This is a genomic window from Flavobacterium sediminilitoris (assembly GCF_023008245.1).
Lineage (GTDB): Bacteria > Bacteroidota > Bacteroidia > Flavobacteriales > Flavobacteriaceae > Flavobacterium > Flavobacterium sediminilitoris.
In genome coordinates, this window is sequence record NZ_CP090145.1 from 346028 (window position 1) to 1268773 (window position 922746).

Annotated in this window: 808 protein-coding genes, 15 tRNA genes, 3 rRNA genes, 7 pseudogenes and 2 riboswitches (2 of these 835 only partly in view); of the genes and pseudogenes, 335 read left to right on the forward strand and 498 right to left on the reverse strand. The window is 29.5% G+C overall.

The genetic code is table 11. The features are described from left to right. From LXD69_RS01710 to porU, 5 genes are all read right to left on the reverse strand, one after another. Nucleotides 1-86: the 5' portion of a pyruvate dehydrogenase complex dihydrolipoamide acetyltransferase gene (locus LXD69_RS01710; protein WP_246916981.1), read on the reverse strand. The gene continues 1543 nt to the left of window position 1, outside the view; 86 of the gene's 1629 nt are visible here — the first part of the coding sequence; it begins with the start codon at nt 84-86; its stop codon lies off the left edge, out of view. 4 nt (nt 87-90) lie between these two features. Further along, nucleotides 91-1089 (reverse strand): pyruvate dehydrogenase (acetyl-transferring) E1 component subunit alpha, encoded by a 999-nt coding sequence (pdhA, locus tag LXD69_RS01715; protein ID WP_045969296.1) that lies wholly within the window; start codon nt 1087-1089, stop codon nt 91-93. A gap of 157 nt (nt 1090-1246) precedes the next feature. Beyond that, nucleotides 1247-1732 carry a cytidine deaminase gene (locus LXD69_RS01720; RefSeq protein WP_246916983.1) on the reverse strand — a complete coding sequence of 162 codons (486 nt, stop codon included), beginning with the start codon at nt 1730-1732 and terminating at the stop codon, nt 1247-1249. A 65-nt stretch (nt 1733-1797) separates the two neighbouring features. Beyond that, a complete protein-coding gene (gene porV, locus LXD69_RS01725) occupies nt 1798-2997 on the reverse strand; it encodes a type IX secretion system outer membrane channel protein PorV (RefSeq protein WP_045969298.1) in 1200 nt (399 codons plus the stop codon). 38 nt (nt 2998-3035) lie between these two features. Then, nucleotides 3036-6917 (reverse strand): type IX secretion system sortase PorU, encoded by a 3882-nt coding sequence (gene porU, locus LXD69_RS01730; protein WP_246916985.1) that lies wholly within the window; start codon nt 6915-6917, stop codon nt 3036-3038. Between the two features lie 210 nt (nt 6918-7127). Here porU and gldJ point away from each other — a divergent pair, with 210 nt between their 5' ends. Continuing rightward, the gene (gene gldJ, locus LXD69_RS01735) at nt 7128-8831 is read left to right on the forward strand and encodes a gliding motility lipoprotein GldJ (protein WP_246916988.1); all 1704 of its coding nucleotides are present in this window, start codon (nt 7128-7130) and stop codon (nt 8829-8831) included. 65 nt (nt 8832-8896) lie between these two features. Next, nucleotides 8897-10174 (forward strand): UDP-N-acetylmuramoyl-tripeptide--D-alanyl-D-alanine ligase, encoded by a 1278-nt coding sequence (locus LXD69_RS01740; RefSeq protein ID WP_246916992.1) that lies wholly within the window; start codon nt 8897-8899, stop codon nt 10172-10174. 10 nt (nt 10175-10184) lie between these two features. Here LXD69_RS01740 and LXD69_RS01745 read toward each other — a convergent pair whose 3' ends face one another. From LXD69_RS01745 to LXD69_RS01785, 9 genes are all read right to left on the reverse strand, one after another. After that, nucleotides 10185-10511, reverse strand: coding sequence for a thioredoxin family protein (locus LXD69_RS01745; protein ID WP_246916994.1), 327 nt, complete (start codon nt 10509-10511; stop codon nt 10185-10187). Between the two features lie 111 nt (nt 10512-10622). Further along, nucleotides 10623-11960 carry a polyprenol phosphomannose-dependent alpha 1,6 mannosyltransferase MptB gene (gene mptB, locus LXD69_RS01750; RefSeq protein ID WP_246916997.1) on the reverse strand — a complete coding sequence of 446 codons (1338 nt, stop codon included), beginning with the start codon at nt 11958-11960 and terminating at the stop codon, nt 10623-10625. Nucleotides 11961-11962: 2 nt separating this feature from the next. Further along, nucleotides 11963-13453: a cellulose synthase family protein gene (locus LXD69_RS01755; RefSeq protein WP_246917000.1), complete on the reverse strand. Its 1491-nt coding sequence runs from the start codon at nt 13451-13453 to the stop codon at nt 11963-11965. Further along, nucleotides 13453-14145, reverse strand: a complete 693-nt coding sequence (locus LXD69_RS01760; RefSeq protein WP_045968737.1) for a glycosyltransferase family 2 protein — start codon at nt 14143-14145, stop codon at nt 13453-13455. The genes LXD69_RS01755 and LXD69_RS01760 overlap by 1 nt, the downstream gene beginning before the upstream one ends. Continuing rightward, on the reverse strand, nt 14145-14534 hold the full coding sequence (locus LXD69_RS01765; RefSeq protein ID WP_045968740.1) for a toxin-antitoxin system YwqK family antitoxin: 390 nt from the start codon (nt 14532-14534) through the stop codon (nt 14145-14147). Before LXD69_RS01765 ends, LXD69_RS01760 begins: the two co-directional genes overlap by 1 nt. 2 nt (nt 14535-14536) lie before the next feature. Continuing rightward, nucleotides 14537-16126: a 4Fe-4S binding protein gene (locus LXD69_RS01770; RefSeq protein WP_045969299.1), complete on the reverse strand. Its 1590-nt coding sequence runs from the start codon at nt 16124-16126 to the stop codon at nt 14537-14539. A gap of 4 nt (nt 16127-16130) precedes the next feature. Next, nucleotides 16131-17423 (reverse strand): NAD(P)/FAD-dependent oxidoreductase, encoded by a 1293-nt coding sequence (locus LXD69_RS01775; RefSeq protein ID WP_246917001.1) that lies wholly within the window; start codon nt 17421-17423, stop codon nt 16131-16133. A 68-nt stretch (nt 17424-17491) separates the two neighbouring features. Then, nucleotides 17492-18397: a hypothetical protein gene (locus tag LXD69_RS01780; protein ID WP_246917004.1), complete on the reverse strand. Its 906-nt coding sequence runs from the start codon at nt 18395-18397 to the stop codon at nt 17492-17494. 133 nt (nt 18398-18530) lie between these two features. Beyond that, complete coding sequence (locus tag LXD69_RS01785) at nt 18531-19394, reverse strand: anti-sigma factor (protein WP_246917007.1); 864 nt, start codon at nt 19392-19394, stop codon at nt 18531-18533. A gap of 155 nt (nt 19395-19549) precedes the next feature. Here LXD69_RS01785 and LXD69_RS01790 point away from each other — a divergent pair, with 155 nt between their 5' ends. Beyond that, complete coding sequence (locus LXD69_RS01790) at nt 19550-20806, forward strand: POTRA domain-containing protein (protein ID WP_246917009.1); 1257 nt, start codon at nt 19550-19552, stop codon at nt 20804-20806. A 1-nt stretch (nt 20807) separates the two neighbouring features. Then, entirely contained in the window at nt 20808-21800 is a 993-nt protein-coding gene (locus tag LXD69_RS01795; protein WP_246917012.1) for a glycoside hydrolase family 113, read from the forward strand. A gap of 172 nt (nt 21801-21972) precedes the next feature. On the opposite strand, the gene LXD69_RS01800 is transcribed toward LXD69_RS01795, so the two are convergent. From LXD69_RS01800 to LXD69_RS01915, 24 genes are all read right to left on the reverse strand, one after another. Beyond that, nucleotides 21973-22506, reverse strand: a complete 534-nt coding sequence (locus LXD69_RS01800) for a carboxymuconolactone decarboxylase family protein (protein ID WP_246917015.1) — start codon at nt 22504-22506, stop codon at nt 21973-21975. Nucleotides 22507-22546: 40 nt separating this feature from the next. Further along, complete coding sequence (locus LXD69_RS01805; protein WP_161794134.1) at nt 22547-22705, reverse strand: hypothetical protein; 159 nt, start codon at nt 22703-22705, stop codon at nt 22547-22549. A gap of 95 nt (nt 22706-22800) precedes the next feature. Continuing rightward, nucleotides 22801-23622, reverse strand: coding sequence for a helix-turn-helix domain-containing protein (locus LXD69_RS01810; RefSeq protein ID WP_045968756.1), 822 nt, complete (start codon nt 23620-23622; stop codon nt 22801-22803). A 114-nt stretch (nt 23623-23736) separates the two neighbouring features. Next, entirely contained in the window at nt 23737-24312 is a 576-nt protein-coding gene (locus LXD69_RS01815; RefSeq protein ID WP_045968758.1) for a DUF2911 domain-containing protein, read from the reverse strand. A gap of 1 nt (nt 24313) precedes the next feature. Continuing rightward, nucleotides 24314-25123: a DUF6503 family protein gene (locus tag LXD69_RS01820; RefSeq protein ID WP_246917018.1), complete on the reverse strand. Its 810-nt coding sequence runs from the start codon at nt 25121-25123 to the stop codon at nt 24314-24316. Between the two features lie 18 nt (nt 25124-25141). Beyond that, nucleotides 25142-25975, reverse strand: a complete 834-nt coding sequence (locus tag LXD69_RS01825) for a helix-turn-helix domain-containing protein (RefSeq protein ID WP_045968761.1) — start codon at nt 25973-25975, stop codon at nt 25142-25144. Nucleotides 25976-25984: 9 nt separating this feature from the next. Next, nucleotides 25985-26677, reverse strand: a complete 693-nt coding sequence (locus LXD69_RS01830; protein ID WP_045968763.1) for a TIGR04283 family arsenosugar biosynthesis glycosyltransferase — start codon at nt 26675-26677, stop codon at nt 25985-25987. 1 nt (nt 26678) lies between these two features. After that, nucleotides 26679-27377 carry a DUF547 domain-containing protein gene (locus LXD69_RS01835; RefSeq protein WP_246917021.1) on the reverse strand — a complete coding sequence of 233 codons (699 nt, stop codon included), beginning with the start codon at nt 27375-27377 and terminating at the stop codon, nt 26679-26681. A 3-nt stretch (nt 27378-27380) separates the two neighbouring features. Further along, nucleotides 27381-28253, reverse strand: coding sequence for a sterol desaturase family protein (locus LXD69_RS01840; protein ID WP_045968767.1), 873 nt, complete (start codon nt 28251-28253; stop codon nt 27381-27383). A 12-nt stretch (nt 28254-28265) separates the two neighbouring features. Continuing rightward, nucleotides 28266-29084: a hypothetical protein gene (locus tag LXD69_RS01845; protein WP_045968769.1), complete on the reverse strand. Its 819-nt coding sequence runs from the start codon at nt 29082-29084 to the stop codon at nt 28266-28268. A gap of 128 nt (nt 29085-29212) precedes the next feature. Beyond that, entirely contained in the window at nt 29213-30181 is a 969-nt protein-coding gene (arsM, locus tag LXD69_RS01850; protein WP_246917024.1) for an arsenosugar biosynthesis arsenite methyltransferase ArsM, read from the reverse strand. Nucleotides 30182-30226: 45 nt separating this feature from the next. Further along, a complete protein-coding gene (locus LXD69_RS01855; protein ID WP_246917027.1) occupies nt 30227-30916 on the reverse strand; it encodes a DUF547 domain-containing protein in 690 nt (229 codons plus the stop codon). Nucleotides 30917-31045: 129 nt separating this feature from the next. Next, complete coding sequence (locus tag LXD69_RS01860; protein ID WP_246917030.1) at nt 31046-31978, reverse strand: radical SAM protein; 933 nt, start codon at nt 31976-31978, stop codon at nt 31046-31048. Between the two features lie 52 nt (nt 31979-32030). After that, the gene (locus tag LXD69_RS01865) at nt 32031-32759 is read right to left on the reverse strand and encodes an ABC transporter ATP-binding protein (RefSeq protein WP_045968777.1); all 729 of its coding nucleotides are present in this window, start codon (nt 32757-32759) and stop codon (nt 32031-32033) included. Further along, complete coding sequence (locus tag LXD69_RS01870) at nt 32756-33529, reverse strand: ABC transporter permease (RefSeq protein ID WP_045968779.1); 774 nt, start codon at nt 33527-33529, stop codon at nt 32756-32758. The genes LXD69_RS01865 and LXD69_RS01870 overlap by 4 nt, the downstream gene beginning before the upstream one ends. Next, a complete protein-coding gene (locus LXD69_RS01875; protein WP_246917033.1) occupies nt 33522-34394 on the reverse strand; it encodes an ABC transporter permease subunit in 873 nt (290 codons plus the stop codon). The genes LXD69_RS01870 and LXD69_RS01875 overlap by 8 nt, the downstream gene beginning before the upstream one ends. Before the next feature lies 1 nt (nt 34395). Continuing rightward, nucleotides 34396-35607 (reverse strand): ABC transporter substrate-binding protein, encoded by a 1212-nt coding sequence (locus LXD69_RS01880; RefSeq protein ID WP_246917036.1) that lies wholly within the window; start codon nt 35605-35607, stop codon nt 34396-34398. A gap of 45 nt (nt 35608-35652) precedes the next feature. Further along, nucleotides 35653-38628 (reverse strand): TonB-dependent receptor, encoded by a 2976-nt coding sequence (locus LXD69_RS01885; RefSeq protein WP_246917039.1) that lies wholly within the window; start codon nt 38626-38628, stop codon nt 35653-35655. Nucleotides 38629-38773: 145 nt separating this feature from the next. Beyond that, entirely contained in the window at nt 38774-39481 is a 708-nt protein-coding gene (locus tag LXD69_RS01890; protein ID WP_246917042.1) for a DUF2064 domain-containing protein, read from the reverse strand. Between the two features lie 24 nt (nt 39482-39505). Further along, nucleotides 39506-40318, reverse strand: coding sequence for a purine-nucleoside phosphorylase (locus LXD69_RS01895; RefSeq protein ID WP_045968788.1), 813 nt, complete (start codon nt 40316-40318; stop codon nt 39506-39508). Between the two features lie 2 nt (nt 40319-40320). Beyond that, nucleotides 40321-40917, reverse strand: a complete 597-nt coding sequence (locus LXD69_RS01900) for a TIGR04282 family arsenosugar biosynthesis glycosyltransferase (protein ID WP_045968790.1) — start codon at nt 40915-40917, stop codon at nt 40321-40323. Nucleotides 40918-40926: 9 nt separating this feature from the next. Beyond that, the gene (gene arsS, locus LXD69_RS01905) at nt 40927-41979 is read right to left on the reverse strand and encodes an arsenosugar biosynthesis radical SAM (seleno)protein ArsS (RefSeq protein ID WP_045968792.1); all 1053 of its coding nucleotides are present in this window, start codon (nt 41977-41979) and stop codon (nt 40927-40929) included. Nucleotides 41980-42075: 96 nt separating this feature from the next. After that, complete coding sequence (locus tag LXD69_RS01910; protein WP_045968794.1) at nt 42076-42411, reverse strand: arsenosugar biosynthesis-associated peroxidase-like protein; 336 nt, start codon at nt 42409-42411, stop codon at nt 42076-42078. A gap of 2 nt (nt 42412-42413) precedes the next feature. Next, nucleotides 42414-42908 carry a rhodanese-like domain-containing protein gene (locus tag LXD69_RS01915; protein ID WP_246917044.1) on the reverse strand — a complete coding sequence of 165 codons (495 nt, stop codon included), beginning with the start codon at nt 42906-42908 and terminating at the stop codon, nt 42414-42416. 973 nt (nt 42909-43881) lie between these two features. On the opposite strand from LXD69_RS01915, the gene LXD69_RS01920 reads away from it, so the two are divergent. From LXD69_RS01920 to LXD69_RS01965, 10 genes are all read left to right on the forward strand, one after another. Next, a complete protein-coding gene (locus tag LXD69_RS01920; protein ID WP_246917047.1) occupies nt 43882-46863 on the forward strand; it encodes a DUF6443 domain-containing protein in 2982 nt (993 codons plus the stop codon). Further along, the gene (locus LXD69_RS01925; RefSeq protein WP_262916271.1) at nt 46848-47321 is read left to right on the forward strand and encodes a JAB-like toxin 1 domain-containing protein; all 474 of its coding nucleotides are present in this window, start codon (nt 46848-46850) and stop codon (nt 47319-47321) included. The genes LXD69_RS01920 and LXD69_RS01925 overlap by 16 nt, the downstream gene beginning before the upstream one ends. A gap of 16 nt (nt 47322-47337) precedes the next feature. Next, nucleotides 47338-47922 (forward strand): hypothetical protein, encoded by a 585-nt coding sequence (locus LXD69_RS01930; protein WP_246917052.1) that lies wholly within the window; start codon nt 47338-47340, stop codon nt 47920-47922. Nucleotides 47923-47946: 24 nt separating this feature from the next. Beyond that, entirely contained in the window at nt 47947-48810 is an 864-nt protein-coding gene (locus tag LXD69_RS01935; RefSeq protein ID WP_262916272.1) for an RHS repeat-associated core domain-containing protein, read from the forward strand. Nucleotides 48811-48815: 5 nt separating this feature from the next. Continuing rightward, nucleotides 48816-49220, forward strand: a complete 405-nt coding sequence (locus LXD69_RS01940; protein ID WP_246917057.1) for a hypothetical protein — start codon at nt 48816-48818, stop codon at nt 49218-49220. 189 nt (nt 49221-49409) lie between these two features. After that, on the forward strand, nt 49410-50705 hold the full coding sequence (locus LXD69_RS01945) for an RHS repeat domain-containing protein (RefSeq protein WP_246917060.1): 1296 nt from the start codon (nt 49410-49412) through the stop codon (nt 50703-50705). Nucleotides 50706-50710: 5 nt separating this feature from the next. After that, nucleotides 50711-51229, forward strand: a complete 519-nt coding sequence (locus LXD69_RS01950; protein ID WP_045972807.1) for a hypothetical protein — start codon at nt 50711-50713, stop codon at nt 51227-51229. A gap of 92 nt (nt 51230-51321) precedes the next feature. Beyond that, nucleotides 51322-51582, forward strand: coding sequence for a hypothetical protein (locus LXD69_RS01955; protein ID WP_045972805.1), 261 nt, complete (start codon nt 51322-51324; stop codon nt 51580-51582). Continuing rightward, on the forward strand, nt 51567-52040 hold the full coding sequence (locus LXD69_RS01960) for a JAB-like toxin 1 domain-containing protein (protein WP_262916271.1): 474 nt from the start codon (nt 51567-51569) through the stop codon (nt 52038-52040). Before LXD69_RS01955 ends, LXD69_RS01960 begins: the two co-directional genes overlap by 16 nt. Nucleotides 52041-52056: 16 nt before the next feature. After that, entirely contained in the window at nt 52057-52533 is a 477-nt protein-coding gene (locus LXD69_RS01965) for a hypothetical protein (protein WP_246917063.1), read from the forward strand. A 230-nt stretch (nt 52534-52763) separates the two neighbouring features. Here the strand turns inward: LXD69_RS01965 and LXD69_RS01970 are convergent, their stop codons facing one another. Both LXD69_RS01970 and LXD69_RS01975 read right to left on the reverse strand, forming a co-directional pair. Then, on the reverse strand, nt 52764-53828 hold the full coding sequence (locus LXD69_RS01970) for a bifunctional methionine sulfoxide reductase B/A protein (protein WP_246917066.1): 1065 nt from the start codon (nt 53826-53828) through the stop codon (nt 52764-52766). Nucleotides 53829-54173: 345 nt separating this feature from the next. Then, the gene (locus LXD69_RS01975; protein ID WP_246917069.1) at nt 54174-54743 is read right to left on the reverse strand and encodes a hypothetical protein; all 570 of its coding nucleotides are present in this window, start codon (nt 54741-54743) and stop codon (nt 54174-54176) included. A 318-nt stretch (nt 54744-55061) separates the two neighbouring features. Here LXD69_RS01975 and LXD69_RS01980 point away from each other — a divergent pair, with 318 nt between their 5' ends. From LXD69_RS01980 to LXD69_RS01990, 3 genes are all read left to right on the forward strand, one after another. After that, entirely contained in the window at nt 55062-55295 is a 234-nt protein-coding gene (locus LXD69_RS01980) for a thioredoxin domain-containing protein (protein ID WP_045968805.1), read from the forward strand. Nucleotides 55296-55665: 370 nt separating this feature from the next. Then, nucleotides 55666-55737 carry a DUF2024 family protein gene (locus tag LXD69_RS01985; protein WP_246918917.1) on the forward strand — a complete coding sequence of 24 codons (72 nt, stop codon included), beginning with the start codon at nt 55666-55668 and terminating at the stop codon, nt 55735-55737. A 191-nt stretch (nt 55738-55928) separates the two neighbouring features. Further along, nucleotides 55929-56522 (forward strand): MarR family winged helix-turn-helix transcriptional regulator, encoded by a 594-nt coding sequence (locus LXD69_RS01990; RefSeq protein WP_246917072.1) that lies wholly within the window; start codon nt 55929-55931, stop codon nt 56520-56522. Nucleotides 56523-56531: 9 nt separating this feature from the next. On the opposite strand, the gene pdxR is transcribed toward LXD69_RS01990, so the two are convergent. After that, on the reverse strand, nt 56532-57944 hold the full coding sequence (gene pdxR, locus LXD69_RS01995) for a MocR-like pyridoxine biosynthesis transcription factor PdxR (protein ID WP_045968809.1): 1413 nt from the start codon (nt 57942-57944) through the stop codon (nt 56532-56534). Nucleotides 57945-58040: 96 nt separating this feature from the next. Here pdxR and LXD69_RS02000 point away from each other — a divergent pair, with 96 nt between their 5' ends. From LXD69_RS02000 to LXD69_RS02010, 3 genes are all read left to right on the forward strand, one after another. Next, on the forward strand, nt 58041-58502 hold the full coding sequence (locus LXD69_RS02000; protein WP_045968811.1) for a cupin domain-containing protein: 462 nt from the start codon (nt 58041-58043) through the stop codon (nt 58500-58502). 10 nt (nt 58503-58512) lie between these two features. Further along, nucleotides 58513-59394 carry a dihydrodipicolinate synthase family protein gene (locus tag LXD69_RS02005; protein WP_246917076.1) on the forward strand — a complete coding sequence of 294 codons (882 nt, stop codon included), beginning with the start codon at nt 58513-58515 and terminating at the stop codon, nt 59392-59394. Nucleotides 59395-59716: 322 nt separating this feature from the next. Further along, on the forward strand, nt 59717-60430 hold the full coding sequence (locus LXD69_RS02010) for an AAA family ATPase (RefSeq protein WP_246917079.1): 714 nt from the start codon (nt 59717-59719) through the stop codon (nt 60428-60430). A gap of 168 nt (nt 60431-60598) precedes the next feature. Here LXD69_RS02010 and LXD69_RS02015 read toward each other — a convergent pair whose 3' ends face one another. Both LXD69_RS02015 and LXD69_RS02020 read right to left on the reverse strand, forming a co-directional pair. Next, nucleotides 60599-62830, reverse strand: a complete 2232-nt coding sequence (locus tag LXD69_RS02015; protein WP_045968817.1) for an APC family permease — start codon at nt 62828-62830, stop codon at nt 60599-60601. 290 nt (nt 62831-63120) lie between these two features. Continuing rightward, complete coding sequence (locus LXD69_RS02020; protein ID WP_045968819.1) at nt 63121-63501, reverse strand: Fur family transcriptional regulator; 381 nt, start codon at nt 63499-63501, stop codon at nt 63121-63123. A gap of 84 nt (nt 63502-63585) precedes the next feature. Here LXD69_RS02020 and LXD69_RS02025 point away from each other — a divergent pair, with 84 nt between their 5' ends. Continuing rightward, complete coding sequence (locus LXD69_RS02025) at nt 63586-64089, forward strand: DUF2938 domain-containing protein (protein ID WP_246917082.1); 504 nt, start codon at nt 63586-63588, stop codon at nt 64087-64089. A 315-nt stretch (nt 64090-64404) separates the two neighbouring features. Here LXD69_RS02025 and LXD69_RS02030 read toward each other — a convergent pair whose 3' ends face one another. From LXD69_RS02030 to LXD69_RS02130, 21 genes are all read right to left on the reverse strand, one after another. Further along, nucleotides 64405-64728, reverse strand: coding sequence for a hypothetical protein (locus LXD69_RS02030; RefSeq protein WP_246917084.1), 324 nt, complete (start codon nt 64726-64728; stop codon nt 64405-64407). Further along, entirely contained in the window at nt 64725-65129 is a 405-nt protein-coding gene (locus tag LXD69_RS02035) for a hypothetical protein (protein ID WP_246917087.1), read from the reverse strand. Before LXD69_RS02035 ends, LXD69_RS02030 begins: the two co-directional genes overlap by 4 nt. Nucleotides 65130-65465: 336 nt before the next feature. Beyond that, the gene (gene gwsS, locus LXD69_RS02040; RefSeq protein ID WP_246917090.1) at nt 65466-66563 is read right to left on the reverse strand and encodes a grasp-with-spasm system SPASM domain peptide maturase; all 1098 of its coding nucleotides are present in this window, start codon (nt 66561-66563) and stop codon (nt 65466-65468) included. Further along, on the reverse strand, nt 66556-66780 hold the full coding sequence (locus LXD69_RS02045; protein ID WP_246917093.1) for a hypothetical protein: 225 nt from the start codon (nt 66778-66780) through the stop codon (nt 66556-66558). Before LXD69_RS02045 ends, gwsS begins: the two co-directional genes overlap by 8 nt. Next, entirely contained in the window at nt 66773-67744 is a 972-nt protein-coding gene (locus LXD69_RS02050; protein ID WP_246917096.1) for an ATP-grasp domain-containing protein, read from the reverse strand. The genes LXD69_RS02045 and LXD69_RS02050 overlap by 8 nt, the downstream gene beginning before the upstream one ends. 49 nt (nt 67745-67793) lie before the next feature. Then, the gene (locus tag LXD69_RS02055; protein WP_246917099.1) at nt 67794-68795 is read right to left on the reverse strand and encodes a hypothetical protein; all 1002 of its coding nucleotides are present in this window, start codon (nt 68793-68795) and stop codon (nt 67794-67796) included. A 91-nt stretch (nt 68796-68886) separates the two neighbouring features. Next, nucleotides 68887-69138, reverse strand: coding sequence for a hypothetical protein (locus LXD69_RS02060; RefSeq protein WP_246917102.1), 252 nt, complete (start codon nt 69136-69138; stop codon nt 68887-68889). Nucleotides 69139-69311: 173 nt separating this feature from the next. After that, nucleotides 69312-70139 carry a hypothetical protein gene (locus LXD69_RS02065; protein ID WP_246917105.1) on the reverse strand — a complete coding sequence of 276 codons (828 nt, stop codon included), beginning with the start codon at nt 70137-70139 and terminating at the stop codon, nt 69312-69314. A 446-nt stretch (nt 70140-70585) separates the two neighbouring features. Further along, the gene (locus LXD69_RS02070) at nt 70586-71386 is read right to left on the reverse strand and encodes an endonuclease/exonuclease/phosphatase family protein (protein WP_045967539.1); all 801 of its coding nucleotides are present in this window, start codon (nt 71384-71386) and stop codon (nt 70586-70588) included. A gap of 189 nt (nt 71387-71575) precedes the next feature. Further along, nucleotides 71576-72004, reverse strand: a complete 429-nt coding sequence (locus tag LXD69_RS02075; RefSeq protein WP_246917107.1) for a hypothetical protein — start codon at nt 72002-72004, stop codon at nt 71576-71578. A gap of 49 nt (nt 72005-72053) precedes the next feature. Continuing rightward, a complete protein-coding gene (locus LXD69_RS02080) occupies nt 72054-73448 on the reverse strand; it encodes a DUF4041 domain-containing protein (protein WP_246917110.1) in 1395 nt (464 codons plus the stop codon). Nucleotides 73449-73453: 5 nt separating this feature from the next. Beyond that, a complete protein-coding gene (locus LXD69_RS02085) occupies nt 73454-74368 on the reverse strand; it encodes a hypothetical protein (protein WP_246917113.1) in 915 nt (304 codons plus the stop codon). A gap of 5 nt (nt 74369-74373) precedes the next feature. Next, nucleotides 74374-75648, reverse strand: coding sequence for an ABC transporter permease (locus LXD69_RS02090; protein WP_246917116.1), 1275 nt, complete (start codon nt 75646-75648; stop codon nt 74374-74376). Between the two features lie 2 nt (nt 75649-75650). Continuing rightward, nucleotides 75651-76046 carry a hypothetical protein gene (locus LXD69_RS02095; RefSeq protein WP_246917119.1) on the reverse strand — a complete coding sequence of 132 codons (396 nt, stop codon included), beginning with the start codon at nt 76044-76046 and terminating at the stop codon, nt 75651-75653. A gap of 6 nt (nt 76047-76052) precedes the next feature. Then, on the reverse strand, nt 76053-76367 hold the full coding sequence (locus tag LXD69_RS02100; protein WP_246917122.1) for an excalibur calcium-binding domain-containing protein: 315 nt from the start codon (nt 76365-76367) through the stop codon (nt 76053-76055). Nucleotides 76368-76371: 4 nt separating this feature from the next. Next, nucleotides 76372-76614 (reverse strand): DUF4236 domain-containing protein, encoded by a 243-nt coding sequence (locus LXD69_RS02105; protein ID WP_246917124.1) that lies wholly within the window; start codon nt 76612-76614, stop codon nt 76372-76374. Between the two features lie 3 nt (nt 76615-76617). Further along, nucleotides 76618-76821 carry a hypothetical protein gene (locus LXD69_RS02110; RefSeq protein ID WP_246917127.1) on the reverse strand — a complete coding sequence of 68 codons (204 nt, stop codon included), beginning with the start codon at nt 76819-76821 and terminating at the stop codon, nt 76618-76620. Nucleotides 76822-76982: 161 nt separating this feature from the next. Beyond that, entirely contained in the window at nt 76983-77663 is a 681-nt protein-coding gene (locus LXD69_RS02115) for a response regulator transcription factor (protein ID WP_045967535.1), read from the reverse strand. A gap of 12 nt (nt 77664-77675) precedes the next feature. Continuing rightward, the gene (locus LXD69_RS02120) at nt 77676-79319 is read right to left on the reverse strand and encodes a tetratricopeptide repeat-containing sensor histidine kinase (RefSeq protein WP_246917130.1); all 1644 of its coding nucleotides are present in this window, start codon (nt 79317-79319) and stop codon (nt 77676-77678) included. 53 nt (nt 79320-79372) lie between these two features. After that, nucleotides 79373-79558, reverse strand: a complete 186-nt coding sequence (locus LXD69_RS02125; protein WP_246917133.1) for a hypothetical protein — start codon at nt 79556-79558, stop codon at nt 79373-79375. A gap of 60 nt (nt 79559-79618) precedes the next feature. Further along, nucleotides 79619-79801, reverse strand: coding sequence for a hypothetical protein (locus LXD69_RS02130; RefSeq protein ID WP_246917136.1), 183 nt, complete (start codon nt 79799-79801; stop codon nt 79619-79621). 332 nt (nt 79802-80133) lie between these two features. Between LXD69_RS02130 and LXD69_RS02135 the strand changes: the two genes are divergently transcribed. Then, nucleotides 80134-80985, forward strand: coding sequence for a hypothetical protein (locus LXD69_RS02135; RefSeq protein ID WP_246917139.1), 852 nt, complete (start codon nt 80134-80136; stop codon nt 80983-80985). A 66-nt stretch (nt 80986-81051) separates the two neighbouring features. Here the strand turns inward: LXD69_RS02135 and LXD69_RS02140 are convergent. Then, nucleotides 81052-81125: transfer RNA gene (locus LXD69_RS02140), tRNA-Arg, on the reverse strand. Nucleotides 81126-81252: 127 nt separating this feature from the next. Then, complete coding sequence (locus tag LXD69_RS02145) at nt 81253-81888, reverse strand: response regulator (RefSeq protein WP_161794118.1); 636 nt, start codon at nt 81886-81888, stop codon at nt 81253-81255. Between the two features lie 412 nt (nt 81889-82300). On the opposite strand from LXD69_RS02145, the gene LXD69_RS02150 reads away from it, so the two are divergent. Continuing rightward, nucleotides 82301-83251, forward strand: a complete 951-nt coding sequence (locus LXD69_RS02150; protein WP_246917143.1) for a hypothetical protein — start codon at nt 82301-82303, stop codon at nt 83249-83251. 365 nt (nt 83252-83616) lie between these two features. Continuing rightward, complete coding sequence (locus tag LXD69_RS02155) at nt 83617-85512, forward strand: tetratricopeptide repeat-containing sensor histidine kinase (RefSeq protein WP_246917145.1); 1896 nt, start codon at nt 83617-83619, stop codon at nt 85510-85512. Nucleotides 85513-85606: 94 nt separating this feature from the next. Here LXD69_RS02155 and LXD69_RS02160 read toward each other — a convergent pair whose 3' ends face one another. The 14 genes from LXD69_RS02160 to mraZ all read right to left on the reverse strand — a co-directional run bounded on the left by LXD69_RS02160 (nt 85607) and on the right by mraZ (nt 101853). Next, the gene (locus tag LXD69_RS02160; RefSeq protein ID WP_045967529.1) at nt 85607-86056 is read right to left on the reverse strand and encodes a GatB/YqeY domain-containing protein; all 450 of its coding nucleotides are present in this window, start codon (nt 86054-86056) and stop codon (nt 85607-85609) included. A 200-nt stretch (nt 86057-86256) separates the two neighbouring features. Further along, nucleotides 86257-88209, reverse strand: coding sequence for a cell division protein FtsZ (ftsZ, locus tag LXD69_RS02165; RefSeq protein ID WP_246917148.1), 1953 nt, complete (start codon nt 88207-88209; stop codon nt 86257-86259). An 11-nt stretch (nt 88210-88220) separates the two neighbouring features. Continuing rightward, complete coding sequence (ftsA, locus tag LXD69_RS02170; RefSeq protein WP_045967527.1) at nt 88221-89579, reverse strand: cell division protein FtsA; 1359 nt, start codon at nt 89577-89579, stop codon at nt 88221-88223. 7 nt (nt 89580-89586) lie between these two features. Further along, nucleotides 89587-90312, reverse strand: coding sequence for a cell division protein FtsQ (locus LXD69_RS02175; protein ID WP_246917151.1), 726 nt, complete (start codon nt 90310-90312; stop codon nt 89587-89589). Continuing rightward, a complete protein-coding gene (gene murC, locus LXD69_RS02180; protein ID WP_246917154.1) occupies nt 90299-91648 on the reverse strand; it encodes a UDP-N-acetylmuramate--L-alanine ligase in 1350 nt (449 codons plus the stop codon). The genes LXD69_RS02175 and murC overlap by 14 nt, the downstream gene beginning before the upstream one ends. A gap of 47 nt (nt 91649-91695) precedes the next feature. Continuing rightward, nucleotides 91696-92793 (reverse strand): undecaprenyldiphospho-muramoylpentapeptide beta-N-acetylglucosaminyltransferase, encoded by a 1098-nt coding sequence (gene murG, locus LXD69_RS02185; protein WP_246917157.1) that lies wholly within the window; start codon nt 92791-92793, stop codon nt 91696-91698. Nucleotides 92794-92795: 2 nt separating this feature from the next. Then, nucleotides 92796-94073 (reverse strand): FtsW/RodA/SpoVE family cell cycle protein, encoded by a 1278-nt coding sequence (locus LXD69_RS02190; protein ID WP_246917160.1) that lies wholly within the window; start codon nt 94071-94073, stop codon nt 92796-92798. A 5-nt stretch (nt 94074-94078) separates the two neighbouring features. Beyond that, nucleotides 94079-95410: a UDP-N-acetylmuramoyl-L-alanine--D-glutamate ligase gene (murD, locus tag LXD69_RS02195; protein WP_246917162.1), complete on the reverse strand. Its 1332-nt coding sequence runs from the start codon at nt 95408-95410 to the stop codon at nt 94079-94081. A gap of 2 nt (nt 95411-95412) precedes the next feature. Beyond that, nucleotides 95413-96630 (reverse strand): phospho-N-acetylmuramoyl-pentapeptide-transferase, encoded by a 1218-nt coding sequence (gene mraY / locus LXD69_RS02200; RefSeq protein WP_045967521.1) that lies wholly within the window; start codon nt 96628-96630, stop codon nt 95413-95415. A gap of 74 nt (nt 96631-96704) precedes the next feature. Further along, nucleotides 96705-98168: a UDP-N-acetylmuramoyl-L-alanyl-D-glutamate--2,6-diaminopimelate ligase gene (locus LXD69_RS02205; RefSeq protein ID WP_246917165.1), complete on the reverse strand. Its 1464-nt coding sequence runs from the start codon at nt 98166-98168 to the stop codon at nt 96705-96707. Beyond that, nucleotides 98165-100147, reverse strand: coding sequence for a penicillin-binding protein (locus LXD69_RS02210; protein WP_246917168.1), 1983 nt, complete (start codon nt 100145-100147; stop codon nt 98165-98167). Before LXD69_RS02210 ends, LXD69_RS02205 begins: the two co-directional genes overlap by 4 nt. Beyond that, a complete protein-coding gene (locus LXD69_RS02215; protein WP_045967518.1) occupies nt 100138-100497 on the reverse strand; it encodes an FtsL-like putative cell division protein in 360 nt (119 codons plus the stop codon). The genes LXD69_RS02210 and LXD69_RS02215 overlap by 10 nt, the downstream gene beginning before the upstream one ends. A 2-nt stretch (nt 100498-100499) precedes the next feature. Beyond that, nucleotides 100500-101396: a 16S rRNA (cytosine(1402)-N(4))-methyltransferase RsmH gene (gene rsmH / locus LXD69_RS02220; protein WP_045968246.1), complete on the reverse strand. Its 897-nt coding sequence runs from the start codon at nt 101394-101396 to the stop codon at nt 100500-100502. After that, nucleotides 101383-101853 (reverse strand): division/cell wall cluster transcriptional repressor MraZ, encoded by a 471-nt coding sequence (mraZ, locus tag LXD69_RS02225; protein WP_082084300.1) that lies wholly within the window; start codon nt 101851-101853, stop codon nt 101383-101385. The genes rsmH and mraZ overlap by 14 nt, the downstream gene beginning before the upstream one ends. A 339-nt stretch (nt 101854-102192) precedes the next feature. On the opposite strand from mraZ, the gene LXD69_RS02230 reads away from it, so the two are divergent. Genes LXD69_RS02230 through LXD69_RS02240 form a run of 3 tightly spaced genes read left to right on the forward strand, consistent with a single transcriptional unit; the run spans nt 102193 to nt 104604 of the window. Continuing rightward, the gene (locus LXD69_RS02230) at nt 102193-102948 is read left to right on the forward strand and encodes an alpha/beta fold hydrolase (RefSeq protein WP_045967517.1); all 756 of its coding nucleotides are present in this window, start codon (nt 102193-102195) and stop codon (nt 102946-102948) included. A 36-nt stretch (nt 102949-102984) separates the two neighbouring features. After that, a complete protein-coding gene (yihA, locus tag LXD69_RS02235) occupies nt 102985-103599 on the forward strand; it encodes a ribosome biogenesis GTP-binding protein YihA/YsxC (RefSeq protein ID WP_045967516.1) in 615 nt (204 codons plus the stop codon). 60 nt (nt 103600-103659) lie between these two features. Further along, nucleotides 103660-104604: a DUF3829 domain-containing protein gene (locus LXD69_RS02240; RefSeq protein ID WP_246917171.1), complete on the forward strand. Its 945-nt coding sequence runs from the start codon at nt 103660-103662 to the stop codon at nt 104602-104604. A 31-nt stretch (nt 104605-104635) separates the two neighbouring features. Here LXD69_RS02240 and gldC read toward each other — a convergent pair whose 3' ends face one another. Together gldC and gldB are read right to left on the reverse strand one after the other, a co-directional pair. Continuing rightward, complete coding sequence (gldC, locus tag LXD69_RS02245) at nt 104636-104965, reverse strand: gliding motility protein GldC (RefSeq protein ID WP_246917174.1); 330 nt, start codon at nt 104963-104965, stop codon at nt 104636-104638. After that, nucleotides 104965-105921, reverse strand: a complete 957-nt coding sequence (gene gldB / locus LXD69_RS02250; RefSeq protein ID WP_246917176.1) for a gliding motility lipoprotein GldB — start codon at nt 105919-105921, stop codon at nt 104965-104967. The genes gldC and gldB overlap by 1 nt, the downstream gene beginning before the upstream one ends. Before the next feature lie 102 nt (nt 105922-106023). Between gldB and nadE the strand changes: the two genes are divergently transcribed. Together nadE and LXD69_RS02260 are read left to right on the forward strand one after the other, a co-directional pair. Further along, a complete protein-coding gene (nadE, locus tag LXD69_RS02255; RefSeq protein WP_045967512.1) occupies nt 106024-106836 on the forward strand; it encodes an NAD(+) synthase in 813 nt (270 codons plus the stop codon). 91 nt (nt 106837-106927) lie between these two features. Beyond that, a complete protein-coding gene (locus LXD69_RS02260) occupies nt 106928-107557 on the forward strand; it encodes a response regulator transcription factor (RefSeq protein ID WP_045967511.1) in 630 nt (209 codons plus the stop codon). On the opposite strand, the gene dnaG is transcribed toward LXD69_RS02260, so the two are convergent. From dnaG to LXD69_RS02300, 8 genes are all read right to left on the reverse strand, one after another. Beyond that, nucleotides 107554-109530 carry a DNA primase gene (dnaG, locus tag LXD69_RS02265; protein WP_246917179.1) on the reverse strand — a complete coding sequence of 659 codons (1977 nt, stop codon included), beginning with the start codon at nt 109528-109530 and terminating at the stop codon, nt 107554-107556. The genes LXD69_RS02260 and dnaG overlap by 4 nt on opposite strands. Nucleotides 109531-109630: 100 nt before the next feature. Beyond that, nucleotides 109631-110911, reverse strand: coding sequence for a hypothetical protein (locus tag LXD69_RS02270; protein ID WP_045967509.1), 1281 nt, complete (start codon nt 110909-110911; stop codon nt 109631-109633). Nucleotides 110912-111119: 208 nt separating this feature from the next. Further along, nucleotides 111120-112724 (reverse strand): coiled-coil domain-containing protein, encoded by a 1605-nt coding sequence (locus LXD69_RS02275; protein ID WP_246917182.1) that lies wholly within the window; start codon nt 112722-112724, stop codon nt 111120-111122. A 38-nt stretch (nt 112725-112762) separates the two neighbouring features. Then, nucleotides 112763-113488, reverse strand: coding sequence for a hypothetical protein (locus tag LXD69_RS02280; RefSeq protein ID WP_246917184.1), 726 nt, complete (start codon nt 113486-113488; stop codon nt 112763-112765). Continuing rightward, nucleotides 113475-114044, reverse strand: coding sequence for an RNA polymerase sigma factor (locus tag LXD69_RS02285; RefSeq protein WP_045967507.1), 570 nt, complete (start codon nt 114042-114044; stop codon nt 113475-113477). The genes LXD69_RS02280 and LXD69_RS02285 overlap by 14 nt, the downstream gene beginning before the upstream one ends. A 105-nt stretch (nt 114045-114149) precedes the next feature. Next, entirely contained in the window at nt 114150-115133 is a 984-nt protein-coding gene (locus LXD69_RS02290) for a polyprenyl synthetase family protein (RefSeq protein ID WP_246917187.1), read from the reverse strand. Nucleotides 115134-115274: 141 nt separating this feature from the next. Further along, nucleotides 115275-116315 carry a 23S rRNA (adenine(2503)-C(2))-methyltransferase RlmN gene (gene rlmN, locus LXD69_RS02295; RefSeq protein WP_246917190.1) on the reverse strand — a complete coding sequence of 347 codons (1041 nt, stop codon included), beginning with the start codon at nt 116313-116315 and terminating at the stop codon, nt 115275-115277. 60 nt (nt 116316-116375) lie between these two features. Further along, the gene (locus tag LXD69_RS02300) at nt 116376-118076 is read right to left on the reverse strand and encodes a carbamoyltransferase C-terminal domain-containing protein (RefSeq protein WP_246917192.1); all 1701 of its coding nucleotides are present in this window, start codon (nt 118074-118076) and stop codon (nt 116376-116378) included. Between the two features lie 78 nt (nt 118077-118154). On the opposite strand from LXD69_RS02300, the gene LXD69_RS02305 reads away from it, so the two are divergent. Further along, nucleotides 118155-118796, forward strand: coding sequence for an O-methyltransferase (locus LXD69_RS02305; RefSeq protein ID WP_045967503.1), 642 nt, complete (start codon nt 118155-118157; stop codon nt 118794-118796). Nucleotides 118797-118817: 21 nt separating this feature from the next. Here the strand turns inward: LXD69_RS02305 and LXD69_RS02310 are convergent, their stop codons facing one another. The 6 genes from LXD69_RS02310 to LXD69_RS02335 all read right to left on the reverse strand — a co-directional run bounded on the left by LXD69_RS02310 (nt 118818) and on the right by LXD69_RS02335 (nt 124233). Continuing rightward, on the reverse strand, nt 118818-119378 hold the full coding sequence (locus LXD69_RS02310) for a phosphatase PAP2 family protein (protein ID WP_246918919.1): 561 nt from the start codon (nt 119376-119378) through the stop codon (nt 118818-118820). Continuing rightward, nucleotides 119378-119725, reverse strand: a complete 348-nt coding sequence (locus tag LXD69_RS02315; protein ID WP_246917195.1) for a twin-arginine translocase TatA/TatE family subunit — start codon at nt 119723-119725, stop codon at nt 119378-119380. The genes LXD69_RS02310 and LXD69_RS02315 overlap by 1 nt, the downstream gene beginning before the upstream one ends. 112 nt (nt 119726-119837) lie before the next feature. Next, a complete protein-coding gene (locus LXD69_RS02320) occupies nt 119838-122108 on the reverse strand; it encodes a M1 family metallopeptidase (protein WP_246917199.1) in 2271 nt (756 codons plus the stop codon). A 17-nt stretch (nt 122109-122125) separates the two neighbouring features. Further along, nucleotides 122126-122629, reverse strand: a complete 504-nt coding sequence (locus tag LXD69_RS02325; RefSeq protein WP_045967499.1) for a DUF6702 family protein — start codon at nt 122627-122629, stop codon at nt 122126-122128. Then, nucleotides 122619-123473 (reverse strand): carboxypeptidase-like regulatory domain-containing protein, encoded by an 855-nt coding sequence (locus tag LXD69_RS02330; RefSeq protein WP_045967498.1) that lies wholly within the window; start codon nt 123471-123473, stop codon nt 122619-122621. Before LXD69_RS02330 ends, LXD69_RS02325 begins: the two co-directional genes overlap by 11 nt. Further along, nucleotides 123460-124233, reverse strand: coding sequence for a hypothetical protein (locus LXD69_RS02335; RefSeq protein WP_246917201.1), 774 nt, complete (start codon nt 124231-124233; stop codon nt 123460-123462). The genes LXD69_RS02330 and LXD69_RS02335 overlap by 14 nt, the downstream gene beginning before the upstream one ends. A gap of 112 nt (nt 124234-124345) precedes the next feature. Between LXD69_RS02335 and pepE the strand changes: the two genes are divergently transcribed. Then, nucleotides 124346-125050, forward strand: a complete 705-nt coding sequence (gene pepE, locus LXD69_RS02340; RefSeq protein ID WP_246917204.1) for a dipeptidase PepE — start codon at nt 124346-124348, stop codon at nt 125048-125050. A gap of 42 nt (nt 125051-125092) precedes the next feature. On the opposite strand, the gene LXD69_RS02345 is transcribed toward pepE, so the two are convergent. Both LXD69_RS02345 and LXD69_RS02350 read right to left on the reverse strand, forming a co-directional pair. Beyond that, a tRNA-Gly gene (locus tag LXD69_RS02345) sits at nt 125093-125165 on the reverse strand. Nucleotides 125166-125204: 39 nt separating this feature from the next. Further along, nucleotides 125205-125277: transfer RNA gene (locus LXD69_RS02350), tRNA-Gly, on the reverse strand. Nucleotides 125278-125753: 476 nt separating this feature from the next. Between LXD69_RS02350 and LXD69_RS02355 the strand changes: the two genes are divergently transcribed. Further along, nucleotides 125754-127334, forward strand: coding sequence for a L,D-transpeptidase family protein (locus LXD69_RS02355; protein WP_246917207.1), 1581 nt, complete (start codon nt 125754-125756; stop codon nt 127332-127334). On the opposite strand, the gene LXD69_RS02360 is transcribed toward LXD69_RS02355, so the two are convergent. Further along, nucleotides 127323-128057, reverse strand: a complete 735-nt coding sequence (locus LXD69_RS02360) for a murein L,D-transpeptidase catalytic domain family protein (protein WP_045967494.1) — start codon at nt 128055-128057, stop codon at nt 127323-127325. The two genes, LXD69_RS02355 and LXD69_RS02360, sit on opposite strands and share 12 nt — an antisense overlap. Before the next feature lie 274 nt (nt 128058-128331). Between LXD69_RS02360 and LXD69_RS02365 the strand changes: the two genes are divergently transcribed. From LXD69_RS02365 to LXD69_RS02400, 8 genes are all read left to right on the forward strand, one after another. Beyond that, nucleotides 128332-130668 (forward strand): DUF5916 domain-containing protein, encoded by a 2337-nt coding sequence (locus LXD69_RS02365; protein WP_246917210.1) that lies wholly within the window; start codon nt 128332-128334, stop codon nt 130666-130668. A 52-nt stretch (nt 130669-130720) separates the two neighbouring features. After that, nucleotides 130721-132238, forward strand: coding sequence for a 2,3-bisphosphoglycerate-independent phosphoglycerate mutase (gene gpmI / locus LXD69_RS02370; protein WP_246918921.1), 1518 nt, complete (start codon nt 130721-130723; stop codon nt 132236-132238). A gap of 2 nt (nt 132239-132240) precedes the next feature. Further along, nucleotides 132241-132960, forward strand: a complete 720-nt coding sequence (locus LXD69_RS02375; RefSeq protein WP_246917212.1) for a phosphodiester glycosidase family protein — start codon at nt 132241-132243, stop codon at nt 132958-132960. A 4-nt stretch (nt 132961-132964) separates the two neighbouring features. After that, nucleotides 132965-133528 (forward strand): thioredoxin family protein, encoded by a 564-nt coding sequence (locus LXD69_RS02380; protein WP_246917215.1) that lies wholly within the window; start codon nt 132965-132967, stop codon nt 133526-133528. A 112-nt stretch (nt 133529-133640) separates the two neighbouring features. Then, nucleotides 133641-134312 (forward strand): TetR/AcrR family transcriptional regulator, encoded by a 672-nt coding sequence (locus LXD69_RS02385; RefSeq protein ID WP_045967490.1) that lies wholly within the window; start codon nt 133641-133643, stop codon nt 134310-134312. After that, nucleotides 134309-135958, forward strand: coding sequence for a peptidase domain-containing ABC transporter (locus tag LXD69_RS02390; protein WP_246917218.1), 1650 nt, complete (start codon nt 134309-134311; stop codon nt 135956-135958). The genes LXD69_RS02385 and LXD69_RS02390 overlap by 4 nt, the downstream gene beginning before the upstream one ends. Before the next feature lie 17 nt (nt 135959-135975). Further along, nucleotides 135976-137325 (forward strand): HlyD family secretion protein, encoded by a 1350-nt coding sequence (locus LXD69_RS02395; protein ID WP_246917221.1) that lies wholly within the window; start codon nt 135976-135978, stop codon nt 137323-137325. A 42-nt stretch (nt 137326-137367) separates the two neighbouring features. Next, nucleotides 137368-138753: a TolC family protein gene (locus LXD69_RS02400; protein ID WP_246917223.1), complete on the forward strand. Its 1386-nt coding sequence runs from the start codon at nt 137368-137370 to the stop codon at nt 138751-138753. An 87-nt stretch (nt 138754-138840) separates the two neighbouring features. Here the strand turns inward: LXD69_RS02400 and LXD69_RS02405 are convergent, their stop codons facing one another. Both LXD69_RS02405 and LXD69_RS02410 read right to left on the reverse strand, forming a co-directional pair. Further along, the gene (locus LXD69_RS02405) at nt 138841-139182 is read right to left on the reverse strand and encodes an RNA recognition motif domain-containing protein (RefSeq protein WP_045973005.1); all 342 of its coding nucleotides are present in this window, start codon (nt 139180-139182) and stop codon (nt 138841-138843) included. A 101-nt stretch (nt 139183-139283) separates the two neighbouring features. After that, nucleotides 139284-140558, reverse strand: a complete 1275-nt coding sequence (locus LXD69_RS02410; protein WP_045972986.1) for an acetyl-CoA hydrolase/transferase family protein — start codon at nt 140556-140558, stop codon at nt 139284-139286. A 122-nt stretch (nt 140559-140680) separates the two neighbouring features. Here LXD69_RS02410 and LXD69_RS02415 point away from each other — a divergent pair, with 122 nt between their 5' ends. Next, entirely contained in the window at nt 140681-141556 is an 876-nt protein-coding gene (locus LXD69_RS02415) for a hypothetical protein (protein ID WP_246917226.1), read from the forward strand. Here LXD69_RS02415 and LXD69_RS02420 read toward each other — a convergent pair. Then, nucleotides 141539-145246, reverse strand: coding sequence for a metallophosphoesterase (locus LXD69_RS02420; protein WP_246917239.1), 3708 nt, complete (start codon nt 145244-145246; stop codon nt 141539-141541). The genes LXD69_RS02415 and LXD69_RS02420 overlap by 18 nt on opposite strands. Nucleotides 145247-145271: 25 nt before the next feature. Here LXD69_RS02420 and LXD69_RS02425 point away from each other — a divergent pair, with 25 nt between their 5' ends. After that, on the forward strand, nt 145272-146444 hold the full coding sequence (locus LXD69_RS02425) for a Pycsar system effector family protein (protein ID WP_045972982.1): 1173 nt from the start codon (nt 145272-145274) through the stop codon (nt 146442-146444). Nucleotides 146445-146447: 3 nt separating this feature from the next. On the opposite strand, the gene LXD69_RS02430 is transcribed toward LXD69_RS02425, so the two are convergent. Further along, nucleotides 146448-148799 carry a GAF domain-containing protein gene (locus LXD69_RS02430; protein ID WP_246917242.1) on the reverse strand — a complete coding sequence of 784 codons (2352 nt, stop codon included), beginning with the start codon at nt 148797-148799 and terminating at the stop codon, nt 146448-146450. A 245-nt stretch (nt 148800-149044) separates the two neighbouring features. On the opposite strand from LXD69_RS02430, the gene map reads away from it, so the two are divergent. From map to LXD69_RS02450, 4 genes are read left to right on the forward strand one after another with little or no spacing between them, the layout of a single operon-like run. Beyond that, nucleotides 149045-149863: a type I methionyl aminopeptidase gene (map, locus tag LXD69_RS02435; RefSeq protein WP_246917245.1), complete on the forward strand. Its 819-nt coding sequence runs from the start codon at nt 149045-149047 to the stop codon at nt 149861-149863. 4 nt (nt 149864-149867) lie between these two features. Then, complete coding sequence (locus LXD69_RS02440; RefSeq protein WP_246917248.1) at nt 149868-150653, forward strand: DUF3667 domain-containing protein; 786 nt, start codon at nt 149868-149870, stop codon at nt 150651-150653. Next, nucleotides 150653-151423 carry a class I SAM-dependent methyltransferase gene (locus LXD69_RS02445; RefSeq protein ID WP_246917251.1) on the forward strand — a complete coding sequence of 257 codons (771 nt, stop codon included), beginning with the start codon at nt 150653-150655 and terminating at the stop codon, nt 151421-151423. Before LXD69_RS02440 ends, LXD69_RS02445 begins: the two co-directional genes overlap by 1 nt. Before the next feature lie 10 nt (nt 151424-151433). After that, nucleotides 151434-154358 carry a DEAD/DEAH box helicase gene (locus LXD69_RS02450; RefSeq protein WP_246917254.1) on the forward strand — a complete coding sequence of 975 codons (2925 nt, stop codon included), beginning with the start codon at nt 151434-151436 and terminating at the stop codon, nt 154356-154358. 47 nt (nt 154359-154405) lie between these two features. Here LXD69_RS02450 and LXD69_RS02455 read toward each other — a convergent pair whose 3' ends face one another. The 9 genes from LXD69_RS02455 to LXD69_RS02495 all read right to left on the reverse strand — a co-directional run bounded on the left by LXD69_RS02455 (nt 154406) and on the right by LXD69_RS02495 (nt 164844). Continuing rightward, nucleotides 154406-157213, reverse strand: a complete 2808-nt coding sequence (locus tag LXD69_RS02455; protein WP_246917257.1) for a M16 family metallopeptidase — start codon at nt 157211-157213, stop codon at nt 154406-154408. Nucleotides 157214-157332: 119 nt separating this feature from the next. Continuing rightward, nucleotides 157333-158349, reverse strand: coding sequence for an FAD:protein FMN transferase (locus tag LXD69_RS02460; RefSeq protein ID WP_246917260.1), 1017 nt, complete (start codon nt 158347-158349; stop codon nt 157333-157335). After that, entirely contained in the window at nt 158327-158689 is a 363-nt protein-coding gene (locus LXD69_RS02465) for a Na(+)-translocating NADH-quinone reductase subunit F (protein WP_246917263.1), read from the reverse strand. The genes LXD69_RS02460 and LXD69_RS02465 overlap by 23 nt, the downstream gene beginning before the upstream one ends. Before the next feature lie 72 nt (nt 158690-158761). Continuing rightward, nucleotides 158762-160075, reverse strand: a complete 1314-nt coding sequence (gene nqrF / locus LXD69_RS02470; RefSeq protein WP_045972964.1) for an NADH:ubiquinone reductase (Na(+)-transporting) subunit F — start codon at nt 160073-160075, stop codon at nt 158762-158764. 2 nt (nt 160076-160077) lie between these two features. Beyond that, on the reverse strand, nt 160078-160836 hold the full coding sequence (gene nqrE, locus LXD69_RS02475) for an NADH:ubiquinone reductase (Na(+)-transporting) subunit E (protein WP_082084396.1): 759 nt from the start codon (nt 160834-160836) through the stop codon (nt 160078-160080). Nucleotides 160837-160839: 3 nt separating this feature from the next. Then, the gene (locus LXD69_RS02480; protein ID WP_045972960.1) at nt 160840-161514 is read right to left on the reverse strand and encodes an NADH:ubiquinone reductase (Na(+)-transporting) subunit D; all 675 of its coding nucleotides are present in this window, start codon (nt 161512-161514) and stop codon (nt 160840-160842) included. 3 nt (nt 161515-161517) lie between these two features. Next, the gene (gene nqrC / locus LXD69_RS02485; protein ID WP_246917266.1) at nt 161518-162243 is read right to left on the reverse strand and encodes an NADH:ubiquinone reductase (Na(+)-transporting) subunit C; all 726 of its coding nucleotides are present in this window, start codon (nt 162241-162243) and stop codon (nt 161518-161520) included. Nucleotides 162244-162248: 5 nt separating this feature from the next. Next, complete coding sequence (locus LXD69_RS02490) at nt 162249-163466, reverse strand: NADH:ubiquinone reductase (Na(+)-transporting) subunit B (RefSeq protein ID WP_246917282.1); 1218 nt, start codon at nt 163464-163466, stop codon at nt 162249-162251. A 31-nt stretch (nt 163467-163497) separates the two neighbouring features. Next, nucleotides 163498-164844, reverse strand: coding sequence for a Na(+)-translocating NADH-quinone reductase subunit A (locus LXD69_RS02495; protein ID WP_045972954.1), 1347 nt, complete (start codon nt 164842-164844; stop codon nt 163498-163500). 195 nt (nt 164845-165039) lie between these two features. Here LXD69_RS02495 and LXD69_RS02500 point away from each other — a divergent pair, with 195 nt between their 5' ends. The 4 genes from LXD69_RS02500 (at nt 165040) to pruA (ending at nt 169476) form a co-directional block, all read left to right on the forward strand. Then, on the forward strand, nt 165040-166287 hold the full coding sequence (locus LXD69_RS02500) for a type IX secretion system plug protein (RefSeq protein WP_246917285.1): 1248 nt from the start codon (nt 165040-165042) through the stop codon (nt 166285-166287). A 2-nt stretch (nt 166288-166289) separates the two neighbouring features. Continuing rightward, entirely contained in the window at nt 166290-167354 is a 1065-nt protein-coding gene (locus LXD69_RS02505) for a DUF3667 domain-containing protein (RefSeq protein ID WP_246917287.1), read from the forward strand. A 4-nt stretch (nt 167355-167358) separates the two neighbouring features. Then, complete coding sequence (apaG, locus tag LXD69_RS02510; protein WP_045972948.1) at nt 167359-167745, forward strand: Co2+/Mg2+ efflux protein ApaG; 387 nt, start codon at nt 167359-167361, stop codon at nt 167743-167745. Nucleotides 167746-167850: 105 nt separating this feature from the next. Next, on the forward strand, nt 167851-169476 hold the full coding sequence (gene pruA / locus LXD69_RS02515) for an L-glutamate gamma-semialdehyde dehydrogenase (protein WP_246917289.1): 1626 nt from the start codon (nt 167851-167853) through the stop codon (nt 169474-169476). Nucleotides 169477-169511: 35 nt separating this feature from the next. Here the strand turns inward: pruA and rsmG are convergent, their stop codons facing one another. Continuing rightward, a complete protein-coding gene (gene rsmG / locus LXD69_RS02520) occupies nt 169512-170141 on the reverse strand; it encodes a 16S rRNA (guanine(527)-N(7))-methyltransferase RsmG (protein WP_246917291.1) in 630 nt (209 codons plus the stop codon). 110 nt (nt 170142-170251) lie between these two features. Between rsmG and LXD69_RS02525 the strand changes: the two genes are divergently transcribed. Beyond that, on the forward strand, nt 170252-171346 hold the full coding sequence (locus LXD69_RS02525) for a fatty acid desaturase family protein (protein ID WP_045972941.1): 1095 nt from the start codon (nt 170252-170254) through the stop codon (nt 171344-171346). A gap of 22 nt (nt 171347-171368) precedes the next feature. After that, nucleotides 171369-172553, forward strand: a complete 1185-nt coding sequence (locus LXD69_RS02530) for a pyridoxal phosphate-dependent aminotransferase (RefSeq protein WP_246917294.1) — start codon at nt 171369-171371, stop codon at nt 172551-172553. Between the two features lie 67 nt (nt 172554-172620). On the opposite strand, the gene LXD69_RS02535 is transcribed toward LXD69_RS02530, so the two are convergent. The 3 genes from LXD69_RS02535 to LXD69_RS02545 form a co-directional block, all read right to left on the reverse strand. Further along, nucleotides 172621-173601, reverse strand: coding sequence for a serine hydrolase domain-containing protein (locus tag LXD69_RS02535; protein ID WP_246917297.1), 981 nt, complete (start codon nt 173599-173601; stop codon nt 172621-172623). A 210-nt stretch (nt 173602-173811) separates the two neighbouring features. Beyond that, nucleotides 173812-174219, reverse strand: coding sequence for a hypothetical protein (locus LXD69_RS02540; RefSeq protein WP_246917300.1), 408 nt, complete (start codon nt 174217-174219; stop codon nt 173812-173814). Next, nucleotides 174200-174790, reverse strand: coding sequence for an RNA polymerase sigma factor (locus LXD69_RS02545; RefSeq protein ID WP_246917302.1), 591 nt, complete (start codon nt 174788-174790; stop codon nt 174200-174202). The genes LXD69_RS02540 and LXD69_RS02545 overlap by 20 nt, the downstream gene beginning before the upstream one ends. A gap of 135 nt (nt 174791-174925) precedes the next feature. On the opposite strand from LXD69_RS02545, the gene LXD69_RS02550 reads away from it, so the two are divergent. From LXD69_RS02550 to LXD69_RS02580, 7 genes and pseudogenes are all read left to right on the forward strand, one after another. Then, complete coding sequence (locus tag LXD69_RS02550) at nt 174926-175267, forward strand: DUF6249 domain-containing protein (protein ID WP_246917304.1); 342 nt, start codon at nt 174926-174928, stop codon at nt 175265-175267. Nucleotides 175268-175353: 86 nt separating this feature from the next. Then, nucleotides 175354-176553, forward strand: coding sequence for a formate-dependent phosphoribosylglycinamide formyltransferase (purT, locus tag LXD69_RS02555; protein WP_394799733.1), 1200 nt, complete (start codon nt 175354-175356; stop codon nt 176551-176553). A gap of 3 nt (nt 176554-176556) precedes the next feature. Next, nucleotides 176557-176883 carry a DUF6370 family protein gene (locus LXD69_RS02560; RefSeq protein ID WP_246917310.1) on the forward strand — a complete coding sequence of 109 codons (327 nt, stop codon included), beginning with the start codon at nt 176557-176559 and terminating at the stop codon, nt 176881-176883. Next, nucleotides 176883-177458 (forward strand): Crp/Fnr family transcriptional regulator, encoded by a 576-nt coding sequence (locus LXD69_RS02565; RefSeq protein WP_045972923.1) that lies wholly within the window; start codon nt 176883-176885, stop codon nt 177456-177458. Before LXD69_RS02560 ends, LXD69_RS02565 begins: the two co-directional genes overlap by 1 nt. A gap of 716 nt (nt 177459-178174) precedes the next feature. Next, nucleotides 178175-178486: a DUF6443 domain-containing protein gene (locus LXD69_RS02570; protein WP_045972921.1), complete on the forward strand. Its 312-nt coding sequence runs from the start codon at nt 178175-178177 to the stop codon at nt 178484-178486. Nucleotides 178487-178551: 65 nt separating this feature from the next. Then, a pseudogene (locus LXD69_RS02575) lies at nt 178552-179544 on the forward strand (RHS repeat domain-containing protein); the annotation flags it as partial. After that, entirely contained in the window at nt 179537-180046 is a 510-nt protein-coding gene (locus LXD69_RS02580; RefSeq protein WP_246917316.1) for a hypothetical protein, read from the forward strand. The pseudogene LXD69_RS02575 and the gene LXD69_RS02580, both read left to right, overlap by 8 nt. A 164-nt stretch (nt 180047-180210) precedes the next feature. Here LXD69_RS02580 and LXD69_RS02585 read toward each other — a convergent pair whose 3' ends face one another. Further along, the gene (locus LXD69_RS02585) at nt 180211-180504 is read right to left on the reverse strand and encodes an XRE family transcriptional regulator (protein WP_246917318.1); all 294 of its coding nucleotides are present in this window, start codon (nt 180502-180504) and stop codon (nt 180211-180213) included. Nucleotides 180505-180572: 68 nt separating this feature from the next. Between LXD69_RS02585 and LXD69_RS02590 the strand changes: the two genes are divergently transcribed. The 8 genes from LXD69_RS02590 to LXD69_RS02625 all read left to right on the forward strand — a co-directional run bounded on the left by LXD69_RS02590 (nt 180573) and on the right by LXD69_RS02625 (nt 186381). Beyond that, nucleotides 180573-181013 (forward strand): hypothetical protein, encoded by a 441-nt coding sequence (locus tag LXD69_RS02590; protein WP_246917321.1) that lies wholly within the window; start codon nt 180573-180575, stop codon nt 181011-181013. A gap of 196 nt (nt 181014-181209) precedes the next feature. Beyond that, nucleotides 181210-181926 (forward strand): pirin family protein, encoded by a 717-nt coding sequence (locus LXD69_RS02595; protein ID WP_246917324.1) that lies wholly within the window; start codon nt 181210-181212, stop codon nt 181924-181926. 10 nt (nt 181927-181936) lie between these two features. Further along, nucleotides 181937-182467 carry an NADPH-dependent FMN reductase gene (locus LXD69_RS02600; protein WP_045972913.1) on the forward strand — a complete coding sequence of 177 codons (531 nt, stop codon included), beginning with the start codon at nt 181937-181939 and terminating at the stop codon, nt 182465-182467. A gap of 165 nt (nt 182468-182632) precedes the next feature. Next, the gene (gene fabD / locus LXD69_RS02605) at nt 182633-183505 is read left to right on the forward strand and encodes an ACP S-malonyltransferase (RefSeq protein WP_246917329.1); all 873 of its coding nucleotides are present in this window, start codon (nt 182633-182635) and stop codon (nt 183503-183505) included. An 80-nt stretch (nt 183506-183585) separates the two neighbouring features. Continuing rightward, nucleotides 183586-184374 carry a HipA family kinase gene (locus LXD69_RS02610; protein ID WP_246917331.1) on the forward strand — a complete coding sequence of 263 codons (789 nt, stop codon included), beginning with the start codon at nt 183586-183588 and terminating at the stop codon, nt 184372-184374. Then, nucleotides 184352-184735 (forward strand): DUF3037 domain-containing protein, encoded by a 384-nt coding sequence (locus LXD69_RS02615; RefSeq protein ID WP_045972907.1) that lies wholly within the window; start codon nt 184352-184354, stop codon nt 184733-184735. The genes LXD69_RS02610 and LXD69_RS02615 overlap by 23 nt, the downstream gene beginning before the upstream one ends. Nucleotides 184736-184828: 93 nt before the next feature. Then, entirely contained in the window at nt 184829-185653 is an 825-nt protein-coding gene (locus tag LXD69_RS02620; RefSeq protein ID WP_246917334.1) for a heat-shock protein Hsp90, read from the forward strand. A 53-nt stretch (nt 185654-185706) separates the two neighbouring features. After that, nucleotides 185707-186381 (forward strand): peptidoglycan DD-metalloendopeptidase family protein, encoded by a 675-nt coding sequence (locus LXD69_RS02625; RefSeq protein ID WP_246917336.1) that lies wholly within the window; start codon nt 185707-185709, stop codon nt 186379-186381. Here LXD69_RS02625 and LXD69_RS02630 read toward each other — a convergent pair. From LXD69_RS02630 to LXD69_RS02650, 5 genes are all read right to left on the reverse strand, one after another. Further along, nucleotides 186378-187607 carry a radical SAM protein gene (locus LXD69_RS02630; RefSeq protein ID WP_246917339.1) on the reverse strand — a complete coding sequence of 410 codons (1230 nt, stop codon included), beginning with the start codon at nt 187605-187607 and terminating at the stop codon, nt 186378-186380. The two genes, LXD69_RS02625 and LXD69_RS02630, sit on opposite strands and share 4 nt — an antisense overlap. A 62-nt stretch (nt 187608-187669) precedes the next feature. Continuing rightward, nucleotides 187670-187891, reverse strand: a complete 222-nt coding sequence (locus LXD69_RS02635) for a hypothetical protein (RefSeq protein ID WP_045972897.1) — start codon at nt 187889-187891, stop codon at nt 187670-187672. A 249-nt stretch (nt 187892-188140) separates the two neighbouring features. Continuing rightward, on the reverse strand, nt 188141-189334 hold the full coding sequence (locus tag LXD69_RS02640) for a glycerophosphodiester phosphodiesterase (RefSeq protein WP_246917342.1): 1194 nt from the start codon (nt 189332-189334) through the stop codon (nt 188141-188143). A gap of 95 nt (nt 189335-189429) precedes the next feature. Then, nucleotides 189430-190443: a UDP-glucose 4-epimerase GalE gene (galE, locus tag LXD69_RS02645; RefSeq protein WP_045972895.1), complete on the reverse strand. Its 1014-nt coding sequence runs from the start codon at nt 190441-190443 to the stop codon at nt 189430-189432. A gap of 79 nt (nt 190444-190522) precedes the next feature. Then, on the reverse strand, nt 190523-191650 hold the full coding sequence (locus LXD69_RS02650) for a DegT/DnrJ/EryC1/StrS family aminotransferase (RefSeq protein ID WP_246917345.1): 1128 nt from the start codon (nt 191648-191650) through the stop codon (nt 190523-190525). A gap of 95 nt (nt 191651-191745) precedes the next feature. On the opposite strand from LXD69_RS02650, the gene LXD69_RS02655 reads away from it, so the two are divergent. From LXD69_RS02655 to LXD69_RS02670, 4 genes are all read left to right on the forward strand, one after another. Beyond that, the gene (locus LXD69_RS02655; RefSeq protein WP_246918923.1) at nt 191746-192987 is read left to right on the forward strand and encodes a 3-deoxy-D-manno-octulosonic acid transferase; all 1242 of its coding nucleotides are present in this window, start codon (nt 191746-191748) and stop codon (nt 192985-192987) included. Nucleotides 192988-192999: 12 nt separating this feature from the next. Continuing rightward, a complete protein-coding gene (locus tag LXD69_RS02660; RefSeq protein ID WP_246917348.1) occupies nt 193000-193470 on the forward strand; it encodes a GNAT family N-acetyltransferase in 471 nt (156 codons plus the stop codon). A 208-nt stretch (nt 193471-193678) separates the two neighbouring features. Next, complete coding sequence (locus LXD69_RS02665) at nt 193679-195838, forward strand: S46 family peptidase (protein ID WP_045972889.1); 2160 nt, start codon at nt 193679-193681, stop codon at nt 195836-195838. A gap of 155 nt (nt 195839-195993) precedes the next feature. Continuing rightward, nucleotides 195994-196209: a hypothetical protein gene (locus LXD69_RS02670; protein WP_246917350.1), complete on the forward strand. Its 216-nt coding sequence runs from the start codon at nt 195994-195996 to the stop codon at nt 196207-196209. 54 nt (nt 196210-196263) lie between these two features. On the opposite strand, the gene LXD69_RS02675 is transcribed toward LXD69_RS02670, so the two are convergent. Then, on the reverse strand, nt 196264-196632 hold the full coding sequence (locus LXD69_RS02675) for a hypothetical protein (protein WP_045972885.1): 369 nt from the start codon (nt 196630-196632) through the stop codon (nt 196264-196266). A 485-nt stretch (nt 196633-197117) separates the two neighbouring features. Between LXD69_RS02675 and LXD69_RS02680 the strand changes: the two genes are divergently transcribed. The 3 genes from LXD69_RS02680 to LXD69_RS02690 are packed head-to-tail and all read left to right on the forward strand — an operon-like array spanning nt 197118 to nt 199371. Then, a complete protein-coding gene (locus LXD69_RS02680; RefSeq protein WP_045972883.1) occupies nt 197118-197768 on the forward strand; it encodes a hypothetical protein in 651 nt (216 codons plus the stop codon). Nucleotides 197769-197821: 53 nt separating this feature from the next. Next, complete coding sequence (locus tag LXD69_RS02685) at nt 197822-198397, forward strand: hypothetical protein (RefSeq protein ID WP_045972881.1); 576 nt, start codon at nt 197822-197824, stop codon at nt 198395-198397. 8 nt (nt 198398-198405) lie between these two features. Beyond that, nucleotides 198406-199371, forward strand: a complete 966-nt coding sequence (locus LXD69_RS02690) for an HTTM domain-containing protein (RefSeq protein WP_246917352.1) — start codon at nt 198406-198408, stop codon at nt 199369-199371. Nucleotides 199372-199604: 233 nt separating this feature from the next. Here LXD69_RS02690 and LXD69_RS02695 read toward each other — a convergent pair. Next, a tRNA-Leu gene (locus tag LXD69_RS02695) sits at nt 199605-199690 on the reverse strand. 335 nt (nt 199691-200025) lie between these two features. On the opposite strand from LXD69_RS02695, the gene LXD69_RS02700 reads away from it, so the two are divergent. Next, nucleotides 200026-200199 (forward strand): hypothetical protein, encoded by a 174-nt coding sequence (locus tag LXD69_RS02700; protein ID WP_161794174.1) that lies wholly within the window; start codon nt 200026-200028, stop codon nt 200197-200199. A 168-nt stretch (nt 200200-200367) separates the two neighbouring features. Here LXD69_RS02700 and LXD69_RS02705 read toward each other — a convergent pair. The 5 genes from LXD69_RS02705 to LXD69_RS02725 all read right to left on the reverse strand — a co-directional run bounded on the left by LXD69_RS02705 (nt 200368) and on the right by LXD69_RS02725 (nt 205520). Beyond that, a tRNA-Leu gene (locus tag LXD69_RS02705) sits at nt 200368-200453 on the reverse strand. A gap of 21 nt (nt 200454-200474) precedes the next feature. After that, a tRNA-Gly gene (locus LXD69_RS02710) sits at nt 200475-200547 on the reverse strand. A gap of 134 nt (nt 200548-200681) precedes the next feature. Continuing rightward, nucleotides 200682-203252 (reverse strand): DNA mismatch repair protein MutS, encoded by a 2571-nt coding sequence (gene mutS, locus LXD69_RS02715; protein WP_045972994.1) that lies wholly within the window; start codon nt 203250-203252, stop codon nt 200682-200684. A gap of 124 nt (nt 203253-203376) precedes the next feature. Next, a complete protein-coding gene (locus LXD69_RS02720) occupies nt 203377-204672 on the reverse strand; it encodes an amidohydrolase family protein (RefSeq protein ID WP_045972878.1) in 1296 nt (431 codons plus the stop codon). 41 nt (nt 204673-204713) lie between these two features. Continuing rightward, the gene (locus LXD69_RS02725) at nt 204714-205520 is read right to left on the reverse strand and encodes a tetratricopeptide repeat protein (RefSeq protein WP_045972876.1); all 807 of its coding nucleotides are present in this window, start codon (nt 205518-205520) and stop codon (nt 204714-204716) included. A 111-nt stretch (nt 205521-205631) separates the two neighbouring features. On the opposite strand from LXD69_RS02725, the gene LXD69_RS02730 reads away from it, so the two are divergent. After that, the gene (locus LXD69_RS02730) at nt 205632-206159 is read left to right on the forward strand and encodes an RNA methyltransferase (protein ID WP_246917355.1); all 528 of its coding nucleotides are present in this window, start codon (nt 205632-205634) and stop codon (nt 206157-206159) included. A gap of 83 nt (nt 206160-206242) precedes the next feature. On the opposite strand, the gene LXD69_RS02735 is transcribed toward LXD69_RS02730, so the two are convergent. The 6 genes from LXD69_RS02735 to LXD69_RS02760 all read right to left on the reverse strand — a co-directional run bounded on the left by LXD69_RS02735 (nt 206243) and on the right by LXD69_RS02760 (nt 209729). Next, a complete protein-coding gene (locus tag LXD69_RS02735) occupies nt 206243-207337 on the reverse strand; it encodes a WD40/YVTN/BNR-like repeat-containing protein (RefSeq protein ID WP_246917358.1) in 1095 nt (364 codons plus the stop codon). A gap of 112 nt (nt 207338-207449) precedes the next feature. Beyond that, nucleotides 207450-207764: a hypothetical protein gene (locus LXD69_RS02740; protein WP_246917361.1), complete on the reverse strand. Its 315-nt coding sequence runs from the start codon at nt 207762-207764 to the stop codon at nt 207450-207452. Nucleotides 207765-208118: 354 nt separating this feature from the next. Continuing rightward, entirely contained in the window at nt 208119-208583 is a 465-nt protein-coding gene (locus tag LXD69_RS02745) for a hypothetical protein (protein ID WP_246917363.1), read from the reverse strand. Between the two features lie 148 nt (nt 208584-208731). Further along, entirely contained in the window at nt 208732-208890 is a 159-nt protein-coding gene (locus LXD69_RS02750) for a hypothetical protein (protein ID WP_246917366.1), read from the reverse strand. Between the two features lie 83 nt (nt 208891-208973). After that, nucleotides 208974-209186: a hypothetical protein gene (locus LXD69_RS02755; protein ID WP_246917369.1), complete on the reverse strand. Its 213-nt coding sequence runs from the start codon at nt 209184-209186 to the stop codon at nt 208974-208976. Between the two features lie 39 nt (nt 209187-209225). Then, nucleotides 209226-209729 carry an RHS repeat-associated core domain-containing protein gene (locus LXD69_RS02760; protein ID WP_246917370.1) on the reverse strand — a complete coding sequence of 168 codons (504 nt, stop codon included), beginning with the start codon at nt 209727-209729 and terminating at the stop codon, nt 209226-209228. Nucleotides 209730-210040: 311 nt separating this feature from the next. Here LXD69_RS02760 and LXD69_RS02765 point away from each other — a divergent pair, with 311 nt between their 5' ends. Then, nucleotides 210041-210202 carry a hypothetical protein gene (locus LXD69_RS02765; RefSeq protein WP_246917373.1) on the forward strand — a complete coding sequence of 54 codons (162 nt, stop codon included), beginning with the start codon at nt 210041-210043 and terminating at the stop codon, nt 210200-210202. Then, complete coding sequence (locus tag LXD69_RS02770) at nt 210202-210357, forward strand: hypothetical protein (RefSeq protein ID WP_246917376.1); 156 nt, start codon at nt 210202-210204, stop codon at nt 210355-210357. The genes LXD69_RS02765 and LXD69_RS02770 overlap by 1 nt, the downstream gene beginning before the upstream one ends. A 70-nt stretch (nt 210358-210427) precedes the next feature. On the opposite strand, the gene LXD69_RS02775 is transcribed toward LXD69_RS02770, so the two are convergent. The 13 genes and pseudogenes from LXD69_RS02775 to folK form a co-directional block, all read right to left on the reverse strand. Then, nucleotides 210428-210946: a hypothetical protein gene (locus LXD69_RS02775; RefSeq protein WP_246917379.1), complete on the reverse strand. Its 519-nt coding sequence runs from the start codon at nt 210944-210946 to the stop codon at nt 210428-210430. 19 nt (nt 210947-210965) lie between these two features. After that, on the reverse strand, nt 210966-211988 hold the full coding sequence (locus tag LXD69_RS18045; protein WP_317236310.1) for an RHS repeat domain-containing protein: 1023 nt from the start codon (nt 211986-211988) through the stop codon (nt 210966-210968). A gap of 568 nt (nt 211989-212556) precedes the next feature. Further along, nucleotides 212557-213132 (reverse strand): hypothetical protein, encoded by a 576-nt coding sequence (locus tag LXD69_RS02785; RefSeq protein WP_246917381.1) that lies wholly within the window; start codon nt 213130-213132, stop codon nt 212557-212559. After that, entirely contained in the window at nt 213102-214316 is a 1215-nt protein-coding gene (locus tag LXD69_RS18070) for an RHS repeat domain-containing protein (RefSeq protein WP_394799734.1), read from the reverse strand. Before LXD69_RS18070 ends, LXD69_RS02785 begins: the two co-directional genes overlap by 31 nt. Nucleotides 214317-214632: 316 nt before the next feature. Next, nucleotides 214633-214947 carry a hypothetical protein gene (locus LXD69_RS02795; RefSeq protein WP_246917384.1) on the reverse strand — a complete coding sequence of 105 codons (315 nt, stop codon included), beginning with the start codon at nt 214945-214947 and terminating at the stop codon, nt 214633-214635. A 650-nt stretch (nt 214948-215597) separates the two neighbouring features. Then, a pseudogene (locus LXD69_RS18100) lies at nt 215598-216227 on the reverse strand (RHS repeat-associated core domain-containing protein); the annotation flags it as partial. A gap of 129 nt (nt 216228-216356) precedes the next feature. Continuing rightward, nucleotides 216357-216860 (reverse strand): hypothetical protein, encoded by a 504-nt coding sequence (locus LXD69_RS02805; protein ID WP_246917387.1) that lies wholly within the window; start codon nt 216858-216860, stop codon nt 216357-216359. A 589-nt stretch (nt 216861-217449) separates the two neighbouring features. Further along, nucleotides 217450-217637, reverse strand: a pseudogene (locus LXD69_RS18075) (RHS repeat-associated core domain-containing protein); the annotation flags it as partial. Nucleotides 217638-217642: 5 nt separating this feature from the next. Then, nucleotides 217643-218101, reverse strand: a complete 459-nt coding sequence (locus LXD69_RS02815; RefSeq protein WP_246917393.1) for a hypothetical protein — start codon at nt 218099-218101, stop codon at nt 217643-217645. A 4-nt stretch (nt 218102-218105) separates the two neighbouring features. Further along, on the reverse strand, nt 218106-221636 hold the full coding sequence (locus LXD69_RS02820) for a DUF6443 domain-containing protein (RefSeq protein WP_246917395.1): 3531 nt from the start codon (nt 221634-221636) through the stop codon (nt 218106-218108). Between the two features lie 194 nt (nt 221637-221830). After that, nucleotides 221831-225313 (reverse strand): hypothetical protein, encoded by a 3483-nt coding sequence (locus tag LXD69_RS02825; RefSeq protein ID WP_246917398.1) that lies wholly within the window; start codon nt 225311-225313, stop codon nt 221831-221833. A 25-nt stretch (nt 225314-225338) separates the two neighbouring features. Continuing rightward, nucleotides 225339-226970, reverse strand: coding sequence for a T9SS type A sorting domain-containing protein (locus tag LXD69_RS02830; protein ID WP_246916920.1), 1632 nt, complete (start codon nt 226968-226970; stop codon nt 225339-225341). 930 nt (nt 226971-227900) lie between these two features. Continuing rightward, nucleotides 227901-229040 (reverse strand): 2-amino-4-hydroxy-6-hydroxymethyldihydropteridine diphosphokinase, encoded by a 1140-nt coding sequence (folK, locus tag LXD69_RS02835; protein ID WP_246917400.1) that lies wholly within the window; start codon nt 229038-229040, stop codon nt 227901-227903. Nucleotides 229041-229156: 116 nt separating this feature from the next. Between folK and sppA the strand changes: the two genes are divergently transcribed. The 4 genes from sppA to LXD69_RS02855 all read left to right on the forward strand — a co-directional run bounded on the left by sppA (nt 229157) and on the right by LXD69_RS02855 (nt 234874). Continuing rightward, complete coding sequence (gene sppA / locus LXD69_RS02840; protein WP_246917403.1) at nt 229157-230923, forward strand: signal peptide peptidase SppA; 1767 nt, start codon at nt 229157-229159, stop codon at nt 230921-230923. Between the two features lie 88 nt (nt 230924-231011). Next, nucleotides 231012-231722: a queuosine precursor transporter gene (locus tag LXD69_RS02845; RefSeq protein WP_246917406.1), complete on the forward strand. Its 711-nt coding sequence runs from the start codon at nt 231012-231014 to the stop codon at nt 231720-231722. Nucleotides 231723-231808: 86 nt separating this feature from the next. Beyond that, nucleotides 231809-234424 carry an AsmA-like C-terminal region-containing protein gene (locus tag LXD69_RS02850; protein WP_246917409.1) on the forward strand — a complete coding sequence of 872 codons (2616 nt, stop codon included), beginning with the start codon at nt 231809-231811 and terminating at the stop codon, nt 234422-234424. Nucleotides 234425-234616: 192 nt separating this feature from the next. Next, nucleotides 234617-234874, forward strand: a complete 258-nt coding sequence (locus LXD69_RS02855; protein WP_246917412.1) for a (2Fe-2S) ferredoxin domain-containing protein — start codon at nt 234617-234619, stop codon at nt 234872-234874. A 52-nt stretch (nt 234875-234926) separates the two neighbouring features. Here the strand turns inward: LXD69_RS02855 and LXD69_RS02860 are convergent, their stop codons facing one another. The 3 genes from LXD69_RS02860 to LXD69_RS02870 all read right to left on the reverse strand — a co-directional run bounded on the left by LXD69_RS02860 (nt 234927) and on the right by LXD69_RS02870 (nt 236808). Beyond that, nucleotides 234927-235454 (reverse strand): ferritin, encoded by a 528-nt coding sequence (locus LXD69_RS02860; protein WP_045969381.1) that lies wholly within the window; start codon nt 235452-235454, stop codon nt 234927-234929. Nucleotides 235455-235560: 106 nt separating this feature from the next. Next, on the reverse strand, nt 235561-235920 hold the full coding sequence (locus LXD69_RS02865) for a hypothetical protein (RefSeq protein ID WP_246917415.1): 360 nt from the start codon (nt 235918-235920) through the stop codon (nt 235561-235563). A gap of 96 nt (nt 235921-236016) precedes the next feature. After that, nucleotides 236017-236808, reverse strand: a complete 792-nt coding sequence (locus LXD69_RS02870; RefSeq protein WP_045969386.1) for a DUF2797 domain-containing protein — start codon at nt 236806-236808, stop codon at nt 236017-236019. Between the two features lie 100 nt (nt 236809-236908). Here LXD69_RS02870 and LXD69_RS02875 point away from each other — a divergent pair, with 100 nt between their 5' ends. Both LXD69_RS02875 and LXD69_RS02880 read left to right on the forward strand, forming a co-directional pair. Further along, nucleotides 236909-238435 carry a GH3 auxin-responsive promoter family protein gene (locus LXD69_RS02875; protein ID WP_246917417.1) on the forward strand — a complete coding sequence of 509 codons (1527 nt, stop codon included), beginning with the start codon at nt 236909-236911 and terminating at the stop codon, nt 238433-238435. Nucleotides 238436-238779: 344 nt separating this feature from the next. Further along, nucleotides 238780-240345, forward strand: coding sequence for an OmpA family protein (locus LXD69_RS02880; protein ID WP_246917419.1), 1566 nt, complete (start codon nt 238780-238782; stop codon nt 240343-240345). 109 nt (nt 240346-240454) lie between these two features. On the opposite strand, the gene clpX is transcribed toward LXD69_RS02880, so the two are convergent. From clpX to LXD69_RS02920, 8 genes are all read right to left on the reverse strand, one after another. Continuing rightward, nucleotides 240455-241687: an ATP-dependent Clp protease ATP-binding subunit ClpX gene (gene clpX / locus LXD69_RS02885; RefSeq protein ID WP_246917422.1), complete on the reverse strand. Its 1233-nt coding sequence runs from the start codon at nt 241685-241687 to the stop codon at nt 240455-240457. A gap of 69 nt (nt 241688-241756) precedes the next feature. Beyond that, nucleotides 241757-242416: an ATP-dependent Clp endopeptidase proteolytic subunit ClpP gene (gene clpP, locus LXD69_RS02890; RefSeq protein ID WP_045969393.1), complete on the reverse strand. Its 660-nt coding sequence runs from the start codon at nt 242414-242416 to the stop codon at nt 241757-241759. A 166-nt stretch (nt 242417-242582) separates the two neighbouring features. Next, nucleotides 242583-243908, reverse strand: coding sequence for a trigger factor (gene tig, locus LXD69_RS02895; protein ID WP_246917425.1), 1326 nt, complete (start codon nt 243906-243908; stop codon nt 242583-242585). A gap of 100 nt (nt 243909-244008) precedes the next feature. Continuing rightward, nucleotides 244009-244353 carry a phage holin family protein gene (locus tag LXD69_RS02900; RefSeq protein WP_045969397.1) on the reverse strand — a complete coding sequence of 115 codons (345 nt, stop codon included), beginning with the start codon at nt 244351-244353 and terminating at the stop codon, nt 244009-244011. Between the two features lie 236 nt (nt 244354-244589). Continuing rightward, entirely contained in the window at nt 244590-244979 is a 390-nt protein-coding gene (locus LXD69_RS02905; RefSeq protein ID WP_246917428.1) for a hypothetical protein, read from the reverse strand. Nucleotides 244980-246251: 1272 nt separating this feature from the next. Beyond that, on the reverse strand, nt 246252-246803 hold the full coding sequence (locus LXD69_RS02910; RefSeq protein WP_246917431.1) for a hypothetical protein: 552 nt from the start codon (nt 246801-246803) through the stop codon (nt 246252-246254). Between the two features lie 26 nt (nt 246804-246829). Then, the gene (locus LXD69_RS02915) at nt 246830-247768 is read right to left on the reverse strand and encodes an OmpA family protein (RefSeq protein WP_246917434.1); all 939 of its coding nucleotides are present in this window, start codon (nt 247766-247768) and stop codon (nt 246830-246832) included. A 94-nt stretch (nt 247769-247862) separates the two neighbouring features. Next, nucleotides 247863-248339: a TspO/MBR family protein gene (locus tag LXD69_RS02920; RefSeq protein ID WP_246917437.1), complete on the reverse strand. Its 477-nt coding sequence runs from the start codon at nt 248337-248339 to the stop codon at nt 247863-247865. Nucleotides 248340-248542: 203 nt separating this feature from the next. Between LXD69_RS02920 and LXD69_RS02925 the strand changes: the two genes are divergently transcribed. The 5 genes from LXD69_RS02925 to LXD69_RS02945 all read left to right on the forward strand — a co-directional run bounded on the left by LXD69_RS02925 (nt 248543) and on the right by LXD69_RS02945 (nt 252948). Further along, nucleotides 248543-249637 (forward strand): diphosphomevalonate/mevalonate 3,5-bisphosphate decarboxylase family protein, encoded by a 1095-nt coding sequence (locus tag LXD69_RS02925; RefSeq protein ID WP_246917440.1) that lies wholly within the window; start codon nt 248543-248545, stop codon nt 249635-249637. A 36-nt stretch (nt 249638-249673) separates the two neighbouring features. Continuing rightward, nucleotides 249674-250612, forward strand: a complete 939-nt coding sequence (locus tag LXD69_RS02930; protein WP_045969120.1) for a mevalonate kinase family protein — start codon at nt 249674-249676, stop codon at nt 250610-250612. A gap of 68 nt (nt 250613-250680) precedes the next feature. After that, a complete protein-coding gene (locus LXD69_RS02935) occupies nt 250681-251601 on the forward strand; it encodes a geranylgeranylglycerol-phosphate geranylgeranyltransferase (protein WP_045969122.1) in 921 nt (306 codons plus the stop codon). A gap of 28 nt (nt 251602-251629) precedes the next feature. Beyond that, complete coding sequence (locus tag LXD69_RS02940) at nt 251630-252514, forward strand: pseudouridine synthase (RefSeq protein WP_045969124.1); 885 nt, start codon at nt 251630-251632, stop codon at nt 252512-252514. 59 nt (nt 252515-252573) lie between these two features. After that, complete coding sequence (locus LXD69_RS02945) at nt 252574-252948, forward strand: nuclear transport factor 2 family protein (protein WP_235270933.1); 375 nt, start codon at nt 252574-252576, stop codon at nt 252946-252948. Between the two features lie 34 nt (nt 252949-252982). Here LXD69_RS02945 and LXD69_RS02950 read toward each other — a convergent pair whose 3' ends face one another. The 7 genes from LXD69_RS02950 to LXD69_RS02980 form a co-directional block, all read right to left on the reverse strand. Further along, entirely contained in the window at nt 252983-254083 is a 1101-nt protein-coding gene (locus LXD69_RS02950) for an alkene reductase (protein ID WP_246917442.1), read from the reverse strand. A gap of 72 nt (nt 254084-254155) precedes the next feature. Then, nucleotides 254156-254305, reverse strand: coding sequence for a hypothetical protein (locus LXD69_RS02955; RefSeq protein WP_246917444.1), 150 nt, complete (start codon nt 254303-254305; stop codon nt 254156-254158). Then, a complete protein-coding gene (locus LXD69_RS02960) occupies nt 254295-255308 on the reverse strand; it encodes a zinc-binding alcohol dehydrogenase family protein (protein ID WP_246917447.1) in 1014 nt (337 codons plus the stop codon). Before LXD69_RS02960 ends, LXD69_RS02955 begins: the two co-directional genes overlap by 11 nt. Nucleotides 255309-255409: 101 nt before the next feature. Beyond that, on the reverse strand, nt 255410-255706 hold the full coding sequence (locus LXD69_RS02965; RefSeq protein WP_246917450.1) for a DoxX family protein: 297 nt from the start codon (nt 255704-255706) through the stop codon (nt 255410-255412). Nucleotides 255707-255742: 36 nt separating this feature from the next. Further along, complete coding sequence (locus tag LXD69_RS02970) at nt 255743-256207, reverse strand: cupin domain-containing protein (protein ID WP_045969128.1); 465 nt, start codon at nt 256205-256207, stop codon at nt 255743-255745. After that, on the reverse strand, nt 256204-257061 hold the full coding sequence (locus LXD69_RS02975) for an SMP-30/gluconolactonase/LRE family protein (protein WP_246917452.1): 858 nt from the start codon (nt 257059-257061) through the stop codon (nt 256204-256206). The genes LXD69_RS02970 and LXD69_RS02975 overlap by 4 nt, the downstream gene beginning before the upstream one ends. A 28-nt stretch (nt 257062-257089) precedes the next feature. Continuing rightward, nucleotides 257090-258073 (reverse strand): polysaccharide deacetylase family protein, encoded by a 984-nt coding sequence (locus LXD69_RS02980; protein WP_246917455.1) that lies wholly within the window; start codon nt 258071-258073, stop codon nt 257090-257092. Between the two features lie 94 nt (nt 258074-258167). On the opposite strand from LXD69_RS02980, the gene LXD69_RS02985 reads away from it, so the two are divergent. Then, nucleotides 258168-259025, forward strand: a complete 858-nt coding sequence (locus tag LXD69_RS02985) for an AraC family transcriptional regulator (RefSeq protein WP_246917458.1) — start codon at nt 258168-258170, stop codon at nt 259023-259025. Here the strand turns inward: LXD69_RS02985 and dusB are convergent. The 3 genes from dusB to LXD69_RS03000 form a co-directional block, all read right to left on the reverse strand. After that, on the reverse strand, nt 259007-260002 hold the full coding sequence (gene dusB / locus LXD69_RS02990; RefSeq protein WP_246917461.1) for a tRNA dihydrouridine synthase DusB: 996 nt from the start codon (nt 260000-260002) through the stop codon (nt 259007-259009). The two genes, LXD69_RS02985 and dusB, sit on opposite strands and share 19 nt — an antisense overlap. Nucleotides 260003-260243: 241 nt before the next feature. Continuing rightward, complete coding sequence (locus LXD69_RS02995; RefSeq protein WP_045969134.1) at nt 260244-260618, reverse strand: hypothetical protein; 375 nt, start codon at nt 260616-260618, stop codon at nt 260244-260246. Nucleotides 260619-260649: 31 nt separating this feature from the next. Beyond that, nucleotides 260650-260988 carry a roadblock/LC7 domain-containing protein gene (locus tag LXD69_RS03000; protein ID WP_045969136.1) on the reverse strand — a complete coding sequence of 113 codons (339 nt, stop codon included), beginning with the start codon at nt 260986-260988 and terminating at the stop codon, nt 260650-260652. A gap of 351 nt (nt 260989-261339) precedes the next feature. On the opposite strand from LXD69_RS03000, the gene lepA reads away from it, so the two are divergent. Beyond that, the gene (lepA, locus tag LXD69_RS03005) at nt 261340-263136 is read left to right on the forward strand and encodes a translation elongation factor 4 (RefSeq protein WP_045969138.1); all 1797 of its coding nucleotides are present in this window, start codon (nt 261340-261342) and stop codon (nt 263134-263136) included. 122 nt (nt 263137-263258) lie between these two features. Beyond that, nucleotides 263259-267425: a T9SS type B sorting domain-containing protein gene (locus LXD69_RS03010; protein WP_246917464.1), complete on the forward strand. Its 4167-nt coding sequence runs from the start codon at nt 263259-263261 to the stop codon at nt 267423-267425. Between the two features lie 53 nt (nt 267426-267478). On the opposite strand, the gene LXD69_RS03015 is transcribed toward LXD69_RS03010, so the two are convergent. After that, nucleotides 267479-268729 (reverse strand): ABC transporter permease, encoded by a 1251-nt coding sequence (locus LXD69_RS03015; RefSeq protein ID WP_045969142.1) that lies wholly within the window; start codon nt 268727-268729, stop codon nt 267479-267481. 346 nt (nt 268730-269075) lie between these two features. On the opposite strand from LXD69_RS03015, the gene purH reads away from it, so the two are divergent. From purH to rodA, 6 genes are read left to right on the forward strand one after another with little or no spacing between them, the layout of a single operon-like run. Continuing rightward, a complete protein-coding gene (gene purH, locus LXD69_RS03020) occupies nt 269076-270602 on the forward strand; it encodes a bifunctional phosphoribosylaminoimidazolecarboxamide formyltransferase/IMP cyclohydrolase (protein WP_045969144.1) in 1527 nt (508 codons plus the stop codon). A 56-nt stretch (nt 270603-270658) separates the two neighbouring features. Next, the gene (locus LXD69_RS03025) at nt 270659-271687 is read left to right on the forward strand and encodes a rod shape-determining protein (protein ID WP_045969146.1); all 1029 of its coding nucleotides are present in this window, start codon (nt 270659-270661) and stop codon (nt 271685-271687) included. A 9-nt stretch (nt 271688-271696) separates the two neighbouring features. Beyond that, a complete protein-coding gene (mreC, locus tag LXD69_RS03030; protein ID WP_246917467.1) occupies nt 271697-272521 on the forward strand; it encodes a rod shape-determining protein MreC in 825 nt (274 codons plus the stop codon). Between the two features lies 1 nt (nt 272522). Next, entirely contained in the window at nt 272523-273026 is a 504-nt protein-coding gene (locus LXD69_RS03035) for a hypothetical protein (protein WP_045969150.1), read from the forward strand. After that, on the forward strand, nt 273023-274945 hold the full coding sequence (gene mrdA, locus LXD69_RS03040; RefSeq protein ID WP_045969152.1) for a penicillin-binding protein 2: 1923 nt from the start codon (nt 273023-273025) through the stop codon (nt 274943-274945). The genes LXD69_RS03035 and mrdA overlap by 4 nt, the downstream gene beginning before the upstream one ends. Nucleotide 274946: 1 nt before the next feature. Continuing rightward, on the forward strand, nt 274947-276206 hold the full coding sequence (gene rodA / locus LXD69_RS03045) for a rod shape-determining protein RodA (protein ID WP_045969154.1): 1260 nt from the start codon (nt 274947-274949) through the stop codon (nt 276204-276206). Nucleotides 276207-276216: 10 nt separating this feature from the next. On the opposite strand, the gene LXD69_RS03050 is transcribed toward rodA, so the two are convergent. From LXD69_RS03050 to LXD69_RS03100, 11 genes are all read right to left on the reverse strand, one after another. Continuing rightward, complete coding sequence (locus LXD69_RS03050) at nt 276217-277188, reverse strand: hypothetical protein (protein WP_045969156.1); 972 nt, start codon at nt 277186-277188, stop codon at nt 276217-276219. Nucleotides 277189-277193: 5 nt separating this feature from the next. After that, a complete protein-coding gene (locus LXD69_RS03055) occupies nt 277194-278051 on the reverse strand; it encodes a peptidase associated/transthyretin-like domain-containing protein (RefSeq protein ID WP_045969158.1) in 858 nt (285 codons plus the stop codon). Between the two features lie 46 nt (nt 278052-278097). After that, nucleotides 278098-278343, reverse strand: coding sequence for a hypothetical protein (locus LXD69_RS03060; protein WP_045969160.1), 246 nt, complete (start codon nt 278341-278343; stop codon nt 278098-278100). A 120-nt stretch (nt 278344-278463) separates the two neighbouring features. Then, a complete protein-coding gene (locus tag LXD69_RS03065) occupies nt 278464-279810 on the reverse strand; it encodes an HlyD family secretion protein (protein WP_045969162.1) in 1347 nt (448 codons plus the stop codon). A gap of 72 nt (nt 279811-279882) precedes the next feature. Then, on the reverse strand, nt 279883-282075 hold the full coding sequence (locus LXD69_RS03070) for a peptidase domain-containing ABC transporter (protein ID WP_045969164.1): 2193 nt from the start codon (nt 282073-282075) through the stop codon (nt 279883-279885). Between the two features lie 39 nt (nt 282076-282114). Then, nucleotides 282115-283812 carry a hypothetical protein gene (locus LXD69_RS03075; protein WP_246917470.1) on the reverse strand — a complete coding sequence of 566 codons (1698 nt, stop codon included), beginning with the start codon at nt 283810-283812 and terminating at the stop codon, nt 282115-282117. 270 nt (nt 283813-284082) lie between these two features. Continuing rightward, nucleotides 284083-285576 carry a TlpA family protein disulfide reductase gene (locus LXD69_RS03080; RefSeq protein ID WP_246917473.1) on the reverse strand — a complete coding sequence of 498 codons (1494 nt, stop codon included), beginning with the start codon at nt 285574-285576 and terminating at the stop codon, nt 284083-284085. Between the two features lie 66 nt (nt 285577-285642). Beyond that, nucleotides 285643-285879: a hypothetical protein gene (locus LXD69_RS03085; RefSeq protein ID WP_246917475.1), complete on the reverse strand. Its 237-nt coding sequence runs from the start codon at nt 285877-285879 to the stop codon at nt 285643-285645. Nucleotides 285880-286143: 264 nt separating this feature from the next. Next, on the reverse strand, nt 286144-286320 hold the full coding sequence (locus LXD69_RS03090; protein ID WP_161794140.1) for a hypothetical protein: 177 nt from the start codon (nt 286318-286320) through the stop codon (nt 286144-286146). A gap of 74 nt (nt 286321-286394) precedes the next feature. Beyond that, the gene (locus tag LXD69_RS03095; protein ID WP_045969171.1) at nt 286395-286583 is read right to left on the reverse strand and encodes a hypothetical protein; all 189 of its coding nucleotides are present in this window, start codon (nt 286581-286583) and stop codon (nt 286395-286397) included. 81 nt (nt 286584-286664) lie between these two features. Beyond that, a complete protein-coding gene (locus tag LXD69_RS03100; RefSeq protein ID WP_246917478.1) occupies nt 286665-288200 on the reverse strand; it encodes a vitamin K epoxide reductase family protein in 1536 nt (511 codons plus the stop codon). A 267-nt stretch (nt 288201-288467) separates the two neighbouring features. On the opposite strand from LXD69_RS03100, the gene LXD69_RS03105 reads away from it, so the two are divergent. Then, nucleotides 288468-288668 (forward strand): hypothetical protein, encoded by a 201-nt coding sequence (locus LXD69_RS03105; protein WP_246917481.1) that lies wholly within the window; start codon nt 288468-288470, stop codon nt 288666-288668. Here the strand turns inward: LXD69_RS03105 and LXD69_RS03110 are convergent. The 10 genes from LXD69_RS03110 to LXD69_RS03155 all read right to left on the reverse strand — a co-directional run bounded on the left by LXD69_RS03110 (nt 288660) and on the right by LXD69_RS03155 (nt 299407). Further along, nucleotides 288660-290390 carry a helix-turn-helix domain-containing protein gene (locus LXD69_RS03110; RefSeq protein ID WP_246917484.1) on the reverse strand — a complete coding sequence of 577 codons (1731 nt, stop codon included), beginning with the start codon at nt 290388-290390 and terminating at the stop codon, nt 288660-288662. The two genes, LXD69_RS03105 and LXD69_RS03110, sit on opposite strands and share 9 nt — an antisense overlap. 128 nt (nt 290391-290518) lie before the next feature. Next, nucleotides 290519-290677, reverse strand: coding sequence for a hypothetical protein (locus LXD69_RS03115; RefSeq protein ID WP_246917487.1), 159 nt, complete (start codon nt 290675-290677; stop codon nt 290519-290521). Nucleotides 290678-290685: 8 nt separating this feature from the next. Continuing rightward, nucleotides 290686-290880, reverse strand: coding sequence for a hypothetical protein (locus tag LXD69_RS03120; protein ID WP_246917490.1), 195 nt, complete (start codon nt 290878-290880; stop codon nt 290686-290688). 20 nt (nt 290881-290900) lie between these two features. Continuing rightward, complete coding sequence (locus LXD69_RS03125; RefSeq protein ID WP_246917493.1) at nt 290901-291113, reverse strand: hypothetical protein; 213 nt, start codon at nt 291111-291113, stop codon at nt 290901-290903. Nucleotides 291114-291393: 280 nt separating this feature from the next. Next, the gene (locus tag LXD69_RS03130; RefSeq protein WP_246917496.1) at nt 291394-291576 is read right to left on the reverse strand and encodes a hypothetical protein; all 183 of its coding nucleotides are present in this window, start codon (nt 291574-291576) and stop codon (nt 291394-291396) included. A gap of 480 nt (nt 291577-292056) precedes the next feature. Beyond that, entirely contained in the window at nt 292057-292917 is an 861-nt protein-coding gene (locus tag LXD69_RS03135; RefSeq protein WP_246917499.1) for a thiopeptide-type bacteriocin biosynthesis protein, read from the reverse strand. Nucleotides 292918-292922: 5 nt separating this feature from the next. Continuing rightward, a complete protein-coding gene (locus LXD69_RS03140; RefSeq protein WP_246917502.1) occupies nt 292923-295097 on the reverse strand; it encodes a lantibiotic dehydratase family protein in 2175 nt (724 codons plus the stop codon). A gap of 476 nt (nt 295098-295573) precedes the next feature. Continuing rightward, a complete protein-coding gene (locus tag LXD69_RS03145; RefSeq protein WP_246917505.1) occupies nt 295574-297181 on the reverse strand; it encodes a S8 family serine peptidase in 1608 nt (535 codons plus the stop codon). A gap of 74 nt (nt 297182-297255) precedes the next feature. Continuing rightward, on the reverse strand, nt 297256-297480 hold the full coding sequence (locus tag LXD69_RS03150) for a hypothetical protein (RefSeq protein WP_246917508.1): 225 nt from the start codon (nt 297478-297480) through the stop codon (nt 297256-297258). Nucleotides 297481-297616: 136 nt separating this feature from the next. Then, on the reverse strand, nt 297617-299407 hold the full coding sequence (locus tag LXD69_RS03155) for a helix-turn-helix domain-containing protein (RefSeq protein WP_246917511.1): 1791 nt from the start codon (nt 299405-299407) through the stop codon (nt 297617-297619). A 793-nt stretch (nt 299408-300200) separates the two neighbouring features. Here LXD69_RS03155 and LXD69_RS03160 point away from each other — a divergent pair. After that, nucleotides 300201-301715 carry a hypothetical protein gene (locus tag LXD69_RS03160; protein WP_246917514.1) on the forward strand — a complete coding sequence of 505 codons (1515 nt, stop codon included), beginning with the start codon at nt 300201-300203 and terminating at the stop codon, nt 301713-301715. Between the two features lie 923 nt (nt 301716-302638). On the opposite strand, the gene LXD69_RS03165 is transcribed toward LXD69_RS03160, so the two are convergent. After that, nucleotides 302639-303421 (reverse strand): DNA/RNA non-specific endonuclease, encoded by a 783-nt coding sequence (locus LXD69_RS03165; protein WP_082084325.1) that lies wholly within the window; start codon nt 303419-303421, stop codon nt 302639-302641. A gap of 49 nt (nt 303422-303470) precedes the next feature. On the opposite strand from LXD69_RS03165, the gene LXD69_RS03170 reads away from it, so the two are divergent. After that, on the forward strand, nt 303471-304028 hold the full coding sequence (locus LXD69_RS03170) for a hypothetical protein (RefSeq protein WP_052705242.1): 558 nt from the start codon (nt 303471-303473) through the stop codon (nt 304026-304028). A 1132-nt stretch (nt 304029-305160) separates the two neighbouring features. Then, complete coding sequence (locus LXD69_RS03175) at nt 305161-308691, forward strand: T9SS type A sorting domain-containing protein (protein WP_246917517.1); 3531 nt, start codon at nt 305161-305163, stop codon at nt 308689-308691. Nucleotides 308692-309027: 336 nt separating this feature from the next. On the opposite strand, the gene LXD69_RS03180 is transcribed toward LXD69_RS03175, so the two are convergent. From LXD69_RS03180 to rplU, 3 genes are all read right to left on the reverse strand, one after another. Continuing rightward, nucleotides 309028-309555 carry a helix-turn-helix domain-containing protein gene (locus LXD69_RS03180; RefSeq protein WP_246917520.1) on the reverse strand — a complete coding sequence of 176 codons (528 nt, stop codon included), beginning with the start codon at nt 309553-309555 and terminating at the stop codon, nt 309028-309030. 236 nt (nt 309556-309791) lie between these two features. Then, complete coding sequence (gene rpmA / locus LXD69_RS03185) at nt 309792-310052, reverse strand: 50S ribosomal protein L27 (protein ID WP_045969193.1); 261 nt, start codon at nt 310050-310052, stop codon at nt 309792-309794. Between the two features lie 33 nt (nt 310053-310085). Beyond that, a complete protein-coding gene (gene rplU, locus LXD69_RS03190; protein ID WP_045969195.1) occupies nt 310086-310739 on the reverse strand; it encodes a 50S ribosomal protein L21 in 654 nt (217 codons plus the stop codon). 199 nt (nt 310740-310938) lie between these two features. Here rplU and LXD69_RS03195 point away from each other — a divergent pair, with 199 nt between their 5' ends. After that, entirely contained in the window at nt 310939-312264 is a 1326-nt protein-coding gene (locus LXD69_RS03195) for a M16 family metallopeptidase (RefSeq protein ID WP_246917521.1), read from the forward strand. 8 nt (nt 312265-312272) lie between these two features. Then, on the forward strand, nt 312273-314327 hold the full coding sequence (locus LXD69_RS03200) for a M16 family metallopeptidase (protein WP_246917524.1): 2055 nt from the start codon (nt 312273-312275) through the stop codon (nt 314325-314327). Nucleotides 314328-314376: 49 nt separating this feature from the next. On the opposite strand, the gene LXD69_RS03205 is transcribed toward LXD69_RS03200, so the two are convergent. Next, entirely contained in the window at nt 314377-315249 is an 873-nt protein-coding gene (locus tag LXD69_RS03205) for a DMT family transporter (RefSeq protein ID WP_246917527.1), read from the reverse strand. Between the two features lie 107 nt (nt 315250-315356). Here LXD69_RS03205 and LXD69_RS03210 point away from each other — a divergent pair, with 107 nt between their 5' ends. After that, on the forward strand, nt 315357-315866 hold the full coding sequence (locus LXD69_RS03210; RefSeq protein WP_246917538.1) for a heavy-metal-associated domain-containing protein: 510 nt from the start codon (nt 315357-315359) through the stop codon (nt 315864-315866). Between the two features lie 56 nt (nt 315867-315922). Here LXD69_RS03210 and gldD read toward each other — a convergent pair whose 3' ends face one another. Genes gldD through mutY form a run of 4 tightly spaced genes read right to left on the reverse strand, consistent with a single transcriptional unit; the run spans nt 315923 to nt 319325 of the window. Beyond that, nucleotides 315923-316471: a gliding motility lipoprotein GldD gene (gldD, locus tag LXD69_RS03215; protein ID WP_045969205.1), complete on the reverse strand. Its 549-nt coding sequence runs from the start codon at nt 316469-316471 to the stop codon at nt 315923-315925. A 9-nt stretch (nt 316472-316480) separates the two neighbouring features. Beyond that, nucleotides 316481-317773: a gliding motility-associated protein GldE gene (locus LXD69_RS03220; protein ID WP_045969207.1), complete on the reverse strand. Its 1293-nt coding sequence runs from the start codon at nt 317771-317773 to the stop codon at nt 316481-316483. Nucleotides 317774-317796: 23 nt separating this feature from the next. Beyond that, on the reverse strand, nt 317797-318249 hold the full coding sequence (locus LXD69_RS03225; protein WP_045969209.1) for a single-stranded DNA-binding protein: 453 nt from the start codon (nt 318247-318249) through the stop codon (nt 317797-317799). Between the two features lie 47 nt (nt 318250-318296). Next, complete coding sequence (mutY, locus tag LXD69_RS03230) at nt 318297-319325, reverse strand: A/G-specific adenine glycosylase (RefSeq protein WP_246917541.1); 1029 nt, start codon at nt 319323-319325, stop codon at nt 318297-318299. A gap of 120 nt (nt 319326-319445) precedes the next feature. On the opposite strand from mutY, the gene LXD69_RS03235 reads away from it, so the two are divergent. Together LXD69_RS03235 and LXD69_RS03240 are read left to right on the forward strand one after the other, a co-directional pair. Continuing rightward, nucleotides 319446-319751 (forward strand): HU family DNA-binding protein, encoded by a 306-nt coding sequence (locus tag LXD69_RS03235; protein ID WP_255350299.1) that lies wholly within the window; start codon nt 319446-319448, stop codon nt 319749-319751. 331 nt (nt 319752-320082) lie between these two features. Beyond that, on the forward strand, nt 320083-321624 hold the full coding sequence (locus LXD69_RS03240) for an Rne/Rng family ribonuclease (RefSeq protein ID WP_246918924.1): 1542 nt from the start codon (nt 320083-320085) through the stop codon (nt 321622-321624). 815 nt (nt 321625-322439) lie between these two features. Here LXD69_RS03240 and pbpC read toward each other — a convergent pair. From pbpC to LXD69_RS03255, 3 genes are all read right to left on the reverse strand, one after another. Beyond that, nucleotides 322440-324809: a penicillin-binding protein 1C gene (gene pbpC, locus LXD69_RS03245; protein WP_246917543.1), complete on the reverse strand. Its 2370-nt coding sequence runs from the start codon at nt 324807-324809 to the stop codon at nt 322440-322442. 49 nt (nt 324810-324858) lie between these two features. Further along, nucleotides 324859-330366, reverse strand: a complete 5508-nt coding sequence (locus tag LXD69_RS03250; protein WP_246917546.1) for an alpha-2-macroglobulin family protein — start codon at nt 330364-330366, stop codon at nt 324859-324861. Between the two features lie 97 nt (nt 330367-330463). Continuing rightward, nucleotides 330464-330904 (reverse strand): nucleoside deaminase, encoded by a 441-nt coding sequence (locus LXD69_RS03255; RefSeq protein WP_045969224.1) that lies wholly within the window; start codon nt 330902-330904, stop codon nt 330464-330466. Nucleotides 330905-331115: 211 nt separating this feature from the next. Between LXD69_RS03255 and LXD69_RS03260 the strand changes: the two genes are divergently transcribed. Beyond that, on the forward strand, nt 331116-332894 hold the full coding sequence (locus tag LXD69_RS03260; RefSeq protein ID WP_246917548.1) for a 1-deoxy-D-xylulose-5-phosphate synthase: 1779 nt from the start codon (nt 331116-331118) through the stop codon (nt 332892-332894). Next, nucleotides 332891-333835 carry a DUF3078 domain-containing protein gene (locus LXD69_RS03265; protein ID WP_246917551.1) on the forward strand — a complete coding sequence of 315 codons (945 nt, stop codon included), beginning with the start codon at nt 332891-332893 and terminating at the stop codon, nt 333833-333835. Before LXD69_RS03260 ends, LXD69_RS03265 begins: the two co-directional genes overlap by 4 nt. 64 nt (nt 333836-333899) lie before the next feature. On the opposite strand, the gene LXD69_RS03270 is transcribed toward LXD69_RS03265, so the two are convergent. The 8 genes from LXD69_RS03270 to LXD69_RS03305 form a co-directional block, all read right to left on the reverse strand. Further along, nucleotides 333900-333974: transfer RNA gene (locus LXD69_RS03270), tRNA-Val, on the reverse strand. A 79-nt stretch (nt 333975-334053) separates the two neighbouring features. Continuing rightward, nucleotides 334054-335268 (reverse strand): bifunctional folylpolyglutamate synthase/dihydrofolate synthase, encoded by a 1215-nt coding sequence (locus tag LXD69_RS03275; protein WP_246917552.1) that lies wholly within the window; start codon nt 335266-335268, stop codon nt 334054-334056. 17 nt (nt 335269-335285) lie between these two features. Next, the gene (locus LXD69_RS03280; protein WP_045969228.1) at nt 335286-336083 is read right to left on the reverse strand and encodes an energy transducer TonB; all 798 of its coding nucleotides are present in this window, start codon (nt 336081-336083) and stop codon (nt 335286-335288) included. Between the two features lie 6 nt (nt 336084-336089). Continuing rightward, entirely contained in the window at nt 336090-336485 is a 396-nt protein-coding gene (locus LXD69_RS03285) for an ExbD/TolR family protein (RefSeq protein ID WP_246917555.1), read from the reverse strand. Continuing rightward, nucleotides 336485-337189, reverse strand: coding sequence for a MotA/TolQ/ExbB proton channel family protein (locus tag LXD69_RS03290; RefSeq protein ID WP_045969232.1), 705 nt, complete (start codon nt 337187-337189; stop codon nt 336485-336487). The genes LXD69_RS03285 and LXD69_RS03290 overlap by 1 nt, the downstream gene beginning before the upstream one ends. 52 nt (nt 337190-337241) lie before the next feature. After that, nucleotides 337242-338600 carry a sodium:proton antiporter NhaD gene (gene nhaD, locus LXD69_RS03295; protein ID WP_045969235.1) on the reverse strand — a complete coding sequence of 453 codons (1359 nt, stop codon included), beginning with the start codon at nt 338598-338600 and terminating at the stop codon, nt 337242-337244. Nucleotides 338601-338607: 7 nt separating this feature from the next. Then, nucleotides 338608-339837, reverse strand: coding sequence for a Glu/Leu/Phe/Val dehydrogenase dimerization domain-containing protein (locus LXD69_RS03300; protein WP_045969237.1), 1230 nt, complete (start codon nt 339835-339837; stop codon nt 338608-338610). Between the two features lie 124 nt (nt 339838-339961). Further along, nucleotides 339962-341029 (reverse strand): anhydro-N-acetylmuramic acid kinase, encoded by a 1068-nt coding sequence (locus LXD69_RS03305; protein ID WP_246917557.1) that lies wholly within the window; start codon nt 341027-341029, stop codon nt 339962-339964. A 93-nt stretch (nt 341030-341122) separates the two neighbouring features. On the opposite strand from LXD69_RS03305, the gene LXD69_RS03310 reads away from it, so the two are divergent. After that, entirely contained in the window at nt 341123-342262 is a 1140-nt protein-coding gene (locus LXD69_RS03310; protein WP_246917559.1) for an acyl-CoA dehydrogenase, read from the forward strand. A 65-nt stretch (nt 342263-342327) separates the two neighbouring features. On the opposite strand, the gene LXD69_RS03315 is transcribed toward LXD69_RS03310, so the two are convergent. The 6 genes from LXD69_RS03315 to LXD69_RS03340 form a co-directional block, all read right to left on the reverse strand. Beyond that, a complete protein-coding gene (locus tag LXD69_RS03315; protein ID WP_246917562.1) occupies nt 342328-344466 on the reverse strand; it encodes a TonB-dependent receptor in 2139 nt (712 codons plus the stop codon). A gap of 197 nt (nt 344467-344663) precedes the next feature. Then, nucleotides 344664-345065: an alternative ribosome rescue aminoacyl-tRNA hydrolase ArfB gene (gene arfB / locus LXD69_RS03320; protein WP_045969243.1), complete on the reverse strand. Its 402-nt coding sequence runs from the start codon at nt 345063-345065 to the stop codon at nt 344664-344666. Next, the gene (locus tag LXD69_RS03325) at nt 345058-346593 is read right to left on the reverse strand and encodes a DUF4301 family protein (protein ID WP_246917565.1); all 1536 of its coding nucleotides are present in this window, start codon (nt 346591-346593) and stop codon (nt 345058-345060) included. Before LXD69_RS03325 ends, arfB begins: the two co-directional genes overlap by 8 nt. After that, on the reverse strand, nt 346563-347177 hold the full coding sequence (pnuC, locus tag LXD69_RS03330; RefSeq protein ID WP_246917567.1) for a nicotinamide riboside transporter PnuC: 615 nt from the start codon (nt 347175-347177) through the stop codon (nt 346563-346565). Before pnuC ends, LXD69_RS03325 begins: the two co-directional genes overlap by 31 nt. Continuing rightward, nucleotides 347177-347890, reverse strand: a complete 714-nt coding sequence (locus tag LXD69_RS03335) for a geranylgeranylglyceryl/heptaprenylglyceryl phosphate synthase (protein WP_246917570.1) — start codon at nt 347888-347890, stop codon at nt 347177-347179. The genes pnuC and LXD69_RS03335 overlap by 1 nt, the downstream gene beginning before the upstream one ends. Then, the gene (locus LXD69_RS03340; protein WP_045969251.1) at nt 347890-348519 is read right to left on the reverse strand and encodes a 4'-phosphopantetheinyl transferase family protein; all 630 of its coding nucleotides are present in this window, start codon (nt 348517-348519) and stop codon (nt 347890-347892) included. Before LXD69_RS03340 ends, LXD69_RS03335 begins: the two co-directional genes overlap by 1 nt. Nucleotides 348520-348649: 130 nt before the next feature. On the opposite strand from LXD69_RS03340, the gene ahcY reads away from it, so the two are divergent. Both ahcY and LXD69_RS03350 read left to right on the forward strand, forming a co-directional pair. Then, nucleotides 348650-349966, forward strand: coding sequence for an adenosylhomocysteinase (gene ahcY, locus LXD69_RS03345; protein WP_045969253.1), 1317 nt, complete (start codon nt 348650-348652; stop codon nt 349964-349966). 174 nt (nt 349967-350140) lie between these two features. Then, the gene (locus tag LXD69_RS03350) at nt 350141-351241 is read left to right on the forward strand and encodes a DUF4407 domain-containing protein (RefSeq protein WP_246917573.1); all 1101 of its coding nucleotides are present in this window, start codon (nt 350141-350143) and stop codon (nt 351239-351241) included. A gap of 34 nt (nt 351242-351275) precedes the next feature. On the opposite strand, the gene LXD69_RS03355 is transcribed toward LXD69_RS03350, so the two are convergent. The 7 genes from LXD69_RS03355 to LXD69_RS03385 all read right to left on the reverse strand — a co-directional run bounded on the left by LXD69_RS03355 (nt 351276) and on the right by LXD69_RS03385 (nt 360726). Continuing rightward, nucleotides 351276-352022 (reverse strand): PH domain-containing protein, encoded by a 747-nt coding sequence (locus LXD69_RS03355; protein WP_246917575.1) that lies wholly within the window; start codon nt 352020-352022, stop codon nt 351276-351278. Between the two features lie 1555 nt (nt 352023-353577). After that, a 5S ribosomal RNA gene (gene rrf, locus LXD69_RS03360) occupies nt 353578-353687 on the reverse strand. A 146-nt stretch (nt 353688-353833) separates the two neighbouring features. Beyond that, nucleotides 353834-356709: ribosomal RNA gene (locus tag LXD69_RS03365) — 23S ribosomal RNA — on the reverse strand. A gap of 119 nt (nt 356710-356828) precedes the next feature. Then, nucleotides 356829-356902 (reverse strand) — tRNA-Ala (locus tag LXD69_RS03370). 90 nt (nt 356903-356992) lie between these two features. Further along, a tRNA-Ile gene (locus LXD69_RS03375) sits at nt 356993-357066 on the reverse strand. An 86-nt stretch (nt 357067-357152) separates the two neighbouring features. Continuing rightward, a 16S ribosomal RNA gene (locus tag LXD69_RS03380) occupies nt 357153-358670 on the reverse strand. The 16S, 23S and 5S rRNA genes sit together here with 2 tRNA genes alongside, the layout of an rRNA operon. Before the next feature lie 823 nt (nt 358671-359493). Then, a complete protein-coding gene (locus LXD69_RS03385) occupies nt 359494-360726 on the reverse strand; it encodes an ABC transporter permease (RefSeq protein ID WP_246917578.1) in 1233 nt (410 codons plus the stop codon). A 7-nt stretch (nt 360727-360733) separates the two neighbouring features. On the opposite strand from LXD69_RS03385, the gene LXD69_RS03390 reads away from it, so the two are divergent. The 6 genes from LXD69_RS03390 to LXD69_RS03415 all read left to right on the forward strand — a co-directional run bounded on the left by LXD69_RS03390 (nt 360734) and on the right by LXD69_RS03415 (nt 371789). Beyond that, nucleotides 360734-361996, forward strand: a complete 1263-nt coding sequence (locus LXD69_RS03390) for an exo-beta-N-acetylmuramidase NamZ family protein (RefSeq protein ID WP_246917580.1) — start codon at nt 360734-360736, stop codon at nt 361994-361996. Nucleotides 361997-362010: 14 nt separating this feature from the next. Then, nucleotides 362011-363573, forward strand: coding sequence for a sensor histidine kinase (locus LXD69_RS03395; protein WP_246917582.1), 1563 nt, complete (start codon nt 362011-362013; stop codon nt 363571-363573). 107 nt (nt 363574-363680) lie between these two features. After that, nucleotides 363681-366281, forward strand: coding sequence for a zinc-dependent metalloprotease (locus LXD69_RS03400; RefSeq protein WP_246917584.1), 2601 nt, complete (start codon nt 363681-363683; stop codon nt 366279-366281). A gap of 6 nt (nt 366282-366287) precedes the next feature. After that, nucleotides 366288-369635, forward strand: a complete 3348-nt coding sequence (locus tag LXD69_RS03405; RefSeq protein WP_246917586.1) for a SusC/RagA family TonB-linked outer membrane protein — start codon at nt 366288-366290, stop codon at nt 369633-369635. Between the two features lie 12 nt (nt 369636-369647). After that, nucleotides 369648-370967, forward strand: coding sequence for a RagB/SusD family nutrient uptake outer membrane protein (locus LXD69_RS03410; protein ID WP_246917588.1), 1320 nt, complete (start codon nt 369648-369650; stop codon nt 370965-370967). A gap of 57 nt (nt 370968-371024) precedes the next feature. Beyond that, nucleotides 371025-371789 (forward strand): LytR/AlgR family response regulator transcription factor, encoded by a 765-nt coding sequence (locus LXD69_RS03415; protein ID WP_045971082.1) that lies wholly within the window; start codon nt 371025-371027, stop codon nt 371787-371789. Nucleotides 371790-371807: 18 nt separating this feature from the next. Here LXD69_RS03415 and LXD69_RS03420 read toward each other — a convergent pair whose 3' ends face one another. Continuing rightward, nucleotides 371808-372305 (reverse strand): YkgJ family cysteine cluster protein, encoded by a 498-nt coding sequence (locus LXD69_RS03420; protein ID WP_045971080.1) that lies wholly within the window; start codon nt 372303-372305, stop codon nt 371808-371810. A gap of 91 nt (nt 372306-372396) precedes the next feature. Here LXD69_RS03420 and LXD69_RS03425 point away from each other — a divergent pair, with 91 nt between their 5' ends. Continuing rightward, a complete protein-coding gene (locus LXD69_RS03425; protein ID WP_045971078.1) occupies nt 372397-373107 on the forward strand; it encodes a class I SAM-dependent methyltransferase in 711 nt (236 codons plus the stop codon). 57 nt (nt 373108-373164) lie between these two features. Here LXD69_RS03425 and LXD69_RS03430 read toward each other — a convergent pair whose 3' ends face one another. The 3 genes from LXD69_RS03430 to LXD69_RS03440 form a co-directional block, all read right to left on the reverse strand. Next, nucleotides 373165-374322, reverse strand: a complete 1158-nt coding sequence (locus LXD69_RS03430; RefSeq protein WP_246917590.1) for an aminotransferase class V-fold PLP-dependent enzyme — start codon at nt 374320-374322, stop codon at nt 373165-373167. An 83-nt stretch (nt 374323-374405) separates the two neighbouring features. Continuing rightward, entirely contained in the window at nt 374406-374756 is a 351-nt protein-coding gene (locus LXD69_RS03435) for a DUF2059 domain-containing protein (RefSeq protein ID WP_246917592.1), read from the reverse strand. A gap of 65 nt (nt 374757-374821) precedes the next feature. Beyond that, entirely contained in the window at nt 374822-375454 is a 633-nt protein-coding gene (locus LXD69_RS03440; RefSeq protein WP_246917594.1) for a 7-carboxy-7-deazaguanine synthase QueE, read from the reverse strand. Between the two features lie 152 nt (nt 375455-375606). On the opposite strand from LXD69_RS03440, the gene LXD69_RS03445 reads away from it, so the two are divergent. From LXD69_RS03445 to LXD69_RS03465, 5 genes are all read left to right on the forward strand, one after another. After that, nucleotides 375607-376284, forward strand: coding sequence for a hypothetical protein (locus LXD69_RS03445; protein ID WP_045971069.1), 678 nt, complete (start codon nt 375607-375609; stop codon nt 376282-376284). A 19-nt stretch (nt 376285-376303) separates the two neighbouring features. Then, a complete protein-coding gene (locus LXD69_RS03450) occupies nt 376304-377005 on the forward strand; it encodes a hypothetical protein (protein ID WP_246917596.1) in 702 nt (233 codons plus the stop codon). 61 nt (nt 377006-377066) lie between these two features. Next, nucleotides 377067-378608, forward strand: a complete 1542-nt coding sequence (locus LXD69_RS03455) for a helicase HerA-like domain-containing protein (RefSeq protein ID WP_045971065.1) — start codon at nt 377067-377069, stop codon at nt 378606-378608. Nucleotides 378609-378637: 29 nt separating this feature from the next. Next, complete coding sequence (locus LXD69_RS03460) at nt 378638-379045, forward strand: hypothetical protein (protein ID WP_246917598.1); 408 nt, start codon at nt 378638-378640, stop codon at nt 379043-379045. A 32-nt stretch (nt 379046-379077) separates the two neighbouring features. Continuing rightward, entirely contained in the window at nt 379078-379440 is a 363-nt protein-coding gene (locus LXD69_RS03465; RefSeq protein ID WP_246917600.1) for a cupin domain-containing protein, read from the forward strand. Nucleotides 379441-379450: 10 nt separating this feature from the next. Here the strand turns inward: LXD69_RS03465 and LXD69_RS03470 are convergent, their stop codons facing one another. The 20 genes from LXD69_RS03470 to LXD69_RS03565 form a co-directional block, all read right to left on the reverse strand. Further along, nucleotides 379451-380662, reverse strand: coding sequence for a DUF3999 family protein (locus LXD69_RS03470; protein WP_246917603.1), 1212 nt, complete (start codon nt 380660-380662; stop codon nt 379451-379453). After that, nucleotides 380649-383162 (reverse strand): DUF2339 domain-containing protein, encoded by a 2514-nt coding sequence (locus LXD69_RS03475; RefSeq protein ID WP_246917605.1) that lies wholly within the window; start codon nt 383160-383162, stop codon nt 380649-380651. Before LXD69_RS03475 ends, LXD69_RS03470 begins: the two co-directional genes overlap by 14 nt. A gap of 70 nt (nt 383163-383232) precedes the next feature. Further along, nucleotides 383233-387447, reverse strand: a complete 4215-nt coding sequence (locus LXD69_RS03480) for a T9SS type B sorting domain-containing protein (RefSeq protein ID WP_246917607.1) — start codon at nt 387445-387447, stop codon at nt 383233-383235. Between the two features lie 54 nt (nt 387448-387501). Continuing rightward, nucleotides 387502-388854: an FAD-dependent oxidoreductase gene (locus tag LXD69_RS03485; RefSeq protein ID WP_246917609.1), complete on the reverse strand. Its 1353-nt coding sequence runs from the start codon at nt 388852-388854 to the stop codon at nt 387502-387504. A gap of 141 nt (nt 388855-388995) precedes the next feature. Continuing rightward, nucleotides 388996-390078, reverse strand: coding sequence for an agmatinase family protein (locus LXD69_RS03490; protein WP_246917611.1), 1083 nt, complete (start codon nt 390076-390078; stop codon nt 388996-388998). Between the two features lie 105 nt (nt 390079-390183). Continuing rightward, nucleotides 390184-392295 (reverse strand): T9SS type A sorting domain-containing protein, encoded by a 2112-nt coding sequence (locus LXD69_RS03495; protein WP_246917613.1) that lies wholly within the window; start codon nt 392293-392295, stop codon nt 390184-390186. Nucleotides 392296-392359: 64 nt separating this feature from the next. Then, nucleotides 392360-393649 (reverse strand): kynureninase, encoded by a 1290-nt coding sequence (kynU, locus tag LXD69_RS03500; protein ID WP_246917615.1) that lies wholly within the window; start codon nt 393647-393649, stop codon nt 392360-392362. Between the two features lie 153 nt (nt 393650-393802). Further along, entirely contained in the window at nt 393803-394852 is a 1050-nt protein-coding gene (queA, locus tag LXD69_RS03505) for a tRNA preQ1(34) S-adenosylmethionine ribosyltransferase-isomerase QueA (protein ID WP_045971044.1), read from the reverse strand. A gap of 142 nt (nt 394853-394994) precedes the next feature. After that, the gene (gene aroA / locus LXD69_RS03510) at nt 394995-396221 is read right to left on the reverse strand and encodes a 3-phosphoshikimate 1-carboxyvinyltransferase (protein WP_246917617.1); all 1227 of its coding nucleotides are present in this window, start codon (nt 396219-396221) and stop codon (nt 394995-394997) included. Further along, nucleotides 396221-396547, reverse strand: coding sequence for a DMT family transporter (locus LXD69_RS03515; protein ID WP_045971040.1), 327 nt, complete (start codon nt 396545-396547; stop codon nt 396221-396223). Before LXD69_RS03515 ends, aroA begins: the two co-directional genes overlap by 1 nt. A gap of 1 nt (nt 396548) precedes the next feature. Beyond that, nucleotides 396549-396875: a nucleotide pyrophosphohydrolase gene (locus LXD69_RS03520; RefSeq protein ID WP_045971038.1), complete on the reverse strand. Its 327-nt coding sequence runs from the start codon at nt 396873-396875 to the stop codon at nt 396549-396551. A gap of 4 nt (nt 396876-396879) precedes the next feature. Next, complete coding sequence (locus tag LXD69_RS03525; protein WP_246917619.1) at nt 396880-398823, reverse strand: DUF3857 domain-containing protein; 1944 nt, start codon at nt 398821-398823, stop codon at nt 396880-396882. Next, on the reverse strand, nt 398823-400727 hold the full coding sequence (locus tag LXD69_RS03530) for a DUF3857 domain-containing protein (protein ID WP_246917621.1): 1905 nt from the start codon (nt 400725-400727) through the stop codon (nt 398823-398825). The genes LXD69_RS03525 and LXD69_RS03530 overlap by 1 nt, the downstream gene beginning before the upstream one ends. 21 nt (nt 400728-400748) lie before the next feature. Then, nucleotides 400749-401201, reverse strand: a complete 453-nt coding sequence (gene dtd / locus LXD69_RS03535; RefSeq protein ID WP_246917623.1) for a D-aminoacyl-tRNA deacylase — start codon at nt 401199-401201, stop codon at nt 400749-400751. Nucleotides 401202-401204: 3 nt separating this feature from the next. Beyond that, nucleotides 401205-402188 (reverse strand): ribosome small subunit-dependent GTPase A, encoded by a 984-nt coding sequence (rsgA, locus tag LXD69_RS03540; RefSeq protein ID WP_045971029.1) that lies wholly within the window; start codon nt 402186-402188, stop codon nt 401205-401207. An 86-nt stretch (nt 402189-402274) separates the two neighbouring features. Beyond that, complete coding sequence (locus LXD69_RS03545) at nt 402275-402796, reverse strand: hypothetical protein (RefSeq protein ID WP_045971027.1); 522 nt, start codon at nt 402794-402796, stop codon at nt 402275-402277. A gap of 165 nt (nt 402797-402961) precedes the next feature. After that, entirely contained in the window at nt 402962-404044 is a 1083-nt protein-coding gene (locus LXD69_RS03550; protein WP_246917625.1) for a bifunctional 3-deoxy-7-phosphoheptulonate synthase/chorismate mutase type II, read from the reverse strand. A 71-nt stretch (nt 404045-404115) separates the two neighbouring features. Then, a complete protein-coding gene (locus LXD69_RS03555; RefSeq protein ID WP_246917627.1) occupies nt 404116-404955 on the reverse strand; it encodes a prephenate dehydrogenase in 840 nt (279 codons plus the stop codon). 20 nt (nt 404956-404975) lie between these two features. Next, a complete protein-coding gene (locus LXD69_RS03560) occupies nt 404976-406121 on the reverse strand; it encodes a pyridoxal phosphate-dependent aminotransferase (protein WP_246917629.1) in 1146 nt (381 codons plus the stop codon). Beyond that, nucleotides 406118-406945, reverse strand: coding sequence for a prephenate dehydratase (locus LXD69_RS03565; RefSeq protein WP_045971020.1), 828 nt, complete (start codon nt 406943-406945; stop codon nt 406118-406120). Before LXD69_RS03565 ends, LXD69_RS03560 begins: the two co-directional genes overlap by 4 nt. Nucleotides 406946-407213: 268 nt before the next feature. On the opposite strand from LXD69_RS03565, the gene gldA reads away from it, so the two are divergent. Next, nucleotides 407214-408116 carry a gliding motility-associated ABC transporter ATP-binding subunit GldA gene (gldA, locus tag LXD69_RS03570; RefSeq protein WP_045971018.1) on the forward strand — a complete coding sequence of 301 codons (903 nt, stop codon included), beginning with the start codon at nt 407214-407216 and terminating at the stop codon, nt 408114-408116. Nucleotides 408117-408189: 73 nt separating this feature from the next. Here the strand turns inward: gldA and LXD69_RS03575 are convergent, their stop codons facing one another. The 17 genes from LXD69_RS03575 to cysD all read right to left on the reverse strand — a co-directional run bounded on the left by LXD69_RS03575 (nt 408190) and on the right by cysD (nt 430949). After that, on the reverse strand, nt 408190-408579 hold the full coding sequence (locus LXD69_RS03575; protein ID WP_045971016.1) for a tetratricopeptide repeat protein: 390 nt from the start codon (nt 408577-408579) through the stop codon (nt 408190-408192). Nucleotides 408580-408832: 253 nt separating this feature from the next. After that, the gene (gene metF, locus LXD69_RS03580; protein ID WP_045971014.1) at nt 408833-409789 is read right to left on the reverse strand and encodes a methylenetetrahydrofolate reductase [NAD(P)H]; all 957 of its coding nucleotides are present in this window, start codon (nt 409787-409789) and stop codon (nt 408833-408835) included. Nucleotides 409790-409859: 70 nt separating this feature from the next. Next, on the reverse strand, nt 409860-412541 hold the full coding sequence (gene metH / locus LXD69_RS03585; RefSeq protein WP_246917630.1) for a methionine synthase: 2682 nt from the start codon (nt 412539-412541) through the stop codon (nt 409860-409862). Next, nucleotides 412541-413530, reverse strand: coding sequence for a homocysteine S-methyltransferase family protein (locus tag LXD69_RS03590; protein ID WP_246917632.1), 990 nt, complete (start codon nt 413528-413530; stop codon nt 412541-412543). Before LXD69_RS03590 ends, metH begins: the two co-directional genes overlap by 1 nt. Nucleotides 413531-413754: 224 nt before the next feature. Continuing rightward, a riboswitch (SAM riboswitch) is annotated at nt 413755-413880 on the reverse strand. Between the two features lie 142 nt (nt 413881-414022). Then, nucleotides 414023-415195: a trans-sulfuration enzyme family protein gene (locus LXD69_RS03595; protein WP_246917634.1), complete on the reverse strand. Its 1173-nt coding sequence runs from the start codon at nt 415193-415195 to the stop codon at nt 414023-414025. Nucleotides 415196-415197: 2 nt separating this feature from the next. Next, nucleotides 415198-417609 (reverse strand): bifunctional aspartate kinase/homoserine dehydrogenase I, encoded by a 2412-nt coding sequence (thrA, locus tag LXD69_RS03600; RefSeq protein WP_246917635.1) that lies wholly within the window; start codon nt 417607-417609, stop codon nt 415198-415200. Nucleotides 417610-417613: 4 nt separating this feature from the next. After that, complete coding sequence (locus LXD69_RS03605; RefSeq protein WP_246917637.1) at nt 417614-418603, reverse strand: alpha/beta fold hydrolase; 990 nt, start codon at nt 418601-418603, stop codon at nt 417614-417616. Between the two features lie 68 nt (nt 418604-418671). Further along, nucleotides 418672-419964 carry an O-acetylhomoserine aminocarboxypropyltransferase/cysteine synthase family protein gene (locus tag LXD69_RS03610; protein WP_246917639.1) on the reverse strand — a complete coding sequence of 431 codons (1293 nt, stop codon included), beginning with the start codon at nt 419962-419964 and terminating at the stop codon, nt 418672-418674. Nucleotides 419965-420481: 517 nt separating this feature from the next. Next, complete coding sequence (locus LXD69_RS03615; protein WP_246917640.1) at nt 420482-421936, reverse strand: TSUP family transporter; 1455 nt, start codon at nt 421934-421936, stop codon at nt 420482-420484. Continuing rightward, nucleotides 421929-422741 (reverse strand): DUF2490 domain-containing protein, encoded by an 813-nt coding sequence (locus LXD69_RS03620; RefSeq protein ID WP_246917642.1) that lies wholly within the window; start codon nt 422739-422741, stop codon nt 421929-421931. The genes LXD69_RS03615 and LXD69_RS03620 overlap by 8 nt, the downstream gene beginning before the upstream one ends. After that, complete coding sequence (locus tag LXD69_RS03625) at nt 422686-424326, reverse strand: NADPH-dependent assimilatory sulfite reductase hemoprotein subunit (protein WP_246917643.1); 1641 nt, start codon at nt 424324-424326, stop codon at nt 422686-422688. Before LXD69_RS03625 ends, LXD69_RS03620 begins: the two co-directional genes overlap by 56 nt. Before the next feature lie 54 nt (nt 424327-424380). Next, nucleotides 424381-426081: a diflavin oxidoreductase gene (locus LXD69_RS03630; protein WP_246917644.1), complete on the reverse strand. Its 1701-nt coding sequence runs from the start codon at nt 426079-426081 to the stop codon at nt 424381-424383. After that, nucleotides 426071-426889 (reverse strand): uroporphyrinogen-III C-methyltransferase, encoded by an 819-nt coding sequence (gene cobA, locus LXD69_RS03635; protein WP_045971175.1) that lies wholly within the window; start codon nt 426887-426889, stop codon nt 426071-426073. The genes LXD69_RS03630 and cobA overlap by 11 nt, the downstream gene beginning before the upstream one ends. A gap of 81 nt (nt 426890-426970) precedes the next feature. Continuing rightward, on the reverse strand, nt 426971-427882 hold the full coding sequence (gene cysK, locus LXD69_RS03640) for a cysteine synthase A (RefSeq protein WP_045970994.1): 912 nt from the start codon (nt 427880-427882) through the stop codon (nt 426971-426973). 26 nt (nt 427883-427908) lie between these two features. Next, nucleotides 427909-428736: a serine O-acetyltransferase EpsC gene (gene epsC / locus LXD69_RS03645; RefSeq protein WP_246917646.1), complete on the reverse strand. Its 828-nt coding sequence runs from the start codon at nt 428734-428736 to the stop codon at nt 427909-427911. Nucleotides 428737-428757: 21 nt separating this feature from the next. Continuing rightward, nucleotides 428758-429990, reverse strand: coding sequence for a sulfate adenylyltransferase subunit 1 (locus LXD69_RS03650; protein WP_246917649.1), 1233 nt, complete (start codon nt 429988-429990; stop codon nt 428758-428760). A 53-nt stretch (nt 429991-430043) separates the two neighbouring features. After that, the gene (gene cysD / locus LXD69_RS03655) at nt 430044-430949 is read right to left on the reverse strand and encodes a sulfate adenylyltransferase subunit CysD (protein ID WP_045970988.1); all 906 of its coding nucleotides are present in this window, start codon (nt 430947-430949) and stop codon (nt 430044-430046) included. A gap of 586 nt (nt 430950-431535) precedes the next feature. Between cysD and metK the strand changes: the two genes are divergently transcribed. Next, nucleotides 431536-432786, forward strand: a complete 1251-nt coding sequence (gene metK, locus LXD69_RS03660) for a methionine adenosyltransferase (RefSeq protein ID WP_045970986.1) — start codon at nt 431536-431538, stop codon at nt 432784-432786. Between the two features lie 72 nt (nt 432787-432858). Here metK and LXD69_RS03665 read toward each other — a convergent pair whose 3' ends face one another. Both LXD69_RS03665 and LXD69_RS03670 read right to left on the reverse strand, forming a co-directional pair. Next, nucleotides 432859-435561: a TonB-dependent receptor gene (locus LXD69_RS03665; protein ID WP_246917651.1), complete on the reverse strand. Its 2703-nt coding sequence runs from the start codon at nt 435559-435561 to the stop codon at nt 432859-432861. A gap of 101 nt (nt 435562-435662) precedes the next feature. Beyond that, the gene (locus LXD69_RS03670) at nt 435663-436499 is read right to left on the reverse strand and encodes a GLPGLI family protein (RefSeq protein ID WP_246917653.1); all 837 of its coding nucleotides are present in this window, start codon (nt 436497-436499) and stop codon (nt 435663-435665) included. A gap of 119 nt (nt 436500-436618) precedes the next feature. Here LXD69_RS03670 and LXD69_RS03675 point away from each other — a divergent pair, with 119 nt between their 5' ends. After that, a complete protein-coding gene (locus LXD69_RS03675; protein ID WP_246917655.1) occupies nt 436619-438097 on the forward strand; it encodes a sensor histidine kinase in 1479 nt (492 codons plus the stop codon). Continuing rightward, nucleotides 438087-438767 carry a response regulator transcription factor gene (locus tag LXD69_RS03680; RefSeq protein ID WP_246917657.1) on the forward strand — a complete coding sequence of 227 codons (681 nt, stop codon included), beginning with the start codon at nt 438087-438089 and terminating at the stop codon, nt 438765-438767. The genes LXD69_RS03675 and LXD69_RS03680 overlap by 11 nt, the downstream gene beginning before the upstream one ends. Nucleotides 438768-438771: 4 nt before the next feature. On the opposite strand, the gene LXD69_RS03685 is transcribed toward LXD69_RS03680, so the two are convergent. After that, nucleotides 438772-439656 carry a GLPGLI family protein gene (locus LXD69_RS03685; protein WP_246917659.1) on the reverse strand — a complete coding sequence of 295 codons (885 nt, stop codon included), beginning with the start codon at nt 439654-439656 and terminating at the stop codon, nt 438772-438774. Nucleotides 439657-439790: 134 nt separating this feature from the next. On the opposite strand from LXD69_RS03685, the gene LXD69_RS03690 reads away from it, so the two are divergent. From LXD69_RS03690 to LXD69_RS03700, 3 genes are all read left to right on the forward strand, one after another. Further along, nucleotides 439791-440576 (forward strand): hypothetical protein, encoded by a 786-nt coding sequence (locus tag LXD69_RS03690; protein WP_045970974.1) that lies wholly within the window; start codon nt 439791-439793, stop codon nt 440574-440576. Next, nucleotides 440576-441190 (forward strand): deoxynucleoside kinase, encoded by a 615-nt coding sequence (locus LXD69_RS03695; protein WP_045970971.1) that lies wholly within the window; start codon nt 440576-440578, stop codon nt 441188-441190. The genes LXD69_RS03690 and LXD69_RS03695 overlap by 1 nt, the downstream gene beginning before the upstream one ends. 70 nt (nt 441191-441260) lie before the next feature. Further along, complete coding sequence (locus tag LXD69_RS03700; protein ID WP_045970969.1) at nt 441261-441851, forward strand: carboxymuconolactone decarboxylase family protein; 591 nt, start codon at nt 441261-441263, stop codon at nt 441849-441851. A 36-nt stretch (nt 441852-441887) separates the two neighbouring features. Here LXD69_RS03700 and LXD69_RS03705 read toward each other — a convergent pair whose 3' ends face one another. The 5 genes from LXD69_RS03705 to ruvC are packed head-to-tail and all read right to left on the reverse strand — an operon-like array spanning nt 441888 to nt 445262. Next, a complete protein-coding gene (locus LXD69_RS03705) occupies nt 441888-442391 on the reverse strand; it encodes a hypothetical protein (protein ID WP_246917661.1) in 504 nt (167 codons plus the stop codon). Nucleotides 442392-442399: 8 nt separating this feature from the next. Continuing rightward, nucleotides 442400-442765 carry an MmcQ/YjbR family DNA-binding protein gene (locus LXD69_RS03710; RefSeq protein WP_045970964.1) on the reverse strand — a complete coding sequence of 122 codons (366 nt, stop codon included), beginning with the start codon at nt 442763-442765 and terminating at the stop codon, nt 442400-442402. Between the two features lie 13 nt (nt 442766-442778). After that, on the reverse strand, nt 442779-443561 hold the full coding sequence (locus tag LXD69_RS03715) for a cyclase family protein (protein WP_045970962.1): 783 nt from the start codon (nt 443559-443561) through the stop codon (nt 442779-442781). A 12-nt stretch (nt 443562-443573) separates the two neighbouring features. After that, a complete protein-coding gene (hemW, locus tag LXD69_RS03720) occupies nt 443574-444707 on the reverse strand; it encodes a radical SAM family heme chaperone HemW (RefSeq protein ID WP_246917664.1) in 1134 nt (377 codons plus the stop codon). Beyond that, entirely contained in the window at nt 444708-445262 is a 555-nt protein-coding gene (ruvC, locus tag LXD69_RS03725; protein WP_045970958.1) for a crossover junction endodeoxyribonuclease RuvC, read from the reverse strand. Nucleotides 445263-445336: 74 nt separating this feature from the next. On the opposite strand from ruvC, the gene LXD69_RS03730 reads away from it, so the two are divergent. After that, nucleotides 445337-446236 carry a flippase-like domain-containing protein gene (locus LXD69_RS03730; protein ID WP_246917667.1) on the forward strand — a complete coding sequence of 300 codons (900 nt, stop codon included), beginning with the start codon at nt 445337-445339 and terminating at the stop codon, nt 446234-446236. A 71-nt stretch (nt 446237-446307) separates the two neighbouring features. Next, a complete protein-coding gene (locus tag LXD69_RS03735; RefSeq protein WP_317236312.1) occupies nt 446308-447333 on the forward strand; it encodes a glycosyltransferase in 1026 nt (341 codons plus the stop codon). A 10-nt stretch (nt 447334-447343) separates the two neighbouring features. On the opposite strand, the gene LXD69_RS03740 is transcribed toward LXD69_RS03735, so the two are convergent. Beyond that, complete coding sequence (locus LXD69_RS03740; protein WP_317236313.1) at nt 447344-447829, reverse strand: hypothetical protein; 486 nt, start codon at nt 447827-447829, stop codon at nt 447344-447346. Nucleotides 447830-447942: 113 nt separating this feature from the next. On the opposite strand from LXD69_RS03740, the gene LXD69_RS03745 reads away from it, so the two are divergent. Then, nucleotides 447943-448443 carry a DUF456 domain-containing protein gene (locus tag LXD69_RS03745; RefSeq protein WP_246917673.1) on the forward strand — a complete coding sequence of 167 codons (501 nt, stop codon included), beginning with the start codon at nt 447943-447945 and terminating at the stop codon, nt 448441-448443. 514 nt (nt 448444-448957) lie between these two features. Here the strand turns inward: LXD69_RS03745 and LXD69_RS03750 are convergent. From LXD69_RS03750 to LXD69_RS03780, 7 genes are all read right to left on the reverse strand, one after another. After that, nucleotides 448958-449031 (reverse strand) — tRNA-Asp (locus LXD69_RS03750). Nucleotides 449032-449301: 270 nt separating this feature from the next. Next, nucleotides 449302-449375: transfer RNA gene (locus LXD69_RS03755), tRNA-Asp, on the reverse strand. An 85-nt stretch (nt 449376-449460) separates the two neighbouring features. Then, nucleotides 449461-450387 (reverse strand): DUF58 domain-containing protein, encoded by a 927-nt coding sequence (locus LXD69_RS03760; RefSeq protein ID WP_246917675.1) that lies wholly within the window; start codon nt 450385-450387, stop codon nt 449461-449463. A gap of 138 nt (nt 450388-450525) precedes the next feature. Next, on the reverse strand, nt 450526-450843 hold the full coding sequence (gene trxA / locus LXD69_RS03765) for a thioredoxin (RefSeq protein ID WP_026717477.1): 318 nt from the start codon (nt 450841-450843) through the stop codon (nt 450526-450528). A gap of 109 nt (nt 450844-450952) precedes the next feature. Then, entirely contained in the window at nt 450953-451537 is a 585-nt protein-coding gene (locus LXD69_RS03770; protein ID WP_246917678.1) for a peroxiredoxin-like family protein, read from the reverse strand. Between the two features lie 68 nt (nt 451538-451605). After that, nucleotides 451606-456126, reverse strand: a complete 4521-nt coding sequence (gene dnaE, locus LXD69_RS03775; protein WP_246917681.1) for a DNA polymerase III subunit alpha — start codon at nt 456124-456126, stop codon at nt 451606-451608. Between the two features lie 129 nt (nt 456127-456255). Beyond that, nucleotides 456256-456942, reverse strand: coding sequence for a DUF6252 family protein (locus LXD69_RS03780; RefSeq protein ID WP_246917683.1), 687 nt, complete (start codon nt 456940-456942; stop codon nt 456256-456258). Between the two features lie 171 nt (nt 456943-457113). On the opposite strand from LXD69_RS03780, the gene LXD69_RS03785 reads away from it, so the two are divergent. Genes LXD69_RS03785 through LXD69_RS03795 form a run of 3 tightly spaced genes read left to right on the forward strand, consistent with a single transcriptional unit; the run spans nt 457114 to nt 458941 of the window. Further along, complete coding sequence (locus LXD69_RS03785) at nt 457114-457644, forward strand: 30S ribosomal protein S16 (protein WP_045970939.1); 531 nt, start codon at nt 457114-457116, stop codon at nt 457642-457644. Between the two features lie 22 nt (nt 457645-457666). After that, complete coding sequence (gene rimM / locus LXD69_RS03790; protein WP_045970937.1) at nt 457667-458194, forward strand: ribosome maturation factor RimM; 528 nt, start codon at nt 457667-457669, stop codon at nt 458192-458194. A 33-nt stretch (nt 458195-458227) separates the two neighbouring features. Continuing rightward, nucleotides 458228-458941 (forward strand): tRNA1(Val) (adenine(37)-N6)-methyltransferase, encoded by a 714-nt coding sequence (locus LXD69_RS03795; RefSeq protein ID WP_235270975.1) that lies wholly within the window; start codon nt 458228-458230, stop codon nt 458939-458941. Between the two features lie 5 nt (nt 458942-458946). On the opposite strand, the gene dgt is transcribed toward LXD69_RS03795, so the two are convergent. Next, nucleotides 458947-460287 (reverse strand): dGTP triphosphohydrolase, encoded by a 1341-nt coding sequence (gene dgt / locus LXD69_RS03800; RefSeq protein ID WP_045971169.1) that lies wholly within the window; start codon nt 460285-460287, stop codon nt 458947-458949. 197 nt (nt 460288-460484) lie between these two features. Then, nucleotides 460485-460676: riboswitch (cobalamin riboswitch) on the forward strand. A 184-nt stretch (nt 460677-460860) separates the two neighbouring features. Between dgt and metE the strand changes: the two genes are divergently transcribed. Continuing rightward, on the forward strand, nt 460861-463185 hold the full coding sequence (gene metE / locus LXD69_RS03805; protein WP_246917685.1) for a 5-methyltetrahydropteroyltriglutamate--homocysteine S-methyltransferase: 2325 nt from the start codon (nt 460861-460863) through the stop codon (nt 463183-463185). A gap of 77 nt (nt 463186-463262) precedes the next feature. On the opposite strand, the gene LXD69_RS03810 is transcribed toward metE, so the two are convergent. From LXD69_RS03810 to LXD69_RS03825, 4 genes are all read right to left on the reverse strand, one after another. Further along, nucleotides 463263-463487, reverse strand: a complete 225-nt coding sequence (locus LXD69_RS03810) for a hypothetical protein (protein ID WP_045970932.1) — start codon at nt 463485-463487, stop codon at nt 463263-463265. A gap of 117 nt (nt 463488-463604) precedes the next feature. Continuing rightward, on the reverse strand, nt 463605-465992 hold the full coding sequence (locus LXD69_RS03815; RefSeq protein ID WP_246917688.1) for a ribonucleoside-diphosphate reductase subunit alpha: 2388 nt from the start codon (nt 465990-465992) through the stop codon (nt 463605-463607). A gap of 218 nt (nt 465993-466210) precedes the next feature. Then, a complete protein-coding gene (locus LXD69_RS03820) occupies nt 466211-467188 on the reverse strand; it encodes a ribonucleotide-diphosphate reductase subunit beta (RefSeq protein ID WP_045970927.1) in 978 nt (325 codons plus the stop codon). A gap of 267 nt (nt 467189-467455) precedes the next feature. Continuing rightward, on the reverse strand, nt 467456-468022 hold the full coding sequence (locus LXD69_RS03825) for a DUF3109 family protein (protein WP_246917690.1): 567 nt from the start codon (nt 468020-468022) through the stop codon (nt 467456-467458). A gap of 135 nt (nt 468023-468157) precedes the next feature. Between LXD69_RS03825 and LXD69_RS03830 the strand changes: the two genes are divergently transcribed. The 3 genes from LXD69_RS03830 to LXD69_RS03840 are packed head-to-tail and all read left to right on the forward strand — an operon-like array spanning nt 468158 to nt 469587. Next, the gene (locus LXD69_RS03830; protein ID WP_045970923.1) at nt 468158-468733 is read left to right on the forward strand and encodes a MarC family protein; all 576 of its coding nucleotides are present in this window, start codon (nt 468158-468160) and stop codon (nt 468731-468733) included. A gap of 17 nt (nt 468734-468750) precedes the next feature. Further along, a complete protein-coding gene (locus LXD69_RS03835) occupies nt 468751-468951 on the forward strand; it encodes a hypothetical protein (protein ID WP_045970921.1) in 201 nt (66 codons plus the stop codon). Nucleotides 468952-468978: 27 nt separating this feature from the next. Next, on the forward strand, nt 468979-469587 hold the full coding sequence (locus LXD69_RS03840) for an FAD-dependent oxidoreductase (RefSeq protein WP_246917692.1): 609 nt from the start codon (nt 468979-468981) through the stop codon (nt 469585-469587). 1 nt (nt 469588) lies between these two features. Here the strand turns inward: LXD69_RS03840 and LXD69_RS03845 are convergent, their stop codons facing one another. From LXD69_RS03845 to LXD69_RS03855, 3 genes are read right to left on the reverse strand one after another with little or no spacing between them, the layout of a single operon-like run. Then, nucleotides 469589-471169 (reverse strand): S41 family peptidase, encoded by a 1581-nt coding sequence (locus tag LXD69_RS03845; protein WP_246917694.1) that lies wholly within the window; start codon nt 471167-471169, stop codon nt 469589-469591. 9 nt (nt 471170-471178) lie between these two features. Further along, the gene (locus tag LXD69_RS03850; RefSeq protein WP_045970914.1) at nt 471179-471604 is read right to left on the reverse strand and encodes a deoxycytidylate deaminase; all 426 of its coding nucleotides are present in this window, start codon (nt 471602-471604) and stop codon (nt 471179-471181) included. Between the two features lies 1 nt (nt 471605). Further along, nucleotides 471606-472196, reverse strand: coding sequence for a HupE/UreJ family protein (locus LXD69_RS03855; RefSeq protein WP_246917696.1), 591 nt, complete (start codon nt 472194-472196; stop codon nt 471606-471608). 176 nt (nt 472197-472372) lie between these two features. On the opposite strand from LXD69_RS03855, the gene LXD69_RS03860 reads away from it, so the two are divergent. Next, on the forward strand, nt 472373-472804 hold the full coding sequence (locus LXD69_RS03860) for a tellurite resistance TerB family protein (RefSeq protein ID WP_045970913.1): 432 nt from the start codon (nt 472373-472375) through the stop codon (nt 472802-472804). Nucleotides 472805-472840: 36 nt separating this feature from the next. On the opposite strand, the gene fbp is transcribed toward LXD69_RS03860, so the two are convergent. Beyond that, nucleotides 472841-473845 (reverse strand): class 1 fructose-bisphosphatase, encoded by a 1005-nt coding sequence (gene fbp, locus LXD69_RS03865; RefSeq protein WP_045970911.1) that lies wholly within the window; start codon nt 473843-473845, stop codon nt 472841-472843. Between the two features lie 124 nt (nt 473846-473969). Here fbp and LXD69_RS03870 point away from each other — a divergent pair, with 124 nt between their 5' ends. The 5 genes from LXD69_RS03870 (at nt 473970) to LXD69_RS03890 (ending at nt 483620) form a co-directional block, all read left to right on the forward strand. Next, nucleotides 473970-474437, forward strand: coding sequence for a GNAT family N-acetyltransferase (locus tag LXD69_RS03870; protein ID WP_246917698.1), 468 nt, complete (start codon nt 473970-473972; stop codon nt 474435-474437). Nucleotides 474438-474469: 32 nt separating this feature from the next. Then, nucleotides 474470-475723 carry an aspartate kinase gene (locus LXD69_RS03875; RefSeq protein ID WP_246917700.1) on the forward strand — a complete coding sequence of 418 codons (1254 nt, stop codon included), beginning with the start codon at nt 474470-474472 and terminating at the stop codon, nt 475721-475723. A gap of 162 nt (nt 475724-475885) precedes the next feature. After that, on the forward strand, nt 475886-479284 hold the full coding sequence (locus LXD69_RS03880) for a hypothetical protein (RefSeq protein WP_246917701.1): 3399 nt from the start codon (nt 475886-475888) through the stop codon (nt 479282-479284). A 68-nt stretch (nt 479285-479352) separates the two neighbouring features. Beyond that, nucleotides 479353-482862 carry a T9SS type B sorting domain-containing protein gene (locus LXD69_RS03885; protein ID WP_246917702.1) on the forward strand — a complete coding sequence of 1170 codons (3510 nt, stop codon included), beginning with the start codon at nt 479353-479355 and terminating at the stop codon, nt 482860-482862. A gap of 2 nt (nt 482863-482864) precedes the next feature. Further along, a complete protein-coding gene (locus LXD69_RS03890) occupies nt 482865-483620 on the forward strand; it encodes an enoyl-CoA hydratase/isomerase family protein (RefSeq protein WP_045970902.1) in 756 nt (251 codons plus the stop codon). A gap of 13 nt (nt 483621-483633) precedes the next feature. Here LXD69_RS03890 and LXD69_RS03895 read toward each other — a convergent pair whose 3' ends face one another. Next, entirely contained in the window at nt 483634-484236 is a 603-nt protein-coding gene (locus LXD69_RS03895; protein WP_246917704.1) for a 2OG-Fe(II) oxygenase, read from the reverse strand. Nucleotides 484237-484326: 90 nt separating this feature from the next. Here LXD69_RS03895 and LXD69_RS03900 point away from each other — a divergent pair, with 90 nt between their 5' ends. Then, nucleotides 484327-484776 (forward strand): 6-pyruvoyl trahydropterin synthase family protein, encoded by a 450-nt coding sequence (locus LXD69_RS03900; protein WP_045970897.1) that lies wholly within the window; start codon nt 484327-484329, stop codon nt 484774-484776. A gap of 53 nt (nt 484777-484829) precedes the next feature. Here the strand turns inward: LXD69_RS03900 and LXD69_RS03905 are convergent, their stop codons facing one another. From LXD69_RS03905 to LXD69_RS03925, 5 genes are all read right to left on the reverse strand, one after another. After that, nucleotides 484830-485495, reverse strand: coding sequence for a BT1926 family outer membrane beta-barrel protein (locus tag LXD69_RS03905; RefSeq protein ID WP_246917705.1), 666 nt, complete (start codon nt 485493-485495; stop codon nt 484830-484832). 113 nt (nt 485496-485608) lie between these two features. Further along, nucleotides 485609-487735 carry a prolyl oligopeptidase family serine peptidase gene (locus LXD69_RS03910; protein WP_246917708.1) on the reverse strand — a complete coding sequence of 709 codons (2127 nt, stop codon included), beginning with the start codon at nt 487733-487735 and terminating at the stop codon, nt 485609-485611. Nucleotides 487736-487839: 104 nt separating this feature from the next. Next, complete coding sequence (locus LXD69_RS03915) at nt 487840-488415, reverse strand: type 1 periplasmic binding fold superfamily protein (RefSeq protein ID WP_246917711.1); 576 nt, start codon at nt 488413-488415, stop codon at nt 487840-487842. 21 nt (nt 488416-488436) lie between these two features. After that, the gene (locus LXD69_RS03920) at nt 488437-490815 is read right to left on the reverse strand and encodes a TonB-dependent receptor (RefSeq protein WP_246917713.1); all 2379 of its coding nucleotides are present in this window, start codon (nt 490813-490815) and stop codon (nt 488437-488439) included. Between the two features lie 268 nt (nt 490816-491083). Beyond that, a complete protein-coding gene (locus tag LXD69_RS03925) occupies nt 491084-491422 on the reverse strand; it encodes a hypothetical protein (protein ID WP_246917715.1) in 339 nt (112 codons plus the stop codon). A gap of 106 nt (nt 491423-491528) precedes the next feature. Here LXD69_RS03925 and LXD69_RS03930 point away from each other — a divergent pair, with 106 nt between their 5' ends. Next, entirely contained in the window at nt 491529-492074 is a 546-nt protein-coding gene (locus LXD69_RS03930) for a hypothetical protein (RefSeq protein WP_246917716.1), read from the forward strand. Between the two features lie 160 nt (nt 492075-492234). Here LXD69_RS03930 and LXD69_RS03935 read toward each other — a convergent pair whose 3' ends face one another. From LXD69_RS03935 to LXD69_RS03950, 4 genes are all read right to left on the reverse strand, one after another. Further along, the gene (locus tag LXD69_RS03935) at nt 492235-493224 is read right to left on the reverse strand and encodes an aspartate-semialdehyde dehydrogenase (protein WP_246917717.1); all 990 of its coding nucleotides are present in this window, start codon (nt 493222-493224) and stop codon (nt 492235-492237) included. A 155-nt stretch (nt 493225-493379) separates the two neighbouring features. Then, nucleotides 493380-493778, reverse strand: coding sequence for a large conductance mechanosensitive channel protein MscL (mscL, locus tag LXD69_RS03940; RefSeq protein ID WP_045970889.1), 399 nt, complete (start codon nt 493776-493778; stop codon nt 493380-493382). A 57-nt stretch (nt 493779-493835) separates the two neighbouring features. Continuing rightward, nucleotides 493836-496280 (reverse strand): bifunctional UDP-N-acetylmuramoyl-tripeptide:D-alanyl-D-alanine ligase/alanine racemase, encoded by a 2445-nt coding sequence (locus LXD69_RS03945; RefSeq protein WP_246917718.1) that lies wholly within the window; start codon nt 496278-496280, stop codon nt 493836-493838. Continuing rightward, the gene (locus LXD69_RS03950; protein ID WP_045970885.1) at nt 496281-496877 is read right to left on the reverse strand and encodes a thymidine kinase; all 597 of its coding nucleotides are present in this window, start codon (nt 496875-496877) and stop codon (nt 496281-496283) included. Between the two features lie 102 nt (nt 496878-496979). On the opposite strand from LXD69_RS03950, the gene LXD69_RS03955 reads away from it, so the two are divergent. The 5 genes from LXD69_RS03955 to LXD69_RS03975 all read left to right on the forward strand — a co-directional run bounded on the left by LXD69_RS03955 (nt 496980) and on the right by LXD69_RS03975 (nt 503024). After that, nucleotides 496980-497786: a hypothetical protein gene (locus tag LXD69_RS03955; RefSeq protein ID WP_246917719.1), complete on the forward strand. Its 807-nt coding sequence runs from the start codon at nt 496980-496982 to the stop codon at nt 497784-497786. A gap of 3 nt (nt 497787-497789) precedes the next feature. Then, a complete protein-coding gene (locus LXD69_RS03960) occupies nt 497790-498149 on the forward strand; it encodes a DoxX family protein (protein ID WP_045970881.1) in 360 nt (119 codons plus the stop codon). Nucleotides 498150-498159: 10 nt separating this feature from the next. After that, complete coding sequence (gene rsmI, locus LXD69_RS03965; RefSeq protein ID WP_246917721.1) at nt 498160-498837, forward strand: 16S rRNA (cytidine(1402)-2'-O)-methyltransferase; 678 nt, start codon at nt 498160-498162, stop codon at nt 498835-498837. Between the two features lie 1278 nt (nt 498838-500115). Continuing rightward, nucleotides 500116-501042 carry a PfkB family carbohydrate kinase gene (locus LXD69_RS03970; RefSeq protein ID WP_246917722.1) on the forward strand — a complete coding sequence of 309 codons (927 nt, stop codon included), beginning with the start codon at nt 500116-500118 and terminating at the stop codon, nt 501040-501042. Between the two features lie 83 nt (nt 501043-501125). Next, nucleotides 501126-503024 (forward strand): amidophosphoribosyltransferase, encoded by a 1899-nt coding sequence (locus LXD69_RS03975; RefSeq protein ID WP_246917723.1) that lies wholly within the window; start codon nt 501126-501128, stop codon nt 503022-503024. Nucleotides 503025-503541: 517 nt separating this feature from the next. Here LXD69_RS03975 and LXD69_RS03980 read toward each other — a convergent pair. Genes LXD69_RS03980 through LXD69_RS03990 form a run of 3 tightly spaced genes read right to left on the reverse strand, consistent with a single transcriptional unit; the run spans nt 503542 to nt 508472 of the window. Then, nucleotides 503542-504726 carry a DUF2931 family protein gene (locus LXD69_RS03980; RefSeq protein ID WP_246917724.1) on the reverse strand — a complete coding sequence of 395 codons (1185 nt, stop codon included), beginning with the start codon at nt 504724-504726 and terminating at the stop codon, nt 503542-503544. After that, the gene (locus tag LXD69_RS03985) at nt 504713-506620 is read right to left on the reverse strand and encodes a phospholipase effector Tle1 domain-containing protein (protein WP_246917725.1); all 1908 of its coding nucleotides are present in this window, start codon (nt 506618-506620) and stop codon (nt 504713-504715) included. The genes LXD69_RS03980 and LXD69_RS03985 overlap by 14 nt, the downstream gene beginning before the upstream one ends. A gap of 1 nt (nt 506621) precedes the next feature. Further along, nucleotides 506622-508472 carry a type VI secretion system Vgr family protein gene (locus LXD69_RS03990; protein ID WP_246917726.1) on the reverse strand — a complete coding sequence of 617 codons (1851 nt, stop codon included), beginning with the start codon at nt 508470-508472 and terminating at the stop codon, nt 506622-506624. A gap of 662 nt (nt 508473-509134) precedes the next feature. Here LXD69_RS03990 and LXD69_RS03995 point away from each other — a divergent pair. The 3 genes from LXD69_RS03995 (at nt 509135) to LXD69_RS04005 (ending at nt 512620) form a co-directional block, all read left to right on the forward strand. Beyond that, nucleotides 509135-509563 (forward strand): OsmC family protein, encoded by a 429-nt coding sequence (locus LXD69_RS03995; RefSeq protein ID WP_246917727.1) that lies wholly within the window; start codon nt 509135-509137, stop codon nt 509561-509563. 94 nt (nt 509564-509657) lie between these two features. Further along, entirely contained in the window at nt 509658-511349 is a 1692-nt protein-coding gene (gene recJ / locus LXD69_RS04000; protein WP_246917729.1) for a single-stranded-DNA-specific exonuclease RecJ, read from the forward strand. A gap of 2 nt (nt 511350-511351) precedes the next feature. Beyond that, nucleotides 511352-512620 (forward strand): MFS transporter, encoded by a 1269-nt coding sequence (locus LXD69_RS04005; RefSeq protein ID WP_246917730.1) that lies wholly within the window; start codon nt 511352-511354, stop codon nt 512618-512620. Here the strand turns inward: LXD69_RS04005 and LXD69_RS04010 are convergent. Beyond that, on the reverse strand, nt 512617-513360 hold the full coding sequence (locus LXD69_RS04010) for a UDP-2,3-diacylglucosamine diphosphatase (protein ID WP_246917732.1): 744 nt from the start codon (nt 513358-513360) through the stop codon (nt 512617-512619). The genes LXD69_RS04005 and LXD69_RS04010 overlap by 4 nt on opposite strands. Nucleotides 513361-513532: 172 nt before the next feature. On the opposite strand from LXD69_RS04010, the gene LXD69_RS04015 reads away from it, so the two are divergent. The 3 genes from LXD69_RS04015 to LXD69_RS04025 are packed head-to-tail and all read left to right on the forward strand — an operon-like array spanning nt 513533 to nt 522017. After that, complete coding sequence (locus LXD69_RS04015; RefSeq protein ID WP_246917733.1) at nt 513533-519145, forward strand: T9SS type B sorting domain-containing protein; 5613 nt, start codon at nt 513533-513535, stop codon at nt 519143-519145. A 53-nt stretch (nt 519146-519198) separates the two neighbouring features. Next, entirely contained in the window at nt 519199-520134 is a 936-nt protein-coding gene (locus LXD69_RS04020) for a PorP/SprF family type IX secretion system membrane protein (RefSeq protein ID WP_045970871.1), read from the forward strand. Nucleotides 520135-520151: 17 nt separating this feature from the next. Beyond that, nucleotides 520152-522017, forward strand: a complete 1866-nt coding sequence (locus LXD69_RS04025) for an OmpA family protein (RefSeq protein WP_246917734.1) — start codon at nt 520152-520154, stop codon at nt 522015-522017. Nucleotides 522018-522115: 98 nt separating this feature from the next. Here the strand turns inward: LXD69_RS04025 and LXD69_RS04030 are convergent, their stop codons facing one another. From LXD69_RS04030 to LXD69_RS04060, 7 genes are all read right to left on the reverse strand, one after another. Next, nucleotides 522116-522916 carry a TIGR00266 family protein gene (locus LXD69_RS04030; RefSeq protein ID WP_045970867.1) on the reverse strand — a complete coding sequence of 267 codons (801 nt, stop codon included), beginning with the start codon at nt 522914-522916 and terminating at the stop codon, nt 522116-522118. Between the two features lie 130 nt (nt 522917-523046). After that, entirely contained in the window at nt 523047-524006 is a 960-nt protein-coding gene (locus tag LXD69_RS04035) for a fasciclin domain-containing protein (protein WP_246917735.1), read from the reverse strand. Between the two features lie 22 nt (nt 524007-524028). Next, entirely contained in the window at nt 524029-524913 is an 885-nt protein-coding gene (locus tag LXD69_RS04040; protein ID WP_246917736.1) for a hypothetical protein, read from the reverse strand. Nucleotides 524914-525055: 142 nt separating this feature from the next. Beyond that, entirely contained in the window at nt 525056-525790 is a 735-nt protein-coding gene (mtgA, locus tag LXD69_RS04045; RefSeq protein ID WP_246917737.1) for a monofunctional biosynthetic peptidoglycan transglycosylase, read from the reverse strand. Between the two features lies 1 nt (nt 525791). Continuing rightward, nucleotides 525792-526904: an NAD(P)/FAD-dependent oxidoreductase gene (locus LXD69_RS04050; protein WP_246917738.1), complete on the reverse strand. Its 1113-nt coding sequence runs from the start codon at nt 526902-526904 to the stop codon at nt 525792-525794. A gap of 103 nt (nt 526905-527007) precedes the next feature. After that, complete coding sequence (locus tag LXD69_RS04055; protein WP_045970857.1) at nt 527008-527694, reverse strand: DedA family protein; 687 nt, start codon at nt 527692-527694, stop codon at nt 527008-527010. Between the two features lies 1 nt (nt 527695). After that, nucleotides 527696-528958: a dicarboxylate/amino acid:cation symporter gene (locus LXD69_RS04060; RefSeq protein WP_045970855.1), complete on the reverse strand. Its 1263-nt coding sequence runs from the start codon at nt 528956-528958 to the stop codon at nt 527696-527698. A gap of 236 nt (nt 528959-529194) precedes the next feature. Between LXD69_RS04060 and LXD69_RS04065 the strand changes: the two genes are divergently transcribed. The 3 genes from LXD69_RS04065 (at nt 529195) to LXD69_RS04075 (ending at nt 535388) form a co-directional block, all read left to right on the forward strand. Beyond that, nucleotides 529195-532830, forward strand: coding sequence for a GEVED domain-containing protein (locus tag LXD69_RS04065; RefSeq protein ID WP_246917739.1), 3636 nt, complete (start codon nt 529195-529197; stop codon nt 532828-532830). A 116-nt stretch (nt 532831-532946) separates the two neighbouring features. Then, on the forward strand, nt 532947-534842 hold the full coding sequence (locus LXD69_RS04070) for a S9 family peptidase (RefSeq protein WP_246917740.1): 1896 nt from the start codon (nt 532947-532949) through the stop codon (nt 534840-534842). Nucleotides 534843-534875: 33 nt separating this feature from the next. Further along, nucleotides 534876-535388, forward strand: a complete 513-nt coding sequence (locus LXD69_RS04075; protein ID WP_317236314.1) for a hypothetical protein — start codon at nt 534876-534878, stop codon at nt 535386-535388. Nucleotides 535389-535423: 35 nt separating this feature from the next. Here LXD69_RS04075 and accC read toward each other — a convergent pair whose 3' ends face one another. The 6 genes from accC to pdxA all read right to left on the reverse strand — a co-directional run bounded on the left by accC (nt 535424) and on the right by pdxA (nt 540401). Next, nucleotides 535424-536776 carry an acetyl-CoA carboxylase biotin carboxylase subunit gene (gene accC / locus LXD69_RS04080; protein ID WP_045970851.1) on the reverse strand — a complete coding sequence of 451 codons (1353 nt, stop codon included), beginning with the start codon at nt 536774-536776 and terminating at the stop codon, nt 535424-535426. A gap of 80 nt (nt 536777-536856) precedes the next feature. Further along, a complete protein-coding gene (accB, locus tag LXD69_RS04085; protein WP_045970849.1) occupies nt 536857-537345 on the reverse strand; it encodes an acetyl-CoA carboxylase biotin carboxyl carrier protein in 489 nt (162 codons plus the stop codon). A 25-nt stretch (nt 537346-537370) separates the two neighbouring features. Then, on the reverse strand, nt 537371-538369 hold the full coding sequence (locus LXD69_RS04090; RefSeq protein WP_246917742.1) for a beta-ketoacyl-ACP synthase III: 999 nt from the start codon (nt 538367-538369) through the stop codon (nt 537371-537373). 163 nt (nt 538370-538532) lie between these two features. Continuing rightward, on the reverse strand, nt 538533-538727 hold the full coding sequence (rpmF, locus tag LXD69_RS04095; protein WP_045970845.1) for a 50S ribosomal protein L32: 195 nt from the start codon (nt 538725-538727) through the stop codon (nt 538533-538535). Between the two features lie 9 nt (nt 538728-538736). After that, entirely contained in the window at nt 538737-539270 is a 534-nt protein-coding gene (locus tag LXD69_RS04100) for a YceD family protein (protein ID WP_045970843.1), read from the reverse strand. 93 nt (nt 539271-539363) lie between these two features. Continuing rightward, entirely contained in the window at nt 539364-540401 is a 1038-nt protein-coding gene (gene pdxA, locus LXD69_RS04105) for a 4-hydroxythreonine-4-phosphate dehydrogenase PdxA (protein ID WP_045970841.1), read from the reverse strand. 59 nt (nt 540402-540460) lie between these two features. Between pdxA and LXD69_RS04110 the strand changes: the two genes are divergently transcribed. After that, complete coding sequence (locus LXD69_RS04110; protein WP_246917743.1) at nt 540461-541051, forward strand: riboflavin synthase; 591 nt, start codon at nt 540461-540463, stop codon at nt 541049-541051. Between the two features lie 8 nt (nt 541052-541059). Here LXD69_RS04110 and LXD69_RS04115 read toward each other — a convergent pair whose 3' ends face one another. The 3 genes from LXD69_RS04115 to mce all read right to left on the reverse strand — a co-directional run bounded on the left by LXD69_RS04115 (nt 541060) and on the right by mce (nt 542002). Continuing rightward, entirely contained in the window at nt 541060-541269 is a 210-nt protein-coding gene (locus LXD69_RS04115; protein ID WP_152640761.1) for a hypothetical protein, read from the reverse strand. Nucleotides 541270-541468: 199 nt separating this feature from the next. Then, a tRNA-Ile gene (locus tag LXD69_RS04120) sits at nt 541469-541542 on the reverse strand. Nucleotides 541543-541600: 58 nt separating this feature from the next. Continuing rightward, the gene (gene mce, locus LXD69_RS04125; RefSeq protein ID WP_246917745.1) at nt 541601-542002 is read right to left on the reverse strand and encodes a methylmalonyl-CoA epimerase; all 402 of its coding nucleotides are present in this window, start codon (nt 542000-542002) and stop codon (nt 541601-541603) included. A 111-nt stretch (nt 542003-542113) separates the two neighbouring features. Here mce and rbfA point away from each other — a divergent pair, with 111 nt between their 5' ends. The 3 genes from rbfA to LXD69_RS04140 all read left to right on the forward strand — a co-directional run bounded on the left by rbfA (nt 542114) and on the right by LXD69_RS04140 (nt 544144). Continuing rightward, nucleotides 542114-542506: a 30S ribosome-binding factor RbfA gene (gene rbfA / locus LXD69_RS04130; protein WP_045970797.1), complete on the forward strand. Its 393-nt coding sequence runs from the start codon at nt 542114-542116 to the stop codon at nt 542504-542506. Between the two features lie 4 nt (nt 542507-542510). Next, entirely contained in the window at nt 542511-543716 is a 1206-nt protein-coding gene (locus tag LXD69_RS04135; protein ID WP_246917747.1) for an ABC transporter permease, read from the forward strand. A 355-nt stretch (nt 543717-544071) separates the two neighbouring features. After that, a tRNA-Met gene (locus LXD69_RS04140) sits at nt 544072-544144 on the forward strand. Nucleotides 544145-544399: 255 nt separating this feature from the next. On the opposite strand, the gene LXD69_RS04145 is transcribed toward LXD69_RS04140, so the two are convergent. Beyond that, a tRNA-Leu gene (locus LXD69_RS04145) sits at nt 544400-544479 on the reverse strand. Nucleotides 544480-544655: 176 nt separating this feature from the next. Here LXD69_RS04145 and LXD69_RS04150 point away from each other — a divergent pair. From LXD69_RS04150 to LXD69_RS04165, 4 genes are all read left to right on the forward strand, one after another. Continuing rightward, on the forward strand, nt 544656-545597 hold the full coding sequence (locus LXD69_RS04150; RefSeq protein WP_045970768.1) for a ribose-phosphate pyrophosphokinase: 942 nt from the start codon (nt 544656-544658) through the stop codon (nt 545595-545597). A gap of 59 nt (nt 545598-545656) precedes the next feature. After that, entirely contained in the window at nt 545657-546265 is a 609-nt protein-coding gene (locus LXD69_RS04155) for a 50S ribosomal protein L25/general stress protein Ctc (RefSeq protein ID WP_045970766.1), read from the forward strand. 147 nt (nt 546266-546412) lie between these two features. Further along, nucleotides 546413-546979 carry an aminoacyl-tRNA hydrolase gene (gene pth, locus LXD69_RS04160; RefSeq protein ID WP_246917748.1) on the forward strand — a complete coding sequence of 189 codons (567 nt, stop codon included), beginning with the start codon at nt 546413-546415 and terminating at the stop codon, nt 546977-546979. A 46-nt stretch (nt 546980-547025) separates the two neighbouring features. Beyond that, nucleotides 547026-547565 carry a hypothetical protein gene (locus LXD69_RS04165; protein ID WP_246917750.1) on the forward strand — a complete coding sequence of 180 codons (540 nt, stop codon included), beginning with the start codon at nt 547026-547028 and terminating at the stop codon, nt 547563-547565. A 45-nt stretch (nt 547566-547610) separates the two neighbouring features. Here the strand turns inward: LXD69_RS04165 and LXD69_RS04170 are convergent, their stop codons facing one another. Further along, nucleotides 547611-550844 carry a zinc-dependent metalloprotease gene (locus LXD69_RS04170; RefSeq protein ID WP_246917752.1) on the reverse strand — a complete coding sequence of 1078 codons (3234 nt, stop codon included), beginning with the start codon at nt 550842-550844 and terminating at the stop codon, nt 547611-547613. A gap of 231 nt (nt 550845-551075) precedes the next feature. Here LXD69_RS04170 and LXD69_RS04175 point away from each other — a divergent pair, with 231 nt between their 5' ends. The 6 genes from LXD69_RS04175 (at nt 551076) to LXD69_RS04200 (ending at nt 558861) form a co-directional block, all read left to right on the forward strand. Further along, on the forward strand, nt 551076-553919 hold the full coding sequence (locus LXD69_RS04175; protein ID WP_246917753.1) for a T9SS-dependent choice-of-anchor J family protein: 2844 nt from the start codon (nt 551076-551078) through the stop codon (nt 553917-553919). A gap of 102 nt (nt 553920-554021) precedes the next feature. Next, a complete protein-coding gene (locus tag LXD69_RS04180; RefSeq protein WP_246917755.1) occupies nt 554022-554954 on the forward strand; it encodes a bifunctional riboflavin kinase/FAD synthetase in 933 nt (310 codons plus the stop codon). After that, complete coding sequence (locus tag LXD69_RS04185) at nt 554951-556249, forward strand: HTTM domain-containing protein (RefSeq protein WP_246917756.1); 1299 nt, start codon at nt 554951-554953, stop codon at nt 556247-556249. The genes LXD69_RS04180 and LXD69_RS04185 overlap by 4 nt, the downstream gene beginning before the upstream one ends. 77 nt (nt 556250-556326) lie before the next feature. After that, nucleotides 556327-556773 carry a hypothetical protein gene (locus LXD69_RS04190; RefSeq protein WP_045970756.1) on the forward strand — a complete coding sequence of 149 codons (447 nt, stop codon included), beginning with the start codon at nt 556327-556329 and terminating at the stop codon, nt 556771-556773. 64 nt (nt 556774-556837) lie between these two features. Further along, nucleotides 556838-557923: a biotin synthase BioB gene (bioB, locus tag LXD69_RS04195; protein ID WP_246917757.1), complete on the forward strand. Its 1086-nt coding sequence runs from the start codon at nt 556838-556840 to the stop codon at nt 557921-557923. 74 nt (nt 557924-557997) lie between these two features. Beyond that, the gene (locus LXD69_RS04200; RefSeq protein WP_246917758.1) at nt 557998-558861 is read left to right on the forward strand and encodes a cupin-like domain-containing protein; all 864 of its coding nucleotides are present in this window, start codon (nt 557998-558000) and stop codon (nt 558859-558861) included. A gap of 33 nt (nt 558862-558894) precedes the next feature. Here the strand turns inward: LXD69_RS04200 and LXD69_RS04205 are convergent, their stop codons facing one another. Continuing rightward, nucleotides 558895-560283 (reverse strand): dipeptidase, encoded by a 1389-nt coding sequence (locus LXD69_RS04205; protein ID WP_045970749.1) that lies wholly within the window; start codon nt 560281-560283, stop codon nt 558895-558897. A gap of 117 nt (nt 560284-560400) precedes the next feature. Then, nucleotides 560401-564378, reverse strand: a complete 3978-nt coding sequence (locus LXD69_RS04210; RefSeq protein ID WP_246917759.1) for a hypothetical protein — start codon at nt 564376-564378, stop codon at nt 560401-560403. Between the two features lie 163 nt (nt 564379-564541). On the opposite strand from LXD69_RS04210, the gene LXD69_RS04215 reads away from it, so the two are divergent. Next, nucleotides 564542-564970, forward strand: a complete 429-nt coding sequence (locus LXD69_RS04215; RefSeq protein WP_246917760.1) for a regulatory protein RecX — start codon at nt 564542-564544, stop codon at nt 564968-564970. A 68-nt stretch (nt 564971-565038) separates the two neighbouring features. Beyond that, a complete protein-coding gene (gene thiL, locus LXD69_RS04220) occupies nt 565039-566088 on the forward strand; it encodes a thiamine-phosphate kinase (protein ID WP_246917761.1) in 1050 nt (349 codons plus the stop codon). Nucleotides 566089-566160: 72 nt separating this feature from the next. Here the strand turns inward: thiL and LXD69_RS04225 are convergent, their stop codons facing one another. Together LXD69_RS04225 and LXD69_RS04230 are read right to left on the reverse strand one after the other, a co-directional pair. Beyond that, a complete protein-coding gene (locus tag LXD69_RS04225) occupies nt 566161-567702 on the reverse strand; it encodes a glycine--tRNA ligase (protein ID WP_246917762.1) in 1542 nt (513 codons plus the stop codon). A gap of 59 nt (nt 567703-567761) precedes the next feature. Then, nucleotides 567762-568592, reverse strand: a complete 831-nt coding sequence (locus tag LXD69_RS04230) for a hypothetical protein (protein ID WP_045970739.1) — start codon at nt 568590-568592, stop codon at nt 567762-567764. Between the two features lie 196 nt (nt 568593-568788). On the opposite strand from LXD69_RS04230, the gene LXD69_RS04235 reads away from it, so the two are divergent. After that, nucleotides 568789-569337 carry a ComF family protein gene (locus LXD69_RS04235; protein ID WP_246917764.1) on the forward strand — a complete coding sequence of 183 codons (549 nt, stop codon included), beginning with the start codon at nt 568789-568791 and terminating at the stop codon, nt 569335-569337. A 66-nt stretch (nt 569338-569403) separates the two neighbouring features. Continuing rightward, complete coding sequence (locus LXD69_RS04240) at nt 569404-571017, forward strand: Ig-like domain-containing protein (RefSeq protein WP_246917765.1); 1614 nt, start codon at nt 569404-569406, stop codon at nt 571015-571017. Between the two features lie 34 nt (nt 571018-571051). Here LXD69_RS04240 and LXD69_RS04245 read toward each other — a convergent pair whose 3' ends face one another. Beyond that, nucleotides 571052-571819 (reverse strand): nitrilase family protein, encoded by a 768-nt coding sequence (locus LXD69_RS04245; RefSeq protein WP_246917766.1) that lies wholly within the window; start codon nt 571817-571819, stop codon nt 571052-571054. A 100-nt stretch (nt 571820-571919) separates the two neighbouring features. Here LXD69_RS04245 and LXD69_RS04250 point away from each other — a divergent pair, with 100 nt between their 5' ends. Beyond that, nucleotides 571920-574193, forward strand: coding sequence for an aminotransferase class III-fold pyridoxal phosphate-dependent enzyme (locus LXD69_RS04250; protein WP_246917768.1), 2274 nt, complete (start codon nt 571920-571922; stop codon nt 574191-574193). Nucleotides 574194-574262: 69 nt separating this feature from the next. Here LXD69_RS04250 and LXD69_RS04255 read toward each other — a convergent pair whose 3' ends face one another. From LXD69_RS04255 to LXD69_RS04275, 5 genes are all read right to left on the reverse strand, one after another. Beyond that, the gene (locus LXD69_RS04255; protein ID WP_045970731.1) at nt 574263-575024 is read right to left on the reverse strand and encodes a succinate dehydrogenase/fumarate reductase iron-sulfur subunit; all 762 of its coding nucleotides are present in this window, start codon (nt 575022-575024) and stop codon (nt 574263-574265) included. Nucleotides 575025-575030: 6 nt separating this feature from the next. After that, nucleotides 575031-577040, reverse strand: a complete 2010-nt coding sequence (locus tag LXD69_RS04260) for a fumarate reductase/succinate dehydrogenase flavoprotein subunit (protein ID WP_246917769.1) — start codon at nt 577038-577040, stop codon at nt 575031-575033. 17 nt (nt 577041-577057) lie between these two features. After that, the gene (locus tag LXD69_RS04265) at nt 577058-577921 is read right to left on the reverse strand and encodes a succinate dehydrogenase cytochrome b subunit (protein WP_246917771.1); all 864 of its coding nucleotides are present in this window, start codon (nt 577919-577921) and stop codon (nt 577058-577060) included. A gap of 137 nt (nt 577922-578058) precedes the next feature. Then, nucleotides 578059-578934 (reverse strand): hypothetical protein, encoded by an 876-nt coding sequence (locus tag LXD69_RS04270; protein ID WP_246917773.1) that lies wholly within the window; start codon nt 578932-578934, stop codon nt 578059-578061. Nucleotides 578935-579028: 94 nt separating this feature from the next. Beyond that, the gene (locus LXD69_RS04275) at nt 579029-580510 is read right to left on the reverse strand and encodes a helix-turn-helix domain-containing protein (RefSeq protein ID WP_246917774.1); all 1482 of its coding nucleotides are present in this window, start codon (nt 580508-580510) and stop codon (nt 579029-579031) included. 121 nt (nt 580511-580631) lie between these two features. Here LXD69_RS04275 and aceB point away from each other — a divergent pair, with 121 nt between their 5' ends. The 3 genes from aceB to LXD69_RS04290 all read left to right on the forward strand — a co-directional run bounded on the left by aceB (nt 580632) and on the right by LXD69_RS04290 (nt 583987). Further along, complete coding sequence (gene aceB / locus LXD69_RS04280; protein ID WP_246917776.1) at nt 580632-582233, forward strand: malate synthase A; 1602 nt, start codon at nt 580632-580634, stop codon at nt 582231-582233. A gap of 21 nt (nt 582234-582254) precedes the next feature. Continuing rightward, nucleotides 582255-583541 carry an isocitrate lyase gene (aceA, locus tag LXD69_RS04285; RefSeq protein ID WP_045970719.1) on the forward strand — a complete coding sequence of 429 codons (1287 nt, stop codon included), beginning with the start codon at nt 582255-582257 and terminating at the stop codon, nt 583539-583541. A gap of 197 nt (nt 583542-583738) precedes the next feature. Beyond that, a complete protein-coding gene (locus LXD69_RS04290; RefSeq protein WP_246917777.1) occupies nt 583739-583987 on the forward strand; it encodes a hypothetical protein in 249 nt (82 codons plus the stop codon). Between the two features lie 50 nt (nt 583988-584037). Here LXD69_RS04290 and LXD69_RS04295 read toward each other — a convergent pair whose 3' ends face one another. Beyond that, nucleotides 584038-586836, reverse strand: coding sequence for a VPS10 domain-containing protein (locus tag LXD69_RS04295; RefSeq protein WP_246917779.1), 2799 nt, complete (start codon nt 586834-586836; stop codon nt 584038-584040). A gap of 119 nt (nt 586837-586955) precedes the next feature. Here LXD69_RS04295 and LXD69_RS04300 point away from each other — a divergent pair, with 119 nt between their 5' ends. From LXD69_RS04300 to LXD69_RS04315, 4 genes and pseudogenes are all read left to right on the forward strand, one after another. Further along, nucleotides 586956-587546 carry a Crp/Fnr family transcriptional regulator gene (locus LXD69_RS04300; protein WP_246917781.1) on the forward strand — a complete coding sequence of 197 codons (591 nt, stop codon included), beginning with the start codon at nt 586956-586958 and terminating at the stop codon, nt 587544-587546. 67 nt (nt 587547-587613) lie between these two features. After that, entirely contained in the window at nt 587614-588906 is a 1293-nt protein-coding gene (locus tag LXD69_RS04305) for an aminopeptidase P family protein (RefSeq protein ID WP_246917782.1), read from the forward strand. Between the two features lie 292 nt (nt 588907-589198). Continuing rightward, nucleotides 589199-590293 (forward strand): annotated as a pseudogene (locus tag LXD69_RS04310) (RHS repeat-associated core domain-containing protein); the annotation flags it as partial. Next, nucleotides 590271-590624 carry a hypothetical protein gene (locus tag LXD69_RS04315; RefSeq protein ID WP_246917786.1) on the forward strand — a complete coding sequence of 118 codons (354 nt, stop codon included), beginning with the start codon at nt 590271-590273 and terminating at the stop codon, nt 590622-590624. The pseudogene LXD69_RS04310 and the gene LXD69_RS04315, both read left to right, overlap by 23 nt. A gap of 563 nt (nt 590625-591187) precedes the next feature. Here the strand turns inward: LXD69_RS04315 and LXD69_RS04320 are convergent. Beyond that, nucleotides 591188-591796: a superoxide dismutase gene (locus LXD69_RS04320; protein WP_246917788.1), complete on the reverse strand. Its 609-nt coding sequence runs from the start codon at nt 591794-591796 to the stop codon at nt 591188-591190. 106 nt (nt 591797-591902) lie between these two features. On the opposite strand from LXD69_RS04320, the gene LXD69_RS04325 reads away from it, so the two are divergent. The 5 genes from LXD69_RS04325 to LXD69_RS04345 all read left to right on the forward strand — a co-directional run bounded on the left by LXD69_RS04325 (nt 591903) and on the right by LXD69_RS04345 (nt 601573). After that, nucleotides 591903-595061: a UvrD-helicase domain-containing protein gene (locus LXD69_RS04325; protein WP_246917789.1), complete on the forward strand. Its 3159-nt coding sequence runs from the start codon at nt 591903-591905 to the stop codon at nt 595059-595061. Nucleotides 595062-595092: 31 nt separating this feature from the next. Beyond that, nucleotides 595093-596289, forward strand: coding sequence for a glycine C-acetyltransferase (gene kbl, locus LXD69_RS04330; RefSeq protein WP_246917791.1), 1197 nt, complete (start codon nt 595093-595095; stop codon nt 596287-596289). Nucleotides 596290-596390: 101 nt separating this feature from the next. Next, nucleotides 596391-597794, forward strand: coding sequence for an OmpA family protein (locus LXD69_RS04335; protein WP_045970697.1), 1404 nt, complete (start codon nt 596391-596393; stop codon nt 597792-597794). A 67-nt stretch (nt 597795-597861) separates the two neighbouring features. After that, entirely contained in the window at nt 597862-600654 is a 2793-nt protein-coding gene (locus LXD69_RS04340; RefSeq protein WP_246917793.1) for a PD-(D/E)XK nuclease family protein, read from the forward strand. Between the two features lie 76 nt (nt 600655-600730). Continuing rightward, the gene (locus LXD69_RS04345; protein WP_045970694.1) at nt 600731-601573 is read left to right on the forward strand and encodes a mechanosensitive ion channel family protein; all 843 of its coding nucleotides are present in this window, start codon (nt 600731-600733) and stop codon (nt 601571-601573) included. 11 nt (nt 601574-601584) lie between these two features. Here the strand turns inward: LXD69_RS04345 and LXD69_RS04350 are convergent, their stop codons facing one another. After that, the gene (locus LXD69_RS04350) at nt 601585-602370 is read right to left on the reverse strand and encodes an alpha/beta fold hydrolase (protein ID WP_152640759.1); all 786 of its coding nucleotides are present in this window, start codon (nt 602368-602370) and stop codon (nt 601585-601587) included. A gap of 443 nt (nt 602371-602813) precedes the next feature. On the opposite strand from LXD69_RS04350, the gene LXD69_RS04355 reads away from it, so the two are divergent. Beyond that, entirely contained in the window at nt 602814-603605 is a 792-nt protein-coding gene (locus LXD69_RS04355; RefSeq protein ID WP_246917795.1) for an IS110 family transposase, read from the forward strand. Between the two features lie 134 nt (nt 603606-603739). On the opposite strand, the gene LXD69_RS04360 is transcribed toward LXD69_RS04355, so the two are convergent. The 10 genes from LXD69_RS04360 to gdhA form a co-directional block, all read right to left on the reverse strand. Beyond that, nucleotides 603740-604357 (reverse strand): hypothetical protein, encoded by a 618-nt coding sequence (locus tag LXD69_RS04360; RefSeq protein WP_246917797.1) that lies wholly within the window; start codon nt 604355-604357, stop codon nt 603740-603742. Further along, entirely contained in the window at nt 604284-604898 is a 615-nt protein-coding gene (locus LXD69_RS04365) for a hypothetical protein (RefSeq protein ID WP_246917798.1), read from the reverse strand. Before LXD69_RS04365 ends, LXD69_RS04360 begins: the two co-directional genes overlap by 74 nt. A 98-nt stretch (nt 604899-604996) precedes the next feature. Beyond that, a complete protein-coding gene (locus LXD69_RS04370) occupies nt 604997-605179 on the reverse strand; it encodes a hypothetical protein (protein WP_246917800.1) in 183 nt (60 codons plus the stop codon). A 306-nt stretch (nt 605180-605485) separates the two neighbouring features. Then, nucleotides 605486-606049, reverse strand: coding sequence for a hypothetical protein (locus tag LXD69_RS04375; protein WP_246917802.1), 564 nt, complete (start codon nt 606047-606049; stop codon nt 605486-605488). Between the two features lie 63 nt (nt 606050-606112). Next, complete coding sequence (locus LXD69_RS04380) at nt 606113-606700, reverse strand: JAB-like toxin 1 domain-containing protein (protein WP_246917804.1); 588 nt, start codon at nt 606698-606700, stop codon at nt 606113-606115. Between the two features lie 289 nt (nt 606701-606989). Further along, entirely contained in the window at nt 606990-607322 is a 333-nt protein-coding gene (locus LXD69_RS04385) for a hypothetical protein (RefSeq protein WP_246917806.1), read from the reverse strand. Nucleotides 607323-607384: 62 nt separating this feature from the next. Beyond that, complete coding sequence (locus LXD69_RS04390; protein WP_246917808.1) at nt 607385-608326, reverse strand: hypothetical protein; 942 nt, start codon at nt 608324-608326, stop codon at nt 607385-607387. Nucleotides 608327-608640: 314 nt separating this feature from the next. Further along, a complete protein-coding gene (gene recO, locus LXD69_RS04395) occupies nt 608641-609354 on the reverse strand; it encodes a DNA repair protein RecO (protein WP_246917810.1) in 714 nt (237 codons plus the stop codon). Further along, entirely contained in the window at nt 609354-611639 is a 2286-nt protein-coding gene (gene porZ, locus LXD69_RS04400; RefSeq protein ID WP_246917811.1) for a type IX secretion system anionic LPS delivery protein PorZ, read from the reverse strand. Before porZ ends, recO begins: the two co-directional genes overlap by 1 nt. A gap of 114 nt (nt 611640-611753) precedes the next feature. Then, the gene (gene gdhA / locus LXD69_RS04405) at nt 611754-613097 is read right to left on the reverse strand and encodes an NADP-specific glutamate dehydrogenase (RefSeq protein WP_246917812.1); all 1344 of its coding nucleotides are present in this window, start codon (nt 613095-613097) and stop codon (nt 611754-611756) included. A 216-nt stretch (nt 613098-613313) separates the two neighbouring features. Between gdhA and LXD69_RS04410 the strand changes: the two genes are divergently transcribed. Next, the gene (locus LXD69_RS04410) at nt 613314-614093 is read left to right on the forward strand and encodes a THC0290_0291 family protein (protein ID WP_045970662.1); all 780 of its coding nucleotides are present in this window, start codon (nt 613314-613316) and stop codon (nt 614091-614093) included. 74 nt (nt 614094-614167) lie between these two features. On the opposite strand, the gene LXD69_RS04415 is transcribed toward LXD69_RS04410, so the two are convergent. Continuing rightward, nucleotides 614168-615313 carry a cystathionine gamma-synthase gene (locus tag LXD69_RS04415; RefSeq protein WP_045970660.1) on the reverse strand — a complete coding sequence of 382 codons (1146 nt, stop codon included), beginning with the start codon at nt 615311-615313 and terminating at the stop codon, nt 614168-614170. Between the two features lie 107 nt (nt 615314-615420). Here LXD69_RS04415 and LXD69_RS04420 point away from each other — a divergent pair, with 107 nt between their 5' ends. From LXD69_RS04420 to LXD69_RS04440, 5 genes are all read left to right on the forward strand, one after another. Next, nucleotides 615421-616113: a response regulator transcription factor gene (locus tag LXD69_RS04420; RefSeq protein ID WP_045970658.1), complete on the forward strand. Its 693-nt coding sequence runs from the start codon at nt 615421-615423 to the stop codon at nt 616111-616113. A gap of 19 nt (nt 616114-616132) precedes the next feature. Continuing rightward, nucleotides 616133-617509, forward strand: coding sequence for a sensor histidine kinase (locus tag LXD69_RS04425; protein ID WP_045970656.1), 1377 nt, complete (start codon nt 616133-616135; stop codon nt 617507-617509). Between the two features lie 167 nt (nt 617510-617676). After that, nucleotides 617677-618171 carry a hypothetical protein gene (locus LXD69_RS04430; protein WP_052705316.1) on the forward strand — a complete coding sequence of 165 codons (495 nt, stop codon included), beginning with the start codon at nt 617677-617679 and terminating at the stop codon, nt 618169-618171. Between the two features lie 18 nt (nt 618172-618189). Continuing rightward, nucleotides 618190-618651, forward strand: coding sequence for a hypothetical protein (locus tag LXD69_RS04435; protein WP_246917814.1), 462 nt, complete (start codon nt 618190-618192; stop codon nt 618649-618651). 1 nt (nt 618652) lies between these two features. Then, nucleotides 618653-619411 (forward strand): YoaK family protein, encoded by a 759-nt coding sequence (locus tag LXD69_RS04440; protein WP_246917815.1) that lies wholly within the window; start codon nt 618653-618655, stop codon nt 619409-619411. A 97-nt stretch (nt 619412-619508) separates the two neighbouring features. Here LXD69_RS04440 and LXD69_RS04445 read toward each other — a convergent pair whose 3' ends face one another. Then, nucleotides 619509-619964: a DinB family protein gene (locus LXD69_RS04445; protein ID WP_045970650.1), complete on the reverse strand. Its 456-nt coding sequence runs from the start codon at nt 619962-619964 to the stop codon at nt 619509-619511. A gap of 192 nt (nt 619965-620156) precedes the next feature. Here LXD69_RS04445 and LXD69_RS04450 point away from each other — a divergent pair, with 192 nt between their 5' ends. From LXD69_RS04450 to nadD, 6 genes are all read left to right on the forward strand, one after another. Continuing rightward, on the forward strand, nt 620157-620507 hold the full coding sequence (locus LXD69_RS04450; RefSeq protein WP_045970648.1) for an arsenate reductase family protein: 351 nt from the start codon (nt 620157-620159) through the stop codon (nt 620505-620507). Further along, nucleotides 620507-621400 (forward strand): DMT family transporter, encoded by an 894-nt coding sequence (locus tag LXD69_RS04455; protein WP_246917817.1) that lies wholly within the window; start codon nt 620507-620509, stop codon nt 621398-621400. Before LXD69_RS04450 ends, LXD69_RS04455 begins: the two co-directional genes overlap by 1 nt. Before the next feature lie 66 nt (nt 621401-621466). Next, complete coding sequence (locus tag LXD69_RS04460) at nt 621467-622327, forward strand: YicC/YloC family endoribonuclease (protein ID WP_045971137.1); 861 nt, start codon at nt 621467-621469, stop codon at nt 622325-622327. Nucleotides 622328-622414: 87 nt separating this feature from the next. Next, complete coding sequence (gene gmk, locus LXD69_RS04465; RefSeq protein ID WP_045970644.1) at nt 622415-622987, forward strand: guanylate kinase; 573 nt, start codon at nt 622415-622417, stop codon at nt 622985-622987. A gap of 72 nt (nt 622988-623059) precedes the next feature. Next, the gene (locus LXD69_RS04470) at nt 623060-623425 is read left to right on the forward strand and encodes a four helix bundle protein (RefSeq protein ID WP_045970642.1); all 366 of its coding nucleotides are present in this window, start codon (nt 623060-623062) and stop codon (nt 623423-623425) included. Nucleotides 623426-623488: 63 nt separating this feature from the next. After that, nucleotides 623489-624070: a nicotinate (nicotinamide) nucleotide adenylyltransferase gene (gene nadD, locus LXD69_RS04475; protein ID WP_246917818.1), complete on the forward strand. Its 582-nt coding sequence runs from the start codon at nt 623489-623491 to the stop codon at nt 624068-624070. Between the two features lie 34 nt (nt 624071-624104). Here the strand turns inward: nadD and LXD69_RS04480 are convergent, their stop codons facing one another. From LXD69_RS04480 to LXD69_RS04570, 19 genes are all read right to left on the reverse strand, one after another. Next, on the reverse strand, nt 624105-625553 hold the full coding sequence (locus LXD69_RS04480; protein WP_246917820.1) for a nicotinate phosphoribosyltransferase: 1449 nt from the start codon (nt 625551-625553) through the stop codon (nt 624105-624107). Nucleotides 625554-625565: 12 nt separating this feature from the next. Next, nucleotides 625566-626636 (reverse strand): adenylosuccinate synthetase, encoded by a 1071-nt coding sequence (locus tag LXD69_RS04485; protein WP_246917822.1) that lies wholly within the window; start codon nt 626634-626636, stop codon nt 625566-625568. Beyond that, nucleotides 626637-627518, reverse strand: coding sequence for a hypothetical protein (locus LXD69_RS04490; RefSeq protein ID WP_045970631.1), 882 nt, complete (start codon nt 627516-627518; stop codon nt 626637-626639). A gap of 2 nt (nt 627519-627520) precedes the next feature. Continuing rightward, nucleotides 627521-627856, reverse strand: a complete 336-nt coding sequence (locus LXD69_RS04495; RefSeq protein WP_246917824.1) for a hypothetical protein — start codon at nt 627854-627856, stop codon at nt 627521-627523. A 126-nt stretch (nt 627857-627982) separates the two neighbouring features. Continuing rightward, nucleotides 627983-628717 (reverse strand): metallophosphoesterase, encoded by a 735-nt coding sequence (locus LXD69_RS04500; protein WP_045970627.1) that lies wholly within the window; start codon nt 628715-628717, stop codon nt 627983-627985. 2 nt (nt 628718-628719) lie between these two features. Continuing rightward, on the reverse strand, nt 628720-629262 hold the full coding sequence (locus LXD69_RS04505; RefSeq protein WP_246917826.1) for an RNA 2'-phosphotransferase: 543 nt from the start codon (nt 629260-629262) through the stop codon (nt 628720-628722). A gap of 26 nt (nt 629263-629288) precedes the next feature. Then, a complete protein-coding gene (locus LXD69_RS04510) occupies nt 629289-629792 on the reverse strand; it encodes an O-acetyl-ADP-ribose deacetylase (protein ID WP_246917827.1) in 504 nt (167 codons plus the stop codon). Between the two features lie 29 nt (nt 629793-629821). Beyond that, on the reverse strand, nt 629822-630691 hold the full coding sequence (locus LXD69_RS04515; protein ID WP_246917829.1) for an MBL fold metallo-hydrolase: 870 nt from the start codon (nt 630689-630691) through the stop codon (nt 629822-629824). 118 nt (nt 630692-630809) lie between these two features. Continuing rightward, nucleotides 630810-631868: a DUF2971 domain-containing protein gene (locus LXD69_RS04520; protein ID WP_246917831.1), complete on the reverse strand. Its 1059-nt coding sequence runs from the start codon at nt 631866-631868 to the stop codon at nt 630810-630812. Then, nucleotides 631865-632308: an HAD domain-containing protein gene (locus LXD69_RS04525; protein WP_262916268.1), complete on the reverse strand. Its 444-nt coding sequence runs from the start codon at nt 632306-632308 to the stop codon at nt 631865-631867. The genes LXD69_RS04520 and LXD69_RS04525 overlap by 4 nt, the downstream gene beginning before the upstream one ends. Nucleotides 632309-632330: 22 nt before the next feature. Beyond that, a complete protein-coding gene (locus LXD69_RS04530) occupies nt 632331-633068 on the reverse strand; it encodes a ParB/RepB/Spo0J family partition protein (protein ID WP_246917835.1) in 738 nt (245 codons plus the stop codon). After that, on the reverse strand, nt 633068-633757 hold the full coding sequence (locus LXD69_RS04535; protein WP_246917839.1) for a Sir2 family NAD-dependent protein deacetylase: 690 nt from the start codon (nt 633755-633757) through the stop codon (nt 633068-633070). The genes LXD69_RS04530 and LXD69_RS04535 overlap by 1 nt, the downstream gene beginning before the upstream one ends. Before the next feature lie 14 nt (nt 633758-633771). Beyond that, the gene (locus LXD69_RS04540; protein ID WP_045970621.1) at nt 633772-634326 is read right to left on the reverse strand and encodes a 2OG-Fe(II) oxygenase; all 555 of its coding nucleotides are present in this window, start codon (nt 634324-634326) and stop codon (nt 633772-633774) included. A 2-nt stretch (nt 634327-634328) separates the two neighbouring features. Next, on the reverse strand, nt 634329-634859 hold the full coding sequence (locus tag LXD69_RS04545; RefSeq protein WP_045970619.1) for an NADAR family protein: 531 nt from the start codon (nt 634857-634859) through the stop codon (nt 634329-634331). Continuing rightward, nucleotides 634843-635793, reverse strand: a complete 951-nt coding sequence (locus LXD69_RS04550; protein WP_246917841.1) for an ADP-ribosylglycohydrolase family protein — start codon at nt 635791-635793, stop codon at nt 634843-634845. The genes LXD69_RS04545 and LXD69_RS04550 overlap by 17 nt, the downstream gene beginning before the upstream one ends. 2 nt (nt 635794-635795) lie before the next feature. Continuing rightward, a complete protein-coding gene (locus LXD69_RS04555; RefSeq protein ID WP_246917842.1) occupies nt 635796-636443 on the reverse strand; it encodes a DUF4291 domain-containing protein in 648 nt (215 codons plus the stop codon). Between the two features lie 33 nt (nt 636444-636476). Then, nucleotides 636477-637322, reverse strand: a complete 846-nt coding sequence (locus tag LXD69_RS04560) for an ADP-ribosylglycohydrolase family protein (RefSeq protein ID WP_045971133.1) — start codon at nt 637320-637322, stop codon at nt 636477-636479. A 77-nt stretch (nt 637323-637399) separates the two neighbouring features. Then, nucleotides 637400-638230: a ribose-phosphate diphosphokinase gene (gene prs, locus LXD69_RS04565; protein ID WP_246917844.1), complete on the reverse strand. Its 831-nt coding sequence runs from the start codon at nt 638228-638230 to the stop codon at nt 637400-637402. Between the two features lie 72 nt (nt 638231-638302). Further along, nucleotides 638303-638998, reverse strand: coding sequence for an NUDIX hydrolase (locus tag LXD69_RS04570; RefSeq protein ID WP_045970611.1), 696 nt, complete (start codon nt 638996-638998; stop codon nt 638303-638305). 646 nt (nt 638999-639644) lie between these two features. Here LXD69_RS04570 and LXD69_RS18080 point away from each other — a divergent pair. Then, entirely contained in the window at nt 639645-639863 is a 219-nt protein-coding gene (locus tag LXD69_RS18080) for an OmpA family protein (protein ID WP_394799752.1), read from the forward strand. A gap of 53 nt (nt 639864-639916) precedes the next feature. Here LXD69_RS18080 and LXD69_RS04575 read toward each other — a convergent pair whose 3' ends face one another. After that, nucleotides 639917-640459: a type II secretion system F family protein gene (locus tag LXD69_RS04575; RefSeq protein ID WP_246917846.1), complete on the reverse strand. Its 543-nt coding sequence runs from the start codon at nt 640457-640459 to the stop codon at nt 639917-639919. A gap of 53 nt (nt 640460-640512) precedes the next feature. Then, nucleotides 640513-641505, reverse strand: coding sequence for a LysR family transcriptional regulator (locus LXD69_RS04580; RefSeq protein ID WP_246917848.1), 993 nt, complete (start codon nt 641503-641505; stop codon nt 640513-640515). On the opposite strand from LXD69_RS04580, the gene LXD69_RS04585 reads away from it, so the two are divergent. The 6 genes from LXD69_RS04585 (at nt 641504) to LXD69_RS04610 (ending at nt 647902) form a co-directional block, all read left to right on the forward strand. Further along, nucleotides 641504-642292, forward strand: coding sequence for a type 1 glutamine amidotransferase domain-containing protein (locus tag LXD69_RS04585; protein WP_246917850.1), 789 nt, complete (start codon nt 641504-641506; stop codon nt 642290-642292). The genes LXD69_RS04580 and LXD69_RS04585 overlap by 2 nt on opposite strands. A 4-nt stretch (nt 642293-642296) precedes the next feature. Further along, nucleotides 642297-643463, forward strand: a complete 1167-nt coding sequence (locus LXD69_RS04590) for an iron-containing alcohol dehydrogenase (protein ID WP_246917852.1) — start codon at nt 642297-642299, stop codon at nt 643461-643463. Nucleotides 643464-643829: 366 nt separating this feature from the next. Further along, nucleotides 643830-644822 carry an NAD(P)H-dependent glycerol-3-phosphate dehydrogenase gene (locus LXD69_RS04595; RefSeq protein ID WP_045970603.1) on the forward strand — a complete coding sequence of 331 codons (993 nt, stop codon included), beginning with the start codon at nt 643830-643832 and terminating at the stop codon, nt 644820-644822. A 175-nt stretch (nt 644823-644997) separates the two neighbouring features. After that, on the forward strand, nt 644998-645975 hold the full coding sequence (locus LXD69_RS04600; protein WP_045970601.1) for a TerC/Alx family metal homeostasis membrane protein: 978 nt from the start codon (nt 644998-645000) through the stop codon (nt 645973-645975). Nucleotides 645976-646161: 186 nt separating this feature from the next. Further along, the gene (locus tag LXD69_RS04605) at nt 646162-646458 is read left to right on the forward strand and encodes a hypothetical protein (protein ID WP_045970599.1); all 297 of its coding nucleotides are present in this window, start codon (nt 646162-646164) and stop codon (nt 646456-646458) included. A 112-nt stretch (nt 646459-646570) separates the two neighbouring features. Next, complete coding sequence (locus LXD69_RS04610; RefSeq protein ID WP_045970597.1) at nt 646571-647902, forward strand: sigma-54-dependent transcriptional regulator; 1332 nt, start codon at nt 646571-646573, stop codon at nt 647900-647902. Here the strand turns inward: LXD69_RS04610 and LXD69_RS04615 are convergent. From LXD69_RS04615 to LXD69_RS04640, 6 genes are all read right to left on the reverse strand, one after another. Beyond that, nucleotides 647880-650270 carry an ATP-binding response regulator gene (locus LXD69_RS04615; RefSeq protein ID WP_246917853.1) on the reverse strand — a complete coding sequence of 797 codons (2391 nt, stop codon included), beginning with the start codon at nt 650268-650270 and terminating at the stop codon, nt 647880-647882. The genes LXD69_RS04610 and LXD69_RS04615 overlap by 23 nt on opposite strands. A 110-nt stretch (nt 650271-650380) precedes the next feature. Next, nucleotides 650381-653158, reverse strand: coding sequence for a GH92 family glycosyl hydrolase (locus LXD69_RS04620; RefSeq protein ID WP_246917859.1), 2778 nt, complete (start codon nt 653156-653158; stop codon nt 650381-650383). Nucleotides 653159-653213: 55 nt separating this feature from the next. After that, nucleotides 653214-653621, reverse strand: a complete 408-nt coding sequence (locus LXD69_RS04625) for a hypothetical protein (RefSeq protein ID WP_045970591.1) — start codon at nt 653619-653621, stop codon at nt 653214-653216. A gap of 73 nt (nt 653622-653694) precedes the next feature. Beyond that, nucleotides 653695-654714, reverse strand: coding sequence for a phenylalanine--tRNA ligase subunit alpha (gene pheS, locus LXD69_RS04630; protein ID WP_246917861.1), 1020 nt, complete (start codon nt 654712-654714; stop codon nt 653695-653697). Nucleotides 654715-654812: 98 nt separating this feature from the next. Continuing rightward, the gene (locus tag LXD69_RS04635; RefSeq protein ID WP_045970587.1) at nt 654813-655775 is read right to left on the reverse strand and encodes a bile acid:sodium symporter family protein; all 963 of its coding nucleotides are present in this window, start codon (nt 655773-655775) and stop codon (nt 654813-654815) included. A gap of 21 nt (nt 655776-655796) precedes the next feature. After that, nucleotides 655797-656153 carry a hypothetical protein gene (locus LXD69_RS04640; RefSeq protein WP_045970585.1) on the reverse strand — a complete coding sequence of 119 codons (357 nt, stop codon included), beginning with the start codon at nt 656151-656153 and terminating at the stop codon, nt 655797-655799. A gap of 144 nt (nt 656154-656297) precedes the next feature. Here LXD69_RS04640 and LXD69_RS04645 point away from each other — a divergent pair, with 144 nt between their 5' ends. After that, nucleotides 656298-656831, forward strand: a complete 534-nt coding sequence (locus LXD69_RS04645; RefSeq protein ID WP_246917863.1) for a CvpA family protein — start codon at nt 656298-656300, stop codon at nt 656829-656831. Nucleotides 656832-656850: 19 nt separating this feature from the next. On the opposite strand, the gene LXD69_RS04650 is transcribed toward LXD69_RS04645, so the two are convergent. The 10 genes from LXD69_RS04650 to LXD69_RS04695 form a co-directional block, all read right to left on the reverse strand. Further along, the gene (locus tag LXD69_RS04650; RefSeq protein ID WP_246917864.1) at nt 656851-658221 is read right to left on the reverse strand and encodes a hypothetical protein; all 1371 of its coding nucleotides are present in this window, start codon (nt 658219-658221) and stop codon (nt 656851-656853) included. Nucleotides 658222-658261: 40 nt separating this feature from the next. Next, nucleotides 658262-659023: a tetratricopeptide repeat protein gene (locus LXD69_RS04655; protein ID WP_246917866.1), complete on the reverse strand. Its 762-nt coding sequence runs from the start codon at nt 659021-659023 to the stop codon at nt 658262-658264. A gap of 3 nt (nt 659024-659026) precedes the next feature. Then, nucleotides 659027-660826 (reverse strand): BatD family protein, encoded by a 1800-nt coding sequence (locus LXD69_RS04660; RefSeq protein ID WP_246917867.1) that lies wholly within the window; start codon nt 660824-660826, stop codon nt 659027-659029. After that, nucleotides 660810-661607 carry a tetratricopeptide repeat protein gene (locus LXD69_RS04665; protein WP_246917869.1) on the reverse strand — a complete coding sequence of 266 codons (798 nt, stop codon included), beginning with the start codon at nt 661605-661607 and terminating at the stop codon, nt 660810-660812. The genes LXD69_RS04660 and LXD69_RS04665 overlap by 17 nt, the downstream gene beginning before the upstream one ends. A 1-nt stretch (nt 661608) precedes the next feature. Further along, entirely contained in the window at nt 661609-662646 is a 1038-nt protein-coding gene (locus LXD69_RS04670) for a VWA domain-containing protein (protein ID WP_246917870.1), read from the reverse strand. 11 nt (nt 662647-662657) lie between these two features. Further along, entirely contained in the window at nt 662658-663662 is a 1005-nt protein-coding gene (locus LXD69_RS04675; RefSeq protein ID WP_045970577.1) for a vWA domain-containing protein, read from the reverse strand. Further along, the gene (locus LXD69_RS04680) at nt 663659-665281 is read right to left on the reverse strand and encodes a BatD family protein (protein ID WP_246917872.1); all 1623 of its coding nucleotides are present in this window, start codon (nt 665279-665281) and stop codon (nt 663659-663661) included. Before LXD69_RS04680 ends, LXD69_RS04675 begins: the two co-directional genes overlap by 4 nt. Nucleotide 665282: 1 nt before the next feature. Beyond that, complete coding sequence (locus LXD69_RS04685) at nt 665283-666149, reverse strand: DUF58 domain-containing protein (RefSeq protein WP_246917873.1); 867 nt, start codon at nt 666147-666149, stop codon at nt 665283-665285. A gap of 76 nt (nt 666150-666225) precedes the next feature. Continuing rightward, nucleotides 666226-667230 carry an AAA family ATPase gene (locus LXD69_RS04690; protein WP_045970570.1) on the reverse strand — a complete coding sequence of 335 codons (1005 nt, stop codon included), beginning with the start codon at nt 667228-667230 and terminating at the stop codon, nt 666226-666228. Between the two features lie 278 nt (nt 667231-667508). After that, nucleotides 667509-668603, reverse strand: coding sequence for a DUF3103 family protein (locus LXD69_RS04695; protein ID WP_246917875.1), 1095 nt, complete (start codon nt 668601-668603; stop codon nt 667509-667511). Nucleotides 668604-668838: 235 nt separating this feature from the next. Here LXD69_RS04695 and LXD69_RS04700 point away from each other — a divergent pair, with 235 nt between their 5' ends. Continuing rightward, nucleotides 668839-669978: an ATP-binding protein gene (locus LXD69_RS04700; protein ID WP_045970566.1), complete on the forward strand. Its 1140-nt coding sequence runs from the start codon at nt 668839-668841 to the stop codon at nt 669976-669978. Here the strand turns inward: LXD69_RS04700 and LXD69_RS04705 are convergent. The 7 genes from LXD69_RS04705 to LXD69_RS04735 all read right to left on the reverse strand — a co-directional run bounded on the left by LXD69_RS04705 (nt 669975) and on the right by LXD69_RS04735 (nt 674110). Next, on the reverse strand, nt 669975-670229 hold the full coding sequence (locus LXD69_RS04705; protein WP_045970564.1) for a hypothetical protein: 255 nt from the start codon (nt 670227-670229) through the stop codon (nt 669975-669977). The genes LXD69_RS04700 and LXD69_RS04705 overlap by 4 nt on opposite strands. Before the next feature lie 86 nt (nt 670230-670315). Further along, complete coding sequence (locus tag LXD69_RS04710) at nt 670316-670993, reverse strand: response regulator (protein ID WP_045970562.1); 678 nt, start codon at nt 670991-670993, stop codon at nt 670316-670318. 10 nt (nt 670994-671003) lie between these two features. After that, nucleotides 671004-673022 carry a tetratricopeptide repeat-containing sensor histidine kinase gene (locus LXD69_RS04715; protein ID WP_246917877.1) on the reverse strand — a complete coding sequence of 673 codons (2019 nt, stop codon included), beginning with the start codon at nt 673020-673022 and terminating at the stop codon, nt 671004-671006. A gap of 58 nt (nt 673023-673080) precedes the next feature. Beyond that, nucleotides 673081-673290 (reverse strand): hypothetical protein, encoded by a 210-nt coding sequence (locus tag LXD69_RS04720; RefSeq protein WP_246917878.1) that lies wholly within the window; start codon nt 673288-673290, stop codon nt 673081-673083. 66 nt (nt 673291-673356) lie between these two features. Further along, nucleotides 673357-673587 (reverse strand): hypothetical protein, encoded by a 231-nt coding sequence (locus tag LXD69_RS04725; RefSeq protein WP_246917880.1) that lies wholly within the window; start codon nt 673585-673587, stop codon nt 673357-673359. A 53-nt stretch (nt 673588-673640) separates the two neighbouring features. Then, on the reverse strand, nt 673641-673853 hold the full coding sequence (locus tag LXD69_RS04730) for a hypothetical protein (protein WP_246917881.1): 213 nt from the start codon (nt 673851-673853) through the stop codon (nt 673641-673643). Nucleotides 673854-673906: 53 nt separating this feature from the next. Further along, nucleotides 673907-674110 carry a hypothetical protein gene (locus LXD69_RS04735; RefSeq protein WP_246917883.1) on the reverse strand — a complete coding sequence of 68 codons (204 nt, stop codon included), beginning with the start codon at nt 674108-674110 and terminating at the stop codon, nt 673907-673909. A gap of 210 nt (nt 674111-674320) precedes the next feature. Between LXD69_RS04735 and LXD69_RS04740 the strand changes: the two genes are divergently transcribed. The 8 genes from LXD69_RS04740 (at nt 674321) to LXD69_RS04775 (ending at nt 682630) form a co-directional block, all read left to right on the forward strand. Further along, nucleotides 674321-675046, forward strand: coding sequence for a metallophosphoesterase family protein (locus LXD69_RS04740; protein WP_246917884.1), 726 nt, complete (start codon nt 674321-674323; stop codon nt 675044-675046). Between the two features lie 35 nt (nt 675047-675081). Then, nucleotides 675082-675573 carry a DUF6646 family protein gene (locus LXD69_RS04745; RefSeq protein WP_045970558.1) on the forward strand — a complete coding sequence of 164 codons (492 nt, stop codon included), beginning with the start codon at nt 675082-675084 and terminating at the stop codon, nt 675571-675573. Nucleotides 675574-675575: 2 nt separating this feature from the next. Further along, nucleotides 675576-676148 (forward strand): PhnA domain-containing protein, encoded by a 573-nt coding sequence (locus LXD69_RS04750; protein ID WP_045970556.1) that lies wholly within the window; start codon nt 675576-675578, stop codon nt 676146-676148. Between the two features lie 307 nt (nt 676149-676455). After that, nucleotides 676456-678480 carry a hypothetical protein gene (locus LXD69_RS04755; RefSeq protein ID WP_045970554.1) on the forward strand — a complete coding sequence of 675 codons (2025 nt, stop codon included), beginning with the start codon at nt 676456-676458 and terminating at the stop codon, nt 678478-678480. A gap of 50 nt (nt 678481-678530) precedes the next feature. Beyond that, on the forward strand, nt 678531-678959 hold the full coding sequence (locus LXD69_RS04760; RefSeq protein WP_045970552.1) for a hypothetical protein: 429 nt from the start codon (nt 678531-678533) through the stop codon (nt 678957-678959). Between the two features lie 21 nt (nt 678960-678980). Continuing rightward, the gene (locus tag LXD69_RS04765; RefSeq protein WP_246917886.1) at nt 678981-681125 is read left to right on the forward strand and encodes a hypothetical protein; all 2145 of its coding nucleotides are present in this window, start codon (nt 678981-678983) and stop codon (nt 681123-681125) included. Between the two features lie 9 nt (nt 681126-681134). Next, nucleotides 681135-681800, forward strand: a complete 666-nt coding sequence (locus LXD69_RS04770) for a hypothetical protein (RefSeq protein ID WP_246917887.1) — start codon at nt 681135-681137, stop codon at nt 681798-681800. 11 nt (nt 681801-681811) lie between these two features. Further along, nucleotides 681812-682630: an N-acetylmuramidase domain-containing protein gene (locus LXD69_RS04775; protein WP_246917888.1), complete on the forward strand. Its 819-nt coding sequence runs from the start codon at nt 681812-681814 to the stop codon at nt 682628-682630. Here the strand turns inward: LXD69_RS04775 and LXD69_RS04780 are convergent. The 24 genes and pseudogenes from LXD69_RS04780 to LXD69_RS04895 form a co-directional block, all read right to left on the reverse strand. Next, nucleotides 682612-683197: pseudogene (locus LXD69_RS04780) on the reverse strand (IS1 family transposase). The gene LXD69_RS04775 and the pseudogene LXD69_RS04780 overlap by 19 nt on opposite strands. 162 nt (nt 683198-683359) lie before the next feature. After that, nucleotides 683360-683767 (reverse strand): hypothetical protein, encoded by a 408-nt coding sequence (locus tag LXD69_RS04785; protein ID WP_246917890.1) that lies wholly within the window; start codon nt 683765-683767, stop codon nt 683360-683362. Between the two features lie 101 nt (nt 683768-683868). Further along, on the reverse strand, nt 683869-684393 hold the full coding sequence (locus LXD69_RS04790) for a hypothetical protein (protein WP_045968661.1): 525 nt from the start codon (nt 684391-684393) through the stop codon (nt 683869-683871). Nucleotides 684394-684407: 14 nt separating this feature from the next. Further along, entirely contained in the window at nt 684408-684557 is a 150-nt protein-coding gene (locus LXD69_RS04795; RefSeq protein ID WP_161794132.1) for a hypothetical protein, read from the reverse strand. A 160-nt stretch (nt 684558-684717) separates the two neighbouring features. Beyond that, entirely contained in the window at nt 684718-684984 is a 267-nt protein-coding gene (locus tag LXD69_RS04800) for a MafI family immunity protein (RefSeq protein ID WP_045968659.1), read from the reverse strand. 5 nt (nt 684985-684989) lie between these two features. Continuing rightward, nucleotides 684990-685205, reverse strand: coding sequence for an EndoU domain-containing protein (locus tag LXD69_RS04805; protein ID WP_052705204.1), 216 nt, complete (start codon nt 685203-685205; stop codon nt 684990-684992). Nucleotides 685206-685250: 45 nt separating this feature from the next. After that, a complete protein-coding gene (locus LXD69_RS04810) occupies nt 685251-685862 on the reverse strand; it encodes an RHS repeat-associated core domain-containing protein (RefSeq protein ID WP_246917891.1) in 612 nt (203 codons plus the stop codon). A 74-nt stretch (nt 685863-685936) separates the two neighbouring features. Next, entirely contained in the window at nt 685937-686401 is a 465-nt protein-coding gene (locus LXD69_RS04815) for a hypothetical protein (RefSeq protein WP_246917892.1), read from the reverse strand. A gap of 4 nt (nt 686402-686405) precedes the next feature. Next, nucleotides 686406-687572: an RHS repeat domain-containing protein gene (locus tag LXD69_RS04820; protein WP_246917893.1), complete on the reverse strand. Its 1167-nt coding sequence runs from the start codon at nt 687570-687572 to the stop codon at nt 686406-686408. Continuing rightward, nucleotides 687559-687945: a hypothetical protein gene (locus LXD69_RS04825; RefSeq protein WP_246917895.1), complete on the reverse strand. Its 387-nt coding sequence runs from the start codon at nt 687943-687945 to the stop codon at nt 687559-687561. The genes LXD69_RS04820 and LXD69_RS04825 overlap by 14 nt, the downstream gene beginning before the upstream one ends. A gap of 5 nt (nt 687946-687950) precedes the next feature. After that, on the reverse strand, nt 687951-689222 hold the full coding sequence (locus tag LXD69_RS04830) for an RHS repeat domain-containing protein (protein WP_246917897.1): 1272 nt from the start codon (nt 689220-689222) through the stop codon (nt 687951-687953). 229 nt (nt 689223-689451) lie between these two features. Further along, nucleotides 689452-690153 (reverse strand): hypothetical protein, encoded by a 702-nt coding sequence (locus tag LXD69_RS04835; RefSeq protein WP_246917899.1) that lies wholly within the window; start codon nt 690151-690153, stop codon nt 689452-689454. Beyond that, on the reverse strand, nt 690150-690569 hold the full coding sequence (locus tag LXD69_RS04840) for a hypothetical protein (protein ID WP_246917900.1): 420 nt from the start codon (nt 690567-690569) through the stop codon (nt 690150-690152). The genes LXD69_RS04835 and LXD69_RS04840 overlap by 4 nt, the downstream gene beginning before the upstream one ends. A gap of 72 nt (nt 690570-690641) precedes the next feature. Beyond that, on the reverse strand, nt 690642-691484 hold the full coding sequence (locus tag LXD69_RS04845; RefSeq protein ID WP_246917902.1) for a hypothetical protein: 843 nt from the start codon (nt 691482-691484) through the stop codon (nt 690642-690644). A gap of 11 nt (nt 691485-691495) precedes the next feature. Then, nucleotides 691496-691732 (reverse strand): hypothetical protein, encoded by a 237-nt coding sequence (locus tag LXD69_RS04850; protein WP_246917904.1) that lies wholly within the window; start codon nt 691730-691732, stop codon nt 691496-691498. Nucleotides 691733-691874: 142 nt separating this feature from the next. After that, complete coding sequence (locus LXD69_RS04855) at nt 691875-692729, reverse strand: DUF4329 domain-containing protein (RefSeq protein WP_246917906.1); 855 nt, start codon at nt 692727-692729, stop codon at nt 691875-691877. A 229-nt stretch (nt 692730-692958) separates the two neighbouring features. Beyond that, nucleotides 692959-693441, reverse strand: coding sequence for a hypothetical protein (locus LXD69_RS04860; protein ID WP_246917908.1), 483 nt, complete (start codon nt 693439-693441; stop codon nt 692959-692961). A gap of 4 nt (nt 693442-693445) precedes the next feature. Then, entirely contained in the window at nt 693446-696889 is a 3444-nt protein-coding gene (locus LXD69_RS04865; RefSeq protein ID WP_246917910.1) for a DUF6443 domain-containing protein, read from the reverse strand. Nucleotides 696890-696895: 6 nt separating this feature from the next. After that, on the reverse strand, nt 696896-700123 hold the full coding sequence (locus tag LXD69_RS04870) for a hypothetical protein (protein WP_246917912.1): 3228 nt from the start codon (nt 700121-700123) through the stop codon (nt 696896-696898). 18 nt (nt 700124-700141) lie between these two features. Then, nucleotides 700142-701740: a T9SS type A sorting domain-containing protein gene (locus LXD69_RS04875; protein WP_246917916.1), complete on the reverse strand. Its 1599-nt coding sequence runs from the start codon at nt 701738-701740 to the stop codon at nt 700142-700144. A gap of 358 nt (nt 701741-702098) precedes the next feature. Next, nucleotides 702099-702848 carry a hypothetical protein gene (locus LXD69_RS04880; protein ID WP_246917918.1) on the reverse strand — a complete coding sequence of 250 codons (750 nt, stop codon included), beginning with the start codon at nt 702846-702848 and terminating at the stop codon, nt 702099-702101. 357 nt (nt 702849-703205) lie between these two features. Next, on the reverse strand, nt 703206-704759 hold the full coding sequence (gene amaB / locus LXD69_RS04885) for an L-piperidine-6-carboxylate dehydrogenase (protein WP_246917920.1): 1554 nt from the start codon (nt 704757-704759) through the stop codon (nt 703206-703208). Between the two features lie 98 nt (nt 704760-704857). After that, a complete protein-coding gene (locus LXD69_RS04890) occupies nt 704858-705388 on the reverse strand; it encodes a 3-hydroxyanthranilate 3,4-dioxygenase (RefSeq protein WP_045970542.1) in 531 nt (176 codons plus the stop codon). A gap of 105 nt (nt 705389-705493) precedes the next feature. Further along, complete coding sequence (locus tag LXD69_RS04895) at nt 705494-706600, reverse strand: endonuclease/exonuclease/phosphatase family protein (protein WP_246917922.1); 1107 nt, start codon at nt 706598-706600, stop codon at nt 705494-705496. 139 nt (nt 706601-706739) lie between these two features. Here LXD69_RS04895 and LXD69_RS04900 point away from each other — a divergent pair, with 139 nt between their 5' ends. The 4 genes from LXD69_RS04900 (at nt 706740) to hflX (ending at nt 712960) form a co-directional block, all read left to right on the forward strand. Beyond that, a complete protein-coding gene (locus LXD69_RS04900) occupies nt 706740-709589 on the forward strand; it encodes a TonB-dependent receptor (RefSeq protein ID WP_246917924.1) in 2850 nt (949 codons plus the stop codon). A gap of 11 nt (nt 709590-709600) precedes the next feature. After that, the gene (locus tag LXD69_RS04905) at nt 709601-710233 is read left to right on the forward strand and encodes a choice-of-anchor J domain-containing protein (RefSeq protein WP_246917928.1); all 633 of its coding nucleotides are present in this window, start codon (nt 709601-709603) and stop codon (nt 710231-710233) included. 3 nt (nt 710234-710236) lie between these two features. Further along, entirely contained in the window at nt 710237-711646 is a 1410-nt protein-coding gene (locus LXD69_RS04910) for a DUF5689 domain-containing protein (protein WP_246917930.1), read from the forward strand. Nucleotides 711647-711736: 90 nt separating this feature from the next. Further along, nucleotides 711737-712960 (forward strand): GTPase HflX, encoded by a 1224-nt coding sequence (hflX, locus tag LXD69_RS04915; protein WP_246917932.1) that lies wholly within the window; start codon nt 711737-711739, stop codon nt 712958-712960. 47 nt (nt 712961-713007) lie between these two features. On the opposite strand, the gene LXD69_RS04920 is transcribed toward hflX, so the two are convergent. The 12 genes from LXD69_RS04920 to LXD69_RS04975 all read right to left on the reverse strand — a co-directional run bounded on the left by LXD69_RS04920 (nt 713008) and on the right by LXD69_RS04975 (nt 723613). Further along, nucleotides 713008-713919, reverse strand: a complete 912-nt coding sequence (locus LXD69_RS04920) for a DUF3078 domain-containing protein (RefSeq protein ID WP_045970530.1) — start codon at nt 713917-713919, stop codon at nt 713008-713010. 89 nt (nt 713920-714008) lie between these two features. Next, on the reverse strand, nt 714009-714521 hold the full coding sequence (locus tag LXD69_RS04925; RefSeq protein WP_045970528.1) for a DUF2480 family protein: 513 nt from the start codon (nt 714519-714521) through the stop codon (nt 714009-714011). Nucleotides 714522-714529: 8 nt separating this feature from the next. Continuing rightward, nucleotides 714530-716365, reverse strand: coding sequence for an ABC transporter ATP-binding protein (locus LXD69_RS04930; protein ID WP_045970526.1), 1836 nt, complete (start codon nt 716363-716365; stop codon nt 714530-714532). Between the two features lie 76 nt (nt 716366-716441). Beyond that, complete coding sequence (locus LXD69_RS04935) at nt 716442-716765, reverse strand: SUF system Fe-S cluster assembly protein (RefSeq protein WP_045970524.1); 324 nt, start codon at nt 716763-716765, stop codon at nt 716442-716444. 56 nt (nt 716766-716821) lie between these two features. Beyond that, nucleotides 716822-717241 carry a SufE family protein gene (locus LXD69_RS04940; RefSeq protein WP_045970522.1) on the reverse strand — a complete coding sequence of 140 codons (420 nt, stop codon included), beginning with the start codon at nt 717239-717241 and terminating at the stop codon, nt 716822-716824. A gap of 2 nt (nt 717242-717243) precedes the next feature. Continuing rightward, on the reverse strand, nt 717244-717753 hold the full coding sequence (locus tag LXD69_RS04945; protein ID WP_052705308.1) for a hypothetical protein: 510 nt from the start codon (nt 717751-717753) through the stop codon (nt 717244-717246). Nucleotides 717754-717771: 18 nt separating this feature from the next. After that, on the reverse strand, nt 717772-718992 hold the full coding sequence (locus tag LXD69_RS04950; RefSeq protein WP_246917934.1) for an aminotransferase class V-fold PLP-dependent enzyme: 1221 nt from the start codon (nt 718990-718992) through the stop codon (nt 717772-717774). Nucleotides 718993-719141: 149 nt separating this feature from the next. Continuing rightward, a complete protein-coding gene (sufD, locus tag LXD69_RS04955) occupies nt 719142-720458 on the reverse strand; it encodes a Fe-S cluster assembly protein SufD (protein WP_045970518.1) in 1317 nt (438 codons plus the stop codon). Between the two features lie 122 nt (nt 720459-720580). After that, a complete protein-coding gene (gene sufC, locus LXD69_RS04960; protein WP_045970517.1) occupies nt 720581-721330 on the reverse strand; it encodes a Fe-S cluster assembly ATPase SufC in 750 nt (249 codons plus the stop codon). A gap of 10 nt (nt 721331-721340) precedes the next feature. Continuing rightward, nucleotides 721341-721826, reverse strand: coding sequence for a flavodoxin family protein (locus LXD69_RS04965; RefSeq protein ID WP_246917935.1), 486 nt, complete (start codon nt 721824-721826; stop codon nt 721341-721343). After that, entirely contained in the window at nt 721826-723274 is a 1449-nt protein-coding gene (gene sufB / locus LXD69_RS04970; protein ID WP_045970513.1) for a Fe-S cluster assembly protein SufB, read from the reverse strand. Before sufB ends, LXD69_RS04965 begins: the two co-directional genes overlap by 1 nt. A 9-nt stretch (nt 723275-723283) precedes the next feature. Further along, complete coding sequence (locus LXD69_RS04975) at nt 723284-723613, reverse strand: HesB/IscA family protein (RefSeq protein WP_045970510.1); 330 nt, start codon at nt 723611-723613, stop codon at nt 723284-723286. Between the two features lie 164 nt (nt 723614-723777). Here LXD69_RS04975 and LXD69_RS04980 point away from each other — a divergent pair, with 164 nt between their 5' ends. From LXD69_RS04980 to LXD69_RS04990, 3 genes are all read left to right on the forward strand, one after another. After that, on the forward strand, nt 723778-724638 hold the full coding sequence (locus LXD69_RS04980) for an MBL fold metallo-hydrolase (RefSeq protein WP_246917937.1): 861 nt from the start codon (nt 723778-723780) through the stop codon (nt 724636-724638). Nucleotides 724639-724716: 78 nt separating this feature from the next. Further along, the gene (locus LXD69_RS04985) at nt 724717-726309 is read left to right on the forward strand and encodes a S8 family peptidase (RefSeq protein WP_045970506.1); all 1593 of its coding nucleotides are present in this window, start codon (nt 724717-724719) and stop codon (nt 726307-726309) included. Between the two features lie 76 nt (nt 726310-726385). Then, entirely contained in the window at nt 726386-728269 is a 1884-nt protein-coding gene (locus LXD69_RS04990) for a M1 family metallopeptidase (RefSeq protein WP_246917939.1), read from the forward strand. Nucleotides 728270-728327: 58 nt separating this feature from the next. On the opposite strand, the gene LXD69_RS04995 is transcribed toward LXD69_RS04990, so the two are convergent. Continuing rightward, on the reverse strand, nt 728328-729026 hold the full coding sequence (locus LXD69_RS04995; RefSeq protein ID WP_045970502.1) for a S24 family peptidase: 699 nt from the start codon (nt 729024-729026) through the stop codon (nt 728328-728330). 186 nt (nt 729027-729212) lie between these two features. Between LXD69_RS04995 and LXD69_RS05000 the strand changes: the two genes are divergently transcribed. The 12 genes from LXD69_RS05000 (at nt 729213) to LXD69_RS05055 (ending at nt 743328) form a co-directional block, all read left to right on the forward strand. After that, a complete protein-coding gene (locus tag LXD69_RS05000; protein ID WP_246917944.1) occupies nt 729213-731333 on the forward strand; it encodes a tetratricopeptide repeat-containing sensor histidine kinase in 2121 nt (706 codons plus the stop codon). A 15-nt stretch (nt 731334-731348) separates the two neighbouring features. Further along, entirely contained in the window at nt 731349-731990 is a 642-nt protein-coding gene (locus tag LXD69_RS05005; RefSeq protein ID WP_246917945.1) for a response regulator, read from the forward strand. Nucleotides 731991-732747: 757 nt separating this feature from the next. Then, nucleotides 732748-736677 (forward strand): hypothetical protein, encoded by a 3930-nt coding sequence (locus LXD69_RS05010; RefSeq protein WP_246917946.1) that lies wholly within the window; start codon nt 732748-732750, stop codon nt 736675-736677. A gap of 58 nt (nt 736678-736735) precedes the next feature. After that, nucleotides 736736-739255 (forward strand): hypothetical protein, encoded by a 2520-nt coding sequence (locus LXD69_RS05015; protein WP_246917948.1) that lies wholly within the window; start codon nt 736736-736738, stop codon nt 739253-739255. A gap of 12 nt (nt 739256-739267) precedes the next feature. Then, on the forward strand, nt 739268-739636 hold the full coding sequence (locus LXD69_RS05020; protein WP_246917949.1) for a hypothetical protein: 369 nt from the start codon (nt 739268-739270) through the stop codon (nt 739634-739636). A gap of 79 nt (nt 739637-739715) precedes the next feature. After that, on the forward strand, nt 739716-740381 hold the full coding sequence (locus tag LXD69_RS05025; RefSeq protein WP_246917952.1) for a zincin-like metallopeptidase toxin domain-containing protein: 666 nt from the start codon (nt 739716-739718) through the stop codon (nt 740379-740381). Nucleotides 740382-740387: 6 nt separating this feature from the next. After that, nucleotides 740388-740693, forward strand: a complete 306-nt coding sequence (locus tag LXD69_RS05030; RefSeq protein WP_246917954.1) for a hypothetical protein — start codon at nt 740388-740390, stop codon at nt 740691-740693. Nucleotides 740694-740755: 62 nt separating this feature from the next. Then, nucleotides 740756-741430: a hypothetical protein gene (locus LXD69_RS05035; RefSeq protein ID WP_246917956.1), complete on the forward strand. Its 675-nt coding sequence runs from the start codon at nt 740756-740758 to the stop codon at nt 741428-741430. A 17-nt stretch (nt 741431-741447) separates the two neighbouring features. Then, the gene (locus LXD69_RS05040) at nt 741448-741990 is read left to right on the forward strand and encodes a hypothetical protein (protein ID WP_246917957.1); all 543 of its coding nucleotides are present in this window, start codon (nt 741448-741450) and stop codon (nt 741988-741990) included. Between the two features lie 57 nt (nt 741991-742047). Then, on the forward strand, nt 742048-742743 hold the full coding sequence (locus tag LXD69_RS05045) for a zincin-like metallopeptidase toxin domain-containing protein (protein WP_246917959.1): 696 nt from the start codon (nt 742048-742050) through the stop codon (nt 742741-742743). Nucleotide 742744: 1 nt separating this feature from the next. After that, the gene (locus tag LXD69_RS05050; protein ID WP_246917960.1) at nt 742745-743047 is read left to right on the forward strand and encodes a hypothetical protein; all 303 of its coding nucleotides are present in this window, start codon (nt 742745-742747) and stop codon (nt 743045-743047) included. Nucleotides 743048-743109: 62 nt separating this feature from the next. Next, nucleotides 743110-743328: a hypothetical protein gene (locus LXD69_RS05055; RefSeq protein WP_246917961.1), complete on the forward strand. Its 219-nt coding sequence runs from the start codon at nt 743110-743112 to the stop codon at nt 743326-743328. 482 nt (nt 743329-743810) lie between these two features. Here LXD69_RS05055 and LXD69_RS05060 read toward each other — a convergent pair whose 3' ends face one another. Continuing rightward, nucleotides 743811-744581, reverse strand: a complete 771-nt coding sequence (locus tag LXD69_RS05060; protein WP_246917963.1) for a DUF5995 family protein — start codon at nt 744579-744581, stop codon at nt 743811-743813. Nucleotides 744582-744746: 165 nt separating this feature from the next. On the opposite strand from LXD69_RS05060, the gene LXD69_RS05065 reads away from it, so the two are divergent. The 9 genes from LXD69_RS05065 to LXD69_RS05105 all read left to right on the forward strand — a co-directional run bounded on the left by LXD69_RS05065 (nt 744747) and on the right by LXD69_RS05105 (nt 751696). Then, nucleotides 744747-745223 (forward strand): M15 family metallopeptidase, encoded by a 477-nt coding sequence (locus tag LXD69_RS05065; RefSeq protein WP_045970469.1) that lies wholly within the window; start codon nt 744747-744749, stop codon nt 745221-745223. 25 nt (nt 745224-745248) lie between these two features. Next, nucleotides 745249-745704: a hypothetical protein gene (locus LXD69_RS05070; RefSeq protein ID WP_246917964.1), complete on the forward strand. Its 456-nt coding sequence runs from the start codon at nt 745249-745251 to the stop codon at nt 745702-745704. 34 nt (nt 745705-745738) lie between these two features. After that, the gene (locus LXD69_RS05075; protein WP_045970465.1) at nt 745739-746065 is read left to right on the forward strand and encodes a hypothetical protein; all 327 of its coding nucleotides are present in this window, start codon (nt 745739-745741) and stop codon (nt 746063-746065) included. 5 nt (nt 746066-746070) lie between these two features. After that, nucleotides 746071-747108, forward strand: a complete 1038-nt coding sequence (locus LXD69_RS05080; RefSeq protein ID WP_045970463.1) for a patatin-like phospholipase family protein — start codon at nt 746071-746073, stop codon at nt 747106-747108. Between the two features lie 278 nt (nt 747109-747386). After that, on the forward strand, nt 747387-747827 hold the full coding sequence (locus LXD69_RS05085) for a plastocyanin/azurin family copper-binding protein (RefSeq protein WP_246917965.1): 441 nt from the start codon (nt 747387-747389) through the stop codon (nt 747825-747827). Between the two features lie 149 nt (nt 747828-747976). Further along, nucleotides 747977-748348, forward strand: a complete 372-nt coding sequence (rnpA, locus tag LXD69_RS05090; protein ID WP_246917966.1) for a ribonuclease P protein component — start codon at nt 747977-747979, stop codon at nt 748346-748348. A gap of 66 nt (nt 748349-748414) precedes the next feature. Continuing rightward, a complete protein-coding gene (locus LXD69_RS05095) occupies nt 748415-749236 on the forward strand; it encodes a DUF4349 domain-containing protein (RefSeq protein ID WP_045970455.1) in 822 nt (273 codons plus the stop codon). Nucleotides 749237-749238: 2 nt separating this feature from the next. Continuing rightward, complete coding sequence (locus LXD69_RS05100; RefSeq protein ID WP_045970453.1) at nt 749239-750873, forward strand: S41 family peptidase; 1635 nt, start codon at nt 749239-749241, stop codon at nt 750871-750873. Between the two features lies 1 nt (nt 750874). Beyond that, nucleotides 750875-751696, forward strand: a complete 822-nt coding sequence (locus LXD69_RS05105) for an OmpA family protein (RefSeq protein ID WP_246917967.1) — start codon at nt 750875-750877, stop codon at nt 751694-751696. On the opposite strand, the gene LXD69_RS05110 is transcribed toward LXD69_RS05105, so the two are convergent. From LXD69_RS05110 to LXD69_RS05155, 10 genes are all read right to left on the reverse strand, one after another. Next, on the reverse strand, nt 751693-752136 hold the full coding sequence (locus tag LXD69_RS05110; RefSeq protein WP_246917968.1) for a GNAT family N-acetyltransferase: 444 nt from the start codon (nt 752134-752136) through the stop codon (nt 751693-751695). The genes LXD69_RS05105 and LXD69_RS05110 overlap by 4 nt on opposite strands. A gap of 112 nt (nt 752137-752248) precedes the next feature. Continuing rightward, the gene (locus tag LXD69_RS05115) at nt 752249-753229 is read right to left on the reverse strand and encodes a DUF4837 family protein (RefSeq protein WP_045970444.1); all 981 of its coding nucleotides are present in this window, start codon (nt 753227-753229) and stop codon (nt 752249-752251) included. 11 nt (nt 753230-753240) lie between these two features. After that, complete coding sequence (locus LXD69_RS05120; RefSeq protein WP_246917971.1) at nt 753241-754737, reverse strand: lytic transglycosylase domain-containing protein; 1497 nt, start codon at nt 754735-754737, stop codon at nt 753241-753243. A gap of 57 nt (nt 754738-754794) precedes the next feature. Beyond that, complete coding sequence (locus LXD69_RS05125; protein ID WP_246917972.1) at nt 754795-755985, reverse strand: phosphoglycerate kinase; 1191 nt, start codon at nt 755983-755985, stop codon at nt 754795-754797. 93 nt (nt 755986-756078) lie between these two features. Next, entirely contained in the window at nt 756079-757032 is a 954-nt protein-coding gene (locus LXD69_RS05130) for a PorP/SprF family type IX secretion system membrane protein (RefSeq protein WP_045970438.1), read from the reverse strand. 60 nt (nt 757033-757092) lie between these two features. Then, nucleotides 757093-767541, reverse strand: a complete 10449-nt coding sequence (locus LXD69_RS05135; protein WP_246917977.1) for a T9SS type B sorting domain-containing protein — start codon at nt 767539-767541, stop codon at nt 757093-757095. Between the two features lie 61 nt (nt 767542-767602). Then, a complete protein-coding gene (locus tag LXD69_RS05140) occupies nt 767603-770638 on the reverse strand; it encodes a PorP/SprF family type IX secretion system membrane protein (RefSeq protein ID WP_246917978.1) in 3036 nt (1011 codons plus the stop codon). A gap of 14 nt (nt 770639-770652) precedes the next feature. Next, on the reverse strand, nt 770653-772131 hold the full coding sequence (locus LXD69_RS05145) for a T9SS type B sorting domain-containing protein (RefSeq protein WP_246917980.1): 1479 nt from the start codon (nt 772129-772131) through the stop codon (nt 770653-770655). Between the two features lie 114 nt (nt 772132-772245). After that, nucleotides 772246-773523: a hypothetical protein gene (locus LXD69_RS05150; RefSeq protein WP_045970430.1), complete on the reverse strand. Its 1278-nt coding sequence runs from the start codon at nt 773521-773523 to the stop codon at nt 772246-772248. Nucleotides 773524-773549: 26 nt separating this feature from the next. Next, complete coding sequence (locus LXD69_RS05155; RefSeq protein WP_045970428.1) at nt 773550-773984, reverse strand: hypothetical protein; 435 nt, start codon at nt 773982-773984, stop codon at nt 773550-773552. 542 nt (nt 773985-774526) lie between these two features. Here LXD69_RS05155 and LXD69_RS05160 point away from each other — a divergent pair. Together LXD69_RS05160 and LXD69_RS05165 are read left to right on the forward strand one after the other, a co-directional pair. Next, nucleotides 774527-775675 (forward strand): DNA polymerase III subunit, encoded by a 1149-nt coding sequence (locus LXD69_RS05160; protein WP_246917982.1) that lies wholly within the window; start codon nt 774527-774529, stop codon nt 775673-775675. Nucleotides 775676-775679: 4 nt separating this feature from the next. Then, entirely contained in the window at nt 775680-776063 is a 384-nt protein-coding gene (locus LXD69_RS05165; protein ID WP_045970424.1) for a hypothetical protein, read from the forward strand. Nucleotide 776064: 1 nt separating this feature from the next. Here the strand turns inward: LXD69_RS05165 and LXD69_RS05170 are convergent, their stop codons facing one another. From LXD69_RS05170 to LXD69_RS05195, 6 genes are all read right to left on the reverse strand, one after another. After that, the gene (locus LXD69_RS05170; RefSeq protein ID WP_246917987.1) at nt 776065-778341 is read right to left on the reverse strand and encodes a helix-turn-helix domain-containing protein; all 2277 of its coding nucleotides are present in this window, start codon (nt 778339-778341) and stop codon (nt 776065-776067) included. 91 nt (nt 778342-778432) lie between these two features. Next, the gene (locus tag LXD69_RS05175; RefSeq protein ID WP_045970420.1) at nt 778433-779020 is read right to left on the reverse strand and encodes an OmpH family outer membrane protein; all 588 of its coding nucleotides are present in this window, start codon (nt 779018-779020) and stop codon (nt 778433-778435) included. A 250-nt stretch (nt 779021-779270) separates the two neighbouring features. After that, complete coding sequence (locus LXD69_RS05180) at nt 779271-780116, reverse strand: class I SAM-dependent methyltransferase (RefSeq protein WP_045970419.1); 846 nt, start codon at nt 780114-780116, stop codon at nt 779271-779273. 92 nt (nt 780117-780208) lie between these two features. Beyond that, on the reverse strand, nt 780209-782086 hold the full coding sequence (gene mnmG, locus LXD69_RS05185) for a tRNA uridine-5-carboxymethylaminomethyl(34) synthesis enzyme MnmG (protein WP_246917989.1): 1878 nt from the start codon (nt 782084-782086) through the stop codon (nt 780209-780211). A gap of 39 nt (nt 782087-782125) precedes the next feature. Further along, on the reverse strand, nt 782126-782545 hold the full coding sequence (gene ybeY, locus LXD69_RS05190; protein ID WP_246917991.1) for an rRNA maturation RNase YbeY: 420 nt from the start codon (nt 782543-782545) through the stop codon (nt 782126-782128). Beyond that, nucleotides 782538-785864: a hypothetical protein gene (locus LXD69_RS05195; RefSeq protein ID WP_246917993.1), complete on the reverse strand. Its 3327-nt coding sequence runs from the start codon at nt 785862-785864 to the stop codon at nt 782538-782540. Before LXD69_RS05195 ends, ybeY begins: the two co-directional genes overlap by 8 nt. Before the next feature lie 185 nt (nt 785865-786049). Here LXD69_RS05195 and gltX point away from each other — a divergent pair, with 185 nt between their 5' ends. Continuing rightward, on the forward strand, nt 786050-787552 hold the full coding sequence (gltX, locus tag LXD69_RS05200; protein ID WP_246917995.1) for a glutamate--tRNA ligase: 1503 nt from the start codon (nt 786050-786052) through the stop codon (nt 787550-787552). Nucleotides 787553-787588: 36 nt separating this feature from the next. Here gltX and LXD69_RS05205 read toward each other — a convergent pair whose 3' ends face one another. Continuing rightward, nucleotides 787589-788695: a hypothetical protein gene (locus LXD69_RS05205; RefSeq protein ID WP_246917997.1), complete on the reverse strand. Its 1107-nt coding sequence runs from the start codon at nt 788693-788695 to the stop codon at nt 787589-787591. A gap of 70 nt (nt 788696-788765) precedes the next feature. Beyond that, nucleotides 788766-789413, reverse strand: a complete 648-nt coding sequence (locus tag LXD69_RS05210) for a PorT family protein (protein ID WP_246917999.1) — start codon at nt 789411-789413, stop codon at nt 788766-788768. A 103-nt stretch (nt 789414-789516) separates the two neighbouring features. Here LXD69_RS05210 and LXD69_RS05215 point away from each other — a divergent pair, with 103 nt between their 5' ends. Then, on the forward strand, nt 789517-790494 hold the full coding sequence (locus LXD69_RS05215; RefSeq protein WP_045970409.1) for an SPFH domain-containing protein: 978 nt from the start codon (nt 789517-789519) through the stop codon (nt 790492-790494). A gap of 334 nt (nt 790495-790828) precedes the next feature. On the opposite strand, the gene LXD69_RS05220 is transcribed toward LXD69_RS05215, so the two are convergent. Further along, a complete protein-coding gene (locus LXD69_RS05220) occupies nt 790829-792511 on the reverse strand; it encodes a glutamine--tRNA ligase/YqeY domain fusion protein (protein WP_246918003.1) in 1683 nt (560 codons plus the stop codon). 76 nt (nt 792512-792587) lie between these two features. Between LXD69_RS05220 and folB the strand changes: the two genes are divergently transcribed. Both folB and LXD69_RS05230 read left to right on the forward strand, forming a co-directional pair. Then, nucleotides 792588-792947 carry a dihydroneopterin aldolase gene (gene folB, locus LXD69_RS05225; protein ID WP_045970406.1) on the forward strand — a complete coding sequence of 120 codons (360 nt, stop codon included), beginning with the start codon at nt 792588-792590 and terminating at the stop codon, nt 792945-792947. 74 nt (nt 792948-793021) lie between these two features. Further along, nucleotides 793022-793092 (forward strand) — tRNA-Cys (locus LXD69_RS05230). 32 nt (nt 793093-793124) lie between these two features. Here the strand turns inward: LXD69_RS05230 and LXD69_RS05235 are convergent. The 3 genes from LXD69_RS05235 to rnr are packed head-to-tail and all read right to left on the reverse strand — an operon-like array spanning nt 793125 to nt 796761. Next, a complete protein-coding gene (locus LXD69_RS05235; protein ID WP_045970404.1) occupies nt 793125-793808 on the reverse strand; it encodes a LysE family translocator in 684 nt (227 codons plus the stop codon). A gap of 51 nt (nt 793809-793859) precedes the next feature. Then, nucleotides 793860-794525: a head GIN domain-containing protein gene (locus tag LXD69_RS05240; protein WP_246918004.1), complete on the reverse strand. Its 666-nt coding sequence runs from the start codon at nt 794523-794525 to the stop codon at nt 793860-793862. Between the two features lie 58 nt (nt 794526-794583). Next, nucleotides 794584-796761, reverse strand: a complete 2178-nt coding sequence (gene rnr / locus LXD69_RS05245; protein ID WP_246918006.1) for a ribonuclease R — start codon at nt 796759-796761, stop codon at nt 794584-794586. Nucleotides 796762-796873: 112 nt separating this feature from the next. Between rnr and LXD69_RS05250 the strand changes: the two genes are divergently transcribed. The 5 genes from LXD69_RS05250 (at nt 796874) to LXD69_RS05270 (ending at nt 802620) form a co-directional block, all read left to right on the forward strand. After that, the gene (locus tag LXD69_RS05250) at nt 796874-797113 is read left to right on the forward strand and encodes a putative signal transducing protein (protein WP_045970398.1); all 240 of its coding nucleotides are present in this window, start codon (nt 796874-796876) and stop codon (nt 797111-797113) included. Nucleotides 797114-797741: 628 nt separating this feature from the next. Further along, on the forward strand, nt 797742-798173 hold the full coding sequence (rpiB, locus tag LXD69_RS05255; protein ID WP_246918009.1) for a ribose 5-phosphate isomerase B: 432 nt from the start codon (nt 797742-797744) through the stop codon (nt 798171-798173). Nucleotides 798174-798624: 451 nt separating this feature from the next. After that, nucleotides 798625-799674, forward strand: coding sequence for a hypothetical protein (locus tag LXD69_RS05260; RefSeq protein ID WP_045970392.1), 1050 nt, complete (start codon nt 798625-798627; stop codon nt 799672-799674). Beyond that, a complete protein-coding gene (locus tag LXD69_RS05265) occupies nt 799661-800410 on the forward strand; it encodes a M15 family metallopeptidase (RefSeq protein WP_082084352.1) in 750 nt (249 codons plus the stop codon). The genes LXD69_RS05260 and LXD69_RS05265 overlap by 14 nt, the downstream gene beginning before the upstream one ends. 86 nt (nt 800411-800496) lie before the next feature. Continuing rightward, entirely contained in the window at nt 800497-802620 is a 2124-nt protein-coding gene (locus LXD69_RS05270) for a Tex family protein (protein WP_246918013.1), read from the forward strand. A 61-nt stretch (nt 802621-802681) separates the two neighbouring features. Here the strand turns inward: LXD69_RS05270 and tatA are convergent, their stop codons facing one another. Then, nucleotides 802682-802882: a twin-arginine translocase TatA/TatE family subunit gene (gene tatA, locus LXD69_RS05275; protein ID WP_045970388.1), complete on the reverse strand. Its 201-nt coding sequence runs from the start codon at nt 802880-802882 to the stop codon at nt 802682-802684. A gap of 129 nt (nt 802883-803011) precedes the next feature. Between tatA and LXD69_RS05280 the strand changes: the two genes are divergently transcribed. The 16 genes and pseudogenes from LXD69_RS05280 (at nt 803012) to LXD69_RS05355 (ending at nt 818917) form a co-directional block, all read left to right on the forward strand. After that, nucleotides 803012-803881 carry a murein hydrolase activator EnvC family protein gene (locus LXD69_RS05280; RefSeq protein ID WP_246918015.1) on the forward strand — a complete coding sequence of 290 codons (870 nt, stop codon included), beginning with the start codon at nt 803012-803014 and terminating at the stop codon, nt 803879-803881. Between the two features lie 3 nt (nt 803882-803884). Further along, on the forward strand, nt 803885-805372 hold the full coding sequence (locus LXD69_RS05285; protein WP_246918017.1) for a GH3 auxin-responsive promoter family protein: 1488 nt from the start codon (nt 803885-803887) through the stop codon (nt 805370-805372). 146 nt (nt 805373-805518) lie between these two features. Continuing rightward, nucleotides 805519-805626 (forward strand): annotated as a pseudogene (locus LXD69_RS05290) (carboxypeptidase-like regulatory domain-containing protein); the annotation flags it as partial. A 261-nt stretch (nt 805627-805887) separates the two neighbouring features. Continuing rightward, nucleotides 805888-806259, forward strand: coding sequence for a hypothetical protein (locus LXD69_RS05295; protein WP_246918018.1), 372 nt, complete (start codon nt 805888-805890; stop codon nt 806257-806259). 45 nt (nt 806260-806304) lie between these two features. Then, the gene (locus LXD69_RS05300) at nt 806305-807996 is read left to right on the forward strand and encodes a DUF6909 family protein (RefSeq protein WP_045970380.1); all 1692 of its coding nucleotides are present in this window, start codon (nt 806305-806307) and stop codon (nt 807994-807996) included. Nucleotides 807997-808002: 6 nt separating this feature from the next. Then, entirely contained in the window at nt 808003-808974 is a 972-nt protein-coding gene (locus LXD69_RS05305) for a hypothetical protein (protein ID WP_246918020.1), read from the forward strand. Nucleotides 808975-808980: 6 nt separating this feature from the next. Further along, nucleotides 808981-809994 carry a dTDP-glucose 4,6-dehydratase gene (rfbB, locus tag LXD69_RS05310; RefSeq protein WP_246918021.1) on the forward strand — a complete coding sequence of 338 codons (1014 nt, stop codon included), beginning with the start codon at nt 808981-808983 and terminating at the stop codon, nt 809992-809994. 36 nt (nt 809995-810030) lie between these two features. Then, complete coding sequence (gene rfbA, locus LXD69_RS05315) at nt 810031-810894, forward strand: glucose-1-phosphate thymidylyltransferase RfbA (protein WP_246918024.1); 864 nt, start codon at nt 810031-810033, stop codon at nt 810892-810894. Beyond that, entirely contained in the window at nt 810895-811446 is a 552-nt protein-coding gene (gene rfbC / locus LXD69_RS05320) for a dTDP-4-dehydrorhamnose 3,5-epimerase (RefSeq protein ID WP_246918026.1), read from the forward strand. Next, nucleotides 811440-812369, forward strand: coding sequence for a dTDP-4-dehydrorhamnose reductase (gene rfbD / locus LXD69_RS05325; protein WP_246918028.1), 930 nt, complete (start codon nt 811440-811442; stop codon nt 812367-812369). Before rfbC ends, rfbD begins: the two co-directional genes overlap by 7 nt. Further along, nucleotides 812359-813462, forward strand: coding sequence for an acyloxyacyl hydrolase (locus LXD69_RS05330; protein ID WP_246918030.1), 1104 nt, complete (start codon nt 812359-812361; stop codon nt 813460-813462). Before rfbD ends, LXD69_RS05330 begins: the two co-directional genes overlap by 11 nt. Further along, nucleotides 813462-814214 carry a GIN domain-containing protein gene (locus LXD69_RS05335; RefSeq protein ID WP_246918032.1) on the forward strand — a complete coding sequence of 251 codons (753 nt, stop codon included), beginning with the start codon at nt 813462-813464 and terminating at the stop codon, nt 814212-814214. The genes LXD69_RS05330 and LXD69_RS05335 overlap by 1 nt, the downstream gene beginning before the upstream one ends. A 485-nt stretch (nt 814215-814699) precedes the next feature. Further along, a complete protein-coding gene (locus tag LXD69_RS05340; protein ID WP_246918034.1) occupies nt 814700-815530 on the forward strand; it encodes a lipopolysaccharide biosynthesis protein in 831 nt (276 codons plus the stop codon). Between the two features lie 15 nt (nt 815531-815545). Beyond that, a complete protein-coding gene (locus LXD69_RS05345) occupies nt 815546-816595 on the forward strand; it encodes a glycosyltransferase family 4 protein (protein ID WP_246918036.1) in 1050 nt (349 codons plus the stop codon). 515 nt (nt 816596-817110) lie between these two features. Next, nucleotides 817111-817656: a hypothetical protein gene (locus tag LXD69_RS05350; RefSeq protein ID WP_246918038.1), complete on the forward strand. Its 546-nt coding sequence runs from the start codon at nt 817111-817113 to the stop codon at nt 817654-817656. Beyond that, complete coding sequence (locus tag LXD69_RS05355) at nt 817619-818917, forward strand: O-antigen ligase family protein (RefSeq protein WP_246918040.1); 1299 nt, start codon at nt 817619-817621, stop codon at nt 818915-818917. Before LXD69_RS05350 ends, LXD69_RS05355 begins: the two co-directional genes overlap by 38 nt. Here LXD69_RS05355 and LXD69_RS05360 read toward each other — a convergent pair. Further along, nucleotides 818871-819992: a glycosyltransferase gene (locus tag LXD69_RS05360; protein WP_246918041.1), complete on the reverse strand. Its 1122-nt coding sequence runs from the start codon at nt 819990-819992 to the stop codon at nt 818871-818873. The genes LXD69_RS05355 and LXD69_RS05360 overlap by 47 nt on opposite strands. Before the next feature lie 39 nt (nt 819993-820031). Here LXD69_RS05360 and LXD69_RS05365 point away from each other — a divergent pair, with 39 nt between their 5' ends. The 5 genes from LXD69_RS05365 (at nt 820032) to LXD69_RS05385 (ending at nt 825642) form a co-directional block, all read left to right on the forward strand. Continuing rightward, the gene (locus tag LXD69_RS05365) at nt 820032-820658 is read left to right on the forward strand and encodes a DNRLRE domain-containing protein (protein ID WP_246918043.1); all 627 of its coding nucleotides are present in this window, start codon (nt 820032-820034) and stop codon (nt 820656-820658) included. Nucleotides 820659-821241: 583 nt separating this feature from the next. Continuing rightward, the gene (locus LXD69_RS05370; protein ID WP_246918044.1) at nt 821242-822558 is read left to right on the forward strand and encodes an O-antigen ligase family protein; all 1317 of its coding nucleotides are present in this window, start codon (nt 821242-821244) and stop codon (nt 822556-822558) included. Then, on the forward strand, nt 822555-823538 hold the full coding sequence (locus tag LXD69_RS05375) for a UDP-glucuronic acid decarboxylase family protein (protein ID WP_246918046.1): 984 nt from the start codon (nt 822555-822557) through the stop codon (nt 823536-823538). The genes LXD69_RS05370 and LXD69_RS05375 overlap by 4 nt, the downstream gene beginning before the upstream one ends. 2 nt (nt 823539-823540) lie before the next feature. Next, the gene (locus tag LXD69_RS05380; protein WP_246918048.1) at nt 823541-824890 is read left to right on the forward strand and encodes an undecaprenyl-phosphate glucose phosphotransferase; all 1350 of its coding nucleotides are present in this window, start codon (nt 823541-823543) and stop codon (nt 824888-824890) included. Further along, the gene (locus LXD69_RS05385; protein WP_246918050.1) at nt 824890-825642 is read left to right on the forward strand and encodes a glycosyltransferase family 2 protein; all 753 of its coding nucleotides are present in this window, start codon (nt 824890-824892) and stop codon (nt 825640-825642) included. Before LXD69_RS05380 ends, LXD69_RS05385 begins: the two co-directional genes overlap by 1 nt. On the opposite strand, the gene LXD69_RS05390 is transcribed toward LXD69_RS05385, so the two are convergent. Continuing rightward, nucleotides 825639-826949 carry an acyl-CoA synthetase family protein gene (locus tag LXD69_RS05390; protein WP_246918052.1) on the reverse strand — a complete coding sequence of 437 codons (1311 nt, stop codon included), beginning with the start codon at nt 826947-826949 and terminating at the stop codon, nt 825639-825641. The genes LXD69_RS05385 and LXD69_RS05390 overlap by 4 nt on opposite strands. 142 nt (nt 826950-827091) lie before the next feature. On the opposite strand from LXD69_RS05390, the gene purD reads away from it, so the two are divergent. Beyond that, the gene (gene purD, locus LXD69_RS05395) at nt 827092-828363 is read left to right on the forward strand and encodes a phosphoribosylamine--glycine ligase (RefSeq protein ID WP_045970328.1); all 1272 of its coding nucleotides are present in this window, start codon (nt 827092-827094) and stop codon (nt 828361-828363) included. Between the two features lie 27 nt (nt 828364-828390). Here the strand turns inward: purD and LXD69_RS05400 are convergent, their stop codons facing one another. After that, complete coding sequence (locus tag LXD69_RS05400) at nt 828391-828621, reverse strand: DUF6341 family protein (RefSeq protein ID WP_045970326.1); 231 nt, start codon at nt 828619-828621, stop codon at nt 828391-828393. Nucleotides 828622-828667: 46 nt separating this feature from the next. Here LXD69_RS05400 and LXD69_RS05405 point away from each other — a divergent pair, with 46 nt between their 5' ends. Next, the gene (locus tag LXD69_RS05405; RefSeq protein WP_246918054.1) at nt 828668-829594 is read left to right on the forward strand and encodes a DUF6427 family protein; all 927 of its coding nucleotides are present in this window, start codon (nt 828668-828670) and stop codon (nt 829592-829594) included. Here LXD69_RS05405 and upp read toward each other — a convergent pair. Next, nucleotides 829589-830242, reverse strand: a complete 654-nt coding sequence (upp, locus tag LXD69_RS05410) for a uracil phosphoribosyltransferase (RefSeq protein WP_246918056.1) — start codon at nt 830240-830242, stop codon at nt 829589-829591. The genes LXD69_RS05405 and upp overlap by 6 nt on opposite strands. A 74-nt stretch (nt 830243-830316) precedes the next feature. On the opposite strand from upp, the gene LXD69_RS05415 reads away from it, so the two are divergent. Continuing rightward, nucleotides 830317-830922 (forward strand): DUF4254 domain-containing protein, encoded by a 606-nt coding sequence (locus LXD69_RS05415; RefSeq protein WP_246918058.1) that lies wholly within the window; start codon nt 830317-830319, stop codon nt 830920-830922. A 12-nt stretch (nt 830923-830934) separates the two neighbouring features. Next, complete coding sequence (locus LXD69_RS05420) at nt 830935-831975, forward strand: glycosyltransferase family 9 protein (RefSeq protein ID WP_246918059.1); 1041 nt, start codon at nt 830935-830937, stop codon at nt 831973-831975. On the opposite strand, the gene LXD69_RS05425 is transcribed toward LXD69_RS05420, so the two are convergent. Beyond that, the gene (locus LXD69_RS05425; protein ID WP_246918061.1) at nt 831968-832711 is read right to left on the reverse strand and encodes a lysophospholipid acyltransferase family protein; all 744 of its coding nucleotides are present in this window, start codon (nt 832709-832711) and stop codon (nt 831968-831970) included. The two genes, LXD69_RS05420 and LXD69_RS05425, sit on opposite strands and share 8 nt — an antisense overlap. 223 nt (nt 832712-832934) lie before the next feature. Between LXD69_RS05425 and trpS the strand changes: the two genes are divergently transcribed. After that, entirely contained in the window at nt 832935-833903 is a 969-nt protein-coding gene (trpS, locus tag LXD69_RS05430) for a tryptophan--tRNA ligase (protein ID WP_246918062.1), read from the forward strand. A gap of 66 nt (nt 833904-833969) precedes the next feature. Here the strand turns inward: trpS and LXD69_RS05435 are convergent, their stop codons facing one another. After that, on the reverse strand, nt 833970-835193 hold the full coding sequence (locus LXD69_RS05435) for a porin family protein (protein WP_246918063.1): 1224 nt from the start codon (nt 835191-835193) through the stop codon (nt 833970-833972). 226 nt (nt 835194-835419) lie between these two features. Here LXD69_RS05435 and LXD69_RS05440 point away from each other — a divergent pair. Continuing rightward, nucleotides 835420-835629: pseudogene (locus tag LXD69_RS05440) on the forward strand (hypothetical protein); the annotation flags it as partial. A gap of 66 nt (nt 835630-835695) precedes the next feature. Here LXD69_RS05440 and LXD69_RS05445 read toward each other — a convergent pair. From LXD69_RS05445 to hemB, 4 genes are all read right to left on the reverse strand, one after another. After that, nucleotides 835696-838272 (reverse strand): phosphoenolpyruvate carboxylase, encoded by a 2577-nt coding sequence (locus LXD69_RS05445; protein WP_246918067.1) that lies wholly within the window; start codon nt 838270-838272, stop codon nt 835696-835698. Between the two features lie 124 nt (nt 838273-838396). Beyond that, nucleotides 838397-839500, reverse strand: coding sequence for a DNA-processing protein DprA (gene dprA, locus LXD69_RS05450; protein WP_246918068.1), 1104 nt, complete (start codon nt 839498-839500; stop codon nt 838397-838399). 145 nt (nt 839501-839645) lie between these two features. Next, nucleotides 839646-840149 (reverse strand): DinB family protein, encoded by a 504-nt coding sequence (locus LXD69_RS05455; protein WP_246918069.1) that lies wholly within the window; start codon nt 840147-840149, stop codon nt 839646-839648. Between the two features lie 60 nt (nt 840150-840209). Beyond that, nucleotides 840210-841199: a porphobilinogen synthase gene (hemB, locus tag LXD69_RS05460; RefSeq protein ID WP_246918071.1), complete on the reverse strand. Its 990-nt coding sequence runs from the start codon at nt 841197-841199 to the stop codon at nt 840210-840212. A 152-nt stretch (nt 841200-841351) separates the two neighbouring features. Here hemB and LXD69_RS05465 point away from each other — a divergent pair, with 152 nt between their 5' ends. Next, complete coding sequence (locus tag LXD69_RS05465; RefSeq protein ID WP_246918076.1) at nt 841352-841987, forward strand: hypothetical protein; 636 nt, start codon at nt 841352-841354, stop codon at nt 841985-841987. A 2-nt stretch (nt 841988-841989) separates the two neighbouring features. Continuing rightward, complete coding sequence (locus LXD69_RS05470) at nt 841990-843891, forward strand: hypothetical protein (protein ID WP_246918078.1); 1902 nt, start codon at nt 841990-841992, stop codon at nt 843889-843891. Nucleotides 843892-843972: 81 nt separating this feature from the next. Here the strand turns inward: LXD69_RS05470 and hemF are convergent, their stop codons facing one another. From hemF to hemA, 7 genes are read right to left on the reverse strand one after another with little or no spacing between them, the layout of a single operon-like run. Next, nucleotides 843973-844875, reverse strand: a complete 903-nt coding sequence (hemF, locus tag LXD69_RS05475; RefSeq protein ID WP_246918080.1) for an oxygen-dependent coproporphyrinogen oxidase — start codon at nt 844873-844875, stop codon at nt 843973-843975. A 16-nt stretch (nt 844876-844891) separates the two neighbouring features. Further along, nucleotides 844892-845917 (reverse strand): uroporphyrinogen decarboxylase, encoded by a 1026-nt coding sequence (gene hemE, locus LXD69_RS05480; protein WP_246918082.1) that lies wholly within the window; start codon nt 845915-845917, stop codon nt 844892-844894. A 16-nt stretch (nt 845918-845933) separates the two neighbouring features. Then, nucleotides 845934-846596, reverse strand: a complete 663-nt coding sequence (locus LXD69_RS05485) for a uroporphyrinogen-III synthase (RefSeq protein WP_045970168.1) — start codon at nt 846594-846596, stop codon at nt 845934-845936. A 1-nt stretch (nt 846597) separates the two neighbouring features. After that, a complete protein-coding gene (locus LXD69_RS05490) occupies nt 846598-847314 on the reverse strand; it encodes a potassium channel family protein (RefSeq protein WP_045970166.1) in 717 nt (238 codons plus the stop codon). Nucleotides 847315-847325: 11 nt separating this feature from the next. Then, on the reverse strand, nt 847326-849068 hold the full coding sequence (locus LXD69_RS05495; RefSeq protein WP_246918084.1) for a TrkH family potassium uptake protein: 1743 nt from the start codon (nt 849066-849068) through the stop codon (nt 847326-847328). Nucleotides 849069-849080: 12 nt separating this feature from the next. Next, the gene (gene hemC, locus LXD69_RS05500; protein ID WP_246918093.1) at nt 849081-850001 is read right to left on the reverse strand and encodes a hydroxymethylbilane synthase; all 921 of its coding nucleotides are present in this window, start codon (nt 849999-850001) and stop codon (nt 849081-849083) included. Between the two features lie 10 nt (nt 850002-850011). After that, nucleotides 850012-851259, reverse strand: a complete 1248-nt coding sequence (gene hemA / locus LXD69_RS05505) for a glutamyl-tRNA reductase (RefSeq protein WP_246918095.1) — start codon at nt 851257-851259, stop codon at nt 850012-850014. A 228-nt stretch (nt 851260-851487) separates the two neighbouring features. Here hemA and LXD69_RS05510 point away from each other — a divergent pair, with 228 nt between their 5' ends. The 6 genes from LXD69_RS05510 (at nt 851488) to LXD69_RS05535 (ending at nt 857677) form a co-directional block, all read left to right on the forward strand. Continuing rightward, nucleotides 851488-852360, forward strand: a complete 873-nt coding sequence (locus tag LXD69_RS05510; protein ID WP_246918097.1) for a helix-turn-helix transcriptional regulator — start codon at nt 851488-851490, stop codon at nt 852358-852360. Nucleotides 852361-852496: 136 nt separating this feature from the next. Continuing rightward, the gene (gene hemH / locus LXD69_RS05515) at nt 852497-853531 is read left to right on the forward strand and encodes a ferrochelatase (protein ID WP_045970158.1); all 1035 of its coding nucleotides are present in this window, start codon (nt 852497-852499) and stop codon (nt 853529-853531) included. Then, nucleotides 853531-854883 carry an MATE family efflux transporter gene (locus tag LXD69_RS05520; protein WP_246918103.1) on the forward strand — a complete coding sequence of 451 codons (1353 nt, stop codon included), beginning with the start codon at nt 853531-853533 and terminating at the stop codon, nt 854881-854883. Before hemH ends, LXD69_RS05520 begins: the two co-directional genes overlap by 1 nt. Further along, nucleotides 854873-855415, forward strand: coding sequence for a CopD family protein (locus LXD69_RS05525; protein ID WP_246918106.1), 543 nt, complete (start codon nt 854873-854875; stop codon nt 855413-855415). The genes LXD69_RS05520 and LXD69_RS05525 overlap by 11 nt, the downstream gene beginning before the upstream one ends. Before the next feature lie 64 nt (nt 855416-855479). Further along, nucleotides 855480-856892 carry a sensor histidine kinase gene (locus tag LXD69_RS05530; protein WP_045970152.1) on the forward strand — a complete coding sequence of 471 codons (1413 nt, stop codon included), beginning with the start codon at nt 855480-855482 and terminating at the stop codon, nt 856890-856892. 8 nt (nt 856893-856900) lie between these two features. After that, nucleotides 856901-857677 carry an enoyl-CoA hydratase/isomerase family protein gene (locus LXD69_RS05535; RefSeq protein ID WP_246918863.1) on the forward strand — a complete coding sequence of 259 codons (777 nt, stop codon included), beginning with the start codon at nt 856901-856903 and terminating at the stop codon, nt 857675-857677. Between the two features lie 115 nt (nt 857678-857792). Here LXD69_RS05535 and LXD69_RS05540 read toward each other — a convergent pair whose 3' ends face one another. From LXD69_RS05540 to LXD69_RS05580, 9 genes are all read right to left on the reverse strand, one after another. Beyond that, on the reverse strand, nt 857793-859526 hold the full coding sequence (locus tag LXD69_RS05540) for an alkaline phosphatase D family protein (RefSeq protein ID WP_246918108.1): 1734 nt from the start codon (nt 859524-859526) through the stop codon (nt 857793-857795). A 146-nt stretch (nt 859527-859672) separates the two neighbouring features. Beyond that, nucleotides 859673-860317: an HD domain-containing protein gene (locus LXD69_RS05545; protein WP_246918109.1), complete on the reverse strand. Its 645-nt coding sequence runs from the start codon at nt 860315-860317 to the stop codon at nt 859673-859675. Between the two features lie 78 nt (nt 860318-860395). Next, on the reverse strand, nt 860396-861385 hold the full coding sequence (locus LXD69_RS05550) for an acyl-ACP desaturase (RefSeq protein ID WP_246918110.1): 990 nt from the start codon (nt 861383-861385) through the stop codon (nt 860396-860398). Nucleotide 861386: 1 nt separating this feature from the next. Further along, nucleotides 861387-862124, reverse strand: a complete 738-nt coding sequence (locus LXD69_RS05555) for a lysophospholipid acyltransferase family protein (protein ID WP_246918112.1) — start codon at nt 862122-862124, stop codon at nt 861387-861389. Between the two features lie 89 nt (nt 862125-862213). Next, the gene (locus LXD69_RS05560) at nt 862214-862624 is read right to left on the reverse strand and encodes a BrxA/BrxB family bacilliredoxin (protein WP_045970132.1); all 411 of its coding nucleotides are present in this window, start codon (nt 862622-862624) and stop codon (nt 862214-862216) included. 132 nt (nt 862625-862756) lie between these two features. Beyond that, entirely contained in the window at nt 862757-863893 is a 1137-nt protein-coding gene (locus tag LXD69_RS05565) for a lycopene cyclase family protein (protein WP_246918114.1), read from the reverse strand. 91 nt (nt 863894-863984) lie between these two features. Beyond that, nucleotides 863985-864440 (reverse strand): DoxX family protein, encoded by a 456-nt coding sequence (locus tag LXD69_RS05570; protein WP_246918116.1) that lies wholly within the window; start codon nt 864438-864440, stop codon nt 863985-863987. Nucleotide 864441: 1 nt separating this feature from the next. After that, the gene (locus tag LXD69_RS05575; protein WP_246918118.1) at nt 864442-865854 is read right to left on the reverse strand and encodes an HmuY family protein; all 1413 of its coding nucleotides are present in this window, start codon (nt 865852-865854) and stop codon (nt 864442-864444) included. Nucleotides 865855-865870: 16 nt separating this feature from the next. Next, entirely contained in the window at nt 865871-867991 is a 2121-nt protein-coding gene (locus LXD69_RS05580) for a TonB-dependent receptor plug domain-containing protein (RefSeq protein WP_246918120.1), read from the reverse strand. Nucleotides 867992-868102: 111 nt separating this feature from the next. Between LXD69_RS05580 and LXD69_RS05585 the strand changes: the two genes are divergently transcribed. The 3 genes from LXD69_RS05585 to LXD69_RS05595 all read left to right on the forward strand — a co-directional run bounded on the left by LXD69_RS05585 (nt 868103) and on the right by LXD69_RS05595 (nt 869997). Then, nucleotides 868103-869008: a DUF6607 family protein gene (locus LXD69_RS05585; RefSeq protein WP_246918122.1), complete on the forward strand. Its 906-nt coding sequence runs from the start codon at nt 868103-868105 to the stop codon at nt 869006-869008. 2 nt (nt 869009-869010) lie between these two features. After that, nucleotides 869011-869355 (forward strand): DUF6686 family protein, encoded by a 345-nt coding sequence (locus LXD69_RS05590; protein ID WP_246918124.1) that lies wholly within the window; start codon nt 869011-869013, stop codon nt 869353-869355. Nucleotides 869356-869514: 159 nt separating this feature from the next. Next, entirely contained in the window at nt 869515-869997 is a 483-nt protein-coding gene (locus tag LXD69_RS05595) for a PAS domain-containing protein (protein WP_045970122.1), read from the forward strand. Nucleotides 869998-870026: 29 nt separating this feature from the next. Here LXD69_RS05595 and LXD69_RS05600 read toward each other — a convergent pair whose 3' ends face one another. Beyond that, the gene (locus LXD69_RS05600; protein WP_045970120.1) at nt 870027-870416 is read right to left on the reverse strand and encodes an acyl-CoA thioesterase; all 390 of its coding nucleotides are present in this window, start codon (nt 870414-870416) and stop codon (nt 870027-870029) included. A gap of 99 nt (nt 870417-870515) precedes the next feature. Then, complete coding sequence (locus tag LXD69_RS05605) at nt 870516-872765, reverse strand: TonB-dependent receptor (protein ID WP_246918126.1); 2250 nt, start codon at nt 872763-872765, stop codon at nt 870516-870518. Nucleotides 872766-872852: 87 nt separating this feature from the next. Here LXD69_RS05605 and LXD69_RS05610 point away from each other — a divergent pair, with 87 nt between their 5' ends. Genes LXD69_RS05610 through LXD69_RS05620 form a run of 3 tightly spaced genes read left to right on the forward strand, consistent with a single transcriptional unit; the run spans nt 872853 to nt 874761 of the window. Beyond that, nucleotides 872853-873500, forward strand: a complete 648-nt coding sequence (locus tag LXD69_RS05610) for a metal-dependent transcriptional regulator (protein WP_246918127.1) — start codon at nt 872853-872855, stop codon at nt 873498-873500. Between the two features lie 2 nt (nt 873501-873502). Next, complete coding sequence (locus LXD69_RS05615) at nt 873503-874321, forward strand: ZIP family metal transporter (RefSeq protein WP_045970114.1); 819 nt, start codon at nt 873503-873505, stop codon at nt 874319-874321. Between the two features lie 32 nt (nt 874322-874353). Then, the gene (locus LXD69_RS05620) at nt 874354-874761 is read left to right on the forward strand and encodes a hypothetical protein (protein ID WP_246918129.1); all 408 of its coding nucleotides are present in this window, start codon (nt 874354-874356) and stop codon (nt 874759-874761) included. Nucleotides 874762-874768: 7 nt separating this feature from the next. On the opposite strand, the gene LXD69_RS05625 is transcribed toward LXD69_RS05620, so the two are convergent. From LXD69_RS05625 to LXD69_RS05640, 4 genes are all read right to left on the reverse strand, one after another. Further along, nucleotides 874769-874897, reverse strand: a complete 129-nt coding sequence (locus LXD69_RS05625; RefSeq protein ID WP_082084344.1) for a FeoB-associated Cys-rich membrane protein — start codon at nt 874895-874897, stop codon at nt 874769-874771. A gap of 62 nt (nt 874898-874959) precedes the next feature. Beyond that, nucleotides 874960-877068 (reverse strand): ferrous iron transport protein B, encoded by a 2109-nt coding sequence (gene feoB / locus LXD69_RS05630; RefSeq protein ID WP_246918131.1) that lies wholly within the window; start codon nt 877066-877068, stop codon nt 874960-874962. Between the two features lie 3 nt (nt 877069-877071). After that, on the reverse strand, nt 877072-877308 hold the full coding sequence (locus tag LXD69_RS05635) for a FeoA family protein (protein WP_045970108.1): 237 nt from the start codon (nt 877306-877308) through the stop codon (nt 877072-877074). Between the two features lie 81 nt (nt 877309-877389). After that, nucleotides 877390-878055, reverse strand: coding sequence for an SCO family protein (locus LXD69_RS05640; RefSeq protein WP_045970106.1), 666 nt, complete (start codon nt 878053-878055; stop codon nt 877390-877392). Nucleotides 878056-878492: 437 nt separating this feature from the next. Here LXD69_RS05640 and LXD69_RS05645 point away from each other — a divergent pair, with 437 nt between their 5' ends. Then, a complete protein-coding gene (locus LXD69_RS05645) occupies nt 878493-880556 on the forward strand; it encodes a M13 family metallopeptidase (RefSeq protein ID WP_246918133.1) in 2064 nt (687 codons plus the stop codon). A gap of 45 nt (nt 880557-880601) precedes the next feature. Here LXD69_RS05645 and LXD69_RS05650 read toward each other — a convergent pair whose 3' ends face one another. The 9 genes from LXD69_RS05650 to LXD69_RS05690 are packed head-to-tail and all read right to left on the reverse strand — an operon-like array spanning nt 880602 to nt 886300. Then, nucleotides 880602-881525, reverse strand: coding sequence for a DMT family transporter (locus tag LXD69_RS05650; protein WP_246918135.1), 924 nt, complete (start codon nt 881523-881525; stop codon nt 880602-880604). Between the two features lie 2 nt (nt 881526-881527). Beyond that, the gene (locus LXD69_RS05655) at nt 881528-882403 is read right to left on the reverse strand and encodes a Rossmann-fold NAD(P)-binding domain-containing protein (protein ID WP_246918137.1); all 876 of its coding nucleotides are present in this window, start codon (nt 882401-882403) and stop codon (nt 881528-881530) included. Continuing rightward, nucleotides 882394-882792 carry a hypothetical protein gene (locus LXD69_RS05660; protein WP_246918139.1) on the reverse strand — a complete coding sequence of 133 codons (399 nt, stop codon included), beginning with the start codon at nt 882790-882792 and terminating at the stop codon, nt 882394-882396. Before LXD69_RS05660 ends, LXD69_RS05655 begins: the two co-directional genes overlap by 10 nt. A gap of 40 nt (nt 882793-882832) precedes the next feature. Next, nucleotides 882833-883183, reverse strand: a complete 351-nt coding sequence (locus LXD69_RS05665) for a hypothetical protein (RefSeq protein ID WP_246918141.1) — start codon at nt 883181-883183, stop codon at nt 882833-882835. Nucleotides 883184-883185: 2 nt separating this feature from the next. Then, nucleotides 883186-883722 (reverse strand): YfiT family bacillithiol transferase, encoded by a 537-nt coding sequence (locus tag LXD69_RS05670; protein ID WP_045970096.1) that lies wholly within the window; start codon nt 883720-883722, stop codon nt 883186-883188. Between the two features lie 2 nt (nt 883723-883724). Beyond that, a complete protein-coding gene (locus LXD69_RS05675) occupies nt 883725-883997 on the reverse strand; it encodes a hypothetical protein (RefSeq protein WP_246918144.1) in 273 nt (90 codons plus the stop codon). Beyond that, the gene (locus LXD69_RS05680) at nt 883954-884235 is read right to left on the reverse strand and encodes a hypothetical protein (protein ID WP_246918146.1); all 282 of its coding nucleotides are present in this window, start codon (nt 884233-884235) and stop codon (nt 883954-883956) included. The genes LXD69_RS05675 and LXD69_RS05680 overlap by 44 nt, the downstream gene beginning before the upstream one ends. A gap of 14 nt (nt 884236-884249) precedes the next feature. Continuing rightward, the gene (locus LXD69_RS05685) at nt 884250-884729 is read right to left on the reverse strand and encodes a DUF6265 family protein (RefSeq protein WP_246918148.1); all 480 of its coding nucleotides are present in this window, start codon (nt 884727-884729) and stop codon (nt 884250-884252) included. Nucleotides 884730-884773: 44 nt separating this feature from the next. Then, nucleotides 884774-886300, reverse strand: a complete 1527-nt coding sequence (locus LXD69_RS05690; protein WP_045970089.1) for a carbon-nitrogen hydrolase family protein — start codon at nt 886298-886300, stop codon at nt 884774-884776. Nucleotides 886301-886542: 242 nt separating this feature from the next. Between LXD69_RS05690 and LXD69_RS05695 the strand changes: the two genes are divergently transcribed. Further along, the gene (locus LXD69_RS05695) at nt 886543-886875 is read left to right on the forward strand and encodes a single-stranded DNA-binding protein (RefSeq protein ID WP_246918150.1); all 333 of its coding nucleotides are present in this window, start codon (nt 886543-886545) and stop codon (nt 886873-886875) included. A 67-nt stretch (nt 886876-886942) separates the two neighbouring features. Here the strand turns inward: LXD69_RS05695 and LXD69_RS05700 are convergent, their stop codons facing one another. The 4 genes from LXD69_RS05700 to metG all read right to left on the reverse strand — a co-directional run bounded on the left by LXD69_RS05700 (nt 886943) and on the right by metG (nt 891559). Beyond that, nucleotides 886943-887842: a histone deacetylase family protein gene (locus LXD69_RS05700; protein WP_246918153.1), complete on the reverse strand. Its 900-nt coding sequence runs from the start codon at nt 887840-887842 to the stop codon at nt 886943-886945. 7 nt (nt 887843-887849) lie between these two features. Beyond that, entirely contained in the window at nt 887850-888542 is a 693-nt protein-coding gene (locus LXD69_RS05705; protein WP_246918155.1) for an HAD family hydrolase, read from the reverse strand. Between the two features lie 88 nt (nt 888543-888630). Next, nucleotides 888631-889488 (reverse strand): DMT family transporter, encoded by an 858-nt coding sequence (locus LXD69_RS05710; protein WP_246918157.1) that lies wholly within the window; start codon nt 889486-889488, stop codon nt 888631-888633. Nucleotides 889489-889495: 7 nt separating this feature from the next. Beyond that, the gene (metG, locus tag LXD69_RS05715) at nt 889496-891559 is read right to left on the reverse strand and encodes a methionine--tRNA ligase (protein ID WP_246918159.1); all 2064 of its coding nucleotides are present in this window, start codon (nt 891557-891559) and stop codon (nt 889496-889498) included. Between the two features lie 191 nt (nt 891560-891750). On the opposite strand from metG, the gene LXD69_RS05720 reads away from it, so the two are divergent. The 23 genes from LXD69_RS05720 (at nt 891751) to LXD69_RS05830 (ending at nt 917102) form a co-directional block, all read left to right on the forward strand. Beyond that, the gene (locus LXD69_RS05720; RefSeq protein WP_045970264.1) at nt 891751-892647 is read left to right on the forward strand and encodes a S66 peptidase family protein; all 897 of its coding nucleotides are present in this window, start codon (nt 891751-891753) and stop codon (nt 892645-892647) included. Between the two features lie 24 nt (nt 892648-892671). Next, complete coding sequence (locus LXD69_RS05725; protein ID WP_045970076.1) at nt 892672-893031, forward strand: YraN family protein; 360 nt, start codon at nt 892672-892674, stop codon at nt 893029-893031. Nucleotides 893032-893084: 53 nt separating this feature from the next. After that, nucleotides 893085-893750, forward strand: a complete 666-nt coding sequence (locus LXD69_RS05730; RefSeq protein WP_045970074.1) for an aspartate kinase — start codon at nt 893085-893087, stop codon at nt 893748-893750. Nucleotides 893751-893855: 105 nt separating this feature from the next. After that, complete coding sequence (porW, locus tag LXD69_RS05735; RefSeq protein ID WP_246918161.1) at nt 893856-896459, forward strand: type IX secretion system periplasmic lipoprotein PorW/SprE; 2604 nt, start codon at nt 893856-893858, stop codon at nt 896457-896459. 34 nt (nt 896460-896493) lie between these two features. Continuing rightward, nucleotides 896494-896880, forward strand: a complete 387-nt coding sequence (locus LXD69_RS05740; protein WP_246918163.1) for a bactofilin family protein — start codon at nt 896494-896496, stop codon at nt 896878-896880. A 355-nt stretch (nt 896881-897235) separates the two neighbouring features. Next, nucleotides 897236-900082 (forward strand): TonB-dependent receptor, encoded by a 2847-nt coding sequence (locus LXD69_RS05745; protein ID WP_246918165.1) that lies wholly within the window; start codon nt 897236-897238, stop codon nt 900080-900082. 77 nt (nt 900083-900159) lie between these two features. Beyond that, nucleotides 900160-900369 carry an AtpZ/AtpI family protein gene (locus LXD69_RS05750; RefSeq protein WP_045970066.1) on the forward strand — a complete coding sequence of 70 codons (210 nt, stop codon included), beginning with the start codon at nt 900160-900162 and terminating at the stop codon, nt 900367-900369. Next, nucleotides 900366-900758: a hypothetical protein gene (locus LXD69_RS05755; protein WP_246918167.1), complete on the forward strand. Its 393-nt coding sequence runs from the start codon at nt 900366-900368 to the stop codon at nt 900756-900758. Before LXD69_RS05750 ends, LXD69_RS05755 begins: the two co-directional genes overlap by 4 nt. Nucleotides 900759-900874: 116 nt before the next feature. Further along, a complete protein-coding gene (gene atpB / locus LXD69_RS05760) occupies nt 900875-902068 on the forward strand; it encodes a F0F1 ATP synthase subunit A (protein ID WP_246918864.1) in 1194 nt (397 codons plus the stop codon). A 35-nt stretch (nt 902069-902103) separates the two neighbouring features. After that, nucleotides 902104-902298, forward strand: coding sequence for an ATP synthase F0 subunit C (locus tag LXD69_RS05765; protein ID WP_246918169.1), 195 nt, complete (start codon nt 902104-902106; stop codon nt 902296-902298). 83 nt (nt 902299-902381) lie between these two features. Next, nucleotides 902382-902882, forward strand: a complete 501-nt coding sequence (locus tag LXD69_RS05770; RefSeq protein WP_045970059.1) for a F0F1 ATP synthase subunit B — start codon at nt 902382-902384, stop codon at nt 902880-902882. 2 nt (nt 902883-902884) lie between these two features. Then, the gene (gene atpH / locus LXD69_RS05775) at nt 902885-903418 is read left to right on the forward strand and encodes an ATP synthase F1 subunit delta (protein ID WP_246918171.1); all 534 of its coding nucleotides are present in this window, start codon (nt 902885-902887) and stop codon (nt 903416-903418) included. Between the two features lie 43 nt (nt 903419-903461). Then, the gene (atpA, locus tag LXD69_RS05780) at nt 903462-905036 is read left to right on the forward strand and encodes a F0F1 ATP synthase subunit alpha (protein ID WP_045970055.1); all 1575 of its coding nucleotides are present in this window, start codon (nt 903462-903464) and stop codon (nt 905034-905036) included. A gap of 88 nt (nt 905037-905124) precedes the next feature. Next, nucleotides 905125-905982 carry an ATP synthase F1 subunit gamma gene (gene atpG / locus LXD69_RS05785; RefSeq protein WP_246918172.1) on the forward strand — a complete coding sequence of 286 codons (858 nt, stop codon included), beginning with the start codon at nt 905125-905127 and terminating at the stop codon, nt 905980-905982. 151 nt (nt 905983-906133) lie between these two features. Next, the gene (locus LXD69_RS05790) at nt 906134-906817 is read left to right on the forward strand and encodes an OmpH family outer membrane protein (protein ID WP_045970051.1); all 684 of its coding nucleotides are present in this window, start codon (nt 906134-906136) and stop codon (nt 906815-906817) included. A 5-nt stretch (nt 906818-906822) separates the two neighbouring features. Next, complete coding sequence (locus LXD69_RS05795) at nt 906823-907944, forward strand: coiled-coil domain-containing protein (RefSeq protein ID WP_045970049.1); 1122 nt, start codon at nt 906823-906825, stop codon at nt 907942-907944. Between the two features lie 30 nt (nt 907945-907974). After that, complete coding sequence (locus LXD69_RS05800; protein ID WP_052705283.1) at nt 907975-909789, forward strand: OmpA family protein; 1815 nt, start codon at nt 907975-907977, stop codon at nt 909787-909789. A gap of 48 nt (nt 909790-909837) precedes the next feature. Next, nucleotides 909838-910608, forward strand: a complete 771-nt coding sequence (locus LXD69_RS05805) for an ABC transporter permease (protein WP_045970047.1) — start codon at nt 909838-909840, stop codon at nt 910606-910608. Nucleotides 910609-910612: 4 nt separating this feature from the next. Then, nucleotides 910613-911443 (forward strand): ATP-binding cassette domain-containing protein, encoded by an 831-nt coding sequence (locus LXD69_RS05810; RefSeq protein WP_045970045.1) that lies wholly within the window; start codon nt 910613-910615, stop codon nt 911441-911443. 10 nt (nt 911444-911453) lie between these two features. Then, on the forward strand, nt 911454-912185 hold the full coding sequence (locus LXD69_RS05815) for a phytanoyl-CoA dioxygenase family protein (protein WP_246918175.1): 732 nt from the start codon (nt 911454-911456) through the stop codon (nt 912183-912185). Between the two features lie 5 nt (nt 912186-912190). Then, nucleotides 912191-913606: an AAA family ATPase gene (locus LXD69_RS05820; protein WP_246918177.1), complete on the forward strand. Its 1416-nt coding sequence runs from the start codon at nt 912191-912193 to the stop codon at nt 913604-913606. Beyond that, nucleotides 913599-914672, forward strand: coding sequence for a porin (locus LXD69_RS05825; protein ID WP_246918179.1), 1074 nt, complete (start codon nt 913599-913601; stop codon nt 914670-914672). Before LXD69_RS05820 ends, LXD69_RS05825 begins: the two co-directional genes overlap by 8 nt. A gap of 81 nt (nt 914673-914753) precedes the next feature. Beyond that, nucleotides 914754-917102: a S9 family peptidase gene (locus LXD69_RS05830; protein WP_246918181.1), complete on the forward strand. Its 2349-nt coding sequence runs from the start codon at nt 914754-914756 to the stop codon at nt 917100-917102. Nucleotides 917103-917172: 70 nt separating this feature from the next. Here the strand turns inward: LXD69_RS05830 and LXD69_RS05835 are convergent, their stop codons facing one another. After that, nucleotides 917173-917850 (reverse strand): hypothetical protein, encoded by a 678-nt coding sequence (locus LXD69_RS05835; RefSeq protein WP_246918183.1) that lies wholly within the window; start codon nt 917848-917850, stop codon nt 917173-917175. Between the two features lie 240 nt (nt 917851-918090). On the opposite strand from LXD69_RS05835, the gene LXD69_RS05840 reads away from it, so the two are divergent. The 6 genes from LXD69_RS05840 to LXD69_RS05865 form a co-directional block, all read left to right on the forward strand. Continuing rightward, nucleotides 918091-918519 carry a GNAT family N-acetyltransferase gene (locus LXD69_RS05840; RefSeq protein WP_246918184.1) on the forward strand — a complete coding sequence of 143 codons (429 nt, stop codon included), beginning with the start codon at nt 918091-918093 and terminating at the stop codon, nt 918517-918519. A 2-nt stretch (nt 918520-918521) separates the two neighbouring features. Beyond that, entirely contained in the window at nt 918522-918998 is a 477-nt protein-coding gene (locus LXD69_RS05845) for a hypothetical protein (RefSeq protein ID WP_246918186.1), read from the forward strand. Nucleotides 918999-919029: 31 nt separating this feature from the next. After that, the gene (locus LXD69_RS05850) at nt 919030-920508 is read left to right on the forward strand and encodes a lipopolysaccharide biosynthesis protein (protein WP_246918188.1); all 1479 of its coding nucleotides are present in this window, start codon (nt 919030-919032) and stop codon (nt 920506-920508) included. A gap of 31 nt (nt 920509-920539) precedes the next feature. Next, nucleotides 920540-920974: a dUTP diphosphatase gene (gene dut, locus LXD69_RS05855; RefSeq protein ID WP_246918190.1), complete on the forward strand. Its 435-nt coding sequence runs from the start codon at nt 920540-920542 to the stop codon at nt 920972-920974. 64 nt (nt 920975-921038) lie between these two features. Then, nucleotides 921039-922049 (forward strand): sugar phosphate nucleotidyltransferase, encoded by a 1011-nt coding sequence (locus LXD69_RS05860; protein WP_246918195.1) that lies wholly within the window; start codon nt 921039-921041, stop codon nt 922047-922049. Nucleotides 922050-922058: 9 nt separating this feature from the next. Continuing rightward, nucleotides 922059-922746 carry the 5' portion of a tetratricopeptide repeat protein gene (locus LXD69_RS05865; protein ID WP_246918201.1) on the forward strand. 665 nt of this gene lie beyond the right edge of the window, so only the first 688 of its 1353 coding nucleotides appear in the window; it begins with the start codon at nt 922059-922061; the stop codon falls past the right edge of the window.

The window sequence follows — 922746 nt, forward strand, 5'->3', positions numbered from 1 at the left end:
TTATCGCCTACTTTTTTAAGCCATGTTGCTACAGTTCCTTCTGTCATTGTATCGCTCAAACGAGGCATTGTAATTACTGTTGCCATAGTATTATAATTTATGAGATAAAAATGGATAATTTTCTTGATCGTAGACTACGTCATACATCACACTTAAATCTGGGTATGGAGATTCTTCTGCAAAATTTTCACATTCTTCTACTAAATCCCTTACTCTTTGATCGATTGCTTCTATTTCTGAATCTGAAGCATATCCATTTTCTTTAATAATATCCAAAACTTGTGTAATTGGATCTATTTTTTTGTATTCTTCAACTTCTTCTTTTGTTCTATAATGTTGTGCATCAGACATTGAGTGTCCTCTATATCTATATGTTTTCATTTCAAGGAATGTTGGCCCATCTCCACGACGCGCTCTTTCGATTGCTTCATGCATTGCTTCAGCAACTTTTATTGGATTCATTCCATCAACTGGCCCACAAGGCATTTCATAACCCAAACCTAATTTCCAAATATCGGTATGATTTGCAGTTCTTTCAACAGAAGTCCCCATAGCATATCCATTATTCTCTACTATAAAAACCACAGGAAGTTTCCAATTCATTGCCATATTAAAAGTCTCATGCAATGAACCTTGACGAGCTGCACCATCTCCAAAATAAGTCATTGTAACTCCTCCGGTTTCAAAATACTTATCTGCAAATGCTAAACCTGCTCCTAAAGGAATTTGACCTCCTACAATTCCATGTCCACCATAAAAACCATGTTCTTTTGAAAAAATATGCATTGATCCTCCTAATCCTTGAGAAGTACCTGTTGCTTTTCCTAAAAGTTCAGCCATAACTCTTCTTGGATCTACACCCATTCCTATAGGTTGAACGTGATTACGATAAGCTGTAATCATTTTATCCTTAGACAAATCCATTGCGTGCAAAGCACCAGCTAAAACTGCTTCCTGACCATTATATAAATGTAGAAATCCTCTTACTTTTTGTTGAATGTAAAGTGCAGCAAGTTTATCTTCAAACTTTCTCCATAACTGCATGTCTTCATACCACTTAAGGTAAACTTCTTTTGTTATTGGCTTCATTTGGTTTATTTTGTTAAATTGAAATTTTTTACAAACTGGTTCTTTCACTTTGTAAAATTTTACAAAAAGCAAAAATACTACATCCAACCTTATTGAAAAAATTAATTCTTATCAATTTTACTTTTTTTATTGGAATGCTGTAAAAACCATAGAGATATTACAAATATTTTTTATCAAATAGTAAAGGGAGTAAATTTTTCAAAGAATTTGATTTATAAATTTTGCCTTCACTTCCACCCATAAAAAAGATTTCAATATCATGTTCTTGCTTAATTTCATATTCTGCAATAGATTGCCTACATGCTCCACAAGGAGGAATAGGTTCTTCTAGTTCTCTATCACTTGGAGATGCTGAAATAAATAATTTTAAAACTTTTGCGTTTGGATAATTTGCTCCAGCATAAAAAATAGCTACCCTTTCTGCACACAATCCTGAAGGATATGCAGCATTTTCTTGATTTGAACCATGAACGACTTCTCCATTATCTAATAAAATTGTAGCACCTACATTAAATTTTGAATAAGGAGAATAAGCATTTTTTCTTGCTTTTATTGCTTGTATCATCAAAGCACTATCTTCTTGATTAAGTTCTTTTAATGATTCGTAAACAGAGAACGTTGTTGTAATTGTAATTTGCTTCATAAATAAGGAAAAAAAATCCAAATTCAATTAAGAATTTGGATGCTTTTATTTTTATATATTAATTTCTATAATTCATCATATTTATCTCCAAAATTGAATGTTAGAGAAAAACGTAATGTGTTTTCTAATGGGTTTCTAACTTTTGATGCTGAGAATAAATAAGAAACATCAATTTTCATAACGTTATATTTAAAACCAGCTCCTAGAGTAAAATATTTTCTTGCTCCTTTTGTTTCACTTTCATGAAAATATCCTGTTCTTAATGAAAAGGAATCTTGATACCAATATTCAGCACCTAATGCATAAGTAAATTCTTTTAATTCTTCTGAAAAACCATCTGGTGCATCTCCAAAGGATTTAAAAAGACCACTTACCCAGCCTGTTTTTTTATAATCTAATATCGCATTACTATTTGCTACTTGAACATCTGCGTCATCAATAGTACCATCATTATTTAAATCTTCATTTACCTCAGTAATTCTAGAAGGAGGAGTTGGCACTAATAATTTTGTTACTTCCGCAGAAACTCCAATTTTATTATATTCATCAAAAATAAAATCGAAACCAGCGCCTAAACGTAAATTAGAAGGTAAAAAGTTTGAATTTTCATCTAAATTATCATTATCATAATTGATTTTTGGTCCTAAATTTTGAAAATTGAATCCCGCTCTCCATCTACCATTAAAATCATCAAATGCTAATTCTTCAGATTGATAATACCCTGCAACATCAACTGCAAATGTAGAAGCAGCAGAAGCATCATTATTATCTGTAGCAATTTTAAGGTTTGATCTTATAAATCTTCCTGCAACTGCCATTGAAAAACGTTCACTTAGTTTAAGCGAATAAGAACCATCTAACGCAAATTCATTTGGACTTACCGTATTCAATAAATCACCTTGCGCATTTGTTAATTGAATATCTCCTAATCCAAAATAACGTAAAGAACCTGCAAAAGCACTTCTTTCGTTAATTCTATTATAATATGTAACTTGACCTAATGAAATGTCATTTGCGATACTTGTCAAATATGGTGTATAACTCAATGAAAATCCTTGTTTTTCTAAAGAAAAGGCATATTTTGCTGGATTATGTTGTTGCGAATACGCATCTGCTGACGTAGCCACACCCATATCTCCCATTCCTGCTGATCTTGCATCTGCTGCAATTAATAAAAATGGAACTCCAGTAGTAATAACCCTTTCTTGGGCTATAGTATAGTGACTCGTTAAAGCTATTAGTAGTAAAAATGCAATTTTTCTCATTCCTGACATTAAATTAATTAGACAAATATAATATTTTATTATAGTATTACAAGTTTCTCGTATTTTTCCGCTCGATTTCCATTATTTGCCGAACGCACAGTTAATTTATAAATATAAACTCCTTTTCCTATTTTATCACCAAAGTCATCTTTTCCGTCCCATTTTATTTCTCTACATAAGAAACCATCCGTGATTACTTGTTGATTTATTGTTTTTATTAGTTTTCCAGTAATAGTTAGAATTTGTACCTGAACATCTAAAGGTTCGAAAGGCCTATTATGTGTAAACCAAAATTCTGTATAGCTCACAAAAGGATTTGGATAATTCAATACTCTTTCTAATGTAAGGTTATCATCTCCACATACTGCATTAAATTGAATCTCTGTTGTAACAAGGTTGTTATAAACATCCCACGCTTTAAAAACTATTGTATGCAAACCTGGAGATAAATCTCTAAACTGATATCTAATTTTTCCTTTTGTAAAATCATCATTTTCTGTTTCGTAATAATCATTTAGTATATATGGATTTGATTCATCGCCATCTAAAATAGCCACTATATCATGTCCAATTCCACTTGCTGTATTAATTCCGTGCTCATCCTCAAGAAATGCTAATAATATAGGCGAGCAATTTGAAATTCCTCCTGAAACAAATCCTTCATCATTCATATACAGTCTAACAGTAGGAGGTGTTTCGTCTGTTGGTGCATTAACATTAACACCACCTATAAGAATATCTCTACTATATCCAGCTTGATCTTCTAACATTGGATTATTACGTTTAGCATAAAAGCTAATTTTTCCATTTCCAACAGGTATTCTTATGTCCTGAGGAACTACAAAGCTTAATTCAAAAATCCCATTATTTAATGACGCATTACCTCTAAAGATTGTTTCTCCGAGCGTTGTAAAATCCATTGTAATTAATTGTCCCGCACCATTAACTACTCCATTATTACCCAAAGTTGTTCTATTAATATCTTTATCAAAGATTTGAACTGCTAAATCTCCGTTATAATTTGTAATTACAGCGTCATTTTCATCAACTAAAGCACCTTTAATCTTCATTAAACTTAACGCTTGAAAGGTTCCAGTAAACGAAGCCACAGGTGTATCATTTATTTCAGTAAGTACAACTTTAGGTTTTGGAACAGCTAATTTTAAAGCAGGATCACCAATATAAAAAACAACTCTTCTATTACTTGATGTTCCTGGTTGAAGTTTTACTTGCCTAAGAGCCTCTGCTATAGTCGGATAATCATCTGAACCGAAAGCATATAATTTCTCATTTAACAAATCATTCATCACCAAACCAGTTGTTACCCCTATTTCTCTTGTTGTAGCAATTGTACTTATTGCTCCTCCAGCAGGATTCCAATATAAATATTCTCCACCTGAAAACCTGTTTGGATCATCAAAACGAGTAAAATCGCAAGTTATTGTAATAAACAACGGATATCGGTAATGATTATTTAAATTTTGAGCATCTAGCTTTTCAAACAATCTCTCTCTTGCTAGAGACTCTTCATTTCCATGTCCTAAATAATTAAACACTAACGCTCCTAATTGCATTGCATCTAAAAAATCATTTTTAGCATCTGGATAACGTTCTCCTCCTGCTGCTATTTGCTGAATATAAGCATCTGTATGAATTTTCTTGACATTGACAAATGGTTTTGCCGCAACTAAATCATCTGCTAAAGCATTTAATGCAAATTGCAATTGTGAATCTCCTTGAGTATCTGCATCATCTGAATATACAACATAATTATTTCTCCATCTTCCATAAGACTCTTCTTTATGATATTCAATCACTTTATTTACCATTTCTTGAGCTTGAACTGATGATGACACTAACATTCTTCCAACTGCAATATCTATTCCATCAATACTATTAACCATTGGCCCTTCGTTATCATCCATTAGTCCATAAAAATCATCAGACATAAATGAAATAAACAAAGACATATTAGAAGAATTATTTACTTCATTAGCATTTGGGTTAAATCCATGAAAAACAGGAACAATATTTGTATTATTCACTACTCTATCTTTATAATCATAAGATGCATCTCCAAAAAGATTAAGATATTTAACTCTTTTATCAGGAGAAGAAGCATTCCAATAAACATATTTTACAAAATTCCGAATAGCGGCAACATCTTGTTTTCCAGAACTAAATTCTTGATAAATTGTTTCTAATAAAACAACTTTAACAATCAAATTGGAATAATTCCTATGAAAATTTGCTAAAGTTTCAGCTTGACTAATCAATGATGATGGCGTGATTATTAAATAATCTATATCTTGAAAAACTCCTTGATTATCATTAAATATAGTGCCCTTTAAATTTTGGTTTAAAACTTGAGAGCTTGATTCTTTAGATGGCCTATAATAATCGCTTGCATCAACTCCAATATATTTTTTCTCAAAACCAAGCGTAACTTTAAAAGAAAAATTAGATTGTCCGTTATTTGAATATTTTTTAACATTAAAAATATCTGTTACATCCCAAACTTGGGTAATACCAGAAGCGTTAGCAATTTGATATTCTCCAACTCCAATATTATTAGATTCTTGATTGTTAAAAAAGAAAAACTGCTTTCCATAGCCTTGAAGATTTCGTTTTGCTTTCAACATAATAAAATCTAAATACCCATTTGAAGATGGAACACCTCCATTATTATATTTCAAACCAATAGAAACACTTGAAGAAACTGCATTAAAATTAGCATTTAAAATATTTTCATAACCTAATGCTCCTCCAGTAGCTATTTGAAAAGGGACATTACCCAAAACTTGGTTATTCGCTTTTACACTAAAAGAAGCAGATCCAAATGATTTAGAAGCCAAATTAACCTTAATTGCAACTGGAACACTTACATCTATATTAGGAATTTCAAAATCAAAAACTTGATCATCATCAATATTAAACTGTTCTCCAAACCACCTTCTTCCTACTTTCCCAACATTAACCAAGTCTCTTTCATGAATAATTATATCATCAAATTTTGAGAAACTAAAATCGGGAGCACCAACAGGCTCTAATGCATTCTGAATTCTTTTTCCTTGACCACCTGAAGAAGTTACATAATAATAGGATTTATCAGCAAATAAATTATTTTTAGTCAAACTTTCTTTATTCCATGTATCAACCCCTTCAGCATAAAACAATATATAATCTGAATCATTAAAAACACCATCATCTTCTCCTATAAATTGAATAGCATTTTCTTCCAAATCTATTGGATATGACGCACTATTCAACAAAGGTAACATTCTTCCTCCATTACCATAAATCTTAATGTTTCTTGGATCAACATTAACATCAAGCCCTAGACTTTGTAAAAACGTTTTAGAAACTATATAGACTCCTGATTTTTCTACATAAAAACGATACCAATTCCCAGAAGAAAGTACCGAATTTTCAACACTTTGCACACCAAAAAGACTATTACCCCCTTTATTTAAATTAGAATTCTTAAAATTATAGCTATAAGACAATGAAGTTATTTTCTTATAATCATTCCCTTCCTTTATTATAGGTGAAAAACTGAATAAAGACACATATTGGCCTCTTGCAATAACAGATTCAATTTCAGCTTTTATTGAAGTTGGTATTTTATTTTTATCAAGATTTAAAAGTTCTTCTTCTGAAATAGATTTATAACTTATATTTGAAATTTGTAAAGAACTTTCATCAATTAAACTCGTAACAAACTCTTCTTTTTTATACAAAAGAGACCTTGAAGCAACATTTAAATTATAAAATTCTCCCTTAAAACTTGGATATTTAACAGTAAAATCCTGCTCGTCAAACGAAACACTTCCTTCCCATTGAATAGCTATAGTTTGCTGATTCTGAGAAAAAACAAATAATCCAAGTAAAAGAAATATAAATACAGTTATTTTTTTCATTATGTATAAAACGTAATATATTTTTTAATATTACAAATAGAAAAAAATATTTATCATATTCCTATTATTTATAATAAAAAATAAATTTATACGTTAGCATATAGACAGTTTTAACAAAAAATTAATTTTTTTTTACATTTTTTTAAAAACATGTTGCAATTTAACACATAATTGCTATCTTGCGACTCAAATTTATACACCTACTAGAGTATGAAAATTAAGAAAATTATGACAATGAAAGCTTTATTGATATTATCAATAGCTATAGGTTTTACCAGTTGTAGCAAAAGTTCTGGGACTAAAGGTGGTTCTAGAGCAACTGGATGGAAAATCAATGACAAGAATGGTGGATTTCAACACAATTCTAAATTCTCAAAACAAGAAACTCCTCCAGGAATGGTTCCTGTAGAAGGAGGAACTTTTACAATGGGAAAAGTACAGGATGATGTAATGCATGATTGGAACAATGCTCCTAGTCAACAGCATGTGCAATCATTTTTCATGGATGAAACCGAAGTGACTAATTTAATGTACACAGAATATTTATTCTGGTTAAAAACGGTTTTCCCTCCAACAGAAGAAAATTACAAGAATATATACACAGGTGCAATTCCTGATACATTAGTATGGAGAAATCGTTTAGGTTATAACGAAACCATGACTAATAACTACTTAAGACACCCTGCTTATTCAGAATACCCAGTAGTAGGTGTTAATTGGATACAAGCTGTAGAGTTTAGTAAGTGGAGAACAGACCGCGTTAATGAAAATATCTTAGAAAAAAATGGATATTTGAAAAAAGACGCAAAAATCAAATTAGGTACAGATGTAACTGCTGAGTCTTCATTCAACACTGAAACATATCTTGCTGCACCAAGACAAACTTTTGGTGGAAACGAAGACATTGTTTACAAAAGAGAAATGAATGGTGGTAAAAAAGAAGTAGCTGACACAGCTAAAAATGTATATGCTCAAAGAAATTCTGGCTTAATATTACCTGAATACAGACTTCCAACAGAAGCTGAATGGGAATATGCAGCAATCGCACTAGTAGGAAGTAGAGAATTCAACATATACAAAGGACAAAAGAAATATCCTTGGAGTGGGCAATATACTCGTTCAGGAAAAAGACAATTTAGAGGTGATCAATTAGCAAACTTTAAGCAAGGAAAAGGAGACTACGGAGGAATTGCTGGATGGAGTGATGATGGTGCTGATATTACTAATAAAGTAAAAAGTTACCCGCCAAATGATTTTGGTTTATATGACATGGCTGGAAACGTAGCAGAATGGGTTGCTGATGTTTACAGACCAATGGTAGACGATGAAGCAAATGACTTCAACTACTATAGAGGAAATGTTTATATGAAAAACAAAATTGGTGAAGATGGATCTACAGAAATCGTAACTGCTGATAATATTACCTATGACACTTTAAGTAATGGTAGAATTATGGCTAGAAATTTACCAGGACAACTTGCACAAGTTCCTGTAGATGATAACGAAACATATTTAAGACAAAACTTCTCTACTTCTGATAATAGAAATTATAGAGATGGTGATAAACCTTCAACTCGTTATTTCAACTTTAACACTTCTGATGAAGAAGAAGGAGAGAAAAAAGACGATAAAACAAGAATGTATGAATCACCAAAGCATTCAATATCTGTTGATAGCGCTGGTCAAATTATCAAAAAATATGACAAGTCTGACAAAAGAACAACATTAGTAAATGACGATGTAAGAGTTTACAAAGGTGGTTCTTGGAGAGATAGAGCATATTGGTTAGACCCAGCTTCAAGAAGATATTTCCCTCAAGATATGGCTACTGATTATATTGGATTTAGAAATGCAATGTCAAAAGTAGGTCCTAAGTCAAATAAAAAGACTCCTAGAGGTAATCCTAAATTCTAAAAAAATATTTATTTTTTATAAAAAAGCCCTTTTTAAGAAAAGGGCTTTTTTATTATCTTCGCTATATGAATATTAAAGACATCTACTCTAAATTTCTTGATTGTAATTCTATTACAACTGATACAAGAAAAATTGAACAAGGAAACTTATTTTTTGCTCTAACGGGTGAAAAATTTAATGCAAATACTTTTGCTAAACAAGCATTAGAGAAAGGTGCAAAATATGTTATCATAGATGACAAAAACTACTTTATAGACAACAGAACAATCCTTGTCGATGACACTCTTAAAACACTACAAGAATTAGCTAATTACCATAGAAGACAATTAAAACTAAAAATTATCTCCTTAACAGGAAGTAATGGAAAAACAACAACCAAAGAATTAATTCATGCTGTTTTATCCAAAAAATATCAAACCAAAGCAACTATTGGCAATCTTAACAATCATATTGGAGTACCATTGACCTTATTGTCTTTTACTAAAGAAACAGAAGTAGGAATTGTAGAAATGGGTGCTAATCATCAAAAGGAAATTGAATTTTTATGTAATATCGCCGAACCTGATTTTGGATATATTACAAATTTTGGAAAAGCACATTTAGAAGGATTTGGTGGAATTGAAGGTGTCATAAAAGGAAAAAGCGAATTATATGATTATTTGTATGAAAATGAAAAAATAGCTTTCGTAAATCTTGATGACGAACTTCAATCTTCTAAAACAGAAAAAATTACTAGATATACTTTTTCTCAAAACTATAATAGTGATATTAAAATAAAAAGCATTGAAGCTAATCCAATGGTAAATATTGAGTATGATTCTATTAATATACATTCAAATTTAATAGGAATTTACAATGCTAACAACATCAATGCCGCTATAACAATTGGTAATTATTTTAGCATAGACAATTTACTGATAAAAGAAGCCATAGAGAGTTACATTCCTACAAATAATCGATCACAATTAATCAAAAAAAATGATAACGAAATCATTTTAGATGCATATAATGCAAATCCAAGCAGCATGAGTGCTGCAATTACAAATTTCTTACAATTAGACAAAGAAGATAAAATACTAATTCTAGGAGACATGTTTGAATTAGGAAATGAAAGTGAAAGTGAACATAAAAAAATCATAGAATCTTTAATTGGAAAAGAATTAAAATGTTATTTCATAGGTAATGATTTCTATAAAAATAAAATTGGAGATAGTAATTTTGATTTTTTTGACAATTATGAAAATTTCTCAAAGTCATTTGAGAGGACTCTATTTCAAAACCATTTAATACTTATAAAAGGATCGAGAGGAATGGCTTTAGAAAGAGTTTTAGAACTACTTTAATTTTTATTGACTAGTTTAAAGGTATTTTTATTAAAGCTTCAATATTCATTTTCAGATATTCAGAAGATTTCAAACCGCTTTCTTTAGAAAAAACATGTCCTTTTTTATAATAATGTACCATTGGTATTACATTAATATCATTATCCAAAAACAAATTGGAATCTCTTTCAATATCAATAGTGATAATTCTAATCATTTTAAATTCATCATGAATACTTTTTAATATTTTTTTCATTTTACGACAAGGACTACACCAATTTGCATAAAACAAAACAATTACTAATTCGTTATCTTTTAAAATAGTAAACAAATCATTATCACTAGTAATTTCAATCATTATATCGTTTTTAAGTTACAAAGATTGATTTTATATTTAAATTTATAATATTCCTTTTTACATAATTAATTGTCAATTTTTCATACAAAAGAAAAATATATCAATCCAAGTTTAAAACATTTTTACACTATTATTCTTAAAGATTTTAGGAAAACTCTCATATATTAAAAAACTTATAACAAATAAATATTCTAAAAATATTAAAACATAGCTTTCCTTAAAAGGAGTTTGACTATAAGCAAAGTAACTCAAGATTACAAAAAATGCCCAAATTATTGGAAATCGAAATTTTGTAAAAATGCAAAGAAGCATTAGATTAATTAAATACCACGGATGAATTGTAGTTGATATAAAAAAATAAAAAGACAATGCAATTAAACTATTCGTCAACATTTCTTTAGCATCAATATTTTTTTTATACAATGAATAGAATAGAATAATCAAAATTGAAACTACAGGTGTGATTTTTCCAATAATTCCAATAGTGTTATATCCTTTAATATAAAAACCTATTTCCCTGAATAAATAATAAAAGCTTGCATTAAATTCAAAATTAACAAACCACAATGCTATTGTTTCTGAATAATTTGCTATCAAATCTTTTGTTATAAAAGGTAAAAACAACAAAACATTTAATCCTATAATTATACTATAAAAAACTATACTTTTTTTAAGTTTTAATTTCTGAAAAAAGAATGGAAGCAGTAATAATGGCAATAATTTAGTAGCAATGGACAAACCTATTAAAACAGCACTAATTATCTCTCTTTCTAAAAAGAAAAAGTACAATCCCATAACAAAGAACAGCAACATCACTCCTTCAAAATGAAGGTTCCCTGTTAATTCAATTATAACTAATGGATTTAGAAAATATAAAAAGATTCGCTTTGGATTTATTTTTAATATTCGCAATACTTTTTTGCCATAATAATAAATTCCAACATCACTTAATAAAACAATTATCTTTAAGATAAATGCAGAAAAGAAGATAGACTTTGACGAAAGAATAGCGGCAATAACAAAAAGGATTTGATTTACAGGTGGATAATTTGAATAATGTTGAGCGCTTAAACTTCCCATTCCTTCAAACAATTCTTTTGATTGAGAAATAGCAACAGAATCTATAATATCTTGTGGTTTAAACGCATAAGGACTCATCTCTGACAAAATTAAGCGACCATCCCAAATGAATCGATAAAAATCTTGCGACCAAAAAGGCAAACAGAAAAGAAGTAAAAAACGGAATAATAACCCAAGCCTGAAAAGTATTTTATCATCATATTCCATTTTATACTTATATATATAATAAAAGCATAAAAATGTAATCGTATATAATGATGCTAAATAGATAAAATTTTCTCTTGGCACAAAATATCCTAACCCAATGTAAGCTAAAATAGACAGAATTATTAAAAATAGTTTCTTATATTTTGCGACTAAATTATCCAATACTATGCGGATTTGAATGATTTAATAAACACATAGCCATAACCTATTAATAACATTAAATGAAAAGGAAATAATCCAAAATCATCTAAGACAAAAGCACTGTACATTCCAAATAAAAAATAGCACATTAACAGTCCTTCTACAATAGTGTTTTTAGAGATTGCTTTAGAAAGATAAACATTCTCTCTCCATTTGTCTTTTAGAGCTTCAATATTAAATTTTGGTGTTCTAACAAACTCACTTTTTTTGCCAAATAATCCTTCTAAAACAGCTATTGAATTTTGAAAAGAAAATCCCATTGCAATAGAATAAAAAGTAAAAAACAATGAAACATATTTTAAAAAACTTTTTAAGCCACCACCACGTAAATTTTTAAATGTATACCAATAACAAATAAAAAAAAGGATTGATGTAATAACAAAAAATGCCATTATATTAAAAAAAACATTTAATTGAGGATAATGATTTTTTATAAACAAGGCTGGAACACTTAAAACAGACATTGTGAAAATACACAAAAACATGGAGCTATTTAACAAATGTAATAATCCATGAAATTTTGTTTTTAATTTTATATTATGTGCTGCAATTACTTTTTGAGATATCTTTCGGAAATTTTCTGCTCCTCCTTTATTCCACCTAAACTGTTGCGAACGTGCAGCACTTAAAACGGCTGGTAATTCTGCTGGAGTTTCTATTTCTTCTAAATAAACGAATTCCCATTTTTTTAATTGTGCCCTATAACTTAAATCTAAATCTTCTGTTAATGTATCGCTTTGCCAATTTCCAGCATCAATAATACAGGTTTTTCTCCAAGCACCTGCTGTTCCATTAAAATTGATAAAATGTTGTTTTGAATTACGTCCAACTTGTTCTAATGTAAAGTGAGCATCTAAAGCAAATGCTTGTATTTTTGTAAGGATTGAAAAGTCTCTGTTGATATGTCCCCAACGTGTTTGCACAACACCTACTTTTTCATTTTTAAAATATGGGATTGTTTTTAATAACCAGTCTTGTTTGGGTATAAAATCAGCATCAAATATTACGATGAATTCTCCTTTTGCTATTTTCAAGCCTTCTTTTAATGCTCCTGCTTTATATCCTACTCTATTTTGTCTTCTTATATGTTGAATGTTTAATCCTGTTTTCGCATAATCTTCAACAAACTTTTTAGTTTGAATAACTGAATCGTCTGTAGAATCGTCTAAAACTTGAATTTCTAATTTATTCTTTGGATAATCTAACAATGAAATACTTTTCAACAATCTTTCTACTACATATTTTTCATTAAAAATAGGTAATTGAATTGTCACATAAGGTATTTCAGATTCTTTAGTAAAATCAAATTTTTCTCTGCTTTCATTTATATTTTTCTTCTTGTTCTTCAGATAATTCAATAACAAATTAAACTGAGCCAAACTATAGAAAAAAATTAAGATAATGGAAAGACTATAAAAAAATAATGTGATGTAAGAAAGTATTAAATATGTCATTACTTTTTAAAGGTATATTTTAGTATCCAACCTATTATTTTTACACCTGCCATTACTGTTCCTTTTACGGTTCCAGAAACTTTTGAAACCCCTATTCTGTTTTTATATCGAACGGGAATTTCCGTATAATTCAACTTTTGTTTCAATGCTTTTAATTGCATTTCAACTGTCCATCCATACGTTTTATCTTCCATTTGTAAAGCTACTAATTTTTCATATTTAATAGCCCTAAAAGGACCTAAATCTGAAAAATTAGCATTAAAAAAAAGTTTCATTAGAAATGTTGCTAACCAGTTTCCAAAAACCTGTTGCGGTGTCATTGAGCCATTTTCTCTAAGTTTTTTAACCCTAGCTCCTATTACAAAGTCTATATTTTGATTTAAAATTGGATCAACAATTTTAATTAACTCTTCAGGATAATCAGAATAATCACCATCCAAAAAAACAACAATATCTACATTGTCTTCTGAGTTTTTTATATATTCTAATCCTTTTAAACATGCATAACCATATCCTTTTCGAGACTCAAACAATACAGTTGCTCCTGCTTCTTTTGCTACTTTTGAAGTTTGGTCTGTAGAATTATTATCTACTACTATAACTTCTGTAACAATTTCAGGAATTTCTTTTATAACATTAATAATTGCCTTTTCTTCATTATAGGCAGGTATAATTACTTTAATATTTTTCATTAAAAATTAGGGTTATCCCTTCTAAATTCGGCAATTGAATGCCATTCTTTAATTTTTTTCCCAACAGAATATTTTTCTGCTTTCACAACATCTCCATCTCTATATATTATTGAAAATCCATTTGGAACATTATTTTTATATTCTGTTTTCTTTAGTACTTCTCCATTTTTATCATAATAAATCCACCAATTCACTTTTTTATTATTTTCATAATGCCCTTCTTGTTTTGTATTCCCATTCTCATAATAATAAAACCAATACTTGCATTTTTTCCCATTATTCATCCATCCTTCTTCTTTCATTTTCCCATTAGAATAATAATTTTTCACATAATGTTGTTCTGTGTTTAAAGCAAATAGTAAAGTTATAATTAAAATAAAGGTTTTCATTATTATTTAGTATTTAATAAATCTAATAGATTAACATCGTTACCTAATAAGATTTCGTTAGAATTAATTCTTCCTTTTTCGGAATCATTTTCTAGTTTTAATACTCCTCTTGGACAAACTGCGGAACAAACTCCACATCCTACACAAGAAGAGCGTACTATATTTTCACCTTTTTGAGCATACGATCTAACATCTATTCCCATTTCACAATATGTTGAACAATTTCCACAAGAAATACATTGTCCTCCATTTGTTGTAATTCTAAATCGAGAAAATAATCGTTGTTGTAGTCCTAAAATTGCTGCCATTGGACAACCAAAGCGACACCATACTCTATTTCCTAATATTGGATAAAATCCAACACCTATTACACCACTAAAAGCTGAACCTATTGCAAAACCATACCACTCACGCAATTTATAACTATCTAAAAAGAATATATTATGATTTCCTGAATAAAAATTCATTACTATTACTAATACCATAATGGCTAATAATGACCCTATTGTAAACTTTGCATCAGTATCTAAATCATTCTTTTTGAATTTGTATAACACAAAAGTGAAGACTCCTATAAAAGATACGATAAAGTAGATGAATTGGTTTTTAGAAATTAAATATTTTTCTGGATTATTATTTAAAAAAGTAAAAATAACAGCCACAGTCATTACAAAAGAAAATACCAAAATTAGATGAATTAGCCATCTTTCGAATTTCCATGCTGAGACTTTCTTACTTGATAATTGACGAAATGAATCTCCAGCCGTTTCAGCTAATCCTCCACAACCACAAACCCATGAACAATACCATCTTTTACCATAGAAATATGTTAGTATAGGTGAAATAATAAAAATCAAGGCTAATCCTGATAATAACATGAACATTCCCAGATTGCCTCCTTGTAACATATTGTTCACATGCCATTCATCAAAAAAGTAATAATTTAAAGGCCACATGTTTTTCAAATCTTTTGCATAATAAGCATCTGATGGATTCAGTTTTGCTAATATTTCTGGTAAAAGAAAAGCAAATCCTAATTGAAAAAATATTACAGAACCTGTTCTAAATAATTGATATTTATTATGCCTGTATTTATACATAAATTTAATTCCTAAACCTAGTATAGCAACGCAATACAATGTTCCATAAACAAACCATTGACTTGCTACGTTTCCGTTTAAAAAGAGGCTTAGTGGATCAAAAAACGCAACAATCCCTGTATTTGATGCTCCATTTTGCCCTAATCCTAAATATTCTGGAAACCAATATAAAAAAACATAGAATGCGGTTAAAATAATTCCTATTAACCAAGCTACTGTTCCTCTAAAACTTAAACTACTAAAAAACACTCCTGTATTACTTATTCCTTCAGGTCTATTAGCATATAAACCTTTTGCATATACAATGCATCCAACAGTAATACTTAGTAAAGAAAAAGTCAACCAAACTGAATTGTTTAAAGCTTCTATATTAAAAAAACTTAAAGCTAAAACTAGAAGTCCGGAGAAACCTAAAAACAATCCTATTTTTTGTAATCCATTAATTGATGTACTTGTTGCTGTAATTGCTAGATTTTGGGTAGATTTTTCCATATTATTAGGCATTTATAGTTTGAAATTGGCGATTAAATTGTACAGCGATTTCTTTTTCATATGTTGCAAAGAACTCAGGATCAAAATTAGCCTCCTTTAAACGATTTATTACAAACTCTACACTTTGCCTCTCTGTAAGAGCTTTATCAAAAAATTCATGTCGCATTCTAATTCCGAATGTATTAATCCCTAGAAACTCATTTGTATCTTTATGATATGATATCCTTATTGCTTTCTTTTCTGAAGTATGTTCCCAATAAAATTGTTTTTCATACTCTTTAGGCTTTGCCCAAACCCAACCATAAGTTTGATATTCAATATCAAAAAACTTTGCTGAATTAAACCAATGTCCTGGATTATATTCTATTCTATTTCCTGTTAATGTTTGTGCTAATGCTTCTCCCATCATTCTTCCTGTATACCAAACTGCTTCAATATTTCTTCTATTTCCAATTGGTTCATGCTGTTCTGCACAATCACCTATAGCATACACATCTGGGATATTTGTTTCTAAAAAGCGATTTACCAAAACACCTCTATTGGTTTTTATATCTGAATCTTTCAGGAAATCTATATTTGGCGATACTCCAACTGTTAAACCTACTATATTACAATCTATTACTTCTCCCGATTCTGTAACAACAGCTTTTGCTCTTCCATTTTCATCAGAAAGGATTTCTTTCAAATTGGTTTCCAGTCTTAAATCTACATGATGTTCTATAATATGCTTATTAATTAATTTAGCTTCTCCTTCTGGCAAAACTCCTCCCCAAAAATTAGTTTCTCTTACTAAAAAAGTTACAGGTATTTTTCTTGATATTAACATTTCAGCTAATTCAATTCCAATTAATCCACCACCTACAATAACAGCATGATTTGCATTTTTCGAAAGTTGTTCTAATTGTTCTAAATCTTGTTTATGATATAATCCTAAAACACCTTCTAAGTCTTGACCTGGCCAGCCAAATTTATTTGATTTTGACCCTGTAGCAATTACTAACTTATCATACTTTAGTTGAGTATTATCACTTAAAACCAATGTTTTTTTAGTTGTAATTACTTTTTCAACCTTATTAAAAACAAGTTCAATTTTATTCTTTTTCCAAAAATGATTTTCATAGGGTTGTGTATGTTCAAACTTCATGTGTCCCATATATACATACATTAAAGCTGTCCTAGAAAAAAAATGCTCAGTTTCGGCAGATATGATTGTGATTTTTTTATCAGATTTTTTACGAATATGTCTTGCTAAAGTGACACCTGATATTCCGTTTCCTATTATAACTACATGTTCCATATACAAGGTATTAAAATGCAAATTTATTAGTTGAAGATAAAAAAAATAGTTCGATTTCTAACAGTCTATTAAAAAATTGCCCTTAAACCAAAATTAAACGATTGTCCTAGACCACTATCTCTTCCTCTTACAAACTTACTATATAATAGTTCAACATTTAGAACATTTGTTAATTGATATTTTGCTCCTGTACCAAGTGCAGTATAATTTTGTGAGAATTCATTTCCTAAATCGATTAATTGGGCATGCTGAACAAATCCAAGAACTGTAAATTTATATGTTGGAAAGTAACTCAAAAAAACGCCAGGTGCAACTTCTAAACTATTATTTGCAAATCCACCGTCTGGATTAAAAGAGCCATTATCATTTACATTATCTTCTCCAAAGAAAAAACGAGTTCCTAATTCAGAGAAAAGTTGAAATTTATTTCCAGGAAAAGTATAATCATAGAAAAAACGATTTTGCCAAATAAAACTTTTTTGAGCTAAATAACCATTTTCATTACTTTCTTTATCAAATGTTGGAATAAAAAACGAACTTTGAATAGAGAATCTTGGCAATGAATTAAAAGGTGATATTTTAACTGAAGGTGCAATATGTCCTATACTACTTCTCGATTTTCCTACTGCATTTTTAAAATCAAAAACACTTATAACATCTTGATTATTAAAAGTATTAGATCTAAATTCAACGATAAAACCTGCATTAAATTTTTTATTTTCACTTATTCCTGTAAAGATTTCTAAGGATGTTGTAAAATAATTTTGACGTGGTTCGTTTTTTATTCTTTCTCCATTATCGTCTCTTTCGGTTTGAGTATATAAATTATTAAACCATTTTATATCCCATTTTCCATTTTCTAATAATTTTGAAGGTGTATAATTCTGAATATTTGTTTGCTCATCTTCTACTTCTTGCGCAAAAGACATTGAACTTAACAATAAGACTCCAAAAAATATTTTATGCTTTTTCATTTCTTTATTTTTTTAAATATTTGTTTAACAAGCAATCATAAGTATACTACTTGTCAGATTTTCTGTTTCATTTAATAAAAATAGAGGTTTGATATTATCTCACCCCTAATTAAAAACAAACTAAAATTTAAATTTATCTTGTTACTGTTCCTGATGGAAAAGAAGACAAACTTCTCATCATATCAAAGTTAGTCCCTGTTACTGCTGGACTTGCAACTGTGTGCGATAATGGTTTTAAAGCAAATGGCATTGGAGAATTATCAGGATGTGGTTCTACTGAAATAACCAAAGTCGCACCGCTTAAATTACCTGGAAATGTTAATCCTTCAGGAGCATTCATAAGAAAGTCTTCTCCCGGAAAAGGAGGAGCCATCATTGTTCCAGAATATGGAGCTGCTTCATCAGAACCTTCAGGAGAAGTAAATTTTCCTGTACTTAAAACAACATCATTACTCACAACCCATCCTTCATATTTCCAACCTTCATCCAATGTTGGTAAAGATAATCCAGCTACTGGATTTGCGCCTGAAATATCCATAAACCAAACTCCTGCTTCTGGATTCATATTGTTATTTGTTGGTGTAGCTAGTAAATATTTACCTGTTGATTCACTAAAGTCTCCAACAATTCCTGCTGAAATACTTGCAGAATTTCCAGAAAAATCCCCTACTAAGTATTTAGTATTTGAAGGAGCTGGACTAGGATCTACTGTAGGTTCAATAGTTAAAACAAATTTAGTAGCATTTGCCAAATCTGTTTGGTTAACTATAAATGATGTTTGTGATAATGTTCCATTAGCATCTACAGTAAAGACACCTGTAGAGATAGGATTGTCATTCACAATAATCCATCCTTCATATTTAAAATCTGAACCAAGATCTTCTAATCCTTCAAGATTTAATTTTAATTCAGGAGTTGAAGAAACTACTTCATCATCATTATTACATGAGGTTATTAAGAAGCCTAACATTAAAATTGTAAAAAAATTCTTTTTCATAACGTTTTATTTTAAGTTTAATCAGTTAAATCTCTTTATTTTAACAAATTTGATGTTTTTAATTAATTATCTGTTTTTCTATTTTTCCTGTATTGTTGTCAATTTTACCCTATTTTTATTTTTATAAATATTTTTATAGATATTTGAATAAAAAAATGAAAAAACTAGTGTTTATAATTCTTTTTTTTCAATTTTCATTTTCTCAAGAAAACATTATTGATAAAATAGGATGGTCTGGAGCAAAAAAAATGGATGTTAAATTCATGGCAAATTTCATTCAATCAAAAGAAGGAAAGGTTTTAGATAGCATAAAACTAGACTATGATGTACAAGCACTTACTCGATTAAATGGTATATCGAATGTTACTTACAAAGTAGAAAAAACTAGCTCTAACAATAATTATTCTGTTTTATTTACAATTATTGAAAACCTTAGTTTAATTCCCAACTTAACTATTTGGACAACAGATGATGTTACTGCTGCTTATAGAATAGGCATGTATGAATATAATTTACTAGGTAAAAACATTACTGTTGGTGCTTTCTATCAAAATAATGGGATAAATTCATTTGGAATAAATTTTTCATCTCCATATTTATTTAATGAAAACTTAGGTATTGAAACTAGTTTTCAAAATATAGGAAGCATTGAACCTATTTTCTTTGAAGATACTTCTGCAAAATATGAGTATATTAATAAATCTTTTGAGTTATTAGGCGTTTATAGAACTAGCTTTAAGAATACTATAAAATTTGGAGGTTCTATTTTCAACGAAAAATACGAATATAAATCTGGTGCAACTAGTTCAAGTGTTCCGCAATACTTTGATATTGATAAGTTTTTGTTTAAATTAAATAATAACTATGATAACTTAAAATATGATTTTTATTTAATAAGAGGAATAAAAAACACTACCAATCTTCAATTTGTTACACAATCCAATTCTTTTCAAGATAAATTTCTAATCGGTTGGAACGATTTTTCATATTTCAAAAGAATAGGATTAACTGGTAATTGGGCTACACGAATAAGACTAGGGTTATCTTCAAATGATACTTCTCCTTTTTCTCCTTTTTCATTAGATAATAATGTAAACATAAGAGGAGTTGGAAACATAATAGATAGAGGAACAGGCACTTTTGTAATAAATACAGAATATAGAACCACTTTATATGAAAGGAAATGGTTTGTTTTACAAGGCAATTCATTTCTCGATGTAGGCTCATGGAGAAAACCAGGTGGTCGTTTTAGCGATTTTACAAAATCTGAAAACTTTAGAGTTTATCCAGGAGTTGGGTTGCGTTTTATGCACAAAACTATTTTTAATGCTATTTTTAGGTTAGATTATGGTTTTGGTATATCAAAAAATGGTACAAAAGGATTAGTATTTGGAATTGGTCAATATTTTTAAGATGAAAAAATTATTCTATTTATCGTTTCTACTTTTTTGTTTTTGTTCGTCACAAGAAAACAAAATCAATGGAATAAGTTTTGTTGCATCCAATACATTAACTTCTCAAAAGGAAATTGAACCTGTAATAAAAACAAATGCAAACTGGATTACATTAATGCCTTTTGCTTTTATGAAATCTACAAAGGATAGTACTGTTTTTTTTAACTCACAAAGACAATGGATTGGAGAAAGAAAAGAAGGTATTGAAACAGCTTCTGCATTATTCAATAAAAACAAGATTAAAGTAATGCTAAAACCTCAAATTTGGATTCCAAATGGGTTTACAGGTCATATTGAAATGAACTCAGAAGCAGAATGGGTTTCACTTGAAAAAAACTATGAAAAATTTATTTTATTTTATGCTAAAATTGCCGAGAAACAAAAAATAGAATTATTTTGCATTGGTACTGAATTAAATACTTTTGTGATTAATCGTCCTAAATATTGGTATCATTTAATAGAAAAAATAAAAGCTATTTATTCTGGACAATTAACCTATGCTGAAAACTGGGATTCTTATCAAACTGTTCCTTTTTTTGATGCTTTAGATTACATAGGTATCGATGCTTACTTTCCGCTTTCAAAAGAAAAAACGCCTACAATAAATGAATTAGAAAACAATTGGGAAATATATAAAGAGAAAATAGAAGGTTTTTCTAAAAAACTAAAGAAGAAAGTTTTATTTACAGAGTTTGGCTATCAAAGTAAAGATTATACAACACATGAACCTTGGGAATTTTCAAAAAACAGAATTGTTAATTTAGAAGGACAATCTAATGCTTTACAGGCTCTTTTTAATACTTTTTGGGAAGAAGATTGGTTTGCAGGTGGTTTTTTATGGAAATGGTATGACAATCATAACAATGTTGGTGGTTTTGACAATAGTGATTATACTGTGCAAAATAAACCTGCTTTTGAAATTATAGCATTTGAATATAAAAAAGTACGATAAGGATTTTATCACTCATCGCACTTATAAACAAATCAATTAAATAAAAACTAAATTAGAACCATTTTCATGGTTTCATATTTATGATTTTCACAAAAATGATAAATATTTTAAAAATAGTATTATACAATTTTACATGAATATTTATCAATTTTACCCAATTCTATTTTTAAAATTATAGTTCTGGAGCAATTGGAAAATCAATTGGAACATCAGTAACATTATGGAATAGGTTTGTTATTGTTATACTTCCAATAGCCACAATTAAATCTACTAGGTTTTCTTTTGTGAATCCTGCGTTAAAAAAAGCTTCTAGTTCTTCATTAGAAATTTTTCCTCTTTTATCTGCTATTAGTTTTGATGTTTGTGCCAAAACGCTTGTTTTATTATCCCAACTTGCTGTTCCTTTTCTAAGTTCAATGATTTGATCATCTGTAAATCCGTTCATTTTCCCTATTGCAGTATGTGCAGATTGGCAATAACGACAACCATTTAATTGACTAACGGCTAAATCAACAACTTCTTTTTCTTTTTTAGATAAAGATGTTTCTGATCCTGAAAATTGTAAATAACTTCCTAATGCATTTTTAGAATGTGCCATTGCAGCATAAATATTTGGGACAAAACCTACTGCTTTTTGTAAATTATCAAATATTGCTTGATTGCTTTCTGAAACTTGATCTCTTGTTGGTACTGAAAAATTTGACATATTGTTTTAATTATTAAATATTATTATTGGTTTTATTAAATTATATAAATAGAAACTGATCATTACAGTAGTAGTCTACCATAAAATGACTTTCGCAATATTGTTTTTCACCTACTGTGATTAATGTTGCTTTTTGTTTTTTCGAAAAAGGATTTTTAAAATCCTTCAAGAATGCTTGTAAAAATTGTAATCTTTTCATTGTCTTTTATACTTTCAATTTGATAGTACAAAGTTGAGAAGAATATAGCCTTATGAGTTAGACAGGATTTCCCTTTGAGTAGGTAATTTTTCCTGTTATATTGTTTTCTTGAAGTCTGAAGGAGAGATTCCTTCTATTTTTTTAAAGAATCGACTAAATGTTTGAATATCTTCATATCCAACTTCATAAGTAATTTCTTTTATTGTTTTATCAGAATAACGGAGTAATCTTCTTGATTCTAAAACAATTCTATCTTGAATAATTTGTAATGGTGATTTTTCGCCATATTTTTTAAAAACATTTGAAAGTGTCTTTGGACTTTTATTTAGCATTTCTGCATAATCTGACACTTTATGTTTTGTTTTAAAATGAATTTCTACCAAATAATTATACTCTCTAACAATATCTAATTGTTTTCTATCAAAGTTTGTTAACTGGGTTTGTTCTTTATATATTCTTGTGCAAAGGATGAGTAGTCTTTTTAGCATCATTTGAAGCATATCATTTTGTAAATCATCTTTTGATTCCATTTCAATTGAGAACATTTTCCAGAGTATCTCAAATTTATCCGATTCATGCTCTGGAATTGTAATTTTTGGTAATTGAGACGCTCCAAAAAACAATATTCCTTTACAACCTACTTCATTATCATGATCTGAAATACAATAAAAAGCTCTATTAAAGTGTACTAATCTGATTTTCTCTACTTCAATGATTTCAATTTTATGATATTCTGTTAGAAAAAATATAGTGTCTTTTTGAAATAAAACTTCATTTCCATCAATTTTTATAGTCAAGTCTTCTAAACACCAAACAATGCTTAATCCTTCTCTTATTTTTTCTTTAAGCAACTCGCAATTAGCCGCATTTATTTCTGCTAATCTAATAAACTCATTAATTTGACCTGTATAGAGCATTGTTTTAGGAGCTATTTAAATTATAAAACTAATAGACTACAAAAAGTTTTATTTCTCTTTGTAGCCTATTTTGTTAATGTTTATTTTTTTAATTAAAAAATGGTTTTCTTTATATTATTGTAGTGTTACAGGGATTTCCGCAATAGTATTATCCCATCCAATTTTTATATGTACTACATTTTTACTTTTCTCATACATTGTAATTGATAATGCTTCAATTTCTTTGTCGCTTGATGATGTAGGAACTGTTACGCTTGCAATATCTTTACTTTTATCATAAGAGTAATTTCCCCAACCGTCATTTTCAGTGTTTAATTTAATTGTCCATTCTTTTTCTGTAGGAATTGCAATCAGTGTATAACGACCTGCTTTTACTTTTGTTTCTCCAAAAATAACGTCTGTCATAAACAAAATCTCTGTAGATTCATTTGCTCCAATTCTCCAAGCTTCATTAAATTTTACTACTTTCCCAAAGATTTCTCTTTCCTTTTTTAATGGTCTTGAATATAAAATTCTAATTTTTGGTTCAGCTTCAAGTTGTTTTGTTTTATCTTTTATAAATGCACGTTTTGGAGCATTTTCAGGGTAAAAAGCTGCATCTAATCCGCTTTTATCTAATTTAGCAAATTCTTGAGCATTTACATTTAATGCTGCTACAGCAAAGATCATTGTTGCTACAATTTTTTTCATTTTATTTAGTGTTAGTGTTTTTACTAATATTTTCTGTTTCTATTTTTGATATCTCTTTTAACTCTCCATTTTCATACAGTTTTGGTAAATCTTTCAATGGTGTATTTAATTGAGCTTCATAATTTACATAGTCTTGAAAAGTAATTCCGTCTATTTCTCTAGAATTATATGCTACTCTAAATCGTACTCCTCCATTATTTACCTGATAATTATAGGCTAAATAATCTATCTTTTTTGTGTTTTTATTAATCCAGTAATGAAACTCATCATCATAATCTTGTCCTCCTCCATCTTCATTAAACGTTATTTCTATTACATCATATTCTTTCCCTTTTATTTTGGTTTCTTCAATATATTTTTTCTTTACTGAACTATCTTTTAATTTGTGAGGCAATGTTGCAAAATAAATAACTGAGTTAAGTGCTCCTGTGTACTTTTTTATTTCTTCTTCTGTGTTGTTTTGAAGAATTCCGTTCTTATATCGTTCAAACTCTCCATTTGTTATAATGTCTTTTATAACTGTATCCTTTTTTTTAATTTGAGATGAATATGTATAACCATCACTATAATTCATAAAATGATATTGTTTATCTCTAAAAGTAAATGAATAGTTTGCTACATCAAAAAGCAATCCTCCATGTGCTTCTATTGTTTCATAGATAATTTGATCTGCTTTTGACAGTTGTTCTTTCTGATTTTCAATTTCATGTATAGTATCAGAAGTAATTACCTCATTACTGCTTCCTTTCTTTTCATTACAAGCTGATAATATTAAAATACTAATGCATAATAATTGTCTTAGTTTCTTCATTTTTGTTAGTTTGTTGTTTTAGGTTTTACTCTTTTCTTCTCTATATCCTCTTGGTGAAACGCCTATTTTATTTTTAAAAAAACGACTAAAAGATGGCATGTCTTCAAATCCTAATTCAAATGTAATCTCTTTAATTGGCATTTCTGTGTTTAACAACATTCTCTTCGCTTCCAATATTATTCTACTTTGTATAATTTGCAAAGGTGTTTTGTTTATATGACTCGAAAATAAATTAGTTAATGATTTTGCTGATTTATTCATTAATTCGGCATATTCTGCAACTGTATGCTTGCTTTTATAATGAACTTCTACTAAGAAACTAAAATTTCGAATAATATCCATTTTAGTTTCGCCTACTAAATTTATTTTTTTCTGTTCTTTATATATTCTTGTACATAAAATAAGGAATCGTTTTAATAGCATTTGAAGCATTTCTCCTTGCAGTTCATCAGTTGCTTTTAATTCATTTATAAAAACTTTCCAGAGCAGACTAATGGCTGCTGAATTTTCTTCATTTAAAAAAATAGTTGGCACTTGTGATGTTCCAAAAAAAAGAACTCCTTTACATCCAATTTCACTATCATGATTATCTAAACAGTAGAAATTTCGATTAAATTTAATAACGTTTAGTGTGTTTATTTCAGAGATATTCGCTTTATGAAATTCTGTTAGAAACATCACTTCATCTTTCTTTAGAATATAGTCTACATTATCAATTATGAGTTTAGTATCTTTAAATTCATTCCAAAAAATACACAAACTATGCTCATTATTTTTATTTATATCTTTTTCACTCTCTTTTTTAACAGTAGTAACTAATAAATATTCATCATTTTGTCCTCTAAATTCCATTTTCTACTTTTAAATTATATTACGTTTGTAATATGTTACTATTTGCGTTTGATTGAATATTTTTAATCGATATAAAACATGAATTATCATAAAATGAAATTGTAATTTAAAAAATCCGTTTTCTCTATATCGTCTTGATGATGTTATTATGTTTTTTTGAATAACAGTAAACTTTGTTTCTTTATACAATCTAAAAATGAATTCATTATCTTCATATATTACAAAATCTTCATTAAATCCTTTTAGATTTTGAAATACTTTTTTAGTCACAAATAAAGATTGATCTCCTCCTCTACAGGATTTAGAATTAAATTTTGTAAACCATTCTGATATTTTTAAAACTATATGATTACTATCGAATTTCATTTTAAAACATCCTGATGAATATCCTTTTAAAACAGATTGAATCATAAATGTATCAAAATGTTTGGGCGGAAAACTATCACAATGTAAAAAGTATAAAATGTCACCTGAAGCTTTTTTCGCACCCGAATTCATTTGAATGGCTCTTCCTCTTTCTGATTTTATAAGTATTACTTCTGGATATTTTGTTATTACCTCAACTGTTTTATCAATGCTTCCTCCATCAACAAAAATAATTTCTTTTATATTCTCCTTATTCGCATTTTCACGAAGGTATTTTATAATATTTTCACTGTTTTTTTGTTCATTTAAAACAGGAATAATAATAGAAATTTTCATTTTATTTATTCAAACTCCAGTTGTAACTTAAATATCTTACTTTTGCATTATCGCTAATTTTAACTGTTGAATACTTGTTTAAGAAATCAATTAAACTTGTGTTTTTAGTTTTAAAATCGCCTGAGAACCAATTAAATATTTCTGAAATTTTAATTTCATCTGTTGAGATATCATTTTTTGATGAATCATTTACAAATTCTTTTGTTACTAATTCTAATTGAGTCTCTAATGTATTTGGTAAATAAGCTACATTTAATAAATTAGGACAAGAATAGGAAGCACAATTAATAGCAAAATGAATTCTTGGTTCGTTCATTTTTCTCAATATATTATGCTCAATATAAGACAGTGATATTTTTTTAGATCCTAGAATAATAAATTTATCATCCCATGCATTTTTAATATTCTTAATGCTCTTCGTAGGATAATTATCAATTACTTTTTTTAGTGTGTGTACATTATATGAGTTAATATAATATGCTAGTATTTCATTTCTACTCCATTTTGATGAAGGTTGATTTTTTTGAAATTCTTCAACTACTTTATCTAGATCTGCTTTGTTTGTTTTTAATTTATCATAGTTCACATTTCCTCTGCTAGAAACATGGCTATTTAATAGTGAATTATAATTTCTATAATCGAAATTTTGTGCAATACCTTGAATTCCTAGAAACAATAGTATTAAAATATTCTTTTTCATAATTTAAAATTTTAACGGATAAGCTTCTTGCTTTAAAAAGCTATCTGGAAATTGTTCATCTTCTTCAAAACCTAATACAATATCCTTGCCGTCTTTGGGGATATAGTTGCTTTTAAACAAATAATCCCACAGACTCAATGAAATGCCATAATTTGCACCATATTTTCTTGGCATTTCTTTACTATGATGCCAAATATGCATTTTAGGATTGTTTATTATATACTTAAAAACACCATAATCCCAACCTAGATTAGCATGATTTAAATGCCCTATCGTAATCGCAATAAAGTGTACAATAAACACATCTTCAACTGAAAAACCACCTATTATTGCCATTGGAATATATAACAATGATTTATAAACAACAGGTTCCATCCAATGGTATCGTAAATGTGCAGCAAAACCCATTTCTTTTACAGAATGATGGACTTTGTGAAAGTTCCAAAAAAAATCAAATCTATGTAATAGTCTATGAGTATTCCACTGTACAAAATCGGATACTATAAAAAAGATAAACAATGATAATGCTTTTGGTAAACTTGATAAATCAATTATTTGCAGTGATTTTAGTTCTATGTTAAATGATGATAAAATATCATTAAATAACTGAGCTGTTACATTACTCATTGCAATAAGAATAATCATATTTAAAAGAAAGAAATTAAAAAACATATAAAATGTATCTAACCAAAAATCTTTTCTGAAAACAGGTTGATTCTTTCTCCAAGGGAATAATAATTCTAATATAAAAACAACTAAAGAAATAAATATTAGTCCATAAAAATAGTTTTCAATATGGAGTGTTACTAGTTCATTTTTCAGATAATTGAAATAATCTGAATAGGAATTAATAATTATTTCTTTGTATTTATTCATTAATTTGTTTCTTTAGAATTTTGTATAAACTCCTAGGTTAATAGTAGGTGCTAATGGAGCATTATCAATTCCAAAAGCACCAAATGTTGAGAAATTAGCCCCAAATTTTCCTTCAACAAATTCATAATTTGCTTTTATTCCAAGTGCATTATAAGTTTGTCTATCTAAATGTGATGCCCATTGTAAATTGTCTTCTAAATAAGCGTCTTCTTTAGATACTACATTTTTTGTATCTAAAACAAGCATTAGATGTCCTTTTGGAATTATATTGTATCCTACTTCAATTGTTGCTTTTAAGAAATCAGAGTAATCGTTATCCATATAACCATATCCAATATTTCCGAAATAATACCATTTATTATGACTAGAACCTATGGAAACATATGGTAGAATCGTTGAAGCATTAAAGCCAGTAGTACTCACAACTAATTCTTTATCTTTTTTAATTGAGTTTGCAGAATATACAATTCCTGAACTTATTTTCCAGTTTTTATCTGATAATTTGTATTTTAAACCTAAGGAAATATTACCCATTCCTGAGATGCTTTCTGAAACACCTACATTTTCATAAGAGGCTGTTTTATAAGGTAAAACTAATTGTGCTTCTAATTTATCTGTTATACCATATTCTGCATAAGCTTGAATTGTAATATCACTATAATCCCCTACGTTTTCTACTTTATTTCCATCAAACTGAATGGCATCATACGACAGACTTGTTAGGCCTAATTGTACATACGCTTTTCCTTTCTCTCTTGTCCAAGGACTTTGCGCATTTGAAAATTGGCTTCCTAAAAGTCCTACAACAAATAAAACAATTACTTTCTTCATATTTATTAGCTTTTTTTGTTCTTATTATAATTTGGTAAAAATATAGTATTTGAAAAAGATAAAAAGTTAGATAGAAAACACAACTCTAAAAAGTCTTATTTCGAATATAAATATACTCATTTATAAAGTTAACAACAACCTCCTCCATTGTAATGATATGTGCTTTCACTTATAAAGATGTCTTTTCTACCCAAAGCTTCTAATGCTGCTGCTGTTTTATCGCAAACTGCTAAGGGTTGATTCTTTAATAAAACATGTCCTTTTTCATCATCAAAATAATCTTCTTTACCATAATAAATAGCGGCTTTTCCTGTAAAAACGCAAGGTCCATCGGCAGGCATCGGATCTTTTATAGCGCAAACTTCTATACTTTCAATATAAATTAGTTCATCTGTTGGGTAATTTTCCGTGTCTAAAATTCTATAAGGTCTTCTACCTCTAATTTCAATAGTACCAAAACCAACATCTGTTAATGCTTTAATATAATTTGCAATAGGAATACTTCCGCTTAAACATAAAGCTCTTAAATGATCATCGTTTCTCAACGTTTCGTTCATTTCTTGTTCGCAAGTAGGATCACTCATTACTAAGCGTCCATGCGGTTTTAAAACACGATACATTTCTTGTAATGCTTTTTTTAAATCTTCCGTTTTAAAAATATTGAATAAGCAATTTTGAGCAGCTACATCAATACTTTCATCTTCAATAGGTAAATGTAAAGCGTCTCCTTTTTTCAATTCTACAAATTCGCTCTTAAACCAATCATTTTGTTCTTCTGCTACTTTAAAGTTTTTTCGGGAAGCTTCTAGCATTTCATCAACAACATCAACTCCTATTACACCTCCTTTTTGACGTGAAAAATAGGCAAATTGTAATAATTCCATTCCTCCTCCAACTCCTACATATAACACTTTTGGGTTATTAATTAAATCTTGTGCCGAAATGGTGCTTCCACAGCCATAATTCATTTCTTGCATTATTGTAGGAATTTCAAGTCCTGGAAATTTCCATATAGGTGTTGTTGTACAGCAAAGCCCTACATCTGGAGTTAATGCTGCATTTTTATATAAATCGTTAGTTGCATTTAAGTAGCTCATGACTCTATTTTTAAAAGGTTATTTATAAATTTATTTACTGTATAATTATTTAAAATTATGTAATTGTTTTGTCCAATTGTACTTTTGAAAACTTATTTTAAATTTTGATAGGTTTTTATGAAACACTTTCCCTATAATTTGTTTTACCTTTTTAAAGTTTCCAAAATCGCCTAAATACCATAAAAACAATCTTGATGTCTTAATTTTTTTATCATTTTCAATTAATATGGTTTCAGATTCTATAAAAGAGTGTGTTGCTAGTTCTAATTGGTTTTCTATTTTGTCATAATCATAAACTAAAATGGGCGGACAACTTATTGCTCCACAATTTAAGGCAAAATGAATACGGTAATCTAACACTCTTACACTCAATTTTTCTATAAATTTAGGATAAAAAGGATTATATAAATAGCCAAAACCTATAACAAATTTTCTTTTTCTTAAAATTCCATGTTCAATACTGTCTAATGAAAAGCGTTTTGATGCAATAATAATACTTTTTGTTTTATAAATATTTTTATCAATTATCTCATCTTCTTTGTATTGTTTGGCTAGTATTTGATAAAAGCTATTATAAATATTAATCCAAAATGCTTTTTTATGATTGTCTGTTGCTAATTTTACTATTATGTTTTTGTATTTTAACTTACTTAATTGATGTACTTCATTCTCATAAGGCAAATTTAATTTTACGTTATGAAGTAGTTCTTCAGAGAGCTTTAATATTGAATTCAATTTATATCGTTTTTGACCCGTTAGGTGAAATTATTTAAAACTCAGTTTGAGTATTTTTGTGCAGTAAAACGGAACAAAGCTTCTCGATATGCTTCGCACTGGAAGAAACATGTATTAAGATCCGTTTTATTATTTGACACCGTTTTCATCAAAAATTTCATCTTTATGACATTTTAAAAAATAGTCACAATACAAACAAATATTTTTAAATTCGTCGTTTTTACTCTTAGCTTCTTCTTCTGAAACGCCTAATGAAATTCCCATTTTAAGTGGATTTCCTTCGTTTAGCATTTTAAAAATGGTGCTTTTTGACGCTTTTTCTAAAACATCAGCTACTTTTTGTTTTCTAGCATCACCCATAGGAAAATGAGTACCTGGACAACAAGGATTAATTCTCCATAATTGAATGCTTATTTCTTGTGGAATGTCATCATAACCTCCTAAAAAATTTCTTGCTCCTGAAAGTATTGTACAAAAATTATGATCTGGATTTTGTAACCAAATATCATTTTTATAAGCTTTTCCTCTTGCCCAATTTCCTCCTAACCACATGTCTTCACTTGCACCCCAATATCCCCAACTTAACGGGTTTTCAGCTAAATAATGTCCGCCTTCAATTAATGGGTCTTTTTCAGTTCCTATTACACCACAACTTTCAAATATATCGGCTAATTCTATTAATCGTCCTCCTGCTTTTTTATGGTATCTGTCGATACTTGCAATATCAAATCGTTGTACTCCTTTTTCAATAAGTATTTGCAATTTTTCTGTATTTAATAAATCTCCATTAGTTTGTAGCATAATCTGGATTGTATCTCCATATTTCTCACGAACTTTATCTAAGATTGCGTATAACAGTTTAATGTCGGCTAGAGGTTCTCCTCCGCTTAAAATTAATCTTCCTACTTTTTCGGGTAAATTCTCAATAATTTGCATACAATCTGCTTTGCTAATTCGTTTTCCAAACGGACTTGAATCGTTATAGCAATGGTCGCAATCGTCATTACATAGTTGCGTAAATACCCAATAGATAGATTGAATATGGTTAAAAGAAGTATTCATTTTATGCGTTAATTGTATTAAAGGTTATAGTCGCTTTCATTGTTTTGTTTTTCTAAAAATTAAATTGTTTCCAGAAGTTAATTTCATTTTGAACACCTGAAGCGCTGTCTTGAAAGAAATCTTTTTTATCTTCATATTGTATCAATTTTCCTTTTTCAATTTTACTAATACTGTCTCCCATAATGATAGATTCTTTTATATCATGTGTTACAAACAAAGATGAAATTTGCATGGTTTGACTGAGCTTTTTAAATAGTTTTTGCATTTGTTCTCTTGTTGTAGTGTCTAATGCTCCAAATGGTTCGTCAAGTAAAAGAACTTTAGGTTTTATTATTATTGCTCTAGCAAAAGAAATACGCTGACGTTGCCCTCCTGAAAGTTGGTGTGTCATTTTATTTACATGGCTAGTTAAATCAATCAATTCTACTATTTCATTTACTTTTTGTTGTATTAATTCTTCTTTTTCTTTTCTTATTCGCAATCCGAAAGCTATATTTTCAAACACATTTAGATGTGGAAAAAGCAACGGTTCTTGGTATAAATAAATACACTGTCTGTTTTGCGGTTTTGTTTGGGAAATTTCTGTTTCATTTAAAAATATTGATCCTGAATCTTGTTTTTCTAAACCTGCAATAATTTTTAAGAGTGTTGTTTTTCCACTACCTGACGAGCCTAATAGGCTTAATGTTTTTCCTTTTTCTAATGACAAAGACACTTCTGAAAGAATTTTTTCTGTTCCAAAGTTTTTTGAAATATGTTTTAGCTCTAAAATGTTCTTCATGAGTTGTTATTTTCTACAAAAAATAGCATTTTTTTATTAATGTATAGTAATAGCATAGGTGGGATTACTAGCAAACATGAAGCAAATGCTGCATAAAAAACATTGGCTTCGTTAATAAATTTAAATACACTAATTGTTAAGGTTTTTACTTTTCCTGTTCCTATTAAATTGGTTAATCCATATTCGAACCATGAGATTAGAAAAACTTGAAAAAAACATAATAACAATGTATTTTTTGAAATAGGTAATAGTATTTTTAAATAAGTGTTTTTAACAGAGCTTCCTAAAGTATAACTTAATTCTTCTATAGCTTTTATATTTTGGTTCCAAAAGCTTGAAAAAATAATAATCCCAAAAGGAAAAGACACTAAAAATTGTGCTATTACTATTCCTAAAAAGGTTCCTGTTAGATTAGTAACAATAAAAAAATAATGAAATAAAACGGCTATAATTACTGGTGATAATAAGTATGGGATATAGGCTAACACAAGGTATATTGTTTTGTTCTTACTGTAGGCAATTGCTTTTGAAATTGCAAAACTAAATGTTGTAACTAGAAAAGCGACTGTTGTGGAAATGAATATTGATTTTATAAAGATAGTCGCTAAATTAGATTCTGTTTTTTGAATGGTTTGCCAGTTTGAAAATGCTATTTCTTGTGGTAATATATTTGGAAATATCCATTGTTTTCCTAATGATAATAACAAAAGAAATAGCAACGGAAATCCGATGGAGATTACAAACAAATATTGAAATGTTTTTTTAATCATTACTTTCTTTCGTTTTAAAAAAACGAGGGCTTTTTAATAAAATTATACCTAAACACGTTATAAGAAACAGAACATATAAAATACTCATAACATATCCTTCTGGAATATCATATAAATTGAAACGTTGTATTTTTTGCACAATAGCAACAGCTATCATTTGTGGGTTTTGCCTTCCTAATAGTAATGGCACTTCATAATTTCCCATTACGAATATTACAAATAAGAATAAGGTTATTGCTGATTTTTTAAAAACTATTGGCACAATAACTTTTGTCATAATTTGTCTTTTATGTGTTCCTAATGTTGCGGCTAAATTGCTAAATTCTTCTATTTTTTCTGCTTGGTAAATATTTGAGAATAGAATGATAAAAAAAGGCGTTATTAACATTATCATAGTTATAATAATTCCTATTCCGTATGTGTCATTAATCATTTCTGGGAATGCTTTTATACTATTCGTTATATGAAGATTATATACTAATCTTGATAAAAATCCCGATTGTGATAGCATTTGAAATATAAAAAAAGCCATTACCGTTGCGGGAAAACACAAGGGTAAATAAACTGCAAAGGAGAGCATTCCTTTTTTTAGATTTTCTCTCCAATAATATGCTAATAAAAAGGCAATACTACTACTTATTACTACGCTTACTATACCTATATACAGACTGAAAAATATTGATTTCCAAAAAAAGGTATTGGATAAGGTTGTTGTCCAAACAGAAAAACGTACTTCCTTGTTTAAAATCCCTATGCTTCCTATACTATATAGAAAAGCATAGGTTAATCCTGAAAAAACAGGTAACCCTACAAGAATTACAAAAAGAATCCTATTTATAGATGCTATTTTAAGAGGAGCAGACAAGTTATTTATTTATTATGTTTTTTCTAAAATCTTCTGCTAATTTTATCATGTATTCTGGTGCTAATTCCCTTAATGCTTTAGCTTGAATTTCACTTCTTTTAGGTGCATTTTTTCGAGTTGTAATTGTCTCAAACTTTTCCTTATCTGTTTTTGATAGGGCATTTAGGTCTAACACGGTACCATCTCCCCAAATTGTAGGATCCATTTTTTTAGATTGTGCCTCAACAGAAATTAAAGTATTAACCACTACCATTGCTGCTGCTTTATTTCCGCTATTCTTAGGAATACCCATATAGTGTGAATTTTGTATCGTTCCAAAAGAAGGAATATATGCTTTAGTTGTTTCAGGAAAAAGACCTTCTTGTACTTTACTATCTACTTCTGCATCGTTATTACTCATTGTAAACCACAATTCACCATTTGCGAATAGTTGATGCATTTGTGCTACACTTTCTGGAAAAACATCGCCTTGTCTCCATAAATAGGGTTTCAGTTGATTAATATAAGTCCAAAGTTCTTTACTATAAATATTGTACTTTTCCTGATTAAATTCTCCTGATAATGCCTCTTTATTTCCTGAAATATCAATTAGCAATGCTTTTAGAAATGTTAATCCTGTGAATTGATTATCAAAAGTAAAAACACCAGGATTTGATTTTACAAATGCTAATAACTCAGCTCTTGTTTGTGGTGGATTTTTAATTTTTAAATCATTATATATTAATGTCATTTGTACATTTCCCCACGGCATTTCATAACCATTGACAGGTTGTTGAAAATCAATTCCAATAAAAGGGTTTTTAAAATCGATATATTTTGCATTTGGTAATTTTGATGTCCAAGGACCAAATAAGCCTTTAATTTGTTTTAATTGATAGAATGTTTCTCCATTAATCCACATTAAATCAATATTGCTTTTTTCTTTATTAGCTTGTTGCTCTGTCATTAATTGCTGTACAATGGCTGCTCCTTGTCCGTCTACAATTTGAAGGTTAATACCATTCTCTTTTTTAACCTTTGGTACTATATAATTTTTCATGTACTGGTTAATTTTAGCATCGCCCATCCACATCATCATGGTTATATTTTTTTCTTTTGCTTCTTCTTCAATTTCTTCCCATGACAATTTAGAGATATCTAGTTCTTCTTTCTTGTTTTTCTCTTCGCATGCTAGCATTAATAGCGCTAAAAGAAATAAGCTTATTTTTTTCATTTTACTTTTATATTTTAGGATTATTATTTCATTTTGAATTATCCTTTAAAACAAATAACGGATTCCAAATTGAAATTGTCTAGGTGGTGCAGCATTTCTTTGTACAAATAAGCCACTTGCTGCTGAACCTGCTTGAATTTGATTACTCTGTGTAGCATTGTTACTATATCCGCTTAAATTTTCAGCATTAAATACATTGAATATATCGGCTCTAAATTCTATTGTATTTGATGTTGATATTTTAATTTGATGTTGTAATCCTATATCAAAAGTTGTACTCCATGGTAAACGATCACTGTTTCTACTTTCTCCTGGAAATCGATCACTGTTTCCTACATAAGCTTCTCCGAAACCAGAGCCATCACCATTTAAATCGGTTGTACCAAACCCTAACGGTATTCTATTAATAGGTTGTCCACTTTGTAACAATCCTGCTAAGGTAACGGTTGTTCCTTTAAATGGATAATAATTAAAAATACCATTAATATTGTGTGTCCTGTCGTTTATTGATGGTCCCCATTCGTCTCCGTAATTGTTTCCATCTTGTGGTCTAAAGTTGATATCTTCTGTGTTATTTTTTAAAGATGATACAGTGTAATTTAATCGATAAGCATAAGTATCATTTCCTCGCAATTTTTGATAATTTAAACTTAATGCGTAATATCTTGATTTTCCTTCTGTTTCACTAACTACCACGTTTCTTGCTACTCCTGTAATGGTTTGTCCGTTAATTGTAGCTGTTCCATTTACAATAGGAATAGGTCTTGTTGCGTCTGCTTCTTCAGCTGTTCTTACTATTACATTTTCTGGATCTATTGGATATTCTGAAGCCGCATTTAAATTGCGTAAGCGAAATAAGTTTTCTCCTCTATTGTGAACTGCATCTGCAAAAAAGAGTGTGTTTTCATTGATTTGGACTTGATATCCTACGCTTATTTGATGTGAATATGGATTATTATATCCATTTGGGTTTAGTATTCTTCGTTCATTTGAGAAAGCACCTTCACGTTGATCTTGCAATTGATCGCTAGATGGTCCTTGTAAGTATGTTACATTTGATAAATTAGCTGAACTATTTCCATTAAAAGTAATGGCGTCTATGTTTGTATTTTCTGGTAAAATGCCTAATCGTATAAATTCTTGCAATTGCATTCTATAATCTGCTGATTTGGTATTTTGTTGTAACGCATCACTATAAACTGCATAATTTATTTTATCATAGGCTATTCCATATCCTCCACGTAAACTACTTGTGCTATTTAGTTTATAGTTGAAATTAAATCTTGGTGCTAAGTTATTAAAATCGCCTTTTTTGCTTCCTCCTTTTGAAAGGTTATCATAATCGTATCGGAGACCTAAGGTTATATTTAATTTATCGGTAACTGACCATAAGTCTTCTAGATAAGCTGAATAAATGTTTTGAGTGGTTCCAAACTGTGCTGGGCGTAATTCTACATTATAATTTGTTACGGTAGCATTTGATGGAATATCTTGTATATCTAATCTACTTCCTACTCCGTTATTTTTGATATCATCTATTTGTGCTTGTGTTAATTTAACTGTATAATTTCCATTAGGGTTTCCTCCTCCTAAAAGCTCATGATTGCCACTTATTAAATTTAACCCTGCTTTAATCGTATGATTATTAGCGTAGTATTTTATTTTTTGTTGTAACTGAATGGTATTTTCTAATGCGTTAAATACATATCCTGGATGTCCTAATATTGCTAATGTTTCATCGTTTGTTCCCAATACTACAACTTGAGACGTATTTTGATTTTGAGGATTTGCATAATCCCATCTAAAACGACTATATAGTACATTTGTTTCGGCACTTATTTTTCCAAAACTATATGAGTTTTTTAATGCTAAAAGTATGCTGTTTCTTTCTTGTGTGTTACCTGCCGATGGGAATGTAGCTCCTCCTTCTAATCCTCCTCCTTGACGTTCCACATTAATTAGTCCAATATTTGCTCTAAATGAAGATCGAAATTTTGCATTCCATATTTGATCTATTTTACTTGAAAAATAATTAAAACTATTGTTTCCTTTTATGGTTTCTACTACTCCAAGTGCTGGCACATTTAGTAGATTGTCTTTCACATCTGTTGTTTGTTCAAAATTGAAGTAATAGAATGTTTTATCTTTTACAAGTGCTCCTCCTACTCCTGCTCCAAATTGATAACGTGCAAATCCATTTTTAACTTGATTTCCTGACAAATCGCGTTGTGCAAAAGGAGAAGTTCCGTCTATAGATGGTCCTGGTCTTGTGATAAAAAAAGCTTCCCCTGTGAAATTATTAGATCCTGAACGAGGTGTAATATCAATAACTCCACTACCTGTTAATCCATATTCGGCAGAAAAATTACTGGTTAACACGGTAATGTCTTTCACGAACCCTGATGGAATAGCAAATTTTTGTCCTCCTAAAAATCGTTCATTATTATCCATTCCGTCAATTAAATAAGAAGTAAATAATCCGTTTATTCCATTAATACTAACATTTGGTGCTTCTGGATAGAAACCTGTTGCTTGTGTTACATTTGGTAATCGATATAGTACTCTTGTTATGTCTCTTCCTTCTACTGGAATTTCTTGTATTTCTGTTGCTTTTAATTCAAAAGAAACCTCGGCATCTCGTTGATTAATTTTAGCTGTTGAAACATTTGAAAGTATTACTTCGTTTAATAGTTCCGTTTTGTATTTATCTAATAATAATGTTATTGTTGGGTTTTGATTTGAACGAATATCAAATAGGTTTGAGCTATTTTCAAAGTAATCATTGTTTCCTTCAAATACTATTTTGTATCCGTCTAATGCTGCAATATTTCTAAATATTATTTTGCCTTGGTTATTTGTGTTCTCTGTTATCTTAAAATTTCTATCTGCATTTTGCAAGGTTACAGATACATTAGGAATTGTTTTTTTTGTTTCAGCATCAAGTATTGAAACTGTAACATCTTGTTGAGCCATAGCTAGAGTACTCACAAGGAGTATTGCTAATATGTAAATTTTATTCATTTATATTATTATCTATTATTTTTATGTAGTGTTATTGAAATAACATGAGTTCTATGAAAAGGATGTGTGATTAAAAAACGATTTGTATTCAATATATTTTGCTAAGGCAAAATTATTTTGACTAACGTTTTTTATTATGTTGAACTCACTGAAATAGATAATTATTTGGTGATCCTTTATTAAAAATAAAGGTATTATTTTCTATTGATTCGAAATGTGTATTTCTAGTCTGATTGTATTCTAGTTTGTGTATAACTGATAAGATTATAGCACGAAATATATTGTTGTAAGTAAATGTAGAAGCGACTTTACTTACATCTGAAATGTTGTTAACATCATTTAATTGTTCTAAATATTCAACTCGATTATTAGCATAAGTAGTTTTTATTTCTTCAAATAAGTTTGATGTTTTCCAAGATAGTTTTGTGAAGTTTTTTTTGTTGAAGTTCTTTTTTGAAATGGCAATAAGATAAACTCCTCCATTTTTATCTGGACCAAAAATAAAATCATTACTCTGAATTTTTTGAGTTGTTTCTAAAAGGGTTTTAGTTGTTAATTGTGGAGAATCGTTTCCTATTACAATTACATTTTCATATCCTTCTTCAAAAACAGTTTGGATGGCGTGCGTTATTTTTTCTCCAAAATTTGCCCCTACTTGATTCTTTTCATTTGAATGGTGGTATTTTATTTTGGTTTTTTTTATGGTTTTTAATACTCGCTCATTCATTTTTTTCCACAACAATTGGTTCTTCTGGTTTGAAGAAACAATTGGCTTTGTTATGCTTTCTTGTTTTTCACTTTGCGCAAAAAGAAGAATGCATGTTTTAGCAATATTGTGGTTTTGTAAATTCATTTTATTTATCCTTTGAATGGGCTTTTATCTTTTTACAATTTCTTTGAATAGTGTAATCATTTTAGGTTCGGCTTCTCCTGCTACTGCTATAATTTCAGGTATGTTTACTGGTTTTAAATCATCTGGATTACACTCGTCTGTTAGGACAGAAACAGCTATTACTGGTAAATTTAAATGATTGGCTACAATTACTTCTGGCACGGTGCTCATTCCTACAGCATCTGCTCCTATAATTTTTAAGTATCTATATTCTGCTCTTGTTTCTAATTGTGGTCCTACTACTGCTGCATAAACTCCTTTATGTAATGTGATGTTGTTTTCTTTTGCTATTTGTTGCATTTTCTCATTTAAGTTGGCATCATACGGAGCACACATGTCTGTAAATCGTTCTCCAAATTCAGATACATTTTTAAATGCTAATGGTGAACCTCCTTGTAAATTAATGTGGTCGTCTAGTAGCATTAAATCGCCTTTTTTGTAATTTAAATTAATGGCTCCTGCTGCATTTGAAACTAACAATGTTGTTATTCCTAGTGCTTTCATTACTCGTACTGGAAAGGTAATTTCTTGTAAAGTGTATCCTTCATATAAATGAAAACGCCCTTGCATTATTATTACTTTTTTGTTTTCTAATGTTCCAAATAATAGTTTTCCTGAATGAAATTCTACTGTTGATACTGGAAAGTTTGGAATATCTATATAGTTTACTTCTGCTTCTATTTGAAGGTGGTTTACTAATTGTCCTAGTCCTGTTCCTAGTACTATTCCTATTTGTGGAGAATTGAATCCTTTTGATTTTAAGTATTCGGTTGTTTTATTTAGTGTTTCGTTTGTCATTCTTATAGGTATTTTTCAAATAGTTGTATGTTTTTGATATCTTCTATGGTGTCGATATCATTTTTTTCATTAAGCAATTGGTATTTTAATTTTTCAATGTCTTTTAGTGTGTCTTTTAGTACGGTATTGGTTCCCCAGTTTTTATGTTGAAATATATTGTCTGGAATTTGTTTCATGCCTAATAGGTAATAGCCTCCATCTTTTGCAGGTCCTATTACAAGATCATTATTTGTTAATATTTTAAAAGCTTGGTCTATGTCTTTACTTTCTAATTCTATTAAATCGGATCCTATAATTACTATTTTTTCATAGCCTTCCTGAAAGCCTTCTTTAAAGGCATTTTGCATTCTTTCTCCTAGGTCATTTCCGTGTTGTACTTTTTTTTGAAAATGTTTATTCTCCCAAATATCATTTGTATTTATTTTTTCGGAGTATAGTACTCTTTTATCAAAATTTGTTTCTAAGGCTACTTTTTTAGTGTGTTCTAATAGTTGTATGTATATTTCTAAGGCTTTTTCATTACCTATAGAAGCGGCTAATCTTGTTTTTACTTTACCTATTTCTGGGTTTCGGGTGAATATTAGTATTAGGTTTTTCATATTGTTTTTTTATGCTACTGATCCTTGACAGCTACTTCCTGCTCCTGCTGTACATCCATAGCAATGTTGGGAAATTATAATATTTCTATTTTTTAATTGTTCTGTATTAAAGTCTGCGATATGTTTAGACTTTGATGCTACTTTTAATCCTAGCATTTGGTTGAAATCGCAATCGTATAGCCAACCATCCCAGCTTACTGATATTGTATTAGTGCACATTACATTAGATACTGCTGCTGGATTATAAGCTTCTACTAATGCATACATATAGTCTTCATAATTATCTGAGGCTATTAGATAATCTAAGAATCTGGCTATTGGTAAGTTTGTAATGGCAAATAAATTGTTAAAATCTATAGTGAAATCTTGTTTTAATGCTTTTTTGAAATCGTGTTCTAATGCTAACTGATTTGTTGGTAAGAAAGCTCCTGATGGATTGTATACTAAATCTAATTTTAAATTTGTATCTTCTTTTCCATAGCCTACTTCGTTTAGCATTTGCAAGGCTTTTATAGATTTATCAAAAACACCGTCTCCTCTTTGCTTGTCGGTTTTTTCTTTTTTATAAAAAGGCAATGATGATACTACATGTACTTTATGTTTGGCAAAAAACTCGGGTAGATCCTGGTATTTTTTATTGGCAAGGATAATGGTTAGGTTTGAACGAACTATAAAATCTTTTACCCCTATTTTTGAGGCTTGTTCTACAAACCAACGAAAGTTAGGGTTCATTTCTGGTGCACCGCCTGTTAAATCTAGTGTATGTACTTCTGTTGTTTTTAATACTTCTAAAATTTGTTGCATGGTTTCCATTGTCATGATTTCTTTTCTATCTGGTCCTGCATCTACATGACAGTGCGCACAAACCTGATTGCACATATACCCTACATTGACTTGAAGTATTTCAATTTTATGAGGTTGTAATGGAAATTGGTTAGATGCTTTTATTTTATCGGAAAACGTAGGCAATGATCCGTCTTTAAAAATTCCATTTGATAGGATTTCTAACTGTTTTTCTGTTTTTGACAATGGATTTTGCTTAGCATGAAGCGATTTTTGCATAGTTTCTTTATATTATTCAAATGTCAATAAATGGGTGTAAAACTAGCATTACTATTTTACATGAAAAGTTAGCTATTTTACACATATATGAAAATATTACATGGACAGTTTGTTATATTTATTCATCATTTGTACACCATGTACAAGAGCGGCTCCTCCTTTTATGGCTGCGGTAACGTGAACGGCTTCCATCATTTCTTCTTTTGTAATTCCTCTTTGTAGCCCATCACCTGTATAAGCATCAATGCAATATGGACATTGCACAGCATGCGAAACGGCTAAGGCAATCAATGATTTTTCGCGTGCTGAAAGACTCCCTTCTTCAAATACTTTTCCGTAATATTCAAAAAAACTATTTCCTAGTTCTTCGCTCCATTCTACAATTTTTCCAAATTTCTTTAAATCGGCTGGATCATAATATGATTTTTCCATACTTATTTTTTATATATTTTAGTTCCTTTTGTTACGTATTTTTCCCATTCTTTTGAGAATACATGAATACTATCTGTTACTTGGTTGTTTGCACAAACTACTAGATTCTCTTTGTTTATCCATTCAAAAATGCCTCCATATAGGTTTTGTACATTTGTATATCCTAGTTTTAATAGTTTCTCTCCTATTTGTTCGCTTCTTACACCAATGGAACAATATACTACAATGGGCTGATTTTTATTTGGAAATTGTTTTTCAAACATTTTCGTATTGAATGTTGTGTGTCCTACAAATATTGCTTTTTCTAAATGACTTACTTTATATTCTTCCTGTTCTCGCGCATCTAAAAGCAATATTTCTTCTTGATTTTTAAGTTCTTCTACTGAAATATATGGAACTGTATTTTTATTATATTTTTGTATTACTTCTGGTATTGTTTTTTGTGAAAAGCTAACTCCAAAAATATTAATAAAGGCTATTGTGATGAATAATTTCATTGTTTAGTTTGCTTTTAAACGAAGTTACAATAACTTCTTGATATTTTTTGTACGCAAAACAATATACGAAGTTTTTTTTATTACGGTTTTCTTCTTATTTTATTTCTTTCTACTCTTGTTTTTTTACTAAAAACCGCAAAAGAAAATAAGCCATAGGGTACCACAACTACGACTTTGATAAGGGGTATATACGGGGTTGATAGGGAGTATATAGGGAGTATCACCGTCTTTGACTCATCCTAAAATAACTATACAGGTTATTAAATTAATCCTAATATAGCTATACAACGGTTCTTCATTTGATTAATACAATTTGTTGTTCTTTTAAATACTATTACTCTTCCATACTGTTTCTATACACTATCCTCCCTTTATCCTAACCTTTAAGTAACCTTTAATATGGAGTAGTACGTTTTGTTGACTCATCCTAAAATAAAACAATTTAAAAACGCCCTAATACCTTTCCATATATTCTTGTGATTTTTTTTCATTTTAAAAATAAAATTACAAAAGTTGTAAACTTTTTTTCAAAACGAAAAAAAAATTACAGAAACCGTGATCTTTTTTTTCATTTTGAAAAAAAATCACAACATAAAAACAACACGGAATTCATGAATTCCGTGTACTACTTTAAAAAAAATAATTCCTCATTGTGTTTTTCTAACTATTTTTAAGAAAAGAAAATACGCATCCCAACCTTTTTTACATTTTGATACTCTATTAAGAATATGATTACTAAAAAAAGTATCGTTTTTGTAACTTTTTTGAACGATTAACTGTGTAAAAAATATAGAAAAGTTAAAAAGTACGTATTTATACGTACAAAAAACATTGAAAAATACGTATAAATACGTATTGACAAGTGTATTATAAACCAATATATTTGGAAAATCAAAAAATAAAATAAACCACCCCGCCCGATGGGCACCCCTCCAAAGGAGGGGAATGTAAAAAAAGAGAGAACTATATATTTATGAAAAAAATAATATACCTATTAACCCTAATCCCCTTTCTTGCTTTAGGACAAAGTCCTGATCAAAACTGGGTAAAAACCATTACGTACAAACAACCCACTGCAACCCCGATTCCAGATCCTGATGTAAGCGTTGCCAATGTACAAGTGAGTTATTTTGATGGACTGGGAAGACCTATTCAACAAGTAGCCCACCAACAATCCAACTCTGGAAAGGACATTGTAACCCATATAGAATATGATGAATTTGGCAGACAAACCAAAGAATATCTGCCTTATGTAAATACCACACCTAGTTTAAATTATGATCCGACTGCCCAAGCTTCAGTAATGAATTTTTATGGTGTACTTGATCCTTCAAAAACAGGTAATCCCGCTTTTGATATTACAGGCAATCCATACAACGAAAAAGAATTAGAAGCTTCTCCGCTAAACCGAGTGTTTAAGCAAGCTGCTCCAGGTGATCCTTGGGCAATGGGACAAGGCAAAGAAATAAAATTGGAATACGATACCAACCTGGCAAACGATGTGAGGTCGTATGGAGCCAATGCCACATGGAATGCTGCTTTAGGCTTATACACCATTAGTATTCAAGATTTAGGCTATTATGCTCCAGCACAATTGTATGTGACTATTACCAAAGATGAAAACTGGACTTCAGGAAAAAACAACACCACCGAAGAATACAAAGACAAAGAAGGACAAGTGGTGTTAAAGCGTACTTTTAACAATGGCAATCCACACGAAACCTACTACATTTATGATCAATTTGGTAACCTTACTTACGTGATTCCACCATTAGCAGAAGGCATTGCCAGTCAGGCTAACTTGGATAATTTAGGGTATCAATACCAATACGACCATCGCAACCGATTAGTAGAAAAGAAACTACCGGGTAAACAATGGGAATTTATTGTTTATGACAAACTGGACCGACCTGTAGCTACCGGACCTGCTTTTTCGCCTTACGAAGACAATCCGTCAACCATAGGATGGCTAGTAACCGAATACGATGCTTTTGGAAGAGTAACCCAAACGGGTTGGAAACAAATGACTGTTACGGCATCTGAAAGAGCCGCAAAACAAAATAGTATAAACACAGGAAGTAACCCTTTCGCTTTCGCTGGGGATGACCTTATTTTAACCAAAAATTATTATGATAATTATTCTTATCCAAATGCTCCAAATCCTGTGCCAACGCAAGTAGAAGGGCAAACCATAGCGACCAATGTAAAAGGATTGCCAACCGGTTCATGGGTAAGAGTATTGGACAATGCCAATCCAAATGCAGCAGAAACCAGCTACACTTTGTACGATGATCGTTATAGACCGGTTCGTGTTTATACATCTAATCATTTAGGTGGATTTACACAAGTAGATTCTAAACTGGATTGGGCTGGAAAAACCGAATATACCATTACGACTCATAAATACGATACTAATGCTACAATACTAACGGTTACCGATCGTTTTAACTATTCCCCACAAGATCGTTTAACCCAACACAAACAACAAATAAACAATCTGCCAGAACAGCTTATTACCCAAAACACCTATGATGAACTAGGACAATTGATTAGTAAAAAAGTAGGTGGCACCAATGTAAGCCCAAGTGCTACAGGACTCCAAAAAGTAGATTACACTTATAATGTGAGAGGTTGGCTGAAAAGCATTAATGATGTCAATGATATTACTACGGAAAACGATTTGTTTGCTTTTAAAATCAATTATAATGATCCTGAAAACGCCACTGCTTTATTCAATGGTAATATTTCAGAAACACTTTGGAAAACAGGCAATGATAATATTGCCCGAAAATACAGCTATGATTATGACCATCTAAATCGTTTAATCAATGCCACGTATAAAAAAGGAATAGCTTCACTAAACTCCTATGGAGAATCTCAAACTTACGACAAAAACGGAAACATACAATCTCTACAACGCTTTGGAGAGTTTGACGATGTAGATTACACCTTGCAAATTGATGATTTAGCATATACTTATCATACAGAAAACAAAAACCAACTCTTAAAAGTATTTGATACTACAAATAATCCTAGAGGCTTTAAAGACGATGGTGATGGTATTGCAGATCCTACTGATGATTACACTTACGATGCTAATGGAAATATGACAAAAGATGATAATAAAGGCATCACAAATATTGTCTATAACCATTTAAACTTGCCTGTTAAAATTCAATTTGACAACGGAAATAAAATTGAGTATATTTACAATGCAACAGGCATTAAAGTAGAAAAGAAAATCACAAAAAACAATACTTTGGCAAATCATACAACCTATTTACAAGGCGGTTTTCAATATGTAGGCACTTCGTTACAGATGTTTCCACATGCTGAAGGCTATGTAAGTGTTGTGGAGATAAACGGAGTCAACAAATACAACTATGTATTTAATTACACCGATCATTTAGGGAATATTCGTTTAAGTTATAGCACAGACCCAAGCACAAAAGCATTAGAAATACTAGAAGAAAATAATTACTACCCTTTTGGCTTAAAGCATGCTAATTATAATATGAGTAGAAAAGCATATTACAAAAGTGGTGGAGATCTTGTCTTAGAAGAACCTTGCCCGAGTTGTCCTATTGATTTTAAGTATAATTATAAATATAACGGTAAAGAACTGCAAATGGAATTGGGATTAAACATGTACGATTACGGAGCAAGGAATTATGATGCTGCTTTGGGTAGATGGATGAATATTGATCCGCTAGCGGAGCAAATGCGCAGACACTCTCCTTATAACTATGCTTTTAATAATCCAATGCGATTTACTGATCCTGACGGAATGGCTCCAGAGACAGATTATGGAGTAATTAAAAAAACTGGAGAGGTGAAACAGATAGGGCCAACGGATAATAAACCAGATAGGTTATTTGCTTTAAATGATGATGGTACAAAAAACACAAAAGTTAAAGCTATTCAGTTAATGATAAAAAAATACTACCAAGTTTAAGCAATGCTTCTGAATTAACACAGGACGATGGTAGTGCAAAGCACAACCAAGAACCTGTTTATTATGCCAAAACTAATAATTCTAAAGATGTAATGAATGTGTTTAAGTTTTTATCAGATAATTCGCCTGTAGAATTCGGTTTATTAGGAAATAAAAAAAACGAATGGGTTATAGGAACAATGAGAAGTAATACTGTTGGAGCAATGCTAGAAAAAGTTAAAGGATTTGATTTTAAAAACCTTACAACTCATATTCATTCACATGGAGAAAATAATCAACATGCCTTTAGACCATCAAGAAATGATGTGTATATAGCAAAACAAATTAGATCATTTAATCCTTCGGCTGCTGTTAATATCTATATGCCACAGTTGAATATGAAAAACTGGAATAAAGCTTTCCCTAATCAGAAGATTAACTACAATCCAGACAAAATGTATAAGGTTATAACAAATTAAATTTAATGAAAAACAAATGAAAAAAATATTTTTAATTTTGATTTTATCCTTTTTTGTCAATTGTAAGAGGAATACAGATTTTAATAATGAAGATTGTGTCTCACTTTTTGAAACTATTTTCTATAGCTCGAATTTAAAAGAAAATATAGAATCAGTTAATTTATTAAATAATAAAATTCTAAAGAGTGAACCATATTATTACAAAATAATCATTAGTGATAGTCTAAAGAATGGTGTTGATTATGATTTTAAATTATTAAGGGATAAACAAAGGACTCCAGATATTAATCAATTATCAATTTGTTATAAAACCAAAGATTCCATATTAATTAATAATATAATTGAAAAACAAGCAAATTTAGATAAATATTTAAATATCATTAATTTAAATGGAGATGAAATATTTACTGAGTTTTCAATAGAATCTAGTAAGTCTGGAAAAATGAATGTAGCGGAATGGAAAAATAGTATTAATTTATTAAAAGTCATTTTAAAAAAAATCACAGAAAAACAAATTATAAAAAATGAAGATAAACCTTTTAGGATGTTATTTATTCTTAAAGGAGATTGTTATTTACAACCAGGCCCCCCTCCACGATAATTCAAATATTAAGACAGGTGAGTAATTAAAACGGTTCGCCTTTTTCAATATAAATATAACGGCAAAGAGTATCAAGACGAGCTAGGGCTTAATATGTATGCTATGGATATGCGTCAATATGATCCAGCAATTGCAAGATGGGTAGCACAAGACCCTGTTGTGCATTATGATTACTCTCCGTATAGTGCTTTTGATAATAATCCAATATTTTTTGCAGACCCTAGTGGTGCGGATAGTGAAGTAGGAAATCGAAATCAAGAAGATGATTTACAGAAAAGGAAAATTGAAAACAGTAATATTGGTGGACGTATTAAAGACTATTTTGATAAAAAAACGGGCAAATTTTTAGGAAGAGGAGGAACTGATGACATTAAGTTCATTGAAAGAAAGTTTTGGGACCTTAATTTACTAGGCTTAGCAGATAATGATGCAACACAATTAAGTGACGAAGCTTTTAAAAATGTATTGCTTCACTATGTAGGGAAAACTGATAAGAAAATACATAGTAATTTTGAAATAAGAGTAAGAGAAAATACAGGTATATATACTGGATATGATGAAAAGTTAGATTTAGTATATCTAGCAATTAGTAAAGACAGAATAGGAAAACAAATAATAAATAGGTTTGATGCTATAAACATGCATGAACACGAATCATTTTCTCACGGAAATGATTGGAGAAAGTTATGGTTTACATATAAAAGACGTTACGATTCTTCTTCACAATCAGATTTTGATCTTTTTGAAAGTAATGCAACAAATTACCAAATAAAGACTTCAAGTTGGAAAAACACAAGTAAACAATGGAATAGTATTATATATGACCATTATGGGCATTATGTACCCTCTTCTTTGCAGAAAAAATATTTTCCTAATTATACTAATTAAATAACATGAAATCAATTTTTATATATTGCTTTTTAGCTTTTTTGGCTTTTTCCTGTAAGTCAACATATAATTGTATTAACAAAGTAACTTTTGAAAGAGAGAAAGATGGTCCTTCTCCTGATTTAATCACATTAGAAACTTTTTTATCTGAGGAATACGTAAAAAAAATTCCTACAAATAAGTTTCTTAATTTGAATTTTTACATAGATAAAAATAATTCTTTTTCAACCCATGATTGGCTAATAAAAAAAGAAGATAGTAATTACGTTTTTTATATAAGAACTACTTTCTTTAATAGAAAAAAGGGGTTCAAGGAAATTGATTTTTATGATTTAATAAATTCATCTAAATCCCTAAAAGTAGAAATAGTAGATAGAAATGATAAATTTATTTTTATGAAATGTGATTAATTATAGTAATGGGTAATGTTTCAGATTTAGTGATACAACTTTTATTGGAGATTAATAATTTGATAATCAATAAAAAAAATAGAAACAGGTATTAAAAAGGAACGCAATATTGCGTTCCTTTTTGTATTATATAAAGCCTTAAAACGAAGAAAATGATAAAAAAGTCGACCTCGTGTATCAGAATTAGTGATGCGTTTTTTACTTATAAAAATAGTTGTAGGCATCAATACTATTACCTATATTTACAATGCAACAGGGCAAAAAGTAAGCAAAATAGTGACCGAAAACAGCACCATAACCCAAACCAATTATTTAGCAGGAGGCTTTCAATATAAAAACAATGTATTGCAGTTTTTTCCGCATGCTGAGGGCTATGTAAAACATGAAGCAGACAATTACAGCTATGTTTTTAATTATACCTACCATTTAGGAAACGTAAGGGTAAGTTATAGTGATATTAACAACAGCAATATCATAGATGCTGATGAAATAGTGGAAGAAAATCAGTATTATCCTTTTGGACTAAAACATGCTAATTATAACATGAGTAGAAAAGCATATTACAAAAGTGGTGGAGATCTTGTCTTAGAAGAACCTTGCCCTAGTTGTCCTATTGATTTTAAGTATAATTATAAATTCAATGGGAAAGAACTGCAAGACGAATTAGGTTTAAATCTATACGATTATGGTGCAAGGAATTATGATGCTGCTTTGGGTAGATGGATGAATATTGATCCACTTGCGGAGCAAATGCGCAGACACTCTCCTTATAACTATGTCTTTAATAATCCTATTAGATTCATTGACCCAGATGGGATGGCTCCTGATACAGATTATGGGATTGTAAAATCAACAGGACAGATTAAACAAATTGGACCAACAGATAATAAACCAGATAGGTTATTTGCTTTAAATGATGATGGCACTAAAAATACTAGTGTTAATGCTATTACAGTTAATGACAAAAAGTTACTGCCAAGTTTGACTAAGGATAATTTCAGTGTTAAAACTCTTTGGGGAGTTAAAACTGGTGCTTCCGCTGTAACAAAAAGTAAAACAGATGCATTTAATGTGTTTCATCTTATGTCTACTAATTCTAATGTTGAACTTGGATTACAAGTACATAAGAATAGTAAATATTTAATAGCAAATAATCATAGTCCAAACACTGTGGGTAGTGTTACAGCTGCTACGGCGAATGGTTTGACCTCTGAAACATTAATAAGTGACTATCATACACACCCAAATAAAAATTACACTGAAACAGACGATAGAGCTTCAGGTATGATTGGAGATCAAGGTCATGCATCAGGCATAATTAATGATAGGACAATGAATCATAATATTCCTTATACTACAGAAAATATGCCTAAATTCTACATATTTAGACCAAATGTAAAACAACCATATATGTTTGAATATTCACCTTGGACACAGAAAAAGAATCCAAGAAATGTTAACTCTGGAAATGATTTAAAAAGATAAATGAAATGAAAAAGAATTTATTAATAATTATGTTTTTTATTTTAATATCATGTAAAAATGAAGACAATAATTTTTTAAATAAAGTATTAATAGAGTATCATGAATCTAAAAACAATTATACCAGTATGATTACTTTAGACTTTAATAGTTCTGAACTTTATTTATTAAAGATATATAACAATCAAAATAGTTTATTAAAAACTCCTGATGAATATGCAGAAAATAATGGTTCTATTTATAAAACTGAAGAAAAATTAGATGAAGATTTAAAAAGAATAAATTTAACAAAACAAGAAGTTGACGAATTGTTAGGAATAATTGAATCTTTTGAAAAAGAAGATTATAAGTCGAAAAAAGGGATTGGTTTTATTGATGGGGGCTTTGTTAATTATCATTTAGTATATAAAGAAAAAGTAGTTAATATAAAAAGAATTAATGATTCTAGTGATAAACAGGTTAGGTTTAATAATTTAGTATTTGATATAATAAAAAAGTCAAATATTGATTTAAAAAAAGATAATTAGTTTTATAAATATAATGGGAAAGAGTTTCAAGATGAATTAGGTTTAAATCTATACGATTATCAAGCTCGTAATTATGACCCAGCTTTAGGCAGATGAATGTTGATCCACTTTCGGAACAAATGCGTAGACACTCTCCATATAATTATGCTTTTAATAATCCAATGCGATTTACTGATCCTGACGGAATGGCTCCAGAGACAGATTATGGAGTAATTAAAAAAACTGGAGAGGTGAAACAGATAGGGCCAACGGATAATAAACCAGATAGGTTATTTGCTTTAAATGATGATGGTACAAAAAACACAAAAGTTAAAGCTATTCAGTTAATGATAAAAAAATACTACCAAGTTTAAGCAATGCTTCTGAATTAACACAGGACGATGGTAGTGCAAAGCACAACCAAGAACCTGTTTATTATGCCAAAACTAATAATTCTAAAGATGTAATGAATGTGTTTAAGTTTTTATCAGATAATTCGCCTGTAGAATTCGGTTTATTAGGAAATAAAAAAAACGAATGGGTTATAGGAACAATGAGAAGTAATACTGTTGGAGCAATGCTAGAAAAAGTTAAAGGATTTGATTTTAAAAACCTTACAACTCATATTCATTCACATGGAGAAAATAATCAACATGCCTTTAGACCATCAAGAAATGATGTGTATATAGCAAAACAAATTAGATCATTTAATCCTTCGGCTGCTGTTAATATCTATATGCCACAGTTGAATATGAAAAACTGGAATAAAGCTTTCCCTAATCAGAAGATTAACTACAATCCAGACAAAATGTATAAGGTTATAACAAATTAAATTTAATGAAAAACAAATGAAAAAAATATTTTTAATTTTGATTTTATCCTTTTTTGTCAATTGTAAGAGGAATACAGATTTTAATAATGAAGATTGTGTCTCACTTTTTGAAACTATTTTCTATAGCTCGAATTTAAAAGAAAATATAGAATCAGTTAATTTATTAAATAATAAAATTCTAAAGAGTGAACCATATTATTACAAAATAATCATTAGTGATAGTCTAAAGAATGGTGTTGATTATGATTTTAAATTATTAAGGGATAAACAAAGGACTCCAGATATTAATCAATTATCAATTTGTTATAAAACCAAAGATTCCATATTAATTAATAATATAATTGAAAAACAAGCAAATTTAGATAAATATTTAAATATCATTAATTTAAATGGAGATGAAATATTTACTGAGTTTTCAATAGAATCTAGTAAGTCTGGAAAAATGAATGTAGCGGAATGGAAAAATAGTATTAATTTATTAAAAGTCATTTAAAAAAAAATCACAGAAAAAACAGAAGACAAACCTTTTAGGATGTTATTTATTTTTAAAGGAGACTGTTATTTGCAACCAGGACCTCCTCCACGATAATTCAAATATTAAGACAGGTGAGTAATTAAAACGGTTCGCCTTTTTCAATATAAATATAACGGCAAAGAACTGCAAATGGAATTGGGATTAAATTTATACGATTATGGTGCTATTGCAATTTATCTTAAATATTTTTATTTCAATAACTCAGGAAAATGGGTTATTGCTTTTTTATATCTTGGGATAGAAACTCCTCTTACGTATCCTTGTTCTGGGTTATGTTTTACGTAATCTTGATGGTATTTTTCTGCAGGATAGAACTTTTTAAATGGTACTACTTCTACTGCTATTTTTTTAGTATATTTCCCTGATTGGTTTAATTTTGCTATATATTCTTGTGCCAATCTTTTTTGTTCTTGATTGTTATAGAAAATTATAGAACGATATTGTTTTCCTATATCATTTCCTTGTCCGTTAATTTGTGTAATATCTCCCGAATTAAAGTATACCTTTAATAATTGTTCATACGAAACTACAGAAGGGTCATAAGTTACTTCTATAGATTCTGCATGAGACGTACTTCCGCTTCCTACTTCTTCATAAGTTGGATTTGTTTCTTCTCCTCCACTATAGCCTGATATTACATTTTTTACGCCTTTAATTGCTTCAAAAATATGTTCGGTACACCAAAAGCATCCTTGTGCAAAAACTACTTTTTCTACTTTTTGCTCTGGAACAAACTTTAAGGCTATTCCGTTCATACAATATCTTAGACCTGTGGGTTTTGGACCATCATTAAAAACGTGTCCTAAATGAGCATCACATCTGGCACAGCTTACTTCATCTCTTGTCATTCCTGCTGAATCATCTTTGCTAATTGCTATACTCTTTTTTGAATATGGTGCATAAAAGCTAGGCCAACCTGTTCCTGAATTAAATTTTGTTTCTTTGCTGAAAAGTGGATTATTACAAGACACGCAAAGGAAAACACCTTTTTCCTTTATATCATTAAACTCATGTGTAAAAGGGCGTTCTGTTCCTTGTTCGCGAGTAATATAATACTGATCTGGTGTTAAAATTTCTTTCCATTGGGCATCTGTTTTAATTATTTTTTCTGTCCAATTTGTATCTACTTTTGTTGTATAAGTTGCTATGGGAGTATTATTTACTACCCTTTTCTTTTTATCTGAATTTTGTGCACAGCCTATTATGCTAAATGCAACAATAAACGATATTCCTATTTTTTTTACTGTTTTCATTTTTAAGCTTTTAGATTTAAAATTTACACATTTTGTATTAAACAAATTTAATTCAACTGTGTTCTTTGGATTGTTATTTAGCTTACAATTGTCTTTTTTTATCAAAAGATTAACACTATGTATATGTACAACAACTTAATATACGTAAAAACTACTCTTTTAGTTGATGATTTTAAAAAAACATTCATCTTGACATTGATACATTGATTGTTAGGTTAGACTCTAAATAGTTTACATCTAAGTTTAATCTATTTTAAAACAAGCAGTCCGTTATGTGTAAACTGGATTATATTGACATAAAAAAAACAGCTAATAGCTGTTTTTTTTATGTCCTGTGATCTTATTTTATCCTTTTTTAGCGGATTTTATATACTTTTTACTGTTATTTATTTTAAAAGAATAAATCATTTTATCCATGGCTTCTTCATGATCTTCTTTTTTACTAAGTAATGTCCATGTCATTATTTGATAGTAATTTTCTATTCCGTTTACATATGCAATTTCATAAAAGATATCATACTCTTCTAATTTTGCTTCGAATTTTACAATTTTTGTTTCTAAAGAGTTAATTAGTGTGTCTTTTTGTGTTTTATTCTTAACTCCAATTAAATTATTAAAATTTGTAGACATTAATTCAACATAACCTTTAAAGTCATTCGAATACATTTGATCTAATCCGTTGTCTTTTATGGCTCTTTCAACTTGCTTTTTGCTTTCATCAATTACGATAATATATAGTTCTTTTAAAAGGTTTTGATATTGCAAAGATGCTTCTTTATTTAAGTTTTCTGTTTTTGAAAGATTTGTAGGAATATCAACTGAATAATCTTTTACATTTATAGTCTCAAATGTATTTGAATTTTGACATGAAATAGCATAAAATGCTAATGCTATTAAAAGAAGTATCTTTCTCATTTATTTTTTTTAAAGAAGTTATATAAAATGCTAAAATATGGAATTTGATTTAAATTGAAGTTATAATTAGGTTTGAGTTCTCTTTAATTTTACACTTATTGATGATACCATGCAATAATAAGCTTGATAAAAACCCTTTTGCAAATTATAAATCAAAAGTTGAAGAAGCTGAACGAGTATATTTAACTGAAGATAAAATTCTAACAATACGGTAAACCAGTTTTTCTCTTTTTTTAATAAAACTGGACCCTAATATAGTTAGCTTTCCTAACTATATTTGTATCAGCAATAATGCTAATAATCAAAATAAATTAAATTATGAGTAAATCAATTTTTTATCATGCAGGTTGTCCGGTTTGTATAAGTGCTGAACATGATGTCATTGACCTAATTGGAAGAGACAATGTTGAAATTGTACATCTAGGAAACGATAAGGAAAGAATAGAGGAAGCACAGAATATTGGTGTAAAATCGGTACCTGCTTTAGTAACTCCAAAAGGAAATGTATTACATATTAATTTTGGAGCATCCATGGCAGATGTAATAGGTTAAATCTTATTATTTATAATAGCAATATTTTCACTTGTAAGTACACAAGCTCAAATTGAGAAACCATCTGTTTGCACTTATGGAACTTGAAATGTTTTAAAATTTCCTTTCATACTTGAAGAGTTGGAGACTATTATAGCAATCAATACTTCTTATAAATGAGAATGTTAAGTATTTAAAATGAGTCATAATAGATTAAAAGATCAGACAGATTAAATTTTAGATGTTTGGTATGGATCTGTAGGTTCTACATCCTCAATTATTCTATTTTTTTTTGAGAAATACTACATGGAAAAGACGAATTTTGATATAAGGCATGATTCTTAAATATTATGGATTACAAAAAGATTTATTGTCTATTTAATTAAAGAAAATGAAAGTAGCAGTTTGGGATGCATATGTAACTCATAAAGATGGTAAAGTAATGCATTTTGATATTTTATAGATGTAAATCAAAAGGATGTAAATATAATTTTAGAACATGGTAAGTCCTAATGATATTAAAAAACAAATTTTAATTAATAGGTATGCGATTATTGAAATGGAAAATTGCTATTAGATTAATTTTCAGTTAAGATTACTAACTTTGTAAACCGAAAGTGAGAAATTTACTTTCGGTTTACTATTTATAAGGCTATGGAAAGTATTTTTAATTTAGACAATCAAAATTCAAATCTTGACAGTAAAATTGTTGCAGGATTAGTCCGTGTTTCTCAAGTTTTTAAAACCTTGTTATTAGAAAAGTCAAAGGAATACCAATTAAGTCCAATTCAAATTCAACTACTTATTTTCATTGAATATCATGATAAAGATAAATCTACTATTAGTTATTTAGCTAAAGAATTTAATTTGTCAAAACCAACAATTAGCGATACCATTAAATTACTTGAAAAAAAACTTTATATAACAAAAACTTTTGACAAAAATGATTCTCGTAGTTACACGATTAATTTAACACCTACTGGAAAAATGATTGTTCTAGAAACTGAAAACTTTATAGATCCTTTGACCAAGATAATTAAAAATTCTGCTTTAAATAAAAAATTGATTTTGTGGGAAAGTATAACAAATATGATTAAACAGCTAAATGAATTAGAAATAATTAGTGTTCAAAGAACTTGTCTAAAATGTAAATTCTATTCTAAAAAAAGTAATCAATCTTTTTGTAGTTTATTAAATCAAAATTTAAAAATAGAAGATATAAGAATTGATTGTTTAGACTTCGAATAATTTAAAACACTATAGATACGCTGAAATTGCTAAAATTCCTTGTTTAATTTGATCTTCTGTTAGTGAAGCGTAACCCAGTCTAAAACCAGAAACTGGTTTATCAAAGCTAAAATTTTCAGGTGTTAATATTTTAATCCCTTTTTTTAACAGTTGATCTGCAACAAAAATCACATCAACTTCTTTATTTGGTACAATCCAAAATGCCAATCCTCCTTCAGGTTTATTATAAATTGCTTTTCCTTTTAGATACATTTCACAAACACTCTCAAAATAATCACGTTTTGCTTTATAAATGATAGTAGTTCTTTTAAGGTGACGCTTTATTTCTCCATCATTAATTAATTGTAAGATTGCTTCTTCCATAATATTATCGCCTTGTACATCTATCATTTTTCTGTGCTTACCTACTTTTTTAACAATTTCTGAATTACTTATTAAATACCCTATTCTTAAAGCTGGTGCCACTATTTTACTTAAAGTTCCTATATAAATGTAATTTTTTGCTGTATCAAAACTTGATATTGGAAGAATAGGTCTTTGTCCAAAGTGAAATTCATTATCATAATCGTCTTCAATAATTATAAAATTATATTGATTTGATAATTCGATTAGTTGTACTCTTCTTTTTAAACTCATGGTTACTGTAGTTGGGAATTGATGATGGGGTGTTACATATATTGCTTTTATCCGTTTCCCACTCTCTAAAAGAGCTATTACCTCTTCAATTATCAATCCATCACTATCTACATTAACAGGAAGTAATTTAGCTCCTGCATTTTTAAAAGTTTCCCAAGCAGGTTTATAACCTGGATTTTCTATAATTACAAAATCTCCAGAATTAAAAATAGCATAAGAGGCTAAATACATAGCCATCTGACTTCCACGAGTAATACAGATTTCGTCAGTTGTAATGTTCATCCCTCTCTTAAAGTTAAGCATATGAACAATTGCTTTTCTAAACTCAATATCACCAAATTCATTACTATACCCCATAATTTGCCAGCGAGATTTTCTATTAAAAATCTCTCGATACGCTCTAGCTAGTTCTTTCATTGGTGCAAGTCTACTATCTGGCAATCCATCATCAAAATTTAAAATGGGATTACTAATTTCATATATTTTATTTGTCTCTTTAGTACTCGTTTTTATATATGCTTTTTTAGGTAAAATATCAGACACAAATGTGCCTTTTCTTTCAACTGAAATTAACCAACCTTCTGCAATGAGTACATCAATAGCTTCGATGACGGTATTTCTGTTTACATTTAATAGATTTGCTAACTTTCTTGTTCCTGGCAATGCAGATCCACTAACAAGCTTTCCTGTCTTAATTGCTTCAATTATTTCATCTGCTATTTGCAGATAAATTGATTTTTCTGAATTACTATTTAATGAAATTTTTAATTCCCAAGGACGCAACATCTGGACTATCTATTTAAGTTAAAACTGTACTATTTATACCCTCCAAATATATAATAAATTTGTAGAGCAATAATGCAATAATTAAAATTTATAAAAATGGAAACTAAAGAAAGCCAATTTAGCTCAAAAGATTTTCACAAAACTTTTGCAAGACCAACATTTGTTATGCCTAATAAGCTTATTCACAAAAATGTAGAACAAGCAGGTGAACACGATCAATTTTCAGCAGAGCGTAAACATCCTGTGTTTTTTATTGATCTTCCAAGTAAAAATGTAAGTATGACTGTTGGGGGTTTATTACCTAATCAATTAACTAATCGTCATAGACATACTTACGAAACAATGCTATATGTAATTGAAGGTCATGGATATACAGAAATTGAAGATACTAAAGTGGAATGGAAAGCTGGTGATGCGGTTTACATACCTAGTTGGGCGTGGCACAGACATAAAAATTTGAGTGATTCAGAAAATGCAAAATATTTAGCTTGTGAAAATGCACCTCAACTTCAAAATTTAGGTGTGGCTTTAAGAGAAGAAGAAGGTAGAGATATTTAAAAAAAATAAAATGAAGAACGTTCCGTTTAAAGGCGTTATAGCCTATCCAATCACACCATTTGATGAAAATGATAAAGTAGATATTAATTTGTATAAAGTTTTACTTGAAAAATTGATTGTCACTGAAGCACATGGGGTTGCTCCTTTAGGAAGCGCTGGAGTTATGCCATATTTATCTGATGCAGAAAAAGAAGAGATTACAGAGGCAACAATTAAACAAGTTGATGGTCGTATACCAGTTCTTGTTGGAGTTTCAAATTTAACTACAGCAAAAACTATTGAACATGCAATATTCGCAGAAAAAGCTGGTGCTGCTGCTGTAATGATTATACCAATGAGTTACTGGAAATTAACCGATGAGGAAATTATCCAACATTATGATGCAGTTGCTAGTAAAATTTCAATACCGATTATGGCATACAATAATCCTGCAACTGGTGGTGTTGATATGTCCCCAACTCTGCTTAAAAAACTACTCAAAATTCCTAACGTTACAATGATTAAAGAAAGTACTGGTGATGTACAAAGAATGCATTATTTAAAGAAAGAATTAGGGGATGAAGTTTCCTTTTATAATGGCTCTAACCCATTAGCTTTGGCAGCTTTTGCAGCAGGTGCAACTGGATGGTGTACTACAGCTCCAAATCTAATTCCTAAACTAAATGTTGATTTATACAATGCCATAGAAAATAATGATTTAGAGGAGGCACAAAAAATATTCTATAAGCAAGTGAATCTTTTAAAATTTATGGTTAATAAAGGATTACCAAGGGTTATAAAAGCAGGTCTAGAAATTCAGGGTAAATATGCAGGTTATCTACGAAGTCCTTTGAAACCATTAAGTGATTCTGAAACCGAAGAGCTAAAGATGATTTTAAAAAATATTGAATAATTTTTTTAAAATCTTACTAAATGTTAAGTTTTTAAATAAGAAAGATTTCCTTTTACACTCAAAAGTAATGTAGAAGGAAACTTTTTTAGCTCAAGCAACCAAGATATATATTAATTACAAATCAAAAAATACAATATCATTTAAAAAGTCTTTAATCTCAATTTATTATGTAGATTCTTTTTTGAGAAAAAACAAAAAATTAAAATATTTTAAAGCAAACCAAGACTCTGTGTAAAGGATATTGCCAACACTTTGGGTATAATTATTAGTGTTATTATTTTAAAAGCATATTTTACTTATACTTAATAAAATTCAATTATATATGAATGTATATGACTTAATCATAACTGATAAGAAACAAATGGATTGGGATAATGTACTTATGGATGTACAAAATCGCGAGTCTATCAATCAACTCTTAAAAGAATATAAATATGCGGAGCAGCTAATGTCCTTTGATTTGCCAATCAACAATAAAATTCTATTACACGGTAGTTCGGGTTGTGGAAAAACAACCACAGCAAAGGCTATTGCAAAAGCTTTAGGTAAAAATCTATATATACTTGATTTGAGTAATATCATATCATCAAGAATTGGTGAGACATCTCAAAATTTAAGAAAGGTTTTTGATAAGGTTAAATATGAGAATGCCGTTCTTTTTCTAGATGAGTTTGATCAAATCGGAAAAATGCGTGGTAAGGATGACAAGGATGTTGGTGAAATGAGGAGACTTGTAAATACTTTAATTCAGTTAATTGATTATTTTCCAGAGAAATCTGTGCTTATTGCGGCAACAAATCAATTGGAGATAATTGATAAAGCTGTAATCAGACGATTTCAATGCATAATAGAGTATCGAATGCCAAATAAAAAAGAGTTGAATAAATATTATGATCTCCTACTTCTAAGATTCCCTGATAATCTAAGGAAAGTTCAACGTAAATATAAGATTTCTTACGCAGAGGCAAAAGATTATACTTACACAATAATAAAATCAATTGTTATTAAAGAAATTGAGAATAATTACAAATTATGATAAATAATATGAAATAAAATTAATAGTGGAACTATATAAAAGATTCTTTGTTAGAATTAAAGATCAATAAAAAGTTGATACAAATTATCTATATACCTATTCTATAGTTTTCCACTATAAATATTCAAGCAAAAATGAATTATCAAAAACTCAATTGTTGTATTAAAATTATTTTATCATTTTGTTTTTTAATGTATTTACAAAAAGTACATTTCCTATTCCATTGTATTTGTTAAATTGATCAATGTTTTTTGTTTTAATGCTGCTTTCATGAAACCCTAAAATGGTTAAATCGGCTAATTTTGATGTTTCATTTATCAATTCCACCTTATCTACATTTTCATCAATTGGTAGTACGATGATATTATTAGGTGATATAGGTAAACGTCCTGTTGTTGTAAGTTGAATTAGACTTTCTTTTTCTTTATCTAAATTTGATTTGTCTACTGCTGCGAAAATTTTTATTTCTGCTTTTTTCCAATCGGGATGACCTAAGATGATGTAAGAAAGTAGAATCATTAAATTGGCATTTTCATAGTCTTCTTTTTTAATCCATACGTGTATTTCGTTTCGATATCCAAAATTTCGGTCTGAACTTCCTAAAATACATAAGTCGTAATTTGCTGAAGCGATTAAGTTATAGTTATCAATAACATCTGTTAGCCATTCTGTTGTGCCTTTTTTAAATTCAAACAGCATCATATTATTGTCATGTCCTGATATTCCTGGTTGTTGAATAGCTTGTACAATTGCATTTGTATTTGATGGGCTAATAATTGTTTCTAAAAACACATTTGATTTTGTATTATTAGCCATTTCTATTAGTTTATTTAATTTTTGATCTGCAATTTGTTTTGTTACTTTAGAAAAATAGCCTTGTTCAAAATGGATGTAGGTTCCAAAACCATATCGGTTTGAAATCCATTTCATCATATCAAATGCTGCTAGACGCTCAAAGCTATCTTTATTTAAACAAATAACACCTGGTCTCCAATAGTCATCTGAAATTTCTTTTTCGCTTTTTTGTAAAAATACTTGAAGATTTCTATTAAATTGATGAATAACGCCTTGAAAAATATTGGCCATTCCTTTTTTATTTTCATTATTAAAAGTGATATAAAAGTAGATTCCGACCATTAGTAAAATAGAGGCTACTGCATAAACGGCATTAATTTTAAACATTAAATAAACACATAAAACAGCTCCTAATAGTGATAAGTACCATTTTGATTTAAATGAAGGTCTATAAGATGGGTCTGCTGCGAAGTGTTGCATAAATGATATTAAACACAAAGAGCCATAGGTTACCATAAAGAACATGGAAATTACCTCAGCAACAGCATTTACATCGCCCATTAAAACAAAAGTAAGTGCAATTACACTTGTAATAATCGTTGCGTTTCTAGGTTCATTATTTTTGTCTGTTCCTTTTGAAACAAAATCGTTAACTTTTTTATTAGGAATAACGTTATCTGCTCCAATTGCTTGTAATGTTCTAGGTGCAACCATAAATGATCCTAACGCTGAAGAAATAGTAGCTGCTGCAAGCCCTAATGGAATAATAGGTCCCCATAGTGCTATTTTGCTCATGATAAGCTGATCTGTAATTAAATCTGTAGTTGATGCTGAATAAACTAATTTTAATGCTATAAAAACATAAATTATCATTCCAATTATTGTAGCTGCTAGTGTTCCCATAGGAATTGATTTTTTAGGATCTTTTAAATCTCCTGATAATCCAACTCCTGCTGTCATTCCTGTAAAGGCAGGAAATATAATGGCGAAAACAAAGAAAAATCCTTTTTCAGAGTCAATGTTTTTAAATAAAAGTGAACTGTCATAAGTGTTTGAAAAATCTGTAGAGCCTAGAAAAAACATTACAAGTGATATGAATAAAATGGCAACTACGACATAGAGTGCTTTCATTCCTAAATCGGCTCCTTTTGTAGTCATTAACCAAATTAATAATAATAAGGCTGGAATACTAAATAGTCTATTATCATAAATTTCATATCCAAATTCGTTTGCAATCCATGGTTTTATTGCTTCAAATGATTCTGCAAAAGCAATTATATAAAAGGCAACACTAATAGCTTGTGATAAATATAATGCGAGTCCTATGGAAGACCCTATATTGAGTCCGAATGATCGAGAAATAATAAAATATTCTCCTCCTCCTTCTACTTTTTGGTTTGTTGCAATTTCTGCCAATGCCATTGCAGTAGGAATTGTAACTAAATGTCCTATGATAATAATTAATAATGTACCTAAAAAGCCTACTTCTCCAACTGCATATCCAAAACGCAGAAACATAACTGCTCCTAAAATGGTTGAAATGGCTGTTAAAAAAACGGGTAAAGTCCCGAAATTTGCTTTTACGCTTTGTAATTTATTTTCCATAGTTACGTTATTATTCTTGCAATTTAAAAACAATAGTTTAAAATCTAAAACTTTATACACAAAAGACTTTAGATTAATCCTTTTTTCTTTTTAAAGAGTTCTGCATTTCTTTTTTATTCAAAATTGTGTTTAATTATAACTTGTTGGGTGAAGTTATTTAAAACGTCAATGGTAGTGTTTTTTGTGCAGTAAAGTAGAACAAAATTTATCTATACGCTTCGCTCGAAGTGACCTGTATTAAAAGCCATTTTTAATGAAATTTAATTAATATTAGTCAATAATGTAAGAATCTATATTTTACTACACTTATTGCATTTTCCTGATATTAATCCATTGAAATTTTCTAATGTGTAATTTTTTGGTAACGAAATTGTAATTTCTTTCTTCAAACATTCTACTTTTCCGCATTCTAAACATCTAAAGTGTAAATGATTGTGTTTGTGCTGTTTTTCTGAGCAATCTAAACAGAGTGCAAAATATTGTTTTCCATCATCTGCTACAATTTTATGTACTATTCCATCATTACAAAATTGATTTAAAATACGATATATAGTAGCTCTGTCTGTTTTTGTTGAGAGTTCGGATTGAATCATTTCATGATTTAACGCTGAACCTGAATCTTTTAAAATATCCAAAACATCTTGTTTTGATTTTGTGTTTCTTCTTTTCATAATCTATTAATGCGATTTTGTTGCAATAAATAAAATATCTTTATCTTTGCCTTTAATTAAAGATTAATAATACTCAACAAAATTATGGAAACATTTGTAAAAACAATATTAATTGGGATAGGTGCAACATTTACTATGGATATTTGGGCTTTTTTACTTAAAATTATTTTTAATATTAAATCGTTGAATTATCAATTTGTAGGGAGATGGATAGGTCATTTTCCAAAAGGTAAATTTTTTCATGAAAGTATTGCAAATGCTCAACCTATAGCGAATGAGCTTATTATTGGTTGGCTTGCGCATTATTTAATAGGAATTACTTTTGCTGTACTTTTAGTTAGCATTTATGGTAATACATGGCTGGAAAATCCTACTTTTTTTCCTGCTTTATTAATTGGTATAGTAACAATCGTTGCTCCTTTTTTTATTATGCAACCCTGTTTAGGAATTGGTATTGCTGCATCCAATTTGCCTGATCCTAATATGGCTCGATTTAAAAGTCTTTTAACACATTCTATTTATGGTATTGGACTTTATTTAAGTGCTATATTTTTAAACTATATTTTAAGTGTTTTTAGGGCTGTTTAAAATGACATTAAAAAACCTCAAGCTTTATTCTTGAGGTTTTGTTTTTAAAACTATTTGTTTTTATTGCGCCAATGCTTTGTTTGGTTGCGCCAATGCTTTGTTCGATTGTGCCAATGCTTTATTTGGTTGCGCCAATGCTTTGTTCGGTTGCGCCAATGCTTTGTTCGATTGTTCCAATGCCTTGTTCGATTGCGCCAATGCTTTGTTCGATTATGCCAATGCCTTGTTCGATTGCGCCAATGCTTTGTTCGATTATGCCAATGCCTTGTTTGGTTGCGCCAATGCCTTGTTTGTTTTAGACAAAGCTTTATTTATTTATCTCTTTTTAAATTTTATTTTTGCAATGGCTTTGTATTGAACAGACTTTGTGTTTAATATAGTAGCAATATAGTCTTTTGCTTTATTGGCTATATCTACTAGATTATCTAAATCGTCATATACTATTTGGTTTCTTTCTCCTCTTGCACTGTTTAATGGTATGAATGCATCGGCAACGGCTTGTGTTTTCTGGAGCATTTCTGTTTTTTTGGTTTTATAGGTTGCTATTTGATACTCTGTTTCATTTGGAGTATAATTTGGGGTATTTTCTAATATGGAAATTAATGCATCTAAATTATTGGTTCGCTGGTCGTAACTCATTTGTGAAGTGGAGTGACTGATTTGTTCTTCTTCTGGATTGTTGTTTTTTTTAGTAGGTTTTTTTTTACTCCTTTTAGTTTGCGAACTGCTGTCATGAAATTTTCTAGGTCTGCGTCTGTTACTCCTTCTGTTGCTTTGTAGGCTTTCCTTAGCCTTGTAAGTTGTGTACTTAGAGGCTTAAAGAGTGCTTCTCTTTCGTTTACAGCAGTGGAATATGGGGCTACTAATTTGTTTACATTTTCTTGTTTTTCAAATGCATTTGTGTAAATGGCTTGAAGGTTTGATAAGTGTAGTTTAGGATTGCTAGGGTTATAGAGTGTTCCTAATGCTTCAATGTTTGTGTTTAATAAATTGAGGTTTGCAATGTTTCTTGCGTGCCCTACTTCTGAGGTTGATGCCATAATTTTTACTTTTTAATAATTAAAAATATTAACGAGAAAAAAGAAACATTATTTTTATTTTGTTTGTTTTTTATTACATTTTTAACATTTTTAAACACATTATTACTACAAAATTAACACATTAAACACATGCAACACATTAAGACTACCGCTAGGTATAATTAATTTTTGATGAAGTGTTTTTATCAATGTTTTCGATAGAAAATTGTATCAAAGACAAGGGAAATTTTATTAAAAATGATTCTCGTTTTACTGCACAAAAAGTACTACGATTGCCATTTTTAATAATTTTTCAATAGGTTAAGACTATTTTTAACGAAAGAGATATTTATCTTTTTAGTCTGTTTTACTGATTAGTTCTTGCATTCCATAATATTGAATTGCTTTTTGTTTTAATGGATTAGTACTCCATTCTTCCCACTGATTAGTATATGGATCATAGCCACATTTTAGGGGTTTGGAATATTGGTTTTCGGGATCTTCTATATAAGCACGGCAATCGGTGCAGATATGACGAAATTCACAATCTTTGCAAATGTCTATTTGGTCTTTGGTAATGTTCCAATATTTTTTAAAGTCTTTGTGTTGCAATGCTTCTTCTAGTGTGGTGTTTTTTATGTTACCAAAGCTTTGAGAAATTGCTGGACAATTTTTTATGTTACCGTCTTTATCTATGGCTATTTTTTTGTTTAGGCAGGAGTTGTGATGTTGGGATTCTGTAAAAGATTCTATTGAAGTATTAAAGTAATTATGATGAATTACACCACAATGTATATTATTATTTATTTCTTGTTTAATACCCACAATTGTACCAAATCCATAATCTTGTTCTTGAATAATTTTATTTTTATTAAAAGAATGGAGCGCTACACTTTTAATCTTTTTATTTTCAGAAACCCACTCTTTTAGATCTTCAATAGAAATTTCAGTATCATATTTTATAATAAATTCAACGGATTTAATAAACGAATCGTTAATTATTTTTACAACTGAATCAATAAAATCTAAATCAAACATATCATAACAACGAACCTGAATATGTCTACAATTTACAGGCACAAGAAATTCATTCAATATTTTTTGAAAATCATGATTTGAATTTTTATCATAATCAATAATCACATTTGAAATAATTGAGGGATACTCATAATTTATTGATAAAGGTGGGAAAAGTTTAGATTCTTCTTTAGTACATTCAAATATATACTCTTTCTCTTCAAGAAATTCGATATACTCATTAAGTATTGGGATGCTTTCTTTGTCTAATTGAGTTTTAATACTTTCAAAATCAATTAAATTATCTTCATCAAATAAACTACATAAACTTAAAGGGATGAAATTAAAATTATTTCGTTGTAAATCAACAATTGTAGCTCTATTTTTTCCTTTTACTATAATACAATTAGTAAATAATTTATAATATTTTTTATTCATCTAGTTTTGAAAAATCGATTATTTTAGATATTGCTTTATAGAAATAAGTTGAAGTATGAGTCTTTGTTTTATAATGTCCAAAATTTATAGGATTAGTCTCTATATTATTTTTACCATATATCTCAATTTCCCAAAACTGAGCAATAAATGGGAATTTATTAGCGTCATTTTTTAAACTAACTCTTATTTCCTCCTTTAACTTCTCTTTATCATTCATTTATTAATGTTTTGGCAATTATTTTTTCAATATTATAGTTGCAATTTCTACTTAGCCATTGAAACTGTCCTATAGGATTAACCTCTAAAAAGACATATTCATTATCTAAAGTATAAATCAAATCAAAAGAACCAGAAGTAAGGTCTAAACTCTTCATCATCTTAATTAATTTTTCTTCTATATCTTTAGGTATAGAAAAAGGTATTACTCTATTAGGTTTTTCATAATCGTAATTTCTATAATCGATTTTGGTTTTTTCATTTTGCTGACTAAAAATAGCCATTGAATAAAAAACTTCATTAAGATAAAAACTCCTAATTTCAAACTTTTTAGCAGTGTACTTTTGAAAGAGTGATGGTTGAAATTTTTCTGGAAAGTTATTATTCAAATCTTCTGAAGTGATTAATTGTGTTGATGTAAAAAAATGCACATCATAATCTTCAAATTCATGCTTAGAAAAAGGATTTTGAATAGGTTTTGTTATTATTTTATGATGCTTTTTAACAAACTTTTCTAAATCAAAATAGCTAGTCGTCACCAAAGTTTCTGGAAACTTTAACCCCACTTTTTTACAAACTTCTAATTGTTCTAATTTACCAACCTTATTATCAAAAAATCTATTTATTTGATTTTGACTTTTTTTTACATCTAGATAACTAATAACAGGAAACAAACTATTCTCATAAATACTTTTTTTAAAAAATGAATCATCTTGAAAAAGTTTAAACATTCCTCTTCTATACCAATAACTATCTTTATTAGTAAAAGACACATCGTTAATTTTATATACTATATTCTCATTTGAAAATTCAATTTTTAAGTCTTTAATCAAACAAGCTCCAAAAAGTGTTTCAACCAGACAATTAGGGCTTAAATAATTAATCCACTGTATTACATCATCTGTACTCCTGTCGTCAACATCAGATTGAATAACTATTTTTTTAGTAGTTTTAACTGAATTCAAACTTTTTAATTTATATTGTTTGACACTATTCTAATAGTAAATATTTATTTTATCTACAATTCCAAAAACCCCAAAATAATTTAAAGCCATATTTTTCTTCATATTCTTTCTTTAAAGCATCGTTTTCTAAGGTAGTTATATAGAATTTAGCCCTTAACTCATTAATTTTTTCGTTCATTTTTTTTTGTTCTTTAGTATATGGTGCAAAAATATTATTCATAAAAGGAATTTTTGGTTTGCTACATTCATAAGAACGATACATATTATCATGAAAAAGGGCTACATCACGAGGATGAATATTTCCTTTTTTTATCTCTTTTAACCATATATCTTGCATTTTTTTGTAACCACAAAAATTATGAATCACTACTAAATAAATCATTTTCTGTGATAACAATTTATCATCACTTTTAAAATAATTCAAATTATTTTTTTTAGTACGTTCATAGACATCTTTATAATTAGTCTTTGAATCTTTAAAAACAGTAGAGTCTTGGATTCCTAATAATTTATCTCCTGGAAATCCTTTTTCTCGTATTAATTTTTCAATTTTCTCAAAAGCCTTATCTCTCTTTTTTTCATATACCTTACTATCAGGACTCCATTTATCTACTTGGTCTTGAAAAGCAAAATCATATATTGTATTTAAATACTCTAAATCTAATTTTTCTAAATATTTTTCTTTTCTTTTTTTGTATTCCTGAATCAAATTTTTATCATTTAAAAGCTTTTTTAAATCGGGTTCAAAAAGGCGAATATGCCTAAAATGATCTAATTTTAATCCAAAATCAAACCCTTTTATGATATATTTTTTATACTCTTTTTTGGAGAAATAAGCAATTTGAGCAACATTTATTATGTCTTTTACAAAAACAAATTCAAACTCATGAAATGCTTTATCATAATAATAAAAACAGCTATCTATATTGTTTTCTTTAAAAAAGAAAGCTTCTCCTTTGTTTATATATTCGTGATATTTGGAATAATCTTTATTCTCTTGAGAGTAAAGAGTTAATGAAATAAGGTAAATTAATAAATAAAATTTCTTCATTATTTTTTTAAATTTTAAAATTCTAAGAAACAATAATCATTTTAATATAAAAGTGCTTCTTAGAATATAAATACAGAGCTTATACAAAGACTTAATTTGGTATTAAAGTATGCTTCCAATAATCAACAGCTCCTGGTCTTGGGTTCGAATCTACAAAATGAGTATGAGGCAACTTAGGATCTTTAACTCCATAAGTTTCTACATCAATAGTATCAGTGCCATGATATCGATCATTACGATATGTTGTTGCTTCCTCAGCACCTCCAATTATTTTAATTGCATTTTGCAATTTATTTTCCTTGAACGGTGAAAATTTATCACCTTTTAAACTTTCTAATTTCATAATTATAAATGTATTTATTATAAATACTACAAACATTTAAAGTCAATTGCAGTTTTTGACTATCGTTATAACAATATTTTTTAACTAATAGTAATTGTTGCTACTATTACAGTATTTTCTTTTCCATACTTTATACTTTATATCTGGTAGTCCTATTGCTTTTCGTAAAGAAGCTATTTTCTCAGGGTATAAAATTGATAGTTTCCTGAATTTGTTACTTTATTTAAAGTATATCTATCATAAACTATAGCATAATCTTCTGGAAACATTTTCCCTTGTTTAACACTTTCCAATAAAAAGGGCATTATTTTTTCTAAATAATTATTGTCTTGATGCAGTAATAGTATATGAAAAACAACGACATCTTCAAATTCGTACCCTTTATTGATGCCTAATAATCCATATGAAGGGTATCCGTAAGTAGAAAAAATAGCATCCATTTTTTTTCTATGAGCTATCTTCATCTTTTCTATTTCCACTATTTCATTTTCTACTCCATTTTTTCTAATAAATTGGTCTTCTTTTATCATTTGTAATAATTCATTTCTTAAGCTTAAATTTAATTTTGAATTATACTTTTGAACTAAAGAATCTATTTCTTCGGAAGTTATTTTAGCTATTTTTATTATAGTATCTGTATAGCGATAAGTATCTATTTTAGAATTATCTATAGAACCAAAATTTTCAAATCCATAAATAACTTTTTTTCTAAAGTTTTTAGTGTTTCCAGTCATTACTGCTGAAGCCAAATAATCTCCATATTCTGAAACATATCCTTCTAATGAAATTGGCTCATATCTTTTAAAGACACTATCTAATATTTTGTAAGATTCTTGATAGTTTTCAACTAAAAACAAACTATCTGCTTCATACACTTTTAGATAATAGGGTATATAATTAGCGTCTTTATCTCCTATTTTGGTATAAGTGCTTTTGCAAGAGAATAGAATTATTAATAGAAACAATAGAACTAAAGATTTTTTCACTTTTATTTTTATCATAAGTTTGTACATTTACAAACTTATATATTATTTTGTTTATTGAATAAAAAATTAGCGAATTGAGTTAAAATTTATAATTTATTATATCAAAACTATAATAAATGTTAACAAATACCCGTTATTTCTTGTTTTCCGTTTGTTTTCTTCTTTGCGAAGTACTCGGATATTTTAAAAAAAGAGATTATTTGTATTGCATTTTTTTTACAATTATTATATACAATTATGTGTGTTTTTTATATAAAGTACGATAATCCTAATTAAGGAAAAACAAAAAAATAACTCTATAAATAATTCAGGTACTATTCATTACTTTAATATTCCAGAATTTGTTTTAGAACACTTGGAACTTATTAAAAAAGTGAATAAGAGATTAGAAGAGGAAATCGAGGAATTAAAAGAAAGGTTAATCCATAAAAGTGAATAACAAAGAAACCGTTGTTCAATTCTTAATAACACACAAACCAAATAGGAATATGATCTGAGATATTTCTAGCTTCACGTAAATCGTTAAAATCTTTATAAAAGGGAATGATTCCAAATTCTTTAACCTCAACTGTTTTAGTATTATAAAATATATTATCAAATTCTGAAGCCAAACAATCTTCTTCGTTAATGCATTTTTGACGAAGTGAGGTTTTTTGATTTACAAAAACAGGTTGGTAACCCATTTTTCGCAACGGAAAGAAAACGGTGTGCGATTGTGGACAATTGAAATCACCTATAAACACCAAATTTTTGTTAGGATACAAGGCTGGTAGAAACTTAAAATATTTTATTTCGGTTTCGGGTTGTAGCTTTTTGGTTTTAGCATGAAAATTAACTAGTGTTATTTCTTTTTCACCAAATTTAAAAGTTGCCAAATAGGGTTCTCTTTCTATTTCTTCTACATAGGTTGGTTCCAGAAAAGCTTCTCCTATTTTTTTTACTTTGCTTGGTTTCCATAAGAATGCATAACGTTCGGCTTTATAAGCACTACCCGATGTTGGATTGCTTATTACATAATCCCATTGTGCTCCTTTTCGATTTAGTTCGTCTACTAATAAAGCGACTGTTTTTGCTCCACTTTCGCTTACTACTACTTCTTGCACTGCTACAACATCAAATCCTTTTAAAGTGTTTGCCATATAAATTATGTCTTCTGCTGATTTGGATGTGCCTAAATTTTCTATGTTCCAAGAGCAGATTTTAATTTGACTAAAAGTACACAGACAAAATAGTAGGGCTAAGAAAATAAATTGGGGCTTCATTATGGTTTTTAGATTTTTCGGAAAATACAATTTAATTTTAAAATGGAGTAAAAATTGGTTAATTTTTCACGCTTTTTAAAATTATCTCACCTCTATTTTTGTTGTTTATACCAAATAATACTTGTCAAAAGTAGAAGATTGAATTCATAAATAAAACAGGTAAACTCTTTTACTAAATGATAGGAAAAGTTATTCTACTACAAATTCATATTCTTTTTTATCCTCATCAGTTCCTTTTAATACTCCATATCGTATCCATTGTACGTAGATATCTTTTTCTACTCCGTTTGTATTTGTTATTTTTCCTGCTCCATATTTCCCGCGTACATTTACATTTCCTCTGACTTCGTTACCTAAACTATCTTTACTTATGATATCATAATTATATTCATAATAATCTTGTTTACCTGTTCGATATTTGTATTTATATTGATTATCTATATGATACGTTCGCCTTTCTTCGTTATCAATTTCCTCTATATCGTCTGGTGTAATAGTAGGTGCTTCTTGATAAAACGATTGTAATTGTCTTGTTTCTTCTTTTTCTGGTGGTGCCTGATTGGTTTCTTTGCAGGAAAGGAAAAGAAAAAGGAATAATAGGAGTAGTTTTTTTGTCATAGTTAATAATGTCAAATTATTATTCTGTAGTATTTCATATCTATTTATCTTATTTCAAACTAATAGGAAACTCATTTAAAATCTGTTCCTCAACAGTTTGAATTGGTTCTTGATTTTTTATTTTTTGTATTATAGAAAGCGTCTCTCTATATTCCATAGCTTCAGGAAGCTTTATAAACTCAGCATCAAATCCTAATTGACTAATTTTTTGTTCAATTTCATTAAGTGATACATTAAAAAACTCTTTTCTATAATTGAGCATATTGACTTTTCTGTCTGCAAATGTTTTATGAAGCTCATTTTCTAGTGTTGGAGCTTCATCAGAATAAATCATTGCATGAACATCAAATTTAAAAGGTACTGATGCATCACCCAATTCCTTAACTCTGTCTAGAGGCTCTAATCTTCTTGTCATTCCAATTTTATATACATTCTCACCAAAGGAGCCAATATTTGAAATAATATATACATGTCCTCTCTTTGTTTGTTGAGCCATTGAAAGTGCACGCTCTTTTTTCTCTTGAGCTTCTAAAAGCTCTTTCTCTAACTTCTCAATATGTTCAAGTAATTTATCATGTTTATCTCCAATTGCAGAACCTATCTCTTTCCTAGCTTTATCTAACGCCTTTTTATAATTAATTTCGTCTTTCTCTGCTTCTTTCTGTGCCTGTTCAAATTCTCTTCTTGCTTTCTCTTCTTCTCTTAGCTCTTCCTGTATAGCTCTTAGTTCTTCTTTTTCTTGTTGTCGTTTAGCCTGAAACTCATATTCAAGTATTAATTCTTTAATTTTTAAATCTAGATACTCTTTTTCTATAAAAACAGCCGAATTTTCACCTAACTTATTAATTGCTTCATATGACTTAATGATACGTTCTTTCATTTGATTGACATTATTCCATTTGACTTTTGCAATAAATGAGCTACATTCTCCATTAAAAGCTCTCAAAACAAGTTTTATAAACTTCTTAGTATTTGCTTTACCTTTAGTAACACTACCATCAATAGTCCAATTTATTGTGCATTTGGCAGCTTTTTCTAATCTTACTAATTCTTTTTGTTTTTCTATAATTCCTTGCTGCTCAATTCTATATTGCTCAGACTTATCAAAGTCATAAACTGGTTCATAAATACCAAACTCAATTAAGTCTAACTTTGATTCATAAAGATTTACTTCTTTTCTTAACTTTTTATATGTTTCTAACGCTTCTTTATAATCTGAATTTAAAGTTTCAACTTTAATATCTAAATCACTAATTATTTTTGACTTAGAGTCTATGATTATATTTAATTCATTTTCTTTTTCATTTATAATACTTTTTAATTCTTCCTTTTTATTAATAGTTTCTTCTTCAATATCTATTATTGACTTATATCTATCTAGTTTAGCTTTTAATTCTTCTATTATTAAAAGTTCTCTTTTTTTAAAAAAATCAAATAATCCCATATATTCTATACCTTTTCAATAAAATCTTTAATCACTTTATCCATATTACTTGGTAAAGCCGTTTCTTTAATTTCAAATCGTTTTACTTTCATTTCTTTGAACCAATTACTCCAAAACTCTTTAATTACTTTTCCTTCATAAGGATTTTTAATACTTGGATTGATTCCTAAAACTAAAATTTCAAGATTACTTAAATCATCATTAGCTTTTAGATATCCTATTTTTTTAGCTTCCATACTTTCTTTCCAATTTTTATTGTTTAAACTATATGTACGAATTAATTCAGGCGTTAAATAAGTAGATTGATTATCTTCTTTGAAATTACTATCCTTGTAATAAATATAACCATCTGTAAGAATTACAAGAATATTTCTATGACTGCCTTCAATGCAGTAATCATTAATATTATTCTGAAAAAAATTCCAAATATCAGAACCAATGTATTTACTATCGTTTAATGCTAATGAATAAATTTTTGAAGTTTCTGATACATAAATTGAATTAATAGTATTTATAAATTCCTTAGAAACATTATTTTTATTTACCCGAATTTTTAATTTTTTTGAGATTTCATTTATTTCAGCATTCAACGGATTAGGATTAAAGAAAACTTGAATATTATCATTCATTATGTTTACTCTTTTATTTCTAACATGACTTGAAAATGCTTCAGAAACTGATTTTATATACCCTAAATCTCTGTTATAATATTCCATTGTTGGATTGGAATGTTTAATAGTATCTATTCTATCTGATAAATCTATTAAGATGCTAATATTGTAATTTTTATTCTCTGTTTCATTTGTCAATTTAGCATTTCCTTCTATTGATATAGTGTTTTCACTTTTATCATCAGTTTTGCAAGAAGCTATAAATAAAAATGTAATGATGATAAAAATTGGTTTTAATATACTTTTCATAAGAATTAATTTTTTGAATAAACTAAATGTTGAAAATCAGGATTAATCAAGTTTAATTCCTCTAAATGTTTATTTGCAGTTGCTTCACAGTTATGCAAAAGGAGCTCTTTTTCATTTATAGCTAAAGCAATTTCAGTTCCTATTGCTTGAAACCATCCTTCTTTATATTGGTTATGATAATTTAAATATTCCTTTACCGGAAAAATAAAACCTGCAATTTTTGAATGAAGAATACTTATTTTTCCAGCCTCATCAATAACCTTATTTTTTAGTTCATTAATTTTCTCAATGACTTTTGTTAACTGATTTTCAAGATTTTTAATCTCCTCTTTTTTAGATCTTATAAAAACTTTTATTGCATCTAATTTTTCAAATTCTTTCATTACAAAATCAAATACTAATCCCCAAATTACGTAAACTACAAAACCTGCAAATATGATCATCCAAAACTCTGCTTCCCCAAGTGCAATTTGTAAATTATAAAGTGGTGAATCTGGTGTCTTATTAAAATCATATATTTTCTTTTCAATTATATAAGCTAATAAACCATCAAATAAAAAAGTAAGTGTAAAAAGAGACACCAATCGAATAGTGTTTTTTATCCCCTTCCCTTTCTGAATCATGTGTATTATATAACCTAGTCCCATAAAAACAAAAGGTATAGTAACAACCAGTATTCCTTCTAACCAACTATCATTAAAGGCATTATTAAATGCATCTTTATCAAAAATTGCAGCAGTTAAACTATCGTCTGTAAACTCTTTAAAAAAAGAAGAATAAGAAGCTGAAACATAAAAAACTAAAAGATATAAAGTGATTGGTAGCAATAAGACAAGACCTATATAAAATTGAGCAGTTAGCCCTTTTATCCCATCTAAATACTTTTCTGGATTCTTTCTTACTTCAACAATTTCAAATTTTAACTCTTCAATAGATTTATTTATTTCTTCTTCTTTTTTTTCATGTATAAGTAATCCTGTTTCATATTTTTTTAATTCTATTTTAGCTTTTTCTTGTTCTTCTCTATAAGGTTGTTTTAGCCTTTCCTGTTCGTCATTTTGTTTTCTACACTGATCTTCAAAACTATGGTAAAGATTTTCTAAACAAGCTTTAAAAACTATTGGTCTTCCAGTTGCTTTTACAGAAGCTGCAAAACCACTTTGATAATAGGTTATTCTAATTCTTTCTTTGTCTTCACTGTTTTCATTATTTTCAAAGACAGAATTATTATCAATTGATTCTGCTTTTTTAAGACTAAAAAGTTGGTTAAATGATTTCATAATTACATGTTTAGTTGATTAATAATTTCATCTTTTTTCACTCCTTCTTTAACTGCATTAATAAAATATTCTGCTATTTCATCAATATTCTCTTCTAAGAATTCAAACTTTTTACAATACTTTTTTAAAGTATTTAATTCATCTTCTGTAACTTTTCCATCAGCCCAAATCATACAAGTTAAATCATATAAATATTCAATTCTTGTAGTTATGTTTTTTGGAATTTGTGCATCATGATTAGTTGGACTTAAGAATAATTTATCAAGTTCCTCTTTTGGAATCCCTCTCTCTTCAGCAAATTGATATAACATCTGGAGTTCTAATATATCAAAATCACCATCTGACAATGCCATCTGATATAATCTAATAAAATGACTCTTTAATTCTATAGTTATCATAATTTATTAATTAGGTAAGTTTTCACAAGCTATTCCATCACCATCTGCATCCAAATTCTTATAACAATTTCTGTTACTATTAAATGTAGATTGCGCTTGAGATTGTGTTGAAAAATCTGAGCAATTCTTTGTTGGACAATTTGAAACAATTACTTCATCGGAGTCAGAACTTTCAGAACATGAAGTAAATGAAAAAAGCATGATACAAATTGCAATCAATAAGAAATAACTAGAATTAAAGTTGTTGTTTTTTACTGTCGAATTAAAATGAGTATTTATAACTTTATTCTCTTGGTCATAATATTTTTTACTCTGTTTCATAATATTAAAATTTAATTAAAATTGTCATTATCAGAATTGATAAAGCTAAAAAAAGTAAACAACCACTATTTTCCGCTTTGCCAAAACTCTTTCTATAATTAACTCCCGAAATTCCTGTCCTAACTGAATATCCTTTTGTGCTTACTGAACCTCTCTTAGTTTTTATACTAGGAATAATTCCTGATTTACTAACATTTAAACCTACATTCTTAGTTAGCTTTATTCTTTTCTGAAAACGAAAGCCCATAATTTAGCTAGTATGACAACTATTTGAACACGTTTTACAACCATTTGACTGTAAATATGTTTTCTTAGCTTCTCTAACTGCATCTTTACAATTGTCAAAATCTCCTAAATACTTTCTATTCTCTTCACTTGGTAGATATCTACAGTCTTTAGTATGTACTTCATGATCTCCATTTAATTGTCTGTTTTTGTTTACATAGTACTTCATAATTTTTATTTTTAAATTAATAATATCCAAACTTAAAACCATTACCAATCAATTCCTTACGGAAAACCGTAAAACCAGAAATTATTTTTATAAAGCATAAAAAAACCTATCAGATTTTACAATCTGACAGGTTTATAATGATAAAATTAGTGTTCTTTTTATTACACTAATCCTAAATCTTTTGCCATTGCTATTAAATGTACTGTGTTATTGGCTTTAAAGTAAATTTTTAACTTGCTAATGCGTTTTTCAATAGTACTTTTACTATTAGGTGTTATGCCTAGTTCTTTGAATTTGAATTCCATTTCTTCTTGTGAAACGCCATTGGAAAGCTGTTTTATTAACTCTAAATCATAGTCGTCTATTTCATTATCTGTTTTGTCTTGAAATACATGAGCAATATTTGGAGAAATATATTTTTCTTTTGAATTAAAAACGGTTTGAATTGCTTTTTTCAACTCTGGAATGCTATTTCTTCCTTTCATCACAAAAGCATTAATTTCATAGCTATCGAAAAGGTTTTTTATTCTATATGGTTTATCTTCTATTGAAAAAGCTATAATTTTTATATTAGGTTGTACTATTCTAACGGTTTGTATTAAATCTTCTCCTGAATGAAGTTTAAGTTCATTTTTTCTGTGATCTTCTTTAAATGAAAGATCTGTAATTAGTAAATCATACGGTTCATTGTCTTGTAATGCTTTTCTCATTTTTAATAAAGCATCGTCGCAATATTTAGCATAGTCAATTTGTTCTTCCAGAATATCTAATTCTTTAAGAGCTTGCACAACTGCAAAATTTAATCCATCAATATCTTCGGCAATTATTACTTTTGAAAACATCATAATTTATTATTATTTGGGAAATTCAATATTAATTTTCACTCCTTTGTTTATTTCTGATTCAAAAATAATAGTTCCTTTTATGCTATGAATACGGTTTTCCACATTCTGAAGTCCGTTTTTAGTAATTTTTTCTTTTTCAAATCCTACTCCATTATCTGAATAGCTGATTTGTATGCTTTTTTCTTGTTCTTTAAATCCTATTACAACTACCTCTGCTTTGCTATATTTTTTCATATTGACTAACAATTCTTGCAAAACACGGTGAATTTCAATTTGTTTTTCGGCACTTATTAATTCCCAATTAATTTCATTACTTCCTTTTTTAATGATATTTACTTCGTCCGATTTGTAACTCATTAGCATTTCATTTAATAAATTACCAAAATCTTTTCCTGTTTTTACACCACTGGTTTGCTTGGAAATATTTCGTGCTTTATCATAAATAACATCTAGATCTTGTAATATACTTTCTTTATTGTCTTTGTTTTGCAAATCTTGCGTTTCAATAAAGGTCATGGTATTAAAAACATCATTAGCTAACTCATCGTGTAGTCTTTTGGAAATTCGGGTTTCGGTTGTATAGGCGATTTTCAGCTTTTCTCTTTTATTTTTGGAACGAATTAGGAAAAAGATTAAAGTTGAGATTATCATAAAGAGGATTAAACTAATGCCTAATCTTTCCTTTTGTACTCTTTCTTTTTCTTTTTCTTTTATAGCTTTATCCGAATTATATTTAATATTTGCAAATTGGTTCTTAGCAGTTTGCCTAACAAATTCTATACTGTCTTTTAAAGAACTAAATTTGTGATAATACTTTTTAAATTGCCCTATTTCAAAAGAATTTCTTATCAAAATATCCAATGCTTCTAATCTATCATCTGGACTATTCACTTTAGTAGCAATATTATAAGCATTTAAAGCAAATCTATTCGATTCTGAAGTAATAGAATCTTTAAAAAAACGTGCTAAATGCATTAATGGAGCTAATTTTTTATATTCATCTCCTAAACTATCTCTAATCCTTAATGACTCTGAAATATAATGATAGGCTTTATTTTTGTCTCCATTATTAAAATAAGCAAAACCTAAATTATCAATTATTCGTGCATATTCAACTCTATCATGTTTTAAAGTGTCTAATTTTAGTAATGGCTCAAGAATTTGTATAGTTTTAGGATAATTTCCTTTTTTTAAATAAATTACACCTATATTATTATTTATTATTATTTTGTATTTTTCACTACTAGTATTTTTCAACGATAACCTATAATTTTTTATAGCTTTATCATAGTCTAATTTTTCTTCATATGAAATTCCTAATAGATTATAGAGGTTTGAATTAAATTTTGAATTTTCACTGATTTTTAGTGCTTCTGTTACTGTTTCTTCCACACCATTAAAATCTGATTTTATTTTCTGTATATCAGCTAAGAATAACATTGGATATATTCTATCATTTGGATTATTTGAATTACATATTATTCTAGCTTGATCAAAATAAAAATAGGAACTGTCATAATCTTCAGCCATGAATTTATCGTAGCCTTTCTTTTTTAGAGTTTCATATTCATCCTTATTGTTCAATAAATTATTCTTGAAATTATCACATGAAATGAATAAAAGAAATAAAAATAAAAACGGGAAATGTTTCATAATGAATTGCATTTCCCGAATTTATGAAAATAAATCAAATAAATTACATTTGATTATGGAATTACTGGAGCTGGTGGTGGTGGTGGATTTATCTGTCCATTTTGCCCACCCGTATCATCTCCACCTCCTGAACCATCATCAGCATACTGATTGGTTGTTTCCGAAATATCTTCTGCTGTACATGATGTAAAGCTTACTGAAAATAAAATAACTGCTATAAATAAATATACAACTCTCATTTTTTTATTATTAAAATTTGAACGAATATATTAAAAATTTAACAGCCTTTTACCATACCCTTATGGAATTGTTGGCGCTGGTGGAGGCGGTGGTAATGTTCCTGTTTGCCCACCCGTATCATCTCCACCTCCTGAACCATCATCAGCATACTGATTGGTTGTTTCCGAAATATCTTCTGCTGTACATGATGTAAAGCTTACTGAAAATAAAATAACTGCTATTAAAATATATAATCTATTCATGATTTTAAAAATTAAAAATTTGACATAGGAATAGCTGTTCGAGATTTTCTCGAATTTTGATTATTACAGCTATTGCCGTTAACATTTTGCTTTTGGGAAGTGAGTGAGCTAGAACAGAAAAGTCTTATTTATACTTCCCAGATAAAAATCATAATCTGTTTAGCATCACTTTTTTAGAAGTAGTTTTGTACATTTGTTCTAATCGCGAAATAGAACAAGAACTAATTCTGATGCAAAGATTTGTCAATTTTTTGGCAGTGTTTATACGGAATTCCGAGAATTCCTCTATTTCCTTAAAATGAAAAAGAATTCCTTAAAATTCCGATTAGAATATGGATGAAGATTACTTTAAAAGTTATTTAGATGAAATAAAATCTAAATATGATATTGAAAAAGAAAAGGGGTATTCTACCTACTTATTAAAGCCTACAAGAGCAAAACTTAGAAAGTTATGTGTAGAAAAATTTAGAGAAGATTCAAATATTAATGATTTGAAAATTTTTAATTTTTTTATGTGTTTTGAGTTCAGTATAAACAATTTAAATAAAATCACAGATAATACAGATAAATTTAGACCTATTGAAACCTTTTTTAAAGGAGAAACCATTTTATCTGAGGACGTAAATGGAAGCGCTGATATGGCAGCCTTATTAGTCGATTTTACTCCTAGACCATTTACTAAATATAGGGAAGCAAAAAATACAAAAAAATATAAACCTCGAATAAAAGAGACAGGCAATCCCAAACGCCCTTCTCCTGAAGAATCTCCAATAAAAGATTGGTTAACTCGGAATAAAAACAAAGTAGTAATAGCAAGCAGTGTTTTAGTTTTGGCTTTAGTTTTTTTTGGAATAAATTATTCTATGACAGGAAAAGCATGTATGGAATGGATTGACGATCACTATGAGGTAATTGACTGTGATACTCCTAATGAAGATGGAAACCGATATATTTCGCCTAAAAAGGATGACTCTTTTATAGAAAATTTCAAAAAGGTTATGCCGTGTGACACAACTTCTTACAAAGATAAAAATGGAAATGCTTGTTTGTGGTATGGAAAATCTGCTAGTGGAGACATGGAATTTTTTAATGCTTTACATTATCATCCTGAAACGAATAAAACATTAAAGGAAGTGAGTGATCATATTTTTAGCAACTATATTGAGGGCACTCCTTGTGAATAATATTTAAATATAAAAGCAACAAAATAAACCAATCTACGTGTTTATCTTGTTGCTTTTTTAAAAGTGTGACTTCGGCAGGATTCGAACCTGCAACCAACGGAGCCGAAATCCGTCATTCTATCCAGTTGAACTACGAAGCCTTTTTATTTGTATTGCAAAAATATTAATTTCTATAAGTTAATTGTAGTATATTTTTTATTTTATTAAGGTAGAAATCACAAACAATATTTAATTGTGTTATTGTAGTTAACAATTTTTGTGTAAAGATCACCATGTAACCAATTCATTTTCGACGGCATATCGTACCAAACCTACTACATTTTTTGATCCTGTTTTACAAAACATACTACTTCGATGTGTTTCTATGGTACTTATACTTATAAATAATTTTTCAGAAATTTCTTTATTCGAATATTCTTTACAAATTAAATCTAATATTTCCATTTCTCTTACAGTTAAACAATTAGTTTGAAGGCTACTTCCCGATTTATTATTTATAATTTCCATCATAATAGCAGTAATCTCACTACTGTAATAAGTGCCTCCATTAATTATTTTGTGTATGGCTCTACACAATTCTTGTTTACCCGCAATTTTTAAGATAAAACCTTCTGATCCTGCATTTAAAATACTTTTCACTTCTTTTCTATCACAATCCATGCTTAATACAAGTATTGGAATTTGTGGTTTTTCTTTTTTGATTTTAAGTATTAAATCTACACCGCTAACGTCTGGTAAATTTAAATCTGTAATTAAAAAATCGACTGTAGTATTTAAAATAATTTCTAAAGCTTCTTTTCCTCTAGTTACTGGAGGCAATAAATCTAGTTCTCCATAAGATTCTAAAATTGATTCTAGACCTTCTAAAAATAACATATGATCATCTACTAATAGTGTTTTCAACTTTTTTATATACATAAATTTTAGTTATTAACGCATTCTAAAATAATAAATTAAATAAAAAATAGCAGTATTTAAAAGGGAAGGTTTTATCCATTTTATGTTAAATGATATCTCAAATGTAATGAATATATATTATTTTATTTTATAACATTATTGCAATTTTAAAAGAAATTAGCTCCGTTTATTCATTAAAAGAATATTTTTTTGAATAAGTGTATTGTTAGTTTAAAATGGTATTTTTTAAAAATAACATTTTCTGTCCTATTTTTCTGTTTTTATGATTCTTATTTTATCAAGTATGGAATTACATCATGGAATACCATGAGATAAAATCATGGTTTAACGCTATTTTTTTTGTTATTATAAAATTTGAACTTTACAACTACAAATAAATAATTAAACAATTAAAAACATGAAAAAACTATTTTTAAACAAGCTCAATTTAGTATTGGCTTTAATCGTACTGACGTTTGCAAGTTGTGAAAAGGAGAATGATGGAATTGTTCCAGCACAAGATCAGACTAGTCAATCTATTGAAAATTTAAAGGCAGCCTTATTACCTCCAACTACTCAAGAACTTCCTAAAATTGTTAGTGATCAAATTAATAGTAGTAAAGCTAATCTATTACATTACACAGACAAAAGTATGGAGATTTTAGAAGTTACCGTTTTGGGAACAATTAACACGGCAGATGCATTAAATTTATCAAAAGAAATAATATCTAGTAAAGAAAGTGTAGTGGCTAATGGTGATGTTGCTGAACCATCCTCAATAGTTGCAGGTCCATTAAAAGATTTATACTCTGGGAATGAATTACTAGAAATTCAAGATAATCTAAATGAGGTTGCTACTAATGAGTTAAAAATTAATGACCAAATTCTTGAAATTACTTGGAATATTAAAAACAAAAAAGTTAAATCTTTGTGTTTTTATAGAACTGATGGGATTGTTTGGGACAATGTAATAGGTGGTTTGGTTATTATGGAACAACCACAAATTGAAGAAAGTTCACAAGGTGATTTTCACTCAAAAGTATCTTCTAAATGGAGAAGTCTTACATGGACTGCAAACTGGCTTTGGGGATCAAAAAGAGGTGAAATGGGAGCAAAAATAACAATATACTATTCAAGCTCAAGAGTTACTAATACTGATCGCTCAGATTGGGGGAATATATCATTAGGAAAAGCAAGAAGCGAAAGTAAGATCTTAAATAATACTGGTTCTTATGGTAAAATTAGATACGCATTAGGTCTTTGTACTCCAACAGGTTCTTTAAGTTTTAATAGTAGTAATTTCACAGTTAGTTTTTCTGGACTAGGTAGTAATATTATTGCTAATGGAACTTTAACTTTATATCCATAATAAAAAATTACATACACTTTAAAAAGGTTGTCAAATAAATATTTATTTGACAGCCTTTTTTTTATACAATCTATTTAATCAAATTGTCTTACTTATTTTTTATCGTCATAAACAAGTTTATGAAAGTAGTACAAACTCATATCTATTTTTAGTCGTATGTTATTCTTTTTTGATGCAATTATATTTTTTTAATTATTTATCATGTTGTGTTAAAAAAACTATATATTTATAGTGTTTCATACTTTCAAAAGTAGGGTAAAATTATATCTCCAAAAATATAATTCCCTAGTAAAAGTAAAATATGAGAAGGAGAATAACTGCACAATTACCACTATTAGATTTTATTTTATCCAACTCTAAATCGTATGAAAAATTTTATTTTTTTGTTGTGTATTCTTTCTTTTCTTATGAGTATATCTCAAAATACTGTAGATAAAAATATTCTTTATAAAAAAATTGACACCATAAATGTATTAGTACAAGAAAGAGAAATCGAAAAAGCGAATAGTATTAGTGCAGAAATTCAAAAAAAATTAATTTCATTTGATACTAATACAAAATTAAATATATTATACAAGTTAAGTCTATCGTACTTACATCATAGTTATAATGATGAGGCAAAAAAAATACTATTAACTACTATACCTGAGATTAAACACTCTAATGATAATGAAATAAACGGGAAACTTTATAAGCAATTATGTTACATTGGTATTATTGAATATGATATTCCTTCTGCTACTAAATATTATGAGCTTTCAAAAAAATATTTTAATAAAACCTCTAATTCAAATTTACAATTCAACTTAGATTTACTTGTCTACAAAATGTATCTTAATCTTAAAAAATATGATACAGCGTTAAAAATTGCGAATACTTGTTATTCGAAAAGTTTACAAACGAAAGATAGTACACAATCTATAGATGCTTTGTCTGCATTAATAGATTATTATAAAGCCATAAAAGATTATAAAAATGTTTTAACATACTCAAAAAAAGGGATTGAAATTAGTTCTGCTGGCTTCTTAAATTCATATTCTTATTTTTTAGAAGAACAGTCAAATGTTTACATTCATCTTAAAAAATATGATTCTGCTACTTTATATTTTAAAAAAGCCTATCATGCTGTATCAAAAGATACTTCACCTTTTCACAATTATAAAGCTTGGCGTATTAATAAAATTGGAGCCGAATTATATACTCTATTGAATGATAAAGAAAATGCTATTAAACATTTAGACTTAACTAGTGAATATCCATTTGAAAATAATTTAAAAGAGCAAAGTGAATATATTTTTTTCAAAGCAGGTATTTATGAAAAATTAGGAAACTTTGATTTGGCTTTAAAAAACTTAAAATTATACTTAAACTTGAAAGATGAAATTGAGAAAAAAGAAGCGCAAAAGTATTTGATAAAATATACTTCTTTGTATGAAAGTATAGAAAAAGAAAAAAAAATTAATTCTCTGATAAAAGAAAATCATGAAAAAGAAATTCTAATATATAAAAGTAATCTGAAAAGAAAATTTACTTTATTCTATTTTACAATACTATTCATATTCACTATTTTATCTTTATATATTTGGTATCATTTTAAAACAAAAAAAATATTAATTAAAGCTGAAAATTTACGGTTTCAATCGGTTATAGATGCGCAAGAGAAGGAACGAATTAGAATTGCAAAAGATTTGCATGATGGTTTAGGTCAGAATATTTGTGCTATAAAAATGATTTGTTCAAACAGTTTGGATTTAGAGAATAAATCAAACCTAAAATTATTGCATATTATTGATGAAACTTATGAGGAGATTCGGAATATTTCTCATAATATGATGCCTAGTGTTCTCATTAAAAAAGGATTAATTCCTGCTATAAAAGAGATGATTGAAAAAATAGAACATAGTAGCAATATCTTTTTTGATTTTGAATATGATTGTTCGAATAAAATTGAAGAAGATGTATCAATTTCTATCTATCGTATTATTCAAGAATCGATTTCAAATATAATTAAACACTCGCAAGCAACTAAAGTAAAAATAAAATTAGGAAAAGAAAGAAAAAATCATGTTTTACTAATTAAAGATAACGGAATAGGATCAAAAGATTTGTCAATAGCTAATCTAATTAATGAACCTGATAGTAAAACACAAAAATTAGGTATAGGTTTAAAGAATATTCTATCTAGAACAAAAATGATTAAAGGTAATATTCACATTGATAGCAGTGTCAATCAAGGAACTTCTTTAAAAATATTTTTTTAGATTATTATTTTAAATGAAAGGTATAAAATGATTCAGTAAGAATTTTTATTCTTTTAAGTACATTTTATACCTTTTATTTAATGTTATTTAAGTATTATACTAATAACTTCTTAACGATAGTAGAAATAGTTTTCCCTTCTGCTTGTCCACCTATTTGTGCTGAAGCTAATCCCATTACTTTTCCCATAGATGCAATTCCAGATGCTCCTGTTTCTGCTATTATTTTTGCTATAATTGCTTCAATTTCTGTTTCTGATAATTGTGCTGGTAAGAATTTTTCAATAACTGCAATTTGTGCTAATTCTGGTTCTGCAAGATCTTGACGATTTTGTTTTGTGAATATTTCAGCACTATCTTTTCTCATTTTCACTAAACGTTGCAACATTTTAATTTCGTCTTGCTCTGACAATCCTTCTGATGCTCCTGTTTCAGTTTTTGCTAATATAATTGCCGATTTGATAGCTCTTAATGCTTCTAATGCTACTGTATCTTTTGCTTTCATGGCTTCTTTCATATTGTCCATGATTTTTACTTCTAAACTCATATTTTTTGATTAATTAATTATGTCTTTATTTTTGTTTTTTATTTTTAAAAACAGCATAACCGTTTTATTTAACTTTCTCTGTTAATGTGCAGAATATAAAAGATTACTAAAAAAGCCTTTAAAAAACTGTCACAAAAATAGTAAAAAAAATCCCGAAAATTTTACTTTACGGGACTTAGGTTAGGTTAATTTATGGAGATTTAATCTACATTATCATGTAAGAATGAGTTATTAGACCTTAATTGTAAATCATCATTACTATCTGATCCTAACGACATTCTAGATTGATTGCTTGTTGTGTTTGGTGTTGATGTAACATCAATTCCCATACGCTTATAAGCTGGTTGTTTTTCAATTTCGTCTATATGAGACGCATTATTATTGAATTTATAATTAAATTCTTTCATTTTGCGTTTACGTTCTTCTGCTCTTGCAATTAATGTTTCTTCTATTGTCATTTCAAAAGGAGATACATTCTCTAAACCATCATTATTTTGTGCTGCTGGTTTTTCTGTTTTTTTAACTGCAAAATTTAATTCTTCATCAACTGGCTCTTGAACTTCTTCAATAGGTTTTGATACTATTAATTCATTTTCCTTTTGCAAATAATCTTCTAAAGAATATCTTATTACTCCATTTTGATTTACTTCTGTAACAGGAACAACATTAATAGGATCTTTTACATCTATTTGTCTTGTATTCTCAGTTACTTCTGTTCTTTCAAAAGTTGCTCTTTGTTCTACCTTTTGTGTTCCAAATAAATCTAAAGAAAATGACAAGTCGTCCTTAGTTGCTACAAATTCTGGCTCAACAACTTCAATTTCTCTTATTTTTGGTGTAACAATTTCAAAACTTGGTGTTGGAGTTGGTGTTACAATTTCAAAAGAAACATCCATATTTTTGATTGCTTCATTTGTTTGAACTAAATCCATTGTTGGTTTAACATTTTGAATTTCAAATTGAATTTCTTGTTTCTCTTCAAGATTATAAACCACTTTTTCGTTTCCCTCTACATCAGAATTAGTTTCAGACTTGTTTTCTTGTTTTGATTCAAAAATAGGTTCATCTACCACCATATTTGCAATGGTTTTATTTGTTAAATCATGAACTATTTTTTGTTCCTCTTCTAATGAGTGAATAATTTTCTTTGGTTCTGAATTAACAATTTCGGCTTGCTGTTCTATATTAAATCCTGTTGCAATAATTGTTACTGCTACTGAATCTTCTAATGTTTCATCTTCACCTACTCCCATGATGATATTGGCATTGAAACCAGCTTCTGTTTGAATGAAGTCATTTATTTCTCCAATTTCATCAATTGTAATTTCTGAAGTACCTGAAACGATTAACAACAGTACATTTTTTGCACCTGTAATTTTATTATCATTTAATAATGGTGAATCTAAGGCACTCATTATTGCTTGTTTTGCTCTATCTTCTCCTGCAGCTATAGACGATCCCATAATAGCTGTTCCACTATTTGAAAGTACCGTTTTTGCATCTTTTAAATCGATATTTTGAGTATAGTGATGTGTAATAACTTCTGCAATTCCTCTTGCTGCTGTTGCTAATACTTCATCTGCTTTTGAAAATCCTGCTTTGAATCCAAGATTTCCATACACTTCTCTTAATTTATTATTATTAATAACAATTAATGAATCAACTTGTTTACGTAGTCTTTCAACTCCAAGCATTGCTTGCTCTGAACGAACTTTTCCTTCAAATTGAAATGGAATTGTTACAATTCCTACTGTTAAAATATCTCTTTCTTTTGCTAACTGTGCAATTACAGGTGCTGCACCAGTACCTGTACCGCCTCCCATTCCTGCTGTTATAAATAACATTTTTGTGTTTGTATCTAACATTTTTTCAATGTCAATGATACTTTCTAATGCTGATTGTTGCCCTACTTCTGGGTTTGCCCCAGCACCAAGACCTTCAGTAAGACTTACCCCTAACTGAATTTTGTTTGGAACAGCACTGCTTTGTAAAGCTTGTGAATCTGTGTTACAAACTATAAAATCAACTCCTTTAATTCCTTGTTTAAACATATGGTTGATGGCATTGCTACCACCTCCTCCTACTCCAATAACTTTGATAACGTTGGATTGGTTTTTTGGTAAATCAAATGAAATGCTTGTAAATTCTTCCATAATAGTACTTTTTATTCTGCGTTATCTAAAAACTCTTTAATCTTATCTATATACTTATCAAAAAATGACTTTTTGATTCTGTTTTCAGTAGATTCCGACTTAGGTTCTTCAATAACTTTCTCTTCTTCTACTTTTCCTTCTTCCACAGGTGTTTGAACTGGAACAGCTTCTTCTTTTTTCATTTCTACTAAAGGTATCGCACTTTTAGTATTATTACGAATACTGTTCATTACTAATCCTACTGCTGTTGCATATAACGGACTAGACAGTTCTTCGTTAGAATTTCCTGCTAAATGTTCGTTTGGATATCCTATTCTAGTATCCATTCCTGTAATATATTCCACTAATTGTTTAATATGTTGTAACTGAGCGCCACCTCCTGTTAAAACGATACCTGCAATTAGTTTCTTTTTAGGGTCTTCATGACCGTATAATTTTACTTCTGCATATACTTGCTCTATAATTTCCACTACACGTGCGTGGATAATCTTTGACAAGTTTTTCAATGATATTTCTTTTGGTTCTCTTCCTCTTAATCCTGGAATTGAAACAATTTCATTGTCTTTATTTTCTCCTGGCCATGCTGAACCAAAACGTACTTTTAATAGTTCTGCTTGTTTCTCAATGATAGAACAGCCTTCTTTTATATCTTCCGTGATTACATTTCCTCCAAACGGAATTACTGCTGTATGACGAATAATTCCATCTTTAAAAATGGCTAAATCTGTTGTTCCGCCACCTATATCTATCAATGCAACCCCTGCTTCTTTTTCTTCCTGACTTAAAACGGCATCAGCAGAAGCTAATGGTTCTAAGGTTAAACCTGATAATTCTAATCCTGAACTTTTTATACAACGACCAAGATTACGAATTGAAGCTGCTTGTCCTACAACTACATGGAAACTCGATTCTAATCGGCCTCCATACATTCCTATTGGTTCTTTTATTTCTGCCTGACCATCTACTTTAAATTCTTGTGGTAAAACATGAATAATTTCTTCACCAGGTAACATCGCTAATTTATGTACTTGTCCTATTAAGGCATCTATGTCTTCATCATCTATAACTTCATCAGCATTCGGACGACTTATATAATCACTATGTTGAATACTACGTATATGTTGACCTGCAATACCTACAACAACATCATTTATTTTGTATCCTGAATCACTTTCTGCTTCTAGAATAGCTTGTTGTATAGATTGAATTGTTTGTGTAATATTGTTCACAACACCTCTATGAACACCAAGACTTTTAGATTTTCCTACTCCTAAGATTTCTAATTTTCCGTATTCATTTTTTTTTCCTATCATTACTACGATTTTCGTAGTTCCGATATCTAATCCTACCGCAATATTATCTTTGTTCATAATTCTCCTATTTCTTACAAACTACTTGTTCTGTAAACATTACATTTACTTCTTTATAATGCTTAATTAATGTATCTTTCACAGCATGATGAAAAAAGGCTTTATAATTGTTTAGCTTTTTTTCAATATAAACTGGTTTTCCAAAAACTATTTTATAGTTATAATTTCTACTTGTTAAAATGACATTACCCGAAGGTAAAATTTGAACCCCTGTTATTTCCTTTTTTAAAAAACTGTCCTTATAAATTTCATTAAACAGCATAACATACCTATCCTTATCTTTATCATCAAAAGTTCCTATAACTAATGGAACTCTTGCAGAAAAGTTTTCAGACAAAGGCATTTTAACTCCTTTACTATCAAGGTAACACATGGTATTACCTGATACATATCGTACAATTGGGGACTTTTGTTTTATATGTGCATTTAGAGAACCATCTATAGTTGAAAAAACTTCAGATTTTTCAATCATTTCATGACCATTAAGAGCAGCTTCTAATACCTGCAAATCTACTCCATCTTTTTTAATTGCTAAAGCACCTCCCCATTTTTGTATTAAAAAGTTATTAACCATTTCGTGAGTTATGAACAAATTTTCTTGTCCGTCTTCAAATGAAATATTTACGCTTTTTATTACTCTATTTTGATTTCGTTTTGATGAAAAAGAATATAAAAATATCATCAAAAGTACAATCAATACTAAGCGTATATGTTGCCAATTAAATCTTTTCATATAATACTTTTTTTATATTTTTAACCATTTCTCCAATGTCTCCTGCACCTATTGTTATATATACATCTGCATTTGAATTTTCAAAAGTTCTTAACACTTCTTCCTTTTCAATTAATTTCTTTTTAGGATTATTAATCTTACTTAATAACCAATTTGATGTTACTCCTTCTATAGGTAATTCTCTTGCAGGATATATGTCTAATAACACAATCTCATCAAACTTTGATAAACTTTCTGCAAAACCATCAATAAAATCTTTTGTTCTTGAAAATAAATGCGGCTGAAATAGCGCCATTATCTTTTTATTTGGATACAATTCTCTTACTGCTTGATGGACTGCATTTATCTCTGTAGGATGGTGTGCGTAATCATCAATATAAACTATCTTTTCTTCTCTAATTTGAAATGAAAAACGTCTTCTAACACCTTTAAATGTAGCTAACGCTTCTTTTATTTTATTATTATCTAGTCCATAACTTTTTGCCATTGAAAATGCGATTAATGCATTTGATAAATTGTGATGTCCTGGTAAACTAAATTTTACATTTTCTATTATTTCTTGATTTGTATTAATATCAAAAACATAGAATCCGTTTTCTATCCTAATATTTTGAGCTTCATAATTTGCTTCTTCATTAATTCCAATAGTTTTCCCTTTTAAAGGCAATCCTTTTGCAATAAACAGGTTATTCGTTGTCACTTTATTAGAAAATTCTATAAATGAGGCTTCAATTGCGGATGCATCTCCATAAATATCGAGATGATCTGCGTCCATTGAAGTGATACAAGCTAAATTAGGATGTAGATGTAAAAATGAGCGATCAAATTCATCTGCTTCTACAACAGTTACTGTTTTTCCGCTTCCAATTAAATTTGAATTATAATTTTCAACTATTCCTCCTAAAAAGGCTGTTACATCAACTCCACTTTGATATAATATATGACCTAAAATACTTGATGTTGTCGTTTTTCCATGTGTTCCAGCAACTGCAAAACAGAATGTATCTTTAGTAATTATACCTAATACTTCTGCTCTTTTTTTAACATTGAAACCATTTGAAGTGAAATAATTCCATTCACTATGGTTTTTTGGAACTGCTGGTGTTATAATTATTAATGTATTTTCTTTGTTTAAATATTCCTGTGCAATTAAATCAATTGAATCTTCAAAATGAATTGATATTCCTAATTCTTGAAGTTCATCTGTTAATTGTGTTTTTGTTTTATCATACCCTGCAACATTCTTGCCAATATTCATAAAATAGCGCGCTAAAGCACTCATTCCGATTCCTCCGATTCCTATAAAATAAACGTTATGGATTTGGTTTAGATTCATTCTACTTGACAATTACTTATTTATTAACTAGTTATGTTTTTTTTTATTTATTCTTTAATGAGTTTTTCAATTTCATTCACAATTTCTTTTGTTGCATTTGGCAATGCTAGTTTGTGTATTTTTTTACTCAACTTAGCTTGTTTTTCATCGTTTGAAATTAAATCTGCAAAAACCTTTTTAAAATTTTCATCTAAATCTATTTCTTTTAGCATTATTGCTCCTTTTTTATTTAAAACAGCTTGAGCATTTTTTGTTTGATGATCTTCAGAAACGTTTGGAGAAGGAATGAAAACAGTTGGTTTTCCCACAATACATAGCTCTGAAACTGATGAAGCTCCTGAACGTGATATTATAACATCAGCAGCCGCATAAGCAAGATCCATTTTATCTATAAATGCTAATACATGTACATTTCCTTTTTTATTAAAATGATTGTATTCGTCAAAATATAGTTTCCCGCATTGCCATACTATTTGAACTCCTAGTTCCAATAAGAAATCAATCTCAGTTGCAATTAACTGATTTATTCTTCTTGCTCCAAGACTTCCTCCAAGTACTAAAAGTGTTCTTTTTGTACTATCAAGTCCGAAATAAGTAAGTCCTTCAATTCTTTTATCATCAATATCTAATAAATCTTGGCGCACAGGGTTTCCTGTTACAATCATTTTATCTTTTGGAAAAAAAGTATCTAAACCTTCATAAGCCACACAAATAGCGTTTGCCTTTTTGGCTAATAATTTATTTGTAATTCCTGGATATGAATTTTGTTCTTGAATAAGTGTAGGTATTCCTAAAATAGTTGCTACTTTTAAAACCGCTCCACTTGCAAAACCTCCTGTACCAATAACTACATTTGGTTTGAATTTTTTTATAATAATAAATGATTTCCATAAACTTGAAATTAGTTTAAACGGAAACATTAAATTTTGCATTGTTATTTTTCTTTGAATACCTGAAATCCAAAGTCCTTTTATATTATAGCCTGCTTGAGGCACTTTTTGCATTTCCATTTTATCTTTAGCTCCTACAAACAAAAATTCTGCATCAGGAAAACGAGTTTTTAACTCATTTGCAATTGCAATTGCAGGATAGATATGTCCTCCTGTTCCTCCACCGCTAATTATAAATTTGACTTTTTTTTCCATTTTTACTGATTTAAAATAGGTTCTAAAGGATTATTACTCTCTTCTTCTACTTCTTCATTTAAATCATTCAATTCTATTTCTCTATCTATTATTTGTTGTAACGCTCTCTCTCTTTTCTTTTTTTCTTCTTCATCCAATGCTACTTCTTCTTCTTTTTTAGTCACACTCAATATTACTCCAATAGCCACACACGTCATCCAAATAGAAGTTCCTCCACTACTAATTAGAGGTAATGTTTGCCCAGTAACTGGTAATAATTCAACAGCAACAGCCATATTAACTAAGGCTTGAAAAATAATAGGAAAACCTAATCCAATGATAAGTAGCTTTCCGAATAAACTAGAAGCCTTTTGAGCATTTATTATAAACCTAAAAAACAATAATAAATACAAAAAGATAATTCCTGTTGCACCAATCACTCCATACTCTTCAACAATTATTGCAAAAATAAAATCGGAAGAGGATTGAGGTAAGAAATTTTTCTGAACACTTTTACCAGGTCCTAAGCCATAAATACCTCCTGAAGCAATTGCGATTTTAGCTTTTTCAATTTGGTAATCATCATCTGTAGGTTTATTATCAACAAAACGTTCTATTCTATTTCCCCAAGTATTTACTCTACTAAACAATTTGTTATCTGGAAATGCTTTTGCAAATAACAGAAACAATAGCAATGAAGCAATCCCCATTCCAATTACAACTCCTAAGTATTTCAAAGGATAATGCCCTATAAAAATAAGCATACACACCATTGAAAAGATTAAAGCTGTAGTAGAAAAATTAGTTGGTAAAATCAGTACTAAAACACTAAAAACAGGAACCCAGAGTTCCAATAATGAATCTTTTAATGAATATTCTTTATCACTTACTTTTGCAAGATATCTTGCTACATAAACCATTAAAACTGTAAAGGCAAGTGTTGATGTTTGAAAACTAACTCCTACGAATGGTATTTGCACCCATCTACTCGCATTTGCACCTCCAATAACAGTACCTTGAAACAAGGTATATATCAATAATATAATAACTAATGGAATTCCAAAAATAGATAATGCTCTAAAATAATGATACGGAACTTTATGAATGAAGTATATAATTGCAAAGCCAAGAAACAAATGTCCTAAATGTTTTACTAAATACCCTAAAGTTGAGCCTTTACCTATTACATATACAAGGTTAGTACTAGCGCTATAAACAGGTAAAAAAGAGATTAGAGCTAATAGAAAAACTATCGCCCATATTACTTTATCTCCTCTTAATCTAGCTACTAAACTTGTCATTTTTATTATAGATTATATACTGCTTGTTTAAATTGTCTTCCTCTATCTTCATAGTTTTCAAATAGATCAAAACTTGCACAACATGGTGATAACAAGACTGAATCTCCTTTTTCAGCCATGCGTTGCGCTATTTTAACTGCTTCTTCCATAGATGTTGTTTCCACCATTGTATCAACTACACTACTAAATGTGCTAAACAATTTAGAATTATCAACTCCTAAGCAAACGATTCCTTTTACTTTTTCTCTTACTAACGACATTAATTCGTCATAATCATTTCCTTTGTCTACACCTCCTACAATCCAAATTGTAGGTGTTTTCATACTGTCTAATGCAAAAAATGTTGCATTTACATTTGTTGCTTTAGAATCATTTATATATTGAACGTTTTGAATTTTCAAAGTTTTCTCTAAACGATGTTCTGCTCCTTGAAAATTACTTAAGCTTTCTCTAATTGTTTGCTTTCTAATTTTCATTAATTGAGCTACAGCTGTTGCTGCCATTGCATTTTTAAGGTTATGCTTTCCTTCTAAAGCTAATTCATTTATTGGCATAGTAAATTTTTCGTTATTAATGTTGCTATTTAAGTTGTTTTCATTTAAAAATCCTCCTCTTTCTAATTCTTTCTCTATTGAAAAGGATATAATTTGTGCGTTTGTTTTATTATTTTGAAGCCATCTTTGAATTTCAATATCATCGTTATCTACTATCAAAAAATCATCTTCTGTTTGGTTTTTTATTATTCTAAATTTTGATTCTATATACAAATTGTAATCATAATTATATCTATCTAGGTGATCTGGACTTAGGTTTGTTATGATAGCAATATGTGGCTTGTAATTTATAATTCCATCTAATTGAAAGCTACTAAGTTCTAATACATACACATCATATTTATCTTCTGCTACTTGCCATGCAAAACTTTTTCCTATATTTCCAGCTAATCCTACATTTAAGCCTCCTTGTTTTAGTAAGTGATAAACTAACATTGTTGTTGTTGTTTTCCCATTACTTCCTGTTATTCCTATTGTTGTTGCTGTTGTAAACTGAGAAGCAAATTCTATTTCTGAAATAACTGGAATCTTTAGTTCCAATAGTTTCTTTACAATAGGTACTTTTTCAGGAATTCCAGGACTTTTCATGACTACATCAGCATTTAAAATCAAAGATTCTGTGTGCTTTTCATCTTCCCAAGCAATTTTATTAATCGTAAGAACTTCTTTATAATTTTCTTTTATTTTTCCAAAATCAGACACAAAAACATCATAGCCTTTCTTTTTTCCAAGTATAGCTGTTCCTATTCCGCTTTCTCCTCCTCCAAGTATGACTAGTCTCATATTTATCTTAGTTTTAATGAAACCAAAGAAAAAATAGCTAATAAGATTGCAACAATCCAAAAACGTGTTACAATTTTACTTTCATGATATCCTTTCTTTTGATAATGGTGATGTAATGGTGACATTAAGAAAATACGTTTTCCTTCTCCATATTTTTTCTTTGTGTATTTAAAGTAACTTACTTGTAGCATCACGGATAAATTTTCAGCTAAGAAAACACCGCATAGAATAGGAATCATCAATTCTTTTCGGATTGCAATAGCAATTACAGCAATAATACCTCCTATCGTTAAACTACCTGTATCTCCCATAAAAACAGATGCTGGATAAGTATTATACCAAAGAAATCCAACTAATGCTCCTACAAAAGAGGCTATATATATTGTCATTTCTCCAGAATTTGGTATATACATTATATTGAGATAATCTGAAAAAATTACATTTCCCGATACGAACGCAAAGAGTCCTAATGTTAATACCGATATTGCTGACGTTCCTGCTGCCAAGCCATCTATCCCATCTGTTAAATTTGCTCCATTTGAGACTGCTGTAATAATAAATATAACAACTGGAATAAAGATTAACCAAGCCCAGTCTTCATATCCATCACCCATGAATGACAACACTTTAGCATAATCAAATTCGTTATTCTTTAGAAATGGAATTGTTGTTGATGTTGATTTTTCTTGAAGAAAAGTAGTATCTATATTTTCTGTTTTTATTCGTTCTCCAATAGTATCTTTTCTTACTGTTACGTTTGGATGAAGGTATAAAACAGATCCTACAATTAAACCTAAGCCTACTTGACCTATTACTTTAAAAATTCCTTTTAGTCCTTGTTTATCTTTTTTAAATATTTTTATATAATCGTCAATAAATCCTATAGTTCCCATCCATAAGGTTGTCATAATTAAAAGGGCAACATAAATATTATCTAATTTCGCTAATAAGAAAACAGGAATTAAAGTTGCCATAATAATAATGATTCCTCCCATTGTAGGTGTACCTGCTTTCTCGCTTTGTCCTTCTAAACCTAACTCCCTTACCGTTTCTCCAACTTGTTGTTTCCTTAAGAAATTGATTATTTTTTTTCCATATATTGTAGCTATTAATAGTGATAAAATAAATGCAAATGCAGAACGAAAGGTTATGTATTGAAACACTCCTGCACCTGGAAAATCAAATGTTTTATCTAAATATTTAAAAATGTAATATAGCATACTTTCCTATTTAAATTCAAAATCCAAATCTTTATTATAATTATTTTAGCGATTCGATTTTGTTTGTTTATTATTTATTTGTTCAATTTTTCTAATAGCTCTACAACTGTTTTTAAATCATCAAAATCATGACGAACACCATTAATTTCTTGATATGTTTCGTGTCCTTTTCCTGCAATTAATATAATGTCGTTAGAGTTTGCTAATTGACAAGCTGTTTTAATTGCTTGTTTTCGATCTACAATTGAAACCGTTTTTTTAAAATTTTGTGGTTCTACTCCTTTTTCCATTTCTTCAATAATCGATTCTGGATTTTCAGTTCTTGGATTATCTGAAGTAAAAATTACTTTTGTGCTTAGCTCAGAGGCAATTTGTGCCATTATTGGTCTTTTCGTTTTGTCTCTATCTCCTCCGCAACCTACAACTGTAATTAACTGCTCGTTTTTTGTACGAATATCATCTATTGTTTTCAATACATTTTCTAATGCATCTGGTGTGTGAGCATAATCTACAATAGCTGTGATTTTTTGCTCGGAAACGATATATTGAAAACGTCCTGAAACACTTTCTAATGCAGAGATTAATCGTAATGCTTCTTGTTCTTCAAGTCCTAATTCTATTGCTGTTGCAAATATTGCTAATAAGTTATACGCATTAAAAGACCCTATTAGTTTTGTCCATACTTCATGATTATTTATTTTTAATAATAATCCTGTGAATTGATTTTCTAGTATTTGTGCTTTATAGTCAGCATATGATTTTAAAGCGTATGTTATTTTTTTAGCTTTGGTATTTTGGAACATAATTGCTCCATTTTTATCATCTACATTTGAAATAGCAAAAGCTGCTTTTGGTAGATTATCAAAGAAAACTTTTTTAACATCTCTATATTCTGCAAATGTTTTATGGTAATCTAAATGATCGTGAGATAGATTTGTAAAAACACCACCTTGAAACTGTAATCCTTCTGTTCTTTTTTGATGAATACCATGTGAACTCACTTCCATAAAACAAAATTCACAACCTATTTCAACCATTTCGTTTAAATAATAATTAATCATTAACGAATCTGGAGTTGTATGTGTTGCTTTATATTCTATTTCATTAACCATTATTTTCACAGTTGAAAGTAACCCTACTTTATATCCTGCATTTTTAAATAATTGAAATAATAAAGAAGCTATTGTGGTTTTTCCGTTTGTTCCTGTAATTCCTACTAATTTTAATTTTACAGAAGGGTTTTCGAAATAATTTGCTGCTATAAATGCTAAAGCTTCATTTGAACTGACTACTTTAATATAAGTAACACCATTAACTATCACTTTAGGAAAATCTTCACAAATTATAGCTGTTGCTCCTTGACTTAATGCCTTTTCTATATAATCATGTCCGTCTGAAATTGTTCCTTTTATTGCCACAAAAACATCGTTCAACTCTATTTTTCTAGAGTCGAATTCTATTTTATTAACTGCAATATCTGTTGTTCCTTTTACAGCTTCTATTCTTACTTTATATAATATGTCTTTTAAGATCTTCATGATAACTCTAGTGTTATTATTTGATTCTTTTTTATTTTTTCTCCTGCTTTAACGGATTGATTCTTTACTTTACCAATACCAATTACATTTACTTTTACTCCCAATGTTTCTAATAATGCTACAGCATCCATTCCATTCATTCCTTCTACATTTGGCACAGAAGAAGTATTAGATTGTACTTGTTTATAATAAGCGTTATAGCTTTTTTCTGTTATATTTATTTTTCCATCAAAATCTTTTATATGATTTGTTGGAGGAGAATCTGTATAAATTTTTTGTGCAATTCTTTTAAAAACAGGTCCTGCTACGTCAACACCATAATAACCCGCAGAAACATTTGGCTTATGAACAACTACAATACAAGAATATTTTGGATTTGTAGCTGGAAAATATCCTGCGAAAGATGATGAATAAAATAATTTTGATTTATCTCGATAATTTACTTGCGCTGTTCCTGTTTTTCCTGCCATTGAAAAATCTTTAGAATATAGTTTTGCACCTGTTCCTCTTTTTACTACGTTTTCCAAAATAGCTCTTACTTGCGATAAAGCCTCATCTGATGCTATTTTTGGATTTATTATTTCAGTGTCATATTTTATTATTGTTTTATTCCACTCTTTAATTTCTTTTACAAAAAGTGGTTTTACCATTACACCGTTATTTGCTACTGCATTATACAATGTTAAAGTTTGTAAAGGCGTCATAGCTAAGTTATATCCAAATGCCATCCAAGGTAATGTTGTTCCAGACCAACTTTTAGTTCCTGGTTGTGGAATTATAGGCTTTCCTTCACCTATAAGTTGTAAACCTAGTGGTTTATTTAATCCGTAACTATTAATTCTATCCACAAATTGTTTTGGATTGTCTTTATATGCATCATAAACAGCCTGAACAACTACTGTATTTGAAGAAACTTCAAACCCTCTTGCTAATGAGATTTTTCCATAACCTCCTTTTTTAGAATCTCTTACTTTCTTTTTATAGAATTCAATTACTCCTCCACGTGTGTCATAAACCTTACTTGTATCTACTTTTTTATCATCAAGCAAAGCTATTAAGTCCATTATTTTGAAAGTAGATCCTGGTTCTTGTGTTTCAGCAACAGCGTAATTTTGTGTTTCATAATATGAGCCATCTTTTGCTCTTCCTAAATTTGAAATTGCTTTTATTTCACCTGTTACTGTTTCCATTACCACTACACATCCGTGGTCTGCTTCATAATACTCTAATTGTTTTAACAATGCATGATGAGCAATATCTTGAATGTAAACGTCTATTGTTGAAATAATATCATAACCATCTTGAGGTTCTAATTCATTATTATCATTTATTGGTTTCCACTGACTTTTTGCAATTTTCTGCATCATTCTATGTCCGTTTTCACCATTTATATATTGTCTGAATGCAAATTCTAATCCTTTTCCATCACTATTTGAACGTTCATAACCAATTGTCCGTTGTGCAATAAGACCTATAGGATGTTCTCTCACTGTTTTTTGCTCTACAATAATTCCTCCTTTATATGCTCCTTTATTAAATAGCGGAAAACTTTTTATACGCATATAATCTGTATAACTTAATTTTCTTGCTATTAAATAATATCTGTTTTTATTAGCTCTAGCTTTTTGCAATTCTGCTTGGTAATGTCCTGTACTTTTCCCAAACATAATAGATAAAGAATCACTTAATGCTTTTATGTTTTCATTAAAGTTTTCCTTTGTAGGTGATAATGCATCGAATCGGATAGTATATTCTGGAATTGAAGTAGCTAATAAACTTCCATCTGATGAATATACATTTCCTTTATTTGCAGGAATTGTGAAGTTTTTAACGGTTCTTTCTTTTGCTAATTTTCTATAATAATCTCCTTCAACCCATAGAATATTATTGAGTTTTATCATAATAAAAACAGCCATCACAAACATTGTGAAAGCTACTAAGTACATACGGTAGTTACTATTTTTCTCTTTTACTGCCATATTTTTAGTTTATCTATAAAACTTTTATCTTCTTCTTTTTTAGTTTTTACAATAATCTTTGTAGGTGGAACATTAGATGGAAAAATATCTCTTTGTTCCATTTTTTTTGCGACAGTAGATTCCATCTTCAATTTCATCAATTCCGAACGTCTATCTACAAATTCCGAACGAAGCTCTTTTACTTTATTTGTTAGCTCTGTGATTCTATAATTTTTAGCATCATATCTATGATTATTTGCAATCATTATCATCGCTAAAAAAATTAGAAAAACAATAAATTTCCAGTTCTTTAAGGCATCATCACTTACAAGAAATTTTGCTTTTAATAAACTGTATATACTATTTTTCATTTTCATTTTTTCTCTGCTACTCTTAGTTTTGCACTTCTTGCTCTATTATTTACTGCTATTTCTTCTGCTGTTGGGATAATTAGTTTTTCAATACTTTTAAATGGCACTTCAAAATTCCCAAAGAAGTCACGTTCTGGCTCTCCTTCAAACATTCCGTTTTTCATAAATCTTTTTACCAATCTATCTTCTAAAGAATGATATGAGATAACACTTAATCTTCCTCCTGTTTCTAGTATTTCTAATGATTGTTCTAAAAATTCTTTTAAAACTTCCATTTCTTGATTTACCTCTATTCTAATAGCCTGATATATTTGTGCTAATATTTTATTACTCTTGTGTCCTGGTAAAAAACGAGCCAAAACTTGCTTTAAATGTTCAGAATCTTTTATTTGTTTATCCTTACGAGCCATAACAATTACATTAGCCATAGCTCCTCCATTTTTAAGTTCTCCATAATCTAGAAAAACTCGTTTCAAATCTTGTTCATCATATTCATTTACTACATGAAAAGCACTTATATCTCCTTTTTGGTTCATCCTCATATCTAATTCAGCATCAAATCGAGTAGAAAATCCTCTTTCTGCAACATCAAATTGATGAGACGAAACGCCTAAATCTGCTAAAATTCCATCTACTTTTTTTATTCCATGAAAACGAAGAAATCTTTTTATGTTTCTAAAATTTTCGTTTATCAATAAGAAACGATCATCTTTTAAAGCATTATTCAAAGCATCTTCATCTTGATCAAAAGCAATCAATCTTCCTTCTTCTCCTAAACGAGACATAATTTCTTTAGAATGTCCACCGCCACCAAACGTAACATCTACATAAATGCCATTTGGTTTAATATTTAAACCATCCACTGTTTCCTTTAACAAAACCGGATTATGATATTCCATCTCCATCATCAATTAAATTACCCATTACTTCTTCAGCTAAATCAGCAAAATCGTCTGCTGCATTTTCAATTGTATTTTCATACAAATCTTTATCCCAAATTTCAACAATATTTACTGCTGAAGACAACACTATATCTTTGTCAATTTTTGCAAAAACAACTAAATCTTTTGGAATCAACACTCTTCCTGTTGCATCAATTTCTATCATTTTAACGCCAGCAGTAAATCGACGAATAAAATCATTATTCTTTTTTACAAATCGATTTAACTTGTTGATTTTCTGCATCATTTTATTCCATTCATCCATTGGATACAATTCTAAACAAGGTTGAAAAACAGAACGTTTTAACACAAAACCATCTTCCAAAGAACCTAATTGTTTCTTTAGAGAAGCTGGAAGCATTAACCTTCCTTTTGCATCTACTTTACATTCATATGTTCCAATTATTGTACTCAATTTACTCTTATAGGATTAAATTCTATACAAATTTAGAAATTTTTTACCACTTTATACCACTTACTACCACTTTGTTAATAAGTTTTTCCACTTTAACAAGTAACTTTTTTGCACATTTTTCGCTTTTATTACTAAAATTAATAGCTGGCAAATATTTTATAAAACAAATTCAAACAGTTGAAAATTCTTTTTTTAATAAGAAAATGCTGAAAATTAATCATTTAGAATCATTTTAAGTCCAAAAAACACTCTTTAGAAATAGTTTTTTCAATTCCTTTTTATTCCTGTATAAAATGTTATATTTGTGAAAATTTCAGAAATAAATTTGAAGTTAATTTTATGCTAAAGAAAGAAAAGAAATACACCTATTTTGAATCTGGAGAAGGTACCCCAATAATAGTATTACATGGTTTAATGGGTGGCTTAAGCAACTTTGATGCTGTTGCTACTTTTTTTCCTGAAAAAGGGTACAAAGTTGTTATTCCTGAGCTACCATTATACACTCAAAATATACTGAAAACCAATGTGAAGGCTTTTTCTAAATTTGTAAAAGATTTTATTATCCATAAAGGATTTGATAAAGTAATTTTATTAGGAAACTCACTAGGTGGTCATATTGCTTTATATCATGCAAAAATGTATCCTGAATTAATGAAAGGGTTAGTTATCACAGGAAGCTCTGGTTTATACGAAAGCGGAATGGGCGAAAGCTATCCTAAACGTGGTGATTATGAATACATTAAAAAGAAAAGTGAAGATGTTTTTTACAATCCAGAAATAGCTACAAAAGAAATTGTAGATGAAGTTTTTGCGACTGTAAATGACCGAATTAAATTACTTAAAACGCTAACTATTGCAAAAAGCGCAATAAGACATAATATGGGTAATGATTTACCTAAAATGAAAATACCTACTTGTATAATTTGGGGGAAAAATGACAAAGTAACACCTCCCGAGGTTGCTGAAGAATTTGACAAATTACTCCCTAATTCTGAACTATTTTGGATTGATAAATGTGGTCATGCTGCTATGATGGAACATCCAGATGAGTTCAATAGATTATTATATCATTGGTTAGTTAAAAATAACATATAATAATTCCCCTATTTGGGGAATTTCAGTTTAAACAAAATGAAAATAACAAGCGCTGAGTTCATAATTAGTAATTCTGATGTAAGTAAATGTCCTAACGAACCTTTACCGGAATATGCATTTATTGGCAGATCGAATGTAGGGAAATCTTCTCTTATCAACATGCTAACCAATCATAAAAACTTAGCCAAAACATCAGGAAAACCTGGAAAAACACAATTAATCAATCACTTTAAAATTAATTTAAATTGGTTTTTAGTCGATTTACCAGGATATGGATATGCGAGAGTTTCTAAAAAAACGAAAGAGGTTTTTCAACAATTTATTACTGATTATTTTGAAAAAAGACAACAACTAGTTTGTGCTTTTGTACTAATTGACATTCGCTTAGAAGCTCAAAAAATAGATTTAGAGTTTATTAATTATTTAGGAGAAACAGAAGTTCCATTTTGTATTATTTTCACAAAAGCTGACAAAATAGGCAAAGTAAAAGCTCAACAAAATGTAGCCGCTTATAAAAAGAAAGTCATGGCGAACGGTTGGGAAGAAATGCCTCAACATTTTATAACTTCGTCATCAGAAGGAATTGGAAGAGATGAATTATTAGCTTTTATAGACCAAATTAATTCCGAATTCAAAAAAGAGCCTTTTTAATTCTGTTTTGTTTTTTAATAGTATATTTACTACGTCAAACAAAATAACAATTTATATACTATGAAAAAAATCATCCTAAGTGCTTTGCTATTTAGCACGCTATTGGCATGTAAAAACGATTCTACCTCTCCAAGCGGAAACCTGTTTGAAACTACGAATGAAGCAGATACAAACGAAAGTGCTAATAAAGTAATTAGCTATTACAATGCTTTTATTGAGTACGATTCTAGCACTTCTAAAAAGATCGATAATCTTTTAAATAATGACTACAGCAAGTTTGAAAAAATGGTTACAACCAAACAAAAATCGAACACCATATTAACTTGGATTGCGTTCACTGGCTTAAAAACATCAACAACTGTAGGATATGGAACAAACCAAGTGGATCTTATGAAACCCGAATTTTATTTAGATGATGCTCTTGCTGCTAAAATAAAACCCTTAATCTTAGAAATGTCTGAATCGTTTACAGCAACAAAAAACACTTACGAAGAGTTTAAAAAATATTTCGTTAATGAAGACTACAAAGACGACAATTGGGAAAAAGCAAGCCAATTTTTAAGCGATATAGACAAAAATACTGTAGCCTTTTATAAAAATAGAGATGAATTTCTTAAAATAATTGATGACAATGTTTCAAGTGCTGAAGAAAAGATTTTAGAAAATCATCCTATAAAAGATGCCATTTTACATACTAAAAAAACCTTAAAAATAGTAGACGAAATGATAGTTCAAGTAGCCGAAGAGACAACACCAATAGAGGTAATAGAAAAAGCATATTCTACATTAGAAGAAAGAGTAAAAACGAGCAAAGAAATAAATCAAGAGAAGTTAAAAGAACAAAACAAACTAGATTCTTTTACCGATTTCTACAATGAAATCGAAACGATGCTTGGAAGCATTAGAAAAGCAAAAAGAGATGGAGCCATATCTGACAATGATTATAGAGACATTAATTACAAATACAGTAATGTAATTTCAAATTATAATCGATTTGTTAAATAAATAAAAAGGGAGAATTTAAAATTCTCCCTTTTTATTTAAGCTCCATTTTTTCTGCGAAGTAATCACAAAAATCTTTCATTGTAGCTGACATTTTCTCATCGTTTGTTGCTCGCTGAAATGTATCTGACATTGCCACAAGCGTTTGATGAAAAAACAATTTCATTTCATCAACAGGCATATCTTTTGTCCAAAGATCTATTCGTAATGTTTCTTGTGCTTTTGAATCCCATAAAGAAACCATCATTGCCTTTGCTTCTTCATGATCCACACCACCATCTTGCGCTGTCCAAGTTAATTTTTCAGGAACTCTATTTTCATCTAATTCTACTAAGAATTTAATTTCAGATGTACTATTTGCCATTATTTACTAGGTTTATATTTAGAATTTTCAAAAATTGTTTTAGCATCTATTACTAATAATTCGCCTAACGAAATATCATTATTTTCCATATAACTACGAACAATTTGCCAACCAATCCATTGTCCTACTCTACCTGGAGATTCCGCATCAATATCCTGATAAAATTTAGAAAACGGGGCTTCGTTTATAAATCTAAATTCATTTTTAACATTTGAATCATATAGTAATTTATTATCTATAAAATAACTCCATATTTGATATTCATTTTCTTTACACCAAGCTAATTGTTGTTCTGTATATGCTATTTTATTAGCTTCAGAAACATTTGGTATTAATTTATCTTTCATATACAATTCCTTACCATGATATATAATTAATGATAAGAAATTTCTATCCTTTGGGCTTGCTATTTTTCCATAACAAAAACTAGAAACTAAATCAGGTAATATTTGATTTTCTTCAAAAGTAATTCTTTGATAATCTGGAAAATCTGAATAAAAAGGATGATCTTTCCCTAAATAACAATCTAATGAAATTAAAGCAATTGAATCTGCATAAATTGCTTTTGCTTCTCTATCCACTTCACTTATTAATGTAATTACCCTAGGTGTATTGTATTTTGGAAAATAATATTGTACTCTTTTAAAAAAATCACTTAATTCATCTTCTAGCTTATTTGTTTCAGAATATTTATTAATTACTTCTCCATACAATTTTTGGAGTAATGGATCAGATAGCTTATTTGTCCAAACAGTATCATGATTTCCACTAGGAAACAAAAAAGGATATTGATTTTTTATTGACTCTAAATCACTTGGCTTTGATTCATAAAACAGTTTATCAAAACGCTCTATGTTGAATTTTACTGGAATTTCAGCTACTTTTTCTTCCGTTTTATCTTCTTCTTTACAAGAGAATAATAGAATGAAAAATGAAAAAATGAAAAACTTCTTCATATAAGGTATTTTTTATAATTTTATAAAAATTTAAGGAATCTGAAATTCCTGAAAAATGAAAACGCAAATATACAGTATACGTTACTAAATTTTCTTAAAAAAATGACAAATTCAAATAGTTTCAATGCAGAAAAAATCAATCAACATATTGTAAAATGGTTACTCGATTACGCAACCAATGCAAAAGTGAAAGGTTTTGTTGTAGGAATATCTGGAGGAATTGATAGTGCATTAACATCTACACTATGTGCTCAAACTGGTTTACCAACACTTTGTGTAGAAATGCCAATTCATCAGGCTGAAAGCCATGTAAATAGAGCAAATGAGCATATTAATCAATTAAAAAGTCGCTTTTCAAACGTTACTAATGAGCGTGCTGATTTGACTCCTGTTTTTGAAACTTTTAAACATCAAGTTACTTCTTCCGAAAACGAAGCTGTTTTAAACTTATCTTTAGCCAATGTAAGAGCACGATTAAGAATGACTACATTATATTATTTTGCTGGAATTCATGGTTTATTGGTTACTGGAACAGGTAATAAAATCGAAGATTTTGGTGTTGGTTTTTTTACCAAATATGGTGATGGTGGTGTTGATTTAAGTCCAATTGCTGATTTAATGAAAAGCGAAGTTAGATTGTTAGCAAAATATTTACACGTTCCTGAAAGCATTCTAAAAGCAAAACCTACAGATGGATTGTTTGGCGATGACAGAAGCGATGAGGATCAAATAGGTGCTAATTATGAAGAATTAGAATGGGCAATGTTAGAATCTGAAAAAGGGAAGACAGAAGATGATTTTTCTGGCAGACAAGCTACTGTTTTTAGCATCTACACTCGACTAAACACTATTAACCAACATAAAATGATTCCTATTCCAGTATGTATAATTCCCAAAATTTTAAAGCAGATTTAAATATATTATTAAATTAATTAACAAGTATTTACTTTTTTTTCACTAACTTTGATAATAAATCAGTTTTTTTGTTAAATTTAACACTAAAGGTATGATAAAAATTTGTGTTGCTGATAACCATCCTGTTGTAATACAAGGAATTAAATCTTATTTCAGCGCTAATGCTGCTATAGAAATTGTTGCGACTGCGACTAAACTAGATGACCTCACTACTATTTTACAGTCCAAAACCGTTGATGTAATTTTATTAGATATTGAACTAGATGGAATATCAAGTATAAGGGATATTAAAAATCTTTTAAAAGATTTTTCTGAATCCAAAATTATTCTTTTCACTTCTGTTTCTGAAAAGATGTACGCGCCAACAGCTATTAAGGCTGGAGTTTCTGCTTATATTTTAAAATCTAATCCTTTAAAAGATTTAGAAAATGCTATCTATAAAGTAAATCAGGGTATTGTCATTTTTAGTGACGCTGTAAAAAGAAGTATTGATCTTTTAAATAAAGGAAAGAAGACAGATCGTCTTTATAAGAAATTATCAACAAGAGAAGTAGAAGTACTTCGTTATTTAAATGATGGTAAAAAGAATAAAGAAATTGCGGAAATTTTAGACTTAGATGAAAAAACGATTAGTACATATAAACTTCGTTTATTAGCGAAATTAAATGTTACTAATTTAGTTGACTTATTAAGTAAGGCTAAAAGTTTAGATATTATTTAAGAGTATCGACTCATTACTCTACCCAATTTTTTAGAGAACATATTGGTAAGACCAAGATAGTCCATTACCATAGATAATGTTTCCGAATTGTCATCTCTGTTTTGAGTTGACATTTCTGTTTTTAGTTCTTCTATAATTTTATTTACCCAATACCATCTTAATGTTAGTATTGTTTCGGTGACATATTGTGCTATTGTTTTGTCTTTTTGTTTCACAATTATCTGTTGTGATTCCCAATTATGCAGAACTTCTCTTTCTTCATTCATTAAAATGGAAGTAACCTCTTGTGCAATTTCATTATCTAATTGCATGATGTATTTTTCCATCTCAAAACTCTCATTTTGATGGTAATAATTAATTAGATTAGTATAGATAGCTTGAAATATAGGGTTTGCTAATTCTATTTCGTCTTCTTGCAAGCTCAAATAAATTCGTTGATATACTTTGTAAGGATTTGTTTCTTTTACTTCAATAAAATCTCCTTCTTCATTTGCTTTTATCATTACATCTTCAAAATCTTCTATTGAATCTCCGTAGAGTAATAACATTTCAATTATTTTTCTTTCAAGTTCATTTTGAATGTCAATTTTAGCATTTGAAGCTGCATTTTCATTTTTGTGAACCTGAAATGCTTTTTGTTCTTCCTTGAATTTTTTATTTGTTTCTGTTAATTCCTTTTTATCTAATTGAGCTAAAGTATTAAATAAGACTTCTTCAGAAATATCCATAATTCTTGAACATTCTTGTAAGTAAACTTCCCTCTTAATTCTATCTGGAATTTTTGAGATACTTATTACCATATCTCTAATCAAGTCGGCTTTTTTAATTGGATCGTTTTTAGCTTCTTTCATTAACAATGAAGCTTTAAACTGAATAAAATCTTTAGCATTTTCTTCTAAGAATAACACTAATTTATCGTAAGGTGTTTTCTTTGCAAAACTATCTGGATCTTCTCCATCTGGGAAAGCACAAACTCTCACATTTACACCTGCTTCTAATATTAAATCTATTCCTCTAATTGAAGCTCTTAATCCTGCTGCATCTCCATCAAAAAGAACAGTAATATTTTTTGTTAAACGACTTATTAATCGTATTTGATCTGGCGTTAAAGCTGTTCCAGAAGAAGCTACTACGTTTTCAATTCCTGCTTGGTTAAATTGAATTACATCTGTATATCCTTCAACTAAATAACAATTATCTTGTTTGGCAATTGCTTGTTTTGCATGATAAATTCCATAAAGCACTTTGCTTTTATGATAAATTTCACTTTCTGGTGAATTAACATATTTCGCTGCTTTTTTATCATTAGTTAAAATTCGTCCTCCAAATCCTAAAACACGACCACTCATGCTTTGAATAGGAAACATTACTCTGCCTTTAAAGCGATCAAATTGTTTATCTTCTTTTACAATAGTTAATCCTGTTTTTTCAAGGAATTCTAATTTATATCCTTTCCCTAAAGCTTCTTTTGTAAAAGCATCCCAAGAGTTTGGTGAATATCCTAAACTAAATTTTTTAATAATTTCTAATGTAAACCCTCTCTCTTTAAAGTATGTTAATCCTATTGCTTTTCCTTCATCCGTTTCTAATAGTGTATGATTAAGAAATTTATTTGCAAATTCGGAAACCAAATACATACTTTCTTTTTCATTAGCCACAGCCAAGTCTTCATTAGTTTGAACTGTTTCTTCAACTTCAATGTTATATTTTTTTGCTAAAAATTTTATAGCTTCAGGATATGTAAAATGTTCGTGTTCCATTAAAAATGTTACTACATTTCCTCCTTTTCCTGATGAGAAATCTTTCCAAATTTGTTTTACTGGAGAAACCATAAATGAGGGTGATTTTTCATCTACAAATGGGCTTAATCCTTTAAGATTACTTCCTGAGCGTTTTAATTGTACAAAATCACCTATAACCTCCTCTACACGAGCTGTTTCAAATACATTTTCTATGGTAGATTTTGATATCAAAGTTTTTTATTTAGTGGTCAAAGATACAAACTTGTAAACTGCAAAAAAAGGCACTTTTAATAAAAAAAATGCCTTAATTCTTATTCTGTATTATACCTAATTACTTTGTTACCACATTTTCAGTACTTTTCTCTATTTTTATAAACTTAAAATCAGGTTCTCCGTCTACATCTACATTTCTAAAAAACTCATTAATTCCTCCATCAACAACTTTTATATTGTTTTTTGAAAGGTTATATCTGTTTTCTACATCTTCTATTTTTCTTTCATTTTGAGTTGCAAAAGTATTTTTACAATGTGCAATTATTATATTTTTAAGTTTTACAAGCTCTTCAAATTCTTCTGTTACTAATTGGTTTTTGACTACTAAGAAATCTTCAAATCCATATACAATACTATTTGTAAACGTTAAATAGCTGTCTTTATTTAAGAAAATAGATTCTTTAATTAGTCCTTGAGCATTATCCTCTAAATTTACTAATGTTATGTTTTCGGCTTGAATTTTTGTTTTATTTGCATTAGGGTCAAATCGATCATAATCGTCATAAGAATCAATTTCGAAACATCTAGATCCTTGAAAATCGGAAGAATACGGATTACGAATTGCAATACTATTATTTATTTTTGATTGTACACCTTGAGTAAAATCAAAATCATCATCTGTTGCTCTAAATGAGATTAATTTTTCTAGCGTAACGTTTCCTCCATAGAATTCGAATGAATCATCATTGCAGTAACTTACTTGAATGTTTTTTATGATTGTTTTGTTTCCTACTCCTGCAAACGAAAGTCCATTTAGTTCTTTTTTTGCACTCAATTTTCTTCCTGAATATTCAATTCTTACATAATTTAACACTCCTGAATCGCTTTCTGTGTTCTTTCCTCCATAAACATTGTATTGAGGATTTAAATCGAATTTTAAAATTCCTATTCCTCCAAAATTATTCACAGGTGCATCTCCCATTACTATTATGCCTCCCCAATCTCCTGGTCTTCTTGTGTATGTATCTTTATTTGTTGTAAATACTATTGGAAATCCTGGTGATCCGTTTGCTTCTATTTTTGCTCCTTTAGTAATTACTAATGTTCCACACGTTTCGTAATCTCCTCTTATTACGGTTCCAGGTTCTATTGTTAAAACTGCATTATTCGTTACATATACAACTCCATGTAATAAATATGTGTATCTATTTGAAAGTGTTGTGTTTTCTGTGATTGTTCCAGCTAATGTTTTATTAGTTTCTTTATATTCTTGTTTTTTAGGGTTGAAATTTGTCCAGCTTTCTATCCAATTGTCTTTGGTTATAATTCCAAAGTTAGATTGAGAAAAGCTTAAAAATGTACTTATTAAAAGTCCTGTTAATAGTATATTCTTTCTCATAGTAGTTTGTTTGTTTTAGTTCTTCAAAGCTATCATTCTAGCTTTATCAGAATCTTCCTATGAGATTATGAAATTGTTATTATACAGATTATTATATCAATTTATCATTAATAAAAAATGCCTCTTACACATAAGAGGCATTTAACGCATACAACTAACCCAAATTTATTGTATTAAAGATGTTTAAATTTTAAACTTCCTTTTTGTTTTAATTAAAATCAAAACGAATTCCTAAAGAAATATTATTTTGATCTACTGTATTATTTTTAAATAGTGGATTGATATCGTATTTAACATAAAGACTAGTAGCCTTATATCCAACATAAGTACTCAACCCGTACACGAAGTTTGATGTATTAAAATCTCCTTTTTGCTTATCTTTAATTTTATCACCGTCTAATTCATATTTGGTAATTTGTTTTGACTTAATATTAAAACCTCCATAACCTCCTAGACCAACCCTAAAAGAATTATGCGTTCTGAAATAAGTCTTTCCGTCTTCTGAAAGTTTTTTAGGTGTAAAATCAAATTCTAAATGTAGTGGAAAAACCAATTGTACATTTCGCAACCTTGATTCTTTTAAATCAACTGCTGCAATTTGCAATTCTGTTTGATTACCATTTTTAACAAAGAACCTGTTATTTGTTGGACGAAGATTATTATACATTACTGACAATCCATATTTTACATGTAATAAATTAGCATTTTTAAGAATTCTAGTGTTGTACGTCAAACCCCATTCATAAAAATGTGAACCTGCAACACGAAAATCTGAATTTTCAATATTTTCTCCTTCAGTGATTAAATTATTTAACCCTAAAGCAAATACAAATTGAGATGTAGTTCTTTTAGATTGTTTTTTTATAAAATCATCTGCACCATTATAAACTTTCATAGAAGAAAGGTTTATTTGTCTGTGGAATTCACCTATACTATCTGGGCTTGACCCAAAGACAATACTTGTACCTCCTCTTTTTGACTTTTCATTATTATCAGAAATTTTTCCGTCAATTTTATCTTGAATTAATTGATTTAATTTTTCTTCTTGAACAGCTACTTTAGATTCAATATTTTTTGCTCTTTCTTTGGCTTTTTTTAATTTTAGTTCATCTGCTTCATTTTTAGAAAGAGTTCCTTCACTAACCTGATTGTCTATTTTATCTATTTCAACTTTTAAAGCGTTTTTTTCTTCATTAGTTATCGAAGTAATTTGATCTCCAATTTGTTTTGCTCGAATTTCAAATGAAATAGGCTTTTGCTCCCTACCTTTAATTGTACCAGTTTCTTGAACAATTTCTTCAACAACCTCAACTATCACATCTTTAAACCATATTTGTCCTTTTCCATGCAACAAAACACCATAAGAAATTGAAGTTGCATCATTGGGAACAAATAAAACAACCTCATATTTTATCCAATCTGTTGTTCCTTTAATAGCTCTATTTTGCATATTATCAAAAGCCAAAACTTTTTCTTTGTAAAAATCTACACGCATCCAAAGTCCAGCCCAAGATTTCACATCTTCACTTTTAACATAACCAGACATTTTAATTGTCTTTCCTAGATATAAATCTGGTTGAATTGTTTGCATTATGTTTCCAAAGCCTTTAATATCTTTTTTAATTGACTTAATTGTTAAAACATTTTGATTGCTAAATTCGGTACTTGTATCAGAACCCATTCGATAACTTCCATCAACTGTTTCTCTATAAGACCAATCTTCTGAATTTTTAGATATGTCTGCTGTTTGAGCTTTTAAATTAGCTACAAAAGCAACTAACGTGATTACTGTGTAAAAAATAATTTTTTGCATAATTTTTCGCTTTTTGATTGATGATTTTTAATGATGATTTATTCGTAATTTCTATTAGCTACAGCTGTTTTTACTTGTTTAAAATTTCTTGTCAGTCTATCTAAAGTTGTTTCTTTATATTCTTCATTCAGTTCTTTCTCTGTTGATGTGAGCAACAATGATGCATCTACTTTTAAGTTAGATTCAATATTTTTATTAGTTTGAGGTTGTTGTTTTATTTCAACTTTTCTATTTTCTACACTTGCCAGCAAGGTTTCACCACTTATGTATTTATTTTTGACATTGATTCCCTTTACCTCATCTTGATTAATTTGCTCTATTTTGTCATTTTGAACAATTTTTGCTTCTTCTATTTTTACTATTTCCTCTACTTGGCTTTCGTTTTTACTTCTATTTTCTTTAGTAATAAATTTTTGAGATTGTTTATCATTATTTATTTCTGCTAAAGCTTCTTTTTCTTTTATTAAGATGTTATCTATTACTTGTTTTGTTTCATTCTTAACTGTATCAATATCTTTTTCATTAGTTACAATTTTTATATCATTAGTAGTTACAGTTGTATTGTTTTGATTATAAAACCAAAATCCGATTGTTAAAAAAACTAAAGATGTAGCGGCAATATACAACCATGAAAAACTCTTTTTTTTCTTATTTTCTTTAACAGAAAGCATTGCATCCAATCTATCCCAAGCTTGTTCTGATGGTTTTATTTCTCTTGAACTTAATTTTTCTTTTATTTTATGTTCCATTTTATTTGGTGCCATTTTGTTTTCTTTTTAATAGATTAACTTGTTCTTGAAGCATTTTTCTAGCATGTGATAATTGTGATTTTGATGTACCTTCACTTATCCTGAGCATTTTTGCAATTTCATTGTGCTTATAACCTTCTATTGCGTAAAGGTTAAATATCATTCGATAACCATCAGGTAAATTATCAATTAACATTTGAATATCATCTGCTGAAAAAGCGTCTATTTCAAAGCTATCTTCATTCTCAGATAAAATAATATTTTCTATTTCTTGATGATTAAACACGTTCTTCTTTACTCTAATAAAATCAATACACTCATTGACCATTATTTTTCTCATCCAACCTTCAAAACTGCCTTTGTGTTCAAACTTTTTCAGATTGGTAAATACTTTCATAAAAGCTGTAATCATTACATCTTCGGCATGATGAATGTCTTTAATATATTGACGACACACACCTAACATCTTAGGAGAAAACTTAGTATACAATTGATGTTGCGCTTGTCTGTTATTTAAGACCGCTTGCTCTATTACTTGTTTTTCTTCTCTATGTAAGTCTATTACCTTCATTTATTTTTTAGAAATTAAATTCTGATTTTAGAACCACTTTCTATTTATATAGACGAGATGTTTTTTTAAAAGGTTGTATAGAAACTAAAAAATTATTTAAAAAAATTATTTTTTACGTTCAATAACATAATTCACCATTAAAATAAGAGAATCTTTATATGGTGATGAAGGGAAGTTTTGAATAAGCAATAATGCTTCTTGTTGGAATTGAATCATTTTTTGTTCAGCATAAGCTAATCCGTTTTTGTCTTTTACAAATTGGATTACTTCTCGAACTCTCTTTTTGTCTTTATTATGATTTTTTACTGAATTAATTACCCAGTTTTTTTCTTTAGTAGTACAATTATTTAATGCGTAAATCAAAGGAAGTGTCATTTTTTGCTCCTTAATATCAATTCCTGTTGGTTTACCAATTGCATCATCTGTATAGTCAAATAAGTCATCTTTTATTTGAAAAGCCATTCCAATTAGTTCGCCAAATTTTCGCATTTTTTCTACTAGTTCTCCGTTTTCTGGAACTACTGAACATGCTCCAAGTGAACAACAAGCGGCAATAAGTGTGGCTGTTTTTTGACGGATTATTTCATAATAAATATCTTCTGTTATATCTAATCTACGTGCTTTTTCAATTTGCAATAATTCTCCTTCGCTCATTTCACGAACAGCTACTGAAATTATTTTCAATAAATCAAAATCGTTATTATCTATGGAAAGCAATAAGCCTTTTGACAATAAATAATCACCGACTAATACTGCAATTTTATTTTTCCAGAGTGCATTTATTGAGAAAAACCCTCTACGTTTATTACTATCATCTACAACATCATCATGAACTAAAGTTGCTGTATGGATAAGTTCGATCACTGAAGCACCACGATATGTGCGTTCATTTACATCATTATTATTAGCAACCATTTTTGCGGTTAAGAAAACAAACATTGGTCGCATTTGTTTTCCTTTTCGGTTTACTATATAATGAGTAATTCTATTAAGTAGCGCTACTTTTGAAGACATTGATTCACGGAACTTTTTTTCGAAAAGTTCCATTTCTACAAAAATAGGTTGTTTTATTTGCTCTACGATTTTCATTTATGCTTCAAAAATAGCTAAAACTTTGTTTTAAAACAAAGCCTTCTCTATTTGTTTCATCTAGATGGAAGTGACATTCTCTTTTGTTTTACAATAACCACGTTTGATATTATAAAATTATCTCCAAGAAAATTAATTATCTTAAGTTTTATTTGCCAATTGTCCACAAGCAGCATCAATATCTTTTCCTCTACTTCTCCTAACTTTAACTATAATATCATTTTTTTCTAGTGCTTCAATATAGTTTTCGGTTGCTTGTTCTGAAGCTTGTTGAAATTCTCCATCATCAATAGGATTATATTCAATAAGGTTTACTTTACAAGGTACATATTTGCAAAATTTCACTAAGGCATCAATTGATTTTTTATCATCATTTATTCCTTTCCAAACCACATATTCATAAGTTACTTTACTCTTTGTTTTTTTATACCAATATTCTAATGCTTCTCTTAAATCTGTTAGAGGAAAGCTCTTTGTAAAAGGCATTATATTATTCCTGGTTTCTTCAATTGCAGAATGAAGCGAAACAGCCAATTTGAATTTCACTTCATCATCTGCCATTTTTTTTATCATTTTGGAAACACCAGAAGTAGAAACAGTAATTCGTTTTGGAGACATCCCTAATCCTTCAGGAGAAGTTATCATATCTATTGCTTTCATTACGTTTGGGTAATTCATCAATGGCTCTCCCATTCCCATAAAAACAATATTAGATAATGGTCTATCATAATACAATCTACTTTCATTATCAATTGCTGCTACTTGATCGTAAATTTCTCCTGGCTCAAGGTTTCTCATTCTTTTTAAACGAGCTGTTGCACAAAAATTACAATCTAAACTACAACCTACTTGACTAGAAACACATGCTGTTGTTCTTGTTTTTGTTGGAATTAGAACTGATTCTACAATTAAATCATCGTGCAAACGGACAGCATTTTTAACGGTTCCATCTTCACTGCGTTGCATTGTATCAACTTTTATATGATTGATTACAAAATTAGCCTCAAGCATGTTTCTAGTTTCTTTTGAAATATTTGTCATATCTTCAAAAGAATGTGCTCTTTTACTCCACAACCATTCATATACTTGATTTCCTCTAAATGCTTTATCATCATTAGAGACAAAGAAATCTCGTAATTGCTCTTTAGTTAAAGCTCTTATGTCTTTTTTCATCGTTTGCATGGTGCAAAGGTAAAAGAAAATTATGGATAAATATTTTTCAAATTGGTATAAAAATTTAAGCTATTTCTTCTTCAAAACAGTATTTTCTAATACTAATATATCTAAGGCTGTTTCTTTGAATAGTTGTAATGCTTCTTGAGGTGTTTCTACGATAGGCATCCCTTTTCTGTTTAAACTTGTATTTAACAACACTGCAATTTCACTTTCTTTGTGGAATGCTACTAATAATTTTGAAAATCTAGGATTCCAAGTTCCATCAACGGTTTGTACTCTTGCAGATCCATTACAGTGCGTTACATTTTTCAAACTATTAAGGTGTTCTTTTTTTGTTTTATCTACTAAAATCATATAAGGACTATTTCTTCCTGATTCAAAATACTCGTTTACTTTATCTTTTAATACAGCAGGAGCAAAAGGTCTGAAATCTTCACGAAATTTAATATTCGCATTAATATGATTTTTCATATTTTCAATTCCTGGATGGGCTAATATACTTCTCCTACCTAATGATCTTGGACCAAATTCTGATCCTGAATGAAACCATCCTATTGTTTTTCCTGTATTTAGTTCTTTTGCACAATACTTTAACAACTCATCTTCTTCAATAAAATTTTGAATTTGAAAAGATTCCATTTCTTGACTATTAATAAAAAAATCTATTTCATTTTGGCTATATTCTTTACCAAAACAAGTACTTCCATCTGTTGCAATTTTTGGCATTTTCATATATTCTAACCAACCGTAATAAGCACAACCTAATGCTAATCCATTATCACTTGCTGCTGGTTCAAAGTAAATATCTTTAGCAACTTCAATATCCATTAGTTTTGCATTTGCTACTGCATTTAATGCAACTCCACCTGTATAACATAGATTTTCATGAGGATATTTAGACATTCTTTCTTGAATACACCAAATAACAGCTTTTTCAACTTGTTCTTGTGCCCATTTTGCAATATTTGCATAGTATGTGAAATGCTTTTTAAAATATTCATATCCACTTGAAGGGTTATTCAAATAGTCTTTCCAATAATCTTTAACAAATAATCTATTTGATTCAAACTTAAAAGCTTCAAAATTATAAACACCAGAAACTCCATAAGGAGCTAATCCCATTAACTTCCCTACATCGTCCATATTTCCAAAAACATATTTACTAATAGTTGCATAAAACCCTCCTATTGAATGTTGAGTTGTTGGTAATGATAATCTGTTCTCTGACTCTTTTGTGACAATACTAAAGTCTTTATACAATGGAATCATTTTTTGCCCATCAAAATGATAAAAACTATCTTTTTCACATTGCATTTGTATTTCATTGAGAATTGACGAATCAATTATATCTTTTTGATAAGGATGTAATTCTAAAAACTGTTCTAATGGACTCCCACAACCATCTATAACCATAACATTACATGTTGAAAAATGAGATGTTCCAACTGCACTATAAGCATGAGCTAAGTGATGTGATATATTAACAATTTTTGGTTCTTCTGTATTTGAAAAAGGTCTTTTCCCTTTAAAATAATCACATTTTGGTATACTAAAGTTTTCGCACTGCACTACTAAATCAACATCCTTTAATGTTATTCCTTCTGCATCTAAACAATATTGAATGGCTTGTGAATCATTTCCTCCATCATGCTTTATTCTAGTAATTCTTTCTTTCTCTATAGCTACACACACTTGACCGTCTTTTAACAAGACAGCCGAACCGTTATGAGAAAGTCCTGTTCCTATTATATAAATTGGTTTACTCATCTATAATCTTGAAATTTATTGAAAACTACAAAAAATATTTTGATAACTTTGAATGATATTTTAAAACTCAAAATTAAGATGCATTTTATATCAGAAGATTTAGAAAATTATGTTGCTAATCATAGCCAGAACGAGCCAGAACTGCTAGCAAAACTAAATAGAGAAACATATCAAAAAATTTTACAACCTAGAATGTTAAGTGGGCATTTTCAAGGTAGAGTATTAAGTATGTTATCTAAAATTATTAATCCTAATTCCATTTTAGAAATTGGTACTTATACAGGTTATGCTACTCTATGTTTAGCTGAAGGTTTAAAAAAAGAAGGAACCATTGATACTATTGATGTTAATGAAGAACTTTTTGATTTTCAAAAAAAGTATTTTGATGCTTCAGAATGGAAAAATCAAATATTTCAACATCTGGGAAATGCGTTAGATATTATTCCTAATCTAAATAAAAAATTTGACTTAGTTTTTATTGATGCGGATAAAGAAAATTACATTAATTATTTTAATATAATAATCCCAATGATGAATAAAGGCGGAATTATTTTATCTGACAATGTACTTTGGAGCGGAAAAGTAATTGAAGAACTAGATCCTAAAGATATTAGCACCAAGATACTTGTTGAGTATAATGAACTACTAAACAATGATATTAGAGTAGAATCCGTTTTATTACCAATTAGAGATGGGTTAACAGTTAGTAGAGTTCTATAATTTCTACTAACTATTCTCATTTTATTTTCTACTTCTTTTTAAATATATTGAATATCCTTTATAAAAAACAGTTCCAAATAAAGCTCCAAAAAAGTAACCTGTTAAGATATCAATCGGGAAATGCAGTCCAAGATATATTCTACTATAAGCAAAGATTAAAGGGAAAAAGAATACAACAAAAGCATACTTATAGTATTGTCTTAAAATTAAGAAAATAAAAGTCATAGTTGCTGTAGAATTTGAAGCATGTCCTGAAAAGAAACTATACGAATTACTTGTTTTAACAACTCTAATAATGGTATTAATTTCAGGATCATTACATGGTCTTAAGCGTTGAAAAGAGTATTTAAAAAGATTTGTAATTTGATCCGTAAAAGTAATTAATAAAGCTATAATTAATAATACTATTCCTAGATTTTTCCAGCCAATTTTCTTTTGTAGAATTAATAACAAAATAACAAAATAAGGCGTCCAATTGAGCTGCTTTGTTATTTGTAACCAAAAGGCATCAAAGGATTCTGAGCCTAAACCGTTAAGAAATACTAATAGTTCTTTATCTAGTGTAATAATTTGTTCCAAGATTAAAATTGTCTTTTGATAGGTCCAGATAAGTTTTCAATATCTTCTTTAACTTCCTGAATTGGGTTTTGTATATCCGTAGTTATATCCTTCAATGGATTAACTGTATTATTTATTCCTTCTTTTGCTTTATTTATTTCATCTGAAATACCGTCAGTTATAGAATTCAAATCTATACCCGAATCTGTTGTGCTATTTTGAATTTCGTTTTTAATTTCATTAGTAGCATTTTTTAATTGAGCCATAGTTTTACCCATAAATCTAGCTACATCAGGAATTCCTTTTGAACCAAAAATCATAATTGCAATTAATATTATTATGATAAGTTCGCCTCCACCTATGCCAAACATTGTTTCTTTATTAAATTATAGTGAACAAAGTTACAAAGAAAAAAATAACCTAATGTCAATCTTTATAATTTTGACATTAGGTTTAACTATTTTTTCATATATCTTAAAAAAATTATTTCTTATCTAATTCATCAAATTTAGATATCACTGCTTCACTTGGCCACACATTATTTACCGTGTCAATATCAGCGGTTTCTAATTTTGGATCTAATTGAATTTTAACTATTTTTTTATTTGTAGCAAATACTCTTTTTGCTGTGTCATTATTCTTTCTCCAAATTTGAACCGGAAACTTACAATCCTCTTTAGTTCCATCTTCATATTGAAGTTCTACAATAATTGGCATCATTAATCCTCCTGGTTTTTCAAACTCAACTTCATAAAAATATTTAGGATTTTTTAATGCAGCCTTCTCTTCAGAAGTATAATTTTTAGACACATAATCTTCGAGAACTTGAACATCTTTTACTTCAAATGCTTTTTTTGTCTTTGGATTAAACTCTTTATGTGTCTCATCAACTAAATAAATAAATGGCCCGATATCTCTTAAAGACCTTCCTCTTCTCGCTACGAAATTCTTCATTTCTTCAGTAGGCTCTGATGAAACATAATATTGTTTTACTTCTTTAATGCCAATATCAACATAATCCGTAGAATAAAACCATCCTCTCCAAAACCAATCTAAATCTACTGCTGAAGCATCTTCCATTGTTCTAAAAAAGTCTTCTGGTGTTGGGTGTTTAAACTTCCATCTTTGAGCATACGTTTTAAATGCATGATCAAAAAGCTCTCTCCCCATTATAGTTTCACGAAGAATATTTAATCCTGTTGCTGGTTTTCCATAAGCGTTTGCTCCAAAATTATATATATTTTCAGAGTTAGACATTATTGGCTCTAAATATTTTTGATTTCCTTTCATATAAGGAACTATTTTATCTGCTGGACCTCTATCTGTTGGAAAATTAGGGTCAAATTCCAATTCTGTTAAATATTCTAAAAAAGTATTCAATCCTTCATCCATCCATGTCCATTGTCTCTCATCTGAATTTACAATCATTGGAAAGAAATTATGCCCTACTTCATGAATAATTACACCTAACATTCCGTATTTAACTCTATCAGAATATTTTCCATCTTTATCAGGTCGTCCAAAATTCCAACAAATCATAGGATATTCCATTCCTTGATCTTGTGCAGAAACAGAAACTGCTTTTGGATATGGATAATCAAATGTATGTCTTGAATATGTTTTTAAAGTTTGTGCAACCGCTCTTGTAGAATATTCTCCCCAAAGTGGATTAGCCTCTTTCGGGTAAATTGAAATAGCCATTGGTTTATTTTTTTCCAACTGAACAGCCATTGCGTCTAACATAAATTTCCTAGATGATGAAAATCCGAAATCACGAACATTTTCAGCTTTAAATTTCCAAGTACTCTTTTTATCAGAAAATCCTTTTTCAGCTTTTTCAGCTTCTTCTTGAGTTACAATTAAAACTGGTTTATCGAAAGTGTTTTCTGCTAATTCCCATCTTTTCATTTGTTCTGCAGTAAACACATCTTTTCTATTTTGATGTGCTCCAGTTGCTTCTAATATGTGATCAGAAGGCACAGTAATGTTTACATCGTAATTTCCAAAAGTTAGAGCAAATTCTCCTCTTCCCCAAAATTGCATATTCTGCCAACCTTCAACATCGCTATAAACCGCCATTCTAGGATAAAACTGAGCAATTACATATAAACGATTTCCATCTTCAAACTCTTCGTAACCTGAACGACCTCCATCAACTTGATAATTATTAATATTATACCACCATTTAATTGAAAAAGTAAATTTGCCTTTTGATTGTAAAGGTTTTGCAAGGTTTATACGCATCATTGTTTGATTGATGGTGTAACTTATGTCTTTACCTGATTTGTCTTTTACATATTCTATATGAAATCCTCCTTGAAAAGGCTCTTCCATGAATTTTTTAGCAAATTTATCTGGAGCTAATCCTGGATCAACTCTTTCATTATCCACTAATGGTGATTTTGAATCTGCTGAACGAACATTCTGATCCAGTTGCACCCATAAGTATTCTAATGGTTCTGGTGAATTATTATAATATGTAATCGTTTCCGAACCTAATAGTTTTTTATTTTTATCATCTAGCTCAAGGTTCATTTTATAATCAGCTCTTTGTTGATAATACGCTGGACCAGGCGCTCCCGAAGCTGTTCTAAACATATTTGGCGTAGCCATTAAGTCATACATTTGACGAAATTTATTTTCGTTATAATGACCTGGCTCTCTTCCTTTATCTTCGGTTTTCACTTCCTGAGCTATCGCAAAAAAAGAAGTAATTAAAACCAAAATCGAAGAAAATAAAATTCTATTTTTCATGGTAGGTTAATTAGTTTTCAAAATTTTAACAAAGCAGTTTGGTCAGTATTGGTTAACAAAAAACTACTTTTTTTATTATTTATATCTGTATGTAACAAATTTTGTTGTTCTTTAAAAATTTCAGTCAAAACTGAATTTTCGATTTCGAAAGTAGTAATTTTTTCAGAAAAATTCACTTTTAAGTAACAAATTAACACATCATTATCAATTTCAGTTCCTAAAAAATGAATTTCACTTAGCTTGTTATTAATATTTATCCTTATTTTTTCATTTAAATATTTCTCAACAAAATTTTCAGCACCTTCAATTTCTCTATTTGATGCCAAATAAATTTTTTTATTATATCTCTTTTCTAAAGCTTTATTTAAATCATCAATAAAAATTCTTGATGTTATTTCTACTCTACCTTTTTTGTCTACATAATCAATTTGAGTTACAGAGACATAAAACTTATGTATTGTAAAAGAACTTACAATAAGGAACAGAAATAAAAAGGATATTATTTTAATCTTATTTTTCATCTGACAAATGTAATAATTCTTCATTTTCTTTTTTAAACGCCTTTGATTTATCTATTAAATATTCTATCAGTTTTAATTCATTCTCTACTTTTAAAAATTCTACTAAATCATAACTTGACATTTCCGCATACGCTAAAAAAGGAACAATTTCCTCATTTTTAATTTTCAATGTAGATATAAAAAAATGATGTGAAAAACGCTCATTAATATGTTCTGCAAATGATTTTGACTGAATGTCTCTCAATCGTCTTTCTTCGAGAACCAAAGAAGCATTTTTTTTTGAGTTTTTTTTAATTCCTAATAATCTTCCAATTCCTCTTCCGATAGCTAGAAAATCAATATTAGATCCATTAGGAGCAAAATGATCTGGTGAAGTTGTTATTTTATTACCTTTATTAAATCTCTCATCTCCATAATTTTTAGTTACATTCATATCAATCCCTGAAAAACCACCATACGTTTTTATCTTTTTCGTATCTACTTCTAAATCACCTGTCAAAGTATAAGGTGTGACTACAACTTCATCGAGTTCGTTTATTTTTACTTTTAAACGAATTTCTAACTCTTCTGTCCAAAAGTCTTTTTCTGTAAGAACATATTTCTGGGAAACAAATGATAATCCTTGAAAATATAATGTATCTTTTGCTTTTGCAGTAATAGAAAATCTACCATCAACATCAGAAATTGCTCCTATATTTGAACTTACATTAAAAATTGTAATTTCGGCTACTTCCATAGAATCGGCTATAATTCTACCTCGTATTACTTCTCTTTCTCTTGGGATATTTTGCGAGAAGAAAAATTGTGAAAACAACAATAATAGAACAAAACTAATCTTTCCCATTATCTTTTTCTTTTTTACCAATACCCTTAATTTCAATATATTCTGATGCTAATTGCCCTAAAATAAAAGTAGCCATTGTTTTATTTTCATTTTTCATAGCATCAACATATCTTTCATCTTCTACTACATAAAATAAAAAACCATCTACATACTCTTCTGGAATTTTTAAAGTATTTATAATGTACTCCTTTTGATAATAATCGCTAGTTTCTTCTTGAAGCATTTCTTTTTTCTCTATTTTCAATTCTTTTTTAAGCATTTTGGTTCTTCCACTAATTGCGTTTATTAAACCATCAACACTCATTCCTCCTAAAGGAATTAACAACGGACTATACCATTTAAATTCTTCTGCTGATTGCAGTCTTCTTTCTGCTGGTGTATATACTTTTTGCCCTTTTGGTACAATTCCCAAAGATTCTGCATTTATATTTTTATATTTAATAAGTGTTACTTCTGTTAATTGATTAACTAATGCTTCCATTGGAACAAATACTAAATCTTGATCAAAATCTTTTTGCACAACTACTCTTTGATATCCTTTTAAATGTACTGCACTAAACATTAATGTATCATTAACTTTTGCTTTTATTGTAAAATAACCTCCACGTTCTGAAATTACTCCTATATTTTTAGAAACATTTATAACATGAATTTCATCTAAAAAATTTGATTCAGAAACAATCTTTCCTTTAAAAATAGAGTCATTTTGAGCCCATATAAAAAGAGGAAACAATAAAAATAAGAGTATTTTTTCTTTCATTAATGTTGTTTTTTTAAGTATTCTGTAAAAATAAATGAGTTTAGTGCCAATTAAATACTAACAAGATTATAAACTTTTGTTAATTGAAAATATTATTTTTGAAAAAAAAATCATGAAAAATTTAATTATAGCAAGTACTTCCACTTTACACAATGGGAGTTATCTTGATTATTTGTTACCAACTTTAGAAGATCATTTCAAAGAAGTTTCTACTATTTTATTTATTCCTTATGCAAGACCTAGTGGAATTTCTCATGATGAATATACCTCAAAAGTAAAAAAGGCTTTTATTCTTATTAATAAAAAAGTTAAAGGAATTCATGAATTTGAAAATCCAATTGAAGCTATAAAAAATGCTGAAGCTATTTTTACAGGTGGAGGAAATACTTTTGTTTTAGTAAACGAATTATATCGCAACAATGTTTTAAACACTTTAGAAGAGGTAATTAAAAATGGCACTCCATATTTAGGCACAAGCGCAGGAAGTAATATCTGTGGACTTACTATGAATACCACAAACGACATGCCCATTGTTTATCCTCCAAGTTTTAGAACATTAGGTTTAGTTTCTTTCAACATTAATCCTCATTATCTTGATCCAGAAATAGACTCAACCCACATGGGAGAAACTAGAGAAACTAGAATTAAAGAATTTCATGCTTACAATCCGCAACCAGTAATTGGATTAAGAGAAGGAAGCTGGTTAGAAGTTCGTAATAATTCTGTAAAATTAAAAGGAAACTTAACAGCTCGAGTATTTAAACGAAATCAAGAGCCTATTGAAATTGACCCTGAAACAGAATTAAATAATTTATAAAAACAAAAAAGTCTCAAACTAATGTTTGAGACTTTTTTTTTGAGCGGAAGACGAGGCTCGAACTCGCGACAACCAGCTTGGAAGGCTGGAGCTCTACCAACTGAGCTACTTCCGCAAATGATGATTCTTTTAAAACTTTCATCTAAAGTTTTTGAGCGGAAGACGAGGCTCGAACTCGCGACAACCAGCTTGGAAGGCTGGAGCTCTACCAACTGAGCTACTTCCGCTTTTGTGGGTGCAAATATACTTTATTTTTATTTTTACTTGCAAGTTTTTTTTAAAAAAAATTACACTTACATTTGTAATCCCAACATTTCTACAAAACAAAACACTCTAAAATATTATAAATGAGAAGTTTAAAAATTAATAGAAATTAAAAAAAATACTACAAACGAAACGCACATTATTAAACATCTTGTTTTAAAAAGTAAAAAAATAATAGAATCTTACTTTTTTGATGAAAATAATGACATTACTACTAATTTATTTTTGGCATGTTTTTAGATAATACACTAACAACAGATTTATCATCTGTTTAGTTTATAAAGTATCAAACATAATTTAATTTTCAAAATCACTATTTATAGTGAGTGTTTAAATAAGCTGGCAACTTAATTTTGTCAAATCATAGAAATTCATAATATAAGCAATTAAGAATTAACATTAATAAACAGGTTTTTCTTTTAAAAAACATTAAAAATATATGGTAAAAAATATACTCATTATATTCTCTTTAATTTTCTTACTCATCAGTTGCAAAGAAAGTTCTGATAAAGCAAGTATTTCTGCTAATGAAGAACCTATAGAAGAAATTAGCAAGCCTATTCCTACTGAACTAATTGAAACATTGAAAGATAGCATTAAATTGTTTTACAACAAACTAAACAATCATGAGATTTGGTTTAATAAAACAAATAGAATTGCTTTGATTAATGAAGTTAAAAATTGCCATCAAGATGGTTTAGATCCAAATGATTATAATTTAAAGGAAATCTTAAAATTAGAAAAAGAAAGAGACTCGTTAAATGATAAGGCTATTTTTGACTACGATATTTTATTGACTAGTACATTTGAAAAACTAGCATTACATCTTTACAAAGGGAAATTAGACCCTAAAAAAGTATATTCTGACTGGGATTTAAAACCTAAATCATTAGCATTATCTCCATACTTAGAAAAAGGAATTAAGTCTAAAGAAATTTCGAATGTTTTTAAAGAATTAAAACCTCAACATTTCATATACAATCAAATTAAAAAAAGTTTAATTATACTAGAAAAATATCCTGAATATGATTTTAAAAAGAGTGAAGCTAAAGACAAGATTGAATTAAATGATACAACTGATGAAATTATAACCATCAAACACAAATTAGCTTACTGGAAAGATTACACTCGAAATGATAGTATAACAACTGCAATTTATGATTCCATCACATTTAATGCTGTAAAGAAATTTCAAGCCAGAAATGGTCTTAAATCGGATGGAGTAATAGGAAAAGGTACGATAAAGGCTCTTAATTTCTCCAAAGAAGAAAGAATACACCAAATAATAGCTAATTTGGAAAGATGGAAATGGTTTCCAAGGGATTTTGGCGATAATTATTTAATTACAAATTTACCCGACTATAAAATTACTTATGTGGCAAAAAGAGACACGCTTTCAGAACATAATATTGTTGTAGGGACTCCAAAAAGAAAAACACCGATTCTAATTTCAAAATTATCAAACTTAGTATTCAATCCAACATGGACAGTTCCTCCTACAATTATAAAAGAAGATTTAACACCTTCTGCTAAAAAGAATATTTCTTATTTTACAAGAACCCGAATGACTATTTATGACTCAACAGGAAACAAAATAGCTCCTGAAGAATGGGATCCTGAAAAATCAAGATCTTATAGATATGTACAAACATCTGGATATAATAATTCTTTAGGCTTAGTTAAATTTAATTTCCCTAATCGTCATTTAGTTTATCTACATGACACAAATCATAGAGATTATTTTTCAAGAGAATACAGAGCCCTTAGTTCTGGATGTGTTAGAGTTGAAAATCCTTTAGATTTATCAGAAAAAATTCTTGATAATGAAGAAAGAGGTTGGACAAAAAAAGAAATTGATACTATTATAAAAAAGAAAAACATTAAAACCATTCCTATTAAAAATGAGATTAATGTTTATATTTTATATTGGACTAATTGGCTAGATAAAGATGGCAGCTTACAATTCCGAGATGACATTTACAATCTAGACAAAAAATTATACAATTCTCTAAGAAGTTAATTTAGATTTTTTTGAATAGCTTCTAGATGGATGGTAAATGAACAAACATGTCTTGTCTTTAATCAATTCTATCAATTTAGCTGAAATTTCATTTGGAACAGCAGGACAACCTTGGCTTCTTCCTAAACGCCCATTTGATTTTATAAACTTTTCAGAAACATAGTCAGCACCATGAATTACAACAGCTCTATCTCTTGCTTTATCATTTATCCCATACTCTAAACCATCTAAACGTAATGAAAGACCATGTTTACCTATGTATGTTTCACCTGTAGTGTAAAACCCTAAACTACTTTGATATGATTCTGATCTATTTGAAAAATCGCTTGCAAATAATTCTCCTGAATTTCTTCCATGAGCTACTAATGACTGCAAAACAATTTCTTTAGTTTCCATATTAATCACCCACATTCTTTCTTCGTTTGAAGACAAACTAAAATCAACAATTGTTAAATATTCTTTTTCTATTAAACCTTGTTCTTTTAAATTGTTATATCCTTCAAAAGCTTTAAAAAAACTATCAAAATTAGGCAACTTATATTCATTGGATGTTATATTGCTATAAAATGACTTACATTTTATCTCTAATGCTAATTTTAAGTTTGCTGCTACTAATTTTGGATCTGTACTTTTATTAATTTCTACCCTTTCAATACCTTTGAAAGTAGTAAAGCTAAATAATAAAAAACTTAGGGCAAAAAGGGGGATTAATCGGTAATTCATTGTAAGTCTAGTAGTTATTATATTGTTAAGCGGTTCCAAATATATTTAAAAAAAACTAAGAAACAAATTTTTTTACACCATTAGTCGAAAAAAAATGCTTTTTATCGGTTTTCCATACAAAACGTTAAAGATATTATAATTTATTTCACACAAAATCGAATAATTTTAAATTTGCGAAAAAAGTTTCATGTATAATAACTTCATTATCTGCGTTTTATTGCTATTAACTACACAAAAAATATTTTCGCAAAAAACAGACAGCATAAAAAAAAGTTTGAAAGCAGAAAAAAAAACAAATAATGTTATTATTGATGGGATTTTAAATGAAGATGATTGGCTAAATGCATCCGTTGCAGACAACTTCTACACTTTTGAGCCTAATAACGGAACCCTTGTTTCAAAAGAGCTAAGAACTGAGGTTAAGGTTCTTTATGATAACGATGCAATTTATATTGGAGCTTTACTTTACGACAATGATCCTTCAAAAATTTTAAAAGAAATAACAGAAAGAGATCGATTTGGTACTGCCGATTCTTTTGGTGTTTTTATAAATGGGTATAATGATGGTCAGCAAGACTTCCAATTTTATGTTTCTGCTGCAAATGGTCAGTCTGACTGTAATTTTACTTCTCAGAACGGAGAAGATTATTCATGGAATGCTATTTGGGAAAGTAAAACAAAAATAACAGACATTGGTTGGATTGTAGAAATTAAAATTCCTTATGCGGCTTTGCGTTTCCCTAGTTCAAATATTCAAACATGGGGAATTAATTTTTTTAGGGAAATAAAAAGAACCCGACAAAAATATACTTGGTCACATATTAATAATAATGTAGGAACATTTTCTCAACAAGCAGGAATTTTAAATGGAATTGAAAACATATCAACTCCTACTCGATTATTTCTAATTCCTTATGCTTCTTCTTATTTAAATTCCAATAAAGAAGACACAGAGTTAACATTAAAAGGTGGTTTAGATATTAAATATGGTATAAATGATGCTTTTACTCTTGATGCTATTTTAATTCCAGATTTTGGGCAAACCAAATTTGATAATGTAGAATTAAATTTAGGTCCATTTGAACAAGAATTCAATGAAAATAGACCTTTTTTTACTGAAGGAACTGATTTATTCAACAAAGGAGATTTATTATATACTAGACGAATAGGTGCTTCTCCCATTTTCAAACCTAAATTAGGTGCAAACGAAAGAGTTGATGAATTTCCAAGCACAACAAATCTTCTTAATGCTCTAAAAATATCTGGACGTAATGATGACGGTCTTGGAATAGGTTTTCTTAATGCTATAACCGAAGAAACAACTGTTACAATACGAAACACAGAAGACGGAAGCTCTAGAAGAAAGGTAGTATCGCCTCTAACAAATTACAATGTAACTGTTTTCGATCAAAGGTTTAATAAAAATTCATCTGTAACATTTATAAACACAAACGTTACTAGAAATGGTAGTTTTAGAGATGCCAACGTTTCAGGAATTGTCTTCGATTTGAATACTAAAAAAAACACATTTAATCTTAGTGGAAAAGCAAATCTTAGTAGTGTTTATGATGAGAAAAACACTAATGGAATAAACTCTTCTTTAGCCATAGGTGAAACATCTGGAAAATACAGATTTGGAATAGGCGCTGAATACATTTCTAAAGATTTCGACAATAATGATTTAGGTATTAATTTTCAAACTAATTACTATAGTTTTTACACAAATACTAGCTATAGAATATTAAATCCTACTAAAATATTTAACTCTTTTAGAGTACTGCTTAGCTCATATATTGAATTTAATAATCTTACCAACGAAATTCAACAAAACAACTTTGGTATAGATATAAATACTACATCAAGAAAAAATCATTATGTAGGAATGGGTTATAATATAAAACCTTATGAAAGGTATGATTATTACGAACCTAGAATTACGGATCGGTTCTTAATTACTCCTAAGCTTCAAAATTTTTGGTTTAGCATTTCTTCAAACTATAACAATAAATTTGCATTAGATTTAAATATTGAATATGTTGATTTTGATCAAAATGGGAGATCTGACTTTGATTTTAGTATTAAACCAAGATATCGATTCAGTGACCAATTTTCATTAATTTATGAGATAAACCCTTATACACAAAAAGACAATATTGGTTTTATTGATTATATTGATAGCAGTAATGAAATTATTATGGCTCAAAGAAACAGAACTACTTTAAATAATAATTTAACGAGTAAGTTTTCTATTAATAGCCAAATGAATTTTAATTTATCCGTTAGACATTATTGGTCTATTGCTGAAAACAATGCTTTTTTCTCGTTACAAGAAACTGGAAGACTTATTGAAAAAACAGATTATACTGAAAACAAAAACTCTAGTTTTAGTACTTGGAATTTAGACTTATCTTACTCATGGTGGTTTGCTCCTGGAAGCCAAGCTACTATTTTATACAGGAATAATGCTACAAACTCAACTAACGATATTAACAAAAATTTCAATAAGAATTTAGATACATTATTCTCAGATAAACTAAATCATGTTTTCTCAATAAGTATTCGTTACTTCATTGATTATAATCAAACTAAAAATTGGTTTAAAAAAGCATAGTCTTTGTATTGCTTTATTATCTTTGTTGTAATGTTATAAATTATTAAAGATGATGAACAAGAAAGTTATCCTAATGATATTAGACGGTTGGGGTAAATCTCCCGATCCAAAAGTATCTGCTATAGACAATGCTTACACTCCATTTATAGATTCATTATATTCTAAATATCCAAATGCACAATTAAGAACAGACGGATTAAATGTTGGACTTCCTGAAGGTCAAATGGGAAACAGTGAAGTAGGCCACATGAATTTAGGTGCTGGACGAATAGTATATCAAGACTTAGCAAAAATAAATTTAGCAGTAGCCAACAAAACTATGAATCAAGAAAAATCATTAATGGATGCTCTTGATTACGCTAAAAAAAACAACAAATCGGTTCATTTCTTAGGCTTAGTTTCAGATGGCGGTGTACATTCTCACACTTCACATTTAAAAGGTTTAATAGATGTCGCTCAGGAAATGGGTGTACAAAATATGTTTGTTCATGCTTTTACAGATGGTAGAGATGTTGATCCAAAATCAGGAGCAAATTATATTGAAAACTTAGAGAACTATTTAGAAAACACCAATGCAAAACTAGCTTCAATAATCGGTCGCTACTATGCAATGGATAGAGATAAACGTTGGGAACGTGTAAAACTTGCTTATGATTTAATCGTAAATGGAATTGGTACAAAATCAAAAAAAGGATCACTAAGTGTTTTAGAAAGTTATTCTAACGCTATTACTGATGAATTTATTAAACCTATTTCTATTGTAGATGCAAACGAAAATCCAATTTCAACGATAAAAGATGATGATGTTGTTATTTTCTTTAATTTTAGAACAGATAGAGGAAGAGAATTAACCGAAGCACTATCCCAGAAAGATTTTCATGAGCAAAACATGCACAAACTAAATCTGTATTATGTTACTATGACAAATTATGATGAAACATACTCAAATGTTCATGTAATTTATGATAAGGATAATATAACTGAAACACTTGGTGAAGTATTAGAAAAACATCATAAAAAGCAAATTAGAATTGCAGAAACAGAAAAATATCCGCATGTAACTTTCTTTTTCTCTGGAGGAAGAGAAGAGCCATTCGTTGGAGAATCTCGTATTTTAAAAAACTCACCAAAAGTTGCTACTTATGATTTGCAACCCGAAATGAGTGCTTACGAACTTAAAGATGCATTAATCCCTGAGCTTAAAAAAGGTGAGGTTGATTTTGTATGTTTAAATTTTGCTAATGGAGATATGGTTGGACATACTGGAGTAATGGAAGCTGCAATAAAAGCTTGTGAAGCAGTTGATATTTGCGTAAAAGAAGTTGTTGAAACTGCTTTAGAAAATGGGTACACAACTCTTTTAATTGCCGATCATGGAAATTGCGAAACAATGATTAACCCTGATGGAAGTCCGAATACAGCTCACACAACGAATCCTGTCCCTTTAATATTAATTGATAATGATCTAAAAAATATAAACAATGGTGTTTTGGGAGACATTGCTCCTACTATTTTAGATTTAATAGGAATTGAACAACCAAAATCCATGACATGTAAATCTTTACTATAAATATGAAAAAAAGACTTCTTTTTACATTAATAACTGTTCTGTTTTTAAGTAGTTTTATTCTATTCGAAAAATATAATCAAAACAACTTATTTATAACATATGAAGCGGATTTGAATGAAAAAGAAGTGAAATTATACTGGAAAAACGAAAACGATATTAACTATAAGAGTTTACAAGCTTTAAAAGATTGGCTACACAATAAAGATGAAGAATTAATATTTGCCACTAATGCTGGTATGTATAAAAAAGATAATTCTCCACAAGGATTATTTATTGAAAATTTCGAAACAAAAGCCCAAATTGACACATTAAAAGGTAATGGTAATTTTTATTTAAAACCAAATGGGATTTTTTATATCACTAATAAAAATGAAGCTAAAATCCATACTACTGAAAATTTTGAAATCAATAAGAACATCAAATATGCGACACAATCAGGACCAATGTTATTGATTAATGACAATATCCATCCTGCATTTAAAAAAGGATCTAAAAATTTAAACATTAGAAATGGTGTTGGTGTTCTAAAAAACGGGAAAGTAGTTTTTGTAATGTCAAAAAATGAAATTAATTTCTATGATTTTGCAAATTATTTTAAAAAGCTTGGTTGTGAAAATGCACTTTACCTTGATGGATTTGTATCACGTACTTATCTTCCTGAAAAAAAATGGATTCAAACCGATGGTAATTTTGGGGTAATTATTGGAATAACAAATAAATAACAATATGAAAACAGTAATAATAACAGTATTATCTCTTATAACGAATTGCTCACTTTACACAAAAGGAACAGATGGAAAACCTGAAGAAAATAGGGGAAAGATAATTATAGAGTCAAAAGAAATTACTGATGGTATTTTAATAGGTAAAACTAAAATTACCAACTTACAACAAGAACCTTTCAACGAATGGTATTCAATAAGTTACAACGAATATAAACCTAATGAAGAGATTATAAAAGAGATTAAAAAATACATTTCAGATTATTCTATTACTGTTTTTATGGGAACATGGTGTGAAGATAGCCAGAATCAGGTACCTAAATTTTTTAAAATTTTAAACCAATTAGATTTTCCTCTAAGAAAAGTAAATCTAATAACAATGACTAGAGACAAAACAACTCCTGAGATTTTTGAAGAAGGATTAAATATTACTAATGTACCAACCTTTATTTTTTATAAAAAGGACTTTGAAATTAATAGAATTGTTGAATCGCCTGTTGAAAGTTTAGAAGAAGATATTTTTAAGATTGTTTCAAACAAACCTTATAAACATATATATGCTAAATAAAATATAATCCCGAACTATTCGGGATTTTTTTATGCACAATTATTAATTAAAAGTTAAACTTTCAATAATTGATAGTATTACTATTATATTTGCGTTCGTAAATTCCAATCCTATGAAAAACCTATTAGCTAATCTAAATATAACAGTTAATAAAAAACTGTATGTAAAAGCTCCTGAGACTTCAGATTTAGGAAAAAAAATCATTCAACATAGCATAATCTTAATTCATGAAATAGGTTTTGAAGCTTTTACTTTTAAAAAATTAGGTGAAAGAATAAACTCAAATGAGAGTTCCATTTATAGATATTTTGAGAATAAACATAAATTATTACTATATTTATGTTCTTGGTATTGGTCTTGGATAGAATACAAACTCGTTTTTTCTACTACAAATATTTCGAATCCTTTAGACAAACTTATTAAAGCCATAACAGTAGTTACAGAAGAAATAAAAAATGATTTATCAACAGAGTATATAAACAAAGGCACTCTAAGTCAAATTGTTATTAGTGAGTTTACGAAAACATTTCTAACAAAAGAAGTAGATGAAGAGAATAAAGAAGGCTTTTTTATTGTGTATAAAAGTGTAATTAATAGATTAACAACTATAATTGAAGAAGTGAATCCAAATTATATGTTTTCCAAAACACTTGCTTCATCTATTATAGAAGGTTCGTTACACCAACATTATTTAAAAGATCATTTTAAAACTATCACAAATTTATCTGACTCAAATTGTTTGTCGGATTTCTATATCGATTTAATAAAAAAAGTACTTGTATGACACCATTAGAAAGATTTAAAAACTTAATTATAATTGATAAAAGAGATATTTATCAAATATTATTATACTCGCTTTTCGGAGGATTAATTAGTCTTACATTGCCTCTTGGAATACAATCAATTATTAATTTTCTTCAAGCTGGTAAAGTTTCTACTTCGTGGATAGTTCTTGTTATTATAGTTGTAGTAGGTGTTGTGCTTGTAGGTGTATTTAAAATCATGCAATATCGTATTACTGAAAATTTACAGCAAAAAATATTTGTGCGTTCTTCTTTTGATTTTGCTTATCGGTTTCCAAAAATAAAGTTTGATCAATTATATAATGAATATCCACCAGAACTTGCTAATCGTTTTTTTGATACGCTAACGGTTCAAAAAGGTTTTTCTAAACTATTACTCGATATTTCAACTGCAATTCTTCAAATTCTATTTGGTATAATATTACTCTCTTTATATCATTCTTTTTTTATTCTATTTGGGTTCATTCTTTTAGGAATGTTGTACATAATTTTTAGAGCTAATTTCACAAAAGGACTGGAAACTAGCTTAAAAGAATCAAAATATAAATATAAAGTAGCACATTGGATACAAGAAATCGCAAGAAATCATTTAAGTTTCAGAAATTTGAGTTTATTTGAATTTTCATTAAACAAGAATGATCAATTAGTAAGTGATTATTTAAATTATAGAGAAGATCATTTTAGAATTTTAAAAAGACAATTTATCCATTTAGTAGGATTTAAAACTATTATTACTGCTGGATTATTAATTATAGGTGGAATATTAGTACTGAATCAACAGATGAATATCGGACAATTTGTTGCGGCAGAAATTATAATTATTTCAATTATAACGGCTGTTGAAAAGTTATTTGCTGGATTAGAATTGTTCTATGATGTTCTTACATCATTGGAAAAACTAGGAAATGTTGCTGATTTAGATATAGAGAAAAATAATACTCCTCAAAATTTCATGATTAACAACAATGACGCTATAACACTAAAGGCTAAGAATTTAAATTATAAATATCCTGATTCTGAAACCTGTATTTTAAACAATATTAATTTAACAATACATCCAAAAGACAGAGTCGTAATTAAAGGTAAAAATGGTTCTGGTAAAACAACTTTAATTCGATTATTAGCTAAAATTATAGATCCTACTTCTGGAACGATGTTTGTAAACGATGTCAATATCAACAAAGTTAATATTAATGATTATAGATCAAAAATAGGTCTTATAAGTGTTAATGATACTACTTTTGAAGGTAGCATTTTAGATAATATTATTTGTCAAAACAAATCGATTAATATTAATGAAATTAATAAAGTTTTAGACAAAGTAAAGTTGTCTAAATTTATAAAATCATTGCCTTTAGGTTTAGATACTCCGTTGTTCACTGATGGTAAACAAATAAGTTCATCTGTAGTTCAAAAAATAGTATTAGCACGTTGTATTTTATCTAACCCCGAAATAATTTTATTAGAAGATCCATTAACAAAAGTAGACGAAAATCAGGCTAAAAAGATAATTGATTATTTAATGGATAAATCTCATCCTTGGACACTTGTTATTACAACTGGAAATAGTGAATGGGAAAAACAAGCTACAAAAATTATAACATTAGAAAATGGTCAAATTGTTTAAACTATTAAATAAACAAAATGCTAAACATAACAAAAAATAAAATTGATAGCACATTTGATTTTTCAAAATATAAATCGAGTGCTGTTTTTGCAGATAACAAAGGGTACTTAGTTATACGAAAGATAATTATAGGAATTGCTATTTTGACTTTCTTATTTCTATTTCTTCCATGGACACAAAATATTTCTGGCTCTGGATTTGTTACTACTTTAAAACCTGATCAAAGACCTCAAAATATTCAAACTGCAATTGCTGGACGAATAGAAAAATGGTATGTGAGCGAAGGTGATTTTGTAAAAAAAGGAGATACTATTTTATTCATTTCTGAGGTAAAAGAAGATTATTTAGATCCAAATTTGGTAGAAAACACAGGAAACCAAGTGATCGCAAAAGAGAATGCTGCTACTTCTTACGCTTCAAAGGTGAAAGCATTAGAAAGTCAGATGTATGCTATTGAGAGTGAAAAAAACTTGAAATATAAACAAGCTCAGAATAAATTAAAACAAGCTTATTTAAAGGTAAAAAGTGATAGTATAGATTTACAAGCTGTAAAAACACAGTTAAAAATTGCTGAAACTCAATTTAGCAGAGCTATCAATTTAAACAAGGAAGGCTTAAAACCTCTAACTAATGTTGAAGAAAAGAGAGTTAAGCTACAGGAAATGGAGGCTAAAATTATTACACAAGAGAATAAATATTTAGCTAGCCAAAATGAAATTCTTAATGCTACAATGGAATTGAATCGAATTTCTGCTGAGTATGCTGAAAAAAGTGCAAAAGCTAGTAGTGATAAACAAACTGCTTTAAGTTCTCAATTTGACACTGAAGCTCAAGTAGGAAAATTAAAAAACCAATATACTAATTATCAAATTAGAAATGGTCTTTATTATATAACTGCTCCACAAGATGGTTATGTTAATAGAGCTATACAATCGGGAATTGGTGAAACAATCAAAGAAGGCACATCGATAGTTAGTATTATGCCTTCAAAATTTGAAATTGCTGTTGAAACGTATATAGATCCTGTTGATTTTCCATTAATCAATAGAGGACAAAAAGTAAGAGTTTGGTTTGACGGTTGGCCTACTATAGTATTTAGTGGTTGGCCTGGTGCTTCTTATGGAACTTTTGGAGGTGTTATTGTTGCTAAAGAAAATTTCATAAGTCAAAATGGGAAATACAGAGTACTTATTGCGCCAGACAAAGAAGATAAGAACTGGCCAGAACAATTGAGTATTGGTGCTGGAACACAATCTATTGCTTTATTAAAAAGTGTTCCTATTTGGTTTGAAATTTGGAGAACATTAAATGGGTTTCCTCCTAATTTTTATCAGCCTCAAAATGCTGAAAAAGATCAAAAAAAGTAGTAGACAAATCCTTTTTACTGTTTATTAAAACTAAAAACACAGATGAAAATAAAAATTATACTTTTTTTTATGCTTCTTAACTTTTCTATGAAAGCGCAAGAAAGCGACTTAAAAGAGTTTACTTTAGAGGAATATTTGGGTTATGTGAAAAAATTTCATCCGCTAGTAAAACAAGCTGATTTAAAAATTTCAGAAGCTCAAGCAAAACTTATGAAAGCAAGAGGGGCTTTTGATCCAAAGCTTGAAGCGGATTTTTCAAAGAAAGAATATGGCGATAAAAACTATTATTCGCTTTTTAATGGTAGTTTCAAGATTCCTACTTGGTATGGAATAGAGGTCAAAGCTGCTTTTGATAATAATGAAGGTATTTATTTAAATCCTGAAAATACGGTTCCTAATAATGGGCTTACTTCTCTTGGTATTTCAATTCCTTTAGGTCAGGGTTTATGGATTAATGAAAGAATGTCCGATTTAAGAAAAGCAAAAACGTATCAAAAATTAAATGAAGCTGAACGTAATATTCAGGTTACAAACATTCTTTATGATGCTATTGTAAGTTATATTAACTGGAAAAGGAGTTATGATGAAGTGGAATTGTATCGTAATTATTTGAAAAATGCTAGTGTTCGCTATGATGGTGTTCTTAAACTTATTGAACAAGGTGACAAGGCTGCAATTGATAGTATAGAAGCTGGAATTACAGTGAAAACAAGAAGGTTAAATCTTGAAAATGCTGAATTGAAATTAATAAAATCTAAACTAGACTTGTCTAATTATATTTGGACTGAAAATACTATTCCATTAGAATTAACTGATTCTTTATTACCAGATAAGAATATTGAAAAGACTATTTTGGAGACATTAAATTTAACGGAATTTACAGAAGTTACAATTGAAAATCATCCAAAACTAAATGCACTGCAATCTAAGATAGCTATTCTTACTATAGACCGAAAGTTGCAAGCAAATAGCATTTTACCTAAATTAAATGTTAGCTATAATTATCTTTCTGAGCCTAGTGCTTTTGAAGATTATAGATTTGAAGATTATAAAATAGGTGTTCATTTTTCTTTTCCTTTATTTCTTAGAAAAGAAAGGGCTAATTTAAAACTAGCGAAACTAAAAGTGCAAGACACAGAATTAAGTTTATCTTACGAAAGAGAAAGCTTAATGAATAAGATTGAAGCTCAAAAGCAAGAGATTAATTCTTTTAAAAAGCAACGTTCTATAAATTCTGAATTGGTTTCCAACTATGAGCAGATGTTGAATGCTGAGGAACGATTGTTTACTATGGGTGAAAGTTCTTTATTTTTAATTAATTCTAGAGAAAATACTCTTGTGAGTGCACAATTGTCTAATATTTCATTAGCAAATGCTTATTTAAACGCTACTGTTTCCTTGTTTAAAACGATTGCAAATCCTGAATAGAATATAAATTTTTTAAGAAAATTTAAAATAAACGCATAAAAAAATCCCGATAAAATCGGGATTTTGTTTTTATAACACTACAGATAATTAGTAACGACCACCTCTATTGTTATCTCTGTTGTTAGAAAAGTTTCCTCTTCCTCCACCACCATTACCATTACGGTTGAAAGATCTTCTTTCACCTTCTGGTTTTGGTTCTGATTTGTTTACTACAATAGTTCTGCCTTCAACAGTTCCACCGTTTAACTCATCAATTGCTTTCTGAGCTTCTGCGTCATTTGGCATTTCAACAAATCCAAATCCTTTACTTCTTCCAGTAAATTTGTCAGAGATAATCTTAACTGAATCAACAGTTCCATACTCTTCAAAAAAACCTCTTAAATCTGCTTCCTCAATACTGAACGGAAGACTTCCTACAAAAATGTTCATAAATAAAATTTTATTTGCCAAAGGTAGTCTTTTAATAGATACAAAAATCTTTTATTTCATTTATTTTCAATGAAATAGAAAAAAACTTTTTATTTTGATGATTATTTTGCGCTTGTTAACTCAAAATATTGTCTTTCAATCATTTCTTGATGATCTGGGTGTGCAATCTTAACCATCTCATCAATCCTTTTCTTCAGTGTTTTACCGTATAAATCGGCAATTCCATTTTCTGTAATTATATATTGAACATGAGAACGCGTCGTTACAACTCCTGCTCCTTGTTTTAAATAGGGTACAATTCTACTTTCTCCTCTTTTTGTAACAGAGGGTAATGCAATTATTGCCTTACCGCCTTCGCTTAAAGAAGCACCTCGCATAAAATCCATTTGTCCTCCAACTCCTGAATACATTTTCCCGCCTATAGAGTCGGCACAAACTTGTCCTGTAACATCTACTTCTATTGCAGAATTTATCGCAATCATTTTTGGGTTTTTACGAATCACTGCTGTATCGTTTACCATAGATGATTCTCTTAACTCTACAAAAGGATTATCGTTTACAAAATCGTATAGCCTTTGCGAACCAATTAAAAACGTTGCTAAGGCTCTACCTCTAACCGTTCCTTTATAATTACAATTAATAACGTCTTTTTCTATCAAATCAATTACTCCATCGGAAAACATTTCAGTATGTAATCCTAGGTTTTTATGATTTGTTAATTTACTTAATGCTGCATTTGGAATATTTCCAATTCCCATTTGTAAGGTGCTTTTATCGTCTATTAAAGATGCAACATATTCTCCAATCTTCTCTTCAACATCTGTAAAAGGAGCTACTTCATGACAAAATATAGGCAAATTAACATCTACTAAATAATCTATCTCCGAAACATGGAGAATTCCATCTCCAAATGTTCTAGGCATTTGCGGATTTACTTGAGCAATTATTGTCTTTGAATTTTCAATAGCTGCAATTGTTGCTTCTACAGAAACACCTAACGAACAATATCCGTGCTTATCTGGTGGTGAAACATGAATAAATACTACATCTAATGGTAATACATTTTTTCGAAACAAGCGTGGTAATTCACTTAAAAAAACGGGTGTATAGGAACCGTTCCCTGCTTGTAAAGTATGTCGAACATTTTTTCCTATAAAAAAAGAATTTACATGAAAACTGTTCATTAATTCTGGATTAGCATATGGAGCTTCTCCTTCTGTGTGCAAATGACAAATTTCGACATCTCTTAATTCTGATGCTCTTTCTGATAATGCTTTTGTTAATATTGTTGGTGTTGCAGCAGCTGCTTGGACATATACTCTATCTCCAGATTTTACTATTTTTACAGCTTCCGCAGCCGTTACATACTTACTCATACCTAATGATTTTTATTTACTACAAATTTACTATTGAATGAAATCTTAAAACATGACATTTCTCAGGTTTGAATTATTTTTTATACATTTGAAAAAGCATCTTATCTCAACTATCAAACTTTATGAAATTAATTTTTCCTAGTTCTTTATTACTCTTATTTTTAGTTCTATCATGCTCTGAAAAAAAAACTGAATTAACCGTTTCTTATAAACTTCCGGAAAAACTAGATGAAGTTTCTGGTATTGCCTACATCAACAACAAAACCTTTGTTATTGAAGATAGTAAAAACAAAAATAGTATCTATATATTGAAAAAGAACGGAAAGGTTGATACCGAAATAAATATCGAAAATATCAAAAACGAAGATTGGGAAGATTTAACTTCTGATGCTTTAGGAAATGTATATATTGGGAATTTTGGAAATAACAAAAATAACAGAAAAGATCTAAGTATTGATAAAATTTCTATAGATCAGTTAGATGGAGATTCTATTTCTGCAAATGAAAAAATTACTTTTTATTATCCTGAACAAACTCTTTTTCCTCCTAGTAAAAAAGAATTATTATATGATTGTGAGGCTTTTTTTGAATGGAATGGTTCTTTTTATTTATTTACTAAGAATAGAAGTAAGGGTTTTGATGGCACTACTTTGATTTACAAAATCCCTAACAAGGCAGGGCATCATAAAGCACAACTTTTAACTACTTTTAAAACTTGTGATGATTCTAAAACTTGTGCTATTACTAGTGCCGCAATAAGCAATGATGGCTCTAAAATGGTTTTATTAACTCATACTACTATTTGGTTGTTTGAAGATTTTACAGATGATTATTTTACTAAAGGGAAAATTAGTGCATTAGAACTGCATCATCAATCTCAAAAAGAAGCAATTTGTTTTAAAGATGATGATACTATTCTTATTGCTGATGAAAAGAAGACTAAAGATGATGGTAATATATATGTTGTTTCTTTAAAAGATTTAAAAACCAAATCCTAATCCGAAAGCGACTCTAATACCATCTGACGAATTAAAGATTCCTAAATTAGCTGTTATCAATTCTACTCCATTTATAAAGAGACCTCCTCCGTAGGAATTATTCCATTTGTTTGAATCTTCTCCTTTTAGCCAAACTCTTCCGTAATCGAAACCTCCATAAACTCCTATTCGCACAGGAATAAATCTTGTTTTTACACTATTAAAGCTATATCTTAAATCAGTATTTTGATAAAAAGATTGATTCCCAACGAAGCGTTGGTTTCTATATCCTCTTAATCCATCTGTTCCTCCAATTGATGCTCCTTGATAGAATTCAAAATTATTGCCAAAAACAATATGACTTTTAAATTGTGTGGCTAATACTAATTTCCCTGAAGCATTTAGTTTATGATTGAAGCTTACTTCTGGAATTAAATATCCATAATTTCTATTTCTTTTATCTATATTTGATTTATATCCTACAGATAGAGCAGTTTTCATTCCTAATGTTGGATAAGCTTTGTTATCATAATTCTCAAAATGATAATTAATTTCTGCTCCTACAAATTGTACCTCATCAAATATATATTTTGGTAATTGAATGTTATTTTCTACAAATCTGTCTTTTGTATCGTCTACTTCAATTGATTCATAAGTCATTTTAAATGTGGCTATACTTCCTGATCTGCTTCGCCATTTTAATGAAGGAGAAATACTAAATGTTCTTACTTTTACACGATTATAATTTAGGCTATAATCATCATCAAAATTCTTTGTTTCATTTCCATATCCAAAAAAGTTTTGCGTAAAGTTTGGACTTTGCAATCCTGTTTCAATTTCAAAATTAAATTTACCTAATATCCTGGCTATTTCTAGTTTATAGAATAGTTCATATCCTTTTGTAGCAAAATAATAAGCTCCTTTTAATTGATGCTGGCTCGAAAATGGGTTTCGCTCAAATCCATATTTGGTAAAAACATTTGTAAATCCAATTTTAAATCCATCATCTGGATTGGCTCCAATAACAGGAATTATTTGGTTTGTGTTGTTTTTTATTTTTTTATAATCATATACGTTTATATCGTAATCATCTTGTTTTTTGACTGTTGCTTTCTGCGCTTTTTCAAAATTGTTTTTCTTTGATTTATAATCATATATAACTATATTTTTTCCTTGTTCTACTTTATAATTATCGTTGTTTTGACCTCCAATAAGTCTGATTTTTATTTTTTCGCTTTTTCCTATTACTTCAAATGTATCATCATCGTCTAAGCCATAAATCCATATTTCTTTTGTTTCTTGAGGATTATAGGTTCTGTCATGAAATTTGTCTTTATAAGTATTGTCTTTTTTTCTATATAATGATACTTGAACTTTTCCGTTTTCTAAACAATTTACTTGTATATAATCGTCTTTATTTGTGGCTGTTAAAACAGCAAATTTATTTATCAATTTAAAATATCTGTCTGCTATTTTTTGAAGGTTGTTTCTTCTGGCTTTTAGGATTTCTTTTATTTCAGAAATGGTTTCACCTTGTATTTCTTTAGGTATAGTCTGAAAAGCTTCATCTATTACCTCGTTTGTAATTTTATTTTGAATATGTTTTACTTGTTCGTCCCAAATAGTTTTATCTGATTGATTTATAAATGCCATATCTAATGGGAAAGGTTCTAAATTAAATCCTTTTACATCTTTTAAATCTGCATCATATTTACGTAATATTTTTGCCACAGGAATCAGTCTCACAGCAGCTCCTAAAAGAAATCCATCAGACATTTTTGAGAAAGCTTGATCTCTATCTCTTGGTAAAGGTCTATAAATTATTTTTCCGTTTTCTTTAAATTCTAACCATCTCCATTGATCTTGATGTCTGTCCCAATCTCCTATTAACATATCAAATAATCGTGCTTTTATATAAGCCGTTTCATCGATAATTTTGGACTCATCTGAATGAATTTCTTGTAATAAATCGTTTGTGCTGATTATTTCTCCTGAAAAATTATCGCCTGCTAAGTCAACATGTCCATCTGATGCGTGCTCTTCTAAAAGATATAATTCATCACCAAATTCCTGATTAAAACTACCTAATGCTTTTTGCTTTGGAATATAAAACAATCTTGGATTTAAATGATATACTCCTATTGCATCGGAAAGCAATGCCATTGTAAGTGGCACATAAGGATAAGAACCTGTAAATACGTCTTTTACTAAGTTCTCAGAAGCTGTGTTTCTAAATTGACCTTCAACATATTGATCTTTAAACATAGCAGCTTGTATATATTGAGATGCTTCTTTTTTCATAGCTCTCATTACATATTGTTTTCCATCTTTTGCTTCTAATCGTAGGGCTTTTGATTGTGTTCCTCCTCCTTTTCTTACTGGAACTAATCCTCCAAATAACGTATCTAAATTTACTGTTTTTGCTAAAACAGGGATACTATAGTCTTTTCTATATCGTTCTCCCCATAAAAAAGTATGAAACTTTCCTTTTTTGGTTTCTTCTGCTGTGTAAATCGATGCTTTTATAGAATCTTGTACAATTGGCAAAAGTGTTTCTTTAAATTGAATATCTGCAACTCCATAAACTTGAGTTGAATATTCTATGCTATCTTTTTTAGCATTAATAAACTTAACATTTGACGCTCCGTTCTCATATATTTCTAAAATTGCAAAACCGTTTGCAGCATGTGAATATTTTCCGCCACCAATGGTTCTTGTTGGAGTTGTTTTAGAACCTGAACCACTTATTATTTGTGGTAAATTATCTTCTACTAAATATTGTAAGCTATGTTCGTGTCCTGAAACGAAAATAACTCTATCATTAAATTGCGATGCTGCTATAATATTTTTTCGTAATTCATTATAATGCTTATTTTGCATATCTGCATTTACAACACCTGTCGTTTTTCTAAGTATATTTTTGATATATCCTAAAGGAAAAAAAGGTTGATGATAATTTTTAAAAGAATATTGTCCGCCATGTGGTCCATTACTAAACATTGGATGATGAATGGCTACTATTGTTGTTTTTCCTCTAGCTTTTTTGATTTCACTTCTAAATTCATCTAAAAACTGTGTTTTCGTTTTTATTTCACAATCGTCATTAATCGTAGGATGTTTATCCCAATTTGTAATGTACCATTCTGAATCTACTAGAATTAACACAATATCATCTTTTATTTTTATGGTTTCAATAGGACAACCATCTTTTGGTAAAAATGATTTTTTACCTAGTTTTTCTTCAACATATTCTTGCTGTCTTTTTAATCCTTCAACCCCATTGCTATACCAATCGTGATTTCCTGGCAAAAAAATAGTTTTCCCTTTAAATTGCTTAACTGCTTCTATCTGAACGTTAAGTTGATGTTCTGCTAATTCTCTTCCTTTGTCTTCTTTTTTAGGCAATCCCTTTGGATAGATATTATCTCCTAAAAACAAAACTGTAGCATTTTCATCTGTGACTTCTATATTTTTAGAGAATTTCTCTAGTGCAATTGTTGTACTATCTTTTTTAGCATTTCCTGCATCTCCCATCAAATAAAAAGTATGAATTACTTTTAATGAATCTTTCTCTAACGCTGTTATTGTTTTGTCTTTATCATCAATTTGTAATTGCATTGTAGCACACGAATTGAATAAGAATAATAAGAGGATTACTGTTGAATAGTAACGAAATGCATAAACATGTGTATTAACCCAAAACATTTTCATAAATTAGTCGGATAAAATGAAACCGATGAATTTGATTTTAAAAGCAGAAAATTTTGTAGAAAACTTATTTAAAGAAAAACTTTCCGAGTCTTTTACCTATCATAACTTTGATCATACTAATAGTGTGATTCAGGCTGTTATTGAAATTGCTAATTATTATCAAATTTCTTACGAAGATAAAGAAAAATTAATTATTGCTGCTTGGTTTCACGATACAGGTTATACTGTTGATACTAAAAATCATGAGGAAATTAGTGTGCAAATTGTAAAATCTTTCTTAGAAGAAAATAATGCGTCTGAAGACTATATTGATTTTGTATCTCAATTAATTAGAGCTACTGTTTTTGACTATGTTCCAAAAAACAAATATGAGCAAATAATGAGAGATGCTGATTATTTTCATTTTTCTAATAAAAATTATTTTAGCATTTGTGAAAAATTAAGAACAGAATGGGAATTAACTTGTAATAAAACTTTTACTGATGAAGAATGGGCAAAAGAAAATTATAAGATGTTAACAAAAACACATTCCTATTATACTTCTTATGCATTAGCTAATTGGAAGCCTAAAAAAGATAAAAACATTCAAAAAATAGAAAGTTTATTACTTAATGATACTTCTGTAAGTGATATTGAAATGGAAAAGAAAAAAAAGGAACCTAGACCTGAAAGAGGTATCGACACCATGTTTAGAGTTACGCTAAACAATCACACTCGTTTAAGTGAAATTGCAGATAGTAAAGCTAATATTTTATTATCCGTAAATGCTATTATTATTTCAATTGCGCTATCTACTATTATTCCAAAACTTGATAGTCCTAGTAACCAACATCTGATAGTACCTACATTCGTTATGTTGATATTTAGTGTTGTTTCTATCATTTTTGCTATTCTTTCCACTCGTCCTAAAGTAACTTCTGGAATCTTCACAAGTCAGGATGTAAAAGATAAAAAAGTGAATTTATTATTTTTTGGAAATTTTTACAAAATGCCTTATCATGATTATGAAGAAGCTGTTAATGAAATGATGAAAGATAGAAGCTATTTGTATAATTCTATGATTAAGGATTTATATTACTTAGGTATTGTTTTAGAGCGTAAATATAGATTGTTACGTATTACATATAATATATTTATGCTAGGTATTATTATATCTGTTGTTGCTTTTGTTATTGCTTTTCAAACCAAATTATTTTAACTATTAACTGATTTCATTTAAAAGGTCTTGGTAAGAATATTTTTTATCTAGAACAATATCATTTACTACTTTTACTCTAAGTGCTTTTAACCCAGAAACGCCTTGCAATTCTTCTATTTCAAATTGTTCAATTGAAGGTTCAAGTATGTTTTTATATTGAAGAAACTTGATATATTTTAGATATTCAACTTCTTCGTGACTATGAGAGTAAACAATTGTTATTTTTTCTTTTGAAGTTATTCTTTCTTGTGTTCCTAAGATATGTGCTTTATCAATTCTCTTTTTTACTATCTCATATCTTGCATTATAAGATCCGTCAACATCAAAACGTTTTTCGTCCATTCTAAATCTAATGGATAAAGGTGAACTAAACACCAATATTAACGAAGTTACTTCTAATACGAAAGGCAATGTTTCTTTAATTTTATGGTGTTCTAATTCCATCTCGCAAAGTGTCTGCAATTGCCATAATCTTAAATTATTTAAATAAATTTTATCAAATGGCACAGATGGTGCTATTGTAGCTCCAATATACAAGTTATGCTCTACTCCATCGGTTTTAAAACGTTCGTAATAATGAGGATATATTTTTTGTGCTTCTGCTTGTTTTTCATCTAAAATAGAAGCCATTTTTTTATTGATAACCGACAATGTATAATCAAAATCTTTTCTAGATTTATAAAACATTCCTGTTTTTGGATCTAAACTTTCAAAGTAATCTTTTATTTTTACTTCTACCGTAGAAATTGCTTTTGCCGATTCTGCAATAGGATGAATTTCTGTTTCTATATAACGTTGAATCTGTTGTTCGGTATCTGCTTTTAAAGGTGAATTTAGTTCTTCTAAAAAACCCATTAATTCAAACATTTTTTGATCTAAAATAATTAAGTCATTAGATTCTTTTATTGTACTAACGATGTCTATTAATGCTTCAATCTGACTTTTTAGATCTGATTTTACTGTTTGATTTCTCTTCTCCGAAGAACCTTTTATATCTATTTGACCATATAAAGGATATATTTCTTTAAAGGTTATTTCTTTAAAAATATAGTCTTTAGTATTTGATGCAGAACTAATGTAGTTTTGCGCTTCTTTTTTAAATTTCCAATAGACACTTGGGTGTATTGTTGTATATTCTTTTTGAATAATGGCTTGTTCTAAATTTTCAATTTCATTATAAGAACGTTCAACTGTATCTACAATGTAAGGCAAAATTAAGTCTATTTTATTAGCATTAATTGAATTTAATGCTCTTGAAATAGATGATACAACTTCAATTATACCTAATAATTTATTGTCTTTTATTATTGGTACTAAAATGCAACTTTTAATATTTTGTTTAAGTAGTCTTTTTGCTAACGCTATTGATTGAAATTTTTCTACATCTGATACAACTATCTTTTCTTTTTTATCTAATAAAGATTCTAATGTAAAATTACACAAAACGCTTTCACAATTTACATCTTCAATATCATGTAACAAATAACTTACTAGCTTGTCTTCATTAAAAAATGATTTTTCAAAATTTGCAGTATAATCATTATACTTTGCGAAACCTATTTTAACATCTTTGGTTTTAAAAATAGATTTAAAAATATCTTCAAAATCATGTTCAAAGTTATGTTTTTCAACTTCCGATTTTAACAAATTAGTTTTAAGATTTGAAACAGCGCTTTCTACTGTTACATCTACAAGAGTTACAATTCCAAATCCTTTTAAAATCCAAGAATTAGGCGGGAATTTTTCTTTCCATAATGCTAAATCATCATAATTATCAATAAGTTCATAAATTTCTTCTTGACTTAGCGGTATCATTTTATCTGTTGGAATAACTTCAATAAAATCGGCATTATATAAAATTCTATAATGGTTCATAATTCCATTTTCATCTGGAATATCATAAAAAAGAGGTTGTCTATTATCTATATTTTGATTGTAATAAATATTTAAAATAATATGACAATTCATAATGTAGAATTGATGCTCATCAAAATCTCTTATTTCAAAATCAAAAGTTGTCCCTGATGAGTTTAATATCTTTTTAAATCGTTCGGTATAATTAAATGTAAAATTTATAAAAGGGAGTGTTACTGCTTTAATTTCATTATGAGTTAAAACAGTAGGAAATAAATCTGCTAATAAATTTCGTATTGTAGTTTCATTTTCTTTTATGAACGATACATCTTGAATTCCGTTTATAAGTTCGGGTTTATCTTCAACTTGTTTTAATAAACTTTTCGCATAATTAGCTCTATATTCAATATCAGACTTAGCTATTTCCTCTAACTGTTCAATTAAAAGATGGAAAGAAATAAGTGTTTTAAAAGGACTTGGATATAGATATTCTAATTCCATAAAAGTAAAATTTTACACAAAAATACGAATATTTATCTTAAAAATAGTGAATAGTTTGTTAAGACGAGTGTCTATTATTTACATTCAAATCTTATATTTATATAGAGCTAAAAGTAGAAAAAGGTTGTTATTGTATATCCTAATTTAGGATTGTTTTCTTTTTAAAAACAAATTAGATTCCTTATAAAAGAAATAGTCTTATAAAAGATTAAAAATTGTATTTTTGCGATTAGAATTTGATTATTATGATTATTATAAAAACCAAAGAAGAAATTGAATTAATGCGTGAAAGTGCATTAATCGTTTCTAAAACATTAGGAATGCTGGCTACAGAAATTAAGCCTGGTGTTACTCCTAACAAACTAGATAAACTAGCTGAAACTTTTATAAGAGACAATGGTGCTATTCCTGGATTCCTAGGGCTGTATGGTTGTCCTTCAACACTTTTAACAAGCGTTAACGAACAAGTAGTTCATGGATTACCTACGGACAGACCTTTAGAAGATGGTGATATTATAGCTGTAGATTGCGGTGCTGTTTTAAATGATTTTTATGGCGATCATGCCTATACATTTGAAGTAGGTGAAGTTTCTGAGGAAACAAAAAAGCTTTTACAAGTTACTAAAGAATCTTTATATATTGGTATCAGAGAAACTAAAGTAGGTAATCGTGTAGAAGATATCGGTTATGCCATTCAACAGTATTGTGAAAAACATGGATATGGAGTTGTTAGAGAACTATGTGGTCATGGATTAGGACGAAAACTTCACGAAGATCCGGAAGTACCAAATTATGGCAAAAGAGGTCGTGGAAAAAAATTAGTAAACGGAATAACAATTGCTATTGAACCTATGATAAATCTTGGTGCTAGAAACATCAGAACTTTGAAAGATGGTTGGACAATTGTTACTGCTGATGGAAAACCTAGTGCACATTTTGAACATGATGTTGCTATTGTAGATGGAAAACCAGAATTGCTTTCCACTTTTGCATATATTTATAAAGCTCTTGGTATAGTAAGCAATGAAGAAAATGAATTTAGACAGGTTCCATTAGTATTGTAAATTTATGAATTGTAAATCTTGTTCATCAGAAATAAAAGAAAACAACCGTTTTTGCTCAAACTGTGGGTCAAAAATTGTCCATGATAGACTTTCTTTAAAAGGAACATGGGAAGAATTCGTTGGTCCTTTTTTTAGCTGGGATAATAATTTCTGGAGAACATTTTTTGATTTATTCACAAATCCTAAAGATGTATTAGAAGCCTATATAAGTGGTGCTAGAAAAAAATATTTTCAACCCTTTTCTTTTATAATTCTATATGCTACTATTGCTGTATTTTTTTATAAGTTTTTTCCGTTGGACATTATAGTGGATTATTCTAAAGATTTTACAGATAGCCTAAACACCTCAAATCCATCAGCAAAATTGCCGAAATTTGACATGAAAAATTATATGGAATCGATAATGAGCTATTATAATTTTCTTGTTTTATTATTAATTCCAGTATACGCCTTAACCAGTCTCATTATATACAATAAAAGAGGACATAATTTTTTTGAACACCTAGTCTTTAATAGCTATATACAAACCAATTTAGGCTTCATAGCTTTAGTGATACAAGTTATTTTGGTTAATATAATTGGAATGTCTTTTATGTCATATTCAGTTTTATTTATGTTTATTCATGTGTTTTTCACAACTTATGTATTCAAAAAACTTTATGACCAAAGTGTAAAGCAAAGTATTTTATCCGGAATTAAATACTTCTTATTGTTCTTAATCTTATATGTTGGTGTATTTCTGATTTCTTCAATAATCTTTGGAATAATAATGTTGATTACTTTATTATAATGAAAAAACTATTTAAACTTATATTAAACACTATTCCAAGACCAATTCTTATACGATTAAGTATTGTAGTTCGTCCTGTTATTGCTTTTTTATTAAAAGGAAACACGTTTACTGATCCTATTGATGGTAGAAGTTTTAAAATGTTTTTACCCTATGGTTATGGTACACAACGAAACAATGTACTTTCACCAAGTACTCTATCTTTAGAAAGACATCGTTTATTATGGTTGTATTTACAAAACGAAACTAATTTCTTTACTTCTGAAAAAAAGTTAGCAGTTTTGCATTTTGCTCCTGAACAAGAGTTTTACAAACGATTTAAAAAACAGAAAAATATAAAATACACTACTACTGATTTGTTATCACCTTTGGCTGATGTAAAAGCTGATATTTGCAATCTACCATTTAAAGATAACGAATATGATATCATTTTTTGCAATCATGTTTTAGAACACATTCCAGATGACACTAAAGCGATGCAGGAATTGTACAGAGTTTTAAAACCTGGCGGAATGGGTATTTTTCAAATTCCTCAAGATTTATCTCGTGAAACAACATTTTCAGATGATTCTATTACTGATGCTAAAGAACGTGCCAAAATTTTTGGTCAATATGATCATGTTAGAGTTTATGGTCGTGATTATTTTGATAAATTAAGAAGTATTGGTTTTAAAGTAGAAGAAGTAGATTATACAAGTACGATTCCATCAGAACTTGTAACGAAATATTGTTTAGCAAAAGGAGAAATTATCCCTGTTTGTTTTAAATAATCTAAACTATATGCCTTTTTCAGAAAATTCTAATCATGCTTTAGCATTTGATCTTTCATTTGATCCTATTTTAGAATCATATATTCCAAATGCTTTCATTGTTGAACAATCGGAAGGTGTTTTGTATTACATTAAAAAAAATGCAAACTCAAAAACAATCTCTGAATTGGATTACAATTTAGAGGCAAATGAATTACAATTACTTACACTTTGTGAAAAATTAAATTCTAAAAATTTACTTTCTAAATATAAAATAAAAAATAAAGTAGCTAAAAGTTTGGAAGTTTTATTAAGTGATGATAAAACTAAGAAAGTAGTTGACCATTATGTTCATTTTATACTTGAATCTTTTTTTAAAATAATTTCAAACACAAAATCACCATTAAGTTTAGACATCAATAAAAAGGATGTTTTTCATAAGCAACAAGTTTCTTTTTCTGATGTTGTTTTAGAACCTAAATTGCGTTTTTCAAAAACACCTGAGAATATTATTTATTGTTTAAGTCTTTTAAATCATAAAACAGTAATTTATCCATTTAAAACTAATTTTAAAATTTTATTTAATGAACCTTCTTGGGTTTCTATTAATAATACAATTTATACTATAAATCATATAAATGGAAATAAGTTAAAACCGTTTCTTTCAAAGAAAGAGGTTTTAATTCCTAATAAAAATAGTATTGAATATTTTAATACTTTTATTAAAAACGTCATCAAAAAAGTTCCTATTGAAGCTGATGGATTTACTGTAGAAACAAATAATAATTGTAAAGGTTGCAGAATAAAACCTATACTTCATCTTCAACATAAAATATATCTTTTAGAAATTATCTTTATATATGAAGATTATGAATTTTCCATTACAGATGAAAAAACGAAACATATTAATCTTAGCCATAATGATTTAGACGAATTTACCGTACATCAAATTATTCGAAATAAAAAGGAAGAAAAAAGAATTGTAAAAGCACTGGAACAATTAGGATTATTTTTTCTTACAGATGCGTTTGCTAGTTTTAATAAAAATCTTACTGAGTTAGACGAATTTTACAACATCACTGAATTAATCAATAATCATGAAAAAATAAGTAATGCTTCAATTGCTATAGATTTACAATTGAATAATACTAAGATTAACACGCACTCTTCTACTATTTCTTCAAATTTTATTGAGAAAAAAGATTGGTTTGACATTGAAATGATTATTGAAATAGAAGATTTTAAATTCCCTTTTTCTAATATTATTTCGCATTTAAAAACAGGAAATCGATTATATGAATTACCCAATGGAAGTCTGTTTCTTATTCCTTTTGAATGGTTTAGTCAGTACAAACCTTTAGCTGATTTTGGAAAAACAAGAAATAACACTATTCAAATTCAAAAGAATCAGTTTACTTTATTAGAAGAAACAGGAATTGCAACAGAAAAGGCTTTCAATAAAGATATTATAGCTTATAACACTACTGGAAATATAAAAGCCACTCTTAGAAATTACCAAGAAGAAGGTGTAAACTGGTTGATTAAAAATTACCAATTAGGTCTTGGATCTTGTTTAGCAGATGACATGGGATTAGGAAAAACCATTCAAAGCTTAGCTTATTTAGATTTTGTTTATACTCATTTTGAAAATGATTTTATTATTACCGAAGAGGTTTCAGATTCTTTAGATTTATTTAGTTCAAACCAACCTAGTATTACTAAAAAACTCAAAGCATTAGTTGTGGCTCCAAGTTCATTAACTTATAACTGGTTTAACGAAACTAAGAAGTTTACACCTCATTTTACGCGATTAAATTATACAGGTTTAGACAGAAAGATAAAACGAAAAAAACTAGATAAAGTAGATCTTGTTTTCACTTCATACAATCTACTTTTAAAAGATATAAATCTTTTAAAAACGCTTCATTTTAATTTTTTAATTATAGATGAAAGTCAGCAAATAAAGAATAGAAATTCACAGATTTACAAAGCTATAAACACTATAAATGCAACTCATAAGGTTTCTTTAAGCGGAACACCTATTGAGAACTCTTTAAGCGATTTATGGAGTCAAATGCAGTTTATAAACCCAAACTTATTAAATACTTATTCTTTTTTTGAATCTCATTTTAAAAAACCAATTGAAAAATCACACAATCTTCAAAAAGTAAAGGAATTAAAATCATTAATTAATCCGTATTTATTAAGACGAACAAAAACGGAAGTTGCTAAAGATTTACCTGAGATATCCGAACAGGTTTTTTATTCTGAAATGACAGATGAACAGAATAAATTATATGAAAATGAGAAATCAATTATTAGAAATTATTTAATTGAAAAACAAATTAACTCTGTTGACCAAAAGCCAAATTCAAAAATATCGATTTTAAATGCGCTTTCTAAATTAAGACAATTAGCGAATCATCCTATATTGATAGGAGAAGAAATGTCTTCTGGTAAATTTACTGATGTGACAGCTTATATTGAAACTTTATTACAAGCGAAACAGAAAGTTTTAATTTTTAGTTCTTATACTTCTCATCTAAAAATTTACACAGATTGGTGCGATAAAAACGGAACACTTTATAGTTTATTAACAGGAAGTACAAAAATAAAAGACAGAGAAACAGAAGTTGCTAATTTTCAAAAAGATGAAAACACATTGCTATTTTTCATTTCACTAAAAGCTGGTGGAGTTGGATTAAACTTAACAAAAGCTTCTTATGTTCTTATTTTAGATCCATGGTGGAATCCGTTTGCCGAACTTCAAGCAATAGGCAGAGCACACAGAATAGGACAGGAAAATCAAGTTAATGTAATTCGTTTTATTGCAAAAGATAGTATTGAAGAGAAAATTAGTCTTCTACAACAATCTAAAAAAGTAATTTCAGATAGTATTATAGAAAATACCATTCCTGAAGAAGTTTTTAATAATATTCATTATATTTTAGAATAAAAAAATCCCGCAAAAGCGGGATTTTCTTTAGATACTTGTTTATAGTTTTACTCTTCTGGCATCAATATAGCGATAACTTTTTCTTTCGTTAAGTATTTTTTGGCTACTGCTTGAATTTCTTTTGGAGTAATTGCTTTCACTTTTGCTTCATAATTTAAAATTTCTTCTGGATTATTATCGTTCATATAAGAACTTGTAAGGTTTGACATCCAAAAACTATTTTCTTTTATTTTCTTTTTATAATCTAATTTTTCTGCTTCAATAAATTTATCAACGTCTTTTTGTTCTGGTCCGTTTTCTATTATTTTATTTAATTCTCTCAATGCTGAAGCTGTTAATGTTTCTGCATTTTCTGGACCACATGGAAAATTAATTGAAAAACTAAAACTACCTGCTGGCACTTTATTCATATTTCCTCTTGCTCCTACTCCATAAACACCACTTTCATTTTCTCTTAGTTCTTCAACTAATTTGATGGTTAATACTTCTGCTAATGCATTTAAAGCAAAATCTTCTTTAGCATCATATTTACAATCTCCATAGAACATTATATTTACAGTACTTTTAGGATCTTTTCCTTTATTTATTATCTTTTTATGTTCACCTTTTAACATTCTATAACCTAAATCGATTGCTTTTTCGCTATCTTTTTTAGCAGGTAATGATGCTAAATATAATTCTGAATATTCTATTAATTTTGCTTCGTCAACATTTCCAACAAAATAGAAATTAAAGTCTCCTGCATTTGCAAATCTTTCTTTGTATATTTTATAAGCTAATTCATAATCTGCATTATCATAGTCTTCTGCTTTTGGAAAACCTAAGTATCTTGGATTTTCTTTGTTTAGATATGAGTATAACTCATTAGAAAAGTACATTGAAGGCATTGACAACATATTTGAAATAAATCCTTTTTGTTTTGTTTTGTATCCTTCAAAAGCTTCCTTGTCCATGTTTAAATCTGTAAAATAAGCATGAATCATTTGCATAAGGTATTCAAAGTCTTTTGGTGTTGATGATCCTCTCATTCCTTCTACTGTTGAAGAAACAAAAGGATTAACTCTAGCGATTTTACCTGTCATGAATTTATTAATATCATTTTTATTCATGCCAGAAAAACCTGCTTCTGTTAAACCACCCATTGCTACAGATACTTTTTTATAATCTTCATTAGAAAGTGTGTTTGAACCTCCAAAGCTTAATGCTTGGAACATAATTTCATCGTTCTTGAAATCTGTTTTCTTGTAGATTACTTTTGCTCCATTCGATAATGTAAATGTTGTAACGTCTAATTTGTCATTTTTTTCAGTTTTAACTACTTTTCCTTTTTTAACTGGATTTCTAAGTAAACTTTCTGCTACAGCAGTTTCTTCATACGGTTTTAATGCTTTTTCATCAATTTTCATCGCTTCTAAAACATCTTTCTCTGTTGGCTTTGCCACACCTTCTTTCTCTGGACCTGTTAGAATAACAACTCTATTGTCTTCTTTAATATATTTTGAAATTAAATCATTTGTTTCCTTTATAGAGATTGTTGGCAATAATTGTTTCATTGCTGCAAATGTCCATTCAATACTAGGCGCTGGTTCTTGCTCTAAAAAGTTACTTTGCATAGCCCAAACGTAGTTTTCAGACTCTGTTTTATCTCTTTCATTATATTGTCTCTCAACCTGATTTAGATATTTTGTTTTAGCTCTTTCCAATTCAGATTCAGTAAATCCATATTTTCTTACCCTTTCATTCTCTTCTATTAATACTTTTAAAGCATCTAATTGTTTGTCTTGTGCCACCATAGCAAAAGACTGAAAAGCTTCTTTATTTCTAGCAAATGTACCTCCATGATATGTGTATCCGTAAGTAAAAGGTGGTGTAGGTGAGTTTTGTTTTTCTTCTAATCTATTATTCAACATTGTTGAAAACAATCCTTCTATAAGTTCTGTTCTAAAATCTCCTACTGTAACTGTTTTCTTTGGTTCCGTATAGTCTTTATACAATAATCTTACTTGTGAAAAAGCAGCTTCTTTATCGCTTTCAACAGCTATAAATGTTTCTTTGTGATTTGGCACTTCAAACATTTTACGAGGCTTTTCCTTTTTTGGGTTTTTATATGAAGAAAAGTGGTCTTTTATTTTTTTCTCCATTTCTGCCACATCAATATCTCCAACAACTACTACACTCATTAAATTTGGTCTATACCAATCTTTATAGAAACTTGTTAATTTATCATAAGTGAAGTTTTCAAGAATTTCTTTTTGACCTATAGGTAAACGCTTTGCATATTGCGAATTATACATCATTTTTGGCATAAAACGTCCCATCATTCTTTTATCTGCTCCAAGTCCAAGACGATATTCTTCTAACACCACACCTCTTTCTTTATCAATTTCTTCAGGAGTAAGTGTAGTATTAAACGCCCAATCTTCAATGATTTGGAATCCTTTTTCTAATTTTTCTTTATCATCTGAAGGAATTGGTAAGAAATAAACGGTTTCATCAAAACTAGTATAAGCATTTAAATGTTGTCCAAATTTAACACCTATACTTTGAAGATAATCAACTAATTTATTTTTTGGAAAACGTTTTGTTCCGTTGAAACACATGTGTTCCATAAAATGTGCTAATCCTTGTTGTTCATCTGTTTCTAATATAGAACCTGCATTAATCATCAACCTAAGATCAACTTTATTTTCAGGTTTACTATTTTTTTTGATGTAATACGTTAATCCATTTTTTAATTTTCCTGTTTTAACGGTTGGATCCATAGGAATTGGACTGTCCATTTTAAGCTCTTGAGCAAATCCAATAGCAGACATTGCTGACAATAAGATGTAAAACGATTGTTTAATTTTTTTCATTTGTTATAGTATTTTGTTCTAAAACTAAACCTATAACACAAAAAAAACTAAATTATTATATATAAATTAACTTTTAATCTAAAGAAATAACATTTTAAAGAATTCTAAGTTATCATTATTTAATGTAACAATATATTTTTAAAGTTATCTGTTTCAAATCGTTGCATTTCATTATTTTCATCCGCATAAAGCAATAAAACATTTAATTCTGGATGCTTTTTTACGAATGTTTTCACTTGTTCTAAATCCATTATCATAAAAGCAGTAGCATAGCCATCAGCCATTATACAGGTAGGTGCTAAAACTGTTGCACTTAGAATAGTGTTTTTTTCTCTCTTCCCTGTTTTTGGATTTATAATATGAACAAATTTTTCTCCTGTAATAGAATCTGTTATTACTTTACGATAGTTTCCAGATGTTGCCATTCCAACATTCTCTAGTTGAATTGTTGCTATTAACTTTCTTTCATCTGGCTTTTGTAATGGATCATCTATACCTACAATCCAACTTTTATTATCAATACTGTTTTTTCCCAAGGCGAATAATTCTCCACCTATTTCTATGATTCCATTTTCAATTCCTTTTGATTTTAAAAATTTCACTACAACGTCAACAGAATAACCTTGTGCTATTGAATTAAAATCGAAATAAATAGCAGCATATTTTTTTGAAATTGTTTTGTTTGCGTTTATCTTAACCTTATTAAAGCCAACATATTGCAACAAACTATCAATTTGATTTTGAGTAAGATTTTGATGTTTTTTACTAGGTCCAAAACCATAAGCATTTACTAAAATTCCAATTGTTGGATCAAATAGTCCTTCTGTTTCATTAAAAATTTGATTTGAGGCTTTAAATGTATCAACAAAAAAATCATCAATAACAATAGTACTATCTCCCAAATTTATTTTAGAAATTTTAGAATCATTTCTATAAGTCGAAAGTGACATATCAAAAGCTAAGAGCAAAGAGTCTATTTGCGATTTAGAAACTAACTCTTCATTAGCAATATATTTAATTGCATAAGTACTACCTTGAGCTTCTCCTTGAATTACAAAAAAAGTATTTTCTTTTTTTTCACAAGAAGTCATTAATACAAAAAGTAGAAGTAGACTATAAAAGTTCTTTATATCCATTGTAATTGATTATATAATCGGATGAAACGTAAACTGGTTTTTCGAAATCTTCTGCATTGGCAATGCCAACGCCTGCAAATAATACTTTTGCATTTTTTGCTTTTGCATGATTAATAAATGTTTCTACAAACAAAACATTGGGTTCATCTGGATTTATAGGATAAGGAACCGCTTGTACCATGACAAAGTGTAATCTATTTTGTGTGTCTACACAAACAAATTGAGGATGTTTTTTTAATTGACTATTAACTGCAATAAATTCAAAACCTTTTTTTTCAAGGTCTTTCCCTACATGATTCATTGCAATTTGATGTAGTTCTTGTTCTGTAAGTTCTTCCATAGTACAAAAATACAAATAAGCTTGAATAGAAATTAAAAAACCGATTCATTTCTGAATCGGTTTTTTAAAATATTATCCTCCAAAATCATCAAATCTGATGTTCTCAGGATCAAGTCCGAAGTCTTCACCCATTTTTTGAACTGCTTTGTTCATCATTGGTGGACCACAGAAATATAATTCAATATCTTCTGGATTTTCATGATGTGATAAATAATTATCAATTACTACATTATGAATAAATCCAACGAATCCGTCACCTTCTCCATTAACACCTTCTTTTACTTTCCAGTTATCTTCTGGTTGAGGCTCAGATAATGCTAAATAGAATTTAAAGTTAGGAAAATCTTTTTCTAACGCTCTAAAGTGATCTGTATAGAACAACTCTCTCTTTGAACGACCTCCATACCAATATGTTACTTTACGTCCTGTTTTAACAGTACGGAATAAGTGATATAAATGAGAACGCATTGGTGCCATACCTGCTCCTCCACCTACATATAACATTTCTGCTTCAGTTTCATTAATGAAGAATTCTCCATAAGGACCTGAAACCACTACTGGATCACCTGCTTTTCTTGAGAAAATATAAGAAGAAGCAACTCCTGGATTTACTTTTGCCCATCCGTTAATGTTTCTATCCCATGGTGGAGTAGCAACACGAACATTCAACATAATCTTTCTTCCCTCAGCAGGATAAGAAGCCATTGAATATGCTCTTTCTACTAATTCATCATTTTTCATTACTAATGGCCATAAATTAAATTTATCCCATTCTGCTTTGAATTTTTCTGGCTCACCTGGATGTTCTACTGGATGCGCTGTGATATCAATATCTGTATAATTGATTTCACATTTAGGAATCTCAATTTGGATATATCCTCCTGGCTCATAATGCATATCTTCTGGCAACTCAACGATAAACTCTTTAATAAAAGAAGCTACGTTATAGTTTGAATATACTTTTGCTTCAAATTTCTTAATTCCAAACACTTCTTCTGGAACTTCGATAACCATATCACTCTTAACTTTCACCTGACATCCTAAACGCCATCCTTCTGCTAATTCTTTTCTACTAAAGTGAGGCACTTCTGTTGGCAAAGCTTCTCCACCACCGTCAAGAACTTTACATTTACATTGAATACAAGTTCCACCACCACCACAAGCTGATGGCAAGAAAATTTTGCTTGATCCTAATGTAGATAATAATGTATTTCCTGAACCTACTTCAATTTCATTCTCTCCATTAATTTTAATTTTAACTGGACCAGATGGAACCAATTTAGCTTTGGCAAATAATATAATTGCAACAAGAGCTAGTAATAAAATTAAAAAGGCTATTACTGTTGTACTGATTAAACCAGTAGTACTTACTTCTAAAGCTATCATAATTATTCCTGTACTGTTTGGGTTAATGAATCATTTGCTATTTGTTCTACCTCTGTTGAATCTGATACAATTTCTACTTTTTCTTCAATAGATGTAGAAGGCTCAACATTTTCAACAAGTTCTTTTTTAGGTTCAGCACTATCCCCTCCTGAAAGCATTCCTCCAAAAGACATAAAACCAATAGCCATTAAACCTGTTAAAATAAATGTCATACCTAAACCTCTAAAAGCAGGTGGAACATTTGAATATCTGATTTTTTCTCTAATAGCTGCAATAGCTAAAATTGCTAAGAACCAACCAATACCTGATCCAACACCATATACGGTTGCTTCAGTAATATTATTAAATTCTTTTTGTTGCATGAATAATGATCCTCCAAGAATAGCACAGTTCACAGCAATTAAAGGTAGAAATATACCTAATGATGTGTATAATGCTGGAGCAAATTTTTCAACGATCATTTCAACTAACTGTACCATTGTAGCAATAGTAGCAATAAAAAGAATAAATGTTAAAAAGCTTAAATCATAATCTGCATATTCTTCACCTAACCACACTAATGCACCTGGACGAAGTAAGTATTGATCTAATAAAAAGTTTAAAGGAACAGTTACTAACATTACGAAAATAACTGCTGCTCCTAATCCTACTGCTGTAGAAACTTTTTTAGAAACCGCTAAGTATGAACACATTCCTAAGAATGTTGCAAATACCATATTATCAATAAAGATTGATTTTAAAAATAATTGTAATAATTCCATTTCTTAGTTTGTTTCTATTAGACTTTTATTTCTTGAACGTTGGAATCCGATAATTAATCCTAAAGTAATTAACGCCATTGGAGCTAATAACATAAAACCATTATTTTCATATCCTAATGCGTAAAGTCCTGTTTTTTCAACTGGATCACCAAATACTGGAAAACCTAATAATTTTCCTGAACCCAATAATTCTCTGAAAAAACCTACTACTACTAAAATTAATCCATATCCTGCTGCATTACCAATTCCATCTAAAAATGCTTTCCAAGGACCATTACCTAAAGCAAAAGCTTCAAAACGTCCCATGATAATACAGTTTGTAATAATTAATCCGATAAATACAGAAAGTTTTTTAGCCAAATCTGGCACATAAGCTTTCAGTGTTAAATCTACAATAATTACTAAAGCCGCAACGACAACAAGTTGAGCGATAATTCTAATTGCAGAAGGAATAATATTCCTCATTAATGAGATAACTACGTTACCAGCCGCTAGCACAAACATTACAGACAATGCCATAATGATTGACGCTTTTAGTTCAGCAGTAATTGCTAATGCAGAACATATTCCTAATACTTGAACCGTAATAGGATTACTATCTGTAAGCGGATCTTTTACTAAACCCATATTCTTTTTTGAGAACAATGGCTCTTTTACTGTGTTTTTATTTTCTGCCATAGCTTATTTTTTTATAGTTTCGAAATAAGGCAAATAAAGCTTAATCCCAGATTTTAACATTGCTCCAACTCCATTACCTGTAATTGTTGCTCCTGAGATAGCGTCTACTTGATTATCTGATTTATCTACATTATTAGGATCTCCATTTGATTTAGAAATCTCAACTGATTTATAATTTCCTTCAGCATCAAAAATCATTTCTCCTTTGAAGTCATCTTCAAAAAATGCTTCAGTGATGTTAGCACCCAATCCAGGAGTTTCTCCTTTATGATCAAAATACACACCATTGATACTTTTTAAATCATCGTTTAAAGCAACATAGCCCCAAATAGCATCCCAAAGACCATTACCTCTTACAGGAACAATATAGATTTTTTTACCTTCTTTTTCTCCTACAAATAAAGGTAATTTCTGAACTTTACCTTGTTTTGCATTATCTAATTCCTTCTTTATATTAATTAAATATGCTTCCTTATCTTCAGTTACTTTCTCACCTTCAATAACGAATTGTTCTTTAATATATTTATTAAATGTTTCTGTAGCATTTGTTCTATCTGAATCAATGCCCATTGCACTTAAAATATCCATTTGCGTTTTAACTTTATCATTGTTATCACGCATCTCTTTTGTTGCACTTGCAAAAAATGCCAACAAAGAACCTACTACAACTACTAATATTACTGAGAATATTATAGTATATAAATTTGAATCTGTACGTTTAGTTGACATAATTATTAAGCAGTTTTAGTTTTTAAACGTTTCATTCTTCTTTTTACATTTCCTTGAACCACATAATGATCAATTGTTGGAGCAAATACGTTCATTAATAATATTGCCATCATTACTCCTTCTGGATAAGCTGGATTAAATACACGAATTAAAATACTGATAAATCCGATTAAGAATCCGTAAATAATTTTACCTTTATTTGTTTGTGATGCAGAAACAGGATCTGTCGCCATATACACAATACCAAAAGCTAAACCTCCAACTAGTAAATGTTGCCAAAAAGGGAAAGCCATTAAACCATAGAATTTACTTGACTCTGTGATAACACCTGCGTCTACTATTCCGTTAAAGATTAATCCCATTACAACAGCTCCAATGATTGAAGAAATCATAATTCTTGCACTACCAATTCCTGTAAAAATAAGGAAAGCAGCTCCTAATAATATTAAAAATGTTGATGTTTCACCTACAGAACCTGGAATATATCCAAAGAACATATCTGTAGCAGAATAGGCAACAGGTTTATTTGCTGCTAAAGTTCCTAAAATAGTTTCTCCTGATATTGCATCTGGCAATTGCTCTATACCTTGTAATTTAAGGTTTGCAATTTCATTAGCTCTTTCTACTGATCCGTGAACCCAAACTTTATCTCCCGACATCCAAGCTGCCCAGTTAAAGAACAAGAAAGCACGAATTGTTAAAGCAGGATTCAAAACATTCATTCCTGTTCCTCCAAATAATTCTTTTGCTATAATTACACCAAAAGCTACTGCAACAGCAAGCATCCATAATGGTAAATCGATAGGAACAATTAAAGGCACAAGCATACCTGTTACAAGATATCCCTCTTCTACTTCATGTTTCTTAACTGTAGCAAAGATAAACTCAATACCTAAACCTACTCCATAAGAAACAACCAATAGAGGTAGAATCTTTTTTAACCCAACAATGAAATTATCCATTGTTAAAAATTCAGCAACTCCATTAGTTGCCAAATTATACTGATAACCAGCATTAAACATACCGAATAAAAGAACAGGAACCATTGCCATGATTACTGTATTCATTACACGTTTTAAATCGGTAGCATCTCTAACATGTGACCCTGAATGAGTAGTTATGTTAGGTACATAAAGAAAAGTATGCAATGCATTGAAACCTTGTTCAAACTTAGTTCCTTTATACTTTTCTTTTAAATTATGTAAATTTTGTTTTAATCCCATTTTTTGTGATTTTAAAATTTATTTGAAAGATTTATCCTACCTCGTTTATCATTACATCTAATCCTTCTCTAACGATATGTTGATGATCTTGTTTTGAAACACAAATATATTCTGTCAATGCAAAATCTTCTGGAGCTACTTCATAAATACCTAATGCTTCCATTTGATCTATATCTTTTACTAAAATAGCTTTCAATAATTGCATAGGGTAAATATCCAAAGGAAATACTTTTTCATATTCTCCTGTTAATACAAAACCTCTATGTTCACCGTTAGTATTTGTGTTTAGATTGTATTTTTTCTTTGGTGTTAAGAAAGAAAACATATTTGCTCTATAAACACTAAATTTATTAGGTCTTGGAATATTCCATCCGAAGAAATCATAATCATCTCCTTCTGGAATTACTGTAATCTGGTTATGATAATATCCTAAGAAATCATCTTTTGATTTTTTATCTCCAGTTAACACGTTTCCACTTATAATTCTATAATTACCTTCTTTTAAGTTTCCAGAAACAACATCACTTATTTGAGCTCCGATTAAAGCTTTCACATAAGATGGTGTTTTAAAACCTGTTCCTGTTAAAGCAATTATTCTTTCGGAATTAAATTTCCCTGTTAAGAACAACTCTCCAATTATAGCAACATCTTCAATTTGAACAGTCCAAACTTTCTCCCCTTTATTTATTGGATCAATTTTAGCAATTTGAGTAGAAACTAATCCAACTGGATGCAATCCTTTCCCTTTATGAACTTTAACACCATCAACTGAAGGCATAAAATCTGATTTAGGAGAAACAGTTACATGAACTTTTCCAGATGTTAATTTAGTTAATGCTTCAAAACCAACTTTCAAAGCTTCTTGTTTTCCTTTTAAAACAAAATCCAAATCTCCTTGTAACGGAGCTGAATTTATTCCAGAAACAAAAATAGATTTTGGTGTATCAGCCGAATTCGCAATTACATCATAAGGACGTTGTTTGATAAATGACCAACAACCTGATGTTAATAAATGCTGCTTAACTTCTTCACCTGATAAATCTTTTGGGTTTTTCTTGCTATGCTCTACATGAACGTCCTGAATATCAGCAGTTATTCTAACTTCTAGAATTACTCTTTTTTCACCACGAACAATTTCTTGAATGGTTCCACTCACTGGTGAGACAAACTTTACAGCTTCGTCATTCTTAGAGTAGAAAATTACTTCTCCAGCTTTTACAGCTGCGCCTTCTTTAAGAACCATTTTAGGTGTTACTTTATGAAAATCAGAAGGTTTAATAGCATAGACTTTCGAGCGAGTTACTTCAGAAATTGTTTTTTCTGCTTCACCCTTCAACTTAAGGTCTAAACCTTTTTTAATTCGAATGTCTTTTGACATGTTTATTGAAGATATGGTTAGTACTATTTTATAAAACGTGCAAATTTAATTAATTAAGGAACACTACTCCAAAAATATAACTATTGATTTTCATTATTTATATCTATTCTAAATTATAAAATATCACGGTTTAGACTATAAAATTTGCATATCTATTTCTAGTTTTAGTATTTTTACAAAAAATCACACAAAAAGATGACTAAAAGAATCTATATTTTATTTTTTTTAATTTCATTTTCAAACAGTTACACGCAAGTAGAAAAAGAAATAGCACCTCCTTTTAATATAAAAACAGTTTCTTTTGTTCAAAACAACAACAACGTTTTACCCTTTTTTAAATTAGGAGATAATTTTGAACTTCAATTTGATGATTTATTCGGAAATGAAGCGGATTATTACTACACTATAACACAGTATAATTATGACTGGACACCTTCAAGTTTAGCCAAAGTAGAATATCTAAACGGAATGGATAATCAAAGAATCATTACCTATGAAAATTCATTTAATACTTTGCAATTATATTCTCATTACAGACAACAATTTCCAAATAAATTTAACAGAATAACAAAAACAGGAAATTATATTATAAAAGTTTTTAATGATGAACAAGAAATTGTTTTTTCAAGAAGATTTATTGTTTATGACGAGTCAGTAAGCGTTGCATCAGAAGTAAGAAGAGCAAGAGACTTTGAATCAATAAATGAAAAACAAAATATTGAATTATCAATAAAATATGGAGACTTAGTTCTTCAGAACCCTATAAATAATGTAAAGATTTCCATATTTAAAAATGGAAATTGGGAAAATTCTATTTCAAACATAAAACCTCAATATACAATTGGAACAGAATTAATTTACAGATACAACAAAGAGACTCAGTTTTGGGCAGGAAATGAATTCTACACTTTAGATAATTCACAAATAAGAGTCACCAACAATAGCGTTGGAAGAGTTACTTCTGGAGACATTTACAATTCACATTTATATACAAACAATGCTAGAAAAAACAGCGTTTACACCTATTTCCCAGACTTCAATGGTAATTTTGTTGTTCTAAATAGCAATGCAGAAAACTCGCAAATTGAAGCAGATTACTCATGGGTATATTTCACATTAAACGCACCTGACTTCTTCGATAGAGAAAACATTTACATAACGGGTATGTTTAACAATTATGTTATGAATGAAGAGAATAAAATGGCTTACAATAAAGAAAGTGGCCTATATGAAAAGGCAATATTAATTAAACAAGGATATACTAATTATCAATATACAATCGCAAATAAGAATAAAGAAATAGATTACAAAAATGCTATCGATGGTAATTTCTATCAAACAGAAAATAATTATACCATTCTTGTGTATTACAGAGGAAACAATGACCGATATGATAGCGTAATTGGCATTGCTAACACCAATAGCGAAGGAATCCGTAATTAACCATGAGCAGAAAGGACACCATTTACAGAGGAACAAAATGCTTAAATTGTAATACTTCACTAGATATTAGTGAGAAGTATTGCCATCATTGCGGACAATTGAATTCAAAAAAAAGATTAACTATAAGTGATTTTATTGAAGAATTTTTGTCAAACTTTTACGCTTACGACTCTCGTTTAAGAAATTCTATTATTTCAATGTTTACAAAGCCTGGAGTTTTAGCAAAAGAATTCAATGAAGGAAAAAGACAAAAATACGCTAATCCTTTTAGACTTTTTTTGAGCGTTTCTATTATTCTTTTTCTTACTTTTAATTTAAATGAAAAATCCTCAGGTAATTCAACTAACACAAACAATACTAATTTACTTGATTCAAGCGAATTAAAAAAAGAACTTAGTCAAATTAATGATAGCATACCAAGCACAGATAAATCATTTATAAAAGAGCAAATTAATTCCTTCAGAGATTTAAGTAAAGACTCTATCTATACCAAATCTGAACTAAAGAAAAACAAAATGGGTTTTTATTACGAATTTAGTTCATTTCGAAATTTCAACAGAAAATATCCAAACAAAACACCTGAAGAAGCACTAAAAGAACTAGAATACGAAAACACCCAATTCAATCGTTTTTTATTCAAAAAATCTATTCTATTCAAAACAAATGATATAAAAAATGAATTAACAGAATATTTTTATCAAAAACTACCCTTTTTAATATTCTTATCATTACCCATCATCACCATTATGTTTTGGCTAGTCTTTTATTCAAAAAAGTTAAATTACACAGAACATTTGATTTTCTCGTATACCTATTTTACATTTCTTTTTATTTGCATGATAATATTCAATATTATTGATTTATTAAGCACTACTATCTCAGAGCTTTTAATTGGAACTTGTTCAATATTTATATTTCCCTTTTACTTTTACAAATCCTTAAGAAATTTTTATGGACAGAATCGTTGGAAAACCATTTTAAAATTCATACTTTTGAATCCTTTATTTGGTATATTTTTATTAATTTCCATGTTGATAATGATATCTTTAGGTGTAATTTTGTTTTAAATTTATGGTAACTCAAATAACAAAAGGCATAAAAATCTCTGTATTGACTAGTTTTGAAGGGACTTACTTCAAAAACTACAAGATAAACTTTGCCTTTAGTTACCAAATCACAATAGAAAATTTTAGTAAAGATTCTGTTCAATTAAATTCTAGGCATTGGGAAATTTACGATGCACTTAACAACATTGAAATTGTAGACGGTGAAGGTGTAGTTGGTAAAAAACCTGTTTTAAAACCTGGCGAGAAACACACTTACACGTCTGGATGTTTACTTTCTTCTCCAATAGGAGCTATGAAAGGGTTCTACAATATGATTAACTTTACTACAACAAAAAGTTTTAGAGTTATAATTCCTACATTTAAATTTAGTGCACCATTCGCACTGAACTAATCCTTTCTTGCAAGATTCTCATTCTAACATTTTCTTATACTATTTACATTATTTTTTTCTTAAATTTGCGAATCATTATTTAATAATTCATTAAAAAACAACACTATGTTAAAAGGATTTTTTAACGTTCCCAAAGCTGTAAATGAGCCTGTAAAAGCATATGCTCCTGGCTCACCTGAAAGAGAACTAGTTTCGGCTGTATACAAAGAAATGTGGAACTCAAAAGTAGATGTTCCATTATACATTGGTAACGAAGAAATTAGAACTGGAAATACAAAAACATTATCTGCACCACATGATCACCAACATATAGTAGGTACATATCATTTAGCAGAGAAATCTCATATAGAAAAAGCCATTAATAATGCGCTTGAATCTAAGAAAAAATGGGCTGCAATGTCATGGGAAAATCGTGCTGGTATTTTCTTAAAAGCAGCAGAATTATTAGCAGGTCCTTACCGTGCTAAAATAAATGCAGCAACAATGATTGCGCAATCAAAAACAATTCATCAAGCCGAAATTGATTCAGCTTGTGAATTAATCGATTTCTTACGTTACAACGTAGAATTCATGACTAAAATCTACGCTGATCAACCAGCATCTAATTCAGATATGTGGAACAGAGTTGAATACAGACCATTAGAAGGTTTTGTATATGCAATTACTCCTTTCAACTTTACAGCTATTGCAGGAAATTTACCATCAAGTGCTGCTTTAATGGGGAATGTAGTAGTTTGGAAACCAGCGGCAACTCAAATATATTCTGCAAATGTAATCATGCAAGTTTTCAAAGAAGCAGGTTTACCAGATGGTGTTATCAATATGGTAATGGGTGATTCTGGAATGGTTTCAGATGTAATTTTATCTAACCCACACTTAGCCGGTGTTCACTTCACTGGATCTACAGGAGTTTTCAATGACATTTGGAAAACTATTGGAAATAACATTGCAACTTATAAAACATATCCAAGAATCGTTGGAGAAACAGGTGGAAAAGATTTCATTATTGCACATCCATCTGCTAACGCAAAACAAGTAGCAACAGGAATTACTCGTGGTGCTTTTGAATTCCAAGGACAAAAATGTAGCGCTGCTTCTCGTGTTTATATTCCACAAAGTTTATGGCCTTCTGTAAAATCTAATGTAGAAGCAGATTTAGCTTCAATAACAATGGGGTCTCCAGAAGACATGAGCAATTTTGTTACTGCTGTAATTTCTGAAGCGTCATTTGACAAATTAGCTCGTTATATCGATCAAGCTAAAAAAGACAGCGATGCAGAGGTAATTATAGGAGGAAATTATGACAAATCAAAAGGTTATTTCATTGAACCAACCGTTATCTTAACTACAAACCCTAAATATTCAACTATGGAAACCGAATTATTTGGTCCTGTAGTTACTATTTATGTTTATGAAGATGCAAAATGGACTGAAACTTTAAAATTAGTTGACGAAACTTCTGAATATGCATTAACTGGGGCTGTATTTAGCCAATGTCGTTATGCAGTAGAAGAAGCAACAGTTGCTTTACAAAATGCTGCTGGAAACTTCTATATTAATGACAAACCAACAGGTGCTGTTGTAGGAATGCAACCATTTGGAGGTGCAAGAGGTTCGGGAACTAACGACAAAGCAGGTTCGGCACAAAACTTATTGCGTTGGGTATCACCTAGAACAATCAAAGAAACTTTTGTTACACCAGAAGATTATAGATATCCATTTTTAGGATAACATATATAAAAAAATCCCGCAAATGCGGGATTTTTTTATTTCTTATATTTAAGAGCTAAATGAACCACTTTTTTAGTTTGAAAAAACTCCTCAGTAAAATAATCTGATAAATTATACAAAATTGCTTTAGGAAAAGCGGCTAACTCTTCACTTAAATCTCCTCCTTTTAAATATAAAATTCCATTTCTTAATTCATGTTTTGACTCTTTTTTTATTTTCCCATCAACCCAATTGACAAAATCAGGCATATTGGTTACTGCTCTACTAACAATAAAATCAAAATCACTACGAACTAATTCTGCTCTTTTTTGTTCCGCTTTAACATTCTTCAATCCTAAAGCAGCAGTCACTTCATTTACTACTTTTATTTTTTTAGCAATAATATCTATTAAATAAAAATCAACTTCAGGATGCATAATCGCTAAAGGAATCCCTGGAAATCCTCCTCCAGTTCCTACATCTAAAATTTGAGTTCCAGGTTTGAATTCCAGAATTTTAAAAATCCCTAAAGAATGTAAAACATGACGAACATATAGTTCTTCAATATCTTTTCGAGAAATAACATTTATTTTTGAATTCCAATCTTCATACAAATCTTTCAACATCTCAAATTGTCTAATTTGAGTATTCGTTAAATTTGGAAAATATTTTAAAATTAACTCCATATCCTATTTTTGTTGCAAAAATACATTTTTTAACAAACAATTAGATTAAAATATACAGTGTCAATAAGATAATTATTATCTTTGGTCGCAAACCAAGTTTAGTTTATAAAATGAACACAAAAGCACCTATCTTCTCAAAAACTGACAATGCAAAATTTTTCAGAACACTAAATAAACGTGTAAATGACTATTTTAAGACGAATAATCTTAAGAAAACCGGAAACTGGAAATTACATTTAAAAACAATTGTAATGTTTGCTCTTTTCCTTACACCTTATTTCTTTTTAATTTCATTAACTATGCCTCTCTGGTTATATCTTCTATTAAGTATAGTTATTGGAATAGGAATGGCAGGAGTTGGAATGAATGTAATGCACGATGGAAATCATGGTTCTTATTCAACTAAAAACTGGGTAAATAAAATCATGGGAGGAAGTATATATATCTTAGCAGGAAATGTTTACAACTGGCAAGTACAACACAATGTTCTACATCATACTTATACAAATATACCAGGACATGATGAAGATTTAGATGCAGGAAGAATTATTCGTTTTACTAAAGAAGCAAAATGGTATAAATTTCATAAATTTCAGCATTACTATTCTGTATTTTTATACGGATTATTAACTTTCAATTGGTCATTAACTACCGATTTTAAGCAAATGAAAGGATATTTAAAAAGAAAACTTTCATATGGTAAAATAAAAAGTCCTAAAATTCTTTGGACAACACTAGTAATTACAAAAGTTATTTATTTTTCAATTTGGTTAGTAATTCCTATGATTCTAGGAATTGTATGGTGGAAAGTTTTAATTGGTTTTTTTGTGATGCACTATACTGCTGGTTTAATTTTAAGTATTGTATTCCAATTAGCACATATTGTTGAAGAAACAACAAACCCACTTCCTTCTGAAGCTGGAGAAATTGAAAATACTTGGGCAATTCATCAATTGTTTACCACAACAAATTTTGCTCCTAAAAACTGGATTGTAAATTGGTATACTGGCGGCCTTAATCATCAAATTGAACATCATATTTTTCCGAATATAAGTCATATTCATTATGGTAAAATAGCAGAAATTGTAAAACAAACTGCAAAAGAATGTAATCTGCCTTATTACGAATATAAAACAATGAGAAGTGCAGTAATTGCTCATTTCAAACATTTAAAAGAACTAGGACAACAACCTCAATTAGCATAAACAACTAACAACATTACATACAATGAATCCGTTATCAGATAGAATTAATAATTTATCTACATCACAAACCCTTGCTATGGCTGCATTAGCAAGAGAATTAAAAGCACAAGGAAAAGATATAATCAGTTTAAGTTTAGGAGAGCCTGATTTTAATACTCCTGATTTTATAAAAGAAGCAGCAAAGAAAGCAATTGACGAAAATTATAGCACCTACTCACCTGTTGATGGTTATGTAGAATTAAAAGAAGCTATCTGTAAAAAATTCAAAAGAGATAATGATTTGGAATACAAATCTTCTCAAATTGTTGTTTCAACTGGTGCAAAACAATCTTTATACAATATTGCTCAAGTAATGTTAAACGAAGGAGACGAAGTGATTCTTCCTGCTCCATATTGGGTAAGTTATTACGAAATCATCAAACTTTCTGGAGGAACTCCTATCGAAGTTCCTACTTCTGTTGATAGTGATTTCAAAATCACACCTGAACAACTTGAAAAAGCAATTACACCAAAAACAAAAATGATGTGGTTTAGTTCTCCTTGTAATCCTAGCGGTTCTGTTTACAACAGGGAAGAACTTACAGCGCTTTGTAAAGTTTTAGAAAAACACCCAAATATATATGTAGTTTCAGATGAAATATATGAGCACATAAATTTCTCAGGAACATTTTGTAGTATTGGATCTATTCCAGGTATGCTAGATAGAACAATTACGGTTAATGGAGTAGCAAAAGCGTTTGCTATGACAGGATGGAGGATTGGATATATTGGCGCTCCAGAATTTATTGCAAAAGCATGTACAAAAATTCAAGGACAAGTTACAAGTGGTGCTAATTCTATAGCACAACGAGCAACTATTGCTGCTGTTGAAGCTGATCCAAAAGTATTAAACCACATGGTAGAAGCTTTTCATAAAAGAAGAGATTTAGTTGTTGGTTTAATTCAAGAAATTCCAGGATTAAAAATCAATGTTCCAGAAGGAGCTTTTTATGTATTTCCTGATGTTTCCGATTATTTTGGTAAAACTTTAAAAGGAACAAAAATTGAAAACGCAACTGATTTCTCTATGTATCTTTTAGCAGAAGCCAATGTAGCTACTGTAACAGGTGAAGCTTTTGGTAATCCAAATTGTATTCGTTTTTCTTACGCAACAAGCGAAGAATTATTAAAAGAGGCATTAAAAAGAATAAAGGAAGCGTTAGCATAACGCTTCTAAAGCCATAAAATGAAAAGGGTGTAAATTAATAATTTACACCCTTTTCATTTTATAATAATTAGTTTTCTACAAAAAGTGTAGCAATATCTTTTGTAATTTGTGTGGGTGAGTTACAATCGCAATTTGATAACCCTATTACATAAACCTTTTCTTTTGGCAAATAAATGCCCATAGATTTAAACCCAAAAATACTTCCTCCATGCTCTATGGAGATAGAGTTATTAATTTCTTTTATATGCCAACCATAACCATAGTGAATTTCTTCTCCACTGTTTAGCTTATAGTTTGTCAATATCTTTTGCTTTGTTTTTGAGCTTACTAGCTTATTTGTATCCATTGCATTTTGCCATTTTAACATATCATCTACAGTTGACATAATTGAACCCGAAGCATAAGGCAAAGTAAAACTTATATAATCATTATTAATATATCCCTCTTTATTATGATAGCCTGATACTCTATTCTTTATAATTTTTCTGTGATTTGCATAATAAGTAGCCTTCATTTCTAATTTATCAAAAATATTTTTCTGGATGAAATCTTCATACGATTGTCCTGAAACTATTTCAATGATATAACCCAAAACAATATATCCTGAATTATTATATTTAAATTGTTCTCCTGAATTAAAATCCATAGGTTCATTTTTAAAAAAATCTACAAGCTCCTTTGGAGATAAATCCTTTTTTGAAATACTCCTAAGCTCTTTCATTTTGGTAAAATCTTTAATACCCGAAGTATGTGTTAACAAATGATGTATTGTCATTTTATTTCCTTGTGTAGGATAATCTGGAATAAACTTTACAATTTCATCTTGAAAATTTAATTTCCCTTGTTCTTCAAGTAGTGCTATTGCTACAGCCGTAAATTGTTTTGTCATGGATCCAATTTCAAAGACAAACTCGGGTTGCATATCAATATTCATTTCTAAATTGGCTTTACCAAAAGCTTTTCTATAAATTGATTTTCCTTCTTTTGCTACTAGAAAAACAGCTCCTGGATTATCTGCTTTAAATTTAGAGATTATTAAACTGTCCATTTTTGATTCAATGGTCTGTGCATAAAAATTAGATTGTACTAACAAAAACGCAATCCAAAAGATCTTAAAAATTACTCTCATTCTTTTTATTATTTAAATTGATGATTTCTTTTTTAGACCTTATTATGCCAAAAGAGGTTACAAAAAGCACAAAAAAAGCGAACAATATTATCCACTTTTAATTTATAGTAGCATTTTAGAAATAAGTTATTATGACTGAAATCGTTTATCAAAATAGGATTTAATAAAGAATATTTGTAAAAGACTAAAAACAGAAAATATTAGCAAAGAATAACTCAATGTTTTAGAAAATTTGAGATTCGAAAACAACTGCCAAATAGAGTCGTCAATTATTTTCCCAAATAAAGTACTAAATGAATTATCTTGAATTTTCCAATCTATAAAGTAAAACGCAGAGCTAAATAAAAGCAAAAGAAAAGTAAAAATTAACATCCAAACTTGCCTTGAAATCAAAGGTTTGTTTAGTTTATAAAATTGATTTTCTTTCGTTACTTCTTTCATTATTTTCAAAGTAAAATCAGTCGATGGTGATTCTAGAACTGATTTATCCATCATTTTTTTTATAAAATCTTCTTCTCTATTTTGCACTTCTTTCATAGTTTTCTATAATTTCTGTTGGTAATTGAGCTCTTAAAATATTTTCTAACTTCTTTCTACTTCTAAACAGTTTCACTTTTGCATTATTCTGATTAATATTTAGCACTTTAGAAATTTCTTCTAATGATTGATCTTCATAATAATATAAAGTTAAAAGAATACTTTCTTCATAAGGTAATAAATTTAGACATTTTTGAATACTAATTTGTTGTTCTTTTAAAACCAATGTATCAAATATGCTTTCTAATTCTATTAGTTGTGTTTCTGTATGTTCTTCTATCGGTATAAAATTATTCTGTCTATTATATTTCTTCAAAACATCTAAACACGTATTATAGGCAATTTTATAAATCCAAGTTGAGAATTTTGAATCTCCTTTAAATTTAGATAATGATTTAAAAATCTTCACAAAAACATCTTGGGAAACTTCTTCTGCTTCTTCCCTGTTTTTTAGTATCCTAATAGCTATTGTAAAGATTAAATCTTTATATCGATCTACTAAAATGGAAAATGAACTGACATCTCCATTCAGCACTTTATTAATATAAATTTGATCTTCTACTTTACTCATATATAAGATAAGACTGTTAAAAGTAAGAATGGGTTACATCATTTTAAAAAAAACAAAAAAACTTGTAACCAAAATATAAAAATGTTCGTCATAAGCTATAACACATTAAATGTAATCAATTAAAAAACAAAAGTTATGGGATCAGAAATCATTATTGTACCTGTGTTATTTTTATCCATTTTTGGAATATTCTATTTATTTTTTAGTACTAGAAACAAAGAACGTTTAGCCCTTATAGAAAAAGGAGTTGATGCAAACATTTTTGTTTCTAAAAATCACTCCTCCATGTTTATTTGGAAAATTATCATTCTAAATTTAGCTTGTTTAATGATAGGAATTGGTACTGGAATATTATCTGCCTTATTTATTGAGTCTCTACTTGAAATTAATAACGGTCCTATTTATCCAGGACTAATTTTCTTATTTGCAGGAATAGGTCTTTTGGTTGGTTTTAAAATTTCCAAAAACCTAGAATAAATATATTTGAAACAGATAAAATTGGGCTACTTAAATAAAAGTGGTCCTTTTTTATCTGTTTAAAATATTAAAAACTTAATTTTGTTTTGAAACTAATTCAAAACAACAACACAACAATGAATAAAAAAATTTTACTCTTAGGCTCTGGAGAACTAGGAAAAGAATTTGTAATTGCAGCACAACGTATTGGACAAACTGTAATAGCTGTTGATAGCTATGAAAACGCTCCTGCGATGCAAGTAGCGCACGGATTTGAAGTCATTAATATGCTTGATGGAGCTGAACTAGACAGCATTATAGCCAAACATAATCCTGATTTTATTGTTCCTGAAATTGAAGCCATTCGCACAGAACGATTTTATGATTATGAAAAGCAAGGAATAACAGTTGTGCCTTCGGCAAAAGCAGCCAATTTTACGATGAACCGAAAAGCCATTCGTGATTTAGCTTCAAAAGAACTGGGTTTACGAACAGCCAATTATCGCTATGCAACCTCATCGGAAGAATTGCAAAAAGCCGTTACTGAAGTTGGAATGCCTTGTGTTGTTAAACCACTAATGAGTTCGTCTGGAAAAGGACAATCTACTATAAAGTCAGAGGAAGATATTAGTAAGGCTTGGAATTATGCTGTAGAAGGTTCTCGTGGCGATGTGGTAGAAGTAATTGTAGAAGCATTTGTTAATTTTCATTCGGAAATTACACTTTTAACGGTTTCCCAAAATAACGATTTACCAACTTTATTCTGTGCTCCTATTGGTCATCGACAAGAAAGAGGAGATTACCAGGAAAGTTGGCAACCAGCAAAAATTTCTGATAAGGATTTATTTGAAGCACAAGACATGGCTGAAAAAGTCACAGAAGCCTTAGGTGGAGCTGGACTTTTTGGTGTTGAATTCTTTCTAACTGACGAAGGTGTTTATTTTTCAGAATTATCGCCAAGACCACATGACACAGGAATGGTTACCTTAGCAAATACTCAAAACTTTAATGAATTTGAATTGCATTTACGTGCTATATTGAGTTTACCGATTGCCCAAATTACTTTAGAAAAGAATGGTGCCAGTGCTGTTATTTTAGCTTCTGAAAACTCAAACAATCCTACCTTTAGCGGTGTTGAAAATATAGCGGGTTTACCCAAAACAGATTTTAGACTCTTTGGAAAACCCACCTCAAGACCTTATAGAAGAATGGGCGTTGTTTTAACAAATGACACTTTAGAAACTCCTATTGAAGCAATTACAGAAAGAGCTAAAGAAACCGCTAAATTGATAACTGTAAATTCATAAATCATGAAACATATTTTAAGTCTTATTTTTCTTTTTTTCATAACAATTGGAAATGCTCAAGAGAAAAAAACACCCACAGAGAAAAAACAAACCGTTGAAGCATCTTGTGGGCAATGTCAGTTTGGAATGAAAGGTCACGGTTGTGATTTAGCTGTTAGAATAGATGGAAAATCTTATTTTGTAGAAGGCACACATATTGATAAACACGGTGATGCTCATGCGGAAGATGGTTTTTGCCAAACTATTCGAAGAGCAGAAGTTACAGGTGAGGTTAAAGATAGTGTATTTGTTGTTACACATTTTAAACTATTACCAAAAAAGAATAAATAATGGCTTTAATCCTTGAAAACATTGCCAAAATAGTATCTCTTTCAGAAAAGGAACAGTCCTTGTTCTTATCAAAAGTAGAGATTCAAAATCATAAAGCAAAAACAATACTTCACAATGCAGGTAAAATTTGCAAACATTCCTATTTTGTGAATTCAGGGATTCTAAGAAGTTTTAATATCAATGATAATATTGTAGAACATGTGCTCCATTTTGCTTGCGAAGGTTGGTGGATTGGAGACATGTATAGTTTATTATCTCAAAAACCAGGTAACTTATTCATTGAAGTACTAGAAGATGCTGAAATTGTGTTATTATCTAAAGAAAATCAAGATGAATTGTATCTTGAGATTCCAAAACTAGAACGCTTTTTCCGCATCTTAACTGAAAACTCATTAGTAGCACATCAAGAAAGACTGATGGATAATTTAAGTTTATCTGCTGAAGAACGTTTTGAGAAATTCTGCTCAAAATACCCTACTCTAATTCAAAAAGTACCACAAAAACAAATTGCTTCTTATATAGGTGTAACGCCTGAGTTTTTTAGTAAAATGAAAGCTCGGTTATTAAAAAAATAATTCCTTAATCTGTTTATTTTATTCTATACAACGATTCTTCATTTTGTTAATACAATTTGTTGTTCTTTTAAATACTATTACTCTTCCATACTGTTTCTATACACTATCCTCCCTTTATCCTAACCTTTAAGTAACCTTTAATATGGAGTAGTACGTTTTGTTGACTCGTCCTAAAATAAAACAATTTAAAAACACCCTAATACCTTTCCATTTATTGTTGTGATTTTTTTTTCATTTTAAAAATAAAATTACAAAAGTTGTAAACTTTTTTTCAAAACGAAAAAAAATTACAGAAACCGTGATCTTTTTTTTCATTTTGAAAAAAAATCACAACATAAAAACAACACGGAATTCATGAATTCCGTGTACTACTTTTAAAAAGATAATTCCTCATTGTGTTTTTCTAACTATTTTTAAGAAAAGAAAATACGCATCCCAACCTTTTTTACATTTTGATACTCTATTAAGAATATAATTACTAAAAAAAGGTATCGTTTTTGTAACTTTTTTGAACGATTAACTGTGTAAAAAATATAGAAAAGTTAAAAAGTACGTATTTATACGTACAAAAAACATTGAAAAATACGTATAAATACGTATTGATAAGTCTGTTTTAAACCAATATATTTGGAAAATCAAAAAATAAAATAAGCCATCCCACCCGATAGACACCCCTCCAAAGAAGGGGAATGTAAAAAAGAGAGAACTATATATTTATGAAAAAAATAATATACCTACTAACCCTAATCCCCTTTCTTGCTTTAGGACAAAGCCCTGATCAAAACTGGGTGAAAACCATTACGTACAAACAACCCACTGCAACTCCGATTGCAAATCCTGATGTAAGCGTTGCTAATGTACAAGTTAGTTATTTTGATGGACTGGGAAGACCGATTCAGCAAGTAGCACCCCAGCTAGTCCGAGCGTCTTTAAATAATCGGCATCGCTACCGTGAGTTTCTAGCTCGTGGGCACAAAGAATATAAAAAGACAGAGCAACTTTTAAGAGAGTTGATTTTGTTGTTTTAAAAAGTACTATATTTACAACACGTTCTTACAAATAGCTTTGAGTTGCACATGACTACTATCCTTTTGGTCAGTTGCTTCCTAATAGGCATGGTAGCTCTGGTTCAGATAATTATCGTTACGGCTTTAATGGAAAAGAGAATGATTTAGAGTTAAAAGGAGATGGAAATAGTTATGATTTTGGTGCTAGGATGTATGATTCCAGAATTGGAAGATGGTTTGCTCCTGACCCACTTGAAAAAGAGTTCTCGTATGTTTCTACTTATGTATACGCATTGAATAATCCATTAAATGTTATTGATTCTGATGGTAATAAACCATATCCAGTTTTTGAAAGATATATTCAAACTGCGATTAATAGACTTCCTAAAATTGCAGCTATAAATCAATACAATACACTTGCATTTAGTGCTTATGGAAACAATGACGGCTACGAAATTGATGGAAGTCGATATGAAACAAAATTACCTTACAATGGAAAATATTTGAAACCTAAATCAGGTGTTGATTATATAGTAGGCACTTCGGAACTAAACTTTTACGGCTATTCAGCAAATGTGAGCTACGATGCAATAAAAAAACTTCATATGGGGTTATATACTATAAAATCAAAGGATTTTAAAATCGGTACAGAAGGTCACCCTCATTCATACACTTCATTTGGCTCAGCTGCTGGAGGTATTGGTGCAACAAAAACTGGTAGTTTTCTAGAATTAGATTATGGTAATGGTGATAAAAATCATTTTGCAGTAAGAATTCAATTTAAGGATTATTTTGAGGCTAAAATTGTTTATGATGCTTATGAAAATGAGTATAAAAGAGAATTGAATAAATTGGTTGCAAAAGATGCTGTTGTTAATAAGTATGTTAAGCTCTTAGAATTTGGAGACAATTTATATGAATTAAGAATGAGTGTGTATCATAATCCAAATAATAAAAAGCTACAAAACAAACTTGAAAAATGGGAAAAAGCTTACGAAAAAAGTAGCAAGGATTTCGTGAAATTTAGAGATAAAGTATTAAAAAAAGATGGAAAAAAAGCAAAATCAGTTTATGAATAAAAATATTTTTTTAAAACTTGTTTTTTTACAATTTATTAATTTAACTATTAGTTGTAAAAATCAAGATGATTCTTTAGAGGATAATTTCTACATATATAATTCCAAATATCATGCAGTTGAAATTGTTTCAAAAAAGCCAATTGACACTCTTAAATGGGATAGCATATTTTATAAAGTTATTGAATTAAGAAAAAAAACAGAAAAAGAGTTTTCTGCAATTGACACCTTAAATAGGAGTGTTAATTTTGATTGGAGAAATGAAAATAAAACGACAATTTCTTTCTTCGTAAAAGATGGAATATTAAAACATAGAATAATAAATGATAATGATAAAATAGATAGTCTAGATTCTGAATTTATAGGTGTTTTAAATCAAAATATTAAAAATGCTATATTAATTGAAGATGATGAAGAATTAATTTTTGATTTGACTTTGCCAAAAGTTAGTCATTTAAAAGATTCTCTAGGTAAAATAGTGCCTTTTCCTAGATTACCACAATAGCGCTGAAATGTTTTCCCCCAGCTGTCCGAAGTGTTCTAATTAAAGCGCACACGCTCTACGAGGTCCCCAGTCCTTAAAAACGTTAAGTGCTGCGCAAAGTGTCCTCACTTTGAGCCATATTAATAAAAACAAAAGCAACTTTTAAGAGAGTTACTTTTGTTTTTTTATAGCGTAGCTATGTTGTTATTGAAAAAGTCTTTAAATTTTTTAGTAGTAAGCATTTTGTCAATCATTTTAAAAACAATGCTTTTATCTTCTTCATCGAGCTGTTCAAGGAGTTGCATTTGTTCAATAACGGTTTTATCTTCAATTACTCCTTCTTTAGGGATTAGATTTTCATCATAGTTCAAAATCTGGTCAGTAGTCAAGTTAAAAAGTTTAGTAAGTTTTTGTAGTTCGGCTACGGTTACTTCTCTAGTTCCCCCATGCTGGCGCAAGCATCTTGCTTGTGCCCACAAAGTAAATAAAGCAAAACCACTCTGTAAAAAGGGGTAATGTTTCAGAATTAGTGATGCCTTTTTTACTTATGAAAATAATTGTAGGCACCAATACTATTACCTATATTTACAATGTAACAGGGCAAAAAGTAAGCAAAATAGTGAATGAAGCAATTAACGTAACCCAAACCAATTATTTAGCAGGAGGCTTTCAATACAAAAACAATGTATTGCAATTTTTTCCGCATGCTGAGGGTTATGTAAAACATGAAGCAGACAATTACAGCTATGTTTTTAATTATACCGACCATTTGGTAAGTTATAGTGATATTAACAACAGTAATATCATAGATGCTGATGAAATAGTGGAAGAAAATCAGTATTATCCTTTTGGACTAAAACATGAAACGCATAATAGTTCTAATGCTTATCAATATAAGTTCAATGGCAAAGAACTGCAAACTGTGTTAGGACTTAACTTCTACGACTACGGTGCAAGGAATTATGATGCTGTACTAAGTTGGAATTAGCTTCCTTCGAGTGGTAAAAAAAGTTAAACCTCTTTGCCTTAACTTTACAAAATGAAAAGAAAAAATCATTATCTCATTTTACAATAAATTCAAAACAACAATTAATATAACTTATCTTTCTTAATCTAGGTTAAGTGACTTTGCATATCAATGATTGTAAATTTGTATCATAATAATTACTAAAACATATATAATTATGACAAATTCAGTTATACATAAAGCAGATACAAGAGGAAATGCAAATCATGGTTGGTTAAATGCTTATCATAGTTTTAGTTTTGCAAATTGGTACAATCCTGATAGAATTCAATTTGGTGCTCTTCGTGTTTTAAATGATGATACTATTGCTGCTGGAATGGGCTTTGGAACACATCCACACGATAATATGGAGATTATCACTATTCCATTAGAAGGTGATTTGGCTCACAAAGATAGTATGGGAAATTCATCTATTATTAAAAGTGGAGACATACAAGTAATGAGTGCAGGAACAGGAATTCAACACAGTGAATATAATCCGAATGAAAATCAGCAAACAAAACTTTTTCAAATTTGGTTATTTCCAAACAAACAGAATGTTACACCTCGTTATGAACAAATTACCTTAAACAAAGAAGAACAAAAAAATAACTTTTCACAGATTTTATCTCCAAGTCCAGAAGATAATGGTGTTTGGATTCATCAAGATGCTTGGTTCTATTTAAGTAATTTTGACAAAGATTTTTCTAAAAAATTAAATCTTAAAAAAGAAGGAAATGGATTTTACATCATGAATATTGAAGGTAAAATTGAAGTAAATGGTTCAACACTTGAAAAAAGAGATGCAATAGGAATTTGGGATACAGAAACAATAAATATTAACGCAATTACTGAATCTAAATTTTTGGTAATGGAAATACCTATGAACTACTAAAAAATAAAAAATGACAAAAAAAATTATTGCCTTTGGAGCATCAAACAGTAAAAATTCTATCAATAAAAAACTAGCAACTTATACTGCTACTCTTTTTACGCATTCAGATATTGAAATATTAGATTTAAATGATTTTGAAATGCCAATTTATTCTATTGATATTGAAAAAGAAACTGGAATACCACAATTAGCTCACGATTTTTATACCAAAATAGGAAATGCTGATTTAATTATAATATCACTTGCTGAACACAATGGTTCATATAGTACTGCTTTTAAAAATATCTTTGATTGGAATTCTAGAATTAATAATAAAAACTTTCAAGGTAAAGATATGCTTTTGCTATCTACTTCCCCAGGACCAAGAGGAGGAATGAGTGTTTTTGAAACTGCAAAAGATAGGTTTCCAAGACATGATGCAAATATTGTAGGCTCTTTTACGCTTCCTAGTTTTAATGACAACTTTAGTGAGGAAGAAGGAATTAAAAATGAAGAATTAAAAAAAGAGTTATTAGCGGTTGTAAACTCCATTGAATTATAACTACTAAAAACTATTATTGTTTTAATTTTAGTTTTGAACCACATTCCTTTTTACTAGAAAATGATACTTTATAGAAAAGCCTTAATCATTTTACTTCTAAAAAATTACTATTTTTGCGAAGTTTATCAATCATAATTTTTAAACGTTAACCTATAAAACAAGAAAATGAAAGCATACGTATTTCCAGGTCAAGGAGCGCAATTTACAGGAATGGGTAAAGACCTATATGAAAATTCAACAATAGCGCAAGAATTATTTGAAAAAGCAAATGAGATATTAGGTTTTAGTATTACAGACATTATGTTTGAAGGTAATGCGGAAGAATTAAAAGAAACAAAAGTAACACAACCTGCTGTTTTTTTACATTCTGTTATTCTTGCTAAAACGTTAGAAAATTTCAATCCTGAAATGGTGGCTGGACATTCGCTAGGTGAATTTTCTGCTCTAGTAGCAAACGGAACATTATCTTTTGAAGACGGATTAAAATTAGTATCTAAAAGAGCTTTAGCTATGCAAAAAGCTTGTGAAATTCAACCTTCAACAATGGCTGCTGTTTTAAATTTAGAAGATAAAATTGTAGAAGATATTTGCGCATCAATAGATGGAGTTGTTGTTGCTGCAAACTATAACTGCCCAGGTCAATTAGTAATTTCTGGAGAATATAAAGCGGTTGAAGAAGCTTGCGAAAAAATGAAAGAGGCTGGAGCAAAAAGAGCCTTAATTTTACCTGTTGGTGGTGCTTTTCATTCGCCAATGATGGAACCTGCTAGAGAAGAGCTAGCGGCTGCTATTGAAGCAACTACTTTCTCTACTCCTATTTGTCCAGTATATCAAAATGTAACAGCAAGTGCTGTTTCTGACGCAGACGAAATAAAGAAAAACCTAATTATTCAATTAACAGCTCCTGTAAAATGGACGCAATCTGTAAATCAAATGATTGCTGATGGTGCTACAAGTTTCACAGAAGTTGGACCAGGAAAAGTACTCGTTGGCTTAGTCAATAAAATCAACAAAGAAGTAGAAACAATTTCTGCATAATCATAATAACTTACGAAAACTCCGATAAATTTATCGGAGTTTTTTTTACTTATCTTTGTTAGAAGAATTTCCTTATTTATATGAATTTAAATCTACGTACGGTAAACGTAACACGATATATAACACCGCTTCGTGAAGGTGGTTCTTTACCTGCTTTGGCAGAAGCCGATGACGACTTTAAATATGTACTAAAATTTAGAGGAGCAGGGCATGGTGTAAAAGCACTGATTGCAGAATTTTTAGGTGGACAAATTGCTAAATATTTAGGTTTACCTATTCCTGAACTAGTATTTGCAAACTTAGATGAAGCTTTCGGAAGAACCGAAGCAGATGAAGAAATACAAGATTTATTAAAATTTAGTCAAGGTCTAAATTTAGGACTTCATTACTTATCTGGAGCTATAACCTATGATGCTGCTGCCAATGAATGCGATGCTTTATTAGCTTCAAAAATTGTTTGGTTAGATGCTTTCATAACCAATGTAGACCGAACATTTAAAAACACAAATCTTTTAATTTGGAAAAAGGACATTTGGCTTATTGATCATGGTGCATCTTTTTATTTTCATCATTCTTGGACCAATTGGAAAACCACTGCGATTACTCCTTTTACACTAATAAAAGATCATGTTTTATTACCAAAAGCAACTCTATTAGAAGAAGCGCACAAAGAGTTTACTTCCAAATTAAATGATACTATCTTAGAAGAAATTGTAAATCAAATTCCAGACGATTGGTTACATTGGGAAGATCAAAATATAACTCCAGATGAAATTAAAAAAGTTTATTTTCAATTTCTATCCTTACGATTAGCAAATGCTGAAACATTTTTAAATCAAGCTCAAAATGCACGAAAAACACTTATATGATTATGCTGTAATTCGTGTAATACCTAAGGTAGAGCGCGAAGAGTTTATTAATATTGGCTTAATGCTGTTTAGCAAACGTCAAAAATACTTACGAATTAAGTATCACATTCCACATGAAAAAATCACTTCATTTTGTCCTGAATTTGATTTAGAACAATTAAAAATCAATTTAGATGCTTTTGTAAATATCTGTGAAGGTAAAAAGGAAGGAGGTCCAATAGCTACATTTGAAATTGCAGAACGCTTTAGATGGATAACTGCTGTGAAAAGTTCAAGTATACAAACTTCAAGACCACATTCTGGATTTAGCTACGATTTGGAAGCAACATTTGAAAAATTGTACTTAGAATTGGTATTATAAAGTTAATAAAACGCTAAAATCTGTAATCAAAAAATAATTAAAATTTTGATTTTATATCTTTATATTCTTTAATATAATTAAAACTTTTTAAACATGAAAAAAATCTTTTTGTCTTTTACATTCGTTACAATTTTATCACTTATATCTTGTAAAGAAGAAGTAAAAAAAGAAGAAACTACACTCCAAGAAACTGAAACTATTGAAACGCCTACGAAAGAAGTAACACCATTTACAAAAGATATAGAAACAGCTCATAAAAAAAATGATTTCTTATCAAAAGAAGCTGTTAGTTATACTATAGTAGTAAAATTTGGTGGACAAGATTATCTTGATGCTAAATTTACTCAATCTGTTGATGGAACAATGATTAAAATGGAGAAAGCAGATGGAGAAACTATTATTTATGATGGTACTGAAGTTTATACAAATAAAGCAGACGGAGATTTAGGTCGTGCAAGATTTGATATTTTTACTTGGTCTTATTTCTTTGCACTACCATACAAGTTAAATGACAATGGAACTATTTGGTCTGATTTTACTAACAAACCATTTTATGGAGAAGAAGTACCAACTGGAAAATTAAGCTTTGAATCAAATATTGGTGATGCGCCTGATGATTGGTATGTTGCTTACAAAAACCCTAACAACAATTATTTAGTAGGTGCAGCATACATTGTTAGTTATGGAAAAGGGAAAGAAAAAGCGGAAGAAGAGCCTCATGCTGTAAAATATAATAACTTCACAGAAGTAGAAGGAATTCCTTTTTCAACAGATTGGACTTACCATATGTGGACAAATGAAACTGGTTTTGGAGATTTAATTGGAGAAGCTAAATTATCAAATATTACATTTTCAAAATTAAATACTGAAGTATTTAAAAAACCTTCAGACGCTACTATAGTTCCTCTGAACAAATAAAAAAACATTTTAACGACTGCTCACTAATAAAAGAGCAGTCTTTTTTTATACAAATGATACACTTTAAACAAATTTTAGAAACTATTCAAGACGTAAAAGTTATTGACGCTTCTATTGATTATAAAGATTATGTTGCTTTAGATTTATCTACAAAAAACACTAATTTAATAGCACTAGATGTTACAGATGCAGTACTTTTTGAAGAGTTTATAGGAAATCATTTGACAAAAAACAACGCCAAAGTAGCTTATGGCGGTTATTGTGAAGTGAGAAATTTATACCAACGAAGTTCTACTTTTAAAAACAATGTAAGTGATGAGAGAAACATACACATTGGTTTAGACTTATGGATAAAAGCCGGAACTCCTGTTTTAGCGGCTTTAGATGGAAAAGTCCATAGTTTTCAAAATAATATTAGTTTAGGTGATTATGGCCCTACAATAATTCTTGAACATCAAATAGAAAATTTCATCTTTCATACTTTATATGGTCATCTTTCGTTAGAAAGTTTAACTGACTTATCAATTGGTATGGAAGTAAAAAAAGGAAATCAAATTGGAACTTTAGGAGACCATACTGTTAATGGTGATTACGCTCCACATTTACATTTTCAAATTATAAAAGACATGCAAGACAAAAAAGGTGATTACCCTGGTGTTTCTAGTCAGAAAGATTTGGACTTTTTTATTGAAAACTGTCCTAATCCTAATTTATTATTGAAGATTTAAATAGCATTCTTATATAGTTTAAGTTTTTCATTATCTAATTTACTTGTTCCATTTAATTTGTTTAGCGCTAAAATTTCTTTATAATTTAAGCGTTCAATTTCATTTTTATCAATATCTGGAAAAACATCATATAATCTATTTTGAACATGACAAATAAACTTTACCATGTCTTCGCAATAAACTGATGGATTGTCAAAACCATTTTCTTTTTTAAAACGATGGACTAATCTTCCTCCTAAACAAATTTCAAAAATAGGACAATCTTGACATTGAGAACATACTTTCAGACTTTCATTGTAGTATAAGTTTCCCAAAGGAGATTTAAAGATTGATTCTAATTCATTCTGTTTTATATTGATATTTGTTTTAGTAAATTCCTGTCCGCAAGCTTTCAAAGAATCTATAGGTTCAATTTCTCCATTTGTTTCTATAATTAACGATTTAAGTTCGTTAGAATTTACATCATTAAAATCAGCAAATCCCAAAATAACATTAATATAACCAATAAAAAGAGGTATGTCAATTTTCTCTTTGTCTTCAAACCAAATATCAAATAATTCAATTAAAAAATCGGCATGAGGTTGTGTATAATTACTATCTATTGTATATGGAAAGTTATCATATGTGAAATCTTTAATTAAAAAATTAACCGAATCTACATTCAAATTTTTTAAACTTTCATATACTTTAACAGGGTTTTCTGCTACATCCATAACAGTAATAACATCTGCTCTTTTTGTTATTTTTTTTACCAAATTAACAGCTTCTTTCACAGCTTTATAACTCCCTTTTCCTTTGTGGTCTATTCTATATTTATCATGAGATTCTTTGGTACTATCAATGCTAATACCTATCTCTACTTTATTTTCTAAAAGTATTTTACACCATTCTTCATCTAATAAAACGCCATTTGTTTGAATACTAAATGAAACATTTAAATCTGTAATTTGATTTTCAATAGCTTTTAGTTTTAAAATAATCTCTTGAAACTTTTCTTTTTCAATCAATAGCGGTTCTCCTCCATGAAATAAAAAATTAAAAGTGATAAGTTTATTTTTAATAATATAGATTTTCGTTTTCTCAATAATAGCATCAATTGTATCTTCAGCAATAAATTTAGGTTGATTTTTATAAGAATCGTCACCAAGATTATACATAAAACAATAGGAGCAATTTAAATTGCAACGACTAGCTATTTTTAAAACCAATGAATTAAATATATACATGATTATGAATATTTAAAATTAAAAAGAGGTTGCAAAACATACAACCTCTTGTATTTTGAGTATTAATTTGTTCTAATCGTATCTAAACTAACTGCTACTCCAGTTCTAACACATTTCTTTAAAACTTCATTCCATTCATAACCTTCTAAACAAGCAGGATTAGCTCTTGTAGGAATATGTACCACGATAGGAATATCTCCACCTTTAATATTCTGTAAAAAATCAAATTGATACTTTGTTAAGTTTTCTAAACTTTTTCCAAACGTTACTTTTTTTGTTTTCATAATATTGTTTTTCAGTTCCCTACTCTATTAATTTGGATTTTCGAGTTCCTCCAATAAGATCGATCTATTAGCAAGTGTAAAAAACTAGAAATCGTTACCCAAAAAAAATAATATTTAACACACAGAATAACAAATGATTAAACCAAACAACTTTTCTTTTAGAAAATCATCTTCATTCTTTATTTGTCATTAAAAGAAATGAGATTGCAAAATTTGCAATCTCATTTCTTTATCTTTTTATATTTTAATCTATCTTGCTGTTACTGCCGTATCAGTAAAATCGGTAAATAAACCATCTAACCCTAATTGATAAAAAGCTTGGTATTCTGCTATAGGATTGTTATGATAATTACTCAATAGTCTTCTGCTTTCGTTTCTAAAAGTATAGGCATGAACTTGCAATCCTCTACTATGTGCTTTTGTTATTAAGTCTGTAGGAGTTATTGCTTCTTTATCTGCATCATTTATTTTTCCATCTGCATTCATATCATCTGCAAAACCATCATTATTTGCATCTGTACCTTTATAAGAAATAATAAAAGGCTTCCATGGTCCTATTCCATTTGCATACGTTTTTACAAAATCCAAGCCTTCGTCAGTAGTAAAGAAACTAAAATTTCTATTATCACCTTGTAAATACCAATCATAAGGCTGTCCATTTGAAATAATCTCTCCGTTGGGTACGTCAAAAATTAAATCTCCATTTAGGGCCACATCATAGCAACTTAATAATTGAATAATTTTAACTGACGATTTTGATCGAATATATTGCAAATTAGACACTTCAAAAGATTGAACATATACAGGTGAAGTTGCACTATTCCATCCTGCAATTGTTAATTCTTCTAATAATTTATCAGAAATATTTAAATTTAGCACTTCATGAAAGGAAGGATGTTTTGTTTCTGGATATATTCCAATAGTTTTACCTAACTGAGCTGATTTTTCTTTAGCTAATGCAATTACTTCTGCAAAAGTAGGAACTTCGTATAAGTTATTAAATTGTTGTGGTCTTTCTATAAAAGCTTGTTTTGCTTTTAATTGTTTAATTTCCAATAAAGTAAAATCAGAAACAAACCAATCTTCTATCATTGCTCCATCAATATTTTTTGTGGTTTTTTTAGAAGCAAAAGCAGGAATATCTGCAACATTTGTAGTTCCTGAAAGCATTGGTTCATGACGTACAACTAAAACACCATCTGAAGTCATAACTAAATCAGGTTCAATAAAGTCAGCACCTAGTTCTATAGCTTTTGCGTAAGAAGCTATGGTATGTTCAGGTAAATATCCAGAAGCTCCTCTATGAGCCACAATTAGTGGATTTTCTCCAGATAAAGTAGGGTACTTTGAAGATTGAGAATCTACATTGTTAGAATTATCATCATTATTACATGCTGTAAAGAATAAAGCAACAATAGAAAAAAAAGTGTTTCTAAGAATCATTTTTAAAGTGTATTTGTTTGTACAACAAAACACTTTCTTTTTTTCTAATATGTTATTAATGGAACGTTAAAAATAAGTTATGAAATACTTATTCGTTAGCTTCTAATTTTCTGTTCCCATTTCCATGCACTATCTAAGGCTTCTTCGAGTGTAGATTGTGCTTTCCAACCTAAAACTGTATTAGCATAGTCTGTGTTAGCATACGCTTCTACAACATCTCCTTCCCTTCTACCTACTATTTTATAATTTAACTTTTGACCTGAAACTTTTTCAAAAGCGTTTACAACTTCTAAAACAGAGCTTCCTGTTCCTGTTCCAAGATTAAAAACCTCAACTTTTTCTACATTTCGATTATTTAACAATCGCTGTAAAGCAATAACATGCGCTTTTGCCAAATCTACTACATGAATATAATCGCGAATTGCTGTTCCGTCTGGCGTTTGATAATCATTACCATAAATTGACAATTGTTCTCTTAATCCTATTGCTGTTTGTGTAATATATGGAATTAAATTTTGAGGAATACCTAATGGTAATTCCCCTATTTCAGTCGATGGATGAGCTCCAATTGGATTAAAATAACGTAATAAAATTGCATTCAACTTTGTTACTTTAGCTACATCAGAAATGATTTCTTCCCCAATTTGTTTTGTATTTCCATAAGGTGAAATTGCAGGTTGAACGGATGCATTTTCAGTAATTGGCATTTTTTCGGCTTGCCCATAAACTGTACAAGAAGAACTGAAAATAAAATTAGCATTTGGTAATTCTTTCAACTCTTGTAATAAATAAACTAGTGTATTAATATTATTTTCATAATATAATAAAGGGTTCTCTACACTTTCTCCAACTGCTTTTGATGCTGCAAAATGAATAACTCCTGAAATATTTTGATGCGTTTGAAATAACTTTTGAACAGATGATTTATCTCGTAAATCTATTTTTTCAAAAGCAGGTTTCTTTCCTGTAATGTTAAAAATTCCATCTAAAACTTTTTCTGATGAATTTGATAAATTATCAACAACAAGAACTTCAAAACCTTCATTTTGCAATTCTACAACTGTGTGAGATCCTATAAAACCTAATCCTCCTGTTACTAGTATTTTCATTTTTTTAAGAAAAAAGAAAAAAAGAGAAAAGAATATAGATTTAAAGATTAAATCTATATTCTTTTTTCAATTCTCTATGTTATACAAATTCTAAGACTGAATCTGTTATAAATTTAATTTGTTCATCGTCCAATTCTGTATGCATTGGCAATGCAATTACTTCATTTACCAATTGATTTGTTACAGGAAAATCAGATTCATTATAACGATCATCTTTGTATGCTTTTTGACTGTGCAATGGTATTGGATAATAAATTGCACATGGTATTTCTTTACTTTGCAAATGAGCTAATAATCCGTCTCTCTTTCCGTTTGTAATTCTAATTACATATTGATGAAAAACATGATCGTCTGCTGTAATATCAAAACTTGGAGTAATTATATTAGAATTACTCGCAAAGGCATTATTATATTTGTTAGCGGCTTCTTTTCTTGCTTTATTATAATGATCCAAGTGTGATAATTTAGCCTTCAAAACACCTGCTTGAATACTATCTAAACGAGAATTAACACCCACAACATCATGATGATAGCGCTCATACATTCCATGATTTACTATTCCTCTTAAAGTATGTGCTAATGCATCATCATTTGTAAAAATAGCACCACCATCTCCATAACAACCTAAGTTTTTAGATGGGAAGAATGAAGTAGATGCCACATGTCCTATTGTTCCTACTTTTTTCTTAGAACCATCTTTACTTATATAATCTGCTCCAATAGCTTGTGCGTTATCTTCTATTACAAATAAATTATGCTCATTTGCAATTTCCATAATAGCATCCATATTTGCTGCACGTCCAAATAAATGAACAGGAACAATTGCTTTTGTTTTTGGTGTAATTGCTTTTTTAATAGCTTCTAATGAAATATTCATAGTAGCAATATCAACATCAACTAAAACAGGTGTTAATTGCAATAAAGCAATAACTTCAACTGTTGCAGCAAAAGTAAAATCGGCAGTAATAACCTCATCTCCTGGTTGCAATCCTAATCCCATCATAGCAATTTGCAGAGCGTCAGTACCATTTGCACATGGTATAACATGCTTAACTCCTAAATATTTTTCTAAATCTGCTTGAAATTGATGAACTAAAGGTCCATTTATGTATGTATTTGTGTCTAAAACTTCTTGTATTGAAGCGTTAACTTCTTCTTTAATTTTTTCATATTGACTCTTTAAGTCAACCATTTGTAATTTTTTCATCTGAATAAATTTGGTTACGCAAAAGTAAGAAATTATGCTGTACTTTTTAAGATAAGCAAAAAGAAACGTATTTTAGCCCAACAAAATAATTAATGATGCTTTTTTTATATAATTTAATCGTTATTTTGGCTTCACAATTGCTAAAATTAGTTGCTCTTTTTAGTCCAAAAATTAAGCTCTTTATAAATGGTAGAAAAAATGTTTTTGACATTCTATCGAGCAAAATAGGTGCAACAGATAAAACGATATGGTTTCATGCAGCTTCACTTGGTGAATATGAACAAGGGCTACCTGTGATTGAAAAAGTTAAAGATCAGTTTCCAAATCATAAAATTATTATCACTTTTTTTTCACCTTCCGGTTATGAAGTAAGAAAAAACAATCCTATTGCTGATGTAACATTATATTTACCATTAGATACTAAAGCAAATGCTAAAAAGTTCATAAAACTTGCAAAACCTGAAATGGTATTTTTTATTAAATATGAATTTTGGCCTAATTATTTAAACGAATTAAAACAACAACAAGTTAAAACCTATTTAATTTCGGGTATTTTTAGAGAAAAACAAGCTTTCTTTAAATGGTATGGTGGTTTTTACAGAGATGCTTTAAAAGCATTTGACTATTTTTTTGTTCAAAACGAAAAATCAAAATTGCTAGTACAAAAAATCGGTTTTTCTAATGTAAAAATTTCTGGAGACACCCGTTTTGACAGAGTAGTTTCTATCTTAGAAAGAGACAATACGTTAGATTTTATTGAGCAATTTAAAAACAATAAAACTACAATAGTAATTGGTAGTTCATGGCCAAAAGATGAAAATTTACTCGTAGATTTTATCAATCAAGCTAATGATACTGTCAAATTTATCATTGCACCGCATAATATTAAAACAGAACAAATTGCTTCATTGAGGTCTCAAATAATAAAATCCACTATTCTTTTTTCGGAAAAAGACACTAATAATCAACATAATTCATTAAATGATTATCAAGTTTTCATTATTGACACTATTGGTATTTTAACCAAAATTTATAGTTATGGAGATATTGCTTACGTAGGTGGTGGATTTGGAAATCCTGGTGTTCATAATATCCTTGAACCTGCTACTTTTGGAATGCCAATTGTTATTGGACCCAATTATTCTCATTTTGCAGAAGCTACTGCTTTAGTGAACATTCAGGGCTGTATTTCTATTTCAAATTATATAGAATTGAAAAATGCTTTCGATCTACTACTTCAAAATAAAGATGAGCGTTATGAAAAAGGCCATATTTGCAATACTTTTGTTCAGATGAATAAAGGAGCAACTACTATTATTCTAAATCACATTTCATAAAACCTAAATAAATTGATTACTTTTCATCCTCTTCAAAACCCAAGCTCAAACAGTAGCGAACAAATTAATCAAATTGAAATAATCACTTCAATGATGAAAGATTTTTATGCTATTGACAATTATCCTATTGATGTTGAAACTTCTAAAAAATTATTTATCGAATTTACCACTAATGAAAGTCTTGGAAAATCTTGGTTAATTTATTTAGACGATACTATTGTAGGTTATGTCATTTTATCTTTCATTTTTAGTTTTGAATACAAAGGAAGAATTGCTTTTTTAGACGAATTATACATTAAAGAAGAAGCACGTGGAAAAGGAATTGGTAAAGAAGCTGTTACTTTCATTAAAGAACAAGCAAAACAATTAAATCTTAAACTTATTTATTTAGAAGTAGAACATCATAATGAAAATGCTCAGAAATTATATCTGGCAAATCAGTTTGAGGCTCATAATCGTAAATTACTTAAATATAAACTTTAAGTAATTTTATTTCTACAAATAATCTCTTTTTTTATAAAATCTGAGTCTTTTATAAAAGACTCAGATTTTATAAATTCATATTCAACTTCTCAATGTATCAAAAACCATTAAGAATGCAGTTCCTCTTTCTAGAAAAATGAAAGTCATCATTCTTTAAATTAAAACTAAAAAATTCATTAAATTGCAGCCTCAATAAACTTTATGAACTATGAAATTTTTTAAATTATTATTATTATTTCTTATTACCCCTCTTTTTGCTCAACAGGGCGGAATGTGGATTCCTTCATTACTTAAAGGAATGAATGAAAGTGAAATGAAAAACCTTGGCATGAAAATGAAAGCTGAAGATATTTACAATGTAAATAAATCGAGCTTGAAAGATGCAATTGTACATTTCAATGGAGGTTGTACTTCAGAAATAATATCTCAAAAAGGATTGTTATTAACTAATCATCATTGTGGTTATGGTGCTATCCAAAGTCATTCAACTGTGGAAAGTGATTATTTACAAGATGGTTTTTGGGCAAAAGATTTAACTGAAGAATTACCTAATCCAGGAATGGTTGCTACTTTAATTGTAAGTATTCATGATGTAACTGAAACAATTTTAGAAGGAACTTCTACATTAACTTCTGAAGCTGAAAAGCAAAATAAGATTTACGAAAACATCAACAATCTACAAAAAAGTTTCACTAAAGAAGCTTGGCAAGAAAACAAAATTAGAACCTTTTATGAAGGAAATCAATATATTCTATTTGTAACTGAAACATTTAAAGACATTAGACTTGTAGGAACTCCTCCAAGTTCTATTGGAAAATTTGGTTCTGACACAGACAACTGGATTTGGCCAAGACATACTGGTGATTTTTCTCTTTTTAGAATTTATGCTAACAAAGACAACAAACCATCTGAATATTCTAAAGATAATGTACCTTACACGCCTAAACATTTTTTACCTATTTCGTTAGATGGTGTTAGCGAAGACGACTTTACTTTAGTATTTGGTTTCCCAGGAAGAACACAAGAATATTTACCAGCTATTGCTGTTGAACAACTTGTAAACTCAATAAATCCTGCAAAAATTGAAATTAGAGATGCTGCCTTAAAAGTACAAGATGGTTTTATGAGAAAAGATAAAGCTATCAAAATTCAATATGCTTCAAAATATGCTAGTGTTGCGAACTATTGGAAAAAATGGATTGGAGAGAAGCAAGGTTTAGAAAAATCAAATGCTGTTCAAATAAAAAGAGATTTTGAAAAAGAATTCCAAAAACGTGTTGAAAAAAACAATAAAACAGCAGAATATGGAAATCTTTTAAGTGATTTTCAAAAGAATTATGATGAAATTGCTCAATACACATTAGCTAAAGATTATTTTTCAGAAGTTGTACTGAGAAATACTGAATTACTGAGTTTTGGTTTTAAATTATATCAATTAGAACAAGTTTATAATTCAAAAGGAGAGCAAGCTTTTAATGATAGAAAAGAGAATTTAATTGCTGGTTTTGAAGAAGCCTATAAAAATTTCAATCCAGATGTTGACGAAAAAGTTTTTGAACAATTAATTACATTATATTCAAATAAATCTCCATTTACTCCTGCATTACTAAAAAAAGAAAATTATAGTAAACTTAGTGCTGATATTTACAAAAAATCAAAACTAACATCATATAATGGAATAAAAGATTTATTAAAAGGCGATGCTAAATCTGTGATTAAAAGCCTTAATAAAGATAGTGGTTATGAATTAGTAAAAACTATTGCTGATAATTTCTATGCTAATGTAGCTCCTAAATATGATGAATTAAACACTAAAATAGCAGCTTTACAAAGAGATTACATGAAAGCGCAATTAGAACTTTTCCCTGATGCTCGCTATTTCCCTGATGCAAATAGTACTTTAAGAGTAACGTATGGTAAAGTAAAAGGATATAGCCCAAATGACGCTGTTTATTATCAGCCTGTAACACATTTAGAAGGAATAATGGAAAAATATATTCCTAATGATTATGAATTTGATGTTCCTACTAAATTAATTGAACTTTATAAAGCCAAAGATTATGGTCAATATGCCGACAACGGAAAAATGCCTGTTTGTTTTATAGGAACAAATCATACAACAGGAGGAAATTCTGGTAGTCCAGCGATAGATGCTAATGGAAATTTGATTGGTTTAAATTTTGACAGAGTATGGGAAGGAACAATGAGCGATATTCATTATGATCCAGAAATTTGTAGAAACATAATGGTTGATATTCGCTATGTATTATTTATTATTGATAAGTATGCAAATGCAAAAAATCTCATTGATGAAATGAAATTAGTTCACCCTAAAAAAGGAAATAAAAAATCTAGAAAGAGAAAATAATTTTCTCTTTCTAGATTCGTCATCTAACCCCTTGAAAATGACCCAAAAACCTTACTGAAAAAAAAATAAAAAAAAAGTCAAAAAAAATTTTGACAAGTCAAAAATTTTATATCTTTGCTTCGAATTAATAATTAACCTTTTTATAATTTAGTAAGATGAAAAAAGTTGTTTTAAGTTTAGCATTAGTTGCTATGATGTTCGTTTCTTGTAAAGAAACTGCTGAGAATGTAGAAGCTACAACAGAAGAAACAGTTGAAGCTGTTGAGCCTGCTGTTGAAGAAGTAGTTGAAACTGTTGAAGTTGCTGCTGATTCTACTGCTGCTACAGTTGAAGAAACTGCTACTGAAGTAGTTGAAGAAGTTAAAAAATAATTTCTAGCTATAGCTAACAGAAAAAACTAAAGCTCCAACTAAGTTGGGGCTTTTTTATTGCTCCATTTCTTCAAAAATATCTGGAAAAATATCCTCTCCTGATGAAAAATCTAAAATTTCAGCTAAGTGCCCATATTTCACAATTTCATCTATTCCTTTTTGCAATAATAATTGAGTTGTGTATTTTCTACTAATAGCAATTTGCTTCTCATCTAGAATAATCCTGAAGAAAAATTTTCCGTTTCCAGAACGAAATTTCATATAGACTAACTTATCTAAATTTTCTTGTAGTCTTACTATCTCTTCTTCACATTCAAATCGCAATTCAAAACTATTACTAGTAAAAATAGTTTTTCCTTTTCTTGAAGTCAATTCATATTTATAAGTATCATTTAATCTTTTACTTATCACAAAAGTGGCCATAAAGTTATTTAGTTAATTGCAGTGCCGCAAAATACCATTTTGTATCCAAGTACAAAACAACTTTTAAAAGAAGTTATCAAGAAAACCCCATGAGTAAATTAATAAATACAATTAAGTAACTTTTCATTTTATTCCCTCTCCACAACATTAGTATATACTTATATGTAAAGCCTGTCATTAAAAAAATCGAAATCAGATAGAAATTACAACATTCTACTTACCCATACAAATATTCCTATGACAAGCTCATAGTCTTTCAACCTAAACTATTATACTTATTTACAGCAAAACATAAGATTTCTGTAGCGCAAAAAAACAAATTATCTAATTAACTATTTGTCCCTTACACTAAAAAAGGGGAAATATCCGCTATAATTTACAGGCACAAGCCTCTTTTAATCAATTATTTACATAATTATCTTTACATAATTAAGACGTAAGCCGAAAAGTCAACAATAGAGTAGGCAATCTAAAAACTTTAAAAAATGAAAATTAAAACAATCAGCTTAATCGTAAGTCTTGCATTGGGAGTACTTATACTGTCGCAATGCAAACCTAAAAAATCATTGTTGTACAATGAAACAGGAAATTATTTGGTTGATGGAAACTTCCTCATCCAAAACACAAAAGAAATCTCTTCGGGAGATATTGACAAATTACTGTCTTTAAACAAAGAATATGCCGATCGCATTCAAGGAGCAGCGTTTCTATCCTATATTGTGCATACGCAACGAATTCAGTTCCTTCAACGAATTCAAAAACTAGATAGAATATCCAGAATTCAAAAAATCAATTTTATCCATAAAGGCTGTTTCGAAAAAGCAGAACTTAATTGGGCTCAATTTGGTAATCTAAAAGACCAATTAGATCTTATTCTAGACAAATACAAACCCACATTAATCAATGGAAATGTATCAATTACAAACAATCGAATTGCAACTAGAGCTACTAAAATGAGCGACAAAGATATTTCTACCTTATCAAGTCTTTCTATTTATGGTCTTAGTGATGCTAACATTTGTGGAGACTTTATGGGAATTAACAAATTTTCAAGAATCTTATTTAGAGTAAATACCGTGACGCCTGATAGAGATTTACAAACTCGTTTAAATGGCATAATCAAACAATACCGTTAAAAACACCACATAAGACTGGTGCAAACCAGTCTTATACTTTAAAACACTACATCATGAAAAGAAAAGCACAATTAGCTGGTATTTTTACAGTTATTCTATTAGTTTTCACAGTAGGATTAAAAGGCACATTTGATGGTTACTATGGATTTTATTATTCTGAGAAAGAATATAAAAAACCACTAGCATTTACTCTTTCAGAAGAAATAATTAAGCTAAAACCTGTGAGCATGTTTCTATCTTATACCGGTTTCGATACAGGATATAGTTTCTTTGCTCCAAATGTAGCCAGTGACTTTGTTTTATTATTTGAATTAACAGACAAAGAAGGCAATACAATTGAAAATAGAATTATGCCTACGTTTAAAAACAAAGAAAGTATCACTAGATATACTTCCGTATATAATATGTTTCTAGATAAGATTTCTACTGAAGGCGGCACAATGAAAGACACTAAATACCAACAATACTTAGACATCATCATCAAACAAATTGCTGTTTCTGTAAAAAAAGAAAATCCAAATACCAACAAAATCATAGCTAGACTATATCTATATCATTATCCTGATTTAAAAAGTTATAAAGAAGGAGAAAAATCAGAAAGACTTATCCTTATTGGCGAATACAAATAAATATACAAATGAAAAAACTATCAAAATTTTACAACAAAATTGAAGGCTTTTTCTTCGATTCTTCGAATAACACCGAATTCTTATCCTTTTTCAGAATTGCCGCTGGAATAGTTATATTATTGCACTTCATATCAATATTTAATGATTTCGATCTATTCTTTTCTAGCAAAAGCATAATTCCTTCAGATATCATGGCCACTTTTAATCAAGATTGGCAATTAACTTTCCCTATACTAGTAAAACAAATAGAAAGCATAGGAATCTCAGAAGCAACCACAATTATAATCACCAAAACTGCATATATCTTATTATCTGTATGCATCATTATCGGTTTCTTTTCAAGAATTAGCGCTTTTATCCTTCTCTTTATTCAAATTTTATTAATGAAAGGAAGTACCTTTTTTATTTATGGCGCTGACTTTTTTACCAGTATGTCTCTATTTTACTTAATTTTATTTCCTTCCGATGCTTATTTTTCCATTCGTCATTTTTTTAGACCCAATAAAAAGAAAGAATATAATTATATGCCTGTAAAGCGTCTTTTTCAAATACACATTAGTATTGCTTATTTTTTCTCAGGTTTTGACAAGCTACTAGGATTTAACTGGTGGAATGGTGAATCTATCTGGAAAGCCATTCATTTACCTTATGCCAATAGAGATTTTAATTTTGACTTTTCATGGATGGCTGACCACTCTTATATTCTTGTTATCATAGGTTGGTCTACTATAATAATAGAAATGTTCTATCCTTTGTTTGTATGGATTCCAAAGACAAGAAGATTATGGGTCACTTTAACTATTTCAATGCATATCGGAATTGCTTTAGTACTAAATCTATACTATTTTTCAGCCATTATGATTGTGTGGAATCTAACAAACTTCTATTTTGAAAACCCAGCTACAGTTACCAGCAAACATTCCATTTTTAATTTTTTGCAACGTAATAAAAAGAACACATTGACACTAACTTGATTTTAACATCAATTAAAAACCATTTTACTTTCAGACTTTTATGATCTGTACATTTATCAAATATTCAAATTTGCTTTCTGTAAATAAGTAAAACACATTACACTAAACAAAAACGACTTGAAAATATTATCCTAAAGCACCAAATCAAAGTAACTCTGGAGAGAAGCCGACACCTCTACTTTTGAAAACTAACAGAAACAAAAAAAGCTCCAAACATAGTTTGAAGCTTTTTGTACTCAAGGCGGGACTTGAACCCGCACGGGCATTACTACCCACTGGATTTTAAGTCCAGCGTGTCTACCAATTCCACCACTCGAGCAAATATTATTGGTATTATTTAAAATATATTTCTTTTTTAAGAACTTGAAACAAGATTATTACCTTATTGCGAGCGCAAATATAAAACTTATTTCTTTCTCCTCCAACCTTTCTTTACAGAAACTTATTTTTTTCTATAAATAACAACTTATAAAATATCCAGTCAGTATTTTTATTTTATTTTATTTTATTTTATTTTATTTTATTTTATTTTATTTTTTAACTTTTATTTATGAAAATAAACTATTTTTTAACAAGAAAAAACAATATTTTTGAATCAAACAAGGTAAAAGCTCAACAACCTAAAAAAGTAAGCAAAAATTAAACTTTAAAAACATGAAAAACTTATTAAGACTAAAAGATGTTTCAGAATTAAGCAAACAAAACCAAAAAGCAATTGTTGGAGGAGGTCCAATCAAAGCAATCTGCCCTCCAGAACCACCTGTATGCCCAGAAGAAGACCCAAATTGTCAAGAACTAATTGATTACATAATTTGCGTAAATAGATAAAAAAAATAGGCTACTTTAATAAGTAGCCTATTTTTTTTATCTATTTACAAGTTGAATTTAAGCACGTTACTTTTCAAAAAAACTCTATTTCAGCATCATTTCTACAATTATATTTCTTTAAAACTTTTAGAAACAAAAAAAGCTCCAAACATAGTTTGAAGCTTTTTGTACTCAAGGCGGGACTTGAACCCGCACGGGCATTACTACCCACTGGATTTTAAGTCCAGCGTGTCTACCAATTCCACCACTCGAGCAAATATTTTTATTGATAGTAGAGCGAAAAACGGGGTTCGAACCCGCGACCTCGACCTTGGCAAGGTCGCGCTCTACCAGCTGAGCTATTTTCGCGTTTTGCGTCTTTTAAAGAACTTCACAACACTTGTTCTGTATTGCGAGTGCAAATATAAAACATATTTTTATATCTACAAGAGTTTTTTAAATAAAAAGAACAACTTTTTCACAACGTTTTGATTACGAATAAATTATTTTTTAACCAGCATTCTTTTTATTTCATTTAACTTCATTAAGGCTTCAACAGGAGTTAAAGTATTAATATCAATATTTACAATTTCTTCTTTTATTTCTTCTAAAAGAGGATCATCTAAATTAAAAAAACTTAATTGCAATTCTTCTTCAGTTGCTATTTTTGTTCCACTTAATTCGGCTCCTGAATGGTCTTTTTCTAATTTTTTTAAAATTTTCTGAGCTTTTTGAATTACTGTTTGCGGCATTCCTGCCATTTTTGCAACATGAATACCAAAACTATGTGCGCTTCCTCCTTTTACTAATTTTCGAATAAACAAAACAGTATCTTTCAATTCTTTCACAGACACATTATAATTTTGAATTCGGTCAAACAAAACTTCCATTTCATTTAATTCATGATAATGTGTTGCAAATAAAGTTTTAGGTTTATTAGGATGCTCATGTAAATATTCTGAAATTGCCCAAGCTATAGAAATTCCATCATAAGTAGATGTTCCACGACCAATTTCATCTAATAAGACTAAACTTCTTTCGGAAATATTATTCAAAATAGAAGCTGTTTCATTCATTTCTACCATAAACGTAGATTCTCCCATTGAAATATTATCACTAGCTCCTACTCTAGTAAAAATTTTATCCACTACACCCATTCTAACATTTTCTGCTGGCACAAAACTTCCCATTTGAGCCAAGAGCACAATCAATGCTGTTTGACGTAATATAGCAGACTTTCCAGACATATTTGGCCCTGTAATCATAATAATTTGCTGTGTTTCTCTATCCAAGAAAACATCATTTGAAATATAAGGCACTCCTATTGGCAATTGTTTTTCAATTACTGGATGACGTCCTTCTTTTATTTCTAAATCAAAACTATCATCTAAAAAAGGTTGGGAATAATTATTTTCGATTGCTAATTGTGTAAAAGAATTTAAACAATCTAATTGAGCTATTAAACTAGCATTATGTTGAACAGGTTTAATATATGTACTCATCCAATTTACCAATTGTTCAAACAATTGATTTTCTAATTGCTGAATTTTATCTTCTGCCCCTAGAATTTTAGCTTCATATTCTTTTAATTCTTCTGTTATATAGCGTTCAGCACTAACTAATGTTTGTTTTCGAATCCACTCTGTTGGTACTTTGTCTTTATGCGTATTTCGAACTTCAATATAATATCCGAATACATTATTAAACGAAACTTTCAAAGAAGGAATTCCAGTACGCTCGCTTTCTCTTCTCTCTAAATCTTCTAAATATCCTTTTCCTTTTGAAGATATTGCTCTTAATTCATCTAACTCTTCATTTACTCCTACCGCTATTGCATTCCCTTTGTTTACATGAACTGGAGCATCACTATGGATCGTGTTTTTAATTTTTTCTCTTAATAATTCACAAGCATGTAGACTATCTCCTATTACTTTTAACGCTTCATTTTTACTTTGCAATGCTATTTCTTTTATTGGAATAATTGCATTTAATGAATCATTTAAATACGTAACTTCTCTAGGTGATATTTTGCCTGTTGCTACCTTAGATATTAAGCGTTCTAAATCTGAAATTTGCTTAATTTGGTATTGTATTTTTTGTAAAACTTCTGGATTATCTTTTAAATAAGCTACTACTTCATGACGATTTTTAATCTTACTTGCGTCTTTCAATGGTAATGCTAGCCATCTTTTTAACAAACGTGCTCCCATTGGCGAAAGTGTTTTATCTATAACATCTAAAAGAGTAACCGCATTAACGTTTGTAGAATGATATAACTCAAGATTTCGAATAGTAAAACGATCCATCCAAACGTAAGCATCTTCTGCAATACGTTGAATATTTGTAATATGTTGTATTTTGTTGTGCTGAGTTTCTGATAAATAGTACAAAACAGCTCCAGAAGCAATAACACCTTCTTGTAATTCTTCTATTCCAAAGCCTTTAAGCGAATTAGTCTGAAAATGTTTTGTTAAGGTTTCAATTGCATAATCTTCTTTATAAATCCAATCTTCTAAAAAGAAAGTATGAAAATCTTCTCCAAATGTTTCTCTAAATTGTGTTTTATTCTGTTTTGGAACTAGAATTTCACTTGGATTGAAATTTTGCAATAATTTATCGATATATTCTTCGTTTCCTTGTGCTGTTAAAAACTCTCCTGTTGAAACATCTAAGAATGAAACTCCTAAGTTTTTTTTACCAAAATGAACCGATGCTAAAAAATTGTTTGTTTTAGAGTGCAACACCTCATCATTCATCGACACTCCAGGTGTAACTAATTCAGTTACGCCTCTTTTTACAATAGTTTTGGTCATTTTTGGATCTTCTAATTGGTCACAAATAGCCACTCGAAGACCTGCTTTAACTAATTTAGGCAAATACGTATTTAATGAATGATGTGGAAAACCTGCCAAAGCAGTTTCACTATCTGAGCCAGCTCCTCTTTTTGTTAAGGTTATTCCTAAAATTCCTGCTGCTCTAACTGCATCCTCTCCAAAGGTTTCATAAAAATCTCCTACACGAAATAACAAACAAGCATCAGGATATTTTACCTTTATCCCATTGTATTGCTTCATTAATGGAGTTTCTTTCTTTTCTTTAGTTGAAGATGTTTTTTTAGCCACAATATTTGTTTTTTAGTACTGTTTGCGAAGGTAAGAAATTCAATCGCAATCGCAATGCCTAAAAAATATGGTTATTTTAATTTAGCACGTGTTCTTTCCTTATTCTTTCTAAATCTGTCTTATTCAGAAATTGATAATTATAAAAAACACCTTCAATATTTTGCAATGTATTTAAGTTTTTCAAAGGATTTTCGTTTAGCAAAATAAAATCGGCAGATTTTCCTTCTTCAATTATACCATAAGTAGCATCATTAAAATAATCGGCAAAATTCACCGTTGCTGCTTTCAAAATAGCATAATTAGAAAGTCCTGCTTTTTTATACAATTGCATTTCTGTAAAAACACTAAACCCTGGAATGGTGTATTTTGAGCTACTATCTGGACTTAACAAGAGCTTAATCCCTACTGCATCTAATTGTTTCAATACCATTAGCCTTTCTTCCATTTCTTTTCCATAGAACGCTAATTCTTTTTCAATAGCTTCTTTTCCTGTTTTTTCTCTATATAATTTCGTTTTTTCTACCCATTCTTCTTTTGTCTTTTCATCATAAAACTCCATACCTGGAATTTTAACAATATCATCTAAATTGAATAAACCATATGCTATTTGATACCACAATAATGTAGGACAAACATAAATATTGTTCTCTTTTAATGCTTTAACTCTACTTTCAAGCTTCTTCGGCTCTCCTACTAAACCTCCTAAATGTTCGATAGAATTAAAACTTGATTTAAAAATAATTTCATCCTCAATCACTATCCCTTTTGGATTACTTATAAAATGTCCTGCTATTTTCATATCGTAAGACTTACAAATACTATCAAATTTTATAAAAAGATCCTGATTTTTAATACTCATCATTTTTACAATGTCAAATTCATCTCCTTTTGCTGTTTTCACATAGGCCATCATTTGCTCTTCCGTTATATCATAATTTCTACTTATAGGCGGAGATGAGAGGTATAATTTTGGTGCCATTATCTCTTTTGAATTGTATTTGTCTCTCCATTTTTTATGTTCCCAAGTTCCTCGCATAGAACGCAATTTAGTTACACCATTCATCAGGTTTAAATCAAAAAAGCGTTTTAAGTCTTTCTCTTCTTCTGGCAAATGAACGTGTGCATCAGCTAATGATGGCATTATATATTTATCTTCTCCATCAATAATTTCCTTAGCTTTTATTCTTGATCTTCCCGATTTTGTAATGCTTATAATTTTACCATTCACAATGAAAACATCTTGATTTTTAATTATAGTTTCTTTATTCATAGGTATAATAGAAACATTTTTAACAACATAGTCTGCTGTTTCCTTTTGAGAAAATGCAATTTGACAAATTAATACTAACGAAAGTTTTAAAAAATTTCTCATTGATTTTATTTAATTGATTTTAATACTATAGCTATTCTTATTTATTCTTTTCGTTTTACTTGATACGGATAAGTTTCATAAAAAATTTGATCTTCATTTATGGTGTATCCGTTTATAAAATCATTTTCCGATTCTTCAAAAACAAGTTTAGATTCTTCTTTTCTTCCTAATTGTGCCAAACAGATTCCTTTGTAAAACTTCACATCTGAAAACTCAGGATATTGCTCTAATGATTTATCAAAAATTGAAATGGCTTCATTCCATTTTTTTTGTTCATAAAGCGTTATACCATAATAAAACAAATCTAAATAATGTGCTGCTTTGTATTTTGAAATCTGATCTTCTATATCAGCTTTAAAGATAGTTGCTGCTTTTTCAAACTCATTCAATTGCAAATAGCTTAACGCAATATGAAAATCGTAAGTATGATCCATCACATAGCTATTTCCTCTCATTATTTTACATCTTTCAAAATCTAGAATTGCTTCTTTATACGTTTTTGCAAAAATACATTTGATGAATCCTCTATAATCTAACCATTTTTCTTCGTCTAGCTTTACTGCTTTATCCAAAAACACCATTCCTGCTTCATACTTTCTGGTTTTAAATAAAGGCATTGCTTTTTGTTGCCATAAATAAGCAATTGTAGAATCTTTTTCCAAGCCAGCATCTAGGCATTCTTGCCATTGTGCCATTTGATAATAATAATTGTATTTCGTAGCGCAATTAGCATAATACTCATCAATAATTGCTTGTTGTTGCTCTTTTTTAGATTGAATTGAGTCCGTTTGCGAAAAAGAAATTATTATACCATATAAGAAAAAAAATAGTGTTAGAAATTTTTTCATAATTTATTTTTGAGCAATATAGAAAACTCCTTTTCTTATTTCTGTTATTGACTTGTTAATAATTGTTATTTAAAATTTTAAAACTTAAAATCAAAAAAATATCTTTGCACCATGAGAAAGTTAGCCAACGCAGAATTAGACAGAAAGAACATAGAAGAATTTAAAGAAGCTAAAAAAACACCTATTATTGTTGTTTTAGACGATATTAGAAGTTTACATAATATTGGTTCCGTTTTTAGGACTTCTGACGCTTTTTTAATTGAAAAAATCTATTTGTGTGGTATTACTGCTATTCCTCCTAACAAAGAAATTCACAAAACAGCACTTGGAGCCACTGAAACGGTAACTTGGGAATATGCTAAAGATGTTTTAGAGGTTATTACTAAGTTGAAAGAAGAAAAAGTAAAAATCTATTCTATTGAGCAAACAGAAAAAGCAGTAATGCTTAATGATTTTACTGTAGCAAATAATGAAAAATATGCTTTAATTTTTGGTAATGAAGTGAAAGGTGTTTCGCAAGAAGCCATTAACGAAAGCAATGGAGTGATTGAAATTCCACAAGTGGGCAGCAAACATTCTTTGAATATTTCGGTTAGTGCTGGAATTGTTATTTGGGATTTGTTTCAGAAATTGCAATAAGATTAAAATAGTTTGAACTTAAAAAAACCTCTTTTAAAAAAATTAAAAGAGGTTTTTTTAAGAAGTTACTGTTAAAACTTTATTTATAACTCTATTAAAACCGAACGACCGTTATAACCTACTGCTATTATTTTTGTTTCAGAAATAAAAGTTACATCATTCCATCCCGCTACTACAAAATCGTGTTCTACACGACTCCATGTATTTCCATTATCTTTAGAAAGCATTAAGAATTCTGGGTTACTTAAATCATTTGCTTTATTTCTTCCTACAATACAAATTGCTTCGCCTTTATAACTAAGTCTTGATATACGATTATTAAAATCTGTATCCACTAAATTCCAAGTTTCTCCATTATCTATAGTTTTATATAACTCTCCTAGTTCTGAACTGCCATTAATTACCCCATTATTTCCCACTAAAAATCCCAAACTTCCCACAATATTTACATCAGTAGTTTTAATATTCCCTGAAATAGTATTTTTATTCCAAGTATCTCCTGCATCTGTACTTCTAAGAATCGTACCATTATTCCACAAACCACCTGATATCAAAATAGTATTTGTAGATGAAAATTCAATACTTGTAAGTTGGTTATCTATTAAAAGACCGCTTAAAACAGTATCGCTTTCTGTTGCATCAACCCAAGTATTTCCTGCATCAATTGTTTTATATAATACTCCATTTGCATTTTTAGACCCAACAATATATCCTGTATTAGTATTTGAAAAATTAATATGAGACATAAAAAAATCATCTGTCGCAATTTCTATTCTTTCCCAAGTAGTTCCCCCATCAATTGTTTTTAAAATAAAATTAGCCGTTGTTGTAACATAAGCAACTGTAGGTGACGCTGCATACACACTAATTGCGTAAAATCCTGTATCAGAATATATTGAATTCCATGTTACACCTCCATCTGTGGTTTTCAATATAATTGCCGTGTCATTTGCAGCATTTAATGTTACGTCTCCTCCTACAATATAGCCTACTGTTTCATTAGCAAAATATACAGCGTTTAATTCCTTATTTGTATTGGTAGCTATTGTAGCCCCTACGATACTTGTTGATGTCCCTCCATCTGTATCTCCATTATCTGTTTCAATACTGTTATCTGACGAGCATGCACCAAATAGTAAAGGAATTAATACTAACTGTAGAATCGTTTTTTTATTCATTTTATTTATCTTATTTTATTAGTTCAAGAAATATTGGTTTATTCTTACAAAAATAAATTATTATTTTAATAAAGCAATTTGATTTATACATCATAAGAATATTCATATTTTCTTAAAGTATTATCACTGTTTGTTTTCCAAAAAGTCTCTGAAATATTCCCATTGAATAGAGCTTTTGTTGGATCATTATAACTAATTTAAAAGCAAATAAATCGTCCTCAGTGGTAATGTCATTAATGCTTTTCAGCCAACCTCTCATGTTATAGGTATAATGTACTTTTTGTAGTCCTGTAGCACTTGGGCTTACATTGATTCCACCTACTTTTTTACTGATCAATTGTCCTAGTTCTTCATAGGTATTTTGGATAATAAGCTGTTCTGGCAGACTGTTTATTTGTTGTTTGTGTTGGGTTACACATGAGTGCAATATCAGCCTGTAAAAATGTCCCTGAAATTAGAGAGTATTTCTTAAAAAGAGTTGCAGAAGGAAAAAACAAAATGTTAGTGAGAAATAAATTGGTTCACAGAATATGTGCTTGTGTAAAACAAGGGAAATTATATGAAAAATCTTTTAAAAAAAAATGAAATTTACCTTGCTTAAATCATAGTAATCTTTAACACACAAGATCTTAGTTTTTATCATTTTAAGGCTTTATATAACAGGAAAAGGAACGCAATATTGCGTTCCTCTTTAATACCTATTTCTATTTTTTTATTGATTATCAAATCATTAATCTCCAATAAAAGTTGTATTACTAAATCTGAAACATTACCGACAGCTTTACCTAATTTTTATTTCTTCATTTATTCTTTTTGCCAATTCTAAATTTTTTTTCAAAAAAATACCTTCTTCATGATATTTAGCAAAGTATTTTTTAGCTGTTATATCTCCTAAATCAACACTTATTTTTAGATGATCAATAGCAAATTTTGAGGTTTTTGGATCAATTTTGGTAATAGCTTTGTAATCAAAGACACCATCATTATTTAATTTAATAGTTATTCTATAAATATCAAAATAAGCATCTGCATTATTATATTTATATGCCATTATTAAAGAATATGGTAGAATTGATTCATAATTTTTTTCTTTTTCAAAGAAAAGACTTAGCTTAGAATATGTATAAACATTACCTGTTAAGATTATTTCATTCTTATAATTTACAAGCTCTTCTTTTCTTATAATTTCCTTATCTTCACAGGAAATTAAAATAATTAATGTTAATAATAATATTTTAATTTTCATATTTAATCATAGTTTTTTATTGTATTAATCAATTCATCGTTATTGTAAACATTCCACACATCATCATCTCCTTCACTATCAATTCCTCCTTCCCAATTTATTCCTAAAAACCCTCTTACGATATAAAGCCCATTTGGGGCTATTACAGTTACCCTTCTATATCATCAGATAAATTTCTAGCAAAATTAATTCGCTCATTTTTTCTAACTCTTCCAGTATTACATGCTTTTAAAATTAAAGTAAAATCACCTCCATTTTCAATAAAATCTTTCCATTGAGGAGACAATGCTTCCAATAATTTACTCAATTCTTCAGAACTCCTAATAGTCCCATTTGGACCTAATATATTATCTGCTCCTCCATGGGCATATAAAATGAGTGTTCTTTTCTTTATGGTTTTATCACTATTGGCAATATCCCATAATTTAGAATCCTTTTCTTTGTTAAAAAATTCAATACATGTCCATTGCTCTTAATTGATGATTTATTCTTTTTAGGATCTCCATTTTCATAAATTTCATCTATACCATTTGAAAAAGTACCCTTCTCGGTATTTGTCCAATGTGTAGTTCCACTACCTGAGGCATCCCATAAATCTTTCATCCAACTTGGCATTTCAAAATTAGCCCCACTAGGGTCTTTCTAATATATAGGATTATTATCAAGAGTATTATATGGAGAATAATCAAAATGCACTACAGGATCTTGCACTACCCATCTTACAATTGCTGGATCATATTGACGCATATCCATAGACATGTTAAGTCCTAATTCATCTTGAAGCTCAATCCCATTGAACTTATATTGATAAGCATTAGAACTATTATGCGTTTCATGTTTTAGTCCAAAAGGATAATAATGATTTTCCTCTAATATTGAGCTTGTAAAATACTCTATACAATTTGAAGGTACTCTAGGCTTACAATAGTATTGTAATTCATTTCCTAAACTACCATTTTTATCTATATCTGAATAACTGACTCTTACGTTTCCTAAATGATCAGTATAATTAAAAACATAGCTGTAATTGTTTACTTCATATTTTACATAGCCCTCAGCATGTGGAAAAAATTGTAATACATTGTTTTTGTATTGAAAGCCTCCTGCTAAATAATTGGTTTGGGTTACGTTAGTTGCTTCATTCACTATTTTGCTTACTTTTTGTCCTGTTGCATTGTAAATATAGGTAATAGTATACTTTTAAAAAATATTTTTAATACAAAAAAGCCATCACTAATTCTGATACACGAGGTCGACTTTTTTACCATCTTCTTCGTTTTTAAGGCTTTATATAACAGGAAAAGGAACGCAATATTGCGTTCCTTTTCTATGCTTTCTTCAATTAAGCTTTGTATATCATTGTATTAGCAATTATAAAAACAGGTATCACTAACTTTGAAACATTACCCCTTTTTACAGAGTGGTTTTGCTTTATTTACTTTGTGGGCACAAGCAAGATGCTTGCGCCAGCGTGGGATGATATGGCTCTAATTAAAGACAAAGAGTTATTTAAAAAATTTGAAGTTATTCAAGATATGAACGAAGAAGATAAAGCTATGATTATTCGTTTTTTGGATTTAAATATTAGAGATTATAAAACTAAACAAGCTTATAAATAATGTTTACTATTATTATTCCTCTTGTTGACCCTACAACAATTAAAATCCCTTCAGGTGATAATCCTACAGTAGCACTACTTGTGGTTTTTGCTGTGTTTGGTATTGCTGTTGTTGGTTTTAGTTTTTATAAACAATATCAAAAAGAAAAAGAGTAAACAACTCTTATAAAACAACAAAACCACTCGATTGAGTGGTTTTGTTGTTTCAAAAATTATTTTCAATTCCCTAAATACCTACTGTAGTATTATTTATTAATTCCCAGTTCATTTTATTGCAATCATACTTAAATATGATAGTTGAACCTCCACCATTAGAGAAATTATATTTACCATCACTATAGGTTATAATAAAATCTATTATAAAAATACTTAACTGATTTTTACTTAAAGTTGAAGAAACCTTCCAAGCATTAATACCTTTTTTTAATATTTTTTTATTCTTCTTTTCGTACAGATTAATTTCTTTGAAATTATTTGTGACGGGTTTATATTTGTCTAAATGAAAAGGGTTATGATTGTTATCTATTAAATAAATATTTTCCAATCTGTTTTTATATTCAGAGATGTAACTCTTCCAATTTTCTGTTTTTATATCTTTTTTTAATTCTTCATTATAATGTTTATAAACTTCATTTAGTTTAATTACAACAGCAGAATCTAGCATTGTTTTATAGTTATCGGTATTATTTTGAGAAAACAAACTAAGATTTATACCCAAAAACAATATTAAAATTTTAAATTTCATTTTATTTATTTTTTAGGCGTTACAAAATATTTTTGAGGAACTGTTGCAATAACTCCTGTATTATTATATATATATATACAGTACCATTACTTCTCGCAAAAACATAATTAACTTTACTATCGCTATTTGCTATATCTCCTCCCGCATTTGAAGGAGCTTTTCTAAAGTACCCGTTAGATGAACTACCTCCAATTGTTGATGAAGAACCTGCAAAACTATTATTATTACCTCCTGTAGAATTTGTTCCACTCGGATGTGAATGAAATGTGGATTCAGTTTTATAACCCGACAAAGTTATACTTGCTTGTGTACTTGTTAAAGGGTCTGTGACAGGTCCTGGTGTTGCTTGTTCAACTGTTCCATCAAGTTTAATTACACCACCATATTCTCTATTGTTTTCTGGTTTTGTACCACCACTACCATCATCTTGATTAACAATATCTACCATAGTTTGTCTATTCTCTGTACTTCCTTCAATCTCTACACTATTTTCATAGGCAATATTATTAGATTCAAATGCCTCTGTATTACCTGAATTATTTTTAATAAAATCTATAGTTTCATTTCTCTGCTTCTTAGTTATACCAGCAGATGGTGCACCAGAATCAAAGCGACTGCTTTTAGTTTTTATAACATAAACCTTATTATCTTCTTTACCATCATTACCAATATTATTTCCATCTTCATCAATAAAAATACCATCTGGAGCCATACCATCAGGGTCTATAAAAGATATTGGATTATTAAAAGCGTAGTTATATGGTGAGTGCCTTCTCATTTGTTCCGCCAGCGGATCAATATTCATCCACCTACCTAAAGCAGCATCATAATTCCTAGCTCCGTAATCATACATATTCAACCCTAACTCTGCCTGTAGTTCTTTACTGTTGTATTTATACTGGTAATTTGGTTGATTTGTTCCTTCATTGTATCCAGTATGTTTCAGTCCAAAAGGATAATACTGATTTTCTTCTAGTATTGAGTCTGTAAAATACTCTATACAATGAAGGTACTCTAGGCTTACAATAGTATTGTAATTCATTCCCTAAACTGCCATTTTTATCTATATCTGAATAACTGACTCTTACGTTTCCTAAATGATCAGTATAATTAAACACATAGCTATAATCTCCTTAATTATATTTTACATAACCCTCAGAATGTGGAAAAAACTGCAAACATTGTTTTGGTATTGAAAACCTCCTGCTAAATAATTGGTTTGGGTTATGTTGGTTGCTTCATTCACTTTTTTGCTTACTTTTTGTCCTGTTGCATTGTAAATATAGGTAATAGTATTGGTGCCTACAACTATTTTTATAAGTAAAAAAGCTATCACTAATTCTGATACACGAGGACGACTTTTTTATCATTTTCTTCGTTTTAAGGGCTTATATAACAGAAAAAGGAACGCAATATTGCGTTCCTTTTTTATGTTTTTCTTTAATTAAGCTTTGTTTCTCAATGGATTAGCAACTATAAAATGGTATTACTAACTTTGGAACATTACCTATTTAGTGAGGTTTATGGGCTTTGTAATGGGTTTGTGGATTGAGGCGAAACAGTTAGGAATCACCTTTAACTTTGTGTCGTTAATCAAGAAAAACATCAATTTAATTACAATTTGGATAGAATATTTTTTCTTCATATTCTATATTTGATTCATAAGCTTCATAATAGGCTTTAGATTCCATAATGTTATCCAAACAATTTACATTACTAATATTTTCTTTACAAAATATAAATTTAAGAAAAGGATAATTTGTAAATTTTTTACCAAAAGTTATTTTACCACTTTTAACTAAATGTTCAATTTTATAATAATTATCGCCAATTTTTTCTTTATTATATAATTTATCATTCTCAGTTTTTGTTAAATTTTTAACCTCTGAATAATCAATAAAGAGAATGTCAATATTATTAACTCTCTCATAATCATAATAAGCTGTACCAATAGAATATGGCTTATTAGGAGATTCAAATAATAATTTGCCATAAATTGAATCTTCAGAATAACTACAAATTAGTAAATCAAGATTATAAGTTTTCAACTTATTTAAACTATCTGATATTGATTTAATACTTGTAGTGTACTTTTTAGCATTAATAAGATTTGAGTTTCTATTTTCACAGCTAGTTATTATAAAAAATAAAATAACTATTTTGGCATAGTAAAAGGTTTTTTCCATCCTAGTATTTTTTTAACGTAATTAATATCTTTTGTACCACCTTCTTTAGCGTAATCTCTAACTAATTTAAATTCTCTTTTACCATTATTTATCCCAAATTCTGATACTCCACTTCTTCCCCATACATAATTAGTGTTAGCATTGTAAGAAGAGCTCCAATCTGGTTCACTTGGAGTTGGAAAACCATTACTTTCTCCAATGTAACTACCTCCAATATTTTTATCCCAAAAGGATGGATGTGTATGATTAGATATTAACAATGAATTTTCAATACCTCCATGTTCACTAATTGGTCCGTCTGAATTATGAGAATTATTGTTACCATATCCTAAAATAACAATAAAAGCATTGTTACCTTTCTTTTCACCAAAGAATCCCCAAGCAATTTCTTTCTGTTCATATAAAGAAATGTTTGTTAATAATTCCCCAACTTTATCATTAAAATTTCTTTCATATTTCTTATGTAGTCCATCTATCCTTAAACCGTCTTGAGCAATGTTAATGCCATCTTTCAAAATTCTCTTATCAATATTATCAGCAATAACATCTCCATTTTCAGCTATTAATCTATCTGTTTTATCTTCTGTCTTTTTTGCTAAAGTTATTTGACCATCTGTACCATATTTATAATCATGTTCTGCTTGCATTCCATCAGGGTCAACAAAATACATAGGATTGTTATAAGCGTAGTTATATGGTGTCCATCTTCTACTATTCTCCGCCAGCGGATCAATATTCATCCATCTACCTAAAGCAGGGTCGTAATTTCGAGCTCCATAATCGTAAAGGTCAAGCCCCAACTCAGTTTGCAGTTCCTTGCCATTATATTTATACTGGTAATTAGGTTGAGAATTATTCATATTATATCCTGAATGCTTCAGTCCAAAAGGATAATAATGATTTTCCTCTAATATTGAGCTTGTAAAATACTCTATACAATTTGAAGGTACTCTAGGCTTACAATAGTATTGTAATTCATCCCCTAAACTACCATTTTTATCTATATCTGAATAACTGACTCTTACGTTTCCTAAATGGTCAGTATAATTAAAAACATAGCTGTAATTGTTTGCTTCATGTTTTACATAGCCCTCAGCATGCGGAAAAAATTGCAACACATTATTTTTGTATTGAAAACCTCCTGCTAAATAATTGGTTTGGGTTATGTTGGTTGCTTCATTCACTATTTTGCTTACTTTTTGTCCTGTTGCATTGTAAATATAGGTAATAGTATACTTTTAAAAAATATTTTTAATACAAAAAAGCCATCACTAATTCTGATACACGAGGTCGACTTTTTTATCATTTTCTTCGTTTTAAGGGCTTATATAACAGAAAAAGGAACGCAATATTGCGTTCCTTTTCTATACTTTTCTTTAATTAAACTTTGTTTATCAATGGATTAACAATTATAAAAAACAGGTATCACTAACTTTGAAACATTACCTAATCTTTGACACATTACCCAGTATTGAATAACCCTCGATGAGCTGGGGTTCACTACTGTAAACACGAATTTTCTTTCAACCACTTTTTCCATAATTTCATATCATTATTATAATCATTATCATCAAGATACCCTATTGTAGAACTATAATCAGATTTGGACATTATGTTAGTTTTTTGATATAAATATTTAATCGCATTTTTATATGAATCAATAGTAATTGAATCGTTTGGATTTCTATCATGAATTCTTTTTACAATATCTAAATTATTATTAAATTCAATTACCAAAGAGTTATCTTTTTTAATACAATCTTTTGATTTACAACTTAAAAACAATAAGATAATAAAATAAATTAACTTTTTCATTATTTTGATTCTTTATTTATAATCATGTTATTCGTTTTAGTTGTTATCTTTTCTAAAGTGGTAGTACCATTCTTTTCCTTAAATGATTTAATGTAGTTAATTCCTTTAATATATTCTCCTGGCAACCTCTCATTACCGTTAACACCATTTTCAGTAATAATTGAACCCGCATGTGGATTATCAAAGTTAAAATATTTTTCATATTTATCCATATTTTGACTATTAGGAATTTTATTAAATCGATATTGTTCATCTGTCTCATGAGCAAACAACCCTTGTTGAGTAGAGCCAGTATGATTTTTATCTGATATCCCGTTAAACTTTGCAATATCTCCCACATCAATTTTATTTGTAACAAAAGATCCAATATCAACAGTCTCATCATTTTTAACAATTTTTTGTATAACTAAATTCTCACTGTCATTAGCAACATTATTTATACTATTATAAAAATTATTTTCTTCAGTGGACAATTTTGATATATCTCCTCCTTCTTCTGTTGCTTCTAAAGTAACAGTAAAAGAGCCGTTTGGATTTTCAGTTAATTTAGCTTTAAATTGACCACCTAAACCTTCATTTATTATATTTTCATATTCTGATTTACCAATATGATTACCATCACTATCTTTTTGAAAAAAAGCAATTATATCCATTCCATCAGGATCAATAAAATAAACAGGATTATTAAGCGAATAATTATATGGACTATATCTTCTTGAATTCTCCGCTAATGGATCAACATTCATCCATCTACCCAAAGCAGCATCGTAATTTCTAGCTCCGTAATCATACATGTTCAGTCCTAGCTCTGTTTGCAGTTCTTTGCCGTTATATTTATACTGGTAATTTGGTTGATTTGTTCCTTCATTGTATCCAGTATGTTTCAGTCCAAAAGGATAATACTGATTTTCTTCTAGTATTGAGTCTGTAAAATAAGTATTGCAAATAGTATATGGATTACCATTTCTGTCATAATGAGTTTCACAACTTTCAACATTTAATTCACCCCCTAAACTACCATTTTTATCTATATCTGAATAACTGACTCTTACGTTTCCTAAATGGTCAGTATAATTAAAAACATAGCTGTAATTGTTTGCTTCATGTTTTACATAGCCCTCAGCATGCGGAAAAAATTGCAATACATTGTTTTTGTATTGAAAACCTCCTGCTAAATAATTGGTTTGGGTTATGTTGGTTGCTTCATTCACTATTTTGCTTACTTTTTGTCCTGTTGCATTGTAAATATAGGTAATAGTATTGGTGCCTATAACTATTTTTTATAAGTAAAATCATCACTAACCTTTGAAACATTACCGTTATATGGGCTTATAAATGCTTAAAACGGATTAGAGGTTTGGTGAGACGGGTTAGGAATCGCCTTTATTTGTTTAAACTAAATCCAATTTTCAAGGTAAATCATCTGTATTTAAAACTCCTTTTTCACAATTAAGGTCAAATCCAGCTAAAGGATTTTTATTTTTATTATAATAAACCGTAATTAATCTAGTAATAATTTCATTTGATATAGAAACACAATATTTACTTCTTTCAGAAAAATCTAAAACATCCTTAATTGCTTTATCTAATCCTACTCTTGTAGAAATATCTAATATTGTAAAAGTATTATTTTCAACAATAATGAAGTATCCTCTAGAATGAGAGCTAAACACAGAAAAACTATATATTCCATTAATTAAGTCTCCTTCTTTTCTATTATTAAATAACCCTGACAAATTAAATTTATCTTTTCCATTTTTCAATTTGTTTGCTCTAGTATTATCAAGTTCATTTTTAGAAACTAAAAAATTTATTAAATCATATTTTATCGAATCAAATGTTAATTTCTCTGTATTTTGACTTTTACAAGACATGAAAGAAAAAAACAGCATATAAATAATTATATTTTTCATATCATTTCTTTTTTGCAATATCGTTTAATATTCTATTATCAATTATTTGTGGTAAAAATTCAGAACCATATTTTCCAAAACTCTTCCCTTTTTTCTCTTGCTCCATCATTTCAGCATTCTTATTATTTGTATGTCCAATCTCATGACCTAAAGTACCAACAGCCATATCAAAAGGAGTCAAATTATTGTTTTTAATAATATTAATACTTTCTTCTTGTTTTGCAGTCGCTGAAAATTCTTCTGTAGGATTATCACTTTCCATAATTGCTTTATGAAATTCTTTAATAGAACCTAAATAAATATCAATTGTTGCCTCTTTAACAATAAAATTACCATCACTATCAGTTCCTGATTCTGTTATATTTGTAAATCCTAACATCCCTGTCATTGTAGATTTTCCTTCTATAAAATCAACCTTTATTTTAGCTTCTGATTGAGTTAGTGCATCAAATTGTTTTTGTCCTTCATCTCCTGAATTTCTCAACGCATCACCAAATTTCTTATCTTGTGCAGTTGCATTTTTTGTATACTCTTGTTTTTTAGTATCATAAACTAATTCTCCATTTTTATTTCTCCAATCATCCGCTTGCATTCCATCAGGATCTATAAAATACATCGGATTATTGTAAGCGTAATTATAAGGTGTCCACCTTCTACTATTTTCCGCCAGTGGGTCAATATTCATCCATCACCTAAAGCTGCATCATAATTCCTTGCACCATAATCGTATAGATTCAATCCCAATTCCGTTTGCAGTTCTTTCCCGTTATATTTATAGAGCTCTAAGAAATTTGCTTATCATTTTCATTTTGGAACATTAGAAATTTAATTCGTTTGAATAGAAATAACATTAGAAATAATAACACAATAAAAGTTACTAAATGGAATATAATATTCAACCGAATATTTTGAAAAAGACCAAAGAGAGGACGAATACTCGAATCAAGTAATCTAAAACAAGTTAAGCCCAAAATTATTGCTATAACAAATGCTTTCCAATCTACATCAAGTAACCATTTAAAAGAAATTGAAAGAATAATCCCAATTATATAAGTATAAGTATAGTTAGCATTAATGTAAATAGGATATTTTTGAATAAGTAAACTCGGCTCAAATTTAAAATTATAAAAGTAATCATCTGTATACGCAATATATAATAAATTGCTTGAACGAACAATTGCCAGCACACAATAAACTATTAATAAGACAATAATGATTTTAATTATTTGATTTGCTTTCATTTAATTATAATTTTTTCAATGATTCATGAAAATTTCTATCCATAGATCCTGGTATTTTTTTAAACTCATCAACAACAGATTCCGCTCCTTGTACAAAATTTTGCTTTGCTTCTTGTTTTGCAACATTTTGAAGTGTAGAACTAGTACTTGATGTTTTCGCAGTAGAAATTGTTGGTTTTGTTGACATAGTTTTTCCGTCTGATAAACTATATCCTCGTCGAAGTTCTGAGTTGGGTTTTCTAGATACTTTATATGTAGAAGTTGTTGAAGACTTTGTTACAGATGCTTCATCAGCCACTTTGCCTATTCCAACATTCACTGTTGTAACTGTAGTATTCGTAGTTGTGGTAAGACTAGAAGCATCACTAATGTTATCAACCTTGTTTCCTGAAGAATCAAAGTACTGAGAGTTCACAGATATTTCTGTTGAAGTAACAGAAAGAGTAAACTCTGGAGTGCCTCCTCCAGTCATCACATCATATATAAAACCACGTTCAGCTTCTTTCATTTTTGAAATTTCTGTTATCTTTCCTGTTCCTGAATTTTGCGATGTAGGAGTTATTGTTTTTTGAGAAGTTCCACACAATAAACATTTACTATTATAATTTACCTGTATAGGATTTACATTTCCAGTTTTTTGTAAAGATATGATCTTCTTTACTGGATCAGTAGCTTCAGCTTGCATTCCATCAGGGTCTACAAAATACATAGGATTGTTATAAGCGTAGTTATATGGTGTCCATCTTCTACTATTCTCCGCCAACGGATCAATATTCATCCAACGCCCTAAAGCAGGGTCATAATTCCTTGCTCCATAGTCATACATGTTAAGCCCTAATTCACTTTGCAGTTCTTTGCCATTATACTTATAATTATACTTAAAATCAATAGGACAACTCGGGCAAGGTTCTTCTAAGACAAGATCTCCACCACTTTTGTAATATGCTTTTCTACTCATATTATAATTAGCATGTTTTAAACCAAATGGGTAGTAATTATTTTCTTCTAGTATTTCTAATGCTTTTGTGCTTGGATCTGTGCTATAACTTAAACGAATATTTCCTAAATGGTCGGTGTAATTAAATACATAGTTGTATCTGTTGGCTCCGTTTATTTCCACAACACTTACATAGCCTTCAGCATGTGGAAACATCTGTAACGAAGTGCCTACATATTGAAAACCGCCTTGTAAATAGGTTGTTTGATTTGCCAAAGTATTGTTTTTTGTGATTTTCTTTTCTACTTTAATGCCTGTTGCATTGTAAATATAATCAATTTTATTTCCGTTGTCAAATTGAATTTTAACAGGTAAGTTTAAATGGTTATAGATAATATTTGTGATGCCTTTATTATCATCTTTTGTCATATTTCCATTAGCATCGTAGGTGTAATCATCAGTAGGATCTGCAATACCATTACCATCGTCTTTAAAGCCTCTAGGATTGTTTGTAGAATCAAATACTTTTAAGAGTTGGTTTTTGTTTTCTGTATGATAAGTATATGCTAAATCGTCAATTTGCAAGGTATAATCTACATCGTCAAACTCTCCAAAGCGTTGTAGAGATTGTATGTTTCCGTTTTTGTCGTAAGTTTGAGATTCTCCATAGGAGTTTAGTGAAGCTATTCCTTTTTTATACGTAGCATTGATTAAACGATTTAGATGGTCATAATCATAGCTGTATTTTCGGGCAATATTATCATTACCTGTTTTCCAAAAAGTCTCTGAAATATTACCATTGAATAAAGCAGTGGCATTTTCAGGATCATTGTAATTGATTTTAAAAGCAAACAAATCGTTTTCAGTGGTAATATCATTAACATCATTAATGCTTTTCAGCCAACCTCTCACGTTGTAGGTATAATCTACTTTTTGGAGTCCTGTAGCGCTTGGGCTTACATTGGTGCCACCTACTTTTTTACTGATGAGTTGTCCTAGTTCATCATAGGTATTTTGGGCAATAAGCTGTTCTTGCAGACTGTTTATTTGCTGTTTGTGTTGGGTTAAACGATCTTGTGGGGAATAGCTAAAACGATCGGTAACCGTTAGTACTGTAGCATTAGTGTCGTATTTATGAGTGGTAACGGTATATTCGGTTTTTCCAGCCCAATCCAGTTTAGAATCTACTTGTGTAAATCCACCTAAATGGTTAGATGTATAAACACGTACCGGTCGATAACGATCATCGTATAAGGTGTAGCTGGTTTCCCCTTTAAATTCTCCTCCACTAGTTAAAACTCTTGTCCACGAACCTGTTGGCAATCCTTTTACATTGCTAGCAATAGTCTGGCCCTCCACTTGCGTTGGCACAGGATTTGGAGCATTTGGATAAGCATAATCATCATAATAATTAACCGTTAACAAGTAGAATCCAGTTGTAGGGAAAGTGGTATTCGTGTATCCTGTAGAAACATAATTTATGGTTTCATTTCCCTTGGACTCACTAATGGTAGACTGATTGTTGTATAGATCTTGCATTTGCTTTCTTCCATTCGAATTAGGATAAGTAGCACTATACCAACCTGTATAAGCAACTCTACTGAATAAGTCATATTTAGTAATCATCCAACCTATATTTGGGTCTCCACTAAAAGGAGCAAAAGCAGGTCCGGTAGCTACAGGTCGATCTAGTTTGTCATAAATAATAAATTCCCATTGTTTACCGGGTAATTTCTTTTCTACTAATCGGTTGCGATGGTCGTATTTGTATTGATACCCTAAATTATCCAAATTAGCCTGACTGGCAATGCCTTCTGCTAATGGTGGAATCACGTAAGTAAGGTTGCCAAATTGATCATAAATATAGTAGGTTTCGTGTGGTGTGTTATTGTTAAAAGTACGTTTTAATACCACTTGTCCTTCTTTGTCCTTGTATTCTTCGGTGGTGTTGTTTTTTCCTGAAGTCCAGTTTTCATCTTTGGTAATAGTAACATATAATTGTGCTGGGGCATAATAGCCTAAGTCTTGAATACTAATGGTGTATAAGCCTAAAGCAGCATTCCATGTCGCATTGGCCTGATAGGAACGTACATCGTTTGCTAGATTGGTATCGTATTCCAATTTTATTTCTTTGCCTTGTCCCATTGCCCAAGGATCACCTGGAGCAGCTTGTTTGAACACTCGGTTTAGTGGAGAAGCTTCTAGTTCTTTTTCGCTATATGGATTTGTAGTACCACCATTATAAGTACTATAAAAAGTATTTAATTCCGTTAGTGTGGTAGTACTATTTACATAATTTAATGAGGCTGTTTGATTCGGAAAAGGCAGATATTCTTTGGTTTGTCTGCCAAATTCATCATATTCTATATGGGTTATAATGTCCTTTCCAGAGTTGGATTGTTGGTGGGCTACTTGTTGAATAGGTCTTCCCAGTCCATCAAAATAACTCACTTGTACATTGGCAACACTTACATCAGGATCTGGAATCGGAGTTGTAGTGGGTTGTTTGTACGTAATGGTTTTTACCCAGTTTTGATCAGGACTTTGTCCTAAAGCAAGAAAGGGAATTAGGGTTAATAGGTATATTATTTTTTTCATAACTAATAGTTGTTTCCTTTTTTTTACATTCCCCTCCTGTGGAGGGGTGCCCATCGGGCGGGGTGGTTTATTTTACTTTTTTTACCTCATTTTTCAACCATTTCTCTTTTCTGTTATCGTTCCAAGAAAGAAAAATATTGAGCATGTAAATAGCATTATTTAATTACACCCATATTGGTCAATTATAAAGTTTTCTAATTCTTATAATGATACTTGTTTTCGCTTACTACCTTATCATCTTTGTCCGTTACAAATTCCAATCGGTTAAAAGGATCATAATGATATCGTACAAAATTCCCTTTAGGATCAGTCATAGTACTTACACCTATAAGTGGTTTGTGTGTATAGGTGGTTATCATCGCATTGGGTAAAACAACTCTCAAATTATTCAAAGCCGTTATCAAACTCGCTTCATCTGTTCCATTAGAAAGGGTTTGCAAATTAGCTTCATATGGTTGCACTTGGGCATAGGTGGCATTTTCTATTTTAGCAATAGGTAACGTTTTATTATAGCCCCAAATATAGGTGATGGGTTGTCCGCCTTCTTGCTGCACTTCTAGTGGATTACCTGTAGTATTGTCCAGTGCATTGTATTTTATTCTGTCTTCCGCTGTGGCTGCTCCTTTGGCTGTTTTTATAATTTCAGGCGCTAATAAGCCATTGCCCCAGTCTTTGTATTGGGTTTCTTGAGAAGAAAGGGCAATTCCGCTTCTTTTTACTTCTGTTTTTAATGGAATAGCAATCATGTTTTTATCAATTAAAGCTTGGTTCCCCATTTCATGTGCGTATGAATACTTTGTCTCGATTGTTTGATTGTTTGAGTTGGTAGTAGACTGACTTTTAATCTCTTTATTAATAGCGTTGTATGTGAAAAAACTATTTTGAGAAACAAAAGGAGTAGTACTAGTACCATTCTCTTTAAAATAACGAATAGATTCTTTTTGTACTAATTCTGCTCGTCCAACAATTTGAATATTAGGGATTGATTCTAAGTATCGAGTTGCTTTTGCACATAAAATCCAACCATTACCTCCAGTAAGCACATCACCTTGATTAAAATAGTTATCCCAAATTTGCTGTCCTGGAACTTGTCTATTGTTTAATTCATAATACATTCTAAGCAGAAATGCTTTAAAAGCAGAATAACTCGTATATTCTGAAACAAACGGACAATCAAAACTTGCTCTTTCCTTTAAAGAAAAGCCTAAATTTATGGCAGTATCATAATAATTGTAAACATTGATTTCCTTTTGAAGTAATGTATCGGAATTATCATAGACTCTAGACTCTAAAAGAAGGCCTCTTTTATAATCAAAAGAAGGCTTTGTTGCAAAAGGGTAAACCCATGGAGTGTTACTAGGGTAATCCGGAAAATCAATAGGAGAAGTAAAAACATATTCTTCTTTTCCTAAAATAGGAGTGTGTAATTCAATTAAATCTCCAACCCGATTTGTAGTATAAGTTGTGATTACTTTTTCTGCCTTAACATTTTTATATCCCACATAAGCCCCTTTGTCAGAAGCAATTGTTAAACTACTTTGATTGTCATAAACAAGATAAGTAGTTGCATCAAATACAACACCGAGAGTTGTTCCTCCATTGCTAGGGATATAATATTTTAAATCTCTTGTAATGATATAAGGTTCTTTCTTTGGTTTTTGTAATTGAGAGCCACTAGAAAGAGAAGCGTCACTAGCTAAATTATAACTATATAAGGTTTCTATATAATTTTTATTGTCTTCAGAAAACTGTATCTTTTTTATTCTTAAACCACCACCTAGCGTACTTTTATTAGTTCCTGATAATCTCTTATAGTTAAAAAATACACTATAGGTTACAGGAAACATAGCCAGTTGATTGTCTTGCACTAATTTAAAATTATACCATCCTGTTAAAACAAGATTTTTTAAACATTCATTTATAGTCTGCACATTGCCACAATCTTCAATGTTTATGGCGTATGAAATCCTAGCGTTAGTTGCTGTAAGATCATCATCTGAAAAAGAATTAGGGTCAAATTCAGTAATTCCTCCATTAGGATCAATATAAGAATTAGGAGTAACAGGGATAACAAGTAATTTATACCCTTTAATATCATCCCGAAAAGAAGAATTAAAAGAAACTGCCTTAAAAGTAGTGGCAATCATTTGATTTCCTTCAAAATAAACTATTTTATTATTGTTATTGACTTGTGTAGAAGCAATGTTCCAACTTTTAAAAGTATATGTTAAGTTTTCAGGAATATCATCTGCATTATTTGGGTCTAATAGATCACTTCCCACATAACTATAAGTATTAGGCTCAAAATCAAAGACCTTAGACCCACCAGTTGGATATTTGATACTAGTTAAAACACCCGTTTTTATGGCTTGTTTGTTTACATTTCGATTAGCTCCCAAAAAAGGGTTTAAAGTGGTGTTATTAGAGTTATTGTAATAGCCCCAAAAATCTTTATCCTTAGAGTTGAATTTTGGTAAATTACCTTGGTTATAATAACTTAACAGATAATCATGTGTGTCGGTTTCATTTGGAAAACGCGTTATTATTTTCTCTAAAAATATTTTTTCAGACACACTTGTATTAATTAAAAAATCATATCTTTTTATTTCATTATCCAATAAATCTTTTATAATTATTCTTTTAAGTTTATGCCCTACATAGGCATTTTGAAATGAAGAAGAACCTTGAACTCTAGCTTCTCTTTCAAAATAAATTTTACTTTTTTTTGTTTCTATCCTATTTATAACAGAAGATTCCATTGTTGTTGTAGAAAAAGAAAAAACAGTAGCAGGAAGATAAGAAGGTGTTGAACCTGTATTAGCATCTATAATGCCCGTGTATTCGCTAATTAAATTATTATACGTCACATTGGTTGGTGTTATACTGTTTTCAATAGCAGTATCATAATAAAATTGACATAAAATATCATTTGAAGAACTCTTAACTGCTGTTAAATGCCAAGCAGAAACATATTGATCGTATGGTTCTAAGGCTTGAGGTTGTGAAATAGATGTTGTATAATCTTTAGCATTAAAAAGATACTGATAACCATATTGGTCAATGATTGTGAAATCAATAACTTTATTATTGATAGTATCTATATTTAAAATAATTTTATGACTCGCATTTCCATCTAAATCATAAGGTCTAATTTGCCCCGTAAGAGGATCTTTATGAAGATAAAACCGACCCGTTCTCCCCATAAAATTGTATTGAAATAAGTCATACTCAGTATCTTTCCGAAATCGATTAGCATTCCAAAGAAAAATTTGCTTTTCTTCATCTCCCATACTCTCATAAGTAAAAAAACCATTATTAAAAATACCATTCATATCATCATCAGGTCTACCAATCATGGTTCTTGATATAGAACCTCCAAAGTTTAAAGCCCATCCTGCTCCAGCCCATCCTGGAATATCGTCAACCTTAATGCCTGTAGAACTATAATTTAAACCCACATTTAAGTCAAGTCTTTCATGAAGTTTCTCACCATATAACGGAATGGAAATATCAGGAGTCCCTGTATAATAATTAACAGGTACTTCTTCTAATTTCATTAAGGCAGAAACAGAAGGTGCAGGAGGAACAATATCCGTAAAATTCACATTACTAGGATCGTTTTGCCCAAACCCTAAAGCACTTATCAATACAATAGTTAGCAGTTTTGTTATTCTCATGGTGTATCGTTTTGTTTTCAATTCTTTATTTTTTAATCACCTTCACACTGCCGTGTTGGGTATTGGTTCTAATTTCTATAAGGTAAATCCCTTGTGGTAAAGTGCTAAGCTCCATAGGAATGGTTTTGTCTCCTGTAATTTCCATACTTTGCAAGCTTCTTCCATTTAAATCATACAGGGTAGCAGTTCCTTTTTTATATTCGAAGTTGACAATCACATTGGTAAAATGTATAGCCGGATTTGGCATGGCTTCTACCGTGATTCGTGCTTTTTCCTCTCGCTCTTTATCGCGTAGTTTTACCACCCAAAAATCATAGCCGCCTTTTACCGAATTTTTATCTCTAGAAACACTACCTTTTGATGTACCCGCTAACAAATAACCACCATCTCGGGTTTCAAGTAGTTTTTTCATCACTTCTTCACCCTTGCTTCCTACGGTTTGCGTCCAGATTTCTTCCCCTTTTGCATTGATTTTTAATGCAATATAATCGTTAATACCTTCTTTGTCCGATTGCAGGCTTTTCACTTTTGACTTTTGACTTTTCACTTGTGCTTCACTCTGTGCATAACCCCCTATTAAGTAGCTTCCATCCGGATTTTCTACAATAGAAGTTAAAATATCAATCTTCCCATAATTGTAGGTTTCTTGCCAATCGATATTCCCTGTTTTGTCTAGTTTTAACACCCAAAAATCAGTGCCTTCTTTGTTGGTTTTTGATTTGGAATTAGTAGCACCAGAATTAGAATTACCACCCACAATATAACCACCATCTGTAGTCTGAGATAGCGCAAATAAATGATCATCTTGATCGCCACCCAGAGTGCGTTGCCATTCTATTGTCCCTTCTTCATCTAGTTTTACAATCCAGTAATCACCTAGTCCAAAGTTGCTCTCGGTTTTATCCCCTGAAATAGGAGAATTAGAATAACCACCCAAAATATAACCACCATCTGTAGTTTGTGAAATACTTTTTAGTTCGTCTACATATTTACCCCCTAAGGTTTTTTGCCAAAGCACTTTTCCATCTTTGTCTAATTTCACTACCCAATAATCCAGATTCCCTCTACTATCTTCACTTTTACCATACACATCATCAACTCCCTTTTCATCTTTACCCGATTTATCTGAACTCGATGTACCTCCTAAGATATAACCACCATCTTTTGTAGGTGCAATACTCAAAAGACGCTCCATACCATTACCACCTATGGTTTTTTGCCACATTTCTTGTCCTTTAGCATTGAGTTTTATAACCCAAAAATCTTCTTGTCCTTTGCACACTTCCTTCTTATCGAGTCCTTTATCAGAAGCAGAAGTACCCCCTAAAATAAAGCCACCATCATGAGTAATAGCAATACTCTGCAATAAATCCACTTTATTACCTCCAAAACTTTTTTGCCAATCTAGATTCCCATGCTCATCCATTTTCCAAAGCCAATAATCCAAATCGCCCTTGTTTTTATCCTCTTTGTTCCCGTTTTTTCCCGAAATAGAACTTCCTGCTAAAATAAAGCCATAATCTGGCGTTGCAATAGCATCATACAGATATTCAGCATGTTTTCCTCCGTAAGATTTTTCCCAAAGAATGTCTTGGGCAAACACTAAGGGTGAGGCAATAGTCATTGCCAGCACACCTAATTTTAATTTTATATGCATAAGTGAATGGTTAATTAGCAAATTGTAAAAGTCAAAGCTAGTTTTTAAAAAGACACCGGTCAATACGTATAAATACGTATTTTTCAATGTTTTTTGTACGTATAAATACGTACTTTTTAACTGTTCTATACTTTTTATACGATTAATCGTATAAAAAAGTTACAAAGACCATGCCTTTTTTTTATCTTTTTTTTAATAACCTTATTCTTATAGAGTATCAAAAAGTAAAAAAGGTTGGGATGCGTATTTTCTTTTCTTAAAAATAGTTAGAAAAACACAATGAGGAATTATTTTTTTAAAGTAGTACACGAAATTCCAGAATTTCGTGTTGTTTTTATGTTGTGATTTTTTTTTCGTTTTGAAAAAAAGTTTACAACTTTTGTAATTTTATTTTGAAAGTGAAAAAAAAATCACAAGAGTAAATGGAGGGTTAAAAACTATATTTGTATAGTTAAAACAGGATTAATTTAATAACCTGTATAGTTGTTTTAGGACGAGTCAAAAACTTACTACTCCATATTAAAGGTTACTTAAAGGTTAGGATAAAGGGAGGATAGTGTATAGAAACAGTATGGAAGAGTAATAGTATTTAAAAAGACAACAAATTGTATTAACCAAATGAAGAATCGTTGTATAGAGTAAAATAAACAGATTAAGGAATTGTATTTGTATAGTTATTTTAGGACGAGTCAAAAACGAGTCAAAGACGGTGATACTCCCTATATACACCCTATCAACCCCGTATATACCCCTTATCAAAGTCGTAGTTGTGGTACCCCATGGCTTATTTTCTTTTGCGGTTTTTTGTTAAAAATGAAAGATATTTTATCACAAGAGTATAAAATGTGAGACTATTGTATTGCAACAAAAAAAGGCTACTATTTTACTGTTAAGAAGATTAACAAGTCTGTGTGTATAACTCTCCTCAAATCAATCACTCTCTATTTTTTTCTGAATTTCTTCCAATAAAAAAACATAGTCTTCTTGTTTTTTTACAAAATCTAAAGTAGAAACATCAATAACCAATACTTTTAAATTAGTCTGCGTTTTAATATAATCTAAATATCCTCTATTAATTTTTTCTAAGTATTCTGCTTGAATATCTTGTTCATAGCTTCTCCCTCTTTTTTTTATATTTTCTAATAAACGATCAGTATTTTGATATAAATAAACATACAAATCAGGTTTTGGTGTTTCTCTATGAATTATTTCAAACATGTTTTTATACAAACGATATTCATCTTCTTGAAGTGTAATTTTTGCAAAAATCAACGATTTAAAATTATGATAATCTGCTACAATAAAATCCTTAAACAAATCAAACTGCGCTAAATCATCTGTTAATTGCTGATATCTATCTGCTAAAAAAGACATTTCTAAAGGAAAAGCATATCTATTCTGATCTTTATAAAATTTAGGTAAAAATGGATTATCTGCAAAACGTTCTAAGACTAGCTTGGCATTACAATCTTCTGCAATTTTATTTACTAATGTTGTTTTTCCTGCTCCTATATTGCCTTCAATTGCAATGTAATTATACTTTTTTAATCCTATTTTATCAATTGGAGAAACTATTTCTGTTACAATTTCACAATTACTATTATCTAATGTTTCTTCAATTAATTCAGCTACTGATTTTTTTAAAACAGGATGTATCCAATCTAATTTTAAATCATGCATTGGAAACAAAACAAACTTCCTGTTTTGCATTTGACTATGAGGAACTTGCAATGTTTTTGTTTCTATAACCTCCTCATCAAAAGCTATGATATCTAAATCTATAATTCTAGCTTGATACCCTTCTTCTCCAGAACGCACACGTCCCATTTTTTTTTCAATTGCAAGTAATTGCGTCAATATCTTTTGTGCAGGCTTAAACGAATGCAATAATAATGCACCGTTATAAAAAGATTCACTTTCAAAGCCCCAAGAAGGCGTTTCATACACTTTAGAAACTTTAATAACGGTAGCTACTTCTTTATGAATAAAAGAAATAGCAGCAATAAGGTTATCTAGTCGATTCCCTTGATTACTTCCTATAGAAACTATAACTTGATGTTGCTTTTTCATCTTTGGCAAAATAACAAACATTTTTAGTTTTCTTATTTAGGTTTTTAGTTTTTTTTATGAACATGTAACATTTTAATCGTTTATAAGACTTATGTATTAAATTAAATGAGTAGAAAATGAAATTTTTAGGAAATGTACTGGCCACCGTTATTGGAATATTTGTATTTTGTATGGTATTCTTCTTTGGGTTAATCTTTTTAGGAGCTATAATGGGCGGTGACAAAGATGCTGTTAATGTGAAAGACAATACTGTTATTGAACTAGATTTATCAACTGTTTCGCTAGATTATGCTGGAAAAGTTAATTTTAAAGATTTTAACTATTTTGAAACAAACCATGATGGTGTAATTGATGTATTGAATGCTATTGATGCAGCAAAAAAAGACAATAAAATAAAAGGAATCTCTATTTTAAACAATCAATCACAATTAGGTTTAGCTCAAAGTAAAGCATTGCGTGATAAACTAGAAGATTTTAAAAAATCAGGAAAATTTGTAGTTGCTTATTCTAACTTTTTAACACAACGTGATTATTATTTAAACTCTGTTGCAGATACTTTATATTTAAATCCTGTAGGAGAATTAGATTTTAAAGGACTTTCTTCTGAAATTTTATTCATGAAAGAACTACAAGAAAAAACAGGAATAAAAATGGAAGTAATTCGTCATGGAAAGTACAAAAGTGCTGTAGAGCCTTACTTAAACCAAGAAATGAGTCCTGAAAACAGAGAACAAATTAGCGTTCTTTTAAATTCTGTTTGGAATACTATTGTTACTGATATATCTAAAAGTAGAAAAATTTCAATTGACAGTTTAAATGCAGTTGCAAATAATTTAGGTGCTAGAACTCCTGAACTTGCTTTAGCAAAAAACTTAGTAGATAAAGTTAGCTATGAAGATGAATACCATAATGCAATAAAAAAGAATTTAAAAATAAAATTAAATGACGACTATAATAAAATCAGCATTTTAAAATATGCCAAAAAAGTAGGAACATCCACTTCTGATTATTCTAAAAAAGAAATTATTGCCGTTATATATGCTCAAGGAGAAATAAGAGGTGGTGAAGGAGATATAAATATTATTGGAGAAGGTTCTATTAAAAGATCTCTCGAAGAAGCTCGTAATGATGATGATGTAAAAGCCATTGTTTTACGTGTTGATAGTCCTGGAGGAAGCGCTCTAACTTCTGAATTAATTTGGAGAGAAATTGAAATTACAAAAAAAGTAAAACCAGTAGTAGTATCTATGGGTAATGTTGCTGCTTCTGGTGGTTATTATATTGCTTGTAATGCAGATCGAATTTTCGCAGAGCCAAGTACAATAACTGGATCAATTGGTGTTTTTGGAATGCTACCAAACATGAATCAACTAGCTAAAAATATTGGTATTAATGCAGAACAAGTAAAAACACACGACAATGCTGCTGGATATAGTTTATTTGAACCAATGGATGAGAATTTCAAAAATCAAACATTAGAAAGCATTGAAAATGTATATGCTACATTCCTAAACAGAGTAGCAACTGGTAGAAAAATGACAACAGAACAAGTTGATGCAATTGCACAAGGTAGAGTTTGGACAGGAACAGATGCTTTAAAAAATGGTTTGGTTGACGAATTAGGAGGACTTGACGAAGCATTAAAATATGCAGCTAAAATTGCTAAAATCAAAGATTATAGAATTGAGAATTATCCTGAATATGAAAAAAGTTTCGAAGATCTTTTAGGAAACTTTACAGGAATTTCAATGTTTAAATCAAAAGATGCTTTATTAAAAGAGCAAATTGGTGAAGAAGGTTATCAATTATTAGAACAAATAAAGAGAGCAAATCAATTAAAAGGAATTCAAGCAATTATGCCTTTTGAATTGAAAATAAATTAGTATTTATTATTACTATTTTTAAAAGCTATTTCAACTTCATTGTTTGAAATAGCTTTTTTATTATCCTTGCGTTTCTTACATTTGATACATGAGTATTAAAGATAAACTTTTAGCACAACGTATTTACCTTACTTTAGCAGGTCTTTTCATCTGTTCATTAGTGGTTTCCAATCTTATTTTTCAAAAATTTTTTTACTGGTATCCTTTTGGAGACGCAACAATTTTTGGTGCTAAATTATTTGAAATATCAGTTGGAATAATACCATATCCTATCACATTCCTAGTAACAGATATTATATCTGAAATCTATGGAAAAAAGAAAGCCAATCAGATTGTTACAACTGGTATTTTTGCTTCTGTCTTTTCCTTAGGTATTGTTTATATTGCTAACTATGTTCCTGCAATAGAAAATTCCCCTATTAATGATGAAACTTTCACTAAAGTATTCGGACAAACAGCCTTGGCTGTTTTAGCCTCTATGCTAGCCTATTTAGCAGCACAATATGTCGACATTCAAATATACCATTTTTGGAAAAAACTAACTAATGGTAAAATGCTTTGGTTACGCAATAATTTTTCTACCATTACTTCTCAAGCAGTAGATACACTTTCCGTTCTTTTATTATTATGCTATTTTAAAATTTTACCATGGCATCTTTTTGGAAAATTATTTATTAGTGGTTTTGCCTTCAAAACATTTATTGCACTTATAGATACTCCTTTTTTATACTTAATCGTTTATTTATTTCGAAAAAAGTTCAATTTAAAACCAAATGAAGAACTCCAAATAGACAATTAATAATTTTATCTTAAAGGATCTAATTTTCAATATTTTGGTATTACATTTGTGATATAATAAATATAATTTAGAAAAAATAAGTAATTATGTCTAAAAAAATCAACTTCAAAAAAATACTTAAAGGACTAGGAATCTTTGTTCTAGTTTCAGTTATAGCTTTAGCGGCTATTCCGTTTTTATTTAAAGATAAAATTAAAGCTTTAGTTTTAAAATCTATAAACGAAAATGTTGATGCTAAAGTTGCATTTGAAGATGTAGATTTAAGCCTATTTAAAAATTTTCCAAATGCTAATGTTACCATCGATAAATTAAGCATTATAAACAAAGCCCCTTTTGAAGGTGATACTTTGTTTTATTCTGGAGAATTAAATTTAAAAATGAGCATTAAAGAGCTTTTTAAAGGCGAAAATGAACCCATGAATTTACAAGGTTTTAGCAGTAATAACGCCATTGTAAATGTAATTATTAACAAAGATGGATTAGGTAATTTTGATATTGCTTTAAAAAACCAAGAAGAAGATTCTAAAAAGGAAGAGAGCAAGCCATTTGCTTTAAACATACAAGAATATGGTGTAAAAAATATGCGTTTTACCTTTGTTGATGAAGGATCAAAAATGAAAATGGTTTTAGATAGCATTAACCATGAAGGAAAAGGAAATTTTGCAGCTCAAAAATTAGATTTAGATACTAAAACAACAACTAAAGTATCTTTTGAAATGGATAAAACCAGTTTCATTAAAAACATTGCTTTATCATTAGATGCCGTTTTGGGTATTGATTTAGACAATAGTAAATATGAATTTAAAAACAATAAAGCTTTAATAAACCAACTTCCATTAGAATTTGATGGTTTCATTCAATTACTGGAAGAAGGACAACTATACAATCTAACATTTAAAACCCCAACCTCTGATTTTAAAAATTTCTTAGGATTAATTCCTGAAGCTTATGCTGGAAATATAAATCAAGTGAAAACAACAGGAGAATTTAAAGTATCTGGAAAAGTAGACGGTAAGCTTACCGAAACTACAATTCCTAAGTTTAATATTGAATTAGCTTCAAACAATGCCTCTTTCCAATATCCTGATTTACCAAAATCAGTAAAAAACATTGTAATTGACACTCACATTGTAAACGAAACAGGCATAATGAATGATACATATGTAAATTTAGATCAATTATCGTTTACCATAGATCAAGATATATTTAATGCTAAAGCAAATATTAGAAACCTAACGCAAAATGCATTAGTTGATGCTGCTTTAAAAGGAACTATAAACCTTGCTAATGTTACAAAAGCTTATCCTGTAAAATTAGACAAACCATTATCTGGAATTTTAAAAGCTGATGTAACCACAAAATTCGACATGAAATCAGTTGAAACAAGTCAGTACCAAAACATACAAAATGCAGGAAATATTTCCCTAAGTGGATTTAAATATGAAGGACCAGAAATGGCTAAACCATTCGAAATTAAAAACACTTCTATAACATTCAATCCAAACCAAATTAGATTAAATGAATTTGATGCTAAAACAGGTGATTCAGATATTCAAGTAGCTGGAAGTTTAGATAATTTTTATGGCTTCTTATTTAAAAAACAAGTTTTAAAAGGAAGCTTTAATATGAATTCGACAAAATTAGTCGTTTCTGATTTTATGGCTCCAACTACAACTACTGCTGAAGATGGCAAAAAAACAACAGAAGCTATAAAAATCCCTTCTTTCTTAGATTGTAATTTAACCGCTAATGCTGGTACTGTAATATATGACAATTTGAATTTAAAAAATGTTTCTGGTAATTTAGCCATCAAAGATGAAGCGGTCACATTAAGCAATTTAAAAATGGATATTTTTGGTGGAAACATTGGTTTAACTGGAACAGTTTCTACAAAAGGAAATCAGCCAAAATTCAATATGGATTTAGGATTAAATTCTGTTAATATTGCAGAATCATTCACACAATTAGACATGCTTAAAAGTATTGCACCTATTGCAAATACAATTAATGGAAAACTAAATTCTACTATAAAATTATCAGGAAATCTTACGAATGATATGACTCCTGATTTAAAAACAATCTCTGGAGATTTAGTAGGTCAATTATTATCGGCTACTGTAAACGAAAAAAACTCAACTTTATTAACTGCTTTAAGCTCTAATGTAAAATTCTTAGACGTTAGTAAATTAAACTTAAACGACATCAAAGCATCATTATCATTTAAAGATGGTAAAGTAGCTTTAAAACCAATGAATTTAAAGTATCAAGACATTAATATGGTTGTAGGTGGAACACATGGTTTTGATCAATCAATGAACTATGATGTAAAATTTGATGTTCCTGCGAAATATTTAGGCACAGAAGTTTCTTCTTTATTATCTAAATTAACACCTGAAGAACAACAAAAATTAGAAAATATCCCTATTACTGCTAATTTAGGAGGAAACTTTAGCAAACCAACCGTTAAAACAGACTTAAAGCAAGCTACTACTAATTTAGCTTCACAAATAGTAAAAATGCAAAAAGACAAGTTAGTAGGTCAAGGCACAAGTGCTTTAAGTAATTTATTAGGTGGCGACAAAAACAACACTACTACCTCAGCTACAGATTCTACAAAAACAACCACTCCAAAAGAAGATATTAAAAATGAAGTAAAAAATGTTTTAGGTGGTCTATTAGGTGGAAAGAAAAAGAAAGAATAAATCATACAATAGATTAATAAATCTAAGGTTGTCATTTTTTGGCAACCTTTTTTTATCTAAATTTCTTTTCAATCAATTGTGGAACTAAGAACTAATTTATTTCATTTAGACATCGTTAGCTAAAATTTAAGCTAAAATTTCTAAACTTAGAATATTAAACATTTATCTTTGTCCTTTTAAACTTCATAAGTTATGAGTAAGATTGAATTTCCTGCAAAAGCTTTATTTCTTTGCAATGGGAGTAAATGTGGAAAGCATAAAGAAATACGAAAGCATTTTAAAACAGTTATTAAAGAAAACCATTTAAAAAAAGAAATTGAGATTTTCAAAATGGAATGTTCAGATCGCTGTAAAAATGCTCCAATATTGTATTGTCAATCTGAAAATGAATGGTTCGAAAAAGTAGATTTAGACAAAGCAAAAAACATAATCAATAAAATGATTCTATAAAAAAAGCCCTTTATAATTAATTATAAAGGGCTTTTTCTTGTTCTTTAAACTATTATTCGTTTGAACCAATTTTTGCAATTTGCTTATCTAATTCAAATTTACCGCAAGCAGAATCTTCATCAATTAAATCAAAAAGTTCTAATGCTCTACGAGCATTTTTTTCTTCTTCTCTTTGTTCTTTAACATACCACATCATAAATTCTTCTGTAGCATAATCATTTTCTAATCTACACTTTGCAATTACTTTATTTACTGTATTTGTTACGGCAATTTCATTCTGCAAAGCAATTTCAAAAACTTCTCTAAATGAATCAAATTCTTGTTGTACTTGTGATACTTCTGGAGTTATAGCAATTCCTCCCATTTCGGTAATATATTTAAACACTTTAAGGAAGTGTTCACGTTCTTCTTCAGATTGCTTATACATATAAGCAGCTGTTTCTTCAAATCCATTTCTATCTAGCCATGCTGCCATTGCTAAATATTTAGTAGATGCATCACTTTCTATCTTTGATTGTAGGTTTAATAATTTTTCAACTCCTTCATGTAATGATGAATTTCTTCTCAATAAATCTTTCATTTCTCGCAATTTTTATATTTAAACATAAATTTACGAAAATAAACCCTACTTTAATAATTCCTTTAAAAATTTGAATTTAATCTAAATAAAATAGTTGCAATTAAAACTACAAAATAGTTACATCGCTTAACACTTCATTAAGCATAGAATTAAGAACTAATGTAAATTTTGTTCCGTTTAACAATTCTCTTAGTTGTACAATTTCACAAATGGTAAGATTTCTAGAAAACTTTTTTTGAGTAGCTTCAATTAATTTAAAATCACATGTATCAGATAAGTCATATAGCATATCTAAGATATTAACACTATTTACTTTTCTTTGAAAAATTAAAAAATCTTGAACTTTATATTTTGACGTTATGCCTCCAAAATTAATTACTATGCTATTTGTTATATCACACTGATAGCTATATCCGTTTTTACTTTTAAACAAAATATCGCTTTCAAAATTATTATTTACAACCATAAACCTCAATTATTTGGTGCAAATTTAATAACTTATATTTTAACTACAAAATTATTCATATTTAATCTAAATAAACAACGCATTAATATTGTTTACCTATACATTAATTTTCACAACATAACCTTCATTACTTCTAATATTAAAAACAGTTCCGTCTTCAAACAATAAATACTGTCCTTTAATTCCAGTTATTTTTCCTGTATACAAAGGTGTTTTATCAAGATTTAAAGTACTTACTTTTTTAGGATATTGCAAAACAGGAAACTCTAAATTGTAGAGCATTGCTTCTTCTGGAAAGTATTGCTGTACTTCTTTTGGAATCCAATTGAAGGTTTTCTTTCTCTCTTCTTGCAGATCAGTTATCAAAACATCATTTTTTAACATTTTTTGCCAACTAGTTTTATCTGCAAAATGATTTTTCAAAGCTACTTCTGTTATTCCTGCTAAATATCTATTTGGAACTTCCACAATAGGTACTGCTTGTATTGCACCTTGATCAATCCAACGTGTAGGAACCTGTGTTTTTCGAGTTACACCCACTTTTACCTCACTTGACAAAGCTAAGTACACAATATGAGGTTGTAATTGTACTCTTTTTTCATAATCTAAGTCTCTATCTTCAACATCCAAGTGTGCAGTACTCAATTCGGGTTTCATAATCCAATCTCCTACTGCTGGACTACTCATAAAACAATCATAACAAAAACCTTGTCTAAAAATTTTTTTTTGCTTTCCGCAATTAAGACATTGAAATCCTTCAAATTGGATTTCTATCTCTTTTCCTAACAGTTGATTTACATTTAAAAAACTATCTTCAAAAACTAAATAATATTGAATAGGGCTCGTTAATTCAGTTTGCATTTTTTGAAGGACACCTCTATAAGTCATGCGCTTTTTTAATTTTAATGAGTAAAAGATTTAAAAAAAATGTTATTTTTGGTAAAGTTATCATTCGTATTCTATAATTCATAATTTGTAATTCTAAAAAATGCCACTTCCATTAATAAATTCAATTGCGTCTTGGATTTTAAAGAAACGAATTCATCAAATGGAATTGTTTTTAAAATATCCTCATGAAGTACAAGAAGAATTACTATATAGCTTATTAAAATCGGCAGAAAACACGATTATAGGTAAACAATATGATTTTGCAAGTATTAAAAATTATCAAACTTTCTCCGAAAGAATTCCTGTTTCAAGTTATGAAGACTTAGAGCCATTAATTGAACAAACCAGAAAAGGTACTCAGAATATTTTTTGGAATAGCCCTATAAAATGGTTTGCAAAATCTAGTGGAACCACCAATGCTAAAAGCAAATTTATACCTGTAAGTACTGAAGCATTAGACCTTTGTCATTATAAAGCGAGTAAAGATTTACTATGTTTATATTTAAACAACAATGAAAATTCTCAGCTTTTTACCGGAAAAAGCCTTCGGTTAGGCGGCAGCAAACAATTGTATGAAGATAACAATACTTTTTTTGGAGATTTATCTGCTATTTTAATTGACAATATGCCTATTTGGGCGGAATTTAGTTCAACACCTAGCAATAAAACGTCTTTGATGGGTGATTGGGAAACAAAATTACCTACAATTATTAACGAAACTATACAAGAAAACGTAACTAGTTTGGCTGGAGTTCCTAGTTGGTTAATGGTACTTCTTAATAAAACACTTGAAGAAACTGGAAAAAACAATATTTTAGATATTTGGCCAAATGCCGAGGTTTACTTTCATGGCGGAGTAAGTTTTGATCCTTATAGAGAACAGTATAAAAAATTATTCCCAAAAGACAATTTCCGCTATTATGAGATTTATAATGCATCTGAAGGATTCTTTGCTATACAAGATCAGAACAATTCAAATGAACTTTTATTAATGCTTGATTATGGTATTTTTTATGAATTTATACCTATGGATACTTTTGGCACTCTGAGCCAGAGAGTTATTCCATTACATGAGGTAGAACTCAATAAAAATTATGCTTTAGTTATTACAACAAATTCAGGATTATGGAGATATCTAATAGGCGATACTATTCGTTTTACTTCAATAGATCCATATAGAATTATTGTAAGCGGAAGAACAAAGCATCACATAAATGTTTTTGGAGAAGAGTTAATGGTTGAGAATACAGACAAAGCAATTGCTAAAACGTGTTGCGAACTTAACTGTGAGGTAATTGACTACACCGTTGCTCCTGTTTTTATGCAAGATAAAGAAAAAGGAGCACACGAATGGATTATTGAATTTAAAAATAAACCTGATGATATAGATGCTTTTTCAACTTTATTAGATACAAATTTACAACTCTTAAACTCTGACTATGAAGCTAAGCGTTATAATAATATGACCTTAAATCCGTTAATTATTAATGTAGCCAGACCTAATTTATTTTACGACTGGCTAAAAGAGAATGATAAATTAGGTGGTCAACACAAAATACCTAGGCTTTCTAATGAAAGAAAGTATTTAGAAGAATTATTAAAGATACAAATCCCTCAACAATATTGAAAATGAAAATAAAATCTAAATCTTTACTCATCATAGTCTTCTCTACTCTTTTTTTTACATCATGTGGGCCAAGAAGATATAAATGTGGACCATATAGAAGATGTAATGTAGATATAAATCTACAAAAAAAACACAGTGAAAATTTTGATTTATGTTTTAAAAACACTAAAGTAACTAAATCACTGAACAACAACACTATAAGCTTGATTATCTAAAAAAAAGACTTTCATTTTCACAGCACTACTATATAACGAGTTTTTTTAACAATTAACCGATAATCCTTCTATATTTAAAATTTAAACCTTAATATTTGCACCCGCTAAGGATTAAATTAACCAAATAATATGAAAAAATTATTTTTTTGTGTACTAAGTATTCCTTTCATAGGATTATCACAAAATAACAATACCAACAATTCAACAAAAAATCAGGACGAACTAAATCCAAACTCATTATTACATTTCACACTATCTGAAACTGGAATAAACTCAGAGTTATCTGAAATTGGAACTACTTTTTTTAAAGATAAGTTTTTAATTATATCTAATAAAAAAAGAAGACATACAAAAACTACATTTAACAAATCTCTAAATGCCTACAATAATAATATCTATTGTACAGATGTAGACAAAGAATTGGATTTATCATATCCTCTTCAATTTTCTAAAGTATTAGACTCTGAAAACAATGAAGGAGCTATGACTTTTTCTAAAGATGAAAACACAATATACTATACTCAAACAGACGGAGAATCGAGCAATTTTAAACTTTACAAAGCTTCTTTAGATGTAGATATTCAAGGATACTGGAAAGATATCACCGAATTAAAGATTACAACTGATGATTACTCTGTTGAAACTCCTTTTTTAAATCACTCTGACAACAAGTTATACTTTTCGTCTAATATGCCTGGTGGTTATGGTGGTTATGATATTTATTCGGCTGATATTACTGAAAACGGAACCATCACTAACATAAAAAATCTTGGGAACAATGTAAATACAAGTAGTAACGAGAAATATCCTTTTATATCTTCTGATAATAAATATATCTATTTTTCTTCTGAAGGACATAATGGATATAGTGGATATGATGTTTTCAGAAGTTCTATTACAAATAACAATTACACTAACACTGTAAATTTAGGTCCTAGTTTAAATACTAAAAAAGACGAGATTTCATTTATTTTAGCAGAACCAAATAAAGGATACATATCTATTAACAAAATTGACAATAGAGAAGATTTTGATGTTTATCGTTTTACAACTGAACAAAAAGAACAAGAACTAACTATTTCTGTTGTTGAAAATAATTTAAACACAAAACTACCAAATGTAGATGTTTTAATTACAGACGAATTTGGAAATAAAATTACAGAAACAAAAACAAATGAGAATGGCGAGGTTACAATAAAATCAAGCCCTTTAACTCAATATAAAATTGTTTCTAACAAAGATGGTTACAACACTGAAACAACAACAATAACACCATCAATAAGCAATCCTAAAATAAATGAAGTTATTGCTTTAAAAGTTAAAGGATCTGAAATCAAGCCTATTGACAATAATCTTTCAATAGATAAAATTTTCTTTGATTTCGATAGAGCTACAATTAAGAAAGAGTCTCAAGTTACTTTACTTAAAGTTGTTTCTTTATTAAATGAAAATCCAGATATGAAAATTTCAATTAATGCTCATACTGACAGTAAAGGACCTGAAAAATACAATCAAACTCTATCTGAAAAAAGAGCTAAATCTACTTATGATTTCCTTATTAACAAAGGAGCTGATAAATCACGATTAACATTTAAAGGGTTTGGAGAGTCTCAACTTTTAAACAAATGTAATGTTTGTACTAAAGTGCAAGATCAAGAAAATAGACGAGTTGAATTTAAAATAAATATAAATTAAGGCAAACCATTTAAATATTTTATTTCAAGTTGTTCATAAGCTTTATGCTAAAAAAAATCCCGATAAATATTTTATCGGGATTTTTTTATCTACGTTTTTTAGTCACAATTTATGAAGCAGCTTTTAATCGTCTTAATAAATTTTTATTTAAACTATTTTCTGCGAACTCTTTAGTAACATTTAATTCTTTTTCAGATGAACTTGGTAAATCAAACATCACATCTGTTAGAATAGCTTCACATAATGATCTTAAACCTCTAGCTCCTAATTTATACTCTAATGCTTTTTCAACAATAAACAAAAGTGCATCTTCTTCTATTGAAAAAACAACACCGTCCATTTCAAAAAGCTTCTTGTATTGCTTAATTAAAGCGTTTTTAGGCTGAGTTAAAATAGATCTTAATGTTTCTGCATCTAAAGGATCCATGTGTGTTAAAACAGGTAATCTTCCTATAATCTCTGGAATTAGACCAAAGTCTTTTAAATCTTTAGGAATTACATATTGTAACAAGTTTTCCTTATCAATTGCATTAGTATCTTTTGATGAACTATATCCTACTGCTTGTCTATTTAAACGCTTCGAGATAATTCTATTAATTCCATCAAAAGCACCACCAGCAATAAATAAAATATTTTGAGTATTTACTTCAACAAATTTTTGGTCTGGATGTTTTCTTCCTCCTTTTGGCGGAACATTTACAACAGTTCCTTCTAAAAGTTTAAGCAAAGCTTGTTGCACTCCTTCTCCTGAAACATCTCTTGTAATTGATGGATTATCACTTTTACGGGCAATTTTATCTATTTCATCAATAAAAACAATTCCTCTTTCTGCTTTTGCCACATCATAATCAGCAGCTTGCAACAAACGAGTTAGAATGCTTTCAACATCTTCACCTACATAACCTGCTTCTGTTAATACTGTTGCATCAACAATGGCTAATGGTACGTTTAACATTTTTGCAATTGTTTTTGCAACTAATGTTTTTCCTGTACCTGTTTGACCTACCATTATAATATTACTTTTCTCAATCTCAACCTCATCATCGAGTTGCTTTTGCATTAACCTTTTGTAGTGATTATATACAGCAACACTCATAACTCTTTTAGTTTGATCTTGCCCTATTATATATTCATCAAGAAATGCTTTAATTTCTTTTGGTTTTAGCAATACTAATTCTGATAAAAGATCACTTTTACCATTTTGTTTTAATTCTTCTAAAACAATTCCGTGTGCTTGTTCAATACATCTGTCGCAAATATGGGCATCTATCCCTGCTATTAACAAATTAGTTTCTGGCTTTTTCCTTCCACAAAATGAACATTCTAATACTTCTTTTGCCATTCTTATTAGTTAGCAGTAAACAGTTTATAGTACAATAAAAACATTAAGTACTACTACTGGATACTAAATTTATTCTCTAATTAACACTTCATCAATCATTCCATACTCTTTTGCTTCAGCAGCAATCATCCAATAATCTCTTTCACTATCTTTATATACTTTGTCATAAGATTGTTTTGAATGTTTCGCAATGATTTGATATAATTCTTCTTTTAACTTCAACATTTCTTTCAAATTGATCTCCATATCTGTTGCAACTCCTTGAGCTCCTCCTGATGGTTGGTGGATCATTACTCTTGAATGTGGTAATGCTGATCTCTTACCTTCTGCACCAGCACATAATAGAACCGCTCCCATTGACGCTGCCATTCCTGTACAAATTGTTGCTACATCAGGTTTTACAAATTGCATTGTATCATAAATTCCTAATCCTGCATAAACACTTCCTCCTGGTGAATTAATATAAATACTAATATCTTTTGAAGCATCAACACTTTCTAAAAACAATAATTGAGCTTGAATTATATTTGCCACATAATCATCTACTCCAGTTCCTAAAAATATAATTCTGTCCATCATTAAACGTGAAAACACATCCATAGACGCTACATTTAATTGACGTTCTTCAATAATATAAGGAGTCATACTGCTTACAATTTTATCATAATACAAGCTATTTACTCCATGATGCTTTGTAGCATATTTTTTAAATTCTTTTCCGTAATTCATTTCTTTTGAATAGTTTAAAAGTTTACTGTTTATAAAGTTTAAAGTTCTTAATTATTTTTCAATGATAAGAATTTTTAATAAAACTTTAAAGATTCTAAATTTATTTTAGAACAAAAAAGCGCCAAAACTAGTTTGACGCTCAAAGATAATTATTTTTTATGAGATATTATTCTCCATACATTTCTTTGATAAACTCTTGATAGTTTACTTTTTTAGCTTTTACATTTATCTTCTCTTTAAATAGAGCAAGCATTTTTTCGCTCATAATTTGTTCTGATAAACGTTTTGTTTCTTCCTGATTAGAAAGTACACGTGCAACTATTCCTTCTACTTCTTCGTCAGTAGGATTTAATTGTCCGAATTGAGCCATTTGCTTCTTGATTAATTCAGAAGTGTGTGCTTTTAAATCTTCAAATTGAATTTGTAGATTATTATCTGCAATAATTTTATTTTCAATTAACTGGTAACGTAATCCTTTTTCTGATTTAGCATATTCTTCTTCTGCTTGCTCAATAGACAATGGATTTTCACCTACAGTTTGTATCCATTTTTTCAAGAATTCAGAAGGTAAATCAAATTTAGTATTCTCAATTAACGACTCAATAACATCGTTTAAGAATTTTTGATCTGCTTGTTGTGCAAATTGAACTTCAGCATCTTCTTTTATTTTTGCTTTTAATTCTTCAACAGAAGTCACAGTTCCTTCTCCAAATAATTTATCGAATAACTCTTGGTTTAATTCTGCTTTTTCTACTGAATTAATTTCTTCAATAGTAAACGCAACTGTTACATCTAGTCCATGAACATCATCATGAGATACTTTTAAATAATCCATTAATTTATGATCATCATCAAAAAGTCCTTTAGTTGATAATTCAACAACATCGCCTACTTTTTTACCTACAAACTGTTTTACTACTTTTTTATCAGCAAAAACATCTAATGCAATATTTGTAGTATTATTAATTCCTTTTTCTTCGTTTGTAAATGTTCCTCTTAAAGTATGATCCTCTGCTACTTTGTCTTGAGAAATCATTTTACCATATTGCTTTTGAATACGCTCAACTTGTTCTTCTAACATTTTGTCATCTGCAACTATATCAAATTTTGATACTTTTGACTTTTCTGTTAAATCAACTGAGAATTCAGGTGCTAATCCTAATTCGAATTCGAAAGTAAAATCTTCCTTATCCCAATTAAAGTCTTCCGTTACTTTTGGAAGTGGATTTCCTAATATATCTAACTTTTCTTCTACTAAATAATCATTTAATGAAGATTGTAATATTTTATTAACCTCATCTAAAAGAACCGCTTTACCATATTGTTTTTGAATTAAACTCATTGGTACAGCTCCTTTTCTAAATCCTGGAATATTAGCATTTTTTCTATAATCTGCTAATATCTTTTCTACTTTTTCTGCGTAATCTTCTTTAGTAACTGCAACTGTAACAACTGCATTTAAAGCATCAACTTGCTCTCTTGTAATATTCATTATGTTATTATTTAAATGTCATGAAATTTGGGTTGCAAAATTATATATTTTTTACAACCCAAACAAGTTTTTAATTAATTGAATTTCAATTATCTAAATTTTATTTTTTATCTATAAATATACTATTTAAGATTGATTGACCAATTGACAAGATAATACTGAATAAAAATGCACTCCAAAAACCAGCCACATGAAAACCATCTATGAAGTAATCTCCTATTAAAATTATACATGCATTTATGACCAATAAGAATAATCCCAGGGTAATAATAGTAACTGGAATAGTAAGTAGCACTAGTAATGGCTTTAGAAAAACGTTTAACAATCCTAAAACAATTGCCACTGCAATTGCTGTCTTATAATTTGTTACTTCTATTCCTGGTAAAAAATTTCCAATAATAACAACCAGTATTGTTGTTATCAAAAGTCGCACTATTAAATTCATTTTTTTATTTTAAAGATACAAAAAAAAGACATCTAAACGATGTCTCTTTTTATAAAATATTATATTATAAATTTTGTTTTTAAAATTCACTCTATTATTCTAACATCTACTTTGTTTTTACTCATAATAACCCCATTAAAAACCTCTATAACATTATGTTTCAAAGTCATCAATATATCATTAGGCAAGTGGCTTTTATAATCGACACTATCACTTACCATAGATATAGTTGCATATTATTTTTTATTTCCTTGGATATCAGCATATACTCTATTCCTTAATAGTTTTGTTCCATTTCCATTTGATAAATTTATAGGAAACTCAAAATGTTTTTCTTCATTAGGATATATATAGAAATTTGATATTCTATCTAACAAAACATAGTATTGTAATACTTTATTATATCCTAATTTTTCACTTTGTAACTCAATAAGACTAGTTTGATAAACTCTACAGTCCAAATCTAAATCATTATCTCTACTAAAATTCGGCAAATATTTTACTTTTTTACCACTAGAATCAAATATTCTTATATCAATCTCTTTATACAAAATAGAAAGTCTATTATAAATTTCATTAAATGAAACTTGATTAATGTAATATTTTTTTATTACTATTATTAACAACTTTAAATTTCACTACATTTATTGTGTCTTTCCTATATAAGTTATCAAAAGTATATAAATTATCATTTAATATCTTAATACAAGAGCTGAAAGATAAAGACAGAAGTATTGTTTTTGCTATTATTGATAAAATGTTTACTACTAAAAAGTTTAAAAATTTCTTTAATAATAACGCTACTTTATTGTAGAAAAATTAACTGTATCTTATAAAAACAATAAACCCGAACAATACTCAGGCTTTGTTTGGTTATTTCATCAATAGATAAAAAATTAGTAGAATTAGCAATATAATTGTTTGAAAAACAACATAATACCTTTGTTGTTTTTTTTATATCTTGATTCCATTATTTTAAAAATTAAAACATTGGAAATTAGAAATATAAAAAGTATAAAACTCATAATTAACAATAATAACGAATTGTCTTGAAAAATATATCCTCTAAAAACAATGTCGCAATTTTCCGAAATAAACACATTTCGCCATATTATAACAATTTTGGCAATATAGATTGATCCAAAAAGGAATAATACGTAAACAAAATAATAAATTAAAGAATATTTTATTCTTTTAAACTGTTTAAATAATTTATAGTCCCTATGTTTCCTTAAATTTTATGTCGTATGATATTGAGCTCTTCGAACTTGAAATATAAAAGTAATTTATAGTCTTTCCTTTGGCATAGTTAAATTTTAAAGCATCACTACTTAATTTTATATCGCCAGACTTTAAAGTTTCTATTTTCCAAGTGGCGGTTCTACTTGTAATATCTATATCGCTATACACAAGTTTCAATCCACTATATATCATCCGGTAATGTTTCAGATTTAGTGATACAATTTTTATTGGAAATTAATAATTTGATAATCAATAAAAAAATAGAAATAGGTATTAAAAAGTAACGCAATATTGCGTTACTTTTTGTATTATATAATAAAGCCTTAAAACGAAGAAAATGATAAAAAAGTCGACCTTGTGTATCAGAATTAGTGATAGCTTAATTTGCCCAAACTGTAAAACTAAAGACTTAATAAAGAATGGCTTTTTATAAGGTAAAACTAGACGCTAACTATTCAAAAGTAGGAGTAACCAAACGATGTTAATGCTTATGATGAAACCTTATCTTACGATAAAAATGAAATTTAACGAAAGATAAAAAACAAAGAATATAACGGCTATTGTCTATAACCATTTGAATTTGCCTGTTAAAATAGTTGTAAGTACTCTAATTAAAGCTATTCATTCTTTTGAAGACATTTCCTATTCTTCAATGATTATCTTTCTCTTCCACCGTCTAAAATTTCTTGCCAATCTTTTAGCTCTAACCATTTGCCTTCATAGCACAATTTAGCTTGTCTTGGCCATGTTCCTGGATCATGAATTTGGAAACGCTCACCTGCTTTTAATAAAATTTCTTTACATCTATCTACAGAGGTTTCTGATAATGACTTCCATGTTAAAATTCCTGAAGTTTTAAACAATTCTTCTATTTTTGGACCTATTCCTTCAATTATTTTCAAATCATTTTCATTAATTTTCTTTCCAAAAACCTCTTTTACTGCTTCTGCGTTAAAAGGTAGAATTGTTGGTTTAGAGATACTTTCAGTAAATGAAGATCGTTTATTATTTGAGATTTCTCCCATTTGAGATCGTAATTTATCCATATCCAATCTTAACTGTGAATTTCTTCTATTACAGCTATCTAAATCATCTTTTATAGAATCGTAATCTTCATTTTGTTTTGAAAAATTTTTCCCTAATAAGTAGCCTAATATTCCACAAATTATACCAACTAAAGCTGGAATTAAAAAACAAGGTAAATTCATAATTTTATATGTTAGTTAATATGTTTTTATTTTATAGTAACCTCAGTTCTTCTATTTTTTGCTCGTCCAACATTTGTATTATTATCCGCTATCGGCTTTGTTGACCCTCTTCCATAAGCTTCCATTTTTTCTTCAGAAATACCATTGGTAATAAAATATTTTTTAGCAAAATTTGCTCTTTCTTCTGAATAGAACAAATTAGTATTTCTAGGTCCTACAACATTATCTGTATGTCCTTCAATAATAATTTTAGAATCTTTAACATGATTTAAATAATCTACAATAGTAGCTATCTTTTGCTTATCTCCTTCGCTTAATTCAATTGTTGCTTGTCCGGTATTGAAATATAAAACTAACGGATCTGCATTGATTTGATTCTTAACAACACTCCAGTTCTCAGTTGATGCTTCATTTTCATCAACTTCTAGCCATTCAAAAGAAGCGGCATTAAATATTGTATCATTTCTAAAAACAGGATCATTTTCATTTAATTCTCCAAACAATTCTAATTTTCCTTCAGGAATACCTTGTTCTACTAAATAGTTTTTAATACCATTTGCTCTTGCTAATCCTAGATTTGGAAAAATCGAATTATTTACCTCATCTGAAGTATAAAATCCTTTTATATGAAATTTTGAAGATGTTTTTCCTAATTGTTCTTTTAATTTAGAAATTCCAAGATTAATGGAGTCTGAGATAGGGAGTAAAAGATTAAAGTTTGATTTATTAAAAAGAAAATTATCGGAACAATTAAAATCTAACTCTTTTCCTTTAAATCCAAATCCTTTATTAATTTCTACCGAATTAGAATTTGTTAAGTCTATACTTTCTTTTTCTATTGTTTCCTTTGTATCAATGTTATTATTAAGCACATTATAACAATCACAACAGTATATTATATATAACCAAGTACCTAAAAGAATTGTAAATACTATTCCAAGTAGGTAAACTGCTTTTTTGGACATAACTTTTAGTTTTGATTAATCTCAAAATTATAAAAATTTAACAAAAAAACAATTATAAAAACCTAAAAATTAACAGTTTAAGAAAAATAACAAATTAGAAGTTTAAAAAATAAATGGAAATAGTTAGGATTGTAGCAAAAACTACCCATGCAATATAGGGAATAAATAATTTTCCAGCAGTATTATCTATCTTCTTGAAAACCAAATATGTTTCATAAATAATTAACAGTAAAAGTACTATTTCTAGTAATGCAAGTAAAATATTCTGCAATCCAAAAAACAAATAGGTCCATAAAAGGTTTAATAATAATTGAATCGTAAAAAGGAAAAGTCCTTTTTTTACTAATTCTTTATTTTCTTCTAATTTATCCCAAACCAATCCAGCAGCAATTCCCATCATTACATACAAAATTGTCCATACTGGAGCAAAAACCCAATTTGGAGGGTTAAAAAATGGTTTTTTAATAGTTGGATACCAAGTTGTTATACTGCTTTGAGTAATTAAACTCGATAAATAACCAACTGCTAAACAAATAACTACTATATATACAATTCTTAAAGACTTACTCATTCTGTTTTATTTTGAAACAAATTAACGAATAAACTGAGAAAGTAAAGAATATTATTTTATTAAAAGGCGTATTCTTATTTTCATCTTAAATAAAGAAATAAAAAACATTCTCAACAATGTCTAATTTTTGACAAATGATAATTTCTTAAATAAAGTCGGAAAGGAGTTAATCAAATTTGGTATTTTTGCTAAAAATTACACCTATGTTTTCCGAGAAAGATTTTATTGCTTCTAATTATTCAGAAATTAACAATGCTACTTTTCAATATAGTGCTCCAAGTAATATTGCATTAGTAAAATATTGGGGGAAAAAAGAAAATCAAATTCCTGCAAATCCTTCTATCAGTTTTACTTTAAATAATTGTAAAACAATTACAAAGCTTTCTGTAGAAAATAAAAAATCAATCATAAATAATTCATTAGAGAACAAAATTTCATTTGATTTATTTTTCGAAGGAAAACCAAAAGAAAGTTTCAATCCTAAAATTGAAAAATTTTTAGAACGAATTCTCGTTTATTGTCCATTTTTAAACGATTATCATTTAACCATTCATACTGAAAACACTTTTCCTCACAGTTCAGGAATTGCTTCTTCTGCATCAGGAATGGCTGCTTTGGCTATGAACATAATGAATCTTGAGAAAGAATTATCTCCATCAATATCAGATGATTATTTTTATTCAAAAGCGTCTTTTTTGGCGCGATTAGGAAGTGGAAGTGCTTGTAGAAGTATAAAAGGAGAAGTTGTGATTTGGGGGAATCACAAAGAAGTTTCTAACAGTTCTGATTTATTTGGAGTAGAATTTTCAAATATCCATTCTAATTTTAAAAATTATCAGGATACCATTTTATTAGTCGATAAAGGAGAGAAACAAGTTTCAAGCACAGTTGGACACAATCTTATGCATAATCATCCTTATGCTGAAAAAAGATTTGAACAAGCGCATGAAAATCTTTCAAAGATAAAAGACATATTATCTACTGGAAACATTTCCGAATTTATTAAAATTGTAGAAAGTGAAGCTTTAACATTGCATGCTATGATGATGACTTCAATGCCATACTTTATTTTAATGAAACCCAACACTCTTGAAATCATTAATCGTATTTGGAAATTTAGAAACGAAACTCAAATTCCTGTTTGCTTTACATTAGATGCTGGAGCAAATGTTCATATTTTATATCCTGAAAATGTGAAAGAAGAAGTTTTACATTTTATTAAGAATGAATTAGTTGACTATTGTCAAAATGAACAGTATATTTGTGACCAAATTGGCAATGGTGCAAAATCCATTTAATTTTGTATCTTTACTTTAAACCTGAATTAAAAACTTATGAAAGGACCCTTATTTTATTCGAAAATATTATTGTTTGGAGAATATGGAATTATCCAAGACTCTAAAGGACTTTCAATACCTTACAATTTTTACAAAGGAGCTTTAAAAACGGACAAAAATCCTTCAACAGATGCGAAAAACTCTAATATGAGTTTACAAAAATTTGCATTGCATTTAGCTCATTTACAAAAAGAGCAACCGGAATTGGTTACTTTTAATTTAGATGCATTAAACGATGACATATCTAATGGAATGTACTTCGACTCAAGTATTCCACAAGGTTATGGTGTAGGAAGTAGTGGTGCTTTAGTTGCTGCTATATATGATAAATATGCTACAAATAAGGTTACAGTTTTAGAAAACTTAACTCGCGATAAATTATTACAACTTAAAGCCATTTTTTCTCAAATGGAATCTTTCTTCCATGGAAAAAGTTCTGGCTTAGATCCATTAAACAGTTATTTAAGTCTTCCAATATTAATCAATTCAAAGGATAATATTGAACCGACAGGAATCCCTAGTCAAAGTACACAAGGTAAAGGTGCTGTTTTCTTAATAGATTCAGGTATTGTAGGAGAAACAGCTCCTATGGTAAATATTTTTATGGAAAACTTAAAGGACAATGGATTTCGTAAAATGTTAAAATCACAATTTATCAAACATACTGATGCTTGTGTAGATAATTTTTTACACGGCGATATAAAATCATTATTTGAAAACACTAAAAAACTTTCGAAAGTAGTTTTAAGTCATTTTAAGCCTATGATTCCAGAGCAGTTTCATCAAATTTGGCAAAATGGAATTGAAACTAATGATTATTACTTAAAACTATGTGGATCAGGTGGTGGTGGTTATATTCTTGGTTTTACTGAGGATATTGAAAAAGCAAAAACATCTTTAAAAGATTATAAACTTGAAATAGTTTACAATTTTTAATAAACTTATTGTTTTTAACAACACTTATTACACTATAGATTTATCTTAAGTGTGCTTTTTTGATTATTATGCTGACACGGAAATCTAAATTATTTTTAACCAAAATCTTCAGTTTTTTTTCTGTTGTAAGAGGTTATAATATATGGGTAATCGCTCTTGCACAATATCTTTCTGCCATATACATTTTAGCACCCGAAGAGAGAGCTATGAACATTCTACTAGATTGGAAAATGTTTTTAATAGTACTTTCATCATCGTTAACGATAGCTTCAGGGTATATCATTAATAATTTTTATGATGCAAAAAAAGATCTAATAAACCGTCCTAAAAAGGCAATGATTGACAGACTTGTTAGCCAATCTACTAAATTAAAAGTTTATTTTGCTATCAATTTTTTAGTCGTAACGTTGGTTAGTTTTATTTCATGGAAGGCCGTATTATTTTTTTCATCTTATATTTTTTTAATTTGGTATTATTCACACAAACTAAAAAAACAAATTATAATAGGTAATCTTACCGCAGCAGTATTAGCTGTGCTCCCTTTTTTTGGCATCCTAATGTATTATAGGAATTTCTATCAAGTTATTTTTGCTCATGCTACATTTTTGTTTCTTATTATTTTCATACGAGAATTAATAAAAGATTTAGAGAATATTGAAGGAGATTTAGCAAATGAATACAAAACTATTCCTGTTTTGTTTGGAGAATATACTTCCAAAGTTATTATTTCAATAATAACAACTTTAACTATAATTCCTGTTTACTTCTTGACTGATATATATGATGTGGGTTATATGGATATTTATTTTTATACCAGTTTAATCTTCCTCGTCTTTTTTTTACTAAAATTATGGAAGTCAAAAGAAAAAACAGACTATTTAAAACTTCATTTTTTACTAAAATTTATAATTGTTTCTGGTGTTTTTTGCATTATTTTAATAGATCCATTAGTTTTGATTCATGGAAAAAAACTAATATCTAGTTATTAGTTATATCTTTGCACAAAATATTTAGAGAATGACACGTCATCAGGGAGACAACAACAAGAAGAAAGGAACTTCTTCAAGACAAGGTGGAACAAAAAAACCTAGTGCTTCAAGGGGGAATGCACCTATTAGAAAAACACCTTCAAAATTTTCTGTAAAACCTACAGAATCAAAAGCACCAAAAACACCAAAAGCGCCTTCTAATCCAGATGAAATGCGCTTAAATAAATACATTTCTAACTCAGGAATGTGTAGTCGTAGAGATGCTGACATCTATATCCAAAGTGGAAATGTAAAAGTAAATGGTGAAGTAGTCACAGAAATGGGATATAGAGTAAAGCTAACAGATACTGTACAATTTGATGGCTCAATAATTAATCCTGAAAAGAAAGAATATATTTTATTAAACAAACCTAAAAACTTTTCTACTGCTGGTGATGATGCAAAAGGAGACGGAAATGTTTTAGATTTAGTAAGAGGAGCAACTAAAGCCAACTTACAGCCTGTAGGTAGAATGGATAAAACAACAACTGGTTTATTATTGTTTACCAATGATACTGATATGGTTAGAAAATTTACAACGCCAAATCAACGTTCTTCTAAATTATACCAGGTAACATTAGACAAAAATTTAAGATACGAGGATTTAGAAAAAATTTCAGGAGGATTAACAATTGATGAACACAGGGTTTATGTTGAAGAAGTAACATACATTGAAAATGAGCCTAAGAGTGAAATAGGAATTAAAATGAAAACAGCTAATGTAAAAATTGTGCGAAAAATTTTCGAGCACTTAAAATACAATGTTATCAAATTAGACCGAGTTACTTTTGCTGGATTAACCAAAAAGAATTTACCACGTGGAAATTGGCGTTTTTTAACTGAACAAGAAATCATTAATTTAAAAAACAGCTAAGAAATTTATTTTCTAATTTAATTTAATAAAGTAAAAAGACTCAGTAGATTAAATCATCAATGAGTACCATTTATATGACTGAGAAAATACAATCTATTGCTTTTCGTTGGTTTGAAGCTTTTAACGCTAAAGACCTTGAAAAATTACTAGCGCTATATGACGATGAAGCACAACACTATAGCCCAAAATTAAAAATTCGTCATCCTGAAACTAACGGGTTAATCACAGGAAAAGAAGCAATGCGCTCTTGGTGGAAAGATGCTTTCGAAAGATTGCCAAATTTACACTACAAAGCTACTTCTTTAACTGTAAATTCAGATAGGGTTTTCATGGAATACATACGCAAGGTTGAAAATGAAGAAGACTTGTTTATTGCTGAAGTTTTAGAAATAAAAAATGAAAAAATAATTTCTTCAAGAGTATATCACGGATAAAAAAATAGCCTTAATTTAAATTAAGGCTATTTTTTTATTTAGCATTTGAATAATCTGTATATCCTCTTTCTGTTCCTCCTCCAAACAGAGTATGATTATCTGAAATATCACTTAATACTAAATTCTCTTTTACCCTTATAGGATAATCTGGATTACTAATAAACTTTCGTCCAAAACCAATTAAATCAACTAATTCATTTTCTAACAATGTTTCTCCGTTTCTCGGTGTTTTATTTCCTGTTGCAATAATTGTATTTTTAAATTTCTTACGTAATTCTATCCTAAATTCTAGAGGAATTTGTGGAGCATCGTCCCAATCGGCTTCGCATAAATGAATATAAGCAATATCTAAGTCATTTAATTGTTCTACTGCAAGCATTATTGTTTCTAATATCTCTGGATCATTCATATCTTTAAAACTTATAAATGGTGAAAGACGAACTCCTGTTTTTTCTTTGCCAATTGCTTTGATAATTGCTTTTGTTATTTCAATTAAAAGTTTGATTCTATTTTCTTTATTACCTCCATATTCATCAGTTCTTTGGTTAGAATTACTTCGTAAAAACTGATCTATTAAATAACCATTTGCTCCATGAACTTCTACCCCATCAAATCCTGCTTCAATTGCATTTTTTGCTCCTTGAACAAACTCATTAATTACATTTTTAATATCGTTTTGATTCATTTCTCTAGGCTCTTCAACAGGTACAAATGTTGCATCTCCATTTGGAGCGCCATCAAAAATATAAACACTTGTGTCTTTTGCTATTTTTGCAGAAGGAGCAATAGGTTGCAATCCATTTACTTTTGAAGAACTTACTCTGCCAACATGCCACAATTGTAAAAATATTTTACTTCCAGCTTCATGAACTGCTTTCGTTGTCAATTTCCATCCTTCAATTTGCTCTTGTGTATAAATTCCAGGTGTTTTAGCATAACCTTTTCCTTGTAATGAAACTTGTGTTGCTTCTGTAATAATAATTCCTGCTGTACTTCTTTGCTTATAATATTCTGCCATTAATACATTTGGAACATCACCTGGCTGAGTAGCTCTTGAACGCGTCATTGGCGCCATTAAAAAGCGATTTTTTAATGTATGTCCTTCTAATTTGTAATTACTAAATATTTTTTTCATTTTTTCATTTTTAAATTCAACAACTCTTCCATCGTTATAATACGATTTTGACTTCCCATTTGACAAGGCTGTCTAAAAATAACGTAATTGATGCTTGTAAAAAGGCAATGAATCTCCTGGTTTTAAATGTATTGTCCACACTTTAATTTCATTATTCTCAAATAAAGCTTGAAGTTTATTTATAGACCAATAATTCCAGTTTCCAATTGGATTAATATTCAATTACAATTTTACCAATTGTTTTCCCACTTTCTAACAACTTATGTGCTTCTTTTAAATTTTCTACAGTAAAACTTTTAAATGTATGACTTACTGTAGAAACAATTTGTTCACTATCTAATAAAGCTGATATTTTGTTTAATATATGATGTTGTTCAATCATATCATCTGTTTGAAACATTGATCTTGTAAACATAAATTCCCAAGAAAAACTCACGCTCTTGCTTTTTAACTTATTAAGTACAATTGGTTCAGACGAACCTGTAATTGATGCAATATGTCCTTGTGGCTTTATTAATTCAACCATTATATCCCAATAATCATTTGTATCAACAAAGTCCACAATATAATCTAAGTGTTCAAATCCTGCTTTACGAACATCATTCATTAAGTCTTTATGATTTACTATATGATCTGCTCCAATTTGCTTACACCAATCTGTTGTTTCGTTTCTCGAAGCGGTTGCTAACACTGTCAATCCTGCTATTTTCTTAGCTAACTGAATAGCAACCGAGCCTACTCCACCAGCACCTCCAATAATTAAAATACTTTTCCCTTTATCTTTTTCTTTTGAAATCCTGATTCTATCAAATAGTATTTCCCAAGCGGTTAAAGATGTTAATGGCATTGCAGCGGCTTCAGTATTACTTATGTTTTTTGGAGCAAAACCTACAATACGTTCATCTACTAATTGGTAAGTAGCATTACTCCCTTGTTTTGTAACATCTCCTGCATAAAAAACTTCATCCCCAACCTTAAAAAGAGATACATCGTCACCTATTGCTTCTACTATTCCTACTGCATCCCACCCAATGATTTTCGGTTCTGCTAAAACAATATCTTTTGCACTATTCTGCCTTATTTTAAAATCAACAGGATTTACTGATATAGCATTAATTTTTACTAATATTTCTTTTCCTTTTGGTTTGGGTTTTATTATTTCAAATTCAATAAAACTATCCTCATTTTCTATAGGTAATGAGGTTTTAAATCCGATAGCTTTCATAATAATTTATTTTTTGTGTCAATTACAAATTTGTTGTTTTCAATATTACTGATGAGAAAATAGAAGAATAAAGCATATATCATTTGTATTCCTGCCCATTCCTAATTTTCAGTTAAGCATGACCCAAAAATTAAAATTGCAATCATACTTGCTCCAGCAATAGTTGTTTCATAGGTCTTAAACCCAATAATTAAAAATAATCCAATAATAAATTCTATAAAAGGTAATATTGTTCCCCATGAATAAACAGTCCAAGAAGGAAGCATGCTATCTACAAAAGTATTTACCATCCAATCCCTAAAACTCGTTAGCTTAGGAATTCTAACGAATCCATGACAAAAAATATTGATTCCCATAGTAATCCGTAGCAAAACATATGCTGTGTTCTTAGGCATCATTTTCATACTCTTTTATTTACTCTTTTATTTACTCTTTTATTTACTCTTTTTTAAATAATCTGGCAATTCATTTGTTAGCCAATCTTGACGAACTGGAACGTGCACATCTAAATCTAAGGTATTTTCTAAAGCAAAAAATTCATGTGGAACATTCTCTGGAAAAATAATTACTTGTCCTTTTTTTACAATATATTCAACTGGTTTTTCCTTATAAAATGTTTTAATTTTTACTTTCCCATCGATAATATATGTAATCTGTTCATTGGGATGTGAATGCATTGGAATATGAGCTCCTTTTTTCAAATGAAAATATGCCATTTGTCCTTTTGCTCCATGTATCCATTGCCGTCTAATTCCATCACTAATCGTATCCATCGGTAATTTTTCAAAATCAATTAATTGGATTTCATTTGCATTTATCTCCAAATTAGTTTCATTTGATTGTGCATTCAAAACTTGTAAACTAAAACATATAATACCTAAAAGAAGAACTCTTTTCATTTTTTTATTTTTTTAAATTGATAGCTTAGAACTTGATTATCCAACATTAATGGTATATAGACTGTTTTTGTACTCTTATCGAAATAAATATCCGCACTTCCTTGAGGCAAATCTAGAACCTCAACCACTTCATAATCTTCATTGATATAGAGTAATTTCCCTGCCAACCAATCTGTAATTAAAAAACCATGTATCGTTTTAGAAATTCCATCTAAATTCCCAACTGGTTTTGTAAGCTTTATAATTTCTTTAGTCAGAATATTAACTTTAATTAAATTTCCTAGAATTTCTGTTGCATATGTTTTAGGGTTAAGATTTGTCCCCCAATTAGCTATATACAAATCGTTACCACTAACATATAATCCATTAGGCAAGTTCAAACTTTCATCTTTCATCCAAAGTGAGACTTTCCCTTTAGACAATCTATAAATAGCACTAAACCCAAATGTATTACTAACATAGATATTACCTTGATTATCAACAGTAATATCGTTTAAAAAAGTAGCCCCTTCAACTTTATGAAGTATTTTTTCTTTTGTTTTGATATTTATAGCCATAACAACATCAATATCAGCAATGTATAAAGTATCTCCATATATACCCAATCCTTTTGGAGCATTCAAACCAATAATCCATTTTTGCTGAATTATTTTTCCATCTAAACTAACCTTAGAGATATATCCGTTCCCATCCTTATCAGTCGGGGTTCCATTTACATTTGACACATACAGTATTTCCTTATCTTTTACAATACTCTCGGGATTCTCAAATCCATTGATTTTCCACTGGTTTTCTAATTTAAAAGGTAGTTTTATTTGTGCATAACTACTATTAACAATTAGAAGTAACAACATGATTTTCATCTTAAACTTCATAGCAAAATCAATTATTGTATTTTTCTTCTGAGTTGTCAATTGGTGTATTCGGATCGTTCTGAATCATTTTTGCAATTTCATCTTTACGCATAAAGACAACACCCGATTTAGCTTGTACATAATTTAAAAATTCATCCATAGCTTTTACCATAGCTGGAGAACCTCCAATTCTATCATGAAAGCTTATCGACATCATTCTTCTTTTTTTAAGACCTTCTTCATACAATTGATCAAATTCCATTTTTAATTGAGTCAAAAACTGATCTGGACTCCAATGTTTTCCTTCAACATTAACAATATCATTATTTCTTAAAGTATATGGCATAACTACAAAGTTTTTACCTCTAACCTTTGTTATAAATGGTTCATCTCTACTTAAATCATCTATATGATATAAAAACCCTAATTCTTGTAAAACTTTTAAAGTATTTGGTCCTCTTCTCAACCAATTACTATTATAACCAATGCCTCGTTGTCCTGTAATTGCTTCTACTGTATCTATTCCTTTTTTAACAAATTCTAATTCTTCTTCATAAGTCTTATTCCATTGATCATCCCAAGCTATTCCATGTGCTGCAATTTCATGACCTCCATTTGCAATCGCCATTGCTACATCAGGATATTTTACAGCCGCTTCACCAACTACGTGAGAAGTTACATGAATGCTATGTTTTTTCCAAAGATCTAACATTCTAAAAACACCTTCTTTAGCACCATATCTAAACCAAGATTCTGCTGGTAAATCAGGATTGCCTTTTGGTAACGGATTGCCTGAAAATGGACTTTCTGCACCTTCAGGTTGTCCACCTGTTTCAAATTGCATAGAAACTGAAATCACTAATTGTGCTCCATTTGGCCAATATGATTTAACATCTTTTTCTACTTTTGTTTCTGTCTCATTTTTTGTTTCATCCTTTACTTTTGAAGTACAACTTGAAAGAACGAAAAGAGAACTTAGTACTGTAATTACTTTTATAAATTTTATTTTCATTTTTTTGTTTTTAATTAACTGCACAAATTTATCTCTCTTTCCTCTTTAAAAAATTGTAAAAATCTATTGTATATTTGTAAAAATCTATCCCAACATGAAACGGTTTAATAATTTTCATCCCTTCAATGTATTTTCTTTAGAATTAGAAATTTGGGAATTTGAGTTACATCAACATAACTTCTATGAATTAATCTTTATAGAAAAAGGAAAAGGTATTCACTTATTAAATGAAATATCATTTAAGTATAAAAAGGGAGATGTTTTTTTGATAACGCCAAATGATGCTCATGAATTTATAATTGAGAATAAAACTATTTTTACTTTTATTAAGTTTACTGAATTATTCTTTTCAAACTTATTAGAAATTAATAAACTTTTAATTTCTAATAATACTTTTGAAACAATTTTAAAACAAGATCATTTAAATGAGGGATGTGCTATTTGTGATAAAACTGATAAAAAACATGTTTTTTCACTTTTAAAAATAATTCAACATGAATTTTTAAATACCAGTATATTAAGTAAAGAAATAATTCAAAAGACTTTTTTTGCGGTAATGATGCTAATTGCTAGAAATAAAAATTCAGATTTTAATTCTTCTATAGTTTTAGATAAAGATACGGAGCGCTTAAATTCCATTTTATCTCACATAAGAACTTATGTTTTGGATAATGAAAAAATGAAATTAAAAAACATAGCTACTCAATTCCACTTATCACCTAATTATATAAGTATTTACATAAAAAAGCATACTGGAATTTCATTACAACAATATGTAATTAAAATGAAATTGAAATTAGCCGAAAAATTACTTGAAGAAAAAAAACTTAATATTAATGAAATTGCAACGAAGCTTGGTTTTAATGATTCTAGTCATTTTAATAAATTATTTAAAAACCACAGAGGCATAAGTCCTAGTGCTTTTTCAAAAGGTTATATTTCAAATTCATAATTTGAAAAAACTTCGTCTATTTCATCAAAAACGTCTAACAATTGATGCAAACCATCTGTTGTTACTAATTTTTGTTTATATTCTTTAAAATTATGGATTCCTTTAAAATAATTGGTATAATGTCTACGCATTTCAACAATTCCAACGCGTTCATTTTTCCATTCTACTGACCAAATTAGATGATTTTTAGCTGCTTCAATACGATCTTTCATTGTTGGTGCTGCCAAATGTTCTCCTGTTTTAAAGAAATGTTTAATTTCATTAAAAATCCAAGGATAGCCAATTGCTGCTCTCCCTATCATCATACCATCTAAACCAAATTTGTTTTTATACTCTAATGCTTTTTCTGGTGAATCTATATCTCCGTTTCCGAAAATAGGCATGGTAATTCTTGGATTATTTTTTACGCGAGCAATATGTGTCCAATCAGAATGACCCTTATACATTTGCGCTCTTGTTCTAGCATGAACTGTTAAAGCCTGTACACCAATATCTTGCAACCTTTCTGCAACTTCATCAATATTTATAGAATCTTCATCCCAACCTAATCGAGTTTTTACTGTAACTGGAAGAGAAGTACTTTTAATAACAGCTTTTGTTAAACGCACCATCAAATCTACATCTTTCAACACTCCTGCTCCTGCTCCTTTTGACACCACTTTTTTGACAGGACAACCAAAATTTATATCTACTAGATCTGGCTGAACGGTTTCAACAATTTTGGCACTTAATGCCATTGCTTCTTCATCTCCACCAAAAATTTGAATTCCTACTGGTCTTTCGTAATCAAAAATATCTAATTTTTGTTTACTTTTCATTGCATCACGAATTAATCCTTCTGACGAAATAAACTCAGAGTACATTAAATCTGCTCCATGTAGTTTACACAAACGACGAAAAGGAGGATCGCTTACATCTTCCATAGGAGCTAATAAAAGTGGAAAATCTGGTAATTCTATATTGCCAATTTTGGGCATTGTTCTATTATTTTTTTGCAAAAATACTAAAGATTGTTGAATAATAGCTATTTAATACTTTTTGAAAAGCATATTACTTAAAGAATAAGAGATTATATTCTATACAAAACTCTTTTAACTTTTAAAATTAGAGAAGAGTATACGTCCATTATCATTTATAAAAAAACCCCAAGAATTAAAACCCTTGGAGAATTAAAATTGACTAATTTAAACTATCAAAAGAGATTGTTTAAAAAGACATTTACATTTTAGATTCAATTTCCCTACTATATTTTTTCAACATCGCTCTAGTCATTCCTAGATTTGCTTTACTACTATCTACTGCAAGATAAATAAAGTACTCTTCATTTGCAGAAACACTAATTATATGTATTTGATTAGAAAGTGTAATCATAATATCCTCAATCTTTTCCTTAAGACCTAAGGCTTTTATTGCAGTCATTTTAGCCTTTACCACTTCAAGATTGTAAGCTGATGCTAATTCAGGGTCGAATGACGGCTGTATTGATAATGATTTATAAGACATTCCTGTTTTTACTTCAGTAACTGCAACGGCAATAAACCCAGCTACATTTGTTTTTAAATCTTCTACGAAAGTTGTTAAAAAATCTGACATAAAGTTGTTATATTTAGTTTATAAAAGTATTCTATTTATTAATAACCGAATCCATTGTTTTCATTAATAACCCTAATTTTGAACTATCTCTTGTAAAAGAAGCCAAATAGTAATCTCTATTAAATTTATTAATAATTATTAATCCATTGTTTGCATGAATTGTAATTTTATCCATATCCCCATAATCAAGGTTTTGAATAATTTCTTTACTCATAGTTGTAATCATACCTGACATTGCTGAATAATTACCATCATATTCAAAATCATTCGACTCAATTAAATCGCCATCAATATCAAATAGAAGTACATTTTCTACACCTGTATCTACTACTATGTTTTTTAAATCTTGTTTTGTGGGTCTACTACTCATAATAAAAAAGTTTTGTGTTAAAAATTTATTTATAGCCTAATATTAAATAAGTGTTTTAACAAAAATAGATTAAAATACTATTAAATAATGTTAAAAAACCATATATTTGATATATTAAAACTATAAAAATGAAAACTAAAAGCTTAAAAAAACTAAACAAGGAATTAAAGAAAAAATTAATAGAATTCAGGAAATATTCTATTGAAAATGGTCCAATAACTAAAAAAAAGGGGTTTTTCAAAAAGATTTTCAATTAATTCTATTTTCTAATATTATATTTGCAAATTATTGTTGGTATTATTTAATTTGATGTAGAGCAAATTGACCAACTATGACTATAATAAATTTGCAATGAAAAATATTAGAAACTTTTGTATTATTGCTCATATTGATCACGGGAAAAGTACTCTTGCTGATCGATTGCTTGCTGCTACGCAAACTGTGACTGCTCGTGAAGAAAAAGCACAGTTATTAGATAATATGGACCTTGAACGTGAGCGTGGAATTACTATTAAAAGTCACGCTATACAAATGAACTATAAACACAATGGAGAAGATTATATTTTAAATTTAATTGACACTCCAGGTCACGTGGATTTTTCATACGAAGTTTCTCGTTCTATTGCAGCTTGTGAAGGCGCTTTACTAATTGTAGATGCTGCACAAAGTATTCAAGCTCAAACAATTTCGAACTTATATTTAGCATTAGAAAATGATTTAGAAATCATTCCTGTTTTAAACAAAGTAGATTTACCTAGTGCTAACCCAGAAGAAGTAAGCGATGACATTATCGACTTATTAGGTTGTAAACTAGAAGACATTATCCATGCTTCAGGAAAAACTGGTTTTGGTGTTGATAAAATTTTAGAAGCTATCATTGAAAAAGTACCAGCGCCTAAAGGAAATCCAGACGAACCACTACAAGCCCTTATATTTGACTCTCACTACAATCCGTTTAGAGGAATTGAAGTAATTTTTCGTGTAAAGAACGGTGAAATTAAAAAAGGTCAAAAAATTAAATTCATGGCAACAGGCAATGAATATTTTGCCGATGAAGTAGGAACCTTAAAACTAAATCAAGTACCAAAAGATAAAATTTCAACAGGAGATGTTGGTTATTTAATTTCTGGAATAAAAGAAGCAAAAGAAGTAAAAGTTGGTGATACTGTGACTGATGCGAAAACGCCAACCACAAATATGATTACAGGATTTGAAGACGTGAAACCAATGGTATTTGCGGGTATTTACCCTGTAGACACTGAGGATTTTGAAGACTTACGTGCTTCCATGGAAAAACTCCAATTAAATGATGCTTCTTTAGTATTTGCTGCTGAAAGTTCGGCTGCATTGGGTTTTGGTTTCCGTTGTGGATTCTTAGGAATGTTACACATGGAAATTATTCAAGAGCGTTTAGAACGAGAATTCGACATGACAGTTATTACTACTGTTCCTAACGTTTCCTACCATGCCTTTACTAAAAAAGAGCCTGATACTATTCTCATTGTAAACAATCCTTCCGATTTACCAGAGCCTTCAAAATTAGATCGTGTAGAAGAACCATATATCAAAGCAACTATTATTACAAAATCTGATTTCGTAGGAAATGTAATGAGTCTATGTATTGAGAAACGTGGAATTATTACAAATCAAACCTATTTAACACCTGAGCGTGTTGAATTAAATTTTGATATGCCTTTAGCCGAAATTGTATTTGATTTTTATGATAGATTAAAAACAGTTTCAAAAGGATACGCTTCTTTCGATTATTCACCTATTGGAATGCGTGAATCAAAATTAGTAAAACTTGATGTTTTATTAAATGCTCAATCTGTTGATGCTCTTTCTGCTTTAATCCACGAAAGCAATGCCTATTATATTGGTAAAAAAATGTGTGAAAAATTGAAAGAATTAATTCCAAGACAACAATTTGACATTCCTATTCAGGCAGCAATTGGTGCTAAAATCATTGCTCGTGAAACCATAAAAGCATTAAGAAAAGATGTAACTGCAAAATGTTATGGAGGAGATATCTCTCGTAAACGTAAATTACTAGAAAAACAAAAGAAAGGTAAAAAACGAATGAGACAAGTAGGAAATGTAGAAATTCCTCAAGAAGCCTTTATGGCCGTTTTAAAATTAAACGATTAAATTATAATATTAACAAAAAGATTAAGACAAACCTACAACTTAATCTTTTTGTCTTTTTAAAAATAAAAATAATACCCTACCTTTACATAACTAAGTGATTTTCAGCACCCAAAGATATCATAATGAAAAATTTAACACTATTGCTATGGTTTTTACCATTAGTAACATATTCTCAATCAATAACGATTGACGATACTAGTAATTCTCCAAATCAACTGGTCGATTTATTATTAGGAAATTCATGTACAGATGTATCAAACATTTCCATTTCTTCCCCACAATCTATTGCTTATTTTAACAACAACGGATCTTCTTTCCCTATTAGCGAAGGTATTATTATAAGAAGTGGAATTGCTCGCCATTCAGCAGGATCGTACACTGGAAACAATCTAGATAGTCAAGAAAACAATTCTGGCGATTCAGATTTACAAGCTATTATTAACAATCTTGGACAATCTGGAAACATAACAGATGTAGCATATTTAGAATTTGATTTTATTCCTCTTTCATCAAATTTTAGTTTTGATTTTTTATTTGCGTCTAATGAATACGGACAATGGCAATGCGCTTCTTTCGATACTTTTGCTTTCTTTTTGACAGACTTAAACACAAATACTACAACAAATTTAGCGGTAATACCTAATACAAATACTCCAATTTCAGCATTAAACATCAGAGATCAAGCATATAACGGAAACTGTTTATCATCAAATAGTGGATTGTTTAGCACTTATAATGTCAACAATCCGAACTCAACGCTAAACATGAGAGGACACACAGTGGTAATGAATGCTTCTTCATCTGTTATCCCAAACACACCTTATAAAATAAGATTAGCTATAGGAGATTATCAAGATTCTCGTTTTGATTCCGCTGTATTCCTAGCTTCTGGAAGTTTTGTAACCACAATTGATCTTGGAATCGATAGTACAATTTGTAACGGAGACAACAGAACAATAACTTCTAATTTAGATGATACTGAGTTTACACATAGCTGGACTTTAAATGGAAATCTTTTATCAGAAACAAGCAATACCCTTACAGTTACACAAAGTGGATTATACGAAGTTACTGCTACAAAAACAGGAACAAATTGTATAATTACTGATGAAATTCGCTTTTTAGACCTACAAGTTAATACTCCAGAAAACCTAGTAGTATGTAATAATGGAAGTTTAAACTATAATTATGATTTAACAATAAACAATGAAATAAACTTAGGCATTGATGATGTCGTTTACGATATTGCATATTACAACTCTTTAACTGATGCTACGAATAATACAAATGCAATACCACAAACGCAATTATCAAATTACAATAGCGCAGGAAATGAAACAATCTATTTGTCATTATTAAACACTAATACGAATAATTTTTGTGATGCGATTTATACGTTTGACTTATTAGTTGACAATCCTATAACCATAAATGCCATTGATAATATTGAAACTTGTACTTCTTCAAGTGGATTTTCTACAAATTTAGTAGCAAACTCATTACAGAACAATCCTCATCTTTCACAAAATTACAATCTTTCTTTCTATCCAAGCCAAATAGAAGCTCAAACAGGAGGAAATGGAAGTTTTCCAAATCCAACAAATTACACTATTGGGTCAGGTATAAACACCCAAACTATTTGGGTAAGAGTTGAATCTTCAATAAACACAGAATGTTTCGGACTATCTAGTTTTGAAATCATTATTCATCCTTTACCACCTGTCGATACAATTGCCAGTGTTATTGAGTGCCATACCTATACACTACCAAATATTATAAATGGAAATTATTTTTCAGAACCAAATGGAACTGGAATAATGTACAACAATGGAGATAGTATAGATATTAGCGGAACTTATTATATTTTTAACGGTCCTGATGCAAATGGATGTACAAATGAATCTTCTTTTCAAGTAACACTAATAGATCAATACACCATTCCTCTTGAACATTGTGGTGAATTCATTATCCCTAATTCTCCTGCTGGATCATTTTACAGACAAGCTGGCGGACCAACAAATTCATCAAACGAACTTATCGAAACTGGAACAAGCATTACTAATAGTCAAACTATTTATTTTTATGCCGATGTAAATGAGACATTTTGTAAAGAAGAAGCCTTTCCTTTAATCATACATCCTCTACCTCAAGTAGATCAATTAAACGATGTAGTTACCTGTATGAGTTACACTTTAGAACCATTAACTAATGGAAATTATTTTAGTGCTCAAGGAACCCCTCTTAATGCAGGAGATTTCATTACAACTACTCAAACAATAACAATAGCAAATGGATCTGACAATAATGGCTGTAGTAATCAATCCAATTTTACCATATATATTATAAATAACATTGGAAATCAATCAAGTTGCGGAAGTTATACCTTACCAAATTTAGATGCTGGAAATTACTATACTGGTCCAAATGGAACCGGAACAGAAATCCCTTCTCAAACAGAAATAACAACTTCACAAACAGTTTACATATATGCAAGTACAAGCACTGTCCCAAACTGTACTGATAATATGTCTTTTGAAGTAACCATTTTACCTATACCTCCAGTAGACGAATTAGTCGATGTTATTGAATGTGATTATTATATTTTACCTACTCTTACAAATGGAAATTATTTCACAGAACCTAACGGACAAGGGAACATGTTAAATCCTGGTGATATCATTGATTTAACAGGAAACAATTATTCCCCTAGCACATATTACATATATACCCCTGCGAACAATGTTGGCTGTGACAACCAAAGCACATTTACAGTTACAATAAATCCACTACCACCTGTAGACACCGTAGGAGATTTATATTTTTGTGCACCTTATTCACTTCCTGATCCAATTAATGGTAATTATTATACTGAACCAAATGGCAATGGAATTCTCATTACACCTAATATGATATTTGAAGAAACTAAAAACTTTTACATTTACGCCATAGAACCTACAACCGGCTGTTTCACAAATATCCCCTTTACTGCTTATTATAATTTCATAGGACTTCCAGATTACAACAACGAAGCAAGCTGCGATAATTTTATATTACAACCATTAACTCATTCTCCTGAGTCTCCTGACAATTACAGTATTAATTACTATAGTCAACCAGGAGGAAATCCAGCAGATATTATTCAACCTTCTAACTACACATTAACTAATTCTCAAACAATTTATGTCTATGCGAGTAATGGAGATCGCTTCCCATGTACAGAAGAAAAAAGTTTTACTGTTACCATATCTCCTACTCCAAATTTAAACACACATCCTATTGATTTTTCAGCAATCAATGGAACGAATCATTGCAACTCCTTTTCATTACCAGCACTAGACTCTACTCCTTACACTATAAATTATTACAGTCAACCAGGAGGAAATCCAACAGATATTATTCAACCTTCTAACTATACTTTTTCGGTTAATCCAGGTTCAACTAGCGAAACATTTACTGTTTGGGTTTATGCTAGTGCAACCGACAACGTTAATTGTTTTGATGAACAACAATTTGAATTCACTATTCATCCTTTATCAACTTTTGAAGTAGAAAACGGAATAATTTGTGTACATCCAGAAACAGGAATTGTTGAAAATACAACAACACTTGAAGTAATAGAAAACTCTATTTTAAATAGCACCAACTACGATATTGAATGGTATTTAAATGGTGTATTAATGGGTAATGGATTTCAATATATTGCTAATCAAATAGGAACTTACGATGTAATTCCAATACGATTAAGTCCTGAAAATGCACCCGATTGTTCTTTTGCTCCTACTACAGCGACTGTTACTCAATCTAGTACTGCTATCGCTGAAGTAATTCTAACAAATGCATTCGAAGATGTTGCTATTGCCACAGTAATTATAAATCAAGGATTTGGCTCTTATGAATACCAATTAGATAATAATAATTTCCAAACCAACAATCAATTCTATGATATAAGCTCTGGAGATCATATCATTACAGTGAATGATATTCTTGGGAATTGTGGTGACACTAAAATCCACTTCACCGTAATTAAATATCCTAAGTTCTTTACTCCAAATGGAGATGGTTATAATGACCGATGGAATATATTTGATTTAGAAGAAGATTCAACTGCTATAATTTCTATTTTTGACAGATATGGGAAACTAATCAAACAGATATCTCCAACTAGTAAAGGATGGGATGGAACATACAATGGAACACCATTACCTTCAACCGATTATTGGTTTATTGTAAATTACACTCATAACGGTGAAAAAAGAGAATTTAAATCTCATTTCACTATGAAAAGATAATTAATTACAAAAAAAATGCTTAGAAGATTCTAAGCATTTTTTTTGTAATTAATCTACATTCCAGTCCTAATAGCTTCAACAGGATCTAGCTTAGAAGCTGAAATAGCAGGAACGATTCCCGATACAAGTCCTATAAAAATAGCTAAACCTGTACCTAACAGCATATTTTTAGCACTTAATATAAATTCAAAATCAACAGCAGCACTTAATCCCACTGCACACAACCAAACCAAAAACATTCCAACAAGTCCTCCAATTACTGATAGGATTATAGCCTCAAATAGAAACTGGAATAATATGAATTTATTTTTTGCCCCTAAGGCTTTTTGTATCCCTATAAGGTTTGTTCTTTCTTTTACAGAAACGAACATAATATTAGCAATTCCAAAACCACCAACCAATAATGAGAAAAAACTAATTCCCCATCCTACTGCATTCATTTGTCCAATAATATTATCAATAAAATCTGTAAATCCAGAAAGAACATTAATAAAAAAATTGTTTATTTCACCTGGTTTTATACTTCTAAAAGTTCTAAGTTTCTGAGTCAATTCTGCTTTAAATTCATCAATATCTATTCCTTTTTCAGGTTTAATTAATATTGCAGGCGTTAATGTTTTGTTATTATCACCATACATTCTTCTTAAAAAATTTACTGGTAAAAAAACCGCCACGTCATTACTGTCTCCAAATGTCGTTTCTCCTTGTTTTTTCAAGACTCCTATCACTGTTAACTTTTGACCATATAATCTAATTTTTTTTCCAATTGGATCCATATTGCCAAAAAGGCCAGTTGCCACTTCACTTCCGATTGTAATTACTGGAGCTCCTGAATTTGATTCGGACTCATTAAAATATCTACCACTTTCAATTTTTATAGGTTCAATATCAATAAATTCATTTGTTGAAGGTTTTACCCGAATAGAATTAACTGTTTTATCTTCATATTTAACATTCTCATTTCTTGTAAAAAGATTAAACGACATTTTATCAACTCCTTTTACCGATCTTCTCAAATAATCGTACTCTTCATAAGTGACATCAGGAAATTGCTGTCTTTTCCATCGAGGTATATCAGATGGTCCAAAAGAAAAACGAATTAAATAGATTGTATTTAAATCCATATCACTCAAGTCTTCCTTTATTTTTTTATCCATAGAATCCACTGCTGCCAACACTGCAATAATTGAAAAGATACCAATTGTAACCCCTAACAAGGACAAAAGTGTACGTAATTTATTGTTACGCAAAGCATTTAATGCAAAGCTTAAACTCTCTTTAAGTAATCGTAGATATAATAACATAATACAAAACTGATTCTCTTATTAGTAGAGCGAATTCCAAAAATGTTACAAAAAGGAATAGAAATAACATATCATAACCATTTTTTATAAAATAATACATCAATTGTATATTCTAAAAACAAAGCATATTTACATTAAAAAAGGCATTAAAAAGACATATTATTAGAACCAATAACACAAAACACTTTTACTTAACAACATACTGATTTTATGAGTGATTACACCAAAATTAATAACTTATCAAAAACCATTAAAAAGTATTTCAAAAAAAATCTATTTTCTCTTATTATATTCTTGAATCTTTTAATAAGTATAACTACTTTTGCAGCTTAAACAACGCAACACAATGAATACAACAAAAACAATTCAATCGGCATTAATTTCTGTATTTGATAAAACGGGATTAGAACCTATTGTTAAATCACTTCACAAAAACAATGTAATTATTTATTCAACAGGTGGAACAGAATCTTTCATAAAAGGATTAGGAATTCCTGTTGTTGCAGTAGAAGATGTTACTTCTTATCCTTCAATATTAGGTGGACGTGTAAAAACATTACATCCAAAAGTTTTTGGAGGGATTTTAAATCGTCAAGATAATCCAACTGACGTTGCACAAATGCAAGAATTTGAAATTCCACAAATTGATTTAGTTATTGTTGATTTATATCCATTTGAAAAAACAGTTGCAAGTGATGCTAGCGAGGCTGATATTATTGAAAAAATAGATATTGGAGGTATTTCTTTAATTAGAGCTGCTGCAAAAAACTTCAAAGACACTGTAATTGTTGCTTCTGTTGAAGAATATGCTTCTTTTTTAGATTTTTACACAGAAGGAAATGGAGCAACAACGTTAGAACAACGCAAATTACTAGCTACTAAAGCGTTTCATGTTTCTTCTAATTATGACACTGCTATATTTAATTATTTTAATACAGACGAAACTTATTTAAAAATAAGCATTGATAAAGGGCAAACACTACGTTATGGTGAAAACCCTCATCAAAAAGGATTCTTTTTTGGAGATTTTGACAAAATGTTCACAAAATTAAATGGAAAAGAGTTATCTTACAACAACTTATTAGATGTTGACGCTGCTGTAAATTTAATGAGCGAATTTAAATACGACCAACCTACTTTTGCAATTTTAAAACATAACAATGCTTGTGGAATTGCAACAAGAGGATCAATGAAAGAAGCTTATTTAGATGCCCTTGCAGGAGATCCTACTTCCGCATTTGGAGGTGTCTTAATTGCAAATGGGAATATTGATTTAGCTACCGCAGAAGAAATTCATAGTTTATTTTGCGAAGTAATTATAGCACCATCATACGACAAAGAAGCTATTGACTTATTAGAAGAGAAAAAAAATAGAATTGTATTAGTTATTAATGATATTCCTTTACCTGAAAAACAAGTACGAACATGTTTAAATGGAGTATTGGTTCAACATAAAGATAACATTACAGATACTAAAACACAACTAAAGAACGTTACTAATACTGAACCAACAGAAGAAGAAGTTGAAGACTTAATTTTTGCCTCTAAAATATGCAAACACACCAAGTCAAATACAATCGTTTTAGCCAAGAACAAACAACTTTGTGCATCTGGAACAGGACAGACATCTAGAGTTGATGCGCTAAGACAAGCTATTGAAAAAGCAACTTCTTTTGAATTTGATTTAACTGGATCTGTAATGGCAAGCGATGCTTTCTTCCCTTTCCCTGATTGTGTTGAAATAGCAAATAAAGCTGGAATAACAGCCGTTATTCAACCAGGAGGTTCAATAAAAGATGAATTAAGCATTAATTATTGTAATGAAAATAATGTAGCAATGGTATTTACAGGAACACGTCATTTTAAACATTAATTTTATTACATTTGTAAGTCACTAATATTTACTAATATAAAACCCTAAAAAAGCATATGGGATTTTTTGATTTCATGACCGAGGATATAGCAATTGACCTTGGAACCGCAAATACCTTAATCATTCACAACGATAAAGTTGTTATAGATAGTCCATCTATTGTTGCTCGCGACCGAATAACTGGAAAAATTATTGCAGTTGGTAAAGAAGCCAATATGATGCAAGGTAAAACACATGAAAACATTAAAACCATACGCCCTTTAAAAGATGGTGTAATTGCCGATTTTGATGCTTCGGAAAAAATGATAAGCATGCTTATAAAGAGCATTCCAGCATTAAAGAAAAAATTATTTACACCAGCATTACGAATGGTTATTTGTATTCCATCTGGAATTACTGAAGTTGAAATGCGTGCTGTAAAAGAATCCGCAGAACGTGTAAATGGAAAAGAAGTTTACCTAATCCATGAACCTATGGCTGCTGCAATCGGTATTGGTGTTGATATTATGCAACCAAAGGGAAACATGATAGTAGATATAGGTGGTGGAACAACTGAAATTGCTGTTATAGCACTTGGTGGAATTGTATGTGATAAATCAGTAAAAATTGCAGGAGATGTTTTCACCAATGATATTATTTATTATATGAGAACACAGCACAATTTATTTGTAGGAGAAACTACTGCTGAGAAAATAAAAATTCAAATAGGAGCTGCTACTGAGGATTTAGATAGTCCTCCAGAAGAAATGTCTGTTCAAGGACGTGATTTATTAACAGGAAAACCTAAACAGGTTGATGTTTCATATAGAGAAATAGCCAAAGCACTTGATAAGTCTATTCAGAGAATTGAAGATGCTGTAATGGAAACATTATCTCAAACACCTCCAGAACTAGCAGCCGACATCTACAATACTGGTATTTATTTAGCTGGTGGTGGCTCAATGTTAAGAGGATTAGATAAACGAATATCCATAAAAACAGACTTACCAGTTTATATTGCAGAAGATCCATTAAGGGCAGTTGTAAGAGGAACAGGAATAGCATTAAAAAACCTAAACAAGTACAAAAGTATTCTTATAAAATAAAAATAATCCATGCAGCAAATAGTATATCTTTTTATAAAAAACAGCCATCGATTGCTGTTTTTGCTGCTTTTAGGTATTTCTTTTGCCTTAATAATAAAATCTCACTCATATCATAGAAGTGAATATATTAATAGCGCAAACAGCATTACTGGCGGTATTTACAATGAAATTAATGCTGCTAAAGAATATTTAAGCTTAAAAGAGAAGAACACCATACTAGCAGAAGAAAATGCTCGTTTAAAAGAAATTCTTTTTAATAAAAAAGACACACTATTAGATTTAAAAACTATTGCTCATGAAGGTGTTGATTTTTATTCTGTAACGAAAGCCAAAGTAATTAAAAACTCTTATAATGTTAGAGAAAATTACCTTACTCTTAATGCTGGTAAAAAAGATAGTATTAAAAACAATATGGGTGTTATAAATGAAAGAGGAGTTGTAGGTCTTATTGAAAAAACATCTAATAAATATGCAACGGTAATTAGTATCCTAAATACAAAACTAAAAATCAATGCAAAAATTAAAAACTCCGATCATTTTGGAACACTAACTTGGGATGGTAAAAATACTGGATATGTTCAATTAGTGGATGTCCCTAGATTAGCTTCTATCAAGAAAGGAGATTCTATTGTAACAGGTGCAGAATCTGATATTTTTCCAGAAAACATACCTATTGGAAAAATTGACAAAGTTTTTATAGATACTAAGACTAACTATTACACTATTAATGTTAGAATTTTTAATGATATGACAGCATTAGGTTACGTATATGTAATTGAAAATAAAAACAGACTAGAAAAAGAAAAACTAGAAAAAGAAACAATATCCAAATAAATTGAATAATACTATTTTAAACATAATTCGTTTTGTGATTTTATTATCCTTACAAGTCCTTATTTTTAATAATATTGACTTATTAGGCTATATTAATCCTTATCCATATGTATTATTCATTTTGCTATATCCTGTTAACGGAAATAAGAATATTCTTTTAATTAGCAGTTTCATGTTAGGACTTCTTCTTGATATGTTTTGTAATTCAGGAGGTATACATGCAATGGCATCATTAATTTTAGCATTTGTTAGGCCTAGTTTGTTTCGTTTTTCATTTGGATTAAGTTATGAGTATCAAACTGTAAAAATTGCCGATAAAATTTCTACGGAAAGAATTACCTTTATCTTGTTCTCAATTTTTATTCATCACTTCGTTTTATTCACATTTGAATTGTTTAGAATTAATTTATTTTTCGATATAATATCTAGAACTTTACTAACTACTCTATTAACATTTGCATTCTGTTTACTAATTATTTATTTAATAAAACCAAGTAAGCGATGAGAAAGATTATACTTCCTTTAATCATTATAATTACTGCAATTATATTAATTGCACGTATTTTCTATTTACAAGTAATTAACGACTCTTTAAAGCTTCAATCTGAAAACAATGCCATAAAAAAAGTTTTTGATTTTCCAGAAAGAGGGTATATCTATGATCGAAACGGTAAACTTTTAGTAGCAAACCAACCTTCGTATGATATTATGGTTGTTCCTAGAGAAATGAAAAACATTGATACATTAGACTTATGTAATTTATTAAATATTACCAAAGAAGACTTTATTAAAAAAATTAAAAAGGCTATTGTATATAGCCCAAGACTTCCTTCTGTATTTCTATCACAGTTAAACAAAAAAGAATACGCTGCTTTTCAAGAAAAAGAACGAAAATTTGAAGGTTTTTATACCCAAAAACGAGCTTTAAGAGATTATCAAGTTAAAGAAGGTGCTAATATTTTTGGTTTTATTACTCAAGTAAATGAAGGAATTATAGCCAAGAATCCATATTATAACAGTGGAGACTTGATAGGTAGACAAGGAGTAGAACAAGAATATGAAGAGATTCTTAGAGGTGTAAAAGGTATAAAATACTTACTTAGAGACAAACACAATAAAATCATTGGTCCATATAAAAACGGAAAGTTCGATACTATCTCACAACAAGGAAAAGATTTAACTTTAACTATTGACAGTGAACTTCAAAAGTATGGCACCGATTTAATGATTAACAAGCGTGGTGGTATTGTTGCTATTGAACCTAAAACAGGCGAAATTTTAGCTTTAGTTTCCGCACCTACTTATGACCCAGCTTTACTTGTAGGAAGACAACGTTCTAAAAACTATACTGAATTATATCATGATTCTATTGCAAAACCATTATATGACAGAGGCTTACAAGCCCAATATCCTCCAGGCTCTCCTTTTAAAATTATTACTGGATTAATAGGCTTACAAGAGGAAGTTATAGATGAAGAAACTGGATTTGTTTGCCATCGCGGATTTAGTTATGGAAGAGGAGCATTCATGAAATGTCACGATGCTGGAATTTCCAAACTCAACAATGGTATATACCAGTCTTGTAACACTTATTTTGCAAATGTTTTCAAAAGAAGTATTGACAAATACCCTAACCCTAGTATGAGCATAGATAAATGGGCTGAACATGTGAAAAGTTTTGGATTAGGAGAGTTTCTTGGAACTGATTTACCTATTGGAGCCAAAGGATTAATTCCAACATCTAAAACATACCAAAGAGCTTATCCAAATGGAGGGTGGAGAAGCACAACCATTATTTCAAATTCAATAGGACAAGGAGAAATATTAACAACCCCATTACAACTTGCAAACATGATGGCAGTTGTTGCCAACAAAGGATATTATTACACACCTCATATTGTAAAAAACATAAAAGGAAGTGAATTAGACAAGAAGTACACAACAAAACATGAAAGCACCATTGATCCAAAATATTTTGAACCAATGATAGAAGGCTTAGCTAATGTTTACAACTCTCCTGGAGGAACAGCACGTACCCTTAAAGTAAAAGACATGGAAATTTGCGGAAAGACAGGAACAGCCGAAAATAAAATAAGAGTTGCTGGGAAAACCTACCAATTAAAAGACCATTCTATTTTTGTGGCTTTTGCTCCAAAAGAAAACCCAACAATTGCAATTGCTGTATTTGTAGAAAATGGATATTGGGGGACTAGATGGGCTGGCCCTATTGCTACATTAATGGTTGAAAAATATATAAACAAAAAAATTACTAGAAAAGATTTAGAAACAAGAATGCTAAATGGTTCTTTACAAGATGAGTATAAAAAAATTGAAAACATTATTCGTCAACGTTTTCCCGAACCTTCAAAAGTAGAAGATTCAACAACAAAAACTATAGCTAGAAAAGAAGAGGTAGTAAATTAAGATGAGAAATCAAAGCATAGGAAATAGTATCGATTGGATTACAATATTACTTTACATAACATTAGTAATAATGGGCTGGATGACTATTTATTCGGCTTCATTGCCGCTTGAAGAAACATCCATTTTTGACACCAGTCAAACATACGGAAGACAAATGCTTTTTATCATTTTAAGTGTTCCACTTATCTTTATTTTATTGTTTATAGATGCTAAAATATTTGAGCGACTCTCTTTTGTTTTTTATGGACTTGGAATTGTCCTTTTATTAGGATTATTCGTTTTTGGTTCTACTATAAAAGGACAAACGAATTGGTATAAATTTGGCGGATTTGGTTTTCAACCTTCAGAGTTTGTCAAAACAGGTACGGCACTTCTATTAGCGAAATATTTGAGTTACTCACAGATAAATTTAAAATACACAAAGCATCAATTCATTGCATTAGGCATTATAATATTGCCTATTTTTTTAATTTTACTTCAACCTGATGCAGGAAGTGCTATGATTTTTTTATCTCTTATTTTTGTTTTAAATAGAGAAGGTCTTCCTAGTTGGTATTTATTTTCAGGATTTTCTGCCATTGTATTATTCTTTGTTGCATTATTAATTCCTCCCATTTATATTGTAATAGGTATCTCTGTTTTAATGATTCTTCATTATTTAAAGAACAAAAGAATAAGTAGAAATCCCATTCTTTATACTTTCTTATTTATTATTATTTCTGGTTTCGTTTTCTCTGTAAACTACGTTTATAATAATGTATTAGAACCACATCAAAAAGACCGAATTGATGTACTTATAGGAGGAGATAATGTAGATCTTAAAAAAGAAGGTTATAATTTAAACCAATCCATGATTGCTATTGGCTCTGGTGGATTAACAGGCAAAGGTTATTTAGAAGGCACTCAAACAAAAGGTGGTTTTGTTCCAGAGCAACATACTGATTATATTTTTACAACTGTAGGAGAAGAATGGGGTTTTGTAGGATGTACAGTGGTTATTATCTTATTTGTAATTTTATTATTAAGAATCCTTTTTCTAGCAGAAAAACAAAAAACGAAGTTTAGTCGGGTTTATGGCTATTGCGTTGCGACTTATTTATTTACCCATTTTTTTGTAAATATAGCCATGCTAATTAAGCTTTTCCCTACAATAGGTGTTCCACTTCCTTTTTTCTCTTATGGAGGCTCTAGTTTATGGGCTTTTACAATTATGCTATTTGTATTTATTAAGTTAGACGCTAATAAAGTAAATGAGTGGTAAATATTATTGTTTATTTGTATAATAATATTTTATACCCTATAGGCACTTTTAATCTTTTATTAATTGTTTCTTTATTTTTATTCCTAAAATTATAATCATCTATAGTGTGCCAATTCTTTGAATTTGAAAATTCATATCTTAAATATGAAATATCACTTTCTGTTTCTTCTAAAGGCAATAAAGGCATTAAGTTTTTTGATATTTTTTTAACTTCACCATTATAATTAACTATTTCATAAGGCAATTCTAGAATTAAATTTTTATATTCATCAACTCTTCCTATAAATTTAATACTAACAAATAAACCTCCATTTGGCAAAGGAATAGGGTCTTGAAAATCAATTTCAAAACTATCTTTCCTCAATTCATTTGAATTAATAATTTTATACATTGACATTTCTTTTAGTTCTTCAAAAGGCTTCCCGTTTATCACACTATACACCGTTATTTTTAGCAAATTATTAAAATCTTTCACCATTAATTTTTGCTTTTTATCTTTAAACTCAAAACTTGTATTTATATAAGGAACTTGTATTGATTTTAATACAATATCAAATGTTTCTTTATTCTCCAAATAAAAACAAACTTCAAGACCCATTGAAGGAACTATAGATTTTTGATAGTCACTGTGATTATTACACTTTTTTATTTTCTCTTTTCCAATTTTAGCTATTTTATTTTTTTTAACAACAAAAACTTCGTCTAAAAAATTTTCTTTCAGTTCTAAAAAAATTGTATCCTTTATTTCATTCTTAATTAATGTTTGCGACTTATAGTTTAAATGTGATACCATAAATTTTTCAGGCAAAATAACATAATCAATATATCCATCTTCACCTGAATAAATACCATATCCATTCAAAAAATCTATAGACGCATACTCTATTGGTAATTTGTCATTCTTATCACATAAAACAACCATAGTTGATTGAGTAAACAATAAATTACTAAACATCAATAAAAATACTATAACTAATTTCATATTTTCTATTTAAAATAAATGTTTAATTTCAAAATCTGCTTATTTTTTTTACTATAGATTGGCTCAAACCATTCACTAAACTCTTTATTATTTTGTGTTCTATATCGGAGAATTTCCTTTAACTGAAGTTTCTTTTTAACATTAACAGCTTTAAATTTAGGTTTAATAATGTTCTTGGATCCCAAACTCACCTTATTTAGAAAGTCTATTATAACAAATACACCCTTCTCATCAAACAAAATCTCTTCATCTTTTAAAAATACTTTTATTTTTTTTGAAAATTTTTGATTAATTACTATTTCTTTAGTATTAAGCTTTTGAAAAGGAAGTAATAAACTATCAGCATTCCAAATCTCAACATTAAAACTTATTGAATCACTCTCTTTGACGTTTTTATTAACTAATTCAAAGAGAATACTCGATATCTTTAAATTAAAATCATCAGCATTATTTGGCAAATAAATACCTACCTGAAATTTCTCTGGATAAGAAACTCCTGTATTAAAATTAATTCCTCTTCTATCATTTAAAGAATATTTAAAAGATTTAGGATTTGATTTTACAATTACTTCTTTTAAGTTAATAGAATTAGGTTGAAGAAAAACCACTAATGAATCTCTAATCATTTTTTTACAAATAATAACCTTAGACTTATAACCTATATGCGAAATAATCATAGTAGACTTTTCTTTGTCTGTTTTAATTATAACCTTACCATTTCCATCTGAAATAGAGACTTTATTTTCTTCATTAATTAAATGTACCCCTTCAATTGGACTAAAAGTAATACTATCTCTTATTATAAAAAAATCTTGACAAAAAAGTGATGAATAAAAAAATAAAAAAAATATTAATATTTTCATAGAAAAAGATTGTAGTAGCTATATATAGCTACTACAATTAAAAATTTTATACACATCCAAATTCTGCACCAACTGGACAAGGACCTGTTGTCTGTTCCCAACTACCAACACCAATGCCTAAAAATGTTGGTCTAACTTCCCAAGTACACTCAAAAGCAGTAACTCCTCCGTTATACTCCATAATATTCCCTGTACACTGTACATTTCTAACTTTAATTCCAGCAACTACATTCTTTTGTTCAATTTTAGTTAAAACTTGAACTCCTTCTAAATCTAAAATTTGTTTTTTCATGTTTATTTGTAATAAAAATTTAAAAATACTCAATCATTTATACCAGTTGAGTCTCTGGCATTTAATACTTAAACGCAAATCAACATCTCTTATTGCCTACATAATAACAAATAACAATTACTACTCATCCTTAACCACCTTAGATTTTCTTCCAAATACATCTCTAAACTGATAGAAGAATCGTTCTATTAATCGTAAATCTTCTGTTACAATGTCTGCTGTTCCTGTCATTTCTTGCTGAAATATTATTTTCTTATCATAAGAAGTATCTAATCCGTTAGGTAGTGAAACATCAATTAATAAATTCCCTTCATTATCTGGTGTTGCCGAAATATTATGCACTTCTCCTTTTATGATTCCAAACTCTCTATCTGGAAAATTTGCTAGTCTAATATTTACAGGTTGACCTACTTTAATCTTTCCAGAATTTTGAGCTAACGCTTTAACCTTGCCTACATATACATTTTGCTCTACTGGCACAACAGAAAAAACTTGATCTCCAGCATTCACTGTTTGATTTTCTGCCCATAATTGCAAAAAGGAAACCTTCCCTTTTATTGAAGTTCTTAATACATAATTTAATTCCCAATCTTTAATTGCTTTTTTCAATTGAAAAAAAGATTGAATTACATTTCGTTCTAAGTTAATAGCGTCTTTTGTAGAGTTAATAACTGTTGTTTGACTATTTCTATTTAACTCATTAAGAGATGACTTTAATTGAGATATTGAGCTTAATAAGTTTTTATAGTTTTTTTGTGACTGCAAGTATGCTAATTTTTGCTTTTCAAATTCTTGAGCAGCAATAACTCCTTTTTTATAGAGCTTTTCATAACGATCCATATCGCTTTTTTGAAGCTCTAATTCCGATTGATTAATACTACTTTGTGATTCTAACAAAGATAAACGCTCACTTAATTGTCTAGCTTCAAAACTTTGTGCTGATGTTTCAACCTGATAAGGTTTTAATTTTTTCTGTAATTCATCTGCACTATATTCCTTCTGAAAAATTGAATATTGACTTTCAATATCTCCTAATTGAGAAAATTTAATCTTCTCAAAAGGAAAAGGAGTTGTATTAATGTTTATGGTATCCATAATACTCTTCAGTACAAAAACATCTTTATAATTAGCCGAGTTTTCAATTACTGCTAATGGTGCGTGTTTTTCAAGAATATCATTGTCTTTTACTAAAATGGCTTCAATTCTTCCAGAAGTACGAGCCATTAATTTTTCTGGTGGTACTAATGTTGTAATTGTTATTTGAGTTGAATTAATATCTGGATATTTTATAAAATATGAAAACAACAATACTAGTAATAGGATTATTAGTATTACCAAATTTCCCCATCTTATCATCCAATGTGGAATTCTAGTAAGAATTTCTTGCACTTGTTCACTTCTCAATTCCACTTCTTGGATTGGAAGGTTTGCATCTGAAGGTTGAGTATCTAAATTACTATTTGGCATTTTATTTTTTTAATTTTTAAGAAATACTTTCAAAAAGCGTTGGCTATTAGCAATAAAAAGAATTTACAATATTTATGTTCCCAACTGCAATTGATTTTTCACCAATTCAAAGTAACTTCCTTTTTTAGCAATTAATTCTTGATGATTCCCTGTCTCAATGATCTTTCCTTTTTCTAAAACTACAATTTGGTCTGCATTTATTACCGTACTTAGACGATGCGCAATTACAATTACGGTTTTATCTTTAAAGAAAATATTTAGTTTTTCCATTATTTCTTTTTCATTATTTGAATCTAAAGCACTAGTGGCTTCGTCAAAAAACAACATTTCAGGATTTTTATAAACGGCTCTTGCTATTAAAAGTCTTTGTTTTTGACCTGTACTTATTCCTATTCCTTCTGTACCAATTTTTGTATTGTATCGAAGTGGATAATCATCAATAAAATCTTTAATATTGGCTACATTTGCAGCATAATTTAATCGATCTTTATCAATTATATCAACGCCAATAGCAATATTATTTGCAATTGAATCGCTAAAGATAAATCCTTCTTGCATAACCGAACCTACATGATTTCTCCATGCTTTCTGAGATAGATTATTCAGAGACGACTTTCCTAATAGAATATCACCCTCACTAGGTTCATAGAATTTCAACAATAGTTTCATAAGAGTAGTTTTCCCACTACCACTTGTCCCTACAATTGCTGTGATCTTTTTTGCAGGAATAGTCATATTCAGCTCATGTAATACATTGGTATCTGATCCCATGTATCTAAATGACAAATCTTTTATAATAATATCTTCATCATTTGTAACTTCTGTCATTTTCTCTCTTTCATCTTGAACCTCATCGTCCATATCGTGAATTTCTGACAGCCTAGCTAATGATATTTTAGCATCTTGCAATTCTCTAATAAAACTTATTAATTGAACAATTGGTCCATTTAAACTACCAACGATACTTGTTATCGCCATCATTTCCCCTATTGACAAATCGCCATTAATTACTGAAATTGCAGACAAGAAAATAATGAAAATATTTTTAAGCTCGTTTATAAAGTTTGAACCGATACTTTGTGTTTGTTCTAGCACTAATCCTTTTAAAGATACTTTAAAAAGTCGAGCTTGAATATATTCCCAACCCCATCTTTTTTGCTTTTCTGCATTATGAAGTTTTATTTCTTGCATTCCATTAATAAGTTCAATTACTTTACTTTGCTCTTGACTTACTTCTGAAAATCGTTTATAATCGAGAATTTCCCTTTGTTTTAAAAATAAAATTACCCAAAGAAAATACAAAAAACTTCCTACAAAAAACACTGCAAAAATACTCAAGTTATAATAGGCTAAAACTCCTCCCATTATAATCATATTTATAAAAGAGAATAACACACTCAAAGACGAAGTGGTTAAAATTCTTTCTATTCTATGGTGATCATTTATCCTTTGCATAATATCTCCTGTCATTTTCACATCAAAATAAGAAATAGGGAGATTCATTAATTTGATGAAGAAATCAGAAATTAATGAAATATTAATACGGGTTGATAAATGGAGTAATATCCAACTTCTAATAAGCTCTAATGCGGTTTTACCAAAAAACAAAAATAATTGCGCTAAAAGCACTAGATATATAAAGTGAATATTTTGATTTTGGATTCCAACGTCAACAACACTCTGCGTTAAAAATGGAAAGATAAGTTGTAACAAACTACCTGCAAATAATCCTATCGCAAGTTGAACAATAAATGATTTATACTTTAAGACATATTTTGATAATATCCCGAAACCGTATGCTTTCTTTTCTTCTAAATCAAATTCAGATTCAAAGAAATTAGGAGTTGTTTCTAATAATAAAGCAATCCCTTCTTCTGTTTTTCTATCTGCATTATTCCCTATCCAAAATTTTAGAAATTCTTTTTCGGTATATTCTATTAATCCTATTGCTGGATCAGAAACATAGTACTTCCCTTTTTTAATTTTGTATAATACTACATAATGATTATTGTTCCAATGTAATATACAAGGTAATGGCGCTTCTTCTATCTTCTCAAGAGATATTTTAACGCCTAATGAGCGAAAACCAATTTGTTCAGAAGCATCACTAAGAGTAAGTAAATTACTCCCTTCTCGTGTGGTTTCTGAAAGTTCTCGTAATTTTTGAGTATTAAGTGTTCTACCGTAATGTTTAGCTATTATCTTTAAGCATGTAGGCCCACAGTCTTTGCTTTCTGTCTGTGTATAATGAGGAAATTTTTTCAAAATTTGTTTATAGTTTTTACAAAAATAATTAAAAAAAGCTTAATTAACTCCTATATCTTTTAACAATAATTCTTTGTTTTCTTTATTTTTAATAACAAGAAAAAAATTACCTTTAGGAACATCCACAATAACTTTAGAACCTACAACTTTTTTTATTCTACTTATAATTGGGATGCTTCTTGAACTATATTTATAGTACTCTTTTGCATCATAAAAATTCATAAGTACTTCTTGCCCTTCTACTTCTTTAAGAACAAGATCGCTTATTGTAATTTCAGTTAAATTGGAAAATTCAGAAAAAGAAGGTTTTATATTATTAATCAAAAAATAGTCAACATTACAGTTAACCTTTTCAACATCGAGAAATATTTTTGATTCAAAAAACAAAAGTTCATTAGGTATATCTGAAACAATTTCAACTTGATCAATCGTTAAAGGGTCTATCCCTGTTTTTTCTTTAAAAAAAGCAGCCATTCTTTTAGTTGAAATACTATCTCCTTTTTCTAAAATATGATCTATTCCTGCGTAAACAAAAACTTTTGCAGAAGAATCTCGATCAATTATATGTTTCAAATTTTCAGCTTGCGTTTCTTCTCTATTTATACTTTCAAAATCGTCATAGCCTACTATTTTAAATCCTAGAGCACATGCCTCCCTAATAAAGTTACTAAAAAAAGGCTCCCTTGTATAGTAGCCCGAAGTCTTTATTGCAAATTTCCTACTGTTTATTAAGCTATCTTGCCCTTTATCTAAGGCCTCAATAGCTAAATGAGTATATCCGTTTTCCTTCAAAGGTTTTAACAAACTAGTAGCAAACACTCTATGTTCAGGTTTCCAATGCATTTCATTGAGCATTAAAACCTTATAATTTTTAGAAGCTTCAGCTATCATGCTTATTACAGCTTCCTTTTTTTGATTATCCTCTCTTTTTAATAAGCTGTTTTTTTTATCTTTTAATAAATCATTAAAAAAAATGCTTCTCTTACTTTCAAATTTTTTAATTAATTCTTTGTACCTATAATATTCTGTATCGAATGACAAAATTGTAGTTAATAATTGAAATTTTGTCCATTCATTTTTTGGATCTTTACTAATGGGAGCGCTATCAAGCTTATTCATTACAAATAAATAGTTATCATCATTTTTATATGAATTAAATATATCCATATAATTTGGAGTATTCTTTTCATGAATACTAAATTCCATTGAGTCAACTATACTTTTACCATCTTGCAAGATCGATTTATTTGATTTGTGTTTTCCAATACTTTTAATGGCTACAAAAAATGATTGAATACCATTAGATTTTTCATATAAAACTAAATTATTACTTGTATCATCTACTAATAATTTAGTTGTTACTTGTGAAGGTTTATCCTTCAATTTAGATTTCTTTTTTTTAAAAAAAACATACAATTGATAAAGAGGACTTTCAGTTGTCTTACCATAAACTAATAAATCTTTATCCCGAAGTTTATAAAATGCTAAAACAGAAGAGACCTCATCCATTTGATCTACTTCATTTGTTTCGTAATACTTAACATCACCAAAAAAATGTCCGCTAACATTTAAAGGGTAATTATAAAATTCTGTGCCACTAAAATAATTAAACTTTCTGTTCTTTTTAACTGTGTTACACGATAATATTAAAGTACACACAACAAGAACCAATATACTATTTCCAAGTGTTTGTTTTAGGGTCATAACTACATAGGCTTTCATGAAAATACTTCTCATCCTTTTGAACAGGAATTCTATTATCAGGACAAATATATCTAAATTCGCAAAAATCATCCAGATTAATCACTAAATCATTAATACTCCTAATTTGCCCTAACAAAAATTCATTACAATTACCTAAATAAAAATTAATCTATTGGTTATTAGAAATTATTTCTTTAAAAGCAGGTTTGTAAAAGTTCTTAAATCTCATTTTCTGAATTTGATAGGAATCTAGAATTACAAGAATTAAATTAATATTTTTTATAGATTGACTTAACGTTCAAATTAATCTTCAAGATATTTATTTAATTCCTTAATTATTTCATCGCTATCTGGACCTGGTGCATTACTATTAACCAACTCTCCTTTTTTATTATAAATCAAATACCTTGGAATTGTCTTAAGTGCCTTTTCCTTATAAAAATTAGCTTCTGGGTAATTGATTGCTAAAAAGCTATTCTCACTTACACCTTCTTTATTCATAGCTTTTTGCCAAGCTTCAAAACTATTATCTATACTTATATATAGAAATACAACTTCTTTACTTTTATATTGTTCTTTTATTTTCTTTGAAGCAGGCATTGCTTTTCTACATGGAGCACACCAACTTGCCCAAAAATCTATATATATAACCTTATTTCTATTTTCAATTAATAATTTATCAAGATTAACTTTTAATTTCATAGGGTCTGATAATTCTACTTCACTTGAATTCTTATCATTTTTTTTCAAAAAATAATCTTTCTCTATTTTCGAAATATATAAATCATAATTAGTATTAATCTTATTTTTTTTATAATTATTAATTAATTCATTAATTGACTCTTTACTATGTCCTTCATCTATAGCTGCTTTTATACAAACAATTTGAGAAAATGCTAAATTATCCCCTTTAAAATAATTTGGCAAAAGGGACATCGCTTTTTTATAATCAATAATAATTTTATGTCCTAATGATTTTTTTTTATTTTCTAACAATATTGAATTTATTAATCTATAAATAATTTGATAACTATAGTTATCCTCAAAAAGTCCTTCATTAATAAACCTATTTGAAATCAAAAACTTTTTAGCTTCATCATTCAATGAGAAATTATAAATAGTAATAGCTTCAGAAAAACAATCTATTTTTAGATTTTCCTTCAATTGTTCAATATAGTTTCTTTTTAAAGGCTTTTTTTCTGCTATAGAATCATAATAGCGATAACCATTAATCAAATCATTTTTAATTACCTCTATCAAATTATTAACTCCATTAACGTCCGTTTTTATTTTATTAAAATCTACTTTAACTGGATATAGAGGTTTTCTTTTTTCATATTCACTAGGTTCAATTTCTAAAGGATAATCTTTAGACACCTCTATATAGTTTAATTTTAACTCATTTATTTTATTCGTTTTTTTATACTTTTTTATATCAAACAAATTTTTATTAGAAGAAATTTCGTTCTTTTCATTCTTTAAATCTATAAAAATAGTGTCTCCATTAGCTACAAAAACAGTATCACGGTAATTATATTTTGTACAAAAATATAATTGTTTTCCTTTACCTACATTAAGCCTAATAGTATCATTTTCTTTATCTGTAAAATAGTGATTCTTATTATTCAAATTATTAGATGTTAAATCTTCAAATATTGAAGTAATAATATTTGTTTTATTTTCTTTTACTATAAAAACAGCATATTCTGTATTTTGTTTTTCTAGATTTTGAACTCTTAATTCTTTTTTTTCCTTACAAGAATTAAATACTAAAATTAAGATTAAGAAGTAGCGCATTATTTTAATTAAGTATTAAAAAAGCTCTATTCTAAGATAGAGCTTCTAGTTAGATTTATTTATAAGTTAAGAAGCACAGCTTGAACAGCAATATCCTGAAGCATAACTTCCATCATTATACACAAATCCATTCCATTGTGACTGGGCTTGTTCTAAAGACACATTTACAGACCAGTATCCTGGACCTCCTCCTGCTGGTCTTATGTAAAGCCTACAAGGTTCTGCTTTTCCTCCAATAACATTTCTTTGTTGTTCTTTTGCTAAAGCAACAACCCCTTCTAAATTTAAAATTGTTTTTTTCATTTTTAAAAAAATTAATACTAATAATTAATTATCCAAACCTTTTAAGTCAGTTGAATTTCTGACTACTCCTGCAAGAATATTTTAATTGTGAATTTAAATTCCAAAACATCTATTTCAGAATATTTCTGTTTTTTAACAAAAAATACAATAAAACAATAATACAAAAAAATACACTACTTGTATTACAGTTTTTCTGCCGTTATTGTTAAATAAATAATCTGGAATAGAAAAAATTAGGGAGAAAATCTCCCTAATTAAGATAATCTAGAACAATGGCTCTATTTCAATGAATCTACAATATAACTGTGCGCAATGTCTGCCTACTTGTTCGCAAACTTTATCACCGTTAACGTCACAATTGTACAATCCTCCTTTTATAGATTTTTGTTCATTTTTTGATAATTCTTGAGCTCCGCTCAAAGTTAAAATTGATTGTTTCATGTTATATTTATTTTAATTGTTTTTATTTCTACTACGTTTTTGTCAATTGTTTTGACAAATTTGTTGCTTATAGATTAATATCCTCTATCGCAAGCTGCCCAACTACATCTTCCCCATTGATTTCTACATGTATTGAAACCACAACCATCTTCTCCTGGTCCATCTCCTCCACCTGGATTAAATACTTTTCCACCCGCAGTTTCTTTAAGCTCTTCTTTTGTTAAAATTTGAGCTCCTTTTAAATTTAAAATTGATTTTTTCATAATAAATCGGTTTTTGAATTGTTTCTACTACAAGCGTTTTTAAGTCAATTGTAGTTTTTGACTATTATTGCAATAATATTTTTAAACCAAAATAGGTTGTAATTCTTCTTCTAATTCTGAAATAAAATACTTTACTTCTTCAATATCATATTCGCCTGGAAATAATTTGCTGTTCAATAATTTTACAGGTGTATAATTAAAATTATTATCTGAGCACCATTCGTATTGTTCTCTAATTATTTGTACTATATTAGAATCTTTCTTTTTTTGTTCCCATTTTTCTTTCCAGTCTTCTAAACTCATCTTTTTTATGTGCCAATCGGAAATAGCTTCCACTATTTTTTCTGGCATATTTTCATTAATTTGAAGAATGCTTTCAACAATTGAGAGGTAAGGATTATCTTTATTATCTGGATTTAAATTGAAAAACACTGTCAATCTTACCTTATTTAAACTTGAGTTTACTAATTCTAATCCGTTTTCAAATGCTGTATGGCAAAAAGAACAACTTGGACTTAAAATCAAGGTTAGGTTTACAGATGCATTTTTATTTCCTATTTCAACTTTTGTTAAGGCCTTTAATCTTTGTTCGTTCACGATCTCTTTTTGCAATGATTTAAAAACAGTATAGTTTCTTTTAAATTTAATAAGCTCAATATTTTTCTTTTGCAATTCTACTCTTTTAAATAATATTGGTTTCCAAAAAAACCAAATAGGAACCATTACTAAAAGCACATTTGTTATTGACAACAAATTCCATGTTAGTGGTTGATTAACAATAAAAAACAAAGCAGCTTGTATTATTAATAAGGATGAAATACCCAAGCATAGAACACACCATTTTTTCAATTTACTTTGTTGAAGCCAAATGGAGTATAGAATAATAGGAAGAGAAAGAACACTTAAAAAATTAATTAGTTTTAAATTACTTTCATCTATTACAATAAGAAGAGCACTAACACTAAAAAACAAAATTGGTAAATCTGAAAAGTCTAACCATTTTGTGATTTTCGCATTCTTAGATTTTATTACAGAATCACAAGATGTCTTTTCGCTAAAAGAGCAAATTTTTGAGATAGCTCCGTCTAATGTATTTAATTTTTCATCGACTATAAGCACACTGATTAAAACTCCTATTAATATAATTCCAAAATTAAATATGGAAATTAGTCCATTCATTTGTTCCATTTTAATCACAAAAAGAGAAAACAAAATTAAAACGAGTAAAACATATTTACTTTTAAATAGGCTTAATCTCTTTCTTTCTAGTTTAACACCTTGTTCAATAGCAATTACAACACCATTCCATTTGTTCAAGAAATCATCTGTAGATACTTTCTTTTTTCCTTCTTTTTCTTTCTCAACTGCGATTTCATTATTCTGCTTTGTAACTAAGGTTATGTCATCATTAAATACTGCTAAAAATGAGTTAGGCAATTCTGGAAATTGTTCTTTTGGAACTTTAGCTGCTACATTTTCTATAGAAAGCATGTCTAATGTATCCGTTATTGCAAATAAGCTTGGATAATTAGGGTGAGATAAAAACAAATTTTCAAAATCATTTTGCTTTTTATCGTAGTTATTAATCTTTAAATACTTTTTAATAATTGCCTTCATATAATAAAAAATGAACTAATCATTTGATTAATTTGATAAGACAAATATGGAAGTAAAAAAGAGTTAAAAAAAAGGGGTTTACATATAATTTATAAATTATAACATAAACAATTTATAAATTATGAAAGGCAAAAAATACATTCAACAGACTAAAAAACAACCCATTAAACGTTAATTAATATTTATTAGTATCAAAAAATGAAATACCCTTCTTAGAGCTAAAAATAAAAGTAACTTTGATACTTATTAACTATAAAAACATATTTTATGAAAATTCAACCTTTTTTTTTAGATCAATTTATAGCAGACAAAATCCCTTCTCATCAATTAATTAAAATTATAGGAATGGGTGATCCTAGGCCTCCTAAAAAACCAATTCTTACAGATACTGTATCTAGTGAAGATAATGGTGATGGTAAACCTAAAGATGATGATATTATTATTTTAGATACTATTATTTTAGACTAATTCGTCTTTCTCTATTTTTTTAATAAATTGAACAGGTGTAACGCCTGTTCTTTTATTAAAAGATTTTGCAAAGGAAACAGCATTTTTAAATCCTACTGTTTCAGCAATAGCTTGTGTGGAGTATTTTCTAAAGGTAGCATTTGTTATCATTTGTTCTATAGCATAATTTATTTTCAATTCATTTGAATATTCGCTAAATGATTTTTCAAACCTTTTATTAACGACATACGATAAATAAGTAGTATTTGTTTTTATCTTTTTTGCAGTGCTTTGCAGATTAAAGTCTTCTCTTAAAAAATAATTTGCTTTTTCAAGTTGAATTAATTTTGCCACTATTTCATTTTCTTTCTCTTCATCGATACTCAGTGAATTATTGTTTATTACAACCTCCTCACTATCTTTTTCATCATTAACAACTATTGAATCTTTCTTTTGTTTAAACTCTTCTATAAGTTTATTCACTTTTATATGAGCTGCTTTTTTTGCTTTATAATTTTTATATAAAAAATAAATCAATCCACAGAAAATAGATACAATTAAAACCTTTGAAAACAAAAGAAGGGACTTCTTTTGCTTAATTTCATTTTTAAGAATATTTAAATCTTCTTTTATTTCTGCATTTGCAATAATATTATTGACTTTAAGTGTTTCTTCTGCTATTAAATTCTCATTTTCTTTAAACTTGTCTTTATAAATGGCTAAATATTTTTCTGCTTTACCGTAATCATCATATTCGTTATGAATTTTAGCCAAATAGTACATAGAATTTGTAAGTTCTATTTTATTGGTTTCATGATTGGATAATGAATCTACTTTATTGAAATAAATTAGAGCTTTGTCATATTTTCTTTTCCCATAATTAACATAGCCTAGGTTATAGTATAATGTAGTTATAGGAGTTGTAAAGTTGTTTTGTTGCGCCAGTACTAAAGACGCTAAATATTGTTTCTCTGCACTAATTAAATCTGATTTTTTTACATAGATATTTCCTAAATTAATCTGAGCTTTTAATTTTCTATCTAATAAGTTTTTAGAGTAAATAATCGTTTTTTTATAATATAACTCTGAGGAATCTAATAAGGTTGGCTTTTTATTAACACTATAATAGGCTTCATAAAAAGAGCCTAACTTCATGTATACACTGCTTTTTGCTTTTAAAAAACTCTCTTTTTCGTATAAGTATTTTATCTTGTCTGTAATACTATCTGATTCTTTTACAGATTTAATGGCTAATTCAAAATTACCAACTTGAGCTAATATTAGTGCCATATTGTTTGAGCATTTTACTGCTAAAACTTTATCATCAACCTCAATGGCTAGCCTTTTAGCTTCCTTATAGGCATTAATAGCATCGCTTAATTTTTTCCTTTTCCAATTTATCAATCCTTTAAAATTAAGCAGTTTACTTTTTGCTTTCTTTTTTACAAATGGAGCATTAATTTTATCTAAATATAAGAGTGAAGTTTCAAAAGAATTATTAGAATTTAAAGTATCTGAATATTCTTTTAATTGATATAAATAAGCTTCAGATGCAAATGCGTAAGTAAGTTGTTCTGCTTCTTTTGATAATTTTATTTTATTTACATAATAAAAAGCACTGTCTAGATTTCCGTTTATATGAAAACTTACTTTATCTTGATATTTCAAGAAATCATCATTACTAAGTTTCTGTGCAACAACTGCTTGAACTACAAAAAAAATCAAAAAAAGTATTTTATTCATATTAATCTTATATGCTCTCAAAGGTATAATATAAATTAAAACTACAAAAAAAAGATGCTCTCAAAAAACCAATCAAATGATTTTCTAAAAGCATCTAAAAATTAATACGATCCTTATTTATAACTAAACTAAACCCAATCTGGATCTTTTTTACATCCTACTTTTGTGCAAAATAATCCTGGAGGACAACCATCTATTGCACAAACGTGTATTCCACCTTTAATGGTTTTTTGTTCTTTTTGAGATAATACTTGTACATCTCTCAAATTTAATATTGATTTTTTCATCTCATTTTTTATACTGGATAAATTTCACACAAATGTCCAAGAGTTCCTATTCTATAGCATATTCCGCCTGAACAACATTCATTAGAACCACAACCATAATTTGGCAAACTTAAAACACAAACTCTTTTTCCTCCATTAATGGTTCTTTGCTCTTTTTTAGTTAGCTGTTGAGCTCCTACTAAATTTAAAATTGATTTTTTCATAATTTATATGATGTTAAATTTTAACAATTATCACCAATTACAGAACATTTTCTAGTAGCAGGATTCCATATTGGGTCGTATCCTACCAAGCTTAAGCACTGAGACTCTGTAGAGTTGAAAACTAAAGCGCCACATAAGTTGCTTAAGTCTGGAATTTTACCACCCTGTATCATTTTTTGCTCTGATTGAGACAATTTTTGAGTTCCTGATAAATTTAAAATTTTATTTTTCATGATCTATTTTTATTTTTTTATTTGTTGTCAATTTTAGAACATTTTTGTCCCCTAAATTTTATATTAAACGATGTATTCGATGTGAAAAAATCTGATTCAGAGTAACCCATTGAATGAAATTATTTAAAAACATCAGGCCGAGTGTTTTTTTGCACAGTAAAATGGAACAAAACTTCTCAACACATTTCAAAACTTTACATTTTAACAAAAAGACATTGAATATAAATAATTTAATACTTTTTTATATCGAACTCGTTTTTTTAGATTTCACCTCCAATTATTAAAGCCCACATGCACTTACACAGCACTGTACTGTATCGCAATTTTTCTTAAAAACGCCATTACAATAACATGGAAAAGAAGCTCCTATAGGATCTGTTACTCTTAGTCCTCCTACAATTTCTTTCTGTGTTTTCTTTGACAATTCCTGAGCTCCTACTAAATTTAAAATTGATTTTTTCATGATGCTAATAATTTAAAAAATGATTATTATCCCAAGATTTTTTAAGTCAACTGAGATTTCTTGACTATTGCTACAACAATATTTTTTATTCTAATTTTTAACTCTATAAAAAACCGTCAGTTTCGAGTATTTTCACTTTATTTTATAAAGCAAAAATGCGAGAAGAACGTTTAACCATTTTCATTTATCTTATCACAATTCTTTAAAAGAATTACTCGAATTGACGAAAATTATAACTAAAAAAATTCAAGTATCCAACATATTATCTATTGGTAATCTACTTGTTTTTGTTGTAAAAATGTTCTTTTAACTAACTTTAAAAAAGAAATACAACGTTCACAATACTACAAAAAATATCTGACTCACAATTACAACTTTGTTGCCGAAATTGTTAAAATAACAGAACAATAATCTAAATATTAATCATTTTAATGTTAAAAACACCAAATTAAAGTTATTCTTATAAAAATAAAAACTTACCTAATTCTTTGTTTCAGCCTTATAATAGCACGTTTTATAATACCTGAACAAATGATCGTAAACCAGTAACTCATACTCTCTTTGCCTAGAAGTATATTGTCTATTTAGCATCATGTGAACATGACTGTTTAGAAACGAAGGCAAAGAACTGTTAAACGAGATATTAATTGCTGAAATACATTTTTCTATCTTTTCTTTCTTTTGATCTATTTCATTATACAGTGCCTTATTTTTAGCTTCATTTTTTCTCGTTAAAAACACATTTATTTCTTGCTCTTTGCTTCGATAGTGTTTATCAAATTCTTTTTTCAGATTTTTATATGCGTTAAATTCCTTTTTGAAAGCACTTTGCAAATGATCTAAAAAAACTAGCTTTTCATGTGCTGTAAGATTAAAAACACTTAAAAAACTATCTATTGCCAAACAGCTAAAAAGCAGAGGTGTTATTGGGTTCTCAAATTGTTGTTGTAGTGTTATATAATTTAAAATCATTTCACTATCAGCTTGAAAAATAGATTCTGTTACAGCATAAGGAATAATGTTATAACGTTCTATTTCTCTTTCATAAGTATCTAGTTGTGTTTTCCATATTAAATTTTGTTCCTGTAACGGATTAAAAATTTCTTGCATGGCATTTATAACCACCATTAAATTATTTGGATTTGTTATTTGAAATCGCAACCGTAAATGTGACTCTGGATCATGGTATCGAATGAAAAACCATTTTTGAATGATTCCCTTTGCTTTTAATGTTTCTATTTTTTCTGCTAAGTGATCTTGTAATATAAAATTGGCTGTTTTTACTCCACAATAAATTTTGTAATACAACCATTCACTTCCTAAATTAAACGTTCTTTTCATTTTTCCTATTTTACTTTTTCTTTAAAAAATGAAAGTATCACTTGGTTCGTATACTGATTTTCTGCTATGTCTTGCACCACATTGTTTGTTGCAAATAAAAATTCTTCTAAAACAACTTTATTTTTTGTTTTAGCCGTTTTCACAAGAATATCAAAACTTATTTCTTTTTCTAAATCTAGTAATAGTGTGTTATCACCACTTACAATAGTTATATATTTTGGTATTTTGTTTTTTTGCTTCCAATTTTCAAAGTCGCTATTAAATTGTTGGTTTTTTAAATCATCATAATACACATACCATCTGGCTTTAGCCAAAATGACATCTTTATAGCGCACTTGCGGAAAATAATTATAATGTCCTTTTAAAACACCCCAATTAAAACGATACACCGGATGTATTGCTTGCCCTTGCAAATCGCACAAAAACTGATAAATAGGCAATGAGCTGTTTGTATAATTGTGAGCATTTGAAAGACAAGGAATAATTCTCTTATTGAGTCGTTTTGATTTTAAAACTATTGTATTTTGCACTATCGAAATATACAAATCATCTAGTGCAATTTGATTTTCTTTTTCCATATTACTGTTTGCTAAATATGGAATCTCATAGTCTCTTAGTACAGGTCTTTTTAGTATGTTACCGGTTCTAGATTCGGGTATGTGTGCTATTTCTGCTAAAACAGCATCTTCATTTAATTCTTTTTCTTTGGCTATAATTTCTTTAGCCAGTTTGTGAATGTTTTCATTTCCATTACAAAATCGGCCTATTAATTTTGCTGCACTAAAATTGCCTAACGATTCTAAAACAATCATTTCTCTTTCTTCTATGTTAATTATTTCAATCATAGCCGAAAAAGTAGCAGGTAATGTACCAGAATAGGCTTCAAAGTCTTTAACATCATCATCATTTAGTATCAGTATTCTTTCCTCTTTTGCTAAACAAGTTTGTACTTTTTCTTCTAGCGTATAACTCCATTTAGTCCATAATTCAGAAACTGCTATTTCTTTTGTTTCTTTCGCTATCGTAAATAAGTCTAAAATAGGATGTGAATCTTTTTCATTGCTGTTTTGAAGATAGCCTATTCCTATTTCAACGTCTAACACCATACTTAAAGGCATTTCTTTCGTTTCATATCGTTTTAGAAATGCTTTTTTAAACTGTTCTAAATTTCGGTTTGCACTATATTGTTGTGTTTTAGCCAAAAAAGCTATGGCTTGTTTTAATTTTTGAACATTCTTTTTGTTTACCGTATTGGTTGTGGTGTGCGTATAAAGATCGGTTTGCAATAAATACTTGGCATCATATTCTTTTGTTACTTTTTCTATTTGGTTTTGCACATTTTTTAATACGCTAACATCATAATTTGCTGTTAGTGTGTGTATCGCTTTTTTTATAGCTCTTGTTTTTTCTGCCACTTCGGGTATAGCTTCTAATAGGGCTATAACTCGTTGCATTTCCATATCTCCTATAATAGTAGCTTCCAAATTACTCACTAGTATTTGATTGTCTATAAGCTTATTTACAAATATTGTTGCTTCTTCTTTTTCTAGGTCACTTTCTATTATTTCCGCTACTAATGCTTCTATTGTGCATCCTTGTTGTGCTTTTTCTAATATTCGTGTTACGCTTTCATTTTTGCGTATGGCTGCTATACTATGCTCTCGTTTTTTATTGGTATAAGTATATTCTGTGTATCTATAAAAAGAACCCACACTATACAAACTCGTATTAGGAAAATAGTGCAACTGGCTTTTGATTTCTTCATCTTTGGCTAATGTTTGCAAAAGCGCAATCCAAAATTGCATATCAAACTGATTGTGTGTACTATAACAATCTTTAGATGCTAATTCTATTTTGGTTTCCTTTCCCAGTGTTCCTGTTGTGCATCCTGCAAATAACCCAAAAGGAGTAGAACGAGAACACATTCTGGCAATATATTTTAAAAGCGATTGTTCTAAATGTTTCCCTTTCTCTACTGTGAATTTCTCAGGGTTTTGGTTGTATTTTTCTATCTGACTTAACAGTTCTGGTGTTGCCAATGCTATTGCATTTTTCACATGCTTATCCCTTATTGTTTCAAATAGTTTTTCTCTACTATAATTTTGCAATAGCGCTATATAATAGTTTACAGGATATACTGGTGTACGCAATATTGTAGTTTGAAATGCTGAAAAATTCATTTTTTTTGTAACTATAGAATTAAACTATTTTTTCTTAAAAACAAGAATAGAAAGCCCTTACCGACTTTCTCGGATGCTTTTTATTCATAATAAAAAGGGGAGCATCACTTCGAGTATGCAGCGTATCGAGAAGTTTTATTTTATTTCATAAATAGCACTCGAACAGAGGGAATACAAACAAAAAACTAATTTATAACATAATTATTAACCATTAAATTCCACAATCTTATCATGCTGTAAGCATCCCATTTGCAGCTCAATAATACGGAGTTTCTAATGCGACCCTTACAGCATGACAAGTTTGTGGTTCTCGATACTCGTCACTTCGAGTGCGAAGCGTATCGAGAAGTATTCCTATAATTATAAAGTTCTCGATACATTTTTTACGAAATTGCTGTTCGCATTTCATAAAAAAAACTCGAACTGACGTAGATTGTCTTAAAAACTAATTACACCCAAAAGGTATTATTTAATATTTATTTTTTTCTTTTACTTACTTCTTCTGCCATTTTCATAGCATTATAAGTATTGAGTATTTTACCCGTTTTACATAATTCAGAAAAATGAACCATTTCATCTTTTGTTCCAGGTTTAATGACCATCTTATCAACAGTAACCCCTGATTCTAGAATAATATTCTTTACTTCAGCAACCGTAAGGTTAGGATAATACAACCATATTAAAGCAGATGTTCCTGAAACCATAGGAGCTGCTAAAGATGTTCCTGAATCATATTTATACTTATTATCTGGAATGGCTACATAAATTTCTTCCCCAGGTGCAAAAATATCCACATTGTTTTTGCCATAATTTGAAAAAGAAGTAACCATAGTACTATCTTCTCGTTTTGAAACAGAACCAACATTGATAAAATTATCAACTACTTCTTTCTCTTCTTTATAATTATAATCGTCTGGATAATACGAATATTTATCAATATCTTTTTTTAAATTGCCTGAACAATGAACAATTAATACATTTTTATCCTCCGCATATTTTAATGCATTGGTTACCCATATTTTATTTAATGAAAATTCTTTACCAAAAGACATATTAATTATTTTAGCTCCATTATCAACAGCATAATAAATAGCCATAGCAATATCTTTATCATGTTCGTCTCCCGAAACAGAGATACTTAGCGGCATTATCTTAATATTATCATGAAATCCTTTAGTCCCTTTATCATTTTTACGATTGGCAGCTATTATACTTGAAACTTCTGTACTATGATATTGCAAATCTTTGAATGAATTAACTATATTATTTCCATATCCTTTTTCTAATATATTTGGATTATCTCTTATAAATTTTCTATCATCAAAATCAATATTTAGATTTTGCATGATTATAGAATCCATTTGTATTCTTGTATGAATAATATCATTTAAATTTTTATCATTTTGTTCATAACAAACAATCATACAATCTATTAAGGCTCCTAAATCTTTATCGTTATTATCTACTCTTTCCCTATAAGATTTATCATTAGTTTTATATAATTGATATAGACTATCTAAATCTTTTAGCGTGTAATTTTCATTAGGAAAGAAGTATCGTAATGTATCTTTGGCTAATGGATAGGTTTCAATCTTATATGATAAAGATTTTCGCCAGTTATTATAATAACTTAAATAGTATTCTGAATATGATTTTGCATAATTATACTCTTCAAAAACATCATATAACTCTTTAGAAATATCTTCTTTTTCTTTATTCTTAAAAATATTATCCCATTTTTGAATAATTCTTGTGTATTCAAAATTTCCATATATAAAATATCCTCCATCTGGTTTTCCTACAAAGTTCCAACCATTTATATCATCTATATAGCCATTAGAGTCGTCATCAATATTATTGTTAGGTATTTCGCTTTTATTAATCCAAAGTTGTCCTTCTAAATCTTCATGGTTTAAATCAATTTGTGTATCTAAAACAGCAACAATAACTTCATTGTTTATTTTATCAATATTTTCATTGTGCCATTTCTCTAAAGATATACCATAGACATTATCTGATATATAATCTTTATGGCTCCAAAAATCAATTGGATCGTTTAATAATCCAATTGATTTTTTTTTCATCCTATCAAAAGTTGAACAGCAAACGAAAAAAACTGTTAATGTTAAAAAAAAAGCTTTCTTCATTAATAATTAATTTAAGGATTATTTGTTCTATTTGGAATATTAGGAATATTAGGAGCAGGTTGTCTCGGATCATGTCTTGGGTCTCTACACTCTCTTGAAGAGTCTGGGTCATTTGTGTTAGTTGTTGTACAAATAACAGAAGATCCATCGTCACCACCATTAATAGTTCGCATAATATTTAACTTAGCGATTTCAAATTTTTCTAAAGTAAACTTTCCTTTTGTTTCTTTTTTCATGTTGTTTATGTTTTAAATTGTTGTGTAGCAAATATAGTTTTCAATTGTAAAAACCACCTCATAAAATAGCAAGTAGTACACGGAATTCATGAATTCCGTGTGCAAAATAAAACCTAAATCATTAAAAAACAACACATTAACTCTCTATTAATTTTTTTATAAAATACGATGGTTTTATCCCTGTTCGCTTAAAAAACGCACTCGAAAAAGCTTCTGCATTGTTAAAACCTGCTTCTTCGGCTATGGCCTTAATGGTGTATTTTCGCATTCCTTCATTACTTTTTAATTCAAAAACAATATAGTCAATACGCAAATCATTAATATAGCGTACAAAAGGTTTTTCTTTTTTAGTATTGATTATAGTAGATAAATATTTCGGATTGGTTCCAAAATCTTGGGCTATATTGTTCAGGGTAATATTAGGCTTTAAAAACTGTTTCTTTTTTTCAAAAGCAACAAGTTGCTTTAATATGTTATTAGCGGTTTCTTCAACAATGCCTAAATCATTGTCTTTTATTTCCTCTATCGTTTCAATCTCAATTTTAGTATTATCGCCTTCTTCTTTTGTTTGCATTAAAGCTTCAAAGCGTTTTTTATACGCTTTCTTTTGCTGAGTTTGTCGCATTACAAGAAACAAACTAATCATAATAATACCTCCTAAAGCAATCATTATCCCATGATTGCTTTTTTTATCTTGATGTAGCCCTTCAATAATATTCTCTTTCTCCTGCATTAAATTTGGAATATCATATTCTTTTTTAAATTTTCTAGTCAATTCCTTATAGTTAACTTGTAAAACACTATCTATACTCATTAAGGTGTTGAGATAATACAATTGTTTTTCTTTTTCTCCTTTATTCTTGTAATATTTAATTAAGTAATGATATCCATGAACAAACTCAGGTGTTATATATTTTAGTTTTTTATAAACACTATCAACCTTTTCATAATATTTAACAGTCTTATCTACTTTGTTTAAACCGTTAAACGATTTTGCATAATAATAGTAGGACGCTATTTGATTCATTTGTTCATCATATTCTATCATTATCGGAAGTGCCTTATCAATACTATCTATTGCACTTTTATAATTTCCTTTTAAACATTGAGTTGCTCCTTCATTCAAAATAAAAAACCCTTTTAATCTTTCATTTTTAAATTCAGTCGATTCTAACTCTCTATAGCCTAATCGATTATAATATGATGAAGAATCTAACTGATGTAATGCTCTATGTGCATCTGCAATTGCAAAAATTGTACTCACATAACTGTTATAGTATCTAACTTCTTTTCCTTTATTTTTTCCATAAAACTTATAACATTGTCTATATAACTCTAAAGCTTCCGAAATTTCTCCCATATCCTCAGATTTAATAATTGCGATTGCTAATCTAGCCCTAAAAATGTAATCTAAATCATTATTCTTTTTTGCCCAGCTTTCCGCTTGAATATAATTCTCTATAGCCAATTTAAAATCTCTTTTTGCATCTAACTTTCTTGCTCTTTCATAATATGCAACCATTGGAAACTTATCATTACTTTCTTTTTCAGCATATATAGTAACACTATCTAAATACTTAATAGCATCATAAAAATTATGAATATTTGACATCATGTAATAGCCTTTAGCTATTCTTAAATCTTTTTTTTCTTTTTTTGCTTTTAATAGATAAGCATTTGCATATTTTTTTTGTAGTTCAAAATTATTTTCGATTTTAGCAAAACCCGCAAGTAATTCTTCGTATGTTTTGTTACTTAATTCATTTTTATCGGTTTGTGCAGTGGTTAAAAAAGATAAAAAGGCAAATAAATAGATAAAAAGTTCCTTCATATTTGTTTGTATATTGTTTGTTTCAAAAATAGTATATTCTGTTGTTATTCGGGCAATTTCACACTTGGAATTCAAGTAAAGCTTGTCGGAATTCATGAATTCCGACAAGCTTTACTTGCATAAACTTAAAAAGCCTAGTAGTTTTGGATCAAGAAATAAAGGCATTCCCTTTTTAAATTCTATTATACGTTCTTTTACAAAATCATAGTTTGTTTTTATAGTTTACAACTATTGTTTTTTATTTGTTTGGTCTACCACATAAGCATTTTAAAAAAGTCTATGTGGTTTATTCCAAATATAAAAACATAATTTTTTAATCAGTTGGGTGAAATTATTTAAAACGGAAGAAAGCTTCTCGATACGCTGCGCACTCGAAGTGACGTTGATTGCGTTAAACCATTTGTGTCGTCAGTTCGCGTGGTTTTAGGAAATGCGAACAGCAATTTCAGAAAAATGTATTGAGAACCATTACAACCAACAGATTCTTTTTATTAAAGAACCATATTGTGCCATGTAAAAAAACAATCCATGATGAATACTACAATACTATTGCAAGTTATTTTGATTATAACAATACCTATTATTTTATTTTACCTAATAAAATTGTTTAGGAAAATTTTAAAACTAATGGATAAGCATTACAACGAATAAGTCTTTGCTAATGAGAAATGGAAAACGATTACTGCTATTCTTGTTTTCTTATGATATAGTTGGCCAACTATAAGGAGGTGTCAGTTTCCTAAAAAAATAATACTGACAAGCAAAAGTAAAAGAGAAAGTTGGCTTTGCTGTTGTTTTTAGAAAATCCAACTAAAGAAAAAAACAGCCATACTAAAAAAATGTTTTGGCGAACACAAGTATGACTGTTAATTAATTAAAACACAAAAATATGAAAAATTTTAAATTATTACTATATAGCTCTTTGGTTCTTTTTTTCGCAAGTTGCGAAAAAGAAGAAACTAATCCTACTATAAAAAATGAAAAAAGCAACACAAGTATTACTTCAAAAAAAATAACATTCAATCAATTAAAACAAAAAACTCCAGTAGCCTTTAATAAAATTAATTCAATTAATCAATTAAATAGAGATTCCCATTTAAATAAAGGAATCTATGACAGTACTAATGATTTTTATATAGATACTTCTACTATACTAAATATTCAAATGAATAATTACGACTCTTATACTTTTAAAATATTTCGTGAAAATGATAATCTTTCAATTGAAAATCTAATAATTTCTGAAACATTAAATGGAAATTATAAAACAGGGATTATAAAATATAATCTAACGGAAGAAGAAAGAAACAAAATAAATAACAATGAATATGTTGATTTAAAATCAAAAATGAGTTTTACAGAAATTGATTTTAATACACTTCAAAATTTAAACATCCAGTCCAAAATAGAGTGTTATGATGAAGAACGAACTGTTTGGGTAACTTGTAGCGAAGGAGTTCACGATTCTAGTAATATTCCTGTTTGGCATCAATGCACAGCAGAAGTTCCACCTACTATGTATATTACAATTTCAACTGTTTGTGAAAGTACTGGAGGAAGTGGAGGAAGCATAGGAAGTGGAGATATCGATTTAAGTGGAAGTGGAGGAAGCAACACAGCGCCAAACAATCAAAACACAGACACAAATTCAACAAATCCAAACAATAACAACAACAATGCATCTGTAAGCGAATTTGAAGATGTTATAACAAAGCCTATATTAGTAACCAGAACACCTATTGAAGCCTTTGTGAACAATTTAACTCTAGAACAATCACAATGGTGGCAAAATGCTAGTTCAGAAACTAAAAACCAGATTATAAATTTTCTTAATGAGAATACTATTAATAGCAATATAAATCCTGATGCTTTGCAAGTTGTAAATGAAATGATTAGCTTAACAGCTCAAAATGGAGGTAGCTTTAGTTTTAATAACCTAATTGACCCTAATAACTCTTTGAGTTTTGAAAACACCCAAGAGTTAAAAGATCATATCAACGATTTAATTAATTCAAATGTATTTTCTATTGAATCATATCCTAATGAAACCCTTGAAACATCACAAAATGGAAAAACAAAGTTAGCCAAAAGGAAAGTAAAATTATTAAGCTATGATGCAGGAATCTATATTTATATAAAATTTAAAACAAATAGTGATGATAAAGTCATTGAAATTTTAGATGTTAGTACTACTGAATACGGGTTCTCTGTCGGGGAATGGGAACAAACTAATGATTTTTACAATCCTAATGGCAGTAATTTTAATATTGAACTTTTTGGAGGATACGTATACGATTATACAATTAATGGCTGGGGAATTACTTATACAACTAACTACCATATTATGTTAAACCTAAATGAAAATGGAGAAATCATAGGCATAGGATTAATCCCTTTATTTTAAAAAAACGATTTATTTGCAACACTAATTTTAAAAATTGGTGTTGCATTTTTAATAATAGAAATAATAAACAAATGAAAAATCAAGTAACAGAAATTCAAGAAAACTTTAGTCTATATCATTATGTATTAGACTTTTTATTAAACTTTATGCCGCTTATAATTAGCCTTATTTTTCTTTATCTTATGATAAAATTTTATATAAAAGCTATGAAATGCATGAATAAATATTTGAACAGCTAATAAACAAACAAATATGAAAAATTTAATTATTACTCAATCTATGAGTACAACCGTTATTTTACAAATCTTATTATTAATTGCTTTTCTCATTGTAAGTTACTTTATTATTAAGATTTTAGTAAAACTTTACCAAAAAGTATCTGCTTATCTTGATGAAAAGAAAAAGTTAGATTCTTAAAATTTTAAAAAACTTCTTGATACACTGCGTACTCGAAGTGACGTTGATTGTGTCGTCAGTTTGAGTATTTTTAGGAAATGCGAACAGCAATTTCAGAAAAATGTATCGAGAACCATTGCAAGAATAAAACTTCTCGATACACTGCGTACTCGAAGTGACGAGTATCGAGAACCACAAACTTGTCATGCTGTAAGCATCCCATTAGCAACACCATAATACTATACATTAGTTCGAGTGGTTTTGTGAAATGCGAACAGCAATTTCAGAAAAATGTATTGAGAACCATTGCAAGAATAAAACTTCTCGATACGCTGCGCACTCGAAGTGACGAGTATCGAGAACCGTTTAAATCATCAACTATAACCTATTTAAAAAATGGATTTATATTTTACACTACAAATCATTTTAGTATTTGCCTTAGTTATTATCATCTATTATCTGATACGTCTCATTTTAAAAATCATCAAACATTTAGAGAAAATAAACAAAAAATCAAATTCTAAATTTTAAAATATCCATCCTGTATAGTCTGTTTTCGCTTCTAATTCATCTTCAATAGCATCCTCTAATGCTGGAAAGAAATCAATACCTGTAAGCTGTTCTATTTTGTCTACCGAAGTAATAAAGCTATATAATGGTTTTTCAGAAGCTTCATTTGGTACTAAAAACCCAATCATATTTTTTTGATCTTTAGACAATAGTATTTTATAAAAATATTTAGGTACAGCAACATTTTCAAAACCAATAGTTTCCAAATCAGGCGTTAAAACACCGCCTGTAACCACATATAAGCTATCTTGTCCTTTTGCCCAATAGCGCACTTTTTGCTCTAGTCTATTCCATATTCCTGCATTAAAATCGTACTTTTGAGGCGCTATATTTGACGTTAAAAACGTTTCTTCATAATCCTCATAACTCCCTCTTCTATCTCCTGCTGGGCACAAATGCCCCTTATTATACCCCGATCTTTTATAGTTTCGCCAGTGAGCCGCTCCCGTTAATATTTCTGGATCTATTTCGAAATAAGGACGCTTATAATCTGTATTTTTTATATCACTCTCCTTTAACACATAAGCCACCCACTCTGCTTGCTCATATTCTTCAGCATAAGAAAGAGTATACGTTTTATGCTTATAAACAGCTCCTGTAGTATTTGAAGGTAAGTAATCAAATACTGTTATTTCGTTATTTTGTGTTCCAAATTCATTATTTTGTGTTGTCCTATTCTGGTTACATGCCCCCATAAGCACTGTCATAATCAACAAAATAGCCATTTTATTTTTGCACATATTGTATACATTTATCTATCTTTGTAAAGATAACTTTAAAAAAAAAAGTATGAAAATTAAACTTATGTTATTATTGGTTGTTCTTGGTTTCCAATTTTCAAACGGACAGGAAATTATAACAGATAGTGTTACTGCTGCTAAACTGAAAACAGAGCAAGAAGTTGCAAAAGAGAAAGAAGCCATTAAACAAGAAAAAGAAAGGATTAAAGCAGAAGAGAAACAAAAGAAAGAATTAGCAAAGGCTGAAAAGGAAAAAGTAAAAGCAGAGAAAGAAGCTCAAAAGGCAGAGAAAGAGAGAGCCAAAGCAGAAAAAGAGAGAGAAAAAGCGGCTAAAAAAAGAGAGAAAGAAGCTAAAAAAGCGGAAAAAGAAAAAGAAAAAGCTGAGAAAGCACGAAAAGATGTTTCAAAAAGAAGAGACAAAATAGCGGAACATCAGAAAGAAATTGAAAAGGATAAAGCGAAATTTGAAAAGCTTAAAATAAAAGGAAAATTAAGTCCTAATGATGAGCTAAAATGGAGAGAAAAAATTCTTAAAAAAGAAGATAAATTAAGAGATTATCAAGCTGATTTAGACAAAGCACAAAGAAAAGCGGATAAACTAAATTAAACGATAATTTTGACACTGTTCTAAAGAAACAAGAGGGTTTAACTTTAATTAAAGTTGAACCCTTTTTTTTCGATACATTTTTGTGAAATTGCTGTTCGCATTTCATAAAATCACTCGAACAGCGAGAATACAAACAAAAAACTAATTTATAACATAATTATTAACCATTAAATTCCACAATCTTGTCATGCTGTAAGCATCCCATTTGCATCTCAATAATACGGAGTTTCTAATGCGACCCTTACAGGGTGACAATTTTCGTTTTAGTGGAAAGTTTTAAAGTTTAACAAAACAAAAGAAATCTACAATGCTCATTCAAATAAAGAACTCAAAGGTTTATTAAATCTTCGGTATAAATACTCTGAAAACTATATAGATATTTTAATAAAACCTTTAAAGGAGTGCGAAGCGTATCGAGAAGTTTTACTATAATTAAAAAAGTTCTCGATACATTTATATGAAACTGCTGTTCTCATTTCATAAAAATACTCGAACTGACGACACAAACGGTTTAACACAATCTACGTCACTTCGAGTGCGAAGCGTATCGAGAAGTTTTACAAAGACTCAACATTTTTTTTATAAAAATACCCAAACTAATGTATAATATTACTGAGTTCCTAATGGGATGCTTACAGCATGACAAGTTTGTGGTTCTCGATACATTTTTGTGAAATTGCTGTTCGCATTTTATAAAAATACTCGAACTGACGACACAAACGGTTTAACACAATCTACGTCACTTCGAGTGCGAAGCGTATCGAGAAGTTTTACAAAGACTCAACATTTTTTTCATAAAAATACCCAAACTAATGTATAATATTACGGAGTTCCTAATGGGATGCTTACAGCATGACAAGTTTGTGGTTCTCGATACATTTATATGAAACTGCTGTTCGCATTTCATAAAAATACTCGAACTGACGACACAAACGGTTTAACGCAATCTACGTCACTTCGAGTGCGAAGCGTATCGAGAAGCATTATTCTATTTTTAAAATAACAACTCTAGTAAATCTATTACTGTAACTATTACACTTTTAACACCTTATAATTTTAACATTAAATAAAATAATTATATTTACACCTAACTTACTGAAAAAAATAATATTCTTACAAACAATTAATTATTATGAGTAAATTTTACATACCATTACTATTTTGCTTTAATTTTTTTAGTTTTGCTCAAGTCGGTTTCCAACCACACACAGTAATTGACTCCTCCTATGGTTATTCTCAACCACAAAAGATAACTATAGCCGACATCGATGGGGATTCTTTTCCTGATGTTGTTGTAGGTAGTTCAGGCAAAATTTCGTGGCAAAAAAACCTTGATGGTACAGGTAATTTTTCTAAAACGAAAACCGTCGCTAATAATACATATTCTATTAATAGTATAGCAGTTGCAGAAATTGATGGTGATGGTTTTCAGGATGTTGTTTATAGTATTTGGAATGGAAGTCAATCCTTAGCCTTTTGGGTAAAAAACATAGATGGTTTAGGTACTTTTAGTTCTCCAACAGCCATAACAACTACTGGTAGTTATGGTTCACAGTTACAAGTGGTTGATTGGGACAACGATAATGATATGGATGTAATTTGTAGCTCTTCAAGTGGTATTTCTTTATTTAAAAATAACGGCACTGGAACCTTTACAACATCTACCATTTTAAGTAATAGTTCGGCTTTTCATATCACAGATCTCAATAATGATAACCTAATGGATATTGTTCGAGTAAATGGCTATTTACTTCAGGCATACGAGCAAAATACAAACGGAACACTTAGCCTCTTAGAAACTATGGACAGTTTTGCACAAACAAGTCGAATATTTAGTGGTGACGTAGATGGAGATGGCGATATTGATATTCTTACCATATTTGAAAATGGAGGTTCAGAAAGACGAATAAAATGGTATCAAAATACAAATGGTTTAGGAACCTTTGCTAATAATGTAATCTTGGTCAATTTACCTAATTTAACGGTAACTTCTAGTAATGATCAAAAAAAATTAGAAATGACCGATTTGGATGGTGATAATAAATTAGATATTCTTTTTATGGAATCCAATACCACCAAAATTGCATGGTACAAAAATATGACTGGAACAACCTTCGGTTCCGAACAAATCATATCTACAAATGCCGAATCGGTTTGGGACATTGCTTCAATTGATCTAAATAATAATGGAACTAAAGACATCCTTGCTGCAACTTATAAAAATGGTGATATTTCTTTATACAAAAACACGAATAATCTAGGCAGTTTTAGTGCACCAACTAGAATTTCTTACTATGTTCTTTTTCCTAATAATGTTGATGTTGGCGATATTGATGGTGACGGAATTAAGGATATTCTCTCTTCTTCTAATGGAGATAATAAGTTAGCATGGTATAAAAATGTTTCAGGAACTGGAACCTTTACACAACCACAACAAATCATTTCCAATACGACCACACAAGCAAGAAATGGATATTTACGCGATATGGATGGTGATGGAGACTTAGATGTTGTTGCAACTTATTTTTTTGATGATACTATTGATGTATATAAAATTTTATGGTTTAAAAACGATGGAAATGGTGTTTTTACAACCGAAAACATAATATACACAGGAACAGCAGATTTGTATTATATAACTCCTGTTGATATTGATAGCGATGGAGATATTGATATCGTAGCCGTTTTAAATACAACAAACCTTATGGTGCTTCGAAATAATGGCAACGGAACCTTTCAATCACAGCAATTGTATAACTTTCCAACAGCAAGTTTTAGTTATATAACAATTGATGATATAGATGGTGATGGCGATTTAGATGTAATTAATACAAATAGCAATAAATTTGGTTGGTATGAAAACACCAATGGATTAGGTAATTTTACCATAGAACACATCATTCCAGAAACGTCGAGCTTTACAAAAAGGATTTATACTAGCGATCTTGATGGCGATGGTGATAAAGATATTGTGTACATCTATCGAGGTCAAAACAAAATAGGATGGTATGAAAATACTGACGGACAAGGTACATTTGGTCCAGCTACCGTTATTGCAACAGTTACTAAAGCATTATCTCTTACAATGTATGATGTAGATGGTGATGGTGATAATGATATTGTTTGCGATGCTGAACAAGGAGACCGATTGCGTTGGTTTAAAAACAACGGTGATGGAACTTTTGAAACGCCTTTTGCTATTACCAATGAATTGTTACGTATGAGCAGCATTGTTGTTGCTGATATGAATGCAGATGGTCTTTTGGATTTTGTAACTTCATCATTTGACGATTCTAAAATAGCTTGGTTTGAAAACCTTGGTCTTTTACAAAATAAAATTCAAGGCACAGTTCGCACTGATATTGCTGCCAATGGTTGCACTAACAATGCAACAATAGTACCTAATTTATTGGTTTCTACAACAAAAGGATCTACTACATTTTCAACTTTTACAAACAATGATGGAAATTATTTATTGTACGCTAATGAAGATGAATACACCACAACAATTGAATCGCCATTATTACAATATGAACCGAATCCATTAAGCCATGTTACTAATTTTGTAGGTATCAATCAAACAGAGCAGCTTAATTTTTGCATGCAACCAACAACGCTTTTTGATGAATTAGAGATCAACATGTACAAATTGGATGAAGCACGTCCAGGATTTCAAGCAAAGTATCGCATACATATAAAAAACAATGGTACAACCTCTGGAACAGGAACACTGTCAGTTACTTACAACAATGGAAAATTTAGTTTTATTACTGCAAGTCAATCCATTGAATCACAAACTGCAAACACTTTAACCTTTGCTTTTAATAATGTGCTACCGTTTCAAACAACAACAATAGATCTTACCTTTTTAGTAGCAACAATTCCTTCCGTTACAATTGGCGAAAGTGTATCTTTTATTACTAATATTAATGGAAACACAAATGATATTGTGCAATCTAACAACACATATACATTACAACAAACCATTGTGGGCTCTTATGACCCTAATGACATTACAGTGTTAGAAGGTTCACAAATTCCAGTTGAAAATATTGACGAATATTTACACTATATCATCCGATACCAAAATACTGGAAACTTTTATGCTGAACGTGTTCGGGTAGAAAACATCTTAGACGATAAATTAGATTGGAGCACATTTCAATTAGAAAGTTTTAGTCATTCAAACCGTGTTGAAATAAAAGATGGTAATCAAGTAAGTTTTATTTTTAATGCTATATTCTTGCCAAGTAGTGATGTAGACGAAGAAGGTTCAAAAGGCTATATTGCCTACAAAATTAAACCCAAATCAACAGCAGCACTTGGTGATATTTTTAATAACACAGCTAATATTTTCTTTGATTTTAATCCTCCTATAGTAACCAACACTGTTACTACAGAAGTAGTTGATACTACATTGCAAACTCCAGATTTTTCAGTAGATGACATAAAAATATTTCCAAATCCAACAAAAAGTATAGTAACAATAAACACCGACCAAATGGTGACAAAAGTGGAAATTTACAATCAAGTAGGACAGGTTGTATTTAATGGCAATGCTGTTTATGAAATTAACGTATCAAACTTTATGAATGGTATTTACTTTTTACGTATCACTAATAACTACAATCAAGTGATTACTAAAAAGATAGTAAAAAACTAAACCCGTTGGGTGTAATTAATTTTTGATGATTTTTTTTGTCAGTTCGAGTGTTTTTCGATAGAAAATCGTATCGAGAACAAGAAAAATTTCATTAAAAACGGTTCTCGATACATTTTTTGTTCCGTTTTACTGCACAAAAAACACTCGAATTGACGTTTTTAATAATTGCACCCAACGGGTTAAAAACTAAATAAAAGCCAAATATAAAAGAGTCGGACTATATAGTATAGGTCCGACTCTTTTATATTTTAAAACCAATGTGATACAATCTTTAAAGTAGCGTACAATGAAAAAGGAGAAACACTAAAACAGGTTAAAACATTTAAATTGATAGTGCTATAAAACACGCTGCAAAGCCTCTTTCAAATATTTTTCATAATCTTCTAAAGTTCTCTTTTTCAACTTATACTTTTCTTGTAATTGGTATCCATTTTGTCCCATTTCTTTAATAGCTTCTACCTCCATTAATTTTAAATGAGCATCAATTAAAGAGTCTTTATCATTCATTTTTTTCAAATAAGCAACAAACTTTAACTTAGCAATATTATCCTCATATTTCTTTTCAACTCGACTTATTTTCTTTTCTAAAATTAATTGCCTATGCTTATTTATAAGGATTTCTCCTTCTAAATATCGCTTCATTTTTTTATTTTCTTCTTTTAAATAAGCTGCTGTTTCTATAGAACTGTTCTTCACCTTTCGTACAAAAATTACCATATCTGCTAACTTCAAAAGAACATCACTAGGCAAATCTCGTCTGCCTGTTTCATACATAGCCAATTGAGTTTTACTTACTTTTAATACTATAGCTAAATCTGATTGTGAAACACCTAGTTCTTCTCTTATTGTTCCTTTCTTATCCATTTTTTTTAACCAAATTAATCTTGTGATTTTTTTTTTCAAAAGTAAAATAAAATCACGAAGTCTGTAATCTTTTTTTCAAAAAGAAAATTAAATTACAAGATTGGTAATTTTTTTTTCAAAATGAAAAAAAAAATCACAACTCTAAATCTTTTATAAAAAAAGCTTATATAGTATGGTATAAGCATAAAAAAAACCAGCAGTTACTGCTGGTTTTTTTTATGTAATAATCTTAATTACTAAGCTTCAAAAGGAGCTATAGAAACGTATGATTTATTATCTTTTTTCTTTTGAAATTGAACAACACCATCAACTTTAGCATGTAAAGTATGATCTTTACCCATGTAAACGTTTTCACCTGGGTTGTGTTTAGAACCTCTTTGTCTAACAATGATGTTACCAGCAATTGCAGCTTGACCACCATAAATCTTAACGCCTAAACGTTTCGATTCTGATTCTCTACCATTCTTAGAACTACCGACACCTTTCTTGTGAGCCATGACGTTTTAAGTTTTAATTGTTAATATTAATAATTAAACAGCTTTACCACCGTTTAATTCGTCTTGTAATTTTTGTAATTCATCCCAGTTACCATCAGCAGCTAATTGAGCTTGTTGCGCCCAAGTAGTTGGATCTAAATGAGAAAGTTTTGAAGTTGACGCGTCTAAAACTTCTTTTACAGATTCTGCACTAGCTTTAGCTAATTTAGCAAATGTATCAATTCCAGCAGCAACTAAAGCCTCAGCAGCTTTAGGTCCTATTCCTTCAATCTTTTTTAAATCATCACCTTTTTTAGTAGCTTTTGCTTTTGGAGCTGCTTTCTCTGCTTTAGGAGCTGTTTCTTTTTTAGGAGCAGCCGTTTTCTTAGTTGCACCAGAAGCTACAATTCCTTCAATGATAATTTGAGTTAACGATTGTCTATGACCGTTTTTCTTTTTGTATCCTTTTCTTCTTTTCTTTTTGAAAACGATTACTTTGTCACCTTTAAGGTGTCTTAAAACTTTCGCTTCTACTGAAGCTCCATCTATAGCTGGGGCGCCTAGAGTTACTGCACCATTATCGTCTAACAAAAGAACTTTGTCAAAAGAAACATTGTTTCCTTCTTCTTCTGGTAAACGGTGTACATAAACCTTTTGGTCTTTGCTTACTTTAAATTGTTGCCCTGCTATCTCTACGATTGCATACATACGAATATGAATTTAGTTAATTTTTCAAGTGTGCAAATATACAACAATTTATCAATCAAGCAACAAGTGTCTTTAAAAATTATCCTTAAAGTTTTAATAAATACTGTTTCTTCAAAAAAAAGTACTTTAAATCTTCCATGAGGTGTAACAAAATTTAATAAATCACGACTTATGGAGAAAATAACTCAAATATTAACTTATGAAAAAATCTTTAATGGCTTTAAGTACAGCACTTTTGTTAGGTGGAGCAACTTACGCCCAAAAAGTAACATTTGAAGAATATGATTTAGCAAACGGACTACATGTTGTGCTACATCAAGACAATTCAGCTCCTGTAGTAATCACATCTGTAATGTATCATGTGGGAGCAAAAGACGAACAACCTAATAGAACTGGTTTTGCTCACTTTTTTGAACACCTTTTATTTGAAGGTACAAAAAATATAGAGCGTGGAGAATGGTTTAAATTAGTAACAGCTAATGGGGGTAACAACAATGCAAACACTACAGACGACAGAACGTATTACTATGAGGTTTTCCCTTCTAACAACTTAGAATTAGCTTTATGGATGGAATCGGAAAGATTAATGCATCCTGTAATTAACCAAATAGGAGTTGATACTCAAAACGAAGTTGTAAAAGAAGAAAAACGTTTAAGAGTAGACAATCAACCTTATGGTAGTATTTTTAAAGCAGTAAAACAAAACATGTTTAAAACACACCCATATAGATGGACTACTATAGGTGAAATGGAACATTTAGATGCTGCTACTTTAGAAGAATTCCAAGCTTTTAATAAAAAATTCTACATTCCTAATAATGCTGTTTTAGTTGTTGCAGGACAATTTGAAACAGAAACAGCTAAAAAATGGATAGAGCAATATTTTGGCGCTATTAAAAAAGGACCAGCTATAGAACGTAAAACTTTTACAGAAGAACCTATAACTAAAGAATTTAGAACAACTTGGGAAGATCCAAACGTTCAACTTCCTATGGTTTTAGCAACTTATAGAACGCCATCTATGAAAACAAGAGATGCTAGAGTTTTAGATATGATTTCTTCTTACTTATCAGATGGTAAAAGTTCTAAATTATACAAGAAAATTGTTGACGACAAAAAAATGGCACTACAAATAGGAGCTTTTAACAATAGTCAAGAAGATTATGGTATGTATTTAATTTACGGAATACCAATGCAGGGCAAAACTTCTGATGATTTAATTAAAGAAATTGACGAAGAAATTGTTAAGGTTCAAACAGAATTAATTTCTGAAAAAGATTTTCAAAAATTACAAAACAAATTTGAAAATCAATATGTAAACAGTAATGCTAGTGTAGAAGGAATTGCTAATAACTTAGCTACTTACTACTTATTATATGGTGATATTAATTTAATTAATACAGAGATTGACATTTATCGTTCTATTACAAGAGAAGAAATTAAAGAGGTAGCTAATAAATATTTAAATTCAAACCAAAGAATGATTTTAGATTATATTCCAGCTAAAGAAAAAACTCAAAACTAAAATTGAACATGAAAAAAATTGTATATATAGCCGCTAGTTTATTTTTAACAATAACAATGCAAGCACAAGATAGACCGCAACCTAAACCAGGACCAGCTCCTTCTATAAACATAAACAAACCAGAAAGTTTTACACTTAAAAATGGTTTAAAAGTTTTAATTGTAGAAAATCATAAACTTCCTAGAGTTTCGTATACTTTAACAATGGACAACCCTCCATATGCTGAAGGAAACAAAAAAGGAGTTTCAGATCTTTTAAGTGCTATGATAGGAAATGGAACAGAAACTGTTTCTAAGGATGCATTTAATGAAGAAATTGATTTCTTAGGTGCTAACATCAACTTTTGGTCTAGTGGAGCTTCTGCAAATGGTCTTTCAAGATATTCTAGCCGATTATTAGAATTAATGGCAGACGGAGCACTAAACCCTTTATTTGACGAAAAAGAGTTTGAAAAAGAAAAATCAAAACTTATCGAAGGGTTAAAAGCTGATGAAAAAAGCGTTACTGCAATTGCAAAAAGAGTTGAAGACCTTCTTACTTATGGTAAAGATCACTATAATGGTGAATATGTAAGTGAAGAAACTTTAAAAAATGTAACATTGAAAGATGTTGAATTAAACTACAACACTTATTTTGTTCCTGGAAATGCATACTTAGTAATTGTAGGAGATGTAGATTACAAAAAAACCAAAAAAGAGGTTGAAAAACTTTTTGGTAAATGGAAAAAAGCTACTGCACCGCAACTTACTTATTCTAATCCTACAGATGTTCAATACAGCCAAATTAATTTTATAGACACTCCAAATGCTGTTCAATCTGAAATTGCAGTTGTGAATCTTTCAAAATTAAAAATGACTGATAAAGACTATTTTGCTGCTATCTTAGCTAACCAAATTCTTGGTGGTGGCGGAGAAGGTAGATTGTTCTTAAATTTACGTGAAGCTCACGGATGGACTTACGGATCTTACTCTTCTTTAGGTTCTGGAAAATATATCAATAAATTTCGTTCTGGAGCGGCTGTAAGAAATGCAGTTACTGACAGTGCTGTTGTTGAAATTTTCAACGAATTAAAAAGAATGAGAAATGATTTAGTTTCTGCGGAAGAATTAAAAAATGCAAAAGCTAAATATGTTGGAAATTTTGTAATGCAAATTGAAAAACCAGCTACTATTGCTCGTTATGCATTAAACAAAGAAACTCAAAATTTACCTAATGATTTTTATGAGAACTACATTAAAAATATTAATGCAGTAACTGCTGAAGATATTAAAAATGTAGCTCAAAAATATTTCTTAGCTGATAACTCTAGAGTTGTAATTGTAGGAAAAGCTTCTGAAGTATTACCTTCATTAGAAGCAATGAGTAATAAAGAAAAATTACCTATTTTCTATTTTGACAAATTTGGAAACAAAGCTGAAAAACCAGTTGTTAAAAAAGAAATTCCAGCAGGTGTAACCACTGAAACAGTATTAAAAAAATACATTGACGCTATAGGTGGAGAAAAAGCATTGAAAAATGTTAAAACTTTAGCTAGTTTCTCTAATGGAACTATACAAGGACAAAATTTAGATTTAGTAGTAAAATCTAGCTCTTCTAAGAAAATGTCATTAGAAATGAAAGCTATGGGAATGACTGTAATGAAGCAAGTTGTTAACGACAAAGGAGCTTACATGGAAGCACAAGGTCAAAAACAAGAAATCACAGGTGATGAATTAAAATCGTTACAAGAAACTGTTGATACATTTATTGAGCTTAGTTTATTAAACGATAAAGAAGCTACATTAGCAGGTATTGAAACAATCAACAATGAAGATGCTTACGCTATTAAAAAAGGAAAAGTTACTTATTATTATAATGTAAAATCTGGATACAAAGTAGGACAAGCTGTAGAATTAGAGCAAGGTGGTCAAAAAATGACTCAAGCTACTTACTACCAAGACTACAAAGATGTAAAAGGAATTAAATTTCCATACAAAACAACTATAAATATGGGAGTTGACATTGAATTAACTACTTCTGAGGTAAAAATCAACGAAGGTGTTACTGATGCTGATTTTCAATAATTAGTGATATAAAATCAAAAGTAAAAAGCTCTCATAACTGAGAGCTTTTTTATTGTTTTCTACTTGAAAAATAAACACCTAATAAAATCACAAAAGCACCTATTGCCTGAATTAGATTTAAACTTTCATTCATGAAAAAGTAACCTAACAAAATAGCCACAACAGGAATTATATAAGTTACAGAAGCTGCAAAAACAGGCGAAGACAATTGTATTAATTTAAAAAATAAAATATTAGACAATCCTGTTCCAATTATCCCAAGGATAGCAATATACCCTAAAGATGTTTGCACTTTTTCTTCACCAACAATTTCAAAAAAACCAGCAAAATAAAGCACTATTAATGCAGGGACAAACAAGATTACAAAATTTCCTGTACTAATTGTAAGTGGCTTTAAATCGGAAAGGTATTTCTTTATTAGGTTTACATTTATACCGTAAAACAAAGATGCTAATAAAATTAAAAAAGCATAATAATAATTTTCTGTTGTATTTTCTCCATCACTAAACAAAACCAACAACACACATCCTAAAAATCCTAAAATCACACCAAACACCTGCCTTCTTTGTACTCCCATTCCAAAAAACAGAATCCCTACAATTAATGTACTTAAAGGTGTTAATGAATTTAATATAGAACTTACTGATCCATCTATTTTAGATAAAGCTAATGCAAATAAATACACTGGTAAAAATGTTCCAAACAAAGCTGTTATAGCTATATATTTCCATTTATAGACTGGAATTTTTGGAATATACCTAAATCCAACAATGATTAAAAAAAGAGCCGCGAAGAGAATTCTTAAACTCCCCATTTGAATAGAATTTACCCCTTTTAAACCTAGTTGCATTAAAATAAAGGAACTTCCCCATACACAACCTAAAAATCCTAACAAATACCATTTAGTATTATTATTTTCCATACGATAATTTATAAGACTCCAAAATTCAGACTTTATTTTTACTTAACCTTTCTTTTTTTATATAAATTTGTAATTAATTAATAGAATTTATTTATAAAAACAATATCATGAAAAATTTAAAAACAGCAGCATTAATTGCTTTAATATCTATAGCTTTTGTTAGTTGTAAGAAAGAAAACACTGAAACAACCGAAAACGAAACAACCCCTGAAACTTCAACAACTGAAATGGCTGCTAATTTAGAAACAGCTTCTTTTCATATTGAAGGAATGACTTGCGAAATAGGTTGCGCTAAATTAATTGAAGATAAATTATCTGGATTAAAAGGGGTTAGCAAAGCTAAAGTAGATTTTGAGAAGAAAACAGCTACTGTAACTTTTGAAAACGGAAAACAAACTCCTGAAACATTAGTTGAAACTGTTGAAGCAATTGCTGGCGGAGATCTTTACAAAGTTTCTGATGTAAAATCTTCTGGAAACAAAGCTTTTTTTAACGGAAAAGAAAAAGAAAAAAAGAAGAAAAAAGAAGGAAAAACTGAAACGAAAACTGAAACAAAAAAATCTTGTTGCAGTGGAAAATCTTCATGTGGTGAAAAGAAAGAAAGCGGAACTTTATAGTAGTTTTTCTTTTTAAACAACAAAAAAAGGGAATGTTTTAAAAACATTCCCTTTTTTTATTTCCATTTTACTGTTTCCATTATTTTTCTAATATCGTTTTTGATATAACTTGCTGCTGGCAATATTGAATCATAGTTTGGCTTGGCATAAAAATACAAACTTCCCACCATGAAATGCTTTGTACTATCTGTTAAGTAAAACTGAGCATTTGTTGCTGCATTTCCACCCACTTCATAAAACATACCATACACTTTTTTTTCTTTATCTATAAAAGGCTGCTCCATAATATCATCGGCCTTTATAACATGATCATACGTTAATTTTTGAGCGTCTCTTAACAAATCCTCAATATCACGATCTACTTTTTTGTACGTCAAATATACTGTTGCTTTCATTTTTGGATAATGCAATTCAAAAGAACAAGTATCTTTTTCTTTTAATTTCACAACATCATTTATCTCAAAAACATAAGGACAATCATTTGATAGCTCATAATATTTTGCTGTTGGATATTCTAATCGAAGTTGTCCTTTCGGTTTTGGTAAAATTTCATCTCCACAAGAAACTAAACACAACGCTAGTACTATAAAAAATATTTTTTGCATCTCTCTTTTTTAACTTAACGTAACTTTTATTTGTTTTATTCTTCTATTATCTAAACTTTCCACAGTAAAAACATAACTATCAAAAGATATCTTTTGATTTTTCTTAGGAAAATTACCCGATATTTCTAAGACAAACCCTGCTAACGTTTCCGCTTCTCCTTTCTTATCTTCAAAAAGAGAACCGTTAATATCTATAATTCTATAAAAATCTTTTAAACTAATTTTTCCTTCAAAGAGGTAGTTTTTATCATCAATTTGAGAGTAAATAATATTTTCATCATCAAACTCATCACTTATATCTCCTACAATTTCTTCTAAAATATCCTCTAAAGAAACTAGTCCCGATGTTCCTCCATATTCATCAACTACAATAGCCAAGTGATTTTTCATCCCTTGAAATTCTTTAAGAAGATTGTCTAATTTTTTATTTTCAGGAATAAAGAAAGGCTTTCTAATAAGCTTTTGCCAATCAAAATCTTTTTCGTCTATATAAGGGATCAAATCTTTAATAAACAACACACCTTCTATATGATCAATACTTTCATGATAAACAGGAATTCTCGAATAGCCTTTCTCTACAATTTTTGGCATGATCTCAGCGAAAGTTTCTTCTTTTTCTAGCGCAAAAATATCAATACGAGGACTCATTACTTGCCTCACTTCTGTGTTTCCAAAAGTAACAATTCCTTCTAATATTTTTTGCTCTTCTTGTGTAGTTTCAGACTGATTTGTCAATTCTAATGCTTGTGATAATTGATCTACAGAAAAACTTGTTTTTTGCACGCTAAACTTCTTTTCCACATACAAAATAATATTGCGCATAGGAATTGTAACAGGCGCAAGAACTCTATCTAATATAGAAATAGGCAATGAAACCATTTTTGAAAATGCTACGTTATTACGATTTGCATATATTTTAGGCAATACTTCTCCAAAAAGCAAAATAAGAAACGTAACCACCACTACCTCTACCACAAACCGAATAATTCCTGTTTTTATAGAGCTAAAAAGTGCTTCACTAATGGATGAAAACAAAATAACAATAGCAATATTTATAAAATTATTAGCCACTAAAATAGTAGCCAACAATTTTTTTGGTCGTTCTAATAATTTTGAAATTAAAGTACCTGTATTATAATCTTCAACTGATAAGTCATCAATATCTTTTTGCGACAATGAAAATAATGCAACCTCTGAACCCGAAATAAATGCAGAGCAGATAAGAAGTAAAAAAACGATTACTAAACTAATTAGCAATTCGAAATCTATTGTATTTATGTAACTGGAAGGATCTGGATCCAATTTTATATGGTATTAGTTAAACATTAAAAAGGCAAATCATCATTTTCTGACATACCTTTTGAAGCGTCAAAATTAGTGTTTTTTGATGATTCAGAACTGTCTGATTTAAAATTTTGCTTATTACTTGATTCTGTCTCTTTTTTAGTAGATAAGAATGTAAATTCGGTAACTTGAATTTCAGTTGTATATTTAGTACTACCGTCTTCTGCTTGCCATTGTCTGGATTTTATTCTTCCTTCAATGTATATTTTATCTCCTTTAGAAAGATACTTCTCGCAGATTTCAGCCGCTTTATTTCGAACTACAATATTATGCCATTCTGTAGAAGTAATTTTTTCTCCTGTTGTCTTATTTATATACACTTCATTTGTTGCCAAAGGAAACCTACCAATACAATTCCCTCCATCAAAATAATGCATTTTAACCTCATCTCCTAGATGTCCTATTAAAAGAACTTTGTTTAGTGTACCGTTCATGGCGTGTATGATTTTTTAGTACACCAAATATAGTGTTTTTCGATGTATTACAAATAATTTGATTCAATAAAATTATGAATAACAATAGGAAATGGCAATTTTATTAATTCACTAATTGGAACTGCTTTTTCAATACTATTATCAAATTTCAATTCAAAAAAATGAATATACAAATGTTGATGTGATAATTTATGAATAATTTCTTCCGTATTTTTTAATAAAACTGATTGAGGTTTAAACTTCGTTTTAATTTCCGCTACAACATCTTCTAATTTCTTCTTATCATCACTTTCAAGTAGTTCAAACTGATATAAATTAAACCAAATTCCCTTATCTTCTCTTTTTTCAACGACAAAATTATTATCTTTATCAATAATAATCAAATAGTTAAAATACCTATTTCGTACTTTTACTTTTTTCTGTTTTACAGGTAACTTATCTACTATTTTTTTTTGAAGCGCCAAACATTTAGAATTAAACACACACACTTCACAGTTAGGACTTTTTGGCACACATTGCAATGCTCCAAACTCCATTATTGCCTGATTAAAGCTAGCAGCATTATCTATCGGCAACAATTCTTGCGCTAATTTTTGAAATTCCTTTTTAGTTTTAGGAATTGCGATATCACTAGAAATATTAAAAATTCTAGCTAAAACCCTAAAAACATTCCCATCTACCACAGCAACAGGTTCATTATAAGAAAACGAAGCAATTGCAGCAGCCGTATAATCACCTACTCCTTTCAGTTCTAATAACTCTTTGTATGTTGATGGAAAAACTCCGTTTAACTCATTCACAATATATTTTGCAGCAGCATGCAAATTCCTTGCTCTAGAATAATAACCTAGTCCTTGCCATAATTTCAACACTTCTTCTTCTGAAGCACTTGCCAAATCTAAAACTGTAGGAAAATTTCTTATAAAAGCCTCAAAATAAGGCATTCCTTGGGCCACTCTTGTTTGTTGAAGAATGATTTCAGACAACCAAATTTGATATGGATCATTTGTATTTCTCCAAGGTAAATTTCGTTTATTTTGTAAATACCAATCAATTAATGAGTTAGAAAATTCCATTGTTATAGTTTGAAAAGCAAAAATAAAAAGATTAGTAGTTAAAATTTAATTAATTAAGATTGATTAATTGTTTTTTTAATTCGTATATTTGCAAACTCAAAAAAAGAACATAAAATATTAATACGAAAGAAAATGACGAAAGCAGACATTGTAGCTAAAATTTCTGAAAAATTAGGTCTTGAAAAAGCTGATGTTCAAGCAACTGTAGAGTCTTTTATGGAAGAAGTAAAAAACTCATTAGAAACAGGTGATAATGTTTATTTAAGAGGTTTTGGAAGTTTTATTATTAAAACAAGAGCAGAAAAAACTGGAAGAAACATTTCAAAAAACACAACCATTAAAATACCTGCTCACAACATTCCAGCATTCAAGCCTGCTAAAGTTTTTGTTGAGAGCGTAAAAACTAAAACTGAAATAGCAGTATAAATCATTTATTAATCTAAACCAACAACGTTATGCCAAGTGGTAAAAAGAGAAAAAGACATAAGGTAGCGACTCACAAACGCAAGAAGAGAGCAAGAGCTAACCGTCATAAAAAGAAAAAGTAGTTTAATACTACTTTTCTTTTTTTAAAGTTCTTTGAAATTAATCAGTTAATGTACTGATTATCGGGTTAAAACCTGTAAAATATTGTTTAATCCATCTGTACTAAAGCAGTAATTAGTAACTAGTAACTAGTAATTGGCATTTATATTTTTGACTAATTACTAACAACTAATCACTAATCACTAAAAAAGTATAGATAAAAATGTACAGCGTGAACAAAGAGTTAATTATTAGATCGGGTTCAGAAGCAGTAGATTTTGCCTTATTAAAAGATGGAAAACTAATTGAATTACACAAAGAAGAAGAAAAAGGGAATAACTTTAGTGTTGGTGATATTTTTATTGCCAAAATAAGAAAACCAGTTGCAGGTTTAAATGCAGCATTCGTTAATTTAGGTTACGAAAAAGACGCTTTCTTACACTATCATGATTTAGGTCCAAACCTTCCTTCTTTGATGAAATTTATTAAACTTGTAAGCGCAGGTAAACTAAAAGATTATTCACTCAAAAATTTTCCTTTTGAAGCTGAAATCAATAAAGATGGCGTAATAACTGATATTCTCAGCGCCAATCAATCGATTTTAGTACAAGTAGTAAAAGAACCTATCTCTACTAAAGGACCCAGAATTAGTTCTGAAATTTCTTTAGCAGGACGATATGTAGTTTTAGTTCCTTTTTCAGATCGTGTTTCAATTTCACAAAAAATTGATTCTAAAGAAGAAAAAGATAGACTAAAAAGACTTGTTCTTTCTATTAAACCAAAAGGTTTTGGAGTTATTGTGAGAACAGTAGCTGAAGGCAAAAAAGTAGCTGAACTAGACAAAGACCTACAACTTTTATTAGACAGATGGTCTGCCATGAGTAAAAGGCTACAAAATGCTCATCATCCATCTAAAGTATTAGGTGAACTCAACAAAGCATCTTCAATATTAAGAGATGTTTTTAATGATACTTTTACCAGTATTAATATAGATGATGAAGAATTATATATTCAAACGAAGGACTATTTGCAAGAAATAGCTCCTGACAAGGTGTCTATCGTAAAACACTATCAGTCAAAAGATCTTCCTCTTTTTGAGAAATATCATATTGAAAGACAAATTAAAACTTCTTTCGGAAAAACAGTCTCAATGAGCAAAGGTGCTTATTTGATTATTGAACACACAGAAGCGTTACATGTAATTGATGTAAACAGTGGAAATCGTTCAAATAAAGCTTTAAACCAAGAGGATACTGCTTTAGAAGTAAACATGATTGCAGCCGCTGAGATAGCGAGACAATTACGTTTACGAGACATGGGAGGAATCATTGTTGTTGATTTTATTGATATGCAGAATGCAGAAAATAGAAAACAATTATATGATTTCTTAAGAGAAGAAATGAGTGACGATAAGGCCAAGCACAAGATCTTGCCTCCTAGCAAATTTGGATTGATTCAAATTACTAGACAAAGAGTTAGACCGGAAGTTAATATTAAAACGAGAGAAGAAGATCCAAATGAAAATGGTGAAATTGAAGCTCCAATATTAATTATTGACAAAATAACGGCTGACCTAGAAAGAATTTTAAAAGTCCATAAAAAAGTGGTATTAAACGCCCACCCTTTCGTGGCAGCATACCTTGAAAAAGGTTTTCCATCAATACGTTCAAAATGGTTTTTTGAACATAAAAAATGGGTGAAAATTATACCTCGTGACGCTTACACGTATCTTGAATATCACTTTTTTGATAAACAAGGAAACCAAATTAAATAACAAAAACCGCCTCTCATAAAAGATGGGCGGTTTTTTTATAAAAATACCTGAAGCCTACCAGGCTTCCTCCTCTTAATATCAAATCTCGTGACGCTTACACGTATCTTGAATATCACTTTTTTGATAAACAAGGAAACCAAATTAAATAACAAAAACCACCTCTCATAAAAGATGGGCGGTTTTTTTATAAAAATACCTGAAGCCTACCAGGCTTCCTCCTCTTAATATCAAATCTCGTGACGCTTACACGTATCTTGAATATCACTTTTTTGATAAACAAGGAAACCAAATTAAATAACAAAAACCGCCTCTCATAAAAGATGGGCGGTTTTTTTTTATAAAAATACCTGAAGCCTACCAGGCTTCCTCCTCTTAATATCAAATCTCGTGACGCTTACACCTATCTTGAATATCACTTTTTTGATAAACAAGGAAACCAAATTAAATAACAAAAACCGCCTCTCATAAAAGATGGGCGGTTTTTTTTTATAAAAATACCTGAAGCCTACCAGGCTTCCTCCTCTTAATATCAAATCTCGTGACGCTTACACCTATCTTGAATATCACTTTTTTGATAAACAAGGAAACCAAATTAAATAACAAAAACCGCCTCTCATAAAAGATGGGCGGTTTTTTTTTATAAAAATACCTGAAGCCTATCAGGCTTCCTCCTCTTAATATCAAATCTCGTGACGCTTACACCTATCTTGAATATCACTTTTTTGATAACATCTTCATTGGTTCGAGTGATTTTTAATAGAAAACCGCATTAAGAACAAAAAAGTCATTAAAAAGCGCTCGAACTTACGTTTTTACTAATTACTTTCTATTTTAACTTTTCTTTTAATTTCTATCCCTAATTCATCTACAACGGTTATTATATGAGTTCCCGTTGACGCTACTAATTGCATTTCATGGAATGTTTTAGTGCTGCCTAAATACTTTTCATCTAAATACCAAAAAAGTTCCATTTCAGAGTTGGAATGTGCGACTTTTAAAATAACAGGTTGTAACTCTCCTTCAAAATCTTTAGTTAGCATAATTTTAATATTAGCACTTGGATATATAAAATCCATCTTCTTATCTTGATTGTTATCTACACAACCCTCTTTATATGGTGGTAACATTTTATAATTGACATGCTTACTTTTATAATACCACTCTATAACTGGAGGCAATACAAACCATGATTTTGTTACAATATTGTCCATTACTTCACAATTATTATTTACTCTAAATTGTTCGCTTTTATCTACATGGATTAGCTTATGGTAAGGGCAGCTTTCTGTTTTTTTAGCTGTTTTAGGAATCCATTGTAAACTGGCATCACAATTCTCCTGAGCCATATATCCTGACTGATTACAAATTAATTTTTCTTCCAAATCATTGTATGGTGCTTGAAACCAATTTGTTTTTGGAAACAATCTAAAAACATCAAATAAAATAGGAGCAGCACTCTCTACCCCTGTTAATAAAGGCCTTCCTTCTCCTGTTGCGTTTCCTACCCAAACACCTACAACATAATCTTTTGTAATTCCAACTGCCCAAGCATCTCTTCCTCCAAAACTTGTTCCTGTTTTCCAAGCTATCTCTAGTGATGAATCATAAAACCGCCATGCTTCATCGCCATGTGGCCTATTCACTTCTTTCATAGCATTAAATGTTTGCCAAATAGCTCCTGCACTAAACACATTTTTCTCTCTCTTGGGCTTACCAAAATCTGTTTTAAACGCACTATTATAATTCAAAGTTGCTAATTCATTACTTCTAAATTCATCTTGTGTTTGAGTGTAGTTTGTTAATGTTCCAGACATATATGCATAAGCTTTACATAAATCCCAAAGGTTGGCTTCCGCTCCACCAAGAATTAATGACAATCCATAATTTGAAGGATGCCTATTAACATCTCTTAATTTTAATTTTTGAAGTTGTTCATAAAATCTAGTTACTGAATATTCTTGTAACATTAAAACAGATGGAATATTTAACGAACGAGCTAATGCTCTACTAGCAGGAACAGCTCCGTCATAAGCCAAATCGTAATTTTGAGGAGAATATCCCGAAATTTGAGTTGGTACATCTGGAATTAAAGTATTGGGCAATATTTCACCATCATCAAGCATTGCAGTATATAAAAAAGGTTTTAAAATACTTCCTGTGCTTCGTGGTGCCTCAATAATATCAACGTCTTTTTGATGTTCTATATCTGTTGGGCTATTTCCCACATAAGAAACTATATTTCTAGTTTTAACATCTACTACTAAAACTGCTATATTGTGAACTTGATTTTGTTTGTATAGATTATAATATTGACTTACAATATCATTTACTCTTTCTTGGATTCCAACTTTAATAGTTGTTTTTACTTTTTTTCCTTTATGTTCTTTTGCTACTTTCTGTAATAAATGTGGTGCAATTTGTGGAACTGAAAATGGTTTTTGAGGTAACGGCTCCAACAAAGCTAATTCATAAGTATCCTTATCAATCGTTTTATCTAGGTATAGTTTTTTTAATAATCTGTTCCTTTTTTCCAGTAATTTTTGTTGATTTTTTCCAGGATATATTAGACTTGGAGCGTTTGGCAAAACAGCTAAAGTTGCCGCTTCCGCCCATGATAATTGATACGGTTGCAAGCCAAAATAGCGCCAAGATGCCATTTCTAAACCTACCACATTACTTCCGAAAGGAGCATGAGCAGCATATAATTGTAATATTTTATCCTTTGAATGACGAAATTCTAATCGGGTAGACAAAATCACTTCTATCCCTTTCTCAAAATAGGATCTTTTTTTACCATCTCTATGTAAACGTATTACTTGCTGGGTAATAGTACTTCCGCCTCTAACTATTCTGTTTGCTTTTTTATTTTGCAAAAAAGCATGATACATTGAAATAGGATTAAAACCAAAATGTTTATAAAAATATTGATCTTCAAAAGCAACAATACATTGTTGGAACTTATAAGGCACACTATCATTTTCTGGAAATCTCCATTGTCCATCATCTGCTATTTTTGCCCCTATGAATTGCCCATCAGCACTTTCAATTACTGTAGTGTAATTTGATTTAAAAAGAGTTTGAGGCAATGAAAAATAATAAACTACTATAAGTATACAGCCTATAGTAGTTTTAATTTTATGCTTTTTTATTTTATCAATTACATTTAAAGAAAAAATATTTTTCATAACAATATGAAAACCAGATAGCTTTTAAAAAAACTATCTGATTTTTGTTTTATTCTTTTATTATTTTTATCCATTGCCCTTTATTTCTTACCACATAACTATCATCATACATGGCTTCGCATTGAATTCCTGGTAAATAGTAATCTCCTAAATAAGATGCATTTAATGCTATTGTAAATGTTCGAGATTCATTTGATTTTAAACTAAAATAGAAATTTGTTCTATCATCACGAATATCAATATAATCTGCTTTATTTTCTGCAACACTTCCAAAATCGGTATAGCGATAATTCATAATTTCAAACCCAGAAGGAATTATTTGCGTAAGTGCTACATTTTCAATTCTCTCACTAGAATTATTTCTAATTGTTACTTGAGCTATAATCTCCGTACCTTGATAAATAGCATTAAAATTAATTGCAGCTCCTGATTTTGCTTTATATGAAATAACAGCCAATAAATTTTTCTGCATTTCTTTTTCTTGTCCTATAGGCAATACTCCACTATTAAGTACTCTTACATAAATAGTATTACTATTGTTATTTTTAATTGATACTGAATATTTCCCTTGCTTAACAGACAAACTCTTATCTATAATTGATTTTTGAGTTACTAAATTATCTGATTTTCCATTAAAACTCACTACTGTATTAACTCCTTTACCTCCGTTTTTAACTGCAAATTTTGACATTGCATATAAAGAATATGCTGTAGTTTGCGTACTCATATATTGATTTGAGGAAAGGCTTTTAGCTAATCTATTTGCTAACTCGAATGCTTTTGTTTTATTATCTACTAATAAATACGTTTCCAATAGCATTGCTCTACTTCTATCTTCTGATCCGTAATAATAATAGTTTCGTTTTGTATTAAAATCAAATGATGATACTTCATTAATTAATTTTAATGCTGCATTTTTCTGTCCAACAATAGCATAAGTAGCAGCCAGACGTAATTTAGACTCATCTGAAATACCTACTGTTTCTCTTAATCTATTCATAGATGCTAAATCGGCAGAACCAGCAAGAGCTAAAGTATATAATCGATATGCTTGAGCAAAATCATTATAATAGCCTCCATTATATCTCCACTGTTTTGATTGTCTTTGTTGATATGAAATCCATTTTTGCTTAAATCCTACTGGTAGGACATATCCTTTTTTCTCTGCTTCTATCATAAAATGTCCTGCATAAGACGTTCCCCAATCATCTGAATAAGCACTTCCTTGCCAATATGGTAATCCTCCGTTTGAGATTTGGAATCTTCCTAATCTTTGAATTCCATCGTTTACATTTCTTTGAATATCTTGTTTTTTTGCATCGTCAATTGCAACTACATCTGTTAAATATAATTGTGGAAAAACACTTGACGTAGTTTGCTCAACACAACCATGAGGATATTGAATTAAAAACTTCAATCTTCTATTGAAATCGATTGTAGGGAAAGACGAAATTTCTAACTGAGCCTTATTTGTCCCTGTTATTCCAAATGTTTCCCAATTAACTGATTTTGTTGTATTAGGTTCTAAAACAATATCTACAAAATCTGTTGTCTCTGGATTTGGATTTACAATATCAATCTCTACTGGGAAAGATGCTTTTTCAAAACCAGAAGTAGCAATTACTTCTATTTTACCTATTCCAGTTACATCACCAACTTCTAAATTGAAATATAACATTTTCTCATCAGGTGAACTAAAACTAATTTGTTGTTTAGCTGATTCTAATATTCTAATTCCATTATTTGTTTTTACTTGCACTGTTACATTTTTAATGTTGTTTTCCATTGCAAAAACAGTAACTGGTAGTGTTATTTTTTCATTTGGAGAAATTTTCCTAGGAACAGATGCTAAAACCATTAAAGGATTTCTTACTGGTGTAGTTTTTTCGGCGCTACCATAGGCATTTGTTTTTGCATCTCCTGCTACAATCATTGTACGAACAGAACCTACATAGTTTGGCAAAGTAATAGTATGTGATTTTGTTTGTCCTTTCTCTAATTTATATGGCCCTAAATATATAACTACTGGCTTAAATCTATTGGCTTTTTTAGCATTACTTCCTCCTAAATCTTCATCTCCACCAATACTAAAAATCTGATTAATTTTTCCTCCATAAGCTCCTATTACGTCATCATAAACATCCCATGTTTTCACTCCTAAAGCTTGTTTAGAATAGAATTTATCCCATGCATTTGGAGTTTTAAAACGTGTTAAATCTAACAATCCTTCATCTACAATTGCAACGGTATAGGTCATTTCTTTTCCACTTTTTTCACTTACTTTTAGCGTTGCCTTTTGTTCTGGACGAAGCACTTGAGGCATTGAAACTTGAGGCTCTAAAACTGTATTTTTATCAATTACTTCTATAGGAATAATTCCATACATACGTATTGGTGTATCATTCAAAGTAGAACCATGTGGTTTTAGCAATGTTATGTTCACATAAACATTTGGAGCCATTTCTGGTGTAACTGGAATTTCTACTTTTGTTTCTCCTTTAGAGGTATTTGCCCAAAATGTTTTAACCACTTTTGATCCATTTTCTAATGATAATAAGGCTCTTCCTCCAGCACTAGAAGGGAACGATATTATTGCTTTTTCTCCTACAGCATATTTTTCTTTATCCGAAGCAAAAACCAACATATTTGCAGTTGACCCATCGCCTGATTTCGTTTTTCCTGACCAATAAGGCCAATCAATAATAGAAGTTATACTTGTAGCATGTCCGTCATTTGGATCTACCACACGTATTAAATAACGCCCCCAATCATCCTCAGGAACAGAAAATTGAAAACTTCCTTTTCCACTACTATTTGTGGTGATATTGAAATTTTTATAAGCAGTTGTTGCGTTATCTGAATTATATCTTGCTAAGTCGTCCCCATCAGAGTTCCACCACCATCTCCATTCTACTTTATACACTCTTACTTCTAAATTTCGAACTGCTTTTGGTCTACCATTTTCAGAAAGTGTAACTACATCAAAGCGATTTACTTTTCCTGTTTCAAGCATTCCATATTTGTTTGGTTCAGGGCTTTTTAATCCAACATAGGTTTTATAAGGTGAAAAACTTGCCGTAACAACATCTGTACTAAAGTCTCCTCCATTTTCGAATGCTTTAGTTTGCATTACTATTTTTAATTTCCCTGGTGCTTGATTAGTTATTTCTGGTTTAAGTGTTACATCTGTTTTTCCACTTTCATCTACTTTCCCAGAAAAAACATTTACTTCTTCTGTATAAAATTTTCTTACATCATCATCAAAATCATAATTTGAATATCCTTTAAATGTTGTCTGTTGTTCCATGAATTTGGCTTGCATTTCTACTTTCAAATTTTTAGCAACAGCACCATGTAACCAATTGACTTCTATTTCCCCTTTATTCAAGTTGTTTCCTGAAATTTGAGCATCTGCAAAACTGTTTTTAATTTTTAAACGGTTTGGTTTAATTGTTTCAATTTTTATAGACTTAAAGAAACTAGCTCCTCCAACTGAGACTTTTGCTTCCCAATTTCCTGTAATATCTGAATCTTTTGTTACTATTTTAAATTTATAATGATTGTTTTCATTGTATTTCTGAACGGATTGATACATTAATTTTCCTCTTGGATCAGATAGCTTAAATTTGATAGGGTGCGATTTTTCCAATTTACTTTCATTATCATTCAACATGAAAGCAATATGCAATGTATCACCTGGCCTCCAAACACCTCTTTCTCCATAAATATATCCTTTCAATCCTTTTTGTAGCGTTTCACCACTAACTTCAAAATTACTAACCGATAATGATTGCCCTTCATCTAATCGAACATACGTTGTGTTTTTGTCTTTAGTTACAATAGCGAAATAGGCATATTTTTTAACATCAATTGTAGCAATTCCTTCTGCGTCTGTTGAGACTGAAGCTAATTTTTGTTGTTGAAAATCATACAATTCTATTGTTGCTCCAGAAACTGGATTAGTTGAAATGATATCATTAACAGCAAATAAGTAAGATCCATTTTCTCCTCTTTTTGCAATTACACCTAAATCGGTTGCAATTACATTTGTTGAAATGGTATTGCGGTAATAATATGATTTTGTACAAGGATCTTCTCTTTCATACCAATCGTAATCGTCATAATAATAGTCGTCATAATAATAATCATTATTACTACGAACTTCATCTTTATCAAAGTTATCTTCGTCTTCTTCTATAATTTCTTCTTCTTGAGAAGCAGAACATTTATATAATGAATATTTTTTCTTGAAATTAATTTCTACACGATAAATAGCACCTGGTTCTGGTTCAATAATTTTGGATAAGTCTAACGCATAAGCACCCCATTTACTATAATTAATTAGACTATTCTTTTTTAATACTATTTTCTGTTTTGCAATAGGTGATGCTACTTTTCTTAAATTTTGACTTCCATTTATTTGATTATCTTGAAGAAACTGTAGTATATTATTCTTGTGTATTTTATATATTTTTACATCAACCGCGCTTAAATTTACAGCTTCAAAGTTTATTTTTAAATTATTTGAACTTGGTAAAATTGTTCCACTTTTTATAAATTTAATTGCTGGTTTTATCTGTTCAAATGAAACTTTTTGAGAGAAATTTTGTTTCATTTTAAAACCATCTTCACTTTGAATTCCTTGAAATACTTCAACTAACAATTCTCCTTTCAAAGGTTCAGAAAAGATTATTTTAAGTAAATTTCCTGCTGTTGAAAATTTTAAATTTGATGCTGATTCTACATCTATAAGTCCATCAAAGTTTTGTCCTTTTTTTAACGGATCTGAAAAATTTAATAATAAAACCTGATTATTATCTTCTTGAACTTCTGCGCTTATTATTTTAAAGTTATTTTTACCCGGAATTTCATATTCTAATGTTCCCGCTTGATCAATTCCTACATCTTTACCATTCCATTTAATGGTAATTTTGCTATCTTCTTCAAAACGTTGAATACTATCTATAACTATTTTAAATTCTTTTTCTGTACTTAGTTCTTTATCTATTTTAACTTTTAATTGTTTTCCGTTTTGTTCTACTTTAACTAACTTGTTTGCAGTTTCTAAATCTAAGTTATCGCTTGTTGCAATTATTCCATTCAAATACAAATATTCTTTGCTATATGATTGTAAATCTAATGTTGAAACAATAAAATCCTGCTTAATTGTTTTAATTGAAAAATTAAAATCTTTTAGTTCTTTTGGAACATCTTTAATTTCAGAAAGATGCAATGAAATTTGATATTCTTTATTAGATTCCAATGGCTTATTTGGAACAAATGCAAGTGTATTTGTAGAAAGTGCAATTACTTTTCCTTCTACACTTGGGGTAATTGTAAAAAAATCGTCATCTAATTCTTTTTTTGGTGTCCAATCTGCATTATCAAATGCTAATACGACTCTAACATCACTTTTTGCTGAAACTAATCCTGAACTAAAATTCAAAATATGTTCTTTAAAAAGAGAATAATCAGAATTAAATTTTTTGTTTTCTTTAGAACAAGAAACAATCATAACTAAGATTAAAAACAACCTTAAAAAACGAGAACTTTTCATAAAATACGAATTTAAAAAGATAAAAATAAAATGCAGATTTCTATTACAAAATATTCTTTAAAGGTACTATATTTTTTAATACAGGAGATAGGATTTTTTATCGTTTTGTTCTAAAAAAAGCTTTCATTAATATAGCGCATTCTTTTTCAAGAACTCCCGAGACTACTTTTGTTTTAGGATGCAATTGAGTTCCCATTTTCAAGAATCCTCTATTTTCATCTGACGCACCAAAAACAATTTTAGAAATTTGACTCCAATATAAAGCTCCTGCACACATTTGACAAGGCTCTAATGTTACGTATAACGTGCAGTCTTTCAAATATTTCCCTCCTAAATAATTAGCCGCACTTGTAATAGCTTGCATCTCTGCATGCGCTGTAACATCGTGCAATAATTCTGTTAAATTATGACTTCTAGCAATTACTTTATTATCTATTACAATAACTGCTCCAACGGGAATTTCTCCTTTTTCAAAAGCAATTTCAGCCTCAATTAAGGCTTTTTTCATAAAATATTCGTCAGTAAAAATATTTTCCATTTTTCAAAATTACGAAATCTAGATACAATTCTTATTGTATTAAACAAAAAGGCTTTCAGTAGAAACAAAAAATTCTGAAACTCAAAAAATCTATTATAAAAACCGAAGCGAATACATCATAAGAAATTGAAAAGCAAAAGTTAAATATTTTATCCAATATGAATAAAACTAGACTAATACAAAACAAAAGTTTAAATTTGCTTTTTTTATAATGGAAAGCAACATACTAAATACAATTAATTCCCCAAAAGATTTAAGAACACTTTCTGAAAATCAATTACCACAGCTTGCACAAGAATTGAGGGATTTTATTATTGATATTATATCTCAAAAAGGAGGTCATTTAGGCGCCAGTTTAGGTGTAGTAGAACTTACTATAGCTTTACATTATGTTTTCAATACACCAGAAGATCAATTAGTTTGGGATGTAGGACATCAAGCGTATGGTCATAAAATCTTAACAAAAAGAAAAAATATTTTCCATACTAATAGGGAATTAAATGGTATATCTGGTTTTCCAAAAAGAAGTGAGAGTATTTATGACACTTTTGGAGTAGGACATTCTTCTACTTCAATTTCAGCAGCATTAGGAATGGCTTTAGCTTCTCAATTAAAAAAAGAAACTGAAAAACACCATATCGCTATAATTGGAGATGCTTCGATAGCAAGTGGAATGGCTTTCGAAGGGTTAAATCATGCTGGTGTTACAGACGCTAATTTATTAGTTATTTTAAATGATAATGCTATAGGAATTGATCCAAGTATAGGTGCTCTAAAAAATTACCTTACCGCTGTAAAGGAAGGCAAAAACCCAAAAGGAAACAATATCATTAAGTCTTTAAATTTTGACTATTCCGGTCCAATAGACGGTCATGATTTACCAAAACTAATTTCAGAATTAAATAGATTAAAAAAAGTAAAAGGACCTAAGTTCCTTCATATTATTACCACAAAAGGAAAAGGACTACAATTGGCTGAAGAATACCAAGTAAAATATCATGCTCCAGGGAAATTTGAGGCTAAGACAGGGAAAATACACCCAAAAAATGAAGACGGACTACCTCCTAAATTTCAAGATGTTTTTGGACACACACTTGTTGAGTTAGCAAAACGAAATGAAAAAATAATAGGCATAACTCCTGCGATGCCAACTGGAAGCTCCATGAAGTTTATGATGGAAGAATTTCCAGAAAGAGCTTTTGATGTAGGAATTGCCGAACAGCATGCTGTTACTTTAGCAGCAGGAATGACAACACAAGGAATGATTGTTTTTTGCAATATTTACTCTACCTTTCTACAACGTGCTTATGATCAGATAATTCATGATGTAGCTTTACAGAAACTCCCTGTTATTTTTTGCTTAGATAGAGCAGGACTAGTTGGTGAAGACGGAGCTACTCATCATGGTGTTTTTGATATTTCTTATTTAAATTGTATTCCTAATTTAATCATTTTTGCCCCTATTAATGAAATTGAGTTACGAAATATCATGTATACTGCCCAACTTGGTTTAGATTATCCGATTGCCATTCGTTATCCTAGAGGACGAGGAGAAATAACAACTTGGCAAGAACCATTTCAAAAAATTAAAATAGGAGATGCCAAATGTCTTAAAAAAGGAAGTGAAATAGCATTCCTTTCTACTGGTACAATAGGTACGAATGTAGAAAAGGCAATAATTAAATGTAATAATCCAGATTTAATTTCTCATTATCATTTTCCATTTATCAAGCCAATAGATCAAAAAACCTTGGCTGAAATTAGCACTAAATATAAAACCATCATAACAATTGAAGATGGCTCTATAATAGGCGGTTTTGGTTCTTTAGTAAATCAATATATTACGGAAAACAATATTCCCATTAAAGTCTTAAATTTAGGAATTCCTGACCAATTTATAGAACACGGAAGCATTGAAGAATTACAACATATCTGCAAAATAAACGTTACAACTATTATTAACCAACTAAATTTTTTAATTCAATCATGAGAAAAGCCTACCTACTAGGATTTCTATTATTTACCTTACAACAAAATTTTGCCCAAATAATTAGAACAGAACTCCCTGATACAATATCATATTGGAAAAAATCAAATAAAATTGGATTAGACATCTCTCAAATCACTTTCGTAAACTGGAATGCTGGAGGAAACAACTCAGTATCAGGCTTATTTAAAGGGAACTTCATAAGAGAATATTCTAAAAAAAATCTAAATTGGAAGAATGAACTAATTTTCCGTTATGGAATAAACAAACAAGAAGGAAGAGAAGTAAGAAAAACAGATGATCAAATTCAAATAAATTCAACCATAGGCTTCAGAAAGGATACTGTTTCTAATTGGTTTTACAGTGGAAAGTTTAATTTCAACACACAATTTGCAAATGGTTATTCTTATCCGAATACAGAATTTGCAATCTCTAAACCGTTTGCTCCAGCATATTTTTTTATTGGTATTGGTAGTGAATACTCTAGAAAAGATCTTAATTTAAACGTTTATTTATCACCTTTAACTCAGAAAACCACCCTTGTTTTAGACAGGAGATTAGCTAATCAAGGAGCTTTTGGAGTAGATGCTGCAATTTATGACGAAGTAACAGGAGAGTTGCTTCAAAATGGAAGGAAATCGCGAACAGAAATTGGAATTTTAATTACGAATCAATGGGAAAAAGAAATATTCAAGAATATAAATTTAGAACATCGTGCTAGTTTATACTCTGATTATTTGAATAATTTTGGAAATATTGATATTGATTGGCAATTACAATTGAACATGACCATAAATGAATATGTTAGAGCAAATATTGGCACTCATTTAGTTTATGATGATGATGTAAAAGCAAAAGAAGAAAAAGAAGGAGAACAAATAATTGTAGGACCAAAAGTTCAATTAAAACAATTATTAGGTGTTGGCTTAGTATACACGTTCTAATAATCCTTCACTTATAAAACCAAAAAAGCCTATAAATAAATATTTATAGGCTTTTTTTATTAAGTGGGCGATGAGGGGTTCGAACCCCCGACCCCCTCGGTGTAAACGAGGTGCTCTGAACCAGCTGAGCTAATCGCCCCAATAAATTGCTTTACTTCCGTATTGCGAGTGCAAATATAGTGTAGAATTTAGAATTTGCAAACATTTTTTGAAAAAAATTACACAATTTCTGCTACAACAAAAGTACTTCCTCCTATATAGATAAAATCAGTTTTTGAAGACAAACTCAGCGCTACTTCATAAGCCTCTGAAACAGAATTATATGTGTCTCCAAATAAAGAATATTCACCAGCTTTTTTTTGTAAAGAGGCAGAAGAAAGTCCTCTAGAAATATTTGGCTTACAAAAATAATATTTCGCTTTTTTAGGAAATAAAGGCAGAATACTGTCTAAATCTTTATCATTAACCACCCCCAACACAATATGTAATTGATTTATTTCTTCTTTTTTTATCTGATCTAATACTATTTTTAACCCATGCGAATTATGAGCTGTATCACATACTACTTTTGGGTGCAAATTAAGAATTTGCCATCGTCCTAATAACCCTGTATTAGAAACAACCTTTAAAAAACCTTTTGATATGGCTTTTTCACTTATAGAAAAATAATTTTTAAGAATTTCTAATACTGCTAAAACTGTTTTTTTATTTTGCTTTTGATAATCTCCTAACAATTCACAAGGAAGGTCTTCAAAATATAAATCTTGCGCAAAAGTAATTGGCGCATTGTTTTTATCTGCTAATTCTTGAAATACTTTTTTAGTTTCAAGAACATATTCTCCAATAACAATAGGCGTTCCTAATTTTATTATTCCTGCTTTCTCTATTGCAATTTTCTCTAAAGTATCTCCTAAAAACTGTGTATGATCTAACCCTATATTCGTAATAACAGACACTAGTGGATTAACAATATTAGTAGCATCCAAGCGTCCTCCCATACCAACCTCAACGATTGCTACATCTACTCCTTCTTTTGAAAAGTAGTCAAAAGCCATTCCAACAGTCATTTCAAAAAAGCTAAGCTTATTGGCTTCAAAAAAAGGTTTATTATTGGCAACAAAATTAATCACAAACTCTTCTGTAATCATTTCGCCATTTATTTTTATACGCTCCCTAAAATCCTTTAGATGTGGAGAAGTATATAACCCTACTTTATAACCTGCTTCTTGTAATACCGATGCCAATAGAGAAGAAGTTGAGCCTTTCCCATTAGTACCAGCAATATGGATTGTTTTAAATTTTTTATGTGGATTTTTTAAATAATCATCAAGCAAAATAACATTAGACAAGTTATCTTTATAAGCAGAAGCTCCTTGATTTTGAAACATAGGGAGTTGACTAAAAAGCCACTCTGTTGTTTCTTTGTAATTCATAAAATAGCTTTTAAAATTTATTCTCCCAATTTGAAGTTAACAACAACAAAACCTATTTGAGTTTCAGGAGCGTTTGGATCTGCTTGCCATTTAAAAGTTTTTGCTGTTTCAATTGCAGGATTAACTAAACAAGGGTTTGTATTGGTAGTTCCTTGTGAACGCTCTGCTTTAATAACATTTCCGTTTCTATTCACCCAAATTTTAACAACAACGGTACCTGATTCATTACAATCTTGCACTTTTTTATTGTTCCCAGCTAATTTTCTACCAGCTAATCCCCAGCCAGTTCCGTTTCCTGAACCATTTCCTGAACCGCTTCCATAGAAACTATTAGCATAGATACTTCCATTTGGATCACCCTTATCTCCTGCCAAACCATCATCTCCATGACCACCTTGTGATGTTCCTTCTGACGGTTTTCCATTTAATATACTATTTAAAGCACTATTTGTTTGCTGCGAAGGCTTAGGTGATGGTTTTGTAACTGGTTTAGTTTCTGTAGGTGTTTTTGGTTTCTGAGTAGTCTTCTTTGGCTGAACCACAACAGGAGAATCATTATCATCTGTCAAGACATCCTCTTTCTGGCTTGTTTCAGGTTGAGATTGTGTGTTTTGTGGAGCAGATTGTATTGGTTCTGTAGGTTGTATTTCACCTTGACCAACATCACTTGTTCCAAAATTTATTGCGATTCCATTTTCAGGTGGAGGATCTAAGGAAGTTAGTCCAAAGAAAATACAAAATAATAAAATTGCAAGAAGTATTACACTTGATATTACAAATGATTTTTTTTCTTCTTCTGTTTCTAAAAATTTCATATTTATCTATTTTGGACTAACTGCCACGACCATCTTAATTCCATTTCTATATGCAATATCCATTACATATACTACTTTTTCATGAGGAACAGATTTTTCAGCTCTTAAGACTATTGCTTTATTTTCAGCATTCGCTACCAATGCTAACAACTGGGTTTCCAATTGGGTTTCATCAATTTTATCTTTATCAATATAAAATGACAAATCCTTATCTATACTCACAGAAATACTTTTATTACTATCGGTTTTCCCTTTTCCTTTTGGTAGTACTAAGTCTAAAGCATTAGTTGTAACCATTGTAGAAGTAAGCATAAAAAATATCAATAATAGAAATACAATATCTGTCATTGAAGACATATTGAATTCTGTAGATACTTTATTTTTATTTTTACCTAACTTCATTATACTGGTTCATTTAATAGATCTAAAAACTCAACTGCATTTGCTTCCATTTGATTAACCACTTTATTTGTTTTCACAACTAAGTGATTATATCCCATATATGCTACAATACCCACAATAAGACCTATAACTGTAGTTGTCATTGCTGTATAAATTCCTTCTGCTAAAGAACCTACTTCAATTTGTCCGCCACCACTTGCCATCTTGTGAAAAGCAAGAATCATACCAAGCACTGTTCCTAAGAAACCAATCATTGGTCCAGCACCAGATATAGTAGCCAACATACTTGTATTTTTTTCCAATTTATACAACTCTAAATTACCTGCATTTTCAATAGCTGTATTGATATCTTCAAGTGGTTTTCCAATACGAGAAATTCCTTTTTCAATTAGCCTTGCAACAGGTGAATTTGTTTGAGCACACAACATCTTAGCTGAATCTATTTTTCCTGATAAGATATTCATCTTAATATTATTCATAAAACTTGAATCAATCTTACTTGCTTTATTTATTGCCATCAATCTTTCAAAATATAGAAAAAGAGCTAAAAAAAGTAAAATAAATAAGACTAAGATAATGGCTTGACCACCTATTCCTCCACTTGTTAATAATTCCCATATTGAAAGTGTCTTTTCTACGGGCTGATCTTCTGCCATAACTTGACTGGCAACTGCTAAACTATCTACTTGAAGAAATATACTCATATTCTAATTTTATATAATAACGTCTATTAATTAAAAAAATTGTCTTGTTAACTTATGATGCATTCAAAAGAAAGTCTCTCAAAATAATAAACCCAACAGAACCTGCTAAAAACCCAACAAGTGCCAACCAACCTATTTTTTTAAGATACCAAAAGAAATCTATTTTTTCCATTCCCATTGCAACAACTCCAGCAGCAGAACCAATTATTAATATACTTCCTCCTGTTCCTGCTGAATATGCGATAAAATGCCAAGCTGGTTCGTCCATTCCAATTTGAAACATTCCTATACTTGCCGCAACTAAAGGCACATTATCTATAATTGCAGAACCTGCTCCTAATAGCAAGACTACTAAATCTGAAATTTTTGTTGAATGATGTTCTGTACCAAGATATGGCACACTATTTTCTAATATTCCTGCAAAATCAAATAACATTCCTAATGATTCTAAAGCAGCAACAGCCATTAAAATACCTAAGAAAAATAAAATACTTGGCATTTCAATTTTAGACAATGATTTATGAACGGGACTATGATGTACTGAACCTTCACCAGCAGTTGCTCCTCCCACACTAAACTTCCTATTACTTAATACTTCTGCTACAGCAGCTACAACAGCTAATGATAACATCATTCCAACATAAGGAGGTAAATGTGTAGCTGTTTTAAAAATTGGAACAAATAAAATGGAACCTAAGCCTAAATAAAACATTAAAGAGCTATAAGGAGGGCTAACTTCGTCAACCTCAACTTCTGCTTCAATATTTCCTTTAAAAATTTTCATTCTTGATGCTATTACAGTTGGAACTACATAACATATTATAGAAGGAATCAATACGTGCTGAATAAGTTGTCCCGCAGAAACTTTATTTGCTATCCAAAGCATTGTAGTTGTAACATCTCCAATAGGAGACCAAGCTCCTCCTGCATTTGCAGCGATTACAATTAACCCCGCAAACCATAAACGAACTTCTTTATCTTTTATAATTTTCTGCAAAATTGTAATTAATACAATTGTAGCTGTAAGATTATCTATAATAGCTGACAATACAAATGCTAATGTAGTAAACAACCACAGTAATCTTATTTTACTTCTTGTTTTAACAAACGACTTTATCGTTGAAAAACCATCAAAATAGTCAACAATTTCAACAATTGTCATTGCTCCCATAAGGAAGAAAAGTATTTCGGCTGTTTTTCCTAAATGATGTAAAAGAACACCTTCTACATGATGACTTTCTTTTCCTATTCCTGGTAAAATCTCAAAAACCTCCAAATGATTGACTGCAATTAATGCCCACAGAATAGCCATCATTCCTAGAGCAGGAATCAATTTATCAACTTTCAAAGAATGTTCCATCGCTATGGCTAAGTAACCAAGAACGAATATTACGATTAATAAAATTTCCATCTAATAATTATTTAATAAGTTGTTTTAAAGCAATTTCAAAAGCTCTTGCACTTATATTGTATTTTTCTGAACTTAAATCGTATGTTTTCTGAATAGCTGCTTTAATAATATTTGAAGTGTCAGAAAAAATAGACTCATCTGTCATTTGAACTTTTTTCTCCATGAAATATGCAAATACTCTAGCCATTCCACAATTTGAAATAAAATCGGGTATTAAACTAACTTTAGTATCTGTTTCTTCCATTATTGACCCAAAGAAAATTTCTTTATCTGCAAAAGGAACATTTGCTCCACAAGAAATCACTTCTAATCCAGAGGCAATCATCTGGTCAATTTGACTTTTTTGCACTAGTCTTGATGCAGCACATGGTGCAAATATTTGAGCATCGATTGACCATATTTTTTCGTTAATTTCATCAAATGGAATCATATTCTCTGAAACCAACTTGTTCCCATCTTTATTTAAGAATAAATTTGTAATTTCTTCAAATGAAAACCCATTCTCATTAATTAAACCTCCATCTCTATCAATTATTCCGACAATTTTAGCTCCCATTTCTGCTAAATAAAAAGCCGCAGCCGAACCTACATTTCCGAATCCTTGAACAATAGCTTTCTTTCCTTTCACATCACCTCCATAAATTGCATAAAAATGACGAACTGCTTCAGCAACACCATAACCAGTGATCATATCTGCTACTGTATATTTTCTATTTACATCTGGTGAGAAGTTAGGATTTTCAATTACTTTAATTACTCCTTGTCGTAATTGTCCTATTCTATTTATTTTATCTGCTTCTGTTGGTTTAAAGTGACCATTAAAAACACCTTCTTGAGGATGCCATACACCACAGTCCTCAGTCATAGGAATAACTTCATGAATCTCATCTACATTCAAGTCTCCTCCTGTTCCATAGTAGTTTTTTAATAATGGAGAAACAGCTTTGTACCATCTTTCTAGTACTCCTTTTTTACGTGGATCATTTGGGTCAAAATTTATTCCTGATTTTGCACCTCCAATTGCTGGTCCAGAAACTGAAAATTTAACTTCCATAGTTTTTGCTAAAGAAAGCACTTCATTCATATCTAATCCCTTACGCATTCTAGTACCACCACCAGCAGCACCACCTCTTAAGGAATTAATAACTGTCCATCCTTCTGCTTCTGTTTCAGGATCTTTCCAATTAAATACTATTTCAGGTTCTTTATTTTCAAATTTCTTTAATAAATCTTTCATTCTTGTTGGTTATTTTTCAATTCCACAAATATACATAATCTTCTGAATTAAGTGTATTTCAAAGTTTTAAATTAAGGCTTAACAAATTGTTAAATCACATAATTAATTGATTCTTAAATAAATACTATTTCCATGTAAAAACATTTCCAGCGCTATGATTTTGCCTTGCACCTGTTACTGATGCTAATGTATTATTTTCATTGCGTAATTTTAGCACACCTAATAAAGCAAAAACCAATGCTTCTTTAGATTCAACTATAATATTATTCGGAATTACCAAATTAATATTCGGCAAATAAGATTTAATTCGTTCAATTAAAAAATCGTTATAAGCACCTCCTCCTGTAATTAAAACAGAAGTATTCTTCTTAACGATTACTTTACTTATTTGGAAAGCGATATGCTCTACAAATGTTCGCAATATATCATTTACAGGAATCGAATATTTATTTAAAACTGGAAATATTTTTGAATTAACAAACTCCATCCCTAAAGACTTAGGATAAGATTGCTCATAAAAAATTAAGGAATTTAACTCTATTAACAATTCATTATTTAAAAGTCCTTTTTTAGCTAAATTCCCCTTATCATCATAATTTAACCCAAGTTGATTTGCATAAAAATTCAAAACTGTATTAACAGGAGAAATATCAAAAGCAATCCTTTCTCCATCTTCTTCAAAAGAAATATTTGAAAAGCCACCTAAATTTAAACAATAATCATATTCAGAAAACAACAATCGATCTCCAATAGGTACTAGTGGAGCACCTTGTCCTCCCAATTGAACATCTTGAACTCGAAAATCGCAGACTACATTTTGTTTTATTAATTCAGCTATTTTACTTAGGTTTCCTATTTGAAGTGTAAAACCATTTTCTGGTTGATGTAAAACGGTATGCCCATGAGAGCATACTATATCAATATTCTGAATTTCATTTTTTGTAATAAATTCAGAAATTATCTTAGCTAATTCTTCTGTGTATTTTTGATTTAAATCTAAAAGTTCATTGTTTGATAAATGAATTGAATTTGACAACATACTAATCCAATATTCAGTATAAGGAACTGTTTCAAATATATGAATCTTAAAGTTCCACTTACTTGAAAAAGACAATGTAACGTAAACCAAATCAACCCCGTCAAGAGATGTGCCTGACATAACCCCAATAACACTATAGGAATCCTTTTGCATGGGCTAAAATTACAAATTGTTATTGAAAAATTGCTAATAAATAATTACATTTGGGAACTTTTAATAAATTACTTAAAACTTTATTTACACGATATGGATTTTAAATTAACTGAAGAGCAATTAATGATTCAACAAGCAGCTAGAGATTTTGCTTTAACAGAATTACATCCTGGAGTTATTGAAAGAGATGAACATTCAATTTTTCCTACGGAACAAGTTAAAAAAATGGCTGAACTTGGATTTTTAGGAATGATGGTTGATCCGAAATATGGTGGTTCAGGATTAGACAGTGTGTCTTATGTATTAGCTATGGAAGAAATTGCTAAAATTGATGCTTCTGCTGCCGTAATTATGTCGGTTAACAACTCTTTAGTTTGTGCTGGATTAGAAAAATACTGCAATGAAGAGCAAAAACAAAAATATTTAGCTCCTTTAGCAAAAGGAGAGGTTATAGGTGCTTTTTGTTTATCTGAGCCAGAAGCAGGTTCTGATGCTACTTCACAAAAAACAACTGCAATTGACAAAGGAGACTACTATTTGTTAAACGGAACAAAAAACTGGATAACTAATGGTGGAACAGCTTCTACTTACATTGTAATTGCACAAACAGATATTGAGAAAGGACATAAAGGTATTAATGCTTTTATTGTAGAAAAAGGATGGGAAGGTTTTGATATAGGACCAAAAGAGAATAAAATGGGAATTAGAGGTTCTGATACTCATTCTTTATTATTTACAGACGTTAAAGTACCTAAAGAAAATAGAATTGGAGCAGATGGTTTTGGTTTTAATTTCGCAATGGGCGTTTTAAATGGAGGAAGAATCGGTATTGCTTCTCAAGCATTAGGTATTGCTTCTGGAGCTTATGAATTAGCTTTAAAGTATGCACAAGAACGTAAAGCTTTTGGAAAAGAAATTTTCAAGCATCAAGCTATTGCTTTTAAATTAGCAGATATGGCAACTCAAATTACAGCTGCAAGAATGTTATGTTTTAAAGCTGCTTTTGAAAAAGACGCTGGTCAAGACATATCGCATTCAGGTGCAATGGCAAAACTTTTTGCTTCTGAAACAGCTATGAACGCAACCATTGAAGCTGTACAAATTCATGGAGGAAATGGTTATGTACGTGAATACCATGTAGAACGTATGATGCGTGATGCAAAAATCACACAAATTTATGAAGGAACATCAGAAATTCAACGTATTGTAATTTCAAGAGGATTAATTCAATAACTATATTCTTATATAAACTAAAAAACCGACTTTTAAAGTCGGTTTTTTTATGGCTATTTGTTTTTTTAAAACTTCAAAGTCATTCCAAACATTATATTTGCACCTGCTTGTGGATAATAATAAACATAACCACCTCCATAATCAACAGCATTAGAAGCATATTTTTTATTAAAAATATTATTCGAATTAAGTGTAAAAATAATTTCTTCAGCAATTTTATGTATTGGTAAAGAATATATTAAATTTAAATCATTAACAAAATAATCTGTTAATATCCCTGATTTATCATCTGTGTTATTTAAATATTGTTCTCCTACAAATTTTGACAGCAAACCTATTTCAAAATTTTTAAACCCACTGAATATTATTTGATTTCCAATTATAATTTCTGGCGAATATGCAATATTTGTATTCCCAATATTCTCCAAATCTCCAGAAGCATCTGAATAAAAATCAATATTTTTATTCTTACTCAATGTAAAATTAGGCGCTATTGTCCATTTTTTAGACAATAATATTGTAGCTTCTACTTCAACACCTAAACGATAACTATCACCACTATTACTACGAATAGGCGCTCCAACATCATCTAGTTCACCTGTTAAAACCAATTGATCTTTATATGCCATATAGTATGCATTCACATTTAATCTTGATTTTGAAGATCCGAATTTCCATCCTAATTCAAAATCATCTAACTGTTCTGGCTTAGGACTTCCATTCTCATAATCTGTTCTATTTGGCTCTCTATTTGCTCTTGCATACGACAAAAATAAAGTACTATTATTAGATAATTTATATGTTAGTCCTGCTTTTGGATTGAAAAAATTAAATGTATCATTTATCAAATCTGCTTGAACTCCATTTGCTTCATAGTTTACTGTTCTATACTGTAAGTCTCCGAAAACAGCAAATCCGTTTGAAAATTCATAACTCACTTTTGCAAAAACATTTCCGTCTGTTTTATTTCCATAATCATCGTAATATCTATCTCCAAGTTCACTTGTAGAAGCATATCTTGCCCAAATTACTTTTCCAAAATGATCGCCTTCATATTTATTCCAAGCTCCTCCTAATATAAAGTCAAAATTATCTTTATTATAATTTGCAGAAAATGTAGTTCCATAGAAATTATTATCTAACCATTTTTGACGAATTAAATCTGTTGAAACTTGCCCAGCAGTTGGAATAAGCCCATAATCTGAAAAAGCTTCATCTTCTTTATAATTTTCGTAATATCCTTTTCCTTTTGTATAATGAAAAGCTAAGTTTGTATTCCAATTCTCACTCCATTTCTCGTTCCAATGTAACTGATAATGATCTTGCTGATAATTATCAGTTTCATTATCATAATAACGAGTATTCCCAAACTCATCAGTATAGATTCCTGCTGAATTAAATGTAGGGTTTTCATTAAAAGTCTCTCTATCAACTCCGTTCCATGATTGATACGTTCTTTCAGTTCCTCCAAACGCTAAGGCCTTAATCAAAGTAGTCCCTTCAAAATAAGCTCCTTGTAAAAAATAGGATTTTAAATCTGAAGTAGCTCTATCAACATAACCATCTGAATGAATATTTGACAATCTTCCAGAAAGTTCAAAACCATTTTTCATTTTTCCAGTACTAAATTTTACTGTATGCTTTCTTGTATTAAAACTTCCAAATGAATTTGAAATTTCACCATTTGATTCTTCCGCAGCTAAATCTGTAAGCATATTTAAACTTGCTCCAAACGCTCCAGAACCATTTGTAGATGTTCCAACTCCTCTTTGTAATTGAATACTTTGTAAAGAAGAAGCGAAATCAGGCATATTTACCCAATATGTTCCATGAGATTCTGAATCATTATATGGAATTCCATTAATTGTAATATTTACTCTTGTCGCATCACTCCCTCTTACTCTAATTCCTGTATAGCCAACACCATTTCCAGCATCAGTTGTAGTAACAACAGAAGGCAAATAGTTTAATAACATAGGAATGTCTTGACCTAAATTGCGTTTTGCAATTTCAGTTTTTGACATATTAGTAAAACTTACAGGTTGCTTTGAATTTGCTCTTACGGCAGACACTAAAACCTCGTCTAGTTGTGTTACTTTAATACTGTCAAGTTGTTTTTCCTGTGAAAAGATACATAGTGAAGAAAAAGTAATCAAAAAGCTCAATGTCTTTTTTGATTTTTTAATTTTGAATAAAGTTTTCATTCGCAAATTATATACGAATAAAAGGGGTAATTATTCTTTGTTAAATTTAATAGTATTTAGTTTTTTAATTCCCTAAACAGCATTATCTGTTCTAGGTTCCACGGGTATAATCTCAGCCTTAAAATTTTAAAATATTTAAAGCACCCCTTTGAGACGATGCAAAGATAGTAAAGTAATCAGATTATATCTGTAAAAAGTTAAATTTCTGGCTTTCTTCTAGACTGCTTTATTAAACCTATATTTTTCTTTTCTTTAATTCTTTTTTCTTTTACTGATTTTGGAATTCTAGTTTCTTTTCTAATTTTAGGTTTCTTTAATCCGTTAGTTAATATCGTTAGAAATCGTTTAATTACAATTTCTTTGTTTTTTAATTGACTTCTATCTTCATCACAATTTAACATCAAAATAAAATCTTGTGTTAATCTAGTTGCTATTCTTTCTTTTAAATACTCTTTTTCCTCTTCAGTTAAACCCAATGAACTATTTAAATCGAAAGTAAGCACTACTTTAGAAGAAACTTTATTTACATTTTGACCACCAGCACCACTACTTCTTACTGCTTTTAATTTTAACTCAGATATAACAATTTCTTTATTCATTTTTTGATTGATGTGCTGACTTTAATAAATCATTCACTGTTTTTACTGGATTAAATGTAGTTAACGGAACTTCAACGAAAATAGTAATCCAAAATGCCATTGCTCCATTCCACAAACCAGGTAACTCAAATCCTTTTATCGGATTACCATTTTTATTTTTTTCAACAATAAAACCTGTATTTTTATCTACATACTCGTTTAAATCAAATTTTTCTCCATTATATTTTTTAATTCCACAAACTAAATCTACAGGATTAAAATGTGTTGAATTTCTAAAAATATTCATTTGATTTGTGTCATTTAAGTCTATTTGCGAGCTTTCTACAATTTGAAGCGAAACTCTTCCATCTTCATGATTAATCCAAAAAGGACCACCTCCTGGCTCTCCTTCATTTTTCACCATTCCACATACACGAATAGGTCTATTCAGTATCTCAAAAAGTTTTTCTAATTGCTCTTTTTGGGTAAAATTAAAAAACTCTTTTGGTAGATTCCAATTTAATTTTTGAGTAATAAAATCTGAAATCTCTTTAATTCTTTCAATAGTTATTGTTTCTTTTTCAATTTCTTTAAGATAATCAAATACTTGATTTTGAATAGTAATTAAGACTCCTCCTAGTATTTTTTTATTCTCTAAAACATCATCAATGTGATTATAGGAAACATTATCAATATTTTTTATAAAGATAATATCCGAATTCAGAGCATTAAGATTTTCAATTAAAGCCCCATGTCCTCCTGGTCTAAAAAACAAATTACCTTGTTCATCTCTATAAGGAGAATTATCTAAGTTTACAGCTAGTGTATCAGTATAAGGTTGTTGATATGAAAATGAAATATCAAAATCATCATACTTTGACGTTATTTTTTCAAAATCCACTAAATGTTCTTCTGAAATTGTAAAATGTACTTTAGGCTTTCTATCTCCTCTTTTATAAAAAATAGTTTCCTTTAAATGTTCTTCTATTGGCGTTACTTTTTCTCCTTCTTTCTCGTGAAAAGGTAAAACTCCTTTAGGTTTATTTCCATAATTGAAACAGTCTTTTGAAAGTAGTGTTTTAATTAAACAATAACTTTTTTTATCACTATTATAACTTTCATATTCTGGATAAAGAGAAAGCGTATGCTTTTTTAATTCTACATAAAAAGGGAAATTTTTTATTCCAATTAAAAAAATAGGTAGATCATTGCTTTTCTTTCTATTAATATAAGCATTAATAGTTTCATTTTCAATATCAAATTCGAACAAAAATTCAGTTAAAAACTTAAACATCCTTGTAGCCGCACCAGAAGCAGGAATAAACTTTTCAATATTAAAATACTGCTTTTTCTTATCAAATACTGCTACATAAAAAGCTTTTTCTTCTTTATCTAAAACCCAAATACCATCATCTTTTGTTGCTGACTTTAGTAATTTAATTTTAGGAATTCCAGTTCTAAAAAAACGCAGCTGTTGCTCTATGCTTTCTACTGTTATTTCTTTGAGTTTTATTTGTTTTAAATCGTTTTCGCTAAACTTTTTTTCCATTCTTTAAAGGCGTAAATTGCAATAATTGTAAATATAAAATATTGAAGACTTGTAAAAGTATAACCTTTATAAAAATACAATGGAATAGAAATAATATCTCCAATAATCCAAAGTATCCAATTTTCAATTTTTCTTTTAGCCATAAGCCACATTCCTACAAAAAATATCCCTGTTGTAAATGTATCTACATAAGCTGTCCAGTCTGTAAATTTATTGAAAAATTTGTATATAAAAACAACAAATAGAACTGTAATAAAAAATATAACCACAGCTTTAATAATATCTCTTTTATCCATAATAGATATAGGATACTCTATTATATCATCTTTTTTTTGTGACCAAAGCACCCAACCATAAATACTCATAGTAGCATAATATCCATTAATTAACATGTCTCCAATTAAACTCCATTTATACAATAAATATACAAAAATAATGGTACTAACAATTCCCGTTGGATAAACTAAAATATTATTCTTTTTAGCAAACAAAACACTTGCCAATCCAAAAAGAATAGCAATAATTTCTAAAACAATTTGATGTGTCGGATAGCCTTTATATTGTGAAAATAAAAAATCAATCATTAATTAAAAAAGGTGTTATCATTTTCAAATGCAGTTCCAATAACAACCATATCGGCACCTGCTTCAAATACTTTCTCTATAGCTTCCTGAGTACTAATACCTCCTCCAACGATTAATGGAATCTGAATTTCATCAACCACTTTCTTAATCATTTCTAAAGGAATCGCATTTTTTGCCCCACTTCCTGCTTCTAAATAAACCAGTTTATTTCCCATAAATTCTCCTGCTTTTGCTGTTTGACAAACATAATCTATATTATTTCTATCTAGTGGCTTTGTTAGACTAACCCTTTCAACAGCAGTGATAGTTCCGCTCTCAATTAACAGATAAGCTGTTGGAATAATTTCTAAATCTGTTTTCTTTAAAAAAGGAACTGCATTTATTTGATGCTCAATCAGGTAATCTGGATTCCTCCCCGACAATAAACTCAAAAATAAAATTCCATCTGCTTCATTTGATATTTGCTTGTGATCTCCTGGAAAAAGCAGAATAGGAAGAGTGCAATACTTTTTTATTTCAACAATTAATTCATCTAAATAATTTCCATTAAAAGTACTTCCTCCCAAAAATATATGAGTCACTGGAGCATTTTTAATTTTTGAACATAGTAAAGCAACATCAGATACTAAAATTTTTTCAGGATCCAAAAGAATTACTAGAAGTTTCCTTTTGTTTTTTTTAGCAAATACTATTTCTTGATATATTGACGTCATTACTTTTTTTCGAATGCGCAAACTAAAGCATAATTCTCTATAAATTCAAATGTAAAACAATATTCTTCAATAGTATTATTAAATTTTAATTGAGCAATTCCTCCAAAATCATTCAAACTAAATTGATTTTCAAAAATATGATTTGGAAAACTAATCCCTTTTTCATTTTTAATTTTGAATATCGATTCCTTTACACCCCAAACAACGGTTGCTTTTTTTATTTTCTCTTCTTTATTTAAATTTTTCAAATGCATAACATCCATAAACCTCGGTGCAATTGTTACAATTTTATTCTTTAAGATTTCTAAATCAATTCCCATCTTACAATCACCAACCTGTATTACTGAGAAATCATGCGAATGACTAATTGAGATTTGTTTACCATCAACTAAATGTGGTTTACCAAACTCATCATAGTATAAATCAAAATCAGTATAACCTGCTTCTAAGAGTAACATTCTTACAGCTAAAAACCCTCTTTGGTGACTTTCCGATTTCATATTTAACAATCGGATCAATGAAGTTTCTTTTAAGGAAATAATTTTAAATAAATCATCAAACTCTTCTTCAATTTTCCACACGAAAAGAATTGTGTTTTTATCTCTATTTATTTTTTTATATAGTGGCATCTAAAATATTCAATTGAAATTCAAAGCTTTATGCTATTAAACATTTCACAAAATAAGTGATAAAATTTAATAATTAAAAATGGATTTTGTACCTTTGCCATTCAAAATTAATAATACAAATATACAATAGATGAGTTCAAATACGACAACTTATGTGCCTTACAAAGTAAAAGATATTACTTTAGCAGATTGGGGAAGAAAAGAAATTGAATTAGCTGAAGCAGAAATGCCAGGTTTAATGGCTTTAAGAGCAGAATATGGTACAAGTCAACCTTTAAAAGGCGCTCGTATTGCAGGATGTCTTCATATGACAATTCAAACTGCTGTTTTAATCGAAACTTTAGTAGCTCTTGGTGCTGATGTAACTTGGAGTTCTTGTAATATTTTTTCAACTCAAGATCATGCTGCTGCCGCTATCGCTGCTGCTGGAATCCCTGTTTATGCATGGAAAGGTCTAAATGAAGAAGAATTTGACTGGTGTATTGAACAAACTTTATGGTTTGGTGAAGACAGAAAACCATTAAATATGATTCTTGATGATGGTGGTGATTTAACGAACATGGTTTTTGATCGTTTTCCAGAATTAATTGAGAATATCAAAGGTTTATCAGAAGAAACAACAACTGGAGTTCACCGTTTATATGAAAGAATGCAAAACGGAACTTTACATATTCCAGCAATCAATGTAAATGACTCTGTAACTAAATCAAAATTTGACAATAAATATGGTTGTAAAGAATCGGCAGTTGATGCTGTTCGTAGAGCAACAGATATTATGTTAGCAGGTAAAAGAGTTGTAGTTTGCGGATATGGTGATGTAGGAAAAGGTACTGCTGCTTCTTTTAGAGGAGCTGGTTCTATCGTAACAGTTACAGAAATAGATCCAATTTGTGCTTTACAAGCTGCAATGGACGGATTTGAAGTTAAAAAACTAAACACTGTTGTAGGAAATGCTGATATTATCATCACTACAACAGGAAATAAAGATATCGTTCTTGGTTCTCATTTCGAACAAATGAAAGATAAAACAATTGTTTGTAATATTGGACACTTTGATAACGAAATTGACATGGCTTGGTTAAACAAGAATCATGGAACATCAAAAATCGAAATCAAACCACAAGTTGATAAATATACTATTAATGGAAAAGATATCATCATTTTAGCAGAAGGACGCTTAGTTAATTTAGGCTGTGCAACAGGTCACCCAAGTTTTGTAATGAGTAATTCATTTACAAACCAAACTTTAGCGCAAATCGAATTATGGACAAATAGCGCTGCTTACAAAAATGAAGTATATATGTTACCTAAACATTTAGATGAGAAAGTAGCTGCTTTACATTTAGCTAAGCTAGGTGTTGAATTAGAAACATTACGTGAAGATCAAGCAAAATACATTGGAGTTCCTGTTGAAGGTCCTTTCAAACCAGAATATTATAGATATTAATTTTTAATAACTATTTTAAAATTATTTATAGAAACCCTTACATTAATGTAAGGGTTTCTCTTTATCTAATTATTTTTCAACAATTTAACAACAATTTGAAACATTTGTGATTAAATTTGTACTAATCAAAAATTGAACTTATTTTCAATACAATCATCATCAAAAAACAATATTATGTTAAAAACCTTCTTTATCTTATGTTCAGGAGCCGATAAGAATCTCATCAATTCTTGCTCTAATGCAGAACAAAACAAATATGCCGGAATTGGCGCTACCGTTTTTTTTACTGCTATAATGGCTTTTATTGCCGCAAGTTATGCATTATACACCGTTTTCGACACCATCTACACTGCAATAGGTTTTGGTCTCATTTGGGGATTACTTATATTCAATCTTGATCGATTTATTGTTTCTACTATAAAGAAAAGAGATAGTTTCTGGAAAGAATTTCTTCAAGCAACTCCTCGAATCATACTAGCTATCATTATTGCAATTGTCATTTCAAAACCTTTAGAAATTAAAATTTTTGAAAAAGAAATCAATACAGTTTTACTTAAAGAAAAAAATGCAATGGCCTTAAACAATAAAAAAGAAATTTCTAATTATTTTCAAAAAGATTTAGACAAGAATAAAGCGCAAATAGATAGCTTAAAAAATAATGTCCTAAAAAAAGAAAAAGAAGTTAATAATCTATACACTGTTTACATTACTGAAGCAGAAGGAACAACTGGAACGAAGAAATTAGGAAAAGGGCCCGTTTATAAAGAAAAACGTGAAAAACACGATTCCGCTCTAAAAGAGTTAGAAACTTTAAAAAACACTAATCAATCTAAAATTAACGAATTAGAAATTCAAATAAAAGAAGTTCAAAATAATTTAGAAAACAAAATAACAGAGACGCAACCTATAATAAACGCATTTGATGGTTTAATGGCCAGAATAAACGCTTTAAACAAATTACCTTGGCTACCTTCATTCTTTATAATGCTATTATTTCTAGCAATAGAAACCTCTCCCATAATTGCCAAACTTCTATCTGGAAAAGGAGAATATGATTACAAGATTGAAGATTATGAAATGTTTACTTTAAACGCACTAACCCAAAATAAATATCAAAGTGAACTACAACTTAAAACAGATGCCGAAATTTATGATAAAATATATACTGACATTAAAGAAGACAATGAGCTATATAAATACAAAAAACAAAAAGCAACAGAATTATTAAAATTACAAGCAGATGGATTTGTTGAAAAACAAAAAAAATCATTATAAACTAAAAAAGGGAATTTATAAATTCCCTTTTTTTCTACATATAAGTCAAAATTTCCTTTTTAAAACTATCATACTCGCCTTGTAAAATTAACCCGTTATCCAATAACCTCTTGTAATTTTGGAGTTTTTCAAACAATTCATCCTGAGATAATTCACTCAATTTTCGCTCTGATCCTAAATCAACACTATTATCTACTCTAGCTTCTTCATATCGAATAATTTGCTCATTAACAGGAATAATTTCAGCAAAATCAAACACTTCTTCAGACTTAGTCTCTTCAAGAACTGTTTTTTCAGATTCCTCATTTTTAAAAATTATATCTTCAGAAACAAATTCAATTGCACTCACCGAAGACTCTTCTTTATCAATCTCTTTAATTACAGGGTTTTTAAGAATCTCCAGTTGTTCTTTAGCAAAAGTATATAGTTTTCTTGCTTGATTCTTTGGTAAATAATCTATTGTATATGTTAAATCTGACTTCGTTGTAAAAGTAAAATCAGCCCCTAGAATTCCTTCTTTAACAAAACTACCTGTAATATCATCCCAATCATAATCTACAAACTCCATCGATAAACCAAGATTTTTAGGCTTACACAATATTATCCTTTTATTTGTAACAACAATACTATCAGGTAATATTGTTACTGCTGGTTTCTTTTGTACAGCTATGTAACCAATATCTTCATTAGACATTAATAAATTTTCAAGCTTAGCCGTTATTTTATCAATCGATTTTGGATCTTGATCTTCGTTTAGTATTTTTTTTAAATTCTCAAGCATAATTATCTAACATAAAAAATTATTACAACAAATGTAACTTGTAATTTTTTAATATTAATTATCATACACAAATTTATTTATAAAAAACAGTCAAAGTATGACACTATACAAAATATGTGTAATAAATACCCATTATAATTATACAGTAACGCTTTTTTACACAATTACATAATATGAGTAAAAAAATTAAAACACTATAATTCAAATACTTATAATCAATTTCAACATCTAACACAAATTGGCATGATTATTACATTTAAGTACATAACAAACATAAACAGACATGAAAATTATTAGTTGTTTTATTCTTTTAAGCAATTTAATAACTTTTAAAATGGTAATTTATTTTTCTTTTGAAAGATTATATTGTTAATATGTTATTAAGAGTTAGTTATATTCATAATAAAAGTATTAAGCCACTATTAAAAGCACTTTCTGGTTAGTTAAATAAAAGTATTGGGATTAATTTTATTTATCTGAAGTTAAAAAAGGAAACAATTGTTTCCTTTTTTTTATTATACCGTGTTTTGAAATAATGACATATAAAACAATATCCATCCAACAAAAAGTCGGATAAATTTTCTACGATTACATACTTAATTAACATCCTATCACTCATCTATTATACAAATCAATAATAATTGTGAGATATAAACAACCTTTAACTATTCTTATATAGGTTTAAAATACCCAAACTTCTTCATTCAAGGATTTCACTGTAAAACTTCTATTCAAAAAACTTATACAAACTTAATACGGATGATTAGAATCTATTACAACTTTAAAACATCTTTAAAATTTACTTCTCAAAACATTAAATTCGCATCAATTTAGCAACTTATTTTTTTGATACTTGACAACTATTCCCTTTAGTTGTATCAACTATTCTAGAGTTTCCGTACGTTTGGTTACTTGCTTCAAAAACTTCTTTTTGGAATTTCTATCTTTATTTTGACGCAATAATTAAGCCCATAAATAGGATAAATTATGGAAAATTCTGTGATAAAAACTTTAAAATTACGATTGCAGAATTGTTAAAATCAGGTAGATTAATAAAAGATATTAGTCAAGAATCCAGATTAAATGACAGTATAGTACAAAGGTAACTAAGAGAATTTAATTCAAAAGCAGAAGATTTCACTAAAAAGATAGAACTATCTATCATTGAAATTATTCAACAATAATATGTGTTAACTTGGTAATAGCTAAGAATAATAGAAAAACAACTCTAGATCATATATTTTATTCCAGATCTACTATTTTACTTATGCAAGAGTAAATAACACCAAAATATGTATACCCTAAGAGGCATAAAAACAGTACTTTATGTAGTATAAATCATAAGTAAAAGACTTTTGGAGAGCTAATGGTAAAATGACTTCTATAAAATACTGCATAAAACAAATATAGTTTTAAAATAGTAATAAATCAATTCAATAAATAAGGATAAGCACTAGTACCTACTTAAGATATTAGTAATCATTTAAAAATAGCGAATATCCAATAAATTTTAAAAACAAAAAAACCCTAATCGTACTGATTAGGGTTTTTAAAAGAAAGGCGGCGACATACTCTCCCACAGGATTGCAGTACCATCTGCGCAGGTGGGCTTAACTTCTCTGTTCGGAATGGGAAGAGGTGAGCCCCACCGCAATAACCACCTTAAGAGGTTATAATTGCTTTAGGCAACTATTTGTAATATACATTTATTTTTCAAAATGAATAACTACAATAATATCTTAACATATTGAGACAAGAAAATCTATTTTTTACAGAAAGTTTCTCCCTGCGCCTTGCGGCGCAGGAAAAGCGTACATAAGCTTACGGATTATTAGTACTACTCGACTATGACATTACTGCCTTTACATCTATAGCCTATCAACGTGGTCATCTTCCACGATCCTTAAAAGAAATCTCATCTTGTGGTGGGTTTCGCGCTTATATGCTTTCAGCGCTTATCCCTTCCAAACGTAGCTACTCTGCAGTGCTCCTGGCGGAACAACAGATACACCAGAGGTTTGTCCAATTCGGTCCTCTCGTACTAGAATCAGATCCACTCAAATTTCTAACGCCCACAGTAGATAGAGACCGAACTGTCTCACGACGTTCTGAACCCAGCTCGCGTGCCACTTTAATGGGCGAACAGCCCAACCCTTGGGACCTTCTCCAGCCCCAGGATGTGACGAGCCGACATCGAGGTGCCAAACCCCCCCGTCGATATGAGCTCTTGGGGGAGATCAGCCTGTTATCCCCGGCGTACCTTTTATCCTTTGAGCGATGGCCCTTCCATGCGGAACCACCGGATCACTATGCTCTACTTTCGTACCTGATCGACCTGTATGTCTCTCAGTCAAGCTCCCTTATACCATTGCACTCTACGCACGGTTACCAAGCGTGCTGAGGGAACCTTTAGAAGCCTCCGTTACTCTTTTGGAGGCGACCACCCCAGTCAAACTACCCACCAAACAATGTCCCCCACTTAAGCGGGGTTAGGCCTCAGACAAGCAAAGGGTGGTATTTCAACAATGACTCCACAACGCCTAGCGACGCCACTTCAAAGTCTCCCACCTATCCTACACATCACGTGTCCAAGGTCAATATTAAGCTATAGTAAAGGTGCACAGGGTCTTTTCGTCCCACTGCGGGTAATCGGCATCTTCACCGATACTACAATTTCACCGAGCTCATGGCTGAGACAGTGTCCAGATCGTTACACCATTCGTGCAGGTCGGAACTTACCCGACAAGGAATTTCGCTACCTTAGGACCGTTATAGTTACGGCCGCCGTTTACTGGGGCTTCAATTCAATGCTTCTCCGAAGATAACATCTCCTCTTAACCTTCCAGCACCGGGCAGGTGTCAGGCCCTATACTTCATCTTACGATTTTGCAGAGCCCTGTGTTTTTGATAAACAGTCGCCTGGACCTTTTCACTGCGGCCAGCATTGCTGCTGGCGACCTTTCTCCCGAAGTTACAGGTCTATTTTGCCTAATTCCTTAGCCATGAATCTCTCGAGCACCTTAGGATTCTCTCCTCAACTACCTGTGTCGGTTTACGGTACGGGTACTTATAATCTAAGTTTAGAAACTTTTCTTGGAAGCCCTTAGGCACACTATCCCTTTGTCCGAAGACTCCGAGTACTATCGTATTTCACCATTCTCTACGGATTTGCCTATAGAGAATATAGTTAGGTACTTCAACGAACTATTCCGTCAGTTCGCGGTGCTTTCATCACTCCGTCATTCCATCACAATTATAAGTAGTACGGGAATATTAACCCGTTGGCCATCGACTGTCCCTTTCGGGTTCGCCTTAGGACCCGACTAACCCTCAGCTGATTAGCATAGCTGAGGAAACCTTAGTTTTTCGGTGTGCGGGTTTCTCGCCCGCATTATCGTTACTTATGCCTACATTTTCTTTTCTAAACAGTCCAGCAATACTCACATATCACCTTCAACCCAGTTTAGAATGCTCCCCTACCACAGATTAATCTGTCCATAGCTTCGGTAGTATACTTATGCCCGATTATTATCCATGCTCGTCCGCTCGACTAGTGAGCTGTTACGCACTCTTTAAATGAATGGCTGCTTCCAAGCCAACATCCTAGCTGTCTAAGCAGACAAACCGCGTTTTTTCAACTTAGTATACATTTGGGGACCTTAGCTGATGGTCTGGGTTCTTTCCCTCTCGGACATGGACCTTAGCACCCATGCCCTCACTGCTGAGCATCATTATATAGCATTCGGAGTTTGTCAGGAATTGGTAGGTGGTGAAACCCCCGCATCCAATCAGTAGCTCTACCTCTATATAACTAATTCAGCGCTGCACCTAAATGCATTTCGGGGAGTACGAGCTATTTCCGAGTTTGATTGGCCTTTCACCCCTACCCACAGGTCATCCCAAGACTTTTCAACGTCAACGGGTTCGGACCTCCACTGTGTGTTACCACAGCTTCATCCTGCCCATGGGTAGATCACACGGTTTCGCGTCTACCATTACTGACTATGGCGCCCTATTCAGACTCGCTTTCGCTACGGATCCATACCTGAAGTACTTATCCTTGCCAGCAACGGTAACTCGTAGGCTCATTATGCAAAAGGCACGCCGTCACCCCACGAAAGGGCTCCGACCGCTTGTAAGCGTATGGTTTCAGGATCTATTTCACTCCGTTATTCACGGTTCTTTTCACCTTTCCCTCACGGTACTGGTTCACTATCGGTCTCTCAGGAGTATTTAGCCTTACCGGATGGTCCCGGCAGATTCACACAGGGTTTCACGTGCCCCGCGCTACTCAGGATACTGCTATCTATATCTTCTCTTACCTATACAGGACTATCACCTTCTTTGGTTAACCTTTCCAGGTTATTCTAATTCAATCCGCATAGAATGTCGCAGTCCTACAACCCCAAAATTGCCGTAACAACTTTGGTTTGGGCTAATCCGCGTTCGCTCGCCACTACTTACGGAATCACTTTTGTTTTCTTCTCCTCCGCCTACTTAGATGTTTCAGTTCAGCGGGTTTACTCTCCTATCGGAGTACTATGTCTTCAACATAGTGGGTTGCCCCATTCGGATATCTACGGATCAATTCGTGTGTGCCAATCCCCGTAGCTTTTCGCAGCTTATCACGTCCTTCATCGCCTCTGAGAGCCTAGGCATTCCCCATACGCCCTTATTTTGCTTATTGTACTTGTTTTTCAAATGTTATACGAATATAACACCCGAAATTTGTGCTTTCTATTATATTTTTATATTTTCTTTTTTCAATATGTCAATGAACTTTTATACTTTCTTACAAAGTATTCGTGGAGAATATCGGAGTCGAACCGATGACCTCCTGCGTGCAAGGCAGGCGCTCTAGCCAGCTGAGCTAATCCCCCATTTAGTAGTCAATAGTTAACAGTTTGCAGTTAACAGACTTCAAACGGCTTACTCAACCTCTAAAATTTCCTATAAAAACTCGAAAATTGTAGTCCCGGGCAGACTCGAACTGCCGACCCCTACATTATCAGTGTAGTACTCTAACCAGCTGAGCTACGAGACTCTGTTTTCTTTAGTTTTTATTGTTTTTTGAACTAACAGCGAGAGTAAAATCAATCTCTTATACATACAACTTTATCTTTTCTCTAGAAAGGAGGTGTTCCAGCCGCACCTTCCGGTACGGCTACCTTGTTACGACTTAGCCCCAGTTACCAGTTTTACCCTAGGCAGCTCCTTACGGTCACCGACTTCAGGTACCCCCAGCTTCCATGGCTTGACGGGCGGTGTGTACAAGGCCCGGGAACGTATTCACCGGATCATGGCTGATATCCGATTACTAGCGATTCCAGCTTCACGGAGTCGAGTTGCAGACTCCGATCCGAACTGAGACCGGTTTTGAAGATTCGCATCATGTCACCATGTAGCTGCTCTCTGTACCGGCCATTGTAGCACGTGTGTGGCCCAGGACGTAAGGGCCGTGATGATTTGACGTCATCCCCACCTTCCTCGCGGTTTGCACCGGCAGTCTCGTTAGAGTTCCCGACATTACTCGCTGGCAACTAACGACAGGGGTTGCGCTCGTTATAGGACTTAACCTGACACCTCACGGCACGAGCTGACGACAACCATGCAGCACCTTGAAAGACGTCCGAAGAAAAATCTGTTTCCAAATCTGTCGTCTCCCATTTAAGCCCTGGTAAGGTTCCTCGCGTATCATCGAATTAAACCACATGCTCCACCGCTTGTGCGGGCCCCCGTCAATTCCTTTGAGTTTCACACTTGCGTGCGTACTCCCCAGGTGGGATACTTATCACTTTCGCTTAGCCACTCAAACCGAAGTCCGAACAGCTAGTATCCATCGTTTACGGCGTGGACTACCAGGGTATCTAATCCTGTTCGCTACCCACGCTTTCGTCCATCAGCGTCAATCATTTAGTAGTAACCTGCCTTCGCAATTGGTATTCCATGTAATATCTAAGCATTTCACCGCTACACTACATATTCTAGTTACTTCCTAAACATTCAAGCCCTACAGTATCAATGGCAGTTTCCTAGTTGAGCTAGAAGATTTCACCACTGACTTATAAGGCCGCCTACGGACCCTTTAAACCCAATGATTCCGGATAACGCTTGGATCCTCCGTATTACCGCGGCTGCTGGCACGGAGTTAGCCGATCCTTATTCCTACAGTACCGTCAAGCTGCTACACGTAGCAGTGTTTCTTCCTGTATAAAAGCAGTTTACAACCCATAGGGCCGTCTTCCTGCACGCGGCATGGCTGGATCAGGCTTGCGCCCATTGTCCAATATTCCTCACTGCTGCCTCCCGTAGGAGTCTGGTCCGTGTCTCAGTACCAGTGTGGGGGATCTCCCTCTCAGGACCCCTACCCATCATTGCCTTGGTATGCCGTTACCATACCAACTAGCTAATGGGACGCATGCTCATCTTGTACCGTTGGAACTTTAATAATCAGAAGATGCCTCCCGATAATACTATGAGGTATTAATCCAAATTTCTCTGGGCTATCCCTCTGTACAAGGTAGATTGCATACGCGTTACGCACCCGTGCGCCGGTCTCAAGTTAGCAAGCTAACTCTACCCCTCGACTTGCATGTGTTAGGCCTGCCGCTAGCGTTCATCCTGAGCCAGGATCAAACTCTTCATCGTATATTTTAATTTTGTACGATAATCGCTGACGTATAGTCTAATTCAATTTACTCTCTTTTACTTTATAACTTAAATCACTTTAAGTTATGCTGTCAATCCAATATGTCTATGAACGTGTCATTCTTTTTTATTCCGCTATTCTCTCGTTTAGCGGCTGCAAAACTACAACCTTCTTTTTAATCTCGCAAGCTTTTTTTGAAATATTTTTTAAAAGTTTTTCTTAAAATTAATCCCTAAAAAATCTTACTCAACATGTATCAGAACTTCACTTGTTTAGCGGGCTGCAAAGGTAATTCTTTATTTTGAAACTGACAAACTTTTTTTGAAAAAATTTTTCTTTTTTTTGCCAACTCATAACCTTCGTTATCTCTCAAAAAAATCACTCATGAACTTCGCTTAAACTTATCACCTCATCCCTTATCTCTAAAGCATTTCAGTGAAATTGTTTGCGGGTGCAAAAGTAACTCTTTTTTTTGAAACTGACAAACTTTTTTTGAAAAAAATTTTTCTTTTTTTTATCAGCTAAATAACTACCGTTATATTCCAAAAATCTTTATATGAACTTGCCTTGATTGCGGGTGCAAAAGTAGACACTTTTTTCATTCCCACAAGACTTTTTTAAACTATTTTTAAATCTTTTTTAATCATCCCTAAAAATCAATTACTTACAAATAATCTTTTTTTAACCTTTACATAACTTTATAAAATAATCAACCCTAAACACAACAACCAAACCTCTAAAAATATCTTAACACACACAAATCCTACACACACACAAATTATTCTCAAACTTAATCTCCTATATATATAAAGAAAATAAAAGCTATTCAAATCTAATAGCTCTAACTGGAGAAATCTTTGTTATTATAAAAGATGGGATCAACAATACTATCAAACATACTAATATAGTTCCTAGGTTTAAAAATAAAATATAACCAACATTAATATCAACTGGAGCTTGACTAACATAATAATTTTCTGGATCTAATTTTACAATTCCAAAATATTTTTGCAATAACAAAAAACTAATAGCAATTCCATTACCCCACAATAAACCTCTAACTATTATATGGGCGGCATTATAAAGAAATATTTTTCTAATATTCCAATTATTAGCTCCTATAGCTTTCAAAATACCAATCATCTGGGTTCGTTCTAAAATTAAAACCAACAATGCTACTATCATATTAATAGTAGATACTATTATCATTACAATTAAAATCACTATAATATTAAAATCAAATAATTTTAACCATTCAAAAATACTATAGTACTTATCTATTATTGTTACACTATTATATATAGGAGGTGTTGCTTTGTAAATTTCTTTTCCCTTTTCCTCTATTTTAGTAAAGTCATCAAGAAAAACTTCAAAAGAACCTACTTCAGTCTCTTTCCACTTATTAATATGTTGTATATGTCTTAAATCTCCAATAACAAAATTAGAGTCAAACTCTTCAAATCCAGAATTAAATATTCCTATCACTTTAAAGCTTCTAAGATTATATCCTTTATTTCCTTCCTTAATGAAATAGGTCCTACAAATATCATTAAGTTTAAGATTTAATCTGTTAGCTAAATATTGAGACATTACAACTTCATCTGTTCTTTCATCTTTTAAGTTTGGTATTTTGCCTTCAACTAAGTACTCCTTTATATTATTCCAATTATAATCTTTACCAACTCCTTTAAAAATAATCCCTTCTACCGTTTCCTCTGTTCGAATCATAGCCGCCTTTGTTGCAACAGCTTGAATATGTCTTACACCCGAAACTGTTTTAAAGTCTGGATAAAATTCTTGAATTGTTGAGATAGGAACAGTGCTTCCTTGTGATTGATTATCATCATAAGTAGAAATAATAATATGACCGTTAAAAGCTGAAATCTTATCTCTTATTTTATTTTGGAGTCCAATTCCTGTCGCAATTGACATAATCATCATGATAACACCTATTGCAATAGCAATAATTGCAATTTTTATAATTGGCGAAGAAACACTACTTTTATGACTTTTAGTTCTAACAAGTCTTTTGGCTATAAAATATTCTAAATTCAAATCGTTTATGCTTAGTAAATTGGTCCTCAAAAATACGTTTTTATTTCTTGTATTACTTATTTTTTCTTGTGGAAATTCTATAAAGAAAGAAGAGGAAAAAGATTCTATGTCTATAAAAAAAGAAACTATTTTAAATGAAATTAAGACTGGAGCTGATAACTGGAAAGTATATCTTCCTATATTAAAAACATATAAAAACATAGGAGTTGTTGCAAATCAATCTAGTTTAGTTGATTTAAATTTAGAAAAAGAACAAAAACATTATCCCTCTTCTAGTAAAACAATACATTTGGTAGATTGGTTAATTGAGAATAAAATCAACGTTTCTTCAATATTTGCTCCTGAACATGGTTTTAGAGGAACAGCAGACGCGGGAGAATTAATTAAAAACGGAAAAGACACGAAAACAAATTTACCTATAATCTCATTATATGGTAATAATAAAAAACCAAAACCTGAACAACTAAAAAATATAGATATCATTATTTTTGACTTACAAGATGTTGGTGCTCGATTTTACACTTATATCTCTTCCTTACACTATGTGATGGAAGCTTGTGCTGAAAACAACATTCCTTTAATTGTTTTAGACAGACCAAATCCAAATGGAGGAATAATTGATGGTCCTATTTTAGAACCTGAATTCAAAAGTTTTGTTGGAATGCATGAAATTCCTGTTTTACATGGTATGACGATAGGTGAATATGCTAAAATGATAAATGGTGAAAAATGGTTAAAAAATAACATACAATGTGATTTAAGAGTTATTCCATGTCTACATTACAATAAAAACATACCTTATAATTTACCTGTAAAGCCTTCTCCTAACCTACCTAATACGCAAGCCATCAACTTATATGCTAGTTTATGCTTTTTTGAAGGAACAAATGTAAGTGTTGGACGAGGCACTGATAAACAATTTCAGATATACGGTTCTCCATATTTACCTAAAAGTTCTTTTAATTTTACTCCTAAACCAAATGAAGGCGCAAAAGATCCTTTATATAATGGAAAAACATGTTATGGAGAAGATCTGACTAAAATTGAAAAAATTAATCAATTAGAATTAAAATGGCTAATAAAAGCATACAATCAAACACCTGATAAATCGAAGTTTTTTAATTCATTTTTTACGAAACTTGCTGGAACTAAAAAATTACAACAGCAAATTGAATCTGGTCAATCTGAAGCAGAAATAAAAAAAACATGGGAAAAAGATATTAATTCCTTTAAGAAAATGAGGGCTTCATATCTTATATATGAAAATTAAAAACTAAACCATTCTTGAAATTTCCTATAAAAAACACAATTTCCAGACGAACTTTTATAATTACAAGTCTCGGTGTCATTCTATTGACTATGATTGCTATCTATTCTTTAAGTAATTTAATCACAAAAATCACAGAAAAATCAAATCATGAAATAGCACAACGAAGTTTTTTAAAAAAATATGATGTTTTTCAACAAGAATTTTCGCGCTTATTAGAACAAAAGAAAAACGTTAATCAAATACTGAAGATAAGTGATGACAAAGACTTAATTAATAATCTTTCTGTTTTAAACACTGTCCAGCTTAGTAATCCTGTTGTTATTCGAAATTGGTTTCAAATAAATGATGGACCAATACGTGTAAATAATTCATCTGAAAAAGGATACATTAATAAGAATGTTAATCTATCTGTTGAATCAATTCATAAAAAAGAAAACACAAGTGTCATTTTCCAACAAGATAACATATTGATTTGGCGTAATTATTTTAAAATTCATAAAAACGACTCAATAATTATCCGTTATGGCTATGATGTAGATTTAAAAAAACTCCATAGCTATTTTTCTACAATTGATGAAAATTCACCTAACTATGCCTTTGTTTTTGACAAAAACGGAACAACTATTTTTCATCCTGATTCTGATAAAAACGGAAAAAATATTTTTAGCTTTTCAAACATTAAGCCGTCAGATACTATTTTTCAAAATGGAATAACTTATAATGAAGAAATTGCAATATCTGAGTATTTGCAGTTAGATGTTATTCGATTCATAAAACCTTTACACTTTGAAGGCATTGATTGGTATATTTGTATAAACTTCCCAAAATTAATTGCAGATGAAAATGTAAATAATGTAAAAAAATATGCTTCCGCTATTTACCTAACGACAACTTTTATTCTAGTCTTTATATTTTATTTATTTAATCGTGCAAACCGAAAAGAGTATCTTGAAAAAGAATCGTTAATAAGAGATAAAAATAAATTGTTACTAGAAAATGAGAAAGTAACAAAGGAAAAAGTATTAATTCAATTACAACAATTGAAAGAGCAAATCAATCCACATTTTTTATTCAATACTTTGAATTCTCTTTATATGTTGATTGATGTAAATAATCAAACAGCAAAGAAGTTCACTTTAAATTTATCTAAAATTTATCGATATCTTATTGAACCGCCACAAGAAAATATAGTTCCATTAAATGAAGAACTATCCTTTATAGAAAAATACATTTTTTTGCAAATGACTCGATTTAATGAAGAACTACAATTCTCAATTGAAATAGAAGAAGATTCTGGATTAATAAAAAACATTCCATATTTAGCTCTTCAAATTTGTATTGAAAATATTATAAAACATAATTCTGCTACAATTGAATCACCTTTAAGAACTCGAATTATTATTAAAAAAGACACTGTAATTATTAGCAATAATTTACAAAAAAAGACAAATCCTGAACAAAGTAATAATTTTGGACTAAAATATTTACAAAGTATCTATAATTATTATTCTAAAGAAGACTTTAAAACATTTGAAAAAGATGGAAATTTCACCTGTATACTTCCATTAATTGATTAAAAAAAATCACTCACTCTCAAAAAATAGCCACTCACTCCCTTTTGTTTTTATATTATCGTCAAACCCCATAAATTTCACGATAATTATTTAACCTAAACTTAACATAAATGAGACAAAAGGCATTCATATCAAACGCAAAATATGTATTGATATTATTGTTTTTATTAAGTAATATTTCCGCTTTTTCGCAAAAAAGAAAGCAAAAAAATACAAAATCAGAAACGACAAAAGATACTACAGTTACAAAAACGAAAGGTTACGCTGAACTAATTAAAAAAGGAACTTTCAAAAAAGGTTTATTTAACACCATTCAGGTTAAAACCGATATCTATTTTGAAATTCCTGATAGTTTAATGGGCAGAGAATTCCTTGTAGTGAATAAATTATCACAAGTTCCTATGCAAGTTAATGAAGCAGGCTTAAACAAAGGAATGAATTATGAAAATAAAGTAATTACTTTTTACAAAGATACTATTGCAAAAAAAGTTTGGGTTAAATCATATCTACCAAAAGTTTCGTCTCCTGAAAATGATGCCATTACGGAATCTGTAAAGAATAATTTTTCAGAATCAATAATAGAGTTTTTTGACATTGAAGCTAAAAATAATGATTCAACTTCTGTAGTAATAAAAGTCAATAAAATATTTGATGGAAAGCAAAAAAGTTTTAATGATATATTAAGCAATATTGGCTTTGGCGGATCTGTTAAATCAGACTTATCATATATTGAAAATGTGAAAACATTTCCAAACAATATAATTGTGAAATCACAATTAACTACTCTTATAAGTGAAGGAGGTCCTGCTTTATTCGTAACTTTAGGGGCAACTAGCAATATTGTTTTATTAGACAAAGTTCCTATGAAGCCTCGATTTTCAGACAAACGTATTGGCTATTTCACAGAAAAGCACTGGTATTTTAATGATAATCAACATGCAATGGTTGAAAAAGAACTAATTACTAGATGGAGACTAGAACCAAAAAAAGAGGATGAAGACAAATATTTAAAAGGAGAATTAGTAGAGCCTAAAAAACCAATTGTCTATTATATTGATCCTTCTACACCTAAACAATGGAGACAATATATTATTGATGGTGTACACGATTGGCAAGCCGCTTTTGAAAAAGCTGGATTTAAAAATGCAATAATAGCAAAAGAACCAACTGAAGCAGACACAGATTTTGATGTTGATGATGTTCGTTATTCTGTTATTACTTATGCTGCTTCTCCAAAAGCAAATGCGATGGGTCCTTCTGTAGTTGATCCAAGAAGTGGAGAAATACTTGAAGCTGATATTATATGGTGGCACAATGTAATGACTTCTTTACATAGTTGGATGCGTATTCAAACTGGACCAATTGATCCAAAAGCAAGAGGTAATAAATTTAGTGATGAACATATGGGTGAAGCTATTCGATTTGTTTCATCACATGAAGTTGGACACACTTTTGGATTAAAACACAATATGGGTTCTTCATTTGCGTTTGAAGTAGACTCTTTACGTTCTAAAGATTTTACAGAAAAAATGGGCGGAACAGCTCCTTCGATCATGGATTATGCACGTTATAACTATGTTGCACAACCTGAAGACAGCATAACAGCAATAACTCCTAAAATTGGAGAGTATGATAAATATGCTATTGATTGGGGATATAGATGGTATCCAAGTGAAACAGAAGAGAAAGAAAAATTAAATATGTTAATTGCTAAACATCAAAATGATCCTATTTATTTTTATGGAGAACAACAAGATGGTGGCGCTATAATTGATCCTCGTTCTCAATCTGAAGATTTAGGAAACGATGCTGTTAAAGCAAGTGAATATGGATTAAAAAACTTAAAAAGGGTTGTTGAAAACATCCTCACTTGGACGTATGACAAAGATGAGTCATATTATCAAACTGGCAAACTATATATCGGAACTATTGGTCAATGGCAATTATATAACCGTCATGTTCTAAATAATATTGGCGGAGTATATTTAAATACAACAGTACATGGTGATGACAAAGCAAGTTATATTCCGGTTCCAGCCGCAATGCAAAGAAAAGCAACAGACTACTTATTAAAAAATGTAATTACAATTCCAGAGTGGTTATTCTTTAACTCTATTCTTGACAAAACAAATCCATTAAAAGACTCTCCTATTGGTCCATATGAATATACACCTTATACTTTATCTAGAGAATTACAATATGGTATTTTATATGATTTATTCAGAGATGAACGTTTATTAAGAATGATTGAAAATGAATTATATCAACGAAATAACAGTAAAGAAAAACTATTTACTGTAGGCAATCTTTTTGGAAAGGTTCATCAACATGTTTTTAATGGAACTATTCAAAATAAATCGTTGTCAATTTTGGAACGTATGACACAAAAAAATTATGTAGATGTATTAATTGTTTCGACAAATAAACTATTTGAAAAAACAGACTCTAAAAAATCAATTCAATTTACAAAAACATTAAATATGCCATCATTATGTAATCATATTCATGAAGACAAAATGATTAGAAATATAAATCAATCTTCTTTAAAAAGAGTTACTGAAGTAACATCTGAGAAGAAAGGAGAATTAAATAAAATTTTACGATTATTACAATTAAAGAAGAATACAGGAAATCAAGAAACTAGAAATCATTATGCAGATCTAATTAATCGTATTAACAAAGCACTTAACAACTCGCTATTAACTAACTAATAAAAAATGAAAAAACTATTTTTTTTAATGACTATCATACTTTCTTATGCTAGTCATGCTCAAGAAACTAGAACAATTACTGGACAAGTAATTGATGCCGAAGATAGATTACCCATTCCAGGTGTTTCAGTTTATGTAGAAAAACAGTCTATCTCTAATGAAACTGGACAAAGTGGTATTATTCAAAGTACTAGTGTAGGAACAATTACTGACATGGATGGATACTTCAAATTAGAAATAAATAAGGAAGTAAAAAAATTACGTGTTAGCTTCATGGGATACCAATCCTATTTAATTGATTTATCTTCTCAAAATAATTATAATATTGCTTTAAAAGTAGATTTAAATGAATTACAAGAAATTGTAGTAACAGGTTATCAAAAAATAGAAAAGCGAAAACTAACATCTGCTTTAACTAAAGTAGATATGGAGGATATTCAACAAGCTGGTGTTGCAAGTGTAGATCAATTGTTAGCTGGTCAAGTGGCTGGTGTTGCCATCACTCCAGGAAATGGAGCTCCAGGTGGTGCAGCAAAAATCAGAATTAGAGGAACAGCTTCTCTATCTGGTCCGCAAGATCCACTTTGGGTATTAGATGGTCTTCCATTAGAAGGAAATGATGTTCCAAACTTTAATGATAAAGATAATATTGATCAATTAAACAATTTCTCTATTGCAGGATTAAACCCTGATGACATAAAAGATATTACAATTTTAAAAGATGCTGCTGCAACAGCCATTTATGGTGCAAGAGCAGCAAATGGTGTAATTGTAATTACAACTAAAAAAGGAAGAAAAGGAAAAATGTCCGTAAATTTTACTGCAAATACATTTGTAACTCAAAAACCAGATTTTTCGAAGTTAAATTTAATGAATGCTAATCAAAAAGTTGATTTCGAATTAGCGTTAGCTGGACGTTCTGATTTAACATTCAGAGATGAAAAAGGTGAAATTTCTCGCATTTTAAATGGTTCAGGAGAATTAGATGCATATAGAACAGGTGGTTTTTCTGCTTTAACTCCTGGAACACAACAAGCTATTAATACCCTACGTAATAATCAAACAGATTGGGGTAATTTATTATATAGAACTGCCGTTAATAAACAATATGGTCTAAGCTTATCAGGTGGTGGTGAAAAATCAGACTATTACTTTTCTTTAGGATATTATGATGAAAAAGGAACAACTATAGGTACTGGTTTTGAAAGATATAATATTACTTTAAAAAACAATTACGAATTATCTGATAGATTCAAAGTAGGCATTGGTATATTTGGAAATCAAAGTAAAAACTCTTCTTATATTTCAGATAGTGATGCTTTTACCAATCCTGCGAACTATTCTAGAAATGCGAATCCATACCTTTCTCCAAAAGACGAAAATGGGAACTATATATATGATCAAGATATTCAAGGATATTCAGATCGTTATGTTCCTTTTAACTTTTTAGAAGAAAGAGAAAATACTTCTTACGAATTAAAAACAAGAGCTATAAAGGCAATTTTTGACTTAGAGTACAAAGTTACTAACAACTTAAAACTAACATCTCAAATTGGTTTACAAATGGATAACTCTGGAACAGAAAAATATGCTGGAAAAGAAACTTATTTTTCACGCAAAGAAAGAGAGAAAACAAGACGATACAGTAATGGAAGCTACTATTACTTTATGCCAGAAGGTGGTATTATCCAAAACTGGAATACTGATTTTTTCCAATACAACATAAAAACACAGTTGATGTATAACAAAATCATTAATGAAAAACACGAATTGGATTTCCTTGTTGGTAATGAGCTAAGAAGAACTTACAACACTAACATTTACTCAAGAGGTTTTGGTTATGATCGTCAAACAGGCACTACTAGTCAAATTGTTTTTCCTAATCAAGAAGTAGCTAATAGTAATGAATATAGAACTTACAATAGGACTAAAAATGAAAATGCATTTGCTTCTATGTATGCAACAGCATCTTACACTTACAATAGAAAATATACTGTATTTGGAAGTGTTAGATATGATGGCTCTGATTTATTTGGAGTAGATCCTAAATATAAGTATTTACCATTATGGTCTATTTCAGGATCATGGTTAGCTTCAGAAGAAGATTTTATAAAAAACAACATATCAGCCATTAGTAATTTAAGATTTCGTGCTTCTTATGGTTTACAAGGGAACATTGACAAAGGAACATCTCCTTTTGTAGTTGGAAATTATGGAAATGCTAATATATTACCTGGACAATCTGAAACAACAATTGTAGTAACAAGTCCTCCAAATAGCAAATTACGTTGGGAAAAAACAGAAAATGTAAACTTTGGTTTAGACTTAGGTGTTTTAAAAAACCGTATCAATGTAGCAGCAGATTTATATGGAAGAAGAAGTACTGATTTATTAGGTATTCGTGCTTTACCTCTTGAAAACGGATTTGAATATACAAATATGAACTGGGCTCAAGTAACTAATAAAGGATACGAAATTTCAGTGTCAACTAAAAATATTGATAATCCAAACTTTAAATGGTCAACTAACTTTAATTTTGCTCATAACAAAAGTAATATTGATCGTATAGAAGTAAGAGCAAACAGTTATCTTCCTTCAGGAGAAGGCTACCCTGTTAATGCTGTTTTTGCATTAAAAACTGCTGGAATTGATGAAAATGGATATCCTCAATTTTTGAACAATAATGGAGAAGTTGTAAATGCTGTAGACTTCTTCCAATTATATGATCCTTATGCTGTAATTTTTCCTGGTGAAATTTCTCAATCAAGACTAACTGAAAATGCTGAAAGTTTCAGAAGTTTGTTTACTTATGTTGGAGATAGAGATCCTAAATTTACAGGAGGTTTTATTAATACTTTTAAAATTAAAAACTTTGACTTAACTGTTTCAACCACTTTTAATTTAAAACAAACAGTTGTTAGAACACCTCCATATAATGGAACACAAGTAGATAGAGGTCAAAACTTTACTACTGATATTTTAAACGCATGGTCTCCATCTAATCCTAATTCTAATTTACCTGGAATTGTTGGAGCAAATTCAGGAACAGGTGATTCATGGATGGCTTATCAATGGTTTGCAAATGGTTCTCCTGTTAACACTTATGCTCTTTTAGACACTTGGGTTAATGAAATGAGTTATATGAGACTTAGCAGTATTCGTTTAGGGTATACATTACCAAAATCTGTAACGGATAAAATGAAAATTCAAAATGTAAGATTCAGTGTGGAAGGAAGAAATCTTTTTGTTGTTAGCTCTGATTATAAAGGATACTTTGATCCAGAAACATTTGGTAATATTTATGCACAACCAATTCCTAGATCTATAACATTAGGCTTAAACTTAACTTTTTAAAAATTGAGAATTATGAAAAACATATCAAAATATATAATTCTATTTACAATTGCAATTGGAATGAATAGTTGCGATGACTACCTAGATATTAAACCAGAAGGAAAAGTAATACCTGAAACATTAGAAGATTTTCGTGCCGTATTAACTACTGGATATAGTGCTTTCCCTAGACATAAATCATTAACTACTTTAAGAGCAGATGAACTTGTTCTAAATGAGTTTGACGATCAATTATTATATAGTAAAGATATTTACATTTGGAAAGATGCAAATCCTGATCCAGCAACAACGAGTTTTCAATGGGCACAATTATATAACACTATTTTTTATACTAATGTAGTAATTAATGATGGTAACGCAAAAGTTCCTTCTTCTCCTGAGAAAGATCAATTAATTGGTGAAGCATATGCTTTAAGAGCGCTTACTTATTTTGATTTAATCAATTTATTTGGAAAACCATATAATACTACTTCTTCTTCTTCAGACAGAGGAGTTCCACTAGCTTTAGAAATAGATTTAGAACAAGAATTTATCCCAGAGAGTGTTGCTAATGTTTACACCCAAATACTTTCTGATATTGATGACGCTAAAAATTTATTAAATCAAGATACGCAAGTAACAGGATTAAACTATCGTTTTTCAAAAGCAGCTATCTATGCATTAGAAGCAAGAGTTCGTTTATATAGAAATGAATGGCAAAAAGCTTTAGATGCAGTCAATATTGCTTTATCATATAGAAATGAATTAATAGATCTTAATACTGATTCAACTTTACCAAATAAATATGATACTGTTGAATCTGTAATGGCATTAGAAGATGTTTTTACAAATTCTCTAAAAGTTTCTACTTATGTTTCTCCTGAATTAATTGCGGCTTTCGATCAAACAAATGATTTACGTTTTCCTTTATATTTTGAAGCTTCAGGAAGTAGATTCCAATTTGAAAAAGGAGGTGAGCAAGAACAAAAATGTACTTTTAGAACTTCTGAATTATATTTAATTAAAGCTGAAGCTGAATTAAGGTTAAACAATTTTAGTGATTCAAAAACGACATTGCTTCCATTGTTGCAAAAAAGATATACTCCAACAGCTTATACTCAGTTAAGTACTGACATTAATACAATGTCCGATCAAGATTTCACAATCTTCCTTTTTGAAGAAAGAAAACGTGAATTAGCAGTAGAAGGTCATCGTTGGTTTGATCTAAGAAGAATGAATCAAAAACAAATCATTCATCAAGTAGAAGGTCAAGATTATACACTCATAGAAAACGATCCGCGATACACATTACCATATCCACGAAATGCACAGTTAAATAACCCAAACTTATAATTAAAAAATCCCGAATTTGAAATTCGGGATTTTTTTTTACTTTTACATAAAAAGAAAATGAAAATAGCTATTGTAGAAGACGAACATTTAGCTTCCAGTTACCTAAAATCAATTTTAGAAAAACAAGAAGTTATTTCAGTATCTAAAATAACTATTTTAAAATCTGTAAAAGAAGCTGTTGCTTTTTTCAAAGAGCATACAATAGATTTAGTTTTTATGGATATTCATTTAGGAGATGGAAAAAGCTTAGATATTTTTGAAGAGATTTCTATTCCAAGTCCTATCATATTTGTAACTGCTTATGACACTTATGCTATAAAAGTGTTCAAACATTTCACTATTGATTACTTATTAAAACCTTTTGAAGAAGAAGAACTTATTTCTGCTTTATCAAAATATAAAAAAATAAAAGGTTCTTTTAACTTAAATCAAACCGTACAATCACTTGATTTAATAGAAAACAAAAACATCGATTCATACCAAAAACGTTTTTTAGTCAATCATGGTTATAAATTTATCTCTATTAATGATTCTGATATTAGTTGTTTTATGGGTTCAGGTAAACATCTCTTCATCTATACTTCCAACGGAAATAGTTACCTATACAATGATACTATTAAGGACATAATCAATAAACTAAATCCAGAATTCTTTTTTAAAGTAAACAGAAAGTACATATTACATATATCTGCAATAAAAGAAGTAATTCGTCATACTAGTCAAAAAGTAGAGATAAAAGTAATTGATACTATAAATGAAGATAATCCTATACTAGTAAGCAAAAATGAAATTACTAACTTTAAAAAATGGCTTGATCGATAATTTTAAAAAAAATCTTTTTTACAATGGTAATTTCTCTTTCATTTTCTCCACAATATTAAAAGCCGCTGGACAAATAGCAACATTTTTTAGTGTAAGATTTGAAATTTGCTGAAACTTTTTTCTATCAGTATGAGGAAATTCTCTACATGCTTTTGGTCTTACATCATATATAAAACACTTGTTATCGTTATCTAAAAATGTACAAGGAACACTTTGAAGTACATAATCATTATCCTCATCTACACGAAGATATTGATTAATAAACTGTTGTGGTTTCTGTCTAAAGTGTTTTGAAATACGCTCTATATCAGCAGAAGTAAACAATGGACCTGTTGTTTTACAACAATTAGCACATTCCAAACAATCCGTTTTTTTAAATTCAGCATCATGTAAATCTTGCATTACATAATCTAAATTCTTAGGTGTTCTTTTTTTTAACTTATCAAAATACTTTTTGTTTTCGTTATGCTTATCTTTGGCTAACTTTTCAAGTTCGTTTAATGATGGTTTTAGCATTTGGTATTAATTTCTAAAAGCAAAGTTACACAACTTATATTTTAATAACCTAAAAACAAAGGAAGATTACCTTGTTCATCAAAATAATATCATGAAAGACCTTTTTGGAAAAGCTATTTTAGATTATCAAACTAATAATAATCCTGAGGATTTAATTACCGAAACTTCTATTAGTGAAGCTGATGAAATGAGTGTTGCCTATTTATTTCGTGATTTTTCAGAAATGCCAAAGATAGAACAAAAAGCATTACAACTTTCCAAAGGTAAAATCCTTGATGTAGGTTGTGGAGCAGGAAGTCATTCTTTATATCTTCAAAATAAAAAGAACTTTGATGTTACATCTATAGATATTTCTTCTAATGCTATAAAAGCTTGTGAATTAAGAGGACTTAAAAAAGCTAAAGTACAAGATATAATGACTTTAGAAAATGAGAAATTTGACACCATTTTATTATTAATGAATGGAGCAGGAATGTGTGGAAAATTAAAAAATGTTTCTGATTTTCTTCTAAAACTAAAATCATTATTAACAGAAAGCGGACAAGTACTAGTAGATAGTTCTGATATTATTTACATGTTTGATGAAGATGAAGATGGTGGAAAATGGATCCCATCTGATGTTGAATATTATGGTGAAGTTATCTTTGATATTCAGTATAAAAACGAAAAAGAAGATTCTTTTAATTGGATGTATATTGATTATAATACACTTCAAAATGCAGCAATTGCAAATGGTTTACAATGTGAATTAATCTTAGAAGGTGAACATTATGATTATTTGGCTCGAATAACTCATTTATAATTTGGAACTATCTATTATAATAACCCCAAATTATAAACATATTACTTAATTTTAAAACTACAATTCAATCAAATTTGTTGTTTCAATAATATCTTGAATAGCTTTATACAAAATATCTAAATCTTCTTGTGAATTATAAGCATTTATGGAATATCTTATATAAATTTCATCATTCAATGGCATCACAGGTATTTGAATTTGATATTTATTATATAATAAATTCTTTAATTCTAAAGGTTGTTTTGTTTTAACCAAAACACTTGCCATTTGACCTAAAAACTCAGTATTAATAGGACAGATCGGTTTTGTCTTTAACAAATTGCAAAAACGTTGATAATTATCAATCACTATTTGTTTACATTCTTTCGATTTTTGTTTCCAATTATTTACTTCTAAAAATTCAATTACTTTAGGAGTACACAAATAAGCAGAAAAATCATTTGTTCCTTGTAATTCATGATAATCTAAAAATTGTGTTTCTCCTTTAACAACAGGTTCATAACCCCAACTTACAACCAAAGGATCTAAATCATTTTGAAGTTTTTCTTTTACATATAAAAATGAACTTCCCTTTGGTGCTAACATCCATTTATGTAAAGTTCCTGTATAATAATCTGGATTTAACTCTTGAATATCTAAATCAATATGTCCTGGAACATGAGCACCATCAACAATTGTTATTAATCCTAATTCCTTTGCTTTATCGCAAATTTCCTTTACTGGGAAAATCAAAGCTGTAGCACTAGATATCTGATTTAAAAAAATCACTTTCGTTTTACTAGTATATCCTTTCCAAAACTCTTCAAGGATTTGCTCCTTAGACATTATTGGTAATGATATCTCTTGTCTTATATATTTTGCGCCACTTTTTTTACAATAGAAATTCCAAGTTCTATCCATTGCTCCATACTCATGATTAGTAGTTAAAATCTCATCTCCAGCTTGTAATTTTAAACTTCTCATTATCACATTCACCGCAAATGTAGGATTTGGTGTAAAAAACACATCTTGCGCTTTACACCCAACATAAGCAGATAAATTTTCACGAGCTATCTTTAAATATCCTTTTAATTTATTTTGAACAAAGAATACTGGATCATTTTCTAATTCTAATTGAAATCTTTGATATTCTTCAAAAATAGGCTTTGGACATGAACCAAATGATCCATGATTTAAAAAAGTAATAGTAGGATTAAGATAAAACTCTGATTTCATATAAAATATATTTTACGTAAAAATAAAAATCTCAGAACAATAATGTCTGAGATTTTTAAATAAATTATTCACTTAAAACAATTTTATTGCATGTACTTCATCATTAAGCCTTGTAAACTTGCACCCCATTCTTGAGCTGCTTGTAAATTTTTCGAATACAATTCTTCTGCTTTTTCTGTCATTTTCTTTCCTACTGGAGAATTATAAAATTTCAACATTTCTTTTACATCTTCATGCGTATATATTTCCATGTATGCTTTTGCCATTTCATCATATAATGCAGGTAGAGAAGCATCAAAATCTTTAGAAAAATCAGCTTTCTTTTCTTCTGCTATATTTCCAATGATTTGCTCCTTCGCTAATTTCATTTGTGCTGTAGAACCTGAGGCTTTTAAAACTTTTAAAACATCTTGTTTAAAAGCATCTTGAGCCATTCCTAATTGTGTAATACATAAAACTACAATCGTTAAAATTATTTTTTTTCATATTTATTTATATTTTAAGGTATATTCAAATATTTATGTGTTTGCAGTGAAATTCTCCATTTCGGATTATTCATTACATAGTCAATAATCAAAGGAGTCATTTCTTCCTTTTTACTCCATTCTGGTTGCAAAAACAAAATAGCATTTTTATTTGTTTTGGCTGCTTGTTCCTCTGCAAATTGAAAATCATGTTTATTATAAATAATCACTTTTAATTCATTTGCAATATCATAAGCCCCTTGAACAGGTAGTTTCATTTTTTTTGGAGACAAACAAAACCAATCCCACTTTCCTGTTACTGGATAAGCACCTGATGTTTCAATATGTACTTTTAAACCTTCTTCTCTTAACTTTGAAGTTATTAACGACATATCCCATGTTAAGGGTTCTCCTCCTGTAATTACAACTGTTTCTGCGTGTTTTTTTGCATTAGACACTATAACGTCTGTTGCTGTAGGAGGATGTAAATCGGCATTCCAACTTTCCTTTACATCACACCAATGACATCCTACATCACATCCGCCAATTCTTATAAAGTAAGCTGCTGTTCCTGTATGAAAACCTTCTCCTTGAATAGTATAAAACTCTTCCATTAAAGGTAACATTTCTCCTTTATCAACTGCTAATTGGGTTTCTTTCTTTAACATTTTAAACTAAAATAGTTTGCAAAGGTAGTGAAAAACAATTCAAAAACTTATTTTGTCAAATTACTAAAAATCAATCTTTAACATTTTATTAATACGGAAAAAGTACAGAAAAATTATTTTTGCCCCGCTATTAAAACCATTTTACACTGTTTATGAAACCTTTTTTCCTTTTATTGCTAACGAGCTATGCTTGTTTTAGCCAAGTAGGCATTGGCACCAATACACCAAATTCTTCTTCTTTATTGGAAATATCAAGCACTGATAAAACTTTTGTACCTCCTAGAATGACAAATGCTCAAATGCTAGCCATTCCAAATCCATTAATCGCATCAATTGTATATAATACTACATTTAATTCTTTATATATTTATAATTCTCTTGGATGGAAAAGCATGTTAGAAACAGATAATCCTAATTTAATCTGTAAAAAAAGTGGAGGTTCTCTTATGGTCTCAAACAACACATATTATAATTTTCCTTTAAATAGTACTCACATACAATCGCAAAATGCTTCAACGTATGAAATTATATCTAATGGAAAAATTAGAATTAAAGAAAATGGGATTTATATGGTAGGAGCTCAATTATCCGTAAATAATATGCCTAGTGGTACAAAAGCCTATTCAATTGCTGTTTTTAAAAATGAAACTCTAATTGGACTATTAAATAAAAATGAATCAATACAATCATCAACAGATTACTGGGGAACAAGTGGCATGATGACTTTTAGATTCGCTATTGGTGATGAAATAGAAATAAAGTATTTAGTTAACAACAATCAATCCTTATCTCTTGTTTTTGCAGCTTTTAGCTTTGTTAAAATAAATTAATAATAACTTATAAAAAATCATGATAAAAAAAATTACTGTTTTACTATTAACCATCCATCCGTTTTTAATCTTTGCCCAAGTTGGTATAGGAACAACATCACCTAGTCCATCTTCAATGCTAGAACTAAATAGTACAAATCAAACTTTTGTACCACCAAGAATGACAAACGTTCAAATGTTAGCAATTCCAAATCCATTAGTCGGTTCTGTAGTTTATAATCTTTCAGATGATGCATTATATATGAGAACTAATTTAGGATGGGAAAATATTTCAAGAACCTCAAATCCTACAATTTCAATAAATAAAAATTTCCACGGAACTGACACAGTTATATCTACTGCAAACAATTCATATACTAATTTTCCATTAAATAGTAGCGATATTACATCAATAACCAATTCTGTTTTTAGCGTTACTGGAAATGGACAAATACAGATTAATGAAGGAGGAACTTTTGTAGTAAATGCTGCTTTTTCAGTAGAAAATGTTCCTAGTGGCAACCGAAAGTTTGTAATTGGTATTTTTAAAAACGGAACTTTATTAGGTTACCCAACAAGAGGCACTATCGTTTTAAGCGCAACTGATACTTGGGGTTCATCAGGAACTTTAGTTGAAAATTTTTCTGCTGGAGATGTGATAACATTCCGATATGTTTTAAATAATAATGGAAATCCTTTAGATGCATTAAACTTTAATATTGGAATGGCTAAATTGAAATAAAAAATTAAAACTACTTCTAAAACTTATTTTTATTATTTTTGAGATTGAAAATTAAAGAAAAATGAGCAGAACAGAAGAATTCAACAAACATATTATTGAAGGATATACTTGTAAAGGTGATTTTATAACACTTGGAGGTGCTATTTTAGATGGTGAACCTGTTGCAAATACTCATGTGAATATTCCTTTAAAAACATTAAATCGTCACGGATTAATTGCTGGCGCTACAGGAACAGGAAAAACCAAAACAATTCAGGTTTTATCTGAACAATTATCGCAAAATGGAATTCCTGTTTTAATGATGGATATAAAAGGTGATTTCTCGGGAATTGCAGTTCCTGGAGAAGAAAAATCTTTTATTACAGAACGTCATGCAAAAATCACTTTACCTTATGAAACAAAAGGTTTTCCTGTTGAATTAATGACTATTTCCGAACAAAACGGTGTTCGTTTAAGAGCTACTGTTTCAGAATTTGGACCTGTTTTGTTTTCAAGAATCTTAGATTTAAATGATACACAATCAGGTGTTGTTTCTGTTGTTTTTAAATATTGTGATGACAATAACATTCCTCTTTTAGACTTAAAAGATTTTAAAAAAGTTTTACAATTTGCAACTGAAGAAGGAAAAGATGAGTTTACTGCCGAATATGGAAGAATTTCAACAGCTTCAACAGGTTCAATTTTACGAAAAACTATTGAGCTTGAACAACAAGGTGCTGATTTATTTTTTGGAGAAAAATCTTTTGAAATAGATGATTTAATGCGTATTGATGAAAATGGAAATGGATACATTAACATTATGCGCTTAACAGATATACAAGATAGACCTAAGTTATTTTCTACATTCATGCTTAGTTTATTGGCAGAAATTTATAATACAATGCCTGAACAAGGTGATGCGGGAAGACCGGAATTAGTCATTTTTATTGATGAAGCTCATTTAATTTTTGACCAAGCAAGTAAAGCTTTACAAGATCAAATTGAAACAATAGTGAAATTAATCCGTTCAAAAGGAATTGGTGTTTATTTCATTACTCAAAACCCTATGGATGTTCCTAGTAGTGTTTTAGCTCAATTAGGTTTAAAAATCCAACATGCTTTACGAGCTTTTACTGCTAATGATAGAAAAGCTATTAAAGAAACTGCTCAAAATTATCCTATTTCAGAATACTATAAAACAGATGAAGTACTTACTTCTTTAGGAATTGGTGAAGCTTTTGTTACAGCTTTAAACGAAAAAGGAATTCCAACTCCATTAGCTGCTACCATGCTACGTGCTCCAATGAGTAGAATGGATGTCTTAACTGAAACTGAAATCAACAATGCTATTTCGAAATCAAAATTAGCTAAAAAATACAACGAAGTTATTGACAGAGAAAGTGCTTATGAAATTTTAACTGAAAAAATCGAAAAAGCACAAGAATTAGCAGAAAAAGAAGAGGCAAAAAAACAAGCTGAAAAAGAAGCTAAGAAAACTGCTTCGTCAAGAAGTAGAAGTTCTTCAACTTCAAATACAGTAACCAAAGGCGTGGTTAAAGTTCTAACTAGTGCCACTTTTATTAGAGGAGCAATGGGTGTTTTGATGAAGATGTTTAAGAAGTAATTCACTAATAAAAAACAGTTAGATAAATAATGCTAAGAGTTAAATTTATTGAATTAGGATTTAAGAAAAACTTAGACACATTAATTGTACTCATTGGAATTCTATGTCTAGTTATAGGGTTAACAAGTTTATTCATATTCCCTTCAAGCAAATTATCTAGTCTATCTGGATTTTCTGCTGCGTTGATTATGTTCCCTCAATTTAAAGGTTTTTTCTATAAAAGACATATCGTCTGGAACAAAATGGGCGGTAATATAAAGATTAACACAAAAAGCAAACATTTTGTCTTCTCAGATATAGACAATGTAGTATTTGAAAACGAAAAATTAATTCTTAATCGCAAAAACAAATCTCAAATTATTTTTTCACTAAGTAATATTCATGTAGATGATATTAATAGATTAAAAGAAATATTTAATAAAAAACAATTGAAGTAAATTATAAAATTACTTCGCACTTCGCAATGACTATGAAAAAATACTATATACAAAAAACTCCTTTTGTGGTTCCAACAACTGATGGAAAACTAATTGAAGAACATCACGGACTGGTTGCAACTAATAATAAGGATATTTCTATTGCTCATATGATTGCACCTCCTAATTGGAGCGAACCTTTTCAAACTCCAGAATTTGAAGAGTATACTTATATTATTTCTGGAAAAAAGCAATTTATTATCGAAGATGAAACTGTTGTTCTTGAAGCTGGTCAATCAATAAAAATTAAAGCAAATACTAGAGTTCAATATTCAAATCCGTTTGATTCTCCTTGCGAATATATTGCAATTTGCAAACCTGCCTTTGATTTTAACAAAGTACATCGTGAAGAATAAACAAACTACTCTAATTTTTCATATCTTTTAACAAACCTATTGAGAAGTAACCAATAATTACAATTCCAAATAAAATACAAATCCACATAAATGCTTTTGATTGCCAAAATGGTTTTTCAGAAGCATTTGTTTTTTCTAAGTCTATCTTTTTAAAATTGAAAATCGTTGCTTTTGGATAATCAATTTGTGAACTTTTTATAAAGTTTTGTAAATCATATTGAGGCTTTGTTAATGTAGTATCAATAACAACTTCATAATTTTGATTAGCTTTCAACTTTGAGATAATAGTCACTGGTTTTTGAAACAATTCAATATTAGAAATTTCTAAAGGTTGGTTGTCTTGATTTTCAATTTCAATTATAAATTCTTTTTCTTGAAGTGAATTAAAATAAATAGTTCTATCATTTTTCGAATTCAAATCGAAATAAGCAATCACTTCATCATAATGCTCTACTCTTTTCTTTATTTTTCGCTCCTTTTTTACAACTATTCTAGCTTCACGCACATAAAATTCAGTTAAAACAGAAAAAGTTATCGCGTCAACTTGATATTTGTTCCCAGCGGAAAAAATAATTTTAGTTTGTTTCTTTTCTTTATCTTGAACTATGTCATATTTAAAATCTGAAATTGTTACTAATTTTTCAGATAGAAATTGATTTTCATACATTCCAATAGCTTGTACATCTATAGGTAATGATTTTTTATCATTAAAATCGATTCGTAAATATTTATAGCTATTTGCTGGGAAATAGATGGTTTTCTCTAATGCTGTTCCATTTTTTGCAACCAAATCAGATAAAGTCTCTTTTGCAACTAGTCCAAACCATGCTATAGTATCATTACTTCCACTTATAGAATACCTTTTTGTCAAAGCTGTGTTTCCAACTTTTAAATTAAATTGGTTTATTTTCCTACCTGTTTCATTTTGAACAACAATTGAAGTAACAGAATCTTTAATACTTCTTTTTGAAATAATCTTAAACGAATTATATTGTACTGATTCTTCTTTAAAATTTGCAATTACATAAGGTACTTCGCTTTTATTAGCATCAAAAATCCTTAAAAAATCAAGATTTTCATTAGCAATAGCTCTAACTTCTGGTGAAAGTTGGACTTGATGTAAACCTTCTTGTTTTATGTTCTTAATTTCTCCTTTATAGTTTTGGGCTAACCCAAAAAAAGAAACAAACATTAAAACTACTAAACTACTAAACTTCTTCATTTGAATTTGGTTTTGGTTGTTCATCCACTACTAATTTTTTAATTTTTTGGTATACAAAAGAAATTATTAAAATTAAAACTCCTAATAAAATAAAAGCGATAATCTTACCTGTTTCTGAAACATTTTTTATATCGTAAATAAAAAGTTTCAAAATGGTTAGTCCTAATAAAGAAAGTGCAATTATTCGTAAATTCTTCCATTGTTTCTTAATTCCAATTATTAGAAATATAAAAGAGAAAATTCCCCAAAGAATAGGATAGCCTATTTTAATTATTTGACGTTTTACATTGTTTAATTTGTTTTTTACAAAATATTCTTTCTCATACTCTATAGTATAATCAAATGTTTTTGCTTTTGGAAATTTAACAGCCAACTCTTTCTTATCAATAATATCCTGAGAAAAATTTAAACTATGAATCATAATTTCATTACTTAGAATATATACTATTGCAAAAACAAACAGCCATGGCATTAATTTATTCTGAAATATTTTTAGTCTTGGCTCTTTAGTTACTTCTTTAAATACTACATATCCAAAATAGATTAGGCAGCCTAAAATAATATAATGAAAATAAAAAGCATATTTTGTATTTGTATTATTCATAAAATTTTCGAGCATCTCATTATTCGGAATACTATAAAATGATATGATATAAAATAAAACGGAAAGAATAGTAATACCTAATAATGGTTTTATTGCTTTTTCTTTTTTAAACCTAGTTACTAAAAACAATAGAATAGCCACAAATAGAAAATGATAGGTTACTAAAAACGAAAGTGCAGAAGCTGTATTAGATAATAATTGATAAGCCTGATATTCTATTTCCAGAAAACCAACTAAATAAGTAATTACAATTCCAATGATTAAGACTATTTTTCTATAAAATGCAATATTAAAAATTATTATTTGACTTTCTTTTTCTTTACTTAATAGCCAATACGTTAAGAAAAACGAAATGCTTACTACAAAACCAGAAACAAATAGAGAATTTAAAACAATATTTAAAGATTCTATCAAATAATCATATTTATCCCAATCCATTACTAAGCTTACAATTGTTAGTCCTTGAACAATTATTGCTCCTAATTTAAAATTTTTAATTTGTGATTTTTGAGATAACCATAATAATAATACTGCTTCGGCTGCCCAAAATATAGTGATTTGATTCCCTTCAAATTGAATTGGAATTGTTAACGTTATAAAAGTAAGTGCTAAACCTATTAAAAGGTAAATAGCGTTTTTATCTAATCCGAATTTCCTATACAGGATGATTGCATAGATAATATTGTAGAATGCCAATAATAATGTAAACATTCCTTTATAACTACTTCCCCAATTATGAAGAATTCCCATTCCTATACCAAAGAAAAAGAAAGTATTTGCAACTAATATAAAATACTCTATAAGGGAAAACACTCCTTTATTTCTAATATTATTTAAAACAATAACTACACTAAAAATAAAGTAAAACAATGTAGCAAATGCTAATGCTCCAGAATGTGGCAACTTATCATCAAACAACTCCTTTATATACCACGATGTAAATAATAATACTGTGAAGAAAAATGCTAAAACAGTAACTACTCTCCATTTTTTAAAATATGCAATTCCTAATATTCCAATATTCAAAATAGCAATATATGTAAATAGCACAATATAATTTCCTTCACCTGTACTTATCATAAATGGAGCTGCAAAACCACCAATTAAAGATAACACTGCTAACTCTTGTCTATTATAAGAAACAGAAACTAGTGTGCTAAATGCTGTAATCATTACCATAATTACAAAGGCAACAGTCTGACTAAATAAATGATATTCATGAAAAGCTATAGCAATTGTAAAATAAAAAATACTAATTGCGCCAGCTACTAAAACAGAACTAAATGCTGCGAAATTTTTCTTAAGTTTGTGTGCAATTGCCATTACTAGTGAACCGCATAAAATTCCAATTCCAACACGTGCTGGTTCGTTAATCCAATCTTTATCAATAGCAAATTTTACAAAGAAACTAATTCCTAATACAAGAATTAAAATCCCTATTTTATTAATTAGATTTTCTCCTATAAATTTTTCTAAATCTGGATTTTTCTCTTTAAAATTTTCAAACCATGATTTCTGTGGAACAATTGGCTTTGGAGAAATTGGTTTTTCTATTACTGGTTTAGGTTTAATATTTGCAACTACTTCTATTGGTTTTTGAGAAAGTGGTTTTTCTTCAACTGACTTTATAATTTCTGATTTAACCGTTTCAGGAACAACCTCTATTGGTTTTTGAACTTCTTCAGACGGAATAGGTTTTTTTTCAGCAATTGGATGTGAGGATTCTTGAATTATTCTTTCTTTTTCAAAAGTTTTAGCATCTAAGTCCTTTTTAAGTGTATTTAACTTTTCATGTAACGTATAAATAGAACTTTGTATTTCTTTATTTTTAGTATTTAATTTAGACAAAATAACTAATAATAGCACTAAAACAATTAAAAGTAAAGCTTCGATCATAACAATTTCATTAATATACAATCAAATGTAATGAATTTAATTAAATATTAATACAATGCTAAAGAAGCCCTTACCTTTTTAAAGAAAAGTGTCCTTTTATTGTGTTAGAATTTTTTAATTCTAACACATACCAATAATCTGTAGCTGGTAAAACTTGATTTCCAAAGGTTCCATCCCAACTTCCATTACTATTTGAGATATTGTGAAGCAATTTCCCATATCTATCAAAAATATAGATTGTCTTTACTTCGTTTTTAGGATCATAAATTTTCCAAATATCATTATAACCATCACCATTTGGAGTAAAGAAAAGTGGTGTAACAATTTGACGATTTTGAATTTTAAAACTTTCTTGAGAACAACTTTCAATCGGATTGCCGACAGAATTATAAGGTGTAATCGTTATATAAATTATAACATCATCTAAAAAATTGTTTGTTGGATTATAATATGTAACATTGCCAACATCTAGCATATTAGAAATTTCATTGCCATTTGGTGAAGTCCCTATGGAAATAAAATAACCTGTTGCATTGGAAACTGAATTCCAAGAGATATTTGCATCAACTTCTACATTTATAGCTCCATCTTGAGGAAAAATTAATGAAGTGCAAATTGGCTCAATGACTTCGGTTTCAAAACTTTCTATTGAACAACCTATTGCATTTCCTGCTGAATTATAAGAGGTGATTACTACATAAATCACTGTTTCATCAGGAAAATCTGTTGGCGGATTGTAAGTTAACATATTGCCCACATCAACCATGTTTTCAATATTGTTCGCAGCATTATTTGTTCCGTACGAAACGAAATAACCTGTTGCATTGGAAACGGCATTCCAAGAAATGTTAGAACTTATGGAAACATTTGTGGTGTTATTTAATGGTGAAGTTAAAGTAGTACAAACTGGAATTACCACTTCGGTTTCAAAATTTTCTATTAAGCAACCTACTGCATTTCCTGCTGAATTGTAAGGAGTTATTACCACATAAATTATTGTTTCATCAGGAAAATCTGCTGGTGGATTATAAGTTAACATATTACCTACATCAACCATGTTTTCAATATTGTTCGCAGCATTATTCGTTCCATAAGAAATAAAATATCCTGTTGCATTAGAAACGGCATTCCAAGAAATGTTAGAATTTATGGAAACATTTGTAGCATTATTTAATGGTGAAGTTAAAGTAGTACAAACTGGAAGAATAACTTCGGTTTCAAAACTTTCTGTTGAACAAGCTACTGCATTTCCTGTTGAATTATAAGGAGTGATTACTACATAAATTACTGTTTCATCAGGAAAATCTGTTGGTGGATTATATGTTAAGGTATTTCCAACATCAATCATGTTTTCAATATTGTTCGCAGCATTATTCGTTCCATAAGAAATAAAATAACCTGTTGCATTAGAAACGGCATTCCAAGAAATGTTAGAACTTATGGAAACATTTGTGGTGTTATTTAACGGTGAAGTTAAAGTAGTACAAACTGGAATTACCACTTCGGTTTCAAAACTTTCTGTTGAACAAGCTACTGCATTTCCTGTTGAATTATAAGGAGTGATTACTACATAAATTATTGTTTCATCAGGAAAATCTGTTGCCGGATTATAAGTTAACATATTACCTACATCAACCATGTTTTCAATATTGTTCGCAGCGTTATTCGTTCCGTATGAAATAAAATAACCTGTTGCATCTGTGGCAGCATTCCAAGTAATATTTGAATCTACCGGAACATCTGTTGCATTATTTAAAGGTAAAGTTAATGTTGTACAAATTGGTAACGGAAGATTAGAAAATGTAGTAAAGCTTTCTTCTGTACATCCAGTTGCATTTCCAAGGCTATTATAAGGAATTATTGTGACAAAAATTTGAACTCCTTCTGCAAAATCATTTACTGGATCATAAGTGGTTACGTTTCCAACATCCAACATATTTACAATGTCATTTCCACCAGAAGTCGTTCCAATTGAGATAAAATATCCAGTTGCATTTATAGAAGAATTCCATGTAATATTTGAATCTACTGGAACATCTGTTGTTGATAAGATAGGGTAAGAAATTGTTGTACAGTCTGGTAACACAGTTGCTGCACTTGTTGTAAAACTTTCAGATGGACACACTAAAGCTGGTCCAGTTTGAAAATATGGAGTTATTGTTACATATAATAAAGTATTTGCTGGGAAATTTGTTCCTATGTTATATGTGGTAACATCACCAACATCAATATTATTTGCAATATTAGTTCCTCCTAGAGTTGTCCCTATGCTTAAAAAATAACCACAGGCACCCGGATTTCCATTCCATGAAATACCCCCATTTATTGGAACATTTGTTGCTCCATTTACTGGGGAATTTAAGGTAACACAAGCCGATGTATAATTAACATTTAAAGTAATATCATTTCTAACAAGTAATAAATTTTTCCCTGAAGTTCCTGGAGCATTTGTATTGTCAAAAGGAACTAAATCACTCAAAATTTCTGAATGATAAACTCCAATATCACAAGAACTTACGTTGTTAATTACATAATTTGGTGAGTCTGGTGCTCCAGGTATAGCTACTCCATCTTTAAACCAAACATAATGATTTTGAGCACCAGCACAAGCTGTTGTTAATGTAACAGAACTTCCTGCTGTAGCATTAATTGTATCAATTGTATCTACTTTTGCTTGTGGTGCATACCAATATTGAGTCATTATTGGAAGTGGATAACCTCCAAAATAGTTGAATTGTGATAAAAAATTCACAAATTGACTATGTTGTCCTTCAAAATGTCCAAATTCAAAAGCATTATTATGAAAATAAAATCTAAAATAGTTTGCATTAGTTCCAACTAGACTAACAAAATCTGGCATTGGTCCAGAAAGATTATTAAAACTAACATCTATTATGTTAGAAGCACTAACACCATAATTATTTGATTTTATAGTGTATAATTGATCTAAAATATCAGTGCCCGAAAATAAATTATGATGTAACACAACACTTACTATCTTAATATTATTAGTAATGTCCAATGATTCTATTTGATTATTAGAAGCATCTAAATAACTTAATTCAGTATTTTGAGATAAATCAAGACCTGTAAGTGTAAATAAATTATCATTAATTGAAATTTGTCTTAGTATAACATTTTGAGTTACATCTAAATCTGGTAAGAGATTATTTCCTGCATTTAAATATTCTAATAGAACATTAAATGTTAAATCAAGAGAAGTTAAGTTGTTATTAGAAACATTTATTCTATCTGCAAGAACGTTTTGAGATAAATCAATAGTTGCAAACTCATTGTTTGAAATATTAATGTCTTCCAACAATACATTTTGGGTTAAATCCAAAACGGACATATCATTTGATGACAAATTTATGTCTGTTAAAGCTAAATTTTGAGAGACATCAACTATCAATGGTACTGTACCATTGGAACTAATGGTTAAATCCGATAAATTTGGCAAACTGGCAAAGCTTATTGGATTTTGTATATTATGAATTAATACATAAATATCTTCAAGAGTTGTTGAATTTGGTAAAATTAAATTTTCAATATAGGTAGCTGTAAGCCTTAATGACTCCAAATTCAAGTAACTACTTAGATCAATTGTTGGAATAGTAATACTTGAAATAGAAACGTTCTTTAAATTATTAAAAACATTTGGCAAAGTAATAGTAACTGATCCATAACTTCCTGATATTGTTAAATCTTCAAGTGCACTAATCAATGAAAAATCTAAAGTAGGATCTGCTATAGTATTTATCTCAATATTTATTAATGTCGTTGTTACTGGTAATATTAAATTCGATAAATTAGTAAATCTGTTTATTCTTAAATTTATTAAATTAATATTATTGGCAAGATTTAAAGTTACAATTGGAGCTTCACCAATTACAGAAGTATTTGACTGAATATTTAAATTGTTTAATAAAATATTTTGAGAAAGATCTAGAGAATTTAGCATATCATTACCTGTAAACTGTAATGATTCTAAACTTGTAAGAGTTGTTAATGGAACTGTAGCAAAAGGATTGGAACCTAAATTTAATGTTACAACATTAACAAAAGCTTCTAAACCCGTAAAATTTGTAACTGTATTTCCAGTAATAATTAATGAAGTTACAGCTTGAGCATCTGAATTAAGAATATTACCATTCAATCCATTTGTATCTATGGATAAATCTATTAATTTTTGTTCAAAATTTGCATCAGGAATTGCGGTTGTTTGTGCATTCAATTTTATACATAAAACAAAACTAAATACTAGCAATAATTGCTTAATACTCATAATGTAGTAATTTTAAAAAAACAAAAATAATCTTTTTAAAACTTGTACGCTTTTCTAGGACATTTTTTCGGCTAAAAGTGATAAAATACGATGTTCTACAACTTCTGTTTGCCAATTTTCTTCAATATGCTCCATTGAAAGAATTTCTTCCATAATTTCATTTTGCCTATCTCCAATGGCTAGAGCTTCTGCATAAGGTTGTAAACTAAAAGTTACTCTACTATAAAGTGGTAACCATTTGTCAGGATGTTTATCTGAGAACCATTTTTCAATTTTCTTTTGTAATAAGAATTTTTCATCTGCTGTTTTTGAACTCATTTCCACAAAATTTCTTCTGGAAAGTTCAGCTATTGCATCAGCATTTGGTTTTCGAGATTTTTGATATTCAGCAAAAATAGTTTTCCAATCATCACCATATTTATTCATCATTTCATTCAAAACAGATATATCTTCAAATCCTGCATTCATACCTTGACCATAAAAAGGTACAATGGCGTGAGATGAATCTCCTATCAACGCAACTTTATCCTCATACGTCCAAGGATAGCATTTCATAATAGCTAAATAACTGGTTGGATTTTTAAAGAAATCTCTAACCAAATCTGGAATTACTTCTTTTGTGTCTGAAAAATAATTAGCAAAGAAATCAACCAATGTAGCTTCATCTTTTAATTGTTCAAATGAATTTTCTCCTTCAAATGGCATAAATAAAGTACAAGTAAAACTTCCATCTAAATTGGATAATGCCATCAACATAAAATTGCCTCTTGGCCAAATGTGAAGTGAGTTTTTATCAATTTTATGTGTTCCATCAGGGTTTGCAGGAATATGCAGTTCCTTATATCCTAGTTTCATGAATTCTTGCGAATAATCAAACATGGATTGACGTTGCATACGATGGCGAATCCTTGAAAAAGCTCCATCAGCACCAAAAACCATATCATATTTCAATGGTGACCATTCTCCTTGTTCTGTTTCGCCTTCATACAAAGTAGCTGTTGCCAAAGAAACATCCCAAATCTTTCTATTGAACATGAATTTAACTCCTGCTTCTTCAGCCAAATCAATCATTCTTCGATTCAAAACTCCACGAGAAAGTGAAAAAATAGCTTCACCTTCTTTACCATAATTTTGTGTGGTAAAAGTTCCATCTTTTAAATGAATTCCTCTTTTATCAACTGGTATTCCTATTTTTCTTATTTCATCTTCTAAACCAATATCTTCAAGGGTTTTCCAACCTCTATTTGACATAACCAAGTTAATAGAACGTCCTGAAAATTCAACAGTTCTGATATCTGGACTTCTATCATACACATGAACGATATGACCTGCTTTTTTTAAATATATTGCTAATAATGTGCCTACTAAACCTGCTCCAACTACTGCAATTTCTTTTGGGTTTTGCATGAAAATATGCTATAAATATTAAAGTACAAAAATACTGAATTAATAAAACTTAAACCCACAAGAAGAACAGTTTTTTCCATATAAAAAACCAGAAAGAACATTTTCCCTCTGGTTTTCTTTTACTTTTAAATTGAAATTAACTTATTTCTTAAATTCAATCTTTTTTCCAACTTCCATATTTTGGGACTTTGCAAAGACCCCACACATTTGAAATAACATCCTTGCTCCTACATTTCCATCCCAATCATTTTCTCCTGGCGCTACTTCTACTAAATCAAATCCGATAATTTCTTTACCTGATTCTACTAATCTATTTAATAAGTAAACCGCTTGTTCGTAAGTAAATCCCCCAGGAACAGGTGTTCCTGTATTTGGACAATATAATGCATTCATTCCGTCTATATCAAATGAAACACATACTTTTTGTGGCAATGAATAAATAATTTGATCACATAAATGCTGCCATGTATTTCCTTCAAATAGCTGTTTTTTCAAATCTAAATCTGTGTGAACTAAAACTCTACCATTTTCTTTATTTACCACATCAACTTCTTGCTCGCAGAAATCACGAATTCCAACTTGAACTATTTTCGAAATTTGTGGCAATTGTAATGCATTATACATTATTGAAGCATGAGAATAAGTAAATCCTTCATATGCTATTCTTAAATCCATGTGAGCATCTAAATGCAAGATTCCAAAATCTTCATGTTGAGTAGCTAAAGCTTCATAATAACCTAATGGAGTGGAATGATCTCCTCCTAAAAGAACCACTTTCTTTCCTTTTTTTATCCAAAAAAGAACTCGTTCTTTTACTTCAGTATGCAATTCTCTACATACTTTATTAATCTTATCTAAATCTGTCTGCAAAGCAGGAAAAGTTGAAATATCTTCTCCGTTTTCTAACGCTTCAATAATAGGCTGCGCTAATCCTTTATACTTTTCAGAATTTTTTGCCCAATTTTCAGGGGCTTCATCCATATAAATTCCTAATTTCCATAACTCAGGAAAATCTTGATGTAATAAATCTACTTGAAAAGAAGCATCTAAAATAGCCTCTGGACCTTCAGAAGCTCCTGCTCCATAACTTACTGTAACTTCCCATGGAACAGGAATTACAATAATCTCTGATTGTTCTGCTGAAAATGGTAATCCAAAAATAGTTGCATCTGCTAACCCTGGCTGACTTGGATCAAAATTTTCTATGATTTGCTGTTTTGTCATTTTAAAAAAATTTAAACAAATATAATTGCTAATTAATCACTTTAAAAGAAAAAAGCCGAAAAGTAATTACTTTTCGGCTTTTAGTAATATTTTAAAAACACTGTTCTATTTTTTTACAAATTTTAATGACTCATTAGAATCAACAAAACGTAATGTATATACTCCATCTGACAATGTTGAAATACTCAAACTTGTTTCAGTTCCAGAAACGACTCCATCCATAACTTCCTGACCTAAAATATTATAGATTACTATTTTTTCTAAATTAACAAAATTTCCTTTTATAGTTATTGTAGAAGAAGCTGGATTAGGATATAAAACAACTTGCGATCTTTTTATAAAATCTTCAGCATCTAATGCTGTTTCAACATTCAATATAAAATTACAGTTCACAGAACCGTTTGCAGTCATTGTAATTGTGTGTGAACCTACACCAACAGTAGATCCTACTGCTGGAGATTGTGTTACTGTAGCATCACAATTTGAATTAATAGCATTTGTTAAGTTGGCAAAACTTGGTAAAACATAATTTCCTGCTCCATCTGCATTCACCGTTTGTTCTTCTGGACAATTAATTGTTAAAGGAATTGCTGGCATTGTATAGCCAACATTGGTAAATTTTTCTGTCATTACTTTAACATCAGCACAACTATAATTCATGTTAATAGCTGCTTGTCTAACAGCTATTGCTGCCTGATTTTGATTAGTTGAACTATTTGTAAGTGCTAAACCTTCTAAAAATGCGATATCTGTTTTAGTTCTTCCTAAAACATCCCAAATTTTCATTAAAGTTGTTGCCCAAATTTGTCCATCTTGATGAATACTTCCCTCTGTCGTATTTACAGCACCTGTAAGTCCTCCTGGATAAGTTGCTGAATAATTCGTTGTTCTTCCACCCCAACATTGATTATGTCCATCCCAATTAAACATATAATGATAAGCCGCATCAGCAGGAGTCCATTGATTTAATGCTCTACTGTTTGATTGCGCCCAATAATCTCCACTTCCTTCACTCAACCCATTGATTCTAGATAAATTACCCCCAGTTAACCAATCATGTAAACCATGTCCTAATTCATGCCAAATCACATCTCCATCTTCTCCGTCATCAACACATCCTTCTCCAAAAGCTAATGAATTACTCCCTCCTAAATAATAAGAATTATCTGATCCGCTAAGTCCAGAGGGATCAAACCATAAGACTCCAGAGTTTAAGAATGGACGACAAATCACTCCTAACTCTTCATTAATATATCTCATATTATTATCTAAATGATAAAAAACATTTGCAGCTTCAAAACCATCTTGATTTCTATTAAATAAGAAACTCGATGTATTTTGAGTAAATAACCCTTTATTTGGCGCTTCAAAATCTTTAATTTCAACGTAAGAACTCTTTAACTTATAAACTCCTGAATTATTTTCGATTTCTGGCAAATTAACTAATGCTCTTGCTGCATCTAATGATGCATTTGTTGCGTCATTATTATCTATATATTGCCCTCCATAAGAAACTCCTACAGCCGATAATGGATCAGATAAAAACACCATTGCAGTACCTGTTGTAAATGCTAGAGTATTATTTTTTTCTACACTTAAAAAAGCTTTTTTTTTCTTTTTTACAACTTTATTATCTATTTGATGATTATGGTTTTCTTTACATTCATGCCCACAATATATAGCAATATCTTTAACGCTTAGAACATCTGAAGAATTAGCATCTACTAAAACCTCCCAACTTCCTATTAGATCTTCAGCATGAGTAATTGTTCTATAAACCAGTTTTGTTTCTCCGTCAAGAGCATATACATACAATTTTACTTCTTGAAAAGTCACTAATCCATTATAATTTAATTTTTCATCAGCAATTAAAATTGCTTTCTCTTTGCTAATTTTAGGATCTGTATTTATAATCTCTATTTCTTTGTTATAACTACTAGAAGTATATGCTACTTCACCTTTTTTATTAAAATTTACAACGATTTCTCCTCCAAAAACTGGCACATCATTCAACATCTGTTGAAATCTTAATGTTTCTCCAGCCAATCCTTTTCTAACAAAACTAAGTTTGAAACTATGATCTTGATTAATTTGAAATTCTCTTGCGTTTTCTTTAATATACTTTAGTGCCAAAGATTCTCTTTGAGATTCTTGTGCATTTACTTGAAAAAAAATTGTCATTGTAAAAATGACAACTAATAGTATTTTTGTTTTCATTACTATTGCTATATATTTTGTAAATATATTAAAAAATTAGTAAAAATATATTTAATTAATTAAATTATTCACAAATTCCTTGTTTCAATATTTGACCAAATTCATACATATCTTCAAAAGAAGTATATAATGGCACAGGTGCTAAACGTATAACATTAGGTTCTCTCCAATCTGTTATCACTCCTTTTTTCATAAGATAATCGAACAATTCTTTACCTTGTCCATGTAAATAAACCGATAACTGACATGCTCTTTCTTGTTGATTTGATGGTGTAATAATTTCAAACTTAATTCCTTCTATTTCTTTATCTATTTCATGAAGAACAAACTCTAAATAACTTGTAATACTATTTCTTTTTTTAATTAATTTTTGCATTCCTATTTCCGCAAACATATTTACCGAAGCCAAATAAGGTGCTAAAGATAAAATAGGTAAATTACTAATTTGCCATCCATCTGCACTTTTTGCTGGATCAAAAACGGGTTCCATTAAAAAACGACGTTCTTTATTATGTCCCCACCAACCTCCAAATCGAGATAATTCAGCATCTTCATGATGCATTTCATGAACAAAATACCCTGAAGCATTTCCTGGCCCTGAATTCATATATTTATAACTACACCAAGCTGCAAAATCCACTCCCCATTCATTCAATTTCAATTCTATATTCCCTGCTGCATGTGCTAAATCCCATCCTACATATGCTCCTACTTTATGCCCTGCTTCAGTAATGGTTTTTATATCAAACACTTGTCCTGTATAATAATTTACACCTCCTATAAGGACTAAAGCCAACTCGTCTCCTACTTCTTCAATTTTAGATAAAACATCTTCTAGACGGATGTTATGCTCTCCTTCTCTTCTTTTAATCTCAACTAAAGCTTCTTTTGAATTAAATCCGATATTTTTAGAATGAAAATCTATTTGACTTTGAAACATATATTGATCAGAAGGAAAAGCTTTTTCTTCGCAAATGATTTTATATTTTTTTTGTGTAGGACGATAAAAAGAAACCATCAGTAAATGCAAATTCACTGTCAAAGTATTCATTACCCCAACTTCTGTTGGTTTTCCTCCTACAATTTCACTTAATGGTTGACAAAATCGTTCGTGATAATCCCACCAAGGTTTATCAGCATAAAAATGTCCTTCAACAGCTAAACTTGCCCAATCGTTCATTATTTCGTCCACATATTTTTTAGCACTTTTGGGTTGTAAGCCGAGTGAATTACCTGTAAAATATATTACATCTTTACCGTTTACTTGAGGAAAAATAAATTCATCTCTATACTTTGCCAATTCATCTTGGCTATCTAACTGCTTTGCAAATTCTCTTGTATTTTGGAAATCCATTATATTATATTTAATTGTAAAAATACATTTTTTTAGAGAAAGACAAAAAATAAAAACAAATGAGAAATAATGCTTTTTAATGAATTAGCATTATTTTAAAAACAAAAAATCTCATCCGATTAAAGATGAGATTTTATATTTACTTTTTATTTCTTAGATGATTAACATTGCATCACCGTAAGAATAAAATTTATATTTTTCTTTGATTGCTTCTTCGTAAGCCTTTTTCATTAGATCATGACCACAAAAAGCAGAAACCATCATTAATAATGTAGATTTTGGAGTATGAAAATTAGTAACCATACAATCTGCAATACTAAAATCATAAGGTGGATAAATAAATTTATTCGTCCAACCACCATATGGGTTTAATGTTCTCTGTGAAGAAACAGAACTTTCTAACGCTCTCATTGAAGTTGTTCCAATACAGCATACTTTTTTCTTATTCTTCTTTGCATTGTTTACTATATCACAAGCTTCTTGAGAAATATTCATTTCTTCAGAATCCATTTTATGTTTTGACAAATCTTCTACTTCAACTGGATTAAACGTACCTAATCCAACATGCAATGTTACTTCTGCAAAATCTACTCCTTTAATTTCTAAACGTTTTAATAAATGCTTAGAAAAATGTAGTCCAGCCGTTGGTGCTGCTACTGCTCCTTCTTCTTTTGCATAAATAGTTTGATAACGTTCAGCATCTTCAGGAACAACTTCTCTGTTTATATATTTTGGTATAGGAGTTTCTCCTAATTCAACTAATTTCTCTCTAAACTCTTCATAAGATCCATCATATAAGAATCGTAATGTTCTTCCACGAGATGTCGTATTATCAATTACTTCTGCAACTAATGAATCATCATCACCAAAATACAATTTATTTCCTATACGGATTTTACGAGCAGGATCAACTAATACATCCCATAAACGTTGTTCTGCATTTAGTTCTCTAAGTAAAAAAACTTCAATACGTGCACCTGTTTTTTCTTTATTACCATATAACCGTGCTGGAAATACTTTTGTGTTGTTTAACACCATTACATCTCCATCATCAAAATAATCAATAATATCTTTAAAAAATTTGTGTTCGATAGTTCCTTTTTTTCTATCTACAACCATTAAACGAGACTCGTCTCTATTTTCTGCTGGAAATTCTGCTAATAACTCGTCTGGTAAATTAAAACTGAAATGAGATAATTTCATTAAAATAAAGTTTAAAAGTTTAAAAGTTTAAAAGTTCAAGGTTTTTTCCTTTAACATTTTAAAAATCAGTTTGCAAATATACGATTGTGAAATAGGCGTTGTCAAGTAAAATGATGTTTATTTTAAGAATACTTTTTATTCTTTAAATTTCTTCCATCTTAAAACCAATTTTTTTCAAGTCATTCCAAAAATCTGGATATGATTTTGAGACTACTTCAGAATCTTCAATAATTATTGAAGATTTTAATGCTAATGGAGCAAAAGCCATAGCCATTCTATGATCTTGATATGTTGCTATTTTACAATTTGCTATAACATTATTAGATGGCTCTAAAATCAAACTATCATTGGTAACTGAAATTTGCGCACCTAATTTAGATAATTCTGTTTTTAATGCCTCTAATCGATCGGTTTCTTTAATTTTTAAAGTATGCAATCCTGTTAGATGACATTTAATTCCTAATCCGAAACAAGTTACAGCAATAGTCTGAGCTATATCAGGCGAAGATTGTAAATTATGAGTCACATATTGGATTGGATTTTGTTTCTTTTTAACTAAAACTATTGAATTATTTATGAATTTTGTTTCAACTCCAAAATCTTTATATATATCGACCAAAACAGAATCCCCTTGTAAACTATTTGCTTTATAGCTTAACAATTCAATACTAGTTCCTTCTTTAGACAACGCAACAATTGAATAAAAATAAGACGCAGATGACCAATCACTTTCTATTACAAATCGATATTTTTGAATTTCTGTTTTTGGATTTACCTTTATTATATTCTTTTCAAAAGACGTTTCAATACCAATTTCTTCTAAAAGTTCTAAAGTCATTTTTATATAAGGAACAGATGTAATTTCTCCTTCCAAAACAAGCTCTAACCCATTTTCTAATTTTGGAGCAATTAATAATAAAGCTGAAATATATTGACTACTAACATTTGCTTTTAAAGTAACTTTACTCTTTTCTAATCTCTGTCCTTTAATTTTAATTGGCGGAAACCCATCATTTTCTTCATAAGAGATTTCAGCACCTATTTGCCTTAAAGCATCTACTAATATTTTTATTGGTCTTTCTTTCATTCTTGAAGAACCAGTAAGTATTATTTCTTTTCCTTCTTGAATTGAAAAATAAGCTGTAAGAAATCTCATTGCAGTTCCTGCATGATGAATATCTTTAATCTTTTCATCTCTAGACAACGCATTAGTCATCATTTCTGAATCATCAGAATTTGAAATATTTTCTAAGTCAATATTTGGATATAAAGCTTTCAGTAGCAATAATCTATTTGTCTCTGATTTAGATCCTGTAATTGCAATTCTTGACTTGCTATCTAAAATAGCTGTGTTTAATTTTATATTCATTATTTAGAGACCATTTTTAATCCTACAAGCGACAAAATTAAAGTTGTTAAAAAGAAAATTCTCCAAAAATATGCTGGTTCTTTAAAAACAATAATTCCAACCAACACACTTCCTACTGCTCCGATTCCTGTCCAAACAGCATACGCCGTCCCAATAGGCAATTCCTTTGTGGCTTTTACTAACAATATCATACTAATAGATAAACAAATTAAAAAACCTAGATACCAAAACAAAGAGGTATTTCCAGTTGTTTCTTTTGCTTTTCCTAAACATGCTGCAAATCCTACTTCAAATAGTCCTGCAATAATTAATAAAATCCAGCTCAATTTATTTTAATTTTTGATTATTATGATGACGATCGTGGTCTCTTTTAGACTTTATATCCATTTTTTTATCAAAAGCAGCTTGCAAATCTATACCTGTTTGATTTGCTAAACACAACACAACAAAAACAACATCTGCTAATTCTTCCCCTAAGTCTTTATTTTTATCCGATTCTTTTTCAGATTGTTCTCCATAACGACGAGCTATAATTCTGGCTACCTCACCTACTTCTTCCGTCAATTGAGCCATATTTGTTAATTCATTAAAATAGCGAACACCATGTTCATTTATCCAATTATCAACTTCTTGTTGTGCGTTTTTAATATTCATATTGTTATTTCTTTTTCAAGATTACTTTTTCTGCTTGTTTTTCTACCATCATTTTAAAAAAGTTTTTCAATGCAGGATAAGCATTTGATGGGATATAAAAAGCATTGATATCTAAACTTACCACTAACTGAATATTCGCTCCAACACTTGATATATTATATCTAAAAAAACCATATTCATTTTCCATGATAAGATTTGAAGCAGTCGGTATATATTCAACCTGATACCCTTCTGGAACTTTTAATGAAATTTTATATGTGTCTTTCATTGGAAATAAAAAATCTACTGGATATTTTCTCTCATCTGTTTTAAAAGGATTCTCTTTAAGTGTAAAAAACAATAATGGTGATATATACATTTTGTCTCCTATTATTTCTACAACATTATTCTCCGTAAAAGAATATGTTTCTATAACATCTTTTTCTAAATGCTTCAAATTATCAACCTTATATTCCTTTATGCTAATTCCTTTATATTTATTCTCTAATTTCTCTATATAGCTATCTTGTGAAACTGAACCATAATTTTCTCTATGTAAAAAAGAATTATAATTTGTTAATTGTCTTCTTAGTTTTCCGTTAATTTCCCCTTCTTCATTAATTTCTGCAAGAACAATTACATTATCATTTGAAAAAGGAACATTCAAAAGGTTAATTTCATTTGAACTACCTCTTTCTCTCATTATCCTTCCTTTCCAGTTAACCGCTTTTAAAGGTAATAAGCCAATAGGTGTGCTTCTATTAGTTGCATCCAACAAAATAACATCATTTAAAACCTCTACTCCAGCGACAACATAATTGAATGCAAACCTATTTGGAAATAATGCAATTCCATTATCTCTTGTACTTAACAAAACTGGATTTACTTCAATTCCTGCCTCTTTTAACATAGCCACCAATATTAAATTAATCTCTGCTACATTCCCTGTTTTTTGTTTATACGCTCTTCTTACACCGTCATCTGTATACACTCCATGTTTACCATTCCATGAGATCCTATTTTGTACATAATTATAAATTATAACAATTTTTTCCTTCTCATTTGAAGCATTATTAACAATTTCTTTCAAATCTTCTTCAAAATAAGATTTACTCTTCAATTCATCTCCAAAATTTTCGCTATCATAAATATTTTTAACAACATCATCCCATCCAACAGCTACATTTTTATTCGCTCTATTTGGAATACTAATCGATGCTAATTCATATTTTAAAATAGATGTATAATTATTTATATTAATAATAAAATTTTCCTTTTTAATAGCTGGTACATTTTTAATTTTATATATATACTTTTGTTGTTCAAAATTACCAGTAACAATATTTTCATTTCGTATATCAATATTTTCATATCCACTAATAACTGTTCTATACCTAAAATACTCTGGTATATAGACATTATATTCAACATAATCTATTGGGATTTCTTTTTGAAAATACCAATCGTTAATACTTGATATATGAGGAGATCTTAATGTATATGAGTATTCAATTATTGAACCCTCTCTAACTTGTGGCATTGCTATTTTTCTAACACTAAAATTAGTATTAACCTCTTCTTTAAATTCTCCATCTGATTTTAATTTAGTCTTCTGAACTTTACCTTCTACCAAATTATAAGTTATGGCATCTTTAAAATGAACTGTTTCATCTCTATATCCTCCAATATAATAGTAAACTTGTTGATTTGCATAATCAAATCCTTCCTTTTTATATATTTTAAATTTAAATTGCACTTCAGTTATTACTGTCCATTCCCCATCATTATTCAACTCAAACTTAGTCTCTCCTTTTTTAAAAAGTATAGCAGCAGAGGCAGAAGAATCGATTGGATGTCTTGATTCTTTCAATTCTTCAATTGTAACTTTTCCTAATTCATATTTCTGAGAGAACAGATTACTTGTAAATAGCCCTAATATTAAAATAAGGATAAGGGTGTTAAATTTCATTATATTTTCTTTTGAGTTAGTACAATTTTAGAGTTGTCATTTTTAGCTATTTTTTCACGAAATATTCTATACTCTTCGTATTCTTCTTTGCTGTAATTTCCAGAATTAATAGTTAATCTTCTTTTCAGTTTTAATTTATTTGTTTCTGTCTTTTCTATTTCTAATGAATAATCCCCAAATTTACTTTCAATTTTCATTACTTCTGGCAAAAATTCTATTTCATATGTATCTGGCAAAACAACATCCACTACATCATTATCATGAAATCCTCTAGAAATTTGAAATGCATTTTTTCTATCTCTATATTTTTTAGGAATGTTTGTGCTTCTATTAAATACATTGACTGGAAAAAAAATAGAATTTCCCGCAGTTGTAACATATTTATTCGATTTAATATTTAATTTCTCTATTAATTCTATTTTTTCTTGGTCGTTTTCAATTTTTAGATTACTTATTTCTAAACTATTTATCCATGAAAATCGTTCTTTATAATGCTTTAATAACTTATCATTATTATCCATTCTTGTTAGAAAAGCTTTATTATCATATTGAATCCCTCCTGATTTAATTTCTACGCTTCCTACCAAATCTCCATTATCTTTTACAATATAATTTCCTATAGTATTCTGATAGCTATCAATTGCTTTAAATCCATTTGTTTTTAAAATAAAGCCTCCTTCTGGTTTAATCATTAAAGCATATCTATCATCTGTAAAATCTCCTCCAAAAGCAAATGGATTTGTTTGACTTGTACACTCTAAAAAGTAATTTTTATTTTCATAAGGTAGTGTCAGTATTACATGATTACCTTGTTTCGAAACAAAATCTTTATCGAAATTTTTTTTGTCTGAATCCCCATAAATAACTGTATAAAAAGCTTTAACATCTACTTTCTCTAGCAAGATTCTAGTATAATTTGACAAAGCTTTACAATCTCCATATCCTAATTTGTCTACATCTTTAACTGACATTGGCTTCCAACCTCCTATTCCTAATTGAATACTAACATATCGCGTTTTATTTTGGACATATTTATAAATGATTTTAGCTTTTTCAATTGGATTTTCAACGTCTTGAGTCAAAGATTTAATTTCCGCTAAGGTTTCTGGTTTAATTTCTGTGTCATCATTAACTAATTCTTTATACCATATTTTTCCAAATTCCTCCCATGATTTTGCACTTCCTTCTACTCCTTCTAGTGAAAACTTCTCAAGACTAAACAATACTTTTGGCATAAATTCATCAAAAGATGGTGAATAATCTTCAGGCTTTTCTGCCATTATATTCTCTACAACATAGCTTAATGTATTTCCCTCTTCACTCTTTTCTACATTATAACTTCCTAAGTTTAATTCTTTGTACTTAAACCCTAATTCTGGTATATATGTAATTTTAAATTCTGATTTCTCTACTGCTTCATAATAATCATCAATTGGGTACCAACTTGGAATAAATGCTGTATTTGAACTTGTTACATCACTTTCATAAACTATTGTAAACGGATATTGAGTTGGAGTATAATCAAGATACACAACTCTTCCGTCTGTTAGAATTGAAAAACCATCTGCAACACTTTGATCTTTAAAATCTTTTCTTCTAATTTTCTTTATTTCTTTCCCTGTTAAATCGTAAATAATTGCCTGAATACTATTCACGCTTTCTGAATTACTATAATATTCTTTTGCATCAATATTTTTTAATCCATATTCATTAAAAACAGAAATTATTTTTTTCTTTTTTATTCTATATGATTTTTGAGAATTAACAACTATCTCAATATTTTGATGACGAACAACACTATTTGCTTTTTCTTTAAGTTCTTTAGAAACCGTTAAAGAACTTAAATCATTTTGAGAAAAAGTAGTTGTAATTATTAGCAAAAAGAGCAGTATATTTAATTTCATGTTTAGAAAAATATTTGTTTTTTATTCTTTGTTTTTAGTGTCAATTATAATTGTTACTGGTCCATCATTGATTAATGATACTTTCATGTCTGCTCCAAATTGCCCTGTTTGTATTTTTTTTCCCAATTCGGTTTCCATTTGTTTTACAAATAATTCATATAATGGGATTGCTATTTCAGGTTTTGCTGCTTTTATATAACTTGGTCTATTCCCTTTTTTTGTTAAAGCATGAAGCGTAAACTGGCTTACTACAATCATTTCTCCTTTAACATCCTTTAATGAAAGGTTCATAATATTATTATCGTCTTCAAAAACTCTAAGATTTCCCATTTTTGATGTCAACCAATTGATATCGTCAATAGTATCTAAATCTTCAATTCCAATTAATACTAATAATCCCTTTTTTATATCTGCTACTATTTTTTTTTCTATTCTTACTGAGGCTTCAGAAACTCTTTGAATTACTACTCTCATTTATTATTCTGATTTTCTAGTTTCATCACTCGCTTTTCTATCTTCCGCATAATCATCTGCTCTATAATGTTCATCATCTCCTTCTAAAATTTGCAAATAACTTTTATATCTTGACCATGAGATTTCATCTTTCTCTAATGCTTTTTTTACTGCGCAATGAGGTTCTTCCTTATGCAAACAGTTATTAAATTTACAACCTTCTTTTAATGCAAAAAATTCTGGGAAATAATCTCCTATTTCTTGTTTTTCCATATCTACAACTCCAAAACCTCTTATTCCTGGTGTATCAATTATTTTTGCTCCAAAAGACAGGTCAAACATCTCTGCAAAAGTTGTAGTATGTTGTCCTTGTAAATGTGAATCTGAAATTTGTTTCGTTTTTAAATTCAAGGTTGGTTCCAATGCGTTAACTAATGTTGATTTTCCAACACCAGAATGACCAGAAAACATTGAAACTTTATTCATCATCATTTTTTTAAGATTTTCTAATCCTTTGTTTTCTTTTGCTGAAACTCTTAAAATTTTATATCCAATACTTTCATAAGTATATTGCAAAAACAACTGTTCATCTAATGTTTCTTCATTAAATGTATCTATTTTATTAAAAACCAAAACCGCTTCAATTCCATAAGCTTCTGCTGTTACTAAAAATCTATCTATAAAACTCGTAGTAGTTGGCGGATTATTAATCGTAACTAATAAAAAAACAATATCAATATTTGAAGCAATGATGTGAGTTTGCTTAGAAAGATTTACTGATTTTCTAACAATATAGTTTTTTCTATCATGGATATTATTAATTACTCCTGTAGTTTCATCAGTTGTATTTTCAATATCATAATCAACTATATCTCCCACAGCAATTGGATTAGTACTCTTAATCCCTTTTATTCTAAACTTGCCTTTTATACGACAATCTAAGAAACTACCGTCTTTTGTTTTTACGGTGTACCAACTTCCTGTAGACTTGTAAACGATTCCTGTCATTTCACAAAGATATTGTAACTTTTTAATTAAATAAAAAAGGTTGCTAAAAAAGCAACCTTAATTTAGTATAAAAAACATATTGTTTCTTAATATTTGTAAGCAACTCCTTTTTTAACAGCTTGTGAACCACCTAAACGATTAGAACTAGCTCCAACTGTTGTTTTATCAGAAGTTAATAAAATAAACGCACATCCTAATTTTGCCGCATCCATTTTTAATTTTTTCTCTGCTTTTTTATCTCCAGTATTTCCTGTTTGAAAATTAATTAATCCTGTTTTCCCTCTTACTTCATCCACTTTTTTAAGACCTGCGATATAGCTTTTCTCTTCCAAGATAACTACTTTCTCCCAATCTTTCTCACTGTTAATTACAATTTTCTCTGTTACTTCTTCTTCACGTCCACTTGTTCCATAAACAATTTTTTCAATTGCATATTTCCCAATTGTATTTTCTGCTTCTTCTCCGTTATACACAAAAACAATGGTATACTCTTCCACTTTTTTTACTTTTCCTTCTACAACTTCACCATTGTGTTTGTAGATTTTGTCTGCTTGTGCATTTGCTAAAAAACTAGCAAAAAAAACCGCTAATAAAATAATTTTCTTCATGTGTTAAAACTTTTAATTTAATATTATTTTTTTTAAAATGCAATATTACAATTATTGTGCCAGAAAAAAATTACGAAAACAATAATTATTTATTAACAATTCTTTCCTGATGATTAATACTTTCTTGATGAATTGCTTTGTATAATTTTAATACGAAAACAATAATTATTTATTAACAATTCTTTCCTGATGATTAATACTTTCTTGATGAATTGCTTTGTATAATTTTAAAATGAATTCTTCACTCAGTCCTTTTTCTTCTCCTGTTAAAATCATTTTTCCTAAAATTTCGTTCCATCGTTTATTTTGAAGAATAGCCACGTTTTTAGATTTTTTAAGCTGTCCTATTTCATCTGCAATTCGCATACGATTTCCTATAACTTCAATAATTTTATCATCATAAGTATCTATCTGCGCTCTTAGTTGTAGTAATTTATTATTATACTCTGTTTCTTCGTCTGTTTCTTTTCTGACTCTCAAATCTACGAACATTCTTTTCAACGTATCAGGTGTAACTTGTTGCGCAGCATCACTCCATGCGTTATCTGGATCATTATGTGTTTCAATAATTAATCCATCAAAATTTAAATCTAATGCTTGTTGAGATACTTCTTGAATCATATCTCTTTTTCCTGTTATATGAGACGGATCACATATTAATGGTAAATCAGGAAAACGATTTTGCATATCAATAGCTATTTGCCATTCTGGATTATTTCTATATTTCGTTTTCTCATAAGTAGAAAATCCTCTATGAATTACGCCTAATTTTTTAATATTAGCATTGCATAATCTTTCTAAACCTCCTATCCATAAGGACAGATCTGGGTTTACAGGATTTTTTAATAATACTATTTTATCTGTTCCTTCTAATGCGTCAGCAATTTCTTGAATAGCAAAAGGATTTACTGCTGTTCGTGCCCCAATCCATAGAACATCGATATCATGTTCTATTGCCAACTGAACGTGATTTGCATTTGCTACTTCTGTTGCCATTAAAAGTCCTGTCTCAGCTTTTGCTTTTTGCAACCACTTTAAACCTATAGCTCCAACTCCTTCAAATCCTCCTGGTCTTGTTCTTGGCTTCCAAATTCCTGCTCTAAAAACAGATACATCAGAATTTTTTAATTCATTTGCTATCTGAAGTACTTGCTCTTCTGTTTCTGCACTACATGGACCAGCAATAACTAATGGATGATCTAGTTTAAAATCATCTAACCATGTTCTCATTTCTTTTTTATTTTCCATATTTCTTTTGTTGTAGGTCGTCTGTTGTGTGTTGTCTGTTTTAAAGCCAATAACACACAACTGATAACAATTTACTTTAATATTTCTTTAATTCTATTTGTATTCTGCATTTCATTGAAAACCTCATCATAATTATCATTTTGAAGTAATTCTTTAAATTTCGTTAAATTTATTATGTATTCATTTAATGTTTCAATTATATTGGTTTTATTTTGCTTGAAAATGGGTGTCCACATAGCTGGTGAACTTTTAGCTAATCGAACCGTACTTTCAAATCCACTTCCTGCCATGTCAAAAATATCTCTTTCGTTTTTTTCTTTTTCAATTACTGTTTTTCCTAGCATAAATGAACTTATATGCGATAAATGTGACACATAAGCAATGTGTTTATCATGTGATTTTGCATCCATATATCTAATTCTCATTCCTAGTTTTTGAAATAAATCTAAAGCCATCTCTTGTTGTTTATAAGCTGTTTTTTCTACTTCACAAATGATGTTAGTTTTGCCTTTAAACAACTCTTTGACTGCTGCATTTGGTCCGGAAAATTCTGTTCCTGCAATTGGATGGGTTGCTAAAAAATTCCTTCTTCTTTTGTGATTTGCAACAACTTCACATATTGGAAATTTGGTTGAACCAACATCAATAACAAGAGCATTATCATTAATCACATTTAAAACTTTTGGCAAAATTACCAAAGCCACGTTAACTGGCACAGCAACGATTACTAAATCTGCGTTAATTAATTTGTCTTCAGTTGTTTTTTGGTCAATAATCCCCAATTTTATGGCTTCTTCCAAATTATTTTCACTGGCATCTATTCCAAAAAATATAGCTTTTTTAAAATGTGATTTTAAATCCAAAGCCATTGAGCCTCCAATTAAACCTATCCCTATTATATAAACTTTCATAAAATTCCAACATTTTTTAGTTAAAATCTCGCAATTGCTTCCTTTATTTTATCTTCTGTGACACATAATGAAAAACGAATATATCCATTTCCGTTACTTCCGAAAATTGTTCCTGGTGTTATGAAAATGTTTTTTTCCATTAATATTTTATCAATAAATATTTCTGAAGACTTTATACGACTTGGTAATTTTGCCCAAACGAATAATCCAACGGAATTTTTAACCACTTCGCATCCTAATTTTTCAGCTAATTGAATTACTAAATCTTTACGCTTTTTGTACACTTTATTTTGGGTTTCAAACCACGTCTTGTCTAATTTTAAAGCTTCAATTGCTCCTTTTTGAATGCCATAAAACATTCCAGAATCCATGTTGCTTTTTACTTTTAGAATTGCTTCTATAAAATTTGGATTTCCTAAAACCATTCCAACTCTCCAACCTGATATATTATAAGTTTTACTTAAGGAATTTAGTTCTATTGCAATGTCTTTAGCATCTTTAACTTGAAGGATTGATGTTGGGTTTTCATTTAAAACAAAACTATATGGATTGTCATTTACAATTAAAATTTTATGTTTTTTTCCAAAAGCAATTAGTTTTTCAAATAATTCTAATGAACCGTTAACTCCTGTTGGCATATGTGGATAACTCACCCACATTAGTTTAACTTTAGATAAGTCTTGTTGTTCTAACTTTTCGAAATCTGGTTGCCAATTGGTTTTATCCTTTAAATCGTAATAAACCGTTTTGGCTTGAACTAATTCCGTAACAGCTGCATAAGTTGGGTATCCTGGATTAGGAATTAAAACTTCATCTCCTTCATTTAAAAAAGCCATTGAAATATGCATAATTCCTTCCTTTGAACCGATTAATGGCAAAATTTCTGAATTAAAATCCAAACCAATCTTAAAATGTGATTGATAAAAGTTTGCCATTTCTTTTCTTAATTCTGGTAATCCTTGATAACTTTGGTATTCATGTGCTTTTTCATCAAACATGGCTTTTTGAATGGCTTCAATCACTTTTGGTGAAGGCAACAAATCTGGACTTCCTATTCCCATATTGATGATTGGTTTTCCATCAGCTATTAGTTGACGAACTTCTTTCAGTTTTTTAGAAAAGTAGTATTCTTGTGCCGTATTGAGTCTGTTGGCTGTTGTTATCATAATTTGGCATTTTTGTATTCACCCAAAACTTTAAAATGAGTTGTCATAATCTCTAACAAGCTCTTCGCTTTCTCAAAATGTTTATATTTTTCAAATACTAAATCAACGAAAAAAGCATATTTAAAAGGAGTCTCGATTACAGGCATTGATTGAATTTTAGTCAAATTCAACTTACAATTATTCAAAACATTCAAAACTGTAGCCAAAGCACCTGACGTGTCATCTAACTCAAATTTTATAGACGCTTTTGTTATTAATTCTTTTGAAATTTCTTTGTTTGTAGATTTTAATATTACGAATCTTGTTTTATTACTTTTAATAGTATGAACACCCGAAGCTATTATTTCCAAACTATAAATAGAAGCTGCTACTGGACTAGCTAACGCACCAATTCCTTTTAATTGTTGTTCTTGTATTCTTTGCGCTGTAATTGCTGTATCTGAACTTTCAACTAATTTAATATGCGGATATTCATTGAAGAAATTTGCGCATTGCAATAAGGCAATAGGATGTGAATGCACTTCCTTAATATCATAAATATTTTGCCCTGGTAGAACCATTAGATTCATATGAATATCTAATAAAAACTCACCTATAATATGTAAATTATTATTATCAATCAATGCATAATTAGGTAATATTGATCCAGCAATAGAATTCTCCAATGCCATTACCGCCTTATCTGAAGTATTAGATTTCAGACTTTTAACTACCTCATTAAAAGAGGAACATTCATTTAACGAAATAGAGCTACCAAAGTATTGATGTGCTACTTGATGATGAAATGATCCCTGAATTCCCTGTATTGCTACTTTTAGTTTCATACGATTTTAAACAAAAAAAATCCCGATTAAAAAATCGGGATTGTATGTTATAATTTATTATTTTCTTACATTAAATAATAGCAAAACAATCCCTTAACTGTCTCCAGAAGAAATAAAAAGAATTGTTAAAATAAAATGTTGTTGTTACTAACATTAGTTGCTATATATTTTGAAGCTGCTAATTTATAAAAAAAAACTTTCTAAAATACTTTTTTAAAAAAATATTTTTAATTTAAAAAACTTTACTTTTGCTAAAACTTGGATTATTATGTCAATAGAAGTTCAAAACATCTCTAAAAACTATGGCACTCAAAAAGCACTAGACACTATTTCTTTTTCAATAAAGAAAGGAGAAATTGTTGGTTTTCTTGGTCCAAATGGCGCCGGAAAATCTACATTAATGAAAATTTTAACTACCTATTTAATTCCAGATTCTGGAACAGCATCTGTAAACAATTTTGATATAGAGACTGCTACAAAATCGGTTCAACAATCTGTTGGTTATTTACCTGAACATAATCCATTATACTTAGATTTATATATTAGAGAATACTTGTCTTTCAATGCTGATGTTTATAAAGTAAAGAAATCTAGAATTGAAGAAGTCATACAACTAACTGGATTAACCCCTGAAAGTAATAAAAAAATAGGTCAACTATCGAAAGGATATAGACAGCGTGTTGGTTTAGCTTGTGCTTTATTACATGATCCCGAAGTATTAATTTTAGACGAACCTACGACTGGACTAGATCCAAATCAATTAGTTGAAATAAGAGAATTAATAAAAAACATAGGCAAAGACAAAACTGTTTTTTTATCAACTCATATTATGCAAGAGGTTGAAGCTATTTGCAATAGAGTTATTATCATTAATAACGGAAAAATAGTTGAAGACAAAAATTTAAAAACTCTTGTAAAGGAACAAACAAAACAAGTAATTGAAGTAGAATTTGATAAAACTATATCTATTGAAGATTTTAAAATATTCTCAGAGTTAGTTTCTGTAATTAGTTTAAATGAAACAAATTTTGAATTAACATTTGAATCTGAAAAAGACATGAGATCTAAAATATTTGATTTTGCTCAAGACAAGCAATTAAAAATTCTTCAATTAAATTTGAAAAACAAAAACTTAGAACAAATATTTAGAGAGAAAACATCTAAAAAATAAAAAACTATATGCAAAAAAGGTTCCCACTATAATTATAACGTGGGAACCTTTTTTTTGTAAAATTTAAAAAAATTTAATTTAAAGTCGCATTGTATTTCTGGTAAAGAGAATCTAAATCATCATAAAAAACAGACAAAGCATATTTTGACAATTTAGAATCTAAAACATTATTATAAATAAAGTCTTCTTCATTAAAACCATATTTTGTGATGGCTTTTTTTATATATTTTATTGCTGAATCTTTATCATCTATTTTAAAAAAGCAATTTGCCATTTCAATATAAACATTTTTAAGTTCTAAATCATCAGTATTATTCAAATATTCTTTATACATTTTAATTGCATCAGAATAATTTTCATTCAAACTATATTCTTTTGCTTGAGATAAAAGAGGATCACTTGTATTTGCATAATCAACTTGAAAAACAAATAAAAAAACTAAAATTAGCATAATTTTTTTCATAAATGACTCTATTTTTATTTAACGTAATATTAAGCCATATTTTTCAAATAAGCAAACACTATATTTACAAAGAACCACTATATTTTGCAAAATAATTACATATATTTGTTAATTTTTTAAATAAAATTTATAAAAAATAAATATTAGACAAATTATCATCAATACAACTCAAAAAGAAAGAACCAATTATAAAGAATTCATAAAAATGCATTTTATCTGTAAAAAATGCATTTTAACGATTTAACTATCTTGTTTAAAAAATTTCTTTAGCGATAGTTTTTATGTTGTCTGATTTACCCATAGAATAATAATGCAACACAGGAATTCCTGCTTTTAGCAACTCTTTGCTTTGAGAAATACACCATTCAATCCCTATATCTCTAACACCATCATTATCCTTTGCTTTTATGATTTCATTTATTAAATCATCTGGTAAATCCACTTTAAACCTATGAGGAATTAGATTTAATTGTCTTTTTGTAACAATAGGTTTTAATCCTGGAATAATAGGAACTGTAATTCCAGCAGCACGACATTTGGCTACATAATCAAAGAATTTTTGATTATCAAAGAACATTTGAGTAATAATATAATCCGCTCCATTTTTTATTTTTTGTTTTAAGAAATGAATATCACTATCCATACTTGGCGCTTCCATGTGTTTCTCTGGATATCCTGCTACTCCAATACAAAAATTAGTTTTAGTTGAGTTTTGTAAATCGGAATCCAAATAAAACCCATTATTTAAGTTTGAAATTTGAGTTACTAACTCACCCGCATATTTATTTCCTTCTTTTTCAGGTTTAAAATAAATTTCGCTTTTAACTGCATCTCCACGAAGCGCTACTACATTATCAATTCCTAAAAAATCTAAATCGATTAAAAGATTTTCTGTATCTTCTTTTGTAAAGCCACCGCATAAAATATGAGGAATAGCATCTACATTATATTTATTTTGAATGGCTGCACAAATTCCAACTGTTCCTGGTCTTTTTTTAACAATCTTCTTTTGCAAAAGACCATTATCTAATTCTTTATATTCATATTCTTCACGATGATATGTTACATCAATAAACGGAGGATTAAATTCCATTAAAGGATCAATACCATCAAAAATTGATTGAATATTTTGTCCTTTTAAAGGTGGTAATATTTCAAATGAAAACAATGATTTCCCATTTGCATTATGTATATGTTCGGTAACTTTCATTTTATTTATATATTGTGAATTATATGATGTATTTGCAATAACTAAGCCTTATAATTTTAAGAACTCATAATTAATCAGCTATATTAGGATTTAACCATTTTGTAGCTTTTTCAACACTTATACTTCTTCTTTTTGCATAATCAACTACTTGATCTTCTTTTATTTTTCCTAAGCCAAAATATTTACTTTCTGGATTTGCAAAATAATATCCTGAAACTGATGATGCAGGCCACATTGCCATACTTTCTGTAAGAATAACACCTATTTCTTGTTCTACATTTAATAGCTTCCAAATTGTTGGTTTTTCTAAATGATCTGGACAAGCCGGATATCCTGGTGCAGGGCGAATTCCGTTATATTGTTCTTTAATTAATTCGTTATTTGATAAGTTTTCATCAGAAGCATAACCCCAAATTTCTTTTCTTATTTTTAAATGTAAATATTCAGCAAATGCTTCAGCAAACCTATCTCCAAGAGCTTTAACTAGAATAGAATTATAATCATCTAATTCTTTTTCAAACTCTGCTGCTTTTTCATCAACACCAAAGCCAGTACTCACGCAAAAGCATCCTATATAGTCTTGCTTTCCTATTCCTTTTGGAGCTATAAAGTCTGACAGTGCAATATTAGGTGCTCCAACCGTTTTAAGAGACTGTTGACGCAAGGTCAGAAATTTAACTAACTCATTTCCATTTTCATCAGAAACTAAAATATCATCATCATTTACTTGATTAGCTGGAAAAACACCATAAATTCCTTTAGCTATAAACCATTTTTCTGAAATTATCTGTTTCAACATTGTTTTTGCATCAAGAAATAAATTTGTTGCTTGCTCACCTACTATCTCATCTGTTAAAATAGCTGGATATTTTCCAAATAATTGCCACGACTGAAAAAAAGGCGTCCAATCTATAAAATCGACCAAATCGGCCAAATCAACTTCTATTGTTTTTGCTCCTATAAAATTAGGTTTAACAGGATTATAATTATCCCAATCTATTTTTATTTTATTTTTTCTTGCTTCTTCAATTGAAAGATAATTTTTATCTCTACTTCTATTCAAATAACCATCTCTTAATTTATCATATTCTTCTCTAATGGTTTTTACATAATTTAGTTTAGTTTCCTTTTGCAACAAATTACTTGCAACCGTAACTGCTCTGGACGCATCATTGACATGAACAACTGTTTCTTTATACTCTGGTGCAATTTTTACTGCTGTATGTGCTCTAGAAGTAGTTGCTCCACCTATCATAATAGGAATTTTTATATTCAATTTATCCATTTCCTTTGCTAAATATACCATTTCATCTAGCGAAGGTGTAATTAAGCCACTCAATCCTATTATATCTACATTTTCACGAATAGCAGTTTCAATAATTTTTTCTGGTGGAACCATAACTCCTAAATCGATAATTTCGAAATTATTACACCCTAAAACTACGGCTACAATATTTTTACCTATATCATGAACATCTCCTTTTACTGTAGCCATTAACACTTTTCCAGCACTTGAAGAATTCCCTGTTTTCTCCGCTTCTATATATGGCAAAAGATAAGCAACTGCTTTTTTCATTACACGAGCTGATTTAACTACTTGAGGCAAGAACATTTTTCCGCTTCCAAATAAATCTCCTACTACATTCATTCCTGCCATTAAATTAATCTCAATAACTTCAATTGCTTTTACAGCATTTTTTCTTGCTTCTTCAACATCTATTTCAATAAATTCATCTATTCCTTTTACTAACGAATGCGTTAACCTTTCTTGAATTGTTCCACTTCTCCATTCTTGAACTACTTTTTCATTAGATTTAGTTTCTCCAATATAACTTTCTGCTAAATCTAAAAGTCTTTCTGTAGCATCTTCTCTTCTGTTTAATAAAACATCTTCAACATGTTCTAATAAATTCTTATCTATTTCATCATAAATTTCTAACATTTCAGGATTTACGATTCCCATAGTCATTCCATTCTTTATTGCATGAAAAAGGAACGCAGAGTGCATAGCTTCTCTTACTTTATCATTACCTCTAAATGAAAATGAAACATTACTCACTCCGCCTGAAATTCCAGCATAAGGCAAATTTTCACGAATCCATTTTGTAGCTCTGAAAAAATCTAATGCATTCAATTTATGCTCTTCCATTCCAGTTGCAACTGGAAAAATATTAGGATCAAATATGATATCTTCTGCCGGAAAATTAACCTCATCTACCAAAATATCATAAGATCTTTTACAAATTTCTATACGCCTTTCATATGTATCAGCCTGACCTGCTTCATCAAATGCCATTACAATTACAGCCGCACCATATCTTTTAATTAATTTGGCATGATGGATAAAAGCTTCTTTTCCTTCTTTTAATGAGATAGAATTTACAATTCCTTTTCCTTGAATTACTTTTAATCCTGCTTCAATAATTTCCCATTTTGAACTATCCACCATGACAGGAACACGTGCTATATCTGGTTCTGCTGCAATAAGATTTAGAAATTTAGTCATTGCATACACTCCATCAAGCATTCCTTCATCCATATTTATATCGATGATTTGTGCTCCTCCTTCAACTTGGTTTCTAGCAATATCTAAAGCTTCTTCATATTTTTCTTCCCTTATTAACCGAAGAAATTTACGAGATCCTGTTACATTTGTACGCTCTCCAACATTTACAAAATTTGTTTCTGGAGTTACAATTAAAGGTTCTAATCCTGAAAGTTTTAAATATTTTTTACAGTTTCCTTCTTTCATTATGCTTCAACTTCTATTTTTCTTGGTTTAAATTCTGCCGCTACATCTGCAATTAACTTAATATGCTCTGGAGTTGTTCCACAACATCCTCCTATAATATTTACTAATCCATCTTGTAAATATTCTTTAATTAAAGCTTGCATTTCTTCTGGTGTTTGATCGTATTCTCCAAAAGCATTTGGCAATCCAGCATTTGGATGAGCTGATATATTTAATTGTGTATTATGTGCTAATCTTTTTAAATATGGTTTTAATTGATCTGCTCCTAATGCACAATTGAATCCTACAGACAATAAAGGAATATGTTCTATTGATATTAAAAACCCTTCTACTGTTTGTCCGGATAATGTTCTTCCTGACGCATCCGTTATTGTTCCTGAAACCATTATTGGAATATCTATTCCTCTTTCTTCTTTAACTTCTTCAATTGCAAACAAAGCTGCTTTTGCATTTAATGTGTCGAAAATTGTTTCAACTAACAGTAAATCTGATCCGCCATCTATCAATGCTTCAACTTGCTGTTTATATGCTATTCTTAGTTCGTCGAACGTAATCGCTCTATATCCTGGATCATTAACATCTGGACTCATACTTGCTGTTCTGTTTGTAGGTCCTATTGAACCTGCAACAAAACGTGATTTATCTGTAAACTCATCTGCAACTTGACGTGCTATTTTTGCTGATTCATAATTAAGCTCATACACTAGATCTTCCAAATGATAATCTGCCATCCCTATTGTAGTCCCTGAAAAAGTATTTGTTTCTACAATATCTGCTCCTGCTTGAAAATATAGTCTATGAACTTCTTTTACCGCTTCTGGTTGCGTAATTGACAATAAGTCATTATTTCCTTTTAATGGATGTGGAAAATCTTTGAATCGTTCTCCTCTAAAATCTTCTTCAGAAAAATTATAACGTTGAAGCATTGTTCCCATTGCTCCATCTAGAATGAGAATTCTTTCTTTTATTGCTTGGTTAATTTTTGACATAATTTTTACTTAATCAATTATTGTTCTTGGTTTTTATTTTAACTACAAAACCAAAAAATCCATTAGTTTGTTATTAGCCCTGATGGAAACGATATCCTTTTTCTTGTTTCCTAAAAACAAGAAAAAGATTTAGTGAACAGCAGGAACAAAACATTTTTAAAACACGTAATGTATTTGCTTCAAAAAAATAATATGTTATCTAAAAAAAGAGAGAAAAATCTCTGGTTATCTGCTCCTTTTAAACTTTAAACAAAAATTAGTTAGAATTTAAGGATAGAATGTAGCACCTTCTACTAGAATAGGGTTGCTAAGGTTTCACTGGGTCTATTCCCTCCGCCTTTCATGATAACAACATTAAAATTTAAGAACTCTGCAAATGTAATCATAAAAATATTTTTTTAGAAATATAATCTACTCATATATCATTAAGCAGCTAAAAAAAGTTTTAAAACTTAAAAAATAAACTTATCATGGTTTATTTTTCTAAAAAACTTAATCAAGAGCTTGTCTTAGATCTTTAATTACATCTTCAATTGTTTCCAAACCAACAGAAACACGTACTAATCCATCTGTTATACTTACTGCTAATCTTTCTTCTAAAGATAATTTACTATGTGTTGTTGATGCTGGATGTGTAACAATTGTTCTTGTATCTCCTAAATTTGCTGATAAAGAGCAGAATTTAATTTTATCTAGGAATTGCCTTCCTTTTTCTATTCCTCCTTCTATTTCAAATGCTACTATATTTCCTCCTAATTTCATTTGCTTTTTAGCAACTTCATATTGAGGATGTGATTTTAAAAATGGATACTTTACTTGTTTAACACCTGGATGGGTTTCTAAAAATTGAGCCACTTTTAAAGCATTTTCACAATGTTTTTCTACTCTTATTGCAAGTGTTTCTAAACTTTTTGACAATACCCATGCATTAAATGGTGACATTGCTGGTCCTGTATTTCTAGAAAACAAATAAATCTCTCTTACTAATTGTTTGTTTCCTACTACTACACCACCCAATACTCTTCCTTGTCCGTCTATTAATTTTGTTGCTGAATGAACTACTAAATCTGCTCCAAATTTTATAGGGTTTTGAAGATATGGTGTTGCAAAACAATTATCTATAATTAAAATTAAATTATGCTTTTTAGCAATCTTACCCAGAAGTTCTAAATCAATAATATCAACGGCTGGGTTTGTAGGCGATTCTGCAAATAGAATTTTTGTATTAGGTTGAATATAGCTTTCTATTGTTTCTGGTTTATTGATATCAAAATAACTTGTTGTAATATTCCATTTTGGAAAATACTTAGTAAACAATGTATGCGTTGATCCAAAAACACTTCCTACTGACACTATATGATCTCCTGCGTTTAACAATGCTGCAAACGTACTATAAACGGCTGCCATTCCTGTTGCAAATGCACATCCGTCATCTGCTCCTTCCATTTGACATATTTTTTCTACAAACTCTGTTGTATTTGGGTTTGAGAATCTACTATAGATATTTCTTACTTTTTCTTCTGTAAAAGAAGCCCTCATATCTTCTGCATCTTCAAAAACGAAGCTAGATGTTAAATATAAAGGCACTGAATGTTCTAAATATTGCGAACGATTTAGTTGAGTGCGAATAGCTTGGGTTTCAAAACCAAATTCTGTATTTTCCATAATTAATTTTTTTCTGCTAATCTAAGTATGTCTCCAAAAACACCTCTTGCTGTTACTGATGCTCCTGCTCCTGCTCCTTGAATCACAATAGGTCTTTCTCCATAAGATTCTGTATAAATTTCAAATAGCGAGTCTGATCCTTTTAATTGTCCAAGTGCTGAATTTTCTGAAACAGAAACTAATTTTACTTCTAAAACTCCTTTTTCCTTTTGTAAATCTCCTGATAATTCTCCTATGTAACGCAATACATGGTTTGGTTCTTGATTTTCTTTTATATTTTGATATACACTATTAAACTCATCTATTCTTTCAAAAAATTCATTTTGAGAAATTGTTTGCAAGTGTTCTGGAATTAAATTATCAATTTTAATTTCTTCAAATTCATTTTGTAAATCTAGTTCTCTAGCCAAAATAAGTACTTTTCTTGCCACATCATTTCCGCACAAATCTTCTCTTGGATCTGGCTCTGTATACCCTTTATCTACTGCTTCTTTCAACACTGAACTAAAGTCTTTCTTTTCTTTTGAAAAAGTATTAAACAAATAACTCAATGATCCTGAAAACACTCCTTTAATTTTTGTAATATTTTCTCCTGACAAATGCAATAATTTAATTGTATCGATTAAAGGTAGTCCTGCTCCAACATTTGTTTCATATAGATAATTTTTTTGATTTTTATCTATTGCACTTCTTAATGTTTTATAAAAGTCATAACTCAATGTATTTGCGACTTTATTTGAAGATACTAAGTCAAATCCGTTTTCTATAAGTGCTATATAATTTTCGACAAAATCTTTACTTGCAGTATTATCTATTGCTATTAAATTTTCTAAATTATTTTCTATAGCATATTTAATTACATCTTGAACTTCATACGAAATTCCGTTTGTTTCTATTTCAGATTTCCAATTATCACCAATCCCATTATTATTAAACACTATTTTTTTAGAGTTAGCGATTGCAAAAACATTAAGTTCAATTTTTTTACGTTTTTCAATAGCTGAAGTAGAGTTTAAAATTTGATTAATTAATGTTCCTCCTACTAATCCATGTCCGAATACTGCAATATTAATTTTCTTAGAAACTCCAAAAATTTCACCATGAATAACATTTAATGCTCTTTTCAAATCGGTTTTATTAATTACTAAACTTATATTTCTTCCCGTTGTTGTGTTATTAAAAAGTATAGGAACAATTTTATTTTTAATCAGTGCTGTATAAGGTTTATGAAAAGTACTTAAATCTTGACCAATTATAGATATTACCGAAATATTATCATTTGCAGAAATTCTATTTACGTCTTTTGTATAAAAATCATTTTCAAATTCTTTTTCCAATTCGATAAGTGCTTTTGTTGCTTTTTCTGTTTCCACAACTATTCCTATTCCTCTTTCTGACGAACCTTGAGATATAATACTTACACTTATATTATTATCGCCCATTACTCTAAAAATTCTAGCGTCAACTCCTGTTTTTCCTAAAAGTCCACGTCCTTCTAAATTTAGAAGTGACACATTATTAAGAATAGAAAGCGACTTAATTCCTTCATCTGTTTGTTCTGCTGTAATAAGCGTTCCTTGATTATCTGGATTAAACGTATTTAATATTCTTAATGGAATATTTTTTTCAACTAATGGAATAATTGTTTTAGCGTGTAATATATTAGCTCCAAAATTTGCCAACTCATTTGCTTCATTAAATGATAGTTTTTCAATTTTTCTTGCATTGGTTACAAGTTCTGGATTAGCTGTAAAAATTCCATCAACATGAGTGTAATTTTGAAATTCTTGAGCATCTAAATAGTTTGCTAACAATGAAGCAGTATAATTACTTCCATTTCTTCCTAATGTTGTAGTTTCTCCATTTACTGTTGAAGCGATAAATCCTGTAACAATATTAACTCCTTCTGGCTGATTATTAAAAAAAGTAATTACATTCTTTTTTGATATTGTATCTAATGGTTGTGCATTCCCAAAATTATTGTCTGTTTTTATAAGATTACGTGCATCAACAAAGTTTGCTTTTATGCTTTTTTCATTTAATAAATATGAAAGGTATTTTGCTGATATTAATTCACCTATTGCAACAACTTGATCTTTTATTCTACTACTAAAATCTCCCAATAAACTTACTCCTTCCAATAGTTTATCTAATTGAGAAAATTCATCTGTAAAAATAGTATTTGATAATCCGTTGTTTTGATATATTTTAAACGCTTCTAGTTCTGCATTATAATTTACTCCTTTTTGTGCTTTATCAAGTAAATCTATTAATTCATTTGTAGCATTTGATCTAGCTGAAACCACAACCACAACAGCTTCATTACTAAAATATTTTTGTGCAATAATTTGAATTACTTTTTCTAAACCTTCTTTATTTGCAAGAGATTTACCTCCAAATTTTAATATTTTCATTCTTTTAATTATTTATATAAGTTATATTGAATACATTATCCAAAATCTCATTAAGTTGTTTATATTCAATCAAAAAAGCATCGTGCCCATGAATAGAATTTATTTCGTGATACTGTATGTTTTCTTTTAAAAATTTTAGTTTTTCATATGTTTCTCTATCCTCATTTGCTACAAAAAAATAGTCTGTATCGATTGAAATAATATGAATGTTTGATTTTATTTCTTTAATTATTGTTTCTACTTCTTTTCTTCCTCTAGTGATATCATTTGTCTTTAATAAATGATTCATCAGTTTATAAGCTTGTAATTGAAACCTACTTTCTAACTTTTTTCCATGATGATTTAACCAATTTTCAATTTCAAACAATGAGTTACCTGAGTTGATTTTTCTTTTAAATTTATATTTTAATGACTGAGGTGTTCTGTAAATCAACATTGCATGTATTCTAGCGTCATGTATTGGATTTGAAGAATTGTTTAGAATATTATCTTGTACTAAAACATTAGCAATCATCCAGTCAGTTGCTTTCCAATCGGTTGCAATTGGAATAACATTTTTAATTAAATTGGGTTCTATCACTGCCATTTCCCATGCTATTGCTCCTCCTAAACTTCCTCCAATAACTGCAAAAAGAGATTCTATATTTAACTGAAAAACAACTTTCCAAAAAAGTTTTGCCACATCTCTGATTGTATATTCTTTATAATCATTGATAAGGTTTTCACTGTTCCCATCAAAACCATTTCCTGGAATATTTATAGCTAAAATGGTATAATAATCAGTGTCGATTGTTTTACTTTTTCCTATTAAATCATTCCACCACCCATTTTCACCTATAACATTTGAATTTCCAGTTAACGCATGATTCACAAGAACAACTGGTGCTGTTCCTAATTGTTGTCCAAAAGTTTGAAAAAAAACAGATGTATTATGTCGTACATTTTCATTTTCAAGAATCCAATTTTCAATTACTATTTCTTTTAACTCAGTCATATTTAAAATCATAAAATTCGTTTGGGATTATTTTTAAAATAAAAGAACAGAATCAATTCTTAAAAAAATTAAACAATACTTTCTATCGCAATTGTTTCAAACACGGCTTTTAAATCGGCTTTTAAATCTTCGATATCTTCTAAACCAACTGATAATCTGATTAAATCTTTAGATACTCCTGTTGATAATTGTTCTGTATCTGATAATTGTTGATGAGTAGTACTTGCAGGATGAATAATCAATGATTTTGTATCCCCTATATTTGCCAGAAGAGAAAACAATTTAGTATTGTCGGCTACTTTTTTAGCTGCTTCAAAACCACCTTTAAGTCCGAAAGTAACTATTCCACTTTGTCCTTCTGGCAAATATTCTTTAGCCAAATTATGATATACTGAATCCTCAAGTCCTGGATAATTTACCCAAGCAACTTGCTCTTGATTTTTTAACCACTTTGCTAGAGCCAATGTATTTTCACTATGTTTTTTAATTCTAATAGATAATGTCTCTAAACCTTGTATGGTTTGAAAAGCATTAAACGGACTCAAAGCAGCTCCAAAATCGCGCAGCCCTTCAATACGCACTTTAGCAATATATGATGCAGCGCCTAATACTTCATAATATTTTAGTCCGTGATAACCTGCAGAAGGTTCTGTAAATTCAGGAAATTTACCATTACTCCAATCAAATTTACCAGCATCAATAATAACTCCTCCTAATGAAGTTCCATTACCTGTTATATATTTTGTTAAAGAATGAATTACGATATCAGCACCGTGAGCAATTGGATTTAACAAATATGGAGTAGCAACTGTATTATCTACTATAAAAGGAATTTTATTTGATTTTGCGACAGTTGAAATTGCTTTTAAATCTAGTACATCTAATTTTGGATTACCTAAACTTTCTGCAAAAATCACCCTTGTATTTTCTTTGATTGCATTATCAAAATTTTCTGCTTTTGATGGATCAACAAACGTGGTTGTAATTCCAAGTCTAGGAAGTGTTACGCTTAATAAATTATATGTTCCTCCATATAAACTACTTGATGCTACAATATGATCACCTGCTTTAAGCAATACTAATAAAGCTGTAGAAATTGCTGCTGTTCCAGAAGCTGTAACAACTGCACCTAAACCTCCTTCTAACTGCGCTAATCTTTGCTCTAAGACATCATTTGTAGGATTATTTAATCTTGTATAGATATAACCTGCTTCTGTAAGTCCGAAAAGATTAGCTGCATGATCTGAATTATTAAACACATAAGAAGTTGTTTGATAAATTGGCACTGCTCTAGTTCCAGCATTTGTTGAAACATCGTGTCCGGCATGAAGTGCGTTTGTTGAAAATTTTTGTGTACTCATTTTTTTATTTTTTTATTTATTATTATTTTGTGATTTGCGTCCCAAATAAAAAGTCCTTTGGGCAATTTTACCAAAAGGACTTTTTAAATATGGAACATAATTAAAATTAAGTCTTTCGCTTTTGGCAACAGGAAACCATAGTGCACATGCACATCATATTATAAAACATATCCATATTCTTTATTTTCATATTTGTTAATTATTATTAATAAAAATTTATTTTTACTTTTCAAGTACAAAAAAGCCTCCATTTAAAACAGAGGCTTTTGTACTTTTAAATTTAAAAACTATACAATACATTGCCTCTGCGAATTTCTCCACATTATCATCAACATATTACACATTTTAAAACTCATCTTTATCCTTTAAATTATCTCTGCAAAAATAGATTGTTTTTCTAATATAAAAAAATAAATAGATTATTTTTCTAAATTTTGTTATATTAAATAATTTTAAATGAAAAAAAATCTAAAATAATAATGATAAACAATTTTTAATTCTAACAGATTAACATTCTTTAAATTATCTTAACGAACACCCTTATACTAAACACTATAACCAAGAAAGCAACCAATATTAACGCTGCTTTTTTAGGCAATTTCCCTGCTAATCTTGCTGCAATAGGAGCTGCAACAATTCCTCCGAGAATTAGTCCTAAAATAATATACCAATGACTAACTCCCAATGATGTAAAAAATACAATTGAAGCAGACATTGTTACAAAAAATTCAGCTAAACTAACTGTTCCAATGACATATTTTGACTTTCTCCCTTTTGCTAATAATGTAGATGTCACAATAGGTCCCCAACCTCCTCCACCGAAAGCATCCATAAAACCACCTGAAAATCCTAAAAATCCTAAAAATTTTATTTTTTTCTTCAATTGAATTTTTTTAAAAGCCAAGACTAATAATCGAATTCCAATAATAAAAGTATAAGATGAAAGAACTACATAAGCTATTTGTTCGTATTCATTTCCTAAATATATAAGCAAATACGCTCCTAGAACAGCTCCTAAAACTCCAAAAATAGCTAACCAAACAAGCATTTTCTTATTTACATTACCGAATTTATAATGTGAATATCCACTTATTGCACTGGAAAACATTTCCGCTGTGTGAATACTACCACTTATTGCTGGCAATTTAACCCCAAGAAGCATCATACTCGTTGCACAAGTTACACCATAACCTAATCCAACAGCTCCATCTATTAATTGGGCAATAAAACCTATTAAAAGCATATAATAAAACTCATTTGGGATATAATTTAATCCTTCTTTAAAAGACGAAAAAGACACATATGTAGACAATCCGAAACCAACAAAAAACATAAGAAAAGACAGTGCTAATGTGAACACTAATCTTTTGTATTTTTTCTGACCACCTTCTTTTTTAACACTTTCAAATCCTTGTGTTAATTTATTCAAATCGTTTAACTTTTCTTGAAAACTCCCTTTATGATTTGCTCTAAACTTATTTAAACTTTCCACACTATTTTCAATATCATCAGGAATTATTTCTGTAAAATATTCTCTCATTCTACGAGCTAGAACTGGTGACTTTCCATTAGTTGAAATTGCTATCTTAACACTTCCTTTATTCACAATTGAACCTAAATAAAAATCACACAAAGCAGGTTGATCAGCTGCATTAACTTTTATTCCTCTTTCTTTTGCTAAGTTTCTAACTTCCAAATTCACTTCTGAACTATCTGTTCCAATAATTACAAAATCTATATCATCAAGATCATCCTTCTCAAAAGGTCGTTCAAATGATTTAATATTAGAATGTTTTTCTATAACTGCTTTCAATTTTGGATATATAATAGTTCCCACTATAGTTATAGCAATATTAGAATTTTGCCTCAATAATGTTTCTGTTTTTTCTAAACCTACGTTTCCACCACCTACTATTAAAAAATGAGCCGTTTCAGTTTTAAGAAATACTGGAAATAATGTATTATTACTCATGTTTATTATTTTTAAAAGACAGTTTATGAAACAATGAAAACCTAACAATATCTCTATTATAAAAATCAACACCTGACGATTGTTGTTGAAACCAATTCATATATCCAATTTCTACTGAAATTGACGGATTAATAACATAATTCAATCCTAAATAAATTCTATTCTGATTAAATGTGTTTTTCACAATTTTTTTCCCAACGTTTAGCATTACTTCGTCCTTTATTTTTAAAATAACTTTATCTGATTTTTCTTTTTCAAATAGTAAAAAATCTAAACCTAACTGATATCTAAATCTGAAATTAGAAAACTTATACTCATTTGTTCTATGATCATCTTTTAGAACATTAAAGAATCGTGCTTCTAGCTTATACCTTTGTAAAATTGTAAAAAATGAAACTTTTTGTTTATTGCTAATTCCAACATCTGGTCTTAATTCAGGAATTACTTGTTTACTTTCTGAATTTGGATTATGTGAACTTTGCAAAAAAAATGTAAGTCCAACAGATGAATTCCATTTATCTATTAATTTTCTTTCTAGATTAGTTCTAAAAACCAATTGATGTTGGGCTGTTGGTTTTACAAATTGCCTTTCTTGTATTTCACTTTTTAAATTCCAGTTATCATTTATGTTTAAAATATTATAATATCCGTACCAAATTAATTGCTGTTTTGTTATATTTTTTTGAGCTTGAACTGCTTTTTGGGAAAGTAAAAGCATGAGTATTACTTTCCCAATTAGTTTTATTTTTTTAAAGAATTGCTCTAAATGCAAAATCCCCAAAGGTTTCGCCTTGATTTCTTTCATTTACGTATCTCCCTAACAATGAGTCTACTTCTTCTAAAATCTGAGACTCTGTCTGTTTTTCTTTGTATAATTTATTCAATCGTTCGCCATATCTATCTCCTCCTAACATAAAATTATACTGTTCTGGTCCTGTCCCAATGAATCCTAATTCAGACACATACGGCCTTCCACATCCATTAGGACAACCTGTCATACGAATAGTAATTTCATCATTTTGTAAGTTATATTTTTCTAAAATAGGTTCTATTTTTGTAACCAAAACAGGCAAGTATCTTTGTGCTTCTGCTAATGCTAATGGACATGTAGGCAAAGCAACACAAGCCATGGAGTTCTTTCTTAAAACACTATCTTCTTTTGCAATATTAAATTGCTCAATTAATTGCTCAATTTTAACTTTATTTTCATTTGAAACTTCTCCTAAAATTAGATTTTGATTCCCAGAAAATATAAAATTAGACACATTCAATTTTGCTACTCCATATAAAAACTCTTTCTGATATGGTTTAATTACACCATGTTCTACAAAAAGAGTATAGAACCATTTTCCTTCATGATTTTGTTCCCATCCGAAACGATCTGAGCGTTCTGTAAATTCAAATGGTTTTTCTGGAGCTAATTTAAATCCGATTCTTTTTTCCAACTCTTCTTTAAATCCTTCTACAGTTAATTTATCAACTGTGTATTTCAAACGAGATAATTTTCTATCTACACGATTACCAAAATCTCTTTGAACTGTTAAAATCTCATAAACCGCTTTTAATGTTTTTTCTTCCGTATCAGTAAATCCAATAATACTTCCTAATCTTGAATATGTATTTGGATTTCCGTGTGTTGTTGCCAAACCACCTCCTATAGCAATATTAAATCCTTTTAGCTCATTGTTTTCTACGATTGCAATTAAACCAATATCATTTGTAAAAACATCCACATCATTACTAGGAGGAATAGCAATTGCTATTTTAAATTTTCTTGGCAAATATCTATCTTCATATAATGGATCTGCTTCAGATGAACGCTCATATATTTTTTCACCATCAATAAAAACATCATAATATGATTGTGTTTTAGGTAACAACAAAGTCGAAATTTTGTCAGCATATTCATAAATTTCTTTATGTAACGGTGATAATTGCGGATGAGAACTTGCAATAACATTACGATTCACATCTCCACAAGCTGCTATTGAATCTAATTTTGCAACATTAAAAGCTTGAATAGTTGGTCGTAATTGATGTTTTAAAAGCCCATGTAATTGTAACGTTTGACGCGTCGTTATTTTCAATATTCCTGTTCCGTATTCTTCGGAAATATCATGAGTTGCAATCCATTGTTCTGCATTAATAACACCTCCAGGAATTCTTAAGCGAATCATGAAAGAGTATAATTTATCTAATTTTTTCGCTGCTCTTTCTGCTCTACGATCTCTATCATCTTGAACATACATTCCATGAAACTTCACTAATGTTTCGTCATCTGGACGAACATTTCCTGTGTGATTATCTAAATCAATACTTTCTTTTAACGTACCTCTAAGTCCGTCACTTTTTGTTTTTATAGCTTCTATTGGTGACAATTTTTCGCTCATTTTGTTCTATTTTAAGTTTATTTTTTTTTGGTCTTATTGAATCTTAAACCAATATTAATACACGTCTTTTTGATATTTTCCAGCAACTTCTAAGTCCTCCAAAACTTGTTTTGCTTCTTCTAATGATATATTTCTTTCCTGAACTAAAACATCAAGAATAGCATTTTCAACATCAATACTCATTGGATTTTTTTGTCCACAGATATACAAACTTGCTCCATTTTCAATCCATTTATTGAATTCATTTGCTTTTTCACGAATGCGATCTTGTACATAAATTTTCTTTTCTTGATCTCTTGAGAACGCAGTATCTAATTTTGTCAAGACTCCTGTAGTAATCCATTCCTGAATTTCAGTTTGGTAATAAAAATCTAAGACAAAATGTTGCTCACCAAAAAACAACCAATTCTTTCCTTCTGCTCCAGTAGCATCTCTGTGCGCAATAAAACTTCTAAATGGAGCAATTCCTGTTCCTGGACCAATCATGATTATGTCTGTTTCTTCACTTGGTAATCTAAAATTCTGGTTTTTATGGATGTAAAAATCTATCTCTGTATTAATAGGATAATCTGCTAAAAACTGAGATGCTAATCCTGTTTTAAGAACTTCACCAATTTTAAATTTATTAAGATTTACGGTTAAATGCACTTCTCCATCGTGAGCTTCAGCCGATGATGATATTGAATACAATCGTGGAGCAATCGGTAATAAAACTGATATTAAATCTTCTATTTTTATTGATTTTGCATTAGGATATTGTTTTAAAACATCAATTAAATCTGTTTTTTCAAACTTAATATCTTCTTTTAAAAGTACCGACAATTGCTCTATAGAACGTTTACTCAATCCTTTTATATTTCTTTCTAAAAACCAGTTTTCAACAGTATTCTTTTGATCTTTTACTGTGATTTCTGTAGAAGAATTAAGTTCAAAATAATCTATTATAAACTCAACATCATTTTTACTGTTTTTTGGAATAATTCCAAGAGCATCACCTGGTTCATAATTAATTTCATCTTCAGATGATAACTCTATATGATATGTTTCTTTTTTAGAACCTACATCATTCAGGATAATTTTAGTACTTATTATTCCTTTGTAATTTTTTTTATGTTCGGTTGTGTTGCCTTTTACAACAGAAGCAACGTTAGTAGCCACAACTTCTTTCTTAAAGACAGATTGTAACTCTTTTTCCCAAACTAGAACATCTGGAGCAAAATCTACATCTGCTTTCACTAAAGGCAATAATCTTTTTGCTCCTTTTTGAGACAATACCTCATCGAGTAATACTCCTGCATTACAAAAAAGAGGATAAGAAGAATCTCCTAATCCAAAAACGGCATAAGATGTTCCACTCAAATCTAATGAAGTACTTTTTATATATTCATAAAATTCAACTGCATTTTGCGGAAACTCACCTTCTCCTTGTGTACTCATCACAAATAAAACTAAGCTTTCCTTTTCTAATTTAGCTTTGTCATATTGAAACACATCGATCGATTTAGCTTGTATTTTATTTTTCTTAAAAGAAGCTAATAACTGAGAGGCTATTTTTTTAGAATTACCTGTTTCTGTACCATAAATAATTAAAGGTTTGACTGCAACACTTTCAAGAACAGGAATTACAGGAGCTTGCGTTCCTATAAGATTCTTGTCTAAATATCCTGCTAAATATCCTTTTGTCCAGATAATCTCTTCTTTAGATGCACTTTGCACCAATTGTTGTAATAAGTTTAGTTTAGTATCAGATAGCATTTTGAAATAATATTTTATGATTATCGAAATAGGATTCTGTATTGTTTTTTTCAGAAAACCAAGCAAATTTTTGATGTAGGTTTACCACATTTCCTACAATTAATAAAGTAGGTACATATTCAAATTCAGGAAGTTCTTTCGTTTTCAATTCTTCAAATGAAAAAACTGTTGTTCTTTGATCTGGTGTTGTTGCTTGTTGCACAATTGCGATTCCTTTATTTTTATCAATTCCATTATTTAACAATTGATTTGATAGAGAGTTCAAGCGTTGTCCACTCATGTAAAAAACAAGCGTATCTTCTGTATTTGCCCAGTCTTTCCATTGTTCGTTTTTTACATTTTTAAGGTCATACAATGTTAAAAAGCGTACACCTCTTGAGTATTCTCTAGCAGTCAAAGGAATTCCTGTATAAGCCGCAGCACCAAAAGCCGCAGAAACACCAGGAACTATTTCATAAGGAATACCATTTTCAACTAGCACATTTAACTCATCCAATACATTAGAAAATAGCGACACATCACCTCCTTTTAATCTTAAAACCAATTTTCCTAATTGGGCAAACTCAACCATTAAATCATTAATATCTTTTTGTGGTGTATGAATTCCTTTTGAACATTGCTTTCCTACATAAATTACTTCTGCATCTTTTCTTGCGTACTCGTCAACTAAAACAGGAGAAACAAGTCTATCTGTTAAAACCACATCAGCAATTTGAAGATATTTTAATGCTTTTAAACTGATTAAATCAGGGTCACCAGGACCAGCACCAGCCAATATCACCTTTCCTTTATTTGAAATTTGTATCATATTTTCATTAGAATATAATTCTATTACTCTATAGAACAAGTAGAGTAAATAGCACTATAAAATTTAAATTATTAATTTATTTTAGAACAATCCTTCTACTGAAAGATATCGCTCACCTGTATCATAGTTAAATGTTAAAATAATAGCATTATCTGGTAATGATTCTATTTTTTTAGCCACCGCTGCCAAAGAAGCTCCTGTAGATATTCCTGCTAAAATCCCTTCTTTTAGGGCAATATTTTTCGCGAATTCAAAAGCATCTTCTTTTGTTACTTGAATAACTTCATCAATAAGATTAGCATCATAATTTCTTGGAACAAACCCAGCTCCAATTCCTTGCAATGGATGTGGTCCTGAAGCACCTCCACTTAAAACAGGAGACAATTCTGGCTCAACTGCAATTACTTTTAAATTTGGAAATTTTTGTTTTAAAACCGAAGCTACCCCAGTTATATGGCCACCTGTTCCAACCCCTGTAATAATATAATCTAATCCTTCTGGAAAATCTTGAATAATTTCTACCGCTGTTGTTGTTTTATGTGCTTCAACATTTGCTGGATTTTCAAATTGCTGAGGAGACCAAGCGTTAGGTATTTCTTTTACCAATTCATTTGCTCTTTCAATAGCTCCTTTCATTCCTTTTTCACGAGGAGTTAATTCAAATTCAGCTCCATAAATTTCCATTAACTTTCGTCTTTCAATACTCATGGATTCTGGCATGACTAGAATTACTCTATATCCTTTTACCGCAGCCACTAGAGCTAATCCGATTCCTGTATTTCCAGAAGTAGGCTCAATAATAACACTATTTTCATTCAACAACCCTTTTGCTTCTGCATCTTCAATCATTCCTAATGCAATACGATCTTTTATACTGTTTCCAGGATTAGTTCTTTCTAACTTTATCCAAACATTTTTATTTTCACCATATAATCTATTAATCTTTACTACTGGTGTGTTTCCAATGGTTTGTAAAACATTTTCTACTCTCATAATTATTTATTTTTATTTTTACTTATTTATATACTAAAATTAATAGGCTCTGGAAATTGATTTTTTGATTTTATAACAATTTCACTTTTATGGAATACTAATGATTGAGAAGGTATTGATTCTGTTATCCAAACATTCCCGCCAATAATTGCTCCTTTTCCAATTGTTGTTTTTCCTCCTAAAATTGTTGCATTTGCATAAACAACCACTTTATCTTCAATAGTAGGATGCCTTTTCTCCTTTGCTTTATCTTTACTTACACTTAAAGCTCCTAATGTTACTCCTTGATAAATTTTCACATCATCTCCTATTACTGTTGTTTCACCTATAACAACTCCTGTTCCATGATCTATAAAAAATCTTTTTCCTATTGAAGCTGCTGGATGAATATCTATTCCTGTTTTACTGTGTGCATATTCCGAAAAAGACCTAGGCAATATTGGAATTTCTTTTTTCCAAAGTAGGTTTGCAATACGATAAATTACGATTGCAAAAAAACCAGGATAAGTTAAAAGAACTTCATCTTTTGATTTTGCTGCTGGATCAAATTCAAAAACAACTTTTAAGTCTGATAAAAAAGTTTCATGCAAAACAATTACATCTTCAAAAAAATCAGTCGCAGTGGATACAGCTTCCGTTGAAGATAATCCGACTTGTGTTAAAAATTGTGTCATTTTTTCTTCTAACTCAACTTTTTGCCTTTTAAAAAAAGTATACTCCTTATATTCTTCGTTGATGCAAAAAATCCAAGAAAAAAAACTTTCTATCCAATATTCCACTTCTTTTTTATCAAAACATATTCTTGTTTGTAAAAAATTAGATTTGTATAATAATTTTATTCTATCATTTTCCATTTAATCTTTATTTCTCAATTTTTACAGAAACATTAAAGCTCCAACAGTATTAAAACTTGTTTCGTCTATTAAAATCGCATTTCCTGATTTTGGATTATCTGTGAATGAATCATAGAGCAAAGGTTGATTTGTTTTTATGGTTATTTGAGCTATATCATTCAGTTTTACCTCATCTGCACTAACAAATTCCCAATCATTTACATTCCATTTTTGATTAATCGATTGAATTTTAACTCTAACATTTTTAAAACGATGTTGTAAAATATACGTTTTTCCTATTTGAAGAGATGTATCATCTAGCCATGAAATCCAAGTATTAATTTGATTAGACTCGATTGGAGTTTCATCAACTTTTACGATAGTATCTCCTCTACTAATATCTATATTGTTTTCAAAATGAAGCACTATATTTTCTCCTGCTGAAGCTTTTTCAACAACATTGTTGTTTTTTTCAATATTTACGATTGTTGTTTGAATATTTGCAGGCAAAATTGAAACTTTATCTCCTATTTGGTAAACACCACTCAATACTAAACCAGCATAACCTCGATAATCATGATACACTTCATCTTTTGGTCTAATTACCCATTGTACTTGAAAGCGAGAAACTAAATTTTCTGTTGAATTTATTTGAACTTCTTCTAAAGTTTCTAAAAGGGATTTCCCATCATACCAAGGTGTTTCATTTGATTTAGCAACAACATTATCTCCTGCCAAAGCACTAACTGGAATATAATCTATTTCATTATAATTTAACTGTTCTTTTATAATTTCAAAATCAGACTTAATTTGATTAAAAACAGTTTCCGAATAGTTAACCAAATCAATTTTATTTATAGCTAAGATAGCCTTTTGAATTCCCATTAAAGAACCAATACTAGCATGACGTTTTGTTTGTTCTGTAATTCCTTTTCTTGCATCAATTAAAATAATAATCAAATCAGAATTTGAAGCACCTGTTATCATGTTTCTAGTATATTGTTCATGCCCAGGCGCATCGGCAATAATAAATTTTCTCTTCTTGGTTGAGAAATATTTATATGCAACATCAATTGTAATTCCTTGTTCTCTTTCTGCTCTCAGTCCGTCTGTTATTAATGACAAATCAATATCAACATCTTCTTGTTTTGTTTGTTTTTGTAAAACACCCAATTGGTCTGTATGAATACTATCTGAATCATACAATAGACGTCCTATTAATGTGCTTTTCCCATCATCTACATTTCCTGCTGTAATAAATCGTAATGTGTTCATTTATATACTTTTTTTTTAAAGCTTACTAACTTTAATTTTTACTTCCTTTTCTTTTAAAAATACCCTTGTTTTTTACGATCTTCCATTGCAGCTTCTGAAAGTTGATCGTCTAATCTGGTTTCTCCTCTTTCACTTAAACGTGTTTTAACAATGTCATCTATTATATCTTGTATTGTTTCTGCTTTTGAAGGCACAGCAGCCGTACATGTCATATCTCCTACTGTTCTATATCTTACATTTTCCACTACTACCGTATCTCCTTCAAGCGGCTGAATAAACTGTGATGTTGCTACTAGTCTATCTTGATACACAATACATTCTCTTTCATGAGCGAAATATAAGTTAGGTAACTCAATATTATATTTTTGAATATAATTCCAAACATCTAATTCTGTCCAATTACTAATTGGAAAGACACGAACATTATTTCCTTTTTGGATTTTACCATTAAGAATGTTCCATAATTCTGGTCGTTGTAGTTTTGGATCCCATTGTCCAAAATCATCTCTTACAGAAAAAATACGTTCTTTAGCTCTTGCTTTTTCTTCATCTCTTCTTGCTCCTCCAATACATGCATCAAAATTATTATCTTGAATAGCATCTAAAAGTGCATACGTTTGTAAAGAATTTCTAGACGGAAACCTTCCTTGTGTTTCTTTCAAATTATACTTTTTAATACTATCTTCTACAGACGCAACTATTAATTTTTCTCCAATTTTATTTACTAGATAATCTCTAAAAGCAATAGCTTCAGGAAAATTATGTCCAGTATCTATATGTACTAAAGGAAATGGAAATTTTCCAGGACGGAATGCTTTCAATGCTAAATGAACCAATACTATTGAATCTTTTCCTCCTGAAAATAGTAATGCAGGATTTTCAAACTGTGCAGCCGTTTCTCGAAGTATGTAAATTGCTTCACTTTCTAATTGTTCTAAATAATTACTATTGTTTGTCATTTCTTTATCTAAATATTATTTTATTAATCAGTGTAAATGAGAGTTATAAAAAAAGCCTCCACAAAATGCAGAGGCTTCAATTGGCTATTTTAAATAATTAACTTTTAGGCAATAGAATGTCTCTGCGGATATTTCCACATCATACAACACATATTGCAAAAAAATATTTTCATTGTTCTTTATTTACGGAGCAAATTTAGAATTATTTTCTTTATAAAAAAAATAAATAGATTAATTTTCTAAACTTTGTTAAAAATAACACTAAAAAAAGAATTTAAAACAAATATATAGGCTAAATTTAGAATTATTTTTTACAAAACTACTTTTTTTTAGATTCTAAAAATAAAATTTAAATTAAATTAAAAAAACACTTGATATTCAATTCGATTACTTAAATTTGCACTCTATAATAAGAGGAGAAATTTGAACTGATTGCAACCTCTATTCTTTGCTTAACCAAGAATTTAATAAATTCTATATTGTATTAAGATAAGGAATAAAAAATGCTAAAGCAGTACAATTACTACTACTTTAGATTTTCTGCAATTTAATTTTTCTTCATTTAATTTTAAAAAATATATAGAATATGGCTTATTTATTTACGTCAGAATCTGTGAGTGAAGGACATCCAGATAAAATAGCTGACCAGATTAGTGATGCATTAATTGACAACTTTTTAGCATTTGATTCAGAATCTAAAGTAGCTTGCGAAACTCTTGTAACTACAGGACAAGTAATTTTAGCTGGTGAAGTAAAATCAAAAATTTACTTAGATGTTCAACAAATTGCGCGAGATGTAATTAAAAAAATTGGTTACACAAAAAGCGAATATATGTTTGAAGCTAATTCTTGTGGAATTTTATCAGCAATACACGAGCAATCGGCAGATATTAATCAAGGAGTTGACAGAGCTACAAAAGAAGAACAAGGAGCAGGTGACCAAGGAATGATGTTTGGTTATGCAACTAATGAAACTGCTGAATACATGCCTTTAGCACTTAAGCTTTCACATGAAATTCTTCAAACTCTAGCAGAATTAAGAAGAGAAAATAATGAAATTACTTATTTAAGACCAGATGCTAAATCTCAGGTTACATTAGAATATAACAACGAAAACAAACCTGTTCGTATTGATGCTATTGTGGTATCTACACAACATGATGAATTTGCTGATGAACCAACAATGCTTGCAAAAATTAAGAAAGATATTATTGAAATTTTAATTCCAAGAGTCATTGCAAAAAATTCTCAGTATGCACATCTATTTAATGATGCTATTAAATATCACATTAATCCAACAGGAAAATTTGTAATAGGTGGACCTCATGGAGATAGTGGATTAACAGGTAGAAAAATTATTGTAGACACTTACGGAGGAAAAGGTGCTCATGGTGGTGGTGCTTTCTCTGGAAAAGATCCAAGTAAGGTTGACCGATCTGCTGCTTATGCAACAAGACATATTGCTAAAAACTTAGTAGCTGCTGGTGTTGCTGAAGAAATTTTAGTACAAGTTTCTTACGCAATTGGTGTTGCTGAGCCGACAAATGTATATGTAAACACTTATGGCACAAGCAAATTATCGTTATCAGACGGTGAAATCGCTAAAAAAGTAGCTGAAATTTTCGATATGCGACCTTACTTCATTGAGCAACGTCTAAAATTAAGAAATCCTATTTATAGTGAAACAGCAGCTTATGGACACATGGGAAGAACTCCTCAAGTTGTTACTAAAACTTTTAAATCGCCAAATGGTGAAGAAAAAACAGTTGAAGTTGAATTATTTACCTGGGAAAAACTAGATTTTGTAGACAAAGTAAAAAGTGCTTTTAACATCTAATTCTTAGAGAAATATATAACACACAAAAGACCTGCAATTGCAGGTCTTTTTTTTATCTATAAAAGTTAATGATTATAAATTATACTTCATACTCAATATTATATATCTTGGCTGAACAATATAACTTGAGAAGCTATTTGTACCTCCTAATTGATTGAAACTATTACTATTTAGAGCTTTTGTATTTAATAAATTTGTTCCTGAAAGTTTCCATTCAACTTTACTATCTTTTTTTTGATAAGTTAAACTTGAAGACAAGAAATCATATTCTGTATCTATTGTTTTTGCTCTATTTCTATTATGATAAAAACTATATTCTGAAACAAAAGAAAAAGCATTCAAAAAATAATATTCTAATTCTACTGAGGGATTATCTGTGTAAAAAACGCTACTTGAATTATCATTTATACCGTACGCGTATTGTAAACTTATATTTGGTATCTTTTTATAATTTGTAGAGAAGCGTACATTATAATTTTGAGAAAATGATTCTGTTGTTTGAACTTTTTCTTCTGTTGAAGATAACACTCTAATATTATTAAATTTACTCCAGTTTAAATTAAATCCTGCTGAAGCTTTATAATATTTTGCAAAAGACCTTCCATAATTTGCAGATCCTGAAAATGTTTCATCTGCAAAATTAGAATCTATATTTACTGAAGATGTTACTTGATTTGCACTTGTAAGCAATGCTTTATTTTTAATTGCATCTACCTGTCTTGTATATGATATATTTGCAAATATATTTTCAAAATTAAACATATTGTATTTGAAATAACGAAGACTATGCACTTGTGATAGTGAGTTTTCTAAAAAACGGTTTCCGCTAAATAAATTATTATAGTTAGAAAAAACTAACCCTTCTGCAAGCTTCACAATGTCTGTAAAATTATTTGACAATGAAAAATTATACGTTAAGTTTTCTGATTTTTTAATTTGATACTGCGCATAAAAATCGGGTAAAAATCGATTAAAACTTTGTTTATTTTGACCTCCTAATTGAATATCTTTTGTATTATAATTATGCACACTAAACCCTGGATTAAAAGTAAATTTTCCTGTTATAAATTTATAATGAAGTCCTAAAAAAACATCATTAAACGCATAACTTACATCATTATTACTTTCTTCCGAATTTAAATCGTTTACTGCTTGATTATCTAAAACTTGAAAAATATGCGAATCAAAATTCTGATATGAATATGTATTTCCAACTGTTACGTTTATATTGCTTTTTGGTGTAAGCATATAATAATAATCAAACTTAATGTCTGTTTTATTTGTTTTCACAAAACGCTTTTGAGAAACATCGTCACGTACTTGCATGGTATTGTATTCTGACCCTAAATTAAATGCCAAGTTTTGCAAATTTGCATTATAAAAAGGATCTTCTTGTTGATACAAATGCTGAGTTTCAAATGCAAAAACATTCTTGTCATCAAGTGTATAGTAGTAATTTAAATTTTGATTTATACTGAATGGTTTTTGTTTTTTATTTGTATAAATATCTCCTAACTCGGTTGAAGTTACACTTTGATTCTCTTTTTGATTAGAAAACTTTACAATTGCATCATAATCAAAATGTGTTTTTGCAGAAGGAATATAACTAGAACTTAATTTAAAAATTCCTAAATCGCTTTTTTGTCTTGAAATATCTTCTTTTTCTTCCACACTATTTGCTGAAGCTCCTTCTGGCAAATCATTTACAGAATTTGTTTGTACATCTGTTTTATTTCCTAGAAAAATTCCAAAACCACTTAGAGTCCAAGATTTTGAAGGATTATAACTAAAATTTGCTGCTCCAAATTTAGTATCAATATTTGCTGCTTGATTATTTCTTAATCCTAAAATTCCTAAATCATTTGAAGAAACATTAAAACTAGAACCTCCTTTTCTCATCATACTTCTAAATCCACCTGTAAATTTAAAATAATCGCGCATTGTAAGAGGAAGTTCTCCAATATTATTAATGTTACCAATAACATTTATACTATATTTTGGACTATAATAAAACAATTTTGGGTTTACAATATATCTATCTTCTTTATGCCCAACTCCAATTCCTGCTGTGAAATCGCCAAACCAAAAATTCTTTTTGCCTTCTTTTAGCTTAATATTTATAGCAATATTTTCGTCATTATTTTCAAGTCCTTTTAAATTAGACACTTCATTGTAATTTCTCAATACTTGAATTTTATCTAATGCATCTGCTGGAATATTCTTTGTAGCAATTTTTGTATCTCCATCAAAAAAATCCTTTCCTTCAACCATTACTTTCTGAACTGTTTTCCCTTCCACTTGAATTTCTCCATCTTTATTTACTTCTACTCCTGGCAATTTTTTCAAAACATCTTCTAATTTACGTTCTGTTCCATTTGTAAAAGAATCAGAATTATAAATAATCGTATCGCCTGATATGGAAACTGGCATTTCATATACTACTTCCACATCATTTAACTGCACACCTTGAGCCATTGAAATATCATAAGTCATATTACTGGATGTTGTTGAGACATTTTTTTCAAAAGACTGGAAACCGATGTAGCTTGCTTTTATTTTATACGATGTATTCGTTTTTAAGTTTAAAATAAATTTACCATTTTCATTAGTAATTGCATAAGCATCCATAGCTTTTGTATCGTTGTTAATAGCCATAACATTTGCCATTTCCAATCCAAGTCCTGTACTATCTTTAACAATACCTTCAAAGCGGATATTTTGAGAAAAACCTATTGAAGTAATAAGTAAAAAGGCAATTATAAGATTATTATTCATTTTTATAGTATTCGTTTATCATATAAGAAGAAGTCGAGAATTATATTATTTTGTTACATCATAAAACCTATTTTAGTTAGACAATTACAAACTAATAAGGTTTAATTCATTTTAATTTCGATAACTCCATCTTCATTCATCATACTTCTTATTTTTTTCTCTTGTATTTCATCAAATTCTTTTTGATTTACTTTCTTGCCATTTTTCGGGGCTTTTATTTCAATTTTATCACTTGGATTTAATACAATTTTTGAACATAAATATGTTGTATTTGATTCATGAAGTTCTAAAATTAATCCTGGTAATCCCCAATATTTACCTGGACCATTTGAAACTGGAATTTCCATTGTGTACCAAGCTTCAATTATTTTTTCTTTAGGTTCACTTAAACTAAAAAAACTAGTTTTATCTCCTTCTTTCTTTTTCTTAAACTCTTCATATTCCTTTATTTCTTTTTCTGTTACAGGAAAAATAATTTGGGCTTTAAAGCATGTATAATTTCCTATTTTTTTCTGTTCATTTGTTATTTTCCAATCGAATTTTTCCAATGAATCAATTACTAAAAATTCTTTTCCAAAAATATCTTTATCTGTTATATAATACTTTTTTTTAAAATCTTTGTAAAACTTAGAACCATTACCACCAGAAAAACCCACATCAACTCTAATTCCTCCTGAAGAAGGATTGGTAACCGCTAATTTTTCTTCCTCTTGATAAATTGACTCTGTGCTTGTAAATTTTAGTTCATAAGTCTTTTCAAATGCTTTCTTCATTTTTTCCATCATTCTTTCTTTTACATCTGGTGTAATATTATCCCCAGAAATATTAAAGTCTTTCATTTGAGTTTGAGAAGAGTAAAAAGCAATTCCTTGAAAGTTTTGTGCAAAACTATTAGTTACAATAATTAATAATACTATTCTAAAAAGTAAATTTTTCATTTTGATTAATTTAAAATTATGTAAGCAAATTAAGTTCATTGACTTTTAATAATGCGTTAAACTTTGTTAACGTATGTTAACGCAAAATTTTATACTCATATAGTTGTTATTTTTGAAAAATGAAACTGAATACAAAAAAAATATTTGCATTTATCTCTATAATAGTAATATCTACTATTTGCTTACAATTCTATTGGAATTATAAAAATTTTACAGCTAATGAAGAAAGGCTAAAAAACGAGATACAAATTGCTTACGACAATTCATTAGAAATATATTTTGATGAAGCTTCGAAAGAAACCTTCATAAGTGTATTTAGTACAGATTCTACTGTTCAAATTGAAGACTTTATTGAAAAAATTAAGACTGATTCCTTCTTTGGAAAAAAATTAAAAGAACAAAAAAAATCTTTTACCCCTATAAAAGAAAGCACAACGGATATGTCTTTTAAATTTGAAGAGACAGAAAACAACATTAAAAAACCAATCACGCCTAAAGACGTAAAGGTGAAAGACATAATTGTTTTAAAAGGTAAAAAAGCTATAGATTCCATTGGAGGAATAGAACAATTCCCTAACAAAATAACTATGTCTTTTGTGAATGACACTATAAAATATAAAACTTTAGATTCTATTTTCAAGACTGAATTACATAGAAAAAATATAGTTTTAAATTATGAATTTAATCATTTAAAAAAAGACTCTTTATTTTACATCTATTTAAAAAAAGAAGAAAAACTTCCTTTTAAAATTAAACCAAATTCAACTTATCTCAAGCCAAATGAAACAATTAATCTTAATTATGAGTATTCCAATAAGATATTAATAAAGAGAATGAGTGGTGAATTAACATTATCTATTATATTTTCTATAGCTGTAATTGGATGTTTATTTTTTCTTCTTTATATTATTAAAAAACAGAAAAAAATTGACGAAATAAAAAATGATTTTATAAACAATATTACTCATGAATTTAAAACTCCCATTACAACTATAGCTGTAGCCTTAGAAGGCATGAGTAAATTTAATCCTGAAAATGATACTATTAAAAATGAAAAATATATTTCCATGTCATTTAATCAACTAAACAAATTGGAAAACATGGTTGAAAAAATACTTGAAACAGCTACTTTAAATACCAATGAATTACAATTAAACTTAGAAGAAATAAATTTGATTCCTTTTGTAAAATCTATAATTAAAAAATATCAAAATATCACAGACAAGCAAATTGATTTTATTTTTAATACTGATAAAATTTTATTTAAAGCGGATCTATTCTATCTAGAAAATGCTATTTCAAATTTAATTGATAATGCTATTAAATATGGTGGGAATTTTATTGAATTAAATTGTTATGTAATTGAAAAAAAAATAATTATTGATATAAAAGACAATGGAAATTCAATTTTAAAGTCACAAGAAAAAAAAATTTTTGAGAAATTTTATAGAGTTCCTAAAGGTAACATTCATGATGTAAAAGGATATGGTATTGGGTTGTACTACACTAAAAGTATTATACAAAAACATAATGGGACAATTGAATTAATCAGAAATAACAATACAATATTTAGAATAACTTTACCAAATGAACACTAAAATTAAAATACTTTTAGCAGAAGATGAAGTTTCATTGGGCATAATTATCAAGGAAAGTTTAGAAAGCAGAAACTTTATTGTTACTTTATGTGAAAATGGTGAAATAGCACTAGAAAAATTTCAAAAATCAAATTTTGACGCATTGGTTTTAGATATTATGATGCCTAAAAAAGATGGATTTAATGTCGCAGAAGAAATTAGACAGATTAACAGAACAATCCCAATACTATTTTTAACGGCTAAATCTCAAACAGAAGACGTTGTAAAAGGGTTTAAAATTGGTTGTAATGATTACATTAAAAAACCTTTTAGTATAGAAGAATTAATTGTTAGAATAATTTCTCTAACGAGTAGACAGCAACAAGTTTCAAAGAAAACAAATTATACTCTTGGAGAATATCAATTCAACATAGAGAATCAACTTTTGACACATAAATCGGCAACATTTAAATTAACAAACAGAGAATCGTTACTTCTTGAATTATTAATCCAGCATAAAGGTGAGATTATTAATCGTGAGATTATTCTAAATACTGTTTGGGAGAATGACGACTTTTTTAGTGGAAGAAGTATGGATGTTTTTATCACTAAACTGAGAAAAAAATTAAACCTCGACCCAACCGTTGAAATTATCAATAGTCGTGGTCGAGGTTATAAATTGATTGGATAATATTTTAATGAAATCCTCCTCTACTTCCTCTACCTTGACCACCATACATTTCTTTCATCTCTTCTATTTTTTTCTTTACAATTTCGTCATATTCTTGTTGACTTACTTCTTTTCCTTTTGAAGATGCTTTTATTTCAACTTTATCTTTTGAATTTAAAATTATTTTAGAACACAACAAAACAGTTGTTCCATCATTAACTTCTAAAATCAATCCTGGCAAACCCCAATATTTATCTGGGCCTTGATTAATTGGAATTTCTGGACAATACCATGCTGTAATTGTTTTTTCTTTTATTTGCTCTATATCATCGCTCATAAAATTTGTTTTTTTGCTAGACGCTATAGAATCTTTTTTCTTCTTTTCTTCTTCTTTATTCCCGCTCATTCTAAAATTTCTGAAATCTGTAGCATCTGTTTTAACAACCGCAGTAGCTTTAAAACAAGTGTAATTACCTATCATTTTTGTTTCTCCAGACATTTGCCATTTGTATGTTGTTAAAGTATCTTTTATTAAAAATTCTTTACTAAAGAATTCTTTATCTACAACATATGTTTTTTCTTTTACATTTTTATATTGCGTTCCACCACCTCCCATCATTGAAGACATGATTCTTCCACCACCTTGTTGTCCAGGAGCATCTAATTTTTCTTCTTCTTTATAAATTGAAGCAGTTTTGTCAAAATTTAGTATAAATGTTTTTTCAAACATTCTTTTCATTCTTTCTTCAATGTTTTTCTGCATTTCAGGAGTAATTTCTCTATTCCCTCCAAAATTTTTCATCATTTCTGCTGTACTTGTTTTTGACTCATAAACAGCAACTCCTTGAAAATTTTGAGCATTACTAAACATTGAAACAAGCAATAACGAAGTAATAATTATTTTTTTCATTCTAACTAAATTAAATTTATCATAAATATAGACTAACCTATTTTACATTTGTTACAATCCTCTTTATTAATTATAAAGTAAATATATTATCTTTAGACATCATTTTTATATTAAAGTTTAATTTAAACACTGAAATGAAACTTATTTTTTCCTTATTTTTTCTCTCATCTTGGTCTATCTTTTTCTCCCAAGAAAGAATTCAAACAACAATAATCGACTCAATAAGCATCACTGCTAAAATAATATACGAGTTTGATAACAATGTTACATACTATACTAAAGAAAATGTATTCTACAAAAAATCTGAAAAGAAAGAGTATGAATATAATAATTTTTCATTGGGAACTATTTCAAAAGTAGACCTATACAATCCTTTACAATTAATCTTATTTTATCAAGATTTTAATACTGTGGTTTTATTAGATAATCAATTAACAGAAATATATAGAATAAACGGAAATAATTTAGATACTCCTATTAGCTTTGGAGCAACAGGTCAAGCAAGTCAAAATCAAATTTGGTTTTATGATTTCTTTACACAAAAAATAGGATTATACAATTTCAATATTAATACTATAAAATATATTTCAACACCACTTTCTAAAGCTATTAAATATTATCAATCAGATTACAATAATTTTTATTGGATAGATGAAGAAAATAATTTTTATCAAATTTCTTTATTTGGGAAAATCACTTCTTTTGGAACAATTCCGCTATATGATAAAATACAAATAACAAACGATAAAAACATTTTGTATAAAAAATCTCATGAATTATTTTTTCTAAACCTTAAAGAAAATAAATCTTATAAAATTGACATTTCTAAAAATTCATTTGATAATTTTTATTATAAAAATGGAATTTTATCTATTTTTACAACAGATAAAGTTATTAACTATAAAATACAATTACCGTAATGCATATAGCTGTTGCTGGAAATATTGGAGCTGGAAAAACTACACTAACAAAATTATTGGCTAAACATTTTAAATGGGAAGCTCATTATGAAGATGTTGTAGATAATCCTTATCTAGATGATTTTTATCATCAAATGGAACGTTGGAGTTTTAATTTACAAATCTATTTCCTAAATAGTCGTTTTAGACAAGTATTACAAATTAGAGAAAGCGGAAAAACAACAATACAAGACAGAACAATTTATGAAGATTCGCATATTTTTGCCCCTAATCTTCATACTATGGGATTAATGACAAATAGAGATTATAAAAACTATAAGTCTTTATTTGATTTAATGGAAGGATTGGTTGGTTCACCTGATTTATTGATTTATTTAAGAAGTTCTATCCCTAATTTAGTTAATCAAATTCATAAAAGAGGTAGAGATTATGAAAACACTATTTCTATTGATTATCTAAGCCGACTTAACGAACGATATGAAGCTTGGATAGAGACTTATGACAAAGGAAAACTAGTTATAATTGATGTAGATAATATTAATTTTGTAGATAATCCAGAAGATTTAGGAAATATAATTAATCGAATTGACGCTGAGATTAATGGATTATTTTAACATATTGAACAAAAAATTAAATATAACTTATAGCATTATTTTATTATTTTAGCAAAAAGATAAGAAAAATATGCCATTAGTAACACCATTATCACCAGATCACGATAAAGAAACTCAAGAATTAGCAACTTTTTTCAATGAAACATTAGGCTTTTGTCCAAATTCAGTTTTAACAATGCAGCATAGACCTGCCATTTCTAAAGCATTCATCAATTTGAACAAAGCAGTAATGGAAAACAAAGGAAGAGTAACATCTTCTCTAAAAAGAATGATTGCATGGGTAAGTAGTAATGCAACAGGTTGTCGTTATTGTCAAGCACATGCAATAAGAGCAGCAGAACGATATGGAGCAGACCAAGAAAAACTTGATAATATTTGGGAATACAAAACACATAGCGCTTTTTCCGATGCTGAACGAGTTGCATTAGATTTCTCATTAGCAGCATCTTTAATTCCAAATGCAGTAACTGAAGATATAAAAACAGAGTTATACAAGCATTGGAACGAAGGAGAAATAGTAGAAATGCTAGGTGTTATTTCATTATTTGGTTACTTAAATAGATGGAATGACTCTATGGGAACAATACTTGAAGAAGATGCTATTGAAAGCGGCAATCAATATTTAGAAAAGACAGGCTGGGAAATAGGAAAACACAAATAAAGCAAAAGGCTATTCAATTAATAATGAGTAGCTTTTTTATTTTTTCCTAATTGGAATATTAAAGGTAATCGACAATTGATGTTTACCAACATTGGGAAAAGGTTGATTACGAATTGAAACATTATATCCATAAGATAAAAACACATAGCTAAGTAATCCGAAACCTATTTTTGGAGTTAGTACTACATCATTCACATTGAAATCTGTTTGATATTTTGCTTCCAAACCTATAGCTCCAAGCATAGTTATAATTTCATACCCTGTTTTCAAAGCATATACATTGTCAAAATTTGGAGTTTCAGGTAACCATTCTAACGCTACATAATATCCTTTTGAAAGATATCCTGTACAACCGACTCTTGTAATATGTTTAGCATAGCCTAATTCTGAATAAAAAGCATGATTTACTCCAAGACCTAAACGAATTTCATTTGTTTTTGTAATTTTCACTTGAGTATTTATATTCGCTACAAACGTACTATCTTGTGAAAAACAGTATATTGAAAAAACAACCAAAAGCAACACCATTATTTTTTTCATCAAATCCTTTATTTTGATTCTATTTCTTCTCGATTTTTTTTTGTTAAACTAGCAAAAACTAGTTCATAAGAATGATTAATTAGTTCAATCATCATTTTATTAGAAACATCCGAATTAAAAAACACCGTATTCCAATGTACTTTACTCATGTGATAGCCTGGTTTTATTCCTTCATATTCTGCACGAAGTTCTAACGCTCTTTCTGGGTCACATTTTAAATTTAAAGAAGGATTTCCTGCTTCCCAATTTTTTAGTGAAGTTAGACAAAACATTTTACCTCCAACTTTAAACACCAAAGTATCTTCATCAAATGGAAAGTGTTCAGTTACTCCCTTTTTTGACTGACAAAATTCATATAATTGTTGAATATTCATTTGTTAAGAATGTTTAAATGTGAAATATTTCATATAAAACAGGTTTACTCGGTGAAGCATCATTTTCAAAAGAAGCTATTTGTAAATTCAACATGTAATTCCCATCCAAGATACTATCATCAACATAAATCATTTCAGTAATTGTACATTCAAACCTAGCGTCTTTATTAACTTCGTTTATGTTTTTTAAATTCCAAAAAGCTTTATGGGCTACTAACTTTCCTTCATCATGTTCTCTATCTACACTTGGTAAATCAATTAATAAATGCTGAATTCCTTTTTCTTTTATAAAAACAGCAGCTTCTTCTAACAAATATGGTGGATTTGTATTAGAATATTTTAAATGTTTTTTGCTTTCTAAATTAGGTAAGGTTCTAATTATAATTGCTTCTGGAAACTCTTCCTTTGACTCATCGAATGCTCCTGAAATACTATCTTTTGTAATAACAAAATCTTCTCCTTTTTCTTTTGGAATTATAGAAATAACTTTAGCTGTAAAGAAAAATTGTTTCAAACATTGATTTATACTATAAAAATCGCGAGTAATATGTCCCAAACATTCTGTGTGCGTTCCATGCGCATGCGGATTGAAGAATATATTGTTAAAGTTTGTTGAAGATTTTCCTTCTGAGACTTTACCTATCCAATCTCCCATTTCCACAGGTTTAATCTCTGGAATATTTTGATACCAAGCAATAGGATTTTCTTCATCATTTGTTAATGGAATCGAAATATCTAATGGTTGAGACAGATTAATTTGTAAAAGCTGATTTTTATAAGAAATTGTAGTTTTCAATTTAGAATAATTTTATTCCAAATTTAGCAAAAACAAATCACTTGCAATTCCATCACATAAAAACTTTCCTTTTTTTGTAGTTTTCAAAATTCCATCTTGAACAATCAATAAACCATCTTCTAAAAACCTTCGCATTTGTTGGTTTAAGTAATCAATATAGGTTTTTCCGAACTCTGTTTCAACTTTTATTAATGAAACACCCCAAATTGTCCTTAATCCAGTCATGATATACTCATTATAACGATCTGTTACAGTCAATTTCTCTGTTTCTATAGGTAATTTATTTTCTTGTATTGACTTAATATAAAGTGAATTGTTAGAGATATTCCAACCTCTATTTTCTCCATCATAACTATGTGCTGATGGTCCAATTCCTATATATTTTTTACCTAACCAATAACTTGAATTATTCTTAGAAAAGTAATTTTCCTTACCAAAATTAGAAAGCTCATAATGAATAAAACCATTCTCCTGAAGCGTTTCGACTAAAATATGAAAATGTTCTTGAGCCACTTCGTCATCAGGTTGATTAATGATTCCTTTTTTGATGAATTTTTCTAGAGCTGTTTTAGGTTCAACTGTTAAAGCGTAACTTGATATATGTGGAATTCCAAAGGAAAGCGTTTTCTCTATATTTTGTTTCCATTTTTCATTGCTCATATTTGGAACACCATAAATCAAATCTAAAGAAATATTATCAAAATATTTTGTTGCAATTTCTAAACATTTCTCAGCCTCACTAGCATTATGCGCACGATTCATTAGTTTTAAATCGTCTTCAAAAAAAGATTGAATCCCTATTGATAGTCTATTTACTTTATTCTTAGACAATTCAATTATTCTTTTTTCTGTTAAATCATCTGGATTAGCTTCTACTGTAATTTCAGGATTTTCAATTACTTTGTAATTCTTATAAACTTCATCAATTAAGAATTTTATATCTTCAATCGGCAATATACTCGGAGTTCCACCACCAAAATAAATGGTTTCAATAGTTTCATTTTTTGCTTCATTTTTTCGCAAAACAATTTCTTTTGCTAATGCCAAAATCATTTCGTCTTTTTTCTTTAACGAAGTTGAAAAATGGAAATCGCAATAATGACACGCTTGTTTGCAAAAAGGGATATGAATATAAATTCCTGACATTTATTTTTTAATTCTTGATTCATTCTGTTTCACAAAAGCATCCCAACCTGAATAACTTTTACCAACTTCAACTTTGCCAGAATTAAAGAAATGACAAACTGCTGCTGCTAAACCATCTGTAGAATCGAGGTTTTTAGGCAATGTTTTTAAACCTAAAAGTTGTTGAAGCATTTTGGCAACTTGCTCTTTACTTGCATTTCCATTTCCAGTGATAGCCATTTTTATTTTCTTTGGCTCATATTCTGTAATTGGAATTTGACGTGATAAACCGGCGGCCATTGCAACACCTTGAGCTCTTCCTAATTTTAACATGGATTGTACATTTTTACCAAAAAAAGGAGCTTCAATTGCAATTTCATCTGGATGATATGTTTCAATTAGTTCAATTGTTCTTTCAAATATAATTTTCAACTTTGTATAATGATCATCATATTTATTTAGAATTAATTCATTAAGTTGAAGAAATTCCATTTTTTTATTGATTACTTTAATCAATCCAAATCCCATAATGGTTGTTCCTGGATCAATTCCTAATATGATGCGTTCGTTTGCCAATTTTTCTTTTCTTTGTAGTGATGATTACAATTCCAGACAAAGCTAAACAATTCTTACTACTTATACTCAAACTTTTGATTGTATGTATTGCTTTCTATTACATATTTTCTCACTTTCAAAATAAAAAAACAGATTGGAATACTTTAATAAGCTATTTAGATTTTACATCAATTATAATCTTATTACTCTTTTCTATCTCAAATTGGACTTTAGAAATATTAAAGTGGCAAAATTTAATTTCTTATTTTAAAACTATTTCATTTTTAGAATCAACTAAACAAAGCTTAGGTTCTTTAACCGCTTCCATTTTCACTCCTAATAGAATAGGTGAATATGGCGCAAAAATGTTATATTATCCAAAAGAAAACGCTAAAAAAATTATGTTTTTAAATTTTATTAGCAACGGCTCTCAAATGGTAATAACTTGTTTTTTTGGACTTTTTGGTTTTTTAATTTACAGCCTTAATTTTACCTTAACTAAGAGTAGTTTCTGGATAAACTTTAACCTTAATAATACTCTTTTGGCTTTTCTAGGAGTATTGACATTCCTTTTTATACTCTTTTATATTTTCAGAAAAAAAGAATTTTATGGTTTTTCAGTTCAAAAACTCTTTACAAAAACAAAGGAATTTCCAAAACAGTTATGGATAACAAATTTTCAATTATCTGTTATGAGATACTTTGTTTTTTCTCATCAATTTTATTTTTTGTTAATCATTTTCAATTGTAACATTTCTTATTCTTTAGCCTTAGCAACTATTTTTATAATGTATTTGTTCGCATCTATTATCCCTAGCATTCAGTTTATGGATATAGCAATAAAAGGAAGTGTAGCTCTTTTTTTATTTAATAATTTCAATATTGAAAGCTGGAAAATAGTAATTATAACCTCTTTAATGTGGATTTTTAATTTAGTCATTCCTGTTTTAATAGGTAGTCATTTTGTTTTACAATTTAAACCTCAAAAAACATGATATCCCTTCTTTTTATAATCCTTTTTACTTACGTATTTTTCATTGTTGCGCTAATTTTTGGATTTACCAAAATGAAACCTATAATATTTTATGACAGTTCTATAAAAACTAAATTTTCTATTGTAGTCCCTTTTAGAAATGAGGCAGAAAATTTACCAAAACTACTTGCATCTCTTTCATTTTTAGATTATCCTAAAGAATTATATGAAGTGATGCTTGTTGATGACGATTCTGATGATGATATTTTGATTACAAATTATAATTTTTACTTTACAATAATTAAAAATGAAAGAAAATCTAATTCTCCAAAAAAAGACGCAATAGAAACTGCAATAAAAACAGCTAAACATGATTGGATTATAACTACTGACGCTGATTGCTTAGTTGAATCGAATTGGTTAAAAATTTTAGACAACTACATTCAGCAAAGTCAGAAAAAGATGATCGCTGCTGGTGTTTATTACTTACCTAAAAAAGGTTTTCTACATGCTTTTCAAAATTTAGATTTTTTGAGTTTACAAGGAGTTACTATTGGAAGTTTTGGAATTGAATTACCTTTTATGTGTAATGGTGCAAATTTTGCTTATCGCAAAGATTTTTTTTATGAATTAAATGGTTTTCAAGGGAATGAAAAGATAGCTAGTGGTGATGATGTTTTTTTATTACAAAAAGCAATTGAAAAAGAAAAAAATGCTGTAGGATTTTGCATGCATTACCAAAGCACTGTAAAAACACATAGTGTTGATAAATGGTCGGATTTGTTTTTTCAACGAGTAAGATGGGCTTCAAAAAGTACGGGTTATTCTTCTTTTTTTGGCAAAACAATAGCGTTACTTGTTTTTGGAATAAATCTAATCTGGGTTTTATCTTTTATGTTATGTGTTTTTAATTTATTTCCTTTATATTCTTTTTTATTTTATGCTGGAATAAAATTTTTAATCGATTCTTTATTATTATTTCAAGCTTCATCTTATTTCAAAACCAGAATAAATTGGCTTTTATTGAGTTCTTTTTTATATCCTTTTTTTAGCACTAGCGTAGCTATATACTCTTTGTTTGGAAAATACAAATGGAAAGGCAGACAATTTAAGAAATAAATCCTAAAAGCTACTCTGCTATATTGATAACAACTGGTAAAATAAATTGTGATTTTACTTTTATCCCTCTTTTTATAGCTGGTTCTATTGGTGGGAAATCAGATAAACGAACTTGAAGAATACTATCAATTACTTTTATATCGTATGATATACTGTCATTTGGTTTTTGGATTTCAAATTTCAAAGTAGCATCTGGATTAATCGTTACTTTTACATCTATAGTATCTATCTCTGGATATAAAATTTGTAATGTATCAGCACTTATTCTTTCTTGAATACTTTGTATTATATTTTCAAAAAAGCATTGTTTTTGTAATTCTTTATCCATAATAGAATCGCAAGAGAAAGCAGTTGGAAATTGATCTACTTCTTTCCAGTTTATCTTTTCTAATTCTTCTTGCAATAACTCATCTTTATCAGGAACTTTTTTATCAAAAAGCTGACAAGAGGTTACGATTAAAGCTAAAAATAATACTATTCTATATTTTTGCATCATCTATCTAAAACAGTTCTTTATTGTATTACTAAATAATATTTGTAATAATAATTATTTATAATTGAAGGATAAAAACAAAGTTATAACTTTGTTAGAGATTAACTAAACAATATATGGAATACTTTTTCTTAATTACAGGTTTTTGCTTTATGATCATAGGAATATTAGGTAGTTTTTTACCTGTATTACCTGGACCACCTATTAGTTGGATTGGGTTACTATTACTTTATTTAAGTCCTGAAATTGAAAATAATTATTGGGTTTTAAGCATTACATTAGTCATCGCAATAACAATTACTGTCCTTGATTATATTATTCCTGCTAAAGGGACAAAACGTTTTGGAGGAAGTAAATACGGAATTTGGGGAACTAATATTGGATTAATTATTGGGCTAATAGCTCCTATTCCATTTGGATTCTTAATTGGTCCTTTTTTAGGCGCTTTTATTGGAGAGATGACTTATGACACAAAAGATCACAATAGAGCCCTAAAAGCAGCTACTGGTTCTTTAATAGGCTTCTTAGCAGGTACATTTATTAAATTCGTTATAACAATCGCTTATCTTGGTTTATTTTTAGGATTAGTATGGGATAATTGGCATGTTTGGTTCTAACAAGCAATATTAAAACTCAAATCCTATTCGTATGTTTCTTATAATAGTTTAATTTCAAGAGCTTAATAAGCTTATATGTTATCTCTAAATTTTGATTATTTAATTTTACTTTTATTTTTTTTGTCCTTACAAAACAGTGTCGCATTCCCTTTAAGAGCGCTTAATTGAAAAAATAAAATGCAATACAATCCAAAAACATACATAATCATTAAATATAATGATATGTAGATAGATTAGAAAAATAGTAAAAAACATGAATAAATAAGTAAATTCTAATTTTACTCTTTTTGACATTCAAAGCAACTGAATCTATTACGTTAGTAGTTCTATACACATAATATTTGTTTTTATTATAGTCTATCTATAAAGCTAATAGGAATGCTAAATAAATTTTAAAGAGTTACAATTTACAATAGAGTATAAAAAACAATTCTTATATTTAGGTTATGTGATATTTCTTGAAGTATCTAAAAACAAAAAAAGCACTTCATTTCTGAAGTGCTTTTTCATTAAGCGGTCTGGACGGGACTCGAACCCGCGACCCCATGCGTGACAGGCATGTATTCTAACCAACTGAACTACCAAACCAGTGCTTTATTGCAGTGCAAATATATTTAAAAATTTACTATTTCATAACATCTTTTATGTTGTTTTTTTGGTATTTTTTTATAGACTAATTCTTTTAATCAAAAAAGCCATCCAAATTCTGAAACAAATCAGAATATATGGAAAGCTTTTCATTGGTCTAACTACTAAACCTGCCATGCGTTACAAAGGCATGACTAAACAACACAACTATTTTAGATACTTTTATGGGGCAAAAAAGCACCTCATTTCTGAAGTGCTTCTCCCATTAAGCGGTCTGGACGGGACTCGAACCCGCGACCCCATGCGTGACAGGCATGTATTCTAACCAACTGAACTACCAAACCATTGCTTTATTGCGGTGCAAATATACAACGCTTTTTCATTTCTCCAAATGTTTTTACAAAAAAAATAAAAACATTTTTACAAAAACTAACCAAACTTCTGTTTTTCAGCTAAATAAGTCGAAATTATTTTTTCGAAATTTTCTCCTACAGAAACAGGTACATATTGAATTCTATACTGCATACATGTATTAGCAATATCATTGAAATATTTTAAAACTTGTTTCTCATACTCTATTTTAATATTTTCCGAAAATAAATTTACTGTTTCCCCCGTTTCTACATCAACAAATTTTTTAGGTATATTATCAAAATCAAATGTTAGCTCGGTCTTTTTATCATATACATGAAAAACTACTACTTTATGTTTATTGTGTTTTAAATGTTGCAGTGCTTTAAAGATTTTTTTTTCATCTTCACTCTGAAACATATCCGTGAATAGGATTACCATTGATCGCCTATGTATATTTTCTGCTATTTGATGTAAAAAAGAAACAGTATCGGTTGTTTTAGAATCTTCTCCTTTTTTTAAAGTATTTTCTAATTTGTCTAACAACATTCTATGATGTCTATCACTTCCTTTCTCTGGAGAATAAAACTCGTATTCATCTGAATAAATACTAAGTCCTACTGCGTCTCTTTGCTTTTTTAAAATATTCATTAAAACGGCTGATGCCAAGACAGAAAATCCAATTTTGTTTTCATAAAAAAGTTGATCTTTCTGAAGCACAGGATAATGCATTGAAGAAGAATTATCTAAAATAATATGACACCTAAGATTCGTTTCTTCTTCATATCTTTTTGTGTACAATCTGTCTGTTTTTGCAAAAAGTTTCCAATCTATATGCTTAGTACTTTCTCCCGAATTATAAATTTTATGTTCTGCAAACTCCGCAGAAAAACCATGAAACGGACTTTTATGCATTCCCGATATAAATCCTTCTACTACTTGATTAGCTAGTAATTCAAGATGTTTAAAACTAGATATTTTTTCTAACTGACTTTCTATCTTCATATACCAAAGATATTGAAAAGATTATTATTTTTAAAGCATCAACTAAAAATAGACTAGTACATTTTTATCATTAAATCATAATAATAGAAACAAAAAAAGCCCAACATGAGTTAGGCTTTTCTTCATTATAATTATTTATTACAATAATGCATCAATTGCATCTGTATAGGTCTTCTTAGGAGCAACTCCTACTTGACGACCTACTACTTCTCCATTTTGGAATATTAATACTGTTGGAATATTTCTAACTCCGTATTTTGCAGCAAATTCTTGATTTGCATCTACATCAACTTTACCAACTACTGCTTTTCCTTCATATTCTGAAGAAACCTCATCAATAACTGGTCCAACCATTCTACATGGTCCACACCAAGCTGCCCAAAAATCTACTACTACTGGTTTATCTGATTTTAATACTACTTCATCAAAAGTAGCATCTGTTATTGCTAATGCCATATTTTCTTTTTTTTAAAATTTAATTTGAAAAAACAAATTTAATCAAATATTTGAATTTGAACGCACTGATTAAATTAGTTTTACTTATAGGACTATATAAAAAATTAATCTATAAAGATTTCAAAACCGATAATAACAATTCTCCTTTTAATCTTTTCGAATAGTCTGGATTTATATATAAAAACTCTATTTCATTTTTATCATTAATAACATAAACCGTTGGAACAGGTAACCAATTTGTGTTTTTCCCGTCTGAAAATTTACCTAACATTTTCCCGTATTTTTCAGGAGCTGAAAACGCAATACCTACAGCTTGAGAAAATTTACCTTCACTATCAGAAACTAACTTATATGACAATTTACCTTTTTCTTCTGTCTCTTTTAAAAATTCAGGAGCATCTGGACTAACTGCTATTATCTGATATCCTAAATCTATTATTTCTTTTTCTATTCCTTGCATGTCTGCTAATTGTGCATTACAATAAGGACACCATCCTCCTCTATATACAACAATTATAGATTTTTTAGAAAATAACTTATCTGTTTCCAATGCTTTACCTTCTAAATCAACCAAAGTAGTATTAGGTATTTTTTCTCCTATCAATAACGGTGAGATATTTTGTGGAGAATCTGCTACTTGAGCATTAATTGAAAATGACACACATACCAATAAGGTCGTAATTAAATTTTTCATTTTTGTCTTTTTAATTTCAAATACAAAATTAACAGTTCCCTAATCAACATAGTGTTGTCTGCCTAACATTAATTGAGTTTAAAATTAATTTGTCTATTTTCTAATTCTTGTAATAATTCGTTAGAAATTTTAACTTTCATTTTTCTACTTGCCATACTCAATTTAGTCACAACTTTAACTTCTTCAACCTCTGTAATTGTTGGTGCAATTTCCATTTGTTCAACCATTTCATCTGATTCTATTTCATCACTCACATCAACAATTTCATTTTCAACAACCTCAACAACTTGCCTTTTAACTTTTTCTAGCTCCATTACTTCTATAGATATTGGATTATCGCCTGCTTCTCTTTTAAAAAGTTCAAACAAAGACTGAATCATGTTTTCCTGAAGTTCTAAAACATTAAACTGAAGAATTATTTTTTTAGCAAACGTAGTCAAAACATCTTGAAGATATTGAATAGCTACAAACTGAACTCTAGGATCTCCTTTCTTTCCTTCTTGATTAGTCCAACCATCTTTAACCACTAATTTTAAAAAAGTAAAATTATTTTGAATTAAAAAATGACGAAACTTCAAATATTCTTCACCAAAAATTCGAAATTCAAAACTTTCATCATAGCCTTCTAATGTAAACATTGCCCATCCTTTTCCGTTTTTAGCAACACGGTGTTCTACTTTAGTAATAATTCCTCCTATACTTATATTTTTTCCCACAAAAGCCGTTAAATCTTTTAAATCTTCTAATTTGGCATTACAGAAATATTTCATCTCATATTTATAATCATCAAGTGGATGTCCTGAAATATAGATCCCTACAACTTCTTTTTCTTTTGCCAATTTTTCCATTGTATTCCACTCATCACATGGCGGAACAATTGGCTCTGGAATTTGCACTTCTGAAGACTCTCCAAACAAACTTACTTGCGATGAATTTTCATTTTCTTGAAATTTAGCACCATATTTTACTGCTTTTTCTAAAAAAGTAATTCCATCTCCTTCATCATGAAAATATTGCCCTCTATGTGTTTCTCCAAATCCATCAAATCCTCCTGCTAACGCAAGGTTTTCAAATGCTTTTTTATTGGCTGCACGCAAATCAATTCGTTTAGCTAAATCAAAAATTGATCTATATTTTCCTTCTTTTCTATTTTCAACAATAGTATTTACAGCTCCTTCTCCAACCCCTTTAATCGCTCCCATTCCAAAACGGACTGCATAATCTTCATTTACTGTAAATTTATAATATGATTCATTCACATCGGGTCCAAGAACTGCTAATCCCATTCGTTTACATTCTTCCATAAAAAACGAAACTTGCTTAATATCATTCATATTATTAGAAAGTACCGCTGCCATATATTCAGCAGGATAATGCGCTTTAAGATAAGCTGTTTGGTAAGCAATCCAAGCATAACAGGTAGAGTGTGACTTGTTAAATGCGTAACTCGCAAAAGCTTCCCAGTCTTTCCAGATTTTCTCCAAAACCGTTGCATCATGGCCTTTAGCAGAAGCTTGTTCTACAAACTTAGGTTTCATTTTATCCAAGACATCCTTTTGTTTTTTACCCATTGCTTTACGCAGTACATCGGCTTCACCTTTTGTAAAATCAGCTAACGACTGCGACAAAAGCATCACCTGCTCTTGGTAAACTGTAATTCCGTATGTTTCAGCTAAATACTCTGCACAAGCTTCTAAATCGTATTTGATTTCTTCTTCACCATTTTTTCTACGAACGAAAGAAGGAATATACTCCAATGGTCCTGGACGATACAATGCATTCATCGCGATTAAATCACCAAAAACAGTTGGTTTTAAATCCTTCATGTATTTTTGCATTCCAGGTGACTCGTATTGAAAAATTCCAACTGTTTCACCTCTTTGGAATAACTCATACGTTTTCTGATCATCAATCGGAAAATTATCAGGATCAAGTTGAACTCCCGTTCTATATTTAACTAACTTAACAGTATCTTTTATTAATGTTAAAGTTTTCAACCCTAAGAAATCCATCTTCAATAACCCAGCACTTTCCGCAACCGAGTTATCAAACTGAGTAACATATAAATCAGAATCTTTTGCTGTTGTAACCGGCACGAAATTAGTAATATCAGACGGTGTTATAATAACTCCACAAGCATGAATACCTGTATTTCGCATAGATCCTTCTAACACCTTAGCCTGCTGAATAGTTTCTCCTGCTAAATCTTCTGCTCCTGCAATTTCTATTAATTCTTTAACTTTATCAAATTCTTCTGAACGCAAAGCTTTTTTAACTTCACTTTCATCTTCTGCTAAAAAACGAGCCAAATTCCATTTAGAAGGCATCATACCAGGGATCAGTTTCGCAATTCTGTCTGCTTCAAATAAAGGCAAATCTAACACACGAGCTGTATCACGAATTGCTGATTTCGTAGCCATTTTACCATAAGTAATAATTTGCGCTACTTGATTCGCTCCATATTTTTTAATTACATAATCCATTACACGACCGCGACCTTCATCATCAAAATCAATATCAATATCGGGCATAGATACACGATCTGGATTTAAGAAACGCTCAAAAAGCAAATCATACTTGATTGGATCTATATTCGTAATTCCTAAGCAATAGGCAACCGCAGAACCCGCAGCAGAACCACGACCTGGTCCTACCGAAACATCCATTTTTCGTGCTTCGGCAATAAAATCTTGTACAATTAAAAAATAACCCGGATAACCTGAATTTGAAATTGTTAACAACTCAAAATCCAAACGTTCTTGAATTGCTGGTGTAATTTCACCATATCGCTTTTTTGCACCTTCCATAGTAAGGTGTCTCAAATAAGCATTTTCACCACGAACTCCACCATCAGCTTCATCTTCAATCACTATAAATTCTTGTGGAATATCATATTTCGGAAGTAATACATCACGATACAACGAATACGTTTCCACCTTATCTATAATTTCTTGAATATTGATAATCGCATCAGGTAGATCAGCAAAAAGCATTTTCATTTCCTCTCCTGACTTGTAATAATACTCCTGATTTGGCAATCCGTATCGATAACCCCTTCCACGACCAATGGGTGTTGCTTGTTTTTCCCCATCTTTTACACATAATAAAATATCATGTGCATTAGCATCTTCTTTATTTAAGTAAAAAGTATTGTTCGTTGCTATTAATTTTACTTTATGTTTTTGAGCAAAAGCAATTAAGGTTTGATTTACCCTATTCTCATCTTCTTGATTATGACGCATGATTTCAAGATAAAAATCCGCACCAAATTGTTCTTTCCACCAGATTAATGCTTCTTCAGCCTGATTTTCACCAATATTCAGAATTTTACTAGGAATTTCACCATATAAATTCCCTGATAAAACCATTATATCTTCTTTATATTTTTCTATAATTGTTCTATCAATTCTTGGCACATAATAAAATCCAGCAGTATAAGCCAATGAAGCCATTTTTGCTAAATTGTGATATCCTTTTTTGTTTTTAGCCAACAATACTATTTGATAACCATTGTCTTTTTTAGTTCTATCTAAATGATTTTCGCAAACATTAAACTCACATCCTACAATAGGTTTTATTTCTACTTCATTAGATTCTTCTCCTGCTTCTATTGCAGCTTCTATTTTTGCTTTAGCAGCTTTATTATGATTCATTACAGCGCTCACAAAATGAAAAGCTCCCATCATATTTCCAGTATCGGTCATTGCAACAGCAGGCATCTTATTTTTTGCTGTAGCAGATACTAAACTTGAAATAGCAATAGTCGATTGTAAAACGGAAAACTGAGTATGATTATGCAAATGTGCAAACTTAGCCTCTTTTAAATCGTTTTTATCCGATTCTGAAATGGTAGTTTGCGTATTTTCTTGTTCAATTTTTTGAAGCTTTCTCCTAATTTCATCAGAAGCTGCTTTTAAATTAATATGTTTTAATCCAACAAGTTGAATTTCTCTTGGATTATTTTCTTTAAATTTATTAAAATAATCAGGCGTTACATCAAGCTCTTCTTTTGTAAATACCTCACGCTTGATTAATTCGAGAAAACATCTTGTTGTTGCTTCTACATCGGCTGTTGCATTATGCGCTTCCGAAAAAGGAACTCCAAACAAATATTCATGCAATTCTGTTAATGTTGGTAGTTTGAATTTACCTCCTCTACCACCAGGTAATTTTAATAATTGCGCTGTAACTTCAGTACAGGTATCTAAAACTGGTTTTTTAGACATCTCTGATTCTGTATTCATTCGATGAAACTCACATCCCATAATATTGACATCAAAACCTACATTTTGTCCTACAACAAATTTAGCCTTAGACAAAGCAATATTAAATTTTTCTAAAACCTCACTTAGAGCAATCCCATTTTCTTGCGCTAATTCTGTAGAAATACCATGAATACGTTCTGCATCATAAGGAATATTAAACCCTTCTGGCTTCACTAAATAATCTTGATGTTCCACTAAATTCCCCATATCATCATGTAATTGCCAAGCAATTTGGATACAACGAGGCCAGTTATCTGTATCAGTTATAGGAGCGGACCAACTACGAGGTAGTCCAGTAGTTTCTGTATCAAAAATTAAGTACATCTATCTAATAATTAGGTAAAAAACAAAGATACGGTTTAAAAGAAATTGACACAATTTTAGTTGTTAACAAGAACTAAAAAAACCATCTGAATCCAGATGGTTTTTAAACTAAACATTTTATATATTTTATTAATTCAAAGGAATTTTAAAGAAAACTCCTTGAGAAAAAGTAACTACATCCCCATCACTATTTACTGCATTCAACTTAAACTTTCCTGTAAAAGTTCCATTTTCAACTTTCTCAATTACAACTTCACCATTACTTTGTTGCACATTTAAAACTCTAAAAGTAGCATTGTTATTACCTCCTTGAACAGTAACAAGATCTCCAGATCTATAATCTGCTCCTCTTGCCTTTATTGAATCACTTGAAATAGACCCATTTGAATTCACTTTGATTTTAAAAACTAACCCAACTCCTGTTCCTCCTGTAGTTTGAGCAGAGTCATCCAACACATAACCTGTTCCAGAATTCATTTTTTTAGCACTAAATACAGGTCCGGAAACCACACTTGTTTCATATTCTTCAACATTATTTGCTGTTCCTATTGAATAACTTGCTGAATTAGCCGAATTAGTTGTACCTAAAATATACGTCCCAATTCCTGTTGAGCTTGTTTTTAAGATTAATTCTTCAGCTCCTCTATACGCTTTAATTATCAATCCACCATTACCATCCATCGAAACACTAGTTTCTCTAGCTTTCCAGTGTGTATCATTTAATTTTGCTTGAAAAGCTGGAGTGTTATCTTGTGTTTCATTAACACATGAGGTTAATAAAACAACACTCATTAAAATTGTTACTATTTTCTTCATTTTATATCTAATTTTTAAGCAGTAAGAGACAAAAATAATTTTTTTAATTTAAACTACACCTAAAAAACAAAAAAATATTTCCAATTAAGATAGAACATTGTAAAACAAAGTTTTGTATATTTGCGCCCTTAAATAACTGAGGTCGGGAACCTCTAAATTAATCAAAAGATTATGCCTGTAAAAATTAGATTACAAAGACATGGTAAAAAAGGAAAACCTTTTTACTGGATTGTAGCGGCTGATGCTCGCTCAAAAAGAGATGGTAAATTCCTAGATAAAATAGGAACTTATAATCCAAACACTAACCCAGCTACTATCGATTTAAATTTAGATAGCGCTGTTCAATGGTTACACAACGGTGCTCAGCCAACTGACACTGCAAGAGCTATTTTATCTTATAAAGGTGCTTTACTAAAACACCACCTAGATGGAGGAGTTCGTAAAGGTGCTTTAACTCAAGAACAAGCTGATGCTAAATTAGCAACTTGGTTAGATGAAAAAGCAGGAAAAGTTGATGCTAAAAAAGATGGTTTAAGCAAAGCGCAAGCTGACGCTAAAGCTAAAGCTTTAAAAGCTGAAACAGAAGCAAACGAAAAACGTATTGCTGCTCAAGCTGAAGCATTAAAAGCTGAAGAAGTAGCTGAGGCTACAACTGAAGAAGCTCCGGCTGTTGAAGAAAACAATGAAGAAACTGAAGCTTAATTTTTAATATTAGATCGTAATCATGCATAAAAAAGATTGTTTCTATTTAGGCAAAATTGCGAGAAAATTTAGCTTTAAAGGTGAAGTCTTACTCTATTTAGACACAGATGAGCCTGAATTGTATCAAAATTTGGAATCAGTTTTTGTTGAATTAAACAAAACACTGGTTCCTTTTTTTATTGAAAAACGATCACTTCACAAAGATAAATTTTTACGCGTTAGATTTGAAGATGTAAAAAATGAAGCTGATGCTGACGCAATTATGAATTGCGAAGTTTATCTTCCTCTTTCTATGTTACCAAAACTAGAAGGCAATAAATTTTATTATCATGAAATCATTGATTTTGATGTAGAAGATGTTCGTCTTGGAAACATTGGAAAAATGAAAGGAGTAAATGACAGCAATGCCCAACCTCTTTTTGAAATTACTAAAGGAGAAATTGACATTTTAGTTCCAATGATTGATGCTTTTATTGTCAAAATTGACAGAGCTAATAAAAAGGTTATCTTAAACACACCTGAAGGACTAGTAGACCTTTATTTAGGCTAAAAACACAATTCCAAACTATTATTATATCTATAAATGAGCACTACTTTTAATTTTAAACAATTTAAAATAGAGCAAGATCGTTGTGCTATGAAAATAGGAACTGATGCTGTTTTATTAGGTGCCTGGACACCTATAATAAATAATCCATATAACATTTTAGATATTGGCACAGGTACTGGAATTTTATCTTTAATGCTTGCTCAAAGGAGCAATGCAGAACAAATTGACGCCCTTGAAATTGACGAAAATGCTTATGAGCAAGCTACTGACAATTTTGAAGAATCACTTTGGAACGATCGTTTATTTTGTTTTCATGCTGGATTAGATGAATTCATGGATGAACCAGAAGACGAGTATGATTTAATTATTTCAAATCCCCCTTTTTATTCGGAAGATTATAAAACCGAAAATGCACAAAGAGATTTAGCTCGTTTTGAAGAGGCAATGCCTTTTGAAGATTTAGTAGAAGCTGCCGATTTATTACTTTCAGAAAACGGAATATTTTCTGTTATTATTCCTTTTAAAGAAGAAGCTCGTTTTTTAGCTTTGGCAAACGACTTTGAATTATACCCTTTAAAAATCACTCATGTTAAGGGAACACCAGCAACTGAAATCAAAAGAAGTTTAATAGCGTTTACTCGTATTAAACAAACTACTTTAGTAGACGAACTTGTTATTGAAACAGCGCGCCATCAATATACCTCTGAATATATAGAATTAACTAAAGATTTTTATTTAAAATTCTAGATAATTTAATTTCTATTTCCTTCAATAATATTATACATTTCTAAAGCCTTTCCATCGGTTAAAAGAGACACGAAATGACAAATATGCAACAATTGATCGTACACTTTTTCTTTTTGATGTAAAAATCGTTCTGGCAATAATTTTAGAATAATAGTATCATAATTTGAAGCTTTTCCTCCAATTTTATTATGATATGCTGTACAAAATTTATCCAATAACGTATTGATAATTTTATATCCTACTACTTCTTTCTGAACTACTTCTCTACATTGATACACATTTTTGACACTAATTTGAATAATATCATTCATTTGAGCTATATATTGACTTTTATCCATCAAAGAATAAGGAAATTCCCCTTTTAGAATAGCTTCTTCATTTTCCATAAAAACTTTTACAGCATCACTGATTAAACTACCAATTGCCAGAGCCCTTAAATAACTGATACGGTCTTCTTTAGTCGTTAATTGGTTGTATTTTTTAGTATCAATTCCATTTTTAACCAATTTTATTAGGTATTCCAATGCAAATTCTTCCTGAATGAGTCCAAGATTAATTCCATCTTCAAAATCGATGATAGTGTAGCAAATATCATCCGCTGCTTCAACCAAATACGCTAAGGGATGACGTTCAAAACCGATATCATTTCCTGTTTTATTTGAGATCATACCTAGTTCTTTTGCTACATCACTAAAAGAAGCTTTGTCTTGTTGGAAAAAACCATATTTTTTATCACAAATTCTAAAAGTTGGTTTTTTGGGTAAACTTTCTTTTGGATATTTCATAAAAGCCCCCAAAGTAGCATACGAAATACGCAAAGAACCTTCAATACCTTCTCTAGAAGTGGCCAAAACCGAAAAACCATTGGCATTTCCTTCAAAATCTATTAAATCTTGCCATTCTTTGTCGGTTAACTTGTCTTTGTATTGCAATCCATTTCCAGTTTTAAAATATTCACCAATAGCTTTTTCTCCAGAATGTCCAAAAGGAGGATTTCCAATATCGTGAGCCAAAGCAGCAGCAGCTACAATGGCTCCAAAATCGTTCATATGATAACCCGATTCTTTTAAATAAGGATGTTTTTCTATGACTTGTTTTCCAACTAAACGTCCAATCGAACGTCCTACTACAGAAACTTCCAAACTATGTGTCAAACGATTGTGCACAAAATCAGTTTTTGAAAGCGGAATTACCTGTGTTTTATCTTGCAAACTTCTAAAAGCAGATGAAAAAATAATTCTATCATAGTCTACCTCAAATCCTAAACGCGTATCATCTTGTTCCTTTCTCAGTCTTTTATTTGTATCTCCTTGACGTTTTAAAGATAATAACTGCTCCCAGTTCATTTTTTTTATCATACTCTTATAAAAGTTTAACCTTAATATTTCAGTTTCAAAGATACTGAAATAGATATATTTTTAAAGCAGCTTTAATAGTGTTATTATTTGTAAATGTTATAGAAGTAACAAATTCGCAAAAACAAAAACATTTTTCTAATTAATTTTATAATACTTTTGTGCAGAATTTAAGTTCTTAATTTATTTCTTCATCAACCGATAGAGGTTTTACTTAACTGTAGATTAATAGGGAATCGTGTGTAAATCACGAACTGTCGCGCAACTGTAAGTAACACAAAAAGTTTTTATCTGAAATAAGATCCACTGTTTGCTTTGCAAATGGGAAGGACGGTAAAAATGTTACAAGTCAGGAGACCTGCCTTTATTGAATTGACAATGCTTTCGCGATTTGAAGCAATAGTCTGGATTGATACATTCTCACACGACAATATAATTATATTCTATTTTGTTGTGCGTTTACCTATACATGTATTTATTCTATCTATTTCCTTTATTTCAAAAAACATTTGAAATGCATCAAGAGCTTTTTTAACTGATTTATTCATTTTAAAAGCAAAAAAAATGCTAACAAACAATCTAGGTTACCCGCGAATTGGTAACAACAGAGAATTAAAAAAAGCCTGTGAAAATTATTGGTCAGGAAAAATCACATCTGATGCACTAATAGCTGTTGGAAAAAGTCTCCGTAAACAAAATTGGCTATTACAATCAGAAGCTGGAATAGATCTTATTCCTTCTAATGATTTTTCATTTTACGACCAAGTTCTTGATTTATCACTTACACTTGGAGTTATTCCGGCTCATTACTCAGAATTTGAACAAAGAAACACCGAGTTAGACTTGTATTTTGCTATGGCAAGAGGTGCACAAAAAGACGATCAAGATGTTAAAGCGATGGAAATGACAAAATGGTTTGACACAAATTACCATTACATTGTTCCTGAATTCACAAAAGATCAAGAATTTAAGTTATACTCTGAAAAAATAATAAGTGAATTTATCGAAGCTAAAGAATTAGGAATTACAACCAAACCTGTTCTTATTGGTCCCGTTTCTTATTTACTTCTTGGAAAGGAAAAAGAAAAAGGATTCCACAGAATTGATCTCCTAGATAAATTACTTCCTGTTTATTTTGAAATTTTAAAAAAACTTGAAGATGAAAATGTAGAGTGGATACAATTTGATGAACCTTTTCTAGCGTTAAATTTAACGAATATTGAAAGAGCCGCTTTAATTCATACTTACAAAGAAATAAACAATCGCTTTCCAAATATAAAAATCATCCTAGCTAATTATTTTGATTGTTTTGGAGACAACTTAGAGACAGCTCTTTCTCTTCCTGTACACACTCTTCATTTAGACTTGGTTCGCTGTCCATTACAATTAGATGATATTTTAAAGTCTACTTTTATTTCTAGTAACACCTTCCTTTCATTAGGCGTTGTTGATGGACGAAATATTTGGAAAAACGATTTCCAAAAGACATTATCTCTTATTAAAAAAGCATCCAATTTATTAGGCAAAGAAAGATTACTAATTGCCCCTTCTTGTTCCTTAATACATTGTCCTTGTGACTTAGATCTTGAAACAAATGAAACCTCTTTAACACCAGAAATCAAACAATGGCTTGCTTTTGCAAAGCAAAAAATAAATGAAGTTGTTTTACTCAAAAAATTTGCATCTGGCGAATTAGAAACAACAAACAACACTCATTATAATGAGAACAATAAAGCTAATCAAAATCGTAAAACAGCCACAATCATACACAATGAAGCTGTTAAAAACAGAGTAGGAAAGATTAACGAAAAAGACTCTCAAAGAGAAAACCCTTTCTCAATAAGAAGACAAAAACAAATAGAAGTATTAAATCTACCTTTGTTTCCGACCACTACGATAGGCTCATTTCCACAGACCACAGAAGTTCGTAGTTGGAGAGCAAAATTTAAAAAAGGAGAAATAACCGCTCAAGAATATGATAATTTAATTAAAATAGAAACAGAAGAAACTATTCGTTTCCAAGAAGAGTCTGGAATTGACGTTTTAGTTCATGGTGAATTTGAGCGTAATGACATGGTGGAATATTTTGGAGAACAACTAGATGGTTTTACTTTCACTAAAAATGGTTGGGTTCAAAGCTACGGAAGCAGATGCGTAAAGCCTCCTGTTATTTATGGTGATGTTTCCCGTGCGAATCCAATGACTGTTAAATGGGCTAAATTTGCCCAATCACTAACTCCTAAATGGGTCAAAGGAATGTTAACTGGTCCTGTGACTATTTTACAATGGTCATTTGTTCGTAATGACCAACCTAGATCAACAACATGTACTCAAATAGCTCTTGCTATCCGTGATGAAGTAGTAGATTTAGAAAAAGCAGGTATTAAAATAATTCAAATTGACGAACCTGCTATAAGAGAAGGACTACCATTACGAAAAGAAGATTGGGCAACTTATTTAGATTGGGCAATTAAAGCTTTTAGGATTTCAGCAAGTGGTATTAAAGATAACACACAAATTCATACACACATGTGTTATAGTGAGTTTAATGATATTATTCAAAATATTGCAGATATGGATGCTGATGTAATTACCATAGAATGTTCTCGTTCACAAATGGAATTATTAGATGCTTTCTCTAATTTTAAATACCCCAATGAAATAGGCCCAGGAGTATATGATATTCATTCTCCTCGTGTTCCGTCTAGTAAAGAAATGTCCCATTTATTAGAAAAAGCAGCAGCAGTTATTCCTGCTGATCAATTATGGGTAAATCCAGATTGCGGTTTAAAAACACGTCATTGGGATGAAACTAAAAAAGCTTTAATTGAGATGGTTGCAGCTGCTAAAGAGATGCGATTATTGATAAAAAAAGAAGTTCTTTCTTAACAACTATGAACAACACAGCCAAACAAGTTAATTTATGTTTGGCTGTGTTTTTATTTCTAATAATATTCAATTCCAAATTAAGGTTTATCATTTGCCAAAAAGAAATCTTTTGATTTTTTTGGATATTGAGCATAGTTGATATCACTAGGATTTTCTATTATTGATTTGATATTTATTTCATCTCCTATTTTAAATTTTGCAATTGTGTATTTATAGTCTAACAAATATTCTCCACAAAAGAAATTTCCTTTTTCATCTTGTTCAATAATCCCTGTATACACTCCTTTACTTTCTTTAGACATGGCGTTTTATTTTTTGACAAAGGTACGAATTGTAATGCAACTTTTATTATAAAAGAAAACAGCCATGTGTTGATGGCTGTTTTCTTTACTCTATTATCTTTATTCTTAACTCTATAATTAAGAACCACACATTTCACAATCATCTGGTTCAGCATTCTTAGAACGTTCTAACATTGCTTTAAACTCATCTGTTGACATTTCAGATTTTACTTCAACTGGAACTTGTTCTGGTTTTTTGTCATTATTTAAAGTAAACTTAATTGCATCTACCGCAGATTTTGTTCTTAAATAATACATTCCTGTTTTTAAACCACTCTTCCATGCATAAAAATGCATTGACGTTAATTTTGCCATTGTTGCTCCTTCCATAAATAAATTTAAAGATTGAGATTGATCTATAAAGTATCCTCTTTGACGAGACATATCTATAATATCTTTCATACTCAATTCCCAAACTGTCTTATATAAATCTTTAATATCTTGTGGAATAACATCTATATCTTGAATTGATCCATTATTACGCATGATTTCTTGTTTTAAATTATCATTCCATAATCCTAAACTAACTAAATCATGTAATAAATGTTTATTTACAACTATAAACTCTCCTGATAACACTCTTCGCGTGTATATATTTGATGTATATGGCTCAAATGCCTCGTTATTTCCTAATATTTGCGATGTAGATGCAGTTGGCATTGGTGCTAATAATAACGAATTACGAACTCCTTTTTCCATTACTTCTTTTCGTAAAGAAGCCCAATCCCATCTTCCTGATAAATCTTCGTCTTTTAAACCCCACATATTGTACTGAAACTCTCCTTTTGAAATTGGAGATCCTTCAAAAGTAGAATACGGTCCTTCTTCTATAGCTAGTTCCATTGAAGCTGTAACCGCAGCAAAATAAATTGTTTCGAAGATTTCTTGATTTAATTTTTTTGCTTCATCACTTGTAAATGGCATTCTTAATAAGATAAAAGCATCTGCCAAACCTTGAACTCCTAAACCAACTGGTCTGTGACGTAAATTTGAATTTTCAGCTTCTTTTACAGGATAATAATTTCTATCAATTACTTTATTTAAGTTACGTGTAATTCTTTTCGTTACATCAAATAAAAATTGATGGTTAAATTCCCCATTCTCAATAAACATTGGTAATGAAATAGAAGCTAAATTACATACTGCTATTTCATCTTCAGAAGTATATTCTAAGATTTCAGTACATAAATTTGACGAACGAATAGTTCCTAAATTTTTTTGATTTGATTTTCTATTTGCTGCATCTTTATACAGCATATAAGGTGTTCCTGTTTCAATTTGCGATTCTAATATTTTTTCCCAAAGCTCACGTGCTTTTATTGTCTTTCTTCCTTTTCCTTCCTTTTCATAATTTGTATACATTGTTTCAAACTCTTCACCATACACATCATACAAACCTGGGCATTCATTTGGACACATTAACGTCCACGTTGCGTCTTCTTCAACGCGCTTCATAAACAAATCACACATCCACATTGCAAAAAACAAATCTCTTGCACGCATTTCTTCTTTACCATGATTTTTCTTCAAATCTAAGAAATCGAAAATATCAGCATGCCATGGTTCTATGTAAATAGCAAAACTCCCTTTCCTCTTTCCTCCTCCTTGATCTACATAACGTGCTGTATCATTAAACACTCTCAACATAGGTACAATTCCATTTGAAGTACCATTTGTTCCACGAATATAAGAACCTGTTGCTCTTACATTGTGAATAGACAAACCTATTCCTCCGGCAGATTGTGATATTTTAGCCGTTTGTTTTAACGTATCATAAATTCCATCAATACTATCATCTTGCATAGTTAGCAAGAAGCATGATGACATTTGTGGTTTTGGCGTTCCTGCATTAAACAATGTAGGCGTTGCATGTGTGAAAAATTTCTTCGACATTAATTCGTACGTTTCAATTGCCGAATCAATATCATTTAAATGTATTCCAACAGAAACACGCATTAACATGTGCTGTGGTCTTTCTGCTATTTTACCATTTATTTTTAATAAATAAGAGCGTTCTAACGTTTTAAATCCAAAATAATCATAATTAAAATCGCGATTATAAATAATGGTTGAATCTAATTTTTCAGCATTCTCCATGATTACATTATACACTTCATCAGAAAGCAATGGTGCTTCTTGACCTGTTCTTGGATTCACATAATGATACATCTCTGTCATTGTTTCAGAGAAAGATTTTGTTGTATTTTTATGTAAATTTGAAACTGCAATACGAGCTGCTAATTGTGCATAATCTGGATGCGCAATTGTCATTGAAGCGGCTGTTTCTGCTGCTAAATTATCTAATTCAGAAGTTGTAACACCATCATATAATCCTTCAATTACACGCATAGCAACTTTTACAGGATCTACTAGTTCATTTAGCTCATAGCATAAAAATCTTATTCTATCAGTAATTTTATCAAACATTACTGGTTCTCTTCTACCGTCTCTTTTTACTACATTCATTTTACAGCTTTTATATATGGTTAATTGCCAAAACTATATTTATTTTCCAGTTTTGATGGAAATAGAATTTCATCATTAAAAAATATATTATACTATATATTAACAATGATAAACTCACCTTCATTAGAAAAAAGGTTTTTTCTAAAAGATATGTTTCTAGATATTCTAAATTATTGTTTCGTAAATAAACAATAAGAAATTAATAAATTAAATTGATTTTAAAAATCTGCGTCAAAACTAATTTTTCCAGATTCCGTATCATTATTCATTACTCCTGCTTTTTGATATTCGGCTACTCTTTTTTCAAAGAAATTAGTTTTTCCTTGAAGTGATATCATATCCATAAAATCAAATGGATTTGAAGAATTATACACTCTTTCACAACCTAACTCAACTAGTAATCTATCAGTAACAAATTCTAAATATTGAGTCATTAAATTTGCATTCATTCCAATTAAGCTAACTGGCAATGATTCTGTAACAAATTCCCTTTCGATATTTAATGCATCCACAATAATATCTTTAATTCTAGTTTTAGGGACTTTATTTATTAAATGATGATTATGTAAATGCACGGCAAAATCACAATGCACACCTTCATCACGAGAAATTAATTCATTTGAAAATGTTAATCCAGGCATTAACCCTCTTTTTTTCAACCAAAAAATAGAACAAAATGCTCCAGAAAAGAAAATCCCTTCTACGGCAGCAAATGCAATTAATCTTTCAGCAAAAGAATCTGACTCAATCCATTTTAAAGCCCATTCTGCTTTTTTCTTAATTGCAGGAAACACATCTATTGCATGAAACAATTTATCTTTTTCTACTTCATCTTTAACATAAGTATCAATTAATAATGAATATGTTTCACTATGAATGTTCTCCATCATAATTTGAAAGCCATAGAAAAATTTTGCTTCCGCATATTGCACTTCATTAACAAAATTTTCTGCTAAATTTTCATTAACAATTCCATCAGAAGCTGCAAAAAAAGCTAGAATGTGTTTAATGAAATACTTTTCATCATCATTTAATTTAGTATTCCAGTCTGTGATATCTTGATGTAAATCAATTTCTTCAGCAGTCCAAAAACTAGCCTCCATTTTCTTATACCATTCCCAAATATCATGGTGTTTTATTGGAAAAATAACAAAACGGTCTTTGTTTTCTTGTAAAATTGGTTCGACTACCGACATAGTTGTTTGATTTAAACGGATTTAATTTTTAGATTTATTACTTTAACTTGGGACTACAAAGTTTGCAATTTGTAATGGAAAATAAAAGTCAAACTTATTCACAATTAGAGTAAGTTTTTAACAACGAGTAAAATTTTTCTTACTCAAAAATAATTTCATAATTAATTGACAATCAATTTATTATATTTTTAAAAAATCATTAACAAATAGACGTTAACAGCAGTAAACACATTTGCTAAGAGGTTTTTTTTATAAAAAAAACAAGCCTTATTTTTTCAAATCTAAAGCCACTTTTTCTAATTCGTCATACCATTGTTGCCCAAATTTTCTCACTAAAGCTTCTTTAACAAATTTATATATTGGAACTTCTAATTCCTTACCTAAAGAACATGCATCTGAACAAATGTGCCATTTATGATAATTTACGGCTGCAAAGTCTGAATATTCCTTTACACGAATAGGATATAAATGACAAGAAACTGGTTTTTTCCAGTCTATCAACCCTTGATTATATGCTTGTTCAATTCCACAAAGAGCTGTTTTCCCATCAAAAATAACATAAGCACAATCTTTACCTTCGATCAAAGTTGTTTCAAACTCCCCATCTTCAGTAGTTATAAATGCACCTTGTGCTTCAATGGCTTCAATTCCTTCTGGGCGTAAAAAAGGCTTTACCTTTGGATAAATTTCTTTTAATATCTCTGTTTCACTTTTATCTAATGGAGCACCTGCATCTCCATCAATACAACAAGCTCCTTTACAAGCAGAAAGGTTGCATACAAATTCTTTTTCTAAGATTTCTTCCGAAACAATTGTTTTATTAAGCTGAAACATAATAATATTATTAAAGTTGCAAAGGTACACTTTTGAATTTAGATTTTATATTGAAACAAGAATAATACCATTATTGGAAATATCCATATATTTTTCTCATACATATTCTCTATCTTTGCAAAAACTAAGAGAAACATGACCTTTGACTGGAAAGAAATTTTTACTATAAGCATGATTTTATTTGCCGTAATTGACATAATAGGAAGTATTCCAATTATAGTTGACTTACGAAGTAAAGTTGGACATATTCAATCTGAAAAAGCTACAATAGTTGCTGCAATTATAATGATTGCTTTTCTTTTTGTAGGTGAAGAAATTTTAAAACTAATTGGAATTGACGCAAATTCTTTTGCTGTTGCAGGAGCTTTTGTTTTATTCTTTTTAGCATTAGAAATGATTTTAGGAATACGATTATATAAAGAAGACAATCCTACAACCGCCTCAATAGTACCGATTGCTTTTCCTTTAATTGCTGGAGCAGGAACAATGACTACTATATTGTCGCTAAGAGCAGAATATGAAAAGATAAACATTATTATTGCAATTATTATAAATGTAATTGTTGTGTATTGTGTTTTAAAATTATCTGGCAAAATTGAAAAGTCGTTAGGTCAAAATGGATTAGGCATTATTCGAAAGATTTTTGGTGTAATCTTATTAGCTATTGCAGTTAAATTATTTGCTGCGAATGTAAAAGGGTTATTTACTTAACAATAAATTTATTAAACATGAAAATATTCAGCATCATCGTAATTGTTTTAGCAGTAATACTTATTGCTTTCAATCTTACAAAAGTTAATTTTAATAGCCCATTTGAAGGAAATAGTTCTGTAGCGTTAATTGGAATTGTATCTGGTTTCTGTGCTATTATTTTAATGTTAATCTATTTAATTTCTAAAAAGATAGAAAACAAAACAAAAAATCATTAAATCTTTTTTTCTTAAAAATCACATTTCATGTATGACGTTTTAATAATTGGTGGCGGTGTTTCTGGCGTTTCCTGTGCTTTACTTTTAGGTTCTGCTTCCAATAAACCTTTTGCTTCTGATAAAAAAATAGGAGTAATTGCTCATCAAAAAACTTCCTCATTACAAAATGCGGTTTTTAATAATGTTTATGGAATTCCTGTTGGAAAACTAGGTTCTGAATTATTAACAGAAAGTTTAGATCACCTAACAACAGTTTACCCACATGTTGAACAAATTTTAAATGAAAAAGTCTTAAAAATTTCAGGTGAAGCTGGAAATTTCCAAATAACAACTAATTCAAAAACTTATAATTCAAAAATTATTGTTATTGGAATTGGCTCAGGAAGCCCTTTCATAATTGAAGGACTAGAAAAATATGTTATTTCGCATAAAAAAGCAGCTCCAGAAAAAAATAGAATTCAACTAAAGAATGATGATCATTTCGTAACAGAAGGGATTTACGTTTGTGGCACTTTAGCTGGACAAAGAAGCCAGTTAGCTATTGCTTCTGGAAGTGGTGCAAGTGTAGCTGGTGACATTTTAACTTTATGGAATAATGGAAATCACGCACAGGTTCATGATGCATTAGGAAAATAGTTTATTCTATTTTTTCAGATTCTATTTCCAAAACTTTTTTAATCATAGCATCTTCAGAAAGAATAATTTCATAATAACTATTTTCATCAAAAACTTGCCTTACAAATTCTGCATATAGGTATTTTAAAATTTTCTCTTTTTGGCTATAATTAATTAGTATTCCACTATCGGAAACATATTTTTTAAACGCATTTAAATATTTATCTGTATCCGTTACTTCTTTTTGGAGTTCTTCTTTAGTCAGAGAATTAAAGAATTTTCTATCCCTGTCTAATTGCTCAAAAACAAAATAACTAACAATTCCTGATCTCATTATCATGAATGTTGCTTCTTCTCCATGTTTTGCCTGAAAGGGTACAAAAACATCTGGTGTTATTCCGCCACCACCATAAACAATTCTTCCTTTTTTAGTTTTAAATTTTAAACTATCTGCTACTTTAATACTATCTGCCTCATAAAGTTCTCCACTTTGAAAACGTTTTTCAAATTCATTAAAATAGCCTTCTGCTTTGTCATCGTATGGTTTTTGAATAGAACGTCCTGAAGGAGTGTAATAACGAGCAACTGTTAAACGCACAGCAGAACCATCTCCAAGAGGCATTTCTCTCTGAACTAATCCTTTTCCAAAAGATCTACGTCCCACAACAATTCCTCTATCATTATCTTGAATTGCTCCAGCTAAAATTTCACTTGCTGAAGCACTATTTTCATTAATTAAAACAAACACTTCTCCTTTTTCAAAGTATCCTTTTTCAGTAGCAAATGTTTTATCTTCTCTTCCTTTTTTGTTTATTGTTTTAACAACTAATTCTTTATCTTTTAACAATTCATCCGCTATTTGAACAGCTACTTCAAGATATCCTCCTCCATTATCTCTTACATCAATAATTATTTTCTTAATTCCTTGCTTTTTAAGAGCCATTAATCCTTCATGAAACTCATCATAAGTTGTTTCTGCAAATCTGTTGATTTTAATATAACCAACATCACCAGAAACCTTTAAAGCGACGTCTACACTTTTTATCGGAATAACATCTCTTTTTACTTTAATTTTTAATTTTTGATTTGTTTCTTTTCTATAAAGTGTAATTACAACTGTAGAACCTCTCTCTCCTTTTAATCTAGAAAACAAACTGTCATTTTGAAGTTTTTTATTAAATAACTGATGATTATCTGCAAATAACAATCTATCTCCTGCTTTTATTCCTGCTTTTTCAGAAGGCCCATTCTTTATGGTTTTTATAATAGCAACGGTGTCTTTGTACATATAAAAATTGACTCCAATTCCTACAAAATCGCCTTTCATGCTTTCTGTTACTGCTTGTAGCTCATTTCTACTTATATAAACAGAATGCGGATCTAAATTTTCAAGAATACCGTTTACTGTTAAATCGACTATTGAATCTGTATTAATCTCGTCTACATACTCTCTCTCAATAAAATCGATTAATTTATTAAGTTTATTTCTTTTAGAACTTTTACTTAAAAAATTATTCTGATTAGATGAGTTTAATTTACTTCCCAATAACAATCCTATCGCAACAGCCATTGCAATAATAATAGGAAAATATATTTTACTCATTTTTTTCACTTAACTAAGGTCTTCTAATAATTCTACTTCAACACCTGCTTTTTTTAAAAAATCCACACCCGAAGTGTCTTTATATTCTTCATGATACACTACTCTTTTTATTCCTGATTGATGTATTAATTTACTACAATCTTTACACGGAGAGAGTGTTATATATAATGTTGCATTTTCACATGATTGTGTTGACCGAGCCACTTTTAGTATTGCATTCGCTTCTGCATGAAGCACATACCATTTTGTAGTTCCGCTTTCATCTTCACAACAATTTTCAAATCCTGTTGGAGTACCATTATATCCGTCAGAAATAATCATCCTATCTTTTACAATAATTGCGCCAACTTGCTTTCTTTTACAATATGATAGTTGTCCCCATTCTTTTGCTATTCGCAAATAGGCTTTATCATATTTGTTTTTTTTTTGTTTCATATTAACTCCAAATTTCACTTTCTATTATCATTGGTAAAACTACTCCAATTATAAAAGCAGACATTACTAATGCCCAATCTCTTTTAGAGAATCTAAAGAAAGTTTGCACAATATATGCCAATATTAACACTATAAAAACTACTATTATTTGAGCTGTTTCAATTCCTAAAGCAAATTCTAATAAAGGTAGTAATTTATCCGATGCTTTTCCTGGAAGGATAGTCTTAAAATAATTTGAAAAACCTAATCCATGTATAATTCCGAAGAATAATGTAATTATTGCTACAAAAGATATACTTTCACTTTTAGAAGATTTACCAGCAGTAAATAGATGAAATAATGCTGTAACAAATATTGTTATTGGAATTAAAAACTCGACTAATGTCGGTTTAATATACACTACTCCATATACTGACAAAAGCAAAGACAATGTATGCCCGACTGTAAATAAGGTAACTAATAAAAAAACACGTTTCCAATCTTTAAAAGCGTAAGGCACCATTAAAGCAATTAAAAACATAACATGGTCATAAGCATGAATATCTAAAACATGATTGAGACCTACTTTGAAATATAACCAAAATTGAGACATAACTATTATTTTTTTGGGGAACCCAAACTTACAATTTATTTTATAAAAATAGAATTGCTTTACAAACAACTTACCATTTATTTTTAATGTTTTAATTGTTAAATCATAAAATTTAATTTTTTGGATATGCTAAAAATAAAATAATGTGTAATTTTGCACAACTTAAAACAAATATTATGTCATTTTCAGATTTATTTGATAACGAATTTAAAAATAGAAATAAAGGTCATTTTTCTGCAATTGTAAGAGTTGCGCTTTCAGACGGAGCTCTAACATCTGAAGAAAAAGAATTCTTAGACAAATTAGCTATTAGACTAGAGATTTCCAGAGCAGAATATGAAGAAATTTTAGAGAATCCTTCAAAATACCCAATCAATCCTCCTGTTCTTCATATACAAAGACTTGAACGTTTATATGATTTAGCACGTATGGTTTATGCCGACCATGTTTTAGGACCAAAACAAAAACAAATTTTAACTCGTTTTGCATTAGCTTTAGGATTTACACCAAGCAATGTAAATTATATTGTTGACAAAGCACTATCATTGTTAGTATTAAACGTAGATTTAGATACTTTTATTTACGAAATGCAGCACATGAACAAATAAGAACAAAAAAGCTCCAAAATTTTGGAGCTTTTTTATTTATACATTTTTCATAAATTCTTCTGCTTTCGCAACCATATTTTTACTACCACAGAAAAAAGGAACTCTTTGGTGTAATTCTGTAGGCTTTATTTCCATTATTCTATTATATCCATCTGATGCTTTTCCTCCTGCTTGCTCCGCCAAAAATGCCATTGGATTACACTCATACAACAAACGCAATTTACCATTAGGTGCTTTTGAACTTGTAGGGTAGATATAAATCCCTCCTTTTATCATATTTCTATGAAAATCAGACACTAAACTTCCAATATATCTAGAAGTATAAGGTCTATCTCCTTCTTCCATCTGACAATATTTCAAATAATTTTTTACCCCTTGAGGGAAATGAATATAATTTCCTTCATTAATTGAATAAATTTTTCCATCTGGTGAAAATTGCATATTAGGATGTGACAAATAGAATGTTCCTATAGCAGGATTTAAAGTAAATCCATTAACACCGTGTCCTGTAGTATAAACAATCATTGTAGAAGTTCCATAAATAACATATCCTGCTGCTACTTGATTAACACCTGGTTGTAGAAAATCTTCTAATTGCACAGGAGTTCCTACTGGAGTGATTCTTCTAAACACTGAAAAAATGGTTCCTACAGAAACATTAACATCAATATTAGACGAACCATCTAATGGATCCATTAAAACAACATATTTATTATTATGGCTTTTATCTCCTCCTGCTACTGTAATAAAATCGTCATTCTCTTCAGATGCAATTCCACAAACGATTTCTCTATTTATTAATGTTTGTATAAAAGTATCATTGGCAAAAACATCTAATTTTTGCTGATCTTCTCCTTGAATATTTTGTTCGCCCGCAGCTCCAACTATATCAACAAGACCAGCCTTGTTAACTTTATAGTTTACTACTTTAGCAGCTAAGCGAATTGAATTAATAATTCTTGATAATTCTCCTGTTGAATATTGAAAAGATTCTTGATTCTCAATAATAAATTCTCCAAGGGTTGTATTTCTTTCTTCCATTACGAATAAGATGTAGTTGTGTTTATCGCACAAATATCGGTTTTTTTGTGAAATGAATAAATAATTTCTCATTATGTTTTTCTTAATCTTATTTTTGCACTGTTTTCATTCTAAATTAAGACTCATGATTATAAGACAAGGAAAAAAGGAAGATATGGCTAGCGTACTAGAACTCATTCAAGAATTAGCCGATTTTGAAAAAGAACCCGATGCTGTAGTTATTTCTGTCAAAGATTTAGAAAGAGATGGCTTTTCAGAAAATCCTTTATTCAAAACTTTTGTTGCAGAAGTAGATAATGAAATTATTGGGATTGCATTATATTATTATAGATACTCTACTTGGAAAGGAAAAACAATACATTTAGAAGATTTAGTAGTAAAAGCGAACAAAAGAGGCACTGGAGCAGGATTTGCTTTATATTCAGAAATTATAAAACAAGGAAAAAAAGACAATGTTAGACGAATAGAATGGAATGTTTTAGACTGGAACACTAATGCAATTGATTTCTATAAAAAAAGCGGAGCAAAAGTTTTAGATAACTGGAAAGTAGTGCAAATGGACGAAAAAGGAATAACTGATTTTTTAAAATAAAGTATAATACTAAAATCTTAATACTCTTAAGAATGAAAATTTTTAAATTTGGTGGTGCATCGGTAAAAGATGCAAATGGCGTAAAAAATGTAACTTCAGTTTTAGAACAAGTAGGTTATGAAAACACATTAGTTATTGTCTCTGCTATGGGAAAAACAACTAATGCACTTGAGGTTGTAATTAAAAATTATATTGAAAAGTCAAATGAATTAAATGCATCTGTTCAAGAAGTAAGGAAATACCACAATCAAATTTTATTAGATTTATTCGAAGACGAAGATCATGAAGTATTTTTCGCCGTGAATGCCCATTTTGATGATTTAGAATATTTTTTAAGAAGCAATAAATCTCCAAATTATAATTTCGTATACGATCAAGTTGTAAGTTATGGTGAAATCATATCTACCACAATTGTAAGCTATTATTTTAACTATAAAGGATTAAGCAATACTTGGCTTGATGTTCGTAATTTTATTAAAACAGACACTAATTACAGAGACGCTAATGTTAATTGGGAACAAACTCAAGTATTAATTACAAAAAAAATAGAAAAAGGAACATTATATATTACGCAAGGTTTTCTAGGATCCGATCCAAATAATTTCACTACTACATTAGGCCGTGAAGGTTCTGATTATACTGCCGCTATTTTTGCTTACTGTCTAGGCGCAGATAGTGTAACGATTTGGAAAGATGTTCCTGGTGTATTAAATGCTGATCCACGCTATTTTGAAAATGCTGTATTATTAAACCAAATATCATATAGAGAAGCAATAGAATTAGCTTTTTATGGTGCTAGTGTAATTCACCCTAAAACATTACAACCATTACAACAAAAAGAAATTCCTTTATTTGTAAAATCATTTATAAATCCGCTTTTACCAGGAACAAGTGTTTCAAAAGGTTCCGATTTAGAACCACATTTACCTTGTTATATTATCAAGAAAAACCAACTTTTACTTTCGCTTTCATCTTTAGATTTCTCATTTATAATGGAAGAACATATTAGTGAGATTTTTGCGCTTTTTCATCAACATAAATTGAAGGTAAACCTAATTCAGAACTCTGCTATTAGTTTTTCTGTTTGTATAGAAGATAAATTCAATAATTTTAATGATGTAAAAAGTATATTAGCTAAAAAGTTCAAAATCACTTTCAACGAAAATGTATCACTTTACACCATCAGGCATTTTAATGAAGATGCAGCTCAAATAGTTGAAACAAACAAAACTGTTTTATTAAAACAAATTTCAAGAGAAACATTACAAATAGTAGCTAAAGAATAATATCTTATTTTTTTAAAATACTCTTAAAAACACAGTCTCTTATTTTAAATATTTAAAATAAGAGACTGTGTTTTTTCATTATAACAATAACAGAAATTAAATATAGAATCAAAACTTTCCAACAATAAGTACTACTTTTGAAAAATATGAGTTATAGTATTTATGATACGGAAATGGATTTTATGGTTTTTTCTATTTATATTTTCAAGCACTTTTGCTCAGGAAATACAAACACCATATAAATCTAAAAAAATTATTGCATCAAGGGATACTATTTCAATTGAGAAAGTCAGTATTAATAAATCCTTTTTTAAGATTTTAGACAAAAAAGGAATAGCTATAGATTCTACTTTTTATAAAGTAAATTTTCAAAAAGCAACACTTGTATTTAATGAAAATTTTACTTCTACCGACACTTTAGAAATAAAATATTTAAAATTTCCAGAGTTCATTACAAAAGAATATTCTATCTATGATGATTCAAAAATAGTTCCAAATGAAGCAGGACAACTATACACCATAAAAGAAATTGACAGACAACCTTTTAAGCCATTTGATGGATTAAATACGTCTGGAAGCATTTCTCGCGGAATAACTATTGGAAACAATCAGAATACAGTTGTCAATTCTAATTTAGATTTACAAATAACTGGGAAAATTTCTGATAAAGTCAGTTTACGCGCTTCCATTCAAGATAGCAACATTCCACTTCAAGAAGGTGGTTACTCTCAAAAACTGGATGAATTTGATCAAATCTTCATTGAATTATTCTCTGACAATTGGAACATTAGAGCTGGTGATTTATTCTTAGAAAACAGAACTTCTCAATTTCTCAATTTTAATAAAAAAGTACAAGGTCTTTCCGCTCAATTTACACTTGGTACACCTGAAAAAAAGACATCTATTTTTGGTTCCGCAGCTTTAGTTCGTGGACAATATGCACGAAGCACTTTTACAGGACAAGAAGGAAATCAAGGTCCTTATAAATTAAAAGGAAATAATGGAGAACTCTTTGTTTTAGTCATTTCAGGATCTGAAAGTGTTTATGTAAATGGTATTCTTTTAGAACGCGGAGAAAACAAAGATTACGTTATTGATTACAATGCAGGAGAAATTATTTTCACATCCCTTTTCCCTATTACTTCAGAAATGAGAATCAACATAGAATATCAATTTACAGATAGAAATTTTACTCGTTTTTTAGCTTATTCGGGTGTAATGCACGAACAAGAAAAATTTAAAATAGGCGGTTATATTTATTCTGAAAATGATGTAAAAAACCAACCTTTACAACAAAATTTATCCGAAGACCAAATTGCTATTTTAAAAGAAGCAGGTGATAATCAAAATTTAATGACAGCTCCTTCAGCTTATGCAGATTCTTTCTCCGAAAATAAAATTTTATATAAAAAAATCCTTTTTGGAACAACCGAAATTTTTGAGTATTCCAATAATCCAGAAGATGAATTATACAATGTTCGCTTTTCATTTGTAGGTCAAAATTCAGGAAATTACATTTTGATTAACAATAACGCTATTGGAAAAATATACGAATATGTTACTCCAATATCTGGAATTCCACAAGGAAGTTTTGAACCCATAATTACTTTAGTTGCTCCAACAAAAATTCAGATTGCAACTGTTTTAGGAGCATATAATCCTTCTGAAAAAACAAATATAGACTTTGAAATAGCAGTAAGTAATAATGATAAAAATCTTTATTCTTCAATTAATGACAATAACAATCAAGGTGTTGCAGGAAAAATAAATGCAGCACAAAGAATATTCACAGGAAAATATAATCTTAATGCTTTTGCTAATTTTCAATTAGTCAACAAAGATTTTAAAACAATAGAACGTCTATATAATATTGAATTTAACAGAGATTGGAATTTAACTACTCCATTAGGAAATCAAACCTTATTAATTAGCGGGTTAAACCTAGATTTAAAGAAAAATGGAACTGCTAAATATCAACTTGAAAAATTAGATTTTTCGGATAATTTTTCAGGCACAAGACACATTATTCAATCAAACTTAAAATTTAATAAAACAAGAGTAAATACCGATTTTAGCGCTTTAAATAGTTCAAGTAAACTTTCCAACTCTAATTTTATCCGAAATCAATCTCTTATTAAGCATCATTTCCATAAAAACTGGATTGGTGGTTCATTTAGATATGAAAGCAATAAAGAGAAAACAATCTTAACAAATGAATTAAGCAATTTAAGTCAACAATTTACAGAATATGGAACTTTTATTGGCAGAGGAGACTCTACAAAAGTTTATATAGAATTGGGTTATCTAAACAGAACTAACGATAGCATTCAAAATGGAATATTAAAAAGAGTGAATCAATCTGACTCTTACTATTTAAAGTCGCAATTAATTAAAACCGATAAAAGCAATTTAAGTCTTTTTCTAAATTATAGAAACTTAAAATATGATGATCAATCTAGAAAAAACGAGCCTTCATTAAATTCTAGAATTCTATACAACGATTCTTTCTTTAACAATTTACTACAAAGCTCATCTAGTTACGAAACGACTTCTGGAACAATTGCCCAACAAGAATTTACCTATTTAGAAGTAGAACCTGGACAAGGTGTTTATACTTGGAATGACTACAACAACAATAATATTCAAGAATTACAAGAATTTGAAATTGCACCCTTTCCTGACCAAGCAAAATATGTAAGAGTGTTTTTGCCTAATCAAATTTTCGTAAGAACACATCAAAACAAATTTTCGCAATCATTAAATTTTAATGGTTCCGTTTGGCAGAATGAATCTGGTTATAAAAAAATGCTTTCTCATTTCTATAATCAAACTTCTTTTTTAGTAGAAAGAAAAATTACTCGAAACGAAAGTAGTTTTGATCTAAATCCTTTTTCTAAAAACGAAAATATTGTTGGGTTAAATAATAATTTCAGAAATAGCTTATTTTACAATAGAGGTAAACAAAAACATTCTATTACTTATACTTATTTAAACAATCAAATTAAAACATTATTAAATATTGGTTCACAAGAAAATAAAATTTATTCACACCAAATTCAATATGCCCACTTAGTAAATAAAAGTTGGTTAATTCAATGTAATTCAAACACAGGTAATTCAAAAAGTAAATCTGAAAATTATAACAGTAGAAATTTCAATATCAACAGCCTCAGTCTTAATCCAAAGTTATCTTATCTATTTTCAAAAAACGCAAGTTTAGATCTCTTTTTTGAATATAAAAATCAAGAAAATACTATAAATGCATTAGAAATATTAAACCAAAAGCAAATGGGAACATCTTTTTCTTTCAATAGCGAAAAAGGATTTACTATGACAGGAGAATTCTCTCTTTATAACAACAATTTTTCTGGAAATCCATTATCTCCAGTTGCTTTTCAAATGCTACAAGGATTACAAGCTGGAAAAAATAGTGTTTGGCGATTATTTCTTCAAAAAAACATTACACAATATTTAGACATTAATATTAACTATCAAGGAAGAAAATCTGAAAAAAGCAACACAATACACAATGGAAACATTCAATTAAGAGCTTACTTTTAACATTTTTACTAAAAATAATATCTTAAAGTTGTTAACTTTACGAAATTTAATTTTTGATCCCAATTCAAATGAAAAAATTACTACTGCTAACTATTCTATTAACTAATTTTATCTCATATTCTCAGCTTAGTAATAAGCATTGGTTACCTCCTTTACATGCTAATGAAGATCAAGACACGAATTTAATACAAGACCATTATGTGTACTTGTCAACACCAGAACCGACCCCTTTTCTGGTTACAATAACTGATGGTGTTGGAATCCCAATTAACGGATCTCCATTTACAATTTCTCAAGGGAATCCCATAAGAGTATTAATTGGTAATAGTCAACCTTCAATAATGTTTCTAGATAAATCAGAGGTTGGATCTGTCAGTTCTAAAGGATTAATATTAGAAGGGATTTATGACTTCTATGTTAGTTTTAGAGTTCGATCGACAAATCATGCAGAATTTTTATCTTCTAAAGGGTTAACCGGAGCTGGAAAAATATTTAGATTAGGAAGTTTACCTCAAACGGATTTTGGAGGAATTAGAAATTTTGTATCTAGCTTTATGGCAACCGAAGATAACACTTCTGTTTCTTTGTCTGATTACGACCCAAACATTCTATTTATTAATGGAAACAACACATTAGTTACGCCTAATCAAAGTTTTAATTTAAATAAGGGAGAAAGTGTTGTTATATCTGGATATTCTATATCTCAAGCTAATCTAAATGGCTTTATAGGGGCCTTACTTACTTCTGACAAACCAATAATTGTTAACACAGGAAATCTGGCAGGAGGAATGTTAGCACAACAAGATGGTCAAGATTTCAATTTAGATCAAATTGTTCCTTTAGAACAGGTAGGAACTGAATATGTAATAATGAGAGGGAATGGCAGTAATGATTCTGAACAACCTCTAGTCATTGCTCACGAAGATAATACAGAAGTTTTTGTTAACAATCTCCCTTTCCCTATTGCAATTTTAAATGCTGGTGACTATTATCTAATCCCATCAAGTAATTTTCAAGGTACAAATTCAAACAGAAACATGTACATCAATAGTAGTAAACCTATTTTTCTTTATCAAATTGTAGCAGGTAGTATAAGTGACGCTACAAGTGGGTTTTATTTTATCCCACCTTTAAATTGCTTTTGGCAAAAAAGTGTAGATTTAATTCCAGATATTGAAAGAATTGGCCCTGTTGATAACTTTAATGGAAATATTATAATTGCTACTGAAACAGGATCAATTATAACAATTAATGATATTGTTAGCACCGCGACACCTATTCCTGTTTTAGGTAACCCAAATTGGGTTACATATAAAATCCCTAATTTAACAGGAAATGTGAAAATTGAATCAACTGGAGCATTAGCAGTAGGTGTATTTGGAGCAAGTGGAAATTCTGGATATGGCGGTTATTTTTCTGGTTTTGGTAGCTTACCTAGAGATAGTGAAACAATAATATGCAGTAATGCAACTGTCGATTTGTTTGATAGAATTCCTGGAAACCCTGATACAGGAGGAACATGGTCATATAATAGTATTCCAAGAATTCCCAATAACGGACTTTTTGATCCTTTAACAGATCCTATTGGCAACTATGTATATACTTTCACTAAAACTTGTAATGGAGACACTAGAATTTTTCCTATAACTATTTCAGTTACAGAGATTCAAATAGCTCCATTTGCAGGAAACAACACTACAAAAACATTTTGCGCATCTGAAAGTCCGTTTGATTTATTTGCACTTCTCGGCACAACAAATGCTTCTGGGAATTGGACGTTAAATGGATTACCTAGAGCAAACGGGATTATAAATCCTAGTATAGATCCAGCAGGAGATTATGTATACACAATCCCTGCAACTTCAGCTTGCGAAGCTGTTTCTGCAACAGTTAATGTAGATATATATAGCTCACTACAATTAACAAATACTATTACCAACATTGAAACGTGTGATGATACTATAGATGGAGACACAAGCGGAGAATCTTTATTTACTCTAACAGACAAAGACAACCAAATAACAAATAATGCAACTGGATTAACTGTCAAATACTATGAAAATGAAATAGATGCTGAAAATGAAGCGCTAAATAATATAACATCAATAAGAGCAACAACAGGTAAAACTATCTATTTCAGATTGACAAATCCAAATGGATGTTACATCGTTTCTTCATTTAATCTAATTGTAAATCCATTACCTGTAATATCAAATGAAGTAACATTAAGTCAATGCGACACAAACAATGATGCCATTACCGATTTTAATTTAACTGAAGCAAATAGCATTATATCAACAGACACAAATTTATTTTTTAGCTATCATTTATCACAATCTGGAGCAGTCAATAACACTGCTTTAATAACCAACGAAACAAGTTACACAGCTTCTAATGGTAATACCGTTTGGGCTAGAATAGAAACCACTAAAGGCTGTTTTAGAACAGCAAAAGTAAACTTAGTTGTTTCTGCTACAACTCTTACTTCAAATGATCATCTAGAAATATATGAATGTGATAATTACATAAACACCAATGACCCTGAAAATGATGGATTTGATTATTTTAATTTCAATAATGCTAATGGTTCAATAAATGTAATCGATTATTTTAAAAATTTATTCCCTACAAATCAACGACCAAATCTAGTTGTTACATTTTATGAGAATGAAACAGATGCTTTAGCTGAAGAAAATCAAATAACAAACATAAGTAATTACAGAAATAACACAGTTAATACTCAAACAATATGGGTAAGATTAGATAGTAATTTAAATAATGCCTGTTTTGGATTAGGACCATATTTAACTTTAAATGTAATTCCAGTTCCTGATGTTGATTTAGGCTCAAGCTTTGTATTGTGTGTAGATCCAATCACTGGCTTAGGCTCTCATATTGTAGATGCAACACCTACAACAAATGGAAGTTATTCATACACTTGGAATCCTTCAAATCCAAATACAGATAACTTAGGAAACGAAAATCATTTATTCAATATTACTCAAGCAGGAACCTATTCAGTAATTGTTACAAATAATACTACGGGTTGTCAGAATTCAGATACCATTCAAGTTATCATTTCTTCAGAACCTACCCAATTTGAAGCGAATATAATAAACCCTATTCTTTCAACAGGTCTTTCAACTATAGAAACATTCGCTTCTGGTGGTTTTGGAATTTATGAATATAGTTTAGATCAAATAGAATGGCAAACAAGCCCTATTTTTACAGATATTCCAAATGGAAGTTACATTGTATATGTAAGAGATATTCAAGGCTGTGGTATATTATCATCGAGTTCTTTGTATGCAATAACCTATCCTAATTTTTTCACACCAAATGGAGATGGATATAATGATTTTTGGAATATTTCAAATCTACCTGAAACATTTGAACCAAAAATTTATATTTTTGACAGATATGGTAAACTAATTAAACAAATTAACCCTTATGGTAATGGATGGGATGGGACATTTAATGGACAAAACTTACCATCTACTGATTATTGGTTCAAATTAGAATACGTAGAAAATGGCACAAATAAAGAATTTAAATCACATTTTAGTTTAAAACGTTAATCATGGAAGGAACAATAAACACCGAGATAAAAAACAATATTGCTACTATTTCTTTCTTTCATCCAGCAGGAAACTCCTTCCCTAGTTCCCTTCTAAAAAAACTTTCAGATGAATTCAAAAGCTTAGGAAACTCTAACAAAATTTCAATAATTATATTAAAAAGCGAAGGAACAGGAGCCTTTTGTGCTGGTGCATCTTTTGATGAATTATTGGCCGTGTCAAATCTTACAGAAGGAAGTTTGTTTTTCTCTGGTTTTGCAAATGTCATAAATGCTATGCGAAAATGCCCAAAACTTATTATTGGAAGAGCACACGGAAAAGCTGTTGGTGGTGGTGTAGGACTTTTGGCTGCTTGCGACTATGTATTTGGAACTCATTCCGCAGATATCAAACTATCAGAGTTAGCTATTGGTATTGGTCCTTTTGTAATTGAACCTGCTGTAACCAGAAAAATAGGAAAAACAGCCATGTCTGAAATGACTTTAGAGCCTACAGCATGGAAACAAGCTACATGGGCATTAGAAAAAGGTCTTTTTGCTAAAATCTATCCTACTATTGACGAATTAGATTTAAACTTAAACACTTACACTAAAACACTTTCTAGCTATAACCCTGAAGCTTTATCTGAAATGAAAAAAGTTTTATGGGAAAAAACAGAAAACTGGGACACTTTGTTATTAGAAAGAGCAGCCATTTCAGGCAAATTAGTCCTATCTGATTTTACAAAAAAAGCTTTATTGCAATTCAAAAAGCAATAAAGCTTTTTGAATTTTATAACTTCCTCGTTTTTAACCAACCCGTAATACTCACTCTCTTTTGTTCTACAGGTTTTACTTCGTGTTCTAAAACATGGCTTTCAAAAACAACAACTCTCCCTTTTAAAGGGTAAATAGTAATCTCTTCATTAGGTTTATAGATAACCAATTCTCCTCCAAATTCAGGACTCCAATCTTCATGATTTAAATAACACACAATAGACAAACGTCTACTATCATCATTCTGAAAAGTATCCAAATGTCTTTTATAAAAAGTCCCTTTAGGATACAATGCATAATGAAATTCGCGCTCCCTAATGCCTAAAAAACAAGTTCTATTTAAATAGCTAGTAAAATCAGAAATTCTATCAAAAAAAACTTTCTCTGCTTCTACTGCTTCTTTTTCATCAATCCAAGAAATAAAATCACCCCTAATAGATTTTACAATTTGTTCATTAAAGACATTCCCTATTGCCGCTTTCTTAAATTCATCCTCTTCATACTTTAAAAGCAGAATATCCCTAAGATTTTCAACTTCTTTTTCTTCAAAGAAATCATCCACAATACTATATTGTTTTTCTAATAAATCTTGAACAATTTTCTCAAATACATCTTCCATTTAATGGCTTATTTTTAGAGCTACAAATATAACAGGAATTAAGTCTAATAGTTCCTTAAAATAATTATTACCTTTGCTTTTTTATATATTATGAATAAAATAAGAATTACGAAGCAATTTTCATTTGAAACAGGTCATGCTCTTTATGGGTATGATGGTAAATGTAAAAATGTTCATGGTCATAGTTACAAACTTTCTGTTACAGTAATAGGAACTCCTATTGCTGACAAAAGCAATGTAAAATATGGAATGGTTATCGATTTTGGAGATTTAAAAAAAATTGTAAAAGAAGAAATAGTTGATTTATTTGATCATGCTACTGTTTTTAACAAAAATACTCCACATATTGAACTTGCAAAAGAACTAGAAGACAGAGGTCATCATGTTATCCTTGTAGAATATCAACCTACAAGTGAAAATATGGTTATTGATTTTGCAGAAAAAATAAAAAGTAGACTACCAAAGGAAATTAAACTCTTTTCACTGAAACTTCAAGAAACAGAAACTTCTTTTGCAGAATGGTTTGCTTCTGATAATTAACAAAAATCCCTTTCAAAATTTGAAAGGGATTTTTTATTAATATGATTTTTATATTAGAATTGATATCCTATTCTAATTCCTCCAAAAACATTAGTATCAAATCCTGAACTCTTACTTCCTGGATCAACAAATGTATTTAAGTTATTACCATTCTTTACAGATCTCTCGCCATCTTTTAATTTTGAAGACAAGAAACTAATTCCAGCTTCTACTCCCAAATATAATTTTTCAGCGATATAATAATCCGCTCCAGAAAAAACAGCAAATCCGAAATTAGACCTTTTCTGCTCAAATCTATCATAATCTCCATTTTCTTCTTCTTCATCATCTACAACCTTACCACTACCAATAATTAAATCAGCACCGGCATAAGTAGATAATCTACTTGAACCAGCAAAATGTTTTTCAACCCCTAATTTAAAATTCAAATCAGAATTTTTATCAGTAAATGTTGTTTGATTAGGAGAAGTTCCTGTAATATCTTCTGTTTTATCATTATCAATGCTCACGCCTAATCTAAGACCGATATCTTCTTTTAAAAAGTATCTAAACTTAAGAAGTCCACCTCCTAAATTAAAATTAGCATTATTTAAACCACCTGTCAAACCTACTTCAGTTGTTACAGTTCCTTCTAAAGGTTTGTAAGATGTCGATTCCTCTTGAGCGTTTATAAAATTAAACACTGTTAACGCAAAAGCGCATAAAACGATTTTTTTCATTTAGATTTTAAGTTTTAAATATTGTTTGTCCTGCAAACATACTTTATTCTCTAATATTATAATAATTTTATGCACTTTTTTTTTCAAACTACATGTTTTTTATCTGTTTAAAATTACTTCTTTAATTCTCTTACTCCCATGTTATACAAAGTAAACACTTGCATATCAACATGTTCTTGAATAATTGCACTTACTGATTTCCCAGCACCATGCCCAGCATTTACATCAATACGAATTAAAACAGGATTATCCCCTGTTTGTTTCGCTTGTAGTTCCGCAGCAAATTTAAAACTATGCGCTGGAACAACTCTATCATCATGATCACCAGTCATTACCAATGTAGCTGGATATTTTGTTCCTGCTTTCACATTATGCACAGGAGAATATGCTTTTAAATAGTCAAACATTTCTTTACTTTGCTCTGAAGTTCCGTAATCATAAGCCCAACCAGCTCCTGCTGTAAAAGTATGATAGCGTAACATATCTAAAACACCAACACCTGGCAACGCTACTTTTATTAAATCTGGACGTTGAGTCATAGTAGCTCCAACAAGCAGACCTCCATTTGATCGTCCAGAAATTGCTAAATAATCAGATGTTGTATATTTTTCTTTTATTAGATATTCTGCAGCAGCAATAAAATCATCAAAAACATTTTGTTTTTGCATTTGAGTTCCTGCATCATGCCATTTTTTACCATATTCACCACCACCACGTAAGTTTGCAACAGCATAAACACCTCCATTTTCTAACCAAACAGCATTAGCAATACTAAAACTAGGTGTTAAACTAATATTGAATCCTCCATAGCCATATAACATTGTTGGATTTTTACCATTTAACTCAATTCCTTTTTTATATGTAATAATCATAGGAATTTTTGTCCCGTCTTTTGAAGTATAAAAAATCTGCTTTGATTCATAGTCTTCCGATTTAAAATCCACATTTGGTTTTTGGTATACTACTGATTTTCCAGATTTTGGATCAAAAGAATAAATTGTTCCAGGAGTTGTATAATTTGTAAAAGAAAAATATAAAGTAGCATCTTCTTTTCTTCCACCAAAACCACCAGCAGAACCTATTCCTGGTAATTCAATATCTCTCACTAATTTTCCGTCGTAATCATATTGTTTAATATATGACACTGCATCTTTAATATATTTAGCAAAAATATAATTACTCCCTGTTGAAATAGATAAAACATTTTCAGTTTCTGGAATAAAATCAACCCAATTAGCTTGTTTAGGGTTTGACAAATCAAAAGTCACTACACGTTGATTAGGCGCATTATAATTAGTAGACAAATAAAATTTTGTTCCTATATTATCAATTACACCATTATCACTATCAAAATTATTTACAATATTTACTATTGGACCATTTTTTACTAAATCTTTATAGTACAACTCATTTCCTGAAGTTGAATTAGATCCTGAGATAATTAAATAGTTTTCATCCTCGGTAACATATCCACCAACATATCTTCTTTTTTCATTTTGTCCAAAAATCAACTGATCTTCTTTTTGAGAAGTTCCTAACTTATGAAAATACAGTTTATGTTGATCTGTTTTCGCAGATAGCTCACTCCCTTTTGGTTTATCATAACTTGAATAATAAAACCCTTCATTTTTATACCAAGAAACACCACTAAACTTAATATCTACAATAGTATCTCCTATTATTTCTTTTGTTTCTGCGTTTAAAACAACTACTTTTCTCCAATCACTTCCGCCTTCAGAAATAGCATAAGCTACTAAAGAACCATCTTTTGAAAAATTAACACCTCCTAAAGATGTAGTTCCGTCTTTTGAAAACGTATTTGGATCTAAGAAAATTTCTTCTTTTCCTGCCTCATTCTTTCTGTATAAAACAGATTGATTTTGCAAGCCATCATTTTTATAAAAATAAGTGTAATTCCCTTCTTTAAATGGAGCTGAAATTTTCTCATAATTCCATAATTTTTCCATTCTTTCTTTCAATTCTTTTCTAAATGGAATTTTTTCTAAGTATCCAAAAGTAACTTCGTTTTGAGCTTTTACCCAAGCTTCTGTTTCTGCACTTCTATCATCTTCAAGCCATCTATATGGGTCTTGAATTTGTTCTCCAAAATAAGTGTCTAAAGTATCTACTTTTTTAGTTTCAGGATATGTAACACTCATGTCTACAATTTCTTTAGGTTCTTCTTTCTTACAAGCAACAAAAGCAGTCGCGACTAAGAGTAAGGTTAAGCTTTTTTTCATTTATTAATTTTTAAGTTGTTTTACAAAAATAAGGGTTTTAAATGTTAAGTTATGTTAAAAAAAACCTCTGAAAATTCAGAGGTTTAAAAAGGGTGTTCTAAAACTTAATCTACCACGACCGGAAAACTCACTTCAGCATCAGTAGAGCCACCTGCATTTGTTATATCTCCATTTGAAACTCCATTTGCTGACTTATTTGGCAGATGTCTTAAAGTCACTGTTAGATTTCCAGTTGAACCAGATGTTCCTGCAACAAGACTAAACTCAAGACCTATTGGTTTTCCATTTGCATCAACATTTAATGCATCATACGTTATATTCCCAATACTTGCAGGTAATTGATAAAAAACCTGATGATCTTGTCCTTCTGCTTCTACCTCTTCTGTTATATTTCCTATTGGATTCTCTAATTCGTTTAAAAACTCAACACTTCCAGTATAACTTTCACCTGCAACTAAATTCCCTCCCGTTAAAATATATTCTGGAGGATTTGGACCATCTCCGTCTAAATCGGTTGATTTCATAACAATACTTGACGAGTTACTACTTAATAAAGTTATTTGAACAGTAGTTATAACTTCTTCTTCATTTACAGGCGCAGGAGAATCATCATTTGAACACGATGTTAGAAATAAAAATGATGAAATAAAAAGTGCTGAAAATTTTAAATTATTTTTCATAATTTGATTCTTTAATGTTTTTTAAAAATTTAATTTAATTTGAAATTGAAAATTCCTACCTAACTCGTCAACAAAAAAACGTTGCCTATTTAGATAATCTCTATATGTTGTGTTTAATATATTTTGAACAGAAAATGTAGTTGTTAAACTATTTTTTTTACTAATTTTAAAAGTCATTCCATTAGAAAAATGCAATAAATGATACCCTTTTGGAGGAGAACTTATATCTACTAAAACAGGAGTTAGCGCATCATCAACAATAATATTAGTATTAAAATTATTATTTGGATATTGAGCCTGACGAAAAACCAATTCGCTTTTTAACTCCATAATCCAGTTATGCCAATCTTCTTTTCTATATTGAATTTTATTATTTAATGAAAAAGGAGGCATATCGATTAAATCTTCTTTATCCGATAAATTTCTTCCACTTACATAAGCAAAACTAGCTTCATGAGAAAAGTGCTCAGAAATTTTCCAATCTGAATTAAAATCAATCCCTACTAGCAAAGCATCAGATTGCTCAAATTCCCAAACAGGAAAAGCACCTCTAATTGTCGTTTCAAATCCTATAGGTCGCAAATACATAAAATTTGAAATATGATTTACAAATGGATTAACCTGAAAAGCAAATGATTTCCAATTTTTCTTTAAAGTTGTATTCACTTTAAAGGATTGTTCTCTCTTTAAACGTAAATCTCCTAGTTCAATTTGACCAGTAGAATGATGCAATCCATCACTAAACAACTCTGAAGGATTTGGATTTCTAGACGCTAAACTCAAATTAACTAACCACTCAATATTATGATGAAATTGTTTTCTTAATCCTATATTACCTGTCAAATTATGATAATTAAATTGTGGCTTAGTCAACCATTGATTTCCTTCCTCACCAACAATAAAATTTGAAAACATAGCATTATACCCACGTTCTTCCCATCTAGATTTTAAATAATATTTAGTTGCCTCAATAGTAGTAAAATCATAGCGTAAACCTGATTCTAAAACAAGAGAATTATTAATCGAATAACTAGCAATTCCATAATATCCAAAATCTAACTTTTCATAACTTGGAATAAGTGGACGAATTCCTGTATTTGGATTTGCAAAATTATTTTGATACCCAAAATTAACTCCGGTTTTCAATTTCCAATCTTCAAAAGATGTTTTATAATCAATTAGAAAAGTATGAGTTGCTAACTGTAAGTCTAAAGCCGCTTTATTATTAGCACTACCTCTTCTCACATCAAATTCTAATCTATTATTAAACTGAAAAGCATATTGAAAATCTAAAGAACTAGCATCATTTATCCATTGTTGATAATTTAACTTAACTAAATGATGTTGTACTTCTTGTCTTGGAGCATCCAAATCATAAGTAAAATCACCTTTTACACTAGGAATCTTATTCGTAATTGAATTGTATAAATCATTTACATTACCAATATGAGATGCCTTTATAATTCCAATTTGTGCATTGTAAAAACTATACATAACATTGAAATTATATTTTTCTTTAGCATACCGAATACTTCCTGAAAAATTTTGCTCTCTATTACCTGAATTTGAAAGAATATAATTTGGCGTTTCTCTATCTCCTAAATACTTAAAAGTACCTAAGGCATTCCAACTCCATCCATACACATTACCCTTTTGAATACTTGAACTTATACTTCCTCCTCTTCCATTAGATGCTACATCTAAAATTGTTTTTCCCACCAAAGTATCTTTTCGAATTATTTGAGGTTCAACAATAACAACTCCTCCAATAGCATCTCCTCCATATTGCAAAGCAGAAGCACCTTTAATAACTGTAATTTTACCTGCGGAATTTATATTAAAATTTGGAGCATGTTCTGTTCCCCACTGCTGATCTTCCAAACGGACATTATCATTAATAATTGGCACTCTAGTACTATGTAATCCATTAATAACAGGTTTTACAATTGTACTCCCTGTTTTCAAAATAGAAACTCCAGAAATCTCTTTTAATGCATCACCCAATGTTTGACTACTGTATTTTTCAATAATTTCTCCTTTTATAACTTGCTCATTACTACTTTCACTCTTAGTATTTTTACTTTGTTGAACAGCAACAGCATCAAGTTTAACAACATCAGGAAACAATTGACGATTAATAGTCAAATCTATTGTAAGATTTATCATTTCATCAATAGGCTTATAACCTATGTATGAAATATACATTTTTTGATTTCCTTCTGGAACATCTTTTAAAACATAAGCCCCATCAACAGATGTTGAACTTGTTTTATTGGCAATATGAATATGGACATCTCTTAAGGGTAAGCCATTCTCATCAGTAATAACTCCACTGACAGTCAGTTGAGAAAAACTCAAACAACTTACAAATAAGAAAAACAAGATATAATTGAATCGCATTTTCTTAGTTTAAAAATATAAACACAACGTATTATTTTTAACAATACTATTAAGAACACATTTTAAGGTAAAATCTTTTTTAATGACTACCTTTTTATAAATTGCTATTATAACAACTTAATAACTATAACCATTTAAATGTTGTTTTTAAAATACATTAAAGACAAACAAAACAGATTTAAAAACATACCATGATAAAAACAAGCATTTTTGCTCAAATCATCATTAGCATATCATCAAAATATTGGTTAATAGGTTCTTAAATATATTAAATCAATGTAGGAGGGCCTCTTAAATAGAATGAATTTCTATTAAGTATAGTAATAATGTTATTATTACTATATAGGTAAGGAATTTCTAAAACAGGAGGAAATAACGAGTACGTAAAAATTTCAGGAGAAAGAAAACTTGCAAACTTAAAGTCACAAACAGGACAACTTTCTTTATCTGAAATAATTTTAGTAAATACTGTTTTCGATTCTTTAGAAGAAATCGATTTTATTTCTTTATGACTATGATGAGAAAAAGTATGTAGTGACTGATAACTAACAGCAAATAAAACTGACAGCATCAATATAAAGTTCACTATTACTATTTTTTTCTTCATTAACGACAAAGATACTAAGTTTTATTGAAGAGTTTGTTTTATAAAAATTTTTTATGAAATAAAAATGAGATATTTTTGTCATACAACAATAAACACAAAAATTATTATGAAAAAATTATCTTTCCTAGTATTAGGCTTACTTTTCTTCTCTTGTAGCAGTGACGATTCAAATGACACTCCAGACAACAGTTCAAATACTGTTGCATTTTTTAAGGCTAATCTTACTAATCTAAGTGTAAACTACATCCAAGACAACAGCAATTCACCATCACATTTCAATCAACCTATTGTTGGATACAGTGGTAATGGCTCAAACAAGTCATTTTATTATAGTTCAAGTATGGAACCTTTAAGTCTTAACAATTACCCTTCATTAGACATTACATTACATCATATGTATCAATCAACAGATGAAAGCACAGAAACAACCAGTTTTAACACTATTTTTAGTAACAAACCAACTAACTTCATTACATCAGACCAAGACTTTAACTGGACAAAAGGTGTTAGTGTTACTTACACAGACAACAATGGTGACTCATACTCTACCTTAAGCGGAAGCCAAACTGGAAGTACTATTAATTATACTTCAACCGTTGCAGGAACAAATAGCCTTACAGGATTACAAACACAAACTGTTCTGGAACTGTAGCTTGTAAATTATACAAAGATAGTGACCCCTCAATTATAATTAACCTAACATCTGGTTCTTTTAAACTAGTTTTTCAAGAATATGATTAAAACTTCAATAGACATTAATAAAAAGAGGCTTTGTTTTTTTAAACAAAGCCTCTTTTTATACAAGTTTTAAATTACACCAAACTATTTGCTACTAAATATTCTGCAATTTGAATAGTATTTGTAGCTGCGCCTTTTCTTAAATTATCAGCAACAATCCACATATTTACAGTATTTGGCTGGCTTTCATCTCTACGAATTCTTCCCACAAAAACATCATCTTTCCCTTCTGCATACAAAGGCATTGGAAAAGTAAACGTATCCGTATTGTCTTGAACTGTTACCCCTGAAGTAGCATGCAAAATCTGACGAACTTCAGCAACATCAAAATCATTTTCAAATTGAACATTAACTGCTTCACTATGACCACCAACAACAGGAATTCTAATAGCAGTAGCTGTTACAGCAATAGTTCTATCATTAAGAATCTTTTGAGTTTCACGCACTAGTTTCATTTCCTCTTTTGTATAACCGTTTTCTTCAAAAACATCACATTGAGGAATTGCATTTCTATGAATCTGATATTTATAAGCCATTTCACCCTTAACATCAGAATACTCATTTTCTAACTGTTGTACTGCTTTAACACCAGTTCCTGTAATTGACTGATAAGTAGACACCACAACACGTTTAATTTTATATTTTAAATGTAATGGAGCTAAAGCCATTACCATTTGAATTGTTGAACAATTTGGATTTGCAATAATTTTATCCTCTTTTGTCAAAGAACTTGCATTTATTTCAGGAACCACTAATTTTTTTGTAGCATCCATTCTCCACGCTGAAGAATTATCTATAACAGTTGTCCCTGCTTCGGCAAACTTTGGAGCCCAAATCAAAGAAGTTTCTCCGCCTGCAGAAAATAGAGCAATCTCTGGTTTCATATCCACAGCTGTTTGCAATCCAACTACTTTATAAGTTTTCCCATTCCATTCCACTTCTTTACCAACAGATTTTTCTGAGGCAACAAGAATTAATTCAGTTACTGGAAAACCTCTTTCTTTTAATACTTTAAGCATTATTTCGCCTACCATTCCGGTAGCACCTACTACGGCAACTCTCATTTTTTTAAAAATTTAATATTACAAAAGTATATAATATTCTTTTGTTCTATCCTTGAAATTACAAATTTCACAAAATTTAAACAAAACAAACTATTTTATAAAAAAGAACCCCGAAAATATCGGGGTTTAGTTAGAATATATAATGTAGCGGTAATCTATTTTTTTAATAAATCTCTAATTTCTGCCAACAATTCTTCTTGAGTTGGACCTGCTGGAGCTGGAGCCGCTTCTTCTTTCTTCTTCATTGCATTCACTCCTTTAACAATCATAAACATCACAAAAGCAACAATAACGAAATCAATTACATTTGTTAGAAACTCCCCCCATAAAACAGCAACTTCTCCTTCTAAAACACCTTCTGCATTTGCAACACCTTCATGAATAACAAACTTCATTTCTTTAAAATCTGATTTAAAAATCAAACCAATTAACGGAGAGACAATTCCTCCTGTAAAAGAAGAAACTACTTTATTAAAAGCAGCACCCATAACGAAACCTACAGCTATATCAACTAGGTTTCCTTTCATTGCAAAATCTTTAAATTCTTTTAACATACCTAAAAAATTTTTTGGATTAATTATCACGAAGATAATAATTTTTTAACATTTCATTTAATTTTTATAATAGACTCTTTTTACCCGTTTTGAAATTCCTGTTAAAACTTCATAAGCAATTGTTTCTATTGCCTTTGCAATCTCAGTCACTTTAAGATAATCTCCAAAAACAATTACTTCATCACTCGGTTTACAATCTATATTTGTTACATCAACCATCATCATATCCATGCAAATATTACCTAAAATAGTAGCTTTTTGATTTTTTATCAAAACGTATCCTTTCTCATTTCCCCAAGCTCTTCTAATTCCATCAGCATAACCTATTGGAATTGTAGCCACACGTATTTCTTGATCCACTCTATATTTCCTGCTATAACCAATACTTTCTCCTTCTTTAATTATCCTGATTTGAGAAATAACACTCTTCAGCGTACTCACATTTTGAAGATTACTATTTTCAATTTGAGAATTTCCAACTCCATATAACCCAATTCCCAAACGAACCATTTCTAACTGCATATTACTATAATTAAAAATCCCTGAAGTATTCAATATATGTCGAATAGGTTTTATTTCTAATGCATTAATAACTTCATTAGAATAATCAGTAAAACGACTAAATTGTAGCTTTGTAAAGTCATCAAACGAAGTATCATCTGAAGCCGCTAAGTGAGAAAAAACACTTTTAATTTGAACAAAATTATTATTTTTTAAAAGAGAAATTAATTCTGGTAATTGAGCTTCTTCAAAACCAAGTCTATGCATTCCTGTATCCAACTTAATATGTATAGGATAAGACGCAATATTTTTCTCTTTCACTAATTTTAAAAAAGCTTTCAATCCTGTAATTGAATATATCTCTGGTTCTAAATCATAAGCAATCATAGCATTAAAACTACTATTTTCAGGATTTAAAACCATAATAGGCAATTTTATTCCTGCTTTCCTAAGTTCAATTCCTTCATCTGCAAAAGCAACTCCTAAATAATCTACTTTATTATGTTCTAAAAGCTTTGCTATTTCAAAACCTCCATTGCCATAACCAAAGGCCTTAACCATAACCATTATTTTAGTTGTTGACTTCACCTTCGATTTATAAAAATTAAGATTGTGAACTATTGCATCAAGATTTATTTCAAGTACTGTTTCATGATTTTTTTCTTCTAACAAAACAACAATTTCATCGAAGTTAAAACTACGTGCACCTTTAATTAATATTGTTTCATTCTGAAATGATTCCGTATTAAATTGCTTTAAGAATTTAGCTGTTGAATGAAAAGAAATCACATTTGGTAATTCTTTTAAATATTTAGAAATAGTCTCTCCAATAACAATAACCCTATCAATTTTATTGTTTTGAATAGCTAATGCTACTTTCTTATACAACTGTTCAATTGGCAAACCTCCTTGAAAAATATCTGAGAGAATGATTGTTTTTTTCTGATATTGCTTTTGCTGTTCTAAAAAATCCAATGCCATTTTCAAAGACTGATAATCAGAAGAATAAGAATCATCAATCAAAACACAATTATTTATTCCTTTTTTAGCCTGTAATCTAATCTCAACAGGATATAGATTCTGAACACTGTTAATAATAGTTTGAACATCAACATTTAAATATAACAAAACAGAAATACAATGCATTGCATTTGACAAAGAAACAGCATCTTCAAATGGAATTGTAACACAAAAAGAATTACCGTTATAAAAAACATTCAACTTCGTTACACCATCATCCTTTTCTGCAATTTTTTCAGCATACACAGTCGCTTCATTATCAATAAAACTCCAAGTAAAAACAGCATTAACAATGTGTTTTTCAACTTCTTCATTTTTTTGAAGTACAACAACTTCACAATTTTTAAAAAGCCTTACTTTTTCAGCTATTTTTTCAGATTGATTCTCAAAGCCATCATCATGAGCCGTTCCAATATGAGTAAAAACGCCTATATTGGGCTGAATAATTGCTGCTAATTTTTCCATTTCTCCTTTTTGAGAAATTCCTGCTTCAAAAATTCCCAAATTATGATTTTCATTAGCTCCAAAAATAGATAATGGAACACCTACTTGTGAATTATAACTTTTCGGACTCCTTACTATTGAATAATGTGAACTTAATAAAAAATTCAACCATTCCTTCACTATTGTTTTCCCATTACTTCCTGTAATACCTATCACAGGAAAATGAAACAACTTTCTATAATATTTTGCTGTTTGTTGTAGTGCTAATGTTGTATCAGAAACAATTAAAAAAAGAGCTTTATCTTTAACATCATTAGGAATATGATCTACAACAAAGCACCTAACACCACTTTCTATAAGTTCCCCAATATAAGCGTGAGCATCATGGTTTTGACCTTTCAAAGCAAAAAACAATGTCCCAGAATTATTTTGCATAGATCTACTATCAATTGAAATATTCTCAATGATAAAGTCTTCAAAATCACCACTAATTTGTGCTGTAATTTCGGTAATTATACTTAAAATAGAAAAAGTCATTTATAATTTCCCTTCTTTATTTTCTTTCATTGCTTTAAAGAAAGCCGCACGACTCAAAGGTTCATACTCTTCCGTTTCACCTAACAAAACCAATTTACTATCTTGTGATTTTCTAAAACTATAATTAGCCAAGTTCCCTGTTCTAGTACAAACAGCATGAACTTTAGTTACATATTCTGCAGTTGCCATTAAATTAGGCATTGGTCCAAAAGGATTCCCTTTAAAATCCATATCTAACCCAGCTACAATTACTCGTATACCACTATTTGCCAAATCATTACAAACTGAGACAATCTCATCATCAAAAAATTGTGCTTCATCAATACCTATAACATCACAACCTTGTGCTAAAATACGAATATTCCCTGCAACAGGAACCGGTGTAGATCGTATTTCATTTGCATCATGAGACACAACCAATTCGTCATGATAGCGAGTATCTACGGCTGGTTTAAATATTTCTACTTTCTGTTTGGCAAATTGCGCTCTTTTTAAACGTCGAATTAATTCTTCAGTTTTTCCTGAAAACATAGACCCACAGATAACTTCTATCCAGCCAAATTGTTCAGATTGATTTACGGTATTTTCTAGAAACATTTTGTATCTTTCGGTCGATTAATATTATTTTCTGTTACTTTTGTAAACAGAACAAATTTATTAAAAAACCAACCATATATTCAATTTCTATTCTATAAAGTTATGAAGAAAAAATTAGAAGCCGAATTAATCAGCATAGCACATCGCGTTTTAAAACTAAAAAATCGTTCTGAAACCAAACAATTACAGTTAGAAGCCAAGAAGATATACGAAATGTTAACTGTTCTCTCTTTTTATGAAGATAATTTTGAAACTCTAAAAAATGAAATTTCACAAGAAGAACTTGAAACAAAATTAGAAAACCCTATTGTTTCTAACAATATAGAAGCTCACACAAAAGCAGAAAACGACATTATACCTGTTCAAGAAACAGAAAACAATACGACAGAAAAACAATTTGAAGAACCTAAACCTTCTGAAGAGAAAAAAGAAGAAAATAATGGAACCGCTCAGCCAGCATTATTTGATGGTGTTCTTATAGAAGATTACAAAGAAGTCGACTTTGTAAAAGTAGAAGAAGTTCCAAAAGAAGTTGAAAAAATAGCCGATTTAACTTTTGAAAAAGCAGTAGAAACAGTTGCAGAACCTGTTCAAGAAGAAACAAAAATCATAGAAAAAGAAAAAACTTCTAACGTTGTAAATGAAGAGCCTAAAACTATGTCTCTAAATGATCGACTTACAAGAGGAATCAATATTGGATTAAACGACAGGATTGCCTTTGAAAAAAAACTATTTGGCGGAAATCCAGACGATCTTAATCGTGTTCTTTCACAATTGAATACATTTGATTCTTTTGAAGAAGTAAAAGGATTCATAAATGATTTTATAAAACCAGATTACAACAATTGGGATGGAAAAGAAGAATATGAAACTCGTTTTTTAGAAATAATAGAAAAAAAATTCAACTAAAAAATGAATAAATATCTAAGAATAGCATATTGGATTTTTACAGCACTATTTTGTGCTTTAATGCTATATTCTGCTAATATGTACCTTAGTAATTACGAAATGGTAAATGGCTTTTTTGTAAATTTAGGCTACCCTACATATCTAATATACCCACTAGCTATTTTAAAAATAATTGGTGTAATTACAATACTTACAAACTTTAATAAAACATTAAAAGAATGGGCTTATGCTGCTTTCTTCTTTGAAATCATTTTAGCATTTTTTGCACATTATATGATAAAAGATGGAGGGCAAAAAACTGCACTTATTGCAATGATTTTATTATTGACTTCCTATTTTTTATATAAAAAAACAAGAAAATAAAGAAAAGAAAATGGGTAAATTATTCCTTGTACCTACACCTATAGGTAATCTAGACGACATGACTTTTAGAGCGATTAAAACACTCAATGAAGTCGATTTAATCCTAGCAGAAGACACGCGAAATAGTGGAAAATTATTAAAACATTTCGAAATTACCACACAAATGCATAGTCACCATATGCATAACGAACATAAAACAGTAGAAAACTTAGTCCAAAGAATGCAAGCAGGCGAAACCATCGCTTTAATCAGTGATGCTGGAACACCTGCCATTTCTGACCCAGGCTTTCTATTAACCCGAGCTTGTGTAGAAAATGGAGTTGAAGTAGAATGCTTACCCGGAGCAACAGCCTTTGTTCCTGCTCTAGTAAACAGCGGGCTACCAAATGATAAATTTGTTTTTGAAGGATTTCTTCCCGACAAAAAAGGAAGACAAACTCGTTTTCTAGCCTTAGCTGAAGAAACTAGAACCATGATATTCTACGTTTCTCCTCACAAACTAAATAAAACACTAGCAGAATACATTCAGTATTTTGGAGAAGACAGACGTGTTTCTGTTTCTCGAGAAATTTCAAAATTACACGAAGAAACAGTTCGTGGAACAGCAGTAGAAGTATTACAACATTTTGAAACAAAACCAGCAAAAGGAGAAATTGTAATATGTGTTGCAGGAAAGAGCATGAAATAATTATATTACCATTTTACAAAATTTAAAAAAAGAGGCTTAACTTTTTTGTCCATTCAAAGGTCGTTAAATATATAGAACTATGGCACAACAGAAAACGCTTACGCTCTTATTTGAAGTATAGAACACCTAAAGAAATAGAATTATAATTTTATCAAATCAAAAATATAGCATAGGTCTTAGAAAATTCATCAAACTTTTTATTACAAGTTCACTTTTTCTTTAAGCACTTTTCATAACTATTTTACTTCGATAGAGTTTGCATCAACTTTTACAAAGGTTCCTTAGATTAGTAATTATTTTTTAAGATGCGCTCCATTTATAAATACGCTCTACCTGAACACCTAGTCTATTTACTAATTCTTTAATCTTTTCTTACTCGTAACTTAATTTTACTGCTTCTAATTTAATTCAATACTGTAAAATCGTTTTTCATAATTATAAGATATTTATTTTAAAACAGTCTTAAAATTTATCTCCGAGTAAAAGTAGCAACTCCACTTTACAACCATTTTAACAGGCAAATTTAAATGGTTGTAGATAATATTCAAACATTTATTATCATCTTTAAAACCTACGGGTTTACTTCTATAAAACAATAAAGAACTCCGTAGTAATATATAAACCCATCTGCAAATAAAATATTTCCTTGATTACTCGAGCCTATTCTTGATTACTCGAGCCTATTATTAAGTTTGGGATTGCTTTCTTTAAAAAATTCTTTAGTATAATTCTTTACTCTCAACCAAATTTCACTAGACTTTTCTTATACAAAACACCTTATTAAACTGATAAAACTCTTCTCTTTTCGAAATAAAACTTTGTATTAAAGACTCTTTATGTTGCTCACTAATATCTTCTCTTTGAACCTCTAAACATAAGCTATCTAAAGTGTATTTTCTTTGATTAATCTCTTTTCTCCCGCTAATTCTATCTCTTGAGTCATTTTAAAACCATCAAATAACTTAACATCATCTACATAAAAAATAGAGTTTGATTTAAAAAAAGAATACAGATTATAAGATAACAGAACAACTAACAAAATCATATTGATTATTATTAGAATTTGCCATTTCTTATTTATCACAAAAAAAATTTAATTTCAAACAAATAACAAGTTATTATACTACATTATAAAAAGATTTTTTTTATAAAATTTTACTTAACAAATGTTTTTAGGATGATTTACTATTTGCTAACGATGTTATTTTTAAATAGTCAAACCTTTTAATCTTTAAATCTAAAGTTTTATCTTTGCATCTTATTTCAAAAAAGATATAAATGAATAAATTACTAATAGTAGGTACGGTAGCCTTTGATGCTATTGAAACACCTTTTGGAAAAACGGATAAAATTTTAGGTGGAGCAGCAACCTATATTGGTTTGTCTTCTTCTTTTTTTAATGTTAATGCTGCGATTGTTTCTGTTGTCGGAGATGATTTTCCAAAAGAATATCTAGATTTATTAGAAAAAAAAGGAATTAATATTGAAGGAATAGAAATTGTAAAAGGAGGAAAAACTTTCTTTTGGAGTGGAAAATATCACAACGATTTAAACTCAAGAGATACATTGATTACAGAACTTAATGTATTAGCAGATTTTAATCCTATAGTACCTCAAGAATATAAAAATTCTGATGTGGTTTTATTAGGAAATTTACATCCATTAGTTCAGGCAGGAGTATTAGATCAAATGACGGAAAAACCTAAACTAATTGTTTTAGATACAATGAATTTTTGGATGGATTGTGCTTTACCAGAATTAAGAAGTGTAATTGAACGTGTTGATGTTATCACAATAAATGACGAAGAAGCTCGTCAATTATCAGGAGAGTATTCATTGGTAAAAGCTGCTGAAAAAATTCACACAATGGGACCTAAATATGTCGTGATTAAAAAAGGAGAACATGGAGCATTATTGTTTCATAAAAAAGAAGTTTTCTTTGCTCCTGCTTTACCACTAGAAGAAGTGTTTGATCCAACAGGAGCTGGAGATACATTTGCAGGAGGATTTGCAGGTTATATCGCTCAAAGTGAAAATATATCATTTGACAATATGAAAAACGGGGTTATTTATGGCTCTAATTTGGCTTCTTTCTGTGTAGAGAAATTTGGTACAGAGAGAATGGAAAATCTAGAAAAAAACGAAGTTATTTCTCGTTTGCAACAATTTAAAGCGCTAACACAATTTGAAATAAAATTAGATTAAATAATTATGCCTCGAAAATCGAGGCATTTTTAATATAAAATTCATTGATTTAACTATATAATAACACACAACACAACAACTTTATGAGCGACGCTATTAAACATGAATGTGGCATTGCCCTTTTACGATTATTAAAACCTTTGGAATATTATAAGGAGAAATACGGATCTTCATTTTATGGAGTGCAAAAGATGTATCTTCTTATGGAAAAACAACACAATAGAGGTCAGGATGGGGCTGGTTTAGCTAGTATAAAGTTAGATGTTGATCCTGGACAAAGGTATATAAGTAGAATTCGTTCAAATGATTCACAACCTATTAAAGATATTTTTTCGCAGATAAACGAAAGAATTAGCAATGAACTTGATGAGAATCCTGAATATCAAAATAACGTATCATTACAAAAAGAAAACATTCCATATATAGGAGAATTATTTTTAGGACATGTTCGTTATGGAACATTTGGCAAAAACAGTATTGAAAGTGTTCATCCTTTTTTACGTCAAAATAATTGGATGCATCGTAATCTTATTGTTGCAGGTAATTTTAACATGACAAATGTTAAAGAATTATTTCAAGATTTAGTTAATTTGGGTCAACATCCTAAACAATTAGCAGATACAGTTACTGTAATGGAAAAAATAGGACACTTTTTAGATGATGAAGTCACAGCTTTATATCAAGAGTGTAAGAATGAAGGTTTAACAAAACAGGAAGCTTCTCCTGTAATTGCCGAAAGATTAAATATTCCTAGAATTTTAGAACGAGCTTCTAGAAATTGGGATGGAGGATATGCAATGGCTGGTTTGCTAGGACATGGTGATTCTTTTGTAATGAGAGACCCTGCCGGAATTCGTCCAGCTTTTTATTATCAAGATGATGAAATTGTAGTTGTTGCTTCAGAAAGACCTGTTATACAAACAGTATTTAATGTTTCTTTTGAAAAAGTTAAAGAGTTAAATCCTGGAAATGCAATTATTGTTAAGAAAAACGGATCAGTTTCCATAAATGAAATCAGAACACCTTTAGAAAAGAAAGCGTGTTCTTTTGAAAGAATCTATTTTTCAAGAGGAAGCGATTCTGAAATTTATAGAGAAAGAAAAGAATTAGGAAAATTAGTTTTTCCTTCCATTTTGAAAGCAATTGATAACGATACTGATAATACCGTTTTTTCATTTATTCCTAATACTGCTGAAACATCATTTTACGGAATGGTAGAAGCGGCAAATGATTTCTTAAACCAAAGAAAGATACAAACGATATTAGAGAATAGAGAAAAATTATCCGAAGAAAAATTACAGGAAATACTTTCAGTGAAATTACGATCTGAAAAAGTAGCAATTAAAGATGCGAAATTAAGAACATTTATTACGGAAGATAGTAGTCGAGATGATTTAGTAGCTCATGTTTACGATGTTACTTATGGCGTTGTTAAACCAACAGATAATTTAGTTATTATTGATGATAGTATTGTAAGAGGAACTACTCTAAAACAGAGCATTATTAAAATGATGGATAGGCTGCAACCTAAAAAAATAGTAGTAGTCTCTTCAGCACCTCAAATTCGTTTCCCAGATTGTTACGGAATTGATATGGCAAAACTAGAAGGACTAGTTGCTTTTAGAGCAGCATTAGAATTATTAAAAGAGCGCAATTTATATCATATTGTTGATGATATTTATAAGAAATCGAAAGCACAAGAAGATTTTAAAGATGCAGATGTAATAAATTATGTAAATGAAATTTACGCTCCATTTACGGATCAGGAAATTTCAGATAAGATTGCTGAAATGCTTACTCCAGAAAACACAAATGCAGAAGTAAAGATTATTTATCAAACCGTTGATAATCTACACAAGGCATGTCCTAAGAATTTAGGAGATTGGTATTTCACAGGAGATTACCCAACAAATGGAGGTAATAGAGTTGTAAATAAGGCATTTATGAATTTTTATGAAGGAAAAGACGCTAGAGCGTATTAGAAGCCTCTTTTTGACGATTTTTTTAACCATTCAACAAATATTTTATGCTAGCATATCAAATCTATACTACTTTAGTACTACCAGAAAATTAGTAGGTTAAGTTTTATGGTAGATTTGGGGCAAAAAGGGTGAAAGTAATATTTCACCTTTTTTATTTTATAAAAGTATTTTTAAAGATTCAAAGAACCTTTAAACGTTTTTTTTAGTTGTTTAACAATTTTTTTATGTATAGAATATATGTTGCTATATCTTAGCACTACCAGAAAATTAGTAGGTTAAGTTTTATGGTAAATTTGGGGCAAAAAGGTGAAAATATTTTCACCTTTTTTTATTTTAAAGTTTTAAGGAAATAGCCTCTTGCTTTGAATACAGGGCTCTTATATGGGATATCAAAGGTGGTCGGGTAACGGTGCTTGTACGTTACATTTCAATATGTTTCCATATAGGCTCATAATAAATATACGAAAATGTTAGCTGCAATTAAAATACAGTTTATTTGTTGGCATATATTTCACGTTTATTGTTCTTGCCAAAATTCAATATCTGGAGTAATTAATTTTTCTCTCCCTTCCCATTTTGGAAATTCAAATCCTTTTGGGAGGGAATATCCACCACTTTCATAAGTTGTTCCATCCATTCTAGGTAGAAAACATTTAAAATCCATTATTTTTATTCTTTTATTCTTTCCTTCTAACATTATAAACCCTAAATCTTCATTTGATTTGATGGCAATTATAATTCTATTAAAATTTTCTTTTTTTCCAGTAATAGAATCGATATAGGGTTGTGTATATAAATTTTCAAAGTTTGTAGGTAGAATAACATAACTAGAATGATATATTTTTGAATTTTGCAAATTCTTTATTTCCACTTTCATCATAATAGGCAAAGGTTTCTTTTTGATTCTATTATTATTAGGAATAAAATTAGATATTTCCCAACTTGATTTATCTATTGTAATAGGTTCTTCAGAATAAGCATCGGGTTGAAAAACTTCACCAGATTTAGTGTAAAAGGTTAAAATATTCATTTTTGAAGTGTTATTCTCACTAGTAAACCCTATATCATAGTCATATTCTTTTTCTCCTTCTTCCCATACTTTATATGGAATGCTGTGTAAGTAATGAAAAATGTTATGTTCATTATTTCTATATTTATAATTTTCTTCTTCGTTTCCCCAGTATTTATTAAATTTTTCATCATTTTCTTTCCATATTCCTTTGTTTGTTGCCTTAAATCTTGCAATTTCTGTTAATACATGTATAGCACGCATCCAAACGGTTACATTTCCTCCAGGTGCTGTTCCTACAATGATTAAACTGTAAGGGTTTGTTTGTCCGTAAACATCTGTAACAGGATTTTGAAATAATTCCATCATCTTGTCACGAGGCAATTCAAAATCACCTTCATAATAAAAACGGTCTGTTCCACAAAGCCATTCTACATGCAAACCATCGGGTACTGCATCTAGATCTTTTCCACTAGCATAACCTCCAGTTGTTTGACCCCAACCAGGTTGAATCCCTATATTTGATGAAGCGCTATGCACTATTTTTCCTTGGTAAGAAAAACTAATCTTAGGTGAGCTTGAATAATATTTAGGGGCAGAAAGCCCTATTTCCCAGTCAAATTTTTCTTTGGGTTGGCAGGAAATGAATAAAACCATAAAGAAAAATAAAAAATGTAGTTTATTTGTTGACATAAATTTCTCTTTTGTATGTAATTGTATCTCCTTCTAAAATATAAGGAACGGGTTGATTTACAAAGCCAACATTACTTAAAATATGATGGTCTCCTGTTCTTATATCTAAAAAATCGTTTTTTAAACCTCCATAATTTGCAGATAAATGTACATATTTATTTCGTAAAGCAATATACATATCACTTGGTAACATATAAGTACCACCACTTTGTTCTTTAATTTCTTTTTTCATAATGTCCAAATACTCATTGAGTAACTTTTCAGAAGAAAAATCATATTCTTCAGGTTCGGAAACTTTCAATCCTTTTGATTTTGCTTCACTTACATCTTTACAAAAAGGCACTTTATTTTCAATAGCTTTTTCAAGCATCATGTTCATAGGCACTAAGCTATATTTATTGCTTAATTTACGAGTATCTTTAATTACAAAATGGTCTGCTTCTTTATCCATTATAAGTGGTCCTACTCTAGGATCATATACTTGTGGAGCATTATTATCATGATAATAATCAGGGCCTGTTCTTACTTCTTTTTTACCATATATAGGATATATACCATATAGCTTACCTAAATATATCGTTTTAACATAATGATCATAAGTGTTTACAAATTGTATTTCTTCTTCTGTACAAAAATAGTTGTTTATATAAAATTGCCTTACTTTTTCTTTTTCTGCCATTGTAGTCTTATCATTTACATCTAAATCAAAATAATCTACTACTGTTTCGTTTTTGTCTAATTGCGCATAACCACCACCTATGTCTGAATGGGCTCCTAAAAGCTTAAAAGTATACCCTCCTTCCATGGGTGTAGAGGCAAAGTTTTTTCTCCACTCATCATTAGCAACAATATGAAAAGCATAGCCAATTCCTAATCCTGAAATATTTGTTTTTATTTTATCTAGACTTAATTGTACAATAGCGGGAATTATTCCCAAAACAATTGAGGCTTTATAACCTAAATTGTCTTTCACTACCATATCTGAAACCACTGTATCAAAAACTCCTAAAAAACGAATTTCAATAGTATAAGTTTGACCAGTTGGTTTAATTCCTTTTTTAGCTAACATTTTACCTAGATAGCCACCCGCATGTTCTACAACTTCTTTTTCAGTAGGCGATAAAATAATTCCCCGACCTCCAGTAGGGTCAGGAATTCTCTTCGCTCGTGTTTCAACTTTCTGCTTTACTTCATTACAAAAATGGCGAGCAGCAGCAGCCCCACGACTAAAACCAAACACATCAAAGACAATTTTTTTTACTTTTTTACCTCCTATATTAGGTACTATTTGTTCTTCTACCAATTTTTCAATTCCTTCTTCCACTCGTGCTAAAATACCCCATGATCCACGACCTAAACCAGAACCAGCAATATCGTCTGGTTCTCCTTCTTTTGTCCCAATACCTTCTATATATTGTTTAAAAATAAAATATTTACCAAGAACACTATCTTCTTTTACAGTTTTCTCTTCTTGATACAGTTGAAACAATTTAGCAACGTTAGAGTAGGGATTCCAGTAGCTATCGCGATCTGTAATGTCTATTATTTTTTTTGTAGGTAAATCATTTTCAAGAACTGTTACTGTTTGTTTAGATTCTTGTAGTATATCTTCGGCTTTTATCATACCATTTTTCAATTTGGTATAATAAACAGAATCTGAATTAGCTTTGTTATTTCCTGTTCCATCAAAAAATATTCCTGTATATATGATAACAGAATCATCGTCCACTGTTTCAATTTCTAATTTCTCGGGACTAGTTTCTCTTAGAATTCCTTTTTCATCTCCTTTTTGAGCAATTTTCTTGCCGTTTGAAACAATATTACCATCTGAGTAAAAAGTAATTTTACCATCAGATGTAATCTGTGAATTGCCTCTTATATCTCTATATTTCATTTTAAAATAATGAATTAGATTCTAAACTATTATGAATAATTTGCTTTTGTGAGTGCTTTGTTAATTTTCCAACAGAAGAAATAATAACTTCTTTATTACCATTAAAAACAAGATCTTGTACTGTATGTGATTCTAAATTACCTTCAACTCTTTCAATGAAATTACCTACAACTGTAGAATTTTTATTTCCAGTTACGATTTCAGTTTTAATTCCTCCAACACTTTCAATAGCATCAACACCCACACTCTCTATTTTATTAACACCTACATTTGTTGACAAATTATTAGAAACATTAATATCCATATCGGAGCAATTAAAAGAAATTCTATTAGGAGCATTAACACTAATATTACCTTTACCATCCATCATCCATGTATTACCACTTGGGTCTTCTACAAAAACACTTCCTTCTGCATCATTCATGATAATCTTAGTCCCACTTCGTGTTTGAATAACTTTCTGATCATTCCCTGATGTGGCATAACTACTCGATTCATTTCCATTATACATCGCACCTAGTATAAAAGGCTTCTCTGCATTTCCTGCTTCAAATCCTACTAAAACCTCTTCTCCTATTTCCGGTATGAAATACATCCCTTTTCCGCCTCCTGCATGTGGGTTTATCATTCGAACCCATGGTGTAGTTGTCCCTTGTTCCTTTTGCCATGCAAAGCTAACTTGAATACGACCTAACCCTAATGGATCATTGTTGTCTGTTACTACTGCGGGTTGTGTATCGGCTGTTGGATGATGGTGAACATTACCATATGGTGGTGACAAAACGCTGTCTGGAACCGCTTGAAAACTATTGTGATAAGTACCTGATTCTTCACAAACATGGGTAATATCTGTTATAATATAACTTCCGAAATTTTGCTCTTGTAATCCATCTATTAAATTACCAGTCATAGAAAATGAAGGCTCTTGGATAGAAATAACATCTCCTATTCGTAAACCTGTTTCATCACTATCGCCTTTTGCGGTTACTAAATCAGCAGCTCTAGATTGTAACTGTGTAGTTACTCGATCAACCAAATGAGTTCTAGCACTTCCTTCTTCTATTGAATGAGTATAAAGCATCGTTGCACTCTCTGGAAACAATTTCTTTGAACTCTCATACATTACTTTTGAATAGCCTTCAGGTTGATAATTGACTTCCGTTGTATTGGCTTTTTGGGTTTCTGCATTACTTGGATCGTATCCTAAATACTCTAATCCTAATGGCTTTGCACGCATCTCTATATTAAAACTATGCAATGATCTTCCATATTCTAAAGTGAAATTCTTAGATTTTGGAGAACCAAATAGTAATTCTTCTCCATTATAATAGAACCATTGTCCTCTCTTTTGGGCTAATCTACAGGCAAATCCAAAATCGCTCTCTCTATATTGAACTGTATAAGGCATCGAAGCATCATTCTTAACGTCAACTGTAGGTTGGAGTTCTTTTTGACTATAACTACTCGTTATTTTTTTGATGATATCTGATAAAGATTCATCTGAAAAAGATTGTGTTTTTGGTGTACCTTCCATAACAATGGTAGGACTATATCCATTTATTATAATACCTCCAGAAGCTCCTGAGGTACGAATCATTTGAGATTCTGTAATAATACCATGAAAAACTAAAGGTGAAGTCGTTTTTAAACTCGTAGGCTGAATCTCTATCTTAATAGATTGACCTATATAACTCTGTGATTTATCTATTGCCTGACTTACAAACTCTTTGGGTAAAGGTTGCAACAAAGAAAAAGTATGATGCGTATGTACTTTTTGATGAATAACTAATTTTGAAAATCGCGTAAGGGTTTCTCCTCCTATTTGGATGACTATTCGTGTACTTATTGCCATGATTTTGTTTGTTTTGATCTATTTGGTATAGAAACTTAGCTGGATCAAAGAGTCCAACAGACTGATTGAAAGTGAAGAATAGTAATTGGGGCGTTCTATTAACAAAAATAAAAAAGCTTATCCTCTTAAATCCATTATTTTTTATGTTTAACCAAAAGTGTAGAAAAACTGTAATCGTTTTAACAGTTGTACATCCCTCTATTAACAGCAATAAAAAATCTTCCCGATTCACCTAATAATCGCATACTTTCAAAACTAATGGTATTAAAGGTGTTTATCATTTTACAAAGCAAAAAAATGTACTCAATATCTCTTTTTAGCTAGTTAAAACTATGAAAAAGTAGTTGTATAGTAAATTTAGGATTAAAAATTATATTTATATAGCTAAAGCAGGATTAATTTAATAATCTATATAGTTATTTTAGGACGAGTCAAAGACGGTGATACTCCCTATATACTCCCTATCAACCCCGTATATACCCCTTATCAAAGTCGTAGTTGTGGTACCCTATGGCTTATTTTCTTTTGCGGTTTTTAGTAAAAAACAAGTGAATGACAACAAAAAATTAAACTTACAATAGACATTCTCCTCACAAAACATTCAGAAAAAAATAGTCCTATACGACCAGTTTCTGTAACTTTGTTTTCAAAAAAAACAAAATATGACAACACACAATGTAATAACAACCTGGAAAGGAAAAATGCAATTTGAATCCACTAACCCAAGTGGAGAAACCATTACAATTAACGCTAGTCAAGAAAATGGAGGAGAAGGAGAAGGCTTAAGACCAAAAGCATTAATGCTTTCCGCTCTAGCAGGTTGCTCAGGACTAGATATTGCATCATTAATTGAAAAAATGAAACTAAAGGTAGACCATTTCAAAATAGAAACAAATGCAGATCTTACAGAAGAACATCCTAAAACATACAGTAAAGTATTCGTAGAATACCATTTCTTTGGGAATAATTTAAATGAAGTCAAATTAAAGAGAGCAGTAGATTTATCCGTAGATAAATATTGCGGAGTTATGGAAATGTTTCGTCAGTTTACCACTGTTGAAACCAAAATTCATTATTACAACACTTTATAAAAATTCAAAAAAAGTGCTATTATTACATCAATTCATATTTATTTGTAATAAACAAATCCACATATAAGCCAAAATAAATTTAAAATTCAAAACCATGCGCTGGAACCTAAAATCAAAACCACAAAAAAACAAAATACAAACCTTACAAAAAGCACTTCATGTTGATGAAATTATTGCAATCCTACTACTTCAAAGAGGTATTGAAACTTACGAACAAGCCAAAGCTTTTTTTCGACCTACACTAAACGATTTACACAATCCATATTTAATGAAAGACATGGATAAAGCTGTTGAACGAATAGAAAAAGCAATTACAAATAATGAAAACATCATGATATTTGGCGATTATGATGTAGATGGAACCACAGCCGTATCACTAGTATCAAGCTACCTAAAAACATTGCAACCCAACATTGCAACTTACATTCCAGATCGTTATACTGAAGGATATGGAATATCATACAAAGGAATTGATTTTGCAGAAGACAATAACATTACACTAATTATAGCATTAGACTGCGGCATTAAATCTATTGACCATATAAATTATGCTAAAGAAAAAAAAATAGACTTTATAATTTGCGATCATCACAGACCTGGAAACACACTACCCGATGCAGTAGCTATACTAGACCCTAAACGCGAAGACTGTTTATATCCTTATGACGAACTTTGCGGTTGTGGCATAGGCTTTAAACTCATACAAGCTCTTGGACAAAATCGCAATCAAACCATCAAAAATTTCATACCATACCTAGACTTAGTTGCAACAGCAATTGCAGCCGACATTGTTCCAATGACAGGAGAAAACAGAATCTTAGCAAAATTTGGAATGGAAGTCATAAACACAAATCCAAGACCAGGAATTAAAGCCCTAATTCAAAACAGAAAAAAACAAACACTAACCATAACAGATGTAGTTTTTATTGTTGCTCCCAGAATTAATGCAGCAGGGAGAATCAAACACGGTAATTATGCTGTTCAATTACTAACAGAATTTAACTTAGAACAAGCTACAGAATTTGCATCAGAAATTGAAGAATTCAACACAAACAGAAAAGGACTAGACAAACAAATCACAAAAGAGGCCTTGTCACAAATTGAAGAAAACAAAGAACAAGATCGATTTTCTACAGTTGTATATCAAGAAAATTGGCATAAAGGTGTTATTGGAATCGTAGCCTCTCGTTTAGTCGAAAACTATTACCGCCCCACTGTAGTTTTTACAAAAAGTGGAGATAAATTAGCCGCATCCGCACGTTCTGTTCGCGATTTCGATGTCTATAATGCCTTAGAAGCATGTTCAGAACATTTAGAGCAATTTGGCGGTCACATGTATGCTGCTGGAATGACCTTAAAAGAAGAAAATTACAAAAACTTTAAAGAAGCATTTGAAAAAACAGTTAAAAACACCATACACCCCAATCTACTGATCCCAGAAATAACAATTGATGCAGAAATTAACTTTTCAGACATTACACCAAAACTCATTCGTATAATAAAACAATTTGAACCGTTTGGTCCACAAAATATGCATCCAGTCTTTATGTCTTCCAATTGTCACGACACAGGTTATGGTAAAACTTTAGGAAGCGAAGAAGAACATTTAAAACTATTTGTTAAACAAGATAATGAAGAAGCTATCGCAGGAATCGGCTTTGGATTAGGAAAACACTTATCTTTGACACAAAATAAAAAACCATTCCAAATAGCATATATTTTAGATGAAAACGAATGGAACGGAAAAACTAGCTTACAAATAAACATAAGAGCAATAAAAGCTTAAAAATGAAGAAAAAAGATCCGTATGCAGCATTACGTTTTAAAGAATTTCGCTTTTTTTTAAGCATGCGTTTTGCCATGGTTTTTGCATGGTCAATGCAATTTGTTATTATAGAATGGGAAGTATATAGCCTCACAAAAAACCCTTTATCATTAGGAATAATTGGCTTAATGGAAATCATTCCAGCCGTTTCAATGGCACTATTTGCAGGACATATTGTTGATCAAAGTGAAAAAAAAGGACTCCTAATAAAATGTCTTTTAGGATTTTCCATAATTAGCTTAGGTCTATTTTTAATAACAATTCCCAGTATTGTTAATTCACTTTCCATAAACAATACATTAACAATAATTTACATTTTAGTCTTTTTTGGCGGACTAGTCAGAGCCTTTATTGGCCCAACTGTGTTCTCTTTATTATCTTTAATAGTTCCAAAAAAAAATTACCCAAATGCTGCCACATGGAGTAGCTCCACATGGCAGTTAGGCTCCATGTTTGGCCCAGCCTTAGCTGGAGTTTCTATTGGATTAATTGGAGTACATTGGTCCATGTGTTTAGTATTTACTTGTACATTATTTGCATTAATTAGTCTAATACAAATTTCAAAAAAACCAATCTTAAATCCTAAAATTGGAGAACCAATCATGCAAAGCTTAAAAGAAGGCGTTCGCTTTGTGTTTAAAAATAAAACAATATTAGGAGCTATTTCATTAGACATGTTTGCAGTATTATTTGGAGGAGCTGTTGCTCTATTACCCATTTTCGCACAAGACATTTTAAAAGTTGGCTCAGAAGGTTTTGGAATACTTAGAGCAGCGCCCGCAGTAGGATCTATTCTTACCATGATTATTGCAGCTTATGTGTCTTTGAATAAAAATGCAGGAGTTAAGTTACTAACTTCCATATTCATTTTTGGAGTAAGCATTATCGTTTTTGGAATATCCGAAATATTTTGGATCTCTGTAGTTGCTCTATTCTTAAGCGGTGTTGCCGATGGTGTATCTGTTGTAATAAGAAACACTATACTACAATTACACACGCCTGACAATATGAGAGGAAGAGTTTCATCTGTAAACTCTATTTTTGTAGGTTCTTCAAACGAACTTGGCGCTTTTGAAAGCGGACTTACCGCAAAATTAATGGGAGTAGTTCAAGCAGTTGTTTTTGGAGGTTGTATGACTATTGGAACAGTAATAACAACAGCATTAATAGCTCCTTCTTTTAGAAATTTAGATTTAGAAAAAGAAATAGAAGAATTAGAAAAAGAAAACTAGCTCTTATTATATTCTTTCAACTCAAATATTTCCCCATCAAAAACTCCATATGTAAAATAACCAATCCAATCGCCTAGATTAGCATATTTAGAGTTTTCACCAACATCAACAATCATAGGCAAATGACGATGTCCAAAAATAAAATAATCATAATGTTTGTATTCCAATTTTCTTTTTGCATATTGAACTAGCCATTCATTCTCCTCTCCGAGAAACTTAACATCCTCAGCTCCCGAAATCAATTTGTTTTTAACAGAAAGATATTGAGCTAATCGGACACCAATATCAGGATGCAACCAACGAAACAGCCATTTTGAAAAAGGATTAGTAAACACCCTCTTCATCCTCTTATATCCTTTATCTCCAGGACCTTTACCATCTCCATGACCTATTAAAAAAGTTTTCCCATTAAAAACAAATTCTTTATTATCATGATAAACAGGAATATTTAATTCTTTCTGAAAGTAATCATCCATCCATAAATCATGATTTCCAACAAAAAAATAAATAAGAATTCCAGAATCTCTTATTTCAGCTAATTTTCCTAAAACCCTAATAAATCCTTTTGGAACAACTGTTTTATATTCAAACCAAAAATCAAATAAATCACCCAACAAAAAAATAACATCAGCATCTTTTTTCACTTCATCTAACCAAGCAATAAACTTCAATTCTCTTAAAAAACTTTCTTCAGAGTTAGGTGCACCAAAATGTTGATCAGAAGCAAAATAAATCTTCATTTTTTTGTCCAATGGTTAGGCTATTTAAATTTCATACAAAAGTAATGAAAATAAACAATCATTAAACTGCATTTTATCGATGTTATTATACATTTTATCGACAGATGTTTAATAGCATCAATTAATTGTTAACTTTGGATTATTAATCAAATTTTAACTAAAAAATTATAGAATGAAAAAATTATTACTTTTTTTCATGTCGATGTCTACTTTACTTTCCTTTGGACAACTATCCGAAGGGTTTGAAGGTACTTCGTCACCAGCACCTCCTCCTGGTCCAAGCACGTGGACATTAACATCGGGAGATTGGTCTGTATTTGACAATTCGATAGGAACTGCTCAAAGATGGCAATTAGCTCCCGCTACACAACAATATGCAGGCACAAGAGCTGCATATTTAAACAAAGAAACTGTTGCCCCTGGAACTACAGCCGAAGATTGGCTAGTAACTCCACAAACAACAATTCCTACAAATGGACAAATTCGTTTTTACACAAAACTTACTCAAGCTGGAGTTCAAGGAAGTATATATACTATTAGAATTTCAACTACATCACAAACTGACAGGTCAACTTTCACAATTGTTCAAACATGGGATGAAGCTCAAATAATGGGAGGAATTCTTACCGTTGATCAAACAACTTATATACAAAAAATAGTTGATTTGTCAGGTACTATTTATGAAAATCAACCTGTATATGTTGCATTCGTAATGGAAAACAACAATGGAGATAGATGGTTTATAGACAACGTAAATATTGACGCTAAATGTTTAGACAACACAAACTTAGACGCTACACCATTTGGTGATCATGCAGAACTAAACTGGACAAGCCCTTCAGGTGCTACACAATGGGAAATAGAATATGGTCTGGATGGATTTACTCAAGGAACAGGAACTACAATTACTGTAAATACAGCTCCACCTTATGACTTAACAGGTCTAGATCCTTTAACAGATTATTGTTACTATGTAAGAGCAGTTTGTAGTTCAGACAACATAAGCGAATGGACGGGGCCATTTTGTTTTAGTACCACCGAACTTCCTCCTGGTTGTGGAGGTAATTTTGTTGACCCAGGTGGCACAACAGCTAATTATGGAAATAATGAAGACTCCATTATCACTATATGCCCAGATAACATTGGAGATTATATAACTGTAACATTCAATTCTTTCAATACTGAAGAAAATTGGGATGCACTATATGTATTTGACGGAACATCAATAACTTCCCCTCAAATAGCAAGCACAAATGGACCAGGAAATGTCCCTGGAGGCTTAGCAGGAGGGTACTGGGGTACAACAATCCCTGGTCCTTTTGAAGCAACAAATCCTGACGGTTGTTTAACCTTTATGTTTAAAAGTGACGGAAGCGGAACTAGAACAGGATGGGTAGCCGATATTGTTTGTGCCCCTATCCCAACCTGTCCTAAACCAACTAACGTTACATACACTTCTGTTTCTCCTTCAAGCGGAAATATAAATTGGGATCACGCTATTGGAGCTACTGCTTGGGATATATATGTAGTCCCATCTGGCTCTCCTGCTCCTGATCCAGGGACAACTCCAACATACTCAAATATAGCCTCAGCAGGCCCTCCATATTCGTTTTTAGCCACTGGGTTAGATTCATTTACAACTTATGATGTATATGTAAGAGCAATATGTAGCCCTACAGATACTAGCAATTGGTCAAATACTTCCACCTTTACAACTGCACCCGATTACTGTGCTGGAGATCATTTTTATGATCAAGGTGGACCAACAGGAAACTATTTACCAAACCAAAATGTCACAACTACAATTTGTCCTGACACCCCTGGAAATGTTGTAACTGCATTTTTCAACTCTTTTAATCTTGCTACAAACGACATACTAACCGTATACAATGGAGATAATACGTCTGCCCCAGTATTAGGTACTTTTACAGGAACTACTTTACCTCCAATATTAGTATCAAGCGCTGCAAATGGATGTTTAACATTCAATTTCACTTCAAATGGATTTACAAATTTAGCAGGTTGGGATGCAACTATTCAATGTACACCACCTCCAACTTGTCCTGCTCCAACTGACTTAATTACAACTTCAATTTCAGAAGAAGGAGCTACATTGGAATGGACTGAAACAGGAACATCTGGTACATGGCAAATAATCATACAACCTGTTGGAAGTGGATACCCTACTCCTCCTTACACAAATGCATTACCATCATATCCTTTAACTGTAACATCAAATCCATACACAATAACTGGTTTAGATGCAAATACAGAATATGAATACTATATACTATCAGATTGTGGAGGTGGAGACTTTAGTTTTTGGACTGGACCTAAAAAATTCACAACGTTATTCCCTGGTTGTGGTGGATCAACTCCTGCAGGAGATGTTATTCCAGAAGCTGCTCCCGTATGTAATTTAAATGGATATTGCGGAAACACGTCACTAGCATACAATGACGAAGGAGATTGGCCTGAATTAGATACTGCATTTTGTGGGTCAATTGAAAACAATTCCTTCCTAACTTTCCAAGCAACATCTACTTCAATTTCTATGGATGTTCTAGTAGGAAACTGTATCAACGGAAGTGATATTCAATTTATGATATTCAGTGCCGCAACTCCAGGTAGTGGACCAATCGATGTTATTGATTGTTATTTTCAAATGACTGTTGGTACAAATTCACTAAATTTTAATGGATTAATTCCTGGTCAAAACTATTATTTAATGATCGATGGTTTTGCTGGAGCTCAGTGTGACTACTCTGTTACTGTAACATCTGGAGGCTCTACAACTACTGATGTAGACATAACACAGGAAAACACAACTATATGTATAGACGAAACTTTAACACTTGATACTACTGGAGGAAACGGAGTATATAATTGGTCACCAGCAACGGGACTAAGTGCAACAACAGGAACTTCAGTTATATTCACACCTACGGCACCTGGAACATACATAATTCAAGTTGAGTCAACAGATCAAAATTCATTATGTGCTACTTCAGATTTTATTGAAGTAACCGTTTTAGAAAAAACAATTCCTACATTTGCTATACCAGGACCATTCTGTCTTGGATCAACACAAGAAACATTACCAGACACTTCTAATAATGGAATTCAAGGTACATGGTCTCCTTCTGCTACAATTGACACTTCAACAGCAGGCGTATTCCAATATACTTTTACTCCTAACGCTTCATTTCAATGTGCAGAAGTTGTAGTTATCGAAATAGAAATAATAGCAACATGTACATTTAATAGTATTGCTACAGCAGTTCATATCCAAAACTGTGAAACGCCAGCAACTGGAGAATTTTATAACGTTACAGGTTCTGGATCAGTAAGTATTGGCCCTGCGTCAAATATTTACACTAATAATGATTATGGAACGTACGTACAAGGATCAGCAAATCTAATTCTTCAAGGTGCTGAATTAAAATCTTTTAAAACATCAACTTCAAATGTTTGTAATGCTAATCTATATTACAAGGTATATGAATCATCAGTAGATCCTAATACTATACCTTTTTCAAGTATAGGATTAACTTTATTTGATGATTGTATCGCAGGGACATTCCCAACAGGAGGAACTTGTAATTCAGGAGATCAAAAATGGAGAAATATTTCTTCAACTATTGATTTAACAACTTCTCCTCCTGGCAATTATATTATTGAAGTTTACTTTGATTTAGTAGGAGACCACAATAGTACAACTGACTGTGATGATACTGTTTTGGTAAACAATGGAGGAAATAACTTTATTGCAACTTTCTCTATTCAAAGCGCTCCAAGTTTTACTACCACAAATGAAGAATGTAATAGCTCAAATGCTACAATTATAGCTTCTGGATTTAATCCTGGAGAAGTATATAACGTAACTTATGATGATGATACAGTTACAGTTGGTCCAGCAAACTTTACAGCAAATCCTAATGGAGAAATCATAATTACAGGTTTAAATGCTGGAACATATACAAATTTCAATTTTGAAATTAATGGATGTACAACAACAGATGCGAGTTCACTAACGATAACTAATTTTTCTCCTTCTATTTCTCAAATAACATCAAATTCTCCAATTTGCTTTGGTTCAGATGCTATTTTTGTTATTGAAGGAACACCAAATTATTCTTTAGACTATACAATAAATGGAGGAACAACACAAACATCTGTTTTTGATGCTTCTGGAAGTTTAACAATTACAGTTGTAAACCCTGCTGTAGGAAATGTTGATTTAGGATTATCAGCCATTTATAACTCTGCTTGTAATGTAACTTTATCTGATATTAGCACTGTTATTGTTAACCCATTACCTGTAATCAACAGCATTACACCTGCTAGCGAAACAACTTGTATTGGCAGCGATGCTACATTTATAATTGATGGTACACCAGATTCAACTGTTACTTACAACATTGACGGTGGAACTAATCAAACTTTAGCACTAGATGGAACAGGATCATATACATTAGTAGTTCCAACACCTTCATCAACAGTTGAGGTTTCAATAATTAGCATAACAAACACGACAACTAATTGTACAAATACACTTACAGGTATCAGTGCAAGTGTGGCGGTAATAACAGTTCCTGTCCCTACTGCTGACTTCCCACTTTGTACTAATTCTACAACGACTATTGAAGTGACTTCACCATTAATCGAACAAATAAACACTACTTCTGACTTATTTATATCTGAGGTTACAGATTCACAATCTGGATCATTAACTTATGTTGAAGTATATAATGGAACAGGAGCTTCAGTTGATTTAAGTAATTATAAGTTAAAAGTTTATACTAATGGAAACCCTTCTGTAAATTGTGATCTTCCATTAAGTGGTACATTAGCAAATAATGATGTTGTTGTTATTAAATTAAGTAATAGTGCAAACATTCCTACAATTACTCCTGATTTATCATTTACTACATGTTCAGGTGTTAACAATAATGACAATATAAGACTTGCTACAATTGCAGATGTTGACATTGATATGTGGGGAACAACAGATGGTTCTATATTTACACCTTCAAATGGTGTAGGATACACTTATAGAAGAAATACTACAGGAACCATATTACCATCAACCACATGGAATTCAAGTGACTGGAACACTCTAGACCCTGAAGACTATTCAGATGTTGGCAATTATACTTTATACGTTACTAATTATGAATATATTTTAAGTGATGGTACTAATACAACAACAGAAACATCAACTACATTTACTGGTGTAACTGCTGGAACATATACAGTAATCGCACATGACCTTACTAATGATTGTTTCTCAGAACCTTTAAACATAACTATTAATGCTGCTGTTCCTGTAACATTTGCAGAGATTGAAGATTTATGTTCTGGCTCAAACGACACAACGTTACCTACATCTTCTTTAGAAGGTATTAATGGAACATGGTCACCTGCATCAATTAATACTTCATCAATTGGAACCTCAACATATACATTTACACCTGACGCTAGTGAGTGTGCTTTAAGTACTGACATTGAAGTTACTATAATAGCTTGTACAATACAAAAAGGTATATCTCCTAATGGTGATGAATTTAACCAATCTTTTGACTTATCAGGATTTAACGTAAAAGAATTACAAATCTTCAATAGATATGGTAAAAAAGTGTACAGTAAAGCAAACTATACTAATGAATGGGAAGGACAAACTGAAAATGGAGATGAACTTCCTGATGGAACTTACTATTATGTAATTGATTTTACTGATATGGAATCAAAAACAGGTTGGATATATATAAATAGGCAACAATAAAAACTAAATATACTGCCTTCAAATGAAGGCAGTATTTAAAATTTAAAATAAAAATGAAGAAACTATATTTAGTAGCTTTAGGCATAATGTCCATATTTGTAGATGTTAACGCTCAACAAGACCCTCATTATACACAGTATATGTATAATATGAATGTCATTAATCCTGCTTATGCTGGAAGCAAAGAAAACCTAGCAATAGGATTATTATATAGAAAACAATGGGTAGACATTGAAGACGCTCCAACAACAGGAACATTATCTGGTCACATGCCTGTAGGCAAAAATGTTGGCTTAGGATTATCTGTTATTACTGACAAATTAGGACCTGTAGAAGAAAATAATGTCTATGGAGATTTCTCATATACATTAAATTTAGGTGATGAGCATCGTTTAGCTTTTGGTCTTAAAACGGGACTAACTTTTCACAAGGTAGGTTTATATAGTGATATTGGAAATGGAAATGTTCCAAATCCTGGAGATCCAGCTTTTTCGCAAGATATAAGTAATACTTATTTCAACATTGGTTCTGGGTTATTCTATTATACAGACAAATACTACTTAGCATTCTCTGTTCCGAATATGTTAAAATCAAAGCATTTAGATGTTAGAGAACAAGATGATCAATTAGAATTTGGTTCTGAAACTAGTCACTATTTTTTAACCGGTGGTTATGTTTTTGATCTAAACGATAAGGTAAAATTCAAACCTTTCTTCATGTTGAAATCAGCATTTAACGTTCCTGCATCATTAGACTTATCAACAAACTTTTTATTCAATGAAAAATTTGAAGTAGGTGCTACATATAGATTAGATGATAGTTTCGGAGCCATGTTAAACTATGCTATTACGCCAAACTTAAGAATTGGGTATGCTTATGATCATATTGTATCTGATTTAAAAGTAACGACTCCGTCATCTCACGAGATAATCATGTTATTTGATTTGAATTTCCCGAAAAAGGTATCTCGTTCACCTCGATATTTCTAATTTAAAAGCGATAAAACATGAAGAAGCTATATATAACCTTAAGTTTTGTAATCGCTAGTGGAATACTAAGTGCACAAAACAGACAAACCAAAAATGCAGACAAACTATTTGATAGATTTGAATATGTTGAAGCTGCAAATGAATACCTTAAACTAATAGACAAAGGACAAGGTGACAACTATGTTAATCAACAATTAGCAGAAAGCTACTACAATGTCTTCAATACTAAAGAAGCAATAAAGTGGTATGCCAAATTAGTCGAAGAGAAGCAAGATGCTGAGACATATTATAAATATGCTCAAATGCTAAAGGCAGAAGGCAATTATGACGAAGCAAACAAACAAATGCAGCAATTTGCTTCAATGAAACCAAATGATGCAAGAGCAGCCGCATTTAAAAACAATCCTAATTACCTAAATAAACTTAAGTCTCAGAGACCTTTATTTGAAATAAAACCTTCTGACATTAGTAGTGATAAGTCAGATTTTGGTGGTATTTTAACAAATGACAATGTTCTTTATTTTACAAGCGCTAGAAATATCGCTAGAAAAACTCATGGATGGAACGAAGAGCCTTTCTTAGATTTATACCAAGCAACTTATAATGAAAACGGGACTCTAAGTGAACCTACATTAGTTGATGGAATAAACACAAAATGGCACGATGGTCCTGCAACTATTACTTCAGATGGAAATACAATGTATTTTGTAAGTGAAAGTTTTAATGAAAATAAATTTGAAAAAGTTAAAACCAAGAATATTAAATATGGTAGAATATTCCTTTACTCTGCAACTAAAAAAGATGGAAAATGGGAAAATATAAAAGCACTACCTATTAATAGTATTAATTACTCAATGCGTAATCCTAGTATAAGTAATGATGGTAAAACTTTATATTTTTCATCAGATATGCCAGGCGGAATTGGTGGAGAAGATATTTGGAAAGTTAGTGTAAACGGAGATGAATATGGAACACCTGAAAATCTTGGAGAAAACATCAATACTATAGGAAACGAAAGTTTTCCATTCATTACAGATGACAATATGCTTTATTTCACTTCAGATTCAAGACAAGGTTTTGGTGGATATGATGTATATCTGGCAGATCTAACAAAAGGAACTGAAGCAATTAATGTAGGTGAACCTGTAAACTCTGAAAAAGATGATTTCTCTTTTACTTTTAATACAAATAAAAAAGTTGCTATTTTTTCAAGTAATAGAGAAGGTGTTGATAACATATACTTAGCTAGTCCTGTTTGTGGTGTGAACGCTATTGTCTTAGTTAAAAATGCTACAACAAGAAAACCAATTGAAACAGCAATCATAAATGTAGTAGATGATACTAATAGTGTTGTGGCAACAGGTGAAAGTAATGATGTTGGTCAAAAGATCTTTGAAATTAAATGCGAAAAAGAATATGTTTTTAAAGTTTCAAAAGAAGGATATGAAGATGGTATTTTTACCTTACCAGCATCTGGAAATGGATCTGCACTAGTTGATGCATATTTAGAACCTATTAAACCTATTATTACAGAAAAAGAAGTAATATTACAACCTATATTCTTTGAATTTAACAAAAGCAACATAACAGCATCAGGTGCTGAAGAATTAGACAAACTTGTTGTTGTAATGAATGAACATCCTAATATGGTAATTTTTGCAAAATCACATACTGATAATAGAGGTAATGATAAATACAACCTAAACTTATCTGAAAGAAGAGCAAAAGCAACTGTTCAATATATCATTTCTAAAGGAATAGATAAAGATAGAATAAGTGGACAAGGTTTTGGTGAAAGTGAACTAAAAGTTCAATGTGATGAATGTACTGAAGAAGAACATTCTCAAAATAGACGTTCTGAATTTTTAATTATTAAAAAATAATATAGCATAACGTTTCTAAAATCTAAAATTTAAAACACGAGCCATCAAATAATTATTTGATGGCTCGTTTGCTTATTTGCTTACTCTAAAAAAATATCTTAAAAACGATTATCACCATCTAAAAGATTCCCTAAGCCTCCTAGCAAGCTTCCTTCTCCTTTATCTTTTCCTCCCATTTGGGGAGCAGACTGAATAACTCTATCAGCTAAACGACTAAAAGGCAAAGATTGAATATAAACATTTCCAGGACCTCTTAATGTTGCAAAGAAAACACCTTCTCCTCCAAAAATAGTATTTTTTATACCTCCTACAAATTCAATATCATATTGTACATCTTTAGTAAAACCTACAATACAACCTGTGTCTACTTTAAGTATTTCACCTGCTTGTAATTCTTTTTTTGCTAATGTTCCACCAGCATGAATAAAAGCCATTCCATCTCCTTCAAGTTTTTGCATTATAAAACCTTCTCCCCCAAATAATCCACGTCCTAATTTTCTAGAAAAATCAATTCCAACGGCAACTCCTTTTGCTGCACATAAAAAAGCATCCTTCTGACAAATAAATTTTCCCCCATACTGTTGCAAATCTATTGGCACAATTTTTCCTGGATATGGAGAGGCAAAGGATACTTTTTTCTTTCCATAATCAATATTTTGATATGCCGTCATAAACAAACTCTCTCCTGTTAACACTCTTTTTCCTGCTGATAATAATTTACCAAAAATTCCACCTTCTTGCTTACTACCATCTCCAAAAATAGTTTCCATTTTAATTCCATTATCCATCATCATAAAGCTTCCTGCTTCAGCAACAACAATCTCTTGCGGATCTAATTCTATTTCTACGTATTGCATTTCTTCACCATAAATATGGTAATCAATTTCATGTGCTTGCATAATTTTATAGTTTTTAATTCTTATTTATTAGTCTAAATCGTTTATAAAATGTTACTTAAAAAAAATCAAAAAATAAAGTCTCGTTATTTACGAGACTTTAAAGTGGTTAATTGCAAATAAAAACATTCTACTATGGCAAAAGAATTTTATCTATAAGATGCACAACACCGTTACTACATTGAATATCTGGAATTACCATATTAGCAGGAGACGTAATCCCGTTACTAACAATAGTAAATACTCCATTTTGGAACACACTATATGTTAATGTTCCTCCTCCAGCAGTTGTTACTGTTGTACTTGTTTGTTCCGATGTAAATGAGCCTCCAACAATTGCGTGATTTAATAAAACTTGCTGTAAAACAATAGGATCTGTATTAGCAACATCTTGAATAGTTGCAAAACCAGCTTCTTTAAATGCTGCGTCTGTTGGTGCAAAAATTGTAAAATTATTATTCGGATCAGATAATACTGGTGCTAATCCTGAGGTTACAACAGCTTGAACCAAAAATGTTAATTCTGGACTTTTGAACACTTTGGCTGTTTGCAATAATTGTGCTGATTCAACAATATTAACTCCTGTAGCAATCATTACTTTATCAATTGCATGAATCGTTCCATTACTTGCATTAACATTTGTTGCAACAATTTTTGAGCCATTAATATACAAATCTCCATTTCTATCTATAAAACGTCTATCTACTCCTAAAGCAGATGTTGAAGCATTTCCTCCTTGAATTTGATTTGCTAATAAATTCCCATTTGAAACATGATATAATAAAGTATTCGTTAAAAATCCATTTTGCAACACTCCTAAACTTCCTGCATCCACTAAACCTAACTTTGCAAAAGCAGCATTTGTAGGAGCAAAAACAGTGTATTTCCCAGATGGATCATTCGGATTACTATTACTCAATACAACTGCAACTCCACCTTGAACAGCAGCAGCTTCCAATGTACTAAAATTCGGATTTGAAACAGCAAGTGAAGCTATAGATGGCGTTTCATCTTCATAATTATTATCACACGATATTAATGTTATTAACAATGTAAGAACTAAAACAGTACTTTTTATATTTATATTTTTCATTTTATTAATTTTAGAGTTGTTATTAAAATTTGTAAACTAAAGCTCCATAAAAACCAGTTGCTTTTCCTATATTTCTCCCATCAACTAAAGTAGATGCTCCTGCAGCAACTCCCAAACTATTATAAACTGGAACATATAAGTTCAATCCAATTTTTGTGTAATTTACTTGTGTTGCAGGAAAAAAACCTTGAAAACCTTCTCCCAAAATATCAACACCACTTGTAGAGGTTTGATTTGCTACAAAAGCATCACCATAAAACGCTTTAATTGCATAACCTAATTTAATTTCTGAAATATATGAATTTGGCACATCGTTAGAAGCTAAATTTCCTCCAAACTGTCCTGAAGCAAAAAAGCCCGAATTCATTTTAAACATAGCTAATCCAATTGCACTAAGCGTTGTGCTTCTGTTACCAATTGCTATAATAGATTGAAGTCCTTCGTTTTCTTTGTAATTCCCAACTGGAGTTTTTAAACCTAATGCTCCTATAAGTCTTAATGAAGAAGATCCATAGTCAAAATAAAATGGATTGTATTTCACAAACACAGAAACATCTTGAATTCCTTTTCTTTCGTTAGAAAAATTTAAATTATTTAAAACATCTTGTGAAGCATTTCCTTTTGAAGCAATATATGGTAAAGAAAGAACAACATCCAACTGATCTGTTATACCATAAGTAGCATAAAGTGACGTACTTGAAATTTGAACCTCATTAAATACTGGAACGCCATCTACTTGTTCTGGTACTAAATAGACTTCATCATATTTTTCAGAACTGTAAGAGATAGATACATTTCCTTTACCCTTTCCTTGCATGAAACCACTTATTGGACTTTGTGCATTGGCTGTATTTATATAACCCAATGTTGTTACAGCGATAATTAATAGTAATTGTTTTTTAATCATGATACTATATGTTTAGTTTTACATTTAGTCTCATTTACGTAAAATACTCCTTACTGGTTTTAAAAAAACAAAAACTTTTTTGTACAAAAAAACCGAAAACATTTATATGCTCTCGGGTAAAATAATTTGTAAAGGAAAAAGATTAATATTTCAAATCAACATATCCAATATATTTACTAATCTTAGCTTTCCTTCTATTTATATATGCAGATGAATTTGACGCTTTAAATTTTCTAGGGTTTGGTAGAATAACAGCAATTCCCGCAGCTTCAATTCTAGATAAATTTTTTGCTTCTTTATGATACCAGTATTTTGAAGCCGCTTGAGCACCATAAACCCCATCTCCCATTTCAATACTATTTAAATAGACTTCCATTATACGCTCTTTACTCCATAATAATTCTATTAACAAAGTATAATAAGCTTCTAACCCTTTTCTTAAATAACTTCTTCCTTGCCAAAGAAAAACATTTTTTGCTGTTTGTTGAGAAATTGTACTTCCTCCTTTTATCTTTTTCCCTTTTTGATTCCCCTCATACGCTTTTTGCATTGATTTAAAATCAAAACCATTGTGTTCTAAAAACAATCCATCTTCACTAGCAATAACTGCTTTTTGTAAATTTGGAGAAATATTTTCTATAGAAACCCAATCATGTGAACATGTCATCTCTTTTCCATTTGCTTTTTGTTCAAACGCTCTAATAATCATTAAAGGTGTAAATGGAACGGGTACAAATTTATATAGAAGAACAAAAAAAACACTTACAATATTGAACCACAGAATCAATTTCCAAACAAAACGAAATATTTTTTGACCTGCTGTTCTTTTTACTGGTGTTTTAGTGGTTTTCTTTTTTGAAGCAGTTTTTTTTGCCATATTATATTAATTCTGCTAATTCTTTTCCTATTAAACTACCGATCGCAATACCCATGCCTCCTAATCTCACGCCACAATAAACATTATTAGATAATTGTTCTACAATTGGCTTTTTATGATTTCCAACTCCCATAATACCACTCCAACGATGTTCAATTTTAAATTGATAGTTTGGCAAAATTACTGTTTTTAACAATTGCTCCAACTTGTCTTGAATAATTTTTGTCTGACCTAAATCTGTTGTCGTTTCACCTTCAAAATCGAGATTCCTACCACCTCCAAAAAGAATTCTATTTTCTATATTTCTAAAATAATAATATCCTTTATCTAAATGAAAAGTTCCTTTTATATCTAAATTTTCAATTGGCTTTGTAATTAAAACTTGTGCTCTCGCTGGCTTTACTTTATTATTAGTTAATTTTGAAGCAAAACCATTTGTAGTAAACAGCAATTTATTGGTTTTAAACACTATTTCATTTGTAGCAACTTCAACTTGACTCGCTAATTCTTGGTAATTAGTTACATTTTGTTGATTTAGTATTAAGATATCTTTTGAAATTGCTTCTTTTAACAAAGCTTGCATCATATTTCCAGTATCTATCTGACCTTCAAATGGATTAAAAATTAGATATTTAAAAGTATTATTAAAGTTAAATTGATCTCTTTTTCTAACAAAAACTTCTGCTTTAAAAAGTGGTCTTAGAAGATCATTAATAAAGGGTAAACTTTGAATACATTCATCATAAAAATCTTCATCATTTTTCAAAAACAACTCATAACCTCCATATGGCTTATAATCAATTATATTATTACCTAATCGATTACGCAACAATTTTAACCCTTGTACTCTTTTTTTAATCAGTTCAATAACATCCTCCTCAGAATAATTTTTTAAATCATCTATTATTTCTGATATACTTCCGAAACAGGCAAAACCTGCATTTTTTGTACTAGCTCCTTGTGGTAAAGGACCTTTTTCTAAAATTAATATTTTGCTGTTTGGAAATCGTTCACGAAGCTGTAGCGCACAATGTAACCCTACAATTCCACTACCTACAATTGTATAATCAACATTTGTAAACCAATTTTTTAATTCCCAATAACTTAGTTGCATATAACGCATATTATAAGGAGTAAATATAATAATTTACTTTCTTTAATTTAAGTGCGTTTTTGGAGGAAGATAGAATAAGTTCTAAAAAAATGAGATTTACATATTAATCAGTAGTTTCCTTTTTTCTAGATTTAATTGCCTTCATCACTAAAGGAAAAGTAGTTACTCCAATAAGTATTAGTATAATTTTTTCAATATGCTTTTTCAAATCGATATCAAGTTCATCTAAAAAGAATCCATAAAGATAATGACCTGCAAAAACTAAAGTAAATGACCACATAATAGAACTTAGTATGTTATAAAACATAAATTTAGCTTTCTTCATGTGTACGATTCCAGCAATAATTGGTACAAAAGTTCGTATTATAGGTAAAAATCGCGCAAAAATAATTGCTTTACCTCCGTGTTTTTCGAAAAAAACTTGTGAATCAATTAAATATTTTTTCTTAAAGAAAAAACTATCCTCTTTAGTATATAAATAATTACCACTTCTAGAGCCAAACCAATAACCAAAAATATTTCCTAAAGTTGCTGCGATTGCTATTAAAACAGCTAAAATAATTACATTTGAAAAATCACTTGGAATAATAAAAAAAGTCTCTATTAACTCTCTATTATAAATTCCTGAAAGAAACAACAAACTATCTCCTGGTAAAAAGAAACCTGCAAACAATCCCGTTTCTGCAAAAACAATAAATAGAACCATGTAAATTCCTATTGGAACTCCATTTATCTCCATTGTAATATAAAACTCTGGATTAAAAAGCTTTGTCCAGTGAAAATCTTCCATTTTATGCTAATTTATCTACTGATTTAGCCACCACCATAGAAACTGCTGCATCTCCAGTTACATTGACTGTGGTTCTACACATATCTAAAGGCCTATCTATTGCAAAAATTAGGGCTAAACCTGCTTCAGGAATTCCAGCTTGAGCTAGTACAATTACTAACATTACCATTCCTGCTCCAGGTACTGCTGCACTACCTATAGATGCTAAAGTAGCGGTAGCAATAATCCCCAATTGAACTCCAAAACTAAGATCCATTCCAAAAGCTTGCGCAATAAATACAGCAGCAACAGCCTGATAAAGACTTGTTCCGTCCATATTAATCGTTGCTCCAATTGGTAAAACAAAACTAGCAACTTCATCATCTACACCAAGATTATCTACAACTCTTTCCATTGTAACAGGTAAAGTAGCAGCACTTGAACTAGTCGAAAACGCTAATAATTGAGCAGGAGCAATTCCATTAATAAAAAATTGAGGCTTTTTCCCTGTTATTATAAATACTATTAAAACATAAAATCCTAACATTAGAGATAAACCAATGATTACACACAATCCATACCAAAAAAGCGCTTCAAATAAATCTAGACTTGGAGATTCAGCTACTAGTGATGCTAAAAGTGCAAAAACCCCAAAAGGTGCCGCTAGCATAATAATATCAATCATTTTCAAAATAGCTTCATTAAATCCATCAAAAAAAGCTTTTACAGGAGTAGAACTTTCAACAGGAATGAGAATTAAAGCAATACCAAAGAAAATTGCAAAGAAGATGACTTGCAACATATTGCCATTATCAGAAGCAGCTCCTATGATATTACTTGGCACAATATCTTCCAATGCTTGAAGTGGACCTGCTTTTTTTTGATTTTCAGCAGCTTGAATCTTTGAATTCGCATCATTTGAATAACTTCCTACAAGTTCTATTCTAGTTTCCTCAGAAATAAATTTCCCAGGTTTTATAATATTAACTACAGCTAGTCCTATAGATACAGCAAAAACAGTTGTCAATAAATATATTCCTATCGTTCTACCTCCCATTTTGGAGAGCTTAGAAATATCTTTTAAATCTGAAACTCCTTTTATCAATGATGCTAAAATCAATGGTACTGCAATCAATTTCAATAAATTGATAAAAATATTACCAAATGGCTTTATCCAATCAATTATAAATTGCTTACCCCAGTCAAATTGTATAAAAAGAAATGCAAACAAAACTCCCAACACCATTCCTAGTAATATTTGCCAATGCAATGCTAATTTCTTCATTTTTTTACACTTTCTATTTTAAAGCGTGAAAATAGGGATATTTTTTCAAAAAATAACACTCAATATGAAATTTTAAAACCTCGTAACTTTTGCAATCTTATTTAATTTTGTACAAAAAATAATACTTTTAATTAAAAATGATTTATTTTTTTAACTTTTTTTATATTAAATCTGTAAAATACTTGAGTATAATTTATATATATTTGAAACGCTAAAATTCAAAACTATAACTAATTATGAAACAAAAATTTCTTTTAATTGCTTTAATTGCGATTTCAAGTTTCTCTTTTGCTCAAAACAGAGAAACTTTTTGGAAAAAAACCACGAAGAGCGACGCTCCCATTTTCGAAAACAAAAACTCACTCTCACAAACCAACCTCTTCACTTTAGACATAAACAGTCTTAAACAAACCATTAAAAGTGTTTCCAAAAGAGTCAATTTCAATGAAAATTCAAACACTATTATTTCCATTCCAAATAGAGACGGTAAAATGGAACGATTTTCTGTATTAGAAAATTCAAATATGGATCAAGATTTAGCCAATAGATATCCAGAAATCAAATCTTATATTGGTTATGGAATCGATAATCCAACTGCAACAGTATATTTTAGTATATCTCCTCTAGGCTTTCAATCAATGACTTTATATGCAGATAAATCTGCTGAATTTATTGAACCATATACTAAAGATTTAAAAACATACACAGTATACAGAAAAGCAGATCGAAAAGCAGCATTTTCAAAATTTGAATGTAATGTTGTTGAAAGTGTTAATAACAAAATAGCATCAACCTCAACTTTACGTCCTAATGCTGATGATTCTAAATTAAGAACATTCCGCCTAGCTATGTCTGTTACTGGAGAATACACTTCCTATTTTGGAGGAACAAAAGCTCTTGCGTTAGCCGCTATAAATACCACCATGACTCGTGTTAATGGTGTTTTTGAAAAAGACTTTAGTGCTAGAATGGTATTAATATCTAATACCGATGATGTAATTTACACTAATGCATCTACTGATCCTTATACTACAAGTTATAACAGTCAACTACAAAGCACTCTGACTTCAGTAATTGGAGATTCAAACTATGACGTTGGTCATTTACTAACAAAAGCTGGAAACAATGGAAACGCAGGATGTATAGGATGTATTTGTAATTCTGGCAAAGGAAGCGGCTTCACATCAAGCACAATACCAGAAGGTGATAATTTCGACATTGATTATGTTGCTCATGAAATTGGACATCAATTTGGAGCAAATCACACATTCTCTATGAACAATGAAGGAACAGGTGTAAATATGGAACCTGGTTCTGGTTCAACCATTATGGGATATGCTGGGATTACCTCTCAAGATGTACAACCTCATTCTGATGCCTATTTCCATTCTGCGAGTATTCAACAAGTAACAAATAATATTAAAACAAAAACTTGCCCAACTGTTACTAATACAGGAAACTCTGTGCCAACCGCTAATGCAGGAAGTGATTTTACAATTCCTAAAAGCACTCCTTTTATTCTTACTGGTTCTGGTACTGATGCAGATGGAGACGTCTTAACATATATTTGGGAACAATTTGATAACGCTGCTTCATCTGCAACAGGAGCTAGTTCTGCTGCTAGTGCAACTAGAACATCAGGTCCAACTTTTAGGTCATACAACCCTACAACCTCGCCAACAAGAATGTTTCCTAGACTAGAAAGTGTTTTAGCAAACTCATCTACTACATCTGGAACAGAAATTACAGTTGAAGCACTCCCTTCAGTTGCAAGAACAATGAATTTCAGATTTACTGTAAGAGATAATAGAGCAGGTGGCTCAGCAAATAACAGTGATGATATGGTAGTAACAGTAAACTCAACCGCAGGCCCATTTACCGTTTCATCTCCTAACACTGCTGTATCATATCCAGGCGGCTCTTCTCAAACAATCACTTGGAATGTTGCAGGAACAACCGCTAATGGAGTAAACTGCGCTAACGTAGATATATTACTTTCAACTGATGGAGGAAATAATTTCAACACTATTTTACTATCAAATACTCCAAATGACGGATCTCAAAGTGTAATCATTCCAAACACACCTGGAACACAAAACAAGATAATGGTAAAAGGAACAAACCATATTTTCTTTGATATATCAAATTCTAATTTTACAATTACAACTGGTTCTAATGACACTACTGCTCCTACAGCTCCAACAAATCTAACAGCTTCTGGAACGACACAAACAACCACAAATCTTTCTTGGAATGCCTCAACCGATAATGTAGGAGTAACGGGATATAATATATACCAAGGAAGCAACCAAATTGGAACTTCAACTACAACTACATACAATGTTACAGGATTAACCCCTGCTACAGCATACAATTTTTCAATAAGAGCTAAAGATGCGGCTGGAAATCTATCTTCTTCAAGCAATACTGTAAACATCACAACACTACCTGGATCAACAACCCCTACATATTGCAATAGCAACGGAAATAATGTTTCCGATGAATACATAGGTAGAGTTCAGTTCAATACAATAAATAATGCATCAACAGGAAATAATGGTTATACCGATTTCACAAGCATTTCAACCACTGTAAACAAAGGAACAGCATATACTATCACAATAACCCCTACATGGACAGGCAGCACATACAGTGAAGGTTATGCTGTTTGGATTGATTATAATCAAAATGGAAGTTTTGACGACGCAGGAGAATTAGTATGGAGCAAAACAGCAAGCACAACAACACCTGTCTCTGGAACATTTACCATTCCTTCTTCTGCTTCAAACGGAGCAACTAGAATGAGAGTTTCGATGAAATTCAATAACATACCAACATCATGTGAAGCTTTTTCTTATGGAGAGGTCGAAGATTATACTATAAATATTGGTTCTGGAACACCAGACACAACACCTCCTTCTTCACCAACTTTATCTGCTTCTGGAACAACTCAAACCTCAACTAACCTATCATGGACAACTTCTACAGATAATGTTGGAGTAACTGGTTATGATATCTTTAGTGGAACAACATTAATCGGAAACACTACAACTGCAACAACATATTCTGCTACTGGTTTAACTCCTGCAACAACATATACATTTAGCGTAAAAGCAAAAGATGCAGTAGGTAATGTTTCTTTATCTAGCAATACAGTTAATGTAACAACACTATCAAACACAGTATCATATTGTAACTCACAAGGAAACAACACTAATGATGAAAGAATCTCCAAAGTTGAATATGGCAACATAAACAACACATCTACTGGGACATCTGGCTATGAAGACTTCACTTCAATATCAACAAATGTTTCAAGAGGATCTTCACAAACAATAACAATTACACCTTTATGGACAGGAACTGTATATAATGAAGGCTATGCCGTATGGATTGATTTTAATCAAGATGGAGATTTTTCAGATTCAGGAGAACAAGTAGTAACAATTGGAGCAACAAAAACAACTCCTGTTAGCGGAACTATTTCTATACCTTCTAACGCATCTATTGGAACAACTAGAATGAGAGTTTCGATGAAATACAACGCTACCCCTACTTCATGTGAAACATTTACATATGGACAAGTGGAAGATTACAGTATAAACATCACTGGTTCTAGCAAAGATGAGCAAGAAATAACCTCTTTAGATAAGGAAATTATTTTATACCCTAACCCAGCTATCACTTTACTAAACATAAATTCAGTCTCTGACAAAGCAACTTTTAAAATTTATAGCTTAATTGGTAAAGTTGTATTAAATGGTAATATTTCAAATAGTTCTATTGATATTTCCACATTAAATTCTGGAAATTATATCATTGAAATATCTGATCAAAACACAATAACAAACAAACAATTCATTAAACAATAATTTTTCTATTCTTTCAAAAAAGACCTTCAAATGAAGGTCTTTTTTATTTTATTACATATTTATAGTAATTTATTTTAAAATATTTATTTTTAACCTTTCTAATAAAAAAATGAAAAATGAAAAAAATCGCATTAATACTTATTAGCATGAGTGGATTATCAGCAATGTCCCAAGAAATAATGACTCCAGAATTATTATGGAAGTTAGGAAGAATATCTCCTTTAGGAATATCAAATGATAATAAAAACATTATTTATAAAGTCAGCACTCCTTCCATAGATGAAAACAAATCAAATTCAAAATATTATAGTATTCCAATAAATGGAGGAAAAGCATCTGAATTAAAAGAATACATTAGCTTAATTTCTGATAAAAATAAATCTTCTGATGGAAAATGGACCCTTTCACACAAAGAAGTCAAGATCAACAATACACTTGGAAAAGACTACTATCCAACATTAGATAAAAGTGATGTTTTAATATATGACGGACTAGATTATCGTCATTGGGATACATATAATAATGGAAATCATAATCATGTAATAATCACAGATGACAAAAACAAAGAAATTGACATCATGAAAAACGAACCTTTCGATTCCCCTCAAAAGCCTTTTGGTGGAGATGAAGATTACATTTGGTCTCCAGATGGTTTAAAAGTGATTTATGTTTCTAAGAAAAAAGAAAAAACAGCTTATGCAATTAGCACAAATACTGATTTGTATGAGTATAATTTAAAATCTGGAATAACTAAAAATTTAACCAAAAATAATTCTGGTTACGATGTAGCCCCTCAATTTTCACCAAACAGCGATTTATCTTGGTTACAAATGAAACGCGATGGTTATGAAGCCGATAAAAATGATATCATTGTTCGTCATAAAGGAACAGATATTAATCTAACTTCTAATTGGGATGGAACAGTTGATAGTTTTACATGGAGTAATGATGGTAGAAAAGTGTATTTTTTAGCACCCATTAATGGTACAAAACAATTATTTGAAGTAAACTTTCCAGGTTTAACTAAAATAGCAATTCGTGTTAAACAAATTACTGAAGGACAATTCGACATAAATCAAATTATTGGTTTCCATGAAGAAAAAGTTTTAGTTACAAGAAGCGACATGAATCATGCTAATGAAATATTTAGCTATAATCTAAATAAAAAAGATTGGAAACAATTAACAAACATCAATACCGAAATCTACAACAACCTTTCTTTACCTAAAATTGAGAAAAGAATTGTAAAAACAACCGACGGAAAAGACATGCTAGTTTGGGTAATTTTACCTCCAAATTTTGATGCAAAAAAGAAATACCCAACACTTTTATACTGCCAAGGTGGTCCACAAGGAGCTTTATCTCAATTCTATTCATTCAGATGGAATTTTCAAGTTATGGCTTCTCAAGGATACATTGTAGTTGCCCCAAATAGAAGAGGTATGCCAGGACATGGCGTAAGCTGGAACGAAGAAATCAGTAAAGATTGGGGAGGACAAGCAATGGATGATTATTTAAGCGCAATTGATGATATTTCACAAGAAAACTATGTTGACAAAACAAGATTAGGAGCAGTTGGTGCTAGTTATGGAGGTTATTCTGTTTTTTATTTAGCTGGAATCCACAAAAACAGATTTAAAACATTTATAGCTCACGCTGGAATTTTCAATACTCAAAGTATGTATGGCACAACAGAAGAAGTATTCTTTACAAATTGGGATATGGGTGGTGCTTATTGGGAAAAAAACAACAGCTTAGCACAAAAAGCTTATAATGAATTCAATCCTATTAACTTAGTAAACAACTGGAATACGCCTATTTTCATTATTCAAGGAGCCAAAGATTATCGCGTTCCTGTAGGACAAAGTCAAGAAGCATTTCAAGCTGCTCAATTAAAAGGAATAAAAAGCCGCTTTATGTTATTTCCTGAGGAAAATCATTGGATATTAAAACCTCAAAATGGACTAGTTTGGCAACATGAATTTTTCAAATGGTTAAAAGAAACATTATAAAATTTTAATAAAACAAGAAGCCCCCAATTACTTATGATGCCATTTGATGAAATAGAATTTACTATTAAAAAATTCCATGAATTAGAAATGACTATTGAAGCCGCTGAATTCTTACTTAAAGTTTATAGATTAAGCCATCACAACTTTAAAGGATTTGAATTAACAGAAGAAGCTAAACCAGAATTTATTTTAATGGTTACAATAGGAGCTTTAGGAAAACCACAAAAAGTACAAATTCCTAAAAATGTATTTCAATTCCCTCTCGTTCTAATCTTAAACCTACTTGCCCATGAAATGCTCCATGTAAAACAAAAAGCTCCAGAAAGTCTAATTAAAGATAAAAACGAGCGAGAATGGCAAGCTTATTACGAAATGCTATTCCATAAAGAATTCCCTTTAATTCCAATTGCATCAAACTATTATTTAAAACACTTTGCATCAAAAGGAATGGAATACTATCACAGAATGGGTAGAAATTCCGAACTCCAATTAAAATACTTAGCTCAAAAAAATGAAGTAGATGAATTAATTAAAAATTTAACCTAATAAAAAACTCCCAAGTTTGGGAGTTTTTTATTTTTTTATTCTTCAACTTTATCTTTCATTACAAAAGATTCCATGAATTTTGTAGTATAATTTCCAGCCACATAATCTGGCTCATCCATTAACTGTCTATGGAATGGTATTGTTGTTTTAATTCCTTCAATTACAAATTCATCTAAAGCTCTCTTCATTTTACTTATTGCTTCTTCTCTTGTCTGAGCAGTAGTAATTAATTTAGCAATCATTGAATCGTAATTTGGTGGAATTGTATATCCTGCATACACGTGAGTATCTAATCGAACTCCGTGTCCTCCTGGTGAATGCAAAACAGTTATCTTACCTGGAGATGGACGAAAATCATTATATGGATCTTCAGCATTAATACGACATTCTATTGAGTGTAATTGCGGAAAATAATTTTTTCCTGAAATTGGCACACCTGCTGCAACCAAAATTTGTTCACGAATTAAATCATAATCAATAACTTGCTCTGTAATAGGATGTTCCACTTGAATACGGGTATTCATTTCCATAAAATAAAAATTCCTATGCTTATCAACAAGAAATTCTACTGTACCAGCTCCTTCGTATTTAATAAATTCCGCAGCTTTTACAGCAGCATTACCCATTTCATTACGTAAATCGTCAGTCATAAAAGGAGAAGGAGTTTCTTCTGTTAATTTTTGGTGACGACGTTGAACTGAACAATCTCTTTCAGATAAATGGCATGCTTTTCCGTATGAATCACCTACAACTTGAATTTCAATATGACGTGGCTCTTCAATTAACTTTTCCATGTACATTCCGTCATTACCAAAAGCAGCTCCAGCCTCTTGACGAGCACTCTCCCAAGCCTTCAATAGATCTTCTTCTTTCCAAACAGCACGCATTCCTTTTCCACCACCACCAGCAGTTGCTTTCAACATCACAGGATATCCCATTTCTTTTGCTAACTTCTGAGTTTGCTCAAAAGATTCTAATATTCCTTCTGAACCAGGAACACATGGAACTCCTGCTGCTTTCATAGTAGCCTTTGCAGTTGCCTTATCTCCCATTTTATCAATCATATCTGCAGAAGCACCGATAAATTTAATACCGTGTTCTTCACATATTTTTGAAAATTTAGCATTTTCTGATAAAAATCCATAACCAGGATGAATTGCATCTGCATTAGTAATTTCTGCTGCTGCAATTATATTTGACATTTTCAAGTAAGATAAATTACTTGGAGGAGGACCAATACAAACTGCTTCATCTGCGAATCGAACATGTAAACTATCAGCATCTGCTGTTGAATAAACAGCTACTGTTTTAATTCCCATTTCTTTACAAGTTCTAATCACACGAAGTGCAATTTCCCCTCTATTTGCTATTAATATTTTTTTAAACATCTTTCGGAAATTTTAAATTTTTGAAACTTAAATCATTTAAATCATGAATAAACATTCACTTACAATTTATAATTTCTTACTTAAGATGGATCTACTAAAAATAATGGTTGATCAAACTCTACTGGTGATGAATCATCAACTAATACTTTAACGATTTTACCTGATATTTCTGATTCAATTTCGTTAAATAATTTCATTGCTTCTATTACACAAACCACATCTCCTTTTGAAATTGTTGAACCAACTTCAACAAAAACTGGTTTATCAGGTGCTGGTTTTCTATAAAATGTACCTATTATAGGTGACTTAACTGTAATATATTTAGCATTTTCGTCTACTTCAGGTGCTGCAGTTGGTGCAACTGGTGCAGTTGGTGCAACTGGCTGAGGAGCTGAAGCTTGTGGCAACGCTGTAGAAACAGGAACTTGTTGAACATAAGTTGTAGTTGATTCTGCTTCTTCATTTGTTGTTTTTATGGTGATTTTAAAATCATCCATTTCCAACTTTACTTCAGTAGCTCCAGATTTTGCTACGAATTTAATTAGGTTTTGAATTTCTCTAATATCCATACTATTTGAAATTTGGTTTAGTTTGTTAATTTTTGTTATATGCCCATTTTAGATAAATAGCTCCCCAAGTGAATCCTCCTCCAAATGCGGCAAAAATAATATTATCTCCTTTTTTAAGTTGACTTTCAAAATCAGCCAACAACAAAGGTAGTGTTGCAGAAGTAGTATTACCATAACGATGGATATTTACTAAAACTTTGCTTTCATCCAATCCCATTCTATTTGCTGTGGCATCAATAATTCTCTTGTTTGCTTGATGCGCAACTAACCAGTTTACATCATCATGTGAAAGATTATTACGTTGCATAATTTTCTCACTGACATCAGCCATTCCAGAAACAGCATATTTAAACACTGTTTTTCCATCTTGAAAAACAAAATGTTGTTTATTCTTTATTGTTTGTTCAGAAGCTGGCAAAATTGAACCTCCCGCATCTATTTTTAAAAATTCTCTTCCAATTCCATCACTTTTCAATAATTCATCTTGAAGCCCTAATCCTTCATTATTAGGCTCAAATAAAACAGCACCAGCACCATCACCAAAAATGATACATGTTGCTCTATCTGTATAATCTATAATTGAAGACATTTTATCAGCTCCGATCAATAGTACTTTTTTATATCTTCCAGATTCTATATAGGCAGAAGCTGTAGAAATTCCATATAAAAAACTTGAACAAGCGGCTTGTAAATCGTATGCGAATGCATTTGTAGCCCCTATTTGTGTTGCTACGTATACCCCTGTTGAAGCAACAGGCATATCTGGCGTTGCGGTTGCCATAATAACTAAATCAATCTCTTTTGGATCAATTTGAGCTTTCTCAATTAAATTTTGAGCAGCTTTAATTGCTAAAAAAGAAGTTCCTTGACCTTCTTCTTTTAAAATTCTTCGTTCCTTTATTCCAGTTCTACTGGTTATCCATTCATCATTGGTTTCAACCATTTCTTCTAATACTTTATTAGAAAGAACATAGTCAGGAACATAAGAGCCAATTGCTGTAATTGCGGCTGTAATTTTATTCATAAAAATAATTTTTCCTCTATAAAATAAAAACTTCTTAAAGAGTGGTGGAAATTACAAAAAAAAAATCAAACCTGTAAAAAATAGAGTCAGTTTGAATAAGTAAAAATCTTATTAACAAAAAAACTCTCACAGTGTGAGAGTTTTTCTCTATTTTTTAAAAGCATTAAGCAACTGCTTCTGCTTTATCAATTACAACTTGACCTCTGTAATACATTTTACCTTCATGCCAATAAGCTCTGTGATACAAATGTGCTTCTCCTGTTGTAGGACATGTAGCAATTTGAGGTACAGATGCTTTGTAATGTGTTCTTCTTTTATCTCTTCTTGTTTTGGAGATTTTTCTCTTAGGATGTGCCATTTTACTATATTATTTATCCGTTAATAGTTTTTTTAAATTTTCCCATCTTGGGTCAATATTTTCTTGTTCTTCTTGTTCTTCTTTTGGAGAAAGTTTCTCTAATGTTTCTAGTGCATCTGTTTTCAATGTTCCATCCTTTATTCCTGGATGAATTCTCTTAACAGGAACAGAAAGCACAATTCCTTCATAAATATATTGAGAAACATCTACTTGAAACTCACCATGAGGCAAAACAAGTAATTCTTCATTTTCATTATTAAATGTATTTCCAAAATTAACAATCAATTTTAATTTTCCTTTAATTGGCAAATCAAACATTTCATTTGTTAAATCACAAGGTACATTTACAATTCCTTTATATTTGAAATCGAGCTCAAGCATCGTATTCTTCTTCTCTAAAATCAAATCTACTTTGATATCAACAGCATTAAACTCGCTATAATCAAAGCACTCAAAGAACGAATTATCTAATTGATATTCAAACTGATGCTTCCCCAATTTCAATCCAGCAAACTGAATCAAATATTCTTTTAATTTTTTCATAACAACAGTCAACCCATCATTAATGGGATGCAAAGATATAAAATTATTATAAATTAAAACCAGTTATAAACATTTTTTTGTTTACAACTATATTTACCTAACCTTCAAAGGCTTTTTAGTTAATTCTTGATATTCTTTTCTTTTATTAAAAACGTCAATTGCTAAATAAACAGCTTCTTTAAAAGAATCATAATTCGCCAACCTTTTTCCTGCTATTTCATAAGCAGTTCCATGGTCTGGAGATGTTCGTATTTTATCTAATCCTGCTGTATAATTTACTCCTTTTCCAAACGATAATGTTTTAAATGGAATAAGTCCTTGATCATGATACATAGCTAGAATGGCATCATATTTTTCATATTGATATGACCCAAAAAAACTATCTGATGAATACGGTCCAAAAACCATTTTACCAGAATCAAACATTTTTTTAACTACAGGTTTTATAACTTTCTCTTCTTCATCACCAATAACTCCATTATCACCACTATGAGGATTAAGTCCTAGCAAAGCCACTTTAGGCTTAACAACTCCAAAATCTTGCTCAAGTGATTTTATAATTGTATTTATTTTTTCAACCAACAAATCTTCCGTTAAATGCTTAGAAACTTCATTAACAGGAATATGATCTGTCAATAAACCCACACGAAATTTATCATGAACCATCAACATTAAAGCATCTCCATTTAATTGACTATTTAAATAATCCGTATGTCCTGGAAACTTAAATTCTTCGGATTGAATATTATATTTATTTATAGGAGCCGTAACTAAAACATCTACAAGCCCCTCCTTTAAAGCTTTAGTTGCTGACTGAAATGATTTAATAGAATATTTCCCTACAACCTCATCATTCTTCCCGTACTCTATATTAACTCCTTCTTTCCAAACATTTAAAACATTTATTTTCCCTAAAACCATCTGACCTAGATTATCAATACCATGCAAACTAGAATCTAATCCCAAATTTTTCTTTAAAAAAGAAACTATTTTAATATTTGCAAAAATAACAGGCGTACATAATTCTAGCATCCTATTATCTTCAAATGTTTTAAGCACTACTTCAGGACCAATTCCATTCAAATCACCTATAGATATTCCTACAATTATATTTTCTGTTCTTTTTACCATAATAAGTTCCTATTAATTACTTACTTTTGAATTGCAAATTTAGTAAAATAAAATTAGTTATGTTTACCGGAATCATTGAAACATTAGGAACAATAAAAGAAATTACCAAAGACAAAGAAAACCTTCACATCAAATTAAATTCAAATATTACAAATGAATTAAAAATTGACCAAAGTGTTGCTCATAATGGAATTTGCTTAACTGTAGTTGCAATAAAAGACAGCGAATACACCGTTACTGCAATAAAAGAAACCATTGAAAAAACAAACATTTCTTCTTGGAAAGAGAACGACGTCATTAATCTTGAGCGAGCAATGAAACTCGGAGACAGACTTGACGGACACATAGTTCAAGGCCATGTAGACCAAATAGGCATATGTAAAGAAATAACCGAAACAAACGGAAGCTGGTATTTTACTTTTGAATACGACGAAGCAAGTAACAATATAACTATAGAAAAAGGATCTATAACAATTAACGGCACAAGTTTAACAGTTGTAAACTCAAAACGAAACGAATTCAGTGTTGCTATAATACCTTATACTTACGAGAATACAAACTTCAAGCATTACAAAGTTGGAACCATTATTAATTTAGAATTCGACGTACTCGGCAAGTATATAAAAAGAATTCAGGAATTACAAAAATAAAAAAAGCTCTATATAGAGCTTTTTTTATTATAAAAATATCTTGAAATATAATATCCAAACAGTATTGCTACAAAAAACATTAGCACTATTCCACCATCTATAGGCACAGGATCACCAGGAGGAGGAGTTGGAGGAGGAGGAGTTTCTTGAGAGAACCCATTATAAAAACTCATCAAAAATGCAACTATGAAAACTATTCTATTTATTACTAACTTCATGGTTATAAAAATATAAATTTTCCCTTTCTTGCAAGAAGAAAAATCCCTTGTTAATGTTTTAATTATTATTTAGTCAAAAAAATTAATTAACCGAGTACTAAAATAAGAATATTTTTGCACTAAACAATCATTTTTAAAAAAAACTTAAAATTTTCTTAACTAAACAAAAAAAATAGCCATTTCTGGCTAATTTTTTTTGTGGTCCCACCTGGGCTCGAACCAGGGACCACCTGATTATGAGTCAGGTGCTCTAACCAACTGAGCTATAGGACCAGTTTTGAGGTTGCAATATTACTACTATTTTTTATTCAATGCAACATTTTTTATATTTTTATTTTATTTCTTGACAAAGTTCTATCAAAACTCCATTTGTACTTTTAGGATGAAGAAAAGCAACCAACTTATTATCAGCACCTTTCTTCGGCAATTCATTCAAAACAACAAATCCTTCTTTTTTCAATCTTTCAATTTCGAGTAAAATATTTTCAACATCAAAAGCTATATGATGAATCCCTTCCCCTTTTTTTTCAATAAATTTAGCTATTGGACTATCCTCTCTAATCGCTTGTAATAATTCGATTTTATTAGGTCCATTCTCAAAAAAAGAAGTTTTAACCCCTTCCCTTTCTACCACTTCTTCTTTATATGACGACACCCCTAGAAGCTTTTCAAAAATCAAATTAGAGACTTCCAAGTCTTTTACAGCTATACCTATATGTTCAATTTTTCGCATTATTTCTGTTTTAGAAACATTAAAAACTTAATTAAACACAAAATAACAAAAAGTTTTACTCTAAAAAAATAATTCTATTTAGTTTATAACATTATTACGTATTTTTGCAAAATGGAAACGAACAGACAAAAAAAAATAGGCACATTATTACAAAAAGACCTTGTTGACATTCTTCAAGGAGAAATAAGAAAAAACGGAGTAAGTAATTTAGTGATTTCAGTTTCAAAAGTTAATGTAACTTCAGATTTATCTATAGCTAAAGTTTTTTTAAGTGTTTTCCCAACGGAAAAAGCAGGAGAAATCTTAAATGCAATAAAAACAAACACACCTTTAATTAAGCATGATTTATCCCAACGTGTAAAAAATCAATTAAGAAAAGTTCCAAATCTAATTTTCTACATTGATGATAGCTTAGATTATATTGAAAAAATCGACGACGCCCTAAGCGGAAAAGAAAACCCTGTCTTAAACCCTGATTTACTAGACAAGAGAAAGAAATCATAAATCATTGAATTTCCCATTCTACATAGCAAAAAGATATGCAGTAAGTTTTAGCAAAAACTCTACAATAAACATCATAACCATAATAGCAACAGTAGCTATTATTGCTAGCGCAATGGCACTATTTATTTTTCTTTCCGTATTTAGTGGCTTAAAAGAATTCACACTCAGCTATAGTAATTCTTCAGATCCCGATTTTACAATTGAAGCCATAAACGGAAAATCTTTTTTCATCACTCAAGAAGAAGAACTTAAATTAAAAGAAAGCAATTCAATCACAAATTACAGCAAAATAGTTCAAGACCGAGTACTATTCAGCTATAGCAACAAAGAACAAATAGCCACAATAAAAGGAGTTGATAGCATATTTACAAAAGTAAGCTCTATAGACAAATATCTATATGTAGGAAACTGGCTAGAACCAAACACAAATCAAGCAATTGTCGGAGCAGAAATATCAAGAAGATTATCTTTAGGACTATTTGATTTCACAAACTCCTTAGATATTTATTCACCAAAACCTGGTAAAGGATTAATTGAAAATAACGAAAATGCTTTTAATATTTCCAAACTTCAACCAACAGGAATTTTCAACATAAACGAAGATGTTGACAGTAAATATGTTTATTGCGATATTCTAGTTGCGCAAAATTTATTTGGATTCAAACAAAACCAAATCACTAGCATAGAACTAAAAGCATCCAAAAATATTCCAGAAGAAAAAATAATTGAAGAATTAAATGTTATTTTCAAAAACAATGTGAAAATAAAAACCAAAGCACAATTAAACGATTCTTTATACAAAATGTTAAATTCTGAAAATTTATTCATCTATTTATTTAGCACCCTTGTAGTGATTTTAACTTTATTTTGTTTAGCTGGAGCTATCGTAATGATTATTATCGACAAAAAAGAAAACATATATACTTTATACAACATAGGCTTAACCTTTAAAGAAATTAGAAAAATATTCTTTATTCAAGGAATAATTATCACATCTTTTGGTCTTTTTTTCGGCATATTAATTGGCAGCATCCTAATCATCATTCAACAAGAATTTTCACTTTTAATGATATCTCAAAGCATTGCCTATCCTGTTTTATTTAAAATAGAAAACATAATTATAGTTGTATTAACTATTATCTCACTTGGCATAACATCCTCATGGATTGCTTCTGGCAGAGTAAATAAAGAATTTTTTGAGTCATCTTAAAATAGATTATTAACAATTTTTACAATAAACCAGTTAAAACCAGTAGATAAAATTTCACTGATTTTTTTCACCATTAAATGATCTTTTATTATTGTAACACTCAATAAATTCTTTAATTAACTTATTTTAAAACTAAATAACTTTTATAAAAAAGATAATTAAGATTTAAAAATCAAGCTCTTTAACACGCACACTAGAACAAGAGCGTCCATTAATGTAGTTTTATTGTAAATATTTAAAAGCTATCTTTATGTATCATTTATTTTGTAAAAGGCAGAACAGAAGAAATAAATCATTATTTTTTTCAAAAAGACTTGTTTATTCCAATAAACATTGTAAATTTGCACTCACAAATCGCGGGATAGAGCAGTAGGCAGCTCGTCGGGCTCATAACCCGAAGGTCACAGGTTCGAGTCCTGTTCCCGCTACTAAAGAAAACCCTTTCAGCAATGAGAGGGTTTTTACGTTTTGGTTTAATATTATAAATATCTAAATCAACAAGCGATTCTCCCATATCATTTCAATGATTATTACCAGCATGTATCTTCTTAAATGAATCCCTTACTTTTTTCTCATTACTACAACCATCGCTTAAAAGAATTAAAAACAGATTTCAGTAATTAGTCAACAAAAAATAAAAAACCCTAACTTATTTAAAATTAAATAGTTAGGGTTTTTACATGTACCTTGGGTGGGAATCGAACCCACACTCCGAAGAACACGAGTTTGAGTCGTGCGCGTCTACCAATTCCGCCACCAAGGCAAAATATAAAGAAATAAAAAACCTTTTATTCCTTTTGAGAGTGCAAATGTAATTATTTTTTAAAAAAATCACACTAAAAATACTTTAAAAATTACTTTCAGAGTTAAAATTTATTTCTAAATTTGCACCTCGTTTACACAACACAACACTAATCAACTACTAAACAATAAATTAAGATGTCATACAACGAGCCTGAAGCAAAGATTTTTGCATGTTCTCAGAGTGTGTACTTGGCTGAAAAAATAGCAAAGAGCTATGGAATGTCGCTAGGTAAAATTACGTTCTCAAAATATAGTGATGGAGAATTTCAACCTTCTTTTGAAGAATCAATTAGAGGTTTAAGAGTATTTCTAGTTTGCTCAACTTTCCCAAGTTCTGACAATTTGATGGAATTATTACTTATGATTGATGCAGCAAAAAGAGCATCAGCACGTCATATTACAGCAGTAATACCATATTTTGGATGGGCGAGACAAGACAGAAAAGACAAACCAAGAGTCCCAATAGGAGCAAAATTAGTTGCAAAACTATTAGAAGCTGCAGGAGCAACTCGAATTATGACTATGGATTTACACGCTGATCAAATCCAAGGTTTTTTCGAAAAACCTGTAGATCATTTATTTGCTTCTACTATCTTTTTACCATATGTAAAAAGTTTAAATTTAGAAAACCTAACAATTGCTTCACCAGATATGGGTGGATCAAAAAGAGCTTATGCTTATTCTAAGTTTTTAGAATCTGATGTTGTCGTTTGTTACAAGCAAAGAAAAAAAGCAAATGTAATTGACACAATGGAACTAATTGGAGATGTTACAGGAAGAAATGTTATTCTTGTAGATGATATGATAGATACAGGAGGAACTCTTGCTAAAGCAGCAGATGTAATGATGGAAAAAGGAGCTTTAAGTGTTAGAGCAATTTGCACTCATCCTATTTTATCTGGAGAAGCATACGAAAAAATTGAAAACTCTAAATTACTAGAGCTAATAGTTACCGATTCTATTCCTTTAAGGAAAGAATCTAATAAAATAAAAGTTGTAACATGTGCCGATTTATTTGCAGAAGTAATGCACATGGTACAAAACAACAACTCCATAAGTGGAAAATTTTTAATGTAAACAGAACATTTAAAAAAACAGATTAAGAATTATTTTTTTATTAATTATATATTTTAACAATGAAATCAATTACGATTAAAGGATCAGAAAGAGAAAACGTAGGCAAAAAGGCAACTAAAGCCGTACGTGATGCTGGAATGGTTCCTTGCGTTATTTACGGAGGAAATCAACCAGTACATTTTGCAGCAGATGAAAGAGCATTTAAAAACTTGGTATACACTCCAAACGCTCACACTGTTGTAATTGAATTAGAAGAAGGTAAAAAAATTGAAGCAATCTTACAAGATATTCAATTTCATCCAGTTTCAGACAAAATTTTACATATTGACTTTTTCCAATTAAACGAAGAGAAAGAAATCATAATGGAAGTTCCTGTAAAAGTTACTGGAAAATCTCCAGGTGTTATGGCTGGTGGTGTTTTACGTTTAAACCAACGTCGTTTAAAAGTTAAAGCTTTACCTAAAAACCTTCCTGATTTTGTTGAAGCAAACATTACTCCTTTAGAAATGGGTAATAAATTGTATGTTACAAAATTAGAGACAAACAACTTTAAATTAATGCACCCAGACAATACTGTAGTATGTCAGGTAAGAATTTCTCGTGCTGCAATGAAAGCTGCTCAAGAAGCTGCAAAAGCTGCAAAAGCTGCTCCAGCAAAGAAAAAATAATATCATTATTTATTGATTATTTAAAGCACCAGACTACTACTGGTGCTTTTTTTATAAACTACCACCTCATTTTTAAAATAAATTAAATTCATATGTTTGCAACATGAATTGGATTACTCATTTATTTAGAAAAAAGAAACCCTTAAAATGAAAAAATTTTTAGTTATTGGACTAGGTAATATTGGAACAGAGTATGTCAATACTAGACACAATATAGGCTTTAAAATAGTTGATTTTTTTGCTAATAAAGAAAACATAAATTTTCAAACAGTCAAGCTTGGTGATCTCGCTGAGATAAAAATAAAAGGAAGAACAATTCTTTTATTAAAACCAAATACTTATATGAATTTAAGCGGAAAAGCTGTTAAATACTGGATGGAAAAAGAAAATATAGAAAAAGAAAACATTCTTGTGATTACAGACGATCTTAATCTTTCATTTGGCACTATTCGAATTAAAACAAAAGGAAGTGACGGAGGTCATAATGGATTAAAAAACATACAACAAACACTAAACACCTCAGAGTACCCACGATTTCGTTTTGGAATAAGTGATGAATTCAAAAAAGGGCAGCAAGTAAACTATGTCTTAGGTGAATGGACTGATGATGAAAAAGAAAAACTAAAAGAAAGACTTGAAGTTTCAACTGAAATTATAAAATCATTTGCTTTAGCTGGCTTAAATAACACAATGAATTTATTTAATGGTAAATAATTTGGTTTGTTTTTTCTATCTTTAATTAAAATCAGCTTTTTAAGACATGGAAAAAATAGCCTTTGCATTTACTTTAACTTTATTAATTTCTTGTAGTTCAATAAAAAATACAGATAAATTAGAAGAAATAAATAAATCCACGATAATTTCGGGCAAATTAAATCCTTCTTGTCCTGATGACGGTATTTGCACAATTGAAATTATAAAAAACAGAAGTTTAATTATAAAAAAAGACGAAATAAATAGCATTTATTATCAAACAGAAAGCAATTCTGAATATTCAATTATTAAATATAGCTATACAAAAAACACTGAAAAAGAAATTCAAGATACGAACTATGTTGAAGAAATTATTTTCCAAATAAACAATTCCAATTCTAATTTAGCATTAACTGATACTGAGTTGCAAAACACAAAAATGCTTTTTGGAAGACATTGTTTCTGTAAAGGTCAAGCAGGATATTACTTAGTATCCAAAGGGAATCTCAATTTTAATAAAGAAAATGAAAAATATAATTTAGCTTTAGATTTTATTGTTCTTGAAGTTCCTCAAATAATTAATACGATTAAAGTTTCTTTTAAATAAAAAACCCCCTTTAAAAAAGGAGGTATTAAGTTTTTAACAATTAAATTATTCAATAATTATTTTCTTCATTACCTTTTTAGCTCCATCAATTATTGAAACCAAATAAATACCTGTTTGAACATCTTCTAAGTTTATATTTTGATTAAAACTCCCTGTATTAGAAAATGTCTCTTTATACACCTCTCTTCCACGAATATCAAAAACATGTACATCAATATCATTTGATGAATTAGACAAAAATGTCACAGTAAAACTTCCTTTATTAGGATTAGGATATAATGTAAGCTCCTCAAAATCAAACAAGTCATTTCCTAGTGGCTGAACGATACAAACATTTAAACTCCAACTATTTAAAACTCCTCCATCTTGATTAAAAGCATCTGAAACTGTTAAAACCCATGTTCCTGCAGAATCCTCACCATTAAACACTGACAATACTTGTTCTGGTAATACCGTTCCAGATATCCCTGGATTATTACCACAAACTAATGCTGAACCTGAATCATCAAATGTAGCTACTATATTTTCTATACTTGCGTTTGGATTACATTCATTAGAGAATAGCTGCACAATTGTCCCTGACGGACTTGTTAATGTAGCTGTTAAATCATTTATCCAAGTATGCGTTATATTCATTGTCACATTTATATCAGCTATTGACCCTCCAGAAGGAATATTCAAGGTCGAATTAATTGTTGGTGTTCCAGAGGCAGAAATAACAATTGGCACATTACTCGATGAAGTTGTTGTACAAGAGATACTTCCTGTTGTAAACCTATAAGAACTCCCGTAAACACCAGTACAAGTAACACTTTTTGGCAACACTCTCCAAAAGTAATTTGTCCCTTCACTTAATCCAGAAACACTATATGAATTTGAAGTCACATTTCCAGAACTTACAACAGTACTAAAAGTATTATCTGTAGCTACCTGAACATCATAAGACGTTGCATTAGGATTTAGATCCCAAGTCAAATTTAAAGTAGTATTTTGACCAATTGCATTATTAACAGGAGCAGTCAAAACTACAGGGCTAAGACCAACAGACAAATAGAAAGGAACCGTTTTTGTAACAGCACCAGAAGTAGCATTAACTAATATTTGATAATCTCCACTTGCAACAGAAGTTAAATTACCTAAAGTCAAAACAACTGTTCCTGTAGAACTAATTTGGCTAGGGTTAAAACTTACCGTTGACCCTGAAGGATTACCAGTAGCAGTAAAAGATGTACTTGCACCAAATCCTCCTAAAGCAGAATAATTTATTATATAATCAACTGTATTTGAAGAACAAATTGAAGTATTCTGCGTCTCTTCAATACCTGAAAAAGAAACTGAAAAAGAAGAAGGAGCAGAAGAAATAGTAAAGTTTGTGTTTGATATATCATAAAAAATATGGCTATAACCTCTTACCATAATTCTATTTTGAGAACCTGGATTATTTGGCACTGTAATTATTTCAGAACCATCATTTGGCACTTTACTGGCTAAAAATATAGGATAAGTAAATCCTCCATCTGTAGAAAGTAAAATATCAACAAAAGATGCGTTAATCCCATTTTCCGTAGTTCCAGCCACATCCCAAGTAACATTTTGATTTGTTCCCGCCACCCACGAAACTGCTGTATTTGGAGTATTTACTAAAAAAGGACCCACTGATGCTGTAGTAACAACCATATCATCTCTTCCTGTTTGTCCTCCATTAGGACTTCTATTATCCCTAACAGTAAGTGCAAAATTCATTGTTCTAACAACATTAGGTACAACTTCCCAAGTTGGTGCCAAATTATTATTAATTACATCCTGTATTCTTGGCATATACCTATCAGGAGAAGCAACAGGTGGTCTAGATCTGAAATTTGGACCATTAGTAGCTGTTTGTAAAGGAGCCTGCGTAGAAATCTCATTATTTGTTTGCTCCCAACAATAGGTCAAAGCATCACCATTAGCATCTGTAGCTGCACCTTTTAAAACAAATGCCGTACCTTTTGGAATAATATAATCTGGACCTGCATTAACTACTGGAGCAATATTGCCATTAGGTGTTACAACTGCGCAAGAAGTCCCTAAGAACGTTCTAGTATTAGCCTCAGCAATACTAATAAAACTAAAGTGAGCATCTGAATTACTTTGAACATTAGGAGAGCAAATTCCTGCGTACGCCATAATAGTAGACCCACTTCCTGGCTCTACTGCTGTACTTGAATTTCTATTACCACTACATGAATTATTAAAAGTATGATTACATCCAAACTGGTGCCCTATCTCATGAGCTACATAATCAATATCAAAAGGATCTCCAACTGGTGCATTTGCTCCTGTAACACCTCTCGCTTTTTGAGAATTATTACACACAACCCCTAATCCAGCAACACCTCCTCCTCCTGTACTCACAACATGACCAATATCGTAATTTGCACTCCCAATAACTGTGGTCACATTAGTTTGATTTTGCCCCAACATAGTTCCTCCATTATTATTTGTATAAGGATCAGTTCCTGCATTTGTGTAAATTATTAAATTATTATTTGCTACCAAAACCAATCTTGCTGATAAATCTCTCTCATAGATAGCATTAACTCTATTTACAGTTACAACTATTGCAGCTAAAGCCCCTGCAACGGTACCTCCATGAAAAGCAGCATATTCTCCAGTACAAGCCATTGCTAATCTATATGTTCTAAAGTTACCATCCCCTGTTCTTTGAAAACTCTCACTTGACACATTTTTTAACACTTCATGATTTATTTCATCAAAATCACAACTAAAATTTCTTATATTTGACGTATTAGATTTATCATAAACAATATAATTGTTTAAATCCGTAGTGTAAGTATCTATAAAAGTTGTTCCTGTTTTTCCTGACAAAATCATTCCATGAAATCCAAATTGAGTTATACTAAATCGAATAGTTGCAGTTGGATCATTAATTCCTTTTCCTAAATAAGTTTTCATTTCAGGAAATTTTTCAGCCAACTCTTTTTCCATAATCAAAGATTCATAAATTCTATAGTTTTCTAAACTCCCATTAGAATTAGGAAAAGTAATAATGATATTTGAAAAAACGCCACTTAAATCATTTGGAGCGAGCATTAAACTTGACTTTAAGTTTTGCATCTCTAATGAATAGAGTTCATATTTGAAAGGCATTGATATTCTTTCCGCTTTTTGAAGTGATTCCACTTTATCTAAAGAAGTTTTTTTCCATACAGACTTTTGACAATATATATTACTGAAAAATAACACAGCAAACATTGCTAATAGTAATTTTTTTTTCATTTTATTTGAATTATTTACTTATTTACAAATCAAAAATAACAAATAATTCAAATAAAATCATAAAAAAATATAAATTTATAAAAAACAATCCGTGTAAAACATTAAATAAATTATTTTTATTTAAAATTATTTTTATTTAAAAGGCATTAATTATAGTTTTTATTTAAAAAATCAACATAAAATACCATAAAAAAAATTAAATTGCAGACCTATCCAATAATCTTATATTTTATGAAAAAAAATACCTCAAAAGGTATAGTATTCACAGTCTTTAGTTTATTATCTTTAACTGTAAATGCCCAAACCTTACAAAAAAAAGGAGTTCCTCAAAAATTTGGAAGACCTATCCAAATAACTGAACAAGCACTCACTCCTAGTGGTCATATCAGATGTTATACTGATGAAAACGAGGCTTATTTAAAAACACAATACCCAAACAGAAGCACTAATACAGAATTTGAAAACTGGTTAGCTCCTAAAATAGCCCAAATAAAAGCCGACAGAGCTGCTGGTAAAAATATTCAGCAAGTATATAATATTCCTGTAGTAATCCATATTGTACACAATGGTGACGCAATAGGAACAGGTGAAAACATTACAGATGCTCAAGCTTTATCTCAAATCCAAGTCATGAATGAAGATTACAGAAAATTAATTAACACACCCGGAGGAGCTAATTCTACTGGATTAGCTGTTGATTGTGAAATTAATTTCTGTATTGCTCAAACTGATCCTAATGGGAATCCAACTTCAGGAATTGTAAGACACAATATAGCTCCATATGCTAATGACGTAGCAAATGGACCAGGAGGAGCTGACTGGGAAAAAAGAGCAGATGTAGAGTTGCTAAAACAAAACACCATTTGGAATCCTGATAATTATTTAAATATGTGGACAGTTCGCTTTGGAGGATTACCAGCAGATCAAGGTGGACTTGATGGTATTTTAGGTTATGCGCAATTCCCTAGTAATTCTGGATTAGGAGGATTAAACAACAACGGTGGACTTGCTAATACTGATGGAGTTGTAGCTAGCTTCGATACTTTTGGAACAATTGACGAAAATGACGGAACATTTATTTTAAACCCATCATACAATAGAGGAAGAACTATGACACATGAAGTTGGTCACTGGCTAGGCTTAAGACATCTATGGGGTGATCCCAATACAAATCTAGGAGTAGATGGATGCACAGTAGACGATTATTGTCTTGATACTCCTAACACAAGACAACCAAATTTTACATGTGATCTAACTACTAATTCTTGTCCAGCCCCAGGAAATGATATGGTTCAAAACTATATGGACTATACTAATGATGCCTGTATGGATACCTTTACACAAGATCAAAAAAATAGAATGATTGCAGTAATGACTAACTCTCCTAGAAGAAACACATTAAATGCTTCTAGTGCTTGTCAAACTCCAACTCCAATAATTAGATTTCAAAACCCAACAGGTTCAGTTAACGAAAATACTAATTGTAATTTTACTGATTTCACTTTCCCTGTATTATTAGGCAAAGCAGCAACATCAGATGCAACAGTTACATTTAATGTTACAGGAGGGACAGCAATTTTAAATACTGATTACTCAATTGTTAATTCATCTGTTACCTTTCCAACAGGGACAACTGCAAATCAAAACTTAACTATTCGCATTTATAATGATGGATTAGTCGAAAATGACGAAACTATTGAAATTACTTTAACATTAAATGCTAATGGAGGTAATACCACATTAAATGAAAATGCTAAAACAATCACAATTACAATTGTTAATGATGATAACACTCCTTCAGCAACTCAAATAACAACCTTAATTACTGAAGACTTTGAAGATGCTACTGGATGGGGTATTATTGATGGAGATGGAGACGGAGAAAACTGGGGTACAGTTAATGGATTAGATGGATTTGGAGGAATAGTTGGAGTATGTGCTTTTTCAGAAACTGATTTAACAATTGTAGGAGGTACTGGAACCACAAACCCAAACAACTATATTATCAGTCCTCAATTCACAATAGCTGCCAGCTCAACAGCCGCTGAAGTTAATTACACAATTGGCGCTTACTCATCAGACACAAATCCATATCAAGAACATTACTCTGTATATTTTACAACTAACATAAGTACAGTTAATTCAATTTTAGCTGGAACAGTTTTAGAAAATAACAGAGAAATCCCTGCAAAAAACACAGAGGAAAGATCTCATGATTTATCAGCATTTATCGGACAAACTGGTTATATTGTATTTAGACACCACAATACAGCTGGGAACGGTATATTAGTATTAGATAATGTTGACATAAACTCAACTATTTCAACTGACATACAAACTGAAATTAATACAGGGACAGCTTACCAAGCCTTAATCCCTTCTACAGGAACAATTTATGCTACTGATTCTTCTACAGGAAAAATCATGTCTAATATAATTAACAATGCAAATGCAGATTATGGCTGCACTAATGTTTATGTAAATAGAAGTCAAACTTCTACCGGTAGCGCATCGGTTAACTATGGTTCAAATACAGCTACTAACCTAAAAGTAATGGCTAAAACATTTACTATAACCACAGCTAACAGCCTAAATGAAAACGCAGATATTATGTTCTATTTCTCTGAGGCAGAAATAGCAGCATGGGAAACTGAAACTGGAAACAACAGAAACTTATTAAAAGTTATAAAAGATGGAAATTTAGTTGCATTACCAACAACTATTGGATCTTTCGGTTCTAATGTGACTATTACTGGAACATCTGTAAATGGAATTGAAGGTGTTTACTATTTTGGAATTGATTCAACTTTAGGCTCTTCAAATTTTGAAATTATAGAAGCTGTTAGTATTTATCCAAACCCTACTAGTAATGAATTAAATATAAACCTATCTGGTGATTTTTCTTCAACAACTAGCTATACTATATACAATAGTATTGGTCAAACTATAAAATCTTCAAAAATTACTATTCAGTCAGATTTAAAAATAAACACATCAAACTTTAGCGATGGTATTTATTTTATTCGAATTGAAAAAGATGGAGCTTCAAAAACTCTGAAATTCATCAAACAGTAATTTATTTTTTAAAAATATTTTTAAGAGGATTGATAAATTTATCAATCCTCTTTTTTATACCTCAACTTAAAAATACTTATTTTTGCCATAAACATTTTCATTTTGAACATCCACAACAATATTAATTTATTTCAGACTAAAGGCAAAACCATAGTCACCATTGGTACTTTTGACGGTGTGCATCTAGGTCATCAAAAAGTATTAACTAAACTAAAAAATGCTGCTATTGAGAGAAAAGCGGAAAGTGTTTTACTTACTTTTTTTCCACACCCTAGAATGGTTCTTCAACAAGATTTAGACATCAAACTCTTAAACACTATAGAGGAAAAAAAAGAATTAATATCTTCTTTTGGAATAGATAACCTTATTATTCATCCTTTTGATGCAAAATTTTCTAGACTTACTGCTGAAGATTTTGTAAAAATGATTTTAGTAGACCAATTAAACCTTTGCAAGATAATCATTGGATACGATCATCGTTTTGGAAGAAATAGAACTGCAACAATTGAAGATTTAATAGCTTTTGGAGAAAAATATAATTTTGAAGTAGAACAAATAACTGCAAAAGAAATTGATGAAATTTCAATTAGTTCAACTAAAATTAGGACAGCGCTACTTGAAGGTGATATAAAAACAGCTAATACTTTCTTAGGATATAAATATAATTTAACAGGAGCAGTAATTGAAGGAAAAAAAATAGGAAGAACAATCAATTTTCCTACTGCAAACATTAAAGTATCTGAAAATTACAAATTAATCCCAAAAAATGGTGTTTACGTTGTATCTGCTAACATAGATAATGATGAGTATTTTGGAATGATGAATATCGGAACAAATCCAACTATTTCTGAAGGAAATCAAAGCATAGAAGTACATCTATTTGATTTTAATAAGTCTATTTATGATAAAGAAATAAAAATATCATTTTTAGAGAGAATACGAGATGAAAGAAAATTTGACTCACTTGAAGATCTAAAAATTCAACTTGAAAAAGACAAAACTCTATCTATCGAAAAAATAGAGCAATATAAATGATTCCTTTCTTATCCAAATCAGTTGATAACTCACCATTAATTGTATTCAGAATCTTTTTTGGATTCTTAATTGCTTGTGAAAGTTTTGGTGCAATTGCAACTGGCTGGGTAAAAAGAGTATTAATTGATCCTCAGTTTACTTTTGCATTTATCGGTTTTGAATGGCTTCAACCATTAGAAGGAAATGGCATGTATTTCTATTTTAGCATAATGGGAATTTTAGGCATTCTAATTATGATAGGTTACAGATATATTTTATCAATATCCTTATATACTGTTTTATGGGCTAGTGTCTATTTTATGCAAAAGACATCTTATAACAATCATTATTACTTATTGATGATTATAAGTTTTATGATGATTTTTTTACCTGCTAATAAGTATAAATCATTAGATGTTAAATTAGGATACACAAAAGAGTCTTTAAAAATGCCTTATTGGGTTAATTTGATTTTCATTGTACAAATTGCTATAGTCTATTTTTATGCTTCAATTGCAAAATTATATCCTGATTGGCTTGACGGAACATTTACACGAAATCTTTTGCAAAGTGTTTCAACAAATCCATCTATTTCAAATCTCTTTTCTAAAAAAGGGTTCTATTTATTTATCGCATATACTGGAATTTTATATGACTTATTAATTATCCCTTTATTACTAATAAGAAGAACTAGAACACTTGCTCTTGTAGCCTCTTTAATTTTCCATTTATTTAATGCTGTTTTTTTACAAATAGGAATTTTTCCTTTTTTTGCATTAAGTTTTGGATTATTTTTTTATCCAAATAATACTATTCGAAAAGTATTTTTTAAAAACAAAGAATATTATCCTAATGTAGAAGAATCACATATACACAATAAAAAACTCGTTTACTATTTATTTATTCCATTTTTAATCGTTCAACTTTTATTACCCATTCGACATTATTTCATTAAAGGAGATGTTTTATGGACAGAAGAAGGTCATCGATTAAGTTGGAGAATGATGCTTAGAGAACGGAATGGACATATCAGTTTCAAAGTAGTAAATAACAAAACAGGTCAATCTATCTATCATGATTACCACAAAGATTTATCATCAAAACAAATTAGACAAGTAGCAACAAAGCCCGATTTTATTTGGCAATATTGTCAGCTAATCAAAGAAAAGTATAAAGAAAAAGATATTTCTATTTTTATCAATTGTGAAAATGCCATTAATAGGAAAAACTACAAACCTTTCATTGACCCAAATTATGATATGGCAAAAGCTAAATGGAATTATTTCACACATAACGAATGGATTAAATTAGAATAATTAACTAATTTTTAAATATTGATTTTCAATTATTTACATTTTTATAAGTATCTTTATTATCTTAAACTTTAAATACTATGAAAAATTCAGTTGAAATCAAAAACGGCTTCCTGATATTTTTAGGAGTTGGTTTATTCTTCCTATTAATGGACTTGCTAGGCTTAGCAGACAAAAACTATTTAAGATTCTTTAATGCTTTTATTGTTCTTTACGGCATAAACAAAACAATTAAATTTAATTTCCATCATAATAATTCTGATTATTTAGAAAACTTATTATCTGGATTCAAAACAGGCATAATTGGAGTTCTACTTGGTATTATAGGATTGATTATTTTTATCTACATAAAAGGAGGAGAAACTTATTTGTCTCGTTTATCTGACACTTTCTTTTTCACTGGTAAAACAAATATGATAAAATATTGTAGTGTTTTATTTTTTGAAGGAGTTGCATCAAGTTTAATTGGTTCATTTGTATTAATGCAATACTGGAAAGACATTATTATAAAAGCAAATATTAATTGAAAATACATAATTTTTTTAATCTTCTAAACTAATTCGTTACTTTTGAGCCATAAAAGAATTTGGCATGAATACTATTAGACATAATTGGACAAAAGAAGAAATAATTACTCTATACAACAAACCATTAATGGATTTACTATATGAAGCTGCTTCAGCTCATAGACTATTTCATAATCCAAATGTAGTACAAGTTTCTACATTACTTTCTATCAAAACAGGAGGTTGTCCTGAAGATTGCGGGTACTGTCCTCAAGCAGCTCGCTATCATACAAATATTGAAGGAAATGATTTAATGACTGTTTCTCAAGTTAAGGCACAAGCTCTTAGAGCAAAATCATCAGGTTCATCAAGAGTTTGTATGGGTGCTGCATGGAGAAACGTAAAAGACGGACCAGAGTTTGACCAAGTATTAGAAATGGTAAGAACCATTAACAAACTTGATATGGAAGTATGTTGTACACTAGGTATGATTACTGAAAATCAAGCAAAACGTTTAGCAGAAGCTGGTTTATATGCATATAATCACAATTTAGATTCGTCTGAAGAATATTATAAAGAAGTTATATCTACAAGAGGATACGAAGATCGTTTACAAACCATTGACAATGTAAGAAAAACAAATGTAACAGTATGTAGCGGTGGAATTATAGGAATGGGAGAAAGCGTAGAAGATAGAGCAGGAATGCTTGTTGCTTTAGCTTCATTAAATCCACAACCTGAATCTGTTCCAATTAATGCTTTAGTTGCTGTTGAAGGAACTCCTATGGAAAATGAAAAACCTGTAGAAATTTGGGATATGGTTAGAATGGTTGCAACAACACGTATTGTTATGCCAGAAACTCAAGTTAGACTTTCCGCTGGAAGAACAGAAATGAGTCGTGAAGGACAAGCTATGTGCTTTTTTGCTGGTGCCAATTCTATTTTTGCTGGAGACAAACTACTTACCACTCCAAATCCTGATGTAAATGAAGACATGAAGATGTTTGATTTATTAGGATTACAACCTCAAAAACCATTTATTAAGAAGATGCAACCTGAAACTATTGAAGCTGAAAACTCTCAATATCAAACTTTAGGTGAAAAACCAAAATGGTCTAGACCAGGACATGTTATAGAACGAAATTTAGAAGCTTCGACTAAAAGAAAATAAAGTTTTCTTAATTTTTTAAAATTACGATAACATTTAAATAAATTTGCTCTAAGGAAACTTAGAGCTTTTTTTATATGTCAAAATTACAACTAACAGAAATTGAACGTGTAAGAACTATCTCAAAAGAAGATTTTTACACCAATTATGTCAAGCCTCAAAAACCTGTAGTTATTGAAAAGATTACGGAAGATTGGCCAGCTTATTCAAAATGGGATCTAAATTATATTAAAAAAATAGCAGGAAACAAAATTGTTCCTCTTTATGATGATAGACCTGTTACACATAAAGATGGTTTCAATGAAGCTCATTCAAAAATGAAAATGAGCGATTATATTGATTTACTACAAACCAAACCTACTAATTATAGAATTTTTCTATACAATCTAATGAAAGAAGCTCCTTCTCTTCAAAATGATTTTAAATGGCCAAAAATCGGGTTAAAACTAGTAAAACAGTTACCCATGTTGTTTTTCGGAGGTGAAAACTCAAAAGTTTTCATGCACTTTGACATTGATTACTCAAACATTTTGCATTTCCATTTTCATGGAAAAAAACAATGCATTTTATTTTCTCCAGACCAAACACCAAACCTTTACAAAGTACCTTACTCTTTAATATCAAGAGAAGATATCGATTTCGAAAATCCAGATTTTGAAAAATTTCCTGCTCTAAAAAAAGCAAAAGGGTTTATTTGTAATTTAAATCATGGAGACATGTTATATATGCCTGAAGGATATTGGCATTATATGAAATATGTTACTCCCGGATTTTCAATGAGCTTAAGATCTTTCCCTAAAAAGCCTCTACATCTAGCGAAAGCTTTTTATAATTTTTTCATTATGCGTCATTATGATAATTTTATGAGAAAAAGAAAAGGACAAGACTGGATTGATTATAAAAATGAGAAAGCGATAAGAGAAACAAATAAAAAATTATAAAAAAAGCCATTCAATGAGAATGGCTTTCTATTATTATTTACTCATTTCAGTAAAATACTTATAAAATAGTGGAATTGTTTCAATTCCTTTTAAGTAATTAAAAACACCGAAATGTTCATTTGGCGAATGAATAGCATCACTATCCAAACCAAATCCCATTAATATTGTTTTACTTTTTAATTCTTTTTCAAATAAAGCTACAATAGGAATACTTCCTCCTGAACGTACAGGAATTGCTGGAACACCAAAAGTTTCTGTATAGGCTTTATTTGCAGCTCTATAACCAACACTATCTATTGGAGTAACATATCCTTGACCTCCATGATGTGGTTTTACAACTACTTTAACTGATTTTGGAGCAATACTTTCAAAATGTTTTTTAAATAATGCTGTTATTTCTTCCCAATCTTGATTAGGCACTAAACGCATTGATATTTTTGCAAAAGCCTTACTTGCAATAACGGTTTTAGCTCCTTCTCCAGTATAACCTCCCCAAATTCCATTTACATCTAATGTAGGCCTAATAGAATTTCTTTCATTTGTAACATATCCTGCTTCACCATAAATATCATCAATATCTAAAGCTTTTTTATAATCTTCCAATGAAAATGGAGCTTTTGCCATTTCTGCTCTTTCTTCTAAAGAAAGTTCTTCTACATTATCATAAAAACCAGGAATTGTAATATGATTATTCTCATCATGAAGAGAAGCAATCATCTTTGTTAATATATTAATTGGATTTGCAACTGCTCCTCCATACAAACCTGAATGTAAATCGCGATTTGGCCCTGTAACTTCAACCTCAACATAACTCAAGCCTCTCAACCCTGTTGTAATAGATGGTTGAGTATTTGAAATCATTCCTGTATCTGAAATTAGAATAACATCATTAGCTAATTTTTCTTGATTACGCTCTACAAACCATCCTAGACTTTTAGACCCAACTTCTTCCTCTCCTTCAATCATGAATTTCACATTACATGGCAATGTATTTGAAGCAATCATATATTCAAAAGCCTTTACATGCATATACATTTGTCCTTTATCATCACATGCTCCACGAGCAAAAATTGCTCCTTCTGGATGAATATCCGTTGTTTTAATAACAGGCTCAAAAGGAGGAGAGGTCCATAAATTAATCGGATCTGCTGGTTGCACATCATAATGTCCATAAACCAAAACCGTTGGCAAACTCTTATCTATGATTTTTTCTCCATAAACAATTGGATAGCCTGGTGTTTCACATAATTCAACAAAATCACATCCTGCTTTTTCTAAACTAGCTTTTACTGCTTCTGCTGTCATTATTACATCATGCGCATAAGCACTATCAGCACTTACAGATGGTATCTTTAATAATTCAATTAATTCATTTATGAATCGTTCTTTATTATCTTGAACGTATTTTTTTATATTTTCCATTATACTTTTTTAGATTGCGACTCAAAGTTACAAAATATTATAGTCACAAAAAAAAGGAGTTGTTATTAATAACAACTCCTTTTAAAAAAGATTATTTTGTTCTTATATCTCTTCTTTTTAATGAATAATTTTCTTTATTACTTGCGAATTATTATTGTTAATTTTTACTTGAATAATAAGTGTAACATGATTTTTCATTAGACTATCAATGATTAAAATTTCATTGTTTACATTTTTATTATCATATACTTTCCTTCCAAGCACATCATATATAACAACAGAGTCTATTTTATCCTTAAGTGATTTTATCTGTATATCCTCTTCTGATATAACAATTATTTCGTTTTCATCAATATCAAAATTATCATTGGATAGATTATTCTGCTTATATTTTAAAATAAATCTATCATTAAAATTCCCTAATGTTGAATGAAAACTATAAGGAGAACTCTTCAGGTCATGAGTAACATTTAAATATAAATCCTCTAAAAAAATGTCTTGATTATCAAAAAGACCATCGATTGCGTGTATTGCAATAGCATTTGTTCCTGCTTTAATAATTTTAACTCCTAAAGGAACTCTGTCTTCGTCTTCAAATGGCAATCCTCTACCTTGAATACACATTCTATCTTGATTAATAAGAGAATAAATTGTTGCAGTAGTTGATTCTATTGCAATAGCATCAAACATTCTGTCTTTTAAAATTGTAGCACCAGAAACATATCCAACTAAAGTTCTTACAGATTCATTATCTGCATCTATCAAATCTAACCAAATACGATGCTTTTCGTTTTCAGCTTCACTTCTATTTAGTAATTTTTCATGATTACTTGTTTTAAAAAACTGACTATTATCATACGTTCTGCTTCTCAATGAATTATTAAAAACAACATTCTCTGTTGTCGCTGCTCCATCATTCATAATAACAAAAAAGCTTTGAGCTCCAGCAATTAAACCATTAAATCCACCTGGACCACTTATTGTTCCTAGACCATTATGTACGATATAATCGTTAATTGTGTAATTAGAACCAAAATCACCATAAAATGGATCAGGAATAGAGGAAGAAGGAAGTGTTCCGTGTGTCCAAATTCTAACTGCTCCTTCAATATTTGCATTCAAATTAAGAAAATCGAGAGCATTAATCGAAGACGGATAAGGGTTTCCTATTAAATTTAAATTATCATCAAATTTAGTAATTGTCATTCCATTTATTCCTAAATAATCTGTTCCAGTATAAGTTCCTCTAGATACAGGAACATTAATAACACCATTATGTGGTATTCCATTATTAAATGTAGCAGTAAATGTTTGAAATGAATTTGTAAATGCTATTGGCCCTCTTACAATGTAACCTAATCCAGCAGACATTGTATTACCAGAAGCATTAATCCAATTTCCTATTCCTGAATTTGAATTTGCTATGGTAGGATTCCAATTAAAAATCAAGCTTGTAGGTGTTGTAATAGAGATATTGTTTACATTAAAATTACTAACAGGTGAAGACCAATAGACATAATCCATTTTTCGCATTAAAGCAGATCTTTCATAAGAAATATTTCCAGTATTAATTCCTAAATCATTAACTTGAATTAATGATCCGTTATTTAAAACATTTAATGCTCCATTAACCGTTAAATCATTCTCAATTTGGACGTAATCTTGTGTAGAAACAACTAGGTTATGAGAAGGAGTCACTATTAAATTTCCTTTAGATATTAAATTATTTGATAATGCTGTTGTAAAATCATTATCAATAACTACATGATTAAAAATTTCCGTTCCTTCAGGAAGAACAGAATTTATAATTTGTGTGTTACTTCCTTTAAAATGGACAGTTCCATTTCCTTCTTCAAATGCAGACTCATCTCTATTATTTGTCCAATTACCGTTTAAATAAATTTGTCCATCAATTGTTGCACTATTAGAATCATCCATATCTAAAATTCCTGAAGAATCTATCAATAGGTCTCCAAAAACCTCAAGTTCATTATTACTATTTCCTAAAATCTCCAATTTACTTCCTAATATACTAATGTTTTTACTAACTGCTAAATCATTATAATCATCTGAGTATGTTGATAAATAATCTATTTGCGCAACATTTAAAGCTGAAGCATCAATAATTACATCCGTATTTGAATCTGGAACAGCTAATCCTTCCCAATTTGCACAATTAAACCAATTTGTATCTATTCCTCCAACCCATTGTCCTGCTGGATTACTAGCCCCTATTTGAAATGTTTTCCCTGCACTTGTTGTTAAATTACTAGAAGGGTTTAAAGTATATCTTCCTGTTCCTAATGTCCAATTATTAGAAACATCTGCAACTGCATTTATTATTTGATTAAGAGAAGCTATTCCATGTTCTTTATCGTTCTCATAATAACCACTTACAGCGTTTAAATCTACACTTTCCACATTAAAACAAGTTAACGCAGATGGCAATCTTGATTCTCTTGGATTTGAGGAGCTTGTTGAACTAGAACCACTACATGCATTTGCTAACGGAACCCAAGCGGCTCTATTTGTTAAACCATGTAATAATTTTCCAGTCAAATAATAATTAGCTTCATTTAAATCTATAGTCCCATCTGAAACAAAGCTTCCTTGAATTAAATACATTTGATCTGGCGAACTTGTTGAAATATTGGGTGTTCCTCCAATAATACTACCCGAAAAATCAGAAGTTCTGTTTGTAGATGTTGTTCCTGTAATCACAGAAATAGATCCAAACCAAATTGGCGAGTTATTAGTTATTATTTGCAATACTGATCCGGCTGGAATACTTGTTGCACCATTATATGTTATAACCACTTCATATGGTGCTTCACTTGGATCATCTCCTCCTCCTCCCCATTTATCTGTTCTAACACCTGCCAAAGCACCTGCTTCATATCTAGAATTAACAATTGAGAATACAGTACCAGGAACAATATCAACTAAAGTTGCTATCAAATATTCATCATTTGCTCCACTCCCATTTATTTGACCATCAAATCCTGTAAAAATAAGCTCTCCAGGTCTAAAGGTTGTTCCATTTGTCACAAATAATGTTGCTAAATCAGATGTTATTGATGTACATGGTGATGTCCCAGAAATAATTACTTGATATTGATTTCCATTCATAGCTAACGTTGCAGATGGTGTCGTGTAACTACTTGAATTTGTTCCAACATTCACCCATGAACCACCTCCATCTGTTGATACTTGCCATTGATATGATGATGCGTTATTTGCCACAACACTAAAAGTTGCTCCTAATCCTGTTGTTGCAAACTGATCTGTTGGTTGAGTATTTATATTTACAGGGTTGGAAACTGTTACCATACTTGAAATGGAATTCGTTGACCAGCAAGTTCCATCAAATGTTCTCACGTAATAAGTCCCTGATGTTGACACATTATAAGAAGATGTAGTTGGAAAGTTTGTATCCATTCCATTTGCAGTTACTTGCCAATATGCTGTTGCGCTTGGCAAAGAATACGTTAAATTTGAAGACCCACACCCAGAAATAACAGAAATAGTCCCGATTGGATCTACTGGAGGTGTACAGGTAGGAACAACTGTTCCATTAAATACAAAGTCATTAATACTAAAAGTTCCCGTAGCTGAAGAAGCTCCCCATCCATAAAATCTAAAAGTAATTGGACTCGCTATATTTTGAAAAGTTCCTGCAGCAAGACTAATTGTACCAGAAACATTCGGAGAACCTATGTTAGCAGTATAACCATCCAAACTACTTCTAAATGCAAAATTTGTTGCACCTGTTCCAGAAGCCTGACCAATATATACAAAACTAATAAAGTTAATTTCATAACCACTATTTGGAGTTAATATAAACTCAAAATATTTAGCTGTATTCAAAGAACCTGAATTCCAATTATTAGCACTATATCTATCATTAGCTGAAGCCGCATTAATTCCTGAGCCTCTACTAATTCCTGATACTGTAATATTAGAATCAAATGTTTGTCCTATTGTATAAGGATTTGAAGTACTTGGGTTTGTTCCTGTTATTGGATTTTCAAATATAGATTGCGCACACGCAAAGTACCCTGAAATAAGGGTAATTAGTAGTAATCTTAGCTTCATGGTTAATAGCTTTAAAGATTTGGTTAATAACAAAATAGCCTTTAAAAGTAGACAAAAATATTTAATAATACCTATTTTTGTTGAAAATTAACTTTACTAAATCGTTAAGACTTTGAATAAAGAAAACAAAGACACGCTCACATCACAAGACATTCGCACAAAAATGGAATATTATTGCTCTTATCAAGAGCGATGTTACAAGGAAGTAGAAGAAAAATTATTTTTATTAAAAGCTTCAAACTTAGAAAAAGAAAAAGTGCTTATGTATTTAATAGAAAATAATTTTATTAATGAAGAACGATTTGCCAAAAGCTTTGTTAGAGGTAAATTCAATTATAAAAACTGGGGAAAAATAAGGATTAAAAATGAATTAAAATTTAGAAACCTTTCTAATAAATTAATTGAAATAGCTTTAAAAGAAATAGATGAAAATAATTATGTTGAAAAATTCCATTTACTTGCTGAAAAAAATTGGGAAACAATAAAAGAAAGAAAAGGACCTAAAAAAAATAAAAAGTTTGTCGATTTTTTATCTAGGAAAGGATATGAATCTCATTTAATCTATGAAAAACTAAGAGAATTAGACAATTAAAATAATAATACTTATTTCTAAATTCTCACTTATACTTTCAATAAAGTATCTTTGCAAAAAAAACATCCATGTTAGAAGATAAAAATCAAAAAAAAACAAGCATTGCCGAGCTAGGTGAGTTTGGTTTAATTGACCACTTAACAAAAAATATTCAGATAACTCAAGAATCTACAATAAAAAGCATAGGTGATGATGCTGCTGTTCTTGATTTCAACAACAAAAAAGTAGTTATTTCTACTGATTTATTAATTGAAGGAGTACATTTTGATTTAGCTTATATGCCATTAAAACATTTAGGTTATAAAGCTGTTGTTGTTAATATTTCTGACATTTGTGCAATGAATGCAACTGCAACCCAAATAACAGTTTCGATTGCAATTTCAAACAGATTTCCTCTTGAAGCTGTTGAAGAATTATATGAAGGAATTCAGCTTGCAGCAAAAACCTATAATGTAGATATTATAGGAGGAGATACTACTTCTTCTCAAAAAGGTTTGATTATTAGTATAACAGCTATTGGTGAATCTAATCTTGATGAAATTGTATATAGAAATGGAGCACAACCAAATGATTTATTAGTCGTAACGGGTGATATTGGAGCTGCTTATATGGGCTTGCAGGTATTAGAAAGAGAAAAACAAGTTTTTCAAGTTAATCCGAACAATCAACCAGATCTAGAACACTATTCTTATCTTATTGAACGTCAATTAAAACCAGAAGCCAGAAAAGACATCAAAGAGCTTCTATCAAAACTAGAAGTAAAACCTACATCAATGATTGATGTTTCTGATGGTCTATCTTCTGAAATACTACACATTTGTAAGCAAAGCAATGTAGGATGTAATTTATATGAAGACAAGATACCTGCTGATCCACAATTAATAAATGTTTGTGAAGAGTTTAATATAGACATTACAACCATTGCATTAAGTGGTGGAGAAGATTATGAATTACTTTTTACAATAAAAATGGATGATTTTGACAAAATTAAAGCTAACCCAAATTTTACTGTAATTGGACATATAACAGAAGAAAAAGAAGGTATTCATTTAATCACGAGAGCAAATACAAAAATCCCATTAAAAGCAAGAGGATGGAACTCTTTAAGTGAAAAATAAATTTATTTATATCTCATAAAAAAGCCCTAATTTATTACAAATAAGGGCTTTTTATATTTTCTTTTGAAACTGCTACATTTTCATTAACCAGTTTCTCATTGAAACCTCATTATTAATAATTTCTCTTAATTCTGTAATTGCAACTCTATCTTGTTGCATAGAATCACGATGACGAATAGTAACCGTTTTATCTTCTAATGTTTGATGGTCTATAGTAATACAAAATGGTGTTCCTAATGCATCTTGCCTTCTATAACGTCTTCCTACCGCATCTTTCTCATCATAAGAAACATTAAAGTCCCATTTTAACTCTTCAATAATTTCTTTTGCTACTTCTGGCAATCCATCTTTTTTAATTAATGGTAAAATAGCTGCTTTAGTTGGAGCTAAAACCGAAGGCAAACGTAAAACTGTTCTCACAGAGCCATCTTCCAAGGTTTCTTCTTGTAAAGCTTTTGAAAAAACAGCTAAAAACATTCTATCTAAACCAACAGAAGTTTCTACAACATAAGGAACGTAACTAGAATTTGTCTCGTTATCAAAAAACTGTAATTTCTTACCTGAATATTCTTCATGAGCCTTCAAATCGAAATCCGTTCTAGAATGAATTCCTTCTAATTCTTTAAATCCAAAAGGAAAATCAAATTCAATATCTGCTGCTGCATTTGCATAGTGTGCTAATTTCTCATGATCATGAAAACGATAGTTTTCTTTTCCTAAACCTAAAGACAGATGCCATTTTAAACGAGTTTCTTTCCAAAACTCATAGTATTTCATTTCTTCACCTGGTTTTACAAAAAATTGCATTTCCATTTGTTCAAATTCACGCATTCTAAAAATAAACTGTCTTGCAACAATTTCATTACGAAATGCTTTTCCTGTTTGCGCAATTCCAAAAGGAATCTTCATTCTTCCTGTTTTTTGAACATTCAAAAAGTTAACAAAAATACCTTGAGCTGTTTCAGGACGCAAATACAGATCCATAGCTGTATCAGCAGATGCTCCAATTTTTGTAGCAAACATTAAATTAAATTGACGTACTTCTGTCCAATTTTTAGAACCCGAATCTGGACAAGCTATGCCTAATTCTTCAATTAGCGACTTTACATCTGCAAGATCATCGTTTTCTAATGAACGAGCTAAACGCTGTAAAATTTGATTTTTTTGCTCTAAATACCCTTTAACACGTTCATTTGTAGTCACAAATTCTTCTTCATTGAATGCATCACCAAAACGGTTTTTTGCCTTTTCAATTTCTTTTTGTGCTTTTATATTAATTTTTTCAGCATAGTCTTCAATTAAAACATCTGCACGGTATCTTTTTTTAGAATCCTTATTATCAATTAAAGGATCACTAAAAGCATCTATGTGACCAGAAGCTTTCCATGTTGTAGGATGCATAAATATTGAAGCATCAATTCCTACAATATTATCATGCATTTGAACCATTGATTTCCACCAATATTCTCGAATGTTTTTCTTTAGTTCTACACCATTTTGAGCGTAATCATAAACTGCGCTTAAACCATCATAAATTTCACTAGACGGAAAAATGAATCCGTATTCTTTTGCATGTGAAATTACGTTTTTAAAAATATCTTCCTGTTTTGCCATAGCACAAAAGTAAAAATAGGATTTTAATAAAGAAAAGAAATTATCGGAATAATTTACAATTAATCATATTGAAAAATTGTTGTACCAATTTTTGAAAAAGAATTATAAATATTTATGATGTATTTGCCTTTGATTGTCTTGTTTGGTTCTAAGTTTACATAAGAACAAACATCTACATCCTTTTGATTATACAGTGCTTCTGTTTTTGCACTATAAACCAGTTTAATATTATTAAAAATAATAGAAGTATCTTCCGCAGATATGATTTGGTTTTTTGGATTTACTACTTGAATATAAATATCTTTATTTCCTTGTCTAATAAATTCATTACCTTGAAGTGTGAAACACACTCGTATTTGTTGTATTTTTTTTTCTCTCTTTTTTGAATACAAATCAGATAAAATTTTAACTCCTCTTACTGTAACATTTATAGCTGATAATTTATCGTGCCTAATTCTTACATCATTGCTTTTAAGTGATTCTAATTGGGTTAATGTTTTTTTATCTTTTTGTATTTTTTCATTAATTCTAACAATTTCATCAGAATTATTATTTATATCTATTTTTATTTGATTTATCTGATCTTCTAAACTTTTGTTATTAGAGTCACTAAAATTAATTTTACTATTATCGTTCGTATTTTCTATTGCATCTTTTATAGCTTCTTTAACTTCAAGGGCTTCTTCATCTTCAATAGAAAGACTTAATGAATCATATTTTTTTAGAATCTCATCAAACTGATTCTGCAACAACTTATTTTCTGCTTGAGATTTTTTAAGAACAATATTATATTCTGAATAAAAATGATAGTATCCTAAAAATGATAATGCTAATAAAACAGCCAAAAAAGCGAAGGAAATTCTTATAAAATTAGTTTTGTTAGTTGCCATTCACAATATTTTTATATAAATTAAATAAATTTGAATGTTTTCCTAACTTATAATCGTCATAATGCTTAAAAACCTGTTAAAATTATTATTTCCGACACTTTGTTATGGATGTAATTCACTTTTACTAAATAATGAAAAAATGTTATGTGCAACTTGTATACATAACCTACCTTACACAAACCACCATTTACTTGAAATGAATCATGTCAAAGGTAAATTTTATGGAATAATTGATATTCAATTTGCTTCTTCAATGCTTTATTTCCAAAACAACGGAATTGTACAAAGGCTAATTCATCAATTAAAATACAAAGGAAAACAAGAAATTGGCACCTATTTGGCAGAGAATTATGCTTTAGATTTAAAAGACATAGATAACAAGTATAAGTTCGACCTTATAATTCCCGTTCCATTACATCCTAAAAAAATAAAGAAACGAGGTTATAATCAAGTCGAAACATTTTGTTTAACATTATCTAAAGCATTACAAATCTCCTATAATTCAGAAATATTATTTCGAAAAAACAATTCAAAAACACAAACAAGGAAAAATAAAAATGAAAGATTTGAAAATACCGAATCATTTTTTGACGTTATATTTGATGAAACATTTCATGGAAAGCATTTTTTACTTGTTGATGATGTAATAACAACTGGAGCAACAATAGAATCGTGTGTAAAAGCTTTATTAAAAATACCAAATGCGAAAGTGAGTGTTATAACAATGGCTTACACACAATCATAATAAAAATAAAAAAATTATGTTTACACTAAATATAGTTGTTATTTTGTAGTGACATTTTTTAGAAAGATGAAAAAAACATATTTGACAATTCTTTTTATAGTTATTAGCACATTTATTTTTACAACTAGTTGTGCAAAAAGAGGAACTATAAATGGTGGTGCAAAAGATACTATTGCTCCAAAAATCACATCAAGTTTTCCTGATAATTTTAGTACAAATTTTTCAGGAAGAGAGATCAAGATTAATTTTAATGAGCTTATTAAAGTAAAAGATATTAATAAGCAATTAATTATTTCTCCTCCATTAGAAAAACAACCTACAATTATTCCACAAGGAAGCGCTAGTAAATTTATTTCGGTTAAGATTTTAGAAGATTTAAAACCAAATACTACTTATAGTTTTAATTTCGGCCAGAGTATTACTGACAACAATGAAGGTAATCCTTATTCTCAGTTTAAATACGTCTTTTCTACTGGCAGTTATATTGATTCTCTGGCTTTATTAGGTAACATAAAAGATGCTTATGAACAAAAACCTGACAATTTTGTCAACATTCAATTATATGATGCTACAACCTTTAAAGATTCAACGGTTTTTAAAGAAACTCCTTTATATGTAACCAATACTTTAGATAGCTTAAAAGTATTTGCATTAGAAAATTTAAAAGCAGGAACATATAAAATAATTGCATTAAAAGACAAAAACAACAACTATAAATATGATCCAAAATCGGATAAAATTGGTTTCTTAGATGAAACCATAACTCTTCCCGTAGACAATACTTTATATGAAATAGAATTATTCAAGGAAAAACCTAAGTTTAAAGTTGAAAAACCTATTCAGCAATCAAATAATAAATTTTTCATGGGTTACCAAGGTGACATAAAAGATGTAAAGATTACTGCAAAAATGGGATTAGAAGAGATTCCTGTTAAAATGACGAAATTTCCAGATAAAGGAAAAGATTCTGTTCAATTATTTTTTCCTGTTTCAAAATTAGACACACTTGAAATATCTATTAAAAAAGACAATTATATTAAGAATTTTAAAACTAAAGTTAAAGAATTAAAACTAACGGACTCATTAAAAATTAATGCAGTTCAAAATACTCTAAACTTTAGAGACAAGTTTACATTAAAAACTAAAACACCAATAAACTCTATTGATAAAAACAAAATTACACTAACTAATAAAGATTCTATAGTAATCCCTTTTGAGTATAGCTATAATGAATATGAGGAAGAAATTCTATTTGACTTTAAAAAAGAAGAAAATCAAAAATACCAGATAGAACTACTTCCAGGAGCTATTACTGATTTTTACAATACCACTAATGATTCATTACGCTTTTCATTTAATACAAAACTGCTTTCAGACTATGGAAACTTGAAAGTAATAATTAAAAATGCTAATAGATTCCCTTATATTTTAGAAGTTTTAACTGCCAAAGGAGATGTAGTTGCTTCTGCAATTAGTAATGACGAAAATATTATTTATTTTGATGCAATTGAACCAAGTATTTATACTTTAAGAATCATATATGATGATAATAAAAATAATATTTGGGACACAGGAGACTATCTAAATAAAAAATATGCTGAAGAAATCGTCTACTATCCAAAAGGAATAGATGTTAGAGCAAATTGGGACGTAGAACAAGAATTTGATTTAGGAGAGTAAACATTTTATTCTCCTAAGTTAAACCGCAATCCTTTTAAAACTGAATTATAAAAGAGTCTTTATCGTTCAAGAAATTTAGTTTATTTCTTGTTTCGATCATTTCTTGTTTATCAAGCTCAATAATAAATATTCCTTGCTCATCATCACAATTTAATCTTTCATTTCCTAAATAGTCAACTACTTGAGAGCTTCCTACATATTCCATTTCATTATCATCAGCACCTATTCTATTTACTCCTACTAAGTAAGAAATATTTTCAATTGCTCTTGCTTTTAAAAGGGAGTTCCATGCTTGAATTCTTGGTTTAGGCCAATTTGCAACATAAATCAATAAATCATAATTTTCAACATTTCTACTAAAAACAGGAAAACGTAAATCATAACAAATAAATGGACAAATCTTCCATCCTTTATATTCAACTATTAATTTTTCTTTTCCTGCTTTATATACTTTTTCCTCTCCTGCTAAAGTAAATAAATGTCGTTTATCATAATACTGAATATTTCCATTTGGAAAAACAAAAACAAGACGATTATAGTAATTTTCACTTTCTTCAATAACCAAACTACCTGTTATCGCTATGTTTTTTTCTATAGCTACTAATTTCAACCATTCAATAGTTTCTCCATCCATTTTCTCTGCAACCCTCTCTGGATTCATAGTAAACCCAGACGTAAACATTTCTGGCAATACTAATAAATCGTACTCCTTATCACATGAATTAATGTACTCTTGAATTAAACTTCTATTTTCTTTTGGGCGTTCCCAAATAAGTTTGGTTTGAAATAATGCTACTCTCATTTTAATTGAAATATTACTTGATAAAAGTAGAAAAAAATGTTCTAAATCAGTCTTAAAAAGTATATTTTTACTTACATAATTATGTTTTAAACCATTTCTAATGATTACATTCATTCAAGACTATATTCCCTCAAAAATTAAATCCATCACTAAACTTGGTGGTTATGACAACGCAAATTATTTGATTGAAACTACAGAAACTAAATATGTTCTAAAAACTTACCCATATACTGAAGACACTCTTGATTTAATAACAGCGGAAAATCATGCTTTAATCCATCTTCAAAATTTTAAAAATATTGAAACTCCAATTCCAATAAAATTTAATAATGGAGAAACAATATTAACTTTATCTCTAAATAACAATAAAACATTATTCCGATTATTATCATTTATTCAAGGTGATTTTTTAGCAGAAGTAAGTCATGATAAAGACTTAATGACATCTTACGGAACAACAATAGGCTTGTTAAACCTTTATTTAAAAGATTTTAAAAATTATTACTACAAAAGTAGAAACTGGGAATGGAATATTGAAAATCTAAACTTAAACAAAAAATATTTAGTTAATATTAATGATCCTGAAAACAGACGAATAGCAGAATATTTTTTTAATCAATTTGACGAAATAGTACTTCCGAAAAAAGAAGAATTGAGAAAAGCAATTATTCATAATGACATCAATGAATGGAACATTTTAGTAAAAAACAATAAGATATCTGGGCTAATTGATTTTGGAGATTTATCTTATTCTTTTCAGATAAATGAATTAGCTATTGCAATTATATATGCAACTTATAACAAAGAAAATTATTTAACAGATGCTTTAATAATCACGAAATCGTATCATGAAAAACATCCATTATTAGAAATTGAAATTGACGTTTTATATTACATCATAGCCGCAAGATTAGTAATTAGTGTATGTAATTCTGCACATGCAAGAAATGTAAATCCAAAGAACACCCACACACTAATAAGTGAAGAAAAAGCATGGAAAATGCTTCACTATTTAATTGCTACAAATCCAATTTTTATAACTAATGCATTTAAAGAATCATTAGGTTTTGAGATAAAAAAACCTTTAGAGGCAGAAAAAATAAAAGAAAAACGTCATGAACATTTAGCAAAAATTTTATCCATTAGTTACAACAATCCTATTTATGTGGAACGAGCAGCATTTCAATATATGTATGATGCATACGGAAACACATTTTTAGATGCATATAACAATATCCCTCATGTTGGTCATTCACACCCAAAAGTAGTAAAAGCAGGTCAAATTCAAATGTCAAAATTAAATACCAATACTCGATATTTATACGATATTTTAAATACTTATGCTGAAAAATTATTATCAAAATTTCCAGCTACACTTAATAAAGTATTTTTTGTCAATTCTGGTAGCGAAGCAAACGATTTAGCTATTAGAATGGCTAAAAAACATACATCCAATTCAAATGTAATGGTTATAGAACATGGATATCATGGCCATACTCAAATAGGAATTGACATTAGCGATTATAAATTTAGTAATCCAAAAGGACAAGGTCAAAAAGAATATATTATAAAAACAGAAATTCCTGATACTTATAGAGGCCGATATACACAAAATGATGGTACAGCTGGCAAACTATATGCTGAAAACACTATAAACGACATAAAAGCCAGTACTAATAAAATTGCAGCATTCATTGCTGAACCAATAGTTGGGTGTGCTGGTCAAATTCCATTAGCAAAAGGATATTTAAAGCCCGTTTACGAGGCCATTAGAGCACAAGGCGGTATTTGTATTAGTGATGAAGTACAAACAGGATTTGGAAGACTCGGCGAACACTTTTGGGGTTTTGAAGCACAAGGAGTTATCCCTGACATGGTTGTAATTGGCAAACCAATAGGTAATGGACATCCAATGGCAGCAGTAATTTGTACGGAAGAAATAGCATCTTCTTTTAATACTGGTGTAGAATTTTTCACATCTTTTGGAGGAAATCCCGTTTCATGTGCAATAGGACTAGCTGTTTTAGAAGTAATTGAAGAAGAAAATTTACAAGAAAACGCAAAAAAAGTTGGAGATTATTACAAAGAAAGGTTTGCTAATCTCAAAGAAAAATATCCTTGCATAGGTAATATTCGAGGTTCAGGATTATTTCTAGGTTTCGACATTGTTAAAGATGACACAAAAGAACCCGATACAAAGTTAGCACAATACATTAAAAATCAATTAAGAGAAAAAAATATTTTAATTAGCACAGATGGTCCTGCTGATAATGTTTTAAAGACAAAACCTCCTATTATTTTTACAAAAAAAGATGTAGATATTGTCGTAAAGAACACAGATACTATATTAGAAAATTACTACAAGAATCCCTAAATACTTTTCTAATAAAAAAACGCATTCATTAAATGAATGCGTTTTTAAAAATTTATATTCTATCCCAATTTAGATAATACTTGCTTTCAAATATTCTCTATTCATACGAGCAATGTTCTCTAAAGAAATACCTTTTGGACATTCTATTTCACAAGCACCAGTATTTGTACAATTACCGAACCCTTCTTCATCCATTTGGCGTACCATGTTTAATACACGTTGTGTTGCCTCTACTTTTCCTTGCGGTAATAATGCATATTGTGAAACTTTAGCTCCAACAAACAACATTGCAGAACCATTTTTACAAGATGCAACACAAGCCCCACAACCAATACAAGCTGCTGCTTCAAAAGCTTTATCTGCATCTGCTTTAGGGACAGGAATTGAATTAGCATCAATTGTATTTCCTGAAGTATTAACCGACACGAAACCACCTGCTTGCTGAATTCTATCAAAAGAAGTACGATCAACCACTAAATCCTTGATTACAGGGAAAGCTTTACTTCTCCATGGTTCAATGTAGATAGTATCACCATCGTTAAACTTACGCATGTGCAACTGACATGTTGTTGTTCCTGTTTCTGGTCCGTGTGCTCTACCATTAATATACAATGAACACATACCGCAAATTCCTTCACGACAATCGTGATCAAAAGCAACAGGTTCTTTTCTTTCGCTTACTAATTGTTCGTTTAATTGGTCCAACATTTCCAAAAACGAACTTGCTGTAGAAACATTATCTAACTTATACGTTTCTATACCACCTTTAGTTTTAGCATTTTTCTGACGCCAAATTTTTAAGGTTATATTGATATTTTTTGCTGTACTCATAATCTCTTATTTATAGTTTCTAGCTGCAATTTTAATGAACTCGTATTTCAAATCTTCTTTGTGAAGTTCGGCTTTAGTAGTATCTTGCCCTTTATATTCCCAAGCGCCTACGAATGCCATGTTAACATCATCACGAAGAGTTTCTCCTTCAGCATCTTGATACTCTTCTCTAAAGTGACCTCCACAAGATTCTTTACGTTGTAAAGCATCCATAGCCATTAATTGTCCTAGTTCAAGGAAATCTGCTACACGAAGTGCTTTTTCTAATTCTGGGTTCATTTCATCTGCACTACCCGGAACGTAAACCTCTTTATAGAATTCTTCACGGATTTTTCCGATTTCTTCAATTGCTTCTTTTAATCCTTGTTCGTTACGCGCCATACCCACTTTATTCCACATTACGTGTCCTAATTTTTTATGGAAATGGTCAACCGATTTTGTTCCGTTGTTATTTAAGAACATATTGATAGAATCTCTTACATTCTTCTCCGCTTCAGCAAATTCTGGTGCATCAGTAGAAATTTTACCCGTACGTATTTCATCAGCTAAATAGTTAGAAACAGTATAAGGCAATACGAAATAACCATCCGCTAAACCTTGCATTAAAGCAGAAGCTCCTAAACGGTTAGCACCGTGATCAGAGAAATTTGCTTCACCTGCTACGAAACATCCAGGTATTGATGATTGTAAGTTATAATCAACCCAAACTCCACCCATTGTATAGTGAACTGCTGGATAAATTTTCATTGGTGTTTCATATGGATTTTCGTCAGTAATTTTTTCATACATTTCGAATAGGTTACCATACTTTTCTTCCAACCATTTTTTTCCTAAAGTAATAATTTCTTCTTCCGAAGGATTGTGATTCCCTTGAGCATACGCTACCTCTTTACCTTTACTCTTCACTTCAGAAGAGAAATCTAAGTAAACACCTTCGTTAGTATCGTTTGCTTCAATTCCATAACCTGCATCACAACGCTCTTTAGCTGCACGAGATGCAACGTCACGAGGTACTAAGTTACCGAATGCTGGATATCTTCTTTCTAAGTAATAATCTCTATCTTCTTCTGCAATTTGCGTTGGTTTTAATTTACCTGCACGAATTGCTTCAGCATCTTCTTTTTTCTTTGGTACCCAAATACGACCCGAGTTACGTAATGATTCTGACATTAACGTTAACTTCGATTGATTTGTTCCATGAACCGGAATACAAGTTGGGTGAATTTGTACGTAACATGGATTTGCAAAAGCAGCACCTTGTTTGTGAATTTTCCAAGAAGCTGTTACATTACTTCCCATTGCATTTGTAGAAAGGAAATAAACATTTCCGTAACCTCCAGAAGCGATTACAACTGCATGGGCAGAATGTCTTTCAACTTCACCAGTAACCAAGTTACGAGCAATAATTCCACGTGCTTTTCCATCAATTTTAACCAAGTCTAACATTTCATGACGGTTGAACATTTTAACACGTCCTAATCCGATTTGTCTTGATAAAGCTGAATATGCCCCTAATAATAATTGTTGTCCTGTTTGTCCAGCAGCATAAAAAGTACGTTGTACCTGTACTCCACCAAAAGAACGATTATCTAACATTCCACCATACTCACGAGCAAAAGGAACTCCTTGAGCTACACATTGGTCGATAATATTACCTGAAACCTCTGCTAAACGATGAACGTTTGCTTCACGTGCACGGTAGTCACCTCCTTTAATGGTATCGTAAAACAAACGGTAGATAGAATCTCCGTCATTTTGGTAATTTTTTGCTGCATTGATACCTCCTTGCGCTGCAATTGAATGCGCACGACGAGGAGAATCTTGAAAACAAAACGCTTTTACATTATATCCCATTTCTCCAAGAGAAGCTGCTGCTGAAGCACCTGCCAAACCTGTACCAACAACGATAATGTCAATTTTTGGACGGTTGTTTGGAGCAACTAATTTTAAATGATCTTTATAATCGGTCCATTTTTTTGCCAATGGCCCTTCTGGTATTTTAGAATCTAACTTCATATTGTATCTGATGTTGATTATTTAGTAAAGTGTATATATAAAGGAATAATCGCAAATAATAAAGGTACGATTACTGCAAAAGCTCTTCCAATAAATTTGATTGTTGGTGTAAACTTATTATTTATACCCAACGATTGGAATGCACTTTGAAAACCATGCCATAAGTGGAATCCTAATGCTAACATAGCTAAAACATAACCAATTGTAAATAATAAGCCATATTTTGCATCTCTAAAAAAGTCATACGTAATTTTATACAAGTCTTTATATCCTTCAAAAACAACATCATTATTATTTTCAACTGCTATTACTTTAGTAACATCTAGTACTTGTAATTTATTACTTTCCAGAATATTTTTATCTAGTTTCCCTAAAGAATCTAGAGGAAAAAATGGATTCTGAGAACCTAAAACTCCAATAGCCATTTTTGTTTTTCCCATTTGACTAACAACTTCTTTTGATGCTAATGGAATATTTTTGTCAAAATGCATTTTAGCCCAAAAATTCACCATATGTGTTACAATGAAAACTAAAATGATAGTTCCCAAAACTGCCATATTACGAGATGCAAAACTACTGTTTGCCGAAGGACTCGTTTTTGCATAATTAATCGGTCTTGCTGCTTTATTTTGAAAAGCCAACAAAATACCGTCAATTGCATGAAAAATAATAGAAATGTAAGTTAAATAAGAAAGTAATTTTACTGCAGGATTAGTGGTCATAAACAATGCATACTGATTAAAATTCAAAGCATTATTTGGTACTAATAACTGAAGATTTCCAGCTAAGTGACCAGCTAAAAACAAGCATAAAAATAAACCTGTAAGAGCCATCCAGTATTTTTTAGCAATAGATGACTTTAGAAGTGCTGATTTTGCCATAATTTTATTTGATTATTCTAGTTTTTAAAATCAAACAAAAATACTGCATATTAATTTTAACTACAACCTTTTAGTTGTTATTTATAATGAATTTAAAATATACCTTTTCAAACCTTATCCTTAAACCAAGTATAAAATCACTTTACATAGCTAGGAATCAAGCCTCTTAAACCCATATCAACAATATTTTCACCTATTGATGGCTCATATTTCCCATCAAAATTAACTTCTTCCCACTCAAAACTATTATTCACAGAAAGAGATAATGTTACTACAATATCGTCTGTTTCATTTCCATTTACAACTAAATTCTCTACAAATTTACCAGTCACCACGCATGATCCTGGTTGAATTGCCGATGTAGACGCAATAGGGTTTGGAACAGTTGTACTTCCTTGTGGAGCTTGTCCAGAAGTTGCATATGGAGCATTATTCAATGCGAAAGCCCAATATCCTTGAAGGCGATTACCATTAACATTAAAAACATTATTCCCAATACTATGTGAAGTAATATAAGTATTAAATCCAACAAAGCTTTCTAATGTTCCTAAATAATCAATTCCATTATTAAAAACAGACACTTCATAGTTTTGATAAGACAGAGAAACTCTCACATATTCGTAATTTCCTTGATTTATTTGACTTAATGGTATTGACAAAAAAGGCTCTCCTTCTGACACAATTTTTGCTCTAGAAAAATCTATTGCTAAATCACCTCCATCAATTGTTTCAGAACCATGATACAAAACCAATCCATCTCCCAACTGAGTATATGCGTTTTGGGCTAACTCAAAATAATGAGCACTAATAAAATTAAACTTTGGAGATTGAGATGCGTTCCCTGTAGAAACAACAGAAGGCTGTCCTAAGTTATTCAATCTGGCTTGAGATTTATCAAATTTAAATTTCACAATTAATTGTGGTTCTTTATTGACCAAACTATCATCTCGATCACTACACGAAATCAGAACGAATATCATTAAAAAAACACCTAAAAAAACTTTCCAATTCATTTTTCTTTTTTATCAAATTTACAAAAGTTCTATCTAAGGTTAACGCCAACATTCTAATTATATTGTAATTTTAAATTCGAAATCAAAAAGATTATTAACTATATTTTTGCATATAACTATTTACTATTAAATCTGTATTTTCATTACGCCTTTTTCGCTCTAATTGAATTGGAGCAGCAGCTCTTTCTAAGCAATTTTTAACAGCACAAGTTTCACAAGTAACACCTACTACTTGTTTAATTATCGATTCATTATCAATAAATTTAAATTTCTTTTTCAATGTTGGTGTTATTAAAATTCCAACAGAAATACTTCTTATATGATCCTTTTTAAACGGATCTGGTGTTGCCGAAGAAAAAACTAAATATTCATTATTACTATTTTCATAACGAGAAATTTGAGCATCAAAAAAATGATTTTTATTCTGTTTTATTGACTCTATTATTGTTTTAACAGAAACCCAACGTCTACAATAATGCTCATTCATTTCATTTGCATGAGGTTCTTGCTGATTTGTGATATGTAATTCTTTTTTAATTTTATAATTACCACTTCCTACCTTGTGAGACATTCTAAGAAAAAATAAATTCTTCAATTGAAAATCTTTTGGCAAAATATTAGTTAAACGCTGATAAAATGTTTCTGGAGACACTTTAAAATCGGATATTAATTGAACAAATTCTTGTGGCTTTGGAGCTTCTCTAGAAACAAATAAATTCAAATTATCAATTAACTTTTTCTTTGGCAAAAGCAACGCACCAGCAAAATAAGAAGCATAAAAATTATTCAATACCTGATCGAAATTATCAAATTTAATCCAACTAAAAGTATACAATCGTTCCTTTATTTCTAAATAATTATAAGCAATTTCTTTTGCAAATATAAATGCTTTCTGAAACTCATCTACATCAGTAGAAATAAGCAATGTTTTACTCTTTAGAACAAAGATAGAGCGCAAATCTCCTAATTCTTCATGCTCTGAAAATACTAATTCTATAATCTTATAATTATATTCTTCAACTAAAATAGCTTTTAATTCATCCAATGAGATTTGCAAATCAAGATCAACATGAAATGCCTTTGCGAAATGTTCTACTTTCTGCTCTAAATCTTCAAAATAATTATTTTGCGCTTCTTGATAAGATCGTAATGAAGCCAAAAAGAAACTTTCTCTTGACAAATTGTAATGCTGAGCAATTTCAATAATTGTACTAATAAAAGCATTTACTTTTGCAGGAGCATTTGCAATAATATCAATCAAATCATCTTCCTGAATACCAAACAACTCTAAAGGTATTTCTTTTAAAATTCCAGATTTTAATATTTCTCCTATTGGAGCCAAATTATTATCCAATTTCAAAGACACCATATTATCATAAGGCACTTCTAATTTTTCAGACAATAAAATAATTTTATCCGTTTTAGGATATTTTTTCCCTTTTTCAATTTCATTCAAATATGATTTTGACAAACCAGTAATTTTTGCCAAACCAAACAAAGATAGGTTTCTATTTGTTCTTGCCTGTTTCAGTTTCAACCCAAAAATCAGCTTAATATAATCTCTTTCTAAATTCATAATTTCAAATATACGCTAATATTCAAAATAGTAAAAAAATAATTTTTTATAATTTTAGCGTACGTTCGCTTGTTTTGTAAAAAACTTTTTTATAATATTGCCTTATCAAAACAATTAAATCATGGAAAATCAAATAGAAACAAAAGAAAAAAGACTTCAATTTAAAATTGAATCAAAAGAATCGTTCCCAGATATTCTAACCGAAAATGCTATGTTTTTTTTAATAGAACTTCATGAAAAATTCAATAAAAAAAGAATAGCACTTCTTGAAAAAAGAAAAGAGCAACAACAAAAATTTGATGAAGGCGAACTACCAAACTTTCCAATAGAAACAAAAAAAATTAGAGAAAGCGAATGGATTGCTGCATCAACACCAGAAGACTTACTAGATAGAAGAGTCGAAATTACAGGCCCTGTTGATCGAAAAATGGTAATTAACGCCTTAAATTCTGGAGCTAAAACATTTATGGCTGATTTTGAAGATAGTACTTCTCCAACTTGGAACAATCTAATGAATGGTCAACAAAATTTAAAAGATGCTGTTGCCAAAACAATCTACTTATTTGACAAAAAGAAAAATAAAGAATATAAATTAAAAAATGAAACTACTGTTTTATTAGTAAGACCAAGAGGGATTCATTTAAACGAAAAACATATCTTAATCAATAATGAAGAAATTTCAGGCTCATTAGTAGATTTTGGCTTGTATGCTTTTCATAATCACAAGACTTTAGCAGAAAACAACACAGCCCCTTACTTCTATTTACCAAAATTAGAACATTATTTAGAAGCCAGATGGTGGAATGAGGTATTCAACTTTACAGAAGAATATTTAGGAATTAAAAATGGAACAATTAAAGCGACTGTTCTTATTGAAACCATAACTGCTAATTTTCAATTGGACGAAATTATTTATGAATTAAGAAACCATATTGTTGGGTTAAACTGTGGTCGTTGGGATTATATTTTTTCTTATATCAAAAAGTTTAGAAATAATGAAAAATTTATTGTACCAAACAGAGATCAAGTTACCATGACAAGTCCTTTTATGAACGCCTATTCCCAATTAGTAATTCAAAGATGTCATAAGAGAAATATTCACGCAATTGGAGGAATGGCTGCACAAATTCCAATTAAAAATGATAATGCAGCGAATGAAATTGCTTTCAATAAAGTAAAAACAGACAAAGAACGCGAAGTTAAAAATGGACATGATGGAACTTGGGTAGCACATCCAGATTTAGTTGAAGTAGCACTAAAAGTTTTTAATGAAAACATGCCGACAAAAAACCAAATTCACGTGAAAAGAAGTGAATTAAACATTACTGAAGCTGATTTATTAGAAGTACCTCAAGGAAGTATTACTGAAGAAGGTATTCGCAAAAACATCAATATTTCGGTTTTATACATTGCTTCATGGTTAAATGGTCAAGGTGCAGCAGCTTTAAATCATTTAATGGAAGACGCAGCAACAGCAGAAATTTCTCGCTCTCAATTATGGCAATGGCTACGAAATGGCGTAACTCTAGATAATGGGAAAATATTAACTGAGAAATATTATGACAAAATTGCCATGGAAGAATATGAAAAAATTAAAAATCTAGTTGGTGATGAAAATCACGAAAAACAACATTACAAACTAGCCGAACAACTATTAGATATTTTAGTCGTGAATTATAACTTCATAGACTTTTTAACAATTTTAGGTTACAAACATATTTAACACAACTTATTACAACACAAAATGAAAACAATTGAAACAAGAATTCAAGAATTAGTAACAGATTGGTTAACAAACGAAAGATGGAAAGGAATTGAACGTCCGTATACTGCTGAAGAAGTAGTTAAACTTCAAGGTTCTTACAAAATAGAACACAGCATAGCAAAATTGGGAGCTGAAAAACTTTGGAAAAAACTAAATGCTCAAGATTATGTTGCAGGACTAGGCGCTTTAACAGGAAACCAAGCAATTCAAGAAGTTGAAGCTGGATTAGAAGCTATATATTTAAGTGGTTGGCAAGTAGCTGCTGATGCCAATGTGGCTGGAGAAATGTATCCCGATCAATCTTTGTATCCCGCGAACAGTGTGCCTCTTGTGGTAAAAAGAATTAATAATGCTTTATTACGAGCAGATCAAATTCAAGTGGTAAATCAAGTGTCTGAAAAAGACAGAAAAGACTATTTAGTACCGATTGTAGCAGATGCGGAAGCAGGATTTGGTGGTAATTTAAATGCTTTTGAATTAATGAAATCAATGATTGAAGCAGGTGCTTCTGGAGTTCATTTTGAAGACCAATTAAGTTCTGCAAAAAAATGTGGTCACTTGGGAGGAAAAGTATTAGTCCCAACACAAGAAGCAATTAACAAATTAATTGCTGCACGATTAGCGACAGACGTTATGGGAACTCCAACTTTAATTATTGCTCGTACCGATGCTGATGCAGCAAACTTACTAACAAGTGACATTGACCCTAGAGATGCTAAATTCATTACAGGCGAAAAAACAAGTGAAGGTTTCTTCCATGTAAAATCTGGAATTGAACAAGGAATCGATCGAGGATTAAGCTATGCACCTTATGCTGATTTAATTTGGATGGAAACCAGTAATCCAGACTTAAAATATGCAAAACAATTTGCAGATGCCATTCATGCCAAATATCCAGGAAAAATGTTAGCCTACAATTGTTCGCCTTCATTCAACTGGGCCGCAAAATTAACCATTGCAGAAATGGAAACGTTTAGAGAAGATTTAGCAGCAATGGGATATAAATTCCAATTTATCACTTTAGCAGGCTTCCATGCTTTAAATACAAGTATGTTTGAATTGTCAAAAGCCTATAAAGAGAGAGGAATGGCTGGTTATTCTGAATTACAAGAAAGAGAATTTGCTTTACAAAAAGATGGTTTTAAAGCAGTAAAACACCAAGGATTTGTAGGAACAACCTACTTTGACGCGGTTCAAAATACCGTTACTAACAATAGATCTTCGACTACAGCAATGAAAGATTCTACTGAAGTAGCGCAATTTTAATTTTTAAGCATAGTTTGGTTTAACAAAATGCCTTGAGAAAATTCCCAAGGCATTTTTATGAGTATATTTTCAAGACATTTTTAATATCAAATGACTATTTTTGGATAGGTTATAAAATTAAATATGATTATTGGATTAAAAATGTTTTTAGTCTCTTTAGAATAAGCTCTTCAATAATATAATTAGAAGCGTTAATTATGAAACATTTGGAACTATTAGGATGTGATGAAAAGATACATCGTACGAAAATCATGCTAACTATCAAAAATAACACGAAAGTTAATACTAAAGAAGCAAAAGAAATTGTCGATCTTCTATTTTTAAATAAATCAATTCATTTGATATTGAATTTTGAGATACAAAAGTGTGATGAATTTCTATGGTCTTTAGCAGAGTTAGGTGTAAGAATAGACAATATATCTTGGCATGAAGAAAATAGAGAGTAATAAAAAAGGATTTAAACTAATAGTTTAAATCCTTTTATTGATTATAAATGTTATGCTTTCTTATTTTCAACAACTTCTAAATTCGTGAAAACTGTTTCATTGCCTTTCTTTATATGAATACTATATTTAGCAGGAAGTACGTATTGTTTTCCATTTCTAGCTTTTTCAAACACTGCTTTTTTATCTTTTTTCTTCCATTTAGCAATTACATCATCAGAAAGTGTATAGTCATAATTCACTAGGTTCAATCCTTTTTTTGCTGTTATTTTTTTAGAAAAAACAACAATTCCTTTTTCATTCTCTATAATCATTTCTACTTCTTCATTCGAATTAGAATAAAACCAAATTTCTGTTTTAGGCTCGTAAGGTTTTCCCCATTGACTCCAACTATTTCCCCATCGTTCTGATTTTTTTATCGAAGGTACTTCATAAACAAACAAAGATTTATTAAGAATATCTGATGTTAATTTTTGTAATTCATCAATTCCAACTTTATATAAAGAACGACCATGTGTTCCTACGATTAATTCTTTTGCCTTAGGCTGAATAACTAAATCATGAACTGCTACATTTGGCATTTCAGAAGAAAAATCTTCCCACGATTTTCCTTTGTTTAAAGAAACAAACAACCCATTGTCAGTACCTACAAACAATAGATTTTCGTTTTCTGTATCTTCTAAAATTACATTGACTGGACTTTGCGGTAAATTAGCGCTTATATCTTGCCAAGTTATTCCATAATCATCAGACACATAAACATACGATTTAAAATCATCATTACGATAACCATTTAAAGTAACATATACCCTTTCTTTTTTAAAGGCAGAAGCTTTTACTCTTGAAACCCATAAATTTTGTGGTAAATTATTTGATATTTTTTGCCAAGTTGCACCACCATCTTTTGAAACATGTATTAGTCCATCATCAGAACCAACATAGAAGAGCCCAAACTGAATCTTACTTTCAGAAAAAGAAGTAATTGTTCCAAAAGCAACATTTCCTTCAACAGCACCTTTCGTTAAGTCTGGTGATATTTTCTCCCACGTTTCTCCTTGATTCATTGATCGGTGTAAAAAATTAGATCCCATATATAAAATATCTTGATTATGAGAAGATAATAAAATAGGTGTTTGCCAATTGAATCTTAATGGTTTTTCGTCTTTTTTTGCTTTTGGAGAGATAAAATCCATTTTATTTTTTGATCTATCAATTCTGTAATAGTTTCCAAATTGATATCCTGTAAAAACGATATCTGGGTTCCTATTATCAATTTGTATTTGCATTCCATCTCCTCCCATTAAACTTTCATAAGGGTATTTTCCGTCCTGATGCCAAGAAGTTGAAGGATAGTAATTATTATTTCCTACCCAAACACCATTATCCTGCAAGCCACCATAAACATTATAAGAATTATTATAATCTATATTAACAGCATAAAACTGTCCCACTGCATTATTATTACATTTTATCCAATGTTCACCATTATCATAACTAATATTAATTCCTCCATCATTACCATTAATAATATGATTTGGATTTTTTGGATTAACCCAAGTTACATGATGATCTGCATGAACATTATCTTTATTTATACTAACAATCGTTTTTCCTCCATCTTCTGAAAAAAGCAAAGGAACTCCTCCCATGTAAATTCTATTTTCATTACTAGGATCAACTGAAATAATACCAAAGTAATACCCATAACTATAATACATATCATCTATAAAATCATCATGCGTTCTTTTCCATGACTTTCCTCCATCAATAGATTTATAAATTTCACAACCTATAACTTCTGTCTCAAAAAGCGCTTTATTAGCATCTTGTAATACTTTTTTTACTTCAGATGGTTGCATTTCACCTTTTTCAACCCAATTTTTAATTGTTTGAGCTCTATATTTTTCTCTTAATCCATGCTTTTTTAAGTATGCATTAATCTCTTTATTTGATTTTTGAATAAAAACTTCACCAGGAGCACTAAACATTTCTGGCATTGGCAATTTTGATTTATCAGATATCGTCGATTGTGGTCTGTTATTTTGATTATCTAAAACTGCATAAATAACATTTTCATTAAAAGCAGCAAGCCCTATTCTACCAACACCCACGTTATTTGGAAAACCACTTTCCTTAGTTGAAATTAATTTCCAAGTGCTTCCAGCATCCTCACTTTTATAAATTCCAGAACTTTCTCCATTCCCTTTAAAATTCCATGCTTTACGCTCTCTTTCCCAAGCTGCTGCATACATTATATTAGAATTATTTGGAGCTACTGAAAGGTCAATTATTCCAGTATCTTTATTAATAAATAATGCTTTTTTCCAAGTTTTTCCACCATCAATGGTTTTAAAAACACCTCTTTCATCATTTGAAGTATATAAATGACCTAGAGCAGCAACTACAATTTCATTATTATTTTTTGGATTAACCCAAATTCTACTAATATGATGACTATCTTGCAAACCAATATTCGTCCATGTTTTCCCTTTATCAGTTGATTTTAAGACTCCTATCCCTGCATAAGACGAACGAGATGAATTTACTTCACCAGTTCCAACCCAAATTGTTCCAGTTTTCCAATCTACCGTTACTGATCCACAATTTTGCGTTAATGCTTCATCCATAACAGGTTCAAAACTCATCCCATTATTTTTAGTATACCATAGTCCACCCGAAGCATACGCTGCATAAAACTCAGTAGGATTTTCCGGATTCACAGCTAAGTCAACTATTCTACCGCTCATTATAGTAGGACCAATACTTTTGAGTTCTACATCAGAAAACATATCGGTTTGCGCCCAAATAAAACTTTGGAAAACAAGAAACAAGAGTACTATTTTATTCTTCATTGATTATTTTTTTGCTGAAAAATACTCAATATAAAAAGCGTTACAAAATTTTTATTTTCATTTTAACATCTTTCTTTTTTTATCTTTTTAATTTTGAAAGTTTATTACCCGCATTTACAATGAAAATTAAAAAGACAACAAACAGCTTAGTATCTTACATAAAATTGTTTATTGATAATGATATTTTTGAAAAAGACATTTTAAATGCCGCATCTCTATTCTCTAATATCCTATTAAATAAAAATAATTTTTTAGTAAAAGAAAACGATATTTGCAACTATTTTTGTTTTATAGAAAATGGCATTTTACAACATTCTATTACCGTTTTAAACGAGGAAAAAACAAGTTATTTGGCTTTAAAAAATTCAGTTACTACTTCATTAAGTAGTTTCTTAAATAAAGTTCCTTCTCGAAAAAGCATTAAAGCAATTTCAGATTGTAACTTATGGGTTATAGATTTTGAAACTTTTAGCGATTTAGTAAAAAATAACAAAGGGTTTAATCAGTTTTATTCCAAATTAATTGAAAAACAAATTTGTTTGATTGACGATTACCGAATTGATTTATTAACTTTAACTCCCGAAGAGCGTTATAAAAAGCTATTAGTAAACGAAACAAAACTATTACAAGAAGTTCCTTTACACTATTTAGCTTCTTTTTTAGGGATTTCAACTCGTCATATGAGTAGAATTCGAAAAAACATAAAATAGCGCCATTTGGCTATAACACTTAATATAAATAGTTTTTAATTTTGAAGAATAATAAAACCAAATTAGCATGAAATACCATCAAATAGATCGAGATTTATTCATAAAGAATCGTAAAAAATTTGTTTCACAAATGAAACCTAATAGTGTTGCAATATTTAATTCTAATGATATTTATCCAGTAAGTGCAGATAGTACACTTCCTTTTGCCCAACACAGAGATATCTTCTACCTTAGCGGTGTTGATCAAGAAGAAAGTGTTTTACTTCTTTTCCCAGATGCTCCATACGAAAATTTAAAAGAAATTTTATTCTTAAAAGAGACAAATGAACACATTGCTGTTTGGGAAGGTGAAAAATTAACAAAAGAACGCGCTTTTGAAGTTAGTGGAATTAAAACCGTAATTTGGTTACAAGATTTCCATAAAACATTAAAAGAAATTATGGCTTATGCTGAAACTATGTATATTAATACAAATGAGCATTATCGTGCAACTATTGAGACTGAAACTCGTGAAGCTCGTTTTGTAAAATGGTGGAAAGAAAATTATCCAGGTCATAAAGTTGAAAAATCAAATCCTATTCTACAACGTATTCGTTCTATAAAAGAAAGCGAAGAATTAGATTTAATTCAAAAAGCATGTGATCTTACAGAAAAAGGGTTTAGAAGAATCTTGAATTTTGTAAAACCAAATGTAATGGAATATGAAATTGAAGCCGAATTTGCACATGAATTTTTAAGAAACCGTTCTAAAGGTTTTGCTTACACTCCAATTATTGCTTCAGGAAACAATGCTAATGTTTTACATTATATTGAAAACAATCAGCAATGCCATGATGGTGATTTGTTATTACTTGATGTAGGAGCAGAATATGCTAATTATTCTAGTGATATGACAAGAACGATTCCTGTTTCTGGAAAGTTTAATGACCGACAAAAAGCTGTCTATAATGCTGTTTTAAAAGTAAAAAATGAAGCTACAAAAATGCTTGTTCCTGGTACATTATGGAAACAATATCATATTGAAGTTGGAAAACTAATGACTTCCGAATTATTAAGTTTAGGCTTATTAGACAAAGCTGATGTGCAAAACGAGAATCCAGATTGGCCAGCTTATAAAAAATATTTCATGCATGGAACTTCTCACCACATGGGATTAGATACACACGATTATGGTTTATTATATGAACCAATGCAAGCTAATATGGTTTTCACCGTAGAACCTGGTATTTATATTCCGAAAGAAGGTTTTGGTATCCGTTTAGAAGATGATGTTGTAATTCAATCTTCTGGCGAACCTTTTAATCTAATGCGCAATATTCCTATTGAAGTAGATGAAATTGAATCAATAATGAATAGTTAAAAGCAATCGATTTCTAATGATTAATTTAAAAATAGCGACTTATAATTGTGAGTCGCTATTTTGTTATAACCTCTTGTGAAACTAAATTTATTTCTATTCTTAATTTTCTAATTATTTAAATATTTTCTTATATTTGAGATATAGAAACGTTCTTACATTTAGAAACAAAAGAGACTATTTTAGGCTAAAAAAATGTCAAAAAAAACGAGAAAGTGCTATTTTTAGATACTTTTAATCTGGCATTAAGTATCAATATCATTAGTACTTAGCAAGTTTTGACTACTATCCTTTTGGTCAATTGCTGCCTGGTAGGCATGGTTCAAGCAATAGCTACAGATACGGCTTCCAAGGACAAGAAAAAGATGATGAACTAAAAGGGGAAGGAAACTCGTTGAATTATACGTTTAGAATGCACGACCCGAGAGTGGGTAGGTTTTTTGCTGTGGATCCTTTGACGAAAGAATATCCTGAATTAACACCTTATCAATTTGCAAGTAATAGTGTTATTGATATGGTTGAGATAGAAGGACTTGAGGGTGGATGGATTGTTGGTAGTCAAGGTCAAGTTCAATATGCTGCGTTAGGGCCTGTAAATGATAGGTATTTTAATTGGTTTTTTGATGCATACAGTTCAGCAAGTTTAAATATACAGCAACCATCAAGTTTTAATACTTTAAGAGCATATGCTAGAACACCCTCAGTACAAGTTCCTCAAGCGCAAGTTCGTGAGGTTACTATTGAATCTCACCAGAAACAACATTCAAATCATTATTTGGCAGCACACGACCCTTTTATGAAAGGAATTGGGGGTGGGTTGTTAGCAGGTTCTACTGGCTTTGTGTTTTTAGAAGGTTATGCTGCATATTCTGCATGGTTTGGAACAACAGCATTTGCTGAAACGGTGACGGGATCTGGTTGGATACCTGCTTTACAGAGTCAATTTGCTGTTAATACATTTAGAACGGCAGTTGTAGGAGGAGGTGCAGAAATTACATCACAATATGCGTTTAAAACTTTTGTATATAATGATTTTTCACTTGGAGGATTTGATTATGGTGATATTTGTATGGCTACTTTAACAGGAGGTAAAGGAGGTTTGTTTATTAGGTCATTTACAAATATAAAAGCAGAAGATGGGTTTTCAGTAAATAGTCTTGAAGATACTACTATTAATTATACTTTTGGAAGAGTTAGTTCCAAAATTAATAGTTCTATTTCAACTAGAGCAGCTCCTCTTTTTAGCACCTCTGCTATGGGAGCTTACCTAGAAGCTTCTTCGCAGGCAATGACTAAAGCTATGACCAAAATGGTCAAACAAGGTTTGACACCAAGTTTTATGAAAAAGGAAGAAAAACGGAAAGAATATGATTTTAATAGGTCTTTATAAAAAATATTGGCAACCAATTCTTGTTTTCTCTATTTTAATCGGTTTGTTATATTTATCAAAAAGATATGACGAATCAAGAGAAAAGATAGTGCTGACGGCTAAAATATCAGATATCCAGAGGGATTTTAATTTGAATTATTATTATAGGTATAAATTTAGATACAAGAATAAGTTTTATTATAGTTCAAAATATGATGATGATGCAAACGAAGAATATATAGGTGAGTGTTTTGAAGTTTTAGTTTATATTGATAACCCTAACAGAAGTGAATTGCTTATAGAAAATAGAGTTGATTGTGCGTTATATAAGAAAACATTGTTGTCTGATTAACGAACTCCAGGCTGGTGCGAGCGTCTCTAAATAATCGGCATCGCTACCGCGAGCTTCTAGCTCGTGGACACAAAGAATAAAATAACAAAAGCAACTTTTAAAAGAGTTGCTTTTGTTGTTTTTTAGTGTAGGTGTAAGTTCTTAAGAAAACTGTTTTTGAATATCTTTTTGAAAGACAAAAGCTTTAAGCATGGTTTTAATACTATTTATTTCTTCTTGATTTAAATATTGTATTTTATGAAAAAGCTGTAAAAGTTTATTCCCACTCCCAGCGAATCTTTCACTCGACAGAGTTATAAACCTAAATAATAAACGTTTTACTAAAGGCTTATAAATATAAAAACAGAATACCATTTTAGTTTGATGTTCTGTTTTTGGTTTTAATATTGTAGATTTTATTTTTTTTCCTAGCTTACCAGAAAAATTCTAAGTAAAACGCACGCGCTCTACGATGGTCTGCTCCACCGAACCACTAGTTAGGTTTTCTGATCTCGTAGCACAATATAAAAAGACAAAGTCACATTAATGTGACTTTGTCTTTTTATATTGATTTTAAGAAAATCTTATTTTTCAACAGCAAATCGTCTAGTAACTTCAGTCCAATTAACAACATTAAAAAAAGCTTCAACATAGTCTGGTCTTCTGTTTTGATAATTAAGATAGTAAGCATGTTCCCATACATCAAGTCCTAGAATAGGAGTTCCTTCACACCCTATTCCTGTCATTAAAGGATTGTCTTGATTTGCAGAACTACACACTTCTAACTTTCCTCCTTTATGAATACACAACCAAGCCCATCCAGATCCAAAACGAGTTGCAGCCGCTTTTGAAAATTCAGCTTTAAAAGCATCAAAAGACCCAAAAGATTCGTCAATTGCAGCAGCTAATTCTCCAGAAGGTTTTCCTCCTCCATCAGGAGACATTACAGTCCAGAATAAATTATGATTATAAAAACCACCACCATTATTTCTAACAGCTCCGTTGTTTAAATCTAAATTTAAAAGAATGTTCTCAATTGTTTTTCCTTCTAAATCTGTTCCTGCAATTGCATTATTCAGATTTGTTGTGTAAGCATTATGATGTTTTGTATGGTGTATTTCCATTGTTCTTGCATCAATATGTGGTTCCAATGCATCGTATGCATATGGTAATTTTGGTAATTCAAATGCCATGATATTATTTTTATGATTAGTATTAGTGATTCCAAATTTATAAATTTAACTTTGGAATAAAAAATAGATTGTTCTTATAGAACCATAATTAAGACAAATATAACATTTGAAAAAAGCGGCTTTTACCCTATATGATGCTTCTGCTGGGTCTGGAAAAACATATACATTGACTAAAGAATATTTAAAAATATTATTTTTAGCCAATTCGGACGATGCTTATAAAAGGATTTTGGCAATTACTTTTACAAATAAAGCAGTGGAAGAAATGAAATCGCGTATTGTGGATAGTTTATATGAGTTCTCTAAAATTGATACATCAGAAAAAGCATTAGGCATATTAAAAGATATTAGTTTAGAAACAGGTTTAACCATTGGTACACTAAAAGATAAATCAAAAGCAATTATCAAAAATATAATTCATAATTATGCAGCTTTCGGCATCTCTACAATTGATAAATTCACTCATAAAGTAATTCGTTCTTTTGCTCAGGATTTAAATTTACCTCCAAATTTTGAAGTCACTTTAGATACGGATTCAATTCTTCAAGAAGCTGTAGATGTTGTTATTTCAAAAGTAGGAGAAGATGAATATTTAACCCAATTATTAATTGATTTTACAAGAGATAAAACAGATGAAGATAAAAATTGGGATATTTCAAAAGAGTTGATAGAAATATCTAAACTTCTTATTAATGAAAATGATGCGAATGAAATTAACGAATTTCAAGAAAAATCTTTTGAAGACTTCTCAAATATTAAAAAAATATTAAAAAATAAAATAGCTTTTTTTAATCAAGAGAATAATAATATTTCATTAAAATGTGAGAAAATTTTACATGAAAATGGAGTAGATTTGAACTCTTTTTCAAGAAAAACATTTCCTAATCATATTGAAAAAATAGGTCAGAATACACTTTCTATAAAAGATAATTACAAATATCAGTATTTTGATGACATTGCGATAAACAAAACTGCAAAAGATAGAGATCTTATTGAAAGTCTATCGGGAGAATTATTAGTATTATTGAAACAAGCTTATTATAATATTTCTAAAATAGCATTTTACGAAGCTTTTTTACAAAATATTAACCCACTTTCACTTTTAAATACCATTAATTTAGAGTTCAAGAAAATTCAAGAAGAGCAAAATATTTTATCAATATCAGATTTTAATAAAATTATTTTCAATGAAATTCAAAATCAACCAGCTCCTTTTATCTATGAACGATTAGGGGAAAAATATCGTCATTTTTTTATAGATGAATTTCAAGATACTTCCATAATGCAGTGGCAAAATCTTATTCCTCTTATCGATAATGCATTGTCAAGTGAAGATAATGGAATTAGAGGAAGTTTAATGCTTGTTGGTGATCCAAAACAGTCGATATATAGATGGAGAGGAGGAAAAGCAGAACAATTCATCGTTTTAAGCAAACCAGAAATTAATCCTTTTTCAAATAAAGAAAAAGAAACAATACGATTAGACACAAATTATAGAAGTTTTGAGCAAGTAATTCAATTTAATAACACATTTTTCTCCTTTTTGTCAAGCAAATTTGAAAATGAAGATTACAAAGAGCTTTATTTAGAAAATAGTTACCAGAAAGCAAATGATAAAAAAGGTGGTTATGTTAATATATCCTTTATTGATGCTTCTGAAGAAGATTCAATTTCTGAAATTGATGATAAAGAATACTCGTTAAAGGTAATATTATACTTAGAAACAACATTAAAAACCATTCAAAAAGTGTTAGAAGATGGTTTTTCTTATAGAGATATTGTTCTGTTAACGAGACGAAAGTTAGATGGTGTATATTTAGCTAATTTCCTTACAGAGAAAAATATTCCTATCTTATCATCAGAGACATTACTAATACAAAATGCAACTGAAGTAAAATTAATTATTGATGTATTACGCTATTTAAAAAACAATAAAGATCAGGAAGCAAAAGCTAGAATGTTGTATTTTATAGGAAAATACAATCAAAATAAAATTGAAATACACGATTTTATAATTCAAGCAAAAGACCTGTCAGAACTAGAGTTAGAATATTATTTAAATAATGTTCAAATACAAATATCATTTAAAGATTGTAGAAAAAAATCATTATATGAAGCAGTAGAAATAATTGTTTCAACATTTATAAAAGAAAAAACAAACACATCTTATGTTCAATATTTTCTAGATTTAGTTTTAGAAAGAGATAATAAAACACAATCTGGAATTGCTGATTTTCTAGATTATTGGGATAAAACAGGCTATAAAAAAAGTATTCCATCACCAGAAGGAAATAATGCTGTTAGGATTATGACAATTCACAAATCAAAAGGCTTAGAATTTCCAATTGTAATTTATCCATTTGCCGAAGAAAATTTTTCTGCAAATAATAGAAATAAACTTTGGATAGATTTTGATGATGATGAAAAAATCGACTTTCCAAAAGCATTAGTTAATCAAAAGAAAGATGTTACTAACTATGGAGAGAATGCTAAAAATATTTATGAAGAAAAAAGTCAAGAAGAAATACTAGACATTATAAATGTTTTGTATGTTGCGCTAACTAGAGCGGAAGAACAATTATATATTATATCAAATCATTTAATTACAAAAGCAGGATTGCCAAATAATCTCTCTTCTTATTTTATAGAATTCCTACAGATTAATGGTAAGTATGAAGAAGGAAAGCTAGAATACGAATTTGGAGAATCGAATAGAAAATCAAAAGAAAATTATTTTAAAGAAAATCAAAAATCAATAGAACTTGTTTCGGAAAGATTACAAACTAAAAAAATTAAAATTGCTCAACGAGAATCTTTAATGTGGAATACGGAGCAACAAAAAGCAATTGAATTTGGAAATCTTTTACATGAAATTTTAGCATTTATAAAAACAAAAGAAGATGTTGAATCGGCAATAGATGTTGCTTTAGAAAATGGATTAATTACTATTTCTCAAAAAGATTATATAAAAGAAGTTATAGAAGAAATTGTAACACGTGATGAATTAGTTGATTTTTTTGATGGAGAAGGAATTGTTTACAATGAACAAACTATAATTAAAAAAGGATTTGGAAACACAAAACCAGATAAAGTTGTAATTAAACAACAAAATGCTTTTTTATTAGATTATAAAACAGGAGAAACTATAGATAAATATAAAATTCAACTTAATGATTATGCTCATGTAATTGAAGAAATGGGTTTTAAAATTGTAAAAAAAGCATTAGTTTACATTGGAGAAAAAATAGAAATAGTATTTTTGTAAGCAAAATAATAAAACAATATAAATAATTATAATGTACGGTAAAATTAAACAACACTTACAAGATGAATTAAACACTATTCAAGAGAATGGATTGTTTAAGAAAGAACGAATTATAACGTCTCCACAAGGAGCAGAAATAAAAATTTCTACAGGAGAAACTGTTCTGAATTTTTGTGCTAATAATTATTTAGGGCTATCCTCACATCCTGAAGTTGTACAAGCTGCAAAAGACGCTTTAGATTCGCATGGTTTTGGAATGTCGTCAGTACGTTTTATTTGTGGAACACAAGATATTCATAAAGAATTAGAACAAAAAATAGCTGATTTTTACGGAACAGAAGATACTATTCTTTATGCAGCAGCTTTTGATGCAAATGGAGGTGTATTTGAGCCATTACTTGGAGATCAAGATTGTATTATTTCAGATAGTTTAAATCATGCATCCATCATTGATGGAGTTCGCTTGTGTAAAGCAGCACGTTATCGATATGAAAATAATAACATGCAAGATTTAGAAGCACAACTAATAAAAGCTACAGAAGCAGGACATCGTTTTAAATTAATTGTTACTGACGGAGTGTTTTCAATGGATGGATTAGTAGCTCCACTAGATAAAATATGTGATTTAGCAGATAAATATGATGCAATGGTAATGGTAGATGAATGTCATGCCGCAGGATTTATTGGTGCAACAGGAAAAGGAACTCTTGAAGCGAAGGGTGTTATGGGAAGAGTTGATATCATCACAGGGACGCTCGGCAAAGCATTAGGAGGTGCAATGGGTGGTTATACTACAGCGAAAAAAGAGATTATCGAAATATTAAGACAACGTTCACGACCTTATTTGTTTTCAAATTCATTAGCGCCATCAATCGTAGGTGCTTCATTAAAAGTTTTTGAATTATTAGACAAGGATACTTCATTACGTGATAAATTAGAGTGGAATACAAACTATTTTAAAGACGGAATGAAAAAAGCAGGTTTTGATATTATAGATGGAGACTCTGCAATTGTACCTGTTATGCTTTATGATGCTAAATTGTCACAAACAATGGCTGAAGAATTGCTAAAAAAGAGAATTTATGTAATTGGCTTTTTCTTCCCAGTAGTACCAAAAGAAAAAGCAAGAATTAGAGTCCAGTTGTCTGCTGCTCATAGTAAAGAACATCTTGATATTGCTATAAAAGCTTTTACAGAAGTTGGGAAATCATTGAAAATTATTAATTAGAATAAAAATAGGCTCTACTTTTTTTAACAAAACTTTTTGTATTTAAAAAAAAATAGTATTTTTGTTCCAATTATAACGCATTGTAATTTAAAAAATAAAGTATGAAACATCTAAACAAATTATTTGCTGCTGGTTTATTGTTTGCTGGTTTAACATCGCAAGCACAAAACGGTGACAATCCATGGGCAGTGTCCTTTGGAGCAAATGCGGTAGATACCAAGGTAAGTGCCGACGGTAATTCTAGCCCACAATTTATCCAATTACTTAACGCTAGAGACAATTGGAACATTTTACCATCAGTATCTTATTTAAACGTATCTAGATATGTAGGAGATGGTTTTTCTGTTGGTTTAACAGGATCTGTTAACAAAATCGACAAATGGTTAGAAAGAGTTCCTGGAACTGATAATACTGACGCTATATTAAATCCTGGAGATTTATCTTATTATGCAGTTGATGCGGTTATAAAGTATAGCTTTCAAGATTTAATCAAATCTACTTGGTTAGATCCTTCTATTAATGTAGGTGGTGGTTATAATTTCTTTGGAGATGCTTCTGCTGGTACAGTAAATGGAGGTTTAGGATTAACATTTTGGGTTACAGAAGGAATAGGTATTCAATTACAGTCTACTTATAAGCACTCATTTGATGAAAATAGAGTTGCTGATGCTGATGTTCCAACTCATATCCAACACTTTGCTGGTCTTACTTTCAGATTTGGAGGAAAAGATACAGATGGTGACGGAGTTTATGACAAAGATGATGCTTGTATTAATGAGCCAGGTCTTAAAGAATTTAACGGATGTCCTGATACAGATAAAGATGGTATCGCTGATAAAGATGATGCATGTCCTGAAGTAGCTGGTACTCCTGAGCACAATGGATGTCCTGATACTGACGGTGATGGAATCATTGATAATGAAGATGCATGTCCTGAAGTAGCTGGTACTAAAATCATGAATGGTTGTCCAGATGCTGACGGTGACGGTGTAGCTGATAAAGATGACAAATGTCCTACAGTTAAAGGAGCTAAAGATAACGGTGGTTGTCCATGGCCTGATACTGACGGAGATGGTGTATTAGATAAAGATGACAAATGTCCTACAGTAGTTGGTACAGTTGCAAATAACGGTTGTCCTGAGGTTTCTGATGAAGCTATCAAAAAATTAAATGATTATGCAAAAACAATTTTATTTAATTCAGGAAAATCATCTTTCCAACAACAAACTTACCCAGTTTTACAAGCAATTACTGCTATCTTAAAAGAGTATCCTTCTTCTAAATTTAGTATTGAAGGTCATACAGATAGCCAAGGTTCAGATTCTTTAAATCAAAAATTATCTGAAGATAGAGCTGGTGCAGTTAAAACTTATTTAATTGAAAACGGTATCGATGCTTCTAGATTAACTTCTGCAGGTTACGGAGAAACTATGCCAATTGATTCAAACAAAACTGCAAAAGGTAGAGCTAACAACAGAAGAGTTGAAGTGAAATTAAAAAAATAATTTTCCTTAACTTATAATATTATTAAAACGCTTCGATTTATCGGAGCGTTTTTTTTATTTTTATGCAATGGAAAATGAATCTTTTTTAGACAAACTCTCAAAAGAAATTATCAAAAAGTATAATGATAATTTACAAAGCGTAATTATTGTATTACCAAACAAAAGGGCTAAAGTTTTTCTATTAGATAGCTTAAATAAATATACATCAAAGACTATTTTTGCGCCTCAAATAACGAGTATTGAAGATTTAATTCAAGACATATCAGACATTAGGACTATAGACTCTATTGCGTTGCTTTTTGAGTTTTATGAGGTTTATTACGAAATTACTAAAAAAGAGAACTTGCAATCTTTTGATGTTTTTTCAAATTGGGCAAAAACACTACTTCAAGATTTTAATGAAATTGACAGATACCTTTTAGATCCTAATTATGTTTTCTCTTATTTAAAAGACATTGAAGCATTGAAAAGATGGGATTTAGAAGCATCTGATACAACATCATTAATTGACAATCATTTAGAGTTTTGGAAGAAAATTCCAGAATATTATAATTCACTATATAAATCTTTAAAAAACAATAAGATTGGATATCAAGGATTGATATATAGAGAAGCTGTAGAAAATTTAATACCATACTCGAATAGTTTAAGTTTAGAAGATAAAAAGCTTGTTTTTGCTGGATTTAATGCTTTAAATCAAGCAGAAGAAAAAATAATTCTACATCTTCTATCTAGTGATCAAGCTAAAATATATTGGGATATAGATGGTTTTTTCATTAGTAATTCTTATCATGATGCGGGTTTATTTATAAGAAGATTTAAAAAACAATGGAAGAATTATTCTACCCAACCTTTTGAGTGGATTTCTGAGGATTTTCAGCAAGAGAAAAATATTGATATAATTGGAACACCTAAAACTATTGGACAAGCAAAAATTGCAGGTAAAATTATTGAAGATCTAGAAGCCAATCAGAAAGATGGAAGCAAAACAGCAATTGTGTTAGGAGATGAAAATTTATTGATCCCTGTTCTATATGCTTTGCCAAATTCTGTAGAAGCATTAAATATTACAATGGGTTATTCTGGAAAAAATAATCCTGCGCAATTATTAGTAAATAAGCTTTTCAAATTACATTCAAACGCCATAAAGAGAAAATCTTCAAATTATACTTTTTATTACAAAGAAGTTTTAGATATTTTAAATCATCCTCTAGTAGAGCCCTATTTAGGAGTTAATGAAGTTATTCAAACCATTCATAATAACAATTTTACTTTTTTCTCTTTTGACACCTTATTTCGATTAAGACAGGAGAAATATCCTGATGTAGAAAATGAATATTTCGATTTATTATTTTCAAAGTGGGATGTGAGTACTATTGAAATTCTCAATAGAATTGGATCTATATTGCTTAAAATAAAAACTTTTTTAAATAATGATAGTGAAGAAGAAAAGGTGGTGAAAGCATTTGTCTATGCTACTTATAAAGTGATTAATAAACTAATAAATTATTGCGAAACATACCAAAGGATTGACACTATAGATTCACTTTATGAAATGTATAAGCAAGTTATAGATCTTGCAGAAGTTTCTTTTGAAGGAGAGCCACTTACAGGTTTACAAATTATGGGTGTTTTAGAAAGTAGAGTATTAGATTTTGATAATGTAATTATTACTTCTGTTAATGAGGGAAAATTTCCATCAGGTAAATCACAAAACTCCTTTATTCCTTATGATGTTAAGAAGGAATTAGGATTGCCTACATACAAAGAAAAGGATGCTATTTATAGCTATCATTTCTATCATTTATTACATAGAGCTCAAAATATTTATTTATTGTATAACACAGACAATGAAGGAATTGATGCAGGTGAAAAAAGTAGATTTATTACACAATTAGAGATTGAAAAGCAGCCTAAGCATAATATTACGCATAAAATATATAATGCCGTTTTACCAGAAAAAGCATATAGCATCATGAGAATTCCAAAATCTGATAAAATGATGGAAAGACTCGCTGAAATTGCAACAGTTAAAGGATTCTCACCATCATCATTAACTACATACATTAGAAATCCTATTCAGTTTTATTTTCAAAGAGTGCTTAGAATAAATGAAATGGATGAAGTTGAGGAAAACATTGCAATTAATACATTAGGAACAATTATTCATGAAACTTTAGAGGTTCTATACAAGTCTTATATTGATAAATTCTTAACTGTTCAGGATATTGATGAAATGATCTCAAAAATTGATAATACAACATTAGATCAATTTAAAATTGTTTACAAAGAAGGAGAAATTAAAAAAGGGAAAAATTTATTAGCTTTTGAAGTTGCAAAAAGGAATATTTTCAATTTTCTCCAACTTGAAAAGAAATTAATAGAAGAAGGTGATACAGTTAAAATTCTTTCTCTTGAAGAACGATTAGAAGTAGTTATCCAAGATGGAAAACTATCATATCCTGTTAAAATTTCAGGAAATGTAGATAGAATTGAAATAAGAAATAATACTATTAGAATTATTGACTACAAAACAGGTAAGGTAGAAGCCAATACGCTGAAAATAAACGAATTTGATGGTTTAACAAATGATATTAAAAATGAAAAGATAATTCAATTATTGTGTTATGCTTTAATGTTCAGAGAAAAACACGAATATAAAGATTATCCCGTTGAAGCTGGAATTATTTCATTTAAGAACATGAAAGCAGGGTTTATGTCTTTTGGATTAGGAAAAGGACGTGGAGTTGTTTCTCAAACATTAATTACCGATGAGATTTTGGAAGCATTTAAATCTGAAATGATAGTATTAATTAATGAGATTTTGAATGCTAATGTAGATTTCAAAGAAATATTGTAATTTACTAATCTTATTTATCCTTCATATCTTATCTAACGATAAATTTATATAAGAGAACTCTAAAATAATTAATTAAATGGAAAAATTACAAGAAACTTTTCAGGTTATAATTTTAAAACTAGAGGCTAATTTACCGTCTGTTTTATTTGCTTCTATCTTTTTAATTGCTGGTTTTTTTGTTGCAAATAAGATAAAATCAATTATTAAAAGAAAAATATTGCCTACTTCAGAAAATGCTTTAACAACAATTTTTGTTTCACAATTTGTTAGCATTTCAATAAAAATATTATGTATAATTATTTTTCTTAGGATTTTAGGTTTTAGCGATTTAACATCAAATATTTTAGCTGGAGCTGGAATATTAACTTTTATTGTAGGTTTTGCTTTTAAAGATATTGGAGAAAATTTTCTTGCAGGAATCTTATTAGCTTTTAAAAGTCCATTCAAAATTAATGATCTCATAGAAACTGAAAATATTATAGGATATGTTGTTGATTTAACTATTAGGGAAACCAGAATAAAAACTTTAGATGGCAAAGATGTTTTTATTCCTAATGGTCAGATAATCAAGAATCCTCTTTTTAATTATACAATCGATGGATTTTTACGATATGAATTTATAATTGGTTTAGATTATGAAAGCAATATAAAAAAAGCAATCAATTTAATTTTAGAAACTGTTAAAAAAATTGAAGGAGTTATTAATGAAAGTAAACAACCAATAGTAGTTATAGATGAATTTGCAGCAAGTACGATTAACTTAAAAGTAATGTTTTGGATCGATACGTTTAAATCAACTTCAAAAACATATCATTCAGGAATAAAAACTGAAGTAATGCAGCAAGTATTACAGGAATTAATGAAAGGCGGATTTAGTTTACCCTCAGATATTGTTGAAATTAAACAGTATAAAGGATAATTATCTTATAATCATACCCTTTTTAAGAAATTTATAAGTACATTTTCTAACTCATCTTTATTCTCAAAATGACTCATGTGTCCATCATCAAAAGTGACTAATTCTACATTTGTATTTTCAATTTGCGTTTTATTGTCTTCATAATTTAAAACAGGATCTTTCTTTCCCAAAATAAGGGTTTTAGGAAACAATGTTGTGTGTAAAAGTATTTCCCTATCTTTTCTTGCTTTCATTCCTTCTTGAGCAGCTATAATGCCTTGTAGAGAAGTTTTTAAGGCTTCTTTTTTAGCCCATTCAATTTCTGAAGTTAATTTCATTCTGTTTTCATCACTAAATAAATTAGCGATAGACATGCTTATAGCAGCTTTGTAATTTTGTTTTACTGCCAAAATAGCCCTTTCACGATTTGATTTTCGTTCTTTACTATCTTCCTTAGATGTAGAATTGATTAAAACTAAACCTTTTACCATTTCAGGGTATAATTCTGCAAAAGCTAAAGCAACATAACCACCCATAGAATGTCCAGCTAAAACTACTTTTCTTAATTTTAGTTCATGTACTACATGGTGTACTGCATCTGCCATATCTTCCATAGTATGTACATAACTCAAAGAATCGGTTTTACCATGACCTAATAAATCGATACAAATTGCTCTATTTTTTTTAGATAATTCTGGAACTAAAGCATTCCACATATTACTATTTTCTAAAAAACCATGTAATAGAATAATAGCTGTTCCTTTTCCTTGATCTGAAAAAGAAAGGGTAATGTTTTTATAATAGGTTTGGTAATTCACAATTTTTACTTAAAAGCATTTTTGCAAAAATAGAGCTTAAAAAAATAATGGCAAGGTTGAGTTGTTAAAAAACATTTTAAAGGTTATCTGTAAAACTTTACAACTACACTATAAAAAAACAAAAGCATCCTTTTTATAGAATGCATTTTATTGTTTTTATTCTTTATGTCCACAAGCTAGGAGTTTGCGGTAGCGTTACCGATTATTCAGAGACGCCCGCGCCAGCCTTTAGATTTGTTCTTTGAAAAATTCGTAAATTTAATAACAACCAAAACTGACAAAGTAAACCATTCGCGCCGCAAAGTTTTAAGGCTTATCCCCAGATCAGGACTTTGTCAGTTTTATTGAATCAGCATCAAATAGTTATTCAGTCTTAAAGGACTATTATTAAGGCTTCGATAGAAGATTCAATAGTTTGGTTGCTAACATTAAAATCTTTTTCTATGAGTAAATTTAGTAATTTTCTAGGAATCGATGTGTCAAAAGAATATTTTGATGCAGTAGTAATTTTGAATAGTGATAAAAACAACACTATTCATAATCAGTTTACCAATGATAGCAAAGGTTTAAAAGAGTTGACTAATTGGTTAAAATCCTATCAGTCTAATGCAGAAAACACCTTAGCTTGTATGGAGCACACAGGTTTGTATGGCAAAATCATCACTCAACATTTACTTGCAAAAGAATTCACTGTTTGGGTTGAGATGTCATTAAAAATCATTCGCAGTTTAAGTGTTCAAAGAGGGAAGAATGATAAAGTGGATGCTCATAGAATTGCTTATTATGCAATGAAAAACCAAGAGGAAGCACAGTTTTATCAATCTACTAGAAAAATAGTTGATAAAATACGTAAACTGCTTACTCTTAGAGATCATTTGGTAAAGACAAAAGCATTGCTAATCAAAAACACCAATGAGTTGAAAGAGTTTGAACCAGAATTGGCTAAATTAAGTCAAAAGTATTCCAAATCAACAATTCAAGGTATAGAAAAATATTTGAAAAACATTGAAAAAGAATTAGATAAAGTCATCGAAGATGATGAAAAACTTTCTAATTTATTTGAAAAAGCAACCTCAGTTGTAGGAATTGGAAAAGTAACCGCTTTGTTGCTAATTTGTTTTACAAATGAATTCACAATGTATGAAAACCCAAGGCAATTGGCTTGTTATTGTGGTGTGGTTCCATTTGAATACAGCTCTGGAAATAATAAACTATATGAAAGAAAAGTAGCTTAAAAAAGAAACAAATAAATTTTCTTTTGAAAGGAAAGAAGTAAAAAACTTCTTCCCCTTAGCAAGACTTATTTGTGTTTTTCCAACATAAAGTTATTGAATTATTCGCAAAAAATAACTGAAAATTTTAACATTTTTTATTTGGTAAAACCATAGTTGTCTGGGGAGCTGGGTAACTTAATCTCAACAATAAATATAGTGTCATTTTTTTTTATAAATATTGCATTTATATCATGTAAAAATTTCAATATTAATTTTCTGAAAAAGACATTTGTTATAATTAATTCTATTTCAGAAATAGATTTTCTTTCAATTGTAAGATAATTAGATTTAAAACTATCTTCATATATCATTACAATTTTAAAAAAATCACTATCAACTAAATAAGCTCTGTTTTTTACATAATTTATTATCTCCTTATAAGTTAAATTTGGGTATTTTTTGATATAATTCAGATACTCAGGTCTGTTACCGTATGTTGAAAGAAAATCAGTAAAATAAGTAAATTTGTACTCATTAGTAATTTTATTAATAGCAAGCGGGCCTGTATTTGTAAAATATTCTACTCCTTTTATATTATAAGCAGGTTCAAAAAACACATAATAATTATCATCTATCAATAAGATATTATTAATTTTTACTTCATATTTCAATTCTTTTACAAATATGTCTTTAATTCTTTTACTTATACACATCATAAAACCTATAACTAGTGAATACTCTTTCCATAGCTTTTTCTTTATATAATACTCCATTCTGTAAATCCATAAAATGCCAATCACCATCAATCAATATTCCATTAAAAGCATGAGCTTTAAATTTAGACTGATCTCTTAATCGACCTACAATAATAGTGAAATTTTTATGGTTTTTTAGTTGGGTGTTTAATGTGTTTTTCAAACCATCAACACCTACTTCTGTGACTATTTTACTGGAATATCCTCCAAAAACTCTAAATAACTCAGCAGCTAAATCAGCTTCTTCCAGTCCATAGCCTGAAGTGTTTTTAGCAGCTCCATAAGCCATATTCATAATCCTTTTTTGAAACTCAATTGCACAGAATACACAATTAGCTTTACTGTTTAGAGGATTAATAATTTTAGACAAATAACTAGTAAACTTAGTTGAATATCCAAGACCTTGAAACCCACCAATACCTTTTTTTGAATTGTTAAAAAAACGAAATGAAAAATTTACTTGATCATCACTATCTCCGCCATCACATCTAAAACCTGGTTGATTAAATGCACCTAGTAAAAAGAAAGTATCATTTGTTGCAAATTCTCGAAATCCCAAAAATGAGTTTTGTATTTTATCATCTACATTTTTTCCTTCATGTTTGTTTATACCTTTTAATCTTGACCAAGTATCAAAAACATCTACTAAACCAAATATTACCTTTTCGAATAAACCTGGTTCATTTTTTGATTTTCGTTAGCAGTTTTATGCTCTTCTAATCCTTCTAGTTCTATAGACATTACAGGAGAATTCCCACTAAACTGATAAGGAGTATACCAAGGATATTTAGGTTCTAAAGGATCCACCGCAAAAAACCTACCCACTCTTGGGTCGTGCATTCTAAAAATGTAGTTTAAACTATTTCAAGGTCCTTTTAACTCATCATCTTTTTCTTGTCCTTGGAAGCCGTAACGGTAGTCAGGGCTTGGTTTCTCTAGGCCTGGCAAGGTCATTCCAAAAGAACGATAGTCATGTGCAACTCAAAATTATTTGTAAGAACGTGTTGTAAATATAGTATTTTTTAAAACAATAAAAGCAACTCTTTTAAAAGTTGCTTTTTGTCTTTTTATTTGTTGTGTCCACGAGCTAGAAGCTCGCGGTAGCGATGCCGATTATTTAGAGACGCTCGGACCAGCTAGGGAATATTATCGACTCAAACTTAAAAAAAGATTGTTTATTTCTTCATTTAATTCTAAATGCTTATCTCTAAGGTTAAACTCTCTCTCAACATCTATTATTTTACCGTCTTCATAAATTAAATGATATTTGCAAATAAAAAGATTTATAGGTTCTACGTCTAAAGTAAAACTACTTTTTAAATCATCCCTGTCAAAGGATAAAATAATTTTTAATAGCCTTTCTTTTTCTTCATTTAATAACTTAACAATTTTAGTTTTTCTTTCTTTTTCAGGAACTATTTTTAATGAAAATTCTCCACCTAAACTATCTTTATCATATAACCTTTTATTAAAATTACCTTCATAATCTTTTGGCGGTAAAAGATGAATAAACTCAATATTTATCATATATCTTATGATGTTGCCTTTATCAAAATCTATTGAATAAAAAAAAGCATACGGACTTAACCCATCATACATTTCAACACCTAAAAAAGATAACGAGGGCGTAGTATCCTTTTTTAAAACTGTTTCTTTTTCATTACAAGATAAAAAAGAAATTAATAATAAACATATAATAAATTTTTTCATTTCAAAAAAATTAGATTACAAACCTGAAGGTCCATTAATAGTTGTTGTTTTTATATTTTTTGATCAATAATTATACTCGGTCAAAGTTTTATTCTTAGTCCTTCCATGAAATACAAAATATTTAGCAGGAACACTCGAATCCAAAGTAGACTTATCCATATGCTTCATTCTAAACATTGCATTATTACTCGTAATTGTTACATCCATAGCCGATGGACCGTTTCTATAGTCTCCAGGGTGAGTATGATAATGCTTTTGCAAAGTGTTTACGCTTAACCCAAAGTGATTATAGCTTTCTGTAGTATATGTAAAATCTTTATGATGATTTGTTGAAAGAACAAACTTACTGCCCTTATGTTGTGTTAAACTCCATTCAACATCTGTTTCTGTTCCTGCAAAGTAAAATAAATTATATGCATCTTTTATATTTTTTGTTAATGCAGCGTTTAAATCCACTGTTTTATTAGGATTACTTTTTGAAGGCAGAATATTTTTCAAAGCAGCTATCGGGGCTTTAGATTGAGTCATTAATTTTAAATCTGAAATTTCAATAAAATTGCCAGATTCTGAATATAATCTATCAACTTCATTACCTTTTGCATCATAATACTTTTTATTATCAACCCTATTAATATTACTATTTTTATCCATTTTATAGGTATCATTCGTTTGTCCCCCGTCAGGGTCAATCAAACTAATTGGGTTATTGCCCATACTTAAATAAGGAGAAGGATATTCATCATCTTTTTCTTGTCCTTGGAAGCCATAACAGTAGTCATCTGTAACTCAAAACTATTTGTAAGAACGTGTTGTAAATATAGTACTTTTTAAAACAACAAAAGCAACTCTTTTAAAAGTTGCTTTTGTTATTTTATTCTTTGTACCCACGAGCTAGAAGCTCGCGGTAGCAATGCCGATTATTTAGAGACGCTCGGACCAGCTAGGGAATGCTATCATATATAGGCTCGCTAATACTTGAGTCTTCTGGATAATATCTTATGTAAATTTGCTTACCAATACATTTTTGATTATCCTCACAATCTTTGTAAAGATTTTTGGGTATAAATTTGTTAGTGTATTTTACATTTTTAACTATATATTCATACGTTAAGTAATAATTAGAAATACCAATCTCATAATAATCAATAATATTGGCTTTTGTAACTATATAGTTCGAATTTATTAATTTACTATTCTTGTCTAAAATTAGAGTTTTTCTTAAACTAAGGATTAAAACAACTATAATAATCAATCCAATTAATGTTTTTTTCATCTTTATTTAATGTATTTTAGGAAAATTAAAAATCTTAACAAATTGTTATTAATATTTAAAGGTTATTCGTCTTTTAATATTTCTTTTGTCTCATTAAGTTCTATTTTTTTAACCACATCTATAACGTATCTTTGTCCCTTTTGATCTTCATTAACTGGATTGATTTTATTAATAATGATCCTCAATCCAAATTCTCTCAAACCTACATTTAAATCTTTTATATTTAATCCCTTTTCAACAGATGTATCTAGAAACGATTTTAATACATCTCTAGCATATTGATTATTAATTAAAACAGTTGCAGCGACGTCAGTAATGTCAACATTTTCAACATCTCCTTTTACTGCAATTTGAGCTACAGTTTCAAAAACGGCTTTACCAACAGGAGTTTTTAACGCAGCTAATCCCTTTATGCCTAAATTCAAAGTTACCAAACCTTGGCCAGCAACTGAGAGAGCAACAGCTTGTACATTTTTTACAGTACTTGAGTATTTTTCTGATCTATCTATTAAGGGATCTCCTTGTGGAGCTATCCAATTAAATGTTTTAATTGCTTTCCAATATATTGACCATTGTATCGAATCATCTTTAGAATTTTTTAATAAATCACTATTATAAAAAGTAAATTCATAAACTGGATAACTTCCTGTCAAATCAATCAGTAATGTTCCATTTTCAGGCACCATAAGTTTTTCACTTTCTGATACCTTAGAAGTATAATCACTGTAACCATAAAACACACACTTTCCTTTACTATATTCATCTGTTAAAATTTTAAGTAAAGCGTATTGATAATCAGTCCAATCTTTTACAGAAAAATCTCTTTTAATTTTACATTTCCATTCTTTCTTTTGATCATCATAAATTGCAATTTGTTCTTCAATTCCTTCTAATTCAGTAAAAGCAATCACTTTATTTCCACTAAATGAATAAGGAGCATAATGAGGATATTTATGCGTCAAAGGACCCACAACAAAAAACCTACCCACTCGAGAATCATGCATTCTAAAGGTGTAATTTAAAGAATTTCCTAGTCCTTTTAACTCGTCATCTTTTTCTTATCCTTGGAAGCCGTAACGGTAGTTATTACCAATGGTTGTACGACTTGGCAAGGTCATTCCAAAAGGGTAGTAGTCAAAACTTACTAATCACTAATGATATTAATACTTAGTACTAGATTAAAAGCATCTAAAAATAGCACTTTCTTGTTTTTTTGACATTTTTTTAGCCTAAAATAGTCTCTTTTTGTTTCTAAGTGTAAGAATGTTTCTATATCTCAAATATAAGAAAATATTTGACTGTTTAATAAAAAACATTTCTATGAGAATACTTCTTTCAAAACTTGCAAGGACTTAGGAGTTTCAAAATTTTCAAGGTTTAAATTATAATATTCAATCAAAATTTTCAATAATAATTGTCTTTGAATAGATGTAAACACTTTTTGATTATCATCAAACTTAAGATTAAGTAACTTTTTCAAAAGTAATGTATTTTCTGCAGACAAAGAGGTTATACTTGGTGAAGAAACAAAAATCCCTTCAGTCATTTCAAAAAAAGTATTCTTTTCTGTGTTCACTTGAGGATAAAATCCTAAATATTTAGTTATTTGAAACAGTAAAATCAAATGAAAATTTGCAATTTCATCATGGTTATCAAACCACTGAAGAGCTGTTTCAATATAGACAAACAAATCTTCATTTTTACCCTCTTCTTTTATTACGCTTTGCAATATTTCAGATAAAAAAAGAGCTATTGCTGTTTTTTCAATATTAAGATAAACTGTTTGATACGGGTAGATTATTTTAACTTCTTTAAATCGTTCTAGTGTTCCTTTATTTTTATGATATGCTTCAACCTCAATTTGGTTTAGAGGTTGAAATAAAGAAATTTTATATTTATTATTCTTACCTGTATAAGCATTATTAACAAAATACGTTTTTACACCCTCTAACTTTGTTAAACATTTTACTATTAAACTTTTTTCTTGATATTTTGTAATTGAAATTACAATTGCTTTTGTTTTAACAATCATTATCTAACAATCATTATTTTCTTAACAGTAGAATCTAATCCATCTTGTGAAGCTACAAAAACCATATACACTCCTGAAGAAACCTTGTAACTACCAAAAGCTTTTGTATCCCATTCTATTGTACCGCCAGCAGATGTTGTTTCATATACTAAATTCCCTTCAATGTCAGTAATTTTAACATTTGCTTTATCAGTAAGTCCTGCAATTTTTACAGTTCCTGAGAACTCAGGCCTTACAGGATTTGGATAAACATAAACATTTGCTAAATCATCACTAGATTTCGTTGCTATCCCTAAAAATGAAACCATTCCTTTATCAGTCACAAAAAACACCTCCCCTGTTATTTCATCAATCTCTATATCATTTACATTATCACTTGGCAAAGGAGAATTATTTGTTGTAAATCTATAAATTGTTTGTTGCCCATTTGAAGAAACTAAAAAAACACCTCCATCAGCTATAGAAACCCATTTCCGATTAGCTCCATCAACCCTAATATCCAAAATAGTTTGCTGATAAAATAGTTCTTGGGCTAAATCTCCTTCCTGAATAATAATTGAAGAAGTTACTATCTCATTTTCTGAAACAAATTGATCTACATTAGACAAAACTCTAAGCCCTTTAAACGTCCCAATCCATAATTGATTTCGATTATCTAATGCCACACACCTAACATCATTATCTGGCAAATTTCCATTTTCTGAATTAACAACTATTACTTTATTATTATAGTTTTCATTAAATCCAATAAGTCCGCTATATATAGAAGACAACCATTTAGTATTATTTTTATCTATCGCAAGTGATCCATAGCTATTACCATTCGTATTTTCTACAACATTACTAATATCATAAGATTGCCATTGACCGCTAGCTCGTAAAACTTTTATAGGCTTATTTACAAGAGAATTTGTTACCCATAAGTTTCCGCTTTTATCAAAGGTAGGACTATTAATCCTAATATCCACATAAGAAGGGTTTGGTGGAGATAAAATCAATGATTCTAATCCATTTATTCCTGTATTTGTATTATTAAAAAGTGACACTTCATCTCCTTCAATTTTTAATAACCCTGAAAAATATGAAGATGCATAAACTTGATTTTGATTATTCGGATTTATTGTAACATCAGAAATAGATTTAGCTTGATGTAAATCATTATATAGAATATTTTCCCATCCGTTATTTAATGAAAATTTACTAATTGGTAATTGATCTAACGGGTAAGGATTATAAGTCCTTGTGTAATCCCCATACACTGCCCATAAAAAATTTGCTGCTTTTTTAACTCTAAAAATATAATTCCTTACAGGTCCGTCTGGAGAAATATTTTCAAAAACAGTTGGGTTTGAAAGAAACGTTTGAAATAATCCGTTTTTATCTGTTCCAATATACAACTGATCATCTACTACATTTGCTGCAGAAAAAGAAACATTAAGACCTGGAATTGAAGTAACATGAGCTATTTGATTAAACTGATCATCTAAGACAAAAATATTGTTTTGAGTAGTTACTATCAATTCGTTTCCATTTGTTTTTATCTTCTTCCCAAACTGATTTTGATTTAAAATTTGCTGAAACGAACCATTATATTGATACGTTATATTATTTGTATTCATTGCAACAATTTTGTTATTTAACGTTACAATTCCTAGCCAATATCCAGCATCAAAAGTTTGCCATTGATTAAAATCATATAAAAAAGGATTCGACAAATTTCCTTTTCTTATTCCATATTGTCTAGTCACTGCATATATTTCATTATTTAAAACAGTAGTCTGCAACACTTCTGTTTCTTCTCCAGATGTTCCTATAAAATAAGTCACTATAAACTCATTTGTCATAACATCTAGCACTGAAACTCCATAATCCGTTGCAATAAATATTTTACCCTCATATTCGTAAAAATCATTTATTTTTTTCTTATTTGGTGGCACCGGAACTTCCTCTATAATATCGACTTTAGTAATTATACTTCCATCATCATTTGCTATAACTATTAAACCGTTACTATTTCCCGCTATTGTTTTATTATATAATTCCGAATAATGGATTGCAGTAATAGATTCTGGTTTAAACCCATTAATTGAATTTAATATATTAACATCTTGCTGAGTATTCTCTTTATTAAAAATACTATTTTCTGTTGCAGCAAATACTTTAGTAGTAGAAACTTCGACATCAACAATTTCATTATATGAAAAATATCCTTTCCAAAGAAGATTTCCTTGCGCTATAATCAACTGACTAATGAAGAATAATATGAAAACTATTTTTAATCTCATCTATCTTTTTATTTATACAAATATACTATAAACGTTTAAAATTTAATTTAGGTATAATTTCACAAAAAAAGGCTTACAAAATTGTAAGCCTTTTTTTGTTTTATTTTAAAAAGATTAAACTACTCCTTGTGATAACATTGCATCTGCAACTTTAACAAAACCAGCAATATTAGCTCCTTTTACATAATCAACATATCCATCTGAATTTTTACCATATTTAACACATGCTTCATGAATATTTGACATAATTCCTTTTAATTTTTCATCTACCTCTTCTCTTGACCAACTTAAACGTAAAGAATTTTGAGACATCTCAAGTCCAGATGTTGCTACACCTCCTGCATTAGATGCTTTTCCAGGTGCAAACAATATTTTTGCATGTTGAAAAACTTCTACTGCTTCTGGAGTAGATGGCATATTTGCTCCTTCCGCAACACAAATACAACCATTTGCAACTAAAATTTTAGCCTCTTCTCCGTTCAACTCATTTTGTGTAGCACAAGGTAATGCAATATCACATTTAACTTCCCAAGGACGTTTTCCTGCAACAAACTTAGCATTTGGGTACTTAGTTATATAATCTCCTATACGTCCATAATTAACATTTTTAATCTCCATTATATATGCTAATTTTTCAGCGTCAATTCCAGCTTCATCATAGATATATCCTGAAGAATCTGAAGCCGTAACTACTTTTCCTCCTAATTGAATCACTTTTTCAATTGCATATTGCGCAACGTTTCCTGATCCAGAAACAACTACGGTTTTTCCAGAGAAACTTTCTCCTTTTGTTGCCAACATATTTTGAGCAAAATACACGTCTCCATAACCTGTTGCTTCAGGACGAATTAATGATCCTCCGAAAGTAATTCCTTTACCTGTTAAAACTCCTGTAAATTCATTTCTTAATCTTTTATATTGACCAAACATATACCCTACTTCTCTTCCTCCTACACCAATATCTCCTGCTGGAACATCTGTATCTGCTCCAATATGTTTTGACAACTCAGTCATAAATGCCTGACAAAAACGCATAATTTCCACATCTGACTTTCCTTTTGGATCGAAATCAGATCCTCCTTTTCCACCACCCATTGGCAATGTAGTTAAACTATTTTTGAAAACCTGCTCGAAAGCTAAAAATTTCAAAATACTTAAATTTACTGATGGATGAAAACGAATTCCTCCTTTATATGGTCCAATTGCAGAATTCATTTGAATACGGAAACCTCTATTTACCTGAGTATTCCCTGCATCATCAATCCATGCAACACGAAACATGATTACACGTTCTGGCTCCACCATTCTTTCCAAAAGCATTTTGCCTTGGTATTTTTTATTCTCTTCAATGAAAGGGATAACAGTTTCTGCTACCTCTTGAACTGCCTGCATAAATTCAGGCTCATTTGAATTTCTTTTAGCTACTGCTTCAATAAAAGATGATACACTTTCTTTCATGATTATTTTGGTTTAATTACACTTTCATTTTACTTAATGAAAACGTTTTCGTTTTTGCGCAACAAATATACATTTTATTAAATCACCTGCCTTTTTTTTGAATAAAAAAATATGCCAATTAACTTGTTTTCACTTTTTTTTAACTAAAAAAATAAAAAAAATTTCACAGTGCAATTAGTTTTTATATATTTGTCCTAGTAATGAAACTCTTTAAAGATGTCTAAAATAATTAAGCACCTACTTTTTTTAAGTATTATTGCGCCATTCACATCAAATGCACAGCGCGGTTTTTCTCACGAAATTGGAGCTTTTGTAGGTGGTGTTGCCTTTCAGTCAGATTTTGGTGTTAGAAATGATTTTGACACTAATAAAGGAAACACAGGTTTTGCTATAGGTCTTGTACATTATCTTAATTTCTCTTATGGTGCAGAATGTAACTGTTACACTCCTGACTCTTATTTTAATGATCATTTCAAATTACGTTCAGAATTATCATACAATAGCACAAAATTAGAACACTTTGGAAAATGGGCTGAAAAAAATACTCTAGGAGGAATTCAACTAAATGCCATGAAAGGAGAAGCCAAAGTAACTGATATTGGTATGCAGTTAGAGTACTATCCATGGAGCATTAGAGAATTTACTAGTAGAAAAGGTGGCTGGGCTCCGTTTGTAGGTCTTGGCGCTCATTTTTCTTTTTTCCAAAATAATACTTATTCAGAATTAGGTCCTTTAGGAACTCCTGAAACTACATATTATAGATATTTACCTGATGGATATTCTTCTGAAGGAGGAAATACTTTTTCTGTTGTATCTAGTATAGGTACTCGTTACAAATTAACTGAATTATCAGATTTATTTGTAGAATTAAGGTGGCAATATTACTTTTCAGATTGGGTTGATGGTTTAAGAAAAAATCCTGATGTATGGCAAGAAAACAAATCTAATGATTGGAATGTTTGGTTAAACTTTGGATATATATATTACTTAGATTAATTATTATATTATTTAAAACATAAAAAAATGCCTCAATATTAAATTGAGGCATTTTCATTTTTATATACTCACTCTTATCTTAATGCTTGTTCTAAATCAGCTAATAAATCATCTATATCTTCTACTCCAACACTTAAACGAACTAAATCGTCTGTAATTCCGATTTCAGCTCTTTTTTCTGCTGGTACAGAAGCGTGAGTCATTGTTGTTGGGTGATTTGCCAAAGATTCAACTCCACCAAGAGATTCAGCCAAAGTAAATACTTTAACCTTTTCCAAAAATTTCACAGCATCTTCCATTTTTCCAGAATTAAAAGTAAAAGTTACCATTCCTCCAAAACCACCAATCATTTGCTTTTTGGCAATATTATAATGTGGATGACTTTCCAAACCTGGATAATAAACTCTTTTAACTGCTGGATGAGTATTCAAATATTGTGCTACTTTTTCACCGTTTTCACAATGACGTTGTACTCTTAAATGTAAGGTTTTGATTCCTCTTAACACCAAATAACTGTCCATTGGACCTAAAGTTCCTCCTGTTGCAAATTGAGCAAAATGTAGTTTTTCACCCAATTCTTTATCTTTAACTATTAAAGCACCAGCAATAACATCACTATGTCCACCTAAATATTTTGTAGCCGAATGCATAACAATATCTGCCCCTAAATCTAATGGTTTTTGTAAATAAGGTGTTGCAAAAGTATTATCAACTGCAAAAAGGAGGTTGTGTTTTTTAGTAATTTTTGAAATTTCAGCAATATCAGCTAATTTCATTAATGGATTTGTAGGAGTTTCAACCCAAACTAATTTTGTGTTTTCATTAATAAGAGATTCTAATTTTTGCAAATCAGTCATATCTACAAAATGGAATTTTATTCCAAAATCTTGATAAATACGAGCAAACATTCTATAAGTTCCACCATATAAATCATCCATTGCAATAACTTCATCATTTGGCTTAAGCAACTTCATTACAGAATCTGTAGCTGCCAAACCAGAAGCAAAAGCCAATCCTCTTGTACCATTTTCTATACTTGCCAAAGCATCTTCTAAGGCCGTTCTTGTTGGGTTTGCTGCTCTTGAATACTCGTATTCTCCAACAGGTTTTCCAGGACTTGTTTGTGCGTAAGTTGATGTTTGAAAAACAGGTGGCATAACAGAACCTGTTACTTTTTCATGATGTTGACCTCCGTGTATAGTTTTTGTATTGAATTTCATTTTTCTTAATTTTAAGTTACAAAGGTATTAAGTTTAAAGGATTTTTTTTAATTTGCAACAAAAGTTTAGTGCCAAAATTTTCCTAAAGTTTATTATCCCTTACTTATATGAAAAAAATTCTTGTTGTAGAAGATGAAGTATCTGTAGTTTCGTTTATTAAAAAAGGACTCACTGAAGAAGGGTTTGAAATAAGTATCGCTTTTGATGGAAAATCTGGTCTTCAGTTGGCTTTAGACAATAGTTTTGATTTGATTATATTAGACATCATGTTACCCGAAATAAATGGATTAGATGTATGTAAATTTATTCGTCAGGAAAACCAAGAAGTTCCTATTCTATTTTTAACCGCTCTTGGAACTCCAGAAAATATCGTTCTAGGCCTAGAAAATGGTGCTGATGATTATTTGGTTAAACCTTTTAAATTTATAGAATTAGTTGCCCGAATTAAATCTTTATTGAGACGCTCAAAAGGAAATCCGAAAAAAGATAAAAACAACGATTACACCTATTCTTTTAATGACTTGATTTTAGATGATTATACCAAAAGCGTTACTCGCAATGGAGAAGAAATATCGCTAACCTCAACGGAATACAAATTACTTTTTTTCTTTATGAAAAACAAAAACAAAGTATTGTCTAGGTTTGAAATTCTCGAGGCTGTTTGGGGAATAGATTATAATTTAGGAACAAACGTTGTAGATGTTTATGTCAATTATCTTAGAAAAAAAATTGACACTAATCAAAACGAAAAAATAATCCATACAGTTATTGGAATGGGTTATGTTTTAAAAGAAAGCTAAAAACCTTCAAAAAACATCAATGAAAAGACAATCTAAAAATATACTATTATTACTCATTCCCTTTCTAATAGTAATTTTTCTTTTTAGCATTTTTATATACAATTCAGTATCTAAATATTCAGAAGATTATTTATTTAAATTATTAGAAGCTAGAGCTTTTAAAGTTGCTAAGGAGCAATTAGACAAGGAGAATGATGAAATCACTAGTGCTGTTTATGATTTGAGCACTGCTGAAAAACTCCCACATCAAAAAGATTTTTTTATTCCTATTAAAGAAAACAATGATTTCATTAACGAATCAAAGAAGATTGGTATTCCTATTTCTTTTTTTAAAACTGTTGTAGATAAAGGAAATGCCAAATTTGTTGATAAAAAATTCTTATACAAAGGCATTCGTTATGAATCAAATGCTGAAAATTTTATCGTAATCACAGCAGCTGAAAATTATTTTGAAATGAATCAAGCTCAAAACTTAATTCAAACGTTGCTTTTTGCTATTGGTGCTGCATTTTTACTTTTACTTTATATTTCATTTTATTATTCTAAAAATATTTTTAAACCAATAACCATTATTACTGAAAAAGTAAAAGAAATCAGTTCAGAAAATCTTTACTTACGATTGAATGATAATAATACCAATGATGAGTTAAACGAATTAGCCAGAACATTCAATCAAATGTTAGACAGAATTGAAACTTCATTTGAAACACAAAATAATTTTATCAGCAACGCATCTCATGAACTTAGGACTCCTCTAACAGCTATTATTGGCGAAGCCGATGTTACGCTTTCAAAGCCAAGAAATCGTGATGAATATATTGAATCCTTAAAAATTATATCGCAAGAAGCCGAAAAATTAGATAATAAGACTAAAGCTCTTTTATTTCTAGCCCAAACTGGATTTAATGGAAAGGTTCAAAAATTTGAAAAAATGCGAATTGATGAATTAATTTGGGATGTAAAAGAAAATCTAGAAACTCTAAATTCCAAAAATAAAATTTTTGTAAATATTGAACTTCTACCTGAAAATCCAATTAAATTAAAAGTCAATGGAAATAAACAATTGCTTCATCTTGCGTTGAGCAACATCATAAGCAATGGTTGTAAATATTCAAATTTTAATACTGTAACCATTTCAATTGGAGCTTCAGATGATTTTATTTATATAGTCATTAAAGATACTGGAATAGGTATTCCAATGAACGAAATAAAATACATTTACGATCCATTTTTCAGAGCTTCCAATACCAAAAACTACGAAGGATATGGAATTGGTCTTCCTTTATCACGAAACATCATACGAATGCACAAGGGAAAATTGATTGTAAACTCCATTGAGAATGAAGGCACTACAGTTCAAATAACATTACCTACATGGCAATCACTTGGACTTTAAAAAACATAATTTCAGAAAAAATTAAGATTATTAACTAAATTTTATATTTTTCTAATTCTATTCTAATCTTAACATCTATATTTTAATTACATTCTAATCTTACCTTAAAACGGCTCTAACTTCGTACTTCTAAATTTGCAATATAAATTATTAACAACTTAGAAGTTATGAAAAAGACAATTTTAATTCCAACAGATTTTACAGTTCAATCACTAAATATTTTAAAATCAATTTTAAGTTCAAATCCATCAAATAATACATATAATATTATTCTTTTACATGGATTTAATTTAAGTGATTCAATTACGGATTTACTTTTCTTTTCTAAATTCCAACAGATAAATTCATTGTCTTCACCAGAATTTAAAGAAGCTTGTGAAGTGATTAAAAACAAATTTGCATCTCAAATAAATTCAATGACTATGGATTTATTTACAGGCTACACTATTTCTTCATTTAATAATTATATCGAAATAAATAAAATTGATGAAATTATTATGTCAGATATAGAGCCATCATTTAGTCATAAAAGCAGTTTCAATTTGTCGCGTTTTGTAAAAAAATGCAAAATGAGCCCTATTACAGTTAATTCTTCTATTAATGCAATTTCTCCTGAAAAAGGGAAAGTAGCAGAAGTATTTAGTCAGGTTTCTATTGGATAACCCAAAAAAATAAAAATCATGAAACTTGTATATAAATATTTAGCCTTTTTTAGCGTAGGTTTTATGTTGTTTTTGGCATTAATAAGTGTGGCTAAAAGTCCAGAAAAAATTATTGAAGGAAAATGGGAAGAATTAATTTGGGAATATGAAAAAGTAGATACAAATGAACATTCGAATTATAGTTTCAATAGCATTTCAAATTATGTAAAAAACATGATTAGTGAAAATCTAGTAATACATCAGGCAGAACAATGGAAATTTTTTCCAAACGGAAAATTAATTCTCGAAGGAAACGGTTATTCAAAACAAGTTTCTTGGTGTATGAAAGGTAGAGGAAATATTTTAGAGATTAAATATGACAATCAAAATGTAGAACACTATAATGTAACTGAACTTTCAAAAGACAAAATGATTTTAAATTTTGATACCGATGTTCATGCTCGAGGAATTGCTCGATTAACATTTAAAAAAATAAAATAAAATGCTTAGGAAATACAGTAACAGTAGATCACTTTCTGATAACATAAAACTAGGGACATTAACTGCTTTTACAGCTGGAATGGTAAATATTGGTTCATTGCTTTTATTTTTTTCATTTTCTTCAAATGTAACAGGTCATTATGCTATTTTAGCTTCTGAAATTGTAAAAGGCAATTATTATCAAATTGCTGTAGTTTTTTCTTGGGTTTTTCTGTTCTTTTTTGGAAGTTTTATTTCAAACTTAATCGTCATTCATTACAATCAAAAGAATCCTTACCTTGCTCATTCTCTTCCTTTAATTTTAGAAATAGCTTGTTTGCTTGCGGTTGGTTTTTATGGAGATTTTTTTTACAAAGAAACACTTACTGAAACTGAATTACTTTTAGCATTAATGCTTTTTGCAATGGGTTTACAAAATGGTTTAACTGCAAGTATTTCAAATTTTACAGTAAAAACAACTCACTTAACAGGAACAACAACAGATTTAGGGATTCTATTTTCAATGTTCACGAAAAAAGAATACAGAGACAACAAAGCCTTAAGAGGAAAAGCTAAATTATTATTTTCAATTGCTAGTTCATACCTTATTGGTGCTGTAATGGCTGGTTTTACCTATATGTCCTTAAGATTTAAGATGTTCTATGTGGTAAGTATTTTACTTGTAATTATCATTTTTTATGATCTTTATAAGATACGTTTTAAACGTTTTATACATAAAAGAAAATATGTTAAAATAAATTGGATAACCGTAAAAACTTAATAACTATTAATATAAGGAAAAGAAGAATCAATTACTTCATAAAAATATGATTTGCTCAAAATTCTAAATCTCAATTTAATTAATTTTTTAGAACTTTTTATACAAACTTTTTAATTTGCATCATAATTCCAAGATGAATGCCTTCATGATAATTATTAAATTCAAATGCATTTTGAAGATTTGCTATATGAAATCCTGTTTTGGTTTGATAAGGATTAAAGGTATTAAAAATACCAGCATTAAAATCCAACATTGTTTTTTCTAAAGTCGAAAACAACATTTTTTTGATTTCTAATACTTCTTCATTTGAAACAAATTCTTGAGGTTTTGTACCATTCTGATACTTTTCAATCATTTGCTGAGAAATATTTACTGGCAATCCAGATAGTGTATAAACTAATTTTTGCTGAGAAACTATAACATGAGCAATATTCCATATTAAATTATTACTAAATCCTTCAGGAACTTTATTTAATTGTTCTAGTGAATATGTGTCTAAGAAATTTAAATAAATTCTTCTGCTTGTATCCCAAATTTGAAAAGTTGTCTCCATAAAAATTGTTTTTACGAAGATACTAAAATGATATATTAAAAAAATCCTAAAGTTTAGTTTTTAGCCCTGATGATAATGACATCCTTTTTCTTTTAAATACAAAGAAAAAGATAAAATGAACAGCAGGAACATGGAAAACAAATAAAAACAAAGTCATTCGCTTCTAATTTGTATTTTTGTAAAAAATTTAAAATGAATACTATTTACTATTTAGCTTCCTGTGATACTTGTAGAAAAATTATAAAATCTTTACCTAAAGATGCTAAGCTTAAGTATCATGACATAAAACAAGATCCTTTAACAGAAAAAGAAATTGATGAAATGTACAATCTTTGTGGAAGTTATGAAGCACTTTTTAGTAAAAGAGCCCAATTGTACAAACAACTAGGATTAAAAGATAAAAACTTAACAGAGGTTGATTTTAAAAAATATCTTTTAGAACATTATACTTTTTTAAGTCGACCTGTTTTTATCATTGATGATAAAATATACATTGGAAATAGTCAAAAAGTAATTAACGAAGTGATTTCTGCTTTAAGCTAATGTCTAAAAGAAATTGGGCATTAATAGGAGCTACTTTTGTTTCTATAATATATGGCGCTACTTTCACAGTTGCCAAAGACGTTATGCCTATTTATGTGGCTCCTTTTGGGCTAATTTTAATTAGGGTTTTAGGCGCTAGTATTTTATTTTGGATTATTTCAATTTTTGGACCAAATGAAAAAATCGCATTATCCGATTTCCCTAGAATAATGGCTGCTGCTTTTTTTGGAGTTGCTTTTAACCAACTTACTTTTTTTAAAGGACTTAGTTATACGTCTCCTATTAGCGCTTCTGTTTTAATGGTTACAGCTCCAATAATAGTTTTAATACTATCTGCTATTATAATTAAAGAAAAAATTGAATTAAAAAAAGTCCTTGGAATTATAATAGGTCTTACAGGAGCAACAATTTTGATATTATACGGAAAATCGATTCATAATAATTCAAATGCGGGCTTTGGAAATTTTTTAGTATTTCTTAATGCATTTTCTTACGGAGTTTATCTTATTTTGATTAAGAAACTAATAACCAAATATGATGCACTTTCTTTTATAAAATGGATTTATACTTTTGGACTTCTCTATGTAATTCCTTTTGGTTATGAAGAATTTTCTCAAATTGAATGGCAAACTATTCCAACAACTATTTATTTTAAAATAGGCTATCTTGTTTTCTTCACAACTTTTTTAGCTTATTTAATAAACTTAATGGCAATGCGTCATTTGAAACCAACAACACTTTCTGTTTTTATTTATTTACAACCATTATTTGCAACTCTTTTTGCAATTAGCTTAGAAAAAGACGAATTAAACCCTGTTAAATTAACCTCAGCAGTATTGATTTTTATTGGTGTATATTTAGTAACCCAGAAAAAAAGGACTCCTACTTTGTAAACAATTTGCTTAAAACTTAGGACTAGAAACTTTTTCTTATCTTTGACTTCTTTTTTAAAGCAAAATATGATACTATCTATGACTGGCTTTGGTAAAGCAACTAAACAATTACCAAACAAAAAGATTAATGTTGAAATAAAATCATTAAACAGTAAAGGGCTCGATTTAAATGTTCGAATGCCTTCTGTTTATAGAGAAATGGAATTAGGATTGCGAAACGAAATTTCTCAAAAACTAGAAAGAGGTAAAATCGATTTTTCATTATATATAGAAGCTACTGGAGAAGAGACTTCTTCTAAAGTTAATGTTCCTATTGTTAAAGGATACATTAATCAAATGAAAGCTATTTTACCCGAAGCTGATGCAACAGAATTAATGAAAATGGCAGTAAGAATGCCTGATGCTTTAAAAACGGAACGTGAAGAGATTGACGAAAATGAATGGAAAGAAATCATGGTAATTATCAATGAAGCTTTAGAGAACATTCAAACGTTTAGAAAAGATGAAGGGTTATCACTCGAAAAAGAATTTCAACTTCGAATTTCAAATATTCGCAATTTCATGGAGCAAGCGCTTGCTTTAGATCCTGAACGAGTAAAAAACATAAAAGAACGTTTGCAAAATGCTATTGACGAATTAAAAGTTAATGTAGATGAAAATCGCTTTGAGCAAGAATTAATTTACTACTTAGAAAAACTAGACATTACAGAAGAAAAAGTTCGTTTAACTAATCATTTAGATTATTTTTTAGAAACACTGAATGGAAATGAAGCTAATGGTAGAAAACTAGGGTTCATTACTCAAGAAATGGGAAGAGAAATCAATACTATGGGTTCGAAATCGAATCATGCTGAAATGCAAAAATTAGTAGTGATGATGAAAGACGAATTGGAAAAGATAAAAGAACAGGTTTTGAATGTATTATAAAAGTAATTAGTAACTAGTGATTAGTACTTAGTCGATTTATGCAGGCTTTTGCTAATTACTACTTACCGATTACTAATAACTAAAAATATGAAGAAAGGTAAATTATTTGTGTTTTCTGCGCCTTCTGGTTCTGGTAAAACAACAATAGTACGACACTTATTAGGAAAAGAAGATTTAAATTTAGAATTCTCCATTTCATGTGCTACACGTGAGCCTAGAGGTCAAGAAATAGATGGAACAGATTATTATTTTATTTCTTGGGAAACATTTAAACAGCATATTAAAGACGAAGATTTTATTGAATGGGAAGAAGTTTATACCAATAATTTCTATGGCACCTTAAAATCCGAAGTAGAACGCATTTGGGCCTTAGGCAAACATGTTATTTTTGATATTGATGTTGTAGGCGGTTTGCGAATTAAGCATAAATTTCCTGAAGAAACGTTAGCCGTTTTTGTAAAACCACCAAGTGTAGACGAATTAAAACGCAGATTAAAATTACGATCTACTGAAAGCGAAGACAAAATCAATATGCGTATCGCTAAAGCTTCTGTCGAATTAGCCACTGCTCCTCAATTTGATAAAATTATTAAAAATTACGATTTAGATACTGCTAAAGAAGAAGCTTATCAGTTGGTGAAGGAGTTTATTGGGAAATAGTACTTAGTGGTTAGTCCTCAGTACTTAGTAAAAAGTGAATTTCTAGTAGTTAGTATTTAGATAAAATATTTTATGAGTGGCATTAAGTCTTATAAAGAATTACTTATTTGGCAAAAAGGCATTAGAATTGTTGTTCTAGTATATAAACTAACTCAGAATTTTCCCAAAGAAGAAGTTTATGCTTTGACAAGTCAGATAAAAAGGGCTAGTATTTCAATCCCTTCTAATATTTCGGAAGGATTCGGTCGTCAAACAGATAAATCATTTAATCATTTTTTGAATATTTCAAGAGGGTCTTTAAACGAATTAGAAACACAACTTATTCTTGCAAAAGAATTAGGATTTAATTTGGATGAAAAAATATTTAATGAAATTATGCTTTTGATTGAAGAAGAAAGTAAAATGATACATTCTTTTTCAAAAAAACTAAAAGAATAAAAACAGTAATTTAGCACTAAACATTAAAACTAAGTACTAACAACTAAGCACTATGTACTAAAAATGAAAATCGGATTGTATTTTGGAACTTTTAACCCTATTCACATTGGTCATTTAATTATTGCCAATCACATGGCTGAACATTCGGATTTGGACGAAATATGGATGGTTGTTACACCTCATAATCCTCATAAAAAGAAAAGTTCACTTTTAGATGATTATCATCGTCTACACATGGTTCATTTGGCAACAGAAGAATATTCACATATAAAACCTTCTGATATTGAATTTAAGTTACCGCAACCTAATTATACCGTTCATACTTTAGCCCATTTGCAAGAGAAATATCCAAAATATGAATTCTCTTTAATCATGGGTGAAGACAATTTGAACTCGCTACACAAATGGAAAAACTACGAAGTGATTCTCCAAAATCATGACATTTATGTATATCCAAGATTAAATTCAGGTGAAATGGATGAGCAATTTGTAAATCATCCTAAAATTCATAGAATAGGTGCTCCAGTAATTGAATTGTCCTCTACTTTTATTAGAAAAAATATTAAAAATGGAAAAAATATTATTCCAATACTTCCTCCTAAAGTATGGAAATATATAGAACATAATTTGTTTTACACAAAATAAAAGAGTCTGATTTTAAAATCAGACTCTTTGTTTATTACCTCACTCTTTTACGAATATCTTCCAAAGGATGATCTATCAATAATTTCCCATCTCTGAACACTTCTTTCATTTCGCCTTGTTGTTCTTCATTCCAAGAAACATTATCGGTTAAGGTATAATTTCCATTTATTAAATCGATTTTCATTAAGCCTTTCGCTGATTTTTTGGTTCCGTCATCTGTAATGGGATCTTTAAAAATGGCTCTTCCTTCTCCGTTTACTTCTCCGTAAGTCGCTTTCATGGCAAAGCCAAAAGTATCACGTGTGTTGTATTGATACGTAAACGAACCAATTCCTAAAACGACATTGGTAGACGCAAATCCTTTTTTCTTTAACTCTTCACAAATTTGAGTCGCTCTCTCAATTGTAATACTATCGCCATAAATCGCTCCAATTTGTGGAATCAACTCTTTATAGCCTTTTTCATTTGTGGTTCCTCCAAATGTATCCCAAAGCAATTCTACAACTCCTTTTCGTTCTTGTTCGGATTTTCCTTTTGGATTTCCGCATAAAATTAGAATTGGGTCACCACTATCAGGTCGAATCACTACTTTTCCTTCTCTACTTACGATTTCTTCTTTTAGTTTTGGTAAATAATCCGTCAAAACTTTCCATAAATCCCAAGTATCGGAAACGATAGAAACAATTCCTTTTGGATAGACTTCACAAATTAATCTTTTGAAAGTGTCATATTCTCCTTCAGTTGTTCCCATACACATAACGGAATGTTCAGTTGCTGCTACTGAACCACCTATTAATTCCTTATCTGAATTGGCATTATAATATTCTTCTAAAAATTCAATTGCTGGAATGGTATCTGTTCCTGTGAAACTCAATAAATGTCCGGCTGCTGAAATTACGGCTGCTTCAATTCCAGCCATTCCTCTCATAGAGAAATCGTGTGCTTGCCAATCTACAAATTCGGTGATCGAAGATGTTTCATTAGCATATTTATCCAATACTTTTCGGTATTGTTTCGCAATAGTAGCCGAATTACATGGCATCCAAACCACTGCTGATAATAAAGTTTCAAAATAGTTGGTTAACCAAAAGAATTCTGGTTTTGTATTGTACATCGTGAACATAGGTGTACGAATAGGTACAGAAACTCCTTCTGGCAAAGCTTTAAATACCATTGGAATATAACCTAAATCGTGTAAATCTTCAATATGTTGAATTCCAACTTGGTTTTCACCTAAATAATTATTGATTCTACGGGCATATTTTTTAGCTACTTCTTCTTTTGGTTTATTAAAGAAATGCGTTTGAAAATCTTCTAGTATGTATTTTTTGATAAAATATTGTAAACCGAAGAAAACAACCTCATCAATACCTTCAATCCTTGATTTTCTTGGTGTCCAGTTGGAATAAACTAAGGTTGTTCCAACTGGATATTGTCTTCTGTGATCTACTTTGTAACCGTCGGTTAATAGTAATGGGTTCATAATAATTATGTTTTACTTTATTATTTTAAAAAATTTAGATTCTGGTGCGTAAGAACCATAAATCGCGTCAAATTTAGTCTTTAATTTGTCAAAATCAACTCCTTGTTTATATTGATCCAAACACGTTAGTACTAAATTATTTTTTGTTGCATTTGAATATATTTGGTCTATTCGCAAGGCGTGAAGTAACAACTCTTCGTCTAGTTTTCCAAATCGAAGTTCTTTTTGATATTCGTTGTACACACAGGTTTCTTCTTCATTATTTACCAATTGGATATTTTCTTCATTTGGCATCCAACCACTTCCATGTCTAGTAGTGTAACATCTTGATACATAAAACAATTCTATATCTTGAATATCTAATTGCTTACAAATTTCCATTGCGTTTTTAGAAGTTGTGTTCGCATACGTTACATTAGGAAACACACCATGATCCATATCTAGCAAAATGCCTTGACTGCCTTCAAAGATAAAGGTTTCATAATTATTTAAAACTTCATAAGTAGTTATTTTCCAGTCTATTTTTTCAATACACTCTAAGAAATAAACTACTTCATTTTGTAACTGATTATCATTAGAAATGCCATAATAAGAAGCTATATTTTTCAATTTTTCAATCAGAAAATCTTTCGGACCTATTAAATCTATGGCAAATAACTTATACGCGCCTTCATTGCGTTTCATAGTGGCTCCAATTCCTTTTCCACAAGAACCGTGCGTTAAATTTTTGGTGTTATTTTGATTTTGCCAAACATCGAAAGGCGTGGTTACTTTGGCTAACGGATGAATATATAGTGTTGTATTTCCTTCTTTTTCCTTTAATTCTAGAAATTCATTATACAAAAGTGATGGATGAATAGTACAATGTTCACTAAAATAAGATGGTAAACCACGTAAAGCACCACTAGCAAAACTAGAATGTATGTGTTTTTTTTCGTTTAACATTACTGTATGTGCGGCTTGTTGTCCACCTGAAAAACGTATTACTATAGCTTCTGGGTTTTGGCTACAAAGGAAATCGGTTGTGATACCTTTTCCTTCGTCTCCAAATCCTAAACCAATAACCACTTTTGCTTTTTTCATTTATAACATATCAATATGGTCAAATCCTGTTGTTCCAGGAGTACTTAAATCTCCTGTTGATTCAGTTGTTCTTCCTGATTTTATTTTATGCTTCTCACAAATGATATTTTTAATCACATCTGGAATAGTTTTATAATCTTCTACTGAAATACAATTTTCTCCTAGTACTTCTTTCCAACCAATTTCTGCCGATTGGGCTCTTGTAGAATGCAAAACGCTAATGTGATAGACTTCGTATCGTTTTTTGGCTTCAGCCAATAATTCTAAATCGCTATACGTTTGTTCTCCACTTCCCATAATCTCTTTGATAGCAGAAGCTGGTAACACTTTTAAATTAGGTTCATCTCCAATTGTGAACAATAGTCCTTTTTGACCTCTTTTTTCGAAAGCATCAATTTTTGTATGAAACGCTGCAAAGTACCAAGCTAATAAATAACTTTCTCCTGCATTTCCACCACCACCAGATTCAATGTAGGTTCTAGTTAACCACATATCTAGTTCTTCATCACCCGATTCAAATTGGCCAACCTGCAACGGATAACCATCGCATTCGTGGTCTCCAATTCCTAAGAAAAGAAGTGCTGGATCTGGAACGCCACCATCTATAATTCCTCCCATTAGTTTTGGTAAACCTTCTTTTACTAATTCGTGAGGAATATGTCCCATACTTCCTGTTACGTCTAATCCTAAAATGATTGGGTACGAATTAGGATTTGCTTCAGAATCTCTAGCTTCTCTAAAGGTTACTCCATTAGGATTCATGGACTCATGAGCCATTCTTAATTTGTTCTGTGTAAAAATTTCATTAGCTGCTTTTGAAGCATATCCTTCTTTTGCTGCTTTACTTAACCGTGCACTAAAGTTATATTTTGTTCCTCCCATGATTAAAATGTTTTACCAAATAAGTATTCGTATCTTGTTTTTGCTATTTCGAATTGGATTTTTAGGTTTCTGATATTCAAAGACAATTCAATGTCTCTTTGTACAAAAATATCAGGATTGAAATCGGCAAAGGTTAAACTGTTTTTGTCTAATGGACTGATGTCGATACAACTTTCTTGTTCTCTTTCTAATCGTTTTATTTTTAATTCGATGTCTTCAATGCGTCTTTTATAAATGAGTTCTGAGTCTTCTGCTATGGCTTTGGCTCTGTCTTCTCTTATTTGATCGTTGTTTCTTCGTAAAGCGTCAACGAATCTTGGTTTTAAATCGTCACTCATATTTTTAGTTTTTATAGTTTTGATATATATATGTTTTCTTGTTATTATTCTTTAGTTATTTCAACTCAAATATACGTTTGTAAAAGTTCTTTTATATCATCATAAATAATGATTTTCTTGTCTAATCTAATTTCTCCCTTTTTCATTTGGATATAATGTTTGCACTACATCGCTTTGCCAAAATTCTTTCGTTTCAATATCTAAACAAGTTAGTTTACCCATGAAAGCTGCTCCAGTATCAATATTCCAAACGTTAGCTTTATTCATAGGGGTATCAATACCGTAGTTTATAGTTGGAGTATGTCCAATATAAATTTCGTTATAATGTTTTAATCGTTTTGGATATAATTCACTAGTTTTTTTAAGATGTTTATCCATAGCTACTGCTGTTTCCCATAAGGTTCTATCAAAATAATAATCAGACTCGTTTTGTTCTTTTTCAACACCATGAATAGACGTAAATCCTGCATGAAGGAACAGCTTACTGTTTTTATGTATATAATAATTTTTCAAGTTCTGAAAAAACACCTTGTGATTTTCGTTAATTATATAACCTGTTTTTAAATAACTCTCTTTGGTTGATTTCCCTCCATGTTCTTCCCAAACAGGATTTGATGCTCCTAATTCCAACCATCTTCCACACCACAAATCATGATTTCCTTTGATAAAAATACATTCTTGATTTTCAGCAGTTTTTATTAAAAACTGAACTGTTTCTGCTGATTCGTTCCAACCATCAACGTAATCTCCTAGAAAAATTAATCTATCATCAATAGTGATTTTAGCTCTTTCAAACAATTGTTGTAAAGCTCTTAATCCTCCATGAATATCTCCGAAAACGAGTGTTCTTTTTTGTTTCATTGTTAAAATTCAATATATGCTGCTGGTACTTCATTGGTTAACCAAACTCCGTTTTCTGATATGTAAAATTTGAAACCGTCTTGGTACATTTTTGGTGCGTTGATACTCAAAATTACAGGTTTCCCTCTTCTGCTTCCCACTTTTATGGCTGTTTCTCTGTCTTGACTCAAATGCACGTGTTGTCTGCTCATTTTTTGTAAGCCTTCTTTTCGAATGGCTTGTATGAATTTATAGACTGTTCCATGATATAAAAAATGAATGGGTTCGACTTCTTTTAATTCTAATTCGATCGAAATGGAATGTCCTTGACTGGCTCTTATTTTAGTCTTGTCTTCATTGAAAGCGAATCGTTTTTTATCATTGTTTTCTACTACGTAATCGAGTAGCGCATAATCTAATTTCTTATGAAATTTATTACATTGTGTAATGAGCTCGTCTACATTTGCCCAACCGTTTTCGTCTAGGGTTAAGTCTATTTTTTCTGGTGCATGTCTTAGTACTAAACTAAGGAATTTGCTTGTATCTTTTGTTATTTTTTCGTTCATAATATTATATTAAACTCCGCTTGAGTTTATAAAAGTTGTTCGTACAACTTATAATTTTCTTCATCAAAACAGACAAAGGTTATTTCTTGTATGCTTTCAACAGGAAATTGCTTTACTGTTTCAATGGCTATTTTTGCTGCTTCGTTTTTAGGAAAGTGATAAATTCCTGTGCTTATGTTTGGAAAAGCGATAGATTTTAATTCATACTTTTCTGCTAATTGTAAGCAATTTTTATAACAACTAGCTAATAACAGTTTTTTCTTTTCTTTATCTCCATTCCAAACGGGACCAACGGTATGAATCACATATTTTGAAGGTAAATTTCCTGCTGTTGTAATAACCGCTTCACCAACTGCGCAACCTCCTTGCTTATTTCGAATCGCTACACATTCTTCTAAAATAGCTTTTCCACCCGCTCTATGAATCGCTCCATCCACTCCACCGCCACCTAGCAAGGAAGTATTGGCTGCGTTTACGATTGCGTCAACTGTTGTTTTTGTTATGTCGCCTTGTGTTAGTATTAGTTTCATATATACATTTCGCTACGCTGGAGCGGGTTTTAATTTATGGGATTTCCGTTTAAAATATCTTTGCTTACTTTTCCGATTGGTAAACGAAATACTGGAATTTTGATATTAAATTGCTTTACCAATTCTTTAATTTTCAAATCAATTTCTTCTGTGTGATAACGAGAAGAAAAATGCCCCAAAATGAGTTGGTCAATAGTACAATTACTTACCATTTCCATTACTTCTTCTAGTGAACTGTGACTGTTTTTTTTAGCTTTTGTATTGGTTTCTGCTTTTGTTAAAAAGGTTGCTTCGTGTATCAATACTTTGGAATTATCATAACGCTTATAATCTACCACTGGTGTGTCTCCAGAATAGGAAAGAATATTCGTTTTTAGTTCTTCCAAAACAAAATCATCTCCTTTTTCTTGTCGTAAAGCTCTTAATTGTGTTGGTTCTAAATTAGTAAATTCGGGTTTTAGTTTCTTTTTGGTTTCCCAAACTTTATAACTTAAACTCTTTATCATTCCATTTTTGGTGACAACATGCTCGTTTTCTATAGCTTCTACACTAATTTTCTCTTTTACATCAATTGTTTGATTTTTATCAATGGCTTGCCAAGTTGTTCCTTTTGCATGCGGATCGAAATTGGCAAAAAACTGATTTAAAAATGGAAATGACTGTGCGTCTTTTGGATAATATATCTTTGGTTGATGAATTGAGAATAATTGATTATACTGCAACAATCCAGTAAGATGATCTCTATCGGCATGAGAAATGAATATGTTTTTTATTTTTCCGCATTTACTCATCAAACCCGATGTTAATCCGTCTCCAGCATCGAAAAGGATTCCTAGTTCTTCTATAAAATACCAAGTAGCAAATAAGGCTGTTGAATATCCGTGTATGGTTAGTTTCATATATATGTCGCTCCGATGGAGCTGGTTTTTTTATTATAAATATTGAACTCCTCTGGAGTTTTATTTCTTATTGATTACTTCTTAATTTTTCAATTAAATGAATAGTTTTAAATTTTTCTTATATTTTTTCACTTATAAGTTTATACTCTTTTGAAAATGTTTGTAATTTCATTTGACAAACTTGAATATTTTTTTCTTTACCTATTTCAATTAGTCTTTGCTTATTTTCTTTGCTTATTTGAGAACCCAAATGTATTTCTTTTGGCTTTATATGATTAATAAAATCAAAATCTGATTTATTATCCTCATAGTCTAGATTAGTCTGTTTGATAATTCTCCATTCTTTTTCATAAGACCAGTCTAATGACTTAAATAATAAAATTTTATAATAGAAGAGTTTATCATAAAAAGGTGCATTAAACTTCAACCCTAAACTTTTATAATAATTATCAATAAAATGAAATTCAACATAATATGTTGCATCAAATCTTTCATTTGAATAACGAACAGGCAGAATTTTTTTATCTGCAAAATCAGTACCTCTAACACCTGAGAAACCTAAGTCAATTGAAAAACGAGATTTAAAATCATAGTTTAAAGCGAAACCTTGATGGTTTTGAGCATAATGAGACCACATTAATATAGAATCTATTCTTTCTGATAAACAAGCTACCAAAGATGATTGCTTTAAGCTTTTTAGTGACTCATCTATAATTTCATCAATAACCTTAATGTAATGTAAATTTGAAAGTTTCTTATAAAATTCTTTTTCTTCAGCATTTTTGAACGAATTGTTCTTAATAAATTTATCCACAAAGTCTTTTCCTAATAAATTTATTTGAGATACTCTAAATTCTAAATCAGTATTTAACCTCCCAATTAAATCATTATTATCATCTGGTTTAGAAATAACATCAAGAATTTTTTCTCTATCTATATATAATAATGAGTCATAAGGATCATTGAAGAGTGTTGGTTTTGTTAAAAGAAATTTATCATTTTCTAAAGCGTCAAAGCTATATGAATTACAATTTCTGAATCTATATAAATTTTCTGGAGTTATATCCCAACTATGCTTAAATATTTCACTTACAATTTTTGATTCCTCCTTAGGATCTAAATTATCAGGAATTTCTTTTTCAATTAAATAATCAATTAATTTCTCTTTAGTCATCATATTAAGATATTACATAATTTAATAGTTTCTGCTAGTTTTTCTTTGGTAAACCCTTCTGAAAATTCTGTTTTAATTAATCGTTCTTTCATTGGAAAAGGTAGATTTACAGTAGATTTATCATCATCAATAATCATGTAATTCGTTAATGCTGTTGCTACTATAAATCGTTCTATTTCTTCTTTTCTGTTTTTACATTGGTATAAAGGTAAAAAAGCTTCGATGTATTGATTGATCTTTCTATTCCTAAAAATCGTATTGAATTCTTCTAAAGTCTTAACAGTTCTTCGAGTAGAACTCAAATAAATTTTTATAGGATATTTTGCTAATAATAGATTTAGGTTTTGAACACATTCTTTATTAAAATCGGAATAACCATCGGCATGCATCTCGTCTTTTTTCCATAAAGGCGTTGTGATGAGAACTCCGTCTAAATCTAATATTAGGTAATTGGTTTCATTTCTTTTATTCTAATAGCTTAAATGTCTTTTCTAAATCTAATTTCTTCCCTTTATAACTTTTAAAATTTTTCTTTTCACTTGTCATCTGGTTTATATATTCATCTTTCGTACACTTCATTGCTTTTGCTAGTTGAATTGTTTCTTCAATTGTCTTATAATCATTCCCCTTTTTAGTAATAATTATGGTATGAGGTTTTATATTTGCCTTACCATAAGCACAAAACTTATGATGACCATCCAAAATATAAAACATCCATGAATTTTCAACATGAAGTAGAATTATAACAGGTCTAAAACCTCTCAAAATCTGCTCTTTGTATTCTTCAACTCTCTTATTATCAATTGAATTTTGAGTTGGTGTAATATCAAAACAACCTCCATAATAATCAAAACTACTATACTGTTCCTCTTTTGGAATTTCTACCCAATTTATCCCTTCAAACATTTCATAATAACCAAATTCATATTTACCATATTTTAAAAAACTAGTAAAATATTCCGTTATTGCCAAAAATTCTCCTTCGTTTTTGATTCCTTCTTTTAAGATGTTTTCAATAGTTATATTTACTTCAATGACTTGCTTATTTAAACCTTGAGCAATATGGTATCTCCAGGTTGAACCTACCTCAGCATACCAACTATATTGTATTGGTCTATCCTTGAGATATAAAATTGTCTCTTGAGGATTCCCAACTATCTCCAAGACGCCATTTTTACCATATGTTTCAATTATTCTTTTCATTATTTTGCTTCTTTTACCAAAACATCAAATACTTTTTGCATGCCTGTTGTTGCGTTTTCTTTTACATAAATGGCTCTTCCTCCATAATTACCTCCATCGTGTTCTGGATTGATAATGATTAGTTGGGCGTCATTTTTGATAAAGCTTAACAAATTGGCTGCTGGATACACCTGTAAAGATGTTCCAATTACCATAAAGATATCGGCTTGTTTTACCATTTCGATAGCTACTGGATATAAAGGCACGTCTTCACCAAACCAAACAATATCTGGTCGTAATTGGGAATCGTCTTCTGCTTTGTCACCAATTTTTATGTCTTCAAAACAATCGTACACTAATTTTCTATTAAGTGAAGAACACATTTTGTTTAGTTCGCCATGTAGGTGTAAAATATTAGTTGAACCTGCTCTTTCGTGCAAATCATCTATGTTTTGTGTAATGATTTGTACTTCAAAATGTTCTTCTAATTGTTTTACTAAATGATGGGCTTTATTGGGTTCTACTTCTTTTAGTTTTCGTCTTCTTTCGTTATAGAATTCTAAAACTACTTCTCTATTTTTTCTCCACCCTTCTGGTGAAGCTACATCTTCTACTTTGTGATTGTGCCATAATCCGTCAGCATCTCTGAAGGTTTGGATGCTACTTTCTGCACTTATTCCTGCTCCGGTTAATATTGCTATTTTTTTCATTTTTGTGTTCTTTTTTAATCTTTCATTCGATACATAATATCACTTCGTAATGCGTATTTGTAACCACTTTCTATTATTTTTCCTTCATGTCTGTAAGGATGATAAAAAACCAATAAATCACCTGTTTTGGGTTGAATGGTAAACAAATCTTCAAATTCGGTTTCACCGCCTTCAAATTCTTCGTTGAGATAGATTAGAAAAGTGAAAAAACTTTCTTCTTTTTCATTCCTTTTAAAACTTCCATCTCTATGCATTTTAAATCGTTGTCCTGAACTGTATTTGTAAAAACGGAACATTTCGTTTAAACTATCCACTTCATACATTCCTACTTCGTTATTTAAAAATGGTTTGGCTCTTTGGAACAATTCTTTTGCTAAAGTTTCATCTGTGTACAGAATTCTGTCGTTGTTTCTAACGCCTTTTAAAATGGATTGTCTATTTCCACCCATTTGCACTTTAGCTTCTTCATAACCTAATTGTTCACTTTTTTCTATTAAAACCACACATTCTTCTTTGGAAAGGAAGTTTTCTAGTACAAATATGTCTTTGTTATAAATGATCTTTTTCATTGTTATTTTCTCAATTCATCCCTAACTTCCATTAAAGCAAAGCCTAACAAATTTAATCCTTTCCATTTTTCAGGATTGTTACAATCTTTATCATCACTTGCCATACCAATACCCCAAATAGGGTCGACTGGACTTGCTTCTACAATAACTCTTTCATTGGTACTCAAAAGAAATTGTTTTAAATCTTGATCTTGACTGAACTTATAGAAGTTTCCTTCTTTTACTATTTGAAATCTATTGGCTAGCCAAGTTTCATTATCATAATTACGAACTTCTCTTCCTAGTTTTTTGGCTTCAGCTGGTGATTTACAAAGTAGTATTTTTTCTAACACTCCATTATCTCCAAATAATTCCGCTTTCTTTGCCATCATCCAATGTTCGGCTGTTTTGTATTCAATTCCTTCCACTGTAAAACTACTTTTCCACCATTGACTGAAACAAGTTTTTGTGATTGTTCCGTCTTTTGAAGGTTGGTGACCCCAAAAGAATAGGAATTTATTGTCTGTATTTATATTTTCAATTGTGTATTTCATATTTCTTACTTAATGTATCACATAGTTTTGTGATGTCGTTTTTTCTAGCTAGTACGTTAATCCATTCTTCAGGAATGTTTTCGTAACCATATAGTAATCCTGCTAATCCTCCTGCGATGGCTGCTGTTGTATCGGTGTCACCTCCTAAGTTTACCGCTTTTAAAACTGTTTCTTCGTAGGTATTGGATTTTAACAAACACCATAAACTGGCTTCGAGGCTGTGAAGAACATAACCACTTGAATAAACTTTATCTTTTTCTAACTCATTAACATTTACTTTTAAAATTCTATCGAATAATTGAATTTCTTTTTTATTAAAATCTTTATTAGCGATAAAATCTTCAACTATAATTTTAGTTTGATTGTAGGCTTCAAATTTATCATGCCCTTTTAGAATTTCTAAAGCATATACAACATAAATAAAACAGGCAAAAACGGAACGAAAATGAGCATGTGTAATAGAAGACACTTCTTTTACTTTTTGATAAATTATATTAATATCTTTCTCCTCTTTTAGATAAAAGGCTAAAGGTAAAATTCTCATTAACGAACCATTACCGTTATCTTCTACATCAAAACCACCACACAATTCAGGTTTATGTCCTGTAGAAATTCTATAAATTGCTTCTCTTGTAGCTATGCCAATATCAAAAACTCTTCCATGTGGAGTCCATATTTCTGAATTATACCATTTCTTGAATTTTGAAGCTATATCTTCTAAATCATAATCTATACATAAACTTTCTGCCAAACAAAAAGTTAATGAACTATCGTCGCTCCAAGTGCCTCTTGGTTGTGCATGTGAGCCGTTTTCTCGCATATTAACAACTGGAAATCTTGCTAATAATTCCCTATCTTGAAATTCTACAGGAACTCCTAAAGCATCACCAACCGCTACTCCGAATAAAGCGCTATGTACTTGGTTTATTTTCATTTTTAACTCTCTTTAGTTGCTATCTTCAATTTTTCATTCAATTCATTATCCTTGAAAACCAATGGCTTTTCTAATGGAATCATCAATTTTTCTAAGGTGTTGCTTTTTACATTTTCATATTCATGGGCTACAAAATCGCTGATGTTTTCTATTAACAAAATGTCTTCTTTTGCAAATGTTTTTATAAACTCGTTTCGCAAACCAATTTGTATGGCTCTTCGTTCTAATTTGGCTCCATAAGGATCGTGATCTGGATCCCATTGCAAACGCACATTAGAGGATTTTACTTCATTTTGCCATTCTTCATGTGTCATCCCTTCTACTTGATTGAAAGAGGAATAAACAGCGTTTTTTAAATAAGTTTCAAAAGCCTCTCTTTTTAAATGTATGGCCAAAACCACTTCTTGACCTTCTTTTGTTCCCCAACCGTTTCTGTACATCATCCAAAGAAAATTGGGCTTTATCCAAGTCATTCTTTCTAAACTGAATGCACCACCAAAGAATTGGTTTTTGACTGCAAATTCTCCAATTTCTTTTCTGTAAGACTGGTACACTATTATCTTTTCATCATCATATTGCGCCATGATGTGATAGCCTTCTTTTGGCCATTCTTGTATTTGTTCTGTATATTTTTTTAATTCTAATTTCATTTTTTAGTTGATTTATTCCTTTCAATCTGCATTTTACATTAAACCAAATTTCTCTTCTAGTTGTTGATCTAATTTCTTTAGATATTCTTTTCCAAAAGCTCCGTTTTCTAATTCTTCTAATAAGAATGCAGGTAAGATTTTATCACACGCTTTCTTCTGACTTAAAATTGCCATACATAATTCGGCCACAGTATCCGTATCACCTCCAAAATCAATGCAATATTTTAAACAGTCTTTCATCGAAGTAGCTTCTGAAACTATTTTTATTACTGCTTTTGTTGTAGGATAACCGTGCATATCGATAGGAGAAGTAACTTCATATATTTCATTTTCACCTAAAGTTTCATTTATAAAAGAGATTAAGTCGTTATTTTTATCTAAATCATATCTATAAAAATGTACAGCTAGTGCAATTCTTTTGGCACATTGAATTCCCTCTATAGTATCATGTGATACTTTTGCTTGAATTTCACAAAAAGAAAGTAGTTTTTGAATATCTTTTATATACCCTATTGAGTAAGCTCGCATCGCTGAACCATTACCACCACTTTGATTATTTATTATCTGAATAAAATCAGAACCGCTTTTACTTGTATCCAAAGCATTATAAACTCTATTTGAATAACCTCTTCTTTTATCTCTGTGAAAAGCAATTACAAATTTATTGGCTACTTTTTCTGCTGTCCAGTTATCTTCTTCTAAAAGTAATTCGGCTATAGCGATTGCCATTTGCGTATCATCTGTATATCTTTTATAGATTTCTGTATACATTCCGTGTTTGTGATATTGAGTCAAATCATTATATTTTTCAATATAATTCATTTCTTGAAACTCAAAACCTGCTCCATAAGCGTCTCCTATTGCTGCTTCTAAAATCATTTTTTTCTTTTTTATGTGTTCTCGATACATTTTTTATTCCACTACATTCCATAAAAAACACTCGAACTGACGTATGACTATTCTATTTTTAACGAAATCACTTCTACATTCTCATTCTCAATATCTTTGAAAGAATTGGTTGTAAAAATCTTTTTGAATACGCTTAGACTTTCAAAACCTTTATTAAAAATACCGTGACTTACTGCTAAGTATAAGTTGCCTGCGTTTTTGTTTTTTAATTCTTCGGCTAAGCCAATAAATGTGCCTCCTCCATCGCAAATATCATCTACGATTAAGCAATCTTTGCCTTGTAAATCTTCTGAATAAACTTTGAAACCTGATAATTTCCCCGTTTTTACATCTCTACTTTTACTACATTCTATTACTTCAACACCTCCTAAATATTCTGATACTTTATAAATTTTCTTTAAAGCTCCTCCATCTGGTGAAATTAATAAAACTTCGTTTCCTATCTTTTTAATTACTTGTTGGATAAAATCGTAATTAGTTACTACTTCGCAGTTATTCAATAAAGCTGATGTCACTTCAGAATGGGGATCGAATACTTGGATTTTATTCAAATTCAAACTATTGATAATGTCTGCATAGACTTTGACAGATAAAGGTTCTCCCGGAATCATTACACGATCTTGTCTTGCAGCTGGAAAGTAAGGAATAAAAGCATTAATGCTTTTTACACCCATTCTTCGTAAAGCATCGATAGCTAAACAGAACAACCCTAAATCGTTAAAAGAATTCAATCGATGCATAACGGTCACCGTAGCTGTAGTATCAAAGTTTGCTGTGATCTTTATATGTGGTTCGCCTCCTGAAAAGATAAAACTCTGAAATTCAATTGCGTTTTCTTTTCCTAAAGGAATAAAATTTTTATCTAAATTAAGTATCATATTATGTTTGTGTTTATTTTACACAAATGTATGATTTAATTTTTTTCTGACAAAATATTTTTTGTGTATTTTTTACACTAACTTAATTTCGAAATAAATCCCTTCTTTTTCAAGACGCTTATATTCAGCTATATCAAAAGCATATAGTTTTGCTGGACGTCCTGTTTTTTTAGTTGCATATTCTTCTGTTTCTCTTATAAAACCGAAGCTCATCATTTTCTTTCTAAAATTTCTTCTATCAATTTCTTTACCTATAATTGTAGTGTATAAATTCTCCAAATGAGAAAACAAAAATTTATTTGGCAATAAATCAAATCCAATAGGTTGATAGGTTAGTTTATCTTTTAACCTTTTAATTGCTATTTGAATAATTTCGTTGTGATCAAATGCAAGATTTGGAATTTTATCAACTTCTACCCATGACACATTATCTGCATCTGTATTTGCTATTAAAGTTAGTTTTGAAGAATCGACTAGTGCAAAATAAGCAACAGAAACAACCCTATTTCTTGGATCTCTAGAGATATCATCTCCAAATGTATATAATTGTTCCAAGTAATTCACTGAGACATTAGTTTCTTCTTTCAACTCGCGTTTTACAGCTTCTATTAAAGCTTCATCTTCTTTTACTAAACCGCCAGGAAGTGCCCAATACGTATTTTGACTTCCAAATTTTTGTTGGATTAGCAATACATATAGTTTTGATTTTTGGTATCCAAAAACTACCGCATCTACTGCTATTTTAATATTTTGAGGATTTGAGGACATAGGAAAGTGTATATACTACGCAAATATAACTGTTTTTTGTTTTTATGATAAATGTTTGTTTATTCATTTCACCATTTTAGATGGTTTGACTTTTTTAATATCATCTTTTGTAAGATAATTCTCTTTATTTTGCAAATACAAGTCATGAAAAAATTATATTATGTATTTATAGCACTACTGATTAGTGTTTTAATTTCTTGTAAAAATGAAACTAAAACAATAGGAACAATACTACTTTCGATATTAATCCAATACCTGTTTTCAAACGTAGATTTTTTTTAGTTTACCAAAAGAATTGCAAACTACAAATAAGCCTATAAAGAAAAACTTTGATATTATCTATTTTCCAATAGATAGCATAATGACTCTATTAGAAAGGAAGAATTTGAAAGAACTATATTCATCAAGAACACAATAGTGATGAAGGTTGGTCATTACGCTATTTTTAAAAAAGTTATGATGAATATGAGCGTTATCATGACCAAACCACATATTTAGGCGAAGATAGTTCAATAAGGTATGCTGATTAAACTATAAAAGTTTATGTTATACGACGTTCAAATGGTAATGATATTAACCTGATGGTAAAGAAGCTGTTGCTGAAAATATCAAAGGAGCTACAAGCCAATCCTAATTTAAAATAAACATTAATGGTTATACTGATAATACCGGAAATGACACTTGTAATATACAACTTTCAAAGAATAGAGCTGAAACAGTTAAGAAAGCTATTATTACTTCTGGTATTGAATCTGCTCTTTTATCATCAGATGGATTTGGCTCAAAAGATCCTATTTCAGATAATAATTCTGAAGAAGGTAGAGCTCAAAATAGAAGAGTGGAATTAAAAAAAATAAGGCTATAATTAACAAACGACCCTCATTTAGAACAATTTTAAGTGAGGAATTTTTAATATGATTAACTATTAATAATTTTACTTAAATCAAACATTGGAGCATACATAGACACCATGATAACTCCTACCACAATTCCTATTACAATAATAATCATAGGCTCTAATATTACTCCTATCATTTTTGTTTGATGACTTATTTCTTCGTTATATTGATCTGTTAAACGTTCAAACATCGTATCAAGTTGATTAATTTGTTCTGCTACTTCTACCATTGAAACTAACTTATTTTCATAAATAGTGTGTTTACGTAAACTTTCGTGTAATGAAGCTCCTTTAGTAATATCTGATTTAATAGTATCTATTGATTTTTCAATAGGATAAAATCCAATCATTTTTGAGGTTAATGATAATGATGTAAGTAAAGTAGTTTTTGAAGTAATCAATAAGTTCATTGATTGGCAAAAACGAGAAATATAAATTTTCTGTATGAGATTACCAAAATAAGGAATTTTCAATATTAAGATTGAAATAAATTTACGATAGTTATCTTTTTCTCTCAATACAAAATGTGCTACTACTAATCCTATAATTGTTAAGAAAACCAATAAAAATATTGTTCCTGAATGATTTGAGATTTTAATAGAAATAATAATTTAATTCATCCTAAATTAAACGAAGTTTTAATTTCTTCTACAACATTTTTCAAAACACTATTTAAAGTATCATTTTTTCGAGATAATAAAAAAACTTGTGTTGAAGGCATTTTTGGACTATCCCAAACCAATTGTATTTTCTTTTCTTTTAAATGTTTTTTAACATTGATATCCCAAACTATTGAAATTCCTGTATTTTTTGATAATGATTCCAACATTTCATATTCTGAAGGAATAATATAGTTTGAAATTATAGAAGGTCTTTTTTTATCAAATACATAGAGCCAAAACAATTTTACATGCGGAATTCTAGCATCAAAATTATACCATTTTTGATGATTCAACCAATTTTCTACTTCTGTAAAATTTTCATTTTTAATTTCTTCTTTAATTGTTTTTATTTCTAAATCAGGACTTGAAATCATGATTTGTTTGATTTTCCCTAATTCACTTTGAACAGTATCAAAGGTGTCATACTTCTTAGTGACTATAGCAAAATCAATTTTTTTATTATCAACTAAATTAAATAACTCATCGTTTTCAGCATAAGTAAAATCAATAAAATCAAATTTGGATATTAATTGATTTCCAATACTTGAAAACAAATGTTTTGAAATTCCTACGGAAACTAGTTTATTTGCGTTAAACGCTTTTGTCCTGAAACCATTTTCAACGTTTTCTAATCTATCTAATGCTTCAATTATAAGATTATTGAGCAACTTAGCGTATTCTGTTGGCTCAACTCCTTTTGATTTTCTATTAAACAATTTATAACCAACATGTGCTTCTAACATTGCTATTTGTTGACTAACTGCTGGTTGACTTATAAATAATTCCTTAGCAGCTAATGAGAAATTACCATTTTTATAAACTGATTTGAAGGTTCGATACCATTCTAAATTAACCATGATATAAATATATTTATCACAAACATAATTTAAATTATTTTTACTAATACCATTATAATTGTAATTTTGATAAAAATTAATTAAAAGCATGAAAAAAATTATAACTGCATCTATTTTAATGGTAACATTAGGATGCAAAGAGAATAAAGAAAGTAAAGAACAGAAGCAAGAAGAACAAACAATAAAACAAGAATCAATGAAAAAAGTATTATTTGTAGTTACTAGTCATGATAAGTTAGGAGAAACTAAAGAAAAAACAGGATTTTGGATTGAAGAATTTGCAGCTCCTTACTATGAATTAGTCGATCAAGGTATTGAAGTAACAATTGCTTCTCCTCTTGGAGGTCAACCACCTATCGATCCAAGAAGTGCTGATCCATCCTCTTCAACTGAAGACACGAAAAGATTTGACAAGGATAAAATTTTACAAGAAAAATTAGCAAACACTGCTAAATTAGTAGACATTAACCAAACTGATTATGATGCTGTCTTTTATCCAGGAGGTCATGGCCCATTATGGGATTTGGCTTCTAGTGAAACCTCAAAAGATTTAATTACTTCTTTTTATACAAACAATAAACCTATTGCTTTTGTTTGTCATGCTCCAGCAGTATTAAAAGATGTTAAAGTAAACGGAGAATTTTTAGTAAAAGGTAAAAAGGTCACTGGCTTTTCAAATGCAGAAGAAGAAGCTATTGGTTTAACTAAAATAGTACCTTTCTTATTAGAAGATGCTTTACAAATTAATGGAGCTGAATATAGTAAAGGAGAAAATTGGACACCATATGCAGTAGAAGATGGATTACTAATTACGGGTCAAAATCCAGCTTCATCAAAATTAGTAGCTCAAAAATTAATACAACAATTAAAAAAATAAAAACATGTTAAACTTTGAATTATATAATCCTGTAAACTATGTTTTCGGGAAAGGACAAATAGAAAAACTAAACGATTTAGTCCCAAATAATGCTAAAATTCTAATTGCTTATGGAGGAGGAAGTATTTTTAAGAATGGGATATATGACCAAGTTAAAACCGCTTTACCAAACCATAACATTGTTGAATTTGGAGGTATTGAACCAAATCCACGTTTTGAAACTTTGATGAAAGCAGTAGAAATTATTCGTGCTGAAAAAATTGATTTTATATTAGCAGTTGGTGGTGGAAGTGTTATTGATGGTGTAAAATTTATTTCAGCAGCCGTTAATTATGAAGGTGATACTGTTGATATTTTAAGAAAACGTATTTTATTTAAGGATGTTTCTAAAGTTATTCCTTTTGGAACGGTTTTAACCTTACCAGCAACAGGCTCTGAAATGAATTCTGGTGCAGTAGTAACTATTGATGCTACTCAAGAGAAATTAACGCTAGGAGGAAGTGCTTTATTTCCTGTTTTCTCTATAGTTGACCCAACGGTTATTATTTCATTACCAAAAAGACAATTACAAAATGGCGTAGTAGATGCTTTTACTCATGTAATGGAACAATATTTAACTTACACACACGATGCTTTTCTACAAGACAGAATAGCCGAAAGTATTTTACAAACCTTAATCGAAATAGGGCCAGATGTTGTTGAAAACCCAAGTGATTACAAGTTGGCTTCAAATTTTGTTTGGAGTGCAACTATGGCTTTAAATGGATTAATTCAAAAAGGAGTTCCTTCGGATTGGGCAACACACATGATCGGCCACGAACTAACCGCTTTATACGAAATTGATCACGCTAGAACTTTGGCTATTATTGGTCCTAACTTATACAAAGTAATGTTTGAAACAAAAAAAGAAAAATTAGCACAATACGGAAAGCGTGTATGGAATATTTCAGAAGGTTCCACAGAAGAAATTGCAGAAAAAGCGATTGAAAAAACCATTTCATTCTTTCATACTATGGGAATGAAAACAAAATTATCCGAAAACACAGAAAATTATCAAAAAACTGCTGATTTTATTGTTAATCGTTTTGAAGAAAGAGGTTGGAAAGCTATGGGTGAAAAACAAAATATTACTCTTGAAAAAGTAAGAGCAATTGTTGAAATGAGTTACTAATTTTTAAGGATTATTTTAACTGTTGATTTCTCTCTAAGAAAATAAAATGCTTTCTCAAAATCTTGGGAAACTAATTTAAAACTCTTCTTGATAATAAACTTACACGTTTTAAAAACAAAGTAAAAAACAAAAAAAGCGTTCAAGATCTATTCTTGAACGCTTTTACTAACCAACCAAAACTAAATAGATTAACCCAAAACTATTTAAAAAATTATACTTAGAAAACGGATCATAGGATATTAAATTGCATTCAAAAAACTAAAAAAATGTTAAATTTACATTTCTTGATACTTCGTAATGAAAAAGTGTAATTTCTAATATTGAAACTATTTCTTTACCTTTGGATTTCCTAAAAATTTTTAAAAAATGGAAAAACCAAAGTTTGCCGTAATTGGTGGAGGAAGTTGGGCAACTGCTATCGCAAAAATGTTGTGTGAAAACCAAGAAAAAATTGCTTGGTATATGAGAAGTTCGTATGCTTTAGAGTGCATAAAACATCAAAAACACAACCCTAACTATTTAAGTTCTGTCCAATTTGACAATACTAAATTAATTCTTACTAATGATATTAATGAAGCTGTTGCATTTGCAGATTATATCATATTTGCAATTCCGTCTGCTTTTTTAAATTCTGAATTAGAAAAATTAACAGAAGATTTATCGAATAAAATCATATTCTCTGCAATTAAAGGTATTGTTCCTGAAACAAGCTTAATTGTTGGAGAACACTTTCATACAATTTATAACATTCCATACGATAATATTGGTGTTTTAACTGGCCCTTGCCATGCCGAAGAAGTTGCTATGGAACGTTTATCCTATTTAACTATAGCTTGTAGCGATAGAGAAAAAGCAAAATATGTTGCCAAAAATCTAAGTTCATATTATATAAAAGCAAAAACTACAGATGATATTATAGGAACTGAATATGCCGCTGTATTAAAAAATATTTATTCTATTGCTGCTGGAATCGCCCATGGTTTAGGATATGGTGATAATTTTCAGGCTGTTTTAATGAGTAATGCAATTCGTGAGATGAAAAAATTCATTAGAAAAGTACATAAAATGAAACGCAACATTAATAATTCTGCATATTTAGGTGACTTATTAGTTACGGGTTATTCCGTTTTTTCTAGAAATAGAATGTTTGGAAATATGATAGGAAAAGGTTACACCGTAAAATCGGCACAAATGGAAATGAGTATGATTGCAGAAGGATATTATGCAGCCAAAAGTGCTTATCACTTAAATGAAGAGCATAAAGCTGATACTCCAATCATTAACGCAGTTTATCGTATTTTATATGAAGGTAAAGAAGCAAAAGCAGAGTTTAAAAAGCTTACAGAAAAATTAAATTAAAAAACACATATTTTAACCGTTCTTTATAAAAAAAATCTAAAATATTGAATTTCAGTATTTTAGATTTTTTTTGCTTTACGCACAAAAAAAACAATGCACTAAAAATCAGCAACATACAAACAATTCTCTTGGTGTAAAAAATAGATAGTACATTCGCAAAAAATTTGAACATATTATGGACTCATTAATTAATCATCCTGTTATTATAACCGTTTTTACCATTGTAATTATCGCAATGTTACTTCTCGATTTAGGTGTTTTAAATAAAAAAAGTCATGCTATAAGTAATAAAGAAGCTGCATTTTGGTCTGTTTTGTGGATTTCACTAGCCATGGGATTTAGTGCAATCATTTATAAATACATGGGTTTTGAAAAATTTGCTCAATTTCAAGGTGCTTATTGGATTGAAAAGGCTTTATCTGTAGACAACTTATTTGTTTTCATATTGGTCTTTGGTTATTTTAATGTAGCTAAAGAATCACAACATAAAGTTCTATTTTGGGGTGTTTTGGGTGCTTTAATCTTTAGAGCTATTTTCATCTTTTCAGGTGTTTGGATTTTAAATTACACTTATTTACCTGAAATGACACTCTTCGGATATGATGTAAAAATCAATTATTTACTTACTATTTTTGGTATTATTCTTATTGTTGCTGGATTTAAATCGTGGTTTAGTCATAGTGAAGATGATGGTGATAAGGATTTTTCTAAAAGCCCTGGATCAAAATTAGTTCATAAGTTTTTTAAAGTTAGTACAAAATTTGATGGTGATAAATTTTTCACTATTGAAAATGGTGTAAAAATGGCAACTCCATTATTAGTTGTAGTAACTATTATTGAATTTACTGATTTACTATTTGCCGTAGATAGTATTCCTGCTATTTTTGCTATTGCTCCTGATGATCCTTTTATTCTCTATACTTCAAATATCTTTGCCATTTTAGGATTGCGTTCGCTTTATTTCTTATTGGCTAATTTCATGTATATGTTTAGTCGCTTACATTATGGTTTAGCACTTATATTAGGGTTCATAGGTGTAAAAATGATTATTGCTCCTTTTATCCATATCTCTTCTTTAACATCATTACTAGTTGTTGGAAGTGTTTTAGTTATTTCTGTAATTTGGTCTTTATTATTTCCAATAAAGAAATAAAAACATTTGTGTATAATATATACATTTTAACATTTATTTTAATGACTTTTACACATTGCAGATCTATTGGAAAAAACATAAACCCCTACAAAACAAAGCATTAATAAAATTAGTGATTACTATTCTTTTTTGGCATATTTTTTTCAATTGTATATAACATTAGTAATCATTAAAAAAATTATTGTTATGAAAAAAGTAGTTTTATTGGCAGCTTTTGCATTTGCCACAGTTTCAACATTCGCTAAGACAGACGTTAATTCAACAGCTATTGAAGTTATCAAGCTTCAGGAAGGATATAAAGAAATTTCTGTTGATGAATTACCAGATGCAGTTAAAGAAGCTGTAAAGAAAGATTTTAAAGATGCAAAAGTTCTAAAAGCATTTGTTAATGAGAGTAAAGAATTTAAATTAGAGCTATTAGTAGGTGAAATTACACAAACTGTTTTTGTAGATGCAAACGGAAATTGGTTAGAAAAAGAGTAATTAAAAATTAATTTTCTTTACATAAAAATGCTATCTCAATGAGATAGCATTTTTTTATATTACTTTTATGTCATAATAAGTACAAAATAATTATTTTTAAAAAAAAATTCAAATGCCAAAGATATTAATCATTGAGGATGATAATACTTTCAACAACATGCTTTTACATTTTTTAAAACGAAATGATTACACTGTTGTACAAACTTTTACTGCGAAAGAAGCCATAGAACAATTAGAATTTCACTCTTTTGACATCATTCTCTCCGATTTGCGCTTACCAGATCAGGATGGTCTATCATTACTTCCTATCCTAAAAGAACGAAACATTGACACTCCTTTTATATTAATGACGGCTTATGCAGATGTTAAAACTGCTGTAAAAGCAATGAAAATGGGTGCTGCCGATTATATCTCAAAACCTTTTGTACCTGAAGAAGCTCTTTTGGTTTTACAAAAAATATTATCTTCTGGAAAAAAAGATTTTATTTCTAGAAAAAAAGAAAAAAAAGAACAACCAAAATCAGGTTTTTATTGGGGAAACGGTATTGCTTCTATAAAATTAAAGAAACATATTGATCTTGTAGCTCCAACTACTCTATCTGTATTAATTACAGGTGAAAATGGAACAGGGAAAGAAGTTGCCGCAAAAACAATTCACGAAAAAAGCAATCGATGTACAGGTCCTTTTATTGCTGTAGACTGTGGTGCTATTCCTAAAGACATTGCAGGAAGTGAATTTTTCGGACATATTAAAGGATCTTTTACAGGAGCTGTTAATGACAAAATAGGTTGTTTTGAAGCTGCAAATGGTGGTACTTTATTTTTAGATGAAATAGGAAATCTATCTTATGAAAATCAGGTTTTGCTACTTCGTGCTATTCAAGAACGAAAAATAAAAAAAATAGGTTCTAATATAGAAATCGATATTGATATTCGATTATTATCTGCTACAAATGAAAACTTAAAATCGGCGGTTGAAAATGGCTCTTTTAGAGAAGATTTATATCATCGATTAAATGAGTTTTCCATATTAATTCCTTCTCTTCGAGACAGAAAAGAAGATTTAGAGTCTTTTGCCTATTTATTTTTAGAAAAAGCAGCGTTACAACTGGAAAAAGATGTTACTAAAATTTCAGATGAAGCCTTACAAATTCTTTTTCAATATAATTGGCCAGGAAATTTAAGGGAATTACAAAATTACATTAAAAGAGCAACTCTCTTAAGTGCTGAAAACACTATTGAAGCTTCAAGTTTGCCCGAAGAATTAACTTTATCTAAATATCAGGAAAATAACTTTCAATTTGGATTAAAAGATGAAGCCGAAAAAGCTGCTATTTTAAATGCTTTATCAATTGCTAAAGGAAATAAATCAAGAGCAGCAGAGCTTTTAGGTGTTTCTAGAAAAACATTATACAATAAAATCAATCAGTATAAACTAACGTAAGGCTTTCTTTAAATTGGTTTAATTTAGTTAAAAGCAATTGAAAATCAGACTCTAATTGGTTTTGACTATTGGTATTTTCTTCTTTATGTTTTTCTTCCATTAAATTTAATAAAGAAAGTAATTCTTTTTTATCTAATTGACCAACCATAGTTTGCATTTTATGACATACTGATGTGATTTTATTTGCATCGTTGTTTTTTATTGCTTCTTCCAAAGATGCAATATCTGATGTTAGTTCTTTTATATAGTTTTTTATAAAAAATCGTATATCTTCCTCATTATCGCCTAAATAAGCTTTTAAAATAGCATTATAAGAATCTCCATTTTCTACTATTTTAACTATTTTTTTTCCTGACAAAGTTGATATTGCGTTTAAAAGTTGATTTGGAGTAAATGGTTTTGCTAAAAAAGTATCAAAAGAAAAAGAAGACTCAATTGCTTCTTCATAAGGCAATTGTCCGCTTAAAACAATAACTTTTATATTTTGAGCAAAAGGAATCTTTCTAAGCTGAGTTAAAAAGGAATAACCACTCATCTTTGGCATGTGAATGTCTGTTAAAACAAATGTAGGCAGTTCTTCTTCACAGAAAGCTAATGCTTCATGTCCGTCAGAGAAAGTATAAATTTTTTCAAAATATGGTTGAAGTAATGATTTTGTAAGTTGAATTTGAGACATATCATCATCCAGAATAAGGCAACTCGTTAACACAATATCTTCTTTAAGATTTTCTTTTATTTTTTCTCTATAAGGCAAATTAACTGTAAATATCGACCCTTCTCCTAATTCGCTTTCTAAATGAATTGTTCCTTCTAACAAATTTGATAATCTTTTACATATTGAAAGCCCTAAACCAGTTCCTCCATATAAAAGTTCAATTTCAGAGTTTTCCTGTGTAAATGAGTCAAATATTTTTTCGAAAGCATTTGATGCAATACCTATTCCTGTGTCTTTTATAGCAATTAGAAGACGATTATCTTCAATTTTAGTAATAATTGTTATACTCCCATTCTGTGTAAATTTGTAAGCATTACTTATTAAATTGTATAAAATTTGTCTTATTTTATTATAATCTCCATAATAAACCAAATCTTCGGTTTCATCAATTTCAAATTTTAAATCTACCGTTTCTTTTTGATGTAAATCAGCAATATTCTGACCTGTCTCTTCTAAAAGTTCATTGAGTTCAAATTCTTGAAAAAGGACTTTTATTTTGCCTTTTTCCATTCTAACATAATCTAATAAATCTAATACTAATTGTTCAATATAGTGTGTTGCTGATTTTATTTTTAGCAGTTTTTCTCTATTCTCAAATAGGTTTTCTTTTTCTAGAAGTTGTGCACTATATCCTATTAATGACTGTAGAGGTGTTTTAATATCATGACTAACAGATGCCATTAACTGCTCTCTAGATTCTAAAAGAATTTCTGTTTTCTGCTTTTGTAACTCTAATTCTTGCCTATATTTTTTATTTTTAAGAAAATCTGTTGATAAAAGGATAAAGAAAAAAACAACAAGTATTAAACATATTATAGCCGCAATACTTAAAAGTCTTAAAGAATTTTCTTGATTTTCAATTTTTACTTTTTTTACTTTTTCTTGAGCAATAGCACTTGTTTCTCGAAGCTTTAATATTATATCTGATAATTTTTGAGTAATTACTAGTTCGTTTTTCAGTAATTCTACTTCTGTGCTTTTTATTGCAATAGATTCCTGACTTCTTCTTTTTTGAGATTCTAATAGAATAATTTTTGAAGCTGTTAAAATAGAATCTGCTTCTTCATGAGAAATAGTATTAGTATCATCTTTTGGCACATTGCTATTTAAATAATCAACATATTCCTGAGCTACTTTTCTTTGATAAGGTGTTAAGTTTTTTGCATTCTTAAATAGACTTTCAATTTTCAATTTTCCTTTTATAGATTCTATATTCTCTATTTTTTTTACCACTTGATTAATAGGAACAGAAACGCTTCTTTTGTTTTGAAGGTCTAATAATTTTAACACATTGTATTCTTTGTCTCTTAAATATCTCTTTAAGGAATCAACAATCGTTAATTCGTTTTTTAAAACACTAGTTTTTAGAGTGTCTAGTTTTAAGATTATTTTTTCATTTTCTTTTAAAAACGAAACGATATTCTTTTTTGTTTTTGTTTGTAAAGCAATTCTTGATAAGTTATCTGTTTGATAGATATCACGAATTAACTCTGTATAAGCCAATTGATTTTCATCAATCGTATCTGTTTTTAATAGTCTATTTAGCTTTGATTGTTGTTGAAATAAATACCAAACTGAAAAGGCCATTAATCCTAATAACAATAAATAACTCAATAATAATTTAAAGGAAGTGTATTTAGAAATAGCAGCCATTTAATGAATTTAGTAAATGAAATACAAATATACTATTTACAAAAAAATAAGAATCATAACATGATGAGAAAGAAAAAAATGTTGTACTATTCAATTGTAAATAAAGAATATTAATTTGTTATTATCTCATCTATAAAAATAAAAGCATCTCCACCAAAACCTTGATGCCATTCTGGTAGTTTACCAAAATTAAAAGCTTTTACTTTTATATAACGTGCTTTTGTTTTCACTTTAGTAGAAAAGTTTTTCATAACCGTTTCATATTCTTTTGGATCAGTACTATTCTCTATTGAAGCTATTTTAGTAAATTTCTTATTGTCTTTTGAAATGAAAAATTCCACTTTTGTAGGCATTAAAATCCACGAACGTGTGTCTTGAAGAAAATTAGCACCTAGTTTTGTGATTTTTGTTTCTTTTTGCATATCAATTATAGCTTCGAAATCTTGACTTTGATATCCTTGCCATTCTCCTTTTCGCCAATTTTCATTTCCAAAAATTCCATCTATCAAGCCTTCTGCTCCACCAGCATGATACTGCGGATTATACTTTGATTTAATATCGATAGTATAATTGTTTGGTTTTTTGAAGAATTGAGCTGAAACTGGATTACTATATTCTGCACCTCTTTTAACATAAGCTTGAATTTTTTCAGATGATGAAATTTCTATGGAATTTGTATATTTCATCCAAGCAGGCTTTCCTGAACTTGCATCTTGAAAAAGATAGAAAATTTCATCATTTGGATTTTGAGAAAATATCTCAATCATCATTTTTTCTTTAAACGATTTACTTTGTGCTTCAATAACTGGAACTGGAATTATTTTATTTATTTTTTCCTCTTCATATTTTGCCAACAATTCTTTCAAATAACCTTTCATTCCTTTTTTAGTAATTGTAAGCTGTTTTCCATTTTCAAAATTGACTTTTGCCTTATCAAAATAAGGTGTTGTCTTACTCCATTCAGTATTTCCAGGAGTAACTGAATAAATTCCCATTGAACTTAAAACATACCAAGCACTCATTTGTCCACAATCTTCATTACCTATAAGTCCATCTGGAGTATTCTTATAGAATTCATTTAAAATATAATGGACTTTTTCTTTTGTTTTTTCTGGCTTACCAATATAATTATACAAATAAGCCATGTGGTGACTTGGTTCATTACCATGTGCATATTGTCCTATTAACCCTGTAACATCTACTTGCTCTCTTCCTGTAGTTTTACTTTCACTATTAAACATTTCGTCTAACTTTCTTTCAAATTTTTCATTTCCTCCATACGCTTCAATCATTCCTTTAATATCTTGTGGTACAAAAAACGTATATTGCCACGCATTACCTTCCGTAAAATTATTATTAACTTCTCTTGGATTGAAAGGTTTATCCCAACCTCCATTTTTCTTTGGTCGAATAAATCCAATCTCCGAGTCAAAAAGATTTTTCCATGATTGAGAACGTTTCATGAAATACTGATAATCTTGTTGTTTTCCTAAAAGCATTGCCATTTGAGCAATACACCAATCATCATAAGCATATTCAACCGTTTTAGATACACTTTCATGATCATCATCTATTGAAATAAATCCATTTTTCTTATAGGCTTCTAAACCTAATACGTCTCTCATAGCTGAAGCTTTACTAGCTTCAAAAGCTTTTTCATAGTCAAACCCTTTAATACCTTTAACCATAGCATCTGCAATTACTGAAACAGAATGATAACCTATCATACAATCGGTTTCGTTTGAGGCTAATTCCCAAACAGGTAATCGTCCTCCTTGTTCATATTGCTTAATGAATGTATTAATATAATCTGACGTTCGCTTTTTATCAATCAATGTATACAATGGATGTGCTCCCCTAAACGTATCCCAAAGCGAAAAAACAGTGTAATAATCAAATCCTTCTGCTGTATGAATTTTATTATCACGTCCTCTATATTTTCCATCTAAATCTTGAGCTATATTTGGTTGCATCATAGTATGATATAAGGCTGTATAAAAAATAGCTAATTTGTCTTTATCATTTGAAGTTACTTCAATTTTTGACAATTCTTTATTCCAAAGTGACTCTGCTTCTTTTTTAATTTTTCCAAAATCCCAATGTTTAATTTCTGAACTATTTAGTTTTGCACCATCGTAACTTGTTGGTGAAAGTGATACTTTTACTAAAATCTTCTCTCCTTTTTTAACTTGTTTAGAAAAACTCAATGCTAATTCGACACCTTCATAAATTTTTTCTTCGCTTTTATAATTTGTCTTTTCTTTATTGATAACTAAAGGCACATTAAATTCAATTCTGGCATACACATATTGGTCGCGAGCCCACGCTTCACTCCTTCTCAGAACTTCAATAGTTTTATCATCAATAATTCGTATTCTTCCTTCTAATAATTTATCACGATGATTCAAATCCAGAATAATATTAGCTTGACCATTCTCATTAAAAGTATATTCATGAAAACCCACTCGTGTTGAAGTAGTAAGTCGGACATCTATATTGTGTTTGTCTAATGTTACGCTATAAAATCCGGCAGAAGCTCTTTCGTTATCATGAGAAAAAGTAGAAGAATAGATTTTATTATCAAATGAAGGTTCACCCATAGTTGGCATTAACATAATATCACCATAATCAGAAACACCTGTTCCATTTAAATGTGTATGTGAAAATCCATATATTAAATTATCTGAATAATGATAACCACTACAACCATCCCAGCTACCATCTATTCGAGTATCAGGTGATAGTTGTACCATTCCATAAGGAACTGTTGCGCCAGGAAATGTATGACCGTGTCCGCCAGTTCCAATAAACGGATTTACATGTTTAGCAAAATCTTGTGAGAAAACAGTACTTGTAATAAAAAGTATAGAAAAAAGAAAAATCCTCATTTTATAGGTTTATTTAGACCTTAAAATTGAGGATTTTTTATGAATTATAAAAATTTTATATTGCCATTACACCACGTTTATTAATCGCAGGTAAGTCTGATTGTGCTTTTTCATTAATTCCGTTGACTTTAAAAATAAATTTCTTATCAAACATTTTATTGTTTAAAAAATACGATACTAAAAACTCATTGTTTAATTGTAACACATTATTTTCTAAGAATTCTATTTTAACAGCACTTTGTGGTTCTACTTTTGCAAAAGCATGTCTAAGTGATGATGTATTCCGGTTTTCCCCATTTATTAGCCCGTAAGCTCTAGAAACTATCATTGCCATTTCTAAAGGTTCGTTTGTTGCATTTAATAAATAAGCATACCAGCAATCTTCCTGAAAATCGTCATTCCACTCTCGTATAGCAACGATATGTACGTTTTCTACTTTTGGAATTTCTATGTCTTTTTTCATATTATTAATGTTAAAAGCCGAAAGCAAAACCATTATAGTGTTAACTTTCGACTTAAAATTATTTTTTTATTTATTATAAGCTTGATTTAAATTGCTCTAGGAAACGCACATCATTTTCATAAAACATACGAATATCGCCAATTTGATATAACAACATTGCGATACGCTCTATTCCCATTCCGAAAGCAAAACCAGTATATTCGTCTGGATTAATATTACAATTTTTTAGAACATTTGGATCCACCATTCCACAACCCATAATTTCTAACCAACCTGTTCCTTTTGTGATTCTATAATCGATTTCATTATTTAATCCCCAATAAATATCTACCTCAGCACTTGGTTCAGTAAATGGAAAATAAGAAGGTCTTAATCTAATTTTAGATTTTCCGAACATTTCTTTAGTGAAATACAACAACGTTTGTTTTAAATCGGCAAATGAAACATCTTTGTCAATATATAAACCTTCCACTTGATGAAAAATACAATGTGACCGTGATGATATATCTTCATTACGAAAAACACGCCCTGGAGAAATAGTTCTGATAGGTGGTTGATTGTTTTCCATATAACGTACTTGCACTGATGAAGTATGTGTACGTAGTAAAATATCAGGATTAGTCTGAATAAAGAAAGTATCCTGCATGTCTCTAGCTGGATGATATTCTGGCAAATTTAATGCGGTAAAATTGTGCCAATCGTCTTCAATTTCTGGTCCTTCTGATACATTGAAACCTACATTCGAAAAAATATCAATAATTTGATTTTTTACAATAGAAATAGGATGACGAGAGCCAATGTTTATAGGCTCACCTGGACGTGTTACATCTCCATAAATCCCTTTTACAACTTCTTTGCTTTCTAATTGTTCTTGAATAGCAGCGACTTTATCTTCCGCAGTGTTTTTTAACTGATTGACAATTAATCCAAAATCTTTTCGCATTTCATTTGGAACATTTTTCATATCAGCAAACAACTCTCTTAGCAAGCCTTTGCTTCCTAAATATTTGATACGGAATTCTTCTAGTTTCTCTTTACTATCAGTATGAAAAGCTTTGGCTTCTTCAATATGATTTTTAATCTTGTCTATCATCGCAAATCTTAAAATGGACTGCAAATTTACAAATTAAATTTTTTTGTTTTGATTTAATTCTAAAGTTTGTCAGTTTCTATAGAAAATCTATAAAAAATCTAACTTTTTTCTCTTGTTCCTAATTTGGAGGCTATTACACTAATAATAAAAATTTGAGTCGCGTGAAATAACATTAAAGGCAAAAGAATAATTCCTGTAGAAATAGTTGAAGGGAATAAAATTTTTGAGAATACTGTTCCATGAACCAATGATTTTTTGGTTCCACAAAACTGTGCTGTTATTTGGTCTTCTTTGTTAAAATGGAGTTTTTTAGAAAAAAATCCAATTAAAGAATACACCACAAAAAAGAGCAATATATCTATCGTAAAAATCAATACTAAATCTACTATTTTAACCGATGTAAATACATTTTCCTCAAAAGATTCTGCAAAACTTTTATAAATAATTAATAAGATAATCGACTTATCAAATAAGGTTAATTGCTTGTTATATTTTGCAGCATATTTTCCGAAAAATCGTTGTAAACTAAGACCTAAAATAACTGGTAAAAGAATTTCTGTTGCTAATTTGATATAGATTACACCTAAATCAAAATCGGTTGAAGCTTGTTGTAAAAACAATCCCATCCAAAGTGGTGTAATTACTATTCCAATTAATCCTGAAATACTAGCATTGAAAATTGCTGCTGGAATATTACCATTAGCCATTGAAACCATTACAACTGAAGAAGAAACGGTTGAAGGCAAAGCTGCTAAAAATAAAAAAGCTAGCCAAATTATTTCTTGATTTTCTGAAGTTATAAAGGGCTTATAAACCAGTACTAGAATTGGGAACAATAAAAAAGTAGACAACTGAACCAAAACATGCAATTTCCAATTCTTTAGTCCACTTTTAATTTTATCAGGATGCAATTTTAATCCGTAAAAGAAGAAAATCAAAGCAATACCTATGCTTCCTATTAAATCTAAAGGAATCTCGCTGTCTTTTGCACCCAACTGTGGAAAAAGATAGGCTAAAAGAACTATTGCTATAATAGCTAATACAAACTTATCTATTTTCATTTTACAGTTTACAGTTACAAATTAGTCAATTAACTCGCTATCAAGGAAATAATTCACAATAGCATCTTTCATTAATACAGTTTGTTCTCCTGCTTTTAGTACTGGCAATTCTTCTTTTACTTTATAATGTGGCCAACCGTCGTTATCAAAATATTCAAATTCGTAATATCCGTAAGGTTCTAATAATCGACAAATAGCAATATGCATTAGATTTACTTTTTCATCTTTTTTAAATTCTTGTTTAAATTTACCTAGTTCTTGAATACCGATTAAATATATAATTCCATCTAAATCTAATTCTTCTCCGTCTGCAAATTTATCTGATAATATTTTGACAACGCTTTCCCAACGTTCTTTTAATTGTTCGTCTCTTGACATTTCTTTATATATAGATTAAAAAACAAAGATGAAAGATACAAGACTTTCACTTTGTGTTAATTTTAGTTTTGACAAAGATAAAGCTGAAATTTGGTTTTAAATAATTTCTATTATCTTTATTCTTTAATCTATTTTCTTTTTAGAATGAGTTTTATTGATATTATTTTTACTGTTTTATTGTGTTATGCTTTATATAAAGGGATTAAAAATGGCCTTTTTGTAGAGCTCGCTTCTTTGATTGCTTTAGTTACTGGAATATTTGCTGCTATTAAGTTTTCTTATTTAGTAAAAAATATTTTAGAAACCAAGGTAAGTTGGGATCCTAAATATATTGAAATAACCGCTTTTGCTTTAACTTTTATCTTAGTTGTAGCACTAATTCATCTTTCTGCAAAGTTATTGACTAAAATAGCCGATTTTGCTTATCTAGGTTGGATTAATAAATTAGCAGGAGCTTTTTTTAGTGCTTTAAAAACCCTTTTATTGTTAAGTATTGTAATTTTATTATTTGAAAAAATCAACATTAATAATACATTGGTAAAACAAGAAACGTTAGATAAATCTATTTTTTATAATCCTACAAAAGAAATCTCTGCTTTTTTATATCCAAAGATAGAGGAATGGTATACTGATTTAAGTTCAAAGTCGAAAGTTGAAAACACAGAAGAAAACAATTAATTTTCTTATTATTATAAAATCAACTTCCACAACCTCCACAACCTCCTCCGCAAGAGCTTCCACAACTTGAACCACAAGAACTTCCACAGCTAGAGCCACAACCAAAATTATTATTATTTCCAGAATATGTTTGAACAATAGGCATAAATGAAACAGATAACAAAGCTGTTCCAATTATAAAATAGTTCCATTCCCAGTTATTATAATTTGATTTATTTAAAGGAATAATCCTTTCCTTAAAATAATTTACAATTATTTTATTTATAGCTTTTTTAGAAAATGATCTTAAAAAGTATAATGCAAAAAACAAAAAAATTGCATTTAATATAACTATATAAATGACTTCTTTCCCTCTAATAAAACCAATGAATACTCTTGTTAATCCAAAAACCATTATACTAGAAAGGGCAATAAGATTAACTTTATATAAATCAAGTACTATTTTTGAATTTACAAACGTTTTTGTTATTGATGAAGCAGCTCTTGAAGCTTTATTAATAATGGGTTTATCAATCAACGTTTCTAAGAGTTCTTTATAAGACATGGTTTGTTTTCCTTTAAAGCAATCTAATACAGATTTAAAAATAGGGTTTGAATTATCTATGTTTGCGTTAATCAATTTAATGCTATCTTTAGTTTCTACTTTCAAATTTTTATTAACTACCAAATAGTTTACATAACCATGAACAATCATTTTTAATTGACCTGATTCAATGTAAATTAATTCACTTGGTGTTAAATTTTTCAATATTACATTTGGTGTATCACTCAATTTACGATACAACTTATCCGTATTATAAAAATGTAGCCCTAAAAATGTAGCAACACTTACTAAAATAAAAAACAACACAAAATAAGGATTATCGATAGACACGTATAAATCGTAAAGGAATAAACGAAACAATAGTACAAATATTAACACTAAGGGAATTGACAAAGAGGAATAAAAAGTAATATCTCGTTTTGATTTTTCAATTTCTAAAGCTTCAACAAAGGTATTATATTCCCAAAATTCTTTAGGCTGATCTCCAAAAACACTCTCATATAATTCTTTAGTGCGTTTTTTAGCAGCCAAGAATTTATCTATTTCTTCTCTATTATGAGTGGAAGGAATGTGTTCAATTTTTTTACCTAGGATATCTCCAAACTCTTTATAAGATTGAGTAAAAATCAAATGTTGATGCCAAACAATATCTACAATTTCTGAAGGAGAAACCATTTGATTAGAAGTAGCAGCCAAATACATGAATTTCTTATATTCTTCAATAGCTTTTTGAGTGAAAAATGTTGTCCATTCATTTTCGTAAGCCAAACGAGTAGAAAAACCATATTCTGAAAGAGGAAAATCGAAATCGAATTTTTTAATTTCTTCCCAAAGTGCTATATTCATGTAAATCTATTTTCAATAGACTCAAAAATAGAAAATAATCCTAATCCTTCAATTCTTTAATCGCTTCTTTTTTTATCCAACCTTCTGTTTTGTCTGTTAATTCAATTCGTTTCCAATTGTCTAAGGTTTCTTTCACATAAACTTTTGTTCCTTCATGAAGTGTGAATACGTTTTCTGAACTATTTTTTGGTTCTGATTTTACATTTACAACTTCTTCAAAAATAATTGCTGGTCTAATGATTTTTGTAAATCGTTTTTGCAAGAAAGCAGATGTTATGGAAAATAATAGTAATCCTAAACATACAAACATTCCAAGAAAAAATATTCTCTTAATCATTGTTGTTGAAGAAAAATAATATCCTAGAAACGAGATTAAGAATAATACTGATAGGCTAATTGAAATCCATGCCCAAATGTCATAATGAAACCATAATGTAACTTTATATACAAAATTTGAAAAACCAACGCTTGGTATTACTTTTATGTCATCAATTGCAGTTTTTTGAGCAAAAGACAAGTTTGTTTTAACACTTTCATCGTCTGGATTTAAAAGTAATGATTTTTCAAAATTATAAATTGATGGTGCTATTTCTCCTAACTTATAATAGCAATTTCCTAAATTAAAATATAATTCTGCTGATTCTACCTTGTTTTTTGTTAAAATGTTTTCATATTTCTTTATAGCTTCTGCATAATTTTCTTTTCTATAAAGCTCATTCGCAAGGTCAAACTGCTTTTTTACTTCTTCTTGAGCAAAAAGGAGATTGGATAATAAAATAATAATATAAACTATCTTTTTCATCTTTTATGATAATTGCTTTTCTAAATCAGAGATTACTAATACTGCTTTTTCAAAATCTTGTTGCATTGTAACATTTGAAGAAGGTGCGTAGCGTGCAAATTCACAATCATTCATTAATGCAATAAATTGACTTATTGTTTCGTTACTTGCTGCTTTATTTTCTAATAATTCTTGAATGTTTTCTTTACTCATTTCCGATGTTTCAATGTGTAATTTTGCCTTCAAGAAATTATGCAATGCTTTTTCCATAGCCATATAAAATGGCACTTTATTTCCTTTTTGTTTTTTAGCTTCTGAAAGGTATTTTTTTGCTAGTCTATTATTTCTTCTTATTTTATTTCCAAATTCATCTGCGTCAATTGCTTCTTTTTTCTTTCTAACCAAAATTATTATTGGCACTATTAAAAAAGGTGCAAATAAAAGAGCGTAAAATAGTTTTGTTCCTAAAAAATCTTTTTTGCTAACTTCTGCAAATTCTGATTTCAGCTTTATAAATTGGAAATTTATACTTTTTACAACTTTTTGTTTGCTTGTATCTGTTGGATTATTTTGAGTAGATGTAAAATTTGGATTATCCAATACGTTAATTGTAACTTCTTCGGAAGTAACTGTTTTATATGAATTTGTTTTTAAATCAAAATATGAAAATTCAATTGGTTTTATTGTGTATTTTCCTTTAAATTGAGGAATAATTGTATAATTATCAGAGATACTTCCATTCATTCCTGAAAGTGGAACATTTACTTGCTCTTTATGTTCTGGATCAAACACTTCAAAAACACTAGGAAACTCTGGTTTTGGTAAGTTAAATAATTTTAAATTTCCATTACCTGATACGCTTATTTCTAAATTTAATGATTCTCCGCTTTTTAATTCTTCTTTTGATGGTTTTACTGAAAAATCAAATTTTCCAACAGCACCTGTGAAACTAAGAGGTTTTCCTTCTTCTGGAAATCCTTTAACTTTTATTTTCTTTACACCTGTGGAAACATTTTTAGTAGTTGGAACGTAAATAGAACGTACAAAAGAGCCTATTTGTTCTCTTTTTGGCACGTTTACTTCTAATGAAATGGTTAATGGTTCTATTTCTTTATCTCCTTGTTCTAAAGGATATAAAACTGCTCTTTTTAGAACAATCATTCCATATTGTTGTCCATTATAAGTAACTAATTCTGGCTGTAAATCTTTAACTTCAATATTTTGACTCCAAAATCCTTTATATTTTGGTGATTCTCTTTCTTCAAAGTTACGCAATCTGAAATTTGGATCGAAATATAGCTTATAAACGATTGTGACAGGCTCGTTTATATAAGGATTAGATTTTGAAACTTCAGACACAAGATGAATTCCTTCTCCTGCTATATAATCAGGGCTATTTGGATCTTTAGGAACTTCTCGTGCTTCGGTTATTGTAAATGTTATCGGATTTGATTTAAATATTTTTCCTTCATATTCTATTGAGGCTGGAGCAATTGTAAATTTTCCTTGATTTAATGGTGTTAAATAGTAAATTATTTGTGTTTGTATAACTCGTCTTGTTACAGCTTGTCCATTAGTAATCACGATAGATGTTTCTCCTCCTTTATTGATTATAGGTCCTTGTGCTCTAAAATTTTCGAAAGAAGGTGGAACAAAATTATCTCCTTCGTTATTTATTGAAAATATTATACGAATCTTTTCGTTTAAGGCATAAGATGTTTTATGAGAACTAGCTTCAAACTTAACTTCTTGAGAAAGAAGCATTGTTTGAATAAAAAGTACGATTATTACAAAAAGGTTTTTCATCTTACCAATCTTTTTCATTTGTTGATGGTCTGGCTTTTACTTTTTTTGCATTTAACTTGTCCTGAATTTTTTTCTCAGCATTATCAACCGCATTAAGTAGGTTTTCTATTTGCTGTTTATTTACTCCAGATGGTTTAGGGTTTCCGTTTTGGTCTTCTTTTTTATCGCCATCTTGTTTATCATTCTTATCGTCTCCTTCTTTTTTCTTATCGTCTTTATCTCCTTTATCAGAATCTTTTTTGTCTTTGTCTTTCCCGTTATCTTCTTTGTCTTTTTTATCCTGATTATTTCCTTTATCTTCTTTTTTGTCTTTATCTTGTTGATTCTGATCTTTGTCCTTATCTTTATTTTTATCGTTCTTTTTAGGTGGATTTTCTTTTTGTTTTTTCTTTGCTAAAGCATAGTTATAACGTGTTTCTTCATCATTAGGATTATTTCGTAAAGCATTTTTATAAGCTTCAGCAGCAGCAGCATAGTTTTCTTCTAACATAAAAGTATTCCCCAGATTATGAAATGCTTTGTGTTTTTCTTCTTTAGTTTTTGAAGTTTCAATAGCATTTAAGTATTTATACTTTGCCTCACTTGGTTGATTTTGTCTATAAATACTGTTTCCTAAATTATAATTTGCTACTGCTTTTTTTTCTTCATTATTTGATTGAGAAACTCTAAAGTTACTCTCAGCTTTTGTATAACTTTTCCCATCAAATGATTCTGTTCCATTAAATAAGTTTTTGTCTTTATTCTGACCAAAAAACAAAGTTGATGTAAATAAAACTATTGTTATAATTATCCTTTTCATATTACCTTTCATTAAATAAATTTAATCTTTGCAACCATGATGTTTTTCTTTCTAAAAAGAAAATATCTAGAAACAATAAGAAAAATGCAATTCCAATAAACCATTGATATTGTGTTTGATACTCTGCTATTTCTTGCGATTCAAATTCTGTTTTTTCAATATTATCTAATACATTTTTAACCTGTTCTACTACTTGTTTTGTATTACTATTTTCTATATAAACTGCATTAGTATTTTTTGCAATGTTTTCTAATATTGTTGGATTTAGTTTTGTAATAACTACTTCCCCATTATTATCTTTTTTATATTCTGCTATAACTCCATTATCTGCTTTTATTGGAATTGTACCTCCATTAACTGTTCCAACTCCTATTGTTATAATTTTAATTCCTTTTTCTTTAGCAATTTCACTTGCTTCATTTGCTCCATCTCCATGATCTTCTCCATCAGAAACTAATATAATTAATTTACTAGTATCAACAGCATCAAAGTATGTTGTTGCTAAATTAATTGCATCGTTCAATGCTGTTCCTTGAGACGATAACATATTAGTATTCATATTTTGAAGATACATTTTAGCTATGCTATAATCGGTAGTCATTGGTAAAACAGGATATGCACTTCCCGCATAACCTACAATTCCAATTCTATCGTTACCAAGACTATTAATTATTTGACTAATTAATTGTTTTGATTTTTCTAATCTACTTGGGGCTATATCTTCTGATAGCATACTTTTAGAAATATCTAGAGCGAAAACAATATCAATTCCTTGTCTTTTGACTGTTTCCATTTTAGTTCCAATTTTTGGATTAACCAAAGCCAAAATAAGTCCTGTTAGCGCTAAAAGTATGGTTACAAATTTTAAAACAGGTTTAAAACGAGATTTTGTTGGGCTTAATTGCTTTATTAATTCTAAATCTCCAAATTCTTTTTGCTTTTTCTTTTTCCAATATACCTGAAACAAGAACAATGCTATTAATAATGGAATCAATAACAACAAGTATAACAATATAGGTTCTTCTAACTTATGATACATTTTTATTTTTTTTAAACAAATCCTCTAAAAACAGTGTTTCGTAAGATAATCTCAATTAATAATAATCCGAAAGCAAACCAAATAAAAGGTTTGAATTTTTCATCATAATTAAAGTATTTTTTTTCCTCTACTTCGGTTGTTTCTAGTTTATTGATTTCAGAATAAATTTCTTCTAATTTTTTATTACTTGTGGCTCTAAAATACTTTCCATCAGTTGTTTTTGCAATTTCTTTCATTAGTCCTTCATCAATTTCTACTTGCATATTTCTAAATAAAAATCGTCCATTTGCATCTTTTGCGTAAGGAAAAGGAGCCATTCCGTTTGTGCCAATACCTATTGTATATACTTTTATTCCATATTGCTTTGCTATATCGGCTGCCATTCTTGGATCTATTGTTCCTGAATTATTAACTCCGTCTGTTAAAAGAATAATAATTCTACTTTTTGCTTTACTATCTTTTAATCTATTAATTGCTGTTGCTAATCCTACGCCAATTCCTGTTCCATCTGCAATAATAGAATCGTCATATTCTACTGTTTTTAATGATTGCAAAACAACTGTTTTGTCTGAAGTTACAGGTGTTCTGGTATAGCTTTCTCCTGCATAAACAACTAATCCAATTCTATCATTAACCCTATCTTCAATAAATGTTGATGCTACTCTTTTTAACGCATCAAGTCTATTTGGCTTTAAGTCTTTTGCCAACATACTTCCCGAAACATCAAGAGCCATTACAATATCAATTCCTCTCGTTGTTCTTGATTTTGCTGTTACATCTACACTTCTTGGTCTTGCTAAAGCAACTATAATTGTTGACAGCCCTAATATTCTTAATACAAAAAGCAATGGTTTTAATCTTGAAAGTAGTGTTCTATTATTCTTAAATGGTGCTAACGTACTCATTTTAATAGTAGCTGTTTGCTTTTTTTTAGAATATATAAACCAACCTATTGCTAATGGTAATAGCAAAAACAGCCAAAAAAACTCAGGATGTAAGAATGTTACATTTTTCATTTTTCTGTAGTTTTTCTAAGTTCAACTGAATTTATTACTCTTTCCATAATTTGTTGTGCATATTCATCATCATTTTTATAGATTAGTAAAAGTTCTTGTGATCCTCCTGGTTGTGAAAAAACTAATACTTCATAATTCATTTGTTGATCTTCTTTTTCTATAAGATTCATTGCAGTAAATGTACCATATGCTTTTTTACCTGTTAACCCTTTAGCATCTTCATAATCTTCATTCTTAACGGTAATGTTTTTTGCACCTAACAATTCCATTTGTTTTAATTTAACCTCAACAATTCTATCTAAATCTACTGAAGTAGTATCTTTAAATGCAGTTGTTGCTAATGCAATAGAAAAATTATCTAATAAACTTCCATAAGTAAAGTTTGCAATAGCTTTCACATGTGAAGGAAGGTTATTTTGGATACGTTCATCATTAATTCGGTTTAAAACTTTTGGTGTTGAAATTATAATTGCTGGATCTCCATATTCAGAAGTTACCCATTCTTCATTTAACAATGATTTTGCATTATGCCCAAGCCAATTTTCTCTTACGTAATCTGTTCCTTTTGTTATACCTATAAAAACCGCTCCTAATAGCAACAAAAACAAAACTAAGGATATTGGAATAAATAATCGTTTTAGCTTTTGAGAATGTTCTTTTTTTCGTTTTAATTCTTCTGTAAATAAATTTTCTGTTTCTTCTTCAGTTCTTGGAATTGCTTTATCTAATGACATTAAGAAAGCATCAACCATTTTTTTATCATTCTCAATTTCAAAATCCAATGGTTTTGATTTAGCAAATTTTACTAAATCAGCATTAGACATTACTCTTTTAAATTTATCTAAAATATCTTGACTTAATTTAATTTTTCTCCTTTTAACAGTGTTTTTAAGTGTTTCAAATAATTCATTTGAGGTACTTTCCATTGCTGGAATTTCAACAGCTTCTTCAAGGTAATATCTGGTAATGTCTGTCAATTCTGAATAATATGCTTTCGTTTCTCCTTTTTGCCACAATTCTTTTCCTTCTAAACTTTGTAATTGTGCTAGTGCTTTTTCTATAGGTGAAGCGTAAAGAATAGCTTCTTCCTCATTTTTTTTTACTTGTTTCTTCTTAATTAATAAATATGCAATATATCCTATAGCAAGTATTAATATAATTCCAAATATAACATATAACCAAAAATAATCTGTTGGTTTATCAACATGTATAATTGACTTAATATCATACATTTGTTGCTTTGTTGTATCTACTACTACATTATTAACAACTATAGCAAAAGAATCTGTACGTGTTGTTTTATTATTAATAATAACTTGAAGTGGTGGAATTACATATCGACCAGAATCGAATTGAGTTAATCCATATTTTTTTATTAATTCAAGCTTATCGTTGTTTTTAATTGAATCTACAGGATATGACTCTAAAACTTCCAATTGTCCAAAAAATGGACTTTCTGGAAAGACTACTTTATCATTTTTAGAAACATTCGCTTTTATTGTTAAATTAAATTGTGATCCAATCTTAATTTGAGTAGAATCGACTGTTGACTGTATCGATTGCGAAAAAGCAAACGAACTAATTAATAGATAAAAAATTATATTTATTTTTTTCAACATCTTAATTTCTTGCTTTAAAGTAACCTAAAAGTTTTTTTACATAATTTTCATCGACTCTTGAACTTACTGTTCCTGAACCACATTTTGAGAAAGTTTCAGTAAAATACTTTACATTTTCTTTATAATATTTTTCATAATTCATTCGAACAGTCTTAGCACTTGTATCTACTAAAAATGTTTCTCCTGTTTCCGCATCTAACATATTTACAATTCCCAAGTTTGGAATTGCTTCTTCTCTTTTATCAAAAACTCTAATACCTGTTACATCATGCTTTTTAGAAGCAATTTTCAATGTTTGCTCGTATTCTTTTACCATGAAATCTGAGATTAAAAAAACAATTGCTTTTTTCTTCATGATGCTAGATAAAAATTTTAGAGCTTGTGCTAAATCTGTCTTTTTACTCTTGGGCTTAAACTCAATTAGTTCACGAATAATTCGCAAAACATGAGATTTTCCTTTTTTAGGTGGAATATATAGTTCTATTCCATCAGAAAATAAAATTAACCCTACTTTATCGTTATTTTGAGTTGATGAAAAAGCTAGTGTGGCTGCAATTTCTGTAACAATTTCACTTTTAAATTGATTTGTTGTTCCAAAACTTTCAGAACCGCTACAATCTACCATGAGTATCATTGTTAATTCTCTTTCTTCTTCAAAAACTTTTATATAAGGTTCATTATAACGTGCTGTAACGTTCCAATCAATTGCTCTCACATCATCTCCATATTGATATTGACGAACTTCCGAAAAGGTCATTCCTCTTCCTTTAAAGGATGTGTGATATTCACCCGAAAAGATATGATTACTTAATCTTCGGGTTTTGATTTCAATTTTTCGAACTTTTTTTAGAATTTCCTTTGTATCCATTTGTTTTAGTATTCAGTCTTCAGTTAAAAGTGTTCAGTATTATTGCAAAACTGCATACTGTTACTGTTTACTAATATTAAGGCACTTCCACTTCATTAACAATCTTATTGATGATGTCTATTGAAGTAATGTTTTCTGCTTCTGCTTCATACGTAATACCTATTCTATGACGTAAAACATCGTGAACTACAGCGCGAACATCTTCAGGAACGACATATCCTCTCCTTTTTATAAAGGCATAACATTTTGCTGCAACAGCTAAATTGATACTTCCACGAGGAGATGCTCCAAAGCTAATTAAAGGTTTTAAATTTTCCAATTTATATTTCTCTGGATAACGTGTTGCAAAAATAATATCTAAAATATATTTTTCAATTTTTTCATCCATATATACTTCACGTACGGCTTGCTGTGCTCTAATAATCTGTTCAACAGACACAACCGGATTTACTTTTGCATATTCTCCAGCTAAATTTTGACGAATAACTAGTCTTTCGTCTTCCATTTTTGGATAATCTATCACTGTTTTTAGCATGAAACGATCCATTTGTGCTTCTGGAAGTGGGTAAGTTCCTTCTTGTTCAACTGGATTCTGAGTTGCCATTACTAAGAATGGCTTATCTAATTTAAATGTTTCGTCTCCAATTGTAACTTGTTTTTCTTGCATAGCTTCTAACAAAGCTGATTGTACTTTTGCTGGGGCACGGTTAATTTCATCGGCTAATACAAAGTTTGCAAAAACAGGTCCTTTTTTAATTGTAAAGTCATTTGCCTTTACGTTATAAATCATTGTACCTACAACATCCGCAGGTAAAAGATCTGGTGTAAATTGAATTCTACTGAAAGAACCTTGAACAGCTTGAGAAAGAGTATTAATTGCTAATGTTTTAGCTAAACCAGGAACACCTTCTAACAAGATATGTCCTTGTCCTAAAAGACCTATAAGCAATCTTTCAATCATATACTTTTGTCCAACAATCACCTTATTCATTTCCATTGTGAGTAAATCTACAAAGGCACTTTCTCTTTCGATTTTTTCATTAATTGCGCGAATGTCTAAAGTAGCGGTATTTTCTTCCATTATCATATAATTTTGCTTCAAATTTTCAAAAAAAATTTAACAATTCAAAATTGAAAATTAATTTAGGACTACGATGTTAATATAGCGTTAAAAAAAAGTAGTAAATAATCGTTTTTGGTGTTATTTATGATTTTGTTTTTATTTTTTTAAGAAATTAAGCCATAATAGTCTCTTTTCAAAAGCAAACAAAGATATAATTAGCAACTAATCAATATTTTACATAAAAAGAAAAACACATCTTTTACAATGTGTTTTTAAAATAATTTTGATTGTTATTTTTATAATGTTTCAAAAGAATAAGTGATTGAGGCATTATTACTTGCTCCTTTTTTTAATTGTGTTACATTTTCTTTTCTAATAATATAATATTGATCTATTTCATCGTCTGAATCTTGTGACCAACTACCTTTTATTGCATCTAAAACAGATGTTACTGTATTTACCACAAATGGTGTCCAAACTACATCTCCTGTTCCAAGTGTTACTCCTGTTCCGATTGCTTGAACAACAATATTAATAACCGCTGCATAATCAAAACCTGAATCTTCTTCCATGATAATCATAGTTGCAGCATTTCTTGTATGTTCGTTCCAAAAAACAAAGGGTTGTTCTGGTGTGTATAAAACATCTTTTTTCTTGATATATGGCATTTGTAAAACTCTAAGAGGTGGAACTGAAGGATCGTTAAAGTTTTTATCAAAATTAAAAACAATAGCATAAATTTCTGGATTTCCTTTAAACCACGGTTCTTCTACATCAGATAGTTTTATTGAATCAATTTTATTGAAGTCTACAGCTGTAGATTGACTAGAAATATTATTTGTTAATTTATAATCTAAGCCTCTTTTCTTTAACTCTTCATTGAATAATTTCATGTTTTTTTGAAATTCAAATTTACCATGTTGATCAATAAAAAGCATTGGTTTATCACTTGGTGTTAGTGCATTAACTGTTATTTTATTTCCATTAATATCTACACCTTCAAGTTTTTCAACATTATCATCTATTGGTACGAAAAGAATTTGCAAATCATTTAAAAAGTTTGAATTCATCTTTTCTTGATTATAAACAAAGCATTCTAAAATTCCTTCTTTTTTTATTTCTGGAGAAATAAACTCCTCACTATTTTTAATGTTTAAAGAATTGAATACTTCTGTAAGCAACACCTCGTTTTGATCTTTAAATTTATTGTCTTTAAACAAACTGATTCCATTAGAACTTTTTATCGAATTAGCAATATACTTCCCAAATTCAATTTTATCAGACGTTAAATAACTCAATTCATTATTTTCAATTACAGGATCATTACTACAAGAGAAAAGAAAAGTTGAGATTACAACAAGCGAAGCAATCTTTCTAAAGTTTGTTTTCATAATTTTTAATGTTTAGTTAAATTAATACTATTGCTTTTTGACTTCAGTCTTGTAAATCTACAACAGTAGCGCAATAATTTGAATATAGATTTCTTGCCTTTGTTGTTAAAGTTTGACGTTTTTATTTATTATTTACAATTCATAACCAAAAGATAATCAACAATATAATTTATAATCAAAACATTTTGAATCCCCTAAAATAAAACAGTAAATTAGTGCCAAATTATTTCTAGAGATGCTAAATAAAAGATTATTGATAAAAAATTTATTGGCTCACAATGATGAGAATAGTTTTTACGACAAAAAGAGACAGTTGAATTTACATAGTAAGGAAGGAAAGGCCAAATTTTTAAAACATATTTGTGCGCTATCTAATTCTAATCCGGCAAATAACTCTTATATTGTTGTAGGAGTTGAAGACGAAAATAATGAAATTGTAGGTGATGATTTTTTTGATGATAGTAAAATTCAAAATTTAGTTAATGCTTATTTAGAAAATCCTCCAAAAATTCAATATGAGAATATTCCTTTTCCTAATTTACCTGTAAATAAAGTAGTTGGGCTAGTTACTATAAATCCTAAAAACAAAATCTCTTCTTTTAAAAAAGGGATTCATACTATTGTGGCTAATACTATTTTTATAAGAAGAGGAAGCAATTCTATTCCAACTGAAGAGAAAGTTCCGTTTTCAAAAACGAATATTGAAACTATTATAAGTATTGAGAATAATTCTAGAAATAGTATAAAGCATACTTTAGATGGTGTTCTTGATTTTATAAATAATCGCCATAAAGATTTACATTCAAATTATAAGGTTTTCAAAGAATTATTCATCGTCTGTTGGGCTGGAATTAAGAAAAAAGTAAGAGATACGACTTACTATTCTAGAGTTGATATAGAGCTAATTAACGAACAAATTAAATTATTTTATTCTGCACAAGATGATGTTACAATAAATTACAATGAAAATTCTTTTATTATAACCGAACATATTACACTTGGCATTAATGATAGAACAAGTTACTATCCTTTAGAAAGAGTTACTATTACTTTCTTTGACAATGGCTATTATAAAATGGATACCGAAATGCTTTTTCAGCCACCTCAATATAATAAAAAAATGCTTCATCATATTTACAATGCTACTCTTAGTCTTTTAAAAAAACTAGAAAAGAGAATTTCTTTAAATGAAAGAGAACTAAAAGATGTAGACAACATCCCTTCAATTTTAATGATCTGTTATCTAAATGGTTTTAATGATGCAAAACAAAAACTTATTGATTCTAAGCTATATTTAAAACATCACGATAGTCCTGAAGTATATTTAGCTTTTAAAGAAGTAATGCGAGTTTTACGGAAAATGAAATATAATTAGTTGAATTTATGTTTGTTTTCATTTTTTGTTTTCATCAAGATTATAGTTGAATATGCAACTATAATAAACACTCCTAAAACATAAACTATTTTAAGTTGAATAGCATAATCTAAAAATAGTACTGGATTATCAATTTCCTGAAAAAACAAATTATATAACATTTCCATAACCACGAAAAACCAAACCAAACTTATTACTAGAAGTAACAGTAATAATTTTAGAAAACGAGAAGTCTTATTTAAAGTTTTCATAACATGTTATTTAGTACAACATAAAGTTATGAACTATTAATTAGATTGTTTTACAAGTTTATTATAGAATTTGTTAAAAAATTCATTTAAACAAATCCATGTTTTTTTGCTTCTCTAACAATGTCTTCATCTGAACCTCCTTTAACACAGAAATAATCTTTAATTTGTGCTTTACGTTTATCTATAGAGCTTTGGGCTAAATTCACATAGTTTGGTAAATTTTTAGACAAAACGCCTTGTGCTAACAATGAAATGATTGTTCTATTACTTTCATCTAAAAACACATTATTCCTTACAGCAAGCATCTCTTGAATACTTTCATTAACTGTTTTACTTACGTATTTTTCTTTGTTAATAATTACTTCAAACGCTTTCAAAAACTCGTCGGCTGTAAAGTCACTTTTCACTAAAAGGCCGTCTGGATCAATTGTTTTTTGAATGTCGAATAAAATAAATGCTTCTGCATGAGATGTAAGCATAACAATTTTTGTGAACGGATATTTTTTTCTTGCAAAAATAGCTAGATCTTGTCCTGATTGAATATTAGCTTCTTCATATGGAGGCAAACTTAAATCCAAAAATATCATGTCAAATTCATAAATATCTTCTGATTGTGACATTCTTTTATATGCCGTTTGACAATCAAAAGCAGAAGTAACATTTATTTTATATCCTAATTCGTTATAAGATAAAATACTTTTATACCCTTCAATCATTGAAGGATGGTCATCGACCATGAAAATATTAATTGTTTTAGAGCTCATAATTATTATTTTATTCTATTGGTATTTTAAAAAACAGGGTCGTTCCCTTTCCGATTTCAGATTCTATATTTAATTCTCCATTAACAGCACTTATCCTTTGAAGCATATTTTTAATGCCTATTCCTTTCTTGGCTTTATTAACATTAAATCCTTCTCCATCATCTCTTATTTGTAAAGTTACAATTTTTTCTTGTTTTACAATACTTACATTTATAGTTTTTGCTTTAGCATACTTATTACAGTTATTTAATGCTTCTTGCAAGATTCTATATAAGTGCATTTTTACTTCAACATCTACATTATCCCATTGAATTTTTTTATCAATTGTATATTCACAATCTGCATCATATAAATTCTGTTGTTCAATTAATAACTCGGATAAAATAGACTTAAAATTACTTTTTTCAGAAAAAACATTATTGCTTAATTCATGTGCAATTGCTCTTACTTCTTTTTCAATATTCTGAATTTCATTTATATGACCTATACACTTTTGTATAGTTTCTTCATCTGTTCGCTTAGTAAGTATATATAAATTTAGTCTTGTACTGGCAAGTTTATTCATTATTCCATCATGAAGTTCTCTTGCTATTCTATTCTTTTCATTGTTTTTTGCTTCATCTAATTTTACTTGTTGATCTAGCATTAATTGGTAAATTTCTTCATTTACTTTTTGCTGTTGTTGTGTAAAGAGTAATTCTTTTTGTTTTGATCTCTGAAATAAAATTATATATAACAATCCACCTATAAATGCTACAAGAATTGAAACACCTAGTATTACTTTTTTCTCACTAGAAATCTCTTCATTTTCATGTATTATTTCGTCTGTTTCAAATTCTATTCTTGCTAATTTATTTCTTGTTGCTCTTTCCAAATCATATAAACTATCGCTTAGTTTTATATATTTCTTAGCATAATAAAGTCCTGTTTTAGGGTTTATCTTTGTATATAAATCTAAAGTAGTTAAAATCTCTTGATTATAACTCGATTTTTTTGCTAAAGAATTTGCCTCATTGTTAAGCTGTAATGCTTTTGTTGTATCCGACTTTGATAAATAATATTCTGAAAGATGAATTTTACTTTTTATTATTCCTGCTATATTACCAATACTATCTCTAATAAAAAGAGATCTATTGAGTTCTTCTAGTCCTTCCTCTTTATTAAGTTTAAATTTTGAATAAGCCAAATTATCTAATAGAGCCGAATAAACAACAGGTTGCAATTGCAATAAATTTTTAACTTTCAGTCCTTTTGAAAAATTATCAATTGCCTTTTTATAAAGTTTGTTTTTCTGATATACTAACCCAATGTTATTAAATGTTTGAGCTTTAAAAATATCATAAAAGAAACTCTTTTTTAACTTTTCAACTTGAATTAATGCTTTACTATGGTAATAAAGTGCTTTTTCGTAATTATCTAAGCCAAGCAAAGAACTTCCTAGGTTAACATAACATTCATAAATAAGCATATCATCATCTATTCCTTTTGAAATATCCAAAGCTCGGATAGTGGCTGTTTCACTCCCTAAAAAGTCTTTTTCATACAATAAAACGTATGCTTTGTATAGTATTGTTTTCGCTAAATTTTCTTTATCATTAATATTTTTATACAACTTCTCAGCATCATTATAATACCAGTAAGCACTATCGTTTCTTGCTTTTTCAAAATAATAATCTCCTAAATATGAAAGAGCTTTTGCTATTGTTATTGAGTCTTTACTAGATTTCCCTAGCTGTAAAGCTTTAGCAGCAACATTCTTATATTTATCTAATTCATAAAGAGAAAAATATCTGTTTGCGACCTTAAAGTAATTTCTTCTTGTTGTTGAGTCATTCGTTTTAAACTGTAATTCAAAATAGGCTGAATCACTATACTTAATACGATTTTCACTTGCTATACTTTCATCTTGAGCAAATGAAAGATATTGATTAATTTTCTGATTAGGCTTATCTATTACTTCGAGAGATTTCTTCTTATCTGAACAGCTAAGTAAAATAATAAACGCTATAAAAATAATTATTTGTTTCAACTTGTTTTTTTTAAAATTAATCTGCCTGAAACAAATTTAATGATTTTTCTTACTCAAATTAATCTTTTTTTGGTTTAACGATTGGATCTGTTTCATCTGTGTCTGAAGTTGCGTCGGTTGTACCATCATCTCCATCTCTATTTAAGGATGAATTATCAACTTCATAAGTACTTGTTTCCATTTGCTGATCATACTCGTCTGTTGTACATGATGTCATTAAAATAAAAAATCCAAATAAAATTCCGATATATAAAATACTTTTTTTCATAATATTCTGTATTGAGTTTGTTTAATCTAGGTTGGTTTTTGTTTTAACTATCTGCTAATATAATAATTAATCTTTTTTAGGTTTAACGATTGGATCTGTTTCATCTAACTCATCTGTGTCTGAATTTGTTGTGCCAGTTGTATCGGTTGTACCATCATCTCCATCTCTATTTAAGGATGAATTATCAACTTCATAAGTACTTGTTTCCATTTGCTGATCATACTCGTCTGTTGTACATGATGTCATTAAAATGGAAAATCCAAATAACATTCCGATAAATAAAATAGCTTTTTTCATAATATTCTGTATTGAGTTTGTTTAATCTAGGTTGTTTTTGTTTTTAAGAGTAATTAATCCTTTTTAGGTTTAACGATTGGATCTGTTTCGTCTGCTTGAGTATTGGTTGTATCGGTTGTTCCATCATCTCCATCTCTATTTAAAGATGAATTATCAATCTCATAAACACTTGTTTCTATTTGCTGATCATACTCGTCTGTTGTACATGATGTCATTAAAATGGAAAATCCAAATAACATTCCGATAAATAAAATAGCTTTTTTCATAATATTCTGTATTGAGTTTGTTTAATCTAGGTTGTTTTTGTTTTTAAGAGTAATTAATCCTTTTTAGGTTTAACGATTGGATCTGTTTCGCCTGCTTGAGTATTGGTTGTTCCATCATCTCCATCTCTATTTAAAGATGAATTATCAATCTCATAAACACTTGTTTCTATTTGCTGATCATACTCGTCTGTTGTACACGATGTCATTAAAATGGAAAATCCAAATAACATTCCGATAAATAAAATAGCTTTTTTCATAATACTAAAAATTTAAGTTTGTTTATATCATTTTTTTTATTACTTTCTACACTTATTTCAGTTTTTACAAAGTGAAGTAATTTGTAACACCTTATTTTTGCTATTTCAAAAATAAGGTGTTACAAGTTCTAAATTTTACAACAATTCTGCCGATTTTGTTAAAGTTTAAAAACACATAAAATACTGAATATTAAATATTTAAATAAAAAAATGCAAAAATTCGTTATTGGGGACATCCATGGAGGTCTAAAAGCTTTAATCCAAGTACTAAAAAAAATAAAAATTTCAGAAAAGGATTTATTAATTTTTTTAGGTGATTATGTAGATGGTTGGAGCGAATCTCCAGAAGTAATTAATTACTTAATTACACTAAAAGATAAATATAATTGTATTTTTATAAAAGGAAATCATGATGATTTACTTTTAAACTATTTAAAAACAAAAAGCTTTAATAAAGAATGGCTTATTCATGGAGGATCATCAACAATTAAAGCTTATGAAAAAATCAATCTAGATACTATAAACAAACATATCTCATTTTTAGAATCTCTCAAAGAGTATTTCATTGACGAAGACAATAGATTGTATATTCATGCAGGTTTCACAAATCAAAAAGGAGTAGAGTATGAATATTTTAAACCTTCATTTTACTGGGATAGAACATTATGGGAAACAGCTATTTCATTAAATCCAAATATTTCTTTTGATGACATTTTATATCCTAATAGATTAAAGATATACAAAGAAATCTATATTGGACACACTCCTGTTACAAAAATCAACAAAACAACTCCACACCAAGCCTCATCTGTATGGAATGTAGATACAGGCGCTGCTTTTACTGGTTCACTCTCTATTTTAAATGTAGATACTAAAGAATTTTGGCAAAGTGATTCCCTACCATTGTTATATCCTAATGAAAAGGGAAGAAATTAAGTTATATTTTTATATTTGTATAAAATTTATTAATCATGAAAAAAATTTTATTTCTAACTATATTATTTTCTAGTATAGTAAATGCGCAAGTTTTTACAGGAAAAGGAGATCAAAAATTTCAAGTTGGTGCTAATTTTCAAAACAAAGGAACCGGAATAATTGCAACTTTCGATAAAGGAATTGGAAAAAACATGTCCTTTGGCTTCACTTCATCTTATCTATTAGGGATTGAAGAAGTATTAGGTGAAAAACCTAATTTCGATGATCGTTTTGATATAAGAGCAAGATTTAGCGCAAATATTGCTGACATATTCAATATTGAAGAAAAATTAGACTTCTATCCTGGTTTAAATATTGGAATAAAGAATTTTGGAGCCCATTTAGGTGCTCGTTATTTTTTCTCAGAAGGGTTTGGAATTTATTCTGAAATACAATTTCCAATAGCACAATATGACAATGATCCTGTAGGATTTGAAAAATATAATAATCAATTTAACTTCTCAATTGGAGCAAGTTTCAACTTATAAATATGAGCGTAATAGAAAAAAAATTAAAAGACAGAAGCAATTCAAAATGTGAATTATGCAGTAATGAATATGATTTAAGCGTTTTTAACGTAGCTCCTAATACTGAAGAAAATTTAGACCAATCTATATTAGCCTGTAAAGTTTGCATTGACCAAATTGAAAATCCAGAAAATACTGACGTTAATCATTGGAGATGTTTAAATGACAGTATGTGGAATGAAAATCTTCCTGTTCAAATTATTTCTTGGAGAATGCATGCTAGATTAAAAAATCATGACATGTTAGATATGATGTATTTAGATGAAGAAGCACTAGAATGGGCAAAAGCTACAGGTGAAGGAGAGGAAGAAGAGGGAAAAATCATACACAAAGACTCTAACGGAAATATTCTTCAAGATGGAGATTCAGTCGTTTTAATTAAAGATTTAGATGTAAAAGGAGCAACATTTACTGCAAAACGTGGAGCTGCTGTCCATAATATCAAATTAGTTTGGGACAATGCAGAACAAATTGAAGGACGTGTAGAAAATCAACATATCGTTATTTTAACACAATATGTCAAGAAGACAAAATAATACATCATTCTTACTATAAAAAAAGGATTCGCAATGCGAATCCTTTTTTTATACCCTTACTTTAAAAAGGGTATTTCCCCATACTTTCACTCTTTTTTCACTTTCAATCATCCTGAAAAAAACTCAAAAAAATCAGGTAATATGCTCTTTTACAAGATTTTAATTAATCTCAATTTTACAAAGTTTTAAAAATCAAATCATAACAACTAAGAAAAAGATATTGATTTATTAATTCCAAAAAAATTAAGTAAAAGGCGAAATCCGAAAAGCCTTAATAGAGTAGGAAAAACCACAAAATTATATAATTATGGCAAAAGTAACACCTCTAGGTTATCCTCATTCAGGAGCAGGAAGAGTAGAAATCTTATTAGAAAACGAAGATGGCGCCAATTTTTCATTATTGTTTTCTCCAGATCCAAACAACATCTTATTAAGAGAGAGTGGACAAGCAATGCAGTTTTATTACTACCCAAAAGAACCAAGACTAGCTAAAGAGCCAGGGAAAGATGGAAAATTTAAATTCTCAATGCAAGTTTTTAAATCCGAAGGTGATTCATCAACTGTTATTGGAGCAGAAGGATTAGAAGAAGAAGCAGGAGCTTATACATCGTTAACCACAACGATAGATGTACCTGAAGCATTATTAAAAAAAGCAATTGACAAACTAAAAACACACTTACATAAAGAATATCAAAACAATAGAGAATCCAAGCTTTTAGGTCTTTTCTCTTATAAAAAAGGAGTAGATAGAGATTTTGATGAAACCAATGTAAGACCTATCCAATTAGTTGAAAACAATATTTCAATGCACGTTGTAGGAGAAAAATCACCAAATAACCCTTTTGGCGGTGCAAATCCTTGGACATTTAATATTCAAGGAGAAGGAGCTGGTACAACATTCGGTTTAGGAGAAAATGCCTTTTCAATTTTAATGGGAAGAAACAGTGCTTCAATAGTTAAAGATGCTTTACAAAACGGAACTAATAACCTAGTTGTAGAAAACCGAATTAAATATAAAGCTTATTTACCTACTACAATAATCAAAACTACAGTAAATGCGAAAAGAGTTCACACATACTTTTCAGCTAAAGCATCTGTAGGATGGAGCGGTGTAAATTTAGATTGGGAAAGTGAATATGAAAAAATCATAACAGATGGAGGAATTGTATCTGAAATTATAACAGATAACCAATTTACAAATGAAGAAAGAAAGCAATTTGAACATGAGCTAATAACAAAACAAAGAGAATTTGCTTTTCAATTACTCCAAAAAGAAATTTTTGACAAGCCAGAAAAAGAATTCACTCCTGCCAAAGATGCTGAAAGACCAAGTTCTTTTTGGAGAATTCTATTTGGTGGTGCAAGTGTAGGTGTAAGCTTAAAACATGGAAAACAAATTAGACAAGTTAACTTCACAGACGAAATTAAATTTTCTGCTATTGAAGTTATGGACTCTAAAATAAGTGGAAACTTAACACCGTTAACTTCGAAATCTGGAGCAGCCGCAAAAGAAGATTTAAAAAATTATATCACAGAAGTTCGTCTAGATGAAGATTTCCAAAAAGTTCAAGTAATTGCTTCTCTAAATGGAGGATTAATAAAACTAGACAAAGAAGGAGATATTCTAAATGATAGTCCAGTAAGTCAAGTATCTATTGAAGTAGGTTATCCAGATTCAAAAGGAAATACTGTATGGAAAAGTTCAGGAAGAATGATTGCTCCAGAAGGAAGTCCTTATGTAAAAACAACCTCAAAATCAGGTAAAGAAATCGATGCTATTTTTCCCGCTACATGGGTTGACAAATCAAAAGAGAAAAATGCTTTTGTATTTGATTTTGTAAAAAACAGTACTCCTAGCAAAATTAAAGTACGTCAAAATGTAATGTATGAAAAAGATAAAAGAATAAAACTAAAAGACACTGTTAATGAATATGAATTTGACGGAACTAAAGTATTCATTCCTCTTCCTATCCAAAACATGATTAATTATACTTTATCTACAGAACAATTACTTCAATGTGATACACTTGAAGTTACTTTAAAAGTAGATAAAATGTCAACTAAAAAATTCAAATTTACTTCTGAGAATTTTGAAGATTTAATTCCGTATCGTTCTTGGTATGAGATGGATTACACTATAAAACCTACAAAATACAAGATAAAATACACTTGTAAAGGAAAAATAGGTTCAAAATCTAAAAAAGTATCTGTTTCAACTAACTACATTGAATTAGACTATCAAGAAGGAGACGTTTTATTTGAAATCCCATCAGGAACTGATGCTCAAAATAAAGATATCGAAAAAATTAGAGCTGCATTTTTAGATGAATAATATAAACCTACAAAAGGGGAAAATTTCCCCTTTTGTTTAATACAAAAATTATGACAACAGATTATCCATTTAAAAAAATTCAAGTTAAAGTTTCATTAAAAGAAAACAATGATCCTTCTGCTCAAATTGTATCTATTGAAGTAGGTTATCCAGATTCAAATGGAAACTATTCTTGGAAAAGCTCTAGTAGATTATTAGATAATAAAAGTCTACTTTTTCTGAAAACAAAAAGCAAAAGTGGAAACGAAATAGATTCAATAGTTCCAAGTACTTGGTATGATATAAGTGATAAATCAAAATCTTTTGTTTTTGACTTTGTAAAAAATGAAATTCCTAGCAAAATTAAAATTAGAGAACAAATTATTTCAGTTAAAAACACAAACGAAATAAAAGAATATGACCTATTAGAAACAGATGAAACATTTTCTATTTCTAATTTAGAAATTACAATTTCTGAAAAAGTGATTGGTACAGATTAACAAATTAGCACAAAAACAATTATGCCAGATTTAAAAACACTAAAATTACAAGGAACTAAATTAGTTCCTGTAAATAGATTCAATCTTGAAGCATCAAAACCTAGTACATCATTCAAAGGAACTAAAGCTTCAAATTTCAAAGTTATAAGACACCCTATTATTAATTCTATACAAATAAAACCATTAATAATTAGACCGTTAATAACTAAAGAATATTTTCCTATTATCGAAAATAGTCAATCTATTAGAGAAAACTCAACCTTTAAAGATTTTACAGATTCCAAAATCAACTTATACTTTCCTGAAATAGAAGTTATTCCAAACAACAATACTCTTTTTTATTATGAAAACATACTAGATAGCAAAGGTCAAAATAGTGATTTAATAGGTCGAATAACTTTAAAATATATTGAAAAAAACAAACCATCAACTCCTACACAACAAAACATTGCATTAAATTTAAAGCAAGTCGTACTAAATCTAAAAGTTAGTGATCGAGTTATAACAATAAATGGAAATGTTGATACTGTTAAAAAAGAAATTACATTTCACTTAATAGGTGAGGCTGTAAAAATTGCCTTTTCTAATTTAGTAACTGATATTGATCGATTTAAATGTAATCTAGACTTATTTTTCGATTTCAAAGGATATTCTAAATTTAAAAGAAACTTCATTTTTGCTAAAGATTTCAAATTCAACAGACAGCTTCTTAACCTAAAACCCACAGAAAAGAGCAATATAAAAAGAAAAATGATTATTGAAGCTCCTCTTATTGTAAGAAAAGGTACTGCCAAAAACAATATTAAAAATGACATCAGAGCCATTCAAGTTGAAAAAAAACTTACTGCAAAGAATGAAAAAATAACACCTGATTTTGTAAAAAGTACTTTCCTTCTTAAAGTAAATAAAACTATCAATTATCCATTACCTAATGATCCTTCAAAAAGCCTTTATAAAACTATTGGCGGTGGATTTATTAATCATCCTTTTAACCTAAATGAAGATTTTTCTCAATATCAACAAATTTTTGTTCCAGGTGTAAATTTTGACAGTCTTTCCATTTATAAATCGACTACAACAGCTAATGAATTTTTATTAATACCTAAAAAATATCACATTAGTAGAGATACTGACACCATGAAACCATGTATTGAAACTATTTTTCACGCGTATGAAGAAGGAACAGGTTTAACAGAAGACATTTCTAAAATTAATTTTCAGTTTGCAATTGGTCCTAATTTATCTGAATTTGACTTAGCAAAACTCAAAATTGATCTCAAAAAAAATAACTTTCTTGATGGAAACAGCATTAATTATTTAACCGATGTTCGATTTATTTATCCTAATGAAATTAATTCTGAATATGAAATTAATGGAAATCATTTATTACAAAATGCAGAAATAACAGTAGATGGAAAACATTTTTTAATTTCTCTTAATACAGAAAATCTTAATGAAGCTAGTATTCTTATAAATGCAATTAACAACTCTATTTCTCAATATGCCAATATAAATTTTAAACATAAAGAGATTAAAGACACTGCTGTAATTGATATAAATTTAGAAAAAACAATAGGTGAGATAATTGAAATCATTTTTGACGAAGAATCAAAAAAAATAAACCTCACAAATGTTTCCATTTCACAATGTAAATTAAATTCTGTTTTAACAATTGATAACAATAATAACATTCATTATAATAGTTCTCTTTTTTCCAACTATCCCTTGTTAGACGGAGGACAGTCAGTTGAATTACTTCATACTCAATTAAACTCTAATCTTGCGTCAAAACCACTTAAAGATGTTTATTTTGATTTTGAGAGCATTGAAAATATTAGCGACGAATTTAGTCAAATAGTCTCTTCGTCTACAAATTACAATAGATACATACAAGTTCAAATTCAAAAACAAGAAACCGATATTAATAAAATACAAATAAAACTAACTGTTAACGACACAGGAAGTGTATTCATTATTGAAAAACTAAAAGATGACTTTAGAAAACCTATTCTTTTTAATTTTATTATTAAAAACAGTACTTCTTTAAACACAACTATCGGATATGAAGTAAATTATTTTGATATAGACAATAACATCATCTCATCAAAAAATTTTGGTTTTGATTTTTCAACCTCTTCCACAATCTATATACCAAATCACAATTAATTTAACATCATGCAAAAAAGTATAGAAACAAGGTGGTTATTAAATTTTAATGAATTTGAAACTATAGAACATTGGTTTAAACAAATAGGAACTTCTTTTAAGAATAAAGATCTATTTCCAAGACAAGATTACTATTTAAAATTAGTTAAAAGTACAAATCTTGGTATAAAAATAAGAGAACCAAAATTAGTTAACAACGAACAAAAATCAAAACTAGAAGTTAAACTTTTAATCCAAGATAATGGAATCTATAAATTTAACAATAACAACCATGGTAATGTAAACACATGGCTAAAGTATAGCTTTGAAACAATCGGAAATGAAATTGAAACAGCTAGAATACTCAATTTTTTTACAAACCAAAACACACAAGAACCTTGGATTAAAATAGATAAAGATAGAATTCTAGTAAAATTTGACACAAAAGAAAAACAACTAGTTTCTGGCGATACAATTATAGATGAAGGAAGCGGAATAGAATTAACAAAATTTAAAATTAACAATACAATATATTATTCCTTAGGTATTGAAACCTTTTCATCATCAAACATTGAAACAAATAATTTCGATGAAACAGTAGATTTCTTTTTTAAAGAAGTTAAAATTTCAAATCTTAACACCTTAAAATCACTTTCATATCCTGAAATAATTAGCAACCATTTTCTAGGTTATTAAATCAAAAAAATATGAGAACTATAAAATACAATAATAAAGCAACGGAAGTCACTACATTGTGCGATTTACTTTCAAAATTAGGTTATAACTTAATTGTTTCAGATTCATTTACACTTCAAGTAGATGCAGCAGTTAAAGACTTTCAATATAAAAACAACTTAGTTGTAGACGGAATAGTTGGCATAAAAACATGGTCAAAACTATTCGAATTAAGCAATATTACAACACATAATGACAAACTATTATCTGAGCGAGATTTAATGGAATTTGCTAATGAATTTCAACTTGAATTAGCTTGTGTGAAAGCAGTAAATGAAGTAGAAAGTAGAGGAAAAGGATTTTTAGTAAGTGGCAAGCCTAAAATATTATTTGAAGGACATGTTTTTTGGAGAGAATTAAATAAAAGAGGTGTCAACCCTAGTCAATATTCAAATGCAAATACAGCTAATGTCTTATATCAATCTTGGACAAAAAAACACTACTTAGGTGGAGATGGAGAATATGCCCGCTTACAAAAAGCAATACAAATAAACCCTAGTCAAGCATTTCAAGATGCTGCATATTGTGCCACTTCATGGGGTTGTTTTCAAATTATGGGATTCAATGCTGTCTCTATTGGCTACAATTCTATTGAAGAATTTGTTCAAAAAATGCACCTAAACGAAAAAGAGCATCTAACCGCTTTTGGCAAATTTCTAAAAACAAATAATCTTATTCCTTATTTACAAAATAAAGATTGGGCTGGTTTTGCATATCGATATAATGGTTCTGGGTATAAAGCAAATAAATATGATGAAAAATTAGCTAATGCTTATAAAAAATATTCTTGAGAAGAATACAACTTTTCAACCCAAAAATAGATTCTTAAAACACATTGCAACAAAATAAAACTTCCAGAAAAACAAATTGTTTTCCTTTGTAGTCTTTTTAAATGAGTTCGCATAGAAAGATTATTTCTTTCAATAACATTTGTACCAAAACGGTTTACTTTATGAAGTGCTTTAACTATTAATGATCTATAATGGAATAATCCATCAGTATAAATACTTTTTGGTAAAGCTAAAGAATTGGTTACATATTGAATAGTTCTTTTAGTTCTTCTACCTAGACTAAAACTAACTACACGTTTTGTTTTTCTTTTTAAATAACAACGTATTTCATCTACTTCATAACTCTTCTTTTTGTAGAAAATAGGGTTAGAAATCTTTTTTGCATTAGTTGTTAATTTATAAGCTTTGTAACAATAAAAATCAATACATCTTTTTATGGCAATTTTTACAATAAAACTGTTGCTTTTTGTTTTTTGTAAAGCCATTCTTTATTAAGTTTTTAATTTTACAGTTTGGGCAAATTAAGCTATCACTAATTCTGATACACAAGGTCTTAGTTTTTACCATTTTCTTCGTTTTAAGGCTTTATATAATAGGAAAAGGAACGCAATATTGCGTTCCTTTTTAATACCTGTTTCTGTTTTTTTATTGATTATCAAATTATTAACCTCCAATAAAAGTTGTATCACTAAATCTGAAACATTACCAACTTTGGAACATTACCAATTATTAATAAGCATTTAATGTAAAGGCTACTTTTTCAAAAGATAGACTATACACTATATTTATTAATTCTCTAATTTCTATTTCTAATATATTACTATCATGTGCCGTTCTTGATTTTAAATAATATTGTACTTCTCCTTGCATTATTACTCTTTCAAAGTCATTATACCATTTACTATTTTTAAATCGTTCTAAATTTAATTTATTATCTATTTTATCTTTATGAAAATGAATCATTAAAATTAAATCATCATTATCTGATTCAAAAGCAATTTTCCAATTTTTAACATCATAACCTTTAAAAATTTGAAGTAAAACTTGTTGATTTTCTCTAAAAAAATCTAACTGTAAATTTTTTTCTTGACTATTTATAAAAATAGATATTGCTGAATTTAATGAAAGATTAAACATAGTTTATTTTATAGTTTTATTATGATAATACCAGTAACCTAATCCTGCACCACCTACGCCTAATCCCATTACAGGTGAAGGGATAATGTAGTTGTTGTTTTCTAATTTATTTTTTCAAGCGTTAAATAATTTATCTTTTGTTTACTAATTAATAATTCTTTTTTCCCTTTAAGCTCCACTAATTCAAAGCCAATTTCAGTATTCTTAAAATTAAAATAAATAAAAAAGCCTAATTTATTATTATTCTTTAAATTTAAAAAATCTTCATGTTTTATATTCTCTTTTAATACATTTACTATTTGTAAATCAATATCATCTAGATTGAACCCCTTTAGGTTCTGTTTAAACAAAACTTTTTTATTTTTTATTTTAAAACAGATTAATGAAGAAATAAAAACTGTGTTCTTATTTACTCCTTCATACATAATCTGGCTAATTACATCATTCGATAGAACGCTTTTAGTTAGGCTATCAATATTATTAAATTTTATCTTGCTATTAAACGACTCACTATCATATTTTATGTGTCTATAGTTATTATTTGATAATAAATCTATAGGTTTTTGTGCATTACATATACTTATTATAAATAAATAAAGTAATAATATATATTTTTTTAAAATCATATTTATTTAGATGGTTAATGAGTTTGTACTCCAGTAGGAGTGATTGATAGACCATTAATTGTAGTGGTGTCTTTTACCCCAGGGGTACTTTTAAGCCATTCTACATTAAAAGATTGATTATTTTTAAATCCAATTCCACTAGTTTTATAATTATTATACTGCATTTTTACATAGCCTCGCGGCATATATATGTTAATTCTATCATCAATTAAGGTTTTAATTTCATTTATCGTTTTTACACCGGTTTCACCAATACCAACGTTGCAAAATGCAAGTATTAAATTGAAACATTACCATAAAAATTGTATCACTAAATCTGAAACATTACCTATCTCTAATTAATTCTTTTAATAATTCGTATTCAGATAAATCAAGGTTTAATTTTTTTGCCGAACTTTCAAACAAATTATAATCTTCCTGTGTTATTTCTTGATCATATTCGTAAATCTGTGTAACTAATGTATTGTAACATAATGAATACTCTCTATTAGATAATAATTCTTTACAATTGATTATATCTTCACTTAATATTAATGAAGAAAATCTATCTAATAAAATTTCTAATATTTTTTTCTTTTTATTATAGAACATAACTTTTATTGTATTGGGAATGCTGTGATTATGTCGTCAACAGTTGTTATTACTTTTATTTTTACACCTTCATATACACCTTCAATTTTATATCTTACTAAATCTCCACTTCTAGTATGTGTTGCTCCAACCCTTCCTGTTTGTTGTATCCAAGGGTTACTTGTAGCCACTTCAGATATTGCATTCATTATCTTTTTATTTCCCCAAGTAACTGGAAACATAGACTTTGCACCTGTTACACCATTCCAAAAAGATTTTATGCTACCTCACCAAGCGTGACCGCCTCCTGTTGCATCTCCAGCTAATATATGAGCTGTTCTAGACCCACTTGCTAGGTTGACATATCTTGCATTTCTTGCTATGTTTTTAGCACGTATTATTTGAACTACCCATGCACCTCCTTGAAATATTTTAACAGCTGCCCACTCTCCTGTAATAAATAAGACTGTTTGACCAAATGCATTACCCGCAGCTTGATTGTCTTCTTCTGTTGGATTGAAAGGGTCTCTACCATTCATAGCCGCATTAAAGCCTCCTCCTGGTACAGAATATCCCATAGCATAACCCTCACCCATTAACTGAGCAGTACTTTTTTTCTTCTTTTTTGGATCAGTATCTCCATTTTCATCAATTTCATTTTCTCCATCCGTAAAAGAACCATTTCCAGTATTTGTCCAAGTAGTTCCACTTTCAGACTGCATTAATCTATTAATAAAAGATTCGGATAACATCCCATCAGGATCAATAAAGAAAACAGGATTATCCATTGCATAATTGTATGGAGACCATCTACGTCCTTGTTCTGCCAACGGGTCAATATTCATCCATCTACCCAAAGCAGCATCATAATTCCTTGCACCATAATCGTATAGATTCAATCCTAACCCTGCCTGTAGTTATTTCCCGTTATATTTATGATTGTAAAATTCATTAACTTTTAAACATTATTCAATTACCTTCCATCTTTACAAAAAAACAATCTCTGTTTTGAATCTGTATAGTTTTTTAAAGACAAATAAAAGACAAAATCCTCTAGATAAATTATATAATATCTTTTGTGTAACAAATTATTTTGTTCAACAACTAAACGTTTGTCACTTATATGACATAATGATAAACTTATATATTTACTTTCTTTAAACTTACTTAATCCTTCTCTAGTAAGAACAATATATTTAGCTTGATTTATCATCTTAATAAGATCTTTTTTTGAAATATTGTTAATATCAATAAATTTAGATTCAATAAAACTAGTAAACTCCTTTTTTGAGTCATAAATTAGATACCCTGTTTTATTAATTGAATCACCAACTTTAGAAAGAGTCATATCTCCCCGAACTGGAGTATTATGCTTTGTTTTACAAGAAAAAAATGTACACCAAAAAATTATTAAAATGATTCTATATATGAATTTCATAAAATTACTTTATTTCTACAATTGTTCCACTTAATTTAACTCTACTAGGGCTTGAATTAACTACTTTAGGTTTATCATGTTTAGAAACTTTTTCTCTTGGAGAGCCTAAATATGAATTAGAACCCACATTAGACAATTTAACTTTAAACCCTTTAGAATTTTTCGAAGCATATAACAACATGCCACCTATACCATCTTTGGTCATCTCTGTTCCGTTTTTACCTATCGCAGAATGAGACATTCCCAAAGTATGCATTATCTCATGTCCTACAACGCCTTCATCAGCATCATAATTTTTTTTATCGCCATACATTGTACAAGATTCGCAAAATTTAGTATTATCTCCTCCTTCGAAAGCTAAACCATTTGCTCCATATACGTTTCTTAATTCCATACCACCCGCTGATAAATAATTAGCAGTATCATCGTTAGTGGCTAAATCTTGATTTTTACTGTGATTATTAACAATACCATCATCATAAGTCTCATCTTTTTTATCACTAAATTGAATTTTAAAGTTTATCGGAATTATGTCCCCGTTGTCTGTTTTAACACCATATTTACCACTTTGATTATTAAGATATTCAATAGCTTTATTAAGTAAATCCTTTGTATTAGACTTTCCATCATTATACCAAACTTGAGTAACAGTTATAACTCCATTTTGAAACGATATTCCAAAATCATTACCATCGTAATCAACAAACTTAGTTGGAATATTACCTGCATAAACATATGGAGAACTTGTAAAGTATTTTTCGGACATATTATCCATGTTCATCCATCTACCTATAGCTGGGTCATAATTCCTTGCACCATAATCGTATAGATTTAATCCCAATTCCGTTTGCAGTTCTTTGCCATTGAACTTATATTGATAAGCATTAGAACTATTATGCGTTTCATGTTTTAGTCCAAAAGGATAATACTGATTTTCTTCCACTATTTCATCAGTATCTATGATATTGCTGTTGTTAATATAGGTGTAACTAAGTCTAATATTTCCTAAATGATCAGTATAATTAAATACATAGCTGTAATCCCCTTGATCATATTTTACATAACCTTCCGCATGTGGAAAAAACTCTAATCGACTATTCTTATACTGAAAACCCAATAAATATGTGGTTATAATTGTTATAGGGGAAGGGATATTATTACTTAATTTCAATAGGTATGAATAGTTCAATTTCATCAATACTCATACTACATTTAATAATCATTAAGTGTAAGTAATCCTTTAGATCGTCTAAAATATTTTGTTCAAAACTACAGTTAGATTTGTAGCCAATTAATTCTATTTCTTTTGATTTTAAAATTTTAAAAACTAAAATAAATTTGAATTTACATTCATTAATTTGCTTTTTTTTAATAAACTCGGATAATGAATTTAAATCTTTATATATAGTAAACTCGATTGAGTTTACACCTATGTCATTATTACTATACTTCACTACATGAATTGAATCTTTTGAAATATTATATTCTTGACCATTTGAGTTATTAGCAAAACATAGCATAATCAATATTAAAATATATCTCATTTCTGTTAATTTTTATTAGCTTTATTTATTTTTTTTAAATCTTGAACTTCATTGTATGTTGCGGGTTTATTATAAAGCGGAGCTTTTTTTGAATATGGATGTTTGTTTCCATAAGAACTATTATAGAATTCATAAAAAGATTTTACATATCCATCATAGACTTCTTTATTCTCTCCATTTTCAATTTTCGTGTTTCCAGTTGCATCTTGAGAATCTTTAACAGAATATAACTCCATCTGTGATGAGTCTAAAATCACACCAAGAATTGAGCCAGGATCTTTAGAGAGTCGTTTTTCATCACTCACATCATAATTAAATAACTTTGCTTCAGCTTCCATATCACTAATATTTTGCTGGTTTGAATCTCTCTTATTAATATATTTTTGTAAAGCATGAAATAATTCTTCACCTACAGTTGTATCACTAGTACCTTCCCTATAATAGATTGTATTTGATTCTGGATCAAAGACTCCTTGTGCAGAATCTTCATCAATATTGTTTTTTTTAGCTAACACATCAATATGAGCATCATCAATTGAAATTGTTATATCATAATCTTCTAATCCATCTAAAAACTCATACAACACATTAAAAGATGCTGAGTTCTTTCTAAGTTCTTCAACTTGCTCTCTAGTCTTTTTATCTGCATCGCCTTCTCCCCAAATAATTTTTTTCCCATCAGGATCAATGAAAAAAGTTGGAACATTTAATGCATAGCTATAAGAACTATATGAGAAATACTTATAAGCCAACGGATCCATGTTCATCCATCTACCTAAAGCTGGGTCATAATTCCGTGCTCCGTAGTCATAAAAGTTAAGCCCCAACTCGTCTTGGTATTCTTTCCCGTTGTATTTATAATTATATTTAAAATCAATAGGACAACTTGGGCAAGGTTCTTCTAAGACAAGATCTCCACCACTTTTGTAATATGCTTTTCTACTCATGTTATAATTAGCATGCTTTAATCCAAAAGGGTAGTAATTATTTTCTTCTAGTATTTCTAATGCTTTTGTGCTTGGGTCTGTGCTATAACTTAAACGAATATTTCCTAAATGGTAGGTATAATTAAAAACATAGCTGTAATTGTCTGCTTCATGTTTTACATAGCCCTCAGCATGCGGAAAAAATTGCAATACATTATTTTTGTATTGAAAGCCTCCTGCTAGATAATTGGTTTGGGTTACGTTAATTGCTTCATTCACTATTTTGCTTACTTTTTGCCCTGTTACATTGTAAATATAGATAATAGTATTGGTGCCTACAATTATTTTCATAAGTAAAAAAGGCATCACTAATTCTGATACACGAGGTCCTTTTTTATTATTTTCTTCGTTTTAAGGCTTTATATAATATAAAAAGGAACGCAATATTGCCTTCCTTTTCTATACTTTTCTTTAATTAAACTCTGTTTATCAATTGATTAGCAACTATAATAGGTGTCACTAACTTTGGAACATTACCTAATTTGGCAGTTAAGGGTAAAACAAGTTAGGAGTCGCTTCCTTATTTAAAATTTTGTTTTACATTATACTCATAAATAGAAAAATTATCTTTTTTAGATTCCTTTATCATTATAATTTGTTCATTTGCTTCTAAATTTTCATACTTGACTTTAATAAAATAACTGATACTTATACCATCATCAGAATATTCCGTTTTTATGATGTTTTTTTCTATTAATTTTCCAAAATGATTATTTTTAAAAATAATAATCTCTTTAAATCTATTGTAAGGGGTTTTTTGATAAAACCTAAAACTTATAATGTTATCAAGTTTCTCAGGGTTTTCAATATTCTCGTAAAAATAATTAATTATTTCTTCTGGAGTTAATTTATTATTGTCATTAGAATTTTCGATTACAATCTTACTAGGTTCAATATAATTAATTTTTTTTTCAAGTCTATTACCATTATAAATATAAGCTATAGAATCGCCACTGTTTTTATAAATTGAATCACCTATCTCAATATAACAAACAAATTGAGGTATTAATAAAATTTCTTTACCTCCTTTTAAAACTAAAATTGTTGAATTGTTTTTAGATTTTTTTTTACCTATTACTTTACCATGAAACTCTTTTTTAAGATAAATATCGTTATGTTTATTACTAAAATTAGTAAATCTCAAACTATAAATATAAATTCCTATTCCTAATGAAATAATAGCACAAATTATTATATAAATATCTTTATTGTTTTTTATCATCTACATTTTTCATCAGAATAAACCTTTTTAATTTCAAAGAGGTTTATTAAATAATTAGCTAAAACATCATTCTTATATACATCACCATCTGTTTTAAATACATACCCATTCTTAACGGTAAAAATCAAAGTAGTTTCCTTTGGAAAAAAATCTTTACTTCCAGTATTGTATTTAATACTCATATAACCTCTATGATGACTTGTCATAACAAAATTTATTTTTTGTAATCTTGAAAGTTCATTACAGATAAAATCTATCTCTTTTTTAGTAATTATATCCATATTTGGTAATCCACAATTGTATTCATAATTACTGTTTCTTATAGAAAATGATTTTAAATCCTCAGGACAACTAACTCCTTTACATGATATATTTGAATAAATAAAAAAGCATAGAATAAATTTAGTAAAATTCATATTCATCTTGTTGATTTAATAATTTCGTATAACCATAAAATCTGAAGTCTAGGAGGTTTCTGAGATACCTATTTAATTTAAACTATCTATATTTTGAATAAACTTATCTTTATCAATAAAATACAACATAACATTTTTGCGGTACTTTGATATTTTAGAATATTCAATTAGTAATTTGTTTTCTCCTACTAAAAAAACTTTAAAAAGTCTAAAAATAGAGTCAGTATTTTCAATGTTTAATGTTTTAATAACCACTCCTTCTTTAATGATTTTAAATTCATTATAAGACGTAAATACTATAAACAAATCTACATCTAATATTTTATAATCAAACAAGTTTTCTGAAACAAGAATTTCTTCTTCTATTTTTACTCTTTTATATATAAAATGATATTTATTATTCTTAAAATAGTAATTTAAAAAATCGGGTTTACTCAATTCTCTAACTATATTTGGCCTATCTATTCTATTATTTAAAACTTCTTTTATTTTTAGAGATGTATTACCATTATATACAGATTCTAAATTTTTTGAAAATAATTTTTCTTTTTTATAATTTATAATTGCATACTCAATAACTTTTAAAGACTTCTCTATATTGAATTCCTCTATTTTAAACATAACATTCAAACCGATAAGGTTGTCTACACTATCTTTTCCGTCAGAAAACCAATATCTCATATAATTGTCTTCTTTTTGAATAAAAGTTATATAAATTTTATCAAAATAAAAATACTCTTTTGATAAAATTTCTGCATACTGAGCTACAATAAGAGCTTTGTTTATGTCTTCAGTGTATTCTGATGTTAAAATAGATATGGCAATATTGTCATATACTTTTTTAGTAAGAATGTCTTTGTTAGCGAATGATTTATGTAAAAAAATCATAGTAAACAATAAAAAATATTTTTTCATTTTTTTCATTTTTAATTTTGAAAATTAATTGTTCCTTCCAAAGGTAGTACTTGAGGAGTGTTATTTGGACTGATTTTATTAAGTCTCATATTAGAATTTTCATCACTAGGATTTGTTCTTGAAAGATTCTTATTAACTGTTAAAGTATATTCACCCGTTTTAGGATCTTTCTTTAAACTGTAAACTAAACCACTTGGGGTATATATGTAAGATGCTTCAAAATTATTGTCTTCCGCATTTTTTTTCATTGCAGTCTGGTCAGTACCACTCGGACTATTTGCATGACTATCAAGTATATATTCGTTAATATTGTCAAGAGTAACTCCTTTTCTACCATTTATCGATCGACCGTTAGTTTCTTTCTCTGATGTATAGTTAGCATTATCATCGTTACCGTGTGTGTCCTTCTCCTACTATTGTAGCATCAACAGGAATGTCATCAGACTGTTTTGGATTTGAGAGTCCTTCAAGAAATATTTTTGGAGTCGCATAAGAATAAGTTCTGTCTGTATTCTTGTAAAATTGAGTAGATATTTCTCTTTTTTCATGAATAGAATATCCGTTGTATTCTTGAGAGAAATTTCTCGAAGCTTCCTGCAAAGAAGAGTGAACTGTATGAGGTTCCAATCCTTCAAGTTCTCTTGAATCAACAACTCTATTTCCACTAAAAGCATAAGGAGTCCATAAAGGATAATCTTCCGCTAAAGGATCAATATTCATAAACCTCCCAATTGCATAATCATAATTTCTCCATTTAAAACTATCCCAATTCAAGCCCAACTCATCTTGACGTTCTTGCTCTTGATATTTATAATTATACTTAAAATCAATAGGACAACTCGGGCAAGGTTCTTCTAAGACAAGATCTCCACCACTTTTGTAATATGCTTTTCTACTCATATTATAATTAGCATGCTTTAAGCCAAAAGGGTAGTAATTATTTTCTTCTAGTATTTCTAATGCTTTTGTGCTTGGGTCTGTGCTATAACTTAAACGAATATTTCCTAAATGGTCGGTATAATTAAAAACATAGCTGTAATTGTTTGCTTCATGTTTTACATAGCCCTCAGCATGTGGGAAAAATTGCAATACATTGTTTTTGTATTGAAAACCTCCTGCTAAATAATTGGTTTGGGTTATGTTGGTTGCTTCATTCACTATTTTGCTTACTTTTTGTCCTGTTGCATTGTAAATATAGGTAATAGTATTGGTGCCTACAACTATTTTTATAAGTAAAAAACGCATCACTAATTCTGATACATGAGGTCAACTTTTTTATCATTTTCTTCATTTTAAGGCTTTATATAACAGAAAAAGGAACGCAATATTGCATTCCTCTTTAATACCTGTTTCTATTTTTTTATTGATTATCAAATTATTAATTTCCAATAAAAGTTGTATCACTAAATCTGAAACATTACCGGAAATTATAGTAACCTTTGAAACATTAGCTCCGAACAGTGGTCTTATTTTGTCATTTTTTTGTAGACTCTATATAATCTTTAGAACTAGGAATATTCTCAATATTACCAAATCTCATTTCAAATTCTTCTTCATAATCTATTCTTTTTGCTTTTGATTCAAAAGACTTCAACAAATAATAATTCGAAATTTTATTAATGGCATCACTTTCTTTGGTTACGCTTATTTCACTGAATGCTTTAAAGTTATCTCTAAACGCAACTGAATAATTATAATTTTCTGCCATAAAAATTGAATAGTATAAAAATTCTTTTGCATATCCACTATTAAAGTAAATATCTCTTAGTTTATAATATGCAATTGTGTCTCCAGTATAAACTTTACTCTTTAATTCTGTAATGAGTTTCTCATCATTCTTTATACTTAGATATAATTCAGGTGTAGATATCTCGGTCTTTACATCGTTTTTCTTATTACATGAATATAATATTAATATAGAAAACAATAAAATACTCTTTTTAATAATTAAATTCATTATTTTACTTATTAGGATAGATTAAACTTGTTGGAATTCTACTAACAACTTTACCGTTTTGGAAAATCACTTGATGTCCAAAATTATTTGCTTTTATACCTCTTTCTTTATCAGATACTACTGTACTTACTCCAACAATTGCAGGTTTCCCATTTGTTCCAGTACCATATAAAACATATCCTTCATATCCTATTACAGTTGCATTTGGATGCCTCTTTGATATTTTTCTAGCTATAGAAGTTGGATAATCTTTATTTTCTCCGGCTGATTGACAAGAATGTAAAAATAAAGTAAATACCGTATTTACATCTTTAGAAGCATTTTCATATGCTAGACTTGCTTTTGACATTATTTCATCAAAATCTTTTGCATCGGTAATTGGGCCATTTAATCCATTATTATCAGATATAAAACCATAATTACCATGTCCAAAAACATTAAATATATTATCTCCTACATCATAATTGTCAGGCATATTTCGTTCATCGAAAACTTTATTAAATGTTGCTTGTCTTGGGTCGTCTTTTGTAGGCATGAAGAAATTAACAGGAGGCTCTTCATCCGCACTAAATTGAGACATTACTTGTTCTTGTGTAGCCTCTTTTCCACCTTGAGTTCTATATCCTCCTTCATCCCAATCATAATAAATATCTGCTGTTTGACCTGCTTCTGCCTTCATTCCATCAGGATCAATAAAGTAAACTGGATTATTAAGAGCGTAAGTATATGGACTATATCTTCTTGACATTTCCGCCAGCGGGTCAACATTCATCCATCTACCCAAAGCAGCATCGTAATTTCTAGCTCCGTAGTCATACATGTTCAGTCCTAGCTCTGTTTGCAGTTCTTTGCCGTTGTATTTATATTGATAAGCATTAGAAGTATTATGCGTTTCATGTTTTAGTCCAAAAGGATAATACTGATTTTCTTCCACTATTTCATCAGCCTCTATGATATTGCTGTTGTTAATATCGGTGTAACTAAGTCTAATATTTCCTAAATGGTCGGTATAATTAAAAACATAGCTGTAATTGTTTGCTTCATGTTTTACATAGCCCTCAGCATGCGGAAAAAATTGCAATACATTGTTTTTGTATTGAAAGCCTCCTGCTAGATAATTGGTTTGGGTTATGTTAGTTGCTTCATTCACTATTTTGCTTACTTTTTGTCCTGTTGCATTGTAAATATAGGTAATAGTATTGGTGCCTACAACTATTTTAACAGGCAAGTTTAAATGGTTATAGATAATGTTTGTGATGCCTTTATTGTCATCTTTTGTCATATTTCCATTAGCATCGTAAGTGTAATCATCAATAGGATCTGCAATGCCATCACTATCATCTTTAAAACCAGCAGAATCATTACTGGCATCAAATACTTTTAGTAATTGATTTTTAACATTAGGATGATAATCATATGTTAGATTGTCAATAACATTGGTGTTTCCGGCATTAATACCACCATTTCTAACGAGTGTTTTGATGTTTCCATTTTTATCGTAAGATAAGGTTTCATCATAGGCATTAACATCATTTACAGTGGTTTTTGGCTTTAAAAATGTAGCATTGGTTAGCCTGTTTAAATTATCATAGTTATAATTGTATTTTTTAAGTGCATCATAATTCGTTTTCCAATAGGTAGCTGAGATATTTCCATTATAAAGTGGTGTGGACTGAATGTCGTTTATTCCTAATGTTTGAACTTCATTGTAATTAATTTTGAATGAAAACAAATCGTTTCCTATGTTCTCTATGTCATTAATGCTTTTTAGCCAACCTCTCACGTTGTAAGTATAATCTACTTTTTGTAGTCCTGTAGCACTTGGGCTTACATTGGTTCCACCTACTTTTTTACTGATCAATTGCCCTAGTTCATCATAGGTGTTTTGGGTAATAAGCTGTTCTGGCAGACTGTTTATTTGTTGTTTGTGTTGGGTCAAACGATCTTGTGGGGAATAGCTAAAACGATCAGTAACGGTTAGTACTGTAGCATTGGTGTCGTATTTATGGGTGGTAATGGTATATTCGGTTTTTCCAGCCCAATCGAGTTTAGAATCTACTTGTGTAAATCCACCTAAATGGTTAGATGTATAGGAACGCACCGGTCTATAACGATCATCGTATAAGGTGTAGCTGGTTTCTACTCCATTTGGGTTGGTATTGTTCATCACTCTCACCCATGAACCGGTTGGTAAGCCTTTCACATTGGTAGCTATGGTCTGGCCTTCTATTTGGGTTGGTACTGGATTTGGAGCATTTGGATAAGAATAATTATCATAATAATTTTTGGTTAAAATAAGGTCATCTCCAGCGAAAGCAAAAGGGTTACTTCCTGTATTTATACTATTTTGTTTTGCGGCTCTTTCAGATGCCGTAACAGTCATTTGTTTCCAACCCGTTTGGGTCACTCTTCCAAAAACATCATATTCCGTTATCATCCAGCCTACGATTGTTCCACCATCAGGTATAAAAGCAGGTCCGGTAGCTACAGGTCGGTCTAGTTTGTCATAAATAATAAATTCCCATTGTTTACCTGGTAATTTTTTTTCTACTAATCGGTTGCGATGGTCGTATTTGTATTGATACCCTAAATTATCCAAATTAGCCTGACTGGCAATGCCTTCTGCTAATGGTGGAATCACATAGGTAAGATTACCAAATTGGTCATAAATATAGTAAGTTTCGTGTGGATTGCCATTATTAAAAGTACGTTTTAATACCACTTGTCCTTCTTTGTCTTTGTATTCTTCAATGGTATTGTCCTTTGGATGAGTTTGTGTCGATTTCCAGTTTTCATCTTTGGTAATGGTTTTGTATAGTTGATTTTCGGCATAATACCCTAAGTCTTGAGGACTAATGGTATATAAGCCTAAGGCAGCATTCCATGTCGCATTGGCTTTGTATAATTTTACAGCTCCATTTCCTGTTCCTATATTCGTTCCGTATTCAAATTTTATTTCTTTACCTTGTCCCATTGCCCAAGGATCACCTGGAGCAGCTTGCTTAAACACTCGGTTTAGTGGAGAAGCTTCTAGTTCTTTTTCGCTATATGGATTGCCTGTAATATCAAAAGCGGGATTACCTGTTTTTGAAGGATCGAGTATGCCATAAAAATTCATTACTGAAGCTTGGGCAGTCGGGTCGTAATTTAAATTAGACGTCGTGTTCACATAAGGCAGATATTCTTTGGTTTGTCTGCCAAATTCATCATATTCTATATGGGTTACAATATCCTTTCCAGAGTTGGATTGTTGGTGGGCTACTTGTTGAATAGGTCTTCCCAATCCATCAAAATAACTCACTTGTACAGTGGCAACGCTTACATCAGGATCTGGAATCGGAGTTGCAGTGGGTTGTTTGTACGTAATGGTTTTCACCCAGTTTTGATCGGTACTTTGTCCTAAAGCAAGAAAGGGGATTAGGGTTAATAGGTATATTATTTTTTTCATCTTGCCTTAGTTTTTATAATGATACTTGTTTTCGCTTACTACCTTATCGTCTTTGTCCGTTACAAATTCCAATCGGTTAAAAGTATCATAATGATATCGTACAAAATTCCCTTTAGGATCAGTCATAGTACTTACACCTATAAGTGGTTTGTGTGTATAGGTGGTTATCATCGCATTGGGTAAAACGGTTCTCAAACTATTTAAAGCCGTTATCAAGCTCGCTTCATCTGTTCCATTAGAAAGGGTTTGCAAATTGGCTTCATATGGTTGCACTTGGGCATAGGTGGCATTTTCTATTTTAGCAATAGGTAACGTTTTATTATAGCCCCAAATATAAGTGATAGGTTGTCCGCCTTCTTGCTGCACTTCTAACGGGTTACCTGTAGTGTTGTCCAGTGCATTGTATTTTATTCTGTCTTCCGCTGTGACTGCTCCTTTGGCTGTTTTTATCACCTCTGGCGCTAATAAACCATTGCCCCAGTCTCTATATTGGGTTTCTTGCTCTGATAGTTTTTCTGTGCCTTTAAAAGATTGTGTTTTTAATGGAATAGCAATCATGTTTTTATCAATCATGGCTTGGTTGCCCATTTCATGTGCGTAAGAATATTTTGTTTCAAGTATTTCTCCTAGAGAATTTTTTGAAACAACAGATGATAACTGAGCATTTATTGGGTTTTCATATTTATAAGTTTCTTCTGTTTTTAAGAGGTTACCATTAAAATTCTCTTCAGTTATTTTTTTATCCATGTAGTACCAAGCCGATATTAATTTAGAACTTTTGTAAGTATATAAATTATAAAAATTTACATCAGCCCTTACAAGGTTTATACTTAAACTTCTTTGATGAAACTCATTTGGAAAAGATGGATTATCTATATGATTACCTGGTTCTAAACCTGAATGATTTATAACATCGGCTGGAGTATCTAAAAAACTATAGGAATATTTAGTTTTTCTAATAGTATCGTTATTTTTAAACTCATTTATTTGAGATATTAATCCTCGTTTCCAATTATATGATATTTTTGAAAAATAAGTGTCATCACCATAACGTAAATCATCATGAAAAGTGAAATATTTTTCAGTTTTTATAGCATTACTTAGATTAAATACATCATGATTTTTTTCGGTTACCTTTTTATAAAATATATGATGCCCTCCATAACCAAATAAATCAAATGGCAACCTTGAATATTGTACTAAATAACCTGAAAAAGACCATTCGTATAAATCTGAAACTCCATTTACAAAAGGACGGGTATATTGATCAAAATAGTATGGCTTTTCATATAAAACACCCGAAGAATTACCACCATTTTTATATTCATATGATTTATGGTATTTTAAATCATTACCCTCTTTCATTTTTATATTTTGAACACGTAGACCTCCAACTTTACCTATCGACATAGGACTAGAATAAGATTTTAAAACATTAAAACCTAAGAATTTATTTTCATTCTCTATATTATCTTTACACTCTAAAACCAGCTTGTATGTTTTGCCTTTTATCAAATGATAGTCACCTACAAAAGGTTTGTTTTGATTACCTGTACCTATTATTTCAAAATTGATTAAATTATTTTGATCATCATAAAGACGTACAAGTACATTATTATCTGTTGTAATTGGCCCATTATCATATATGTAAAATTGTACATAAGGAGAACTAATATAGCTTTCAGGCATAGTAAAATATTCTTCAATAACTTGCCAATCATTACTAAAAATATCATCTGTATTCGAATAAAGAGTTACTACATTATCCCAATAGAATTGAGGATAAGTGATACCACAATCTGAGCAGTCATTTAGTTCATAAGTAAACTCTATTATCCCTTTTGTAGGCAAAGTAACATTTTTTAACACATTGGTTTGACTTTTCTGCAAACTAGGGGCTTTTACAGCTCCATTTGAGTCTCCAAATAATGAATTAAAAGTATATCTATTACAGCTCTCATTGTAATATCCCCAATGATCTAAACATTGCGTATATCTTTGTACAGGTAATTCATTAGAATAAGAAAAAACATAGGGGTTTTCTCCTATTTTTTGAAAACTTTTTAATTTTAATCGATAATTTGAATCTTCATTTTTAATTATACTCTCAAAAATAGTTGAATCATAAGAACTTTCACTTATTCCGTAATAGCCATAATCAAATTGAAACAAACTTATGTCAGTATCATATTTAATTTTAATAGAGTCAAGTGTTTTAGGAGCAAATTCTTGTTGAGTACCTTTAATATCCTTTCTGTATTTATTATATACAAATTCAACTTGATCTTTTTGATTAACTTTAATTTTTACAAGAACTTTTGAAGTTATTTGAGAATAAAATGAAGTTATTTTTTCTGCACCTCCATAAAACGATTGATAATATCTTGTGTAATCTTTGTCATTTATCAAATTATATTTTACAGTATCATAGATAAATTCAACTACTTCATTATTAGGAGTTATAATTTTAGATAAATAATATGTGTAAGAATTACTATTTGAAATTCCGTTTAATTCTTGTATTGCAACGCAATCATTTATAGTTCTATTAATATTTTCTGTCCTTATTTCATACAAATATCTAACACCTTTTATATCAATTATTTCAAAAGTATGATTAGTAGAATTATAAATAATTTTTTCTTTACCAAATGGTATTTGTTTAGCCTCAAAATTACTAGCAAAAAAGAACTTACCAGAATTAATTGGTGTAGAATAATAAAATAAATCAGGTTGAACTTCTAATTGATAATCTTTAATTTGATCAAACATATATAAATCCGTATTGGGATTATGTAAACTATCTAAATTGGGATAAGGATTAACACCAAAATATGGTGATGAAATAGGAAGTTTAAAATCTCTATCATTAGGCAAATCCCAATAATTGTTTGCAGGACCTGGTACGTCTATATCATTTTGACCAATTACATTTTGTGTTATTTTCCCTCCTACATTAAGTTCCCATCCTAAACCTACATTACTTGCTATTTCAGAAGGTTTAAAACCATATGATTGATATGATAAAGTTATCGGAATTGTTAAGTCCTTTAATTTTATATTATGAATAGGTAAAGAATAATTAGAACCACCTGTTGAATAATTAATTGGAACATCAACAGTCCTAATTAAAGAGCTAGCTTCAGGACTTGGAGGAAAAAAATCATCCTTATAGTTCTGAGACATTAATAAGCTAACTTTTAAAATAAATATTGTAAAAAAAATATTTTTCATTTCTAATAATTTTATAATTTATTTTTTAATCACCTTCACACTGCCGTGTTGGGTATTGGTTCTAATTTCAATAAGGTAAATCCCTTGTGGTAAAGCGCTAAGCTCCATAGGAATGGTTTTGTCTCCTGTAATTTCTATACTTTGCAAGCTTCTTCCGTTTAAATCATACAGGGTAGCAGTTCCTTTTTCATAGTCAAAGTTGACAATCACATTGGTAAAATGTATAGCCGGATTTGGCATGGCTTCTACCGTGATTCGTGCTTTTTCCTCTCGCTCTTTATCGCGTAGTTTCACCACCCAAAAATCATAGCCGCCTTTTACCGAGTTTTTATCTCTAGAAACACTACCTTTTGATGTACCCGCTAACAAATAACCACCATCTCGGGTTTCAAGTAGTTTTTTCATCACTTCTTCACCCTTGCTTCCTACGGTTTGCGTCCAGATTTCTTCCCCTTTTGCATTGATTTTTAATGCAATATAATCGTTAATGCCTTCCTTGTCCGATTGCAGGCTTTTCACTTTTGACTTTTGACTTTTCACTTGTGCTTCACTCTGTGCATAACCCCCTATTAAATAGCTCCCATCCGGATTTTCTACAATAGAGGTTAAAATATCAATCTTCCCATAATTGTAGGTTTCTTGCCAATCGATATTCCCTGTTTTGTCTAGTTTTAATACCCAAAAATCAGTGCCTTCTTTGTTCGACTTTGATTTAGAATTAGTAGCACCAGAATTAGAATTTCCGCCTACTATAAAGCCTCCGTCTTTGGTTTGTGAAAGCGCAAATAAATGATCATCTTGATCGCCACCCAGAGTGCGTTGCCATTCTATTGTCCCTTCTTCATCTAGTTTTACAATCCAGTAATCACCTAGTCCAAAGTTGCTCTCGGTTTTATCCCCTGAAATAGGAGAATTAGAATAACCACCCAAAATATAACCACCATCTATAGTTTGTGAAATACTTTTTAGTTCGTCTACATATTTACCCCCTAAGGTTTTTTGCCAAAGCACTTTCCCATCTTTGTCTAATTTCACTACCCAATAATCCAAATTCCCTCTACTATCTTCACTTTTGCCATACACATCATCAACTCCCTTTTCATCTTTACCCGATTTATCTGAACTCGAGGTTCCTCCTAAAATATAACCCCCGTCTTTTGTAGGTGCAATACTCAAAAGACGCTCCATACCATTACCACCTATGGTTTTTTGCCACATTTCTTGTCCTTTAGCATTGAGCTTTATAACCCAAAAATCTTCTTGTCCTTTACACACTTCCTTCTTATCGAGTCCTTTATCAGAAGCAGAAGTACCCCCTAAAATAAAGCCACCATCATGAGTAATAGCAATACTCTGTAATAAATCCACTTTATTCCCTCCAAAACTTTTTTGCCAATCCAGATTCCCATGCTCATCCATTTTCCAAAGCCAATAATCCAAATCGCCCTTATTTTTATCCTCTTTGTTCCCGTTTTTTCCAGAAATAGAACTTCCTGCTAAAATAAAGCCATAATCTGGCGTTGCAATAGCATCATACAGATATTCAGCATGTTTTCCTCCGTAAGATTTTTCCCAAAGAATGTCTTGGGCAAACACTAAGGGTGAGACAATAGTCATTGCCAGCACACCTAATTTTAATTTTATATACATAAGTGAGTAGTTGTTAACAAATTGTAAAAGTCAAAGCTAGTTTTTAAAAAGATACCGGTCAATACGTATAAATACGTATTTTTCAATGTTTTTTGTACGTATAAATACGTACTTTTCTCTTTTTAAGCGCAAGAAAAGGTAAAAAACAGTAAAAGTTTAACTAATAGACTTTATTTTTTTTAGGCTCAAAAATAGAACCAAATTGCATTGATTTTTAATTATTTTTAAATTTTAACCGTGATTACAGAAAAACTGTAATTTGTGTTAAAAACAAACACTTCTTATTAACATATAGCAACAAGAAGTGCCTATAAATTCCTGATTTTTAAAGAACTTCAATAATACTTAGAACATTAAACTCTTCGTTTTTTAAAGAATACTGTACGCCATTTAATTCCTGATAAAAAGAAATCAGCATTAAAAATAACTGACAACCATTTCCTGTTGGAACACTAGCAGGAGTTAATACACTAGCATTAGGAGTAAAAGAAATAGGTAAGTTTACCACATTACTATAACCAATTTCCGATTCTCCTGTTTCAAAATCCAAATGCAAAACAACAGATTGCATACTAAAATGAGTAGCTCCTTGTGGAAACTGTAATTGCTCCGCAGGAATAAAATCAGTAAAAGAAATTACTCCATTGGCACTTTCAAAAACAAAAGGAGCAAACAATACATTGTTTAAAGGAGCATTAGCATTAAAATCAAACCCTTTTAAAATTTGTTTCCCCTGAGCAGTTGAAACCCCTTCACTCACTTTTCTTTGTCCTCTCAAAGAAACCGTATCTAAATTTTTAATCTTAGACATCAACTGCAACATCCTACTAGATAATTTACTGTCTTTTGCTTTAAAAACTAAACCACCTAACGCTAAGCGTAATAATTTTCCAGCACTAGCACTATGAGAAAACTCCGCCCCGTTCTCTCTAGTTCTAATAAAACTCGGATCATTTAGAATACGTTCCCTAGAAACACCCCCTTTTCTTCTTACAAAGTTTTTACCATCTTTTTTGTAGAAAGTTAAATCCTCAATTGTCCCTTCAATTTTCAAAATACCATTCGATTTTGCCATAATTATATTTGTTTAAATGTTTAGAGTACAAATATAAAAACTATTTGAAAATAATCAAACAAAACAAAGAAAAAAATCTAATATTTGTAAATCAAAAAATCTTATTCCTCTCTCCTCTCTTAACCTCTATAGCTATTTTAAGACAGGTCACAAAACCTACTACTCCATATTAAAGGTTACTTAAAGGTTAGGATAAAGGGAGGATAGTGTATAGAAACAGTATGGAAGTAGTTTATAAGAAGAAAATAATCTTAGCAACATTAAAATCAAAAAAAACCCTGCAAATAAATTATTTACAGGGTTTTGTATAAATAAAGTAACCATTCACTAATTACTTGTCACTTTTTACTATAAAAACTACAAATCAAATTTTATTCCTTGCGCTAAAGGCAATTGATCAGAATAGTTTATCGTATTCGTTTGTCTTCTCATATACACTTTCCAAGCATCAGAACCCGATTCTCTTCCTCCACCAGTTTCTTTTTCTCCACCAAAAGCACCACCTATCTCCGCACCAGAAGTACCAATATTTACATTGGCAATACCACAATCAGAACCTGCAAAAGACAAGAATTTTTCAGCCTCTTTCATACTATTAGTCATAATAGCTGAAGACAACCCTTGAGCTACACCATTTTGTAAATCAATTGCGTTTTCAACTTCTCCGCTATACTTCATTAAATATAAAATAGGCGCAAAAGTTTCATGTTGTACAATTTCAAAATGATTTTCAGCTTCAATAATCGCTGGTTTCACATAACAACCACTTTCATATCCTTCACCTTCTAAAACACCTCCTTCTACTAATACTTTTCCACCTTCCGCTTTCGCTTTTTCAATAGCAGCTAAATAAGTATTAACAGCATCTTTATCAATAAGTGGCCCTACGTGTTTCGTTTCATCTAATGGATTACCAATTTTAATTTGACCATAAGCTCCCACAATAGCATCTCTAACAGTATCGTAAACCGATTCATGAATAATTAAACGTCTGGTAGAAGTACAACGTTGTCCACAAGTTCCTACAGCTCCAAAAACAGCTCCTGGAACAACCACTTTTAAATCAGCAGTTGGAGTAATTATAATAGCATTATTTCCTCCTAACTCTAATAAAGACTTACCAAAACGTTCTGCTACTTTTGCACCAACAATTCTTCCCATACGAGTAGATCCTGTTGCAGACACTAAAGGAATTCTAGTATCTAATGTCATCATCTCCCCTACTTTATAATCACCATTAATAATACAAGAAATACCCTCTGGTAAATTATTTTCTTTTAAAACCTCAGCTATAATATTTTGACAAGCAATAGAACATAAAGGTGCTTTTTCCGATGCTTTCCATACGCAAACATCTCCACAAATCCATGCAAGAGCTGTGTTCCATGACCAAACAGCTACTGGAAAATTAAAAGCAGAAATAATACCTACAACCCCTATTGAATGCCATTGTTCTCGCATTACATGTCCTGGACGCTCTGAAGGAATTGTCTGTCCATTCAATTGACGCGATAGTCCAACTGCAAAATCACAAATATCAATCATTTCCTGAACTTCTCCATAACCCTCTTGCAAAGATTTCCCCATTTCATACGAAACTAATTTCCCTAGAGGCTCTTTTAGTTCCCTTAATTTATTTCCAAACTGACGTACAATTTCTCCCCTTTGCGGAGCTGGTATAGCTCTAAAAGTTTTAAAAGCTTCAGTTGCTTTTTGCATCACGCGTTCATAATCTTCTTTTGTAGTAGTTGTAACAGATCCTATTAACGTTCCATCAACAGGTGAAAAACTATCTATTTTATCACCATTTGAAAACCACTCACTTCCTGTTGAAGTCCCTTGATTAATCTCTTTTACTCCTAATATTTCCAATGCTTCTTGCATTCCGAATTGTTGCGATATTGTTGACATTGTAACTTTTTTACTTGTTTTTGTTATATTTCTACAAATGTATGAAATTGATTTTAATTTTTTTATTTTGACAAATAGGAAAAAACCTGACTATATTTTTATATAAATTTAGGGTTCGTTTCCATAATACTTCCACAATTACTACACGTTCTTTTTTCAATAGAAGTATAAAACGCTTTAAAATGGCTTAAAAAATCCTTTTCAATATCATTAAGTTTAAAATAAACCTCATATAATTTATGATTACAAGTATCGCAATACCACAACAATCCATCTTTAACAGGTAAGTCTTTCCTTTTTCTTTCAAAAACCAACCCAATAGAACCCTCTTCCCTATTAGGAGAATGCGGAATTTTAGCAGGATGTAAATACATATCACCCGCACCTAGCTTCATTGATTTTTTCTTTCCATCTTCTTGAACATGAATTGTTATATTGCCTTCTAATTGATAGAACAACTCTTCTGTTTCATTATAATGATAATCTTTTCGAGCATTTGGTCCTGCTACAATCATCACAATAAAATCCCCTGAATCAATATATAAATTTTTATTTGCAACTGGCGGTTTTAACAAATGTCTATTCTCCTCTATCCATTTAGTTAAATTGAAAGGTTTTTGTATACTCATTTTAAAAAAAATTAAATGTAAAGTTAATAAAAAAAGAAAAGGTTAGTTTGCAATATAAAAATTACCTACTAACCTTTTCTTTTAAAAAAAATTAAAACCCGATTTTTAATTCACTTGTTTTATAAGATACAAATAAACAGGAAGGTGATCACTAAATCCTGGAACCCCATTTGAATTTCGTTTAGGATACCCTTTCCATCTTCCTTCGTTTTGAATTAAATAAGGCTTCTTAAAAACTTGAGCTTTCCAATAAGTCCAAGTAGTATAATCTTTTCTAACTAATGGTTCTGAAACAATCATTTGGTCAAATATATTCCAAGAATCTCTATAGCCCAATGTTCCTATTCCTTGCTTGTGCATCTTCTCCATTGGGTTATACATATCAAATGCTTTCAAGTCTTCTTTTTTCCCAATAGCCTTTATTCCTTTTTTCACACTCTTATTAGTAGGATCATCATTTAAATCCCCCATCGTAATAATCTTTGCATTAGGATTTATTTTATAAAGAGAATCTATTATTTTTCTATTTAATGCTCCTGCAGCTTCCCTATTAGGACTGCTTTTTTTCTCTCCTCCTGAACGAGATGGCCAGTGATTAACAATAAAGTTAATCTCTTCCCCTTCTAAATAACCTGTAACTAACAATTGATCTCGTGTATAAATTCTTTTAGTTTTAGAATCTACTTCTACATTGTCATCTGTATCTTCAGTTATTTCTTCTTTCTCTTTTTTGTTGTTTTTTTCTCCATTCTCATATATATAAAGAGGAACGTTTATATAACTAGTAGGTGTGAAATATTTTTCCTGATACAATAAAGCTACATCAATACCCCTTTTGTCTGGAGAATCAAAATGTACAATTTTATATCCCTTGTCAACTATCTTTGGCATTTTTACCAAATCTTCTAGCACACGTCTATTCTCAATCTCACATGCTCCAATTACAACTGGAGAATTTGTAGGATTTTCATCAGTTCCTAACTCAATAATTACTCTTGATAAATTTTCTAATTTCTTTTTATAATTTCCATGAGTCCAACCATTAGAAGGAGTATACTCTTCATCATAAGTTATAGGATCATTTATTGTGTCAAACAGATTCTCAAAATTATAGAATGCAACCGTATGAATTTTAAATTTCTTTTCTTGCGAAAAAGATTGGTTAATTGTGAAAATCACAAAAAAAGCAGCTAAAAATTGTTTAATTTTCATATAATGAATGTTATGTTACCATCAATTTTAATACAAATCGGGTGCCAAAGGTAAATAATATTATTAAAAGTTATACATTTGTAGGCTGTTAAGTTTAAATTACTTGGCCTTTAAATTATTATTAATTTTTATCCATTCTATGAAAAAACTTGTATTAAGTACATTATTAGTACTACAAGCTGTTTTTGTTTTTGCTCAACAAAACCCTGCCTTAAAAGGTTCAGTAGTTGATTCCAAAACTCAAAAACCATTACAAAACGTTGTTGCTACAATCCAAAGCACAAATCAATCAGTAGTTACTGATTTTGAAGGGAATTTTTCTTTCAAAACATTACCTTCAGGTAAACCTGTGCTATTTATTAGCTCAACTGGTTACAAAACGCAAACCTTTGCACTAGAGCCTACAGAAGGTGAGACTTTAGATTTAGGTATTATTGTTCTTGAAGAAGATATTACTACTGAGCTTCAACTAAGTTTAGTAACAATAACTGAAAATGATTTAGGAGATGACAACACTGGTTCAGAAAGTACTTCTGGTTTATTACAAGCCTCAAGAGATACTTATCAACAGGCGGCAGCTTTTAATTGGGGGCAAGCTCGTTTCAGAATTAGAGGTTTAGACAATCAATATGGAAATACAATGATTAATGGTATTTCTATGAACAAAATTTATGATGGAAGACCACAATGGAGTAATTGGGGTGGTTTAAATGATGCTACTCGTAATCAAGAATTCACAATGGGTTCTACTCCTTCTGATTATACTTTTGGTAGTATATTAGGAACGCAAGAAATCAATACAAGAGCTTCTTTTTACAGACCTGGAAACAGATTAACAATGTCTGGAACCAATACAAATTATAGCTGGAGAGCAATGGCAACTCATGCATCTGGTTTAGACAAAAACGGATGGGCTTTCGTAGTCTCTGCATCAAGAAGATGGGCTCAAGAAGGTTATTTTGATGGTACCGATTATAGCGCAAATTCACTTTTCGCAAGTGTTGAGAAAAAATTCAATGATAAACACAGTTTAAACTTCACTTCTATCTACGCTCAAAATAGCCGTGGAAAATCATCACCAAACACACAAGAAGTTACCGATATAATGGGAGTTAAATACAACTCTTATTGGGGATGGCAAGATGGTCAAAAACGTAATTCAAGAGATAAAGACATTGCAGAACCAATTAACATGTTATCTCATTATTGGAAAATTACTGAAAAAACAACTTTAAATACAAATGTTGCTTACCAAACAGGAACAATTGGAAATACAAGAATTGATTTTCAAAATGCAAATAATCCAGACCCTACTTACTACAGAAACTTACCTAGTTACTTTTTAAATCAACCTCAATTATGGAATGATCCAGTAACAGATGCAAATGGTAACCCAGTACTAGACGGAAATGGAAATCAAGTTTACCAAAATCAAGATGCAATAAATGCCTTATCTTATTTTAAAGCCAATCCACAAATTAACTGGAATGCAATGTACATTGCAAATCAAAATTCATCTAATGGAGGTAGAAGTGTTTATGCACTTTATGAAGACAGAACAGATGATTCTCAATGGAGTGCAAACTCAATTATTAATTCAAGTTTATCAGATAACATAAGTTTAAATGGAGGAGTAAATTTCAAAAGATTAAAATCTCATAATCACCAAAACTTATTAGATTTAATGGGTGGAGAATATTTCTCTGATATTGATCCTTTCTATACAGGTAACAATGCTCAATCTGACTTAAACAATCCAAACAGACAAGTTCGTGAAGGAGACACTTATGGATACAACTATAATCTATTTGCTACTATCTTAGATGGTTTTACTCAATTCAAATTTAACTATAACAAGTTTGATTTTTATTTAGCTCAAAGTTTTTCAAGAACTGAATACCAAAGAGAAGGATTATACAGAAATGGAATTTATGCTGATAATTCATATGGAAAAGGAGATAAAGTAACCTATGAAAACTTTGGTTTTAAAGGAGGATTAACTTATAAAATAAATGGTCGTCATCTATTAGACTTTAATGGTTTATATATGACAAAAGCACCAATAATGCGTAATGTATTTTCTAACGCACGTTTAAACAATAATATTACACCTAATTTAACTAATGAAGATATTATAGCTGCTGATGCAAGTTACATCATTAGAACACCTAATCTTAAAGCTAGATTAACTGGATTCTATAACAAAATCTCAAATAGCTCTGAAATTTCATTCTTTTATGCAGAAAGTATAGGAGATGTTTCAGGTGATGAAGATTCTTTTGTAAGTGAAATTGTAACTGGACTTGACAAACAATCAATTGGTGCAGAATTAGGTCTTGAATATCAATTAACTTCTACAATTAAAGCAACTGCTTCTGCTTCATACGGTCAATATATTTATTCTGACAATGCAAAACTTGTAACAAATGATGATGGAAGAGCTGCAAACGGTTTAAATCCACTAAAAGATTTTGGAACTGTTTATATTAAAGATTATCGCCAACCAGGAGTTCCACAACAAGCTTATTCGTTTGGTTTAGAATATCGTGACCCTCACTACTGGTGGATTGGAGCAAATGTAAACTACCTATCTGATAGTTATATCGATGTTTCAAGTATATTAAGAACAGATAATTTCGTTATTGATCCAGATCCAAATAATACAAATGGTTATAGTTTCCCAGGAGCAACAGAGCCAAATGTTAGAAACATTTTAAAGCAAGAAAAATTTGACGGATTCACATTAGTAAACGTTGTAGGTGGAAAATCATGGAGAATTAGTTCTAAAAACAGGAATACATTCGGATTCTTCGCCTCAATAAACAATATATTTGACGTAACTTATAAAACAGGTGGTTTTGAACAATCAAGAAAAGCAACATATCCTGATTTAGTTGCAGATCAAGCAAATGGAACTCCTTCATTTGGATCAAAGTATTTTTACGGATACGGAAGAACATTCTTTGTTAATTGCTATATTAATTTCTAAAAAAATTGATTATGAAAAAAATATTTAAAAACATATTCATTGCAACTGTAATACTAAGCATTACTACAAGCTGTGTAAAAGATGATGATTATGATGTTGTTACAGATTATATTCCTGTATTAGTAGGAAATAATTTTGAAAATGAGAGCAGAGGAAGTGGTTCTAATGAAGTTGCAGTAAATTTACCTGGATGGTTAAACGTAGCTGTTGAAGGTTCAAGATTATGGCACGTTAGACAATTTGATGAAAATCAATATGCTGAATTTTCTTCTTTTTTTTCTTATAATGATCCAAATGATGATATTTGGTTAATTACTTCAAAAATGGATTTCGCAGCTACTCCTAATTCTGAAAGTCTAACTTTTGACACAAAGAAAAGAATTTCAAATTCTGCTGAATTTAAAGTTTTAATTTCTACTGATTTTGATGGAAACAAAGATAACATCTCAACTTCAACATGGGAAGAGTTAGATTTTATCTCACCTGATTCTGACGATGTTTTCGTAAATAGCGGAATAGTTAATTTATCCGACTACCAAAACAGCAACAATGTTTATGTCGCTTTTCGTTATATCGGAAGCAAAGCTAATGGTGCAACTACAACATTTCAAATAGATAATATTAGAATTTTTGAAAATAAATAAACTATGAAGAAGTTTAAAATAATTTTAACAACGGCTCTATTCACAACACTATTTAGTTGTGTAAATGGAGATGATTATGGAACACCTGATTTATCAAATGAATGTGTTACCCTAACAACAACTAAAGAAGTGATTGATATTACTTCTACATCTCAATCTAATCATCAAGAATGGACAGGAGAAGATATTATTGAAGCTTATGTAACATCAAGTGATGAAGGTGGAAACTTTTATAAATCAATATCATTAGTTTCAACTGATGGAAATATTGGATTTAGTATTCCAGTTGATGCATATAATTTATATACAAAATATGAACCAGGAAGACTTGTATATATTAACATGAAAAATCGTTATTACCAAATAGACAATAGCGCTACAGTTATTGGTTCATTATATGACGGTGGTGATATAACTAATCCAAACAATGATGACGTTGGTAGAATATCGGGTGTAGAATATGAAGATATTATACTACGTTCATGTTCAAATGTAAATGAAGATGATTTAGTAAATCACGTTACAATTGCACAGGCATTAAACAATCAATATATTAATAAATTAATTGAGTTTGATAACGTTCAATTTACTGATGCTTCATTAAATCAAAACTATTATGATACTGATGTATTTACAATAGGTGGCGGAACAAATCATCAAATAACAGATGAATTTGGAAACACAGTAACAGTACGTGTAAGTGAGTTTGCTACTTTCGCAGGAGATCAAATACCTAGCGGAAATGGTAAAATAAGAGGTGTATTAACAAAATTTGGTAGCACTTGGCAGTTTATGATAAGAACCCTAAACGATGTTAAATTAGACCAACCACGTATTGATTCTGCTCCACCATTAGGAGGGACTAACATCCAGTATTTAGGCTCTTTCTTAGAAGATTTTGAGACGTATACTTCTGGTAGTGTAACAACAGGACAAAAAATATTTCCAAAATATGTAAATGATCCTGTAGAAGGAGGTAATTATTGGTATTGTGAAGCTTTTAGTAATAATAAATATTTAAAAATGACTGCTTTTAGTTCCAATTCTAATTACCAATTTGATGTAAATAGAGTTTACTTTATAATGCCAGTTGATTTTTCAGCGGCAAACAATATGTCGTTTAAATCTCAAGATAGATTCGATGTTGGTGGTGTTTTAAAAGTTTATTATTCTACTGATTATGCCGTTTTAGGAAATGTTGATGATGCAACGTTAGTTGATATCACATCAAACTTTACTATTGCAAGCGGAACAACAGGTAGTGCTTCACAACCTTTTGTAAACAGTGGTGTTTATAATTTTCCAACTAGTTTAACTGGAAATGGCTTTATTCTTTTTGAATATACTGGAGGATATAGCTACACTCCTGCATTAACAACAACAATGCATATTGATGATATTGCAATTAACTAAATGTAGTTCGAAATATTCTAAAAACGCTCTCAAATTGAGGGCGTTTTTTTATACTAAATAATTGTACTTTTGTAATCATAAAGAAAGACTATGTTAGAAATAGAAAAACATGAATTTGAGAAAACAGCCATCGTAGGTATTGTTACTCAAAACCAAGATGAAGAAAAACTAAGAGAATATCTAGATGAATTAGAATTCTTAACCTATACTGCTGGTGGAGAAGTTGTAAAACGTTTCTCTCAAAAAATGGACAAACCAAATCCAAAAACGTTTGTAGGAACTGGTAAATTAGATGAGATTAATTACTACATAAAAGACAATGATATCAAAACAGTAATTTTTGATGATGAATTGTCTCCTTCTCAATTAAAAAACATTACAAAAGAATTAGACTGTAAAGTTTTAGACAGAACTAATCTTATCCTAGACATTTTTGCACAACGAGCTCAAACCTCTTACGCAAGAACACAAGTTGAATTAGCACAATGTCAATATTTACTACCTCGTCTTACAGGAATGTGGACACACTTAGAACGTCAACGAGGTGGAATTGGAATGCGTGGTCCTGGAGAAACAGAGATTGAAACAGATAGACGTATTGTAAGAGACCGAATCTCCTTATTAAAAGAAAAAATAAAAACGATAGACAAGCAAATGTCTGTTCAAAGAGGTAACCGTGGAGCAATGGTTAGAGTAGCCTTAGTAGGTTATACTAACGTTGGAAAATCTACTTTAATGAACGCTATTGGAAAAAGTGATGTATTTGTAGAAAATAAATTATTTGCAACATTAGACACAACTGTTCGTAAAACCGTAATAAAAAATTTACCTTTTCTTTTAAGTGATACTGTTGGTTTTATTAGAAAATTACCCACTCAATTAGTAGAATCTTTTAAAAGTACTTTAGATGAAGTAAGAGAAGCTGATTTATTACTTCATGTAGTTGACATTTCTCATCCTGATTTTGAAGATCATATTTCTTCTGTAAACGACATCTTAAAAGAAATTAAAAGCGATAATAAACCAACTATAATGGTTTTCAATAAAATTGACGCTTACAATCCTGTATATTTTGATTATGATAATTTAGAGATTGAAAAAGAAGCAAAGCATTATACATTAGATGAATGGAAACAAACTTGGATGAATAAAATAGGCGAAAATAACGCCTTGTTTATTTCTGCTACAGATAAATTAAATTTTGAAGAATTTAGAGAAAAAGTATATGAAGCTGTTAGAGAAATTCATATTACACGTTTCCCTTATAATAAATTTTTATATCCTGAATATAAAGAAGCAATGGACACCGAATAAAAAAAGACCTCAATTGAGGTCTTTTTTTAGATATAATCTATTTTCTTTTAAAATCCGTAGTTGAACCCTAAACCAAATACTTCTCTGATTTGAAAAGCTCCAATTGCATTATCATCATAAATAGCTTGAAAAGCAACATTAGTAGATATATATTTATTAATTTTCATTACTAAATTCATTTGATAATCAATATCAACATTTTGAGGGTTATCTAAATAATTAGAATATAAATTTAATATGTTTTCCATTGAAACATTTTCCATAATATTAAATTTATAATATGCATTTACAGCCGCACCAAATTCAAAACGAGATGTTTTCCCTTGATCAACACCAAATGCAGAACCAAACTCTGTAAAATGTTTATGAACAAATATTAAACGTGAAGTAGCTGGAGCTAAATTTACTTTTAGATTATCACTTTTTTTCCATAACATACCTGGTCCAGCTTGTAAATATGCTGGAGAGAAAAAATGAGATATTTTTGTATAAGTAGTAACATTTGTAACTGCATCTGTTTCTTGAAGAAAACCAGAGTCCATTTGAGTTTTAAAGTTTAAAAAACCTGAATAAAACCAATATCCTTTTGCTTTCTTACCTATTAAAGAAGTAAATTCTAAACGATCATCTGATTTTGTTGTAGGTTGATCTTTTAATTTGGTTAAACCATAAGCAGCAATAAATTTATTATCCCAAATCATTTCAGGAGTTTTATAATTAAAATCGTAATTTAATCCTGCATTCCCTGCAACATTACTTGTTCCTCCTCCAAGCCATTCATTATTAAAAGCTGATTGATTAAAAAGCAAAACAAAATTACCGGCCTTCTTCCATCCTACATAAGATGTATCTACTGCTTTTTTAGCAGCTTCGGACGTAACATTAATTAGTTCACCTTCTGTTTTTTGAGCAAAAATATTTACTGAAACAAAAATTAATAATAATAAGATTTTTTTCATACGTTGTCTATTTATAAATTTTAATTTTCAAATTAAAATCAAAGATTATGCCAACAAAAGTACGAATATTTGAATAAAAGAATAACTATTTACTTCAAATTAGATTTATACAAAGGCACGGCAGAACAAGCTTCACCAAACATTACACTCTTTGAAAAAGGATATAATTTTTGAATTGCCAATGTGTAAATTGCATTTGGAACAGGTTTTTTAGAGCATCCTTTTAAAATAACTGGTTTATCTTGATAATTTGAAAAATCAATTGATTCTAAAACTTTATTATAATGAAGTAATAAATAATCATGCTCATTTCCGTGTATAATTTGTTTGGCAAAAGGAATTAAATATGAAGCTACTAAAGCAAAAGTCCATGCAGGTAATATTGCATCTGTACTACAAAAAAGAACTATTCCTTTTTCTGAATAAATTGACCAATCAAATGATTTTAATAGCTCTCGAAAATCTTTTTCTTTCAAAATAAAACCTTCATAAAGCCACTGAGAAATATCTATAGTAACGATTTCTTCTTTTGGAAAATAATCTTCTAAATCAAAAACTTCAAGCTTACTATTTGCTACTTTATTTATAATATCTTTTTCCATACTATTTTTTATTGATATCCTTCTGCTTGAAGGGTAAATAATTCTGCGTACAATTTATTATTTTTCATGAGTTCTTCATGAGTTCCTGCTTCTAAAATTTTACCGTTTTCTAAAACTAAAATTCTATCTGCTTGACGAACAGTACTAAAACGATGTGATATAATTACACTTGTTTTATTTTCAATTAAATGTATAAAGCGTTCAAAAACTTCACTTTCTGCTTTTGCATCAAGAGCCGATGTTGGCTCATCTAAAATCATTACCTCAGCATTTTTCATATATGCCCTTGCTAATGCAATTTTTTGCCATTGTCCACCAGATAATTCCTGACCTTTTACAAAACGTTTTCCTAATTGTTGTTCATAGCCTAAAACTAATTCAGAAACTACTTCATCTGCCAAACTAAGTTTTGCTGCTTTTTCAATTCGTTCAATATTTTGAATTTCATCAATCTTTCCAATTGCAATATTTTCTTTAACCGTAAATTCGTAACGAAAAAAATCTTGAAATAAAACACCAAAAAAAGCTTGATAATCGCTTTTATTATATCGATTTATATTGACTCCATCTAACAAAATTTCTCCTGAAGTAGGTTCATAAAAACGAAGCAATAATTTTGTTAAAGTTGTTTTCCCTGCTCCATTTTGCCCAACAAATGCGATTTTCTCTCCTGCATTTATAGTAAAACTTATATCTTTTAATATTTGATGTTCCGATTCTGGATATGCGAAATAAACATTTTTAAACTCAAATCCTTTCTGAATTGTTTTTGGCAACGGAATATCTTCGCTATGCTTTGGTTCGGAAGAAATATCGATAAAATCAAAATAATCTTTTAAGTATAAAGCGCTTTCAGAGATTCTAGTAAACTTTGAAAAAAAGTCTTGCAAACTTTTCATTAATCGATTAAAACTTCCTGATAAAAACGTTAATTCACCTAATGTAATTACACCAGATAAAACACGATAGATAATAAAAACATAAGCAGCATAATAACTAATAGAACCTAAAACATTAAATAAAAAACCATAACTTGATCTTTTAATAACTAATTTTTTATTTAGATTAAAATACCTATTCGCTAAAACTTGAAAGCGTTCGACTACAAAATCAGTCAACCCAAAAAGTTTTATCTCTTTTGCTGTTTTATCATTAGCTCCTATAAACCGAAGATAATCTAATTCCCTTCTTTCAGTTGTCCAACTTCTGGCTAATGAATATTGTTGTTGACTAAAGCGTACTTCATTAATAAATGATGGAATGATACTCAATATTAATAAAATAATTAAATACGGTTCAAAATAAATTAACCCTGCAATTAAGGTAATAATCGAAATTGTTGTTTGAGCCTGACCTAAAACATTTGACATTAAATCAACACGACCCATTGTTTGAGTTCTTGCTCTTTCTAGTTTGTCATAAAATTCAGAATTTTCAAGAAGGCTAATATCTATTTCATTAGTCTTTTTAATAATTTGAATTGAAGTTTGAATGTTATACTGATCTCCTAATATTCCATCTGTTAACGAAATAGCTCTACTAACTAAATCTGACAAAACAATCAGAATAAACTCTATTACAACATACTTCCAAAGTTCTGAATAATCTGTTTCTGAATTTGTTGTAATTCTTATAATTTCATCAATTATAATTTTACCAATCCATAGAATTATTACTGGAAGAAGAGCAGCAATTAGTCTACAAAAAGCAGATGCAAAAAACAATTTTTTATTTGTCTTCCAAATTTCTTTAAAAAAACGAGGTATAAAAAAAAGCGAATTAAAAGTAGATTTTAATCCGATTTTTTGATTGTCGTTTAAAGATTTTGGTTGAAAACGTGCCATTTTTAGTATTCAATAATAGTGTTCAATACTCTCAACAACAAATGTTAATGGAATACAAAACACTATTCTCTGGATTTTAAAGCATTCCTAATTCTAATTTTGCTTCTTCACTCATTAAATCTTTACTCCATGGTGGATCAAAAGTGATTTCTACTTCACAAGTTTTTACCTCATCAATAGATTTTACTTTTTCTTCAACTTCTAAAGGTAATGATTCTGCAACAGGACAATTAGGTGATGTTAGTGTCATTAATATTTTTACATCATTATCTTCATTAATCATCACATCATAAATTAATCCTAATTCATATATATCAACTGGAATTTCTGGATCATAAATGCTTTTCAAAACCTTTACAACGTTTTCTCCTAAATTAATTGTATCGTTAAATTCTTCCATTTTTTATTACTTTCAATATTTAGAAATAATTTCTAAACTACATGTTTTTAAATTAATTATTGTTTTGCTTGAAATGCTAAAGCGTACATTTTTATTTGCTTTATCATTGATACTAATCCGTTAGCTCTTGTTGGAGATAAATGTTCTTTTAACCCTATTTCATCTATAAAATTAGTATTTGCTTCTAAAATTTCTTGAGGTGTTTTATTAGAAAAAACACGAATCAAAATAGCTATAATTCCTTTTGTTAAAATGGCATCACTATCAGCAGTAAAAACGATATTTCCATCATTCACTTCTCCATGAACCCAAACTTTAGATTGACATCCTTTAATAATATTTTCTTCAGTTTTATATTGTTCATCAATTAATGGTAACGTTTTTCCTAATTCTATTATATATTCATAACGTTGCATCCAATCATCAAACATAGAAAACTCATCTATAATTTCTTCTTGTATGGCTTCTATTGTCATCCTTATTTATTTTTATTAGCTATTTCTAATATTGTATTTACTAGTTTTTCAATATATTTAGGTGGAGAACCTCCATCAAAATCTGGTGTTTGATAAACTTGGTCACCTCTTGTTATTTTTAAATTTGTCATTGGAGCTCCATCAAAAAAACGCTTTTCTGTAGGTGCTTTTAAATTCGGTAATTCTTCTAAATCAATTTCTTTATAGGCCGCTTCTAATGCTTGAATATCTTCTGCACTTAATACTGAAGAAACGGGTTTTCCTTCTGAAGAATTTTTAACATAAAGCTTAGTTGCATCAACTGTTATCTTATTGAAATAACCTCTAGACATTGATTCATACTCAAATAACGGTAAACTCTGAATTGTAGTCATTTCACTGTTTTTTTCTAATTCTATTTCTTTTTCAGTATTTTCTTTTCCTGATACCAAAGTAGCTTCTGTTGCTTTCTTCTGACAATTACAACTTGATAGTGTAATTATTAATGCTGATAGAATAGTAATTGCTTTCATGTTTTATTTGTTGTTTGTTTATGATAACATCATTTTTGCTTTTTTTACGGCTTCTACAAATATATCAATTTCTTCCTTAGTATTATAAAACGCAAAACTAGCCCTTATTGTACCTGGTATTTTGTAAAAATCCATTATAGGCTGTGCACAATGATGTCCTGTGCGCACCGCTATACCTAGTTTATCTATAATCGTGCCAATATCATAAGGGTGAATTCCATTAATATTAAATGAAATTACGGATGCTTTCTTTGTTAAGTCTTTTGGTCCATAAATAGTAACTCCTTCAATTTCTTGAAGTTTCTCTGTTCCATGTACTAATAATTCATGCTCATAAGCCGAAATATTATCAAACCCAATTGCATTCATATAATCTATAGCTGCACCAAAAGCAATTCCACCACAAATATTTGGTGTTCCTGCTTCAAATTTATGAGGCAAATCTGCATACGTTGTTTTTTCAAACGTTACAGTTGCAATCATTTCTCCTCCACCTTTATAAGGAGGTAATTTTCGCAACCATTCTTCTTTTCCATACAACATTCCAACACCTGTTGGACCACACATTTTATGAGCAGAAGTCACGTAAAAATCAACATCTAATACTTGAACATCTGGTTTTAAATGAGGACAAGCTTGTGCTCCATCAATTAAAACAGCAGCGCCAACTTCATGTGCTTTATTTATAATATATTCTATTGGATTTAAAGTACCCAAAGCATTTGAAATATGATTACAAAAAACTAGTTTCGTTTTATTTGAAAGTAATTTATCATATTCCTCCATAATTAATTCACCTTCTAAACTCATCGGAATCACTTTCAAAATAGCACCTGTGTTTTCACAAATCATTTGCCAAGGCACAATATTACTATGGTGTTCCAATGCAGAAACAATAATTTCATCTCCTTTTTGTAAAATTGATGCAAAGCCATTCGCAACCAAATTTATACTTTCTGTCGTTCCAGAAGTTAGAATTATTTCGTAGTTATGCTTTGCATTAAAATGCTTTTGAATTTTAAAACGCGCTTCTTCATAAGCGTCTGTTGCTAATTGACTAAGTGTATGCACTCCACGATGAATATTAGCATTATATCTTGAATAATAATCAACAATAGTATCTATTACTACTTGAGGAGTTTGAGAAGTGGCACCGTTATCGAAATATATTAAAGGTTTTCCATTTACTTGCTGAGAAAGAATTGGAAAATCGGCTCTTATTTTTTGAACATCAAACATGTTAAATCAATTTGAGTACAAATTTACAACTTGATTATTTAAAATTGGAATAAATAAAGGTTAAAAAACAAATATCACAATTATAAAATAAAAAGTGTTTCCTAAATTAGGAAACACTTTTTATAAATATATATAATGCTTTTATTAAATTACAACTCAAATCCCATTTTAACGCCTAACTTGGTAGCTATAATTTTTGTGATTCTTTGTTTTAATTCTGGTATTTTTATACTTTCAATTACTTCATTAGAAAAAGCATACATTAACAATGCACGGGCTTCTTTTTTAGGGATACCACGTTGTTGCATGTAAAACATAGCGCCTTCATCTAATTGGCCAATTGTGCAACCATGAGAACATTTTACATCATCTGCAAAAATTTCTAATTGCGGTTTAGCGTTAATTGTTGCCTTTTCACTAATTAGAATATTATTATTTTGCTGAAAAGCATCTGTTTTTTGCGCCTCTTTTTCAACATATATTTTACCATTAAACACACCTGTTGAACTATCTCCAAAAATACCTTTGTAATTTTGATGACTTTCGCAATTTGGTTGTGCATGATGCACTAAAGTAAAATGATCAACATGTTGTTTATCTCCAATAATTGTAATTCCTTTCAAAGTAGAATCTATTCGTTCTCCTTGATGATAGAAATTCAAATTGTTTCTTGTGATATTTCCTCCAAAAGAGAAAGTATGAACAGCTACTCTACTTTCTTGTTTCTGAGCAATGTACGTATTATCAATTAAATTAGCCGTTTGTACATCATTTTGGATTTTATAATAATCTACATTAGCTCTTTTTTGTGCAAAAATTTCTGTTACAGAATTTGTTAAAACTGGGTTCTCGTTTAAGCTTTGATGACGTTCTATTATTTGAACATGTGCATTTTCTCCAACTACAATTAGATTTCTTGGTTGCACCATTAAGGCTGCTTCTGTTCCCGTAGAAAAATAAACTATTTCAATAGGTTTATCTGCAACTTTACTTTTTGGTATATTAATAAAAGCTCCTTCTTGTGCAAATGCTGTATTTAATGACGTTAATGATTCGTCCTTTTTAGCTATTTGATTGAAATATGTTTCTAGAACTAATCTATATTTTGGTTTTGTCAACACTGATGATAACAAACAAACATCGATTCCTTCATGTGTTGTTGAAGATAAAAATGAGCTGAATTTACCATCAATAAACACTAATTTATAAGTATCTATTTCGTGAAGAAAATATTTTTTTACTGCTGGAAATTCAATTGCATTTTCGTGTTTCGGAAAAACAGAAAAATCATTTTTCAACACAGCATTTAATGAAGTATACTTCCATTCTTCTTCTTTTTTAGTAGGAAATCCTTTAGCTTCGAAGTTTTTTATAGCTTGGTTACGTACATCATGTAAATTAGAATCCATGTCTATTTTTTCTTCTAATGCAATGTATGACGAAAGTAATTTATCTTTTAAATCCATTTTTTTTGTCTTAAAATTGAAAGTCATTTTTAAAAATTTGGGTTTTCAGTAATTTCATAAATTTTCTTGCTTTTAGTCAAGAACTATTCCTTCAAATTATCGAACCTCTCCTTTTTGAGACTTTACACTAATTCTGCTTTTATCCAGTCATATCCTCTTTCTTCCAACTCTAAAGCTAAAGAAGCATCTCCAGATTTAACTATTTTTCCATCCATTAAAACATGAACAAAATCAGGAACAATATATTCTAATAATCGTTGATAATGCGTAATTACAACAACAGCATTATCTTTACTTTTTAATTTGTTAACTCCATTTGCAACAATACGTAAAGCATCAATATCTAGTCCAGAATCTGTTTCATCAAGAATAGCTACTTTAGGTTCTAACATTGCCATTTGAAAAATTTCATTACGTTTCTTTTCTCCTCCAGAAAACCCTTCATTTAAAGAACGAGAAAGGAATTTTTTATCCATTTCTAACAATTCTGATTTTTCACGTATTTTCTTCAACATTTCATTAGCAGGCATATCTTCAAGTCCTTTTGCTTTTCTACTTTCATTGATAGCTGTTTTGATAAAGTTAGTTACCGAAACGCCTGGAATTTCAACAGGATACTGAAAAGACAAGAAAATCCCTTTATGTGCTCTTTCTTCTGGTGCTAATTCTGATATTTCCTCATCATCAAGAAAAATTTCCCCTTCAGAAACTTCATAATTTTCATTTCCAGCTATAATAGAAGATAGCGTTGATTTTCCAGCACCATTTGGTCCCATTATAGCATGTACTTCGCCTGCCTTAACTTCAAGATTTATACCTTTTAATATTGCTTTATCTTCAACTGAAGCGTGTAAATTTTTAATTTGTAACATTGTCTTTATTTTATATAAAAGCTAATTCTAAATTTTGTTTTTCTTTTGGCGTATCTGCATTAAAATGTTTTTCGCCTAAATATTTTATTCCTAAATAATCTGCTGATTTTTGAAAAGGAATATAAAAATCATTTTCTAATTCGTCATCATGTGAATTTGAAATGACTGCCATGTTTTTTCCTCTTAATTTTCTGCCTGTTTCTTTTTCAATTCGCAATAAATCGGAAAAGCGGTCAAAAAACACTTTCATTATTCCACTCATACTATACCAATATACTGGTGTTGCAAAAATCAAAGTATCGTACTTTTCAATTATACTTTTTATTAGTATGAAAAAATCATCATTTTTATTTTTACTTTCATAATCATAATAAGAAAAATTATAATCACTCAAGTTTATTATATCTATATTATATTGGTCAGCAATCGCATCAGCTATTCTTGTTGTATTTCCATTTTTACGAGACGAACCAATTATAATTACTGATTTACTCATTATCCAACTGAACCTTCTAATGAAATTTCCAATAGTTTTTGAGCTTCAACAGCAAATTCCATTGGTAATTTATTTAAAACTTCTTTACTGAATCCATTTACAATTAGCGCAATCGCTTTTTCTGTTGGAATTCCTCTTTGATTGCAATAAAAAACTTGATCTTCTCCAATTTTTGAAGTAGTTGCTTCATGTTCTATTTTTGCAGATGCATTTTTACTTTCAATATAAGGAAAAGTATGTGCTCCACATTCATTACCCATTAACAAACTATCACATTGAGAAAAGTTTCGTGCATTTTCAGCTCTTGATGAAATTTGCACTAACCCTCTATAGCTATTTTGCGACTTCCCAGCAGAAATTCCTTTTGATATAATAGTAGATTTAGTGTTTTTCCCTAAATGTACCATTTTTGTACCAGTATCTGCTTGTTGGTAATTATTAGTAACTGCAATTGAGTAAAACTCACCTATTGAATTATCTCCTTTCAAAATACAAGAAGGGTATTTCCAAGTTACTGCCGAACCTGTTTCTACTTGTGTCCAAGATATTTTTGCATTTTTCTCACATATACCTCTCTTGGTTACAAAATTATAAACACCACCTTTTCCTTCTTTATTACCAGGAAACCAATTTTGAACAGTTGAATATTTTATTTCTGCATTATCTAAAGCAATTAATTCTACAACTGCTGCGTGCAATTGATTTTCATCACGACTTGGAGCAGTACAACCTTCAAGATATGAAACATAACTTCCCTCGTCAGCAATTACTAGTGTTCTTTCAAACTGTCCCGTTCCTCCTTGATTAATACGGAAATATGTTGATAATTCCATTGGACAACGAACTCCTTTTGGAATATAACAAAAACTACCATCTGAAAAAACAGCTGAATTTAATGCTGCATAAAAATTATCCTTTTGCGGAACAACTGTTCCTAAATATTTACGAACTAATTCTGGATATTCCTGAATTGCCTCAGAAATACTCATAAAAATAATTCCTTTTTCTGCTAGTGTTTTCTTAAAAGTTGTAGCTACTGAGACAGAATCAACTACAATGTCAATAGCAACATTGTTTATTTTTTTCTGTTCGTCAACTGAAATCCCTAACTTTTTATACATTTCTAAAAGTTCTGGATCAACATCATCTAACGTCTTATTTGGATCTGCTTTTTTAGGTGCAGAATAATACGAAATAGCTTGGAAATCGGGTTTAGTATAATGCACGTTTGCCCATTCTGGTTCTATCATTTCTTCCCAAGCTCTATAAGCTTCTAATCTCCAGTCTGTCATCCATTCTGGTTCATTTTTCTTTTTTGATATTGCTCTAACTATATCTTCATTTAAACCAATAGGAAACGTTTCCGATTCTATATCAGTATAAAATCCGTATTCGTATTCTTTGTTTTGTAATTCGACTTTTAAGTCGTCTTCAGTATATTTATTCATTTTTTAAATTTAAAGTGAAAAAGATTCTCCGCAACCACAAGTACGTTGTGCATTTGGATTATTAAAAACGAAACCTTTTCCGTTTAAACCTCCTGAAAATTCTAATATTGTTCCAACAAGGTATAAAAAACTTTTTTTCTCTACCGCTATCTTAATATTATTATCTTCAAAAACCTTATCATTTTCACCTAATTCTTTGTCAAATTTTAATTCATAAGACAAACCAGAGCAACCACCACTTTTAACACCAACTCTAACATAATCTTGAGTAGCATCAAAGCCGTCGTCTTTCATCATTTCAACTATTTTTTTACTAGCTGTATCAGATACTTTAATCATACTTATTTTGATTTTGTCTAAATTAACTGCAAATATAATTCATATAATGCTTATTACAAGGCTTCATAACATTTTTATAACTTATTCTTTCATAATTTTTATTTATAACTACCATAAAATCTATATTCACTCCAAATTTTGTAAATTGCGTAAATTTTAAAAAAATGAATCTTTACCCTATTGAATCTGGTAATTTCAAATTAGATGGTGGTGCCATGTTTGGTGTTGTACCAAAAACTATTTGGAATAGAACAAATCCTGCCGATGAAAATAACTTAATTGACATTGCAGCTCGTTGTTTATTAATTGAAAATGGAAATCGATTAATTTTAATTGATACTGGAATGGGGAACAAACAATCTGATAAGTTCTTTGGATATTATTCTTTATGGGGAAATCATTCTCTTGATAAGTCTTTACAAGAAAAAGGGTTTCATAGAGATGATATTACAGATGTTTTCATGACACATTTACATTTTGATCATTGTGGAGGAAGTGTTATATGGAATAAAAACAAAACGGGTTATGAGGTTGGATTCAAAAATGCTAAATTTTGGACAAATGAAAATCACTGGGATTGGGCAACAAATCCAAATTCTCGTGAGAAAGCTTCATTCTTAAAAGAAAACATTTTACCTATTGAAGAAAGTGGTCAATTAAACTTTATTTCAAGAGCAGAAAATGGATTTTTAGAAAAAAGCGATTTAGGATTTGGCATATTCTTTGCCGATGGTCACACTGAAAAACAAATGATTCCAATGATTAATTATAACGGAAAAACTATTTGTTTTATGGCTGATTTATTACCAACTTTAGGACATATCCCTCTTCCATACGTTACTGGTTATGATACTAGGCCTTTACTATCAATGAATGAAAAAGATATTTTTTTAAAGAAAGCTGTAGAAAACAATTACTATTTATTTCTAGAACACGATGCTCATAATCAAATTATAACTGTTCAAAATACAGAAAAAGGTGTTCGGTTAAAAGAAATTTTCACATGCGATGAAATCTTAAAATAGTGTTAATACATCAATGAAATGTAACTTTTTAAACTGATTTTTGTCAAATAAAATTAATAGAATAATAAAACTATATAAATGAGAAATTTAAAACCAATTTATTTATCAACTGCTTTAGCATTAGTTTTAGCTAGTTGTGGTGGTGCAAAACAAATAATCTCTACTCCAGTAGAAAATATTGATACTTTACCTTTAAAAGTTACTCCATTAGCTGAGAATGATTTAAAAAGATGGAGTCATTTAGATTTAGTAAGAGATACTGTTCCTGGAATGAGTGTTGACAAAGCATACTCTGAATTACTAAAAAACAAAAAAGGTTCAACTGTAATTGTAGGAATTGTTGATTCAGGAGTAGATATTCGTCATGAAGATTTACAAGGTGTAATTTGGGTTAATCCAAAAGAAATTGCTGGAAATGGAATAGATGATGACAAAAATGGTTACATCGATGATATTAATGGATGGAATTTCCTTGGAGACAGCAATAATGAGCAATTAGAAATGACTCGTATTGTTAAAAAAGGACCTGGAACTCCAGAATACGACAAAGCAAAAGCTCAACTAGAAGAGGAATTAGCTGGCATAATGCAAACTAAACAGCAAATTGATATGATTGTTGCTGCTGATAAAGCTATAAAAGAGCATCTAAAAAAAGACAATTTTAACTTAGATGATGTTAAAGCTATAGAAACTTCAGATGAAAAGTTATCACAATACAAAGCTATATTTACACAAATTTTATCAGGAACTTCAAAAGAAGATTTTGATAAAAGAATAAAAGCAGGAGTAGATTTTGTTTATGGGCAATTAAACTACAATTTAAATGTAGATTTTGATGGTCGTTCTATAGTAGGAGATAACCCAGAAGACATTAAGGACACTAAATATGGTAACAATAATGTTATTGGACCAGATCCTGAAGATGCAAAACATGGTACTCACGTATCTGGAATTGTTGCACAAGTAAGAAACAACAACAAAGGTGGTGACGGTGTTGCTAATAATGTTAAAATTATGGCAGTTAGAGCTGTTCCAAATGGCGACGAATATGACAAAGATATTGCTCTAGGAATTCGTTACGCTGTAGATAATGGTGCAAAAGTAATCAATGGTTCATTTGGTAAGTATTACTCTCCAAACAAAGAATGGGTTCAAGATGCATTAAAATATGCTGCTAAAAAAGACGTTTTAGTAATCTTTGCAGCTGGAAATGATTCTAAAGACTTAGATGTAGAAAACAAATACCCAAGTGATTCTTACGATGGTTCTCCTGAAATTTCAAACAATGTTTTAATTATCGGTGCATTAGCTCCAAGTTATGGTATAAATGAAGTAGCTGGATTTTCAAATTATGGAACTAAAAATGTAGATATTTTTGCTCCTGGTGTTCAAATTTATGCTACTACTCCAAATCAAACTTATGAGTATTTACAAGGTACATCTATGGCTTCACCAAATGTAGCTGGAGTTGCTGCTTTAATTCGTTCATATTATCCAAAGTTATCTGCTTCTCAAGTAAAACAAATTATTATGGAAAGTGGAACTCCATTAAAAAACGAAGTAAAAGTAGGAGAAGATCAACATAAAGCAAATTTTTCAACTATTTCTAAAACAGGAAAAATTGTAAATGCTTACAATGCTTTATTAATGGCAGAACAAATGTCAAAATAATAAAACTTAAATTATGTATAAACAAACCACAAAGCAAACTGAATAGTCACTTTGTGGTTTTTTAATTTTTTAAAGAATGAAAAAAATACTTTTATTTACCTTATTTTCTATTTTAAGTTTTGGGCAAAACAACCCAAATCCTGGCTATTGGCAACAACATGTCGATTATAAAATGGAAATTGACATGAATGTAAAAAATTATCAATATAAAGGAAAACAAGAATTAGCATATACTAATAATTCTTCAGACACCCTTTATAAAGTTTTTTATCATTTATATCCTAATGCCTTTCAACCAGGAAGTGAAATGGATAGTCGTTTAAAAACAATTGCTGATCCAGATAAAAGAATGGTTCGTACTTTTAAAGTAGCTGAAAAAGAAGTTAAAGAAAGTAGAATTGAAACTTTAAAACCAGACGAAATTGGATATCTAAAAATCAACAATTTCAAACAAAATGGATCAGAAGCTAAAACAAGAGTTGTAGGTACTATTCTAGAAGTTACATTAAACCAACCTATTTTACCTAATCAAAAAACTATTTTCACTCTTGATTTTGATGGTCAAGTACCTTTACAAGTACGTCGTTCAGGAAGAAATTCTGATGAAGGTGTTGCATTATCTATGACACAATGGTATCCTAAAATGGCTGAATATGACTTTGAAGGCTGGCATGCAGATCCATATATTGGTAGAGAATTTCATGGTGTTTGGGGAAATTTTGATGTAAAAATTACAATTGACAAAAATTATACAATTGGAGGAACTGGATATCTTCAAAATAAAAACGAAATTGGTCATGGTTACCAAGATAAAGGAATAGAAGTAAAACATCCTAAAAAAACAAAAACATTAACTTGGCATTTTATAGCTCCAAACGTTCATGATTTTGCATGGGGAGCAGATGATAATTATATTCACGATATGATTTTAGGTCCAAATAATGTTGAATTACACTTCTTCTATAAAAACAAAGCAGAAATTTTAGAAAACTGGAAAAATTTACAACCAAAAACTGCTGAAATCTTAGACTATCTTAATAAAAGTATAGGAGAATATCCATACAAACAATATTCTGTAATTCAAGGTGGAGATGGTGGAATGGAATATGCAATGTGTACTCTTATTACAGGAAATAGAAGTTTTGGAAGCCTTGTAGGTGTAACAGCTCATGAATTTGCACACTCTTGGTTTCAACATATCTTAGCATCTAATGAATCTAAACATGAATGGATGGATGAAGGATTTACCTCATTTATTTCAGATTTAGCAATGCAAACAGTACTTCCTTCAAAAGAAGGTGAAGAAGAAAATCCTTTTGAAGGAGCTTACAGTAATTACCGATATCTTGCAAAAACAGGTAAAGAACAACCATTATCTACTCATGCTGATAGATATGATATAAATATGGCTTATGGTATTTCAGCATATAGTAAAGGTGAAGTTTTCTTAGCTCAATTAGGATATGTTATTGGTATTGAAAATTTAATGAAGACATTAAAACGTTATTATAGTGATTACAAATTCACACATCCAACACCTAATGATATAAAAAGGACAGCAGAAAAAATTTCTGGAGCAAATTTAGATTGGTATTTAGTAGATTGGACACAAACTACAAATACAATTGATTATGCAATAAAAGAAGTAATAGAAAATAACAAGAAAACAACCATCTCTTTAGAAAGACTTGGAAGAATGCCAATGCCTTTAGATATTTTAGTAGTTTATAAAGACGGAACACAAGAAACGTTTTACATTCCAAATACATTAATGCGTTGGGAAAAACCAAATCCATATCAAACATTATCAAGAACCTCTTTAAAAGGATGGGACTGGGCATATCCAACATATTCGTTCGAAATTGAAAAATCAAAATCAAACATTCAAGCAATTGTAATAGATCCAAGTGGATTGATGGCTGATGTAGAACTTGAAAATAATGTATTTGAAAATGAGTAATTAAATCTTATTTTCTTCATAATAATATTAAAAAAGAGAACTCAAAAAGTTCTCTTTTTTAATGCATAGAATTAATCCTTATACTTGCTTTTACAAGTGCTAATGCTTTAATCTTGGACATTTCCACATCTTTATCTTGATGGTGTTTATTTTGACTAACCAATTTCACAAACCCAATTTGTTCCGACTTTTGAATGTATTTAACCGTAATATATTCTTCTCCACTCATGTCCATACTTAACAAATACATTTCCCCCCAAAAAATCTCATTCTTTATGTCATTTACCTCTTTATACAAAACAATATCACCGCTTTTTAAAAGTGGATACATACTATCTCCTGTTACATAAACAGCTCCATCACATTTTGGCAATCTTGGAATAGAGATATAATCTAATGGTGTTTGAGTAGTTCTATCTTGAAACAAAGGAACTAATCCGGCTACAGCTTCAATATCATATAAAGGAATTTGTTGACTATCTATATTCTTATCTGTACTTAAAGAAAAAGCATCAACACTTTTATTAAGCAAAAACTCTTCATCTTCCTTAAACATTGTTCCTGTTCCAGTTAGTAACCAAATAGGATTCAAATCAGAATATATTGAAAGAATATTTTCTATAACATTTGACCCAATACTTTTCCCTTCTTTTACGGCTTTAGAAATACTTCCTCTACCTGCTCCAAGACTGTTTTCAAAAGCATAAAAGCTAAATCCTTTTTTTTCTATATAATGACCTAAACGTTCTGAAACCATGGCTAAAAATTTATTTTACAGCAAAGTTATGAAAATTTTCATTAAAAATAACGTTTGATTGATTTTTTTCTAATACATTATAATTGATTTATCTAAACTTAAATAATGTAGAATAGATTTTTTTATTTTATTTTTGACATTCTTCAAAAACTGATAAAAAAATATTAGCTCTAACTTACAGTCTCAATGCAATTTTTTTTAAGAAAAAACAGTTATTCGCTTCTCTTTTACTTCTTTACATTCATTATAAATGCTCAAGAAGAAAATAAGAAAAATAATTATAAAGATTTAGTAAAACAAGAAAAAATTGAAATCGAGAACCTATTTCCATTATTAAACAACAAAGACGATTTGAAAGCATATAGTAATGCTCACAAACTTGTAAAAAAAATAAAAACAAAAGAATCCATTACTCGTTTAAATCTGTTTTTTGCTAATTATTTCAATAAAAAAACCATATTAGATTCTACTTTTTTTTATGCCAACAAAGCTCTTAAAAGCACTGATTTTATTGCTAATGACTCTTTAAGAAGAATACTAGCATCTAGTAGTTATAACTTAATCGGTTTATACAACAATAAAAAAGGCCTTATAGAGGCCAGTAAAAAATCACATTTAAAAGGAATTGAAATTGTTCAAAATCAAAAAAAAGGATATCCATATTATGTAAACTTACATGGTCTTGCAAATATTTATTTAAAACAAGGCGATTATACAAATGCTTTAAAATACTTCAAGCAATGTTTAGAATATAAAGACGTTGATGATGAAATAAGTATTGGTAGCAATATAAATATTGGTATTATTTATGGGGAATTTAAAAACTATGAATCTTCTATTGTTTATTTAAAAAAAGCTAATCTTATTTGTAAAAATAATGAGAATATAAACTGTCAAGCGATAACAGCAATAAATATAGGAGAAAATTACAAAGATCTTGGCAACCATAAAGAAGCTTTAAAATATTATGATGAAGGATTAAAACTTGCAAAACAGAATAAACTTTATCAAACAGAAGCTTTTGCTAATGAATATATTGGCTCTATTCTATATGAGCAAAAACGTTATGCAAATGCCAAGCTTTATTATATAAATGCATTAACAATTTCGTTACAACACAACTTCTTAAGCAACCAAAGAGATTTATTTCTTAAACTAAAAGAAATTGCAATAGTAGAAGGTGATTACACAAACGCTTACGAACTTCTAAATAGATATTCTAAAATAAAAGACTCTATAAACATTTTAGAAAAGGATAAAGAAATAAATGAATTAGATATAAAGTTTAAAACATTACAAAAAGAAAATGAAATAAGAGATTTAATGTTAGAGAACAACAACAAAATTCTTATTTTAAATAACCAAGAAAAGACAATTGAAAACCTCAACTTACAAAAAGCAATTGAAAGTAAAAAAAATGAAAATAAATTATTAAAACTAAATGAGTCTTCCCAAAAAAAAGCCAATCAGATAAAATTATTAAAAAAAGAACAACAACTAAAAGATTCTGAAATATTAAGACAAAAAGAAACTAGAAAAATTATTTTTATTGGGTTTCTTATCATTCTTATTCCTATCATAGCATTATTAATTGTTTACTATCAAAAACAGAAAGCTCAAATACTAATCAATAACAAGCAAAAAGAGATTAGCGAACAAAAAAACAAAGCCCTATTAAAAGATCAAGAATTAAAACTTATTAAAGCACAAATAGAAGGACAAGATAAAGAACGCTTGAGAATAGCTCAAGAACTCCATGACAGCGTTGGTGGAAACTTAGCTGCAATAAAACTACAACTTAGCAATTCTAATTTTGGAAAAGAAAGTGAAATTAAAAACATCAATCATCAAATAAACGAAACCTACAATCAGGTTAGAAACTTATCACATAATATGTTACCTAAAAAATTTAACCAAAGTAAATTTTGTGATGTATTAGAAGAATATCTAAATAAACTAGCAGAAGTAAGTCAATTAACACCTTCATTTGTTGCATATCCAAGGAAAAAAATAAACAATTTAAACGAAAATATTCAAGTGGAAGTTTACACAATTGTTCAAGAGTTAATTACAAACACTATAAAACACGCTAAAGCCAATAAAATTGAACTTCAACTTAACTTAATTGAAAACTCATTAAATATTATATTTGAAGATAACGGAATAGGTTTTAATATTAAAAACAACAAAGAAGGAATAGGTTTTATAAACATTAAGAATAGAATAAACAATTTAAAAGGAAGCTTACATATTGATTCCACCATGAATAGAGGTTCCATTTTTAACATTGAAATTCCAATAATTTAAATCCACTTATTAAAAATGAATACAACAAAAATAATTATTGCTGATGATCATACTATGTTTCTTGAAGGAATTATGTCTTTATTAAACAATGTTTCAGAAATAGAAATAGTCGGAAAAGCTGTTAATGGCAAAGAAGTGCTACTTCTTTTAGAGAAAACAAAAACAGACATTATAGTACTTGATATTAGTATGCCTGAAATGGATGGAATTGAAGTAACAAAAATTATAAAAAAGAAATATTCTAATTTAAAAATACTTATTTTAAGCACACATAGTAATTCCCAAATGATTGCTAAACTAATCAGAATAGGAATTGATGGCTATCTTCTAAAAAATGCAGAAAAAGACGAATTATTATATGCTATTCAAAAAATTAATTTGGGAGAAACTTATTTTTCTAAAGAAGTAGCTATTATTCATAATGAATACGAAACTAACTTTAAACAAAACCTTGCAACCACTACAGAATTAAGCAATAGAGAAAAAGAAATTCTTATATTAATTGCAAAACAATATACGGCCGCAGAAATTGCCGAAAAAACTTTTATCAGTCTTAATACTGTTAATACTCACAAAAGAAACTTATTATCCAAATTAAATGTAAAAAATACTGCTGGTTTAGTTAAATATGCAATAGAGCTAGGGTTACTTGATTAATTTTTTGACTTTTTAAACTCTAAAAAAACACCATACAATTATTATAATTGCATGATGTTTTAACTAATTATTCAAAAAATATCTTACTCCATTTTGAATAATTAAAATGAAATTCATGTCTGTAATTTGTTTATAATAAAAATACTAGCTATACCTTTTTAACAAAAAATCATCGTCTTAAAACACTTTACTAACTCTCTGTTTGATTTTTATCTTGTTAAAAATTTATAGTGCAAATCTAAGGTTCATTCATACATTAAAAATCATCATAAATAGTGATTTTTAGAAAATTACCTGTGATTATAACTCTATACTTCCTTATAAACAAAAAACCATTTATAAGAATAATTTCTACAATTAATAAACAGAAGTAATCTCCTTTCTTTTTTAAAAAACTAATTTAATCTACACATTTTAGTATACTAAAGAGTTTAAATCATTCAAAAAAAAACATATTACAAAAAGTCAAAATAAACACAAAATCAAATACTTACACACCAAAAACTACATATAGCAATTTATCTAAAGACAAAGAATAAAAATTTAATCAGATTATTTTCTCAAAAATATCCTGGAAATCAACAAAACACAAATTAATTAGATTATTTTCTTTTTAACGTTTGTTTGTGTGATTATTTTCTCTTATATTTGCATTGTAATTATGAAATAAAACATATTTACTAAGAATATATTCTTTCTTTAATGGGATGCGCAACCTTTTAAAGCAATTTTCACCTAATTAAATTTATTTATTAAAATGAGTACACAAATTAAAAACACGCTTTTCAAGTTTGTAAACATGAGAGCCCCTGAATTGTCTAGTGAAGACAATCAAGATGAAAAATTTATATTTAGAAATAAAGAATTAAAAGGACTGTATGATGAAGTAGTTGCTGGAAAACCAGAAGGTTTTACTAAATGGGAAGCCATGAAAGAGGCGTCATCAACATTTTCATATTTAACTTTAGAAAACATAAAAAGTATAAATCCAAAATTATATCAACTTTCTACATGGATTGCTAAAAACCGTACCTCTTTTAAAATAGAAGAACTTAATACCAAAATTGATGGAGTTGTAGCAATAAACGATAGTACTACATTAATGTTGTTATGGAATAATTTATTTTATCAAACCATCACACAAAAAGATTTTTATGCAAAAGAAATCATAATCCAATTACTTCTTGCAAATCATTTTATTACAAAATATGATGTAAATACTCCAAAAGTAGAACATGCAAAAATGTTATTAAATGCTAAAGTTGTATTGCCTAAATCTCTTTTTGTAGAAGACAAAACAACAACATCTACAAATCAAAATGCTCGATTAGCAACAACAGAATCTACAACAAAAGCGACTGTGGCTTCTGATGACATGGTAAAACAGCAAATTATTGCTCAAACTTCATTTCAAAATGAACAACTTGAACAGTTAGTTAAAGAATTAAAAATAATTGAGAAAAATCATCAAAAAGAATATAATGCTTCATTTACATTAGCTGAAAAAGCCCATCAAGTAAAAATCAAGCCTATTTTAGATGAATACAACACTCATGTTGAAGAAACACGTAAAGAATGGTGTAGTGTAAGAGATCCACAAGTTGTATATGATCCAAAAGATCCTTGTAATCAACAACCAAGTATTCCTAAACCTGAACTGCCTGAATTTAATTTTACTTTCAGAGACGAACTAGATATAAAACATTTAGAATCAAAGCTTAGTAAAACCAGTTATGATACTTTATTGGAAATTACTAATAATAGTAATAACTCTACATCAACAGTTGAGAGAGGTATCAGTGTATCAATGCTTAGTTTATCTGAAGAATTTGAAACAATTGGTGGTCTTAATGGACACATAACAAATCTTATTTCTAACAATAATGAAATCATCAATAATAATATTTCTATTAATGAAAATAGTTTAGTTAGCATTGGAGGTGTTTTAGTTCCAATAACAGTTCCTGTAGTTAATCCTTTTAGCTTTCAAATATGTTCAAAACCTACAACAATAAATGCTCTTGCAAGTAAAAAATATAATTCAGACTTGTCATTTGTTGTACCAGATAATACTTGGAATGTGTCTAGTTTTAATTACACTTTGGAAAAAACAACAGGGAATTACACAAATGGAGGTCAACCACTCTATACTGTTACTAAAGTTGGAAACAAGATATTCTTAAATAATATTTTCATTGGTTTTCCTACATTATTAGAAGAATCAGACATAACATCTTTTAAAGGAGAAATTACGTTTACTAATGGAACAAAAATGTCTTTTATCGTTGAAGGTTTTAATCTTCATCAATGTTTCACTGGTAAACTTAAAAAAGAAATAATAGATCTTGGCGGAAATGAAGACCCTAATGATTCTATAACTATTCCTCCTAAAGAACAAGAAGTATTTATTCCAAGTGGTTTTGGTATAAAACAATTAGGTATTGCTGACTATCAAAAAGTAGAACAAACAACTCAAAATTATATAGAAGGAGAAGTAGCTCATATTGAAAACATAATGGCAAGAGAGTTTAAAGAAAGAACTACTCGAAAATTACGTCGATCTGACATCACTAATACAAGCTCATCTGAAAGAGAAAAAGAGCAATTAACAGATACAAGCTCAACATCACGTTTTGAAATGCAAAATGAAGTAGCGCAAGTATTACAAGAAAATAAAGATTTCTATGCTAATGCCAATGTAAGTTATGAGCCTAAAGGGATTCAGTTAAAACTAGGGGCTTCAACTGGTTTTGCAACGAATAGTTCTAAGGAAAACAGCACACACCAAGCCATTACAGAAGCTAAAGAAATTACAGAAAAAGCTTTAGATCGACTAGTAACTAAAGTAAAGCAAGAACGTATTGAAAAAATAGTTGAAGAGTTTGAAGAAAGCAACACACACGGTTTTGACAATAGAAAAGGAGACAAACATGTAGTAGGTGTCTATCGTTGGGTTGACAAAATTTATAAAAATCAAATTTTAAACTATGGAAAACGTTTAATGTTTGAGTTTATGATTCCACAGCCTGCAAAACTACATATACTTGGTATGACAGGAAATGATAGTAGTACAAAATTAATAGAACCTACAGATCCAAGAGTATATAACATAGAAGATAAAAGCTTCAATTCTTTAAACTTAAGTGATTATTCAAAAATTAATGATAATACTATCAAATATTGGGGAAGTAAGTATAATGTGGAATTAGAAATAGCTCCTGCTCAAACAATTTACATAGGGAAATCATTTTCAAACAATACTGTCTCTTCAGGAGGTTTTCAAAATGGACATGAAACTTTTGATACTAAAGAAAATTTAAAAATCCCTGAAGGCTATTATACTAAGAATGCAGAAGTTACTTGGGCTAGTATGGAAGATGGAGACTATAGACAAGGTCATGGAATGCACGTTGGAATAGGAAACTTACGCTTTTTAGATAAAACCACTGGATTCCCACAACCTAATGGACAAGGAATCAATAAACAATTAAAAAAGTTTGAAGGAGAAATTCCATTATCTGCTTATTATTTAAACAGTTTTGTTTTTAATGCTACAGCAACAATAGAGTGTGAAAGAACTCCTGAGTACTATAAAAAATGGCAACAAGAAACCTTTAAGTCTATAATTGATGCTTACGAAAATGCATTAAAAGATTATAACCAGAAAATAGCAGAGCAAAAAGAAATAGGAGTTCAAATCAAAGGAACAAATCCAGGGTTTTATCGTGAATTTGAAAATAAGATTCTACGCAAAAACTGTATTTCTTACCTTATTAGTCAAAATCCGGAAGCTAAAAAAACATACGGTAAAGACAATATGTTTAAAAGAATTGGGTCTGACATTATTGAAACATTTGGAAATACCGAAGTAAATATAAACCAAGAGTTAGATGACTATGTAGCATTTGTCAAGTTTATAGAACAAGCCTTTGAGTGGGATATTATATCCTATCATTTATATCCATATTATTGGGGAAATCGTACAGATTGGAATAGTTTATATCAATATGATGATACTAACGATCCTTTGTTCAGAAACTTCATGCAAGCAGGTATGGCTAAAGTAGTTGTAACTGTTCGTCCAGGATTTGAAGATGCTGTTAGATACTATATGCAAACAGGTCAAATATGGAATGGAGGAGAAATTCCTGTAATTGAAGATGAACTATATTTATCTATTATCGATGAACTTCGTGCTCCTGAAGGTGAAAAAACAGGTAAAGCATGGTGGACAAGAGTTCCTACTGCTATGACAATATTACAAGCTCAAAGCATTGGATTAAAAGTTGACAAAGCACTCCCTGAGAATGGTAATTTATCTGATTTTGAAGATCCAGACACCGTGCCACAATCTAATGCACTTGAATTTACAGATGCCGAATTAGGTGGTTCTCAAACTCCTACAAAAACTGCCCGATTAATAGGAATTATTGAAGGTAGCGAAGGAATTAATGCTAAAATTATTTTAAAAAGAATTGACGGCAGTATCCAAGATCTCACTTATTGTGATGAAAATGGAAAATGGGAACTAAATCATTTGCCAGCAGGTAGATATGAATTATTATTAGATGCTGAAAACGATTTTCCAAATGATGCATATATTGTTACCGAAGGAAGTAAAGAACAAGTAGTAGAGCTTGTAAACGACCAAACAGTAGAGGCAAAATTAGTAGTCAAAAAAGTATAATTCTTAATGTACAACCTTAAACCCCAACAATTGTTGGGGTTTTTAAACTAATTTAATGATGAGCGATTTCAAACAAATAATAAATTATTTAAAGTTTTTCAGAAGATCAGATGAAGCAGCTTTAAATAACAAACATAAAGAAGCAATTATTGTAGATGAGAGTTATAAGCACAATGGGATACCTCACGAGGACAATTTTATTTTTGTAGAAAAAAAAGCTGTAGAAAATCAAAATGGATATGTTTATTTAGGTCATGAAATTGAAGACACTTTGTACCTGCAAAGACAACCCAATGGAATAATTGAATATTATATTAAAAAAGATTTTCAAATTAATAATGAAACCATTGCAAAATATAAAAGAATCCCTTTTTATTTTACTGATATTTGGGAAGAAAAAGAAGGTGAAACATTTACAGCAATAGAAACCCTAGGAAACTATTATTATAGTCAAGCTATAGATAAAATTATAGAAATTTCGCTCGACGATGTTTTTGTATTCCCAGATTATTTTGTGTATCATCCAAATAACATACAAGACATTACAAATGGAGATTATCGTTTTAATTATAAAGACGAAGAAGGCTATACAAGCGACAATAGTGATCTAGCATTAAGAGCTTTACTTTCTACCAGTTATAATTTAGTGAGTTCGGAAACAAAAAGAACTGTTGGTTTTTACAAAAACGACAAAGCAGGTTTTGTGTTTCTCTTACCAAAAATAAGTCAAAGAGGAGCAAAATACTATTTAGAATATACCTATTACCAAAAAGGAATATCCTATAACAGTTTTATAACCGAAACCGCAATACGCCTAGAATTCAACTATTTTGGAGCTCTTTTGGAGTTTCTAAACCAAACTGTTTTTTATGGCTTAGACGATTTAGACGCATTTAATAGTAACGCAAAAAAGTTATTTTTAGAAGATTACACCATTTTTGTAGAAAACCTACTCCATTTTTCTAGTGGCACTAAAATTCTAGAAACCCTCTATTTTGTGCCTATCTTCTTCTTTAAAAAAATAGATCCTAACTTCCTATGGTATGTTTTAGAGAAAACTCTAGAATATAATGTTACAAACATTGGATTAAATATAGAAGACATCGTTTTGCGTATATTAGAAGGTATCTATGAAAGCTCAAAAAATAAAGATGTTTTTCTATTAAACCTAATAGAAGAAAAGAACCAAAAGAAAAGTTATTTTTCGTTGTTATACGAAAAAATGAATGGACAAAATTTCGTAACACTGGTACAATTCTTGTATAATGTGTGGCTAAAAAGTTCTTTTATACATTTTGACAATCCTTATTATACATATGATGAAGGATCATTACTTATTCCATACAAATCAAAGAAATTTGCTGGATTTTACAGTAGCAATAGAAATTTCGATTTTAAAAATGGAAAACACATAGAAGTAAGCGAAGATGAAAGCTGGATTGACAATATTATTAGTGTTTTTGATCCTAATTTAGGAGACTATGTAAACCAAATAGTTGAAGAGCAAAACAAGTTTAGCTATCATCTTTTTCAACCCTTAATGCTAACCGATGTAAAGCAAGAAAGCCCGATACCTTTACCAAGATTGCTTCCTGCTTTTTTCTTAAAAGCCAATGAAGACAAAGCCTTTTGGAGCAATGTGATAACAGGTATAGAATACACAGTAGATGCTATAACCACACTTTCTGGATTTGGAAACTTGGCAAAATTTAGACATTTACAAAGAATTGTAAAAGTAGCTACAAAATATAAGTTTTTTGATAAAGCCAAGAAATTTAATTACTTAGCAAAAATTCGTTTTGGCGTAAGTGTTATTGAAATAAGCAGTGGTTCTTTAAATGCTTTGTTAAAATTAACAGGATTAGCCGATACCAAATTTGGAAAAGCATTAACTGAGTATTTATTTTGGTTAGAATTATTATCTTTGGGAGGAGAAATAACAGCTGCCATAAAAGGAGGTTTACGCAAAAGTGCCAAAGAAGTTCTAGAACATACTGATGATTTAAAGAAAACCGCTAAAAATGCAGATGAAGCCAAGCAAATAGATGAGGTTATTGAACATTTGGAAGATGTAGCAGGAGAAACTAATGAATTATTTAGAAAAATAGATGAATTATTTGATTCATCAGGAGGTAGATTATTAACAAAAAAAGAGTTAGACTTATTAAAAGATTTTCTTTGGCAAAAGTATAAAGTTAGAGTTAAACTAGTTGATATTGACCATTCTTTAAAAAATAAGTTAACAGATTGGAACAAAAGAAATGTTTTAGGTAGCTTTAGACAAGGACCTCCACCAGAATTATTTTTACGTTCAAAAAATGCTTCTGAATTAACTGTTTTCCATGAGATGGTTCATCTAAAATATTGGTTTGATAAAAAGCCTAAAGTTCATTTTGTACAAGAAGAAATAATTGTTTGGGAAGAAATATGGAAATCAAAAAATAAATGGACTCAAAAAGAATTGTTTGACTCTTATATTTATGTTCAAGATTTAGTTGTTGAAGCAAATAAAAAAGGGTCTAAGATTAAATTTGATTTAAATTATGAAATGGAAGGATTAAAATTTATTTATAGATAAAATTAATAAAAAATGATATACAAAAAACAAGAAATAGTTGATATCGCGATTAAAACTATGAAGGATATAGGATGGGGCTATAATTCTAATTTAGAAATTGAACCAATTTTTAAAAGTATTGACGAACAGTTAGAAAATTTAAAAAAAATAGAGGAAGCAGGTTTTTTGCCTAAAGAAATAAAATACGAACAAGCAGTAAAGAACATAAAACCTTATTGGATTGTTGGATTTGATTTTGAAGAAGAATCACAGATTGAAAATAATCATATTTTTTTAGAAATTTCGGATTTAAATGGTGAACCATTTTTTATAAAACATAAACAATCTGGAATGAAAATACAAAAAAATAATGAAGGAAAGTATTTTACAATACTTGAATAAATATTTAGCTATAAACTTCAAAGCTACTTTCGAGTAGCTTTTTTTATGCCTAAAAACTAAAAAATTACAATTATTATCTTTGGGAGGAGAAATAACAGCAGCCATAAAAGGAGGTTTACGCAAAAGTGCCAAAGAAGTTCTAGAACATACTGATGATGTAAAGAAAAAGTTAGACAATCTCGTTATAGAAGAAAATAACTTAAAAAGAAAACTAACCAATGATGAGATTGAAGATTTTTTTAAGCATTTGGAGGATGTTGCAGAGATTGATTTTATGGCTTCCAGAAAAATAGGTAATTTTGGAGGTAAAATATTAACAGCTTCTCAGATTAGACAATTAAGAAATGTTTTAAAACAAAAAGGAATTCATTTAATTGTTGAAGGAGACATAAAAAGTATTACAAAATTATTCAAGCCTATTGATGAGTTTAAAAATATAGATGAATTATTTTATGCAATGAGAGCAAAAGGATTTCCTGGAGGTTTTAACGCACATACTAAACAATTTTATTTAAGTAAAAACGCAACAGAAATAGTTCAATTTCATGAGCTAGCTCATTTGAAACACTATGAAGAATTAGGAGAAGCTTATTTATTATTATCAAAATTAGAAAAAGAGACTTATGTCTGGAAAGAAATTTTCGCTAATAAGAGCAAATGGACAAAACCAGAATTACAAGACGCTTTAAATTACATTAACGGGATTAGGATAGAACAATATGGGTTAGAACCCTTAAAAAATTAAAATATAATGAAACATACAGAAGAAAAAATTTTAGAATTAATAAAGAAAGTACTAAAAGATTTGTTTAAAGATTTATATAAAGAATCCGATATTGAACAAGTAGTTTATAATGGTAATAAAGAATTAATTAGGGGAGAAAATACCGGCAAAAATCATCCTTGTTGGGTAGCTATAATTAAGTCTTTATTTGATAGTGTAGATTTTTTAGTGATTTCAGATGAGGCTGGTGAACCGCTATACATTCAAGGCAAATACACTACATCAGAAATTGAAAAAGACCAAGAGGGAAATTATTATAGAAAAGAAAATTAATTTCAAAGCCACCTTCGGGTGGTTTTTTTATGCTCAATAAATAACATTTACAATTATTATCTTTGGGAGGAGAAATAACCGCTACCATAAAAGGAGCTTTACGAAAAAGTGCCCAAAAAGTTCTAGAACATACTTATGAGTTAAAGAAAACCGCTAAAAATGCAGATGAACTTAAGCAGATTGATGAGGTAATTGAGCATCTATATAAAGTAGCAGAAGAAGCATCTGATTACAGTTCAAGATTTGCAAAAAAAGTACTTAAAAACTTGGATGAAGTTTCTTCAAAAATAAAGAACTATGAATCAAGTATTCAGAAGTTAAAATATGAAGAGGGTATGTTGCTAAACAATGCCAAGAAAATAGAAATTAAAAAAGTCACGCAAAAAAAAGAAAGCAGTATAAATTGGGTGCATATCTCAGATGAAAAATTTGTAAGATCTATTATTACACATAATCATCCAAATGGATCAGGTCTTAGTTTGGCTGATATTAAAATGTTTATCGGAACAAGATTATCAGAAGTGAGAGCTGTAACACCTGAAGGAACTGTATATAGTATGAAAAATAAAGGAATTTCAGGAAAATTAAGCGAGCAATTAATTAGAAAAATAAAAAATCAAGAAGATTTTGCAAAAGCAACTTTACCTAATGCACCAGAATATATAGATGCTTTTGTATTTAGACTGATATGGGACGATATTAAAGATTTAGTGGATTATGTACATTATATAAATTAATTTAAAAATAAATAATTATGATATTTGAAGGAATAAACATTGGTTTTTTATGGGAAGATGTCAACGAGAAAATATTAGATGCTCCCAATCCATTTGATGAAAAATGGAGAACAGAAATGGTTAAATATGGAAATTTTAACGATTCAGGACCTTTAGAAAAGGTATTGCAATTGATGATAATAGCCTATAAAGACAAATCTCCTAGAGTTATGTTTGCTATTTCCAAAGATATAAAATCTGCGGCAAAAGCAATTTACAAAGATGATAAAGTTATTCAACTAAAAGAACATTTAGCTAGAACAGATATTGAAAGATTTACAGATACTATAAAAGATAAAGATGGTTTAGAAATACCAGTGGAACGATTTTTTGAATTTGTTGATTCACATAATTTTACCAATATGGTAGAAAACACATTAGAAGGTAAACAATTTTCAAAAACTATTGAAGGAGACAAAATAATTTTTAAAGTTGAAAACAGCCCTATTGATAGTATTGAGTTAACTTCTAAAAGTTTTCTTCTAAAAATAAATGATTTAATCTATAAATATAAATATTAACTAAACCACCCGAAGGTGGTTTTTTTATGCTTTAAATTTGACATCCAAATCTTATCTTTGAGTGGAGAATTAACCGTTGCCATAAAAGGAGGTTTACGCAAAAGTGCCCAAGAAGCTCTAGAACATACTGATGATTTAAAGAAAACCGCTAAAAATGCAGATGAAACCAATCAAATAGATGAGGTAATTGAACATTTGGAAGATGTTGCAGAGGTTGATTTTATGGCTTCACATAAAATTGGAAATTTAGGAGGTAAAGTTGCAACAGAAAGACAAATAAGACAATTAAGGGGTATATTAAAACAAAAAGGAGTTAATTTAATTTTAGAAGGAGATATAAAAAATGCATTAAATCAATTTAAACCAATTGTTATCAATGGCAATAGATTTGATAAACCAAACGATTTGTTTAGATTTATGAAAGATAATGATTTTGTAGGTGGTTTTAATGCAGAAACAAAACAATTGATTTTACCAAGAAAGTTAATTGATTTTGAAAAGAAAATTTATGAAAATCCAACAGAAATTGTTTTATTCCATGAAATGAAACATTTGGAACATTTTGAAGAGGTGGGAGAAATATCCTATAATAAGTTAGATGTGTTAAAAAAAGAAACCTATGTTTGGAACAAAATACTTGCAGAACGAGGTAAATGGACTAAAGACGAATTAACAGATGCATTAGAATATATTAATAGAATTAGAACGGAACCTAAATATGGTTATAATCTAAAACCAATAACGATAAAATGATATGAAACATACAGAAGAACAAATGCTTGCTAAAGCTAAACAAGTACTAAAAGATATACAAAAAACATCTTATAGAGAAGAAAATATTTTAGGCGTTTCATTTAGAGAAAAAGACGAAGTAGCTAGACCAAGAGGTAAAAAAATTAATTCTTGGACTACTTCATTGCATGAGCCCGTATTCGATAGAGCTCTTTTTTTAGTCATTTCAGATGAAACGGGAGAACCTTTATATTTCCAAAGTCCACATAAAGTAAGCGAAATTCTAAAGGATGAAAAAGGAATTTATTATAGAAAAGAAAATTAATTTCAAAGCCACCTTATGGTGGTTTTTTTATGCTTACTAAATAGTAATTGTAATTATTATCTTTGGGAGGAGAAATAACAGCAGCCATAAAAGGAGGTCTACGTAAAAGTGCCAAAGAAGTTCTAGAACATACTGATGATGTAGAAAAACAGTTAGATAATCTTGTTATTGAAGAAAATAACGTAAAAAGAAAACTAACTCAAGCTGAAAAAGATAAGGTTATAAAACATTTGGATGAGGTTGCAGAATCTTTTAAAAAAAGACTAAACCAAGTAAAGTAGCGAATGCATTTATTAAACCAAAAGGGATTGTAACTAGAATTTCTAAAAAAGCTAATATTGAAACAAAATCCGTCTTTACTTTGCATTTTAAAAAATCATTAAATTTATTCGAAAGAAAACAAAACTGAACTATCAAAAAACTGTGACAAAATAATTTTATAAAAAAGATTTATCACAAGTTTGTGACAAAAGCAGTTGTGACAAAAAATTTTGTCACAACTGCTTTTGTCACAGCTTTTTAAAAAAACAAATCAATAGATGAATTCTTTAGGTTTCTAAATCCTTCTTTACTCCATGTTTTAGAAACATATTAATACTATTTAACCACCTTTTATACTTACTAAATTACAATTATTATCTTTGGGAACATAATTAACAGTTGTCATAAAAAATAGCTTGCAAAAAAGTTCTAGAACATACTGATGATGTAAAGAAAAGCATTAAATATTGATAACATTAAACTTATAATACATATAACCAATTTAAATCACACTTCTCAATTTATCAATTTTTGCCACCACACTTCCTCTTTCAAACAAACGAAGGATCTTAAAAATCAAAGAAGGAATATATCCAGGATTAGTAATTAAATCTGCAATTTTTGTTATTTTTTTATCTCTAAGTTGTATTTGTTGTTCCAGTTGTGTTGAATTTAATGGTGCTAATTCAACTGCAAATTTCCAAGCACCGTTTCTAGCTTCTTGCATACTAAAATCAATTAGAAAAGTATCTACATTTCTGGTTTTCTTTAATACCCATTTTAAAAAAGGCCAAACATCTGACATAGCAGTTTCTACATTACCCACTAACCCAGATAGTATATGATTAATCATATTAAAATCGGCATGCAAGTCATGTATTTCATCTCCAGGTGCAACTTGTGCTGCTGCAATACTTAAATCTAAATTAATGTGAGCATTCATCCCTAATAATAAATGTTGTAATACTACTATCCAATAATCATTGGCATATTTAAAAGCAACTTCCCAACAAGAAGACGGTAGCAAACTCATTTTATATTCATAATACGCTTTAATATATCGATTAGCAAAAATCACATCAAGTTGCTCCATTCGTGGTCCATTTTGAAACATTCCCTCCTCTATTCCTTCTTTTACTTTTTCAGTAACCTTGTAGTACAAAACAGCAAAGTAACCCAAAGTAGATTTATTCTCTATAAATTCATCAATAATTACATTCAAAATTGAAAGAACTTCATCAATTGTTTTGGCTTGTGGAATATTTTCAGACATAGAATATTTTTATTGTAAATATAAATCAAAAAAATTCAAAAAACTGCTTAACTATTCATTTTAATCAAGATATAAAATAAAAATACTTAGATTATTTTCTTTGTATTATTTGTAAATTAAGATTATTTTCTTTATATTTGTTTTATAATTTAAAAATACTGTTTTATGGACAAATACACTAAAAAAAGAATTCAGAAACTTCATCCATTAGTTAGAGATGAAGTAGAAAAGATTGTTGAAGAATGCAACATTGCACTCTCTGAAAGAGCAAAAATACGAATCACACAAGGGTTTCGTACTATTGAAGAACAAAACGAATTATATGCCAAAGGGCGCACTATTTCAGGAAAAAAAGTAACAAATGCAAAAGGAGGACAATCTATTCACAATTACGGATTTGCAGTAGACATATGCCTTATTATAGATGGTAAAAAAGCATCTTGGGATACTATGAAAGACTGGGATGGAGATAAGGTGGCCGATTGGTTTGAATGTGTGAAAATTTTCGCAAAATACAATTGGGATTGGGGAGGAAATTGGAAAACATTCAAAGACTTACCTCATTTTGAGAAAATTGGATATAATAATTGGAGAAAATTATCTAAACTTAAGAAAGATAAAAATGATTATGTAATTTTATAAAACAAACAACAAATAAACACAAACCATGAAAACACTAAAAATAAAATCTGTTCTACTTCTATTAATTGTTTTAACAAGCTGTCAATCATTAAAAACAGCCATTTTCGATCAATATTCCTATCAAAAAACAACTGAATTTAAAGTAGAAACATTATCAATTATGGATAATGCAATATATCCTTTTGAACAACAAAAAGAAGCTGTTGAAAAATTAAAACTCAACATAGAAAAGCTTAAAGAATACGAAAAAAACAAGCCAAACAACGAAATTACTTTTGCAATGTGGCAAGTTTTAACTAATAAAGAAAAGCATCTTATTAGTGGCTTTTTTAAACTTTGGGAAGAAAAACAAAGCCTCTCTCCTACTTTTATTAATGAATCAAAAAAACAAATTGAAGAAGCTTTTGACCTTCTCATTCAATATGAAATTAAAAAAGATAAAACATCAAAAGACAATCTATTAGAAATTATATCACAATAAAACTTACAAACAACAAATAAAAACAATATAAATCATGGATATCGAAAAAGTAATGAGCGACCTAAAAGCAAGCCTTTTAACTCTCTTAGAAAATAAATACAAAGAATTAAAACCAGAAATTAAAAAAGATATTGACGATTTTCTTAAAAAATCGAAAGAAAAAATAGAACGCTGGTTATTATTATTAATTGAAGGAGCTATAACAAAAGAAGAATTTCAATGGTTACTAAAAAGTCAGCAAGATATTATTGCATTAAAAGCACTACAAACAGCTGGACTATCTAAAATTCGATTAAACAATATTAAAAACAACATTATAAAAACCATTTTTGATGTTGTCATCACAACTGTTTTAAAATAAAATGTATGGCAAAAAAAATTAGAATATTAAGTCTAGATGGTGGTGGAATACGAGGTATTATAACTTGTGTTGTTTTACGATATATTCAAGAACAACTACAAAAAATTGATAATCCAAATGCTAAAATTGGCGACTATTTTGATTTGGTTGCGGGAAGCAGCACTGGTGGTTTATTATCTGCAATCCTATTATTCCCTGATAATTCTAAAAACGCAAAATTTTCAATTGAAGCGGCTTTAGATTTATATGCAAAAAAAGGAGATTCAATTTTTAATGTGTCATTTTGGGAAGAAATTATAAATCCATTTGGTCTTTTTAATGAAAAAATTTCACAAAGAAATCTTGAAAGACAATTATATGAAGTATTCGGAAACCTAGAATTGAGAGAATTAATAAAACCCTGTTTAATAACATCTTACGACATCAATCAAAGAAAAGCGAAATTTTTTTGTAGTCACGAAGCAAATTCGCAATTAGAAAATTTTTATGTAAAAGATGTTTGTAGAGCCACGAGTGCAGCGCCAACCTATTTTGAACCTGCCAAAATAAAATCGCTCTATGATCAAGAGTTTACATTAATAGATGGTGGTGTATATGCAAATAATCCTGCTTTATGTGCTTATGCAGAAGCTAGAAAAATACCTTTTTCAAAAGTCTTAAAAGATCCTAACAAACGAGATTATCCCGATATTAATGATATGGTTATTGTCTCAATAGGAACAGGAGAAGTATTAAAGCCTTACACTTTTGAAAAATTTGTAAATGCAGGAAAAATAAAATGGATTTCTCCTTTAATTGACATTCTACTTTCGGCTAATGCTGAAACCGTAAATTATCATCTTACTAAAATGTATGAAACATTAGGACCAAGAAACCAAAAGAACTATTATCGTTTAATGCCACAATTAAGAAATGCTTCACCTGAAATGGATGATACATCAAAGAAAAACATCTTTGAACTCATACAAGCAGGGTTATATTTTATAGATCAAAACAGAAAAACCCTAAATGAAGTTGCTAAAAAATTAGTAAAATATAAGTAAAATAAAAAAGTTCAAGGTGCACATTGAGCTTCATTTATAAATTACACGCAAAATAAAAAATTACACACATAATGATAAATTTAGATGAACTCAATGAGCACAATAAATCTTTTATTGATTTGCTCAACAACAATAATAAACCTAAACGAATCAAATAAATTATAAATTATTGAGTAAAGTAAAAGAATAATTAAAAAACACACTTATGTAATCTAGCCAACATTTCAAAAATTAGCCTTACTATACATTTGCAATAATAATTTAATCAAAATAGAAAAATGAAAAAATGTATTTTAGCAATGAGTGTTTTCACAGTAATGCTTTTTGCTTCTTGTAACGAGAAAAAACAAGTTGAAGAAGTGGTTGTTGAAGAAACTCCAGCCGTTGAAGAAGTAGTAATGGATGAAACTCCAGTAACTGAAATAATTAAACTTGAAGAAGTAAAAGGCGCTTTTACTACTACAGAATTAAACCTAAAACCAGGCACTTACTCTTTTGAAGTAACAAACAATGGTATTGACCATGAAGTAGCTTTTGTTTTAGCTCCAAACAAAGAAGATATTCAAGAATCTGATTTTATTGCTGATGCTATGCTAACTAAAACTATTAAAGATGGTGAAACAGCTTCTTCAAAAGTTCCTGTTACACTAGAAAAAGGAGAATACGTATACTTTTGTCCGTTAAACAATACTCCTAAATACAAACTAATTGTAGAATAATATTTTACAACTTTAGATCACCTTACTAAAAACAAAAAAGCTCATCAATGATGAGCTTTTTTAATACAATTCCATCTAGACTCTTCTTTTTTAGATAACAAAACAAATTCTTTACGATTTTATATATCTTTACAGCTTCTAAAAAAATTATGAATTTCAACTATCCTAAAAACGAGAAGCTAAAAAGTAAAAACACAATTGACTTGCTTTTTTCTGAAGGCAAATCAGTTTCAAAATATCCATTACGCTTAGTTTTTGTTGAAAACCCAACAGAAACAGAGCAATTAAAGTTTGGCGTTTCTGTTTCTAAAAAATATTTCAAAAAAGCAGTTGATAGAAATTATTTTAAACGATTACTTCGTGAATGCTATCGTTTAAATAAAAATATGATATTGGAAAACATAGAGAAGCCATACGCAATTATGTTTTTTTATCAAACAAAAGAACGTCTTACTTATCATGAAATTCATGAAAAAACGATTTTATTATTTGAAAAATTTATCTTAGAAATAAAAAAATAATTTTTGGCTGAGTTTTTGTGATTCTTTATATTGTAAATCTATTTTTTTAATCTTAAAGAACTACTTATGAAAACAGTTATTTCTTCCTTATTTCTACTTACACTCCTTTTATCTTGCAATAAAGAATCTGCTCATGTAGATTATAAAACTGAAACTGTTGAAGCTGCCGAAATGGCGCCAATGATTTCTGAGAATTATTCTTATAATGTAAATGAAACTGAAAAAAACAAATCTGATATAAAGATTATAAAAAATGGTAACCTACGATTTGAAACACAAAACTTACAGAACAGCTTTATTGCTATTCAAAAAGCGATAAAATCACACAAAGCTTACGTTCAAAATGATGATTCTGGAAAAGATTATGAATCAACATATAGACATATTACTATTCGTCTTCCAAATGCTTATTTCGATTCTTTTATAAACGAAATAAGCAAAGGAGTAAAACATTTTGACAAAAAAGAAATTTCCGCGCAAGATGTAACAGAAGAATTTGTTGATCTTGAAGCACGATTAAAAGCAAAACGAACATTAGAAAATCGTTATTTAGAAATTCTTAAAAAAGCCAATAAGGTTACAGAAATACTAGAAATTGAAAAAGAATTAGCATCAATTAGAGAAGAAATTGAAGCGAAAGAAGGACGATTAAAATATCTACAAAGCAAAGTAGCAATGAGTACTATTTCTATTGAAATGTACACCGAAAATCCAACAGGAACAGGAACAACCATTTCTTATGGAAGTAAAATGTGGAATGCTATTTCATCTGGCTTTAATGGATTATCAAGTTTCTTCCTTGGAATCTTACATATTTGGCCATTTATCCTTATTTTCGTAGTAGCGTTCTTTCTAATCAGAAGAAAGCTTAAAAATAAAAACAAGTAATAATGAAACGATTTTTTAATAAAAAATACATTCTAACCTTTTTTAGTATAGGATTTCTATTTCTAGCTGTAAGTTTTAAAAATGATTTCTTTGAAATTGCAAAACAAATTGAAATTTTCACGGCAACTTTTAAAACGGTAAATCAAAACTATGTAGACGAAACAAATCCTGGAGAATTAATGAATGTTGCTATCAAAAATATGCTGGCAGAACTTGATCCATATACTGTTTTCTTTAATGAACAAGATGTTTTAAAGTTTAAGATAAATAACACAGGCGAATACACAGGAATTGGAGCTATGGTGCAAAGAAAAGAAGGTCGTGTGTTTTTAAAAGAAATTTACAAAGGTTTTCCGGCAGATAAAGCAGGTTTAAAAGCAGGTGATGAAATAACTCAAATAGGAGACATAAATCTTAAAGAATATAAAGAAGATGCTTCTCAGTTATTGCAAGGTGTAAAAAACACTAAAGTAAATATTACATTTGAAAGACAAGGAAAAAAAGAAACAACAAGTATTATTTTAGATGAAGTTGAGGTAAAAGCTGTTCCTTTTTATTCATTATTACCTGATAATACAGGTTATATAGTACTTTCAAAATTCACAGAAAAATCGAGTAGTGAAACAAAATCTGCTCTATTAGATTTAAAACAAAAAGGAGCAACAAAAATTATTTTAGATTTAAGAGGAAATCCAGGTGGTCTATTACATGAAGCTGTTAATATTTGTAATTTATTTGTTCCAAGAGATGAAATAATTGTAACCACAAAATCAAAATCTGAAAAACACAACAATACTTACAAAACTAAAAATGAACCAATTGACACTGAAATTCCATTAGCGGTTATTATTAATGATAGAAGTGCTTCTGCCTCTGAAATAGTTTCTGGAGCGTTGCAAGATTTAGATAGAGCAGTTGTTGTAGGAAATAGAAGTTTTGGAAAAGGATTAGTACAAAGACCTTTAAATTTATCTTATGGTACTCAAGTAAAAGTTACTATTTCAAGATATTACACGCCTTCTGGAAGATGTATTCAAGCGCTAGATTACGCTCATAAAGATAAAAATGGAAAAGCAGTTAAGATTGATAAAAACAATTTTAACGCATTTAAGACCAAAGGAGGAAGAGCCGTTTATGACGGTGGTGGTGTTTTACCAGATCTTATTGTTGAAGAAACTAAAACAAGTACTATTGCTGATGCATTATTGAAAAATGATGCTGTTTTTGATTTTGCAACTACCCTATACTACAAAACACCAAATCAAACAGGAATTCCTTCTATTTCTGATGCCGATTTTAATGCTTTCAAAACGTTTATAAAACAAGAAAAATATAGCTTAGATTCTGAAACAGGAAAAGCATTAAAAACACTTTTAGAAAAAGCTAAGAAAGAGAAAATAGATGATTCTATAGTAAATGAGTATAAACAACTACAAATTGCCTTAGAAAAAAGTCAAGACCAAGAAGTTTCGAAATATAAAACGGAATTTGTAAAATTATTGCAAGAAGAACTTATTACTCGTTACCAATATAAAGAAGGCTTATATGAGTTTTATACTCAAAAAGACATTGAAATTAGTAAAGCTAAAACGGTTTTAAATACTCCTTCTCAGTATAATGCCATATTAAAAAAGTAAAATGAAACGGTTTTTGCTAATTCTTTCTTTTCTTATGTCTTTCTTCTTAAGGGCACAAGAAGAGGAAGTTCATTCTATTTATTTTGAATTTGATAAATATGATTTAAAAGAAATTCAAGCAGAAGCTCTTTTAAAATTTACACAAAAATTAGACACTACACATATTGAAACCATTGAGATTTTTGGATATTGTGATGATAGAGGAAAAGACGAATACAATTATGTTCTTTCTACAAATAGAGCTAATACTGTAAAAGAAAAATTAATTTCAAAAGGCATAAAAAGTAAAATCATTATTAGTATTGAAGGTAAAGGACGAATATTAATTGATGATGATTTACTAGAAAATATTCCAGAAATACGATCAAAAAACAGAAGAGTTGATGTTGTAGTAAATTATAAACCTATTACAATTGAGAAATTAGAAATTTCAGGCATTTATAATATAATTCCAAAAGAGCCCATTGTAGGTGATAGAATTTATCTTGACAAACTTCTTTTTGAAAGAGGAAGTAGTAAACTATCTTTTCAAGCTAAAAAAGAACTCGACAGAATTGCAAAACAACTTTTAAAGTTTAAAAATATTGAATTTGAAATTCAAGGACATGTTTGTTGTATTCCTACATATCAAAAAGAAGCTATTGATAGAGAAACTAAAAAACGTGAATTATCAACTAATAGAGCTTTAGCTGTTTATAAATACTTATTTCTAAAGAAAATAAACAAAAAGAGAATGACGTATAAAGGTTACGGAAATACACAATCTCTTGGAAAAGGTGCTTTACTTGATAGACGAGTAGAAATTGTAATTACTAAAATTTAGTTCCTTTTCATTTGAATATGTGGAATATCATCTTCCAAATACATTTCGCTTGTTTGAACAAAACCATGTGCTTGATAAAATTTTGTCAAATATTGTTGTGCTGAAATAGTAATTTTAGTGTCGTTAAAAACTTCTTTAATAGCGTCTATAGATACATTAATTAAACTATGTCCCCATTTTTTATCTCGATATTTTGGACTTATAACAACTCTCCCTATTGATGCTTCATCAAAATAATCTCCTTTTTTAAAAATTCTAGTATAAGCTACTATTTTGCCTTCATAATATCCTACTACGTGAATTGCTTTTTCATCTTTACCATCAATATCTTGATATACGCAGTTTTGCTCCATTACAAAAACCTCTGATCTTAATTGCAACACAGAATATAGTTCAACAAGAGAAAGTTCGTTAAATCGCTTTATTTTGAATGTTATCATTTTTGAAAAATTATAAAGTGTGTGAAATAAACAAAATCTCATTAAACGGCTTAAATATTTGTTTAATGAGATTTTTATTTTGTACTTATGTAGCTCTAACTATTTTTTTAGATTACTTAAAGAACTTAACCGATTTAATAATAGATTCTAATTCAAAAACTAAATCTCGTTTTGCTTTAGATGGATTATAAGTAAAACCTTCTAGAATTAAGTAACGATTATTTTTTTCATCTTTAATAGCATAATTCACAAACGGACCAGCCATGAAATCATTTTTAAGATACCAGTTCCCTTTTGTTTCAAATGTTTTTCTTCCAGCAATTTTTATATCAAAAAGATATGGTGAATAATCCTCTCCTGTAACCATCCATGTATCATTTAATGTTCCATGAATAAATTGTTTCCCAATAGAATCTCTCATTTTAACTATATTGGTTACAACATTAGAATCATTTTCAATAAAATTAATTGGCACTTCATATACTAAAATGCTATTATAACCTGTGCTAAATTCTTTTCTAATCCAAAGGAATTTATCCTTAACCATGTCATATTTGTAGCCATGTCCTATTGTTAAACCAATGCCAAATCGATCTCTAACTTTTTTATCATCAACTAGGGCTTTTTTAAGTCTATTTTGATTTTCAGTTATTTCAGAACTTTTTAGTGACTGTATAATTTCGTTAGCTTTTTTTTCTAATATTGCTAAAATCTCATCATTATTTTGACCTACGATATAAAATACATTTTGAGGTTTTGCGAATTCATTCTTTTTAAAACTGTATCCAGATCTATTAGATTTTTCAATTATGATAATATTTCTACTCTTTCTAACAATTCCTTCAAATATTTTAGTTGGATATTGATTTAGATTGAATAATGGTTCTTCGTTTATTAATCCATCGACTGGAGCTGCAAATTTTTTTCTAATAGAATCTCCTATTTCTCCATTCCATAGATTTTCATCAACAATAATGGAAACATTATTAATTTTTCCATTTGATTCAGATAAAATAGCATTCTTCTCTTCGTTTTTAGATTGACATGAAAATAGAAGAAATATGCTAAAAAAAGTAATACATAACTGTTTCATATAAGCGGTTTTTATCCGTTAATGTTTAATTTCATTCCTGGTTTAATATTATTACCTCTAATATCGTTCCATTTTTTAATATCATCCGCAGAAATTCCAGGAAACTTCTTAGCTATTGAATACAATGAGTCTCCTTTTTTAACCATATATACTTGATTTACAGAGTTATTCCTTGATTTTTTATTGCTTGAAAATGATACTTTTTGATTAGAATAAATTTTTAAACTTTTTCCTGCATGAATAAAATTTCCTCTTATTTTGTTCCATCTTTTCAAATCGGCAACGGAAACTTTATATTTTTGAGCTATAATTCCAAGGCTTTCACCACTTCTAATTTTATGGTATTTAACTTGTCTTGTAATAGCTTCATCATTAGATTCTGATTGAAATAGTGTTTTTTCCTTAAAAGTATCTAAATGATCTAAATAGGCATAAACTTTATCTTCATTAGAAACAAATAATCCTATTTTATCTTTTGGTAATCTTAAATAATGTTTTTTATCTTCTTGAAATGGAATAACATTAAGCTTATAAATAGGATTTAAAAACTCTATTTGTTCAACAGGTACGTCTAATAATTCTGAAACTTGTTGAAAAGACATTTTCTTTTTAATAACTATAGTATCTGTTTCAAAATAAGTTAATGCTGCCTTCTTGGGTTCAAACTTATGTTCTTTATGAAATTCATAAATATACATTGTTGCTAAAAACGCAGGAACATAATTAGCTGTTTCTTTAGGTAAATTTTTTCTAATATTCCAGTAGTTTTGACTACCTCCTGAACGTCTAATTGCTTTTGATACATTACCTGGTCCTGCATTATATGATGCTAGAACCATACTCCAATCTCCAAATATTTTATATAAACTAGATAAATATTGACATGCTGCTTCGGTTGCTTTTAAAGGATCATAACGCTCATCTACATACGAATTAACTTCTAAGTTAAACTGTTTTCCTGTAGGATACATAAATTGCCATAATCCTGTTGCTCCAACTCTAGATCTTGCTTTAGGGTTTAGCGCTGATTCAACAATTGCTAAATATTTAATTTCTAATGGTACATCATACTTTGCTAAATGCTCTTCAAACATAGGAAAGTAATATTCTGAAATTGCCATTAATCTTTCATACATACCTTTTCGTCTTTTCAAGAAAGATTTAATTACATTTTCCAATGCAGGGTTGTATTCAATATTAAATGGAGATTTACTATCTAATATTTTTAATCTTTCTTTTAGTAGTTCAGAAGACAAATCAAAGGTTACAAGAGAATCTATATCTATTTCTGTAACATCGTTATACATTTCATCAAAAATTTGATCATTTGATAACTCTGCCATCCATCTTTCATCAATACAATTACTTGTATTATGGTTTACAAAAGTTGATTTAATAGAATCTAAAAATGAAATTTTAGGTGCTGTTTCACTTATTAATACATTTTGTTGAGCATATATACATACTGAAAACGAAAAAAAAGCAAGTAAAATTTTTATATTATTCATTATTCAATTTATCTTTAGTTATAACTATTATAACTTATTTTTAATTGTTTTTATTATCTAATCATTTAAAATTGCTGCAATTCCTGGCAATGTTCTTCCTTCAAGCATTTCAAGCATTGCTCCACCTCCTGTAGAAACATAACTCATTTTTTCTTCAAGACCAAATTGTTTTACAGCAGCAACGCTATCACCACCACCTACAAGTGAAAATGCACCATTCTTTGTTGCGTTTGCAATTGATTCTCCTAATGCAATTGTTCCTACAGCAAATGATTCCATTTCAAATACTCCAAGTGGACCATTCCATAAAATTGTTTTTGAAGTGTTTAATATTTTATCAAAAATAGCTAAAGATTTTGGACCAGCATCTAAACCTTGCCAACCATCTGGAATATTATTCACATCAAAAACTTTAGTATTTGCATCATTTGAAAAAGAATCAGCTCCCACTACATCAATTGGCAAGTGAATCTGGACTCCTTTTTCTTTTGCTTGCTTTAATATATCAATTGCTAAATCAATTTTATCATCTTCACATATAGAGTTTCCTATTTTTCCTCCTAATGCTTTTACAAAAGTAAAAGTCATTCCTCCTCCTATTATCAAGTGATTTACTTTATCTAAAATATTTTCAATGACTGTAATCTTTGATGAAACTTTACTTCCTCCTAAAATTGCAGTTACTGGTTTCTCAGAATTTGAAAGTACTTTATTTATACTTTCTATCTCTTTTGCTAATAATGCACCAAAACATTTCTTGTTTGGAAAAAATTGAGCAATAATTGTTGTTGAAGCATGTGCTCTATGTGCTGTTCCAAAGGCATCATTTACATATATATCGCCTAATTTTGAAAGTTTTTCTGCAAAATCAACATCACCTTTTTCTTCTTCTGTATAGAATCTTAGATTTTCTAATAGTAATATTTCACCTTTTTGCAAAGTAGCAACAACATTTTCAACATCACTACCTATACAATCAGAAATAAATTTTATAGGTTTATTTAATGATTTTTCTATAGCAGATACAATATGTTGAAGCGAATATTTAAGTTCTTTCCCTTTAGGTCTTCCTAAATGACTCATTAAAACAACGCTACCACCATCATTTAAAATCTTATCTATAGTTGATTTTGCTGCATCAATTCTCGTTGCATCTGTTACGTTAAAGTTGTCATCTAAAGGAACATTAAAATCTACTCTAATAATTGCTTTCTTATTATTAAAATCAAAATCATTAAGTGTTTTCATTACTATGCTTATTTAATCATTAAAGTTTACCAAAATTAGCTAAATAACTAATTAAAGTAAACTTTACATTCATTTTTTATGTTTTTTATTCTTTTAGTAAACAACTCTATTCTGAGTACATGGACAATTACTAAGTCCTTGTAAAAAGTCGAAACCTAGTGTAATCATGTGTGTTCCAGAATTATATGACAATAATTCATTTGTATTTATTTGATATGAATATCCAAAATAAAAATTATTTTTTCTAAGTCCTACCATTGGACCAACAGTTACAGGATTCAACGATTGTTCATTTAAGAATCTTGCTGTAGCTCCTATCCAATAATAATCTTCATAAACATGTTTCTTAAATTTAATATTTAAATCGGTTGTTGAACGACCATCACTTTGAAAATATTGAATTAATGCTGAAGGTTCAATTTCGAAAGTAGATCCGCTTTTTCTAAGTTTACTTCCTAAATAAACTTGGTGATTTAACAACAAATCTGGTTCTAAGAAGTTAACTTCTTTTATATTTTTATCTAAAATATTTGAAGCATTATAACTAAAATAGAAATCTTTATATCTATATAAAAAACCAATATCAAAATTATAGTTTTGTGTTGCTCTATCTCCATTAATTGAAGGATCTAATTGATTACTAAAATTTTCAATATCAATTCTAAAGTGATTTAAATTAAATGATATCCCTAAAGATAAGTATTGTTCAGTATCATAATCTAAAATTAAATGTTGTGCAAAAGAGAATTTTGCTCCATATTGTCTAGTATTACCATTTTTATCATTATAAAAATAGGCTCCTACACCTGATCTATCTGCAATTCTAAAATCTACTGCAAGAGATTGATTTATTGGTGAATTTTTAATTCCTACCCATTGTGTAAGACCGTTTAAACGAACTCTTGCATTATCACCAATTCCAGCAAATGTTGGAGACATTGAAAACGGATTATCAGCTAAGTACTGCGTTTGCTGAGGTATTGTAAGCTCTTGTGCTTGCAATTGACTCAAACAACAAAGTATTAAAAATAGCGTTATTTTTTTCATTTTAATATTTTTTATTTTTAAAACTAAGCCTATAAAAATATAGGCTTAGTTTATCTTAAATTATCTATATAATGTGAAATTACCTACAAACTCTCTTGCATCATTCTCTCCGTTCAATTTCAACACATACCAATAGTCTCCTGAAGGTAATTCGTTTCCGTTGTAAGTTCCATTCCATGATTGACCTGGTCTCAAAGTAATTATTTTTCTACTGTATCTATCAAAAACATAAGTTACAGCTTTAGGATAATGATCTAAATAATTAGGAGTCCAACCATCGTTTGTTCCGTCACCATCTGGTGTGAAATAATCTGGTATCTCAACATCATAGAATGTCATTTGTATAGTATCAACATCTGTACATCCATTAGCATCTGTTACAATTACTGTATAAAGACCTGTTTGATTAACTAAATAAGTTGTATTACTTCCAACATCTTGTCCATTAACATTATAACTATATGGAGCTGTTCCTCCTTGCGTTGACATGGTAAACTGATTTAATCCACTTTGAGCTAATGTTAAAACTGGTGAACTAGAAATAGTCACATTAAAACTAATTTGTTTTACACATCCATCATTATGAGTAACTGTAGCAGTATGATTTCCATCAGCAACATTTACAAATAAATTATTTCCTACTTGAGTAACACCGTCTAAATCAAAAGTAAGATCTCCGATTGGTATATCTTCATTAAATGTGATTAAAACATTAACATTTGGTGAGTCATTAACACATGAATTGTCGAATTCAACACCCGGTTGAATATCTTCACCTGGCTCTAAATCAATTGCAAAATCTACAGTACATACTCCTGTACCATCTGTTACTATAAATTCATAATAACCATAACTTAAATTATCAAAAGTAAAATCTCCTGTTAATGAAGTTAAAGTAGTTGATCCATTTGTAGCTTCATAACCAAATACTGGTGATGGACTACCTCCTTGTACACTAAATGATACTGATCCACCATCACCTAAACACAACTCATCTATAATATTTGGTGCATCAACTAATTCAAAAGTAGGTGGAGCAGTAATATCAAGAGGCCCTAGAGATAATGAACATCCGTTTTGATCCTGAATAAATATCGTATAGCTTCCTGGAGTTAGATTATTAAAAATTCCTGAATTAACTGTTTCATTAGGTGCAGAAGAAATAGAAAACTGAATTATTCCTGTTCCTCCTGTAGCAATAACTTCAATCGAACCATCATTTGGAAGACTAGCACATGTAGGTTGAGTAATGGTAAGCTCATACTCTATAGGTGTAGGTTCCGTTATAGTAAATGATTCAGAATCACCATCACAATCACCACTATCAACATGTACTGTGTATGTACCTGCTGGAACATTTATAAATACTCCTGGTGAACTTTGTACAACCCCTGCTGTAGCTGGCAACAATGTATAAACATAATTTCCTAACCCATTAACTGCTGTAGCCGTTACTGATGTAGTATAGCCATTACATGAAATTACTGTTCGAGTAGTATCAACCGTAACACTAACAGGAATTACAGGTTCAACAATTATAGAAGCAAAATCTTCAAAACAATCGTTTGCATCCACAACATAGTAACTATATGTTCCTGAAGCTACGTTATTGAAAACCATAGTTCCTGTGAACGGAATATATGGTCCTCCTGGTGTAGTACTGTAAGCATAAGGAGCTGTTCCTCCTATAGCAGTTAATTCCAATGTTGCTCCTTGATCACATGTCGGGTCAACTGTCATTGCCAAACTAGCCATTACATCATCATTTGGCTCATCAATAATAACACTTGCTGTTGGAAATTCACAATTAAATGAATCTGTAATAGTAACATTATACTCTCCTGCTCCTAAATTAGTAAATACATTACTTGTTTGAGGTGCAGAACTAGTACCTGTTGTTATGTTATTTAAAACGAATAAATATCCACTACCATATCCTCCTGTTACATTAGTAATCGTAATAGTCGCATCATTATCTCCTCTACATGGTAAAAATGTAGTAGAAGCATTGATTGTAGCATCAATAGGAGTTGGAACATCTAAAATTATATTAGATGACGAAACCTCACAACCAATGTTATCTCTTACACTAACAGTATATGTACCTGCTCCTAATCCTGTAAAATTATTTACAGATGACCAAGCAACAATTACACTACCACCAGATTCTAATTGATATTCATATGGTGCTCCCCAACCATTATTTCCTACTGCAGAAATGCTACCATCACTACCTGGAATACATGAAATAGGAGTGCTACTTGTAGTAATTGATAAAGTTTCAATAGGTTGAGTTATTGTAAAGTTTGTTGTTACAGGACAAGACGGGTTTTGATTTAAAACAGCCTGTAATTGATATACACCACTTGGTAAATTATCCACTGTAAATGGTCCTGCATCAGGACTAGTTCCAGATGATACTGATAAACCAGTAGCTGTATCAATTATATCATAGTCAAATGACCCTGCATCATCAGTAGGTATAGTATTTTGATCTATAAAAGTAATATCAATACTTCCATCAGCTCCATCAAAACACGTTACATTGTTATTTACTACAGCATTTACAATAAATGTGTTTGGATCAAATACGTAATGTATTGTTTGTACACTACATCCTGTAGTTGCATTTTCAACTGTAATTTGATAATTACCAATTGTTAATCCTGTAAAATTAGGATTATTAGTTTGTGATACATTATATGTACTTCCAGTACTTAATCCTACTACTGTATAAACTAATGTAGTTGGTGTTCCTCCTGTTGTATCAATATTTATTGTAATATCTTCAGGATTTGTACATGTAATTGGAGTTGTAACAGTTACTCTAGGATTAGAAATTGCTATAAATGGATTTATAACTGCTGTTGTAGTACCTATACATCCATTATTATCATAAACGTTTATTGTATATGTACCTCCTAAAATATTTGACTCTATATAAGTATTACTTGTCCCTGTTTGAAGTATATTATTAGAACTATCTAAAAACTCATAATTAATATATGTTCCAGATCCTCCATTTACTCCATTAACAACTATTGTTGCATTATTAACTGTATTCGAACCTGAATTACATCCAAATTCAGTAACAGTAACAGTAGGTATATTAATTGCTGTAGCTTCACCTACAGTTACAATCTCCGTTGTAACACAGTTTCTTCCAGATGTAACAACAACCGTATAGTTTCCTGCTGATAAACCTGTAAATACATTAGAAGTTTGAGGACCAACAACTATTGGTGAAGTAATTTCATACATGTAAACTGGATTAGGATTTGAACCTGTTAAATTTACTGTAATAGTTCCATCAGTTCCTAAATTACAAGTTGCATTTGTAACCGTTGTATCAAATACTGGAACGGTAGGCATATCTAAAATTACAGATTTATCTATCGAACATCCTGTAATATTATCTGTAACTGTAACTGTATAATTTCCTGCAGGAACATTAGAGAATACATTACCTAATTGCGATATAGGTGCTATATTAGGTGTAATTGTATATACATAATTTGAAGCATCTGAACCTCCTGATGCATTAACAGTTATAATTCCATCACTAACTCCACAATTTGCAACTGCATCTATAGTTGTTGTAATTGTTCCATTTAATGGTGGGTAAATTGTTATTGTCTCTGTCTCTGTACATCCATTAGAATCTTTTATAATAACAGTATGCGTACCTGAATTTAAACCTGTTAAAGTAAATGAGAAAGAAGCGTTTTCAGTATATGTTGTGAAAGCTGCACCATCAACACTATATGTAAATGGACCAACTCCAACTGTATTGTCTCTCGTAACAATTATTGAATAATTCCCTTCATTTATATTACAAAGTGTAGCCGCATCAATATCTAAATCTATATTTGGTGTTGTATCCGTTGGTACAAAAATATTTGTACTTGGTTGAATACATCCGTAAGCATCCATTATATAAACATCATAAGATCCTCCTTCAACATTAAACACATTTGAAGTTTGACCTGGCCAAACTGTTGGAGCTGGTGAACCTGCTGGAACAACCTGATAAGTATAAGGTGGCGTTCCATTTGAACCAGTAACTGTAATTTGACCTGCATTTGGATTACAATTATCGTTTTTAGTTACTGATGCCGTAAGTGACAATAAAACAGGTGACTCAGAAATTGTAAAATTAATTGATGTTTGAGAACAAGCAGCATTTGGACCATCGTTTTCAGTAAATAATACAAAGTACTCTCCTGGAGGTAATACTCCAAAATCATTTACCGTTATTGGTGTACCTGTTCCTGTAGAGGTTCCTACAGCACTTACAGGTGTATTATTTAATGCTAAATAAACTTGATATGAAACACTTGTTCCTGAATAATTTGAAATTACAAAAGAGACACTTCCATCTGCTGCTCCTGTACAAGTTACATTATTTGGTGTTATTGTAGAAGTAATAGTCGACAATGTAGGTACTGGCTCTGTTGCAGTTTCAAAATAATAACAATTAGTAGCTTCATCATAAACAATAAAACTATATGTAACTCCTGGCATTAATCCTGTAAATGTTGCACATAATCCTGTTGCACCTCCATCTGCTGGTTGATATTGTGGTCCAGGATAAGTCGCATAAGGAGGATTATTTGGTGATAAATCTTCATAAATTGCAAAATGATAAGGACCTCCTGCTACTGCTGGATCCACACAAACCTCAATTGTACCACCAACTGTACAATCTGTTATTGCTTGAGACACATTAATATTTAAATTATTAGGTGGTGAAGCAATTGTAATATTATTTTCAACTAATTGACAACCATTTGCATCTACAACAGATATTGTATATATCCCAAAATTTAAAATATTAAATATATGATCTTCATTTGACACCGCATTATAGGTGTCAGTATAGGTTCCTGTACTATTTGAAATAGTATATGTAAAAGGTGATGTACCTCCTGTAACATTAATTATATTAATCGTTCCAGGGGCTGTTCCAACAGCTCCACATTGAATGTCTGTTTTTGTAAATGTAAAATCAACAGGATCCGGTTCCGTTAATGTAATTGTTACTGTTTCTATACAAGAATTTGCATCAGTAACTGTAATTGTATAATCTCCCGCTGTAAGTCCTGTAGTCTGTGCTCCATAAGAAACAGACGTTGTTGTGTTTACTATATCTATAATATATGGAGCTTGTCCTCCAGATGGAGTAACGGATATAGCTCCATTAGTGTCTCCATTACATAAATTAAATCCTGTTTGAGCAACAACTGGAGGATTCAATACAGGCAAAGGGTTTACTGTTATTACAGAAGTTGTCACTGTACAACCTATTGCATCAGTTATAGTAAACTGATATGTTCCAGCATTCGCTGTTGAATATGTAAAAGTATTTCCTGTAATATTATTAATTGTTGGGTCGAAAGCTGTATTAAATGTAACTTGATATGTATAAGGTGCAGAACCTCCATTAATTGTTACATCAATATCTGCATCTGGTGATGCTGTACAATCTAATCCATTAGTTAAAACAGCATTTGCTATTAATTGAGGTGCAATGGTTACTGTTGACATTGTCACTTCACAACCATAAGAATCCCTAACTGTTATTGTATAGTTTCCAGGTGTTAAACCAGAAAAAGTATTTCCATTTTGATATGTTCCTCCATTTAAACTATATTGATAAGGACTAACACCCCCTGAAGCAGTAACTACAATTGTTGCAGCATTTGTTCCATCATAACACAAATCAGATGACGCATCTACAACTGCTGTAGGAGGAGTAGGTACTGGGATATTTATAGCAACATCAATTGGATCTGTACAATTAAGAACGTCCCTAACAACCACAATATAATCTCCTGGTGTTAAATTTGAAAAAACATTATTTACTTGAAACGGAACAAGGACTGTTCCTGTACTATTTTGTAATTCATATTGATAATTCGGAGTTCCTCCTGAAGCTGAAGCTGTAATTACACCACCAACTAAACAAGTAGCTGGACTAGTTAATACAGCATCTGCTAGTAATGAGTCTGGTTCAGAAATTACTTGCGTGAAAGGGAAAGAACATGTTCCAGCCGTATCATCAAATCTAATTTCGATATTATATGTATTTGCAGATAAACCTGTTATTGTTACAGGAGAAGTAGTAGAGTTAGTCCAACTTGCACCTCCATCTATAGAATAATCAAATCCATAAGGTAATTCAAAATTTTGTGCTGCAATTGTAATTTGACCATCAGTAGCTCCATTACAACTTACATCACTTGAGCTTGTAATTTGTGCAGAGAACGCTTGATTACAATCGATATGTATTGGATACTTAACTTCTGTAATACATGCTATTGGTTCTTGAAAAACATTAATGTCATCTATTACCACATCATTTCCGTTTATAACAGTACTATATGATCTAATTACAAAACTCAATGATGTATAAGAACCTGGGTTTAAAGCTAAACTATACGATTCCCATTGATTCGATTTAGGAACAATAATTGGTGAAGCAGTAGGTGTTGTAGCAACAATTACTTCGGAAGGAGTTCCTAAATCTGCTATTAATTGTATTGTTAATTGAGGGTCTCCTAAAGTAGATGAACTACTTCTAATCAAATTCATAGCCCATAATGAAACTTGAACAGGTTGATTAGGTATAATATCTGTGATTGGTTTACTATATAAAATACCACCTACACCAGCAGTTCCTCCTATATTCACGCATAAAAATCTTCCCTCCGGATCTGTTCCGTTAGAAGTATGGTCACTAGGATCTGCCCACGTACCAAATCTTGGATCAATTCTTTTTGTTACGGCATAATCTCCATCGTTTATTTGAATACTTCCATTACATTGAGTTGCTGCAACTTGTCTTTCAAAACAATAGGCAGGATTAATACCTGGTGAAGTTGTATTATCTCCTCGTCCAAAATCTTCAAATAATAAATTACTATATGTAGGAACAGATAAACTTCTGTATTGAACTGTAATTTCATGATCTCCACATGGGACATCTACAAAAACATTTTCAGGTACATTTGTATTTACAACTCCATCTAATAAATAAGTATATGAAAAATTAGTAGATCCTGAACTTACTGTCACTGTAGACGTTGCTGTTCCTGTACAATTAAAATCAGGGTCTTCTACTGAAATTGTTGGATCTTGAGGAGCGGGATCAATAGTAACGCTTGTACAAAAAGTACAATTATTTGTATCACGTATACATACAGAATATGTTCCTGGTAATAAATAAGCTTCATTAGATGTAACCCAAGTAGTTCCTCCATCAAAACTATATTCATAACCTGGGACTCCTCCTTGAGGATTTGTAATTCTCACTTTACCTTCTCCATTAGGTCCACAACCTGCTAATTCAGAAACTCCTGCTGAAGCTGTCAATGCTGTATCAGGTTGACTTATAACAATTGTTTCTACTGTAGTAGTACATATTGTTCCTCCTAAAGAATATTGAACTATTGTTTCATAAGTTCCTGCAGGTAAATTTGAAAAAACTGGATTTGTACCAAATGTTACTCCATTATCAATACTATATTCTAATGTGTAACCGTTTGTATTTGTAACATTAAATTCTATCTGTCCTGTTGATTCTCCATAACATAATACATCTATTTGAGAAACGGTATATACTGGTTGTGGTATATTATCTATAATTACATCAGTAGTAGCTGTACAGTTATTTGAATCTGTTACTGTAAATGTATATGTACCAGGTGTTGTAATAACAAAATTAGGTAAAGAATAAATTGTTCCTGGATCATTATTAATTCCATAAGTATAAGGAGGTGTTCCTCCAACTGGATAAACTGTTATTTCTCCATCTGTACATGTTAATGGAATTGTTACTGCTCCTGTTAAAGTAAGTAATGGTGGATCAGAAATTGTTACAGTCTCTGAATATGTACATCCATCTGTTGTTGAAATATTAACTGTATATGTTCCTGCAGGTAAATTTGGAAATGTATAATCATTTGCATTTATAGGTCCTACATTGTTTATAGGTGTTCCGCCTTGTGATAATTGATATGTATATTGCGGATCAACATTATTAATTTGAACTCTAATACTTCCTTGTCCTCCATTACAAAGAGCATCATTAACTATAACATCAACATTAAAATCTCTATTAAGAATTTGAATATTAGGAATGTCAAAAATACAATTTCCAACACCACCTCCAATTTGTCTAATATAAACAGTATATGCTCCTGCTGTATTAATTGTAAATAAATTTCCTGATTGCCAATTGGTTCCATCTAAACTAAATTCATATCCATTAGGAACTCCATTAACTGTAATCGTTCCAGGTGTATTACAAATAATATCTGTAGATGTTGCTGTAGGTGTAAAAAGGTTTTTATAAACATTAAAATAATATGTTCTAAAACATCCATTTTGAAACACTATTCTGACTCTATATTCACCAGCATCAACTGCATTAAAATTTGATCCTGTACCAACTTGTGACCATGCACTATCTGGACATGTTGTATTTGGACAATTTGTTGAAGGTGTAGGATCAGTACAAGTACTAGGTGTACTTAATACTTCCCAAATAATACTTGTTGCATTTAGTATATTTGTTTCTATTAATTGACTATCTGTTTCACCACATAAATATATTTTTGGTAAATCTGAATCATCATTTGGACAAACATCAACTTGATCTGCATAAGGAATAACCGGATTAGGTACTACTCCGTTAAAATCAATTACATTAAAAGTTTCAGTAATAGATAAACACGGAGCTGGTGCTGTATTTACAACACTGTAAGTTCCTGTTCCTGTAACTGTATATGATTGATTAGTCGCTCCAGCAATTGCATTTGCAGCAGTAGGTGGTGATCCGCTATGCCATTGGTAAGAAACATAACCATTACCCGCTGTTAAAGTAACTGAGTTACCACATAAAACTTCTTCTCTTTCAAAAACGCAATCATCTATATCAGCTAAGAAGTTTGTAGTTCCTGGTGATAGAATTAAACAGCTATTAATTCCAGATGCACTTGGCTCTTCATTTTCAACTATATTTCCAGAATTTATACTGCTATATGTTTTATATGCTTGATTGCGAATTTCGTTTGAACATGCATCTCTTAAATCATAACATGTTTCTGCTACTCTTACTTTTATTCTAATTAAATAATTTGCACCCGATTCGGTTACTAAATTATCAGGAATAGTAAATATAATTTCATTTGTTACTGGATCAAAAGTATAAGTTACTCCAGGAGGAACCTCTAAGTCTGCTGGTAAAAAAGTTACATTTAATGGTAATTGATCTTTTATAGTAAACCCTGTTGCTCCATCATTTCCAATATTTTGAAAATCTAATTCATAAAAAATTTCTTGTCCTAATGAAACAGTTGTGTTCCCAATATCATTGTCAGCTAAATCTCTTACAATTTTTATTAAATTTATTTGAGGCTGAATAATTTCAACGGCAAAAGCATTTAAATAATAGACATAAGCATCTCCACTAGTTTGAAGTTGGACATTTGCACTTGTTGCATTGTTTGCAATAACCGCATTTCCTGGATTGGGAATATTAATTATTCCTGAATCATATCCTAATGTATTAGAACTATTTAAATTTCGAGTAGTATATGCTCCATTTATATCATTTATGGTACTATTAAAAAAGTTGGAAGCCAATCTAGTTGGAATTGACATACTGGTTCCATTTATTCTAAGGCGATCTCCTGAAATTCCATTATCTCCTTCTAATGCTGCAAAAGCTAATTTAGCTCTTACTGGACCAACAGGTATTGAATTAAAACCAGAAATCGGAATATCTAAACTTGTAGTTCCTTGAATACTACTAAATCCATCAAATAAGGTAATGTTTTTAGCAGTTGATAATGGGTCTTCATAAACTACAAAAAGAGACCATCCACCTGAGGTTTTTACACCTAATCCACATTGGACATTTGCAACTCCATAAGTACCGCTTGCATCTGTTAATCCTTGTAGCAAAGTTGTTACATCATAAGAAGCAACATAACTATATTTTTGATTAAGACCTGTAGGATAAGTATCATATATTACAGCACCTGTAATATCAGTATAATTACCTCCTGGTAATTTAAACTTTACATTTCCTAATCGGCTTCTATCGACTTCATCATCAATATTACCCTCATTATAAAGTCCAGCCCAATAAAGAGCCGCATATTTTATAACGTAACAACCCGAATTGGCGACAGGAATAGTTAAGTCCGCAGTACTTGAATTAAATGTTGAAGGATCTCCATCAATATCAACATACTGCATGTTCAAATTGTCGTTTATATCTGTTCCGTTATAAGGAACATTTGGACCATTTGAACTTGTGCTTCTATTTAGGATATTATTTCCTATAAGAAGCATATCTCCTTTTAAACTCTCATTAAAGGGTATCGGAGTTAAACGACCTGGTCCCGAAAAGGGTACATAATTTTGTGCAAACAGATTAATATTTATCATGCAAACGACGACAAACACCAATCTTTTGAATTGAGTAATTTTTAATTTCATAGCTAGTGTGGTTTAAGACTTTTTAAAAGTAATAAAAAATATTAAAAAATTAACATATTATTTATTCGACTTTTACTATTGACATTTTTTTGTTATACGATTTTGTTCCTCTTGCTTGTGTTGCTTTAACTGCACTTGATAAATCATCAAACTTATCTATATACACATAATAAGTAGCATCATAAATATTATAGAAAAGCGTAACGCTTGTTCCTCCACCTGCAACTACTTGACGTACAAATGCATCTCTTTCTGCAATGTTTTTATATTTTCCTAATACAACATAATAACCTGATTCAACTCCATTCAATTTTTGAATAATAGAAATATCATTTGAAGATGTTTCCTCTTGTTCTGTTGTGTTTCCAGAATTTGCATTTGAATTTTGAGCAGTAGAGTTTTTAATATCTTCTAATGATTTTTGGTCATTAAGTATCCTCTGTTGCTCACTATCGTATTCTGCTCTTTTAATTCTTTTTAATCTTTCTTCCTCTTTATCGGCATTAATTTTCTTAATTCTATCATCAGCAATTTTTTCAAACTGTATATATTGTTGTCTTTTGTTTTTCAAATCATCAATAACTGATTGATAATACTGATTTAATAGTTTAGCATCTTCATCACTAACACCATTCTTCTTTAATTGTTCAAGTCTAACTTTATTTGCGCTTTCAAAATCTGAAATTAAATCGTCGAAAACTTTTTTGTTAGATGCTATTTCGCTTTTAATTGCGTTTAACTGTGCATTTTGTTGAGTTGTACTAACAAATTTACGTTGCACACTTTTACTATTAGGATCATTTTCAGAAATATAAGCCTTTAAGTCTAAATCTCTTTCCTTTACAATAGAGTCCAGTCTTTTAATTAAATTATCTGAATTTTTAGTTTTCTGAGCAATTTCTCGCTTATAATTATCAAGTACTTTATTTGATACATTTAATTTAGTTTCTATACTAGAAATTTTATCTTCTACAGAAAGGTTAGATTTCGCTAATCTATCTTTCTCCGCTTGCGCTTCCAATGCTAGTCTTGCTAATCTTTCCTTTTCAGCCTGTGCTTTTGCTGCTGCTTCTTTTGCTAATCTATCTTTCTCAGCTTGTGCCTCTGATGCTTCTCTTGCTAGTCTTTCTTTTTCAGCCTGCGCTTTTGCTGCTGCTTCTTTTGCTAATCTGTCTTTCTCAGCTTGTGCCTCTGATGCTTCTCTTGCTAGTCTTTCTTTTTCAGCCTGCGCTTTTGCTGCTGCTTCTTTTGCTAATCTATCTTTCTCAGCTTGTGCCTCTGATGCTTCTCTTGCTAGTCTTTCTTTTTCAGCCTGCGCTTTTGCTGCTGCTTCTTTTGCCAATCTATCTTTCTCAGCTTGTGCCTCTGATGCTTCTCTTGCTAGTCTTTCTTTTTCAGCTTGTGCTTTTGCTGCTGCTTCTTTTGCTAATCTGTCTTTCTCTGCCTGTGCTTCTGCTGCTTCTCTTGCTAGTCTTTCTTTTTCAGCCTGCGCTTTTGCTGCTGCTTCTTTTGCCAATCTGTCTTTCTCAGCTTGTGATTCTGCTGCTGCAACTTCTTTTGCTAATCTATCTTTCTCAGCTTGTGCTTTTGCTGCTGCTTCTTTTGCCAATCTATCTTTCTCAGCTTGTGCTTTTGCTGCTGCTTCTTTTGCTAATCTATCTTTCTCAGCTTGTGCTTTTGCTGCTGCTTCTTTTGCTAATCTATCTTTCTCAGCTTGTGCTTTTGCTGCTGCTTCTTTTGCTAATCTATCTTTCTCAGCTTGTGCTTTTGCTGCTGCTTCTTTTGCCAATCTATCTTTCTCAGCTTGTGCTTTTGCTGCTGCTTCTTTTGCCAATCTATCTTTCTCAGCTTGTGCTTTTGCTGCTGCTTCTTTTGCCAATCTGTCTTTCTCAGCTTCTATATTATCAACAGGTAAAACCTCTTCTTTAGGTTTTACTTCTGCCTCTTTTGCTAATCTTTCTCTTTCTAACCTTGCATTTTCAATAGCTTCTTTTGCTAATCTATCTTTCTCAGCTTTAGCTTTTATAGCCTCTTCTCTAGCTAACCTATTTTGTTCTATTTTTTCTTTTCTAGCTGCTTCTTTTGCTAACCTATCTTCTCCAGAATTATTTTTTGGAGTAGAAACAGGCTGTTTTGCTGCTTTTTTATCTCTTAATTTTTGTGCTCGTTTCCTAAAATTATAAGAATCATTATAATTCGTAAACTTATATGATAAAGAAAACTCATGACTTGAACCAAAAAATAAAGAATTATTAATTGATAAATTATAAGAATATCCTATTAAAAACTTTTTAGAAATAGCAACTCCAATTCCTGCATTTGCGCCTCTAAAAGTATTATAACCTGCTTCTAACCAACCTAATTCTTCTTGATCTAATAAAAAACTCCCAGATATACCTGTACCATCCTTTCTATTTTCAACTTGAAGCATTCCAGAGAAATTACTTCCGTCCAAAATATTATAATAACTACTAAGTTCCTTTGTATACATTAAATGTCCAGAAAAAGTAGCTGAATTATTATCTTGTACTGATTCACTAGTGCTTAAATTATAAGAAACTATATTGTTTGCAGAAATTCCTATATCAAAATTATTTATGTTTAAATTTATTCCTGGTTTTATATTTACAAAAGCGGTTGCGCCTTGATTTATTAAAAGTGGTTCAGGAGATTCTGTAATGACTCTATTAATATCAAAATTACTACTTGAAAAATATGCATTAATACCAAATGTTAAATTGGTTTCATTTTGCATAGGAACATTGTAAGCATAATTTATTACACCTCCATTATTTTTCAATAAACCTATAGATTGAGAATATACTCCTATAGCAAAACGAGACTCATTACTTAATCTCCCCTGATAGTTTAGTAAGTATAAAACGGGTGAATCCTCAAATTTTACCCATTGTCTTTTATTTGCTAAATTTAAAGAAGGAGCTACTTCCCTAGAATAGCTAAAAGCAGGGTTAATAAGAAACCGATTCAATTTAATTGAATTATTTAATGTAACATCGAAAGAGGAGTAAGCATTTTCTTGTGAAAAAGTTACAGAAAAAAGCATACATAAAATTATCCCTAAGTGTATTTTTTTCAATGGTTGGTTTAAGTTTATTTGATGATAGTTAAGATTCCTTCTTTTATTAATTGATTTTCTTTAGTTAGTTTAAAATAAAAGAATGATTTTGATTGAAAAATTTCTTCAGTATTCTCTGGCCAGTTATTTTGGTAATTATCTGTAATAAAAATTTGCTTTCCAGAGGAAGTATATATTTCTAAATTTAAATTATTAGAGCTAGTTAATTCAAATGGAACTTTAAATTTATCATTAAAACCATCTCCATTTGGGCTTATTAGATTAGGGATTTCATCTACACTTGGCTCTATAACGATAAGAATTAATTCTTTTGTTGAAACACATCCTGTTGTTTGTGTAACTAATACTTTAAATTCACCTGTTTGACTAATATTTAAAACATTTGATGTTTCAGATAATAAATTATCATTAAAGTACCATTGAAATGATGGTGCATTTGCATCTGTTGTTACTGTTACTAGAAAAGATTCTCCTAAAGATAACTGGTATGGAGAATTCACATCAATTGTTGCACTAAATGTGTCTGATGTTAATGTATATGTATTTGAAGTAGTAACACAAGATCCGTTATCTACAGTAGCTTTATAAGTACCTCCAGAGACTGCATTATAAGTGTTTGAAGTAGCTCCATCTATTAAATCATCATCTAAAAACCATTTGATAGTATATATAGAACTATTAGATATATTTAAAGTTAATAATTCCCCAACGGATTCACATACTTCATTAGTATTTGTTGCAGTAGATATTATTATTGAATTTGCACTTGACTCTGTAACTGTTACAAGTATTGATTTTGACAAAGATGATGGTGTACATACTCCATAATTAGTTTCTACAAAATATTGTCCTGGTGAATTTACAGATAATGATGTACCTGTTCCTACAACAACATCACTTGATCCTACTTTCTTTTTCCAAGTATATGTTAAATTAGGATAGAATAGGGGAGAAGATGCATCTCCAGAATCAAAAATAAAAAGGTTAAAACTAGATCCTGCACAATATGCAACTTCAGAATCTATACCTGTAGCACTATTTAGTTTAATTCCTTGATTGTGAATCATAAAATAGGCATCAAAAGGATTAGATCTAACACTTGTAGCTGCTGGTGCAGAACTTTTTACTCTTAATTTATAACCTGTACCGTAAGTTGTATTTGGTAAGGTAAAATTCATGACAAACTCACTTGGAGATGAGCCATTTGTCGTTGTAGCACTTAATTGAACAATATTAGAAGAAAAATCATCATCTGACATTTCTAAAGTAAACACATTGTTTGACTGAAGATTTCCTACTGGTGTTACACTAAAGGTTAGGGCATGATTTGTATTTATAGAAGAGCTTTGACATAAAAACGTAAAATTAAAAATAGGCTTAGAAATGACAACATTGAATGCTTCATTAGTAGATATTGGATTTTTTTCTTTAGCCTCTATTTCAGGTGAAAAAAAAACAAATAATAAAATTAAGCTCTTTAATATTTTACTCAACATAATATCTTTTAAAAATTAAACAATCTTAGAATAATAATTATATAACAATCAAACTGTTAATATTATAAAGGTATTTATAATATTAACAGTTAAAAATATTTCTTATGTATTTTAATTTATACTTCCAATCTTAAGCCTAAAATCTGGTGTTCTTTGATTATTTGCATCAACAAATAAATCCTCTGATTTAGTTTTAGAATATCTATTTGCAAAACTTGGTTGAGCATAATAAGATTCTAAATCATCATTAGTAATTCCACCAATTTCAGAAACTATATTTTTCTTACAGTTATTTATAAATACTCGTTGCAATTTTATTTTTGTCAAATTAGGATCTGAAACTTCAATGTTTTCATTTAATAATAAAGCAGAATCAAAACCTGAAACTATACTATTTTTGAAAGTAAACAAGCAATCTTTATTTACATAAATAGCTTCTTTAATAAGACCTTGAGTTGCTGATTGACCATCAACTTCATTAACTATTGTGAAGTTATTTAAACTTACATTAGTGGCAGGCTTTGTTAAATCAGTCATGTCTTTATTGTCAAAAGGTTTAACTGTTACACCTCTAAAATTTGTACTAGATGAGAAAAATGGATTTCTTAACGCTAGTCCATTTTCAATATTAGCAATTGTTCCTTGTGTAAAATTAAAATCACTACTTTTAGATCTAAAAGAAACTAATTTAGTCGCTTTTGGATTTCCACCTATAAACTTATATGAATTTCCGCTAGATAAGCTTACTTGGATAGATTCTAATATAGTTCCTGATCCTACACCTACAAGAGTTAACGCATCATATGTTTCATATCTATCTTTTCCTCTTCCTGCAAATTCAATTCTAACATTTTTAATAGATCCTGAACTGTCAGTAGAAAGTTCACCACCACCAACTCTAAAATTACTTGGTATTTCACTTTCAATCCTTGCTACATTACCATACGTATTTATTGGTGCTCCTCCTAAAATAAATATTCCTCCCCAATCACCAGGCTTACGCTCGTTAGTTGGTTTATCAGAAGTAAATACTATAGGGTTTACAACCTGTCCTTCTGCAATTAATTTAGAACCTTTAGTTATGATTATTGCACTATACTCACTTGAACTAGCTCTAATTATTGTACCTGGTTCAATTGTTAATTTTGCATTATTGGTAACATATACTTCACCAACCAAATTATATGTTTCAAGATTTGTTAATGTCAAATCTGAAGATATATTTCCTGTTAATATTTTTGTAGTTTGTGGATACTCTTTACCAACAGGGTTGAAAGAAGACCATCCGTTTAACCAATTACTTCTACCTACAATTCCCCAATCATCTTGTTGAGCTTGTAAAGTAAACCCAAAAAGGATTAATACAATTAATATGATAGTTTTTTTCATAACTTTTATTTTTTATTTATTCAACCTTATTCAACTTGTATTGTATGAACAAGTTTTAATACTTCTTCATAAAACAAAATTGCTTTAATTATATTACTTGTGTCTGAATATGGTAATATACCTGTTAAAAATTGAGCATTACTATTTAAAAAGGCTTCTCTATTTTGCACTTCAGTTTCTAATGCTTTAACATTGTCTTTAGAAGCAGGTATACCTAAATCCGTAAATGTTACTCCAGATTTATTTGTAACGCCAAAATATTGAATAACACTAAACAAAATTTTAACCCTTTCTAAATACAATGGCATCAATTGCCCTTTTGTCATAGATTCTAACTCTTTTTTATCATGGTATGAACCAATACCTCTGATATCTATAACAACTTTTTGATCTTTCTGTGCTAACGCATCAATTGAGGATAGCATAAATAATGCAATAATGCATACGTAAAATTTTCTCATAATAAAATTTGTTAATTTTCAGTAAATAGGCAAACCAATTACAAATATAAATAATAAAATGTTTTAACAAAACTTTTTAATATAAATGTTGATAAAATTCTTAAAAAAACTTTTTTTATTATAAATTTTAATTTTATAATTAGTCTGCAAATTATTAATTTTTTGATCAATATATCGATTTATTAAGCTTAATCAATTATTATGCCAAAAAAACAAACGCATATTTTCTTATTAATTATTTCTCTACATTTTATAACGAAAAATAACGAAAAATTTAACAATTCACATTAATCAGTTAAAAATACTAACAGATAAAGTGCAAAAAAACTAGATAATCATCAAATCATATTTTTATAAAGTTACAATTTTTTTTACTCCAATTATACAATTTTAACATTAAAAAACGCTATTACAGTTTTTCTATAATGCCATTAACAACTGAATAATTGATTTCTAATATATTAATTATTATCTATACCAATGACTATCGAATTTATAAATTTTGATTATATCTAAATAGATTTAGAATTGTATATTTGTTCATGCTTTTAAAAGATGTATTAGGTCAATATCATATTAAAAATCACTTTATAAAAAGTGTTGCAGCAGGGAGAATTCCTCATGCTCAGCTATTTGTTGGTCCAGAAGGATCAGGAACACTACCAATGGCCATTGCTTATTCACAATATATCTTGTGTTCTAATTCAGAAGGAGAGAATAATACTGGTAATCAAAGTTGTAATTTAAAGTTTGAGAATTATTCTCATCCTGATTTACATTTTGTTTTTCCAGTTGCAACAAATGATCAAATTAAATCACGCCCAGTCAGTGCTAACTTCTTGATTCAATGGCGATCTTTTTTAAAAGAAAATCCTTATGGTGGTTTATTTGATTGGTACAAATACATTGGTATTCAAAACAAGCAAGGTCAAATAGGAGTGGATGAGGCTACAGAAATTAATAAAGCCTTATCATTAAAAGCTTATGAAGGTGGTTATAAAGTAATGATTATTTGGATGGCTGAAAAAATGAATAACGCTTCTTCAAATAAGTTACTTAAACTTTTAGAAGAGCCACCTGCTAAAACAATTTTTATTTTAATTACTGAATCATTAGATGATGTTTTGCAAACTATTTTATCAAGATGTCAAGTAATTGATTTCATGGGTTTAAGTGAAGTAACTATTTCTGAAGCGCTAATAAATAGAGAAAATTGTGAAGAAAATGAAGCATTAAAAATAGCTTACCAAAGTGAAGGAAATTATAACAAAGCTTTACATCTTTTTAAAAAAGACGCTGATGATTATCCTTTTGAAAGTTGGTTTATTCAATGGGTTAGGAGTGCTTTTAAAGCAAAAGGAAATGCTTCAGCTATACAAGACTTAATAAGTTGGAGTGAAACTATTGCTGGTTTAGGAAGAGAAGTTCAAAAACAATTTTTACAATATTGTATTCATTTTTTTAGACAAGCATTGTTGAGTAATTATAAAGCAAATAATTTGGTTTATTTTGAACCAACTGAAAGTAATTTTAATTTAGAAAAATTTTCTCCATTTGTTGATGGAAGTAATATTAATGATATATTTAAAGAATTAGAAAATGCTATTTATCATATTGAAAGAAATGGTAACAGTAAAATTATTCTAACTGATTTATCTATAAAACTAACCCGTTTAATTCATAAAAAATAATCATATGACACAAGCAGCTCCTATTTTATTACTTTTGTTACTAAGTGTAACTTTTCTTCAATCTGGATATGATAAAATAAAAGATTGGAAAGGAAATGTATCTTGGTTAAAAGGACATTTCTCTGAAACTATATTAGCCAAACAAGTTCCACTAGCATTATTTACTATATTAATATTAGAAATTTTTTCTGGTGTTTTATGTGTTTCAGGAATAATTGAGTTGTTTACAAAAACATCTAGTCAAGTAGCCTATTATGGCGCTATTTTATCTTGCTTAACATTAATATTTCTTTTATTTGGTCAACGAATAGCTAAAGATTATGATGGAGCTAGAACTATTGTTATTTATTTTGTTCCTGCAATAATGGCTGTATATATTTTAAGCTAAATTATACTTTTAAAGTTGCACGATATAATCTTAATTCGTTCCAGGAAAATACATCTCCATGAAGTGATTTAAGTTCTCCTAAACTTTCACCATCATACTTTTTAAAGGCTTTTTCTAAGTCTTTAATTTTTTCATGAGATAAAATATCTGACAATTCTACTATTTCCATTTGAACTAGTTTAGTAAAATGGTTATAAATAGTTTCTGGTGTTAATTTACGCTTTTTTGCAATTTCATAAATAGAAAGATTTTCCTTCCAAAGTTCCAAAGTTTCTTCAATAGTAGATTTCTTTGGTTCTTTGGATTTTTTCTTCTTTGTTTTTCCATAATATGACACTTCTTCGTTTTCTTCAACTAAAGTGGCAAATTCATTTCTAAATCGTTCTGCTACAGTTACTAACTTATTAATTTTATAAACTTGCATGTCTTGAGAAACTAAATTTTCTTTTGAAATTTCTTTTCCTTCAAGTCTGATTTTTGCCAACTGAATAGCTTTCTTTAATTGTAAAACTGCTGAAATATGAAGCTCTTCTAAAACTAATAATTCATCATAAAATCCTTTTACTTTTTTTATTCGTTTTACTTCTTCAATTTTTAATAACAAGTCTTCTGCAATTACATCTATTGTTTTAAAAAAATAATTATATGCAGCATTACATCGTTCATAAACAAAATTGAAATCAATTTCATTTTCGGAAAATATTTTATAAAGTTGCGACATGAATTTTCCTGAGGGAATTTCTAATTCTACCATTTTGTCATATTGCAATTTTGCCCATTTTGAATGTAATGATTTTGGTGATTTTGGAGCTTCAGCTTTATAACTATAAAAATGATTGCGCCATTCTTGTATTAATTCTTTGAAATCAAAATACTTAAGTAACGTTTGTAATAAGAAATTTTTTGTTTCTTTTACTAACGATTCTTCTAGAATTACATCTGTAGCTTTGTTTTCAGAATAATTTAAAACGCCTTCATCGCTAGAAATACCATTCATTCGTATTGGAGACAATAAAATAAGCCCTTTTAAGGAACGTAATCTAGAAAGTGCTACATAAGCCTGTCCTGGAGCAAAAACCTGCGATACATCGAGTGCTGCTTTATCAAAAGTTAAGCCTTGACTTTTATGAACTGTTATTGCCCAAGCTAATTTAATAGGGTAGTGGACAAAAGTTCCTATTACCTCTTCTTCAACTTCTTTTGTGTTTTCATTTATTTTAAAACGAATGTTTTGCCATTCATATCGTTCTACTTCAATAGTTTTACTTTCTTCTGGAAAATGAACTAATATCTCATTATCTGATAATGAATGTATTACACCCATTTTTCCGTTAAAATATTGTTTATCAAAATTTAAATCGTTTTTAATAAACATAACTTGAGCTCCTACTTTTAATTCTAATTTTTCATCTAATGGAAAAATTTTATCAGGAAACTCACCTACTATATTTGGCAAATATGAATATGTTTTTCCCTTTAATTCTAATAAAGATTCCTGATTAATAGTATTTGCTTTTACATTATGAGTAGTAAGTGTAATGTATCCTTTGTTATTTTTAAGATCAAACTCAGGTTGAACAAATTGATTTAAAAGATCAATATCATTTTTTGTAATTTTATTCTGACGAAGATTGTTTAATACATCTATAAATTCAGAGTCTTTTTGCCTAAAAATAATATCTAGTTCAATATATAATGGTGGATATTGTTGAATAATATGCGAATGAAAAAAGAACATTCCATTGTAATAATTTTTTAACAACTGCCATTCTTCATTTTTTACTACTGGCGGTAATTGAAGTAAATCTCCAATAAATAAAACTTGAACACCTCCAAAAGGTTGCTCATTTCGTCTTACTCTTTTCATCATAAAGTCCATAGCATCAAGTACATCTGCTCTTAACATTGACACTTCGTCAATAATAAGCAATTCCATATTTCTAATAACGGAACGTTTAGTATTGTTCATTTTAAAATGTCTTGCTAATGATATTCGGCTTTCAAACTTTATTCCTCCTGAAAAATTTGCAACATCTTTATTATCTGGAAGAAAGACTGCAAAAGGTAATTGAAACATAGAATGAATAGTAACACCACCAGCATTTAGAGCAGCAATTCCTGTAGGAGCAACAACAACTGTGTTTTTATGTGTTGTAGCAATAATTTCTTTAAGAAGTGTTGTTTTTCCTGTTCCAGCTTTTCCTGTTAGAAAAACAGATTTATTTGTCTGATTAATAAATCGTAGAGTGTATGATGCTTCAGCAGATAAAAATTCCATTTGGCAAATAATTTAAAATACAAATATAAAGAAATGAAAATCAATAAAAAAAGCCTCTAAAATAGAGGCTTTTTAATTTAAAAATAAATAATTATTTTTTATCTTCTTTTACTTCTTCAGTATCTTCTTTTTTTGCTTTACTACCATTTTTTGAAGTAAATTCTTCATTTAACTTCTTTAAAACTGTATCAGTAATGTCATAAGGTTCTTTAGCAAACAAAATAGTTTGAGCATCTCCAGTTCCGTAAATATAATCGTATCCTTCTTTTTTACCGTATTCTTTAATATAATCTTTTAATCCAGTTACAATTGAATTACGAATACTATCACTTTCAACTTGAATTTGTCTTAAGAATGCTTCTTGCTCCATAGACAATTGCTGTTCTCTTTGTTGTAATTCAGCTCCTTTTTGTTGAGCCCAAGCCATTCCTTTAATTTGAGCATTTCTTTGAAAACCTGCTGCCTCTGTTTGAAAAGCTTGTAATTTAGCTTCTAATGGTCTACCTAATTCTTGAGATTTTACTTTAAACTTTTCTTCCTCATCTTTATACTTGTCATAATCTTTTAGAAGTTTAACAGTATCTATATAAGCAGTTTTAAAATTGTCTTTTTTATCTTCCGTTTTGTTACAAGAAAATAGTGCAAAGGTTACTCCTAAAATCAATAAGGCTTTTTTCATTTTTAATTTTTATTATTATTGCTTTTTATGTTTTTATATAATTTTTGGTAAAAATAGTAAATCCCTTTTAAGTAGCAAATAATGCTTGTTTTAAAGTTATAAGTAAATTTTATCGTTCTGCGACAAAAATATAAAATTTATTTATAAAACTTCGATTATTTTAAGGGTGTTTAAATTAAAAAACTCTTTTTTTAGATATGATTTGTTATTTAATCTATAAAAAAGCTTTAAAATTGCTTTAAAATGATTTTTACTTGTTTTTTATGATGTAAATATGGGATGAAAACTCTTTTTTTACCATTCCATAAATATTTGAAATAAATCCATAGAAAAATCCCCTTATCACATTCATTTTTCCGTTTTTATTTTTTTCAGATAAAAGTGAAACATAAAAACTATCAAACCACATTGGTTTTACTTTTATTAGTTTCATATTTTTATTTTGAAAAAGTTTTTCAATACTTGTTTTTGAAAAATGCCATAAATGTCTTGGCACATCATAAGCTGCCCAAAACACTTTATACTTTTTAGCGTCATACGATTTAAAGTTTGGCACAGCAATTATTATGGTTCCATTTGGTTTTAACAATCTTTTTAATTCTGACAGTTGAAATTCCAAATCGGGTACATGTTCTAAAACATGCCACATTGTAATTACATCAAAAGAATGGCTTTCTAAAACTTCTAATGTTTCCGAAAAAGTCACTCCTTTTGAAATTGCAATTTGTTTTGCTTTTGCATTGGGTTCAATTCCTGTTACGTTCCAACCTTTATTTTTTGCTTCTGTTAAAAAATCACCCGTTCCTGCACCAATATCTAAAACACTTCCTTTCTGACTGAATTTTGAAAGTAATGCCACTTTTTTACGTATTGCATTTCTTTTTACTCCTTGATATACTTTTTCAAATAATGTTCGAGAACCATCAGTATGAGAAATATAATCTTCACTTTCATAATAGGAGGGAAGTTTATCAAGAGATGGCTGAGGATCTGTTTTTAAAATTTGATATTCATCATTTAATAACAATGAAAAAGATTCTCCCGAAACGGAAAAATCTTTCACAACACTATATGTATTTTCTTTTTTAAAATTCATTATAAAACTACAATACTAGATTTGATAGGACTTAACAAAGTTGTTTCACGTGAAACATTTTTAAAAATAGATTTATTCTATTACTTTTACAATTAACGTCCCATATAAATTAACAATACAGAAATATCACTTGGTGAAACACCACTAATTCTTGAAGCTTGTGCAATTGTTTTAGGACGAATCTTATTTAATTTTTGTTTTGCTTCAATTGAAATTGATTTAATTTTATTAAAATCGAAATTATCCGGAATAATTGCATCTTCTAAACGATTTAGTTTATCAGCATGATTTTTTTCTTTTTCGATATATCCGGAATATTTAACTTGAATTTCGGCTTGTTCAATTATTTCATTATCCAAATCATGATCGCTTACATATTGCTTTACCTTTTCAAATTTTAAAATATCCACTAAATCAATTTGAGGTCTAGAAAACACTTTAAACATTTTATCGGGTTGAGACATTGGACTAGATCCTTTTTCCTCTAAAATAACATTTGCTTCATCTGGTTTTAAACTTGTTTCTCTGAAAAAATTTACCATTGCTTCAGATTTACTAAATTTTTCTTCCATTCGAATTAACCGTTCTTCTTTCGCTAAACCTATTTCATATCCTTTAGGTGTTAATCTAATATCTGCATTATCTTGTCTTAATAAAGTTCTATATTCTGCACGAGAAGTAAACATTCTATATGGTTCTTCTGTTCCTTTTGTAATTAAATCATCTATAAGAACACCTATATAAGCTTCATTACGTTTTAAAATAAATGGTTCCCTTTCTTGAACTTTTAATGCAGCATTTATTCCTGCCATCAATCCTTGAGAAGCCGCTTCTTCATAACCTGTAGTTCCATTAATTTGCCCAGCAAAATACAACCCATTAACTAATTTTGTTTCTAGTGTATGTTTTAATTGAGTAGGAGGGAAGTAGTCATATTCGATAGCATATCCTGCTCTAAAAAACTTCACGTTTTCAAATCCAGCAACTGTTTTCATTGCTTTAAATTGTACATCTTCTGGAAGGGATGTAGAAAATCCATTCACATATACTTCAACCGTTTTCCATCCTTCAGGCTCAACAAATAATTGATGTCTTTCTTTATCTGCAAAACGATTAATTTTATCTTCAATAGATGGACAATATCTAGGTCCTATACTTTTTATTCTTCCGTTAAACATTGGACTTCTATCAAATCCTTCTCTAAGAATATCATGAACATCATTTGAAGTATATGTCATCCAACATGAACGTTGAACTGATAATGGTTTTGTTATGTTTGAATAAGAAAATTTATCTGGAACAACATCTCCTGGTTGTTCAATCATTTTGGAATAATCTAATGAACGTCCATCAACTCGTGGTGGTGTTCCTGTTTTCATTCTTCCAGATTCAAAACCTAGCTTTAATAAATCTTCTGTAATTCCAAACGAAGCACTTTCTCCTGCACGACCACCTCCAAATTGTTTATCACCAATATGAATTAATCCATTAAGAAAAGTTCCATTTGTTAGGATTACTGTCTTCGCTTTTATTTCGATTCCAAGCGACGTTTTAACTCCTATCAACTTTCCGTTTTCTGAAAGAATTCCTGAAACCATTTCTTGATAAAAATCAAGATTTGGAGTTTCTTCTAACATTAAACGCCATTCTTCTGCAAAACGCATTCGATCACTTTGCACACGTGGCGACCACATTGCAGGACCTTTTGATTTGTTCAACATCTTAAATTGAATTGCTGTTTTATCAGATACAATTCCTGAATAACCACCAAGCGCATCAATTTCTCTTACAATTTGTCCTTTTGCAATTCCTCCCATAGCAGGATTACAAGACATTTGTGCAATGTTTTGAAGACTCATAGTTACCAACAAAGTTGAACAACCCATGTTTGCAGCAGCAGCAGCAGCTTCACAACCAGCATGGCCACCACCAACAACAACTACATCGTATTTTTTTTGAAATAAACTCATTGTTCCACGTGAAACATTTAAATTAATTTTAAAAAAATATTATTGTTCCACGTGGAACAATAATATTTTTTCTTCTTCTTTTTTTCTCATAATACTAGCTTCATTACTAGTTTTGTCTTTATATCCACAATAGTGTAATATACCATGAATCATAACTCTTTTTAATTCATCAGCAAAACTAACATTAAAATCTGTAGCATTATCTTTTACTCTTTCAATAGAAACAAAAACATCTCCACTAATAATATTACCTTCTGTATAATCAAAACTGATAATATCTGTTAATGTATCATGATTTAAATATTCCACATTAATCTTATGGAGATAATCATCATCACAAAAAACATAGTTTAACTCTCCTAATAATTTGTTTTCAGAGATAATAACTTTGTTAATCCATCCTTCATAAAGAGACTCGTTTTCTAAAACAAAGTCGGTTTCATAATTAAAATTAATCATTTGTCTTAAAGTATTTTTGAACCTTCTGATTATAATTGGGCTGCAAAGGTAAACTTTGTCTGTTTAATATTTCAATACTATTTAAATAATCTTTAAATTCTTTAGATAGTACTTCTGAAGAACCATTAAATTCTTTATTATTTGTTTTAGATTTTCTTTTATTATCTTCTCCTTGTTGTTGAATTGCATTTTCTAATTTAAGTAATTCATGTTTTAAATTTAACATCTTACTCAATGTTTGATTATTAAATCCTTTATTTATTAATTGCTTTTCTATGTCTTTCATTTGATTCAATGCGTTCTGACCAAAACCAGACATTCCTTCTTTTTCTAAAGCTTTTTGTAATGCATCTCGTAATTGTTGTTGTTCTTTAATTATTTCTAATATCTTTCCTGCATCGCCTTCACTACCATTATCTCCATTAGAACCTTGTCCTGAACTACCATTTGGTTTACTACCTTGTCCTTTATTTTTACCATCTTTATCTCCTGGCTTATCACCAGACTTTTCTCCTGGTTTTTTTCCATCCTTTATTCCATCTTTCATTTTATCACCTAGACCTTCTTGTTGTTTAATAATATCTGGCAATTGCATTCCTTTACCTTGTCCTTTTTTTGGTTTTCCAGAACCACTACTACTTTGCATTTGCATATCATTTCTAACATTACTCAAGAAATCTGCTAGCTTATTTGCTGAAGAAAGCACATACTGTTGATGAGAAGCTCCTTTATAAATTACATTTTCAGATAAAAAAGATAGTGATTTATCTAAGTTATAATGTATTTCTCCAACTTCGTTTAAAATGGTTTCGGTAATCATAGGGTTTCTAAGAGAGATTGCAAATAAGCTATCATCAATATGTTTAAACTGATTTTTTAAATCTTGTTGCTCTTTAAGAATCTTATTAAATTGTAATGATTTACTATTTACTTTTTTTGTTTGAACTAATAGGTCTTCTTCATCAAAAGAAAATGAAAGCAAATTATCTAATATTTGTCGAAGTAGTTTAGCATCTTCTTCCATTTGTTCGCCACTACTACTTGCCATTGATGAAGCCATTTTCTGACTCATTTCTTTCATTTTTTGAGCTGCTGATTTTTGCTTACTTTTTGCATTCTCTTTATTTCCTTTTTCTAAATTTTCTTCCGACTTATTTAAATCATTCTGAATATCCTGTTGTTCATTTTTATCATTCGGAATATCCATAGGAGATTTTAATTCATTATTATCTTTATTAAGTTCTTCTAATTCTTTCTTAATATTTTCAAATTCTTTAGTCAGTTCTTTTTGTTTATCTAAATTATTATCCTTTTCATTAGATAATTTTTCTTCTTTTTCACCAAGATCATTTAATTTTTCAGCTATTTGCTCAGCCTTCTTTTCAACATAAAAACGCTTAGTAAGTTCAACTAATTGTTCTAAATTTTTAGTTTGAGATTTACTATTTTGTTTTAATTTATCTGCTTTATCAAAAAGTTTATCTTTCTCTAATTTATCAGAAAGCTTTTCTAATTCTTTTAATAATTCTTCGTTTTCCTTTGACTGCTTTTCAGCTTCATCTAATCTCCTTAATAATTCTTCTTTATTTTTATCAAGTTCATTTGGATTAAATTTTTCCAAATTATCAGATAGTTTTTTAGTAAACTCTTTCATCATTTCGTCTTGTTCTTTTTGACGATTAATAAAATCTTCTACCTTCTTTTGATCTTTAAAATCTAAATTTGTTTTTTCTTTATTTAATTTTTGAAGTTTATCAAGTTCTGATATTTGCTTATCTTGATTTTTTAATGATTTTTCTAAACTATTTATGTTTTCATTTTGTTCTTTAAATAATTTATCTTCTTTTTGATCAATTGTAAGTTCATAATGCTTAAAAACTGTCGATTTCGCACTTTTGAAATTATTAACAGCATCATTATCAAATACTTCAAAGTAATATTCATAATTAATTCCTTCCTCTAATTTAATTCCAGATGGAAAAGAGTATATAAATTGATCTACTGCTTCATTTTTAATTGACAAAAGAAACTTTTTAAGAACATTAGGATTTTTCTTATCATAGTATACTACTTGAAGTTTAGATAATCCATAGTCATCTGAAACTTGACCAATAATAATTTTACCCTCAACCTTTAAACTATCTGGTGCAAATTGAGCACTGATTATTGGGAATTGATCCTTAATAATTGAGACTTGGTAATTCAGCTTTTCAAAATTAGCCACATTACTATTTGAAGTAATAACTTGATAATCTAATTCATTTTTAATCTTTAAAGAATATGTGAAAAAATCTTCCTTCAATACAAAAGATGATTTCTTATTGTTATACATAAAATCAATATTTGAAGTAGACTTTGCATTAATTTTCCAATTAATAATAGTTCCTTCAGGTACAATAGCATTACCTGAACCTTGTAATATTTCAGAATTCTTTTTCAAATATGAAGGATATTGAAGAACCATTTGAAAATTTGAAATAGTTGGAACATCAATAACTTTTAAAGAATATTCTTTAGAAGTAACAGCATTAGATTTTATATAAAAATTGGTAGAACTCAAAACATTTTTAAATGTATAATTAAAATTACCATTTCCTTTATTTTCTAAAAAATACTCTTCATCACCAATTATAATGCTTGCGTTTTCAGGAATAACAGAACCAACAGATTTAATATTTAAAACAAAATCTTTATTTTGCTGAGTAGTTAAATCTTTATTTAAAAGTGAAAAATAGAATGGAGCAGGAGGAGTGTAAACTGTTTGAAAGTGAACAACTCTATTGAGACTATTTGAAATAATATTAGAATTACCAGAAATAAAAAACAATACTAAAAACAAAACAGGCAAAATCAAATAAGGAAGAAATTTTTTATTACTAGAAAAAGAAATAGCGTTTGTGAAAGGAATAGGTTTTAAATTATTTGATTTCTGTTCAATAGAAGCCATCAATAATTCTGAACTTTTATTGTAAGATGAAAGTTGTAAAAAATTTAAAAGTGTGTCTTTCACTTCAATAAAATGATTACCAATAATTGAAGAAGCTTCTTTATAATCTATTCCCTTTTTTAATTTGAACAATTTAAAAATTGGAAACAAAATAAATCGAATTAATAAAAACAATTCTACAGCAATAAACAACCAAAAAAGTATAGTTCTTCCTATGATTGATAACCAAAGAAAATGCTCTATAAGTAATGTTAAAATAAAATATAATAATCCTAAACCTATAAAAAGAATACTTCCTTTTATTAGTTCATTTATATAGAATTTCTTTATAAACAATTCTAGCTTACTGTAAATAATTGATTTTGCTTCCAATATGTCTTGTATTTATAACCGATAAATTTACTAATTTTTAATTCGCTTAATGTTAATATTATTTCAAAATAAAATAAAGCTTATAATTAAATTAAAATTCAATCTTAAAAATTGGTATTGTATCTTTGCCCAAACACTTTGATAAGTTGAGTGTTACTTACAATTTAAAATTTAATTTTACAGAAATGTCAAAACCAGTTAGAGTACGATTTGCTCCAAGTCCTACAGGACCTTTACACATTGGTGGTGTTAGAACTGCTTTATTTAATTATTTATTTGCTAAAAAACATGATGGAACTTTTTATATAAGAATTGAAGACACTGATCAAACACGTTTTGTTGCAGAAGCAGAAGCTTATATTTTTGAAGCATTAGAATGGTTAGGAATTTCTCCAGATGAGACAATAAACAAAAATGAAAAATTTGGACCATATCGTCAAAGTGAGAGAAAGGCAATATATAAACAATATGCTGATCAATTAATAAAATCAGGTTGGGCATATTATGCATTTGATTCAAGTGAAAAATTAGATGAATTAAGAAAACTAGCTGAAGAAGAAAAAAAGACATTTATTTACAATCATACTGTAAGAGAAAATTTAGATACTTCACTTGTACTTTCAATAGAAGAAACTGAAAAACGTATTGCGAATGGAGAACATTATGTAATTCGTTTTAAAACTCCAGTAAATGAAACATTAGAAATTAATGATATTATTCGTGGAACAGTTAAGTTTGATACTAATCTTTTAGATGATAAAGTATTGTTTAAAAGCGATGGAATGCCAACTTATCATTTAGCAAATATTGTAGATGATCATTTAATGGAAACTTCTCATGTAATTCGTGGTGAAGAATGGTTACCAAGCTTACCATTACATTATTTATTATACCAAGCTTTCAATTGGGAAGCTCCAGAATTTGCTCATTTACCATTAATTTTAAAACCTATAGGAAATGGTAAATTATCAAAACGTGATGGAGATAAAATGGGCTTTCCAGTATTTCCTTTAGAATGGAAAACAGCAGAAACAACATCAATGGGTTATAGAGAAAATGGTTTTTTCCCAGAAGCAGTTGTTAACTTTTTAGCTTTATTAGGTTGGAATGATGGAACTGAACAAGAAATCTTTTCATTAGAAGAATTAATTCAAAAATTTGATTTAAGCCGAATTCATAAAGCAGGAGCGAAGTTTGATCCAGATAAAAATAAATGGTTTAATCATCAATATTTACAAAAACAGAATAATGAGAATTTAGCTGAATTATTTAAAATTGAATTAGATAGAAGAGCTATTTCAACTTCACTAGATTTAATTAAGATTGTTTCATTAGTAAAAGAGCGTGCTAATTTCGTTACCGAATTATATGATTTATCTGATTACTTTTTTGAAGCACCAACATCTTATGATGAGAAAGCATCGAAAAACTGGAATTCAGCAACACCAGAATTAATGCAAAAAGTAATAGTTGAATTAAATAAAATAGAAGATTTTACTTCAATTAACATTGAAACATTTTTAAAAGAATGGATGACTCAAAATGGAATAGGAATGGGGAAAGTAATGCAACCGCTTCGATTAAGCCTTGTAGGAGCTTTAAAAGGACCTCATTTGTTTGATATTATAGAAATGATTGGAAAGGAAGAAACAATCAAGAGAATTGAGAAAGCAATTGGAACTTTATAGAAACAAAAAACCCAGCATTAATGCTGGGTTTTTTGTTTAATTACTATTTTTTATTTCATTATTTAGATCTTCTATTGCCTTATTTGGTAATTGTTCAATCATACCGGAAAATCTCTTTGAATATAAAATTCCACCATCAGTCGAATGAACTACTTGCAAGATTTTATCTGTTTCAATTAAATTGAATTTTAAATAATAAAAATCTTCACCTTTCATAATTTTATCACTAATTAAGTTAGAATTTAAAACTTCATAATCATAATCATACTTTTTATTTAGTTTGCTATAATCATTTTTCTTTTTTTGAAGAACCCTTATATCATAGTAACAATAAACTTCATAAGGAATAATCAATTTTGTATCTTTCAAAACTTTAATTGATTCCGTATTTACAAATTCACTAAAAGCAGAAATTTTAGTTTCATTTTCAATAAACGAATTAATTCTTTGAATGTTATTTAATAAAAAACCTGGTTTATTATCATACATAAAATCTTCATTATAAAGATTATTATAAATATCATTATTAAAAGAAGTTAAATCTGTCATGAAAGTAGAAGGTGAAAAAAAATAATCAAAGTATACTAAAAAATTATCACTCATTAAAAAATTACAAATTTCAATTCTGTGATTCTTAAAAACTTCATATCTTTTAGATGTACTTGTATATGATTCTTTATCTATTAAAAAAAAATCAAAATAGTTACTGTAATAAGATCTAGTACTAGTTCTATCTGACTCATTTACAATATTTCCACTTGTACCAGACCTATTTGGATTATTTGAAGAAGCATTATTTAAAGTTACATGAGAAAGGTTTTTATGTGTTTTTTTTTTTGAAAAAGTAAGAGTTTGGTTTTGATAAGTTGCAAAAGAATAATCACCGTTTAGATAATTTATCATTTTGAAATCATTGATAGAAACGACACTAAATGGAGTAACTGTCCAAGATTTAGATAAAATATCTTCCATAATTTTTTTATCAATAAAATTAGAAAAGATAAAAATAGTTTCAGTATTTTTAAAGGTATTTATTCTACCATCATCATACTTTTTAATTTCGTTATTCCTTAAATCATTACCTAATGAAATTTGAGAATGTGAAAAGATTGAAAAAAATAAAAAAAGAATAATATATTTCATAATATAAAAAAATTTAAAAAGCCAAATGTAAAACATTCAGCTTTATAATAAAATAGTTTAATTGGGTAAACTACAAATAAAAAGTAATCATACCACTAAGAATACCATAATTAGCTTTAAACTTTTCATTTCCATTTAAAAGTTTTAATTCATCACTTTTATTTAGATTATTCATAAAATTATTTACTCCATACTGATAAGAAACATGTAATCGTACATTTTTAATTCCTGCTGTAATTCCTGCATAAATATTTCCGTTAATTTTAGTAATATCGGTAATATCCTTTGCTGTAATAAGAGGACTATCTTTTAATAATTTTAATTCATCTTCTTCATCAATAGCCAGTTTACCATTAATTTGAAGTACTGGACCAATTTCAAAAGTTAAGTGATTTTCAATAATCATATAACTACCGGTAAGATAAATTTGAACAGCAGACATCTTATAGTTAATGTCTTTATCTAAAACGGATTGAAGTGAAAAATTACTTTCGGTAAAATTCATACCAAAAGCCATTTGCCAATCATTATAATAATTTCCTCTTAAAGAAAATCCTCCTATCCAACCTGTCTCAGGTTTAGCATTAAACTGATCAGAAAATAAACTCATTTGAGTTATTCCACCAGAAATTCCAATTCTATTGCTATCTCTACTTCCGTATTGAGCATTAATTGAAAAAGTAACTAGTAGGGTTAATAAACAGATAACTTTTTTCATTATATTTTATTTAATATGTTCAAAAATAATATTATTAATTAAATCATGTAACTTTTCTCGATAAAAAGCGTATAATAACTATAACCAATTAATTAATTAACTCATGCCATCATTTTTTATTATTCTCCTAGTACTAGGATTATTTCTTTTTTTAAGTTCATTTTTTACAGTAAAACAACAAACGGCTGCTATTATTGAACGCTTTGGTAAATATGCAAGTACACGTACATCAGGTTTACAATTAAAAATTCCTGTAGTAGATAGAATTGCTGGAAAAGTAAATCTTAGAATACAACAATTAGATGTAATTATTGAAACCAAAACAAAAGACAACGTATTTGTTAAACTAAAAGTTTCAGTACAGTTTAAAGTATTACAAGAAAAAGTATACGAAGCTTTTTATAAATTAGAATATCCTCACGATCAAATTACATCATATGTATTTGATGTGGTACGTGCTGAAGTTCCAAAATTAAAATTAGATGACGTTTTTGAACGTAAAGATGATATTGCTGTTGCAGTAAAACGTGAATTAAACGAAGCAATGTCTACTTACGGTTATGATATCATTAATACGTTAATTACTGATATTGATCCAGATATTCAAGTTAAAAATGCTATGAATAGAATTAATGCTGCTGATAGAGAAAAAACCGCTGCTGAATATGAAGCAGAAGCAGGAAGAATTAGAATTGTTGCCAAAGCAAAAGCGGAAGCGGAAAGCAAAAGATTACAAGGACAAGGTATTGCAGATCAACGTAGAGAAATTGCTCGTGGATTAGTAGAATCTGTAGATGTACTAAATAGAGTAGGGATTAACTCTCAAGAAGCTTCTGCTTTAATTGTTGTTACACAACATTATGATACACTTCAAGCTATTGGTGCAGATACTAATTCTAACTTAATTTTATTACCAAACTCACCACAAGCTGGTAGCGAAATGTTAAATAATATGGTAGCTAGTTTTACAGCAAGTAACCAAGTTGGTGAAGCTATGAAAAAAGCAAATAGTAATAAAAGAAAAGGAACTGGTAAAAAAGATATTTTTGGAGGAACTGAAGAAAATGAATCTGAAGAGTAAAAAAAATTTACAAAAAACTTTTTTAAAACCATCAATCATAAATTGGTGGTTTTTTTGTAAAAAAACTTTTGAAATTATTAAAATATAATATCATGAAGTCAAAAAAATAATTATATATATATATTTTAAGTCAAAATTAAAATAAAGCTATTTCTGACACTTTTATATCCTCACCTTTAAAATCATATTACCTAATTTTAAAAACACAATAAAACGAAAATATAAAAGCTATTTTTAATAAGAATTAACTATATAATTCTATTTTATAATAGTAAAAATTAATAATAATAAAAGCCTCTATAAATCGAGGCTTTTATATATAAAATCTATTATATTATTTTGATTCAACTTTTGTCCAAGTGTCTCTCAAACCTACAGTTTTATTAAAAACTAATTTTTCTGATGATGAATCTCTGTCGACACAAAAATATCCCAAACGTTGAAATTGGAAATGATCCAATTCTTTTGAAGATTGTAAACTTGGTTCTACATAACCTGTAATTACTTCAAGTGAATTTGGATTAATATATTCTTTGAAATCTACATCTTTATTACCATCCGGGTTTTCATGAGTAAATAATCTATCATAAACACGAACTTCTGCTTCAACTGCATGCGCTGTAGATACCCAGTGAATGGTACCTTTTACTTTACGCTTACTAGCTTCTGTACCGCTTCCAGATTTAGAATCTACATCATACGTACAGTGAATTTCGGTAATATTACCTTCAGCATCTTTTACAACTGATTCACCTTTAATGATATACGCATTTTTCAAACGAACTTCAGTTCCTAAAGACAAACGGAAGAATTTCTTGTGTGCTTCTTCTTGGAAATCTTCTCTTTCAATATATAATTCTTTAGAAAAAGGTAATTGACGGTAAGTCATTACTTCTTCTTCTGGATTATTTTCAGCTTCTAACCATTCTTCTTGACCTTCTGGATAATTAGTAATAACCAATTTCACAGGGTTTAAAACAGCCATAACACGTGGTGCCACTTTATTTAAATCTTCACGAACACAGAAATCCAATAAAGAAACATCAATCAAATTGGTACGTTTAGCAATACCAATTGTATTAGCAAAGTTACGAATAGCAGTAGCTGTAATTCCACGTCTTCTCATACCAGAAATAGTACTCATACGAGGATCATCCCAACCTGTAACATGATTTTCTTCAACTAATTGTAATAACTTACGCTTAGAAACTACAGTATGTGACAAGTTTCTACGCGCAAACTCACGTTGTTTTGGACGTACTTTAGTTTCATCGTAAATTTGGTTTAAAAACCAATCGTATAATTCACGGTGTGGTAAAAATTCAAGTGTACAGAAAGAGTGCGAAACTTGTTCTAAATAATCACTTTCTCCATGCGCCCAGTCGTACATTGGATAAATACACCAATCATTACCGGTACGGTGGTGATGTGCATGCATAATACGATACATAATAGGATCACGCATTAACATGTTATTCGCATTCATTGATATTTTAGCACGTAAAACGTGAGTTCCTTTTTCAAACTCACCCTTTTTCATACGTTCAAATAAATCCAAATTTTCTTCTATAGAGCGATTACGATAAGGAGAATCTGTACCAGGAGTAGTAGGCGTGCCTTTTTGAACAGCCATATCTTCAGAGGATTGACTATCAACATAGGCTTTACCTTTTTTGATTAATTCAACAGCCCAATCATATAATTGTTGGAAATAATCAGATGCATAACATTCATTATCCCAATTATATCCTAACCATTCAACATCGCGCTTAATAGCATCTACAAATTCTTGTTCTTCTTTAGAAGGATTTGTATCATCAAAACGAAGGTTAACAGGTGCATTATAATCTATTCCCAAACCAAAATTTAAACAAATAGCACTGGCATGACCAATGTGTAAATAACCATTAGGTTCAGGTGGAAAACGAAAACGTAATTTATCTTTTGACAAACCATTTTTTAAATCTTGTTCTATGATTTGTTCTATAAAATTCAATGATTTCTCTTCAGTTGACATAAGAATTATTAATTTTGACAAAGATAAGTTTAATTAATCAATTATAAAATTTTCAAATTGGTTGTAATATTTAAAAATGGGAACAATAAAATTAAATAATATACGTACGTTTTCTTACCATGGATGTTTAATTGAAGAAGGTAAAATAGGTAGTGATTATAGTGTAGATTTAGAAATAAAAACAGATTTACGTAAATCTGCAAAAACAGATGATTTAGCTGATACTGTTGATTATGTGCATCTTAATAAAATTGTGTTTGAAGAAATGGCAATTAGGGCTAAATTATTAGAGCATGTTACACATAGAATAATTGTTAGAATTTTTAAAGAATTACCACAAATATCAAGAATAAAAATAGCTGTTTCTAAATTAAATCCGCCAATTGGTGGTGATGTAGCATCCGTAACAGTAGAAATGGAAGAATATAGAAATTAAAAAATAGAGTTATAAAAAGTAACTTAGTTTTAGATTTTTTAAAATAATTTTCTATATTTGCAATCCAATTGTAGGGCGTCGTGGCCGAGCGGCTAGGCACCGGTCTGCAAAACCGTCTACTCCGGTTCGAATCCGGACGATGCCTCAAAAAAAGAGCTACTTTTCAGTAGCTCTTTTTTATTTTTTAAATTTTTCTATAACCTCTTTAATTTTTTCTTTTTCTTTTGGAAAGAAACCTTGTAACATAAAAAACAATCCAAAAATTAAAATTACCATACTTATAACCCTTTTAATTTTATAAATATTCTGTGGTGTTAATTTATGTTTTAACTGCTTAGCTAATAAAATTTTTGCAGTATCAAATAGGAGATAAAAAAATAAAATAGCGGTAAAAAATAATGATATTCTACTTGTATTCATTTCCATTTGAGGTCCATAAGTAATAATTATCATTAACCAAAAACCTAATACTCCTATATTTATAAAATTTAAAAGAAATCCTTTAAAGAAAAGTGCAAAATAATTATTCTTTTGAATATTATCTTCGTCATCTATTATTTCTTGTTTCTTTTTAAAATTTCTTTTTAATAAAATAAAAGATATTACTCCATAAGCTAACATAATAAATCCTCCAATAATAAATAAAAAAGGATTATCTTTTAATTGTTCAAGTAATTGATTAGTACTTAAATAAGCTATAAGTATAAAAATAATATCAGCAAAAACTATACCTAAATCTAAGGTAAATGCAGCGCGAAAACCTTTTGTGATACTAGTTTCTAGTAATACGAAAAAACCAGGACCTATTGAAAAAGCTAAAAGCAATCCCCAAGGAATTGCTGTTAATATATCATGCCACATAAAATATGTCGAAAATTAAAGTATTAGGAATACGAAGTTAATAAAAAAAAACTACTTCGCTTGTTCTATAGAACCTCCTGCAACTATTTTTTGATCTATTTGTCTTGGTTTACCATAAATTAAAATAGTTCCACCAGCTCTTACTTTTGCTTCTACAAAATCAGTAGCATTAATATCGGCTTCACCACCAGCATTTGCTGTAATTATAGTTTGTTTCGTAATTAAATCTTTTGCTTCAAATTTTCCTCCAGAATTAACTAAAACATCTGAATATTCAGCATTTCCTGTTAATTCTAAAATACTTCCTTGAGATGCTTTTGCAACTAATCTGTCTATATCTAGTTTTAATTTTACTTCTGAACCTTCTTTAGCAATAATATTAAAATTTATTCCTTCAAAAATTTCATTTGAAGCTACTCTAGATCCTTCATTAGCTTCAACTGCTTCTAATTTTGTATAATAAACTGTTGCAGAAATATTATCTCCTTTTAGTAAATTACCAAAACTCATTCTAATTTTTAATTCGCCATTTTTATTAACAAGTTCTACATCACTTGTTTTATCTCCTTTTAAAACTACTTTATTTTTATCTCCTTTAACTAAGATAACATCAATTTTATCAAAAGCGGTTACTTTTGAAAATTCACCAACAGTTTTTTCAACTTGAGAAAATGCTACTGAACTGATTAATAATAAACTAAAAACTATTTTTTTCATATTAAACTATTTTATTTATTGAATATATTTAGTACATCTCTTAAATAAAAAAATCTATTTATTCATTTTTTCTTATGTACCAAAAATCCAATTGTTTTTTAACTAAATCTGCATTTTTCACTTTAACGTAAACTTCATCTCCTAATTGTAAAATATTTTTAGAAACTTCACCTACTAATGCATATTGTTTGTCATCAAATGTATAATAATCGTCTTTTATTTCACGAATACGGCACATTCCTTCACATTTATTTTCAATAATTTCAACATAAATTCCCCATTCAGTTACACCAGAAATTACTCCTAAAAATTCTTCATCTTTATGATCCTGCATGTATTTAACTTGCATATATTTAATAGAATCTCTCTCTGCCTGAGCTGCTAAATTTTCCATATCAGATGAATGATGACATTTTGCTTCATAATCTTCTTCACTAACACTTTTCCCACCATCTAAATAATGTTGTAGCAAACGGTGTGCCATAACATCTGGATAACGACGAATTGGAGAAGTAAAATGACTATAATAATCAAAAGCTAAACCATAATGTCCTATATTTTCAGTAGAGTAAACTGCTTTACTCATAGTTCTAATTGCTAAAGTATCAACTAAATTTTGTTCTTTTTTACCTTGAACTTCTGTTAATAAACTATTTAGAGAACTTGAAATATCTTTTTTAGATTTAAAATTAATAGAATATCCAAACTTAGAAATTACAGCTTGAAGGTTCATTAATTTATCTTCATTAGGTTCATCATGAATACGATATACAAATGTTTTTTTCTGTTTTCCAATGAATTCTGCTACTTTTCTATTAGCTAATAACATAAATTCTTCAATAAGATGATTAGCATCTTTAGCAACCTTAAAGTAAACACCTGTTGGCTCAGCTTCTTGATTTAAATGAAATTTAACTTCTACTTTATCAAAAGATATTGCACCATTAGACATTCTTTTTCTACGAAGAATTTTAGCTAATTCATCTTGTTTTAATGTTGCTTCTACAATTGGTTGAGGAACTCTATATTCTTTTCCTGTTAATGAAATTTCGGCTGGAATAATATCTGATTTACTTTCAATAATACTTTGCGCTTCTTCATAAGAAAAACGTTGATCAGAATAAATAACAGTTCTTCCAAACCATGAATCTATAACTTCCGCTTTATTATTTAACTGAAAAACGGCTGAGAAAGTATATTTTTCTTCATGTGGACGTAATGAACAAGCAAAATTAGAAAGTACCTCAGGAAGCATAGGAACTACTCTATCTACAAGGTAAACAGAAGTTGCTCTATTATATGCTTCTTCATCTAAAATAGTTCCTTCTTGTAAATAATGTGACACATCGGCAATATGAACACCTATTTCATAATTTCCATTATCTAAAACTTGAAACGATAAGGCATCATCAAAATCTTTAGCATCTTTAGGATCAATAGTAAACGTTAAAACATTTCTCATGTCTCTTCGTTTTGCTATCTCTTCAGTTGTTATTGACGTATCAATTTTATTAGCATAAGCTTCTACTTCGATAGGAAAATCATAAGGTAAACCATATTCGGCTAAAATAGCATGAATTTCAGTATTGTGTTCTCCTGGTTTTCCAAGTACTTTTATTACTTTTCCAAAAGGAGAATCGGCTTTTTTAGGCCAATCTTCCATTTCTACTAATACTACATCTCCATTTTGAGCTTCTCCTAATTTATTTTTTGGTATAAAAATATCAGTGTACATTTTAGCATTTGTAGTGGTTACAAATGCAAAATTCTTTTGAATATCGATAACTCCAACAAATTCAGTCTTTGCTCTTTCTAATATTTCTAATACTTCAGCTTCTGGCTTACGCGAACTTCTTCTGTTATACACATAAACTTTTACTTTATCTTTATCTAAAGCATGATTCAAATTTTGTTTAGGTACATAAACATCTTCTTCTAATTCATCACATACAAAATATCCTGATTTACGAGAATTCATATCTAAATATCCTTCATAATATTCTGCTTTAGAAATTACTTGATATTTACCTATTTCAGTTTCATGAATTTTATCTTGAGCCTTTAATACTTTTAGATCTCTAATAATTTCATTTCTACTTTTAGTATCTTTTAATTCTAAAATAGCAGCAATTTGTTTATAGTTAAAAGACTTTGAAGGCTCTTTTGAAAGTATTTTAAAAATTTGTGCGGTAAAATCTTTACTTTTTTTACCCATTTTTCTTGGTTTCTTATTCATTATATCTTTTCAATTAATGCTGAAAGTTACAAAATAGTTATAAGTTACAAGTTTAAAATTATAAGTTTTAATATAAATCTAACATTAAGTATCTTTATACAAACCTTTTACTATGAAAAATTATATAACAGTTGCTATTTTTAATTTCCAACATGAAACTTATATTGTTAAAAATCTTCTAGAACAGGAAGATATTCAACACTTTTTTGAAAACGAAACATTAGTTTCAATAGATCCTTTTGCATCTATCGCTTATGGAGGAATAAAACTAAAAGTGCATCCAAACGATATTAAAAGAACTAAAGAAATTTTAGATAGTCTAAAAAATGACAATCATTTAAAAATTGTTTAGATTTAAAAATCAAAGTTTTCAACATATATTAAATACAACAAAAAAAGATTTAATTAAATTTAAAAAAAATGATGGTTATTATAGCTTGTTAATATGTACTATAAGTTTTTAAAAAATAGTGTTTTTTTTAAGTTTAAGTTTTTTATACAATTCTATTAACATTAATTTAAACTTATAAAAGGTTGATTTTAAACTTAAAGGTTGATTTTATTTTTTACTTATTAACAGTTGTTAATTACTACTTTTCTATTAAAATTGTAAATAACTTAACCTGTTAAATTCTGTTAATAACTCATAGATATATATTCATAAGTTTAGAATAAATAATCAAAACTAATTAGCTTTTATCCAATTCAATTTTTGCTTATAAAAAAACATGTATCATTATAAAAAAACTTCTCTTTTTTTGTCTTTACTTATTAACAAGTTATGTTAATTTAAAGTTAACTGATTATCAATGGATTGTAAAACATTGTTAACAATCTATAAATTTAATATTTGATTAACTTATAAGTGTTTGATAATTAATTAAATAAAGTAATATTCTATTTGAATTATTAAAGTAGTTTAACATGCTGAGTATTATTCCTTACTTTTGTAAAAATAATAACAACACAACACTTACATTATGATTATATCAATAGGAAACGATCATGCTGGTCCAAATTATAAAAATGCAATCGTTACATTTTTAAAAGAAAAAGGATATACAATTATTAATCATGGAACAGATACTTTTGATAGTGTAGATTATCCAGATTTTGGTCATGCAGTTGCAAATGATGTTGAAAGTAAAAAAGCAAATTTTGGAATTGTAATTTGCGGTTCTGGAAATGGAATTGCTATGACAGTTAATAAACATCAAGATATAAGAGCAGCACTTTGTTGGACAAAAGAAATTGCAGAATTAGCACGTTTACATAATGATGCAAATATTTTAAGTATTCCAGCTCGTTTTACTTCTATAGAACAAGCAGTTCAAATGGTTGATGTATTTTTATCAACAGCTTTTGAAGGTGGAAGACATGCAAATAGAGTAAATAAGATTGCTTGTAAATAAATGAATGTAGAAAAATTATCAGACTATCAATTACTTATATTGTTAAAAAATGATAATTTAGATAAAGAGTTTAAATCAAGTATAATTTTAGAAAAAAATAAAAGAAAATTAAATCAGGAAATTATTTGTGTTAATTTTAAATTCTCTAATTATTTAAAACTTAAAATAATTATAACTAGTTTATTTCTTTTTATATATCATATAAAATTTTCTTCTACTTTTTTAATATATCAAGATAGAAAATCTTATAAAAAATATTGGAAGTATTTTAATATTGGAATAGTTGTTTGGATATTTTTTCTTTTGTTAATTGCTAGGTATATAATTCAACCCTATTTTTATAAGGTAACATAATTATAAAGTTCAAGGAAAAGTACTTTTAAATTTTTAAAGGTTATATTGTATAAAATATAAAAATAAAAAAGTTTCTTTTTTAAAAGAAAATCAAATCATGAATGATAATAAACCACAATTTAAAAAGAAATATTATCCTATAAATAGCCAGTTATATACTTATTTAGAAAAATATAAAAGAGTAACTAGAACAAATGTATTTTACGACGATTTATTACGTTTTCAAGGTTCAATAGTTGTAAATGATAAAGATGATAAAGATACATTATGGGTTAGAGTTTTTTACAATGAATTTGAAAAAATTGAAATAGACAATAGTTTAAAAAAAATATATACTCTTTTACATTCAGATGGAGATGAAAGTAACATACAATTTTTAAATGTAGATTATATAGATTTTTGTACTTTCGGAAATTCTCAACCTTTTAGAGTTAAAATTAGAAATATATTAAATGATAATTATACTCATTTTTATATAAAAAAAGCCGACGCTTCGCGTATTTTCGGATTAGAATTAGAACATATTTTATCACCTAATAGAATTAATTTCTTAGTTTTTGAAGATACATTAATAGAAGAGCATATAGTAGGAATTCCAGGCGATATTTTTCTTGAACATAATTTAAAAGAATGTAATGAGCATGAAAAAGCTCAAATAGCAAAAGAATTTGTAAAATTTAATGAGCGATGTATGATAGGCTTATTAGGAGATATGCGTTCTTATAATTTTGTAATTATTCCCATTTATGATTTTGATCAAAGAGTATTTAAAATTAGAGCAATAGATTTTGATCAGCAAAGTTATGAAGGAAGATTTAAACTATATAAACCACATCTTTTTAAAGAAAATTTTAAGTTTTATCAGCTTGTACAAACAAAATTGAATCAAAATGCAATTGAGCAATATCAAAATGAAGAGCGCTCTATTTTAGTTAAAAGATTAATAGAATCTGAAACCAGGTTAAATAATTTATTAACAGCAATGAAATCAATAAAATTAGCACCAAACGAACATGTAAACCAATTGAGAGAAGAAGTTTATGAATTTACATTAGATATGGATTTTAAAAAAGCTAGCTCAATGGGAGAAATAGTAGAAGTTGCTTTAAATTTTATGAAACGAAATTTCAAATATGAAGATTATTAGTAAATATAATATTCAAAAATTGTATTTTAAAAAAATCACATTTATACTATTTTCTATTTTAATTATAGCTTGTAAAAAAGAAATAAAAGAAAACAAGAATAACTTAGAATTAGAAAAATCAGAAGATACTATTCTTAAATCATTTGAAATAAAAAAAGAAAAAACTATTCCATTTTTACATACTTTAAATGACACTTCATTCGTAAATATTAAAGATTATAGTTCCGATTTTATTTTAGACATGAAATATGCAACAACAGATAATTTTTTACATCAAAAAGTATATGATTGTTCAGATTGTTATTTACTAAAAAATACAGCTTTAGCACTTATAAAAGCCAATAGAGAATTTATAAAAAAAGGATATCGTATTAAAATTTTTGATTGTTATAGACCATTAGATATTCAAAAAAAAATGTGGGAAATTCTTCCAAGAACAAATTATGTAGCTAATCCAAAAAAAGGATCTAAACATAATAGAGGAGCTGCTGTTGACCTAACTTTAGTAGATTCATTAGGAAATGAATTAGATATGGGAACCAAGTTTGATTTTTTTGGCAAAGAAGCACATCATGATTATATAAATCATACCGAAGAAGTTTTACAAAATCGAAAGTTATTAAAAGAAACATTACTTAAGTACAACTTTAAATTTATTTATTCCGAATGGTGGCATTATGAATTTCGACCAGATAGACATTCAAAGAATGCTAATTTTAAATGGGAATGTGATTAATTTCGTTACTCAACAGAAAGAATTATCTAAATAAATTTAATTTTACGTTTCAATAAAGAACATCCTTTATAACTAAAAAATAAATAATGAACATTATACAATTTATACAAAAACAAGTTGATACAACTACAAAAAATATAGAAGCAACACTTCAATTGTTATCAGAAGATTGTACAATTCCTTTTATAGCTCGATATAGAAAAGATAAAACAGGAAATTTAGATGAGGTTCAAATAGAAGACATTTCTAAAGCTAAAAAACAATATGATGAAATTTGTAAACGAAAAGAAAGCATTTTAAAATCAATAGAAGAACAAAATGCATTAACCTTGGAATTAAAACAAAAAATTGAAGCAAGTTTTGATTTACAAGAATTAGAAGATTTCTATTTACCATACAAAAAAACACGCAAAACAAAAGCAGATACAGCTCGTGAAAATGGATTAGAACCTTTAGCAAAAATCATTATGGCGCAAAATGCAAATGATATAGACTATATAGCTTCTAAATATTTAAATGATAAAGTAAATAATGAAGACGAAGCTTTACAAGGAGCTCGTGATATTATTGCAGAATGGATTAATGAAAACATTTACATTCGAAAAAATCTTAGACGTGTATTTCAACGACAAGGAGAAATAACGACAAAAGTTATAAAAACAAAAAAAGATGAAGAAGGTGCACAAAAATTTTCACAATATTTTGATTGGTCAGAATCTATTTCAAAAGTACCTTCACATCGTTTATTAGCAATGTTAAGAGCAGAAACAGAAGGATTTATAAAATTTAAAATAGAAATAGACAAAGAAGAAGCCCTTTCTTTTATTGAAGAAACAATCATAAAAAATAAAAACGAAGCATCAAATCATTTAGAATTAGCTATAAAAGATAGTTATAAAAGATTATTAGAACCAGCTATTTCAAATGAAACATTACAAGAAGCAAAAACAAAAGCAGATATAAAAGCAATTGATGTATTTTCAGAAAATTTACGCCAACTTTTATTAGCACCACCATTAGGAGAAAAACGCATTTTAGCTATAGATCCAGGTTATAGAACAGGATGTAAAGTAGTCTGTTTAGATGAAAAAGGGGATTTATTAAATAATGAAACTATTTACCCTCATGCACCACAAAATGAGAGCGCTATGGCAATGAAAAAAATCCGTTCTATGGTAAATGCTTATGGAATTGAAGCTATTTCTATTGGAAACGGAACAGCATCTAGGGAAACAGAATTTTTTATTAAAAAAATTGCTTTTGACAAACCAGTACAAGTTTTTGTAGTTTCAGAAGCAGGAGCATCAGTATATTCCGCAAGTAAAATAGCACGTGAAGAATTTTCAAATTATGATGTAACAGTTCGTGGAGCTGTTTCTATAGGAAGAAGACTTTCAGATCCTTTAGCAGAATTAGTAAAAATTGATGCTAAATCTATAGGAGTAGGACAATATCAGCACGATGTAGACCAAACTAAATTAAAAGAAGAACTAGATAATACTGTAATTCGTTGTGTAAACTCCGTTGGAATTAATATCAACACAGCTAGTAAATCGTTATTAAGTTACGTCTCTGGAATCGGAGAAAAAATGGCAGAAAACATTGTTGCTTATCGTTCTGAAAATGGTCCATTTGAAGACAGAAAACAACTTAAAAAAGTACCAAGACTTGGAGAAAAAGCATATCAGCAAGCAGCAGCTTTTATTAGAATTAGAGATGGTAAAAATCCATTAGATAATTCAGCAGTACATCCTGAATCTTATGGAGTTATTGAAAAAATGGCCAAAGATTTAGGTATAAAAACTAACGAATTAATTGCAAATAAAGAAAAAATTAATCAAATAAAACCTGAAAATTATATTACAGAAGAAATAGGAATTTTAGGTTTAAAAGATATTTTAAAAGAGTTAGAAAAACCAGGATTAGATCCAAGAAAATCTGCAAAAGTATTTGAATTTGATCCAAATGTTAGAACTATAAAAGATTTAAAAACAGGAATGATTTTACCAGGAATTGTAAATAATATTACGGCTTTTGGATGTTTTGTAGATGTAGGAATAAAAGAAAGTGGATTAGTCCATATTTCGCAACTAAAAGAAGGATATGTTTCCGATGTAAATGAAGTAGTAAAATTACACCAACATGTCCAAGTAAAAGTTGTTGAGGTTGATGAAGCCCGAAAAAGAATTCAATTGACGATGATATTGTAAAATAATAAAAACCCCTAATTTTATTTTAATAAAGTAAAATTAGGGGTTTGTGATGTATAATTTATTCTTTAGTTTCATCTTCTTTTTTAGAAACTTTTTGATCTTCGTCTTTTGCTGCGTTTTTGAATTCTTTAATTCCGCTTCCAAGTCCTTTCATTAGCTCAGGAATTTTTTTACCACCAAAAAGCAATAATAGAGCAACAATAATTAATATTATTTGTGGCCCACCAATAACACCTAAAAATATAGTTAATGCATTCATGATTTCAATAATTAATACGACAAAGATAAAAAGAAATTAACAAACCTTTATTTTTTAACTAATAATTATATTGAATAACTTAAAAAAGCCGTTGTAATTAGTATATTTGTGACAATAACTAAAGGTAAAATGGCAAGAAAGAGAATAAAAAGACAATTACTTTTAAAAAAACTATTCAATAAGAGAAGATTAGTAATTCTCAATGAAGATACATTTGAAGAAACATTCTCTTTAAAGCTTAATTTAATGAATGTTTTTGTAGTTGTTACCTTGTCTGCTATTTTTTTAATAGGAATAACCACATATATTATTGCATTTACACCTTTGAGAGAATATATTCCAGGTTATGCTTCTACACAATTAAAGAAAAATGCAATTGATTTAGCTATAAAATCAGATTCTTTAGAAAAATCATTTGAACTAAATAATGCATATATAGCTTCAATAAAAAAAGTTTTAGCGGGTGATTTAGAATATGCAAAATTGAATAAAGATTCATTAATTATAACTGAGAAACAAGCTGTAGATGAAAAAGGATTAGCCGTTTCAGAAGTAGAAAAAGAATTAAGAGAAAAAGTTATAGAAGAAGATAAATATAATGTTTTTGAAACTGCAAAACCAAAAGTAAATTTTATCTTATTTCCACCAGCTCAAGGAACTATAATTGAAAAATATAGTGCAAAAAATAATCATTTAGCTGTAAAGATTGCTTTAGCAAATAACACTCCTATAAAAACAGTAGGAACAGGAACGATAATTTTTTCAGATTGGACACCATCTCATGGATATGTAATTATAGTTGAACATCAAGAAGGCATTTTATCTGTTTATAAGAATGCTGCTTCAGTGACTAAAAAACAAGGAGATACTGTTAAATCAGGAGAAGTAATAGCATTAGCAGGTAATACTTCAAAACAAGATTCAAGTATAAGCCTTCATTTTGAATTATGGAAAGATGGCTTTCCTATAGATCCTACTCAGTTTATTAATTTTCAATAAATTATGTCAATAAAAACTTTTGCAGCAAAACTTTTTGCAAGGCAAGTTTACTACACTACTCAAAAATGGGTTAATAATCCAATAGAAACCCAAAAAAAAATCTTTCATGAGTTAATAACATTAGCCCAAGAAACTCAGTTTGGGAAAGATCACCAGTTTAATAAAATTAAAAATTTTGAAGATTTTAAAAAACAAGTTCCAGTAAGAGATTATGAACAGCTAAAGCCATATATTGATAAAGTAGTAAAAGGGGAAGAAAATGTACTTTGGAAAGGAAAACCACTTTATTTTGCTAAAACTTCAGGAACAACTTCAGGAGCAAAATATATTCCATTAACAAAAGAATCAATGCCTTTTCATATTCAAGCAGCTCGAAATGCTATTTTAAGCTATATTAATGAAACAGGCAAAGCTGATTTTGTTAGTGGTAAAATGATTTTTTTACAAGGAAGCCCTATTTTAGAAGAAAAAAATGGAATAAACCTAGGCAGATTATCAGGTATTGTAGCCCATTATGTTCCTAAATATTTACAAAAAAATAGAATGCCAAGTTGGGAAACTAATTGTATCGAAGATTGGGAAACTAAAGTAGACGCAATTGTTAAAGAAACAATTAATGAAAATATGTCAGTAATTTCAGGAATTCCTTCTTGGGTACAAATGTATTTTGAAAAATTACAAAAAAAGGCAAATAAACCAGTAGGAGAAATTTTTAAAAACTTTAATTTGTTTATTTATGGAGGCGTTAATTATGAACCATATAGAGCAAAATTTGAAAATTTAATTGGTAGAAAAGTAGATTCAATTGAGTTGTTTCCTGCTTCAGAAGGATTTTTTGCTTATCAAGATACACAAACAGAAAAAGGAATGTTACTTTTATTAAATTCAGGTATATTTTATGAATTTATAAAAGCAGATGAATTTTACACTGAAAAACCAAATCGATATACAATAGGAGAAGTAGAACTAGGTATAAATTATGTTTTAATTATTTCTACTAATGCCGGACTTTGGGCTTATAATATTGGAGATACAATTCAGTTTACAAGTCTTAAGCCTTATAGAATAATTGTTTCAGGGCGTATTAAACATTATATTTCTGCTTTTGGAGAACATGTTATAGGAAAAGAAGTTGAAAGTGCTCTTCAAGAAGCAATGCAAGGAACAAATATTCAAATAAATGAATTTACCGTTGCACCACAAATTTCTCCAGAAGAAGGATTACCCTATCACGAATGGTTTATTGAATTTGAAAAAGAACCTAATAATTTAGAAGAATTTGCATTACAAATAGATAATGCAATGAGAAAACAAAATGTTTATTATGACGATTTAATAGTTGGAAAAGTTCTAAGAACATTGGTTATTTCAAAAGTAAAGAAAAATGGATTCCAAGATTATATGAAATCTATCGGAAAATTAGGAGGACAAAACAAACTACCTAGATTAAGCGATAATAGAAAAATAGCAGATAAATTGAAAGAAATGTAAAGATAACATGAAACAAAAAAAGCTATTAGCCTTATTATTTTTATTAATAAGTATTTCTTTTTTAGCACAGGTAAGAGGAGTTGTAAAAGATAGTCTTACCGGAGAACCTATTCCTTGTTGTAAATATTTGGGTAGAAAATGAAAATATTGGAACAACATCTGAAGAAGATGGAACATTTTCAATAAATATATTAGATATAAGCAAAAATATTATTTTCTCATCATTAGGTTTTGAAAGAAAAATCATAAAAGCTTCTAAAGTTAAAGAAGTAATTTTAAAACCATCTACAGTTGAATTAGATGAAATCATTGTTTTAAATAAGAAAGAAACAAAACAAATAGAAATAGGAAAAACAAAGAATGCTATTTTACAAACCTTTGATAATGGTCCAAAGATTGAAGCAAAATATTTTACGTACTTAGATATTTATAAGAAAACAAAGTTTATAAAAAAAGTAACGATTCAAACAGATAATAAGATTGAAGGAGCTACTATAAAAATTCATTTTTATAGTGTGAATGAAGATGGCTCTCCAGGAGAAAAACTTTTAAAGAAAGATTTGATTGTATTTATTAAAAGCGGAGTAATGACAAGTAAGTTCGATGTTTCTAAATTCAATTTAATTATGCCAGAAAGTGGAATTTTCGTAGCGTATGAAAAATTAATTATAGAAAACAATAAAATTGAGAAAACAATCATAGACCCATATACTAAAGAACAAAAAATTCAAAAAAAGTATTATCCATTAGTGCTATATAATTATGTTGAAAGAGATTTTTTATATAGTTTTTATGGAGGAAAATGGCATAAAAGTGTAAATGAAGATAATTTTTCAGAGAAAATGACAATTTTTGAACCAGCAATTAACCTTACATTAACCAATTAAAAAATAAAAATTATACCTTTGTAGGTTAGATAAACAAAAATATTAATGAAGGACATTAAAAACATTTCGCGCTCAAGAGCGCAAGAGTCGTCAGCAGCTATTGAACGACTGTACATTACCATGAGACATTTATTTAATAGAGGTTTTTATAAACCAATGGGTGTGTCAGGTGAAACATTAAGAGAAGGACTTTTAGCACTTCGACCAGAAATTTATGGAAGTATTGCAGAAGAAAAAGTAGAACTTAACGGATTGTTATATGTAATAGAACGACTTCCAATAGGAATAGAAGAATGTCGTTATATTAATTTAACATCAGATGAAGGATACTCAAACTCACATTTTAAAGCAATTGTTCCTCCAAAAAGGAGACGTAATTGTTATAGAATTGATGATGAACAAATGAATGTTGAAATTACTCGAGGACGTTCAGATATTTATGATATTTTAACGCATTTAACATTCATTTTTATTGAATCGCATAAAATTAAAGATCGTGTTTTAATTGATGATGAAGGAAAAGTTTCTAGAGATTGGCAAAAATTAGAACAAGTAGTTAATATAACTAAAAAATTACCTTTAATAGAGCGTGAAAAAGCAATTTCCCATGCTGCAAATGTATTAGGAAGAACATTTGCAGAAGTTCAAGCAATATATGATGATTTTGCAACAACAGATGCTCCAGATCGATTTTTACACGTAATTTATTGGTTAGGAAAGTTAGCCATTGAAGAAATTGTAGATAATAATAAAAGAACAATTACTTTTAGTCCAATTTTAAGAGAAAGATTAGGACACCATATTTATGGAGATATATGGGCTACAAATATTAAAAACGTATTACAAGATAATAATTTAATTACTAGACCTATACATATTATAAGTGCTAATATGCATAGTGTGATGAATTCAATTTTTGCAGAACCTGTTTTAGGAAAAAAATATAAGGATTTAGCAGAGTATCAAATATTCGAAGATTTAAGTAGCTCAAGCAATAAAGACTTACGTAAAAAGGTTGAAGAATATGCTTTTAGACAAGGTATGATTTCATTGCCAGATACTTCAGGAACAAATATTGATGTTCAAATTTTTGATACTGCTAAAATTGATTTTAAGAAAACTGTTTTTTCAAATGCTAAATTAACACAAGAAAAACCAGTAATCATCGTTATGGATTATGCGTTTGGAGAACAAGCCTTTGAAACTATTGATGAATTATTAAAACCATTTAAATCAGATAAAAAAAATAAAATCCTTTTAAATGTAGAATCTGTTTCAATAATGGGTAAAGCGGGTATTTTACAAGGAGGTAAAGGAGATATTATGATTCCAAATGCTCATGTAAATGAAGGAACGGCAGATAATTATCCTTTTGATAATGAATTAACAAAAGAAATGTTTGATGGAAATGGAATTCCTGTTTTTGCAGGACCAATGATTACAGTTTTAGGAACATCACTTCAAAATAGAGATTTGTTGAAATTTTTTCATGAATCAACATGGGAAGCCATAGGATTAGAAATGGAAGGAGCTTATTATCAAAAAGCAATTCAATCGGCTTCAAAAATTAGAAAAAGTATCAATCCAAACGTAAAAGTAAGGTATGCATATTATGCGTCAGATAATCCATTAGAAACAGGAAGTACATTAGCTTCAGGAGGATTAGGAACAACAGGTGTAAAACCAACTTACTTAATTACAATGAAAATATTAGAACAAATATTTAACGTAAAATAATTTTTAATGAGTACAAATTCTCAAGATCAAGAGATTGATTTAGGTCAAGTTTTTAAGAAGATTGGAGATTTTTATCAACTAATTTTGGATAAAATTTTTGATTTCATTCTTTTTTTTAAAAAAAATATAATAGTAATAATTGTTTTATTCATTTTAGGTGTTGGACTAGGTTATTATTTAGATAAAGACTCTAAAATATATGATCATGAAATTATTGTTTTACCTAATTTCGGAAGTACAGATTATTTATACTCTAAAGTTAATTTATTAGAATCTAAAAGAAAAGAAAATGATACATCTTTTTTAAACAAGTTAGGATTTATAGATAAAAATGATTTTAAAAAAATTGAAATAGAACCAATTATTGATGTTTATCAATTTATAAATTCTAAAGAAAGTAATTTTGGTTTGATAAAATTAATGGCAGAGGATGGAGATTTACAAAAAATAATTAAAGATGATGTTACGAGTAAAAACTATCCATTTCATGTTATTAAAATAAAAACAGCTAGTATAATTACAAGTGATAAAATAAAAACATCGATATTAAAATATTTAAACGATTCAGATTATTTTAAAGTTATTCAAAACCAATCAATAGAAAATTTAAAATCTAAGATTGTTGCAAATGACGAAACAGTAATACAAATTGATAATTTACTAAATGATTTTACAAAGACTTCGTCAAGCAATCAAAAGAGTGATAAATTAGTATATTACAATGAAAATAATCAGTTAAATGACATTATAAAAACAAAAGAAGAATTAATAAAGGAGCAAGGTTATAATAAGATTAATTTAGTAAATAGTGATAAAATTATTAAAGATATTAATATATCTATTAATAGTAGAAATACTGATGGGCTGAGTAGTAAAAATAAATTGATATTACCATTCTTTTTTATTTTCATTTTTCTGTTTGTAAATGGTTTTATGCGTTTTTATAAAAGACAAATAAATAAGAGAAAGAATCTTTAAACAGTTATGAAAACTATTTTAATAACAGGTGGAGCAGGTTTTATAGGTGCTAATTTTATACCTTATTTTTTAGATAATAATTCAGAATATCATGTAATAAATTTAGATTTATTAACCTATGCTGGAGATTTAGAAAACTTAAAAGAGGTAGAAAATAATCAAAAATATACTTTTGTTCAAGGAGATATTTGTGATAGAGCTTTTATTGAAGGATTATTTCTTAAATATCAATTTCATGATGTTATTCATTTTGCCGCTGAAAGTCATGTGGATAATTCTATTTCTGGACCAGAAGCATTCATTAAAACAAATGTTTTAGGTACATTTAATTTATTAGATACTGCTAGAAATTTATGGATGAGTAGTCCAAATATATTTAATGAAGCATTTAAGAATTCTCGTTTTCATCATGTTTCTACAGATGAAGTTTATGGAACATTAGGAGAAACAGGTTTGTTTGAAGAAACAACGCCTTATGCTCCAAATAGTCCTTATTCAGCATCAAAAGCAGGTTCAGATATGATTGTTAGAAGTTATTTCCATACCTATGGAATGAATGTCGTTACCACAAATTGTTCAAATAATTATGGACCAAAACAACATAATGAAAAACTAATACCTACAATTATTCGAAAGGCTCTAATAGGAGAAAACATTCCTATTTATGGAGATGGAAAAAATGTACGTGATTGGTTATATGTATTGGACCATTGTAAAGGTATAGAATTGGCTTTTAAAAAAGGAAAAGCAGGGGAAACTTATAATATTGGAGGAAGAAATGAACGTAATAATTTATATATCGTAGATAAAATTTGCGATATATTAAATAATAAAGTGCCTCGAAAGGAAGGAAATTATAAAGATTTAATTTCATTTGTAAAAGATAGACCAGGTCATGATAAGAGGTATGCAATTGATGCAACTAAAATTGAAAAAGAATTAGGTTGGAAAGCAGATGAAAATTTTGAAACAGGTATAGAAAAAACAGTTGATTGGTATCTGAAAAAAATTCAAGTTTAAGGTGTTTTTATAAATCAAAAATTAAAGATAAAAGAGATGAAAGGAATAATATTAGCAGGTGGTTCGGGTACTAGATTACATCCATTAACATTAGCTGTAAGTAAACAATTAATGCCTGTTTATGATAAACCTATGATATATTATCCGCTTTCAACTTTAATTTGGGCAGGAATTAATGAGATATTAATTATTTCAACACCACATGATTTGCCTTTATTTCAAAAATTATTAGGAGATGGGGAAAAGTTAGGATGTCGATTTGAATATGCAATTCAAGAAAACCCGAATGGATTAGCAGAAGCTTTTATAATTGGTAAAGAGTTTATTGGAAAAGATAAAGTAGCTTTAATTTTAGGGGATAATATTTTTTATGGAACAGGTTTAGCAGAATTACTTCAAGCTAATAATGATCCAGATGGAGGAATTGTTTATGCGTATCACGTTCATGATCCAGAACGTTATGGTGTAGTTGATTTTAATAAAGAAGGGAAAGTGCTATCTATAGAAGAAAAACCTTTAAAACCTAAATCAAATTATGCTGTTCCAGGTATTTATTTTTATGATAATTCAGTTGTTGAAATAGCAGGAAATATAAAACCAAGTGATAGAGGTGAGCTTGAAATTACAGATATTAATAAAGAATATTTAAGACAAGAAAAACTTAAAGTAAGTATCCTAGATAGAGGAACAGCATGGTTAGATACTGGAACTTTTAACTCATTAATGCAAGCTAGTCAATTTGTACAAGTCATAGAAGAACGTCAAGGATTAAAAATAGGATCTATTGAAGAAGCAGCGTATAAAATGGGTTTTATAGATGATAGCCAATTAAAAAAGTCAGCAGAACTATTATTAAAAAGCGGTTATGGAAAACATTTAATGAGCTTATTAAAAAAGTAAATGAAGTTTATAGAAACAAAAATAGAAGGGTGTTTTATACTTGAACCTACCATTTTTAAAGATGAAAGAGGATATTTTATGGAAAGTTTTAATGAAGAAACTTTCCATAAAGGAATTGGACAAAAAATCAATTTTGTACAAGATAATCAATCATTTTCAACTCAAGGTGTTCTGCGAGGTTTACATTATCAATGTGGAGTACATGTTCAAAATAAATTGATACGTGTGTTACAAGGAGAAGTTTTAGATGTTGCAGTAGATATTCGTCCAGAATCTAAAACTTATGGACAATATATATCGGTTTTATTAACTGAAGAGAATCAAAAACAATTTTTTATTCCAAGTGGTTTTGCCCATGGTTTTTTAGCTTTGAGTAAAACGGCTATTGTTTTTTATAAATGTGATAATTTTTATAATGCATCATCAGAAGGAGGTATTATTTTTAATGATAAAACAATTAATATTAATTGGGATTTTCCAACTAATGAATTAATTATTTCTGAAAAAGATAGAGGATTACCAGCTATAGAAAAATCAAGGAAAGTATGGTAGTTCTAGTTACTGGAGCGAATGGACAATTAGGTCAAGCAATTCAATTTGTTGCAGGAAAATATTCTACAATCGATTTTGTATTTTGTAATTCATCGGAATTGGATATTACTAATTTAGTACAATGTAAAGCTGTTTTCGATCAATATAAACCTAATTTCTGTGTTAATACAGCAGCTTATACAGCGGTAGATAAAGCGGAAAGCGAACCAGAAAAAGCATTTGCAATCAATACAAATGGAGCTGAAAATTTAGCTTTAACGTGTAAAGAGTTTGATACAATTTTACTTCATATTTCGACCGATTTTGTCTTTGATGCTTATTTTTTAAATGGAAAAGCTTTTTATGATAGAGAATTACGTTTACCATTAAAAAGTGGGCTTGGTCTACGAGAAACTGACGTACCTTTTCCAACGGGAATATACGGATTAACTAAATTACAAGGGGAACAAGTAATTCAAGGAACTTGGGAAAAACATTTCATCATAAGAACTTCTTGGGTATATTCACAATTTGGAAATAACTTCATAAAAACAATGTTGCGATTAGCATCAGAAAAAGATTCATTATCTGTTGTAAATGATCAAATCGGAACACCAACGAATGCTGTGGATTTAAGCGAAGCATTAATAAAAATTATTCTTTCTTTTAATGTTGGACATTCTAAATTATTTGGAATCTATAATTTTAGTAATGAAGGAAAATGTACTTGGTATGATTTTGCAAAGGAAATTTTCAGAATAAATAATATTCAAATAAATTTAAAACCAATTGAAACTAAAGAATACCCAACACCTGCAAAACGACCAAAATATAGTGTTTTAGATAAAACTAAAATAAAAACGATATTTGGAATTAAAATTAATGACTGGAGAGATAGTCTTTCTGTATGTTTACAACAATTAAAAAAATATAATGAAATATAGTTTTTTATTTATTGTTTTTTTTAATGTGTTACTTTCCATCGCTCAGGATAAGAAAAATACAACATATTTTGATGCACAGTTATTTAGAGGAAATGTATATAAACATACTAATGATATTGGACATTTAATTTCTGGCCACCCTGACGGATTCATGTTAAGTTATAACTGGAAAACCTATGGTAAAAAAGAATGGCAACAAGTTTATAATTATCCAGATTATGGAATTTCTTTTCATTATTTAGATTTTAAAAACAAATACCTTGGTTATAATTTTGCTTTAGGGTTACATTATAATTTTTATTTTTTGAAAAGGAATTTAATGTTTCGTATTTCGCAAGGCATTGGAGTAACTTCAAACCCATATAATAAAGAAACAAATAACAAAAACAATGCATTTGGAACTAAAGTGATGGATAATACCTACTTTATGTTGCAATATAAAAAAGATAATATTCTAAATAGAATAGGTTTCCAAGCTGGTTTTATGTTAACACATTTTTCAAATGGAAGGTTTAAGGCACCAAATAGTGGAATTAATACCATTGCATTAAATGTGGGATTAAATTATAACTTTGATGAATATCAAGAGTTTATAAAAGATACATTACCTAGTAGAGAAACGTACAAAGAAAAAATAAAATATAATATAGCATTTAGAACAGGCATTTCAGAAGGACCTGTTCCTCATTTAGGACAGAGACAATTTTATCATATAGGTTTATATGCTGATAAGAGAATAGGCAGAAAAAGTGCATTACAATTCGGAACAGATGTTTTCTTTTCACGATATTTGCAAGATTATATCCAATTTGTTTCAGTTGCTTTTCCAAAAGGACATAAATCGTATAGTGAAGCAGACGTTGATTATAAAAGAATAGGATTATTTATTGGCCATGAATTATTTATAAATAAATTGTCAATTGAAATGCAATTTGGATATTATGTATATAAACCATTTAATTACGAAATTGATATTTATCAACGAGTAGGAGCAAAGTATTATATTACCAAAGAATTATTTTCTGGAGTTGGATTAAAAACACACGGAGGAAGAGCAGAAGCAATTGAAGTAACATTAGGAATTCGATTATAATGAAGAAAAAATTAAGTATATTATCCTTTTTATTACTATTTATAATCACAAGTTGTGGTATTTCAGAAGACTGCTTTAAGGGTAATGGAAATAGAATTTCGCAGAACTTTTCTTTAGAAGATTTTACAAAAGTAAAAGTGTATGACGGAGTTGGCTTAGTAATTAAAGAAGGACCAAATTATGAAATAAGAGTTGAAACAAGTGATAACATAATTGATGATTTGGACGTTAAAGTAGTTGATGACATGTTAATTGTTAAAGATAATTCAACTTGTAACATTGCTCGTGATTATGGATTGACGACTGTTTATGTAACTGTTCCAAATTTAACTGAAATTCACTGTAAAACAGAACAAGAGATTAAGAGTGATGGGATGTTGCATTTCCCAGAGTTGAGGTTGTACTCAATAGGTGATGGTTACGGTGGAACTGGGGCTGGAACGGGAGATTTTTATTTAGATGTTGATTGCGAAGAATTTTATGTGGAAACTAATGGGTTAAGTAATTTTTATATTAACGGATTAAGTAATTCAGTTATACTTTTCTTTTCTTGGGGTGATGGTCGTTTTGAAGGAGAAAATTTTAGAGTAAATACGATGGAAATTTTTCATAGAGGCAGTAATGATTTAACAGTATATTCTATAAACTCATTAACAGGAGCAATTTATGCTACTGGAAATGTAGTTTTGAAAAATAACCCAGTATCAATTGATGTAAATCAATTATTTACAGGTAGTCTTATTTATAATTAATTTTGGAAAAAATAAAAGAACTTTTAACAAAAATAAATTCGAATACATTAATAAAGCAAAGTATTATAACTTTGATTTTGCGTGTTTTTGGTGTCATAACGCTTTTTGGCTTTACTCTATTTTTGACACATAATTATAGTCCTAAAATAGTAGGGCAATACGATTTTACACGAACTTTTCTATTATTAGTTGGGAGTATTGCTTTATTAGGAACAGATCAATCTGTTTTATTTTTTGCTGGAAAGTTAAGAGCACTAAATTCATTTTCTGTTTTAAAGAAGCTATATATAAATAATTTGAAAATATTATTCATGACTTCTTTATGTTTATTATTATTATTTCTATTAGTAGATAAAAATTTTGTAGATAGTTTTTTTAATGATTCATCTACATACAACATCATTTATAAGTGTATTTTTCTTTTATTTTTTAATGTGTTAACACTTTATAATACTGAATTCATAAGAGCTTTAGGAGATGTTTATTTGTCTGAACTTTTTAGAAATACATTTAAATATTTTCCTGTTTTTATAGGGTCAATTTTACTCACTTTTCACGGAAATCCAGAATGTTTAATAGATTTTTTCATATATGGTTTTTTCTTTTTAGCAATTATAACCTTGATTATAATTTTAATTAAGTTAGTTAAAATAGAAGGTGAACATTTAGATTTTTGTAATGAAGTAAATCAAGTAAAAATCATTAAGTCTTCATATTCTATGGGTTTAAGTAGTTTGATTTTTTTTTTGTTACTCAGTGTAGATGTTTTTTTATTAAAAAGGCACTTTGGAGACGCTGTTGTGGCTTATTATTCGTTAGCAATTAAATTAATGACGTTTATGAGTATGGTTATTATTTCTTTCGGTATTAATGCTTCAACTAAGATAGCCGAGCTTTACGAGTTAAAAAAAGTAGAAGAATTAACCGTGGTTATAAAGAGAAGTAATAGACTTATTTTTATAATTAATTTTATAGGTGGAGTGATATTGATTTTATTTAGTGAAACCATTTTAAAAATATTTGGGGCGGATTATATTTTAGCAGATTCAGCTCTAAAATTGCTAGTTTTATCTCAAATTATAGCATCTTTTTTTGGAGTGATACCAATGTATATGAATATGACCAATAAACAGATAGTTTTTAAAAGAATAATGTTTTTGGCTTTATTAATAAATATTATTCTAAATATTATTTTGATTCCTAAATATGAAATGCTTGGTGCGGCAATTAGTTTTTCGATAACAAATATCTTTTGGATTTTACTTTGTGTCTTTTATGTTTTTATAAAAGATAAAATTAAAATGGGAATATTTTAAATATGTAAAAAGGAAATGAAAATTCTATATATAATAAATAACTTTAATTTTGGAGGAGCAGAGACAGTTGTCTTTAATCTGATTGAAGGATTAAAAAAAAAGAATATAAATGTTGAAGTTTTAGTTTTTGAAAAAACAAATACTTCTTTAGAAATGAAGGTTGAAAAACTGTGTAAAATATATTACATGAATATTAATATTTATAATCCGATAAATTCTCTTAAAATAATACCCTTTTTAAAGAAATATGACTTAGTTCATGTTCATTTATTTCCATCTTTTTATTGGGTTGCCATTGCGAAGAAGATTTCATTTTCTAAAATTAAAATTGTGTATACAGAGCATAGTACATTTAACAGAAGATCGAAATATTCAATTTTTAAAAAAACAGATTATTTGATTTGCAAAGAAATTAAAAAGATAATTGCAGTTTCGAATGATGTAAAGATTAGTTTATTAAGAACATTAAAGTCATCAAAGAATAAAATTATTGTAATACCTAATGGAATTGATTTTAAAAAATTTTATCCTAAAAATGATTCAAAATTGCAGATAGATTTAATACAAGTTTCTAGGTTTACTTATCAAAAGGACCAAAAAACATTAATTAAAGCTATGACACTTTTACCAGATTATATTAGATTAACTCTTGTAGGTGATGGAGAAACAAAAAGGGATTGCGAAAAATTAGCTAGTGAATTAAACCTTATTGATAGAATAACATTTTTAGGATATAGAGACGATATAAATGAATTGATTAATATAAGTAGAATATTGATTCTTTCTACTAATATTGAAGGGTTGCCAATTACTTTGTTAGAAGGGATGGCTTGTATGAAGCCAGTTGTATCATCTAATATTGATGGAGTTAGGGAGATTGTTGGTAATTATGGACTTATGTTTGAAAAAGGTAACGAAGTAGAACTGTCAGAGCAAATTTTAAAGTTATACAAGAATCAAGATTTCTATTCTGAAATATCAAGAAAATGTTATCTAAGAGCACAAGAATTCTCACTTGATAGAATGATTGAAAATCATATAAATCTTTATAAAGAATTGATTTGAAAGTAAATAAAAATGTTTTTAGTTTCTATCTATTAATAGGTATAATATTATTTTTAAGTATACTATTCCCTTTTGTTTTACCAAATAGGTTTTTTAGTGATGCTTATACTATAATATATGATAAGTACAATGAAATAGGTTTAATTGGAAGTTATCCTTTTTCTATGTCTTTTTATAAGTACACCGGTTTAAAATATTTACCGTTTAGTATGGTGGCGCTTATACAGTTGCCAATATTGTATTATTTGTTGCGAAAAATTGGGATCCCCAAAGACTTTCATCTGGTCACGGTTAAAAACCTATTGGTTTATCTTGCTCTTTTGATGATTGCCATTTTTATAGGAATGCCTTCTAAAGAATTTATAACATTTATTTTTATATGGTATTTTGTTTATATTTTTATCAACCATAGGAATACTATTTCCAAAAAAATAAGAATAGGAATCTATTTGTTTTTAATTTTTAGCTTCATTTTTAGACCCTACTTTATATTCATACCCATTGTGGCAATTGGAATGAATTTATTGACAAAAGTTAATGTTAAGAATAAAGTAGCATCTAGTTTTTTAGCAGGATTGACTATCATGATTTTCATGTCTATTAGTTATGGCATTGTAAAAGGAAAACATTTTTCACAGCAAACAAGAGAGGAGTTAAACGAGGAAAGAGGAATGATTGATTCAAATTCTATACTAAAATCTCCTATTGAACCAAATACTTGGTACGGGGAAGCGGTAAGTATTGTTTATGGTTTCTTTTCGGTGAATTTACCTATCAATGGTTTAAAGCATTTTTTGAAACCTCAAATTTTAGTATTTATAGTTTGGCAGTTTTTTCTTTTCTATATTCTTTTGGTTCGTTTTTACAGCTTAATAAAACACAAAAAAGAATTATCCACAGAATATTGGTTGATGCTTTTCCTTTTTGCATACTTTATTATACAAGGAGTGTTTGAACCTGATTTAGGATCAGCAGTGCGACATAAAATAGGAGTTTTTCCTTTAATTTATTATTTACTTTATTATGAAAATTTCAGAAAAGAAGTTCAATCGCATATATAATTTTTTGTTATTAATTGTTTCAATCGCATTGCCATTTGGAAAGTTGAGTAATTTTGCAATTATCTTATTTGTATCATTTAACCTAATTTTTTTTAAACGTCCAGAATTAAATAAACAAATTTGGAAAATTGCTTTATTAATGCTGATTCCTTTACTCCTGGAAGTGATGTTTTTTTGGAATAATGACGAATTAGATAGAGGTATAAAATCGTTGTTAAAATACATTTCATTATTAGTATTTGCTTTTTTTATAATAGGGCATTATAAGAGAGTAAACGTAAATCTGCTATTAAGACGTTATGCTGTGAGTATGACCATTATTTTACTGCTTTTAGAAATTAGATTTGTTATTGTGTTTCAAGAATATATGCAAAAGTATTTAAATGGTATAGACTTGTGGGAGGTAGGGTATGTGTTTACGCAATCGTTCAAAGTACACGCACCAGCAATAAATTTTCAATTAGTTTTTGTGGCTTGTGTAAATCTTTATTTTTTAATTCAAACATTTATTAGGAAGAGTTCAATAAAAAAAAAGATAATCAACCTAAGTTTGGTATTAGTTGCATCAATGCATGTTTTAGTAGTTAATACAAGAGTTTCGTTGTTGTGTCTATTATTGTGCTTTATGGTTATGATTTTTTATGAAATTAAAAAAAAGCTCAATTTTAAAAAGGCTTTGTTCGCTACTTTTGGGGTTCTGTTAATGCTGTTAACAATTATAACGATTACTGTATACAGTAATCCTTTTATGATCGAAAAGTATACAACGTTTACTTTTTCAAATTTAGATAAAGTAGGGAAATTAGACGAAATGGAACATCCTGAAATATATGCTTACAACGGTTTGGTAAATCGATTATCAATTTGGAAATCCGCTTTGGAATTAGCCAATGAGAATTGTTTAGTAGGAGTGGGGGCTTCTGATGCAAATCAAGATTTAATCAAATATTTTAAAGATACCAATCAATTTTTTTTAGCTAAATATGAATTTGCTACCCATAATCAATATTTAAATTATTATTTAAAGTTTGGTTTTATTGGGCTTATCCTAACGGTTTGTTATATTTTAGGTCAGTTTTACTTAGGAATTACATTAAAGAATGGATTGATAATTGCATTTGCACTTTTGTTTTCAATATCAAACCTCACTGATGATTTTTTAAATCGTTTTGATGGTATAGGATTTAGCGGATTTTTCTATTCAATCTTTATTGTTATGCATTTGAAATGGTATTCAAATAAATTGATTTCATCTGATTAAAATTAGTTGTAGTATTGAAAAGGGCTTTACAACGCTTAAGGCCATTTGCTCCCATTTCATTTCTTGTTCTCTCGTCTTCTAATTTTTTGAATTGGATGTCAAGTTCTTCAATACAATTGAATAAATAACCATTTTCATTATGAACTACAATATCTTTGTTTCCGATAATATTCGTTGCAACCAAGGGTTTTTCAAGCGCCATAGCTTCTAAAAGAGCGATTGGTAAGCCTTCCCACAATGAGGTCTGTAAATATACGTCGATAGAATTAAGACGACTCATTACTTCTACCTGATCTAATGACCATCCTGTAATAGTAATGTTTGTCGCAGTCAGTTGACTTTTTAATTCACCATCTCCAATCCAAATAAAATTGTATTTTGAAAATCGTAACGCAATTGTATTGAATAAGTCTGGATTTTTTTGAAAACTAATTCTTCCAATAATACCAATTGTTAAAACATTATTTTTAATAGGCTTTTTAAAGGCACTTAATTTGTCTACAATAATACCATTACGGACTAATACGCTTTTTCCAATTTTTTGTGCAATTTCATATTCGGTATCACCGCAAGCAAGGGTTATACCGCCAAATATTCTTTGAATGTATTTTTCAATAAAGTAAAACACTTTCTTTTTAGAATTGGAAAATTCTTTACTTAAAAAAGAATAACCATGAGGAGTATAGAATACTCTTTCTTTTGAAACAATATTTAAAGCCGCAATTCGCCCTAAAACACTCGCTTTTGAAGAATGAAGGTGTACAATATCCGGATTGTACTTTTTTAATAGTTTGCGGAGCTTTAAAATGGATTTATAGTCTTGAAGTGGATTTAGTTTTCGACACATATCCACTTCTACAAGTTCAACATTCTGATTGGTAATCAATTCCAAATTTTTTGGGTCAATTTCTTTTCTGTTTTTACTAAAAAAAATGATAGTTTTTATATCATCTTCCTTAGAAAAGTGTGAGGTTAAATCTTTAAAATAGGTGTAAACTCCTCCTCCTAAAGCTTCTACAACATGTACTACAACCAAAATCGTAATGTTTAAAATTAGGCCATAAAGATAGACCATAATCAAAAGATTTACATAAATTTGTTTAAAATTATTTCTATGAAAATTAAAAAGATTGCATTGGTATTAATAACTACATTGTTTATTTATTCATGTAAGGATGAAAGCAAAAATGAAGAAAATGTTGTCAAGATTAAAACTTTTGGTTTAGATAAAGATGACACTATAATGTTACATTCATCTTATCCTAATGAATCTGTGAGATGGGACAAGTTAGTTGCAAGTTTTAATAATTTAGGAGATGGAATTAGTAATTCTTCATTTGTAATAAATTTTAAAACAGAGAACTTTTTTTGTAAGCACAAAATTGATTCGGCTTTTGTTGTATTAAAACCTTATCCAGAAGAAAATTTTGGAGCAAATCAGTTAAAGATCGCTTTGATTGATGAACCGTTCAAAGCGGACTTTAGTTGGAATAATAAGCCAATTGTTTATAAAGATATTTATAGTTTATACAGAAATAAAGATAATAAAGATGAAAAAAAAATTAAAATAGATATTACAAATCTTGTAAAATATTCATCAAGTGAATATAAATTTGACTTGCCACTAATTTTTTCTCTTAAAGCTGAAACCCTATCGGAACAAGCTTTTGCTACTTTCTACTCAAGTAATATTGATATTGATGAAGTTAAGCCAAAACTTGAAGTTTATTATAGTAAATAATAGTAAAATTGAGATAAAAAAGAATAAGATAGATAACTTCCGTCCGTCTTATTCTTTTTATTGAAGTATCAAGTATTCGTTTTCAAATGTTTTCATGCTAAAATTTCCCCAATACATTGCTTAAATATGCTTTATATTTCCACTTAGGTTATAAATTTAGAAACACCTAATAATTTTTGTAATGTACTTCAAAAATTAATTTTCTTTCAAAATTAAACGTTTTTTTATAGATTTTGTCAATTCTTTTATAGTTAACTTTACTAGTATAAATTGTTTGCTTTTAGGTATTTATTATAGTTTTGAATTAAGGGAACACTAAACTAATCTAAATCATCTACAAATATAAATTTGCATATCGACGTTTCTGAACTTCAAACTACTAATCAAGATACATTGTTTTGTTTCAATAAACTTAAGAAGTAAATCACGTAATACATACGATTTATGTAAATTAAAATCATATTTTATACCATATAAATTTTTAATTTAGATAAAATCAAGGTATATATATTGTTTTTAGATTATTAATTTGTACTCATTGTAAAATAAAAAATACTTAAATTGCAATATTTAATGAATAAATATGCTAAATAGTGTAGTTCGATTTTTAAAAAGCCAAGAGAAATTTAATTTTCTAGTTATTTTTTTAGCCATTTCCGGTTTTTTACCGATTCCAGCAAGTAATATAGCCGTTTTAATAGGATTTATATATACGGTTATTTTTTTTAAAAAACCTATTATTTGGAATACGCTTTTAGCATTACCTATTTTATTGTTTTTTTGGATTGTAACGTCTTTTTTTTGGAGTATGCAACCAATGTTAACGTTGTATTCAATACCTAGAACCGTTTTTTTATTGGTTATTCCTCTGTTGTTTTTAGCAATCAAGTTTGATACTACCCATGTAAAAGAATCCGTTCTAAAAACGTACTCATACCTAGCGGTAGTTGTTTCAATGGCTTTTTTGATAAGAGCTATAATACGATTTTTTGTTTATAAAAACAGCTCTGTTTTCTTTAATCATGGCAACTATATTTCCGATATGGGATTGGTGCCTAAAAACTTAAATGCAGTTCATGTATCCGCTTTTGTGGCAATTGCTTTTTTCTATTTTTTGACAACTAAAAAGAAAGGAATTTATAATTGGCTGTGTGTTTTTATTTTAGCGGTATTTTTGGTTTTACTTTCATCTAGTATTGTATTGTTTACATGCTTGTTTTTATTGCTTTTATACTTTTTTTTCTTTTCGAAAAGCGCAAACAGAATGCGATTACGAAATAGTGTGCTAGTATTGATTTTAGCTTTGATTTTAGGCTTTTATAAGCAAACAAAGGATTATATTAACGAAGAATTTAAAACGAATACTGAAAAAGTAATTGGACATAATGTAATTCCAGAGTTGTCAAAAACAAACCATAAAGTGACTCTTTATGAAGCTTGGAATAATGAGCAGTTTAGTCCAAATGATTTTTTTCCAGCTTTGGCTTTTCGTATATATCAATTTCGAATGTGTTTGGAGATCATAAAAGAAGAAAAAGCATTTTGGGAAGGACTCGGCTTTAATGCATCCCAAATAAAATTAGAAGAAAAAGGAATAAAGTACAATGTGTTTTTGGGAGATACAATTAACGAAGGGTATCAAAAAAAGAATTTTCACAATCAATATGTGCAAGTCTTTGTCGAATTAGGGTTTATAGGCTTTACTCATTTAATGTTGCTTTTGTTTTTTTCATTGAAAAAAGCGTTACAATCAAAAGATTTTATACATATTGCTTTTACAATTCTAATGATAAGCTTATTTTTGACCGAATCATTTTTGTGGCGTCAAAGAGGAGTGGTATTTTTTACTGTTTTTTATTGTCTTTTTATGACGCAACCTAAATTAACAACAACAAAATGAAACGTATCTTAATAACAGGAGCAGCGGGGTTTTTAGGTTCTCACCTTTGTGATCGATTTTTAGCAGAAGGTTATTTTGTAATTGGAATGGACAACCTGATTACAGGTGATTTGAAAAATATTGAGCATTTATTTAAAGAGCAAAACTTCGAGTTTTACCACCATGATATTACCAAATTTGTACACGTTCCTGGAAAGTTAGATTATATTTTACATTTTGCTTCGCCAGCAAGTCCTATTGATTATTTAAAAATACCCATTCAAACCTTAAAAGTAGGTTCTTTGGGGACACACAATTTATTGGGATTAGCTCGAGTAAAAAAAGCAAGAATATTGATAGCTTCTACCTCAGAAATTTATGGAGATCCTTTAATTCATCCACAACCAGAAGAATATTATGGAAATGTAAATACTATTGGTCCACGTGGAGTTTATGATGAAGCTAAACGCTTTCAAGAGTCCATTACAATGGCTTATCATACTTTTCATGGAGTTGAAACTCGTATATTGAGGATTTTTAACACTTATGGACCTAGAATGCGATTAAACGATGGTCGTGTAATTCCTGCGTTTATAGGTCAAGCTTTAAGAGGAGAAGATTTAACAGTTTTTGGAGATGGAAGTCAAACAAGATCATTTTGTTATGTAGATGATCAAGTTGAAGGTATTTGGAGGTTATTACATTCGGATTATCATTTACCAATAAATATTGGAAATCCAGATGAGATTACTATTAAAGATTTTGCAGAAGAAATAATTAAGTTGACAGGTACGACTCAAAAGATTATTTATAAAGACTTACCTATGAATGATCCTTTACAAAGACAACCAGACATTACAAAAGCTAAAGAAATTTTAAATTGGGAACCTAAAGTTGGAAGAGCAGAAGGAATGAAAATTACTTATGATTATTTTAGATCACTTTCTACTGAAGAGTTAGTAAAAGAAGAACATAAAGATTTCACTAAATACATTTATTAATTTTGTCACCAAAAACAGGTAGGTATTCAGGTTATATAAGACCTTTTTTGTATGTAATTGATGTTTTAATTATCAATTTGCTAGTTCCTTTCTTTTTACCAAGTATAAATAGTACTAATTTTCATCTATTTCTTACTTTATTTTGGCTGATTATAGCATGGAATGTAGCTTTTTACGAAGTTTTTCGTTTTACGAAGATTATCCAAATTTTAGGTAAAATTATTAAACAATATATTTTATTTTTAATTTTTGGGTTTGCTTATTTAGGATATTTTTATAAATTCTCAAGACCATCACAAATGGTTTTATATATAACTATATCAATAGTTATTATTGCATTAATAAAATTTTCTGTTTTTTTTCTATTAAAGAAGTTTAGGGTAGCTTTTGGAGGTAATTTTAGGAGAGTGGTTATTATTGGAAATGGTAAGAGAGTAAATCAATTAATTGATTTTTTTAATAAAAATATTGATTATGGTTATAAATTAGAATTTGTTTTTGATTTTAAAAACCAAAAACAAAGAGAGTTTAAAGAAGTTTTTAATTTTATTTTAGAAGAAAAAATTGACGAAATATATTGTTCTTTATCAAGTTTAAGTAATAATGAAATTAATCAAATCGTTGATTTTTGTGATAACAACTTAAAGAAGATTAAATTTTTACCGGATAGTAAGGATATTTTGTCTAGAAATTTAATTTTAGATTACTATGGCTATATACCAATTATTTCATTAAGGAATATTCCACTAGATCAACCAACTAATAAAATAATAAAAAGAATTTTCGATATTTTATTCTCGATATTTATTATTTTAGGTCTATTATCGTGGCTAATGCCTCTGTTAGCAGTATTAATAAAAATAGAGTCTAAAGGACCTGTGTTTTTTAAACAGAAAAGAAATGGTCTTAATTATGAAGAGTTTTATTGCTATAAATTTCGTTCTATGCGATTAAACCCATTGGCAGATTTAGAACAGGTTCAAAAAAACGATCCAAGAGTAACTAAAATTGGAGCTTTTATTCGCAGAACAAGTATTGATGAATTACCACAATTTTTTAATGTATTTTTAGGGAATATGTCTGTTGTCGGTCCAAGACCTCATATGGTTAGTCATACCGAAATGTATGCGAAAAGTGTAGATAAATTTATGGTAAGGCATTTTATCAAACCAGGGATTACAGGTTTAGCGCAAACTAATGGGTTCAGAGGGGAAGTTGAAAATGACAGAGATATTAGAAATAGAGTGAAATATGATATTTTCTATCTTGAAAATTGGTCATTACTTCTAGATTTGAAGATTGTTATTCTTACAGTATTAAATGCCATTAGAGGAGATAAAAAAGCATATTAATGAATGAATTGGTATCCATAATAACTCCAACCTTTAATTCAGCTAAATTTATAGATGAAACTATTCAATCAGTTAGAAATCAAACCTATACTAATTGGGAAATGATTATTGTTGATGACGGTTCTACAGATAATACAGAAGAAATAATTTCACTTGTAGTTAAAAAGGATAATCGAATTAGATTTTATAAATTAGATAAAAACTCAGGTGCTGCTGTAGCTAGAAATAGAGGAATAGAAGATGCTAAAGGGCAATATTTAACTTTTATTGATGCAGATGATATTTGGTTTCCAGATTTTATTAAAAATAGTGTAAAGACAATAAAAGAAACAAAAATCTCTTTTGTGTTTTCTTCTTATAAAAGAGCAAATGAAGAATTAGAGTTTATATATTCTGATTTTATTGTTCCTAAAAAAGCTACATATACTGATATTTTGAAATCCAATTCCATTAGTTGTTTGACAGCATTCGTAGATATAAAAAGGCTAGGAAAAAAATTCATGCCATTAATTAGAAAACGTCAGGATATGGGATTATGGTTACAATATTTAAAAGCAACTCCTTATGCTTATGGTATTCAAGAAACACAGGCAATTTACCGTATTCGCAAAAACTCCCTTTCTAGAAAAAAAGCAGATTTAATAAAATACCAATGGCAGTTTTATAGAGAAGTTGAAAATCTAAACTTTTTACAATCAGTATATTATATGTTGCATTGGATGTATAGAGGTTTTATGAAATATAGGAATTAAAGTAAAGATTCAAATTGTTTTAATTTTCCTCTTGCAGTTCGTTTTAAAACGTCTTTTCGATTGTACGTAAAATGCAATCCAGATTCTAAATATGTAGCAATTGCTTTTTCAATTTTTTGAATTTGTAGTGAAGTTAATTTAGTAGAACTAACATAATCTATTTCAAAGGTGTCTAGTTTAGTTTGACGAATAATAAATTCTTTTACATTTCCATCATCTTCAATGATACTTTTGGTAACATAGTAAAAAGTTAAACCAGGAGACTTTTTTCCACTTGGGAGAATAGCAATATCACTTGTGCGTCCTATTAATTTTTTTAAAATTGGCATTTTCGAAGTGCTGGCCTCATCTAAAATTCCAATATCACCTATTTCATAGCGAATAAAAGGATGTGCTTTGTTAAATAAAGATGTAATAACTATTTTCCCTTCTGTACCATTTGCAACTGGTTGATTGTTTTCATCTAATATCTCTACAAATAAGGTTTCACTGTTCACTTGCCATTCTCCTTGAGGATTTTGAAATGCAATCAAATCCAATTCTGAAGCTCCGTATTCATTTACAATGGGAACACCTAAATATTTTTCTAATAGTATTTTATCTTCTTCAAATAACATTTCAGAGGTTACCATACAAACTTTTAATGTTGGACAAACATCAGTTAAAACAATGTTTTTCTTTTTAAGATATTTTCCAAATAAGACAATCGAACTAGTATAGCCATTGATGTAATCAAACTTTTTTTCTTGAAATTTTTGAAGAATTTTAGCTAAGACGACATCTGATAGATCGAAAATAGGGAAACGATATCGCTTACTTAAAATATCTTTTAATCTTTCTTTTCTATATCCTAAGAAATCTAAAGGGATTCCATAAAAACGAGCTTGATAAGACGAATTGAAATTAATATTATACCACCCAAACCTATAGATAATTGAAGCCCAGGTTATAGCATGAGCTTCTTTGTCTTTTGCAAAAATGAATGGATCACCACTAGACCCAGATGTTTTATTTATAAAAACAGTTTTTTTTATATAGTCTTTCGATAATCTTTCGTGTAATGGTTTTTGTAAATCATTTTTAGTAATAACAGGTAAGTCATTCCAATTTTTAAACGTATTAGTTCCAACAAGATTTTGATAGAAAGAGTTATTTTTTAAGTGATAAACAGCAATTTCTCTTTTTTTATTTTCAATATATCCTTGATAATTTTCAGCAGGAATTTTTAAAATTTTATTTAGTTCAATTCTAGCTTTTTCAATAGGAAAGCCATTTAGTTTCAAAGTAAGATTAAATAAATTGAACATATCAGAAATTTAATTTCAAAAATATAAAAAGCAGAATCGATAAACTATTCTATTGAAACTTTTTTTTCTATTGAAAACGAAGTATTTTTGCGAAATACTAAATAGAATCTGAATCGTATTCGGATAAAAACAACACAACACAATGAAAATTTTATTATTAGGTTCTGGTGGACGTGAACATGCTTTAGCTTGGAAAATGCTTCAAAGCACAAAATGTTCTTCTTTATTTGTAGCTCCTGGAAATGCAGGAACAGCTTCAATAGCAACAAATATTAATATTAATCCAAATAATTTTGATGAAGTAAAGGAATTTGTTTTATCTGAAAAAATTGAAATGGTTGTTGTAGGTCCTGAAGATCCATTAGTAAAAGGAATTTATAATTATTTTAAAGAAGATAATTTATTAGAAAACATTTCAGTAATTGGACCATCAAAAATAGGAGCTCAACTTGAAGGAAGTAAAGAATTTGCAAAAGAGTTTTTAGTAAAACATAATATCCCAACAGCAAAATATGATAGTTTTACCGCTGAAACAGTTGAAAAAGGATGTTTGTTTTTAGAAACATTACAAGCACCTTATGTTTTAAAAGCGGACGGATTAGCAGCAGGGAAAGGAGTTTTAATTCTTCAAGATTTAGAAGAAGCTAAAAGAGAATTAAGGAGTATGTTAGTTGATGCAAAATTTGGACAAGCATCTTCAAAGGTAGTTATTGAGGAATTTTTAGATGGAATTGAATTAAGTTGCTTTGTATTAACAGATGGAAAGTCGTATAAAATTCTTCCAACGGCTAAAGATTATAAAAGAATAGGAGAAGGTGATACAGGTTTAAATACGGGTGGAATGGGAGCTGTTTCCCCAGTTCCATTTGCAGACAAAGTACTTTTAGATAAAATTGAAAATAGAATTGTAAAACCTACAATTGAAGGATTACAAAAAGATAATATTGAATATAAAGGTTTTGTTTTTATAGGTCTTATTAATGTAAAAGGAGAGCCTATGGTTATTGAATATAATGTTAGAATGGGTGACCCAGAAACAGAAGTTGTAATGCCAAGATTAAAAAGTGATTTAGTTGAAATTTTTGAAGCTATTTCGAAACAAGAATTAGATAAGATAAGTCTAGAAATAGATGAAAGAGCCGTAACAACAATTATGGTGGTTTCTGGTGGATATCCTGAAGATTATGAAAAAGGAAAAGAAATTACAGGAATAGAAACAATTACGGATTCTATTGTTTTTCATGCAGGAACAAAATTAGAAAATGAAAAAGTGCTAACAAACGGAGGAAGAGTTATTGCGGTTACATCTTATGGAGATAATTACGAAGAAGCCATAAAAAAATCTTATCAAAGTATAGCTAAACTACAATTTGATAAGATGTATTATCGTAAAGATATTGGTTTTGATCTATAAATAAAGTTCCTCTTAATTGAGGAATTTTTATTTTAAGAATGAATGAGCTGTTGTATCTTGCTCATCTTCATTGTTAGCTTTGAATATATTTAATTGTTTAATCCAATATACCATAGCTCCACAACAAATTAAAATAAATATCCAATTTAACGTATTTGCTGCCCACCAGTTTGACAATTCTAATTTTCTTAATCCATCGAACGGAACAAATAAAAAATCAACAAATAGTGATGCAATTCCTTCAAAAAATGATTTCATTTTGATAAAGTATTATATTTACATCACAAAAATATAAAATATCCTGATGATAGCAAGTGTTTTTAATAAAACAAGACCATTTAATTATGTAATTATTGGAACATTACTTTTAATAGCTTTTGTTTCGTACACATTTTCGCATTCCATATTTAAAGGATGGCAAGGCTTTTTATATGGAACTATGTATTTTGTTTCCATTGTAGCATCTTGTTTTCTAGTTAATTTTATTTCTCTAAAGAATACTTTAACAAGAAATGATAATTATGCTATTTTACTATTTTTCATTTTCTTATTATTCTTTCCTTCTATTTTTAAAAATAAAAATATATTAATTTCAAATTTTTTCCTGTTACTTTCTTTAAGAAGATTAATTTCTCTGAAATCAATGAAAAGTACTCAAGAGAAGTTTTTTGATGCTTCATTTTGGATTTTTCTTTCTGCACTATTTCATTTTTGGAGCGCTCTATATATTGGATTAGTTTTTATATCTATAATTCTACACGGATCAAGAGATTATAAAAACTGGTTAATACCAGTTATAGCATTTTTGAGTGTAATAATATTGTTTTTCATGTTTAATTTCATGAATGATAATACTTTATTAGAGATTTTATTAAATAAAGCATATATCAGTTTTGATTTTACATATTTTGAAAATATATATCAAAATATTGCATTAGCTGTTTTTTCATCAATAGCGATATTGTTTTTTGTAAGCATGATAATGACAATTAATGCTACACCATTAAACATGCAATCGTCATACAAGAAAATATTATTTTCATTTCTTTTAGGAGTAGGAATTTATATCCTTTCAGCAGATAAGAATAATAGTTGTTTAATATTTTGTTTGGCACCATTATCAATTATGGGAGCTAATTTCATTGAAAATTTAGAAAATAAAATTTTAAAAGAAGTAACATTGTACTCTCTCTTAGTTATAGGCTTATTTTTCTTTATAATGCAATTATAGTTTAATTCCGTATGCTAAGTCTCCAGCGTCACCTAATCCAGGAATAATGTAATTTTTTTCGTTCAGTTTTTCATCAAGAGCGGCAACCCATAAATGGCAATTTTCAGGAAGATTATCTTGTAAATATTGAACACCTTCTGGAGCAGCAATTGCAACAGCAATGTGTATCTCCTTTGGCTTTTGTTCAGCGTTTAATTTTTCAAAAACAGCAACAATAGATTGGCCTGTTGCAAGCATTGGATCAATAAGAAGTAATGTCTTTCCTTCTAAATTTGGAGCAGCTTGATATTCTACTTTTATAATAAATTCATCATCATTATTAGGATGATGTCTGTAAGCAGAAACAAAACCATTATCAGCATTATCAAAAATGTTCATAAAACCAGTATGAAGCGCTAAACCAGCTCTCAAAATAGAACATAAAACAATTTTGTTTGTTATTTCAGTGGTTTCTTTTGTTCCAAGTGGCGTAATAACAGATTTATCTTTATAGTCTAATACTTTACTTAATTCATAAGCCATTATTTCCCCTATTCGCTCTATATTTCTTCTAAAACGCATACTATCATTTTGAACTGAAACATCTCTAATTTGAGCTAAAAAATGATTTAAAATGCTGTTTTCTTCAGAAAGATAATGAATATACATAGGATTAGTTTTTAATTTTCAGGCTAAAAGTACAAAAAAACGTTATTTTTGTAGAAATTTTAAACAACTTAATCATGTTTGCAGAATTTGCATTTCCAATATTTGAGCGTTCTATTAAAGAATATCACGTTATTGACGACGTGTACCAACCTGTACAAAATCCTTATGAAAAAGGATCTATAGAACATTTGCTATTTGCAAAAAACTGGGTTGATACAGTACAATGGCATTATGAAGATATCATTCGTGATCCACAAATTGATCCTATTGCAGCATTAGATTTAAAACGTAAAATAGATGCTTCTAACCAAGTGAGAACAGACATGGTAGAATATATAGACAGTTATTTTCTTCAAAAATATGCAGATGTTCAAGTAAAACCAAACGCAAAAATAAATACAGAAAGTCCAGCGTGGGCAATTGATAGACTATCTATTTTAGCTTTAAAAATTTATCACATGAGTGAAGAAGCAAATAGAGTAGAAGCTTCACCTGAACATAGAGCAAAATGTCAAGAAAAATTAAATGTCTTATTAGATCAAAAAAATGATATGTTTGCTTCTATTAGTCAATTAATTGAAGATATCGAAAATGGGGATAAATACATGAAAGTGTATAAACAAATGAAAATGTACAACGACGAGGAATTAAACCCTGTATTGTATCAAAATAAAAAATAGTCATCAATTAAGATGTCTAAACCAAAGCATATTTTAGTAATAAGGCTCTCAGCCATGGGTGATGTCGCAATGACAGTTCCTGTGTTGAGAGCTTTTTCTATACAATATCCTGAAATTAAAATTACAGTAATTTCAAGACCTTTTTTTGAACCTTTTTTTAGAGATATTTCTAATATTGATTTCTTTGCAGTTGATTTAAATAAAAGACACAAAGGGTTTTTTGGTTTATTGAGATTATTTAAAGATTTAAACAAACTAAAAATCGATTTTGTTGCTGATTTGCATAATGTATTACGTTCCAAAATCATTCGAATCTTATTTTTATTTTTTGGAAAAAAAGTAGCAGCAACTGACAAAGGCAGGAAAGCAAAAAAAGAACTAACAAGACTTGAAAACAAGGTTTTTAAACCAGTGAAATCTATGTTTGAACGTCATGTTGATACATTTAACAAATTAGGTTTCTCAGTCGATTTAATTCATCCTGTTTTTCCAGAAAAAGCAATTTTATCAGAAGCAATTTTGAAAGCGATTCCTTTTTCAAAGGAAATAAAAATAATTGGAATTGCTCCTTTTGCTCAATATGAAAATAAGGTATATTCTTTAGATTTAATGCAAAAAGTAATTGATGATTTGGCTATGAAATCCACTTATTCAATTTATCTCTTTGGAGGTGGAAAAAAAGAAATAGAATTACTAAATCAATTACAAAACAATCATGAAAATGTTGTTGTTTTAGCGGGTAAATTAAAATTAAATCAAGAATTAGATATAATATCAAATTTAGATGTGATGTTATCAATGGATTCTGGAAACGCACATATTGCAGCTATGTTAGGAATAAAAGTAATTACACTTTGGGGAGCAACACATCCTTATGCTGGTTTTAAACCTTTTAACCAGCCTAGTGATTATTGTATTACTGCTGACAGAGAACAATTCCCTTTATTACCTACTTCAGTTTATGGAAATAAAAAAGTAGAAGGATACGAAGATGCTATGCGAACTATTTTACCTGAAACAGTAGTTGCAAAAATTGAAAGTATTATTACTTAGAATAAGATTCAAGCTCTTCCAAAATAATTGCTCTTGTTTTTTTCTTTGTTTCTTGTCGGTTTTCAAGAGTTAATCCATTAGTTTCAATAAAAGAGTGCACTTTTACACGCATCCTTCCAGTTGACCCACTAAAAAAACGAAATGGAAAACGTTTTTTGTTATCTACAAAAGTCATTGGAACAATAGGAATTTGATGTTCTATTGCTAAACGAAAAGCACCATCTTTAAATTCGTCTAAAACAATACTTTCATCATCAGGAACTCCACCTTCTGGAAAAATACAAATACTTAAACCTTGGTGTAATCGTTTTTGAGCCAACTCAAATACTTTAAATCTACTTTTGCTACTGCTTCTATCAACCATGATACAAACTCGCTTAAAAAAGAAACCAAAAACAGGAATTTTAGCTAATTCTTTTTTCCCAACAAAAACAAACGGATTGTTTTTTACAACCAAAAGCATTAACATAATGTCAGTCATCGAAGTATGATTGGCAACTAACATATAACTTTTCCCTTTTTCTAGTTTTTGTTCAAACTCTATTTTGTGATAAAACCCCATTCCATACAAAATAATTTTCGCCCAAAATCGTGCTAAAAAAAAGAACTGAGGATACGTTTTTTCACTAAGAATAGTAAGGAATAATATTGGAAATAAGATAAGAATAGGAATAATTACTAAAAGGTAAAACCAAATTCTCCAGATTATCCAAAAAGCATATTTTAGTATTTTCATATATTAGGAACCAAACATTAGTAAATTGTTTAAACCATTTTCCTGCTATTCGTTTTATCTTTTAAACTAAGTTTAAAAGGATGTCACTACTATCAGGAGTAGACTCAAACAATATGCATTTTAAAAACTTTGTGCCAAAAATAACAATATTATTCAACCTTTTGTTAAGAACCTTTTACCATTTCTGTAAAAGTGCTATTTTTGTGGCAAACAATAAAGAAAAATGTCAAAAATCTTAACCGGAATTCAAAGTACAGGAACTCCACATTTAGGTAATTTATTAGGTGCGATTTTGCCTGCTATAGAAATGGCTAATAATCCTACTAATGAATCTTTTCTTTTCATTGCTGATTTACATTCAATCACGCAAATAAAAGATGGAAAAACTTTAAGAGCTAATACATATAGTGTAGCTGCAACTTGGCTTGCTTGTGGTTTAGATGTTAATAAAGTTGTTTTTTATCGTCAGTCAGATGTACCTCAAACAACGGAATTAGCTTGGTATTTAAGTTGTTTTTTTCCATACCAAAGGTTAAAATTAGCACATTCTTTCAAAGATAAAGCCGATAGATTAGAAGATGTAAATGCGGGTTTATTTACTTATCCTATGTTAATGGCTGCGGATATTTTATTATATGATGCGGAACTAGTTCCAGTAGGAAAAGATCAAGAACAACATTTAGAAATAACTAGAGATGTTGCGTCAAAATTTAATAATCAAATGGGAGAAACTTTTGTTCTGCCAGAAGCTAAGATTGATGAAGAGATAATGATTATACCTGGTACAGACGGACATAAAATGAGCAAGTCTAGAAACAATATAATTAATTTGTTTGTTGATGATAAAGCTTTACGCAAACAAATAATGACTATTCAAACGGACAGTACACCATTAGAAGAACCTAAAAATCCAGATACGTGTAATTGCTTTGCTTTATATAAACTACTAGCAACTCCTGAACAAACTGAGGTAATGCGTACTAATTATTTAGGAGGAAATTACGGTTACGGTCACGCAAAACAAGCGTTGTTTGAATTGATAGTTGAAAAATTCGAAACAGTAAGAGAGAAATACAATTACTATATCAACAATCTAGAAGAAGTAGACGCTTTACTTAAAGAAGGAGCAGCAAAAGCAAGTATAATAGCTAATGGTGTTTTAGAAAGAGTGAGAGAGAAGTTAGGGTATTAAGAAAATAAGATATAGAAAAGCAGTTCAAACGAACTGCTTTTACTTTGATATCAAAAAAATGTTAAATTAAATAGTATATCCAATTGCTATACAAATTGACTGTAAATTTAAATTTTGGTACTTAGAAATGCTATAAAACAATTCACGTTTTGGAAAAATTTTTAATTCTGCATTTATATTTTTAATTCTAACACCTGTTCCAATCATTAGACTTCCATGGCTACTTAAATCATAACTATATGTTGAATCAAGGCTTAATGCTTCTGATTTATAATGAGATGTGAAATTATTTTTAATTGGTAATTCAAATGAATATCCTCCATTTACATATATTTTATTATTAGGGTTTAATAAAAAGAAGTTATAACGTATTCCTATAGGTATTGATATACTTGAGTAAGTAAAAGTATCTTTGATATCTATTTTATACATATCATTATAACCTACATATTGGTTAATAGATTTATTGTATTTAATAGTAGTAAAAGTTGGATCTAAAATTAAAGAAAATTTATTCTTATTAAAAGGAAGTAAATATTCAATTTCTAAACCAAATATAGGACTGCTTGTAGATTCCTTATATTGAACTTCATCAAAAGTAGCCTTTATGCTATTTTGTTGATAACCTATTTTTGGAGTAAAGTTTAACTTCCCTTTACTATCATATAAATTATACTCAATATATTTAGAGTTATTACATAAATTATAATCCACAAAAATGTTTTTTAAATCATTATTTTGGTATCTTAAAATTAAAAAATCTTTAATTTTAAATTTATTACATTTTAAATTATCATATAATTCTTTTTTATAAGGCTCATTTGTTTTAAGAGTATTATCTTTAAGGTATTTATAAAAAATTAGAGGTTTAATACTATCAGTTGAAATAGAATAATAGTATTTTAATTGGGTATCATTTTCATATTTGTATAAATTAGCTTTCCCTTCAACTATTACCTTAAGCAAAACAATTTCGTTCCTAGTAGTATATTCTTTGGAAGGATATAATTCATTTGTCTTATTTTTTACAGGATCAATAGTGATTGAACGTTTAATAAATTTTGATTTATCATTTATACCAAATTCTTTAATTTCTTCAATACCAATTTCTTCGATTTCACTTTCTTTATTGTCTTTATAAAGAATTTTAGAAGGGCTATTAACCCAATCATAATTTTTGATAAAGCATTCTTTTATTTCATTGTTGGAGTTTACAAAATAACCTTTTTCAAAAGTTATTTGTGAAAAACTATAAGTACTTATGAGAAGAAGTAAAAAAATAAGTTTCATTATTTTATGTATTAAATATAAAAGATTTTAAGTTCATAAAAATAATATAATATAAATAAATAGTAGTATATTTTTTACATTTTTTCTTTCTATGAAAAGAATTCTTTATTGTACGGGTAAAAAAATAAAAGGGTGAAATTTAAATACAATTTAATTGTATCATTTTCTAACAGTTATTGCTTTTTCTAAATTTCTTTCGTTTAAATCATTAAATGACATCTCCAATTACAGTCACGCAAAACAAGCGTTGTTTGAATTGATAGTTGAAAAATTCGAAACAGTAAGAGAGAAATACAATTACTATATCAACAACCTAGAAGAAGTAGATGCTTTACTTAAAGAAGGTGCAGCAAAAGCAAGTATAGTAGCTAATGGTGTTTTAGAAAGAGTGAGAGAGAAGTTAGAAACTAGAAATAGGAAAAGCCTTGAAATCTGAAGTTAAATTCAGAACTTCAAGGCTTTTTATTTAGATGCTGATTAAATTTAGTATGACAAAATTATTTTAAGCCGAATTTCTACTAGCGTTAATATTTCCAAACAGAGATCGGGTTACGATTTTTTCATAAACTGCAATTTGCTTTTCATCTGGATTGTCACTTTCTTTTAAAGTTTTTATTTTTAATAAAGCATATTGTTGAATCGTTAACAAAGGCAATACAATTTTCTCACGCATTGCTACGGAGGCTTTTCCATCAGGATAGTTCTCCATTAATTCTGTGAAACCTGATATTTTTAATAATAAACGTTTGGTTTCTAAATATTCAGTGTGTATTATATTCCAAAAAACACCATATTCTGGATCATTTTTCATGTAAGCTGTTAATGGGAAGAATGATTTACTTAAAGCCATCATGCTGTTTTCTAATAGTGTTTTGAAGAAAAGAGAGTTGTTGTATAGGTTTTGGACATCGTCCCATTTTTCATTCTGTTCAAAATACTTTAAAGCGGTTCCAACCCCAAAAAAACCAGGTACATTTTGTTTTAATTGGCTCCATGAACCTACAAAAGGAATTGCTCTTAAATCATCTAAATTTAATTGTGATGATTGTTTCCTTTTAGATGGACGACTTCCAATATTAGTCTTCGCATAATAATTTAGTGTACTCATATTTTCCAAATAGGGTACAAATTTGGGGTGACTTTTAAAATCGATATATTTTTGATAACTAATTTCAGAAAGTTTTTGCATAACTTCTTTTTCTTTAGTTGTCAAATGATTTTCTTCATGATGAAATACTTGATTGTTAGCACCAGCACTTAATAAGTTTTCTAAATTGTAACGACAAGAGTCAAGAGTGCCAAAATTAGAACTAATGGTTTGTCCTTGTACAGTTAATTGAATTTGTTTGTTTTCTATTTCTGGTCCAAGAGAAGCATAAAATTGGTTAGTTTTTCCACCGCCACGAGCAGGTGGTCCACCACGACCATCAAAAAAGACAACGTTAATATTGTATTTTCGTGACATATTTGAAATAGCTATTTTTGCATTATAAATTCCCCAGTTTGCCATTAAATAGCCACCATCTTTTGTTCCATCAGAAAAACCCAACATAATGGTTTGTATGTTCTTTCTGTTACTTAGATGATTTTTATAAATAGGGTTTGTATATAATTGTTCCATTACTTTATCCGCTTTTTGTAAATCTTCAACACTTTCAAAAAGAGGAACAATATCAACAGATGGATTTTTCCAATTAGTTAATTGAAATAATGATAGCGCTTCTATAACATTTAAAGCATTTTCATTATTACTAATGATATATCGATTACAACCTAATTCTCCATTTCTTTCTTGAATAGATTTAATTGCTTTTATAGAACTTAGCGTTTTTTTGGTAACATCATTTTCAAAATCTTTTTCATTTAAGTCAGCTTTTATATTTGACAAAATATTGATTTTTGAAATTTCATCTAATTCATTATAGTTTGAAGGAAATAATTCAGGTTTTGTGTTAATTATATCTTGAAAAACGGTTTGATGCATTTTACTATTTTGTCTAATATCTAATGTTGCAAAATGATAACCAAAAACATTGAGTTTACTAATCAAGTTTTCTATTTCATCAAGATATAAAGATTGGTGTTTTTTAATTAGTAGTGATTTAATCAATTGTAAATCGTTAGCTAATTCATCTTGGCTAATAAAAATAGTTCCTTCAGAATAGAAAACAGAGCGATATAGTTTATTTTCAATAGAACTGATTAATTCTTCTACACCAGCAAAAGTGAGTTTGCGTTTTAATTTTCGAATGTCTAAATAATAACATTTTAAAATAGCAGTTCGCAATCTATCAGCAACTTTTAAAGTAATTTCTGTAGTTACAAAAGGATTTCCGTCTCTATCGCCTCCTGGCCAAAAACCAAGATTGAAAATATCATTATCCAATGAGGTTTTATTTTTAAAAATATTTTTTTGCACATATTGCATCATTTCTCCAATAGTGTGATAAAATACATTTTCTAAATACCAAATAATACTTACTGCTTCATCAAAAGGAGTTGGTTTTTCTTTTTTTATAAAAGGCGTTTTTCCTAATTGAGCTAATAGTTCTTTAATTGTATTTAAATCATTAATTTTAATTGCTTCAGTTAAGTCGGTAATAATTCCTAAAACGGAACCAGGATAAAACTGTGTAGGATGAGCAGTTAAGACAGTTCTTACTTTGAAAGTATTTAAGAAAGTAATGAGTTCGTCTTTTTTAAAACGTTGCTCAGCTCTTTCTTTCATGTTTCTTAGAGAACCTCTTCCTTCCATATTATTTACAACGTCAAAAGAAGCATCTTCAATGGCATCAAATAAAACAACCTGTCTTTCTACATATTGAATAAATCGAAACATTAAGCTTGTTTTTTCGTCTTCTGTTGGATTTTCTAAATATTTAATGACAAATGTGTCAAAAATTTCTTCTGGGCTTTGATTTTTTTTATATCCATGTTCACAGATATCTGCAAATAATGGTAATAAAACACCAGTATTATTTATTTCATCAAAAGGGAGTGTTATAAAAATACTATTATAAATATTAAATTTTGAAGCTACGTTTTGTTCAAAGCGTTCTAGTTTCGGTAGTGAATACATTTTGAAAAATTTGTTACTAATTTACGGCTTTTATTCTTAAAATTTGGGCACAAAGGATGTTATAAATTAATTAATTTTAATACTTTGTTATGATATAATATTGATTTTATCGTTTAGTTTTAAATTAAATAACTTCAAATAATTTTCCTGGTAAAGGACGAATGACTCCTTTTAATTCCATGCTTAATAAAATAGATGATGTTTTAAAAATAGGTATTTCACAATCTAAAGAAATAATATCTATTCCTTCGTTTTCTTTATTTTGAAGATAGTTATAAATTTTTTGTTCTTCCTCTGTTAAAGTAACAAAAAGTTGTTTTTGAATGGTTTTTTGTTCCTTTTTTTGAAGCTCCCAATTTAGGATATATATCAAATCAGCAGTAGATGTTAGAACATGAGCTCGTTGTGTTTTGATGAGATTATTGCATCCTTGACTATACTTATCGGTTGTTCTACCTGGAACGGCAAAAACGTCTCTGTTATAGTCATTAGCAATTTGTGCTGTTATTAAAGAACCTCCTTTTTCGGCACTTTCAATAACAATTGTAGCTTCACTTATGCCTGCTACAATTCTATTTCGTTTAACAAAATTTTCTCTATCAGGTTTTGAATGACTCCAAAATTCGGTAAGAAAACCACCATTTTCTTCCATTTTAGCCATGTATTTTTTATGTGTTTTAGGATAAATTTGGTTTAGACCATGAGCTAGAACTCCAATTGTTTGTAATTTAAAATCGATTGCAGTTTGGTGTGAAACAATATCTACGCCATAAGCAAATCCGCTTACTATTATAGGGTTTAGTGGTGCTAATTCTTCAATAAGCTTTTTTGTGAATTCGTTTCCGTATGTTGTAATTTGTCTGGTTCCAACAATACTTATAATTTTCGGATTGGTTAAATCAATATTTCCTGATTGAAAAAGTAAAACAGGAGAATCAAAACAATGTTTTAGTTTTTCAGGATAATTCTGATTTTGGTAAAAAAGAGTAGTTAAATTTTCTTGTTCAATGAAAAATAATTCTTTTTCTGCTTTTTGGAAAATAGTTTTGTCTTGAAGATTTTTAAGTAGTGATTTTCCAACACCATCAATTCTAGCAAGAGATGTGTTTTTTGACTTGAATATTTCTTCTGCTGAACCGCATTGTTGAATGAGTTTTTTGGCTAAAATATCACCTACTCCTTCTACTTGCAATAACGCAAGCGTGTAGTATAATTCGTTTTGTAACATGGCGTGTAATAAAAAATAATGGCTTATATATTACACAAATGTAGGTTTTATTTTGGAATTTGCAAAAAGAAGAAAAATTTATATAGAAGTTTAATAGTATAATATTTAGGACTTTATAATTGTTTTTTCTTATTCAAAGGAATTGTTACCAACCTACATATTTAGGTGGTTTTATATTATTTAAATTTAGATATACAATTAACTGCCCGCGATGATGCGTAACATGATCTTGTAATAGATTTAATATTTGTAATTTAGTTTTTGGACCTGCAAAAAAATCAACAATTTCTTTTAATTCTTCTTTTGGGGTTTGTTCTATTATTTTATAAACAGTATTGAAAGAAGTTTCTAATTGCATAATTATCTCTTCTTTTGAGAGTTCCTTTTTTTCTCCTTTTTCTTTCTTTATAGTAGAAAAATAAGTTAAACTTAGCCAGTCCATATTACTTTTTATGTGTAATAATTGATCTCCAAAAGTCATTTCTCTTTCTGTGGGTTTGTAACTGTAGTTTTCTTCTGGCATTGCTTTAGCCATTTCCAAGAGATATTCTTTTGAATTTTTCCATTTCTCAAGAAAAGCACTTATAGGTTCTTCTTGAGCGTTAGCTGTTATTGAAAATAAAGTTAGGATTAATAAGAAAGATTTCATACTTAATAAGTTATGGTTAGTATCTTGGATACTTGTTTTTAAGTATCCAAGATAGATTTTTTACTTTAGTAGACGAACAATGTCTTTTGCAAAATAACTAGCAATGATATCTGCACCAGCTCTTTTAAACGCAGTGGTTTGTTCTAGCATAATAGCATCATGATCTAACCAACCTTTTTCTGCGGCTGCTTTTATCATAGCATATTCTCCAGAAACCTGATAAGCAGCAACAGGAACTTCTGACATGTTTTTTATATCTCGAATTATATCTAAGTAAACAATTCCTGGCTTTACCATTACAATATCAGCACCTTCTTCAATATCCATTCTAGTTTCTCTTATTGCCTCTTCACGATTGTGATAATCCATTTGATAGGTTTTTTTATCTTTTGGAATATTTACTAAGTCTACAGGTGCAGAATCTAATGCATCTCGAAATGGTCCATAAAGAGCTGAAGCATATTTAGCACTATAACTCATGATTCCAGTATTTGTAAAGTTCTCTTCTTCTAACAATTCTCTCATTTCTAATATTCTACCATCCATCATATCACTTGGAGCAACAAAATCAGCGCCCGCTTTTGCATGTGATAATGCCATTTCTGCTAAAATTGAAGAAGAAATATCGTTTAAAATGATTCCGTTTTCAATAACACCATCATGTCCAAAAGAAGAATAAGGATCTAAAGCAACATCAGTCATAACAATCATTTCTGGAATAGCATTTTTAACAACTTTTATAGCGCGTTGCATTAACCCATTATGATTTAAAGCTTCTGTACCTTTATTGTCTTTTAAATTGTCGGGAACTTTTACAAAGAGTAAAACAGATTTTAAACCCATTGCCCAAAGTTCTTTTACTTCTTTTTCTAGTAAATCTAAAGTATATCTAAAATAATTAGGCATAGATGGAATTTCTTCTTTAATTCCTTTGCCTTCTATTATAAATAATGGGACTAAAAAATCATTAGGAGTTAATATATTTTCACGAACTAAACTTCTCATTGATTCATTTGTTCGCAGTCTTCTATTACGTCTAAGTGGAAACATGGTATATTTATTTAAAGCGTTTATTTAGAGTGTTTTTTGAAAAAAATTCAGTAGGCAAAGTTAACGAATTTCGAGTAAAAAGAGGATATTGTATTGTAAGTAATATAAGATAAAATTATAAAATATTAAATTATTAATCTTAAGTTTGCAATATGAAAAGAATTATGATTTTAAGCTTATGTTTACTCTTAACAAGTTGTTTTGAAATAACAGAAAGAATTAAACATAATAGTGACCAAAGTGGTGATTATAGTCTTGTTATTGATTTTTCTAAATCATGGTTTAGAACAAGATCTGCTATTTGGTTAGAAGAAGTTGATGGTGTAAGTATTCCAAGTGAGGAAGATATTAAAAAGAAATTATCTGATTTTAGAATACAAGCGTCTAAAATAGACGGAATTTCGGATATTTTGACAAAGCATGATTTTAAGAATTATATTTTTACATTAAAATTTAAGTATACTAATTTAAATGCGCTTAATGCTGTTTTAAATAGCATGAATAAAGAGAATCCTATAACACATTTTAATGAATCGAAGACAACTGCTTTTGAAAGATTTGCATCATATCCTATTCCTAAAAATTTAATAAAGAATGATGACAAAAAGGAAGACTTAGAAGCAGCAAATATTACTTCGATTTATACTTTTGATAAAGAAGTTACGAATATTAAAAACCCAAAAAGTAAAATTTCTAAAAATAAACGTACTGTTTTTTTAAAACAAAATGTATATAATGTTTTAAAAAACAATACTTTAATGAATAATACAATTTATTTTAACCCTTGATTATGAAAAAACGTTTTAATGTTTTATTACTATTGGCTAGTGCATTTGCTTTTGGTCAATTGACGCCTAATGAGTTTGATTATTTTGTTCAGTTTAATGGAAGTCAATTTTCTGAAAAAATAAGTTTAGATGAAATACTAAATCATGATGCTATAAAAAAGATTTCAAAAACAGATAAAGATTTTAATATTAAAGATTATACATCTTTAATAGATATGAATAAGAATATTAGTATTCATGGAAATTTTACTGATAGTATTACTTTTTATCAAATTACAATTCCAATTAGAAACAGAGATGAGGTAAAAGCGTTATTCATGAAGAATATTAAGCAAAATCATCAAGAAATAACGGATTCTGTTAAAAAGGATATAGTTGATTATGATACTTATTCTGTTTATAATGCTTCAAATTCATCCATTTCTACAGCATGGAATGACGATTATTTGATCATTTTGGAATTTATTAAACCAACAATGAGAAATGATAGTTACTCTCAATTTTATGATGTTTCACCAATTTATGATGAAGAAGCTGTTGAAGTAGTAGAAGCAGAGGATTCAGATGAATATGTTGTTGAAGAGTATGTTGAAGAAGAAGAATATGTTGAAGAGGAGTCTTTAGAAGTTCCTCCAGCTCCTGTAGAAGAAGAAATTGAATGGGCAATAGAAACAGATGATTCTTACGAATATGATTATGATTCTTACGATAATGAGTATTTAAAAGAAATTGAAGAAGCTGACTTAAAGAGAAAAGAGATGCAAAATCAGCATATTAATTTTCTTTTTAAAAATGGATTTACGCCTCCAGTTTCAGAAAAAATAAATCCTAAAGCAGATATTTCTTCATGGGTAAATTATCAGTCTTCTTTTAATTATTTAAAAACATTAACAGGAGTTATTAAATCGATATTTAGCAGAAACTCAAATATTAATGATGATAGAATATTAAAAAACTATATTAAGGGAGTAAATTTTAATTTTTATTTTGAGAATGATAATGCAAGGATTGAACAATCTGTAGAATATTCTAGTTCTTTAGCAGAAATCATGAATAAGGTTGTAAATCGAAAAATAAACAATAATATCTTTAATTATTTTCCTAATGAAAACCCATTAGGTTACATGACATATCATATTAATTCAAAAGAATTATTAACTAATTTTCCTGCAATTACGGAACAATTATATTCTGTTTCAAATCCGTATTTAGAACAAGAAGATATGGAAATAATTACAGATCTTATTTCTACATTTATTGATGAAGAAGCTATTTCTACACTTTTTGATGGTGATGTTACAATGTTTTTACATGATTTTCAAAAATATGAATCAACTTATACTACTTATGAATATGATGAAAACTATGAAGAGGTTGAAGTAGAAAAAACAATTAGTAAAACAATTCCTGTTTTTACAACATTATTTACATCAACACATAAAACAATGGGGAATAAACTTTTCGATTTAGGTGTTAGAAAAGGAGTGCTTATTCAGAGAAATGGATATTATGAGGTTAAAGGAGCGGATAAAGAAATGGGGAATTTAAAGTTTATTAAAAAGGGTGATGTAGTTGTTTTTACTAATGGAATGAATTACATTACTAACGGAAGTAACTCTGATTTTTCTAGAGATTTGAAAAAAGACTTGAAGAAAAATTATATGAAAGGAAGTGTAAATTTGAAAGATCTTATTATTAAATATGTTTCAAATGAAGATTTAGGAAAAGACACAACAAAGATGTTGAAAGTAAGCCAACAGTTTGAAAAGATAGATTTTAAATCTTCAAAAAAAATAGAAAATAATAAACACAGCATGGAAATGAGTTTACACTCTTCTAATGATGATAAAAATATTATTTTACAAACGTTAGATTTAATAGAATTTTTAAGCAATAAAAAGTAGATTTAATATTTTGAAAAGCTAGGTAAAAAAAGCTCAACTTAAACTTAAGTTGAGCTTTTTTCTTATTATAAATTTTATGTTTTAAACCCAATTTATAGGCTCTTTTAATATTTTAATTAATTTTTCTTCTTCACTTTCTTCTTCAGGATGATGGTCATAAACCCATTGCACATGTGGTGGCAAACTCATTAGAATACTTTCAATTCGACCATTTGTTTTTAAACCAAATAAAGTTCCTTTATCATGAACCAAATTGAATTCTACATAACGACCACGACGAATTTCTTGCCAATTTTTTTGAACATCTGTGTATGATAAATCTTTTCGTTTTTCAACAATTGGGAGATATGCAGATAAAAAACTATTTCCAACTTCAGTAACAAAGTTGTACCAATCTTCCATTTTCATTTCTTCAGTTTCTTTGCAATAGTCGAAGAATAATCCACCAATTCCACGTGCTTCATTTCGGTGTGCATTCCAAAAATAATTATCACATTGTTTTTTATATTTAGAATAGAATTCAGGGTTGTGTTTGTCACAAGCTGTTTTACATGTTTGATGAAAATGTTTAGCATCTTCTTCAAATAAATAATAAGGCGTTAAATCTTGACCACCACCAAACCAACTATTGATTACATTTCCATTATTATCATACATTTCAAAATATCTCCAATTAGCATGAACTGTTGGTACCATTGGACTTTTTGGATGAATGACTAAGCTTAATCCACAAGCAAAAAAATCAGCTTCGCCAACATTGAAAAGTTTTTGCATAGAATCAGGTAATTTTCCATGAACAGCGGAAATATTTACACCACCTTTTTCAAAAACATTTCCGTTTTCAATAACGCGAGTTCTTCCACCACCACCTTCTGGTCTGCTCCAAAGGTCTTCTTTGAAATAAGCTTTTCCATCAATTTTTTCCAAACCTTTGCAGATTTGGTCTTGTAAATTTTGTATGTATGCGTAAAATTTATCTTTCAAAACCGTTAACTTTTAACTATTTCTTATACTCTTTTACAGCCTCAACAAAAGCCTTTGCATGATCCACCGGAATATTTGGTAAAATTCCATGTCCAAGATTTACAATGTAGTTATCTTTTCCAAACTCATCAATCATTTCATGAACCATTTTCTTGATAACAGGAATTGGAGATAATAATCTTGAGGGATCGAAATTACCTTGTAATGTTTTCTTTCCACCAGTTAAGTATCTTGCATTTTTTGGAGAACAAGTCCAATCTACACCAATAGCAGATGCTTTTGATTTTGCCATATCATCTAAAGCAAACCAACATCCTTTTCCAAATACAATAACTTTAGTTTCATCAGCTAAAGCGTCTACAATTTGGTTGATATAGTTCCAAGAAAATTCCGTGTAATCTGTTGGAGAAAGCATACCGCCCCAAGAATCAAATATTTGAACAGCATTTACACCATGTTTTACTTTTTCTTTCAAATATAAAATGGTTGTATCTGTAATTTTTTGTAATAATAAATGAGCTGCAACTGGATTTGAAAAACAAAAGCCTTTGGCTTTATCAAAACTTTTTGAACCTTTTCCTTCAACTGCATAACAAAAGATTGTCCAAGGTGAACCAGCGAAACCAATTAATGGCACTTCATCATTTAATTTTTCACGAGTCATGTCAATAGCATCCATTACATAACCTAAAGTTTCGTTGATATCTGGAATAAAAACGTTGTCTACATCAGAAGCTTTACGAATTGGATTTGGTAAAACTGGTCCGATTCCGTCTTCTAATTCGACATCAATTCCCATCGCTTGAGGAATTACTAAAATGTCTGAAAATAAAATAGCTGCATCAGGTTTGATAATTCTTATGGGTTGAACTGTAATTTCAGAAGCTAATTCTGGTGTTTTGCATCTAGTGAAAAAATCATATTTTTCTTTGATGGCCATAAATTCAGGTAAATATCTTCCAGCTTGACGCATCATCCAAACAGGAGGTCGTTCAACAGTTTCGTTATTTAAGGCTCTTAAAAAAAGGTCGTTTTTAATCATTTTTTTGTGCTTTTGGCTATAAGCGTTTATAATATTTTGTTACTTCTTTTATTACACTCTCAATTGTTTGTTCAGGTGCAATTTTGATATTATTTGTTTTATTTTCTAATGCTTTCGCAGTTGTTGTTCCAATACAAAAGCATATTTGATTTTCAATTGCGTTTTTCTGTGTAAAACTCTCAACTCCTGATGGACTAAAAAATAATATTCCATCGAAAAAATGAATTGTTTTTTTAGGAGATAGGACTGTTTCATAAGTTCTAATCTCATTGTATTTTATGTTGTTTTCTTTAAAAAAATCGGGTAAAGTATTTTTTCTTAAACTTCCAGAGAAAAAGGTAAAACTATTTGTTAAGTAGTTTGTTTTAATTTTTTCAGCAAGTTCATCAGCATAGTTTGTATATTCTATAACTTTAAATCCTTTTTTTTCTAATTTTTGTTTTGTTTTAATTCCAACACAAATACATTCTTTTGTTTTTATTAATTGAACGGAATTGTTTTTTAAGACACTTTTTACAGCATTTTTACTAGTAAAAATACATATATCGTTTAATGGGTCTAATTGAAATGCTATTTTTTTTATTTTAATAAAGTTTTTATCTACAAGATTCAACTCAGAATTTTCAAATTTTTTCTTTTGAGTTAATGTTAATTTTTTAGTAGATAAAATGGAAATCATTTTAAATGTTTTTATTTCTTAAATCATACTCTTCTTGACCCATACAGTACATTTCAATATCTTTATTATTACCATAAACAACTAAGATATCATCTTCTTGTACAATAGTTTCAGGAGTAGTACGACCTATAGTTTCTCTAATAATTGTTTTTTTACCTATTAGGTTTCGTTTTTCTTTTTTACGAATAATTGTAATTAATGTTAAACTATACTTATCAATAGAGTCTAGTTCTTCAAGCGTTTTACCAAAAAATTCTTTCTTAGCTTTTACTTCAGAAATGGTATAGTTATTATCTAATTGATAGTTTTCTAAAGTTGATTTAAAGTTAATTTGCTTTGTTAAACGATCAGCAGAATCTTGTTCAGGATGAATAATGCTATGAATTCCCATAGCTTCAAGAACAGTGTCATGAATAGGAGATAGAGCTCTACTGATTATTTTTACATCGCTTAATTTTTTAATGATAGCTGTGGTTATAATAGCAGCACCTTCATTTTCTCCAATAGCCACAACAACTTTGTCTGCATCTTTCAAAGGAACAGCATCGTAAGCTAATTCATTTGTTGAGTCCATACAAATAGCATGTGAAATTTTATCTTTTACAAGATTAATTTTATCCATTTGTTTGTCTATTCCTATTACTTCATTACCAGTTTCGGTAAGACTTAATGATAAAGACATTCCAAAATTTCCAAGCCCAAAAACAATTACTTTCATTTGAAACTTTTTTAGTTAATCAAAATATTTTCTTTCGGATATTCATAAAATTGATGATTCATTTGGCGTAATAAACCAATCATTAAATTGAGCATACCTATTCTTCCTATAAACATTACAGCAATAATTACATATTTGCTAGGTTCTGATAAAGTAGGTGTAAAGTTTAAACTTAACCCAACTGTACTATATGCTGAAAAACACTCAAAAACCACAGTTAGTAATGGTGTGTTTTTTGGTTCTAAAATTAATAATGCCATTATGGCAATTCCAATTATAATTAGAGAAATACATAGAATAGCAAATGCTCTAGAAGTTGATTCACTTGATATTCTTCTGCCAAATACTTGTATTCTATTTTTCCCTTTTGCAACTGAAAAAATATTTAATGTTGCTAATGCAAAAGTACTTGTTTTTACTCCACCACCAGTAGAAGCAGGAGAAGCACCTATCCACATTAAAAAGATAATAAATAATAAAGAAGGAATTTTCATATCTGAATAATCCACAACATTAAAACCTGCTGTTCTTGGTGTTACGGAGTTGAAAGCTGCAGTGGTAATCTTACCAAAAAAAGTTTGATGAGCTTGCAATGTATTGTTGTATTCAGAGATAAATAAAAACACCCATCCACCAAGAAGTAAAATAATCGTGGTATAAATTACAATTTTTGTATTAACTGTGATTATTGGAATTTGTTTGTGAATTAATTTTTTATCAAATAACTCTAAAACATACGTTTTTATATATTGATAGAAATTAAATATAATATTGTGTCCAAGTCCTCCAAAAACAATAAGAACCATGATTATCCATTGGAAAAAATAATGAAAACGGATGCTTTCATCGTATAATCCAGAGGAGAATATAGAAAATCCTGCATTACAGAATGCTGAAATGGAATGAAATACCGAAAAGAAAAATTTATTTTCTATAGAATAATTATTAGCTATAGATGTATAAATGAAAAAAGCACCTACTATTTCAACACCAACAGTAAATATAACTACATTTAATGCGGCTCTAAAAACATCCTTTAGCCCTTCAGTTGCAATAAAATCTTTAGTGTTTAAGCCTTCTTTAAAAGAAGAACTTCCTCTAAAGAAAAAAGCAAAAAAGGAAGTAAATGTTAAGATACCAATTCCTCCTAATTGTATTAAAACAAGAATAATAGATTGCCCAATAATTGTAAAATCTTTGCCTGTATCAACAACAGCTAGTCCTGTAACACAAACAGCACTTGTTGCTGTAAATAAAGCATTAGTAAAACTAATTCCATTAGTTGTTGCACTTGGTAGCATCAATAGAAATGCTCCGGATAGTGCAAGAATTAAAAAACTTCCTACAAAGACAATAGCTGGATTAAAATAGATGTCATAAATATGTCTAACAAGAACTAATAATCTTAAAAGAAAATATACAATTAAACCTCCTTCTAAAAAGGGTTTTATTTTTTGAAGGATATAATGATGACTGAAATCTGTATTAGACAGTGCAATTATACCAGAAACTATCAGTATAACAGATATGATAATCATGTTTACTAATGCTACTTTTTTATTGCTTTTATATTTATAGATAAAAAATTTAAAAGTATTAAAAAACAATAATAAAAAAGTAAGTATTATCAAGCCAATTACATGAGGAGTATTGAAGTTTTCTGTGAAATCATAACCAAAGTCAAAAACAATAAAAAGAAGGACAATGATATCAAAAAAACGATAAATATAATTGAGTAAAGATTCTCTTTCCATTATTAGAGTGATTTATTTCACTTTGAGTGCTGTGCGAAGTTTTTCCATAAGAAAACGCCCTCCATTATTTAAAATTTCTTGTGCACAGTCTTTTCCAAAAGATTTATAATCTTCAAAATTACAACTTTTTTTGATTGTATAATTTTCTTTTCCATCTAAAGAGTGTAAAACACCTTCAAAATGAATTGTTTCATCGTAAACTTTAGCTAAAGCACCAATAGGAGCAGTACAACCACCTTCTAAAGTTTTTAGAAATTGTCTTTCAATGTGAGTACAAATTTCTGTTTCTGTATGATTTAAATGAGAAAGTGCTTCTTGTGAGAAAATGTCACTTTCCATTGCCACAACAAGCATTGCTCCTTGTGCAGGTGCTGGAATCATCCAGTCTAAATTTATATATGTATCTGGTTTTAGATTGATACGTTCTAATCCTGCCGCAGCAAAAATAGCTCCATTCCAAGTATTATCTTTTAATTTTTGTAAGCGTGTGTTTACATTTCCTCTTAAATCTTCTACAGTATGTGTAGGGTATTTATGTAGCCATTGCGCTTTTCTACGTAAACTTCCTGAAGCAATTGTTCCTTTTGACTCTAAAAAGTCGAGGTTGCCTTTGTGAACTAAAATGTCATATACATTTGCTCTTTCTAGAACAGCAGCTTGTATAAATCCATTAGGTAAAGTAGTTGGAACATCTTTCATAGAATGTACTGCAATATCAACTTCACCTTTTAGCATGGCTACATCTAAAGTCTTTGTAAAGATTCCAGTAATTCCAAGTTCGTAAAGAGGTTTGTCTAGTATTAAATCTCCAGTAGATTTTACTGCAATTATTTCGGTTTCATATCCTAGATCAGTTAGTTTTTTCTGAACAGTATGTGCTTGCCAAAGTGCTAATTCACTATCTCTTGTTCCTATACGTATTGTTTTTTTCAAAAGGAAAATTTTAATTATTTAAACGAAACACTTTCTCAATCCATTCAATACTTTCATCCACCATAGTACCTTCATCTTTTAAGTGATTAGCAAAATGAGTAGTTATTTTTTGAATAATTCGGTTACTTATTATTTCTGCTTGTTCTTCATTAAAATTATCTAATTTTTTACGCTGATAATTTAATTCAGATTGTTTAATTAAAGCTAATTTCTCTTTTAAAGAATGAATTGTTGGTGCAAATTTTCTAGCTTTTGTCCAACTCATAAACTCTGTAATAATTTCATTAATTATAGCTTCAGCAGCAGGAATATGTAGCTTTCTTTTTTCAATAGTTTCATCAGTAACTTGAGATAAATAATCTAAATGAACTAATGAAACACCATTAATAGAAGAAACATTTTCATTAACATTTTTAGGAATGGATAGATCTAAAATAAGTAAAGGTTTTTTTAGATTTAAAACACCAGCATCTATTGTAGGATTTTGTGCACCAGTTGCGACAATTAAAACATCTGCTTTTTGAATTTCTAATTGTAAATCGGCATACTCTTTTACAATTAGATTGAATTTACCAGCAATTTTTTCTGCTTTTTCTTTGGTTCTATTTATCAATACTATATGGTCATTCTTAGTATGTTTTACTAAATTTTCACAAGTATTTCGTCCTATTTTTCCAGTTCCAAATAATAAGATATTTTTAGATCCAATTTCTTCTACATTGTTCATAATATATTGAACCGAGGCAAAAGAAACTGATGTTGCTCCTGAACTAATTTCAGTTTCATTTTTAACTCTTTTACTAGCTTGAATTACAGCATTTACTAAACGCTCAATATAAGCATTTGCAAGCCCTAATTTTTTACTAGCAACAAAACTGTTTTTTATTTGTGAGATAATTTCAAAATCACCTAAAATTTGACTATCTAAACCAGTTCCTACTCTAAAGAGATGATTAATAGCTTCTTTGTTTTTATATACATGAGCTACTTTTTGAAAATCTTCAACGGTTCCTTGGCTGTTTTCACAAAGTAATTTTATGAGTTGAAAAGGGTGTTGCGCAAATCCATATATTTCAGTTCTATTACATGTCGATGTTAAGATTAGCGCTTCTATACCTTCGTTTTTTGCTTGAAAAAGTAAGTTTTCCTTACTCTTTTCGTCTAAACTAAATTTCCCTCTCATTTCAGCATCAGCCTTCTTATAACTTAGCCCTATGGCATAAAAAGTAGTGTGCTTCAATCCTGTATTATTATCCATAAATTTTACTTTCCTTAAAGTGAAACAAAATTACTATAGAGGATAGATTAAAAATAACGCTCAAAGTACTTTTTTTGTCGATTGCAGAATTTTTGTAAAAATTATGACTAGTTTCTATAATTTGCTCTATTTTTGCAGTAAAATTGCTTGTTTAGAATTTATTTATTTATAACCAATCTAAATAAATTCAAAAAAATATTCTGTAAACCTTTCTTAAAAAATAACGCTATGAGTTCATTTGAAGAGATAAAAATAGAACAAGACTTTACTTTACTTCGTTTTCAAAATGATACAAAAACGATGGAACGATTTGAAAAACAAGTAAGAACAGGTTTGATTCAATTTCATTTTAATGTAAAAGGGAAAGCAAAATTTATTTTTAATCAGGGTACTTACGCTTTGGATTTAAATGAAGAAAAATCATTATTATTATATAATCCACAAAAAGAATTGCCTTTGCATTTAGAAGTAAGTCCTAAAACTTGGATTATTTCAGTTTTAATTTCTATAAAAAAATTCCATGCATTGTTTTCAAATGAAGCAGAATTAATTCCTTTTTTAAGTCAAGAGAATTTAGATAAAAAATATTATGGAGAAGAAGATATAAGCCCTTCTATGGCAATTGTATTAAATCAGATATTTCATTATAATCAAAATTCGTCTATTAAAAATTTATATTTAAAAGGAAAAGGATATGAATTAATGAGTTTGTATTTTAATCAAAATGAAGATCCAAATGCAGAACATTGTCCGTTTTTGATTGATGAGGAAAATGTTTTAAAAATAAAAAAGGCGAAGGAAGTAATTATTGAAAATATGGCAGAACCACCTAGTTTACAAGAATTGGCAGACAAAGTTGGATTAACTTTAAAGAAATTGAAAGTAGGTTTTAAACAAATTTATGGAGATAGTGTATATAGTTTCTTGTTTGATTATAAAATGGAATATGCAAGAAAAATGCTTGATTCAGGTTCTTACAATGTAAATGAAGTAGGATTAAAAGTAGGCTATAGTACTTCAAGTCATTTTATAGCTGCTTTTAAAAAGAAATTTGGAACAACGCCAAAAAAATATTTAATGAACTTAAATTTGAATGTTTGATAATTATGAAAATGTTTAGTATCAATTTATCGAATATAAGAATAAATAAAAAAGTTGTTTTTCAAATCTATTAAAAATTAAGTTTAATTACTTTTATTGAAAATTTATAAATAAAATTATTAAAGAATAAAATATAATGAAGGGAGTATTATTAGTAAATTTAGGTTCACCGGAAAGTCCAACTCCAAAAGATGTAAAACCCTATTTGGATGAATTTTTAATGGATAAATATGTCATAGATGTTCCGTTTTTATTACGTGCTTTATTAGTAAGAGGTATTATTTTAAGAAAACGACCAGAAAAGTCAGCAGAAGCTTATAAAAAAATATGGTGGGAAGAAGGTTCTCCACTTATTGTTCTTTCAAAAAGGATGAAAGCTAAGGTAGAACAAGATGTGAGCGTTCCAGTATCTTTAGCCATGCGATATGGGAACCCAAGCATTGAGTCTGGGCTACAAGAGTTAAGTGATAAAGGGGTAACAGAAGTTTTATTGTTTCCGTTATATCCACAGCATGCAATGGCTTCAACGGTAACTATTTTGGTATTAGCAGAAGAATTGCGTAAGAAGAAATTTCCTCACATGAACTTCACTATAGTTCCAGCGTTTTATAATCAAAAAGATTATATTAGAGACTTATCAAATTCTATTAAAAAACATTTAGAAGGGTTTGAGTATGATCATTTATTATTTTCTTATCATGGAATTCCTGAGCGTCATGTTCGTAAAACAGATGTTACAAAGAGTCATTGTAAAATAGACGGAAGTTGTTGTAATACACCTTCTCCAGCTCATGAATTTTGCTATCGTCATCAATGTTTTGAAACCACAAAACAAGTTGTTGCGTTTTTAGGAATAGAAGAAGGTAAATATAGTCAAACATTTCAATCTCGTTTAGCAGGTGATAAATGGTTAGAACCTTATACAGATGTAGAGATTAATAAAATGCCAGAAAAAGGTATTAAAAAATTAGCAGTTGTAACTCCAGCCTTTGTATCAGATTGTTTGGAAACATTAGAAGAAATAGCAATGGAAGCAAATCATCAGTTTAAAGAACACGGTGGTGAAGAATTTAAAGCTGTTCCTTGTTTAAATGATGATGATGATTGGTGTAAAACATTAAGCCGTTGGATAGATCAATGGGCTTTTCAAACAGAAGAACAAATAGTATAATGGCAGTTTCTTCAACAGAATTAGGAACATTAGACATAAAAAAATTATTGATAAAACAATCTGTTCCAGCATCTATTGGAATTTTGTTTATGTCAATAAATATTTTAATAGATACAATCTTCGTAGGACAGTGGATAGGAGCATTGGCAATAGCAGCAGTTTCTGTTGTATTGCCAATTACTTTTTTAATTTCTTCTTTAGGAATGGCACTTGGAATAGGAGGGAGTTCAATAATTTCAAGAGCACTAGGAGCAAATAATAAAGAAAAAGCATTACATACATTTGGAAATCAAATTATGTTAACACTTTCGCTTGCCCTAGTATCGGTCATAGTCGGACTGTTTTTTTCAGATGAAGTATTATTGCTTTTTGGGGCTAATGGCGCGATAATGTTGCCAGCAAGAGAGTTTTTTATTCCTGTTTTATATGGAGTTCCTTTTTTAGCGCTTAGTATGATGGGAAATACTGTAATTAGAGCAGAAGGTAAACCTAAATTTGCTATGATTGCTATGATTATTCCTGCTTTCAGTAACATTATTTTAGATGTTGTTTTTATTAAATTTTTCAATTTAGGAATGTTTGGAGCAGCATTAGCAACGTCTATTTCATATTTTATGTGTTTTGTTTTTATACTATGGTTTTTTATTTATAAAAGTGAGTTACGATTTCAATTGAAGCATCTTATATTAAATAATAAAATTGTTTCTGAAATAGCATCTTTAGGTTTTGTAACCTTTTCTAGGCAAGGTGTTGTTGCTATTTTATCTATTATATTAAATCATACTCTTTTTGTTCATGGTGGTGAAGATTCTGTAGCTATTTATGGAATTATAAGTAGAATGTTAATGTTTGCATTGTTTCCAATATTAGGAGTTACACAAGGGTTTCTTCCTATTGCTGGATATAACTATGGAGCAAAACAATACTCAAGAGTAAATAAAACTATTACAACATCAATAAAATGGGCTGCATTCTTAGCAACAGTAATTTTTATAGTAATTTTAATTTTTTCAGAACCTATTGTTGCCGTTTTTACAAAAGACGCCAAAATAATCTCTGAAACACCAAATGCACTACGAATTGTATTTGCAGCATCGCCAATTATTGCCATACAACTAATTGGAGCCGCTTATTTTCAAGCAGCAGGAAAAGCAATTCCAGCATTATTATTAACACTTACAAAACAAGGATTTTTCTTAATCCCACTAGTACTTGTTTTACCAAATTATTATGGTATTTTTGGAGTATGGATTTCTTTTCCTATTGCTGATATTTTATCTACATTAGTAACTGCTTTTTTTTTAAGAAAGGAAATGAAACAGAAATTAACCTTAGCACAAGATGGAATATAATTATATCAAAGCTCTACATCTTATATTTGTTATAACTTGGTTTGCAGGATTATTTTATATTGTTCGTTTATTTGTATATCATGCAGAAGCAAAGCAAAAACCACAACCAGAACAAGATATTTTAATTAAACAATATCAATTAATGCAATATCGATTATGGTATATTATTACATGGCCGAGTGCTGTTTTGGCTAGTTTTTTTGCTTTTTATTTATTGTACTTAAATCCAGCTTGGTTAACACAAGCTTGGATGCATGTAAAACTGGCATTTGTTTTGTTACTTTATATGTATCACGCTAAATGTCATCAAATATTTAATCAATTACAAAAGGGAGAAGTAAAACATACATCGAGTTTTTTTAGGATTTGGAATGAAGGAGCTACTATAATCTTGTTTGCAGTAGTTTTTTTAGTAATCTTGAAAAACGCAATTAATTGGATTTATGGTGTAATAGGTATTATTAGTTTCTCTATTTTAATAATGATTGGTTTTAAGTTTTATAAAAGAATAAGAGAGAAAAATAAAAAATAATATATAAGTGTTTGCTATTTTTAATATAAAACAAATTTCATTACAATTAAGAATATTTTTATCCATGATATTCTTAACACTTATAGCATCTATACTTATAGCATTAGTTTCATATTATCAATTTAAAAAAGAAGCGCGAGAATATCATCAAGATAGATTGGAACGAAAAGAAAATGCAATTGTAGAACACATTAATTATATATTAGAAAACACTACTTATCAGCTTACAACAGAAAATATTCAGTATATATTTAAAGAAAAAATACATGAATTGTCTGATATTCATAGCCTTGAAATCAATTTTTTCGATTTAGATGGTAATTTATTAATTTCATCAAAAGCCGTTTTTAAGTTAGATAGTATTAAACCCAAAATTAATCCATCTACATTAAAAATATTAAGAGGTACAATTGAAAAAAGATATGTTGAATTTACAACAATTGATAGTTTATCGTATAGATCTTCATATAGTTATATAAAAGATAATAAATTTAAGCCACTTGCTATATTAAATCTTCCTTACGAAGAAGATACTACTTTTTATGATAATGAAATTCGAAATTTTTTAATTCGATTTAGTCAGATTTATTTTTTAATGTTTCTAATCGCAATTTTTTTATCTTATTTTTTATCAAGTTATATCACCAAATCATTAAAATTAATTTCGGATAAAATTCAAGAGACAAATTTTAATCAGCAAAATCAAAAGATAGAATTAGAAGAAGGAAGTAAAGAAATAAATTTATTAATTCATTCTTATAATAGTATGGTTGATAAGCTTGAAGATAGTGCTATGAAATTAGCTCAGAGTGAAAGAGAACAAGCTTGGCGAGAAATGGCGAAACAAGTGGCGCATGAAATTAAAAATCCATTGACACCTATGCGACTTACTGTGCAAAGTTATCAAAGAAGGTTTGATATAAATGACCCTAAAGCGAAAGAAAAGCTAGATGATTTTGCTAAAACTTTGATTCAACAAATTGACACAATGAGTTCGGTAGCAGGTGCTTTTTCTAATTTTGCATCAATGCCTGCTCAACAAAACGAAACCTTAAATGTTGTTAAGATTGTACAATTAGCATTAGATATTTTTAACGAAAACTATATTCAATATTCTTATTTAGACAAAGAAATAATTGCTAATCTAGATAGAACACAATTAATTAGAGTTATAACTAATTTGGTTAAAAATGCTATTCAATCTATTCCAGAAGAACAAGAGGAAAAGTCAATTCTAGTTCGTGTTTATAAAGAAGATACTAATGTTAAAATTAAAGTTAAAGATAATGGTAAAGGAATTTCAGACAGCAATAAAGCAAGAATCTTTGAGCCAAAATTTACTACAAAATCTAGCGGAATGGGATTAGGGTTAGCTATTATTAAAAATATTATTGAGAATTATAACGGAACAATTACTTTTGAAAGTGAAGAGGGGAAAGGAACAGAATTCATCGTTTCTTTTCCAATTAAATCATAATAAAATAAATAAAAATGGAGAATATTTTAATTGAAAAACAAGAAAATATTGCAATTATCACAATTAATAGACCAGAAAAGTTAAACGCATTAAATAAAGTAACCATTCAAGAATTACATGAAGGTTTTAAATCGTTAAGCACGGATTCATCTGTAAAAGCAATTATCATAACAGGTAGTGGAGAAAAGGCTTTTGTAGCAGGAGCTGATATATCAGAATTTGCACATTTTTCTGAAGAAGAAGGTGAGAAGCTGGCAGCAAAAGGACAAGAATTATTGTTTGATTTTGTGGAAAATTTAAGTACACCTGTTATAGCGGCTGTAAATGGTTTCGCATTAGGAGGTGGTTTGGAATTGGCTATGGCTTGTCATTTTAGAGTAGCATCAGACAATGTTAAAATGGGATTACCAGAAGTAACACTTGGAGTAATTCCTGGTTATGGCGGAACACAACGTTTAGGCCAATTAGTTGGAAAAGGAAGAGCAATGGAAATGATTATGACTGCTGGAATGATAGATGCTGAAATGGCTAAAAATTATGGTCTTGTAAATCATGTTGTACCGCAAGGAGAATTACTAGATTTAGCGAAAGGAATTGCGTCTAAAATTGCTAGAAATTCAAGTACCGCTATTTCAAAAGCAATTCAAGCAATCAATGCTAATTTTAAAGATGGTGTAAATGGTTATGCTGTAGAAATTGAGAATTTTGGAGCTTGTTTTGGAACTGAAGATTTTAAAGAAGGAACAACTGCTTTTTTAGAGAAAAGGAAAGCTAGTTTTAAATAATATAAGTAGTGTGATTAAAGAATTTTGTAGAAGAAAAATAATTTTTAAAAATCACATTTAAATACTAAAAAAGACTGTTTGAAATTTCAAACAGTCTTTTTTAGTATAAGATAAATTAAATAGAGTAAGATTCAACCCTTTCAGTATTTTCAGAGAAATTCTCGTTAAAAACAGTATTTACAAAATTCCATTTAGATTCAACGGTATTTGATGTAAAGGAAACGGAAAGGTAGCCTCTATCTGAAGCATTTAGATAGTTAAGGTCATCGATTAGAATTTGCATAGCATTTTCAAAACCAGTAATGCTTGCTTCATTAATACCTAAATATTCTTCCAATCCAGGAGAAGTTACAGATGAAGTAGCAAACTCTTTTCCTTTATCATTAGAGTTGCTATCTGTTAAGTTACTATACCATGCATTATGAGTGTCTCCTGCTAAACAAACTATTTTTTTACCAGCAAAGTTGCTATAGAGAATTTCTCTTTCTACAGGATAACCATCCCAAGCATCTAAATTATAAGGTAAAACAGTATTTATTCTGGCAATCTCAGAACTAGTAAGGGTTGGATCTCCATTTACATAGCGTAATTTTATTGTTACTAATTCTGTAATTTGTTGTTGAAAGAGCTGTAAAGTATTAGTAGAAGCCGAACCAGTTAGTTCTACTTCATATTGAATGGCTGCTAATGTTGATAATAATTCTGCTGGAATCATCATTTTACCCATTAATACTTGTTGCCCTAAAACCTGCCATTGTGCATTGCTCCCTGTAACTTGAGAAATTAACCAATTTCGTTGTGTAGTTCCAAGTAGTGTTCTATTAGGGTTTAACCAATCTGTTTGGAAATTGGCAACATTGAAATTTCCAGAAGTATCATAATAATCAGCATAGTTTAATTGTTTATCTCTTCCAATAACTCTAGTATCTAACATTATTAAGTTTACCAAATTTCCAATATTGAAATTTCTATAAATTAAATTAATGTCATTTGTTTTCATAGGTAAAAACTCACTATACGCTTTTATAGCATCAGCTTTTCTTGTCTCAAAGCTACCTTCATTTGCTTGATGATTTTCTGCTCCATTTTTATAAGTATCATTTGCAATTTCATGATCATCCCAAACACAAATAAAAGGTTTCTTTTGATGTGCTAATTGTAAATTTTTGTCTGAACGATATTGTTTGTAACGAGATCTATAGTCTTGTAAAGTTAGAATTTCATTTGCAGGAATATGTTTACGATCTAAAACACCAGTATATTCATTAGTTCCATATTGGTCTTCAGCATATTCATAAATATAGTCGCCTAGATGTATAATAATATCTGCATCAGAATTTGCCATTGCTTTATATACATTAAATAATCCAGCTGGATAATTAGCACAAGAGCAAACAGCTAATTTAATAGTATTTGTTGAAACAGGTAGTGTGATGGTTTCTCCAACAACAGAAACACTTCTATCTTCTTGATTAAAGAAACGATAATACAATTTTTTATTAGCGTCTAAATTTTGGAGTTCAATAGCTACAGTATAATCTCTAGTGTTATCAGTAATTACTTCTCCATTTCTAAAAACAGTTTCAAAATTACTATCATAAGCTACTTGCCAATATATTTTAACTTCCGGTTTACCAGTATTGTATCTTGTCCAAATTATTACCTGATTATGTGTTGGATCAAAACTAGCAACTCCATGAGAAAAAAGGTCAGATGAATAATCTTCAGGTATACCAAAAATAGTATCATCATCTGTGCAACTTATAAAATTTGGAGATAAAAGGATTCCTCCAGTTGTTAAAATTGAATTGATTAAAAAGCGTCTTCTTGATAAATCCTTTTGACTCATTATTTCTATATTTAAATTTTAGCAAAAATCAAATATTAGATTTTAAAAGACTTTATTTAATTATTAATTAAATATTAAAATTGAAGAGTTGTAATAAGTGTTTACGTTGTTTTTATTATTTTAATGTTAAGAATTTAACGATAGTTTTATTTTTCTCCTTCCCATTCTGCATAGAATTGTGATAAGAAATTTTCCATAAAAATATGTCGTTCTCTTGCAATTTTTTTTCCTGTTTCAGTATTCATTTTGTCTTTTAGAAGGAGTAATTTTTCATAAAAATGATTTAATGTAGGTGCGTTGCTATTTTTATATTCTTCTTTACTCATATTAAGTTGAGGTTGAATATTTGGATTGTAGAGTGGTCTGTTTTTGAAACCACCATAGTTGAAAGTCCTAGCAATTCCTATTGCACCAAGAGCATCTAAGCGATCAGCATCTTGAACAATATCAAGTTCTTTGGATGTAAATTTTTTGTCAAAATTTCCACCTTTAAAGGAAATGTTTTCAATAATCGCAATAACATGGTTTATGGTATTTTTGTCTACATTTTGACTTTCTAAAAAAGTAGTTGCTATTTTAGGACCAATAGTTTCGTCTCCATCATGAAATTTACTATCGGCAATGTCATGTAACAGAGCGCCTAGTTTTACAATTTCAAGATTACATTCTTCATCTTTAGCAATTAAAAGAGCATTTTTATAAACACGTTCAATGTGAAACCAATCATGTCCTCCTTCTGCATTTTGAAGTTTCTCTTTTACGAAATGTATTGTAGTATCAATTAATTGCATTTTTTACAGTTATAAAAATCTCTACTAAAGTCTTTATGTTTTAAACTTTAGTAGAGATATGTTTTGTTTTTTTGATAGTTATTTAATTAAAGCAGGTTGTACCCATTTAAAAATATGTCCTTCTTCTGGTATTACAAGTCTTTCGGAAATTCGTGCCATACGTGCTGGTAACTTCATTAGGAAATCTCTCGCTTTTTCAGCTTCATCTGTTAGATTCACAATTTTATCAATTTCCCACTTATCAATCAATTTTTGCATAATATCTACATAATCATTTGCAGTGTAGACACCAATTCTTTGTGCAGAATCTGAAAATTGTTCAAAAGCAGTACTAATTTTTTGACCTGATTCTCTTAGGAAATGAGCAGGCATTGTAATTTTATGTTTCATCATGTGTTGAAAAGCAAGCATCATTTCACTTGGATCAACTTCAAAAATTTTACTTACAAATGTACTATATGCTTGATGATGACGCATTTCATCTCCAGCAATTAATCGGCACATTTTTGATAATTTATTGTCTCCGAATTTTTTTGCCATTTGCGCTACTCTGTTATGAGAAATATAGGTTGCTAACTCTTGGAAACTAGTGTATACAAAGTTTTTATAAGGATCTCTACCTGTTCCAATATCAAAACCATCATTGATTAAATGTTGAGTTGTTTGCTCAATTTCCTTCATATTAACTCGTCCAGATAAATACAGGTATTTGTTTAATACATCACCATGACGGTTTTCTTCTCCAGTCCAGTTACGAACCCATTTACTCCAGCCATTTCTTCCTTCATTATCTACTCCTTCAACTTCCATTAACCAAGATTCATAAGTAGGTAAAGCTTCCTCAGTAATTGTATCACCGACTAAAACTACCCAAAAATCATAAGGTAAATCTTTTGCAATTTCTCTTAATTCTGTTATTTCATCAAAGAATTTTTCACTTTCAGAATTTGGTAACAAATCGGTTGGTTGCCAAATTTTTTCAACTGGAATTAAAAACTCTTCAACAAAGGAATCAATTTTTTTTTCCAAAAACTGCATTACTTCTAAGCGTACATTTTTTATTGACATTTTATTTCGTTTTTATATTTTGTGTAATTATATTTTCTGTTTTCTCAAAAATTTCATCAAAGGTATAATCTGAAATTTTTAAAGGCTCATGAACTTCAAATGTTATTTTATTTCCTAATCCAAGTGGGAATTGACCATGTTTTGTCATTTTCCAAGAATTATTAATAGTTATAGGTGCAAAATAGGCATCTGGAGCAAATTTGTAAAGCATTTTTAATCCATTGACTGAAAAAGGTTTTGGAACTCCTGTTTTGCTTCTTGTTCCTTCTGGGAAAATAACTACAGAATAATTGTTTTTGTTTATAAATTCTCCACATTTTTTTATTTCTCCTAATGCCTGTTTCCCGTCTTTTCTATCAATAAGAGCAGATCCACCATGCCTTAAATTATAAGAAACACTAGGAATTCCTTTTCCTAATTCTTTTTTACTAATAAATTTTGGTTGCCAATCTCTCATAAACCATATTATAGGAGGAATATCATATAAGCTTTGATGATTTGCAACTATAATTAACGGAACGTTTTTAGGTAGTTTTTCTCTTCCTTTAAAAGAATATGTTGTTCCTAATATTAAAGTATTTCTAACTAAAAAGAAATTTAATATTGCTACGCTTAATCGATGTGCATTATATCCAAATAGATTAAAACAGATCCATTGTATAGGATGAAAAAGACATAACCAAAATAAAAATAAAAAGTAATACAGTATAGAAATAGGGTAAGATAAAATCTTTTGCATAACTTAAATAATGTTTGATACAAAGGTACTATTAAAAACAAAAAACCATTAGATTTACTAATGGTTTTTATATATGCTAGCATAGTATTTTAGCAATATTCGCTATAGGCATCTTTTAAGTTCTCTGCAATTAATTCCGCAGGTCTTCCTTCAATATGATGACGTTCTAACATGTGAACTAATTCTCCATCTTTAAATAAAGCCATACATGGAGATGATGGAGGAAAAGGAAACATATGTTCTCTAGCTTTATCAACGGCTTCTTTATCAACACCTGCAAAAACAGTTATTAAGTTTGAAGGTTTTTTAGAGTTATCTAAGCTCATTTTTGCACCTGGACGAGCATTTCTTGCTGCACAACCACAAACTGAATTTACTACAACAAGAGTTGTTCCATTTGATTTTATTGCTTTGTCAACATCTTCAGCACTATGTAATTCTTGAAAACCAGCATCTGAAAGTTCTGCTCTCATTGGTTTTACCATTTCTTCTGGATACATATTTTTTGTTTTAAATTTTTATTTATGTTGTTTAGATTTATTTTAAATCTTTTACAAAGATAATGAGAATTATAAACTTAAGAATTAAAGAAATCATAAAGATTTTTTATAATATGATAAAGAAGTGGTCAATTATAATAATCGATTAAATAGTGCTTTAATAAATGGAGCTTTTGGGCATTTCATAATCACTTTAAAATCTTCAAAATAAGTTGTCTCTTCATCTAAAAATTTAAAAATCAAAATTGGATTTCCTTTTTTAAATAAGGAAGAAAATAGAGTTGCACCAAGTTCATTTCTTATATATAGAATGTCAATAAATAATAGATCATAGAACCAAAACTTATTTTTTTTATGAAATGTCCTAAAGTCATTTTCAGCTAAAATGAATTGTACTAACTGTTTAGATTTTTTGGTTACATTTTTAAAGGTAAAACCAGTACTTGCTTTTGTCCAACCACCAGCGGAGCCAATATGGATTATATTTTTAGAATTGTTTTTCCAAAATTCATAGCAGGTCATAGGAATATTTCCTTTTTCTTTTTCAATAATTTCAAATTCAGTAATCCCTATTTTTTTGATATATTCTTTTATTTCATTTTCATATTCTTCTCTATCAAGTAAGTCTTTTGAAAATAAAGTGTACTCAATTAAAGCCTCATTTTTTGATGTAGGCAACACATACATAAAACGAGTATTTCCCTTTTGATTTACGGAAAAATCCATAAATGTTGCTATATTCTCATTAAAAACAGATTCTTTAGATTTAATGTGCCAACCTATAAAGTGTTGTTGCAATAAAGGGAACTTGGTTTGAGATTTAATAATTTTGGGATTAAAAATAGAGTTAAAAACTTTATCACAAGTAAAATTTTTATTTTCTGTTTTTACGATACATTGATTTCCATCATCTTTAAAATTAATTATTTTTTCATTTAGGAAATGAATGTTATTATGTGTATTAATTTTCTCGAAAATGAAATTGTAGAAATCAATCCCTTTTATCATTTTGTATTTATAAGGAGCAATTTTTAAGGTTTTTTTTGAAGTTGAATCTGAAAAACTAGCAGATTCCCATTCTTTATAAACGATACTTTCAAAGACGGTAGACATATCCCAAAAACACCATGTTCTATCATTTGATTTTTTTAAGTCTTGATCAATTAATAAGATAGAAGTACTTTTAAAACTTTCAGATAATATCATTTCATAAACTGTCATTAAAGCAGACAATCCTGATCCTGTAAATATATAATGATAATGTTGCATGTTTTCAAAGATATTGAATAAGAAGAAATTAAAAAAAGAAAAGTCACTCTGTCTTAGAGTGACTTTTACAATTCATTGAATATTTGTGATGTTAACTAAGTATTGCCTTGTTGTATAATAAAGGTTTCCAATGTTTATAGCTAACAAATATTAAATATAAATTTGCAATTAATAATGCAGCAACTAATATAAGTTCTCCAATTTCATGAGGTTCTAGAAATAAATGAAAGAGAAAAATATTAAGAGTAATAGGAAGCGTTATGAAAGCTCCAATTTTTGCAAAAACCTGACTAATTAATAGAATTCCAGCTAATAATTCCATAACTCCAAGAAATGGCCAAAAATAACCAGTTTGCTTCATTCCAAAAATATAGTTTTTGATTACTAGAATTTCTTCATTTGGAGCTATTTCTTCGCCTTTTTGAACTTGCTCAATTACTTTATACGGACTAGGTTTTTCTCCAGTAAACTTTTTTATTCCTCCATTAATCATAAAGCCACCTATGAATAAATTTAAGACTATTATGAATATTTTTAATAGTTTCATCTTAGTTTAATTTAGAATATTCAAATGTAGTTGTGCCTCTTTCACTTGCATTATTCAACATAGAAGTGAATTTTATTTTATAAATGTTTCCAGCAGTATCTTTTAAAACATAGAAAAGATTTGTTTTTACCGATGGAGCAGGATATGTCGATCTCCAATTTGAACCTATCGCTCTTCTGTCTTTTGCTTCATTTGTGCTAAAATTAGTAGAGTTTACATTGTTTATATTAAAGTCAGTATATGAAAAATCGGTAGTTGAAACACTATAAACAGCAGTTCCTGCTAATGCATTTGTTATAACAACATCACTGAAGAAATAAGATACATTTTCACCATTATATTGTGTGTAATTCATAAAAGGAGTTATGTTTAAGTCCCATTTGTCTTTTTCTGGTTCAGCAGTTACTATATTGTTTGTGATTAAACTATAAAAAGTATGATTAAATGCTGCATTTTTTGAAATAATTACTTCATTATGTGTCGTCGCATCAATATTAGCATATTGTAATTTATAATTATTACCACTTCTAAGAATTCTGATTTTTTTCCAACCTCTATCGTCTCCTGTTAAAGCTGTTCCTGTTCCACTTGCGGTAGTAGTTGAAACATCTTGACCAAGATTTACTAAATACACTTTATTTTCACTGTCTACAGATGATATTTCAGCAATAGAAGTTCCTGATAAGTTTCCATAAGGGTTGTCAATGTATATTGAACCACTAGGTATATAATTTCCTGTTGTAACATTTGGATCTTCGGCTTGTACTTCATCAATATTAGTAGTAGCCAGTTGTTTTACTGCAAGCTTGTTTATTGCAGGATTTAGAACTACTCTAAACTCGTTTCCAGAATGAAAACCTAATTCCCAAGAAGTTCTAGAAATAGCGGTTTCTGTTCCCGAACTTAGATCTATATATACTTGATTGGGTAAATTATTTCCTCCATTTTCAGCTATTGTAGTATTTGCAGTAATGGCAGTTTCATTGAAGTTTAATTGAGTATAATTTGTAGTAGATGGAATTTCAATATTAGAAAGAGAAGTAGATGCAATTGTGAATTTTACATTTTTAGTTTCTCCTTCAATAGCTTCAATTATTTTTGTAAAAGTAAAAGAAGTATTAGTCGCACCCGAATTAAAAGGAACGGTAATAGTTGTTCCTGTAATAGCAGGGTTTGTGCTAAAATCTATTCCATTACTAACATTTGTAGGTGTTACATTTAATGTAATAGTTCCTGCTGATGTTGCGGCACTTGAGAAAGCAATGTTTACCGTTGTTTCAGTTGATGATAAGTTAACTTCTGGATTCATAAACGCTGCTTGAATTGTAGATAGTGTTTCAGCGTCATCGTCTTTGCTACATCCAAGAATTGAAAGAGCAATTATAGATAAAAATAAAAAGACATTTTTTTTCATGGTAATATATATATAGTTAATAATTTAATTTATAAGACAATTTCATAAAATAGGAGCGACCGTAGCCAAGTAAAATATCTGAAGAACTTGTATGAGTTCCTGTGGTTATTCCTTGATTAATTCTTGTTACATTGAGTATGTTTCTAGCACCTATATTTAATTCTAATTGTTTTTTAAAGAATAGTTTCCTTATCGAAGCATCTAAAAAGGAGTAACTTTCTATTTCAGATAGTTTATAAATAGTTTCATTGTTTTCAATAGAACTAACAAATTGTTGTTGCTTTCCATTGAATTTATAGTACAATGAAAATTGGGTATTTATTTTTGGTATTTCATAAGAAAGATTAGAGTTGAATTGTAAATTATATAAGAATTTATCGTCTGAAACAGCTTCTCCATTATCGATGACTTGTGAAATGCCAACATATATTAATCCTGCGGAAGCATTCCATTTTTTATAATTAATTTGATGAGTGGTTGAAATGTTCCACATTTTATAGGAATTAATGTTTATGTATTGATAAATGGGACTTGTGGAGTTAGGTTCAAAACCAACAAAAGCCATATCTATTCTGTTATCTACATTTAGAAAAGAGGTTGAAATTTGATTAGCAAGTTTTAAGTCAGATTTAAAAGAGGTTGTTTTTTTTAAGTTTACATCTAAAGAGGTACTTTGTTCTGGAATTAAATTTTCATTTCCATAGAATTGATGTCCTGAAAATTTTATTTTAGAATAAAGTTCTTCAAACGTAGGAACTCTAAAAGATTTTCCCATTGAAGATCTCAATTCGAAGTCATTATTAAAAAGATAACGTAATCCTAGTGAAGAGGCTGTTTGATTATCAAACTTAGATTGTGCTGAAGCTCTTATTCCTGCGCGAATTAAGAAATTTGAAGCTGCTTTTATTTCTGAAGCTATAAAGAAATCATAGTTTTCAAATCGTTTTCTTATTGGGTTTAGTGTTTGGTTTTCTCCATCGACTAATGCAAATCCGTGATTATTTACAAATTCGTATCCTAATTGTAAGTCAACAATTTCATTTTTAAAGAAATTACTTAATGTTCCAGTAGAATAAAGAACTTCAGCAGATTGATTTTTTGTTGAAATAGTATTCTCTTCGTTGCTGTTTTGAAAATTATAAATAAAATTTTCAGTATCTCTACTTTGTTTTTGATGTGAAACAGAGATATTATATTTTAAAGAATAGAGAGAGCCTATTGCATTAAAATGGTGATAAAATCGTGTGGTTTTATATCGTTTATCTTTCGCAAATTTATTTTCTCCAAAAGGAGGATTGGCAACAACTAATATGGTAGGATTAAAATAATCGATGTTCTCATTTAAGTAATCAAATTTATAAAATGCTCTAAAACTATTTTTCTTATAAGTGATCATTCCATTTGTGAAATATTGAAGTTTTGGTAACCAAGTATATCCTCTTTTATTATCAGATTCTGAATAATTTTCACCTTTTCTATTGTCTAGGTAGCCTTTAAAATCATTTCTATTAATGCCTAATGAAGCGAACCAATTATCATTAATTTTATTGGATATTTTAATAGATTGTATATGTTTTCCTTTATCAAAAGCAGAATATTCATTTCCAACGGTTTCTTCTTGAAGTGTTGTATTTATTTCCCATCGATGTAAGGATGATTTTTTAGTTATAATATTTAAAATACCAGTGACAGCTCCAGCACCATGAGTTACCCCCATTGAGCCTTCTATTATTTCAATTTTTTCAATATCATCCAGATTAATTTGGGTTAAGTCAATATTATTTCCTAAACTATTATCACTTACAATTGGAATATTATCAACTAATATTTTAAAATATGTTGCATCTAAACCAAACATTGAAACTGTAGATCTGCCTGTTCCAGAACTAGGTGTTATTGTAATATTTAAATATTGATTTAAAACATCGGAAAGGTTATTTGCAGCTAATTTCTCCATGTCTTCTTTTGTAATCACACGAACATTGTGAACTGCTTTTTTTAATGATTGCGGTTCAAATTGAGCAGTTACAACAACTTCCTTTAGTTCATTTATTGTAGTACTATCTTTTTTTATTTCTTGTGAAAATCCTTTGATAATCAGTAATAAAGAAGTGATTTGGAATATTCTGTTTTTCATTATTTAGAATTGTTCTTGATAATTTTCGTCAAAAGTATACCTTATTTTTATTTATTCCAAATAAATATAATATCTTTGTCGAAAGAAATTAAACTTAAAAAAATGGATATAATGAAAATCAAACCAACATGTATGATAGCATCAATTATGCTAGTTAGCTCTGTATTAGTAGGGCAGGAATCTAATAAGAAAGAAGATATTAAAGCAATAAAAGCGATGTGCGGCTGTTATGAAGTAAAATTTAATTTTACTGAAACTTTTCAAACAGAAAAAGATTCAACATATAAACCATCTCCTACAAAAATTGATTATGGATTAGAATGGGTAGAATTAGTTGAAGACAAATCAAATAAGTTAGTATTACAACATTTATTAATAGTTGGAGATGATGCAATTGTAAAACATTGGAGACAAGATTGGCTATATGAAAACACTGATTTTTATCAATTTTTTAAAGATAAAACATGGAAGTTTGAGAAATTAAATCCAAAAGAAGTAAAAGGGCAATGGACACAAAAAGTATATCAGGTAGATGATAGTCCAAGATATGAAGGAACTGCATCATGGATACATGCGGATGGAAAACATTATTGGATGAATACAACCGACGCACCTTTACCAAGAAGAGAACATACAATACGTAAAGATTATAATGTTTTAGAAAGAAGAAATATTCATGAAATTACAGATTATGGGTGGTTACATGAGCAAGATAATAGAAAAATTGTTCGTAATGATGATGGAAAAGATGTAGAACTGGCTCAAGAAAAAGGGTTAGATTTATATGTAAAAGTTGAAGATTCTAAGTGTGTTGCAGCTCAAAAATACTGGAAAGAAAATAAAGTAATGTGGAAAAATGTAAGAGATAAATGGGAAACGATTTTTAATAAAAACAAAGATTTAACACTTGAAAAAAGTGTAGATAAAAAACCTCTTTTTATGCATTTGTTTGATTTAAAAGGTAGTACTCCAAAAGCTGAAACGGATAAGATAATTGATTCATTTATAAAAGAATAGTCATGTGTCAATTAAAAATAATAAAAAGAACGACAAATGGACTTTTATTATTTTGTCCAAATGCAAAAATATTTCAATTATCTTTCAATAACTTGTTATTAAATTTAACAAGTTATGAGCTAGATGTTTTTATTGATTATATAAAAAATGTTGATGAAGATTATTGGGAAAAAGAATATGAAAATTCTATTTATGAGAAAAGAATTCCAATACCTACAACTCAAAAAAATTTAATGATAATGCTTGACGTATTCGAAATTAAAGAATTGAGAATATTAATGGGTGTAAAAAATAAAAATAGATTTTTAACACTTAATGAAATAGATTACAAATTAGTATTGAATTAATTTGGACTACTTGTAGTTGGTTAATTTTAAAAGAGTTTCATTTTTTAATGGAACTCTTTGTTTTTTAATAACGAAAGGATATAAAAGTTAAATCTATAGTTAGAATAGAGTTTATTAAAGTTAATAGGTTAAATTTGAATAGAATTGAATTATAAAAGTATGTTTGAAGAATATGAAAAAGCACTAGAAAAGCATCAAAAAAGCTTAAAAGTAACATCTTTGCCATTGATAAGTTGGGATTTTTATGGTTTGCAAATGCATGAAATAAAAGAGTTTAATACATTACAAAATAACTGGAAAGATAAGATTGTCTATGTTGACATTATAGAAAGTAAGAAAGTGATTATTGTTACAGACCATAATTTTAAAATTATATTCTCTTCTAGAAATGTAACTGAAATGAATGGGTATAATTATAGAGAAATAATTGGAAAATCGCCAAGAATATTTCAAGGAAAAGAAACTTCAGAAGAAACAAAAAATAATATTAGATTAGCAATAAAAGAAAGAAAGCCATTTAAAGAGGTTATTTTAAATTATAAAAAAAATGGAGAGACCTATTTATGTGAAATCGATGCTTTGCCAAAATTTGACAGAAAAGGTAATTTCTTAAATTATATTGCATTTGAAAAAACAGCATAAAAAAACCTGAGATTTCTCAGGTTTTATATTTAATCAACAATAATTTTTACGGCTGTTTTGTTTTCATCAATCGCTACAAAAGTAAATTCTCCTGTTACGGCTTTTTCACGAGTATCATTGTACATTTTTTCAATAAAAATATCAACTCTAACTTTTATACTAGTATTTCCTAAATAAGTTACTTTTCCTATAAGCTCAATAATTGTTCCATGAGGAATAGGTTTTTTAAAATCAATTTTATCACTGCTTACAGTTACCATTTTTTGTCTGCTAAAACGAGTAGCAGTTATAAAAGCCACTTCATCCATAAGCTGCATTGCTGTTCCTCCAAAAAGAGTGTCATAATGATTGGTTGTATTAGGAAAAACAGCCTTGAATACTCTAGTAATTGAACTTTCTATTCTTTTTTCTAAACTCATAATTTTAAATTTTCTAAGCGTTTTTGTTTTAAAAAAATGTACACTTATTAGTCTGTCAAAAATAGAACTTATATCAAAAATAATAGCAATATTTTATATTTAATTGAAGATATATCTCAACCCTAAAAAACCTCTTATTCCTTGGTTTGGTGCATAGACATAACTAGGGTCAAAAGTAAGTGCATAAGGATTATTTTCAGTTGGAACAGCATTTCCATTAGCATCAAATACTATATCATTATCAAAAGGATCATTTGCCCTTGCAATTAAGAAAGGATTGTTTTTATTTGGCGTCCAATTTAATAGATTTTTAATACCCCCATATAATTCAAAATATTTTAATTTTTTATATGTGAATTGAATATTTTGAATACTCCAAACAGGAGAATATTCACTTCTTGGATCTAAATCGCCAAGTAAAGGTAAACGCATAGGTCCATATAGATTACCAGTATAATCAATAGAAAGATTCCATTTTGAAATATCATAAGTAATGCCCCAAGTTGTACTAAATTTTTCAGTTAATATTGGGGTAGATAATATACCGTTTCTTTTATTTTTAGATTCTAAAGCCGTAAAGCCTACCATTGTTTTTAATCCAAAAGGGAAAATCAATTCAATATTTCCTGTTAATCCATAAGTTTTAGAATATCCATTTAAATTTGAATAAATAATTTGATTAGGATTTGTGTCATAGTCTGGAATAATTTGATTTTTAAAATGGGTGTACCAACTAGAAAATTCAATAACAGAATGAATTCCGTTTTCAAATTCGAATTTTTTTAAATAATTCAAATTAATATTATATGATTTTTCAGGATTCAGATTTTCAGTTATTATAACATCTCTAGACCCAGTTAAAGCGGCATGTTCTTCTGTAAATAGATTCACAACTCTAAATCCAGTTCCTGTATTTATTCTAAATATATCACTTTTTGAAGGCTTCCATTTATAAGCGATTCTTGGTGTAAAGATAGCACCATGAATAGAATTATAATCATATCTAGAACCAAGTAAAATGCTATGTTTTTCCGCTAACTTAATTTCATCTTGAACAAAAAAACTACTTATTTTACTTTTTTCAGATTCTATTGTGGCAGTTGTGTTATCATTATAGTATTGATAGCGAAAGGCTGCTCCAAATAATAAATCATGATTTTTTATTTTTTTATCCCACGTAAGTTGACCGTAAGTAATTTCTTGTTGAGCTAAAAACAAAATATTTCCATAAACTGAATTTTGATTATGATTAGTATAAGAAAATGAGGCATAAACATTTTCAGAAATAGGTAATTGATATTTCCCTATTAATTCATAACGCTTTGTATAAATGCTTTCTCCATAAATATCACTTCCACCACGATAATTTTTATTCCATTGCATTTCTCCGCCCCAACGATCTTCGTAAAAAAATCTTGAAGCTAAACTGAATTCTTTCTCACTTGTTCTATTAAAAGTAAATTTATTAAAAACAGAAATTCTATCTTGTAAAGTAACATCCGTAAAATTATCATGATTATTATCTATAGGGTTGCTATAATTGAAATAATTAACACCTAGTAAAGACTGAACGCTTTTTCCAATGTTATATTTTCCTCCTAAATCAATATTATTTTCAAACCAAGAAGTTGAGAAAATATCAGCATAAAACAAAGGAGCTGTTTCAGAGCTTTTGGTTATAATGTTAATTAATCCACCAACAGCTTCGCTGCCATAAAGAGAGGATGCAGGCCCTTTTACAATTTCTATCCTGTCTATTAATGAATTTGGAATTCCAGACAATCCATAAACAGTAGACAATCCACTTACTATTGGCATTCCGTCAATAGTTACCATAGTATATGGTCCTTCTAAACCATTAATATGTATATCTCCAGTATTACAAATATTACAATTAAGTTGAGGACGAACACCATTTACATTTTGTAAAGCTTCAAAAATATTTGGCGTTGGATTTTTTTTAAGAAAAGTAGCAGTATATACTTCTACAGGAACAGGAGTTTCTAATCGAGAAACTGCTTTTAATGTTCCAGTAACTACAACTTCATTAAGATTTTGACTCTCATCAAGATTAATATTTATAGTGAGTTGTGTTTCATTATATAGTATTATATTCTTTTTTTGAGTTTTAAAACCAATAAAAGAAAAATGAATAATATACTCTCCTTGAGGTATATCTTTAAGAATATAATTCCCATTCTCATCTGTATTACTACCAATATTAAGTTTTGGAATATATACAGATGCAAACGCTAAAGGTTCTTCTTTTGAAGTAATTACACCTTTTATTGTAGTTTGAGAAAAACAAAATGTAGAAAGGAGTATTGTTAATAGAAATATATTTTTCAATGTTATTTAAATAAAAATTTAGACAAAACTAAAAATATTATTTCATTAAGCAAAAATATTTTATATATATTTGCTAAAACTTTGTGTATGACGGTTTCAGAAGAAAATTATTTAAAAGTTATTTATCACCTTTCATTAGTGTCTCCAAAAGGCGTGAATACTAATGCAATTGCAGGAATGCTAGATACTAAAGCATCATCAGTAACTGACATGATTAAAAAATTAGCTGAAAAAGATTTAGTTAGCTATATAAAATATCAAGGTGTTTCTTTAACAGAAAAAGGATTGTATTCTGCCAAAATGATTGTTAGAAAACATCGTTTATGGGAAGTGTTTTTAGTTGAAAAACTAGCATTTTCTTGGGATGAGGTTCATGAAATAGCGGAAGAATTGGAACATATTAAATCTGAAAAATTGATTAATAAATTAGATGATTTTCTTGGTTTTCCTGCTTTTGATCCACATGGAGATCCAATTCCAAATTCAAACGGAGAGATAAAAAAGCTACAAAAGAAATTGTTATCAGAAGTAAGTTTAAATACTAAGTTTCAATGTGTAGGCGTAAAAGATACTTCTGTTGAATTTTTGCAATTTTTGGATAAAAAAAATATTGCATTAGGAACAGGTATAACAATTCTTGAAAAAGAAGCTTTTGATGAAACATTAAAGATAGAGGTTAATAATAAAACGATTACTATATCAAATAAAATTGCAAATAATTTATACGTTCAATAAGTATGTATCAAAATTTAATAGAATATTTAGAAAATATCGATCCTATATTGGCGGCATTCTATGCTACTATGTTTACATGGTTTGTAACAGCAGCAGGTGCTTCATTTGTTTTCTTTTTTAAAAGTATGAATAGAGTAGTTCTAGATGGAATGCTTGGATTTACAGGAGGAGTAATGGTAGCAGCTAGTTATTGGAGTTTATTAGCTCCAGCAATTGAAATGAGTGAAGGTGAAGGTTTTGTAAAAGTAATGCCAGCAGCAGTAGGGTTTTTAATGGGAGCTTTGTTTCTTTTTGCTTTAGATAAAACATTGCCTCATTTGCATATTAATTTTAAAGAAAGTGAAGGAATAAAATCACCTTGGCAACGTACAACGTTATTAGTATTAGCTATAACATTACATAATATCCCAGAAGGATTAGCTGTAGGAGTTTTATTTGGTGGAGTAGCTGCTGGAATTCCTGAAGCGTCTATTGCAGGAGCAGTAACCTTAGCTATTGGTATAGGAATTCAAAATTTTCCCGAAGGAATTGCCGTTTCAATGCCGTTGAGAAGGATGGGAATGAGTAGAAGAAAAAGCTTTATGTATGGTCAGGCTTCTGCAATTGTAGAACCTATTGCTGGAGTTATTGGAGCTTTAGCAGTAACTTTTTTCACACCTATTCTACCTTACGCATTAGCTTTTGCTGCTGGTGCGATGATATTTGTTGTTGTTGAAGAAGTAATTCCTGAAACACAACAAGATAAAAATACAGATATAGCAACTATGGGTTTTATAGGTGGTTTTATTGTGATGATGAGTTTAGATGTTGCATTAGGATAAAATGTTTATCTTAGTATTATAAATGTATTCACATGAAAGTATTGATTATAATTTTATCCGTTTTTTTAACACAATGTTCTTCTAAAAACAATATTTCTCAAGGAGAGTTGTTGTTAAACTCAACATCTAAAACAAATGTTGGAAGCGGTTATGAAATGAAGATTAGCAAATTTGTTTCTGATTCTCGTTGTCCTGAAGGAGTTAATTGTATTTGGATAGGACAAGTAGAAATGAAAATTGCAGTTTATAAAGGAGAAACTTTAGTAGAAGAAAAATTAATTATAGTTACTTCAAATACTTTTGAAGAAAATAGGACGTGGTTCTCTAAATATATAAAATTACCAGATATGTCTATTACATCAATTGTAATAACACCTAATAGAGTGAAAGATATTGAGATAAAAGAGGATGAATATAAATTGGGTATTTATTTTGAGTAGGTGTTTATTAATGACATCCACAATCATCACCACAAGAGCCTGATTTTTTAGATTTCTTTTTCCAAAAGAATTTTTTTAATAAAAAGCCAATTGCAAATGCAAGTGTTATATAGACTAATATTTGTTGAAGGTTCATGATTTTAATTTTTTAAAGTAAATTCTAAACGTATATAAGTTGTAAATTAGATAGATTCTATTTTATTTTAAAATTTGATACGCCAGTAATGCTGTTAAATAAGCAAATCCACTCATAAAGATAAATTGAATTATAGGCCATTTCCATGAATTTGTTTCTTTTTTTACAATTGCGACCGTAGAGATACACTGCATTGCAAAAGCATAAAAAAGCAATAATGAAAAGCCAGATGCAAAATTAAATATTTTCTCTCCAGTAACAGGATGAACTTCTGCCGCCATTCTGTTTTTAATTGTTATTTCTTCATCACTATGACTGCCCACATTATATATAGTAGCTAAAGTACCAACAAATACTTCTCTTGCTGCAAAAGAACTAACAACAGCAATGCTGATTTTCCAATCATATCCTAAAGGCATTAGTACAGGTTCAATTACTTTACCCATTATACCAATATATGAATTCTCTAGTTTATAACTATTAATTTTATTTTCAACTAAATCAGGATCTAATTCTATATTGTTTTCAGTAAGGTTTTTTACAATAATACTTTCAGCATTTTCAAAATTCTTACTTGGACCATGAGATCCTAGAAACCAAAGTATTACTGATAAAGCTAAGATAATTTTACCAGCTCCAGTTACAAATGATTTTGTTTTTTCAATAACGTTTAAAGCAACATTTTTAAGCATAGGAACCTTATAAGAAGGCATTTCAATAACGAAATAAGATTTACAGTTAAGTTTTAAAAAGTAATTTAAAATTACTGCTGAAAGAACAGCCATTCCAAAACCTAAAAGATATAAAAGCATTAGAGTTAATCCTTGTAAACTTAAAAACCCAAGAACTCTTTTTTCAGGAATTATTAATGAAATTAGAATAGCATAAACAGGTAATCTTGCAGAACAAGTTGTAAAAGGAGTAACCAATATTGTTATTAAGCGTTCTTTCCAGTTTTCAATATTTCTAGCTCCCATAATTGCTGGAATTGCACATGCTGTTCCAGAAATTAATGGTACGACACTCTTTCCAGATAATCCAAATTTTCGCATAATTTTATCCATAAGAAAAACAACACGACTCATATAACCACTTTCTTCTAAAACGGAAATAAATAAAAATAAAAAAGCAATTTGAGGGATGAAAATTACAATTCCACTTATTCCAGGAATAATTCCTTCACTTAAAAGATTCGTAAATTCTCCTGCTGGAAGATTGTTTTTTGTATAAGCACTTAATGATGTAAAACTCTCATCTATAAAATCCATTGGAATAGTACTCCAATCAAAAATAGATTGGAAAATTAAAAGCAGAATTCCAAAAAAGATAAGATAACCATATACTTTATGAGTAAGTATTCGATCTAATTTAGCTCTTAAATCAGTAGCTTTTGAAGCGTCTATTTTTTGCCCAATTTTTAAAGTGTCATTAATAAATTGGTATCTTTTTATAGTTTCTTTTTGCTGTAATCTTTTTAAATCACTGTGCGATTTTGTAAATGAACTTTTAATTTCATTTCTATCTAGATTTAAAAAATTCACATCTTGGGTAATCACTAACCAAAGTTTGTATAATAATTGGTTAGGAAATGCTCTTCTTAAATTATTAAAATATTCAGGATCAATACTTGATGCATTTAAACAAGGCTCTTTGGATAAAGAACTATAGTTTAAAATTAACGATTTTAGTTCATTAATTCCAGTTTTTTTTCTAGAACTTACTAATGCAATTTTAGTTTTTAATTCTTTTTCTAATATAGGAATATCAAGCTCAATTCCTTTCAACTGCATTCTATCAGCCATGTTTATGACAAGGATGGTAGGAATTTCTAAGTCTTTAATTTGGGTAAATAAGAGTAAATTTCGTTTTAAATTCTCTACTTCAGTAACTACTATTGCAACATCTGGAAAGTCTTCGTCTTTCTTGTTTAATAATAATTCAATAACAACGTTTTCATCAATTGAGCTAGCATTTAAACTATATGTTCCTGGTAAATCAATTATTTTTGCTTTTACAGAATCAGACAATTTACATGTTCCTTGCTTTTTTTCAACAGTAATTCCTGGATAGTTTCCAACTTGTTGATTTAAACCAGTTAATTGATTAAAAACAGATGTTTTTCCTACATTAGGATTTCCTATTAAAGCAACTTTTATAGTAGAATTTGACATTAATTAGATGGTATTTTCAGTAGTTACGAATATTTCATTTGCTGTTTCTTTTCGAATAGCAACGTGAGAATCGTTTATATTAAAATAATATGGATCGCCAAAAGGAGCGATTTGAATCAATTGAATAGAATTACCAGGTAAGCAACCCATTTCTAAAAGCTTCAAAGGAATTTCATCAATATTAATTTCATCAATTAATCCTTTTTCTCCTATTTTTAAATTAGATAATATTTTTCTCAAACCTTATTTAGATTGAATTAAAATACAAATGTAGCTAATAATTTAGAAAAAGAATGATAAATAAATTATAAAATATTGAAGTTAATTATTGCAAAGGAAAAGAATATCTTCATAAAGTTTTTTTACTTCTTCTAGATTAGTTCCATCATAAAACCCTCTGATTCTTCTTTTTTGATCTACAAGGATAAAGTTTTCAGTATGTACCATATCATACATTTCATCTATATTTCCAGTTTTAACTGCTAAGTATGATTTTCTGGCAATGTAATAAATGTCTTTTTTATTTCCAGTAACCAAATTCCATTTTTCATCTATTACTCCTTTTTCTTGAGCATATTTTTTTAAAACAGGAACACTATCAATATCAGGAGTTACAGAATGAGATAATAGCATTACTTTCGGATTGTCTTTAATCTTTTCTTGTAACCAAACCATATTATCAGTCATTTTTGGACAAATTGAAGGACAAGTTGTGAAAAAGAAATCAGCCACATATATTTTATCCTTATAATCTTCCTGAGTAACTATTTTTCCATTTTGATTAGTAAAAGAAAAATCAGCTATGAAGTGTTTATATCCAATGTGTTGAATTGTAGTATCTACAAGCTCTGGATTTACATCTCTTGGAGTATAGATTCGTAATTTTTTTTGCGGTTTTGTAAGAGTATATATCCCAATGAATATTCCAATTAGAATGAATATGAATACAACTATAAACCAAATATGTGCTTTCTTGTTTAATCTCATAATTAATGCAAAATTAATTTTTTTTAAAAGATAAATAGCAAAAAGGGTGTTAATGTTAGATGAGTTACATTAGTTTTGGTAGGATTAAGATTTATTTGTAGTCTATTAATTAAGGGTGTAAGAATCATAAAAAAATCATAAATTCTGATTGTTTTTCTTAGTCTACTTTTGTGATTTTAATAATAATAAAAATGATCTTAAAATAGTTAAATATCAAGTTTAGTCAAATAAAGTATATTTTAAACTTATAAAACATGTTGACTATTAATATAGAAATTAATTTAACAACTACTATAAAAAGATATAGTTTGTTAAAATTAATTATAAAAAAGACATTATTTCTAAAAGAATTGTTAAAGAATAAAAGGGAGTTTCCCGAACCAATTGAAATAAAGTATATTTGTTTTCGCTACTATAACTTTAAAAAATTAACCAGAATGAAGAATTATATTTTTAAAGGGAGCATTTGCATCCTTTTATTAGCTACAACATTAAACTCTTGTAAAACAGGGAAAACAACAAAAAAAGAAATTGTTGGTATAAATACAAATTATATGGACAAATCAGTTCGACCAGCTGACGACTTTTTTCGTTATGTAAATGGAAAATGGTTAGACAATACAGAAATACCTTCAGATAGAACAAGATGGGGAAGTTTTGATGAACTAAGAAAGAAAACAGACGAAGATGTAATGTTTATCTTAAAAAAGGCATTAGTAGACAGAACAATTGAACCAAATTCTGATCAAGGTAAAGCGATAAGTCTTTATAAAACAATACTAGATACTGTAACTAGAAACAAACAAGGAGTAGAACCTTTAAAGCCTTACCTAGATAAAATTGAAGCAATAAAGAATTCAAAAGATTTAGTAGCTTTTATTACAGAAATGGAAAAAGAAGGTGGTTTAGGATTTTTCGGAACGTATGTAGGAACAGATGCTAAGAATAGTACTAGAAATGTAGTTTATTTAGGAACAGGAAGCCTTGGATTACCAGATAGAGACTATTATGTATCTGATTCACCAGATAACAAAGAAAAAAGAGAAAAATATGTTGATCATGTTGCTAAAATGCTACTTTTTTTAGGAGAAAATGAAGGAGATGCAAAAGAAAACGCATCTAAAATATTAGCATTAGAAACATCAATGTCTGAGTCAACATTAGATAGAGTAGAAAGACGAGATAGAAGAAAAACATATAACCCAATGACAATTGCAGAGCTTGGAAAATTAGTTCCTGCTGTAAAATGGGATACTTATTTTCAAGAAATTGGGATAGGGAAGATAGACACAATTATAGTATCTCAGCCTAAATATATGACGGCTTTACAAGGCATAATAAAGAAAAATGATGTAAATGCATGGAAAGAATACATGAAATGGACATTATTGCGTCAAACATCTGGATTGTTAAGTACAGAAATAGGTGATACGAATTGGGATTTTTATGGAAAAACTTTAACCGGAGCTGTAAGACAACGTCCTGCTGAAGAAAGAGCTTTACAAGCTGTTAATGGAACACTAGGAGAAGCTTTAGGAAAATTATATGTAGCTGAAAAATTCCCAGCGGAAGCAAAAGAAAAAGCGCAAGCTATGATTGCTAATGTATTCAAAGCATTTGAAAATAGAATTGATAATTTGCCTTGGATGACAAAAGCAACAAAAGAAAACGCGAAATTGAAATTGAGAAAATCTAGAGTAAAAATTGGTTATCCTGATAAATGGAAAGATTATTCAGAATTAATAATTATGAACCCTGAAGAAGGAGGTACTTATTTTCAAAATATGAAGAATGCATCAATCTGGGGAACTAATGAAAATTTAAAAAAATTAGGAAAACCAGTTGATAAAGAAGAATGGGGAATGTCTCCACAAACAGTGAATGCATACTTTAATCCATCATATAATGAAATTGTATTTCCTGCTGCAATTTTACAACCACCTTTCTACGATTATAAGGCAGATGAAGCAGTAAATTATGGCGGAATAGGAGCCGTAATTGGTCATGAAATTTCGCATGGTTTTGATGATTCAGGATCTCGTTATGATTCAGATGGGAACTTAGTTAATTGGTGGAGTGATAAGGACTTAACGGAATTTACAACATTAGGAGCAGCTCTTGCTGATCAATATTCATCATTACAACCACTACCTGGAATATTTGTAGATGGAAAATTTACACTTGGAGAGAATATTGGTGATTTAGGAGGAGTAAATGCTGCTTATGATGGATTACAGATTTATTTAAAAGAAAATGGTAATCCTGGATTAATAGATGGTTTTACACCAGAACAACGTTTCTTTATTTCTTGGTCAACAATTTGGAGAAGTAAAATGCGCGATGAGGCTATTAAAAATCAAGTAAAAACAGATCCACATTCACCAGGAATGTATCGTGCTTACGTACCTTTACAAAATGTAGATGCTTTCTATAAAGCATTTAGTATTAAAGAAGGAGACGGAATGTATATTGCTCCTGAAAATAGAGTGAAAATTTGGTAATCAAATTTTAAATATTAAGAAAAGGCCAAGTTAACTTGGCCTTTTTTATTTTGTTTTTATTGCTTTATTTACTAAGTATAAACCTGTAATTGTAATAAATCCACCTATTGCAATGGAAACAGTAAATGGTTCATTAAATAAGAAATAACCAAAAAATAAAGCGACCATTGGATTAATATAAGCATATAAACTGCTTACTTCTTTAGGTAAATTTTCAAGAGCATAAATGAATGCGATAAAAGTTAATACCGAACCAAAAACTATTAAATAAGCAATAGACCACCATGAAATAGTTGGAATTTCTACCAAAGGTATTGCGGTCCCGTTTATATTAGTAACACTAAATATAACAATACTTGAAATTAGCATTTGCAATCCTAGACTAAAGTAAGGATTGAAATTAGTCTTATTTTCTCTAATATAAATTGAAGATAAAGCCCAAGTAAAAGTAGCAATTACAGAGAGTAATATTCCAAAACGAAATTCAGGATTTAGAAAATCATTTAAGTAATCGTAGAAAATAACACATATTCCAGAAAAGCAAATGAATAATCCTAGAGCAGCTTTCCAAGAAATTTTATCACCTCTAAAAAAACTAATAATAACAATCCATAAAGGGAAAATAGAACCAATAATAGCTCCTAAGCCACTTGAAATGTATTTCACACCCCAAGTGCTTAACCCATTACTTAACATGAAATTTAAAACGCTTAATATTAAAATATTTCGCCATTGTCTTTTATTTGGCCAAGGAGATTTTTTGATTAAAAAATAGATTAGATAAATGGCACCTCCAAATAATTGTCTTATAGCAACAAGTTGCATTGCGGGCATATGTTTTACACCTTCTTTTGAAGCAATCCATGTAGTTCCCCAAAAGAAACTAATCCAACAAAGCGCAATAAATGGTAATCCAACAGCACTTTTCTTTCTTTTTATATATTCGTGAAAGACACTAAAATAAGCCATTACTAAATTTCCTTTTTAAAAGTGTAAGATAAAAAGGTTTCTATTTTAGTACTTAAAATAATTTTCCCTTTTGATTTTGAATTTTTTGTAAAAATAGGCAAAGCTAAATTTAAATCGGAAGCTTTTTTTTGATAATATTTTTCACGAGTTGGATGTTCAGGTGAAACAGCATTAAAAACAAAATTGTCATGTTGCTTTGATGTTCCAGAATGTTTCAACATCACATCATTATTTTTTTTATCAAAGTCGAGAAGTTGTTGTGTAATTGCTGTAATTATTCCAATACAGTCTTCTTGATGGATAAAGTTTATAGGAGCATCTGGATTTTCTACATCTTTTTTTCCTGCTAGGTGTTTTATAGGATGTCTATCTTCTCCAATTAAACCACCAAAACGCAGAATTATGGTTTCAAAATTTGGGTTATTCAATAATAATTGTTCTACTTCAACTAATTGTCTACCGCTTTCAGTATCAGGATTCGTAGGTGTCTCTTCTGTTATTTTTTCAATTGGAAATACATCCCTATAAACAGAAGTCGAACTTACGAAAAGGATTTTTTTAATTTCAGATTTTTCTATTTGGGTAACCAAAGTTTTTATTTTAGTCACAAAAGAAATAGATGTGTCTTTTCTTAAACTAGGAGGAATATCGATAATTAAAATTTCTGAGTCGTTTAAAAAATCATCTATATTGCCTTCAACTTTATTTTCAAATAATGAAAGTAAAAATGGTTCAATTTTATTGGATTCTAATAATGCAAGTTTATTTTCAGAAGTTGTAGAACCTTTAACTGAAAAACCGTTTTCAATTAATTTTTTGGCTAAAGGTAACCCTAACCAACCACAACCTAGTATGGAAATTTGTTTATTTACTGCCATTTATAATGTTCTATATAAGTATTAGTAGCAATATCGTGTTCGTAATATTTTATGCTTTTAAAACCCTGACTTATAAGTGTTAGAGAATCAGGTTGAATTTTTTCATCTAAAAATGGATAGTTGTTATTTGGATTTTTTTTATCATACTTGACTTTATAAAATCGATTTAAAATGGTTTTTTTACTTTTGTAAGAAACTTTTGAAACAAAACTTTTATTATTTACATAAAAACGACAATTATAATAACCATGAGCGCTTTCTTTTTTACTTATTTTACTCATTAATCCAATTGTTGAAACTGTAAAACTTTCAATTTTCTCTTTTCTTCTCTTTTCATCAAATAAAATAAATAGTATGAATAATAAAATCAAACCTAGAGTAAAATACATTTTTCTTTTTCTATTTTCTCTTTCATCTTTATTCTAAAAACTAACTATCTTTCTTAACTAAAACAAAACTATCATTTTCAATTGGCATATAACCTTGATCGTATAAAAAATAATAGGTATTGCCAGTTTTGGTTTGATAAATAGAAGTGAAAAATTCAAAATCGAAACCTTTGCTAACGAGTTTGGTTCTAGTAGTTTTGGTTTTATCATCTGGATTTAGTTCGCAAAGAATACGATAATTTTTACGCAATTTATTGTTCACATTACGCATCAAGTTATTTTGATCTTTGTTCATTTTATTGTTGTAAGCATTTCTACAACCATCTGAACAGAATTTTTTATCCTCTCTTCCAATAATTTTTTCGTTACATTCTAAACACAATTTTGCCATAATTAAAACTTATTTTCATGTAGTAAAGCATGTTTTATATGTGCTAAATGATGTCTGCAATGCCATGCGTAAAGTCCGACTACACTTTTTAAGGTAAAAGATTGTTTACTTTCAGGATGATAATATGTTTTTTCCCAATCTTTTTCATCCATATTTAGTAAAACCAAATGCCATCTGTGGTGTAAGCCTTTTAAAATTAATAGTGAATAAGAAATATCATCATCAGTACCGTCAATTAATTCAGCCCATAAATCTTCTGCGTACGGTTTTATCGTTGGGTTTTCTTCTGTGAGAGCCAACTTAAATCGAATAAAAGCATTCATGTGACTGTCTGCACAATGATGTACTACTTGTTTGATATTCCAACCATAAGGACGATATCTCCATTGTAATTTTTCTTTGGAAAGTTCATTGGTAACAGCTACAACATACTCTGGAAAATGTTGAATTTCTGAAATCCATGAATGCAAAATGTCGTCTGTTATTACTTCTGGACAGTTGAATTGTCCAACTGGGTATTTTAGTTGTTCTAGTTCCATGTTTAGTTATTACTTTTTTTTCGATTTATTTTTTTCTTTCCAATTACTACCATTTTAAATTCACCTAGGTTTAAATCATTGATTTTTTCAATGTTTTCAAAAACTATATAAACTTGATTTTCAAATGTTATGTTTATAAATCCAATTAAATCAATCTCTTTATAATATTTCAAATCGAGTTTATCTAATTCTTTAATTGTTTCTTTTAAGTTTGGAATATATTTACCTTCTTTAAAAAGCCACCAATCTTGAATATGAATTTTTTTTTCCACCATCTAATTTAGGGACATAATTGTTTAATATTTCTTTAAGTGATGAGTCATTATCAAAATGGAATTCAAAGTTTCCATATTTCCATATTTTTGAAGACTCTATAGTTTCATTATTGAGCCAATCATCAGGATGAAAGCCTTTCGCTAATAATTCATTTTTGTGAACTCCAAGAGAAATAAAATTAAATTTACCTGTCTTAATAAATTGGGTTAAATTTAATTGTAAACTATTTTCAGTCATATTTTAAATAGTTTTCACTTCTTAAAATTAAAAACCACTTCTTCTTTAGAATCTTCAAAATAAGCATACAAATTTACTTCGTTATCAGAAACTTTCTCAAAAGTAAAGTTGTCAAAATACATTCTATTATTTTCTTTTTTGATGAATCTAAAATCTTCTGATTTGTCTTTTTCTTCCCAACCTTTTAAATCGGCATCGAAATGTTTGATTTGGTATAACAGTGTTTTGTCTTTTTCTATAATATGACCAATTTCATAAAAAGCCACTTTCCCATCAACCACTAATTTAAAATTAAACAACATGGAACCACCTAATGGTTTGTTCCAGTTTTCTTGAAAAATACCACCAAAAGCATCACCAGTCCAATTACCTTCTAACCACTCGATGTCTTTAAGAGTGGCTTTTTCAGATCCTTTTTCATCATTATAATGTAAGGTGTTTTGTGTGTACCCAAAGGATGTAACAAGGAGTAAAAGAAAAATTACTTTTTTCATTATTGCTTTTTTTATTATTATTTCAGAATGACAAGTGCTGATTATTACTTTAATTTTCTTAAACTATATAAGTCTTTTCTTCTGTCTTTCATGGTATTTACACTTCCATGTTCGTGCAATTCTTTCAGTAAATCCATATCTACGTCTACTATTAGTGTCATTTCCGTGTTAGGAGTTGCTTCTGCTTTAATTCCGTTACTTGGGAAAGCAAAATCGGATGGAGTAAATACGGCTGCTTGTGCATACTGAATGTCCATGTTATTCACTTTTGGTAAATTTCCAACACAGCCAGCAATTGCAACATAGCATTCATTTTCAATTGCTCGAGCTTGAGCACAGCTTTTTACACGAGTATAACCATTTTGTGTATCAGTTAAAAAAGGAACAAATAAAATATTCATGCCTTCATCTGCCATTAAACGAGATAATTCTGGGAATTCTACATCATAACAAATCATAATTCCTATTTTGCCACAATCGGTATCAAAAGTTTGTATGGTATCACCACCAGTAATTCCCCAATGAAAAACTTCGTTTGGTGTAATGTGTATTTTACGATACATTTCGTTCGTTCCATCACGTTTACAAAGGAAACCCACATTATAAACATGTTCGTCTTCAATGTAAGGCATGCTTCCTGTGATGATATTAATATTATAAGAAATGGCGAATTCTTGAAACTTTAATCGTACAGCTTCGGTGTGTCGAGCTAGCTCTCGAATAGCTTCGGCTTCAGATAAATGATTATAATCTGCCATTAATGGTGCTGTGAAAAACTCTGGAAATAAAGCAAAATCACTTCCATAACCAGAAACAGCATCTATGAAAAATTCGGCTTGTTCAAACAAAGCATCTAAGTTTCCTAAAGAACGCATTTGCCATTGAATTAGTCCTAAACGAACGACACTTTTTTCTGTATTGATTAATTTTGGACTATCGTCATAATAGATGTTATTCCACTCTAATAAAACAGCATATTCTTGTGATTCTACATCTCCTTCTAGATAGTTTTTAAGTACACGTACTTCATGAAAATCATTACTTAACTGAAAAGATAAGACAGAATCATAAATTTCTTTTTTCTTTACTTTTTCAATATAAATTTTTGGTGTTATTTCATCTTTATATTTGCCATAATTTGGAATTCTTCCAGCAAATATTATCGATTTTAGATTTAGTTGTTCACATAATTCTTTCCTAACATCATATAAACGTCTACCTAGTCGAAGACCGCGATATTGAGGATTAATAAATACATCTATTCCATATAAAACTTCTCCATCAGGATTGTGAGTTGAGAAGGTGAAATTTCCAGTAATAGATTTGTAGGTTCTGGTTTTAAAGGCAAAATCTTCTGTGACTAATAGAGATAATGCAGAACCTACTACAATGCCATCAACAACAATAACTAATTGGCCTTCAGGAAATTTTTTTAATAGAAGTTCTATTTGATCTTCTTTCCAAAATGAATCTGCCATTTCTGGATAAGATTCAATCATTGATTTTTTTAATTCTTTGTAATCTTCAATTTGTAAATTACGTAACTCAATTGATTTAATGTTTGCTGGCATATATGTATTTGATTTTCAACAAATATAATGAAAAATATTTCCGTTTACAAACGTTTACAATTATTTACAACCGAAAGTAAATGGATAGTTACCGAATAATGTTTGAAAGTTATTTAATCTTTGCACTGTCGAAATGAAAAGAATATAGTTGCAACTATGGAGTTTTGAAATAAACATCAAGATTAAAATTTTCATTAGAATACAAAATAATATATAAACCATTTAATTTTTTTTTACACGCCATGAATACATTAAGAAACAAAGTACAATTAATTGGACACGTAGGACAAGAACCAGAAATTAAATCTTTTGAAGGAGGAAAAAAACTAGCAAATATTACACTTGCAACAAATGAAAGTTATACAAACGCGAATGGAGAAAAGGTGGACAATACTGAATGGCACCGTTTAACTGCTTGGGGAAAAATAGCCGATTTAATTGAAAACTATGTAACTAAAGGAAAAGAAATTGCTATTGAAGGGAAGTTGACTCATAGAAGTTATGAAGATAAAGACGGAGTAAAACGTTTTATTACTGAAGTTATAATTAATGATTTACTTTTATTAGGAAAGTAATTTTCTGAAGTTCAACTTATTTATTTTTAGAGAAGTTGAACTCTTATTTTAAAGGTAGGAGATCATTTTAAAAAATATTTTTTGCTACTCTGTAAGTATTTGCATGCGCTTCAATAATGGTTTTAATTTCTGGAGAATAACCACCACCCATAGAAACTTGAACTGGAATTTGAAATTTATTACAAAGTTCAAATACTATTTCATCTCGTTTTTTGCATCCTTCAATAGTACAGGAAAGTTTACCTAATTTGTCGCTTTTTAAAATATCAACACCAGCTAAATAAAAGATAAAATCGGGTTTTTGTTGTTCGATTAATTTTGGGACAATCTCTGAAATTGTTTTTAAAAACTCTTCGTCAGTGGTTCCATCAGGTAAGGCAATATCTAAATCCGATTTTTCTTTTCTAAAAGGATAATTGGTTTTACCATGAGTAGAGAAAGTAAATACTTTTGTATTGTTTTGAAAAATTTCTGCTGTACCGTTACCTTGATGAACATCTAAATCTATTATTAGAACTTTTTTAGCTAATTTTTTATTTAAGAGATATTGAGCAGCAATAGCTTGGTCATTTAATAAGCAAAAAGCTTCACCATGAGTTGAATAAGCGTGATGTGTTCCTCCTGCGATATTAAAAGAAATTTTGGATTCAAAGGACTTCTGACAACCCAAAATTGTTCCTTGAGTAATTCTAAATTCACGTTCGACAAGTTCTTTTGAAAGTGGAAAACCAATCCTTCTCGCAGCTCTAGCTTCTAAAGTTAAATTCAATAAATCAGCAACATATTCTTTATTATGAACTGCTAAAACAATATCTAGATCACACATTTCAGGTTCAAAAAAATCATTTTTTAGTGCAGTTCCTTCATGTAATAATTGTTGAGGTAGCAACTCATATTTTAACATTGGAAACCGATGATCTTCTGGTAAAGGGTGTCTGTATAGAGAATGAAAAGCTATTGGAAACATGTTTTATTTATTCAAGAATGTTTAAAACTTCTATAATGTTTGAAAGCGCTAAAAAATTATTATGTTTAATTTCAAAGTCAATTTTTTCATATTCCCAAGTTGTATGATATGGAACGTGAATACCAAAACCTCCAATATTTAAAATAGGCAAAACATCTGACTTTAGTGAGTTTCCAATCATTAAAAAATGATTCGATTTGCAATCTAAACGATGTAACATTTTTTCATAATCTAGTTCTGTTTTATCACTTAATACTTCAATATGATGAAAATAGTGTCCTAATCCAGAATCATGTAATTTTCTGTGCTGGTCTTTTAAATCTCCTTTAGTTGCTACAACTAATTTGTATTTTCCTTGTAATGTTTTTAATACTTCTTCAATATTTGGGAGTAATTCAACAGGTTTTTGTAATAAGTCTTTACCAATAGTTATAATCTGTTCAATTCCTTTGCCAGAAATTTGATGTTTCGTTAATTCTAAAGCAGATTCAATCATTGACAAAGTAAAAGCTTTAATACCAAAACCATATAGTGGTAAGTTTTTAACCTGATGATTTAAAATTAGTCCTAAAATTTCCTGACTGGAAGCATAATCTTGAAATAACCTACAAAAACGCTCTTGAGCTTCATCAAAGTAAGGTTCATTGTGCCAAAGTGTGTCATCTGCATCAAAAGCGATTATTTTTGGATTTAATTTCATACTGCTTTATATCTAATAATGTAAATTAATAACAAAAATAAGGTATTTGAAATTAACTAAGAAAATGATTAATTGGCTCCTTATAGTATTATGAATTCTTATTTTCATAAAAAGTAATTCCAATTCCTGAAAGTAGAATAACACCACCTATTATCATCTGTAGTGTTATTTTTTCATCTATAAATAACCAGGCTAAAAACGTAGCAATTACACCTTGACTTAATAAACTGAGAGATACTCTTGTAGCGCGCATATTTTGAGTAGCATAACTAATTAGTAACCATGCAGCTAATTGGCAAATAGCTCCTTGTATGAAAAGAACAAGCCAAGCATTAGAAGAAAAACCCAAAAATGGCTCATCTGCAATTAAACAAATAGCTCCTAAAAATAGAGTGGATGCAAATAAACTTATGGTCATAAATGAATAAATATCTACCTTAGATAAGACGTTTTTACTAACAAGAATATATATAGCATACAAAACACCTGATAGGATAGCCAATGAAAAGGCTAAATCAAAGTTCATTTTGATAAAAAAATCAAACCCAACTAGTGTTATCATTCCAAAAAGAGCAACGACAGTTCCAATCCAGAAATTAGTCGTGGGCTTGTTTTTTAAGAAAAAAAACGAAATAATTCCAACCCAAACAGGAGCTAAATTAGTTAAAAGTGTTGCTTGAGTAGCACTCGATTTTTGTATAGCAACATTCCAAACGGCTACATCAGAAGCAAATAGAATACCACAAAAAATAGAAATAAATAATGGCTTGCTTTTAGGAATAATCATCTTTTTCGTTAATAAAACATAAGGTAGTAATAAACCTAGAGCAATTGCCATTCTATAAAAAGCAGAAATTAATCCTGATGTTAATTGTAGTTTAATTAATATAGGAAAAATAGAAATACAAATTATTCCTATTAATAGAGCTATTCTAGGTTTATTCATTATGTTTTTAACTAATTAAAGCGCCATTTAAAACACCTTCAGCGTCTGGATTAACGAATACTAGTTTTCCTTCAGCATTATTAGTCATTAGAATCATTCCAGCACTCTCAACACCACGTAAGGCTCTTGGCGCAAGATTTACTAAAACGGTTACTCTTTTACCAATTATTTCTTCAGGAGAAAAATGCTCTGCAATTCCAGAAACAATAGTTCTTACATCAATTCCAGTATCTACTTTTAAAACTAAAAGTTTATTTGCTTTTGGCATTTTTTCAGCTTCTAAAATAGTTCCTACACGAATATCTAATTTTGTAAAGTCATCAAAAGTTGCTGTCTCTTTTTGTGGCTCTGCTTTAGCATTTTCCATTTTGTTAGCTGTTTTTGTAGCTTCTAATTTATCAATTTGTTTTTGTATCTCTGCATCGTCAATTTGAGCAAATAAAATTTCAGCTTGACCAATTTGATGATTTGAAGGGATCAATTCTGTTTTCTTAGAAATGTCATTCCAGTTTAATTCTGAATCAGTTAGTTTTAAAATTGATTTTAACTTAGTTGATGTAAAAGGTAAAAATGGTTCACATAAAACACTTAAAGCCGTTGCAATTTGTAGCGCAACATACATTTGTGTTTTTACTCTTTCAGGACTTTCCTTTACCATTTTCCATGGTTCTTCATCTGCTAAATATTTATTGCCTAAACGAGCAACATTCATAACTTCAGCTAGAGCTTCTCTGAATCGGTAGCGTTCAATAGAAGAAGATATTACTGCTGGATACGCTTTTAATTCTGTTAATGTCTGTTCGTCAATTTCTGTAAACTCATTTGGAGCAGGAACAACACCATTGTAATATTTATTGGTTAATACTACAACTCTATTGATGAAGTTACCATAAATAGCAGCCAATTCATTATTGTTTCTTGCTTGAAAATCTTTCCAAGTAAAATCATTATCTTTTGTTTCTGGAGCATTAGCAGTTAATGCATAACGCAAAGCATCTTGTCTATTTGGAAAATCTTGTAGATATTCGTGTAACCAAACTGCCCAATTTTTAGAAGTAGATAATTTACTACCTTCTAAATTTAAGAATTCATTAGCAGGAACATTATCAGGCAAAATATAACTTCCCTCTGCTTTTAACATTGCAGGGAAAATAATACAATGGAAAACAATATTGTCTTTACCAATAAAATGAACTAATTTAGTATCTTGGTCTTTCCAATACAGCTCCCAGTCTTTTCCTTCTTTTGCAGCCCATTCTTTTGTAGCAGAGATATAGCCAATAGGAGCATCGAACCATACATATAGTTTTTTTCCTTCAGCTCCTTCAACAGGAACATCAATTCCCCAATCTAAATCACGTGTAACAGCTCTTGGCTCCAAACCACCATCAACCCACGATTTTACTTGTCCGTAAACATTAGGTTTCCAATCGTTTTTATGACCTTCTAAGACCCATTCACGAAGGAAAGCATCATATTCATTTAAAGGTAAAAACCAATGCTTTGTTTCTTTTAAAATAGGAGTTTCACCTGTAATTGTCGATTTTGGATTAATTAAATCTGTTGCATTTAAAGAAGAACCACATTTTTCACATTGATCTCCATAAGCTTCTTCATTTCCACATTTCGGACAAGTACCTGTCACAAAACGATCGGCTAAAAACTGATCTGCTTTAGCATCATATAATTGTTCAGTAGTTTCTTCTATGAATTTTCCATCATCATATAGTTTTCTAAAAAAATCAGAAGCAGTATCATGATGAATTTTTGCAGAAGTTCTAGAATAATTGTCAAATGAAATTCCAAAATCTAAAAAAGATTGACGAATAATTTCATCATATTTGTCAATTACTTCTTGAGGAGTAATCCCTTCTTTTTTTGCTTTCATTGAAATAGCAACACCATGTTCGTCACTTCCACACATAAAAGCAACATCTTTTCCTTGTAAACGCAAGTATCTTGCATAAATATCACTTGGAACATAAACACCTGCTAAGTGACCTATATGTATAGGGCCATTAGTATAAGGTAAGGCAGCAGTAATGGTGTATCTTTTTGGATTTTCTAACATGGTTTTTAATAAATTAGTTGCTGAATCTTATTCAGAATAAGTGCAAAAATAAATCATTGATTCAGAATAAGCGAATTTTAAATTGAATTTGTTTATTTTTGAAGTAAAGTATTAATTTTATTACTAATTAAATGATTCGTTTATTGTTTTTACTTTTATTTATTTCTAATTTTAATTACTCTCAAACAAAAATGAAGATTCCACCATTTTTAAAAAAGGGCGATACAGTTGCTATTGTATGTACTGCTCGAAAATTTATGCCTGAAGAAGCAAAACCAGCTATTCATTTATTAGAATCTTGGGGTTTAAAAACGAAACTTGGAAGAACAATAGGATTAGATAGTTGCCAATTAGGTGGAACAGATGCTGAAAGAGCTGCTGACTTACAACAAATGATGGATGATGATAATGTAAAAGCAATTTGGTGTGCACGTGGAGGGTATGGAACAGTAAGAATAATTGATTTAGTAGACTTTACGAAGTTTCAGAATCAACCAAAATGGATTATGGGTTTTAGTGATGTAACGGTTTTACATAGTCATTTGAATACTTTAGGAATAGCTTCTTTACATTCAATTATGCCTTTTACAGTTCCCAATGCTCCAGAGGATGTGAAGAAAACATTTAAAGATGCCTTGTTTGGTAATGAGTTGTCATATACTATTCCTTCAAAACCTTATGATGTTAAGGGAAAAGTAAAGGGAGAACTAGTTGGGGGAAATATTTCAATTTTATATAGTTTGTTAGGGTCAAAATCATCTATTAATACTAAAGATAAAATTCTATTTATTGAAGACTTAGACGAATACTTATATCATATTGATAGAATGTTATATAATATTAAAAGGAATGGGTATTTTGAAAATGTAAGAGGAATTATTGTAGGAAGTATGCGCGATATGCATGATAATGAAATTCCTTTTGGACAAAATGAAGTTCAAATTATAACGGCTATAATGAAAGAGTATAATATCCCTATTGCTTTTGAGTTTTGTGCAGGTCATCAAAAAGATAATCGTACATTAATTTTAGGAAGCCAAGTAGAATTTGAAGTAAATGAAAGAGATGTTAAATTAAAATTTAATTAAAATATCTTGTAAATTTATAAAGGTATGGCAGAACATAATGAATTAGGTAAAATAGGAGAGGAAAAAGCGGCCGAATATCTTCAAGGGAAAGGATACGAAATTTTAGAAACTAATTGGGTTTTTGATAAAGCGGAAATTGATATTATTGCTCAAAAAGAAAACACACTAGCAGTTGTTGAAGTAAAAACAAGATCTAGTTTGGATTTTGGTTTACCACAAGATTTTGTTAAGCCAAAAAAAGTTCAGTTACTCGTAAAAGCAATAAATGAGTATATTATTTCAAATGATTTAGATGTTGAAGTTAGGTTTGATATAATAGCAGTATATAAAGAAAAACAGAAATATAACATAGAGCATATAGAAGAAGCTTTTTATTATTTTTAGTTATAAATATAACATTTTGTGTTTTTTATTATATTTGTAAAAACTTTTTAAAAATGAAAACAATTTCCTCAGTTGTAGAACAGTACATTAAGTCAAAACCTTTCTTATTAAATTCCTTATCTCAAGGAATCATAAACTTAACTTCTTTAGCCAGAGTAATGATGCCTTATTTGGAAAAAGAATTAGGAAAAGATATTAAACAAGGAGCCGTTGTAATGTCTTTGAAAAGACTTTCTGAAGAATTAGATTTCAAAATCAATCATAAAATTTCAAGAGTATTAAAAAATACAGGTGAAATAACGGTTCGATCTTCATTAACAGACTATGCTTTCAATATTTCAGATACTTTGTTAGATAATCAGGCTAAGTTGTTATCTGAAATTAATAAAGAATCAGATGTTTTTTATACATCATCGAGAGGTGTAAATGAAACAAATATCATTATAAGTACATCTGTGTCTTATTTGGTAGCAGATCTACTAAAAATGGAAAAAATAACGCATAAAATTGAAAACTTATCATCAATTACGGTAAAACTTCCTCAAGAAAATATTTCTGTTCCAGGAGTTTATTATTATATTTTTCAGCGCTTGGCATGGGAAGGAATTATTATTCACGAAGTAATTTCAACCACAAATGAGTTTACAATAATTGTGAGTGATAGTCAAATAGATATTGCATTTAAAGTAATAAAAGACTTGAAAAGTATTCAAGATTAGTAAAAAAGCGTTTGTTTCTTTTTACATCAAAAAAAGAAATGTATTTTTACCATTCTTTGATACTAAAAAGAGAAAATTGAAGTTAAAGAAATAAAGCGTTTTATCTTGAAGAACAATATATTAAAATACTCATATATTTTTGGCTTACTACTTTTTATAATAGGTTGTTCTGTTAAAAAAGATAAGTTTGTCAATAGAAATTTCCATGCAGTTACTACAGAATATAATGTGTTATACAATGGAAACTTAGCCTTAGATGCGGGTCAGGCAGAATTAGTCTTAACATATAAAGACAATTTTTGGGAAATATTACCAATTGAAAGGATGCCTAATGTTGAAGAAGAAATATTACCAGGTCAAACAAAAAATCCAAATTTTGAACGAGCGGAAGAAAAAGCAGTAAAAGCAATTCAAAAGCATTCCATGAACATACAAGGTTCTGAGAGAAACCCTCAAATGGATGAAGCCTATTTGTTATTAGCAAAAGCAAGATATTTTGATAATCGTTTTATTCCTGCTTTAGAAGCATTAAATTATATTTTATATAAATACCCAAAAAGCGACAAAATCTATCATGCAAAAGTATGGAGAGAAAAAGTCAATATTCGTTTAGATAACGAGGAAACAGCAATAAAGAATCTTAAAAAACTATTAGAAAGCGATAAAATAGAAGGACAAGATTTAGCTGATGCAAACGCAATGTTGTCACAAGCATATCTCAATGTAGGATCAAAAGATAGCGCGATCACAACTATAAAAATTGCAAAGGAAAATACAAAAACGAAAGAAGAACGAGCAAGGTATTCTTTTATATTAGGTCAACTATATGAATCATTAGAATATAATGATAGTGCTTATGCAGCTTTTCAAGAAGTAATAGACATGAATAGAAAATCTCCTAGAAGATATGTAATTCAAGCACATGCAAAGCAAGCAGCTCAGTTCGATTATAAAAATGGAGATACTTTAATTTTTACTGAAAAATTCAATAAATTAATTGAAGATAGAGAAAACAGACCTTATTTGGATATTTTACATCATCAAATGGGGCTTTTTTATGATAAACAAGAAATTGATAGTACAGCTAAAAAGTATTATAACAAATCACTTAGAACAGTATCACAAGACAAATATTTAGTTGCTTCAAATTATAGAAATATTGGAGAAATATATTTTAAAAATGCAGAATATAAAATTGCAGGCAAATATTATGATAGTACATTAAATAGTTTAAGTGATAAAACTAGAGAATATAGAAAATTTAAAAAGAAAAGGGATAATCTAGATGATGTTATTAAATATGAAGAAATAGCAAAAGTAAATGATAGTATTCTTGCCTTGGTTGCGATGTCTGAAATTGAAAGAAATAATTATTTTGAAAAGTATATAGAAAAACTAAAGAAAGAAGATGAGTTAAAAGCTAAAATTGCAGCAGAAAAAGCTGAATTAGAAGCAAATAAAGCCGCTAACTTAGCAAATGCTAATAATAGTTTTTCTAAATTAAGTCAACAAAGTAAAATAAATTCTCTTCCTGCTAAAAACTTGTCAGGGGGAAAAGAAGAACAAAGCACGTTTTATTTTTATAATCCTGTAACAGTAGCTTTTGGAAAAAAAGAATTTAAAAACAAATGGGGAGACAGACAATATAAAGAAGATTGGAGAATGTCTTCGGGAAATAATTCATCAAAAGAATTAGATGATGATGAAGAGAATCAAGATAATATTGTTGAAAATGATTCTTTAAATCACATTGAAAATAAACCAGAATACAAAGTTTCTTTTTATACATCACAACTACCAAAAGAGCAAACCATTATTGATAGTATTCATAAAGACAGAAATTATGCCTATTATCAACTGGGTGTTATCTATAAAGAAAAATTTAAAGAATATGAATTAGCTACTAATAGATTAGAAAAATTGCTTAAAAATAATCCTGAAGAGAGGTTGATTTTACCAGCTAAGTATAACTTATATAAGATTTATGAAATTATAAACCCTCAGAAAGCAGAGGATTATAAACGTCAAATTACTTTAGAATATCCTAATAGTAGATATACGCAAATTATAGAAAACCCTTCAGAAGCAATGGAAGACGATTCAAATCCGGAAGCGGTCTATAATAAATTATTTAAAAAATACGAAAAAAATCAACTGAGAGAAGTCTATAAAGAAGTAGAAGAAAGAATTGAGCAATATTTTGGAGAAGAATCATTGCCTAAGTTTGAAATGCTTAAAGCAAATGTAATTGGAAGATTAAAAGGTGTAGATGAATATAAGAAAGCTTTAAACTTTGTATCATTAACATATCCTGATATTGAAGAAGGAAAACAAGCAGAACAATTATTGCAAAATGATATTCCAAGATTAGAAACAATAAATTTTGGAAATGCAGAAGGAACATCATGGAAATTAGTCTTTCCAAAAAAAGAAACAGATCAAGAGAATACTAAAAAATTAATAGATAAGGTTGAGAAATATCTAAAAGCACGTAATAATGAAGATTTGAAATTATCAACAGATATCTATACATTAGATGATAACTTCGTTGTTATACATGGTTTTATTACTGAAGAAGTTGCAAAAGCAACCTTAAGTATTTTACAAGAATATAAAGATTATAAGATTAAAGATGAAGTTCATATTGTTTCTACTGAAGATTATAAAGTAATTCAAGTAAAAAAGAAATTTGAAGAATGGATTAAATAAACCAATAACTCAACCCCCAAATTATTTATAAAAAATGTTCGATAAAACAACAAAACAAAAAGAAACGCCATTAGGAAAAACAAACCGAATTGTACAAGGAACCATTATTACTGGAAATATTGAATCGAAAGATGATTTTAGATTAGACGGAATATTAATTGGAAATTATACTTCAGGAGGAAAATTGGTTATCGGAACATCAGGTGAAGTTCAAGGAGATATTAAATGTAAGAATGTTGATATTGAAGGAAACTATGTAGGAAAACTAGAGGTAGAAGAATTATTAACAATAAAATCAACAGCAAAAATAAAAGGAGATGTACTTGTTGGAAAGCTTTCTGTTGAACCAGGAGCAGTTTTTGAAGCTACTTGTGGAATGAAATCACAATCTAAAACAGTAAAAACGGATGCTAAATCATAAAAATAACTAGTTAAATAGTCTTAGAAATCTCATTTTTAATGGGATTTTTTTTATTTGACAAACTTCATTTGTTAAAGATAAACTTGAAATTCAAAACATTTTGTTTTTATAAGAATAAATTTTTGTAAAAAAATCACTTTTAAAGATTTCTTAACAAAAACTTAATAAAACTTAATTATCTATTTTTTTTAATTTTTATTAAGAAATATTTTTGGTTTTTTTTAACATAAAAAATAGAAGATTAATCATTGAAAAAACCAAAATAATGCAAAAGTGTTATTTTACATAGAAAGTCAAATTGTTTTATAATTTTTTTTTCAAAAATATTTGTGCTTTAAATACAAAGTACAATTTTATGAGAAAGAATTTTTATTATTTATTAATGACTCTTTGCATTATGAGTGTGTTTCAATCTAATGCACAAAGTAAATTTAAAGGAGTTGTTAAGGATAACAAAGAAAGACTAAGTCTTTTTGGAGCAACGGTAAGCGTATTGTCACCCAGTAGTAATGTTGAGGAAAAAACAACAGTAGATTTTGATGGGACATTTAAAATCAGTTCAGTAAAAGCATTTGGAACAATTGAAATTTCAATGCATGGATATGTTACAAAAGTAATTTCATTTTACAAAAATCAAGATGATACTATAGACTTAGGTACAATATATTTAGAAGATAATTTAGTTGTAGAAAAAGATGTAATAGTAACAACCTCAAGTATCGACGTTATTAAAGATAGAAAAACACCTATCTCTTCGTCTACAATGAGAAACTATGAAATGCGTGAAAAAGTTTCAAATAAAGATTTTATCGAATTAACTAGCCAAATGCCAGGAGTTTATACTTCTAGAGTAGGAGGTGGTTTTGGAGATTCAAGAATTAATGTGAGAGGTTTTGAGCAAAACAATTTGTCTCCTATGATTGATGGTATTCCGGTATATGACTTAGAAGCAGGAATTGTAGATTGGGCAAATATTTCTTCAATGAATGATGTTGCGACATCAATCCAGTTACAAAGAGGATTAGGAGCTTCAAAATTAGTAAATTCATCTGTAGCAGGTACAATGAACATGATTTTAAGAAATGCAAATCATGATAAAGGAGGTTTTTTGTATAATTCTGTAGGGAACAATGGATATAGAAAATTTGCAGGATCTTATGCAACAGGTCAACTTAAAAACGGGTTTTCTGCAAACTTTTTATTAAGTGCAACTTCAGGAGATGGATATGTTAAATCAACAAATTTTGAAGCATATTCATATTATATGGCATTAGGTTATAACAAAGGGAAAAGTGACTTTCAATTTAAAATATTTGGTTCGCCACAATGGCATAATCAAAGAGTTTCTGATATCGCTTTGTCAAATTATGTGTTTCAAGGTAATGGTACAAATGAAGCAGATACTAAATACAATCGTGATTGGGGATATTTGAATGGTAAAGAATATAATACTAAGGTAAATTTCGGACATAAACCATTAGGAATTTTCCAATGGGATTTAAATGTAAGTGATAAAACACAAATATCAACAAAATTGTATGGTTCAAAAGGAACTAGTGGTCATACAAATTTTTCAGGAGGAATTTTAGGAGCTTCTGGACTTGATATTTTAGATAATAATAGTCAAATTGATTTGAATTTTATTAATCAATATAATTCAGGGAATCCAGCTGTGTTTGGAGGAACTACATTTATGAGAGATCCTAATTATAACGGTCAGTATGTTAATTCTCCTTTTAATGGAGTATTTACTGATAACAATGGAAATCCAGTGGCTTCAAATGATTCTGGTTTAACATTATTATCAGAAATTACAAATCAAACTTTCTATGGTGGAATTTTAAATTTAAAAACTGAATTGGCGAAGAATTTATCACTTAATTTAGGTATAGATTCTAGAAAAACCATATATAATAAAACTAGAATTGTTAATGATTTATTTGGAGCATCTGCATATTCTATCGATTTTTATGATGCTTTAAATGCAAGCACGCCAGGTCTTTGGTATTCATTAAATACATCAAATACAGCTTTGCCTGAACCTATTTTAGATTTTACTAAAAAGAATTTAGGAGCAACACCAGTAGATTATAATTACGATGCTAAAATTGCTTATTTGGGATCTTATGCACAAATTGAATATGATATATGGAAGTTGAATTTATTAGCACAAGGAGGGTTTAATAGACAATTTATTGAAAGAGTAGATTATTCGTTAATTGATGATTCTAAAAATGCAACAGGAGAATTAGCTATTGATGGGTATAATGCAAAGTTTGGTGTTAATTATAACATAACGCGTAAACACAATATATGGGCGAATGCAGGATTTGTGTCAAGACCTCCAGTTTTCGTTACAGTTTATAGTGGTTTAAATAATGATGTGAATCCAAATTATAAAAACGAAAAGTTTAAATCTTTTGAAGTTGGGTATGGATTCAGATCAAGACATCTTAATTTAAATTTAAGTGCATATTCATCAACACATGATAATGCAGAAACACCATATTATACACCTGAAGCAGGTAATTTTGGAACAACATCGGGAATAAATAGAATAAACAAAGGAATTGAGTTAGATATTACTGCTGCTCCAATTAGAAAAGTAATTTTAAATGGAACATTATCACTTGGCGATTGGACATATAGTTCAAATGCAATTTTCCAAAATTTAGCACCTACAGCAAATGGAGATTTGTCAGAACCTTCAATATTATATATTGAAGATCATAAAATAGGAGGAGCACCTCAATTAATGGCTTCAATAGGAGCAAATTATGAAGTGTTTTCTAACTTTATATTTGGTTCAAACCTTAAATATTCTGATAAAATGTATGCTTCTCCTTCTTTAGAGAGATATGATCCTGCTTTTTATGGCGAAGCATTTGCATTTGAGAGTCCTGTGAGGTTACCAGATTTTACAGTTGTAGATGCTTTTGTGTCATATAGATTTAAAATAAATGTGGTAAATGCTATTGATTTACGTTTGAATATTAATAATTTTTTCAATAGAAAATATATTTCAGAATCAAATTCTAGTTATCAATTAGATAGTATAGATCCTTCAACCTACAATGAAAATAGCACAAGTAATCCATCTTTTAGAGATAATGGGAATATTTATAGAGGAATTGCTGGAGGAAACAATGCGTTTTTCGGTTTAGGGAGAACATGGAATTTTACCGCAAGATATGAGTTTTAATCATTTAGAATTATAGTTTAGAAAAGGGGTTGCGTTTGCAACCCCTTTTTTTTATATTTACGCAATATTTCAAAAAAATGAATAAGAAGCCTAATAAATGGTTGTCATTAATAACAATCCCATTTCAAATGGGATTTACTATTTTTATTGCGCACTATTTAGGGACTTATTTAGATGAAAAATATCAAAAAACATATTATCAAGAAGTTTGCACCTTAATCGGTGTCATTTTAGCAATATACTATGTTGTTAAGCAGGTGATTTTTTTAAATAAGAATGATAAATGAAAATAAAGAACAATATCTATGTGTATTATTGTGTAATTGTAACAATAATTCTAATTATAAACCTTTTAATTATAAAAGTCTTTCAATTAGAAGAAGTGTTAAGTGATGCAAATGTGAATATATATAAAATGAGTCTTTTTTTTGTAGCTAGTAGTTTTTTATTGCTTGCTACACATGACTATATTAATAATAAGAAAAAAGAAATTTTAGGTTTTGCATTTTTAGTAACACTTACTATTAAATTAATCATTTGCTATATTTTTATTTCATTGATTAAACAATCAGATATTTTGAATAATTATGAGAAAGTATCATTTTTTATTCTTTTCATAGAGTTCATGTTGGTAGATGTCTGTTTTACAGTTAAAATATTAAATAAAAAAAGCTAAAATTAAAAAAAATAACAGGTTCGTAAAAAAAGTTATTTTTCAATAACGGAATAATAATTAAAATTGTACTTTTGCAAAAAATTTTAACGACCGTAAAAATTATATTTTATAACGATATGGTGATTTCAAGAAAACCACTTAGTTTAATTGTAGCTATCGCATTTTCGATACTACCATTTATTAGTACAGCTAACACGACTTCAGATAGCACATCAGTTGCTGTCGAACACGTACATGAATCTCATGTAGAAAATCATTCTAACCATGAAGGTTTATCACAAAAAGAAAAAGTAAATGCACATATTGCGCATCACTTGCAAGACTCGTATGATTTTGTATTCTTTTCAGATGAAGCGGAAGGGAAGCATTATGGATTTTCATTGCCAGTTATTTTAATTGATAATGGATTGAAAGTGTTTTCTTCTTCAAAATTCCATCATGGCGAAAGAGTTGCAGAAGTAGACGGACAATATTATAAATTGTTTCATGGGAAGATTTATAAAACAGATGCAGAAGGTGTATTAAGTTTTGATGAACATCATCATCCAACAAATGCAAAGCCTTTAGATTTTTCTATAACGAAGAATGTTTTTGCATTATTATTAACTTCAATTGTAATTTTCTTATTGTTTTTTGGTTTAGCTAAAACATATAAGACAAGTCATAATAATTTACCAAAAGGATTTAATAGAGTTTTAGAACCTTTAGTAATTTATGTTAGAGATGAAATTGCAAGACCAAATATCGGTGAAGCAAAGTATAAAAAATTTACGCCATACTTGTTAACTGTGTTTTTCTTAATATGGTTATTAAATTTAATTGGCTTAACACCACTAGGAATTAATGTTACAGGAAATATTGCAGTAACAATGTGTTTGGCAATATTCACATTTATTATTACTCAGTTTAGCGCAAATAAAGATTATTGGGGACACATTTTTTGGATGCCAGGAGTTCCAATTCCAATGAAAATTATTTTAGCACCAATTGAGGTTTTAGGAATGTTTACAAAGCCATTCTCTTTAATGATTCGTTTGTTTGCAAATATAACTGCAGGGCACACAGTAGTAATGGGATTAATCGCTATTGTTTTTGTAATGAAAGAGCAGTTAACAACAGTAGGAGCTACAACAGTTTCTTTGGCGTTAACATTGTTTATTTCTGTAATTGAAATTTTAGTTGCATTTTTGCAGGCCTATATATTTACAATGTTATCGTCTTTATTTATTGGTATGGCGGTTCAAGAGCATCATCATGACGAACATCATAGTAACGATGGTTTAGGTGATCACGATAATGTAATAGTTTAAGAATAAAATTTGTTTAATTATATATATCAATTATTATGGAAATTCCAAATTTAGTAGGTGCAGGTTTAATCGTAATCGGAGCTGGTTTAGGTTTAGGTAAAATTGGTGGTTCAGCAATGGACGCTATTGCTCGCCAACCAGAAGCTGCTGGTAAAATTCAAACTGCGATGATTATCATCGGTGCATTATTGGAAGGTTTAGCATTCGGTGCTTTAATCTTAGGAGCTTAATTAAAAAACAACACCTTTAGCGGTTGGCTTAAGGTGTTGTTTTATTAAACAATTTTTTTGAAACATATTTTAAAGTTTATATAATGGATAAATTAATTAATGATTTTTCATACGGTTTGTTTTTTTGGCAAGCTATTATACTTGTAATTTTAATTATATTATTAGCTAAATTTGCATGGAAGCCAATTATTGCTTCTTTATCAGCTCGTGAAGAAGGTATATCTAATGCTTTAATGGCTGCAGAAAACGCTAAAAAAGATTTAGCAAATTTAAAAGCAGATAACGAAAAGTTGCTAGTTGAAGCTCGTGCTGAAAGAGACGCAATGCTTAAAGAAGCTCGCGAAATGAAAGATACTATGATTGCTGAAGCTAAAAATGAAGCGGTAGAACAAGGTAACAAAATGATTGCTCAAGCAAAAGCAGCTATCGAAAACGAGAAAAATGCTGCAATGTCAGAATTAAAAAATCAAGTTTCTTCACTTTCATTAGAAATTGCAGAAAAAATATTAAGAGACGAACTGTCTAACAAAGATGCTCAAACTAAATTAGTTGAGAAGATGTTAGGTGATGCTAAATTAAATTAATTATGGCAGGAACTAGAGCAGCTATACGATATGCAAAGGCTATTCTGGATATAGCTAAAGCAAATAATAATGAAACAAATGTAAATGCTGATATGAATTCAGTAATTACAATTGTAAAAGAAAATGCAGAATTAAAAGAGTTTTTATATAACCCAGTTGTAAAAGGGCCTTCTAAATTTGCTGTATTATCTGAAATTTTTGCTTCAGCTCAAAATGAAACTAAAGGACTTTTTCAATTACTTTTAGAAAATAAAAGATTTGAAATATTACCAGCTATTGCATCACAATATAATGCATTGTTTGATGAATCAAATGGTTTAGAAACAGTAGTAGTTACAACTGCTCTACCTTTAACATCAGATTTAGAGAGCAAAGTATTGGCGAAAATAAAAGAGTTTTCAACAAAACAAATTACCATAAATAATGTAATAGACCCATCAATTATAGGTGGATTTATACTTAGAATGGGTGACAAACAATATAATGCGTCTGTAGTGAACAGATTGCAACAATTAAAAAGAGAGTTTAGTAATTAATAATATAGATCGCACTTAGTTAGTGTTAAAATTATAAATTAAGATGGCTGAAATTAAACCTGCTGAAATATCAGCAATATTAAAAAAACAATTATCAGATTTTCAATCTGGTGCTACATTAGAAGAAGTGGGAACTGTCCTTCAAGTTGGAGATGGAATTGCTCGCGTTTACGGATTATCTAATGCTCAATACGGAGAATTGGTTCAATTTGAAAATGGATTAGAAGCAATCGTTTTAAATTTAGAAGAAGACAATGTTGGAGTAGTATTATTAGGTCCTTCTACGGGAATTAGAGAAGGTTCAACAGTAAAAAGAACACAACGTATTGCGTCATTAAAAGTTGGTGAGCAAATTGTTGGACGTGTTGTTGATACTTTAGGAAACCCTATCGATGGTAAAGGTCCTATAGGTGGAGAATTGTATGAAATGCCATTGGAAAGAAAAGCTCCTGGAGTTATCTATCGTCAACCAGTAACTGAACCATTACAAACAGGTATTAAAGCTATCGATGCTATGATTCCAGTTGGTAGAGGACAACGTGAATTAGTAATTGGTGACCGTCAAACTGGTAAAACATCAGTTTGTATTGATACAATCTTAAATCAAAAAGAATTTTACGATGCTGGGAAACCAGTATTCTGTATATATGTTGCTGTAGGACAAAAAGCATCTACTGTTGCTGCTATTGCTAAAACATTGGAAGAAAAAGGAGCAATGGCTTATACAGTTATTGTTGCTGCTAATGCTTCAGATCCTGCTGCAATGCAAGTTTATGCTCCATTTGCTGGTGCATCAATAGGTGAATATTTCCGTGATACAGGTCGTCCTGCTTTAATTATCTATGATGATTTATCTAAACAAGCAGTTGCGTACCGTGAAGTATCTTTATTATTGAGAAGACCACCAGGTCGTGAAGCATATCCTGGAGACGTTTTCTATCTTCACTCAAGATTATTAGAAAGAGCAGCAAAAGTTATTGCTAATGATGATATTGCTAGAAATATGAACGATTTACCAGATTCGTTAAAACCAATCGTAAAAGGTGGAGGTTCTTTAACAGCTTTACCTATTATTGAAACACAAGCTGGTGACGTTTCTGCATATATCCCAACAAACGTAATTTCGATTACTGATGGTCAGATTTTCTTAGATGGAGATTTATTTAACTCAGGTGTGCGTCCAGCAATTAACGTAGGTATTTCTGTATCTCGTGTTGGAGGAAATGCACAGATTAAATCAATGAAAAAAGTTGCAGGTACTTTAAAATTAGATCAAGCTCAATATCGTGAATTAGAAGCATTTGCTAAATTTGGTTCTGATTTAGATGCTGTAACAATGAGTGTAATTGAAAAAGGAAAACGTAATGTTGAAATCTTAAAACAAGCGGTTAATGACCCATCTACAGTTGAAGATCAAGTTGCAATTATCTATGCAGGATCTAAAAACTTGTTAAGAGATGTGCCTGTTGAAAAAGTTAAAGAATTTGAAAAAGATTATTTAGCATTTTTAAACGCAAAACATAGAGATACATTAGATGCTTTAAAAGCTGGAAAGTTTGATGATAATATCACAGACGTGTTAGCTAAAGTGGCTAAAGAAATTTCATCAAAATATTAATAAAAGTATATTGTATTTATATACTGTATAGAAAGAAACACTATGTCAGTATATAAATACAATTTTTACAATATACAATTTGTAAGGAATGGCAAACTTAAAGGAAATTAGAAATAGAATTGGTTCAATTTCATCAACGATGCAAATAACATCGGCAATGAAAATGGTTTCTGCTGCAAAATTGAAAAAGGCTCAAGATGCAATTACAGCTATGCGTCCTTATGCAGAGAAATTGACAGAATTATTGCAAAATTTAAGTGCAACTCTTGATGGAAACACAGGAGGAGCTTTTGCTGAGCAAAGAGAAGTTAATAAAGTTTTGATTGTTGCTATAACTTCAAATAGAGGTTTATGTGGTGCTTTTAATTCAAATGTTATTAAAAGTGTTAAAAATAGAACTGAATTTTACTCAGGTAAAACAGTTGATGTTTTTGCTATCGGAAAAAAAGGAAACGATGTCTTGCGTAAAGTAAGTACAGTTATTGACAATCAAAGTGCTATTTTTGATAATCTAACTTTTGATAATGTTTCAGAAATTGCCGAAGTGTTAATGCAAAAATTTATTGATGGAGAGTATGATAAAATAGAAATTGTCTACAATCACTTTAAAAATGCAGCTACTCAAATTGTTAAAACGGAACATTTTTTACCATTAGAACCAATTACAGGAGGAGAAGCAATTGCATCGGATTATATTTTCGAACCATCTAAAGAAGAAATTGTTTTAACATTGATCCCGAAATCTTTAAAAACACAATTATACAAATCAATTCGTGATTCTTTTGCATCAGAACATGGTGCACGTATGACAGCTATGCATAAAGCAACAGACAATGCAACAGAATTAAGAAATCAATTAAAATTAACATATAACAAAGCTCGTCAAGCAGCAATTACTGGTGAAATATTAGAGATTGTTGGTGGTGCAGAAGCATTGAATAATTAATTTCTTTTTTAAATAATATTTTAAAAGGCTATTTGGATTTCCAAATAGCCTTTTTCTTATATTTGGATTGCATATTTTAAAATATTATTTTTAAAAATGTAACTTTAACAAAAATTTCACGTATAACTAGGAACAATATAACCAATAAGTAATGTCAAAAGAAAGTTTTAATTGGAAAAGTCTATTCATTAATGATTCAGATAATTCTTCAAGCAAGGAAGAATCAAAATCAAAACCAATTGAGAAAGCATCTCCTTCAACAGTTCAAACTAATAAATTTCCAGAAGAGAAAATAATAAATACAACAAATGAAAATTTTGCAAATCCATTTGTAAATGAAATTTTAGAAGTTTATGAAAAAGGATTTGAATCATTAAATTTAAACGATTTTGACTTTTTTGAAATGTATAAATCGGTGGCAATTGTTGGAATTACAAACCCACAGAGTTATCAAATGGCATTTACAATGGGTAAATCAATTAAACCAGATTTATCTAAAGAATATTTGCTAGAAAAATCAAAATTTTATATCGATGAGATTAATAAAGTATTTGCAAAATATGATTCTACAGGAAATATAAAAAAGAAAGATTTAAATAATCTAGTTTTAAAAGAAAAAGAAACATTAACAAATACTATTACAGATTTAGAAAATAAGATTTTACAAATGCAACAAGAATTGCAAGAAAAGAAAACATTATTAGCTAATATTGATAGTAAAAATGAAAGTGAATTAAGAGAAATTCAACTAAAAATTGAAGCTAATAATTTCGCAAAACAAAAAATATTAGACTCAATTAATTTAGTAATAAGCGGCATCAATCAATATTTATAATAAACATGAATAAATTCGAACAAGAGAAAAGTACTTTATTAGAGTTACCTATTTTAAAACATTTTGACGAATCAAAAGGAGAAATAGCATTAAATACACAATCACTTAAAAAAGGCGAAAAATATTTATTTTGGGTTATTGCTTTAGGGCTATTGGGTATCGGAGGATATTTAACATGGACTTATATAATTCCTCCTCTGTTTACAATGTTAGGACAAGTTATTGCTCTTTCTGCAACAGCAATATTTCTTATCTTTCTAGTAATGATGTTTCCAGTGATAATGAAAGGACTTCGTTTTGCAACAAAAAATATACATAAAGCACTTATTCAGAGTAATCCATTTAATGAATTAGAAGAGCAAAAGCAAAAAATGGTTAAAAACCGCGAAGTTTTTAAAAATACTAAAGCCAAATTAAAAGGTCTTAAAAATGAAATGGAAATGGAAGCTTCAAAATCAGAGAAAGAAGCTAAAGATTACCAAGAAGAATTATTAAGCTTACAACGCCAATCAGAAAGATTAAAATCTGCAATGGACGAAATGGTAAAAGCAAATGGAATTACAGCTAAAGACACAGATGAATATGTTGTCTTACAAAGTGAACTGGCTAAAAAACTAAGCAACTCTCAAAGAATTTCTAATCAGTATGAACAAAGTAAAAGTTTTGTTCAAAAATATGGAGTTAGAGCAAATGTTTTGGGAAAAATGGATCGTAAGTTAACATTAGCAGGAACTGCAATTGATATTAAAATTGCCGATTTTGATGCTACCATTACAATGCTTCGAAAAGAATACGAGTTTGCTAAAAATGCGAAAGCAGCAACAGAAAGCGCTAAAAACGCAATGATGTTCACAAAAGATTGGGAATTAGAATATGCATTAGAAGTAGTAACATCAACTATTGCTCAAGATATAGCAAGAACATCTGAAAATTTATTAGATATAGACACATTAACATCTCAATATTCAGTAGATAATGATGAACTATATTCTAGATTAGATTCATTAGCAGATAAAATTAAAACAGGAGAAAATACAATTCCTGATTCAACAAAATATTCAAGTCAAAACTATAAAATGTCTAAAGAAGACAAACAAAATGCAGGTGGATTTGGAGACATATTTTAATTATTAAAAACTAAATTATTTATATAAAAAATGGGAAAAATTCTTAGAACAAAAAAATTAACTACTTTATCAGAGTTACTTGTAGTAATTATAGGTATTGGAGGAATTTTAAGTGCAATCTATTATTTATCACCAGGTCTTAGAACTCAGGTTTCTAAGCAGCTAAATGGTATAGAATTAAACAATGTTGTTGTAGATAATGTAATAAATGCTGATAAAATAGAATTACCTTCAAAAACAATCTCTACAGAAGTTTCTAATAAACCTTTAGTAAGAATTGCAGGTTATGCTTGGAATGCTCAATCTGGAATTATAGTTTCTAATGGTGGTCCAAAAACAACAAAAGGGTCATTAATGGAAAAAAACGGAGTCAATCTTGAAATTATTCGTCAAGATTGGTTATCTGAATTGAGAAATATGCAAATGAAATTTATTGAAGAATTTGATAAAGGCGCAAAATTTCCAACATCAGATAAAAGTGCATTTGCTGTGATGATTATGGGAGATGGAGCACCGTTTTATATTAGTTCAGTACAAAAATCATTAAACGAAAAATACGGAAATGATAAATACCACTTACAAGTTTTAGGAGCAGTAGGAATGAGTTATGGTGAAGACAAATTAATTGGGCCACCAAGTTGGAAATCTGACCCTCAATCTATGAAAGGATCAGTTATTTCAGCAGTATTAGGAGATGGCGATTGGGTAACAACTGTAAATTATTGTTTTGCAAATGGTTTAAAAGTAAATCCAGATCCGTCTACTTATGATGCTGATGCAGTGAATATTTATCCTTCTGAAAATGACGATTATATTAAATCAGCAGAAGAATTAATTAAGTCACAAACAACAGGATGGACAGTTTCTTTAAAAGAAGTTTCTAATGGAAAATTAACAGGGAAATCAGTTAATAGAAAAATTGACGGTTGTGCAACTTGGACACCTGGTGATAAAATGGTTTTTGATAAACTTTCAGGTTTTGTAGATATTGTTTCTACTAAAGAATTTAACAATCAAATGCCAACAGTATTAATTGGTGTAAAAGAATGGGCTGCTCAAAATCCAGATGTTGTTTCTAATATTCTAAAATCAGCTTTAACAGCTTCTAATCAAATGAAAAATTATGATGATTGGAGAGTAAGAGCATCAGAAGCAATAACAGATACATATCAAATGGAATCTCCAAAGTATTGGTACGATATGTTCAAAGGGCAACAAGGGACTAAAAATGGATTAACCTATAATATGGGAGGTTCAAAAGTATTTAATTATGCAGATGCTATGCAATATTTTGGATTATCTGATGGTGTAAATAGATATAAATCAGTTTATAATCAGGTATCAACTTATTTAACAGAGTTAAATCCGTTTGGTTTTAATGAAAACGTAGGTAAAGTTTCAGCTTATGAAGATGCAGTAAATTTATTTTATCTAAAAAATATAAACGATATTGAATCTACTGCCGCTGATAAAGCAGATTATACAGCTCAAGCAACAGAAGTTATGGCGTCTGGTGAATGGAGAATTAATTTTAATACAGGAAGTGCTCAAATTTCAAATAGTTCTTCTAGTGAATTAGAAAAAATTTATAATCTTTTAATTCAAGCTGAAAACACAAAACTAACAATTGTAGGCCATACAGATAATGTAGGAAATCCAGCTTCAAATGTAGTTTTATCTAAAAACAGAGCAGAATCTGTAGTAGATTATTTAAGAAAAAAAGGAATTCCTTTAAGTCGTTTCCAAATGATTGATGGTAAAGGAGCAAATGAACCAACGGCTGATAATTCAACAGCAGAAGGAAAATCAAAAAACAGAAGAGTAGTAATTACTCTATTGAAATAATAAAAAACAGAAGAGCTATCAAATTTTGGTAGCTCTTTAATTATGCCCATGATAAAATTTTTAACACCATTTGAAAAGATATCTAAATCTAAAAGGACAATAATTCTGCTAGGATGGATTGTAATTTTAATACTGTTTTGGGTTATAGGAACTTCTGGTGAAAAACACCTGTTTCCAAATCCGCAACAAGTATTTAAAGGTTTTTCAGAGTTGTATAATGAAGGCTTAGTAGTGCATATTTTTAATTCGTTAAAATTGTGCTTTCTATCTATATTTTTAGCAACAGTAATCTCATTATTATTTGCTTATAGTTGGCCTATTCCATTGTTAAAACCAGTAGCCGAATTTGTTACTAAATTTCGTTTTCTGCCATTTACAGGATTATCATTCTATATTACATTAGTAGTTCACGATGCAAGAAATATGCAAATTTGGATTATGGTGATATTTCTGACTACCTTTTTAACTACATCATTAATTTCTGTAGTAAAAGATATTCCACAAGAAGAATTTGACCATGCGAAAACCTTAAAATGTAATCGTTTTGAAGTTTTATGGCAAGTAATTGTTTTAGGAAGATTAGATTATGTTATCGATGTAATTCGCCAAAATTTAGCCATAACATGGATGATGCTTGTTACAATTGAATCTATTGTTGTAGCATCAGGAGGATTAGGATTTTTAATTAAGAATTCTGATAAGTTTATGAATCATGGACGAATTATAGCATTACAAATAATTATTTTAACGATAGGCTTATTATTAGATTGGTTTATTAACTATTTAAGAAGAGCAATATTTAGATACTCTAAAATATAAAATTATGAATTTCGAATTTAAAGAAACACTTTTATATGTGGAAAATCTTAGTGTTGCTTATGATGACACTATTATTATTAAAGATATAAATTTAATTGAAAAAGATGTTGTAAGATTAGATCACGATTGTACTTCTCAAGTAATAGCCATTGTAGGACGATCCGGAAGAGGAAAATCTACTTTCTTTAAAGCATTAACAGGATTAGTTCATCCAAAATCTGGAAAGATATTAATTAAAGATTTTAACAGTACCGAAGCTGCGGCTGCAAAAGAAATCAAAGAAGGAGACATTGGTTTCGTAGATCAAAAATATACGTTGTTTAGACATAAAACAGTATTACAAACATTGAAATTTGCTTTAAGAAAGACAGATTTAAATGAAAGTGAAAAGGAAGAAAAAATAAAAGAATATCTTCATAAATGGGGATTAGATACTTGTGGAGACAAATATCCTAATGAACTTTCTGGAGGACAAAGACAACGCACCGCTATCATTGAACAATTGTTCTCTTCGGATCAGTTTATTGTTATGGACGAACCTTTCTCAGGATTAGATGTAGGTAATATTCAAGAAGTAAAAAAATCATTTGATTTATTAAATACAACCTCAGAATATAACACCGTTATTTTTTCTACTCATGATATAGAATTAGCCGTAGAATTAGCGCAAACTATCTATGTTATTGGATATCCAACAATAAACGGAGAAAAGCAAAATTATGGTTCTATTGTTGCTAAATACGACTTAAGAGAAATGGGAATAGCTTGGCAAGAATATGGAGAAGAACATTTAAAACTGACTAAAGAGATTATCAATCAAATGATGCTTTCATAAGTTGTTTTTTATGAATAAAGTTTCAGAAGTAAATTACAAAAAAGATTTAGAAGATAATGGTTATACAGTAATTGAAACCGTTTTTTCATCTCATGAAATAGATATTATAACTGAAACTATTCAGAGTAAAAGTAGTTCTTCGAATATAACATTTAGAAAATCTAAAGACCTTTTTGCCATTCGTCAGTTCTTAAAAGAAATACCTGAGCTAAAAACCCTTTTGTTTAATGAAAAATTAAAAGAAGTTTTAAGAGCCCTTTTAGGGAATGATAGCTTTGTTGTAAAATCAATTTATTTTGACAAACCCGAACAATCAAATTGGTTTGTATCGTATCATCAAGATTTAACTATATCAGTCAATAAGAAGTTAGATATAGAAGAATACACAAATTGGACAATAAAGCAAAATCAGTTTTCAGTTCAACCTCCAAAGGAAATTTTAGAGAATATTTCTACTATAAGAATTCATTTAGATGATACTAATGAAAAAAATGGAGCTTTAAAAGTAATTCCAAAGTCGCATAAAAATGGAGTAGTAAGAGCTGATTCAATAGATTTTCAAAACATGAATGAAAGAGTGTGTTCTGTCAAAAAAGGAGGAATTATGATAATGAAACCATTGTTGTTTCATGCATCAAATAAAACAATAAATAATGAAAGAAGGAGAGTTATTCATATTGAATTTTCAAACATAACATTGCCAGAACAATTATCTTGGTCTGAAAAAAACAGCATTAATTAAAGTTTATGGAATTAGCATTTACAAAAGAATATATTCAAGAACTTAAAATAGTAACAGCAACTATTTTAAAACTATGTGATTCTTTAAATTCTGACACAAAATGTATTACAGAAATTAATGCGCTTTTACCTCAAAATACAGAGAATAAATTACTGTTAAAAGCAGAACAAATTTTCATTTCCGATCTCATTTTTGTTTTCAGTAAAGTGAAAAACATATCCGAAAAAGCACAATTTGGATTAGCTTATTATTATGACGCAATTAGAAATCAACATTTTGCAAATGAAAACGAAATAGATAAGTTAAACAAATTGGTAACAACCAATGCGTTTAAAAATCATTTTAATAAAATTGTTCAAGAAAACATTTTATTTGATTTAGATAAAAGTAAAACCTATTTATTAAATTATTTAAAACAAAACAAACATCCGAAATTTGAAGAAACGTATCAAACATTCAATGTATTTTTGAAATTGGTTTGTAGTTTTGAAGTATCAAGTAAAACCAACATAAACGATGTTTTAGGAATCGATTTCAAAATAAGTGATGTTAAAACAATAGAGAACGATTCGTTGGAGAAAGTTTTAGAAGAACTACACGAATTAATTGGCTTAGAAAATGTAAAAAAAGATGTAGCCGAATTAGTCAACCTTTTAAAAGTTCAAAAGAAAAGAACCACTCAAGGTTTAAAAAATATTGAAATAACATTACACACTGTTTTTTTAGGACCACCAGGAACAGGAAAAACAACAGTGGCAAGATTACTAGGTAGAATTTTTAAACATTTAGAATTTCTTACCAAAGGGCAAATGATTGAAACTGATAGAGAAGGAATGGTTGCAGGTTATGTGGGTCAAACAGCAACAAAAGTAGATACAATAGTAACTGAGGCTAAAGGAGGCGTTTTATTTATTGATGAAGCCTATGCCTTAAGTCAGAATTTAGGGAATGATTATGGAGCGGAAGCTGTTAATACATTGCTAAAACGAATGGAAGACTTCAGAGATGATTTAGCAGTAGTTGTTGCAGGATATGATGAACCAATGCAAATCTTCATAGATTCAAATCCAGGATTAAGATCTAGGTTTAATCGTTATTTCCATTTTGATCATTTTAAACCTACCGAATTATTCTCCATTTTTGAGTTGAATTGTAAAAAAGCTGATTTTATTCTAACAGAAGAAGCGAAAGAAAAACTCAAAGATACTTTTGAAATGCTATATGAAGAAAGAGATGAAAGCTTTGGAAATGCCAGAGTTATTAGAAATATTTTTGAAAAATGTATCCAAAAACAAGCCAATAGAATTGTAAAAATTAAAAGAATAACAAAAAAAGCATTAAAAACAATAACAGAAGAAGATATTCCTGAACCAAAAGAAACCTTAGATCAGGTATTTTATAAGAACAAAAACAATGAATAGAAATTTTTTAAAAGTAGCGGCATTATTATTAACAACAGCAGTTTTTTCTCAAGAAGAAGCAAAAGAAGAAAGTAAAGTAAAAGTCGATTTTTCAGGATATTTAGAGGCATTTTACGGATATGATTTTAATAAACCAACAACTCCTACTCGTTTAGGCTGGATTTATAATCATAGTAGACATAATGAGTTTAGTATTAATATAGGAATGCTACGTTCTACCATTACGTATGAAAATGTATATGCAAATATTGCAATTCAAGCAGGTACGTATGTTGATGATAATTATACTGCGGAAAGTTTAAAATTATTTCATGAAGCATATATAGGAGTATATTTAGATAAAGATAAAAAACATGTAGTTGAAGCAGGAATTATGCCGTCATATATAGGTTTTGAAACATCATCTTCATTTTCAAATTTAACATTAACAAGATCAATAATGGCTGAAAACTCGCCGTTTTACTTTACAGGAGTTAAATACAATTATATGCCAAATGATAATTGGAGTTTGGCTTTCGTAACTACAAATGGCTGGCAAAGAATCGAAAAGCCAAATAACAAAGCATTGCCTACTTTTGGAACACAAATAGTATATACTCCAAATGAAAAAACAACATTAAACTGGAGTACATTCATAGGAGATGAACCAGTAGGAACAGATATATTAAGAACGAGATATTTTAATAATTTATATGTTGATTATACTTGGACAGAGAAATGGAGAACTATTGCAGGGTTTGATATGGGATTTCAAAAAAATGTTTTAGGAGATGAATTTCAAGACTGGAAAACACTTACATTAATTACTCAATATGCAGTTTCAAATAAGTGGAATTTAGCAGCAAGAGCAGAATATTATGAAGACAAAGAAAACGTAATTATTGGAGTAGGAGCACCATTTGAAGTTTTTGGAGCATCAGTTAATGTAGATTTTATTCCAAATTCCAAATTAAAATTAAGAACAGAAGCAAAATGGTTCGATTCAAAAGAACCTATTTTTAATAAAGAAATAGGAACAACAAATTCAAACTTTTTTATCTCAACATCATTAGCTTTTGAGTTTTAACAAATATTTATTATCCTATATAAGAGTCAAAGAAATTTGGCTCTTTTTTATTTTTATATTTGTTGAAACAAACCGTTCATAATGAAAAAAACAGTCCCATTTCTTTTTATAATATTGACTTCCTTATTAAATGCACAATCTCTTCAGTTAGAAAACATAATGAAAGGAGATGAGTTTATTGGAAATCAGCCCGACAATCATCGTTGGTCAATAGATGGAAACTCAATTTATTTTGATTGGAACCCTAATAATGAAGTAGGAAATAGTACTTATTATTGGAATCAAAATATGGATCAACCTCAGTTACTTCCTGAAAATGAGTTTGATAAATCAGAAGTTAATGCATCATTACAAAGTGATTATGATGTTATATATTATGCTAAAAGAGGGAATCTATATTCATACAATAAAAAATCAAAAAAAATCAAAAAACTATATGTTTCCACGGATAAAATTTATGCGGTTGAAAGAAGTTCAAATCCAGATGTTATTTTCTATCAACAAAACCGAAATGTTTATCAGTTAAACGTGAAAGAGTTTTCAATTACTCAATTAACAAACTTTAAAACAGGAAATGAATCTGTAAAAAGTGATAAAACAGAAAATTATCTTGAAAAACAACAAGTAGAATTGTTTCAGTTTGTAAGAGATAATAAAGTAAAAGACGATTGGTACGAAAAAAAATACAATAACACAAAGAACGATTTTCCACAAGTTATTTTCTATGGAAGTGAATCATTAGAACAGTTAAAACCATCACCAAATGGTAAATTTGTTACTTTTAGATTGTCAAATTACAGTTCTCAAAAACAAACAAAAATAGAACATTTTATTACAGCCGATGGATATACAAAAAATGAATCGGCACGTTCAAAAGTATCAATTGATAATTTGAGCAAACATAAAATGGGAGTTTATAATATAGAAAAAGATTCTGTTTATTACGTTTCATTTTCAAACTTATCAGGAATTAAAGAATTTCCAGCATATTATCAAGAATATGATAATTTAAAAGAAAAGGAAAAAGAGGAAAAACCAATTGTAATGATTAATCCTATTCATAATAAAAACGGTGATAAAACAGTTTTTGAATTGAGAAGTTTAGACAATAAAGACCGTTGGATTGTATCATTAGATTTAGAAACAGGAATACTAACAGAATTAGATCATCAGCATGATGAAGCTTGGATTGGTGGACCAGGAATTCCAAACTATTCTTTTGGAGGTGGAACTTTAGGCTTTTTAAAAGATAATGAAACAATTTATTTTCAGTCAGAAACAACAGGATATTCACATTTATACACACTTAATTTAAATACAAAGAAGAAAACACAATTGACTTCTGGAAATTGGGAAGTAAGAGATGTATCACTTTCACTTGACGGAAAATCATTTTATCTTTCTACAAATACAAATCATCCTGGAAATAGAGAATATCATAAACTAGATATTACTTCTAAAAAAATGACAGCAATTTTAAATGCTGATGGAGCTCATGAAGTAGTTCTTTCTCCAGATGAGAAAAAAATAGCCGTTCGTTATTCTTATAAAAATAAACCATGGGAATTATACGTAGCAGATAATAAACCGAATGCAACTTTAAAACAAATTACATTTTCAACTACTCCAGAATTTAAAGCATATAATTGGAAAAATCCAGAAGTTGTTACCTTCAAAGCAGAAGATGGGACAAATGTTTACGCAAGATTATACCAACCAAAAGTAGAAAAAAAGAATAAAGCAGCCATTATTTTTGTTCATGGAGCTGGATATTTACAAAATGCACATAATTATTGGAGTTCTTACCATCGTGAATTTATGTTCCACAATCTATTATCAGATTTAGGATATACCATTTTAGATATTGATTATAGAGGAAGTGATGGATATGGCAGAGATGTTCGTACAGGAATCTATAGACATATGGGAGGATTAGATTTGTTAGATCAATTAGATGGGAAAAAATATTTGGTTGACAATTTAGGAATAGAAGCTGATAGGGTTGGAATTTATGGTGGGTCTTATGGTGGATTTATAACATTAATGGCTTTATTAACAAAACCAAACGAATTCAAAGCAGGAGCAGCATTAAGATCAGTTACAGATTGGGCACATTATAACCATGGCTACACATCTAATATTTTAAATTTTCCTGAAACAGACTCTATTGCTTATAGAAGAAGTTCACCTATTTATTTTGCAGAAAATCTTAATGATAGATTAATAATGCTGCATGGAATGGTAGATGATAATGTGCAATTTCAAGATGTAGTACGATTGTCACAACGTTTTATAGAATTAGGGAAAAAAGATTGGGATTTGGCTGTTTTTCCAGTAGAAGAGCATGGCTTTAAAGAAACGTATTCTTGGATAGATGAATATCGTAGAATATTAGAATTATTTAATAAAAACTTGTTAGATAAAAGATAATATATAAAACAAAAAGGCTTTATTCCAAAGAGGATATAGAGCCTTTTTTATTAACCTAACTTAACTATCTTTAACTTAAACCCCATTCATCGCGATCTAGATTTTCTATTTTATTGGCTTTCTTTTTTATGCGAGTATCAAATTTTGGTTTTCTAAGTGCATAAGCAAATATAGAACCAGCACTTACATCTAATTTTAAAGTATTTGTATTTGATGTGCTTCCTGAAATATTTATAGAGAATTTATTATTTAATATAGACACATCTGCACTTCCGCTAGCATTAAATGAAGCGTTTTGTATTAATTTAGATTCTACAATAACAAAAACTTGATCTGTAATTCTTCCGTTTTTAACACTTTTTAGTTTGTTAAAACAATTACGATCATTATTAGCTAATTTTCGTAATTCACTTTCGCTTGTAATATCAATTTTTATTAAAGAAAGATCTCTTAGTTGATCTTTTGTCCATCCTACTTTTGCGCCACCTTTTCCATTTACTTTTGCCGTTACAAAAGTACCGCCTACATCAAAAGAGTTTTTTGAAGTTTTTGCATTTTGCAATTTAATCTCTGTTACTGCTTTTACAGGAAAACTACCTTTAACAGTATCATCATGAATTAATCCATTCGACACAAAAACATTTTTATCTTTATTTCCATAGCTGCCTAAATTTAGAGACTCTGCAGCTTTTCTGAAATATTTTGTACCATTATATGTAAAGTGGTTTTTTTTAATTGTAACTTCCATTTTAATTCGTTTTATAAGGTTATATTATTAATTACGCTGCGTAATCAATAAATTCAACAAAGGCCTTTGTAATTTGTTTTTTGTAAAACTAATATCTTAAACAATAATAAGAGCAAGGAAAATAACCCTTTTTTTAAGGTTAAAAGCCCCTTTTATTACAAATTGAAAGAAATGTAATTGTTTTTTATTTTGATTTTAAAGACTAATTATTAGTATTTTTATATTTAAAAAAAGATAATAATGCTTCAAATAGTTGAATTAATTACAAAAAAACAAATGCTAGAACAATTTCATGTAATTCAGCAAATGTATCCAGATTACACACTTCAGAAATATGAATCATTATTAGATGAAATGTTACCTTTACAATATAAACAAGTAGCGGTTATTGAAAAGGATATTTGTATTGGTTTGGCAGGATTTTGGATAGCTACTAAATTGTGGTCAGGAAAATATTTAGAATTAGATAACGTAATTGTACATTCAAGTCACCGTTCAAAAGGAATAGGAGAGTTAATTGTAAAATATTTAAATCAAAAAGCAGCAGAAAATGATTGTAATGTACTTGTTTTAGACGCTTATACATCAAACTATAGAGCGCAAAAATTCTTTTTCAATCATGGATTTGTTCCACAAGGATTTCATTTTGTAAAACATTTAAAAAAATAAAAATGAGAATTTTAATCAATTTGTTTTTAATTAGTTTTTTATCTTGTTCTTCAGGAAAAGAAACAACACAAGATAACGATAGTATAAAAATTCAAGAAATATACTATCAAAAATGGGTTGCAGGTATTCAAGGAGGAGGAAGTGGAATAAATGTTCATTTAACTTTAGAAGAAGCACTAAACGAAGAGATAACTTTAGATAAGTTGCAAATAAAAGATGTTGAAACAACAACTATTCAAAAAACAGATGATTTACATTATGTTGCAAGTCTTAAAACAAAACTAAATCAATTAACCCTTGATGAAAACCCCATAAATGAATATGGGAATGAAGCTCCTCAGGAGAAAGAAATAAGACTTAAAGAAGGACAAGTAAAACTATTTTTTACAATCGGCACAAAACAATTCTATAAAATAATAGAAAATGTTAAAGAAAAACCAATGATTGCGTATCCTTCCATGAATAAATCAAAGAATTAATTACTTTTGTCTAAATTAGAAAGTATTTCCATTGAATTTATACAAAAGTTTATTTAAACAAACTGCTATTTATGGTTTGGCAACAGTTTTGCCAAGGATGTTTAGCTTCATATTAGTTCCGTTATATACAGATCCAAAAGTTCTGAATGTGGAAGAATATGGAGAAGTATCTATTATATTTTCATGGTTGGTTTTTTTTAATGTAGTTCTTTCGTATGGAATGGAAACTTCTTTTTTTAGATTCTTTTCAAAATCTAATGATACTGAAAAAGTAGTAAGCACTTCGACAATTTCTCTTTTTTGGTCTTCAATTACCTTTTTGGGAATAGCACTTTTATTTAGAAACTATTTTGCAGCAATTACAAAAATAGATGTAGAATATATTATCTACACAATATGGATATTAGTTTTTGACGCATTAGTTATTATTCCATTTTCAAAAATTAGAGCAGAAAAAAGACCTATTTATTATGCTATTATAAAAATAGGAAGCGTAGCAGTTAATCTATTTTTAAATCTATTCTTTTTATTGTGGTTGCCTAAACTAGCAGTTCAATTTCCAGATAGTTTTATTAGTACTATCTTTTTTAAAGACTTTCAAATAGGATATATTTTTGTAGCTAATATTATAGCAAGTTTTTTAACACTAGCTGTTTTATCTCCAAATTATTTTAAAATGAATTGGTCTTTCGATAAAGAACTTTGGAAAAAAATGATGCAATATAGTTTACCAGTTATGATAGCTGGAATAGCATTTGCAATTAATGAAACTTTTGATAGAATTTTATTAGATAATTTTTTAAATCTACCTGATAATGAAGTTAAAGCACAAATAGGCGCATATTCGGCATGTTATAAATTGGCTTTGTTTATGACACTATTTGCAACAGCTTTTAGGTTAGGAATTGAACCTTTCTTTTTTAGTCACGCATCAAATGAAAACGCAAGTAAAACGTATGCAGAAATTACAAAGTTTTTTGTCATTTTTGGATCTATAATTTTATTAGTAGTAATTGTCTTTGCCGATGTTTTAAAAATAATCATCATTAGAGATTCTTCATTTTGGGAAGCCATGAAAGTTGTACCATTAATTATTTTAGCAAATTTCTTTTTAGGAATATACAATAATCTTTCTGTATGGTATAAATTAACAGACAAAACAAGAATAGGAATGTATATTTCTATTATAGGAGCTATAATAACATTAGTTTTAAATCTTTTATTAATTCCGATGTGGAGTTACATGGGAAGTGCTATTGCTACAATTTCAGCTTATGGAACGATGATGTTAATTTCTTATTATTTAGGAAATAAATATTATCCAATTCCTTATGATATGAAAAAGATAATGAGTTATTTAGGAATTTCAATTTTACTTTCAGGAATTTCATTTTATGTTCCAATATTTAGAGAAACATATATTTTTGGTATTTTAGCCATATTGTTTTTCGGATACTTTATTTATAGAAATGAAAAAGAAACCATTTTAAAGATTATAAAAAGAAAGTAAAACTGTTTTAACCACATTTAAAAAAAATAAAATGCAAATTAAAATAATTAATAAATCAAATCATAGTTTACCTAGTTATGAAACCATTGCTTCAGCAGGAATGGACATAAGAGCTAATATTGCAGAATCAATTGTATTAAAGCCATTAGAAAGAACTATTGTAAAAACAGGTCTTTTTATTGAGTTGCCTATTGGCTATGAAGCTCAGGTTCGTCCTAGAAGTGGTTTGGCTGCAAAAAAAGGAATAACTGTGTTAAATTCACCAGGGACAGTTGATGCCGATTATAGAGGAGAAATAGGAGTTATTTTAGTAAATTTATCTAATGAAAATTTTACTATAGAAAATGGTGAAAGAATAGCTCAAATAGTAATTGCAAAGCATGAACGTGCTGAATGGCTTCAAGTAGAAGAATTATCAGAAACATCTCGTGGAGAAGGTGGCTTCGGAAGCACAGGAGTAAAATAGTAATCAGTAAATAGTTGACAGTTTCAGTCTCAATGCTTAATACCCAAATCTTAATATAAAATATATGAAAATAATAGTTCCAATGGCAGGTCGTGGTTCACGTCTTCGTCCACATACATTAACAATTCCTAAACCATTAATTCCTGTTGCAGGAAAACCAATCGTTCATAGATTAGTAGAAGATATTGCAGGCGTTTTAAATCAAGATATTGAAGAAGTAGCTTTTATTATTCATGAAAGTTTTGGCAAGCAAGTTGAAGAAGAACTTCTAGAGATAGCTCAAAAATTAGGAGCGAAAGGAACTATTTATTATCAAAATGAAGCATTAGGAACAGGTCATGCTATTATGTGTGCAAAAGATTCTTTAAACGGACCAGCAGTTATAGCCTATGCAGATACGTTAATTCGTGCTGATTTTGATTTAGATACAACAGCAGATAGTGTGATTTGGGTGAAACAAGTTGAAAAGCCAGAAGCATTTGGAGTTATTAATCTAAATGAAGCAAATGAAATTGTTGAATTAGTAGAAAAACCCAAAGAGTTTGTTTCAGATTTAGCGGTTATTGGAATATACTATTTTAAAGACATTGCCGTTTTAAGAAATGAATTACAATTAGTTTTAGACAACAACATTATTCATGGAGGTGAGTACCAAATTAATGATGGAATTAAACAAATGATGGAAAAAGGCATGAAATTTGTACCAGGTAAAGTCGATGAATGGATGGATTGTGGAAACAAAGACGTTACAGTAGATACAAACTCAAGAATGTTGAATTTTTTACATCAAGATGGAGAAAATTTAGTATCTGATGATGTTAAATTAGATAATGCAACAATAATTCCTCCTTGTTATATTGGTGAAGGAGTTATTTTGATTAATGCTACGGTTGGTCCAAATGTTTCTTTAGGTAAAGGATCTAAAGTAGAAAATGCAACAATTAAAAATAGTTTAGTGCAAACTCATACTACAATTAAAAACGCTACATTAGACAATGCAATGATTGGTAACCATGCTAGTTTTGATGGGAATTTTACAAATATAAGTATAGGAGATTATTCCGTTTTAGAATAAAAAAAGAGGATGAGTAAATTTAGAAAATGGCTTTGTTTTATCTTGTTGATTACTTTTAGTAGTCAACAAATTTTATTTGCTCAAGAAAATCCAGATGATATTGCAGTTGTTGATGACGAACTCGAAAATAATTTTTACGAATCGTTAAAACAACGAGCTATTGAAAATTATGATAAAGCAATTATTGCTATTGAAAAATGCATTTTAAAATCAAGTGAAAATCCTGTTTTTTATCATGAATTAGGTAAAAACTTATTAGATTTAAAACAATACCCACAAGCAGAAGAAGCCTTTAAAAAAGCAATTGATTTAAATCCTAAAGAACGTTGGTATTGGAACGGTCTTTACGATGTTTATTATCAAACAAAAGAATATCAAAAATCAATTACTGTTGTACAAAAATTAATAGAATTTGATAGTAATATGAAAGAAGATTTAGTGTCTTTGTACATGTACACAAATCAAAGAGATAAAGCTCTTTCTTTACTTAAAGAAATGGAAAGCACAATGGTTTTAAGTAATATGATGGAGTTTTATAAACTTAAAATTCAAGAATCAAATGCTTATGCAAAGCCAGAAAAAAGAGAACTTGAAAAAGCGATAGATGCAAATCCTAAAATTGAGCAAAATTATATTGATTTAATAGTACTATATTCTAACAGTAATGAAGAAGAAAAAGCGTTTGATGTAGCAAAAA

Bases quoted from the DNA above. Each gene is read 5' to 3' on its own strand.
- pdhA (WP_045969296.1), bottom strand. From the start codon at position 1,089: ATGAAGCCAATAACAAAAGAAGTTTACCTTAAGTGGTATGAAGACATG.
- LXD69_RS01720 (WP_246916983.1), bottom strand. From the start codon at position 1,732: ATGAAGCAAATTACAATTACAACAACGTTCTCTGTTTACGAATCATTA.
- porV (WP_045969298.1), bottom strand. From the start codon at position 2,997: ATGAGAAAAATTGCATTTTTACTACTAATAGCTTTAACGAGTCACTAT.
- porU (WP_246916985.1), bottom strand. From the start codon at position 6,917: ATGAAAAAAATAACTGTATTTATATTTCTTTTACTTGGATTATTTGTT.
- gldJ (WP_246916988.1), top strand. From the start codon at position 7,128: ATGAAAATTAAGAAAATTATGACAATGAAAGCTTTATTGATATTATCA.
- LXD69_RS01740 (WP_246916992.1), top strand. From the start codon at position 8,897: ATGAATATTAAAGACATCTACTCTAAATTTCTTGATTGTAATTCTATT.
- LXD69_RS01745 (WP_246916994.1), bottom strand. From the start codon at position 10,511: ATGATTGAAATTACTAGTGATAATGATTTGTTTACTATTTTAAAAGAT.
- LXD69_RS01755 (WP_246917000.1), bottom strand. From the start codon at position 13,453: ATGACATATTTAATACTTTCTTACATCACATTATTTTTTTATAGTCTT.
- LXD69_RS01760 (WP_045968737.1), bottom strand. From the start codon at position 14,145: ATGAAAAATATTAAAGTAATTATACCTGCCTATAATGAAGAAAAGGCA.
- LXD69_RS01765 (WP_045968740.1), bottom strand. From the start codon at position 14,534: ATGAAAACCTTTATTTTAATTATAACTTTACTATTTGCTTTAAACACA.
- LXD69_RS01770 (WP_045969299.1), bottom strand. From the start codon at position 16,126: ATGGAAAAATCTACCCAAAATCTAGCAATTACAGCAACAAGTACATCA.
- LXD69_RS01775 (WP_246917001.1), bottom strand. From the start codon at position 17,423: ATGGAACATGTAGTTATAATAGGAAACGGAATATCAGGTGTCACTTTA.
- LXD69_RS01780 (WP_246917004.1), bottom strand. From the start codon at position 18,397: ATGAAAAAGCATAAAATATTTTTTGGAGTCTTATTGTTAAGTTCAATG.
- LXD69_RS01785 (WP_246917007.1), bottom strand. From the start codon at position 19,394: ATGAAAAAGAATTTTTTTACAATTTTAATGTTAGGCTTCTTAATAACC.
- LXD69_RS01790 (WP_246917009.1), top strand. From the start codon at position 19,550: ATGAAAAAACTAGTGTTTATAATTCTTTTTTTTCAATTTTCATTTTCT.
- LXD69_RS01795 (WP_246917012.1), top strand. From the start codon at position 20,808: ATGAAAAAATTATTCTATTTATCGTTTCTACTTTTTTGTTTTTGTTCG.
- LXD69_RS01800 (WP_246917015.1), bottom strand. From the start codon at position 22,506: ATGTCAAATTTTTCAGTACCAACAAGAGATCAAGTTTCAGAAAGCAAT.
- LXD69_RS01805 (WP_161794134.1), bottom strand. From the start codon at position 22,705: ATGAAAAGATTACAATTTTTACAAGCATTCTTGAAGGATTTTAAAAAT.
- LXD69_RS01810 (WP_045968756.1), bottom strand. From the start codon at position 23,622: ATGCTCTATACAGGTCAAATTAATGAGTTTATTAGATTAGCAGAAATA.
- LXD69_RS01815 (WP_045968758.1), bottom strand. From the start codon at position 24,312: ATGAAAAAAATTGTAGCAACAATGATCTTTGCTGTAGCAGCATTAAAT.
- LXD69_RS01820 (WP_246917018.1), bottom strand. From the start codon at position 25,123: ATGAAGAAACTAAGACAATTATTATGCATTAGTATTTTAATATTATCA.
- LXD69_RS01825 (WP_045968761.1), bottom strand. From the start codon at position 25,975: ATGGAATTTAGAGGACAAAATGATGAATATTTATTAGTTACTACTGTT.
- LXD69_RS01830 (WP_045968763.1), bottom strand. From the start codon at position 26,677: ATGAAAATTTCTATTATTATTCCTGTTTTAAATGAACAAAAAAACAGT.
- LXD69_RS01835 (WP_246917021.1), bottom strand. From the start codon at position 27,377: ATGAAAAAGAATATTTTAATACTATTGTTTCTAGGAATTCAAGGTATT.
- LXD69_RS01840 (WP_045968767.1), bottom strand. From the start codon at position 28,253: ATGAATAAATACAAAGAAATAATTATTAATTCCTATTCAGATTATTTC.
- LXD69_RS01845 (WP_045968769.1), bottom strand. From the start codon at position 29,084: ATGAAGAAAGTAATTGTTTTATTTGTTGTAGGACTTTTAGGAAGCCAA.
- arsM (WP_246917024.1), bottom strand. From the start codon at position 30,181: ATGAGCTACTTAAATGCAACTAACGATTTATATAAAAATGCAGCATTA.
- LXD69_RS01860 (WP_246917030.1), bottom strand. From the start codon at position 31,978: ATGAATACTTCTTTTAACCATATTCAATCTATCTATTGGGTATTTACG.
- LXD69_RS01865 (WP_045968777.1), bottom strand. From the start codon at position 32,759: ATGAAGAACATTTTAGAGCTAAAACATATTTCAAAAAACTTTGGAACA.
- LXD69_RS01870 (WP_045968779.1), bottom strand. From the start codon at position 33,529: ATGATTAAAAAAACATTTCAATATTTGTTTGTAATCTCCATCGGATTT.
- LXD69_RS01880 (WP_246917036.1), bottom strand. From the start codon at position 35,607: ATGAAAAAAATAAGCTTATTTCTTTTAGCGCTATTAATGCTAGCATGC.
- LXD69_RS01885 (WP_246917039.1), bottom strand. From the start codon at position 38,628: ATGAATAAAATTTACATATTAGCAATACTCCTTGTGAGTACTCTAGCT.
- LXD69_RS01890 (WP_246917042.1), bottom strand. From the start codon at position 39,481: ATGAATTTACAAAACCACAATATTGCTAAAACATGCATTCTTCTTTTT.
- LXD69_RS01895 (WP_045968788.1), bottom strand. From the start codon at position 40,318: ATGACAAACGAAACACTAAATAAAACAACCGAATACTTAAAATCAAAA.
- LXD69_RS01900 (WP_045968790.1), bottom strand. From the start codon at position 40,917: ATGAAAAACCTAATACTAATATTCACCCGAAACCCAGAAATAGGTAAA.
- arsS (WP_045968792.1), bottom strand. From the start codon at position 41,979: ATGCAAAAATCGCTTCATGCTAAGCAAAATCCATTGTCAAAAACAGAA.
- LXD69_RS01910 (WP_045968794.1), bottom strand. From the start codon at position 42,411: ATGGAAAAATCATATTATGATCCAGCCGATTTAAAGAAATTTGGAAAA.
- LXD69_RS01915 (WP_246917044.1), bottom strand. From the start codon at position 42,908: ATGAAATTATTCATCACAATAGCCTTTATTAATATTTTTGGAGTTAGC.
- LXD69_RS01920 (WP_246917047.1), top strand. From the start codon at position 43,882: ATGAAAAAAATAATATACCTATTAACCCTAATCCCCTTTCTTGCTTTA.
- LXD69_RS01930 (WP_246917052.1), top strand. From the start codon at position 47,338: ATGAAAAAAATATTTTTAATTTTGATTTTATCCTTTTTTGTCAATTGT.
- LXD69_RS01940 (WP_246917057.1), top strand. From the start codon at position 48,816: ATGAAATCAATTTTTATATATTGCTTTTTAGCTTTTTTGGCTTTTTCC.
- LXD69_RS01945 (WP_246917060.1), top strand. From the start codon at position 49,410: ATGCGTTTTTTACTTATAAAAATAGTTGTAGGCATCAATACTATTACC.
- LXD69_RS01950 (WP_045972807.1), top strand. From the start codon at position 50,711: ATGAAAAAGAATTTATTAATAATTATGTTTTTTATTTTAATATCATGT.
- LXD69_RS01955 (WP_045972805.1), top strand. From the start codon at position 51,322: ATGAATGTTGATCCACTTTCGGAACAAATGCGTAGACACTCTCCATAT.
- LXD69_RS01965 (WP_246917063.1), top strand. From the start codon at position 52,057: ATGAAAAAAATATTTTTAATTTTGATTTTATCCTTTTTTGTCAATTGT.
- LXD69_RS01970 (WP_246917066.1), bottom strand. From the start codon at position 53,828: ATGAAAACAGTAAAAAAAATAGGAATATCGTTTATTGTTGCATTTAGC.
- LXD69_RS01975 (WP_246917069.1), bottom strand. From the start codon at position 54,743: ATGAGAAAGATACTTCTTTTAATAGCATTAGCATTTTATGCTATTTCA.
- LXD69_RS01980 (WP_045968805.1), top strand. From the start codon at position 55,062: ATGAGTAAATCAATTTTTTATCATGCAGGTTGTCCGGTTTGTATAAGT.
- LXD69_RS01990 (WP_246917072.1), top strand. From the start codon at position 55,929: ATGGAAAGTATTTTTAATTTAGACAATCAAAATTCAAATCTTGACAGT.
- pdxR (WP_045968809.1), bottom strand. From the start codon at position 57,944: ATGTTGCGTCCTTGGGAATTAAAAATTTCATTAAATAGTAATTCAGAA.
- LXD69_RS02000 (WP_045968811.1), top strand. From the start codon at position 58,041: ATGGAAACTAAAGAAAGCCAATTTAGCTCAAAAGATTTTCACAAAACT.
- LXD69_RS02005 (WP_246917076.1), top strand. From the start codon at position 58,513: ATGAAGAACGTTCCGTTTAAAGGCGTTATAGCCTATCCAATCACACCA.
- LXD69_RS02010 (WP_246917079.1), top strand. From the start codon at position 59,717: ATGAATGTATATGACTTAATCATAACTGATAAGAAACAAATGGATTGG.
- LXD69_RS02015 (WP_045968817.1), bottom strand. From the start codon at position 62,830: ATGGAAAATAAATTACAAAGCGTAAAAGCAAATTTCGGGACTTTACCC.
- LXD69_RS02020 (WP_045968819.1), bottom strand. From the start codon at position 63,501: ATGAAAAGAAGAAACACAAAATCAAAACAAGATGTTTTGGATATTTTA.
- LXD69_RS02025 (WP_246917082.1), top strand. From the start codon at position 63,586: ATGGAAACATTTGTAAAAACAATATTAATTGGGATAGGTGCAACATTT.
- LXD69_RS02030 (WP_246917084.1), bottom strand. From the start codon at position 64,728: ATGAGTTACGACCAGCGAACCAATAATTTAGATGCATTAATTTCCATA.
- LXD69_RS02035 (WP_246917087.1), bottom strand. From the start codon at position 65,129: ATGGCATCAACCTCAGAAGTAGGGCACGCAAGAAACATTGCAAACCTC.
- gwsS (WP_246917090.1), bottom strand. From the start codon at position 66,563: ATGAATAAAAAATATTATAAATTATTTACTAATTGTATTATAGTAAAA.
- LXD69_RS02045 (WP_246917093.1), bottom strand. From the start codon at position 66,780: ATGAATGATAAAGAGAAGTTAAAGGAGGAAATAAGAGTTAGTTTAAAA.
- LXD69_RS02055 (WP_246917099.1), bottom strand. From the start codon at position 68,795: ATGAAGAAATTTTATTTATTAATTTACCTTATTTCATTAACTCTTTAC.
- LXD69_RS02060 (WP_246917102.1), bottom strand. From the start codon at position 69,138: ATGAAATTAGAAAGTTTAAAAGGTGATAAATTTTCACCGTTCAAGGAA.
- LXD69_RS02065 (WP_246917105.1), bottom strand. From the start codon at position 70,139: ATGATAAAAATAAAAGTGAAAAAATCTTTAGTTCTATTGTTTCTATTA.
- LXD69_RS02070 (WP_045967539.1), bottom strand. From the start codon at position 71,386: ATGAAGCCCCAATTTATTTTCTTAGCCCTACTATTTTGTCTGTGTACT.
- LXD69_RS02075 (WP_246917107.1), bottom strand. From the start codon at position 72,004: ATGACAAAAAAACTACTCCTATTATTCCTTTTTCTTTTCCTTTCCTGC.
- LXD69_RS02080 (WP_246917110.1), bottom strand. From the start codon at position 73,448: ATGGGATTATTTGATTTTTTTAAAAAAAGAGAACTTTTAATAATAGAA.
- LXD69_RS02085 (WP_246917113.1), bottom strand. From the start codon at position 74,368: ATGAAAAGTATATTAAAACCAATTTTTATCATCATTACATTTTTATTT.
- LXD69_RS02090 (WP_246917116.1), bottom strand. From the start codon at position 75,648: ATGAAATCATTTAACCAACTTTTTAGTCTTAAAAAAGCAGAATCAATT.
- LXD69_RS02095 (WP_246917119.1), bottom strand. From the start codon at position 76,046: ATGATAACTATAGAATTAAAGAGTCATTTTATTAGATTATATCAGATG.
- LXD69_RS02100 (WP_246917122.1), bottom strand. From the start codon at position 76,367: ATGAAACAGAGTAAAAAATATTATGACCAAGAGAATAAAGTTATAAAT.
- LXD69_RS02105 (WP_246917124.1), bottom strand. From the start codon at position 76,614: ATGGGCTTTCGTTTTCAGAAAAGAATAAAGCTAACTAAGAATGTAGGT.
- LXD69_RS02110 (WP_246917127.1), bottom strand. From the start codon at position 76,821: ATGAAGTACTATGTAAACAAAAACAGACAATTAAATGGAGATCATGAA.
- LXD69_RS02115 (WP_045967535.1), bottom strand. From the start codon at position 77,663: ATGTTTTCAAAAGTAATAATTGCCGAAGATATTGATGGATTAAATTTT.
- LXD69_RS02120 (WP_246917130.1), bottom strand. From the start codon at position 79,319: ATGAAACATTTCCCGTTTTTATTTTTATTTCTTTTATTCATTTCATGT.
- LXD69_RS02125 (WP_246917133.1), bottom strand. From the start codon at position 79,558: ATGAGAGTTGTATATTTATTTATAGCAGTTATTTTATTTTCAGTAAGC.
- LXD69_RS02130 (WP_246917136.1), bottom strand. From the start codon at position 79,801: ATGAATAGATTATATATTTTAATAGCAGTTATTTTATTTTCAGTAAGC.
- LXD69_RS02135 (WP_246917139.1), top strand. From the start codon at position 80,134: ATGGATGAAGATTACTTTAAAAGTTATTTAGATGAAATAAAATCTAAA.
- LXD69_RS02150 (WP_246917143.1), top strand. From the start codon at position 82,301: ATGAAAAAACTATTTTTAAACAAGCTCAATTTAGTATTGGCTTTAATC.
- LXD69_RS02155 (WP_246917145.1), top strand. From the start codon at position 83,617: ATGAAAAATTTTATTTTTTTGTTGTGTATTCTTTCTTTTCTTATGAGT.
- LXD69_RS02160 (WP_045967529.1), bottom strand. From the start codon at position 86,056: ATGAGTTTAGAAGTAAAAATCATGGACAATATGAAAGAAGCCATGAAA.
- ftsZ (WP_246917148.1), bottom strand. From the start codon at position 88,209: ATGGAAGAATTTACAAGCATTTCATTTGATTTACCAAAAAACCAATCC.
- ftsA (WP_045967527.1), bottom strand. From the start codon at position 89,579: ATGAACAAAGATAATATTGCGGTAGGATTAGATATCGGAACTACGAAA.
- LXD69_RS02175 (WP_246917151.1), bottom strand. From the start codon at position 90,312: ATGAAAAGATTTAATTGGCAACATATACGCTTAGTATTGATTGTACTT.
- murC (WP_246917154.1), bottom strand. From the start codon at position 91,648: ATGAATCTAAACCAAATCCATAACGTTTATTTTATAGGAATCGGAGGA.
- murG (WP_246917157.1), bottom strand. From the start codon at position 92,793: ATGGAAAAAAAAGTCAAATTTATAATTAGCGGTGGAGGAACAGGAGGA.
- LXD69_RS02190 (WP_246917160.1), bottom strand. From the start codon at position 94,073: ATGACAAGTTTAGTAGCTAGATTAAGAGGAGATAAAGTAATATGGGCG.
- murD (WP_246917162.1), bottom strand. From the start codon at position 95,410: ATGAGACTAGTCATACTTGGAGGAGGAGAAAGCGGAATAGGAACAGCT.
- mraY (WP_045967521.1), bottom strand. From the start codon at position 96,630: ATGCTATATTACATTTTTAAATATTTAGATAAAACATTTGATTTTCCA.
- LXD69_RS02205 (WP_246917165.1), bottom strand. From the start codon at position 98,168: ATGAAGATCTTAAAAGACATATTATATAAAGTAAGAATAGAAGCTGTA.
- LXD69_RS02210 (WP_246917168.1), bottom strand. From the start codon at position 100,147: ATGGCAGTAAAAGAGAAAAATAGTAACTACCGTATGTACTTAGTAGCT.
- LXD69_RS02215 (WP_045967518.1), bottom strand. From the start codon at position 100,497: ATGAAAAATAGTATATACAGTTTATTAAAAGCAAAATTTCTTGTAAGT.
- rsmH (WP_045968246.1), bottom strand. From the start codon at position 101,396: ATGGAATATCATAATCCGGTTTTGTTAAAGGAAACAGTGGATGGTTTA.
- LXD69_RS02230 (WP_045967517.1), top strand. From the start codon at position 102,193: ATGCTAAAGAAAGAAAAGAAATACACCTATTTTGAATCTGGAGAAGGT.
- yihA (WP_045967516.1), top strand. From the start codon at position 102,985: ATGAAAATAACAAGCGCTGAGTTCATAATTAGTAATTCTGATGTAAGT.
- LXD69_RS02240 (WP_246917171.1), top strand. From the start codon at position 103,660: ATGAAAAAAATCATCCTAAGTGCTTTGCTATTTAGCACGCTATTGGCA.
- gldC (WP_246917174.1), bottom strand. From the start codon at position 104,965: ATGGCAAATAGTACATCTGAAATTAAATTCTTAGTAGAATTAGATGAA.
- gldB (WP_246917176.1), bottom strand. From the start codon at position 105,921: ATGAAGAAGTTTTTCATTTTTTCATTTTTCATTCTATTATTCTCTTGT.
- nadE (WP_045967512.1), top strand. From the start codon at position 106,024: ATGACAAATTCAAATAGTTTCAATGCAGAAAAAATCAATCAACATATT.
- LXD69_RS02260 (WP_045967511.1), top strand. From the start codon at position 106,928: ATGATAAAAATTTGTGTTGCTGATAACCATCCTGTTGTAATACAAGGA.
- LXD69_RS02270 (WP_045967509.1), bottom strand. From the start codon at position 110,911: ATGAGAAAGAATATACTATTAACAGGACTTTTAATAAGTACATTTTTA.
- LXD69_RS02275 (WP_246917182.1), bottom strand. From the start codon at position 112,724: ATGCAAAAAATTATTTTTTACACAGTAATCACGTTAGTTGCTTTTGTA.
- LXD69_RS02280 (WP_246917184.1), bottom strand. From the start codon at position 113,488: ATGGCACCAAATAAAATGGAACATAAAATAAAAGAAAAATTAAGTTCA.
- LXD69_RS02285 (WP_045967507.1), bottom strand. From the start codon at position 114,044: ATGAAGGTAATAGACTTACATAGAGAAGAAAAACAAGTAATAGAGCAA.
- LXD69_RS02290 (WP_246917187.1), bottom strand. From the start codon at position 115,133: ATGAAAATCGTAGAGCAAATAAAACAACCTATTTTTGTAGAAATGGAA.
- rlmN (WP_246917190.1), bottom strand. From the start codon at position 116,315: ATGCAAACGATGAAAAAAGACATAAGAGCTTTAACTAAAGAGCAATTA.
- LXD69_RS02300 (WP_246917192.1), bottom strand. From the start codon at position 118,076: ATGAGTAAACCAATTTATATAATAGGAACAGGACTTTCTCATAACGGT.
- LXD69_RS02305 (WP_045967503.1), top strand. From the start codon at position 118,155: ATGCATTTTATATCAGAAGATTTAGAAAATTATGTTGCTAATCATAGC.
- LXD69_RS02315 (WP_246917195.1), bottom strand. From the start codon at position 119,725: ATGTTTGGCATAGGTGGAGGCGAACTTATCATAATAATATTAATTGCA.
- LXD69_RS02320 (WP_246917199.1), bottom strand. From the start codon at position 122,108: ATGAAAAATAGAATTTTATTTTCTTCGATTTTGGTTTTAATTACTTCT.
- LXD69_RS02325 (WP_045967499.1), bottom strand. From the start codon at position 122,629: ATGAAAAATAAGATTAAAATAATATCCTTTTTATTTCTGTTCCTTATT.
- LXD69_RS02330 (WP_045967498.1), bottom strand. From the start codon at position 123,473: ATGGGAAAGATTAGTTTTGTTCTATTATTGTTGTTTTCACAATTTTTC.
- LXD69_RS02335 (WP_246917201.1), bottom strand. From the start codon at position 124,233: ATGAAAGAAAAAATACTCTTATTTTTATTGTTTCCTCTTTTTATATGG.
- pepE (WP_246917204.1), top strand. From the start codon at position 124,346: ATGAAAAATTTAATTATAGCAAGTACTTCCACTTTACACAATGGGAGT.
- LXD69_RS02355 (WP_246917207.1), top strand. From the start codon at position 125,754: ATGGTAAAAAATATACTCATTATATTCTCTTTAATTTTCTTACTCATC.
- LXD69_RS02360 (WP_045967494.1), bottom strand. From the start codon at position 128,057: ATGAATTACCGATTAATCCCCCTTTTTGCCCTAAGTTTTTTATTATTT.
- gpmI (WP_246918921.1), top strand. From the start codon at position 130,721: ATGAACAAGAAAGTTATCCTAATGATATTAGACGGTTGGGGTAAATCT.
- LXD69_RS02375 (WP_246917212.1), top strand. From the start codon at position 132,241: ATGAAAAAAAGACTTCTTTTTACATTAATAACTGTTCTGTTTTTAAGT.
- LXD69_RS02380 (WP_246917215.1), top strand. From the start codon at position 132,965: ATGAAAACAGTAATAATAACAGTATTATCTCTTATAACGAATTGCTCA.
- LXD69_RS02385 (WP_045967490.1), top strand. From the start codon at position 133,641: ATGAAAAACCTATTAGCTAATCTAAATATAACAGTTAATAAAAAACTG.
- LXD69_RS02390 (WP_246917218.1), top strand. From the start codon at position 134,309: ATGACACCATTAGAAAGATTTAAAAACTTAATTATAATTGATAAAAGA.
- LXD69_RS02395 (WP_246917221.1), top strand. From the start codon at position 135,976: ATGCTAAACATAACAAAAAATAAAATTGATAGCACATTTGATTTTTCA.
- LXD69_RS02400 (WP_246917223.1), top strand. From the start codon at position 137,368: ATGAAAATAAAAATTATACTTTTTTTTATGCTTCTTAACTTTTCTATG.
- LXD69_RS02405 (WP_045973005.1), bottom strand. From the start codon at position 139,182: ATGAACATTTTTGTAGGAAGTCTTCCGTTCAGTATTGAGGAAGCAGAT.
- LXD69_RS02410 (WP_045972986.1), bottom strand. From the start codon at position 140,558: ATGAGTAAGTATGTAACGGCTGCGGAAGCTGTAAAAATAGTAAAATCT.
- LXD69_RS02415 (WP_246917226.1), top strand. From the start codon at position 140,681: ATGAAATTAATTTTTCCTAGTTCTTTATTACTCTTATTTTTAGTTCTA.
- LXD69_RS02420 (WP_246917239.1), bottom strand. From the start codon at position 145,246: ATGAAAATGTTTTGGGTTAATACACATGTTTATGCATTTCGTTACTAT.
- LXD69_RS02425 (WP_045972982.1), top strand. From the start codon at position 145,272: ATGAATTTGATTTTAAAAGCAGAAAATTTTGTAGAAAACTTATTTAAA.
- LXD69_RS02430 (WP_246917242.1), bottom strand. From the start codon at position 148,799: ATGGAATTAGAATATCTATATCCAAGTCCTTTTAAAACACTTATTTCT.
- map (WP_246917245.1), top strand. From the start codon at position 149,045: ATGATTATTATAAAAACCAAAGAAGAAATTGAATTAATGCGTGAAAGT.
- LXD69_RS02440 (WP_246917248.1), top strand. From the start codon at position 149,868: ATGAATTGTAAATCTTGTTCATCAGAAATAAAAGAAAACAACCGTTTT.
- LXD69_RS02445 (WP_246917251.1), top strand. From the start codon at position 150,653: ATGAAAAAACTATTTAAACTTATATTAAACACTATTCCAAGACCAATT.
- LXD69_RS02450 (WP_246917254.1), top strand. From the start codon at position 151,434: ATGCCTTTTTCAGAAAATTCTAATCATGCTTTAGCATTTGATCTTTCA.
- LXD69_RS02455 (WP_246917257.1), bottom strand. From the start codon at position 157,213: ATGAAAAAAATTAAACAATCGTTTTACATCTTATTGTCAGCAATGTCT.
- LXD69_RS02460 (WP_246917260.1), bottom strand. From the start codon at position 158,349: ATGGATATAAAGAACTTTTATAGTCTACTTCTACTTTTTGTATTAATG.
- LXD69_RS02465 (WP_246917263.1), bottom strand. From the start codon at position 158,689: ATGGAAGAACTTACAGAACAAGAACTACATCAAATTGCAATGAATCAT.
- nqrF (WP_045972964.1), bottom strand. From the start codon at position 160,075: ATGATAGCTTTAGAAGTAAGTACTACTGGTTTAATCAGTACAACAGTA.
- nqrE (WP_082084396.1), bottom strand. From the start codon at position 160,836: ATGGAATTATTACAATTATTTTTAAAATCAATCTTTATTGATAATATG.
- LXD69_RS02480 (WP_045972960.1), bottom strand. From the start codon at position 161,514: ATGGCAGAAAATAAAAACACAGTAAAAGAGCCATTGTTCTCAAAAAAG.
- nqrC (WP_246917266.1), bottom strand. From the start codon at position 162,243: ATGTCAACTAAACGTACAGATTCAAATTTATATACTATAATATTCTCA.
- LXD69_RS02490 (WP_246917282.1), bottom strand. From the start codon at position 163,466: ATGGGATTAAAACAAAATTTACATAATTTAAAAGAAAAGTATAAAGGA.
- LXD69_RS02495 (WP_045972954.1), bottom strand. From the start codon at position 164,844: ATGTCAAAAGACATTCGAATTAAAAAAGGTTTAGACCTTAAGTTGAAG.
- LXD69_RS02500 (WP_246917285.1), top strand. From the start codon at position 165,040: ATGACTAAAAGAATCTATATTTTATTTTTTTTAATTTCATTTTCAAAC.
- LXD69_RS02505 (WP_246917287.1), top strand. From the start codon at position 166,290: ATGAGCAGAAAGGACACCATTTACAGAGGAACAAAATGCTTAAATTGT.
- apaG (WP_045972948.1), top strand. From the start codon at position 167,359: ATGGTAACTCAAATAACAAAAGGCATAAAAATCTCTGTATTGACTAGT.
- pruA (WP_246917289.1), top strand. From the start codon at position 167,851: ATGTTAAAAGGATTTTTTAACGTTCCCAAAGCTGTAAATGAGCCTGTA.
- rsmG (WP_246917291.1), bottom strand. From the start codon at position 170,141: ATGGAGTTAATTTTAAAATATTTTCCAAATTTAACGAATACTCAAATT.
- LXD69_RS02525 (WP_045972941.1), top strand. From the start codon at position 170,252: ATGAACACAAAAGCACCTATCTTCTCAAAAACTGACAATGCAAAATTT.
- LXD69_RS02530 (WP_246917294.1), top strand. From the start codon at position 171,369: ATGAATCCGTTATCAGATAGAATTAATAATTTATCTACATCACAAACC.
- LXD69_RS02535 (WP_246917297.1), bottom strand. From the start codon at position 173,601: ATGGACAGTTTAATAATCTCTAAATTTAAAGCAGATAATCCAGGAGCT.
- LXD69_RS02540 (WP_246917300.1), bottom strand. From the start codon at position 174,219: ATGAAAGAAGTGCAAAATAGAGAAGAAGATTTTATAAAAAAAATGATG.
- LXD69_RS02545 (WP_246917302.1), bottom strand. From the start codon at position 174,790: ATGAGTAAAGTAGAAGATCAAATTTATATTAATAAAGTGCTGAATGGA.
- LXD69_RS02550 (WP_246917304.1), top strand. From the start codon at position 174,926: ATGGGATCAGAAATCATTATTGTACCTGTGTTATTTTTATCCATTTTT.
- LXD69_RS02560 (WP_246917310.1), top strand. From the start codon at position 176,557: ATGAAACATATTTTAAGTCTTATTTTTCTTTTTTTCATAACAATTGGA.
- LXD69_RS02565 (WP_045972923.1), top strand. From the start codon at position 176,883: ATGGCTTTAATCCTTGAAAACATTGCCAAAATAGTATCTCTTTCAGAA.
- LXD69_RS02570 (WP_045972921.1), top strand. From the start codon at position 178,175: ATGAAAAAAATAATATACCTACTAACCCTAATCCCCTTTCTTGCTTTA.
- LXD69_RS02580 (WP_246917316.1), top strand. From the start codon at position 179,537: ATGAATAAAAATATTTTTTTAAAACTTGTTTTTTTACAATTTATTAAT.
- LXD69_RS02590 (WP_246917321.1), top strand. From the start codon at position 180,573: ATGAAAATAATTGTAGGCACCAATACTATTACCTATATTTACAATGTA.
- LXD69_RS02595 (WP_246917324.1), top strand. From the start codon at position 181,210: ATGACAAATTCAGTTATACATAAAGCAGATACAAGAGGAAATGCAAAT.
- LXD69_RS02600 (WP_045972913.1), top strand. From the start codon at position 181,937: ATGACAAAAAAAATTATTGCCTTTGGAGCATCAAACAGTAAAAATTCT.
- fabD (WP_246917329.1), top strand. From the start codon at position 182,633: ATGAAAGCATACGTATTTCCAGGTCAAGGAGCGCAATTTACAGGAATG.
- LXD69_RS02610 (WP_246917331.1), top strand. From the start codon at position 183,586: ATGAATTTAAATCTACGTACGGTAAACGTAACACGATATATAACACCG.
- LXD69_RS02615 (WP_045972907.1), top strand. From the start codon at position 184,352: ATGCACGAAAAACACTTATATGATTATGCTGTAATTCGTGTAATACCT.
- LXD69_RS02620 (WP_246917334.1), top strand. From the start codon at position 184,829: ATGAAAAAAATCTTTTTGTCTTTTACATTCGTTACAATTTTATCACTT.
- LXD69_RS02625 (WP_246917336.1), top strand. From the start codon at position 185,707: ATGATACACTTTAAACAAATTTTAGAAACTATTCAAGACGTAAAAGTT.
- LXD69_RS02630 (WP_246917339.1), bottom strand. From the start codon at position 187,607: ATGTATATATTTAATTCATTGGTTTTAAAAATAGCTAGTCGTTGCAAT.
- LXD69_RS02635 (WP_045972897.1), bottom strand. From the start codon at position 187,891: ATGAAAACAAAAAAAGTAACGTTTGGAAAAAGTTTAGAAAACTTAACA.
- LXD69_RS02640 (WP_246917342.1), bottom strand. From the start codon at position 189,334: ATGATTCTTAGAAACACTTTTTTTTCTATTGTTGCTTTATTCTTTACA.
- galE (WP_045972895.1), bottom strand. From the start codon at position 190,443: ATGAAAATACTAGTAACAGGAGGATTAGGTTTTATAGGATCTCACACA.
- LXD69_RS02650 (WP_246917345.1), bottom strand. From the start codon at position 191,650: ATGAAAAAATTACAAATGGTTGACTTAAAGAGTCAATATGAAAAAATT.
- LXD69_RS02655 (WP_246918923.1), top strand. From the start codon at position 191,746: ATGCTTTTTTTATATAATTTAATCGTTATTTTGGCTTCACAATTGCTA.
- LXD69_RS02665 (WP_045972889.1), top strand. From the start codon at position 193,679: ATGAAATTTTTTAAATTATTATTATTATTTCTTATTACCCCTCTTTTT.
- LXD69_RS02670 (WP_246917350.1), top strand. From the start codon at position 195,994: ATGAAAAAAGTTGTTTTAAGTTTAGCATTAGTTGCTATGATGTTCGTT.
- LXD69_RS02675 (WP_045972885.1), bottom strand. From the start codon at position 196,632: ATGGCCACTTTTGTGATAAGTAAAAGATTAAATGATACTTATAAATAT.
- LXD69_RS02680 (WP_045972883.1), top strand. From the start codon at position 197,118: ATGAAAATTAAAACAATCAGCTTAATCGTAAGTCTTGCATTGGGAGTA.
- LXD69_RS02685 (WP_045972881.1), top strand. From the start codon at position 197,822: ATGAAAAGAAAAGCACAATTAGCTGGTATTTTTACAGTTATTCTATTA.
- LXD69_RS02690 (WP_246917352.1), top strand. From the start codon at position 198,406: ATGAAAAAACTATCAAAATTTTACAACAAAATTGAAGGCTTTTTCTTC.
- LXD69_RS02700 (WP_161794174.1), top strand. From the start codon at position 200,026: ATGAAAAACTTATTAAGACTAAAAGATGTTTCAGAATTAAGCAAACAA.
- mutS (WP_045972994.1), bottom strand. From the start codon at position 203,252: ATGAAGCAATACAATGGGATAAAGGTAAAATATCCTGATGCTTGTTTG.
- LXD69_RS02720 (WP_045972878.1), bottom strand. From the start codon at position 204,672: ATGAGAAATTTTTTAAAACTTTCGTTAGTATTAATTTGTCAAATTGCA.
- LXD69_RS02725 (WP_045972876.1), bottom strand. From the start codon at position 205,520: ATGAAAAAATTTCTAACACTATTTTTTTTCTTATATGGTATAATAATT.
- LXD69_RS02730 (WP_246917355.1), top strand. From the start codon at position 205,632: ATGAGAAAGTTAGCCAACGCAGAATTAGACAGAAAGAACATAGAAGAA.
- LXD69_RS02735 (WP_246917358.1), bottom strand. From the start codon at position 207,337: ATGAATAAAAAAACGATTCTACAGTTAGTATTAATTCCTTTACTATTT.
- LXD69_RS02745 (WP_246917363.1), bottom strand. From the start codon at position 208,583: ATGAAAATTAAAATATTATTATTAACATTAATTATTTTAATTTCCTGT.
- LXD69_RS02755 (WP_246917369.1), bottom strand. From the start codon at position 209,186: ATGAAAGATTTATGGGATGCCTCAGGTAGTGGAACTACACATTGGACA.
- LXD69_RS02765 (WP_246917373.1), top strand. From the start codon at position 210,041: ATGCTTGCGCCAGCGTGGGATGATATGGCTCTAATTAAAGACAAAGAG.
- LXD69_RS02770 (WP_246917376.1), top strand. From the start codon at position 210,202: ATGTTTACTATTATTATTCCTCTTGTTGACCCTACAACAATTAAAATC.
- LXD69_RS02775 (WP_246917379.1), bottom strand. From the start codon at position 210,946: ATGAAATTTAAAATTTTAATATTGTTTTTGGGTATAAATCTTAGTTTG.
- LXD69_RS18045 (WP_317236310.1), bottom strand. From the start codon at position 211,988: ATGAATTACAATACTATTGTAAGCCTAGAGTACCTTCATTGTATAGAG.
- LXD69_RS02785 (WP_246917381.1), bottom strand. From the start codon at position 213,132: ATGGAAAAAACCTTTTACTATGCCAAAATAGTTATTTTATTTTTTATA.
- LXD69_RS02795 (WP_246917384.1), bottom strand. From the start codon at position 214,947: ATGAAAAAGTTAATTTATTTTATTATCTTATTGTTTTTAAGTTGTAAA.
- LXD69_RS02805 (WP_246917387.1), bottom strand. From the start codon at position 216,860: ATGAAAAATATAATTATTTATATGCTGTTTTTTTCTTTCATGTCTTGT.
- LXD69_RS02815 (WP_246917393.1), bottom strand. From the start codon at position 218,101: ATGAAAGCAAATCAAATAATTAAAATCATTATTGTCTTATTAATAGTT.
- LXD69_RS02820 (WP_246917395.1), bottom strand. From the start codon at position 221,636: ATGAAAAAAATAATATACCTATTAACCCTAATTCCCTTTCTTGCTTTA.
- LXD69_RS02825 (WP_246917398.1), bottom strand. From the start codon at position 225,313: ATGAGAATAACAAAACTGCTAACTATTGTATTGATAAGTGCTTTAGGG.
- LXD69_RS02830 (WP_246916920.1), bottom strand. From the start codon at position 226,970: ATGCATATAAAATTAAAATTAGGTGTGCTGGCAATGACTATTGCCTCA.
- folK (WP_246917400.1), bottom strand. From the start codon at position 229,040: ATGAAAAAGCAACATCAAGTTATAGTTTCTATAGGAAGTAATCAAGGG.
- sppA (WP_246917403.1), top strand. From the start codon at position 229,157: ATGAAATTTTTAGGAAATGTACTGGCCACCGTTATTGGAATATTTGTA.
- LXD69_RS02845 (WP_246917406.1), top strand. From the start codon at position 231,012: ATGAGTATTAAAGATAAACTTTTAGCACAACGTATTTACCTTACTTTA.
- LXD69_RS02850 (WP_246917409.1), top strand. From the start codon at position 231,809: ATGTCTAAAAAAATCAACTTCAAAAAAATACTTAAAGGACTAGGAATC.
- LXD69_RS02855 (WP_246917412.1), top strand. From the start codon at position 234,617: ATGAGTAAGATTGAATTTCCTGCAAAAGCTTTATTTCTTTGCAATGGG.
- LXD69_RS02860 (WP_045969381.1), bottom strand. From the start codon at position 235,454: ATGAAAGATTTATTGAGAAGAAATTCATCATTACATGAAGGAGTTGAA.
- LXD69_RS02865 (WP_246917415.1), bottom strand. From the start codon at position 235,920: ATGGTTGTAAATAATAATTTTGAAAGCGATATTTTGTTTAAAAGTAAA.
- LXD69_RS02870 (WP_045969386.1), bottom strand. From the start codon at position 236,808: ATGACTTATAGAGGTGTCCTTCAAAAAATGCAAACTGAATTAACGAGC.
- LXD69_RS02875 (WP_246917417.1), top strand. From the start codon at position 236,909: ATGCCACTTCCATTAATAAATTCAATTGCGTCTTGGATTTTAAAGAAA.
- LXD69_RS02880 (WP_246917419.1), top strand. From the start codon at position 238,780: ATGAAAAAATTATTTTTTTGTGTACTAAGTATTCCTTTCATAGGATTA.
- clpX (WP_246917422.1), bottom strand. From the start codon at position 241,687: ATGGCAAAAGAAGTATTAGAATGTTCATTTTGTGGAAGGAAAAAGCCA.
- clpP (WP_045969393.1), bottom strand. From the start codon at position 242,416: ATGAATTACGGAAAAGAATTTAAAAAATATGCTACAAAGCATCATGGA.
- tig (WP_246917425.1), bottom strand. From the start codon at position 243,908: ATGAATATTACAAGAGAGCAAGTTGATGCTTTAAATGCAGTTGTTACA.
- LXD69_RS02900 (WP_045969397.1), bottom strand. From the start codon at position 244,353: ATGAATTTAATAGTGCGACTTTTGATAACAACAATACTGGTTGTTATT.
- LXD69_RS02910 (WP_246917431.1), bottom strand. From the start codon at position 246,803: ATGAATTTACCTTGTTTTTTAATTCCAGCTTTAGTTGGTATAATTTGT.
- LXD69_RS02915 (WP_246917434.1), bottom strand. From the start codon at position 247,768: ATGTCCAAAAAAGCAGTTTACCTACTTGGAATAGTATTTACAATTCTT.
- LXD69_RS02920 (WP_246917437.1), bottom strand. From the start codon at position 248,339: ATGAGTAAGTCTTTAAGAATTGTATATATAGTAGTTATTTGTTTAGCA.
- LXD69_RS02925 (WP_246917440.1), top strand. From the start codon at position 248,543: ATGTTTTCCGAGAAAGATTTTATTGCTTCTAATTATTCAGAAATTAAC.
- LXD69_RS02930 (WP_045969120.1), top strand. From the start codon at position 249,674: ATGAAAGGACCCTTATTTTATTCGAAAATATTATTGTTTGGAGAATAT.
- LXD69_RS02935 (WP_045969122.1), top strand. From the start codon at position 250,681: ATGCTGACACGGAAATCTAAATTATTTTTAACCAAAATCTTCAGTTTT.
- LXD69_RS02940 (WP_045969124.1), top strand. From the start codon at position 251,630: ATGACACGTCATCAGGGAGACAACAACAAGAAGAAAGGAACTTCTTCA.
- LXD69_RS02945 (WP_235270933.1), top strand. From the start codon at position 252,574: ATGAGTACCATTTATATGACTGAGAAAATACAATCTATTGCTTTTCGT.
- LXD69_RS02950 (WP_246917442.1), bottom strand. From the start codon at position 254,083: ATGAAAAAAATATTTAGTAATTACAAATTAGAAGGACATACATTAAAA.
- LXD69_RS02960 (WP_246917447.1), bottom strand. From the start codon at position 255,308: ATGAAAGCTATCGGATTTAAAACCTCATTACCTATAGAAAATGAGGAT.
- LXD69_RS02965 (WP_246917450.1), bottom strand. From the start codon at position 255,706: ATGATGCCTAAGAACACAGCATATGTTTTGCTACGGATTACTATGGGA.
- LXD69_RS02970 (WP_045969128.1), bottom strand. From the start codon at position 256,207: ATGAAAAGAGTTCTTCTTTTAGGTATTATATGTTTTAGTTTACAAGTT.
- LXD69_RS02975 (WP_246917452.1), bottom strand. From the start codon at position 257,061: ATGTTGTTACTTCTAATTGTTAATAGTAGTTATGCACAAATAAAACTA.
- LXD69_RS02980 (WP_246917455.1), bottom strand. From the start codon at position 258,073: ATGAAAATAAAATTTATAAAAGTAATTACAGTACTAAGTTCTCTTTTC.
- LXD69_RS02985 (WP_246917458.1), top strand. From the start codon at position 258,168: ATGAAACGGTTTAATAATTTTCATCCCTTCAATGTATTTTCTTTAGAA.
- dusB (WP_246917461.1), bottom strand. From the start codon at position 260,002: ATGCCCAAAATTGGCAATATAGAATTACCAGATTTTCCACTTTTATTA.
- LXD69_RS02995 (WP_045969134.1), bottom strand. From the start codon at position 260,618: ATGTCAGATTTTTTAACAACTTTCGTAGAAGATTTAAAAACAAATGTA.
- LXD69_RS03000 (WP_045969136.1), bottom strand. From the start codon at position 260,988: ATGAGTAGTAGACCCACAAAACAAGATTTAAAAAACATAGTAGTAGAT.
- lepA (WP_045969138.1), top strand. From the start codon at position 261,340: ATGAAAAATATTAGAAACTTTTGTATTATTGCTCATATTGATCACGGG.
- LXD69_RS03010 (WP_246917464.1), top strand. From the start codon at position 263,259: ATGAAAAATTTAACACTATTGCTATGGTTTTTACCATTAGTAACATAT.
- LXD69_RS03015 (WP_045969142.1), bottom strand. From the start codon at position 268,729: ATGTTATTATATCTACGATTACTTAAAGAGAGTTTAAGCTTTGCATTA.
- purH (WP_045969144.1), top strand. From the start codon at position 269,076: ATGAATACAACAAAAACAATTCAATCGGCATTAATTTCTGTATTTGAT.
- LXD69_RS03025 (WP_045969146.1), top strand. From the start codon at position 270,659: ATGGGATTTTTTGATTTCATGACCGAGGATATAGCAATTGACCTTGGA.
- mreC (WP_246917467.1), top strand. From the start codon at position 271,697: ATGCAGCAAATAGTATATCTTTTTATAAAAAACAGCCATCGATTGCTG.
- mrdA (WP_045969152.1), top strand. From the start codon at position 273,023: ATGAGAAAGATTATACTTCCTTTAATCATTATAATTACTGCAATTATA.
- rodA (WP_045969154.1), top strand. From the start codon at position 274,947: ATGAGAAATCAAAGCATAGGAAATAGTATCGATTGGATTACAATATTA.
- LXD69_RS03050 (WP_045969156.1), bottom strand. From the start codon at position 277,188: ATGAAATTAGTTATAGTATTTTTATTGATGTTTAGTAATTTATTGTTT.
- LXD69_RS03055 (WP_045969158.1), bottom strand. From the start codon at position 278,051: ATGAAAATATTAATATTTTTTTTATTTTTTTATTCATCACTTTTTTGT.
- LXD69_RS03060 (WP_045969160.1), bottom strand. From the start codon at position 278,343: ATGAAAAAACAAATTTTAGATTTAGAAGGAGTTCAAGTTTTAACTAAA.
- LXD69_RS03065 (WP_045969162.1), bottom strand. From the start codon at position 279,810: ATGCCAAATAGTAATTTAGATACTCAACCTTCAGATGCAAACCTTCCA.
- LXD69_RS03075 (WP_246917470.1), bottom strand. From the start codon at position 283,812: ATGAGAAGTATTTTCATGAAAGCCTATGTAGTTATGACCCTAAAACAA.
- LXD69_RS03080 (WP_246917473.1), bottom strand. From the start codon at position 285,576: ATGCGCTACTTCTTAATCTTAATTTTAGTATTTAATTCTTGTAAGGAA.
- LXD69_RS03085 (WP_246917475.1), bottom strand. From the start codon at position 285,879: ATGAAAAAAACAATTTTAAATTTAGAAGGGGTTGTTGCTTTAGCAAAA.
- LXD69_RS03090 (WP_161794140.1), bottom strand. From the start codon at position 286,320: ATGAAACAATCAATTTTAACTTTGAGCGGAGCTCAAGAATTATCAAAA.
- LXD69_RS03095 (WP_045969171.1), bottom strand. From the start codon at position 286,583: ATGAAAAAATCAATTTTAAATTTAAAAGGAGCTCAAATTTTAACAAAA.
- LXD69_RS03100 (WP_246917478.1), bottom strand. From the start codon at position 288,200: ATGAAGGCAATTATTAAAAAGTATTTAAAGATTAATAACTACGATAAA.
- LXD69_RS03105 (WP_246917481.1), top strand. From the start codon at position 288,468: ATGAAAATTCAACCTTTTTTTTTAGATCAATTTATAGCAGACAAAATC.
- LXD69_RS03110 (WP_246917484.1), bottom strand. From the start codon at position 290,390: ATGAATAAAATACTTTTTTTGATTTTTTTTGTAGTTCAAGCAGTTGTT.
- LXD69_RS03115 (WP_246917487.1), bottom strand. From the start codon at position 290,677: ATGAAAAAATCAATATTAAATTTGAGAGATGTACAAGTATTATCTCAA.
- LXD69_RS03120 (WP_246917490.1), bottom strand. From the start codon at position 290,880: ATGAAAAAATCAATTTTAAATTTAGTAGGAGCTCAACAGCTAACTAAA.
- LXD69_RS03125 (WP_246917493.1), bottom strand. From the start codon at position 291,113: ATGAAAAATAAAATTTTAAATTTATCAGGAACTCAAAAATTGTCTCAA.
- LXD69_RS03130 (WP_246917496.1), bottom strand. From the start codon at position 291,576: ATGAAAAAATCAATTTTAAATTTAGTAGGAGCTCAGGAATTGTCAAAG.
- LXD69_RS03135 (WP_246917499.1), bottom strand. From the start codon at position 292,917: ATGAAAAGAACGTTTAATTTAGGAAGTGAATGGTTGTATTACAAAATT.
- LXD69_RS03140 (WP_246917502.1), bottom strand. From the start codon at position 295,097: ATGAATTTTTCAGCATTTCAAACTACAATATTGCGTACACCAGTATAT.
- LXD69_RS03145 (WP_246917505.1), bottom strand. From the start codon at position 297,181: ATGAAAAAAAAATCAATTGGATTATTAAACGATCCAATTGATTTTTGG.
- LXD69_RS03150 (WP_246917508.1), bottom strand. From the start codon at position 297,480: ATGAAAAAAGAAACAAAAGGAAAGTTTACTTTAGAAAAATTTGAAATC.
- LXD69_RS03155 (WP_246917511.1), bottom strand. From the start codon at position 299,407: ATGAATTCCGACAAGCTTTACTTGAATTCCAAGTGTGAAATTGCCCGA.
- LXD69_RS03160 (WP_246917514.1), top strand. From the start codon at position 300,201: ATGAAAAATTTTAAATTATTACTATATAGCTCTTTGGTTCTTTTTTTC.
- LXD69_RS03165 (WP_082084325.1), bottom strand. From the start codon at position 303,421: ATGTGCAAAAATAAAATGGCTATTTTGTTGATTATGACAGTGCTTATG.
- LXD69_RS03170 (WP_052705242.1), top strand. From the start codon at position 303,471: ATGAAAATTAAACTTATGTTATTATTGGTTGTTCTTGGTTTCCAATTT.
- LXD69_RS03175 (WP_246917517.1), top strand. From the start codon at position 305,161: ATGAGTAAATTTTACATACCATTACTATTTTGCTTTAATTTTTTTAGT.
- LXD69_RS03180 (WP_246917520.1), bottom strand. From the start codon at position 309,555: ATGGATAAGAAAGGAACAATAAGAGAAGAACTAGGTGTTTCACAATCA.
- rpmA (WP_045969193.1), bottom strand. From the start codon at position 310,052: ATGGCTCACAAGAAAGGTGTCGGTAGTTCTAAGAATGGTAGAGAATCA.
- rplU (WP_045969195.1), bottom strand. From the start codon at position 310,739: ATGTATGCAATCGTAGAGATAGCAGGGCAACAATTTAAAGTAAGCAAA.
- LXD69_RS03195 (WP_246917521.1), top strand. From the start codon at position 310,939: ATGAAAAAATCTTTAATGGCTTTAAGTACAGCACTTTTGTTAGGTGGA.
- LXD69_RS03200 (WP_246917524.1), top strand. From the start codon at position 312,273: ATGAAAAAAATTGTATATATAGCCGCTAGTTTATTTTTAACAATAACA.
- LXD69_RS03205 (WP_246917527.1), bottom strand. From the start codon at position 315,249: ATGGAAAATAATAATACTAAATGGTATTTGTTAGGATTTTTAGGTTGT.
- LXD69_RS03210 (WP_246917538.1), top strand. From the start codon at position 315,357: ATGAAAAATTTAAAAACAGCAGCATTAATTGCTTTAATATCTATAGCT.
- gldD (WP_045969205.1), bottom strand. From the start codon at position 316,471: ATGCAAAAAATATTTTTTATAGTACTAGCGTTGTGTTTAGTTTCTTGT.
- LXD69_RS03225 (WP_045969209.1), bottom strand. From the start codon at position 318,249: ATGAACGGTACACTAAACAAAGTTCTTTTAATAGGACATCTAGGAGAT.
- mutY (WP_246917541.1), bottom strand. From the start codon at position 319,325: ATGGAATTTTCTAACTCATTAATTGATTGGTATTTACAAAATAAACGA.
- pbpC (WP_246917543.1), bottom strand. From the start codon at position 324,809: ATGAAAAATATTTTTTCTTTAAATGTAATTGATAAAATAAAAAAGCAT.
- LXD69_RS03250 (WP_246917546.1), bottom strand. From the start codon at position 330,366: ATGAAAAGTTCTCGTTTTTTAAGGTTGTTTTTAATCTTAGTTATGATT.
- LXD69_RS03255 (WP_045969224.1), bottom strand. From the start codon at position 330,904: ATGGAAAATATTTTTACTGACGAATATTTTATGAAAAAAGCCTTAATT.
- LXD69_RS03260 (WP_246917548.1), top strand. From the start codon at position 331,116: ATGGAAAGCAACATACTAAATACAATTAATTCCCCAAAAGATTTAAGA.
- LXD69_RS03265 (WP_246917551.1), top strand. From the start codon at position 332,891: ATGAGAAAAGCCTACCTACTAGGATTTCTATTATTTACCTTACAACAA.
- LXD69_RS03275 (WP_246917552.1), bottom strand. From the start codon at position 335,268: ATGAATTACAAAGAAACAACAGAGTGGCTTTTTAGTCAACTCCCTATG.
- LXD69_RS03280 (WP_045969228.1), bottom strand. From the start codon at position 336,083: ATGAAATTTTTAGAAACAGAAGAAGAAAAAAAATCATTTGTAATATCA.
- LXD69_RS03285 (WP_246917555.1), bottom strand. From the start codon at position 336,485: ATGAAGTTAGGTAAAAATAAAAATAAAGTATCTACAGAATTCAATATG.
- LXD69_RS03290 (WP_045969232.1), bottom strand. From the start codon at position 337,189: ATGAGTATATTTCTTCAAGTAGATAGTTTAGCAGTTGCCAGTCAAGTT.
- nhaD (WP_045969235.1), bottom strand. From the start codon at position 338,600: ATGGAAATTTTATTAATCGTAATATTCGTTCTTGGTTACTTAGCCATA.
- LXD69_RS03300 (WP_045969237.1), bottom strand. From the start codon at position 339,837: ATGAAAGATTTATTAAAGAAATTTGAAAATAAAGAACCTGAAATAGTA.
- LXD69_RS03305 (WP_246917557.1), bottom strand. From the start codon at position 341,029: ATGCAAAAGGATTCCTATAGTGTTATTGGGGTTATGTCAGGCACATCT.
- LXD69_RS03310 (WP_246917559.1), top strand. From the start codon at position 341,123: ATGGATTTTAAATTAACTGAAGAGCAATTAATGATTCAACAAGCAGCT.
- LXD69_RS03315 (WP_246917562.1), bottom strand. From the start codon at position 344,466: ATGAAAACTTTATTCAAAATTAAAAAATCAAAAAAGACATTGAGCTTT.
- arfB (WP_045969243.1), bottom strand. From the start codon at position 345,065: ATGAATAAAGAAATTGTTATATCTGAGTTAAAATTAAAAGCAGTAAGA.
- LXD69_RS03325 (WP_246917565.1), bottom strand. From the start codon at position 346,593: ATGGAAAAAAAGTTTAGCGAAAACGATTTAAAACAAATAAAACTCAAA.
- pnuC (WP_246917567.1), bottom strand. From the start codon at position 347,177: ATGATTGATTTTTTATTTTCACAATATAAAGGCTATCCGACACATCAA.
- LXD69_RS03335 (WP_246917570.1), bottom strand. From the start codon at position 347,890: ATGACGTCAATATATCAAGAAATAGTATTTGCTAAAAAAAACAAAAGG.
- LXD69_RS03340 (WP_045969251.1), bottom strand. From the start codon at position 348,519: ATGCCACTATATAAAAAAATAAATAGAGATAAAAACACAATTCTTTTC.
- ahcY (WP_045969253.1), top strand. From the start codon at position 348,650: ATGAGTTCAAATACGACAACTTATGTGCCTTACAAAGTAAAAGATATT.
- LXD69_RS03350 (WP_246917573.1), top strand. From the start codon at position 350,141: ATGTTAAAAACCTTCTTTATCTTATGTTCAGGAGCCGATAAGAATCTC.
- LXD69_RS03355 (WP_246917575.1), bottom strand. From the start codon at position 352,022: ATGCTTGAGAATTTAAAAAAAATACTAAACGAAGATCAAGATCCAAAA.
- LXD69_RS03390 (WP_246917580.1), top strand. From the start codon at position 360,734: ATGCTTAGTAAATTGGTCCTCAAAAATACGTTTTTATTTCTTGTATTA.
- LXD69_RS03400 (WP_246917584.1), top strand. From the start codon at position 363,681: ATGAGACAAAAGGCATTCATATCAAACGCAAAATATGTATTGATATTA.
- LXD69_RS03405 (WP_246917586.1), top strand. From the start codon at position 366,288: ATGAAAAAACTATTTTTTTTAATGACTATCATACTTTCTTATGCTAGT.
- LXD69_RS03410 (WP_246917588.1), top strand. From the start codon at position 369,648: ATGAAAAACATATCAAAATATATAATTCTATTTACAATTGCAATTGGA.
- LXD69_RS03415 (WP_045971082.1), top strand. From the start codon at position 371,025: ATGAAAATAGCTATTGTAGAAGACGAACATTTAGCTTCCAGTTACCTA.
- LXD69_RS03420 (WP_045971080.1), bottom strand. From the start codon at position 372,305: ATGCTAAAACCATCATTAAACGAACTTGAAAAGTTAGCCAAAGATAAG.
- LXD69_RS03425 (WP_045971078.1), top strand. From the start codon at position 372,397: ATGAAAGACCTTTTTGGAAAAGCTATTTTAGATTATCAAACTAATAAT.
- LXD69_RS03430 (WP_246917590.1), bottom strand. From the start codon at position 374,322: ATGAAATCAGAGTTTTATCTTAATCCTACTATTACTTTTTTAAATCAT.
- LXD69_RS03435 (WP_246917592.1), bottom strand. From the start codon at position 374,756: ATGGCTCAAGATGCTTTTAAACAAGATGTTTTAAAAGTTTTAAAAGCC.
- LXD69_RS03440 (WP_246917594.1), bottom strand. From the start codon at position 375,454: ATGTTAAAGAAAGAAACCCAATTAGCAGTTGATAAAGGAGAAATGTTA.
- LXD69_RS03445 (WP_045971069.1), top strand. From the start codon at position 375,607: ATGAAACCTTTTTTCCTTTTATTGCTAACGAGCTATGCTTGTTTTAGC.
- LXD69_RS03450 (WP_246917596.1), top strand. From the start codon at position 376,304: ATGATAAAAAAAATTACTGTTTTACTATTAACCATCCATCCGTTTTTA.
- LXD69_RS03455 (WP_045971065.1), top strand. From the start codon at position 377,067: ATGAGCAGAACAGAAGAATTCAACAAACATATTATTGAAGGATATACT.
- LXD69_RS03460 (WP_246917598.1), top strand. From the start codon at position 378,638: ATGCTAAGAGTTAAATTTATTGAATTAGGATTTAAGAAAAACTTAGAC.
- LXD69_RS03465 (WP_246917600.1), top strand. From the start codon at position 379,078: ATGAAAAAATACTATATACAAAAAACTCCTTTTGTGGTTCCAACAACT.
- LXD69_RS03470 (WP_246917603.1), bottom strand. From the start codon at position 380,662: ATGAAGAAGTTTAGTAGTTTAGTAGTTTTAATGTTTGTTTCTTTTTTT.
- LXD69_RS03475 (WP_246917605.1), bottom strand. From the start codon at position 383,162: ATGATCGAAGCTTTACTTTTAATTGTTTTAGTGCTATTATTAGTTATT.
- LXD69_RS03480 (WP_246917607.1), bottom strand. From the start codon at position 387,447: ATGAGTATTAAGCAATTATTGCTAGTATTTAGTTTTGTTTTATGTATA.
- LXD69_RS03485 (WP_246917609.1), bottom strand. From the start codon at position 388,854: ATGCAAAACCCAAAAGAAATTGCAGTAGTTGGAGCAGGTTTAGTAGGC.
- LXD69_RS03490 (WP_246917611.1), bottom strand. From the start codon at position 390,078: ATGACAAAACAGCAAATCATAGAAAATTTTGATCCAAGTCAGCCAGGG.
- LXD69_RS03495 (WP_246917613.1), bottom strand. From the start codon at position 392,295: ATGAAAACAAAAATACTATTAGTTGTCATTTTTACAATGACAATTTTT.
- kynU (WP_246917615.1), bottom strand. From the start codon at position 393,649: ATGGATTTCCAAAATACAAGAGAATTTGCAAAGCAGTTAGATAGCCAA.
- queA (WP_045971044.1), bottom strand. From the start codon at position 394,852: ATGAAATTATCTCATTTCAGTTTTAATTTACCAGACGAGTTATTAGCA.
- aroA (WP_246917617.1), bottom strand. From the start codon at position 396,221: ATGAATATAAAATTAAACACAGCTATTTTAGATAGCAAGTCAAGAATT.
- LXD69_RS03520 (WP_045971038.1), bottom strand. From the start codon at position 396,875: ATGAATATTAAAAACGCACAACAAGAAGTTGATAATTGGATAAATGAA.
- LXD69_RS03525 (WP_246917619.1), bottom strand. From the start codon at position 398,823: ATGAAATTTAACACCCTTATCCTTATTTTAATATTAGGGCTATTTACA.
- LXD69_RS03530 (WP_246917621.1), bottom strand. From the start codon at position 400,727: ATGAAATTAAATATACTGCTCTTTTTGCTAATAATTACAACTACTTTT.
- dtd (WP_246917623.1), bottom strand. From the start codon at position 401,201: ATGAGAGTAGTAATTCAAAGAGTTTCTGAAGCCTCAGTAAGAATAGAA.
- rsgA (WP_045971029.1), bottom strand. From the start codon at position 402,188: ATGACAGGAATCGTTTACAAGTCTACAGGAAGTTGGTACACCGTAAAA.
- LXD69_RS03545 (WP_045971027.1), bottom strand. From the start codon at position 402,796: ATGAAGAAAATTATTTTATTAGCGGTTTTTTTTGCTAGTTTTTTAGCA.
- LXD69_RS03550 (WP_246917625.1), bottom strand. From the start codon at position 404,044: ATGGAAAATAAAAAAGAAATGAGAACATGGTTAGATGATTTTAAACTA.
- LXD69_RS03555 (WP_246917627.1), bottom strand. From the start codon at position 404,955: ATGAAAGTTTATATAATAGGGATAGGTTTAATTGGAGGCTCAATGGCT.
- LXD69_RS03560 (WP_246917629.1), bottom strand. From the start codon at position 406,121: ATGATAACAACAGCCAACAGACTCAATACGGCACAAGAATACTACTTT.
- LXD69_RS03565 (WP_045971020.1), bottom strand. From the start codon at position 406,945: ATGAAACTAAAAGTAGCAATACAGGGAATTCAGGGATCATTTCATCAT.
- gldA (WP_045971018.1), top strand. From the start codon at position 407,214: ATGTCAATAGAAGTTCAAAACATCTCTAAAAACTATGGCACTCAAAAA.
- LXD69_RS03575 (WP_045971016.1), bottom strand. From the start codon at position 408,579: ATGAAAAAAATTATGCTAATTTTAGTTTTTTTATTTGTTTTTCAAGTT.
- metF (WP_045971014.1), bottom strand. From the start codon at position 409,789: ATGAAAGTTACCGAACATATACATAATGCAAATGGGAAATCATTGTTT.
- metH (WP_246917630.1), bottom strand. From the start codon at position 412,541: ATGAAAGAAGGAAACTGTAAAAAATATTTAAAACTTTCAGGATTAGAA.
- LXD69_RS03590 (WP_246917632.1), bottom strand. From the start codon at position 413,530: ATGTCAAAAATTAACCAAGCAATAAAAGAAAGAATTCTCATTCTAGAT.
- LXD69_RS03595 (WP_246917634.1), bottom strand. From the start codon at position 415,195: ATGGAAAATACAGAATTTGGTTTTGAAACCCAAGCTATTCGCACTCAA.
- thrA (WP_246917635.1), bottom strand. From the start codon at position 417,609: ATGAAAATATTAAAATTTGGAGGTAAATCTCTTGCAAATAAAGAAGGT.
- LXD69_RS03605 (WP_246917637.1), bottom strand. From the start codon at position 418,603: ATGACTGAGTTAAAAGAAATAGTAATTGAAAATTGGATTCTTGAAAAT.
- LXD69_RS03610 (WP_246917639.1), bottom strand. From the start codon at position 419,964: ATGAGTACACAAAAATTTTCAACAAACGCACTTCATGCCGGACACGAT.
- LXD69_RS03615 (WP_246917640.1), bottom strand. From the start codon at position 421,936: ATGAGTAATAATACATTATTTCCAGTATTTCTTAAAACTGAAACGGCT.
- LXD69_RS03620 (WP_246917642.1), bottom strand. From the start codon at position 422,741: ATGAAAGAAATCAAGGCGAAACCTTTGGGGATTTTGCATTTAGAGCAA.
- LXD69_RS03625 (WP_246917643.1), bottom strand. From the start codon at position 424,326: ATGAGCGAAAAATTGTCACCAATAGAAGCTATAAAAACAAAAAGTGAC.
- LXD69_RS03630 (WP_246917644.1), bottom strand. From the start codon at position 426,081: ATGCTATCTGATACTAAACTAAACTTATTACAACAATTGGTGCAAAGT.
- cobA (WP_045971175.1), bottom strand. From the start codon at position 426,889: ATGATACAAATTTCAAATAAAGGAAAGGTGATATTGGCTGGTGCTGGT.
- cysK (WP_045970994.1), bottom strand. From the start codon at position 427,882: ATGAGAGTAGAAAATGTTTTACAAACCATTGGAAACACACCAGTAGTA.
- epsC (WP_246917646.1), bottom strand. From the start codon at position 428,736: ATGGAAAATGATAGAATAAAATTATTATACAAATCTAATTTTTTACAA.
- LXD69_RS03650 (WP_246917649.1), bottom strand. From the start codon at position 429,990: ATGAACACATTACGATTTATTACAGCAGGAAATGTAGATGATGGGAAA.
- cysD (WP_045970988.1), bottom strand. From the start codon at position 430,949: ATGACAAACAATAGTAATTATTTAGAACAATTAGAAAGTGAAGCAATT.
- metK (WP_045970986.1), top strand. From the start codon at position 431,536: ATGGCTTATTTATTTACGTCAGAATCTGTGAGTGAAGGACATCCAGAT.
- LXD69_RS03665 (WP_246917651.1), bottom strand. From the start codon at position 435,561: ATGAATAATAATCTTATAATTGCCTTTTTACTTATTACTTCAATAGGT.
- LXD69_RS03670 (WP_246917653.1), bottom strand. From the start codon at position 436,499: ATGAAAAATTTACTTTTTAGAATAGTATTATTAATTATTGTAACTAAT.
- LXD69_RS03675 (WP_246917655.1), top strand. From the start codon at position 436,619: ATGAAACTGAATACAAAAAAAATATTTGCATTTATCTCTATAATAGTA.
- LXD69_RS03680 (WP_246917657.1), top strand. From the start codon at position 438,087: ATGAACACTAAAATTAAAATACTTTTAGCAGAAGATGAAGTTTCATTG.
- LXD69_RS03685 (WP_246917659.1), bottom strand. From the start codon at position 439,656: ATGAAAAAAATAATTATTACTTCGTTATTGCTTGTTTCAATGTTTAGT.
- LXD69_RS03690 (WP_045970974.1), top strand. From the start codon at position 439,791: ATGAAACTTATTTTTTCCTTATTTTTTCTCTCATCTTGGTCTATCTTT.
- LXD69_RS03695 (WP_045970971.1), top strand. From the start codon at position 440,576: ATGCATATAGCTGTTGCTGGAAATATTGGAGCTGGAAAAACTACACTA.
- LXD69_RS03700 (WP_045970969.1), top strand. From the start codon at position 441,261: ATGCCATTAGTAACACCATTATCACCAGATCACGATAAAGAAACTCAA.
- LXD69_RS03705 (WP_246917661.1), bottom strand. From the start codon at position 442,391: ATGAAAAAAATAATGGTGTTGCTTTTGGTTGTTTTTTCAATATACTGT.
- LXD69_RS03710 (WP_045970964.1), bottom strand. From the start codon at position 442,765: ATGAATATTCAACAATTATATGAATTTTGTCAGTCAAAAAAGGGAGTA.
- hemW (WP_246917664.1), bottom strand. From the start codon at position 444,707: ATGTCAGGAATTTATATTCATATCCCTTTTTGCAAACAAGCGTGTCAT.
- LXD69_RS03735 (WP_317236312.1), top strand. From the start codon at position 446,308: ATGAAACCTATAATATTTTATGACAGTTCTATAAAAACTAAATTTTCT.
- LXD69_RS03740 (WP_317236313.1), bottom strand. From the start codon at position 447,829: ATGATGCAAAAATATAGAATAGTATTATTTTTAGCTTTAATCGTAACC.
- LXD69_RS03745 (WP_246917673.1), top strand. From the start codon at position 447,943: ATGGAATACTTTTTCTTAATTACAGGTTTTTGCTTTATGATCATAGGA.
- LXD69_RS03760 (WP_246917675.1), bottom strand. From the start codon at position 450,387: ATGAAGATAGAAAGTCAGTTAGAAAAAATATCTAGTTTTAAACATCTT.
- trxA (WP_026717477.1), bottom strand. From the start codon at position 450,843: ATGGCATTAGCAATAACAGATGCTACTTTTGATGAAGTAGTATTAAAA.
- LXD69_RS03770 (WP_246917678.1), bottom strand. From the start codon at position 451,537: ATGAAAAATTTAATTACGACCTTATTGGTATGTGTGTCATTTTCAATT.
- dnaE (WP_246917681.1), bottom strand. From the start codon at position 456,126: ATGTACTTAATTTTTGATACAGAAACTACTGGACTACCTCGTAGTTGG.
- LXD69_RS03780 (WP_246917683.1), bottom strand. From the start codon at position 456,942: ATGAAGAAAATAGTAACAATTTTAATGAGTGTTGTTTTATTAACCTCA.
- LXD69_RS03785 (WP_045970939.1), top strand. From the start codon at position 457,114: ATGCCTGTAAAAATTAGATTACAAAGACATGGTAAAAAAGGAAAACCT.
- rimM (WP_045970937.1), top strand. From the start codon at position 457,667: ATGCATAAAAAAGATTGTTTCTATTTAGGCAAAATTGCGAGAAAATTT.
- LXD69_RS03795 (WP_235270975.1), top strand. From the start codon at position 458,228: ATGAGCACTACTTTTAATTTTAAACAATTTAAAATAGAGCAAGATCGT.
- dgt (WP_045971169.1), bottom strand. From the start codon at position 460,287: ATGAACTGGGAGCAGTTATTATCTTTAAAACGTCAAGGAGATACAAAT.
- metE (WP_246917685.1), top strand. From the start codon at position 460,861: ATGCTAACAAACAATCTAGGTTACCCGCGAATTGGTAACAACAGAGAA.
- LXD69_RS03810 (WP_045970932.1), bottom strand. From the start codon at position 463,487: ATGTCTAAAGAAAGTAAAGGAGTGTATACAGGGATTATTGAACAAGAT.
- LXD69_RS03815 (WP_246917688.1), bottom strand. From the start codon at position 465,992: ATGAATGTAGTAAAAAGAGACGGTAGAAGAGAACCAGTAATGTTTGAT.
- LXD69_RS03820 (WP_045970927.1), bottom strand. From the start codon at position 467,188: ATGTCGGTAGTCGAACCAATTTTACAAGAAAACAAAGACCGTTTTGTT.
- LXD69_RS03825 (WP_246917690.1), bottom strand. From the start codon at position 468,022: ATGTTTCAGCTTAATAAAACAATTGTTTCGGAAGAAATCTTAGAAAAA.
- LXD69_RS03830 (WP_045970923.1), top strand. From the start codon at position 468,158: ATGACCTTTGACTGGAAAGAAATTTTTACTATAAGCATGATTTTATTT.
- LXD69_RS03835 (WP_045970921.1), top strand. From the start codon at position 468,751: ATGAAAATATTCAGCATCATCGTAATTGTTTTAGCAGTAATACTTATT.
- LXD69_RS03840 (WP_246917692.1), top strand. From the start codon at position 468,979: ATGTATGACGTTTTAATAATTGGTGGCGGTGTTTCTGGCGTTTCCTGT.
- LXD69_RS03845 (WP_246917694.1), bottom strand. From the start codon at position 471,169: ATGAGTAAAATATATTTTCCTATTATTATTGCAATGGCTGTTGCGATA.
- LXD69_RS03850 (WP_045970914.1), bottom strand. From the start codon at position 471,604: ATGAAACAAAAAAAAAACAAATATGATAAAGCCTATTTGCGAATAGCA.
- LXD69_RS03855 (WP_246917696.1), bottom strand. From the start codon at position 472,196: ATGTCTCAATTTTGGTTATATTTCAAAGTAGGTCTCAATCATGTTTTA.
- LXD69_RS03860 (WP_045970913.1), top strand. From the start codon at position 472,373: ATGTCATTTTCAGATTTATTTGATAACGAATTTAAAAATAGAAATAAA.
- fbp (WP_045970911.1), bottom strand. From the start codon at position 473,845: ATGGAAGAAAGAAATACAACCCTTGGAGAATTTATTATTGAGAATCAA.
- LXD69_RS03870 (WP_246917698.1), top strand. From the start codon at position 473,970: ATGATTATAAGACAAGGAAAAAAGGAAGATATGGCTAGCGTACTAGAA.
- LXD69_RS03875 (WP_246917700.1), top strand. From the start codon at position 474,470: ATGAAAATTTTTAAATTTGGTGGTGCATCGGTAAAAGATGCAAATGGC.
- LXD69_RS03880 (WP_246917701.1), top strand. From the start codon at position 475,886: ATGATACGGAAATGGATTTTATGGTTTTTTCTATTTATATTTTCAAGC.
- LXD69_RS03885 (WP_246917702.1), top strand. From the start codon at position 479,353: ATGAAAAAATTACTACTGCTAACTATTCTATTAACTAATTTTATCTCA.
- LXD69_RS03890 (WP_045970902.1), top strand. From the start codon at position 482,865: ATGGAAGGAACAATAAACACCGAGATAAAAAACAATATTGCTACTATT.
- LXD69_RS03895 (WP_246917704.1), bottom strand. From the start codon at position 484,236: ATGGAAGATGTATTTGAGAAAATTGTTCAAGATTTATTAGAAAAACAA.
- LXD69_RS03900 (WP_045970897.1), top strand. From the start codon at position 484,327: ATGAATAAAATAAGAATTACGAAGCAATTTTCATTTGAAACAGGTCAT.
- LXD69_RS03905 (WP_246917705.1), bottom strand. From the start codon at position 485,495: ATGAAAAAAATCGTTTTATGCGCTTTTGCGTTAACAGTGTTTAATTTT.
- LXD69_RS03910 (WP_246917708.1), bottom strand. From the start codon at position 487,735: ATGAAAAAAAGCTTAACCTTACTCTTAGTCGCGACTGCTTTTGTTGCT.
- LXD69_RS03915 (WP_246917711.1), bottom strand. From the start codon at position 488,415: ATGAAAAATAATTTAAAATTTTCAGCACTTTTTATTTCATCATTTTTA.
- LXD69_RS03920 (WP_246917713.1), bottom strand. From the start codon at position 490,815: ATGCGATTCAATTATATCTTGTTTTTCTTATTTGTAAGTTGTTTGAGT.
- LXD69_RS03925 (WP_246917715.1), bottom strand. From the start codon at position 491,422: ATGAAGAAAAAAATAGTAATAGTGAACTTTATATTGATGCTGTCAGTT.
- LXD69_RS03930 (WP_246917716.1), top strand. From the start codon at position 491,529: ATGAAAAAATTATCTTTCCTAGTATTAGGCTTACTTTTCTTCTCTTGT.
- LXD69_RS03935 (WP_246917717.1), bottom strand. From the start codon at position 493,224: ATGAGAGTTGCCGTAGTAGGTGCTACCGGAATGGTAGGCGAAATAATG.
- mscL (WP_045970889.1), bottom strand. From the start codon at position 493,778: ATGTTAAAAGAATTTAAAGATTTTGCAATGAAAGGAAACCTAGTTGAT.
- LXD69_RS03945 (WP_246917718.1), bottom strand. From the start codon at position 496,280: ATGACTTTTTCTATTTTAAGTATAATTACCGAAATTACAGCACAAATT.
- LXD69_RS03950 (WP_045970885.1), bottom strand. From the start codon at position 496,877: ATGTTTCTAGAAAATACCGTAAATCAATCTGAACAATTTGGCTGGATA.
- LXD69_RS03955 (WP_246917719.1), top strand. From the start codon at position 496,980: ATGAAGAAAAAATTAGAAGCCGAATTAATCAGCATAGCACATCGCGTT.
- LXD69_RS03960 (WP_045970881.1), top strand. From the start codon at position 497,790: ATGAATAAATATCTAAGAATAGCATATTGGATTTTTACAGCACTATTT.
- rsmI (WP_246917721.1), top strand. From the start codon at position 498,160: ATGGGTAAATTATTCCTTGTACCTACACCTATAGGTAATCTAGACGAC.
- LXD69_RS03970 (WP_246917722.1), top strand. From the start codon at position 500,116: ATGAATAAATTACTAATAGTAGGTACGGTAGCCTTTGATGCTATTGAA.
- LXD69_RS03975 (WP_246917723.1), top strand. From the start codon at position 501,126: ATGAGCGACGCTATTAAACATGAATGTGGCATTGCCCTTTTACGATTA.
- LXD69_RS03980 (WP_246917724.1), bottom strand. From the start codon at position 504,726: ATGTCAACAAATAAACTACATTTTTTATTTTTCTTTATGGTTTTATTC.
- LXD69_RS03985 (WP_246917725.1), bottom strand. From the start codon at position 506,620: ATGAAATATAGAGATATAAGAGGCAATTCACAGATTACATCTGATGGT.
- LXD69_RS03990 (WP_246917726.1), bottom strand. From the start codon at position 508,472: ATGGCAATAAGTACACGAATAGTCATCCAAATAGGAGGAGAAACCCTT.
- LXD69_RS03995 (WP_246917727.1), top strand. From the start codon at position 509,135: ATGACAACACACAATGTAATAACAACCTGGAAAGGAAAAATGCAATTT.
- recJ (WP_246917729.1), top strand. From the start codon at position 509,658: ATGCGCTGGAACCTAAAATCAAAACCACAAAAAAACAAAATACAAACC.
- LXD69_RS04005 (WP_246917730.1), top strand. From the start codon at position 511,352: ATGAAGAAAAAAGATCCGTATGCAGCATTACGTTTTAAAGAATTTCGC.
- LXD69_RS04010 (WP_246917732.1), bottom strand. From the start codon at position 513,360: ATGAAGATTTATTTTGCTTCTGATCAACATTTTGGTGCACCTAACTCT.
- LXD69_RS04015 (WP_246917733.1), top strand. From the start codon at position 513,533: ATGAAAAAATTATTACTTTTTTTCATGTCGATGTCTACTTTACTTTCC.
- LXD69_RS04020 (WP_045970871.1), top strand. From the start codon at position 519,199: ATGAAGAAACTATATTTAGTAGCTTTAGGCATAATGTCCATATTTGTA.
- LXD69_RS04025 (WP_246917734.1), top strand. From the start codon at position 520,152: ATGAAGAAGCTATATATAACCTTAAGTTTTGTAATCGCTAGTGGAATA.
- LXD69_RS04030 (WP_045970867.1), bottom strand. From the start codon at position 522,916: ATGCAAGCACATGAAATTGATTACCATATTTATGGTGAAGAAATGCAA.
- LXD69_RS04035 (WP_246917735.1), bottom strand. From the start codon at position 524,006: ATGAAAAATATAAATATAAAAAGTACTGTTTTAGTTCTTACATTGTTA.
- LXD69_RS04040 (WP_246917736.1), bottom strand. From the start codon at position 524,913: ATGATTAAAAAACAATTACTATTAATTATCGCTGTAACAACATTGGGT.
- mtgA (WP_246917737.1), bottom strand. From the start codon at position 525,790: ATGGCAAAAAAAACTGCTTCAAAAAAGAAAACCACTAAAACACCAGTA.
- LXD69_RS04050 (WP_246917738.1), bottom strand. From the start codon at position 526,904: ATGCAACTAAGTTATTGGGAATTAAAAAATTGGTTTACAAATGTTGAT.
- LXD69_RS04055 (WP_045970857.1), bottom strand. From the start codon at position 527,694: ATGGAAGATTTTCACTGGACAAAGCTTTTTAATCCAGAGTTTTATATT.
- LXD69_RS04060 (WP_045970855.1), bottom strand. From the start codon at position 528,958: ATGAAGAAATTAGCATTGCATTGGCAAATATTACTAGGAATGGTGTTG.
- LXD69_RS04065 (WP_246917739.1), top strand. From the start codon at position 529,195: ATGAAACAAAAATTTCTTTTAATTGCTTTAATTGCGATTTCAAGTTTC.
- LXD69_RS04070 (WP_246917740.1), top strand. From the start codon at position 532,947: ATGAAAAAAATCGCATTAATACTTATTAGCATGAGTGGATTATCAGCA.
- LXD69_RS04075 (WP_317236314.1), top strand. From the start codon at position 534,876: ATGATGCCATTTGATGAAATAGAATTTACTATTAAAAAATTCCATGAA.
- accC (WP_045970851.1), bottom strand. From the start codon at position 536,776: ATGTTTAAAAAAATATTAATAGCAAATAGAGGGGAAATTGCACTTCGT.
- accB (WP_045970849.1), bottom strand. From the start codon at position 537,345: ATGGATATTAGAGAAATTCAAAACCTAATTAAATTCGTAGCAAAATCT.
- LXD69_RS04090 (WP_246917742.1), bottom strand. From the start codon at position 538,369: ATGAATAAAATTACAGCCGCAATTACAGCAATTGGCTCTTATGTTCCT.
- rpmF (WP_045970845.1), bottom strand. From the start codon at position 538,727: ATGGCACATCCTAAGAGAAAAATCTCCAAAACAAGAAGAGATAAAAGA.
- LXD69_RS04100 (WP_045970843.1), bottom strand. From the start codon at position 539,270: ATGAAAAAATTAAAAGAATATTTGATTCAGTTTGCTGGATTGAAATTG.
- pdxA (WP_045970841.1), bottom strand. From the start codon at position 540,401: ATGGTAAAAAGAACAGAAAATATAATTGTAGGAATATCTATAGGTGAT.
- LXD69_RS04110 (WP_246917743.1), top strand. From the start codon at position 540,461: ATGTTTACCGGAATCATTGAAACATTAGGAACAATAAAAGAAATTACC.
- LXD69_RS04115 (WP_152640761.1), bottom strand. From the start codon at position 541,269: ATGAAGTTAGTAATAAATAGAATAGTTTTCATAGTTGCATTTTTGATG.
- mce (WP_246917745.1), bottom strand. From the start codon at position 542,002: ATGCGAAAAATTGAACATATAGGTATAGCTGTAAAAGACTTGGAAGTC.
- rbfA (WP_045970797.1), top strand. From the start codon at position 542,114: ATGGAAACGAACAGACAAAAAAAAATAGGCACATTATTACAAAAAGAC.
- LXD69_RS04150 (WP_045970768.1), top strand. From the start codon at position 544,656: ATGTCATACAACGAGCCTGAAGCAAAGATTTTTGCATGTTCTCAGAGT.
- LXD69_RS04155 (WP_045970766.1), top strand. From the start codon at position 545,657: ATGAAATCAATTACGATTAAAGGATCAGAAAGAGAAAACGTAGGCAAA.
- pth (WP_246917748.1), top strand. From the start codon at position 546,413: ATGAAAAAATTTTTAGTTATTGGACTAGGTAATATTGGAACAGAGTAT.
- LXD69_RS04165 (WP_246917750.1), top strand. From the start codon at position 547,026: ATGGAAAAAATAGCCTTTGCATTTACTTTAACTTTATTAATTTCTTGT.
- LXD69_RS04170 (WP_246917752.1), bottom strand. From the start codon at position 550,844: ATGAAAAAAAAATTACTATTAGCAATGTTTGCTGTGTTATTTTTCAGT.
- LXD69_RS04175 (WP_246917753.1), top strand. From the start codon at position 551,076: ATGAAAAAAAATACCTCAAAAGGTATAGTATTCACAGTCTTTAGTTTA.
- LXD69_RS04185 (WP_246917756.1), top strand. From the start codon at position 554,951: ATGATTCCTTTCTTATCCAAATCAGTTGATAACTCACCATTAATTGTA.
- LXD69_RS04190 (WP_045970756.1), top strand. From the start codon at position 556,327: ATGAAAAATTCAGTTGAAATCAAAAACGGCTTCCTGATATTTTTAGGA.
- bioB (WP_246917757.1), top strand. From the start codon at position 556,838: ATGAATACTATTAGACATAATTGGACAAAAGAAGAAATAATTACTCTA.
- LXD69_RS04200 (WP_246917758.1), top strand. From the start codon at position 557,998: ATGTCAAAATTACAACTAACAGAAATTGAACGTGTAAGAACTATCTCA.
- LXD69_RS04205 (WP_045970749.1), bottom strand. From the start codon at position 560,283: ATGGAAAATATAAAAAAATACGTTCAAGATAATAAAGAACGATTCATA.
- LXD69_RS04210 (WP_246917759.1), bottom strand. From the start codon at position 564,378: ATGAAGCTAAGATTACTACTAATTACCCTTATTTCAGGGTACTTTGCG.
- LXD69_RS04215 (WP_246917760.1), top strand. From the start codon at position 564,542: ATGGAATATTATTGCTCTTATCAAGAGCGATGTTACAAGGAAGTAGAA.
- thiL (WP_246917761.1), top strand. From the start codon at position 565,039: ATGTTAGAAGATAAAAATCAAAAAAAAACAAGCATTGCCGAGCTAGGT.
- LXD69_RS04225 (WP_246917762.1), bottom strand. From the start codon at position 567,702: ATGGCAAAACAGGAAGATATTTTTAAAAACGTAATTTCACATGCAAAA.
- LXD69_RS04230 (WP_045970739.1), bottom strand. From the start codon at position 568,592: ATGGCAACTAACAAAACTAATTTTATAAGAATTTCCTTCGCTTTTTTG.
- LXD69_RS04235 (WP_246917764.1), top strand. From the start codon at position 568,789: ATGAATCATGTCAAAGGTAAATTTTATGGAATAATTGATATTCAATTT.
- LXD69_RS04240 (WP_246917765.1), top strand. From the start codon at position 569,404: ATGAAAAAAACATATTTGACAATTCTTTTTATAGTTATTAGCACATTT.
- LXD69_RS04245 (WP_246917766.1), bottom strand. From the start codon at position 571,819: ATGAGAGTAGCATTATTTCAAACCAAACTTATTTGGGAACGCCCAAAA.
- LXD69_RS04250 (WP_246917768.1), top strand. From the start codon at position 571,920: ATGATTACATTCATTCAAGACTATATTCCCTCAAAAATTAAATCCATC.
- LXD69_RS04255 (WP_045970731.1), bottom strand. From the start codon at position 575,024: ATGAGTACAGCAAAAAATATCAATATAACCTTAAAAATTTGGCGTCAG.
- LXD69_RS04260 (WP_246917769.1), bottom strand. From the start codon at position 577,040: ATGAAGTTAGATTCTAAAATACCAGAAGGGCCATTGGCAAAAAAATGG.
- LXD69_RS04265 (WP_246917771.1), bottom strand. From the start codon at position 577,921: ATGGCAAAATCAGCACTTCTAAAGTCATCTATTGCTAAAAAATACTGG.
- LXD69_RS04270 (WP_246917773.1), bottom strand. From the start codon at position 578,934: ATGAATTGGAAAGTTTTTTTAGGTGTTTTTTTAATGATATTCGTTCTG.
- LXD69_RS04275 (WP_246917774.1), bottom strand. From the start codon at position 580,510: ATGAATTTAGAAAGAGATTATATTAAGCTGATTTTTGGGTTGAAACTG.
- aceB (WP_246917776.1), top strand. From the start codon at position 580,632: ATGGAAAATCAAATAGAAACAAAAGAAAAAAGACTTCAATTTAAAATT.
- aceA (WP_045970719.1), top strand. From the start codon at position 582,255: ATGAAAACAATTGAAACAAGAATTCAAGAATTAGTAACAGATTGGTTA.
- LXD69_RS04290 (WP_246917777.1), top strand. From the start codon at position 583,739: ATGAAACATTTGGAACTATTAGGATGTGATGAAAAGATACATCGTACG.
- LXD69_RS04295 (WP_246917779.1), bottom strand. From the start codon at position 586,836: ATGAAGAATAAAATAGTACTCTTGTTTCTTGTTTTCCAAAGTTTTATT.
- LXD69_RS04300 (WP_246917781.1), top strand. From the start codon at position 586,956: ATGAAAATTAAAAAGACAACAAACAGCTTAGTATCTTACATAAAATTG.
- LXD69_RS04305 (WP_246917782.1), top strand. From the start codon at position 587,614: ATGAAATACCATCAAATAGATCGAGATTTATTCATAAAGAATCGTAAA.
- LXD69_RS04315 (WP_246917786.1), top strand. From the start codon at position 590,271: ATGATTTTAATAGGTCTTTATAAAAAATATTGGCAACCAATTCTTGTT.
- LXD69_RS04320 (WP_246917788.1), bottom strand. From the start codon at position 591,796: ATGGCATTTGAATTACCAAAATTACCATATGCATACGATGCATTGGAA.
- kbl (WP_246917791.1), top strand. From the start codon at position 595,093: ATGTACGGTAAAATTAAACAACACTTACAAGATGAATTAAACACTATT.
- LXD69_RS04335 (WP_045970697.1), top strand. From the start codon at position 596,391: ATGAAACATCTAAACAAATTATTTGCTGCTGGTTTATTGTTTGCTGGT.
- LXD69_RS04340 (WP_246917793.1), top strand. From the start codon at position 597,862: ATGGAAAATGAATCTTTTTTAGACAAACTCTCAAAAGAAATTATCAAA.
- LXD69_RS04345 (WP_045970694.1), top strand. From the start codon at position 600,731: ATGGAAAAATTACAAGAAACTTTTCAGGTTATAATTTTAAAACTAGAG.
- LXD69_RS04355 (WP_246917795.1), top strand. From the start codon at position 602,814: ATGAGTAAATTTAGTAATTTTCTAGGAATCGATGTGTCAAAAGAATAT.
- LXD69_RS04360 (WP_246917797.1), bottom strand. From the start codon at position 604,357: ATGGAGTATTATATAAAGAAAAAGCTATGGAAAGAGTATTCACTAGTT.
- LXD69_RS04370 (WP_246917800.1), bottom strand. From the start codon at position 605,179: ATGCACGACCCAAGAGTGGGTAGGTTTTTTGCGGTGGATCCTTTAGAA.
- LXD69_RS04375 (WP_246917802.1), bottom strand. From the start codon at position 606,049: ATGAAAAAATTTATTATATGTTTATTATTAATTTCTTTTTTATCTTGT.
- LXD69_RS04380 (WP_246917804.1), bottom strand. From the start codon at position 606,700: ATGGATAAAAATAGTAATATTAATAGGGTTGATAATAAAAAGTATTAT.
- LXD69_RS04385 (WP_246917806.1), bottom strand. From the start codon at position 607,322: ATGAAAAAAACATTAATTGGATTGATTATTATAGTTGTTTTAATCCTT.
- LXD69_RS04390 (WP_246917808.1), bottom strand. From the start codon at position 608,326: ATGCATGATTCTCGAGTGGGTAGGTTTTTTGTTGTGGGTCCTTTGACG.
- recO (WP_246917810.1), bottom strand. From the start codon at position 609,354: ATGATTGTTAAAACAAAAGCAATTGTAATTTCAATTACAAAATATCAA.
- porZ (WP_246917811.1), bottom strand. From the start codon at position 611,639: ATGAGATTAAAAATAGTTTTCATATTATTCTTCATTAGTCAGTTGATT.
- gdhA (WP_246917812.1), bottom strand. From the start codon at position 613,097: ATGAAAGAAAGTGTATCATCTTTTATTGAAGCAGTAGCTAAAAGAAAT.
- LXD69_RS04410 (WP_045970662.1), top strand. From the start codon at position 613,314: ATGTCTAAAATAATTAAGCACCTACTTTTTTTAAGTATTATTGCGCCA.
- LXD69_RS04415 (WP_045970660.1), bottom strand. From the start codon at position 615,313: ATGAAATTCAATACAAAAACTATACACGGAGGTCAACATCATGAAAAA.
- LXD69_RS04420 (WP_045970658.1), top strand. From the start codon at position 615,421: ATGAAAAAAATTCTTGTTGTAGAAGATGAAGTATCTGTAGTTTCGTTT.
- LXD69_RS04425 (WP_045970656.1), top strand. From the start codon at position 616,133: ATGAAAAGACAATCTAAAAATATACTATTATTACTCATTCCCTTTCTA.
- LXD69_RS04430 (WP_052705316.1), top strand. From the start codon at position 617,677: ATGAAAAAGACAATTTTAATTCCAACAGATTTTACAGTTCAATCACTA.
- LXD69_RS04435 (WP_246917814.1), top strand. From the start codon at position 618,190: ATGAAACTTGTATATAAATATTTAGCCTTTTTTAGCGTAGGTTTTATG.
- LXD69_RS04440 (WP_246917815.1), top strand. From the start codon at position 618,653: ATGCTTAGGAAATACAGTAACAGTAGATCACTTTCTGATAACATAAAA.
- LXD69_RS04445 (WP_045970650.1), bottom strand. From the start codon at position 619,964: ATGGAGACAACTTTTCAAATTTGGGATACAAGCAGAAGAATTTATTTA.
- LXD69_RS04450 (WP_045970648.1), top strand. From the start codon at position 620,157: ATGAATACTATTTACTATTTAGCTTCCTGTGATACTTGTAGAAAAATT.
- LXD69_RS04455 (WP_246917817.1), top strand. From the start codon at position 620,507: ATGTCTAAAAGAAATTGGGCATTAATAGGAGCTACTTTTGTTTCTATA.
- LXD69_RS04460 (WP_045971137.1), top strand. From the start codon at position 621,467: ATGATACTATCTATGACTGGCTTTGGTAAAGCAACTAAACAATTACCA.
- gmk (WP_045970644.1), top strand. From the start codon at position 622,415: ATGAAGAAAGGTAAATTATTTGTGTTTTCTGCGCCTTCTGGTTCTGGT.
- LXD69_RS04470 (WP_045970642.1), top strand. From the start codon at position 623,060: ATGAGTGGCATTAAGTCTTATAAAGAATTACTTATTTGGCAAAAAGGC.
- nadD (WP_246917818.1), top strand. From the start codon at position 623,489: ATGAAAATCGGATTGTATTTTGGAACTTTTAACCCTATTCACATTGGT.
- LXD69_RS04480 (WP_246917820.1), bottom strand. From the start codon at position 625,553: ATGAACCCATTACTATTAACCGACGGTTACAAAGTAGATCACAGAAGA.
- LXD69_RS04485 (WP_246917822.1), bottom strand. From the start codon at position 626,636: ATGAAAAAAGCAAAAGTGGTTATTGGTTTAGGATTTGGAGACGAAGGA.
- LXD69_RS04490 (WP_045970631.1), bottom strand. From the start codon at position 627,518: ATGGGAGGAACAAAATATAACTTTAGTGCACGGTTAAGTAAAGCAGCA.
- LXD69_RS04495 (WP_246917824.1), bottom strand. From the start codon at position 627,856: ATGAGTGACGATTTAAAACCAAGATTCGTTGACGCTTTACGAAGAAAC.
- LXD69_RS04500 (WP_045970627.1), bottom strand. From the start codon at position 628,717: ATGAAACAAAAAAGAACACTCGTTTTCGGAGATATTCATGGAGGATTA.
- LXD69_RS04505 (WP_246917826.1), bottom strand. From the start codon at position 629,262: ATGAACGAAAAAATAACAAAAGATACAAGCAAATTCCTTAGTTTAGTA.
- LXD69_RS04510 (WP_246917827.1), bottom strand. From the start codon at position 629,792: ATGAAACTAATACTAACACAAGGCGACATAACAAAAACAACAGTTGAC.
- LXD69_RS04515 (WP_246917829.1), bottom strand. From the start codon at position 630,691: ATGAAACTAACCATACACGGATATTCAACAGCCTTATTTGCTACTTGG.
- LXD69_RS04520 (WP_246917831.1), bottom strand. From the start codon at position 631,868: ATGATGACTAAAGAGAAATTAATTGATTATTTAATTGAAAAAGAAATT.
- LXD69_RS04530 (WP_246917835.1), bottom strand. From the start codon at position 633,068: ATGAAAAGAATAATTGAAACATATGGTAAAAATGGCGTCTTGGAGATA.
- LXD69_RS04535 (WP_246917839.1), bottom strand. From the start codon at position 633,757: ATGAAAAAAATAGCAATATTAACCGGAGCAGGAATAAGTGCAGAAAGT.
- LXD69_RS04540 (WP_045970621.1), bottom strand. From the start codon at position 634,326: ATGAAAAAGATCATTTATAACAAAGACATATTTGTACTAGAAAACTTC.
- LXD69_RS04545 (WP_045970619.1), bottom strand. From the start codon at position 634,859: ATGAAATACACAATTGAAAATATAAATACAGACAATAAATTCCTATTC.
- LXD69_RS04550 (WP_246917841.1), bottom strand. From the start codon at position 635,793: ATGAAAATAAACCAAGTACATAGCGCTTTATTCGGAGTAGCGGTTGGT.
- LXD69_RS04555 (WP_246917842.1), bottom strand. From the start codon at position 636,443: ATGAAATTAGAATTAAAAAAATATACAGAACAAATACAAGAATGGCCA.
- LXD69_RS04560 (WP_045971133.1), bottom strand. From the start codon at position 637,322: ATGATTTTAGAAGCAGCAATAGGAGACGCTTATGGAGCAGGTTTTGAG.
- prs (WP_246917844.1), bottom strand. From the start codon at position 638,230: ATGATACTTAATTTAGATAAAAATTTTATTCCTTTAGGAAAAGAAAAC.
- LXD69_RS04570 (WP_045970611.1), bottom strand. From the start codon at position 638,998: ATGTCCTCAAATCCTCAAAATATTAAAATAGCAGTAGATGCGGTAGTT.
- LXD69_RS04585 (WP_246917850.1), top strand. From the start codon at position 641,504: ATGAAAAAAATTATAACTGCATCTATTTTAATGGTAACATTAGGATGC.
- LXD69_RS04580 (WP_246917848.1), bottom strand. From the start codon at position 641,505: ATGCTTTTAATTAATTTTTATCAAAATTACAATTATAATGGTATTAGT.
- LXD69_RS04590 (WP_246917852.1), top strand. From the start codon at position 642,297: ATGTTAAACTTTGAATTATATAATCCTGTAAACTATGTTTTCGGGAAA.
- LXD69_RS04595 (WP_045970603.1), top strand. From the start codon at position 643,830: ATGGAAAAACCAAAGTTTGCCGTAATTGGTGGAGGAAGTTGGGCAACT.
- LXD69_RS04600 (WP_045970601.1), top strand. From the start codon at position 644,998: ATGGACTCATTAATTAATCATCCTGTTATTATAACCGTTTTTACCATT.
- LXD69_RS04605 (WP_045970599.1), top strand. From the start codon at position 646,162: ATGAAAAAAGTAGTTTTATTGGCAGCTTTTGCATTTGCCACAGTTTCA.
- LXD69_RS04610 (WP_045970597.1), top strand. From the start codon at position 646,571: ATGCCAAAGATATTAATCATTGAGGATGATAATACTTTCAACAACATG.
- LXD69_RS04615 (WP_246917853.1), bottom strand. From the start codon at position 650,270: ATGGCTGCTATTTCTAAATACACTTCCTTTAAATTATTATTGAGTTAT.
- LXD69_RS04620 (WP_246917859.1), bottom strand. From the start codon at position 653,158: ATGAGGATTTTTCTTTTTTCTATACTTTTTATTACAAGTACTGTTTTC.
- LXD69_RS04625 (WP_045970591.1), bottom strand. From the start codon at position 653,621: ATGAAAAAAGACATAGAAATTCCAAAAGTAGAAAACGTACATATCGTT.
- pheS (WP_246917861.1), bottom strand. From the start codon at position 654,714: ATGATAGACAAGATTAAAAATCATATTGAAGAAGCCAAAGCTTTTCAT.
- LXD69_RS04635 (WP_045970587.1), bottom strand. From the start codon at position 655,775: ATGAAAATAGATAAGTTTGTATTAGCTATTATAGCAATAGTTCTTTTA.
- LXD69_RS04640 (WP_045970585.1), bottom strand. From the start codon at position 656,153: ATGTCAAGAGACGAACAATTAAAAGAACGTTGGGAAAGCGTTGTCAAA.
- LXD69_RS04645 (WP_246917863.1), top strand. From the start codon at position 656,298: ATGAGTTTTATTGATATTATTTTTACTGTTTTATTGTGTTATGCTTTA.
- LXD69_RS04650 (WP_246917864.1), bottom strand. From the start codon at position 658,221: ATGAATATAGCACTTTGGGAAGAAATTAAAAAATTCGATTTCGATTTT.
- LXD69_RS04655 (WP_246917866.1), bottom strand. From the start codon at position 659,023: ATGAAAAAGATAGTTTATATTATTATTTTATTATCCAATCTCCTTTTT.
- LXD69_RS04660 (WP_246917867.1), bottom strand. From the start codon at position 660,826: ATGAAAAAGATTGGTAAGATGAAAAACCTTTTTGTAATAATCGTACTT.
- LXD69_RS04665 (WP_246917869.1), bottom strand. From the start codon at position 661,607: ATGAAAAGGATAATTATAACAATAGTTTTATTTACATCAACTTTGTTT.
- LXD69_RS04670 (WP_246917870.1), bottom strand. From the start codon at position 662,646: ATGTATCATAAGTTAGAAGAACCTATATTGTTATACTTGTTGTTATTG.
- LXD69_RS04675 (WP_045970577.1), bottom strand. From the start codon at position 663,662: ATGAAAAATGTAACATTCTTACATCCTGAGTTTTTTTGGCTGTTTTTG.
- LXD69_RS04680 (WP_246917872.1), bottom strand. From the start codon at position 665,281: ATGTTGAAAAAAATAAATATAATTTTTTATCTATTAATTAGTTCGTTT.
- LXD69_RS04685 (WP_246917873.1), bottom strand. From the start codon at position 666,149: ATGGATACAAAGGAAATTCTAAAAAAAGTTCGAAAAATTGAAATCAAA.
- LXD69_RS04690 (WP_045970570.1), bottom strand. From the start codon at position 667,230: ATGGAAGAAAATACCGCTACTTTAGACATTCGCGCAATTAATGAAAAA.
- LXD69_RS04695 (WP_246917875.1), bottom strand. From the start codon at position 668,603: ATGAAAACAAACTTTAGAAAGATTGCTTCGCTTGTTGTAATCTCAACT.
- LXD69_RS04700 (WP_045970566.1), top strand. From the start codon at position 668,839: ATGCTAAATAAAAGATTATTGATAAAAAATTTATTGGCTCACAATGAT.
- LXD69_RS04705 (WP_045970564.1), bottom strand. From the start codon at position 670,229: ATGAAAACTTTAAATAAGACTTCTCGTTTTCTAAAATTATTACTGTTA.
- LXD69_RS04710 (WP_045970562.1), bottom strand. From the start codon at position 670,993: ATGAGCTCTAAAACAATTAATATTTTCATGGTCGATGACCATCCTTCA.
- LXD69_RS04720 (WP_246917878.1), bottom strand. From the start codon at position 673,290: ATGAAAAAAAGTATTTTATATATCGGAATTTTATTTGGATTTTTTATT.
- LXD69_RS04725 (WP_246917880.1), bottom strand. From the start codon at position 673,587: ATGAAAAAAGCTATTTTATTTATCGGAATGTTATTTGGATTTTCCATT.
- LXD69_RS04730 (WP_246917881.1), bottom strand. From the start codon at position 673,853: ATGAAAAAAGCTATTTTATTTATCGGAATGTTATTTGGATTTTCCATT.
- LXD69_RS04735 (WP_246917883.1), bottom strand. From the start codon at position 674,110: ATGAAAAAAGCTATTTTATTTATCGGAATGTTATTTGGATTTTCCATT.
- LXD69_RS04740 (WP_246917884.1), top strand. From the start codon at position 674,321: ATGCAAAAATTCGTTATTGGGGACATCCATGGAGGTCTAAAAGCTTTA.
- LXD69_RS04745 (WP_045970558.1), top strand. From the start codon at position 675,082: ATGAAAAAAATTTTATTTCTAACTATATTATTTTCTAGTATAGTAAAT.
- LXD69_RS04750 (WP_045970556.1), top strand. From the start codon at position 675,576: ATGAGCGTAATAGAAAAAAAATTAAAAGACAGAAGCAATTCAAAATGT.
- LXD69_RS04755 (WP_045970554.1), top strand. From the start codon at position 676,456: ATGGCAAAAGTAACACCTCTAGGTTATCCTCATTCAGGAGCAGGAAGA.
- LXD69_RS04760 (WP_045970552.1), top strand. From the start codon at position 678,531: ATGACAACAGATTATCCATTTAAAAAAATTCAAGTTAAAGTTTCATTA.
- LXD69_RS04765 (WP_246917886.1), top strand. From the start codon at position 678,981: ATGCCAGATTTAAAAACACTAAAATTACAAGGAACTAAATTAGTTCCT.
- LXD69_RS04770 (WP_246917887.1), top strand. From the start codon at position 681,135: ATGCAAAAAAGTATAGAAACAAGGTGGTTATTAAATTTTAATGAATTT.
- LXD69_RS04775 (WP_246917888.1), top strand. From the start codon at position 681,812: ATGAGAACTATAAAATACAATAATAAAGCAACGGAAGTCACTACATTG.
- LXD69_RS04785 (WP_246917890.1), bottom strand. From the start codon at position 683,767: ATGTTTAATCTTTCATTAAATTCAGCAATATCTATTTTTATAAATAGT.
- LXD69_RS04790 (WP_045968661.1), bottom strand. From the start codon at position 684,393: ATGATTTTAAAAAAATATATATTATTACTTTATTTATTTATAATAAGT.
- LXD69_RS04795 (WP_161794132.1), bottom strand. From the start codon at position 684,557: ATGCAGTATAATAATTATAAAACTAGTGGAATTGGATTTAAAAATAAT.
- LXD69_RS04800 (WP_045968659.1), bottom strand. From the start codon at position 684,984: ATGTTCTATAATAAAAAGAAAAAAATATTAGAAATTTTATTAGATAGA.
- LXD69_RS04805 (WP_052705204.1), bottom strand. From the start codon at position 685,205: ATGTTTCCAGTTACTTGGGGAAATAAAAAGATAATGAATGCAATATCT.
- LXD69_RS04815 (WP_246917892.1), bottom strand. From the start codon at position 686,401: ATGAAATTCATATATAGAATCATTTTAATAATTTTTTGGTGTACATTT.
- LXD69_RS04825 (WP_246917895.1), bottom strand. From the start codon at position 687,945: ATGAGATATATTTTAATATTGATTATGCTATGTTTTGCTAATAACTCA.
- LXD69_RS04830 (WP_246917897.1), bottom strand. From the start codon at position 689,222: ATGAAAATAATTGTAGGCACCAATACTATTATCTATATTTACAATGTA.
- LXD69_RS04835 (WP_246917899.1), bottom strand. From the start codon at position 690,153: ATGATAAAAAACAATAAAGATATTTATATAATAATTTGTGCTATTATT.
- LXD69_RS04840 (WP_246917900.1), bottom strand. From the start codon at position 690,569: ATGAATTTTACTAAATTTATTCTATGCTTTTTTATTTATTCAAATATA.
- LXD69_RS04845 (WP_246917902.1), bottom strand. From the start codon at position 691,484: ATGAAAAAATATTTTTTATTGTTTACTATGATTTTTTTACATAAATCA.
- LXD69_RS04850 (WP_246917904.1), bottom strand. From the start codon at position 691,732: ATGAAAAAAAATGCGGAAGACAATAATTTTGAAGCATCTTACATATAT.
- LXD69_RS04855 (WP_246917906.1), bottom strand. From the start codon at position 692,729: ATGCGTTTTTTACTTATAAAAATAGTTGTAGGCACCAATACTATTACC.
- LXD69_RS04860 (WP_246917908.1), bottom strand. From the start codon at position 693,441: ATGAATTTAATTATTAAAAAGAGTATTTTATTGTTTTCTATATTAATA.
- LXD69_RS04865 (WP_246917910.1), bottom strand. From the start codon at position 696,889: ATGAAAAAAATAATATACCTATTAACCCTAATCCCCTTTCTTGCTTTA.
- LXD69_RS04870 (WP_246917912.1), bottom strand. From the start codon at position 700,123: ATGAAAAATATTTTTTTTACAATATTTATTTTAAAAGTTAGCTTATTA.
- LXD69_RS04875 (WP_246917916.1), bottom strand. From the start codon at position 701,740: ATGACTATTGTCTCACCCTTAGTGTTTGCCCAAGACATTCTTTGGGAA.
- LXD69_RS04880 (WP_246917918.1), bottom strand. From the start codon at position 702,848: ATGGCAAAATCGAATGGTATTTTGAAAATTGAAGGGACAATTGAGGAT.
- amaB (WP_246917920.1), bottom strand. From the start codon at position 704,759: ATGTCAACAATATCGCAACAATTCGGAATGCAAGAAGCATTGGAAATA.
- LXD69_RS04890 (WP_045970542.1), bottom strand. From the start codon at position 705,388: ATGAGTATACAAAAACCTTTCAATTTAACTAAATGGATAGAGGAGAAT.
- LXD69_RS04895 (WP_246917922.1), bottom strand. From the start codon at position 706,600: ATGAAAATTAAACAATTTTTAGCTGCTTTTTTTGTGATTTTCACAATT.
- LXD69_RS04900 (WP_246917924.1), top strand. From the start codon at position 706,740: ATGAAAAAACTTGTATTAAGTACATTATTAGTACTACAAGCTGTTTTT.
- LXD69_RS04905 (WP_246917928.1), top strand. From the start codon at position 709,601: ATGAAAAAAATATTTAAAAACATATTCATTGCAACTGTAATACTAAGC.
- LXD69_RS04910 (WP_246917930.1), top strand. From the start codon at position 710,237: ATGAAGAAGTTTAAAATAATTTTAACAACGGCTCTATTCACAACACTA.
- hflX (WP_246917932.1), top strand. From the start codon at position 711,737: ATGTTAGAAATAGAAAAACATGAATTTGAGAAAACAGCCATCGTAGGT.
- LXD69_RS04920 (WP_045970530.1), bottom strand. From the start codon at position 713,919: ATGAAAAAAATCTTATTATTATTAATTTTTGTTTCAGTAAATATTTTT.
- LXD69_RS04925 (WP_045970528.1), bottom strand. From the start codon at position 714,521: ATGGAAAAAGATATTATAAATAAAGTAGCAAATAGTAAGCTTGAAGTT.
- LXD69_RS04930 (WP_045970526.1), bottom strand. From the start codon at position 716,365: ATGGCACGTTTTCAACCAAAATCTTTAAACGACAATCAAAAAATCGGA.
- LXD69_RS04935 (WP_045970524.1), bottom strand. From the start codon at position 716,765: ATGGAAGAATTTAACGATACAATTAATTTAGGAGAAAACGTTGTAAAG.
- LXD69_RS04940 (WP_045970522.1), bottom strand. From the start codon at position 717,241: ATGACAATAGAAGCCATACAAGAAGAAATTATAGATGAGTTTTCTATG.
- LXD69_RS04945 (WP_052705308.1), bottom strand. From the start codon at position 717,753: ATGAAAGCAATTACTATTCTATCAGCATTAATAATTACACTATCAAGT.
- LXD69_RS04950 (WP_246917934.1), bottom strand. From the start codon at position 718,992: ATGTTTGATGTTCAAAAAATAAGAGCCGATTTTCCAATTCTTTCTCAG.
- sufD (WP_045970518.1), bottom strand. From the start codon at position 720,458: ATGGATTTAAAAGATAAATTACTTTCGTCATACATTGCATTAGAAGAA.
- sufC (WP_045970517.1), bottom strand. From the start codon at position 721,330: ATGTTACAAATTAAAAATTTACACGCTTCAGTTGAAGATAAAGCAATA.
- LXD69_RS04965 (WP_246917935.1), bottom strand. From the start codon at position 721,826: ATGAGTAAATCAGTAATTATAATTGGTTCGTCTCGTAAAAATGGAAAT.
- sufB (WP_045970513.1), bottom strand. From the start codon at position 723,274: ATGAATAAATATACTGAAGACGACTTAAAAGTCGAATTACAAAACAAA.
- LXD69_RS04975 (WP_045970510.1), bottom strand. From the start codon at position 723,613: ATGATTAAAGTATCTGATACAGCTAGTAAAAAAATAGTTGAAATGATG.
- LXD69_RS04980 (WP_246917937.1), top strand. From the start codon at position 723,778: ATGAATCTTTACCCTATTGAATCTGGTAATTTCAAATTAGATGGTGGT.
- LXD69_RS04985 (WP_045970506.1), top strand. From the start codon at position 724,717: ATGAGAAATTTAAAACCAATTTATTTATCAACTGCTTTAGCATTAGTT.
- LXD69_RS04990 (WP_246917939.1), top strand. From the start codon at position 726,386: ATGAAAAAAATACTTTTATTTACCTTATTTTCTATTTTAAGTTTTGGG.
- LXD69_RS04995 (WP_045970502.1), bottom strand. From the start codon at position 729,026: ATGGTTTCAGAACGTTTAGGTCATTATATAGAAAAAAAAGGATTTAGC.
- LXD69_RS05000 (WP_246917944.1), top strand. From the start codon at position 729,213: ATGCAATTTTTTTTAAGAAAAAACAGTTATTCGCTTCTCTTTTACTTC.
- LXD69_RS05005 (WP_246917945.1), top strand. From the start codon at position 731,349: ATGAATACAACAAAAATAATTATTGCTGATGATCATACTATGTTTCTT.
- LXD69_RS05010 (WP_246917946.1), top strand. From the start codon at position 732,748: ATGAGTACACAAATTAAAAACACGCTTTTCAAGTTTGTAAACATGAGA.
- LXD69_RS05015 (WP_246917948.1), top strand. From the start codon at position 736,736: ATGAGCGATTTCAAACAAATAATAAATTATTTAAAGTTTTTCAGAAGA.
- LXD69_RS05020 (WP_246917949.1), top strand. From the start codon at position 739,268: ATGATATACAAAAAACAAGAAATAGTTGATATCGCGATTAAAACTATG.
- LXD69_RS05030 (WP_246917954.1), top strand. From the start codon at position 740,388: ATGAAACATACAGAAGAAAAAATTTTAGAATTAATAAAGAAAGTACTA.
- LXD69_RS05040 (WP_246917957.1), top strand. From the start codon at position 741,448: ATGATATTTGAAGGAATAAACATTGGTTTTTTATGGGAAGATGTCAAC.
- LXD69_RS05050 (WP_246917960.1), top strand. From the start codon at position 742,745: ATGAAACATACAGAAGAACAAATGCTTGCTAAAGCTAAACAAGTACTA.
- LXD69_RS05060 (WP_246917963.1), bottom strand. From the start codon at position 744,581: ATGTCTGAAAATATTCCACAAGCCAAAACAATTGATGAAGTTCTTTCA.
- LXD69_RS05065 (WP_045970469.1), top strand. From the start codon at position 744,747: ATGGACAAATACACTAAAAAAAGAATTCAGAAACTTCATCCATTAGTT.
- LXD69_RS05070 (WP_246917964.1), top strand. From the start codon at position 745,249: ATGAAAACACTAAAAATAAAATCTGTTCTACTTCTATTAATTGTTTTA.
- LXD69_RS05075 (WP_045970465.1), top strand. From the start codon at position 745,739: ATGGATATCGAAAAAGTAATGAGCGACCTAAAAGCAAGCCTTTTAACT.
- LXD69_RS05080 (WP_045970463.1), top strand. From the start codon at position 746,071: ATGGCAAAAAAAATTAGAATATTAAGTCTAGATGGTGGTGGAATACGA.
- LXD69_RS05085 (WP_246917965.1), top strand. From the start codon at position 747,387: ATGAAAAAATGTATTTTAGCAATGAGTGTTTTCACAGTAATGCTTTTT.
- rnpA (WP_246917966.1), top strand. From the start codon at position 747,977: ATGAATTTCAACTATCCTAAAAACGAGAAGCTAAAAAGTAAAAACACA.
- LXD69_RS05095 (WP_045970455.1), top strand. From the start codon at position 748,415: ATGAAAACAGTTATTTCTTCCTTATTTCTACTTACACTCCTTTTATCT.
- LXD69_RS05100 (WP_045970453.1), top strand. From the start codon at position 749,239: ATGAAACGATTTTTTAATAAAAAATACATTCTAACCTTTTTTAGTATA.
- LXD69_RS05105 (WP_246917967.1), top strand. From the start codon at position 750,875: ATGAAACGGTTTTTGCTAATTCTTTCTTTTCTTATGTCTTTCTTCTTA.
- LXD69_RS05110 (WP_246917968.1), bottom strand. From the start codon at position 752,136: ATGATAACATTCAAAATAAAGCGATTTAACGAACTTTCTCTTGTTGAA.
- LXD69_RS05115 (WP_045970444.1), bottom strand. From the start codon at position 753,229: ATGAAACAGTTATGTATTACTTTTTTTAGCATATTTCTTCTATTTTCA.
- LXD69_RS05120 (WP_246917971.1), bottom strand. From the start codon at position 754,737: ATGAATAATATAAAAATTTTACTTGCTTTTTTTTCGTTTTCAGTATGT.
- LXD69_RS05125 (WP_246917972.1), bottom strand. From the start codon at position 755,985: ATGAAAACACTTAATGATTTTGATTTTAATAATAAGAAAGCAATTATT.
- LXD69_RS05130 (WP_045970438.1), bottom strand. From the start codon at position 757,032: ATGAAAAAAATAACGCTATTTTTAATACTTTGTTGTTTGAGTCAATTG.
- LXD69_RS05135 (WP_246917977.1), bottom strand. From the start codon at position 767,541: ATGAAATTAAAAATTACTCAATTCAAAAGATTGGTGTTTGTCGTCGTT.
- LXD69_RS05150 (WP_045970430.1), bottom strand. From the start codon at position 773,523: ATGAAAAAAACTATCATATTAATTGTATTAATCCTTTTTGGGTTTACT.
- LXD69_RS05155 (WP_045970428.1), bottom strand. From the start codon at position 773,984: ATGAGAAAATTTTACGTATGCATTATTGCATTATTTATGCTATCCTCA.
- LXD69_RS05160 (WP_246917982.1), top strand. From the start codon at position 774,527: ATGCTTTTAAAAGATGTATTAGGTCAATATCATATTAAAAATCACTTT.
- LXD69_RS05165 (WP_045970424.1), top strand. From the start codon at position 775,680: ATGACACAAGCAGCTCCTATTTTATTACTTTTGTTACTAAGTGTAACT.
- LXD69_RS05170 (WP_246917987.1), bottom strand. From the start codon at position 778,341: ATGGAATTTTTATCTGCTGAAGCATCATACACTCTACGATTTATTAAT.
- LXD69_RS05175 (WP_045970420.1), bottom strand. From the start codon at position 779,020: ATGAAAAAAGCCTTATTGATTTTAGGAGTAACCTTTGCACTATTTTCT.
- LXD69_RS05180 (WP_045970419.1), bottom strand. From the start codon at position 780,116: ATGAATTTTAAAAAAGAAAATACATATAGTGTTGTGAAAGATTTTTCC.
- mnmG (WP_246917989.1), bottom strand. From the start codon at position 782,086: ATGAGTTTATTTCAAAAAAAATACGATGTAGTTGTTGTTGGTGGTGGC.
- ybeY (WP_246917991.1), bottom strand. From the start codon at position 782,545: ATGATTAATTTTAATTATGAAACCGACTTTGTTTTAGAAAACGAGTCT.
- gltX (WP_246917995.1), top strand. From the start codon at position 786,050: ATGTCAAAACCAGTTAGAGTACGATTTGCTCCAAGTCCTACAGGACCT.
- LXD69_RS05205 (WP_246917997.1), bottom strand. From the start codon at position 788,695: ATGAAATATATTATTCTTTTTTTATTTTTTTCAATCTTTTCACATTCT.
- LXD69_RS05210 (WP_246917999.1), bottom strand. From the start codon at position 789,413: ATGAAAAAAGTTATCTGTTTATTAACCCTACTAGTTACTTTTTCAATT.
- LXD69_RS05215 (WP_045970409.1), top strand. From the start codon at position 789,517: ATGCCATCATTTTTTATTATTCTCCTAGTACTAGGATTATTTCTTTTT.
- LXD69_RS05220 (WP_246918003.1), bottom strand. From the start codon at position 792,511: ATGTCAACTGAAGAGAAATCATTGAATTTTATAGAACAAATCATAGAA.
- folB (WP_045970406.1), top strand. From the start codon at position 792,588: ATGGGAACAATAAAATTAAATAATATACGTACGTTTTCTTACCATGGA.
- LXD69_RS05235 (WP_045970404.1), bottom strand. From the start codon at position 793,808: ATGTGGCATGATATATTAACAGCAATTCCTTGGGGATTGCTTTTAGCT.
- LXD69_RS05240 (WP_246918004.1), bottom strand. From the start codon at position 794,525: ATGAAAAAAATAGTTTTTAGTTTATTATTAATCAGTTCAGTAGCATTT.
- rnr (WP_246918006.1), bottom strand. From the start codon at position 796,761: ATGAATAAGAAACCAAGAAAAATGGGTAAAAAAAGTAAAGATTTTACC.
- LXD69_RS05250 (WP_045970398.1), top strand. From the start codon at position 796,874: ATGAAAAATTATATAACAGTTGCTATTTTTAATTTCCAACATGAAACT.
- rpiB (WP_246918009.1), top strand. From the start codon at position 797,742: ATGATTATATCAATAGGAAACGATCATGCTGGTCCAAATTATAAAAAT.
- LXD69_RS05260 (WP_045970392.1), top strand. From the start codon at position 798,625: ATGAATGATAATAAACCACAATTTAAAAAGAAATATTATCCTATAAAT.
- LXD69_RS05265 (WP_082084352.1), top strand. From the start codon at position 799,661: ATGAAGATTATTAGTAAATATAATATTCAAAAATTGTATTTTAAAAAA.
- LXD69_RS05270 (WP_246918013.1), top strand. From the start codon at position 800,497: ATGAACATTATACAATTTATACAAAAACAAGTTGATACAACTACAAAA.
- tatA (WP_045970388.1), bottom strand. From the start codon at position 802,882: ATGAATGCATTAACTATATTTTTAGGTGTTATTGGTGGGCCACAAATA.
- LXD69_RS05280 (WP_246918015.1), top strand. From the start codon at position 803,012: ATGGCAAGAAAGAGAATAAAAAGACAATTACTTTTAAAAAAACTATTC.
- LXD69_RS05285 (WP_246918017.1), top strand. From the start codon at position 803,885: ATGTCAATAAAAACTTTTGCAGCAAAACTTTTTGCAAGGCAAGTTTAC.
- LXD69_RS05300 (WP_045970380.1), top strand. From the start codon at position 806,305: ATGAAGGACATTAAAAACATTTCGCGCTCAAGAGCGCAAGAGTCGTCA.
- LXD69_RS05305 (WP_246918020.1), top strand. From the start codon at position 808,003: ATGAGTACAAATTCTCAAGATCAAGAGATTGATTTAGGTCAAGTTTTT.
- rfbB (WP_246918021.1), top strand. From the start codon at position 808,981: ATGAAAACTATTTTAATAACAGGTGGAGCAGGTTTTATAGGTGCTAAT.
- rfbA (WP_246918024.1), top strand. From the start codon at position 810,031: ATGAAAGGAATAATATTAGCAGGTGGTTCGGGTACTAGATTACATCCA.
- rfbC (WP_246918026.1), top strand. From the start codon at position 810,895: ATGAAGTTTATAGAAACAAAAATAGAAGGGTGTTTTATACTTGAACCT.
- rfbD (WP_246918028.1), top strand. From the start codon at position 811,440: ATGGTAGTTCTAGTTACTGGAGCGAATGGACAATTAGGTCAAGCAATT.
- LXD69_RS05330 (WP_246918030.1), top strand. From the start codon at position 812,359: ATGAAATATAGTTTTTTATTTATTGTTTTTTTTAATGTGTTACTTTCC.
- LXD69_RS05335 (WP_246918032.1), top strand. From the start codon at position 813,462: ATGAAGAAAAAATTAAGTATATTATCCTTTTTATTACTATTTATAATC.
- LXD69_RS05345 (WP_246918036.1), top strand. From the start codon at position 815,546: ATGAAAATTCTATATATAATAAATAACTTTAATTTTGGAGGAGCAGAG.
- LXD69_RS05350 (WP_246918038.1), top strand. From the start codon at position 817,111: ATGAATTTATTGACAAAAGTTAATGTTAAGAATAAAGTAGCATCTAGT.
- LXD69_RS05355 (WP_246918040.1), top strand. From the start codon at position 817,619: ATGAAAATTTCAGAAAAGAAGTTCAATCGCATATATAATTTTTTGTTA.
- LXD69_RS05360 (WP_246918041.1), bottom strand. From the start codon at position 819,992: ATGGTCTATCTTTATGGCCTAATTTTAAACATTACGATTTTGGTTGTA.
- LXD69_RS05365 (WP_246918043.1), top strand. From the start codon at position 820,032: ATGAAAATTAAAAAGATTGCATTGGTATTAATAACTACATTGTTTATT.
- LXD69_RS05370 (WP_246918044.1), top strand. From the start codon at position 821,242: ATGCTAAATAGTGTAGTTCGATTTTTAAAAAGCCAAGAGAAATTTAAT.
- LXD69_RS05375 (WP_246918046.1), top strand. From the start codon at position 822,555: ATGAAACGTATCTTAATAACAGGAGCAGCGGGGTTTTTAGGTTCTCAC.
- LXD69_RS05385 (WP_246918050.1), top strand. From the start codon at position 824,890: ATGAATGAATTGGTATCCATAATAACTCCAACCTTTAATTCAGCTAAA.
- LXD69_RS05390 (WP_246918052.1), bottom strand. From the start codon at position 826,949: ATGTTCAATTTATTTAATCTTACTTTGAAACTAAATGGCTTTCCTATT.
- purD (WP_045970328.1), top strand. From the start codon at position 827,092: ATGAAAATTTTATTATTAGGTTCTGGTGGACGTGAACATGCTTTAGCT.
- LXD69_RS05400 (WP_045970326.1), bottom strand. From the start codon at position 828,621: ATGAAATCATTTTTTGAAGGAATTGCATCACTATTTGTTGATTTTTTA.
- LXD69_RS05405 (WP_246918054.1), top strand. From the start codon at position 828,668: ATGATAGCAAGTGTTTTTAATAAAACAAGACCATTTAATTATGTAATT.
- upp (WP_246918056.1), bottom strand. From the start codon at position 830,242: ATGTATATTCATTATCTTTCTGAAGAAAACAGCATTTTAAATCATTTT.
- LXD69_RS05415 (WP_246918058.1), top strand. From the start codon at position 830,317: ATGTTTGCAGAATTTGCATTTCCAATATTTGAGCGTTCTATTAAAGAA.
- LXD69_RS05420 (WP_246918059.1), top strand. From the start codon at position 830,935: ATGTCTAAACCAAAGCATATTTTAGTAATAAGGCTCTCAGCCATGGGT.
- LXD69_RS05425 (WP_246918061.1), bottom strand. From the start codon at position 832,711: ATGAAAATACTAAAATATGCTTTTTGGATAATCTGGAGAATTTGGTTT.
- trpS (WP_246918062.1), top strand. From the start codon at position 832,935: ATGTCAAAAATCTTAACCGGAATTCAAAGTACAGGAACTCCACATTTA.
- LXD69_RS05435 (WP_246918063.1), bottom strand. From the start codon at position 835,193: ATGAAACTTATTTTTTTACTTCTTCTCATAAGTACTTATAGTTTTTCA.
- LXD69_RS05445 (WP_246918067.1), bottom strand. From the start codon at position 838,272: ATGTATTCACTACCGAAACTAGAACGCTTTGAACAAAACGTAGCTTCA.
- dprA (WP_246918068.1), bottom strand. From the start codon at position 839,500: ATGTTACAAAACGAATTATACTACACGCTTGCGTTATTGCAAGTAGAA.
- LXD69_RS05455 (WP_246918069.1), bottom strand. From the start codon at position 840,149: ATGAAATCTTTCTTATTAATCCTAACTTTATTTTCAATAACAGCTAAC.
- hemB (WP_246918071.1), bottom strand. From the start codon at position 841,199: ATGTTTCCACTTAGACGTAATAGAAGACTGCGAACAAATGAATCAATG.
- LXD69_RS05465 (WP_246918076.1), top strand. From the start codon at position 841,352: ATGAAAAGAATTATGATTTTAAGCTTATGTTTACTCTTAACAAGTTGT.
- LXD69_RS05470 (WP_246918078.1), top strand. From the start codon at position 841,990: ATGAAAAAACGTTTTAATGTTTTATTACTATTGGCTAGTGCATTTGCT.
- hemE (WP_246918082.1), bottom strand. From the start codon at position 845,917: ATGATTAAAAACGACCTTTTTTTAAGAGCCTTAAATAACGAAACTGTT.
- LXD69_RS05485 (WP_045970168.1), bottom strand. From the start codon at position 846,596: ATGATTTCCATTTTATCTACTAAAAAATTAACATTAACTCAAAAGAAA.
- LXD69_RS05490 (WP_045970166.1), bottom strand. From the start codon at position 847,314: ATGAAAGTAATTGTTTTTGGGCTTGGAAATTTTGGAATGTCTTTATCA.
- LXD69_RS05495 (WP_246918084.1), bottom strand. From the start codon at position 849,068: ATGGAAAGAGAATCTTTACTCAATTATATTTATCGTTTTTTTGATATC.
- hemA (WP_246918095.1), bottom strand. From the start codon at position 851,259: ATGGATAATAATACAGGATTGAAGCACACTACTTTTTATGCCATAGGG.
- LXD69_RS05510 (WP_246918097.1), top strand. From the start codon at position 851,488: ATGAGTTCATTTGAAGAGATAAAAATAGAACAAGACTTTACTTTACTT.
- hemH (WP_045970158.1), top strand. From the start codon at position 852,497: ATGAAGGGAGTATTATTAGTAAATTTAGGTTCACCGGAAAGTCCAACT.
- LXD69_RS05520 (WP_246918103.1), top strand. From the start codon at position 853,531: ATGGCAGTTTCTTCAACAGAATTAGGAACATTAGACATAAAAAAATTA.
- LXD69_RS05525 (WP_246918106.1), top strand. From the start codon at position 854,873: ATGGAATATAATTATATCAAAGCTCTACATCTTATATTTGTTATAACT.
- LXD69_RS05530 (WP_045970152.1), top strand. From the start codon at position 855,480: ATGATATTCTTAACACTTATAGCATCTATACTTATAGCATTAGTTTCA.
- LXD69_RS05540 (WP_246918108.1), bottom strand. From the start codon at position 859,526: ATGAGTCAAAAGGATTTATCAAGAAGACGCTTTTTAATCAATTCAATT.
- LXD69_RS05545 (WP_246918109.1), bottom strand. From the start codon at position 860,317: ATGCAATTAATTGATACTACAATACATTTCGTAAAAGAGAAACTTCAA.
- LXD69_RS05550 (WP_246918110.1), bottom strand. From the start codon at position 861,385: ATGTCAATAAAAAATGTACGCTTAGAAGTAATGCAGTTTTTGGAAAAA.
- LXD69_RS05555 (WP_246918112.1), bottom strand. From the start codon at position 862,124: ATGCAAAAGATTTTATCTTACCCTATTTCTATACTGTATTACTTTTTA.
- LXD69_RS05560 (WP_045970132.1), bottom strand. From the start codon at position 862,624: ATGTATCCAGAAGAAATGGTAAAACCAATGAGAGCAGAACTTTCAGAT.
- LXD69_RS05565 (WP_246918114.1), bottom strand. From the start codon at position 863,893: ATGCAACATTATCATTATATATTTACAGGATCAGGATTGTCTGCTTTA.
- LXD69_RS05570 (WP_246918116.1), bottom strand. From the start codon at position 864,440: ATGAAACTATTAAAAATATTCATAATAGTCTTAAATTTATTCATAGGT.
- LXD69_RS05575 (WP_246918118.1), bottom strand. From the start codon at position 865,854: ATGAAAAAAAATGTCTTTTTATTTTTATCTATAATTGCTCTTTCAATT.
- LXD69_RS05580 (WP_246918120.1), bottom strand. From the start codon at position 867,991: ATGAAAAACAGAATATTCCAAATCACTTCTTTATTACTGATTATCAAA.
- LXD69_RS05585 (WP_246918122.1), top strand. From the start codon at position 868,103: ATGAAAATCAAACCAACATGTATGATAGCATCAATTATGCTAGTTAGC.
- LXD69_RS05590 (WP_246918124.1), top strand. From the start codon at position 869,011: ATGTGTCAATTAAAAATAATAAAAAGAACGACAAATGGACTTTTATTA.
- LXD69_RS05595 (WP_045970122.1), top strand. From the start codon at position 869,515: ATGTTTGAAGAATATGAAAAAGCACTAGAAAAGCATCAAAAAAGCTTA.
- LXD69_RS05600 (WP_045970120.1), bottom strand. From the start codon at position 870,416: ATGAGTTTAGAAAAAAGAATAGAAAGTTCAATTACTAGAGTATTCAAG.
- LXD69_RS05610 (WP_246918127.1), top strand. From the start codon at position 872,853: ATGACGGTTTCAGAAGAAAATTATTTAAAAGTTATTTATCACCTTTCA.
- LXD69_RS05615 (WP_045970114.1), top strand. From the start codon at position 873,503: ATGTATCAAAATTTAATAGAATATTTAGAAAATATCGATCCTATATTG.
- LXD69_RS05620 (WP_246918129.1), top strand. From the start codon at position 874,354: ATGAAAGTATTGATTATAATTTTATCCGTTTTTTTAACACAATGTTCT.
- LXD69_RS05625 (WP_082084344.1), bottom strand. From the start codon at position 874,897: ATGAACCTTCAACAAATATTAGTCTATATAACACTTGCATTTGCAATT.
- feoB (WP_246918131.1), bottom strand. From the start codon at position 877,068: ATGTCAAATTCTACTATAAAAGTTGCTTTAATAGGAAATCCTAATGTA.
- LXD69_RS05640 (WP_045970106.1), bottom strand. From the start codon at position 878,055: ATGAGATTAAACAAGAAAGCACATATTTGGTTTATAGTTGTATTCATA.
- LXD69_RS05645 (WP_246918133.1), top strand. From the start codon at position 878,493: ATGAAGAATTATATTTTTAAAGGGAGCATTTGCATCCTTTTATTAGCT.
- LXD69_RS05650 (WP_246918135.1), bottom strand. From the start codon at position 881,525: ATGGCTTATTTTAGTGTCTTTCACGAATATATAAAAAGAAAGAAAAGT.
- LXD69_RS05655 (WP_246918137.1), bottom strand. From the start codon at position 882,403: ATGGCAGTAAATAAACAAATTTCCATACTAGGTTGTGGTTGGTTAGGG.
- LXD69_RS05660 (WP_246918139.1), bottom strand. From the start codon at position 882,792: ATGTATTTTACTCTAGGTTTGATTTTATTATTCATACTATTTATTTTA.
- LXD69_RS05665 (WP_246918141.1), bottom strand. From the start codon at position 883,183: ATGGCAAAATTGTGTTTAGAATGTAACGAAAAAATTATTGGAAGAGAG.
- LXD69_RS05670 (WP_045970096.1), bottom strand. From the start codon at position 883,722: ATGGAACTAGAACAACTAAAATACCCAGTTGGACAATTCAACTGTCCA.
- LXD69_RS05675 (WP_246918144.1), bottom strand. From the start codon at position 883,997: ATGGTGGAAAAAAAAATTCATATTCAAGATTGGTGGCTTTTTAAAGAA.
- LXD69_RS05680 (WP_246918146.1), bottom strand. From the start codon at position 884,235: ATGACTGAAAATAGTTTACAATTAAATTTAACCCAATTTATTAAGACA.
- LXD69_RS05685 (WP_246918148.1), bottom strand. From the start codon at position 884,729: ATGAAAAAAGTAATTTTTCTTTTACTCCTTGTTACATCCTTTGGGTAC.
- LXD69_RS05690 (WP_045970089.1), bottom strand. From the start codon at position 886,300: ATGCCAGCAAACATTAAATCAATTGAGTTACGTAATTTACAAATTGAA.
- LXD69_RS05695 (WP_246918150.1), top strand. From the start codon at position 886,543: ATGAATACATTAAGAAACAAAGTACAATTAATTGGACACGTAGGACAA.
- LXD69_RS05700 (WP_246918153.1), bottom strand. From the start codon at position 887,842: ATGTTTCCAATAGCTTTTCATTCTCTATACAGACACCCTTTACCAGAA.
- LXD69_RS05705 (WP_246918155.1), bottom strand. From the start codon at position 888,542: ATGAAATTAAATCCAAAAATAATCGCTTTTGATGCAGATGACACACTT.
- LXD69_RS05710 (WP_246918157.1), bottom strand. From the start codon at position 889,488: ATGAATAAACCTAGAATAGCTCTATTAATAGGAATAATTTGTATTTCT.
- metG (WP_246918159.1), bottom strand. From the start codon at position 891,559: ATGTTAGAAAATCCAAAAAGATACACCATTACTGCTGCCTTACCTTAT.
- LXD69_RS05720 (WP_045970264.1), top strand. From the start codon at position 891,751: ATGAAGATTCCACCATTTTTAAAAAAGGGCGATACAGTTGCTATTGTA.
- LXD69_RS05725 (WP_045970076.1), top strand. From the start codon at position 892,672: ATGGCAGAACATAATGAATTAGGTAAAATAGGAGAGGAAAAAGCGGCC.
- LXD69_RS05730 (WP_045970074.1), top strand. From the start codon at position 893,085: ATGAAAACAATTTCCTCAGTTGTAGAACAGTACATTAAGTCAAAACCT.
- LXD69_RS05740 (WP_246918163.1), top strand. From the start codon at position 896,494: ATGTTCGATAAAACAACAAAACAAAAAGAAACGCCATTAGGAAAAACA.
- LXD69_RS05745 (WP_246918165.1), top strand. From the start codon at position 897,236: ATGAGAAAGAATTTTTATTATTTATTAATGACTCTTTGCATTATGAGT.
- LXD69_RS05750 (WP_045970066.1), top strand. From the start codon at position 900,160: ATGAATAAGAAGCCTAATAAATGGTTGTCATTAATAACAATCCCATTT.
- LXD69_RS05755 (WP_246918167.1), top strand. From the start codon at position 900,366: ATGAAAATAAAGAACAATATCTATGTGTATTATTGTGTAATTGTAACA.
- atpB (WP_246918864.1), top strand. From the start codon at position 900,875: ATGGTGATTTCAAGAAAACCACTTAGTTTAATTGTAGCTATCGCATTT.
- LXD69_RS05765 (WP_246918169.1), top strand. From the start codon at position 902,104: ATGGAAATTCCAAATTTAGTAGGTGCAGGTTTAATCGTAATCGGAGCT.
- LXD69_RS05770 (WP_045970059.1), top strand. From the start codon at position 902,382: ATGGATAAATTAATTAATGATTTTTCATACGGTTTGTTTTTTTGGCAA.
- atpH (WP_246918171.1), top strand. From the start codon at position 902,885: ATGGCAGGAACTAGAGCAGCTATACGATATGCAAAGGCTATTCTGGAT.
- atpA (WP_045970055.1), top strand. From the start codon at position 903,462: ATGGCTGAAATTAAACCTGCTGAAATATCAGCAATATTAAAAAAACAA.
- atpG (WP_246918172.1), top strand. From the start codon at position 905,125: ATGGCAAACTTAAAGGAAATTAGAAATAGAATTGGTTCAATTTCATCA.
- LXD69_RS05790 (WP_045970051.1), top strand. From the start codon at position 906,134: ATGTCAAAAGAAAGTTTTAATTGGAAAAGTCTATTCATTAATGATTCA.
- LXD69_RS05795 (WP_045970049.1), top strand. From the start codon at position 906,823: ATGAATAAATTCGAACAAGAGAAAAGTACTTTATTAGAGTTACCTATT.
- LXD69_RS05800 (WP_052705283.1), top strand. From the start codon at position 907,975: ATGGGAAAAATTCTTAGAACAAAAAAATTAACTACTTTATCAGAGTTA.
- LXD69_RS05805 (WP_045970047.1), top strand. From the start codon at position 909,838: ATGATAAAATTTTTAACACCATTTGAAAAGATATCTAAATCTAAAAGG.
- LXD69_RS05810 (WP_045970045.1), top strand. From the start codon at position 910,613: ATGAATTTCGAATTTAAAGAAACACTTTTATATGTGGAAAATCTTAGT.
- LXD69_RS05815 (WP_246918175.1), top strand. From the start codon at position 911,454: ATGAATAAAGTTTCAGAAGTAAATTACAAAAAAGATTTAGAAGATAAT.
- LXD69_RS05820 (WP_246918177.1), top strand. From the start codon at position 912,191: ATGGAATTAGCATTTACAAAAGAATATATTCAAGAACTTAAAATAGTA.
- LXD69_RS05825 (WP_246918179.1), top strand. From the start codon at position 913,599: ATGAATAGAAATTTTTTAAAAGTAGCGGCATTATTATTAACAACAGCA.
- LXD69_RS05830 (WP_246918181.1), top strand. From the start codon at position 914,754: ATGAAAAAAACAGTCCCATTTCTTTTTATAATATTGACTTCCTTATTA.
- LXD69_RS05835 (WP_246918183.1), bottom strand. From the start codon at position 917,850: ATGGAAGTTACAATTAAAAAAAACCACTTTACATATAATGGTACAAAA.
- LXD69_RS05840 (WP_246918184.1), top strand. From the start codon at position 918,091: ATGCTTCAAATAGTTGAATTAATTACAAAAAAACAAATGCTAGAACAA.
- LXD69_RS05845 (WP_246918186.1), top strand. From the start codon at position 918,522: ATGAGAATTTTAATCAATTTGTTTTTAATTAGTTTTTTATCTTGTTCT.
- dut (WP_246918190.1), top strand. From the start codon at position 920,540: ATGCAAATTAAAATAATTAATAAATCAAATCATAGTTTACCTAGTTAT.
- LXD69_RS05860 (WP_246918195.1), top strand. From the start codon at position 921,039: ATGAAAATAATAGTTCCAATGGCAGGTCGTGGTTCACGTCTTCGTCCA.